Consider the following 904516-nt stretch of genomic DNA (forward strand, 5'->3'; position numbering starts at 1 on the left):
GCACGACCACGCCGGGCAGGCTGGCGACCAGCACCAGGACGCCGTACGTGACCGCGGTGGCGACGCCGGCGGAGGCGCCGAGCCCGGCCGCGGAGAATGCCCAGGCGGCGACCCCCTCGCGCGGGCCCCAGCCGGCGACGTTGGTCGGCACCGCCATCGCCAGCAGCACGAGCAGCGCGAGCGGCAGCAGCCGGACCGGTGACGCGGGTACCCCGGCGGTGCGGGCCGCGACCCAAAAGACCGCCAGGTGGCCGACGACCGCGAGGCCGGACAGCAGCGCCACCCCGAGCGGTGACCCGCGGGTGGCGAGGGCGTGCAGGTCCGTGCGGAGCACCGGCACCGCGACGCGGACGACGAGCAGACCCACCGCGGCCGCGGCGACCGCGACGAGCAGCACGCGCGGCATCGAGGAGCGGACCGGGGACGGCAGCACCAGCAGGACCACCACCGCCACGGCCCCCTGGGTGACCTGCCCCGCCACCCGCTCCCAGGCGACCGCCCGCAGCGCGCGACCGGTGGCCCGGACCTCCCGGCCGTGCCGCACCCCCCGGTGCACGTCGCCGACGACGCCGCCGGGCAGCGTGGTGTTGAGCAGCTGGGCACGGTACGACGCCGCGACCGCCGTCCGCAGGGGCAGGTCCAGGCCCAGGCCGGCGGCGACCAGCCGCCACCGCCACGCACCGCAGACCGTGGTCGCGACGGTGACCGCGGACGCGGCGCCGACCGCCCAGGCGTCGAGGGCGCGCAGCCCGTCGACGAACGGGCCGGCGCCGACCCGGGCGACCAGCAGCACCAGCACGCCGGCGCCGGCCAGCAGCCGCGCCCACCGCCAGCGCCCGGCGGTCACGCGGCCACCCCGCACAGCACGCGGGCGACCCGCTCGGTGGTCGCCGGCCAGCCCGCGAGAGCCTCGCGCCGGGCCCGGGCGGCCTCCCGCAGCCCGGCGCGCAGCGCCGCGCTCGGTCAGCCACCGCTCCAGCGCCGTGCCCAGCGCGTCGGCGTCGTGCGGCGGCACCAGCAGCCCGGGGCGCCGGCCGTCCGGCAGCGTGCCCAGCGCCTCGGGGACGCCGCCGACGGTGGTCGCGACCACCGGCAGCCCGCGGGCGAGCGCCTCGGTGACGACCATCCCGTAGCTCTCCAGCCGGGTCGGCAGCACCAGCAGGTCCGCCGACGCGTACGCCGCGGCGAGGGCGTCACCGCGCAGGGCGTCGTGGAAGCAGACCCGGTCCGCCAGGCCGGCGCCCGCCACCTGGCGCCGGACCCGGGCGACGTACGCCGGGTCGCGGGTCAGCGAGCCGACGACGCTGCACCGCCAGGGCAGGCCGGAGACGCCGGCGAGCGCCGAGACCAGCAGGTCGTGGCCCTTGTGCCGGGACACCGCCGCGACGCAGAGCAGCCGGCCGCCGGTCGGCGTGCCCCGCGCCAGGCCGGCGGGGTCGACCCCGGGCTCGGCGACGTGCACCCGCTCGGGACGCAGGCCGTGCCGCTCGAGCAGCAGGCAGCGGGTCCACCGGCTCGTGGTCAGCACCGCCCCGGCGGCGGCCAGCACCGCGTGCTCGGCCGCGCCGAGCGGCATGTGCACCAGGACGACCAGCCGCACCCGGGCGGACTGCGGCACCAGCACGGCGGCCGCGGCCGCGGCGACCAGGCCGTCCACCAGCAGCAGCACGTCGTCCGGCACCCCCGCCACGACGGAGGCCAGCGCGGCGAGCGCCGCGGCGTCCGGTCGCGGCCAGCACCCCGGCACGGCGTGCTCGTGCACCCTCCAGCCCGCCGACCGCAGGCCGTCGAGCACCCGCCGGTCGTAGGCGTTGCCGCCACTCGGCCGGGCCGGGTCGTCCAGCCCCTCGGGCACGACGGCGTGCACGGTGCCCGTGCGCGGCGGCCGGCCGGTCACGGTGCCCGCTCGTAGCTGGCCCACGCGACGGGCGACTCGTGCAGCGTCACCGCGATCGCGGCGAGCTCGTCGGCGTCGAGGCCGAGGGCGCCCTGCCGGACCCGGTCGGCCAGCCGGTCCGCGACGACCTGCGCGAGCACCTCGGTGGTGGTGTTCAGCCCGGCCAGCGACGGGTCCTCGTCGAGGTTGCCGTAGGACAGCGCGCCGACGACGGCGTGCAGCTCCTCGGCCGCCCGCCCGATGTCGACGACTATCCCGTCGGCGTCCAGCCGCGCGCGGCGGAACGTCACGTCCACCACGAACGTGGCCCCGTGCAGCTGCTGCGCCGGGCCGAACACCTCGCCGCGCAGGCTGTGGGCGACCATCATGTGGTCGCGGACCGTCACGCTGAACACGGCACCGCCCCCGTCCCGTAGGTGAGTGAGTGGCACAGCGCCGGCAGGTCGCCGGTGGCGAGTCGCGGCATCACCTCCGGCAGCTCCTCGAACCGGGACTCGCCGGTCAGCAGGACGTCGTACGCCGGGTCGCGCAGCAGGTCCAGGGCGAGGGCGAGCCGCTCGCGGGTGGTCCGGCGGCCGCGGCGCGCCGCCGCGACGGTGCCCACCTGGCTGGCCCGCACCGCCAGCCGCCCCGAGTGGAACGAGCCGCCCAGCGACACGGTGGTCTCCGCGTCGCCGTACCAGCTCAGCTCGAGCACCTCCGCCTCCGGCGCCAGCAGGTCGAGGGACAGCTGCAGCCCCGCGGACGTGGCGGTGGTGTGCACCACCAGGTCGCGGCCCCCGGGCGCGGCGTCGGGCTCCGCGAACGACGCGCCCAGCGCGGCCGCGACGGGCGCCCGGCCGGCGTCCACGTCGACGAGCGTCACCTCGACGCCGGGGACCTGCGCGAGCAGCCGGGCGACGCAGCAGCCGACCATGCCGGCCCCGACCACGGCGACCCGGTCGCCGAGGAGGGGAGCGGCGTCCCACAGGGCGTTCACGGCGGTCTCGACGGCCCCGGCGAGCACCGCCCGGGCGGTCGGCACCCCGTCGGGGACCAGCGTGAGCGCGTCGACGGGGACGACGTACGCCGTCTGGTGCGGGTAGAGGCAGAACACCGTCCGTCCCCGCAGCGCGGCCGGTCCCTCCTCCACGACTCCGACGCTGAGGTAGCCGTACTTGACCGGTCCCGGGAAGTCGCCGTCCTGGAACGGCGCCCGCATCACCGCGTGCTGGCTGACCGGCACCCCGCCGCGGAACACCAGCGACTCGGTGCCGCGGCTCACCCCGGACCGCAGGGTGCGCACCAGCGCCTCGCCCGCGCCCGGCCGCGGCAGCCGGACGCGGCGGATCTCGCCGGCACCGGGGCCGCTCACCCAGAACGCCTGCGCCTCAGTCTCCATCGGCCCTTCCCACCCGCCCCCGTTGAACCGGGACCGCCACCCGTCCGTCTACCTGCTGTCCCCCCATGAACGGAGGCCGGGTGCCGATGGTTCAACGTGGTCCGATGCTCGGCCTGCTCGCGCAGCTGTCCGTGCTGGCCGGGCTCGCCGCGACGGTCGGGCTCGGCGCCCCCGGCTGGGCGGTCGGCCTGGCCTGCGGCTCCGTCACGGCGGGCGCCCTGACGGTGGCGCTGCCCGCCCATGGTCTGGACCGGTTGGGCCCGGCGGACCGGGTCACGCTGACCCGCGCCGTGCTCGTCGGCGGGGTCGCCGCGCTGGTGGCCGCCCACCCGGCGCCGGTGGCGCTGCTCGTCGGGCTGGCCGCGGTGGCGCTGGTGCTCGACCGGGTGGACGGCGAGGTGGCGCGGCGCACCGGATCGGTCTCCGGGTTCGGTGCGGCGTTCGACATGGAGGTCGACGCGTTCCTGGTCCTCGTGCTCAGCGTGTACGTCGCCCGCACCGCCGGGGCGTGGGTCCTGCTGATCGGTCTCGCGCGCTACGCGCTCTGGGTCGCGGGGCGGTTCGCGCCATGGCTGCGGGAGCCGGTGCCGACCCGGCCGTGGGCCAAGGTGGTCGCCGCCGTCCAGGGGGGTGGTGCTGACCGCGGTCGCGGCCGACCTGCTCCCCGCCGCGGTGGAGGTGACCGCTCTCGTGCTGGCCCTGGTCCTGCTCACCGAGTCCTTCGCCCACCAGGTCCTCTGGCTCCGGCGGCACCGGGTGCCTGCCCCGGTCCGGGTCGGGGTGCCGACGTGAGGGCCGCCGGCCGGACAGCGACGGGGGTGCTGACCGGCCTGGCCCTCGCGCTGGTGTGGGTCGCGCTCGTGGTGCCGGACCAGCTCGCGCTGCTCACCCCGTCGGCGGCCGTGCGGATCCCGCTCGAGGTCGTGCTGCTCGGCCTGCTGGTGCTGGTCGTGCCCTGGCGGGCCGCCCGGGTCGTGCTGGTGCTGCTCGGGGTGCTGCTCGGCCTGCTGACCGTGGTCAAGGTGCTCGACATGGGGTTCTACGCGAGCCTCAACCGCCCCTTCGACTCGGTGATCGACTGGCGCTACCTGGGCTCGGCCGTCGGGCTGGTCGACGACTCCGTGGGCCGGCCGGCCGCGGTCGCCGCGGTGGTCCTCGCGGCGCTGGCCGTGCTGGCGCTGCTGGTGGTGATGCCGCTGGCGCTGCTGCGACTGGCGCGGGTCGCCACCCGGCACCGGCAGGGCACGCTGCGCGGCGTCGTCGCGCTCGGCACCGCCTGGGTGCTCTGCGCGGTGCTCGGCGTGCACGCGGCGCAGGGCGCGGACGTCGCGTCGACCAGCACGTCGACGTACGCCATCGGCCAGGTGCGCCGGATCCCCTCGGAGCTCCGCGACCAGCGGGCCTTCGCCCGGGCGGCGCAGGCCGACCCTCTGCGCCGCACGCCGGGAAGCCGGCTGCTGACCGGGCTCCGCGGCAAGGACGTGCTGTTCGTGTTCGTGGAGAGCTACGGCCGGGTCGCGGTCCAGGACTCCTCGATGGCGCCCGGCGTGGACCGGGTGCTGGCCGACGGCACCCGGCGGCTGGACGCCGCGGGCTTCGGGTCGCGCAGCGCCTTCCTCACCTCCCCGACGTTCGGCGCGATCAGCTGGCTGGCGCACTCCACGCTGCAGTCCGGGCTCTGGGTCGACAGCCAGCAGCGGTACGACGCGCTGGTCACCAGCCCGCGCTTCACGCTCAGCCAGGCCTTCGGGCGGGCCGGCTGGCGCACCGTGAGCGACGTGCCGGCCGACACCCACGACTGGCCGCAGGGCGCGTTCTACCACTACGACCGGCTCTACGACTCGCGCAACGTCGGCTACCGCGGGCCCCGGTTCGGCTACCCGACGATGCCCGACCAGTACACCCTGGACGCGTTCCACCGTCTCGAGCTCGCCCGGCAGCACCGGCGGCCGGTGATGGCCGAGATCGACCTGATCAGCAGCCACGCCCCGTGGTCCCGGACCCCGCACCTGATCGACCAGGCCGCGGTCGGGGACGGGTCGGTGTTCGACGGGATGCCCGAGACGCTGCCCTCCGAGACGCAGGTCTGGCGGTCGCCGGAGCGGGTGCGGGCGGCCTACGGGCAGTCGATCGAGTACTCCCTGTCGGCGATCGTGTCCTACCTCGAGCACTACGGCGACGACCGGACGGTGCTCGTGTTCCTCGGCGACCACCAGCCGGCCCCGGTGGTCTCCGGGGCCGGTGCCGACCACGACGTGCCGGTGACCGTGGTGGCCAAGGACCCCGCGGTGCTGCACCGGATCGACTCCTGGCACTGGCAGCCCGGACTGCACCCGTCGCCGGCCGCCCCGGTGTGGCGGATGGACGCGTTCCGGGACCGGTTCCTCTCCGCGTTCGGGCCGTGACCGGCCACACTGAACCTCCGGGAGCGGTGCCCCGTTACACCAGGGGAGGTGAGATGGCAGACCACGAGGTCGCACTCATGCAGCAGCTGCACGACGAGCACGCCGCTGCGCTGTGGGGCTACTGCCTGAGCCTGACCGGCCACGACCGGGCCCGCGCCGAGGACGTCACGCAGGAGACCCTGCTGCGCGCCTGGCGCAACCGTGCCGTGCTCGACCGGCCCGGGTCCGCGGTCCGTGCCTGGCTGTTCACCGTCGCCCGCAACATCGTCATCGACGAGTGGCGGACCCGCCGCTCGCAGTCCGAGCTGACCGTGGCCGAGGTCCCCGAGCGGGCCGACGACGGCGACCGCACCGACCGGCTGCTGCTGTCCTGGGTGGTCGACGACGCGCTCACCCGGCTCTCGGAGGAGCACCGCGCGGTGCTGCTCGAGTGCTACTACCGGGGGATGCCGGTCGCCGAGGCAGCCCGTCACCTCGGGGTGCCGGAGGGCACAGTGAAGTCCCGCACGCACTACGCGCTGCGGGCGCTGAGGCTGGCGCTGGAGGAGATGGGGGTGACCGCATGAGCTGCGAGTTCGCGCACCAGGACGGCTCCTACGTCCTGGGCGCCCTGTCCTCGAGCGAGCGGATGGCGTTCGAGCACCACCTGGCGGCCTGCCCCGACTGCGCCCGGGCGGTGCGCCGGCTGGCCGGGCTCCCCGGGCTGCTGGCGCGGGTCGACGGGTCGGTGCTGGAGGGCGCGCCCGTCGCCGAGCCGGTGCCCGGGACGCTGCTGCCCCGGCTGGTCGCGGACGTACGACGGACCCGGCACCGCCGCACCGTGCTCACCGGAGCCGTCGCGGCCGCTGCGCTGGTGGTCGCCGGCGTCGTGCCGGTCGTGGTCGCCGAGGCGCTGTCGCACGACCGGCCCTCGGCGGCGGCACCGGCCGTCACCGGCAGCCCGGCACCCGGCACCCCCATGGTGCCGCTGGGCGGCGCGCCGGTGCGGGCCACGATCGCCCTCGACCCCGTCGCGTGGGGGACCCGGCTGGACCTGGCCTGCACCTACGAGCCGCGTGCCGACCAGTACGAGCTGCCGGCCGTGGCGACGTACGTCCTGGTCGTGCGCACCCGCGACGGCCGCACCGAGCAGGTCGGCACCTGGCGGTCGATCGGCGGCCGGACGATGCGGCTCACCGCCGCCACCTCGGTGCGGCGCTCGCAGATCGCCTCAGTGGAGGTGCGCACCACGAGCGGCAGACGGGTGCTGCAGCTGACCGCGTGAGTCGGCACGCAGCGTGCCGGCCAGCAGCACGGCGCCCCCGACGATGGCCACGACCTCGCTGACCGCCGCGGTCCAGACCGGCCAGCCGATCCAGTGCTCGTGCACGCCGAAGAGCCCCACCGTCGCCGCCACGACGAAGGCGCCGAGCGTCGAGACCCCGAAGCCGAGCGCCAGCAGCGCGGGCAGCCAGTGCCGCCACCGCACCAGCAGCACCGCGATGACCAGGCCGCCGGCGGCGTTCAGCAGGAACGCCGGACCGATCACGGCCTGGCCGCTGAAGACGTCGAACCACAGGTAGAGGTGCACGGCCGCCGAGACCAGCACCGCTGCGGCCGTCACGAGTCGCATGTTCATGACACTCTCCGCTCTCCGAGTCGCTCCGGCGGGCGCCGGGCCTCATCGGAGAGACGGAGCGGGGCAACGGACGGTTCATCGGGGCCACACTCCCGACGACGGGTCAATGGCCCGACCGGTCCGATCTGCTCACCGTTTCAGTCCTCTTGATGGTGCTATAAGGCTATTTCACTTTTTATGGCAAGTTGCGGCTTAAGTTACGTGTCAAGGTGGTGCCCTGGCCGGTTCCACCGGCCGGGAGCGGGGCAGTGATACGTCCGGGTGATTGGTCGCCCAGGTGCCGGACGAGGAGCCAGAGGCGAAACCGACGCTCGTCGAGTCGGTCCGCGCCCAAGGGGTTCCCGCATGAGCATCACGCGTACGGTCATGGCCGCACTCACCGTCCTCGCGGCGCTGACGTCGCAGGCCCCGCTCGACGCCGCGTCCCACGGCACAGTGGTGGTCGCCTCCTCCTCGGTCGACCTGGCCCGCTACGGGAGCCCGGCCGTGCCGCGGACCGCGAGCGCGCGGCGTGCGGCGACCCGGTACAGCTTCCTGAACACCGACGACCTGGGGCGCCCGGCCCGCTGGAACCCCTGCAAGCCGATCACCTGGCGCTACAACCCGGCCCGGCAGCGCGGGGCCAGCGACCTGCGTGACGTCCGGGCGAGCGTCGCCCGGCTGGCCGCGGCCACCGGGCTCCGGTACGTGTACGCCGGCACCACCAGCGACCAGCCCTACCGCCCGCAGAAGGGCAACAGCACCGACGAGGACCTGCTGATCGGCTGGGGCAACCAGGCCACCCTCCCGGACCTGGCCGGCTCGGTGGCCGGGTACGGCGGCACCACCACGCGCTACCAGATCAGCGCGGACGGCGTCCGGGGGCCGCAGGAGATCGTGTCGGCGCAGTTGGTGCTGGACCACGACGGTGCGGCGCTGGCGCCGGGCCTGGGTCACGGGTACTCCCTGGGCGCACTGGTCCTGCACGAGCTCGGTCACACCGCCGGCCTGGGGCACAGCGCCTTCGCAGGCGACGTGATGTACCCAAACGTCAACGGGGCGTTCACCGGCGGCTACGCCGCCGGCGACCTGGCCGGCCTGCGGCTGCTCGGTGCGACGAACGGGTGCTTCGCCTCGCCGCTGCGCTAGCCGGCGGACGGACTACCGCAGGGCGGCCAGCCGTCGGCGCACCAGGAGCGCGCCGACCGTCGCGACCAGGACCTCCTGCGGCATCCGCTTCGTCGACTCGACCTGGATCCGGCCGTGGAAGTCGTCCCACCCCTGCGGGAACGGCGACCCGCCGACGAACAGGTCCCACGGCTTGTCGGTGTCGGGGAAGGCGGCGCCCAGCATGCCCGCCACCACCCGGGTGCGGCGTCCGCGCGGCGTGGCCCGCGCGACCAGCGTCATCGCGGCCAGTCCGACGAGCCCGTCGGCGACCGCGATCGGCAGCACGTCGCGGATCGAGGTCCCGCCCCAGTGCGGCACGGCGTCCATCGCGAAGTGCGACACGACGCCGGCGGCGAACGCGCAGACGGGTCCCGGGGCGACGCTCCCGATCAGCGCACCGGCGAGCACGTGGTTGGTGATGAGCACCCCTGGAGGGTAGGTCACCCACCTGAGAGCACCCGGGACCGACGTTGTGGAAGGGTTGGCCCATGAATCCTGATGCCCGTTCGGCCGACTGGTGGAAGTCGGCAGTCGTCTACCAGATCTACCCCCGCTCGTTCCTGGACAGCAACGGGGACGGGATCGGGGACATCCCCGGGATCACCTCGAAGCTCGACTACCTCGCCGACCTCGGCATCGACGTGCTCTGGCTCTCGCCGGTCTACTCCTCGCCGATGGACGACAACGGCTACGACATCAGCAACTACGAGGACGTCGACCCGCTGTTCGGGTCGCTGACCGACCTCGACGACCTGATCGCCGGCGCCCACGAGCGCGGCATCAAGCTGGTGATGGACCTGGTCGTGAACCACACCTCCGACGAGCACACCTGGTTCCAGGAGTCCCGCGACCCCGCATCGCCGAAGGCCGACTGGTACTGGTGGCGGCCGCCGCGCGAGGGCTTCGAGGGCGGCACCGAGGGGGCCGAGCCGAACAACTGGGCGTCGGTCTTCTCCGGGTCCGCCTGGCAGTACGACGAGCGGCGCGGGGAGTACTTCCTGCACGTCTTCAGCAAGAAGCAGCCCGACCTCAACTGGGAGAACCCCGAGGTCCGCGACGCGGTCTACGCGATGATGCGCCGCTGGGTCGAGCGCGGCGTCGACGGCTTCCGGATGGACGTCATCAACCTGATCTCCAAGGACCCGTCGCTGCCGGACGGCACGAGGCAGCCCGGCAAGAAGTACGCCTCGAGCGAGGGGGCGGTGGCCAACGGTCCGCGGCTGCACGAGTTCCTCGCCGAGATGAACCGCGAGGTGGGGCTCTCGGCGCAGAACCTGCTCACGGTCGGGGAGATGCCGGGCAGCACCATCGAGCTGGCCCGCGAGGTCACCGACCCGGCGCGCGACGAGCTCAACATGGTCTTCACCTTCGAGCACGTCGGGCTCGACGAGCAGACCGGGCTCGGCAAGTGGGCGCTGCTGGACCTCGAGCTCCCGGTCCTGAAGTCCAACCTCGCCGAGTGGCAGCGCGGCCTGGCCGACGTGGGCTGGAACTCCCTCTACCTCGACAACCACGACCAGCCGCGGGCGGTCTCGCGGTTCGGCGACGACAGCCCGGAGCACCGGGTCTCCTCGGCCAAGACGCTGGCGACGGTGCTGCACCTGCACCGCGGCACGCCCTACGTCTACCAGGGCGAGGAGCTCGGGATGACGAACAGCTACTTCACCAGCATCGAGCAGTACCAGGACCTCGAGGCGATCAACTGGTACCGCGAGGAGCTCGAGGCGGGCCGCGACAGCGCGGACCTGCTCCGGTCCCTGGCCGCCAAGGGTCGCGACAACGCGCGCACCCCGATGCACTGGGACGACTCCGAGCACGCCGGCTTCACGACCGGCGAGCCGTGGCTCCCCGCGCACCCCAACAAGGACCACATCAACGCCGCCGCGGCGGTGGCCGACGAGGACTCGGTCTTCCACCACTTCCGCAGGCTCATCGCGCTGCGGCACGCCGACCCGGTCGTGGTCGACGGCACCTTCGACCTGCTGCTGCCCGAGGACGAGCAGCTGTGGGTGTTCACCCGGACCCTCGGCGACGACGTCCGCCTGGTGCTGGCGAACTGCTCCTCGGAGCCCGCGAAGGTCGAGGCGTCCGACGTACCCGACCTCGCGGCGGCGACCCTGCTGCTGGGCACGCACGAGGGGGACGGGCTCGAGCTGGCGCCCTGGGAGTCGCGGATCTACGCGCTGTGACCCCGACCGGGTGCGCTGCCCGCCGGGCGGTGCAGCGCCCCCGGGGCCGCGGCTTGGAGCAGGCCGTCGATGCCGGCGGCCGGGAGCGGGTGGGCGAAGTAGTAGCCCTGGGCCTGGTCGGCGCCGATCGAGGTCAGCACCTCGCGCTGCCTGCGCGTCTCGACCCCCCTCGGCCACCACCACGAGGTCGAGGGCGTGCGCGAGGTTGGTGACCGCGGCGACGATCGCCGCACCCCGTGACCCGTGCTCCACGTCGGCCACGAAGCTCTGGTCGATCTTGAGCACGTCGATCGGCAGCCGGTGCAGGTAGCTCAGCGACGAGTAGCCGGTGCCGAAGTCGTCGAGCGCGATCCGCACCCCGAGCGCCTTGAGGTGGTGCAGCACCAGCAGCGCCCGCTCGCTGTCCTCGATGAGGATCGTCTCGGTCACCTCGAGCACCAGGCTCCGCGGCGCGATCCCGGTGGCCGCGAGGACGGAGGTCACCTCGGCCACGAAGTCGGGCTGCATGAGCTGCCGGGCCGACACGTTCACCGCGAGGTCGAACGGTGAGTCGGGGTGGTCGATCCGCCAGCGCACCGCGTCGGTGCAGGCCTGTGTGAGCACCCAGGTGCCGAGCCGGTTCATCAGGCCGCTCTGCTCGGCCACGGCGACGATCGACGGCGGCGAGATCGGCCCCCGGTCCGGGTGGTTCCAGCGCAGCAGCGCCTCCACGCCGCAGACCAGTCCGTCCCGGCAGCGCACCAGCGGCTGGTAGACGAGATCCAGCCCGTTCTCGGTGAGCGCGGTCCGCAGGTCGCGGCTCAGCCGTCCGGACTCGTTGTGCTGCACCGCGTCCCGCAGGTCGACGACCTCGTGGACGAGGCCGCGGCGCTTCGCGTCGTACATCGCACTGTCGGCCTCGGCGATCAGCACCTCGGTGACGTACTCGCCCGGGCCGGCGAAGGCGACCCCGATGCTGGCGGTCAGGGTCAGCGCGGTGCCGGAGGTCGCGAACGGCGTGGAGAACGCGCTGCGGATCCGGTCGGCGAGCACCTCCACGTCCCTCAGGTCGTCGAGGTCCTCGCACAGCAGCACGAACTCGTCGCCGTACAGCCGGGCCAGGGTGTCGCTCGGCCGCAGCAGCCCGGACAGCCGACGACCCACCCCGCGCAGCAGCTCGTCGCCCACCTGGTGGCCGTGCGTGTCGTTGACCTGCTTGAAGCGGTCGAGGTCGATGAACAGGATCGCCGCCTGGGCGCCGGAGCGCTGCGCACGACGGCTGGCCTGCTCGATCCGTTCCTGCAGCAGGAGCCGGTTCGGCAGGCCGGTCAGGGCGTCGTGCATGGCCAGGTGCTGGAACCGGGCATGGCTGCGGGTGGTCTCCTCGCGGGCCCGGGCGTTGAGCAGGTAGGCCGCGGCCACGTTCGCGAGGGTCTGGGCGACCTCCATGGCGTGGCCGCTGAGGTCACCCGGGGTTCCGCGGTACAGGTCGAGGGCACCGAAGCGGCCGTCCGCGTGGCGCAGCGGGAACGTGAAGACCGCCGCGAGGCCCGCCTCCACCGCGGCCGGCCCGAACTCCGGGAAGCGGTGGTCCACACTCAGGTCGGGGACGGCCACCGCGCTGCCCGACTCGAAGGCGAGCACGCACGGGCCCTGGGCCAGGTCGGTCTGCAGCCGCTCGAACAGCAGCGCGGACTCGTCCGACGCGGCGACGTAGCGCGGGCTGACCCCGGGGTCGATCAGCGTGACCCCGGCGGAGGTGACCGGCAGGACGTCGACGATCCGTTCGACCAGGTGGTCCAGGATGGCCGTGAGGGGGAAGTCGGTCGCGAGCGTGAACGCCAGCTCGCTGAGGACCGCTGACAGCTTGCCTTCGTCGACCATGTGTTTTCCCCCGCGCAGGAGTGGTCCCGCGCGCGGTCCGGACAGGGTGGCGCTGTCAGCGTAAGCGCGGCGAGCCGGCGAGGGGGGTGTGCCGGCCGATGTCGGGACGAGTTTTGGGCGCCGGGAAGGATACCTGTCCCTTCTGCCCGATTTCGCGGTGGACGGTCGCTCTTGGCATCATGGGTGGCTGTCCGCGTCAGGACCGCCCGGCTGCCTGTTCCCGGGTCCGGGGTTCGGGCCCTCGCGTAGGCTGTGCCTGCCGGGCCCGGACGCTCTCCGTCCGATCACCGAACACGAACGCTGGACCTGCCCTTGTCTGAGTCGACACCGCGACACCGCGACCGCGTGCGCTCCAAGCACCGCGTCCTCAAGACCGTGGCCCTTTCCTTGGCCGTGGTCCTGGTCGTGGTCCTCACCGGCGGGTTCTTCGTCTACCGGCACCTGAACAACAACATCACCGGCATCGACATCACCGACGCGCTCGGCACCGACCGCCCTGCCGCGGTGAAGAAGGAGACCCCGCAGCAGCCGCTGAACATCCTGCTGCTCGGCTCCGACACCCGCGAGGGGCAGACCGGCCACATCGGCGGCGACACCCCCGGGCTGTCCGACACCACGATCCTGCTGCACATCTCCGGGGACCGGAAGCTGGCGTACGGCGTGAGCCTGCCCCGCGACGCGATGGTCGAGCGACCCACGTGCGAGCGCAAGGACGGCAACGGCACCGACCCCGGCGGCCTGAGCATGTTCAACGCGGCGTACGCCGTGGGCGGCCCGGCCTGCACGATCAAGACGGTCGAGAAGCTCACGAACGTGCGGATCAACCACTTCGTGGTCATCGACTTCAACGGCTTCCGCAAGATGGTCGACGCCCTCGGCGGTGTCGAGGTCTGCGTGCCCAAGGAGGTCAACGACACCACCGGGCACATCACGCTGCCGGCCGGCACCTACAACGTGAAGGGCCAGCGGGCGCTCGACTACGTCCGGGTCCGGCACGTCATCTCCGACAACGGGGACATCGGACGGATGAAGCGCCAGCAGACCTTCCTCGCCTCGATGGCGAACAAGGCGGTCTCCGCCGGCACGCTGGCCAACCCGGTGCGGCTCGTGCGCTTCCTCGACGCGGCCACCAAGTCGTTGACCACCGACACGGGGCTGTCCAGCCTGCAGAAGCTCGGTGGCCTCGCCAAGTCGCTCCAGGGCGTCGGCCTCGACCAGGTCCAGTTCCTCACCGTGCCGTTCGAGTCCTACGAGCCGGACCCGAACCGGCTGCAGTGGGCGCCCGGCGCCGACCGGCTCTGGTACCGCATCCGCAACGACATGCCGATCAACAAGCGGTTCGCCTCCGAGGTGACCACCGCCGCCAAGGACCCGTCGGCGTCGGCGTCGCCGAAGCCGGGTGCGAGCAGCACGCCCAGCCCGAGCGCCGACCCCTCCACCGACGAGGCAGCCGCCGCCAAGGCCGCCGAGAACGGGCTCTGCGCCTAGGCCCTGCGGGTGGCCGGTACGACGCAGGCCGCCGTCACCGGGGCACCTTCGCAGCAGGGCCGGATGTAGCCGCACCGGTCGCACCGCGAGTGCGAGGTCTCCCAGCGCATCGTGGCGCCGCAGTTGTCGCAGTCCATGTCGTTCATCGTTCGCATCCTGCCAGGGGAGGCCCTGGCGGCAGCGGTATGACGCGGGAAGACTCTCGAAAAGTTCTGCACAACCGGGCTCCACGGGGCTGTTCGTGGGCGGTTCTGTCGGTGGTTGCTGGGAGAGTTTCCTCATGCAGGCAACGAGATCGGCCCCCGACAGCGTGGTGGCGACGCTGGAGGCGGTGTCGCGGCTGCACGCGGTCCGGACCGATGCGGACGCGGCGTTGTTCGAGCTGGCGGCGGTGTTCGCCGACCAGCACAGCGGGGACACGCTGCCCCGCTCGGACCGGGGGCCGGCGGGCGGCGAGCGGGCGGTCCGGGTCGGTGGGGTCGGCACCCCGCGGGTCGCGGAGTTCGCGTGCGCGGAGCTCGGCGCGCGGCTGCAGATCAGTCCCTGGTCCGCGCGGCGGCTGGTCGCCGACGCCCTCGACGTGCGGCACCGGCTGCCGCTGACCTGGGCCCAGGTCACCGGCCGGCGGGCCCGGGTCTCGCACGCCCGCCGGGTCGCGGCCGCCACCCGGCACCTCTCGGCCGACGCGGCCGCCCACGTCGATGCGGCGATGGTCGAGCACCTGGACGGCTCGCTGTCCTGGGGCCGCTTCGAGGCCCGGCTGGCCGGCAAGGTGGTGGCCGCCGACCCCGCGACCGCGGCGGCCCGCGAGGACGCCGCCACCACCGAGCAGTTCGCCCACCGGACCCGGTCCAGCGAGCACGGCACCGCCGGGTTCTACCTCCGCTCCACGGTCGGGGTGATCGCCCGGCTGGAGGCCACCGTGGCGTTCCTGGCCGACGCGCTGGCCGCGTTCGGGGACCGCGACACCGAGGACCTGCGCCGGGTCAAGGCCGTCGCGCTGCTGGCCAACCCGGTCCGCGCCGTGGAGCTGCTCGCCGCCTTCGCCGCGCTCCGCGCCGCCACCCTCGACGTCCCGCTCCCCGACCCGGAACCCGAGCCGGAGCCCGACCTGGACCCCGGTGGCAACGAAGCCGGACACGAAGACCGGGCTAGCGACGCGTTGGCCCGGATGGACGCGTTCGCCCGCCGGGTCGGGTTCACCCCGCACCGGCTGCCCGCCTGGCTGACCCCGACGCCACCGACATCGCCTCCCCGGCCATCCGGCAGTGCCCCACCACCCGATCCACCCGACCCAACAACCGGCCCGGACCCCGATCCGCCCGATCCACCGGGACCGGAGTTCCGGTTCGACTGGTCCCGGCTGCTGCCCGCCCTGACCCTCTACCTGCACCTGTCCGCCGACGACCTGGCCACCGGCCAGGGTGGGGTGGTGCGCTGGGAGGGCGAGGGACCGGTCACCCACGCCTTCGTGCACCAGCACCTACGCCCACTGCACGACTACGTCATCAAACCGGTCCTGGACCTCGCCCAGCAGGCCCCGGTGGACGCCTACGAGCTGCCCGACCGGCTCCGCGAAGCCGTCCGGCTGCTCTACCCCACCGACGTGTTCCCCTACGCCTGCGCCCCCCAGCGCGCGCCTCGACCTCGACCACACCGTGCCCTACGACGCGACCCGCACCGGCGGACCCGAAAAGCAGTGGGCCACCCGGATCGGCAACCTCGGCCCGCTGACCCGCACCCACCACCGGATCAAGACCCACGGCCACTGGACCCTGCGCCAACCGTTCCCCGGCATCTACCTGTGGCGCGACCCGCACGGCCTGCTCTACCTCCAGGACCACACCGGCACCCACCCCGTCGGCACCGCCCGCACCCACGACCCCGACCTCGACCTCTACCCCACCGACCTCCTCATCGAGACCGACCTCGGGCAACAGGCCTAGGGCCGGTCGGCCTGCTCCGGGCCGGCCGGGTGTCGCGGGCGGCCGGCGATCCCCACCGGCGTCGCGTGCGTCTCGAGGTACGCCGTGACCAGCGCGATGCCCTCGTCGATGACGTGCGGGTCGCCGGTGAGCGAGTCCTCGAAGGCGATCTGCAGGATCCGGTCGGCGACCTCGACGGCCAGCTCGGCGTACAGCCCGTCCGAGCCCTCCACGACCATCCCCGCCGAGCGGGCCACGTGGAACAGGTCGCGCGCCATCCGGCGGTTGTGCTCGCGGCAGTAGCCCGCGACGGCGGCGTTGGTGCGGCCCCGGAACCAGATCACCACGAACGGCGGACGTCGGTGGTAGACCTTCACGAATGCGCGCATCGTGGCCTCGACCAGGTCGCGGACGCTCATCGTGGCGAGTGCCGCGATGTCCTCGGCGAGCTGGACCTGCAGGTCCGCGACGTCCCGCTCCACGAGCGCGAGGAGGACGGCCTCCTTGTCGGCGAAGTACTGGTAGAGCGAGGCGACCGGCAGGCCCGCCCCGGTGGCGACGGCGCGGGTCGTGACGGCCTCGACGCCGTCGGCGACGACGATCTCGCCGGCGACCTCGAGGATCCGCTCCACCCGGTCGCGGCTGCGCACCTGCTGCGGGACGCGTCGCTTCCATGGCGTCAGGCTAACCGGCCGCGTCCCGCGGGGTCGGCCGTCCGAGTGCGCCGCAGCGCACCCGGTCACCGCGCGGCGGCGACCAGCTCGACGAGCCGGGCGGAGAAGGCGGGGAGGTCGTCGGGGTTGCGGCTGGTGACGAGGTTCCCGTCGACGACGACCTCCTCGTCGACCCAGGTGCCGCCGGCGTTGCGGATGTCGGTCCGCAGGCTCGGCCAGGAGGTGAGCGTGCGGCCGGCCAGGACGTCCGCCTCGATCAGCGTCCAGGGGGGCGTGGCAGATGGCCGCGACCGGCTTGCCGCTGGCCACGAAGTCCCGCACGAACGCGACGGCCTTCTCGTCGGTGCGCAGGGCGTCCGGGTTCGCCACCCCGCCGGGCAGCACCAGCGCGTCGTACGACGCCACGTCGGCCCCGGACACCGTCTCGTCGACGTCGAACGTGTCCGCCTTGTCGAGGTGGTTGAAGGCCTGCACGGTGCCGCTCTCGGGGGAGAGCAGCCGCGGCGTCCCCCCGGCCTCCTGCACGGCCTTCCACGGCTCGGTCAGCTCCACCTGCTCGATCCCCTCGGCGGCCACCAGGAACGCGATGGTCCGGCCCTGCAACGTCTGCTCGCTCATGTCGTCTCCTCGCTCGGTGATGGCTGTCACCCGCGCGGTAACCCGGCGTCACGTGACCAAACCTGTTTTGCGCCTGTCAGCACGGGTACACGGTCCGACGGAGAGGGAGTGGTGGAGTGGTCTCGACGGGAGCGGACGCGCGCGCCCAGATCCGCGAGAACCTGCGTGACCCGGTCAGGTGGACCGAGGTCCTGCAGCTGGTCAAGACCGTGGCGGCGGCCGTCCTGGCGTGGGTGCTGGCGTCGCAGGTGTTCGCGCTGCCGCAGGCGTTCCTGGCACCCTGGGCGGCGCTGCTGGTCGTGCACGCGACGGTCTACCGGACCTTCTCGCGCGGCCTGCGGCAGGTCGCCGGAGCGGTCCTCGGGGTGCTGCTCGCCTGGGTGGTCGGCAACTACCTCGGGCTGACCACGTTCGCGGTCTCGACTCTGCTCGTGGTCGGCCTGCTGGCCGGAAGCGTGCGGTGGTTCCGGGACGAGAGCACCGCCGTCGCCGCGACCGGGCTGATCGTGCTGACCACGGGCTTCAGCACCCACGACCAGGTCCTCCTGGACCGGCTGTTCGACACCGCGATCGGGATCGTGGTGGGGCTCGCGGTCAACATGGTCGTCTGGCCGCCGCTGCGCGACTACTCCTCGGCCAAGGCCATCGACGCCGTCGACGACACCGTCGGGGAGCTGCTCAGCGACATCGCCCGCGAGCTGCGCGAGAAGCGCTGCACCGAGGACGACGTCCGCGGCTGGGTGGCCCGCACCCGGACGCTCGACCAGGACATCGAGCGGGCCTGGGCGCTGCTGCGCCAGGCCAAGGAGAGCGGCCGGCTCAACCCGCGGCGCGCGGCGCAGTCGGTGAAGAAGACCGACGTGTTCGAGGAGCTCCTGGAGCTCAACGAGCAGGCGGTCGCCGAGCTGCGCAGCATGGCCCGCACCCTCGGGCACGGGATCGACAGCCTCGTCGAGTGGGAGCCCGCGTTCCGGGACCGCTGGCTGGCGCTGCTCGCCGAGGCGGGGGAGGCCATCGGCGTGCCGGACTCCGCGCGCGTGGCCCAGGTGCGCGCCGACCTCAACCGGCTCGCGCACGAGCTGAGCACCGAGGAGCTCTCCGGGCTGCACTGGCCGGAGTACGGCGCCCTGATCATGAACCTGCGCAACATCGTGGCGTCGATGGTCCGCGTCGCGGAGCAGAACCCGGTGGTGCTGCCCCGCTACGCCCGACGGGACCGGCTGCTGCGCAGCTCGATCCCCCGTCGGCACCCCGTCAGGGGATGACCAGCTGGTCCTTGGCCAGGGCGACGACGCCCCCGTCACTGACCGTGGAAGCCGCGCCGCCGGTCCTCCTCGACGTCGACCCCGATCACCATCCCGTCGGGGACGATCACGTTCTTGTCCAGGATCGCGTTGCGGACGATCGCCCCGCGACCGATCGTGACGTTGTCGAAGATGACGCTGCGCTCGACCTTCGCGCCCGCTCCGACGTACACGTTGCTGCCGATCACCGAGCTGTCGACGTTGGCGCCGGACACGATGGAGCCGCCGCAGACGATCGTGTCGCGGGCGAACGCGTTCTCGACGAACTTGGCGCCGGGCAGCTGCGGGTGCGAGGTGAAGATCGGCCAGTCGGTGTTGTAGAGGTTGAAGATCGGCTCGACGGAGACCAGGTCGAGGTGCGCCTCGTGGTAGGAGTCGAGCGTTCCCACGTCGCGCCAGTAGTCCCGGTCGCGGTCGGTCGCGCCGGGCACGACGTTGTCCTTGAAGTCGTAGACGCAGGCCTTCTGCTGCCCGACGAGCATCGGGATGATGTCGCCGCCCATGTCGTGCCGGGAGTTCGGGTCGGCCGCGTCCTTCTCCAACGCGTCGACCAGGACGTCGGTGGAGAACACGTAGTTGCCCATCGAGGCGAACACCTCGTCGGGGGAGTCCGCGAGCCCGGGCGGGTCGGCCGGCTTCTCCAGGAACTCCTCGATCGTGAGCCCGTCGGCCGCGGCCTTGATCACGCCGAACTGGTAGGCCTCCTTGCGCGGCACCCGGATGCCCGCGACGGTGACGCCGGCGCCGGACTCGACGTGCGCCCGGACCATCTGCGAGGCGTCCATCCGGTAGACGTGGTCCGCGCCGAACACCACGATGATGTCCGGGTGCGCGTCGTTGATCAGGTTCATCGACTGGTAGATCGCGTCGGCGCTGCCGAGGTACCACTGCGGGCCGCGCCGCTGCTGGGCCGGCACCGGGGTGACGAAGTTGCCGAGCAGCGTCGACATCCGCCAGGTCACCGAGATGTGCCGGTCGAGCGAGTGCGACTTGTACTGCGTCAGCACGGCGCACTGCAGGTAGCCGGCATTGACCAGGTTCGACAGCGCGAAGTCGATCAGCCGGTAGCTGCCGCCGAACGGCACCGCGGGCTTGGCCCGGTCCAGAGTCAACGGCATCAGCCGCTTGCCTTCGCCGCCCGCCAGGACGATCCCCAACACCTTCGGCATGTGCAGTGCTCCTGTCCGCCCTTGGAACCTGGAACTTCCGTGTTCGGCTCGACCCTAGGGCCTTGCCGGTCGCACGCACTAGATTGCGGCCATGCGAGCAGCCATCCTGACCCGAGAGTTCCCGCCCGACGTGTACGGCGGCGCCGGCGTGCACGTCGACTTCCTCGTCCGGGAGCTCCGCAAGCTCATCGACGTCGACGTGCACTGCATGGGCGAGCCGCGCGACGGCGCCACCGCGCACACCGAGAAGGAGGAGCGGCTCGCCGGCGCGAACGCGGCCCTCCAGGTGCTGTCCACCGACGTGGCGATGACCGCGGGGATCGGGGCCGCCGGCTCGGTCGACGTCGTGCACTCGCACACGTGGTACGCCAACATGGCCGGGCACTGGGCCAAGCTGCTCTACGACGTCCCGCACGTCGTCACCGCGCACAGCCTGGAGCCGCAACGGCCTTGGAAGGCCGAGCAGCTCGGCGGCGGCTACCGGATCAGCTCCTGGGCGGAGCGCACCGCCTACGAGGCGGCCGACGCCGTGGTGGCGGTCAGCAACGGCATGAAGGCCGACATCCTCGCGTCGTACCCCGCGCTCGACCCGGGCAAGCTGCACGTCGTCTACAACGGCATCGACACCGACTTCTACCGGCCCGACCCGGACACCTCCGTGCTGGAGCGGATCGGGGTCGACCTGACCCGGCCGTACGTCGCCTTCGTCGGGCGGATCACCCGGCAGAAGGGCGTGCCGCACCTGCTGCGCGCCGGCCTCGCCTTCGACCGCGACCTGCAGATCGTGCTGCTGGCCGGTGCGGCCGACACCCCGGAGCTCAAGGCCGAGACGGACGCGCTGATCGCCGACCTGCGGGCCGAGCGCGACGGGGTGTTCGTGGTGTCCGAGATGCTGCCGCGCGACCAGGTCCGCCAGGTGCTCACCGGCGCGCTGGCGTTCCTGTGCCCCTCGGTCTACGAGCCGCTCGGCATCGTCAACCTCGAGGCGATGGCGTGCGAGACGGCCGTCGTGGCCAGCAACGTGGGCGGCATCCCCGAGGTCGTCGTCGACGGCGAGACCGGGGTGGTCGTGGCCTACGACGCCGACGACGCGAAGGGTTTCGAGCGGGGCATCGCCGAGGGGGTGAACCGGCTCGCGGCCGACCCGGAGCTGGCCGCTCGGTTCGGCCGGGCGGGCCGGGAGCGGGCGGTGTCGTCCTTCGCCTGGGACGCGATCGCCGAGCAGACGGTGCGGCTGTACGAGTCGCTGCGCTGATCCGGCGGTCTGGACCACTCCGTCCTGCCAGACGGGGTGAGAAGTGCGGATCGTCCGCTGACCGGACGCTCGGCGCGGAGATTTAACGGCCGGTCCGGTCGTCCGGCTTGCCGTTATCAGTCCGTTACCCGACACTGAGGCGGTCAGGGCGACGCCGCGATGCACCGTTCGCGCGTCGTCGACCCGGGTCCGGGGGGACCTCAGACCGCGAAAGGTCCTCGTATGAGGGTGGCTGTCACCGGCGCCACGGGCGTCATCGGCTCTGTCGTCGTGCCCTTCCTGGTCTCCTCCGGCCACGACGTGGTCGGCCTCGCCCGCACGCCGGAGAAGGCCCGCTTCCTGGAGGCGCTGGGTGCCTCGGCGGCCCGCACCACCCTGTTCGACGGCGACGGCCTGGCCGCGATGTTCGACGGCGCCGACGCGGTCTGCAACCTGGCCACGCACATCCCGATCGGGCTGTCCGGCCTGCGGCCCGGGGCGTGGCGGGTCAACGACCGGCTGCGCACCGAGGGCGTACGTCGCGTGGTGGAGGCCGCGCGCGAGGCGGGCGTCCGCCGGGTCGTGCAGGAGAGCGTCTCGTTCCTCTACGCCGACCAGGGCGACGAGTGGGTCGCGGAGGACTCCCCGCTCGCGATCACCCGGGCCACCGAGCCGGCGTCGGTGGGGGAGTCGCACGTCCAGGAGTACGCCTGCGGCTCGCGCACCGGCGTCGTGCTGCGGCTGGGCACGATCATCGGCGACGACCCGATGACCCGCTTCCAACTGCGCTCCCTCCGGCACGGACGCCCGATCGGCCTCGGCTCGCCGGAGGGCTGGGCGCACGTCGTGCACACCGACGACCTCGCCGGGGCGGTGCTCGCCGCGCTGAGCGCGCCGAGCGGGGTCTACAACGTCGGCGCCGAGCCGGTCCGCCGCTTCGAGATGGTCGCCGGTTTCGCGGCGCACGCCGGGCGCGAGAGCATCGACTTCCATGGGACCCCTGCTGCACCGCGTCGGCGGTGCCCGCCTCGAGCCGTTGGCCCGGTCGCTGCGCGTGAGCTCGGACCACTTCACCGCCTCGACGGGGTGGAGCCCGCAGCGCGCCAAGTTCGACTCGACCTGGTTCGACTCCGCGAGACCCAGCGAGACGCTGCGATGAGCCCGACGCCCGACCCCGACGAGCGGCCGGTCCCGGCCACCCCCGAGCTGTCGGAGGCGGAACGGCGCCGGCGTCGTGCGCTGGTGTTCGGGGACGTGCTGCCGGACAGCACCCGCGACGAGCGCGGCGACGAGGGTGAGGGCGAGCCGCGCGAGGGCAGCGACGAGTGGTTCCGCCGTCAGGTCCCCCCCGCACCACGGCTGAGCCGTCCTACTCGCGGGCGATCCGGGCGAGGTCCGCGGTCAGGTCCATCACGAGCTCGACGGTGTGCAGCACGCCCAGCACCACCGCCACCAGGACCGTCGACCCCACCCGGAGCCAGACCTCCTCCTCGGTCAGCCCGGTCCCGTCGGCCACGGCACGGACGATCTGGTGGGTACGGCTGGTCGGGCTCACGGTGTCGCCTCCGGGACGGGCGGATGGTCGCCGACCACCCTCTCCCGCCCGGGCCGGCCCCACCTCACCCCCTGCGGACGACCCGCCAGAGTCGCCGGGTGGGCGGGAGGTTGACGCGGACGCGGAGGCTGCCGAGAGTGGAGACATGATCCGTCTTCTCTCTCACATGCCGGCCGGCGTGCTCGGGCTGGAGGCGGTCGACGACGTGGAGAAGGAGGACTACGAGAACGTCGTCGTCCCCGCGATCGAGGCGGCCGTCGCGGAGCACGGCAAGGTCCGCCTCGTCTACGTCCTCGGGCCGGAGTTCGACGACTACGAGGGCGAGGCCGTCTGGGAGGACCTCAAGCTCGGCGCGCGGCACCCGACGGCGTTCGAGCGGATGGCCGTCGTGACCGATGCGCGCTGGGCCGGGCCGGCGATCAAGGTGCTCAGCCTGCTGTGGCCGGGGCAGGCGCGCGCGTTCCCGTTCGCCGACCTGGAGGCCGCGAAGCGCTGGGCCGCCGAGGACGCCGGCTGACCCGGCGTGCCCGCTACGGGTTCGCCCAGTCCTCGCGGAGCCGCCTGCACAGCGCCCAGATCACCGCGACGTCCACGGCGATGATGGTCAGCGCCCACAGCGGGTAGTAGGGCATGAACAGGAACTGGGTGAGCGCCGACAGCGCGGCCAGGAAGATGCCGGTGAAGAACGCCCAGGACTGGCCCGCGACGATCGCGATGCCGGTCGCCACGGCGAGCGCGCCGACCACGAGGTGGAACCACCCCCACACGGTCAGGTCGAACTCGTAGACGTACTGCGGCGTGGACGCGTAGACCTTGTCCTTGCGGACGGCGGAGACCCCTTCGAAGAACTGGAAGAGCCCCGCGGTGGCCAGGATGATCCCGCCGAAGAGCGAGACCCCGTGGGCCAGCCCGCTGCGGGCGAGGATGTCGTCGTCGGTGCTTGCCATGGCGGTCCCCTTCGCTGCCGGCTCCCGACGCTAGGGGCGGTGGGGCGGCCCCGTCATCATCCGGGTCGGACGAGACCTGGGCGGCCGGTGGCGGGTCAGTCCCAGCCGGTGAGGGTCGAGGAGCTGCTGGCGCAGAACACCAGGCCCTCGGGGTCCTCCAGCACCGCCCACGTGTCCGGGTTCGCCAGCGTGTCCGGGTCCTGGCGGAACTCGACCAGGCGCGCCCCGAGCCCGGTCAGGCGGTCCACCTCGTCGGTGAGGGGTCCGTCGGTGACCACGTCCAGGTGGAGGCGGTTCTTCTGGGTCCGGGGCTCGGGGACCTTCATGGAAGTAGAGAGGAGCAGCCAGCCCGGCCGGGTCGCGCACCAGGAACTCCTCGGTGTTGCGCTCGACCACCTCGTAGGACAGCACCTGGGACCAGAACCCCGCCTGCCGGCCCGGCTCGGCGCAGTCCACGACGACCGCGAGCAGCGATGCCGACACGACGCCCACCTCCTGGCTGTCAGATGCCCCCCCTCACGCCATGCTGCCACCGCGGACCCGGGCCCGGAAGCCTGTCCCGCTCGCCTGCACGCGGGGCCGGAACAGCAGCAGCGTCACCGCGGACAGCCAGACCAGCGCGAGCAGCAGCGCGGTCAGCACGTCGGTCAGGTGGTGGGCGCCCTGGTACATCCGGGCGGCCATCGTGAGGACCGGGACGAGCGCGAGGAGCAGGGTGGCCGGGCGCGACACCCGGGTGAACGTCCAGAGCAGGAGCAGCAGCGTCCACACCACGGCCGTCGACGTCATCGTGTGACCGGACGGGAAGCTGTGGTCCGGCACCAGCCCCTTGTCGAGGATCTCGACGGGCGGCCGGTCCCGCGGGTCGAGCTGGGTCGCGACGAGGTAGACGCCGAGCAGGCCGCCGTACCCGACGGCGACGAAGGCGAACGGCACCCAGGTCCGGCGCCACAGCGAGAAGCCGACGCCGAGCAGCAGCAGCGCGACGATGCCCGCGAGGGTGTCCCCGAGGAAGGTGCCCACCTCGGCCACCGTGTCGAGCGTCGGGGTGCGCTGGTCGGCGAACCAGCGAGCGAGGTCGTTCTCCCGGACGCCGACCGAGCCGGCCAGCGGGCCGGTGAGCAGCCGGCCGACGCCGACCACGGCGGCGCACAGCACCAGCCAGCAGGCGGCGAGCAGACCGGCCGTGCGTGCGGTGGAGGGCGCGGAGCGGTTCAGCTGAGACCGCCCCCGCCCCGGACGTTCGTGCTGCCGGCGCGACCGGCGAGCAGGTCGCGGATCTCGGTCAGCAGCGCGATGTCGGGTGCCGGGGGAGTGGGCTCCTCGCCCCTCGACATCCGCTCCTGCAGCTTGTTGTAGGGCGTCACGACCAGGAAGTAGACGACCGCGGCCATGATCAGGAACGAGATCACGGCGGTCAGCCAGGCGCCGATCGAGATGCCGCCGGGGCTGTAGCTGGAGAAGTCCGGGGTGCCGCCCACCTTGCCGACGAGGTCCATGATCAGCGCGACGGTGGCGGTGACCACGGTGGCGAACGCCGCGCCGATGACGAACGCGACGGCGAGCTCCACCAGGTTGCCGCGCATCACGAAGTCCTTGAAACCCTTGAGCATGACTGTCTCCTCCGAGAAGGCCGAGGGGCTGGCTGGTGCGGACAGGCAGCACGCTAGCGGGTCAGCACCACCGACAGGAATGCCGTGACCGAGGCCTGTGCGACGGTTGGGGCGGTGAGGTCCGGAACGCCGAGCACGACGAGCGCGCCCGAGGTGAGGCCGGGGGACTCCGGCCCGGCCCGCGGGATCGCCAGCACCGGTGCGTCCCGCCCCACGAGGCGTGCCGCCGAGTCGGACTGCGGGTCCGCCGCGAGCAGGTCGACGCGGTCCCCGACCCGCAGCAGGCGTACGGCGGCCGGGTCGCCGATCCGCACCGGGACCGCGACCAGCCCCGGGTAGCCGGCGAGCAGCGACCGGGTCACCAGCCGGGCGTCGGTGACCGCCTCGCCCGCGCGCACCGGCCCGGTCGTCGTACGCCCGACGGCTGCCGCGGCCGGGAGCACGCCCGCGGGCACGCTGCCCGGGTCGAACGGGGTCCGGACCAGGTCACCGGACCGCACCACCGTGCCGGCAGGGAGGTCGCGCGCCGCGGTCAGCACGAGGGTGCGGGGCGGGGGAGGCGCCGCGTTGGCCTGCAGGGCCGCGGCCACCGCGACCGCCGCGCACAGCGCCGTGAGGGGACGGCGGTGGGTGAGCGCGACGCGACGCAGGCGGCGCAACGAGGCCGGGAGACGGGGCATCGACCCAGGCTAGGAGCCCCGCCGGGACCGCGTCGGCCGTCGTCCACAGGGCCCGGGTCGGGTGGGACCGAGGGGTCAGGCGGCGCTGGGGGAGTTGCTGGACGAGGTCGCGGCGGACGTGTCCGACGACTTCTTCGACGACGAGCCGGCCGGGCTCGACTTCTCCGAGGACTTCTCCGATGCGGTGGAGGAGGACGAGTCGCCGCTGCTGCCGGAGTGGTCCGAGGTCGCGGGAGACTTCGGCGCGGAGCCGTTGCCGGCGGACTTGCCGTCGGTGCGGCTGTCGTTGCGGTAGAAGCCGGACCCCTTGAACACCACACCGACGGCGTTGAACACCTTGCGCAGGCGACCCTCGCAGACGGGGCACACGGTGAGTGCGTCGTCGGTGAAGCTCTGGAACTGCTCGAACGAGTGGGTGCACTCGGTGCAGGCGTACTGGTAGGTGGGCACGGGTCCTCCACGGGATGCTCATACGTCGTCCCCGGGGGTCTCGACTGGCACTCCGGGGACTCGACTGCCAAGTATCGCAACGTCGGGACGATTCACAAACTTCCCGGCCGTGCCGCGTGGGGGCGCGGCGGGAGCGGGGGACCGCAACAGGCACAATTGCCGCCGTGCCCGACACCCCCGCAGCGACGCCCGCTCCCTCCTCGACGGCGGCGCCGCGACGTGGCTTCCGGGCCTGGCCGCGCTGGAGCCGCTGGTCGGCGTACGGCGTCCTGGCGGTCGTCCTGCTCCTGGTGGCCGCGCTCGTCGCGGGCGTCGTGGTGGTCCGCCAGTCCTTCCCGCAGACCTCCGGCGACCTGTCGCTGCAGGGCCTGGACGGCACCGTCAAGGTGCTCCGCGACGACCACGGCATCCCGCAGGTCTACGCCGGGACCAGCCACGACCTGTTCTACGCGCAGGGGTTCGTGCAGGCCCAGGACCGGTTCTTCGAGATGGACGTCCGCCGGCACACGACCGCCGGACGGCTCTCGGAGATGTTCGGCGAGGCCACCCTCGAGACGGACAAGACGATCCGGACCATGGGGTGGCGCCGGGTCGCGGAGCAGGAGCTGTCCCGGCTCCAGCCGGCGACGCTGGCCTACCTGCAGGCCTACAGCAACGGCGTGAACGCCTACCTGCACCGGCACTCGCCCTCGGAGATCTCGCTGGAGTACACCGTGCTCGGGCTGAAGAACTCCGACTACCAGATCGAGGACTGGACGCCGGCGGACTCCGTCGCGTGGCTCAAGGCGATGGCGTGGGACCTGCGCGGCAACATGGACGACGAGATCGAGCGCGGCCTGATGTCGGCGACCCGGACGCCGGCGGAGATCGCCGAGCTGTTCCCGCCCTACCCCTACGACCGGCACCGCCCGATCGTCGACCAGGGCGCGGTCGTGGACAAGGTGTTCGAGCAGGACGCCACCCGCGGCGGCACTCGCAAGCCGTCCCGCCCACCCGTCTCGAGGGCGGCCGAGGGCGCCCTGGAGCGGGTGCACCGGGCGGTGCGCGACCTGCCGGCCCTGCTCGGCAAGGGCGACGGGCTCGGCTCGAACGCGTGGGTCGTGGACGGCGACCACTCCACGACCGGCGAGCCGATCCTGGCCAACGACCCGCACCTCGGGGTCTCGATGCCGGGCATCTGGTACCAGATGGGCCTGCACTGCACGACGCTCACCGACGACTGCCCCTTCGACGTCTCCGGGTTCACCTTCTCCGGCCTGCCGGGCGTGGTCATCGGCCACAACCAGCAGGTCGCCTGGGGCTTCACCAACCTCGGCCCGGACGTCATCGACCTCTACCTCGAGAAGGTCGAGGGCAGGACCTACCTCTACGACGGCGCGCAGCGCCCGATGCGGATGCGCGACGAGGAGATCAAGGTCCTCGGCCGCTCGAAGCCGTTCCGGTTCACCGTCCGGGCCACCCGGCACGGTCCGCTGCTGTCCGACGTGTCGCCCGAGCTCAGCACCGTGGGCGCGAACGCCCCGGCGGGCGAGGACGCCCCGGACCGCGGCAACGGCTACGCCGTGTCGCTCGCCTGGACCGCGCTCACTCCGGGCAGCACGGCGGACGCGATCTTCGAGATCGACAAGTCGGGCGACTGGGAGCAGTTCCGGGCCGCGGCCGCCGACTTCGCGGTGCCCTCGCAGAACCTCGTCTACGCCGACCGGGCCGGCAACATCGGCTACCAGGCCCCCGGCCGGATCCCGATCCGCAAGTCCGGCAACACCGGTGACTACCCGGCCCTGGGCTGGCTGAAGTCCGACGACTGGACCGGCAGGTACGTCCCGTACGCGGCGCTGCCCAGCGTGCTGAACCCCTCTGACGGGTTCGTCGCGACCGCCAACCAGGCGGTGATCGGGACGGACTACCCCTACTACCTCGGCGACTCGTGGGCGCCGGGCTACCGCAGCCAGCGGATCGCGGACCTCCTGCAGCGCCGCGCCAAGGTCAGCGTCGCGGACATGTCGAGGATCCAGCGGGACACCCGCAACGGGTTCGCGCCCACGTTCGTGCCCTACCTGCTGAAGATCTTCATGCCCTCGGAGTACCTCGCCGGCGGTCAGCGGCTGCTGAACGGCTGGGACTTCAAGCAGGGTCCGGGCTCGGCCGCCGCGGCGTACTACAACGCGGTGTGGAAGAACACCCTCGCGCTGACCTTCCACGACGAGCTCAAGCAGTCGGTCTGGCCCGACGGCGGCGGCCGCTGGTTCGAGGTGATGCGCCGCCTGCTCGCCCAGCCGGACAGCCACTGGTGGGACGACGTCCGCACCGACGGCGTGATCGAGACCCGCGACGACATCCTCGAGAAGGCGATGGCCCAGGCCCGCGACGAGCTGGTCCGGCGGCAGGCCCGGCGCGCCGTCGACTGGACGTGGGGCCACCAGCACCAGCTCGACCTGCGCAGCCCGGCGCTGGGCGGCGACACCGTCCCGGCGCCGGTGCGCTGGCTGTTCAACCGGGGCGGCTACCAGGTCGGCGGCGGCGGCGAGATCGTCGACGCCACCGCGTGGGACGCGGCGGCCGACGACTACACCGTGACCGCGGCGCCGTCGATGCGGATGGTGGTGTCCCTCGCGAACCCGGACGACTCGCGCTGGGTGAACCTCACCGGTGTCTCCGGGCACGCGTTCGACCCGCACTACGCCGACCAGACCAAGCTGTGGGTCGACGGCTCGACGCTGCCCTGGGTGTCCAGCCCGCGGGCCGTCGAGCGGGCCACCGACGCGACGCTGACGCTGCGCCCCGCGAACGACGACTGAGGCTCAGCGCCGGCGCAGCCGGGTCACGCCGGAGGGGTGGCCACGGCCGTCACCGGCCGGTCGTGCGGGGCCGAGGGCACCACGTCGAGCAGCTCGCCGTCGTAGAGCAGCGTGCAGGTGAACGTGCCCACCGGGACCCGGCCCAGGGCCCGGTCGTAGCAGCCGCCGCCCTGTCCCAGGCGCATCCCGGTCCGGTCCACGGCGAGTCCCGGGGTCAGCACCACGTCGGCGGTGGCGACCGCGTCCAGGCCGAGCCGCTCCCCGGTGGGCTCGAGCAGCCCGCGCCGTGCGCGGGCCAGGGCACCCGGTCCGTCGTACACCGCCCACTCGAGGTCGAGGTCGGGCAGCACCACCGGCAGGATCACCCGCCGTCCGCTCGCGGTGAGCGCGTCGAGCAGCGGGCCGGTGCCGGGCTCGGTGCCGATCGAGACGTACGCCGCGACGGTGGCGGCGCGGCGTACCTCCGGGGTGTCGAGCAGGTGCTCGGCGAGGGACCGCGCCGACCGGGACACCTCCAGCAGCGACCGGCGCCCGCGGGCGGTGACGAGCTGGTCCCGCAGGGCGAGCTTCTGGGCGGCGGTGGCTTCCACACCCCGGACGGTACCCACTGGCTCCGCACGCCCCGGGCCGGTCGGTAACCTCGGCGCATGAGCGACGAGGGCCTGCAGCAGGCACGGGCGAAGATGGCGGACGCGGGCGTGGACCCGGTGGCCGTCGACGTCTTCGAGCACTACTACCGGATGGTGGAGAGCGGCGAGACCGGGATGATCCCCGAGTCCACCGTCGAGCCGGTCGACATCCCCGCGCTGGCGGACGCCGACCTGCCCTCCCCGGTGCCAGTCGACGGCCTCGGCCGCACGGTCGTGGTGAAGCTGAACGGCGGCCTGGGCACGTCGATGGGCCTGGACCGGGCCAAGTCGCTGCTCGAGGTGCGCGAGGGCCTGACCTTCCTCGACGTGATCGCCCGGCAGGTGCTCTGGGCCCGCGAGGAGTACGGCGTCCGGCTGCCCCTGGTGTTCATGGACAGCTTCCGCACCTCGGCCGACACCACGCAGGCGCTGGCCGGCTACGACCTCTCGGCGGACGGGCTGCCGCTGGACTTCCTGCAGAACAAGGAGCCCAAGCTCCGCGCCGACGACCTGACCCCGGTCACCTGGGAGCCCGACCCGGACCTCGAGTGGTGCCCGCCGGGCCACGGCGACCTGTACCCCGCGCTGCGCGGCAGCGGCCTGCTCGACCGGCTCATCGAGGCCGGCTACACCCAGGCGTTCGTCTCCAACTCCGACAACCTCGGTGCGACCCCCGACCCGGGCGTGGCCGAGTGGTTCGCCCGCTCCGGCGCCCCGTTCGCCATCGAGGCGGTGCGTCGTACCCCCTCCGACCGCAAGGGCGGCCACTTCGCCCGTCGTACGGCGGACGGCCGGATCGTGCTGCGCGAGACCGCCCAGACCCTCGAGGAGGACCAGGACGCGCTGGCCGACCTGTCCCGCCACAAGTTCTGCTCCACCAACAACCTGTGGTTCGACCTGGTGGCGATGCGCGACGAGCTCGACCGGCGCGACGGCGTGCTCGGGCTCGCGCTGATCAAGAACACCAAGACCGTCGACCCGTCGGACCCCTCGAGCCCCGAGGTGATCCAGATCGAGTCGGCGATGGGCGCGGCCGTCGAGGTGTTCGCCGACGCCCAGCTCATCGAGGTGACCCGGGCCCGCTTCCTGCCGGTGAAGACCACCAACGACCTGCTGGTGCTGCGCTCGGACTGCTACCGCCTCGAGGAGAGCCACCACCTGGTGCTGGAGGACGGCGTCGACGCGGTGCCGTTCGTGGACCTGGACCCGAAGCACTTCAAGCTCGTCGGCGGGTTCGACGCGCGCTTCCCCGACGGCGTGCCGTCGCTGAAGGCCGCCGAGGAGCTCGTCGTCGAGGGCGACTGGACGTTCGGGGCCGGGGTGACGGTGACCGGGCGCGCGCACCTGCAGGGCCCGGGCGGACGCGTCGACGAAGGCGTGACGCTCTCGGGCTAAGGTCGCCCCATGGCTGCCAACCTCATGCCGACCGACCGGCTGAGCACCGTGGACGAGCACGTCGAGCGGATCGTCGAGTCGCTCGTGCCCCTCCACCCCTACGACCAGCCGCTGCTCGAGGCGCTCGGGCTCCCGGTCTGCGAGAGCATCTCCGCGCCGATGGACCTGCCGAGCTTCGACAACTCGGCGATGGACGGGTACGCCGTCTACTACGACGACGTGGTCTCCGCCTCCCTCGACCACCCGGTGCACCTGCCGGTGGTCGGCGAGATGGCCGCGGGACAGACCAAGCACATCGCGCTGTCCCCGGGCACCGCGGTGCGGATCATGACCGGCGCCCCGGTGCCGCAGGGCTCGGACGCGATCGTGCCGATCGAGTGGACCGACGGCGGCATCGCCTCGGTGCGGATCACCCAGGCCCCCCAGCGGGACCAGCACGTCCGGCACCGTGGCGAGGACGTGCAGACCGGCGACGTGCTGCTCGAGGACGGCAGCATCCTCGGCCCCCGCCAGCTCGGCCTGCTCGCCTCGGTCGGCCGCTCCCAGGTGCGCTCGCGGCCCCGCCCGCGGGTCGTGATCATGTCCACCGGTGCGGAGCTGCGCGAGCCGGGTACGGCGCTGGGCCACGACTCGATCTACGACGCGAACTCCTACATGCTCGCCGCCGCGGCCCGCTCCGCCGGTGCGATCGCCTACCGCGTCGGCATCGTCTCCGACGACCCGGGCGAGTTCGGCGACGCGCTCTCCGACCAGCTGGTGCGCGCCGACCTGGTGGTCACCAGCGGCGGCGTGAGCAAGGGCGCCTACGACGTGGTCAAGGAGGTGCTGTCCGAGCTCGGCACGGTCTCCTTCGGCGAGGTCGCGATGCAGCCCGGCAAGCCCCAGGGCTTCGGGTTCGTCGGTGAGGACGCCACCCCGATCATCACGCTGCCGGGCAACCCGGTCTCCTCCTACGTCTCCTTCGAGGTCTTCGTCCTGCCGGCGCTCCGCCGGATGATGGGCCGCCTGCCCTACCGCCGGCCGATGGTCAGAGCCCTGTGCTCGCAGGGGTTCTCCTCCGCGCCGGACCGCGAGCAGTACGTCCGGGCCCAGTTCGGGATCGACGGCAAGGGCGCCCACGTCACTCCGGTCGGCGGGCACGGCTCGCACCTGCTCGGTGACCTGTCCGAGGCGAACGCCCTGATCGTCGTACCCGCCGCGGTCACGTCGGTGCAGGGCGGCAGCCAGGTGCAGGTGCTCGTGCTGGACCGGGACTTCTGATGGCCGAGCAGAGCCGTCTGACGCACGTCGACGAGACCGGCGCTGCCCGGATGGTCGACGTCTCCGACAAGGAGACCTCGCGCCGCCAGGCCGTGGCGACCGGCCGGGTGCTGGTCTCACCGACCGTGGTCGGCCTGCTGCGCGGCGAGGGGGTGCCCAAGGGCGACGCGCTCGGCGTGGCCCGGGTCGCCGGCATCATGGCCGCCAAGCGCACCCCCGACCTCGTCCCGCTGTGCCACCCGCTCGCCATCTCGGGGGTCACCGTCGACCTGGTGGTCACCGACGAGGCCGTGGAGATCACCGCGACCGTGCGCACCACCGACCGCACCGGCGTCGAGATGGAGGCGCTCACGTCGGTCTCGGTCGCCGCGCTGACGGTCGTGGACATGGTCAAGGCCGTGGACAAGGCCGCGGTGATCACCGACATCCGGGTCGAGACCAAGACCGGCGGCAAGAGCGGGGACTGGTCCCGCCCGTGAAGGCCACCGTCGTCTGCGCGTCGAACCGGGCCGCCGCGGGCGTCTACGAGGACACCACCGGCCCCTTGATCGTCGAGTCGCTGGCGGCTCTGGGCTTCGAGGTGACCGGCCCGGTCGTCGTACCCGACGGCGACCCCGTCGGCGCGGCCATCCGGGACGCGGTGGACGCCGGGGCCCGGGCGGTCGTGACCACCGGCGGCACCGGCCTCACCCCCACCGACCTGACCCCCGAGGTGACCCGCCCGCTCCTGGACCGGGAGGTGCCGGGCATCGCCGAGGCGATCCGGGCGTACGGCGCCGCCAAGGGCGTCCCCACCGCCGCGCTGTCCCGCGGCCTCGCCGGCATCCGCGGCAGCGCGCTCGTGGTGAACCTCCCCGGCTCGCGCGGCGGGGTGAAGGACGGCCTCGCGGTCCTGGAGCCGCTGCTGGTGCACGCGGTCGAGCAGATCACCGGGAGCGACCACTGAGCAGGGGGTGGGACAACGCCTGGCGCGTCGAGCTGCGCGCCGGCCGGGTCGGTCTGCGGCCGCTGTCCTCTGCCGACGCGAAGGCCTGGAACGAGGTGCGCCGCCGCAACCTCGACTGGCTGCGGCCCTGGGAGGCGACGGTCCCGCCGGGGGACTCCACCGCGCCGCGCACCTTCCGGGCCCTGGTCCGCGACCTGCGCCGGCAGGCCCGCGAGCACCGGGCGCTGCCGTTCGCGGTGACCGTCGACGACGAGTTCGCCGGGCAGCTGACCGTCACCAACATCGTCGGCGGCTCGGCGCGCTGGGGCCAGGTCGGCTACTGGGTGGACCGCCGGCACGCCGGTCAGGGCGTGATCCCCACCGCGGTCGCGCTGGTCGTCGACTACTGCCTGCTCGAGCTGCACCTGCACCGCATCGAGGTGGCGATCCGGCCGGAGAACACCGCCAGCCTCCGGGTCGTGGAGAAGCTCGGCTTCACCGAGATCGGGTACGCCCCCGGCTACCTGCACATCGACGGCGACTGGCGCGACCACAAGCTGTTCGCGGTCACGTCGGAGGACATCGAGGGCGGGATGCTCCGCCGCTACAAGGGCGACCCCCGCCCCCGCGGTGACGCCGACCCGGGCCGTCGTACGACGGGACGGGTGCTGGGTGCCGGTTTCCGGGACTTTCACATGAGTCACACGAGTTCGCTTGCGACACACCGCCCCGCCTGCGGGAGCAACCGTGCCCACGCTTTTATCGTTCGGGACGTGGACTTGTCAGGAATCATCTTCGTGGTGCTCGCCGTGGCGTGGGCCGTCTACCTGATTCCCAAGGCGCTCCGGCACCACGACGAGGTCGCCCGTACCCGGTCGATCGACCGCTTCTCGACGGCGATGCGCGTGCTCGCCCGCCGCGAGCCGGTCAACCGTCGTGACGCCCGCCTGGTGGTCACCCCGGCCCGGTCGGCCGGCAACCCCCGCGTGCTGGCGCCGACGCGTCCCGCGTCCGCGGACGAGCAGGCCGTGACGGAGGTGACGGTCGTGACCGAGGGGTCCGAGACCCAGGTCGAGATCCGCCCGGCCGTGCCGCGGGCCCGGATCGTCGCCCGTCGCAAGGCCGCCCGGGCCGCGGCCCGTCGCCGCCGCCTGCTGCTCACCGTCCTGCTGCTGTGCACCGCGGCCACCGTGGTCGTGGCCGCCGTCGGGGTGGCGCCCTGGTGGTCCGTCGCGGTCCCCGGCGGCCTCACGCTGGTCTACCTCGTGCTCTGCCGCACCCAGGTCCGCCGCGAGTCGCTGCACGACTTCGACCTGCTCGACCGCCGCCCGGCGCAGGAGGACGAGACCACCCTCGTCCGCGCGGCCCGGGTCGACGTCACGCAGGTCGCCCCGGCCGACGTCGACGAGCACGGCGTCGCGGAGTTCGACGACACCGAGGACACCGTCGGCATCGAGGTCGCCCTGCTCGACGCGATCATCATCCCGACCGAGGACGGCGGCTCGCTCTGGGACCCGCTCCCGGTCACCCTGCCGACGTACGTCACCAAGCCGAAGGCCCGGCGCACGGTCCGCACGATCGACCTCGGCGAGCCCGGCACCTGGACGTCGGGACGCACCGCCGAGGACTCCCGGATCGTCGCCCAGGCCGAGGCCGAGCAGGCCGAGACGAAGGCCGCCGGCGAGGGCGACCAGCAGCGCGCGGTCGGCTCCTGACCGGTTTCGGGTGCCGCTCGACCGGGTGGTATCTTTTCGTCTCGCCGGTCCGACCGGCGTCTCGGGGCTGTGGCGCAGTTGGTAGCGCGTCTCGTTCGCAATGAGAAGGTCAGGGGTTCGAATCCCCTCAGCTCCACCGAGAAGGAAAACCCCGTCCCACCAGCGGTCACACCGCAGGAGGGGCGGGGTTTTTCGCGGTCGCGCACGTCGGCGACGACGCGCGTGGACCCTCGAGGTCGTTCACGCGTCCCTCGCCGGGGATGATGACTCGCCGGTCGGGTCGCCGGAGTGTCGAGGAGCGGGTTCGCAGGACGCGCACACCACTCACCGGGCGCCCGTGCAGCAGTGTGAGGGCGCCGACGACGACGCGGAGACCTCACATGACCAGCCCCGACCGCAGGACCCTGCCGTTGACCGCACCGGAGTTCGCCGGGACCGCACACCGCACCCTCCGGGGCTCGCAGCCGGACTGGAACCTGATCAGCCATCCGGAACCTCCCGAAGGCGCCCCGAACGTGCTGCTGGTGCTGATCGACGACGCCGGGTTCGGGAACCCGAGCACCTTCGGGGGGGCCCATCCAGACCCCGAGCTATACCCGGACGGCCGAGGGGGGCTTGCGCTACAACCGCTTCCACGTCACCGCCCTCTGTTCTCCCACCCGCGCCGCGCTGCTGACAGCGCGGAACAACCACGCCGTCGGCTTCGGGTCGATCGGTGAGTTCTCCAGCGGGTTCCCCGGGTACACCGCGATGCTGCCGCAGGAGTGTGCTCCCCTCCCGCGGATCCTGCGTGACAACGGCTACAGCACGGCCGCCTTCGGGAAGTGGCACCTGACCCCGGACGGGCAGCAGGGACCCGCCGGCCCACTGGACCGGTGGCCGACCGGGTGGGGCTTCGACTACTTCTACGGCTTCCTGGGCGGCGACGCGGGGCAGTGGGATCCGATGCTGGCGGAGAACCAGAAGATCATCGGGACACCGGCGGAGTACGACGACGAGGAGAACCCCTACTACCTGCCCGACGCGATGGCCGACCGGACCATCGAGTGGCTGCACGGGGTGCGGGCCCAGGACCCGCACAAGCCGTTCTTCGTCTACTTCTCCACCGGCTGCAGCCACGCCCCGCACCACGTCGCCTCGGAGTGGGCCGACCGGTACGCCGGGCAGTTCGACCAGGGCTGGGACCGCCTGCGGGAAGTGGTGTTCGCCCGGCAGAAGGAGCTGGGAGTCGTCCCGGCGGACGCGGAGCTCACGGCCCGGGACGATGCCTTCCCGGCCTGGGACGACGTTCCCCCCACGACTGCAGAGGTTCTACGCACGACAGATGGAGGTCTACGCCGGCTTCTCCGAGAACGCGGACCACAACGTCGGCCGGGTCATCGACGCGGTCGACGAGCTCGGCGAGCTCGACAACACCCTGATCATCTGGATCTGGGGGGGACAACGGCGCCAGCATGGAGGGCACCGTCACCGGATCGTTCAACGAGATGACCATGCAGAACGGCATCCCGCTCACCGACGAGATGCAGCTGCAGCTCGCCGAGCGCTACGGCGGCAACGAGTCCTGGGGCGGCCCGATCATGGACCCGCACTACTCGGCCGCGTGGGCGTGGGCCGGGAACACGCCGTTCAAGTGGGGCAAGCAGGTCGGTTCCCACCTGGGTGGCACCCGCGACCCGATGGTCGTGCACTGGCCCGAGCGGATCCACGACCTCGGAGGCGTGCGCACCCAGTTCACCCACGTCACCGACGTCGGCGCCACGATCCTCGACGTGGCCGGCATCCCGGCACCCACCCGGGTCGACGGCATCAAGCAGGAACCCCTCCACGGCGTCAGCTTCGCCGACTCGCTGGTCGACGCCGACGCGCCCGAGCGGCACACCCAGCAGTACTTCGAGACCATCGGCAACCGCGCGATGTACAAGGACGGCTGGTGGCTCGCGATGAAGACACCCCGGATCCCGTGGGTGCTGACTCCCGAGGCGCTGAAGCCGTACGCGCCCAAGGTCTGGGACCCCGACTCCGACCCGGCCGAGCTGTACTACCTCCCCGACGACTTCACCCAGGCCCGCGACCTCGCCGACCAGCACCCCGAGAAGGTCCAGGAGCTCAGGGACCTGTTCTGGGAGGAGGCGGAGCGGTACAAGGTGCTTCCGCTGCTGGCCACGCTGTCGGCCTTCTTCGGCATCACCCCGCCCCTGGAGGCGGCCGACAGGATCGAGCTCCGCGGCGGCGTCCAGAACATCGCCCCCGGCATGATCCCGCGCATCTACAACCGCTCGTACGCGATCAGCGCGGACCTGCGGGTGCCCGAGGAGGGCGCCGAAGGGGTGATCGTCGCGGAGGCGGACCACCTCGGTGGGTTCTCGCTGTTCGTCGACGGCGGCCGGCTCACGCACTGCTACTCGATGATGGGCGTGTTCGTCTATCGCCAGCAGGCCGACACTCCTCTGCCGGTCGGCGAGGTGAACGTGCGGCTCGAGTTCGCGGCCGACGCCGCGACACCTGCCACCGGGGGACAGGTCACGCTGTTCGTGAACGACACCGAGGTGGGCGGTGGACGGATGGACCACACGGTGCCGATGCGGTTCTCGGCGTACGCCGGCATGGACGTCGGCCGCGACAACGGCGGCGTGGTGGACCTCAGCTACGCCGACAGACGCCCGTTCGCGTTCAACGGCACGGTCAAGAAGGTCGTGTTCGACATCAAGCCACACCGCAAGGCCAAGGACGAGAAGGCCGTCCACACGGTCGCCCACCACGCCCACGCAGCCCACGGACTCTCCTCATGAACCCCGCCGCCGGACTCAAGATCCTGTCCCTGCCCTTCGACAACGAGACGACCGACGTCCTGATCGGCAGCTACCTGTCGCGCGACGCCGCCCATGACGACTACCAGGCCGCGCTGGCCTGCGGCGCCTACCTGCACGGCGCGATCGTGGTCGCCAAGGACCTGGCCGGCACGGTCACGGTGGAGCAGTCGGACCACATGGTCCGCGAGATGGCCCAAGGACTGGGGACCGTCGGGTTCCTGACCGGACTGGCCGTCTTCCCGCTCATCCCCCTCACGACCGGGTTCGGCGCCGTGGTCGGTGGGGTCGTCGGCGGAGCCCTGCACCTGGCGACCGAGACCAAGGTGAAGGGCCAGGGAGCGACGACGGTGCCGCTCGGCTGCGCGGCGCTGATCCTGGCCTTCCCGCGTTCCTCGGCCGGCACCGTGGAACCCGTCGTGACGAGGGCGGTCAGCAAGGTCACCGCCGAGGGGAGCGGTCACCACGTGCAGGCTCTCAGGCAGGCACTCGGCGGTGCCCAGCAGCAGATGGCGGCGATGGGACCCTAGGAACGCGGACGGACCCCGGCCATGGCAGCGAGCGCCTGCGCGAGCAGCGCGTAGGTGTCCTCGACGGCCTCGGGCGTGGACGACCACCAGCCACCGAGCAGCGGGCGCAGGCGGTCGATGTCCAGGTCGAGGGTCCCCGGGTGCCGGTCGGCGTAGGGCGCCGACCCTAGAGCCCCGGCGGCGCGGGATCGGCGTCCGGCAGCCGGGGCTGCCATCCGGCGATCAGCTCGTCGGTCCGGTCCGCGGGGACCGGCCGGGACAGGAGGTAGCCCTGCGCGAAGTCGCAGCCGAGCTCGATCACCCGGGCGTGCTGCTCGGGGGTCTCCACGCCCTCGGCGCAGACCTGCAGCCCGAAGGCCCGACCGAGCCCGACCACCGCTTGTACGACGGCCTCGCCGCGGGTGCCCTCGCCGAGGAAGGAGCGGTCGATCTTGAGCACGTCGACCACCGGGAACCGCTGCAGGTAGCTCAGCGAGCTGTAGCCGGTGCCGAAGTCGTCGATCAGCAGCGAGACACCCGCGTCGCGGAGCCGGGTGAGGGTGTCCTGGGTGACCTTGTCGTCGTCGACGAAGATCGACTCGGTGATCTCCAGGCCGAGCAGCCGGGCCGGCAGCCCGGTCTGCTCCAGGGTGGTCATCACCTCGTCGTAGAAGGTGCTGCTGCGCAGCTCGTGCGGGCTGGAGTTCACCCGGACGCCGACCTCGCGGTGCTGCTGCCAGGCCACCGCCTGCTCGGCGGCCGCGCGCAGCACGGCCGCACCGAGCTCGCCGATCAGGCCGGTCTCCTCCGCGACCGGGATGAACACGTCCGGCGGCACCCGCTCACCGGCCTCGTTGGTCCACCGGGCCAGCGCCTCCATCGCGACCACCTCGCCGGTGGCCAGGTCCACGATCGGCTGGTAGTCGATCGTCAGGCCCCCCGAGCGGATCGCGGTGCGCAGCTCGCCGGCCACGTTGATCCGGCCGAGCACGTCGCCGCGCATCGCCTCGTCGAAGATCCGGTAGGTGCCGGGCCGGTCGCGCTTGGCGCGGTACATCGCGATGTCCGCCTCGCTGAGCAGCGCGGTGGTGTCGCCCTCGCCGCCGACCGCCAGCGCGACACCGGCGCTCGCGGACAGGCTGATCCGGCGACCGCCGATCTCGACGGGCCTGGCGCAGGTCTCGAGCAGCGCCTCGACCGTGAAGGCGACCTCCTGCTCGCCGGCGAGGTCCTCGCAGACCACCACGAACTCGTCGCCGCCGAGCCGGGCCACCGTGTCGCCCCGGCGCACCACCTGCTCGAAGCGGGTGGCGAGCTCGGTGAGCATCTCGTCGCCGCTGCCGTGCCCGAGCGAGTCGTTGACGGTCTTGAAGTCGTCGAGGTCGAGCAGCACCACCGCGAGCAGCCCGCCGCGGCGGACGGCGCGGTCCAGCGCGGTGTCGATCCGGTCGAGCACGAGCGCCCGGTTCGGCAGCCCGGTCAGCGGGTCGTGCAGGGCCTGGTGCTGCAGCTGGCTCTCCAGCTCGTGCCGGCGTACGGCGGCCCCCAGCGTCGCGGCCACCGACTCCACGAACGCGACGTCGTCCTCGGTCCAGCGCCGGGGGTCCGGGCCGGACGCGCCGACGATCCCCCAGGGGTGCTCGTCGCCGGGGATCGGGCAGCACAGCGCGGACCGCATCCCGAACCGGGTGGTCGCCTCGGCGTGCGGGAAAGCGGGGTCCTCGATCACGTCGTCGGTGTAGACCAGCTCGTTGCGCAGCAGCGCCCGGCCGGTGAGCGAGTCCTCCTCGAGGTCGAGCACGATCGGCACCCAGTTGGGCAGCGAGGACGCCACCATCTCGGTGGTGCGGCCGTCCTCGGAGCGCCGCAGCACCCCGGCGATGAGCCGGGGGTAGCGGGCCTGGATGAGCTGGACGGTCTCGCGCATCAGCTGGTTCAGCGGCATGGTCAGCGCGAGCCGGCCGAGCTCGGCGACGGCGCGCTGCTCCTGGGCCCGCACGGCCAGCGCGCGCTCCTGGCGGAGCCGCTGCCGCAGGTCGCGCTGCACGGTCGCCAGGGCGAGCGGGGTGCCGTCGGAGGAGCGGGTGACCAGGAACGAGTTGGCCGACACCGGGATCGCCTCCCCGGTGCCGAAGTGCCGCAGCTGGGTCTCGCCCTCCCAGTAGCCGTGCTCGCGCACCGACTCCTCGATCTCCCGGGACTTGGCCTTCCCCTGCTCGGTGAAGTAGTCGGTCGTGGGACGGCCCAGCGCGTCCTCGTCGCTGTGCAACCCCACCAGCGCCCGGCCGGCGCGGTTCACGAAGGTCACGGTGCCGTCGAGGTCGGCGATCGCGATGAAGTCCTTGGAGAGCTCGATGAGGGCGCCGAACTGCTCGTTGAGCGACTCCTTCTCGGTGAGCTCCTGGTGCACCTCGGCCTCGTCGGCGAAGGTCAGCACGGCGACGGCCCCGGCCGGGGTGCCGTCCTCCTCGTGCAGCGGGTGGGCGGCCACCAGCCAGGTCCGGCCGTTGAGCACCGTGGTCCGTGCGGCGTGCTCCCCGGCCAGCGCCGCGCGGACCACCGCGCAGACCTCCTGGTCCTGGACCAGCTCGGTGAACCGACGGCCGACGACGTCCTCGCGGCGGTAGCCGAGCCGCTCCGCCAGGGCCCCGTCGAGGGCGAGCAGGGTCTCGTCGGGCGCGACCAGCCCGACGACGACGGGGGCGTGCTCGGACACCAGCGAGGCCGCGACGTCTCGGAGGGTCGCGGCCGGGTCACTCCCCCCGATAGGCACTCGTCAAGGGTCCCCGCCCGCGCCGGTGCCCGCAACCGAATCGGGAAGTTCGTGCGGACCCGCTCAGATCCAGCGGCTGAACCAGATCCGGTCCAGCCACTGCGGGGTGGTGATCAGGTCGCCGACGTAGATCGGCCAGAACCACGCGAAGTTCACGATCACCAGGACCACGAACGCGCCGGCGACCGCCGTCCCCCACATGCGGCGGCGGTCGGAGGCCCGCGGACCGCCGATCATCGTGCCCAGGCAGAGCACGATCGCGAGGATCGTGAAGGGGATGATCGCCACCGCGTAGTAGGAGAAGATCGGCCGGTCGTCGTTCGGGATCCAGGGCAGCCAGGAGGCGAGGACGCCGACGACCGCGACGCCGAAGCGCCAGTCCCGCTTGCCCAGCCAGCCGAAGACGGCATAGACCAGTGCGAGCACCCCGCCCCACCACAGCGCCGGGGTGCCGAGCAGCAGCACCTGGCGCAGGCAGGTGCTGCCGGCCGGAGCGGTGCAGCCCTGCTCGCCGGGCTTGATGCCGAGGTCGGCCTGCACGCCGACCGGACGGTTCAGGATCAGCCAGCCCTGCGGGGTGGACTGGTAGGTGTGCTTGGCGCCGTCGAGGAACTTGGTGTGGAAGGCGTAGACGTCGTGGTGGTAGTGCCACAACGACCGCAGGGACCGTTCGAGGTGCGGGAAGAAGCCGTGCACGTCGTGCTTGAGGTAGCTGCCCCAGTAGGGGCCGTACTGCGTGTCCGACAGCGCCTTCTCGTAGACGTCGGCGTGCAGCAGCCAGCCGGTCCAGCTCGCGACGTACACCACGAGGGCGACCAGGACGAGGTAGCAGAACGCCGGCAGCGCGTCGACCACCAGCGAGCGGAGCCGCGGCATCCGGATCCCGATCGCCCGCCGGGCGCCCGCGTCCCACGTCCACACCAGGACCCCGAACGCGGCCAGCGGGAAGATCGCGTTCCACTTCGTCGCGCAGGCCAGGCCGAAGCAGACGCCGGCGGCCAGCCGCCAGGGCCGCCAGAGCAGCGCGCGGACCGGGCCCCAGTCCGAGGCCGTCGCCCGGAAGTCGCCGGGCACGAGGCGGGCGATCCGCAGCCGTCCCCAGTCCCGGTCCGCGACCAGGCAGGCGACCGCGCTGAGCAGGAAGAACGCCAGGAAGATGTCGAGCAGCGCCAGCCGGGACAGCACGAGCTCGAGGCCGTCGAAGCACAGCAGCAGGCCGGCGACGCAGCCGAGCAGCGTGGAGCCGGTCAGCCGCCGGGCCAGCCGGATCATCACCGCGACCATCAGCGTGCCGGCGACGGCCGAGGCGAACCGCCAGCCGAACGGCGTCATCCCGAAGACCTCCTCGCCCAGGGCGATCAGCCACTTCCCGGCCTCGGGGTGCACGACCATGCTGGGGGAGTCGGTCCACAGGCCGGTGAGCCGGCCGGACAGGATCTTCTCGTTGGCGTCGGGGACGTAGCCGGTGACGTAGCCGTGGTGCCACAGCGACCAGGCGTCCTTGGCGTAGTAGGTCTCGTCGAACAGGAACGCCTTGGAGCGGCCGAGCTGCCACAGCCGCAGGAACCCGGCGAGCAGGGTGATCGCCACGGTCGCGGCCCAGGCCACGAAGCGGTCGTCGTCGCGCAGCGCGGGGGCGAGCCGACGGCGGGCGCTCGGCACCCGCCGGGCGTCGGCCGTGGTGGAGAGCCCCGTCGTACGGCGGGGCGGCTGGTCCACGACGGTCACGGCGCCACTGTACGTACCCCGCGCACGCCCGCCGGGTCCGTGCGGGATGATCGCGGCGTGGACGACAACGAGGGTCTCGGCGTGCTCGTGCTGGCCGCGACCCCGATCGGCCGGGTCGCCGACGCGCCCCCGCGACTGGCCGACGAGCTCGCCACCGCGGACGTCGTCGCGGCCGAGGACACCCGCCGGCTGCGGAGGCTGACCACCGACCTCGGGGTCACGGTGACCGGGCGGGTGGTGTCCTACTTCGAGGGCAACGAGTCCGCCCGCACACCGGTGCTGGTCGAGGCCCTCGAGGCCGGCCAGCGCGTGCTGCTGGTCACCGACGCCGGGATGCCGTCGGTGTCCGACCCCGGCTACCGGCTGGTGGTGGCCGCGGTGGAGCGCGGCATCACGGTCACCGCGGTGCCCGGCCCGTCGGCGGTGCTCACCGCGCTCGCGGTCTCCGGGCTGCCGGTCGACCGGTTCTGCTTCGAGGGCTTCCTGCCCCGCAAGGCCGGCGAGCGCGGCCGGCGGCTGGCCGCGCTGCGCGGCGAGCAGCGGACGATGGTGTTCTTCGAGGCGCCGCACCGCACCGAGGCCGCGCTGGCCTCGATGGCCGAGGCGTTCGGCGCCGACCGGCGTGGTGCGGTGTGCCGGGAGCTGACCAAGACCCACGAGGAGGTACGACGGGCCGGGCTCGCCGACCTCGCCGCGTGGGCCGCCGACGGGGTCCGGGGAGAGGTGACGATCGTCGTGGAGGGCGACGTCACGGCGGTCGACGTCCCGTCCGACCCGGCGTCGCTGGCCGCGCTGGTCGCCGAGGAGGAGGAGGCCGGCGCCACCCGCAAGGAGGCGATCCTCGACGTGGCCAGGCGGGCCGCGCTGCCCAAGCGGGTCGTCTACGACGCGGTCCACAAGCCGCAGGTGCCGGGCTCGTGAGCCGGGACCGCAGCAGGCCGCCGGTGCCCGAGCCGCTGCCGCACCCGGTGGTCGACAACCACTGCCACCTCGACATCGCCGACGGGCCGGACGGCTCCTGGCTGCAGACCCGCGAGGCGATCGCGCAGGCCGCCGCGGTGGGCGTCACCCGGATCGTGCAGATCGGCTGCGACCTGCCGGGTGCGCGCTGGGCCGTCGAGGCGGCGAGCGCCCACGACGCGCTGGTCGCCGGGGTCGCGCTGCACCCCAACGAGGCGCCGCTGCTGGCCGAGGCCGGTGAGCTCGACGCGGCCCTGGAGGAGATCGCCTCGCTGGCCGCCGGGGACCGGGTCCGCGCGGTCGGCGAGACCGGCCTCGACTACTTCCGGACCGGCGAGGACGGCCGGGCGGCCCAGCAGCTGTCCTTCCGGCGGCACGTCGACCTCGCCAAGCGGCTCGACCGGACCCTGGTGATCCACGACCGCGACGCCCACGAGGACGTGCTGCGGATCCTCGACGAGGAGGGCGTGCCCGAGCGGTTCGTCATGCACTGCTTCTCCGGGGACGCCGGGTTCGCCCGGGCCTGCCTGGACCGCGGCGGCTGGCTGTCGTTCGCCGGCACCGTGACGTTCAAGAACGCCGAGCCGCTCCGCGAGGCACTGCGGGTGGTGCCGCAGGACCGGGTGCTGGTCGAGACGGACGCGCCGTACCTCACGCCGATGCCCTACCGCGGCCGGCCCAACGCGTCGTACCTCGTGCCGCTGACGATGCGGTCGATGGCGGAGACCCGCGGCGAGGACCTGGCCGAGCTGTGCGCGGCCGTGGACGCGAACACCGAGGCCGCGTTCGGTGGCACCTGGTGATCCGAGTAGCCCGCGGGCACCACCCCAGGTAGCCCGACCTGACTAGGCCACCACGCCCGTCGGGGTGATCTCCGGCACCATGAAAGCCCGCAAACTCGTACATATCCTGGCAGGACATTTGGTGCTCCGGTGGGGCTTCCGTATGGTCATGTGCTTGTTGGCCGGGAGCGGGGAAGTTCTCGGGCGACAGCCACAGGGCCCCTGTGCGTGACCCCCGGAGAACGTCGTCCGGGGCGCGCCGAGGGCCGCTTCGTTGTGCGGGCCGACCCGGCCGCGGACGTCGCGCTGTCGCTCCCGCGGCCCGGAGAGCCCGATCATGGGAGCAGCGTGCAGAGCACAGTCGCACACTTGAGCAGGAGCAGGGCCGCGCTGGCCGTCCTGGTCGGCGCCGTCGTCGTGGCGGTCGCCGCCACGGCCGTCGGCTACGCCGCGATGAGCAAGACCGTCACCCTGTCGGTCGACGGCAAGACCCAGGAGGTCCGCACCTTCAGCGACAACGTCGCCGACGTGCTGAGGGACCAGCACATCTCCGTCGGGGACCACGACGTGGTCGCCCCCCGGCACCTCCTCGTCGGTCGCCGACGGCGCCACCATCGCGGTGCGGTACGGCCGCCCCCTCGACGTCAAGGTCGACGGGAAGAGCAACCGCTACTGGGTGACCGCCACCGACGTGTCCGCCGCGCTCGACCAGATCGGCCTCCGCTTCGGCGACGCCGACATGTCCGCCAGCCGCGGCACCGAGATCAGCCGCTCCGGCATGGACCTCGCTGTCGTCACCCCCAAGACCCTCACCGTCAAGCTCGGCGGCGAGAAGGCGCGCAAGAAGACCGTGACCGCCCTCACCGTCGGCGACGCGCTCAAGGAGCTCGGCGAGAAGGCCGACTCCAACGACCAGGTCAAGCCCGGCCTCGACGCCGTCCTCGACGACGGCGACAAGCTGACGCTGACCAAGGTCCGGGTCGCCCAGCGCCGTACGACGCAGCCGGTCGGCTTCGACAGCGTCAAGCGCCAGGACTCCTCGATGTACACCGACCAGTCGCGCACCGTCCGCGCCGGCCGCTCCGGCGCCCGTGCGGTGGTCTACAAGGTGACCTTCAAGAACGGCGAGGCCGTCAGCCGCAAGGTGCTGCGCTCCAGCCTGGTCCGCCGTCCGGTCGCCGCGATCGTCGAGGTCGGCACCAAGGACCGCCCGGCGCCCGCGCCGAGCACGCCGAGCTACTCCGGCGACGGCAGCGCCTGGGACCGGATCGCCGCGTGCGAGTCCGGCGGCAACTGGGCCGCCAACACCGGCAACGGCTACTACGGCGGCCTGCAGTTCAACCTCGGCACCTGGGCGGCGTACGGCGGCTCCGGCCGTCCCGACCAGAACAGCCGGTCGCAGCAGATCGCGATCGCCGAGAAGGTCCGCGCGGCCGAGGGCGGCTACGGCGCCTGGCCGGTCTGCGGGGCTCGAGGCTGATCCCGGATAGGGTCGCCTGCGTGGTGGCCGACGAGAACATCCCCTCCGCCGGTCCGAGGTTCCTCGGGCCGGCGGAGGTGCGTCTGCTGGCCGAGGAGCTCGGCCTGCGGCCCACCAAACAGCGGGGCCAGAACTTCGTCATCGACCCCAACACCGTGCGCCGCATCGTGCGCGCGTCCGGGGTCGGCCCCGACGACGTGGTCCTCGAGGTCGGTCCCGGCCTCGGCTCGCTGACCCTGGCGCTGCTGGAGTCCGTGGACCGGGTCGTCGCGGTGGAGATCGACCCGGTGCTGGCCCGGGCGCTGCCCGCCACCATCGCGGCGTACGCGCCGGACCTGGCCGGCCGCTGCGAGGTCGTCGAGGCCGACGCGCTCCGGGTCGAGGCGATCCCCGGGCCGCCGCCCACCGCGCTGGTCGCCAACCTGCCCTACAACGTGTCGGTGCCCGTGCTGCTCCACCTGATGGCGCTGCTGCCCTCGCTGCGGCACGGGCTGGTGATGGTCCAGGCCGAGGTCGCCGACCGGCTGGCCGCGCCCCCCGGCTCCAAGACCTACGGCGTCCCGTCGGTGAAGGCCGCCTGGTACGCCGACGTACGACGGGCGGGGTCGGTCAGCCGCTCGGTGTTCTGGCCGGCGCCGAACGTCGACTCCGGCCTGGTCGCCTGGACCCACCGGGAGCCGCCGGCGGTCTCCGCGACCCGCGAGCAGGTGTTCCGGGTCGTCGACGCCGCGTTCGCCCAGCGCCGCAAGATGCTGCGCTCCACGCTCAAGGACCTGGCCGGCTCGGCCGCCGCGGCGGAGGCCGCCCTCGCGCACGCCGGCGTCGACCCGATGGCCCGCGGCGAGGCCATCGGCGTGCAGCAGTTCGCGCTGATCGCCGAGGGGCTGGCGCTGGGGGTGCAGGCATGAGCGGCGCCGTGACCGCCGCCGCCCCCGCCAAGATCAACCTGTCGCTGGGCGTCGGGACGCGGCGCCCCGACGGCTTCCACCCGCTGGCGACCGTCTACCAGGCGATCGGGCTCTACGACCGGGTCACGGTCACCGACGCCGACGACCTGACCGTCTCGGTGACCGCGCAACCGCGGATCCCCGTCGACGGGGTCCCGCTCGACGACACCAACATCGCGGTGCGCGCGGCCCGGACGCTGCGCGAGCACCACGGCGGCATCCGCCGCGGCGCCCACCTCGCGATCGACAAGGGCATCCCGGTCGCCGGCGGGATGGCCGGCGGCAGCGCCGACGCGGCTGCCGCCCTGCTCGCGCTGGACCACCTCTGGGGCCTGGGCACCCCGCGCGCCGAGCTGATGCGGATCGCCGCCGGGCTCGGCAGCGACGTGCCGTTCGCGCTGGTCGGCGGCACCGCGATCGGCTCCGGCCGCGGCGAGGTGGTGGTGCCGCTGATCACCGTCGGGGAGTACTGGTGGGTGGTGCTGGAGTCCGAGCGCGGCCTGTCCACGCCGTCGGTCTACGACGAGTTCGACGTGCTGCGCGACGGCAGCTCGGTGCCGGACCCGGAGATCCCCGACGCCCTGATGACCGCGCTGCGGGTCCACGACGTGGCGGCGCTCGGCGCCAGCCTGTCCAACGACCTGCAGGTCGCCGCGCTCCGGCTGCGGCCCGAGCTCGCCCGGGCCCTCGAGCAGGGCCGCCTGGAGTCCGCGCACGGCGCGATCGTGTCCGGCTCCGGACCCAGCTGCCTGTTCCTGTGCGAGGGCCGCTCGCACGCCGTCCAGGTGGCCGGGGGACTCCGGTCCCTCGACCTCGGGCCGGTGTCCTTCGCCCCCGGTCCGGTGCACGGCGCCCGGGTGGTCACCACCGACGACGGACGGGTCTGAGATGGCAGTCGCCAACCTGGTCAGCCTCGAGCGGGTGCACAAGGCCTACGGCGTGCGCCCGCTCCTCGACGACGTCAGCCTCGGCGTCGGCGCCACCGACCGGATCGGGGTCGTGGGCCGCAACGGCGACGGCAAGACCACCCTGCTCAAGCTGCTCGGCGGTCTCGAGGAGCCCGACGAGGGCCGGGTCTCCCGCAACCGGGGCCTGCGGCTGGGGTACCTCACCCAGGGCGACGACCTGGACCCGCAGGCCACCGTGCGGCTCGCGGTGCTCGAGGGCCGCGCCGACCACGAGTGGGCCGCCGACCCGTCCACCCGCGAGGTCGTCGAGGTGCTGCTCGCCGGGGTCTCCCTCGACCGGGTCGTCGAGGGCCTCTCCGGAGGCGAGCGCCGGCGCTGCTCGCTGGCCCGGCTGCTCCTCGGCGACCACGACCTCGTGGTCCTCGACGAGCCCACCAACCACCTCGACGTCGAGGCCGTCGCCTGGCTGGCCCACCACCTGACCCGGTCCGCCGCCCGTCGTACGTCCGCGCTGGTGGTGGTCACCCACGACCGGTGGTTCCTCGACGAGGTCTGCACCACCACGTGGGAGGTGCACGACGGGGTCGTGGACGTGTACGACGGCGGGTACGCCGCCTTCGTGCTGGCCAAGGCCGAGCGGCAGCGGCAGGCGTCGGCGTCGGAGGCCCGGCGGCAGAACCTGATGCGCAAGGAGCTCGCCTGGCTGCGCCGCGGGGCGCCCGCACGCACCTCGAAGCCGAAGTTCCGGATGGACGCGGCCTACACCCTGATCGAGGACGAGCCGGAGCCGCGCGACCGCCTCGAGCTGCAGCGGTTCGCCACCCAGCGGCTCGGCAAGGACGTCATCGACCTCGAGGACGCCGACCTGGTGCGCGGCGAGCGGCAGCTGCTCTCGCACGCGACCTGGCGGCTCGGGCCCGGCGACCGGGTCGGCCTGGTCGGCGTGAACGGCGCCGGGAAGACCTCGGTGCTGCGGCTGGTGGCCGGGGAGCTCGAGCCCACCCGGGGACGCGTCCGGCAGGGCCGCACGGTCGCGCTGGAGCACCTCACCCAGGCGCTGGACCACCTCGACCCCTCGGACCGGGTGCTCGACTCGGTGGAGAAGGTGCAGCGGGTGACCCGGCTGGCGGGCTCCGCCGGGGAGATCACCGCCTCCTCGATGCTGGAGCGGTTCGGCTTCACCGGCGACCGGCTCACCGCCCGGATCGGCGACCTCTCCGGTGGCGAGCGGCGGCGCTTCCAGATGCTGCGGCTGCTGCTGTCCGAGCCCAACGTGCTGCTGCTCGACGAGCCCACCAACGACCTCGACATCGAGACGCTGACCGTCCTGGAGGACTTCCTCGACGGCTGGCCCGGCACCCTGGTGGTCGTCTCGCACGACCGGTACTTCCTGGAGCGGGTCACCGACTCGACCTGGGCGCTGCTCGGCGACGGGCAGATCTCGATGCTGCCGCGCGGCGTGGAGGAGTACCTCGAGCGCCGCGCCGCCGCGCTGGCCGAGTCCGTCGACGCGGCCCGTGCGGCCGGGTCGGCCCCGGGTCCGGGTGGTCCCGCGGCGTCCGCCGGTGAGCTGCGGGAGGCCCGCAAGGCGGTGGCCCGGCTCGACAAGCAGCTCTCCCGGCTCGCGGAGCGGGAGGCGTCGCTGCACGCCGAGATGGTCGAGCACGCCAGCGACTACGAGCGGCTCGCCGCGGTCGACGTACAGCTGCGCGAGGTGACCGAGCAGAAGGCCGACCTCGAGGAGCAGTGGCTCGAAGCCGCCACCCTCCTCGACTGACCCGGGCCCGGGACAAGCCCGACCCGGGTCCAGGACCAGGCCGACCCGGGCCCGGCAACAGGTCGAGTCGTGCCCGGGACAAAGCCGAGCCGGGCCTTGCGTCTCGCAAGACCCGGCTCGGGGTGTACCAAGACCCGGCTCGGGGTGTACCAAGACCCGGCTCGGGGTGTACCAAGACCCGGCTCGGGGTGAACCAAGACCCGGCTCGGGGTGAGCTGGTCAGCCGATGTTGTTGGCGTCCAGGAACTCCTTGGCCACGGTGGCCGAGTCCTTCTTGTCGACGGCGACCTCGGCGAGGTACTTCGTCAGGTCCTCGGTGGTGAGCGCCTTGGAGACCTCGTTGACGGCGGACTTCACGGTGTCGTCGACCTTGGAGGAGCGGATCACCGGCACGATGTTCTGCGCGAGGAACAGGTTCTTGGTGTCCTCGAGCACGACCAGGTGGTCGGTCTCGATCGTGGAGTCGGTGGAGAAGATGTTGGCGACCTGGATGTCGCCCTTCTTCAGCGCCGCCTTGGTGAGCGGGCCGCCCGGGTCGAGCGGCTTGAACTCCTTGAACTTGATGCCGTACAGCTTGTCCAGCCCGACGACGCCCTGGTAGCGCTTGGCGAACTCCGGGCCGGCGCCGAGCACCAGCTTGCTCGCGACCGGCTTGAGGTCGTCGATGGTCTTGAGGTTGTACTTGCTGGCGGTCTCCGAGGTGACGGTCAGCGTGTCCTTGTCCTCGGCGGCCGACTGCTCGAGCGTCTCGGTGCCCTTGGGCAGCACCTTCTGCAGGGCCGCGTAGACCTCGTCGGGGGTGCTGACGTCGTTCGGCACGGTCCCGCCCTCGGACAGCGCTGCGAGGAGCGCGCCGTTGTACTCCGGGATCATGTCGATCGAGCCGTCGCCGAGCGCCTTGAGGTAGAGCTCGCGGGCACCGATGTTGAACTTGCGGTTGACCTTGACGTCCTTGGCCTCCAGGGCCTGGGCGTACATCTCGGCGAGCAGCTCGTTCTCGGGGAAGTTCGCCGAGCCGATGGTGATGGTCGAGGAGTCGGACGAGCCGGAGCCACCAGCGCTCGTCGGGTCACCCCCGCAGGCACTGAGCGGCAGGACCGCCGCCACCACCGCGGCGATCGCGATGAGCTTGGACTTCCTGGGCATGGGTGGAACCTTTCGTTTGGCCGCTAGCGGGAGGTGCCGGCGGTGCGGGCTGGGGGTGAGGCGGGCGCGGGACGGGTGCGCCGGGTGCCGCGGCTCTGGATGCCGGGCGAGACGACCGCGCGCTCGGTGGCCGCGCCGAGCAGGTCGAAGGCGATCGCGAGCAGCGCGACGAGCACGGCGCCGGCGAACACCTGGTCGTAGGCGTTGAAGCTCAGCCCGTCGATCAACAGCCGGCCGAGCCCGCCGAAGCCGACGTACGCCGCGACCGTGGCCGTCGCGCAGACCTGCAGGGTGGCGCTGCGCAGGCCGCTGATGATCAGCGGCAGCGCCATCGGCACCTCGGCGCGGAACAGCACCTGCGTCGGCCGCATGCCCATGCCCACCGCGGCGTCCACCGCCGAGCGGTCGACCGACCGGATCCCGGCGTACGTCGCGGCCAGGATCGGCGGCACGGCCAGGACGACCAGTGCCACCAGCACCGGAAGCGTGCCGATGCCGACGAGGGTGACCATCAGGCTCAGCAGCCCGAAGGTCGGCAGCGAGCGTCCGGCGTTGCCGATGTTGATCGCCAGGAAGGCGCCCCGGTTGGTGTGCCCGATCAGCAGCCCGACCGGCAGCGCGATGGCGGCGCTGATCAGCACCGCGACCAGGGTGTACTCGATGTGCTGGAGCAGCAGGTGCGGGATCGAGCCGCTCGTCGACCAGGCCCAGTTGGCGCCGTCGAGGAGGTAGCCGAAGTAGTTGATCATCGGCGTGACGGCGGTCATCGTGCCACCACCCGGGTCCAGGGGGTGAGCCGGCGCTGGGTGAGCACCAGGGCCAGGTCGCACAGCCCGGCGAGCAGCACCGACAAGATGATGCCGATCAGGATCGGCTCGATGAAGTCCAGCTGGAGGCCGCGGGTGAACAGGGCGCCGAGGCCGCCGATGCCCACGAAGGCACCGACGCTGACCAGGCTGATGCTGGACACCGTGGCGACCCGGAGGCCGGCGAACATCACCGGCAGCGCCATCGGCAGCTCGACACCCAGCAGCTGGCGCACCGGGCGGTAGCCCAGCGCGTGCGCGGCCCGGGTGGTCTCGCCCTGGACCGACAGCAGCGCGTCGGCGACGGTCCGCGCCATCAGCGCGAGGGTGTAGATCGTCAGCGCGATCACGATGTTCAAGGGGGACAGCACGCCGATGCCGACGACGGCCGGGATCACCACGAACAGCGCCAGCGACGGGATGGAGTAGAGCACCCCGCCGATGTTCACGATCGGCTGGTAGAGCGAGCGGTAGCGGACCGCGAGGTAGCCGATCGGCAGCGCGATCAGGGTGCCGAGGAGCACCGGCACGAGCGAGAGCCAGATGTGCTGGCCGAGCGCGTCCAGGATCGTGGAGCGGTTGTTCACCGCGTAGTCGATCATCGGGCCGCCTGGGACCGGTCCCGCTCGTTGCCGACGTGCCGGAGCCCGGTGAGGTGCCGGGCGATCGCCTCGTGCGCGACGATCCCGTCGGCCACCCCGTCGCGGTCGACGCGGACCGCGGCGCCGGCGGGCGAGGTGATCGCGAGGTCGGTGACCAGGCGGAGCGTGTCGGTGCCGGTGAACGTGCCGGGCAGCGGCCGCAGCCGCTCGGACCCGTCGACCGACCAGCCGCGCGGCCGGCCGTCGTCGTCCAGCACCAGGCGTACGGCGTCCAGCCGGTCGACGTACGCGGTGACCGGCTCGACCTCGAGCTCGGCGGCGGTGAGGAACGACAGCCCGCGGAAGCCCCGGTCCCGGCCCACGAAGTCCGCGACGAAGTCGTCGGCGGGGTTGTCGAGCAGGTCCTGCGGGGAGCCGAGCTGGGCGAGGTGACCGCCCTCGCGGAAGATCGCCACGTTGTCGCCGAGCTTGATCGCCTCGTCGATGTCGTGGGTGACGAACGCGATGGTCTTGCCGAGCTCGGCCTGCAGGCGCAGGAACTCCTTCTGCAGCCCGTCCCGGACGATCGGGTCGACGGCGCTGAACGGCTCGTCCATCAGCATCACCGGCGGGTCGGCGGCCAGCGCCCGGGCGACGCCGACGCGCTGCTGCTGCCCGCCGGAGAGCTGTGCGGGGTAGCGGTGCGCCAGCGAGCTGTCGAGGCCGACCCGGGTGAGCAGCTCGGCGGCCTGCTCGCGGGCCTGCTTCTTGTTCACGCCGTTGAGCAGCGGCACCGTCGCGATGTTGTCCACGATCGTGCGGTGCGGGAACAGCCCGGCGTTCTGGATGACGTAGCCGATCTTGCGGCGCAGCAGCGCCGCGTCCTGCTTCGACACGTCCTCGCCGTCGATCGAGATCACCCCGGAGGTCGGCTCGATGGTGCGGTTGATCATCCGCAGGCTGGTGGTCTTGCCGCACCCGGACGGCCCGACGAAGACGGTGATCTGCCCGGTCGGGAGCTCCAGCGAGAGGTTGTCGACCGCGACGCTCCCACCCGGAAAGGTCTTGGTCACCTCGTCGAACGTGATCATCGAGCTCTCCGAACTTCTGGGTCCGTCACCGGGTGTCGCGGGTACCGAGAGATAATCTACTGGGTAGGTAGGGATTCAGGGGGTATCGCGCGCGGGGTGGAACGCCGCGTCGGCGGGGGCGTGGAGTACGTCGTGTGCCCAACCTACGCCGAGCACAAACGCAATGGCACGGACGTCGCGGCCGAAATGCCGATCCGTTATCTGGTCGGGCAGGACCTCAGAAGCCTTGCGCAACACCAGTTGCAGCGTCGCGGAGCCGCGCGGCCGGTCGGGTCCGAGCAGCGTCGCCTGGTGGACGGCGAGCAGCTCGCAGGCGGTGACGTCGCGCAGCACGGCGAGCGCGTCCTGCAGCGCCTGCGCGCTCTCGAGGCCGAAGCTCTGCACGTCCTCCTGGCCCAGGGAGGTCTCGGTGGCGCCGAGCGACGCCGGTGCCGCCGTACGACGGGCCGCGTGCACGAGGCCCACCGCGCGCTTGTGCACCACGACCAGGCCGGCCTGCCGCCCGGGGTCGGCGGACAGCTGCGGGGCGAGGCCGGTGACCCGGGCGTCGAGCATCCGGTGCAGCCGCGCCGCACCGGTCTCGGCGAGGTGCAGCACCGCGAGGCGGACGCCGTCGGCGCAGGCCGCGAGGTCGAACCCGTCGAAGCCGGCGGTGCCGAGGAACCGGCCGTCGACCAGCGCGGGGGAGGTGCTGACCGCGGCCAGCGACCGGTCGACGGCGTCCTCGAGGTGCCGGGCGCTGCGCAGCAGGTGAGCGATCGCCGGGCCGGTGACCCGGAACGACACCGGTGCCTGGAGCATCCGCGGGCCGGGCTCGTCGCCGGCCAGCCGGAGCAGCCCTTCGTGCACCGCGGCCAGCACCTCGTCGCCGCGGGCCAGGGCGGCGACGTACGGGTCCCGGGGCGCACGCAGCACCGCGACCTCCGCGGCGGCGACGGCCAGCGCCTGCGCGGCGTGCACCCGGGCGTCGTGGGCGAGCAGGACCGCGCGGGCGGTGGCGACCGGCACGCCCTGCAGCAGCGCGACGCCCTCCTTGGTGCCGCAGGTGTACGGCGCGAGGCCGGCCCGGGCCAGCGCGTCCGCGGCCGCCAGCGTCGTGCCGTCCGCCGCGAGCGCGTCGCCGCTGCCGGTGAGCAGCCCGCCCAGGTGGGCCAGCGGGATGATCTCGCCGGCCGCGCCGTTGGCGGTGGCGGGCAGCGCCGGCAGGACGTCGGCGTCGAGCAGCGCGACCAGCGCGGTCGCGAGCGCGGGGGAGATCCCGGTCTCCGGGTCGAGCAGGGTGCGCAGCCGGGTGGCCAGCACGGCACGCGTGGTGCGCCGGTCCAGCCACGGGGCCGTGCCCACGGCCCGCGCGAGCATCAGGTCGCCCTGGTAGGCCGGCTGCTCCGCGGCGCCCACGGCGAGGTGTGACTGGAGGCCCATGCCGGTGGTGACGCCGTACACCGGGCCGGCGTCGGTCAGCGTCGCCACCGTCAGGTCGCGGGAGACCTGCAGCGCGGCCAGCAGGTCGGGGTCGAGCCGGAGCCGGGCGCCGTCGGCCACCGCGAGCACGGCCGCGGCGTCGAGGTCGGGGGCCTCCCGCACGTGGACGGTGCCGGTCATCGGTAGCGCAGCATCGTGCCGGCGTCGACCGCCTCGGCCCGCTGCAGGATCAGGTGCGCGACGGCCACGTCGAGGATCGAGAGGCCGCGGTGCCAGAGCAGGATCCGCTCGTCGTCGCTCTCGCGCCCCGGCTTCTGCCCGGACACGACCTGCCCCAGCTCGGCGTACAGCGTCTCTGGGCTCAGCCGGCCGGTGTCGACGTGCGCACGCAGCGCGCCGAACCGGCCGGACTGCGCCTCGCGCCAGTCGTCGACCACGACCTTGTCCATCACGTCGAGCAGGTCGAGCTCGACGGCGCTGACCGTGCCGTAGGGCACCACGAACGCACCGGGCTTCCACGGCAGCGGTGCGCAGCAGCGGCGCCGGGGTGGTCAGCCGGGTGGCCTCGACCAGGATGTCGGCGTCGTCGAAGGCCTCCTCGACGGTGGCGACGACCCGCACCGGGGTGTCGGTGGCGGCCCGCAGCTGCTCGCCGAAGGCCTCCCGGGACTCGGCGCGCCGGCTGGCCACCCGGATCTCGTCGAGGTCGAAGAGCGCGTCGAGCATGGTGACGTTGGAGAACGCGGTGCCGCGGGCGCCGGCGTGGCCGAGCACCTTGCTGTCCGGACGGGCCAGGTGCTTGGCGCCGACCGCGGTCATCGCGCCGGTGCGGGCCTCGGTGATCAAGGTGGCGTCCATCACCGACAGCGGGACGCCGGTGTGCGGGTCGTAGAGGGTGGCCAGCCCGAGCTCGCTGGGCAGCCCGTGCTCGTAGTTGGGCACGAAGTCGCCGACGACCTTGATGCCGGACACGCCGCGCTCGCCGAGCGTGGAGACGTGCCCGCGCAGCACGTTGAAGTGCCCCACCCCGCCGTTGTCGGGCACCAGGTGCACGCGCGGCTCGAACACCGTCTCGCCCCGGCCGTGCGCGGCCACCACCGACTCCACCGCGTCGATGATGTCGGTGCTGCCCAGGCCGAGCCCGTCGATGTCGGGACCGGACAGGAACCGCAGCCAGATCTCGCGCATCACGCCTCCCGCTCGAAGGGGACCACCAGCGCGCGCAGCAGGTCGGCGAGCCGGCGCTGGTCGTCGGCGTCGAGCCCGGCGAGCAACGCCCGCTCCCGCGACAGCAGGCCCTCGAGGGCGCCGTCGACGGTGCTGCGCCCGGTGCCGGTCAGCCGGACCAGCACCCCGCGCCGGTCGCGCGGGTCGGGCAGCCGCTCGACGAGACCGCGGGCGGCCAGCCGGTCGACGCGGTTGGTCATCGTCCCGCTGGTCACGAGGGTCTCCTTGAGCAGCCGGCCGGGGGACAGCTCGTACGGCGTGCCCGCCCGGCGCAGCGCCGCGAGCACGTCGAACTCCCAGGACTCGATGGCGTGCTCGGCGAAGGCCTGCCGGCGGGCCCGGTCGAGGTGGTGGCCCAGCCGGGTGACCCGGCTGAGCACCTCCATCGGCTGCAGGTCGAGGTCGGCGCGTTCCCGCTGCCAGGCCTCGACGAGCCGGTCGACCTCGTCACGCATGCCGCCGATCATAGCCGTCGAGATTCTTGACATCGAGAGACCGGGGACGGCAGAGTTATCTTGACGTCAAGAGACTTGGGAGCCGCGATGAGCCAGCACTGGGACCCCGACCGCTACCTGGTCTACGCCGACGAGCGCGGCCGGCCGTTCGTCGACCTGCTCGCCCGGGTGGGTGCGGCCGCGCCGGCCCGGGTCGTCGACCTCGGCTGCGGGCCGGGGAACCTGACCGCCCTGCTCGCGCAGCGCTGGCCGGCCGCCGAGGTGGTCGGCGTGGACTCCTCGCCGGAGATGGTGGCGCGCGCGGTCGACGTACCCGGGGTGCGCTGCGAGCAGGGCGACCTGCGCACCTGGCGGCCCGAGCGCCCCGTCGACGTGTTGTTCTCCAACGCCACCCTCCAGTGGGTGCCCGGGCACCTCGACCTGCTCCCGGACCTGGTCGGGCAGGTCGCCCCGGACGGCTGGCTCGCCTTCCAGGTGCCCGGCAACCACGGGGAGCCCAGCCACGTGCTGCTGCACGAGCTGGCCGCGGACCCGCGCTTCGCCGGCTTCACCGAGGGCGTCGCCCGGCCGCACTCCCACGACCCGGGCGTGTACGCCGACCGGCTGCGCGACCTCGGGCTGGAGGTGGACGCCTGGGAGACGACGTACCTGCACCTGCTGCCCGGCGAGGACCCGGTGTTCACCTGGATCAGCGGCACCGGCGCCCGCCCGACGCTGCAGGCGCTGCCCGACGACCTGCGCGCGGTGTTCGTCGAGGAGTACAAGGCGCTGCTGCGCGAGGCTTACCCGCCCGGTCCGCACGGCACCACCCTGCCGTTCCGCCGCGTCTTCGTCGTCGCCCACCCGTCACCCGTGCACCGCGACACGCGTGTTCCCGCTGCACGAGTGACGGGTCGGCGATGAGGATCCACCACGTGCAGGTGTCGTGCCCGCCCGGCGGCGAGGACCTCGCCCGCCGGTTCTACGGCGAGGGCCTCGGGCTGCCCGAGGTCCCCAAGCCGCCGGCGCTGGCGACCCGGGGCGGCTGCTGGTTCCGCGGCGCCGACGGGGGCGGCGTCGAGGTGCACGTGGGGGTCGAGACCGGGTTCACGCCGGCCCGCAAGGCGCACCCGGCCTTCCTGCTCGAGGACGGCGCGGCGCTCGACGCGACCGGCGTACGGCTGGAGCGGCTGGGGTTCGTCGTGGACCGCACCGAGGAGCACACGTTCCCGGGGCACCGCCGGTTCCACGCCGCCGACGGCCACGGCAACCGGGTAGAGCTGCTCGCGGTTTTCTGACGGCGAGCCTCGCTACCTACGGTTGCGTAGGTTACCGTCGAAGGAAGCGACGCGAGGAGACGAAGTGAGCGGACCGATGAGCACGACCCAGCTGCTGCTCGAGCTGGAGCCGGTGGTCGAGACGAACCTCAACCGGCACCTGTCGATGGCCAAGGAGTGGTTCCCCCCACGAGTACGTCCCGTGGAGCGACGGCCGCAACTTCGACGGCCCGCTCAACGGTGACCCGTGGACGGTCGAGGACTCCCAGATGTCCGACGTCGCGCGCTCCGCGCTGATCGTCAACCTGCTCACCGAGGACAACCTCCCGAGCTACCACCACGAGATCGCCACGCTCTTCGGCCGGGAGGCCGCCTGGGGCGACTGGGTGCACCGCTGGACCGCGGAGGAGGGTCGGCACGGCATCGCGATCCGCGACTACCTGCTGACCTCCCGGGCCGTCGACCCGATCCAGCTCGAGCGGCTCCGGATGGACCACATGTCCACCGGCTACACCGCGCTGCACGACGACATGATCCGGTCCCTGGCCTACGTCTCGTTCCAGGAGCTGGCCACCCGGGTCTCGCACCGCAACACCGGCAAGATCACCGGCGACGCGGTCGGTGACCAGCTGCTCGCCCGGGTCGCGGCCGACGAGAACCTGCACATGGTCTTCTATCGCAACCTGCTCGGCGCGGCCCTGGAGCTCGACCCCAGCCAGACGATGCGCGCGATCACCGACGTGGTGACGAACTTCGCGATGCCCGGCACCGACATCGCCGGCTTCCAGCGCAAGGCCGTCGAGATGGCGATCGCCGGCGTCTACGACATCCGCCAGCACCGCGACGACGTGGTCGCGCCCGTGCTGCGGTTCTGGAACGTCTTCGAGATCGAGGGCCTCGACGCCGAGGGCGAGCGGGCCCGCACCGAGCTGACCGACTTCATGGCCGAGCTCGAGAAGCAGGCGCTCCGCTTCGAGGACAAGCGGGACGCGCTGAAGGCCCGGATGGCCGCCCGCGCCGAGCGCTGAGCTTCCCCGGGGAGTCGGATAACCGGTCGCCCGCGGGCGCCGCGGTTGAGACCATCGCGCATGCACTTCGTGTTCGTCTTCGGTCCGCCCGCCGTCGGGAAGATGACGGTGGGCCGCGCGCTGGCCGCCCGCACCGGCTACAAGCTGCTGCACAACCACATGACCGTGGAGCCGGTGCTGGGGATCTTCGAGTTCGGCTCGCCGCCGTTCGGCCGGCTGGTGAACGAGTTCCGGCGCCGGGTCATCGAGGAGGCCCTCGCCGCCGACCTCGACGGCCTGGTGTTCACGATGGTCTGGGGCCTCGAGCTCGACGTGGACCGCGCCCTCGTCTCGTCGTACGTCGACCTGGTGCAGGGCGCAGGCGGACGCGTGTCGTTCGTCGAGCTCTACGCCGACCTGGCCGAGCGCCTGGTCCGGAACCGCACCGAGCTGCGGCTCGCCGAGAAGCGCTCGAAGCGCGACCTGGAGTTCTCGCACGGCAACGTGCTGGCGCTCGAGGAGAGCTACGTCATGAACACCGGGGGAGACCGCACGGTGGGCCAGGACGTGCTCGACGGGTGCGAGCACCTGCGGATCGACAACACCACGCTCTCCGCCGACGAGGTGGCCGACCGGGTCGTGGCGGCGCTGGGGCTGTGACGCCTCAGGCGTGGGCGCGCACGCACCAGGCGGACGCCTCGATCTCGAACGGGCCGTCCGGCAGCCGCTGCGCGCAGCGCGCCCGGAGCTCCTCGCGACGGTCGGGGCCGAGCCGGGCGACGTACGCACCGGCGGGCCCGACCCCCAGCGTGTAGGGCGCCCACCAGTCCTCGAAGTCGGTGAACCCCACCCGCACGCTCAGCACGCCCGGCCGCGCGTCGGGCAGGCCGGCCTCGGCGAACAGCGCGGCCAGGTGTCCTTCGCGGGTCCCGGGCAGGCGGGACTCGTCGAGCGCGCCGGGGTCGAGGTCCTTGACCGCCTCCCAGAACGCGGACAGCGGGCCGCCGCCGGAGGAGTGGTCCCAGACGCTGGCCGCCACGGTCCCGCCGGGCCGGGTCACCCGGGCCATCTCGCGCAGGCCGGCCACCGGGTCGGCCATGAAGTGCACGACGAGCTGCGCGAGCGCCAGGTCGAACGCGTCGTCCTCGAAGGGCAGGTGCTCGGCGGCGGCCTCGCGGACGTCGAGACCGGGCAGCCGCTCGCGCACCGACGCCACGAACGGCTCCGACGGGTCCACCGCCGCGACCGCGTCGACGCCGAGCAGCCCGACCAGCGGCACGGTGAGCGCCCCGGGCCCGCAGCCGACGTCCAGCGCGCGCTGCCCCGGCCGGGGGCCGAGGAGGTCGACGAACTGCTCGGCCAGGGGCGAGGAGAACCGGCCCATGAACCGGGCATAGGCGTCGGCGGTGACGTCGAAGGTCACGTCCCGACTCTAGGGCGCCGGAGCCGGTCCGGCTATGGCGTGCGCGAGCGCAGCGTCGGCGCGGGCTGCAGCCCGGCCAGCCCGTGCCAGGCCAGGTTCACCAGGTGCGCCGCGACGACGTCCTTGGACGGCTCCCGGGCGTCGAGCCACCACTGGCCCGTCGTACCGACCATCCCGACCAGCATCTGGGCGTACATCGGAGCGGCCCGGTCGTCGAGGCCGCGGGCGGTGAACTCCGCGGCCAGGATGTGCTCGACCCGGGAGGCGACGTCCCCGATGATCGAGACGAACGAGCCGGACGCCGAGCCGACCGGGCTGTCCCGGACCAGGATCCGGAAGCCGTCCGAGGACTGCTCGATGTAGTCGAGCAGCGCGAGGGTGGCCTGCTCCAGCAGCACGCGTGGGTGCCCGCCGGTCAGCGACTCCTGCATCAGCGCGAGCAGGCTGCGCACCTCGCGGTCCACCACCACGGCGTACAGCCCCTCCTTGCCGCCGAAGTGCTCGTAGACCACCGGCTTGGAGACCCCGGCGCGGGCCGCGACCTCCTCGACCGACGTGCCGTCGAAGCCGCGCTGCGCGAACAGCCCGCGGGCAGTCCCGATGAGCTGCTCGCGCCGCTGCGCCGCCGTCATCCGGCTGCGCGCCGGACGACGGCCCAGCGTCTCGTCGGGCAGCTCCCCGCCGTCGCTCGCAGGGGTGGACGGTGGCGTCATGGGGTCCTCAGGAGGTCGGGGCTACCGACGCGAACGTAACCTACGCAACCGTAAGTTCCTAGGTGTCCCAGGCGCGGGACGTGCGCCCACCGGCGGCCGGGCCCTACTCTTGGCCGCGTTCCCGATGCAGTCCCCGGTTGGTCTGTCGGTAGGGCCCGCCGCACTTTGAATGCGGATAAAGCGACGTAGGTTCGACTCCTACCCGGGGAGCCAGTGCTCAGTCCAGCGTCCCCGATCGGCAGGAGAGACCGTGACCGACCCGGCCCCGCAGCACCCCCGTCCCGCAGCCGTGGTGGTGCTCGCCGCCGGCAACGGGACCCGGATGAGGTCCAAGCTGATGAAGGTGCTGCACCCGGTCGGCGGCCGCAGCATGATCGGCCACGTGCTCACCGCGGCGCTGCACGTCGAGCCGGCGTACCTCGTCGCGGTGGTCGGCAACAGCCGGGAGCAGGTCGGCCCGCACATCCTCGAGCAGGTGCCGAGCGCGCTGCTGGCCGTGCAGGAGACCCAGGAGGGCACCGGGCACGCGGTCCGCGTCGCCCTGGACGCGCTCCGCGAGGCCGCCGGTACGACGGACGGGGTGGTCGTGGTGATGGCGGGGGACACCCCGCTGATGCAGGGCGAGACGCTCACCGGGCTGGTCGAGGCGCACGCGGCGGCCGGGCAGGCCGTCACGGTGCTGACCGCCGAGGTGCCCGACCCGTTCGGCTACGGCCGGATCCTGCGCGACGAGTCGGGGGCGGTCACCGCGATCGTCGAGGAGAAGGAGGCCACCCCCGAGCAGGCGGCGGTGCGCGAGATCAACAGCGGCATCTTCGCCTTCGACGGGGCCTTCCTGGCCGACGCGCTGGCCCGGATCACCAACGACAACGCCAAGGGCGAGTACTACCTCACCGACGTGGTGCACATCGCCCGCGGGGACGGCCGGGCCGTCGGGGCGCACCGGATCGTCGACGTGATGCAGACCGAGGGCGTCAACGACCGCGCCCAGCTGGCCGGGCTGGGCGCCGAGCTGAACCGCCGGGTCCTGGACCGCTGGATGCGCGCGGGGGTGACGGTGGTGGACCCGGCGACCACCTGGATCGACGCCGACGTGGTGCTGGAGCGGGACGTGACGATCCTGCCCGGGGTGCAGCTGCTCGGCGCGACGGTGGTCGGCGAGGACGCCGTCGTCGGACCGGACTGCACGCTCAAGGACGTCGAGGTCGGTCCCGGCGCGAAGGTCGTCCGCACGCACGGCGAGCTGGCGGTGATCGGGGCGCGGGCGAGCGTCGGGCCGTTCTCCTACCTCCGGCCCGGCACCGAGCTCGGGGCCGGCGGCAAGATCGGCGGCTTCGTGGAGACCAAGAACGCCCAGATCGGCGACGGCGCCAAGGTGCCGCACCTCTCCTACGTCGGGGACGCCGAGATCGGTGCGGGTGCCAACATCGGCGCCGGCACGATCTTCGCCAACTACGACGGCGTCACGAAGAGCCGCACCAAGATCGGCAAGCAGGCCCGGACCGCCTCGAACAACACGTTCGTCGCCCCGGTGGAGGTCGGCGACGGCGCGGCCACGGGTGCCGGGACCGTCGTACGGCGGGACGTGCCCGCCGGCGCGCTGGCGGTGTCGGCCGGTCCCCAGCGGGAGATTCCGGGCTGGACCCTGCGCAAGCGGGCCGGCACGCCGATGGCCGCGGCGGCCGAGGCAGCGCTCGCCGCGAGTGCGACGTCTCACACGGACCCCACCGGGTTGGCCCGGGACGACGACTCCGGGGCACAATCCGAGTAGCCAGGCATTCCCCCCATCGGCCAAAGCACAGGAGAGTTCCGTCGTGAGCGGACTGAAGCGGACGACCGAGAAGAACCTGATGGTCTTCAGCGGCCGGGCACATCCCGAGCTGTCCGAGGAGGTCGCGGAGATGCTCGGCACCGGCCTGGTGCCGACGTCGGCCTACGAGTTCGCGAACAGCGAGATCTACGTCCGGTTCGAGGAGTCCGTGCGCGGCTCGGACGCGTTCGTGATCCAGAGCCACACGGCTCCGGTCAACGAGTGGATCATGGAGCACCTGATCATGGTCGACGCGCTCAAGCGGGCGTCGGCCAAGCGGATCACCGTGGTGATGCCGTTCTACGGCTACGCCCGCCAGGACAAGAAGCACCGGGGCCGCGAGCCGATCTCGGCCCGGCTGATGGCCGACCTGTTCAAGACCGCGGGCGCCGACCGGCTGATCGCCGTGGACCTGCACACCGCGCAGATCCAGGGCTTCTTCGACGGTCCGGTCGACCACCTGATGGCGCTGCCGATCCTCTCCGAGCACGTGCGCGCGAAGTACGGCAACGAGAAGCTCGCGGTCGTGTCCCCGGACGCCGGCCGGATCAAGGTCGCCGAGCAGTGGTCCAGCCGGCTCGGGGGGCGCCCCGCTGGCCTTCATCCACAAGACCCGCGACGTGAACCGGCCCAACGAGTCGGTGGCGAACCGGGTCGTCGGTGACGTGACGGACCGGATCTGCGTGCTGGTCGACGACATGATCGACACCGGCGGCACGATCGTGAAGGCCACCGAGGCGCTGATGAACGACGGCGCCGCAGGCGTGATCATCGCCGCGACCCACGCGATCCTCTCCGACCCGGCCGTCGACCGGCTGAAGAACTGCTCGGCGGTCGAGGTGGTCGTCACCAACACGCTGCCGATCCCGCCGGAGCGCCAGTTCGACAAGCTCACGGTGCTCTCCATCGCGCCGCTGATCAGCCGGGCGATCCGCGAGGTCTTCGAGGACGGCTCGGTCACCAGCCTGTTCGACGGCCACGCGCAGTAGCGGCCGGCCCGGGTCTGCACCGGATTCGCGTGGACCCGCCGGCGTCGCTAGACTCGGGCAGTTGCCTCGGCGAGGGAGAGCTTCAGCTCCGTGATCGACGTGGTCCGGCCCGGTCTCCGACCGTGTGGTCGCGCCCAGGTCTTGCGGCGCCTCTCCCCAGCTGAGCAGCACCCGACGTGCACACCGTGCAGAAGACGTGTCCAGATCAGCTGAGGAGCAAGTCCCGTGGCCCAGAGCGCCGACAGCAACATCACCGCAGAGTCCCGCACCGAGTTCGGCAAGGGCGCGGCCCGCCGCATCCGGCGCGCCAACAAGGTGCCCGCCGTTCTCTACGGTCACGGCACCGACCCGGTCCACATCACCCTGCCGGGCCACGACACGATGCTGGCCCTCAAGCACGGCGGCGCGAACGCCCTGCTGACGATCACCTTCGACGGCGCCGAGCAGATGGCGCTGCCCAAGCAGATCCAGAAGGACCCGATCCGGGGCTTCCTGGAGCACCTCGACCTGCTGATCGTCCGCAAGGGCGAGAAGGTCACCGTCGAGATCCCCGTCCACCTCGTGGGCGAGGCCGACCCCGACGCGCTGATCGTCACCGAGATCTCGACGATCACCGTCGAGGCCGAGGCCACGCACATCCCCGAGTACGTCGAGGTCTCGATCGAGGGCGCCAAGGTCGGCGACCAGATCCTGGCCAAGGACCTCTCGGTCCCGGCCGGCTCGACGGTCCTGCTCGACGAGGACGCGCTGGTCATCAACGTGACGCACGCCCCGACCGCCGCGGAGGTCGAGGAGGAGCTCGCCGAGGCCGAGGCCGAGGTCGGCATCGAGCGTGACGAGTCCGACGAGGAGGCCGCCGAGGCCGCCGAGGGCGAGGAGTCCGGCGAGGGCGAGTCCGCCGAGGGCGACAAGTCCGACGACTGACCTGGCGTAGCGCCGTACGACAGTCGTTGACCACACGAGAGGGCCGGGGATCCCGTGAGCTGCCGATGACCGAACCAGTCTGGTTGGTCGTGGGGCTCGGGAACCCCGGCCCGTCGTACGCCGGGAACCGGCACAACATCGGCTACCTGGTCAACGACGAGCTGGCCAGCCGGGTGGGCGGGACGTTCAAGTCCCACAAGACCGGGCGTGCCGACGTCGTCGAGGGACGGCTCGGCGGCCCGGGCGGCGTCCGCGTCGTGCTGGCGCGGCCGCGCTGCTACATGAACGAGACCGGGGGACCGGTCTCCGCGCTGGCGAAGTTCTACAAGGTCCCGGTCGTGCGGATCGTCGCGGTGCACGACGAGCTGGACATCCCGTTCGACACGCTGCGGGTCAAGGTCGGCGGCGGCGACAACGGCCACAACGGGCTGCGCTCGATGCGCAAGTCCCTGGACTCCGGCGAGTTCTACCGGGTGCGCGTCGGCATCGGCCGGCCCCCGGGTCGGATGGCGCCGGCCGACTTCGTGCTCCAGGACTACTCCAACGTCGAGCGCAAGATCCTGCCGTTCCAGGTGGACCGGGCCGCCGACGCCGTCGAGTCGCTGCTCACCGAGGGCCTGGAGCGCACCCAGAACGTGTTCAACAGCTAAACCGGACGTTCGGCTCGTTTGTAGAGGCCGCCCGGTGTCGCGAGCGCCTCAGTGCATAGTCCGATATAGCCATCTTTCAGGCCTTTACCTGTGCAACCTTGCTTAGCGTCCTGGACTCCTCGAAGATACGAGTCACGGTTCTCCGGGGGGAGGGCCGACAGACTCGCTGGGGGCAGCGCTTCTCGTTCCGGAACCCCTGCGTCAACCTCGGGTGCAGACGGTCGTAGGGATCTCCCGTGCACGACTTGTGCCGCCCTCTCCATGCGCGAACACGGTTCCGGGGGGGTTCCATGAGTTCGGTGACATCGCTCGATGCGTCACGCCCGATCGACACGGCCGGGCCGGTCGTGGGGACGAACCGTCCAGCACTCCGCTCGGTCCTCGGCAGCTCCTCGCGTCCCGTCGGATGGCGGCCCGCTGCGGGCGGACTCCTCTTGGCGGTACCTGCCGTGCTGCTCGCCGGGTGGGTCGGTGAGACCGGTGCCTTCGTGGGCGCCACGGTCATGTCGGCCGTGTGGGCGACCCTCGCCCTGACCTCCGAGTTCGGCGGTGCGCGGCACCCGTCGACCGCTGCTCGGGTGCGCGGCCTCCGTCGCCGGGCCACGACGCTCGGGGGGTGCTGGCGATGGTGGCCGTCGGCGGTGTGGTGCCTCTGGACGATGTCCGCCTGGCCTTCCCCGCCCTGGCACTCTCGGCCGGCGGCAGCGTGCTGGCTGTCCTCCAGCAGGGGCGTGCGGCGGCTCCTCAGAGGTTGGTCCTGGTCGGGACGCGCTCCGACGTGGAGGCCTACGCCGCTCACGTGGCGACCGACGGCTCCGTCCTGCTCGTAGGCGCGGGCATCGTCGCCGGCGAGCGCACCCTGACGGTCGACGCCCCGTTGCCGGTCCCTACCGTCCGCAGCCTCGACCGGGTCGCCGAGCTGGCCTCCGAGGTCGGTGCGGACGCTGTGGTCGTGGTGCCCGGCCTGGCGGTGGACACCGACGACGTCCGCTCCCTGACCTGGGACCTCGAGAGCCTCCCGGTCACGCTGAGCATTGCCGTCCCGATCGCTGCCGTGGCCCGCCACAGGATGCACCTCCGCTCGCTGGCGGGCGAGTCGGTCATCGACCTCGCGGTGTCGAGGGCCGGCGTCCCCAGTCGGTTCGCCAAGATGGCCTTCGACCGGGTAGGTGCGCTGGTCCTGCTGGTACTGGCGTCCCCCGTGCTGGTGGTCATGTGGGCCGCGGTCCGGGTGGACTCGCGCGGTCCAGGGTTCTTCGTGCAGGACCGCGTCGGGCGCGACGGCGTGCCGTTCCGGATGTACAAGATGCGGAGCATGCACACCGACGCCGAGGCGCGGCTGGCCGAGTTCGTGTCCGAGAACGAGATGGACAGCACGCTGTTCAAGATCCGGCGCGATCCCCGGGTCACGCGGGTCGGCTACCTGCTCCGCCGCTCCTCGCTCGACGAGCTCCCACAGCTGTGGAACGTGCTTCGCGGGGACATGTCGTTGGTCGGGCCGCGTCCGGCACTGCCGGCCGAGGTCGCGACGTACGACCCGGCCGAGCTGCGCCGCCTGGCGGTGCTGCCCGGCATCACGGGGCTGTGGCAGGTCAGCGGGCGCTCCGACCTCACGTGGGACCAGGCAGTGCGGTTGGACCTGTACTACGCGGACAACTGGCGGATGGTTGACGACCTGGCGATCGCCGCGCGGACGGTGGTCGCCGTCATGCAGGCTCGCGGTGCCTATTGATCGCACACCCAGGAGGCGCCGCGAGCTTGCTGTCTCGTGAACGCGTTCCATCGACACCGTGCCGCCGGGCACTCCGAATCGTCACCTCGTCCGACCGCGTTGGAACCTGCGGGGACGCAGCCCTGTTCACAAGGAAGTCTTCATGAACGATCGCACTCCCGCCCCCAGGACGCACGTCCGATTCCGCAGCGGGCGTGCGCGCCTGCGCTGGCGCGTCCGGGACATGGCCGCAGCAGTTGCTGCCGCCACCATGCTGCTCGGGGGCGTGGTCGTGCTCGGCCCAGCGCCGGCGATCGCGGATACCCCCGTGGTGCTCGACGGCTCCCAGTCCTCGCTCGCAGCGCCTTCGTGCTGGGCGATCAAGCAGCAGAACCTGGCCAGCGCCGACGGTGTCTACTGGCTCCAGACCGCCCAACTGATCGCGCCGAGGCAGTTCTACTGCGACATGACGACCGACGGCGGGGGCTGGGTCCTGGCAGGCCGCGGCCGCGACGGCTGGACCTGGGCCTACGGCGGTCAGGGCAGCGAAGCAGCCCTGCGAAACACGCCGAGCGGCACCGGGGCCTTCGCTCCCGCCACCCTGTCGTCGGCCACCATCGAGGGACTGCTGGGGGGCGGGCGGGTGGATGGCCTTCCCGACGGCATCCGAGTGCGCCGGGCGACGAACATCGCCGGCACCGCCTTTCAGGAGATGCGAATCAAGCCGTCCAACCGTCGTGGCTGGACGTGGTCGTTCGGGGGCGGTGTCCTCACCTCGGGCGTCTCCGTCAACGGGGTGAGCTACCCCGGCGGCAACACCCAGTCCTGGGCTGCCAACGGCGACAAGGGACTGCTGCGCCTGTACACCACCGAGTCGGCCAAGCACGACTACAAGATGGGCTTCGCCTACGGCGACGGCTCCGCGAAGGCCAGCACGGTGGCCGGGCAGAACAACGCCACGAGCTACCTGTGGCAGGACGGCAGCGAGAACGGCGCGCTGCCCTTCGCCCAGGTGTGGCTGCGGCCGAAGATCACGAGCTCCACCTTCACGCCTGTCGACCCCGCAGGCCTGCCGGCCAGCACGGTGCGTCCGCTCGCCTCCTCGGCCACGTCGCCGAACACCCCGTGGGGAGTCACCGGCATCGTCGGTGCGACCAGCGAGCTCAACATGGAGGTCGAGGCGTTCGCCCAGATCGGCAACGTGATGTACGTCGGAGGTGGCTTCCAGTACGTGCAGAAGGGCGCCGACCCGGCACCTGGCGAGCAGGTGGCCCAGCCGTGGTTGGCAGGTTTCGACGTCAACACGGGGGAGTGGCTGTCCAGCTTCCGACCCGCGCTGGACAACCGGGTGTGGGACCTCCAGGCGACTCCCGACGGCAACCTGGTGGTGGGTGGCGAGTTCACCTCGGTCAACGGTGCCACCGGCAAGGCCGGCATCACCGAGCTCGACCCGATCACCGGCGCCACGGTCACGACGTGGAACGCGTCGGTGGACTACGTCACCGCGGACACCGGAAGCCCCGGCCCCCAGGTCAAGGCGATCGACTACCAGGACGGCTGGCTCTACATAGGTGGCCGTTTCAACCGGGTCACCGGTGGCACCCCTGTCAAGGGGCCGGTCACCGTCGGTCGAGCCGCCCGCCTCCGCGTGTCCGACGGCCAGCCCGACGGCACCTGGAAGCCCAACTTCGACGGCTCGGTCATCGAGCTCGACGCCAGCGCCCGAGGTGACCGGGTCTACTTCTCCGGCTACTTCAACAACGTCAACGGGGTGGCCTCCAAGAACATGGGCGTGGTGAGCACCGCCGCGGGCGCGGCCTCCGTCACCGGCCTCGCGGCGTGGAAGCCCAGCATCGGTTCCGGTACCTCGACGTACCAGCAGGCGGTCAAGGAGGGCGGCAGCTACGTCTGGCAGGGCGGCTCGCAGCACGTCCTGGGTCAGTACGACCGCAGCGACTACTCGCTCAAGAGCTCCGACATCACGAAGTCCGGCGGCGACATCCAGGCGATCGGGATCCACGAGGGGGTCGTCTACGCGAGCTGTCACTGCGGCAACTACACCTACTCGAACGACCTGCACTACGACAACCCGATCCCGTACGCCTCCGACGTGAACAACATCCAGTACATCGGCGCGTGGGACGAGGAGACCGGTGAGTACCTGCCGGACTTCTTCCCCGGCGCGTTGAAGACCCGGTCGGGCATCGGCGGCTGGGAGCTGACCCCGGACTCGAACGGCTGCCTCTGGTTCGGTGGCGACTTCACGCAAGGCTCCTACCAGAGCACCGGCTACCAGTGGCTCGGCGGGTTCGGCAAGTTCTGCCCTCGCGACTCCACAGCGCCCACCGTGCCCGGGAGTCTCGCGGCCGCGAGCGCCACCACCGGTGGGACCAAGCTGAGCTGGACGGGCGCGACCGACAACTCGGGGACCGTGCGCTACGAGGTGCTGCGCGGCGACCGGGTGATAGCGACGACGACAGGGTTGTCCTACATCGACACCACCGGTGCGACCCCGGCCAACTACTGGGTCCGGGCGATCGATGACGGTGGCAACCGCTCGGCAACGACCGCGATGGTCACGATGCAAGGGCTGGACACCACCGCACCGACGGCGTCGATCACCAGCCCGTCGAACGGCGACTCCGTCTACGGACCGGTCACTGTCACCGCCACCGCCGCTGACGACCGCGCCGTCTCCTCGGTGAGCCTGCTGGTGGACGGTGCGGTCCAGGGGTCGGTCACTGCAGCGCCGTACACGTTCCGCTGGACGGCCACCACGATCGGGTCCCACACGTTGCAGGTGGTGGCTCGAGACGCTGCGGGCAACACGGGCTCGTCCGATGCCGTCAGTGTCGATGTGCCGGCGGACACCACGCCACCCAGCGCCCCCGGGGCATTGACCCTGAAAGGAACCACCACGACCTCGGCAAGCCTGAGCTGGTCGGCCGCTTCGGACGACCGCGCGGTCTCGGGTTACAAGGTGTTGCGCGACGGCGTCGTTGTCGCACAGACGGGTCAGCTCAGCTACACCGACACCGGTCTCTCCGCCGGGACCACGTACATCTACACGGCGCAAGCAGTGGATGCCGCCGGCAACGTGAGCCCGTCCACTGACGGTTTGTCGGTGGCAACAGACACAAGGCCGCCCGCGCTGTACACCTATTCGTGGCCCGGCGCGGACGGGGCGGCGTGGTCTCCTGACTGGACGTCGAGCACCGCCAGCGGCACGGTGGACTCCCAGTCCGGTGCTGGTCGTATGGCTGTCGACGACGTCGCCGGGTCCTATGCGCGGACCCAGCTGACGGCGCTGGCTGCCCGGTCAGACAGCGATCTCGTGACCTCGTTCAGCTGGTCCTCCAACACCGCGCTGAGCTACCTGAGTGTCTACCTGCGGGGATCCGGAGGCTGGCAGAACGCCTACCGGCCGAAGAACGGGTACGGCGTGCAGCTTCAGTCCAACTCCTCCACGGTGACCGTGCAGTCGAACGTCGGTGGCACCACGAGCACGGTGCAGTCGGTCCCCGGGGCGCAAGCCGTGACCACGGCCAAGCAGTGGCTGCGGCTGCGCGTCAGCGGGTCCACCATCCAGTTCAAGATCTGGACGGATGGCAGCAGCGAGCCCATCGAGTGGGAGGCGGTGAGCACGGACTCGAAGGTAACCGCACCTGGTCAGCTGTTCGTGTCAGTGGTCCGAGGTGCCAGCAACGTGGGGGCCAAGGCGGTGTCGTTGGACGACCTACTGATCATGGATGCTCCCTGAGGGCCCTCCACACTGCGGACGACAGCCGTTGACGCCAGGGGTGGCGCTTCGGTGCTCGATCCTCAGTGGTCTTCCGCCGGCCGTGCCGCGGCAGCGCCACCCGTGGGAGACGGCAAGCGCCAGAGAATAAAAGGGGTGTAGTAAGTCAAATCGGACTAGTTCGGCTACAGGTTCGCTCTCGGTGGGTCGATGTATGTGGATAACCGACCCCGAGGAGTGATCGAAGTGTCCTGTGTGCGAGCCGAGCGGAGGCGCCGGAAGACGACGGCGGTGGGCGCTGCTGTCACCGTCACGACCGCGCTGATACTGACGACGATCGGCGGATCCCCCACAGCCGTCGCCGCGCCGTCCGGGGGCAACCTGGTGAAGGACCCGAACTTCGACAACGGCACCGCGGCGTGGACGGTGAAGTCCGGTGGTCGCCTGTCCGTCGTCGGCGGACACGACGGCGGGCGCGGGATCAAGGTGACGAACACCACCAACGGGGCACTGACCCTCGCGCTCAACGACAAGACCAACACCGTCGCCTCCACCAAGGCCGGCACCGTCTACCGGGCAAGCGTGTGGCTCAAGGCCACCAGCCCCGACGTGTCCTCAGCCGTTCGGCTCATGGAGTACGACGGTTCGACGAATCGCGGCTCCGCGGTGGCGAGCAGGTGGATGCGCAGCGTCAAGGGGCGCCAGCCCACGCTGGCGCGACGCGCTACCTCGGCGCCGGGGTGGGCTCAGGCCACGGTGCGGTACACGGCCAAGACGTCCGGGGCGACGCTGGACCTCAACATGCTGACGTGGACCCTCCCGGCGCACGAGAGCTTTGTGGTGAGTGACCCGACTCTCGTCGTCGTCTCCTCGCCGGCCCCGTCGAAGCCGGCTCCCACGACGCCGGCCCCGACGAAGCCGGCTCCCACGACGCCGCCCCCGTCGAAGCCGGCCCCGACGACGCCGGCTCCCACGACGCCGGCTCCCACAACGCCGGCTCCCACGACGCCGGCTCCCACGACGCCGGTTCCGCCGGTGGTCCCTGCGCCCGCCGGGTACCGCCTGGTCTGGTCCGACGACTTTTCCTCGATCGACCGCAGCAAGTGGAACGTCCGGAACAACTCGTGGGCCAACAACGAGGAGTCCATCGTCACCGCGCGTCCCGACAACGTCTTCGTCTCCAACGGGGCGCTGACGTTGCGAGCGTTGAAGGAGTCCTACACCGTCGGGTCCACCACCCGGCAGTACACCTCGGGCTACCTCGACACGATCGGCAAGGCAGCCTGGCAGTACGGGCGGATCGAGATGCGCGCCAAGCTGCCCGCCGCCCAGGGCATGTGGCCGGCCTTCTGGCTGCGTGAGAACAGCGGCCTGGGCGAGCTCGACATCATGGAGGCCGTCGGTGGCATGGGCAACCGCACCGTGCAGACCGTCCACCAGTCCACCAACGGTGACATGGCCCGGTTCGGGCACGAGGACGTCCTGCCCAGCGGCAGCGTCAGCGACTGGCACACCTACGCGGTCGACCGGGAGCCGGGCTCGGTTCAGTGGTACGTCGACGACCGGCTGGTCTTCTCCAAGACGGTCTCCACGGTTCCCTGGTTGGACGACACGTTCGACACCCCGATGAACATCCGGCTCAACCTGCAGGTCGGTGGCAGCATGCCGGCCTACTACCAGAAGCCGGTCATCGGCGCCCCCCTGGGCGCCAGCGACTACGTCATCGACTACGTCCGGGTGTACCAGCGGTAGCCACTAGGTTCGTCGTCATGCCACCTCAGACGTGACGTATGCTCGTTGCTCCGGCCCGCTGCAGGGTCGGAGCCACGCGCATGCCAGGGGGACGATGGATGACACGACGTCGTGGTGCGGTGGCAGGCGTGCCGCTGCGACACATCACCGAACGGAGCTCATGGTGGCTGCGCCAGCGTGTGCGGGTGCGACATCGTCACGGTTGGCTCCTGTGGGCGCTGGCGGCCGGACTGCTGGTGATGGCGAGCGGCGGCTGCTCCGAACCAAGCCAGCGGCACCGCGAGGGCTGGCGGCTGAGCTGGGCCGACGACTTCGACGGCTCCAGCCTGGACCGTTCCAAGTGGACCGCCGAGAACGAATCGACGTTCGGTGAGGGCAACTTGGAGCTGGCCTGCCTGATGGACCGTCCGGAGAACCTCCTGGTCGCCAACGGTCTGCTCCACGTGCGTGCGGCCCGCGAGTCCGCACCTGTCGTGTGCGGCGACAACGACGAGCGCTTCCCGGCCGGCCGCTCCTACACCTCGGCGATGATCAGCACCCAGGGCAAGGCATCGTGGCGTGAGGGTAGGTTCGCGATGCGTGCCAAGCTGCCACTGACGGCGGGCGCGTCCAAGGGGCTGTGGCCCGCCTTCTGGATGCGCCCGAGCAGCGGTCCGGCCGATGGCGAGGTGGACGCGATGGAAGCCATCGGGACCGCAGACCCTCAGGACCCCGAGGCGACCGTTGTCCACCAGACCCTGTGGTACGACGTGCAGGGGACCCATCCGCAGCAAGGACACTTGGCTGAGGTCGCAGGCGGACCCGCGGATGGCTTCCACACCTACGCGGTCGAGTGGCGGGCTGGCTACATCAACTGGTACGTCGACGGCAAGCGGACGTTCCGGCGTGACCGCTCGACGACGTCGTGGCTCGATGGCGCCCTGGATGCCAAGTTCTTCATCCGGCTGAATCTTGCCGTCGGGGGTCGGTTCCCCGGTGCTCCAGACGCCGCTACGCGGTTCCCGGCCGACATGGTCGTCGATTGGGTCAAGGTGTACACGTGGCGATGATTCCTGAGGTGGTGGCGGCGGTACCCGTGCGCGTAGACCCGTGCGGACATCCTCGTTCATCGAACTGGAAGGCGTAGGGCTATGAGCGTGACCGAGCCGCTGGAGACACCGGACTGGCGATCTGAAGAAGACTCGTGGCCCTTGGTGACCGCGGTCATCCCCACGAAGGACCGTCCAGGTCTTCTGGCGCGCGCCGTCCAATCGGTGCTCGACCAGGACTACCCCGGCGACATCGAGTGCCTCGTGGTGTTCGACGGCACGGAGCCGGTGAAGCCGGTCGTGCGTCCCCGAGCCGGCCGCACCGTGCGGTTGTTGGTGAACGGGCGCACGCCCGGGCTCGCCGGCAACCGCAACACCGGGTACCTGGCGGCGCGAGGTGAGCTGGTGGGTTCCTGCGACGACGACGACGAATGGCTGCCCGGAAAGCTCCGCGCCCAGGTGGCCCTGCTGCGCGCGCATCCCGAGGCCAGCGCAGCTGCATCCGGCTTCGTGTACTCCTACCGCGGCAAGGAGATCGCCCGTCAGGCCGACACCCTGCTGCTGACCTTCAAGGACCTCCTGAACAATCGGCACCTAGAGGCGAACGCCTCGACGTACCTGGTCCCGCGCTCCTCCCTGCTCGACGGGATCGGGCTCGTCGACGAGGAGCTGCCCGGAGGCTACGCAGAGGACTACGAGCTGCTGCTGCGCGCGGCGCGGGTCGGTCCGATTGCGTGCGTGCCGGAGCCCCAGTCGCGCGTGTACCTTCACGACTCGTCCTTCTTCGCCAGCCGCTGGCAGACCATCAACGACGCCCTGCTCTACCTCCTCGAGCGGGTTCCGGAGTTCCGTGATGACCCGACGGGTCTGGCCCGCATCGAAGGGCAGCTCGCCTTCGCGCAGGCTGCTCTAGGGGATCGGCGGCTGGCGGTTACCTACGCGCTGCGATCCCTGCGCAAGTCGCGGCGGGCGCGTCAGAGCTATGCGGCGCTCGTGGTGGCGAGCCGGTTGATGAGCGCGGAGCGTGTGCTGTCGACCGCCCGCCGATTCGGGCGGGGGATCTGACGGTGGGACCCAGCCGGGTTGGTGGGGTCGTACTGCCAGCCTGGCCGCTCTACCTGCTCTTCCTGGGCTATCCGCTCTGGTGGATGTTCGGGCTGTCGGCTCTCGCTGTCGTGCTCAGCGCCGTGCCGATGGTTCTGCTCCTGGCTGAACGGAGGAGGGTGGAGATCCCCGGAGGTTTCTGGTTGTGGCTCGGGTTCGTCGTCTGGGTGTGTGCGGCAGCCCTCGAGCTGTCGACGATGACTCGGCTGGTGGGCCTCGGCGTGCGGTTGGGCAATTATGTCGGTTCCACCGTCGTCCTGGTCTATCTCTACAACGCCCGGGAAAGGCTGACCGACCGTGCAGTGCTCACCGCGCTGGGCGCCTTCTTCGGCTTCGTGGTTGTCGGCGGCTACCTCGGGGTGCTGCTGCCCAACGGCAGTCTCACCACCCCTGCCGAGTCCCTGCTGCCGCACAGCATCGCGGTCAACGAGTACGTGCAGTCGCTGGTACACCCGGCCTTCGCCGAGGTGCAGCATCCCTATGGCTCGCCGCGCACGTTCTCCCGTCCCAGTGCACCATTCCCGTACACCAACAGCTGGGGGTGCAACGTCGCCCTGCTGACCCCACTCGTGGCGGCCGCCATCACGGTCGTGCCTCGGGCGCGGGTGCGGGTGACGCTGATGCTGCTGCTCGCGGCCGCTTGCGTGCCGGCCTTTGCGACGTTGAACCGGGGCATGTTCCTCGCGCTCGGCTTCCTGCTCGCCTACGTCGCCGTACGGCTGGCGCTGCGCGGACAGCTGCTCCCTCTGTTCGGCGTACTCGCCGCGACTGCGACCGGAGTGGCGGTGGCAGGAGCGCTGGGCGTATGGGCGCTGCTCGCAGAACGCCTGCACTACAGCGGATCCAACGTCGGCCGGCTGACCATCTACCGGGAGGCATTCGACGGGGCCGTCCAGTCACCTCTCTTCGGCCACGGCGCTCCGTTGCCCTCGGAGACGGTCGATGTGTCCATCGGCACTCAGGGCCAGATCTGGAACGTGATGTTCAGCTACGGCTTCGTCGCCCTGGCCTGCTTCGTGGGGTGGTTCGCATGGGCGGCGATCAAGAGCATCCCGGCCCGGGGCCAGGGCTCGCTCTGGGTCCATGCGACCCTGGTCGTCGCGCTGTTCACGTTCCCGTTCTACGGGTACGACGGCATCCAGCTCACCGTGGCCATGGTTGCCGCCGCACTCGCCCTTCGCGGTGGGAGCGTCGAGCAACGAGAGTGGGCTGCCGAGCCCCGAGCCAGCTCGTCGTCGCTGTCGACGTGATCCGGCGCGCGGGTTGCGGCACCTGAGGGTGCCTCACCGGCGGTGCAGGGGCCACCGGCGGGCTGGACGGTCGTTGACCAGCGCATCGACAAGCGCCTGGAACGTCGCCACCGTGCGGGTCACGTCGCTGGGCCCGTCCGATACTGAGAACTGCTCAGGTGAGCTGACAGCCCGGTCGAGCAGCGCGTGCAGCTCGGACCTCGACTCTGCCAGCGCGATGCGACCCGTGGAGGCAAGCTGACGTGCGAATGCCACCTGATGGTCGTCGACCGCCTCGTCGAGGTGTGCCAGCCGCGGGACCACGATAGGCAGCAAGCCGCATGCGCGGCTGTCCATGATGCCGCCAGGCCCACCTTGGGTCACCACGAAGTCGGCCTGCCGGAGGTCGTCGAGGAGCTCGGCATGTGGCTTCAGCGTGAAACCCGGGAACCCCGCGAGCGCTCGCGACGAACCGTGTTGGACGGTCCACTGCACAAGGCCTGGGTGAACGCTGTTCCACTCGTCGAGCCAGTCCATCAGTCGGTCGAACCGGTGGTGGTCCGTGCCGACCGTCACGAGGCCGCGGAGCCGACACTCGCTCCTCACATCAACGGCCCGATCACGGTGGCGGTCGGGTACATCTTCAGCTGCTCGTCCCACTGGACCGCGAACAGGTCCGCCACCGGACGGCACATCGAGCCAGTCAGGGTGGCCGAGTCGATACGGTCGTAGACCTCGACATACACCGTCCGGATGCCCATGAGTCTTGCGAGGTAGAAGACTGGGACGGCGACGGCTGCACCCGTCGACACCACGACGTCTGGACGGAAGTCGCGCAGTTCTCGCATGGCCACGCCGGAGTTGCGGATCAGGTTGGGGATGTTGCGCGTGGTCGGATGGAATGCCCATCCGATCGACTCGCCCTTCAGAAGCGATCGCGCATCCGGCTTGTCGAAGGTCAGCCAGCGGCGCTGGTGCTGGGACCACCACGGTTTGAGGGCGTAGAGCTGACTCAGGTGGCCCCCGGTCGAGCAGGTGAGAAGGACGCGCATCGAGCTACCGTCGAGCTCTTGCGGAGGCGGTGCCTACCCCGCCGGTGCTCTTCGACGATCGTTCTCCAGCGGATGCGTCACTGTCGGAGGAGGGTGCCCGGCCCGGAGCCTCCCGCCGGAAGGCGTTGCGGGAGGCGATGTCGTACCGATCGATGTTGATCCCGGAGGGGGCGGCCGGTGAGGTCGGTGTGGCCGGCGAGGAGCGGCGTCCGCGGCGGCGCGGCGGGCTGCTCAGCAGGATGCTGCCCAGCACCGTGGTGCCCACCTGGGCCAGGTGGTGAGCGACTCGCTCGAGCTCCGTCGACGAGGTCTGGTTCCGCTGGATGATGATCACTGCCTCGTCGGCGATGTTCCCCAGGCGAAGCAGCGCACTCGTGAACGTGATGTTGACACAATCGAGCACGACGACGTCGGCCGTGGACAACACATCGGCGAGGTTGTCGCCGTGGGCGCGAAGCGTGGCTCCCAGCGAGATCTCGTCGCCCAGGGAAAGCAGGGTGAGATGGGCCACGGGCGCCGCCGATACCGCCTTCGGGCGAGAGATCAGCGAGCCACCCCCTCCGGGAGCAGGGCCGACGCCCAGCACGTCTGCGACGGAGTCCATGGCGGCACGCGTCCCGGCCAGGACCGTGCGCAGGCCCTGGGCGGCGAAAGTGATGGCGAGGTTGGACGCTGCGGCCTCGTGTGTCGCAGCACCGGCGCCGCAGACCAGTACCACCTGGCGGCTGGTGGTCTCAGGCGCCACAGTTGTCGCCACCGTCCGGTAGGCGTCGGCCTCGACGCCCTCGGGAGCGGCCAAGGGTGCGAACGTGCCAGGTGACCCGGTGGTCGAGGTCTCCGCGAGGACCGGTGCGCCCAGGACCTCCTCGGCCGTCGCAGCATCGTGCACGATGTCGTCACGCTGATCCAGGAAGAGGGCGATGAACAGGCCAAGTACCAGCCCGAGGAGCAAGCCGCCCGCAATGTAGAGGGAGGGTTTGGGTGCGCTGGCCGAGGAGGGAACTGATGCCTCTCCAGCGACCTTGCCGGGCTGGATGACCGAGGTCTGGTACGTGTTGATCTGAGCCTGCAGCCCCTGGATCTGCCTCTGGAACGAGGCACGCTGAGCGAGGTATTGGGAGGCGTCTTGCCCACTCGGCGGTCGCTTCAGTGCGCCGATCGCCCTCTCGTAGTCGGCAATCTGGGTGCTCAGACGAGAGACCCGTGCCGTCACGGCGTCCTGCACAGTGGTCGTGCGGTAGTCCAGATACGCGTTGGCGAACGCGTTGGCTCCGTTTGCCGCTCCCTGCGGGGTGCTCGAGGAGAACGTCACGTTCAGCACCCGGCTGTCCAGGGGTGACGTGACGACGACGTGCTCCACCAGCTCGGAGGGGGTGCCCGTGAACCCGAGCGAGCGCTTGGCGATCTCGGACACCGAGGTCGACGCTGCGATCCGGGACTCGGTGATCGTGGTGGTTGACGACGTGCTGTCCGAGCTGCTGCTGGTGCCGAAGACGGGGGAGACGTCCACGACCGCGGTGGCCTCGTACGACTTGGCCGTCACCATCAGCAGGAGGCCGGCGAGGGTGAGACCGAGGAGGAGGCAGGCGACAACGGTAGTGAGGCGGCGCCTGAACAGGCTGAAGAACTGCCCGAGTGTCGCGGTCGGTGGCGGCTGCTGTGCCGCGGGAGCGACTGGCCGTCCAGCCCCTGCGGTGTGTTCGGTCACCGAGTGCCCCATGTCAGCACGGCAATCACGCAACCTCCCCGCAGGACCCCTCCGGCGGAGGGCGTGGGGGGGAATTGTACGTGAAGTTCCCAACCGCCGCGGAAGAGTCTCGGAATGACGTCGCGTAGCCGTCTCAGGATGAGCCGTCGGCCACACGCGCAGCCTTCTTCGTGACACCTTCGATGAGGACTCGGACACCCAGCAGGTCGCGACCGATCCAGATCAGCGGCAGGTAGAAGACGAGTCCCAGCCCTACACAGGTGAGCATCGTCGACAGCGAGCTGCCGAAGACGACACGTCCCAGCAGCGGCAGGAGTCCGAAGCACCCTAGGGCGATCATGCCCGCGGCCACGATGCCCCGGAGGCGTCCACCGATCCCCATGCCCCACCGGACCTGGCAGAACGCCGCTGTGCTGTCGAGCACGATGGTCAGCGCCCATGCCACCGCGGCGCCGGTGATCCCGAACCGGGGGACGAGGAGCAGGTTGGCGGCGATGTTGACCGCCAGGCTCGCCGCTTTGTCGGCGAGTACCCACGTGCTCTTGCCGCCCATGAGCAGCACCGTCCCGACATTGCCCGCTGCGAGGTTCAGCAGCATTGCCCCGCAGAGCACGCTGAGAGCAGTGGCGCCGGCGGAGTAGGAGGGACCGAAGATGCGGAGAACGGTCGGGCCGAAGATCGCCATGGTGAGGTAGAGCGGCCACGAGGTCAGGACCACCCACTGCGAGGCGACGTGGTAGATCTCGCTGACGCGCTCGTTGTCCCGCCGCGCCAGGGCAGCACTGACATCACCGGCGATGGCGAGCCGCAACGCCTGGAGGACCAGCGTCCCCGAGGTGACGAACCGGCTGGCGGCCGCATAGATGGCTGTCTGGGTGGCTGAGACCATCGTCGCCACCAGGAGGACGTCGAGCCAGTTGATCAGGATCTCCATGACGCTGGAGAGGCCACGCGCGGCGGTGAAGCGCCAGTACTCAGCAGCGATCTCACCCCATGTCCTGGTCCGCGCAGGCCAGGCGAAACGGCGTCCGTATTCGGTCTTGAGGCTCGCACCGACGATGCAGGTCGCCACTGTGAGAGCCAGGACGAGTGGCACCATCCACGCCAGCACGAGCACCCACAGCGGAGCCCCGACCGCCACTCCGAGGCCGACGAGCATCGGTCGCAGCGCGGGTACGCCGACCTGCTGGATCAGGACGTACTTCCGGATGCTGCCGAAAGCCCGGGTGCACTCGACTGCGGCGACCTCCAGCACCCCCGGCAAGAACAGCAGCGCGAGCACTCGGAAGCTGCCCAACGCCGCAGCGGGGTCGTTGTGGCCGATGCGCGCGGCCAGCGTCGGTGCGGCGAACCACAGACCGACGGAGCCGATGACGCCGAGAGTGGCAACGGGAACGAACGCTGCGACGAGTAGGACCGGGACGTCATCGTGTCGGTCCAGTGCGCGGAACCGCGGGACGAAGCGCACGAGGCCGGCCCCGACGCCGAAGGACAAGAACGTCTGGAGGACGATGAACACCGCGGTCGCACTGAAGAACTGACCCGCGGAGGTCGTCGACAGACCGCGCGTCACCACCAGAGTGAGGACGAACCCGAGCACGGAGCCGAGGCCCGAGCCGAGGGCGGCGAAGGAGCCACCGCGGGCCACCGCACCGAGTGCGCCGCCTCCCGGTTGCCGCGCAGAAGGGTCTGCGACGCTCATCCCTGTCGGTCGGTACGGTCGAGAGCGAGCAGCTGCCGGTAGGCCCGGGCGAGCGAGCGCACAGCGAAGGCCGCCGTGCACGCGCCCAGGAACGCGTAGCACCAGAGGAAGACCGCGTGCGCCCCCAATGTCAGCATGGCCAGGCACAGGGTTCCGTGGTCCAGCGGGAGCAGCACCCATGCCACCGCGACCGAGGAGGAACCGCCTCCAGCGCGTGCTGCACGGGGACCCTGCCCGGTGGCGACCAGCTTGTCGCGCAGCATCATCCCGAAGAACTGGCTCACGTTCGCGACGAGGAACACCACGGGGGCAGCCAGGGGCCACCACGACTGCAGGTCGAAGAACCGCAGCATGGAGATCGCCACGGCACTGTGCAGCGTGGTGATCTTCACGATGTCGGCCACGTGGTCGAGCCACTCGCCGGCCCTGCTGCCGCCGCCCTGCACCCTCGCGAGCTGACCGTCTGCTGAGTCGAGGGCGTAGCCGAGAAGGAGCAGCAGCGAGACTGCGACGCCGGCGACGACTGACGCGTCGTGCAGGATCAGGATCGCGATGCCGGAGAAGGAACATGCCGTGCTGATCACGGTCACGGAAGTGGGAGTCAGCCCGGCGGCGTGGCCCAGGGCCGCAAGGAAGCCGCCTGCCTTGCGGTTCACGAACCGCAGGTACGCGGGCACCGAGGCGCTCGACTTCTGCGCTGCGCCCAGTCGCGACCGGGCTTCCGAGAACCGAGCACTGGCCGACTCCGGCCGAACGATGCTCACGAGAGGGGTGCGGCTGACGGCACGCCGAACCCGGTACGACCAGGGCGTTCCGAGGTGCTCTTGCGGGATTCCTGCACCGCTGCGAATCGGCCACCACAAGTGACCGGCCCGTTGTTCGACACGGTGGACCTCCTGATTCTTGTCCTGCGGGCGATTTCCGCCGGGTTCAGCAGCATGACAACAGCCGCTCAGGTCGGCTAATGTACTAGCGCCCGCACACGTCGCGGGCCGTTATGCGCTACGGGGGACGACATGAGAGCGACCAGGTCCGGACGGGTTGGCTACGCCCCCCGGTGTCTACGACATGTTCCACGTCGGCCATCTGAACATCCTTCGCAACGCGCGGTTGGCGTGCGACCACCTGATCGCCGGTGTGGTCTCCGACGAGATGAGCAGCCGTGCCAAGGGCAAGGCGCCCGTGGTCCCCCTCGCAGAACGCCTGGAGATCGTGAGCAGCATCCGCTTCGTTGACGAGGCGGTCGAAGAGGACGTGCCCAGCAAGGTCGAGATGTGGGAGCGGCTCCGGTTCGACGTGATCATCAAGGGCGACGACTGGCGCGGCACCGAGAAGGGCCTCCGGCTCGAGAGTGACTTTGCGCCGCTCGGGGTCACGGTGTGCTACCTGCCCTACACCGTGCACACCTCCAGCACCCTGCTTCGTCAGGCACTCCATCGCGAGATCGCCGCCAGGGGCGAGGCGATCTGACTCCCGCGTGAGGGTCACACGGGGTCGACCCGCAGTCTGCGCAGGCTGAGGCTGCCATCGGCTGAGTGTCGACCGATGTGCAGGTACCCGCCGCGGAACCTCGCGTCCGTCGCCACGACGCTGGCGACGTCGCTGGTCCCGAGCCGGGACCACACCAGCGTCGACGGGGTCACCTCCAGCCGCATGGACATCCACTGTCCGGTCCTGATCGGCGCCTGCGAGGTCCCGCTCAGCTGGAACCCATCGGCCGAGCCACGGGTGTGGGAGAAGATGCTCAGGGAGCCGTCCGCGCGACAGATGGCGTGGTAGCCGTCTCCTGCGCCGAGACGATGCTCGTAGTACGCGTCGTCGACGTGACCGAAGGCGAGGGTGAAGCCGCCCGCGGCCACGTCGGTCGGGAGCTTGTTCCACCGTGCCTCGAAGGAGATGCTGTAACGACCCTGCGCGTTGGCGACGGGTGCGAGCTGCCCGAGGGTGAGGAAGCGCTGGGCTCCGTCGCGCGCGAGCGTGAGCTCGTCCTGGCTCGTCCATGAGGGGCCGTTCTCGGCCCGGTCGGGGTGCCGCGTCATCTCTCCCGGGGCGATGGCCTTGGACGCCCACTGGTCAGAGGTCGCCAAGGGTGAGGTCTCGCGCACGTACTCGAGACTTGAGGTGATGATCCCCTCCGCGCCGAGGTCCTGGTAGCGCTTGGCCTCGCTGCGGCGGTGGACGGGATACACCCACGTGCTGACCCCAGTCCCCACGGCTGTTCGCACGGCCGCGTCCGGGAGGTCGGCACCGTCAAGAGTCGTGGTGGGCAGCACGAGGTAGTCGGTCGTCCTGTCGAGACCCGATGCAGCGTCGCGGATGGCCTCTTCACTGGCGTCGTCGCTGCCGAGGTAGACGAAGACCGGGTAGCCGGCCGCTTTCGCGTCCGCGATCCGGGAGCTCATGTGGAAGAACTTGAACACCACGCTCTTCTGCAGCCCGCGTTTCTCGACCAGCTCGACCAGGAGCGGATAGTCGATGTCGACCTTCGCCTCCAGGCAGAGCACCGTCTTCCCGGCGAATGCCTCCAGAACCTCCTCCAAAGACGGGATGCGCGTCAGCGGCGGAGTCGTCCACCTGGGTCCGAGCTGTGGTTGCACCACCGCGACGTCCTGCAGCTCGGCCCAGCTACGAGCCTTGACCGGTCCGCTCGTATTGGTCGTACGGTCCAGTGTCAGGTCGTGCATGCACACGAGCACGTCGTCCTTGCTGGAGCTGGTGCTGACCTCGAGCGCGCGGGCTCCTGCGTCAACGGCCGCCCGGTAGGAGGGCATCGTGTGCTCGGGGTAGACGTCGCCCTCCCCACGGTGCGCGATGAAGTACGGAGCCCGGCGGCTGCGCACCCACTCCTCGACGCTGCCTGCGGCGGCAGAAGCACCTGACGAGGAGTCGCCGAGCAAGACCGAGCGACAGCCGGTCACACCCGTGACGATGCCGGCCCCCGCCGCTGCGAGGAAGGCCCGCCGACTGGCGACGGTGCCCACGGGGACGGTCACCGACGAGCCCCAGACCCACGTGTGGCTGTCGCAGTTCCTGCACGCGGTGTGGACGGTACTTCTCCCAGCGCCTCGTGCAGTGACTCAACCTTCGGCGCACCGGCCACGACGGATCTCCTTCGACGAGTTGACGCGTACGGCGAATCGTAGGGCGCGCTGTCCCATCTGGGTCGGGTTTTGTCATTGCTCGCACGCTCGGGCAAGGGATGGACGACCGGCGGAGGCTCGACGCATGGGCGCTCCCTGCCGTACGCACGACGTGAGAGGGTTTCCGTCGTGAGCGAGAACCCGAGCCTTCCCGTCCCCACGACCGCTGCCCGCACCGACGACCACGCCTTCGCGGCGTGGGCCGCCACGGTCGCCGGCGAGCTGCTGACCGAGGTCCGCGCCCAGGGGCTGGAGGGCAAGGAGCTCAAGGACGCCGGCGACCTGGCCGCGCACGACCTGCTGATGGCGCTGTGCGCGGCGCACCGGCCCGCCGACGCGGTGATGTCGGAGGAGAGCAAGGCCAGCATCGACGACCGGGACCGGCTGACCGCCGACCGGGTCTGGATCATCGACCCCCTCGACGGCACCCGCGAGTTCTCCGAGCCGCCGCGCGACGACTGGGCCGTGCACGTCGCCCTCTGGCAGGACGGCGAGCTCGTCGCCGGTGCGGTCGCCCAGCCGGGCATCGGCACCACCTTCGACACCGGCCGCCCGCCGCTGGTGCCCCCCGCGCACCGCCGCGCGGCCGCGCATCGCGGTCAGCCGGACCCGCCCGCCGGCGTTCGTGGAGCGGCTCGCCGAGGAGATCGGCGCGGACCTGGTCCCGATGGGGTCGGCCGGCGCCAAGGTCATCTCCGTGGTGCGCGACGTCAGCGACGCCTACGTGCACGCCGGCGGGATGTACGAGTGGGACTCCGCCGCCCCGGTGGCCGTGGCCCGGTCGGCCGGCCTGCACACCAGCCGGGTCGACGGGTCGCCGCTGGTCTACAACCAGGCCGAGGTGTGGCTGCCGGACCTGGTCGTCTGCCGGCCGGAGCTGGCCGACGTGATCCTCGACTACATCGCGCGGCACGGGGTCGAGTGAGCGTCACGACCGTGCTGTGGGACGCCGACGGCGTGCTGCAGCAGCTGCCCGCGGGCTGGGAGGCCTCGATGCGGCCGGTCGTGGGCCACCTCGTGGACGACGTGGACGGGTTCCTGGCCGAGGCGTTCGAGGCGGAGCGTCCCGCGCTGGCCGGCCGGGCACGCTGGGTCGAGGTGCTGCCCGTGCTGCTGGAGCGCTGGGGGCTGGCCGACCGCTACGACGACGCGCTGCAGGTCTGGCTGACCATCGAGCCGGTCGTCGAGACCCAGGACGTCGTCCGGGCGCTGCGCGGGCACGGCCTCCGCTGCTGCCTGGCGACCAACCAGGACGAGCACCGCGGCCGGCACATGCAGGAGACCTTCGGGTACGCCGACCTGTTCGACGCCACCTTCTACTCCTACGAGCTCGGGGTCGCGAAGCCCGACCCCGGCTACTTCACCGCCGTCCTGGACCGGCTCCACGAGCCCGCGCACCGGGTGCTGTTCGTCGACGACAACCGGGCCAACGTCGAGGCGGCCCGCACGGTGGGCCTGCTCGCGGAGCAGTGGCACGTCGACGACGGCCAGCCGGCGCTGCGCGCGCACCTCGCCCGGCACGGCCTGCCGGTCTAGGACTCCTCGGGCAGGTCGGGGGTCTCGGCCCCGTCGCGCTCGTCGCGGTCCGCCCACTCGAGCAGCGGGGACAGGTCGAACACCGCGGCGTCGAGCCCGGCGTGCAGGTCGCCGAGATCGGCGTAGCGCGCGGGCACCGTGGCGATCGTGAGGTCCCGGGGCTCGGCGTCGTCGACCTCGTCCCACCGGATCGGCGTGGAGACCGTCGCCTCGGGGTTGCCGCGCACGGAGTAGGCCGCCGCGATCGTGTGGTCGCGGGCGTTCTGGTTGTAGTCCACGAACAGCTTCGTCGGGTCCCGGTCCTTGCGCCACCAGGTCGTCGTCACGTCGTCGGTGCGCCGCTCCACCTCGCGCGCGAACGCCAGCGCCGCCCGTCGTACGTCCTGGAAGCCGTGGTCCGGGCGGATCCGCACGTAGACGTGCATCCCGGAGCCGCCGGAGGTCTTCGGGAAGCCGGTGGCGCCGAGCTCGTCGAGGACCTCGTGGGCGACGTGCGCGACCCGGCGGACCGTGGCGTAGTCGCAGGCGTCGCCGGGGTCGAGGTCGATGCGCCACTCGTCCGGGGACTCGGTGTCGGCACGGCGGCTGTTCCACGGGTGGAACTCCACGGTGGACATCTGCACCGCCCAGACCACCTGGGCGATCTCGGTGACGCAGAGCTCGTCGGCGGTGCGGTTCCACCGCGGGAAGTGCACCTGCACGGTCTCCAGCCAGGGTGGCGCGCCGGCCGGGACGCGCTTCTGGTGCACCTTCTCCCCGCTCACCCCGGTGGGGAAGCGGTGCAGCATGCAGGGCCGCTCCCGCAGCGCGTTGACGATCCCGTCGCGCACCGAGAGGTAGTAGTCGGCGAGGTCCCGCTTGGTCTCGCCGCGGGCCGGGAAGTAGACCCGGTCGGGGTTGCTCAGCCGCACGACGCGGTCGTCGATCTCCAGCTCCACCGCCGGGCTCTTCGGGGCCGCCATGCCAGCAACCTAGTGGAACCTGCCCCCGAGGACCGGCAGACTCCGGGGATGACCTCCCTCATCTCGCACACGTCCGTCGACTGCTCCGACGCCTTCGGGCTGTCCGAGTGGTGGAAGCAGGTGCTGGGGTACGTCGACATCGACGGCGACCCCAACGCGCCCGGCCACGAGGAGTGCATGATCCGGTCCGCCGAGACCGGGCACCAGGTGCTGTTCATCGAGGTCCCGGACACCAAGCGGGTCAAGAACCGGCTGCACTTCGACCTGCGACCGGTCGACGGGACCCGGGACGCCGAGGTGGCCCGGCTGCTGTCGATCGGGGCGACCCAGGTCGACGACCAGCGCGAGGTCCGCGGCGACGGGACCGGCTGGATGGTGCTGGCCGACCCCGAGGGCAACGAGTTCTGCGTGCTGCGCAGCGACGCCGAGCGGGGTGTCGTCGGCACCTCGTAGACTGGGTGGGAACCCCCCTCGAACCCCGGTCCCGGCGTGTGAGGGGGCAGTCGTGTTGCCTCGAGACGCAGGAGTTCCCCCGTGGGTGTGCGTGGTCTGTCCGACCTGGTCCTCCAGGACACCACCCTCGCCGGGGCGGTGCAGGACGCCCGGGACGGGCTCGTCCCCGCCCTGGACCTGACCGCCCCCAGCGCGCTGCGGCCGTTCGTGGTCAAGGGGCTGGTCGACGCCGGCCGGACCGTGCTGGCCGTGGCCGCGACGGCCCGCGAGGCCGAGGACCTGGTCAGCGCGCTCGGCGGGCTGATGGACCCCGACGAGGTGGCCTACTACCCCGCGTGGGAGACGCTGCCGCACGAGCGGCTGTCCCCGCGCAGCGACACCGTCGGGCGCCGGCTGGCCGTGCTGCGCCGGCTGCGGCACCCCGGCACGGACGCCTCCAACGGCCCGCTCAAGGTGGTCGTCGCGCCGGTCCGCTCCGTCCTGCAGCCCCAGGTGAGCGGGCTGGCCGACCTCGAGCCGGTCGAGCTCACCCCGGGCTCCGAGGTCGAGCTCGACGACGTCGTACGACGGCTGGCCGGCGCGGCGTACTCCCGGGTCGACCTCGTGGAGAAGCGCGGCGAGTTCGCGGTCCGCGGCGGCATCATCGACGTCTTCCCACCCACCGAGGAGCACCCGTTGCGGGTGGAGTTCTGGGGCGACGAGGTCGAGGAGATCCGGTCCTTCTCGGTCGCCGACCAGCGCACCCTCGAGCCGGCCGCGCGGCTGTGGGCGCCGCCGTGCCGCGAGCTGCTGCTCACCGACGAGGTCCGCGAACGGGCCCGGATCCTCGGCGAGAAGCACCCGCAGCTCGCAGAGATCTTCGAGAAGATCGGCGACGGCCACGCGGTCGAGGGCATGGAGTCGCTGTCCCCGGTGCTCGTCGACGAGATGGAGATGCTGGTCGACCTGCTGCCCGAGCAGACCCACGTGCTGGTGCTGGACCCCGAGCGGGCCCGCAGCCGCGCCCACGACCTGGTGGCCACCAGCGAGGAGTTCCTCGAGGCGTCCTGGGCGGCGGCGGCCGGCGGCGGCGTGGCCCCGATCGACCTCGGCAAGGCGTCCTACCACTCGCTCGGCGACGTCCGCGCGATGAGCCTCGCGCAGGGCAAGGCCTGGTGGAGCGTCTCGCCGTTCGGCCTGGACCCGGACGCCGGTGCCGTCGCCGACCGGCGCCCGCTGCGCGACTCGCTCGGCGAGATCGTGTCCTCCGGTGTGGACGCCGAGGCCGGTGCCGTGGAGTCCCGCGCGCTGCCGGTGCGGGCCGTCGACACCTACCGCGGCGACATGGACCGCGCGATCACCGACATCAAGGCGTGGCTGGCCAACGACAGCCGCGTGGTGCTGCTGCACGAAGGCCACGGCCCGGCCCAGCGGATGGTCGAGGTGCTCAAGGAGCACGACGTCGCGGTGCGCTACGTCGAGTCGCTCGACGAGGAGCCGGAGCGCGGGCTGGTGCACGTCACGACCGCGACCCTGGAGCACGGGTTCGTCGACGCCGGCCTCTGCCTGGCGGTGCTCACCGGCGACGACCTGACCGGCCAGCGTGCGTCCACCAAGGACATGCGCAAGATGCCGACCCGGCGCAAGAAGCAGATCGACCCCCTCGAGCTCAAGGCCGGCGACTACGTCGTCCACGAGCAGCACGGCGTGGGCCGCTACGTCGAGATGAAGCAGCGCGAGGTGCAGGGCGCCACCCGGGAGTACCTCGTCCTGGAGTACGGCTCCTCCAAGCGCGGCCAGCCCGCGGACCGGCTCTACGTCCCGACCGACCAGCTCGACCAGGTCACCCGCTACGTCGGCGGCGAGTCCCCGTCGCTGGACCGGCTCGGCGGCGCCGACTGGTCCAAGCGCAAGAGCCGCGCCCGCAAGGCGGTCAAGCAGATCGCCGCCGAGCTGATCAAGCTGTACGCCGCGCGGCAGGCGACCCGCGGCCACGCGTTCGGGCCGGACAGCCCGTGGCAGCGCGAGCTCGAGGACGCGTTCCCGTTCGTGGAGACGCCCGACCAGCTCTCGACCGTCGACGAGGTCAAGCGGGACATGGAGCTGCAGGTCCCGATGGACCGCCTGGTCTGCGGCGACGTGGGCTACGGCAAGACCGAGATCGCCGTGCGCGCCGCGTTCAAGGCCGTCCAGGACGGCAAGCAGGTCGCCGTGCTGGTGCCGACCACGCTGCTCGTGCAGCAGCACTTCTCCACCTTCAGCGAGCGGATGGCCGGCTTCCCGGTGATCCTCAAGGGCCTGTCGCGGTTCCAGACCGACAAGGAGGCCGCCCAGGTCATCGAGGAGCTCGCCGACGGCCGGGTCGACATCGTGATCGGCACGCACCGGCTGCTCAACCCCGACATCAAGATGAAGGACCTCGGGCTGATCATCGTCGACGAGGAGCAGCGCTTCGGGGTCGAGCACAAGGAGCAGATGAAGCGGCTCCGCACGTCGGTCGACGTGCTCTCGATGTCCGCCACGCCGATCCCGCGCACCCTGGAGATGGCGATCACCGGCATCCGGGAGATGTCCACGATCACCACCCCGCCCGAGGAGCGGCACCCGGTGCTGACCTACGTCGGCGCCTACGAGGACCGGCAGGTGATCGCCGCGATCCGCCGCGAGCTGCTCCGCGAGGGTCAGGTGTTCTTCATCCACAACCGGGTGCAGTCCATCGACCGGGCGGCCGCCCGGATCCGCGAGCTGGTGCCGGAGGCCCGGGTGGCCACCGCGCACGGCCAGATGGGGGAGCACCAGCTCGAGCAGGTGATGCTGGACTTCTGGGAGAAGCGCTTCGACGTGCTGGTCTGCACCACGATCGTGGAGTCCGGGCTCGACGTGTCCAACGCGAACACCATGCTCATCGAGCGCTCCGACACGCTCGGGCTCTCCCAGCTGCACCAGCTCCGGGGCCGGGTGGGCCGGGGACGGGAGCGGGCCTACGCCTACTTCCTCTACCCGCCGGAGAAGCCGCTCACCGAGACCGCCCACGAGCGGCTCGCGACCCTGGCCCAGCACTCCGACCTCGGCGGCGGCATGGCGATCGCGATGAAGGACCTCGAGATCCGCGGCGCCGGCAACCTGCTCGGCGGCGAGCAGTCCGGGCACATCGCCGACGTCGGCTTCGACCTCTACGTCCGGCTGGTCGGCGAGGCGGTCTCGGAGTTCCGCGGGGACGGCGCGCCCGAGCCGGTGGAGACCAAGATCGAGCTGCCCATCGACGCGCACCTGCCGCACGACTACATCCAGAGCGAGCGGCTGCGCCTGGAGATGTACAAGCGCCTGGCCGAGGTCCGGGCCGACGAGGACGTCGACCTGATCCGCGAGGAGCTCGTGGACCGCTACGGCGAGCCGCCGGAGGCGGTGGCCAGCCTGCTCCAGGTCGCCCGGTTCCGGGGCCGCGCCCGCCAGGCCGGGCTCACCGACGTCACCCTGCAGGGCAAGTACGTCCGGTTCTCCCCGGTGGAGCTCCCGGAGTCCGGCACGGTGCGCCTGAACCGGCTCTACCCCAAGAGCCTGCTCAAGCCCGGGGTGCGTACGATGCTGGTGCCCCGTCCGTCGACGGCTGTCGTGGGTGGACAGCCGATCCGCGACGAGGCGCTGCTCACCTGGGCCCGCGAGGTCATCGACACCGTCGTCGACCGCGCACCGGCGCCCACGCCGAGCTGAGCCACCGAGCTTGTCCGAGAGGTTGGAGAGAGTCGCCGTGACCCGTTCCCGCACCGTCAGGGGATCCGTCCTGGCGCTGGCCGCTGCGTTCGTGATGTCGTCGTGCGCCGCGCACCCCGGCTCCGCCGCCGTGATCGGCTCCGAGTCCATCAGCGCCCACGAGGTCGACGACGTCGCGAGCGCGCTGTGCTCGGCGCAGGGCAGCAGCCAGCAGCCGGGGCAGCAGCCCCAGCAGCTGGCCAGCCGGGCGGCCCGGCAGGGTGCGCTCGACGTGCTGATCAAGAGCTCGCTGTCCCGCCAGTACGGCGAGTCGCAGGGCGTGCAGCCCGACCAGGAGCAGGTCTCCGCGGCCCTCGCCGCCAACGCGAAGAGCATCGGCAACCTGCCCGCCGCCGAGCGTCCGGTGTTCCGCCGGACCCTGCGCGCCTACGCCGAGGGCCAGCTGATGCTGATCGAGGTGGGTCGCCGCGCGCTCACCAAGACCGGGGCCCAGAACGTCACCGAGGAGCAGGCCGTCTCCGAGGGCACCAAGCTGCGCAACGCCTGGGCCGCCAAGAACGTCGACGTCTCCGTCGACCCGCGCTTCGGCGCCTACGCCAAGGACGCGCTGCTCAACGAGAGCGGCTCGTTGTCCGTCGCGCAGTCCCAGAGCGCCACCGACGGCGGCAGCCCCGACCCGTCCCAGGGCTGGGTCGCGTCGCTGCCGGCCAGCCAGAAGTGCTCCTGACCCTCCTGGTCACCAGCCCGCGGGTCGCCCCCGGGCTGCTGTCCTGGTCCGCGTGGAGCGCGGTCGCGGCGGCCCCGCGCCGGCTGGCCTCCGCGGCGGACTCGCCTCTGGCCCGGGCGGTCGCGGCGTCCGGCCACCCGGTCGACGTGCTCCCCGGGGCGTCGGTGGCCGCGCTGCTGGACCTGGCCGGCACGGGTGACGTGCTGTGGCTGGCCGACGACGCCGAGGCGGAGGCGTTCCCGGCTGCCCTGGCCGCGGCGATCGTCGGGGGCGGCGACGTCCAGGTGGAGGTGCTGCACGGCTCGTACGACGTCCCGGGCGCCCGGCTGCTCGACCTGGTGACGGTGATGGACCGGCTGCGCACCGAGTGCCCGTGGGACCGCGAGCAGACCCACCGGTCGCTGGCGCGGTACCTCCTGGAGGAGGCCCACGAGACCCTCGAGGCGATCGACGGCCTGGACCCCGAGGAGCCCGACTACACGCACCTGCGCGAGGAGCTCGGCGACCTGCTGCTCCAGGTGTACTTCCACGCCCGGGTCGCCAGCGAGCAGCCGGACGGCTTCACGATCGACGACGTGGCCGCCGGGATCGTGGACAAGCTGGTGCACCGGCACCCGCACGTCTTCGCGGGGCTCGACGTCGCCGACGCGGACGAGGTGGAGCGCAACTGGGAGGCGCTGAAGTCCGCGGAGAAGGGCCGCGCCTCGGTGCTGGACGGCATCCCGCCCTCGCTGCCGGCGCTCGCGCTGGCCGACAAGACGCTCGGCCGGGCGGCGAAGGCCGGCGTGGACCCCCGCCCCGGTGACCCGTCGCCGGGCGGCCGGCTCCTCGACCTGGTCGTGGAGGCCCGGGCCGCCGGGCTCGACCCGGAGCAGGAGCTGCGCGGGGCGGTCGCCCGGCTGGCCGCCGACGTCCGCGCCACCGAGTCCCGCTAGCCGTCAGACCAGCGCCTCCCCGCCCTGGGCGGCCAGCGCCGCGGCGACCTGCCGGCCGTGCTCAGCCAGGAGCGCCGGGTCGACCGGCGGCAGCACGTCGTCCCAGAACGCGAGCATCGCGCCGCGGCCCTGCATCATGCCGAGCGGCCGGGCCATGAAGTGCAGGTGGAAGTGCGCCGAGCCGTCGCCCCAGCGGGAGAAGTGCGTGCGGGCGACGCCCTCGAGCGACTGCACCGCACCGGCGAGCCGCTGCACGAGGTCGCCGAACGTCGCGAGCAGGGCGGCGTCCATCTGGTCGAGCCGGACGTGCGCGTTCGGTGCGAGGCCGGCGACGAACGGCAGCCCGGTGACCGGCGCTGCCCCGACGTGCCACCGCTCGTCGCGCCAGATCAGGCGCTCGGGCGACGGCCGACAGTGGAAGCACCCGGCGGGGTCGAGCTCGCCGCTGCGCGGCTCCTCGGGGACCAGCATCGGCTCGAGCGGCTGCATCGACAGGTCGCCCTCGAAGCCGAAGAACGGCGAGCCGGTGAGCGGCGCCGCCGAGAGCCGCTCCCCGTAGGGCAGGCGCTGGTGGTACGGCGACTGGGCCGGACCGGTCCGGTGTGCGGTCATGCGGCGCAGTCTGCCAGTCGGCCTCGCAGGGCGAGCCGTGCCGCCGTCGCCGGGGCCGCGCCGTTAGGCTGGTCGGGCTTGTGTATCTACCCGTCCCTTCGACCTGCAGGAGCACATCGTGGCGTCCATCGAGGCAGTCGGCGCACGCGAGATCCTCGACTCGCGCGGCAACCCCACCATCGAGGTCGAGGTCGCTCTCGACGACGGCACCATCGGCCGTGCGGCGGTCCCCTCGGGTGCCTCCACCGGCGCGTTCGAGGCGGTCGAGCTGCGGGACGGCGGCACCCGGTACGGCGGCAAGGGGGTCGGCAAGGCCGTGGACGCGGTGCTCGACGTGATCGGTCCGGAGCTGGTCGGCTTCGAGGCCTCCGAGCAGCGGCTCGTGGACGCCCGGCTGCTCGAGCTCGACGGCACCCCGAACAAGGCGCAGCTCGGCGCCAACGCGATCCTCGGCGTCTCGTTGGCCGTGGCCCGCGCGGCCGCGGACTCGGCCGACCTGCCGTTGTTCCGCTACGTCGGCGGCCCGAACGCGCACCTGCTGCCGGTCCCGATGATGAACATCCTCAACGGCGGCTCGCACGCCGACACCGGCGTGGACGTGCAGGAGTTCATGATCGCGCCGATCGGCGCCGCGACCTTCCGGGAGGCCCTCGAGCAGGGCGCCAGCGTCTACCACGCGCTGAAGGCGGTGCTGAAGGAGAAGGGCCTGGCCACCGGCCTCGGCGACGAGGGCGGCTTCGCCCCCGACCTGCCGAACAACCGCGAGGCGCTCGACCTGATCACGGTGGCCGTGGAGAAGACCGGCCTGGTCGCCGGCAAGGACATCGTGTTCGCGCTCGACGTGGCCGCCTCGGAGTTCTTCACCGACGGCGCCTACCAGTTCGAGGGCGCCGCCAAGACCTCCGCGGAGATGCAGGCCTACTACGCCGACCTCGCCGCGTCGTACCCGATCGTGTCCATCGAGGACCCGCTCGACGAGGAGGACTGGGCCGGCTGGGCGTCGATGACCGCCGAGCTCGGCTCCAAGATCCAGCTGGTCGGCGACGACCTGTTCGTCACCAACGTGGAGCGCCTCGGCCGCGGGATCACCGAGCAGTCCGCGAACGCGCTGCTGGTCAAGGTGAACCAGATCGGCTCGCTCACCGAGACGCTGGACTCCGTCGACCTCGCGCACCGCAACGGCTTCCGCTGCATGATGAGCCACCGCTCCGGCGAGACCGAGGACACCACGATCGCCGACCTCGCCGTGGCCACCAACTGCGGCCAGATCAAGACCGGTGCCCCGGCCCGCTCCGAGCGGGTCGCGAAGTACAACCAGCTGCTCCGCATCGAGGAGGAGCTCGACGACGCCGCCCGCTACGCCGGTCGCGGCGCGTTCCCCCCGCTTCGGTCAGGGGCGCTGAGCAGCCGCATGTCGCAGGGTCGTCCGTCGGGACGGGGTCAGGACCCCCGCAGGCGCACCACGGGGTCCGGTCCCCGTGGTGCCTCGCGTCGTGCCTCGACCCCGCGGCCGGGCCCCGGCGCGCGACCCGGGGCCGGGCCGGGCCCGCGGCGCGGCGTGCCGCGCCAGCGCCCCCCGGGCCGCGGACCGGGGCAGGCCGCGCCGCGCCCCCGGCTCACCGGGCGGGCCGCCATCCTGGTGCTGGTCCTGGCGGTGCTGATGGTGTCCTACGCGTCGAGCATGCGGGCCTACCTCGAGCAGCGCCGGCACCAGGCCGCGCTGAGCGCGAGCATCTCCGACTCCCGGGCCACGATCGCCGACCTGCAGCGCGAGAAGAAGCGCTGGAAGGACCCGGCCTACGTCCGCACGATCGCCCACCAGCGCTTCGGCTGGGTGCTCCCCGGCGAGATCGGCTTCCAGGTCCTCGACGACGACGGCAAGCCGCTCGGGCACACCGACACGCTGTCCGACCCGTCCGCGGTCACCGCGGCGTCCCGGCCGCTGTGGTGGCAGTCCGCGTGGGGCAGCGTGGTCACCGCCGGCAAGCCCGACGTCGCCGCACGCGACGTGCCGCAGCCGGTCACCAAGATCAAGCCGCCGCCGGTGCCCAAGGAGAAGCAGTGATCGAACCCGGTGACGAGGCGGTCATCGCGGCTCAGCTCGGCCGGCCCCCGCGGGGCATCCACGCGATCGGGCACCGGTGCCCGTGCGGCAACCCGGACGTCGTGGCCACCGAGCCGCGGCTGCCCGACGGCACGCCGTTCCCGACGACCTTCTACCTGACCTGCCCGCGGGCCGCGTCGCTGATCGGCACCCTCGAGGCGTCCGGACTGATGAAGGAGATGTCGGACCGGCTCGAGCAGGACCCCGAGCTGGCCGCGGCCTACCGGGCGGCGCACGAGTCCTACCTCGCCTACCGCGAGGCGATCGGCGAGGTCCCCGAGATCGCCGGCGTCTCGGCCGGCGGCATGCCGACCCGGGTGAAGTGCCTGCACGTGCTCGCCGGCCAGTCGCTGGCCCAGGGCCGCGGGGTGAACCCGCTCGGCGACGAGGTGCTCGACGCGCTCGGCGACTTCTGGCGGTCCGGTCCCTGCGCGTCGGCCTGCGCCGGCGACGCGTGACCCGGGTCGCCGCGGTCGACTGCGGCACCAACACCGTCAAGCTGCTGGTCGCCGACGTCGACCCGAAGGCCGGCACCCAGGACAACCTGGTCCGCGAGCTGCGCATCGTCCGGCTCGGCCAGGACGTCGACCGCACCGGCCGGCTGGCCGACGAGGCGCTGGCCCGGCTGTTCACGGCCGTCGAGGAGTACGCCGCCATCGTCGCCACCCACGACGTCGACGCGCTGCGGTTCGTGGCCACCTCGGCGGTGCGGGACGCCGGCAACGTCGACGAGTTCACCCGCGGGGTCCGCGAGCGGCTCGGGGTGGAGCCCGAGGTGGTGTCCGGCGACGAGGAGGCGGCGCTGTCCTACGACGGCGCGACCCGGGCCCTGGTCGACGTACCGTTCCCGGTGGCGGTGCTCGACATCGGCGGCGGCTCGACCGAGCTGATCCTGGGCGACGCGCCCGCCCGGGTGAGCGCCGCCCGGTCCCTGGACATCGGCTCGGTGCGGCTGACCGAGCGGCTGCTGCCGTCGGACCCGCCGACCGCGGCCGAGGTGGCCGCCGCGACCCGGGTCGTCGACGGGGCGCTCGACACCCTCCCGTCGTACGGCGTGCACGCCGGCGACGCGCGCACCCTGGTGGGCACCGCCGGCACCGTCACCACGGTGGCCGCCGTGCTGCTCGGGCTGGACCACTACGACCGGGCCCGCGTGCACCACGCGTCGTTCTCGACCGCGCAGGTGCACGAGCTCACCGCCCGGCTGCTGGCCGCGACCGTCGCCGAGCGCGAGCTGCTGCACGTGCCGCCGGGCCGCTCCGACGTGATCGGGGCGGGCGCGCTGATCCTGGACCGGGTGCTGCGGAGGTCGGGGGCCGACCGGCTGCTGGTCTCGGACTCCGACATCCTCGACGGCATCGCCTGGTCCATCGCCTGAGCAACCGGTGTCCGTCCGGGGCCGGGGGAGGTGTGACGATGGGCGGCGTGACGAGCGACCTCCCGCACCCGGCGACCCGTCAACCGTTCCCCTCGCCCGTCCCGCCCGGCACCGGGTGGCCGGACGACCCGGCCACCGCCGCGACCCCGGTGGCCCGTACCCCCGACGACGTACGACGGGCCGCCGGACCGGCCGACCTCGCGGAGCTGACCGCAGAGGTCAGTGTCTGCCGGGCCTGCCCGCGGCTGGTCACCTGGCGCGAGGACGTCGCCCGCGACAAGCGGGCGTCGTTCGCTGGGGAGCCGTACTGGGGCCGGCCGATCGCCGGCTGGGGGTCCGAGACGCCCGGGGTGCTGATCGTCGGGCTCGCGCCGGCCGCGAACGGCGGGAACCGCACCGGGCGGATCTTCACCGGGGACCGGTCCGGGGACTGGCTGTTCGCCGCGCTGCACCGGGTCGGCCTCGCCGCACAGCCCACCTCGGTGCACGCCGGCGACGGCCAGCGGCTGCTCGGCGCCCGGATGGTCGCCGCAGTCCGCTGCGCGCCGCCGGACAACAAGCCGACCACCGTCGAGCGGGACACCTGCGCGCCGTGGCTGGAGCGCGAGGTCGAGCTCGTCGGCGGCTCGGTGCGCGCGGTCGTCTGCCTCGGGCAGTACGGCTGGGACGCCGCGCTGCGCACCCTCCGCTCCCTGGGGTACGACGTCCCGCGACCGAAGCCGAGGTTCGGGCACGCCGCCGAGGCACGGGTCACCGCACCCGGGGGCCGCGAGGTCACCGTGCTGGGCAGCTACCACCCCTCGCAGCAGAACACCTTCACCGGCCGGCTGACCGAGCCGATGCTCGACGCCGTGCTGACCCGGGCCGCCGCGCTCGCCGTGGAAGGATGACGCCCGCCGGGGCCCCCGTATCCCAACGGCAGAGGAAGAGGTCTTAAAAACCTCGCAGTGTGGGTTCGAGTCCCACCGGGGGCACCACCGCCGCAGCCCGCGTCACCCGGCGATGACCGGGGACCGCCGGACCCGCAGCGAGATCACCGCCGCGACCACGCACAGCAGCGCCGCGCTGAACCAGGCCACCGTGTAGGTGCCGGTCCGGTCCCGGGCGAACCCGGCCGCCACCGACGCGATCGCCGCGCCGATCTGGTGGGAGGCGAACACCCAGCCGAAGACCACGGTCCCGGACCTCCCGAACGCCTGCCGGCACAGCGCGACGGTCGGCGGCACGGTCGCCACCCAGTCCAGCCCGTAGATCACCACGAAGGCGACGATGCTCGGGTGCACCGAGCCGGCGAGCAGCACCGGCAGCAGCGCGAGCCCGACGCCGCGGAAGAAGTAGTAGAAGCCCAGCAGCAGCCGCGGGTCGTAGCGGTCGGTGAGCCACCCCGAGCCGATCGTGCCGACGATGTCGAAGATGCCGACGACCGCGAGCAGCCCGGCGGCGGTGGTCTCGCCCATGCCGTGGTCGTGCGCGGCCGGCACGAAGTGCGTGCCGATCAGCCCGTTGGTGGTCGCGCCGCAGATCGCGAACCCGGCGACCAGCGCCCAGAACGTGCGGGTCCGCGACGCCTCGCGCAGCGCGTCGACCGCGGCCCGTGCGGCGCCCGGCCGGGCGGCGACGTCGACCTGGTCGGACTCGAGCACGGGGGAGTGCGCGGGTTCGTCCGCGCCGTACGCGCTGACCCCGCGGTCGGCGGGGTGGTCGCGCATCACCAGCAGCACCAGCGGTACGACGGCCAGGGCGGCTGCCGCGATCACCAGCGAGGCGACCCGCCAGCCGGCCGACTGGGCGACGCCGGCCACCACCGGCAGGAAGATCAGCTGCCCGGTCGCGCTGCCGGCGGTGAGGATCCCGGTCACCAGCCCGCGGCGCCTCACGAACCAGCGCTGGGCCACGGTGGCCGCGAACACCAGCGCCATCGACCCGGTGCCCAGGCCGATCAGCACGCCCCAGGTCAGCAGCAGCTGCCAGCTCTCGCGCACGAAGATGCTCAGCCCGGAGCCCAGCGAGATCAGCAGCAGCGCGCAGGTGGTCACCCGGCGGATCCCGAAGCGGTCCATCAGCGCGGCCGCGAACGGTGCGGTGAGGCCGAACAGCACGAGGTTCACGCCGACGGCCAGGGACAGGGTGCCCCGGCTCCAGCCGAACTCGTCCTGCAGCGGCAGCATCAGCACGCCCGGCGCGGCCCGGAAGCCGGCCGCGCCGAGCAGCGCGACGAACGCGACGGCGGCGACCGGCCAGGCGGGATGCACCCGGTGGCGCACGGGGGTGACGGTGGTCATCGGGCTTCTCTCGGAGCGGGTGGCTGGTGCCGAGGACGCTAGCAGCCTAAACTTTTCTCAAGCAAGCCAGATCCGGCCACCGACCGTCGAGAAGGAGACACCGTGCCGCTGCGCTCCGACTGGTCCGACGCCGCCTGCCCGATCGCCCGCTCCCTGGACGTGGTGGGCGACCCGTGGGTGCTGCTGGTGCTGCGCGAGGCGCTCACCGGCACCACCCGCTTCGAGCAGCTCCGTTCCGCGCTCGGGATCGCCGACAACGTGCTGGCGCGGCGGCTCGCGGCGATGGTCGATGCCGGGCTGCTCTCGCGGACGCCGTACGACGCCGGGAACCGGACCCGCGAGGAGTACCTCCTCACGCCCTCCGGCGCCGACCTGTTCCCGGTGCTGCACGCCCTGGCGCAGTGGGGGGAGCGGCACCGGCCCGCCGCGGACGGGCATCGGCTCGACGTGGTGCACGAGGTGTGCGGCGAGGTCACCGGCAGCGCCGACACGTGCACGGCCTGCGGCGAGCGGCTGCGTCCGGGCACCGTGTCGTGGCGCCGTCCCCGGGACCCGGCGACGCTCGTGCCGCTGGTCCGCTGACAATATTTGTCGTCTGCACCTAAAAACCGGCTGAGAGACGCGCACCCGCGGGAACACCGGCCGCATCGCGACCGTTCTACCCCGTAGCGGACACGTACGATGGACGTGCGGTTCCACTCGGGCTCCCAGATCGGGAGTCATCGGCCTCCAAGGAGGAGACCACACATGCAGAGCAGCAACCCTGTCTTCCGCAGGTCGGAGGGCTTCAACGGCAAGTCCACGACCAGCGGGATGAGCTACCCCGCCTACGGCACGCAGACCCGGACCGACCCCTACGGCGGTGGCCGCCAGGACGCGCCCGTCTACACCGGTCCGTCCACGGACGCCCGGATGACGATCGACTCGGTCGTGCAGAAGTCCGGCATCACCCTGGGGTTGGTCGTGCTCGTCGCGGCCGCGACCTGGTTCCTCACCCCGGCGCCCGGCTCGCTGGACGCCGGCGTCCTCTACCTCCTGCTGATGGTGGGCGCCTTCGGTGGCTTCGCGCTGTCGATGGTGAACTCCTTCAAGCGGGTGATCAGCCCGGGCCTGGTGATCGCCTACGCCGTCCTCGAGGGCCTGTTCGTCGGCGCCTTCAGCAAGGTGATCGACGGGTCCTTCGGCGACGGCGAGCACGGGATCGTCGTCGGCGCGGTGGCCGGCACCTTCGCCGCGGTGGCCGGCACGCTCGCGGCGTACAAGTTCTTCAACATCCGGGTCACCCCGACCTTCCGCAAGTGGGTCGTCGGCGCGATGCTCGGCTTCGTCGCCGTCGCGCTGCTCGACGTCGTGCTGGGCCTGTTCGGGTCGTCGTTCGGCTTCAACGGCTTCGGACCGATGGGCCTGCTGTCCAGCGTCATCGGCCTGGGCCTCGGCGTGCTGATGCTGATCCTGGACTTCGACTTCGTGGAGCGCGGCATCGAGGCCGGCCTCCCCGAGCGCGAGTCGTGGCGGGCCGCGTTCGGCCTGACCGTGACGATCATCTGGATCTACGTCGAGCTGCTGCGCATCCTCGCGATCCTGCGCGGCGACTGACCGACCCCGCCCCGCCGTACGACGCAGGAGCCCCGCACCGACCACGGTGCGGGGCTCCTCGTGCTCCGGCTGCCTGCGGGCTCAGGCCTGCACGTGCGGGTCGGTCTCCGAGGACTGCGGGGTCTCCACGTCGGACTCGGGCTGGCGACGCCGCCGGCGCAGCTGGACCCAGCGACCCCGGGCGCCGCGGGCCGAGCCGCCGATGTGGGTGCCGTCGATCTCGGTGCCCGGCGTGCGGGCGGCCTCGACCGCGGCCTCGGAGATCGGCAGGATCGCCTCGCCGCGGGCCGCCTCGGGCACCAGGTCCTCGAACGGGATCACGCCGACCGCGGCCAGCACCGAGGGCAGCAGCACCGAGGCGAGCGTGGAGTAGCCGGCCGCGGAGGGGTGGAAGCGGTCCGGGCCGAAGAACAGCGCCGGGGTCGCGGCGAACTCGGGCCCGAGCACCGACCCGAGCGAGACGGTCCGCCCGCCGGCCTCGACGGTCGCGATCGTCTGGGCGGCCGCGAGCCGGCGCGACCACAGCCGGGCGACCTGCTTGAGCGGCGGCGCGATCGGCTCGATGGTCCCGAGGTCGGGGCAGGTGCCCACGACGACCTCGGTGCCGGCCTCCCGGAGCCGCAGCACGGCGGCCTCGAGGAGCCGCACGGACTCCGAGGGGAGCCGGGAGTGGGTGACGTCGTTGGCCCCGACCATGATCACCGCCGCGTGCGGCTCGATGGTCAGGGCCTTGTCGATCTGCCGGGACAGGTCGCGGGTCTGGGCGCCGACGAACGCGACCGAGCGGAGGTAGACCCGGCGTCCCGCGCCCTCGGCCAGCCCCGAGGCGAGGTGCGCCCCCGGGGTGTCCTGCACGGACTCCACGCCGTAGCCGGCCGCCGAGGAGTCGCCGAGCAGCGCGATCTTGATCGCGGGGCCGGGCCGGCCCATGCCGTACCACCCCGTGGAGTCCGGCGGCTCGCCCACCGCGTCGCCGATCTGCCGCCGGGCGATGACCGCCTCGGCGCGCAGGACGCCGTACAGGGAGGCGCCCACGACGGAGAGACCCCCGCCACCGAAAGCAGCAGCGGCGGCAAGCTTGCGAGCCGCACCAGCCTTCCCCACGACGCCACTGTACGAGAGCGATCTAAACTGCCGACGTGCACTACGCGAACTCACTCCTGGACCTGATCGGCAACACTCCCCTCGTCAAGCTGAACAAGACGGTGGACGACGCGAAGGGCCTCGTCCTCGCGAAGGTGGAGTACCTCAACCCGGGCGGGTCGGTGAAGGACCGCATCGCCACCCGGATGATCGACGCCGCCGAGGAGTCCGGCGAGCTCAAGCCCGGCGGCACGATCGTCGAGCCCACCTCCGGCAACACCGGGGTCGGGCTCGCGATGGTCGCCCAGGCGCGCGGCTACCAGTGCGTGTTCGTGTGCCCGGACAAGGTCAGCGAGGACAAGCAGAACGTCCTCAAGGCGTACGGCGCCCGCGTGGTCGTCTGCCCGACGGCCGTGGAGCCGGAGCACCCCGACTCCTACTACAGCGTCTCGGACCGGCTCGTCCGCGAGATCGAGGGCGCCTGGAAGCCCAACCAGTACGCCAACGTGAACAACCCGCGCTCGCACTACGAGACGACCGGCCCGGAGATCTGGGAGCAGACGGACGGCCGGATCACGCACTTCGTCGCGGGCGTCGGCACCGGCGGCACGATCAGCGGCATCGGCCGCTACCTCAAGGAGCAGAACCCCGCGGTCAAGGTGATCGGCGCCGACCCGGCCGGCTCGGTCTACTCCGGCGGCACCGGCCGCCCCTACCTCGTCGAGGGCGTGGGCGAGGACTTCTGGCCGACCACCTACGACCCGGACATCGCCGACCGGATCATCGAGGTCTCCGACGCGGACTCCTTCGACTTCACCCGCCGGCTGGCCCGCGAGGAGGCGATGCTCGTCGGCGGTTCGTCCGGGATGGCGGCGTTCGCGGCCGTGCAGCTCGCCCGGGAGCTCGACGACCCGGACGCGGTGATCGTGGTGCTGCTCCCGGACTCCGGGCGCGGCTACCTCGCCAAGGTCTTCAACGACGAGTGGCTGGCGCAGTACGGCTTCCTCCCCGCCACCGACGAGCAGACCGTCGGCCAGGTGCTGCGCGGCAAGAGCGGCGTGCTGCCCGACCTCGTGCACACGCACCCCAGCGAGACCATCGCGGAGGCCGTGCACATCCTCCAGGAGTACGGCGTCTCGCAGATGCCCGTGGTCCGCGCCGAGCCGCCGATCGTCGCGGCCGAGGTGGCCGGCAGCGTCTCCGAGCGCAAGCTGCTCGACGCGCTGTTCTCCGGCCACGCCAAGCTGATCGACCAGGTGGACGCGCACATGGACGAGCCGCTGCCCACCATCGGCGCGAACGCCCCGGTGGCCGAGGCGGTCGCGCACCTCGAGAGCGCCGACGCGCTGCTGGTGCAGGAGGACGGCAAGCCGGTCGGCGTGGTGACCCGCCAGGACCTGCTCTCCTACCTGGCCACCCGGTAGGCCCGGTCCGGTCCCGCCCGGGTCAGCGCACCCGGGCGGCGATCGGCGAGGCGTCGACGGCGTCCGGGTGCAGGATCCCGGCCAGCGCCTCGACACCGTCGACCAGCCGGGGTCCCGGCCGGGCGAAGGACGCGTTGGCGTCCACCGCCCACACCGTGACGTGCTCCGGCAGCACCCCCGCGGCGACCACCTGCTCGGCGAGCGCACGGGACTGCTCGAGCCCGTAGCCGCACGGCGCGCACACCACGACCTCCGGCGCCGCGGCGTCCACCTCGTCCCAGGTGACCCGGAACGACTTCTCCCCGGCCGTGCCGAGCACCGACTCGCCGCCGGCCCGGGTGACCATCTCGGGGACCCAGTGGCCGGGTGCGAACGGCGGATCGGTCCACTCCAGGACGAGCACCCGCGGCCGGGGGCGGTCCGCGGTCCGCCGTACGACGGCGTCCAGGCGGGACCGCAGGGAGGCGACCAGGTCGGCGGCGCGGGCCTCGGTGCCGGTGGCCTTGCCGAGCGTGCCGACCGACCCGAGCACCTCCTCGAGCGTGTGCGGGTCGATGGTGAGCACCTCGGCGGTGCAGCCGAGGTGCGCGAGCGCGTCGTCGACCACCGAGACGTCGACCGCGCACACCGCGCACAGGTCCTGGGTGACCACGAGGTCGGCGTCCAGGCCGGCCAGCGCGCCCTCGTCGAGGTGGTAGAGGTCCACGCCGTTGCGCATCGCGTCGGCGACGAACCCGTCGATCTCGACCGGGGTCAGCCCCTCGGGCATCGCGCTGGTGGACACGATCGTGCGGCTGCGCGCCTCGGCCGGGTGGTCGCACTCGAAGGTCACCCCGACCACGTCGGCGCCCGCCCCGAGGTCGAACAGGATCTCCGTCGTGGACGGCAGCAACGACACGATGCGCATGCCCCCGATCCTAGGCGCGGACGCCCGGGTGGACGTGGGGGCGGGTGTCCCGGATCGCCTAGGGTTCGTGCGGTGAGCGACCCGTCGACCTGGACCTACGTGCTGCTGGCGCTGGCCGGGCTGTTCGCCGGGTTCGTGGACGCGGTCGTGGGCGGCGGGGGACTGGTGCAGCTGCCCGCGTTGGTGATCGCGTTCCCCGGCGCCGCGCCGGTGCAGATCCTGGCGACCAACAAGCTGGCCGGCACCTGCGGTACGTCGATCAGCTCGCTCACCTACTACCGGCGGGTGCGCCCCGACCCGCGCACGTTCGTGCCGCTGATGGCGGTGGCCTTCGTCGGCTCGGCGCTGGGGGCGGTGGCCGCCTCGCACATCCCGAAGTCGGCGTTCGACCCGATCATCCTGGTCGCGCTCGTGGTGGTCGGCGCCTACGTCCTGTTCAAGCCCGACCTCGGGGGTGTGACCGACCTGCGGTTCAGCGGGCACCGGCACACGCTGGCCGCGGTGGCCGCCGGCTTCACGATCGGGTTCTACGACGGCGCGCTCGGCCCCGGGACCGGGTCGTTCTTCGTGTTCACGCTCGTCGGGCTGCTCGGGTACAGCTTCCTGGAGGCCTCCGCGAAGGCGCGGATCGCCAACTGGGCCACCAACGTCGCCGCGCTGCTGGTGTTCGCGGTGCAGGGGGCGGTGATGTGGCGGGTGGGCCTGGTGGTCGGCCTGTGCAACCTGCTGGGCAGCTACGTCGGGGCCCGCACGGCGGTGTCGCGGGGCAGCCGCTTCGTCCGGGTGTTCTTCGTCGTCGTGGTCTCCGCGTTCATCGTGAAGATCGGCTCGGACGTCGCCCGGGAGTGGCTGTGAGGACGTCGTACGCCACCGTCGCCCGCACCGCCAGCGCGGAGACCGAGGTGAAGCGCTCGCGGTTCCTGTGCCACGTCGAGCGGGTCGCCGACGAGGACGCCGCGCGGGCCGTCGTGGACCGCCTGCGCAAGGAGCACTGGGACGCCCGGCACCACTGCTCGGCGTTCGTGCTCGGCCCGGACGGGGAGGTGCAGCGCTCCAGCGACGACGGCGAGCCCTCGGGCACCGCGGGGGGCGCCGATGCTCGAGGTGCTCCGCGGCCGGGACGTGAGCGACGTGGTCGCGGTCGTCACCCGCTGGTTCGGCGGCACGCTGCTCGGCGCGGGTGGCCTGGTGCGGGCGTACGGCGACGCGGTCCGGGCCGGCCTCGACGCGGCCGGGGTGCGCCGGCGGGTGCTGTCGGAGAGGTACGACGTCCCGGTCGGCCACGCGGAGGCCGGGCGGCTCGAGAGCGACCTTCGGGGACGGGGCGTCGGCGTCCTGGGCGTCGACTACGCCGAGCACGCGACCCTGCACCTCGCGGTGCCGGCCGGCCAGGACCTCGACGCGCTGCTGGCCGAGCTGACCGGCGGTGCGGTGCACGCCGAGCCGACCGGGCAGGAGTGGGTCGACCAGTAGCCTGGCGCCATGACGATCGGGTGGCTGACCGCCTTCCTCGACGGCCCGCAGGACACCGCACCGGCCGCCGAACGGTTCTGGAGCGAGGTCACCGGCACCCGGCTCTCGCCGCGGCGCGGGGACCGGGACGAGTTCGCCACCCTGCTGCCCCCCCGACGGCGACCCGGTCCTCAAGGTCCAGCGCGTGGTCGACCCGGTCCCCGGTGGCCTGCACCTCGACCTGCACACCGAGGACGTCCCCGGCCTCGCCGCGCGGGTCGACGCCCTCGGCGGCAGCACCAGCCCGCACGCGCTCGGCTACGTCGTCTGCGGCTCGCCGGGCGGCCTGACCTTCTGCCTGGTCGGCCACCCCGGCGGGCGTCGTCCGCCGCCTCAGGCCTGGCCGGGCGGGCGCAGCCTCGTCGACCAGGTCTGCCTGGACGTCCCGCCCACCCGGTACGACGCCGAGTGCGCGTTCTGGTCCGATCTGACCGGCTGGCCGCTCACCGCGACCGGGGGCCGCGAGTTCCGGCGGCTCGGGCGTCCCGCGGGGATCCCGCTGGCGGTGCTCATCCAGCGGCTCGACGACGAGCAGCCCGGGGTCACCGCGCACCTCGACCTCGCCTGCGACGACCGCGACGCCGAGGCGGCCCGCCACCAGGCCCTCGGCGCCGTGCTGGTCCGGCGCTGCGACGGGTGGACGGTGCTGCGCGACCCGGCCGGGCGCACCTACTGCGCCACCCGCCGGGCCCCGGGGGAGGTGTGATGGAGATCCGGGAGGCGACCGACGACGACTGGCCGCAGCTCTGGCCGGTGTTCCGGGCCACCGTGCGGGCCGGCGAGACCTACGCCTTCGACCCCGACATGCCCGAGGACGTCGCCCGCGCGATCTGGATGGAGCGGCCCCCGGGCCGCACCGTGGTGGCGGTCGCGGACGGCGAGCTGCTCGGCACCGCGAAGATGGGCCCGAACCGCGGCGGTCGCGGGGCGCACGTCGGCACGGCCAGCTTCATGGTGGCGCCGGCCGCCCGGGGCCGCGGCGTGGGACGGGCGCTGGCGACGTACGTCGTGGACTGGCACCGGCGCGAGGGCTACCGCGCGATCCAGTTCAACGCGGTCGTCGAGACCAACACCGCCGCGGTCGCGCTGTGGAGGTCGCTCGGCTTCACCGTCGTCGGCACCGTGCCCGAGGCTTTCGAGCACCCGGAGCACGGGTACGTCGGCCTGCACGTCATGCACCTGCCACTCGTCTGAGCGACCGGATCGGAGCGGCGCGCCCACCGCCGTGACCGAACCGGCCCGCGGGCGCTACCATGGAAGCAACCCACCCTGGGCGACGCCGCTCGACAACGACGTCCTCTGTCCGGTGGTGGGTGAATCGACCGGCGACTGATGGTCGAGGTTCCACAGCTGGTCGGGCCCGTCGGGTCCGTCCCGTCGATCGCTCGCAGATCCGTGGGACCGCGTCGCGTCGCGGGGTGGCCGACCTGGGCCACTTCGTCCGACGTCGCACCGCTCCCGGTGACGGGCCGGCAGCCGGCGTCGACGTCCCGCCACGGTGAGCGTGGCCGGACACTCCGGAGGAGGAGTCAGTGGCTCGACGAGGCCAGCGCCAGTCCGGCGCCCGCCGCACCGCCCCGCGCACCCAGCGCCGGGTGCGTGACCTGGACAACGACGGCATCATCCCGGTGCTCGCGCGCGCCGTGCGCGAGGTCGAGACCGCCGTCGAGCGGGGTCGCGTGATGCCCTCGGTGCGCACCAAGTTCCAGATCGTCGCGCTGCTCGTCCGCGAGGAGCGCAACCGGGTCAAGGCCGACACCGAGAGCAGCGAGGCGCACCGCGGCGAGCAGCTCAAGCGTCTCGACGGGGTCGCCACGATCCTCGCGAAGACCGCCGCCCGCGACACCTCGCTGCTGCAGCTGCTCGCCGAGGACGCGGAGATCTCCGAGGCCGGCCGCACCCTCAAGCGCGAGATGCTGCAGGCCGCCGGCGTCGAGGCGCCGGTCGAGATCGCGCCCCGCGAGCTGGCCGCCCCGACCGCCGCCGAGCGTCGCGTCGTGCCCCAGTCCGTGGTCGCGCGACAGCTGGCCAACCCGTTCCTGGCACCCGACTTCTCCAACACGCCGGCCCGCCCGGCCGCGCCCCGCCGCCTGGCCACCTGGGAGCTGCTCGGCCCGCTGTTCCGGGCGTTCGAGAACGCCGCCGGCGGCGTCTCCTCCTGCATGCCGCTGCCCGATCCCATCCCGGTCAAGGTGCCGGGCAGCCTCGAGCTGATGCCGCACCAGTCCCGGCTGGTCGCCGCCGCGAAGGCCGGGCACCGCACGTTCCTGCTCGCCGACGAGCCCGGCCTCGGCAAGACCGCGCAGGCGCTGCTGGCCGCGGAGGCCGCGAACGCCTACCCGCTGCTGGTCGTCGTCCCGAACGTGGTCAAGACCAACTGGGCCCGCGAGGCCGGCCTGTGGACCCCGCGCCGCCCGGCGACCGTGATCCACGGCGACGGTGACTCGATCGACGGGTTCGCCGACATCGTCGTGGTCAACTACGAGGTCCTCGACCGGCACGTCGGCTGGCTCGGCGACCTCGGCTTCCGGGGCATGGTCGTCGACGAGGCGCACTTCATCAAGAACAAGACCTCGCAGCGCTCGCAGCACGTGCTGCAGCTCTCCGAGCGGATCCGGACCCGGGTCGCGCGCCCGCTGCTGATGGCGCTGACCGGCACCCCGCTGATCAACGACATCGAGGACTTCCGCGCCATCTGGCAGTTCCTCGGCTGGATCGACGACAAGAAGCCGCGCGCCGAGCTGATGGAGGCGCTGGAGGAGACCGGCCTGACGCCGCTCGACCCGAGCTTCTACCCCGCCGCCCGCAAGAGCGTGATCGACCTCGGCATCGTCCGTCGCCGCAAGGTGGACGTGGCCGCCGACATCCCGGCCCGCCGGATCGCGGACCTGCCCGTCGAGCTCGAGGGCGAGGTCGGCCGCTCGATCCGGGAGGCCGAGCGTGAGCTGGCCCGCCGGCTGGTGTCGCGCTACCGGACCGCCCTGGAGACCCGGACCTCCGGCACCGTGGTCGAGGGCATCGACCACGAGCTGGTGCGCCGGGTCGCCACCTGGGAGCGGGAGGACACCACCACGACCGCGACCGGCGAGAACGTGTTCGGCATGATGCGACGCATCGGCCAGGCCAAGTCCGGCCTCGCCGCCGACTACGCCGCGCAGCTCGCCCGCAGCGTCGGCAAGGTGGTCTTCTTCGCCAAGCACGTCGACGTGATGGACGTGGCCGAGGAGACCTTCGCCAAGCGCGGCATCGGGTACGCCTCGATCCGCGGCGACCAGACCACCCGGACCCGGCAGAAGAACATCGACGCGTTCGTGAACGACCCCGACGTCCATGTCGCGGTGTGCTCGCTGACCGCGGCGGGCGTCGGCCTGAACCTCCAGGTCGCCTCCAACGTCGTGCTGGCCGAGCTGTCCTGGACCGACGCCGAGCAGACGCAGGCGATCGACCGGGTGCACCGGATCGGCCAGGCCGAGCCGGTCACCGCCTGGCGGATCATCGCCTCGCAGACCATCGACACCAAGATCGCCGAGCTGATCGACAGCAAGGCCGGGCTCGCGGCCCGGGCCCTCGACGGCTCCGACGAGGAGATCTCCTCCTCCGCGGACGTCCAGCTCGAGGCCCTCGTGGCGCTGCTCACCGAGGCGCTCTCCACCCCGGAGTGACTTCCGGGTCAGCGGGTGCTGACCCGGAACGCGGAGTACGTCGTGCTCGACGTCGGCGGCGTCGTGAACCGGGCGTTCGGCAGGTACAGCGACCGGCCCGTGCGGGCGATCGTGGTGGGCACGTCGAAGTGCCGCGACCTGATCGTGTCCACCAGCCGGCCGCGGGTGCCCGCACCGTTGAGGTGCACGACGGCGACCCGGTCGAGCTGGTTCTGGACGGCGTACAGGGTCCGGCGGTGCAGCAGCAGCCCGTCGCCGTCGGTGAGCAGGGCGCCGCCGAGGTGCACCCGCCGCGCGACCCCGGTCGCCGGGTCGACCCGGAACAGGAAGCCGGTCGAGGTCTGCACGACGAGCAGCGCCCGGCCGTCCGGGGTGCGGGCGATGCCGTTCGCGTTCAGGTCGGCGGTCTGTTTCCACGCGCCGCCCAGCGAGATGCCCGTGACCTGCTTCGGGCGGGCCAGCCTCCGGCCGAGCGGGACGCGGTACAGCTCGGGGTTGGTGGAGTCGGTGAAGTACGCCGCCCGCGGGGTCAGCACCACGTCGTTGACGAACGTCGGGCGCGCGTCGGTGAACTGGTAGGTGCGCAGCACCTTGCCGGTGCGGGTGTCGACGACCCGGCCGTCGCCCCCGGTGCCGCCGGCCACGAACAGCCGGCCGTGGCCGTCGACCTTCATGCCGAGCGACGGGCTGCCGACCGCCTTGCTGAGCACCCGGCCCGTGCCGGTGCGCAGGTCGGCGGTGTAGATCGCGCCGGTGGCCCGCGACCCGAAGTAGGCGCGGTGGCCGCTGATCGCGATGCCCTCGGGCTGGAAGCCGTCCGGGAGCGGGAGGCGGTCGCGCGGCGGCCGGGCCTGCGCCACCGGCGCGGTGAGCAGGGTGGCCAGCAGGGCGGTGAGGAGCACGAGTGCGGAGCGGCGGAGCGCGGTCGGCGTCATGGCGGGATCCCTTCGTCGCCCCCAACCTAAGCGGGCCGGCGCGGCCCCCGCCAGGGTCAGCCGCGCAGCAGCGCCAGGGCCGCCCGCACCACGTCCCCGTCGATCTTGAGCACCTCGCGGTCGTAGGTGAGCAGCCCGTTGAGCTCGTCCTCCACGTCGGACAGCTGGGTGTAGACGGTGGCCGCCAGACCCCCCGGTACGTCGACCGCGAGCCGTTCGTGCAGCCGGGTGAACGACGCGGCCAGGCCCGGGCCGCTGTCCTCGTGGCCGTAGCCGAAGTCCACCTCGTCGTCGTGCACGTGACCGGTGACGGGCAGGCTGTGGCCGCCGTACTCGCTCAGCGCGACGGCCCGGTGGTCGCGCCGCCGGGGCAGCCGGAACGGCTTCGCGTAGACGTGCAGACTGCGCAGGTCCCCGGCGCCCTGGTCGTGCCAGCCGCTGGCGTGGTCGACCAGGCGGGTGGGGTCCAGGTCCCGGACCCGGTCGGCGACGGCGGCCGCGTCGAACTGCCCCCAGCCCTCGTTGAACGGGACCCAGCAGGCGATGGACGCGACGTTGCGCAGGTGCTCGACCGTCCGGCGCAGCTCCTCGTGGAACAGCGCCCGGCCGGTCTCGTCGGCGCGGCCGGTCAGCGCGCGCCACCGGGTGTCGGGCAGCCGGATCGGGAACCTCCCCGGCCAGGTCACCGCGGCGGTGCGGTAGCGGCCGCCGCCGTTCACCACGTCCTGCCAGACCAGCATCCCGAGCCGGTCGCAGTGGGCGTACCACCGCAGCGGCTCGACCTTGACGTGCTTGCGGAGCATCGTGAACCCGAGCCGCTTCATCGTCGCGATGTCGTGCACCATCGCCTCGTCGGACGGGGCGGTGAGCAGCCCGTCGGGCCAGTACCCCTGGTCGAGCACGCCCACGTGCGGGTAGGGCACCCCGTTGAGCAGCAGCCGGGGCACCCCGTTGGCGTCCGGGCCGACCGCGAAGGACCGCATCGCGACGTACGACGTAACGCGGTCCTGGCCGAGCTCGACGGTGACGTCGTGCAGGAACGGGTCCTCGGGCGTCCAGGGGTGCGGGTCGTCGAGCTGGACCCACGCCGTCCCGCCGGCGGGCACCCGGTGCTCCTGCCCGCCGACGAGCACCCGGGCCACGCCGCCGGACGCGTGCACGGTGACCTCGACGGACCCGTCCGCGAGGTGCGGCACGAGGGTCAGCGCCTCGACGTGCAGGGCCGGCACGGCCTCGAGCCAGACGGTCTGCCAGATGCCGGACTGCGCGGTGTACCAGATGCCGCCGCGGTGCAGCCGCTGCTTGCCCGACGCGTGCTGGGCGCCGTCGCTCCGGTCCCGTACGTCGACCACCAGCTCGTTGTCACCCGGCCGCAGCGCGGCGGTCACGTCGCACGCGAACGGCAGGTAGCCGCCCTCGTTGGCGCCGACCTCGACGCCGTTGAGCCGCACCGTGCAGGTCTGGTCGACGGCCCCGAAGTGCAGCAGCACCCGGCCGTCCACGGCGCGGAACCCGTCCGGCAGCCGCAGCGTGCGCCGGTAGGTCAGCCGCTCGTCGGGCTGCAGCTGCCGGCCCACCCGGGACAGCGGCGCCTCGGGGCTGAACGGGACGACGATGCGCCCGTCGTACCGCGTGGGGAGCGGGGCGCCGGCGGGCGTGATGGCGTAGTCCCACCAGCCGTTGAGGTTGAGGTAGCTGTCCCGGACCAGCTGCGGGCGCGGGTACTCCGGCAGCACGGCGAGGGGGTCGAGGCGACGGCCCCACCGGGTGATCAGGTCGCGGCGCACCCAGGGAGTATCCCTGAGTTGTCAGGCGGTGAGGCGGCCGGAGCCGATCCAGCGCCTGACAACTCGGTGGGTCAGGCGGTCTTCGGGAAGGGGACGCCCGTGGCCGAGTGGCACCGGTAGCCGTGCGGGTTCTTCGCGAGGTACTGCTGGTGCACGTCCTCGGCGTAGTAGTACGTCGGCGACGGCTTGATCTCGGTGGTGATCGCGCCGTACCCGCGCTCGAGCAGCAACGGCTCGTACGCCGCCCGCAGCCGCTTCGCGGTCTCCGCCTGCTCGTCGCTCAGCGTGTAGACCGCCGAGCGGTACTGGGTGCCGATGTCGTTGCCCTGGCGCATGCCCTGGGTCGGGTCGTGGAACTCGAAGAACGCCTTGACCAGGTCCGCGTAGTCGACCTTCGACGGGTCGAACACGACCCGGACGGCCTCGGTGTGACCGGTCTGGCCGGAGCACACCTCCTCGTAGGAGGGGTGCGGGGTGCTGCCGCCGGCGTACCCGACGGACGTCGACCAGACGCCCGGCGTCCGCCAGAAGATCTCCTCGGCGCCCCAGAAGCAGCCCAGCCCGAAGACCGCGACCTCGAAGCCCTCGGGGATGTTGTCCTCGTTCGTCACGACGGGGGTGCCCAGCACGACGTGGTGCTCGGCGAGCGTGAACCACTGCTCGGTGCGGCCCTTGAGGGCCTGGTCCGGCGTGGGCATCTCGAGCTTGCGGCGGTTGAACAGCACTGTCACTCCTCGGGGTCGGTCAGGTGGTTCGCCGTGTACAACGCGCCGGACTGCTCGATCCTTCCCGGCGATAGGCTCCCCGGCATGACCGAGCAGACCCCCGAGCACGCCCAGAAGTCCGGTTTCGAGACGCGGGCGATCCACGCCGGCTACGAGCCCGACGAGATGACCGGTGCGGTGATCCCGCCCATCTATGCGACCAGCACCTACAAGCAGGACGGCGTCGGCGGGATGCGCGGCGGCTACGAGTACTCCCGCAGCGGCAACCCGACCCGCACCGCCCTGGAGGGCAACATCGCGGCCCTCGAGGAGGGGGAGCGCGGGTTCGCGTTCGCCAGCGGGCTGGCCGCCGAGCACACCCTGCTCCAGTCGCTGTGCCGTCCCGGCGACCACGTGGTGATCCCCGACGACGCGTACGGCGGCACCTACCGGCTGTTCGCGAAGGTCGAGCAGCCCTGGGGCCTGGCGCACACCGCCGCACCGGTGTCCGACGTGGACGCCATGCGGGCGGCGATCCGGCCCGGCGAGACGAAGGTGGTCTGGGTCGAGACCCCCACCAACCCGCTGCTGAACATCGGCGACATCGAGGCGCTCGCCGCCGTCGCGCACGACGCCGGCGCGCTGCTCGTGGTGGACAACACCTTCGCGTCGCCGTACCTCCAGCAGCCGCTCACCCTCGGCGCCGACGTCGTCGTGCACTCGACCACGAAGTACTGCGGCGGGCACTCCGACGTCGTCGGCGGCGCCCTCGTGGTCCGCGACCTCGACGTCGCCGAGAAGGTCGCCTTCCACCAGAACTCCATCGGCGCGGTGGCCGGCCCGTTCGACGCCTGGCTGACCCTGCGCGGCCTCAAGACCCTCGCGGTCCGGATGGACCGGCACTGCGACAACGCGGAGAAGGTCGTGGAGTTCCTCGCCGGCGACCCGCGCGTGGCGCAGGTCGTCTACCCCGGCCTGCCCGAGCACCCCGGGCACGCGGTCGCGAGCCGCCAGATGAAGCGGTACGGCGGCATCGTGTCGTTCCGGGTCGCGGGCGGGGAGCAGCAGGCCCTGGACACGTGCGGCCGGGCGAAGGTGTTCACCCTCGCCGAGTCGCTGGGCGGCATCGAGTCGCTGATCGAGCACCCGGGCCGGATGACGCACGCCTCGGTGGCCGGCACCGCGCTCGAGGTGCCCTCCGACCTGATCCGGCTCTCGGTGGGCATCGAGACCGTCGAGGACCTGCTGGCCGACCTCGACCAGGCCCTCGGCGCCGGACCCGTTGGCTGAGGTGCCCGAGCCGCACCCCGACCGGCGGGTCGTCGCCTGCGTGGACTTCGGATCCACGTTCACCAAGGCGGCCCTGGTCGACGTCGGCACCGGCGAGCTGCTGGCGTCGGCCGACCACCGGACCACGATCGACACCGACGTCCTCGACGGCTGGGACGCCTGCCTGGCCCAGCTGGTGGCGGTCGACCCGCGGGCCGCGGGGGCCGAGGTGCTGGCCTGCTCCTCGGCCGGGGGCGGGCTGCGGATCGCGGTCGTCGGCAACGAGGCCCTGGTCACCGCCGAGGCCGGCCGCCGGGTCGCGCTGTCCAGCGGCGGCCGGGTGGTGCACGTGGCCAGCGGGCGGCTGACCCGCGCGGGCCTGCACGAGCTGCGGGCGGCCCGCCCGGACGTGGTGCTGCTCGTCGGCGGCACGGACGGCGGCAACGCCGAGGTGCTGCTGGCCTGCGCCACGACGCTGGCGAGGGCCCGCTGGCGGAAGCCGGTCGTCGTCGCCGGCAACGTGGACGCCCAGCCCGAGGTCGCCGCGCTGCTCGAGGCCTCCGGGACCCCGCACGTGCTCGCCGACAACGTGGTCCCGCAGATCGGCGTGCTCGCCCCGGAGCCGGCGCGCGCGGCGATCCGGGAGATGTTCCTGCGGCACGTGATCGGCGGCAAGCACCTGTCCAGGCGCGCCGACCCCTCGACGGGCACCGGCGCGTTCCTCCGGATGGTCCGCGGCGCCACGCCCGACGTCGTGCTGACCGCGGTCGAGCTGCTGGCCGGCGGCCTCGACGGCGAGCGGCCGGGAGCCGGGGACGTGGTCGTGGTCGACGTGGGCGGGGCCACCACCGACGTGCACTCGGTGATCGAGCTCGATCCCGAGGACGCCGGCCTGGCCCGCGAGGTGGTCGCCACCGTCCCGGTCAGCCGGACCGTCGAGGGCGACCTCGGGATGCGCTGGAGCGCCGTGCACACCGTCGAGGAGGGTCTCGCGGCCGGGCTGGTCGAGGACGCCGACCGGATGCGTGCCGCCGCCGGCGTACGACGGGCCGACCCCGCGTTCCTGCCCGGCTCCGAGGCGGAGCGTCACGACGACGAGGCGATCGCCACCGCCGCGGTAGGGGTGGCGCTGCGCCGGCACGCGGGACGGTCCCAGGTGGCGTACTCGTCGGCCGGGCGCGTCGTGGAGCGCAGCGGCAAGGACCTGCGCGAGGTCGACCTGCTCGTCGGGTCCGGCGGGGTGCTGCGCAACAACCCCGACGAGGTCGCCGAGCGCGTCCTCGGGTCGGTCACCGGGGAGGACGTGCCGGGCGGCTGGCAGCTGCCGCGCGCGCCGCGCACGCTGGTCGACCACGACTACGTGCTGGCCGCGGCCGGCCTGCTCGCCCCGACCCACCCGGAGGCCGCGCACGCCCTTCTGGCGCGGCTGCGAGGGGCCACCGCATAGCCTGACCCCATGGGAGTAGGGAGCAGGGTGACGTCGGGCATGTCCCGTCTCAAGCTCACCCAGCAGCGCAAGTCCGACGAGCGGTTCGCCGAGCGGTTCGCCCAGCAGTGGGCCTCCATGCGTGCCGAGCGGAAGCCCGAGGAACCGGTCGGCATCCGGGCGGGAGTGACGAACTACAGCCGTGCCCAGGTGCCCTACGGCATGGACCTGGCCGCGGCCTGGTCCTGGCGCTTCCTGGTGCTGGTCGCCGCGGGGTACATCGTGGCCCGCGGCATCTCGATGTTCTCGGTGGTGGTGTTCCCGCTGGTGATCGCGCTGCTGCTGACCGCGCTCGTCGTACCGGTGGTGGAGGCGCTGGTCCGGCTGCACATCCCGCGCGGGGTGGCGGCGCTGCTCGCGGTGATCGGCAGCATCGCGCTGATCGCGCTGCTGCTGACGTTCGCGGGCCAGCAGATCGCGCAGGGGGCCAGCGACCTGTCCAAGCAGGTGGTCACCGGCCTCGAGCAGATCCGGGTCTGGCTCAAGACCGGCCCGCTGCAGGCCAGCGACAGCCAGATCAACGCCTACCTGAAGTCCGCCCAGGACGCCGTCACGTCCTCGAACACCAAGATCGTCAGCCGGCTCACCGAGGTGGGCACGGCGGTCAGCCACATCGTGGCGGGCTTCTTCATCATCTTGTTCGCGACCTACTTCTTCCTCGCCGACGGCAACCGGATCTGGTCGTGGGTGGTCCGGATCTTCCCGCGCGCGTCCCGCTCCCGCGCGGACTCCTCGGGCCGGATCGCCTGGACCTCGCTGACCGCGTTCGTCCGGGCGACCGTGCTGGTCGCGTTCACCGACGCGGTCGGCGTGATGATCGTGGCGGCGATCCTGGGGGTGCCGTTCGTCTTCGCGATCGGCGTGCTGGTGTTCATCGGCGCCTTCATCCCGATGATCGGCGCGCTGCTGTCCGGCTCGGTGGCGGTGCTGGTCGCGCTGGTCGCCCAGGGCCCGGTCGTCGCGCTGATCATGCTCGGCGGCGTGGTCGCCGTGCAGCAGCTCGAGGCGCACGTCCTGCAGCCGTTCCTGATGGGCCGGCTGGTCTCGGTGCACCCGCTCGGCGTGATCGTGGCGATCGCGATGGGGGTGCTGGTCGCGGGCATCGCCGGCGCGCTGGTCGCCGTCCCCCTGGTCGCCGCCCTGAACGCGGTGGTGCTGCACCTCGCGGACACCGCCCGCACCGAGCGCGAGGTCGAGCAGGAACCGCTCGGCGACGCCACCTGACCCGTCCCGTGACGACGAGAGCCCGGACCCCACCAGGGGTCCGGGCTCTCGTGCGAGGCGGGATCAGTGCGCGGCGACGACCTCGGCCTCGGCGTCCTCGGCCCCGGCCGGCGGCGTGGCGTCGCGAGTCGCGAGCGGCTTCTCCTTGAGGAAGAACGCCACCGCGAGCGCCACCGCCACCAGGGGTACGGCGGACAGGAACACGTCGTGCAGCGAGGCCGCGAAGGCCCCGGTGACCAGGCTGTGCACCGGCTCGGGCAGCGCCTTGATCGCCTGCACGTTGTTGGCGACGTCGCCGACCTTGCCGGTCGCCGACCCGGCCGGGACGTCCTTGAGGGCGTCGGCGATGTGCACCGCGAGCCGCGAGGACAGGACCGCGCCGAACAGCGCGGTGCCGAACGAGCCGCCCATCTGCCGGAAGAACGTGACCGAGCTGGTGGCCACCCCGATGTCGGAGCGCTCGACGGAGTTCTGCACGACCGTGATCAGCACCTGCATGGTGAACCCGAGGCCGGCGCCGAGGACGTACATCGACAGGCCCGCGAACCAGTAGGGCGAGCTGTCGGTGAGCTGCGAGAGCATCACCAGCGCGACGATCACGATGCTGGAGCCCAGGATCGGGAAGATCTTGTAGCGCCCGTTGCGGCTCATCATCTGGCCCGCCGCGATCGAGGTGCTGAAGAGCCCCACGACCATCGGCAGCATCGCCAGGCCGGACTTGGTCGGGCTCATCCCGTCGACGACCTGGAGGTAGACCGGCAGGAAGATCATCGAGCCGAACATCGCGATGCCGATCAGGAAGCCGAACAGGTTGGAGATCGCGAAGATCGAGTTGCCGAACAGCCGCATCGGCAGGATCGGCTCCGTGGCGCGCAGCTCGACGAGCACGAACGCGACGGCGAGGACCGCACCGGCGACCAGCAGGCCGATGCCGAGGCCGGAGCCCCAGCCGTGGTCCGGACCGGCCCAGGCGGTGTAGAGCAGGAACGAGGACACCGAGCCGACGACGAGCGCCGCGCCGAGGTAGTCGATGGAGTGGTTGCGACGTACGTGCGGCATCTTCAGCGCGGCGGAGGTGATCACCAGCGCGACCAGGCCGATCGGCACGTTCATGTAGAAGATCCACTGCCAGCCGGGGCCGTCGGCGAAGAACCCGCCGAGGACCGGGCCGAGCACCGAGGAGGTGCCGAAGACCGCGGCGAAGTAGCCCTGGTAGCGACCGCGCTCGCGCGGCGGGATGATGTCGCCGATCACGGCGAGCGCCAGGGACATCAGGCCACCGCCACCGAGGCCCTGGACCGCGCGGAACGCGATCAGCTGCTCGATGTTCTGGGAGAACCCGGCGAGCAGCGAGCCCGCGATGAACGTGACGATCGCGATCTGGAAGAGCAGCCGGCGGCCGTAGAGGTCGGAGATCTTGCCCCACAGCGGGGTGGAGGCGGTCGCGGTCAGCATGTAGGCGGTGACGACCCAGGACAGCTTGTCCAGGCCGCCGAGCTCGGAGGTGATCCGGGGCAGCGCGGTGCCGACGATGCTCTGGTCCAGGGCGGCCAGGAACATGCCGGTCATCAGGCCGCCCATGACCACGAGGATCTGCTTGTGGCTCAGGTAGCCGTTGGAGTCGGGGGTCATGCGGAGGTCTCCTGCGGGTGCGTGGGGAGGTCGGTGGGGGAGTCGGGGTGGGTCAGCAGGCTCTCCACGAGCCGCTGGAGCAGGGCGCGCAGCGTCTCGCGCTCGTCGGCGGTGAAGCCCTCGAGGGCGGTGGCTACGACGTGCCGGCGGGTCTCGAAGCCCTGGGCCAGGCAGCTGCTGCCGTGCTCGGAGACAGCGACCCGGCTGGCGCGGCCGTCGTCGGGGTCCTCGGTGCGCTCCAGCAGGCCCTTGTCCTCGAGCTGGCGGGCGTGCCGGCTCACCGTGGAGGCGTCCAGGCCGAGCACCTGGGCCAGCGCGGACAGCCGCATCGGGCCCTGGTGGGTGAGCAGCTTGAGGATCGGGAACGCCGAGTAGTCGATGGCGTCGCCCGGCTGGCGCTGCCGCATCCGCCGGCCGAGCGCCATCATCAGGCTCAGCAGCGCGTCCTCGGCCGTCTCCGGCGCGGGGATCGGCTCGGTGAGCACGAACGGAGAAGATTGCATGCCACAAGCATACGGGTCGTTGCGTGAGCCATGCATGTTTTTGCGATGTGGGTCCGGTCACCCGTCGCGGGACCGCGACCGGCAGGTCCTAGGGTGGGCGCCATGACCGATGTCGCAGCCGGCCCGGGCGCCGTACGGATCCCCACCCTCGCCGACATCGAAGTGGCCCGCGACGCGCTCCGCGGCGTCTCCATCTACACCCCCATGGAGGAGTCCCGCTGGCTGTCCGGGACCGCCGGGGGGCCGGTGCTGATCAAGGCCGAGAACCTCCAGCGCACCGGCTCGTTCAAGATCCGCGGCGCCTACCTGCGGATGAGCCGGCTGTCGCCGGCGGAGAAGCGGGCCGGCGTGGTGGCCGCCAGCGCCGGCAACCACGCACAGGGCGTCGCGCTGGCCGCGCAGATGCTCGGCATCCACGCCACCGTCTACATGCCCGAGGGAGCGCCGATCCCCAAGGAGAAGGCCACCCGGGGGTACGGCGCCGAGGTCCGGTTCCACGGGCACAGCGTCGACGAGGCGCTGGTCGCGGCCAAGCAGTTCGCGCACGAGACCGGTGCCGTGCTGATCCACCCGTTCGACCACTTCGACATCGTCGCCGGCCAGGGCACCTGCGGCCTGGAGATCCTCGAGCAGTGCCCCGAGGTGAAGACCGTGATCGCCTCCGCGGGCGGCGGCGGCTTCCTGGCCGGCATCGCGACCGCGGTCAAGGGCCTGCGTCCCGACGTCCGGGTCGTCGGCGTGCAGGCCGAGGGCGCCGCGGCGTACCCCGCCTCGCTGGAGCAGGGCGTCCCGGTGCCGCTCGGGAAGATGTCCACGATGGCCGACGGCATCGCGGTCGGCTGCCCCGGCGAGGTGCCGTTCGCCGCGATCCAGCAGTACGTCGACCAGATCGTCACGGTCAGCGAGGAGTCCCTGTCCCGGGCGCTGCTGATGCTGCTCGAGCGGGCCAAGCTCGTCGTGGAGCCCGCGGGCGCGGCGGCGGTCGCGGCGATGCTCGACGACCCGACGGCCTTCGAGACGCCCGCCGTGGTCGTGCTCTCCGGCGGCAACGTCGACCCGCTGCTGCTGATGCGGGTGATCCGGCACGGCATGGCGGCCGCCGGGCGGTACCTCGTCTTCCGGGCCCGGATCCCCGACGTGCCCGGCGGGCTGGCGCAGCTGCTCAACGAGATCGCCGGCGTCTCCGCCAACGTGCTCGACGTGGTGCACGAGCGGACGTCGGCGAGCCTGCACCTCGACGAGGTGGAGGTGCAGCTCCAGGTCGAGACCCGCGGGGTCGAGCACGCCGACCGGGTGCTCGCGCACCTGCGCGCCTGCGGCTACGCGATCGCCCAGTAGGGCCCGCCGGAGGCGCCGGGTGGACGCACGAACGGCCCGGGGCGAGGTCGCCACGGGCCGTTCGTCGGGTCTGGGTCAGCCGGCGTAGGGCACGGCGTCGACGATCTCGACCTCGAGCTTCTTGCCGTTCGGCGCCTCGTAGGTGACGGTGTCACCCTTCTTCTTGCCGATGATCGCCGAGCCGAGCGGGCTCTGCGGGGAGTACACCTTCACGCCTTCGGTGGTGTCCTCCATCTCGCGGGCACCGAGGAGGAAGGTCTCCACCTCGTCGTCGCCGGCGAACTTGTAGGTCACGGTCATGCCGGGCTCCACGACGCCGTTGTCGGCCGGGGTCTCACCGACCTCCGCGCGCCGCAGCATGTCCTCGAGCTGGCGGATGCGGGCCTCGGTCTTGCCCTGCTCCTCGCGCGCCGCGTGGTAGCCGCCGTTCTCCTTGAGGTCACCCTCGTCGCGGGCCGCGCTGATGCGGGCGACGACCTCGCTGCGGACGGGTCCGCGCAGGTTGTCGAGCTCCGCCTGGAGCTTGTCGAAGGCCTCCTGCGTCAACCAGATGATCTTCTGCTCGCTGCTGGCCTGGGTCACGGTGAAGCTCCTGTGCTTGGTCGGGGGCCGGTGGGCGCGCACGCTCCACCGGTCGTTTTCAGGCAAGTGACTGAGTCTAACAAGCACGGGGCTGCCCACCCCAATTACCGCCGGACCGGTTCAGCGGGCCTGCCGCTGGCCGGCGGAGGTGCAGCCGACCAGGTCGACGCTGGTCGCGCGGCGCTCGGTGCGCACCGTGGAGGAGAGCGTGACCACCTTCGCCGGCCCGGGCGGCACCGGCACGGTCAGCTCGCCGACCGTGGAGTGGTCCTCCGCCGACGCGCGGAGCAGGCAGGACGCCGCCACCCCCGGGTCCCGGCGTACGACGGTGTAGCGGGCCACCGCGGCGTGCTGGCCGTCGATGTCGAACCCCACGATCTGCGAGGTGACCTGGGGCCGGGCGTGGAACATCACCACCCACGCGAGCCAGGCCAGGGCCACCACGGCGAGCGCGACGACACCCGCGACCAGGAGCGGGCGGCGCGCCCGGGAGGGCGTGCCGTACCGCTCGGACAGATCGGACGCAGAGGCACTCACGCCACCATCCTAGAATCGACCCCATGCTCCGACTCATGCACGTCCACGCCCACCCCGACGACGAGTCGAGCAAGGGCGCGGCCAGCACCGCCAAGTACGTCGCCGAAGGGGTCGACGTGCACGTCGTCACCTGCACCGGCGGCGAGCGCGGCTCGATCCTGAACCCCGCGATGGACCGCCCCGACGTGCTCGAGAACATCTCCGCGATCCGGCGCGACGAGATGGAGGCGGCCCGGGCGATCCTCGGCGTCCGGCAGGACTGGCTGGGCTTCGTGGACTCCGGGTGGCCCGAGGGCGACCCGAAGCCGCCGCTGCCCGAGGGCTGCTTCGCGCTGGTCCCGGTCGAGGAGGCCGCCGAGCCGCTCGTCCGGCTGATCCGCAGCTTCCGTCCGCACGTGATGACGACGTACGACGAGAACGGCGGCTACCCGCACCCCGACCACGTGATGTGCCACACCGTCAGCCTCGCGGCCTTCGAGGCGGCCGGCGACCCGGACCGCTACCCCGACGCGGGCGAGCCGTGGCAGCCGCTCAAGCTCTACTACCACCACTCCTTCCACCGGGAGCGCACCGTCGCGCTGCACGAAGCGATGCTCGCGGCCGGCCTGGAGTCGCCCTACGCCGAGCGCCTGGAGGAGTGGAAGCCCGACCCGGTGCACGCCGCCCGGATCACCACCAAGGTGCCGTGCGCGGAGTACTTCCCGGTCCGGGACCGTGCGCTGCTCGCGCACGCCACCCAGATCGACCCGGACGGCGCCTGGTTCGCCTGCCCGATGGACATCCACCAGAAGGCCTGGCCGACCGAGGACTACGAGCTCGCCCGCAGCCTGGTGGACAGCGAGCTGCCCGAGGACGATCTCTTCGCGGGCGTCCGGGGCCTGGCTGAGAGGATGGAGGCATGAACACCCTCCTCGCAGCACTCGTGCTGGTGCACGCGGCCGTCGACAAGGCCCCGGACCCCGAGGACGTCAAGCCCGGCTGGCTCGGCTTCGGCGTCTTCCTCGCCCTGGCCTTCGCCGTCTTCCTGCTCTGGATGAGCATGCGCAAGCAGCTGAAGAAGGTCGACTTCGAGGTCCCGGGCGACGAGCCCGCGGAGCGGCCCGGCGGCGCGCCCGGCACCGGCACCCCGCACACGACCTAAGCGTTCGCTGAGGTCGCCGTTGACCTGACCCGCCCGGTCGGCCGATGCTCGGGTGATGGACGCCCCGGTGGCACATCCGCGCGACGTGACGGCCTGGCACGGCGCGTCCGCGGTCTGCATGGCGCTGATGCTGGTCGCCGCCGTCCCCGGCTGGTTCGCCGGCGCCGGCACGGCCCTCTTCGCGGCCGGCCTGGGCTGGTGCGGCGTGCAGCTGGCCCGGCGTACCTCCCCGGCGACGTACCTCCGGCTGGGGGTCTGCTGCCTGGCGATGGTGCTGATGCTGCGGCCCCGGGACGCCGGCGCGGCCACGCACGCGGGCCACGCAGGCCACGAGATGGCGATGCCCGCGGCCGGGCCGTCCGCCGGCGCGGTGCTGGTCGCGCTGGCGCTGCTGGCCGTCGTGGTCCTGGCCGTGCGCGAGGCGGCGGTCGCCTCCGGCCGGGGTACGTCGCGGCTCGGCCCGGCCTGCGAGGGCGTGCTCGCGGGGTCGATGGCCGTGATGCTGGTCGGCCTGGTCTGAACCACCCGCCGGCGATCCGCCCGAATCAACAAGACGCTGAGGTCGCTGTTCACGGCGCCGCCGCCCGGATCGAAGGTGACGTGACGACGGTCACGTCGCTCACGTCGCTCACTCAGGGCCACACGACCGGGAGCCCCGGGCCGCCAGCGGAACCGCTCAGCCAGTGCGCACCACGCGGACCAGGGCGTCGTACGCCGTCCGCGCACCCTCGCCGGTGTGCTGGTGCGCCGGGTCGGTGTCCGGGACCACCCGGCGCACCCGCTCGGCCCGCTCGACCTCGAAGCGCTCGCCGTCCAGGTCCCCGAGGACCTCCTCGGCGGTGTAGAGCACCGAGGCGTCGGTCGGGCCGCCGGTGCCCTCGGTGAGGTTCGTGGTGTCGTGGGCGACCAGGAAGAAGGTGCCGCCCACCCGCAGCGCCCCGAACGCCCGTCGTACGGCGGTGCGGCGCTCGTCCTCGGCCAGCTGGAGGTAGGCGAGCACCACGAGGTCGTAGGGCACCGGCCCGCTCTCGAAGTCCAGCACGTCGCCGTGCACCCAGTCGACGTGCAAGTCCCGCCCGCGCTCGTGCCGCTCCTGCAGCGCCCGGCCCTTGTCGAGCCCGGCCAGCGAGAAGTCGACGGCGGTCACCTCCCAGCCCTGCTCGGCCAGCCACAGGGCGTTGCGGCCCTCACCGGCGGCCAGGTCGGCCGCCCGGCCCGGGCTCAGGCCGGCCAGCTCGGAGGCCACGAACTGGTTGGGCGTCGCCGACCAGACCAGCTCGGAGGCGGCGTACCGCTCGTCCCACGCGCGTGCGTCCATGCGGCCGAGGCTAGTGCCTCAGGCCTCGGGGCTGCCGTTCTGCTGGGCGGCGACCGCCGCGTGCACCTCGGCCATGTCCAGGCCCTTGACGGCGCCGATCAGCTCGTCGAGGGCGGTCGGCGGCAGCGCGCCGGGCTGGGAGAACACCAGCACGCCCTCGCGGAAGGCCATCAGCGTCGGGATGGAGGTGATGTTCGCGGCGCTGGCCAGCGCCTGCTCGGCCTCGGTGTCGACCTTGGCGAACACCACGTCGGGGTTCGCCTCGGACGCCTTCTCGAAGGTGGGGGCGAACTGGCGGCACGGGCCGCACCACTCCGCCCAGAAGTCCACGAGGACGATGTCGTTGTCCGCAACGGTCTTCTCGAACGCTTCGGCGGTGAGCTGGGTGGTTGCCACGGTGTGATCCCTCGTCTCTGTCGGGTGGGTCGTTGTGCCCAACAACGGGCCGGCCGTGCTTCTTCCCCCGTGTGCAACGGTGGGACGCATGCCGAACCGACTGGCCGCCGCGACGAGCCCCTACCTCCTCCAGCACGCCGACAACCCGGTGGACTGGTGGGAGTGGTCCCCCGAGGCCTTCGCCGAGGCGCGCGAACGCGACGTGCCGGTGCTGCTGTCGGTCGGGTACGCCGCCTGCCACTGGTGCCACGTGATGGCCCACGAGTCGTTCGAGGACGAGGCCACCGCCTCCTACATGAACGAGCACTACGTGAACGTCAAGGTGGACCGGGAGGAGCGCCCGGACGTGGACGCGGTCTACATGGCCGCGACGACCGCGATGACCGGTCAGGGCGGCTGGCCGATGACCGTGGTGCTCGACCACGAGGGCGCACCGTTCTTCGCCGGCACCTACTTCCCGGACCAGCCCCGGCAGGGCCAGCCCGCGTTCCGGCAGGTCCTCGCGGCGCTCTCGGAGGCCTGGACGAACCGCCGCGAGGAGGTCGCCACCGTGGCCGCGGACGTTGCCGGCCACCTGCGCCAGGCGGTCGCGCTGTCGGGGGAGGACCCGCTCGACGAGGAGCTGCTGGCCGGCGCCGTCCGGTCGCTGGCCGGCGACTTCGACGCCGCGAACGGCGGCTTCGGGACGGCCCCGAAGTTCCCGCCCTCGATGGTGCTGGAGTTCCTGCTCCGGCACGCCGCCCGGACCGGTGCCCCGAACGCGTCCGGGATGGCCGACCGCACGCTGCGCGCGATGGCCCGCGGCGGGCTCTACGACCAGCTCGCGGGCGGGTTCGCGCGCTACTCGGTCGACCCCGGCTGGGTGGTGCCGCACTTCGAGAAGATGCTCTACGACAACGCCCAGCTGCTCGGGGTGTACGCGCGCTGGTGGCGGCAGACCGGCGACCCGCTGGGCGAGCGGGTGACCCGGCAGACCGCGGACTTCCTGCTCGCCGAGCTGCGCACGCCCGAGGGCGGGTTCGCCTCGGCGCTGGACGCCGACACCGAGGGTGTGGAGGGGAGGTTCTACGTCTGGACGCCCGGCGAGCTCGTCGAGGTGCTCGGCGCCGACGACGGCGCCTGGGCCGCCGCGCTGCTGGAGGTCACCACGGACGGCACGTTCGAGCACGGCCAGTCCACGCTGCAGCTGCTCGCCGACCCCGACGACCCCGACCGCTGGGAGTCGGTGCGCGGCCGGCTGCTCGCGGCCCGGGGGCACCGGGTGCGCCCGGCCCGCGACGACAAGGTGGTAGCCGCCTGGAACGGCCTCGCGATCGCGTCCCTCGCCGAGGCGGGGGTCCTGCTCGGCGAGCAGCGGTACGTCGACGCGGCCGTCGACGCGGGACGGCTGATCGTCGACCGGCACCTGGACGGGAACCGCCTGCGCCGGGTCTCCCGGGACGGCGTCGTCGGCCGGCACGACGGCGTGCTGGAGGACTACGCCTGCGTGGCGTCGGGCGCGCTGGCCCTGCTGTCGGCCACCGGCGACGTGACCTGGCTGGCGACCGCACGCACCCTGCTGGACGTCGCGCTGACGGGCTTCGCGGCCGGGGACGGCGGCTTCTTCGACACCGCGGCGGACGCCGAGCCGCTGCTGTCGCGACCCCGCGACCCCTCCGACAACGCCAGCCCCTCGGGGCAGTCGGCGCTCGTGCACGCGCTGCTCGGCTACGCCGCGGTCACCGGCTCCGGACGGCACCGCGACGCCGCCGAAGCCGCGCTGCGCAACGTCCGCACGCTCGCCGAGCGCGTCCCGCGCTTCGCCGGCTGGTCGCTGGCCGCCGCGGAGGCCGCGCTGTCCGGTCCGCTCGAGGTGGCGGTGGTGGGCGCCGACGGCGACCCGGCCCGCGCCGAGCTGGTCCGCGTGGCCCGCGCGTCCTCGGCGCCCGGCCTGGTCGTGGTGGCGGGGGAGGCCTCCGGGGGGGGAGCCCGACCCGCGGGCGGTGCCGCTGCTGGACGGGCGGGGCCTCGTGGACGGCCGCCCGGCGGCGTACGTCTGCCGGGGGATGGTGTGCGACCGGCCGGTCACCGACCCGGCCGAGCTGGCCCGCGCCCTCGGCGTCCGGGGCTGACGGAACGGGTCGGGACACAGCGAAGGGGAAGGCGCGGACGCCTTCCCCTTCGAGAGTTCGTGGTTCGTCAGGGCCCTTCGGGCTCATGGTGTGATCGCCTGGGTGACATGCGTGGCACCTCCGCTCGATCAGGTGAAAACCGTATCTTTCGACGGTAGACCCGTCGGCGGCGCCAGTAAAGGGGCGACGCCGTTTCAGCGCAGCGAGTACGTCGCGATCGAGACGCCCACGTAGTGCGTCACGAACGCCGCGATCGTGAGGGTGTGGAACACCTCGTGGAAGCCGAACCAGCGCGGCGAGGGGTTCGGCCGCTGGAAGCCGTAGACCACGCCACCGACCGTGTAGAGCCCGCCGCCGACCGCCATCAGCACCCACACGGCGGTGTTCGCGTGCGCCACGAAGTCCCCGAAGTAGAAGACCGCGGCCCAGCCCAGCGCCATGTAGATCGGGGTGTAGAGCCAGCGGGGCGCGTCGTTCCAGAACACCCGGAACAGGACGCCGAGCACCGCACCCGTCCAGACCACGCTGAGCAGGACGACCCGGTCGGTGCCCTGGAGCAGCAGCAGCGTGAACGGCGTGTAGCTGCCGGCGATGAGCAGGAAGATGTTCGCGTGGTCGAAGCGGCGCAGGAACCGCCACACCCGCGGGCTCCAGGTGCCCCGGTGGTAGATCCCGGAGACGGTGAACAGCACCAGAGCCGAGGTCGCGAAGACCGCGGAGCCGATCCGGCTCGAGGCGGTGGGGGACAGGGCGACCAGGACGATGCCGGCGGCCAGGGTCAGCGGGGCGCTGGCGGCGTGGATCCAGCCGCGCAGGTGCGGCTTGACCTCGCCGAGGGTCTCGCGGACCTGGTCGCCGATGCGCTCGGTGACGCCGGACGTGGCGGCGACGATGCGTTCGGTGCGGGGACTCATCCGGCAACGGTAGCGGCGCGGACCCACGCGCACCGCCGTCCGGCCGAGTAAGGTTGCTCACCGTGGCGGACTGGAAGCGCGGGCTCCGGCGGGTGATCTATCCCGCCTACGAGGCGCGGGTCGTGCGCCGTCTGCCGGCCGACCGGCTGCCCCGGCACGTCGGGGTGATGCTGGACGGCAACCGCCGGTGGGCGAGGGCCGTCGGTCGCGACGCCGAGCACGGTCACCGGGCCGGTGCCGCGAACATCTCCCCGCTGCTCGAGTGGTGCGACGAGCTCGGCGTGAAGGTGGTCACCCTGTGGCTGCTCTCCACCGACAACCTCAACCGCCCCGCGGCCGAGCTGAACCCGCTGCTGGCGATCATCGAGGAGGTCGTCACCGACCTCGCCGCCGAGGGACGCTGGCGGCTGCACCCGGTCGGGGCGCTCGACCTGCTGCCCGCGGAGACCGCGCGACGGCTCAAGGAGGCCACCGAGGCGACCCGCGACGTCGACGGCATCATCGTCAACATCGCCGTCGGGTACGGCGGCCGGCGCGAGATCGCGGACGCCGTACGTTCGCTGCTGCAGGAGCACGCGTCCAAGGGCACCTCGATCGAGGAGCTCGCGGAGATCCTCGACGTCGACCACATCGGCGAGCACCTCTACACCAAGGGCCAGCCCGACCCGGACCTGGTGATCCGGACCTCCGGGGAGCAGCGGCTCGGCGGGTTCCTGCTCTGGCAGAGCGCGCACAGCGAGTTCTACTTCTGCGAGGCCTACTGGCCGGACTTCCGGCGGGTGGACTTCCTGCGCGCCGTCCGGGCGTACGCCGAGCGCGAGCGGCGCTACGGGGCCTGAGCGGTGGGCCGGCCTCCTGACCTCGTCGCAGCGGGTCACCGCGGATTCTTAACCTCCCCGTCATCACGCGTGCGGGCGTGTCGTGCGACAACCGTCGTGCGGCAGGCTTACTTTCGAAGCGATGGCGAGTGGGGAAGCTCGCCGTTTCGGGAGGCCCGTTCGTGAGCAGTCGCGACCTAGCTCGACTTGTCGAGACCCGGAAGTCCGCACTCGGACTTTCGGGCCTGATCCCGGTCCGTGTGCGTGACCTAACAGGACCGGGGTGCGGGTGCGCGCGTCGGTTCGCGAGGGGATGAACCGTGGTCGAAAGCTCGAGCCCCACCTCGTCAGCAGCCTCACCCGTGACGTCCGCGCCGACGGGGGCGACGGGGTCGACGGTGCCATCGGGGCCGTCGGTGCCATCGGGGCCGTCGGGGCCGCGTCGTCCCGCCCGGACCGCGTCACCCGTGCCCGGCACCCGCACCTACGTCCTCGACACCAGCGTGCTGCTCGCCGACCCCGGCGCGCTCCGCCGGTTCGAGGAGCACGAGGTGGTCCTGCCGGTGGTGGTGATCACCGAGCTCGAGGGCAAGCGCAACCACCCCGAGCTGGGGTACTTCGCCCGCGCCGCGCTGCGCTCGCTCGACGAGCTGCGGGTCCTGCACGGCCGCCTCGACGAGCCCGTCCCGGTCGGTGAGCACGGCGGCACGATCCGGGTCGAGCTCAACCACACCGACCCGACCTCGCTGCCCTCGGGCTTCCGGCTCGGCGACAACGACTCACGGATCCTGGCGGTCGCCTCCAACCTCGCCGAGGAGGGCTTCGAGGTCACCCTGGTCTCCAAGGACCTCCCGATGCGGATCAAGGCCTCGGCCGTCGGGCTCGACGCCCAGGAGTACCTCGCCGAGCTCGCCGTGGAGTCCGGCTGGACCGGGATGGCCGAGATGGAGGTCGGCGCGGCCGAGCTCGACGAGCTGTACGACGACGGGGTGCTCGACCTGGAGCCGGCCCGGGAGCTGCCCTGCCACACCGGGCTGGTGCTGCTCTCGGACCGGGGCAGCGCGCTGGGCCGGGTGAAGGCCGACAAGCAGGTGCACCTCGTGCGCGGCGACGCGAGCGCCTTCGGGGTGCACGGCCGCTCGGCCGAGCAGCGGATCGCCCTCGAGCTGCTGCTCGACCCCGAGGTCGGCATCGTGTCGCTCGGCGGCCGGGCCGGCACCGGCAAGTCGGCGATGGCGCTGTGCGCGGGCCTCGAGGCGGTGATGGAGCGCCGCCAGCACAAGAAGGTGGTGGTCTTCCGCCCGCTGTTCGCGGTCGGCGGCCAGGAGCTCGGCTACCTCCCCGGCAACGAGAACGAGAAGATGTCCCCCTGGGGCCAGGCGGTCTTCGACACCCTGGGCGCGCTGACCACCCCGGACGTCATCGACGAGGTGCTCGACCGCGGGATGCTCGAGGTGCTGCCGCTCACGCACATCCGCGGCCGCTCGCTGCACGACGCCTTCGTGATCGTGGACGAGGCCCAGTCCCTCGAGCGCAACGTGCTGCTCACCGTGCTGTCCCGGATCGGCGCCAACTCCAAGGTGGTGCTCACCCACGACGTGGCGCAGCGCGACAACCTCCGGGTCGGCCGGCACGACGGTGTGGTCGCCGTGGTCGAGAAGCTCAAGGGCCACCCGCTGTTCGCGCACGTCACCCTCACCAGGTCCGAGCGCTCGCCGATCGCGGCGCTGGTGACCGAGATGCTGGAGAACGTCGTCCTGTAACGATTTCCACACCCTGCGGCACCCTCGCGGCGTTCCTGAGCCGCCGGCCGACCCCGTCGCGACGGGAGCGGCCGGCGGTTTCGTCGGTCCGGGACGGCCGGCGGTGCGGGATCGGCGGGCACGGGCGGCATCTCGCGAAAAATCTTCGTTCGGGCGTGTATCTGCCCACTTCGGGGTCATCGTCTCGACTGGTGGACATTCCTGGTCACGCTCAGGTCACGACGCTGCATGTCGTGGACACCCGGGAGTGGGGGCTGTAGAAAAAGCCTGTTCGCCCGGTGTGGCCCCTGTCACATGCCATGTCGGGTGTGCACCCGACACGAGCGAAGGGAGCCGCACATGCGGCGCAAGGCAATGGCTGTTGCAGTGGCAGCCACCACATTCTTCGGGCTGGCAGCCTGTGGCGGAGGGGACAGCGGCGGCGCGTCCTCGTCCACCAAGATCGAGGGCGTCGGTCCGATCACGCTGGTCCAGGGCAAGGACACCTCCGGCTTCGTGCAGGGGGGTCCTGGACAAGTGGAACGCGAAGAACCCGGACCAGAAGGCCCGGCTGATCGAGCTCCCGCAGGACGCGGACTCGCAGCGCGAGAAGATGATCCAGAACGCCCAGACCAAGTCCGACGCCTACGACGTGCTGGTCACCGACGTCGTGTGGACCTCGGAGTTCGCAGCCAACCGCGTGCTGATCCCGCTCCCCGAGAGCGAGTTCCCGCTGGACAAGATGCTGAAGCCCGTCGTCGACACGACGAAGTACCTCGACAAGTTCTACGCGGCGCCCTCGTCGTCCGACGGCGGCATGCTCTACTACCGCACCGACCTGCTCAAGGGCGCCGGGATCACCGACCCGCCGAAGACGTGGGACGAGCTGATCGCGGACTGCAAGAAGGTCCAGGCCACGCCCGCGGGCAAGGGCGTGAACTGCTACGCCGGCCAGTTCGAGAAGTACGAAGGCCTCACCGTGAACGCCTCCGAGGTCATCAACGGTGCGGGCGGCCAGGTGACCGACGACGCCGGCAAGCCGGACGTCGACACCGCCGAGGCCGCCAAGGGCCTGGACTTCCTGGTGAACGGCTTCAAGCAGGGGTACATCCCCAAGGAAGCCATCACCTACAAGGAGGAGGAAGGCCGGATGGCCTTCCAGGCCGGCAAGCTGATCTTCCAGCGCCAGTGGCCCTACCAGTACAACCTGGCCAACGGCGACGAGGGCACCAAGGTGAAGGGCAAGTTCGCCGTGGCGCCGCTCCCGGGCCTCGACGGTCCGGGTGCCTCCAGCCTCGGTGGCCACAACCTGGGCATCTCGACGTACTCCGCCCACAAGAAGTCGGCGCTCGACTTCATCAAGTTCTACACGAGCGAGGAGAACCAGAAGGCCAACCTCGAGCTCGCCTCGCAGGCGCCGACGTTCACCGACCTGTACGACGACAAGGCGCTGCAGGACAAGTACCCGTACCTCACCACCCTGCGCGACTCGATCAACAACGCGGTCCCGCGTCCGCGCGTCGTCCGGTACGGCGACGCCTCGACCGCGATCCAGGACGCGGCCTACGCTGCGCTGACCGGCACCAAGAGCTCGGCTGACGCGCTCAAGGGTCTGCAGTCGCAGCTGACCGAGATCACCGGAAAGTGACCTCGAGCCTGTTCGGATGATGCGTCCGTGTCGGTGGGGTGAGGGTCGAGAGACCCTCACCCCACCGCACACGACCTAGGAGGGAACATGGCAGTTGCGGCACCGGCCCCGGTGGGTTCGCGGGGCAAGAAGACCAAGGAGTGGAAGTCTCCCGACGAGGGACAGGGACGCCTGGCAGCCATCATGCTGTCGCCGACGTTCCTGGTCCTGATCCTGGTGATCGGCCTGCCGATCCTGCTGGGCATCAGGCAGTCCTTCTACACGACCGGCGGTCTCGACGCACAGGGCTTCGCGATCGAGGGCGACCAGTTCAACGGCCTCAAGAACTACACGGCGATCTTCCACGGGGCGACCGCTGACCGGTTCTGGAACGCCTTCTACGTCACCACGCTCTTCACGGTCGTCTGCGTCGTCATCGAGACGGTCATCGGCACGGCGATGGCGCTGATCATGAACCGCGCGTTCAAGGGCCGCAGCCTGATCCGGGCCAGCATCCTCATCCCGTGGGCGATCCCGACCGTGGTCTCCGCGGTGCTGTGGAAGTGGATCTTCAACGCCAACGGTGTCGCCAACGACGTGCTCGGCAACCAGATCCTGTGGTCCACCGACGGCATCCAGGCCCAGATGGCGGTCATCATCGCGGACACCTGGAAGACCGCCCCGTTCATCGGTCTGCTGGTGCTCGCCGGCCTCCAGGTCATCCCCGAGGAGGTCTACGAGGCGGCCAAGATCGACGGCTCGAGCACCTGGAACTCCTTCCTGCACATCACGCTGCCGCTGGTGAAGCCCGCGCTGCTGGTGGCGGTCCTGTTCCGCATGCTCCAGACGCTGGCGATGTTCGACCTCCCGTACGTCCTGGTGGGCAAGGGCAAACCGAGCGTCGAGACGCTGTCGATCCTCGCCCAACAGGAGAGCGTGAACACGAGATACGGACCAGCGGCGGCGTACGCCGTGCTGCTGTTCCTCTACCTCGTGCTCCTGGCCTACGCCTTCATCAAGCTCCTCGGTGCCGACGTGATCGGTGACGCGGCGCCGAAGCGGGCCAAGGTCAAGGGTCAGAAGCGGTCCAAGGTCGGCAGGTCGGTCGCGAAGGGAGACATGCCGTGAGCGCACAGGCACCGTCCGCAAGCCAGGCGGAGAACAAGGTGGCCGACGCGCCGCCCCCGCGCAAGGTGAGCCAGGCAACCGCCGCCGGGAACCGGGTCCGCAAGACCGCGGTCTACGTCGGCATCGCCGTCATCATCCTCTACTGCCTGGCGCCGTTCTACTGGATGATCGTGACCAGCCTGCGCAAGCCGGCCGAGGTCTTCGAGAAGGCAGCCGTGCCGTCCCCGCCGTCGTTCCAGAACTACACGGCGGTCTTCGACCCGGTGAACAACTTCGCCCGCGCGCTGCTCAACTCGATCATCGTGGCCGGCGTGACGACGGTCGCGGTGCTGATCATCGGTGTCTTCGCGGCGTACGCCCTGGCCCGGCTGGACTTCCGGGGCAAGAACCTCGCCCTGAGCGCCATCATCGCGACCTCGATGTTCCCGGGCATCGCGCTCGTCGTGCCGCTGCTGAAGATCTTCACCGACATCGGCTGGATCAACACCTACCAGGCGCTGATCCTGCCGAGCATGTCGTTCGCGCTGCCGCTGTCCGTGTGGAACCTGACCGCGTTCTTCCGGCAGATGCCGCAGGAGCTCGAGCAGGCCGCCATGGTCGACGGCTGCACGCAGTGGCAGGCGTTCCGCAAGGTCATCCTGCCGATCGCGGCGCCCGGCGTGTTCACGACCGCGATCATCGCGTTCGTGGCCGCGTGGAACGAGTTCATCATCGCGCTGACGATGACCAACAAGTCGGACTTCTTCACCGCGGTCGTGGCGATCTCGCAGTTCCAGGGCAAGACCGGCCGGGACATCCCGGTCGGCAGCCAGATGGCGGCCGGCGTGATCCTGACGATCCCGCTGATCATCATGGTGCTCGCCTTCCAGCGCCGGATCGTGAGCGGTCTGACCGCGGGCGGCGTGAAGTAGCCCGCACCAGCCAGTACGTCGCAGCGCCCCGTAGCCGTCCGGCTGCGGGGCGCTCGACGTTTCGGACACGCCGGGTTGGTGTAGGTATCACCCATGGCTCACCACGATCCCGCGCACTGGTGGCGCGACGCCGTCATCTACCAGGTCTACATCCGCAGCTTCGCCGACGGGGACGGCGACGGGCTCGGCGACATCGCCGGCCTCCGCTCCCGGCTGCCGTACCTCGCCGACCTCGGGGTGGACGCGCTCTGGATCAACCCGTGGTACCCCTCCCCGATGGCCGACGCGGGCTACGACGTGGCGGACTACCGGGCCGTCGAGCCGCGGTTCGGCTCCCTCGAGGACGCCGAGGCGCTGCTGCGCGAGGCCCACGAGGCGGGCCTGCGGGTGCTGCTCGACATCGTGCCGAACCACACCTCGGACCGGCACGCCTGGTTCGTCGAGGCGCTGGCCGCCGGACCGGGCTCACCGGCCCGGGAGCGCTACGTGTTCCGTCCCGGCCGCGGCGACGCGGGTGAGCTGCCGCCGAACGAGTGGCAGAGCGTCTTCGGCGGATCCGCCTGGCAACGGGTGACCGAGCCCGACGGCGCGCCGGGGGAGTGGTACCTCCACCTGTTCGCCCCCGAGCAGCCGGACGTCAACTGGGAGCACCCCGAGGTCCGCAAGGACTTCGAGGAGACGCTGCGCTTCTGGTTCGACCGGGGCGTCGACGGCTTCCGGATCGACGTCGCGCACTCGCTGGTCAAGCAGGACGGCCTGCCCGACGCCGCCGACCTGGAGTGGCCGCGGCAGCCGGTCGAGGTGGACGGCGAGCTGCGGCGTGCCCCGTGGCAGCCGCACCCGTTCTGGGACCGCGACGAGGTGCACGAGATCTACCGCGACTGGCGCCGCATCGCCGACTCCTACGACCCGCCGCGGGTGTTCGTGGCCGAGGCCTGGGTCGACGAGCCGGAGCGGCTCGCCCGCTACCTGCGCGCCGACGAGCTGCACACCGCCTTCAACTTCACCTACCTGCAGGCGCCCTGGGACGCGGGCTACCTGAAGCACGTGATCACCGAGACGCTCGACGAGCTCGGCGCCGTCGGGGCGCCGGCCACCTGGGTGCTGTCCAACCACGACGTCGCCCGGCACGTCTCGCGCTACGCCCGCGAGCAGGACGCCCCCGGCAGCAGCGTGATGCAGCTGCTGGGCCGGCCCGCCGACCTGGACCTGGGGCGTCGGCGCGCCCGCGCGGCGGTGCTGCTCACCCTCGGCCTGCCCGGCAGCGCCTACGTCTACCAGGGCGAGGAGCTCGGCCTGCCCGAGGTCGAGGACCTCCCCGAGGACGTGCTCGACGACCCGACCTGGGAGCGATCGGGCCACACCGACCGCGGCCGCGACGGCTGCCGCGTGCCGGTGCCGTGGTCGGGCACCCAGCCGCCGTACGGGTTCAGCCCGGCCTCGTCGGACGGTGGCGAGCGCCAGCCGTGGCTGCCGCAGCCCGCCGACTGGGCGGCGCTGACCGCCGAGGCAGAGTGCGGGGACCCCGGCTCGATGCTCGAGCTCTACCGCGCCGCGCTGCGGGTGCGGCGCGCGACGCCCGGCTTCGGTGACGGCCCGCTGACCTGGCTGGACCTGCCGGACGGGGTGATCGGGTTCACCCGGGACTCCGGGCTGGCGTGCGTGGTGAACGTGTCGGCGGCGCATAGCCCGCTCCCGAGCGGGTACGACGTGCTGCTGAGCAGTGACCCGCTGGTCGACGGCGGCCTCCCCGCGGCCACCTCCGCCTGGCTGATTGGTCACTGAAGTCACATAAGTCCCACGAGTCACGACTTGTCCGCGGAGACCGGTCAACACGCCGTTGGCCGGTTTGCGATCGGGCGGCGCATCTTGGACAGTGGGTACTTCGCTGCGTGCCGACGGGGGTTCCGCGCGGCGAAAGTCCCGTGTTGTCGACGTTTGGTGAGTCCCCCCTGTGCCCCGAGGTGTCGAGTACGTCCCGAAGCACCGTGGTCCCCATGGTGAGCCGGCCCTGAAGAAGGGCATCCGCAAGTCCGTGATCTTCTCCGGTGTCGCCGTCGTGGCGACCGGCATGGCGGTCTCCTCGGGCATCGCGGTGAAGAGCCAGGGAAGCGGCGACTCCGCCTCGGCCTCCCTCGCCTCGGCGTCGGTCGGCACCGCGCACGACAGCACCCGCACCTCCGCGACCTCGCCCTCCACGGAGGAGCTCGCGGGCCGCACCCTCTCCGCGTCGCGCTCGGACCGTCGTACGTCGGTGGACGCGGTCAAGAAGGCCGTGCTCAACCAGCAGTCCGGTGGCCAGGTCACCGAGACCGAGGACCTCACCAGCCAGGACCCGCGCACGATCGCCCGCGCGATGCTCCCCGACTTCGGGTTCGGCAGCGACCAGTTCTCCTGCCTCGACTCGCTCTACATGGGCGAGAGCGGCTGGAACGTGCACGCCGACAACCCCTCGTCGTCGGCCTACGGCATCCCGCAGGCGCTGCCCGGCTCCAAGATGTCCTCGGCCGGCTCGGACTGGGAGGACAACGCGGCCACCCAGATCCGCTGGGGCCTCGGCTACATCCAGGGCCGCTACGGCAGCCCCTGCGGCGCCTGGTCCTTCAAGCAGGGCAACGGCTGGTACTGACCGACCCCTACGGGTGGGTCATCGACGCGACGTCCAGCGCCGCGTCGAGCTGGTCCTCGGTCAGGGTCCCGTCGGTGACGAAGCCCATCTCCACCACGACCTCGCGGATGGTCTTCTCCTCCGCCAGCGCCCGCTTGGCGACCTTCGCGGCGTTCTCGTAGCCGAGGTAGCGGTTGAGCGGCGTGACCACCGAGGGCGAGGACTCCGCGTAGGTGCGCATCCGGTCCACGTTGGCGGTGATCCCCGCGACGCACCGGTCGGCCAGCAGCCGCGAGCTGGTGGACAGCAGCCGGATCGACTCCAGCAGGTTGCGCGCCAGCACCGGCATCATCACGTTGAGCTCGAAGCTGCCGCTGGCGCCCGCGACGGTCACCGCGGTGTCGTTGCCGATCACCTGCGCGCACACCATCAGCGTCGCCTCCGGAAGCACCGGGTTGACCTTGCCGGGCATGATGCTCGAGCCCGGCTGCAGGTCCGGCAGGTTGATCTCTGCAAGGCCGGTGCGCGGGCCCGAGGACATCCAGCGCAGGTCGTTGCAGAGCTTGGTGAGCCCGACCGCGACGGTCTTGAGCTGGCCCGAGAGCTCGACGAGCGCGTCCCGGGCGCCCTGCGCCTCGAAGTGGTCGCGGGCCTCGGTGAACGGCAGCCCGGTCGAGTCCGCGAGCTCGGCGATCACCCGGGCCGCGAAGCCGCGCGGGGTGTTGATGCCGGTGCCGACCGCCGTGCCCCCGAGCGGGAGCTCGGCGACCCGGGGCAGGGACGCCTGCAGCCGCTCGATGCCGTAGCGCATCGCGGCGGCGTACCCGCCGAGCTCCTGGCCGAGCATCACCGGGGTCGCGTCCATCAGGTGCGTGCGGCCGGACTTCACCACCGTGGCGAACTCCTCGGCCTTGCCCTCCAGGACGCCGGCCAGGTGGTCCAGCGCCGGCACCAGCTGCTGCACGGTCGCCGCGGTCGCCGCGACGTGGATCGAGGTCGGGAAGGTGTCGTTGGAGGACTGGCTCGCGTTCACGTGGTCGTTGGGGTGCACCTCCACCCCCGACCGTCCTGCCAGGGAGGCCAGCACCTCGTTCATGTTCATGTTCGACGAGGTGCCCGAGCCGGTCTGGAACACGTCCACCGGGAAGTGCTCGAGGTGCTCGCCGTCGACGATCTCCGCGGCCGCGGAACGGATCGCGTCGGCCTGCTCGGCGCTCAGCACGCCCAGCTCGGCGTTCACCTTCGCGGCGGCGGCCTTGACCCGCGCCATCGCCTGGACGTGCTCGGCCTCCAGCGTCGTACCGCTGATCGGGAAGTTCTCGACCGCCCGCTGGGTCTGGGCCCGCCACAGGGCGTCCTGCGGGACCTCGACGTCGCCCATGCTGTCGTGCTCGATGCGGTAGCCGTCCATGCCTCGACGCTACCCGCCGAGCCGAGGACTATGTCCGGCTCGTCCGTCCGGTCGCGGCCCGGCGCGCGAGATAGAGCCAGTAGGTCTCCTCGCGCGCCTGCAGCCGGACCGCGAGCGGCACCGGCTCGACGGCCCCGAAGACGTCGGTGAGCGCGGCCTGCAGCGCGGGTGACGCGGCGGCCGACCAGACGACCAGGGCGCCGCCGGGGCGCAGCGCCGCCCGTGCGGCGCGCAGGAACGCGGCGCGGTACAGCTCCGCGTTCGCGTCGTGCACCAGGAAGTCCGGGCCGTTGTCGACGTCGAGCAGGACCAGGTCGTACGACGTGGGGCGGGCGTCCTCCACGGCGCGGCGCACGTCGGCCACCAGCACCTGCAGCCGGTCGTCGGCGAGCAGCGCCGGGCCGTGCGGCACGGTGCCGTCGCGCATCCAGCCGACGAGGGCCTCCTCGAGCTCGACCACCACCAGCCGGCGGACCCGGTCGTCGGCCAGCACCGCCTGCGCGGTGTACCCCAGACCCAGTCCGCCGACCAGCACGTCGTGCGGGGCCGGGACCCGGTCCAGCGCCGCGGTCGCCAGCGCCCGCTCCGTGCGGGTCTCCTGGCTGTCCATCACGAACACCCCGTTCACCCGCAGCTCCAGCACCGGCGCCCCGTCCGCGTCGCCGTCCCGCTCGCGCAGCACGACCTCGCCGCGCCCGCTCAGCGCCCGCGCCACCTCGGCGTACCCCACACCTGCCTCCCGTCCGACCGCCACCCATCCTCACCCAATGCCGACCCGTGCCCCAGACAATGCCGACCCGTGCCCCAGGCAACGCCGACCCGTGCCCCAGGCAACGCCGACCCGTGCCCCAGGCAACGCCGACCCGGGCTCCGGCGTGCGGCCCCGTCGTCCGCCCCGACTCGGCGTGCCCCCCGGGCCCGACTCGAGGTCGCACAAGGCCCGGGTCGACGTGAACTAGGGCCCGGGTCAGGCCGGTTCGGCGGAGCGGGTGCGGATGGTCAGGGCGACCGGCTTGGCGGTCTCGGCGAAGAAGTCGTTGCCCTTGTCGTCGACCACGATGAACGCCGGGAAGTCCTCGACGTCGATCTTCCAGACCGCCTCCATGCCGAGCTCGGGGTACTCCAGCACCTCGACGTGCTTGATGCAGTCCTGTGCCAGCCGGGCCGCGGGGCCGCCGATCGAGCCGAGGTAGAAGCCGCCGTGCGCCTGGCAGGCGTGGGTCACCTTCGCCGAACGGTTGCCCTTGGCCAGCATCACCATCGACCCGCCCGCGGCCTGGAACGACTCGACGTAGGAGTCCATCCGGCCGGCGGTGGTCGGGCCGAACGACCCGGACGCGTAGCCGGCGGGCGTCTTGGCCGGACCGGCGTAGTAGACCGCGTGGTCCTTGAGGTACTGCGGCATCTCGCCGCCGGCGTCGAGCAGGTCCTGGATCTTCGCGTGCGCGATGTCGCGCGCCACGACGAGCGGGCCGGTCAGCGACAGCCGGGTCTTCACCGGGTGCTTGGAGAGCTCGGCGAGGATCTCGGCCATCGGCCGGTTCAGGTCTATCTGCACGACGTCCCCGGACTCGAGGTGGGTATCGGTGGTCTCCGGCATGTACTTCGCCGGGTCGCGGTCGAGCTCCTCGAGGAAGACGCCCTCGGCGGTGATCTTGCCGAGCGCCTGCCGGTCGGCCGAGCAGGACACCGCGATCGCGACCGGGCAGGACGCGCCGTGCCGGGGCAGCCGGACCACCCGGACGTCGTGGCAGAAGTACTTGCCGCCGAACTGCGCGCCGATCCCGAACGACTGGGTGAGCTTGAAGACCTCGTCCTCGAGCTCGAGGTCGCGGAACCCGTGCGCGTCCATGCTTCCCGACGTCGGGAGGTTGTCGAGGTAGTGCGCCGAGGCGTACTTCGCGGTCTTCAGCGCGAACTCCGCCGACGTGCCCCCGATCACCACCGCCAGGTGGTAGGGCGGGCAGGCGGCCGTCCCGAGGGAGCGGATCTTCTCGTCGAGGAACTCCAGCATCCGCTTGGGGTTCAGCACCGCCTTGGTCTCCTGGAACAGGAACGACTTGTTCGCCGAGCCGCCGCCCTTGGCCATGAAGAGGAACTTGTACTCCGGCTTCGCGGCGGAGGACCCGGGGGTCGAGTAGAGCTCGATCTGGGCCGGCAGGTTGGTGCCGGTGTTCTTCTCCTCCCACATGCTCAGCGGGGCGAGCTGGGAGTAGCGCAGGTTCAGCTTCGTGTAGGCGTCGTACACGCCTTTGCTGATCCACTCCGCGTCGTCGGCGCCGGTGAGCACGCCCTCGGACTTCTTGCCCATCACGATCGCGGTGCCGGTGTCCTGGCACATCGGCAGCACGCCACCGGCGGAGATGTTGACGTTCTTCAGCAGGTCCAGGGCGACGAACCGGTCGTTGCCGCTGGCCTCCGGGTCGTCGATGATCCGGCGGAGCTGGGCGAGGTGCGCGGGCCGCAGGAAGTGCGCGATGTCGTGCATGGCCTCGGCGGTCAGCAGCTGCAGCGCGGACGGGTCGACCTGCAGGAAGGTCCGGCCGTCCACCTCGAAGGTGCTGACCCCCTCGGTGCTCAGCAGCCGGTAGGGCGTCTCGTCGCGTCCCGTCGGCAGCAGGTCGGAGTAGCGGAACTCAGCGTCGGCACTCACCGGGCGAACCTCACGTCATCACGGGGAAACGGGCACGCCGAGCGTAGTCGTGCTGGTTAGGCTGGACCCATGGAGGGACAGCCGCGAGACCCAGGTCACGACCCGAGCCGGCTCCGGATCTCGGACGCCGACCGGCACCAGGTGGCCGAGGTGCTGCGCCAGGCTGCCGGCGACGGCCGGATCGACCTGGCCGAGCTCGACGAGCGCCTCGAGGCGACGTACGCCGCGAAGACCTACGGCGAGCTGGTGCCGATCACCGTCGACCTCCCGACGCACCACCGCCCGGTGCCCGCCACCCGCCCGTCCGCCACCCCGGCCTGGTCGCCCGGCGCGACGACCGGGGTGCGCTACTCCGGCTCCGTGGCGGTGATGTCGGAGACCAAGCGGGTCGGCGCCTGGGTCGTGGAGGACGACCACACCGCGTTCGCGCTGATGGGCAGCGTCGTCCTCGACCTGCGCCAGGCGCAGTTCGAGCAGCGCGAGGTGACGATCTACGCGCACGCCGTGATGGGCGAGGTCCGGATCGTCGTCGACGCCGGTACGACGGTCGTGGTCGAGGGCACCGCGGTGATGGGGGAGTACTCCGAGCAGCGCCCGCGGGTGCCGTTCGACGCGGAGCGGGGCGGCCCCGTCGTCCGGGTCAAGGGCGTCGCGCTGATGGGGTCGGTGCACGTGCAGCGCAAGGGCCCGCCCGGCGAGAGCCTGCGCAAGCGCCTGCGTCGCTGACCGCACGGACGGGGCGGCCCCGACCGGCCACGTCGGCGCCACCCGGTGCTCACCGCGCGGCGCGAAAGATTTCGTGCCGCGGAAGTCTTCACAGCGCCGGAAGTTCGGCTAGGTTGCGAAGAGTTCGCCGCCTGCCTCGGGGGAGGGTACGGCGACCGAGACCCGCACCCCGGTTCTCGTCCCGCATCGGTCTGCTCGTCGTCCTTCGGAGGTGGCCCATGGCCAAAAGTTCCCTGCGTGTCTCGCTCGTCGCCGGCCTGGGCGTGATGGTGCTCGCCGCCTGTGCCCCGCCCTCGGACAACGGAGGGTCCGACAGCGGCTCCGGGGGCGGCAGCGACGCCAAGACCGCGACGTCCGCCGCGGACCTCGGCGGCATGGACGGGCTGGTCAAGGCGGCCAAGAAGGAGGGCGAGCTCAACGTCATCGCGCTGCCCCCGGACTGGGCCAACTACGCCAACATCATCAAGGGCTTCAGCGCGAAGTACGGCATCAAGGTGAACTCCGCGCAGCCGGACGCCGCCAGCCAGGACGAGATCAACGCGGCGAAGTCGCTCAAGGGCACCACCCGGGCGCCCGACGTGTTCGACCTCGGCCAGTCCGTGGCGCTGGCGAACACCTCGATGTTCGCCGACTACAAGGTGTCCACCTGGGACGACGTCCCCGCGGACTTCAAGGACGAGAACGGCGCCTGGATCAACGACTACGGCGGCTACATGTCGATCGGCTACGACTCGAGCAAGGTCCCGGACGTGACCGGCGTCGACGACCTGCTCGGCAAGGAGTTCAAGGGCAAGGTCGCCCTCAACGGCGACCCGACGACCGCCGGCGCCGCGTTCAGCGGCGTGATGATGGCCTCGCTGGCCAGCGGCGGCTCGGCCGACGACATCGCGCCCGGCGTGGACTTCTTCGGCAAGCTCAAGAAGGCCGGCAACTTCCTGCCCGTCGACCCGACCTCCGCGACGATCGAGTCCGGCCAGACCCCGGTCGTCATCGACTGGGACTACCTGAACGCGGCCGAGTCCAAGAAGCTCGACAGCTGGAAGGTCGTCGTCCCGGACAACGCCGTCATCGCCGGCTACTACTACCAGGCCGTCAACGCCGACGCCCCGCACCCGGCCGCCGCCCGGCTCTGGGAGGAGTACCTCTACTCCGACGAGGGCCAGAACGGCTGGCTCGGCGGCGGTGCCCGCCCGGTGCGCGCCGACGCGATGGTCAAGGCCGGCACGATCGACAAGGCGGCGTACGACGCGCTGCCCCCGGTCAACGGCCAGGCGGTGACCCCGACCGTCGCGCAGACCGAGAAGGCGACGACGTACCTCACCGCCAACTGGGCGAAGACCGTCGGCTGAGCATGCCCACCGACGAAGGGTCCGCGACGTGAACAGGTTCTCCCGGTTCACGGCCTGGCTGGCCCTGCTGCCGTTCCTGCTGTACCTGCTGGTCTTCCTGGTCGCTCCCACCCTCACGGTGATGGTGGGGGCGTTCCAGGAGAACGGCCGGTTCACGCTGGTGAACGTCCAGGCGCTGTTCAGCGGCACGGTCCTGCACGTGCTGCGGACCAGCCTGATCCTCTCCGCGGTCAGCGCGCTGGTGGGCGCGGTGCTCGGCGCCTTCCTCACCTACCTGGTGGCCACCCGCCCGGCGACCAGCGCGTTCCGGCGGGTGGTCACCGCGGTCAGCGGCGTGCTCGCGCAGTTCGGCGGCGTGCCGCTGGCCTTCGCGTTCATCGCGACCCTCGGGTTCTCCGGGGTCGTGACCGAGGCGCTGCGCTCCACGCTGGGCGTCGACATCTTCGGGTCCGGCTGGCTGTTCGGCCTGCCCGGGCTGATCCTCGTCTACTCCTACTTCCAGATCCCGCTGATGGTGATCGTCTTCCTGCCGGCGCTCGACGGGATCCGCCCGCAGTGGCGGGAGGCGGCGGTCAACCTGGGTGCGAGCACCTGGCAGTACTGGCGCCGGGTGGCCGGACCGATGCTGCTGCCGGCGTTCCTGGGCTCGGCGCTCCTGCTGTTCGCCAACGCGTTCGCCGCCTACGCCACGGCGGCGGTCCTGGTCAGCCAGGGCCAGCCGATCCTGCCGCTGCTGATCCGGTCCGCGCTGACCAGCGAGGTCGTGCTCGGCCGGCAGAACCTCGCGTTCGCGCTGGCCTTCGAGATGGTGGTCGTGGTCGCCGTCGTGATGACGCTCTACAGCCTGCTGGTACGACGGACGAGCCGGTGGTTGCGGTGAGGACCGAGTCGCTGACCTGGCGGGTGGTCCGGGCCGTCTCCCTGGTGGCGTTCGGGATCTTCTTCCTGGTGCCGCTGCTGTCGATGGTCGACTTCAGCACCCGGGTCATCAACGGGGGCGGCCGCACGCTCACCCCGTGGGCGAACCTGTTCCGCGACGAGATGCTGCGAACCTCGATCATCTTCTCGCTGCTGCTGGCGCTGCTCACCACGCTGCTGATGCTCGTGCTCCTGGTGCCGACGATGATCTGGGTGCGGCTGCGGGTGCCGGCCGCCTCCAAGCTCGTGGAGTACCTCTGCCTGCTGCCGTTGACGATCCCGCCGCTGGTGATCGTGGTCGGCATCGCCAACGTCTACGCGTGGGTGTCCTACCTGTTCGGCAACTCGCCGCTGACGCTGACGTTCGCCTACGTGATCCTCGTGCTGCCCTACGCCTACCGGTCGATCGACAGCGCCCTGGCGTCGATCAACGTCGTGACGCTGGCCGAGGCCGCCCGTTCGCTGGGCGCCGGCTGGACGACGGTGATCGTGCGCGTGGTGCTGCCCAACATCTGGGCCGGGGTGATCTCGGCGGCGTTCGTGTCGGTCGCCCTGGTGCTCGGCGAGTTCACCTTCGCCTCGCTGCTGAACTTCCAGACCATGCCCTACGTGATCGGCCTGCTCGGCAAGAGCGACGCCCCCACCTCGGTGGCCGCGTCGCTGGCCGCGCTGCTGTTCGCCTCCCTCCTGCTCGTACTGCTCTCGTTCGTGGGTCGACGTACCCGGACGTCGAAAGGGGCCTGACGTGACCGTCATCGAACGCACCACGACCGGGGTCGGGGTCTCCCTGGTCGACCTGCACCGCACCTACGGCTCGCTGCACGCGCTCGACGGCCTCAGCCTCGACATCGCGCCCGGCGAGATGGTCGTGCTGCTCGGCCCGTCCGGCTGCGGCAAGACGACCGCGCTGCGGATCCTGGCCGGCCTCGACCACGCCGACGCCGGCGAGGTGCGGGTGGGCGGCGAGGACATCTCCCGCGTGCCGGCGAACAAGCGCGACATGGGCATGGTCTTCCAGGCCTACAGCCTGTTCCCGCACATGACGGTCCGCGACAACGTGGCCTTCGGGCTGCGGCTGCGCGGGCAGGACTCCGCCAAGCGGCTCGCCCGGTCCCGCGAGATGCTCGAGCTCGTCGGCCTCACGCAGTTCGAGGACCGCTACGCCCACCAGCTCTCCGGCGGCCAGCAGCAGCGCGTCGCGCTCGCCCGCGCCCTCGCCGTGGAGCCCGCCGTGCTGCTGCTCGACGAGCCGCTGTCCGCGCTCGACGCCAAGGTCCGGGTGCAGCTGCGCGACGAGATCCGGCGCGTCCAGGTCGACGTCGGTACGACGACCCTGTTCGTCACCCACGACCAGGAGGAGGCGCTCGCCGTCGCCGACCGGGTCGGCGTGATGAACGCCGGGCGCCTGGACCAGATCGCGCCGCCCACCGAGCTCTACGCCCGTCCGGCGACCCGGTTCGTCGCGGAGTTCGTCGGCCTGAGCAACAAGCTGCGCGCGGAGGTGGCCGACGGCGCCGCGTCGGTGCTCGGCCACCGGGTCGCGCTGCTCGACGGCTCGCTCGCGCACGGCACCGGGCAGGCCCTGGTCCGCCCGGAGTCCGTCGACGTCACCGCCGCGTCGGAGGCCGACGCCAACGCCCGGGTGGTCTCCGTGGCGTTCCTGGGTCCGTTCTCGCGGGTGCAGAGCCGCCTCGACGACGGCCAGGTGGTGGTCGCCCAGCTGCCGAGCTCGGCGGCCGTGCACCTCGCGCAGGACCAGGCCGTGCGGGTCGACGTCCGCGCGGACTCGGTTCTCGTGGTGTCCGACTGACCCGGATCCGTGCCCGTTCGTGCCCGGACCCGGGTCCGGGGCGCGGGCGGCATTGCGTTGCCTCCCGTTCTGGGTAGTGTGAGGCTCACCACACACCTTTACGACGGATCGTCCGGCACGTACCTGCCGGTGAAGGGATGAACCAGCATGGCTTCCGTAACGTTCGACAACGCACAGAGGATGTACCCCGGGGCCGAGAAGCCCGCCGTGGACAACCTCAACCTCGAGATCGCGGACGGCGAGTTCCTCGTCCTCGTCGGCCCCTCCGGCTGTGGCAAGTCCACCAGCCTGCGGATGCTCGCCGGCCTGGAGGAGGTCACCGACGGTCACATCCGCATCGGTGACCGCGACGTGACGCACCTGCCTCCCAAGGAGCGGGACATCGCGATGGTGTTCCAGAACTACGCGCTCTACCCGCACATGACGGTGGCGGAGAACATGGCGTTCTCGCTGAAGATGGCCAAGGTGCCCAAGGACGAGCGCCTCGAGCGCGTCAAGGAGGCTGCCAAGCTCCTCGACCTCACCGAGTACCTCGAGCGCAAGCCCAAGGCGCTCTCCGGCGGCCAGCGCCAGCGCGTCGCCATGGGCCGCGCGATCGTCCGCCAGCCGCAGGTCTTCTGCATGGACGAGCCGCTGTCGAACCTCGACGCCAAGCTCCGGGTCTCCACCCGCACGCAGATCGCCGCCCTGCAGCAGCGCCTCGGCGTCACGACCGTCTACGTCACCCACGACCAGGTCGAGGCCATGACGATGGGCGACCGGGTGGCGGTCCTCAAGGACGGCATCCTGCAGCAGGTCGACACCCCGCTGAACCTCTACGACAAGCCGTCCAACCTGTTCGTCGCCGGCTTCATCGGCTCGCCGGCCATGAACCTGCTGCGGGCGCACAACGTCGACGGGCACGCCAAGCTCGGTGACATCGAGGTGCCGATCGACCGCGACGCGGCCGGCCAGGCCCACGGCGACATCACCATCGGGGTGCGTCCCGAGTCGTGGCGCATCGTCGGCGAGGGCGAGGGCATCCCGGTCAAGGTGACCGTCGTCGAGGAGCTCGGCGCGGACGGCTTCGTCTACGGCACCAGCGGCGCCGAGGGCACGCCCGACCAGGTGATCGTGCGGATCGACGCACGGCGCAGCCACCACAAGGGCGAGACGATCTACGTCACCACCGACCCCTCGACGGTGCACGTGTTCGACACCGAGTCCGGGAAGCGCCTGTCCAAGTAGTGACCACGGCAGCGGAGCGGGTCGGCAGGCGAGCATGCGCCAGCTGACGGCACTCGACGCGCAGTTCCTCAACGTCGAGTCACCCACCACGGTGGGGCACGTCGGGAGCCTGATCGTCCTCGACCCCTCCACTGCCCCTGGCGGCGTCTGGAACCTGGACACCGTCCGGGACGTCTTCGAGCCCCGGCTGCACCTCGCCGCGCCGCTCCGGCAGCGCCTGGTCGAGGTGCCGCTGGGGCTCGGTCGTCCCTACTGGGTCGACGACCCGCACTTCGACATCGAGTTCCACCTGCGCGAGCTGGCGCTGCCCGCGCCGGGCACCCGCGAGCAGCTCGGCGAGCAGGTCGCGCGGATCCACGCCCGCCAGCTCGACCGCAGTCGCCCGCTCTGGGAGGCCTACGTCATCACCGGCCTCGAGGACGGTCGCGCGGCGTTCTACTCCAAGATCCACCACTCCGCGATCGACGGCGTCTCCGGCGCCGAGATCCTCGAGACGATCATGGACGTCACCGTCGAGCCCCGCGACGTACCCGGCGAGGAGGCGGACTTCGTCCCGCGGGCGATGCCCTCGACGGTCAACCTGGTCCGCCGCGGCGTGCGGCAGATGGTGGTCAACCCCCTCGAGCTGCTGCAGCGGGTGCCCCGCACCCTGCGGTACGTCGACCGGCTGCCCGGCGCGGCGAACTTCCCGGGCACCCACCTGGTCAGCGAGGGCGCCGCGCTCGTCGGGCGCCTGCTCGGCGAGGAGAGCCGGCCCGAGCTGCACACCCGCGAGCTGAGGGCCCCGCGCACCCCGTTGAACGGCACGATCACCGCGCATCGCCGGTTCGCCTTCGGGTCCCTCCCGCTGTCGGACGTGAAGACCGTCAAGAACCACTTCGGGATGACCGTCAACGACGTGGTGATGGCCCTGACCGCCGCCGCCCTGCGGCGCTGGCTGCTCGACCACGACGCGCTTCCGGGCACCCCGCTGGTCGCCGCCGTGCCGGTGTCGATCCGCACCGAGGACCAGGCCGGATCGCTGGGCAACCAGGTGTCGGTGATGCTGGCCGAGCTGCCCACCCACCTCGGCGACCCCCACGAGCGCATGGCGTTCATGCGGGAGTCGATGGCGGACGCGAAGCGGGCGTTCGACGCCGTACCCGCCTCGCTGCTGCAGGACGTCTCCGCGCTGGTCCCCACGGCACTGTCCGGCCTGGCCGCCCGGGCGCTGTTCCGGCTCGCCACCGTGCCCGGGGTGCTCTTCAACCTGTTCGTGAGCAACGTGCCCGGCCCGCAGCTGCCGCTGTTCATCGCCGGCGCCCGCGTCGAGGGGATCTACCCGGTCTCGGCGGTCACCGACATCACCGGCGGGCTGAACATCACGCTGTTCTCCTACGACGGGTCCCTGGACTTCGGGCTGATCGCCTGCCGGGAGATGGTCCCGGACGTGTGGCACCTGATCGGCTACCTCGAGGACGCGATGGCCGAGATGGTCGCCCTGGTGCCCGCCGCCCCGCCCGGCACGGCGGCCGCCACGAAGGCGACCGCCACGAAGGCGACCGCCACGAAGGCGACCGTGAAGAAGGCGACGGTCAAGAAGGCGGGTCGGAGCCCGGTCAAGAAGGTGGCGGCCAAGAAGGTCACCGCGAAGCGCGGTCGGCCACCCGCCTGATCGCGTCCGCGAACGTGTCGTGCAGCTGCTCGGGGAGGTCGTGGCCCATCCCGGGCACCAGCAGCAGCTCGGAGCCGGGGATCGCGCGCGAGGTGGCCCGGCCGCCCGAGACGTGCACCATCTTGTCGGCCAGGCCGTGGATCACCAGGGTGGGCACGGTGATCTCCCGCAACCGCGCCGTCCGGTCGGGCTGCGAGACGATCGCGATCATCTGCCGGGCGACCCCGGCGGCGCTCACCCCGCGGTCCCAGGTCTCCGCGGCCCGGTCGCGCACCGCCTGCTCGGTGTCGGGGTAGACCGACGAGCCGATGACCGCCCAGAACCGGGCCGAGCCGTCGACGTACGCCTTGCGGGTGACCGCGGGCCGCTCCAGCAGGCGGGGGAGCAGCCGCGGGTCCTGCCAGCCGACCGTGCGGCGGCCGGTGGTGGACATGATCGAGGTCAGCGACCGGACCCGGTCGGGCCGCAGCAGCGCCATCGTCTGGACGATCATGCCGCCCATCGAGATGCCGACGACGTGCGCGGACTCCAGGCCGAGGTGGTCCAGCAGCCCGAAGCCGTCCTCGGCCAGGTCGTCGAGCGTGTACGGCGGCCGGGGGCGCGTGCGGGACGGCCCGACGAAGGACTGCACGAGCAGCCGGCGGGTCACCCGGCCCGGGGCCCGCGAGGACCGGCCGGTGTCGCGGTTGTCGTAGCGGATCACGAAGAACCCGCGGTCGGCCAGCGCGCGGCAGAACGCCGGGCTCCACCAGGTCATCGGGCCGCCGAGGCCCATCACCAGCAGCAGCGGCTCGCCGGTGCGGTCACCGAAGGTCTGGTAGCAGAGCTCGAGGCCGTTCGGGAGGGCGGCGTACTGCTCGGGAGAGGCACCGTCCGGGACCGCGGCCGAGGCCTGCGACGAGGGGGAGGACATCGGGACCTTTCGTCGATTGCACCGTACTCACAAGTATATCGACCGGCCCGTTCGGGTGGATTTCCGCGCGGGCCCACATACCCGGGGTACGAAGTGGCTATCGTCACAGGGTGGGCTCACCCGTGGGATCGTTCCTCTGCCCGCCCGGCTACGCCGGGCCGTCCGGCCTGCGCGCGATCGCGCGGGAGGGCAGCGCGATGACGGAGGCCGCCCGGTTCGTCCGGCGCAGCGCCCAGGACCGGTTGCGTCGCCGCGACACGCCCTACGCGATGCGCGTCCCGGAGCCCGGCCTCGAGCCGGTGGTGCTGGTGCCCGGGTTCCTGGCCGGCGACGGCAGCCTCGCGCTGATGTCCCGCCACCTGCGCGGCCTCGGCTACCGCACCTACCGCTCCACGATGCACGCCAACGTGGGCTGCACCCGCGAGGCCTCCGAGGTGCTCGAGCAGCGCATCGAGGCGATCGCCACCAAGCGCGGCCGCAAGGTGACGATCGTGGGACACAGCCTCGGCGGCCTGATGGCCCGCGGCCTGGCCGCGCGGCGCCCGGACCTCGTCGACGGCATCGTCACGCTGGGCAGCCCGGTCCTCGCGCCCGGGGCCGCGCACCCGATCCTGCTGTTCGACCTCAAGGTGCTCAACCGGCTGCAGCGCGCCGGACTGGGCCGGGTGATGGGGGAGGACTGCACCTCCGGCGCGTGCGCGCAGGTGAGCTGGGAGCAGTCCCGCGTCCCGCTGGTCCGGGGGCTGTACTTCACCTCGGTGTTCTCCCGGCGCGACGGCATCGTCGACTGGCGCAGCTGCCTGGACCCGCAGGCCAAGACCGTCGAGGTGGCCACCAGCCACCTCGGGATGGCGTTCGACCCGGTCGTCCTGGACATCGTGGCCGCGTCGCTGGCCGCGCACCGGGCCCGCCGGACCCGCGCGCTCAGCCAGCCGGCCAGGTGGTCGGCAGGTCCTGACGCGTCGGTGGGTTAGCCCCGCGCCGCGAGCACGTCACCGCGGCGGCCGTCGCGGCGCCCCGGACCAGCAGCCGCACCCGGTCGTCGTCCAGCGCGCGCACGGCGCCCTCGCCGTCGGCGACCACGCCCCAGTCGCACAGCATCGCGAGCGTCGCCGCCATGAACGAGTCGCCGGCGCCCACCGAGTCGACCAGGTCGGTCGGCGGCGCGGGCACGGGCAGCGTCGCGCCGTCCGTGAACGCCACCGCACCCTCCGCACCGCGGGTGAGGATCACCAGCTCGGTGTCGGTGCCGGACAGCAGCTCGCGGCAGACGTCCTCCTCCGGGGTGTCCGGGCGCAGCAGCCGCAGGTCCTCGTCGGAGAGCTTCACCAGCCGGGCGAGGCGGGCGATCTCCACCACGTCGGCCCACGCCGCCTCGCGGTCGTCGAGGAAGGCCGGGCGGATGTTGGGGTCGTAGCTCACGAACACGTCGTCCTCGACGGCCCGCCGGACCAGGTCGACGACCGCGGCGCGCCCCGGCTGCAGGGACGCGCCCAGCGAGCCCACGTGGATGCCGAGCAGGTCGTCGGGCAGCTCCTGGGCGGGCAGGTCCCACACCAGGTCGAAGTCGTACGTCGCGGAGTGCTGCTCGTCGAGGTGCGCCGTCGCGGTGCTCGTCGTGCGCCCGGGGACCACCGAGCCCTCCGACAGCGTCACGCCGCTGGCCCGGACGAAGTCGGCGCAGAGCCGGCCCAGGGCGTCGTCACCGAGCAGGGTGACCAGGGTGGTGGGGACGTCGAGCCGGGCGAGACCGACCGCGACGTTGAGGCAGGAGCCGCCGACCGCGTCGTGCCGGGGGCTGCCGTCGGAGGGCACCACGACGTCGACGAGGGACTCGCCGACCACCAGGAACGTGGTCATCCCTGCCGGCCGAAGTCGACGGCGGCGTACGCCTTGAGCTTCTGCAGCTTGTGGTCGGAGGTGATCGACCGGATGGTGCCGCTGCGCGAGCGCATCACCAGGGAGTGCGTGCTGGCGCCCCCGGCGCGGTAGCGCACGCCCTGCATCAGCTCGCCGTCGGTGATGCCGGTGGCCACGAAGAACACGTCGTCACCGGTGACCAGGTCGTCGGTGCCGAGCACGTGGTCGGGGTCCAGGTCGTGCCCGGCGTCGAGGGCCCGCTGCCGCTCCTCGTCGTCCTTGGGCCAGAGCCGGCCCTGGATCACGCCGCCGAGGCACTTCATCGCGCAGGCGGTGATGATGCCCTCGGGGGTGCCGCCGACGCCGAGCAGCAGGTCGATGCCGGTGCCCTCGCGGGCGGCCATGATGGCGCCGGCCACGTCGCCGTCGGTGATGAACTTGATGCGGGCGCCGGTGGCCCGGATCTCGTCGACCAGCCCGGCGTGCCGCGGCCGGTCGAGGACCACGACGGTCACGTCCTCGGGGGAGCTGCCCTTGGCCTTGGCGACCTGGTGGACGTTCTCGGCGACCGGGTAGCGGATGTCCACGGCGTCGGCGGCCTCCGGGCCGGTGACCAGCTTCTCCATGTAGAACACCGCGGACGGGTCGTACATCGAGCCGCGCGGGGCCACCGCCATGACGGCGATCGCGTTGGCCATGCCCTTGGCGGCCAGCGTGGTGCCGTCGATCGGGTCGACGGCCACGTCGCACTCGGGACCGGTGCCGTCGCCGACGTGCTCGCCGTTGAACAGCATCGGGGCGTTGTCCTTCTCGCCCTCGCCGATCACCACCACGCCGCGCATGCCGACGGTCGAGATCAGGGTGCGCATCGCGTTCACCGCGACCCCGTCGGCACCGTTCTTGTCGCCCCGGCCGACCCACCGGCCCGCGGCCATCGCGGCGGCCTCGGTGACACGCACGAGCTCGAGGGCGAGGTTCCGGTCCGGTGCCTCGTGGGCGGCGGAGAGGCCGGTCGACAGCGGGGTGGCGTCAGACATGCTCGGATCCTAGGGCATCGACGTGGACACGCCGCGACGCTCGAGTCACTGCCCGCCGTAGACCGAGACCTCGGTGGCCTTGACCGTCGCCCACACCTCCGCACCGGGTACGACGCCGAGTTGCGAGGCGGACGCGGGGGTGACGTCGGCGATCAGCCCGGCGGCCGCGTCGACGTGCACCCGCACCGCCGAGCCGTGCGGGGCGACCGACGTGACCCGGCCCGGCCAGCGGTTCCGGGCCGATCCGTGCGGCTCCCCGACCGTCAGCGTGACCGCCGAGGGGCTGAAGCAGGCTCTGACCTCGCCGCGGGCCGGGGTGGTCGAGACCAGCGTCGTTCCGTCGGCCAGCCGGATCGACGTACCGGCGCTGGTGCCGCGGAGCACGTTGAGCCCGACCAGCCGGGCCACGTGGTCGGTGGCGGGCTGCCGGGCGACCTCGGCGGGGGTGCCGTCCTGGGCGACCCGGCCGTCGTCGATGACCAGCACCCGGTTGGCCACCGTCATGGCGTCGAGGGCGTCGTGGGTGACCAGCAGCGAGACGCCGTCGAAGTCCGCGAGGTGCCGCGACAGCTCCAGGCGCAGCGCCATCGCGACGCCCACGTCGAGGGAGGACAGCGGCTCGTCGAGCAGCAGCAGCCGCGGCTCGGTGACCAGGGCCCGGGCGATCGCGACCCGCTGGGCCTGGCCGCCGGACAGCTGGGCGGGCCGCCGGCCCGCGAGGTCCTCGACGCCGAGCCGGGCCAGCCAGGCCAGGGCCCGCTCCTCGGCGGCCCGGCGGCGGACGCCGCGGCTGCGCGGGCCGAACGCGACGTTGCCCAGCGCGGTGAGGTGCGGGAACAGCATCTCCTTCTGGAAGACCATCCCGATCCCGCGGCTCCGGATCTCGGTGCGCGTGGCCGGAGCGTCCCAGGTCTCCCCGTCGCAGACCACCCGCCCGTCGTCCAGGGGTACGACGCCGGCCAGCGCGCGCACCAGCGTGGACTTGCCGGCGCCGTTGGGGCCGATCACGGCGACCACGTCCCCGCGCTCGGCGGTCAGCCGCACGTCGAGGGTGTGCCCGGGCCGGCGGACCACGACGTGCGCGTCGAGGTAGGGGCTCACGTGCGCACCGCGCCCTGCACGGCCTGGTCGAACCAGCGCTCCCGGAGCAGGGCGAGGATCGCGACGGAGACGACCATCAGGATCACGCTGAGCACCAGGGCGGCGTCCTGGTCGCTCTGCAGCGCCACGTAGATCGCGCTCGGCATCGTCCGGGTGGTGCCCGGGTAGTTGCCGGCGAAGGTGATGGTGGCGCCGAACTCGCCGAGCGCCCGGGCCCAGCCGAGCACCAGCCCGGCGAGCAGGCCGGGTCCGGCCAGCGGCAGCCCGACCCGGCGGAACGTCGTCCACCGGCTGGCGCCGAGGGTGGCCGCCACCACGTCGTACTCCCGGTCGGCGGCCCGCAGGGCGCCCTCGACACTGAGCACGAAGAACGGCAGCGCCACGAACGCGTGCGCCACCACTACGGCGACGGTGGTGAACGGGATGCTGATCCCGGTCGCGTCGTACAGCGGCCCGCCGACCAGCCCGCGGCGCCCGAACGCCGAGAGCAGGGCGACGCCGCCCACGACCGGCGGCAGGACGAGGGGGACGATCACCAGCGCCCGGACCAGGGACCGGCCGGGGAAGTCGACGCGCGCCAGCGTCCAGGCCAGCGGCACCCCGACCACGCTGACCAGCGCGATCGCGGCCAGCGAGGTCACCAGCGAGAGCCGCAGCGCGTCGAGCACCGCCGGGTCGGTGAGCCGGGAGAGGAAGTCGGTCCACGGCGTGCGGGCCAGCAGCGCCACCAGCGGCAGGCCGAGGAACACCGCGGCGACCGCCGCGGGCCCCAGCAGCCGCGCCGGTGCGCGGCCGAGCGCCGGTCCGCGACCGCTCACGGCTTCCCGAAGCCGGCGTCGGCGAGCACCTTCTGGCCCTGGCTGCCCGTGACCAGGTCGACCCAGTCCTGGGCGAGCTGCGGCTTCTTCGCGCCGCTCAGCGCCGCGATCGGGTAGGTGTTGAGGTTCGCGTCGGAGGTCGGGATGTCGACGGGCCTCACCTTGTCGCCGCCGGCGACCGCGTCGGTCGCGTAGACCAGCCCGGCGTCGGCCTCGTCGAGCTCCACCTTGCTGAGCACCGCCTTCACGTCGACCTCCTCGCTGGCCGGCTCGGCGGTGATGCCGGTCGCGTCCAGCACCTTGACGGCGAGCTTGCCGCACGGCGCGGTGTCCACGCACACGACGTACTTCACGCCGGGCTTGGCGATGTCCGCGAACCCGGTGATGCCGGCGGGGTTGTCCGGTGGGACCACGAGCTGCAGGTGGTTGGTGGCGAAGACGGTCGGGTCGCCCTGGGTGCCGTGGGCGTCCACGACGGTCTGCATGGTGTCCTGGTCGGCGGTGGCCAGCACGTCGGCCGGTGCGCCCTGGGTGACCTGCTCGGCCAGCGTCGCGCTGGAGTCGAAGGCGAGCTTGACGTCGACGCCGGGGTGGTCGGCCTCGAAGTCCTTCGCGAGCGAGGTGAACGACTCGGTGAGGGACGCGGCGGCCAGGACGTTCAGGGTGCCGGTCTCCCGGGCGCTGCTGCCGGTGCCGCCCGACGCCGCCGAGCCGGAACCGCAGCCCGCGAGGGCCAGGGTGGCGACCAGGGACAGGGCGAGTGCGGCGGTGCGGTTTCTCATGGCAGCTCCACGACGACGTTGGTGGACTTGACGGAGGCGATGGCCAGGACGCCGGGCTCGAGGCGCAGGTCGTCGGCGGCCTCCGCGCTCATCAGGGAGACCAGGCGGTAGGGCCCGCAGACCATCTCGACCTGGGCCATCACGGTGTCCTTCTTCACGGCGGTGACGATCCCGCGCATCCGGTTGCGGGCGCTGACCGCGGTGGCCCGGCTGACGTGCCCGAACCCCTCCGCCCCGTCGGCCAGGCTCTTGGCCAGGGCGGCCAGGTCGGTCCCGGCGATCCGGGTCCTGCCGTCCTCGCCGGCGGCGGCGTCGACCCGTCCGGCGTCGATCCACCGGCGCAGCGTGTCGTTGCTGACCCCCAGCACCCCCGCGGCCTCGGCAACTCGGTAGGTGCTCACGCGGAGATCCTGCCGCACCTGCGACGCGATGTCGACCATATCCGCTGCAGATGCGGAAGTCGGCGTGAGAACTGCCCGGCCGGGTACCGCGCGGCCTACCCCGGGAGGAGAGGCATGACGAGGTACGGATACACGCTGATGACCGAGCAGTCGGGTCCGCGGGAGATCGTGCGGTACGCCGCCGGCGCCGAGGAGGCCGGCTTCGACTTCGAGGTGATGAGCGACCACTACTCGCCCTGGCTGGCCGAGCAGGGGCACGCGGCGTACGCGTGGAGCATGCTCGGGGCGGTCACCCAGGTGACCGAGCGGGTCGAGCTGATGACCTACGTGACCTGCCCGATCATGCGGTACCACCCGGCCGTGGTCGCCCAGAAGGCCGCCACGATCGGCCTCCTCAGCGACGGCCGCTTCACGCTGGGCCTCGGGGCGGGGGAGAACCTCAACGAGCACGTCGTGGGACGGGGGTGGCCGGGGGCGAACACCCGGCACGAGATGTTCGGCGAGGCGATCGAGATCATCCGCCGGCTGCTCGACGGCGGCTACGTCAACTACGTGGGCGAGCACTTCCGGGTCGACTCCGCGAAGGTCTGGGACCTGCCCGAGCAGCGGGTGCCGATCGGGGTCGCGGTCTCCGGCGACCAGTCCATCGAGAAGTTCGCACCGCTCGTGGACCACCTGATCGCGGTCGAGCCCGACCGGGACCTCGTCGCGAAGTGGGACGACACCGTCACCGGGCGGGAGAGCCGCAAGATCGGTCAGCTCCCGATCTGCTGGGACACCGACCGGGCCCGCGCGGTGGAGCGCGCCCACGAGCAGTTCCGCTGGTTCGGCGGTGGCTGGAAGGTCAACGCCGAGCTGCCCGGGCCCGCGGGCTTCGCCGGAGCCACCCAGTTCGTGCGGCCCGAGGACGTGGCGGCCTCGATCCCGTGCGGCCCGGACCTCGACGGGATCGTCGAGGCCGTCGCGGCGTTCACGGCGGCCGGGTTCACCGACGTGGCGCTCGTCCAGATCGGCGACGAGAACCAGCAGGAGTTCCTCGACGTCGCCGCCCGGGACCTGCTGCCGGCCCTGCGGGCTAGCTGACCAGCGGGGCCCACGCCCACAGCACCACCACGGCGACCAGCACGGCGGGCAGCGTCACCAGCGCGGAGAGCACGTGGAAGTCCCGCGCCGAGGCCTCCCCGCCGTGCCGGATCACCGTCCTGCGCCACAGCAGGTTCGCCAGCGACCCGGTGTAGGTCAGGCTCGACCCGACGCCGAGCCCGACCAGCGCCGCCATCACCGCGGTCACGCCGAGCGGGGCGACCAGCGGGACCAGCAGCAGCGTGGCCGGCAGGTTGTTGACGATGTTGGCCAGCGCGGTCGCCACCAGCGCGATGACCAGCAGCCCGACCAGGCCGTCGTCCCCCGGCACCACCCTGCGCACCAGGTCGCCGAGGAAGGTGTCGGTCAGACCCGCCACCACCACGCCCAGGCAGAGCACGAAGATCGCGAACGACAGGTGCGTGGACCGCAGCACGGTGCGGGAGTCGATGCGCCGGCGGGACAGCGCGTAGCCGCTGAGCGCGACCGCGGCCACGCCCGCGACCCAGGCCGGCTCCACCCCGAGCGGCGACAGCGCCGCGAACGCCACCAGCATCACCGCCACCATCACCAAGGGCACGACCGGCAGCGGCACGCGCCGCTGCGGGCCGGTGGCCTCGGGGGTGCGGGCCAGGTCGCGGGCGAAGTAGAACCGGTGCCCGACGTACTCCACGGCGATCACCGCGAGCCACACCGGCGCCATCAGCAGCGCGAACTCCAGGAACGACGTGTCCGGGATCGACGGCAGCGCCAGCAGGTTGGTGAGGTTCGAGATCGGCAGCAGCAGCGAGGCCGAGTTCGCCAGCCGGGCGCAGGCGTAGACCATCGGGCGGGGGCTGACCAGCGTGCTGGTCGCCGCCGCCGCGACCACCGGGGTCAGCAGCACCACGGTCGCGTCCAGGCTGAGCGCCGCGGTGGTGAGCGCGGCGGCCACGAACGTCAGCAGCAGCATCCGCCGCGGGCTGGCGCCGCTGGCCCGGGCCACCGCGGAGCCGACCGCCGCGAACACCCCCTCGGCGGCGCACACCTCCGCGACCACCAGGATCGCGGACAGGAACGCGACGACCGGGAACAGCAGCTCGGTCTGCGCCACCGCCCCGGACCAGTCCACCGCGCCGCTGAGCAGCACCGCGCCGGCGGCCACCAGCCCGACCAGGACCTCGACCCAGGCCGGGGGGTGCACGAACGCCACGACGAGCAGGACCACGAGCGCGACGACGGCGAGCACGTCGACCAGGGCGGTTGGCACCGCGGAAGACTACGCCCCGGACCGGGCCGGGTTTTCCGCGCTTGCGAGGATGGACGCGTGAGTGGACAGGCAGGGCGCTACCAACGATCGGCCGGTGGCATGGTCGGGGCGATGGTCGTGATGGTCGTGCTGCTGGTGGCATGGGTCGGCTTCCGGTCGCTGACCACCCAGGAGCCGGACAACCCGGTGCGGACCGTGGACTACGCGCAGGTGGTCGGTCCGGCGAGGAAGGCCGCGCCGTTCGACCTGGTCGCCCCGCCGACGCTGCCGGCCGGCTGGCGCGCCACGTCGGTGGACTTCAACGACCAGTCGCAGCCCCGCTGGCACCTCGGCGTGCTCACCGACCAGAAGCGGTACGTCGGCCTGGAGCAGTCCGAGCGCCCGGTGCGACAGATGGTCCACCAGTACGTCGACAAGGACGCGTCGCGCGGCGCCCCGGTGCGGGTCGCGGGCAGCTCGTGGTCGACGTACACCGACGCGGGCGGCGACCTGGCCCTGGTCCGCAGGGACGGCACCACCACCACCCTGGTGGTCGGCCACGACGTGCCGCGCGGGCAGCTGCTGGCCTACACCGCCGGCCTGCGGTAGCTAGTCGGCGTCGCGCTCCGCCAGCGCGGCGTCCAGCCGGGACTTGGCGCCGTCGAGCCAGCCCTGGCAGATCTGCGCGAGCTTCTCGCCGCGCTCCCACAGCGCCAGCGACTCCTCGAGGTCGGTGCCGCCGGACTCCAGCCGGCGGACGACGTCGACGAGCTCCTCGCGGGCCTCCTCGTAGCTCGGCCGGTCCTCGGTCATGACGTCTCCTTCAGCGGTGCGGTCAGCTCGGTGGTCTCGGTGCCCGTGACGGTGACGGCGATCCGGCCGTCGACGACCCGGACCTGCAGGGCGCGGCCGGGGTCGGCCTGCTCGACGCTGGTGACGACGTGGCCGTCGGCGTCCTGCAGGACGGCGTAGCCGCGCTGCAGGGTCGCCAGCGGGGACATCCCGCGCACCCGTGCGAGCTGGTGGCCGAGGTCGTTGGCGGCCCGGTCCAGCTGGTGGTGCAGGGTCCGGCGGGCCCGGTCGCGCAACCCGTCGACCTCGACCGAGCGGGCGCTCAGCCCGCTGCCGGGGTCGGCGAGCGCCGGGCGGGCGCGCACGGTGTCCAGGGCGTGCTGCTCGCGGGCCAGCCAGGCGGTGACCAGCTGCCGGCCGCGGTCGCGCAGGTGCTCCACGCGCAGGGTCTCCTCGGCGACGTCGGGCACCACGAGCTTGGCGGCGTCGGTCGGGGTGGACGCGCGGACGTCGGCGACCAGGTCGAGCAACGGGCTGTCCGGCTCGTGGCCGATCGCCGAGACGACCGGGGTCCGCGCGGCGAACACCGCCCGGACCAGGCCCTCGTCGGAGAACGGCAGCAGGTCCTCCACCGAGCCGCCGCCCCGCGCGATCACGATGACGTCCACCTCGGGGTCACGGTCGAGACGGCCGAGCTGCTCGATCACCTCGGCGGCCGAGGTGGTGCCCTGCATCGCGGCGTACCTGGTCGCGAAGCGCACCGCCGGCCAACGGCGCCGGGCGTTCTCCAGCACGTCGCGCTCGGCGGCGCTGTTGGGAGCGGTGACCAGGCCGACGGTGCCCGGCAGGAACGGCAGCCGGCGCTTGCGCTCGGCCGCGAACAGCCCCTCCGCGGCGAGCAGCTGGCGGCGCCGCTCGATGCGGGCGAGCAGCTCGCCGAGCCCGACCATCCGGATCTCGCGGGCGTAGAGCGACAGCGTGCCGCGGTTGGCGTAGAACGACGGCCGCGCGTGCACCACCACCGAGGCACCCTCCACCATCGGCGGGTTGAGGGAGTCGAAGACCTGGCGGGAGACGGTGACCGGGATGGAGATGTCCGCCACGGTGTCGCGCAGCGTCATGAAGACGGTGTTCATGCCCTGGCGCCGGTTGAACTGGGCGACCTGGCCCTCCACCCACACGGCACCGAGCCGGTCGACCCACTGGGAGATCGCGTTCGCGATCTGCCGGACGGGTGCCGGCTGCTCGAGGGAGGTCTCCAGTGCCACGCGAGCACCCTAGGCCAGAGCACCTACGATGAACGCATGAGCACTTCGGACCTGGGGATACCGCCCGTCCTCGCCCGCGACGAGGCCGACCGGCGCGCCGTGCTGCTGGCCGCGCCCCGGGGCTACTGCGCGGGCGTCGACCGGGCCGTGATCACCGTCGAGAAGGCGCTCGACCTGTACGGCGCCCCCGTCTACGTGCGCAAGCAGATCGTGCACAACAAGCACGTCGTCGCGAACCTCGAGTCCCGCGGGGCGGTGTTCGTCGAGGAGCTCGCGGAGGTCCCGCCCGGGGCCACCGTGGTGTTCTCGGCGCACGGCGTCTCGCCCGAGGTGCACCAGCAGGCCGACGAGCGCTCGCTGAAGACCATCGACGCGACCTGCCCGCTGGTCACCAAGGTGCACCACGAGGCCCGCCGGTTCGCCGCCGACGACTACGACATCCTGCTGATCGGGCACGCCGGTCACGAGGAGGTCGAGGGCACGGCGGGGGAGGCCCCCGAGCACATCCAGCTCGTGCAGACCCCCGCGGACGTCGCGGACGTCGTGGTCCGGGACCCGGCGAAGGTGTCCTGGCTGTCCCAGACCACCCTGTCGGTCGACGAGACGATGACGATCGTGGACGCCATCCGGGCCCGCTTCCCGCTGCTGCTCGACCCGCCCTCCGACGACATCTGCTACGCCACCCAGAACCGCCAGATGGCGGTCAAGGAGATCTCCGTCGACGCCGACCTGGTGATCGTCGTGGGGTCCGGCAACTCCTCCAACTCGGTGCGCCTGGTCGAGGTCGCGCTGGAGGCCGGTGCCCGGGCGTCGTACCGGGTGGACGACGCCTCCGAGATCGACGAGTCCTGGCTCGAGGGCGTCGAGACGGTCAGCGTCACGTCGGGCGCCTCGGTGCCCGAGGACCTGGTCGACGGCGTGCTGGCGTTCCTGGCCGAGCGCGGCTACCCCGACGCCCAGGCGGTGCACACCGCCGAGGAGTCGCTGATCTTCGCGCTGCCCCCGGAGCTGCGGCGCGACATCCGCGCGGCCGCCCAGCAGGCCTGAGCCCTCGGCGGACGGCTCAGCGGGGGCCGCGGATGGTGCCCGCGTTGCGGAGCGCCACCTGGCGCAGCGCGAGGATCGCCAGCGTCAGCGCGTAGCCGACGACCAGGGACCCGGCGTGGTGCGCCAGCCCGGACACGACCGCCTGCAGGAAGCCGTCGCCCGGGTCGGCGACGGTGCCGCGGGTGAGCAGGGCGAGGATCGCGACGGTGCCGGCCATCAGCAGCGGCGGGAGGACGCCGATGACGAAGAAGTCCTGGGGACGTACGGCGAGCGCGGCGGCCACGCAGACCAGCACGAAGGCGACGTCGAACACGACGGTGACACCGCTGAACACCAGCAGGTCGAGGACCACGGCGAGCAGGACCAGGGCGCCGGCGGCGTTGGCCACCAGGCGTCCGGGCTGACGGCCCTCCTCCCAGAGGGTCCGGTGGTGCGCGGCACCTGTGCTCACCCCTGCACGGTAGGGCGCGCGGGACCGGCTCAGGGTGCGACGCGCCGAACGACGGGCTGCGCCGGGTCGGGCGTGTCCAGGCCGGGCAGCTCGGGGCGCTGCTCGGCGACCGTCTCCAGCAGCTCGGAGGCGGTGAGCGGGCGGGGCGCGTCGACGACGACCGCCGGGGTGACCAGCTCGTCGCCGCCGACCCCGAGGTCGCCGAACCGGCGGGCGGACACCAGCACGCGGTTCTCCAGCGAGCCGACCGCGCGGTTGTAGGCGCTCACCGCCCCGGTCAGCGAGCGGCCGAGCCGGTCGAGGTGACCGCCCATCGTGGCCAGCCGCTCGTGCAGGTCGCGGCCGAGCTCGTGGATCTCGCTGGCCTTGTCGGCGAGGGTCTGCTGCGTCCAGGCGTAGGCGACCGTGCGCAGCAGCGCGATCAGGGTGGTCGGGGTGGCCAGCACGACCTGCCGCTCGGCGGCGTACTCCAGCAGCGTGGGCTCGGCCTCGAGCGCCGCGGACAGGAACGACTCGCCCGGCACGAACAGCACCACGAACTCGGGGGTGGAGGGCAGCGCGCGCCAGTAGGCCTTGCCGGCCAGGGTGTCCACGTGCTGGCGCAGCTGCCGGGCGTGCCGCGCCAGGTGCCCGTCGCGCACCGCGTCGGAGTCCTGGCCGGGGTCGACCGCGCAGGCGTCCAGGAACGCGTCGAGCGGGACCTTGGCGTCGACCACGACGTTCTTGCCGCCCGCGAGGGTGACCACCAGGTCGGGGCGCAGCACCGCGTCGCCGCTGCGTGCGGTCACCTGCTCGGCGAAGTCGCAGCGGTCCACCAGGCCGGCGAGCTCGACGACGCGGCGCAGGTGCAGCTCTCCCCACCGGCCCCGGACCTGCGGCTTGCGCAGCGCGGTGGACAGCGAGGACGTCTCCCGGCGCAGCACGTCGGTGGAGTGCCGGACGTCCTCGACCTGCTGCTTGAGCTGGCTCTGCCAGGAGACGCCGTGCTGGGCCATGTCCCGCAGCTGGTCGTGGAGCCGGTCGAGGCTCTCGCGCACCACGGCGGCCTCGGCGGCCCGGCTCTCCGCCTGGGCGATGACGTGCCGCTCGGGGGACGCCCCGGGCTGGTGCCGGGCGCGGGCGAGGAGCACGCCGACGGCCGCCCCGAGGAGCAGTCCCACGAGCAGCACGAGAAGCAGCGAGAGCGTCGTACCCAGGTCCATGTCTGCAGGATGCCGGGCACCGCCGACAGTTCCGTCGTGGAGCGGGGTGTGTCGCGGGTCGGGACGGGTAGAGGGGCACCATGACCAGCGCGGGCACGCCTCGGGGGCTGCTGTTCGGCACCGCCGCGGAGAGCTACGAGCGCTACCGGCTCGGCTACCCCGACCAGGTCGTCGACCGCACCCTGGCCTACGCCGGCCGGCCGGTCGCCGAGGCCGTCGAGGTCGGGGCCGGCACCGGCAAGGCGACCCGGGCGTTCGCGAGCCGCGGGGTCCGGGTGCGGGCGCTGGAGCCGGACCCGGACATGCACGCCGTGCTGCAGCGGGAGACCGCCGCGATGCCCGTGGAGCCGGTGTTGACCACCTTCGAGGCGTACGACGGGCCGCCGACCGGCCTGGTCTACGCGGCCGCCGCCTGGCACTGGACCGACCCGTCGACGCGGTGGACGCACGCCGCCGACCTGCTCGAGCCGGGCGGGGTGCTGGCGATCTTCGGCAGCCAGCTGCGGCTGGCCGACCCGGCCCTCGAGGAGGCGGTCGGCCGCGCGCTCGCCGACCGGGTCGACGACTCCGCGTCCCGGCCGGAGGACGAGCCGTCCGCACCGGCCTGGCGGCTCGCGGAGATCGAGGGGTCCGGGTTGTTCCAGGACGTCCGGAGCCACGACCTGGCACGGGAGGTCACCGTGTCCCAGGAGGAGTACGTCGGCCACCTGTCGACCATCTCGGCGTTCCTGCGGCTCGGCGTCGAGGACCGCCAGAAGGTGCTGCGCCGGGTCGTCGAGCTCGTGCCGGCCCAGGTCACCCTGGACGCGTCGGTGGTCCTGCAGCTCGCCCGGCGGCGGTCCTAGCCGAGCAGGGCCCCGGCCCGGGCGAGGAAGAACAGCACGAACATCAGCACGACGACGACCACCAGCGCCACCATCAGCCACGGGGTCACGGTGCGGCGGCCGGAGCCGGCCGTCGTGGGGCCGGGGTTGACGCTGCCGCTGTCGGGCGGGGTCTCGCCCGGAGGGACGCCGCCGCCCGGCTCCAGCCCGGTGGTGTCGTCGGGCTCCGGGTCGAGGTTCGTCGGAGGGGCGTTGCGCGGCTCGGTCATGGCAGAGCGGTGCCCGGTGCGTCCGGGCGCAAACTCAGTCGGACAGGTCGACGATCACCGGGGCGTGGTCGCTGGCGCCGGTGCCGGCCCGCTCGTCGCGGTCGATCCGGGCGCCCGTGACCCGGGCGGCGAACGCCGGGGAGCCCAGCACGAAGTCGATCCGCATGCCGCGGTTCCGCTCGAAGCGCTGCCGGTAGTAGTCCCAGTAGGTGTAGACCTCCGGGCCCGGCAGCAGCGGGCGGACCACGTCGGCGTAGCCCGCGTCGACGACCGCCTGGAACGCCGCGCGCTCCGGCGGCGTCACGTGGGTGCTCTTCGCGAACTGCGCGATGTCGAAGACGTCCTCGTCGAGCGGCGCGATGTTCCAGTCGCCGGTCAGCGCGACCGCGCGGTCCGGGTCGTCGGCCAGCCAGCCGGCGGCGTTCGTCCGCAGCGCCTCGAGCCAGGCGAGCTTGTAGTCCAGGTGCGGGTCGCCGACCGCCCGTCCGTTGGGCACGTAGAGCGACCACACCCGCACCCCGTCGCAGGTGGCGCCGATCGCGCGGGCCTCGGCGGCCACCGGGTCGCCGTACCCGGGCATGCCGTCGAAGCCCTGCTGGACGTCCTCGATGCCGACCCGGCTGACGATCGCGACGCCGTTCCACTGGTTCAGGCCGTACGTCGCGACCTCGTAGCCCAGCGCCTGCAGGCCCATCGTCGGCCACTGGTCGTCGCGCGCCTTGGTCTCCTGGAGGGCGAGCACGTCGACGTCCTGCCGCTGCAGGAACGCCTCGACCCGGTCGATCCGGGAGCGGACGGAGTTCACGTTCCAGGTGGCGATGCGCATCGCGCCAGCCTAGGGCCGCGGGTTCAGGACGCCGTCCCCCGGACCACGCGGGCGGCCTGCCACCGCTCGAAGCGGCCGGCCGGGGAGTCGAGGTAGGCGATCACGCCCTCCTCGAGGCGCTCCACCTCGGACCGGAGCGCGAACAGGTGGAAGTCCACCAGCTCCTCCGGGTCGCAGACGTGCTCGGCCGGGTCGTGCTGGTCGACCGAGGCGCCGCAGTCGCGGCAGGGCATGAATTGCGAACCGAACATGTGGGGCGTACCTCCTGTGCCTCCAGGATTCCCCCGGTCGATCGGTCCAAACAGCGTTGCTCCCGCTCGAGGTCGGCTCCTAGGCTGGCCGGCGGGCAGGTGCCAGAGCGGAGGCTCAGATGGCAGACAACGCAACCCTCGTCCGCAGCCTGTACGACGGCTGGAACGCTCGTGACTTCGACGCGCTGGCGGACCTGATGGCGCCCGACGGCACGATCACGTTCATGGGCTCGGGCGAGGTCCTCACGGGCCCGGAGGGCTCACGCACCTACAACCAGATGTGGGCGAACGGCTTCCCCGACGGTCGGGTCACGATCGACACCCTCGTCGCAGACGGGGACCGGGTCGTGGTCGAGTTCACCGGGCGTGGCACGCACACGGGGACCTTCGTCACCTCCATGGGCGAGATCCCACCCACCGGCAAGTCGGTGACCCTGAAGCTGTGCGACGTCGTCGAAGTGGCGAACGGCAAGGTCAGGGCGCAGCGCAGCTATCTCGACACCGGATCCATGATGGCGCAGCTCGGACTCACCTCCGGGCAGACCGCCACCGCCAACCAGTAGGACCGGCACCAACCGGCACCTGCCCGCCCCTCCCGGCCGACGATTCGGCCCACGCCGCCCACGCCCGTAGACTCGCCGCCCGTGGCACTCACCATCGGAATCGTCGGGCTCCCCAACGCGGGCAAGTCGACGCTCTTCAACGCGCTGACCAAGAACGACGTCCTGGCGGCGAACTACCCGTTCGCCACCATCGAGCCGAACGTCGGGGTGGTCGGCGTCCCCGAGCCCCGCCTGGCGAAGCTCGCCGAGCTCTTCGGGTCGGCCAAGCAGCTGCCCGCGACCGTCGAGTTCGTCGACATCGCCGGCATCGTCAAGGGTGCGTCCGAGGGCGAGGGCCTGGGCAACAAGTTCCTCTCCCACATCCGCGAGTCCTCCGCGATCTGCCAGGTCACCCGGGTGTTCCGCGACGAGGACGTCACGCACGTCGACGGCGAGGTCAACCCCGCCAACGACATCTCCACGATCCAGACCGAGATGATCCTGGCCGACCTGCAGACGGTCGACAAGGCCATCCCGCGCCTGGAGAAGGAGGCCCGGACCAAGAAGGAGAACGTCGCGGTCCTCGACGCCGTCAAGGAGGTCAAGGAGCACCTGGAGGCGGGCACCCCGGTGATCGCCACGAAGGTCGACCACTCCCTGGTCCGCGAGCTGTCGCTGCTCACCGCGAAGCCCTACATCTACGTGTTCAACTGCGACTCCGACGAGCTCGGCGACGAGGATCTCAAGCAGCGGATGCGCGACCTCGTCGCTCCCTCCGAGGCGATCTTCCTCGACGCGAAGTTCGAGTCCGAGCTCGTCGAGCTCGGCGACGACGCCGAGGCGCGCGCGATGCTCGAGGAGATGGGCATCGAGGAGCCCGGCCTCGACGTGCTCGCGCGCGTCGGCTTCGACACCCTGGGCCTGCAGACCTACCTCACCGCCGGCCCCAAGGAGTCGCGCGCGTGGACGATCCCCAAGGGCGCCACGGCTCCCGAGGCCGCCGGCGTGATCCACACCGACTTCCAGCGCGGCTTCATCAAGGCCGAGATCGTGTCGTACGACGACCTGGTCGCCGCCGGCTCCATGGCCGCCGCGAAGTCGGCCGGCAAGGTGCGCATGGAGGGCAAGGACTACGTGATGGCCGACGGCGACGTGGTGGAGTTCCGCTTCAACGTCTGACCCCGAGGTCAGAGGCCTCATGAGGGGTCTCGACCGCACCGAGCCCGCAGGGTTTCCGAGCTCCTCGTAGGCGAGCGTGGTGGCGGCGACCCGGGGTGCGGTCGCCCGCCGAGGACCACCAGGTGGGGCCCCGACGAACGTCGACCGCAGAAAGCACAGGACCCGCTGTCGTGGGTCTGTGTCCGTCACCTAGCCGGCACGGGGGCGACGTGGCACGCCGTTGCTAGATACCGAGTCGTGCCAGGTAGAGATCCCCTAGCCCGCTCGCGCCGAGGATGGAGCCCCAGGCAGCGATCAGCATGAACGGGCCGAACGGCACCGCGGTCCTGCGTCCCGCGCGCCCGCCGACGATCAGGACGAGGCCCACGACGGCGCCCAGGAGGAAGGCCCCGAACGCCGAGGTCAGGAATGCGCCCCAGGAGAGGTAGGCGGTCATCCCACCCACCACGCCGGCGAGCTTCACGTCGCCGAAGCCCATCGCGCCGGGCGCGACCAGGGCCACGAGGAGGAAGAACGCGAACAGCGCAGCTGTTCCCCAGGCGGCTCTCTCCAGGCCGCTGCCGTCGGCACCGAACGCGAGCAGCACCGCCAGCACGCCGTACGACGGACCCACGATCACGTTGGGCAGCCGGTGGACGTCGAGATCGATGAGCGCCAGCGCGACCGCGGCCGCGGCGAAGACCAGGTACGCCGCCAGCGTCACTGGATGGTCGGCGAACCGCTCTGCGGCCAACGCGAACAGCGCACCGGTGCCGGCCTCCACGAGCGGGTACCGCACGCTGATCGGGGAGGCGCAGTCGTAGCACCGTCCGCGCAGGACCAGCCAGCCGAGGACCGGCACGTTGTGCCGGGCGCGAATCGGCACGCCGCAGCCGGGGCAGGCCGAGGGTGGGCTCACCACGGACTCCCCGCGCGGCACCCGGTGGACGACAACGTTGAGGAAGGACCCGACCAGGAGGCCCAGCACGGCGGCGAACCCGACGAGGAGAGCGGGGGCGATCTCGCTCACCGCTGCTCCGACCAGCTGAGCACCTGAACCTGCCGGCGGCCCGGCTCGGGACGTGCAGGTCCGCTTCCCCACGCGGTGTACTGCGGGTCGGTGACCATCGCGCGCACGGTCAGGGCGTGTGTGCCTCCCGTCGCACAGCTGCCTTGCTGGACGCACACGTAGACCTCGAGGTCGACGACCGTCACCCGGTTCCCGAGCCCGTGCCCCGCGACGGGCACGGAGACCAGCGGGTAGCCGAACTGCTGGGAGGGCTGCGCCTTGAGGTTCACGCCGGAGGCGAGCAGCCCCCACCGGAAGGCGACCAGGGCGGTGGTGTAGGAGCCCGGGTCCAGGTCGATGAAACCCATCGGCGCGTAGGTGGCGCCCTGCACGACGAACTCGCCGTGGAAGTTGGCGCCCGGGTCGTTGACCAGCTTCACGTCTTGGGCCGCTCGCAGCGACGCCTTGACGTAGGTCACCGTCAGCTTCACCGCATCGATCGTGAGGATGTCGTCCTTGTTGGCATTCATCATCCGCAACTGGAGGAGGGGTCGCGCCGCGTCGAGCGCACCGCTCGCCAGCAGCCCGCGCAGTTGGCCAGCAACGTCCGCCTGGCCCCATCCCGTCGCGTCGGGGGCAGTGATCGCGACGTCCGCTGGCGTCTGCGTGGCCACGGTGACCGCCAGCGGCTTGAGGCTGGTCTTGGTGTACTTCACCTGCAGGACCGCCGAGGACACGTCCGCGCCAGCCGGAATCGTGTTGAGGCCGGCGAAGTCGCTCAGGTCCACGCCGACGTCGTCGTTGTTGCCGCCCACTGTCCACGAGACGGTCTTGGTGTCCGCCGCAGCGAAAGCGTCCTTGATGGACGTCGTCGGCGGCGCGACCACACCGGTGGTCCACTTGTTGCCACCGCCGTTCCCGGTGAGCTGGCTGACGGCTCCCGCGCTGGCAGAGGCGAGCGGCGTCGCGGACTCGGTGCTGCCCGTCGGCTCCTGGTAGAGGGTGACCGGCGGGTCACCGCCGTTCGACGGCCCGCAGAGCTCCACGTGGGCGGTGTCGGTGACCGTGATCCGGCTGGTCGCGCCGAACACCAACTGCACCCCGTTGACGGGGTCGTTGATGATCGGGCTCTTGCAGGCGCCGGGGATGACGCCGGTGGCGTACTCCCCGCCGATCACCTTGGTGTCGATCTTCCACTCGTTGGTGCCGGTGCCCTGCTCCTCGTCACGGAAGTCGAAGTAGTACTTCCCGGAGGCGAACTTCGCCGTCGCGCAGGTGTTGACCGCGTCGCTCAACGCCTTCGCGTTGTTGTAGAACCCGGGCTGGAAGATGCAGTTCGGGGAGGCGTAGGAGCTGGGGTTCTGGTACGCCGGGACGCTGGTGAGTGGTGCGGCGGGTGCGGTCGGCACCGCCACCGTCCCCGGTGCGTTGCACACCGCTGCCGGGTTGCTGACGATCTGCCCCGTGCACGTGCCCTCCGCCTTGACCGAACCGTCTGTGACGAGCGCGCCGCTCGTGACATTGATGTAGGACTTCGACGCGATGCCGCCACGGACGGGCATCGCCGCCTGGTTGCCGGAGCCGAGTGGCTTCAGGGTCATCCCCTGCAAGGTGCCCGTCGTCCCCACCGTCGTCAGGGCCTGGGCGAACGCGTCCGTGGGGTCGGGGTTGTCCACGCCGACACCGCTGAAGATGCCGGTCCCGGGGATGGCCGTGCACTCGACCCGTGCGGACGTGGCGGCCGTCTGGTCGCCGGCCTTCGGGTAGAGGTCCTTCAACTCCAAGGTGTTCTTGGGCGCTGTGCCATCGGCGCCGAAGCACCCGGCGCCGTCGGCGTTGTTGGTGTAGACCCATGTTGGTGTGGACCCGTCGAACCATGGGCCGGGGAACGTCGGCGTCACCCAGCCCGGTGCCTTGGCCCCCAGGCGGAGGTTGTTGACGGCCACCTTCGCGGCGGTGTCGCCGGAGTACGAGGTCCCGGCCACTCCCTTGAGTGCTGCCGTCGCGCGGAAGCTGGCGCTTCCCTGGGTCAGCAGGGCGCCCGTCACGACGGCGATCGACGTGATGATGATCAGCGCGACGATCAGCATCGCCCCGCTGTCGTCCTCGCGCACGTCGCGGAGTTGCCTGCTCATTGTTGCCTCCGGTCCGCCGAGACGGTGGTCGTGTAGCCCTGACTCGCGAGGTGGGCCTTGTCCTTGACCGTGAAGGTCATCGAGACCCGGTTGGGCGGCGTCGCCGCTCCGCAGGTCGTGTCGCAGCCGATCGTCGGAGTCCCAGTGAGGTTGTGCGCGACGGTCAGCGGCAAGCCGACGGCCACCCCGCCCTTGCACCGGACCCGCCTGAGCAGGAACCGGCTGCCGTTCGGCACGGTCACGTAGGCGACCTGGTGGGGGGTGGAGACCCACGGGTCAGCCGCGGGCGCGACGCCGACGGCGAACTCGTTCCACGCGAGAGCGACCGCGACGGACCCGACCGAGCTGCCGCAGCCACCGGGCCCGGCGGACCCCACGAACACGGACTGGTCGGTGCTGAAGGTGCCGGTGGCGGGGGTGAACGTACGCCGCCCCAGGCTGCTCACGTCGTCCTGCCAGTACGTCGAGATGAACTGCTGGTCGGTCGACTCGGTGAGGCGCGCACCGGTGTCGCGGGTCGTCTTCGCGTACTGGAGCACGATGCCGAAGAGGGCGGCAGACACGATCCCGAGGAGCGCAACGCTGATGACCAGCTCGATGAGCGTGAAGCCGTCGTCGCCCCGCTCACGGCAGGCGCGCCGCAGGTTCACGCGCACGGGTCACCTCCCGAGGCGAGGGCGGCGGCGGTGGTCGAGTTGCACGGCCGCCGCAGGACGACCGTGAGGGTCTCCTCCGCCTTGTGCTCGTCGTCGCCGGTGGTCGTGACGGTGAGGTCGAGCCGCTGGATGCCGTCCGCCGTGCACCCACCCCATGCCGATCCGTTCCAGGACTGCACGGCCACCGCCTTGCTGTAGCCCGCCGGCAGGTCCGTCACGGGGACCGCCTTGTACGTCGACACCGCCGTGGCACATGGCTGGATGTTGTGGGCATCGACGTAGGTCTGGATCGCCTCCGCGAAGCTGCGCACGTAGGCGCCGCCACTCGCGTCGTTGCGGTGCACGACCGAGCTGCGAACGCTCATCATGAGCGCTCCGAGGATGGCCACGGCGGCGATGCCCAGGATGGCGATGGCGACGACCAGCTCGATCAGGGTCTCGCCACCGTCACTGCGCTGCTGTGTTCGACGGCTGGACATGTCACACGTCGACCTGTCGGAAGATCCCGTACATCGCAGAGACGAGTGCGACCGCGACGAAACCGACGACCAGACCCATGATGACGATGACGATCGGCTCGAACAGCGCGGTCAGCTTCGCGATCTTGTAGTTGAGCTCGGTCTCGTAGTACTCCGCGGTGACCTCGAGCTGGGTGTCGAGCGAGCCGGTGTCCTCGCCCACCCGCAGCATCTGGGTCGCCGTGCCGGGGAAGAGCCCCGTGCGGGCCAGTGGACCCGCGACACCCTGGCCCTCGAGGATCTGCTCGTTCACCTCTCCCAGCCGCTTGACGTAGACGCGGTTGCGCAGCGCCTCGGTCGTCACGGCGAGCCCTTCGGTGAGGCTCACGCCGGCGCTCACCATCGACGCGAGGACGCGGCAGAAGCGCTCGACCAGGGCGTACTGGATGGTCTGCCCGAGCACCGGGACCTTCAGCAGCAGCGCGTCGCGGGCGTACTTCCCCCGGCTGGTCCGGGTGATCCCGACGAACAGCACGAGCAGTGCGGCGATCCCGGCACCGATCGCCCACCACCAGTCCCCCAAGAAGCCGGTGATGGCCATCAGGATGCGGGTCGGCAGGGGAAGCTCGGCGTCGAGATCCGCGAAGAAGTCCTGGAACTTCGGCAGCACGTAGATCGCCAGGATCAGCACGGTGACCATGGACATGGCCGAGACGATGAGGGGATACATCATCGCCGACTTGAGCTTGCGCCGTGCCTCCAGGTCCCGCTCGATGTAGCCCGAGAGGCGGGCGAGTACGGTGTCGAGCTCCCCGGTGAGCTCGGCCGACCGGACGATGCCGCGGTAGAACGGAGGGAAGACCTTCGGGAACCCGTCCAGGCAGTCGGAGAACCGCTCACCCGCGCGCAGCCGGTCCTCGATCTCGTTCATCATGCGCCGCACCGACGAGTTCTCGCTCTCGGTGCCGATCGCGTGCACCGCCTCGAGGATCGGCAGGCCCGCCCGGAGGAAGGCCGCGATCTGGCGGGAGAGATGCATGACCGCCTCCCGCTTGATGCGCGGGCCGGACAGCTCGTACTGGAGGATGCTCTTCTTCTCGGTCACGCGCAGGTGACGCACCTGCAGCTCGTAGAGCGACACCTCGGCGTCGGCTCTGCTCGCGGCCCTGTGCGTCCCCTTGACCGCGCTCCCGTCCAGGGTGACGCCCACGTAGGCGAACTTCGGCATGGTCAGACTCCTGCCACGTAGATCGAACGCATGATCTCGGCCGGTGTGGTCGCACCCTGGAGGACGAGGTCCACCGCCTGCTCCTGCAGGGTGCGCATGCCCTGGCTCAGGGCGAGCTTGCGCATCTCGTCGTGCGGGGCACGCTCGACGATCAGCTGGCGGACCTCGTCGGTGACCTGCAAGAGCTCGTAGACCCCGGTCCGCTCCAGGTAGCCGGTGTGGGCACAGAAGTGGCAGCCGGAGCCGTGCTGGAGCTCGCCGAGGGGCGGCAACCCCTCGACGCGCTCGACGCCACCGACGCTGCGAAGGAAGGCCAGCTCCTCGGCCGAAGGCTGGTAGGGCTCGAGGCAGTTCGGGCAGTTGCGCCGGACGAGCCGCTGGGCGACGACCGCCGTCACCGACGAGGCGATGAGGAACGACTCGATCCCCATGTCCAGGAGCCGATAGAGCGCTGCGACCGCTTCGGTCGCGTGTAGCGAGGAGAGCACCAGGTGCCCGGTCAGGGCTGACTGAACTGCGATCCGTGCAGTGTCGACGTCTCGGATCTCGCCGACGAGGATCACGTCCGGGTCCTGGCGGAGGATGGACTTCAACCCTCCGGCGAAGGTGACGCCGGCCCGCTCGTTGATCTGGATCTGGTTGATCGAGTCGAAGGTGTACTCGACCGGGTCCTCGATCGTCATGAGGTTGCGGTCCGGGGTGTTGAGCTCCCCCAGGGACGCGTAGAGCGTGGTCGTCTTGCCGCCACCGGTCGGGCCGGCGCAGATCACCATGCCGTACGGCGCGTGGATCATCGCGCTGTAGCGGCTCGCCGTGTCGGTGGGCATACCCAGCTGCTCGAGGCGGAAGAGCGGCCGGGACTTGTCGAGCAGCCGCATGACGATCTTCTCGCCGCCGACCACCGCGGTGCTCGCCACGCGGATGTCCACCTGACGTTCCTCGACGGCCATCGAGATCTGTCCGTCCTGGGGACGTCGCCGCTCGACGATGTTCATGCCCGCGAGGATCTTGATGCGACTCACCAGCGCGGGTCCGATGGAGCCGGGGAGGTCGAGCACGTCGGCGAGGGCGCCGTCGATGCGATACCGGACCCGGACGCGGTCGCCCGACGGCTCGATGTGGATGTCGGAGGCGCGGTCGCGCAGCCCTTGCGTGATCACCATCTGCACCACGCGGACGACGGGCGCCTCCTCGTTGACCTGGGCGGTCTCGAGTCGGTCGGCCTCGCGGCGCAGACTGTCGCGCGCCTCGAACGCCTGGATCTGCTGGCCGACCTCGCCGGTCGCCTTGTACGCCGTGTCCAGCGCGCGGACCAGGTCCCGGTGGCTGCTGACCTTCGCGCGCACGGGCCGGCCGATCGCCGCGGCGACCGTGGACACGTGCTCGGGGGACGGGTCGAGGACTCCCACGACGACCACGTCACCGTCGACCTCGACCGGCAGCGCGCGCAGGTCCCGGGCTGTGGCACCGGACAGCAGGCCTACCGCATCAGGTTGCGGGTCGGCGGTCCGGAAGTCGAGGACCTCGACGCCGTAGTGCTCCGCCAGTGTGCACGCGAGGGCCTCGTCGGTCACGACGCCGGCCTCGATCAACCGCTCCGCGAGGGTGCCGTCGCCATCGGCGTCGCGGACGGCGTCGATCCGGTGGGGTTCCGCATGGCGGGACGAGACCAGGACGGTGGCCACGCGCTCGTCGTACTGGTCGAACGCCGTCCGGGGCGCTGGCAGCTCGGGTGTGCTGCGGGTGCGGAGCTTCACGGTGTCAGGCCCTTCTCGCCGCAGCGATGTGCGGCCGCGTCGTGATGTCCTGCGGATAGAGGCTGCGCGCGACCGCGTCGGCCACGGAGACCACCCCGTCCTGGACCAGGACGGAGAGTGACTGCTCCAGGGTGACCATCCCGTCGCGCATCCCGGTGACCAGAGAGTTGCGCAGCTGGTGCGTCTTCCCCTCCTTGACCAGGTTGCGGACCGCGGGCGTGGCCACGAGCACCTCGTACGCCGCCGTCATCCCGCCGCCGATCTTGGGGATCAACCGCTGGTAGACGACGCAGCTCAACGCGGCGGCGAGCTGGACGCGGATCTGCGCCTGCTGTTCGCCCGGGAAGACGTCGATCATCCGACCGATCGACTGGGCGGTGTCGTTGGTGTGCAGGGTGGCGAAGACGAGGTGGCCGGTCTCCGCGACGGTGAGCGCGAACCGGATCGACTCGAGGTCGCGCATCTCGCCGACGAGGAGGACGTCGGGGTCCTCGCGCAGGACGCTGCGCAGGGCGTCGGGGAAGTTCGCGGTGTCCGTGCCCACCTCGCGCTGGTTGACCGCCGCCCTCTTGTGGTCGTGGACGTACTCGATCGGGTCCTCGACCGTGATGATGTGGCAGCCGCGGGTGCGGTTGATCAGGTCGATCAGCGAGGCCAGGGTCGTGGACTTGCCCGACCCGGTCGGCCCGGTCATCAGGACCAGCCCTTGGTGGCGCAGCGCCAGGTCGCGCAGGACGGGCGGCAGGCCGAGGTCGTCGGGAGACGGGATCGAGCGCGGGATCATCCGCAGGGCCACCGCCGTCAGCCCTCGCTGGGTGAACGCGTTGCCGCGGATCCGGGCGTCGTCGCGCCACGAGAAGGAGAAGTCGTACTCCTGGCTGGTCTCCCAGGCCGCGAGCTGCGCCGGCGTGAGGACCTCGGCGAGCAGGCTCTCGGTGTCGTCGGCGGTCAAGGCCGTGGTCCCGTGTGCCGGGACCAAGGCCCCGTCCACCCTGAGCATCGGCGGCATGCCGACCGTCAGGAGCAGGTCGGTCCCGCCGGCCTGCCAGAGACTGGCGAGCAGCCCGTCGATGCGGCTGCCGATGTGATGCAAGTTGCTGTGCATGCTCGAGGCCCCCCCTCATTGCGTGCTGGTGAAGTACTGAAGTGGGAAGGCCGCGGCGAACCGCGACCCTCCCGCTAGGACGCGATCAGCAGCCGGCGGGCTTGCCAGTGGCGTCGAACCCCGGGCCGACGCCAGCGGGAGCCGGGGCCTTGAGGTAATTGGCATCGATCAGCGCCTGGACGTTGGTCGGGTAGTTGCCGTTCTTTGCGTTCCACGCCTCGGCGGCGACCGAGACGGACTTGCAGTCAGCCGCCTTCGCCGCGGTCTGCGCGTCCTGCCGGAAGGTGCCGACACCGAAGACGACGATGCCGGCCAGGATGCCGAGCACCACGATGACGATCAGGAGCTCGATGAGCGTGAAGCCGTCCTCACTGCGACGGGCCTGTCGAAAAGAGAGCATGCGCTGGTACATGGATTTCCCCCCCTGGGAAATTGGAGTTTGGCAGCAGCCCCCCTGCCGCCGAGTGGTGTCAACGTACGCAAAGAACAACTCCGGCACACCGGCCAATTCAGGCCCCTTCCCCGCTTCCAGACGGACTAGGACTCTTGGGTCGCTATCTGTCCTTTGCGGCCGGTGACGCTTGTGCCGATCGGTGCGTCGAGTGATCGCCCAGCACCAGTCCTATCGAGCTGCTCCTCTGCAGGCCGTGGTGGAGGTTTCACCTGCCCCGCTTGGGAATTGACCGCGAAACGAATGACCTTCACCAACCAGCCTGGCAAGCGGGACGGCGGCGTCCGCAACCCCCTCAGGCACGGATTCGCGGCTCTCGCGGAGTGACTTACGGTCGGAGCGGTGCTGTCGTTCATGGGCTGCCTGGGTAACGCGAACTGCATTTTTGCGCCCTGCAACCAGGGTGTTGTCGACAGGTGCGGGGCGTCCTCTCGGTGGTGGCACTAGGAGGGTCAGCGATCAACGACAACCATCAGGTCGGTGTCGTGATACCGCGGGTCCGAGCTGGTTGTTCATCGGAGCCGACAACACTCAACACGGAGACCGCGTACCGCTTCAACGTGCAGAAGGACCGGTGCTCACGCAGCCGGAACGGAAGCACGTCCGCGCTGACGACGGCTACTCCTTCGTCGCAGCGAGGCTCGAGTTGAACATGTCGAAGGCGTACTTCCAGCTTCCGTCGGTCTGCCGTTTGTGGACGATCAGGAACTTCCCTGCGTCCGCGAGCGGTGCGTCGGCGGAAGCGCGAAGCTCCCAGCGTCCTTCCTCGACCGCCAGCCCGTCGTGCTGCTCGTAGTGCACTGTCTCGATGTGCCCGTGCCGCAGACCGGCCTCGACCGCCCCTGCTAGTACCGCTGGATGTCTCCGGCGGTCTGGACATCCGTTCCCGGCGGCAACAGGCGGGCGTCCGGCGCGTAGACCGACGCAACCATGGCCACATCGCCCTTGGCCAGGCCCTCCACCATCGTGGCGTTCAACAGGTCTGCGTCGCTCCTGGCCTTGTGCGTGCTCCTCTCCGTCCTTGCGTTCAGGCTGCTCCGGGCTTCTGGAGGCGTCAAGGTGGGCAGGTCCCGCTTCACCGCTGATTCAGCCGGGTTTCAGTCGGGGTGCGCGAGAATGCTGCTCCCGACTGCCCGGAGGCATCCATGCGCGTACTCGTCGTCGACGACGAGCTGCGCCTCGCCCGGTCGTTGAAGGTGGGCCTCGAGGCGGAGGGCTTCGCGGTCGACCTGGCCCACGACGGCACCGACGGGCTCTGGTTGGCGCGGGAGAACGAGTACGACGCGATCGTGCTCGACCTGATGCTGCCGGGAATCAACGGCTACAAGGTCTGCGAGGCGCTTCGCGCGGAGAAGGACTGGACCCCGATCCTGATGCTCACAGCCAAGGACGGCGAGTGGGACCAGGTGGAGGGCCTCGACACCGGCGCGGACGACTACCTGACCAAGCCGTTCTCGTTCCCAGTGCTCGTGGCCCGGCTGCGCGCGGTCGCCCGGCGCGGCGCCCGCGAGCGTCCCACCCAGCTCGAGGCGGGCGACCTGCGGCTGGACCCGGCCGCCCGTCGGGCCTGGCGCGGCGACACCGAGCTCGAGCTCACGACCCGGGAGTTCTCGATGCTGGCCGTGCTGGTGCGGCACCGCGGGGACGTGCTGTCGAAGCGGCAGATCCTGGACGCGGTCTGGGACCACGACTTCGAGGGCGACTCGAACATCGTCGAGGTCTACGTCGGGCACCTCCGCAACAAGATCGACCGTCCCTTCGGGCGCGCGGCCATCCAGACGCTGCGGGGCGCCGGCTACCGACTGAGGGCCGACGGTGGCTGAGGGACGGCTGGGGCGCGCGTCCGTGCGGGTCCGCACGACGGCCGTGGCGGTGCTCGTGGTGGCGATCACCCTCCTCGTCGGTGCCGTCGCCCTCGTCGCCCTGGTCCGGGGGTCGCTGCACACCGGCGCGGAGGTGAGCGCCGAGCAGCGGGCCTCGGCCCTGGTCGCGGAGATCGAGCACACGGGGCTCCCGCCGGCCGAGCCGTCCGACCCCGCCGAGGATCCCGACGAGCCGGACGAGCTGGTCTGGCAGGTGACCGGGCCGGACGGCACCGTCGTGCGCTCCTCGCAGCCGCTCCGTGAGCCGCTGCCCTCCGACGACGAGGACTCGGTGAGGCTGGCGGGTGCCGACCACCCCTATGTGGTGGCGACCGACGACGCCAGCTCCGGCGGCCAGGAGTACACCGTGGCGGTCGCGGTCTCCCTGGAGGAGGTCGACGACTCGACCGCGGCGCTGGTCACGCCGTTGCTGGTCGGGGTGCCCCTGGTCCTGCTGCTCGTGGGTGGCACGACCTGGCTGGCGACCGCACGGGCCCTCGCTCCCGTCGAACGCATCCGGCGCGAGGTCGAGCAGGTCAGCGGTGACCGGCTGGACCGGCGGGTGCCCGAACCGGGCGCGCGCGACGAGATCCGTCGGCTCGCGCAGACCATGAACGCGATGCTGGGACGCCTCGAGAACGCCCGCGCCCGCCAGCAGCAGTTCGTCGCCGACGCCTCCCACGAGCTGCGCTCGCCGCTCGCCAGCATCCGCCAGACGGCCGAGGTCGCCCGGGCCCACCCGGGTGCCCTGCCCGAGAGGGAGCTGGTGGACGCGGTGCTCGAGGAGTCGGGGCGCATGCAGCGGCTCGTGGAGCAGCTGCTGCTGCTCACCCGGGCCGACGAGGGCGCGGTCGGCCGCGCGCCCCGCGACGTCGACCTCGACGACCTGGCGCTCGCCGAGGCCCGACGGGTCGCGCGCTCCGGGCTCGACGTCGACACCACCGGCGTGGGGCCGGGGCGGGTGCGCGGTGACCAGACCGCGCTGGCCCAGGTGGTGCGGAACCTCGTCGACAACGCGGCCCGCCATGCCGGGACGGCCCTGTCCGTCCAGGTGGGTGAGGACGCCGACGGTGTCGAGGTCGTCGTCGAGGACGACGGTCCAGGAGTCCCCGAGCCGCAGCGCCACCGCGTCTTCGAGCGGTTCGTCCGGCTCGACGAGGCGCGCGCCCGTGACGCGGGCGGGAGCGGGCTGGGCCTGGCGATCGTCAAGGAGATCGTCGCCGCCCACGGCGGCACGGTCGTGGTGTCGTCCTCGGACCTCGGCGGTGCCCGGTTCGTCGTACGCCTGCCCGGTCCCGGGAACGGCCACGGGGCCGAGCGCCCGGCCTGAGAACCGGCTCCGGACGGGTTCAGCGGAGATTCAGCGAGCGTGACGCACGCTGGGTGCACGACCGATCCACCCCCTGAGAGCCGAGAAAGGCCGTCCCCGATGAACGCCACCCAGCTCCGCAGCAAGCGCATCGTCCTTCCTTCCCTGGCCGCCGTCGCAGCCCTCGGGGCCGGCGGCGTCGCATGGGCCTCCGCGGCGCGCGCCGACCTCGGCGGCGGCCAGCGTGACCGGGTCGCCGCTGCGGCCACCCGGGCCGTCGGGGGCACGGCGGTCGACGTCGAGTCCGGTGACGACCGGGGGGAGGCCTACGAGGTCGAGGTGCGGCGGGCCGACGGCAGCGAGGTGGACGTCTCCCTGGACACGAACCTCCACGTGGTCAGCCGGCACGTCGACCAGCACGACGGCGACCACGGTGACGGGGCCGACGAGCACGGTGACGAGGCCGACGAGCACGGTGACGAGGCCGGCGAGCACGGGGACGACGGCCACGAGGGCCCCGACGCCGGCGACCGGGCGGTGAGCGCGGCGCAGCGCTCGTCCGCCGAGAGGGCGGCGCTGGCCTCGGTCAAGGGCGGCACGGTCCTCGAGGTGGAGGCCGGTGACGACCCCGGCGAGGCCTACGAGGTCGAGGTGCGCGACACCGCGAACAAGAAGTGGGAGCTGGTGCTGGACTCCGGCTTCACGGTGGTCCGCACGACCGCCGACGACTGACCCCAGCGGTACGGCCACTGGTCCAGGTGTGTCTGGTGGGGCCGCGCCGGCCCACCTACGCTCCGATGGTGTGGGTGACACCGACCCGACACACCGCAGCGGCGCCCCGACCCGCCCCGTGCTGATCGCCGTCGCGCAGCCCGACGTGCTGAGCCAGGTCGAGCGCGAGCTGCACAACCGCTACCGCTCCGACTACCGCGTCGTCTGCCTGAGGTCGCGCGAGGCGACCCTCGCCCTGCTGGAGGAGCTCGCCGGGACCGGCCAGCAGGTCGCCCTGGTGCTCGCCGGGGAGGAGCTCGCGGACGCGTCCGGGACGGCGCTGCTGGCGGAGGTACGACGCACGTTCCCGCAGGCGCTGCGGGCCCTGCTGGTCGAGTGGGGCCGGCTGGGAGACTCCCGGACCGGGGACGCGATCTTCGAGGCGATCTCCCGGGGCCGCATGGACCACTACCTGCTGGTGCCCTCGCAGCCCCCGGACGAGCAGTTCCACCAGGCCGTGTCGAGCTTCCTGCTGACCTGGGCCGAGTCGCGGCAGCGCGCCCCGCACACGGCGAACGTGATCGGGCAGAGCTGGTCGGGCCGGGCGTACGAGCTGCGGTCCGTGCTCGAGCGCTGCGCGCTGCCGCACCGGTTCCACCTGGCCGACTCGGACGAGGCGCGGGTCCTCCTCGCCGGCGCGGGACGGAGGAGCTTCCCGCTGATCGTCTGGCCGGACGGGAACATCCTGGAGGACCCGAGCGACGCGGAGATCGCGAAGGCCTCTGGGACCACGGTCGAGCCGGACCGGCAGGAGTACGACCTGGTGATCGTCGGCGGCGGGCCCGCCGGCCTCTCCGCGGGCGTGTACGGCGCCTCGGAGGGTCTGCACACGCTGGTGATCGACTCGGGCGGCGTCGGCGGGCAGGCCACGGCGAGCTCCTCGATCCGCAACTACCTGGGGTTCCCTCGCGGCGTCAGCGGCGGCGAGCTGGCCCGCCGGGCGTTCGAGCAGGCCTGGGTCTTCGGTGCCCGCTTCGCCTTCATGCAGCGCGTCACCGGCCTGGAGCTGGACCGGGACGGCGGCGTCGTGGTCACGCTGCAGAACGGCGGGGTGGTGGTGGGCCGGTCGGTCGTGCTGGCGATGGGCGCGACCTACCGTCGGCTCGGCATCGGCTCCCTGGAGGACCTGCAGGGCGCGGGTGTCTTCTACGGCGCCGCGGCGTCCGAGGCGACGAGCGTGTCGGGCGAGGACGTCTACGTCGTCGGCGGGGCGAACTCGGCGGGACAGGCCGCCCTGCACCTCGCACGGTTCGCGCGCCGGGTCACGCTCGTGGTCCGCGCCGGTTCCCTCGAGTCCGGCATGTCGCACTACCTGGTGCGCCAGATCGAGGCGACCCCGCACATCGACGTACGCACGGGGACCGAGGTCGTCGACGGCGGCGGCGGCACCTGGCTGGAGTACCTCGTGCTGCGGGACCGCGCCGGCGGCGGCGAGGAGAAGGTCGACGCCGACGCGCTGTTCCTGATGATCGGGGCGGTGCCGCACACGGACTGGCTGCCGCCGACGATCGAGCGGGACCCTTCGGGCTTCGTGATGACCGGGTCGGACCTGGGCGCCGGTGCGTTCGGGTCGCTCGGCCGCCCGCCGCTGCCGCTGGAGACCAGCCTCCCCGGGGTGCTCGCGGTCGGGGACGTCCGGCACGGTTCCGTACGACGCGTGGCGTCCGCCGTGGGGGAGGGGTCGATCGCGATCCGGCTCGTGCACCGCCTGCTCACCGCGCAGGGCTGACCCGGGGCCGGCCGCTCAGGCGTGCTGGTCCGACGGCGGCCGGACGGGCTGCACCGACCAGGGGGGCGGCTCGTCGTCGCCGGACTCCTCGTCGCGCTCCGCGGCCTCGGCCGTGGCCTGCACCTTGCCCGCCGCGTGGTGGACCGGTGCGTAGACGGCGTACAGCTGCAGTGGTTCGTCGCCGATGTTGGTGACGTTGTGCCAGGTACCGGCGGGCACGAAGATCGCCCAGCCGTCCTCCACCTCGCGGTCGAAGTCGAGGTGGTCCTTCGCGCTGCCCATCTGCACGCGGCCGCGGCCGGCGTCGAGCCGCAGGAACTGGTCGGTCCCGGGGTGTGCCTCGAGGCCGATGTCGCCGCCCACCGGGATCGACATCAGCGTCAGCTGGAGGTGCTTCCCGGACCAGGCGACCGTGCGGTAGGTGGTGTTCTCGAGCGTCGCCTGCTCGAGGTCGAAGCTCTGCGGCTCCGGGCCGATGTCCTTGATCGTCATGGTGCGCTCCAGTCGCCGAAGAGGGGTCGCGTCCACTCTCGCAGACCGCCCACCTTCCGGGCGTCGCCAGACGCGCCGGGTCACCAGTCCTGGGGCGCGAACTGGCTGAGGACGAGCTCGGCGCCCTGCGGGTCCCGGACCACGGCCCGGCGCACCCACCGGTCCTCCGCGGTCGAGACGACCACCCCGCCGAGCGTCTCCACGGTGGCGGCCGAGGCGTCCCGGTCGGCGACGGCGAAGACCACCTGCCAGTGCGGCCTCTCGCCGTCGGCGAGCGGCTCGAAGGCCGCGACCACGTCCGCGAAGCCCTCGGGGGCGTGCGCCTGGCGGGTCCGGATGCCGGGGTCCACGGTGGCCTCGAGGTGGTCGCCGTAGCCCGGCACCGAGACCGAGGTCGCGAACCCGGAGGCGCCGTAGGCCCAGCCCAGCACCGGGCCGTAGAAGTCACACGCCGCCGGGAGGTCGGCGGTGCGCAGGTTGCTGAAGTTCCAGGCGCCGGGCTGGTTGACGACCTGCACCCCGAGTCGCCGGCGGGCCTGCCAGAGCCGGAGCTCGGCACCCTCGGGGTCGAGCACGGTCGCGGTGCGTCCACCGGGACCCGCGTCCAGCGGGCCGGAGACCAGCGTCCCCCCGGCCGCGACGAGCCGGGCTGCCGTGTCGTCGGCGTCGTCGACCGCGACGTACGTGCTCCACCGGGCGGGACCGCTCGACGGCCCGGCCACCGCCGCGACGTCCCGGCCGTCGAGCTGGGCGATCACGTAGCGGAACGGGGCGTCCGGCGGGGTCGCGTCGGCGAACGTCCAGCCGAACAGGGCGGCGTAGAACGCGGTGCCGGCGTCCACGTCGGGCAGGTCGACGTCGACCCAGGAGGGGACGCCGTGCGGGAAGGTGCGGGCCTCGGGCATGCCCACCACCGTGCCAGCCGTCGCGGCCGGCCGTCGAGTGCCGGACCGGCGGTCAGCCGGCGCCCTGCTCCTCGCGCCGCTGGTGCAGGCGCTGCTGGGCGTCGGGCAGGAAGGCCAGGCACGGCGCGTCGGTGCCCGGGTGCTTCTCGGTGAGGTGGAAGACCCAGCGGTCCATGGCCGCCATGAAGCCGTTGTCGCCGCCGGGGCGGTAGGCGGACCACTTGAGGTGGCCGCGGGCGACGCACTGCGAGCAGCTGATCTTGTAGACGAACCGGTCGTTGGCGTCGACGTCGATCTTCACCCGGGCCAGCGAGCCGGCCTCCGAGGCGGCCTTCTTCTCACGAGCGGATCGGCTCGCCGTCATGTCGCACCTCTGTCGTGTCCGGGGACGCGGAGCCTACCCCCGGGCCGGCCGGCGGCGCCGGGCGGTTCAGTCCGCCCTGTACCCGAGGTGCCCGCTCGTGGAAAATCGAGACGGGTCAGGCTCGGGCCTGCACGGGACATCCGCTTCGAATGGAGGGTTGACGCCATGGCGTTCGTGACGACCGGGGACGGGACGGAGATCTACTACAAGGACTGGGGGAGCGGTCAGCCGATCATGTTCCACCACGGGTGGCCGCTGAGCTCCGACGACTGGGACGCGCAGATGATGTTCTTCGCCCTGCGCGGTTACCGGGTGGTGGCCCACGACCGGCGCGGCCACGGCCGCTCCACCCAGACGTCGGACGGGCACGACATGGACACCTACGCGGCCGATGCCCGGGCCGTGGTCGAGCACCTCGACCTGCGCGACGTCGTGCACGTCGGGCACTCCACCGGAGGCGGTGAGGTCACCCGCTACGTGGCCCGCCACGGCAACGGCCGGGTGGCCAAGGCGGTGCTCATCAGCGCGGTCCCGCCGGTGATGCTGCAGTCCGCGGACAACCCGGGCGGGCTCCCCCTCGAGGTGTTCGACAGCTTCCGCGAGGGCACCGGCTTCCACCGCGCGCAGTTCTTCCTCGACGTCGCCTCGGGGCCGTTCTACGGCTACAACCGTCCGGGCGCCGAGGTCTCGCAGGGCGTCATCCGGAACTGGTGGCGGCAGGGGATGATGGGCGGCGCCAAGGCGCACTACGAGGGCATCAAGGCGTTCTCGGAGACGGACTTCACCGAGGACCTGCAGATGATCCAGGTGCCGACCCTGGTGATGCACGGCGACGACGACCAGGTGGTGCCCATCGCGGACTCGGCCGAGCTGTCGATCACGCTGCTCAAGGACGGCACGCTCAAGGTGTACCCGGGCTACCCGCACGGCATGTGCACCACGCACGCCGACGTGATCAACCGGGACCTGCTCGCGTTCATCGAGTCCTGACGTCGGCGGTCCGGCCCCGACGATGTCGCCGGCCGGCGGCACCGGGTCGCCGCACCGGGCCTACCCCCGCGCCGCCCTGGCGTTCGTGGACTGGCAGGTGCGGCGCGGGCTGATGAACCCCCACGACCACGAGCGTCCGGGCAGCCCGTGGTGGCGGGCGGTGAGCGAACGGCTGCTGCGCGACACCTGCGAGGCGCGGCTGGGCCTCCTCGGCCACCCGGGGCCGGGGTCGTCGGCCAGCGTCGAGCCCTACGCCTGGGCGGCGACCGAGCTGCGGGTCCCCGAGCTCGCCGACCTCGTCTGCGGAAGCACGCCGAGCTACGCGTGGGACCCGCACGACTGCGACCCCTGGTCGCCCCCGCCGACGCGCCTGGTGCGCGTCGTACGACGCACCCTCCCGGCGGGCCGGGTCAGCCGCGGACCCGCCGGCGGCGCACGCTGAGGAGGAAGACGGCGAGGACCACGCCGGCCACGGTGATGATCCGGTTCGGGTCGACCGCCGGGCGCCAGCTGACCTGGCCGTTGTTGATCACGAACGCCCCGGCCGGGCGGCCGGTCACCCCGAAGCCACCGCCCTCTCCCTCCTGGCCCTTCTCGTCGTGACCGGTGCCGCCGCCCCCGCCTCCACCGACGACGGCGGCCGGGATGACGGTGAGTCCGTTCTGCTCGTAGGGATCGCCGAACACGCGCTTGACCGTGATCGAGTCCCGGGCCGTGCTCAGGACTTCGGTGACATTCATGGGTTGCCTCCAACGACGTGACAGGTCCTGTTCCCACCAGCCTGCGCGCGTCCCCGGGTCGGGGGAATAGTCCCCTCGGATCGCGAAGAGTGATCCCTGGGTCACGTCGTCACCGTTGTCGGTGCGGGGCGGGGGAGGGCGGGGCAGGATGGGCGGCATGGACGACGCGCACGACCGGGACCCCGCTGAGCAGGACCCGTTCGACCTGCACCGGTTCGTGACGGCGCAGGACACCGACGACACGTACGCCACCGCGCTCGGCGAGCTGCGCCGCGGACGCAAGCGCAGCCACTGGATGTGGTTCGTGTTCCCGCAGGTCAGCGGGCTCGGGCGCAGCGCCGTCGCGAAGCACTTCGAGCTCAGCGGCGCCGACGAGGCGCGGGCCTACCTCGCCCACCCGGTGCTCGGCCCCCGGCTGCGCGAGTGCGCCCGGGCGATGACGGAGCTGCCGGGCCGCGACGCCGTCGAGGTGCTCGGGCCGGTGGACGCCGCCAAGCTGCGCTCGTCCATGACGCTCTTCGGGTACGTCGACCAGGAGCCGGTGTTCACCGAGGTGCTGGACCGGTACTTCGACGGGCAGCGGGACGAGGAGACGCTGCGCCGGCTGTAGCGCCGGGCGCCGTCAGGGCTGCTCGACGCGCTTGGCCGGGCAGTCGGGGTTCGGGCAGTAGTCGACCGCCACCATCTCGCCGGGGTTCAGCTCGGCGCGGTTCTCGTTGGACTCGTCGAAGTCGATGGTGCCGTGGGCCAGCTCGGTCCCGCACGTCTCGCAGTGGGTGGGCCAGGTCTGCTCGTCCGTCACGTCGCTCATCCCTCCACGCTAGCCCCCGACCGGGTCGTAGACCGCGAACCCGTCCCGTCCGGCGTTCTTCACCGAGTACATCGCGACGTCCGCGCGGCGCACCAGTTCGTCGGCGTCGAAGTCGTCCTCGGGGTGCTGGAAGGCCACGCCCACGCTCGCGGTGACCCCGATGTCCAGCTCCCCGTGCCGGACCGGCTCGGCGACCGCCGCCATGATCCGCTCGACCGCGGGGGTCACGTCCTCGGTGCGGTCGAGCTCCTCGAACAGCACCAGGAACTCGTCACCGCCCCACCGGACGACGGTGTCGTGCGGGCGGACCACCGCGCGGATCCGCTGGGCGACGGTGGCGAGCACCTCGTCGCCGACGCTGTGGGAGAACCGGTCGTTGACCACCTTGAAGCCGTCGAGGTCGATGAACGCCAGGGCCAGCACCGGACGCCGCGCGGTCAGCGCGTGCTGCAGCCGGTCGAAGAGCATGGACCGGTTGCCGACCCCCGTCAGCGAGTCCCGGCTGGCCTGCTCCCTGAGCAGCTGCTCGGACTCCTGGGCGCGGGCCCGCAGCGTGGCGTGCTCGATCGCGAGCGCGGTGGACACCGCGAACCCCTCGAGCGCCCGGCAGGTCGCCGGGCTGGGTCGGCGGCCGTCCGCGGGGAGGTCCACCGACAAGATGCCGACCCGGGTGCCGTCGGAGCCGATGAGCGGCGCGAAGAGCGCGTCCTCGGGGTGCCAGGCGTCCTCCGTCTCCAGCGGCTCGATGTCGGGGATCCAGGTCAGGAGGTCCGAGCGGGCCAGCTCGTTGCGGTGGTCGGCGAACCGGAGCCGGCCCCAGGGCTCGCTCGCGGCGAGCATCTGGTCCCACATCTCCGCGCTGTCCACGGTGCCCAGCAGCGCCGCCCGGGCGTTCTCGTCCCCGGCCACCGAGGCCACCTCGAAGGTGCCGTCGGGGTGCGCGATGTTGATCACCGCCACCCCGAAGCCCAGCGCCGCGACGAGGGTCTGACTGAGCAGGTCCAGCATCGTCACCAGGTCGTCGGAGACGGTCGGGCCGTCCTCGGGCACGCGCCCGTCGGGCGCGTGCGCCCGGAACCCCTCGCGGTCCTGCGGCATGTTCGACTTCCCCCGTCGACGATCAGCTCCAGCAGCCCGAGTGTAGGGCGAAACGCGGAACCGGTGTCCGTTTTGTCCCAGATGCCACGCTCCTGCCACTGGTCCACCCGGGTGTTTGGCCGCACCGGAACCCGGGGACCGTGACCCCTGCGTGCCCCCGCGCGCCCCGCCGTACCTTCCTCGGAGGAACGATGACCAGCAGCACCAGCACCAGCACCCGCACCGACCGCCCGGCCACCTCGGCCCCCACCTCGACGTACGCCGTCTTCAGCAGCCTCGTGGGGCTGGCGGCACTGGTGGTGCTCGCGCAGGGCCTGTGGGCCGGCCTGTTCCTGGAGCACGACGGGAAGCGGGACGCCGCGGCCAGCTGGATAGACGTGCACGCGCGCGGTGCCGACCTCGCGATCCTGCTCGCGGTGCTCGCCACCGTGTGGGCCGTCTGGAAGCTCCGCTCCCGCCGGGACCTGTGGGCCGGCAGCCTGGTCCTCGTCGTCCTGCTGGTGCTCGAGTCCTACCTCGGCGGCGCGATCCGGGACGCCGGCAAGGACACCCTGACCGCCGTGCACGTCCCGCTGGCGATGCTGCTCATGGGCGTCGCCGTCTGGCTCCCGGTGCGGGCGCGGAGCGGCCGCCGCTGAGCGGACCCGCCGGTGAAGGCGAGCGGGTCAACCAGCCCATCACCAGGCCGACCCCGACCCCCAGCACCGTCTCGACGCCCCGGTCGCGCAGCAGCACGCTGCTCGGCACGGGGGCGGCGAGGTGCACCATCAGCAGCGCGAGCGGCGTGATCGCCACCAGCGCGAAGGCGTAGTTGCGACCGACCAGCAGCTCCGCGGTGGCCTGCAGCGCGACGACCACCGCGATCAGCACCAGCCCGGTGGGGTCCAGCGCGAACAGCAGCGCGGCCACCCCGAGCCCCACCAGCGTGCCGGCCACCCGGTGCACCCCGCGCACGACCTGCGGCACCAGGTCCCGCGCCGCCAGGGGTACGGCGGCCGACACCATCGCCCAGTAGGGGTGCCCGATCCCCAGCGACGTCGCCAGCGCGCCGGCCAGCAGCACGCCGCCGGCGTTGCGCAGCACGTGCCGGCGCGCCACCCCGTCGTACGACGGACGGCTGGGCGCACCGGCCGCGGGCGCCGCCCCGCCCCGCCAGTGCCGCCACCCCGCGCCGGCCGCCCCGACGCCGAGCGCGAAGAGCGCCGAGGCGCCGGCGACCGCCGCGGCCACCGGCACGTCGGCGAGGGTGGCCGGCACCGAGGCGCAGGCCGCGAACGAGAACACCAGGAACAGCGGTCCCGGCGGGTGCCAGTCCTGCGCGTCGGAGAGCAGCGAGCCGGCCGCGGCCACCAGCGCCGCCACCGGGACCGCCAGCCAGCTGCGGTGCGACGAGGTGCCGACCAGCGTGCCGAGGGTGACCGACGCGGTCAGCAGCACGGCCAGCGTCGCCTGCATCCGGGCCCGTGAGAGCCGGACGTGGGTGCGGCCGTAGAGCGAGGTGAAGGCGCCGAAGGTGGCGTAGATCGCCAGCTCCAGGTGACCGGTCGACCACAGCACCAGCAACGGCACGAGCACCGAGAACGACGCACGGGCAGCCACCCGGTGGGCGCCGCGGTGCGGGCCCACGTGCAGCAGCTGCGCGGTCAGTCCGGGGTGGTCGCTCACCGGACCAGTGTCCTCCAGCCGGTTCAGGCCGGGGTGCGGGGCGGGGGACCAGACGGCGGGGCCGGATCGGCGACCAGCTCCAGCTCCAGGTCGAGCGCGGTGAGCTGCTCGACGACCTCGGCGGGCGCGGAGGGGCCGCTGATCACCAGGTCGACGTCGTCGACGGGGCAGATCAGCGCCACCGAGATGACGCCCAGCTTGGAGCCGTCGGTGACCACCACCCGGCGCCGGCCCGAGGCGAGCATCCGCTGCTTCCATGCTGACCTCGGGGAGGTTCACGTTGGTGATGCCGGCGACGGGGTCGATGCCGTTGCAGCCGATGATCGCCAGGTCCGCGTGGATCCGGTCGAGCACCAGCCCGCCCATCGGGTCGACCAGCGAGTGCTGCATCCGGCGCAGCGTGCCCCCGGTGAGCATCACCGTGAACCGGGCGAGGGGCGCCTCGAGCTCGGTGGCGATGGTCAGGCCGTTGGTCACCACGGTCACGCCCTCGAGGTCGGTGCGCTGCACCAGCGCCCGGGCCACCGCGGTGGTGGTGGTGCCCACGTCGAGCACGACCGTCGCGCCGGGCTGCACGAGCTCGGCGGCGCGCCGCCCGATCGCGGCCTTCTCCATGGCGTGCGCGGTGGCAGTCTCCTCGTAGGGCCGCTCCGGCGGCGGTGCGGTGGTGGCCATCACGCCGGACCACCGGGCCCTTGTCAACAAGCAAGCGATCTCGCAACGTCGGTTTCTCCTCCGAAAGCGCAGCGACCGTGAGCAGGCGGCAACCCGGCACGCCCCGGGACCGAGACGTGCCTCGTCTGAGGTCCTACGACCAAGGTGGGATGGTGGACCGCACCTCGACCCGTGGATAAAGGAGTTATCCAGATCCCCCCACAGTGAGGTGCTCGACGATGACCCAGCTCCTGAACCGCCCGCGGACCCGGCTCGCCGCCCTGGCCACCACGGCCCTGCTGCTCGCCGGAGGATCCGCGGCGGCCCTGGCCCAGCCCGCGGCCGCCGACGGCTCGCACGACGACCGCGTGGTCCGGGTGGCCTCCGGCGGCGACCACCACTCCCGGCACGCGGAGCCCGGCGACGACCGGCGTGCCGACCGTCACCACGCCCGTCACCACGCCCGTCACCACCACCGTCACCACGCCCGGCACGGCTCGCACGTCGAGGCCGGCGACGACCACGGCCGGCACGGCACGCACGTCGAGTCCGGTGACGACCACGGCCGGCACGGTGGGCACGGCGCCGACGACTGAGGCGCGCACAGCACGAGGGCGGTGCGGGACCACTGGTCCCGCACCGCCCTCGGCGTGCGTGCGTCGCGCCTAGGGTGCCGGCGGCGTCGAGTCGCCCGCGCCGTCGTCGGCAGGGTTCGCGTCGGCCGGGGGAGCGGCCTTGCGGGCCGCGAGACGCGCGACCAGGTCGGCGGCGTTGGCCCGCGGCGAGGCAGCCGCCCGGTTGGTCTCGGCCACCTCGGTGAGCAGCTCCTGCCGCCGCACCTGGATGTGCCGGGGGGCGTCGACCCCGACCCGGACGATGTCGCCGCGCTGCTCGAGGATGGTGATGACGATGTCGTCCCCGATGACGAGGCTCTCGCCGACGCGTCGGCTCAGCACCAGCATGCAGTCACTCCTGTCGGGTCGACGGCGGGCGGAGATCCGACCCCGCGAGCCCAGCCTATGCGGGCTAGGAGGTCGACGCCGACGACAGGGGGGCGCGCATGGGCAGATCGAGGTCCGCCAGGAGGTACTGGCCGGCTCGCTGGGTGCGGTGGTTGACCAGCACCGGGGCCAGCAGGTTGGCCGTGGCGGAGTCGGGCGTGTCGCCGAGGGTGACCACCACCAGCGCCAGCAGGTCGCTCTCGTCCTCGATGCCGAGCTCGGCGGTGACCGACTCGTCGATCTCGGGGGAGTAGTCGGCGAAGAACGACGCCGGGGGCACCACCACGAAGCTCAGGTTGGGGTCGTCGAGGGAGCGGAGGTCGCAGACCAGGCCCGTGTCGTCGAGGCGCGCGAGCGCGAAACGACGGTCGTCGGGGAAGCCGGCGAGCGGCTGCACCATCTCGAGGACCGGGATCCCCGCGGTCGACGAGTCGGCCCGCTCCGGGGTGGCCGTCTCGACGGTGGTCGGGTGGGCGAGCTGCATGGTGTTCTCCGGTCGGCTCATCGCAGGAAGTCCAGCAGCGTGGGCTGGAGCACCCGAGAGGTGGCACCCAGCGCCGCCTGGTAGGCGACTTCCTGCATCTGCAGGTCGACGATCGCCGAGGCGACGTCGACGTTCTCCACGTCGGAGAGCGATTTGGTGTTGTCGAGCTTCGAGCTGGCCAGGGCGCTGGTGGCGGTGTCGATGCGGTTGGCGCGGGTGCCGATGTCGGCGAGCGCGTTGCGCATCGAGCCGCTGACGGCGTCGAGACGGGTCAGGGTGCCGGAGACCGCCGAGGGGTTGTTCTGCAGCTGGTCGATGGCGTCGGACAGCACGGTGAAGAGGTCGTCGGTCCCCGAGGAGAAGGCGGCCGGGCCGGTGACGTTGACCGCCACCGAGACGCCCTTGCCGACCGTGCGGTTGATCGAGTTGGTGTCGCCGACGTACGCGCCGCTGGCGTCGTAGGCCTGCGGGCCGACCGTGGTGCCACCGAACAGGGGGCGTCCGAGGTGCGTGGTGTTCGCCTCGTCGATCAGCCCGGACCTGATCTGGGTCAGCTCCGCGGCCAGCGCCGTGCGGGCGTCGGTGCCGGCGCTGCCGGTCGAGGCGCCCTGGACCATCAGGTCACGGGCACGTCGGACGCTGTCCAGCATCGAGGTCATCGTGCTGTCGGCCTGGCCGAGCCAGCTCGAGCCGTCGTCGGCGTTGCGGGAGTACTGCGCGTTGGCAGCGAGGTCTGCTCGGAGTCTCATGGCGTCGTTGGTGCCGGTCGGGGAGTCGGACGGCCGGTTGATGACCCGGCCGGTCGACAGCTTCTCCTGGGCGGTGGAGAGGCGGCCGAGCCCCAACTGTAGCGAGGACAGCGACCGCTCGACCATCAGCCGCTGGGTGATCCGCGCGCTGCTCATCAGCGGACCAGTCCGGTGCGGTTGATCAGCGTGTCGAGCATCGAGTCCATGGTGGTGAGCACACGGGAGGCGCCCTCGTAGCCACGCTGGGCGGCGAGCAGGTTGACCATCTCCTCGTCGATGTTGATCCCGGACAGCGACTCGCGGGAGGCGTCGACCTGGGCGGTGAGCACCGACTGGTTCGCCGCCGTCTGCCGGGCGGACGACACGGTGACGCCGAAACCGGTGACCAGGTTCCGGTAGGCGGTGCCGCCCATGTCCAGGTTGGCGAGCGCGTTCGCGTTGGTGTTGTCGAGACCGCCCTTGGCCGGGTCCGCCGCCGCGAGCTTGAGCGGGTCGGTGATGGCGACCTGCAGGGTGGCGGCGGTGGTCCCGCTGAACAGCGGTCCGCCGGCGGCACCGGAGCGGTCCACACCGAGCGCGTGCTGGGTGTTCACCGCGTTCGCCATCGTGGCCACGAACGAGTCGAGCTTGGTGAGGTAGCCGGGAAGATCGGTGTTCAGCAGCTGCTGGCCGGCGCCGACCTCGCCTCCGGGGAGCGTGACCGCGGTGCCGTTGACCGAGAACTCCACCGGGTCGGTGGCCGCTCCGGCGAGGTCGGCCGAGCCGGTCACCGTGACGGCGTACGCCGTGTTGCCGGTGACCAAAGCCTGCCCGCCCACCTTGACGTCGACGGTGGTGTCCGCGTTGACGGTGACGGCCGCGCCGGTCAGGGAGGCGAGCTTGAGGGTGAGCTGGTCGCGCTGGTCGAGCAGCGTGCCGGCGTCCGTGCCGCTCAGCGACGCCGAGCGCAGGCCCTTGTTGAGGTCGGCGAGCTGCGCGGCGGTCTGGTTGACGTCGCTGCCGAGCGCGTCCAGCCGGGTCCGCTGGTCCGCCCACTCGTTGGAGACGGCCTGGGCCTGGGTGGCGATGGTGGAGCGCAGCGTCTCGGCGCGGGCGAGGAGCTGGGTGCCGGCGGCGCTGTCGCCGGGGGAGTTGGCCACGTCGTGCCAGGCGGACTGGAAGTTGTCGAGGGCCGCGGCGACGCCGCCCTCGCCGGGCTCGGCGATCGCGGTCTCGAAGCGGACCAGGGAGGCGGAGCGGGTGTCGAGGAAGGAGGAGGCGGAGTGCTCGGCGCGCGAGCGGGCGTCCATCAGCGGGTCGACCATGCGGGAGACCGAGCTGGGCTCCACGCCGTCGCCGGCACCCTGCCAGCGGGACCAGATCGCGGGCAGCGCCGGGGCGCCGGTGGCCTGGCCGATGACCTGCCGGCGGGCGTACCCCGCGGTGCCGGCGTTGGCGACGTTGCCGCTGGCCACGTCCATCGCGACCCGGTTGTAGCGCAGCGCGGACAGCGCGCCGGACAGAGAGGAGAAGGTGCCGCTCATGTCACAGGCTCCAGTCGACGATGCTGGTGCGGCGGTCGGAGCCCATCGAGCCGTCCGCGCCGTACGTCGGGGACTTCTCGGTGAGGGAGAGCAGGGTGGCCTGCGCGGCCTGGTAGCCGGCGGTCAGCAGCACGCGGTTGCTCTGCGACATCTCGCTGATCTGGGTGGCGACGGTGGTGAACGCCTCGCGGTGGTCGAGCCAGATGGCCCGCCACGGCTCCTCGCTGGCCCCGGCGATGTCCCGCAGGCTGGCGTTCGGCTCGAGCCCGAGCTCGGCGGCCACCGTGTCGACGGCGATCGCGCGGATCAGCTCGGCGTCGCGGATCTCGTGCAGCACGGTCTCCACCTCGCGGGCAGCGACGGCGAGCCAGTGGGTCCGGCCGCTGGTGAGCACGAGCTGCTCCACCTCGAGCTTGAACAGCAGAAGCTCCAGGAGGTCACGCTCGCGCCACAGGATGGACGAGAGGTCTTCCGTGGACATGGCTGGGTGCTCCCTGGTGCCGGTGTTAGGTGACGGACCTATCGGCCGTGCCCCCCGCGTCCTGAGCAAAAAGGTACAGAGGATGGCCCGGAAGGCCCAGGTTTCGGGGGAGTGGCCCGAGTGGTCCAGAGCACCCCACCCGAATGCCAACGGTGTGAGTAGTCATGAATGACTACCTGCTCGTAAAGCCTTTTTGACCGATACGGACTATCAAGCCCCAGAAAACAGGCAGACAACCCAAAAGCCGCGTCATGAACCTGCGAGAACCGGTTCCTTACTCATGTGCGCTCCTACCTGACTCCCCCCCCAGTCACCGACCCAGGCCCCCGCGGCGGCCTCGTCGGTCGCCCCCGCCGCGGTCGACGTCGACGACCTGGTCCGTCGCCACCTCCCGCTCGTCGGTCACGCCGTGCGCGAGACCATGTCCCGGGTTCCCGGTCACGTGAACCGCGACGACCTGACCTCCGCCGGCATGATGGCGCTGGTCCAGGCGGCCCAGTCGTTCGACCCGACCCGGGGCGCCGCGTTCTCCACCCACGCCTCCACCCGCATCCGCGGCGCGATCGTCGACGAGCTCCGCGGGCTGGACTGGGCGAGCCGCTCGGTGCGCCGCCGGGCCCGCCAGGTCGACGACACCCGCGGCCGCATCGCCGCGACCCTGGGCCGTCCGGCCGAGGACCACGAGGTGGCCGCCGCCCTGGGCATCGGGACCAGCGAGCTGTCCGCGCACCGTGAGGACGTCGCCCGCGCGTCGGTCGTCTCCCTCCAGGGCTTCGACGAGACCGGCATCGACGACCTGCTGCCGGCGCACACCGTCACCCCCGCCGACGAGATCGAGCAGCGCGAGCGGGTGGCCTACCTGCACGACGCGGTCGAGCACCTGCCCGAGCGGCTGCGCGTGGTCGTGGAGGGCTACTTCTTCCGCGACCTGCCGATGGCCGAGCTGGCCGCGGAGCTCGGTGTCTCCGAGAGCCGGATCTCCCAGCTGCGCGCCGAGGCGATCGTGCTGATGCGCGGCGCGATGAACGCGGCCCTCGAGCCCGAGCTGGCCGAGCGTCACGACCGGCCGCAGGGCTGCGCCGCACGCCGCAAGGAGGCGTACTACGCCAGCGTGGCCAGCAACCGCAGCTTCGCGGCCCGGCTGACCCACACGCACGTCGCCTCGCACACCGCCTGAGACATGCGCCAGAAAAATTCTTCCGAACCCCTCAGTTCGGGTCGGCACTTGCCGAAGTTCCAGTCATCGCGGCCCATGGACGGGCCGTTCGGACTCAATTTCAAGGAGGAAACATCATGAGTCTTCGCATCAACCAGAACATCGCGGCGATGAACGCGTACCGCAACCTGTCCGTCACGGACGGCCAGATGGCCAAGTCGCTGGAGAAGCTGTCCAGCGGCTTCCGGATCAACCGGGCCGCGGACGACGCCGCCGGTCTCGCGATCTCGGAGGGCCTGCGCTCCCAGGTCGGTGGCCTCAAGGTCGCCGTCCGCAACACCCAGGACGGCATCAGCGTCGTGCAGACCGCTGAAGGTGCGCTGACCGAGACCCACTCGATCCTGCAGCGCATGCGTGACCTCGCCGTCCAGGGCTCGAACGACGGTGGCCTCGACGCCAACGCCAAGTCGAACATCCAGTCGGAGATGGGCCAGCTGAAGGACGAGCTGGACCGGATCGCCAAGACCACGACGTTCAACGGCTCGAAGCTGCTCGACGGCAACTACACCGGCACCTTCCAGGTCGGCGCCAACGCGGGTGAGACCATCTCGGTCGGCATCGGCAGCTCGAACAAGGGCATGGACGCAAGCGGCCTCGGCATCGCGGGGGTCGACGTCACGAAGCTTGCTTCGGGCGCCGGCACGGTCGCGGCTGCCACGCACGCCGACCCGACCTCCACCACCGCCGGTTCGGTCACGACCACCTCTGGTGGGCTCAACGTGGCCGGTGCCAAGCTCAACGGTTCGATCTCCGTGGGTGGCAAGACCCTGGACCTGTCCAGCATCCAGCTCGACACGACCGTCGCCACCAACGCGGCTGCCAACGTCACGAAGATCAACGCGGCCCTCGACGGTGCCTTCGGCGCCGGCAAGGTCGTGGCGAGCACGTCCACCAACGACCTGAAGTTCACCGGCAGCGTCCCGGCGTCGGCCTCCACGAGCGACATCGCGAACGCCGACGTGGTCTTCACCGGTCAGTCCGGCGCGTCGGCTGCGATCACCTCGATCGACAAGGCGATCCAGACGGTCTCCACCACCCGGGCGAACCTCGGTGCGGTGCAGAACCGGTTCGAGCACACCGTCAACAACCTCAACGTCGCGGTCGAGAACCTGTCCGCGTCCGAGAGCCGCATCCGGGACACGGACATGGCCTCCGAGATGGTGAACTTCACCCGCTCGCAGATCCTGTCGCAGGCCGGCACCGCGATGCTGGCGCAGGCGAACCAGGCGTCGCAGGGCGTCCTCCGCCTGCTCCAGTGATGAAGCTGGGCTGAGGGCGATGCTGCGGCGGGAGGCCGCAGCACCGCCACCGGTCCCCGGTGGTCACGGGCGCACATCCAGCTCCACCGGAGCAACGACCCGGGCCCGCCACGGCATCGCCGTGGCGGGCCTCCGGTCACCTCACCGAGCAGCAAGGAGTGGTCACCATGGCAGGCGGAAGCGTCAGCGGCCTCGTCAGCGGACTCGACACCGCGACCATCATCAGCCAGCTGATGCAGGTCGAGGCGGCCCCGCAGACCCTCCTCAAGTCCAAGCTGACCGCCGAGAAGTCCACCGTCAGCACCCTCCAGGCCATCAACGCGAAGTTCGCGGCGCTCACCACTCGCGCTCACGACCTCGCCACGGCCGCCGCCTGGTCCCCGACCACGGCGACCAGCAGCTCCACCCAGGTGCAGGCCACGGCCTCCGCCAGCGCGGTGCCGGGCACGTTGAGCTTCACGGTCCAGAAGTCGGCCAGTGCCTTCTCGATGGCGTTCAACTCCACCGCCGGCTCCGCCGACGTGGTCACCACCGGGGGTACGACGGTCCGGCTCGACAAGCTCGACGGCACGACCCCGATCGACATCGAGACCACCGACGGCACGCTGACCGGGGTCGTCAACGCCATCAACGCGAAGAACGCCGGTGTCTCGGCGGTCGCTGTGAAGGTCGCCGACAACAGCTACCGGTTGCGCCTCACGTCGACGACCACCGGGCTCGCCTCCGACTTCGCGCTGACCAACGCGGACGGCTCGTCGCTCCTGGGAGGAGCGACGACCACTTCCGGGAAGGACGCGGAGATCCTGGTCGGCACGGACACGATCACCTCCTCGACCAACACGTTCACCGGCATCACGCAGGGCCTGGACATCACCCTCAAGCCCGGCACCTCCGCCGGGACCCAGGTCGACGTGACCGTGGCCCGGGACTCCGCCGGCGTCCAGGCGTCCCTGCAGAGCCTGGTCGACGGGGCCAACGAGATCCTGTCCACCATCGACGGCCTCACCGCCTACGACCCGACCACCAAGACGTCCGGACCCCTCGCCGGCGACTCGGTGATCCGGGACCTGCGGTCGAAGGTCCTCGACACGGTGACCCGGACCGCGGACGGCACCTCGATGGCCGGCCTGGGGCTGCAGACCGACCGCAGCGGCAAGATCGTGCTCGACACCGCGAAGTTCGCGGCTGCCTACGCGGCGGACCCGGCCGGTGTGAGCCAGAAGCTCGGCGCGACGGGCACGGACGCCGTACCCGGCTTCGCAGCGCGGCTCGAGGCGGTCGGGAAGCTGGCCAGCGACTCCGCCACCGGCAGCCTCAGCCTCAGCATCAAGGGCCACCAGTCGTCGGCGACCACCATGCAGGACGGCATCGATGCCTGGAACATCCGGCTCACGCAGCGGCAGGACTCGCTCAACCGACAGTTCTCGGCGCTCGAGGTCGCGCTCGGCAAGATGCAGGACCAGGCGTCCTGGCTGACCGGCCAGATCGCCTCGCTGCCGAAGTCGAGCTCCTAGCGCTCGATCCACGCACACCACGACACCCGCACGCACACACGGAGAGAAGGAGGAACGATGACCACCACCGCACGTGACACCTACCTCGGCGGCATGACCAGCACGGCCAGCCCGGCCCGGCTGCTGATCATGCTCTACGACCGGCTCGTCCTGGACCTCCAGCGGGCGATCGAGCTCGGTGACGCCGGCGAGTTCCTCGGTGCCGGCCGCCAGCTGATGCACGCCCAGGAGATCGTCCTGGAGCTACAGGGCTCGCTCCGGATCGACGCCTGGGACGGTGCCGCCGGGCTGTCCGGGATCTACTCCTGGCTGCACTCGGAGATGGTGCGGGCGAACGTCCAGCGTGACGTCGCCGCGACCCGGGCCTGCCTCGCCCTCGTCGAGCCCCTCGCCGACGCGTGGCGCGAGGCGGCCCTGGCCGCCCTCGTCTGACCTCGCCCTCCGACCCGAGGTGACCATGACCGACCAGCCGACCTGGCACACCGCCTGGGTCTCCGCGCTCGACGAGCTGGAGCTCACGCTGGAGGAGACGACGCGGCTGCTCGCCGGCGGCGACGTCGACGAGGTGCTCTCGGCGACCCCCTGGTCCCCGCCGGAGCTCGCGGCCCCGCTGCCGTCCGACCTGCTCGTGCGTGCCCAGGGCCTGCTGGCCCGGCAGCAGGAGCTGATGGGGCTGACGGCCGCCGCGATGACCGGCAACCGCGACGACGTCGTGCTGCTGGGCAGGGTGAACAGCTACGCCGGCTCGCGCCGTACCGAGCCCGCCGTCTACCTCGACGTCCGCGCCTGACCCGGTCGTCCGGTTGCGGGGGCGCGGGAGCGCACGCGCAACCGGACGACCCGGTGTAGTTAAAGGATCAGCGAACTCCTCAGGTCCTTTGTCCCGTTGCCGACATGACCTGCAGAGCATGGATCGCTCTCCCCCCGCCGACGGATTGGCGCCCTCGCACCACGGAGACGTCTGTCCATGCTGATTTCCGCTTCCGATCCTGTCGGCTCGGCGTTGCACAGTGCCCTCGACGGCCTGGCGTACCGGCAGCGGGTCACGGCTGACAACATCGCCAACGTCGACACCCCGGGCTTCACCGCCTCGACGGTCGACTTCGAGGACTCCCTGCGCGGGGCGCTCGCCGACGGCACGATGTCCCCGGGCGAGGGCCTGCCGACCACGTCGCTGAGCACGGCCCAGGCCGGCGCCAACGGCAACAACGTGGACCTGGGCGCCGAGACGCTCACCGCGATGCAGGCCACCTTCTCCTACCAGCTGCTGACCCGCGCGGTCGGCGACCGGTACGGCCTGATCAGCACCGCGATCGGGGGCATGTGATGGCCCTCTTCGACATGATGAACATCGCGGGCAGCGGCCTGTCGATGCACCAGACCTGGCTGGACACGCTCTCCTACAACATCTCCAACGTGAACACCGCCCGCGCGACCAGCGGCTCGGCGTTCCAGGCGCAGTACGCCATCGCGCAGAGCGCGGCCGGCCCCGAGGGCGGCGAGGGCGTGCGCGTCTCCGGCATCGCGCTCGGCGACGCGCAGGGCCGCATGGTCTACCAGCCCGACCACCCGCTCGCCGACGCGAACGGCTACATCCGCATGCCCGACATCGACCTGGGAAGCCAGATGAGCCAGCTGATCATGGCCCAGCGCGGCTTCCAGGCCCAGGCGTCGGTGCTCCGCAACGCGCAGGACGTCTACTCCAGCGCCCTCTCGATCGGCAAGCAGTCATGAGCATCCCCGCCATCGGCGCCGCCGGGTTCACCCCGATGGTCATGCCCACCCTCCCGTCGTCCTCGGTCAACAGCGTCGACGCGGCCTCGCAGGCCGGCGCCTCGTCCGGTGCGGCCGGGGCCGACTTCGGCAACCTGCTGTCCAAGGGCCTGGAGAACCTCCAGGGCCTGCACCAGCAGGCGGACACGCTGGCCGTCAAGGCGGCGACCGGCGACCTGACCGCGATCCACGACTACACGATCACCGCGACCGAGGCCTCGGTCGCCACCCAGCTCACCACCGCCGTTCGTAACAAGGCCCTCGAGGCCTTCCAGGAGATCATGCGGATGTCCGTCTGATGCGCGACCAGATCGTGGGCCGGCTGCAGTCGCTGCAGCGCTCCTTCGCGGCCTTCACCGCCGGCCAGAAGACCATCGCCGTGATCGGCGGCCTCGCCCTCGTGCTCGGCGCCGTCATGGTGTTCCGCTGGGCGTCGACGCCGACCTACGCGCCGCTGTTCACCAGCATGGCGCCCGCCGACGCCTCCGCGGTCGTCGACAAGCTGAACGCCGCGGGCACGCCGTACAAGCTCTCCGACGGCGGCGGCACCGTGCTGGTGCCGCAGGCCGACGTGTACTCCTCGCGCATCCAGCTCAGCGGTGAGGGCCTGCCGAGCCAGGGCTCGGACGGCTACGGGATCCTCGACAAGCAGAGCCTGTCGACCTCGCAGTTCCAGGAGCAGACCACCTACAAGCGGGCCATCGAGGGCGAGCTGGAGAAGACGATCGAGGCGCTCGACTCCGTCGACGCCGCCGTCGTGCACGTCGCGATGCCGCAGGAGGAGCTGTTCTCCACCGACAAGAAGCCGACGACCGCCTCGGTCCTGGTGCAGACGCACCCCGGTGTGACGCTCGGGTCCCAGCAGGTGCAGGCGATCGTGCACCTGGTCGCCTCCAGCGTCGAGGGCCTCGACCCCAAGCAGGTCACCGTGACCGACGCCGCCGGCACGGTGCTCTCCGCCGCCGGTGACGGCATCGACTCGGTCGCCGACACCCGCGCCCAGCAGGTCAAGGCGTTCGAGGACCGCATGTCCGGCTCGGTCGGTGACGTGCTCACCCGCATCGTCGGCCCGGGCAACTCGGCCGTCGAGGTCACCGCCGACCTGAACTTCGACAAGACGCTGACGCACACCACCCGCTACTTCTACGACCCGAAGATGAAGCCGCTGACCAGCACCACCAGCAAGGAGAAGTACAAGGGCACCGGCGCGGGCAGCGCGGCGAGCGGCGTGGTCGGCCCCGACGGGCAGCTCGCCCCCGCGACCTCCGGGTCGGGCAGCGGGTCGACGTACGACAAGAAGGCGACCACCGAGGACAACGCGATCGACAAGACCGTCGAGCAGCGCGAGGCCGCCCCGGGCAACGTCCGCAGCCTGCACGTCGGCATCGTGATCGACACCCGCTCGCTCGGCGCCTCCACCCCGCAGGACGTCCAGGCGCTGGTGACCTCCGCGCTCGGCATCAACGCCAAGCGCGGCGACACCGTCACCGTCACCACGATGCCCTTCGACCGCTCGCAGGAGAAGGCCGCTGCCGCTGCTCTCGCGGCGGCCAAGGCGGCCGACGCCAAGGCCGCGACCACCTCGATGATCAAGACCGGTGGCATCGCCGGCGTCATCGCGGCCGCGCTGCTCCTCGCCTGGTTCCGCGGCCGCAAGCGCCGCAAGCTGCGCGACCAGGCCACGACGTACGTCGTCGAGCAGCTGCGGGCGCGCAACGACGCCACCGTCGCGCTCCCGCCGAACCCGTCCGCCGCCGAGCTGACCGGCGCGGCTCCCCACCAGCTCCGGATGGCCGCCCGCGACGAGATCGCCGCCATGGTGGAGCGCCAGCCCGAGGAGGTCGCGCAGCTCCTGCGCGGCTGGCTCGTCGAGTCGGACCACTGACATGACCACGACCCTGAACGAGGCCGGCGTCCGCAAGGCCGCCATCCTCCTGGTCCAGCTCGGCCAGGACCAGGCCGCCCAGCTGCTGGCGATGCTGCCCGAGGCCGAGGTCGAGGCGATCTCCGCGGAGATCCTCGAGCTCGAGGCCCTCGAGGCGGGCGAGACCGAGAGCGTGCTCACGGAGTTCCGCGACCTCAGCACCGCCCGCGCCAACGTGCTGCGCGGCGGCGCCCAGTTCGCCCGCGCCGTGCTGCAGGAGTCGCTCGGCCACGAGCGGGCCGAGTCGATCATGACCCGGCTCGCGGCGTCAGCCCAGCAGCTCCCGTTCCAGTACCTGCACCGCGCCGACCCGCGCCAGCTGCTGTCCTTCATCTCCGGCGAGCACCCGCAGGTCATCGCGGTCGTGCTCGCGCACCTCCCCAGCGACAAGGCCACGCTGGTGCTGTCCGGCCTCGACCCGGAGCGGCAGGCCGACGTGGCGCACCGCATCGCGGTGATGGACCGGACCTCGCCCGAGAGCCTGAAGCGGCTCGAGGCGGCCCTCGAGCTGAAGATGGGCTCGGTGCTGCAGCCGATGGACATCTCCAAGGTCGGTGGCGTCGACCCGCTCATCCAGATCATCAACCGGTCCGACCGCGCCACGGAGCGGCTCATCGTCGAGGGCCTCCAGTCCCTCGACCCCGAGCTGGCCGAGGAGATCAAGAGCCGGATGTTCATGTTCGAGGACATCGTGATGCTGGAGAACCGCGACCTGCAGCAGGTGCTGCGCCAGGTCGACGGCGGCGACCTCGCCCCGGCGATGAAGGGCGTCTCCGACGAGGTGCGCGACAAGATCACCTCGAACATGTCCGAGCGCGCGGGCCAGACCCTCATCGAGGACATCGACCTGCTCGGCCCGGTGCGGCTGAGCCAGGTCGAGGAGGCCCAGCAGAAGATCATCCTCGTCATCCGTCGCCTCGAGGACGCCGGCGAGATCGTGCTGAGGAGGGGTGGCGATGACGAGTACGTCGTCTGAGCCCGTCGTCCTGCGCGACCTCCCGGTCGGCGCGGTCGGCACGGCGGACACCGAGCACGAGCTGCGCGACGGCGCCTGGACCCGCTTCGGCGGCACCCGGGTGCTGGGGGACCGCGCCACCGAGACCACCCTGCGGGGCGTCGCGGAACGGTCCCACCACGCGGCCCGTGCCCAGGGCTTCGCGGCCGGCTGGGCCGAGGGGCAGCGCGCGTCGCTGGCCCGCAGCACCGCCTCCCGCGACGAGCAGGCCTCCCTGTTCGAGGAGGCCAACCGCCGCGCGGTCGCCCGGCAGGAGGCTGCCGCGTCCGCACTGGCCGCGGCCGTCGCCCGCTGCGAGGAGACCACCCGGGTGCTGCACGCCGAGCTGACCGACCGTGCGGTCGACCTGGCCCTGGAGATCGCTGCGGCGATCCTCGGGCGCGAGGTCCGGCTCGCTGCCGACCCGGCGGGTGACGCCCTGCGCCGCGCGCTCGTGTCGGTGCCCCTCGACGTACCCCTGGTGGTGCGGCTGCACCCCGAGGACCTCGCCGCGCTCGACCCCACGGTCCTCGCCGACCGCCCGGCGACCCTCGTCCCGGACGCCCGCGTCGCCGCGGGCGACGCCGTGGTGGAGACCGAGGACGGCTGGATCGACTCCGACGTCGCCGGGGCCCTCGCCCGTGTGCGGAAGGTGCTCGGACGATGACCGCGCTGCTGGACGACGCCCAGATGGCGCGGGTGCGGGCGGCTGCCGGCGCGAAGCGCTCCGGCCGGCTGACCGAGCTGCGCGGCCTGCACCTGCTGGTGCGCGGCGTGGACGTGGCCATCGGCGACGTCGTCGAGGTCGAGGGCAACGACGGCGTCGTGCCCGCCGAGGCCGTCGCCAGCACCCCGGCCGGCACCGTGTGCCTGCCCCTCGGCTCGACCCACGGGCTGCGGGTCGGTGCCCGCGCCGCCTCCACCGGCGGCCCGCTGCGCGTGCACGTCGGCGAGCAGCTCACCGGCCGGGTGCTCGACGGTCTCGGCCGCCCGATCGACGGGGGACCGGCGCTGACCGGCCTCCCGATGGTCTCGGTGGAGAACGCCGCGCCGCACCCGCTCGAGCGCGCCCGGATCGACCGGCAGGTCGGTCTCGGCGTCCGGGCGCTCGACGCGCTCGTGCCCGCCGGCCGCGGCCAGCGCGTCGGCATCTTCGCCGGCTCCGGCGTCGGCAAGTCCACGCTGCTCTCGATGATCGCCCGGGGCACCGAGGCCCAGGTGTCGGTGATCGCCCTGGTGGGGGAGCGCGGCCGTGAGGTCCGCGAGTTCCTCGAGAACGACCTCGGTCCCGAGGGCCTGGCCCGCTCCGTCGTCGTGGTCTCCACCTCGGACGCGCCGCCCGTGGAGCGGCTGCGCGCCGCCTTCGTGGCGACCCGGATCGCCGAGTGGTTCCGCGACACCGGCCGCGACGTCGTGCTGATGATGGACAGCCTCACCCGGGTCGCGATGGCCCAGCGCGAGATCGGGCTGTCCGCGGGCGAGCCGCCGGCCACCCGTGGCTACCCGCCGAGCGTGTTCGGCATCCTGCCGCGGCTCCTCGAGCGCGCCGGCCCCGGCGCGACGGGCAGCATCACCGGCCTGTACACCGTCCTGGTCGAGGGCGACGACATGCAGGACCCGATCGGTGACACGGCCCGCTCGATCCTGGACGGCCACATCGTGCTCTCCCGGCGGCTGGCCACCAGCGGGCACTTCCCGAGCATCGACGTGCTCGAGTCGCTGTCCCGCGTGGTCACCGCGATCACCACCCCCGAGCAGCGCGGCGATGCCGTGACGCTGCGCCGGCTGATGGCCGCGCACCGCGACGTCCGCGAGCTGGTCGAGATCGGGGCGTACGCCGCGGGCAGCTCGCCCGACGCGGACCGGGCGATCGCCCTGCTGCCGCGCATCAACGACTTCCTCCGGCAGGCCGTCGAGGCGCCCACCCCGGCGGGCGAGACCTGGCGGATGCTGCACGACCTGGTGGGTGGAGCATGAGCGCCGCCGCCGACGACCGCGCGCTGAACGCCGTGCGCCGGGTCCGCGACTCCCGCGAGCAGGACAGCCGCTTTGGCCTGCAGCACGCGCTGAACGCCGTACGACGGCGGCAGGGCGAGCTGCGCGAGGCCCGGGAGCGCCGCGCCGCCGCACCGTCGTTCGCGTTCGGGTCGACCGCCGAGTTCGTCGCGCACCTCGGCCAGCTGGCCGCGCTCGCGGAGCAGGAGGCCCGGGCCGCGGAGCGCGTCGAGGGCAGCCGCCTGGTCGCCGACGAGGCCACCCGGCGCTGGCAGCAGGACCGGCAGCAGGTGCGGGTCGTGGACCTGCTCCTGGAGCGTCGCGCCGAGGTGCGCGCCGCGGAGCGTCGCCGGCACGAGGCGCACGAGCTCGACGACCTGGCGACCCAGTCCTGGCTCCGGAACCGGGAGGCGGTCTCATGAGCGTCGCCGACGTCGCCAGCCGGATCCAGCAGATCCAGGGCCAGATCGCGCTGCTCTCGCCGAGCACCACTGCCAGCCCCGCCTCCAGCGCCGCGTTCGCCAGCGCGCTCGCGGGCGCGACCGGAGCCACCGGCGACACCACCGTGTCGGCCGACCTCTCCGGCGCGGCCACCACAGGCGCCTCGACGGGCGGCCAGGCGGTCGTCGACGAGGCCGAGAAGTACCTCGGCGTGCCCTACGTCTGGGGCGGCACCAACCCGGCGACCGGCCTGGACTGCTCGGGCCTGGTGCAGCACGTCTACGAGAAGTTCGGCGTCGACCTGCCCCGCGTCTCCTACCAGCAGGCCACCGCCGGCACCCAGGTCGCCAGCCTGGCCGAGGCCCAGCCGGGTGACATCCTGGCGTTCGGCAGCCCGGTGCACCACGTCGCGATCTACATGGGCGACGACAAGATGATCGAGGCGCCGCGGCCCGGCAAGAACGTGCAGGTCTCCCCGGTCTACGAGACCCCCACCCACATCCGCCGGGTGCTCCCGGAGACCGCGGCCGCCACGGCGACCGGTGTCGCCGGCCCGGGCACGGTCGCCGGCTCCACGCCGTACGCCTCGCTGTTCTCCGGAGCCGCGCAGAAGTACGGCGTCCCGGCCACCCTGCTCGCCGCGGTGGCGCACCAGGAGTCCGGCTTCGACGCGAGCGCCACCAGCCCGGCCGGTGCGCAGGGCCTGATGCAGCTGATGCCGGCGACCGCCCGCGGTCTCGGCGTCAACCCGCTCGACCCGGCCCAGGCGGTCGACGGGGCCGCCAAGCTGCTGCGCGGGCTGATCGGGGAGTTCGGCACGGTCGACAAGGCGCTGGCCGCCTACAACGCCGGCCCCGGCGCCGTGCACCGCTACAACGGCATCCCGCCCTACGCCGAGACCCGCCGCTACGTGCCCGCAGTCCTCGCCTACCAGAAGGTCCTGGAGAACGCATGACGATCACCCCGCTCGCGCCGGCCCCGGCCGCACCGGCCCCGGGCAGCACGCCCACGTCGGCCGGCCGGCCCGGCAGCGCGGCGGCCGCCCTCTTCGGGCTGCTCGTCGACCAGCACCTGGGCACCGCCGAGGGAGCTGCGCCCGACCCGGCGGCCGCCTCCGCCACCGCGGCCAGCGCGGCGACCGCCCCGGCGACCACCCCGGCCACCGTGCCGGCGGCCGGTCCCGCCGGCACCCCCCTCGCCGTCCCGGCCGCCGTCACCGGCGCCGCGGGTGACACGGTCGAGGAGGACGCGGACGACACGGCCGCCGACGCCGACGGATCCACCCCCACAGCTCCCGACGCCACGGCGTCGGGTGGGCTCGCCGCCCTCGCCGGGTTCCCGGTGGTCGCACTCCCGGTCCTCTCCCAGACCGCGACCCCCACCCAGGGCGGGCACGACGAGCCGGCTGGTTCCCGCTCGGAGGCGTCGGGCACCGTCGACGCCTCCGAGCCCACCGGTGCCACCGTCACCTCCGCGGTCGGCACGGACCCGGCGACCGCTGTCGTCACCGGGCAGTCCAGCGCCGCGACCCCCGACCAGGCCATCACCCAGACCACCGGGGCGCCGGTCGTGGACCCGTCCGCCACGGCCCCGGCCCCGTCCGCCTCGTCGGCCGCTGGTGTCTCCGCCGCCGGCCTCACCCCGGTGGTCGCGACCACGACCACGGGCGGGACGACCGCGACGCCGGCCCCGGCGGACGCGGCCACCCGCTCCGCGGTGCTCGACCAGGTGCTCCCCGCCCTCCCGCGCGTCGTGCTCCGCGGCGACGGCACCTCCCGGCTCACGCTGAAGCTGCACCCGGCCGATCTCGGCGAGGTGCACGTCACCGTGACCGTCCGCGGTCAGGAGGTCGACGTCACGCTGGCGGCCGGCGCCCGGGCCCGCGAGGCGCTCAGCGAAGGCTCCTCCCGGCTGCGCGGCCTGCTCGAGGGCATCGGCCACACCACCGGCCAGGTGGTGCTGCGCGACCTGCCCGGCGGCTCCGCCCCGGTCCAGCCGGCCGTCGGGCAGCAGCCCGCGGGCACCGGTCCGCACGCCGGCGGCCAGTCGTCCGGCCAGGCCGGCGGACAGGGCCAGGCCGACGACCGGGGGCAGGGCTTCGGCCGCCCCGCCGGGCTCGACGGCGGCCCCGCCGGCCGCGAGGGCGACTCCTCCACCCACCTGCGTCCGTCCGGGACCGTACGGCACCAGCCGTCGGCCGCGGCCGGCATCGACGTCACGATCTGAAGGGCAACCACATGAGTGTCTCCTCCACCGAGGGTGTCGGGACGTCGTACTTCGGTACGCCGGCCACCACCCAGACCAGCGGCACCGGCAGCACCGGCACCTCGACGACCGACGTGAACAAGGACATGTTCTTGAAGCTGATGGTCGCCCAGCTGAAGAACCAGGACCCGATGAACCCCACGGACTCCTCGCAGTTCCTGGCCCAGACGGCGCAGTTCACCTCGCTGGAGAAGCTCGACTCGGTCGCCCAGCAGACCGGGCAGGCGCTCACCGCGCAGATGGCCTTCGGCGCCAGCAGCCTGGTCGGCCGCTCGGTCACCTACTCCGACGCGGACGGCGTCGAGACCGCAGGCAAGGTCGACTCCGTCCGCTTCACCGCCACCGGACCCGTTCTCGGAGTCGGCGGTGCCGAGGTAGCCCTCGCCAGCGTCGTCAAGGTCCAGTCCTGACCCACCCCTAGCCCCGCCCGACTCCACACCGGCCTCGCCCGAGGCCACCGGCCTTCCTCGAAGGGAACCACCATGCTTCGCTCGCTCTTCTCCGCGATCAGCGGCCTCCGCGCCAACCAGTTCATGCTCGACGTCACCGGCAACAACATCGCCAACGCCAACACGGTCGGCTACAAGGCCAGCAACGTGGTGTTCCAGGACACGCTCAGCCAGATGCTCACCGGGGGTGCCGCCCCGAACGCGAACAGCGGCGGTACGAACCCGATCCAGGTCGGGCTCGGCGTGCAGGTCGGCGGGGTCTCCTCGAACTTCGGCCAGGGCTCGGCCCAGGTGACCGGCAAGGCGACCAACCTGATGATCGCCGGCGACGGCTTCTTCACCGTGCAGCGCAACGGCGAGAACCTCTTCACCCGGGCCGGTGCCTTCGACTTCGACTCGGTCGGCAACCTGGTGACCCCGGACGGCGACATCGTCCAGGGCTACGCCGCGGACGCGACCGGCGCGATCACCGCGTCCGGCACGCCGACCGACATCAGCATCCCGGACGTGGCCACCGAGAACGCCACGAACCCGCTGAAGTCCTACAACATCGGCCCGGACGGCGTGATCACCGGCGTGTTCAGCGACGGCACCAAGCGCCCGCTGTTCCAGATCGCGCTGGCCAACTTCGCCAACCCGGGCGGCCTGGACAAGATCGGCGACACCTCGTTCCGGTCCAGCACCAACTCCGGCGCGATCCAGTACGGCGCCCCGGCGACCGGCCGCCGCGGCGCGATCACCGGCGGCCAGCTGGAGATGTCGAACGTCGACCTGGCCCAGGAGTTCACCAACCTGATCATCGCCCAGCGTGGCTTCCAGGCCACCTCGCGCGTGATCACCACCTCGGACCAGGTGCTCGAGGAGCTCGTCAACATCAAGCGCTGACGCAGGAGGGCGTCCCGCCCGGCGGACCACGGTCCGCCGGACGGGCACCCCCGAACCCTTCAGGTCCGGAGCTCTCCGGCCGATGAGAACAGCGCAGGCCAAGGACGGCCTCCGCGCTCGACCGCACAAGGATGGTGCACAGATGATCTCGCTCACCCGTCTCACGGGGGCCCCGTTCGCCCTCAACCCGGATCTGGTGGAGCGCGTCGACTGCACCCCGGACACGGTCATCACCCTCGTCGACGGCACGAAGTACCTCGTGTCCGAGTCGCTCGACGACGTCGTCGACACGGTCCTGGACTTCCGCGCCCGGATCATCGCCACGGCGAGCGCCTTCGAGCGCAACGAGGCCACCACCGCGCGTCGCAGCCGCCTCACCTCCGTCCCGCTCGAGCCGAGGACCGTCTGATGGACAAGGCAGCCCTGATCGGGGTGGGCGGTGGTCTCGGGATCATCATCGCCGCGAACGTCCTGGAGGGCGGCAACCCCGCCTCCCTGCTGATCCTCCCCGCGATGCTCCTGGTCTTCGGCGGCACCATCGGTGCCGCGGTCGCCGGCGGCACGATGGACGACACCAAGGCAGCCGTCAAGGCGCTGGTGCGGGCGTTCACCTGGAAGCCCTCGCCCGCCGGCGAGCTGGTCCCGGTCGTGGTGAAGCTGGCCGACAAGGCCCGCCGCGAGGGCCTGCTGACCCTGGAGGACGCGCTCGCCGACGTCGACGACGACTTCCTCAAGCGGGGCGTGAGCCTCGCCGTGGACGGCACCGACCCCGAGGAGCTCCGCGAGATCCTCGAGTCCGAGGTGCACGCGAAGAAGGCCGCAGACAAGCACGCCGCCAAGTTCTTCAACGACATGGGCGGCTACGCCCCGACGATCGGCATCATCGGCACCGTCATGGGCCTGGTGCACGTGCTGGAGAACCTGTCCCAGCCCGACAAGCTCGGCCACCTGATCGCGGGCGCGTTCGTGGCCACCCTGTGGGGCGTGATGACCGCGAACATGATCTGGCTGCCCGTGGGCAGCCGGCTCACCCGGCTCAGCCAGATCGAGGCCGCCCGGATGGAGATGGTCATCGAGGGCGTGCTGGCCGTGCAGGCCGGCGCCAACCCGCGGGTCGTCGCCCAGCGGCTGAACTCGCTGCTGCCGGTGCACGAGCGCGACGTCGAGCAGAAGGCCGCCTGACATGGGCTCTCGACGCAAGCGGGAGGAGGAGCCCGAGGAGCACGGCAACCACGAGCGGTGGCTGGTCAGCTACGCGGACATGATGACGCTGCTGATGGTGCTGTTCATCGTGATGTTCGCGATCAGCCAGGTCGACCAGCGCCGGTTCGAGATGCTCAAGGACGGCATGGCCGCCGGGTTCGGCAACTCCGCGTCGCCCTTCCAGGGCAGCGAGGGGACGATGAGCGCCGACGGCATCAAGCCCCTGGACCCGGTCCGGCCCGACTCGCCCTCGACGGACGTCGCCAGGAGCGGCGCCCGCGCCGCGGCCGACCGGGCCGCGGCCGCCGACGACAACTACGACAAGGCGGCGAAGGAGGTCACCAGCCTCGAGGCGCTGCAGAAGCGCATCGAGAAGGCGCTGAGGGCCAAGGGCTACCTCGACGACGTCGCGATGAAGATCGACCAGCGGGGACTGAGCATCAGCCTGGTCTCCCGGCACATCGTCTTCCGGGCCAACGAGGCCGACCTGTCCCCGCGCGGCCAGCAGGTGCTCGACGTGCTGGCGCCGGTGATCCGGTCCCTGCCCAACCACATCGACGTGGACGGGCACACCAACCAGGTCAAGGTGAAGCCGAAGTACTACCCGACGGACTGGGAGCTCTCGGCCGCCCGGGCGGTGACGGTGCTGCGCTACCTCGACGAGCGCGGCGACGTACCCGCCAAGCGGATGGCCGCGGTCGCCTACGGCCACGAGCGTCCCCTGCGCGACCCGGCGCTGCCGGGCGCCGCAGCCCTGAACAAGCGCGTCGACCTGGTCGTCGTGTCCGCGGCCCCCGAGGCCGCCCGCAAGCTCTTCCAGACGGTCCTGAGGGACCACCGCAACCCCGCCGGACGAGGAACCTGACATGAGTGTCGTCGACATCGCCAAGCCCGCCGCCGAAGCAACCGGCGAGGCGCCCGCCCCGAAGGGCGGCAAGAAGAAGCTGATCCTGATCCTGGTGGTCGTGCTGGTCGCGGCCGGGGCCGGCTACTGGTTCTTCATGAAGCCCGCCAGCGGCGCCGAGAAGGCCCCCGAGCCCGGCATCGTGGTGAAGCTGGACGCGATCCAGATCAACCTCGCCGACGACCACTACCTCAAGGTCGGGATCGCCCTGCAGGCCAGCAAGGACGCGGGGGAGGAGCTCGACGGCAGCAAGGCGCTGGACGAGACCATCTCCCTGTTCAGCGGCCAGAGCATGGAGGACCTGTCCCGCCGGGCGTTCCGCGACAAGATGAAGAAGAACCTCGAGCACCGCCTGGACGAGGCCTACGAGGGCGAGGTGATCGGGGTCTACTTCACGGACTTCGTCAGCCAGTAGCGCTCGACACGACACGCTCGGGGTGGTCTCCGGACCGCCCCGCCCGCGGCGACGCACAATCCGCCGAAAGATTTTGCTCAGGTGACCGGGTCGCCGACCGATACAGGACCCGTGACCGACACCAGCACCCCCTCCCGGCGGGCGGACGCGCCGTCCTCCGAGCGCCGCCGTCGGTCCCGCTCGACCGGTGTGGTGTCGTCCTACGACTTCCGTCGCCCGGTCAACCTGTCGCGGGAGAACTCGCGCACCCTGCACCTCGTCTTCGAGACCTTCGGCCGCCAGGCGTCCACGGTGCTGACGTCCGCGCTCCGCTCGGTCTGCCACGTCGAGCTCACCTCCGTGGACCAGGTGGCCTACTCCGACTACGTGGGCTCGCTCGGCGACCCGACGTACATGAGCGTGTTCTCGATGGAGCCGGTGACCCAGAAGGCGGTCCTCGAGACCCCGCTCGCGGTCACCATGACCTGCATCGACAACCTGCTCGGCGGCCGGGGGGACCGGACCGCAGCCGGAGCGGCCCCTGACCGACCTGGAGGACGCCGTCATCGGTCGCCTCTACGAGAAGCTGGTCGACGAGGTGCGGGTCGCCTTCGAGAACCTGGTGCCCCTGGAGCCGACCATCACCGGCGTGGAGTACAGCCCGCAGCTGGCCCAGGTCGCCGGCGCGTCCGACATGATGATCGTGGCGCGCTTCCTGCTGGTGCGGGGCGTCCACGAGCACCCGCTCTCCCTGTGCATCTCGTTCTCCGGCCTGCTGCCGTTCCTCAAGGTCGCCGACTCCGCCGACAACGTGAGCGACCGGGACCGTGCCCGCCGCCAGGAGGCCCGCACCCGGCTCACCGCAGGTCTGCAGGAGATCCCGGTCGACGTGTCCGTGCGGTTCCGCGCGACCGGTGCCGACCCGATGGAGCTCGCCGGCCTGCAGGTCGGCGACGTGGTCCGGCTCGCGCACCCCTCCCAGGCCCCTCTCGACGTGACCGCTGCCGACGTCGTGTTCGCCCATGCCACCCCCGGCCTGCAGGGGCGGCGTCTCGCCGCCCTCGTCGTCGCGCCCTCGAACCAGGAGAACTCATGACCACCGCCCAGGTGCCCACCGGCGAGCCGTGGATGCAGGGGCTCGAGGACAACGTCGTCCCCGCAGCCGCCGCCGTGGCGCAGCTCCTGCCGTCCGCCCAGCCGCTCACCGCGGGCCAGCCGATGACGCCGGCCGACCTCGACCTCGCACCCTGGCCCGCCGCCGGCGTCGCCTCCCTGTCGACCGGGGCCGGCTCGTCCATCGCCGTGCTGGTCGGCGCCGACCTGACCGACGCGCTCGCCGCCGCCCCCGACGGGGGCCTCGAGCTCGCCGCCGCGATCCAGCCCGCGCTGGACGCGGCCGCCGACGCCCTGCAGGGTGCCGCCGGAGCGGGTCGCAGCGTCACCGGACCCGAGCTGGCCGCCCTGGTCTCCCACGCCACGGTCGCCGTGCCGCTCCTCGCCGGCGGCGTGACCGCCGCGGTGCTGGTGCTCACGCTCGACCGTCGCGGCGCGAACCGGCCGTTCACCTCCCCGGCCGCCCTGGCCAGCGCCGCCCGCGGCGTGGAGCTGCTGCACGGCGTCGCCATGGAGGTCACCGTCGAGCTCGGCCGCACCCGGATGTCGGTGCGCGAGCTGCTCGCGCTCTGCCCCGGGGACGTCCTCGAGCTGGACCGCGCCGCCGGCAGCCCGGCGGACCTGCTCGTCAACGGCCGGCTCATCGCCCGCGGTGAGGTGGTCGTCGTCGACGAGGACTTCGCCCTGCGGGTGACCGAGATCGTCGCCCAGTCCAACGCGAGCTGACCGTGCTGGAGCTCGGGGTCCGCGTCGTCATCAGTCTCGGGGTCGTCCTCGGCCTGTTCTGGACGATCGCCCGCATCGGCTCGCGCAAGGTCGGCGGCCGGGACCGCTCGCTGGTGCGGGTGCGCAGCCGACAGGCGCTCAGCCGGGGCTCGTCCCTGGCCGTCGTCGAGGTCGGCAGCCGGGTACTGGTCGTCGGCGTCAGCGACGCGGGCGTCCGGCTGCTCACCGAGCTGGACCCGTTCGAGCTGGAGACCGACGTCTCCGACCTGACCGAGCTGCCCGCCGAGGCCACCGTCCTCCGGGCGGACGCGCCGGCCCGTCCGCTGTCCCGCCGGGCCACGCGGTCCTCCGGCCGGCCGGCCCGTTCCGCCACTCGCCCCGCGGCCCGGATCGCCCCGCGCCCCGCCACCCGTGCGGCCGACGACGCCTCCGCCCTCGGCGGATCGCTGCTCGCCCCCGCCACCTGGAAGCAGGCCTGGTCCGCCGCCACCGGCACCCGGTCGTACGTCGGCACCCACGCGTCGGTCCCCGGGAGCACCGAGTGACCGTGCCCGCCCCGGGCCGCCGCCTGATCCGGCTGCTGCTCGCCCTGCTGTTCGGTGCCCTGGTGGCGCTGCTGCCGCTGGCCGGCGCGAACGCCGCGGTGCACGCCCCCGCCGGCGCAACGGTCACCGCCACCGTGGCCGGCCCAGCGGCCGGCGCCTCGGTGAGCACCTCGCCGGTGCCCGCGGACCCGCGCGGCCCGGTCGGGCCGACCGGCCCGAAGGCCGGCACCGGTGACGGCGACGTGACCGTGAACTTCAACGACATCACCAAGAAGCCCAGCACGCCGATCCTGACCCTGCTCGGGCTGACGCTGCTGTCCCTGGTGCCCGCGATCCTGCTGACCTGCACGAGCTTCACCAAGATCCTGGTCGTCCTCGGGCTCACCCGCAACGCGCTCGGCCTGCAGCAGATCCCGCCCAACCAGGTGCTCGCCGGCCTCGCGCTGTTCCTCAGCCTGTTCATCATGAGCCCGGTGCTCAAGCAGATGAACGCCGAGGGCGTGCAGCCCTACCTGAGCGGTGCGAAGACCCAGACGCAGGCGTTCCAGGACGGCGTCGAGCCGCTGCGCGGCTTCCATGCTCAAGCAGACCGGTGACAAGGAGATCGCGCTGCTCACCGACGTGGCGCACCGGGCCAAGCCGGAGAAGCCGTCGGACGTCGCGCTCACCACGCTCATCCCGGCCTTCATCCTGAGCGAGCTCAAGCAGGCGTTCATCATCGGCTTCATGATCTTCATCCCGTTCCTGGTCATCGACATCGTGGTCAGTGCCGGGCTGATGTCGCTGGGCATGATGATGATGCCGCCGGTCATGGTGTCGCTGCCCTTCAAGCTCCTGCTGTTCGTCCTCGTCGACGGCTGGGCGCTGATCATCAAGGCACTCGTGCAGAGCTACGGAGGCGGCTAGCCATGACCGACAGCGACGTCATCGAGATCGCCCTGCAGACCATGGTGGTCGCCCTCAAGCTCTGCGCACCGGTGCTGATCCCCGCCCTGGTGATCGGCTTCGTGATCTCCCTGTTCCAGTCCATGACGCAGATCCAGGAGTTCACCCTGGCGTTCGTCCCGAAGCTGATCGGGGTGGGCCTGTCCCTGCTGATCTCCGGCAACTGGATGCTGCACACGCTCATCGACTACACGAACGACCTGTTCTCCCGCCTGCCGGGACTGCTCGGCTGATGGTCGTGACCATCGCGGGCGCCCCCGTGATCGCCTACGTGCTGGCCTCGGTCCGGCTCGTCGCGTGGCTGCTGGTGGCCCCGCCGTTCTCGTCCAAGGCGGTGCCGACGCTGGCCAAGACCCTGCTGGCCCTCGGCATGGCCTTCGCCGTCGTGCCCGGCATGGACCAGGGTGGCATCCCCGAGGACACCGCCGCGCTGATCGGGCTCGCCCTCCAGGAGGCGCTGATCGGCGCCTCGATGGGCTTCGTGACCTTCCTGGTGTTCTCCGCGATCCAGGCCGCCGGCGACCTCATCGACGTGTTCGGCGGCTTCAGCCTCGCCGCCGCGTTCGACCCGCTGTCGCAGAACATGAACTCCGTGCACGGGAAGCTCTTCTCGATGCTCGGCATGATGCTGCTGTTCACCAGCAACCTGCACCTGCTGGTGATCGGGGGGCTGCTGCGGTCGTTCGAGACGATGCCGGTCGGCACCGCGTGGCAGCCCTCCAGCGTGACGGAGGTGGTCACCGTGGCGTTCTCGATGTTCTTCGCCGCCGCCGTGCAGATCGCGCTCCCGCTGATCGGGGTGCTGTTCCTGGCCGACCTGGGCCTCGCGCTGCTGACCCGCGTGGCGCCGCAGCTGAACGCCATCGGCATCATGTTCCCGGCCAAGATCGGGCTGACCCTGCTGATGGTCGGTGTGTCCTTCGCGGTGCTGCCGGACGCGACGCTGCGGCTGCTCGAGACCCTGTCCCAGGCGATGACCGCCTTCGTGAGCGCCTCGTGAACGCCGGGACGCCCGCCCGTGGCTAGCGAGGACAAGTCCGAGAAGGCGACTCCCAAGAAGCTCAAGGACAGTCGCAAGGAGGGCCGGGTCGCCCGCACCCAGGAGCTCGGCGCCTGGGCCTCGATCCTGGCGGTCGCGCTGTCCATCCAGACGATGACCTCGATCGGGATGGGCAAGGTCCAGGCCCTGCTGACCACCACGCTGCGGATGATCGTCTCGCCCGACCCGCACGACATGCTCCAGCTGCTCCGGGAGGGCAGCGGCCTCGCGCTCATGCTGTCCCTGGCCATGGGGGCCGGGGTGATGGTGATCGGGGTGGCCTCCGCGGTCGCCCAGGGCGGGCTGTTCTTCGCCACCAAGTCGATGAAGCCCAAGTGGTCGCGGCTCAACCCCCTGGAGGGCATCAAGCGGATCTTCGGCCCGCACGCCCTCTGGGAGGGCGTGAAGATGCTGCTGAAGAGCGCGCTGGTCGGCTTCTTCGTCTGGCGCGCGATCGTCGGCCTGATGCCGCTGGTCGGCGGTCTCGTCCCGCTGCCGGTGGCGATGCAGATCGCCGGGTCGGCGGCCACCGGGCTGATGCGCGACGTCGCGCTCGCCGGCCTCGTCGCCGCCGGGGCGGACTACGCCGTGCAGCGCCGGCGCACCGGCAAGCAGGTCCGGATGACCAAGAAGGAGGTGCGCGACGAGCACAAGCAGAGCGAGGGCGACCCGATGATGAAGGGCCAGATCCGCTCGCGCCAGCTCGCCTCCGCGCGCAACCGGATGATGGCCGACGTACCGCTGGCGGACGTGGTGCTGGTGAACCCCACCCACGTCGCCGTCGCGCTGCGCTACGACCCCACCAAGGGCACCCCGCGGGTGGTCGCCAAGGGCGCCGGCGTGGTCGCCGCCCGGATCCGGGAGATCGCGGAGACCAGCAAGGTCGCCATGGTCGAGGACGTCCCGCTGGCCCGCGCGCTCTACACCGGGTGCGAGGTCGGTCACGAGATCCCGCCGCAGCTCTACCAGGCCGTCGCCCAGGTCCTCGCGTTCGTGCTCAGCATGCGCGCCACCGGCGCGCCCGCAGGCCGGCACCGGAGCCCGCGCACCGGGTTCGAGCCGATCCCCGACGTGCCCCGCGCCGGGCGCCGGGTGCGGCCGGTCCCCGTCGACTCCTCAGGTCTGGCCGCCGTCGGCCGATAGGACCCGCGAGCCAGGACGGCGCGCGCGCAACACACCACGGACGGTGCCACCGACACTCGTGTTCGCCTCCCCCCGGGGAGGTCCGTGAAAGGCCAGCTCCGTGTCGCACATCCAGAACGCGGCCCACTCCACCCGGCTCCCGGGTCGCGGCGCCGTGATCGGCGTCCCGATCGCCGTCGTCGGCATCGTGGTGATGCTCGTCGTACCGCTGCCCCCGGTGCTGCTGGACGTGCTGATCGCCTTCAACATCACCTTCGCACTGCTGGTCCTGCTCACCGCGATGTTCGTGCACCGGGCGCTGGACTTCTCCTCGTTCCCGGCCCTGATCCTGGTCGCCACCCTGTTCCGCCTCGCGCTCAACGTCAGCGCCAGCCGGCTGGTGCTGCTGGACGGGTACGCCGGCAAGGTGATCGACACGTTCGGCCACTTCGTCATCGGCGGCTCGCTGATCGTCGGCATCATCGTGTTCTCGATCCTGGTGGTCATCCAGTTCGTGGTGGTCACCAACGGTGCGGGCCGGGTCGCCGAGGTCGGCGCCCGCTTCCACGCTGGACGCGATGCCCGGCAAGCAGATGGCCATCGACGCCGACCTGAACTCCGGCCTGATCGACGACGACGAGGCACGCCGCCGACGGGCCGACGTCTCCGGCGAGGCCGACTTCTACGGCGCGATGGACGGCGCCTCGAAGTTCGTCAAGGGCGACGCGATCGCCGCCATCATCATCACGGTCGTCAACCTGCTGGGCGGCTTCACCGTCGGCATCGTGCAGAAGGGCCTCTCGTTCTCCGAGGCCATGCACACCTACAGCCTGCTGACGATCGGTGACGGCCTGGTCTCCCAGGTGCCCGCGCTGCTGCTCTCGGTGGCCACCGGCCTGATCGTGACCCGGGCGACCGGCGGCACGGACATGGGCACCGACCTGGTCGGCCAGCTGACCCGCTACAAGCAGCCGATGCGGATCGCCGGCTTCGGCGCGCTCGGCCTGTGCCTGATCCCCGGCATCCCCAAGCTCCCGTTCCTGCTCGCCGGCGGCGCCATGATGCTGCTCTCCTCGCGCCACCAGAGCGCGCCGGACACCGGCCCCGAGCCCACCGCCGCCGAGCTCGCGCTGCCGTCCCCGGACTCGGTCGAGGCGATCATCGAGGACATCCGGGTCGACCCGCTGGAGATCGAGCTGGCGGCCGACCTGATCGACCTGGTCGACAAGGGCGCCGGGGGAGACCTGCTGGACCGGGTCAAGTCGCTGCGCCGCAAGGTCGCGACCGACCTGGGCGTCGTGGTCCCGCCGGTGCGCACCCGCGACAACCTGGACCTGCCCCTGCACACCTACGCGATCCGGCTCTTCGGCGTCGAGGTCGCCCGCGGCGAGGCGCCCCCCGGCACCGTGCTCGCGATCGGCGACCGCCTCGACGGACTTGTCGGTCGGCCCACCGTGGAGCCGGTGTTCGGCCTGGCCGCCATGTGGGTCCCGGCCGAGCTGGCCAACCGGGCCGAGCTGCTCGGCGCGACGGTCGTCGACCGGTCCTCGGTGCTCACCACCCACCTCGCCGAGGTGGTGCGCAGCTACGCCGCCCAGCTCCTGGGCCGCGAGGAGGTCAAGATGCTGACCGACGCCGTACGCCGCACCCACCCGTCCGCCGTCGACGAGCTGACACCCGCGCTGCTCAGCCTCGGCGAGATCCAGCAGGTCCTGCAGTCGCTGCTCGACGAGAGCGTGTCGATCCGCGACCTGGCCCGGATTTTCGAGGCGCTGTCCACCCGCGCCCGGGTCAGCAAGGACCTCGACGGCCTGGTCACCGCGGCCCGCGAGACCCTCGGGCTGGCCGTCGTCGCGCCGCACCTGCGCGACGGCACCCTGCCGGTGCTCAGCTTCGACCCGAGCCTGGAGCAGCGACTGCTCGAGGCGCTGCGGGTCACCGAGGGCGGCGGCTTCCTCGCCCTGGACGTCGAGCTCTCGCAGGCGCTGATGAACGACCTCACGGCGCGCAACCGGCAAGCCGAGGAGCAGAACATCTCCGCGGTCCTGGTCTGCGCCCCGCAGGTGCGGCCCGCCGTCCGCCGGCTCGTGGCCACCTCCCTGCCCCGGCTCCCCGTGCTGTCGTACGGCGAGCTGAGCGGCCCGATCCAGATCCAGTCCGTCGGCGTCGTCGGGGGCCAGGCCCCCGTGCTCGCCTGACCCGTCCGCCCGCCCCGACCACCTGACGTGAGGTCCCGATGAACGTGTTCGCCGCACCGGTCATGCTCGCCGCCGCCGCGGTCAGCGCACCTGCCTTCTGGGGGGCGTTCGTCGACGGGACCACCGAGCCGATGACCGCGTTCACCCGCTTCGCCGTCTGCGCGCTGCTCGCCTGGGCCGGGATGTCCGTGGTGCTGATGCTCGTCGGACCGGCGCCCCGGCAGGAGCCGAGCGCCCTGGACGGCGCCCAGGACCCCTCGTCCGCGGAGTCCGCCCCCGTCTGACCCCGTCTGACCCCGTCTGCCCCCCGTCGACCCGGGCCCCGTGCAACCCCGACCCGGGCCCCGTACGACGCCGACCCGGGCCGGAGCTCACCTCGACCCGGGCCAGGTGAGGTCGCGCGGCAGCCGCAGGCCCGGCGGTGCACGTCGAGACGCGGCCGCGGGTTCGGGCGCGAGGAACGCCGTCGGCCACGGACCGTCGCCCACCGGTTCTCCTCCCACACGAGCGTGCGGCTGCACCGGCCGTCGGCGGACAGCAGGCCGGCCACCCTGCCGGCGCGGGACGGGTCAGCCGGTGGCGGCGGCGGGGAAGGTGCCCGCGTCGATGCTCGCGCGGGTCGACACCACGGGGTGGTCGGTGGTCCGGTCCACGAGCGGGCTGCGGTCCTCGTCGTAGGACGAGAAGCGCACCCCGGGGGACCCGAAGACCCAGTCGACGGCCCGCGGCTCCTGGGCGTCGCACCCGCCGGCGCCGTTGCTGCCGCCGCGGGCCGCGACCATCGAGGTCCCGGACGTCAGTGCGCAGAAGTAGCTGTCCCGCTCGTTCATGTCGCCGGTGAGGAACACCGGGATGCCGGTGGCGGTGAGCCGGTTCATCAGCGCGACCTCGACCGCGGTCGCCTGGTCCCGCCAGCGCTGCTGGCCGTGGTAGCGCCGGGTGTCGGCCGGGTTGTGGACGTTGGCGAAGTACGCCGTCAGGCCGGTCGCCCGGTGCCGCAGCAGGACCACGGGCATCCGGCGACGGTTGCCGTCGAAGTAGGGGACCGAGAACGTCTCGGGGCGGACCAGCTCCCACACCGACGAGCGCCAGGCCACCGAGTTCTCGGCCTCGCGGGGGGTGAGCCGGGTGCCGGGGTAGACGTCGTAGCCGGGGCTGAGCCGCTGCAGCTCGCGCAGCTGGTCGGACTGCAGCTCCTGGAACCCGACGACGTCGACGTCGTGCCGGCCGAGCAGGTCGACCACGCCCGCCATCCGGGTCACCCCGGACTGCTTGCCGCGGGCGCCGCCCCGGGTGTGGCTGCTGCCGAGCACGTTGAACGAGCTGATCGTGAAGTCGGCGGTCGGGCCGCCGGGCGTCGGCGGGGGCGTCGTACCGGGCGTGGGGTCCGGCGTCGGGACGACCGGGTCGGTCCACGGGTCGCTGCCCGGGGCGGGGGCCACCGTCGAGGACGGTACGTCGGAGGGCGGGACCCAGGGGACGTACCCGTTGTCGAGGCTGCCCGGGTCCGGCAGGCCGGCGGTCGCGAGCCAGGCTGCGAGGTCGGCGTCGCGGGCGGAGGCACTGGGCGCCCGGGCCGTGGTGGCGGCCGGACGGGCCACGGGGGTGGGCCGCGCGGTGATCGTCACGGCGACCGTGGGCTGGCGCAGGGGCAGCTGCGCGGAGGTGCTGTCCGAGACCGGGCGCGGGGGCGCGGGGTCGCCGCCCCACGCGCCGAGGAGGACCGAGCCCAGCAGGACGCCGGTCAGCGCGACGGCTGCTCCCGCGGTCGTCGTGGCGGTCGCTCGGCTCAACTCGTTCTCCAGCGCAGGTCGGGGCGCCCGGGCAGGCGCTCCCTCGAAGATCGGCCGGGACGACCCGGTCCTGAGGAGTTGCCGGGCGCCGATTGGGTGATCGACGGGCGGTCGGGGACGATGGGGGCGAGATGTCTCTCCTCGACCGCCTTCCCGCCGACTCGGACGACGCCGACGCGCTGTTCGAGGCGTTCGGCACCTGGGCCGAGGAGCAGGGCCTGAGCCTCTACCCCGCGCAGGAGGAGGCCCTGATCGAGGTCGTCACCGGCGCGAACGTCATCCTCAGCACCCCCACCGGCACCGGCAAGAGCCTGGTCGCCACCGGGGCGCACTTCGCGGCCCTGGCCCGCGGCCAGCGCACCTTCTACACCGCACCGATCAAGGCGCTGGTCTCGGAGAAGTTCTTCGCGCTGATCGCGGTCTTCGGCCCCGACAACGTCGGCATGCTGACCGGCGACGCGGCGGTCAACGCGCAGGCGCCGATCATCTGCTGCACCGCCGAGGTGCTCGCCAACATCGCCCTGCGGGAGGGGGCGAGCGCGGACATCGGCCAGGTGGTGATGGACGAGTTCCACTTCTACTCCGAGCCGGACCGCGGCTGGGCCTGGCAGGTCCCGCTCATCGAGCTGCCGCAGGCGCAGTTCGTGCTGATGTCCGCGACGCTCGGCGACGTCACCCGGTTCGTGGACGACCTGAGCCGCCGTACCGGACGCAACACCGCGGTCGTCAGCAGCGCGACCCGGCCGGTGCCGCTGACCTACCTGTGGGCGCTCACCCCGATGCACGAGACGATCGAGGAGCTGCTGACCACCCACCAGGCCCCGGTGTACGTCGTGCACTTCACCCAGGCCTCGGCGCTCGAGCGGGCGCAGGCGCTCACCAGCATCAACGTGTGCACCCGCGAGGAGAAGGACAAGATCGCCGAGCTGATCGGCGGCTTCCGGTTCAGCCCGGGGTTCGGCAAGACCCTGTCCCGGCTGGTGAAGCACGGCATCGGCGTGCACCACGCCGGCATGCTCCCGAAGTACCGCCGGCTCGTCGAGCAGCTCGCGCAGGCCGGCCTGCTCAAGGTGATCTGCGGCACCGACACCCTCGGCGTCGGCATCAACGTGCCGATCCGCACGGTCGTGTTCACCGGGCTGAGCAAGTACGACGGGCGTCGCCAGCGGATGCTCAAGGCGCGCGAGTTCCACCAGATCGCCGGCCGCGCGGGGCGGGCCGGCTTCGACACCGCGGGCACCGTCGTGGTCCAGGCCCCCGAGCACGTCGTGGAGAACCACCGGCTGGTGCTCAAGGCCGGCGACGACCCCAAGAAGCTCAAGCGGGTGCAGCGCAAGAAGGCGCCCGAGGGCCAGGTGACCTGGAGCGAGGACACGTTCGACCGGCTGGTCGTCGCCGAGCCCGAGGCGCTGGTCTCCCGGATGCGGGTCACCCACGCGATGCTGCTCAACGTGATCGCCCGGGAGGGCGACCCGTTCGTGGCGATGCGCCGGCTGCTGCGCGACAACCACGAGGACCCGCGCTCGCAGGTCCGGCTGGTCCGCCGGGCGATCGCGCAGTACCGCGCGCTGCTCGCCGCCGGTGTCGTCGAGCGCATCGACCCGCCCGGTCCCGACGGCCGCACCGTGCGGCTCGTCGCGGGGCTGCAGCTCGGCTTCGCGCTGAACCAGCCGCTGTCGACGTACGCGCTGGGCGTCTTCGACGTGCTCGACCCCGAGGTGCCGACGTACGCCCTCGACGTCGTCTCCGTCGTCGAGGCCACCCTGGAGGACCCGCGGCCGGTGCTCGGCGCGCAGGAGCACAAGGCGCGCGGCGAGGCGGTCGGGGAGATGAAGGCCGACGGCATCGAGTACGACGAGCGCATGGAGCTGCTCGACGAGGTGTCCTGGCCCAAGCCGCTGCAGGACATGCTCGAGCACACCTACGAGGTCTACCGGCGCAGCCACCCGTGGGTCGCCGAGGACGCGCTGTCCCCGAAGTCGGTGGTCCGCGACATGTACGAGCGCGCGATGACCTTCGCGGAGTACGTCGCGTTCTACGGCCTGACCCGGTCCGAGGGGCTGGTGCTGCGCTACCTCGGCGACGCCTACCGGGCGCTGCGGCAGACCGTCCCGGACAGCGTGCGAACCGACGACCTCGAGGACATCGTGGAGTGGCTCGGTGCCGTGGTGCGGCAGACCGACTCGAGCCTGCTCGACGAGTGGGAGCAGCTCAGCGACCCGACCCGCGTGCTGGAGAAGGACGTCGTCCCGCCCGAACCGGAGAACATCACCGCCAACGAGCGCGCGTTCACCGTGCTGGTCCGCAACGCGCTGTTCCGCCGGGTCGAGCTGGCCGCGCTGAACCGCTGGCACCAGCTCGGCGAGCTCGAGGCCGAGGCCGGCTCGACGATGACCGCCGAGGACTGGCGCGAGTCGCTGGCGTCGTACTTTGCGGAGTACGACGCGATCGACACCGGCCCGGACGCGCGCGGGCCGCGGATGCTGCTGGTCGAGAAGGTCGGCCGTGCCTGGGAGGTCCAGCAGGTCGTCGGCGACCCGGAGGGCAACCACGACTGGCGGATCACCGCGACCGTCGACCTCGACGCGTCCGACGCCGAGGGCGAGCTGGTCCTGGACGTCACCGGCCTCGTCCAGCTCTAGGGCCGGGTCGTCCGGTTGAGCGCGCGCCCCGGCGCACCGGCAAGCGGACGACCCGATCCGCCGGAGTCGCCGGGTCAGACGAAGGCGCTCTCCCCGGTGATCGCCCGGCCGACGATCAGGGTGTTGATCTCGCGGGTGCCCTCGTAGGAGTAGATCGCCTCCGCGTCGGCGACGAACCGGCCGACGTGGTGCTCGAGCAGGATGCCGTTGCCGCCGAGCACCTCGCGGGCCCAGCCGACGGTCTCGCGCATCCGGGCGGTCGTGAACGCCTTGGCCAGCGAGGCGTGCTCGTCCTTGACCAGCCCGGCGTCCTGGAGCTGGGAGACCCGCACGCACATCGCGGTGGAGGCGACCACGTTGGAGAGCATCTTGACCAGCAGGTCCTGGACGAGCTGGAAGCCGGCGATCGGCTGGCCGAACTGCTGGCGCTCCAGCGTGTAGCGCAGCGCGTGCTCGTAGGCGCCGCGGGCGCAGCCGGTGGCCTGCCAGGCGACGCCCATCCGGGTCACCTTGAGGACCTTGGCGGTGTCCTCGAAGGAGCTCGCACCCTGCAGCCGGTTCGCCTCCGGCACGCGTACGCCGGCCAGGTGGATCTCCGCGTTCTGCACCACGCGCAGCGCGATCTTGTCCTGCGTGACGTCGAAGGTCATCCCCTCGGCGCCCTTCTCGACCACGAACCCCTTGACCTGGTCGTCGGCCTCGTCGCGGGCCCAGATCACCACCAGGTCGGCGAAGGACGCGTTGCCGATCCACTTCTTCTCGCCGTCGAGCACCCACTCGTCGCCCTCGCGCCGGGCCGTGGTCGCCAGGCCGCCGGCGATCCCCGAGCCGACCTCGGGCTCGGTCAGGCCGAAGGCGCCGATCAGCTCCATCCGGGCCATCGCCGGCAGCCAGCGCTCGCGCTGCTCGTCGGAGCCGCACAGCTGGACCGACCCCATCGCGAGGCCGCCGTGCACCCCCATGAAGGTCTGCATCGAGGCGTCGACCCGGGCCATCTCCATCGCGACCATGCCGTCCAGCAGGCTGCTGCGGCCGGGGCAGCCCGGTCCGTCGTACTGGAGACCGGCGATGCCGAGGTCGGCGAGGCCGGGGACCAGCTCGTGCGGGAACTCCGCGCGGGTCCAGAAGCCGTTGATCACCGGCTCGACGTGGGTCAGCATGAACTCGCGCACCCGCTCGACGAGCTTGCGGTCCTCGTCGTCGAGGAGCAGCTCGAAGCCGAGGAAGTCGGAGTCGGGGGTGTCGGACAGGTCCAGGTCGCTCATGTCACTCCGTCTGGTCGGGGACGTCGGTGAGGAAACGCTCGATCACCGGGGCCAGGTCCCGGGCCTCGGTGAGGATGCCCAGGTGCCCGCCGCGGTACACGTGCAGACGGGCGCGCGGCACCAGCCGGGCGATCATGCGGGCGTTGACGAGCGGCACGATCGGGTCGTCGTCGCCGCCGAGCACCAGCGTGGGCTGGGCCAGGAGCGGCAGGAACGGCAGGCTCGACCAGCCGGTGGTCGCGGCCAGCTGGTAGTAGTAGCCGCGCTTCGGTCCGGACCGGGTGGTGGCGTGCAGCAGCCGCGCGCCGGCCTCCGGGTCGTCGCGCATGGTGCCGCCGTAGATCTCCGCGGCGATGCTCCGGGCGTACGCCGGGTCGCGGTGCCGCCGCGGGGTGAGCATCTTGGCGAGCACCTGCGGGTGTGCCGGGACCATCAGCGACCCGGTGCCGGTGGCCACGAGCACCACGCGGCGCACCCGGCGGCGCGACTGCAGCGCGAGCTGCTGGGCGAGCGCGCCGCCCCACGACAGGCCGAGCACGTCGAACTCCCGGTGCCCCAGCCGGGCCACCAGCGCGGTCACCCAGGACGACAGCGCGGCCATCGAGTAGGGGAACGGGGGAGCCGGCGACCCGCCCACCCCTGGTACGTCGAACCGGATCACGCCCCGGTCCGGGTCGAGGGCGTCGACCAGCGGCTGCAGCGCCTCCAGGCTCGCGCCGATCCCGTTGCACAGCAGCAGCGGCGGCGCGTCTGCGAGCCGGCCGCGGCCGGGGCGGAGGCTGACCCGCACCTGGATGCCGCGGACCGCGATGGTGCGGAGCCGGTCGCGGCTCACGGCGCGCAGCCGGGGCTCAGCGGTCGAGGACATAGGTGCCTGGCGCGTCGCAGACCGGCTCGTAGGCGGCGGAGCCCAGGCGACGGGGCTTGTTGCGCTCCGGTCCGGTGCGCTCGGCCAGCCACCCGACGTAGTCGTCCCACCAGCTGCCCTTGACCTTGGAGGCGGCCGCCAGCCAGGCCTGGCTGTCCGCCGGGTTCCGGTCCGCGGTCTGGAAGCTCGCCTTGGGGTTGCCGGGCGGGTTCACCATCGAGGCGATGTGGCCGCTCGTGGAGAGCACGAACTTGGACCGGCCGCCGAGCAGCTGCGTGGTCCGGTAGCAGGACTCCCACTTGCACAGGTGGTCGGCGATGCCTGCCACGACGTAGGAGTCGGTGTCGACCTTGCCGAGGTCCACGTCGCTGCCGAGCATCCGCGCGCCGTCCGGCCGGGTCAGCCCGTTGGAGATGGCGAGCTCCATGAAGTCGCGGTGCATCGCGGCGGTCATCCGGACCGGGTCGGCGTTCCAGTAGAGGATGTCGAACGCCTTGGGGGCGTGGCCCAGCAGGTAGTTGTTGACCCAGTAGTTCCAGATCAGGTCGTTGGGTCGCAGCCAGGCGAACACCTCGGCGAGCGAGCGGCCGTCGAGGTAGCCCTTCTCCTGCGACGCCTTGACCGAGGCCGCCGCGGCCTTGCGGGAGAGCAGCGCGCTGGGCAGGCCGGCCTGCTCCTGGTCGAGCACCGTGACGGCCAGGCTGAACGCGGCCACCCGGTCGAGCTCGCCGGTCGCGGCGAGGTGCCCCATCACCATCGAGCTGAGCATCCCGCCCGAGCAGATCCCGAACAGCGCGACCTGGTCGGCCCGGGCGATCTTCTGCGCGGCGGTCATCGCCTCGAGGATCGCCTGCCCGTAGCTGTCGACGCCCCAGTCGGCGTGCCGGGCGTCCGGGTTGCGCCAGGAGATGCAGTAGACCTGCTGGCCGTTGGCCACCAGGTGCTCCACCAGGCTGCGCTCCGCGGCCAGGTCGATGACGTAGTACTTGTTGATCGTCGGCGGCACGATGAGGAGCGGGACGGTGCGCACCTTGGGGGTCTGCGGGGTGTACTGGATCAGCTCGAACATGTCGGTGCGGAGCACCACCGCGCCGGGCGTCACCGCGATGTCGGTGCCGACCTCGAAGGCGTCGGGCTCCACCATCGAGGGCACCCGCGGGGCACTGGCGAAGTCGCGCACGAAGCGCCGGCCGCCCTCGACGAGGTTGCCGCCGCCGGTGTCCACGATCCGCTTGAGCACCTTGGGGTTCAGGAAGGGGTTGTTGCTGGGCGCGGACGCCTCGACGAGGTTGTCGACGATGAACCCGATCCGCTGGTCGTCGCCCCAGTCGAGCTCGGCGTCCTGGACCAGGCCCCGCGCGGTCTCGCCGACGGCGAGGTAGGTCTGCAGCGTGCGGCGGAGCATCGGGTTCTTGGCCCAGCCCTCGTCGGAGAAGCGCCGGTCCTTCTCGTGCGGGGCCAGCTCGGAACGGCCCGCCCCCACCCGGGCCAGCTCGACGGCGAGGTCCTTGGTCCGGCCGGCCACCTTGCCCGGCCGCCGGGCGAGGTGCGTGGTGAACCGGACGCCGGACATGCCGGGCACGAACCGCCGCAGCGGGCTGCGGGCCGCGTCCCCGAGCAGCAGGTCGAGGGGGGCGGCGGAGTCGGTGCCGTCGGCGGTGTCGTCGGCCTCGCGCATCCGGCCGTCGGCCTGCTCGGACGCGGGCGTCGTGGCGGCGCTCACGCGTCGTCACCCTCGGGTGCGCTGACCTCGCGGCGCAGGATCTTGCCGGTCGGGCCCTTCGGGAGCTCCTCGACGATCCAGAGGTGGCGGGGGTACTTGTAGGCCGCCAGCCGCTCCTTGGCGAACTCCCGCAGCTCGTCCTCGCTGACCTTCTGGCCGGCCTTGAGCGCGACGGCGGCGCCGACCTCCTCGCCGAGGTCGTCGTGCGGGACGCCGACGACGGCCACCTCGGCCACCGCCTCGTGCTCGTAGAGCGCCTCCTCGACCTCGCGCGGGTAGACGTTGTAGCCGCCCCGGATGATCAGGTCCTTCTTGCGGTCGACGATGAAGAAGTAGCCGTCCTCGTCCTGCTTGGCCATGTCGCCGGAGCGGAACCAGCCGTCCGGGATGGCCTCCTGGGTGGCCTCCTCGCGACCCCAGTAGCCCTTCATGACGTTCTCGCCGCGGATCGCGATCTCGCCCACCTCGCCGTCCGGGGTGTCCTTGCCCTCGTCGTCGACGAGCTTCATCTCCACCCCCCGCACGGGTACGCCGATGGAGCCCGGCTTGCGCTCGAGGTCGGGACGGTTGAACGAGGCGACCGGGGAGGTCTCGGAGAGGCCGTAGCCCTCCAGCACGATGCAGCCGAACTGCTCCTCGAACTTCTTCATCACCTCGACGGGCATCGCGGAACCGCCGGAGATGCAGGTGCGCAGGCTGGAGACGTCGAAGGACGCGGCGTCCTCGACGTGCAGCATGCCGGCGTACATCGTGGGGACGCCCTCGAAGACCGTGACCTTGTCGCGGCCGATCACCTCGAGCGCCTTCTTCGCGTCGAAGCGGGGGATCAGGGTCAGGCAGGCGCCGGCGGTGACCGCGGCGTTCAGCCCGCAGGTCAGGCCGAAGCAGTGGAACAGCGGCAGGCAGCCCATCACGACGTCCTCGTCGGACAGCTCGACGAGGGTCTCGGCGCTGGTCGAGGCGTTGGTGGCGAGGTTGTGGTGGGTGAGCTCGGCGCCCTTGGGCTGACCGGTGGTGCCCGAGGTGTAGAGCAGCACGACCGTGTCGTCGTCGTCGCGGTCGACGACCTCGTCGTCCGGCTCGTGCCGGGCGAGCAGCTCCAGGAACCCGTCGGCCTCGACGGGGATGCAGTCGATGCCGACGGTGGAGGCCGCCTTGCCGGCCTCGTCGGCCATCGCCTCCCACGCGAAGACGACCGAGGCACCGGAGTCCTCGAGGTAGTACTGCACCTCGCGCGCCTTGAGCAACGGGTTCATCGGCACGACGACCGCGCCCGCGGCGAGCGCGCCGTAGAACAGCACCGGGAACGGCGGCACGTTCGGCAGGACCAGGCCGACCCGGTCGCCGGGGCCGACCCCCTTGCTCTTCAGCAGCGCGGTGACCCGGCGGGCGCCGTCGAGCAGCTGGTCGTAGCTCAGCACCAGCTCGTCGAGCCGCACGGCCGGGCGGTCGCCGTGGTCGCGGGCCGCGGTGGTGAGGTTCTGGGCAAGGTTGGTCACTGTCGCCTCCGGTGCTGCGGTGGTCGAGGGGCGTGCGGACGGCTGTCCCGGTCGGCCCAGGTCGTCCGGTCCACCTACCCACTGTGGCGGCGACCACACTCCGGGCGCCGGATGGTGGACCCTGGCCAGCGCGCCCACGCCGGTGCCAGGGTGAGTCACAGGGGTATCAGGAGTCGCCGCACCCGCTCCTGTCCGACGTACACGCATCGAGACTCGAACAGAGGCGGAGGCAGGCATGTCGCAGGCACGCATGAAGCACGGCTCGGAGAGCTTCTTCATCGAGGGGGAGGGCCTGCTCACCACGCAGGTCGGCGGACGCACCGGGGACGAGGCCGACCCGGTCAGCGAGTCGGAGACGCCGCGGGCCCCCGCGCCGCGGGCGCTGGCCGCCGACGCCGCGCCGCCGTTCCGGTTCTCCCGGGTCGGCCCCAGGGGCACCGCCCTGGGCGCGGCGGCGACCAGGAAGCTGGCCCGCGCGATGGTCGTCGGCGGCGGGGGACCCGGCGACGTGCCGGCCGGCTACACCTACCTCGGCCAGTTCATCGACCACGACCTGACCATGGACCGCACCGACGTGATGTTCGGTGACGACGTCCGCCCCGTCGACCTGCTGCAGGGCCGGTCCCCGCGCCTCGACCTCGACTCGCTCTACGGCAACGGCCCCGGCGACGCGGCGTCCGCGAAGTTCTACTCCGACGGCCTGCACCTCAAGACCGGTACGACGCTCGCGGTCCCGCCGGACCGCGCGAAGCCCGGCCACGACCTGCCCCGGGTGGGGAAGGGGTCCAGCAAGGCCGCGAAGCGCACGGCCCTGGTCCCTGACCTGCGCAACGACGAGAACCTGGTGGTCGCCCAGACGCACGTGGCGATGATCCACTTCCACAACCGGGTGCTCGACAAGCTGCCGGTGTCCGTGCCGCCCACCGAGCGGTTCACCCGGGCGCGCAAGCGCGTGACGCTGCACTACCAGTGGATGATCCGGCACGACTACCTGCCGCGGATCTGCCAGAGGAGCGTCCTCGACGACGTGTTCGCGAGCGGCCGCAAGCTCGTCGAGCCGGATGCGCCGCCGGCCTCGATCCCGACGATGCCCGTCGAGTTCTCGGTCGCGGCCTTCCGGCTCGGGCACAGCATGGTGCGCGCGACCTACAACTGGAACCGGCGCTTCCCCGGCACCGCCGGCTCGCTGGACTTCCTGTTCGCGTTCTCCGGCACCAGCGGCGACATGTTCGGCGACGTCCGGCTGCCCAGCAACTGGATCGCGGACTGGCGGCGGATGTACGACTTCCCGGCCGGTGGCCGGCCGGGACTCGCGGCGCCCGGCAGCAACGTCAACCACGCGATGCGGATCGACACCCGGCTCACCGACCCCCTGGCGGACCTGCCGCTGGGCTCGTTCGGCGGCGACGCCTCGATCCCCGACGGGGACCTGCGGCGCAACCTCGCGTTCCGCAACCTGGTGCGCGCCAACATGGTCCGGCTCGCCAGCGGCCAGCAGATGGTCACCCGGCTGAAGGCCCGGGGCGTCGACGTCACCGCGCTGACCCGCGCGCAGATCCTGGACGGCGCAGGCGGCGCCCGGCTGGACCACCTGACCGCGGCGGAGAAGAACGCGGTGGTCGCCCGGACCCCGCTGTGGTTCTACGTGCTGCGCGAGGCCGAGCTGAACGACGGGCGGCTCAGGGGCGTCGGCGCCCGGATCGTGGCCGAGACGTTCCACCGGGCGATGGAGGGCAGCCGGTTCTCGATCGTGCGGAACCCGGAGTTCCGGCCGTCCCTGGGGCGCGACGACACGACGTTCGAGATGACCGACCTGCTGTTCTTCGCGTTCGGCGGCAAGGCCGGGATCAACCCGCTGGGCGGCTGAACTTCCACCGGGTGCGCACGGCGATCCAGGAGAACGCCAGCCGGGGCGACCGGGTGCGCTACCCGTTCTGGGAGTCGCACGCGGTGCACGTCGAGGGGGGCTCGTGGAGTTCGAGGCCGCCTCGCGGGCCAGCGAGCTCGGCCACTACGTCACGGTGCACCTGGTCGCGCAGCGCGCCGGCGTCCCGGGGCAGCGGGTCTCGGTGGACTGAGCCGGCCCGACCCGCCGGTAGGGTCCGGCGGGTGAGCACCGAGTTCGACCGCGGCATCGCGGTCACCGCCCGACCGTCCGCGCCCGCGACGTACGACACGGAGCTCGGTGCCGGCTGGCAGATCGGCGCCGGCGTCAACGGCGGCCTGCTGCTGGCCACCCTGGGCAACGCGCTGGGCTCCACGTTCGCCGCGGACGGCGGCCACGTCGACCCGGTCTCGATCAGCGCCTACTACCTCTCCGCGTCGCGCCCCGGGCCGGCCGTGGTCAGCACCGAGGTGCTGCGCGCCCGTCGCAGCATGTCCACCGGGTCGGCGTCCCTGCTGCAGACCGACGACGACGGCGGCAGCGTCGAGCGGATCCGGGCGCTGGCGACGTACGGCGACCTGGCGGGCCTGCCCGACGACGTGCGCACCACCGCCACCCCGCCGGACCTCCCGCCGCCCGACCGGTGCGTCTCGGCCGCGGACGCCCCGCCGTCCTTCATGGCGCAGGCCGGGCTGCTGGAGCGGCTCGACCTGCGGCTGGACCCGGCGTACGTCGGCTGGGCGGTCGGCAAGCCGTCCGGCACCGGCCGGATCCAGGGGTGGCTGCGGATGGCCGACCCGCGCGAGCCCGACCCGCTCCTGCTGCTGCTCGCCGTCGACGCGCTGCCGCCGGTGACGTTCGACCTCGGCCTGCTCGGCTGGACGCCGACCCTGGAGCTGACCGTGCACCTGCGGGCGAGGCCCGCGCCGGGCTGGCTGCGGGTGGTCGCCTCCACGCGGAACCTGGCCGGTAGCTTCCTCGAGGAGGACGCCGAGGTCTGGGACTCCGACGACCGGCTGGTCGCCCAGTCGCGCCAGCTCGCCCGCGCGCCGCGCTGACCGCCGCTCAGATCCCGTTGAACCGTGCGGTCTCGATGGCCGCCTGCGCCCGCAGGGACACCGGCCACGAGGCGACGAACCCGTCCATGGCAGCGTCCCACGGCGGGGTGGCGGACACGAAGTCGCTGGCGACGGCGTCCGCGAGCGCCTCGTCCCCGTCGCCCAGGGCCCGGTCGACGAGCGCGAGCAGCCGGTCCAGGGCGGAGGTCTGCTGCAGCACGAACAGCTCCAGCGCCCGGTCGCGCAGCAGCCCCATCAGCACGAACTCGTCGCCGCCGGGCAGGTGCGCGAGGTGCGCCCGCAGCAGGTCGCGCACCTCCGGTACGTCGCGGCGCAGCGCCTCGACCAGGTCCTCCAGGCTCATGCCGTGCCTCGCAGGAACCGGCCCCGGGGCATCGCGTAGACGTAGCGCGCGCCGGGGTACTCGCTCAGCGACCAGAGCTGGTCGCGGGCGGGCCAGTAGGTGATGTCCTCGGGGCCGACCGACAGCTGCCACCGGTGCTCGACCAGCTCGCCCGGCCGGCCGACCCACACGCTGCCCAGGCGGTACCGCCCGCGGCTGGTGGTGACGAACCAGGTGCCGTCGACCACGGTCGCGCCCTGCATCCCGGGGACGCCGCCGTCGTCGAGGGTGAGCGGGACCGAGCGGCCGTCCGGCTCGGCGTGCAGCAGCGAGGACACCGGGTCGATCCCGTAGCGCACCAGGCGGGTGGACATCTCGCCCCGGCCGTACTCGCCGGCGACGAGCCGGTGCGGGCTGGTGCTCCGGTCCAGCGACGCGAACGAGTAGCGCAGCTGGTCCGTGCCGTGGCCGGCGTGCGCGTCGTAGGTGAAGCGCACCGGGAGCAGGTAGCGGTAGCCGAACGCGTCGACCCGGTCGCCGGTCACCCGCAGCCGGGTCGCGTCGCCGGCCGGCGCCCGCACGATGTCGTCGAGCCGGAACGAGCTGAACCCGCGCGCGGTGCCGGCGACGTGCACGTGGTCGCCGTGCCAGACGATCCCGCCGGCGTGCACGGTCACCGGGCGTACGTCGACCGAGCCGTCGTCGCGCAGGAACGGCTCCACGAGGAGCACGTGGCGGTAGCGCAGGTCCGAGGGGTCGGTCAGGTCCACCAGCGTCAGCCGCGCGCCGTGCGAGCAGCCGTCCACCTCGTGGGAGTAGGAGCTGGTCATCAGGAGCTGCCGGCCGTCGACGTCGTCACCCGCCCCACCGGTGGCCGAGTCGGCCGACGTGGTGATGCCCTGCGGCCACCAGCGCGGCGAGCGCATGTCCTCGCGGTCCCACCGGAAGCCCCACACGGCCGCCGGCGCCGGCACCCGCACGGCGCGCGCCCGGCGGTCCAGGTCGCCGAGCACCCCGCGCAGCCCGACGCGGCCGCCCAGCCGGTCGGCGAGCGCGTCGACCTCCGCGGCGCGGTCCGCGCCGCGCAGCAGGTGCACGCCTGCGTGCTGGCCGGGGCGCGGCTCGGGAGGCTCCACCTCGACAGTCTGACGGAAGCCGTGAAAATGGCATCATGCGGACCGTGCCTTCCTCGCCAGCCGCCGACGTCCTGGTGGTCGGTGCTGCGGTCGTGCGGCACGGTCGCGTGCTGGCCACCCGGCGCACGCATCCTCCGGAGGCCGCCGGGAGGTGGGAGTTCCCGGGCGGCAAGGTCGAGCCGGGGGAGGAGCTCGCCGCGGCGGTGGTCCGCGAGGTCCGCGAGGAGCTCGGCTGCGGGGTGGTGGTGACCCGGGTGCTCGACGGGGCCCAGCCGGTCAAGCCGGGCTACACCCTGCGGGTCGCGGTGGCCGAGCTGGTGGACGGCGAGCCGGTGCCGCGCGAGCACGACCTGCTGCGCTGGCTCGGCCCCGAGGAGCTCGACGTGGTGCCCTGGCTGGCGCCGGACCTGCCGTTCCTCGCCGAGCTGCGCGAGCTGCTGCTCGACGGCCACCCCCTGGAGGGCGGCAACGTCGGAGGCGCGGTCCGGATCGGGCACACCGTGCGCCGCCCGACCGGGCCGTGGACCCCCGCGGTGCACCGGCTGCTCGACCGGGTGCGCGGGCTGCGGGCGGTGCCGCAGGTGCTGGGCGTCGACGCCCGGGGCCGCGAGGTGCTGACCTACCTGCCCGGCACGATCGTCGACCTGGACGACGCCGTGCTCTCCGACGCGCAGCTCGAGGACCTCACCCGCTGGACCCGCGAGCTGCACGACGCGGTCGACGGGTTCGTCGGCGAGGGGCCCTGGCGGTTCTTCCCGGTCGACGGCGCGCACCTGGTCGGGCACAACGACGTGGCGCCGTACAACGTGGTGTTCGCGAGGGACCGGGTCGCCGGCGTCTTCGACTGGGACCTGGCCGGCCCGACCACCCGGCTCTTCGAGCTGGCGCACCTGGCCTGGAGCGGCGTGCCGCTGTTCCGGGAGACCCCGCCGGCCGACGTGGCGCGGCGCCTCGAGCTGATGGCCGCGACGTACGGCGGCGGGGTGAGCGCGCGGCAGATCCTGCACACCGTGCCGGTCCTCAAGCAGGTCGGGGTGGACGGCATCCGGGCCTGGATCGAGGCCGGGGACCCGGCCGGCGTCGCGCAGGCGGCCGTCGGCGAGCCGGCGCGCACCGAGCGGGCCGTGGCCGCCCTGGCGGCGCGCGTGCCCGCGATCGAGGAGGAGCTGTCGTGACGGTCCGGGCGGTGCTCTACGAGGAGGACGACGCGCGCGCGGTCGCGGCCCGGCTGCGGGCGAGCGGCTTCGAGGCGTCCGTCGCGCGGGAGCGGTTCGCGGGCGAGGACGACGACGAGGACCACCCCTGGACGGTGCTCACCGACAGCGCCGGTGTTCATGGTCGAGGTGGTCGTCGAGGAGCACGACGGCTGGGTCGACGACGCGCCGCCGGACAGCCCGGCCGCACCCGCCGCGCCGCTCGACCTCCCGGACGGGCCACGTCGGGTCAAAGGGCACTTCCGGGCGCCCTAGAGTTGGAGCCATGGACCAACGGATGCTGCTCGTGCACGCCCACCCCGACGACGAGACCATCGGCCAGGGCGCGACCATGGCCAAGTACGTCGCCCGGGGCACCCAGGTCACCCTGGTGACCTGCACCCTCGGCGAGGAGGGCGAGGTGCTGGTGCCCTCCCTGGAGCACCTCGCGGCCGACAAGACCGACGCGCTCGGCGAGCACCGCGTCACCGAGCTGGCCAACGCCATGAAGGAGCTCGGGGTCACCGACCACCGGTTCCTCGGCGGGGCCGGCCACTACCGCGACTCCGGGATGATGTGGGACGAGCAGCGGCGTGCCGTCGCCCGTGCCGAGACCAAGGAGGGCACGTTCTGGCGCGCCGACCTCCTGGAGGCCTCGGACCTGCTCGTCGACATCATCCGCGAGGTCCGCCCGCAGGTGCTGGTGACCTACGACCAGTACGGCAACTACGGCCACCCCGACCACATCCAGGCGCACCGGGTCGCGACGTACGCCACCGCGCTGGCCGCCGTCACGTCCTACCGCCCCGAGCTCGGCCCGGCCTGGGACATCGCCAAGGTCTACTGGGGCGCGATGTCGATGAACCGGATGCGGGAGGGCCTGCGGGCGCTGCGCGCGGCCGGCGACACCACGTCCTTCGAGGGCATGGACCCCGAGGGCGAGATGCCGCCGTTCATGGTCCCCGACGACCAGCTGTCGGCCGTGGTCGAGGCCGACGAGTTCGCCGAGGCGAAGATGCGGGCCATGAAGGCGCACGCCACCCAGATCTCGGTCGACGGCCCGTTCTTCGCGCTGTCGAACAACATCGGCAACCAGGTGTGGGGCACCGAGTTCTACCGGCTCGCCAAGGGCGTGCAGGGACCGACCAACGAGGCCGGTCTCGAGACGGACCTGTTCGCGGGTCTTGACTAGGGCGCTGCGCCACCTGGCCGCACTGCTGGTCGGACTCGTCGTCGGCGTCGCGTCGGTGGCGGTGCACCGCTCGGCGTTCCCCCCTCGGGCTGCTCCTCGCGGCGGTCACGACCTACGCCGTGCCGTGGTGGCTGCTGCGCTCGTCGGCCCCGCGGACGGCGACGACCTACGCCGTCGGCTGGCTGGCCGTGCTCGGCGTGGCGGTCGCGGGCCGCCCCGAGGGCGACTTCGCGGTCGCCCAGGACCTCGAGGGGATCGCGTTCCTCGTGGTGGGTCTCGGGTTGGTCGCCGTGGCGCTCGCCGGGATCACTGGCGGACGCGGTTCGGGCACGTAGGGTCTGCTCGTGAGCGACGAGCCGTACCGCACCAGCGACCGCCGCGTGATCCCGGCCCTGATGCTGGGCCTGGTCGCACTGTTCGGCGCGGTGTACGTCGCCGGCTACTTCTTCACCTCCGACCGCATCCCCCGGGGCACGACGGTCAGCGGCGTCGAGATCGGCGGCCTGACGCCGGTCGCCGCGCAGGCCCGGTTGCGCACCGGCCTCGAGCAGCGGGCCACCGACCCGGTCCGGGTCGTCGCGAACGGCGAGCCCGCGAGCATCGACCCGACCGGCGCCGGTCTCTCGGTCGACGTGCCGGCCACGGTCGCGCAGTCGGGCGGCGGCCGCAGCTGGGAGCCGGGCCGCATGTGGGACTACTTCGCCGGCGGCAGCGACGAGGACGCGGTCGTCCGCGTGGACCGCGACGCCCTGGACCGGGCGGTCGCCGAGGTGGCCGACGAGGTCGACGTACCAGCGGTGGAGGGGTCGGTCGCGTTCGCGGGCGGGGAGGCCGTCGCGAAGTACCCCGAGAAGGGCACGGTCGTCGACCGGGACGCCGCGGCCGACGCGGTCACCGGGGCCTTCCTCGGCGCGGGCGACCCCGTCGAGCTGCCCACCGTCGAGGCGGACCCGCAGGTCGGCAAGGACGCGGTCAGCCGCGCGATGGAGGGCTTCGCCAACCCGGCGGTGTCCGCGTCCGTCGTGGTCGCGCTCGCCGGCGAGGGCGTCTCGCTGCAGCCCGAGGACTTCACGCCGGCGCTGTCGATGACGCCCGTCGACGGCGAGCTCGAGCCGGTGCTCGACGGCGCGGTGCTGGTCGACGCGCTGGGTCCGCGGATGCGCACGATCGCCCGCTCGCCCCGGGACGCGTCGTTCCGGATCGTCCGCGGGGTGCCGGAGGTGGTGCCGTCCCGGGTCGGCGTGACGTTCGACCCGGCCGACGTGACCGGCCGGTTCCTCGACGTGCTCACCAGGACCGGCGCCGACCGGCGGCTCGACGTCGCCAGCGTCGAGGCCCCGCCGGACTTCACCACCGAGGCGGCGAACGCGCTCGGCGTGACCGAGCGGGTCTCCTCGTTCACCACGAGCTTCCCCTACGCGTCGTACCGGAACCAGAACCTCGGGCGGGCCGCGGAGCTCATCGACGGCACCCTGCTGAAGCCCGGCGACACCTTCAGCCTCAACGACACGGTCGGCGAGCGGACCGCCGCGAACGGCTTCACCAAGGGCTTCGTGATCAGCGACGGGGTGTTCAGGGAGGACTTCGGCGGCGGCGTCAGCCAGGTCGCGACCACGACGTTCAACGCCGCCTTCTTCGCCGGGCTCGAGGACGTCGAGCACAAGCCGCACTCGTTCTACATCGACCGCTACCCGGTCGGCCGAGAGGCCACCGTCGCGTGGGGCGCGGTCGACCTGCGCTTCCGGAACACCACGCCGTACGGCGTCTACGTCCGGGCCTCCGTCGACCCGTCGAGCCCGTCGCGGCAGGGCGCCATGCACGTGTCGATGTACTCCACGAAGTACTGGGACATCAAGGCCGAGCAGTCCGCGCGCTACAACGAGACGGCGCCCGAGACCCGGCAGCTCAGCGGACCGGAGTGCGTGCCGAACACCGGCTACGGCGGCTTCGACATCGACGTCTACCGCCTGTTCTACAAGGCCGGGTCCTCGAAGCTGGACCACCGGGAGACCATGCACACCCGCTACACCCCGTCGGACTCCGTCGTCTGCTCCTGACCAGCGCTGGTTGAGGTGCCCGAGGCGCTAGCCGAGGGCCTCGAAACCTGGTCACTCGGTCGCGCGGCTCTGGCCCCGCCGTGAGAGACCCGGAAGGTCGTCGAACCGGCCCTCGATCAAGGCGATCCTCTTGGCCCGGCTCCAGCCCTGCACCCGCTTCTCCATCGCGTAGGCCTCGGCGATGGAGTCGTACGCCGCGTGCCACCTGAGCCGGACGGGGCGACGTCGGCGGGTGTACGCGGCGCCCAGTCCCTCCTGATGCTCGGACAGGCGGCGCTCGAGGTCCCAGGTGCTCCCGACGTAGAACGACTTGTCTCGGCACTCGAGGATGTAGACGAAGGGCATGGGACAGCGTGTCCGCTGATCCCGGCAGGGACAACGGCGGTCTCCTCTGTCTGTGGACAGCGACCTGGTGCGGGGTGGTTTCGAGGCTCGCTGCGCTCGCACCTCAACCAGCGTTGGTCGAGGTGTCCGAGGCGCTGGCCGGTCTCGCGTTGGTTGAGGTGTCCGAGGCGCTGGCCGGTCTCGCGTTGGTTGAGGTGTCCGAGGCGCTGGCCGAGGGCCTCGAAACCTGGTCCGTCGCGAAGGTGCGGGTGGTCTCGAGGCTCGCTGCGCTCGCACCTCGACCAGCGTTTGGCGGGGCTAGAGGACGCGCACGGTGACCCGGTCGGGGGGCGCCGAGCGGGAACCAGCGCCGCCACGCGTCGTACAGCTCGTGCAGGTCGCCCGGTGAGAGCTTCACGCAGCCGTAGGACCGGTAGTCGTTGACCTTCGGGTACTCCCAGCGGCACAGCTGGTCGCCCCGGGTGTCCGCGCACTGCCGGTTGCCGGCGCCCTGCTCGGAGTGGATGAACAGGTCGGTGCGCATCGTGCCGTGGGCGCAGGTCTTCTGGCCGAGGTAGATCGCCCGGCCCTTGATCAGGTTGCCGTGGTAGTCCGCGAACAGCCGCGGCCGGTAGGTCCCGTCCGGCAGCCAGCCGCGGTTGCGTGCGCAGGAGTCCGTCGCGTTGCGGAAGTAGCCGGACCCGGCCCGCCACTCCAGCCGCTGCAGGGACGTGCGGTGGCTGCCGGTGCCGCGGAACACCTCCCAGGTCAGCGTCGAGCGGAAGGTGTCCCGGTAGTTCTTGTGGAAGGTGATCACCGCGTAGCGCGCGGAGCCCTCCGCGGTGGCCGCCGGCGCGACGGTCAGGCCGGCGACCAGCGCCAGCATCAGCAGCGCGAGGCGGGTGCGCACGTCAGGCCCCCTGGGCGAGGTAGCGGTAGGTGTGGTGGGTGCGGAAGCCGAGCCCGGCGTAGAGCGCGAGCCCGGGTGCGTTGTCGCCGCGGACCTGGAGGTACGCCGTGCCGGCACCGCGCTCGGCGGCCCACTCGAGGAGCTCGGCCATCACCACGAGCGCCAGGCCGCGGCGCCGGTGGTCGACCGAGACCCACACGTCGGTGATGCCGGCCCAGTCGCCGTCGGCGGCCACCCGGCCCTTGGCGACGACCACGCCGTCCTCGACGACGGAGACGAAGCCGACCTCGGCCGGCCCCTCGAGCACGGCGACCGCGTCGGCCGGGTGCGCCCGGGCGCGCGCGTCGTTGGCCAGCCAGCCGGGACCCGCCGTCTGGCTCACCAGCGCAGTCGGTGCGGACGGCGGCAGCAGCCGGCGCACGGCGCGGGAGGCCTGGGCGACGGAGGCCAGCTGCAGCTCGGAGTCGGCCTCGCCGGGCCGTGCGGTCCGCCAGCCGGCGTCCGCGAACCGGTCCCCGGTCTCCGAGCCGACGACGACCTGGGCCCAGGCCGGGAGATGGTGCCCGGCGTAGAACGCGACCACCCGGTCCAACGCCTCGCCGAACGGCACGCCGGGGTCGCCGATCGCCATCACGGAGTTGGCCCGCGCGCTGAAGCCGCCGGACGCGCGCAGCAGCCAGTCGCCGAGGTCCTCGGTGTGCACCGCCGGCCACGAGGCGTTCGACAGCAGGCAGGCCTGCTCCGCGCTGACCCGCATGCGGGGCGAGGGACGCGGCGGGACCGGCTTGCCGGACACCACGTCGGCCAGCGCGATCTCGGTGAGGGCGCCGTCCTCGGAGCGGACCGTGAGCACCGGCGGCGACCAGGTCTCCAGCACCCCGAGCAGGTCGGTCATCGCGGGCCCGCCGGAGGGGCCGGTGCGGCCGGGCAGCACCCGTCGCACGACCACCCGCAGGCCGACGCAGTGCGGCCCGAGGCCGGGGGGAGAGCTCATGGGACCGAGGGCTTTCGTCTTGCGTGGCGGGGTTCGGTGCGAGGTGCGCCGGACGTGATACTAGGCTGTGAAGGACCACCACAGAGCTTTATCGGGAGGAACAAGGTGACCTACGTCATCGCCCAGCCCTGCGTCGACCTGAAGGACCGGGCCTGCGTCGACGAGTGCCCCGTCGACTGCATCTACGAGGGCAAGCGGATGCTCTACATCCACCCTGACGAGTGCGTCGACTGCGGTGCGTGCGAGCCGGTCTGCCCGGTCGAGGCGATCTTCTACGAGGACGACACCCCGGAGCAGTGGAAGGACTACTACAACGCCAACGTCGACTTCTTCGACGACCTCGGCTCGCCCGGTGGTGCGGCCAAGCTCGGCGTGATCGACAAGGACCACCCGCTTATCGCGGCGCTGCCCTTCCCGCAGAACGCCGAATGACCTCCAGCCACGACGACGCGCCGCCCACCGCACCCTGGTGGGCGGCGCGTTCGGTTTCCACCTCGCTGCCGGACTTCCCGTGGGACCACCTCACGGCGTACGGCGACCGCGCGCGGGCGCACCCCGACGGCCTCGTCGACCTCTCGGTGGGCACGCCGGTCGACCCCACCCCCGAGGTCGTGCAGCAGGCCCTGGCGGCGGCCGCCGACTCGCCGGGGTACCCGCTCACCGTCGGCCGCGCGGACACCCGGCAGGCGGCCGTCGACTGGCTGGCCCGCAGCTTCGGGGTGACCGGGCTCGACGTCACCGGGGTGCTGCCGGTGATCGGCTCCAAGGAGCTGATCGCCTCGCTGCCCCTGCACCTCGGGCTGGGCGCCGGTGACGTCGTGGTGCAGCCGGCGCTGGCCTACCCGACCTATGAGGTGGGCGCCCGGCTGGCCGGGGCCCGGGCCGTGGCGACCGACTCGCTGACGTCCGTCGGCCCGGAGCGGGTGAAGCTGGTCTGGCTGAACTCGCCGTCCAACCCGACCGGACGGGTGCTGCCGGTCGACCACCTGCGCAAGGTGGTCGCGTGGTGCCGGGAGCGCGGCGCGCTGCTGGTCTCCGACGAGTGCTACCTGGAGATGGCGTGGGAGGGCGAGCCGCCCGTCTCGGTGCTGCACCCCGACGTCTGCGACGGCGACCACACCGGGATCCTCTCGGTGCACTCGCTGTCCAAGCGCTCCAACCTGGCCGGCTACCGCTGCGCCTTCGTGGCCGGCGACCCGGCCGTCGTCGGCGAGCTGCTCGCGGTGCGCAAGAACCTCGGCCTGCAGATGCCCGGCCCCCAGCAGCACGCGATGCGGGTGGCGCTCGAGGACGACGCGCACGTGGCCGTGCAGCACGCCCGGTACGCCCGGCGCCGTGCCGACCTGCGGGCGGCGCTGGAGGGTGCCGGGTTCCGCGTCGACGCCTCCGAGGCGTCGCTCTACCTGTGGGTGACCCGCGGCGAGCCCTGCTGGGACACCGTCGGCTGGCTGGCCGACCGGGGCATCCTGGTCGCGCCGGGGGAGTTCTACGGGCCGTCCGGCGCCGAGCACGTGCGGGTGGCGTTCACCGTCACCGACGAGCGGGTGGCGGCCGCCGTACGACGCCTGGCCGACCGGGACTGAGGACCGGGCTCAGCCGGCCTGCTCGTAGCCGGGCATCGGGATCGCGCTGACGATGGGGGTGCGCATCGGGGCGGCGGCGAACACGCGGACCGCGGAGACGCTGCCCATCCGGACCACGGCGTGCTCGGCGTCGTCGGAGTGCAGCACCACGCCGTGCCCGTCGACCGCGGCGACCCGGCCGGTGAGCCACTGGCCCTCGACGAGGACCTGCACGGCGACGTTGTTGTCGTGCGCGCGGTTGAGCGCGGTCCCGATCGTGTAGAGAACCGAGTCACTGAACATGAGCTACCCCCTGGAGGTCGTGAGGATGGCCCTCGACCCCTCGATTGGCACCGGGAGGGGAGTACCCCCCAGGTCATGCCCTCATCGTGGTCCCCGGGCCCCGTCCGGCGCATCGGCCTCCCGTCCCGGACCGGCTGGCCGAACGCCGGGGTGATGACCCGAAAGGACTAGATAGCCGGGCTTATCCGTATTGCGGCTTTTGTCGTGGTTGCCCGATGCGGCGGACGGTCAGGGCGTCGCGCCGCGGGGCGCCGGCATCAGCGCCGCCGCCGGGTCGACCGGCGGCGAGAACGGCGCCCGGGTGGAGACCCGGACCGCCGCGACGCTCTCCATCCGGACCACCGCGTGCTCCGATCCGTACCCCGTGGCGGAGCCGGCGGAGGAGTCGAGCACCACGCCGTGCCCGTCGACGGCGAGCACCTGGCCGCCGAGCCACTGGCCCTCGACGAGGACCTGGACCCCGAGCTGGTTGTCGCGGGCGCGGTTCAGTGCCGTGCCGATCGTGTAGATCATGGAGTCGCTGCTCATCATGGTGTGGTCCCCCCCACTGGTCGTCTCGCAGAACACCCGCCAGGCCCCCCTGTGCGCGCGTGGGTCCAGCCTCGCGGTCGGTCCCCACGCCGTCAACGACATCCAGGTCAAATAACGCGAGAGGGACGAACCGGAAGGATCACGGGACGTCGACGTGCACGTGGTCGCGGTGCTCCAGGATCCTGCGGTCCCCGGGGGCGTTGCCCGGGTCGTAGTCGCGCCAGCCCTGCTCGGAGCGGGCCCCGGCGGTCCAGATCCGCTTGTCGAAGATGACGTGGTCGATCTCGAGCCGGGACGCGTGCGCGACCAGGTACGACGCGATCGCCCAGCCGGTGCGCTTGTGGGCGGCGCTGATCGGCCGCACGAAGACGTCGATCGCGCGGCCCTCGTAGTGCGCCGAGCCCTTCATGTGGCCGGTCGAGACGCCGCCTGCGTCGTACCCCCCGAGCGGCAGCGCGCCGAACGCCTTGCGCAGGTCGCGGCGGACCCGGTCGGCGCGCGGCGTCAGTCCGTTGCGGCCGGGTGCCTGGGACGCGGCCGAGCCGGGGTCGTCGACCACGCAGCTGAACCGGGCCCGGCTGTAGCCGCTGAGCGCCGAGGCCAGGGCCCGGCTGTCGGCGGCGTGGTCCTCGTAGGCCTCCGGGAAGCCGGATCGCTGCACCTCCTGCGCCGCCTCGGTGATCCGCATCGTCTGGTAGCCGTCGACCTTCACCAGCGCGTCGTAGAACTTGTTCACTGCGTAGTACGGGTCCTGGATCTGCGCCGCGGTCCCCCAGCCCTGGGAGGGCCGCTGCTGGAAGAGCCCGAGGGAGTCCCGGTCGCCGTGGTCCAGGTTGCGCAGCTTGCTCTCCTGGTAGGCGGTGGCCAGCGCGATCGAGGCGGCCCGCGCCGGCAGCCCGCGCCGGACGCCGACCGCGACGATCGTGGTGGCGTTCTCGGCCTGCTCGGTGGACAGGTCGACGACCACGCCGCCGACGCTGGCCCGGCAGCCCTCGGGGTCGGGGAGCGGCCCCACGCCCCGGTCGTAGAGCGCGAACACGCCGGCTGCCACGGCGAGGCAGGCGAGCAGCACGACCGCGGCCCGGGCGGGACCGCTGCGCCGTCGCCTAGTTGGCATGCAGGTCGGCGTTCAGCGCGATCCCGTCGCCGCCCCACGCGGCCGCCTCGACGGCACCGGTCGTGGAGTTGCGGCGGAACAGCACGTTGCTGGCCCCGGAGAGCTCGGAGGCCTTGACCACCCGGGCGTCGGCGCCCAGGACGCTCACCTTGGTGCCGGCGGTGACGTAGCAGCCGGCCTCGACCACGCAGTCGTCGCCGAGCGAGATGCCGATGCCGGCGTTCGCACCGATCAGGCAGCGGCGGCCGACGGAGATGACCTCCTTGCCGCCTCCGGACAGCGTGCCCATGATCGAGGCGCCGCCGCCGACGTCGGAGCCGTCCCCGACGACCACGCCCGCGCTGATCCGGCCCTCGACCATCGAGGCGCCCAGCGTGCCGGCGTTGTAGTTCACGAAGCCCTCGTGCATGACGGTGGTGCCCTCGGCCAGGTGCGCGCCGAGCCGCACGCGGTCGGCGTCGGCGATCCGCACGCCGGTCGGCAGCACGTAGTCGGTCATCCGCGGGAACTTGTCGACGCCGAGCACCGTCACCCGGCCGCGGGCCTCGGTCAGCCGGAGCCGGGTGGCCTCGAAGCCGTCGACCGCGCAGGGGCCGGCGTCGGTCCACACGACGTTGGCGAGCAGCCCGAAGACGCCCTCCAGGCTGACCGTGTGCGGGGCGACCAGCCGGTGGCTGAGCAGGTGCAGCCGCAGCCAGGCGTCCTGCGGGTCGGCCGGCGGTGCCTGCAGGTCGGTGACCACGGTGCGGACCACCCGGCGCCGTACGCCGCGCACCTCGTCGACCCCCTCGAGACGGGCCAGCTCGACGGGGGAGCCCGGGACGTCGTCGGGGGCGCCCAGCCGCGGGGACGGGTACCACGTGTCGAGGACCCCGCCCTCACCCTCCACGCCGGCGTACGTCGCGAGGCCGTCGCCCCAGGCAGCGGTCGGGGCGTCGGTCGGGGCGGTGTCGGCAGTCGAGGAGGTCACGGCTCAACGCTACCCAAGGCGGTGCGAAGGGGTCCGGACCGGGACGGCTGGTTGGATGGGGCCCATGCATCTAGATCTCACCGTGGACGCCGCCCAGCTGACCGAGGACCTGGTCAACATCGAGTCGGTCAGCGGCAACGAGCAGAAGATCGCCGACGCGATCGAGACGGCCCTGCGCGGGCTGGACCACCTGGAGGTGCAGCGTTTCGGGCAGACCGTCGTCGCCCGCACCCGGCAGGGCCGCGCCGAGCGGGTGGTGATCGCCGGGCACATCGACACCGTGCCGCTGAACGCGAACCTGCCCGCCCGCCGGGACGCCGAGAACCTGCACGGCCTGGGCACCTGCGACATGAAGGCCGGCGTCGCGATCGCGCTGAAGCTCGCCGCGACGATGCCGGTCACCAACCGCGACATCACCTACCTGTTCTACGAGTGCGAGGAGGTCGAGGCCGAGCGCAACGGCCTCCAGCTGCTCGCCGAGAGCAACCCCGACCTGCTGCAGGCCGACTTCGCGATCCTGATGGAGCCCTCCGACGCGGTCGTCGAGGCGGGCTGCCAGGGCACCCTGCGGGTCGACGTACGCACCACCGGCGTGCGCGCGCACTCCGCGCGCTCCTGGACCGGCGTCAACGCGATCCACGCCGCCGGCGAGGTGCTGGCCCGGCTGAACGCCTACGAGGCCCGCCGGCCGGTCATCGACGGGCTGGAGTACCACGAGGGCCTGAACGCGGTCTACATCTCCGGCGGCGTCGCCGGCAACGTGCTGCCCGACGAGTGCGTGGTCTCGGTCAACCACCGGTTCGCTCCGGACCGCTCGGTCGAGGAGGCCTACGCGCACATGCGCGAGGTCTTCGACGGCTTCGAGATCGAGCTCAGCGACTCGGCACCGGCGGCGATGCCCGGGCTGTCCGTGCCGGCCGCCGCGGCGTTCCTGGAGGCCGTGGGCGGGACCGCCAACCCCAAGTTCGGGTGGACCGACGTCGCACGGTTCAGCGCCCTCGGCGTCCCCGCGGTGAACTTCGGCCCCGGCGACCCGCACCTCGCGCACAAGCAGGACGAGTTCGTCCCGCTCGCGCACATCGCGACCGTCGAGCGGCAGCTCCGGTCCTGGCTGGGGGAGGGAACATGAGCAACCACGTCCCGGAGCGCTTCCGTGGCCGCACGGTGATGCGGCGCGACCAGATCGACTCCAGCACCACCGACCAGCGGCTGCTGGACTCCCGCGGCTCGGCGGACTGGCTGCACACCGACCCGTGGCGGGTGCTCCGCATCCAGAGCGAGTTCGTGGAGGGCTTCGGCACGCTGGCCGACCTCGGCCCGGCGATCTCGGTGTTCGGCTCGGCCCGCACCTCCGTGGACGACCCGGCGTACGCCGCCGCCGAGGCGATCGGCGCCCGGCTGGTCGCGGCCGGCTTCGCGGTGATCACCGGCGGCGGCCCCGGGGTCATGGAGGCGGCCAACAAGGGTGCCTGCGAGTCCGGCGGCATCTCGGTCGGGCTCGGCATCGAGCTGCCCTTCGAGGCCGGCCTCAACGCGTACGTCGACCGCGGGCTGAACTTCCGCTACTTCTTCGCGCGCAAGACGATGTTCGTGAAGTACGCCCAGGGCTTCATCGTCCTGCCGGGCGGCTTCGGCACCTTCGACGAGCTGTTCGAGGCGCTCACGCTCGTGCAGACCCAGAAGGTCACGTCGTTCCCGATCGTGCTGGTCGGCACGGCCTACTGGTCCGGACTGGTCGACTGGCTGCGCTCCACGGTGCTGGCCGACGGCAAGATCTCCGAGGCCGACCTGGACATGTTCGTGGTCACCGACGACGTCGACGAGGCGGTCGCGGTGATGGTCCGCGCCCAGCGGGCCCGGGCCAGCAACGCTCCCGGGGCCGGCGAGACGCCGACGGACGCGGAGCAGCCCGACTAGGCAGGCGTCTCTACGATCGGTGCATGACGTGGTTGTTCGCCGTGATCGTGGTCGCCGTGATGGGCGGCATCGCCGTGGTGGCCGCCGGCGCCGGCGGCTCGATGGCGGAGTCCTTCGACGACCGCCCGGACGCCCGGGTGCCGGCCGAGGGTCCGCTGACCGCCCAGGACCTGCGCCGGGTCCGGTTCTCCACGGCCGTGCGGGGCTACCGGATGTCCGAGGTGGACGCGCTGCTCGACCGGCTCGCCGCCGAGCGCGAGCCGCGGCCCGGGTCCGACGACCGGCCTCACGACCCGGCCCGGCCGGCCGACGACACCGGGGCCTGAGGTGCGCACCCGCCTCGAGCGGAGCGTCGACATCGACGTGCCCGCCGACGAGGTCTGGCAGCACGTCACCGACTGGCCCCGCCAGGACGAGTGGATCCCGCAGACGCGGGTGGAGAACGTCGACGACGCCCGGAGCCTGGGCGGCCGGTTCCGGGCCTGGAGCGGGATCGGCCCGGTCGGCTTCTGGGACCCGATGACGATCACCGCCTGGGAGCGCACCGCCGACGGCGGGGGCCGCTGCGAGGTGCTGCACCGCGGCGCGGTCGTGAAGGGCGAGGGCGAGTTCTCCGTGGTGGCCCGCGGCGAGCACGCGAGCACGTTCGTGTGGGCCGAGGTGGTGGTGATCCCCTTCGGCGCGCTGGGGGCGGCCGGCTTCCGCGTCGTACGCCCGGTCGTGGAGTGGCTGCTCGACAAGGGACTCGGCACCCTGCGGGGCCAGGTCGAGCGGGAGAGCGCGGCTCGCCGGGGCCGCTGACCCCGTAGAACGTGCGGGGAGGGCTCCGCGTCGGGCATGCTCGCCCCGTGACTCCGTTGCTCATCACCTGGGTGCTGACCGTGCTCGCGGCCGTCGTGGTCGTGCTGACCCGCGTCCGGCTCTCCCGCGAGGACGGCGACGCGGCCGGCCGCATCGCGATCCCCAAGGCCGTCCTCCACCTGCACACGATCGCCGGCGTCCCGGCGCTGGTCGTGTGGGTGGCCTTCCTGCTGACCGGCACGACCGTGCTCGGCGTGGTCGGCCTGCTGCTGTGGTGGGTGACCGTCGTCGCCGGGCTGCTGGTGCTGGCCCGGTGGTTGCCCGCCAAGGGCCGGCACTCCTCCGGACCGGCCACCGACAGCTGGGGCGAGGGCCCGGGCCTCTCGGTGCTGGCGCACGTCGGGCTGCTGGTCGGGACCGTGATCTGGACCGTCTTCCTCGCCCTCGACAAGATCCCCTGACCGGTGCCCCGCCCGCTGCGCACGGTCCTGCCCGTCCTGCTGCCCGTCCTGCTGCCCGCCCTGCTACTGGGCGTGCTGGGTGTGTTGGGAGTCGTCCAGCCGGCCGCCGGCGCGACCGGCGGCCCGGCGGCGCGGTCCGGTCCCGCGCGTCCGGCGGTCGTCGAGACGCGGGTGATCGGGCGTTCGGTGCAGGGCCGGCCGATCCGCGCCTACCGGGTCGGTGACCCGGCGTCGGCGAACCGGGTGGTGGTGATGGCCACCCTGCACGGCGACGAGCCGCGGACCCGGCTGCTGCTGGCCGCCGTCCGGGACGGCCGCCCGGTCCGCGGCATCGACCTGTGGCTCGTCCCGGTCGCGAACCCCGACGGGCTGGCCCGCGGGACCCGCCGCAACGCGCACGGCGTGGACCTGAACCGCAACTACCCCTACCGCTGGGCCGACCTCGACGGGCACTACGAGTCCGGCCCGCGCGCGGGCTCCGAGCCCGAGACCCGGGCGCTGATGGCGTTCTTCGACGAGGTGCGCCCCCCGCTGGGTGGTGAGCTTCCACCAGCCCCTCGACGGCGTCGACGTGTCCAGCCCGGAGTCCCGCCCGTTCGCGCGTCGGCTGGCGCGCTCGCTGCACCTGCCCCGCAAGCCGCTCACCTGCGGCGGCGTCTGCCACGGCACGTTCACCCAGTGGTTCATGGCCCGGCACGCCGGGGTCGCCGTCACCGCGGAGTACGGCCGGCACCCGGGCCGGCACCGGATGACGGTGACCGCTCCGCGCCAGCTGCTGCGGGTGCTGGGCGCCTCGCGCTGAGCGGCGCTACCGTGGGTCGATGCTGAGCATCAGGACGATCTGCCTGCACGCCGACGACGCGGAGCGGGGGGCCGGCTTCTGGTCCTCGGCCCTCGGCTACGCGCCCCATCCCCAGGCGCCCGACGTGCTGCTGCCGCCGGACGGCGGTCCCCGGGTGGGGCTGTACGGCGACGTGGTGCACGTCGACCTGTCCACCTCCGGTCCCGAGGACCAGCGGGCCGAGGTGGAGCGGCTGGTGTCGCTCGGTGCGCAGCGCGTGGAGGACTGGCCCTACCCGAAGGACCCGGACTTCGTCGTGCTCCGTGACCCCGAGGGCAACCTGTTCTGCGTGCTGGACCACTGAGACCGGCTCAGAACGTCGCCTTCACCCAGGCCGTGGGGCCCATCACGATCCGCGGCGACGCCGACGGGTCGAGCCACCGCACCAGCCACCGGACGTCGCCGAGTGGCGCGGCCACGCACCCCGCGGTGTAGCGGCTGCGCTGCACGTGCAGGAAGATCCCGCCTCCCCGCCGGGTGTCCGCGGGTCGGGTGGCGACGTACTGGCGGCGCTGGGGGGACCAGTGCGCGCCCTGGGGCAGGTTGAAGCCGAGCACCACCGCGTGGGCGTACTCGTAGCCGTAGGACGCCAGCCGCTCGTGGTAGTCGGCGCGCCAGTGCGAGCCCGCGGCCCGGGACGGCTGGTAGACGTTGTACGTCGCCGGGTCGCGCGGCTCGTAGGGCCAGACGTCGTCGCCGTCGACGTGCGTGTAGGGCAACCGCGCCCCGGGGTCGGCCCGGTTGCCGAAGGCCGCGGGCAGCGCGAACCGGCCGGCCGGGGTGGTGCCGGTGTTCTGCCGGCGCTGGGCGGCGCGCACCCAGCCGTTCCAGCCGAGCCGGACCCGGACCGGTCCGCGCACCCGGCGCCAGCCGGAGCCGTCGCGCTCCCAGGCGCTGAGCGAGGCCCGGGTGTCCGACCAGCGGCCGCTGGTGACCGTGACGAGCTGGCGCACGCCGGGCCCCACCGCGAGGTACGACGGGAGGGGCCGGGTCGCGGCGCCCGCGGTCGGGACCGTGACGGGAGCGGCGAGCAGCAGGGCGAGCGCCACGACCGGACCGAGCAGCGTGGCGGCCGCCCGGCGCACTACCGGCCCTCGAAGACGGGCTTCTGCTTGGCCACGAACGCGTCGACGGCGTTGCGGTGGTCCGCGGTGCCGCCGGTGAGCGCCATCATCTCGGCCTCGAACGCGAGCGAGGAGACGAAGTCGTGGCCGGCGCTGTACTCCAGCGAGCGGCGGATCGCGCCGTAGGACACCGTCGGTCCCTCGGCGAGGCGGCGAGCCAGCCCGGCCACCTCGTCGGCCAGGCCGTCGCCGGGCACGACCGTGGTCGCCAGCCCGAGGGCCAGCGCCTCGTCGGCCTTGATGGTGCGCGGGAAGTAGAGCAGCTCGAGGGCCTTGGCGCGGCCGACCAGCTTCGGCAGCGTCCACGACGAGCCGGTGTCGCAGGACAGCGCGATCCCGCTGAACGCCAGGTTGAAGCCGGCGGTCTCGGCCACCACCCGGAAGTCGCAGGCGAACGCCAGGCTCGCGCCGGCACCGGCGGCCACGCCGTTCACCGCCGCGACGACCGGCTTCGGCATCGTGGCCAGCGCGGTCACCGTCGGGTTGTAGTGGTCCGGCACGGTGCGGAACAGCGCGTCCGAGGAGCTGTCGTTGAGGATCGTCACGTGCTCCTTGAGGTCCTGGCCGACGCAGAACGCCCGCCCGGTCCCGGTGAGCACCACGCAGCGCACCGCGTCGTCGCCCGACGCCTCGAGCACCGTGTCGCGCAGCGCCACCTTGGTCGCGACGTCCAGGCTGTTCATCGCGTCGGGGCGGTTCAGGGTGATCGTCGCGACACCGTCGGTCACGGCGTACAGCACGGGCTCGGTCATCAGCGGGCTCCAGTCTGGTCTCTCACGGGGGCGTGCGGGTGCGGGGGGTCTGGGGCGTCGGGGGCGGTGCCGGCCAGGCAGGCGTCCACGAAGCGGGACGCCGCCGGCTGCAGCCGCGCGGCCTCCTCGGCGAAGAACGTAGCCGCCCCGTGCCCGGCCCAGTCGGCCGGCAGCAGCACGGCCGGCAGGCCCGGGTCGGTGAACAGGAACTTGCGCCACTCGTGGACGAGGACCGAGCGTACGGCGAACGCCCGCTCGTCCGGCGCGGCGGCCTCGACGCCGGCGAGCTCCGAGGCGGGGTCGTCGAGCAGCCGCTCGGCGAACCGCCGCCAGGCACCGTACGCCGCGGAGAGCCGGTCGAGGTCCCAGGCCGACCGGGCCCGCTCGGCGGGCGCCCCGTCCTGGGCCCGGAACCGGGCGAACCCGGCCCCCTCGGCCTCCAGCAGCCGGTCGGCCTCCGGGGAGGCGACGGGGCTGATCCAGGTGCTGTCCGACAGCGCGGCGTACCCCAGGAACGACAGGCCGCTGCGCACCCGGTCCCGCGCCGAGCGGTGCGCGACCGGGTCCAGCACCAGCAGGTCCCAGGCGCCGTCCCAGGTGGCCTCGCGGGTCCGGTAGATCCGGCCGGCCGCGTCGTCGAGCCGCTCGCGGGCCCGTCCGGTCAGCGCGTACCCGGGTCCCGACTCCAGCCGGACCGGCTCCAGCCAGCCCTGCCGCACCATCCGGGAGACGGCGGTGCGGACCGCCGGCGGCGCGATCTCCAGGGGGGCGAGCAGCCGGACCAGAGCGGCCACCGGGGCCCGGTCGCCGCGGGTCCGCAGGTGGTCGCCGAAGAGGTCGAAGAGCGCGGACCGGGCGTGCACGCCGACGAGTCTGCCGCACGACCTTCGGCTGGTTGGCCGTGGCGCGGGGGGAATATGGGGGATAATGGCCACAGAAACGCAGCAGCGCCGCGATCAGGGGCGCATCGATCACAGGAAGAGGTGTGCGCATGGCGGCGATGAAGCCGCGGACGGGCGACGGCCCGCTCGAGGTCACGAAGGAGGGGCGCGGCATCGTGATGCGGGTGCCCCTCGAAGGTGGTGGCCGCCTGGTGGTCGAACTCAACGCTGACGAGGCCAAGGCACTCGGCGAGGCGCTCGACGCCGTCGTCGGCTGACCCTCGTCCCTGCACGACGTCAGGACCCCGTCCGCTCCCCGGAGCGGGCGGGGTCCTCGCGTTCCCGCCGCCGCAGGTAGGGTCGGGGCACCCGAGCCCCGCGGCATGCGTCGCAGCTCGTACGTCGATGCAGAAGGAGGCGCCGTGGCGCTGCCCACCCAGGTGTCGCCGCCGCAGGTCGCGGTCAGTGACGTCGCCCCGTCCGCCGTCGTCGGCGCCGACGTCGTCGCGATCCCCGTGCTTCCCGGGCCCGACGGGCCCACCCTCGGTCCCGGTGCCGCCGAGCTCCTCGACGAGCTCGACGCGGACCTGTTCGGCCTCCTCGACGCGTTCTCGGTCACCGGTGCGGTCGGCGAGGTCGTCGAGCACCCGGTCCTCGACACCACCGGGCTGAGCAACCCCGACCTGCGGGTGCTGCTGCTCGTCGGGGTCGGCGACGGCACCCCCGACGACCTGCGGCGCGCCGGCGCGACGCTGGCCCGGCGGACCCGTGGCCGGCTGTCGGTCGCGACCTCGCTGGCGGCGCTGTGCGACGACGCCGGCATCCGGGCGCTCGTCGAGGGCCTGGTGCTCGGCTCCTACGAGTTCCACTGGCGCTCCGACGGGCCGTCGACGCAGCCCGTGGGCCGGGTCGTGCTGGCCGGCCTCGTCGGCGCGGACGACCGCCGGGACGTCGTACGACGGGCGCTGGCGGTGGCCGGTGCCGGCTGGCGGGCGCGCACGCTCGCGCTCGTGCCCTCCAACGTGAAGAACCCCGTCTGGCTGGCCGAGCAGGCCTCCGAGGCAGCCACCGCGGCCGGCCTGCAGGTCAAGGTCTGGGACGAGAAGGCGCTGGCGGCCGACGGCTTCGGCGGGATCCTCGGGGTCGGCCAGGGCTCCGACAACCCGCCCCGGCTGGTGCGGCTCGACTACACCCCGAAGCGCGGCGGCCGGAAGGCCCCGCACGTCGTGCTGGTCGGCAAGGGCATCACCTTCGACACCGGTGGCCTCTCGATCAAGCCGCGCGACAACATGATGACGATGAAGCGGGACATGACCGGCGCCGGCGTCGTGCTCGCGGTGATGGCCGCGCTGGCCGACGTCGACTGCCCGGTGCGGGTGACCGGCCTGCTGCCGCTCGCCGAGAACTCCGTGGGCGCCCGCTCGACCCGGCCCGGCGACGTGCTGACGCACTTCGGCGGTCGCACCACCGAGGTCACCAACACCGACGCCGAGGGCCGGCTGGTGCTGGCCGACGCCCTCGCCTACGCGGTCGCGGAGCTCGAGCCCGACGTCCTCGTCGACATCGCCACGCTGACCGGGGCGATGAAGACCTCGCTCGGCCAGAAGACCGGCGGCTTCTTCGCCACCGACGACGCGCTCGCGGCCACGCTGCGGACCGCCTCGCTGGCGAGCGGCGAGCCGCTGTGGCGGATGCCCCTGGTGGCCGACTACGAGGAGCGGATCTCCTCCAAGGTCGCCGACGCCGACAACGCCGGCGGCGGCCCGGGCGCGATCACCGCCGCGCTGTTCCTGCAGCACTTCACCGGCGGCCTGCCGTGGGCGCACCTCGACGTCGCGTCCGTCGGGGACTCCCCGGTCGACGAGTACGAGTACAGCAAGGGCGCCACCGGCTTCGGGGCCCGCGTCCTGCTGTACTGGCTGGAGCAGCGCGAGCCGCTGGCCGGGGTCCAGGGCTGACGAGGTGCACGGTCCGCTGGTCGCCGGCCGGCGGGTCCGCGCGCCGCGCCGCTGCGTCGTACGCCTGAGGCGGGTGGGATGACGCTCCGGCTCTCCGAGCCCGACCCGGCGCTGCAGGCGTCGTACCTCGGTGCGCTGGCGGAGCTCACCGCCGAGGGCAACGGGCACTTCCTGGCGATGGTGCACCCGCCGGAGCCCGGGTACGTCGGGGCGGACTACACCCTGGAGACGCTCGCCGACCCGGCGACCTTCGCGGCGTTCTGCGAGCGCGAGGTCGCGCTGTCGCAGCCCGGGACCCCCCGGCCGACCGGGTGGGTGAGCGGCACCTACCTCTGGATGGTCGACGACACCGCCGACGGCCCGCAGGTCGTGGGCCGCATCTCGCTGCGGCACGAGCTCACCGCGTGGCTGCTCGAGGTCGGTGGGCACATCGGGTACGCCGTCCGGCCCTCGGCGCGACGCCGCGGGCACGCCACCCGAGCGCTCGCGCTGATGCTGCCGATCGCCGCCGAGCGCGGCCTGGACCGGGTGCTGGTGACCTGCGACGAGGACAACGTGGGCTCCCGCCGCGTGATCGAGGCGAACGGAGGCGTCCTGGAGGACGTCCGCGGCACCAAGCGCCGCTACTGGCTCCCCACCCGGCCCACCCACCCGCCCCAGAGCTGACCCGGGCCCACATTCACCCCGACCCGGGCCCGAGCTCACCCCGACCCGGGCCCGAGCTCACCCCGACCCGGGCCCCAGCTCGCCGGGGGCCCGGGTCGAGATGGACTACGGCCCGGGTCGGCGTGCGTGACGAGGGCGGGTCAGGCGCCGGGGGTCCAGACCTTCTTGGCGACCAGGAGGCCGTCGCCGACGGGGAGCAGCACCGGCAGCAGCGAGTCGTGCTCGCGGACCGTGCGGCCGAGCTCGCGGATCGCGACGGTCTCGGCGTCCCGCTGGGCGGGGTCGGCGACCCGGTCGTGCCACAGGGCGTTGTCGAAGGCCACGATGCCGCCCGGCTTGAGCAGCCGCAGCGCCTCGGCGAGGTACTCGGGGTACTCCGTCTTGTCGCCGTCGCAGAACACCAGGTCGTAGTGCCCGTCGGTGAGCCGGGGCAGCACGTCGAGCGCCGCCCCCCGGGATCAGCCGGACCCGCTGCGGGGCGATGCCGGCCTCGGTGAAGGCCTGCTTGGCCAGCCGCTGGTGCTCGGCCTCGAGGTCGACGGTGGTCAGCACGCCGTCGGGGCGCATGCCGCGCAGCATCCAGACGCCGGAGACGCCGGTGCCGGTGCCGATCTCGACGACCGCGCGGGCCTCGGTGACCGCGGCCAGGAACCGCAGGGCAGCGCCGCCGCCGTTGCCGATCGGGGCGACCCCGACCTCCTCGGCGCGGGCGCGCGCCGCGGTCAGCACCTCGTCCTCGGTGACGTACTCCTCGGCGTAGGTCCAGCTCGCCGGCTTCAGTCCCGTGACGATGACGGCCTCCCAGTGTCGTGACCCGTGTCCGCGGTCAGCAGTGTGTGCGATGCGACGGTGTTCGCTATCTGGCGGGACTCTACCGTCTGGCCCGGGCCGTTCCCGGGAACAACCGACGGGGTCGGTCCGTTGTCCGGGCAGAGCACCACGAGATCGACAGCTTCGCGAGGGTTTTTCCCTCAGCCGGCTCTCAGGAGCGGCTTCTAGCCTGGAGGCAGTCAGTACGACGATGGCGGGACCCACAGCGTCACCCACCCGGGCCGAGGAGCAGCGCATGACCCAGTCGACGAGTCAGGCCGACCCCGACGGCACCGATGCGAGCCTGGAGTGGCAGGCGCCCTCCTGGGACGAGATCGTCGCCCAGCACTCGGCCCGCGTCTACCGGCTCGCCTACCGGCTGACCGGGAACCCGCACGACGCCGAGGACCTCACCCAGGAGGTCTTCGTCCGGGTGTTCCGGTCGCTGTCGTCGTACACCCCGGGCACCTTCGAGGGCTGGCTGCACCGCATCACCACGAACCTGTTCCTCGACCAGGCCCGCCGCAAGGCCAAGATCCGCTTCGACGCGCTCGCCGACGACGCGGAGACCCGGCTGCCGAGCAAGGCCCTCGCGCCCGACGTGCAGGTCCTCGACGGCCTGTTCGACGAGGACGTGGAGTCCGCCCTGGCCGCGCTGCCCCCGGACTTCCGGGCCGCGGTCGTGCTCTGCGACATCGAGGGCCTCAGCTACGAGGAGATCGCCGACGTCCTCGGCCTCAAGCTCGGCACCGTCCGCTCCCGGATCCACCGCGGCCGCACGATGCTGCGCAAGGCGCTCGCGCACCGCGCGCCGGTCGCCGGCCGCTCCCGCTACTCCGGCCCCACCGAGTCACGGCGCCGTCCGCGGCTGGCCCCGCAGGTCACGTGATGCCATCGATCCGGCGCCTGGGTGGACATCTCGGCTCCTCGGTCAGCGCGCTCGTCGACGGCCAGCTCGACGACGAGTCCACCGAGCGGGCCTGGGCGCACGTGATGAACTGCCCGCCGTGCCGCCGCCTGGTCGAGCACGAGGGCTGGGTGAAGCGGCAGCTCGCCCAGATCGCCGGCACGCCGCGTCCCGAGGAGCCCTCCGACCGCTTCCTGGGCGCCCTGCTCGACCTCGACCCGGCCACCGTTGACGTGTCGGCGGCCTGGGCCGAGACCGACCGCATCGAGGACCGCAGCCGCACCCGCCGCCGGGCGGGCATCGCGCTCGTCGGGGCCGGGTCCGTCTCGGCCGCGGTGCTCGGGTTGACCACGCTCGGTGCCGCCCCCCTGGGCATCGGAGGTACGACGGGCACGCCGGCGTCCTCCATCGGGGGCGCCAGCACGTCGACCTCGCCCACCCCGGCCTACGTCGCCCCGGCCGCGTCGGTGCACGGCCGGTTGCAGGGCTGGCGGCTGGGCGCCCGGGACAGCGGTGTCGCGCATGCCCGCTCGGTCGGCGACCGCCGCTGAGCACGTTCCGGCATCCGACCCGCCGCCCCGGGGGTTGGACCGTGAGTGAGAATGGGTGACGTGAGCCAGAACGACGACGCCGACCGTCCCGAGCAGCAGCCCGGGCGCGACGCCGCGTCCGGACAGCCGGACGGCCCCGCGGACGAGCGCGACCTGAGCGACACCCAGCCGCTCGGCTCGTCGTACCCGCCGCCGCTCCCGGGCCACCCGGAGACCCAGCAGGCACCGCAGCAGCCGGGCCCCTACGGCCAGCCGTACGGCGCCCAGCAGCCCACCTCGACCTACCCGACCCAGCCGCAGCCGGACTACGCCTACGCCCCGACCGCCCCGCGGGCCCCGCACGCCGCGGGCGACCGGGGCGCCCGGCTCCCGGGCTGGGCCTGGCCGGTCATCACCGTGGTCGCGCTCGTCGTCGGCCTGCTCGGCGGCGTGATCGGCGGCGTCGCGGTGTCCAGCTCGATGTCCTCGGGCGGCGTGGGCCAGATCCCGGTGATCGGCACCGACAACGGGGCCGCCGCCCCGCTCGACGCGCACAACGGCAGCGTCGCGGCCGTCGCCGCCAAGCTGCTGCCCAGCACCGTGCAGATCCAGGCCAACGGCGGCTCCGACGGCACCACCCAGGGCGGCGCGACCGGTTCGGGGTTCGTCCTGGACGACAAGGACCACGTGATCACCAACAACCACGTGGTCGCCGACGCCACCGGCGAGGGCCAGCTCAAGGTCGTCGACCAGAACGGCAAGAAGCACGACGCGAAGATCATCGGCCGCAGCCCGGTCTACGACATCGCCGTCCTCGAGGTCACCGACGCCCACACGCTGCGGCCGGCCGCGATCGGGTCCTCCCGGTCGATGCGGGTCGGCGACACGGTGGTCGCGATCGGCTCGCCGCTCGGGCTGAGCAGCACCGTCACCTCCGGCATCGTCAGCGCCACCGACCGGCCGGTGACCACCGGCGACCAGGACCAGTCCTCCTACATCAACGCCGTGCAGACCGACGCCGCGATCAACCCCGGCAACTCCGGCGGCCCGCTGGTCAACCTGCGCGGCCAGGTGGTCGGGGTGAACTCCGCGATCGCCACCACCGGCGGCACGGTCGGCGGCGAGTCCGGCAACATCGGGGTCGGGTTCGCGATCCCGATGGAGCAGGTGCGGATCACCGCCTCGCAGATCCTGGCCACCGGCAAGGCGCGCTACCCGGTGATCGGGGCCAACGTGAACACCGGTGCGCAGAGCGAGGGCGCCGAGGTGGTCGACGTACCGTCCGGCACCCCGGCCGCCGCGGCCGGCCTGCAGAAGGGTGACGTGGTCACCAGCGTGGACGGCAAGCAGATCACCGACGGGATCAGCCTGATCGTGGCGATCCGCAGCCACCAGCCCGGTGAGACGGTCACCCTCGAGGTGCGGCGCTCGGGCCAGGACAAGCGGGTCGAGGTCACCCTCGACGGCAAGGTCGGCTGACCGGCCGGTCGGGCGGACCGACCGGGCGGCGCGTCAGGTGGCGTCGCTGTCGTACGGCGGCAGCTCGCCGTCCTCGAGGGCACGGTGGCCGGCCTTCGGGACGGTGCTGCCGGCCTCGTCGTCGGTCTCGTCCCAGGCGTCCTGGATGTACTTCCGCATGGCGCGGCGCGGGTCGAGGTCGGTGAGCTCGAAGTTCGCGAACTCCGGGCCGAGCTCGGAGCGGATGTCGTCGCGCGCGGTCTGCGTGAAGGTGCGCACCTGGCGGACCAGCCGGCCGGCCTGGCGGGCGAAGTCCGGGAGCCGATCGGGACCGAACACGACGACGGCCACCACGAGGATGACCATGAGCTCCGGCAGCCCGATCCCGAACATGGCTACAACCTACCGGCGGGGCTCAGGCCGAGCTGCAGGCCGGCGAGCCCGCGGCCCCGGCCGGACAGCGTGGCCGCGATCTTCGTGAGGGCCTGCGCCGCCGGGGTGTCGGGGTGGGTGTCCACGATCGGGGTGCCGGCGTCGCCGCCCTCGCGGAGCGTGAGGTCCAGCGGGATCTCGCCGAGCACCGGCACGTCGTAGCCGAACCGGCCGGACAGCGTCGCGGCCACCCGCTTGCCGCCGCCGGAGCCGAACACCTCGAGGCGGTGCTCCGGGCCGCAGTGCGGGCAGGGCAGGAAGGACATGTTCTCCACGACGCCGACGACGCGCTGGTGCATCATCGAGGCCATCGTGCCGGCCCGCTCGGCCACCTCGGCGGCGGCCTCCTGCGGGGTGGTCACCACGACGACCTCGGCGTTGGGCAGGTGCTGGCCCAGCGAGATCGCGATGTCCCCGGTGCCCGGTGGCAGGTCGAGGAGCAGCGCGTCGAGGTCGCCCCAGTAGACGTCGCTGAGCATCTGCACGAGCGCCCGGTCGAGCATCGGGCCGCGCCAGGCGACCACCTGGTCGCGCCGCGGCTTGAGCATCCCGATGCTGATCACCGAGAGCTGGCCCTCGACGACGCCGGGGGTCGGCACCGGCATGATCATGTCCTCGACCTGGGTCGGGCGGACGTCGCCGAGGCCGAGCATGGCCGGCACGGAGTGGCCGTAGATGTCGGCGTCCACGATGCCGACCTTGAGGCCCTGCTTGGCCATCGCCGCGGCCAGGTTGACCGTGACCGAGGACTTGCCGACCCCGCCCTTGCCGGACGCGATCGCGTAGACCTTGGTGAGCGAGTCCGGCTTGCCGAAGGGGATCTCCTTCTGCGCCTGGCCACCGCGGAGTTTCTCCTGCAGGCCGGCGCGCTGCTCGGCACTCATCACGCCCAGCGTCAGGTCCACCCCGGTGACACCGGGGACCTTGCCGACCGCGCCGGTCACGTCCCGGGTGATCGTGTCCTTCAGGGGGCAGCCGGAGACGGTCAGCAGCACGGTGACCGCGACCGAGCCGTCGGCGGCGACCACGACGGACTCGACCATGCCGAGGTCCGTGATCGGTCGGCGGATCTCGGGGTCGTTGACGGTCGCGAGCGCGGCGTTGATCTGCTCGAGATCGGGGGAGGTCATGACTGCCAGCGTACGTGGGCCACCAGCACCGGCAGGGGTCAGGTGTCCCAGTCGGAGTCGTCGTGCTCGTCGGACTCGCGCTGGCGCTGGTCCTCGAGGTCCTGGAGCAGGGAGCGCAGCTCGGAGCGCACGTAGTCACGGGTGGCGACCTCGCCGAGCGCCATCCGGATCGAGGCCATCTCCCGGGCCAGGAACTCCATGTCGGCGTGCGCCCGGGAGTTCGCCTGCCGGTCCTGCTCGCCGATCACCCGGTCCCGGTCCTCCTGCCGGTTCTGCGCGAGCAGGATCAGCGGCGCGGCGTACGACGCCTGGAGGCTGAGGATCAGGGTCAGGAAGATGAAGGCGTACGGGTCGAAGCGCAGGTGCGCCGGGGCCAGGGCGTTCCAGAGCAGCCAGACCGCCACGAAGCCGGTCATGTACATCAGGAACCGGGCGGTGCCCATGAAGCGCGCGAACGTCTCGGCGAACCGGCCGAAGGTGTCGGAGTCGACGTTGGGACGCCGGATGATCTGCCGGCGGGTGTCCCGGGGCACGTCGAGCCGGGGACCGCGGGACTCGCGGTGCGGCTCGCGGCTCCGGTCGCGGCGCCGCTCCTTGCGGGCGTCCTGCCGCTGGCGCGCGGGGGTCCTATCCACGGCTGCCCCCCGGGTTGGTCCCGCCGATCCGGACCGGGTTGGCGGGCCGGCCGGGGGTGTCGCGCCAGTTCTCCGGCAGCAGGTGGTCCAGCAGGTCGTCGACCGTCACGGCGCCGACCAGCCGGCCGTCGTCGTCGACCACCGGCGCCGCGACCAGGTTGTACGTCGCGAGGTGCCGCGCGCAGTCCTCGAGGCTGGACGTCGCGCGCAGCGGCTCGATGTCGCTGTCCAGGACGTGCCCGACCATCGTGGAGGGCGGCTCGCGCAGCAGTCGCTGGATGTGCGCGACACCGAGCAGGCGACCCGTCGGGGGCTCGAGCGGCGGCCGGACGACGTACACCAGGGCCGCCAGCGAGGGGCTGAGCTCGACGTTGCGGACGTGCGCGAGGGCGTCGGCGACGGTCGCGTCGGGGGGCAGGATCACCGGCTCGGTGGTCATCATGCCGCCGGCGGTGTGCTCCTCGTAGGACATCAGCCGCCGGACGTCCTCGGCCTCCTCGGGGTCCATCAGCTGCAGCAGCTTCTCGGCGGTCTCCGGGGGCAGCTCGGCGATCAGGTCGGCGGCGTCGTCGGGCGACATCTCCTCGAGGACGTCGGCGGCGCGCTCGTTGTCCAGGGCGCCGAGGATCTCGACCTGGTCCTCCTCGGGCAGCTCCTCCAGCACGTCGGCGAGCCGCTCGTCGTCGAGGGCGGCGGCGATCTCGGCCCGCCGCTTGGGGGGCAGGTCGTGGATCACGTTGGCGAGGTCGGCCGGGCGCATCTCGTCGAGCGCGGCGAGCAGGTGCGTCGCGCCCTGCACGCCGTCCGGGGCGGCGAAGCCCTCCACGTCGCGCCACTCCACGACGTGGGTCTGGCCCTTGCGGCCGAAGCGCTTGGAGCCCTCCTGCAGCGCGACCCGGCTGATCACCCAGTCCCGGCTCCGCTCGGGCTCCATCGCCACGTCGTAGACCGACCCGACCACGCCGGTGCCGCGGACCGTCACCTGCCGGTCGAGCATCTGCCCGAACACCAGCGTCTCGGTGGGGCGCTGCTCGAAGCGGCGCATGTTCACCACGCCGGTGGTGATCACCTGGCCGCTGTCGACGTGGGTGACCCGGGTCATCGGCAGGAAGATCGAGCGGCGACCGAACACCTCGACGACCAGGCCGAGGACACGGGGCGGCAGGCCGCCCGGGCGGAGCACCACGACGATGTCGCGGATCTTCCCGACCTGGTCGCCCGCGGGGTCGAAGACCGGCAGCCCGGACAGGCGGGCCGCGAAGACGCGGGACGGGGAAGTGCTCACGAGTGCTCAGGTTAGCCGCATGGAGAATGGCTGCCATGCCACTCACCTTCGACATCGTCGACGTGTTCACCGACCGGCCCTTCGCGGGCAACCAGCTGGCCGTCGTGCACGGCGCCGACGCGCTCTCGACCGACCAGTGCCAGGCGCTCGCCCGCGAGTTCGGGTTCTCGGAGTCGACGTTCCCGGGTGCGGTCGTCGACGGGCGGGAGTACGCCACCCGGATCTTCACCCCCGAGCAGGAGATCCCGTTCGCCGGACACCCGACGCTGGGCACGGCATGGGCGCTGCGCTCGCGGGGCCTGCTCACCGCCGACGAGGCCACGCAGGTGTGCGGCGCCGGCCGGATCGGGGTGCGCTTCGACGGCGAGCAGGTCGAGCTGACCGCCGTACCGCGGGACCTGGCGGGGCCGGTGCCGACCGACGTGGTCCGGTCGCTGCTGCGGGCGCTCGGGCTGCTGGTGTCCGACATCGCCGGCGAGTCCTGGGTGGCCGGGTGCGGGCTGAGCTTCGTGCACGTGCCGGTGACCGAGGAGGCGCTGGTGCGGGCGTCCGCGTCCAGCCACGCGTTCCCACCGGTCGCCGAGCGGCTCTCCGGCCTGGGCCGGGTCGAGGACCTGCTGGACGCGGTGAACCTGTACGCCGTCGCGGGCAGCTCCCCGCACCTCGACGTGCACAGCCGGGTGTTCGTGCCCGGCGCCGGCGTCCCGGAGGACCCGGCGACCGGGTCGGCCGCCGCCGGCCTGGGCCTGGCCCTGGTGGCGACCGGGCTGCTGCCGGAGGGGGGCCGCTACACGATCCGGCAGGGCCTCGAGATGGGCCGCCCCTCGACGCTGTCCGGACGCGTGGAGGCCACCGGCGGCTCCGCGACGCTGTGCCACGTCGGCGGCCGGGTGCAGCCGGTGGCGTCGGGCGAGATCGCCGTGCCGCCCGGCTCCTGAGTGCCGGCAGTCAGGACAGCTTCGGCCGGCGGGTCACCCGGCGGTGCAGGATCCGGGGCAGCGGGCCGCGGGTGGTCGCCGGCGACCCGACCGGGGTGGCCCGGTGGTCGGTGTCGGACAGGTCGCCCGGTGCCTCGACCAGCTCGCCGGTGGGCACCACCCGGCGGACCACGCTGGTCCGGGCCCAGCCGTCGGCGGCCGTGGTCAGGTCCGGGGCGTTCAGCCGGCCGGTCACCAGCGCACCGGTCGCCGGCCCCCAGTGCTCGGACCCCGGCGGTACGACGGACGCGGTGCCGACCCACGTGAGCAGCCGGCCGCCGTTGTCCTTGCTGCGCATCACCACCTCGACCCGGGCGCCGTCCGGGAGGTCCGGCAGCGGCTGCTCGGTGCCGCCGGACACCAGGCACAGGGCGTCCTCGGCCCAGGCGTGCCACACGGCGTGCCACCGCATGGGGACGCCGGGGCCGGCCGCGGGGTCGGGCCGTAGCCAGCAGACACCGGTCTTCTTCGCGAGCTCGGCGACCAGCGCGGTGCCGAGGGCGGTCCGGTCCGCGTCGTGGCTCATGCCCCTGAGCCTGCCAGACGCGCGACCCGGACAATAGGCGCCGTGCGCACCCTGCTCCTGCTCGCCGTCGGCGTCGTCGCGGTCTCGCTGTCCGGCCCGCTGATGGCCGCGACGGTCGTCCCCCCGCTGGCGATCGCGTTCTGGCGCAACGCGTTCGCGACGGTGGCGCTGGGCCCGGGGGTGACGGTCCGGCGCGAGGAGCTCTCCGGACTGCGCGGCCGACCGCTCGGCCTGGTGGTCGCGAGCGGCGCCGCGCTGGCGCTGCACTTCGGCACCTGGGTCACCTCGCTGACGCTGACGTCGGTCGCGTCGGCCACCGCGATCGTGTGCCTGCAGCTCGCCTGGGTGGTGGCCTGGCAGCTGCTGCACGGCGAGCGGTTCGGCGTCGGGGTGCTGGCCGGCCTGGTGACCGCGCTGGTCGGAGTCCTGGTCGTCTCGGGCGTCGACTTCTCGGTGTCCCCGGAGGCGCTGCTCGGCGACCTGCTCGCGCTCGTCGGCGGGGCGGCGGCCGCGGCGTACATGCTGATCGGGGCACGGGCCCGTCAGGCGACGTCCACGACGACGTACACCTTCGTCTGCTACGGAACCTGCGCGGCGATCCTGGCGGTGGCCTGCCTGGTCGCGGGTCAGGACCTGGGCGGCTACCCGCTGCGCCAGTGGGGGCTGCTGCTGCTGGTCACCGCGACCGCGCAGCTGATGGGGCACTCGGTGTTCAACCACCTGCTCGCCACCACCAAGCCGATCGTGGTCTCGCTGGCGCTGCTGCTCGAGGTGCCCGGCGCGGCCCTGCTCGCCGCGCTGATCCTCGGCCAGGTCCCGCCGCTCGGCGCCGCCGTCGGGCTGGTGGTGATCCTGGTCGGGATGGCGCTGGTCGTGGTGAACAACCGGGCGCCCGGCCTCGACGCGGCACCGATGGACTGAGACGTTTCCCACGGTCCGGGAGGGTCCCGGCGAGCGACCGGCGTCAGTACAGTCCAGGCATGTCTGCCGCCCGTGAGATCCGTGCCCGTCGCTCCTGCCACGCCGTCCCCGGCTCCAACCCCCGGTTCCTCGAGAAGGCCCAGGGCCTCGAGTCGGACCAGGTGTTCCTGGACCTCGAGGACTCGGTGGCCCCGATCGCGAAGCCGGCCGCCCGGGCGAACATCGTCGAGGTGCTGAACACCGGCGAGTGGGGCACCCGGGTGAAGACCGTCCGGGTCAACGACTGGACGACCCAGTGGACCTACAAGGACGTCATCGAGGTCGTCGAGGGCGCCGGCGCGAACCTCGACTGCCTCATGCTGCCGAAGGTGCAGACCGCCGACCAGGTCAAGGCGCTCGACGTGCTGCTCACCCAGATCGAGACCGCGATGGGCTACGAGGTCGGCAAGATCGGCATCGAGGCGCAGATCGAGAACGCGCTGGGCCTGATCAACGTCGACGACATCGCCACCGCGTCCCCGCGCATCGAGACGATCATCTTCGGCCCGGCCGACTTCATGGCCTCGATCAACATGAAGTCGCTGGTCGTCGGCGAGCAGCCGCCCGGGTACGACGTCGGCGACGCCTACCACTACATCCTGATGCGGCTGCTGATGGCGGCCCGCGCGCACGACCTCCAGGTCATCGACGGGCCCTACCTGCAGATCAAGGACCTGGACGGCTACCGCCGGGTCGCCGGCCGCTCCGCCGCCCTCGGCTTCGACGGCAAGTGGACGCTGCACCCCTCGCAGATCGAGGTCGCCAACGACGTGTACTCCCCGGACCAGGGCGACTACGACCACGCCGAGAACATCCTGGACGCCTACGAGTACTACACCTCCGAGAAGGGCGGCGCGAAGGGCGCGGTCATGCTCGGCGACGAGATGATCGACGAGGCCTCCCGCAAGATGGCGCTGGTGATCTCCGGCAAGGGCCGCGCCGCCGGGATGTCCCGCGGCGAGAAGTGGACCCCCGAGGGCTGACCCTCCGAACGTCACGAACGGCACCGTTCCCCGCCCGGGAGCGGTGCCGTTCGTCACTCTCGGTGCCGGGCGGGCTCGTGCAGCGACCGCGGTACGTCGCGGTGGTCGAGCACCTCGTCCAGGGTGGGTGGGACCTCCCACCTCGACCGGGCCCGGGCGGCGAGCATCCGCCGGACCCCCCGGTCCGTCGACAGCAGGTCGGGGCCGGTCACGCGGAAGACCTCCAGCCCGGCAGCGACGTCGAGCAGGTCCACGATGCCGAGCAACCGCCCGCCGCGGTCGAAGACCGGCTGGGCTCGCCGGAGTGGTCGAGGGCGGCCGACACCCGTCGTACGCCACGGCTGCCGGCGCGCGTGGCGAGGTAGGCACGCATCCGGCGCACGGAGACCAGGTCCGCGGCCGCAGCCATCTCCATCGCGCTGGGTGCGCCCGTCGGTGTGCAGGCCGTCGAAGAAGGCGGCCCCGTGCAGGCGGCACGCCGCCCATCCGGTCACGGCTCCGCCGGGGGGCAACCGGGCCGCCTGCTCCACGATGCGCTGCTCCGGCAGGTCGTCGTCGGCGGACGCCGGGACGTAGAGGCCGTGGCTGGACCGGCGCCACGCGCGGCCCCGGGCGGCGCCGCGGGTGGGACCGCTGACCCCGTCCGGGTCGAGGGTGACGGGGTGCACGAGTCCCCGTGGCGGGAGCGCGACCGGGTTCCACCGGTGACGGGGGGTGACGGCAGGCCCGCATGGTGCCTGCCCCGGACCGCAGATGCCTCCGGTCGTCCACAGGCGCCACGAGTGTCACGTCCGGCCTCTCCCGGGTCGCGGATGTGGTGCCGGACGTGACACTCGACGCTTCCCGTACGATCCCCTCGTGTCCACAGCCACCGACGTCACCGGCGTGCGCGTCGACGACGAGGGGGTGCGGGCCGGGTCCGCGTCCGAGGTCGTCCTCGACGTGCTGTTCGACGGCCGGCGCATCTGGTCCTTCTGGCTGCACCGCGACGGCGAGCCGAGCGGTGCCGCCCACCTGGTCCGCTGGCCCTCCGCGCTCCGCCGCTTCCTGCACGGTACGACGCAGGTGCGCGTGGTCGCGCACGTCAGCGGGGACGTGGTCTACGACGCCGAGGTGCGGCTGGGCGAGCGGGACCAGGAGCGGGCGGACGGCCGGATCGCCGTGGTCAACGACCGCGGGCTGCCGCTGGGCATCGACAAGTCGCTGCGGCTCGCGCAGACGTTCGACACCCGCAGCGCCGAGCACGTCAAGCCGCTGCTCGACTCGATCGAGGAGGTGCTGGGAGCCCTCGCGAAGGCCGGCATCGACGCCTTCCCGGCCTACGGCACGCTGCTCGGCGCGGTCCGCGAGGGCCGGCTGATCGGCCACGACAGCGACGCCGACCTCGGCTACGTCAGCGACCACACGCACCCGGTCGACGTGGTCCGGGAGTCCTTCCGGCTGCAGCGGGCGCTGGCGGACATGGGCTACCGCATCTCCCGCTACAGCGGCGCCGCGTTCAAGGTCGACGTCGCCGAGGCGGACGGGTCCGTGCGGGGGCTCGACGTCTTCGGCGGCTTCCTGGCCGACGGCCACCTGCACCTGATGGGCGAGATCCGCACCCCGTTCCGGCGCGAGTGGATCTTCCCCCCTGGGCACCTGCTCGCTGGAGGGCCGCGAGCTCCCGGCCCCCGCGAACACCGACGAGTTCCTCACCGCGACCTACGGCCCCGGCTGGAAGGTCCCCGACCCGGCGTACAAGTTCGAGACCCCGGAGAGCACGCACCGCCGGCTGAACGGCTGGTTCCGGGGCACCCGCGTCAAGCGCGAGAGCTGGGACCGCGCCTACTCCCGGCTGCCCGCCGAGCCGCCGGTCGTCGAGCCCTCCGACTTCGCGACCTGGGTGGTGGAGCAGGAGGGCGGGGTGCCCCGGCGGGTCGTGGACATCGGCTGCGGCCGGGGCGTCGACGACCTCTGGTTCGCCCGGCAGGGCGCGCAGGTGATCGGCTTCGACTACGCGCTGCGCGGCAGCCTGCCGGTCGCCGGCCTCGCGGCCGAGGAGGGTGTCGACCTCGAGCTCCGGGACCTGAACCTCTGCGAGCTCCGCTCGGTGCTGACCGAGGGGGCCCGCGTCGCCCGGCTGCCCGGCCGCACCGTGGTCACGGCGCGGCACGTCGCGGACGCCACCGACAAGGTCGGCCGCGCGCACCTGTGGCGGGTCTGCGAGATGATGCTCAGCGGCGGCGGCCGGCTGTACGTCGAGTTCGTCAGCCAGCGCGGCGAGGACGACCCGTTCACGCGGGACAACCACTTGCGCACGCTGGCGGTGCGCCGGGTGGTCGAGGAGCTCGAGGACCGGGGCGCGACCGTGGTGTCGCGCACGGTGACCGAACACGAGGGCCCCGACGTCACGACGGGGCACCGGACCGGACGATTGGTGGTCGAATGGCAACGATGAAGGCACTGAGCGGGCGCCTCAAGGTCCGCGGCCGGGAGGCCGCCCGCAACGTCGGGCGGTTCCGGGCCGGGGTGCAGGCCGAGGGGATCGACGCGCTGCGCGACCGGGTCGCGGTCCTAGAGGACGAGGTCCAGGAGTGCCGCCAGCTCAACCTGCGGCTCGCCGAGCTGACCGACGTGGTCCAGGAGCTGCTGCTGCCGGTGGCCGCGCGGGACGAGCAGCGGATCACCGAGGCCCTGGAGAAGTACTCGCGGGGACTGTGACGAGGTGGCGCGCACCGTCTACTTCCACGTCGGCCTGCCCAAGACCGGGACGACGTACCTCCAGACCCTGCTGTGGAACAACGCCGAGGAGCTGCGCCGACAGGGCGTGCTGATGCCGGGCCTCTCGGTCCGCGAGCACCTGTGGGCCAGCGGCGCCGTCCGCGAGGACCCGCGGCTCGACCGGCGCGGCCCCGAGGCGGCCGGCGCGTGGGACCGGATCGCCGAGGAGATCGTCGCCTGGCCCGGGACGGCCGTGGTCAGCCACGAGTTCTTCGCGGCTGCGAGCGCGGAGCAGGCCGCGCGGGCGATGCAGCGGCTCGGGGACGCCGAGGTGCACGTGGTCGTGACCGCGCGCGACACGGTCAGCCTGGTGACCGCGCGCTGGCAGGAGTTCGTGAAGAACGGCTCCACGGTGCCGATCGACGAGTACCCCACCCGCGAGGAGACCTCCCCGGAGTACGAGTGGGACTGGGGCACCCTCGACCTGGCCGACGTGCTCGCCCGGTGGGGCGCCTCGCTGCCGCCCGCGCGCGTGCACGTCCTCACGCTGCCCAAGCCGGGCGCCCCGCGCGACGAGCTGTGGCTGCGCTTCGCCCGGCTGGTGGGCATCGACCCGGCCGCCTGCGACCCCTCCGGCTCGGTGCAGAACGAGTCCCTGGGCGTCGTCGAGGTCGAGCTGCTGCGGCGCGTGAACGGCGACCTCGTCGACTTCACCTCCGCGCTCGACCGCGGCAACTGGATCCGCGGCTACCTCGCGCAGGGCAAGCTGGTCCCGCGCGGCGGCGAGAAGTTCTGGCCGTCGGCGGACCGGGTCGAGGCGCTGCGCGCCCGCGGCGACCGGGCCGTCGACTTCGTGTGCGCGCAGGGGTACGACGTGATCGGCGACGTCGAGGACCTCCGCACGCCGCGGGTCCTCGGCGAGCGGCGGCACCCCCAGGACGTGACCGACGCCGAGCTGGTCGAGGCGGCCTCCGCGACCATCGCGGCGATGATGGCCGACGTACGCCAGCTGACCCGGGAGCGGCGCGGGGCCCGCGAGGCCGCCCGCAGCGCCGAGGCCCGCACGCCCCGGGGCCGGTCCCGCGCCGCGCTCAGACGGGTGCGCCGAATGTGGTCCCGTTCATAGCGACCCACGCGGGCATCGGTGATACTCGGCGGTAACCCACCCGCCTGCCCTGCAGCATGGAAGGACCCCCTGATGGGACGCCTCTGCGAGACCGAGGACCTCACCGACGACCAGTCCGAGATCCTCAAGGCCGTCCGCACGTTCGTGGAGGACAAGATCCTTCCGGTCGCGACCGAGCTGGAGCACGCGGACGAGTACCCGCAGGAGATCGTCGACGGGCTCAAGGAGCTCGGCATCTTCGGGCTGATGATCCCCGAGGAGTACGACGGGCTGGGCGAGTCGCTGCTGACCTACGCGCTGTGCGTGGAGGAGATCGCGCGCGGCTGGATGAGTGTCTCGGGGGTCATCAACACGCACTTCATCGTCGCCTACCTGCTGATGCAGCACGGCACCGAGGAGCAGAAGCGGAAGTACCTCCCGCGGATGGCGACCGGCGAGGTGCGCGGCTCGTTCTCGATGTCGGAGCCCAGCCTCGGCTCGGACGTGTCGGCGATCCGGACCAAGGCGACCCGCACCGAGGACGGCTACGAGATCACCGGCCAGAAGATGTGGCTGACGAACGGTGGCACCTCGAACCTGGTGGCGGTGCTGGTGAAGACCGACGAGGGTGCCGAGTCGGTCTACAAGAACATGACGACCTTCCTGGTGGAGAAGGAGACCGGCTTCGGCGAGACCGCGCAGGGCCTCACCATCCCCGGCAAGATCGACAAGATGGGCTACAAGGGCGTCGACACCACCGAGGCGATCTTCGAGGGGCACCGGATCTCCGCCGACCAGGTGCTGGGCGGCGAGCCGGGCAAGGGCTTCTACCAGATGATGGACGGCGTCGAGGTGGGCCGCGTCAACGTCGCGGCCCGGGCCTGCGGGATCGCCAACCGGGCCTTCGAGCTGGGCATCTCCTACGCCCAGCAGCGGGAGACGTTCGGCAAGAAGATCGCCGAGCACCAGGCGATCCTGTTCCGCCTGGCCGAGATGGCGACCAAGGTCGAGACCGCGCACGCGATGATGGTCCGGGCCGCCCGGCTCAAGGACAAGGGCCAGCGCAACGACGTCGAGGCCGGGATGGCGAAGATGCTGGCGGCGGAGTACTGCAACGAGGTGGTCCAGGACTCGTTCCGGATCCACGGCGGATACGGCTACTCCAAGGAGTACGAGATCGAGCGGCTCTACCGCGAGGCCGCGTTCATGCTGATCGGCGAGGGCACCGCCGACGTCCAGAAGATGATCATCGGCCGCAGCCTGCTCAAGGAGTACAAGCTCAAGGGCTGACCCCGGCTCCGCCGGTGGGTGGGTCAGCCCTCGTCGAGGGTCTTGTTCAGGTTGGCCAGCGCCGCGGCGACCCGGGCGTCGTCGCGGTCCAGGGCCGGCACGAGCAGCTCGGTGACCACGTCGACGACGTCGGCGAGCCGCTGGTTGAGCCGGCGGTTCTCCTCGACGGCGTCCTCCAGCGCGGCGACGCGGGCGACCAGGCCGGGGGAGTGGACGTGGCCCTGCGCCCCGTCGGGCGGGGCCGGCTCGGTGCGGCGCAGCCGGGACAGCAGTCTGCTCATGGGGTCCACCTCACGACGATTCGGGCGATGTGCGGGTTCTCGGTGCCGAGCGGGGCCAGGCCCCGGCCGGTCTCGCGGTGCACGACGGTGCCACCGTAGGCCGCCACCTCGCGGGCGACGAGGTCCGGGTCGACGTACTCCCGCAGGTGCACGCCGAAGTGCTTGGGCTCCTGGCGGGACTGCGGGGTGCGGAACTCCAGGAAGGTCTCGCCGCCGCGGCGCTGCACCATCGAGGCGAACCGCCAGAAGTTGTCGCGCCCGACCGGTCCGAGGGTGTCGAGCAGCCCGCGGGCGTAGACCTCGCGGACGCCGCCGCGGTGCGCGAACCGGGTGCCGGTGACCAGGACCGAGCGCAGGTCCTCGAAGTTCATCGACCGCACGGTCACGCGGCCGGCCGCGTCCTCGCGCAGCTTCTTGGTCTGCCGCATGCCCAGCGTGGAGAAGTCCAGGGCGACCACGCGGTGACCCTGCCCGGCGAAGTACGCCGTGTCGCGACCGGTGCCGGCGCCGGCGTCGAGCACGGTGCCGTCGCCGCGGCCGGCGGTGACCAGCCGCTGCTGGGTCCAGTGGGCGAAGGAGGACGGCTCGGTGGGCACCCGGGTGGCGTCGGGGCTCTTGTAGAAGTCGTGCCAGAAGCGCAGCCGACGGCGCGGGCCGCGGAACCAGGCGTCCATGCGCGCCACGTCGACCGGGTCGTGGTCGAAGTGGAAGGCCGGGTCCGGGACGCGCCAGTGCGGGCCGTAGGTGAAGGCGAGCACCTCCTCGGGCCGTGCCGGGGCGGTGATCTCGCGCCCCTCCAGGGTGACCGTCCCGAACGGCAGCAGGGCCGAGCGGTCCAGGGGACCGGTCAGCGAGCCGGTGACGTAGAACCGGTCGCCGATGTGGAACGAGCCGAACACGTCGATGCCGCAGCGGCGGCCGTCCGGGAGCGGCACCCAGACCTTGAAGTTCGCGCCGGACATCTTCACGACCTTCCAGCCCAGCGCCTTCATCCGGCGGATCGCGGCCGTGCACTCGCGGATGATGTCGAAGGGGTGGGTGTGCGCGGACAGGTAGGCGACGTCGGCGTCCGAGTCGTGCCCGATCATGTGGCCGTCCCGGATCGCGCCGAGCAGGCAGCCGTACATCAGGTAGGTGTCCAGGCCGCACTCGACGGTCAGGTCGTGCATGACCTTCTCAAGCGCGTCCATGATCTCGTCGCGGGCGGAGTCCTCGGTGTTGCTGAAGTCGCGCTGCAGCCGGCCGCCCTTGTCCACCGCCAGCGGGTTGCCCTCGGCGTCGACCACGCCGACCCGGCCCTCGCCCCGGCCGAAGCGGACGGTCTGGGTGTGCAGGACGTCGCGGCTCACGTGGTCCACGAGCTCGACGTCGGCGACCCCCTCGAGGTGCTGCACCAACGCCTTGGGCCAGGCCACCTCGCGGGTGTCCTCGCTCCCGGCCCTGCCGTCGCGGTCGGGGTTGAACGACCAGACCCGCTGACCGTCGAGGAGCACGTCGATGGCGCCCGAGCAGGAGCCGGGAACGACCAGACCCCGCGTGTCGACATCGATTCCGCGTGCCACTGGAGCCTCCTGAGAAAAACCTCGGTGAGCCTACCGCGGGCGCGCAGGGCAATTCCGTCGACCCGCTGGTCCGGCCGTGGGAGGGTGGGGGCGCCCACCCACCAGCCACGCACCGCACGGAGGACCACCGATGTCAGCCAAGGACCAGAGCTCCGGCACCGAGGGCAACGACGACCTCAAGGCCAAGATGCGCGAGGCCCTCGACCGCAAGCAGGGCAACGACCGCGGGGTCGCCCATCCGGCCGGCTCCAAGGAGAAGGCGCACGGTTCGGAGGTCGTCGGCGGCGGCCCGAAGATCCACCGGCGCAAGGCCGGCGGCGGCGGTTCCTGAGCCTGTCCCGACCCCGTGCCCCGTGCCGGCGTCCGCGGGGCGCGTGAGGTTTCCCACGCCCGGGTGACCTCCCGCGCCGACCGCGGTTCCGCCACGATGGCCCTCACCCCACAGTGAGGAGCAGCGGATGCAGTTCGGCCGGAGCTACGAGGAGTTCGAGGTCGGTGCGACGTACAAGCACTGGCCGGGCAAGACGGTCACGGAGTACGACGACCACCTGTTCTGCCTGCTGACCATGAACCACCACCCGCTGCACCTCGACGCGAACTACGCCGGGAGCAGCACCCAGTTCGCCAAGAACGTCGTGGTCGGCAACTACGTCTACTCGCTGCTGCTGGGGATGAGCGTCCCCGACGTGTCCGGCAAGGCGATCGCGAACCTCGAGGTCGAGTCGCTCAAGCACGTCGCACCGACCTTCCACGGCGACACGATCTACGGCCAGACCGAGGTCCTCGACAAGTGGGAGTCGAAGTCCAAGGACGACCGGGGCGTGGTCCACGTCGAGACGAAGGGCTACAACCAGGACGGCACGCTGGTGTGCATCTTCCGCCGCAAGGTGATGGTGCCCAAGCAGTCCTACCTCGACGCCCGCGGCGGCGAGCAGCCGGGCCGTCCGGAGCTCGTGGAGCCCGAGCCGAAGGCCTGACGCCGGGCCGGTCTTCCGGGCGACCTGGGCGATTTGCCCCGGAAAACGTCGCCGTGGCAGGGTCGGAACACGTGAGTACTTCGAGCACGACGCACGAGTCGGACCAGCAGTCGACCGGCTTCTTCGGGCAGCCCCGTGTCCTCGCCAACCTGTTCGGCGTGGAGATGTGGGAGCGGTTCAGCTTCTACGGCATGCAGGGCATCCTGCTGATCTACCTGTACTACAGCGCCGAGCGTGGCGGCCTCGGCATCGACAAGGGCGTCGCGGCGGGCATCGTCGGGGCGTACGGCGGCGGGGTCTACCTGTCCACGATCCTCGGGGCCTGGCTGGCGGACCGGCTGATCGGCGCCGAGCGGACGCTGTTCTACAGCGCCGTGGTCGTGATGGCCGGGCACGTCGCGCTGTCCCTGGTGCCCGGCCTCGCCGGCGTCGGGGTCGGCCTGGTGCTGATCGCGTTCGGCAGCGGCGGGGTGAAGGCCAACGCGACCTCGCTGGTCGGCTCGCTCTACGCCGAGCACGACGAGCGCCGGGACGCCGGGTTCTCGCTGTTCTACATGGGCATCAACCTCGGCGCCCTGGTCGGCCCGCTGCTCACCGGTCTGCTGCAGACCACCTGGGGCTTCCACGTCGGCTTCGCGCTCGCCGCGCTCGGGATGGCCGCCGGCCTGGTGCAGTACTCCCTCGGCCGCTCGAGGCTGCCCGCCGAGACCCAGCACGTCCCCAACCCGCTGCCCCGCGGATCGGCGCTGCGCTACGGCGTCCTGGCGGTCGTCGCGGTCGCCGCCGTCGTCGCGCTCACCCTCGCCGGGCTGATCACCGCGGACCGGCTGGCCACGATCGTCGCCTGGGTCAGCGGGCTCGCCGCGGTGGCCTACTTCGCGGTGATCCTGCTGGACCGCGAGATCACCCGCGTGGAGCGGCAGCGGGTCTACGCGTTCATCCCGATGTTCGTCGCCAGCGCGGTGTTCTGGTCGCTGTACCAGCAGCAGTTCACCGTCGTGACGATCTACTCCGACGAGCGCCTGGACCGCAGCGTGCTCGGCTGGGAGATGCCGGTCTCGTGGGTGCAGTCGATCAACCCGGTGTTCATCATCGTGCTCGCCGGGGTGTTCGCCGCGATGTGGACCCGGCTCGGGGACCGGCAGCCCTCCACGCCGGTGAAGTTCGCCCTCGGCACGGCCAGCATCGGCGTCTCGTTCCTGCTGTTCATCCCGATGGCCGGCGGCGGCGCGAACAGCGCGCCCCTGCTCGGCCTGGTCGGCGTGCTGCTGTTCTTCACGATCTCCGAGCTGCTGCTGTCCCCGGTGGGCCTCTCGCTGTCGACCAAGCTGGCACCGGCGAAGTTCCACACCCAGATGGTCGCGCTGTTCTTCTTGTCCATCGCGCTCGGCACCGCGCTGTCCGGCCTGCTCAGCGGCTACTACGACGCGCGGCACGAGGTGCCCTACTTCCTGGTGCTGGGCGTGGCCGCGATCGTGGTGGGCGGGGTGCTGCTGGCGATCGTCAAGCCGGTGACCAGGCTGATGAACGGCGTCCACTAGGTTGGGCGCCATGGGTGAGGAGCGCGAGGCCGAGCTGTGGCTGGTCCGGCACGGCGAGACCGAGTGGAGCCGCGACGGCCGGCACACCTCCACCACGGACCTCGACCTCACCGAGAGCGGCGTGCAGGTCGCCTGCACCCTCAAGGACCGGCTGGCCGGTGAGACGTTCGACCTGGTGCTGTCCAGCCCCCGCCGGCGCGCCCGTCGTACGGCGGAGCTGGCGGGGTTCCCCGACGTCGAGGTCGACGAGGACCTGGTCGAGTGGGACTACGGCGACTACGAGGGCATCACCACCCCGGAGATCCGCGAGACGGTCCCCGACTGGAGCATCTGGACGCACCCCACGCCCGGCGGGGAGACCGCCCAGGACGTGACCGACCGGCTCGACCGGGTGGTGGCCCGGATCCGCTCGGTCGGCGGCCGCACGCTGGTGTTCGGGCACGGCCACTCGCTGCGGGCGCTGACCGCCCGCTGGATCGAGCAGCCCGTCACCGAGGGCCGGTTCTTCAAGCTGGACACCGCGACCGTCAGCACCCTGGGCTACGAGCGGGACTTCCCCGTCGTGCTCCGCTGGAACTCCTGACCCTCCACGCCACCCGCCCGGCGCGTCCGCGTCGTCCCCGTCACGGTAGCCGGAGCACCTGCCAGGCGGTGAGGGCGTCGACCAGGCCGGGGGAGCAGTCGAGGCGACGTACCTCCGCCTCGGTGAACCACCCTGCGTCGTCCGCGTCGTCGCCCGCGCGTACGGCGGCCACGTCGGCCCCGGGCGCCGGCCGGCACGCGTAGTCCCGGATCACGTAGACGCCGCCACCCGGCGCGTCCCGCTGCACCGTCCCGACCAGCGCCCCGACCTCGACGCGCAGCCCGGTCTCCTCCAGCACCTCGCGCGCGGTCGCGGCCGCGTCGGACTCGCCCGGCTCGACCCGTCCGCCGGGGACCGACCAGGTGCCCTTCGCCGGCTCCTGACCGCGCCGCACGAGCAGCAGCCGCCACGGGACCCCGGGCCGGTCGTCGACGACCAGGCCGCCGACGCAGGGGATCGGTGCGCTCACCGGTCCACCGTAGGCGCTTGACGCTGCCGATCCGGGCCACCACGGTTAGCAGGTGACACTAGGAGCCGGGTGCCCGCGCTGCGCGTCGCCGGTGTCGGAGGACGACGGCACCTGGCGCTGCACGGACCACGGTCCGATCACCCCGCTGTGGCGGCCCACGGTCGCCGACTACGGCGGGTTCGCCGAGCTGCTCACCCGGTCCCGGGCGATCCCGACGCTGATGCCGTGGCCGCTGACGCCGGGCTGGTCGGTCACCGACTTCGGCGTGGTCGCCGCCGCCGGCCAGGACGCCCGGGCGGGCTTCGTGACCTGCAGCGGGCCCAGCGAGCCGGACGGCGTCGTGGAGCTGACCGTGGTCACCGAGGAGCCCGGCGTCGGGCTGGGCGCGCGCTGCGCGGGCGTGCGGCACACCGACCCGGGCGCGGAGATCGGCGAGGGCCCGCCGCTGGTCAAGGTCCGCATCGACGGGCACCCGATCTCGCTGTGGCCGGTGCTGACGGCTGACGCCGACGTGGCCTTCGACCGGTCGGTGTTCGCCGGCGAGGCGCTCGGCCGCTGGCTGTGGCTGGTGCTCCGTCCGGCGTCGGCGGCGCTGCTGCTGAGCGACGAGTGGGTGCTGATGGACGTGGCCGGCCTGGGGCCGGAGCTCATGGAGCTACCGTTCGGCGGCAGCCCGCCCGGCTGGTGAGCGGTTCCGCCGGTCCGCGCGGGGGTGGCCCGCACTAGGCTCGCGCCTGTGCGCATCGACCTCCACACGCACTCGAACCGTTCCGACGGGACCGAGTCGCCGGCCGAGCTGGTCCGTCGTGCCCGGGCCGAGGACATCGACGTCCTCGGGCTGACCGACCACGACACCACCGAGGGGTGGGACGAGGCCGCCGACGTCGCGGTGCGCTGCGACCTGACCCTGGTCCGCGGCATCGAGGTCAGCTGCACGTTCGCGGGGTACGGCGTCCACCTGCTCGCCTACCTCCCGGACCCCTCCTACCCGGCGCTGGCCGCCGAGCTGCAGCGCGTCCTGGACGGCCGCAACTCGCGCCTGCCGGCGACCCTGGAGCGGCTGCGCGGCCTCGGCATCGACATCGACGTGCGCGACGTACGCGCGGTGGCCGGCGAGTCCGCCGCGACCGGCCGGCCGCACGTCGCGGACGCGCTGGTCGCCCTGGGGGTGGTGGCCGACCGCAACGAGGCGTTCAACCGCTTCCTCGGACCGCAGGGCCCCGCCTACGTCCACCGCTACGCCGCCGACCTGGAGACGATGATCGGCACCGTCGCCGACGCCGGTGGGGTGAGCGTCGTGGCGCACCCGTGGGCGTCGCGGCACGACCACACCGCGCTCGACGAGGCCGGGCTCGCCCGGCTGCAGGCCGCCGGCCTGGCCGGCATCGAGGTCGACCACGAGGACCACGACGCGGCCACCCGCGCGGCGCTGCGGGCGATCGCGCGCGACCTCGACCTGGTGGTCACCGGGTCCAGCGACCACCACGGGCTCGGCAAGGTCGGCCACGACCTCGGCTGCAACACCACCGCCCCCGACCAGCTCGAGCGGCTGCTGGCCCTGGCCGGCGCGGCCGCGGACGCCTCGGGGCGCACCACGCCCGGGGTGCTCACCGGATGAGCGACCTGGTCAGCCTGACCCTGCTCACCGAGGTCTTCGTGACGCTGTTCGTGATCATGGACCCGATCGGCAAGATCCCGATCTTCCTGTCGCTGACCCGCGGCCGGTCCCAGGCGTCCGCCCGGCGCGCGGCCTGGCAGGCGGTCGCGGTGTCCTTCGGGGTGATCGTGGCGTTCGCCTTCTTCGGTCAGCGGATCCTGGACTACCTGGGCATCTCGCTCCCGGCGCTGCAGGCCGCCGGTGGTCTGCTGCTCCTGCTGGTCGCGCTGGAGCTGCTGACCGGCAAGGAGCAGGCGCCCACCGCCGCCTCCGACGTCAACGTCGCGCTCGTCCCGCTGGGCACCCCGCTGCTGGCCGGGCCGGGCGCGATCGTGGCCACGATGGTGCTCTCCCGCGAGGTGGACCACGTCGCCGAGTTCGTGGCCGTCGCCCTCGGGGTGGTCCTCGTGCACGTCGCGCTGTGGCTGTCCATGCGGTTCTCGCTGCCGATCCTGCGGTTGCTCCGGGAGGGCGGCGTCGTGCTGGTGTCCCGGATCGCCGGCCTGCTGCTGTCCGCGATCGCGGTGCAGCTCGTCGCGGACGCCGTCCGGGCGTTCATCGCGGGCGAGGGATGAGCCACCCGACCCTCGACGGGATGCCCGACCGGCTGTACCCCGCGACGCCGGCCCGGCTGACCACCTACCTGGACTGCCCCCGCCGCTACCGGCACGCCTACCTCGACCGGCCGACCCCGTCGAAGGGCGCGCCGTGGGGCCACAACTCGGTGGGCTCCTCGGTGCACACCGCGCTGGCCCGCTGGTGGGCGCTGCCCCGCGAGCGCCGCACCCCGCGGGCCGGCGGAGCGCTGCTGGTCGACGCCTGGCTCACCGACGGGTTCCGCGACGCCCGGCAGCTGCGCGCGGCCCGGGACCGGGCGCGGGAGCAGGTCGAGCGCTACCTCGCCGGCATCGACCCCGACCACGAGCCGGTCGGCATCGAGCGCACCGTGTCGGTCCGCACCGCCCGGGCCTCGCTGTGGGGCCGCGCCGACCGGCTCGACGCCCGGGGCGAGGGGGTCGTCGTCGTGGACTACAAGACCGGCCGCTCGGTGCTCACCGTCGACGACGCGCGCTCGTCGCTGGCCCTCGCGGTGTACGCCGCCGGGGCCGCCCGGGTGCTGCACCGGCCCTGCACCCGCGTCGAGCTGCACCACCTGCCCACCGGCGACACGCTCGCGTGGGAGCACACCCCCGAGTCCCTCGAGGAGCACCTGGCCCGGGCCGACGAGTGGGCGGCCCGGCTGGCCGGGCTCGACGAGCGCTTCGTGGCCGGGATGGCGCCCGGGGAGGCCGACGAGGTGTTCCCCGCCCGGGTCGGTCCGCGCTGCGGCTGGTGCGACTTCCGGTCCGTGTGCGGTCCCGGCCAGTCCGTCCCGCCGCGTCAGCCCTGGGCCGGCGTGGTCGACGCCGACTGAGCCCGCACCTGCCGGCGCCCGGCTTAGGACCGCAGCGCGCGCAGGAAGTCCGCCTCCCCGAACGCCGGCCACATCACCCGCGCGAGGTGCAGCTCGGCGCCGGCGCTCTGCCACGGGAAGAACCCGGAGAGCCGGGTCTCCCCGCTGGTGCGGATCACCAGGTCGATGTCCTTGACCGGCCCGCCGGCCAGGCAGCCGCTGATGTCCTCGACCAGCACCTCGGCGCCGTCCGAGCGGGCCACGGCCGCCCGCACCGCGGCCACGATGTCCGCCCGACCGTCGTACGCGACGGCGAGGGTCAGGTGCGCGAGGCCCCCCGCGGTCGCGTCCACGGCGTCCAGCAGCACCCGGCGCGTGCTCGCCGGCAGCAGGTTACCGGTGCCAGCACTACCGCCGGCCCAGGCCCTGGAACCGGGCCTGCAGGCCGGTCGGGGTGTACTTCGCGGCCGCGGCGAGCACCTTGTAGCGCCGGCTCGGCACCGAGATCGTCCGGCCCCGGCGCAGGTCGCGCAGCGCGTCGGCGACCAGCCGGTCGACGTCGAGCCACATCCAGGACGGGGCCGACTCGCGGCTGACGTCCATCCGGGCGTGGAACTCGGTCTTGGTGAACCCGGGCAGCAGCGCCATCACCCGGACGCCGCGGTCGCGGTAGGTCAGGTCGGCCCACTCGCTCAGCGAGGTGACGTAGGCCTTGGCGGCGCTGTAGGTGCCGCGGGGGAGGTAGCCGGCCACGCTGGAGACGTTCACGATCGAGCCGCTGCCGCGCTGCACCATCGGCCCCAGCGCGGCGTGGGTCAGCCGGAGCACCGCGGAGACCAGCACGTCGAGGAGGTACTGCTCGTCCTCGACGGAGTTGTCGAGGAACTTCTCCTTCAGCCCGAAGCCGGCGTTGTTCACCAGCAGGTCCACGGGCCGCGACGCGTCGGCGAGCCGGGCCTCGACGGCGGCCAGGGCGGCCCGGTCCCCAAGGTCGGCGACGATCACGTCGGCCTCGACGCCGTACCGCTCGCGCACCTCGGCGGCGAGCTTCTCCAGCCGGTCGCGGGTGCGCGAGACCAGCACCAGGTCGTGCCCGGACGCGGCGAGCTGGTGGGCGAAGGACAGGCCGATGCCGGCGGTGGGGCCGGTGACCAGGGCGAGGGGTCGGGACATGTCGCCCAGCATTCATGGGCAGTGGTCGGGACCGCAACACGCCTCGGGCATGATGGTCCCGTGTCCGCCTCGAAGACCCGGGTTCTCGCGGTCGCCAACCAGAAGGGTGGCGTCGCCAAGACCACCACCGTCGCCTCCCTCGGCGCCGCACTGGCCGAGCTCGGCCACCGCGTGCTGCTGGTCGACCTCGATCCCCAGGCCTGCCTGACGTTCTCGCTCGGGATCGACCCCGAGGACCTCGAGCTCTCCGTGCACCACGTGCTCACCAAGGGCCTGGACGCCACCGAGGTGATCGTCGCGACCGACGACGGCGTCGACCTGCTGCCGGCCACCATCGAGCTGGCCCGCGCCGAGGCCGACCTGCTGACCCGCACCGGCCGCGAGCACGTCGTGAAGATGGCGCTCGAGGACCTGGAGTACGACTGGGTGCTGCTGGACTGCCCGCCGTCCCTGGGCGTGCTCACCGTCGCCGCCCTGACCGCCGCCCAGGGGGTGCTGATCCCGCTGCAGTGCGAGACGCTGTCGCACCGCGGCGTCGGGCAGCTGCTGGACACCGTGCACGACGTCCGGCGCTTCACCAACCGCAAGCTCGAGGTGTGGGGCGTGCTGCCCACCCTGTACGACGGGCGCACCAACCACGCCCGCGCGGTGCTCGAGAACATCTCCGAGACCTACCAGCTCGACGTGATCGAGCCGCCGATCCCGAAGTCGATCCGCTTCGCGGAGGCGCCGGCCGCCGGGCGGTCGATCCTGGGGACCAGCCGGTCCCACCGGGGCGCCGACGCATACCGCGCCGTCGCGGCGGGCCTCACCAAGCGCAGCCGCTAGCCGGTCTAGCATGCCCGTCATGGGACGCCTCCGTGACGGACACGGCGGGCCGTCGGCCCGCCCCCGCTACAAGCGCCTCGGCGCGGCCGCCGGCGCGCTCGCGGTGACGCTCGTCGCGGTCCTCGGCGGGATGGGCGTGCTGCCCTCCGAGCAGGGCACCGCCGTCGCGGCGGCCGGGCTGCCGGGCCGCCAGCAGGTGCAGCCCGACGGCAAGCCGGCCGCGGCCACCCGCGACGAAGCCGTCCCCGGCGCCGGTGCCCGCGGCGAGCAGGCCACCGCCAAGGTGCCCGTCCCGACCCTGCCGGTCAACAGCGGGTCCGGTCGGCGGATCGTGTTCGCGATGGGGGAGCAGCGGGTCTGGCTCGTGGGCGGGTCGGACGACGTACGTCGCACCTACCTCGTCTCGGGCAGCGTGACCGACAACCTGCACCCGGGCAGCTACTCGGTCTACTCCAAGTCGCTGCACGCGATCGGCGTCGACGACTCCGGGACGATGCGCTACATGGTGCGGTTCACCCAGGGCGACAACGCCGCGATCGGCTTCCACGACATCCCGGTGCTCGACCACGCGCTGGTCCAGGGCCGCGACGACCTCGGCACGCCGCAGTCCCACGGCTGCATCCGGCAGTGGCGCCCGGACGCCAAGGCGCTGTGGGACTTCGCGCCGGTCGGCACCCCGGTCGTCGTCGTCGCCTGAGCCAGTCGGGTCGTCCGGTCGCGGGCGCGCCCCAGCGCACGCTCAACCGGACGACCCGGGGTTACTCGGCGGCCTGCGAGGACGAGCTGCTGCCGCTGCGCCGACGGCGACGGTTGCGGCTGCGGGCCGGCTGGTCGCCGCCCTCGGTGGCGGTGTCCGACCCGGAGGCGGCCGGGGTCGCCGCGGTCGCCGGTGCGGCGGACGCCGAGGAGTCGACGGTCTCGCCGCTGCGGGTCCGGCTGCGGTTGCGACGCGGACGGTCCTCGCGGGGAGCGCCCTCGGCAGCTGACGAGCCGCCACGGCCGCCGCCACCACCGGACCGGCCGCCGGAGCGACCGGCCGAGGAGCTCTTCTCGCGCGGCTCGGCCGGCTTCTCGGGCTTGAGCCGGCCCTTGGTGCCCGGGGGGATGCCCATGTCGTGGAAGAAGTGCTCGGAGGTGGAGTACGTCTCGGCCGGGTCGTCGAACGGCAGCGCGAGCGCCTTGTTGATCGTCTTCCAGCGGGTGACGTCCGCCCAGTCGACGAACGTGACCGCGACACCGGTGGCGCCGGCGCGGCCGGTGCGACCGATCCGGTGGACGTAGGTCTTCTCGTCCTCGGGGCAGCTGTAGTTGATCACGTGGGTGACGTCGGCGACGTCGATGCCGCGGGCGGCCACGTCGGTGGCGACGAGCACCCGGAGCTTGCCCTCGCGGAACCGGGCGAGCGCCTTCTCGCGGGCGACCTGCTGCATGTCGCCGTGCAGCGGGCTGGCGTCGAAGCCGCGGTCGTCGAGGTCCTCGGCCACCCGCTGCGCCGCGCGCTTGGTGCGGGTGAACACGATGGTGAGCCCGGAGTTCTCGGCCTGCAGGATGCGGGCGATCAGCTCGGGCTTGTCGAGGTCGTGGACCTGGTAGATGAACTGCGCGGTGGCCGGCACGGTCTGCTGCGCGTCGCCGGACTCGGCGCGGATGTTCATCGGGTGCCGCATGTGGGTGCGGGCCAGGGAGACGATGGCGCCCGGCATGGTGGCCGAGAACAGCATCGTCTGGCGGGTCTCGGGGGTCTTGGCGATCAGCCGCTCGACGTCGGGCAGGAAGCCGAGGTCCAGCATCTCGTCGGCCTCGTCGAGGACCAGCACCTTGATGTGCGAGAGGTCCAGGGCCCGGCGGTTCATCAGGTCGATCAGCCGTCCCGGCGTGCCGACGACGACGTCCACGCCGGCCTTGAGCGTGTCGAGCTGGTTGTCGTAGCCGACACCGCCGTACACGGTCAGGACCCGGGTGCCGCGGTCCGCGCTGGCCACCGACATGTCGTTGGAGACCTGGAGCGCGAGCTCACGGGTCGGCGCGACGATCAGTGCCTGGGGCTTGCCGGGGGCCGCGAGGTCGGAGTAGTCGACGTCGTGCTGGGAGAGGGTCCGCTGCAGGACCGGGATGCCGAAGGCCAGGGTCTTGCCGGTGCCGGTGCGCGCCTGACCGATCAGGTCGGTGCCCATCAGGGCGACCGACAGGGTCATCTCCTGGATCGGGAAAGGGGTGACGATGCCGACGCGCTCGAGGGCGTCTGCGATCTCGGGGAGCACCCCGAGCTCTCGAAAGGTAGTCAGGATCTTGCCTGTTCTGTTGGGCACAACGTTCAGCGCTGGGCGTCTGGAAACCCGCCAGAGAAGCTCCCGCTCCACGGCCCGGGTGGGGCGCGGTGCGTCGTGCACTCGACGGCGGTACGCCGGTGAGTCTATCGGTAGGCTGGCCGTATGACTGAATTGCCGCTGGACACTCCGGGCGCCCCGCGGCCGACGCTGGCGGCGGGCGACCTGCCGGTGGCCTTCTCCGACCCCGTCTACCTCGCGGCGGTGGTCGACCTGCTCGGCGCGATCGCCTACGGCGAGATGTCGGCGTTCGACCGGCTCAGCGAGGACGCCAAGATGGCCCCGGAGCTCGCCGACAAGGTCGAGCTGGCCCGGATGGCGTGCACCGAGTTCGCGCACTTCGAGGGCCTGAGCCAGCGGCTCACCGAGCTCGGGGCCCAGCCGTTCGAGGCGATGGCGCCGTTCCAGGTGCCCTTCGACGCCTTCCACGCGCGTACGGCGCCCTCCGACTGGCTCGAGGGGCTGGTCAAGGCCTACGTCGGGGACGGCCTGGCCGGCGACTTCTACCGGGAGATCGCCACGTTCCTGGACTCCGACACCCGCACGATCATCGTGGAGAGCCTCTCCGACGCCGGCCAGTCCCGGTTCGTGGTCGACCGGGTCCGGGCCGCGATCGCCAAGGACCCCCGGGTCGGCGGCCGGCTGGCCCTGTGGGGACGGCGGCTGATGGGGGAGGCGCTGTCCCAGGCGCAGCGGGTCGCCGCCGAGCGGGACGCGCTGACCGCGCTGCTCGCGGGCGGCGTGGACCGGCCCGGGATGGACCTGGCCGCGATCGGGCGGCTGTTCACCCGGCTGACCGAGAACCACTCCCAGCGCATGGAGTCGCTCGGCCTCTCGGCCTGAGCGCCCCGGGAGACCCGGGGCGCACGGGGCGGAGCGACGGTGGAGAGGGTCAGCGCCGGGCGCGCCGGCCGGACACGGTCGAGGCGACGGCCACGAGCACGGCGGCCGTCAGCACCGCCACCAGGCCCTGGGTCCAGTCCAGGCCGCGGCTGCCGTTGCCGCCGGCGGCGCGGTAGATCACGTCACCGACGAGCATGCCGCCGACGCCGCACACGATCGTGAGCCACAGCGGGATGTTGTCCCGGCTGCCGGGCGCGACGAACTTCCCGAGCAGACCGACGACGGTGCCGACGATCAGGTAGAACAGGATCGTGCCGACGGTCACGACCGGTAGCCGACCTGACCCGTCGTCGACGTGCCGATCTCGACATAGGCGAGCTTGTCGGCCGGGACGATCACCTTGCGGCCCTTGCTGTCGGAGAGGACCAGCACCTTGCTCTCACCGCTGAGCGAGGCCGACACGGCCTTCTCGACCTCGTCGGCGGACTGCGAGGAGTCCACCACGAGCTCGCGGTTGGTGTTCTGCACGCCGATCTTGACCTCCACCGGAGGACCTCCTGTTGTGTCGCTGTGTCTGGTTGCTTCGTCGTGGGGGATGCGGGTCAGGGCTGCTCGTCGGAGCGGGGGTATCCCCGGATGCCCCGCCAGGCCAGCCCTGCGACGAGCGTAGCGGCGTCCTCCTGAGAGATGTCGTGGCCGGTGTCCAGCCAGAACCGCGCGCTGACCTGGGCCATCCCCACCAGGGACACCGCCAGCAGGCGGGACTGCTCGCCGGGGAGGCCGGTGTCCTCGTGGATCACCTCGGCGATCGCCTCGGCGCACTCCCGGGTGACCCGGTCGACGCGCTCGCGGACCGGGCTCTCGTTGGTCAGGTCGGACTCGAAGACCAGCCGGAAGGCGCCCTGCGCGGAGGACACGTAGTCGTAGAACACGTGCATCGTCGCGGTCACGCGCATCTTGTTGTCGTCGGTGGAGGCCAGCGCCTCGTTGCACGCGTGGATGATCGTGTCGCAGGACTGGTCCAGGAGCGCGAGGTAGAGGTCGAGCTTGCCCGGGAAGTGCTGGTAGAGGACCGGCTTGGAGACGCCCGCCTTCTCGGCGATGTCGTCCATCGCGGCGGCGTGGTAGCCCTGCGCGACGAAGACCTCCAGCGCCGACTCGAGGAGCTGGGCGCGCCGGGCCGTCCGGGGCATCCGGCCGCCGCGGGGCTTCTGGTCGTGCGTCGTGGTCACGCGCAGAGCCTACTCTGCGGTAACGCCACCCCCGGTGAGCCAGGTCTCGTCGGCCGTTCGGCCAGCCGGGTGCAGCCGTTCGCCGGGCGAAATGGTCCGCGGCGGTCTCGCGGGCGTCGTACGCCTTCGCGGACAGTAGGAACCGTCACCGCGGTCTCCGTCGGTCACGCGACCTGGGGGCGTGTGACCGAGGGGGGCCGCGGTCCGCACGTGGCCCTGTGGGCCGTCTGCATGCCGGGACGCGCACGTGAGGTCCGGCCACCTCGGGGAACATGGCGAGGGTCCGGCGCGTTACGCCCGGAGTCACACCCCAGATGCGCCGAGGAGAGTTCGTGTCCCTGCCACCCCTGGTCGAGCCCGCTGACGAGCTCACCATCGACGAGGTCCGCCGCTACAGCCGCCACCTGATCATCCCCGACGTCGGGATGACCGGGCAGAAGCGGCTCAAGAACGCCAAGGTGCTGGTCATCGGCGCCGGTGGTCTCGGCAGCCCCGCGCTGCTGTACCTCGCCGCCGCCGGCGTCGGCACCCTCGGCATCGCCGAGTTCGACGAGGTCGACGAGTCCAACCTGCAGCGCCAGGTCATCCACGGCCAGAGCGACATCGGGAAGTCCAAGGCGATCTCCGCGCAGGAGTCGCTGGCCGAGACCAACCCGCTGGTCAACGTCGTGGTGCACAACGAGCGCCTCGACAACGACAACGTGCTGCAGGTCTTCGAGGGCTACGACCTCATCGTCGACGGCACCGACAACTTCGCGACCCGCTACATGGTCAACGACGCGGCGTACTTCTTGAAGATCCCCTACGTGTGGGGCTCGATCTACCGGTTCGACGGCCAGGCGTCGGTGTTCTGGCCGACCCTCGAGGGCGCCGAGGCGCCCTGCTACCGGTGCCTCTACCCCGAGCCGCCGCCGCCGGGGATGGTGCCCTCGTGCGCCGAGGGCGGCGTGCTGGGCGTGCTGTGCGCCTCCATCGGGTCGATCCAGGTCAACGAGGCGATCAAGCTGCTGACCGGCATCGGTGACCCGATCGTCGGCAAGCTCGTGATCTACGACGCCCTCGAGATGGAGTACCGCAAGCTCAAGGTCCGCAAGGACCCGAGCTGCGCGCTGTGCGGGGAGAACCCCACCGTCACCGGGCTGATCGACTACGACGCGTTCTGCGGGGCGATCTCCGACGAGGCCGCCGACGCCGCCGCGGGCTCGACGATCTCGGTGACCCAGCTCGAGCAGATGCTCAAGGAGCGCGAGAACGGCGAGCGCGACTTCGTGCTGGTCGACGTCCGCGAGCAGAACGAGTACGAGATCAACCGGATCCCCGGCTCGGTGCTGATCCCCAAGGGCGACTTCCTCAACGGGTCCGCCTTCGACGAGCTGTCCCGGCTGACCAGCAACAACCAGCAGCTGGTGCTGCACTGCAAGTCCGGCGTGCGCTCGGCCGAGGCGCTGGCCGTCGCCAAGGGTGCCGGCTACGCCGACGCGGTGCACGTCGGTGGCGGCGTGGTGGCCTGGGTCAACCAGATCGACCCGTCGCAGCCGTCGTACTGACGCAGACGTCCCCCCGCTCCGGCAGCCCGCCGGAGCGTCCCGAAGGCCCCCGTGGACACGCTCCGCGGGGGCCTTCGGCGTCCCTCGGGCGCCGTCGGGGCGTGACCTCCGCCTCATCGGCTCGTTGGACCCGGTGACACCGGAACCCCTCGGGAAGGAACCCCACATGCAGAAGTCTCGGACCCGCGCCCTCGCCGCCACCGGCGCCGGCCTCCTGGTCGCCGCCGCAGGGATCGCCGCCACCACCGCTCCCGTCCAGGCCGCCGCGGGCTACGCACCCGCCGCCACCGCGGAGATCCACCCCGGCACGATGATGTACACCGACGGCGCGCAGTGCACCGCGAACTTCGTCTACACCGACGGTGCCGGCAACACCTACGTCGGCTACGCCGCGCACTGCGCCGGCACCGGGGCCGCCACGGACACCGACGGCTGCAGCACCCAGTCCCTCCCGCTCGGGACCGAGGTGACCTTCAACGAGGGCGGCAGCCTGGTCGACGAGGGCACCCAGGTCGGCACCGGCACGCTCGCCTACAGCAGCTGGCTGACCATGCAGAAGAACGGCGAGAAGGACACCAACACCTGCGCCTACAACGACCTGGCGCTCGTCAAGGTCGACAGCGCCGACGCCGGCAAGGTGAACCCCTCGGTCCCGTTCTGGGGCGGCCCGACCGGCATCGACACCGACGGTACGGCGGCCGGCGACCGCGTCTACACCTACGGCAACTCCAGCCTCCGCGCCGGGGTCGAGCAGCTCAAGCCGCACTCCGGCGCGAGCCTCGGCGACGACGCGGCCGACGGCGGCTGGTCGCACCCGGTCTACACCGTCACGCCGGGCATCCCCGGTGACTCCGGCAGCGGGTTCATGAACGCCGACGGCCAGGCCCTCGGCGTGCTCTCGACGGTGGCGCTCGCGCCGCTGGCCGGGTCGAACGGCGTCGGCGACCTGGGCAAGGAGCTGGCCTACGCACAGGCGAGCTCCGGCATCGCCGGCCTGGACCTGGTCGAGGGCACGGAGCCGTTCGCACCGATCCTCTGACCCCTGACCGCTCGGGCCCGGACCGTCCCAGGGTCCGGGCCCGACGTCGTTCCCGGGGCCGGTCTTCGTGATGCGAACGAGACCCGGCCGGGTGGGCCGAGGACTAGGCTCCGGGCGTGACGGGGACACGACGAGCACCGGCTGGGGCGGCACTGCTGCCCACCGTCGTCGTGGTCGGGCTGCTGGTGCTGGTCTGGGCGGCCGCCACTGGCCCGGTCCGGATGCTGCACGACTCAGGCCGGCGCTACCTGTTCGTCCCGCCGCCCACCCCGAGCGAGACCGCCGAGGTCACGCCCGGCTCCTCGGCGCGCGAGATCACCAAGGGCGTCCAGCAGCAGGTCGACCTGTCCTGGCTCGGCAACGTCATCGCGACGGCGCTGCTGCTCGCCGTGTGCGTGCTGGTGTTCCTGGTGCTGCGCTGGGGCTGGCTGCACCGGTGGCGCGCCCCCGAGCGGCCGCAGGAGGTGGACTTCGACGTGCTCCCGGACCGGCTGGTCGAGGCGATGCGCGCCGACGCCGACGCCCAGGTGCTGGCCGTCGACCACGGCAGCCCGCGCAACGCGATCGTGGCCTGCTGGCTGCGGCTCCAGGAGGTGGCGACCGAGGCCGGGCTGCCACCGGGCCCCGCCGAGACCTCCACCGAGTTCGTGGTGCGCGCGCTGCACACCCTCGACCTCGACCCCCGGGCGATCGGCTCGCTGGCCGCGCTCTACCGGGAGGCCCGGTTCTCCGAGCACGAGCTCGGCGAGACCGCCCGGGACGACGCCCGGTCCGCCCTGGCGCAGCTCCGCGACGACCTGCGCGCCCCGGGGACGGTCGGGTGAGCACCGCTGAGCCGGTGCCGTCGACCGCGTCGGCACCGGACCGGTCCGAGGCCCGCGCCCGCTGGACGGCGAGGATCGGACTGGCCTTCGCGCTCTGGGCGGTGCTCGTGGTGATCGCCTTCCTCGAGGGCAACCGGCCCGACGGGCTGCTGCTCGGCCTCACCGTCGCGGCGTTCGCGACCACGCTCTGGCTGTTCCTGGACGCCGGGCTGCACAGCGAGGCGCCCCGGTGGGACCTCGCCGACGACGACCCGGTCCGCCCGCCGGGGGAGGACCCCCGGCTGGCCCTGCTGACCCGGGTCGTGGCTCAGCACCTCGACGCCCGCGAGGTCGGCGACGTGCTGCACCGGCACCTGTGCGAGCTCGCCGACCAGCGGCTGATGGCCGCGCACGGCGTGAGCTGGCGCGTCGACCCGGACCGGGCCGCAGCGCTGCTCGGGCCCGAGCTGGTCGCGCTCGCCCGGCAGCGGGCTCCCCACCCCCGGATGGACCCGCGGCAGATCGACGTACTCCTCTCCCGGATCGAGGCCCTGTGAGCAGCCCTGTGAGCATTCCCCAGCCCGGCAGCCCCACCCCGGCGGAGGCCTCGCGGCTGGCCGCACAGGTGCTCGACCAGGTCGAGCGGGCGGTGGTCGGCAAGCGCACCGCCCTGGTGATGGTGCTGGCCGGCGTGCTGGCCGGCGGGCACGTGCTGATCGAGGACCTGCCCGGCCTCGGCAAGACGCTGGCCGCCCGGTCGTTCGCGCAGACCCTCGGCCTGCGGTTCGCCCGGGCGCAGTTCACCCCGGACCTGCTGCCCGCCGACCTGACCGGCTCCTTCGTCTACGACCAGCGCACCGCGGAGTTCGACTTCCGCCCCGGCCCGCTGTTCACCGGGCTGCTGCTCGCCGACGAGATCAACCGGACGCCGCCCAAGACCCAGTCGGCGCTGCTCGAGGCGATGCAGGAGGGCCAGGTCACCGTGGAGGGCCAGACGTTCCCGCTCGAGGCGCCGTTCCACGTGCTGGCCACCGCCAACCCGGTGGAGTACGAAGGCACCTACCCGCTGCCCGAGGCGCAGCTCGACCGGTTCCTGATGCGGGTGTCGTTCGGCTACCCGACCCGGGACCAGGAGTGGGACGTGCTCCGGCGCCGGCTGGACCGCCGCCAGGAGGCCCAGGTGCTCGAGCCGGTCACCGACGCGGCCGGGCTGCTCGGCATGCAGGCCGCGATCGAGACGGTCACCGTCGAGGAGAGCGTCGGGCGCTACTGCGTCGCGCTGGCCTCGGCCACCCGGGAGCACCCCCACGTGCAGATGGGGTCCTCGTTGCGGGGAGCCCTGGCGCTGATGCTCACCGCCCGGTCGTACGCCGTGATCGGCGGGCGCGACTACGTCGTGCCCGAGGACGTCAAGGCGGTCGCCCCGTCGGTCCTCGGCCACCGGATCTCGGTGAAGCCCGAGCTCTGGATGAGCGACGTGGACGGCTCGACGGTGGTGCGCAGCGTGCTCTCCCAGGTCGAGACGCCGGGTGCCCGCGAGGGCGGCGCCGGGTTCGAGCGGCCGAGGGGCTGACGTGCTGCACGGCGGCACCTGGCACCCGACCCCCTCGCTGGTCCGGGCCGCCCTCGGCTCGTCGGCGCTGGCGCTGACGGCCGTCGTGATGGGCCGGCCGGACCTGCTGGTGCTCGCCGCGCCGCTGCTGGTGCACGCCGTCGCCGCCGTCGTACGGCGGGCCACCACCGTGCCCCGGTCCGGCGACGCCGTTCTCGGCACGGACCACGTGCGCGAGGGCGAGGGCACCACCGTCCGGGTGCGCCTGGACCGCGCCGACGACGTGGAGCACGCGGTGCTCGCGCTGACCCCGCACCGGCACCTGGTGGCGCGGCCGGCCCCGGGCATGACCGACGGCACGCTCGCCGCGGACGCCGACCGGCTCGAGCTGGCGGTCCCGGTGGCCAGCCTGCGCTGGGGCCGGCGCCCCGTCGGCGACGGCCTGGTAGCCGCGACCAGCCCGTGGGCGGGGTACCTGTGGGGTCCGCTGCCGGTGGCCCCGCAGCACCTCACCACGCTGCCGCAGCCCGGCCGGTTCGACAGCCGCGCGGCGTCCCCGCACCCGATCGGCCTGGTCGGGCAGCACCCCGCGCGGCGCCGCGGCGACGGCTCGGAGTTCGAGAGCATCCGGCCGTTCCAGCCGGGCGACCGGCTGCGCCGCGTGCAGTGGCGGGTCAGCCTGCGCACCGGCCGGCTGCACGCCACCAGCACGGTCGCCGAGGAGGACGCGAGCGTGCTGCTGCTGGTGGACAGCGGCGTCGAGGTGGGGGTGAGCGGTGGCGTGACCGGGGCCGCGAGCACGCTGGACGTCGCGGTGCGCGCGGCCGGGGCCGTCGCCGAGCACTACCTGGTCCGCGGTGACCGGGTCGGCCTGCGGGTCCTCGGCTCGACCGGCCGCACCGCCGTGCACACCGCCGCGGGACGCCGGCACCTGCGCCGGCTGCTGGACACCCTGGCCCGCGTCGTACCGGGGGAGAGCCGCGACGTCGACCCGGCGCGGATGCGGTTCCAGGTGCCGGCCGGCAGCATCGTGCTGGTCTTCTCCCCGATGCTGTCCCAGGTCGCGGTGGCGGCCACCACGACCCTCGCCGCGCGCGGCCTCGACGTGGTGGTCGTGGACTGCCTGCCCGCGGACGTCGCGATGGAGGACGACCAGCGGCTCGCGCTGGCCTGGCGGATGCGGCTGCTGGAGCGCGAGGCGCTGCTCGGCCGGCTGCGCCGCTCCGGGACCCCGGTGGTCGCCTGGCGCGGGCCGGGCACCCTCGACGAGGTGCTGCGCCGACTGGGCCGTCGCGGCACGCGGGCGACGGCGGGCCGGTCGTGACCCGGTCCGGCGGGGGCGCGGTGCTGGACCGCCTGGCGCTCTCCAGCCCGCAGCAGCGGCTCTTCCGGGCCGTGGCCCTGGCCGCCCCGTGCGGGTTCCTCGCGGTGGTCCCGCTCGCCGGCGGGGTGTTCCACCCGGTGTTCACCGCGGCCGGCGTGCTGCTGGCCGTGGTGGTCGCGCTGGCCCCCGACTCGCACGCCCCGCTCGGGCTGGTGGCCTACCTCGGCGTCCTGTGGATGCTCGCGGACCCCGGGCTCGACCTGTGGACGCCGGTCGCCGCCGCCGCCCTGCTCGCGGGGCACCTGGCGTGCACGCTCGCGTCGTACGGGCCGCCGGGTCTGGTGCTCGACCGGGCGCTGCTGGCCCGGTGGCGGACGCGTGCGGCGGCCTGCCTCGGCGCCGGCGTGCTGGTCTGGCTGGCCGCCGGGGCGGTGGCGTTCCTGGACCTGCCGCCGGACGCGCTCGCGGTCGGCGCGGCGCTGCTCGTGCTGCTCGGCTGGGTCGGCTTCCTGACCGTCCGGCTGACCGTCCGGCCGGGGGAGGACCGGCCTGGCTAGGCTGCCGCGCATGGATCCCGATGCGTACGTCGAGGCGGTGCTCAGCCTCGTGGAGCAGGTCCCGCCGGGCCGGGTGACGACCTACGGGACGCTGGCCGAGGCGGTGGGGTACGGCGGTCCCCGGCGGGTCGGCCGGGTGATGTCGACGTACGGCGGCTCGGTGCCGTGGTGGCGGGTCGTGCGCGCCGACGGGTCGCTGCCGCCCAGCCACGACGAGGAGGCCCGGGCGCACTACCTCGACGAGGGCACCCCGTTGCGCAGCGCCGGCCGGATGGACATGGCACAGGCGTTCTTCGGCGACTTCCGCCCCTGAAACCTGCCCGCAACGCCGGGCTCCTACCCTGGCCCGGTGAGTCTCTCCACCGCCGCCGACCTGCCCGTGACCGTGTCCATCACCCGGCACGTCGAGCCCGACCGGGTCGACCAGATGATCGCCTGGGTGCGGGCCGGGTCCGCGCTGGCCGAGCGGTTCCCCGGGTTCCTCGGCACCGGCTGGGTGCGCCCGAGCGTGGCCTCCGACGAGTGGCACATGCTCTACCGCTTCGACAGCGCCGCGTCCCTGGGTGCGTGGGAGGCCTCGGACCAGCGGGCCTGGTGGCTCGGGTCGGCGCAGGGCCTGGTCGGTGAGTCGCTGCGGGAGCGTCGTACCGGGATCGAGGGGTGGTTCGACGAGCCCCTCGAGCACGACGTCGAGGACCTCCGGCCGCTGCCCTCGGCGCCGCCGCGGTGGAAGCAGGCGGTGATGATCTGGACCGCCTTCTTCCCGCTGAGCCTGCTCGCCGGGCTGCTGCTCGGCCGGTTCGCCCCGGGGCTGTCGATCGTGCCGCGGGTGCTGGTCACCACGCTGCTGATGACGCCGGTCATGACCTACCTCGTGCTCCCGCAGCTCACCCGCCGCCTGGACTGGTGGCTGCACGGGCGACGTGCCCCCTGGCGGTGACCGGTTCTGTCGGCCGTCGGTGATGTGATGGCACCGTGACGACGTACCGGCTGTCCCTCGACCGGTCCGCTCCCGTGGCACCGCCGGTCCTGGACGAGTTCCAGCAGTCGGTCGTGGACCACCCGGGCGGGCCGCTCCTCGTGCTGGCCGGACCCGGCACCGGCAAGACCACCACGCTCGTCGAGGCGATCGTCGACCGCATCGAGCGGGGCGGCGCGAGGCCGGAGTCCGTGCTGGCGCTGACCTTCAGCCGCAAGGCCGCCGAGCAGCTGCGCGACCGGGTCACCGCCCGGCTCGGGCGCACGATGGCGACCACGCTCAGCTCGACGTTCCACTCCTTCGCCTACGGCCTGGTCCGCCGCTACTCCACCGCCGAGCTGTACGCCGCCCCGCTGCGGCTGCTCTCCGCGCCCGAGCAGGACGTCGTGCTGCAGGAGCTGCTCGCGGGCAGCCGGGAGGACGAGCTGTGGCCGCGGGCGCTCGACCAGGCCGTGGCGACCCGGGGGTTCGCGCGCGAGGTGCAGGCCGTCCTGGCCCGGGCCCGCGAGAAGGGCCTGGACCCCCTCGACCTCAAGGTGCTGGGGGAGGACGCCGGGGCACCCGAGCTGGTCGCGGCGGCCCGGTTCATGCAGCAGTACCAAGTCATCCTCGACGACCAGAGCTCCATCGACTACCCCGAGCTGATCTACCGTGCGGTGCTGCTGGCCGAGCAACCGGCGATCCGGGCTGACCTGCGGGCTCGGTTCGGGCACGTGTTCGTCGACGAGTACCAGGACACCGACCCGAGCCAGGTGCGGCTGCTGCGCGCCCTCGCCGGCGACGGGCGCAACCTCACCGTGGTGGGCGACCCGGACCAGTCGATCTACGCGTTCCGCGGTGCCGAGGTGCGCGGCATCCTGGACTTCCCGCAGGCGTTCCCGCAGCGCGACGGCAGCCGTGCGCCCACGGTGGCGCTGCGGGTCACCCGGCGCTTCGGCCCCCGGCTGCTGCGGCTCTCCCGGGCCGTGGTGTCCGGGCTGGCCACGACCGGCTCCATCGACGCGGCCACCTTCGAGGCGTTCCGGAACCCCGAGGCCAGGTCCGGGTCGTTCGGCGCCGGCCGCGCCGACGTGCTGACCTTCGACACCGAGCGTGCGGAGACCGAGCACGTCGCCGACCTGCTCCGCCGCGCGCACCTGGAGGACGGGGTCCCGTGGTCGGAGATGGCGGTGCTGGTCCGCTCGGGCCGCACCAGCATCCCGCGGTTGCGGCGGGCCCTGGGGGCAGCCGGCGTGCCGGTCGAGGTGGCCAGCGACGACACCCCGCTGGTCCAGGAGCCGGCGGTGCTGCCGCTGCTCGACGCGCTCCGGGCGGTCGTGGACCTCGACAACGACGACCCGGCCGACCTCGACCACTTCGGTGCCGACCGCGCCGAGGCGCTGCTCGGCTCCCCCCGTGGGCGGGCTCGACGCGACCGAGGTGCGGTCGCTCGCCCGGGCGCTGCGGGCCCGGGAGAAGCGCGCGCTGGCGGAGAGTCCCGACGTCCCGGACGGGGAGAGCGGTCCGGTCGCGCGCTCCTCCCCGGAGCTGCTGCGGAGCGCCCTGCTGCACCCCGAGCTGCTGGACGGGGTCCGTGAGCGCGGTGCGACCAAGGCCCTGGCGCTCGCGACGCTGCTGCAGCGCAGCCGGGTGCTCCTCGACGAGGGCTCCACGGCCGAGGAGGTGCTGTGGCTGCTCTGGTCCGGCACCGAGTGGCCCCGTCGGCTCCGCCGCGGCGTCGACCTCGGTGGCCAGGCCGCCCGCCTGGCCCATCGTGACCTGGACGCGATCTGTGCGCTCTTCGAGGTCGCCGCCCGGACCGAGGAGCAGCGCGGCCACACCAGCGTGGTCAGCTTCCTGGAGTCGTTGCGGGCCCAGCAGATCCCGGCCGACACCCTGGCCGAGCGGGGGGTGCGCGGCGAGGCCGTGCGGCTGCTCACCGCCCACCGGTCCAAGGGCCTGGAGTGGCGGTTCGTGGTGGTCGCGCACGTCCAGGACGAGGGCTGGCCCGACCTGAGACGCCGGTCCTCGTTGCTGCAGGCGGACCGGATCGGGGCCGACGGGATCCTGCCGGCACTGGGTCGCCAGGCGCTGCTGGCCGAGGAGCGGCGACTCTTCTACGTCGCCTGCACCCGCGCCCGCGAGCGGCTGCTGGTCACCGCGGTGGCGTCCCCCGAGGACGACGGCGAGCAGCCGTCCCGGTTCGTCGACGAGCTGGCCGCCGCGGCCCAGGCCGACGGCGCGGGCGGCTACGTCCGGCACAGCCACCTCCAGGGCCGACCGCAGCGGCCGCTGTCCCTGCACGGGCTGGTGGCGGACCTGCGCCGCACGCTCTCCGAGCCCACCGCCTCCCCGGCGCTCCGCCGCGCGGCGGCCGACCGTCTCGCCGTGCTGGCGCAGTCCTCGCACCGCGGCCAGCCCCTGGTGGCCGCCGCCGACCCCGGTCAGTGGTGGGGCACCCGGGCGCGCAGCGTCTGCGCGGTCCCCGTCGAGCGGTCCGACGAGCCGGTGACGCTGTCCGCGAGCTCGCTCGACGGGATCCTCAGCTGCCCGGCGAAGTGGTTCCTGGAGCGCAAGGCCGGTGGCGAGATGCCGTCGAGCCAGTCGCAGGGCTTCGGGCTCGTCGTGCACACGCTGGCCGACCGGATCGCCAAGGGCGAGATCGCCGCCGGCGACGGTTCCCGCGAGGAGCTGCTCGGGGAGCTGATGGGTCACGTGGACACCGTCTGGGACCACCTCGCGTTCCGCACCCCCTGGTCCCGCTCGCGCGAGCGGGAGGAGGTCGCGGCGGCCCTCGGCCGGTTCCTCGACTGGCACACCTCGCCGGGGGCGCGCACCGTGCTGGCCACCGAGCAGCGGCTCACCGCGGAGGTCACCTTGCCCGACGGCCAGCTGGTCCGGCTCAACGGCTACGCCGACCGACTCGAGCTCGACGAGCTCGGCCGGGTCGTGGTCATCGACCTCAAGACCTCGAAGTACCCGCCCACGGACAAGGACCTCCCACTGAACCCGCAGCTCGGCATCTACCAGTTCGCCGTCGCCCACGGCGCCGTCGACCACCTCGTCGCCGACGCCGTGGACGGGCCTGGTGTGCCGGGCGGCGCCGAGCTGGTGCAGCTGCGCGTCGAGCGGGTCACCGGGGCGAAGGTCCAGAAGCAGGAGCCGCAGGAGCCCGATGCCGAGGGACGCCTCCCGGTGGAGCTGCAGCTGATGCGGGCCGCGGAGGTGGTGCGCGGCGAGGTGTTCGACGCGACCCCCGGCAAGCACTGCGACCACTGCCAGTTCCACGCGATCTGCCCGACCAAGGCGGCCGGGACGGTGCTCTCGTGACGAGCTCCCCTCCCGTGATGCGCCTGGACACCCCCGAGAGCCTGCAACGGCTGATGGGCGCTGCCTACCCGCTCAGCGACCAGCAGTTCGCCGCCGTCACCGCCCCGCTCGCGCCGCAGGTGGTGATCGCCGGCGCCGGGTCCGGCAAGACCACGGTGATGGCCGCGCGCGTCGTGTGGCTGGTGGCCACCGGGCTGGTCGCGCCCCAGGAGGTGCTCGGGCTGACCTTCACCACCAAGGCGACCCACGAGCTCGGCACCCGCATCCGGGACTCGCTCCGGGCCGCGCACATCCTGCGGCCGCCGGGGGAGCGGCTGACCGACCCGCGCGGCGCCGGGGAGGACGAGGAGCCCGAGGAGCCGACGGTGGCGACGTACAACGCCTACGCCGCCTCGCTGCTCACCGAGCACGGGCTGCGGATCGGGCACGAGCCGGACACCCGGGTGGTCGCGGACGCGTCGCGCTACCAGCTCGCCGCCCGGGTCATCGCCCGGCACCGTGGCCGGATCGAGCTGCTCAGCGACCACCCCGAGACCGTCATCAACTACCTGCTCGCCCTCGACGCGGCCATGAGCGAGCACCTGGTGCAGCCCGACGACGTACGCGCGTTCCAGGACCGTCGCCGTCCCGCCTTCGAGGAGGCGCTGGCCACCGAGTCGCTCAAGACCAAGCAGGCCCTGGTGGCCAAGGTGCTGAACACGTTCGGGCGGCGCGAGGAGCTGCTCGGGCTCGTCGAGTCCTACCGCCGCCTCAAGCGCGAGCTCGGGCTGATGGACTTCTCCGACCAGATCGAGCTCGGTGCCCGGCTGGCCATCGACCAACCGCAGGTCGGCGCCCTGGAGCGCGACAAGTACCGCGTCGTGCTGCTCGACGAGTACCAGGACACCTCGGTGGCGCAGGCGTTGATGCTGAGCCGGCTGTTCTCCGGGCCGGACCCCGCGCACGGTGCCGGCCATGCGGTCAGCGCCGTCGGCGACCCCAACCAGGCCATCTACGGCTGGCGCGGTGCGTCGGTCTCGAACATCGTCGGGTTCGGCGCGGACTTCCCGGCTGCCGACGGGTCGACCGACGTCGCGACGTACCCGCTCAGCGTCAACCGCCGCTCGGACGCCCGCATCCTCCAGGCCGCCAACGACCTGGCCGCGCCGCTCTACGCGCAGTTCACCTCGGTGCGGGAGCTCGAGCCGAAGCCGCACGCGGAGCCCGGCACGGTGCGGGTCGCCGTGCACGAGACCTACCTCGACGAGCTGGCCTGGCTGCCGGGGCAGGTGCGGGCGGCGCACCGGGCGATGACGGAGCCGTCGTGGCGCGAGATCGGTGTGCTGACCCGCGACAACTCGCACGCCGCCGACGTGTTCGACGCGCTGACCCGCGCCGACATCCCGGTGGAGATCGTCGGCCTCCAGGGGCTGCTCCGGCTGCCCGAGGTGGCCGAGGTCGTCGCCACGCTCACCCTGCTGCACGACCTGACGGCCAACGCCGAGCTGCTGACCCTGCTGACCGGGCCGCGCTGGGCGCTCGGCGCGCGTGACCTGGCGCTGCTCGGTCGCCGGGCCCGGGAGCTGACCCGGTTCAGCGAGCCGCGGGAGCGCGAGCGCCTGCGGGCGCTGGGGGAGGAGCTCGAGGCCGCGGTCGCCGGTGCCGACCCGACCGAGGTGGTGTCGCTCAGCGACGCGTTGGAGGACCCGGGTGAGGGCGACTACTCCCCGGAGGCGGCCGAACGGTTCCGGTTGCTGGCGGGCGAGCTGCGCTACCTGCGCGCCCACGCCGGCGAGCCGCTGCTCGACCTGGTCCGGCGGATCGTCGACACCACCGGGATCGACGTCGAGCTCGCCTCCTCGGTCAGCCCGGCGGCACAGGCGCGGCGCGACAACCTGGACCTGTTCGTCAAGGCTGTCGCGGAGTTCCAGGCCGTCGACGGCGCCGTCACCCTGCCGTCCCTGCTGGCCTACCTCGCGGCCGAGGACGACTACGGGTCCGGTCTGGACGTGGCGACCCCGACCGAGGCGGACTCGGTCAAGCTGCTGACCGTGCACCGCTCCAAGGGCTTGGAGTGGGACGCGGTCTTCCTGCCGGGCGTCTCCGACGGCAAGTTCCCGAGCGGGACCTCGCGGACCAAGTGGACGGCCGGTCCGGCCGTGCTGCCCAACGAGCTGCGCGGTGACGCGGTCGACCTGCCGTCCTTGTCCGGCTGCTCCGGGGCCGACCTCGAGCGGTTCCGCGACGACAGCAGGGCCCACGAGCTCCAGGAGGAGCTGCGGCTGGGGTACGTCGCACTGACCCGCGCCCGGCACCTGCTGGTCGTCTCGTCCTACTGCTGGAGCCCGACCCGGACCACCCCGCTCGGCCCGTCGCCCTACCAGCACACGCTGCGCGACACCCTCGCGCGATGGGGTCAGGAGCCCGAGCGCTGGCAGGACAAGCCGGCCAAGAAGTCACCCAACCCCCCTTGCCGCCGTGCCCACCGCCCGCCCCTGGCCGATGGAGGCGCACGCCGGCGAGGTGGAACGCCGCCTGCGTGCCGCCGAGCTGGTGCTCGAGGCCGTGGCCCGGCGCGCGTCCGGCGAGACGGCGACGGCGGACGACGGGTTGGACATGGTCGAGGCGGCCCGGGTCCAGGAGTGGGACGACGAGCTCGAGCGGCTGATGGTCGAGGCCCGGCTCGAACACGCCGACGAGGTGCCGGTGCCGCTGCCCTCGAGCCTGTCCGCGACGGCACTGGCCCGGTTGCGCGACGATCCCGACCGGCTCGCGGCCGACCTGGCCCGGCCGATGCCTCGCAAGCCGTCGCCGTCGGCGCGGTTCGGCACCCGGTTCCACGCCTGGGTGGAGGCACGCTTCGGCCAGCAGGAGCTGGTCGACCCCGACGAGCTGCCCGGCCGGGGCGACGCCGACATCGACGACGACGACGACCTGCGCGAGCTGATCGGCTTGTTCGAGAAGGGCGACTTCGCCGATCGCACCCCGGTCGCCGTCGAGCCGCCCTTCGCCCTGGTGCTGGCCGGACAAGTGGTCCGCGGCCGGATCGACGCGGTCTACGCCGACCGGGTCGACGGCGAGGACGGCTTCCTGCTCGTGGACTGGAAGACCAACCGGGCCCAGAACGCCGACCCGCTCCAGCTCGCGATCTACCGGGTGGCCTGGGCCGAGCTGGCCGGCGTCCCCCTCGACCGGGTCCGAGCGGCCTTCTACTACGTCCGCTCCGGCGACCTCGTCGAGCCGGGGGACCTTCCGGCCCGGGACGGGCTCGAGGCCCTGCTCCGCGCGCCGACCGAGCCGGCCTGACCCGGGCCGCCGGTCTGTCGCCCGACCAGGCCCGGGTGGTCCAGTCGGGCCATGGACTCGGCGCGCGAGAGGTCGACCATGGGGGGCAGGAGGTTCCATGAGCATCCACTCCCCGGAGCGCACCGCCCGCACGCTCCCGACCCAGCCCGCGCCCACCGAGCCGCAGCCGCCCGAGCAGCCCGTCGACCACGTCCGGAAGCACCCGCCCGGCTGCTACTGGGACCTGCGCGACTGCCGCTGGGTCTGCCGCCCCTGACGAGCGCTCCCGCTCACCTCTGGGGACGGTCCTCCGACCTCGGAGGGCACGAGTGACCCCCCAGGTCGCGTTCGGTCAGCGAGGTCGGTGCAGGGCGGGGTCGGCGGTCCGGACCGCGAGCATCGCGTCGAGGGCGATCGCGACCATGTCCTCGAAGGTCTCCTGGCGCTCCTGCGCGGTGGTCTCCTCGCCGGTGACCAGGTGGTCCGAGACCGTGCAGATCGCCAGGGCCCGCCGCCCGTGCTGCGCCGCGAGCGTGTACAGCGCGCTCGCCTCCATCTCGACCGCCAGGACGCCGTACCCGACCATCCGCTGCATCAGCTCGGGCCGCGCCGCGTAGAACGAGTCGCTGGAGAAGATCAGCCCCACCCGGGCCGCGACGTCGAGGTCCCGCGCGTCGAAGGCGTCGTGCGCCGCACGCAGCAGCGGGTAGTCCGCCACCGGTGCGTAGTCCAGGCCCTCGAACCGGATCCGGTTCATCGAGGAGTCCGTGCACGCCCCGGACGCGATCACCAGGTCGCGCAGCGCGAGATCCTCGGTGAGCGCCCCGCACGACCCGACGCGTACGACGGTCTGCACGTCGTACTCCCGGAACAGCTCGTTGACGTAGATCGACAGGGAGGGCAGCCCCATCCCGGAGCCCTGCACCGAGACCCGTTCGCCGCGGTAGGTGCCGGTGTAGCCGTACATCCCGCGGACCTCGGAGTAGCACCGCGCGTCCTCGAGGAACGTCTCGGCGATCCACCGCGCCCGCAGCGGGTCGCCGGGCAGCAGGACGTGGGGCGCGATCTCGCCGAGACCGGCGCCGATGTGGGTGCTCATGGGCCTCATCGTAGGGTCGGGACCGTGACCTCCCCGCAGTTCCCGGCCCCCGGTTCCACCGACATCGCGCTGTCCGTGCGCACCCACGACCGGGTGGGCGAGCGGCGCACCGACACCGCGTGGCTGGAGGAGACCTGGGCCGACCCGGCCAGCCGGATCGTGCCGGTCGCGGGCAACCGGTTCCCGGTCGACGAGGCCGGCGGGACGGTGCGCTGGCAGGGCGCCGCCGAGCTGCCGGACCAGGGGCTGCGGCTGTTCCTCGGGATGCGCGGCGAGGTGGCGCACTTCGCCCTGGTCGTGGAGGAGCCCACCGACGACGGCCCCTGGGCCGCCTTCCGCTCGGTGCTCGCGACGCTGCCCGAGCCGGACGCCGGCTTCATGGTGCACGCGGTGGCGCTGGCGGAGTGGCACGCCTCCCACCGGTTCTGCCCGCGCTGCGGCAGCCCGCTGGTGTCGACGGCCGCCGGCCACGTGCTGCGCTGCGCCGAGAACGACCACCAGCAGTTCCCGCGCACCGACCCGGCGGTGATCATGATGGTCACCGACGGCGAGCGGGCGCTGCTGGGCCGGCAGGCGGCCTGGCCCGAGGGGCGCTACTCGACGCTGGCCGGGTTCGTCGACCCGGGGGAGAGCCTCGAGGAGGCGGTGATCCGCGAGGTGGCCGAGGAGACCGGCGTGCACGTCACCGACGTCGCCTACTTCGGCAACCAGCCGTGGCCGTTCCCGCAGAGCCTGATGGTCGGGTTCTTCGCCCGTGCGACCTCCACCGACATCCTGGTCGACGGCGAGGAGATCCAGGACGCCCGCTGGTTCACCCGTGCGGAGATGAAGGAGCAGGCCGAGGCCGGCACCCTGGTGCTGCCGGGCGGCATCTCGATCAGCCGGTCCCTCGTCGAGGCGTGGTACGGCGGTCCGCTGCCCGGCTCCTGGTGAGGCCGGGCCGGCTCACGCCAGGGCGGAGAGCTTCGCCTTGACCTGCGCGACGGACGGGTTCGTCTGGGCGGTGCCGTCGGAGTAGACCAGGGTCGGCACGGTCTGGTTGCCCCCGTTGGCCTGCTCCACGATGAACGCCGCGTCGGGCACCCGCTCGATGTCGACGACCTCGTAGGCGATGCCCTCGCGGTCGAGCTGGCTCCTGAGCCGGTGGCAGTACCCGCACCACTGGGTGGAGTACATCGTCACGGCGGGGCCGGTGGGGGACTGGTCCACAGGACCGGTTGCAGGGGCAGTCATGACTGTCCTTCCTCGCGTCTACGCTGATCTCGTCGAGCCGGTGCGACGGCACGTCCTCGTCGAACCCCAGCAGAACGCCCTATCCGAGGAGATTGTTCCCTGATGCACGCGGCCACGAGCGCCGACCAGCTCCTCGACGCGCTCGACCCCGAGCAACGGGCGGTCGCCTCGGCCCTGCGTGGCCCGGTCCGGGTGCTCGCCGGCGCCGGCACCGGCAAGACCCGGGCGATCACGCACCGGATCGCCTACGGCGTCGCCTCGGGGGTCTACAACCCGCACGAGGTGCTCGCGGTCACCTTCACCACCCGCGCGGCCGGCGAGATGCGCACCCGGCTGCGCGCCCTCGGTGCGGGCGGGGTGCAGGCCCGCACCTTCCACTCCGCCGCGCTGCGCCAGGCCCGGTTCTTCTGGCCCCGGGTGTACGGCGGCGACCTGCCCGCCCTCACGGAGTCCAAGCTCGGCCTGATTGGCAACGCCGCCCGCCGCAACCGGGTGCAGACCGACCAGTCCACGCTGCGCGACCTGGCCAGCGAGGTGGAGTGGGCCAAGGTCAGCAACGTCCGGCCCGACGACTACCCCCGGATCGCCGAGGCGCGCGGCCGGACGGTGAGCGGCCAGGACGCCGCCACGGTGGCCCGGGTGTTCGCGACCTACGAGGACGTCAAGCGCGAGCAGGGCCGGATGGACATGGAAGACGTCCTGCTGTGCGCCGCCGCCCTGCTCGCCGAGGACGAGCGGGTCGCCGCCCAGGTCCGTCAGCAGTACAAGTGGTTCGTGGTCGACGAGTTCCAGGACGTCAGCCCGATCCAGTCCGCGCTGCTCGACCTCTGGCTCGGCGGGCGCGACGACCTGTGCGTGGTGGGCGACCCGGCCCAGACGATCTACTCCTTCGCCGGCGCGAACTCCTCCTTCCTCCTGGACTTCCCGAAGAAGCACGCCCGCACCACGTCGGTGGAGCTGGTCCGCAACTACCGGTCCACGCCGCAGGTGGTCAACGCCGCCAACCGGCTGCTCGCGGGCACCTCGAGCGCCGGCGTGCAGCTGCGCTCGCAGCAGGAGAGCGGCCACGAGATCGTGTTCGCCGAGCACTCCGACGAGGTCGCCGAGGCCGAGCAGGTGGCCGCCGACATCCGGGCGATGATCGACGCCGGCACCCCGGCCCGCGAGATCGCGGTGCTGTTCCGGATCAACGCCCAGTCCGAGGCGTTCGAGGAGGCGTTCGTCGCGCGCTCGGTGCCCTACGTCCTGCGCGGCGCGGCCCGGTTCTTCGAGCGGGCCGAGGTCAAGCAGGCCGTCACGCTGCTGCGCGGCAACGCCCGCGGCGGCGAGGGGTCCGGGGGCGGGCTGGTCGAGGACGTCCGGGCCGTGCTGTCCGGGATGGGCTGGTCGGAGAAGCCGCCGACCGGGCGCGGCAACGCCCGCGACCGCTGGGAGTCCCTGCAGGCGATCGTCTCCCAGGGCGAGGAGCTGCTGGCCGGCCGGGCCGACGCCACGCTGGCCGACTTCGTCGCGGAGCTGGACCGCCGGGCCACCGAGCAGCACGCGCCGGTCGCCGAGGGCGTCACGCTGGCGACCCTGCACGCCGCCAAGGGCCTCGAGTGGGACGTGGTGTTCGTGGCCGGCATGCAGGAGGGCACGATGCCGATCATCTACGCCGAGGGCCCGGCCGCGGTGGAGGAGGAGCGCCGGCTGCTCTACGTCGGCATGACCCGCGCCCGGGCCCGGCTGACGGTCTCCTGGTCGCTGGCCCGCACCCCCGGCGGCCGGTCCTCCCGCAAGCCGTCGCGCTTCCTGGCCGGGTTGCGCCCCACGAGCGTCTCGGAGGCCGCCCCCGCACGCGGGCCCTCCAGCCGGATCCGCCGGACGGTCGCGCACTGCCGCGAGTGCGGCACGCCGCTCGGCACGACCGCGGAGCGCAAGAGGGGCCGCTGCGAGGGCTGCCCGGCGTCGTACGACGAGGAGCTGTTCGAGCGGCTGCGGGCCTGGCGGGCGTCCCGGGCGGCGCAGGAGCGGGTGCCGGCGTACGTCGTGTTCACCGACCTGACGCTGGAGGCGATCGCGGAGGTCCAGCCGGCGGATCCCCAGGCCCTGCTGCGGATCAACGGCATCGGCGCGTCCAAGCTCACGAAGTACGGCGACGAGGTGCTGGCCGTGGTCGCCGGCGACGAGGTCCTCCACGACGGCGCGCCACCGGTGCCGGACGAGGCGCCGGCGGCGGACTGAGGGCCACCGGGGGGCCACCGGGCGGCCACCGGGCGGCCACCGGGCAACACCGTCCGAGGGCGCTGTGATGGCCCGTCCGGGCCATCGGAAGATGCGCGCGAAGAAATTCGCGGAAATACCCAAAAAATCGATTGCCGCTTACAGGGCCGGACCGGTAAGTTCTCTCTCGTTCAGTCCGACCCCGCGCACACCGGCCCTGACAAGGCCCGCGCCCGTCACCCAGAGGAGGTGATCGCAGTGATCAACACCATTGTGAACTTCAGCCAGCACGTCGACCGTGGCCTGGCCGTTTCTCGCGTCCGCGTGGCATCCCTGCGCGCCTTCCCGATGACGACCGCGCCCATGTCCGTCGTGTCTGGCCAGGTGTGCGCCCTCATGGACCAGGCCCTGGTGATCGATGGCTACCGCCTCGTCGCCGGCGTCGCCGTCACCACGGGTGCGTTCCCGGGTACCTCCGCCTGGAGTCCGCCGATCTAGATGAAGCTCCTTCATCAGCTCGGCAGCCTCCAGGCCGCGGAACCCGAAACCCGGGATCCGCGGCCTTTCTGTTTCTCCCACCAGAGATCGAAGTCACAAGGAGGTGACAAGAGATGAGTATCAGCGTCCTCGACACGTACGCGGTCCCCGCGGCCGAGATCGCCGACGACCAGCTGCCGTGCCGACGCGAGAACCCCGAGCTGTTCTTCGCCGAGACCCCGCAGGACGTCGAGGTGGCCAAGGCCCTCTGCCTGGACTGCCCGGTCCGCGCGGAGTGCCTCGCCGGAGCCCTCGACAGGCGGGAGCCCTGGGGGGTGTGGGGCGGCGAGCTGTTCCTGCAGGGAGTGGTGATCCCCCGCAAGCGGCCCCGTGGCCGGCCCCGCAAGAACGACGTGGCGGCCTGACCGGCAGCCGGGTCAGCACCAGCACAGCACCAGTGAGACGACCAGCCAGCAGCACACGACCGACGGAGAGTGCCATGTACGGAAACGAGACCATCGCGAGGTCGCAGTACCTCGAGCGGGTGGGGGAGGCCGAGCAGCTACGGCGCGGCCACTACCTCGCTCTCGCCCGACGCAGCTCGCGTCGCGCGGAGCGGGCAGCCCTCCAGGCTCGACTCGTGCTCGCCCGCTCGCTCTGACCGAGACACCTCGGCCCGAGCACCACACGAAGGACGACCCTCACCCATGAACCACCACACGAACCGGAGCACCAAGATGAATCTCATGAACGAAGACCTGGCGCGGGCACAGATGTCCGAGCGCCTGGGAGAGGCGCACGAACTGCGACGCGGGCACCAGCTCGCGATGGCCCGGCGGCTCTCCCGCCGTGCCGAGCGCGCCGCCCAGCAGGCGCGACTCGCACTCGCCCGCTCGCTCTGAGGCCGGAGTCCCCTGACCACCGAGGCTTGTCGCCGTCGGGGGACCTCCGCTCCCAGTCGTGAGCACACCGCACCACCACCACCGCACCACCACCACCACCCGGGCCCCGCAGCGAGCCGCTGCGGGGCCCGGCCGCGTCCTACGATGACGAGATGACCGCACGACCGACCTGCGACTTCTGCGGGACGACCGCGCCCGACGCCGAGCTGCCGCTGACCTGGACCACGGCGGTGGAGAACGGCCGGTCCCGGGTGTTCTGCACCGGCTGCTCGCGCGAGCACCTGCGCGCGATCGAGGGCAAGCTCGACAGCGAGTGGTGGTAGGCCGGTCAGGCCTCGGCGAACCCCGGCAGCGCGTCGGTGAGGATCTGCCGGAACGGCAGCTCCGCCTCGAGCTGGCAGAGCACCCCGATGCTGCCGATCCAGACCCGGTGGATCAGCAGGTACGACGGGGGCAGGTTCAGCCGGAGCGCCAACGTCGAGCCGGGCTGGCGCGGGTCCTGGACCCGCTGGAACTGCTCGCGCATCCAGCCCCGGGAGAACGCGAACGTCTCCGGGCGGGCCGGCTCGACGAACGGGCCGAGGTAGTCGCGGAGCTCCTCGGGGTCGATGGTGATGTTCGGCTTCACGAAGCCCTCGGAGCGCAGGCCCTCCAGGACGTCGGCGTAGTCGTCGTACGTCGCGATCCGGATCAGCGAGCCCATGGTGTGCGGCAGGGACTTCTCGGGCAGCCGGGCCACCGCGCCGTAGTCGACGATCCCGAGGCCGCCCAGCGCGCCGTCCTCGGTGGCCAGCACCCGGAAGTTGCCGGGGTGCGGGTCGGCGTGCAGCAGGCCGGCGCGGGCCGGGCCCTCGAACAGGAAGCGGACGTAGAGCTCGCCGTAGTGGTTGCGCTCCTCCTGGGTGCCCTCGGCGATCAGCCGGGCCAGGGAGGCGGGGCTGTCGATCCACTCCGAGACCAGCACCTTGTCGGTGTGCGCGACCACGCCGGGGACCAGGAAGTCCGGGTCGCCCCGGAACGCCTCGGCGAAGGCCGCCTGCGCCTCGGCCTCCAGCGCGTAGTCGAGCTCCTCGGCGACCCGGTCCTGGAGCTCGGTGATCAACGGCTTGATGTCGATGCCCGGGATCATCGAGCCGACGGTGCGGGCCACCCGGCTGAGCTGGCGGAGGTCGGACATCAACGCCTCGCCGGCGCCGGGGTACTGCACCTTGACCGCGACCTGGCGGCCGTCGGCCCAGCGGCCCTTGTGCACCTGCCCGATCGACGCGGCGGCCGCGGGGTCGTCGTCGAACTCGACGAGCTGCCGGCGCCAGCCGGTGCCGAGCTGGGAGGCCAGCACGTGGTGCACGGTGGCCGCCGACATCGGGGGAGCGGAGTCCTGGAGCTTGGTGAGCTGGCGGCGGTAGGGCTCGGCCAGCTCCTCGGGGAGCACCGACTCCATGATGGACAGCGCCTGGCCCATCTTCATCGCGCCGCCCTTGAGGTCGCCCAGGGTCTTGAACAGCTGCTCGGCGGTGCGCTGCTGGACGTCGAGCATCACCGCGTCGGCGTTGGCGCCGCCGAACCGCCGGCCCATCCCGACCGCCGTGCGGCCGGCGTAGCCCAGGGGCAGCGCCGCCAGTCGTGCGGTGCGGCCCAGGGCGCGGCGGGGGAGCTCGGTCATGCCGGGTTCCCGGGCGTGGGGTGGTGCGGCGAGCAGGTGCGTGAGGTGCGCATGTCCCCATTGTGTCCGACCGGTCCACACCGGGCGGGTCCGGCGACGGCGCGGCGGCCCCGCGATGCCCGGGCCGGGGCCCCGGACCGGTCAGTCCCAGCTGCAGCTGCACCCGGGGTGGCGCAGCCAGGACCGCGACTCGAGCGCGGCGACGCCGGTGTGCAGCGTGAGGGTGGTCGACCAGGTCGAGGGGCGGTGCCCGTCGACGTACGCCGCCAGGTCGCGGGCCGCCCAGCCGACGGCGATCGCGGCGAGCAGCGGGTCGAGCGGCTCGGGGGCGCCGTCGGCCCGGTCGCGCGAGCAGGCGGCGGCGTACTGCCGGACCAGCAGCGGCCACGCCGGGTCGACGTCGGTGTGGTGGGCGTCCAGGCAGCGCAGGCACGCGGTCGTGCCCGGCACCACGAACGGGCCGACGACCGCGCGGCCCTCGGTGAGCCGGACCAGGAGGTACGGCGTCCCGGCGCGGGTCCACGCGTCGACCAGCTCCCGGTCGGGCTCGCCGACCCCGACGAGCACGCCGCAGTCGGGTGCGGAGCGGCCCCGGTGCGCGTGCAGCCCGGCGGTCTCGAGCAGCGCCTCCAGGTCCCGCCGCACGACGGACCCGGCGGGGTGCCCGAAGGTGCGCGTCTCGGTGCGCCACCGGCCGCGCGCGCGACGGACGTCCGGTGCCCGGGGGCCGGCGGACCGCGCGAGCGCGGCGACCGTGGGGCCGGCGAGGGCGTCGCGACCGGGTGGCGGCACGAGCGCCCGCTCGTCGAGCAGCAGGTCGTGGGCGGCGAGCACGTCGAGGGTGGCGCCGTCGCGGTGCTCGGCGACGTCCGCCGACGCGGCGATCAGCCGCAGCGCGTCCCGGACCGGGGGCGAGTCGGGGAGCACCAGCGCGGTGCGCGGGTCGAGCCCCACCTGGAGCTCGCCGGTGCCGCGGCTGAGCACGTGGGTGCCGGGGCGGAGGATCGGACGCATGCGGCCAGCCTTGCCCAGCCGCCGGGGCGGCGCGAACGCTCGTCCACAGGGTCCGGACACAGCAGCAGCGGGACCCCCCGAGGGGATCCCGCTGCAGAGAGACTGAGTCGCTAGGTGCTCAGGCCTTGCCGAGGATGCGGTTCAGGTTGGTGCTGCACACGGGGCACACGGCCTTCGCCATGCGGGTGCCCTTGTCGTTCACCTTGACCTCGCCCTCCGCCTCGCGCTTCTCCTTGCACTTCACGCAGTAGAACTCGCCGCTCCAGGTCTCCGCCATGACGGCCTCCTTGCTTATCGTCGAACTGGTCGTCGGCGGGAGTCTTGGGAAGACCCGCCGGGGCCGCGCCGGGTGGCGACCGCTCCGCACACTACGGCAGGCGGCGGGCCGATTCATGCAGGCGCAGCCTCATCCGGGCCGATTCACGCTCAGCGTCCAGGCGTTTTGCACCCTTCGCCGGATTTGACGGCTTGCGGCTCCCGGGCTGCGAGGGATCTCTCACGAGCGGCGCCGGAGCGCTCCGGATCGGTAGGGTCCCGCCCATGACCGACACCTCCCCCGACCGCGCCCACCTCCGCCTCGAGCGCCGCGACGACGGTGTCGCGGTGCTCACCCTGGACAACCCCGGGCAGCGCAACGCGATGTCGGAGGAGATGACGCAGTCCTGGGTGGCCGCGGTGGACGAGCTGGCCACGGACCGGGACGTCCGCGCGGTGGTCGTCACCGGCTCCGGGAGCGCGTTCTGCTCGGGCGGCGACACCTCCTGGATCGCCAGCGAGCCCGACGCGACCGTCGACGAGCTGCGCACCCGGATGATCGCGTTCTACCGCGCCTGGCTCTCGGTCCGCCGGCTCGAGGTGCCGACCCTCGCCGCCGTGAACGGCCCGGCGATCGGGGCCGGCCTCTGCCTGGCGCTCGCCTGCGACCTCCGGTACGCCGCCCAGGGCGCCCGGCTCGGCGTGCCGTTCGTGCGGCTCGGGATGCACGCCGGGATGGCCGCGACGTACCTGCTGCCGAACGTCGTCGGCGAGGCGCACGCCCGCGACCTGCTGCTGACCGGCCGCACCGTGGACGCCGACGAGGCGCTGCGCCTCGGTCTCGTCTCCCGGGTGCTGCCCGCGGACAGCTTCCTCGACGGTGTCCTCGCGGTCGCCGCCGGCATCGCCGCCACGGCCCCGGTGGCGAGCCGGCTCACCACGCTCGCGCTGCGCGACGGCGGGCACGCGGACTTCGAGAGCGCCGTGCAGTGGGAGGCGCTCGCCCAGCCGCTCACGCTGGCCACCGCCGACCTGCAGGAGGGCATCGCCGCCGCCCGCGAGCGGCGGGCCCCGCGGTTCACCGGGCGCTGAACGCCGGTCGGCGGTGCGCGACGGGGGCCCCGCGGAGAAAGAGGCCCCCTGCCTCGCCGGTGCGCCGCCTGCCTTCCCCTGCGAGCGTCACACCGAGTCGGCCGGGGGCCTCATCTGCCGACCAACCTAGGGGCGCCCGGGACGAGGGTCAACGACCGGTCGTCCACCCCTGTGGATAACCCTGTGGACGACGTGTGGACGGTGCTCCACAGCCTGTGGACCGGGCGGTGGAGAGCGGGGACAAGCCTGTGGGGGACACGCCCGGCGGTCTGTCGCGCTGCGCGCTGACCAGCAAGAATGGCCGTGCACACCGTGTGGACGGAAAAAGTCGGCATATCGCCGGACGAAAGGGGGGCGGGACGTGAGCCGTGGCGCCCCGACCGGCCCCGACCCGGTCGCCACCCTGCGCAGGATCGCGTTCCTGCTCGAGCGCCGGCTGGCCGACGGCTACCGGATCAAGGCCTACCGCGGCGCGGCCGCCACGCTGCTCACCCTCGACGCCGCCGAGGTCCGCGAACGGGCCGCCGCCGGCACCCTGCGCGACCTGCCCGGGATCGGCGCGAAGACCGCCGCCCTCGTCGAGGACTGCGTCGCCGGCCGGGTGCCGGCGTACCTCTCCGAGCTGGAGGAGACCGCCGGACCGCTGGTCGCGGGCGGCGAGGCCTACCGGGCGGCGCTGCGCGGCGACCTGCACACGCACTCGGACTGGTCCGACGGCGGCTCGCCGCTGGAGGAGATGGCGATGACCGCGCTCGAGCTCGGTCACGAGTACGTCGTGCTCACCGACCACTCGCCCCGGCTCCGGGTCGCCAACGGGCTCTCGGCGGCCCGGCTCACCGAGCAGCTGGCCGTGGTCGCGGCCGTCAACGAGCACCTCGCGGCCGGCGGCGGCTTCCGGATGCTGACCGGCATCGAGGTGGACATCCTCGAGGACGGCGGCCTGGACCAGACCGAGGAGATGCTCGGCCGCCTGGACCTGGTGGTCGCCTCCGTGCACTCCAAGCTGCGGATGGACCCCGCCCCGATGACCCGCCGGATGCTCGGCGCGATCCGCACCCCGCGCACCAACGTCCTGGGGCACTGCACCGGTCGGCTGGTCACCGGCGGCCGTGGCACCCGGCCGCCGAGCGATTTCGACGCGCAGGCGGTGTTCGCGGCCTGCGCCGAGCACGACGTCGCGGTGGAGATCAACTCCCGGCCCGAGCGCTGCGACCCGCCCGACGAGCTGGTCGGGCTCGCGCTGGAGGCCGGCTGCCTGTTCTCGATCGACAGCGACGCGCACGCGCCGGGCCAGCTCGACTTCCTGGCGTACGGCGCGGAGCGGGCCGAGCGGCTCGGCGTACCGCTGGACCGGATCGTCAACACCTGGCCGCGCGAGCGCCTCCTCGCCTGGGCGAACGGGTAATCTCCGTCACATGAGCGCAGCGCAGGCGACCTCCGACGACCTCCCGGGCGACCCCGTCGTCGAGGTCCGCCGGTCGCGCAAGCGCCGCCGCACGGTCGCCGCCTACCGCGAGGACGACAAGGTCGTGGTGCTCGTCCCGGCCCGGTTCACCCGCGCCGAGGAGCGGGAGTGGGTGGCCACCATGCTGGCCCGGCTCGAGCGCTCGGAGCGGCGCCGGCGTCCCAGCGACGCCGGGCTCGAGCGCCGGGCCACCGAGCTCAGCGCGAAGTTCCTCGACGGCCTCGCCGAGCCGCTGCAGGTGCGCTGGGTGGCCAACCAGAACAGCCGGTGGGGCAGCTGCACGCCCAGCGACCGGTCGATCCGGCTGTCCGTCCGGCTGCAGGGCATGCCGGCCTGGGTGATCGACTACGTCCTCGTGCACGAGCTCGCGCACCTGATCGAGGCCGGCCACACCCCGTCGTTCTGGGCCTGGGTGGACCGCTACCCGAAGGCCGAGCGGGCCAAGGGGTTCCTCGAGGGCGTCGCCGCCGCCTCGTCGCTCGACGTGGCGGCCGGGCCGCCGGACTGCTCCGACGAGGGGGCCGCTCAGATGGCCCGCGACGACCACGCCTGAGCCAGCGCGACACCGGCCGCGACCAGCTCGCGGAGCTCCGCGGACTCGGTGGGCAGGTCCCCGACCGGCCACCACCGCACGTCCAGCGACTCCTCGCTGACCTCCGGCACCGCCCCGGCGGGCGCCAGCGCGAGGAACCGTACGTCGAGGTGGGTCACCTGCGGGTGCTCGCCGCAGAAGCCCACGACGTGCGCGTCGAGGTGCAGCGGGCCGGGCACCAGCACCAGGTCCGGGACGCCGGACTCCTCGAGGCCCTCGCGCAGCGCGGCCGCCGCCAGGGTCCGGTCCTGCGGCTCGCAGTGACCGCCGAGGTGGAACCACCGGCGGGCCTTGGCGTGCAGGGTGAGCAGCACGTGCCGGTGGTCGTCGGAGAGCACCAGCACCCCGGCCGTGACGTGCGCACCGGGGCAGGAGCGCCCGAGACCGTCCGGGTGCGCCTCGAGGTGGGTCACCATCCGCTCGCGCAGCGCCTGCTGGCGGGCGTCGCCGGACCCCCACGCCCGCAGCGTCGCGAGGGCGTCGTCGTGCAGCGCGGTCACGGGGTGGGCTGACCGCCCCCGGTGCCGCCGGCGTCGCCGTCACCCGACTCGTTGTCGAGCAGCTCGGCCAGCGCGGCGTCGAACTCGTCGTCGGACAGCGCCTGGGACGCCGGCACCGAGCCCTCCTGGAAGCCGAGCGGGTCGTCCAGGTCGGCCGAGGTGGGCAGCAGGTCGGGGTGCGACCAGACCGCGTCGCGGGCGTCCTGTCCCTTGCGGGAGCGCAGCGAGCCCCACAGCGCGGAGGCGTCGCGCAGCCGGCGCGGCCGCAGCTCGAGGCCGACGAGCGCGGCGAACGTGGACTCCGCCGGCCCGCCCGCGGCGCGACGGCGGCGGACCGCCTCCTGCATCTTGGCGGCGGCCGGCATCCGGGTCTCGGTGGCCTGGCCGACGACCTCGTCGACCCAGCCCTCGACCAGCGCGAGGATCGTCTCGAGCCGGGTCAGCGCGGCCTGCTGGGCCGGTGACTTCTCGGGCTCGAACAGGCCGCCGTCGAGTGCCTCCTGGATCGAGGCCGGGTTGGTCGGGTCGATGTCGCGCATCGACGACTCGATCTTGGACATGTCGATGGTGGTGCCGCGGCCGTAGTCCTCGACCGCCGCGAGCAGGTGCCCGCGCAGCCACGGCACGTGCGCGAAGAGCCGCTGGTGGGCCGCCTCGCGCAGCGCCAGGTAGAGGAGCACGTCGTCCTGGCCGACGTCGAGGCCGTCGGCGAAGGCCGCGACGTTGACCGGCAGCAGCGCCGCCTTGCCGCCGGGTCCGAGGGGCAGGCCGATGTCGGAGGCGCTGAGCACCTCCCCGGCGAGCCCGCCGAGCGCCTGCCCGACCTGGCTGCCGAACATCGCGCCGCCGGCCTGGCCGAGCAGCCCCATCAGCGGTCCGGCCATCTGCTGCGCCTCGGGCGGGAGCGCGCCGCCCATCGCGGACACCACGTGCTCCGCCACCGGCTCGACGAGGACCTTCCAGACGTCGATGGTCTGCTCGACCCACTCGGCGCGGCTCCAGGCCGCGGACGAGGTCACGCCGGAGGCGAACTCCGTCGACGAGTCGAGCCAGTGGTCCGCGAGCCGCAGCGCGTCGGCGATCTCGCCGGCCTGCCGCTCGGTCGGGGACGGGTCCGGCTGCTCGGCCACGGTGCGGCGGGCCACGTCCTTGGCCAGCGCCCAGTTCACCGACCCCTCGTGCGGCGACATCATCGCCTGCATCTGGCTCATCAGCGCCGACAGGTCGGGCATGCCGGCGCCTCCCGGCATCCCCGGGAAGCCGCCTCCGGAGCCGCCGAGGCCGCCGAACGCGTTGAAGATCTGCTCGAACGGGGTGCCCTTGAAGGGGTTGGGCTGCTCGTCGTCCGGACGGTCGCCTGGCTCGTTCGTCATGCCCCCAAACTACTCGCCGCGTCCAACGGGCGGCGCACCGTGTGGGTACGCTCGACGCGTGACCACCGACCTGCCCGTCGTACGCCTCGTCGACATCCGGGAGACCCCGCTCGACGTGGCCGAGGTGCTCGCCGCCCTGGCCGACCGGGCCGCCGGGGGAGTGGACGTGTTCGTCGGCACCGTCCGCGACCACGACCACGACCAGGGCGTCACCGGCCTGGACTACTCCGCGCACCCGACCGCGATGCAGCGGCTGGTCGAGGTCGCGGAGCGGATCGCCGAGAAGTACGACGTGATCGCGGTCGCCGCGGTGCACCGGGTCGGCCGGCTCGCGATCGGCGACGCCGCCGTCGTGGTGGCCACCGCTGCCGCGCACCGGGGCGAGGCCTTCGAGGCCTCCCGCGCACTCATCGACGAGCTCAAGGCGTCGGTGCCGATCTGGAAGCACCAGGTCTTCACCGACGGCACCGACGAGTGGGTCGGCACGCCGTAGGGCGTGGCTCACCGGCAACCCGCGTCGCGCTGCCTAGGCTGCCGACGTGGAGATCCTGGCGTGGTTGGTGCCCTCGGGCGTGGTCCTCGTGATCGCGATGGTCTGGGCCGCCTGGGCGGGCCGTCCCCAGCGCGAGGAGACCGACCGCACCGGCGCCGCCTACGAGAAGTTCGCGGCGGCGATCGTCCGCGAGCACCCCGGAGCCGGTCGCGCGGGACCCGTCGCGGCCCGCGACCGGAGCACCGGCATCGCCGTCCGGCCGTCCCGGTCCGGCACCCCGCGTCCCTCCGGCCAGGACGGCACCCGACGCTCCGCATAGTTGTGGTGTGATGAGAAGGTTGCGGCATGAACCGCCGCAGCCTGGCCAGCATCTCGGTGTTCAGCCTGCTGGTCGCCCTGGTCGCGGTCGCTGCCTTCCTCCCGGTGCCCTACGTCACCGAGAGCCCCGGTCCGACGATCAACGTCCTCGGGAAGTCGAAGGACCAGCCGATCATCTCGGTGAGCGGCCACAAGACCTTCCCGACCGAGGGTGACCTGCGGCTGACGACGGTGTCGGTGACCAACCCGACCCACCGGATCGGGCTCGGCGAGGCGCTCGCCGCCTGGTTCGACGGTGCCCGGGCGGTCTACCCGCGCGACGTGATCTACCCACCGGAGCAGAGCGCCGACGAGGTCGAGAAGCAGAGCGCCGGGGAGATGGTCAGCTCCCAGGACTCCGCCAAGGTCGCCGCGCTGCGCGCGCTGGGCTACCACCTGCCGACCACGGTGAAGGTCGTCTCGGTGAGCAAGGGGGCGCCGGCCCGGGGCCGGCTGCGGCCCGGCGACGTCATCACCCGCGTGGACGGCACGCCCACCAGGAACGCCCAGGCGGTCACCCGTGCCGTCCAGGCGGCCGGTGCGGGCACGCCCGTCACCCTCGAGGTCCGCCGGGGCGGGGCGACGAAGACCGTGACGGTGACCCCCCGCGGCATCGCCCGACGACCCGTCCAAGGCGCTGCTGGGCATCCAGATCCAGCCCTCCTACGACTTCCCGTTCGACGTCGAGGTGCGGCTCGGCGACGACATCGGCGGCCCCAGCGCGGGGCTGATCTTCTCCCTCGGCGTCTACGACACCCTGACGCCCGGCTCCCTGACCGGGGGAGCCAACATCGCCGGAACGGGAACCATCAGTGCCGACGGACGCGTTGGACCCATTGGAGGCATCCAGCAGAAGATCGTGGCCGCCGCGGACGCGGGCGCCAAGATCTTCCTCGTGCCTCCGGCCAACTGCGACTCGGCCCTCCACGCCGACGTGACGAAGGACGACATCTTGCTCGTGAAGGCTGCCACCCTGAAGAGTGCGGTCGCGTCGCTGAAGGCCTACGCCCAGGACCCGTCCGCCGACCTGCCCTCCTGCCGATGAGCGAGGAGCAGACGCCGACCCCGCCGGCGGGCCCCGAGGTCGACCCGGTGCTGCGCGCCGCCGTACGCGAGATCGAGGAGCACGCCTCCGAGGCCGGCTGGGACCAGCCCGCCCGGCTCTACGCGCTCGTCCCCACCACCGACCTGCTCGCCCGCGAGCCCGCGCTGGCGGCGGCGATGGGGCTCGAGGAGTCCACCGCCGCGGGGTCGCTGACCCCGATCGAGCAGGACGAGGTGCCGGTCGACAAGCCGCTGGAGTCGGTGCTGGAGCAGATCATGTGGCCCGCCGAGGTGTTCGGCTGCGCCGCGGTGGTCGAGCGCCTCGTGCTGCCCCCCCGAGGCCGACCAGCAGATGCCCGACGACCCGCGCAGCGCCGAGGAGTACGCCGCCGCGCACCCGGACCGCCAGGAGGTGCGGATCGTCGCGGGCGCGACCCGCGACGGGTCGACGTACTGCGCCCTGCGGATGCGGTCCCACGACGACGCCTTCTCCGTGCTGGAGTCACCTGACCTGGTGCCGGCACTCCTAGAGTTGGTGCGCAGCACCCTCGAGAACTGAAACCCGGACGGGACGGAAAGAGCCAGCGTGAGCGGAATCTTCGACGACGGCACCCCCGAGCGGCCCCGACGCGTGCCACCACCGGGGTCCCAGCAGCGGTCCCGGGCGCTGATCGGGACGATCATCGTGCTGGTCGTGGCGTTCTTCCTGGTGTCGGTGTTCACCGGGGTCTGGACCGACCGGCTGTGGTTCAGGAGCGTCGGCTACTCCGGGGTGTTCACCAAGGTGCTCGGCACCAAGGTGCTGCTGTTCCTGGTCTTCGGCCTGACGATGGGCGTCGTGGTGGCGGCCAACGTCGCGGTGGCCTACCGGTTCCGGCCGCTGTTCCGCCCGGCGTCCCAGGAGCAGGTCAACCTCGACCGCTACCGCGAGGTCGTCGACCCGCTGCGCAAGTGGCTGCTGATCGCGATCGCCCTGGTCCTGGGCCTGTTCGCCGGCGGCTCCGGCGCCGGCCAGTGGCGGCAGTTCCTGCTCTGGCGGCACCGTTCGCCGTTCGGCACCACCGACCCGTACTTCCACAAGGACGTCGGCTTCTACGTCTTCGACCTGCCCTGGCTGCACTACCTGGTCGACTTCGGCCTGGCGGTCACGGTGCTCAGCCTGATCGCTGCCGCGGTCGTGCACTACCTGTTCGGCGGGATCCGGCTGCAGTCCAAGCGGGACCGGCTGTCGGGCGCCGCGCAGGTCCAGATCTCCGTGCTGGCCGGCCTGTTCGTGCTGATCAAGGGCGCCGACTACTGGCTCGACCGCTACAACCTCACCACCGACAGCGGCGGCCTGTTCACCGGCGTGGGCTACACCGACCAGAACGCCGTGCTGCCCGCCAAGACGATCCTGACGTTCATCGCGATCATCTGCGCGATCCTGTTCTTCGCCAACGTGCTGCGCCGCACCTGGCTGCTGCCGTCGGTCGGCCTCGTGCTGCTGGTGCTCTCCTCGATCCTGCTCGGCGTCATCTGGCCCGGCATCGTGCAGCAGTTCCAGGTCAAGCCCTCCGAGCCGGACAAGGAGGCGCCGTACATCGCGGCGAACATCAAGGCCACCCGCGACGCCTACGACATCGCCGGCACCAAGGTCACCGAGTACGACGCCAACCAGACCCTCAGCCAGTCGCAGCTGCGCTCGGACACCGAGTCGCTGCCGGGCATCCGGCTGCTCGACCCGGCGCTCGTCTCCGAGGCGTTCGAGCAGCTCCAGCAGGTGCGCGGCTACTACAGCGTCGCCCCGGTGCTCGACGTGGACCGCTACCAGGTCGACGGCCGCACCCGCGACATGGTCGTCGCGGTCCGCGAGCTCGACCAGAACGGCCTGCCCGACGGCCAGCGCAACTGGGCCAACGAGCACACCGTGTACACCCACGGCTACGGCGTCGTCGCGGCCTACGGCAACCAGCAGGACAAGAACGACAACCCCGTCACCGGCAACGACGGCAAGCCGGTCTGGGCAGAGCGGGACCTGCCGCCCAAGGGCGACCTGACGAACATGTTCCCCAACGGCTACCAGCCGCGGATCTACTTCGGCGAGAAGAGCACGACGTACGCCATCGTCGGCAAGGCTCCCGGCGGCAAGAACGTCGAGCTCGACCTCCCCGAGGGGCAGGGCGCGAACTCGCGGACCAACACCTACGAGGGCCAGGCCGGCGTGCCGGTCGGCGGGCTGTTCAACAAGCTGATGTACGCCATCAAGTTCAGCGAGCCGAACATCGTGCTGTCCAGCCGGGTGAACGCGAACTCCAAGATCCTCTACGACCGGGCGCCGCGCGAGCGGGTGCAGAAGGTCGCGCCGTGGCTCACCGTCGACGGCGACTCCTACCCCGCGGTCGTCGACGGCCGGGTCAAGTGGATCCTCGACGGCTACACCACGACCGACCACTACCCGAACAGCGAGAAGGACTCGCTGCGGTCCATGACGTCGGACGCGCTGAGCCCCAACACGACGTACGCCACGCTGCCCACCGACGAGATCAACTACATGCGCAACTCGGTCAAGGCTGTCGTCGACGCGTACGACGGCAGCGTGAAGCTGTACCAGTGGGACGACAAGGACCCGATCCTCAAGGCCTGGGAGGGCGCGTTCCCCGGCATCGTGGAGCCGAAGTCCAAGATCTCCCCGGACCTGCTCGCGCACATGCGCTACCCCGAGGACATGTTCAAGGTGCAGCGCAACATGCTGGCGACGTACCACGTCACGAACCCGAAGACGTTCTACGGCGGCACGGACCAGTGGAAGGTGCCCGAGGACCCGGAGAACAAGGCCAACAAGCAGCCTCCGTACCGCCTCTCGGTGCGCACCCCGTCGGGTGGCCCGGACCCGGTGTTCTCCCTGACGTCGGTGTTCGTGCCGCAGAAGCGGCAGAACCTCGCGTCGTTCATCTCCGTGGACGCGGACGCCGGCCAGAAGGACTACGGCACGATCCGGATCCTGCGGCTGCCGAGCAACACGCAGATCCCCGGCCCCTCGCAGATCGCCAACCTGTTCGGCGCCGACAGCGACATCCAGGACAAGCTGCTCGCGTTCACGCGGACCAACTCGACCGCACTGTTCGGCAACCTGCTGACCCTGCCGGTCGGTGACGGCCTGCTCTACGTGCAGCCGCTCTACACCCAGCGCAAGACCGGCGAGGGCCGTTACCCGGTGCTCCGCTACGTCCTGGTGTCGTTCGGCGAGAAGGTCGGCATCGGCAACACGCTGACGGAGGCGCTCAACGACGTGCTCGGCCTCGCGCCCGACGCGCCCAGCGGTGCCGACACCGGCGGCACGACCGGGTCCGGCGGCACCACGGGCGGGGGAGCGGTCTCCAGCGACGTACGCCAGCTCCTGCAGCAGGCCGAGACCAAGTTCGCCACCGCGCAGAAGGCGTTGCAGTCCGGCGACCTCGAGGGCTACGCCAAGGCTCAGGGCGAGGCGCGCGACCTGGTGCAGCAGGCCATCGCCGCGGCGAACAAGGCCACCCCGACGCCGTCCCCGTCGGCGACGCCCTCGCCCTCCGGCTCGTCGAGCCCGTCCCCGTCCGCCTCACCGAGCAACTGACCGCTCCGCGGCCGGCCGAGCACCCTCGGCCGGCCGCGGAACGGCTGGTCGAGCTTGTCAAGGCCACCCCGTCGTCGCACGATTTTGAGTCCGCACCGGTGTCCCGTAAGGTTGGGTTCACCGACGCGGGGTGGAGCAGTTCGGTAGCTCGCTGGGCTCATAACCCAGAGGTCGCAGGTTCAAATCCTGCCCCCGCTACCACCGCTGGCCTGGGACTTAGTCCCAGGCCAGTTTTGTTTTCCGGCTGCTTCCTCGACCTGGCGTCCAAGAATGCGTCCGTGCGATGTCGGGTCGATGTCAGTGCCGATGATCAGCGCGGCGACCGTGTCGGCCGCGGACTGGTCCATGCCCGGCAGGACGTGGGCGTAGGTCTGCAGCGTGAAGGCGACGGTGGAGTGGCCGAGCCGCTCACTGATCACCTTCGGCGATATGCCAACCCAGAGATGGCGTCCGGTCCGGAGCGGACCCGCGGACTGATCGAGCTGCTCGATAGGCATGGCGTCGACATCGCAGGGCTGCAGGAGTTCCAGCGACCGCAGTACCGTACGTTCGCTCAGTTGGCCGGCAGCCGTTACGGCGTCTACAGCCCACCCGGCGACACCGAGAACTCGGTCGTATGGCGGCGTGACCGGTGGTCGCTCGTGCGAGCAGCGACACTTACGATCCCGTACTTCGACGGGCACCCGCGCCAGATGCCCATCGTCACCCTGCGTTCGCTTGCGAGCGATACCGGCGTCACGATCCTGAACGTCCACAACCCTGCTGACAGGAGCCCGATACCCGCGCCAGGGTGGATGGCGTGCGGTGGCAGTGGACCGAGAGTTGAAGGTGGTTCGCCACCTGCATTCCATGGGCCAATCAGTGGTTGTCACCGGCGACATGAACGATCGGGAAGACGTGTTCTGCCGGTTCACCTCTGATGGCCTGACGCAAGCAAGCAGCGGTCAGGGGGATGGCGCGACCTGCGTCCCGACTGCCGAGAATGGGATCGACTGGATCTTCGGCACTGCCGGACTCACCTTCGCGGATGACGGTGCGGATCGGGATTCGCTGGTGCGTGCGACGAGCGATCATCCGTTCCGTCACGTCCGCATGCTGGTTCCGGGGTGATGGGTCGAATGACTGAGCTGCTGAGTTCAAGAGCAGGTTTCGAGGGCTAGCTTAACCCTACGAACCAGCGCCCCTCACTCTGAAGCGGCCCCGGCTTAGTACCGCGTCTTGCTGGACTTCGGCGAGTAGCGCGGGCACGCTCGCGTGTTGGTCGCGGGTCTTCATACAGAGGAAAGTTGAGCCACATGGCGAAGAAGGTGCTCACGGTCGGGGAGATCCTCGTCGAGATCGTAGCCACCACCAAGGGAGACGGATTCGGCGAACCCCAGCCCCTTATCGGTCCGTTTCCTTCCGGTGCACCGGCGATCTTCATCGACCAAGTTGGCCGACTCGGCACGCCGGCGGCCATCATTTCCCGTGTTGGCAATGACGATTTCGGTCGGCTCAACCTTGATCGGCTGGCCGCAGACGGGGTCGACGTCTCGGGAGTCGAGGTGGCGAAGGGCGAGGTCACGGGCTCGGCCTTCGTCCGCTACCGACCCGACGGCTCGCGCAAGTTCGTCTACAACATCGCGCACAGTGCGACCGGCAGGCTGGTGCTCACGCCTGCAGGTGAGGCGTTATTGGAGAGCTGTGACCACCTGCATGTCATGGGCACCGCGCTCTCAGTGTCCGGTCTGGCGGACGTGGCGCGAGAGGCCATCGCGCGCATCAAGGCGCGGGGTGGAACACTGAGTTTCGATCCCAACTTGCGGCGCGAGATCCTCGAGACACCCGGGCTGCGTCAGGCACTCGAAGAGGTGCTCGCCCACAGCGACCTCTTCCTACCTTCGGGCGAGGAGATCTATCTCTTCACCGAAGCGGACGATGAGGCCGCCGCGGTGGCTGAGCTCCTTCGCCGCGGTGTCGGCGAGATTGTGATCAAGCGCGGAGATCGGGGAGCAAGCCACTTCGACGCGCACGGCCGCACCGACGTGGCTCCCCTCTGGGTCGACGAGGTAGACCCGACCGGGGCCGGCGACTGCTTCGGGGGTGCCTTCGTCAGCCTCTGGCTAGCAGGCGCTTCGCCCGAGACCGCACTTCGTTACGCCAATGCTGCAGGCGCCCACGCGGTCACTGAGATCGGGCCGATGGAGGGCGCCGCCACCCGAGACCAACTCGATGCCTTGCTTGGGTTGACGAAAGGATGACTCAATGCACCTGAACCCACTCCACGACATCGGCATATGGCTCGACCGGCCGGCCCATCGGGGATCCCTCCGTCTGCTCGGCACATCCTCTGGTGCTTGAGGCATCGATGCGCGCCACTCTCGGCTGCGAAAGAACTGAGATCCCGGGGATTTTCCCTGTGGCGCGGGCTGTGGTGGTAACTCGCCGCCAAGGGGGCGGACTCCGAGTCGCCCGCCCGCCCTTGGCGGGCGCATGCCCGAGCACTGGATCAGTCACGGGAACCTCGGGCCGGCTCCCCTTGCCAGAGGTCGGCACTTGCAAGCGTTTCCGCGCGCGGTCTCTGTCCATGCCAATCCGAGTTCAGGGGCCCCTTTGGTGCTCCTTGAGGACTCGCTTGTGTGAGCACGGACGGCCGTGGGCCAGCGCCGTCATGCCGTCCCTTCCGAGGGTGCAAGCCAATCGACCGCGCGTCGGGCGACCGCAGCGCCGACGAGTGCCAGCGCCGCGGCCGTCAAGAACACTGCTGTCGGCGAGTGCTGGTATGTGATGCCGCCCAGAGACGCGCCCACCATCGGCGCGAGCCCCATGAGCGTCGTCTGCAGCAGCGCCTGACCGGTGCCCTGCTGGTGTGCGGGCAGCAGGGACCCGACGGCAGTGACGAGACTGACGTAGAATAGTGCGTAGCCAGCGCCCCGCAGGACACTCGCAGCCACGAGCAGCCACGGATCGGTCAGCACGCCGTAACAGGCGAGCGAAAGCGCGAAGACCGCGCCGCCGCCCAGGAACATGGCGCCGGGGCCAACGAGATGGTGCCACCAGCCGACCGACCGCATGAAGGGGATCTCTGTGAGTGCGCCGGCCACGGAGGCGGCCGCAACTGCGCTCACGCCACCGCCCAACGCGGTGAGACGCAGCGGCAAGACGGTCATCGAGCCGCCCATCGCCACTCCGAACAGCCACGCGCCCGCGAGCAGAAGGACAAAGCGCGCGGCCAAGACGTCCCGCCAGCCCGCCGGCGCCGCCGCCCGCGGGCGCACGGGTGCCCTCAGCCCGCGCACCGCCGCGACCTCCAGCAGCAACACTGCCGGGTAGGCGAGCAGCACGAGTGCCAAGGACGTGCGTGCCAGCAGGACGCCCCAGCCGGCGACGGCGACCGCGAAGCCCGCGCTCGACCACAGCCGGATCGACCCGTACCGCTGCCGCGCCGACCGACCGAGGAGACCCACGGCCAGGGCATCGGCCAGTGCTTCGCCAGGCGCTCGCATGGCCGCCAGCAAAGCAGCGGAGACGAGCACCGCGGGCAACCAACCACCTGCGCACAGCAGGACGACGCTCGCCAGCGCCGCCGCGAAGCACGAGAGTCGAAGTGCCTGTTGCGCACCATGTCTGCGATCGGCCCAGGCTCCCCAGACGGGGACTGCCACGACACCCACGGCAGCCATGAGACCGAGCACCAGGCCCACGCCGGACGGCGACAAGCCCCGCCACGCCAGGTACAGCGCCAGGTACGGCATGAGGGTGCCGATGCCGCCGCCGGACGCGGCGAAGACGGCCTTCAGCCGTCGCAGCGCCTCGGGACCCCCGGCATCGGTCGGGGCGACGGTGGGAAGCCCCGTGCCGGGATCGGTCACCGCAGGCGGTCGAAGCCGTGGATCCGGACGCCCTTGACGACCCGATTGACCTCACCGTCGGGGAACGGGTTGTCGGCGGTCAGGCCCGAGGCCATGGAGCAGTGCAGGCCGAGGTACTGGGCGAACAGCACGGCAGGCAGGGCAAGGGCGGAGTCCGGCAGGCCAACGGCGTCCGGCACCAGCCAGGGCGTCGCTGCGCTGGCGGCGTCGCCGTGGTCTGCGGTGATGGCCAGAACGTCCTTGTCATCGCGTGTCCCGCGCAGCTCGTCCAGCAGGTCGAGATCGTAAGCGCGGGTGTACGGGTCGTTGGACAGGTACACCACCACCAGGCTGCGGTCGTCCAGGACCGACTTTGGACCGTGCCGGAAGGCGAGCGGCGAGTCGCCCACGGCTACCACCTGCCCAGCGGTTAGCTCCAGCAACTTAAGGGCGGACTCGTGCGCCAGCCCCTCGAGGGCCCCGCTGCCCAGGTACACCACTCGCTCATAGCTGCGTTCGGCGAGTTCGCGGGTGGCAGCGGCCCACCCCGGCCCGACGGCGTCGCCGATGTCGGCGAGCCGCTCCGCGAGACCGTGGTCGTTGCTCGGGTCCAGGGCCAGCAGGGCAGAGAGCGTCATGCACGTGAAGCTCGACGTCATGGCGAACCCCTGGTCGTGAGCACCCTCAGGCATGAGCACGACGCGGGCGTCGTCGCGGTCGCCGTACCGGCGGCCCAGCTCGCCCTCGGCGTTGCAGGTGAGCACGAGGTGCTGCACGTCGGTCAGCAGCTGGTCGGCGAGCTCGGCTGCGGCAACGCTCTCGGGGCTGTCGCCGGACCGGGCGAACGACACCAGCAGCGTGGGCACGTCGTCGTCGAAGCAGTCCAGCGGACCGGCCACGACGTTGGTGGTCGCGATGGCGTCGACCCGGCGACGCCCGGCCCGTCGCGCCGCCGGTGCCACCAACTGGCCGGCGAACGCGGACGTCCCGGCACCGGTGAGGACGACCCTGGCACCTGTTTGCGCCAGCGCGTCGCCGACGAAGGCCGCCACCTCCGGCCCGACGCTGCCGGGGACCTGGCGCCAAAGGGATGGTTGCTGCGTGATCTCGCGGGTGGTGTGCTTCGCCCCGTGGACGACGTGCTCACCGACGGGGGACACCTCAGACATCACGCGTTCATCTCCCGGGCAGGAATGGTCGCTGAACACGCGCCGGCGTACTCGCGCAGCACGTTCCTCACGTGGTGGAGCACCAGCGTGATGTCCTCCCGCACCTCACCCAGGATGGGTGCGCCGCCCTCACGGTCGCACCGACGTGCGCAGCGCCTCGGGCAGCAGGTCGCCGTGCGCCTCGGTCATCGCGTCACACAGGTCCCAGATGTCGTCGACGCGCAGGCTTGCCGACGCGTTGGGATCGACCATCGCAGCCTGCCGCACCAGCCGGGGGTCGCCCTCCAGGGCCGCGCGTACGGTCAGCTCACCCACCGCTAGGAAGGCCGCGTTCAGTGCGGCGCACTGGGAAGGAAGCGAGCCCATCGCCTGCGGGTGCAGACCGAGGTCGTCGACCGAGCACGGCACCTCGACCGCGGCACCACGGGGCAGGTTGTCGATCAACCCGTGGTTGATCACGTTGGCGTGGATGGTGCGGGGCGTTCCAGTCACCATGGAGTGGATCACCTGCGGTGCGTACTCGGTCGCGCTGCTCTCGAGCGGCAGGGTCTCGCCGGCCGCCAGCGCGCGACGGGTCTCCTCGTACTCCGCCACGTTCTCCTCGCTGATGCCGAGGTAGACGTCCACCGGGATGCGCAGACGCTCCACCTCGCGCTGGTCGCGCAGGTACCACGAGACGTACTCCGAGGAGTGCTCGCTCGTCTCGGTGGGGTAGTAGCCCAGACGGCGGTACATGTCGACCCGGACGCGTCGCCGCAGCTGCTCGTCCTGGGCGATGCGCTCGTTCAACCGGGGGTACAGGTCCTCGCCGTCGTGACGCCAGTCGAGCAGCCACGCCTGGTGGTTCACCCCGGCGGCTCGGTAGCTCGTTCCCTCGAGCGGCACCCCCACCACGTCGCAGAGGCCGGCGACGGTCCAGTAGACGCTGTGGCACAGGCCGACAGCCTTGACCGTGGGTGCCACCTGCGACAGCCACCAGATGTTCATCGCCATCGGGTTGGTGTAGTTGAGCAACCAGGCGTCCGGGCAGACCTCCCGCATGTCCTCGGCGATGCCGGTGAGCACGGGGAAGGTCCGCAGCGCCCGGAAGATCCCGCCGACGCCCAGGGTGTCGGCGATGGTCTGGCGGAGCCCGAACCGGGCAGGGACCGTGAAGTCCGTGCGGGTCGCCTCGATGCCGCCGACCTGCACCATGTTGATCACGAAGTCCGCACCCTCGAGAGCAGCTCGGCGCTCCTTGGTGGCGGTGATCGTGGGACGGGCGCCGCGTTGCTCGGCCACCTGACGGGCCATGCCCTCGGCGGTGCTGAGCCGGTCGGGGTCGATGTCGTGCAACGCGATGGTCGCGTCGGCGAGCTCGGGGAAGCCGAAGAGGTCGGAGAGCAGCTGGCGCGTGAAGACGACGCTGCCGGCGCCGACGAAGGCGATGGTGGTCATAAGCTCCATCCGGGTCTGTCCGGCCAGGGTGGGCGCGGACGGGTACAGTCTCGGTGTGTTCGATATCTCGGACACTGTTCGGAGTGCTGTCATAGCCTGCTCGGGCTGGGTCGAGGTGTCAAGGAGGCAGGAGTGCCGAACGGCAACCGTGCAGAGGTGGAGGCGTTGCGGCACCGGCCGATCCGCCCCGAGGAGAAAGGTTTCGGTGGCCCCCGTCATCGGACGGCGACGACAGCCGCGGAGCTCTTGCTGTCGGGCACCCGCGCCGCCGACGGCTGGTTGGGCAGTCCTCGGGCGGTCGTGCGCGTGTCGGCGCTGGAGCACAACATCGCCACGATGGCGCGGTACTGCCGGGACCACGGCGTCGACCTATACCCGCACGGCAAGACGACGATGGCACCACAGGTCGTCGCGGCCCAGCTCGACGCCGGATCGGCCGGAGTGACCGTCGCCACCGTCGCGCAGCTGCGAGTCTTCCAGGCGCACGGGCTCGGTCCCGGCCTCGTCGCCAATCAGGTCGTCGACGAGGCCGGCGCCTCCTGGCTGGGACGCACCCTCGCGGACCACGGGCAGGTCGCCGCCAGCTGTTACGTCGACAGCGTCGAGGGAGCGACCAGGCTGGACCGGCTGGTGGCGGCGGCTCGCGGGGCCGGCACGACGGCGCGTCTGGGCGTCCTGGTCGAGCTCGGGCACGCCGACGGGCGCACCGGCGCCCGCACCCTGCACCAGGCCCAGCAGGTGGCCGAGGCGGTGGCGGCCTCCAAGGCGCTGGAGCTGGTCGGGGTGGCGGGCTACGAGGGCTCCCTCGTCCGAGAGACGCCTTCGGAGGCTGCGCGGGCGGCGCGCGAGTTCTGTCTGGGCCTCGGCGACCTCGCCGGCCGGCTCCTGGCCCGCGGGCTGCTGCCCGAGCGTCCGATGGTCAGCGCCGGCGGCTCGGCGTACTTCGACGCGGTGGTCGACGCGCTCGCGGGGGAGGACGCTTGGCGGCTGGTCCTGCGCAGTGGCTGCTACGTCACGCACGACCACGGTCTCTACCACGACCTCTCGCCCTTCGAACGGTCCGACGAGGGCTACACCCTGCGACCGGCGCTGCAGGTCTTCGCCCCGGTGCTGTCGAGGCCCGAGGACGGCACGGTCGTGATCGGCGCGGGCCGGCGGGACGCCTCTTCGGACGGCGCGCTGCCGGTGGTGCTCGCCGCCCGGCGCGGCGACCGTCAGCTCGACGTGCGTGGTGTCCGGACCCTGCGGCTCTTCGACCAGCACCTCGTCGCCGCGACGCCGTCCAGCGGCTGCGAGCTCGAGCCCGGCGACGAGGTCCAGCTGGGCATCTCGCACCCCTGCACCACCTTCGACAAGTGGCGCTGGATACCCGTCGTTGACGACGACGACCGGATCGTCGACGTGCTGCGCACGTTTTTCTAAAGGACGCCCTCGCGCAACGTCAGCGGGTCGCCTGGCGCACCCGCTGACGTTGCGCGCCGAGTCCCTCGATGCTGAGCTCGACCACGTCGCCCTCCTGCAGGTACTGGGGCGGGTTCATGCCCATGCCCACACCGGGCGGAGTGCCGGTGTTGATGAGGTCGCCGGGCTCAAGCACCATGAACTGGCTCAGGTAGCGCACCACCTCGAGCACGGGGAAGATCATCGACTCGGTCGAGCCTTCCTGGCGCGTCCGGCCGTTGACTGCCAGGGTCAGCCCGAGCCGCTGCGGCTCGAGCACCTCGTCAGGCGTCACCAGCCAGGGACCGAGCGGGTTGAACGTCTCGCAGGACTTGCCCTTGACCCACTGGCCGCCCCGCTCGAGCTGGAAGTGCCGCTCCGACACGTCGTGCGAGACGCAGTAGCCGGCGATGATGTCGGCCGCGTCCTGCTCGCTTGCGAGGTACCGGCCGGTGCCGCCGATGACGACGCCCAGCTCGACCTCCCAGTCGGTCTTGGTGCCGCCGACGGGGATCAGCACGTCGTCCTCCGGGCCGATGACGGTGCTCGGCGCCTTGAAGAAGACGACCGGCTCTGCTGGCAGCTCCATGCCGGACTCCTGGGCGTGGACCGCGTAGTTCAGGCCGATGCACACGACCTTGCCGGGCCGTGCGACGGGCGCGCCCCAGCGCGGGATCGAAGCCGCGGGATGCCTGGGTAGGTCGTCGCGATCCTCGATGTCGCGGGCCAGGGTCCGTAGACCACCGCTCGCGAGGAAGGCTGCGTCGAAGTCTCCGACCACATCGGTGACGTCGACCACGACGTCGTCGCGCAGCACGCCCGGGCGCTCGTGGCCGACGGGCCCGAACCTGACCAGCTTCACATCTGTTTCCTCTCCTCGTGGGTGCCGGCGTGCTTGCCGGCCGATGTGCCGGCTCAGCCGGCGAAGGTACTGGGCGCCAGGCCCTGAACTCCTGGCCGGCAGCGGAAGACCGAACCGGCCAGAGGCTGCTCGGTCAGCTGCGCGGGGGACAGGCCGTCCCGTGCGGTCGTGACATACAGCTCGGCCAGCCCGTCGCCGCCGAACGTGACGCTCGTGACCAGGTCGACCGGCAACCTGACCTCGCGGTCGAGCTCGCCCCGCGGCGTGTATCGGCGTACGCAGCCGCCACCCCACAGCGCCAACCACAGGTATCCCTCGGCGTCCACCGTGAGGCCGTCAGGCAGCCCGTCGCGAGGCATCAGCTCGACCAGGGTGGTGCGCCCGACGATGGAGCCGTCCGCCGGATCCAGCTCGAGCCGGTCGAGGCTGCCACGGCCGGTGTCGACGTAGTACATCTCCGTGCCGTCCGGCGACCAGGCGATGCCGTTGGAGTTCGTCACGCCGGCCAGCACCTCGCGAACGCTGCCGTCGGCGTCGAACCGGTAGAGCGCAGCCCGTCCGGTCGTCTCGTCGTAGGACAACGTCCCCGCCCAGAAATGGCCGAAGGGGTCGCAGGCGCCGTCGTTGAAGCGCGTCCCAGGACCCTGGCCGGGCGCCGGGACCACGTCGCCCTCCGGCCGCCAGGCGCCGTCGAGCAGCAGGAACCCGCGCTCGACCGCAGCGACCCAGCCGCCGTGCGCACGAGGGGCGACGGCCCCGACCGGAGTCCCCAGGAGGTGCCGCGCGCTGGTCCCGGACACCGGGTCGACCACGTTCACCGCTCCCGCCAGGATGTCGACCCAGACGAGGGTCTTCGTGCCGACGTCCCAGCAGGGCCCTTCGCACAGGTCTCCGGCGCCGTGGACGAGGACGTCGTCCTGGGTCAGCACGCTCACAAGCGGATCACGGCTTTCACCGGGTCCTGCGCGCCGCCGGCCAGCTCCATGAAGATCCTCTGGGAGTCCTCCATGTCGATCGCGGTAGCCCACCCCAGGTCGAGGGATGCCGCCAGGCGAACTGCGTCCGCGAAGTCCTCGGGGCTGTAGGCGAACGACCCCACGACGCGCTTCTCGCCGCGCACCAGGCCGTTGCCGTCGAAGCCGGCCGCAGCCTCGGCGAGACCGAGCCACACGCTGGTCCCGCCCGGGCGCACGTGCTCGACAGCGGAGGCGCGGGTCTGCGCCGACCCGACCGCGTCGACGACGACGTCGTACTCGCCTTCCAGTTCCTCCGCGCAGACAGCGGCCCCCAGCCGGCCGGCGAGCACGAGCCGGAAGCCGGAACGGTCGACGACCGTCACCTCGCCGAGCTGCTCGTGCGCGGCGACCAGCAGGCTCACGAGGCCGATGGCACCGGCCCCGATCACGGCGACCCGCCCGATCCCGCCCTGCTCGACCTGCCGCCAGGCGTGCACGGCGTTGGCCAAGGGCTCGATGAGGGCGGCGGTTTCCCAGGTCATCTCGTCGGGGATGACGTGCACGGCCCCCGCAGGTACGGTGACACGCTCCGCGAAGCCTCCGGCCAGGTGCACGCCCAGCAGCTCGCGACGGCGGCACAGCTCGGGCTTGCCGCGGTGGCACAGGTCGCACTCGCCGCAGCTCAGCAGCGGGTTCACCACGACACGTCGGCCATCCGGTGTCTCGCCGGCGAACTCATGACCCATCACCAGGGGCGGCCGGCGGAAACCGACGCTGCGAAACCCGTGCAGCTCGCTGCCGCAGATGCCGCTGGCCCGGACCGTGACCGGCACCCAGCCGTCACGAGCCCCCGGGGTGGCGACGTCCCGAAGCTCCATGGCTCCTGGGCCGGTGAAGACAAGGGCCCGCATGGTCTGCTGCGCTACGGTCACCGGGCACCCTCTGCCACGACGTCGATCTCGACCAGGATGCCCAGCAGCTGCGAGCCGACCGTCGTCCGCACCGGGTACGGCTGGGGCACGAGGCGCCGGTAGACGGCGTCGAACCCCGCGAAGTCGCGCTCGAGATGAGCAAGGTGGACCGTGCTCTTCAAGATGTGCGACAGGTCCAGGCCGACCGCGCCCAGCGCGCGTTCCACGTTCGCCAGGGTCGCCTCGGTCTGGGCCTCGATGCCTTCGGGGAACGCGCCCGTCTCGGGGTCGTGCGGTCCGAAGCCTGCGGTGAACGTCAGCTGGCTGGTCTGCGTGACATGGCTGTAGGCGCCTCCCGGCGCGGGTAGCTGGTCAACCACGTGCGAGGTGTGGGTCATGGGTCCTCCTGGTCTGCGACGGGTGGGTGAACGGTGCGAGGGCGTGCGGGCGCTAGGGCCTGCCCTTACATGACGGCGGTCTGGCCCCCGTCGACGACGAGCTCGGTGCCTGTGATGAACGAGGCGTCGTCGGAGGCGAGGAAGGCGTAGGCAGCAGCGATCTCCTGCGGCATGCCTGTACGCCGCAGAGGGACGTTCTCGCGGCCGTAGGTCTCGATGAAGTCCGGGGCGATACGAGCCGCGATCGTCTCGTTCAGCGCCGTACGGACGAACCCGGGGCAGAGTGCGTTGACACGGATGCCGTGCTCCGCGAGCTCGACCGCCATGGTCTTGGTCAGCAGCAGCACACCGGCCTTGGAGGCGTTGTAGTGCGTGTAGTCCTGTTCCGCCGCGAGACCGTTGGTCGACGACATGTTGATGATCGCGCCGCCGGTGCCTTGCTCGACCAGGAGCCGCGCGACCCCTTGTCCGACGAGGAACATCCCGCGGAGGTTGACCGCGAGCATGCGGTCCCAGTGCTCGGCGGTGATCTGGAGGAACGGTTCGCGCCACGCGGTACCGGCGTTGTTCACCAGGACGTCCACGCCGCCCAGCACCCGGCTGGCCGTCTCGACCAGCGAGGTTGCGCCGTCCTCCTGGCTGACGTCGGCCGCCACACCGTGCACGTCGCCGGCATCCCTCAGGGCGTGCACCGCACGCTCGACCTCGTCCGGTTCCAGGCCACCGATGACCACGGCGCACCCTTCCTCGACGAACCGACGGGCCGCCGCCGCCCCGATGCCGCTGCTGCCACCGCTGACGAGGACTCGCTTGCCGTGCAGACCGCGCACCCGAACCTCCTCCTGCGTTCGACATGCTGAACGCGTGTCGATATCCTGACTCACGCTACTGACGGTGCGGGCTGGCTGTCAAAGCTCTGGTGGTCCCTGTGCGAGGTTTGACGCGCATGGTCCGCCCTCCTACAGTCCAAGCACGATCCGCCACCACACAGAGAACGGGGTGCGTCATGGGCCGCGCCGTCCCTGCTGCGAGCCGTGCGCTCGACATCTTGGAGCTGTTCCTGGACGACCCTGTCCTGTCGGCAGCGGAGGTCGTGAGCAAGCTGGCTCTCCCGCGCACCACCGTGCACGAGCTGCTCGGCACGTTGACCGACCGCAGCTACCTCGTGGTGGTCCCAGGTCAGCCCCTGCGCTACCAGCTCGGCGTCCGCCTCTTCCAGCTGGGCAGCGTGTTCGCGCAGCAGCTCGACCTGGCTCGCGAGGCGCAGCGTGTCGCCGCCGAAGTTGCTGCCGAGTGCGGCGAGACCGTGCACGTCGCGGTGCGTGAGGGCACGGACGTGATCTACATCGCTCGCGTGGAGAGCACGCACCCGGTCCGGATGGTCTCAGCGGTCGGCCGACGCCTTCCGGCGCACTGCACCGGTGTGGGAAAGATGCTGCTCTCGGCACTGAGCGAGCAGGCCCTGAACGCCCTGTACCCCAAGCAGACCACCCTTCCGAAGATGACCCACGCCAGCATCTCCTCGCTGAGCAGGCTCAAGACTCAGCTGGCCGAGATCCGTGCGCGTGGGCTGTCGTACGACGAGGCGGAGTCCAGCGAGGACGTCCACTGCGTCGCCGCGGGCGTGCGCGACCACACCGGTGAGATGGTGGCCGGCCTGAGCATCTCGGTGCCGATCACCCGATGGGACGAGGACCGTCGTCGCGTGCTCGGCGAGCTGGTCACGGACGGCGCGGCGCGACTTTCGGCCAGCCTGGGGTACCGGGCCGCCGCAACGCGTTGAGCGCGGTCATCTGACGGGCGCCCACGGTGCTGCCGCGCGCGTCGCAGCGCGACGGGTGTTCGTCGCACCCGGCGCCCTCCGGCGCGACGTCGCGCGCCCGAACGCGTGCGAGCTGATGGATCCGATCCCTTGACAGTCACCGGCCCGGACGGCATCGTGCGTGCCACGGCCCGAACGCTGTACGAAATTTCGAACGGACGGGGACAGTCATGACCAGCGATCTTGACCTTCACGGCCTGCCTCTGCGCGACTACGCGCCCCAGTCGTCGCTCGTCGTCCCCGAGCACCATCCGCGGCGGTCGGTCGTCCCGGCCGTCGACGTGCACAACCACCTGGGTCGCTGGCATCGCGGGGAGTGGACCGTGCCGTCGGTGCCCGAGCTCGTGCGTGTCATGGACGAGTGCAACGTCGCCACGATCGTGAACCTCGACGGATGCTGGGGCGAGGAGCTCGAGGCCAACCTCGACCGCTATGACCGCGCGTTCCCCGGTCGCTTCCTGTCCTTCTGTCGCCTCGACTGGTCGCAGTGCGCGAGCTCAGACGACTGGGGCACCTCGTTCGCCGCGTCGTTGCGCGACTCCGTGGCTCGTGGCGCGGGCGGCATCAAGCTTTGGAAGGACGTCGGCCTGCACGTGCGGGACCGGGACGGCGACCTCGTCCTGCTCGACGACCCACGGCTCGAGCCGCTGTGGGAGGCGTTGGCCGACACCGGCACCCCGGTGCTCGTGCACACCGCAGACCCCGCCGCCTTCTTCCGCCCGGTGGATGCGCGCAACGAGCGGCTGGAACAGCTGCTCGCGAGGCCCGACTGGCAGTTCTCCGGCGACGAGTTCCCGTCGCTGGAGCGACTGCTGGGTGCGCTCGAGACGGTGGTGTCCCGGCATCGGGACGTGACCTTCATCGGTGCGCACGTCGGCTGTTTCGTCGAGGACCTGCAATGGGTCGACCGGATGCTCAGCAGCTACCCCAACTTCAACGTGGACATCGCCGCTCGCGTCGGCGACCTGGGGCGCCAACCGCGAGCGGCCGCGCGCCTGGTGCGGCAGCACCCGGACCGGGTCCTGCTCGGCACCGATGCCTTCCCGCCCCGCAGCGAGGACTACCGGCTGTACTTCCGGTTCCTCGGCACGGACGACGAGTACTTCGCGTACTCCGACGAAGACCCCCCGGGCGACGGCCGCTGGCGCGTCTACGGGCTCGATCTGCCCGACGACGTGCTGAGTCGTGTCGTCGGTGACAACGCACGAGACCTCATCCCCAGACTCGCGACGGGAGCATGATCATGTCCATCACCTCACACCCCTCCGCACGTCGACGGTGGCGTAGCCGCCTGGCCGTCGTGGCAGCACTGTGCGTGGGCCTTGCCGCCGCGGGCTGCTCCGGATCCGACACCGGCTCGAACGGTGGCGCCGCGGCCAAGGCCGAGAGCGGGGCGGTGACCATCTCCTACGCCATCTGGGAGAAGCCGCAGCTCGCCACGATGCAGAAGATCGCGGCGAAGTTCCACGCGGAGAACCCCAAGATCACCGTCGACATCCAGCTGACGCCGTGGGAGCAGTACTGGACCAAGCTGCAGACGTCCCTGAAGGGAGGCAGCGGCGCCGACGTCTTCTGGATGAACATCCCGAACCTCAAGAAGTATGCGAACGGCGGCGTGCTGATGCCGATCGATGCGTACGTGGACCGCGACAAGGTCGACCTCGGCAACTACGTGCCGGCGGTGATGGACGCGTACAAGTTCAAGGACCACGTGTACGCCCTGCCGAAGGACGTCGACGCGATTGCGCTCTGGTACAACAAGGAGCTCTTCAAGCAGGCCGGCGTCGACTACCCGACGGCCGACTGGACGTGGGACGACCTCACGGCCGCTGCCCAGAAGCTCACCGACCCGGCCAAGGGCGTCTACGGCATCGCCGCGCCGGCCGAGGACCAGGCGAACTACGACAACACGATCCTGCAGGCGGGCGGCCAGATCCTCTCCGCCGACGGGAAGAAGTCGGGCCTCGACTCGCCGGAGGCGATCCGCGGGTTGCAGTTCTGGGTGGACCTGATCAACAAGTACCACGCCTCGCCCTCCCTGCAGCAGATGACCGACACCGACTCGGAGCAGATGTTCACCTCGGGCAAGGTGGCGATGTACTACGGCGGCTCGTGGACGGTGCTGGACATGAAAGCGATCCCGGAAGCGAAGCGGTTCGCCGACGTGGCCCCGATGCCGCACGACGCTCAGCACTACTCCGTGAGCAACGGGCTGGGCATGGTGATCAACAGCAAGACCAAGCACCCCGACGCCGCGTGGCAGTGGGTCAAGTACCTCGGTGGCAAGGCCGCCGCCCAGATGCAGGCCGAGACCGGCACCGTCATTCCCGCCTACAAGGGGATGGCCGACGCCTGGGTCAAGTCCTCACCCGAGTTCAACCTCCAGGTCTTCGTCGACCAGTTGAAGTACGCCCAGCCCCTGCCCTCCTCCATCGACACCCCGGCGTGGCGTGACCCGGCGGCGGCCGAGCTCGCCAAGGCCTGGACCGGGTCGGCCAGCGTCGAGGACGCCGCCCGCAAGGCGGCACAGATCATGAACGACGCCCTCGCCAAGGAAGGTTCCTGAAGCCCGCGGAAGGGAGGGGACGCAACCATGACCGTCACTGAACAGCACCAGGACCATCCGGGCACCGGCTCGCGCACGTCCCTCAGGCCCGAGCCCCCGAGCCGCTCAGGTCTGCGCCGTCAGGACGCGATGTGGGCGACCGTCTTGATCGCACCGACCGCCATCGGGCTGCTGGTGTTCTCCATCTGGCCCACCTTGCTCACCTTCTACTACTCGTTCACGTCGTGGGGGGCGTTCGGCGGGCACACCTGGGCGGGCCTGGAGAACTACACCCAGCTGCTGCACGACTCCGAGCTGCTGCAGTCGCTGGTCAACACGGCCATTCTGAGCCTCATCACGCTCCTGAGCGTGCCGCTCGGCATCGTCGTCGCAGCGCTGCTGCACCGACCCGACTTCCGGCTGACGCGCTTCTACCGCACCGTGTACTTCCTGCCGGCCGTGACGCTGCCGGCGTCGATCGCCCTGATGTGGCGACTGGTCTACAACGGCGACTTCGGCCCCTTGAACTGGACATTGAGCCTGGTCGGCATTGACGGACCGTCGTGGCTCGCCGACTCCCACACGGCGATCTACGCCCTCGGCGTCGTCTCCATCTGGGGCTCGATCGGCTACAACATGGTGCTGTTCCTCGCCGGCATGCAGGCCATCCCACGTGACTACTACGAGGCGGCCGAGCTGGACGGTGCAGGGTCGATCTCGCAGTTCTTCCAGATCACCGTGCCGCTGCTGACGCCGACGACGTTCTTCGTCACGGTGATCACGGTCATCAACGCGCTGCAGGCGTTCGACCTCGTCTTCTTGATGATCGGCAAGACCAATCCGGCGCTCGAGAAGTCCCAGACGGTGGTGTACCTCTTCTACGAGAAGGGGTTCGTCGAGTCCCAAGGGGGGTACGCCGCGGCGATCGCCTTCGTGCTGCTCGCGGTGATCTTGGTCTTCACGGCCGTCCAGTTCCGTATGCAGAGGCGGTGGGTCCACTATGGCTGACGCCGTGGCCGCGACGGGCAGTCAGAAGCTGCCACGCTGGCGCCGGGACCTGTGGGTGCACGTGGTGCTCATGCTGGGTGCCGTCCTCATGATCTCCCCGTTCGTCCTCGAGGTCGTCACCTCGGTCAAGACCTTCGCCCAGGCGACGCACACGCCGCCTTCGCTGGTCCCGCATCCGTTCCACTGGGGCAACTACAAGGACGTGTTCGAGTCGCTGCCGTTCGGCAGGCAGCTGCTCAACACCGTCGTCATGACGCTTGCACGGACCCTGGGCCAGGTGCTGTTGTGCTCCGCTGCCGGCTTCGCCTTCGCACGCCTGCAGTTCCGGGGTCGTGGGCTGCTGTTCGGGCTGTTCCTGTCGGTGCTGATGGTGCCGTCGCAGCTGTTCCTCCTGCCGAACTACGAGATCATGCAGCACCTCGGGCTGCTGAACAGCATCAGCGCGTTGTGGCTGCCCGGCATCTTCAGTGCGTTCGGCACCTTCCTCATGCGGCAGTTCTTCCTGCAGCTGCCTCGCGAGCTCGAAGAAGCGGCGCGGATCGACGGCGCGAACCCTTTGCAGGTGTACTGGTGGGTCATGTTGCCCCTTGCGACGCCTGCGCTGATGGCGCTGGCGATCCTCACCGCGATCTGGTCGTGGAACGACCTGCTGTGGCCGCTGATCATCAATACCGACCCCAGCAAGATGCCGGTGTCGGCGGGGCTCGCGGCCCTTCAGGGGGGAGCACCTCACCAACTATCCCGTCCTGATGGCTGGCTCGCTCCTAGCCAGCCTGCCGATGATCGCGCTGTTCGTGATCTTCCAGCGCCGTGTCCTCGAGGGCATCGCGTTCACCGGTCTCAAGGGTTAGCGACGGCGTTGACGCCGTAGCGCCCACCCCGTAGTTTGGTACGACCCACCGATCAACGTTCGACATATCGAACAGGACTTCGCTGATGACGATCCCTCTTGATGGTGACCTGCCGCTGAGCCGCTACCGGCCCAGGGCGCGTCTGTCCCTGCCCGAGCACACGGTCACGACCGCCCGCTCCCGCGCCATCGACGCCCACAGCCACATCGGGCGGTGGCTCAGCGCCTGGGCGGACCGGGAGGGCGAGTGGCTGGTGAAGGACGTCGAGCCCTGGCTCGAGGAGATGGCCGGCTACAACGTGCACGGGTTCGTCAACCTCGACGGACGGTGGGGGGAGGAGCTGCGCCTCAACCTCGAGCGCTTCGACGAGCGCCACCCCGACCGCATCGCGACGTTCTGCCACGTCGACTGGTCGCTTCTCGAGCAGCCCTCGAGCGATCGTGCGCTGGCCGACAACCTGGCCGACTCCGTGGCCGCGGGTGCGGCCGGGGTCAAGGTCTGGAAGGACCTCGGCCTGCACGTCCGTGACGGTGCCGGTGAGCTGGTGCTGCCGGACGACGAGCGACTTGCCGGCGTCTGGCAGACGGCCGGTGAGCTCGACATCCCTATCTGGTGGCACATCGCGGACCCGTTGGCGTTCTTCGACCCCGTCGACGAGCACAACGAGTTCCTGGAGCTGCTCGCGGAGCGCCCGGACTGGTCGTTCGCTGGTCCGGAGTACCCCACCTTCGAGCGGCTCATGGACGCCCTGGAAGCCGTCGTAGCCGCCCATCCGCGCACGCGGTTCGTGGCCGTGCATGCGGGCTGCAATGCCGAGGACCTCGGCTGGGTCGGCCGGATGCTCGACACCTACCCCAACCTGCACATCGACATCGCCGCCCGGCTCTCGCAGCTGGGCAGGCAACCGCGCGCGACCCGCGAGCTGGTACTGCGCCACCCGGACCGCGTCCTGTTCGGCTGCGACGAGATACCGCACACCGGGTCCAGCTATCCCAGGCACTTCCGCTTCCTGGAGACCGAGGACGAGCACTTCCCGCACTCGGACGACGACCCGCCGATGATGGGCCGCTGGGCCATCAGCGGCATCGGCCTCCCGGACGACGTCCTGCAGGCCGTGTACGCCGACAACGCCGCACGGCTGGTGCCCCGCCTGACGGCCGCCACCGAGCAAACCCACCCGACGAGCAAGCAGGACGTGACCCCGTGACCAAGATCGCCATCATCGGAGCCGGCGGGTACGAGTTCCCGCTGCAGCTGATGAACGACTTCCTGTCCTTCGAGAGCACCCAGGACGCGCACTACGCGCTGATGGACATCGACCCGCAGTCACTGGCCCGGACGGAACGGCTGGCGCGACGTCTGGTCGATGCCCACGACCTTCCCGCGAAGATCGAACCGACCACCGATCGCGCCACCGCGCTGGCCGGCGCAGACTTCGTCGTGGTCTGCTTCCAGGTGGGGGGTCGGGACGCGTACGCCGTCGACATGGAGGTCCCACGGCGCTACGGCGTCGACCAGACCGTCGGTGACACCCTCGGCCCGGGTGGCGTCTTCCGCGGTCTGCGGTCGATGAAAGCGCTCGAGGAGATCACCCAGGACATGCTGCGGTTGTGCCCGGACGCGCTGCTGCTCAACTACGCGAACCCGATGGCGATCAACTGCTGGTTCGCATCGTCCCAGGGCATCCGCACCACGGGCCTGTGTCACTCCGTGCAGCACACGGCGGACGAGCTTGCCTCGATCATGGGACTCGAGGACGGGACGTGGTCGTTCCGGGCGGCCGGCATCAACCACCAGGCGTGGATGCTGGACTTCCGGCACCACGGCCGCGACGTCACGGCCGAGCTCCGCACCGCGGTGAACGAGTACCACGCGGGCAACCGTGCGCCCCTCCGTCCGCTGGACGAGTGGTACGCGGGCGGCCGGGAGAGCGTTCGGACGGCGATCATGAACCTCACCGGCTACTTCCAGACAGAGTCCAGCCACCACGCGTCCGAGTACTACCCGCACTTCCGGCGCGACCCTGCCCAGGTGCAGGCCCTGCTGCCCGAGCGCTGGGACTACCTGGACATCACGCGCGGCAACAACGAGGCCCAGCTGGACCAGATGGCCACCGAGTTCGCCGACGGCACGCTCGCCGTCAGCGAGGAGTACGCCGCGCGCATCATCGACTCGGTGCTCACCAACACCCCTCGGGTCGTCTACGGCAACGTGCCCAACACCGGCCTGATCACCAACCTCCCGGACGGCTGCTGCGTCGAGGTGCCGTGCCTGGTCGACCAGAACGGCGTCCAACCGACGTTCGTCGGCGACCTGCCGGCCGCCGGTGCGGGGATCGACCTCGCCTCCGTGGGCTACCAGCAGTGCGTCGTGGAGGCCTACCGCCAGCGCTCCAAGGACCTCGTCTACACGGCCGTCTCGCTCGACCGGTTGACCAGCTCCCTGCTCGGCCTCGACCAGATTCGGACCATGACCGACGAGATGATCGCCGCGCAGCAGCAGTGGCTGCCCGAGCTCGGCTGACCGGCCCGCGGGCCGCGATGAAGGAGAAGCACGTGTCAGGACCGGTCAACCCCACCGATCTGGTGCGCTGGTGCGCCGTCCCGGTCGAGGGGCTCGTCGACCATCCCGAGCGCCGGGTGCCGCTGCGCCTGTGCGCCGACCCGCTCGAGATGGGCCGACTGATGGCCCACGAGCTGGTCGACGAGATCGAGCGCGCCGGCCTGGAGGGGAGGACGTTCCGCGCGATCATCCCCTGCGGTCCCAGCGGCTGGTACGCCCCCCTTCACAGATCTCGTCAACGCCCGTCGCGTGCACCTCGGGCACGTCGAGGTGTTCCACATGGACGAGTGCCTGGACTGGGAGGGCGGCGACCTGCCGCGGTCCCACCCGTACAGCTTCCGGGGCTTCATGGAGCGGCACTTCTACGACCCCGTGGACCCCGAGCTGGCCGTGCCCGAGGGCAACCGGTACTGGCCGGACCCCACTCGGCTCGGGCAGCTCACGCAGCAGCTCCTTGCGACTCCGGCCGACCTGGCCTACGGAGGATGGGGCCAGGACGGTCACGTCGCCTACAACCAGGCCCGGCGACACCCGTTCAGCCAGCTGTCGGTCCAGCAGCTGCGGCAGTCGACCGCTCGCGTGCAGGAGAACAACGTCGACACCGTGGTCGCGCTGGCACAGCGCACGTTCGGCGGCGCCTACCAGCTGGTTCCGCCGATGTCGGTGACCCTGGGCATGCGCGAGATCCTGTCCGCACGGCGGATCCGGCTGTTCAGCGACACCGGCGCCTGGAAGCAGACCGCCCTGCGGGTCGGGCTGTTCAGCCCGGTCACCGCTGAGTACCCGATCACCCTCCTGCAGGAGCACCCCGACGCTCTGCTCACCGCAACGGTCGAGACGGCGACGCACCCGATCAGCCTGCATCCCGAGTGGGACCTGGGCCTGTCATGACACGGCGCTACGACGTCGTCGTCGGCACCGGGGGCATCGGGTCGGGCATCTTCCTCGCTCTCGAAGGCAACCGCACCCTCGGCCGAGAGGAGAGTCGTCCGGCCGAGCTGCTGGACCAGCGCGACTACTGCAAGCTGCACATCGTCAGTCACTACGTGCAGCGGCTGCTGGGACCCGAGGTGCCGGTCGTGCCCATCGGCAAGGTGGGTGAAGACGACGCCGGGCGGGTGGTCCTGGGGGAGATGCAGGCCGTCGGGCTCGACACCGCACTGGTGACGACCTCGCCGCGTCCGACGCTGTTCGCGGTCTGCTTCCTCTACCCGGACGGCGACGGCGGCAACCTGTCGACCAACCGCTCCGCGAGCTCGGACGTCAGCCCTTCCGACGTCCAGCGGGCGGCACGGCTGTTCACGGCTCATCCGGGACGGGGGGTGGCCGTCGCCCTGCCGGAGGTGCCGCTGCCCGCCCGCCGAGCCCTGCTCGAGCTCGCGACCGCGCATGGGTGGCTGCGCGTGGCAGGAGTCGTCCCCGACGAGCTGGAACAGGTGCGCGACAGCGGTCTGCTCGGTCTCGTCGACGTCCTGGCGCTCAACATCGAGGAGGCTGCAAGGCTCGGCGGTGTCTCCGTCGAGCAACCGGCGACGGAGGTCGTCGTGGCCGCACTGGAGGCGTTGGCGGAGCTGCGCAGCCCGGCACGGGTCGTCGTGACCGCCGGTGCCCGGGGCAGCTGGACCTGGGACGGCCACGACCTCGTGCACGCTCCGGCGTCCGACCCCGGGGGAGAGGTCGTCAGCACGGCCGGTGCCGGGGACGCACACCTGTCCGGCGTCGTGGTCGGCCTGGTCGCGGGCCTGGAGCTGGCGCCGGCCAACGCCTTCGCCTCGATCGTGTCCGGGCTGAAGGTCCGGAGCCCGCACACCATCAACCCCGATATCGACCCTCGAGCCGTGGTCGACGCCGCGGTCCGTCGTGGCTTCGCTCTCCCGCCCGAGCTGTTTGACGTCCTCGCCGGGGCCAGCGCGTGACAGGGACCCCCGACTGCCGCCCCTTCGGCACGCTGCCGGACGGCCGCGCCGTGGAGGCCTGGCGGATGACGAACGACGTCGGGATGACCGTGGACGCGCTGACCTATGGCGGGGTCCTGCTCACGGTCGAGGTGCCCGACCGCCGTGGCGATGTCCGCAACGTCGTCCTGGGGTTGCCCACGCTCGCGGACTACGTCGAGCGCAGCCCGTACTTCGGGGCGGTGGTTGGGAGGTTCGCCAATCGGATCGCCGACGGGACGTTCGCCATCGACGGGACGACCTACCAGGTGCCGGTGAACGACCCTCCGACCAGCGTCCACGGAGGCAGGGAGGGCTTCGACAAGAAGGTGTGGCACGCAAGCCCCGTGGCGGAGGAGGCCTGGGTCGGCGTCCGGCTCGGCTACGTCAGTCCGGACGGCGAGGAGGGCTACCCCGGCGCGCTTGACACCGAGGTCACATACCGACTGGCGCGTGACCGCGCCACGCTGCGCGTGGACTACCGTGCGACGACCGACAGGCCCACGGTCGTGAACCTCACCAACCACACCTTCTTCAACCTCGCCGGCGAGGGCAGCGGGAGTGTGCTCGACCACGTCGTGCAGATCGCGGCGAGCCGCTACCTTCCGCTCACGGACACGCTGCTCCCGACCGGCGAGCTGGCTGCGGTCGCCGGCACTCCGCTGGACTTCCGCGCCCCTCGGACGATTGGCGAGCGCATTCGGAGCGGCTTCGACCAGCTCGTGCTGGCCCGCGGCTACGACCACAACTTCGTGCTCGACCGAGAGAGCGTCGCGGACGGCGAGCTGGCGTTCGCCGTCCGGGTCACCGAGCCGCGATGCGGGCGCGTCCTGGAGGTGTGGACCACCGAACCGGGGGTCGACTTCTACACCGGCAACTTCTTGGACGGGTCACTCGTCGGACCCAGCGGGGGCACTTACCGGCAGGGGGGACGGGCTGGCGATCGAGCCGGAGCACTTCTCGAACTCGCCCAACGAGGCGCTGTTCCCGAGCACGGTCCTGCGCCGGGGGCAGCAGTACGCCTCTGCGACGGAGTACCGCTTCTCCGACCTGATCTCCTGACGTGCTCAGCCCTTCACTGCCGAGGAGGTGAGTGACTGGATGAAGGTCCGCTGCGCGGCCAGGAACGCGACCAGGACGGGAAGCACGGTGATCATGTTCCCCGCCATGACTGCCGCCCACTGCGTGCGGTGCTGGCCCTGGAAGGTCGTGAGACCCAGCTGCAGCGTGTAGTTGTGGTCGTTGTTGATCGCGATCAGCGGCCAGGCCAGGTCGTTCCAGGTGGTGAGGAACGTCAGGACCGCGACCGTTCCGAGGGCGGGACGAGCCAGCGGAATGACGATGACCCACAGGGTGCGCAGCCTGGAGCAGCCGTCGATCCAGGCGGCCTCCTCGATCTCGCGTGGCAGCGACAGGAAGAACTGGCGGAGCAGGAACACCGCGAACGGCGTCACCAGCGAGGGCACGATCAGGGCGCCCAGGGTGTCGATGATGCCGAGGTCCTTCATCAGCAGGAACGACGGGATCATCGTGATCTGGAAGGGGATGATGAGCGTGCCGAGCATGAGCGCGAGCAGCACCTTGGACCCGCGGAACCGCATGCGCGCGAATGCGTAGCCAGCGAGCGAGCCGAAGAGCAGGTTCCCCACGACGACCACCAGCGCGACGATCATGGAGTTCATGAACCATCGCGGGAAGAGCGCGTTCTGCAGCACGTAGCGGTACCCGTCGAGGTGTAGCGAGTCGGGGATGATGGTGGGAGGGAACCGGTTGATCTGGGCGTTCGTCATGAACGAGCTGAGCGTGAGCCACACCAGGGGCAGGGCGAAGAACAGGCTCACCGGCAGCAGCACGAAGTGCCAGGCGCTGAAGGGCAGGAACCGGCGGGTCGGTCGTCGTCCGGGCAGCTGGGTGGTCATCGCGCGTCCACCTCCTGGTGTCGACGGATCAGTCTCATGCCGATGCTCACGATGAGCAGGCTGAAGGCCAGGACGTACGCCCCCGCTGCGGCGTACCCCGCGGTGAATAACTGGAAGGCCTGGTTCCAGACAAAGAACACGATTACGGTCGTGGACTCCAGCGGGCCGCCGCGGGTGGTGACGAAGACCAGGTCGAAGACCTGGAGGGCCTGCAGGGTCTCCCACACGGACAGGAAGATCGTGATCGGTTTGAGGGTGGGCCAGACGACGTAACGGAACGTTCCCCACGAGCGAGCCCCGTCGATCGCCGCCGCCTCGAGCAGCTCTTGCTGGATGTCCTGCAGCCCCGCGAGGTACACCACGACGCAGAATCCCAGGCCGCTCCAAAGCCCGATGACGACCAGCAGCAGCAGGGCCTGGTTGCTGTCTGCGAAGAACCCTTGGGGCGGGACGCCGAACCACCCCAGCACGGCGTTGGCGATGCCGAAATGAGCGTCGAAGATGAACGAGAACAGCACGCCCTGGGCCGCGGCGGAGATGACGAACGGGACGAACACCAGGGTGCGGTACAGCCCGATGAACCGGATCTTCCGGTTGAGCATCACCGCCAGCCCCAGGCCGCCGCCGATGCTGAGCGGGACGAACAAACCCGCGTAGATGAGGGTGTGGATGCAGGCGGCCCGGAAGTTCGGGTCCTTCGACAGGACCCGGTAGTTCTGCAGGCCGATCCACCGAGCCGGAGTCACAAGGTCCGCCGACTGCATGGACAGCACGAGCGACCAGATCATCGGGATGATGCTGAGACCGATGATGATCACGGCCGCCGGCAGCACGAACCCCCACGACTCCGGGGTCTCGCCCAGCCACCGCTTCGCCAGGGACCGGCGCCGCGCACGGGTTGCGTCGTGGTGGTCGACGGCGAAGCGCCAGGACGATGTGGCCATCCCGCTGGTCAGCTCGTCGCGAGGGCGGCGTTGGCCGAGCTCACGGCCGCGTCCAGCGCGTCCTGCGGGGTCGCCTTGTCCAGCAGCATCGACACGATCGCCTGGCCCAGGGGCTGTGAGATCTTCGGGTAGGTGGGGATCGTGGGGCGGGTCCGCGCGTAGGTGAGCGCGCTGGAGAAGGCGTCAAGTCCGACGGTCTTGCTCACGTGCTGCTGCCACTCCGCCGACTCCGCGGTGCTGCTGCGCAGCGGGAGGCTCCCGGCCTGGCCTGCCCACTGCACGTCCTGGGCTCCTTCGGTCAGGAACGTCAGGAACTTCACCGCGGCCTCGACTCGCGCGGAGCCATTGTCGAAGACCGTCCAGGTGTCCGGCCCGGCAATGGTGACGTTGTCGCCGTTGAAGGTGGGCAGGGGCACCACGCCGTACTCTGTCTTGTTCTCGATGAAGTTGGGCAGCTGCCACGGACCCGTCGGGATCATGCCCATCTTGTTGTTGTTGAAGATCTGGTACATCGTCTCGCTGCCCGGCTTGGTGTCGGGGTACACGGACTTGTCCTTCGCGAGCTGGTTGATGGTCTCCAACGCCTTGAGGCCGCTGTCGCCGTCGAAGGCCACCTTCTTGCCGTCCTCGGAGACGATGTCACCGCCCAGGTCCCAGATGAGCGGGTAGATGCGCCAGACGCAGTCCTCACCGCCGTCGGCGGGCCACCCGGTGCCGAAGATGCCCTTGCCGGGGTCCGTGAGCCGCAGGGCGGTGGCCGTGAAGTCGTCCCAGGTCCATCCCGGCTCGGGTGCCGGCATCCCGGCGTCCTTGAACACCCTCTTGTTGTAGGCCACGCAGAGGTTGTCGACCAGTGCCGGGAAGCCACGCGGCTCCCCGTCGACTGTGACGGCGTCACGAGCAGCTGGGTAGAAATCGTCCCACTTGACGTTGGCCTGCTTGGTGTACTTGCCGAGGTGCGCCACCTTGGGGCTGCGCGCGACGCTCGCGATGTCCGGCCCGAAGATGTAGGCGATGTCGGGGTACTGGCCCGCGGCCAGCGCGGTGGTGATCTTCTGCAACATGCTGTCGGCGAGGACGCCGCCGCTGGTCGCGTTCACCTTGATCTTGGGGTTCTTCGCGTGGAAGGCGGCGACCAGCTTGTCGAGAGTCTCCTTGCCCTGGTCAGCCTGGCCGTGCCACATCGTGATGCTCACCGTGCCGTCGGCGGCCACGCCGTCGGAGGCGCCGTCACCGCTGCACGCCGCGAGGAGGGGGGCCAGCGCCGACGAGCCCGGCAAGGCCGACCCCCCCCGCGCAGCAGGTTGCGGCGGGACAAGAAGGGATTCTCGGGCAGGGGCACGGTTGCTCCTATGCGTCGGTGCCGCGATGGGCACGTGTCCTAGTGCTCGATGGATGATCGGCGTTCGGCCTGTCGAACGCAGTCCGATATCACGACGGTGGGAACGCTAACTCGCCTGGTAGGCGGTGTCAACGAGTCCGCCGGGCGGCGTGCGCCCAACCGGTCGTCTGCGCGCTGCCGGCGCGTGGGTCCTGTGCGACGCTGATGACCGCTGCCCACGACGACCTGCTGCCGATGGTGCGGCGCCGGCCGGTCCGGCTGTGAGCTCGACCCGATCCATCCAAAGGAGCTGATGATGACCCAGGGCCCGTTTGACCTCGCCGACTACCGCGAGCGCGGCTTCGCCGTGCTGCGCGGTGTTCTTGACGAGTCGGAGTGCGAGGAGGCCCGACTCGAGTCGGACCGTCTGATGTGGTTGTGCGACGCCGACCGCGAGACGTACGGGCCTCGACTGGAGCTAGAGGTCGACCACCTCACTCCCGAGGACCGTCGACACATGGATCGGGTCATCCGCAAGATCGAGCCGATCTCCGACATCAGCGACTTCTTCCGCCAGATGGCCATACGGGAGACCATCACCCGTCCCGCTCGAGCCGTCTTCGACGACGATGTGCGGCTGTTCGAGGACAAGCTGAACCTCAAGCTGCCCGGCGGGTCGCCGTACCCGTGGCACCAGGACTGGCCGTGCTGCTGGCGTGCCCAGACCGACGAGCTGATCACCTGCTTCGTCTACCTGGACGACGCCGACCTCACGAACGGCTGCCTGCACGTGATCCCCGGCAGCCACCAGGGTCGGCCGATCCACCCGTTCAAGGGCAACGGCCACTTCGAGGTCGACCCGTCGACCGTGGACGCGTCGCTCGCCGTCCCAGTCCCGCTCGCGGCCGGCGACATGATCGTCTTCGACCCCTACCTGCTGCACTTCTCCGACCTGAACCGGGGGACCGTGCCACGGCGGGCCATCATCTACACCTACTACCCCGCCCGGCTCGGGTCGGTGAACCAGGACCGGTTCCCGAGTCTGACCGACCAAATCTCCTAGACAGGTATCAGACAGGTCTTCACAGGACGGTCATGTCTGTATACGGTCCGTCGGTATGACCGACACCACGCCCCACCGCGGGGCGGAGCGACCACTGTGGGAACGGATCAGCGATCGGCTGCACGTCGACATCGGGCAGGGAGACCCGGTGCGTGGTGCTCGGCTGCCCAGCGAGGCGGAGTTGTCCCGCCGGTACGAGGTCAGCCGGGTCACCCTTCGCATGGCGCTCGCCCACCTCGAACAGCGCGGCGTCGTGCACCCGCAGGCCGGTCGTGGCTGGTTCGTGGGCCGGGCCCAGGGCCGGGTCAACGGCCAGGAGCGCCTCTCGGAGCAGCGTCCGGTCTCCGAGGACCCCGGGGTGCTGCAGTCGTTCACCGAGATGGCCGAGAGCCGAGGGCTTACCGCGGGCGCCGTCGTGCTGCATTGCCTGCGACGCCCGGCCGAGCTGGACGAGGCGGAGGACCTCGGCATCGCACCGGGAGCTCCGGTGCTGTCGCTGCGACGGCTCCGACAGCTCGACGGGATCGCCGTGGCCGTCGACCACAGCCTCGTGCCGGCCGCGCTCCTGCCCGACGTGGACGCCGAGGACTTCCGGGACGCCTCGCTCTACACCGCGTTGAGACGCCACGGGGTGAGTCCCCACCGCGCCGACTACGAGGTCCAAGCCATCGCGGCGGACGCCGAAGGTGCCCGTCTGCTCGGGGTGGAGCCGGGTGCTCCGTTGCTCTCCGCTCGTCAGGTGTGCCACGACGACCAGGGTCGTCGTATCGAGCGAGGCCACATCACCTACCGAGGTGATCGTTATCGGTTCCGGGCGGTGCTGCAGGTCTGAACTACCCGCCCCGCAGCGCGACGTCTCCACTACCAGAAAGAGGTACCGCACATGTTTGGTCAGGGTTCACGCCGGACGGCCGGCATCGCCTTTGCGGCGGCGGTCGCCGTCGCGGCTGCCGGCTGCACCGCGTCGTCGCCGAGCGGGGGGCGGCGCCTCCGGAGGGGCCGGCAACGCCGAGAAGGCCAACCTCACCTACTGGTACTGGGGAGAGAGCGACGCGCCGGGCGCCAACGACTGGATGAAAGCGCGCATAGCCGACTACCAGAAGCTGCACCCAGGCGTGAAGATCAAGCTCGTGCCGCAGTCGACCGACACCCTGATCGGCGCGTTCACGACGGCCGCGCAGACCAAGAGCGGTCCGGACATCGCCACGCAGTGGGCCACCATCCCCGTGCTGTCACAGGCCTGGGCCGGCGCCGTCGCCCCCGTGTCTGACTACGTCTCCGCGAGCCAGCGCTCCCAGTGGATCGGCACGCAGGAGAACACCGACCAGGGCAAGCTGTACGCGGTGCCGCTGTACGTGATCGGTGTCCCGCTGGCCTACAACAAGGCGCTGTTCGCGAAGGCGAACATCACCGACCCGCCGCGGACCTTCGATGACCTGCTCAGCGACTGCCGCAAGCTCAAGGCAGCCGGCATCACCCCGATTGGCATGGGGAACAAGGACGGCTACTTCGGCGCCTGGTTCTGGTCCAATTTCGGCAAGCAGAACCTCGACTCGACTGAGGAGCTGAAGCAGGCGGTCATCGGCAAGGCCGACATCACCGATCCGAAGTACACCGGCCTGTACGAACCCATGCACCAGCTCAAGTCGAACGGCTGCCTCAACGACGACATCGCGTCGCTCACGCTCGACCAGGGGATGGCGAAGTTCGGCGCCGGCCAGGCCGCCATGGCATGGGGCACGGACGGGATCGTGAACGGCTGGGCGCAAAAGCTGGGTGCGGACAAGGTGGCCATCACCACGACCCCGAAGTGGGGGACCGGCAAGCTGGCCGACGTCTACAACACCACCCAGTCCTCCTCGGCATTCATCACGTCGTGGTCGAAGAACAAGAAGGCGGCCGCGCAGTTCCTGATGTTCCTCCACGAGCCCAAGAACCTGAAGAGCTGGTACGAAGCGACGGGGATCTTCCCGGCGGACAAGCAGTTCCAGCCCTCCAGCATCAAGGACGATCTCGGGAAGCAGATGTGGGACCTCGACTCCTCCGACGGCGCCGTCTGGCTGGAGAACTACCTGCCCCCGTCTGTCGACGGGGACGGCAACCTCGCGGCCGGACAGGTCATCACCAGCGGCGGGTCGGTCGCGGAGGCTGTGGACACCTTCCGCAAGGCAACGGAGAAGTGGCGGTCCCAGAACCCGGTCGAGGTGAAGAACTACACCGCTTGGGCCGCGCAATGACGCAGACGTCCAGTGTCCCCCCCGGCTGCCGCCATGGCAGCCGGGCGGACGTCCCAGCCACGCAGCTCCCCCCCGGCGCCAGGTGTGGCCCTACCTGTTCGTCCTGCCTGCCGTCGTGGCGATGGGGTTCGGATTCGTCTTCCCGCTCGTCTCGGTCGTGCGGAACAGCTTCTACGCGGGCACCTTCTACCAGATGCAGTACGTGGGGCTAGGGAACTTCCGCGCTCTGGCGGACGACAACGTCTTCGTCCACTCGCTGGCGAACAACCTGCGCCTGCTGCTGACGGTGCCCGTCATGACGGTGTTGGCGCTGCTCGTGGCGGTCGTCCTGCACGACGGCGTGCGTGGCTGGCGGGTGCACCGCAGTGCCGTCTTCCTGCCCTACATCCTCCCTGCGGCGGGGATCGGCCTCGCCTTCGGCGCCCTCCTCCAGTTCAACGGCGCACTCAACCAGGCACTTCGTGCGCTCCATCTGGACTTCCTGGCGCAGGACTGGCTGGGCTCGCCCCGCCTCTCGATCTGGTCCGTCGGTGGCGTCGTGGTCTGGCAGCAGCTCGGTTTCGGGGTCGTGGTGTTCCTCGCAGCCCTTCTGTCGTTGCCGAACGAGGTTGTCGAGGCCGCCCGTGTCGACGGCGCCTCCTGGTGGCAAATCCAGACGCAAGTGCAGATCCCCCAGCTGCGGAGCACCATCGAGTTCTTCGTCGTCACCGAGGCGATCACCGTGCTGTCCTGGGTGTTCACCTACGTGTACGTCGTCACCGGCGGCGGGCCCGCCAACTCCTCCTCGGTCATGGAGTTCTACATCTGGCGCAACGGTTTCGCCCAGGGTTCGGTCGGTCTGGCGAACGCGGCAGCCGTGGTCGTGCTGGTGCTGGCCGCCGTGCTGATCGGCGTGTACCTGAGGCTGCGCCGAGCACCGGAGGAGAAGGGCGGAGTCCTGTGAAGCTTTCCAGCGTCTCGCGCCAGCTCCTGCTGTTCGCGGTCACCATCGCGGCACTCGCGCCGCTTACCTTCATGCTGCTCACGAGTCTGAAGACACCGCAGGACTACGCCGACCACCCGTTGGGGCTGCCGAGCTCTCCGACCCTGAGCAACTACGTGAGCGCTGTGACGGACGTGCCCACGTTGCGCTGGGCGCTCAACAGCCTCGTGGTGACGGTCGTGGCGGTGCTCGTGTCGAGCACGATCGCCGCCCTCGCGGCGTACGCCGTCGCTTTCGGTCGCTTCCGCGGACGCTCGATCGTGCTCAGCAGTTCCATCGGGTTCATCATGGTGCCGCCGGTGGTGCTGCTGCTGCCGATGTTCGTGGTGATGGTGAACCTTCACCTGGTCAACCGGCTGTGGTCGGTGATGCTCTTCTACTCGTGCCTGCTGGTCCCGTTCGCGATGTTCTTCCTGGTGAACTTCTTCCAGACCGTGCCGCGAGAGCTGATCGAGGCATCCGTCATGGACGGTGCCGGCCCGTTGCGGACGTTGCGCTCGGTTGTCCTGCCGCTGTCCCGCCCCGCCTTGGTGACCATCGCCGTGGTCAACGCCGTCTGGGCCTGGAACGAGCTGCTCGTCGCGCTGGTCTTCCTGCAGGACGAGTCGCAGCGGACCCTGATGGCAGGGCTCACGCTGCTGCAGGGCCGGTACGTCAGCAACCAGCCGTTGGTCCTCGCCGTTGCGGTGCTCTCGATCGTGCCCGTGGCCGTGTTCTACCTGTTCACCCAGCGGTCCTTCGTCCGCGGTCTCACAGCAGGGATGGGTAAGTGAGCGCGGACCGACCCGGGGTCGACATCCTGGTGATGGGCGAGATCAACCCCGACATCGTCGTCACCGGGGTCCCTCCTCTGTCGTTCGGCCAGCGCGAGGACGTGACAGGGCCGACCTCGATGACGATCGGGAGCTCGGTCGCCATCAGCGCCTCGGGGTTGGCCCGTCTCGGCACGGCGACGGCTCTCGTGGGCGTGATCGGTGACGACGCCTTCGGCGACTTCATGCTTGCCAGCCTCCAGCGGCGCGGCGTCGACGTGAGCCTCGTCCGCACCGTCCCCGGTGGCAGGACCGGCTCGTCGGTGATTCTGGTGCGACGTGACGACGCAAACGACCGGCAGATCCTCACGGACGCCGGCGTGATGGGGGATCTGCGCGCCGCGGACCTGTCCGCGAGCGAGCTACGGCGGGCACGTCACCTGCACATCGGCTCCTGGTTCCTGCACAGCGGTGCGGTCCAGGACCTCCCCGCGCTGCTCGCCGAGGCCAGGCGGCTTGGACTGTCCACCTCGGTCGACCCGAACGACGACCCCGCGCAGCGGTGGGACTCGCACCTGCCTAGCGCGCTGCCTCATGTGGAGACGCTGTTCTGCAACGAGGCTGAGGCTCACGGCGTCGCCCGAGCGGCCGGTTGGGACGGGGCCGGGTCCCGCCACCGGGCGGCCCGCTACCTGCTGCGGCGGCTCGCCCCAGGCGGCTCCGTGGTGCTCAAGTGCGGCGCCGAGGGCGCGTTCGCACATACCGCGAACGAGACGCTCCACGTTGCCGCCCCGGCCGCCGAGGTCGTCGACACCGTCGGGGCAGGTGACAGCCTGGCGGCGGGGTTCCTGTCCGCCCGGCTCGAGGGCCGCGACCTGTCGGAGGCGCTGCGCGTCGGCGTCGCGAGCGGCACCCTGTCCACGCGCCGGAGCGGCGGTGTGGAGGCGCAGCCGACGGCCGACGAGGCGCACGCGCTCGCTCGTGGGCTGACCTGCCTGGCCCACCTGAACGCCGACGAGCCGCTCACCGGCTCGTCCACCAACGACCCGAGGAATGCACAGTGACCCACACACAGGAGACCCGCGCCGGACGGAACGCAGCGGCAGACCCGCTGCGCGACCTCGTCCGCCGACACAAGAGCGGAGCACACATCGGCATCACCTCGGTGTGCAGCGCGCACCCGATGGTGCTCCGCGCCGCCCTGGAGCACGCGCGCGAGACCCGCGGGATCGTCCTCGTCGAAGCGACCTCGAACCAGGTCGACCAGACCGGTGGGTACACCGGTATGCGCCCGCAGGACTTCCGCGAGCTGGTCCTCGGCCTCGCCGAGGAGGCCGGTCTTCCCCACGACGACCTCATCCTCGGGGGCGACCACCTCGGACCCAACAGGTGGCGTGCCATGCCGGCGGACGAGGCGATGCGGCACGCCGACGAGCTGGTGGAGGCCTACGTAGCCGCCGGATTCACCAAGATCCACCTCGACTGCAGCTTCGCCTGCTCAGGGGACCCGCAGCCCCTGACCGACGAGCTCGTCGCGACCCGGAGCGCACGACTCGTCCAGGTGGCCGAGCGAAGCGCCGGGTCGCAGGCCGACCGGCTCACCTACGTGATTGGCACCGAGGTGCCGGTTCCGGGCGGCGCGCATCACGCTCTCGAGGGCGTCCCGCCGACCTCGCCTCGCGCCGCCCGTGAGACGTTGCAAGCCCACCGGGATGCCTTCGACGCCGCCGGCGTTGCACACGTGTGGCCGCGGGTGGCCGCGCTGGTGGTGCAGCCGGGCGTGGAGTTCGACCACCAGCAGGTGTTCGCCTACCAGCCCGCGGCGGCACGGGAGCTCAGCCTGGTGCTGGGCGACGAACCGGCGATGGTCTTCGAGGCCCACTCCACCGACTACCAGACACGGGACGCCCTGCAGTCGCTCGTGACGGACCACTGGGCGATCCTCAAGGTGGGACCGCAGCTGACGTTCGCGCTGCGGGAGGCGCTGTTCGGCCTGGCGGCGATAGAGGACGAGCTGTTCGCCGAGGAACAGCGGTCCCACCTCACGGACGTGGTGGAGCAGCGCATGCTTGCCGACCCTTCGCAGTGGGAGGGCTACTACACCGGGACGGAGACCGAGAAGCGTGTGCTGCGGCGCTACAGCTACAGCGACCGGATGCGCTACTACTGGCCAGACCCGGAGATCGACGCGGCGCAGGAGCGTCTGCTGGCCAACCTCTCTGGCGTCGTCATCCCGCTGCCTTTGTTGAGTCAGCACCTGCCGGCGCAGTACGAACGCGTGCGGGACGGTCAGATCGAGGCTTCGCCCGAGGTCTTGGTGCTCGACCACGTCAAGGACGTCCTTCGGACCTATGCCGCTGCCTGCTCGACCGGACCTACCTCTGAGGAGATATCTCGATGACGAACCAGTTCGACAGCGACCGTCTTCGTCGGGGTGCCGCCCACACCACCGCCGAGATTGCCCAGCAGCCGGACGTCTGGCGTCAGGTCGGTCAGCGCACCGACGCGTCGGTGCACGATTTCACCGCTCCGCTGCTGGCGGAGCCGGGCGCCCGCGTGGTGCTGACCGGAGCGGGTACGTCGGCCTTCGCCGGTGAGGTCCTGGCCCCCGCTTTGCGAGTTGCCCTGGGCCGACGGGTCGACGCCGTGGCGACGACCGATCTGGTCGCCAGTCCCCGGGCGTACCTGGCCGAGGACGTGCCGACCCTGCTCGTGTCGTTCGCGCGGTCCGGGGACAGCCCGGAGAGCGTGGCTGCCGTCGATCTGGCCGACGAACTGCTCGGCGACGTGCGCCACCTGGTGCTCACGTGCAACGCCGACGGCCGGTTGGCGCAGCGATTCACGGGGCGCAAGGACGCACGGGTCCTGCTCATGCCTGAGCAGGCCAACGACAAGGGCTTCGCGATGACGTCGAGCTTCACGGGTATGACGCTCGCTGGCCTGCTGACGCTCCACCCCTCGGCCCAGACGGAGCTTCCCGAGCATCTGGCCACGATCGCAGAGCAGGTGCTGTCGCGGTGGGACGAGGGCGGACGGGAATTGGCCGGCCGCGGCTATCAGCGCGTGGTCTACCTCGGTAGCGGCTCGATGAAGGGGTTGGCCCGCGAGTCGGCCCTCAAGATGCTGGAGCTCACGGCTGGACGGGTCGTGGCCATGGGGGACTCGACGTTGGCCTTCCGACACGGACCCAAGTCCGTACTTGACGACAACACGCTTGTCGTCATGTACCTGTCAAACGACCCCCACACCCGGGCCTACGACCTCGACCTCCTGAAAGAGCTGCGTCAGTCACAGGGAGACGAGAACGTGCTGGCGGTCTCGGCCGACCGGGACGACCCGGTCGTCGGTGACTCGTTGTGGCTGCTGCCGGACGCGGCCGATCTCGGCGACGCAGCGCTGGCCATCCCGGCGGTCCTCTGCGCCCAGCTGCTCGCCCTGCACTTCTCCCTGGCGCTCGGGCTGACCGCTGACAACCCGTTCCCGTCGGGGGGAGGTGAACCGCGTTGTGCAAGGCGTGCGAATCCACCCCTCACGGGGCGGGCGGTGACTGAGCTACGCACCCGCTGTGAAGACGGTCATGCGACTGGTGCGGCCTGCGCAATGTCAGATCTAGGCGATCGAAGCCGCCCACAAACGCGGCAAGGGAACGGTTCGTAGGGTGCGGCCATGCGCGTAGTAGTCATCGGTGGTACTGGTCACATCGGTACCTATCTAGTTCCGAGCCTGGTCAGGGCTGGGCATGAGGTCATGGTGGTGAGTCGGGGATCCCGTCAGCCGTACCGGGACGACCCTGTCTGGCGTGCGATCGAGTTGGTGGTTTGTGACCGGGAGGCCGCCGAGAGAGACGGCACGTTCGGGTCGCTCGTCGCCGGATTGCGGCCCGATGCAGTGTTGGACCTGATTTGCTTCACGGCAGACCAGGCGAGGCAGCTGGTCGGTGCGTTGGACGGTCAGCACGTGATCCACACCGGCAGTGTCTGGTCCTACGGAGTGAGCGCGTTGGTCCCGACAAGTGAAGACGCGCCGAAGAATCCCCACGGCGAATACGGCGTCAACAAGCTCGCCATCGAGCGGTACTTGATGGGTCAGGACCGAGTTCGCGCCACGGTCGTTCACCCTGGGCACATCAGTGGTCCAGGCTGGATGCCGATCGGACCCGCCGGCAACCTTGACCCGGTCGTTCTCGATACTCTGCGAGCGGACGGCTCGTGCCTGCTGCCGGACCGCGGAGGCGAGACCATCCATCACGTGCACGCCGACGACGTCGCGAGCCTGCACCAGGCGTGCCTCGAGCAGCCCGACGCCGCATCGGGGGAGAGCTTCAACAGCGTCTGCACGCAGGCGCTGACCCTGCGTGGTTACGCCGAGCTCGTGGCGAGGCATTTCGGCCACGAGCCAGATCTGGAGTTCGTGCCCTGGGCGGAATTCGCCTCTCGCGTTGACCCCGAGGAGGCCGACACGACCATCGAGCACATCGGGCGGGCGCCAATGTTCTCGATGGACAAGGCTCGCTCACTGCTCGGCTTCGTCCCCAAGCACAGTGTCACTGAAACTGTCTTGGAAGCCATCGACGCTTGGGTTACGGCGAACCGGTCATAACAGGGCGGACGCCCCAGCGGTCGCGCTGCCGACAGGCGGCTACTAGAAGATTGCCGTCAGGATCGGTGTCTGGCCAGACTCGGTCCAGGTTTCCGGCGGAGGGATCCTCAAACGGCTGCCCACCAGGTGTCTGAGGTGTGACTCTCTTCCGGTCTGCAATACGTCTGACGTGGTGTGACCCATCGTGGCGGGTGGGTCAAGCTAGGAGGGCCTGTCCTCACATCCGTGGGCATAGTCTCCGGCAGGGATCGGCGAGCGTCACAGTCGACGCTTGAGACGGTGATACATGGCCGTGCGTTCGTCGCCATGTTCGTAGTTCCGGCCCGCGCCCTCACACAGGAACGCTGACAAGCCGCCAACGGCATGGATACCAATGCCGTGCCCCATCAGATCACTTCGATAACAGTTACTTATCAGCCGCACCACCGAGTGCGCGACCTTCACGCCACGGGGCGACCCGTGGTCGTCACCGGTGACATGAACGATCAGGATGAGGTGTTCTGCCGGTTCACTTCGAGTGGTCTGACCCAAGCAAGCTCCGGTGAGGTCGCTGGCCCGGACTGCGTCAAGGCTCCGGAGGACGGGATCGACTGGGTCTTCGGTACTGCTGAACTCACATTCGCTGACGACGGAGTTGATCGAGATACATTGGTGCGGGTGACGAGCGTCATCCCTTCCGGCATGTGCGCGTGTCGCAACGGAGCTGAACAAAGGCGGCGACCGCCCGGCCGAAAACGGACCTTGAAGGCGATCACGCGGGCGCTGCCATGCCAGGAAGAAAGATCTGCTGTTCTCGCGTGAACGGGAAGGGCCGACGGGGTAGCCGCCGGGCACGCGCCACGACGTCTGCCTCGTCATAGAAGAGGGTCACTCGGATTCGATCCATGTCAGCGGGAAGCACATGACGGCCCCGTTTGCTGCGACTCCGCCACCGAACGGCATCACTTCCACCTTGTAGCCCAGCCCCTCGGCAAGCACCGATGCGTCGCTGCGGGCGAGACCGACCAAGCGTGCGCAGACGGCAGCGTCGTGCTCCTGATCAGCCTTGACGCGGGCCCTGAACCGTTCTTCATTCATGCGGTGTGACTCTAGATGAATGAACAACGGCCCAAAGGGATCAGACGTCCCCACGTCGATGGTCCGCACGGATCGCGGCTACTTGTTGACTTCTCTCACGGCAGCGGCCGGGCCAGGCTGTTGTCGAAGGTGCTCGGCGGGACGCTCTCATGGCAGCGGCTGCCCACCGTGTTGGTGTGGCTCACATCTGGCATGCGGTCCCGTCGGGTGCCGTGGTGAGGCGTGGCTCGAGAGGGGATTGCCCGGCTCAAAGTAGCTCTGCCCGGCCTCGCTGATAACCGGCTCGAGCGAGGAGGTAGTACGGATGAGTCGAGTGATCGTGGGTGTGGACCCGCACAAGAAGTCGGTGACGATCGAGGTGATCGACGAACAGGGGACGGTGCTGGCCACGGGCCGGTTTGCCACCACTAGCACCGGCTACCAGCTGATGACCAAGTTCGTGCGTGGACAGTGGCGGAGCCGTCGGTGGGCGGTCGAGGGGGGCCAACGGGATGGGGCGGCCGCTGGCCGCGCGGCTGCTCGCCCAGGGCGAGACTGTTCTCGATGTGCCGGCGAAGCTGGCAGCCCGGGTGCGGGTCTTCGACACCGGCAACGCCCGCAAGACCGATGCCACCGACGCGCACGCGGTCGCGATGGTGGCACTGCGGACAGCCGGACTGAACGAGCTGTCCTCCGACGAGGAGCTGGTTGCGTTGCGGCTGCTCACCGATCGCCGTGACGAGCTCGCGCACCTGCGAGTGCAGACCGTCAACCGGTTGCAGCGGCTGCTCACTGAGCTCATCCCCGGTGGCGCCAAGCGGGACCTTTCCGCGTTGCAGGCGAAGCGACTGCTCGCCAAGGTGAGGCCGAGATCGCTGACAGGTAAGACGATGCGGCGGATGGCTGTCGAAGAGATCGCCGACCTGGTCGCGGTCGATGCGAAGCTCACGTCGATCACCAAGGAGCTCCGGACAGCGGTCCAAGACCGCGGATCGCACCTGATGGACCTGTTCGGGATCGGCCCGGCCGGCGCAGCCCGGGTCCTGTCCGACGTCGGCGACGTGGCCCGGTTCCCCGACCGCAACCACTTCGCCTCCTGGACTGGCACCGCACCCCTGGACGCCTCGAGCGGTGACCAGATCCGACACCGCCTGTCCCGGGCTGGGAACCGACGGCTCAACCACGTGCTGCACGTCGCCGCGATCGTGCAGATCCGCCACGACACCGAGGGCCGCGCCTACTACCGACGAAAGCTGGCCGAGGCCAAGACCCCGATGGAGGCCCTGCGCTGCCTCAAGCGGCGGCTCTCCGACGCCGTCTATCGACAACTCGTCGCCGACGCCGACAGCAGCCAGGTGCCGGAAGCTGAGACAGAACAGGCGGGCCCGGGAGGGCACTCGGGGGCGTCTTCACAATCCAGCGCGGCCGATCTGTCCACCCCGGTCATCGGCTCTTCGGATCAGCCACTTCCCGGACCCGCAACCCCGACGCTACCCGTCACCAAGACCGCTGCGAAGACCCACCAGGCTCCGGCTCCGCGCTCCAGGCAACGGCGCGCAGGAGCCGTCAAGATGGAGCGCCCCACCGGACGAACGACCTTGACGGCGACAAGCGACGTCGCAAACTCAGGAAGGCCAAAGCCGCGGCCTTGACACAGAGGGGAACCAGATCCTGGCGTGCGTAGCCGCCCTCAACGCGGGCAGATCCGGGCGAACGTAACCGCCCTCAACGCGGCAGATCCGGGCAGTTGGATCCCGGCAGCGAACGCGTGCGTTGCACTCGCCAATTTCCGGATAGCGACACTCTACGGACGGTGGTTTGCGCGCCCGCGCAGGGTCTGGCGTCGCTCCCGGAGCGACGCCCCTTGTTCTACGTCCCCTCGCGCGCGAGCCGATTGCGGCGGTCCTCCTCTCGCTTGGAGTACGCGGCCGCGCGGATCGCTTCGTCCGACTCCAGGCCGCTGCCCAGCGCGCCGCCGACGGTGGCCGCCGACGCGACGAACCAGGCCAGCACGAACAGATCTGGGTAGCGGAATGGTTGTTTGAGGTAGCCGCCCATCAGGGCGGGGTCGAGGATGAACAGCGCCCAGAGCAAGTTCAAGACGTAGAGCGCGAGGTAGCAGATGAGCACCCCGACGGTCAGCGTCACCAGCGTCGAGGTGTTGTACAGACGCGACCTCTCTCGGGCTGCAGGGGAGTCGTCGTCCGGGCGGTCCCAGAGGCCACCGTCGATGACGAGCCAGCCGACAACGAGGGCGATGGAGGCGATCGTCGCAACCGACAGGCGCCACGGCGACAACGAACCTGCCAACAGCCACACGGTGGAGTTGATGGTGGCGATGGCGCCGGTCGTGAGTGCCGCGACGAGCGCTGTCTTGAGCCCGGGCACGAGCAGCCACGGTCGGTTGGCGAGCACCATGCCCAGCAGCAGGCGCCAGCGGCCACTGGGGTGAGGCAGCGGCACGCGGCGATCGGTCTGCGTGTCGGCGTCGGACATGCCGCCGATGAGCTCGCGCAAGGCGTGCCTGCTGCGTGCGTGGATGCGAAGCCCGCCCAGCGCGGGCAGGGACAGCACGGCAGTCCGGTGCTCCGGGTCGGTCTCGATCAGCAGGTAGCGGCCGTCACCGTCACGAAGGGGGAGCTCCGTGAGTCCGACGACCACGTCCCACCGACGCTCGTCAGCATGTTCGGTCAGTCGGGACAGCGCGGTCTGCACGTCCTCACAGGCGACCGTGAACGGCTCGCTGAGCACCTCGAGGTCCCAGTCGCGCCGACCCTCGCCGTCCGAGGGATGGAGGTCGCCAAACCGACGGGCTATCTGAGTGGGCTTGGCCGGGTCAGCGACGAGGCCGACTTGAAGCGGCTTCATCCCGCCGGTGTACCCATCCCGCTCGCAGACAAGCGCCTCGGCAGACAAGCGCCTCGGCAGATCCGGTTCCCACGGGGGAGTCCTACAGGGGAGACCGTCTGGGCTCGGCGCGCAAGCGCGGCTGGCCCCAGGAACACCAGCGAGAGTTCCTGTGAAACCGCGTTCTTGAACTCCCCCCTCGACGGTGACACGTCGCCGCCTGCTAATACGACGGCATGGAGGTTCCGGGGCATACGGCAACGAGCGTGGTGTGCTTGACCAGTGACGCCAAGTGGGGTGGAGGACGAACGGTCTCGGCGGCGGACCGCCAGGGGGGAGAACCGGCTCCCGCCGGCTCTTGCAGTGGTGGCCGCCCTGGTTGTCTACGTGCTGCTGCCGTCCTCCCTGCCGTTCCTGGGACGGTTCGTCATACCGGGCGTCGAGGCGTTGTTGCTGGTTGCTCTGATCGTCACGAATCCACGCAGAATTACCCGTCAGACTCGATGGTCGAGAACGATCTCGATTGGCCTGGCCGTCCTCGTGATCGTCTCGAACCTGCTGTCGCTCGGACTGCTCATAGCCGAGCTCTCGAACAACGCGCCCAGCGGCGAGAACCTGCTCGTCGGGGCCATGCAGATCTGGGTCACCAATGTCATCGGTTTCGCGCTGCTCTTCTGGGAGATGGACCGGGGCGGGCCCGTTGCGCGTCGCAACATGCCACGCCTGAACATGCCTGCCGCCGACTGGCGCTTCTCCCAAGACGAGAACCAGGACACGGTCCCGGAGGTACGTCGTTCGTCGAGTGAGCTATCCGGGTGGGTCCCGGTGTTCATCGACTTCCTCTACCTGTCCGTGACCAACTCGAGTGCCTTCAGCCCGACCGACACGATGCCGCTCACCAGCCGCGCGAAGGTGCTCATGGCTATACAGGCCACCGCCGCGCTCCTAGTGTCCCTGCTGCTGGTCGCGCGTGCGGTCGGCTCCCTCGGCGGCTAAACCGGGTCAGCCACCTCGCTGGTCGACGTGTGGTGCTGCTCCATCCCGGCCTCTAAGCGTGCGGGCACGACGGGGTCCGCTGACCTGCGGCTGTTCATTTCGCGACGATTCCACCGCGGGGGTGTTCGCACGAAAAGCGAGCACCGGTTCGCGAAAGAGTGTTCCCCGCACTCGTGGGGACACGAGCGGTGCCGTCCACGACGCGGCAGATCCCCGGCGAACGTAGCGGCCCCAAGGGGGGTAGGAACTGGGGTTGGAGCTAACTGGGTGTGTCCCTAATGATGGTCGCGCGCTGGGCGGAGGCGTCTACCGGATCTGGCTCCCTTCTGTGTCAAGGGGGGCGCGGGTTCGGTGGCTTGGTGTGTGCGCCGGCGCTTTGTCGCCGTCAAGGTCGTTCGTGTGGTGCCCGCCGAACCCCGTGCGAACCCCACGCGGGGCTCGGTTCCAGGCCGCCCGCGTCGACGCGGGTAGCGTCGACGTTGCGGGTCCGGGAAGTGGCTGGCCGAGAGCCGGCACCGGGATGTGAGCCGGTCGCGCTGGAGTCAGAGTCGTTTCCCTGTTGCCTTCCCGGACCAGCCTCGGTCTAGCCCACGCGGTGCTGCATGGCCAGTACCGTCAGCTCGACTCGGGAGTGGATGTCGAGCTTGAGATAGATGTGCTTGAGATGGGCGTCCACGGTGTGGCGGGACAGGTGGAGCTCCTCGGCGATGCTGCGGTTGGTCATCCCCCCAGCCACACAGGAGATGACGCGGATCTCGGCGTCGGTGAGCGACGCCCACCCGCGGTCCGTTCCCTCCTCGCCGTCCGCACCTACCTTGACCATGGGATACCGGACTGCCGCGGCGACTCCGGCGGCGGGAGGGTACATGGTCGGGTCCACGTAATGGGGGTTGTCGATCACCGTGCGGTCCAGCAGAACCGTGGGGTGGGTGAAGAGCACCTCGACGAGCATCTCGGCCCCGAACTTCTGCAGGTCGTAGAGGCACATGAGGATGGCGGGCATCTGCCCGACGGCGTGGTTGACGGCCGACTCGTAGTGGAACAGGTCCGCCCAACCGGGGGGGTCCGGGCAGCACCCACGACATCTCACCGGCGGCTCGGAGCAGGTCGAAGTCGTCTTCGATCGCCGCGTCCACGCTCTCGGAGAGGAAGCTCATCATGTGCGCGACGCTGAACTCCCCCGAGCGGAGGTAGGTGTCCGAGGCGCGTTTGACGTCGAGTTGTGCCGATCGTCGGGTGTACTCCGGGTCGGGCTGTCCCTCGGCGAGATCCCGGACCTGCGCCGGCTCGACATCGTCGATCAGGCACAGGCACTTGTCGCCGTGCCGCAGCCCCTCCTCGAGGAAGAACAACAACAGCCGGTCGCGCTCGGCCGGGCCGGAGTAGAACGCGCAGAAGTGCGTTCCTGGGCTGACAGTTCCGACCCCGGGGATCCCGAGGCTCAGACCGTTCATGGTGGTGACCGTTCACCGAATCCAAGATTTCAGATTCGATGCTACGCGCAGTCGGCACAGTTAGCCTCCATGCGCCGGTTGGCTTCCGCGAAATGGGCAGGGCTACCGGCGGGTGCTCCCCGCTTGCCCGGCGCGTTGAACACCGGTTCCAGCAGCGCCCACTGCTCGTCGTTCAGGTCCCTGGAGCACGACGTGGTCCAGACGGTGCTGTCCGGGCTGGCTGGCGCAGTCCACGCTAACTGGGACACACCCAGCAAGAGTCATGGCGCATGGGCGCACCTGGTAGCGGCGGGACGTAGCAACCCTCCCGCTCTGCCAGCACCGCGGCCAGCGTCCTTGAGGGGGCGCCCAACTTGTCGAGCAGGTGCTCTACGTGGGCGGCGACGGTCCGGGTAGCTACGGCCAGCCGCGTTGCAATTTGCTGGTTTGATCGACCGTCCACCAGCAGCCCGAGGACCTGGAGTTCGCGTGGCGTGAGGCCTCGGCAGTCGGCATCCGGGGTGAGCAGGAGGGCGCCGAGCACGAAGTCAGGGGCCTCCGTCGCGGCCAGCACGGTGATGCGCATGTGCGTGGTGGATGCGGGAACCCGTCGCGTCGGCCACATGAACGATTGGTAGACATGACCCGCCAGGAGCGTCTTCCGGGCAATCGCGACGACTGGTGAGGCTGCGGCCAGGAGTGAGTGGTCCTGGAGCCCATCGAGTGGGTAGGTAGTCCCGTCCTCGTACAGGAGAGCACCCGCCGTCGCGCCTCGCACGAGGCGCGCGGTGGCGAGCAGCGAACGCATGGGGGACACGCCGCGAGCGATCATCGGCGAGAGTTGCGAGAGTCGGTCGCGCATCGCGGGGGACGGAGGCTGCCGACTGAACAAGAGGGTGAGCATTCCGAGATATGGGCCCCCTGGCTCGGAAAGTGGCACACCCAAGCCCTGGTGGAAGCCGGCCGGGATAAGGCACTCCGACCATGTGGGGAGCTCGTCAGCAGGTATGGGGAGCTGTACCAAGCTGGGCGGCGGCGACGCTCGCTTGATCCCAGCCAGCTGGATCTCCCGTGCCACTGCCGGACGTTCCAGGTAGTCGAGGACGGGTCGATCCAGCCCAGTGCTCCCGACAGTCGTGTGGACGTTCGACCGCGGATTGGCGAGCGCGAGCCAGGTGGCATCGGAGGGGACGAACTCAGCCAGCTTCTCCAGGAGTCCTCGCGCTCGTTCGGTGAGCGGCGCAGAGGAGGTAGCAATCTCGATGAGCTGCACGGCGGGCAGGTCGTCCTCCATCAGGGCTCCTATACGAGCACGGCATCAGAGGCAGAGCAGTCCTGGGGCGCCGACGCCTGTGTCCGCCTTGAGGCCGGCCGACCGAGGACACGCTCTCGTACCCACCTGGTCGACCTTTAACGCGTGTCGAGTGGGCCGCACCATGCCAGCGGCCTCGCGGCTCAGAGGTCTCACGAGTCCCCCCGCGACCCGTCCCGGTCGCGTACGGAGTCGTATCGGGATTTCTGCCAATGGCGTCCGAGGAGCCCACCTCCTCTACTGGAGAAGGCCGCGGCTCGGATCCGGGCAGCGGGACGCATTCGGTGAGGAGGCAGCATGAAGGCTGTGGTGTACGAGGGGCCGCGGAAGGTGAGCGTCAAGGACGTGCCGGACGCCCGGATCGAGCGGCCGACCGACGTCCTGGTGCAGATCACGTCGGCGAACATCTGCGGGTCGGACCTGCACATGTACGAGGGTCGGACCGATTTCGAGCCAGGCCGCTGGTTCGGGCACGAGAATCTGGGTCGGGTGGTCGAGGTCGGCGACGGTGTCGACAAGGTGCAGGTTGGGGACTATGTCGTCCTGCCGTTCAACATCGCTTGCGGTCATTGCAAGAACTGCGAGCGTCAGCTCACGAACTACTGCTTGACAGCTCAGCCCGAACCCAAGATGGCGGGCGCGGCGTACGGCTTCGCCGATATGGGCCCCTACGGCGGGGGTCAGGCCGACCTGCTGCGCGTGCCTTGGGGCGACTTCAACTGTCTGCGGCTGGGCGAGGACGCCGAGGAGCGCCAGGCGGACTACGTGATGCTCGCTGACATCTTCCCGACCGGCTACCACGCCACCGAGATGGCAGGGGTGAAGCCGGGGGATCAGACGGTCATCTATGGCGCCGGTCCGGTCGGCCTGATGGCCGCCCTCTCGGCGACGATCAAGGGGGCCAGCAAGGTGATGGTCGTCGACCGGCAGTCCGACCGGTTGCGGCTGGCGGAGTCGATCGGGGCGATCGCCATTGACGACTCGAAGGTCGATCCGGTGGAGGCCGTTCTTGATGAGACGCTGGGGCTGGGTGCGGACAACGGCTGCGAGTGCGTCGGCTATCAGGCGCACGAGCCAACGGGCGAGGAGCAGGCCAACTTGACGATGAACCGGCTGGTCGGCTCGGTTCGGTTCACCGGGAAGATCGGGTGCGTCGGGGTCTTCGTGCCCGAGGACCCCGGAGCTAGCGACGAACTGGCGAAGCAGGGCAGGCTGGCCTTCGACTACGGCATGTTCTGGTTCAAGGGTCAGCACATCGGCAGCGGTCAGGCGCCGGTGAAGAGGTACAACCGGCAGCTGCGTGACCTCGTCGCCGCGGGCAAGGCCGAGCCGTCCTTCATCGTGAGCCACGAGCTCCCGCTGGACCAGGCGCCGGAGGCCTATGAGCACTTCGACAACCGTGACGACGGTTGGACGAAGGTGGTCCTGCACCCGGCGATGGCAGGGGCATGAGCATGCGCGCGATGGTGTACCGCGGCCCCTACCGGGTTCGTGTGGAGGAGAAGGACACCCCCGCGATCGAGCACCCCAACGACGCGATCGTCCGGGTGACGCGTGCGGCGATCTGCGGGTCCGACCTGCACCTGTACCACGGGATGATGCCCGACACCCGGGTCGGGTTCACGTTCGGTCACGAGTTCATCGGTGAGGTGCACGAGGTAGGCCCGTCGGTGCAGAAGGTGAAGCCGGGCGACCGCGTGATGGTGCCGTTCAACGTGTTCTGCGGGACCTGCTTCTTCTGCGCCCGCGGGCTCTACTCCAACTGTCAGAACGTGAACCCGAACGCCACAGCGGTCGGCGGTATATATGGCTACTCGCACACCTGCGGCGGCTACGACGGGGGCCAGGCCGAGTACGTCCGGGTGCCGTTCGCCGACGTCGGACCTGGCCTGATCCCGGAGTGGCTGGACGACGACGACGCCGTCCTCCTCACCGACGCCCTTCCAACCGGGTACTTCGGTGCCCAGCTCGGAGACATCGTCGAGGGTGACGTGGTGGTGGTGTACGGCGCCGGGCCGGTGGGCCTGTTCGCGGCCCGGTCGGCGTGGCTGATGGGCGCCGGCCGGGTGATCGTCGTTGACCACCTCGACTACAGGCTGGACAAGGCGCGCGAGTTCGCCCATGCCGAGACGGTCTGCTTCACCGAGCACGGCGACGTGGTCCTGCACCTCAAACACCTGACCGAAGGACTAGGGGCCGACGTCGTCATCGACGCCGTCGGGGCCGAGGCCGACGGGAACCTGCTGCAGCACGTGACCGCGGCGAAGCTCAAGCTGCAGGGCGGGTCGCCGGTCGCCCTCAACTGGGCCATCGACACGGTCCGCAAAGGTGGCACGGTCTCAGTGGTCGGCGCCTACGGACCGCTTTTCAGCGCCGTGAAGTTCGGCGACGCGATGAACAAGGGCCTCACCCTCCGCATGAACCAGTGCCCGGTCAAGCGACAGTGGCCGCGCCTGCTCGAGCACATTCGCAACGGCTACTTCAAGCCCAGCGACGTCGTCACCCACCACATCCCGCTCGAGCACATCCCCGAGGGCTACCACATGTTCTCGGCCAAGCTCGACAACTGCATCAAGCCCATCGTCGTCCCCAGCGCGGCGTGATCTTGGGAGGACAGTTATGACCTACACCCCTCAGAAACCCCGCCTCGCCGAGAGCAGCGACAAGCTGCGCGCCCGCATCCCGGGCTGGGGAGCCGACCTCGACCCCGCCGACCGTCCGTCCGTGCCGCGTGAGCGGTTTGCCCCCGAGGAGTCAGGCGCTCATTGGGAGTACCCGGACGAGCAGCCGGAGTTGTGGCCCAGGGAACGCTCGCTCGAGCACACCCGGCTCCCGCCGGTCTTTGGCACGACCTGCCCACCCAAGGGCCTGTCCGGCGCCATCCGGAAGCTCGCCTACGCCAAGTACAGCGAGGGCCGGGCCGCGCACTGGCTGCTGCTCATGGCCGGGGATCGTGTGGACGCACTAGAGAGCGCACTTCGGTCGATGCTCACGCTGCGGCCCGACAACCCCGTGACCCAGACGGGGGTGCTTTCCGAGGGGAAGCGCCACGGGATGAGCTCCCGCCTGGGACACAACCGCGCAGACGTCAAGCACCACTGGATGGACCCAATCATCGTGGGCGCCCCCTGGGCTGGCGCGGCTGCTGCGACGTACCGCCTCTTCAGGCGACGGTAAGGGATGGAAGCGATTCGCGTGGGCCTCGTGGCCGACCGACCCGGGCCAAGCCGACGGTGATCGCGCGTCGGATCGAGAAGCATCCGCCGTCGGACAACGATGGCTGGGTCAAGATCTGCGGTGAGGTGGACCTGGTGACCCGCGAAGAACTCCGATTGAGCCTTCCCCCGGCTGCGATGCAGCGATGCGAGGCTGGTGTTTCTCGATGTGGCCGGGTTGACGTTCTGCGACGTCGAGGGCTGCCGCATGCTCGCGCAGTTCCGTACGGAGATAGCCGCGGCCGGATGCGACGTGCGGATCATCCACGCCTCCCCGATCATCCGAAAGGTGATGGACCTCATCGGCGCGGAGGTCGAACTAGCCACGTGGGCTGCGAGGGGCATTGGCGCACCCCCTCCGACGTCGGAGCAGCCCGACATCTGAGAGGGTGCGACCAAACTTTACGACTGGATGTCGAGGTCGCCGAGACCCTCCGGACGGCGTAGGTAGCCGGTGGGGCGACCCGCACGGTGGGCTACTTCTTAACCGAAGAACCCGTGCGGGCCGACCGTCCTCGATGCTGACGAGGCGGGTCGCCGTTGCAGGGTCTGGGCAAAGCGACACTGACAGTGCACCACACGTATGGAAGTTCATCGGAGTGTTGAGGGAGTCCGAGGGAGCCGGCCCGGGTGGACGGGGCCGGCTTCGTCGGGACCGGGCGACCCCTGCACGTACGGTACCGGACACCTTCCACCCTAGGCAGAGTGGTGTCGAGAGGCGCCTACAACCACAAGGGGACCTGCCGAGGGGCCGTGTTCACGTTGAGTTCGGGCGAACGAGAGGGCTGTCCGGAAACGCCCGGCATGGGTTGTCTCCCTCATCTGCTGCCCCGGTCGAAGTGAGAGCTTCGTCTATAGCACTGATGACCTTCGTATCGGCACTGTCGGGTGCCGTTTGTGCGCCATGGGGACCCAGATGGGCCGGTTCGTCAGTACCGATTCGGGGATACCTTCACTTGCAGGAGGAAAGCATTGAATGCGCCCCAAGCTCGCCGGGACATGGTTTCCCTCACCGTCATGGTCACGTCCGAGGACGACGTGGTGTCGATTCCTATTGGCGGGGAGGTTGACCTCGTCAACCGTGATCAGTTGCAGAGCTGCCTCGCGAAGATCGATCTCGCTGGGGTGAGGCTGGTCCATCTGGACCTGGGTCAGCTCACCTTTTGTGACAGCGCAGGCAGTGGACACCTCGTCGCCTTCGAGGGGCGAGCCCGGGCAGCCGGATGCGTCGTGCAGGCACGTGACGTGAAGCCGATCGTGCGCAAGGTGATGGACCTCGTCGGCACTGGCATCGGGTAGTGACCTCGCATTCCACCGGACTTCCGACGGCAGTTTGGCAGGCGCGCCACAAGGCCCCCGCCTGCGGAAGCAGACGGGGGCCATTTACATGGGGCTGGCCCGGACGGAAAACGGGGGATGTCCGGACCAGCGGGGTCAAGGGTAGTAAAAGCGGATGAAACCGGCGAGTCCGAATGCCCGCGGAACCTCGCTCCGGCGGTGAGGGTCAGCAGGTGAGGAGAGGGACGCCGTCGTCGTAGCGGTTGCTGGTGAACACCGGACCCTCTGCGCCGTTGGACTGGAGGCTGTCGGTCGACGCGCACGGCCCGAACTGCCAGGAGCCGCGGACGTAGGTGTTGTCGGTGACCCGGTAGGTCACCCCGGAGCCCTTGGTGGCGTCGTACAGGGCGGTGGCGTAGTTCCCGCCGGCCAGCCTGTTGCCGGTGATGGTGAAGGTGCCGGCGCCGGGGTTGTCGGCCAGGAAGATCGCGGCGTTGCCCTTGTCGGTGCTGTCGGTGCTGTTGGTGGCGCGGGCGTCGAGGGTGGAGTGCACGATCGAGGCGTCGAGCTTGGCGCCGGGGTCGTAGAGCTGGGCGACGTCGAGGTGGTCGCCGGGGTAGATGCAGGCGCCGTCCAGCAGGCTGTCGACGATGCGCTGCTGGCCGCCGCCGGTGAACCGGACCAGGTCGGAGCCGGAGTGCTGCAGGTGGACCCGGGTGAGGGTGAAGTCTCCGCCGGTGACCAGCTGGTTCGCGTTCCCGGTCTTCGGGCACGCGTCGGGGCCGATGGTGGTGTCGGCCGCGGTGAGGGCGTGCCCGTTGGCGATGACGCGGCCGGCGATCCGCGACTTCGTGACCACGGTGTCGCAGGTCAGCACCAGGTCGCCGGTGACGTCCTTGGACGCGACGTTCCGCAAGCCGACCGGTTGCCGGCTCCAGGTCCTCGGGCTGCTGGTGGACGGTCGATCAAACCAGCAGATTGCACGCCCTTGCAGATCTGCCGAAGTGCACAGAGCGGTACGCCGTGGTGACCGACCGATTGGCGCAGGCAGGCATCTTGTGCGGTCAACCCGGTTCCGACGATCAGTCCGTTACCTTTGGACCAGGTGTACCGGCCGCCTCGCTGAGGACGGCGTGCACCCGTGCCGCGCAGGCGTCGATGCCGTCCTCGGCCTGTCGGGCGAGACCGGAGGTCAGTCGTTCGGCGAGGTCGTGCACCTTGATGTTGCTGTTCTGGGAGTGAGCGCGCAGGACGGCGAACGCGGTGTCGGGAGCCAGCCCGAACGCCAGCATCAGCATCCCCTTGGCCTGCTCGATGGTGGCGCGGTGCGCCGTGACGCCCACGATGGCAGCCTCCACCTCGACCTGGGCGTCGCAGCGGACCACTTCCGTCAGGTCGACCATGGTGCCTGCCAGCTCGACCACCTCGCCCCGGTCGTCGAGCCGCCCCCACCCGGTCACCAGGACGGTCCGCCTGCGCCGTCTCGCATCTAGCAGGTGGTGGTAAGAGGCGTACGGCGTGCCGCCGAGCAGCGCCTTCTTGAACGCCAGCCGAGCCCCCGGAACCTCATCGGGATCGACGTGGCTCAGCATCAGCTCCCCGGACGGGACGACCTCCCCGGGTACGAACCCGTGCATCGCGAACATCTCGTCGGTCCACGTCCAGGTGGCCCCGTCGAACCGGTACCTCCCGACCGGCGGCGGGGTCCCCGAGGACAGCGCTTCGATTGCTTGGTCGAGACCCTTGGACATGGCCCCTCCCCGTTCACATCCCGTGCAGGACGGGGGCGGTACTGCTGAACCAGACTGCTCGAGTTCGATCCGCCGCCGTACATATTAGCGACACCGGAACGAGAAACGGGAGCGGGAAAGACCCGGCCTCGGACTGTCGCTGGGACTCGAAAGCCGCGTGCCGGCTATGACCGGGGACTGCCGCACATGACGGACGATGAGTCGGGTACCCACAGATCAGTTGTTTCACCCGGACCCTGTGAAACGGCCGCGGGCCTGCGCTGGGCCCAGGTCAAGAAGCGGCCGCCCGGCGCGGGTTCAGCAACTGGCTCTCGAACTCACCGTCCCTGATGCATGTCCCGCATCAAGGTGGGAGGGGTCTGCGATACCGGGCGAAGGCCCTTCCACCGCCTGTTGGCGACCGGTTCGACGGTCCGCACGGGTGGACTGCAGCGCATCACTCAGCGACGCATGCTGACCGGTGAGCTCGGTGAGCTCGGTGAGCTCGGTGAGCTCGGTGAGCTCGGTGAGCTCGGTGAGCTCGGCGAGCCACCGCCACAGTCCCGGTCATGTGGGCCGATGTGTGGGTTCCAGTCGTCTGGGACATGGGCGGCGCCACCGTTCACGCAAACGAACTGCGTCCAGACGGCAAACACCTCGCCTCGAGCGTTCCTGCCGGTGTGCACGCGCTCGATCAGTGGTCCGATGCAGGTTGGGCATGGGTCACTGATGACTGACATGACTCGCCTCCCCGTTTCCCTCACCCCAAGCGCTGCCAAGCGCCAGGTCGCGGGGCCCGGGCGGTTGATCGCGCCCGGGCCGGGCTGATCTTCGTCGGCCGCGCTTCAAGAATCCGCCGGGATGAATGCCTTGTCCAGAGCGCGATGCCCGCAGCTTCCCTATCCGGGCGGTTGACAACTGCTCACGCAGATCTTGGACGGTTCGTCCGCCGCAGATGAGGCGCCCCCGCACCGGTCGGCGGAAACTGTGCCTATCGGTCGCGCGTGGCCCTTTTGTGATCGGGCTCGCCCACGCAGCTCAGCCTGGCGGCCTAGACAAAGGAATGGGGGTGAAGGCGCGTGCTACTCACCATCGGTCCAACATCGGTCTACCTCATCTTGGCCGTGCTCTTCCTGGTCATCCTTGGAGGCGGCACCTACTTGGCTTACCGGATGAATCGAGGACGGGCATCCGACCGGACAAACGGCACGGGAATGGCGGGCCCCGGAGGTAGCGGTGGCGAAACGCGGTAGCCATTGAACGCCCGCACATCGGGCATGTCAGATCTTCACCATCAGCGGCAGCTCCGGGCGAGCGTAGCCGCCCTCAACGCGGCAGATGCGCGGACGTTGCAAGGGGCCGGTCGGATCAGTCTGGAGGCGGATGTGACTCGTCCAGCACCTTCCCGGTTCGGTCCGTGACGACCCAGTGACCGAAGCCCTCGGGGTGCTGTCGTGCCAGTTCGCGCAGGCGCGCGAGTGCGGGGTCGCCGGTCAGGGTCGGGGTTGCCGAGGGGACGAGTTCGTACTGGGCGTAGACCAGAAACCGTTCGTGGTGGCTCACCCCGAGGACTGCCTTCCGAACCTCCCGGGCCGCAGAGTCGAAGTCGCCCCACGGGACCGTCACTAGCTCGTCCCACTGGCCGGGCGTCATCAAGATCTCAACGGCCTTGGCCGAACCCTCCGGGTTCGGCACTGTGACCTCGATACGGCCGGGCTCGACTTCGGCCGCCACGGCCCAGCCGTTCAGGAACTTCAAGAGCCGTTCCCAGAGACGCTCGTAGCTCATGCGCCAAGCATGCGGCACGCGTCCGCACGCCGGCAGTTCGGCGCAAGTGAACCTCCGCGCGGATCGCGGCTACTTGTTGACTTCTCTCACGGCAGCGGCCGGGCCAGGCTGTTGTCGAAGGTGCTCGGCGGGACGCTCTCATGGCAGCGGCTGCCCACCGTGTTGGTGTGGCTCACATCTGGCATGCGGTCCCGTCGGGTGCCGTGGTGAGGCGTGGCTCGAGAGGGGATTGCCCGGCTCAAAGTAGCTCTGCCCGGCCTCGCTGATAACCGGCTCGAGCGAGGAGGTAGTACGGATGAGTCGAGTGATCGTGGGTGTGGACCCGCACAAGAAGTCGGTGACGATCGAGGTGATCGACGAACAGGGGACGGTGCTGGCCACGGGCCGGTTTGCCACCACTAGCACCGGCTACCAGCTGATGACCAAGTTCGTGCGTGGACAGTGGCGGAGCCGTCGGTGGGCGGTCGAGGGGGGCCAACGGGATGGGGCGGCCGCTGGCCGCGCGGCTGCTCGCCCAGGGCGAGACTGTTCTCGATGTGCCGGCGAAGCTGGCAGCCCGGGTGCGGGTCTTCGACACCGGCAACGCCCGCAAGACCGATGCCACCGACGCGCACGCGGTCGCGATGGTGGCACTGCGGACAGCCGGACTGAACGAGCTGTCCTCCGACGAGGAGCTGGTTGCGTTGCGGCTGCTCACCGATCGCCGTGACGAGCTCGCGCACCTGCGAGTGCAGACCGTCAACCGGTTGCAGCGGCTGCTCACTGAGCTCATCCCCGGTGGCGCCAAGCGGGACCTTTCCGCGTTGCAGGCGAAGCGACTGCTCGCCAAGGTGAGGCCGAGATCGCTGACAGGTAAGACGATGCGGCGGATGGCTGTCGAAGAGATCGCCGACCTGGTCGCGGTCGATGCGAAGCTCACGTCGATCACCAAGGAGCTCCGGACAGCGGTCCAAGACCGCGGATCGCACCTGATGGACCTGTTCGGGATCGGCCCGGCCGGCGCAGCCCGGGTCCTGTCCGACGTCGGCGACGTGGCCCGGTTCCCCGACCGCAACCACTTCGCCTCCTGGACTGGCACCGCACCCCTGGACGCCTCGAGCGGTGACCAGATCCGACACCGCCTGTCCCGGGCTGGGAACCGACGGCTCAACCACGTGCTGCACGTCGCCGCGATCGTGCAGATCCGCCACGACACCGAGGGCCGCGCCTACTACCGACGAAAGCTGGCCGAGGCCAAGACCCCGATGGAGGCCCTGCGCTGCCTCAAGCGGCGGCTCTCCGACGCCGTCTATCGACAACTCGTCGCCGACGCCGACAGCAGCCAGGTGCCGGAAGCTGAGACAGAACAGGCGGGCCCGGGAGGGCACTCGGGGGCGTCTTCACAATCCAGCGCGGCCGATCTGTCCACCCCGGTCATCGGCTCTTCGGATCAGCCACTTCCCGGACCCGCAACCCCGACGCTACCCGTCACCAAGACCGCTGCGAAGACCCACCAGGCTCCGGCTCCGCGCTCCAGGCAACGGCGCGCAGGAGCCGTCAAGATGGAGCGCCCCACCGGACGAACGACCTTGACGGCGACAAGCGACGTCGCAAACTCAGGAAGGCCAAAGCCGCGGCCTTGACACAGAGGGGAACCAGATCCGGGCGAGCGTAGCCGCCCTCGACGCGGCAGATCCGGTTGCCGCAGCGCACGCTGTCCGCGGCGGATCGAGTTCGTTCTCGGCCTAGCGGAGCGTGTTCAGCTCGTCGAGGGTGCGATGGCCACGCTTGACCACCCCTGGAACGACATCGTGGCTCCCGTGGCGGATGGGGATCTCGAGCATGTGGAGGATCTGTGCTGCTGCGAGCACCGCCGTCCCCTCCCAGTCGACCAGGTCGAGGATTCTGGTCCACAGCCTCCTTCGGACACCGTCCAGCAGCGGATCCTGGAACGTGTACCAGGCGAGGGTGGTGAGATCGATCGCTCGCGTGCCGCTGCCGGCGTTCCCGACGTCCACGACCGCCACCACCGCTCCGTCACGGACCAGGACATTGCTGGGGGTTGAGAGATCGGCATGGACCATGTCAGGTGCCCCTCGTGGTGGTGAGACGTCGGCACACACGAGCCGCAGGCGCTCGACCAAGGTCGACACGTCAGAGGAATACCCCGTGAGCCTGGCCACGGACTGGCGGAGAAGCGCCTGCTCGGGTGTCTCGTCGAAATCCGGCCCGGCGACAGCCGATTTCTGACCGGTGGCGACCCTCCAGGCGTACGACCAGTGGTCGTAGGGCTCGGAGGCTTGGCCAGCCTGGAGTTCAACGATCTCCATCAGCTGCTCAACGAGGGACGGGGTCAGCTCTGGTGCGGGAGTCGCGTCAACGAAGTCCATCAGATGCCACACATGAGTGGCTGTGGCCCCCACGCTGAGCCAGGCCGGGGTGGGATAGCCGCGCCTACGCATGTGCTCGACCACTCTCTGGGCTCGCAACGCCTCGTCCAGGTGGTTGGGGTGTGCCCGGGGCACTGCTTTGAGAACTGCATGTGCCCTTCCGGCCAACTGGACGCGCACGGCACCCCCATTGACGCCTCCGTGTAGGCGACCGAGAAGGGTGACGCCTGCTCCGACCACGCTGGCCACGTCGTCCAGGACCTCGGCCGGCAGATCCACAAACCGAGCCTCCGTCATGGCCGCATCGTGTCACGACCGCTCGTCGGCAGAGCCGGTGAACGGTGGGCGCCGACAGGCGGCGTAAAGCCCGAGGACAGCGGTTGTGTATCCAGACGCGACCCGGCTACACGTCGGTGCTCGCCGTGTCCTTGAGCTTCACCGTCTCGTAGAGCGCCACTCCAACGAGCACGATCAGCACGAGGGACCAGGCGGCCAGCGCCGTGGCAAACACTCCACTCAGGGTGATCACGAGTATCACCACGGCGGCGACCAGGCGCTGACGCCACTGCGCGTGCAAGACGCTGGCCTTGAAGAACACGCTGCCGACCAAGAAGAGCGCGGGCCCGGCGGCCAGCGGGAGCATCTCGTCGATGTGCAGTCTCTCGCCAGGGTGGGCGATCACCAGCTCAGCGGCCACGGCGCTGACGATGATCCCGGCGACTATGGGCACGTGCAAGTAGCTGAGCAGCTCACCGAGCCGCCCGCGTTCCGCATCGCGCGCCTGGAGCTCCCGGGCGACACCCTCCGCGTGATAGTCGAAGTAGAGCCACCAGAACGCCACGGAGACGCCGAACGACACGACGACCGCCGCAATGCGCATTGCGTCCATCTCCAGCTCGCTCGCGCTCACCCCGGCGGCGACGATCGTCTCACCCAGCGCGAGGATCACGAACAGCTGGAGGCGCTCGGAGAAGTGGCTGGGCACCAGGTCCCAGTCGGCCGGCACCGAGCGCCCGAGGCGGGGAGCCCAGTGGCCGGCCAGCGGCCCTGCGTAGTCCAGGACCAGCGCCACGATCCAGACAGCGATGCGTGCCTCGCCCTCCACCAGTGCCCCGGCGAGCCAAATCATGCTGACCCAGGCGCTCCACACGAAGATGCGCACCAGTGGCGCGTGAAGAGGATCGCTCCGCTGGGTGGCCAGCACCATGAACCCGTTGCGGATCAACTGGAGGCCGACGTAGCCGGCCACGAACAGGCCGGCGCGGTCGTCGAACGCGTCGGGGATGGCGATGGCCCCGCAGAGGCTGGCGAGCATGCCAACGAGCAGGATGGCCCGGACGGCCCGCGTCTCGGGGTCGAACCAGTTGGTCATCCAGGTCGTGTAGATCCACGCCCACCAGGCTGCTAGCAGCAGGACCAGCGTCTGGGTAGCGCCTGCCACGGTCAGGTCGTCGACCAGCGCAGAGGAGAGCTGGGTGACGGCCAGGACGAAGACCAGGTCGAAGAACAGTTCTGCGTAGCTCGCGCCGACGGGCGAGTCTTCCTCGGCGGGATGTCGGCGCAGCGGTGAGGGCATCCGCCTAGCATCTCTCGTTGTTAGCGGCCAAACCACTAGCGAACATGCGCCAGCGGCGGACCGCTGTCACGCGATGAGTTCGCTCGCTCCCTCTTCAGAGACGGTTTCCCTGACGGGTCGGCTGACTAGCCGCGCTTCGAGGAGCTCGTTCCGTCTACCTGTCCGAGGTGGGTGCCGATCGCGGCCGCCTCCGGACGCACAGGGAGCACGACGGGAGGGTCGCTGCGTGCGGTGTCGTCCCTGATCGATCGTGTCGAGGAGAGGGTCGACCTCCATGCGCCCAGGCGGCCGACGCCGTCACCGCGGTGGTGGACCCCGCGCGATCAGCGGGACGGTCCAGGAGCGTGCCATCGCAGCCGGCTTCGACGACATCCTCACGAGCGGCGGTGTGTGACGTCACCAACGTTGGAAAGCCGTCCCGCGGCCCTAGGCTTGGCACGAGGGCCTCGTCGCTTGCTGCGACGGGGCCAGTTCGTCGAGCCCGGGAGGTGGAGGCAATGACCTGCCTCGTGTGCAAGTCCGACACTGTGGAGGGCCACTGTCCCAGGACCAGGCCGGCGTGCGACTGGTACCAATGCATCAGCTGCGCCACGGTCATCGACGTCGCCCGGCGGATCCTCTGGCTGCCGTCCCACCGGGTGGTCCCGTACGGCTGAGGCCGAAGGACACGACCCCCCCGGAACACGGGATGTCCCGGCGTTCCCGCCGATCTAGCGTGGTACGTCGGTGGATCTCTCGTGGGAGGAACGATCATGAGCACTTCGGGCCCGGACGCCCAGGCTTCCCGCCAGGCCGGGAGCGGCCAAGGCCCGGGCGGCGTCGATGCCCAGGTCTTGCTCCATGACCTCGCGAACAGCATGGCTCTCCTGCCGCAGGAGGCGATGCCCGAGGGTGAGGAGCCGCCCGAGGGCGCGATCGCGCTGCCGGTGATCGAGCAGGACGGCACGCAGTACGTCCCCGTGTTCACGTCTGAGGAGGCGCTTCGGGCGGCGGGGGCAGACCCCGCGACCGCCCTCCAGCTGCCCATCGCGCAGCTGGCAGCGACCTGGCCGGGCGAGAACCTGTGGCTCGCCGTCAACCCCGCTACCCCGGAGGGTCTGACCCTTCCGCCCGAGGTGGTCCGGGCACTGCCGGGCTTCGTGCACTTGCCGGGCGAGGCGGAGGCCGCGGCCGAGCAGGGCGAGGCGCGACGGGCGGGCGCGGAAGGCGCCCCGTCGGGCTAGCCGGGCGACGGCACCCGGTCGGCGAGTCGCGAGCACGGCGACTGCCGGCGCTCGCCGCGACCCGGGTACCCGCCGGATGCGTCCGGCCCAGCCGCTGACACCAACTGGAGGGTGCTGCCATGCGCGTCCCGCTGTCCGTCCTCGACCTTGCCCCTATCGCGCGCGGGGGGAACCGCCAGCAGCAGCATCGCGGCCAGCGTTGCCCTCGCCCAGCGCGCGGAGGAGCACGGCTTCCTCCGGGTCTGGTACGCCGAGCACCACAACATGCAGCACATCGCCTCGTCCGCGACCAGTGTGCTGATCGCGCACATCGGCGCGCAGACGTCGTCCATCCGGCTCGGCGCTGGAGGGGTCATGCTGCCCAACCACTCGCCGCTGGTCATCGCCGAGCAGTTCGGCACGCTCGAGGCGATGTACCCGGGCCGGATCGACCTGGGGCTGGGCCGGGCACCCGGCTCGGACCAGAACACGATGTACGCGCTGCGCCGCGAGCCCCAGTCGGCAGACACGTTTCCGCAGGACGTCCTGGAGCTGCAGGCCTACCTGGCAGGTGAGTCCCGGGTGACCGGCGTCGACGCGGTTCCCGGCAAGGGCTCGCAGGTCCCCCTCTACATCCTCGGCTCATCTCTCTTCGGCGCTCAGCTCGCCGCGGCGCTGGGTCTGCCCTACGCCTTCGCCAGCCACTTCGCGCCGCCGGCCCTGGAGGCCGCCGTCGCCACCTACCGCGGCGAGTTCAAGCCCTCCGAGCAGCTGGGCCGCGCCGTACGTCATCGCCGGGGTCAACGTCATCGCGGCCGACACAGTGCCCCAGGCGCAGGAGCATCTGGAATCTGTGCGACGGACGATGGCCCTCGGCCTGTACGGGCGCGGCCAGAACTTCACCGACGAGGAAGCCGACCTCCTGCTGCGGCGGGGAGCCGGTCAGCACATCGACCAGATGCTCACCTATGCCGCCGTCGGAACCGCGCGCGAGGTCGCCGACTACCTCGAGGCATTCCGCATCAAGGCCGACGCAGACGAGTTGATCACCGCCCACCAGGCGCCCACCCAGGAGGGCCGGCTGCGTTCGGTCACGTTGACCGCCGAGGCAATGGGCTCCGACAGCGTATGACGCGGACGCGGACGCGGACGCGGACGTGGTCGCTGCCGCAGGACCGCGGGACGTGAGGGCCTACAACGGCGTCGACTGGTGAAGGGGGCTGGTGGGGGGGAACCGTGCGACCGCCGAGATCCATGTTCGCTCACGCAGCGGACGGGGGATTCCTCCGGCGATCTCCGCGAGCTCGGCGACGGCCTTCGCGAAGCAGGTACTGGAGCCGGCCTGCTGATGGTCTCCTCCACGAGCGTGCCCCAAGTCGTGGGCGCCGGTACGCAGCATGGCTGGTCCACGACGCGACGACACCGACGACCGGCCGCCTCGTCACCTGCCGGCGGAATGCGGAGGGTTGCCTAGGCCGGGTGGCCGGGGTACGACAGAGAGCATGACTACCGACCCGGGATTGCCAGAGGCCGACCCGGCCGACGTCGCTGAGCAGCAAGAGGACGTGGAGCCTCCCACGGACGACGAAGAGCTGGGTGTCGAGCCGGACGAGCCTCCATTGGAGGCCAACGAGGCAGACGTCGCAGAACAGCGGATGGAGGTGCCTGGCATCGAAGGTGGGACGGACGAGGACTGAACCTCGCCCGGCAAGGGCCCTTTTGCCCACGGCGGCCCTTGGCCGACATCTGCCTGGGCGGCTGGTGCTGGTCGGCCCGCGCCAGCCCGCCGCGGGTGAGCGAGCCGGCAACCAATCGTGCCTTGGACCAGCAACTCTCGGACCACCTCGACGAGTTCAACCAGGCAGCGACATCGGGAGTTGCCCCAGCCCGCTAACTGACGGTGCAAGTCCGCGACAGCACGGGCGAACTCGTCGGAGGGACCGCGCGGATCGTGGCTACTTGAGGACGTTCGACCTGCGCACTCGCATCCGCCGGTCCCCGCGCCGCCCGGCACGCCGTACCGCATTCACTTCGATGACCAGTCCTGGGTCAGCGAATTTCAGGGGTTCTCGGCTCCACGGGAACGACCATGGTGTCACTGCCTGGGGCCGCTGCATGCGCGAGATGGGCTAGCTCACGTGGACGCGGTGCTGCATGGCCAGCACGGTCAGCTCGACTCGCGAGTGGATGTCGAGCTTGAGGTAGACGTGCTTGAGATGGGCGTCCACGGTGTGGCGGGAGAGGTGGAGCTCCTCGGCGACACTGCGATTGGTCATCCCCTCAGCTACGCAGGAGACGACGCGCAGCTCGGCGCCGGTGAGCGACGCCCACCCCTGGTCCGTTCCGTCGTCGCCGTCCGTACCTTCCTTGACCATGGGATACCGGGCTACGGCAGTGACACTAGCGGCGGGCGGGTACGCCATCGGGTGCAGGTACAGGGGGTTGTCGATCACCGTGCGGTCCAGCAGAACCGTGGGGTGAGTGCGGAGCACCTCGACGAGCATGTCCGCCCCGAATTTCTGCAGGTCGTAGAGGCACATGAGGATGGCGGGCATCTGCTCGACGGCGAGGTTGAGGGCCGACTCGTACAGGAACAGGGCCTCCCCGCCCGGGGGGCCCGGGCAGCACCCACGACATCTCACCGGCGGCCCGGAGAAGGTCGAAGTCGTCTCCGATCGCCGCGTCCGCGCTCTCGGAGAGGAAGCTCAACATGTCTTCGACTCTGAACACTCCTGAGCGGAGGTAGGCGTCCGATGCCCGTTCGACGTCGAGCTGTGCCGATCGTTGCGAGTACCGGCCGTCAGCACGACGCCCACGTGCACGCGTTCGAGATCACGTTGGCGCCGTCGACCACGTCCAGCCGGTGGGCCTCAGTTCCGGTCGGTCCTTCGCCCCGCCCGTCCACGGGAGAGCGCTCAGCCGCCCTTGGGCAGCAGCATGCCCTTCGGGACGTTGAGGTGGACGGTGTCCCCCTCCACGCTCTCGATCTCGGTGACAGCGGCGTACGCGTCCCGGGCGAAGATGCCCTTGCGGTCGATCTGGATGTAGCCGACGCGGAGCAGCCGCTCGGCGAACGGTCTGGGCACAAGCGGCATCATGCTCGGGTCCTCGCCGGCGATGGTGACGGCTCCGGGGTCGCCCAGCTTGACGAACTCCACCTTGCCGACCTCCTCACCGTCCGCGTCGACGACCCGCATGCCTTCGACAACCTGCTCGATCGGCCCGATCCTGTCGATGGACCCACGGTGCTCGTCATGGCGCTGGACGTCGGTGCTGCCCTCGCCGGTGAGGATCCTCTGTGCCAGCGACACCTCCTCCTCGGTGCCGTGCGCGACGAGCAGGAAGTTGCCGGTGCGGACGAGCTCCTCGTACTTCGGGAGATGCCTCTTGGTCACGAAGTGCCCGAGCACGGCACCGACGGTTCCTCCGAGCAGAGCGCCTTCCGCAGCCCCCACCGCGCCCGCTGCCAACGGACCCAGGACGACCAGCGGCCCGAAGCCGGGAACGGCCAGGAAGGCCACACCGCTGAGGACGCCGAGCAGGCCGCCCACCCAGGCGCCCGTTGCCGCGCTCGGTCCGGCGACGTCGCCGACGGTGACGAACCCGTTGATCCGGGTCTCGCTCTCGATGCCGGTGCCGACGATGGAGATCTTCTCGACCGGGAACCCGGTCTCGGCCAGCTTCCGGACGGCGCGCTCCGCGGAGTCCATGTCGGGGAAGACGGCGATCACGGCCCGGTCGTCGACACCGATGGGCCGCGCGTCGGTGCCGGGCGCGTCCGTGCCGAGGGTGTGGGTCGCGGTGCCGCGGGTCATCGCGTCGTCGCTCTGGTTCGTGCGGCTCTGGGGCGGTACCGACGGGGTCGTCGCGCCCCGTGTCGTGTGCTCAGTCATGTCCGTCCCTCCAAGGCGTGGTCAGACCGCCGGCCGTGCGCGTCGGTCCCGATGTCATCGAGCCTCAGCCTGCGACGGACCGGTGCCCACCGCATCCCGCGATCGAGTGCAATCGGGCCGGCGCCGGAGCGCCGGAGTGGTTCTCCTGCCGAGCCGGATCGAACGAATGTTCTGTGTCGCCTGGACGGGAGGTACGAGCGCGGAGTTGGTTCCGATCCGTGACGAGCAGGAGCCCCGACACGCCGGCAGGGCATCGGGGCTCGGGTTGGACTCCTTGAGTGCGTAGCCCCTCAGCGGACGAAAGCAGTCGCAGACCACTCGCAGCGCGCTCGTCGTGCGTCCCCCATAGGCACGTCAGTGCGTTCGGGAAGACCGCCGTCACCGTCGTGACCGGTGTCTGAAGACTTTCTCCGCTCAGTGCCCGGACCGAGTTGGGTCGGCCGGTCGTTGGCACCAGAGTGCGACTTCGTCGGGCGGTTGGGTCCTCAGTGCTGGTGTTGGTCCATCGCCGCTTCTACAGCGATGAAGCCCCCGAGACGTGTCGTGAGCGGCCACGGTGGAGCTTCAGGCTTCCGCGACCAAGTGAGGTGAACGATCGCGAAGGTGTCGTCAGATGCGCGGAACACCACGTTGTCGCAGCCTTGGCACTGTGCGAGGGCGCGAAGAGCCAGACCGTGCAACTCGTGGGCTGGTGCTACTTCCACGTGCGCCTCGTTCTCGAAGCTCTGCCCGTGCTCGGCATCAAGGCGGGACCACGGCTCCCGGAAGTCGACATCATTCACGGTCGGAGCCTCGCATGAGATTCCGCTCATCGGCATGACCGGTCGCGTGGTGGGCAGTGCTGCTTGTTGACGACCCCGGCGAAACCGCGGCGCAGGACTGTAGCCAGGGCTTGCTTGGCCCGCTCGCCGGCAGGAACCGCCGGAGCTGGCAGCCCTCAGTAGCGTTCCCGGTATGACGAAAGACTTCCGTTTGCTCCTGGCCGGGCAGGTGCTGTCGTGGTTGGGCAACGGCTTCCAGACGGTCGCGCTCGCGGTAGCGGTCGTTCTGCATGGCGGAGGTCCGGGCGCGCTCGGGCTGGTGATGGCGTCCAGCATCCTTGCGCGGCTTGTCGGCTCGCTGTTCGGAGGCGTCTGGGCTGACCGGGTCCAGCCGCAGCAGATCTTGATCGGCTCCGACCTCGTGCGTGCTGCGACCGTCAGCGCAATGGCGATCATGTTCGGGACAGGCCACTACTCGGTGCCCCTGCTCTGCCTGCTCGCGGCGCTCACGTCCTTGGCTGGGTCGTTCTTCCAGCCCGCCATGACCGCACTCAAGCCGATGCTGATCCCTGTCGCCGGTCGGCAGTCCGCGAATGCCAGCCTGAGCATGCTGCAGACGATCTGCTCGGTCCTCGGGCCAGTCGCCGGGGGGCTGGTCGTCGCGGGGTTCGGTGCCGCTGCGGGCTTCGCCGTGAACGCCGCCAGCTTCGTGGCGTCGGTCGCCACCGTTGCGCTGATCAGGGCTCGCGTGGAAAGGGTCCGGGGCGCTGGGATGTTCCAAGAGATGGGCGATGGCTGGGCCGAGATCCGAAGGCGGGACTGGCTGCTCTCCGGGGTTCTGGCCGCCACCGTCTACCACGTGGCCAACGGTGTGGTGCTGGTGCTGGCGCAGGTCGTGGCCGTCCAGCAGCTCGGAGGCGCCAGCTCGGTGGGCGTCATCGCTGCCGCCGAAGGTCTCGGAGGCGTCCTGGGAGCCGCCGTGGCGCTGCGGGTGAAGCCTCGCCGGATGCTGCTTGCGGGGTGGGCGGCCCTGCCCCTGATGACGCTTTGGGTGCTTGCGTATGTCGTGCCCGGCACGCTCAGTGCCGTTCTGGCTGGCGCCGTCGTGGGCTACGCCGGACTGATCTTCTTCGATGTCTGCTGGGAGACCGCGATCCAGGACCACGTGCCGCACCACGTCCTGGCGCGGGTGGCCAGCTGGGACACGCTGACCTCGTTCCTGGGCATGCCGGTGGGGAACGCGCTCGCCGGTCCGCTGGCCCACTGGTTCGGCATGGACCGGGTCCTGGCCGGATGCGCAGGAGTGCTCCTACTGGCGAGCCTGGCGCCACTGCTGGCCAAAGGAACCCGCACCCTGGTCCGCCCGGACCCAGTCGGGGAGGAGCCTCTGCCCGCTTGATCCCGCAAGAAGCGATCCACCCGCGGCACGCGTTCGGAGAATGGGTGGGACTCGAACACGCACGCGACGTCACCGGGTGATCTGCCCAAGCGGGCCGTCGACCTGCGGAGAGGCTTAGGGGTTGCGGGGTGCTGGTGGGCGCCGAGAGATCTGACTGGATCTCGACTGTCTCGCGCCTTCGCGCCGTACCGTCACCGGACGCGTCAGAGTGAGGAGGTCGAAACGGGCTAGCCCGACCATCACCTCCGTCGGGTCAACATCGAGCAGTCCCGCGATGTCGATGAGCGCTTCGTCAGTGCTCGATGCATCGGTGAGCAACCGCATCACCTCGGGGGCTGAGGTGAGATTGCCACTCCTCGCCATCCGTGACGACAGCGGGACGCCGACGTGAGTGTGAAGAAGCGAGCGCCCGGCTCAGGACGTTCAGATCGAGCCGGAACTGCTTCGGGTCTTGATGGCGGCGGACGCGCGTCGCCAGGCACGGCTCGAGCCGTCCGGGCTCCCTAGAGTGTGCCCATGAGTGCGAGTCGCTGGGCCCATCGGCTGGAGCAGACCTGGGACGGGGCGCGGCTGCGGCGGGCTGGCAGCCGAATGCCTGTCGACCTGCGCATCGAGCCGTACATCGGCCACGGAAGTGACCAAGGGGTGGTGGTGCGCGGACGGGTCCTCGATGACCCGATCCCCACCGAAGCCGTGCAGGGTGAGGGCGTCGGCGCCGCGGTGCGCCGTACCGTGCAGCGGTTCCTGACCGACGACCTGCCGGGTGTGCCCCTGCGGGTCACCGTCGCGGGCACGACCGTCGAGACCGTCACCGACGCCGACGGCTACTTCCGGGTGTGCCTGGAGCCAGCGCCTGGTCAGCTCACCGCCCCGTGGACCAGCGGGACTGTCGAGCTCGCCGACGAGTACCGCGGCGTCACCGAGCCGAAGAGCACGCCGTTCGAGGTCCTGGTCCCCGGTCACGACGCGACGTTCGGGATCATCTCGGACGTCGACGACACCATCCTGGAGACCGGTGTCCAGCGGGTCGGGCAGATGATCCGGCGAACGTTGACCGGCTCCGCGCTTACCCGGACGCCCTTCCCGGGCGCGGCGGAGCTGTACGGCGACTTGGCGGCCGGCGCCAACCCGGTCTTCTACGTCTCGTCCAGCCCGTGGAACCTGCACAGCTTCCTGGTGGCGTTCATCCGGCATCGCGCGTTTCCGATGGGACCGGTGCTGCTTTGCGACCTGTTCGGAACCGCCTCCGGTCGCGAGCAGAAGCCGGTTCGTATCCAGGAGGTCCTCGACCTTCATCCGCGGCTGCGGTTCGTGCTCATCGGCGACTCGGGGGAGAAGGATCCCGAGATCTACGCCACCGTCGCTCGGGCGAACCCGGGACGCATCCTCGCGATATACATTCGCGAGGTTCGGCTCGACCCGGGCGACGGTCGGGTGGAGGAGGTCTCGGGCACCTGGACCGAGGACGTGCCCTTCGTGCTCGCGGCCGACACCGACGCCGTACGCCGGCACGCGGTCGCGGTCGGCCTCCTCTGACCGGGCTGCGCCCTCACCCCGTCGGACTGGGGTCCCCGCGGCGGAAAGAATCGCGTCGCGAACGCGCAGACTGCGGCAGATCCGGGAGTCGGCAATTGCCCCTGTCACCATGGTCCGTCCTTTGGCTGCACCCCACCGTTGCTTGGATTGACTATTGCGCCGTCGACAACGCGTGGCCGACGCTTGGATTGTGAGAACCGTCAAAGCGGTCGTCTGTGCGGTCTTCCGACATGACTGGGGTCCTGTCGAGGGCCACGGAGCCGTGGCTGAGCGCAGCTGCAGGCGGTGCGGGCGCGTTCATCGTCTGGACCTGGACAGTCATCCCGTGGACGGGCGGGCGCATCATGAGTTCGGTGATGGAGTCTGAGCCACATCCTCCTCAGCTTCGCCGTTCACGCGGGACCCCAACGGGTGCTGCAGCCCGAGCCCGGAGCGAGGTCGACCGCACTGAGCCGGGCGATGTCGGGTCTCGCATGAGTGCGGATCCGAGCCGGAGCGCGTGGTCGCGATGGGTTCCGTGGAGGTTGGTCCTCACGGTCGCGACCGCCTACGCAGCCGGGTCGCTGTTCGCCTTTTGGGTGCTCCACGCACCCTTGGCCATCGCGGTGCTCTTTCCGCCGGCCGGGGTGAGTCTCGCAGCGCTGATCCTCAGCGCACGACGGGACTGGCCGTGGGTGCTCGCCACGGTGTTCGCCACCGAGATGACGATCGACATCGTGCAGGGCTACCAGCTCCCGGCCGCGCTCGGGTTCGCCACCGCGAACACGGTGGAGCCGCTGGTGTCCGCGCTGCTCGTCTGCCGGGCACTACCGTCCCCGGTCGACCTGAGCCGTCGCCGCGACCTGGGCGTCTTCCTGGCGTACGCCGTGGTCGCCGGACCGTTCGTCGGCGCCCTGGTCGGGGCGACCACCATCGCCTTCGCCGCGCACCTGCGCTGGGCTGGTGCGTTCCCGCTGTTCTGGGCCGGCGACGCTCTCGGCGCCCTGACCGTCGGTGGCGCCATCCTGACCGGCGCAGCGGTGCGGCGAGGCTCCGCGGAGTGGCTCCGGCTCGGCGGGGTGCTGGCGCTCACCGCGGCGGTCACCGCGCTTGGGTTCCTGCCGAGCAACCTGCCGCTGTTCTACATCCCGGCCCCTGCGCTCTTGTGGATCGCCCTGCGGTACGGCGTACCCGACCTGGCCGCCGCAGGCCTGGTGTTCTCGCTGACCGCGAACCTGGTCACCGCGCTGGGGCGTGGTCCCTGGGGTTACCTGATCGGGTCACCGCGGGGGGAGGCTGCCAGCCTGCAGCTGTTCCTCGCGGTCACGATCCTGGCGGGGTGGCTGCTGGCGGTGACGATCCTGGAGCGCGAACGCGCCGCCGGCCTCTACGAGCGGGAGCACGAGGCGGCGCTGCAGCTGCAACGGGCCATGCTGCCCGAGCTGCCGCGGCTCCTGCCGGGAGTCACCGTCGGCGCTCTCTACCGTCCCGCGGACACAGCGAACGCGGCCGGCGGTGACTGGTACGACGTCTTCGCGCTGACGGGCGGCCGGGTCGGCATCGCCGTGGGCGACGTCGTCGGGCACGAGCTGCGGGCTGCGGTGGCGATGGGGCGTCTGCACACGGTGCTGCGCCTGGCCGCGACCGCGCCCGGGAATGGACCAGCCGCCGTGCTCGCGGCGCTGGACAGCGCCTGTGCAGCCATTCCCGACGCGCTGTGTACCACCGTGGGCTACGCGGAGTACCAGCCTCGAACCGGCGAGTTGCGTTACGCCTGCGCGGGCCACCCACCGCCGATGCTGGTGACCGCGAAGGGCGAGCCGCAGTACCTGTCGGAGGGGCGATCGACCCCGTTGGGCGTCACCGACCTGGCGCGCGAGGACGCCGTCGTCCACGTCCCCCCGGCGTCGACGCTCGTGTGGTACTCCGACGGGCTGGTGGAGCGCCGGAGCGAGGACATCGACACGGGCCTGGCGCGGCTGGTCACGGCGACTCGCGACCTACCCCTCCAGCAGCAACCGGACCAGTGGTGCGAGTCGATCCTCCATGCGCTGACGGACCACAGTCACATCGAGGACGACATCGTCTTGATCTGCGTTCGGCTGCTCGGCGTGCACGTCGAAGCGCCCATGAGTCCCCAGGACTGAGATCATCGGCGCTCACGAGATGCCGCCCGGGCTGGCTTCGGCATGAACGGACCTTCCGCTGCGCGCCATTCGTCACTCCGCCGAACGTCCGCACCTTGGCGACGGATCGGTCCATGCCCGGGATCACCCGCGTGTAGACCTGCTGGGTGAACGCCACGCTCGAGTGTCCGAGGCGCTCACTGATGACCTTCGGTGGCGCGCCCAACTTGGGATCGCAGCACGGCAGCAGTGATCCTGCTCCATGACCGCTACCGTCCCCTCGCCGCATCCGGTGACGAATCAAGCCGGACGCGGAAGTGTGCGCACGGCGGTGAGCGATCGCGGGGCGACCCGTGAGCCTGTTGCCAGTGCTCAGGGCAGAGGGGCTGTTCCGCGCGGGCCCGGTCGCGCTGCCGAAGACTTGGGCTGAGCGATTGGTGTCGGGCGCAAGAAGGGAAAGCGGCGCCTGCGAGAAGCCTCGGTGGCTGCGCGTGCGGTGTCGAAATTCGGGCTTCACCCCGTCAGGGTGAAGTATCGGCCTCTGTGCCTTGGCACCTTGAGTGAGACAGCCCGCGCCCTTGGACGTGGGGATCGTAGGAAGGAGCTCACTCATGGCGATCGGACCAGTTCAGCTCCTGGTGCTGGGCTTCACGCACCCGGACTTCCACGGTGAGATCATCGCCGAACTCGAACGACTCCGGGAGAGCGACACCGTCCGGGTGATCGACTCGCTCGCGGTCTACAAGGACGCCGAAGGGGAGATCGAGGTCGAGCATCTGAGCAATCTGACGCAGGAGGAGGCTGTCGAGCTCGGCAGCAAGGTCGCGGCTCTGATCGGGCTCGGTATCGAAGGCGAGAAGGGCCTCGAGGAGGGCGCGGAAATCGGTGCGGAGGCGGCGTCCGAAGGGGTGGAGTTCTTCTCCGAGGAGGACGCTTGGGACGTCCTGGAGGAGATCCCGAACGACTCCGCCGCGGCCCTGGTCCTCCTGGAGCACCATTGGGCCGTGCCTCTGCGAGACGCGATCGCCAGAGCTGGTGGCTTCCGCATCGGCGAGGGATTCATCAGCCCGCTCGACCTGGTGGCGATCGGCTTGCTCACCGCCGAGGAGGCTCGGGAAATGCACGCCCGCGAGACGGAGATGGCCGTTGCGCCCGGCGCCGCCAGGATGCCGCAGCAACGTCAGGAGACCACCATGCCCGAGAAGACGAAGACGGAGGCCTGAGATGTTGGGATCGTCGCGCAGAGTCGCTCGTCGTACGTCCCGGCGTACCGCACGGCGTGTCAGCAGACGACGCCGGTAGACACCTTCACAGGTGAGATGGCCGGGAGCGGCCATGTACCACTGACCATGCGGGGTCGACGGCCGGCCCCGCACCTGGCCTCCGAACCATGCAGACGAACGGTTGCCTGAGCGAGCGGACTTGGCCCGCGTTTCTGACGTCTCGGTCCAGACCGGGCCTCCTCACCCGTCCAGGATGATGCCGGGCCACGGGTCCGGGCGCAGGCTGAGAACCGCAGTGTCGCGTTCTTCGAGGAGGCTTGAGATGAGTGACATGCGGCAGCAGAGGGCAACCGGTCCTACCGCTGCGACCGGAGCCACTGAGACCACCGGAGCCCCTGGAGTGCCGCAACAGCGCGGCTACCAGGCGCCGCCTGAGCCCAGCGCCTGGACCGGTTGGGTGACCTTCGCCGCGATGATGATGGTCCTGCTTGGCGTCTTTCAGGCGATCGCCGGGCTCGTTGCGCTGTTCGATGACGGCTACTACCTGGTCGGACCCAGCGGCTTGGTGGTCAACGTCAACTACACCACCTGGGGCTGGGTGCACCTGATCGTCGGTCTCGCTGCCCTCGCCGCTGGGTTCGGGCTCTTCCGGGGTGCCATGTGGGCTCGGGTCCTCGGCATCACGGTGGCGTCGATCAGCGCGATCGTGAACTTCGCGTTCATCGCGGCGTTCCCGTTCTGGGCGCTCACGATGATCACGCTCGACGTGATCTTCATCTACGCCATCGCGGCCCACGGACGGGAGCTTCAGAACCAGGGCTGACCCCCGCTGTCCCAGTACGCGGCGGTGCCAAGAGGACGAGGGCCCGGCCGGGGTCGACCTTCCTGGACACATCCACCTGTTGGGTGGGCGCAGAGGCAACGCGGCGAAGTCATGGGGCGGGTCGAGTCAGCTCGTGACAGATTCCCGGCCGGGCTTTTCGTCTTGACGGCCGCGGCCCACGATCGGGCGCCAGTGGGTCTTGCTCGCGGGCGCCCTGGCCCTCCGGCTGTTCTGGTGGCTGCTGCCAGCGTGCTTGGTGGTCGTCGCCTGTGCGCAGTTCGAAAGTAGCGTTGCGTGTCCTGACTCAGTCGACGTCGCGGGCCGAGAGGTCGTCCCAGGTCTCCCGGCGGACGACGAGGCGGGCGTGGTCGTCGCGGGCGAAGACCACCGGGATCCGGCGGTTCCCGTTGTAGTTGTTCGACATGGTGAAGCAGTAGGCCCCGGTCGCGGGTACGGCGAGCAGGTCGCCCACCTCGGGCCGTGAGAGGTCCACCCCGTCCACGAGGACATCACCGCTCTCGCAGTGCCGGCCGACGACCGTGACCCGCTCCGGGTCGGGTCCGTCGAAACGACCCACGATGCCCGCCTCGAACCGCTGCCCGTACAGGGCGACCTCGAGGTTGTCACCCATCCCGCCGTCGACGGCGACGAACGTGATCGTGCCGTGCTTGACGGTGGTGACGCGGTAGATCGTGGTGGCCGACTCGCACACCATGCTCCGGCCGGGTTCGATGATGATCTGTGCCTCCGCGGGCAGGTGCTCGCGCGCGGCACCGATCAGCGAGTCGAGGTAGTCGCCGACGGCCGGCGGTTTGTCGGCCCAGGTGTAGCGGGCGCCGAGCCCGCCACCGAGGTCGTAGACCGGGAACTCGCCGAGTCGCGCCACCGCGGCCACCGACTCGGCGAACGGCTCGACCTCGAGAATCTGCGAGCCCACGTGCACGTGCAGGCCCTGCATCCGCAGCCGGGCGCTCTGCTCGATGCGCCTGATCAGCGGCTCCGCGGCTGCAGGGACAAGTCCGAACTTGGATCCGTCGTGGCCCGTGAGCACGTGGGCGTGCGTGTCGGCCGTGACGCCCGGGATGATCCGCACCAGCACGTCCTGGGTCCGACCGTCCGGGACGGTGGCCTCGAGCCGGTCGACGTCGTCTGAGTTGTCGACCACCACCAGCCCGATCCCGTGCTCGACGGCGAGTGCGATCTCCTCGTCGCTCTTGGCGTTGCCGTGCAGGACGACGAGTCCCGGTTCGACGCCCGCCTTGAGTGCGGTGAGGAGCTCGCCGCCACCGGCCACGTCGAGCCCGAGACCCTCCTGGACCATCACCCGCTGGACAGCAGTGCAGGGGAACGCCTTCGACGCGAATACCACGCGTGAGTTCGCCCATCGGACCGTCAGCTTGTCGGCGAACTCGCGTGCCCTCGAACGGAGGGCTTCCTCGTCGACGACGAGCACCGGCGTGCCGAACTCTGCGACCAGGTCGTCGGCGCGGCATCCTCCGACGACGAGCATCCCGTCGTCGGCGAGCGTGCTGCCCGCAGGGAAGAGCGACAGCAGGCCGGCCACGACGGAGCCATCACTCGTGCTCGAGAAAGAGGCAGGCTGCGACGCCCGTGGCCGGAAGCTCGCCCAGAGTGGGGTACGCGGAGGAGTACGGCGAGCCCGAGACCGGACTGCGCTCGATGTCCAGGAACTGACCGTAGACGCCGGCTTCCATGCTCGCGGTGGCGTCCTCGTGACCGCGCGCTTCTTCAGTCCCGGAGGATCCCATCACTGGATTGTGCCTCACCATCCGGACGGTTTGTGGGTTCGGCCACCACGGGTAGACGTGCGGACCTCGGCAGATTCGGTGAAGGCTCCATGCCCTCTCCCGAGACTTCTCGTGCCGGCCGCCGGCAACGGTCCGGTCGATCTGTTCGTAGAGGGCTTCCCTGACGACGCCGCCGTCGTCTCGGCGCCGGAATCCCGTCGACCGGCGGATCTGCGTGGAGCGTGCCGCCGAGGGTAGGGCGCGCCGCCAGCCGTGACCAGCGTAGAACGAGGCACCCCCTCGGATGTCGGTGCGCTTGGCCCGACATCCGAGGGGGTGCTGCAGGAAACTTTACGGCGAGCGTCCCGCACCGTCGAGACTCGATCTGACTACTACCCGGCCCGCATCCGCGCCCCCTGGGATGGGATCGGGCTCGGGAAGGTCGGTCGGGGGAGACGCGCCTGCCGAAGCAGACGGGGGCGTTTCACGTAGAGCTGACCCGGACGGGGGAGACCGGGCCAGCAGGTCGAGCGTAACGCACATCTGGTGCCGAACGAGTCCCGTGAAGCCGGGACGTTGTGACATGCGCTGCAGCCAATGACGGCCCCAGAAGAGGGGCGTCAGAGTCACGAGAGGTCTCTCGTCATGGTTGCTGCAGTCTGCTCCTGGCTCAGCGGCGCCACCCGTCACCGCATCTGCTGACGGACCGCGGCCGTCGGCCAGCGGTGGGACACCTTCGACGTCGCGCCGAGTCCTGACGGCGCGGACCAGGTCGAAGAGCTGCGTGGGGGAGCGGACCGCCCGAGCCAGACCCGCCGTCGTTGGACAACCAGGTCACGTTGACTGGGTCGGTCCCGGCTGCGCGGCGGCGCACCGCTCCCTCGGTGTCGGAGCGCGAGTGTGCGGAGAACGCGAAGGTGCGCAGGCCCGGGCTCAGGTCCGCGGTGTCGGCGGTGTCGGTGGTCGTGATCGACAGCCCGGTCCGGCCGTCACGTCGATGACCACCTGCGGGAACCTCGTCCAGCAGCCGGGGAGCAGCGGACCGATCACGCTTGGGCGGGCACGGGTGCCGCCGCAGGAGCCTTTGCCTCGTACATCCGCTGGTCCGCCTCCGCGAGAAGGTCGTGAGCCGCCACGCCTGCCTCGCTCGTCGTCGCGACGCCGACGCTGCAGCCGATCCGGACGCTTCCCACCGAGAGCTCGAAGGGCTCGGCCAAGGCGGTTCGCACTCGTTCTGCGATGATCGACGCCTCCTGCTCGGTGGCGAGGTCCTCGCACAGCACGACGAACTCGTCGCCGCCGATCCGGCTCACCGTGTCGCCCGGCCTCACGACGCCCCGTAACCGCGCGCCGACCTCCACCAGGAGCTCGTCGCCGGCCTGGTGTCCATGCAGGTCGTTGACGGCCTTGAACTTGTCCAGGTCGCAGAAGAGCAGCGCCAGCAGGCGACCCCTCCGTCCGGCCCGGGCCAGTGCCTGGGTGAGTCGGCCGTTGAGCTGCGTCCTGTTGCCGAGGCCGGTGAGGTCGTCGCGCAGGGTCAGGGCCCGCAGCCGGTCCGCCTCGGCCTGGCGGTGCCGACGGAGCTCTTCCTCCGCCTGCTTGCGCTCGGAGATGTCGGTGAACGTCACGACGGAACCCACGACGACCCCGTGCTTGACGATCGGTGACGCGGCGTGGGAGACGGGGAAGCTGGTGCCGTCACGGCGCCACAGCACGTCGTCGTCGACTCGGATGCTTTCGCCGGTCAGGGCGGCGCGACCGATGGCGCACTCAGTGGCCGGATAGGACGATCCGTCCTCGTGCGAGTGGTGCACCAGGACGTGCACGGCGCTGCCGATCAGTTCGTCCGTCGGCCATCCGAGCATGTCGCTGGCGGCCCAGTTGACGAAGGTGCAGCGCCCCTCCAAGTCGGTGCACCACAGGCCTTCGACGACGGTGTCGATCAGCAGGCGTAGGTCACTAGCGTCGAAGGCGGGCGGACGGCGGGCGCGGAGGAGACCGCCGGCGAGCTGGGAGGGCACCCCGAGCACGCGGCCCACCGTCGCGAGGACCTGCTTCGCAGACGTCAGCACAGCACCTTCTCTGCACTCGCGTACGGATCACAGCGCAGCAGCCGCGCTGCGTGTTCAAGTAAAGAGTCGGTCTCTTTCGGACGCATCTGAACCCTTGGCTGCCACCGATTGGCCACGCCAGCCACGGCGTGGTCATCGCTCCGGCGGCGCGGGTATGGCGGAGTTTGTGCAGGTTCTCGGCCCGGCAGCCTTCATGGCGGTGGTCTTGCCAGCACCCGCGGGTGTTTTCGGACCTCGCGGGAGGCGGACTTCAGGGGTCCTGGTGAGGTGACCTGACCTAGTCAGAACGGAACGGGTCACGGATGCTCGGCTGGTCGCTTCGGGCGATGCCGGTGCAACGGCGTTACGTCGTAGCGTGGAACCCAAACTCACCACCGCAGCCGGCGGCGCCGCCGGCGCCGGGGGAGGCTGAGGCGCCGCAGCGGAGCGCGGACCTGCCTAGCGAGGAGGCCTCATGACCACCACATCCGCCACCACCGGCCTGGCGCCGTACCAGATCGCCGACGAGACGTTCGTCATCCCCTGGAACCTCCCGGCGCCGCCGGTCGGGCTCTTCCCGATGAACTCCATGGTCATCCGGGGTGCGGAGCCGACCCTGATCGACACGGGCGCTCCGGCCAACCGTGAGGACTGGCTCGCCGCGGCCTGGGGGCTGGTGGACCCGCTCGATGTGCGCTGGGTGTTCCTGTCGCACGACGACCGCGACCACTCCGGGAATCTTGTGCAGGTGATGGAGGCCTGCCCCAACGCGACCCTGCTCACCAGCTGGTTCGCCGTCGGTCGGATGTTCGAGGAGTGGGAGACGCCACTGAACCGGGTTCGCTTCGTCAACGACGGCGACCGGGTCGACATCGGGGACCGCGAGCTCGTGGCGCTCCGCCCGCCGGTCTTCGACAACCCGACCACGCGCGGAGTCCTCGACACCCGCACCGGCGCGTACTGGTCGGTGGACACCTTCGCGACCAATGTCCCCGAGCCGATGGCCGAGTCGGACGAGCTGCCGGACGACGCGTTCGAGGACGGACAGCTGTTCGGGGGCCGTCTCGTGGCTCCATGGCACGAGCTGCTCGACGACGCGAAGTACCAGCGCTACGTCGACCGTGTGCAGAGGCTGGACATCTCGGTGGTGGCCGGCTGCCACACGCCCGTCATCCGCGGCCCCCGCATCGAGAAGGCGTTCGCGGCCACACGTCGGCTGCCGAGCCTCGACGCCTGGCACGACTTCAGTCAGGCCGACCTCGAGGCGTGGATGGACGCGATGGGACCGCCGCCCGAGGCCTGACCCCGGCCCGCGGCCCCTCAGCGGCGTGCGCGTGGGAGCGACACGGCGCACGAACTGGATGCTGCTCGAAGCGACTGTGCGCACCCGACGAGCTGAGAGGTTCTTGGGGTTACACGCGGGCGTGCCTACGTGTCTTCGGGTGCGAGCACTTCCTGTCACCCATGCTCTGGACGTTACCTCTGGCGCAGCCCAGTTCATGCCGAGGGCGACCCAGCTGATCGCGGAGAGCTCTTGGGGGTCAGCCCAGTTGCAGAGTCTCTCCCCGCGCAACTCGCCGGACGACTGTTCCGAGGCCGGCCGCGGACACCCGATCCATGAAGTCCGATAGTGGCGATCGGAAGACGCCGTAGTCGTCGTAGTGAACCGGGACGGCTTCTCGAGGGCGAAGCCGCTCGAGGAAGTCGACGCCCTGCTTCCCGTCCATCGTGACGGTGTGGAAGAGAACCCGTGTTCCGCCGAGGTGCAGGACGGCGAGGTCGATGTCGTGATGGCGCCGTGCGATGTCATTCACGTGGTCGCCGGTGAGGGTGTCTCCGCTCACGTAGACGCGCCGGCGTACGGCGCCTCCGATCTGGTGCTCCACGAGGAAGCCGATCACCGGAGGCAACAGAGCGGCCATCGCTCCACGGGCGTGGATTGCCGGCATCGCCTCGATGGAAAGGGTCTCGTCGCCACGAGTCAGGGTCTCGCCGGCCCAGGTGTCGAGGCCGTGCGCGTCGAAGCCCCAGTCGGTGAGTCGTTGAGCACCCTGGCGGGTGGTCAGCACCGGCGGTGTCCGCGACAGCTGGGCTCGCGCTACGCGATCGAAGTGGTCTCCGTGGAGATGAGAGAGGAGGACGACATCGAGGGCCGGCAGCTCGCGGGGCTCGAGGGCGGGTTCCGTGAGCCGCTTCGACCACAAGCCCTTGCCAAGATATGCGCACTGACCGCGGTGCAAGAAGTTCGGGTCCGTCAGGATCGTGGAAGGAGCCGAGCCTCATCAGGGTAGTCGCCGTGCCGACGAAGGTGAGCGTGTCCATGGGCTCGCGTACCCCTGGCGTGATGCGGCCATGCCCGCGGGCACCCATCGCTGCAGCCTGCCGACGCGAGCCGATGCCGAGTGTCGCCGTCGTACCGGACCTGCGCATCGCGGTACTTCTCGTTCGGACCGTCCTCGACGTCCGCCCAGGCGCGCACACGCTTCTCGGCCGCGGCTCCGTCCCATGGTGGTCAGCTGGTTCATTCCCGGGTCGTTTGCGCCTCGCCTTACAGGGTAAAACGCAGACGTGTTGCTCACGCAGCAGCGCACACAGAGCGCCCTTCGCCGACCTCCCAGCGGCGAAGGGCGCTCCTCATCCACGAAGAATCGAGCCGTCGCGTCCTCTGAGCGAGTGGTACAGCTCCGTTCGTAGCCAGAAGGCACGCCTGGCGTCATGTACCCGTCCGCCCGGGGGTGCGGCGGGCTAGACGAGCCGCAGGCTGTCTCCTCGGGCGCGTGCCAGAACCCGGAGTGTTGCTGGCGAGCACGGCATCAAACGCCAGATGTTGGGCAATGGCCCTTGCGGTGGCCCCGATCGGGCGGGCCGTTGCACTCGCGGGAGGGGCACAGTGGTCGACGTGGTCGACGTTCATGTCACGCATGCTCTGCGCATGCCGACTCAGGTAGCGCATGATCACGCCTGGCGCCGAGTCAAAGACGCAGGGTTCGGGCTGACCATCGGCGAGTACCGGTGTGAGCTGTGTGCCGCTACATGGCGTCTGTGATCAGGGGCTACGCGTAGGTCCGGCGGGTCGTGCGGAGCACGCGTGGTACGCGGTCCGTGCGGCTCGGGAGGGGTTCGAGTGCTTCGGTCGACGCACTCACGGATGACAGTCGAGGCCGTGGCAAGCGGCGGATTGATCGCGAGCGGGGCCGGTCTGGCAGCAAACGACCTTTCCAGGTTTGTGCGGCGCGACTTGGGAAACTGGCGCTGCACGAACGTCGAGCGTGAGGGGGCGGCGCATGAAGGGACTCCAGCGAGGATTCGACCGTGGACCTAGCAGGATGGTCCTGGTCCGACATGGCGAGAGCATCGGCAACGTCGCGGACAACGAGGCGCGGGAACGGCATGCGGATCGGCTGGACCTGACCGTCCGGGACGCCGACGTGGAGCTGTCAGCCACCGGTGAGGACCAGGCCGAGGCGCTGGGCCGTTACCTCCACGGGCTCGCCGACGATCAGCGGCCGACGTTGGTCCTGACGTCTCCCTACGAGCGCGCTGCGGCGACGGCGGGTCGGGCCCTCGTTGACAGCGGTCTCGAGGTCGTCACCGACGAGCGCCTTCGGGAGCGTGACCTGGGGCAGCTCGATGGGCTGACCGGGGACGGCATCCGCAACTTCTTCGCCGATGAGGCGGAGCGGCGGAAGAAGGTGGGCAAGTTCTACTACCAGCCGCCGGGTGGCGAGAGCTGGGCCGACGTGGTTCTTCGGGTGCGGTCCCTTCTGTCCGATCTGCGCCATGGCTTCGACGCGGAGCGGTTGTGGATCTTCACCCACCAGGCGGTGATCATGAGCTTCCGCTACGTCCTCGAGGGGGTCAGCGAGTCGGAGCTGTTGGCGATCGATCGCACCTCGCCTATCCCGAACTGCTCATTGACGACGTACGAACGGTCGGGTGGGACGTTCCGCCTGCTCGGCTTTGCCGACACCGAGCCTCTGGACCGGAACCGTGCACCGGTGACGGCCGAGCCCTCGGGGTCTGACCGAGGAGCATCGAGCCATGCCTGAGACGTGCGAGGTGGACGCAGACCTGCTCAGGGGATGGGCGCTTCCCGAGCCGGGATCGAGCAAGCACAGCCGCGGCACTGCCCTGGTCGTAGGCGGTAGTCGCAGCACCCCCGGTGCCGTGATCCTGGCAGGTGAGTCGGTCCTCCGTGCCGGCGGAGGAAAGCTCCAGGTGGCCACCGCGGAGAGCACCGCGGGGCAGGTGAGCCTGGCGCTACCGGAGGCGCTCGTCGAGGGCTTTCCCGAGAGCGGGTCCGGCGACGTTGACCCAACGGCGTGCGATGACGTGGTCGAGTTGGCACAGGGGACGTCGGTGACGCTGCTGGGGCCTGGACTGCTGGATCCGGGTGCTGCAGCCGACCTCCTGGAGGGCATCGTCCCTCGACTGGATGCTGCGGTGGTCATCGATGCGTTGGGCTCCGCCTACGTCACGCGCAACCGCGAGGGTCTGCGTCATGTGCGGGGACGATGTGTGCTGACGCTGAACCACGACGAGCTGGCGAAGACCCTGGACCTCGACGCCGAGGACCTGGGAGACGACCCCGTCGACGCGGGCCTCGAGCTGGCTGCGACGACCGGCGCAGTGGTGCTGTACGGCGGGTCCCACAAGCTGGTCCTCACCCCCGACGCGGACTGTTTCCGCATCACGGTCGGTGGCCCCGGACTCGGGGTGTCGGGATCGGGCGACGTACAGGCAGGCCTGGTGACCGGCCTGCTGGCCCGCGGTGCCGGAGCCGTCCAAGCCGCGGTGTGGGCCGCCTACTTGCACGGCGCGGCCGGCGACGACCTCGCCGAGGAGGTGGGGCACGTGGGGTTCCTGGCCCGGGAGATCCCTCCCGCCGTCCCTGGTCTGCTGAGTCGGCTTGGGGGCTGACCTGAGCAAGGCCGAGGGTGACAAAGGATGCCGTCCCTCAAGGCATTGCTCGGGAGAGCGGCGGGTACGGAACGCCGACCGACAAGGGGGAACAGAAATGGGTGACGCGAGTCGATCCGTGGATCGCAACTGGGACGAGCTGCTCCAGGAGTTGCGAGTGACCCAAACAGGTCTTCAGATCCTGACCGGCTTCCTCGTCTCGATCCCGTTCCAGCAACGCTTCTCGGACATCACCTCGCTGCAGCAGACGCTCTATCTCGGGGCTTTGGCTGTGGCACTCACGGCCACCCTGACCGTGCTCGCACCGGCCAGCTTCCACCGGCTGCTGTTTCGTCAGCAGGAGAAGGAATGGCTGGTTCGCATGGGGAACCGTTTCGCGCGCGCCGGCCTTGCCCTGTCCGCTGTTGCCATCGCGCTGGTGGCCTGGTTGCTGTTCGACGTCGTTCTCGGACGCACCGCCGGCCAGATCGCCGTGGGAAGCGTGATCGTCCTGGTCGTGGTTCTTTGGTACGGCGTCCCTCTCGTCGCTCGGCGACGGAGCACGGTGGCCGGTACGCCGCACTCGTGACCCTCCTCGCCGCGCTCGCTTTGATCCGGACATGACGATCCCGCGAGCCGCTCACCCACGTCGAGAAGCGCCGACGTTCCTGTCTAGGCAGCCTGCATGCTCCCCTAGGGCAGGGGTATCGGTCCTCATCCACATGCCCACTCGTGAGGAGGAGACCATGCCGAGTGCACGCGACATCATGACGGGTTCCGCGGAGTGCGTCAGCACGAGCGCCACCCTTGTCGAGGCGGCCCGCAAGATGCGAGAGCTCGACGTCGGCGCCTTGCCCATCTGTGGTGAGGACAACAGGCTCGCAGGAGTCCTCACCGACCGTGACATCGTGGTCAAGTGCGTCGCCGAGAGCGGCGACCCCGCCTCGACGAAGGTGGCGGACCTGGCCGAGGGCAAGCCGGTGACGATCGGGGCCGACGACCCGGTCGAAGACGTCCTTCGCACGATGACCCAGCACGGAGTCCGGCGTCTGCCGGTCATCGACGGCCACCAGCTCGTGGGCATCGTCTCGCAGGCCGATGTGGCCAAGAACCTGCCCGAGGACAAGGTGGGCGACCTCGTCGAAGCGATCTCCTCGGCACCCGCCAGCCGCTAGGCGACTGGGGGACGAGTCCGTGGCCATCTGGACACGAGTGCTCCGGGGCGCGGTGGCCGGCGCTGCGGGAACAACAGCGCTGAACGCGGCGACCTATCTCGACATGACTCTGCGAGGCCGGGGGGAGCAGCCCTACCCCCGAGCGGGGCGTCGAGAAGCTGGCCGACCTGGCGGGCGTCGACGTCCCGGGTGGAGACGAGGACGCGCGGTCGAACCGGGTCGAGGGCTTGGGGGCCCTGCTCGGGACGATCACCGGGGTGACGATGGGCGTGGCGTGGGCCGTCGTGGACGACCTCACCGACGGAGTCCTGGAACGGCTGCCCGTCCCGGCCGGTGGGGTGCTTGTGGGGGCGGTGGCGCTGCTCGGGGCGAACGGACCGATGGTTGCCCTGGGCGTTACCGATCCCCGCGGCTGGGCACTCGCGGACTGGGTCAGCGATCTCCTCCCACACCTCGCCTACGGCCTCGTCGTGGCGGTTGCCTACCAGCGACCTGGGTGAAGATCCCACTTCGCCTCTGCATCACGTCCCCAGCTCGGTGGACATCGCCTCCACCTACCGGTGGTCCTCGCTGAGGATCCCGATTACGTCACGCTCTCGTGAACCATGGCACCCGCCATACATTGCAGTCGGTCGCCGTCCGACCGGGCGGCGATCGACGGCTGTGTCCGTACGCGACTGAGCACACACGTCGAACCGTGCCGGCGCTACCACCGCTGCCAGGCCGAGCAACCGCCACACCGGTTGATGGTGTCGCCCGTGGGTACGAGGCCCGGGTGGGTGACCGACGTCTGAAGGAGGCATGTCAGTGAAGGCTTTGACCTGGCAGGGCAAGCGCGACGTACGCGTCGAGCAGGTCGACGATCCCCGCATCGAGCTGCCCACGGATGCGATCGTCCGCGTGACCTCCACGGCCATCTGCGGCTCTGACCTGCATCTCTACGAGGTGCTGGGCCCGTTCCTGAGCCCGGGCGACATCCTCGGGCACGAGACCATGGGCGTGGTCGAGGAGGTGGGGGCTGAGGTCACGCACGTCAAGCCGGGCGACCGGGTGGTCATCCCGTTCAACATCTCGTGCGGTCACTGCTGGATGTGCAGCCGCGGGCTGTTCGCCCAGTGCGAGACCACGCAGAACCAGCGCACCGGCAAGGGCGCCTCCCTGTTCGGCTACACCGAGCTCTACGGGTCGGTGCCGGGAGGACAGGCGGAGTACCTCCGCGTCCCCCAAGCCCAGTTCGGCCCCATCAAGGTCCCCGACGAAGGACCGGACGAGAAGTTCCTGTTCCTCTCCGACATCTTGCCGACGGCCTGGCAGGCCGTGAAGTTCGCGGACCTGTCCGAGGGCGACACCGTGGCGGTGCTGGGTCTCGGCCCGGTGGGTCCCGAGGGCGCACTCAGCGTCCGCTCCGGACCCACCGACTGCGGTCCGCTGAACGCCTGGCAGGCGACCAGGGCCAGCCGGTACATCCCGCACGACAAGAACGCGCCGCGCGGGTACGGCACCGTCACGGTGTCGGTGTTCGGGGGACCCACCACCCCCGGCGCCGCCGACCAGGGCGCCCTGACCGTGGACTACGGCTCGGTCCCCGACACCTACTACGGCGGGTGGTCCCAGCCGAGGACCACCACCGTGATGACAGGCCCGGACGTCAGTGACCACACGACGACCAGCGCCACGGTCCCCATCGGCATCATGGATGGTGAGGCGCCGGGCTTCGGGTGGCGGTTCACCACCCGGGACGGCGCCAGCTACGACGTCGCCACCGTCACGTTGACCTACACCTACCTGACGCCGCAGGGCTGAACCCCCCCGGAAAGCCGTGCGGCCGGGAACGGCCTCCTCGCCGACGGGCAACCCGCGCCGGGAAGTGGGAGCTTGCCGAGGCGATGGCCACGTGCGCATGCAGCAGCCACGATGTGCTGCGACTGCTCCCTGTCCGGGATGGCTCAGGTGAGGACCGGGCCGAATCGCTCCCAGACCCGGTGCGACCCGAGCAGCGCGTGTACCGCGGCGAAGACCTCAGCGGGATCGGAACCGCGCACGACACCGGGATCGTCCGAAGACAGGCCGACGAGATCGAGCGCGTCGGTACCGGTGCCCCAGGCGCCGATCGCCTTCGCGTGCCGATAGGCCTCCTGCACGATGAGCGAGACCCGCGGGTCGAGCACGGGTGCGCCCTCCTCCGCCGCCTTGCTGTCGCGCACCGGGCGTGCGTCCGGCGCCGGCACCGGGCTCCCAGCGAGCAGGAGGGCGTCGAACTCGACCGACCGTGTGGCTCCGAAGCTCCGCTGGATGGCCATGCCGGTCGGCAGCTTGCCTCCGTGAGGAGCCACGACCAGGGGCACCATGCCGGCGGCCTTGACCGCGGCGGCGACCTCCTCGATGCCGGTGAGGTCGCCGTCCGGGTCGACGATGATCCCGATCATGCGACCGTCGGTGGGCCAGCTGCCACCGATCTGGGACAAGGCGGGACTGGGGTCGAGGTCCACGAGCGGGACAGTCGGTTCGGGGGCCGGAAGCCCCAGCCCGGCTGCCACCTGGGCGCACAGCTCGGTGTCGATGTTGGCCAGGGCCAGCAGCTGCCGCTCCTTGATGACCTGTTCGTAGCAACGCGCCAGCTCGAAGGTGTAGGCGAGCACGATGTGTTCTTGCTCCGGAGGCGTCATGCTCAGCCAGAACTGGCGCGCCTGGCTGTAGTGGTCGTCGAACGAGGCCGGGTTGGCACGGGTCTTCACAGCTTCCGCCACCCGCGCCGCCACCTCGACGAACGCCCCGTCCTTGGGTCCGCCCGCGTGGAACGGGCAACCCCCGTCCAGCGAGTTCGGCCGGTACGGCGCCACTCCGCCGTGCACGGCGTCCTGGTGAAATCCGTCGCGCAGCATGTCGTTGACCGGAGCGTGCGGCCGGTTGATCGGGATCTGGTGAAAGTTCGGTCCGCCCAACCGGGTGAGCTGGGTGTCGAGGTAGGAGAACAGCCGCGCCTGCAGCAGCGGGTCGTTGGTGACGTCGATGCCTGGCACCAGGTTGCCCAGGTGGAAGGCGACCTGCTCAGTCTCCGCGAAGTAGTTGGTCGGGTTCGCGGTCAAGGTCAGCAAGCCGACCGGCTGGACGGGCGCGAGCTCCTCGGGGACCAGCTTGGTCGGGTCGAGCAGGTCGATGCCGTCGAAGGTCTCGTCGTCGGTGTCCGGGAAGACCTGCAGGCCGAGCTCCCACTGCGGGTAGGCACCCGACTCGATGGCGTCCGCCAGGTCGCGGCGGTGGTAGTCGGGGTCGATGCCGGCGAGCAGTTGCGCCTCCTCCCAGGTGAGGGAGTGGACGCCGAGCACCGGCTTCCAGTGGAACTTCACCAGCGCGGTCTCGCCCTGCGCGTTCACGCACCGGAAGGTGTGGACGCCGAAGCCCTCCATGGTCCGGTAGGAGCGGGGGGATGCCTCGGTCGGACATGTTCCACAGGGTGTGGTGCTGCGCCTCGGTGTGCAGCGAGACGAAGTCCCAGAACGTGTCGTGCGCGCTCTGGGCCTGCGGGATCTCCCGGTCCGGGTGCGGCTTGGCCGCGTGCACGACGTCGGGGAACTTGATGCCGTCCTGGATGAAGAAGACCGGGATGTTGTTGCCGACGAGGTCGAAGGTGCCCTCGGAGGTGTAGAACTTCGTCGCGAACCCCCCGGGTGTCGCGGACCGTGTCGGCCGAGCCCCTGGAACCGAGCACCGTGGAGAACCGCACGAAGACGGGGGTCTCCACGTTCTTGGCGAGGAACCCGGCCTTCGAGACGGGTCTGGCGTTGCCGTAGCCGATGAAGACGCCGTGCGCGCCTGCCCCGCGGGCGTGCACGACCCGCTCGGGGATGCGCTCGTGGTCGAAGTGGGTGATCTTCTCCCGCAGGTGGTGGTCCTGCAGCAGGGTCGGGCCGCGCTCGCCGGCCTTCAGCGAGTGGTCGGTGTCGCGCAGGCGGGCTCCCTGGGAGGTGGTCAGGAACCGTCCCTGCTGGGCAACGTCGGAGGGCGCCGCCCCAGTCTCGGCGCCGGTCGCGGTCCGTCGGTCCGGCCCGTCCTGGTCAGGCTTGGGCGGCATCGGACCCTTCGTCCTGGTGGGCTCCTCGAGCGCCGGCGGCTGGGGCGCCGGGGCCCCGGGGATCGGCGGTGGCACGAGGTCGGCGACCTTGGCGAGGGCTGCCTCCGCCGCCTGGGTGACGGTGCTCTTGACGGCCTTCTTGACGGCCTTCGCTGCGCTGCTGGACTCAGCCATGTGGTCCTCCAGGGAGTAGGTCCCGGTGCGTACCCCGGGCGCCCGGGGCCATTCGCCCCGATCCGCCGATGGCGAGTGAGGGGGTCTCCCGCGCCAATGTCGCGGAGCAGACGACGCTCGACCTGGAGGCCCAGCAGTACCTGGACGCGGCGGCTCGTCGGCGTCGTGGCCGGGCCCGGTCGCTCAGTGGGTGGTGATGGCCACCTTTCCGCGGACGTCTCCGGACGCGAGTCGCCGCATGGCCTCGGGAACCTGTTCGAGCGGGTAGCTCTTGTCGATGCTCGGGGTGACCTGACCGGATTCGATGAGTGCGGTGAGCCGGTCCAGGTCGCTGGCCCGTTCCTTGTTGATGAAGTTCACGAACCGCTGCCTGGTGAACGGGGAGAGGGCGAGTGCGCGCAGGGTGCGACTCATGCCTCCGGTGAGGTTTCCACCCTCTTCGCCGCCGACGATCACGACCGTGCCGGTGGGTGTGAGGGCTCGCCGCAGCCGCGACAGCTTCGGGTTTCCCGCGATGTCGAGGATCAGGTCGAAGCGGACCCCGGTCGCCGCGAAGTCGTCCCGGGTGTAGTCGAGGACGTGGTCGGCGCCGAGCGAACGCACCAGGTCGAGCTTGGCGGTGCTGGCCACCCCGGTGACCTCGGCCCCGAGTGCCTTGGCGATCTGGACGGCGTAGCTGCCGACCCCGCCTGAGGCGCCGATGACCAGCACTCGTTGACCCGGTTCGAGACGGCCGTGGTCGCGCAGCGCCTGCAGGGCGGTGGCGGCCGAGATCGGCACCACCGCGGCCTGCTCGAAGGTCAGGCCGACCGGTTTGCGGGCCAGCTTGTCGGCGCGGGCCACGGCGTACTGGGCGAACGAGCCGCGGCCGACGCCGTACACCTCGTCGCCCTCCTCGAATCCGGACACCTCAGCACCGACCGCGGCAACTTCGCCGGCCAGGTCCCGGCCCGGTACCCGGTCCTTCGGTCCGGCGAAGCCCAGGCCGGCGACTCGCATCAGGTAGGGCTTGCCGGTCATCAGGTGCCAGGTGCCGCGGTCGAGTCCGGCCGCGTGCACTCGCACCAGGACGTCGTTGTCTCGGACCTCAGGAAGGGGGATGTGCTCGTGGCGCAGCATGCTCGCGTCGCCGTACTTGTCCTGGACGATGGCGCGCATGGTGCGCGCCTCGCTCCGCGGGTCTTCCGCGCTCATCGCGATGTCCTCGGGCTGACGACACGTCCGACCCGGGTCAGGAGCTGACCGCGGAGCCGGTGCAGCTGTGGCATCAGGCCGTAGATGACGATGGGCACCGCGATGGTGGCGAGCACGAACGTGCGGGCGACCGGGTTCAGGGTGTGCAGCCAGCCACCGAGGACCAGGTTGAGGAGGGTCAGGGTCGGGAAGACGGCCAGCCAGATCATCAGCGCGAGCTGGTGCTTGCTCGCCGGGCCGGGCCCGGCGGGTCGGTCGCTCGGGCCGGAGTTCGGCAGAGGGTTGTTCATCGTGACTCCTTCGGCTGGGTGGATGCGGGTGAGGTGGCGGGAAGTCCGTGGTCGAGGTCGCTGACGGCGTTGCGTACGTCGTCATCGACGAGGTCGGCGTTGAGGGCGATGGCGGCGGCCGAGCCGGCACCTGCCGCGGTGATGACCTGGGCGCGCGGGTCGACGACGTTGCCGGCCGCCCAGACTCCGGGAACGCTCGTGCGTCCGGTGGCGTCGACGCTGACCCAGCCGTCCGGGTCGCTGGTGCAGCCGAGTCCGGCCAGGAGGGTGGTGTTGGGGACGAACCGGGGCGGGACGAACAGTGCGTCGCGCGGGATCACGCAGCCGTCGTTCATCTGTACGCCGCGCAGGTGGTCCTCGTCGTCGACGGCGAGCTGGTCGATGGTGCCCTCGACGACGCCGATGGCGCGGGCGAGCAGCCCGGTCCGTTCGGCGTTGGTGAGGGTGTCCGGGGGGGTGAAGTAGACGAGGTCGTGGGTCCACTGGCGGACGATCTGGGCGTACCGGACGGCGCCCGGGGTGCCGCCGACGACGCCGAGCTGGCGGTCGCGGACCTCGTGCCCGTGGCAGTAGGGGCAGTGCAGGACGTCGCGGGCCCACCGGTCGGCGAGTCCGGGGATGTCGGGCAGCTCGTCGCGGAGGCCGGTGGTGACCAGGAGCCGTCGCGCCGAGATGCGTCGTCCGTCGCCGAGGAGGACCCAGAAGCCGCTTCGCCCGTCGGGCACCAGGTCGGTGACGGTGCCCGACAGGATCTCGCCGCCGTACCCGCGGACCTCCTTCCTGCCGGTTGCCAGCAGGTCGGCAGGGGCCTGTCCGTCGCGTGAGAGGTAGCCGTGCATGTGGCTGGCCGGGGCGTTGCGCGGCTCCCCGGCGTCGACCACCAGGACCGTGCGGCGGGCTCGGGAGAGGACCAGGGCCGCGGACAGGCCGGCGGCGCCTCCGCCGATGACCACCACGTCGTATCTGTTCATTCCCCTAGGCTGCAGCCGGGCGCCGCGATCACCTACGAACGTTGCTGTTTCCGGGAAACGGGAGTCAGATGAACCTCGTGGAGGACGAAGCAGGAGCGGCCATCGCCGCCGCGCTCGAGCAGGTCGGGCCCCGACTCAAGGCACTCCGCCAGCACCGCCACATGACGCTGACCGGTGTCGCGGAGACCACGGGCATCTCCAAGAGCACACTGTCGCGGCTCGAGACGGGAGGACGGCGACCCACCATGGAGCTGCTGCTCGCCCTCTCGCACGTCTATCGGGTGCCGCTCGACGACCTGGTCGCGGCCCCGGAGCAAGGCGACCCGCGCCTTCGGCTCAAACCAGGCCGCGTCAAGGGCAGGACGGTGATCCCGCTGACCCGCCAGCCGGACGGCATGCAGGCCTGGAAGATCATCATCCCCACCGACAAGGCCACCCCCGAACCCCGCGCGCACGACGGCCACGAGTGGATCTACGTGCTGTCGGGTCACCTGCGCGTCGTTCTCGCTGACCAGGACGTGGTGCTCGGGCCCGGTGAGGTCGCCACCTTCGACACCACGGTTCCGCACTGGTTCGGCAGCACCGGCACCGAGCCCGCCGAGATCCTCAGCATCTTCGGGCGGCCCGGTGAACGCATGACAGTCCGTGGGGCGCCGGCGCAGGTCTAGGCGCCGCCGCCCCTGCGACCCGGCGTGCGCGACCGTACCCAGTCTCGGCAACTGCGCTGCTCCTATGATTCGTGTGTCGACTGCGGTGCTGGCCACGAAGCTGTTCGCGCCGGCCCCACGCGCGCAGGCCTGAACACCCTGCGCACCCACTCCAAGCGGATCTTCACCAAGCTCGACGTCAAGTCCCGTGCCGCCGCCGTCCGCGCGGCCCAGGAACAGGGGCTTCTCTAGGCCGAACCGGCCCCGGTCCGGGGTCAGGTCGGCTCGAGTCACCCCGGATGTCACATCGTCGGTCACATGATGTGGTGACGCGCACCGACCCTCTCCCTCCCTAGGTTCCAGGTATCCCCGCGGCACCGGCCACGGACAACCCGAGATGGGACCAGACATGACCATCACCCCGAACCTTCTGACCCGGTGGGCCGGCCTCGCGGCCGCCGCTGCCGGAGCCATCTTCATCGGCGTCCAGATCAACCACCCGCAGCTGAACGCCATCACGATCCAGACCACCGACGTGACGGTGCGCGACTCGTTCAAGGTGCTGATGGCCGCACTGGCCCTGGCCGGCATCACCGGCATGTACCTGAACCAGATCCGCAAGCACGGGCTCCTCGGGCTCATCGGCTACGTGGTGTTCGCCGTCGGCTACCTCGGCATCATGTGCGTCGCGTTCACCGCCGCCTACGTGCTGCCAGAAGTCGCTTCCTCCAGCACCGGTTTCGTCAACGACGCCATCGCCGCGAACACCGCCCGCGGCACGGTCCACGGCGACCTCGGGGCGTTCGCGACGGTGAACAAGGTGCTCGGGTTCGCCTACCTGGTCGGCAGCCTGCTGTTCGGCATCGCGTTGTACCGGGCCCGCGTCCTGCCTCGGTGGGCCGCCGCCCTGCTCGCCGTCGCCGGTCTCGCCACCGCCGTCCTCTCGCTGATGCCTGACTCTCTCTACCGCCTGCTGGCCTTCCCGAACGGCATCGCCATGATCGCGCTGGGCTACTCGCTGTGGAAGGTCGCCCACGTCGACGCCGAGACCCAGCAGGAAGCAGTCGAGGATCCGCAGCGCAGCGCGGCGGGTGTGGAATGAACGCCCTCCCGACCACCCACGGCTGCGTGCCCGGCACCGGTTCGGCTCCGGTGCCTGGCCGCGGGCCCCATCGGGGACGGGGCCGGGCGGGTTGGTGGGTTCCGCCGGCCTTGCTGGCGCTGGCGTTCATCCCGGTCCTGGGCGGCACCGGACGCCTGATCGAGGTGCTCGGAGGGCCCGAAGTCCTCCCGACGGATGACCGCTTCGCTGCCTCCCCGGTCCCGCTGGTCGCGCACATCGTGGCCGCCGTCGTCTACGCCGTGCTCGGCGCTTTCCAGTTCTCCGCCCGGCTACGTCGCCGCCGCCCCAACTGGCACCGCCGCGCCGGACGGCTCCTGGTGGTGCTGGGTCTCGCGGTCGCGTTCTCCGGTCTGTGGATGACGCTGGCCTACCCCCGGAAAGAGGGCACCGGCGACATCCTCTGGGGGACCCGGCTGCTGGTCAGCTCAGGGATGGGCACCGCCGTCATCCTGGGCCTGGTCGCGATCCGTCGACGTGACATCGCCCGGCACCGGGCCTGGATGACCCGTGCGTACGCCCTGGCGCTGGGCGCCGGCACCCAGGCGCTCACCGTCGGCTTCGGTGAGGCGCTGTTCGGTGCTGGCGTCGGGCGCACCGACCTGATGATGGCGGCCGCCTGGGTCATCAACCTCGCCATTGCCGAGTGGGTGATCCGCCGCCCCACCGTCCGACGGACCAAGCGTGCCAGCCGCGCCCGTCCAGCCCTGGCGGGTCCCTCATGACTTCGCCCCCACCCGATGTGCCCGCGTCGTACGAACTGCGCATCGGCGGGCACCTCGACCAGCACTGGTCGACCTGGTTCGACGGCTTCACCATCACCCACCAGGACGACGGCACCAGCACCCTGTGCGGCGTGGTGCGAGACCAGTCCGACCTGCACGGCCTGCTCGCCAAGGTCCGCGACCTCGGCACGCCCCTGCTCTCCCTCACGCACCTCGAGGTCCCCGACAACGACGGCGGCAAGGGCACGGGCACCAGTACCGATACCGACCCCGCTTCCCGGGACCAGCAGCTTCGCTAGGTCGTCGGATCCGACACCGGCCGGCTGTGCCAGCGCGCGGCGAGTGGCCAAGGGAGAATCAGCCGACATGTCCGCACGCGGTGGTGATGGTCGACCGCTGAAGCCGGGCCAGTGCCGAGAGTTCGCTGGCCGTGCGCATCGGGGCACGGGTGAGGTCTCCGGCGTAGTAGCCGTTGTGCCTGCGCAGGGATCCGGTGTAGGTGCCGCTGTCTTCCTCGATCGTGAACATCTCAGTCATCTCCTTGGGAACCGGGCGACCGTCGGGACGGCCGCCTCTGGTGACTCCTCACCCATGCCACGAACGGCGAGGGCCGAAATCGACAGCAAGGTCGACGATGGTCTGCATCGGAAGAAGGCAGGCTGCTCGTTCCTGAACGCGGCGCAGACACGCCACCCTCGGGCTGCTGGAAGCCGGCATCCGGTGCTTCCGCGAGGGTGGGTTCTCGGTGCCGATGGCTGCTCACGCGATCTCGACGGTCGACCGCTGGAGTTCGACACCGGACTGACCGGTCAGCGTGGCCGAAGCGAGCGGGCCCTCCCGCCTCAGTCCCGAGGAGCAGACGACCTTCTCGCGCGCTTGCGCCGAGCGCGAGCTCCGCCTTCGTGCCGTGCACCGGGCGGACCCGTCCGAGTGCCGCCACGACAACCACGCTCCTTGTCGCCGTGCGCAAGCCGAAAGCACACTGGTGGGCGTGGATGCAGTCCGTGCAACTCACGAGATCGTCGTGTGCGTGCTGATCTCGATCGCTGCTGTCGCACCGCTGTTCGTCGTGTGGCGGGACGACCACAAGTGGGTTGATCGATCGGGTAGGTGAGGTGGCGAGTCAGCTGGTCTGGCGTGCGGGTCACGCCGGTGCCGGGTCAGCGGGGTCCGCGCCGGCCCGCGCCGCTCCCTCGCGGAAGAACAGCACCAGGGAGGTGACGTCACGGAGCTCGGTCAGTGGTCGAGCGGTTCCGAAGGGTGTGTTCCAGAACGCGCCCGAGCGGGGCGACCACGGTGCGACGTACGCGTAGGGCTCGGCGACGTGGCCGTCACCGGGGGAGACACCGTAGTCGACCTCGTCGACGGAGATCCCGACGTCGAAGTGCTCGGGCCACAGCACCGGGTCCTGCTCAGGGGCGAAGGTGCGCAGCGCGGTGTCCGCGCGCGCGAACGCGTCCAGGATCACGGCCACCGCACCGGGCTCGACCTCGAGCCTGTCGTCCTCCGTGACGCCGGGTCCGTCGTCGTACACGTCCCGCAAGGACCGGGCCGCGACCCCCGCCGCGCGGGCCAGTCCCGCAAAGGTGCCGCCCAGGGGCAGTCTCGCCTTCGGGGTGACCAGCTCGAGCCCGTGCACCCTCAGGTCGGGCGCGGTGACGGTGCCGAAGCCACCGGGCGTCACCCGGAGGCGGATGTCCTGGCTCGCGGCGTACTGCGGCCCGGCGAGCACCAGCTCGGCGACGCCGTGCAGCGAGCGTCGGGTGTGTTCCAGGTTCTGAGCTCTCATGCGGTCATCTCCTCGGCCGGGATCCGGCCCTGGGTGTAACGCCGTCGCGCTCCGCGGGACTGATCCCCCAAGACGCCGTGCTCGGGCAGCGCTCCTACGGATAGGTGTTCCGGACCCAAGGAGGCGTTACATGCCATCGTCACCACGCTCAGGCATCGACGAGCCCACCGGCAGGTGGCACCCGGTCGACGCGGTCGACGCGGTCGACGCGCCGAGAAGGCTCGGCGAGCCGCGGACGCCGTCGCCGCAGCCGGCTCCACGCGGCGATGGCCACCCTCTTCGCCGCCTCAGGACCGACCCTGCTCTGCGTGCGGCAGGACGCCGACCCCCTCTGAGCCCCGGCGGCGGCCTTACCGCTGCGTCCCGATGACTACTCCGAAAGGAGAGACCAGTGACAACACCGGCAAGCACGTCCCCGAACACCCGGTACGACGACCTCAGGGCCCTGTTCGTCAACTGCACCCTGAAGAGGTCGCCCGAACCGAGCCACACCCAGGGACTGGTGGACATCAGCCGCCGCATCATGGAGGCCAACGGCGTCCAGGTCGAGGTGGTCAGGGCGATCGACCATGACATCGCCACCGGCGTGTGGCCCGACATGCGCGAGCACGGGTGGGCGACGGACGACTGGCCCGAGATCTTCGAGAAGGTCAAGGCGGCCGACATCCTGGTCCTGGCCGGACCGATCTGGCTCGGCGACAACAGCTCGGTCATGAAGCAGGTCCACGAGCGTCTGTACGGCGGCTCGCACCTCTTGAACGACCGTGGTCAGTACCTCTACTACGGACGGGTGGGCGGCTGCCTGATCACCGGCAACGAGGACGGGGTCAAGCACTGCGCGCACAACGTGCTCTACACCCTGCAGCACATCGGCTACACGATCCCGCCGCAGGCCGACGCGGGGTGGATCGGGGAGGCGGGACCGGGGCCGTCCTACCTCGACCCAGGATCCGGCGGCCCCGAGAACGACTTCACCAACCGCAACACCACGTTCATGACCTGGAACCTGATGCACCTGGCCCGGCTGCTCAAGGACGCCGGCGGGATCCCGGCCCACGGCAACCAGAGGTCCGAGTGGGACGCCGGCTGCCGGTTCGACTTCGAGAACCCGGACTACCGATGACCCGCGATACGCTCCGAGCGTGGTCACGTCGAGCCCGGACGACGCGATCGTGGCGGGTGTTCGCTCCGGTGACGAAGCCGTCTTCGCGCAGCTGCTGAGCGACTGGTCACGATCCATGCTGCTGCTCGCCCGCACCTACGTCTCCACGGACGCCTCCGCCGAGGAGGTCGTCCAGGACACCTGGCTCGCGGTCATCCGGGGCATCGAGCGGTTCGAGGGCCGGTCCTCGCTGCGCACCTGGGTGTACCGCATCCTGGTCAACACCGCGAAGAAGCGCGGCGTGCGCGAGAGCCGGACCGTGCCGTGGAGCAGCCTGTCCGGCGGCGACGAGGACCGGAGCCCGACGGTCGACCCGGCCCTGTTCCGCGACGCCGACGACCGGTACCCCGGTGGCTGGCGCTCCTTCCCCCACGAGTGGCCGTCCTCGGAACGCACGGTGCTCGACGGCGAGGTCCTCAGCCAGGTCAGGACCGCCATCGACACCCTGCCCGAGCGGCAGCGGGTCGTGATCACCTTGCGCGACGTACTGGGACACAGCTCCGACGAGGTGTGCCAGATGCTCGACATCACCGGCGCCAACCAGCGCGTGATGCTGCATCGGGCCAGGGCTGCGGTGCGCACCTGCCTGGCGCCCTACCTGGAGCAGGCGCCGGCTACCGAGGGCGACGGGATGGCCTGAGATGGGGGACCTCACCTGCCAGGACTTCGTCGAGCTCGTCACCGACTACCTCGAGGGTGCGCTCGACGCGGAGACCGCGCGGCGTTTCGAGCAGCACATGGCGATCTGCCCTGGCTGCGAGATCTACCTGAACCAGATGAAGGAGACGGCCTCGCGGCTCGGGGAGATCCCCGTCGAGAGCCTCTCCGAAGAGACAACGTCCACGCTGCTCGCGGCGTTCCGCGACTTCCGCCGCTGAACGCCGGCTCCGGGCACGCTCATGGACTCGAACGAGGAGACCTCATGCCTGACGTGGAGTTCACCAACCTTCTGGCGGTCACCGTCATCGCCCTGCTCGCGCCGTTGACGCTCGGCCTGTCGCCAGGGCTGCGCCTGCCCGCAGTCGTCCTGGAGATCATCGCGGGGGTGGTCGTGGGGCCGCAGGCCCTGGGCTGGGTCGAGGTGGACCTCCCGGTCTCGATCGTGGCCCTGCTGGGTCTGGCGTTCCTGCTCTTCCTCGCCGGCTTGGAGATCGACGTGCACCGGCTCCGCGGAAGGGTGCTCCGGCTCGCGGTGCTGGGCTACCTCGTCACGGTGGCCCTGGGTGTCGCCGCCGGTGTCGCCCTCGATGCCGCGGGCTGGGTCGACAGCCCGGGGCTCGTCGCGATCACCCTGTCGGCGACGTCGTTGGGGCTGGTCGTCCCCGTGCTCAAGGACGCCGGTCAGGTCGACACCGGACTCGGCCAGGCCGTCGTCGCCGCGGCCTCGGTCGCCGACTTCGTCGCGATCGTGCTGCTCTCGTTGCTGTTCTCAGGCTCGGACGCAGGTACCGGCAGCCGGCTGGTGCTCCTCGTCAGCTTCGCGGCCCTCGTCGCCACGACGGCGGTCGTGATCTCCTACGTCGCCAGGTCCCGCCGCCTCGACATGACGTTGACCCGCCTGCAGGACACGACCGCGCAGATCCGGGTGCGTGCGGCCGTCGTCCTGCTGGTCGCCTTCGTGGCACTGGCCGAACGGTTCGGCCTGGAGAGCATCCTGGGTGCGTTCCATGGCCGGCGCCGTGGTGGGGCTGCTCGACAAGGACTCCCGGGCGCACCCGAACTTCCGGGTGAAGCTCGAGGCGATCGGTTACGGCTTCCTCATCCCGGTGTTCTTCGTGACCAGTGGGCTCCGGCTCGACCTGAGCGGCCTCCTGGAGAACCCGTCGGCCCTCGGCCGGGTCCCGATCTTCGTGCTCGCGCTGCTGGTCGTCCGCGGACTACCGGCCATGCTCTTCGGTCGGCAGTTCGACCGTCGCTCGGTGGCCGCGGCCGGCCTGCTCCAGGCGACGTCGTTGCCGTTCATCGTCACCGCGACCCAGATCGGCGTCCTGACCGGCCTCATGAGCGCCGTCACCGCAGCGGCGCTGGTCTGCGCTGGTCTCCTGTCGGTGATGCTGTTCCCGGCTGCTGCCCTCGCCCTGCTCCGGGCCCAGCGGGCCGACCAGCTCCAGCGAGGGAAGCAACGTCAGACCCGGTGACTCCAGATCGTCGCCCGGATGTCGCTGGGGCCACGGTCCGAACCCCCAGCATCGGGACGAATACCGAAAGGGGACGTACTGTGGCCGGATACGGCCGTCGATGCCCAGACCCCGCACTGACGTTGGCCGTAGCGGCGTGCGCTCAACCCGGCCGGGGGGCTCATGGGAACGCGCACGCTGTGGTCGTACGAGGTCGAGCTGACCGCCGAGCTCGCCAGTGCGTCGAGGTCGCGGGGATTCGTTCGCCGGCACCTGTCCGTGCACGGGCTCGCGCACCTGAGCGACAGCGTCGAGCTGGTCGTCAGTGAGCTCGCCACCAACGCGGTGCTGCACGCCGGGACCCGTTTCACGGTGTCGCTGCACGCGTTCGAGGACACGTTGCTGCTCGAGGTCGAGGACGGCTCGTGGACCGGGCCGTGCCAGGCGGTGTTCGCCGAGCCAGGCGCGGTCAGCGGTCGTGGCCTCTCGATCGTGAACCTGCTGAGCCGGGACTGGGGGGTGGACACGCAGGCGGGCGGCGGCAAGTCGGTGTGGGCCGAGTTCGAGCTGCCGTAAGAGCGGCGTCGAGTCGCGTTTCTGGTCGTCCAGACCGGTTTACGAAGATTGGCGCGTTCGAGATCGGGGCGGACGTGAGCAAGGAATAGTGACGGGTGTCCCGGGAACCGCGGCTCCCTGCGAGGCGAACGAGGTGCATCTGTGAAGCACGTTGTGCGGAAACGCGCGTAGTGCCGACACGCCGTAGCGGCGACGACGACGAGCGCGCGCACGAGATCGTGGCGGCCGCGGACGCGGCGACCAGAGCCGCGGACGACGCGCACGTGGTGGCCCTCTCGGCTGCCGACACGACGCTCGCCGCTCAGGAAGCCGTCTCCTCCGCCAGCGAGGTCGCCTCCACGGCGAAGCTGGCGACGGCCGCCACGGTGGCCGCGGCCGCTCGGGCCGCGGCCGAGGTCGCGGCGCAGGCAGCCGTCGCGGTCGAGTCCGACGCCATCTCCCGTGCGCTGGAGACCGCGGCGCAGGCGGTGGTGGCGCTGGAGACGATCGCGGCCGAGCTGTCCGACGACGTGGACCCGGACGGTGCCAACCGAGCGGCCGCTGCGGTCGCCGCGACGGTCGCCGCGGAGGTCATCGCCCAGGTGAAGGCAACCGCCGACGCGGCGGCCAAGGTCGCCCAGGCGGTCGCGGTGGCGGCCGACGAGGCTGCGATGGCTGCGGCGACCGCAGCGGCGATCGTCGACCTGGCAGCCGGCAGCGCGGAGACTTCCGCGCACGTGGTGGCGGGCTCGAGCGCCGATACCCAGGCCGCGTCCGGTGCGGTCCTGGTGTCCACCGCACACGTAGCCGACCTGGCGCAGCGCAGGCTGGCCACGCTGCACCAGCACCCGATGGTGGTGGAGCTTCGGGACGCACTCGCGCACAACGAGCTGCTGCTGCACTACCAACCGATGTACGACCTGGCGACCGGTGCGATCGTCGGGGTGGAGGCGCTGCTGCGTTGGCAGCATCCCCGGCGGGGGCTCCTCACACCGGTCGAGTTCCTGGACGTGGCTGAGGGACCTCACCTCGTCGTGCCGATCGGTGACTGGGTGATCGGTACGGCGATCGCCCAGGCCTCGCGGTGGCACCGGGCCCTGGGGTCGCGGGCGCCGGTGATGTGGGTGAACGTCTCCTGCAACCAGCTCGGACAGCAGCACCTCGCCGGGCTCGTGGAGGCGCAGCTGACGCAGGTCGGCCTGCCGGCGTCGCGGCTGGGGATCGAGGTCACCGAGCGGCAGCTCGCGACCCGCGTCGACGACGTTGCCGGTGACCTGGTGGCGCTGCGGGAGGTGGGCGTCGGTCTCGCGGTCGACGACTTCGGCACCGGGTACGCGTCCCTGGACTACCTGCGGAGGTTCACCTTCGACGAGATCAAGATCGACGGTTCCTTCATCGCCGGGCTCGACCAGGACCCGACCGACACCGCGGTGACCTGCTCGATCGTGGCGCTGGGCCGGGCCCTGGACCTGACCGTCGTCGCGGAGGGAGTGGAGACGCAGGCCCAGCACGACCGACTGCGCCAGCTCGGCTGTTCGGTCGTCCAGGGCTACCTGTTCCAGCGCCCCGCGGCCGCCGAGGTCATCGACCGCGTGCTCCGCTCGCAGTCGGTCGACGCCTGACCACGCCTTCAGCGCGGCCGGTCGTCTCCTTGGCGCGCCGGCCTCCGGTCCACGGGACCCCGGGACGTTCGGAGGGCGCCGTTGACCGCGGGTACGACAGGCGAGATGGTCGACGGAGGGGGCCGGCACTCCAGGAGGAGGGTGCACGATGACGGTGCTGTGGTCGGACGGCACAGCGAGGGCGGCACCGTGAACCGACGCCCCGCCTCACGCCACGACCTCCGGCGCGTCGGTGGTCTGGGAGGTGTGCTGGTTCTGGTGCTCGTCCTGGCCTCCGGTTGCGCCTACGCCACCCAGACGACCGGACCCTACGTGCCCCAAGGCGGCGTCGACGCGCGCAACGCCACCCTGGACGTGGACGACGTCTGGATCGAGGCCCCGCACGGCGTGGCCGCGGGAGGCGGTGCGAACCTGCGGCTCAGCATCTCCAACGAGTACGGGGCGCGTGACGCCCTGGTGGGTGTCCGGGCCCCGTTCGCGGCGCACGTGCAGCTGCGACTGGGCGGCCGGGACGTGGGTCGCATCCCGATCCCGCCGTACGCCTCGGTGAACCTGCAACGAGGGCGAAGCGCCGGCGTGCGGCTCGACGGCTTCCGTCGCGCCGTCGAGGCCGGCCGCTGGGTGTCGATCAGGTTGCTGTTCAGCCGCTCGGCACCGATCGCCCTGCAGGTGACCCTCGGTCCCCTGGGCGCGGATCACCTGGACGCCTCGGCGCCGGTGCGGGCGGCACCGTCCCGGACCCGCGTGGAACGATGCGCGGGTGAGCGACTTCTCGGATGACTGGCAGGCATGGCACGACGCCCGGGAGCGACGGCTGCGCGATCCGGCGGGGTGGATGGCGATCACCGCGATCCACTGGCTGACCGACGAGCCCGAGAGGTTCGACGACGTGCCGGGCGAGTGGACCGGCGACGCCGGCGGCGCCACGGTCACCCTCGTCGACGACGAGAGCCTCGCGACGGAGGAGGCCATGCTGACCAAGGGGATCCACCATCTCGGCCCCCTCGACGGCGCCGGCCTCACGGTCACCTTCGACGGTGCCGTCGCGCAGGTCGCCGACCGCGGCGGCCGCGTGATCGTGCGCCCGCGCCACCCGGACTCCCCGAACCTGCGGACGTACGCCGGCACGCCCTGCTACCCGGCCGACCCGTCCTGGGTGGTCGCGGCCCGCTTCGTCCCCTATGCCGAGCCGACCGCCGACGCGGTCGGCGAGGTCGTCTTCGACCATGACGGCACCGAGCACAGGCTGGTTGCCTGGGACGGCGACGACGGCCTCTGGATCCTGTTCCGCGATGCGACGTCCGGCGTGACGACGTACCCGGCGAACCGGCAGCTGGTCACCGCGGCGCCCTCGCCGGACGGCGAGGTGTGGATCGACTTCAACCGGGCCCACAACATGCCGTGCGCCTACACCGACTTCGCCACCTGCCCGCTGCCCCCGGCGGGCAACACGCTGCCGTTCGCGGTCGAGGCGGGGGAGAGGATCCCCGCGCGGCTGGGGTGACGCCCCCCGAGCCGCCCAGCGAAGTGCTCAGGTCGCGGGCTCGTCGAGAACGAGGCGCTGCCCACCGTCCACCAGCTCACGGCACACGTCCAGGTGGCCCGCGTGGGTCGCGGTCTCGACGATCACGTGGAGCAAGACCTCTCGTAGCGAGGAGTAGGGAGGGTTCCCGCCGCCTTCGAACCACCAGGCCGGCCGCGTGTCCAGCGGCAGGTCGCTGACGGCCGCCGTCGCCAGCCGGCACTCGTCCGCGTACTGCTCGAGAAGCTCTTCGTCGCTCTGGGTCTCCGGTGCCGTCCAGCCGTCGTACCCCTGGGGGAGCTCCACGGGCTCGCCCGCCATGACCGCGCGGAACCACACTCGCTCCACATCGAGGGTCAAGTGCCGGAGGAGACCTCTCGGGGTCCAGCCGGAGGGCACGTGTGACCGACGACGAGCCTCGGCAGGCAACGCCCTGACCTGCTCTGCGACATGCGCCCGCTGGGCGTCGAGCCATTCCAGGAGCTCACTCTTCGTGGTCTGTTCCGCGTTGATGTCCACCCGGGTAGTCAACCCAACGAGGTGCGTCCGGCCAGCATCGGGTTGCCGCGCAGCGCCCTCTCTCGCCGGCCGCGCGAACGTAGAGTGCTGTTGGGCCGTCTCGTGCCACGGGTCCTGCCACTCGGCTGCCGGCCCGTGGTGGAAGGAGGAAGGGTTCATGCAGACACCTGCGGTCGTCTCCCCCAGGAATGGCAAGAGGCATGGGAGCGCATGCTCCTGAAGGAGAAGCAGCTCACCCGGGCGCGCGACGCGCTGGCGGCCGAACGCCGGCGCATGCCGTGGATGCTCGTGGAGAAGGACTACCGCTTCGAGGGACCGAACGGGGCGGCACGTCTGCTGGACCTGTTCCAGGGCCGCCGCCAGCTGATCGTCTACCGCGCCTTCTACGCGCCGGACATCACCACCTTCGCCGAGGGCGGGTCCTACCCGGACCGTGCCTGCGTGGGCTGCTCACTCGTGGCCGACCAGGTCGCGCACCCGGCGCACCTGAACGCCCGTGACACCGCTCTGGCGTTCGTCTCGCGAGCCCCGCAGTCGGACATCGAGCACCTCAAGGCGCGCAACGGCTGGCAGCTGATCCCTTGGTACACACTGACCGACGACTTCGACGCCGACTTCGGAGTGGACGAGTGGCACGGCACCAACGCCTTCATCCGGGACGGCGATCAGGTGTTCTGCACCTACTTCCTCAACGCTCGTGGCGACGAGGCGATGGGCAGCACGTGGAGCTACCTCGACATCACCGCGCTCGGACGCCAAGAGGCGTGGGAGGACTCCCCCGAGGGCTATCCCCAGAGCCCGCCCTACCAGTGGTGGAACTATCACGATGCGTACGGACCAGAGGCGTAGCCCGGCGCACCGCGGGGTGCAGGGACGTCGAGGTCGCGAGTGTCCGCCAGGACGTTCCTCAGGTGTCCCAGCGCGCTCACCTCGATCTGACGTGCCCGCTCAGCGGTGACCCCGAGCCTGTCGCCGATCTGGCGCAGGGTCTGCTGTGGCACCCCTATGCCGTAGTGGGCGCGGACGACGACACGTTCGCGATCACCGAGTCGCTCCGTCAGCTCGAGCACGTCGTGCCGTTCCAGCGCGTCGAGCACCGTCTCGAATGCCAGCTCGGCAGCACCGTCGGGGAGCTGGTCGCGCAGAGCGGCGGCTCCCTCGGCGTCCCCGGTCAGGCCGGGCTGATCCAGGCTTCGCGGCGTACGCGCGGCGAGCTCCAGGTGTTCCAGATGCGGTCGGGACAGTCCCGTCGCCCGAACCAGCTCGTCGCTGGTCGGCTCGGCTCCACGGGCCTGGAGGTGCTCGCTGCGGGCCGTGACCAGCGCGGCGAGGTCCCGAGCGGCCCGGTCGGACAAGGCGACGGGGCGGGTCAGCTCCGCGACGAGCCGCTGCATGGCCTTGCGGACCCAGAACGACGCGTACGCCCAGAACGGGACGTTCCTGGTGGCGTCGTACCGACGAGCCGCCGAGAGCAGCCCGACCACGCCCTCCTGAAGCAGCTCCTCGCGGAGGACCCCGTCCCCGATCGGGAAGTGGCGGGCCTGCGCGGAGATAGCCGGAAGGAAGGCGTCCACCAGGCGCCGGCAGGCCTCGGCATCCCCGGCCTCGGTCGCGACCACGAGATCGCGCTCCTGCCGGGAGGTGAGGTGTACAGGAACAGTCACGACGCATTGCCTGCCTGAGCCGATGGTGTGCCGACAGTTACCCCTGCCCGAGACTCTCCGATGGTTCCATCACCGTGCAGGTGGGGGAACCCTCCGGCCCAGTCCGGCGCCGCCGTCCCTTGAGCGCGGCCCGTTCCGGCTTATTGGCCTCGGAGTCCAGTAGTCGCCGTCTCAGTCGTGAGGTGCGAGCAGCGTCCCGACCGCCGACACCGCCGGGTCGCTGCACAGCCTCTGTCGACGCCAAGGAGCAGCCATGAGCACCGCACACATGACCATCCCGTCCCCGCCGGAGGATCAGGACCTGGCGACCATCCCCATGAAGTTCGAGGTCACGCCCCTGCCGGTCACCGACTTCGACCGCGCGAAGTCCTTCTACCAGCGCCTCGGGTGGCGTCTCGACATCGATCTCCAGTTCACCGAGCAGATCCGCGGCGTGCAGTTCACACCGCCTGGCTCGCCGGCATCGATCCAGTTCTCGCCGCCGGGCGCGGGACCGCTGCAGCACCTGTTGCTGATCGTCGAGGACATCGAGGCGTCCCGCGCAGAACTGGTGGACCGCGGCATCGACGTGAGCGAGATCTGGCACGGCGCCCCTGGGCAGCCTCCTGAGCCCGGCCGCGATCCGGAGGGCGGCTCGTACGTCAGCCAAGCGACCTTCTCGGACCCGGACGGCAACCAGTGGGTCCTCCAGGAGGTCACCGAGCGCATCCCCGGCAGGGTCTGATCGAGCGGGTGAGGCCACGGACCGGAGGGCCTGGTACGCCCCTCAGCTCCGACCGCCTGCCGAGGGGACTGTGTGGTGGTCGACGAAGACCTGGTTGCCCCCTTCGGTCGCGACCAGGCGCAACCCGCGCAGGCGCCGGTTCTCGCTGCTGCCGAAACCGTCCGCGTAGCGTCGGACGAGCACCTCGACCTGGCCGGACCGCAGGTAGCGCATCATGTCCCGCTGCCACCTCGCGTTGTGGCTGCGGGACCGCACCGTCCCGTCGGCGAGGGGCACGGCCTTGTCCCGGCCGTAGAGCAGTCCGGCCGGGTCGACGAGCTCGGGGCACCCGTGCCGCAGGTCGTTGCCGAAGGCGTCCAGGAGGACCAGCGCACCGACGGAGTCGCTGCTGACGCACCGGGCTCCCGCCACGGAGCTGCGCAGGGCCGCGGGGAAGGTGTGTCCCGTCTCGGTGGTGCTGTCCAGTCGGGCGGTGCTTCCGAGGGCGCCCCCGATCAGCAGCGCCAGCACGACGACGGCGGTGACGTGCAACGAGCGGACCACGACGCGGGTGTGGGGAGCGCGGACGGCGACCGCCGTGACCGCGGCGGCCGCGGTGAGGGCGATGGCAGGCGCGACGTACGCCGGGTAGAAGGTGTAGAACGAGGGGCTCGCCACCAGCACCAGCAGCTGGGCGACGAGCAGGACCGTGAACGGTCGGCCGGGTCTGAGGGTCAGCCAGGTCCACACCAGCAGGGGAGCCACGACGGCGGCGGCGACCAGCACCACGCCGCGCGACCCGGTGTGCATCTCCCCGTGGGCGTACAGGGCGAGCCCGCCTGCCAGCCGGTCCCAGACGGTCGGAGGGGTCCGCGGCCGGCCCAGCTGGTCACCGATCACCATCGCGACCATGGCCCCGCGGGCAGCCAGCAGGAACGGGAGGCAGATCGCCGTGCCGGTGAGCGCCAGCGCGGCGAGCACGTGCGCCGCTGCCCGGGCGCCCCACCGCCCGGTGCACCAGAGCAGGACCACCAGCACCGGCACGGCGGCCCAGATCTTCACGGTGAGGGCGAAGCCGAGGCCGGCCCCGGCCACCACCAGGGCCCACCGGGACAGCGGCCCGCGGTGCCGGGAGAGGACGGCGAGGGCGATCAGCAGCCCCAGGCTCAGGTAGGGCTCCAGCCGCGGTTGCGTCTCCGCCATCACCGCCGGACGCCAGACGGCGTAGAGCAGGCCACCCGCCGCAGCCCCGACCAGGCTGAAGCGTCGGGCGGCGAGCACGACCAGACCGGCATCGACCGCTCCGACGAGCACCGTGAGCACGCGCGCGAGCTCGAGCCCGAGCGTGTCGTGGGTCAGCTTGCTCACCAGGCCCCACGGGGCGAGCGCCACGATGATCCCCGGCGGGTGCAGGAAGACGAAGTCCCGGTAGGGCATCCGCCCGAACGTCACCGCCTCTGCCGCGGAGAAGTAGACCCCCCTGGTCGTAGCCGACCAGGCCGCTCAACCCGCCGCTGTGCGCGATGACCAGGGCCCGGGTCGACGCCGCGGCGAGCATCGCCAGGCAGACGAGCGTCCACGTCGCCCCACGCGCGCTTCGCTCGCTCACGGACGGCTCCTCGACTGGGTGGCTGCCACCTGACTCGACTCGCCCGGTCCCGGGTCCGCAGGAACGTCCCCGGTGTCGGGCTGCTCGGGTTGCGACGCGGAGCCGTTGCCGAGCAGGGCGAACGAGGTGCCGGCCTCCAGGGCCGGCAACGACTGCAGGCGCCGTACGGCGGTCCCGTAGCTGCCGTCGCCGCGCGGACGCAGCACGAAGATCGCCTGGCCGGAGAGCAGGTAGGACCCGAGATCGTGCTGCCAGCGCACGTTGTGGCTGCGCGAGACCGCGGTGCCGTCGGGCCGGTGAGGCAGCGCGTCCCGGTCGTAGGTGAGACCCCTGAGGTCGACGGGCACCTGGCAGCCGCGTCGCAGGTCGCGCGAGAGCAGGTCGGTCAGGATCAGGGCATCGGGGGGAGTCGGCGGTCGCACACCGAGCAGCGGCAGCGGTCCGCGCCAGTGCCGTCGCGGGGAACGGGGAGCCGTCCACCACGACCGAGTCGACGATCAGGCACGTGCACACGGCCAGCAGGGGGCCCGCGGCGAGCAACGGGACGGCGCCGGGCCGCATCGCCAGCGGTGCCCGCGACGTCGCACCCGGACCCGACGGGCTGCCAGGCCGGCGGACCAGCTGTGCCACCACCAGCGCCAGGCCGGGAGCGGCGAAGGCGCTGTAGTAGTCGAAGAACGAGGGACTCAGCAGGAGCACGAGCACCTGCACGCCGAGGAGGCTGAGCGCGAACCGGCCGGGTCCGCTGCCCGCGCAGGCGAGGCAGACCACGACCGCTGCGCAGCCGCCGAGGATCCAGGTCGCCGGCCCCGGCGACCAGTGGGGAGGCGGCGTGGCCCACGGCAGGAAGACGTGCCCGAGCCGGGCCGCCGTGCCCATCGGGGTCCGTCCGCGGCCGATCTGGTCGCGGACGACCATGCGGACCATCTGCGCGGGTGCCGCGAGCAGGAAGGGCCCGTCCACGAGGGTTCCCGCCAGCAGCCCGCCCAGCACGGTCCACCCCGCGGCCTGCGCGCCGGCGCGGCGCCAGACCCACAGCAGCACCAGCGCGGCGGGGGCCACCGCCCAGATCTTGACGCTGACCGACAGAGCGAGGGCGACCCCCACCCAGAGCAGCACGCGCCGCGACGGAGGCCCCGGCTGCCGGGACAGCAGGCTGACCGCGACCAGCAGTCCGAGCGAGACGAGGGGCTCCAGGCGGGTGTTCGTCTCCGTGAGGGCCACGGGGGTCCACACGGCATAGAACAGCCCGCCCGCGGTCGCTGCCCACAGACCGCACCGGCGGCAGATCCAGAAGACCAGGGTCGCGTTCAGCGCCCCGACGAGCATCCAGGCCACGCGGGCCGTCTCGAGACCCACGTGGTCGCGGGTGAGCCGCCCCACCAGCGCGAACGGCGTCAGCGCCAGCATCACGCCGGGCGGGTGCAGCAGCACGAAGTCGCGGTAGGGGAGCCGCCCCCACAGGAACGAGACCGAGGCTGCGTAGTACACGCCGTCGTCGTACCCGTAGGTGCCACCGACGCCGCCGCCGCGCACCGCGATCCACAGTCGCACGGCGAACGCGGCCCCGGCGACGGCGAGCACGAGTCCGGAGGCCGCCCACCGCTCGCGGGTGCGCCGAGCTGTCAGCAGGCTCCGTTCCACCATGACAGTGACCCCGTCGAGCGAGTGGGCGACGACCATCGAGACCCGTGTCCACTATCGCTCGCACAGCCTGCCAACTGCCTGAACGGGATGCGCCGTGGGCCGCGACGCGTGGTCACGGCCACCGTGGTCGGCGCCTGGTGGACGGGTCGTGGACGCAGCTCTAGCCTGAGCCAGGGGTGAGCCTTGGACACGAAGTGGCGTGAGAAGCAGGAGCGCAGCGCGCACGCGCGCGTGGCCGCCCTGGCCGAGGACGGGGTCGACGGGGTCGCGCTGAGCTACGTCGACAACGCCGGCGTCACCCGGGTGAAGACCGTGCCGCTGGCGGGGCTGCCGCGCGCCAGTGCCTGGGGCGTCGGCATGTCGCCCGTGTTCGACGTGTTCTGCGTCGATGACAGCATCACGTCCGGCCGGCTCGCAGGTGGGCCCGGGGGAGACCTGCGGCTGTACCCGGACCTCGACCGCCTCGTGAGCCTGGCGGCGCAGCCCGGTTGGGCGTGGGCGCCGGTGGACCGGTACACCCAGGACGGCGAGCAGCATCCCGGGTGCCAGCGTGGCTTCGCCCGACGGGCGGCGGCGGAGGCGGCCGACGACGGACTCGAGGTCAAGATGGGCTTCGAGGTCGAGTGGGTGGTGGGGACCGACGTGGACGGCGAGCTCCGTCCGGCGTGCAGCGGCCCCGCGTACGGCATGACGCGGCTGGTCGAGCTGTCGGACTACTGCCACGACGTCCTGACCGCCCTCGCGGCGGAGTCGGTGGACGTGCTGCAGCTGCACCCGGAGTACGCCGCCGGGCAGTTCGAGCTCTCGGCCCGACCGCTCGACCCGGTGGGTGCCGCGGACCAGGTGCTGCTCGTGCGCGAGACGGTGCGGGCCGTGTCCCACCGGCACGGCCTGCAGGCCTCGTTCGCCCCGGTCGTGGTGGCCGGATCGGTCGGCAACGGCCAGCACCTGCACCTGTCGCTGCGTCACGGCGGGGTCAACCTGCTCGACGGTGGTTACGGCCGGCACGGAATGACCGGGGAGGGCGAGTCGTTCCTCGCCGGCGTTCTCGAGGCGATGCCCGCGCTCACCGCCGTCCTCGCCCCGAGCGTGGGCAGCCACCTGCGGCTGGTGCCGTCCCGCTGGGCGGGTGCGTACCGCTGCTGGGGGCGGGAGAACCGCGAGGCCGCCCTCCGGCTGGTCACCGGCTCGACGGGGGAGACGCACGCAGCCGCCAACGCAGAGGTGAAGTGCCTCGACGCCAGCGCGAACCCCTACCTGGCGGTCGGCGCGATCCTGACGGTCGGTGTCGCCTCGCTGGACAAGGGGCTGACCCTTCCCGAGGAGGTCGGCGGTGACCCCGACGCCCTCGACCCGGCAGAGCTGCAGCGGCTCGGCGTCCAACGGCTGCCGGAGACCGTGGCCGCGGCCCTCGCGTGCCTCGACGAGAACGACCTCCTGAAGAACGCGATGGGCGACTACCTGTACGACGCGTTCACCGCCGTACGTCGCGCCGAGGCCGCGCACTTCGCCGACTCCTCGCCCGAGCACGTCGTCGCGGCGACCCGCTGGCGCTACTAGGTCGTCGCATGGGCATCGTGGACGAGACAGCCGACCTGCCCCTGGTCGACCAGCACTGCCACCCGGTCGTGCTGGAGCCGCTGGACCGCGCGGGCTTCGAGCTGCTGCTCACGGAGGCGCACGAGCCGGGACCCGCGGGGACCAGCCAGTTCGACACCCAGGTCGGTCTGGCAGTCCGCCGGTGGTGCGCGCCGGTGCTGGGGCTGGAGGCACACGCGGACCCGGACGCGTACCTCACGCGGCGTGCCGAGCTCGGCCCGCGGGAGGCCGCCCGGCTGCTGCTGGGAGCCTGCCGCACCAGCGACCTGCTGGTCGACACCGGGCTGCGGCATCCCGGCCTCTGCGAACCGGCGGAGCTGGCCGGCCTCTCCGGCGGCCGGGTGCACGAGGTGACCCGGATCGAGGCCGTCGTCGAGGAGTTGGCGGCGAGCGGCGTGGAGGCGGCCGCTCTCGGTCCCGCGGTCGCCGACGCGCTGGCCGACCGAGCGGCCCGGTCGGTGGCGTTCAAGACCGTCGCGGCCTACCGGGTCGGGCTCGAGCTCCCGGCTGATCCGCCCTCCAGCGCTGACGTCAGACGTGCCGCGGATCGTTGGCTCACGGACTGCGAGTGGAAGGATCGGTACCGGCTGGACGACCCGACGCTGGTCGCGCACGCCGTGCACACCAGCCTGTCCCTGGGCCTGCCGCTGCAGGTGCACACCGGGTACGGCGACCCCGACCTCACCCTGCACCGCGCCGACCCGTCCCTGCTGACCCCGTTCCTGCGCGCGCTGCCGCCGGCGACCGGGCCGGTCGTGCTGCTGCACTGCTACCCCTACCACCGGCAGGCCGCCTACCTCGCGAACGTGTTCCCGCAGGTGCTGGTCGACGTCAGCCTCGCGGTCAACCACGTCGGTCCGCGCGGCCCGGCCGTGCTCGCCGAGACGCTCGAGCTCGCGCCGTTCGGGTCGCTGCTCTACGCCTCTGACGGGTTCGCCCTGGCCGAGCTCCACCATCTCGGCGCCGTGCTCTTCCGGAGGGCGCTCGCACGGGTGCTCGACGAGTGGCTGGCCGACGACGCGATGACCGCCGACGACGCACGCCGGATCGCCCGGCTGGTGGCGCACGACAACGCGCGCCGGACCTATCACCTCGAACCGTCCTGAACAACGCCGGACGCGGTCCTCGCCGCAGCGACGGCCCTTTCCGGGCCGGCCACCCGGCTCTCGACAAGCGCCCGCGCCGCGCTCACGATGGAGTGACCAGGTGGCGGCACGGGCGACGTACCGCCACCGCACGCACGACGCGGAGAGATCATGGGAAACATCGGGACGGAACGCCGAGAGGTCGAGTTCGAGCCGGTTCCGGAGGTCGCGCCGGCGCAACCGGCCCGGCGTCGCGACCAGCCGCAGCCCACGCCCGCGCCGGAACCGGCTCCGGCGGGCCAGTGACGCAGGAACGTCGCCCGCTGCCCGACCTGGTGCCGGGCCAGTTGCGCGGCTTCCGTCAGTTCGAGCTGCGTCACGACGGGCTGTACCCGTTGGTGCACACGGAGTTCGGCCCCTGGGGCAGTCCGCTGGAGCGCGCCGCCTGCGACGGGGCCGACGGCCACGCCGCCCCTGCCGCTGCCTGTCGGTGCGGTCTGTACGGCTGGTACCTCCCGGGCAGTGCGACGGTCGCCCTCGGTCGGGCCAACGCGGTGGTCGCGGCACAGGGGCGATGCATCCTAGGTGACCGGGGCTTCCGGGCGGCCGCGGCGCACATCGACGCCGTCGCCCTGCCGGCGATGGTGCGCACGAACCCCAGGGCGGCGCGCCGCGCCCGCACCATGCTCGCGGCGCGGTACCCGGGCACCGTCGTGTACGACTCGACGAGGCGGATGCTGAGGCACTACCCGCCCGACGACGTGAGCGCACTCGGCATCCGCCCGCCCCGGGACCGCAGCCGCGGCTACCGGGCGGGAACCGTTGCGCTGTGGTGCGCGCTCGTGCTGCCGATGTACGCCCTGTTCGTGCTGCCCCATGACGCCATCGCAGGCACCGTCGCGCGCTGGTGGCCGGTGGTCCTGCTCCTCGTCGTCGCCTGGCAGGCGGGCATGGTGTGGCTGCTCGGGAGGCTGCTGTCCCTCCAGGTCAGCAACCCCGGAGGTCACCCGTCGTCCTGACGGGCCCGGAAGTGAGGTGGCCATGTGTCGTTGGCTGGCATACACCGGTTCGCCGGTGCTGGTGCACGACCTCCTGTTCAAGCCGAGAACTCTCTCGTGGTGCAGAGCATGCACTCGCGGCTGGGGGTGGAGGCCGTCAACGGTGACGGCTTCGGCGTCGGCTGGTACGGCGCCCAGGAGACGCCAGGCGTCTACCACAGCACCGAACCGGCGTGGAACGACCGCAACCTGCGGGAGCTCGCCGCCCACGCCTCCGCGGGTCGCGTGTTCGCCCACATCCGCGCCTCCAGCGGCTCGGCGGTCCAGCAGACCAACTGCCACCCGTTCCGGCACGGCCGCTGGCTCTGGATGCACAACGGGGCGATCGCAGACTTCCTGGCCGTGGAAGCGTGACCTGGCCCTGGCCGTCGACCCCGCGCTCTATCCGTTGATCGAGGGCTCGACCGACTCCGAGATCTTCTTCTTCCTCGCCCTCACGTTCGGGCTCGAGGAGGATCCGCCGGACGCGGTGGCTCGAGCCGTCGGACTCATCGAGGAGACCGGGCGGCGGCACGGCACGGAGCACCCGATCCAGATGACGGTGGCGACCACCGAGGGGGACACCCTGTGGGCGTTCCGCTACTCCAGCGAGGGGAGGTCACGCTCGCTGTTCCACAGCACCGACGTCTCCACGCTGCGTGCCCAGTATCCAGACAACCCGGTCCTGCACGAGCTCTCCGACGACGCCCGGCTCGTGGTGTCCGAGCCGCTCGGGGACCTGCGCGGCGCGTGGCGTGAGGTGCCCGAGTCCACGTGCGTCGTCGTCCGCGGTGGCCGCGAGGAGCTCCGGGAGTTCTCGCCCACGCACGTCAGCTCCCCCCGTGCGGTCCTAGGCTGGCCGGGTGCGGCGCATCGGACTCGTTCTGGGCGCGGGCGGTGTGGTGGGCCAGGCCTACCACGCAGGAGTCCTTGCGGCCCTGGAGAATGACCTTCGTTGGGACCCCCGCGACTCCGAGGTCATCGTCGGCACCTCCTCCGGCTCGATCACCGCGTCCCTGCTGCGCAGCGGGGTCCCCGCGGCGGAGCTGGCCGCCTGGACCGTGCGCGCGCCGCTGTCCACCGAGGGGCAGGTGCTCGAGGACCTGTTCGGGACGGAGACCCCACGCTTCGAGCCGTTCCGGCCCCGGGACCTGATCCGTCGGCCACCGTCCCTGCCCGGACGTCACATGGTGCAGCACGCGCTCATGCGGCCCTGGTCGTTCCGTCCGATGACCGCCGCGCTGGCCCTGCTGGCACCGGGCCGGACCGACGTCACCGAGCACCTGCGGTCGCTGCGCCAGGTGGAGGGTGAGGGCTGGCCGGACCGGGACCTGTGGGTCTGCGCGGTGCGCCGCCGAGACGGCCGGCGGGTGGTGTTCGGACGGCCCGGTGCCCCGGACGTGCCGCTGAGCCGCGCGGTGGCGGCGTCCTGCGCCGTACCCGGCTACTTCGCTCCCGTCCCGATCGACGGCCACGGGTACGTCGACGGAGGCGCGCACTCGCCCACCAACGCGGCCACCCTGTGGAAGCGGTCGCTGGAGCTGGTCATCGTCGTGTCGCCCATGTCCGGTCCCAGCGGCCTGCCCAGGGACCCCTACGGCACCACCCGCTGGCACGCGGCCCGGCTGCTCCGGAGGGAGGCCCGGGCGCTCCGGGCCCAGGGCACGTCCGTGGTCGTCTTCCAGCCCGGGGCCGCTGAGCAGGAGCTGATGGGCAACGACTTCATGAGCAACGCCCGCGTCGCCCAGATCGTGCAGGCGTCCTTCCTCGCCGCCGGCGCGCACGCGGCCTCGCCGGAGGTCCAGCAGCTGCTACGGGGATGACTCCGTGCGCCGGGCGTCGTCGGGCGGCGCCGTGGCCGGCGTGCCCGAGGCGAGGGCGTCGAAGTACCGCAGCATCTCGACCGGGAACGGCAGCACGAGCGTCGAGTTCTTCTCGGCGGCCACCTCCACCATCGTCTGCAGCAGCCGCAGCTGAAGGGCGGCCGGGGTCCGGGCCATCACGGTCGCTGCCTCGGACAGCCGCTGGGACGCCTGGAACTCGCCGTCGGCGGTGATGATCCGGGACCGGCGTTCGCGCTCGGCCTCCGCCTGCCGGGACATCGACCGCTTCATCGACTCGGGCAGCGCGACGTCCTTGATCTCGACACGGTCGATCTCGATGCCCCAGGGCGCGGCCGGGCTGTCGAGCATCACCTCGAGGCCCTGGTTGAGCTGCTCCCGGTTGGAGAGCAGGTCGTCCAGCTCGCTCTTGCCGATGATCGAGCGCAGCGAGGTCTGCGCCACCTGGGCGATCGCGTACCCGTAGTCCTGCACCTCCACGACCGCACTGATCGGGTCGATCACCCGGTAGTAGACGACGGCGTCGACGCGGACGGTCACGTTGTCGCGGGTGATGCCGTCCTGGGCCGGGACCGGCATGGTCACCACCTGCATGTTGACCCGTTTCATCCGGTCCACGAGCGGAACCAGCGCGGTGAAGCCCGGCTGTCTCGGCTGCGGCTGGGCCCGCCCCAGGCGGAACACCACGCCACGCTCGACCTGCTGGACCACGCGCGCACTCGCGACCCAGACCACACCCGCGACGACGGCCAGCGCCGCCAGCAGGTACCAGACGATGTCCATGACGACTCCGGTGACGAGACGAGCCTCGCTACGAGCGTACGCCGGTCGGACGGGGCGACCCGGCCCGCTTCTCACCACCGCGGGATGAGGAGGTCGAGGCTCTCCGCTCCTACCGTGGACCTGCTGCGAGTGTGCGACGCGTCGGCGTGAGGAGAGGGCCGTGACGACGAAGACGGACTTCACGGAAGAGGAGTGGACGCGGGTGGTCCGGGCGCCGTTGGTGGCCGGGATGGCGGTGTCCCTGGCCGACCCCGGCGGCCCCATCGAGGCCACGAAGGAGTCGGTGGCGTCGCTGAAGAGCGCCACGAACCCGCCGAGCCGGGAGCAGCTGCTGGCCGAGGTGGCGCTGGAGGTGCAGGCCATGGCGCAGGAGCGGCACAACCCGTTGAGCGGGTTCAAGCTGGCCAAGGACCGGCCCCCGGGGGAGCAGGTCCTCGACGAGCTGCGGGGCGTGCACCGGATCGTGGCCGACAAGGCCACGCCCGAGGAGCAGGAGGCGTTCGGTGAGTGGCTCGTCGTGGCGGCGCAGGCGGCGGCGGACGCCGCGAAGGAGGGCGGCTTCATGGGGATCGGCGCCGAGCGGGTCAGCGCGGGAGAACGCGAGATGCTGACGAGCATCCGGGCCGCGGTCGCCGGCGACGCCCCGGCGACGGGCTAGGAAACCCGGCACCCGCCCGGCGTCAGGCGCCGCGGTGCCGCCGGACCTCGAGGAGGATGCCCCGTCCCAGGCACCAGATGCCGGTGATCGCGAGGACCAGTCCGACGAGGGGTGCAGCAGCGTCGGTGGCGGAGACGGACCCGAGGACCCAGGCGACGTAGAGCATCGCGACGCCGGTGAGGATCGAGTACCACCCACGGCTGATCCGGCCGCGGGACAGCACGGTGGTGGCGAGCTGCCGCAGGACCTGCATGCGGTGAGCGTAGCCATCTCGGTGGCCAGGTGGTGCCACATGCAGCGAGGCCCCAGCCCGGAACGGGCTGAGGCCTCGCGGCCGGGACAGCAGATCCTTCGTGCGGTCAGAGCGTGTTCGCCTTGCGCCCGCCGGTGTTCCGTCCGGTGAGCGTGGAAGCGATCACGACCAGGACGGCCGCGACGAGGATGGCGACGATCCAGCGGGTCCAGTCGATGCCGGGGCTGCCGTTGCCGCCGAACGCCGTGTAGACGAACCAGCCGAGGATGACCCCGCCGACGCCGCACAGGACGGTCAGCCAGATCGGGATGTTGTCCTTGTCGCCAGGAGCGACGAACTTGCCGAGCAGTCCGATGATGATGCCAGCGATGATGACGCCGATGATCTCCATGAGGTGTCCCTCCCAGTTGAGGGGCCGCGGTGGCGGCCCACACGCCACGTACCCCCACCTCGGAGTCTCAACCCCGCCTTGAGGCCGGTCAACCGGTGCGGTGCGGTGTCCGGACCGGTGAGGGTGCGGACCCGGGAGCCGGCCGGGTGGCGCCGGGGCGGTGGACGCGGCGTCCCTGCCGTGCTTTGGTTGCCACCGTGACGCGGACGGTGGAGGTCGACTATCTCGTGGTCGGGGCGGGGGCCGCCGGCATGGCGTTCACGGATGCCCTGATCGACCACTCCGAGGCCCGCGTCGCGCTCGTCGAGCGCCGGCACGGACCCGGGGGGCACTGGCTCGAGGCCTATCCCTTCGTGCGGCTGCACCAGTCGTCCACGTTCTACGGCGTCGCGTCCACGGTGCTCGGCGGCGGGCGGATCCAGCAGGACGGCCCGGAGAGGGGACTGCACGAGCGGGCCGACCAGCCGACGATCTGTGCCTACTACGACACGCTGCTCGCCGACCGGATGGTCGGACCGGGCCGGGTGGAGTTCTTCCCCGGCTGCGACTACCTCGGGGACCGCAGCTTCGTCTCGCTGGCCTCGGGGGAGCGGTTCGAGGTCCCGGAACGCTGCCGGGTCGTCGACGCGCGCTACCTGGCTCCCGACATCCCGGCGGAGGCACCGGTGAGGTTCGGCGTCGCGGACGGAGCACGGGTGATCCCGGTCAACGACGTCCTGCGGACCGACGACGACCCGAGCCAGTACGTCGTCGTCGGCTCGGGCAAGACCGCCACCGACGCGTGCATCCAGCTCCTGGCCGGCGGGGTGGACCCCGACGCGATCTGCTGGGTGCGCCCGCGCGAGCCGTGGATGCTCAACCGGGCCCTGATCCAGCCGGATCCCGCGATCTACCTCGGCATGGTCGCGGACATGATGCGGGCGGCCGGCACGGCGGTCTCCCTGCCGGCGCTGTTCCTCGCGCTCGAGGACCTCGGCATCATGTTCCGCATCGACCGATCGGTCACGCCGACCATGGCCAAGGCGCCCACCCTGGGCAGGTGGGAGCTCGAGCAGCTCCGCACCATCGAGAACGTCGTGCGCCGCGGCCACATCGACACCGTCCGTCGCGGCCGGATCGACTTCGCGGACGGCTCGGTCGCCGTCGCCGACGACGCCCTCGTCGTGAACTGCGCCGCGGACGGCCTCAAGATGCCGCCGCGGGTGCCGGTCTGGCGGCCGGAGACGATCACCGTGCAGCCGGTGCGAGCCGGGTTCCCCTGCTTCGGTGCGGCGATCACCGGGTACGTCGAGGCGACCCGCGACGACGACGCCGTGAAGAACGCGCTCTGCGCGCCCTCGTCGTTCGGCAACACGCTGGCGGACTGGGCGCGGATGAACGTCCTCGGCATGCGCAACGCAGCGGCCTTCGGGTCGGAGCCCGACATCAAGGCGTGGTCCGACCGGGTCGCGCTCAACCCGTCGCGGATCCCTCCCGACTACCCCGGATCCCCCCGAGCTGGACGACGCCCTGGCCCGCCTGCAGTCCTACTCGCCAGCCGGGCTGGCCCGGCTGGCCCGGCTGAGCGGGATGCCCGCCTAGGCGGGTGCGCGGCTCCGCACGGCCGGCGCCCGGTCATCCGCCCCAGATGTCCTCGACCAGCCGGCCGCCCGCGCGGAGCCCGGCCAGCCACGCGTCCGCGTCGCTCTCCCCGGCTCCCGTGCGCTCACGGAAGATCGCGGCCAGCGACGTCCGCACGCCCGGGGCGATCGTGGACGCGTTCCCGCACACGAGCACCACGGCCTCCTTCTGCAGGAGGTCCCAGACCTCGTCGGCACGGTCGAGCATCCCCTGCTGGACGTACCTGCGCGTGGTGCCCGGCTCGGCCGACAGGCAGCTCTCGGTCCGGACGACGCCCTGTGCCTCGAACGCGGCCAGCTCGTCGGCGTACAGCAGGTCCTGGTCCGCGCGGCGGCACCCGAAGAACAGCAACGAGGTGGCGATGGGGACGCCCTGCTCCCGCAGCGCCGCGCGTTCCTGGAGGAAGCCCCGGAACGGAGCCAGCCCGGTGCCGGCGCCGACCATGATCATCGCGACGTGCGGGTTCTCCGGGGGCCGGAACGGGATCGACGGGGGACGCACGAAGACGAAGACGGTGCCGTCGACCGGCAGCTGGGCGAGGTGGGTGGAGCAGACGCCGGTGAACGTGCCGGCGCCCGACCGCGCCGGCGCACGCAGCACGCCGGCGGTGATGCTGCAGGTGTCCGGGCTCACCAGGGGCGAGGAGGAGATGGAGAAGTAGCGCGGTCGCAGCGCCGGGAGCAGGTCGAGGTAGACCTCGAACGGCAGGTGGCACGCCGGGAACTCGTCGAGCAGGTCCAGCACGGAGCGGTTGGGCGCGTAGACCTGGTCCCGGTACGCCGCGTGCGAGGCCTCGTCGTCACCCGCCAGCGCCTCGAGCGCGGCCTTCTGCTCCGGGTCGTCGGTGTGCCGGGCGAGCACCGCCACGTTGTCCCTGGTGGCCACGTCCTGCAGCTCGACGCAGCTCCCGAGCACGCCGAGGAGGGGCGTGGGCTCCTCGATCGGCAGATGGGTGTGCGAGCCGCTGTTCGGGATGATCGTGACGTACTGCCCGGCGTCGAGGCCGAAGCGGACCATCACCCGGCGGATGGTGTCGATCGCGTTGCGGGGGAGCACCCCGAGGTGGTCACCGGCCTGGTAGGTCGTCCCGGCCGGGAGCCCGATCTCCACGTGCCGGACCGAGCGCTCCGGCGGCGTCCCGTCCGCGCCCGCGCGGACCAGCTCGCGGTTCTCCCGGACGAGCCCCGGGTGCGCCTCGTAGGAGACGATCACCGGGTTGCTGACCTGCCGGTTGGTGAGGGTGATGGAGAGCCGGGGTCCCGACGGGACGGCCTGGCCGACCTCCTCCGGCAGGTCGAGCGCCTCGGCGATGTCGGACCACACGGCGCCGTGCCAGGTCCGGTAGTCCGCGTCGAAGTCGCCGGCTGCGTTGCCCTCGCCGCGCGGGTGGACCCGGTGCCCGCCGTGCTTCTCGAGCTGCGCGTCGACCAGCTCGGGCACGGCCTGGTAGGTCGCGGCCCACTCCGTGTTGCCGCACCCGAACACGGTGTACGACACCCCTCTCGCGGCGTCCGGTGCCGCGGTCGTGATCCAGTCGCAGAACGCGGCGGCGTTGTCGGGAGGCGTCCCGTTGTACGACGCGGTGACGACGACCAGCGCGCCGCCGGTGGGGAGGTCGTCGACGTGGTCGTCGAGTGCTCCGACGGTCACGTCGAAGCCGCGCTCGGCGCCCTCCTCCGCGATGCGGGTCGCGAGGGACTCGGCGGTGCCGAGGTTGGAGCCGAACAGCACCGTCAGCCGGGTGCCGTGCCGGGGCACCAGCAGCGCCGGGGCGGCCGCCGGCGCGGTGTCCGGCGAGGTGGCCACGGACCGGGCGGGCGCCGGGGTGTCGGCACGCCGGACGTGCACGCCGGGGCGCGGCCGGACCCGGATCCGGAAGTCGGCGGGCTTGACGGTGAGCGTGGTCTTGGTGACCAGCTGGTAGTCGAGGTGGTCGACGAGGTCGAAGCGCTGGAGGAGCATCCCGAGCACCAACGCGGCCTCCTGCAGCGCGAACTGCCGACCGATGCAGGCGCGCTGCCCGGTCCCGAACGGCTTGTAGACCGCCGACGGCACCGCGGCCAGCCGTTCGGGCGCCATGTGCTCGGGGTTGAACTCCGCGGCGTCCGGCCCCCACACGGAGGTCGCCCGGTGCAGGGCCGGGGTGAGCACCGTGATGGTCGTGCCCGCCGGGATGGCGTACCTGCCGCCGAGGACGGTGTCCTCGAACGGGTAGCGGCTGAACCCGGGCGCCGTCGGCCACAGCCGCAGGCACTCGTCGAGGACCTGCCGCACGTAGGTGAGCCGGTGCACCTGCTCGAAGGTGGGACTCGCGGTGTCCCCGAGGACCTCGTCCACCTCCGCGCGCGCCCGCTCCAGGAAGGCCGGGTTCTTCAGCAGGTAGTAGAGGGCGAAGGACAGCAGGCCCGAGGTGGTCTCGTGACCGGCGATCAGGAAGGTGATGCACTGGGCGCGGATGTTGGCGTCGGGCAGCCGCTCGCCGGTCTGGCGGTCGACCCCGGTGAGCATCCGGCCCAGCAGGTCGGTGGTGTCGCCGGCCTCGCCCTCGGCCCGCCGCTCGGCGATCAGCCGGTCGACCAGGTCGTCCATGAACCCTTGGTCCTCCTCCACCTGCCGCTGCGCCCGGATCTTCAGCCGGGTCTGGATCGGCAGCTGCCGCGCCCGGGCCTGCGACTCGGAGAGCGTGCGCACCATCGCCTGCACGAACGGGTGCGGGGTGTCGCGGTAGAAGGAGTTGAAGCGGTAGCCGAACCCGCACAGCGCGATGGTGTCCAGGGTCAGCCGGGTCATGTCGTCGGGGACGTCCACCTCGTCGCCCTCGTTGAGGCGGTCCCACTTGTCCATCAGCTGGTCGGCGATGTCCACCATCCGCGGCATGTAGTCGCGCATCGCCTGCAGGCTGAACGGCGACATCAGGATGTTGTGGGCACGGTGCCAGAGCGGGTCGTCGGTCTCGGCCGTGAACAGCCCGGTGTCGGCCGCCCCCTTCCGCAGCGCGGCCAGCCCGCCACCGACCCGCTTGTCGAAGCGCGTGTCGTCGCAGATCTCCTCGACCAGCTCCGGGCCCGACGCGATCAGCCGGGTGCCGCCGGGCACCTTGAGCTTGAAGATCGGCCCGTACTTCTCGGCCATCGCCATGGAAGCCCTCGATGGGGTGGTCCGCGTCGATGTCGAAGGCGTTGCCCACGAGTGGCAGACCGGCGGGGCCGGGAAGGTCGTCGAGGTCGATCATCGTGCTCATGGCAGGTCCTCCGGTCGGCGGTCGGTGGGTGGGGCGGCGGGGGTCGGGGACGCCGGTGCGGGTACGGCGGCCGGGCGCGGGCGGGCGGCGGCGAGGAGCAGCACGATGCTGAGCAGCAGCACCCAGCCGGGAAACACCAGCAGGGTCGCGGGGTGGAAGGTGGTGCTGAGGAGCAGGAACGTGGCGCCGAGGTAGCCCACGACCGCCACCCAGCGGGGGACCAGGCCGCGCCGCCGGGTGAGGGTGGTGGTGGTGATCATGTACATCCCCGCGGCGCGCACGCCGAAGACGAACACCATCCCGTAGCCCGCGCCGGTCAGCGTGCGCGCCACCTCGGGGGACGGCAGCGGCGTGGAGGAGAAGACGGTCAGCAGGGCCACGGCGCCCACGGCCGCCGTACCCGCGAAGAGCATGCAGACGAAGACCACGCCCGAGGCGAGCTGCAGCCACCGGGGCACCTCCGACGACGACCCGGGCAGCGACTCGATGAGCGACCGGGTCGCGCTCATGTGCCACAGGTAGGCGATCCCCGCGAACGGCACGATGTACAGCCCGGCCGTCACCAGCACGTTCCCCTTGCCAACGGTGTAGAAGGCGGCGTAGACGCGGTCCGGGGCGGCGATCCCCGGTGCCTGCCGCACCAGCACCAGCGAGGCCACGAAGAGGCCGGCGAAGACGATCCCGGACACCGCGCTCATCCGGGCGTAGGTGCGGGACGGGTCCCGGCCACGGTCGCCATCGCCGGTGCGTCTCCCGACCCGTGCTCGACGGGTCCGGGGGACGGCGCTGGCGCGAGACATGGCAGAAGCGGCCCTCTTCCGTCGTTGCCGACGTCCTGCACCGGCGTCCGCCGGCGCACGCTCCACGATCACACCGGCCGGGCGGGGCCTTGTAGACCCGTTAGGAGCAGGTCTAGATAGTCACCGGGGAGGGGTGCTCTGCGCACGCAGCGCCGGCATCACCTCCGTGGCGACCTGCTCGAGGACGGCGCGTTCGCGCGGGGCGTCGTCCGGCCGCCAGGAGCCGGGCCAGTAGAGGACGAACTCGTCGATCCCGATCGAGCCGAACCTGCCGACCATGTCGGTGAAGTAGCCGGGCGACTCCCACGGGGTCAGCGGTGGGAAGCACACCAGGGAGTGCCGGATGCTCCTCGGGTCGCGGCCGTGCCCCTCGACGAGCTCGTCGAACTGCTCGCACCGCCGGGCGGTGACGGTGTAGAAGTCCGCCTCGGTCTCCACCCCGTAGCCGCCCCAGGAGCTCCAGCCGTCGGCGAACCGGGCCGCGACGGCCAGCATCTTCGGTCCGTGGGCGGCGATCGTGATCGGCGGGCGGGGCCGCTGCACCGGACCGGGGATGGTCTCCGCCTCCGTGCAGCGGAAGTAGCGCCCGTCGTACGACGTCACCCGCTGGCGGAGCAGGAGGTCGACCAGCTCGACGAACTCCCGGAACCGCGCCACCTGCTCCGCCGGGGACCAGCTGACGCCGGTCAGCGGCCCGCCTGCGGACGGGTCGCCGACGCCGAGGGCCAGCTCCACGCGTCCACCGGTCAGCTGGTCTAGGGTCATGGTGGCTTTCGCGAGCGTCACCGGCTGCCGGAAGTAGAGGCTCGACACCAGGGTGCCGACCCGGATCGTGCTGGTGGCGACCGCCATCAGGGTCAGGGTCGTGGGGCCGTCGTACATCGGGTGACGCGGCCGGTCCGGCTCGACGACCGTGTCGCAGTTCCACACCACCTCGAAGCCGAGTCGCTCGGCCTCGGCCCAGCGGTTCGCCAGCTCGTCCAGCGGCAGGTGCTGGTACTGGTAGGCGCAGAAGCGCAACGTCGCCACGGCCTCCTCCTCCGCCCGGCGCACCCCTCAGTCGACATGATGGCCGCGGTGCTGCACGTCGTCCACCTCCGTGCGCCGCCAGCCCGGCAGCACCCGCCAGAGCCGACCGACGGCGACGGCCCCGACGGCGAGGAACAGGTAGGCGAGCGGGGTGAGCGCGCCACCGACGAGGTCGACCCGACCGTCGTGCACCGTGTACTCGACGTCGCTCTGGAGGAGCGCGACCCCGGACCAGGTGAATGCGCCCGTGGCGTGCGGGGACGCCGCGAGCAGCCCGTCGGCGAACGCCTGGGCGGCGTCGCTCAGGAGGCTGGTCAGGAACAGCACGCCCGCCTCGAGGTACTCCTCCGCCAGCTCCCGGGTGGTGCCGAGGTTGGCCAGCGCGCGGCGCTTGCGAAGAGGTCGTAGAGCTGCTGGTCGAGCGCCCAGACCCGGCCCTCGCGGCCCTCCTGCCGGAGGCGGCTGACCACGTCGTGGCACTAGTACCCGGTCGTCCAAAGATCCCGGCCGCACCAGGACTTCTGCCGCGTCCGGCACATTTCGGCTCCCCGTCGTGGGGGCCGGTGACACGAGAAGGCCGTAGCGGGGCCCGATGATCCGGGCGGACGATGAGGGTGACGGGGAGGTTTGCCATGGCACGTCGTACGCCTGGACCCCGGCGCGGCGCGGGCGCCGGGCTGCTGGTCGGTCTGGTGCTGGCCCTCGTGACGGGGTGCTCGGCCCCGAGCGGGTCCGCGAACCCGGTGGGCGTGCCCACCCGCCCGGGGGGCCCGGTCCGCGGCGGGCCCGCCGGGCCGGTCGTCACCATCGCCGGCGACATCGGGGACCACGAGGCGGAGACCGCCCGGCTCGTCGAGGCGATCGACCCGGACTACGTCCTGACCGCCGGCGACAATGCCTACCACGACGGGACCCGCTCCGACTACACGAGGTACGACGCGACCTGGGGCAAGTTCCTCGACAAGACCTACCCCTCGCCCGGCAACCACGACTACCACGACGAGGCCGGGAACCCGCCGTACTACTTCACGTACTTCGCCCACCGGCTCCCCGCCGAGAACAACGGGGAGTACTACGCGTTCGACGTCGGCACGTGGCGGCTGTACAGCCTGAACTGCGAGATCTCCTGCTCCGCCTCCTCGGCCCAGGCGACCTGGCTCGCCCACGACCTCGCCACCGCGGGCAAGGGCCGGCACAAGCTGGCCTACCTGCACCGGCCGCGCTACTCCTGCGGCGACCACGGGTCCTCGGACCTGCCCAGGGCGTTGTGGGACGTCCTGCTCGCGGCCCGCACCGACGTCGTCGTGGCCGGTCACGACCACAACTACCAGCGGTACCCCCGGATGAACGCGGACGGCAGCCCGGCCGCCGACGGGATCATGTCGTTCGTGACCGGCACCGGCGGCGCCGACTTCTACGCGATCACCGGCAAGGAGTCCCTCCAGGGGTGCTCGCTCGTCCGGTTCGACGAGGACGACCAGTACGGCGTCCTGCAGCTCACCCTGGGCCGGCGGGCCTTCTCCTGGGCCCTGGTCACGGTGGCCGACCGGGTGCTGGACCCGGGTCGGGCGAGGACCCTGGACCCGGTCGGCTAGCCCGTCGGGTCCTCGCCCGGTCGACTCCCTCAGACTCGCCGGGCCGATGTGACTGGCTCGTAACCACCTTCTCGTGACAAGTTCTACGTGGACCCGCCGGGAAGCTCCCGGTGGTCGGCCGGCGGAGGTTTGGTGCCGTTCACTCGGATCGCGATCGTGAACCGCGGTGAGGCTGCGATGCGGCTGATCCATGCGGTGCGGGAGATCAACGCGTCGGGCTCCGGCCCGATCCAGACGGTGGCCCTGCACACCGAGGGGGAGAGCCGCGCGACGTTCGTGCGCGAGGCGGACCTGGCGTACAACCTCGGGCCTGCCTCGGCGCGCCCCTACATCGACCTCGCGGCCCTCGAGCGGGCGCTGGTGGACACCGGTGCGGACGCCGTGTGGCCGGGCTGGGGCTTCGTGGCCGAGGACCCGACGTTCGTGGACCTGTGCGACCGCCTGGGTGTCACCTTCATCGGCCCCAGCGCCGAGGCGATGCGCAAGCTCGGCGACAAGATCGGCTCGAAGCTGATCGCCGAGGAGGTCGGGGTGCCCGTCGCCCCGTGGAGCCGCGGCGCCGTCGAGACCCTGGACGGCGCGCTGGCCGCCGCCGAGGAGATCGGCTACCCGCTGATGCTGAAGGCGACCGCCGGAGGCGGTGGCCGCGGGATCCGGATGGTCGGCTCGCGCGCCGAGCTCGAGGACGCCTTCCAGCGCACCAGCGACGAGGCGCTGCGGGCGTTCGGCAACGGCACCGTCTTCCTCGAGCGCCTGGTGACCGGCGCCCGGCACGTCGAGGTGCAGCTGATCGCGGACAGCCACGGCACCGCCTGGGCCATCGGGGTCCGCGACTGCTCGATCCAGCGCCGCAACCAGAAGGTGATCGAGGAGTCGTCCTCGCCGCTGCTGTCGCGCGAGCAGACCGACGAACTGAAGGCCGCCGCCGAGCGGCTGGCCGTGACGGTCGGGTACGTCGGGGCGGGCACCGTGGAGTTCCTCTACCACCCGGGGGACCGGACGTTCGCGTTCCTGGAGGTGAACACCCGGCTGCAGGTCGAGCACTCGATCACCGAGGCGACCACCGACGTCGACCTGGTCAAGGCGCAGATCCACGTCGCCGGGGAGGCCGGCTCGAGGGCGAGCGGCCGACCGAGAAGGGGCACGCCGTCGAGGCGCGGCTGAACGCGGAGGACCCGGACCGGGACTTCGCACCGTCGCCGGGGCGGATCGTCCGGCTCGAGCTGCCGACGGGACCGGGTGTCCGGGTGGACACCGGGGTCACCGAGGGCGACACGATCCCGCCCGACTTCGACTCGATGATCGCGAAGATCATCGCCTACGCACCCACCCGCGCGGAGGCCCTCGCCCGGCTGCGCCGGGCCATGACCGAGACGACCGTGGTGATCGAGGGCGGCGCCTGCAACAAGAGCTTCGTGCTCGACCTGCTCGACCAGCCCGAGGTCGTCGACGGCACCGGAGGGTGGGCCGACACCAGCTGGATCGACCGGGTGCGGGGCGAGGGCAGGCTGGTCTCCCAGAAGGGTGCCGGGGTCGCGATCGTCGCGGCCGCCATCGAGGCCTACGCCGACGAGCTCCAGATCGAGGTGGCCCGCCTGCTCGAGACCGCGCACGGCGGTCGTCCGCAGGCGCAGCACCGGGCCGGTCGCCCGGTCGACCTCAAGCTCCGGGGGACGACGTACCGGGTGTCGACGGTCAACACCGGGCCGGCCCGCTACCGGGTGACGGTCGCCTCCGGCGCGACCGAGCAGACCGTCGATGCGGGGCTGGACCGGATCGACGAGTTCCACCGGCGGCTGGTCGTCGGCGAGCGCCGCCACCACGTCGTGACGGCCACCCACGGTCCGAGCACCCTCGTCGAGGTCGACGGGGTGGCCCACCGGATCAGCCGTGACGAGGGCGGGGTGCTGCGCTCGCCGGCGCCGGCCCTGGTCGTCGCCACGCCCGCGCGCGTGGGTGACGAGGTCGAGGCCGGTGCACCCGTCGTGGTGCTCGAGTCGATGAAGATGGAGACGGTGATCTACGCGCCGTTCGCGGCCCGGGTCAAGGAGCTGGCGGTGATCACCGGCAGCCAGGTCGAGACCGGGGCCGCGCTGGTCAAGCTGGAGCCGGTCGGCGACGGGGCCGAGGAGACGGCTCCGACGTCCGGAGCCGCCGCCGCGCTGGACCTGCCCGCGCCGACCGCCGGGCAGCCGGCCGCGGTCCGTGCCGCCCGCGCCCGCGAGGCCCTCGCGGCCGTCGTGCTGGGGTACGACGTGTCCCGGCTGGACCACAGTGACCCGCTCGTGGACTACCTCGCCGCCCGCGAGGAGCTCCGGGCCGAGGGGGTCTCGGTGCTGGCCGACGAGATGGCCCTGCTCGGCACCCTGGCCGACCTGGCCGAGCTGAGCCGCAACCAGCCCGCGGACGAGGAGCCACACACCGAGCTGCGGGTGCACAGCTCCCGCGAGCACTTCCACACGTTCCTGCAGAGTCTCGACGTCGAGCGAGGTGGGCTGCCCGAGCAGTTCCGGGCCCGGCTCCTGCGGGTGCTGCACCACTACGGCGTCGAGGACCTGGACCGCACCCAGGCCCTGGAGGAGGCGGTCTTCCGGATCTTCGTGGCGCAGCAGCGCTCGGCCCCCGAGGTAGCGCTGGCGTCCGCCGTGCTCGGACGGTGGATCGACGAGCCGCCGCCGACCGGCGAGCTCGCCGGTCAGGCCCGGCAGCTGCTCGAACGGCTCGGCCGGGCCACCCAGCTGCGGTTCCCGGTGGTCGGGGACCTGGCGCGCAGCGTCCGGTTCCGGTGGTTCGACCAGCCCGCCGTGGACGCGGAGCGGGTCGACGTGCTGGCGGGGGTGCGCGACGAGCTCGCCGCGCTCGCCGCGAACGGCGGCCTGGCGGACCGCGCCGACCGGGTCGAGGCGCTGGCCGCCATCCCGGAGCAGATCGTCCGGTTCCTGGCCGAGCGGCTCGCGGACGGCGTACCCACCAGGGAGCCGATGCTGGAGGTGCTGGCGCGCCGCCACTACCGCGAGTACGACCTGCACGACCTCGAGGAGATCGAGACCGGGGACCGGCCGTTCGTGGTGGCCGACTACACCCTGGACTCCCGGCCGACCCGGCTCGTGTCGACCGTCGGCACGGTCGCCGAGCTGGCCGACCCCACGGGCGGACTGGCCGCCTCGGTCGGCGCCCACGTCGCGAGCCGGGGCGAGGACCAGGCGGCCGTGGTCGACCTGTACCTGCACTGGCCCGACGCGCCGGAGTCGGCGGACGCCACGAGCGAGCAGCTCCGGCCGCTCGTCGAGGCGCTGCCGTTCGCCCGGGACGCGCGCCGGGTGTCCGTCGCCGTCTGCGCGGGGGCCGGCCGGCCGGTCGGCTACTACGCCTTCCGGGCCGACGACGACGGCCGGGTGGCCGAGGACGACCTCACCCGGGGCGTCCACCCGATGGTCGGCCGCCGCCTGAACCTCTGGCGGCTCCGCAACTTCCACGTGACCCGGATCGAGGCGCCCGAGGACGTCCTGCTCTACGAGTGCGTCGCCCGGGAGAACCCCGCGGACCGCCGGCTGGTGGCGCTGGCCCAGGTGCGGCAGCTCGCGGTGGTGCGCGACGAGGAAGGACGGGTCGCCGCGCTCCCGCACGCGGAGCGGGCCGTGGAGAGCTGCCTCGAGGCGATCCGCCGGGCGCGGGTGGCACGCGGGTCCGCGGGCACGAAGCTCGACATGAACCACGTGTGGGTGCACGTGTGGCCGGTCGTGGAGATCGACGAGGGCGGTCTGGCCGCCCTCGGCAACAAGATCCGGCCGCTCACCGACGGTGCCGGCATCGAGGAGGTGCTCGCCCAGGGGCGGGTGGCCGCCCCGGGTGGCACCCCCGTCCCGGTGACGGTGCGCTTCGGCGTCCAGCCGGGAGCGGGCATCGTGCTCTCGATCCAGGAGCCGCCGACCGACCTGCTCAGCCCCCTGGACGACTACGCGGCCAAGGTGCTCCGGTCCCGCCGCCGCGGACTGGTGTACCCCTACGAGCTGGCCTCCGTGCTGGCCGGTCCCGACGGGACCCTGGTCGAGCACGACCTCGACGACACCGGCGCCCTGGTCCCCGTGGACCGTCCCCGGGGCCTCAACAAGGCGGGCATCATCGCCGCCGTCGTCACCACCCCGACCCCGCTGCACCCTGAAGGTGTCACCCGGGTCGTGCTCTGCGGCGACCCCACGAAGTCGCTGGGGTCGGTCTCCGAGCCGGAGTGCCTGCGCGTCATCGCAGCCATCGACCTCGCCGAGCGCATGCGGGTCCCGGTCGAGTGGTTCGCGCTCTCCTCGGGCGCCCGGATCTCCATGGACTCCGGCACCGAGAACATGGACTGGGTGGCCGCTGCGCTGCGCCGGATCGTGGAGTTCACCCAGCAGGGCGGCGAGATCAACGTGGTCGTCGCCGGCATCAACGTCGGGGCCCAGCCCTACTGGAACGCCGAGGCGACGATGCTGATGCACACCAAGGGCATCCTCGTGATGACCCCGGACAGTGCCATGGTGCTCACCGGCAAGCAGTCCCTGGACTTCTCCGGCGGTGTCTCGGCCGAGGACAACTTCGGCATCGGCGGCTACGACCGGGTGATGGGACCCAACGGCCAGGCGCAGTACTGGGCCCCGAACCTCGCCGGCGCCTTCGCGATCCTGATGGCGCACTACGAGCACACCTACGTCGTCCCCGGCGAGGCCGCGCCGCGTCGGGTCAGTACGACCGACCCGACCGACCGCGACATCTCGCCGTTCCCGCACGACGTCGCGGACAGCGACTTCCGCACGGTCGGCGAGATCTTCTCCGCCGAGACGAACCGGGACCGCAAGAAGGCGTTCGACATCCGCACCGTCATGCGGGCCGTCACCGACCAGGACCATCCCACGCTCGAGCGCTGGGCGGGCATGGCCGACGCGGACACCGCGGTCGTGCAGGACGCCCACCTGGGCGGCCACCCGGTCTGCCTGCTCGGCATCGAGTCGCGGAACGTCCGGCGGCGAGGCTTCCCGCCGGCCGACGGACCCGACACGTACACCGCGGGGACGCTGTTCCCGCGGTCGTCGAAGAAGGCGGCCCGCGCGATCAACGCGGCGAGCGGGAACCGGCCGCTCGTCGTGCTGGCGAACCTGTCGGGCTTCGACGGGTCGCCGGACTCGATGCGGAACCTGCAGCTGGAGTACGGCGCGGAGATCGGGCGCGCCATCGTCAACTTCCGCGGGCCGATCGTCTTCTGCGTCATCTCGCGCTACCACGGCGGCGCCTTCGTGGTGTTCTCCAAGGCGCTCAACCCGAACATGACCGTGCTGGCGCTCGAGGGATCGTTCGCGTCCGTGATCGGTGGGGCGCCGGCGGCCGCGGTGGTCTTCGCCGGCGAGGTCGAGAAGCGCATCGCGGCGAGCCCCGCCGTGCGGGAGCTCGACGTCCGCATCGGCGAGGCGTCCGGGTCCGAGCGGAGCCGGCTCGTCGTCGAGCAGGCCGACCTGCGGGCGGCCACCCGGGCCGAGAAGATCAGCGAGGTGGCGGCCGAGTTCGACGGGATCCACGACATCCACCGCGCGGTCGCGGTCGGCTCGGTCGACGCGGTGATCCCCGCGGCGCGGCTGCGTCCGGAGATCATCGCCGCCATCGAGCGCTTCGGAGCCGCTCCGGCGGAGTAGTCGACGGGCCCACCGGCGGCCGACCGGCCGGCGCAGTGGAACCGCAGGGCCCCCCGGGGGCGGAGGGGCCCTGCGGCGATTGGGGGCTACTTGGTCGCCACGGAGCTGCTGCTCGTTCCGCCCCGGGTGGACTGCACGAGCACCGAGGTGACCTGCCGGGTCGGCCCGGGGGAGACCTTGAGCGACCAGGTCCCCAGGGTGGTGACCGGGGCGGTGCCCAGCTTGGTGACGGCCCGACCGGGGGTGGTGTCGTAGACCAGGACCGACGTGGCCGGTGCGAGGACGCCGGTCGCTCCGGGCAGCGTGGACGTCCCGGACACCCGGAGCTCGTTGCCGAGGCGGTGCCGGGCACCCGCGTCGATCACCAGGTCGTCGGTGACGACGGTGAGGTCGACCGTGGCCGGGCTGCTGGTGGTGCCGTCGGGTCCCGTCACGACCAGCTGCAGCCGGGCTGGACCCTCCGCTGCGGCCGGCACCGGGGTGGTGTCGGTGGTCTTGGTGAAGAACGGCACCGAGACGGTCGGCTTGGCCACGGTGGTGGAGGACAGGCTCACCGGCGGACCGCTGAGCTGGCTCCACTGGTAGGCGACGGCGCCCGTCGAGGCGCTGCCGTCGAGCTGGGTGCTGGCGCCGCGTGCCAGACCGGTCACCGCAGCGGTCGCCACGGCCGCCGGTCCCGAGGGGGCCGCTCCGCCTCCGGTGTCGACGACGGGGCCGGGGTCGGGGTCCGGCGGGACGGGCGGCAGCGCCTGCGGAGTGGCCGACCCGCCCACCACGCGCACCGGAAGGGTCGCCGATCCGCCGTCGGCGTGGCTCACCACGACCGAGGCGGGCGGGGCGGCGAGGGCGAAGGCGGTGGCCTGGTCGTCGTCCAGCCTGCCGACCCCGGCGACGGTCAGCGGGTAGCCACGGGTGGAGGTGGCGGCCACGACGAGCCGGGCGCCGTCGTACGTCGCCCGGGTGACGATGATGCCGCCGTCCCGGGTCACCGGCACCGTGGAGCTGGAGGCCGGGCGGTCGCCGATGTTGACCAGCTTCACCTGGCTGGGGACCGGTCCGGTGACGCGCACCCGGGCGTAGAACCGGTCCGACCCCGGGTCGGTGACCATCGGGGTGGTCGCGATCACGCCGGGCTGTCCCTCGACCTGCAGCTGGGTGCCGGTGCTGGAGGCGGTGATGTCGATGTAGTCCCCGTCGGTCACCGCGCTGTCCGCCTGGACGCCGGTGTTGGTGGAGAGCTTGCCCTGGACGGTGAACTGGTCGGTGGAGGCGTCCAGACCGGCCCCGGTGACCGCGAAGCGGTTGAACCCGAACGGGCTCCCGACGACCGTGTGGTCCTGGGCGGGGTCGCCCAGGTAGCCCGCGGGCGCGCTCGGCGCGGTCGCCGGGTCCCACCGCAGGAACGGGCCGAGGTTGCCCTTGAGGGCGGTGGCGAAGTTGCCGGTGGCCGGCGAGATGTCCTCGACCAGCCGCCCGGCGCCGGTGCGGTCGGTGTCGATGGTGAGGCTGCCGTAGGGGTGCCGGAACGTCAGGGTGGTGTTGGCCGGGGCGCCCTTCACCACGATGCGCTGGCGGGCGAAGGTCATCTGCTCGCCGGGGGCCACCTCGTTGGCGAACGCCGCCTCCAGCCCGAGGGTCAGGACGGCCCGGCCGCCGCCCGGCAGGTCGAGCGAGGATCCCGCGAGGAAGTAGAAGACCTCCTCGGGGAAGTTCTCCGGGAACGAGACCGGCTGGGTCTCGTCGGGGATGTCACCGGGCAGGAACCCGCACAGCAGGTTGTCGCCGTCGAGGCACAGCTCCAGCCGAGTCCCGACCTTGTCGGCATACCACGCGGGGAACCCGTTGTCCCCGTTGACGGGCCCGACGGCGGTCACGCCGCCGGGGTTCTTCTGCACGACCTGGGTGGTCGCGGTGGCGGCCTCGACACCGGCCGCGACCAGGACCAACGTCGCGGCGGCCGCCACGAGTCGTCGGGTCCGGCCGCCTGCTGGACGTGCCCTGCCGGGGCGGGCATCGGCCCGATGCCAGATGTGTGCGCTCATGAGGGTCTCCTTGGCTGTCGCTCGAGTGCGAGCGTGCTCAGCGAACATCTCGGTCCTGGGGAAAAGCCGGGGGCCGGCCTCGACCGACCCAGGGCAGGGACGACAGGACCGCCGCAGCGAACGCGGCGACCACCCCGCCGGCGAGCCGCTGGTCCGAGCGGACATCGGTCCACGGCCAGCTCAGGGCGGTGAACCAGTCGGAGGCGAACAGCGACGTGCTCGTCCAGAGGTGGCCGGCCTGCACCAGCAGCAGGAGCGCGAGGACCACGACCAGCAACCGGGCGTCCCGCTCGTCGCGGCGTTCCGCGGACGCACGGTCGACACCGAGGAGCGGGCCCAGGAACAGCCATCCGGCTGCCAGGACCGCTGCGGCGGTCCCGGCGTGAAGGGCCGGGCTCCGCAGGGAGGCCTCGAGCAGCGGCGTCATCAGGGCCGCGGCCAGCACCAGGACGAGGGCCACGAGCCCGTTCACCGGGCCGGGTCGGCGGACGTGGGTCGGCCGGGTGCCCGAGGCTCCGCGGAGCAGGCTGACGAGAAGGATCGGAGAGCCCCAGGTGAGCAGCGCCGGAACGACCAGGCCCATGACCAGCAACCGCGTCGCCTCCGCGCTGATCAGCGCGGCCGAGTAGCTCCCCAGCCCGCCGCACATCGCCCAGGCCGCGACGACCTCCGCGGCGAGGAAGCAGGCGGTCCGCCGCGCGGGCCACGGGTGGCCCCGTCCCACCAGCCGCCGGCGCGCGAGGAGGTAGCCCAGGAGGGTGCCGGCCACGATGCTCAGCACGAGGACGTCGGGCCGGAAACCGGTGATGAGGTTCCAGGCGCTGACCGGCTCGATGCTCCGGTCGACGGTGGCGAAGGTGTTCGCGTGCGGGGGAGTGGCGCGGGTGAGCGCGTCGGTGGGCGGCGCGGTGCGGGCCAGGGCCACGGCGAGTCCCGTCGCCACGGCCATCAGCGCGGACTCGGCGACCGCGAGGCGGGCGAACGCGTGCGGTGCGCCGGCGGCGAGCCGCGGCAGCGCCCAGCGGCGGTGCGCGGCCCCCAGTGTCCCGAGGACGCCCAGGACGAGCGCCTTGACGGCGGCCAGGACGCCGTACGGCGAGTGCCAGGTTTCCCACGAGAGGCCCAGGCGCACCCAGCTGCCGGCCAGCCCGGACAGGGCGACCGCCACGAAGCACCACAGGGCCACGCGGCTGAAGCGGGACATCACCACCGGCAGGAGGTCCGTCTCGCGTCGCAGGTGGACCACGACGACGAGCAGGCCACCTGCCCACAGGGAGGCGGCGAGCACGTGCACGACCAGGCTCTGGGCCGCGACGTAGTGGCTGGACGCGGTGGCCACGTGCCCGGCGACCAGCAGCGGGACCAGGGCGAGACCCGTGCCCGCGAGGGCCCACCGGACAGCGCCCGGACGTCGTGCCCGGGCGCCGAGGACGGCCACGGCTGCGCCCGCGACCGCGACGAGCAGGAGGCCGCGGTTCTGCGGGGTTCCCCAGGCGAGGCGGTACAGCGCGGGCGTGCCGACCACCTCGCGCACACCTCGACCGACGAGCTGCGCCGTCCCGGCGAGGAGCAGGCAGACCGCCGCGGCCGACCAGGCCAGCGCCCACCTGCCCGCGAGCCTGACCAGGCGTCGGGCGGGGGCGGACAGCCTCCCCTCCGGGCAGGGCATCAGCCACCCGGCCAGGAGGAGGCACCCGGCCACGGCGAACGTCGTGACGTCCAGCAGCGTGCGGGCCAGTGGCACCATCCACGCGGTCAGTGGGCCGGCGTCCTGCAACCCGGGCGTCGCCCGGGGTACGCCGCCGCTGAGCAGCACGGCGAGCACGAGAGAGGTCGCCGCGAGCAGCACCAGCAGCCAGCCGAGGGGCCGGAGGGTGGGAAGCCCCGCACGGAGGACCGACCGCGGGTGCGAGCCGAGGCTGGTCACCGCGCCTCCTCGTCCCGCGAGGTCCGGCGGCGGGCGGCACCGAGCCCCAGCACCAGCGCGAGTGTCACCGCTCCCAGCCCGGCGACCACCCACGTGGACGACGAGGGACCGCCCGGAGGCCCGGCAGCGGTCGCGACGACGGCCCGGTCGGCCACGTCGCGCGTGGCGGCAGCGGGTCGCGCGGCCGAGGCGCTCGTGCCCACCACCCGGAACCGGTAGCTGCCGGTGACGGCGTGACCGTCGCTCGCGACCACGCGGTAGGCCACGCGGTAGGTCCCGGGGCGCGCCGTGCCGCGGAGCGGGACCCTCGCCTGACCGCCGCTGACGGCGACCGCACCGGAGACGCGCACCGCCCGCTCGTCGCGCACGAGGACCTGCGCCCCCGCCGGCAGCAGGGTGTCGGTGAAGGTCAGGGTCAGGTCGGCGGGCGGCCCGGCGACCACCTCCCCCGCCTCCGGAGCGGCACCGACGAGGTCGGTGTGGGCGAAGGCCGGCGAGGCCCCGTCGCGCGCGCAGGCCACGACGAGGACGGCGACGGCGAAGGTCAGGAGGCGGCGCAGCTGGGAGTTCATGGTGCGAGTCCTCCTCGGGTGGGGGGCAGTGGCCAGACCACCGCGTCGACCCGTGCCTCGAGTCGGGAGAGGGCGACCGCTCCGAAGTGGCGGGAGTCCCGGGAGTCGGCGCGGTTGTCACCGAGCACGAACACGTGCCCGGCGGGCACGAGCACCGGGCCGAAGTAGACGCTGTCGATCAAGGTGGGGTCCGCGTAGGGCTCGACCCTCCGGTGGCCGTCGACGTACAGCCGGCCGTCCCGCAGCTCGACCCGCTCGCCGGCGAGCGCGACGACCCGCTTGACCAGCAGGCTGCGGCCGTCCCCCAGCCGGAGGGCCACCACGTCACCGTGCCGCCACGTCCCGTGCCGGCGGCTCACCTTGTCCACGAGCACGTGCTCCCCGGCGGTCAGGGTGGGCGCCATGCTGCCGGTGCGGATCCGGAGCGGCTCGGCGACGAAGAGCCGGACGGCGAGGACGCCGAGGACCAGCACGACCAGCACGGTCAGCCCGCGCGACACGCGGCGGGACGCGGCAGCGGTGCGGTGCATCAGACGGCCGTGGCGCGGTCCGCGGTGATCGGGTCGCACCGGGGGTCGTCGTCGTGGTCCCCGACCTTGAACTGCATCATCATGTCGTGGTCCTCGTGGACCAGGTTGTGGCAGTGCATCATGTAGCGGCCGTGCGGCGTGGGCCAGCCCTCGCCCGCGGCCGGCCCGGCGAATCGCATCGCCACCCGGACCGTCTCGTTCTCGCCCACGTAGACCACGTCCTTGGGGCCCTTCTCGTGCGCGTAGACGGGGGCGGGCAGCCCGTCCCGGGTGCGGGAGAGGATCTGGAAGTCCACGAGGTGGATGTGCACGGGGTGGAACCAGCCGCCGGAGGTGTTGCTGAGCTGCCAGATCTCGACGTCACCCTCGGCGGGGTCCGCCATGCAGTGCGTGTACTCGCTGTCGATGACGTCTTCCCAGGTCTCCCCGTTGATGGTCCACCTGCTGTTCTTGCGGATGAACTTGAACTCCCGCTCGTGCACCCCCTGCTCGCGGAGCGCCGCCTCGGTGAAGGTCATGCACTCGGCGGGCGGGACGGCGTCCTCCCAGTAGGCGGGCACCGCGTTGTTCTCGGTGCTGGTCGCGTCGCCCCTGACCCGGAAGCGCATGGCCTGCTTGACGCCGTCGTAGTCGATGTTGTTCTTCGGAAGCAGGTTCGTCAGCGTCAGCAGGGTGTTGTCGGGGTACTTCGCGAAGTCGACGACCACCTCGTACCGCTCGGCCATCCCGTGGCGGAAGCTGCTCACCACCTGGGGCCTGGGCATCAGGCCGGCGTCGGTGCCGATGACGGTCATGGGCACGCTCGAGGATCCCGCGACGAGCCGCCACTCGAAGGATCGCGAGACCGAGGCGTTGAGGAACCGGAAGCGGTACTTGCGGCGTTCGACGACCATCTCCGGCCAGGGCACGCCGTTGACCAGCAGCACGTCGCCGTACACCCCGGACTCGCCGTTGTCGTTGTAGATGAGCGAGCCGTCCGTGGCGAACATGGCGTCGCGCAGGATCAGCGGGACGTCGTAGCGACCTTGCGGGATGCCCAGGGCCTGCTCGCGCCTGTCGTGCAGGACGTACATGCCGGCGAGCCCGTTGTAGGCGTTCTGGGAGGTGTGGTGCACACCGTGGTCGTGGTACCAGAGCGTGCGCGCCTCCTGGCAGTTCGGGTAGAAGTACCTCTTGCGCTCACCGGGGTAGGTGACGTCGGAGGCGTACCCGTCGTACTGCGGCAGCGACGAGGAGCCGTGCAGGTGGGTCGAGGTCGACCGTTGGAGCGGGTCGGAGGTGTACGGCGAGGGGGGCCTTCGCGCTCTGGTACGGCGCGGCCGGTGGCCGCTGCAGCAGGTTGGTCTGGTTCACGATCACCGGGTTGTCGTGGAGGACCCGGATCGTGGGCCCCGGCGCGACGCCGTTGTAGCCGAAGACCGGTGTCTTGTAGCCCGGCAGGATCTCGCTGACGGTGAAGGTCTGCGCCACCTCGTAGCGCGGGTAGCTCCGGGTCATCCCGTCCCAGCAGCCGATCTCCGCGGTGCCGACCGGGCTGAGCTCGGGAGGGCGCAGGAACGGGAGTGAGAAGTACTTCGGCAACTTGCTGGTGGGCATCCGGGTCGCGGTCGTGGCGGTGAAGGCGGACCGCTCCAACGGGATGGCCATGGCCGCCCCGCCGGCGACGGCGATCTTGATCAGGTCGCGACGACTCAGTGTCATGTGTGGCCCCTTGGTTCGCGATGAGCGTGTCTGGCCGCACTGTCGACCACCGGGCTGGGGAAAACCTGGGGTCAGGAGACCCGCCGCGTCACGGTGCGGCGAGGGCGGGAGGGATCGTCACGCGCAGCACGGACCCCCCGGTCGGGCCGGCACCCAGGGTGAGGGTCCCTCCCAGGTCGTGGACGGTGTCCGTCAGCAGCTGCAGGCCGAAGTGCCCACGCCTGACTTCACCGGCCCCCTCCGGGCCGACGCCGTCGTCGGTGACCGTGACGACCCAGGCTCCCGGCTCCCTCGTCATCCGCACCGTGGCCGAGGCGGCACGGCCGTGCTTCACGACGTTGCGCAGACCCTCTCGGACGACCCGGTAGGCGAGCGTGGCGACCTCGAGGGGGACGTCCGGACCGGCGTCCAGCTCGACCACCACCTCGACACCTTCTTCACGCGTCCGGTCCGCGACGCCGTGGATCGCGGTCGACAGACCGCCCGCGGCGAGATCCGGCGGGTACAGGTCGATGAGCATCGACCGCAGGGCGTCGGCGTCGCGGCGCACGAGGTCGGTGATCGTGCGGACGGTCTGCCGCGCCTCCTGCCCGGCCGGGTCGTCGGCGAGCCGGGTCTCGACGGTCGGGAGCGCGAAGGCGATGCCGGCCATGTCCTGGATGACGCCGTCGTGGAGCTGCTCGGCGATCCGACGCCTCTCCAGCTCGGAGGCGTCGAGGGCGTGCCGCACGATCCGGGTGTGCTCGGCCTGGCTCTGCTCCACCCGCCGGGCCAGCCGGAGGGCCATCGGCAGGACGGCGGCCTGGAAGAGCACGAGCCCTCCGATCCCGACGGCGAGGACGCCGGTGATGATCGCGGTCTCGTCCCGGCGCAGGTCGTCGAGCGGGAGGTAGGCCTCGAACACGATCGGGCGGCCGTCCGCGTCGTGGGTGCCGGCGTAGACCTCGAGGAGCTCCTCCTCGTCGCGCTCCTCGACGTTCTCCGCACGGTCGAGACCCGACACCTCCGCCGTGACGTTCCGGGTCCCGAACAGCGACCGCACGTCGGCCGGCAAGACGTACCTGCGTCCGGTCAGGGAGGTCTCGTCGGCCCAGAGCACGGTGCCGTCCGCGCTCCACAGCTTGATGTGGCTCAGCGACCGGTCCCGCATCCTGGTGCGCATCTCGGTCTCCAGCCGCGCGGTCGCGGCCGGTTCACCGTCTCGCACCGCGGCGTTCACCAGAGGGGCGGCCACCTGTTGGGCCAGCAGGGACGCGTTGGTGCGAGCCTCCCGCAGGGCCTGTCTCTGGGCCACCCGTCCCCCGACGAGGGTGGTGCCCACCGCGAGGATCACCAGTGCTGCTGCGCTTGCGACCACGAACCGGAGGACGGCGCTACGCACCAGCGAGGACGGGCGGGTCACCGTCCGAACCGGTTCGAAGGGATCCCGTCAGCTGGCGCTGTCACGGAGAAGTCCGTGCTTCTGCGCCACGGCCACGGCCTCGAGCTGCGAGTGGACGCCCAGCTTGTTCAACAGCCGGCGGACGTGCCCGCGGCACGTGTGCGGTGAGATCCCTTGCTGGGCTGCGATCCGTCGTACGTCGAGGCCGTCGCTCAGCGCCAGCAGGGTCTGCCGCTCACGGGCCGTCAAGGTGACGAACTGGGGCAGGCGCGCGTGGTCGGGCTCGGCCGAACGAGTCAGGAGCTGCATGAGCAGCCCGGGCGCCACCGTGAGCCCGCCCGACCGGGCCGTCCGCAACGCGTGCAGCGTCTCGATCAAGGGTCCGTTCTTCGGCAGCAGGCTGCAGGCGCCGGCGTCGGCTGCCCGCCGCATCAGCGCGACGTCGACCCGGGCGGTGAGGACCACGACCCGGAGGCCCGGATGCCGGCGGGTCAGCTCGGCGGTCGCGGTGATGCCGTCCCCGTCACCGAGCTCGACGTCCATGACCACCACGTCGGGACGCACCTGGTCGACGACAGCCAGAGCCATGTCGGCGCCGGTTGCGGTGCCGGCGCAGCGGAGTCCGTCCTCGTGCCGCAGGGCGAGGGCCAGCAGCTCGGTGAAGATGACGTGATCGTCGACGATCACCACGCGCAGCTCGTCGAGGTCGCCTTGCCCCGTTGGCGCGCACGTTGTCTCGAGCACCGTCATGTTTCCCCACCCCGACAGCCGTTGAACCGGGTCCCCACCCGCCCCCATGGTCCGACAGCACGCACGGATCCGACAATAGGTAGATCGGGTCAAGAAAGGGGTCAGGCCACCCCGACCAGACTCTCGGCCTGGTGGACGAGCCGGCGGTCGTCGAGGGCGAGGGTGATGCCTGACGAGGACTCCAGGGCGCCGCGAAGGAGCCTCAGCAGCTGTCGTACCTCGGTGACGTCCGCGCGGAGGGTCCGGCCGGGGCTGGTGCGCAGCATGTCCAGGTAGAGCTGCTGGCTGTCCGGGCCGGGCTCCAGGCCCAGCTCGTCGATCGTCCGCCGGCGCAGCTCGGCGTAGGCGCTCAGCGCCTCCACGGTCGCCCCCGCAGCGCACAGGGCGCGCATGAGCAGCTGCCAGGAGAGCTCGGACAGCGGGTCGTGGTCGATGGCCCGACGAGCCAGCTCCGCGGCGGCGTCCGGCCGACCCTGCCGCAGGGCGAGCTCCCCGGAGCGGCGGCAGGCACGGACGTGCTCGACACCGAACACGGCCCGCTCGCGCTCCGCCCACGGCGCGTAGGGCTCGCTGGCCAGGAGGGCGTTCGGGGCCAGCCGCAAGGCCTGTTCCACCGACGGTTCGAGGCCCCCGCCCACCTGACCGCTCAGGAGGCCCCTGACCTCGTGGAGGTCGACCGCGACCTGGGCGGGGTCGAGGACGTAGGCGCCGGCCGTCGAGGCGAGGGCGGAGCCACGGCCCCCCCGACACCTCGAGCCGACGCCGGACCAGGGAGACGTAGCTCTCGAGGGTGCCGGTGCAGGTCCTGGGCGGTCGGCCGTCCCACAGCAGCTCGGCGAGCCGGTCCTTCGTCACCGGCGTTCCCAGCGAGGCCGCGAGGATCTCGAGGATCTGCCGCGGCTTGGTCCCTCCCACGTCCGTGACGAGCCGTCCGTCGGGCAGCGTCACCGCCGTCGGGCCGAAGAGGCGAACCCGCAACCTGTCCATGTGCTGACCCCGTTTCCGCGTTGGCTGGGCCCCACCTTCCTGTCGGCAGCAGCACGCGAACAGACCAAGGTGCGCTCGTGGCGACGGTCAAAGTTGAGTAGTGCGTCCGGGGCCGGAGGACCCCCGATCGGGCGGCACGCTCCGTCGCCCGCCCGTCCGGAGACTCTTGATCGGGCGGTCAATCAGCGGGATCCTGGAGGCAGTTGATTCGCCTCCGATCGACGGATCCCGTTCCTTGGAAGGTGGTTGATGTGAAGCGGTGGAGTCACCCACAGGACTTTGTCGCACTGGTAGCCGGCGTCTACGCGGCACTCTCCCCGATCTGGACCACGACGACGACTGCGGCCACATGGACCGTCGTCGTCCTGGGGGTCGTCACCGGGGCACTGGCCGTGCTCTCACTGGCCCGACCAGGAATGCTCGCCGACGGCCTGATGGCCGCGATGGGCGTGCTGTTCGTGCTCTCGCCGTGGGTGGTGGGCTTCGCCAGCACGCACCCGATGGCGTGGACGGCCTGGATCGTCGGCGCCGTCGTCTTCGTGGTCGGCGCCTCGGACGTCGTCGAGGCACGCGTGTCCCACCACGGTGGCGGCCTGGCGGCCTCGCACTGAGGCAGGAACGCGCAGCATGGGACGGGCCCGCCCGCGGGACTCCGGGCGGGCCTCGCCCGCCCCGCCCGCCGAGAGCAGCGGCGCTGCGACCCGCCGCCGCATCCTCGACGCGGCGGAGGACCTGATCGCCCAGGACGGCTTCGACGCGACCCCGACCGCGGACATCGCGGCGCGCGCCGAGGTGCCCAAGGGACTGCTGTTCTACTACTTCCCGAAGAAGGTGGACCTGCTCCGCTCCCTGCTCGCCGAGCGGCTGCCCTCGTCCCCGCTGTTCGCGAGCGGGGACGTCGTGCTGCGCGGGGACATCGCCGGCTCGCTGATCCGGCTGGCCCACAAGCTCACCCTGCGCAGGTCCCAGTCGCCGGTGCTGGGCAGCATCCTGTTCCGCGAGGCCGGGACGCACCCCGAGGTCGGTCACCACCTGCGGACCGTGCACGACGAGCTCGTCGCGCTGACCGAACGCGTGCTCGAGGAGGCCGCGTCGGTGCCCCTCAACCGGCCGCGACGCCGCCAGGCTGCCGACACCTACGTCGCGGTCCTCCTGCACGACGCGAACTCCCACCGGTACGGCGGTCCGCGTCCGGACCTGACGGCGGCCGCGACGATGATCTCCACGAGCCTGACCTCCGGACACGGGGACGTCGCCGACGGCTGACCACGAGGCCCTTGCGTGGCAGGAGCGGGCGGGCGAAGCATGGAGCCATGCCCCCCCGGCGCCCCCGTCTCCACCGTCGAGCTCGACGAGCTGCTCGTCACCGTCGTCGTCGACAACGCGACGGACACCCTGTCGTCGGTCCCGGCCGGCGTCCCGCAGGTCGCCGAGATGGTGCACCTGCTCGAGGGCGGACCGTCCCTCGGGACGCACGACGGACACGACCTGGTGGCGGTCTTCGAGCGGCTGTGCGTCGCCTGCCACGGCTTCTCGGTGCTCGCCACCGGGCGCCGGGGAGAGGACGCCGCCACGGTCCTGTTCGACGTCGGCCCGTACGGCGACGTGTGGCTGGGCAACGCCGCCCGTCTGGGGATCGAGCTGGCGGACGTCTCCGTGCTGTTCGTCTCCCACTGGCACGGCGACCACACGGGAGGCATCCCGGCCGTGGTCGGCGCGATCTCCGAGGCACGGGACCGGGCCGGCCGGGAGCCGCTCCTCGTCGACGTGCACCCGGACCGGCCCGACCGCCGCGGGATGCTCACCGCCCCGGGCCCGTTCGCGATGCTGCCGGCCGAGCCCACGTTCGCCGAGATCGAGTCGGCGGGCGGGAAGGTCGCCACGCACGCGGACGTCCACGCCGTGGCAGGTGGACTCTTCCTGTCCAGCGGGGACATCCCCCGGACGACGGACTACGAGACCGGCCTCGCGGTGCACTACACCTGGCGCGGGGGACGGGCCGTCCCGGACCCGGAGATCCACGACGAGCGCTTCCTCGCGGCACAGGTGCGCGGCCGGGGCACCACCGTCTTCTCCGCGTGCTCCCACGCCGGCATCGTCAACGTGGGGCTCGAGGCCCTCCGCCTGCTGCCGGAGCGGCCGGTCGACCTCGTGCTCGGCGGCTACCACCTCGCCGGAGCGGCCGTCGAGGACCGGATCGGCGCCACCGTCGCGGACCTGGCCCGCCGGGTCCGCCCCCGCATCGTCGCTCCCGGGCACTGCACCGGCTGGCGGGCCGCGGGCGCTCTCGCGGCGGCGTTCGGCCCCGCCGGTTTCGCCCCCTCCGTGGTCGGGACCCGGTTCCTCCTCGAGGCACCCGCCGAGCCGGGGGAGTGAGCGGGCCCCGCCGGTGCCCCGAGGACGTCGTCCGCAACGGGTGATGCCCCACCCGGCGGAGTCCGGGAAGCCTCGGTGGCGGTGCGGGGGACGGCGCCGTCAGCGAGGAGGCCGACATGGGCGTGCACGGTGCGGTCGGCGACCTGCTGGCCGCGGCGGCGGTCGATCCGGTCCCCTGGGCGCGGTCCCAGATGGCGTTCACGCTCGCCTTCCACATCGTCCTGGTCCCGCTCGGCGTCTCCTGGGCGTTCCTGACCCTCGTCGCCAACTACCGGGCGCTGCGGCACGACGACCGGGACGCGCTGCTCCTGGCCCAGCGCTGGTCGAAGTACATGGCGGTGACGTTCGCCGTCGGGGCGGTGACCGGGACGGTGCTCAGCTTCGAGTTCGGGCTGCTCTGGCCGCGGTTCATGGGCCGGTGGGGAGCCGCCTTCGGCGTGCCTTTCGCGTTCGAGGGCCTGTTCTTCTTCACCGAGGCGATCTTCGTCGCGATCTACCTCTTCGGCTGGCGCCGGCTCCGGCCGTGGGCGCACTTCTGGACGGGGGTGCCGATCGTCCTCGCCGGCGTGCTCGGGGCGGTCTCCGTGGTGGCCGCCAACGCCTGGATGAACGCGCCGGCCGGCTTCCACGCTGGACTCCGGCGGCACGGTGGTGGACGTCGACCCCTGGGGCGTGATCTTCAACAAGGCCATGCCGCTGGAGGCCGCGCACATGGTCGTGGCGGCGTACCTCGTCGGCGGGTTCCTGATCTCGTCGGTGTACGCCGCGGGGATGCTCCGCGGCCGGACCGACCGCTACCACCGCCTCGGGTTCGTCATCCCGTTCACCGTGGCCGCGATCGCGACGCCGCTCCAGATGGGCGTGGGCGACACGCTCGCCCGCTGGGTGTACGACGAGCAGCCGGTCAAGTTCGCCGCGATCGAGCTGGTGCCGCACACCGGCTCCCACGTGCCCGAGACGCTGCTCGGCCACCTGAACCCGAACGGCACCGTCTCCGGTGGGGTCCCGATTGCCGGCATGGCGTCCTGGCTGTCGGACCCGAGCACCGGCACCTCGACCGTCGTGCAGGGTCTGGACAGCGTGCCGGCCGGCACCCGGCCCTCCGTGGCCGAGACCAACCTCGTGCACCTCGGGTGGGACGTGATGGTCGGGCTCGGGACGCTGCTGTTCCTACTGTCGGCCTGGTACGCCGCGGGCTGGCTGTTCCGGCGCCGGATGCCGGACGGCCGCTGGTTCCTGCGCGCCGCCTCGTGCGCCGGCGTCCTGGCCGTCGTCACCATGGAGGCCGGCTGGGTGGTCACCGAGGTCGGCCGGCAGCCCTGGATCGTCTACGACCTGATGAAGGTCGAGGACGCGGCGACGGCCAACGCCGGGGTCTGGGTCACGTTCGTGGCCGTGGTGCTGCTCTACGTCGCGCTCGGCGTCACCACTATCATGGTGCTGCGCTCGATGAGCCGGCGGTTCCGCCGCGGCGGCGGCTTCGTCGACCACGACGTCCCCTACGGGCCCGCCGGGACAGACCCGCCCGAGACCGTGGAGCCGGTGCCGTGAGCACCGCGGTGGCGGTCGTGCTGCTGCTCGCCCTCGCGGCGTACGCCGTCCTGGGCGGCGCGGACTTCGGTGCCGGCTTCTGGGACCTCGTCGCCGGCAGCCCGGAGCGCGGGCAGGCCCCCCCGCGACCTCGTCGAGCACTCGCTCGGCCCGGTGTGGGAGGCCAACCACGTCTGGCTGATCTTCATCTTCGTGGTGACCTGGTCGGCGTTTCCCACGGCGTACGCGTCCATCTGGCTGACGATGTTCGTCCCCCTCACCCTCGCGGCCCTCGGCATCGTGCTGCGCGGGGCGAGCTTCGCGTTCCGCAAGTCGGTGAGGACGCTGCGCTTCCGCCGGGTCTTCGGTGGTGGGTTCGCGATCTCCTCGGTCCTGGTGCCGTTCTGCATGGGCGCGATCGCCGGCGGGATCGCGTCCGGACAGGTGCCGTCGGGCGGCCGGGCCGGCGACCCCGTGCACAGCTGGCTCAATGCGACGTCGGTGGTGACCGGGGTGCTGGCGGTCGCGGTCGCGGCCTACGTGGCCGCGGTCTACCTGGTGTGGGACGCCCGCCGTGCCGGCGACGCCACCCTGGTCGTGTACTTCCGGCGCCGCGCCGTGCTGGCCGCCGTGGTGGCGGCCGTGCTGTCCGTGGTCGGGCTGGTGGTCGTGCACGCGGAGGCTCCCCACGTCTTCGACAGGCTCGCGTCCCGGGCCCTGCCGTTCGTGCTGCTCAGCGTGGCGTGCGGCGCCGGCGCGCTGGTGCTGCTGGTCCGGGACGCGACCCGCGGCGCACGGGTGCTCGCCGTGACGGCCGTGGCCGGGATCATCGTCGCCTGGGGGGTGGCGCAGTGGCCCTACCTGCTCCCCGAGACCCTGACCGTCCAGGACGCCGCCGCGCCGTCCGGCACGTTGACCGCGCTGGCGGTCGCCGTGGTCGCGGCGCTGCTGGTCGTGCTGCCCGGGTTCGTCCTGCTGTTCGTGCTCGTGCAACGCCGGTTGCTGCCCGAGGAAGGCGTCGACGACGCCGGCGACCGTCCGCTCCCCGGGTGAGCCCAATCATCTGCGGCGGGTGAGGTGCCACCGAGATCGAGGGGCGAATCGTGGGCATCGCCCCCACGCCGTCACACACCGCGAAGGAGTCTCGACGTGAGCACCACGACCTCCCCCTTCCCGCCGATCGCCGACTACGCGTTCCTGTCGAACTGCCACACCGGTGCCCTGGTCGCGCCCGACGGGTCCGTCGACTGGATGTGCCTGCCCGCGTTCGACGCACCGAGCGCGTTCGGGAACCTGCTCGACCGGGGAGCCGGATCGTTCCGGTTCGGGCCCTACGGGATCAACGTCCCGACCGCCCGCGCCTACGTGCCCGGCACCAACGTGCTGTCGACGACCTGGCACACGCGCGGGGGATGGGTGGTGGTGCACGACGCGCTGACGATGGGGCCCCGGCAGGGCGAGGACACCGTCACGCCGCACACCCGGCCGCCGGCCGACGACGACGCCGACCACATGCTGGTCCGCACCGTCGAGTGCCTGGACGGCTCGGTGGAGGTGGAGCTGGTCTGCGAGCCGGCGTTCGACTACGGCCGGGTGCCCGCCACCTGGAGCCAGGTCGACGAGCACGCCGCCGACGCCAGCGGGGCCGACGGGACCTTCCGCCTAGCCACCGACATGCTCGTCGGGATCGAGGGTCCCTCGGTGCGGGCCCGGCACGTGCTCTCGAAGGGCGACAAGGCGTTCTGCGCCCTCTCCTGGAACGGCACGGCGGTGCCGGCGGACGCCGAGGACGCCGCCCGGCGGATCGACGCCACCATCCAGTTCTGGCGCGACTGGCTGGACCGGGCGCGGGTGCCCGACCACCCGCTCCGCACGCACCTCGAGCGGTCCGCACTCACGATCAAGGGCCTCACGTACATGCCGACCGGTGCCACCGTGGCCGCCTCGACGACCTCGCTGCCCGAGACGCCGCACGGCGAGCGGAACTGGGACTACCGCTACACGTGGATCCGCGACACGACGTTCACGCTGCAGGCGCTGCACTACCTCAACCTCGACTGGGAGGCCAACGAGTTCATGCAGTACGTCGCCGACCTCGAGCCGAACCCCGACGGGTCCCTGCAGATCATGTACGGGATCGACGGCCGCCGCGACCTCACCGAGTCGACCCGGGACGACCTGTCGGGCTACGAGGGGGCCCGGCCCGTGCGGGTCGGCAACGGCGCCTTCGACCAGCGGCAGAACGACGTGTTCGGAGCCGTCCTGGACTCGATCCTGCTGCACACCAACCGGAGCCGGCACCTGCCGAGACGGCTCTGGCCGCTCGTGAAGTCCCAGGCGGAATGTGCCATCGAGGCGTGGCAGAAGCCCGACCAGGGCATCTGGGAGGCCCGGGGCGAGCCCCGGCACTACGTCTCCTCGAAGCTGATGGGCTGGGTCGCCCTCGACCGGGCCGCCAAGCTCGCCGAGATCCGCGACGACGAGAAGCTCGCCGCCTCGTGGCGGGCCACGGCGGAGCAGATCCGCGCGGACATCCTCGAGCACGGGGTGAGCGACCGCGGGGTGCTGCGCCAGCACTACGACACCGACGCGCTGGACGCCTCGACCCTGCTGGCGGCGCTGTTCGGGTTCCTGCCACCCGACGACGAGCGGCTGCGCAAGACCGTCGACGCGATCGAGGAGGAGCTCACCGAGAACGGCTTCGTGCTGAGGTACAAGACCGACGAGACCGACGACGGCCTGTCGGGCAAGGAGGGGACGTTCCTGATCTGCTCGTTCTGGCTGGTCTCGGCGCTGGCCGTCGTCGGCGAGCGGGACCGGGCCGAGAGCCTGATGGAGCGGCTGGTCCGGATCACCTCCCCGCTGGGCCTGTACGCCGAGGAGTTCGAGGTCGACCGGGCCCGGCACCTCGGGAACTTCCCGCAGGCGTTCTCCCACCTGGCGCTGATCCAGGCGGCCGGCCGGATCATCCTGGCCGACTTCCGGGAGGAGCTGTCGCTGTGACCGGGCAGCCGGACGGCGCCCCGTGCGTCGTCGTCCTGGGCGGCGGCCTGGCGGGGGTCGCGTGCGCGCACCGGCTCGGTGACGAGGGGATCCCGGTGACCCTGGTCGACCGGCACGACTACCACCAGTTCCAGCCGCTGCTCTACCAGGTGGCGACCTCGCAGCTCCCGGCCGAGGACGTCGCACGCCCGCACCGGACGATCTTCCGCGAGCACCCCACCGTCGAGGTCCGCACCGCGGAGGTCACGGAGGTCGACGTGGAGGCTCGGAGCCTGACCCTCGCCGGGGGCGACGTCGTGGACGGCTCGCACCTCGTGATCGCGGCCGGCGGGCGGGCGGAGTACTTCGGCGTGCCAGGTGCCGCCGAGCACGCCTTCCCGCTCTACTCGGTCGCCGACGCCGAGCGGCTGCGGCTGCACTTCCGGGAGCTCTTCGTGTCCGCGGGCAAGGACGAGCAGGCGCTCGCCGACGCGCTCGACGTCGTCGTCGTGGGCGGCGGCCCGACCGGCGTCGAGGTGGCCGGCGCGTTCGCCGAGCTCACCCACGCCCTGGCGGCGCTGGGCGACATCCCCCGGCCGGGACGGATCATCCTGGTGGACCGGGGAACGGCGTTGCTCGGGGCGTTCTCCGAGAAGTCCCACAGGTACGCACAGGAACGGCTCACCAAGGAGGGCGCCGAGATCCGGCTGGGCACCGGTGTCGCCGCCGTGCACCCCGACCGGGTCGAGCTCGACGACGGCTCGGTCATCCCCACCCGGACGGTGATCTGGGGCGGCGGCGAGTCGGCGGCCCCGATCGCGGCCGCGGCCGGGCTGCCCACCGGACGGGGTGGCCGGATCGACGTACGGGCCGACCTCACGGTGGACGACGACCACCCGCACGTGTACGCCGTGGGCGACGTCGCGAACATCCCGTCGAAGAAGAGCGGCCGGCCCCTGCCGCAGCTCGGCTCGGTCGCCCAGCAGTCCGGCCGATGGGTGGGGGACAACATCCTGCGCGAGCTCGACGGGAAGCCGGCGCATCCGTTCGAGTACAAGGACAAGGGCATCATGGCGATGATCGGCCGCAACGCGGCCGTCGCCGAGGTCGGGAAGTACCGGCACCAGGTCGAGGGCCCGGTCGCCTTCGCCGCGTGGCTGGGCGTGCACGCGATGCTGCTCAGCGGCGCCCACAGCAAGACGGACGCGTTCCTCGCCTGGGCCTGGGAGTACTTCGACCGCGACCACGCCGCGGTCGTCGAGAGCTCGACGACGCCGCAGCGGATCGCCTGGGGGGACGACGCGGCGGACGAGCCCCACATCTCCGTCGAGCGCGAACCTCGGAGCGTCGACGTCGGCCATCCCTGAGGAGGCAAGGCATGTCAGACCACTACGACGTGATCATCGTGGGATCCGGTGCCGGCGGCGGCACCCTCGCGCACCGGCTGGCACCGTCCGGCAAGCGCGTGCTGGTCCTGGAGCGGGGCGACTGGCTCCCCCCGGGAGATCGAGAACTGGGACGCCCAGGCGGTCTTCGTCGACAACCGCTACGTGTCGCCCGACACCTGGTTCGACGGCCACGGGCACGCGTTCCAGCCGCAGGTGCACTACTTCGATCGGCGGCGCCACGAAGTTCTACGGCGCCGCGCTGTACCGGCTGCGGGAGCGTGACTTCGGCGAGCTCAAGCACCACGGCGGCATCTCGCCGGCGTGGCCGCTCGGCTACGACGTGATGGAGCCCTACTACACGGCGGCCGAGAACCTCTACCAGGTGCACGGCGCTCGCGGCGTGGACCCGACCGAGCCGCCGGCCTCGGCGCCGTACCCGTTCCCGCCGGTGTCGCACGAGCCTCGGATCCAGCGGCTCTTCGACGACATGGCCGACGTCGGCCTGCACCCGTTCCACTCGCCGTCGGGCGTGATGCTCGACGAGGTGCGCCCCGAGCGCAGCGCCTGCATCCGGTGCGCGACGTGCGACGGCTTCCCCTGCCTGGTCCACGCGAAGGCCGACGCGGACGTGGTCGCGGTGCGGCCGGCGCTGGAGCACGACAACGTCACCCTGCTCCGCACCGCCCGGGTGCGCCGCCTGGAGACCGACGCCAGCGGCCGCACGGTGTCAGCCGTGCTCGCCGAGGTGGCGGGGGGAGGAGCAGCGGTTCAGCGCCGACGTCGTCGTGCTCTCTGCCGGTGCGGTGAACTCGGCGGTGATCCTGCTCGCCAGCGCCAACGACCGGCACCCGCGGGGGTTGGCCAACGGCTCGGACCAGGTCGGTCGCAACTACGTGTTCCACAACAGCCGCGCGTTCCTGGCGGTGTCCAGGGAGAAGAACGACCCCGGTTCCAGAAGACCCTGGGCCTCAACGACTACTACTTCTGGGACCCCGACTTCGACTACCCGATGGGCAACCTGCAGATGGTCGGGAAGTCGTCGGCGCCGATGTACAAGGGCGAGAAGCCGGTCGAGGCGGGCCTGGCGCCGCTGTTCGCGCTCCGCGACGTCGCCGAGCACGCGGTCGACTTCTGGCTGTCGGTGGAGGACATCCCGGAGCCGGACAACCGGGTCACGCTGGACGCCGACGGGCGGGTCGTGCTCGCCTGCACGCCGAACAACCAGGAACCGATGGACCAGCTCTACCACCGGACCAAGAAGCACCTGGGCCGGCTGGGCATGCACCCGCACCACCTGGTGCCGCGCAACGTCTACATGAAGAACGACGTGCCGGTGGCCGGCTGCGCCCACCAGGCCGGGACCGTGCGGTTCGGGACCGACCCGGCTACCTCGGTGCTGGACGTGAGCTGCAAGGCGCACGAGGTCGACAACCTCTACGTGGTCGACACCGGCTTCTTCCCGAGCATCGGCGCGGTGAACCCGGCCCTCACCGCGATCGCCAACGCACTGCGCGTCGGGGACCACCTGCTCGAGCGGTTGGCCTGACGGCTCTCAGCCCGGGAGCCAGGGAGTCCGCCAGCCTCCGAACCCGTCGACCAGCCGGGCGGCTCCCGGCGGACCCCAGGTCCCGGGCTGGTAGCTCTCCACCGGTGGGGGCGCGTCCAGCAACGGCTGCATCACCCGCCAGGTCTCCTCGACGCTGTCCTGCCGCGAGAACCGCGTGCTCTGGCCGTTCATGGCGGCGTGCAGCAGCACCTCGTACGGCGTCGGTCCCTCGCCGCCCTCCGACGCGAACTCCATGTCGAGCTCGATCGGCGCGATCCGGGCCAGGTCCGCGCGGTGCGCGTCCACCTGGATCCGGACGCCGGTGGTGGGGTCGAGCCGGACCACGATCTGGTTGGGCTCCGCGTGTCCGGCCAGCCCGAACCCCAGCTTCGGCGGGCGCTTGAACACCAGCCGGAGCTCGGTCTGCGTGGCGGGGAGCCGCTTCCCGGTGCGGATGAAGAACGGCACGCCCGCCCAGCGCCAGTTCTCGATCTCCAGCCGCAGGGCGGCGTAGGTCTCGGTGGTCGATCCCTCGGCCACGCCGGGGATGGCGCGGTACCCGTCGTACTGACCGCGGACGTAGTGGGCGGGGTCGGCCTCGACGACCGCGCGGAACAGCGCGACCTGGGCCTCCTTGAGCGTGGCCGGGTCGCCGCGCGAGGGGGGCTCCATCGCGGCGGCCGCGACCACCTGCATCAGGTGGTTCACGACGACGTCGCGCAGCGCGCCGACCGGGTCGTAGAAGTGGCCGCGGTCCTCGACCCCGAAGTCCTCGGCCATCGTGATCTGCACGCACTCGAGGTAGTTGCGGCTCCACAACGGCTCGAGGATGGCGTTCGCGAACCTGAGGTGCAGGATCTCCTCCAGTCCCATCTTCCCGAGGTAGTGGTCGATCCGGAAGAGCTGCGACTCGTGGATGTACTGGTGGAGCTCGTCGGCGAGCTGCCGGGCGGACTCCCGGTCGTGCCCGAACGGCTTCTCGACCACGACGGTGGCCGCCGCCGTCAGGCCGGCCCCGGACAGCCCCTTGACCACGCGTCCGAACAGGAACGGCGGGATCTCGAGGTAGAAGACCGGCGCCTTCGCGTCCGTGATCGCGGCGCCCAGCCGCTCGTACGTCGCGGGGTCGGTGAAGTCGCCACCGACGTACGACAGCCGCTCGGCGAACCGGTCGAAGACGACCTTGTCGAGGATCTCGCCGGTCTGCTCGATCGACGTCCTGGCCCGCTCGACGAGCTGGTCACGGGTCCAGTCGTCCGCCGCCACCCCGACGATCGGGCAGCTCAGCAGCCCGCGTTTCTCCAAGCGGTACAGGGATCGGAAGGTCATCACCCGCGCGAGGTCGCCCGTGATGCCGAACACCACGAGCACGTCCGCGGGTCGCGTCGCGCGGCCGGTGGCTGTCGCTGTCATGCCCTCCACCGTGCCCGGGCAGCCACGCCGATTGCCTCGCCCGGGGTGGATGATTCGCCGGGTCGGCGACGCCTCGGGCGGTCAGAGGTCGACGGCGCGCGGATGCCGCGGCTCGTACATCCCGACCTCGCCGCCCCCGGGCAGGCGGAAGCGGGTGAGCCGTCCCCACCGCTCCTCGGAGACGTCCTGGGTGAACTCGACGCCTTTGGCGCGAAGGTCCCGCATCGTCGACTCGACGTCGTCGCACATGAGGTACAGCTCGTGCCCGGACGGGCCGTCGGAGGGATGCACGGCGAGCTCCGCGGGAGGCAGCTCGAAGATCAGCCACCCACCGCCGGCGTCCAGGTGAGGCAGCTCCAGGACCTCGGCGAAGAAGGCCCGGTCCGCCTCCGGATCGCGACTGGACACGATGACATGGCTGCCGATGATCATCTGTCGAGGCTACGCGGCAGGGCGGGAAGCCTCGACCGTTGGTGCCGGCGCGGGGAGACTGGCCCCATGAGCTTCGACGTCGACGCGATGATGCGGCTGTGGTCCGAACCGCTGCCCGACTCCGACGAGGAGGCCGCGGCTGCCTTCCGCGCGCTCTACACCGACCCCGTGGTCGTCAACGGCGCGGCGCTGGGGGTCGCCGACCTCGTCGCCCGTGCGCGGGCCGTTCAGCGGACGTTCGAACGTCGCGACGACGAGGTCCTGGAGGTGGTCCGGGACGCCGACCGGGTCGCGGTGGCGTTCCGCATGTCCGGACGGCAGGTCGGTCCTCTCGCCACCACGCTGGGGCCGCTGCCGCCCTCGGGGGAGCACGTCGAGCTGCGGGTGATCGACATCCTCACCCTGACCGACGAGCGGGTGAGCACGATCTGGATGGTGGCCGACGAGCTCGGGACCCTGGTCGCCGCGGATGCCGTCGCCTGGAAGTAGCGGGTCGGTGGCGCGCGACCGTCGAGGGCGCCCGAGGAGCCGGACGGGTGTCGGAGGCGGAACCTAGGATCCCGGCCATGGACGTCCTCGACTGGCTTCTCGACGGTGACCCGGCTATCCGCTGGCAGGTGCTGCGCGACCTCGTCGACGCGCCGGCCGACCAGGTCGCCGCCGAGCGCGCCCGGGTCGAGACCGAGGGGTGGGGGGCCCGGTTGCTCGCCCTGCGCGACCGCGACGGTCAGTGGGACGGCGGCGCGTGCTTCCCGGGGCGCATCGCCGACGACTGGCGGGCCGGCATCGAGCACGACTTCTCCGACAGCCAGCCGTGGACCTCGACGCTGCCCACGCTGGTGCTGCTGCGCGACCTCGGCCTGGAGCCCTCGAGCCCGGCGGCACGCACGACGACCGCCCTGGTGGTGGCGAACTGCCGGTGGGAGCACGACGGCCAGGCGTTCTTCGACGGCGAGGTCGACGCGTGCATCAACGGCCGCACGCTGTCGGTCGGCGCCTGCTTCGGTGCCGACGTCGACGCCCTGGCCGCGCGACTCCTCGCCGACCAGCTCGACGACGGCGGCTGGAACTGCTGGACCGAGCACGGCGCCACCGTGTCGTCGTTCGACTCCACGATCAACGTGCTCGAAGGCCTGCTGGAGTACGAGCTCTCCGGCGGGACCGTGGCCGTGTCGGCCGCCCGGCGCCGCGGTGAGGAGTACCTCCTCGAGCGGCAGCTGTTCCGGCGCAGGAGCACCGGCGAGGTCCCTGCCCCGCGCTGGCTCCAGCTGTCCTGGCCGCCGCGCTGGCACTACGACGTGCTGCGCGCCCTGGACCACCTGCGTCGCACCGGCGCACCCCCGGACCCGCGGGTCGCGGAGGCCGTGCAGGTGGTGCGGGACAAGCGCCGCCCCGACGGCACCTGGGCGCTGGAGAACACCCACCCGGGGGAGACGTGGTTCGAGCTCGAGGACGGCGACGGACGACCGAGCAGGTGGAACACGCTGCGGGCCATGCGCGTCCTGGATTGGTACGACCAACGGTTGTCGGTTCGAGCGTAAAGTCGGTGCCGAGCCGTGCTGAAGGAGGGCCCCATGTCTTCGACGAGGCAGACCGACCTGCCCGACCACATCGATGCCGCTGTCCTGAAGATCGCGGGCGTGGTGGTGCTGGGCGCGATCATGTCGATCCTGGACATCACCGTCGTCAACGTCGCCCTGCCCACCTTCCAGACGGTGTTCGGCACCACGGGCCATCCGATCGCGTACTCCACGGTCGCCTGGTCCGTGACGGCCTACACGCTCGCCCTGGCCACGGTGATCCCGCTGACCGGCTGGGCGGCCGACCGGTTCGGCACCAAGCGGCTGTACATGACCGCCATCGCGCTGTTCGTCAGCGGCTCCGTGCTCTGCGCGACCGCGTGGAGCATCGGCGCCCTGATCGGCTTCCGGGTCCTGCAGGGGCTTGGTGGCGGCATGCTGATGCCGCTCGGCATGACGATCATGACCCGGGCGGCGGGACCGCACCGGATGGGTCGGCTGATGGCGATCCTCGGTGTCCCGATGCTGCTCGGCCCGATCCTCGGCCCGATCATCGGCGGCTGGCTGATCCAGGTCGCGAGCTGGCACTGGATCTTCCTGATCAACGCGCCGATCGGCCTGGTCGCGATCGTCTACGCCTGGCGGGTGCTGCCCCGTGACACCCCCGAGCCCTCGGAGTCCTTCGACTTCCTCGGCATGCTGCTGATGTCGCCCGGCCTGGCGCTGTTCCTGTTCGGGGTCTCCTCGATCCCCTCCGAGGGCACGGCGACCGCCCCGCGGGTCTGGGTGTCGATGCTCGTCGGCGCGACGCTGATGGTGCTCTTCGTCGTGCACTCGTTCCGCCCGGAGCACCCGCTGCTGGACCTGCGGCTGTTCCGGAACCGCAACCTCACGGTCTCGATCATCACCATGTTCCTGTTCGCCGCGGCCTTCTTCGGCGGGCTTCTGCTGGTGCCGACGTACTTCCAAGAAGTCCGGGGGGAGTCGACGCTGCAGGCCGGCCTGCTCGTCGCACCCCAGGGCATCGGCGCGATGATCACGATGCCGATCGCCGGGTCCCAGGTGGACAAGCACCCGATCGGCCGGATCGTCCCGTTCGGCCTGCTGTTCATCCTGATCGGGATGTTCGGGCTGACCCAGCTCACCGCCACCACGCCGTACCCGGTGATCATCACCGAGCTGTTCGTGATGGGGCTCGGGATGGGCGCGACGATGATGCCGCTGTTCACGTCGGCCCTGAAGACCCTCCGGGCGCACGAGGTCGCCCGCGGCTCGACCCTGCTGAACATCACCCAGCAGATCGCCAGCTCGGTCGGGGTCGCGATCATGTCCGTGCTGCTCACCAACCACCTCCAGGCCTCCAAGCTCGCCGGCCCCGCGATGGCGTCGCTGCACCTGCCGGCGCTGGCCGAGAAGATCCCCGCGGCCGCGATCGCGCAGGGGCTCGAGGACGCGGCCCACGCGTTCGCCGAGACCTACTGGGTGGCGTGGGGGATGGTGCTGCTGACGGTGGTGCCGGCGTTGTTCCTGCCCCGCAAGCGCGAGGAGGCGCACCTGCTCGACGACGAGGGCGTCCCGCCGGTCATCGTGCAGTGACCGGGTCACGGGTCCTCCGGACGGGCCAGGGGGTGGGGGCCCGAGAGGTCCTTGCCTGAGCGGGCGGACGGGGCGACAGTGGGAGCAGTGGTCCACCTCGTCGTCGAGGAGGTTGTCGTGAGCACTCTCATCGCGCCGCCGGAGCGGGTAGCTCGTCCCGGTCACCGTCAAGGGCGCCGCGCCCGGCGCGCCGAGCGCCGCCGGCTGCAGCGCCAGGACGCCCTGTCCGGTCGCCTCGCCGAGCTGCAGACCATCGACACCCTGCTCGAGCAGGCGGTCCAGGTCGTCGAGGCCGGTTGGGTCCAGGGCGCCTGGTTCACCGTCGCCACGGCCGGCGGGAGCCGCGCCGTGACGACGTACGACCTGAGCGCCGTCGTCAGCCAGCCGGTCACCGGCGCCTGCCTGGTCGGTGCCGTGGTGCACGCGGCGGGCGGCCCGGTCGAGGTCCGGTCGCAGCTCGTCCAGCGCACGCTCGACCTGGTCTGGCACGCCCTCCGTGAGGATCCCGGTCGCCCGGTCCGGTGGTGTCCCGGTCCGTGCACCCGCACCATGCACGTGCTCGAGATGACGTTCTGGAACGACTCCCCGGGGCGCACGCAGGGCGAGGTCGTCGACCTGCTCCGCGCGGCCCGGCAGACCGCTGACGTGCAGCGGGACCTGTGCCGGTCCGAGCAGGCCGACCTCGTCGGCTCAGCTCGTCCGTGAGAGCAGCCAGGACGGCCCGACGGAGGAGCCGCCCGCCGCGGTGACCCGCTCGCGCAGCGCGCGGTCCGCGGTGACGACGACGACGTCGTCGCCGTGCGCCCTGCGGGCACGGACCTCCTCCACGACCGCGTCGTCGCCCGAGCCCGGGGCGTGCACCGTCTCGACGGCACCGTCCCGGCCCGCGGGCCGGCCGCTCGTGGCCCGTCCCTCGAGGACCAGCACCACGACGTCGTGGTCCAGGTCGGCCCGGGCGAGGGACGCGTGCAGACGCCCGGCCGCACCGGCGCGATCTCGCCACCAGCCGTTCGGGCGGCTCCCGACCACGTTCGCGCCGTCGACCACCAGCACTCGCACGCCGCCAGCCTAGTTGTGCTGACGTCTCGCGCGGGTGAGGGTGGGAGCTGTCCGACCGGGCCGCCGTACGACGGTCCCGGCACCGCAGGGGAGGAGGCGCAGGTGTCGCAGACGGAGCTGCCCTCGCGCGCCTCGGTCGTGATCGTCGGTGGCGGGGTCATGGGGCTCAGCACCGCCTACCACCTGGCCCGTGCCGGCGTCCCCGACGTCGTCCTCGTCGAGAAGGGCGAGCTCGGCTCCGGCTCGACGAGCAAGGCCGCCGGCGGCGTGCGCGCCCAGTTCTCCGATGCGGTCAACATCGAGCTCGGCGCCCGCAGCCTGCGCGTCTTCGAGAGGTTCGGGGCGCTCTTCGACCAGGAGATCGACCTGCACCAGGTCGGCTACCTGTTCCTCCTGGAACGCCCCGAGCACGTCGAGGCCTTCGAGAAGAACGTCGCCCTGCAGAACGAGCTGGGCGTGCCCAGCCGGCTCGTCGACGTCGCCGAGGCGAAGGCCCTCTCGCCCCTGATCAGCACCGAGGGGCTCCTCGCGGCGGCGTACTCGCCGACGGACGGGCACTGCACCCCCCGAGAGCGTCGTCAACGGCTACGCGGGCGCCGCGCGGCGTGCCGGCGCGTGCCTGGTCCGGCACTGCGCGGTCACCGCCATCGACTCCAGCGGGGGGGACCGTGACCCGGGTCGTGACCGAGCGGGGTGCGGTGGAGACCGGCACGGTCATCTGTACGGCGGGCGCCTGGTCGCAGCCGCTGGGCGCGATGGTCGGCGTCGAGCTGCCGGTGCAACCGCTGCGCCGGCAGGTCCTGACCACCCGACCGGTGCCCGGCCTGGACCCGCGGACACCGTTCACCATCGACTTCTCCACGTCGTTCTACTTCCACGGCGAGGGCCGGGGCCTGCTGCTGGGCATGTCCGACCCGCACGAGACCCCGGGCTTCAAGCTCACCGAGTCCGACGCCTGGCTGACCGGGCTCGGCGCCGCGATCGAGCGGCGCGCCCCCGGCATCGGCGAGCTCGGGCTCGGACCCGGCTGGGCCGGGCTCTACGAGATGACCCCGGACCACAACGCGCTGGTCGGCGAGGCGGAGGGAGTCTCCCGCTTCCTCTACGCCACCGGCTTCTCCGGCCACGGCTTCCTGATGGGACCGGCGATCGGTGAGGTGATGCGCGACCTGTACCTCGGCCGGCCGCCCGTCGTGGACGTCAGCCCGCTGACCGCGGGACGCTTCGCCGGCCCGGGTCTGCGTCCCGAGCTCAACATCGTCTAGCCCGACCACCCCCTTCGAGGCCCCGACCCAGAGCGTCACCAGAGGAGCACCCATGATCGGCACCATGCGACAGATCCCCAGCGGCTCGGCCCTGCACCGGCTCGCGCTCGACACGGCCACCCGCTGCGGGGTCGACGTGGGCGCCGTGGCCGGCGACGTGATGACCGTCTCGCCGGTCAACGGTGAACGGCTCGTCGACGTCGGCTGGAGCGACGGCGCCGCGGTCGACGACGCCGTCACCCGTGCCCAGGCAGCCTTCGTGCAGTGGCGCCGCGTCCCGGCCCCGGCCCGGGGTGCGCTAGTCAAGCGGCTCGGCGAGCTGCTGGCCGTGCACAAGGACGACCTCGCGACGCTGATCAGTCTCGAGGTCGGCAAGATCACCTCCGAGGCCCGCGGTGAGGTGCAGGAGATGATCGACATCTGCGACTTCGCGGTCGGCCTCTCCCGGCAGCTCTACGGCCGCACCATGCCCTCCGAGCGCCCGGGGCACCGGCTGATGGAGACCTGGCACCCGCTGGGCGTGGTCGGTGTCATCAGCGCCTTCAACTTCCCCGCAGCGGTGTGGTCCTGGAACACCGCGGTCGCCCTGGTGTGCGGCGACCCGGTCATCTGGAAGCCGTCGGAGCTGGCTCCGCTCACCGCACTCGCCAGCCACGCGATCCTGACCCAGGCGATCGCCGACTGCGGGGCGCCCGCCGACCTCACCCAGGTGCTCGTCGGGGGCGCGGACGTCGGCGAGGCGCTGGTGGACCACGCCGGCGTCGCCCTGCTCAGCGCGACCGGCTCGACCCGCATGGGCCGGGCGGTCGGACCGCGCGTCGCGGACCGCTTCGGCCGCTCGCTGCTCGAGCTCGGGGGCAACAACGCCGCGGTCGTGAGCCCGACCGCGGACCTCGACCTGACCACCCGCGGGGTGGTGTTCTCCGCGGCGGGCACGGCCGGCCAGCGGTGCACGACCATGCGCCGGGTCATCGCCCACCGCAGCGTCGTCGACGAGCTCACCGACCGCCTGTCCTCCGCCTACGCGCGCCTGCCGATCGGCAACCCCCTCGAGGACGGCACCCTGGTCGGGCCGCTCATCCACCGCGCTGCCTACGAGGGCATGGAGCGGGCCGTCGAGCAGGCCGTCGACGAGGGCGGCAAGCTCGTCGCCGGTGGTGGCCGCGACCTCGAGGAGGCCGCCCCCGACGCGTTCTACGCCCGGCCCGCAATCGTGCGCATCGACCGGCAGACCGACGTCGTGGCCCGCGAGACGTTCGCGCCGCTGCTCTACGTGCTGCCCTACGACGACTTCGAGGAGGCCGTCGCGCTGAACAACGCCGTACCCCAGGGGCTGTCCTCGAGCGTGTTCACCTCGGACCAGGCCGAGGCGGAGAAGTTCCTGTCCGCCGAAGGGTCCGACTGCGGGATCGTCAACGTCAACATCGGGACGTCCGGCGCCGAGATCGGTGGTGCGTTCGGCGGGGAGAAGGAGACCGGCGGTGGCCGCGAGTCGGGCTCCGACGCCTGGCGTGCCTACATGCGCCGGGCGACCAACACCGTCAACTACTCCGGCGAGCTGCCCCTCGCCCAGGGCGTGAGCTTCACGGTCTGACGGACGCAGGAAGACCGAGGTGACGTCGATGAGCACTGCCCGGACGGTGAGCAGCACCGAGCTGCGCACCCGGTTCGCAGCCCGCCTCTCGCAGCTGTACGGCGCCGAGGTGCCCGCCTACCGGACGCTGGTCGAGGTCTCCCAGGAGGTGAACCAGCGCGTCGTCGCGCGCGAGGGCGCCGAGGCCGAGCGCCTGGGCAGCATCGACCGGGTCACCGCGGAACGGCACGGCGCGATCCGGGTGGGCACGCCCCGGGAGCTGGCCCAGGTGGCCCGGGTGTTCGGTGCCCTGGGCATGACGCCGTGCGGGTTCTACGACCTGCGCGACGCGGCGCCGGCCGCGATCCCCGTCGTCTCGACCGCCTTCCGTCCCCGGGACCGTGCCGAGCTGGCCGCGAACCCGTTCCGGGTGTTCACCTCGATGCTGGTCCCCGAGGACCGACGGTTCTTCGACCCGGACCTCGAGGAGCGGCTGCGCAGGTTCCTGGCCGCCCGGGAGCTCTTCCCCGCCGAGCTCCTGGCCCTGGCGGACGTCGCGCTCGAGCACGGCGGGCTCCCGGCCGCCGACGCGGACCGGTACCTCGACCTGGCCGCCGGCTCCTTCGCGCTCTCCACCGATCCGGTCGACCGGGCCTGGTACACCGAGCTCGAGCACGTCTCCGGCGTCGCGGCCGACATCGGCGGGGTGACGTCGACGCACGTCAACCACCTCACCCCCCGGGTGCTCGACATCGACGACCTCTACACGTCCATGCAGGCCCGCGGGATCGAAATGATCGACGAGATCCAGGGGCCGCCGCGGTGGGACGGCCCGGACGTGCTGCTGCGGCAGACCTCGTTCCGCGCCCTGGCCGAGCCGCGCACCTTCTCCGAGGCCGACGGGACGCTCGCGCAGGGGGCGCTGCGGGTCAGGTTCGGCGAGGTCGAGGCCCGGGGCATCGCGCTCACCCCGGCCGGCCGGGACCGCTACGACGAGCTGGTCGCCGAGGTGGACCGGCGGCTGGCCGACGACCCCGGGAGCCGCCGCGCCGACGTGGCACCGCAGGTGTGGAGCGAGGGGCTGCCGGCCACGGAGCGCGGCCTGTGCCTGGCCGGTCTGGGCTTCTTCACGTTCCGCGTCGACGGCGACGTCGCGGCCGGGCGCACGACCCGGGAGCAGGGTGCCGCGCTGGCGCAGGGGGACCTCGACACGCTGGTCCGCGCCGGCGTGCTGCACCCCGACCCGATCGTCTACGAGGACTTCCTGCCGCGCTCGGCGGCCGGCATCTTCGCCTCGAACCTGACCGGCGGCGGGGCCGTGGACGCCGAGCAGGGCGGGGCCGAGCGCGACGCGGACTGGATGGCCGACGTGATGGGCCGGCCGGTCGACGTGCCCGAGGAGGTCTACGCCCGGGAGGCGGCAGCGTCCCTCCGCGCGGCCGAGCAGGTCCTGGGTCGCCGGATCGGCCCCGCGACGGGAGCTGGCGTGCCGCAGGACGGGTGACCTACCCGTTCCGGGGGCGCAGCCGGGTGGCGCGGGGGAGCCTCCGGTCCATGCGCACGCGGTCCGTGCGGGCTGTCGACGCACCGGCCGGGCCGCCGTACCGTGGTGGGGAGGAGAGGGCGATGACGACGGAGCGCGCCACGTGCGTGGTGGTCGGCGGCGGTCCCGCCGGCATGGTGCTGGGCCTGCTGCTCGCGCGGGCCGGGGTCGAGGTGCAGGTGCTCGAGAAGCACCGGGACTTCCTGCGCGACTTCCGGGGCGACACGGTGCACCCCTCCACCCTGGAGCTGGTCGACGAGCTCGGGCTGGGGGACCGCTTCGGCAGCCTGCCGTACAGCCAGGTGGACAAGGTCGAGTTCCCGGCCGGGGAGGGCCGCACCGTGGTGGTGGCCGACTTCCGCGGGCTCCGGGTCCGGCACCCGTACGTCGCGATGGTGCCGCAGTGGGACCTGCTCGACCTGCTCGCCGACGCCGCGAAGGAGGAGCCGACCTTCACGCTGCGGATGAGCACCGAGGTGACCGGCCTGGTCCGGGAGGCCGGCCGGGTCCGCGGGGTGGTGTACCGCGCGCCGGACGGCGCCACCGGACAGGTCCGCGCGGACCTGGTGGTGGCGTGCGACGGCCGGTGGTCGGTCGTCCGGCAGCGGGCCGACCTGCGGCCGCACGAGTACCGTGTCCCGCTCGACGCCTGGTGGTTCCGCCTCCCGCGGACGTCCCAGGACAGCCAGAACGCCCTCACCCCGCGCGCGGGTCCGGGTCGGTTCGCCGTGGTGATCCCGCGTACCGACTTCCTCCAGATCGCCTACGTCGCCCGCAAGGGCACGGATCCCCAGCTGCGCGGCCGCGGGATCGAGTCGTTCCGGCACGACGTCGCGGACCTGATGCCGGAGCTCGCGGACCGGGTCGGCGCCATCGCCTCGATGGACGACGTGTTGCACCTCGACGTGCGGCTGAACCGGCTCCGGCGCTGGCACGTGGACGGCCTGCTGTGCATCGGCGACGCGGCGCACGCCATGTCACCGGTCGGCGGCGTCGGGATCAACCTGGCGGTGCAGGACGCGGTGGCGGCCGCGACCCTGCTGGCGGGCCCGTTGCTGCGGGGCGCGGTGACCACGCGTGAGCTCGCGGCCGTGCGGAGGCGCCGGCTGTCGGCGACGGTCGCGGTCCAATCCCTGCAGCGGATGATGCACCGGGGCCTGGTGCAGCCGATCCTGGACGGACGGCGCCTGGGGCCACCCGCGCCGGTGCTCGCGGTGCTCGAGCACGTCCCGCGTGCGTCGTACCTGACGGCCTACCTGATCGGGGTCGGGATCCGGCCCGAGCACGCGCCGCCGTTCGCGGCCCGCCCCACCCCCGGGGTCCCGGTCGCGGACCGCAGGAGGGTCGGTCCGAGCCGCCTCGCGAGCCGCCTGCCCGGCCGCCGGCTGGCCCGGTGACCCGCGGGCGGATCCTCAGTCCGCACCGCTGTCCCGGTCGGCGAGAAAGGCCATCCAGGCGGCGTCGCCGGAGCTGATCCGGTCGACCTCCTCGCCGGCGTCGCAGCGGAGCAGCGCCACCGTGACCGTCGTCGGGTGCCGGGCGAGCACGCGCCAGACGCCGCCGGACTGCTGCCACCGGAGCAGGGTGTCGACCAGATCCTGGCCCGTGCCGCCGTCGTCCCGCACCTGTCCGCCACCTCCGGCCGCGTCGTTGATCACCGTGGGCCCAGTGTCCCGCAGGACCGCGTCCCTCAGGATCGCCGGACCGGGCCGAGCTCACGCGCGCCGAACACCCGGGCCAGCCGCCGACGGCCGCGTTCCCCCTGGACCGGCTGGTCGAGGAGGGACTCCTCGACGCGGTCCACCAGCGGCTCTCGGGGCGCACCGGTCCGGGTGCCGGTAGACCGTCGAAGCTGTACCTGCGGTCCGCGCACGAGGTGGAGGTGTCGTTGCCGCAACGTCGCTACGAGCCGGCCGCCGCGCTGCTTGCGGCCGCCATCGAGGAGGCCGAAGCCCAGGCCGACCGGTCCGCGAGGCGGTCGCCGACCGGGCGCGCGACGCGGGTCGGCAGAGGGGCCGGACGGCCGGGACGAGCGACCCGGTGCGGGTCCTCGAGGCACACGGCTTCGAGCCGCGGTCGGAGCAGGGGCCGTCCGGCTGGGCAACTGCCCGTTCCACCACCTCGCCCGGCGGCACACCGACCTGGTCTGCGGGATGAACCTGCACCTGCTGCAGGGGCTGCTCGAGGGGCTCGGGGCGGCGTACACAGCCACCCTGGCACCGAGTCCGGACCACTGCTGCGTGGTGCTCGAACCGGTCTGACGGCCCGTGCGGGGCGGTCGGTGAACGTGCAATCATGCGGGGACGAGTGGAACTGCAGGGAGTTGCGCGTGGACCTCAACGGGCGCGGCCCGGACGTGGCAGCCGTGGCGAAGCTGTTGGACGCTGCTGAGGCCTCCCCTCCGGTCGAGGCCGTCGAGGCGGTCACCCGCGAGCTGGGCGAGGCCCTCGGCGCCGCGGCCGTGTCGTTCCTGATCGCCGACCTGTCGGGGCGTGCGGTCGTGCGGCTCGTGCACGTGGAGGTGTGGAGCGCCCGGGAGCCGGACGGCGGCGCGAGCCTCTCGAGCGGGGAGCGCCGGGAGGCGGCCGAGTCCGCGACCGTGATGCCGTTCGACGGCGGTCCGACCGAGCAGGCGGTCCGCACCCAGCAGGTGATGGTGCTGCCCCCGGACGGGGCTCCCGCCGGGTTCGAGGGCGCGGCGCTCTGGCGGGTGCTGGCCCCGGTGACCGAGCGCGGGGAGGTGATCGGCCTCCTGGAGTTCCTGCTCCCGGAGGAGCCCGCGTCGGAGACGGTGCGTGAGATCAGGAGCCTGGCGCACATGCTGGCGTTCGTCGTCATCGCCAACCGCCGGCACACCGATCTCTACGAGTGGCGGCAGCGCACCCGCCCGCTCAGCCTGTCGGCGGAGATCCAGCACCGGTTGCTGCCCGGACCACAGACCTGCGAGGCCGGGGCGTTCACGCTGGCCGGGTGGCTGGAGCCGGCCGCCGGGATCGCCGGCGACACCTTCGACTTCAGCCTGGCGCGCGACCTGCTGCACCTGTCCATCACCGACGCGATGGGGCACGGCGTGGCCGCCGCGCTGAACGCCACCCTGTGCGTCGGGAGCCTGCGCAACGCGCGCAGCGAGGGCACGTCGCTGCTCGGCCAGGTCGCCTCGACGAACACCGCGCTGGTGCAGCACGCCGGGAACGCCGGGCTGGAGGACTTCGTCACGGGGCTGGTGGGCCGCCTCGACCTGCGCACGGGGTCGCTCGAGATGGTCAACGCCGGCCACGTCGCGCCCTACCTCGCACGAGCGGCACAGGTCACCGCCCTCGACCTGCCGGTCGACCTCCCGCTGGGGCTGTTCCCCGACTCCGCCTACCGCAGCAGCAGCACGCCCCTGCAACCCGGTGACCGGCTCGTGCTGGTCACGGACGGGATGCTGGAGCGGAACGCCGCCCACGTCGACCTGGAGTCGGCGATCCGGGAGACGCGCACCCTGCACCCGCGCGAGGCGGTCCGCGCGTTGGCCGACCGCACCCTGGTCGCCACCGGACGCGACCTCAAGGACGACGCCACCATCCTGTGTCTCGACTGGCACGGTGGGCACGGCGCCGACCGCCACACCGACCAGGGAGCCGACGTGGCCCGCGCGAGCGGTCCGACGTCCTGACCGTCACCCACGGGTCACGACCCGGACGGGGACCTGTGCCGGTCGAACCGGGCCCACACCGACTTCGCGCCGTCCGAGGCGGTGCTGGATCCCCAGCGCTGGCTCAGCGCCGCCACGATGGCCACGCCACGACCTCGGGTGTCCATCACCTGGGCGATGACCATGAGCGGGGCGAGGGGTGACCCGTCACGGACGGTGAGCAGCAGCGACGTCGGGTCCCCGCGCAGGATCACGGTGAAGGGCGTCCGGGCGTGGCGGATCGCGTTGGTCGCGAGCTCGCTGACGACCAGGCGCACGTCCTCGACGAGGTCGGGGAGGTGGTGCTCCTCCAGGTGCGCGGTGACGAACTCGCGGGCCATGGCGGCGCTGGCGCTGTTGCTGGCGAACTCGGCCTGTTGCACCCATGACGAGACCTTCTCCACGGCTCGACCCCAAACGTCGTCGATGTTTCCCGCATCACCTGCCCCCAGTGGGCCGGGCAGAGCGGGGTCCGGGCAACGACCAAGCCGGTCTCGAACTCTACGCGCCAGAGTGACGCAGGAGGCCAGCCACCCGGTTTGCCCCGGGATCGTCTAGCCCAGGCGAGATCGCCCCGCACGGGGAGTTCGCCGGGGCGGGCTCTAGGAGTCGCCGGGCTGGGTACTCCCCGTCAATGGACACCCACACCACTGCCGTTCTCCTCGACATCGACGGGACGCTCGTGGACTCGACCTACCACCACGCCCTCGCCTGGCACCGGGCCTTCACCCGCCTGGACGGCGACCGGCCCGCCCTGTGGCAGATCCACCGCTCGATCGGCATGGGCGGCGACAAGCTCGTCGCGCACGTGGCGGACGAGGAGGTCGAGGAGCAGCACGGCGACGCCCTGCGGGACGCATGGCGTCGGGAGTACGTCGCGGTGCGCTCCGAGGTGCGGCCGCTGCCGGGAGCCGCCGACCTGGTCCGGGCCGTGTCGGACGGCGGGATCCGGGTCGCACTGGCCTCCTCCGGGGACCCGGAGTTCGCCCGCGAGGCGGTCGACCTGCTCGGGGTCGGCGACCTGGTCGAGGTGCTGACCACCTCCGAGGACGCCGAGGGCTCCAAGCCCGAGCCGGACCTGATCGGCGTGACCCTGGACCGGCTCGGCGGCGTCGAGCGGGCCGTGTTCGTCGGGGACACGCCGTACGACGTGGAGGCGGCGCGCCGGGCCGGCATGGGATGCATCGGGCTGCTGTCCGGCGGGTTCGCCGCCGGCGAGCTCACGGACGCCGGGGCGCTCCTGGTGGCCGAGGCGCCGGCAGACCTGGTCGGCCTGCACTGGCCGTCGTACCTCTCGCGGCTCTGAGCCCGGAGCCGCCGCGGCTCAGCCGCCGGCGACCGCCACGAGCGCAGGAACCAGGATCTGCTAGCCGGGCACGGTGTCGCCGTCGGGCAGCAGCCGCCCGATGCCCCGGGCCGCCACCTGCAACGCGCTGACCAGGCGGGGACGTCCGGTGCGCAGGGACGGCACCACGATCCCCAGCGAGGCCACGACCCGCGGCCCGCTGCGCACCGGGACGGCCACCGAGCAGCCGCCCAGGCTCATCTCCTCGACGGTCGTGGCGTAGTCGTCGCGCAGCACCCGCGCGAGCTGGCGGCGCAGCACGCCCGGCTGGGTGACGGTGTACGGCGTGAGCCGGGTCAGGTGCTCCATCACGTGCTGCTGCACGTCCTCGGGGGCGTGCGCGAGGAGCACCTTGCCGACGCCGGTGGCGTGCATCGGCAGCCGGGAGCCGATCGTGCTGAGGATCGGCACCGAGGTGTGCCCGCGCAGCCGGTCGAGGTAGAGCACCTCGGTGCCGTCCCGCACCGCGAGGTGCACGGTGGCCAGCGTCGCGCCGTACAGGTCGTGGAGGTAGGGCGAGGCCAGCTCGCGCAGCCCGGTCTGGGCCGGCGCCAGCAGGCCGAGGTCCCACAACCGCCGGCCGATGGCGTACTGACCGGTGCGGGTCCGGACCAGCGCGCCCCACGCGACCAGCTCGCCGACCAGCCGGTGGGCGGTCGGCAGCGGCAGGCCGGCCCGCTCCGCGAGCTCACTGAGGGTCAGCCGCCGGTGCTCGGCGTCGAACGCGGCGAGCAGCGCCAGCGCCCTGCTCGTGACGCTGGCGCCGGGCTGCGCGGAGTGTCCGGCCATCCCGTCAGTGTGCACCCGGCTTCCACTGGACGGAAGTCGCGGATGGTGTCGGTCGGCCCCGCGAGGCACACTCGCCGCACCACCTCCACGAGAAAGGCGCTCCGGTGACCGAGCTCGAGACCCAGGCCGCGATCAGCGACGAGATCGCCGCGATCGGCAAGGCGTACGACGCCGCCGGCGCCGTCGAGACGCAGCCGCGGACCGACTACCCGCCGTACCGCTCCAGCCTGCTGCGGCACCCCACCAAGGACCTGCACCACGCCGACCCGGAAGGGGTCGAGCTGTGGGCGCCCTGCTTCGGCGAGCGCGACATCGACCCGCTCGAGGCGGACCTGACGATCCAGCACGGCGGTGACCCGGTGGGGGAGCGGATGGTGGTGACCGGACGGGTGCTCGACGGCGACGGCCGCCCGGTGCGCCGCCAGCTCGTGGAGGTGTGGCAGGCCAACGCCGGCGGCCGCTACGTGCACAAGCGCGACCAGCACCCGGCCGCCCTGGACCCGAACTTCACCGGCGTCGGCCGCTGCCTGACCGACGACCAGGGCGTCTACCGGTTCACCACGATCAGGCCGGGGCCCTACCCCTGGCGCAACCACCGCAACGCCTGGCGGCCCGCGCACATCCACTTCTCGCTGTTCGGCACCGAGTTCACCCAGCGGATGGTGACCCAGATGTACTTCCCGGGCGACCCGCTGTTCGCGCTCGACCCGATCTACCAGTCGGTCGTGGACCCGGTGGCCCGCGAGCGGCTGGTGGCGACGTACGACCACGACCTGACCCAGCCCGAGTGGAGCACCGGCTACCGCTGGGACATCGTGCTCACCGGCTCGCACCGCACCCCGCTGGAGGACGCATGACCACCGCCACCCCGGGCCAGACCGTCGGCCCGTTCTTCCACTACGCGCTGCCGTACGCCGGGGACCGTGACCTGGTCGCGCCGGGGACGCCGGGCGCGGTCCGCCTGCACGGCACGGTGCGCGACGGCGCCGGCGCGGCGGTCCCGGACGCCCTGGTGGAGCTCTGGCAGGCCGACCCGCAGGGCCGCGTCGTGCAGCAGCAGGGCTCGCTGCGCCGTGACGGGCACACGTTCACCGGCTTCGGCCGGGCGAGCACCGACCGGACGGGGGAGTACACCTTCACCACGCTGCCGCCCGGCGGCGTCGACGGCGGGCTGCCGTTCTTCGCGCTCACGGTCTTCGCGCGCGGGCTGCTCAACCGGCTGTTCACCCGCGCCTACCTGCCGCTGTCCGGCGCCGCCCCGGACGCCCTGCTCGGCTCCGTCGCCGAGGACCGCCGCCCGACGCTGCTCTGTGAGCCCGACGAGCACGGCTACCGCTTCGACGTGCGGCTGATGGGCGAGGGGGAGACCGTCTTCCTGCGCTATCCGGGACACTGAGCGGGTGAGCGCACTCCTGTGGCCCGGCGACGACCGGGCCGGCGACCTGATGTCCGACGCAGCGGTGCTCGCGGCGATGGTGGACCTCGAGCGGGCGTGGCTGGCGGCGCTGGTCGCCTCCGGCATCGCGCCCGCGTCTGCCCGGCACGACCTGGCCGGGCTGGTCGGTGCCGGCGACCTGCCCGCGCTCGCCGCGGCCGCGGAGTCCGGCGGCACCCCGGTGCTGCCCCTGGTGGAGCTGCTGCGCGACCGGCTGGGTGACGGTGAGCCGGCCCGGTGGCTGCACAGGGGGCTGACCAGCCAGGACGTCGTCGACACGGCGCTGGTGCTGGCCGCCCGGGACGCCGTGGCCGCGGTGCGCGGCTCGCTGCGCACACAGGCGGACGCGCTCGTCGCGCTGGTCGAGCGGCACCGCGGCACCGCGATGGTGGCGCGGACGCTGACCCAGCACGCGGTGCCCACCACCTTCGGGCTCAAGGCCGCCGGCTGGCTGACCGGCGTCCTCGACGCCGTCGACGAGCTGGCCGGGCTCCGGTTCCCGGTCCAGCTCGGCGGCGCCGCGGGCACCATGGCCGCGGCGGTCGAGCTCGGCGGCCCGGAGGCCTCGATGGACTGCTACGCCGCCACGGTCGAGGCGCTCGGGCTCGGCAAGGACTCGCTCTGGCACACCCGGCGCACCACGATCACCCGTCTCGGCGACGCCGCCGTCCGCTGCACCGACGGCTGGGGACGGATCGCCAACGACGTGCTCACCCTGTCCCGGCCGGAGGTCGGCGAGCTCTCCGAGGGCACCGGCGGCGGGTCCTCGACGATGCCGCACAAGGCCAACCCGGTGCTCTCGACGCTGGTCCGGCGCGCCGCGCTCGCGGCACCCGGCCTCGCCGCCACCCTGCACGTCGCGGCCGCCGAGCAGGTCGACGAGCGCGCCGACGGCGGCTGGCACGCCGAGTGGGCGACGCTGGCCACGTTGCTGCGCCGCACGGTCGTCGCCGGCGCCCAGACCGCCGACCTGCTGACCGGGCTGCGGGTGCACGCCGACCGGATGGCCGGCACCCTCGCGGGCGCCCACGACGACGTCCGCGCCGAGCAGCGCACGATGGCCGCGCTCGCCGGCCACCCACCTCACGACGAGTACCTCGGGCACAGCGCCGTCCTGGTGGACGGGGTCCTCGCCCGGGCCGCGCGCGTCCGACAAGGAGCCCCCGCATGACCGTCACCGCCGTCCGCCTCGGTGGACGCCCCGACCTCCCGCTGCTGGTCCTCGGGCCCTCGCTCGGCACGTCGGCCACGACCCTGTGGTCCGCCGCGGCGGAGCACCTGGCCCGCAGCTTCCAGGTCGTCGCCTGGGACCTTCCCGGCCACGGCACCAACCGGTTCCCGCTGCCCGAGGACGAGCCACTGACCGTGGCCCGGCTGGCCGCCGACGTGCTCGAGCTCGTGGACAGCCTGGTCGACGGCTTCGGGCCCGCGCGGTTCCACTACGCCGGCGACTCGGTCGGCGGCGCGGTCGGCCTGCAGCTGCTGCTCGACGCGCCGCACCGGGTCTCCAGCGCCACGCTGCTGTGCACCGGCGCCCGGATCGGCTCTCCCGAGAGCTGGCAGGAGCGGATCGGGACCGTCCGGGCCTCGGGCACGCCCGCCCTGGTCGGCGCCTCCGCCTCCCGCTGGTTCGGGCCCGGGTTCCTGGACCGCGAGCCCGAGCGCGGCTCGGCGCTGCTGCACGCGCTGCAGGACGCCGACGACGCCGGCTACGCCGCGGTCTGCGAGGCGCTGGCCACGTTCGACGTACGCGAGCGGCTCTCGGAGATCAAGGTGCCGGTGCTCGCGGTGGCGGGGTCCGCGGACGAGGTGACGCCGCCGAGCGGCCTGGCCCTGGTCGCCGAGGGCGTGGCCGAGGGCCGGCTGGTGGTCCTCGACGGCGTCGGGCACCTCGCGCCCGTCGAGGCCCCCGAGGTCGTCGCCCGGCTGGTCCGCGCGCAGGCGTACGGCGCCCCGGAGCGGGACCACCTGACCGTCGAGCAGGTCCGCGCGCAGGGGATGCAGGTGCGCCGCGCGGTGCTCGGCACCGAGCACGTCGACCGGGCCACGGCCGCGGCCACCGATTTCACCTCGGACTTCCAGGAGTTCATCACGGAGTACGCCTGGGGCGGGATCTGGACCCGCCCCGGCCTCGACCGGCGGGCCCGCTCCCTGGTCACCCTGACCGCGCTGGTCGCCCGCGGCCACCACGAGGAGCTCGCGATGCACGTGCGGGCCGCCCGCACGAACGGCGTCAGCGTCGACGAGATCAAGGAGCTGCTGCTGCAGACCGCGATCTACTGCGGCGTTCCTGACGCCAACACCGCCTTCCGGATCGCGCAGAAGGTGCTGGGGGAGCTCGGCGAGGCCTGAGCCGCGCGACCGGTCAGCCGGGCCCGTCCGGGGCCGGGCCGCTGGACGCGCGCACCACGAGGTGCGTGGGCAGCACCCGCGCCGGGGTGTCCCGGGTGCCGGTGGACGACTGCTGGCCGAGGCCGGCGATCGCGTGCGCGCCCGCCTCCTCGGTCCGCTCGGCCAGGGTGGTGAGCGGCGGGTGGCAGAAGTCCGAGCCGAACACGTTGTCGAAGCCCACCACGCTGACCTGCTCGGGGACCGCGACGCCGCGGGCGGACAGCCGCGTGAGCACCCCGATGGCCAGCATGTCGTTGTGCGCCACGACCGCCGTGGCCCGGTGCGCGAGCACCGCGTCGGCGGCCGCCGGTCCCGAGGCCAGGATCGGGAGGTAGGGGCCGAAGCGGGTCGCCTCCAGGCCGTGCTCGCGGGCCGCCGCGCGCAGGCCGGCCCAGCGGCGCGCGCCCGACCAGGACTCGGCCGGCCCGCCCAGGAACACGAACGACCGGTGCCCGTGCGCGGCGAGGTGCGCGACGATCTGCCGGGTGCCGTCGTCGTAGTCGGCGACCACGCTGGCCAGGCCGGTGCAGGCCCGGTTGACCAGCACCACGCGGTTGAGCTCGGCGGTCCGCCGGAGCACCGGGTCGGGCATCCGGGAGGCCATCAGCACGAAGCCGTCCACAGCCGGGCCGAGGCGACGGACGAGCTGCTCCTCGTGGGCCGGGTTCTCCTGGGCGTCGGCCAGCACCAGGGTCAGCCCCGCCTGCGCGGCGGCCCGCTCCGCGCCCTTGATCACCCCGGCGAAGTAGGGGTTGGTGATGTCGGGGACCACCAGCGCGACGGTGTTGCTGCGCCCGGACTCGAGTGCTTGGGCGGCCGGGTTGGGCGCGTAGCCCAGCCGCTCGGCCACCGCGAGGACGTGGTCGCGGGTGGCCGCGTTGACCCGGCCGGGACGGGTGAACGCCCGCGAGACGGTGGACGCGGCCACCCCCGCCTCGCGCGCGACGTCGGTGATCGTCGGGCGGCGCCGGGGGGCCGTCGGGGTCATCTGGACAGCGTATGGCAACTTTTGGCAAACGATTGCCAGTGATCACCGTCACTCCTAGCGTCACGGGCAACCGAGCGGCTGAGACGCCCGCCACATCCCGGAAGAGGCTCACATGGACACCACGACCGAACGGCGCCGGACTCCCGGCAAGGCCGCGCTGGCCGCCTGGAGCGGCAGCGCCCTCGAGTACTACGACCTGGCGATCTACGGCACCGCCGCGGCGCTGGTCTTCCCGAAGATCTTCTTCCCCGCGGGCAACGACTCCGCGGCCACCATCGCCGCGTTCGCGACCTTCGGCGTGGCGTACGTCGCCCGCCCGATCGGCTCGTTCGTGATGGGCCACATCGGCGACCGGCTGGGCCGCAAGAAGGTGATGGTGGGCACCCTGCTGCTCATGGGTGTCTCGACCTTCCTGGTCGGCTGCCTCCCGACGTACCCCCAGGTCGGGCTGCTCGCCCCCGCCCTCCTCGTGCTGCTCCGGCTCCTCCAGGGCCTCTCGGCCGCGGGCGAGCAGGCCGGCGCCAACTCGATGTCCTTCGAGCACGCGCCCGACGACCGGCGCGGCTTCTTCACCAGCTTCACGCTCAGCGGCACCCAGGGCGGCCAGGTGCTGGCCCCGGCGATCTTCCTGCCGCTCGCCGCGATCCTGCCCGAGGACCAGCTGCTCAGCTGGGGCTGGCGGGTGCCGTTCTGGGCCAGCGCGCTCGTGGTCGTGCTCGGTCTGGTGATCCGGACCCGGCTCGACGAGACCCCCGCCTTCGAGCACGACGTCGTCGAGGCCGAGGTCACCCGGGCGCCGCTGGCCGAGCTGTTCGCGCACCACTGGAAGGGCGTCCTGCGGGTCTTCTTCGCGGCGTTCATCGCGATGGTCAACACGATGTTCCAGGTCTTCGCGCTCAACTTCGCGACGTCGGAGGACTACGGCATCCAGATCAGCAGCTCGACGATGCTGTGGCTGGCGATCGTGGCCAACCTGGTCGCCATCGCGACCATCCCGTTCTGGGCCCGGCTCTCGGACCGCGTCGGCCGCAAGCCGGTGTTCGTCACCGGACTGCTCGGCAGCGCCGTGCTGGTCACCGCGTTCCTCGCCGCGATCGCCTCCGGCAGCGTGGTGCTCACCTTCGTGCTCGGCGTGCTGCTCGCCGGTGTCGTCTACTCGATGCCGAACGCGGTGTGGCCGGCCACCTACGCGGAGTACTTCCCCACCAAGGTCCGGCTGTCCGGGATGGCGATCGGCACCCAGTTCGGGTTCGCGCTCGCCGGCTTCACCCCCACCATCGCCGGTGCGCTGATGGCCGGCGAGGCCGACAACTGGGTCCGGGTGGCCGCGATGGCCTCGGGTGCCTGCGTGATCTCCGCGATCGCCGTGGCGACCGGTCCCCGCGACACCCACCTGGTGCCGACCTCCGAGCTCGGCGCCCGCACCACCCGCGCCCGTGCGGTCCAGGTGCCGGCATGAGCCGGCCGCTGGTCGCGGTCCTCAACGGGCCCAACCTCAACCTGCTCGGCCGGCGGGAGCCCGCGCTCTACGGCCACGAGACGCTCGCCGACGTCGAGGAGCTGTGCCGGCGCACCGCCGACCGGCACGGCTGCGACGTCGACCTGCGGCAGACCAACCACGAGGGCGTCCTGGTGGACTGGGTGCAGGAGCTGCGGGAGAGCGCGGCCGGCTTCGTGGTCAACGCCGGCGCCTACACCCACACGTCGATCGCGCTGCGCGATGCGCTGGTGACCGTTCCCGGGCCGGTGGTCGAGGTGCACCTCACCAACGTGCACGCCCGCGAGGACTTCCGCCACCGGTCCTACCTCGCCGACGTCGTGGCGGCCGTCGTCGCCGGGCTCGGGCCCGCCGGCTACGCCGCCGCGGTGGAGTACGTCGCCACCCGGGCGACCCGGTCGGCGGTGGCGCCCGCATGAGCGCCGACCGGGCGTCGTACCTGCTCGGGCTGGTGGGTGAGGGCATCGCCGCCTCGCTGACGCCGGCGATGCAGGAGCGGGAGGGCCGCGAGTCCGGGCTCGAGGTGACCTACCGCCTCCTCGACGCGACCGAGCGGGGGTTCGGGGTCGACGACCTGCCCGCGCTGCTCACCTGGGCTCAGCGGCTCGGCTTCGACGGGCTCAACGTCACCCACCCGTTCAAGCAGGCCGTGGTGCCGCTCCTCGACGAGCTGTCCGAGGACGCCGCCGACCTCGGCGCGGTCAACACCGTGGTCTTCCGGGACGGCCGGCGCCTCGGCCGCAACACCGACTGGTCGGGCTACGGCCGCGCGTTCCGCCGGGTGCTCCCGGACGCCGTGGAGGACCGGGTGGTCCTCGTCGGCGCCGGCGGAGCGGGCGTGGCGGTCGGCTACGGCCTGCTGGAGCAGGGCGCCGTGCACGTCTCGGTCCTGGACGCCGACCGGGACCGGGCCGACGCCTGCGCGGTGCGGCTGGCCAAGCGCTTCGGTGACGACCGGGTCGGCGTCGCCGGCGACCTCGAGCAGGCCCTCGCGGACGCCCAGGGGCTGGTCAACGCCACCCCGGTCGGGATGGTCGGCCACCCCGGCACGTCGGTGCCCCCACGGCTGCTGCGCCCGGACCTCTGGGTCTCCGACGTCGTCTACTTCCCGCTCGAGACCGAGCTGGTCGCGCTGGCCCGGGGCCGTGGCTGCCGGGTGGTGCCCGGCGGCGGGATGGCCGTGCACCAGGCGGTGGGGGCGTTCGAGTACTTCACCGGCCGGGTGGCGGACCCGGACCGCATGGCCCGGCACTTCGAGGAGCTGACCGCCTGATGCGCACCGGGATCGCCACCCTGTCGGTCCGCGGACGGCTGCTGGACAAGCTGCCCGCGATCGCGGCCGCCGGGTTCGACGGCATCGAGGTCTTCGACAACGACCTGGTCGCCTGCCCGGCGCCGCCCCGCGAGGTCGCCGCCCGCTGCGCCGACCTCGGCCTGGCCGTCGACCTGTTCCAGCCGGTGCGGGACGCCGCCGGCGTGGCCCCCGAGGAGTTCGGGCGCACGCTGCACCGGGTGCGGGCCAAGCTCGCGGTCGCGGCCGAGCTCGGGGCACCGGTGGTGCTGGCCTGCTCGCACGTCGGGGACGCCTCGGTCGACGACCCCGACCTGCTCGCCGAGCAGCTGCACGCCCTGGGGGAGGCGGCGTCCGAGCACGGGATCACCCTCGCCTACGAGGCGCTCGCCTGGGGACGGCACGTCCACCGGGTCGGGCAGGCCTGGGAGGCGGTGCAGCGCGCCGGCCATCCGGCGGTGACGCTGGCCGTCGACACCTTCCACATGCTCGCTCGCGGCGACGACGGCAGGGCGCTCGCCGGCGTCCCCGGCGACCGGATCGGCTTCGTGCAGGTCGCCGACGGCCCGCTGCTGCGCATGGACCTCCTCGAGTGGAGCCGGCACTTCCGCTGCTTCCCCGGCCAGGGCGTCCTCGACGTCGCCGGCGTGGTCGCCGCCAGCCTCGAGGCGGGCTACCGCGGACCGGTCTCGCTCGAGGTCTTCAGCGACGTGGTCCGGGAGGCGGACCCGTTCCTCACCGCCCGCGACGGCTACCGCTCGCTGGTCTTCCTCGAGGACCAGCTCGCGTCCCGGCTCCGCGACCCGGCGGCCGCGGCCGTCACCGCGCAGCCGCCGGCGCCGACCCGCACCGACCTCGCGTTCGTCGAGCTCGCCAACCCCGACGGCTCGCCCGAGCCCGCCGCGTTGCTGGAGTCCCTCGGCTTCGTGCGCTCCGGCGAGCACCGCAGCAAGCCGGTGTCGATGTGGCGCAACGGGGACGCGTGCGTCGTCCTCAACGACACCCGCGGAGGCAGCCGGTGGCACGCCCTCGGCGTGGTCACGCCCGAGGTCGCGACGGTCGCCGCCCGGGCCAAGGCGCTGCTGTGGCCCGCGGTCGACCGGACCCGCGGGGCGGGCGAGGCGCGGCTCCCCGGCATCACCTCCCCGTCCGGCGTGCACGTGTTCGTGAGCGCGGCAGCCGGCGCGGAGGACGACTGGCGCGGCGACTTCGTGCCGGCGGCCGACGTGCCGCACGCCGGCTGGTCCGGCCTGGACCACGTGGGGATCGCCGTACCGGCGGAGCGGCTCAACGAGGAGGTTGGCTTCCTGCGCACGGTCTTCGACCTCCAGCCCGCACCGGTCGAGGAGTTCTGGGAGCCGCAGGGCCGGCTGCGCAGCCGGGCCCTGCGACCCGCGCACGGCGACACCCGCCTGGTGATCAACGTCGAGGACGTCCGGTCCCGGCAGCCCCGCGAGGGCATCACCCAGGTGGCGTTCGGCTGCGAGGACCTGCTGGCCCAGGTGCGGCTGCTGCGCGGCCGCGGGGTCCGGCTGATGGCGGTGCCCGACAACTACTACGTCGACCTCGCGGCGCGCTTCGACCTGCCCGAGGAGACCGTCGCCGAGCTCCGTGAGCACGGTGTGCTCTACGACCGGGCCGGCGACGGCGAGCTGCTGCACGTCTACACCGACGTGCTGGCCACCGGCTTCTACGTCGAGCTGCTCGAGCGTCGCGGCGGGTACGACGGCTACGGCAGCGCGAACACGCACGTGAGGTTGGCAGCGCAGCCGGCCTCCTCCTAGAATGTTCGGATAGAGAATATTTGTTCGCATCACGCACAAGTGAGGCTCTCCGCATGACTTCTTCGTTCGTGTACGCCGCCACGCGGACCCCGTTCGGCCGCTTCGGCGGCGCGCTCGCCGAGGTCCGCCCCGACGACCTCGCGGCCGCGGCGCTGACCGGGCTGCTGGCCAAGGTCCCCGCCCTCGACCCGGCCGGGATCGGCGACGTGGTGTGGGGCAACGCCAACGGCGCCGGGGAGGACAACCGCAACGTCGGCCGGATGGCGGTGCTGCTGGCCGGGCTGCCGGTGTCCGTCCCGGCGACCACGGTCAACCGGCTGTGCGGCTCCTCGCTGGACGCCACGATCATGGCCTCGCGGACGGTGGAGTCGGGCGACGCCGACGTCGTGCTGGCCGGCGGCGTCGAGTCGATGACCCGGGCCCCGTGGGTGCTCCCGAAGCCGAGCCGGGCGTTCCCGGCCGGCAACGTCACCGCGGTCTCCACGACGCTGGGCTGGCGGCTGGTCAACGAGCGGATGCCGGCGGAGTGGACGGTCTCGCTGGGGGAGTGCAACGAGCAGCTGCAGGAGCGGTTCGCCATCTCGCGGGAGCGCCAGGACGCGTTCGCGGCGCGGTCGCACCGGCTGGCCGACGAGGCGTGGGCGGCAGGCTTCTACGACGACCTGGTGGTCCCGGTGCCGGGCGTGGAGCTGGCCCGCGACGAGAGCATCCGTGCCGGCAGCACCCCCGAGACGCTGGCCGGGTTGAAGCCGTCCTTCCGGCCGGACGGCACCATCACCGCCGGCAACGCCTCGCCCCTCAACGACGGCGCGTCCGCCCTGGTCGTCGGCACCGAGCAGGCCGCCGACCGGATCGGGTGCGCGCCGCTGGCCCGGATCGCCGGGCGGGGGGTGGCCGCGCTCGAGCCGCAGATGTTCGGCTTCGCGCCCGTCGAGGCGGCCGACCGGGCGCTCGCCCGGGCCGGGATCACCTGGGCGGACGTGGCCGCGGTCGAGCTCAACGAGGCCTTCGCCGTGCAGTCGCTGGCCTGCGTCGACGCCTGGAAGGTCGACCCCGAGATCGTGAACGCCAAGGGCGGCGCCATCGCCATCGGGCACCCGCTCGGCGCCTCCGGCGGCCGGATCGTCGGCACGCTGGCGGCCCGGCTCGCCGAGACCGGCGACCGGTGGGGAGTGGCCGCGATCTGCATCGGCGTCGGTCAGGCCCTCGCGGTGGTGCTGGAGAACCCGGAGGCCACCCGGTGACGGTCGTCTGCCCGTCGTACGACGAGGCGGTGGCGGGTATCGGCGACGGCTCGACCGTGCTGGTCGGCGGCTTCGGGATGGCCGGCATGCCGGTGCAGCTCATCGACGCGCTGATCCGCCAGGGCGCCACCGACCTCACCGTGGTGTCCAACAACGCCGGCAACGGCGACACCGGCTTGGCCGCGCTGCTCGCCGCCGAGCGCGTGCGCACGATGATCTGCTCGTTCCCGCGGCAGTCCGACTCCTGGGTCTTCGACGGGCTGTACCGGTCTGGCGCGATCGAGCTCGAGGTGGTGCCGCAGGGCACCCTGGCCGAGCGGATGCGCGCGGCGGGCGCGGGCATCGGCGCGTTCTTCTGCCCCACCGGCGTCGGCACGCCGCTCGCCGACGGCAAGGAGGTCCGGAAGATCGACGGCCGCCACTACGTCCTGGAGCTCCCGCTCAAGGGCGACGTCGCGCTGATCGGCGCGCACGTCGCCGACCGGATGGGGAACCTCGTCTACCGCAAGACCGCCCGGAACTTCGGCCCGGTGATGGCGGCCGCGGCGACCACCACGGTGGCCCAGTTGTCGCGGGTGGTCGAGGTGGGCGCGCTCGACCCGGAGGTCGTGGTCACCCCCGGCATCTACGTCGACCGCGTCGTCGGCCAGGAGGTGGCGGCGTGACCGCCTCGACCCGCGCCAGGGTCGAGCACCTCGACCGCGGCCCGCTCGGCCGGGACGAGATCGCGGCGCGCGTCGCCCGCGACATCCCGCGGGGCGCCTACGTCAACCTGGGCATCGGCCAGCCCACCCTGGTCGCCGACCACCTGCCGGCCGGCTCGGGCGTGGTGCTGCACACCGAGAACGGCATGCTGCACATGGGTCCGGCCGCGCACGGCGCCGACGTCGACCCCGACCTGACGAACGCCGGCAAGGTCCCGGTCACCGAGCTGCCCGGCGCGTCGTACTTCCACCACGCCGACTCCTTCGCGATGATGCGCGGCGGGCACCTCGACGTGTGCGTCCTCGGCGCCTTCCAGGTCTCCGCGCGCGGCGACCTGGCCAACTGGCACACCGGCGCCCCCGACGCGATCCCCGCGGTGGGTGGCGCGATGGACCTCGCCATCGGGGCGAAGAGCGTGTTCGTGATGATGACGCTGTTCGCCAAGGACGGCACCCCCAAGCTGGTCGCCGACTGCAGCTACCCGCTCACCGGCGTCGGCTGCGTGGACCGGGTCTACACCGACGTCGCGACGTTCGCGGTGGGGGCGGACGGCGTGCGGGTGCTGGAGACCTTCGGCACGACGTACGACGACCTGGCAGCCCGGCTCGACGTGCTCTGAGCCGCCCGGCGGCCCGGCCGCTCAGGCCCGGCCGTGCAGGCCCAGCGTGCTGAGCGCGCCGAGCGTGGCGAGGCCGCGCCACTCGACCGACTGACCCGGCGACCAGTGCAGGAAGTCGAAGTCCCAGCCGCCGTCCTCCTGCTGCTCGCGCTCGAGGCGGTCGAGGTCGCCGCTGACCTGGGCGTCGGTGAGGACCGCCCGGCTCGGCGACCCGGGCCGCGGTGACAGGACGAGCGGGGTGATCTTCTCGTCCTCGACGCCCCCGTCGACGCCGACCGTCCCGTCCGGGCGGAGGGCACCGCGCAGCCGCTCGACCGCTTCCGCGGCACGGGCGGGCTCGGGGACGGCGTCGAGGAACTCCAGGGCGAACTTCACCGTGTAGCCCGCCGGTGTCTCGTCCGACTCGACCTGTCGCCAGCACCAGTCGGTGCCGCGCCGCAGCCACGGGTGCTCCACACCGAGGTGCCAGAGCCGGGCGGCCAGGGCGAAGGTGAGGAACCCGCTGTCGGTGTTCGGCTGCATCCACGGGGCCCGCGGGTGGCCCTCGGCCGACGGCAGCACGGTGGGCACGCCCCCGTCGCCGTTGGCGATGCCGGCGACCCAGTCCGCCGCCTGCCGGACCATCGGGTCGGTCCTGGCTCCCACGTCCGCGAGCACCTCCAGCGCGGCGAGCGTGGCCGCCGGTTGGCTGCCGGGGCACCGGACGTCGGGCTCGAGCGCGTTCCCGAACCCGCCGTCGGGGTTCTGGTAGGCCCGCAACGCCGTCAGCACCGGGTCGACCGGCCCGTCGTCGAGGAGCACGGCGGCACGACGCCGTTCCAGGAGGCGGGCGGTGGACTCGAGGAACTGGGTCGCTGCCGTGAGGTCGATAGCCATGTCCCGACGTTAGGCCGCCGTCCGCCGGGCGTCTTCCAGGAATCGGACAGCGGAGAGCCCGGTGAGCCGCCGTACCTCGTCGCTCATGTGCGCCTGGCTCGCGTAGCCGGCCTCGGCGGCGCGGGCGGCGAGCGGTCCCGGCAGGTCGACGAGCCGCCGCAGCCGGACGACCCGGGCCAGGGTCTTCGGTCCGTAGCCCACCGCCGCCACCGTCCGCCGATGGAGCCGGCGTTCGCTGACGCCCAGCTCGGCGGCGACGCGGCCGACACGCGCACCGGGGACGGCCAGCCGACGGCCCGCTGCACGCACGAGCTGGTCCGGGTCGGCGCGGTGCCGGAGCACCGACCCGGTGAGCCACCGCCGCCGCCCCTCGTCGTCGAGGGCTGTGCCGGTGACGGCCCCGGCCTCCGGCCACAGGTCGGCCAAGGGCACGAGCTGGTCGCGGACCTCGGAGGCCGGCAGCCCGAGGACGGGTCCCGCGGCGCCCGGCCGCAGGCGGATGCCGGACACCGCGGGCAGCGACTCCCAGACCACGGGGCCGGTGTCGGGGCCCGCGACGAACAGGCGGTCGCCCAGCCACAGCAGGTCGACGCACGCGTCCGGGACGACGCGTGTGCCCGCGCCCTCGACCGCGTCGTGCTGCCAGAGGCACGCGACCACGGACTCCAGCCCGGAGGGCGGGCGGAGCTCCCGGTAGGTCACGTCCACGATCCTAGGACGCAGCGCGGCCGGTCGGCGTCGGTGATCAGCGAGGACCACGGGGGGTGGTCGTCCGAGCACGGGCGGGCCGGGTCGTCCGGGTCTCGAAAACGGGCCGTGTCGGTCCTATCCTGACCCGGACGGTCTCGGACTCGGCGACCGGAGGATGTCGCATGAGCATGACTTCAGAGCACCAGCGAGAAAGCAAGGGCCTCCGGGCCGGAGCCATCGGGCTGGTCGGGAGCGTCGTGGTCGGCATCGCCTCGACCGCCCCGGCGTACAGCCTGGCCGCCAGCCTCGGCTACGTCGTCATCGTCCAGAACGGCAGCGGGATCGTCGGCGTCAAGGCGCCGTTGATCATGGTGGTCGCGTTCCTCCCGATGTACTTCATCGCGGTCGCGTACTCCGAGCTCAACAAGGCGGAACCCGACTGCGGCACCACCTTCACCTGGGCAGCGCGCGCGTTCGGGACCCGCACCGGGTGGCTCGGCGGCTGGGGCATCATCGCCGCCGACGTGATCGTGATGGCGAACCTGTCCCAGATCGCCGGGTCGTACACGTTCAGCCTGTTCGGGCTGGACACCCTGGCGGCGAGCACGTTCTGGAGCACCGTCGCGGGGATCGTCTGGATCGTGGTGATGACCTACATCTGCTACCGGGGCATCGAGGTCTCCGTGCGGCTGCAGTACGCCCTGCTCGGCGTCGAGGTGGCCACCCTCGTGGCGTTCGCGCTGTTCGCCCTGGTGAAGGTGTACTCCGGGGACGCACCCGGAAGCATCACCCCGTCCCTGGCCTGGCTCTCGCCGTCCGGCCTGAGCCTGACCGCGATCGTGTCGGCGACCCTGATCGCGGTGTTCATCTACTGGGGCTGGGACACCGCGGTCGCCACCAACGAGGAGTGCCACGACCCGGCCACCACGCCCGGCCGCGCGGCGGTGATCTCCACGGTGCTGCTGCTGCTGACCTACGCCCTGGTCTCGGTCGCCACCATCGCCTTCGCCGGAGTGGGTACGACGGGCATCGGGCTCGGCAACGTGAACAACGCGGACGACGTGTTCGCGGCGATGGGCCACGACGTGTTCGGCGGCGGGGTGGTCGGCTGGATCATGGTGCACCTGCTTGCGATCTGCGTGCTGACCTCGGCCTCGGCGTCCACCCAGACGACGATCCTGCCGACCGCCCGGACCAGCCTCTCGATGGCGGCGTTCAAGGCCATCCCGGAGCGCTTCGCCCGGATCCACCCGACGTACCTCACGCCGAGCGACTCGACCATCTGGATGGGCGGCGTCTCGATCGTCTTCTACGTGGGCCTGACGCTGCTGAGCGCGAACATCCTGGCCGACACCATCGCCGCGGTGGGCCTGCTGATCGCCTTCTACTACGGGCTCACCGGCTTCGCCTGCGCCTGGTTCTACCGCCGGACGATGTGGCGCAAGCCGCGCGACGTGCTGATGCAGGGCGTGCTGCCGCTGCTCGGCGGTGTCCTGCTGCTCGCGTTCTTCCTCATCGCGGCCAAGACCTACGCCGACCCCAGCTACGGGTACACCAGCATCGCCGGCGTCGGCGGCGTGTTCCTGATCGGCATCGGGTCGCTGCTCCTCGGGGTGGTGCTGATGTTCGTCTACCAGGCGGTCTCCCCGGCGTACTTCCGGGGCGACACCCTGCCCAAGGCGCACTCCGCCGACCTGGTGCTGGTCGGCGGTGGCGGCCGGCCGGAGGGGTGCGGCTGCCGGACACCGAGGAGCGCACCGTGATCGCCCCCGACCTCTCCAACCTGCCCGCCGGCAAGGAGGCCGTGGACCCGGTGACGGGGAAGCACGTGCGCCGCCCCGACGAGGAGGATCCGGGCCGCTAGGCCTGCCGCCCGACCGTTGCCCGGGACCCCCGCGACGGACGGAGAGAAGAGAACGCCGGTCTCGGAAGAAAGCCGCACAGCCGGGCGTAGGCTCGATCGCACATGGCCGGTCGTTGCCCGGACCCGCACTGACGGTGGCCGTGTCGGCAGTGCGGCCGACCACCAGCAGGGGGAGGCCATGGCTGCATGCCCGGCCTGGTCGTACGACATCCGGCTCGCGATCCAGCCGGTCAGTGCGTCCAGGGCCCGTGACTTCGTGCGCCGACGGCTCGCCGAGCAGGGGCTCGAACGCCTCGAGGACGACGTCACCCTGGTGGTCAGCGAGCTCGCCACCAACGCCATGGTGCACGCGCAGACCCCGTTCACGGTGTGCCTCCAGGCGTTCGAACGGACCTTGCTGCTGGAGGTCGAGGACGGCTGCCGGACCGTGCCCGTGCTGGTCGCCGCACGGGGACTGGACACCAACGGCCGCGGCCTGAGCATCGTCAGCCTGCTCAGCCGGGACTGGGGCGTGAACGCCCGCTCGGACGGCGGGAAGTCGGTCTGGGCGGAGTTCGACCTGGTGTGAGGGCGGCCGTCCACGCGGGACCAGCGTTTCGGGCGGCCCGGTCAGGGAAGAATGAGGGCAGCGGTCCTAGTGGGACCCAGGAGTCCGACCATGCACCAGCAGCAGGTTCTTCGCCCCCACGACCACGCCTGGCGCCTGGTCAGTGACGCGCCACGACGTCCCTCGGACGGCCGGTTCAAGGTCTACCGGTGCGACCTGTGCCCGGCCATCTGGACGACCTGACCGCAGGACGCGCGTGAGCCTTGACGGGTGAGCCCCCTCGGACGTATCACGGCGTCATGACTACGGGCCAGCTGCCGGTCGATCCGGGGAACCGTGACCAGCGCGCGGCGTGGGACGGCGACGAAGGGGCCTTCTGGGCCGAGCACGCCCGCACCTTCGAACGGTCCTCGGAACGTTACGACCCCCCGTTCTGGGCGGCGGCCGCCGTCGAGCCCGACTCGCGGGTCCTCGACGTCGGGTGCGGCACCGGTCGCACCACGCGGGACGCGGCCCGCCTCGCGACCGGCGGTTCCGCCCTGGGGGTGGACCTGTCGGCCGCGATGCTCCGCGTCGCCCGGGACAGTGCGCTGCGCGAGGGTCTGACCAACGTCTCGTTCGAGCAGGCCGACGCGCAGATCCATCCCTTCGCCGCGCGGTTCTTCGACGTCGCGCTCGCCCACTCGTCCGCGATGTTCTTCGCGGACAAGACCGCGGCCTTCGCGAACCTCCACCGAGCCCTGCGTCCCGGTGGCCGGCTCGTGCTGCTGGTCTGGCAGCCGCTCCCCGCGAACGAGTGGATGGTGGAGATCGGGACCGCCCTGCGGGCCGGCCGGGAGCTGCCGGTGCCGCCCGCGGACGCGCCGCACCCGTTCTCGCTCGGCGACCCGTCGCTGGCCCGGGACCGGCTCGCCGCCGCCGGTTTCCAGGACGTCGACGTGCAGGGCGTCTCCGCACCGATGTGGTTCGGCGGCACCGTGCCGGACACGCTGGAGTTCCTGCTCGGGGCGGCCGGCTGGCTGCTCGAGGGGCTCGACGACGACGAGCGGAGCCGGGCCGTCGACGACCTCACGGCGCGGATCGAGGCTCATCGGGGCCCGGAGGGCGTCACCTTCGGCTCGGCCGGCTGGCTCGTCACGGCGCACCGGGGACGCTGACCAGTGGTGTCCTCCCGCGGCCGGGAGGGGCCCGGGCCGCTCGAACGGGCGGTCCCCGCCGCCCCCCGAGCGGGCCATGGCCAAGGTCGTCGCGGGAGGCCTAGCGTCGGGAGGAACACAGACCTCCCGCGCGTCCGCCGCGCCAGATGACGCCGCGCTTCCGACGCCTGCCCGTCGGCCCACGCCCGGGACTTCCGCCGAAGGAGGAAGCTCATGGACAACGCCGCAGTCACCGCCCTGCGTGAGGCAGTCAGGGGGACCGTGACGACCGCGGACGACCCGGAGTACGACGAGGCCCGGATGGTCCGCAACGGGATGATCGACAGGCGGCCGGACGTCATCGTCCAGCCGGTCAACGCAGGCGACGTGATGACGACCGTCCGCTTCGCCGGCGACAACGGCCTGAGCGTGGCTGTGCGCGGCGGCGGCCACAGCGTGCCGGGCTTCGGGACGTCCGACGGCGGGGTCGTGATCGACCTCGCGGCGATGCGCGGCATCCGGGTCGACCCGATGACGCACACCGCCCGGGTGTCCGGCGGGGCGACCTGGGGAGACCTGAACGCCGCGACGTACCCCTTCGGGCTGGCCACCACCGGCGGGATCATCTCCACCACCGGGGTCGGCGGCCTGACGCTGGGCGGTGGCATCGGCTACCTCGCCCGCGGGCTCGGGCTCTCCCTCGACAACCTGCTCAGCGCCGACGTGATCACCGGCGACGGGAGCTTCCACGTCGCCAGCGACAAGGACGACGCCGACCTGTTCTGGGCGATCCGCGGCGGCGGCGGCAACTTCGGCGTGGTCACGTCCTTCGAGTTCCGGCTCAGCCCGGTCAAGGACATCTACGGCGGCCCGATGTTCTTCGAGGTCGACCGGGCCGGTGACCTCTTCCGGCTCTTCCGCGAGTTCATCGCCGACGCGCCGGAAGCCTTCGGCGGCTTCCCGGCCTACCAGATCGCGCCTCCGCTGCCGTTCATCCCGGAGGAGCGGCACGGCAAGACGCACGCGCTCTTCGTGGCCTGCTGGGCCGGGGATCTGAACCAGGGCGAGAAGATCCTCAAGCCGTTCCGCGACCTCGCGCCGGTCGTCGCGGAGCACGTGGGGCCGATGCCCTACCCCGCCCTGAACAGTGCGTTCGACGCGTTGTACCCGTCGGGGCTGCGGCACTACTGGAAGGCCAGCTTCGTGCGGGAGCTCACCGACGACGCGATCGCCGCGCACGTCGAGCACGGCTCGAAGGTGCCGGAGCTGACCTCCACGATGCACATCTACCCGATCAACGGCGCCTGCCACCGGGTGGAGCCCGACTCGACCGCGTTCGCCTACCGCGACGCCAACTTCGCCACGGTGATCGCGGGCATGTGGCCGGACGCGAAGGACGACGAGGCGAACACCGCCTGGGTGCGGGACTACTACGCCGCGATCGCGCCGCACTCGGAGCAGGGCGGCTACATCAACTTCATGGCCGAGGACGACCAGGACCGGATCCGCGCCAACTACAAGGGAAACTACGACCGGCTGGCCGAGATCAAGCGCCGCTACGACCCGGGCAACCTGTTCCGGCACAACCAGAACATCGCACCGGTCGCAGCCGGCTGAGGGCGACCCGGGCGTCGCGTACGCCGACCGCGTGACCGACACGGGGCGAGTGGGGGAGCGCAGCCGCGACCTCGAGCGGCTGCTCACCTTCGTCGACGCGGTCGCCGCGATCGCGATCACCCTGCTGGTGCTGCCCCTGGTCGACCTGGTGCCCGAGCTGCAGGAGAACGACTCGGTCGCCGGACTGCTGCGGGCTCACCAGGTCGACGTCGGCGCGTTCCTGCTGAGCTTCGTGGTGATCTGGAGCTTGTGGTCCGCCCAGCACCGGCTGATGAGGACCGTGATAGCCCAGGACCACGTGGTGTCGCGGCTGCTGATGCTCTGGACCCTGACCATCGTCTTCCTGCCCTTCCCGACGGCCCTGGTGACGCGGGAGGGCCACGAGCCCGTGACCAAGGTCCTCTACATCGGCACGATGGCGCTGAGCTCGGCCTGCCTGGCGCTGATCGCGCACCGGGTCGGGAGGCAGCGGTCCGTGCGCGACACCGACGTGCGGCCCGACCCGGCACCGGCCTGGGCGACGACGATCGGCTTCCTGGTGGCGCTGGCGCTCTCGCTCGCCGTGCCGGCGCTGGACTACCTGCCGCTGCTCCTGCTGCTGCTCACCGAGCCGACCGTGCGGGCGGCCCGGCGGATCGGGTGGGCACCGCGGCCCTGAACCGGTGGCCGGCCGGCGCTCCCGGTGGTCCATCATGGTGGTCATGGGACCGACGGCTGGACCGGCGCTGCGCTGGTGTCGCGCAGCGCTGCTCGCCGCCGTCGCGACAGGGTCCGGTGCCGTCGCGCACGTGAGCTCCGGCGGTCTGCTGCCGGGGCGTACGGCGTTCCTGCTGCTCTTCGCCGTGTGCCTGTCCGCCGCCGGCGCCCTGCTCGGCCGGCGGGCCACCACGCTGCGGGTCGTCGTGCTGTTGATGGCCGGGCAGACGTTCATCCACGGCGCCCTGACCGCGATGTCGGGGCACAGGGGCGACCCGCCGCTGGCCAGGACCGTGGTGCCGCGGGTGCCGGTCCGGGCGGCGCACGTGCCGGCCGGCGACGGCCGGCGCGTCGGCTCGCTCTACGACCAGCTGTACGCCCAGCAGCCCGGTGCGGCACGGACCCAGCTCACCGTCCCCGCCCCGGTCCAGCACCTGCTCGCCGACCTGACCGGACCGCACGCCGTGATGGCCCTCGCGCACCTGGCCGCCGCCGCGGTCGTGGGCCTGTGGCTCGCCCGTGGCGAGCGCGCCCTCTGGTCGATCTTCGCGATCGCCGCCGACGGTCTCGGCGCGGTCGTCTGCCGTCCCCTCGCCGCGTGCGTCCGGGCGCTGGCCGTGCTGGCCGCGCTGGCCCACGGCGCGCTGGACCCGCGAGCCCGGCTCCGACCGGCGGCCGGCGGGTGGCGCCCGGTGCGTCCACCTGCCTCGGCCCTGCTCACCGGGAGCCTGGTCCGTCGCGGGCCGCCGCCCGCCCTTCTCGCCGCCTGACCCGCCCTCGGCCCAGGCGCACCCCGCCTCGCTTCCCTCCCTCCGCGCACCTCCGTGCCGCGGCCCCCGGGTGACCCCGGGGCCCTACCGCGTCCCGGTGCGCCCCGTCTCGCAAGGAGAACCACCATGTCCACGACCGTCCTGAACGCACGCACCCGGACCGCCGCCGTCCTCGTCACCACCGGGCTGCTCCTCGCCGGGTGCAGCAGCAGCAACGGCACGGCGTCGTCGACGGGGTCGGCGAGTGCCGGCCCGAGCGCCGGGTCGAGCGCGACCAGCCGGCCCGGCACGACGATCGCCGTGACCGTCCGCGGGAACACGGTGACGCCGAACGGCGAGCGCGTGAAGGCGTCCGTCGGCGACCCCGTCACCCTCGTCGTCGACGCCGACCGCGCCGGGGAGCTGCACGTGCACTCCACCCCCGAGCAGGAGCTCGCCTACCCGAAGGGAAGGACGACGCTGCGCGTCACGGTCGACAAGCCCGGCATCGTCGACGTCGAGGACCACGTCGCCGACGTCGTCGTGGTCCAGCTCGAGGTGTCGTGATGCTGGTCTACGCGCACGGCATCGGCGGCGCGAAGGACCTGCCCGTGCCGCCCGAGTACGCCATCGCCTGCGCCTCGGCGGCCCTGGCGGTCTCCTTCATCGTGCTGGCGCTCGCGTGGCGCACGCCGCGGTACGACGCGGCCACCCAGGGCAGACCGCTGCCCGCCCGGCTCGACGCCGTCGTCGGGTCGGCCGGGTTCGCGGCGACCGTCCGGGGGATCGGCCTCGCGTTCGCGGCGTACGTCACCTGGGCGGCCGTCGCCGGGCCCGACCTGCTCATCAACCCGGTCTTCGGGGTCGCCTACGTGTGGCTGTGGGTCGGGCTGGTGCCGGCGTCGCTGCTCGTCGGCCCGTTCTACCGGGCCGTCAATCCGGTGCGGACCCTGCACCTCGGGCTGTCCCGGGCGCTCGGTCAGCACCCGGACCAGGGGCTCGTCGCGCTGCCCCGGTGGGTCGGCTACTGGCCCGCGGCCCTCGGGCTGCTCGCGTTCGTGTGGATGGAGCTCGTGTTGCCGCACGGGACCTACCTGACCCCGCTGCGGGCGTGGTTCGCCGGCTACGTCGCGATCGGCCTGGTCGGGGCGGCGGTGTTCGGTGCCCGGTGGTTCGCGGCGTTCGACCCGTTCGAGGTGTACTCCACGCTGGTCGGCCACCTGTCGGTGTTCGGGCGGCGCACGGGCCCGTACCCGGACGACCAGCACCAGCCGCAGGGCGACGGACGGCTGGTGGTCCGCTCACCCCTGGCGAACCTCGACGGGGTCCCGGTCCGCCCCGGCCTGGTCGCCGTCGTCGCCGTCCTGTTCGGCTCCACGGCGTTCGACAGCTTCAAGGACTCGAACACGTGGCTCGCCTTCGTGCAGGGTGCGGGCTGGAACTCCGAGGTCCTGAACACGGCCGCGCTGCTGGGCTTCTGCCTCGCCGTCGGGGTCACGTTCACGGCGGCCACCATGGCCACCCGGGTCTCCGACGGCCTGCCCCGCTGGACGCTTCCCGACCGGTTCGCGCACGCGGTCGTCCCGATCATCGTCGGCTACATCACCGCGCACTACCTGTCGTACTTCGTCGAGGTCGGCCAGCAGACGCTCGTGCTGCTCTCCGACCCGATGGGCACCGGTGCGAACCTGCTCGGCACCGGGAACCTGACCGTGAGCTACTGGCTGTCCACCCACCCGACGGAGCTCGCGGTCATCAAGGTCCTCGCGGTGGTCACCGGCCACGTCCTAGGGGTGATCGCCTCGCACGACCGGGCCATCAGGCTGCTGCCCAGGCCCGACCAGCTCACCGGCCAGCTGCCCCTGCTGATGGTGATGGTGGTCTACACCGCCACCGGTCTGTACCTGCTGTTCGGTGCCTGACCGGGGCGTCAGCGCCGCGGGCTGGTGAGTGCCGGGACACTCGTGGGGTCGTGCACCACGGCGGTGGCCACGTCGCCGAGACGGCGGTTGTGCGAGCGGCAGTAGGAGCGCAGGACCGTGAACGCCTCGTCCGGGGTGAGGCCGTGGATCTGGGCGAGCGCGCCCTTGGCCTGCTCGATGGTGATCCGGCTGGTCAGGGCGGTCTGGAGCTGCTGGGAGAGGAGCTCGCGCTCGTGGATGGCGCGCTGCTGGAGCAGGCCGATGGTGGCCACGTCGGCCAGCGCCTGCACGATCCGCCCGTCCGCCTCCGGCATCTCCCCGGTGGTCGTGCCGAACAGGTTGAGAGCACCGATCACCTTCTGCCGCAGCCGCAGCGGGAACGCGTGCACCGAGCGGTAGCCGGCGGCCACCGCGCGCGGCGCGAAGCGAGGCCAGCGGTCGAAGGCGTTCCTGAGGTCCGCGTTGACGACCGCCCTGCCCTGGGTGAAGCAGTCCTGGCAGGGACCCTCGTGGGCCTGGACCTGGAACAGCTCGACCATCTGGGCGCGCTCGTCGGAGGCAGCCATCAGCTGCAGCCGGTTGTCCTGGTCCGCGAGCAGCAGGCCCGCGGCGTGCGCGTCGAACAGGTCGGACGTGTGCGTCGACAGCATCTGGAGGAACTCGATCAGGTCGAAGTCGTCCACCAGGGTGTCGGCCACCTCGACGAACACCTCGGCCAGTCGCTCGGGTGAGACCCCTGGCATCTTGCGATTCACTTCCTCACTGTTCCGATCGGACCCGACTGCTCACCGAGCGCTGCCGGCCCAGCACCGTCGCTGCCTGCGCGCCGCTCACGTGTCGGACTCCAAGACCAGCCTACGGGCAACGATGTCGTGCGCCACCTCGCGGAGCGACCGGTTCTCGGCGAACGCGTAGCCCCGCATCCGGGCCAGCGCCTCTTCCGGTGGCACGGCGAGCTGGACCATCACCATCCCCTGCGCCTGGTAGACCTCGAAGCCGACGTCCTGCTGGTCCCACACGTCTGATCCGTCGACGGCGGCGACCCCTCCGCCCTCCAGGATGGTGTCCATGGCCACCTCGGCGAACCCCAGGGCACGGGCCACGGCCCAGTCCGACAGCTCACCGGGGCGTTCCCGGTAGACGTCCAGGGCCCCCAGTCGCGTCGCACCGTCCTGCATCGGGAACGCGAACACCGCCTGCACGCCGTGGGACAGGGCAGCCGAGGCGTAGCCCGGCCACGTGACGGCGACCGTCTGCTCGAGGTCGGGCACCAGCACGGGACTGCCGGTGCGGCAGGCGGTCAGGCACGGTCCCTCTCCCAGCTCGAACTGCAGCTCCTCCACCCGCGAGCTGCGCGGGCTCGACGCGGCGGTCGCCACCACGCCACCCGCCCGCGACATCACGCTGACCCCGACGCCACTCGCGGTCAGGTCACGAGTCGCCGCGCGGCACAGCCGCTGGAGCCGTCCCCCGATCGAGGGCCCCTCGTCGCGGGCGAACGGCTCGAAGTCCACCAGCTTCCGCGCCGCCGACGCATGGCCGTCCGGCCCCGTCACGATGCGCGCACCCCACGTCGGCTCATCACCCCAGCGTAGGCGCAGTCGAGCGAGTCCGACGTCGGCCGGGTTCAGAACTTCTCGATCTCCGCTACTGGTCCGACCGGGCCTCCCGCCGGGGAGGCGGACGCCCTTCCTCGGACGCTCGTGCGGGATCGAACTCGGCCCACACCGACTTGCCGTCGCCGTCCTCGAGGTAGCCCCAGGACCGGCTCAACAGGCTCACGATCTCGAGACCGCGGCCACTGGTGTCCAGCGGCTCCGCGGCCAGGTGCACCGGTCCGAGGGTGGACCCGTCGGACACCGTGAGCCGGAGCGTGTCGTCGAACGCCTCCAGCCGCAGGTGGAACGGCGTCCCGGCATGCTGCATGGCGTTGGTCGCCAGCTCGCTGGCCACCAGCTCCACGTCGTCGGCCAGCGCGCCGAGCTGGTGGGAGCCGAGGTGCTGCCGGACGAAACGCCGGGCCTGGGCAGCGCTGGTCGCCTGGGACTCCAGGGTGAGGTCGCGCGTCCAGAGGGCATCTCGGGGCATTTAGCCCACCACGTTCCGTCGCACCGCGCTACGGCCGGCGTCAGTGCGAGGTCTAGGCAGCGACAGGCCGTATGCCGTCAGTGTAGACCCGGGTAGTCCGGACGGGCGGGCCCTCATGGGCCACCAAGACCGCGCGGACGATGCGCCAGGTGGACGTGCGTCGGCCACCCGCGCGGGGGGATCTGGAGGAGGGCTATACCCCGCGCGGGGCCGACTTCACACCGCAGGGGTGCGGGGAGTCGGCGATCACGGGGTCCGGATGATCAGCCACGTCCAGTGAAGCACGCTGCGTCGGCTCGGTCCAGACCCGAGAACGCCTTGCTGCACAACGTTTGCCGTGGCCTCCGGGTACGGTTCCGCCGACGACTGCGGACCCTCGGACACCGGGCTCGAGCTGCTCATCCACCGACCCGGACCCGCTCCTGCCGGTAGTCGCGAGCGCGGGCCAGCAGCGCCGACTGCATGACCCGGACGGCGGCCGGGACCACCGCGACGTCGCGGGTCACCAGGAGCAGCCGGACCGTGGTGTCGTCACCGGCGATCGGCCGGTGGGTGATCAGCCCGGCGGTGCACAAGGGGTCGCCGACGACGCTGTAGTCCGGCAGCACGCTCACGCCCAGGCCCTCGGCGACCATCAGCTTGCCCATCTCGGCGCCGTCCGTCGCGAACGACGTCGCGGGAGGGCTGCCCGCGAACAGCCGGTGCGTGAACCGGTGCATCAGGTAGCCGGCGCGCATCGTGATGAACGGCTCCCCGCGCAGCTGCTCGGTCGTCACCGCGTCGAGCCGGGCGAGCGGGTGGTCGGTGCGCAGGCAGGCCACCGGCCGGCCCTGGACCAGCTCGAGGGCCGCGAGGTGCGGGGGTACGTCGTCCCCGGGGAGGACGTTGACCAGGCCGAGGTCGAGGGAGCCCTCGCCGAGCCCCTGGTAGATATCGCTCTGCTGGGTGCTGAGCACCTCCACGCCCGTGCCCCCGTGCAGCAGCCGGAAGTCCTGGACCGCCGGCACGAGCAGCGAGGAGTTCGCGGCGTTCACGGTGCCGATCCGCAGGGTGCGCGAGACGAGGGTCTGGTCGCCCGCGGCCTGGCGGAGCCGGTCCACGGCGTCGAGGACCTCGGTCATGTAGGGCAGCAGGTCCTGGCCCTGGCGGCTGATCCGTGCGCCCGAGCGACGACGGTCCAGCAGCGCCACACCGAGCTCGCGCTCGAGCTTGCCGAGCGCCTCGCTCAGGGCCGGCTGGGAGAGGTGCAGGGACTCGCTGGCCCGGCGCAGCGAGCCGTGCTGGGTGACGGCGGCGAGGTACTCCAGCTGTTCGATGCGCACGCGGTGGCCCGTCCGTAGCGGTGAGGTGCAAGGTCTCGCCGATCACCCCGTCGACCGTTCCACCGACCGGATGAGCCGTTTCTCCTTGCCTCGAATCATTTAGTCTAGCAACTTAGTAGACATACGCATTCGACGAGAGGCGCACCATGTCGCTGAAGTTCCACTGGTTCCTGCCCACCAACGGGGGCGACGGCCGTCACGTCGTCGGCGGCGGCCACGGCGTCGGGGCCGGCCCCGCGGGTCGTCCCGCGAGCGTGTCCTACCTCGGCCAGATCGCCCGGGCCGCCGAGGACGTCGGCTTCGAGGCGGCGCTGACCCCTACCGGTGCCTGGTGCGACGACGCCTGGCTGTCGACCGCGATGGTCAGCCAGGTCTCCGAGCGGCTGAAGTTCCTGGTCGCGTTCCGGCCGGGCCTGACCGCGCCGTTCCTGGCCGCCCAGATGGCCGGCACCTTCCAGAACCTCACCGGCGGGCGCCTGCTGCTCAACGTGGTGACCGGCGGCGAGAGCCACGAGCAGCGGATGTTCGGCGACTTCCTCGACAAGGACGCGCGCTACGCCCGGTGCGAGGAGTTCCTGCACGTCGTCCGGGCGCTGTGGCGCGGCGAGACGGTGACGTTCCACGGCGAGCACCTCCAGGTGGAGGACGCCACCCTCGACCAGCTCCCGGACCCGGTCCCCGAGATCTACTTCGGCGGGTCGTCACCCGCGGCCGGGACCGTCGCCGCCCGGCACGCGGACGTCTACCTCACCTGGGGCGAGCCGCCCGCGGCCGTGCGCGAGAAGATCGAGTGGATCCGCAAGCTCGCGGCCGACGAGGGACGCGAGGTCCGCTTCGGCATCCGGATGCACACGATCACCCGCGACACCGCCGAGGAGGCCTGGGCCGAGGCCGACCGGCTGCTGGCCGGCATCGACCCGGCCGCGATCGAGAAGGTGCAGGCCGGGCTGCGCCGCAGCGAGTCCGAGGGACAGCGCCGGATGCTCGAGCTGAACCAGGGCAGCAAGGACGGCCTGGAGATCTACCCCAACGTGTGGGCGGGCGTGGGCCTGGTCCGCGGCGGTGCGGGCACCGCGCTGGTGGGCAGCCATGAGCAGGTCGCCGACCGCATCGAGGAGTACGCCGACCTCGGCATCGACGAGTTCATCCTGTCCGGCTACCCGCACCTGGAGAACGCCTACTGGTTCGGGGAGGGCGTGCTGCCGATCCTCGCCGCCCGCGGTCGCTGGGGGCACCCGGCCCCACCGCGGCCCGCCTCGCAGGCGGTGCCGTTCGCGGCCCGGACGGGAGCCACCGCATGACCGGGCGCAGCCTGTCCACGAACCAGGACCTCGACCCGGCCCGCCTGCGCGAGGTGTTCGGCGTCTTCCCCAGCGGGGTGGTCGCGGTGGCCGCGGAGGTCGACGGCGTGCCGGTGGGCCTGGCGGCCAGCTCGTTCACCTCGGTGAGCCTCGACCCGCCGCTGGTGTCCTTCTCGGTGGCCGGCACCTCCAAGACCTGGCCCACCCTGCGCCGGGCCCGCCACCTGGGCGTGACGATCCTGGCCGACCACCACGACCGGGCCTGCCGCCAGCTCGCCGGCCCGGTCGGGCACCGCTTCGACGGGCTGCAGCTGACCGCCACCGAGGACGGCGCGCTCACCCTCGACGACGGGCTGGCCCGGTTCGACTCCACGATCCACGACGAGGTCGAGGCCGGCGACCACGTCATCGTCCTGCTGCGGGTGCACGCCATCGAGCACGCCGACACCTCCCAGCCGCTGGTGTTCCACCGCAGCGGCTTCGGGTCGATCAGCCGCATCGCCTGACCCCGCCACCCCGACCCCACGACACCGAAAGGCCTTCCATGGCTTCGTCCCTCGCCCCTGCCCCGTCGCTGTCGCCGTCGCTGTCGCCGTCCCCCCGCCGGGTCGCCGTCGCGTCCGCCGTCGGCGCCACCATCGAGTGGTACGACTTCTTCCTCTACGGCACGGCCGCCGGGCTGGTCTTCGAGAAGCTGTTCTTCAGCGGACTGTCCGGGCCCGCCGCGCAGTTCGCGTCCTTCGGCACCTTCGCCGTCGGCTTCCTGGCCCGGCCGATCGGGGGGTTCGTCTTCGGGCACTTCGGTGACCGGCTCGGACGCAAGAAGATGCTGCTCCTCACGCTGGTGATCATGGGGGCCGGCACCGCCGCGATCGGGCTGCTGCCGTCGTACGACGCGATCGGCTGGTGGGCACCCGTCCTGCTGGTGACGCTGCGGGTGCTGCAGGGCATCGGGGTCGGCGGAGAGTACGGCGGCGCGGTCCTGCTCGCGGTGGAGTACGCCCCGGCCGAACGGCGCGGGTTCTTCGGCAGCTTCGCGCACATCGGCGTCCCCGGCGGGCTGCTGCTCGCGAGCGGCGCGTTCTCGCTGGCCAGCCTGCTGCCCGACGAGGCGTTCCTCGCCTGGGGCTGGCGGGCCTGCTTCGTGGCCAGCGTCCTGCTGCTCGCGATCGGTGCCTACATCCGGCTCTCGGTGATGGAGACCCCGGCGTTCGCGCTGGTCCAGGAGCGCAAGGAGGTGTCCCGGATGCCGCTGCGCGACCTGCTCGCCGCGCAGCCCAGGCGGCTGCTGCTCGGCATGGGCACCCGGTTCATCGAGGGCTTCACGTTCAACTTCTTCTCGGTCTACCTGCTTGCCTACGTGGTCACCACGCTCGGGCTGCCGCGCTCGCTCGCGCTCGGCGGGGTGATGGTCGGCGCCGCCCTCGGCGTGGTGCTGGTGCCGATCACCGGCGCCCTCTCGGACCGCGTCGGACGCAAGCCGGTCTTCCGCGTCGGGGCGTGGCTCGCGCTGGTGGTGGCCTTCCCGGTGGCCGCCCTGGTGCAGTCCGCCGACGAGGTCGCGGTGTTCGCGGTCTTCGTGGTCGGGCTCGGGCTGCTCTACGGGACGATCTACGGCCCGCTGGCCGCCTTCTGGTCCGAGCTCTTCGACACCCGCTACCGCTACACCGCGCTGAGCACGCTCTACCAGGTCTCCGGGGTCGTGGCGTCGGGCCTGACCCCGCTGATCGCGGCGTGGCTGGTGACCCGGGGCGGGGGCAGCCTGTGGCTGGTCGCGGGCTATAACGTGGTGGTGGCCGCGATCAGCCTGACCTCCGCGCGGTTCCTCCCCGAGACCCGGGGACGCGACCTCGACGCAGCGGTGCACGGCGAGCCGGCGCAGCACGTCCTCGAGCCCACCCCCGCGCGGTGACCGCCTGCGCCGTGAGGACCACGGGCTAGCGTCCGACGGCGATGCCGTCGACCTCGACCGGCTTGCCGCTGCTGACCACGGTGACCCTGACCGCCTGGGTGTGCACCCGGCCGTACGACGCGATCGGGAGCACCCGCCGCTCGAGGGTCCGGGCGGATGTCAGTGAGATCCGCCGGACCACCCGGGCCCCGAGCGAGACCGTGACCGCGCCGCAGGAACGGCAGGTCGTCGCCACCAGCGAGTATGCGGTGCCGTGGCCGCCGGTGAGCGTCAGCCGGGCCCCCTGTCGGGCAGTGACGGTCTCGGTGCCGAGGTAGGTGCCGGTCACCTTGGCGCGCCGCCAGCCCTGGCCGGCGCGCGCGGTGCGGTCGTCGACCGGCGTCGTACGGCACTGCTCGGCCGTCCAGGCACCGACCCCGCCGACGGCGTCGGTGCTGCGGGCCCGGAAGCAGTAGGTGCGCGCGGCGCCGCCGGCGTTCGTGACCGTCGTGCTGCCGCCGCCGTGGCTGGTCGCCCACGTCGACCACGCGCCGAACCCGCCGCGCCACGTCGCGACCCGGCGTTGCACCTCGGTCCGGGCGATCGCCAGCGTCGACCCGCTCGACGTCCAGCTCACCGGGAACCTGAGCCTGGTCACCGTCGTGCTGCCCGGTGCCGTGAGGCGGGTCACCGGTCCGGCCGGCGCCGGTGCGGACGGCGGGGGCGACGGTGCGGGACCCGCTGGTGCGGGCGGTGTCGAGGTCGTCGCGGGCGGCGGCGGGACCGGGGCGGACCCCGGGGCCGGGGGAGCGCCGGTCTGGTAGGCGTCGTACGTCGGGTCCACCAGCAGCGGCTGGGGGTAGGCGGCCGCGATCGCCTGCCACGGCACGAGCTTGAAGTTCTGGTTGCCCACGTCGTCCTTGGTGTCCTGGGTGACCAGGAAGCCCTGCGGGAACGGTCCGCCGACCCCGAAGTTGGTGACGTCGATGCCGTCCATGCCGGTCACCGCGTCCACGCCGTTGCCGTCCACGATCTCGAAGGCGCCCAGCGGACGGTTGTCGTCGCGGGTGTAGGCGTGGAACGTGTTGGTCCCCTGGCTGGCGGCGAGCAGGTAGCCACCGCCGCCGCGGCCGTAGTAGATCGTGATGCCCTTGACGTCCTGGCCGATCTCGCCGTTGTCCTCGGTGGTGCTGACGACCTTCGTGCCGGTGACCGGGTCGCCGGGCTCGGCGCCGTACCGCCAGATCCCGCCGATGTCCTCCTGGGCGAGGTAGATCCGTTGCATCTCGTCGTCGGCGACCAGGCCCTCGGAGTGCAGGGGGGGGCGCTCAGGGTCCAGTGGCGCACGAGGCGTCCCTTGACCGACCCGCTGGAGCCGTCGAGCTCCCACTGCTCGGTCGTGCCGCTGTCGGTGACGAACGCGAAGAACCTGCCGGTGTCCGGCGAGTGGTAGAGCGCGAACCCGCGCGGGGTGGCGATGTCCGTGCCGGGCGCGAAGCTGCCCACCTTGGTCAGCGACCGGTCGGCCACGTCGACCTTGTAGAAGTCCAGGCTGCGCACCCGGTTCGTCACGCCGACCAGCGCGACCCGGGCGTTGCCGAGCGGGAAGTCGTAGCGGACGTCCACGTTGTTCATCCGCCCGTCCGGGTAGGAGAACAGCTCGCGTCCCGACAGGTCGTAGACGACGAGACCGCCCCCGACGTCGCTCTTGTCGGTGCCGATGATCGTGCTCTTCGAGGCGTCGGTCGGGTGGATCCAGATCGCTGCGTCGTCCGCGGCGTCGCCGCCGTTGTGCATCGGCGCCGTCTCCACGGTGGCGCTGACCCGGGCCACGTCGGCCGCCTGCGTCGGTGTCGCCACCGCGACCAGCAGGCCGGCGACGACGAGCAGTGACAGCACCAGGGCGACCGGCCGCACGTGCCTTCCGAAAGCAGACATGGCAGTTCCCCCACAGGATCGAACGCCCCCACGCAGCCGATCCCCGCCCCCGGAGGTCGGCCCCGGACCACAGGATGCCCAGCCTCCGCCCCCGGGGACAAGAGCCGAAGAGATCAGAGGAACCTGGTCATTCCGGCGCAGGCCGGCCCGACGCGCGGCGGGCTAGCGAGGCCCGGGGGGACGACCCGCGAACGCCGCGAGCCGGTCGTAGACGGGGGCGTCGTCCGGCACCTGCACCGCCGGCCCGAACACCTCCCCGCGGTTCTCCGGGGTCAGCATCGCCGACATGAACGCCAGCCCTCGCTCGGCGACCTCCGGCAGCAGCCGGGCCGGCTGACCGGTGGCGCGGACCACGTCCCAGGTGTGCACGGCGATCTCCGCGGTCTGCCAGTCCACCTGCCCGGCGTCCGCCGCGTCCCCTGCCTGGTGCCAGTGGTGGATCAGGTCGTCGGCGTGGGACCGGAAGTCCGCCGCCCAGCCCGCGGTGACCGGCGGGGGGGACCGCCGACCAGTCGGGCTCCCCGCCCCGGGCCATCTGCAGGAACCGCACCGGGGCGCCGACGAGATGACCGATCAGCCGGGCCACGTCCCAGTCGGCGCAGGGTGTCGGGCGCGCCAGCTGGTCCGGGTGCACGGCGGCGAGCACGTCGCCGGCCTGGTCGAGCGCCCGGGACAGGACGACGACGGCCTCGACCGCGGCCGTCGGACGCCGGTGGGTCACCTGCGGCGGCGCGCGACGCGCCGCGACGTGCGCCGTGCGACTCTGCGGGACGCGAACATGGGATCACCCCTTCTCGGACGGGTACGGCGCGCTCACGGGGCGGACTGCTTCTGCAGGCCGACGGCCTCCTCCGCGCTGAGCAGGCCGATCCCCACGAGGTCCAACGGGCTGATGAACGCGTCGCTGATGCGGTAGCCGTTCGCCCGCACCAGGGCGTCACGCAGCGGCACCGCCCAGTGGTGCTCGAGGAGGACGAGCGCGGCCGCGGAGTCGTCCGGGATGTCCGCCAGGATGTCCCAGGCCTCCTCGTCGCTGAACACCTCGAGCCCCTCGGCGCCGGCCTCGGCCCCGGCTTCGGCGCCGGCCGCCATGCCTTCCTCGCCCTCGATGCCCAGCCCGATCAGCGCGCCGATCGTGCTGCCCACCTCGATCGCCTCCTCCCGCGAGAGGTTGCCCAGGTGCTCCACCTCGATCTCGCCGGCCGCGTCCTTGTAGACCGCGAGCGCGTCGATGACGCGCACGGTGTCACTCGCCCGGAGCCGCTCGAGCTCGGCGACGATCTCGCCGTGGAAGTTCGGCTGGCTGAATCCCAGGACGAGCAGCTGCACGGGTCCTACGGTCATGGTGCCTCCTCGGGTCGACGGGGCGGCGCGGCCCCGGAGCGGTGGAGCCGGTGGGTCGTCCCGCCGTCCACGATGTCGCGGGCCTACGGAGGCTGCCTCATCCGGCCCGAGTGAGGTGGCGGGCCACGAGGGGCCGTCGCTGCCGGCCGCAGCTGGCAGGGCTACCCCGCGGCCCGCGGGCTTCCTTGGCGCCGGACCCCACGGTGGCGGAAGTCCCCTCACCAAACGGGACGAAAGTCCCTGGTGAGCGGCCGGCCCTCCCGCGAGGGTGAGGTACAGGAGGCAGCGCATGACCGACGCTTCGGACAGCGCGTGATCGAGGCGCGCGAAGACGCTCTGCTCGGGCCGTCGGCCTCCGCCGAGGCTCCCGGCTTCCGCGCCACGACGATCAGCACCGGCGAGTTCAGCTGGCTGCTCACCGACCTGCTGCGGCTGGTGCGCGAGTTGCTGCGCTCGGACACCGCCACCGTCCTGCTGCTCGACGTGAGCGGGACCGTGCTCGAGACGGCGGCGTGCGTCGGGCCGGAGGACACGGTGCTGCACGCGTTCCGGGTCCCGGTCGGGCACGGGTTCGCGGGGACGGTCGCCGAGCGCCGTCACCCGGCCACGATCACCGAGGTGACCCCGCAGTCCGTGGTGAACCCGCACCTCGTCGAGCGGGGGGATCCACTCCCTGCTCGGCGCACCGCTGGTGCACGACGGTCGCCTGCTCGGGGTGGTGCACGTCGGGAGCCTGCACCGCCGGGAGTTCACCGACGCCGAGGTGGTGACGCTGGTCAGGGCCGCGGAACCCATCGCGCACACCCTGGCCTCGAACTCGAGCATCGCCGAGAACGCGCTCGCGACCGCCCTGCAGAGGACGCTCATCCCCGAGACGCCGCCACGGGTGGCGGGGCTGGAGCTGGCCGGCCGGTACGTCCCGGCGGACGGCAAGCTGGGCGGCGACTGGTACGACGTCCTGGTGCTGCCCGACCAGCGGGTCGGGCTCGTCATCGGGGACGTCGCCGGGCACGGCCTGGAGGCCGCGGTCGTGATGGGGCGGCTGCGCAGTGCGTTGCGGGCCTACGCCCTCGAGCACGCCGACCCCGCCGTGGTGCTGGGCCTGCTCGACACCAAGCTGCACGCCTTCGAGGAGGCGGCCATGGCGACGGTGCTCTACGCCGTCACCGAGCCGCCGTTCACCGAGGTGCGGATGTCGTCGGCGGGACACCTGGCCCCGCTGCTCGCCGCCCACGGCGACCGGGCGTTGGAGCTGGCCGTCGAGCCGGACCCGCCGCTCGGCGTCGACCCGTCCGTGGGGCGGCGCACCCACCGGGTCGTGTGGCCCTCCCGGTCGGCGCTCTGCCTGTTCACCGACGGACTGGTGGAGCGCCGCCCGCCCCCAGGAGGCGAGGGCGTCGACCAGCTGGACGGCGGGGTGCGACGGGTCCTGGACACCTTCGCCTACGAGCCCGCGGACGTGGCCTGCGCGCGCGTGCTCGACGCGGCGCTGTCCGACCTCTCGGTGGTGCAGGACGACATCGCCCTGCTCGTCGCCCGCCCGAGCCACGGAGCCCGCTGAGCGGCTCGGCCCGGGGACCAATGGCCCTGCCGTGGCCGTGCCCCGGAGCCTAGGTTCGCCTGCGTCAGGGGGATCCGGAGCCGCGGCTCGGGCCGGGCGCAGCGCGAAGGAGTCCAGATGTCCATCGACGCACGGCGGGCCGGAGTCCCCGCCCAGGCACGAGAGCCGGCACGGCCCGCACCCCTCGACCCCGAGGTCCGGGTCGAGCTCTTCGAGACGATGGTCCTGTGCCGGTCCTACGAGGAGGCCATCCTGGCGGCGTACCACGCCGACAAGGGTCCGGGCTTCGACATCGGCAAGGGGCTGGTCCCCGGCGAGATGCACCTGTCGGCCGGGCAGGAGCCGGTGGCGGCCGGGGTGTGCGCGCACCTGACCGTCGACGACGCGGTCACCGCCACGCACCGCCCGCACCACCTCGCCGTCGCGCACGGCGTCGACCTGCGCCGGATGACCGCGGAGATCTTCGGTCGCGAGACCGGCCTGGGCCGGGGCCGCGGCGGCCACATGCACCTGTTCGACCCGGCCACGCACTTCTCCTGCTCCGGCATCATCGCCGAGGGCTACCCGCCGGCGCTCGGCCAGGCCTTCGCCTTCCTGCGCTCCGGCACCGACCGGGTCGCGGTGGCGGTCACCGGCGAGGGCGCCGCCAACCAGGGCGCGTTCCACGAGTCGTTGAACCTGGCGGCGCTGTGGGCCCTGCCGGTCGTGTTCGTGGTCGAGGACAACGACTGGGGGATCTCGGTGCGCCGGTCGGCGTCGACCTCGGTCTCCTCCAACGCGGTGCGCGCCGCGGCGTACGGCATCCCGGGCGAGCGGATCGAGGACAACGACGTGGAGGCGGTGTACGCGGCAGCGGGCCGCGCTGTCGCGCACGCCCGTTCGGGTCGCGGACCGTCGCTGGTCGAGGTCCGGACGCTGCGGATGTGGGGACACTTCGAGGGGGACGCGCAGGGCTACCGCGACGACCTCGACGGCATCGAGCACCGTGACCCGATCACCCGCTACGAGCAGGTCCTCCTCGACGCGGACCTGCTCGACACAGAGACCGCCGCCGGGATCCGGGAGCGGGCCCGCGAGCGGGTCGCCGACGCCGTCGACTTCGCCCGGGAGAGCCCGCTCCCGGACCCGTCCACCGCCACCGACTACGTGTTCGCCGAGGAGGCGTCGTCATGAGCATCACCGAGACCCGGCCCGGGACCTCGCGCCGGCTGACCACCTCCAAGGCGATGGTGGCGGCGCTGACCGAGGAGATGGAGCGCGACCCCTCCGTGTTCTACCTCGGCGAGGACGTCGGCGCCTACGGCGGGATCTTCGGGTCCACCACCGGCCTGCTCGAGCGCTTCGGCCCGGAGCGGGTCATCGACACCCCGATCTCCGAGACCGCGTTCATCGGCCTCGGCATCGGCGCCGCGGTGGAGGGCATGCGTCCCGTCGTCGAGCTGATGTTCGCCGACTTCCTGGGCGTCTGCCTGGACCAGATCTACAACCACATGGCGAAGATCCACTTCGAGTCCGGCGGCCACGTCCGGGTGCCGATGGTGCTGGCCACCGCGGCCGGCGGCGGCTACTCCGACGGGGCCCAGCACTCGCAGTGCCTGTGGGGCACGTTCGCGCACCTGCCCGGGATGAAGGTGGTGGTGCCGAGCAACCCCGCGGACGCCAAGGGCCTGATGACCGCGGCGATCCGTGACGACAACCCGGTCGTCTACGTGTTCCACAAGGGCGTCATGGGCCTGCCGTGGATGGCGAAGAACCCCCGCAGCACCGACGAGGTCCCCGACGGCGAGCACGTCGTCCCGATCGGCAAGGCGCGGATCGCGCGTGCCGGGACCGACGTTACGGTGGTCACCCTGTCGCTGTCCGTGCACCACGCGCTCGACGTGGCCGACACGTTGGCGACGGACGGGATCGACGTCGAGGTGCTCGACCTGCGCAGCCTGGTCCCGCTGGACCGTGAGGCCATCCTCGGGTCGGTCTCGCGGACCGGGCGGCTGGTCGTCGTCGACGAGGACTACCAGTCCTTCGGTGTCTCCGGCGAGGTCGTCGCGACGGTCACCGACCAGGACCCCGGCCTGCTGCGCGCCCCGGCCCGCCGGGTGGCGACGCCCGACGTGCCGATCCCGTACGCCCACGGCCTGGAGTACGCCGTGCTGCCCCGCCACGACCGGATCGAGCGCGCGGTCCGGGACGTCCTGCAGTGGTGACCGAGGTGCTGTTCCCCCCGCTGTCCAAGGAGGAACCGGACGGCCAGGGGGTGCTGGCCACCTGGTTCGTCCGCGACGGCGAGCGGGTCGAGGAGGACCAGCTGCTCGCCGAGGTGCAGGTCGACAAGGTCGCCGCCGACGTGCCGGCCCCGGTCGCCGGCGTGGTGCACCTGCTGGTCGAGGAGGAGCAGGCGGTGCGCCAGGGGACGGCCATCGCGCGGATCGGCTGACGAGGCGCCGTACGACGGGGGCGGGCGCGTCCGGCGCCGCCGCATCATCGTCCAGGGATGAGTCATTCGTCCGGGCCAGCGGCTTGACTGCCCCTCGTCAGCCAACCAGCCCACCAGCGTGACGAGGGGTCGACGTGAGCCAGCCGTTCAGCGGGAAGATCGAGATCGACATCCGGGACTCCGAGCCGGACTGGGCGCCGTTCGAGCCGCCCCGGGCTCCGGCGGGCGCGCCGAACGTGGTCTACATCGTGCTCGACGACGTGGGCTACTCGGCGATGTCCGGCTACGGGGGACCGATCGAGACCCCGAACATCGACCGTGTCGCCGCCGACGGCCTGCGCTACACCCAGTGGCACACCACGGCGCTCTGCTCGCCCACCCGCTCCTGCCTGCTCACCGGCCGTAACCACACCCGCAACTCGATGGCCTGCATCACCGAGGCCGCCATCGGCTTCCCCAACGCGAGCGGCACGATCCCGCCGGAGAACGGCATGCTGTCGGAGATCCTCGGCGAGCGCGGCTGGAACACCTACCTGGTCGGCAAGTGGCACCTGTGCCCCGACGACGAGATGAACGTCGCGTCGACCCGGCGGAACTGGCCGAGCGGTCGGGGCTTCGAGCGTTGGTACGGATTCCTGGGCGCCGAGACGAACCAGTACTACCCCGACCTGGTGCACGACAACCACCCGGTCGACCAGCCGTCGTCACCGGAGGAGGGCTACCACTTCTCCGTGGACATCACGGACAAGGCGATCGAGTTCATCAAGGACGCCAAGGTGATCGCGCCCGAGAAGCCGTTCTTCCTCTACTACGCCCCGGGCGCGGCGCACGCGCCCCACCAGGCGCCGAAGGAGTGGGCCGACCGCTACCGCGGCCGGTTCGACGCGGGCTACGAGGCGATGCGCGAGCAGACGCTCGCCCGCCAGAAGAAGCTGGGGATCGTCCCCGCCGACACGGAGCTGCCCCCGATCAACCCGATCGGCACCGCGGAGACCCGGAGCGGCCCGGACGGCATCCCGTTCCCGGCCATGGACGAGACCCGGCCGTGGGACTCGCTGTCGCCCGAGGAGCGGCGGCTGTTCGCCCGGATGGCCGAGGTGTACGCCGGGTTCCTCGCGCACGCGGACCACCAGATCGGCCGGCTGCTCGACTACCTCGAGGAGACCGGCGAGCGGGAGAACACCCTGGTCGTCGTGGTGTCGGACAACGGCGCGAGCGGCGAGGGCGGCCCGCACGGCTCGGTCAACGAGATGAAGTTCGTCAACGGCCTCCCCGACGAGATCGAGGACAACCTCCGGATGCTCGACGAGCTCGGTGGCCCGAAGACCTACAACCACTACCCCAACGGCTGGGCGATGGCGTTCAACACGCCCTTCAAGATGTGGAAGCGCTACGAGTTCAACGGCGGCACCGCCGACCCGTGCATCATCTCGTGGCCGGCGGGGATGGCGGCCCGCGGCGAGCTGCGCGACCAGTACCACCACGCCGTGGACATCGTGCCGACGGTCCTCGACGTGCTCGGTGTGCAGCCGCCCGCCCGCATCAAGGGACACGTCCAGGTGCCGTTCGACGGGGTCAGCATGCGCGGCAGCTTCGACGACGCCACGGCGCCGAGCAAACCGCCGTACGCAGTTCTACTCGATGCTCGGCTCGCGCGGGATCTGGCACGACGGCTGGAAGGCGGTCACCACCCACCCGACCCTGAGCGGCTGGAGCCACTTCAACGACGACGAGTGGGAGCTGTACCACACCGAGGTGGACCGCGCGGAGGTCCACGACCTCGCGGCCGAGCACCCCGAGAAGGTCCGGGAGCTGGTGAACCTCTGGTTCGCGGAGGCCGGCTCCAACGGCGCGTTCCCGCTGGACGACCGGTCGGCGCTGGAGATCGTGCTGACCCCGCGCCCGGTGCTGTCCCCCGCACGGAACCGCTACGTCTACTACCCGGACGCCGCCGAGGTGCCGGAGTCGCAGGCGGTGAACGTCCGCAACCGGTCGTTCGTGATCGCGGCGCGCGTGGACCTGCCGGGTCCCGGGGCGCAGGGCGTGCTGCTGGCGCACGGCTCCCGGTTCGGCGGCCACGCGCTCTACGTCAGGGACGGCCGGCTGCACTACGCGAACAACTTCGTCGGCCTCGAGGAGCAGCGGGTCGACGCCACCGAGGACCTGCCGACCGGCAGGGACCTGATCCTGTCGGCGTCGTTCGTCAAGGACGGCGAGGACCCGCCGCACGTGTCGACCGGCCTCCTGTCGCTGTACCACGACGACCGGCTGGTCGGCGAGGCCCGGATCAGGACCCAGCCGGGCAAGTTCTCGCTGGCGGGGGAGGGTCTCACCGTGGGCCGCGACGGCGGTGAGGCGGTCTCCCCGGACTACCCGGGCACCCGGCCGTGGGCCTTCACCGGCGGGACGCTGCACCGGGTGGCGATCGACGTGAGCGGCGAGCCGTACGTCGACCTGGAGCGCGAGGCCCAGGCGATGCTGATGCGCGAGTAGGGGCGGGACGCGGGTCAGAGCTGCCGGTCGGGTGGCGGGGAGGCGTTGCGGCGCCAGGGCGCGACCCCGTCGATCTCCACCTCGAGGGAGAAGCTCAGCACCGTCCGGATGACCACGATCAGGCCCAGCACGGTGACGCTCTCCAGGGTGGGCTCGACCGCCACCGTGCGGATCAGGTCGGCCGCGACGAGGATCTCCAGCCCCATCAGCAGCACCCGCCCGAAGGAGGCCCGGCCGGCCTGGTAGCTCTTCCACCCCTGGTGGGACCGCCGCCACACCGAGACGGCTAGCCAGGTCGACCCGAAGATGCCCGACACCAGCACCAGGACCCCCAGGATCTCGAAGGCCTGCGCGACGTGGTCCATCGTCTCGGTGAAGGTCATCGCCCTGTCCCTCCGGTCGGCGACGGTGCGTCCGGGGACGCCCGTGCCCACATGCTCGACCGGTCGGGGCGACCCAGCGCCCACCGCGCCGGATGATTCCCGCTCACCCGCCCGGGATGACGTGGGGAGCGACCGGTCGTCCCAGCCTGGGAGGACCAGGACGGGCCGAGGAGAGAGAGGAACCGAGATGACGCAGTCGACGCAGCCAGGGCGCTCGGCGAGCCAGAGCGCGGGCGGAGGAGGTCAGCACGTCGAACCCACCGAGATGACGGGTTGGGTGGGCTGGGTGGCCTTCGCCGGAACGATGATGGTGCTGCTGGGCACCTTCCACGTCATCGAGGGGATCGTCGCGCTGTTCCGGGACCAGTACTTCCTGGTCGGGGACACCGGTCTGACGATCCACGTCAGCTACACGACGTGGGGGTGGGTGCACATCCTCGGAGGCCTGGTGGTGGCCGCCGCCGGCGTCGCGGTGTTCACCGGGAAGGTGTGGGCGCGCACGGTCGGCGTGGTCGTGGCGTTCCTCAGCGCGCTGGTGAACGTGGCCTTCCTCGCGTCGTACCCGGTGTGGTCGGCGCTGATGATCGTCATCGACGTGCTGGTGATCTGGGCACTGACCGTGCACGGCTCCGAGCTCAAGGAGTAGCGCGCCCGGACGCGTGAGTCAGGACCTCCGGCGGTCCTCGAGGAAGGGCAGCGGGTTGCCCGAGGCACGCGCGCCGGAGTCGAGCCAGCGGCTGACCCCGGCCGGGCTCCGGCGCTGGAGCTCCTCGAGGTACCGCTCGCGGAGGGTGACGACGACCAGCTTCTCCCGGGGCGAGGTGGCCTCGTTGAGCAGCACGAAGCTGCGGCGCCAGGCCAGGCAGAGCTCGGCGTCGTCGAGGGCGCCGAGGATCGCGACCAGGGCCGGGACCCGCTGCTCGAGGTCCGAGGGGACGCCCGGGACCTCGGAGGCCGGTCCCGGGGTCGCCTCCTGCTCCACCGGCGGTCCACCGGCGAGGATCCGCCAGACCCGGACCCGGGACCACAGGGCGGGCGCGGTCGCGGCGAGGGGGAGGAGGACGAGCAGGCTGAGCGGGCCGGTGAGCTGCACCAGCCCCGCGGTCCCGGCGACCAGGGCGCCCCAGAGGGCCGAGATCCGGACCAGCCGGCCGGGCCGTGCCGGGCCGGTCACGGTGGCGAGGCACCCCGCGCACAGGCCGGAGCTCAGGACCACCGCCAGGCAGGTGCCCCACCCCCACAGCGTGGTCGCGGCCAGCAGACCGATCGTGGTCACCACGGTCAGGACGAACGTCCACGCCCCCGCGCCGGCGCGGCCGAGGCGGTGCCGCCGGGTCAGTCCCCGCTCGTGGGCGCTCATCGCCCGCACCCCTTCGGCCGAGACCCCGTCGGCCAGGACCCGTGCATGCGTGGCGCACGTCGGGGCGGACCGCTCGACGGCGTCGGAGCTCTGGTCGGTGACGGGTTGCTGTTCACGGTGGACCGCCCTCACGGACAGGAACGGACAGGGCCTGGACGAGGTGCCCGAGGCCGCCAGGATCCATCGCCGCGCCCGCGACTGCCTCACCCCTCACGGGCGATGTCTCCGCCGGTCCCACTCCCCGTCCACCCGGTCGGCGGGGAGTGGGACTCATCCCTCGTGGGGGGTGCCCGGGGACGCGAGGGTGTCGACGATGGGGACGGGTGAGGTGCGTAGCCACCCCGTGCAGGACGGCGGAGCCGGCGAGCGGGTAGGGCGGGCCGAGGACGAGAGGAGTCCCAGCCATGGGTCGAGAGTCGCGATCCGGAGCGCACGCGGGCCGAGCCGCGGCGGCCGGCGATGGGTAGGCGGCTCGCGGCGATCGGCGCCCTGGTGGTGGGTGCGGCGACCGCCGTGCTCGGGGTGGGGGTCGCGGTGGACCAGTTCCCGCGCGGCCTGGTGCTGCTGGTCTGCGTGGTCCTCGCCGGTACGGCGGCCTGGTACGGCGTCCTGCGACGGGGGGCGTTCCGGGTGGCGGGGCTGACCGTCGCCGGGCTGGCCCTCGTCGGCGCCCTGGTCCTGGTGGCGGTGACCGGCGCCGTCCTCGTCGACCTGCTGGTGGTGGCCGGGCTGGTGGCCTCCCTGGTGCTGGCGCGCGCTGCCCTCGTCAGCCACGCCGACCTGCCACGGGCCCCGGCCCCGCACCGGGCGGTGCTGTTCTACAACCCGAAGTCCGGCGGGGGGAAGGCGGAGCAGTTCGCGCTGGCCGAGCAGGCGGCGAAGCGGGGGATCGAGGCGGTCGAGCTGAAGCCGGGCGACGACCTCGAGACGCTCGTCCGGGCAGCCGTCGAACGAGGTGCCGACGCGCTCGCGATGGCCGGTGGAGACGGCTCGCAGGCGATCGTCGCAGCGGTGGCGGCGGAGTGCTCCCTGCCCTACGCGTGCGTCCCGGCCGGCACCCGGAACCACTTCGCGCTGGACCTGGGCGTGGACCGTGACGACGTCGTCGGGGCGCTCGACGCCTTCGTCGAGGGCGGGGAGCGCCGGGTCGACCTCGCCGAGGTCAACGGCCGCGTGTTCGTCAACAACGTCTCGCTCGGTCTCTACGCCGAGGCGGTGCAGCGCGCGGGGTACCGCGACGCCAAGCTCCGCAGCCTCCTGGACACCGCCCCCGACGTGCTCGGGCCGGGGGGCAGCGAGCTCGACATGCGGTGGGAGGGGCCGGGCGGGCACGCGCACCGCGGGGGCGCCGCCGTGCTCGTCTCCAACAACCGCTACCGCCTGGGACGCGCGGTGGGCTCCGGGACCCGGCCCCGGATCGACGACGGGCTGCTCGGGATCACCGTCGTCGGGGCGCCGTCCGCGGGCGCAGACCACGACCGCGCCCTGCAACGGCCCTGGCGGGAGTGGTCGGCGCCGACCTTCGAGGTCGACGCGGACCGGCCACTGCCGGCCGGCGTGGACGGGGAGGCGCTCGTCCTGGACCCGCCGCTCCGCTTCCGCATCCTCCCGGGCGTGCTGCAGGTGCGGATCGCCCGCGCGCACCCCGGCGCGTCCCCGTCGGCGACCGCGCCGGAGGGCCTGCGCGCGGGGGTCGCCGAGCTGGTCAGGGTCGCCCTCGGCCGGGAGGGCCGGCCGGCCACGTCCTCGTCAACAGGAAGGAGGTCCTCATGGACCTGATGGAGATCAGCGAGAAGCAGACGATGAGCCGGGAGGAGGCGGCAGCCCGCCTGCACACGCTCGCCGACGCGCTGGCGCAGCACAACGACGTCGAGTTCGAGCGCGGCGGCATGCGGATCAAGGTGCACGTCCCCGACCAGGTGCACGTCAAGCTGGAGGTCGAGATCGAGGACGACGGGAACGAGCTGGAAGTCGAGCTCACCTGGTGACCCGCGCGGCCTCGGTGCTGCGCCGCCTCGACGAGTGCGACCGGTGGCTCTACGGGGTGGTGGGCCGGTGGTCGGCGCCGCTGCTGGACGAGCCGCTGCGGAAGGTGACCCAGCTGGCGGACTTCTCCAAGCCCTGGTTCCTCGTCGCCGGCGCCCTGGGGGTGCTCGGAGGCCCCCGCGGACGGCGGGCCGCGGTCACCGGGCTCGCGGCCGTCGGCGTCACCTCGCTGGTGGTGAACCAGCCCCTCAAGGCCCTGGGCGGGCGGCGCCGGCCCGACCGCGGCGTGCTGGGCGCGCCGCAGCCCCGCTGGGTGCGGATGCCGACCTCAGGGGCCTTCCCCTCGGGGCACGCCGCGTCCGCGGCCGCGTTCACGGTCGCGGCGGGGGACGTGCTGCCGGCCCTGCGACCGGTGCTGGGTGCGGCGGCGTCGGTCGTCGCGTTCTCCCGGGTCTACACCGGCGTGCACTACCCCAGCGACGTCCTCGTCGGCGCGGCCGTGGGGATGCTGGTCGGCCGTCTGGTCGGTGGCGCGGCGGTGCGGTGGGTGCCCGCCCCGGGGTGAGACGGCGGACGGCTCAGCGCAGCAGACGGCCGAAGAGGTCGACGTACGCCTCGAGGTGCCGGTCCCCGAGGTAGTTCTCGTGGACGCTGGCCCGGCCGGCGGCCGCGACCGCCGCGGCGCGCACCGGGTCGCCGAGCACGGTGCCCAGCGTGGCGCCCAGGCCCGCCAGGTCCGTCGGGTCGGGGAGCAGCCACCCGGTGCGGCCGTCCTCGATCTGGTCGAGGAGGCCGCCGACCGCCGAGGCCACGACCGGACGCTCCTTCCACATCGCCTCGGTGACGGTCAGCCCGAACCCCTCGACGAGGCTCTTCTGGACGATCACGGTGGCCCGGCGCTGCAGCGCGTTCACGAGGTGCGCGTTCTCGTCGACGGAGTCCATCGGCAGCCGGACCAGGTGCACCCGCAGCCGCTCGGCCGGGGCCAGCCCGCGCCACAGGTCGCGGCACTCCTGCAGCACGACGGCACCCTCGGGGTCATCGGACACGTAGGAGGGGTCCGGCCCCGCCAGCACCAGGTGTACGTCGCCGGGCAGCGTCCCGAGCGCGCCGACGAACCCGCGCAGCACGCCGGCCATGTCCTTGAGCCGGTCCCAGCGGCTGACCTGGACCACCAGCCGGGCGCCGGCGGGCACGGGGCCGCCGTCGGTCACGAGGTCCCGGTGCCGGCGCACGGTGCCGGCGGCCCCGTCACGCCGGACGTAGTGCAGGTCGGGGAGGGTGTTGGGGCCCGCGACGAGGCCGGTGTGCACGAGCGCCGCCTGCACCTCGGCGGCGGAGAGCGGACGGTTCTTCGCGCTGAGCGGGTCGATCGAGGGCGCGATGACCCGCATCCGGTCCGTGCGGCACCAGTCGGGGGCGTAGGCCTCCCGGGAGAACACGAAGCCGTCGGCCGCCTGGAGCAGGGGGCGGAGGAACTCCCAGGCCCGGTCGGTGAGTCCGTTCGGGGTGTCCCGCCCGACGTGGCAGCGCCACACCACCGCGACGCCCCGGGCCCGGAGCCGGTCCACCATGCCGGCCGTCTGCGGGTCGTGGAGCAGCACGACGTCGCCCGGCGAGACGCGTGCGGCGAGGTCCTCGACGTCGTCGGCGAGGGCCGCCAGGACGGTCGCGAGCTCGGCCGGTCCCAGGGGGCCGCCGTCGCCGGGCTCGCCGTGCAGCAGGTTGTGCACGCGCTTGGTGACCGTGAACAGCTCGGGAGCGCCGGTGAGCACCAGCCAACGGGTGTCCACCCCGACGCCCCGGACGTAGGACAGCAGCGTCTGCAGCATCTCCGCGACGCCGCCGCCGTGGGCGGTGGCGCTGACGTTCCACACCACGCCGCCGTGCAGCAGCGACCGCGCCACGGCCGCCCGCTCCTCGAACTGCGCGACCCGCTCGGCCGGGAGCAGCGCGTAGAGCTGGTCCAGCTTCATCGGGACGACGTCGATCTCCTGCACGGTGAGCCCATCGTCCCTCCCAGGACTGGTCCGGTCCAGGGTCGACGGACCTCCCGCGGGGGGCGCCCCAGGTCGGGACCTCTTACCCTGTCCGGCCGCCCGGGATCGGGCTGTGCTGGAGGCACCAGAGCACGGTGCCACCACGCAGCAGGGCGGGAGGACAGGTCATGAAGGCAGCAGTAGGCGACCGTCTGGTGGTGCACAGCGTGCACGTCGACGGTCCGGTGCGCGACGGCGAGATCGTCGAGGTGCGGGGACCCGACGGGCTGCCGCCGTACGTCGTCGAGTGGTCGGACACCGGGCACCAGTCGCTGTACTTCCCCGGCGCGGACGCCACCGTCGAGCACTTCGTCGGGCAGGAGTGAGCGACCGCTCAGGACTGGTAGACGTCCGGGATGCCGTCGGCGTCGTCGTCGCGCTCCTCGTCCACGCAGATCGCCCGGTAGACCCGGTTGCGGGCACGCAGCACGACGGTCGCCAGCACGGCGGCGACGACGGACCCGACGAGCACGCCGATCTTCACATGGTCGTCGCGCAGGCTCGTCGGCCCGAAGGCGAGCTCCCCGATCAGCAGGGACACGGTGAACCCGATGCCGGCCAGCACCGCCAGGCCGAAGACGTCGATCCAGGACAGCCCGTCATCGAGCTCGGCGCGGGTGAAGCGGGACAGCAGGTACGTCGAGCAGAAGATCCCCACCGCCTTGCCGACCACCAGGCCGGCGACGATGCCGAGGGCGACCGGGTCGGTCAGGGCCTCCCGGAGCCCGGTGAGCCCGCCCACGGTGACGCCGGCCGCGAACAGCGCGAAGACCGGCACCGCGAACCCGGCGGAGACCGGCCGCAGCCGGTGCTCGAGGTGCTCGGCCATCCCCGGACCGGCCTCGGGGCCGCCGGCCGCCTGGCTGCGGGCGACCGGCACCGTGAGGGCCAGCAGCACCCCGGCGACCGTCGCGTGCACGCCCGAGGCGTGCACCAGCGCCCAGGCGACGAAGGCGAGGGGGAGGAGCAGCCACCAGGACCGCACCCGACGCTGCACGAGGACCCCGAAGGCGGCGATCGGGACGAGGGCGAGCAGCAGCCACAACGGCTCCAGTGCACGCGTGTAGAACAGCGCGATCACCGTGATCGCGAGCAGGTCGTCGACGACCGCGAGGGTGAGCAGGAACGTGCGCAGGGCCGCCGGCAGGTGGGTGCTGATCACCGCGAGCACCGCGACCGCGAAGGCGATGTCCGTGGCGGTCGGGATCGCCCAGCCCTGCAGGGCCACCGACCCGGCGACCAGGTTCACCAGCACGTAGACCACCGCGGGGACGGCCATCCCGCCGACCGCAGCGAGCACCGGGATGGCGGCGCGGCGCGGCTCGCGCAGGTCGCCGGCCACGAACTCGCGCTTCACCTCGAGCCCCGCGACGAAGAAGAAGATCGCCAGCAGGCCGTCGGCCGACCAGGAGGCCAGGCTCAGGTCGAGGTGCAGCGCCGCGGGCCCGACCGTGAGCTCCTTCAGCGAGGTGTAGGCCGACTCCCAGGGCGAGTTGGCCCAGACCAGCGCGACCACGGCGGCGACCAGCAGCAGCGCGCCGCCGACCGTCTCCTGGCGCAGCAGCTCGGTGACGCGGGAGGTCTCGGCCCACGAGCCGCGGCTGAGCAGCCGGGTCCGGTGGGGCGGGGGGAGAGGTGCTCATCAGGTGGGGGCCTTCGGGGTCGACGACACTGTTGCCGACCAGACTTCCCGGCGCACCGCGCTACAGCCTACGGGGTTCTTCGGGGGAGAGGGACACCACCGCCGCCCCGGCCAGGCGGCCGGCCTCGAGGTCCGCGAGGGCGGCCGGCGTCTCCCGGAACGGGTAGACGGTCACCCGCGGACGGACCCCGAGGGTGACCGCCAGCCGCAGCAGGTCGTCCCCGTCGGCGCGCGTGTTGGACGTGACGCTGGTCAGGCTGCGCTCGCGGAACAGGTGCCGCTGGTAGTCCAGGGCGGGTACGTCGCTCAGGTGGATGCCGGCCGTCACCAGCGTGCCGTTCGCGTCCAGCGCCTCGAGGGCCGTCGGGACGAGGTCCCCGACGGGCGCGAAGAGGATGGCGGCGTCGAGCGGGGACGGTGGCCGGTCCCGGGCCCCGCCCACCGAGGCGGCACCGAGCTCGCGGGCCAGGTCCTGCGCCGCCTCACCCCGGGTGAGCACGTGCACCTCGAGACCCTGGGCCACCGCCACCTGGGCGGTGAGGTGTGCGCTGGCCCCGAACCCGTAGATCCCCAGCCGGCCGCCCGGTGGCACCCGGGCGCGGCGCAGCGCGCGGTACCCGATGATCCCCGCGCACAGCAGCGGGGCCGCCTCGTGGTCGTCGTACGCGTCGGGGATCCGGTAGGCGTAGGCCGCCGGCACGGTGGTGTACTCCGCGAAGCCGCCGTCCGCGTCCCAGCCGGTGTACGTCGACCGGGTGCAGAGGTTCTCGGCGCCCCGGCGGCACCACCGGCAGGCGCCGCACGTGGAGCGGAGCCAGGCCACCCCGACCCGTTCGCCCGGGTTCGTGCCGGTGACGGCGGTGCCGCACTCGGTCACCGTGCCGACCACCTCGTGCCCGGGGACGACCAGCGGGCGGACGGCCGGCAGCTCGCCGCAGGCCAGGTGCAGGTCGGTACGGCACACGCCGCACACGTGCACCCGCACCCGGATCTCGTCCTCGGCCAGCGGGGGGTGCGGCCGCTCCACGAGCGAGAGCCGGTCGGCGGTCCCGGCCGAGCCGGTGACCGCCCAGCCTCGGAAGGTGCTAGTGGTCGAGGTCGACGTGCTCATGCGTGAGGTTCTCGATGTCGCCGGCCGCGGCGTCGAGAAGCTCGTGCGCCAGGCGCGAGAGCGCCCGGGCGGCGGCGAGCTCGTCGCCGATCTCGGGCACGTCCCGGTCGCGGGGGCTCAGCCGGGCCGACCCGCTCGCGGAGAGCGACGTGGCGTCACCGGTGTGCAGCCGGGCCTGCGCGTGCGTCTCGCCGTCGTGCTCGTCGATCCGGATCTCGACCGACCAGGTGCGGGTGCCGGTCGGTGCGGTCCTGGTGCTCATCGGTTCCACCTTTCAGGGTGCAGCGGGTGCGGACGACGTACGACGCGCGGTCCGCCTCCCAGCCGACCAGCCGCGACCGGCCGGGCACAGGGCCGAAGGTCACGGGCCGCCCGGGGAAGGCCCGCAGGGCTCCTCGACCACGGTGAGCGGCAGTCCCGCGAAGCGGCCGGCCCACCGGGCGGCCGCGTCACGGTCCAGCACGACCTCGGTGACCCGGCCCGACAGCGCCGACTCCCAGCCCGGGGCGTCCCGGAGGCCCAGGTTGACCCGGACCTCGAGCAGCGGGAAGGCCGTCCGGGCGACGGTCAGGGCGTGGTCGACCGCCACCATGCAGCTGCGCAGCGAACGGTTGCGGTCCGCGAACATCACCAGGTCGAGCGGCTCGGAGCGGTCCGTCGCCGCCTTCGCGCCGGCCAGCACCGTATGCACCTGAGGGTCGGTTGACACCACGGCCACCACGACCCCGTCGCGGCTGCGGTGCCGCTGTCGCGGGACCGGCGACCCCGCGGGTCCCGGTCCGGCGTCGTTCGTGCGGTGCCCCCGACGGAATCGTTCCTGCGCGTCCATAGTCAGCTCCTCCGTGGTCAGGCTGTCCGGGCGGACCGCCCCTGGCCAGGGCACAAGGTCACGTCCCGGTCGCTCGCCCGGTGCGCCGACCTCATCCGTGCCGGGCGATGCGGGCCCGCACCGGCGCGGACACGATGGGGCCTCGAGCGAGGGAGCGACGATGGACGCGATGACCAACAACTTCGGGGAGGTCCTGCTGTGGACCTTCTGGTTCTTCATCTGGATCGGCGCGGTGATGGTGTGGATCCGCTGCGTGTTCGACCTGTTCGGGGACCGGGGGCTCAGCGGGTGGGCCAAGGCCGGGTGGGCGATCGTGCTGGTCTTCCTGCCCTGGGTCGGCGCCCTCATCTACCTGATCGCCCGGGGCAGGAGCATGTCGGAGCGGCAGCGGGCCGCGGCGGCCGAGCGGGAGTCCGCCCAGAAGGAGTACATCCAGCAGGTCGCGGGCGGGTCGCCCAGCCCAGCCGCCCAGATCGCCGATGCCAAGCAGCTGCTCGACTCCGGCGCCATCAACCAGGCGGAGTTCGAGGCCCTCAAGGCGAAGGCAGTCGCCTGACCGTGCAGCAGATGGGGCTGCGCGAGTACATCGACTCCCTGGGCAGCCAGGGCTACACCGTGCGTGACGACCACGGTGAGGACCCGGTCCTGATCCGTCCCGACGGGAGTGCCGTCGAGACGTGGCGGGAGGGCTACCCGTACGACGAGCTGATGAGCCGCAACGACTACGAGGTCGAGAAGTACCTCCTGCAGATCGAGCTGCTGAAGTTCCAGTACTGGGCGCAGGACACCAACCAGCGCCAGGTGATCGTCTTCGAGGGGCGTGACGCCGCGGGGAAGGGCGGGACGATCAAGCGCTTCATGGAGCACCTGAACCCGCGCTCCGCGCGCGTCGTCGCGCTGACCAAGCCCACCTCCACGGAGCTGGGCCAGTGGTACTTCCAGCGCTACGTCTCCCATCTCCCGACGTACGGCGACATCGTGCTGTTCGACCGCTCCTGGTACAACCGCGCCGGTGTCGAGCGCGTGATGGGGTTCTGCGACGAGGACGAGTACCGCACGTTCATGGGGCAGGCCCCGCTGTTCGAGGAGATGCTCCTCGAGTCGGGCGTCAACGTGACCAAGCTGTGGTTCTCGGTCACCCAGCAGGAGCAGCGGACCCGGTTCGCCGTGCGTCAGCTCGACCCGGTGCGTCGGTGGAAGCTCTCCCCGATGGACCTCGAGAGCCTCGACAAGTGGGAGGCCTACACGGCGGCCAAGGAGGAGATGTTCCTGCGCACCGACACCGACCACGCGCCGTGGTACACGGTCAAGAGCAACGACAAGAAGCGGGCCCGGGTCAACGCGCTCCGGCTGTTCCTGAGCCTCGTGGACTACGACGGCAAGGACGAGCAGATCGTGCTCCACCCCGACCCGCAGCTCGTCCAGCGCGGCCGCGAGGCCGTCGGCGACTGACCCCGCCCACCTACTGCCGGTCCTGCTGCCACCGCCGGAACGCCTCGACGGCCGTCGGCAGCGTCGGGAACAGGTGGTCCTCGCCGATCCGCTCCAGCAGCCCGGCCCGCGCCAGGTCGGTGCGCAGGTCCTGCTTCATCCGTGCGAGCGCGAAGACGATGCCCTTGTCGGACAGGTCCTTGCGCAGGCTCTCCAGCGCGTCCACCGCGGTGATGTCGACGTCGATGATCGCCTCGGCGTTGAGCACGAACCACCGCACCGGCTCGGCCGCGCCCTCGACCGCGGCCAGGGCGCGGCGGCGGAAGTCCTCGGTGTTGGCGAAGAACAGCGGGGAGTCGTAGCGGTAGACCATCAGCCCGGGGACCACCTCGGCGCCGGGGTAGTCGTCGACGTCGTGCATCCCGGCGAGGTCCGGGACGAACCCCTCGATGGCGTCGTGCGGGCGTACGACGCGGCCGAGCAGCGCGAGCACCGACAGGCCGATCGCGACCAGCACCCCCAGCAGCACCCCGACGACCAGGACGGCGACCGTGGTGGCGAGGGCGATCAGCAGCTCGGTGACCCGGAACCCGGCCAGCCTGCGGAACTCCCCGACGTCGACGAGCCGCACCGCGGCGTACACCACCACGGCGCCGAGGGCGGCCGTCGGGAAGGACGCCAGCAGCGGACGGAGCGTCAGCACGGCCAGCACGGTGGTGGCCACGGTGACCAGGCCGGTCAGCTGGGTCCGACCTCCCATCGCGTGCCCGATCGCCGTGCGGCTGCCGCTGCTGCTGACCGGGAAGCCGTGCATCAGGCCGGAGGCGAGGTTGGCGGCGCCGAGGGCCAGCAGCTCCCGCTTGGCGTCGACCCGCTCGGCGCGGCGGTCCGCGAAGGCCCGACCGGTCAGGATGTTGTCGGTGTAGGCGACGAACGCGACGCCCAGCGCCGACGGCAGCAGCGACAGCACCCCGCCGAGCGACACGTGCGGCAGGGCGGGGACCGGGAGCCCGACGGGGATGTCGCCGATGACCGCGATCCCCTGCGCACGCAGGTCCAGCAGGGCCACGGCCGCCGCGGCGCCGACCATGCCGATCAGCGCCATCGGGGCGCGCGGCAGCAGCGCGCTGCCGACCAGCAGCGCGACCAGGGTGACCAGCCCGAGCATCAGCGTCGGGCCGTGCGCCGACCCCAGGTGGTGCGCCACGTAGTCGAGCTCCGGCCAGAAGCCCTCCGCCGCCACGTCGATCCCGGTCAGCTTGCCGAGCTGGGAGACGATCATCAGGGCCGCGACCCCGGACATGTAGCCGACCAGCACCGGCCGGGACAGCAGCTCGGCCAGGAAGGCCAGCCGGGCGAACCAGCCCAGCACGCACAGCGCCGCCACCACCAGGCACAGCGCCGAGGCGAGGTCGGCGTAGGTGTGCGACCCGGTCGTGGCCAGGGCGCCGACCGCCGCGGCGGTCATCAGCGCGGTGGTCGACTCGGGGCCGACCGAGAGCTGGCTCGAGGACCCCAGCGCGGCGTACGCGAGGAGTGCCCCGACCGAGGCCCACAGCCCCACCACCGCGGGCAGGCCGGCCACCTCGGCGTAGGCCATCACCTGCGGGATGAGGTACGCCGTGATGGTCACCCCCGCGAGGAGGTCGCCGCGCAGCCAGCCGCGTCGGTAGCCCACGGTCCACGCCGGAGTGGGAAACCGCCGGGCCATGAGGTCAACCTAGCGACACCGCGACCGGTTGCGGACCCGGAACGTCGGGGAGACTGCGGGCATGGACGCGGTCGAGGTGGTGTGGGCGCGCACCGACGACCGGGGCGCGGCCGACCACCTGCTGCGCACCCTCGCCGAGCGGCACGGCGAGGTGGTGACGGTCGGCCGGGTCTGCCCGGGATGCGCCTCGCCCGACCACGGCCGGCCCTACCTGCGCGGCTGGCGCGGTGCCCGGCCGCCGGGCGTGAGCCTCTCCCGCACCCCCGGTACGACGGTCGTGGCGCTGTGGCCGGACGGGCAGGTCGGCGTCGACGTGGAGCGGGTCGACCGGTTCGCCGACCCCGGCCTCGCCGAGGTGCTGCTGCACCCGGGTGAACGGGCCGACCCGGTCGCCGGTCCGGCCGCCACGTGGGTGCGCAAGGAGGCGCTGCTCAAGGCGAGCGGCACGGGCCTCGCGGTCGACCCGCGCGCGGTGCGCCTGGACGTCGTCGACGGGACCCCGTGCGTCGCGGCGTGGCCGGCCGGGGTGCCGCAGCCCGGCTGGGTCGTCGACCTGGAGCTCGCGGACGGGCTCGTCGCGGCCCTGGCGGGGCAGGGCACGGCGCCCCCCGACGTCAGCGTGCGGCGGGCAGGTCCGGGAGCGCCTCGCGGTGGAGCCACGCGTCCAGCAGGGCGGTGAGGTCGCACCCGGTGGAGAGCTCGGCGAACTCCACGAACGCGCCGGTGTTCACCGTCCCGTGCGCGTGCTTCGCGGTCCAGCCGCGCAGCAGGTCGAAGAACGCGGCGTCCCCGACCGTGAGCCGCAGCGCGTGCAGGGTCAGCGCGCCGCGCTTGTAGACCCGGTCGTCGAACATCAGCGCCGGCCCGGGGTCGGCGAGCACGAGGTCCTGGTCGAGGTCCCGGAGCCGCGCGTGGTGCTCCCGCGCGCGCCGGTGGGCGGTCGGGCCGCCGGACTCCTCGGACCAGATCCACTCGGCGTAGCAGGCGAACCCCTCGTGCAGCCAGATGTCCTGCCAGCGCCCGAGCGTCAGGCTGTTGCCGAACCACTGGTGCGACAGCTCGTGCGCGACCAGCCGGACCGAGTCCCAGTCGGAGGTCAGCAGGTTCGCCCCGAACGCGGAGAGCCCTTGTGCCTCCAGGGGGATCTCCAGGTCGTCGTCGGTGACCACGACGGTGTAGGCCTCGAACGGGTAGGGCCCGAACAGCCGCGTGAACGTGTCGACCATCTCCCGCTGGCGGCCGAACGCCGCGTCGTACCGTCCGAGCAGGCGCCGCGGCAGGACCGCGTGGATCGGCACGTCGCCGTCCTCGGTGCGCACCACGTAGCGGCCGACGTGCACGGTCGCGAGGTACGTCGCCATCGGCTCGTCCTGCTCGTAGACCCAGGTGGTCGAGCTCGCGTGCCGGCGGCTGCTGGTCAGCCGCCCGTTGGCGACCACGTGGTAGCCCGAGGCCACCGTCAGGCTGATCCGGTAGGTCGCCTTGTCCGACGGCCGGTCGTTGCAGGGGAACCAGCTCGGGGCGCCGTGCGGCTGACCCGCGACGATGACGCCGTCGGTGAGCTCCTCCCACCCGGCGGTGCCGAGGCTGCGGGTCTTCAGCGGGGTGGGGTGGCCGGCGTAGCGGACGGTGACGGTGAACTCCTCGCCGACCGGCACCGGTGCCGCGGGGCGCAGCAGCAGGGACCCGCGGCGGTCGCGGTAGCGCACCGCGCGGCCGTCGAGGGTGACCTTGGAGACGTCGAGCAGGTGCAGGTCGAGGGTGATCTCGCCGGTCTCCTCGCGGGCCACGCACTCGAGCCGCGCGGTGCCCTCGAGGCGGTTGGTCTCCACGTCGTAGGCGAGGTTCAGGTCGTAGTGGGTGACGTCGTAGTCGAGGGCGCCGTGCCCGGGGACGTAGGGGTCCGCTCCGGACGTCATGGGGTGGGCACGGCGTCGTCGGCCCACGGGCCGATCGGGTTCCCGACCCAGCGGGTCTTGTCCGGCACCAGCTCACCCCTCATCACCAAGGAAACGGGGCCAACGGTAGCGTCCCGGCCGATCGTCGCGGCAGGCAGGATCACGCTGTTGGGGCCCAGGGTGGACCCCCGTCGCAGGACCACCCTGTCCATGCTCATCACGCGGTCGTGGAACAGGTGTGTCTGCACCACGCAGCCGGCGTTCACCGTCGCGCCGTCCCGGAGCTCCACGAGGTCCGGCTCGGGCAGCCAGTAGGTCTCGCACCACACGCCCCGGCCGATCGTGGTGCCCAGGGACCGCAGCCACACGTTCAGGGCCGGCGTGCCGGTGGCGGGACGGGCGAACCACGGCGCGGCGACCAGCTCGACGAACGCGTCCGCGAGCTCGTTGCGCCACACGAACGAGCTCCACAGCGGTCGGTCCACGACCCGCAGCCGACCGACGAGCAGCCACTTGGCCGCCGTCGTGACGGCCGCCGCGACCAGACCGGCGAGCATCAGGACCGGGCCGGACAGCACGGCCGCCACCACGAGGCCCAGCCGGTCGGCCAGCAGCTCGAGCCCGGTCACCACCGCGAGCGCCAGCGCGGCCGCCACCATCACCGGCACCAGCCGGCAGAGCTCGACCGCCGCGCGGGCCAGCCGCAGCCGCAGGGCCGGGTCGTAGGTGCGGCTGCTGTCGGCGTCGTCGCTGTCCCGTCGCAGCCGGGTCGGCGGGCTGCCCAGCCAGGACGAGCCAGCCTTGGCGTGCTTGCGGCGGGGAGCGGCCGAGAGCACCGCCACCAGGGACTGCTTGGGCACCTTCCGGCCGGCCGCGGCCATCCCGGAGTTGCCGACGAAGGCCCGCTTGCCGATCTTCACCCGCTCGACCCGGAGCCACCCGCCGCCGAGCTCGTAGCTGCCGATCAGGGTGTCGTCGGCCAGGAACGCCTGGTCGTTGACGCTGGTCAGGCTCGGGATCATCAGCACCGTCGACGCCTCGACGTTGCTGCCGATCGTGGCCCCGAGCCGGCGCAGCCACCAGGGCGTGATCGTGCTCGCGTAGACCGGGTAGAGCCAGGTGCGGGCCTCGTCGAGGACCCGCAGCGTGGCCCACGCCTGGAGGGCGCGCCGGCTGTGCACGGGGTAGTGGCCCGACTCCAGCCCCAGCGCGCACAGGCGTACGACGGCCACGACGAGCACCGCCAGCGTCACGAGTGCGGCGACCACGGCCGCGGGCAGCAGCTCCAGCGCCGTGAGCGCCGCGTCCCCGATGCCGGTCGACGCGCGCAGCGCCGGGGTGACGACGAGCAGCCCGACCGCCACGGCGACCAGCGGGAGCAGCGCGAGCCCGACGGCGGCCGCGCCGTACGCCAGGGTCCAGCGGGTGCTGCGGCCCGGCCGCTCGGTGGACCAGTGGCCCCGGGCACCCGAGACCCGCTCGGCCGGCGACCCGGACCAGGACTCGCCACGGGGGACGCGTCCGTGCACCGCGGACCCCGGCGAGACCTCGGCCCCCCGTCCGACCCGGGCGCCCGGGCCGAGGGTGCTGCGGGTGCCGATCCGGGCTCCCGCGCCGACCTCGACGGCGCCGATGTGCAGCACGTCCCCGTCGAGCCAGTGCCCGGTCAGGTCGACCTCGGGCTCGACCGAGCAGCCGTCGCCCAGGCGGAGGAAGCCGGTCACCGGCGGCACCGAGTGCAGGTCGACGCCGTCGCCGACCCGGGCGCCCAGCGCCCGTGCGTAGTGCTGCATCCACGGCGCACCCGACTGGTTCACCGCCCCGGTCTCGTCGGCCAGCCGCTCGGCCAGCCAGAGCCGCAGGTGCACCTTGCCGCCGCGGGGGTAGGTGCCGGGGACGACCCGGGCGAGGAGCACCCGGGCGCCGACCGCGCTGATCGTCATCCGGCCCACCGGGGAGACCAGCACCAGCCAGCCGGCCAGCACCCACCACCACGACACGGTCGGCAGGAAGCCCAGTCCCAGCAGGCCGGAGGCCAGGTTGCTGCCGGCCGCCACCCAGGTCAGCCAGCGCAGGCCGGAGACGGTGCGCAGCGCGACGGTGAAGCCGAGCTGCCCCACCTGGGTCTTGGTCGGCGTCGGCCGGACCCGGCGGGTGGTGCGCGCCGCGGGCGCCTGCATCGCGTCCAGGGCGCGGGCCAGGGAGGCGACGGTGGGGTTCTCGTAGAGGTCGGCGACGGTCGTCTCCGGGAAGCGGGTGCGCAGCCGCGAGACGATCTGGGCGGCGGTCAGGCTGCCCCCGCCGAGCGCGAAGAAGTCGTCGGCGCCGGAGCTGACGTCCGCGCCGATGACCTCCAGCCACAGGTCCGCGACCCACTGCTCGGTCGGCGTGAGCGGCGTGCGCTCCCGGGGGGCGCCGGCGGTGTCGGGGAGCGGCCAGGGCAGCGCGTCGCGGTCGACCTTGCCAGAGGTCTTGGTGGGGAGCGACGCCACGACGGCCAGCCGGGGCACCAGAGCCGCCGGGAGCGAGGCGCGGAGCGCCGCGACGGCCGCGGTCTGGTCGAACGTCTCGTCGGTCTGCAGGTAGCCGACCAGCAGCGAGTTGCCCGCCTGGGTCCGGCGGACCGCGGCGGCGGCGCCCTGCACCCCGGGCAGCCGCCGCAGCGCGCTGTCGATCTCGCCGAGCTCGATGCGCCGCCCGCCGAGCTTGACCTGGTCGTCGGCCCGGCCCTGGAACAGCAGGCCCTCCCCGTCGAAGCGGACCAGGTCGCCGCTGCGGTAGGCGCGCTCCCAGCCGAGCGTCGGCATCGGGGCGTACTTCTCGGCGTCCTTGGCCGGGTCGAGGTAGCGCGCCAGCCCGACGCCGCCGATGATCAGCTCGCCGACCTGCCCGGGCTCGACCGGCGCCCCGGCCGCGTCGACGACCGCGAGGTCCCAGCCGTCCAGCGGCAGCCCGATGCGCACCGGCCCCTCCCGGTCCAGGCGGGCCCCGCAGGCCACCACCGTCGCCTCGGTCGGGCCGTAGGTGTTCCAGACCTCGCGCCCGGGGTGGACCAGCCGGGCGCCGATCTCCGGCGGGCAGGCCTCGCCGCCCAGGATCAGCAGGCGTACGGCGGCCAGCGACTCGGTCGGCCACAGCGTGACGAGCGTCGGCACCGTGGAGACCACCGTGACGTCGTTGGCCTGGAGCCACGGACCGACGTCGACGCCGCTGCGCACCAGCGAGCGCGGGGCCGGCACCAGGCAGCCGCCGTGCGCCCAGGCCAGCCACATCTCCTCGCACGAGGCGTCGAAGGCGACCGACAGCCCGGCCATCACCCGGTCGCGGCTGCCCAGCGGGCGATCGGTCAGGAACAGCCGCGACTCCGCGTCGACGAAGGCGGCCGCGGACCGGTGCGACACGGCCACCCCTTTGGGGGTGCCGGTCGACCCGGACGTGAAGATCACCCAGGCGTCGTCGTCCGGAGTCGGGCCCTCGTCGGTGCGGGGCTCCGAAGGCGGTCGCCGCAGCGCGACGGCCAGGTCGTTGCCGACCACCGCGGCCACCGCGGCCTCCCCGAAGACCAGCCGGGCCCGGTCGTCGGGGTCCTCGGCGTCCACCGGCACGTAGGCCGCGCCGGCCACCAGGACACCCATGATCGCGACGTACAGGTCGGTGGTGCCGGACTTGACCCGCACGCCCACCCGGTCGCCCGGGCCGATGCCGGCGGCGTTGAGCTCGGCCGCCAGCCCGGCCGCCGCGTCGGCGAACTCCCGGTAGGTGAGCTGCTCGGCCCCGTTGTCCAGCGCCCGGGCGTCGGGCACGCTCTCGACGACCTCGTCGAAGATGTCGGTCAGGGTGCGCGGAGGGGGCGCGGCCGTGGAGCGCAGCAGCACCGCGTCCGCCCGGGCAGGACCGGCGTCAGGTGGCGTCCGCACGGTGTCACTGTGGCCTGCGGAGGTGAACAGCCGGTGGACACCGCCGTCGGGTGGATCAGACGGGGGCGTGTGACCTCGGATCCGTCGACAGGGTGAGCCGGGCCACGGCCGCCCTCTCGACCAGCACCGGGACGAAGTCCCGGATCGGGTCACCGTCGAACTCGTGGTGCAGGGCCTGGACGACGGCGTCGACGACGTCGGGCCGGGTCTCGGGGAACTTCGCCTGCAGGCGCCGGGTCACCTCGGACATCGCCTGCCCCTCTTCACGAATCTCCATGGGTCGAGTCAAACGCGCTGCCGGGTCCGGCGGCAATGGCCCGCTCGTCGTACGCACGAGTAGCCCCAAGTGTTCATCTTCGGCGGCCGGACGGGCCGTTCATCCCGGGCGGCTACCCTGCCCGACCTCACCGGGACACTCTGGTCCTGTGCCGTCACAGTGAGCCCACGAGGAACCCCCATGCCGAAGTCCGACAGCGGCCGGAGCCGCGTCAGCGCGGCCGAGGTCCTGGCGCCCGTCCTGGCCGCGCAGGTCACCGACCTGCGCGCCTGGGAGGTCGGGGTGCGGCTCGCCCAGCCGGAGGCGACCCACGGCTTCCGGGTAGCCGCCCGGCGGCTGCGCAGCATGCTGGCGGCGTTCGGCCCGCTGATGGACCAGGAGGCGGCCGACGAGCTCGCCGAGCAGCTGAAGCGCGCGGCGGGCGCCATCGGCGGGGCCCGGGACTCCGAGATCGTCCAGGCCCGGGTCGAGGCCCTGCTCGGCGAGGAGGCCGACGACCTCGACGTCGCCGGGACGCGGGAGCGGCTCAGCCGGCGGCTCGAGGAGTCCTACGAGGCCAGCCGGCAGGCGTCGATCGAACACCTCGACAGCCCGGAGTACGACGCGTTCGTCCGTCACCTCGAGGCCTTCGTCGACCTGCCCGCGTGGACGGACGCGGCGCGGGGACGCGCCGAGAAGGTGCTGCGGCCGCTGCTGCGGGCGGAGTGGTCCCGGTTCCGCAAGCGCACCCAGCGGGCGCTCACCGGCACGCCGGGACCGGAGCAGGACGTCCGGATGCACGACGCCCGCAAGAGCGCGAAGCGGGCCCGCTACGTCGCCGAGTCGCTGGTGCCGCTGTTCGGGCGCAGGGCCAGACGGTTGGGGAAGGCCGCGGAGCGCGTGCAGGTGGTGCTCGGCGACCACCAGGACTGCGTGCTCACCCAGCGGGTGCTCCGCGAGGTGGGCGAGCAGGCGTTCCGGGACGGCGAGAACCCGTTCCTGCTCGGCCGGCTGCAGGCCCGCGAGGCGGCGGCCGCCGCGGACCTGCGCGCCGACTTCACCCGGGTGGCGGCCGCCGCGGACCGGCCGTCGCTGCGCCGCTGGCTCGACTAGCGCTCGCGGCGGGGGTGGTGGGACGCGGCGTCGACGTCGCGGTCGTGCAGGCCGCCGCCGCGGACCGCGAGGTAGAGCAGCACGCCGACCAGCGGGAGCACGAAGACCAGCAGCGTCCAGGCGGCCTTGGCCGTCCCCGACAGGTCGGCGCTGCGGAAGATGTCGCGGAACATGAAGAACAGGCAGCCGACCCAGGCCACCAGGAGGCAGAAGGCGACCATGGTAACCAGCACGTCCAGCACGGGATAGGCATCCACGACGACGACGGCTCCTTCGCTCCGCCCCATCGTCGAGCCGCACCGGGCGGCGCGCCTCATCCCGCACAGGTGAGCCGTCCGGATCTCATGCGGCCGGGATGACCTTCCGGTGCCGCCGGCCCGCCACCATGAGGGCATGTCGCAGACAGCCGCCCCCGGCACGGAGTGGCCGCTTCCCCGAGGGCTGATCGTCCTGCTGGGGGCGGCGGCCGCGTCGTTGACGATCGGCGGGATCCGGGAGGCCTCGGAGATCATCGGGCCGGTCTTCCTGGCCCTCGTGCTCACGGTGGCCGTCCACCCGCTGCGCGGCTACCTCGTGGGATCGCACCGCTGGCCGGCGTGGGCCGGCACGCTGGCCGCGATCCTGGCGGCGTACGTCGTCGTCAGCTCGGTCGTCGTGGCGGTGGCCTACACCCTCGCGCAGTTCGCCGGCCTGCTCCCGCACTACCAGGAGGACCTGACGAACCTGGTGACGTCGGCCACCGATGCGTGGTCCCGGGCGGGGCTGCCCCAGCAGCAGGCCGACGCGGTGAACCAGTCGTTCGACCCGGAGCGGCTCGTGTCGGCCGTCACCGCGGTCGTCTCCGGCCTGGTCGGCACCGCCTCGAGCCTGTTCTTCCTGTTCGTGCTGCTGCTGTTCATGGCCATCGACGCGACCCACTTCCCCGCCAAGCTCGCCGAGGAGCGCGGCCGGCGCCTGGCGGTGGTGTCGGGGCTGGAGGCGTTCGCGCACGGGACCCGGCTCTACCTCGTGGTGGCGACGGTCTTCGGGTTCGTGGTCGCGGTCCTGGACACCGTGTTCCTGTACTTCACCCCGATCCCCGACCCGCTGCTGTGGGGACTGCTGGCGTTCATCACCAACTACATCCCGAACATCGGCTTCGTGGTCGGCGTGATCCCGCCCGCGGTCCTGGGGCTGTTCGAGGGCGGCCCGGGCCTGATGCTGACGGTGATCGTCGTCTACTCGCTGCTCAACGCGGTCATCCAGTCGGTGATCCAGCCCCGGGTGGTGGGGGAGACCGTCGGGCTCTCGGGCACCGTCACCTTCGTGTCGCTGGTGTTCTGGGCCTGGGTGCTCGGTGCGGTCGGCGCCCTCTTCGCGGTCCCGCTGACGCTGCTCGTCAAGTGCCTGCTCATCGACGTGGACGGCCGGGCCTCGTGGGTGGGCCCGCTGCTGGACGGCGCACCGGCTGCGCCCCCCGGCGGCCGAGGACCCCGGCGGCCGCGAGGAGCGCGCCGAGGAGGAGGCCGGCCCCGGCCACGGCGGCGGCCCGGCCGCCGGGCTGCCGCGGCCGTCTCCGGCCCGCTGAGCTCAGCCACGCACCGGGACCCGGCACCGCTCTCCGGGCCGCGGGAGCAGCAGGTGGCACGCGGGCGCCCGCTCGGCCAGCGCAGCGGCGAACAGGCCCGCGGGCCTGTCCATCCAGCCCCGGGGGAGGTGGCGGCCGCCGGGCGTGTGCAGGGTCCCCCAGTGCACCGGGACCGCTGTCCGGGCGCCGACGACCGCGCAGGCCTCGGCCGCCTCCACCGGACCCATGTGGCCGGCCGACAGGCGGGGCGCCCAGCCGGAGACCGGGACCAGGGCCAGGTCGACCGGGCCGCCGGCCTGGTCGGGGATCGTGGCCATCGCGTCGACGAGCGACGTGTCGCCGGCGAACCACACGGTCCCCGACGTCGACCGGACCAGGTGCCCGGTCACGCCGTTGGGCCGGTGCGGCAGGGGACGCGCCCCGTGGACCGCGAGGGTCAGTCGCACGGCCAGGGGTGACCCGCGCACCGGTTCGATCCAGCGGTCCGGCGCGGGGGAGACCCCGGCCAGCCGGTGGCGGCGCAGCCAGCCGACGTTCTGCGGCGCGGTGACGACGGGGATGCCGTCCGGCAGCAGGGCCAGCGAGCGCAGGTCGGCGTGGTCGTGGTGGAGGTGGGAGAGCAGGACCACGTCGGCGTCCTGCCAGAGCCTGCGGGCCGGCGGCGCACCCCTCCGTCGCAGGGGACCGACGTGGCTGCGGAGCAGCGGGTCGGTGAGCACCCGCACGCCGTCGACGTCGAGCACGACGGTGGAGTGCCCCAGCCAGGTCACCTCGAGGGTCACGGCGGGTCCGACCTCAACGGGTGGTCACCCGATGATCTTGGCCTTCTGGGCGGCGAACTCCTCGTCCGTCAGGGTCCCGTCGGCGTGCAGCTCGCCGAGCTGCTTGAGCAGCGCCAGCTGGTCGGCGGCCGACGGCGCGGCGGCCTGGGCCGGGGCAGCGGGGGCGGGCGCCGGTGGCGGGGCGGCCTCGGCCGCGGCCTGGGCGTCCTGCTGGGCCCAGCGGTTGCCCTGCCGGCGGGACACCCGGTTGGAGACGGCGGTGGCGGTGCCGGCGATCGCGGCGGTGCGGGCTACCCCGCGGAGAAGTCCCATGATCTGCTCCTTCGGCTGGACGGGACGGTCGGGCTGGACGGGACGGGAGAGGGGGTGCGTTGGCGGGGCACGACGACGTCGGGCCGCGCCGGGGACTTCTCGAACACCAGGATCCCGGCCGAGCTGCCGACGTCGATGTGCGTGGCCGCCTCGGCGATCTCGGCCTCGCCGAGGTGTCCGGTGCGCGCGAGCAGCAGCGCCGACAGGTCGGGGTCGACGCTGACGCCGTCACCGCCGGCGGCCAGGGAGGTCACGTCGACGATGCTGATCGAGGAGTCCGGCCCCTTGCGGATGAACACGAGGTCGAGCACCCGCCCGACGCCGACCTCCATGATGTCGGCCAGCAGGGCGAGTCCCGGGCCCCGCATCATGTCGCCCGGGAACTCCATCACCAGGTAGTCGACCCGGGCGAGGTCCTCGTCGTCTGTCATGGCCCAACCCGCTCTCCCGCGCGGCCGGGGCACACCCCGCCCGGAGGGCGAGGAGGGGCCGCGCGTGCCGTCGACGGTAGGAGCGAAGCCGGTCCGCGGCGTCATCCGGCGAGGACGAGAGACCGGCCCGGGATGTCGGCCTCACCCCCCCCGGGGTGAGGCGCCGTCCCGGCCCTCGGCGGCAGGATCGGCGTCGGTGAGGCGGCGCACCGCGGGCTGCCGCTCGAGGTCCGAGGAGCGGTGATGAAGACCGGCCGGTTCGCGAAGGGGTCCGCCCAGCAGCAGTCGTCGGTCGCGCTGGGCCGGGAGTCGCTCGACGCCCCGTGGACGGTGCGGGCGCTCGCGCTGCTCGCCCGGATCGCGGTCACCTCCCTCGCCGTGGTGGTGTGCGACTGGGTGCTCCCCGGCTTCCAGACCGACTCGCCCGAGGGTCCGATCACCTTTGCGGTGCTGCTCGGCGTCGTCTCCCTGGTGATGCAGCCCCTGATGGTGGGCGGGGCCGTCCTGCTGGGGTGGGCCGGCGTGCTCCTGCTGGCCTTCGTCGGTCAGGCCGCCGTGGTGCTCGTGACCGCGCAGCTGCTGCCGAGCGTCGAGGTCGACGGCTTCGTGACCGCGCTGCTCGTGGCGGTCGTCGTGGGCCTGGTGGGCTCGGTGGCCAGCTGGTTCAGCACGGCCGGTACGTCGCAGGCGCTCGTCGGGCGGCTGGTGGCGTCGGCCCGGCGAAGGCCCGCGGTCGTGGCGGATCCCGAGGTCGACGGCGTGGTCTTCGTGCAGCTGGACGGGGTGCCGTTCCCGGTGCTCCAGATGGCGATCACCGCCGGCACGGTCCCCACGCTCACGCGGTGGGTGCGCGCCGGCAGCCACACGCTCGGCGAGTGGACCCCGAAGCTGCCGGCCACCACCCCGGCCAGCCAGATGGGCATCCTGCACGGGGTGATCGACGGGATCCCGGCGTTCCGGTGGTACGACCGGGCCGAGGACCGGGTGATGGTGGCCAACAAGCCCCGGGACGCCGCGCTCATCGAGGAGTCGCTGACGACCGGTCACGGCCTGCTCGCCGACGGCGGCGCCAGCATCAGCAACCTCTTCACCGGCGACGCCCCGGTGTCGGCGCTGACGATGAGCCGTCGTGCCGGCGCGGACGACACGACCCGTCGCGCGGTCGCGCACTTCGTGCTGCACCCCACCGGTCTGACCCGGGCCGTGTCCCGGTCTGTCTCGGAGCTCGCGCGCGACCGGTTCCAGACCCGTCGGGCGATCCACCGCGACGTACGACCGCGGTGCGAACGCACCTGGACGACGGCGCTGCTGCGGTGCGTCACCAACGGCGTGCTACGCGACGTCAACACGGTCCTGGTGGCCCAGCACATGCTGGGCGGGACGCGCTCGATCTACGTCGACTACGTGGACTACGACGAGATCGCGCACCACGCGGGGATGCTGCGGCCGGAGAGCCTCGAGGCGCTGGAGGCCGTCGACGGGGTGCTGCACCAGCTCGAGATGGTCGCCCGGGTGGCACCTCGGCGCTACCACTTCGTCGTGCTGTCCGACCACGGCCAGTCGCAGGGCGCCACGTTCTCCGACCGGTACGACGAGGAGCTCGGCGCCCTGGTGGCACGGCTCGCCAGCGCCACGGTCTCCTCCTCCGAGAGCGACATCGAGGGCTGGGGCCGGACCCGGGCCCTCGTCGACGACCTCGGCGCCGGCTCGGGCATGAGCGCGCGCGCCATGCGCAACGTCTCCGAGGCGATGGACCGGGACAGCCGGCACCAGGACGCCGCCCCGGCGGGCACGCCGGCTGTCGTCCCGGCGCCGGGCCTCGCGGACCGAACCTTCCACGTCTTCGGCTCCGGCAACCTGGGCCTGGTCTACGTGCGGGGCGAGGAGCGGCAGCTGACCCGGCAGCAGCTCGACGAACGGTTCCCCGCGCTGGTCGCCGGGCTGGCCGCCCACCCCGGCATCGCGTTCGCCGTCGTCACCGACGAGCTCGAGGGTCCGGTGGCGCTCGGGTCCGGCGGGTCCCGCCGGCTGCGGGACGGCCTGGTCCGCGGGACCGATCCGCTGCTGCCGTTCGGCGAGCGGGCCAACGACTTCGTGCTGCGCGTCGCCACGCGGCCCGAGGCACCCGACATCTACGTCAACAGCCTGCTGGAGCCCGGCACCGAGGAGGTGGCCGCCTTCGAGGGCCTCGTCGGCTGCCACGGCGGTCTCGGCGGCTGGCAGGAGCGTGCGTGCCTGGTGGTGCCGGCGCACCTGCCCTGGCCGGACGCACCGCTCGTGGGCGCCGATGCCCTGCACGTCGCGCTGCGGGACGTCCTGGTCCACCTGGGGCACCGGCGGCAGCTCTCCGAGGCGGACCGGGGACCCGGCGAGCCGGCTCCCCAGGCCCCGGTCGGGACGTCCGGATAGGCGTTCATCCGTGTGGGATGAGGCTGTCGGCAGGCCTGGTTGGTGCGATGAGAGCACCTCGTCCTAGGAGACGCCCATGGCCAGGTGCAACGTCGTGCCCCAGCCGCATCCCGCCCGACCGGTGCGACGGGGGCGTCGCGCGTCGAGGTCCGTTCGCGCGGGTCACGGGAGGGCGTCGGCTCATGGTGGATGAGGGCCACCGACCTGACGGACCGCCCGATGCCGAGAGTGCCCCTCCGGAGGAGCGCGCTCGGTTCGAGCGGGTCTTCGAGGTGAGCATCAACGGCCTGGTGCCCGCGGCGCTGCTGGCGAACCTCGGCGACGTCGAGGTCGCCTCCCAGGAGATGCGGACGGTCCTCACCGGCCACTTCCGGGACCAGGCCGAGGTCTACGGCTTCCTCGAGCGGCTGCGCGCCTACGCCCTCGAGGTGGTCGAGGTACGTCGCATCGAGCACGACCCGCCCGACCAGAAGACGAAGGGTGCCTAGATGTCGCACGACCACCGCTCGAGGCCCGACCCGGCGTGGATGGAGCTCGCCGTCGCCGGCGAGCTCGGCCCGGTCCTGAGGACGGCCCTGCTCACGTTCGCGGCGCCCCGCGCCACCCAGCGCACCGTGCTGCGCCTCGCGACCTCCTCCGACGTCGACGTCCTCGCGGTGCTGGAGGCGCTGGCCACCGAGGGGCTGGACGTCACCAGCGTGCGACGCGTCCCGCACGGACGTCCCCCCGACGCCCGCGCGAGCGGCTAGGCGTTCGCCCCCCCTCGCCGCGTCGCCCCCGCGCAGCAGGTGCGCCGGGGGTCTCTCCCTACCGGAAGGTGCCCCGATGGACGTCCTCCTCCTCTCGCTCCCGCGGTCGCTGACCTCCGGGTGGTGGGGGGTGCTGGTGTGGCTGCTCAGCTTCGGCCTCGGGGTCGCGGCCCTCGGCATCGTCCCCGGCAACCGCAAGCCGTCGTCGGCGATGGCGTGGCTGCTGCTGATCTTCGCGCTGCCGGTCGTCGGGATCGTGCTCTTCCTGCTCCTCGGCGGCACCGCCGTGGGCAAGAGGCGGGACCTCAAGCAGGCCGCCGCCAGCGCGATGATCCGGGAGCGGACCGCGGCGGCGCGGCTCGGTGAGGAGACCCGCCCGGAGTACGTGCGGTCGGTCGCCACCTTGAACCGCAACCTGGGCTCCGTGCCCGCCCTGCCGGGCAACGCGGCCGAGCTGTTCTCGGACTACCGGGAGTCCATCGAGGCGATGACCGCAGAGGTGGCCACCGCCCAGCGCTTCGTGCACGTGCAGTTCTACATCACCTCCTGGGACGAGGTCACCGGTCCGTTCTTCGACGCCCTGGTGCGCGCCACCGGGCGGGGCGTGCGGGTGCGGCTGATGATCGACCACCTGGGGTCCCGGGGCATCCCGGGCTACAAGGACCTGCTCCGCCGGCTCGACGAGACCTCGATCGACTGGCGGCTGATGCTCCCCGTCCAGCCGCTCAAGGGGCGCTTCCGCCGCCCGGACCTGCGCAACCACCGCAAGATCCTGGTCGTCGACGGGACGTCGGCGTTCATGGGCTCGCAGAACCTCGTGGAGCCGGGCTACAACAAGGAGAAGAACCACCGGGAGGGCCGCGAGTGGGTCGAGCTGACCTCCCGGGTGACCGGTCCCGTGGTCTCGGCGCTGAACGCGGTGTTCGCCACCGACTGGTACAGCGAGACCGACGAGATCCTCGTCGAGGAGCTGGTGCCCTGGGACCGGGTGCCCCCCGGCCGGACCGGTGACCGGACAGGTGATCCCGAGCGGGCCCGGCTTCTCCACGGAGAACAACCTGCGCGCGTTCACGACGCTGATCTACTCCGCGCAGCGGCGGGTCTCGCTGACCAGCCCCTACTTCGTCCCGGACGAGTCGCTGCTGTACGCCGTGACCACAGCCGCCCAGCGAGGCGTGTCGGTCGAGCTGTTCGTCAGCGAGGAGGGCGACCAGTTCATGGTCTACCACGCCCAGTGCTCCTACTACCGGACGCTGCTCGAGGCCGGCGTGCGGATCTACCTCTACCCGGCGCCGTACGTCCTGCACGCCAAGCACTTCACCATCGACGACGAGGTCGCGGTGCTCGGCTCGAGCAACATGGACATGCGGTCGTTCGCGCTCAACTACGAGGTGTCGCTGATGCTGCTCGGCGCGGACATCGTGGCCCGGATGCGCAAGGTGGAGGACGGCTACCGGGCCCGCTCCCGCGAGCTCACCCTCGAGGAGTGGGGACGGCGCCCGGCCGGCGCCCGGTACGTCGACAACGTCATGCGGCTCACGGCCGCACTCCAGTAGGAGGTGCGGCCGTGAGCCGTCGGACTGGTCGCCCGGGCGACGCGGAGGTCAGTCCTCGGCCTTGACGTCCGAGCCGTGCACCGTCAGGGCCAGGATCACCATCACGTCCAGCGCGATCATGATCAGCGACCACAGCGGGTAGGCGGCGAGGAAGCCCAGGTTGAAGACGGCGCTGACCAGGGCGACGATCACCCCGACGGTGCGCGCCCAGATCTGGCCGGCGAACACGAAGACGCCGGCCACCAGGACCACCACGCCGGTGATCAGGTGCACCCATCCCCACGTCGTGAAGTCGGCCGTGACCACCAGACCGCTCCTCGTGACGAGGAAGTACGTGTCGTCCACGAGCGCGACCACACCCTGGATGATGTGGAACGCGCCCAGCATGACCATGAGCGTCCCGGCGAAGGCGATCCACCCCACCCACATCGAGACGCCTCGGGCCGTCGACTTCGACTTCACCGCGGAGCCCACGTCGGTGCGCCCTACTGCGTGCTGCGTCATCGCATCCTCCTTGAGGTCTACAGGTCCTGCGAGCATCGCGCTCCGGTCCGAGCGGTGACTCATCCGCACCGGATGAAGGTGCGGTCGTGCCGGGCGGGGGGGCCAGGAGGACCGGTCAGGTTTCGCGGACCTTGCCCCGGATTCGATGACCTGATGTGGTCATGCGAACTCCCCGGGCTCGCAATAGCGTTGCCGCAGGTGCACTCGCGGCGGGGAGCCGCCCCCTGGCCCCGCCGGCACAAAGAAAGATCGGTGTGCGAGCACGGGGACTTGTCGAGAGAGAGCCACGGACACATGGACCGACAGCCGTCTTCGCGTCGTCGCCCCGCCCCGGCGGAGGAGGACCCGGCGCCGGAGCAGGCGCCGGAGCAGGCGTCCGGGCCGGGGTGGTACGGCGTCCCGCTGCTGACCGGGCAGTACGCCAGCCGTCCCCGGCTGACGTCGATGCTGGACCAGGCAGGGTCGGTGCCCCTCGTCCTGCTCAGCGCACCCGCCGGCACCGGCAAGACCTCGCTGGTGGCGGACTGGGTGCGTCGCTCCGGGGACCTGGACCGGACCGCCTGGGTCACCTTCGAGGCGCCGGACGAGGCCTTCTGGCCCGCCGTGGTCGGGGGGCTGGAGCGGCTGGCGGTGCCCACGCCGCTCGTGTCCGGCCACGCTCCCGTGGACCGGCAGCTGATGCTGTCGCTCGCCGCGGCGCTCGCGCGGCTCCCCGAGCGCGTCACCCTCGTGGTCGACGGCTACGAGCTGGTCGACAAGGACATCGCGACCGACCTCGACTTCCTGCTGCGGCACAGCGGCCACCGCCTGCGCCTGGTGTTCGTGACCCGCTGCGACCCCGTGCTGCCGCTCTACCGCTACCGGCTCGAGGAGAGCGTCGCGGAGCTGCGGATCGCCGAGCTGGCGTTCACCGACGACGAGGCGTCCGACCTGCTGGTCCGGAGCGGGGTGACGCTGGCCCCCGCCTCGGTCCGCGCGCTGAACACCCGGACCGGCGGATGGGCGGTCGGGCTGCGGTTCGCGGCGCGCATCCTCGCGGCCTGCGACGACCCCGACCAGGGGGTGGAGGAGGTCACCGGGGACCGCGGGAACATCGCGGAGTACCTGCTCGGGGAGGTCCTCAACGCCCAGGAGCCGGAGGTCCGCGAGCTCCTGCTGAGCACCAGCGTGGCGGACACGCTCCAGCCGGGGCTGACCGAGGAGCTGGGCGGCCGGGCCGCCGGACGGACCCTGGCGCTGCTCACCAAGGCCAACGCCTTCGTCGAGCCGGTGCCCGAGCACGACGGCTTCTACCGCTACCAGCCGTTCTTCCGCGACATGCTGCGCGCCGAGCTGGCGTTCGAGTCGCCGGAGCGGATGGAGGACCTCCAGCGGCGCGCGGCCACGTGGTTCGCCCGCGAGGGGCTCCTCGCCGAGGCGGTGAGCCACTACGTGGCCATCGGGGCCTGGGTGGACGCGGCGGCCGAGGTCGTGGACGAGCTGGCCGTGGGGGAGCTGCTCCTGGGCGGTACGACGGGGCCGCTGGCCCGCATCCTCGCCGACCTGCCCGAGGAGCTGGTCAACCCGGCCGTGTGCATCGTCCGCGCCGTGCTGGCGCTCGGCGGCGGGGACCGGGAGCGCTTCGGGGAGCAGGTGGACCTGGCGGAGATGCTCGTCCCGCCCGAGCCGGGACTGCACCACCGCGCCGTCTCCTTGACCATCGAGGTGCTGCAGGTCGTCCACGCCCGTCTCCTCGGGGACCCGGGGCCGGTTCTCGCCCTGGTGGAGCAGGTCGAGCAGACGATGAGCGCCCGGGACAACCGGTTCCGCGTCGAGCAGCGTCCCGAGCTGGTCGCACTGGTGATCGTGAGCAGAGGGGACGCGCTGGCGTGCGCGGGCCGGCTGGCCGAGGCCTACGACGCGTTGGCTGCGGGCGCGGGCGTGCTGACCCGGCCGGGCCAGGAGGGCCTGCTGCTGGAGTACCTGGGACGCATGGCCGTGCTCTCCTGCTTCGGGGGCCGGCTGACCCGTGCGGAGGCGCTGGCGAAGCGGTCGGCGGACCTGGCGGACGGTCTCGGTCTGCCGGCCACCGACCGGCCCACGGGGGCCGCGGCGGCACGCGCCTGGATCGCGGCCCAGCGCGACGACCTCCGGGGCGCCTCCGACCACGTCGCGGCCGCGCGCCTGTCGGCCCCGGTGTTCGACGACCCCCTCGCCGACACCCTGCTCACGGTCGTCACGGCCGGGGTCCAGGCCGCGCGGGGCGACGTGCCCGGAGCCCTCGCCGTCGTGGACCAGGCGGCCGCCGGTCCCGCCGGACGCCACGGCTGGATGGCCGACGAGCTGCGGGTGGCGCGGGCGCACCTCCGGCTGGCCGCCGGCGAGCCGGACGTGGCGCTGCTCGAGGTGGAGGACGTGCAGGCCGACCGCAGCGAGCGGGACGTGGCGCTCGTGCGGGTCGAGGTGGCCCTGGAGCGCGGGGACGACCGGTTGGCGGGCGAGCTGCTGCCGCAGCTGCTCGACAAGGACGCACCCCTCGCGACCCAGGTCGCGGGCTGGCTGCTGGAGGCGTCCCGGCAGCTGCGCGCGGGCTCGTCGCTGCGCGCCAGGTCGGCGGTGGACCGGGCGCTCCGGCTGGCCTCCCGGCACGGGCTCCGGACGCCCTTCCGGCACGCCTCGGCCGACGTCAGGAAGCTGGTCGCCGGCGACCCCCTGCTGCAGGCCGAGAACCCCTGGCTGGCCCGGTCCCCGCGACCGGCACGCGCCACGCCGGGGCGATCAGCCGCGTCGGCGCCGCGGCCGCGGGACCTCGAGGACGAGGCACCCGTGGTCGAGAAGCTGACCAGCCGGGAGCTCGAGGTCCTCGGGCACCTCGCCGAGCTGCTGACGACCGAGGAGATCGCGGCCACCATGTTCGTCTCGGTCAACACGATCCGGACGCACGTGCGCAGCATCCTGCGCAAGCTCGGGGTGTCGCGCCGCAACGCGGCCGTCCGGCGGGCCCGCGAGCTCGACCTGCTGCGCCCCTGAGCCCGCCGTCCGCCGGGCCTCACCCCTGCGGGGTGACGTCGTACCGCGCCCGACGGCCGAGAATGGGCGTTTCGGTGTGGTCGGACGGACGGGTGTGTGAGCGCTGGTGAGACTGACGAGCGTCCTGGTGCCGCACCTGGTGGCGGCGCGGCACACGGTGGACCGCGCGGTCTACGGCACGGTCTCGGTGATCGCGGTCATCGCCGGCGCCTCCCACGGCGGCGCGTCCGCGGGCAGCCTGCTGGTCTTCACCGCCGTGTCCAGCCTGGTGGTGTGGGGGGTGCACGTCTACTCCTCGGTCCTCGCCGACACCGGCCCGGCGGGGCTGGCCTGGTCGCCCGCGCTGCGCAAGGCGCTCGTCCAGGAGCGCGGCGTGCTCGGCGGCGTCGTCGTCCCGCTCGCGGTCCTGTCGCTGGGCGTGCTGAACGTCGTCGACGACCAGCGCGCGATCTACGCGTCGATGTGGTCCGGGGTCGTGGTGCTCTTCGTGACGCCGCTCGTCTGGCTGCAGCCCCGCGGTGCGGGGTGGGCCGGCTGCCTGCTGGCCTCCTTCGCCGGCGGGCTGCTGGGCCTGGTGCTGATCTGGTTCAAGGTCGTCCTGCACTGAGGAGGGTGACGTGCTGAACCTGCCCTCCGACGACCTCGCGGCCCTGTCCCTGCGGCTGTGGGGTTCCTTCCTGGGGCGCTGCGCGCGCCGCTTCCTGTCGATGGAGGGCATCGACCGCTGCATCGTGCTGAGCTCCCAGTGCTTCACCGCCCTGATCCCGCTGCTGATCCTGGTCTCGACGCTGGCGCCCGCCGGGGCCGAGGACATCGTGTCGCGCACGTTGATCACCAAGTTCGGTCTGGAGGGGTCGGCCGCGGCCGCGGTCGAGCAGCTCTTCACCACGCCGGAGGGTGCGACGAGCAGCCTCAGCGTGTTCAGCGCGTTCCTGGTGGTGATCTCCGGTGTCTCGTTCACCCGGCGGATCCAGAAGATGTACCGCGCCGCGTGGGACGAGCCGGCCGCGGGCGTGCGCAGCAACCTGTTCGCGGCGCTGGGCCTGCTGGCCCTGCTGACCGAGATCCTGGTGCTCTACGGCGTGCGCTCCCTGGTGCGGCACCTCCCGTGGGACTGGCTGTGGATGCTGCCGATCTCGGCGACCGCCGGCCTCGTGCTCTGGACGTCGATCCCGTACCTGCTGCTCAACCGCCGCGTGCACTGGCGCCGGCTGCTCTTCGGCGGCGCCGTGTCCGCGGTCGGCACGTCGGTCTTCGGGGTGGCGACGACGATCTACATGCCGCCGATGGTCACGAAGTACACCAACGAGTTCGGGATGTTCGGGATCACCATCGCCCTGATCGGGTGGCTGCTGGCGGCCTGCGGGGTGCTCGTCGCCAGCGCCGCCGTCGGCGCCGAGTTCGACGCGTCGCGCGAGTCCTGGGTGGTGGCCCTCAAGACGAGGTACGCGCTGTTCGACCCGGCCGGCGACGTACCGACGGTGGACCCGCAGGCGGCGGCGTCCGGCCTCAACAGCAGCGACCTGCTGATCCTGTTCCGGGTCCTGGTCAACTGGCTGATCCTCGCGGCCGCGGTCTGGGCGGCCACCGCGATCGTGCCCGGCATCTCCGTGCCCGGAGGGTTCCTGACGCTCCTGGTGGTCAGCCTGCTGCTCGGCCTGGTCAACGCCGTGCTCGGGCCGCTGCTGCACCTGGTCGCGCTGCCGTTGACCCTGCTGACGCTGGGCACCTTTGCGCTCGTCGTGAACGGGGTGCTGCTCGCGGTGACCGCCGGCCTCACCGACCAGCTCGACGCGGACGGGCTGGGCAGCTGCATCCTGGGCGCCCTGGTGATCTCGGTCGTGACCACGGTGCTCGAGCTCGTCCTGCGGCCCGTGGTCCAGGTCGGGAAGGGGCCCCGGACCCGCTGACCGCCGGCGGTCGTGCCGCGCCACCACCCGGTCTCATCCCCCGGGGGTGATGCCCGGCGGGTGGCCGGGACCGCACAGTGACCACGACGAGCACCTGCGACCGGGCGGTCCGGCGGGTGGGTGCAGGACCCAGGAGGTCGAGCGTGAGCACCGAGACACCCGAGATCGGTCCCGTCGACTACCTGGTGGTGGAGTTCCCGGGGAACCGCATGAAGGGCGAGGCCCTGGCGAGGCTCGTCGACCTGGTCGACGCGGGCACCATCCGGGTCCTGGACCTGGTGTTCGTGCGCCGCGAGCTGGACGGGTCCACCGTCATGGTCGAGGTCGCCGACCTGGACGGCGACGGCGAGCTCGACCTCGCCGTCTTCGAGGGCGCCTCCTCCGGCCTGATCGGTGACGACGACGTGGACGCCGCGGCCGCCGTGATCGACCCGGGCAGCTCGGCCGGCATCCTCGTCTACGAGAACACCTGGGCCGCACCCCTGGTCTCCGCCGTCCGGCGGGCCGGAGGCGTCCTGGTGGCCGGAGGCCGGATCCCGGTCGAGGACGTCCTCGCCACCCTCGACGACCTGGAGGCCGCCGAGACGTCCGTGTGAGCCGCGGGGAGGCCGGCCCCGGGGACCGAAGCAGCACGCCGCTACCTCAAGGAGACCTCATGTCGGGATCGCTGTTGGCCGGGGAAGAGAAGCTCCTCGCACCGTCGGCCCGCGAGCACGCCGGCAGCCCGGGGGGCAGCTGGCCGGGCGGCCGGTTCGAGCGCCCGACGACCCGGGAGCTGCGGTGGATGCTGGGCAAGGGGCTGCGCTCCGAGGTGCCCCGCAGCAGCCACGCGGTCTGGGAGACGCCCCCGGGCCGGACCAACCCGGTGGACCGGCTGGTCGACGACAGCGTCGACCGGATCCCCGAGCTGGTCCCGCTGCGGAACGGGCGGATGCTCGCCTCCCCGTTCTCGTTCTACCGGGGCAGCGCCTCGGTGATGGCCGCGGACCTGGCGTCGACCCCGACGACGGGCATCCAGGTCCAGCTGTGCGGGGACGCGCACCTCTCGAACTTCGGCGGCTACGCCTCGCCCGAGCGGCACCTGGTGTTCGACCTCAACGACTTCGACGAGACCATCCCGGGACCCTGGGAGTGGGACGTCAAGCGGCTGGCCACCAGCCTCGAGGTCGCGGGCCGGGACCGGGGCTTCGACGAGCGCGAGCGACGTACGGCCGTGCAGTCCGCGTGCGCGGCCTACCGGCAGGCGATGCGGGAGTTCGCCGCGATGACCACGCTGCAGGTCTGGTACTCCCGGCTGGGCTCCGACGACGTGCGCGAGCGGTGGGGCGAGCAGGCCGGTCCCAAGGCGCTCAAGCGGTTCGACCGCCAGGTGGAGAAGGCGATGACCCGGGACAGCGCCCGTGCCGCCGGCCGGCTCACCGAGATGGTGGACGGCCAGGCCCGGATCACCAGCGACCCGCCCCTCGTCGTCCCGGTCGCGGACCTGCTGTCCAGCGAGGAGTTCGGCGAGTTCGACCGGATCGTGGCCGACACGCTGCGGAGCTACCGGCGGACCCTGCCGGCCAGCATCCGCCACCTGCTGGAGCAGTTCCACTACGGGGACGTGGCTCGCAAGGTGGTCGGGGTGGGCAGCGTCGGCACCCGGACCTGGGCCCTGCTGATGTCCGGGCTCGACCAGGAGCCGCTGATGCTGCAGCTCAAGGAGGCCACCGACTCGGCGCTGGCGCCCTTCACCGGCAAGAGCCGCTACCGCAACCAAGGGCAGCGCGTGGTGGTCGGCCAGCAGCTGCTCCAGGCCAGCTCGGACGTCTTCCTGGGCTGGACCCGGTCGTTGGCGCTGGACGGGCTGCAGCACGACTTCTACGTCCGGCAGCTGTGGGACTGGAAGATCTCGGTCGACGTGGAGCGGCAGAGCCCGGCGACGTTGGCGATCTACGGCCAGATCTGCGGCTGGACGTTGGCGCGCGGGCACGCCCGGTCGGGTGACCGTTGCGCGATCGCGGCCTACCTGGGGCAGGGCGACGTCTTCGACCTCGCCGTCGGCGACTTCGCCCGTGCCTACGCCGAGCAGAACGAGGCGGACTACCTCGAGCTCATGCGGGCCGCCCAGGACGGGCGGATCGTCATCGCGCACGACGCGTGACGTGCCGGCCCGGGACGCGACGATGACCGGAAGCCCGACCAGCACCTCGGTCCCGACCGCGTCCACCGGTGCCGTCCTGTTCACGCTGTCGATGGGCCAGTTCGTGATGGCCCTCGACAGCTCGGTGATGAACGTGTCGATCGCCACCGTCGCGAGCGACCTCGACACCAGCGTGACCGGCATCCAGTCGGCGATCACGCTCTACACCCTGGTGATGGCCTCGCTGATGATCACCGGCGGCAAGGTCGGTCAGCTGATCGGCCGCAAGCGCGCCTTCGCGACCGGCTGCCTGATCTACGGCGCCGGCTCCGCGACCACGGCCGTCGCCCCCAACCTCACGGTCCTGCTGGTGGGCTGGTCGGTCCTCGAGGGCGTGGGCGCGGCGCTGATCATGCCGGCGATCGTGGCTCTCGTGGCGTCGAACTTCGAGCGCGCGGAACGTCCCCGGGCCTATGGCCTGGTGGCCGCGTCGGGCGCGATCGCGGTCGCCCTCGGGCCGCTGATCGGGGGAGTGCTGACGACGTACGCCTCCTGGCGGTGGGTGTTCGCCGGCGAGGTGCTGATCGTCGCGGGGATCGTGCTGCTGGCCCGGCGGATGGCCGACGTGCCCGCCGACCGCGGTGCGAAGCTGGACGTCGTCGGCACGGTGCTCTCGGCGAGCGGCCTGGGCCTCGTGGTCTTCGGCATCCTCCGCGCCGGCACCTGGGGGCTGGTCCGACCCAAGGCCGACGCGCCGGTGTGGCTGGGTCTCTCGCCGGTGGTCTGGCTGGTCCTCGCCGGCGGGCTCATCCTGCTCGCCTTCTTCGAGTGGGAGGGGCGCCAGCACGAGGCCGGCCGGCCGGTGCTCATCGATCCCGGGCTGCTGGACAGCCGCGCGCTCCGGGCCGGCCTGTCGTCGTTCTTCTTCCAGTACCTGCTGCAGTCGGGGCTCTTCTTCGTGGTCCCGCTGTTCCTCTCGGTGGCACTGGGACTGACCGCCGTCGAGACCGGGGTGCGGATCCTCCCGCTGTCGATCGCCCTGCTCGTGACGGCGGTGGGGGTGCCCAAGGTGATGCCGCACGCGTCCCCGCGCCGGGTGGTGCGCACCGGCTTCGTCCTGCTGTTCGTCGGCACGGTCACGCTGCTGGCCGCCCTCGACGTCGGGGTCGGTCCCGAGGTGGTCACCCTGCCCCTGCTCCTGGCCGGGCTGGGGATCGGCGCCCTCGCGTCCCAGCTGGGCAGCGTGACGGTGTCCTCCGTGCCGGACGACAAGAGCGCCGAGGTGGGTGGTCTGCAGAACAGCGTCTCGTTCCTGGGGTCGTCGATCGGGACCGCGGTCACCGGCGCGCTGCTCATCTCCGCCCTCAGCAGCTCCTTCCTCTCCGGCATCGAGTCCAACCCCGCCGTGCCCGACCAGGTCGTCGCCCAGGCCAACGTCCAGCTGGGCGGCGGGGTGCCGTTCATCTCCGACGCCCAGCTGACCGAGGCGCTCGCCGCGACCGACCTGGACCAGGCGACCACCGACGCGATCGTCTCGGAGAACGAGAGCTCGCGGCTGGCCGGGCTGCGTGCGGCCCTGGCGTCGCTGGCCGTGCTGGCGCTTCTCGCGCTGCTGGCGAGCCGCAACCTCCCCACCCGCCAGCCGGGCGAGGACGCGGACCCCCGTGCCCGCGAGGCGGGAGCGACCTGATGGGCGCCCGGGGAAGGTTCATCCGTTCCGGGGGATGCCGGGCGGCACCCCGGATCGGGATTCTGTGGCTGCCGGACGCCGCGTCCGGCCCGTGAGCACAAGGAGCCCACATGTCTGGTGACTTCGGTCTAGGGGACGTCTTAGTCTCGATGTTCTGGTTCATGCTTCTGGTGGTGTGGATCTGGATGATCATCGCCATCTTCGGGGACATCTTCCGCGACCACGAGCTCGGTGGTGGCGCGAAGGCGCTGTGGACCCTGTTCATCATCATCATCCCGTGGCTCGGTGCCCTGGTGTACCTGATCGTGCGCGGCCGGTCGATGAACGAGCGCGCGCTCAAGGCCGCCCAGGCCCACGACGAGCAGATGAAGGCCTACGTCCGGGACGCCGCCGGTACGTCGACGAGCACGGCCGACGAGCTCCGGAAGCTCAACGAGCTGCGCAGCGAAGGTGTGCTCTCGGAGGAGGACTACGAGAAGGCCAAGGCCAAGACGCTCGGCTGAGACGCCGGGGGCCGCCGTGAGGGACCTCCCGCACCGGGTCGACGACGCTCTACGAGGGAGCCCACGATGACCGAGCCGCACCCGACCGGGACGCCCCCCCGACGCGGAGGACCAGCAGGAGCTGGAGCGCCTGCGCAGCGAGGTCACCGAGCTCCGTGCCCGGCTGGCCTCGTCGGAGCCCGGGCCGGCAGCTCCGGACGGTGCGCCGCCGCCGGCCCCGCGCGCCCGCCAGGGCGGCTGGTGGCGGCCGGTCGTGGTGGTGACGCTGGTGCTGGTCGCCGCGGTCCTCGCCCCGGCGTCCGTGGTGGCTCGGTGGGCCCACGACGAGGTGGCCGACACGGACCGCTACGTCGAGACGGTGGCGCCGCTCGCGCACGACCCGGCCGTCCAGAAGGCGGTCGCGGACCGGGTGACCGCGGAGCTGTTCGCCCGGATCGACGTCAAGGCGGTCACCGACGAGGCGGTCGCGGCGCTGTCCGCCCAGGGCCTCCCGCCCCGGGTCGCGGTGGGCCTGAACGCGCTCTCCGCCCCGCTGGCCAGCGGGATCCAGTCCTTCGTCCACGACCAGATCACCAAGCTGGTGCAGTCCGACGTCTTCGCCGCCGCCTGGGTGCAGGCCAACCGGGAGGCGCACGCCCAGATGGTCGCGGTGCTGTCCGGGGAGGGCACCGACACCGTCAACGTCAAGGGCGACACCGTGTCGATCAACCTCGCCGCGATCATCGACGTCGTCAAGAAGCGCCTGAGCGACCGCGGCTTCACCCTCGCCGAGCGGATCCCGACCGTGAACGCGCAGTTCACCATCTTCCAGTCCGCCGACCTGACCAAGGCACAGACGGTGTTCCGGCTGCTGAACACCCTGGCCCGCTGGCTGCCGGTGCTGGCCCTGCTCCTGCTGGCGCTCGCCGTGTACGTCGCCCGCCGGCGCCGCCAGACGCTCATCTGGTCGGCGGTCGCGGTGGCCGCGTCCATGCTGGTGCTCGGTGCGGCCCTGAACATCTTCCGACCGGTGTACCTGAACGCGATCGACCCACGGGTGCTGCCGACGCCTGCCGCGGCCGCGATCTACGACCAGCTGGTCGGGTTCATCCGGCTCAACCTCCGCGCGGTGCTGGTGGTCGCCCTGGCGGTGGCGGCGGGCGCCTGGGTCACCGGTCCCGCCGGGGCGACCACCCGGACCGCGCTCTCCCGCGGCGTGGGGTGGCTGCGCGGCGGCGCCGAGCACGCGGGCCTGGACACCGGTCCGTTCGGCGCGGCGGTCTACCGCTGGCGGCCGGCGCTGCGCGGCGTGATCGTCGGGGTGGCGGTGCTCGTCTACCTGCTCCAGGCGCACCCGACGGGGGGCGTCGGCCCTCACCCTGCTCGTGGTCACCGTGGTGGCGCTGTTCGTGGTGGAGTTCCTGGGCCGCCCGCCCGCGGAGGGGGAGCCGTCCGCTGCGCCTGGAGAGCCGGCCGGCCGGGCGGCCGGGTGAGGGTCCGGTCCTCACATCTGCAGCAGCTGGGGCAGCCCGTTGTACAGCGCGACACTCGCGGTGGCGGCGTAGGCCAGCGCCCCGAGGTAGTAGCCGAGCGCCCGCAGCCGGAGGCTGTCGAGCTCGTCGCCGATGCCCCGCAGCACCAGGCCGACCGCCCCCAGGGACACGACCAGCACGATCCCGATCCCCAGCGCCAGCTCGCGGCTGAGCGTCCGCGCGAGCACCCAGCAGACCAGCACGGTGAACATGGCCCCGACCAGTGCCGAGGGCCACACGAAGGACCAGGCGCGCACCCGGTGCCCCGCCGGTGACCGCCGGAGGTCGGCGGCACGGATCGAGGTGCTGGCCGCGGGCAGGGCCGGGCGGAGCCGGAACGACAGGAACCACTGCAGGACCAGAGAGGTCGAGACGCCGATCACGACGGCGGTGGGGGGATCCACCGAGACGGCGGTCGCCACGACCGCGGCGAGCATCCCGGACCCCAGCGCCCACAGGCCGCCCACCAGGTAGTAGCCGGGCCGGCGCAGGTGCGTGCCGATCACCCCGGGTGCCGCCAGGGTCCAGCGCAGCAGCACGCCGAGCTCGGCCAGCAGGCCACCCAGCACCCCGAACAGCACGGCCCACACCGGACCCATCACGTCGACCTCGCCCGTGCGTGCTCCCGCTACTCGAGCTCGGTCGCCTCGCTCCCGTGCACGATCAGCGCCCACAGCACCAGGACGTCGATGGTGATGATCAGCAGCGCCCAGAAGGGGTACGACGGGAGCTGCATCATCTGCGTGAGCATGTTCAGCGACGTGACGACGACGGCCACCGCGATCGCCCACGAGGCGCCGCGGATCACGAAGAAGCCGGAGGTCGCGACCACGATCCCGAGCACCAGGTGGATCCAGCCGAAGGCCGTCACGTCGAGCAGCACCGACGCGTGCCGACCGACCACGTAGACCTCGTCCTTCGCGATCGCCGCGACGCCCGAGATCGCGTTCATGAAGCCGTTGATGATCATCATCAGACCGGCGAAGACGACCCAGCCGACCCATCCCGTGGGCACCGCTCGGGTTCCGCTGATGTTCGACATGGTGGTTCCTCTCTCGGGACGAGGTGCTCAGACGGGACCGGGCACGGAGCTCATGCCCCGACGCTAGGGACCTCCCGGGGCGCCTGGATCACCCGCTGCGGGCGAGGTGGACGGGTGGCTGCCGGTTCATCGTGGGGGTACATCCACCGTGCACCCGCACGGTGGGGAACGGACGACGGGAGCACCCGACATGGCCGAGCACGCGCAGGGCCGGACCGCCAGCGACCTGATCCTCGGAGCACTGATCGTCCTGCTGGGGCTGGTCGTCCTGGGGCACACGCTGGTCGCCACCAAGGTCTCGCTGCTGTTCCTGGGCTGGCTGCTCTTCGCCGGCGGCGTGGTCACCCTGGCGGCGACGCTGTTCCGGATCGGCAAGGACGGGTTCTGGCTCGGGGCGCTCGGCGGCGGGCTGATGACGGTGCTGGGCATCGTCTTCCTGCGGCACACCCACGCGGCGGCCGTCACCGTCACCCTGGTGGCCGGCGCGATGTTCCTCGCCACCGGTCTCGCCCGGCTGGTGGCGGCGTTCCAGACGCCGGCGGCCCGGGTGCCGCTGCTGGTCAGCGGCGTGGTGTCGACGTTCCTGGGCCTGCTGGTGCTGTTCAACCTCGTGGACGCGTCCCTGGTGTTCCTCGGGATCATGCTCGGCGTGGAGCTGCTCGCCGAGGGCGTCGCGATCATGATCGTCGGGCGCGACACCCTGGGCACGGCGCGCGCGGGACGCATCGCCTCGGCCACCTGACCGGGGTCGCCGGGCTGCCGCTCACGGCGGCCCGTCGCTGTCGGCCAGGAAGGGCAGCGGGTTCCCGGCGGCCCGGGCGCCCGACGCGAGCCAGCGGGAGACGCCGTCGGGGTGCCGCCGGTCGAGCTCGTCGAGGTACCTTCCCCGCAGCTCCGCGAGCGACGCCCGCTCCTCGGCCCCGTGGGTGGTCTCCAGCAGCCGGAAGCTGCGGCGCCAGGCCTGGCAGAGCGCCTCGTCCTCGAGGTCCGACAACGCCTCGCGCGGCAGCGTGTCGGGCTGCGCCGGGTCCGGCTCGCCGGCGGGCAGCGCGGTGACGACCGGCGCGGGCGGGCTGCCGCGGAGCCTCCGGCGGACGGCGGGGTGCCCGGCCACCGCGAGCAGCAGCAGGAAGAGCCCGGTGAGCCGGAGGACGGCGACCAGCCCGGCCACCGCGACGGTCCACGCCCCGGCCGTCAGCCCGACGTCGGCGACCGTCCGTGCGGTGAGGCGGCCGGGGACCTCGGGCAGGCAGCACCGGACCAGCGCGGCCAGCACCCCGACCGCCAGCAGCGCGCTCGTCGGGCCGCCCCACCCCCAGGTGAGCACGGCGCTGACGAGGCCGACCCCGGTCAGCGCGACCACGTAGCCGCGCCACAGCCGGTCGGCCGCTGAGCGGCGGACCGGTCCGGCGGCGTGCGGCGCGCTCACGGCAGGTGCCTCGTGCGGGCCACCGCACGGGCCCCGCTGCGGTGGCCGGCCGGCGGCTTCGCGGAGGGGCGGGGGACGTGCGTCCCGGCGGTGGTCTCGCTCAGGAACGGCGTCACCTGGAGTCTCGTCACGTCCGCTCCCTCGGGACGACGGTGCCCGTCCCACCCGTGGGCGGGTGCCGCGCCTGTCCACGGCCTTCACCGGCGTGTGCCCTCGACGGTAGGACCGCCCGCGGGGCGGCGGCCTCACCCCTCGGGGGTGAGAATGTCGCCGGGCAGGGGCGCCGCGACCACCGCTGATCCTCGACGGCGGAGCCTCCCCGACGACCAGCAGGCACCGTCAGCTGCCGGGCGACGGCTGGGTCCGGGTGACGGGGGTCCGGGTGGCGGGACCACGCGCGGCGGCGTACTCGCGGGCCCGGGTGCTGCTGAGCGCGAGCATCAGCAGGATGCTCAGGGTCACCGCCGGCAGCCCGTTGCCCAGCGTCGGCCGCGGGCCGCCGGACAGGTTGCTGACCGCCGTGTCGAGGATGAACACCGTGCTGAGCAGCAGCAGCAGGACCCGGGCCGCCGTGCTGCCCCGCACGACCGCCCGGGCGAGCCACAGGTCGAGCAGGCCGACCGCGGCGAAGGCCAGGACGGTGGCGGTGACGGTGGCTGCCGTCGCGTCGCTGCCCACGAGCCCCGAGGCGTCTCCGGACACCGCCACGAGCCCCGCGACGGCGAGGGACAGCAGGCCGCGCCCCGCGGCCACGGCGGCGCCGAAGACCGTCGGCGGCGGCGCCCGCAGGATCGGGGGCGGCAGCGGCGCCGGCGGCCTCGGGGGAGCCTCGACCCGCGCGAGCTCGAGGACCGGCAGGTCGCCGTCGGTCTCGATGCGGTCCCCGCCGCCGTTGTGCGAGTGGTAGCCGGTGGAGAAGTTCACCAGCCGGTGCACGGTGACCTCGGGGGGAGGTCGCGGTGACCCCCGCGACGATGAAGTCGCGCTCCACGTCGATGTCCTGCGCGATCCGGTGCGTCACCTGGAAGGTGAACAGGGACAGCCCCACGGTGCGGTCGTAGGTGCCGGCCGCGAGCCAGTCCACGGCCTGTCCGCCGGGCAGCATCCAGCCCGTGGGGCAGTGCCAGAAGCGCACGTGGTGGCGCTGCGCGGGGTTGCCCGCGACCTCCTGCTGGTAGGCGAAATCCTGCGGCCGCTCGAAGAGGTGCAAGGGACTCACCGGTGCCTCGGGGTAGCTCACCCGGCGCAGCGTGGTGCTCACGATCCGCACGCTGCTGGCGAGGGTCACCTCGTCGGCCCGCACCCAGCCGGCCCGCTCCATCACCTCGTGAACCTGCTGCTCGTCGCCGCGGAGGGCGAGGTTGACCGGGTCGCCGAGCAGCCCGTCGGAGGTGCGGGCCCGGCCGATGAAGTAGCTCGGCAGGTAGAGGTAGGTCAGCACCCGGTGCACCCGCGGCAGCGCCAGGTAGGCGGCGATCACCCAGAAGGCCACGACGAGCAGCATCCGCCAGCCCAGGGTCAGGCCCTCGCGCAGGATCAGCAGGGCCAGCCAGGTGGCCGCGGCCCCGGCGAGCGCGAAGGCGGCGCCGTCCAGCACCTCGAGCGGCGAGGGGCGGTCGCGGGGCCGGGTGCCGGGCACGTCGGCCAGTGTTCCGAAGCGCGGCGGCGCTGCGGCAGGGACCGAAGTCCCTAGCCGGGCGGCGGCCGGCTGCCCGAGTCGGTCCCCGGCCCGGCCACGGAGACGAACTTCCACGAGAAGCCGCCGTCGGGCCGCAGGGTGAGGCGCAGCCAGCCGTGGGTGTCGCTGAACTGGCGGACGATGTAGGCGGGGGAGGAGGTGAACGCGCGGAGCCCGATCCCGCCGGTGGAGACCTGGAAGGCCGTCGTGCCGGTGCCGTCGTCGGGGGTGCAGGTGTCGTCGGACAGAACCGGGCACGACCGCTCGTAGTTGTGCTGCGAGCCGGACAGGGTCAGCCGGACGTCGTACTTGTCGATCACGTCGATCCAGGGCTTCACCTCGGTGCTCCGGCTGTGGGCGTCGGTGTCCGAGGTGAAGTACGGGTCGTGGTGGACGACGACCAGGTGCTGTCCGGCCTTCGTCGCCCGGGCCAGGTCCCGGTCCAGCCAGTCGGTGACCTCGCGGGCGCGGGCCGGGTCGAAGCGCCACAGTGCCGAGCTCAGCATCGCGAAGTGCCAGCTGCCGAGGTCGAAGGAGTAGGGGTCGCCGTTGCCGATCCAACCGATCTGCCGGTTCGCCCGCGACCGGGTGGTGTCGCCGGGACACTGCCCGTTCATGAAGTTGTCGAGGTCCTCGTTGCGGTCGGGCTCCCAGTCGTGGTTCGGTGCGCTGACCCAGTAGAGGTACGGCTTGGTGCCGCTCCACAGCCGGTCCCAGTAGTCGACGTAGTCCGAGCAGTAGGCGGTGCTGTACTGGAAGTCCCCGAGGCCGAGGAACGCGTCGACCGTGCCTGCCTTCAGCGCGGCCGCGATGGACGCACCGTTGCGGCCCGAGGCCGACGACGGGTCGCTGGTCCGCTCCCCGTTCATGTCGCCCACGGCGGCGAGGTGCACGGTCCTGCCCCGGGCCCCTCCGGCCTGGCCGCCCTCGTGGCCCCCCACCGGGCCGCCCGACCGGTCGCCGGCCCCGGAGCAGCCCGCGAGGAGGAGGAAGGCGGCCGCCAGCCACACGCGCGACGCTCTCAACGCAACCTCCGAATCGTGACAAGACGGGTGGCCCCCCGAGCCGACGCCTCATAGATTGCTACCACGTGACGCTGTGGTGCGCGTCGTCCGCGCGGGTCATTTCCGGTTCGGACGGCGGGCCCTGCGCGACACCCGCCTGGGAGGGGAGGCGCATGACGAAGAAACAGTGGCTCGGACCGGCGGCGGTGACCACCGCGCTGGTGGCCGTGGTCGCAGTGGGGTTCCTCGGTCCCGGCGCGGGGGAGGACGAGGCGGAGCCGCCGCCCCGCGCGGCCCGGTCGGCGACCCCGACCCCGAGACCGACGACGACCGCGACGGCGACGGCCCGGCGGGCGACGCAGGTGCCGGACCTGGACCGGGTCGTCGGGCGGCGAGGCCCGGAGGTTCCACCCGGCGGGCGGTCGCCGACGAGTGACAAGACCCAGAGCAAGCTGTGGTTCCACGACGGCCGCTGGTGGGGACTGCTGTACGACACCCGGGCCGGGGCCACGCTGATCCACCGCTTGGATCCGCGGCGCCGGGTCTGGGTGAACACCGGGGTGGTCGTGGACGGCCGTGACGGCGCGCGGGCGGACGCGCTGTGGGACGGGCACAAGCTGTACGTCGCGACGGGCACGACCTACGAGTCGGGCTGGGGCAGCCCGCCCACCGCCCGTCAGGTCCGCGCGGGGTCGGCGGTGCTGCAGCGGTTCAGCTACCGCCCGGACAGGAAGACCTACGTGCGCGACCCGGGCTTCCCGGTCCGGATCCACTCCGGGGCATCGGAGTCGATCACCCTCGACGAGGACTCGACCGGTCAGCTGTGGGTGACGTACACGCGGCTGCGGAAGGTCTTCGTCAACCGCACCACGGGAGGCGACAGGTCCTGGGGCAGACCGTTCGTGCTCCCGGGTCCGGCGGCCCGCGTCAACTCCGACGACACCTCGGGGGTCGTCGCGTTCGCCGGAGGCGAGGTCGGGGTCTTCTGGAGCAACCAGAACACCCGGACGTTCTACTTCGCGGTGCACGACGACGCCGCAGACGACCGGGCCTGGCGCATCGAGGTCGCCTACGGCCATCACTTCAGCGGCTGTTCCCGTGGCTGCGCCAACGACCACATGAGCCTCAAGGCACTGCCGGACGGCCGCGTGTTCGTCGCCGTCAAGACGGCGAACCGGGTGGCCGGGCAGCCCTTCATCGTGCTCCTGGTCCGCTCCGCTTCCGGCTGGGCCGCGCACGTGGCCGGGACGGTCGAGGAGCTGTACACCCGGCCCCTGGTGGTGCTCTCCGCCGAGAAGCGGCTGGTCTACCTGTTCATGGTCGTCCCCGAGGAGGGCGGGGCGGTGTACTACAAGAAGTCCGACGTGGACCACATCGAGTTCGGACCCGGTCTGGGCACGCCCGTCCTCAGCGGGAGCGGACGGATCAACAACCCGACCTCGACCAAGCAGGTGGTCGACGACAGGTCCGGTCTGGTGGTGCTCGGCTCGGACGGCCGGCATGCTCCTTCCGGACAAGCCGTCAAGACGAGGAGCCGCTACTGGTTCAACACGGTCCCGGTCGGCTGAGCCCCGAGCCACCGCGATTCCCCCGCCTGACCCGGCGCGTCTGGCGGCCGGCGTCACCCGAGCAACGGGCCGGCCCACCGCCAGTCGCCCTCGGGCCCGAGGTACTCCACCCGCTGGACCTCCTCGAGGTCGTCGTCGCCGGCCGCCCACGCCAGCGCGTCCGCGTGGGCGTCGAAGGCGGCCTCGGTCACGACCTGGCCCATGCCGTCGAGGAAGCGGTACGTCGTCACGCCGACGACGCTAGTCCCCGGACGGGCCCACGTCAGCAGTCGGCGGGGCACGAGATGATGAGCGGGTGCCGACACGCATCGCGGAGTTCTTCGAGCTCGTGGACCAACTGCCGGAGGTCCGGCGCACGGACCACGGCCGCTACGTGAGGGTGATGGTCGGCGACCGGACGTTCGGCTACCTGTGGCCGGCGACCAGCACCGTGGGGCTCAAGCAGACCGTCGCCGAGCAGCTGTCGCTGGTCGCCGAGCGGCCCGACGTCTTCGAGGTGCAGTTCACCTCCGGCGGGTTCGGCTGGGTGGTGCTGCGCCTCGCGGGGGTCGAGCGCGACGAGCTCGCCGAGCTGGCCTTCGAGGCCTGGCGGCTGACCGCCCCGGACGACCTCGTCGCCGCCCGCGACGACCGGTTGCCGACCTGACCGGGGTCGGGGACGGGCGTCAGCCGACGTGCAGGACCCGGAGCGTCTGCGCCGCCATCCGCGACTCGCCGAGCGCGTTGGGGTGCACGACGACCGGGTTGGTGCCCTGCAGCACCGGCTCCACCCAGCGCACCCCGATCGGCTGGCAGGCGTCGTGGCCCTCCGAGACGCCGGAGAGGTCGACGTACGTCGACCCGGTCGCGGCGGCGGCCCGGCGCACGGCGTCGTTGAGGGTGGCCTGGATGCCGCGCAGGTAGGGGACGTCCCCGGTGGCGATCGGCATCCGGTCGAAGCAGCCGACCGTCTCGGGCAGGATCCACGGGTAGCCGAGGATCGCCACGTCGGCGGTCGGGGACTTCGCGTGGACCGCCTGCAGCGTCCTGACGAGCGCCGGGTAGGTGCTGGTCCGGATCGCGTCGGCGAACGAGGAGCCGTAGCGGTCCCGGCACGGGCTGCCCTGGCCGAGCGTGGACAGCCCGGCCGTGCCGCAGGAGAGGATCGAGCCGATGAAGGTGTTGCCGTCGTTGCCGCCGATCGTCATCGTGACCAGCTGGGTGTCGCCGCTCAGCGCGTCCAGCTGCGGTGCCACACCGGGGGGACTGGGAGGTGAAGTAGTCCTTGGTCTGCGCGGCGCCGCAGGTGACGTCGGTGAGCTGGGCGGTGGTGCGCGCCGCGACCAGGTGGGGGTAGCTGCGCGTCGAGCGCAGGCACGACGGCGGGGCGGCCGGGTCGGGTGGGAGGACGCCGGAGGCGGCGCTGTAGGAGTCGCCCAGCGCGACGTACCGCAGCGGGCTCTCGGAGGCGGCGGACGGCACCGCGGCGGGAACGGTCGCGGCCACGACTCCGGCCGCGGCGGTCAGGAGCGAGACGACGGTGCGGCGCATGGGTCTCCCTGGGTCGACGAGGGGGGTCGCAGGGAGCAACGCTCCACCGGCCGCGGGGTTACGCCGCGCGGGTCAGTACGGCGTGGAGGCGACCAGTCGCAGGGCCCGCGCCATCACGAACGGGTCGGCCTGCCGGTAGAGCCACGGGCGCCCGAACCAGAGGTACCCGTCGACGTACTGCGCGGCCAGGTCCCGCGTCGCCGCGGGCAGTCCCCACCGCGGGTCGGCGACCTCCGTGGTGGGCGGGATGCCCAGGGTCACGCAGGTCCGGGCCAGCGGGTCGGAGCGGGTCCTGCAGACGAACGCGTTGTCCGGGTCCGGTCCGGTGTAGGAGCCGAAGGTGAACGGGTGACCGTTGGAGGAGGTGTTCACCACGAAGTGCTTGCCGACGATGCCGCGGGCCTCGAGCGCCCGGACGATGGCGGCGCCCCTGGCCACCTCGTCGACCGTCGAGGAGTAGTGCGTCCCGTTGAGCGCGAAGCCGCGGGCGGAGCCGATCCCGCCCTGCACCAGCAGGCGTACGGCGGCGTCCACCCCGCCCTGCCGGCCCGGGGCCGGCCAGTCCGCGGAGCCGGCCTCGATGTAGACGCTGGTGTTCGGCTGTGCGGAGAGCCGGCGCGCCGCGGCGGCGATCATCGAGGACGGCACGGTCGAGCCGCCCGGCGCGCACAGCGCGAAGGGGCCGTCGGGCTGCAGCACGACCGCCGCGTGGGCGTCCCCAAGGGCGTCGGCCACCCGGTTCGTCCAGTCCGCGTAGGAGGCCTGCTCGGCGGCGGTGGGCAGGCGCCGGCAGGCGTCGTGCTCCCACGGCTTCATGGCGAACAGCGTGAGCTGCACGAGCGCCTCGGGGTTCCCGGCCTGCGACGCCGCGACGTAGGCCCGGACCTTGCCGGCGATCTGCGTGTTCGGGATCCAGGCCCCGAACCACTTCGCCTTCGGACGCAGCGCGATCGTGGCGAGCAGCTGCTTGCGGGCTCCGGTCGCTGCGGCGTACGGCTGCCAGGCCTGGTCGCCACGACCCTGGTAGACCCCCCACGGGCGGTCCGCGAGCGGGTTGCCGGCGGCGTACGCCGTGCGCGCGGCCGGGTGCCCGGCGGCCGGGGTGCCGAGCGCCACCGAGGAGGCGCCGAGGCCCCCGGCGACGAGGGCGGTGCCGGCGAGCAGCGGGACCAGCAGCCGGCGCAGCCGACGGGCGGACGGACGGGCGGAACGGGTCATCGGGACTCCACGGCGTGGCACGGGCAGATGCGGTTCTCTTCGGCCGGTGGGTCGCTCATGTGAGCCTTCGGGTCGAGGGGCAGACTGCGGGGAGCGGCACGGCAGTGCACGAGTGAGGACCGGAGTGACCGGAGTGACTGGAGTGGCGAAGAACTGGGCCGGCAACGTGACCTACGGAGCCCGCCGCGTCCATCGCCCCGCGTCCGTGCCCGACCTGCAGGCGCTGGTGGCGCGCAGTGACCGGATCCGGGCGCTGGGCTCGCGGCACTCCTTCACCGCGCTCCCCGACAGCGAGGGCGACCTGGTGGAGCTCGACGCCCTGCCGTCCGAGATCGAGGTCGACGGCGTCGACCGGTCGGTCTCGGTCGGGGCGGGCTGCCGCTACGGCGAGGTGGCCGAGCACCTGCAGCGCGGCGGCTGGGCGCTGGCGAACCTCGCCTCGCTGCCGCACATCTCGGTGGCGGGCGCGGTGATGACCGGGACCCACGGGTCGGGGGACGCCAACACCACGCTGTCGGCGTCGGTCCGGGCCCTCGACGTCGTCGGGCCGGACGGGGACCTCACCACCCTGCGGCGCGGCGACCCGGGCTTCGACGCCGGCGTGGTGTCCCTCGGCGTGCTCGGCGTCGTCACCCGGCTCGTGCTCGACGTCGAGCCGACCTTCGAGGTCACCAGCACCCAGTTCACCGGGCTCGACTGGGAGACCCTCGACGGGCACTTCGAGGAGATCATGGGCTCCGCCTACAGCGTGAGCCTGTTCACCCGCTGGGGCGACCGGGTCGACCAGGCCTGGGTCAAGAGCCGCGGCACGTCCCCGGTCCGCGAGCTGTTCGGCGCCGAGCCCGCCGGCGAGACCCTGCACATGCTGGCCGGCGCACCCACCGAGGCGGTCACCCAGCAGCTCGGCGTGCCGGGTCCCTGGCAGGACCGGCTGGCGCATTTCCGGATGGCGTTCACGCCGAGCCGGGGGGAGGAGCTGCAGAGCGAGTACTTCGTGCCCCGTCGGCACGCCCGGGCCGCGTTCGCCGCGCTGCGGAGCCTGGCGCCGCTGCTCGCCCGGGTCCTCCAGGCCGGTGAGATCCGCACCATCGCCGCCGACGACCTGTGGCTCAGCGGCGCCTACCGGCAGGACACCGTGGGCCTGCACTTCACCTGGCTGCGGGACGAGCCCGCCGTGTACGCCGTGCTGCCGCACGTCGAGGCGGCCCTCGCCGGCCTGGGGGCGCGTCCGCACTGGGGGGAAGTGCTTCACCCTGACGAGCGAGGACCTGCTCCGCGTCCACCCGCGGCTGGCCGACTTCGCGGCGCTCCGGGCCGAGCGCGACCCGGGCCGGAAGTTCTCCAACCCGTTCACCGACGGGCTGCTCGCCGCGGCCGAGGCCTAGCCGGTCGGCAGCGTCCGCACGTAGTCCAGCCCGTGCCCGACCCACCGGGCGAGCTGCTCGTCGGTGCGGACCACCTCGTCGTCGACGTGCAGCCAGCCGTCCATCTCCCGGCCGCGCATCTCGAACCGCCGGACGTGCGGGGCGGCCACCAGCGAGTCGGTGAGCGCCGGGTCGACCCGCAGCAGCAGCCCGCCGCGGCCGCTGGCGCTGACCGCGAGGTGCCCGCGCACCAGGAAGGCGAGCCCGCCGAACATCCGCTTCTCGGTGAGGTCGGGCTCGCCCTGCAGGACGTCGCGGATGCGGTCCGCGAGCTCCGCGTCGTACGCCATCTCGACAGTATGCCGCGGGCCTGTCGGCCCGCCCGCCCACCGGCGTACCTCAGATCGGCGGCGCCGGCGGACCGGGCTGGTCCGGCTCACCCGGCCCGGTCGGGTCGGTGAGGGGCTCCGGCTCGGTGAACGGGTCCGGTGGCATGTCCGGGTCGGGGACCGGGTTGACCGGCGTCGGCTCGGCGGGGTCCGGGAGCATCGGCTCCGGCTCGAGGGGCGGGGCGGTCAGGGTGGTGCGACGCACGGGTCCTCCAGGGATCGGGTCGGACCCGAGGAGTACCCCGTGCCGGCACCGCCCAACCACCGCCGGCCTCAGCCCGCCGGCACGAACCCCTGGGTGCGCTCGCTGTCGATGCGGTAGCGGCCGTTGTCGAACGCGAGGTCCAGGGTCGTCGGCCGGCGGCCGGTCCCGAAGTGGTCGAAGCGGACGCGGTAGCTGACCACGAGCGTGCGCGGGTCCGCGGACAGCGCGAGGATCGTGCCGTTCCCGACGCCGTCCCAGAAGCGGCGGTAGGTGTCCAGACCGCCGCTCTGCCGCTGGAACTTCGGGGTGAGCATGGTCCAGGCGGTGTCCGGGTCGGAGGAGAGCGCGGCCACGTAGGCGCGGATGAAGGACTTCATCCCGGCGGCGGTGGGCCCCTGGGGCGCCGTGTCGCTCGTGGGGGTGCCCGTGGGGGTGCCCGAGGGGGTGCCCGTGGGGGTGCCCGTGGGGGTGCCCGTGGCGGACGGCGTCCCGCTCGGGCTCGTGGCCGGGTCGGGCGCGGCGGTCGGCTCCCGGTCGGGGCGGGTCGTGACCAGCACCACGGCGAGCACCGCGGCGAGGCCGACCAGCAGCGCGACCACGCCCCGGCGCGGCAACCGGCGGGACGAGACCGTGCCGGGCGCGGGCACCGGCGCGGGCACCGGCGCGACGACCTCGGTGGGGGCGGCCGCACCGGCCGGCACCGGCCGCGCCGGGTCGGCGAGGAAGTCCCGGACCTGCGTCATCGACCACCGGCCCGCGGGGTCCTTGACCATGGAGCCGGCCACCATCGGGGCCATCCAGCCGGCGCCTTCCGGTGCGGGCGGCTCGTCGTTGACGATGCGGTAGAGCCCGCCGAGCATGTTGTCGCCCAGGTCGTACGGCGGCCGCCCGGCCAGCACGTGGAAGGCGGTGGCGCCCAGCGACCAGACGTCGACGGACTCGTCCCCGCGCTCCCCGGCCGCGACCTCGGGGGCCAGGTAGGCCGGGGACCCGGTCACCAGGCCGGTCTGCGTGAGCGCGGGGTCGGTGGCGGTCCGCGCGATGCCGAAGTCGGCCAGCTTCACCCGGCCGTCGCGGGCGACCATGATGTTCGACGGCTTCACGTCGCGGTGCACGATCCCGGCCGCGTGCGCGGCGACCAGGGCGTCGGCGACCTGGCGCAGCAGCGGCGCCGCCTCGTCGGGGGACAGCGGGCCGCGCTCCCGGACCAGCCGGGCCAGGGTCACCCCCTCGACGTACTCCATCACCAGCCAGTGCGCGTCGGTCTCGGTGTCGGTGACGAGGTCGAACACCGCGACCACGTTCGGGTGGCTCAGCCGGGCCGTCAGCCGCGCCTCGCGCTCGACCCGAGCCAGGTCGGTGCTGTCGGCCCCGGGGAGCATCCCGATCCGCTTCAGGGCGACGTCGCGGCCGAGCACCTCGTCGTGCCCGAGCCAGACCGCGCCCATGCCGCCACGTCCGATCTCGCGGTCGAGCGAGTACCTGCCTGCGATCACGGGGGCCCTGGTTCTGTGAGGTGTCGTCCGGCCCTCGATGGTAGGCGGGCGCGGGTCAGGGGCGACCCCCGGCGTCAGCCGCGGGCACCAGTGCGAGCTCCACCGGCTCCAGCAGCCGCCGGACGCCCGAGCCGAGCAGCAGCTGGGCCCGCTCGAGCTCGACCGGACGCGACCAGAGGAAGCCCTGGCCCTGCTGCGAGCCGTTGCGGTGCAGCCAGCGGGCCTGCTCCACGAGCTCGATGCCCTCCGCGACCAGGACCAGGTTGAGCGCGGCGCTCATCGCGATGATCGCCTCGACCAGCGACGTGTCGTCCGACGCCCCGCCCAGCCGGTCGATGAAGGACTTGTCGACCTTGAGCACGTCGATCGGCAGCCGGGACAGGTGCGACAGCGAGCTGTAGCCGGTGCCGAAGTCGTCGATGGCCACCCGGATGCCGTGCGTCCGCAGCCGGCTCAGCGCGGTGACGGCGGAGTCGACGTCGGCGAGGAGCGCGGTCTCGGTGATCTCCAGGACCAGCCGGTCGGCGGGCAGGCCGCTGTCGGCGAGGGCGGCCAGGACCAGGTCCGCGAAGGCGGGGTCGGACAGCTGCTGGGACGCCACGTTGACGGCCATCGTGGGGCGGACCGCCCCGGCCTGCAGCTCCGCGCCGGCGGCGCAGGCCCTGCGCAGCACCCAGGTGCCGAGCGGGACGATCAGCCCGGACTGCTCGGCGACCGCGATGAAGTCGGCCGGTGGCAGCTGGCCCCGCTCCGGGTGGTTCCAGCGCACCAGTGCCTCGAAGCCGGTGATCTCCTGGGTGTCCAGGTCGACGGTGGGCTGGAAGTGCAGCACGAGCTGCTCCTGGGCCAGTGCCTGGCGCAGCTGGATCCGCACCGACAGCTCGTCCATCGCCCGGGCGTGCAGGCTGTGGTCGTAGACCGCGACGCTGCCCTTGCCCTGCTCCTTGGCGAGGTACATCGCGGCGTCGGCGTTGCGCATCAGCTCGACGTCGCCGAGCTCACCGGCGTGCGCGGTGGCGATGCCGATGCTGGCGCGCACCGTGTGGGTGACGCCCTCGAGGTCGATCGGGTCGCCGAGCGCCAGCAGCAGGCGCTCGGCGATCAGTGCGGCGGCGGTCTCGTCGGTGTCCTCCAGCAGGACCGCGAACTCGTCGCCGCCGAGCCGGGCGGCCGTGTCGTGGTCCTCCAGCGCGCCCAGGATCCGCTCCGAGACGGTGACCAGCAGCCGGTCGCCGACACCGTGCCCGAGCCCGTCGTTGACCAGCTTGAAGTCGTCCAGGTCGATGAAGAGGACGGCCAGGGCGGGGGCGTCGGGGCGGTGCAGCGCGTGCGCGAGCCGGTCGCGGAAGAGCTGCCGGTTCGCGAGTCCGGTCAGGGAGTCGTGGAAGGCCTGGTGCGTCAGCTCCTCCTGGAGCCGGGTGCGGTCGGTGACGTCGCGCAGGGTCAGCACCCAGCAGGCCACCGCGGTGTCGTCGCGCAGGTCGTTCAGGGTGCCCTCGACGACGAGCACGCGGCCGTCGGCGTGCCGCATCCGGATCGAGAGGTTGCGCTCGCGGTGCAGGCTGCCGGTGAGCAGCTGCACGAAGCCGGCGCGGTCGTCCTCGGCGACCAGGTCGACGACCCGGCGGCCGGTGAGCTCGTCGGCGGGGATGCCCAGCACGGCCTGGGACGCGGGGCTGACGAACGTCGCGGTGGAGTCGCCGTCCAGGGTCAGCACCACGTCGGCGCTGTTGTGCACCAGCGCGGTCAGCCGGCGCTCCCCGGCGTCGACGACCTGCCGCTCGGTGAGCTCCCTCTGCACGGCGCGGTGCCGACGGGCCAGCCGGTTGAACCAGGTGAACCAGCCGATGCAGACGACCACGAACAGCCCGCCGACCAGCAGCACCACCGTGCGCCCGGTCGCGGCCTGCTCGGCGTCGATGGCGCGGCCGGTGGCGTCGAGTGCCGTCAGCAGGCGGGACCGGTCGCCGGCGTCGTACGTGCTCGTCCAGCGGCGGCCCAGGGCGGCGGCCCGGGCCGCACCCGGTGCGCCGGACTCGCCCAGCCCGGCCAGGGCGGAGCGGACCGGCGCGGGCGCCACGGCGGGGTCCGAGGCGGTCACGGCCGTGGTGGCCCGCACCCACGCGACGTGCTCGGCGTCCACGCGGTCGTCGAGGTGGTAGACGTGCAGCAGGAACCAGAACTCGCAGGCCAGGACGCCCAGCACGAGCACGAGCCGGACCGCGCGCTGCGGCACGCTCAACCCGCCGACCGCCATGCCGTACCCCTTGCGTCACCCCGAGGACTGTCCGATATCTACCGTTAAACGATAAATGGACCGGCCCCGCCGCCGGGCCGAAACCGGCGAACCCGGGCCGGCATGCCAGGGGCGGGTCAGTTGTAGCGGAAGCCGTCCATGGAAGCGGCGGAACAGACCGCCTTTGCGGGGCAGCGGGGCCTCGGGCGGCGGAGTGGTGGCCCGGCGGGACGCGATCGGCTTGTCGTAGTCGGTGCGCAGGATCGCTTCGATGACCTGCTCCTCGGTGTAGTCCTCGGAGCCCTCGATCACCGGTACGTAGCCCACCAGCATGCCGTTGCGCATCACCTGCGCCTCGAGCTCGGCGGTGCCGTCGGAGTCCCAGGTGGCCTCGCGGCCGTCGGGGAGCCGGATGCTGACGCCGAACTGGTAGACGCCGACACGTGCGAGCTCGGCGTCGGTGCCCCGCTCGCGCAGGGCGTCCACGACACGGCGGGCCTTGTTCTCCTCCATCGTCCGCAGAATACCCGGGCGCCCCAGCACCACCCGGTCCCGATCGGGCGTTCCGCTCGCCCGGGCCATGGACACCGGCCCCCGATGGCCCGGCTGCTCGTCCCCTCTGGCGCCGTAAGGCTATGGAAGGTGGCAGCGACCGCACCCACGATGGGACGAAGGAGACGCGGCCGCAGGGGAGCCCGGCCGCGAGGCGATCAGGGGACGGCATGGCTGCGCAGGGTGCGGAGAAGGCCCGGTTGCGGCTGCCGACGGCGGCCGCGGCCCTGGTGGCGGCGGCGGCGCACGTGCCGGTGACCGGCGAGCACCTCCGCGAGGCCACCTACATCGGGGTGCTGTTCGTCGCGCTCGAGATCGCGATGGTGTGCCTGGCCGTGCTGCTCGTCGTGGCCGACCGGCCGGTGGTCTGGGCGGCCTCGGTGGTCGTCCCGGTCCTGGCCATCGTGGCGTACGTCGCCAGCCGGACCGTCGGCCTCCCGCAGATCGCCGACGACGTCGGGCGCTGGACCGAGCCGCTGGGTGTGGTGTCGGTCGCGGCGGAGGCGACGATGGCGCTGCTCGCCCTGGTGCACCACCTCCCCGCGGCCCGGCTCGGGACCGCCCGGGCCACGCCCGCGGTGCTGGCGCTGGTGCTGCTGGCCGGCGGACTGGCCGCGACCGGCGAGGCCGCCGCCCGCTCGGACGTGCCGCACCGGCACGGCGGCCACATGGGCGCGCACAGGGGCGCACCGGCGGAGGCCGGCGCGGCGTACTGGTCCGACGTGGCCGGCCGCCGTGCCGGGGGCGGGGTGGTGCGCCGCTACTACGTCTCGGCGGACCTGGTCCAGTGGGACTACGCGCCGGGCGGGATCAACGTGATCACCCGGCACCCCTTCGACGAGGACGAGAGCGCCCAGGTCTTCGTCGGCGGCGGGCCCGGCCGGATCGGGTCGAGGTACACCAAGTGCCTCTACCGCGGCTACACCGACGCCTCGTTCCGGAAGCGGTCCCCGCGGCCCGCCTCGGACGCCTACCTGGGTGTGCTCGGCCCGGTCATCCGCGCCGAGGTCGGGGACACCATCCGGGTGGTCTTCCGCAACGCCTGCTCGTTCCCGGCGAGCATGCACCCGCACGGCGTGTTCTACGCCAAGGCCAGCGAGGGGGCGCCGTACGCCGACGGGACCTCGGGCGCCCGCAAGGCGGACGACGCGGTGCCGCCGGGCGGCCGGCACACCTACGTGTGGAAGGTGCCCGGTCGCGCGGGGCCCGGTCCGCACGACGGCAGCTCGGTGATGTGGATGTACCACTCGCACACCGACGAGATCGGCGACACCTATGCCGGGCTGATCGGCCCGATGGTGGTCACCGCCCGGGGGAGGGCCCGGCCGGACGGGTCGCCGAAGGACGTCGACCGCGAGGTTTTCGCGTCGTTCTTCATCGACAACGAGACCCAGAGCCCGCTGCTCGCCGAGAACATGGCGAGGTACGGGACGCCGCCGATGCCGGCGGACCCCGACGACGACGAGGAGTTCGTCGAGTCCAACCTCAAGCACTCCATCAACGGCTACCTCTACGGCACGATGCCGATGATCACCGTGCACCGCGGCCAGCACGTGCGGTGGTACGTCATGAGCATGGGCACCGAGGTGGACCTGCACACCCCGCACTGGCACGGCAACGACGTGGTGGTCAGCGGGATGCGGATGGACGTGGTGAGCCTGCTCCCGGCCGGGATGGTGGTGGCCGACATGGTGCCCGACGCCCCCGGAACCTGGCTGTTCCACTGCCACGTCAACGACCACATCGCCGCCGGGATGCAGACCCGGTACCGGGTGACCTGACCCGGTTAGGCGCGCCTCGGAGGGGGTACGTCGCGGGCATGGCCGACATCATCACGCTGATCTACGAGGACCACGACTGGTTCCGCCGCCGCTTCTTCTACCTCGACGACGCCCGCACCGACGAGGAGCTCGCCGCGATCTGGGGGCCGCTCGGCACCCGGCTCGACACGCACGCCCAGGCCGAGGAGGAGATCCTCTACCCGGTGCTGCTCAAGGTGGGCAAGGCCGGTGACCCCGAGGACGAGACCGACGACGCGATCGGCGACCACAACTCGATCCGGGACGCCGTCCGGGACGCGAACGCCGCGCAGGTGGGGACGCCCGAGTGGTTCGAGGCCGTCGGACGGGCCCGGACCGAGAACGGTGAGCACCTCGACGAGGAGGAGCGGGAGGCGCTGCCCGACTTCATCAAGAGCAGCACGCTGGAGCAGCGGCACGAGCTGGCCATGCAGTGGCTGCGGTTCTACGCCGACCACCCGGCCGGCCGCGGCGTGGACGACCGGGACAAGGACCCCGCGACGTACATCGCGGAGAACAGCTGACCCGGGTCAGGGTGCCTGCGCCGCCGCCCGGGTACGTCGCTCCAGCTGCTCGATCCGGGCCGCCTGCTCGGGCGTGATCTCCTCGCACACCCAGTCCCAGTGCAGCGCGACCAGGGCGCCGACCACGGGCTGGTCGATCAGCGCCCGACGGTCGACCGACCAGCGGGCGGTCTCGGTGGCGCTGCCCGCGTCGGTCAGCCGGGCCCCGTCCCAGGCGAGCACCCGCGAGGAGACCCTCACCTGCTCACCGGCGACCGCCAGCACCTCGCCGACCCGGATCCGGCACCGGTCCAGCACCCACACGGCCGGACCGGGCGGGCGGCCCTCGCGCAGCAGCCCGAGCCACGGGTAGACCTCGAACACCTGGAAGCTGTGGTGCGGCACCGCCCGGGCCGCGGCCTCCCGCCAGCTGCCGCCGCCCTGGCCGCGGAACCGGTCCGTCAGCCGGTCCACCAGGACGGCCGGGTCGACCCGGTCGAGCAGGTCGCTGCCGATCCAGTAGGCGTCCACCACGTCCGCGTCCAACGGGTCCGCGACGCCCACCACCTCGGCGATCAGCTCCAGGTAGCTCCAGGCACCCTCGAAGTGCCGGGCCCGGCGCTCCAGCTCCCGGGTGGCGTCGGCGTCGAGCAGCGCGCGGGCACCCGGCGGCCCGCAGTAGCCGAGCTCGTTGGGCGGGTAGGCGTACTGCGCGAAGCGCGCCGCGCCGAGCCGGCTCACTCAGCAGATCCGGGGGAGCTGTTCGCCGATCGGCAGGTCCACCACCCGGGTGCCGCCGAGGCCGGTGCGGGCCACCACCATCCGCGGGTGCTCGGCGACGCAGCGCCCGATCCGGCGCGCCCCGGAGCCCAGCGGGTGCCGGTGCATCGCGGCCAGCAGCTCTTCGGCCCGGTCGGCGGGCACGACCGCGAGCAGCTTGCCCTCGTTGGCGACCTGCAGCGGGTCGAGCCCGAGCAGCCCGCAGGCATCCTTGACCTCGGCGGGGACCGGCAGGTCGCGCTCGACCAGCTCGATGCCCACGCCGGACGCCCGCGCGATCTCGTTCAGCGTCGCCGCCACGCCACCACGGGTCGGGTCGCGCAGCACGCGTACGTCGATCCCGGTGGCCAGCATCTCGGCGACCAGGCCGTGCAGCGGAGCGGTGTCGCTCACGACGGTGGTGCCGAACTCCAGGCCCTCCCGGCAGCTCATCACCGCGATGCCGTGCACCCCGATGTCGCCGCTGACGATCACGGCGTCGCCGACGCGCGCCCGGGCCGGTCCGATCTCCACCCCGTCGGCGACCACCCCGATGCCGGCGGTGTTCACGAAGACGCCGTCGCCGCTGCCGCTGTCGACGACCTTGGTGTCGCCGGTGACCAGCTGCACGCCGGCGACCTCGGCCGCCTTGCCCAGCGCGGTCGCGACCCGCCCGATGTCGCTCAGCGCGGTGCCCTCGGCCAGGATGAACGCCGTCGACAGGAACAACGGAGTGGCGCCGGCCATCGCGAGGTCGTTGACGGTGCCGTTGACCGCGAGGTCGCCGATCGAGCCGCCGGGGAAGAACATCGGCTTGACCACGAACGAGTCGGTCGAGAACGCCAGCCGTCCGGCCGGCACCGACAGCACCGCGGAGTCGCCGAGCTCGGCGCGCGCCGCACCGCCGTACGCCGGAAGGAAGAGCTGCTCGATCAGCTCACCGGACATCGCCCCGCCGCCGCCGTGCCCCATCACGATCGTGGGGGTGTCGCGCAGCGGCAACGGGCAGACCCAGCCCTCGAAGTCCAGGTCGTTGCTCATCGGCTCTCCACCAGGCCGGTCCCCGACGGCTGGGACAGCTCGACGTGCTCGAGCCGGCGGTAGGTGTAGTAGGCCGCGCAGGCCCCCTCCGAGGACACCATCGTGGCGCCGAGCGGGTTGCGGGGCGTGCACTCCTTGCCGAAGGCCGCGCACTCGTGCGGCTTGATCAGGCCCTGCAGCACCTCGCCGGAGCGGCACAGCTTCGACTCGTCGGTGTGGATGTCACCCACCGCGAACCGGGTCTCGGCGTCGAAGTCGGCGTAGCGGTCGGACAGCCGCCAGCCGCTGGCCGGGATCATCCCGATGCCGCGCCAGGTCCGGTCGGTCACCTCGAACACGTCGCGGAGCATCTCCTGCGCGGGCAGGTTGCCCTCCGGAGGCACCACGCGCGCGTAGGCGTTCTCCAGCTCGTGCCGCCCCGCCTCGAGCTGGATCACCGTGCGCCGGATGCCCTCGAGGATGTCCAGCGGCTCGAAGCCGGTGACGACGATGGGGACGCCGTACCGCTCGGCGAGGGGTGGGTACTGCGAGGTGCCCATCACACTGCACACGTGGCCGGCGGCCAGGAACGCCTGCACCCGGCAGGTGGGGGACTCCATGATCGCCGCGATCGCCGGCGGGACCAGCACGTGCGAGACCAGCAGCGAGAAGTTCGCGATGCCCTGCCGCCTCGCCTGGTAGACCGTCATCGCGTTGGCCGGCGCGGTGGTCTCGAACCCGATGCCGAAGAACACCACCTCGCGGTCCGGGTTCTCCCGGGCCAGCCGGAGGGCGTCGAGCGGCGAGTAGACCACGCGTACGTCGCCCCCGGCGCCCTTGATCGCGAACAGGTCCCTGCCGCTGCCCGGGACCCGCAGCATGTCGCCGAAGGAGCAGAAGATCACCCCGGGCTGCTCGGCGATGGCGAGCGCCTTGTCGATGATCTCCAGCGGCGTGACGCACACCGGGCAGCCGGGGCCGTGGATCATCTCCACGCCGTCGGGCAGCAGCTGGTCGATGCCGTGCCGGATGATCGAGTGCGTCTGGCCGCCGCAGACCTCCATCATCGCCCAGGGCTGCGTGGTCTCCGCGTGGATCTCGTCGACCAGCCGGCGGGCCAGGTCGGGATCGCTGAACTCGTCGAGGTACTTCATGGTGTGACTCCTGACTGTCGGGCCGCGCGCGAGAACCCGTCGCCGAACTCCTCCTCGAGGATCCCGAGCCTCTCGAAGCTGGCCAGCGTCTCCTGGGCCGACCTCTCGTCGAGCCGCTGGATCGCGAACCCGACGTGGACGATGACGTACTCACCCGCCTGCACGTCAGGGATGTAGGCCAGGCAGACCTCCTTGCGCAGCCCGCCGAAGTCCACCTCCGCCATGGTCTGGCCGTCCGCCTCGTGCACCGAGACCACACGGCCGGGAACTGCGAGACACATGTCGTTCCTCCCTTCCTCTCGTTCAGGCCACCGAGCCGACGAGGACCTGCCCGAGTGCGATCCCGCCGTCGTTGGGCGGCAGCAGCCGCGGGCGCAGCACGGTGAACCCGTGCTCCTCCAGCTGCCGCACGCTGGTCGCCAGCAGCAGCGCGTTGGCGAACACGCCGCCGCCGAGCGCCACCACGTCCAGTCCCGTCGCGAGCCGCGACCGGCCGGCGAGCTCGACGACGAGCGCCGCGACGCCGGCGTGGAAGCGGGCCGCCACCCGCGCCGGGCCGGCGCCGCGGCGTACGTCGTCGACGACCGCGCGCACCACCGGGCCGGGGTCGGCCACGACGGCGCCGTGCGGGTCCTCGACGAGCCCGAACGCGTACGGCGCCGCTGGCCCGTCGTACGCGCGGGCCAGGGCCTCCAGCCGCACCGCCGCCTCGGCCTCGTAGTCGCTGGTGTGCCGGACCCCGGTCAGCGACGAGACGGCGTCGAAGAGCCGCCCCATGCTGGAGGTCGGCACGCAGCCGAGCCCGGTGTCGAGCTGGTGCGCGAGCACGGACCGCTCGCGGTCGGGGCAGGCCGCGACCGCTGGCAGGTCCTCGGACCAGGGCACGCCCGCGGCCCGCAGGTGCGCCAGCGCCATCCGGTAGGCGCGGCGCACGCTGGCGTCGCCGCCGGCCAGCGGGACGTAGCCGAGGTGCGCCGCCCGCCGGAGCTCCTTGTAGCCCGCGACCAGCACCTCACCGCCCCAGATCGCGCCGTCGGTGCCGTAGCCGGTGCCGTCGAAGGCGACCCCGATCACCCGGTCGTCGAGGCCGAGGCCGTGCTCGCCCATCACCGAGGCGACGTGCGCGTGGTGGTGCTGCACGGTCCGCACCTCCCGCCCCTGGGCCCGCTCCCGGGCCCAGGCGGCCGAGCGGTAGCCTGGGTGCGCGTCGGTGACCAGCCGGCCGGGCCGCACCCCGGTGAGCTCCTCGAGGTGCCGCTCGGTGCGGCCGAGCGCGTCCTGGGTGGCCAGGTCGTCGAGGTCCCCGACGTGCTGGCTGAGCCACGCGTAGCGCCCGGCCGCCAGCGCGCAGGTGTTCTTCAGGTCGGCCCCGGTCGCCAGCACCGGGTCGACCTCGAAGGGCAGGGCCACCGGCAGCGGTGCGTGACCGCGCGAGCGGCGCACCGGCAGCTCGGCGCCGGCCACCACGCGGGCGACCGAGTCGTCGCACGGCACCCGGATCGGCCGGTCGTGCACCAGGAACGCGTCCGCGAGGTCCCCGAGCCGCTCGCGGGCCTCCGCGTCGTCGGTGACGATCGGCTCGCCGGACAGGTTGCCCGAGGTCATCACCAGCACGTCCGGCCCCGGGTCCCCGGCCTCCCCGAGCAGCAGCACGTGCAACGGCGTGTACGGAAGAAGGATCCCGAGGTCAGGTGACCCCGGCGCGACGCCCCCCGCGACGCCCCCCCTCCGAGTTGTCAGGCGGTGGATCGGTCCCGACCGAGTGAGCGCCTGACAACTCGGGGCGGGGGAGGAGGACGACGGGCTTGCGGGGGCCGGTGAGCAGCCCGCGCTCCGCCTCGGTCATCGACACCAGGCCCTCGGCCACGGCCAGGTCCCGGGCCATCACCGCGAACGGCTTGGCGCCGCGCTGCTTGCGCCGCCGCAGCTCGGCGACCGCGTCCTCGTTGCGGGCGTCGCAGGCCAGGTGGTAGCCGCCGAGCCCCTTGACCGCGACGACCTGCCCGTCCGCGAGCAGCTCCCGCGTCCGTCGTACGGCGGCGTCGCCGGTGTCGTGGATCCCCGGGCCGTCCAGGGCGAGCGTCGGGCCGCAGTCGGGGCAGGCGACCGGCTGCGCGTGGAACCGCCGGTCGCCGGGGTCGTCGTACTCCGCGCGGCAGGCGGCGCACATCTCGAACCCGGCCATCGTGGTGGCCGCCCGGTCGTAGGGCAGCGAGGTGATGATCGTGAAGCGCGGACCGCAGTTGGTGCAGGAGATGAACGGGTGCCGGTAGCGCCGGTCCAGCGGGTCGGCGAGCTCGGCCAGGCAGTCCTCGCACACCGCGACGTCCGGCGAGGCGAGCGTCCGTCCGGCGCCGCCGCTGCTGTCCTCGATGCTGAAGCCGGTGCCGCCACGGGTCGGCAGGTCGGTCTCGTGGAGCCCCTCGACCTCGGCGAGCGGCGGCGCGTCGTCGACCAGCCGGCGGCCGAAGACGTCGACGGCGTCGGGGTCGCCCTCGACCTCGACGACGACCCCGGAGGGGGTGTTGCACACCGAGCCGGCCAGCCCCAGCTCAGAGGCGGTGACGTAGACGAACGGCCGGAAGCCGACACCCTGCACGAGCCCGAACACGTCGTAGCGACGGCGCACCCGGGCGGCCCGGCCGCTGCCCATCAGCTGCAGGCCGCTCAGCGCGGTCCTGGCCGCCGCCTCGTCGATCGCCTCGACGGCGAAGCCCATGTGGATCAGCACCCAGTCGCCCGGTGCGGGCTGCGCCTCGAGCATCCCGACGTTCACCTGGCGCTGTGCGCCCTCGACGTCGACGAGCGCGACCTGGCCGGCGTAGCCGTCCGCGAGGGCCACGACCCGACCGGGGATGCCCAGGCACATGTCAGGCCTCCTGCGGGACGTCGGCGCGCAGCAGCCGGTCGAGCAGCCGGTCCACGGTCTCCACCGCCCGGGGTACGGCGGCCGCGACGGCGGCACCGAGACCGATGCCGTCGGCCGTGGACGCGGGACGGCAGCCCACGACGTAGGTCGGGGGGAGCGTGCCGCCCAGGGTGCTCAGCGAGGCGAGCACCGCGACCGGGTTCATGCCGTGCGGGTCGAAGTCGTCGGCGCCCAGGTCGTCCGGCCCGACCTCGAGCACGGTGATCTCGCCGGGCTCGCCGTGCGGCACCGCGTCGACGATCACCAGGGCGTCGTACCCGTCCAGGAGGTCGTAGGCCAGGTGCATGCCGCGGATGCCGTAGTCGACGACGCGGACGTCGTCGCCGGCGCGCGCGCCCATCCGGCGGACGACCTCGGGGCCGAAGCCGTCGTCGGAGCCGAACAGGTTGCCGATGCCGGCGACCAGGACCGTCACGGCCGGCTACATCTGCCGCATGCGGAGGTACCGCTGCAGGTCCGGCACCGACTTCACCCCGGTCGCGGCGGCGGCCGCTGCCAGCGCCAGGACCACCAACGTGGTCAGCTTCCCGATCATCCTCATGGTCGGCTCTCCTCTCGTTCGGTGAGCGGTTCGATCTCGTCCGGTGCGAAGTAGCTGAAGCGGCCGTACCACTCGTGCAGGTCGGCGGCCGGGTCGTCCTCGAGCACCACCGCGACGTGGGTCCGGCCGTCCACGTCGAACAGCACCCCGGTGACCCGGGCCGCCCGGTCGGCCAGGAACAGGTCCTGCGCGTCGGCCCGCCGCCGGGGGTGCAGCCGCACCCGGGTGCCCGCGCCGACCCGCACCCCGTCGACCAGGACGGTGTCGGACCCCGGGTCGACCGAGGCGTCGGTGGCCGGGTCCCACCACGGCGGTGCGTCCGACCCGGCCGGGCCGTGCGGGTCGCGGAAGACGCCGTGCAGCTGCTGGAGCTCCGCCGGGGTCATCGCGTCGCAGCGGTCGATGAGCGCGGCCGCCCTGGGGTCGGTGGCCCGGGCCTCGGCCTTCTCGGCGTCGGTCATCGTCATCACCCGCAGCGTGAGGATCTCGTCGATCTCGGTGGCGTCGAACAGTGCCTGCGCGCTCTCCGCGGCGACCTGCGGGTGGTCGTAGAGGATGATCGGCGACCCGAGCAGGAGGTCGGTGTCGCCCTCGTCGCCCGCGAGGAACGGCCAGCAGCGGTCCTGGCGCAGCCCGTCGGCGATCGGGCGTGCCGCCGGCGGTGGGTCGACCATCGAGACGAAGCCGCAGCCGTCGGCCTCGACGAGCAGGTGGGCGCCGAGCAGCGACGTGCGCGTGGCGTCCTCGGGCGTCGCGGGCCGCTCCGGGTGGTCGTTGCGGACCGTCACCGAGAGCCGGGTGAACGGGCCGTGCCGCTCGGTGCCGACCGTGACGACCGCGCGCAGCGGCCGGCGGTGCCGCACCAGCGATCCGCCACCGGGCAGTGCCTCGACCTTTTCGCCGCCGTCGACGGTCACCGGGGTGTCGGGGACACCGCCGGCCGAGACGTCGGCGCGCACCACGACCTCCTGCTCGACGGCCTCGTCCCAGGTGAGCTCGGTGTGGTCCCCGACCGGCAGGGACGCGACCTCCGTGCCGTGCGCGTCGAGGACCTGCCGGTGCTGGAGCTGCAGGAACCTGAGGTGCACGTCGACCGACGACCCGGCCCGGACGCCGGTGAGGATCGTGTGCAGGGTCAGGGTGTCCGGCTCGCCGAGCCCGCGGTCCGCCGCGCCGGGCGGGCCGAGGACGCCGAACTGCCACCGGGCGCGGTTCTTGTCGGAGCTGGCGCGGTAGGGGTAGAGGAGGTACCCCTCGTAGAGCACCGCGTCGGCGACGGTGCGGGCCCGCTGGAGCCGGTCGGCGGGGACGGGGCTCACGGCTGCTCGCCCCCCGACCGGGGAGGACACCGCGCCGAGCAGCCGGCCGACGGTCTCCTCCCACGACACGAGACCGTGCCGGGCGCGGTAGTCGCCGAGCGCCGCCAGCACGTCGTGGTCGAGACGGATCCATCCCTGGTGCGGGAAGAAGGTGGCGATCATGTCCTGCCAGACGCGCACCGGCAGGTCGTGGCGCGCCTCGCTGTCCCAGGGCACCTGCAGCACCCCGAAGCCGTGCTCGCCGCGGGTGAACACCGTGCCGCTGAACAGCAGGCTCAACGGCAGCGTGCCGGAGCCGACGCCGTGCAGCAGCCGCGACCCGGTCACGTCGAAGTCGTAGGTGCAGGGCAGCGCGAGGTCGACCTCGGTGGCGCCGGTGAACCCCTGGACCGTGGTGTGGCACTGCATCCACTGGAACGGCTTGAGCGTCTGCGGCCAGCGCGCCCGGTCGCCGAACAGCGCGCGCAGCCCGGCCTCGTCGGCCTCGTCGTAGCCGCGCCGCTGGGGTTCGATGCGGACCTGGCAGCGCAGCGCCATCGCGTGCACCTGCACCCCGGTGCTCTCCTCGATCCGCAGCCGGGCGGTCAGCTCGGGGGTCGCGGCGTACGGCGTCGGGGCGACGTCGAGCACCCGGAAGGTCCACTCGCTCACGGGTGGGCCTCCCCGGGCCGGCTCCGGTCGTCGACCTTCGCGAAGAACTCCTCCAGGGCCACCCGGGCCTCCTGGCCGCCGTCGAACCCGCGCCAGGTCTGCCGCATCCGGCCGACCAGCTCGTAGCAGGCGTCGATCGGGACGACGTGGCAGCTGAAGCCCTCGTCCTCCCGCGTGCCCCGGACCAGCAGCGCCTCCACGTCGGGCAGCACCGTGGCCAGGCCGGGGTTGGCGGCCAGCACCCGCTCCCAGGCGGTGAGCGACAGCTCGGACTCGGTGGCACCCGCGGGCCCGGGGTAGAACGCCACGACCCGGTCCTGGGCCGAGTTGCGGAACAGGAACGCAAGCCCGACCGGGATCTGCAGCTCGTCCCAGTCGGCCCGGTCGAGTCGGAAGCCGGGGAACGCGAGGTAGCGGTCCGGCACCGCGCGGTAGCGCATCTCGGCGTGCTGGTCGGTGAACAGCAGGTAGCAGGGCCGGCAGGTGCACATCAGCCCGCGGCCCACGACGTCGACGACGTGCGGGTGCTCCTCGGCGACCGGGGCGCTGCACATCTCGCAGCGCTCGCCGGCCTCCACCGGGCGGCGGGTCTGGCTGATCCGGCGCAGCGTGCCGAGCTGCGCCCGGCCGCTGCTCATGCGCCGACCGTCGTCGGGACGGCGACCGCGACCGTGCCGGCCTCGGCCAGCAGCGGGAACGGGTCCAGGTGCAGGTCGGCCGCGTCCAGGCAGGCGCCCGCGCGTCGTACGTCGTAGTGCGCGCCGCAGGCGGGGCAGGTGAGCACCGCGTCCCCGGCCGTGCCGCCGAGCCGTCGCACCGGCAGCGCGCCCGCCAGGCTGCCGGCGCACCGTGCGCAGCCGTCCCGGAACGCGAACAGGTCCGGGCCGACCCGGCACACGAACAACGCGGTGTCCCCGGCGGTCGTGGTGGAGCCCTGTCCGGACGCGAGGCCGACGGCGGCGGGCAGCGTATGCCAGGTCGCGCCGGCTCCCGCGTCCGGTGTCCCGAGCTCGATCCGGGTGCGCAGGGCCTCGACCGGGATCAGCGTCCCGGTGGCCGGGACGGTGGTGGGTGACGCCACCTCGATCGAGGTGATCTCGGGGGCGGCGGCCTCGAGCGCGTCCCGGACCGCGAGCTCGAGGGTGACCGACGAGGACGGGCAGCCGTCGCAGGACCCGAGCAGCCGCAGGCGTACGGCGCCCGTGTCGCTCACCGCGAGCAGCTCCACGTCGCCGCCGTGGCTGCCGAGGTAGGGCCGCACCTCGTCCAGGGCGCGCTCGACGCGGGTGCGCACGTCGTACGGGTGGAGGCCGTGCACCAGCAGCAGGCTGGCGACCAGCTCGTCGCCGGCCAGCCGGCCGAGCAGCTCCTCGTCGAGCCGGCCGCTGTCGTGGACGATCTCCAGCAGCCGCTCGAGCCCGGCGCCGTACAGGTCGGTGACCGCGCGGACCAGGTCCTCGGCGCGCTCGCGGGCCCGGGCCGGGTTCGCGGGGCCGGCGCCCGCGAGCGCGTCGATCAGCGCGTCGATGCGCTCGCCGGTCCGCCGCAGGTCGGGCGGCGCGACGTCGTCGGCCGGTGCGGTCGGGTCCGGGGGCGCCTGGTGCATGGCCGCCCGCTCAGCCGACGCCGGCGGACTGGGTCGGCGTGTGCAGCAGCTCGATCTTCTTCCCGTCGCCGAGGTACATGTGCACCCCGCAGGGCAGGCACGGGTCGAAGCTGCGCACCGTGCGCATGATGTCGATGCCCTTGAAGTGCTCCCGGTCGTTCTCCTCGAAGATCGGCTGTCCCTGCACGGCGTCCTCGTAGGGGCCCGGGGTGCCGTAGGAGTCCCGCGGGTTCGCGTTCCACGGGGTCGGCGGGTAGGGGTGGTAGTTCGCGATCTTCCCGTCCCGGATCACCAGGTGGTGCGAGAGCACGCCGCGCACCGCCTCGGTGAACCCGCAGCCGATGCCGTCGGTGGGCACCTCGAACTTCTCCCACGTCTTCGTGCGGCCCGCCCGGATCTCGACCAGCGCCTTCTCGGCGAAGTGCAGCGCGGCGGCCGCGGCGTACGCCTGGAAGTAGGTGCGGGCCCGGTCGCGCTCGATGGTGTTGCTCCACCGCGGGACCTTCCACTCCAGCTCGACCGGTCCCTTCAGCGCCGTCTTGGGCAGGTTGATCCTCACGCTGCTGCCGGTCGACTGCACGTAGCCGATGTCCACCAGGCCGGCCAGTGCCGTGACCCAGAGCCGGGCGAGCGGTCCGCCGCCGGTGTCGAGCGCGAGGTAGTCCGTGCCGTCGTACCAGCGCGGCGACATCACCCAGGAGTACTTGTCGTCCAGGTCGCGCTTCTGCGGCCGGGGGTTGGTGTGCTGGTTCCACGGGTGCCGCCGGTCGACCGGGTTGCCGAGCGGGTCGTGGGTCACGAACATCTCCTGGTCCTGCCAGTCGTCGTAGTACGACGAGCCGAGCAGGATCCGGATGCCGAGGTTGATCTCGACGAGGTCCGTGGTGACCAGCCGGCCGTCCACCACGACGCCGGGGGTGACGTACATCGCCCGGCCCCAGCGGGTCATGTCCTGGTAGTCGAAGTTGCACACGTCCGGGTCCTGGAACGAGCCCCAGCAGCCGAGCAGGATCCGCCGGTTGCCGACCTCCTCGTAGCCGGGCAGCGCCTCGTAGAAGAAGTCGAAGAGGTCGTCGTGCATCGGCACGACCTTCTTCATGAACTCCACGTAGCGCATCAGCCGGGTGATGTAGTCGGTCATCAGCTGGATCGTCGCGACGGTGCCCACGCCGCCCGGGTAGAGCGTCGAGGGGTGCACGTGGCGCCCCTCCATCAGGCAGAACATCTCGCGGGTGTAGCGGCTGACCTGGAGGGCCTCGCGGTAGAACTCCCCGGTGAACGGGTTCAGCGCCCGCATGATGTCGCCGATCGTCCGGTACCCGTGCGCGGCGGCCTGGGGGGCCTCGGTGGCGTTCGCCCGCTCGAGGACGCCGGGGTTGGTCTCGGCGACCATCCGCTCGCAGAAGTCCACCCCGACCAGGTTCTCCTGGAAGATGTTGTGGTCGAACATGTACTCCGCGGCCTCGCCCAGGTTGACGATCCACTCGCCGATCGCCGGTGGCTTCACGCCGTACGCCATGTTCTGCGCGTAGCAGGAGCAGGTCGCGTGGTTGTCCCCGCAGATCCCGCAGATCCGGCTGGTGATGAAGTGCGCGTCGCGCGGGTCCTTGCCCTTCATGAAGATCGAGTAGCCCCGGAAGATCGAGCTGGTGCTGTGGCACTCGGCGACCTTCATGTTCCCGAAGTCGATCTTGGTGTAGATGCCGAGCGAGCCCACGATCCGGGTGATCGGGTCCCAGGCCATCTCGGTCAGGCCCTTGTCGTCCGTGGTGAACGTGCTGGGGCTGGGGATGGTCGACGTCATGCGCCGCCTCGCTTCCGTACGGGTGGGTGCTGCCGGGTCACCAGGTCCGAGTCGCGCCGGTGGTGAGCCGCGGGCCCTTGGTGCGCCACTTCGGCTCCTTGTCGAGGGTCTGCGTGGTGACGCCGCGCAGCCTCTTGATGGTCTTGCCGTAGAGCCCGACCGCGTTGGTGGAGAGCTTCCCGCCGGGCGGCTCGTCCATGAACGGCATGAACTTGTCGGGGAAGCCGGGCATCGTGCAGCCGATGCAGATGCCGCCCACGTTGGGGCAGCCGCCCATGCCGTTGATCCACCCCCGCTTGGGCACGTTGCACTTCACCACCGGCCCCCAGCAGCCGAGCTTCACGATGCACTTGGGGGAGCCGTACTCCGTCGCGAAGTCGGCCTGCTCGTAGTAGCCGGCCCGGTCGCAGCCCTCGTGCACGGTGCTACCGAACAGCCACGTGGGTCGGAGCGCGTCGTCGAGCGGGATCATCGGCGCCTGTCCGGTGGCCATGTAGAGCAGGTAGGTCAGCGTCTCGGACAGGTTGTCGGGCTGGATCGGGCAGCCGGGCACGCAGACGATCGGGATGTCGGCCTTGGACTTCCACCCCCAGCCCAGGTAGTCGGGCACCCCCATCGCGCCGGTCGGGTTGCCCTGCATGGCGTGGATGCCGCCGTACGTCGCGCAGGTGCCGACCGCGACGACGGCCGTCGCCTTGGGGGCCAGCCGGTCGAGCCACTCGCTGGTGGTCATCGGCTGCCCGGTCATCGGGTCGTTGCCGAACCCGCACCAGTAGCCCTCGTCGTGCAGCTTCTCGTTGGGGATGGACCCCTCGACGACCAGCACGAACGGCTCGAGCTCGCCCCGGTCGGCCTTGAAGAACCACTCCAGGAAGTCGTCGGCACCGCCGGTCGGGCCGCACTCGAAGTCGATCAGCGGCCAGTGCACGGCCACCTGCGGGAGCCCCGGGAGGGCGCCGAGCGCGATCTCCTCGATGCTGGGCTGCGTCGCCGCGGTCAGCGCGACGGAGTCACCGTCACAGCTGAGACCGGCGTTGATCCACAGGACGTGGATGAGTGTCTGCTCCGCTTGCACTGCCTCGGCTGTTGGCATTGCGCCGGCTCTCCGGGGGCGCCCGTGAAAGTCCCCCTGTTGTGTCTGCCACGGACCGCAGAGGGTCCCTTGAGTCCCAACTCATCAGAGACCCGCGTCACGCGCGATGTCAAGGGTCCGCGGACCGGCCTCCGCATCCCCCGGAAAGCGTCATCCGAGCCAGTCGTACCAGTCCTGGACGTTCGCCCCGGTACGGGCCGAGACCGGCAGAACCTGCACGTCTGGGTTGACCTGCCGGGCGTCCCGGACGAGCCGTTCCGGGTCGAACTCGACATAGGGCAGCAGGTCGGTCTTGTTGAGCACGACCAGGTCCGCGGCGGCGAACATGTGCGGGTACTTCAGCGGCTTGTCGTCGCCCTCGGTCACCGAGATGACCACCACCTTGCGGGCTTCCCCGAGGTCGAACAGCGCCGGGCACACCAGATTCCCGACGTTCTCCACGACGAGCAGGCTGCCGGGCTCCGGGCGCAGCGCGGCCAGGGCGCGCTCGACCATGCTCGCGTCGAGGTGGCAGCCGGCGCCGGTGTTGACCTGCACGGCCCGGGCCCCGGCGGCCCGGATCCGCGCGGCGTCGAAGACCGTCTCCTGGTCGCCCTCGATCACGCTCACCGGGCGGCCGAGGTCCCGGATGGTCCGCTCGAGCAGCGTGGTCTTGCCGGCGCCGGGCGAGCTCATCAGGTTGACCGCGGTGATGCCGCGCCCGGTCAGCCAGGCCCGGTTGCGACCCGCGGTCTCGTCGTTGCGGGCCAGCACCGCGACCTCGAGCTCCAGGGTGTGGGTGCGGGCGTCCAGGACGGCCCCCGGGTGAGGGTGCGGGTGCTCGTGGCCGTGCGGGTGCTCGTGCTCCGGTGGGTCCGCGCCGTCGACGAGCGTCACCCGGGCCTCGTCCTCCCCGCAGCCGCAGGTCGCGCACATCTCAGAGCACCTCCACCGACGTCACGCACAGGTCCTGGCCGGACAGCAGCTGCACGTCGGCGCTGCCGCAGCCGCACAGCAGGATCGGGTCGTCGACGACGAAGTCGCACGAGCAGCTCCGGCAGTGCGCCCGGGCGTGCTCCTCGACGAGCTCGAGCGAGGCGCCCTCGAGCGACGTACCCGTGGTGGCGAGGTCGAAGCAGAACGACAGGGCGTCGGGGACCACCCCGGCGAGCCGGCCGACCCGCAGCCGCACGACGGCGACCCGTCGCCCTCCGGTGTGCTCGAGGACCGAGGCCACCACGCTCTCCGCGATCGCCAGCTCGTGCATGCGTGCTCCCGCCCGTCCCGAGCACGGTAGGCACCCGGGGGAGGCCTTGGCAATGAGGTCCTGGGGGGATGGCAGGATGCCGCGGGTGACGATCATCGCGGCCGCGGACGGCTCCGCACTCGGGAACCCCGGCCCGGCCGGCTGGGGTTGGTACGTCGACGACGCCTGCTGGGCGGTCGGCGGCTGGGCGCACGGCACGAACAACAAGGCGGAGCTCACCGCCGTGCTCGACCTGCTCCAGCAGACCGCGCACCTCGCCGACGACCTGCTGGTCTACTGCGACAGCACCTACGTCATCAACTCGGTCACCAAGTGGATGGCCGGCTGGAAGCGCCGGGGCTGGAAGAAGGGCGACGGCAAGGCCGTGCTCAACGTCGAGATCATGCAGGCGCTGGACGCGGCGATGGTGGGGCGCACGGTCGAGTTCGCGTGGGTCAAGGGGCACTCCGGCCACGAGCTCAACGAGGCGGCGGACCGGCTCGCCAACGGGGCCGCCGCGGCCTGGAAGACCGGGGTCGCGCCGTCTCCCGGTCCCGGCTTCGCCGGCTCCGCGGTGCGGCACCCGGACCCGCCCCGGCCGGTCGAGGACGAGCCGGACCTGTTCTCCTAGCCCGTCCCGCTAGGCCGGGTGGACGGCGGCCATCGCCTGGTCCAGGAGGGTGGAGAGCCGGCTGCGCGGCTCGTCGACCCAGGCCTCCTGCGCCACCTCGAGGCAGGCCAGCGCGCCCGCGGTCAGCGCGGCGGCACGGACGTCGGGACCACGCCCGCCGTGGCGGCGGGGGAGGCGCACGGCCACCAGGGGAGTGAGGACCTCCTCCCAGCGGCGTCGCCGCTCCAGGACGCTGGCCCGGACCGCGGGCTCGTCGCGCAGCATGAGCTGCAGGGCGCGCGAGTGGGCGGCGTGCTGCTCCTGCGGACGCACGACCTCGTCGAACGCCGCGCGCAGGGCCGTCCAGGCCGGCTCGTCGGAGGGCCGGTCGCGCAGCGCGGCGGCGACCCGGTCGCCGGACTCCAGCAGCCGTTCCAGGACGAGCTCGTCCTTGCCGCTGAAGTAGCGGAAGAAGGTACGGCGCGACATGCCCGCGGCCGCGGCGATCTGGTCGACGGTCGTGGCCTCGAACCCCTGCTCGGCGAAGAGCAGCCAGGCCCGCTTCATCACCTCGTCGCGCACGGCACCGCGTGCGTGGTCCCGCAGCGTCAGCTCGGTCGGCATGCCGCTCACCGTAACACCACTGACATGTAGGGCCGCAGCTGGCACTCAGTGTCACAAAAGGCGTACGATGCCGTCATTCCGCCGACCCGGGCCTCGTGCCGGGTCGAGCCGGGACCCAGGTCACCCCAGGAAGGAACCCCATGGCCCACAGCCCCGACGTCGACGTGGCAGCACTCGACCCCGACGCGCGGATCGCCGCGCACACCTCGCCCCGGCGAGCCACCCTCGAGCTGGTGGTGATCGGGCTCGGCGCGCTGGTGGTGTCGCTGTCCCAGTCGGTGCTCGTCCCGGTGCTCTCGATCCTCCCGGCCCGCCTGGACACCTCGGCCAGCAACGTGAGCTGGCTGCTGACCTCGACGCTGCTGGTGGCGGCCGTCTCGGTGCCGATCATGGGTCGCCTCGGCGACATGTACGGCAAGCGGCTGATGCTCCTGGTCGCGGTGGGTGCGCTCACCCTGGGCTCGCTCGTCACCGCGCTGACCGACGACATCGGGTGGCTGATCGTCGGCCGTGCCGTCCAGGGGGCCTCGGCGGCCGCCATCCCGCTGGGGATCAGCCTGCTCGCGGCGCTGATGCCGCGGGAGCGGGTCGGGTCCGCGATCGCGCTGATCAGCGCGATGCTCGGCGTCGGGGGAGCGCTCGGCCTGCCGCTGGCCGGGTTCGTCGCGGAGCACGCCGACTTCCACGCGCTGTTCTGGATCACCGCCGCGGCGGGCCTCGTCGCGTTCGCCGGCATCCTCACGATCGTCCCGGAGTCCCCGGCCCGCAGCGGCGGCCGCGTCGACCTGGTGGGCGCGACGCTGCTCGCCGCCGGCCTGGTCTGCCTGATGCTGCCCCTCGCGCAGAGCTCCGCCTGGGGCTGGGACGACCCCCGCGTCAGCGTCCTGCTGGTCGCGTCCGTGGTGGTCCTCGCCGGGTTCGGCTGGACCCAGCTGCGGATCCGCGACCCGCTCGTGGATCTCAGGGCCCTCGGCCGCAAGCCGATCGTGATCACCAACCTGGCCTCGGTGCTGTTCGGCTTCGCACTGTTCGCCTCCTTCATCGGCACGGCGTCGTTCGTGGAGGCACCGGAGGCCAGCGGCTACGGCTTCGGCTCCAGCCTGCTGGTCGGCGGCCTGGCGATGCTGCCCAGCGGCCTGGCGATGCTGCTGCTGTCCCCGGTGGCCGCCCGGCTCATCGAGCGGCGCGGTGCGCCGCAGACCCTCGCCCTCGGTGCCACCGTGGTCGCGGCCGGCTGGCTGCTGCGGATCGTGTGGAGCGGCTCGCTGTGGGAGGTCGTCGTCGGCGCCACGATCGTCGGGATCGGCACCGGCATCGGGTACGCCGCGATCCCGTCCCTGATCAACGCGCACACCCCGGCCGGCGAGATCGCCTCGGCCAACGGCCTCAACAGCCTGTTCCGCAGCTTCGGCAGCTCGCTCGCGAGCGCGGTCGGCGGCAGCATCCTCGCCGCGAACACCGTCATCCTCGGCAGCTTCGCGGTGCCGTCACTGGCGGCGTACCAGGGGCTCTTCGCGATCTGCGCAGGCGCCTCGATCCTGGCGGCCGCGCTCGTGCTGCTCGTCCCGCACCGCCGCGGCGGCGCCGCGGCCCGGGCCTGACGGAGGCCCGGCTCGAGCTGACCTCAGACCCGGGTCAGCGTGAGAGCGCGCAGCCGGGACACCAGCTCGTCGTAGTCCGGCATCCTCCGCGTGTCCTTCACGAACGCGACCAGCGCCTCGCTGGTCGTCCGCTCGTCCCACCCCGACAACAGCTCGATCTCCCGTGTGTTCATCAGCTCCCCGTCCCCAACCGTCACCGGTTCCCACGATGACGCTAGCCACCGACAACCGATGCGTCGAAGGAGTTCCGCCGGTGGTTCAGTCCACCTCTCCGGCCGTGTGCCGGTGCTCACCGGCGGCTCCGGCCGGGCTCCGGCCGCCCCGTGGTGCGGACCAGTTGGAGGCGTCGCGTATCGTTTTCCTTGCTCCCGCCCCGTGTCTCCCCCCGTCGCGGGGCGGGAGCCTTCACGACCCGGCCCGGCGGCCGACCTCAGCGGTCGGAGTCGATGCTCACCCGGTCCACGGCGCCGCCCTCGACCTTCCAGTGCTGGAGCACGTCGGCGTAGGCGCCCGAGCGCAGCAGCTCCTCGCAGGCCCCCTGGACCGCGTCGCGCAGGCCCCGCTGGTCCGGGGCGACGACGATGCCGTAGAGGCCCGGCTCGTACTGCGTCGTGGAGGCGAGCTGGTACTGCGTCCGGGTCCGCTCGTCGTTGACGAGGAACACCGCGGGCGGCAGGTCATTGAGCACCGCGGAGGCCCGCCCGGTCCGCAGCTGCACGAGCGCGTCCGAGTTCGTGGGGTAGGTCCGGACCATGATCGGCTCGTCCGGGCAGTTGGTCTGGGCGCGCGCCAGGAGGTCCACCTGGGTGGTGCCCGCCTCGACCGCCACCGGCCGTCCGCACAGGTCCTTGATGTCGGCGATGGCGTCGGGGTTGCCGCGCTGCACGACGATCGCGGTGCCGGCGCTGAAGTAGTTCACGAAGTCGACCGTGCGGGCCCGCTGCGCGGTGTCGGTCATCGCCGACATGGCGAGGTCGATCCGCCCGTCGACGACGTCGGGGAGCAGCTCCATGAAGTCCTGGTTGCTGAACCGGACGCGGACGCCCAGCACCTTGCCGATCGCGGCTCCCAGGTCCGGCTCCACGCCGATGATCGTGCGCCCGTCCGGGCCGAAGGACGACATCGGCGCGTACGACGCGTCGGTCCCCACCGTCAGCGTGCCCCGCTTCTTCACGGCGTCCGGCAGCAGGTCGTGCAGGGCCTGGTCGAACCGCACCTTGCCTGCCCCGGCGGTGTCGGCTGACGACTCCGAGGAGGTCTTCCCGCCGCAGCCGGCCGCGAGGGCCAGGACGGTCGCCAGTGCGACGCCCGCGCCGCGCCGTCGCCAGGTGCCCTGTCGCGTCATACCGTCGTCCGCTCCGCGGCGCCCACCAGGGGTACGTCGCTGCCGGCCGGCGCGCCGGCGCCGTCCTCGATCTGGGTCCAGGGGGCGGGCCGCAGCCACAGGTAGCCCTGCGCGTGGTCGCAGGCCGAGGCGACCAGCCAGTCGGCCACGTCCTGGGTCTCGACGCCCTCGGCGGTGACGACGCAGCCCAGCCGGTGGGCCAGCTCGATGACCGAGCGCACGATGGCGCGGTCGTGCTCGTTGCCCATCAGGTCCGCCACGAACGTCCGGTCGATCTTGATCTCGGTGACGTCGAGGGTGCGCAGCTGGGACAGCCCGGTGAAGCCGATCCCGAAGTCGTCCACCGACATCGAGATGCCCTCGCGGGCCAGGGCGTCGACGACCTGGCCGGCGACGTCGCTGTCGAAGGCCAACGCGGTCTCGGTGATCTCCAGGTGCAGCCGGTGGGGGAGCACCTCGGCCTGCCGGAGGATGTCGCGGACCGAGTCCACGAACTGCAGCGAGGACAGGTTGCGGGCGGAGACGTTGACCGCGACGGTCCAGTCGTGGCCGGCGGCGGTCCACGCGGCGTAGTCGTGCAGCGCCCGCCGCAGCACCCAGCGGGTCAGCGGCTCGATCAGCTCCGACCGCTCGGCGACCGGCAGGAACGCGGCCGGCGGGAGCAGCCCGCGCTCGGGGTGCTGCCACCGGACCAGGGCCTCCACCGAGGTGACCCGTCCGGTGCTGAGCTCGATCTTGGGCTGGTAGTGCAGGACGAGCTCGTCGGACTCCAGGGCCCGGCGCAGCTCGCGCTGCATGACGAGGGCGTCGCTGGCCGGCCGGGTCGCGGCCGGCTCGTAGACCACCACCCCGGTGGGGACGTGCTTGCCGCGGTACATCGCGGCGTCGGCGTGCTGGAGCAGCCCCTCGACGCTGTCGGCGTCGTCGGGGTAGAAGCAGACGCCGAAGCTGGCCTCGACGCTGAGGGTGGCGCCGTCGAGGGTGACCTCGCGGCTGAGCTCCTCGCGGACCCGCGAGAGCAGGGCCACGGTGGCGTCCCGGTCGGCGCCGTGCGGCAGCACCATGCCGAACTCGTCGCCGCCGAGCCGCGCGACGGTGTCGTCGGTCCGCAGGGACTCCGACAGCCGCTGGCCCACGATCTTCAGCAGCTCGTCGCCCGCGTGGTGGCCCAGCGTGTCGTTGACCTCCTTGAAGTGGTCCAGGTCGACCAGGACCAGCGCCCCGCGGTCCCCGGCCCGGCCCTGGACGAGGGACTCCTCGGCGACCCGGCGGAACAGCTCGCGGTTCGGCAGGCCGGTCAGCGGGTCGTGCAGCGCCTGGTGCTCGTGGTCGGCGGCGTGCCGGCGCAGGGCGCGGGTGGTCCACCAGGAGATCAGCGCGAGCACCGCGTAGAGCCCGATCAGGCCGACGCCGAGCCGGGTCATGGTGCCCCGGGTGTCGGCCTCCACCTTGGCGGCGATGGCGTCGTACGGGAGGTACACCTCGAGGACGCCGATGGCCCGGCCGCTGGACTCCGCCACCACCGGCTGCACCACGCGGATCGCGGCGGCCGAGAACTGCGGGCCCGCGTCCACGATCCGCGCGTCGATCCGGCCCGCGGCGGCGGCGCGGAACGACGGGTCGCGGACCGGGAGCGCGCCGAGGATGCTGCCGTCGTCGGAGTAGGACACCGTGCCGCGGAAGCTCAGCAGCCGCAGCCGCACGACCGAGCCGTGGAAGATCGCCAGGTCGGTGGCGGACTGCAGCCGGGCTCGTTCCTCGCCGCTGAGCCCCTCGGACAGGTCGGCGCCGCTGAGCGCGGGCGCGATCGCCATCTGCTCGATGACCGCCGCCTGGGCCTTGCCCTGGTCGAGCGCGTGGGAGAGGCCGTCGTCGTGGTACCCACGCATCAGCACCGCACCGAGCACCGTGACCGGGACCAGGCTGGCGAGCGCGTAGACGGCGAACAGGCTGGTGCCCGTGCGTCGTCGGCGTCGACTCGTCATGGTCCCCTCGCAGGGTCTGGGCGGAAGATTTGTCACAAAATTACCGGCTGGACGGGGTCGCCGAGGGTGCTTCGCGGAAATCCGCCGACCATCCGGGGCCGGGGGCATTTCCACGGGTTCCGGAGGGACCCCGGACAATGGGGTGGTGAACAGGGGTGGACGGGACGGCAGGGACTGGTGGCGGAGGTGACGTCAGGGGTGGGCACAGGGACGAGCGGGGACCCGACGGCAGAGGACGGGGGGCACCAGGACGCGTCCTTCGACCGCTACGCGCGGATGGTGCGGCGGGCGCTGGACGTGCCGGTCGCGCTGGTCTCGCTGGTCGAGGAGACCCGGCAGGTGTTCGTGGGCGCCGAGGGCCTGGCCGAGCCGTACGCCACCAGCCGGGAGACCCCGCTCTCGCACTCCTTCTGCCAGTACGTCGTCCAGGACGCCCGTCCGCTGGTGATCGGCGACGCGCGGTTGGACGAGCGGCTGCACGACAACCTGGCGATCCGGGACCTGGGCGTGATCGCCTACGCCGGCTTCCCGCTGCGGGACGCGAGCGGGCGGACGGTGGGCTCGCTGTGCGCGATCGACCCCGAGCCGCGCGTGTGGACGCAGCCGGAGCTGAGCGCCCTGGAGGACCTCGCGGAGGCCTGCACCGCCGAGCTGGTGCAGCGCGACCTGCGCCGGGCCGCGGTTGCCCGGGCGCACGAGGCGTCCGCGACCTCGGTGCGGTCGCGGCTGCTGCTCGCGCTGAGCGAGCGGCTGGCCACCACCCGGACGCTCGCGGAGGTGTCCGTCGCCGTCGAGAGGGTCGCCCACGAGGAGCTCGGCTGCCTGCAGGCCGGCATGTGGCTGCGCCAGGTGACCGACCCGCTGCAGGTCTCGCGAGCCGCACCGGCCGTCGGGGGCCGCCCCGCCGAGACCCTCACCTTCGTGCACAACCCGGTCACCGACTGGCCCCAGGCCACCACCCACACCACCCTCGCCGTCGGCGAGGACAACCCGCTGGGGTCGGCGCTGCTGCACGACGGGCTGCTGGTGTTCCCGGACCGGGAGGCGCAGAACCGGGCGTATCCGCACCTGGAGACCGCCGTCCAGATCGGGGAGGCGCGGGCGTACATGCCGCTGGTCGCGGCCGGGCACGCCTACGGCGCCCTCGCCCTGGTCTGGCCGGAGGCCCGGGAGTTCGACGACGAGGACCGGGTCACCATCGGCTCGCTGATGTCCTACACCGCCCAGGCGGTGCAGCGGGCGCTGCTGCTGCAGGAGCGGGTCGACGTGGCCGTCACGCTGCAGAACGCGATGCTCACCCGGCTGCCGCAGCCGGACCACCTCGAGCTGGTGGCCCGCTACCGCCCGGCTGCGGCCCGCGAGCAGGTCGGCGGCGACTGGTACGACGCGGTGGTGATGCCCGACGGCGCCACCACCGTGATGGTGGGTGACGTGGTGGGGCACGACATCGACGCCGCCGCCGTGATGGGACAGCTGCGGGCGATGCTGCGCGCGTTCGCGTGGACCCACGCGGACCCGCCGGCCCGCAACGTCGAGCGGCTGGACCGGGCCGCGCTGGACCTGGAGCTGGAGGCGATGGCCACCCTGGTCGTCGCCCGGATCGAGCAGAGCGACGAGGACGCGGCCCGGGGGCTGCGCACGCTGCGCTGGACCACCGCTGGTCACCCGCCCCCGATGCTGCTGCGCCCCGACGGGACCGTCGTGCTGCTGGGCGAGGAGTCGGAGACCGACCCGATGCTGGGTGCGGCGCCGGAGCGGGACCGGCACGACCAGACCGCCGTGCTGCCGGCCGGGTCGACCCTGCTGCTCTACACCGACGGGCTCGTCGAGCGGCGCGGGGAGAACCTCGACCTCGGGCTGGAGCGGGCCCGGGCCTCGGTCGCGCGGCACGGCGGCCGGCCGGCGACGGAGCTGCTGGACCGCATCCTCGACGACCTCGTCGGGGACGCGCCGGGCGACGACGTCGCCCTGCTCGCCGTGCGGTTCCACCCCGAGCACGGGTGAGGCCGCACGCCTGAGCACGGACCTTGGGACCGCCGTGCGGGGACGTTCGTCTCTGTGCGGCGCCGCGGGGGAGTGGTTGCGTCGACGCGTGGGCCCGGGCGGGGCCCCCGACGGAACGGAGCACCCCATGAGCGGCGCGCGCACCCGGGGGCGCGTGGTCGTGGGCGTCGACGGCTCGCCGGGCTCCCGGCAGGCGCTGGACTGGGCGGTGCGGGAGACGCGGCTGCGCGGCACCGTGCTGCACGTCGTGGTCGCCTGGCAGCACCCTCAGTCCTACGCCGGCAACATCTGGAGCCTCGGGCTGGACCCGTCGTTCGACGTGGAGGTCGCCGGCGCCGCGGCCGGGGAGGCCGCCCGGCTGACGCGGGAGGCCGTCGCCGAGGTGACCGTGACCACCACCTCGGCGGCCGTCGAGGGGCACCCGACGCGGGTGCTGCTCGACGAGGTCTCCCCCGAGGACCTGCTGGTCGTGGGGTCGCGGGGCCACGGCGGTTTCGTCGGGGCCCTCATCGGCTCGGTGAGCCAGCACCTCGTGGCCCACGCGACCTGCCCGGTGGTGGTCGTGCCCACCCGCCCATGACCGCGCCGGTGAGCGACCAGGTGCCGGTGCCCACGGTCGCCCAGGAGCCGGTGGAGCGGCTGCTGCGGGACCTCCGCACGTCCGCCGGCGGGCTGTCGGCCCGCGAGGTCGAGCTGCGGCTCGCGGCGGCCGGCCCCAACACCCTGACCCACAGAGGCGGACGACGGTGGCCCGCTCAGCTGCTCAAGCAGTTCACCCAGCCGCTCGCGCTGCTGCTCGTGGCGGCCGGGCTGCTGGCGCTGGGCAACGGCACCACGCCGCTGGCGCTGGCGATCTTCGGGGTGGTCGTGCTCAACGCGGTGTTCGCGTTCCTCCAGGAGCGGCACGCCGAGCACGCGGTCGCCGCGCTGGCGTCGTACCTCCCGGTGCGGGCCACCGTCGTCCGGGACGGCCGTCCGGGCGAGATCGACGCGGTCGGCATCGTCGCGGGCGACGTCCTGGTCGTCGAGGAGGGCGACCGGATCAGCGCGGACGGGCGGGTGGTCTCGGGTGCCGTCGACGTGGACCTGTCCACGCTGACGGGGGAGTCCGAGCCGGTGTCGCGGGGGCCGGTCCCCGACCCGGCGACGGTGCCGCTCCTGCAGGCCGCCGACATGGTCTTCAGCGGCAGCGCGTGCGTCGGCGGCGAGGCCCACGTCGTGGTCACCGCGACCGGGATGCGCACCGAGATCGGCCGGATCGCGGCGCTCTCGCAGCGGGACAAGGTCACCGCGAGCCCGCTGGAGGAGCAGATCCGCGACGTCGCGAGGCTGATCTCGGTGGTGGCCGTCGTCGCGTCGCTGGCCTTCCTGCCCCTCGGGCTGGTCGCCGGCCTGTCGCTCAGCTCGGCCCTGAGCTTCGCGATCGGCATGCTGGTCGCGAACGTCCCCGAGGGCCTGCTGCCGACGATCACCCTGGCGCTGGCCGTCGGGGTGCGCCGGCTGGCCCGCCAGGGCGCCGTGGTCAAGCGGCTCTCGGCGGTGGAGACGCTGGGCTCCACGACGGTGGTGTGCACCGACAAGACCGGGACCCTGACCCGCAACAGCATGCGCGCCGAGGCGGTGTGGACCTTCGCCGGCCGCGCCGAGGCGGACGGGGAGGGGCTGACCTGGTCGCCGGACGAGCCGGCGGCGGTCGCGGCCGGGACCCGGCTCGCGGTGGCCGCCGCGACCTGCTCGACGGCCACGGTCACCGGGCAGGAGGAGGTCGGGGACCCCACGGAGGTGGCCCTCGTCCGGCTGGCCGAACGGCTCGGTGCCCCGCTCGACGCGGCGGCCCGGGACGAGCACCGCCGGCAGCTGTTCCGGTTCGACCCCCGGCTGCGGCGGATGGCCACCGTCGAGGCCGACGGCGGCGGGCTGGTCGTCCACGTCAAGGGCGCGCCGGAGGCGGTCCTGCCGCTGTGCACGCGGCGGCCCGACCGCGACGGCGGCCTCCGGGCGCTGTCCCCGGCCGACCTCGCCCGGCTGCAGGGCGACCTGGACCGGTACGCCGCGCGCGGACTGCGCCTCCTCGCCGTTGCCGAACGCCCGCTCGCGGCCGGGGACGGGACGACCGACCGGACGAGCGTCGAGTCCGGGCTCACCCTGCTGGGCTGCGTCGCGCTCCACGACCCGCCCCGTCCCGAGGTCGCCGCCGCCATCGGGCGGGCGCACCAGGCGGGCATCCGGATCCACGTGGTGACGGGTGACAACGGCACCACCGCCGCCGAGGTGGCCCGCGAGGTCGGGATCGGCACCGGCAGCGCCGGCACCACGACCGTCACCGGGGACGCGCTCGACGCGATGACGGACCACGAGCTCGAGGCGCTGCTGGGGTCCGGCCGCGAGGTGGTCTTCGCCCGCACCTCGCCGGAGGCCAAGCTGCGGATCGCCGACCGGCTCAAGGAGGGCGGCGACGTGGTGGCGATGACCGGCGACGGCGTCAACGACGCGCCCGCGCTCCGCGCCGCCGACATCGGGGTGGCGATGGGCCGGTCGGGCACCGAGGTGGCCCGGCAGGCGGCCACCATCGTCCTGGAGGACGACAACTTCACCACGATCGTCGACGCGGTGGAGGAGGGGCGGCGGGTCTACGACAACGTCCGCAAGTTCATCTTCTACATCCTGTCGCACTCCGTGCCGGAGGTCGTGCCGTTCGTGCTCTACGCGCTGTCCGGCGGCGCCGTGCCGCTGCCGATCACGGTCATGCAGCTGCTCGCGATCGACCTGGTGACCGACACCCTGCCCGCGCTGGCCCTGAGCCGGGAGCCGGCGGAGCCCGGCCTGATGCAGCGCCCGCCCCGACCGCGCTCGGAGGGCGTGATCCGCGGGTCCCTGCTGTGGCGGGCCTGGGGGCTGGTCGGCATCGTCTCGGCGCTGCTGGTGCTCGGCGGGTTCTTCACGGTGCTGGTGCAGGGCGGGTGGGCCTTCCACGACCCGACCGGGCCGGGGACGCCGTTGCACGAGACCTACGTGCAGGCCACCACGGTGGCGTGGCTGGGCATCGTCGCCTGCCAGGTCGGCACCGCCACCGCGGCCCGCACCCAGCGTGCGTCCCTGCGCAGCATCGGCTTCTTCAGCAACCCGCTGCTGCTCTGGGCGATCGGCGCCGAGCTGGTGCTGACCGCGGCGATCATCTATGTCCCGGCCTTCCAGCGGGTCTTCGACACCACCGCCCTGCCGGCCTGGCAGGTGGCGCTCGTGCTGCCGTTCCCGGTGCTGGTGTGGGGGGTCGACGAGGCCCGCCGGTGGCGGGACCGGAGGAGGGGGACGCGGGCCCCTAGGGCGCGTCCCCGAGGTGGACGAGCGTGAACGCCTTGACCAGGACGTAGCCCACCGCGGTCCCGGCCCCGAAGCCGGCTCCGATCAGCAACGTGAGTGCCAGGCCGACGCGGAACCACAGCCGCCAGCCGCCCTGCGGCCGCTCCCTGGAGCGCCTGCGCCGCACCCGTGTCGTGGGTCCCCCGTGGGCGATGCTGGTCATGAGGTCAGCGTGGCCGGTGGGACCGGTGCGGATCAGGGCCGAAGGTCCCCCGCGTCTAGACCGTACGGCGGCCCGCAGACGCGCTGCGGGACTATCCCGGCGTGGGCACGACGCGGTCCGACTCGAGCCGGTCGAACAGCTCGAGGAAGCAGGCGAGCGTCGAGCGGTGCCCGGCGAACCCGGCGGCCCGGCTCCGGGCCAGGTCCTGCTCGCGGAGCCCCTCGCGGGCGGCGAGCGCGGCCCACACCGGTGCGGCGCCGGCCATCTGCTGCTCCAGGGGGCGCGGGCGGGCGTCGTACCCCTCGGCGCGGACGCCGAGGCGGTCGGCCAGCCGCGGCCACATCCAGCGCCACCGGAAGACGTCCCCGTTGGCCACGTTGAACGCGGTGTCGGAGGCGGCCGGCGTGGTGGCGGCCCAGTGCATCTGCTCGGCCAGCAGCCCGGCGTCGGTCATGTCGGTCACGCCGTTCCACTGGGTCTCGGACCCCGGGAACACGAACGGCAGGTCCTGCTCGCGGCAGACGGCCGCTGCGCCGCGAGCGGCCGATGATGGTGTGGGCCCGGTGCACGCTCCAGGTGAAGCCGTCGCGCTCCGCGGCCGCGAACAGCTCGTCCTCCTGGGCGTAGTAGAAGTTCGGGCAGGGCAGCCGGTCCTCGTCCTCGTGGAACGGGGTGTCCGGGACGTCGCCCTCGCCGTACGCCTCGAACGGCCCGAGATAGTGCTTGAGCCCGGTCACCAGCGCGACGTGGCGGACCGACCCCGCGGGCCGGACGGCCTCCAGGACGTCGCGGACCATCGCGCCGTTCACGCGGATGTTCTCCGCCTCGGTCTCCTGGCGCGCCCAGGCGGTGACGAAGACGTGCGTCGGGCGGTGCCCGGCGAGAGCCTCGGCCAGCCCGGCTGCGTCGGTGAGGTCGGCCAGCCGGCGTCCACGAGCAGCCGGGACAGGGCGTCCCCGGAGATGCCGGTGGCGCCGACGACGAGGGCGGTGTGCGGGGTGGGGGAGTCCCTCCCGCCGAGGCTGGGGGGTGCCCTAACCGCCGCCGGTCACAGGTCGGGGTGCAGCAGCCAGTCGCGAACGAGGGCGGCGACCGTGCCCGCGGTGACGGTGGTTCCGATGATCATGGCCAACATGTCCTGGTTGTTCCCCGGTCGGCCAGGACAAAACTCCCCGAGTCCGGCAGACGTCTAGTCCGCGTGTAACCCCGGGGGCCCTCCGAACGATAACCGTGGCGAGGAGTGGGGGAATGGGATGAACACTTTCGAGCTGGAGCTGCTGTCCGAGTGGGACGAGCGGGAGACGTCCGAGGTGCTGGTCGAGTTCGTTCGGCAGCGCCGAAGGTTGCCGAGCTACGACGACCTGGTCGAGCAGTCACGCAAGAAGGTTCCTCGGTGCACCGACCTCCGGGCTGCGAGTGGGGGCTGAAGCGGCCCGGAGGCCGGGAGGCCGTCAGGCAAGGTCGAGCTCCCAGCGCACGAAGTCCGTCGCGGCGGCGTACTCCGCCCAGCGGGCCACGTGGATGGGACGGGGACGTCGACCGAAGAGGGCGGCCAGGGGGGGCCGCCACGAGTGCGCGGATCACGTAGAGAAGCCTAGGAGCATCAGGCGCGTGCCACCAGTGCCACGCGCTGTATGGGGGATGAACTCCTGGGTGCCCGGGGGGCCTCGGGCGCGGATCCGCGCACTCGCCGACCCATCTGCCGTCGTGGGTGTGGCGAACCCGGGGTGACAGCCTGCCCCGCCGGACGGAGTTCACCCCGCCATGTCCGCCCTGTCCGCCCTGCCCCTGGAGCTGCTGGTGCGCCGGGTCGCCCAGCACGACGTCGAGGCCTTCTCGGAGGTGTACGACGAGCTCTCGGCCTCGGTCCTCAGGGCCGCCCTGCGGGTCACCCAGGACCACGGCCTGGCCGAGGACGTGACCCAGGAGGTCTTCGCGTGGCTGTGGCGCGAGGCCGACCGGTTCGACGGCTCCCAGGGCTCGGTCCGGGCCTGGGTGCACACGGTCGCTCGGCGCCGGGCCATCGACTGCGTGCGCCGCGAGGACACCTGGCGGCGGCGCGGCCAGCTGGAGGCTCCCGGCCCGCACGACCACGTGATCGACGCGGTGCTCGCCGCACAGAGCCACGAGCACCTGCGCCAGGTGATGACCGTGCTCACCGCGCGGCAGCAGGAGGCGATCACCCTGGCCTACTTCGGCGACCGGTCCTACGGGCAGGTCGCCGACCAGCTCGACGTGACCCTCACCGCGCTCAAGGCGCGGATCCGTGCCGGGCTGGCCCGCATGCGTCACCAGCTGCTCACCGACGGGGACGGGCCGGCCGGCGGGTCGGCACGGGGCTACTGAACGGTCCGGGAGACGTCCTCGTCGAGGACCACCGACCAGGCCATCTGCTCCTCGAGCGTGGGCACCGTGGTCGCCTGCTCCGGAGCGTTCTCCGGTCGTGTGATCGTCCGCATGACACTCATGTGTCCCGCTGCGGCCCCGGTGAATCACCCGGCGGCTGAATTTATCCGAAGAACCTTCCGGCCCGGGTCGCCGACGGGGGTCTTCCGGGGCTCGGGGCCGCGCCCTACGGTGGGTCTCCGGCGGCACGGGGGACGAGACGGGGGTGGTCGCGGTGGACGTGGGCGACGGTGACGAGCGGCTGCGGCTGTCCGACGTGGGCAGGCTCGCCCGGGGCGTACGACGCCGCGTGGTCGGTGCGGCGCGGGCCGCGGACCGGCCCACCTTCCCCCAGCTGATCACCGCGCACCTGGAGGCGGCGCTGGGTGACCTGGAGGTGGTCGAGGACTCCTGGCCGCCCTACGAGCTGGTCAACGTGCAGACCGGGCTGGACGTCTGGCTGGCGTCCGGGGACCGCTCGCACCGCCTGGTCGGCATGGTCAACCACCAGCACCGGCAGTTCGGTCTGGGGGACCTGCTGCAGAGGGAGCCCTTCGGGCACGGCCCGGCCCCGGGCAACGTCTCCTGGACCAGTCTCGCGGCCGGCCCCGACGGGCAGGTGAAGCAGGCGGTGCGCGCCGGGGTCTACCTCGTCCTCGACGGCGACGCCCGGCTCGCGGTGATGGTGCTGACCGCCGACCCGGACAGCGGGCGCGGTCAGGTCCAGGTGCACGTGGTCGCGGACCGGCCGGGCGTGGCGGCGGCGGCCGCCGCGGAGATCCGCCGGCTGGCGCTGGTGCACAACGTGTTCCGTGGGCAGGTGATCTCCTTCGGCCACGACCTGTTCGGGGACCGCGACGCGGCGCTGCGGTTCCACCGCCGGCCGCGCCTGAGCGGCAGCGACGTGATCCTGCCGCCGGAGACGCTGGCCGCGATCCGCCGCCAGGTGGTCGGCGTCGCGGAGCACCGCGAGCGGCTGCTGGCCGCCCGCCAGCACCTCAAGCGGGGGCTGCTCCTGTACGGGCCGCCCGGCGTCGGCAAGACGCACTCGGTGCGCTACCTCGTCAGCCAGCTCGCGGGCGTCACGATCGTCGAGCTCACCGGGGCCTCCCTGCATCTGGTCGGCGCGGCCTGCTCGGTCGCCCGGGCCCTGCAGCCGGCGATGGTCGTGGTCGAGGACGTCGACCTGATCGCGGAGGACCGGGGCAGGTATCCCGGCGAGCACCCGCTGCTCTTCCAGCTGCTCAACGAGATGGACGGGCTGGCCGAGGACGCCGACGTGGTCTTCCTGCTCACCACCAACCGCGCCGACCTGCTCGAGCCGGCCCTGGCCGCGCGCCCCGGGCGCGTCGACCAGGCGGTCGCGCTCGGGCTCCCCGACGCCGCCGCCCGGCGGCAGCTGTTCGAGCTCTACCGCGGGGACCTCGAGGTCGACGCCGGCCGGCTCGACGCGGTGCTCGAGCGCACCGACGGCGTCACCGCGTCCTTCCTCAAGGAGCTGCTGCGCCGGGCGGCGCTGGTCGCGGCGACCTCGACGGCCGGCGGCCCCCCTCAGGGTCGGTGCAGACCACCTCGACGCGGCGCTGGACGAGCTGCTGGACACCCGCAACGCGATGACGCGGGTGCTGCTGGGCGGCCGGAGCGAGGCCGGCCGCACCGACCCCTAGCGACCGGGGATGCGGACGTCGTACTGCGCGATCTTGCGGTAGACCGTCGCCCGGCTGATCCCGAGCTCCGCCGCGGCGTCCTTCGCCGTCGCGCCCGGCCGGGTCAGCGCCCGCACGAGCATCTCGCGCTCGAAGGCCTCGACGGGCCCGAGCCGGTGCCGGGAGCCCGAGAGGATCTCCGCCGGCAGCTGGCGCACGTCGATCGTGTCGCCGCGCGAGACCGCCTCCCGGACCACCCGGGCGAGCTGGTCGGCGTTGCCGGGCCAGGAGTAGCCGCGCAGCGCCCGAGCCGCCGCGGGCGTGATCGGCACGTCGCGGCCGCGGGCCCGCCGGGCGAGGTGCTCGGCCAGCAGGGGCACGTCGTCCGGCCGCTCCCGCAGCGGCGGGACCTGCACGACGGTGTCCACCAGCGGGGCCAGCGGGCCGGGCAGGGCGAGGAGCTCCTCGGCGGTCAGGGACAGCGCGAGCGGCACCGCCCCGAGGTGCTGGGTGCGGACCAGGTCGCCGAGCCGCCCGGCCGCCCAGGCCGGGAGGTGGTCGACGTCGCGGACCACGACCCCGGTGTCCGGCTTGCCGAGCTCGGGCCCCCACAGCGACAGCCAGGCCTCGACGTCCTGCGGGGCCGGGCAGGTCGCGCTGAGGATCCGGTCCCGTGGGTGCACGCGCCGGTGCGCGAGGGCCAGCAGCGTCGCCCGCCCGGAGCCGGGCTCGCCGACCGCCGCGACCACCCGGCCGGCGCTCATCGCCCGCTCGGCCTGCGCGAGCGCGTCGGCCCAGGCCGGGGACAGGTCGCGCAGCGCCCCGGCGCCGGGCTCGAGGTGCGCGGAGCGGACCCGGAAGACCTCGCCGCGCGACGCCGGCCGGGCGGACCGGCCGCGGGAGCGGGCCAGCATCAGCGCGGCGGTGTTGCCGGCCGCGGACTGGGCCAGCGCGAGCAGCAGCCGGTCCGACGAGCGCGACCAGGTGGTGAGGTTCACCGCGCCTTCGAGGCGGCCGCTCACCGGGTCGAAGACCGGGACCGCCGCACAGGTGTAGGTGCACAGGCTGGCGCTGTAGTGCTCGTCGGCGCGCACCACGCTGGCGGTGCGGTCGGCCAGCGCGAGACCGAGCCCGTTGGTGCCCGCGTCCCGCTCGGAGAAGGCGAACCCGGGCGCCAGGTGGACCGCGTCGAGGGCGGTGAGCAGGCTGGTGTCGCCGCTGAGCCGGCTGAGCACCAGCCCGTCGCTGTCGGTGAGCATCAGGCTGACCGGCTCGTCCATCAGGGTCGCGTGCAGGCCGGTGAGCACCTCGTTGCCGCACTGCACGAACAGCGACTCCTCGACCCCGGTGCCGGCGAACACCGGCTCGACGGTCTCGAGGGAGACGCCGTAGTCCTCGCTGCGCTGCCAGGACGCGAGCAGCCGCGAGGGCACCTCGGCGCCGTGCCCGTCGCGCGCCCGACGTGGAAGTCGCCCCTCCGCCATCGCGGTCCCTCCGTCCAGATGTCTCCGACGCTACCTCGCCGGGGTGTCGCAAAGTGAGACACGGAGGGTCCCCGGACGCGCCGTCGCGTTCCTACAGTCGGCAACGACGTGTGACGCCAGTCACCCGGAACGGAGACGACCGCAGATGTACACCAAGGACGGCGAGAAGTACTTCATCGTGGACGCGCACGTCGCGCTCTGGGACGCCCGGCCCGAGAACCAGCGCAACATCCACGGCAAGCAGTTCATCGACTGCTTCTACGACTACCACCGCAACCTCAGCCCGGAGTCCGAGGTGTGGACCTACGAGGAGTACCTCTACCAGGGCGGCGAGCGGTTGATGAAGGACCTCTTCACCGACGGGTACGTCGACCACGCGATCTTCCAGCCGGCGTACCTCGGCGAGTTCTACCACTCCGGGTTCGGCCAGTCCGAGGAGGCGTCGGCGCTCGCCGAGGCGCACCCGGACAAGCTGACCTACAACCACAACTTCGACCCGCGCAACGGCGAGCAGGGCCTCGAGCAGCTGCACGCCGACGCCGAGCGGTTCGGCCTCAAGGGCGTCAAGCTCTACACCGCCGAGTGGCACGGGGAGTCCCGCGGCTGGAAGCTCGACGACCCGTGGGCGCGGCGCTACTTCGAGGCCTGCCGCGAGCTCGGCATCACCAACATCCACGTCCACAAGGGCCCGACGATCCGACCGCTGGACCGCGACGCGTTCGACGTCGCCGACATCGACCACGTCGCCTCGGACTTCACCGACCTGAACTTCATCGTGGAGCACTGCGGGCTGCCCCGGCTGGAGGACTTCTGCTGGATCGCGACCCAGGAGCCCAACGTGCACGCGGGTCTCGCGGTCGCGATGCCGTTCATCCACACGCGCCCGAAGTACTTCGGGCAGATCCTCGGCGAGCTGCTCTACTGGGTCGGCGAGGACCGGATCCAGTTCTCCAGCGACTACGCGATCTGGACCCCGCGCTGGCTGGTGGAGAGGTTCGTGGACTTCCAGATCCCCGACGAGCTCACGGAGTACGCCCCGGTCACCACCGCGCAGAAGAAGAAGATCCTCGGCCTGAACGCCGCGAAGATGTACGGCATCGACGTGCCCGCCGAGCTGCGGCTGCCGGACGCGGACGAGCCGGCCACCGGTCCCCGGGGCGCCGACGAGCTCTCGGCGGTCTGAGATGACGATCGCGCCGGAGCGGTCCCGCACCGCGGGCCGCGAGCCCGACGTACGGCGGGCGCTGGACGGCGTCGCGGACCCGGAGCTGGACGAGCCGATCACGGACCTGGGGTTCGTGCGCTCGGTCGCGGTGGCCGACGACGGCACCGTCGAGGTGCACCTGCGGCTGCCCACGTCGTTCTGCTCGCCGAGCTTCGCCTACCTGATGGCCGGCGACGCCAAGGACGCCGTCAGCGCTCTGCCCTGGGTCACCCGCGCGGTCGTCCAGCTCGACGACCACCACGACTCCGAGCTGATCAACCGCGGGCTGGCGGCGGACGCGGGCTACCTCGGCACGTTCGGGAACGAGGCCGAGAGCGACCTCGACGGGCTGCGGGAGACGTTCCGCCGCAAGGCGCACACCGCGGCGATGGAGCGGTCCCTGACCGGGCTGCTGCGCGCCGACCCGGACCTGGCGGAGACCGCGCTCGGCACCATGACGCTCGCCGACCTGCCCGCCGGCGACCGGTTCACCGCGGCGCTCCTGCAGCGCCGCGCCGCGCTGGGTCTGCCGGAGGACCCGTCCGCGCTGGTGCTCGTCGACGAGCACGGGCAGGGGTACCCGCCGCACGAGGTGCCGCTGCGGCTGCGCCGGGCCCGCTCGACGCGGATCTCCATCGACGGCAACGCGCACTTCTGCCGGGGCCTGCTCCGGACCCGCTACCCCGGCTCGGAGTCCGACCAGGCCGCGCGTCCCGAGGGCGCCGAGGCCACCGAACCGACCTTCATCCCGCTGTCCGACCTCCAGGAGCACCCCCGATGAGCACGATGCGAGCCGTCCAGGTGGTGGGCTACCACCAGAACCTCGAGATGACCGAGGTGCCGGTGCCCGAGGCCACCGGCCCCTGGGACGTGATCGTGCGGATCGGCGGGGCCGGGGTGTGCCGCACCGACCTGCACATCCTCGAGGGCCAGTGGGCCGAGAAGTCCGGGGTGGCGCTGCCCTACACGATCGGGCACGAGAACGCCGGCTGGGTGCACGCGGTCGGCGCCGGCGTCACCAACGTCTCCGAGGGGGACAAGGTGATCGTGCACCCGCTGATCACCTGCGGCCTGTGCCGCGCCTGCCGCTCGGGCGACGACGTGCACTGCGAGTCCAGCCAGTTCCCGGGCATCGACACCGACGGGGGGCTACGCGGAGTACCTCCGGACCTCGGCCCGCAGCGTGGTCCGGATCGACGACTCCCTGGAGCCCTCCGACGTCGCGGCGCTCGCCGACGCCGGCCTGACGGCCTACCACGCGGCGGCCAAGGCCGCCCGCCGGCTGGGGCCCCGGGACCGCGCCGTGGTGATCGGCGCCGGCGGCCTCGGGCACATCGGCATCCAGGTCCTCAAGGCCCTCACGTCCGCGGAGCTGATCGTCGTGGACCGCAACGCGGACGCGGTGGAGCTGGCCCGCACGATCGGCGCCGACCACGGCGTGGTCGCCGACGGCAACCACGTCGAGCAGGTCCTCGAGCTGACCGGCGGCCACGGTGCCGAGGTGGTCGTGGACTTCGTGGGGGAGGGCGGCGCGACCGCCGAGGGGGTGCGGATGCTCCGGCAGGCCGGGGACTACCACGTCGTCGGGTACGGCGAGAACATCGACGTCCCGACGATCGACATCATCTCCACGGAGATCAGCTTCGTCGGCAACCTGGTGGGCAGCTACAACGACCTGTGCGACCTGATGGTGCTGGCCGCCCGGGGCCAGGTGAAGCTGCACACGGCGAAGTACGCGCTCGACGGCTTCCAGACCGCGATCGACGACCTGGACGCCGGCCGGGTCCGCGGACGGGCGATCCTGCAGCCCTGACCCGGGGCGATCGGTCCGGGGACCGACCGCCTCGCGGGGGGCGGAACGCCCTACTTCACCTCGGAGCGCATCACCAGGACGAGCCCGGCGGTGAGCGGGGCCAGCAGCCAGACCGTGCCGGCTACCGCGAGGTGCGCCCACTCGGTGCCGGTCATCGAGCCGTTGAACAGCGCGCCCTGCGCGAAGCTGAAGTCCACCCACGGCTGCAGGTCGCGGAACCAGCCCTGCGTGGCCGCGAGCAGTCCGGTCAGCGGGGGCAGCACCAGGGAGTAGACGAAGTAGGCCACGATCGCGCCGGAGGAGTTCCGGACCAGCACGCCGAGCATGAAGCCGATCAGCAGGCCCAGGACGTTGCCGAGGACGATGTAGGCCAGGTCGGTGAGGGACGCGTCCCAGACCCGGGGCGTGCCGGTGACCGCCGTACCCAGCAGGTTGCCCAGGGCGCCGACCCCGAACGCGACGAGCATCGAGACGACCCCGACCGACACGGCGCAGACCAGCTTCGCGCCGATCACCCGGCCACGGTGCGGGACCAGCGTGAAGGTGGTCAGGCCGCTGCGCTGGCTCCACTCGCTGGTGACCGACAGGATCGCGATCATCGGCAGGATCACCGCCATCGGGAAGCCGATCGCGGCGGCGAACGTGGAGTAGGTCAGCTCGGAGTCCGGGGCGAACGCGATGACCGCGCCGGTGGCGAGCAGCGAGGCGATCACGATGCTCGCCATCAGCCAGAAGCCGGAGCGGGTGTCGAACATCTTGCGGAGCTCGACGGAGACCACGCGGGTCATCGGGACGGACCGGGGGACCGCCCGGGCCTGCGGGACGTTCTCGACTGCCAGGGCGCTCATGCTGCTGCTCCTTCTCGTTGGGTGTCCGCGGTGAGCTCGAGGAACATCTCCTCGAGCCCGGCGCCGTCTGCGTTGCGCAGCTCGGTGAGCGGGACGCCGCCCGCCAGGGCGACCTCGCCGACCCGGTCGGGGGCCGCCTCGGTGCGCAGCGACCCGTCGCCGGCCGCCGTCGCGACGATCCCGGCGCCGGCGAGCACCCGCCCGAGCCGGTCGAGGTCGGTGGCGCGGACCAGCGTGCCCGCGGTGTGCAGCAGCTCGGCCTTGGTGCCCTGCGCGACGATCCGGCCGTTGCCGATCACCACGATGTCGTCGGCGACGACCTCGATCTCGTGCAGCAGGTGCGAGGAGAGCAGGACGGTCCCGCCCCGGTTCGCGAAGTCGCGCAGCAGGTCGCGCATCCAGCGGATGCCGCCGGGGTCGAGCCCGTTGGCGGGCTCGTCGAGGATCAGCACGCCGGGGTCGCCGATCAGGGCGGTCCCGATCCCGAGCCGCTGCCGCATGCCGAGGGAGTAGTTGCGGACCCGGCGCTCGGACTCGGTGCGGGTGAGCCCGACGAGGTCCAGCATCTCCTCGACCCGGCCGGACGGGAGGCCCATCGTGCGCTGGGCGAGGGTGAGGATCTCGCGGCCGGTGCGCCCGGCGTGCTGCGCCGAGGCGTCGAGCAGGACACCGACCTCGACGCCCGGGTTGGGCAGGTCGGGGAACCGCTGCCCGTTGACGGTGGCGGAGCCGGAGGTGGGCGGGGTCAGGGCGACCATGATCCGCAGGGTCGTCGACTTGCCGGCGCCGTTGGGACCGAGGAAGCCGGTGACGCGCCCGGTCCTGGCCGTGAAGGAGATGTCGTCGACGGCGGTGGTGGCGCCGTACTTCTTGGTGAGGTTCTCGACCTTGATCATGCCGAGAAGCCTGGCCCGGCGAGGGACCCCGGCACATCAGGGAAGCCGCTGAACCGACCCCCACCCGGACCCCGGGGCCGGTCTCAGGGTCGGGGCCGGGGATCGGGGGCCGGATAGGCTCGGCGGGACCGTCGCAGACCAGGAGGAACCGCCGTGCCCGACCGCTCGACACCGCTGTCCCGGCTGGGGTTCCTGACCATCGGGCTGTTCGACGGCGACGACCCCGGGCCCGGCCACGAGTCGACGCTGGCGATCATCGAGCTGGGGGAGCGGCTGGGGTTCGACAGCGCGTGGCTGCGCCACCGGCACCTCCAGCACGGCATCTCCTCGCCGGTCGCCGTGCTGGCCGCCGCCACCCAGCGGACCCGCCGCATCGAGCTGGGCACCGCGGTCATCCCGGTGGGCTGGGAGAACCCGTTGCGGCTGGCGGAGGACCTGGCCACGGTCGACCTGCTCTCCGGCGGACGGCTCAACCCGGGGGTCAGCATCGGTCCGCCGATGCGCTGGGAGGACGTGCGCGAGGCGCTCTACCCGGACACCGCGGACGCCGAGGACTTCGGCTACAGCCGCGTCGAGCGACTGCTGCGGATGCTCGAGGGCGAGGCGGTGACGGGCTTCAGCGGGCAGGTCGGCATCGAGACCTTCTCCGACCGCGTGCAGCCGCACTCCCCGGGCCTCGCCGACCGGCTCTGGTACGGCGGCGCGAGCCTGCGCTCGGCGCAGTGGGCCGGCGAGCAGGGCCTGAACCTGCTGACCAGCAGCGTGGTCAAGGCCGAGGCGGGCGAGGAGTTCGACGCGATCCAGCGGTCGCACGTGCGCACGTTCCGCGCCCACCACCCGGCCGGCGGGCGGGCCCGCGTGTCGCAGGGCCTCGTGGTGGTGCCGACCGACACCGCGTCGGCGGCGCAGCGCGCGAAGTACGAGGAGTACGCCGCCTCCCGGCTGGCCCGCACGGCCACGCCGCAGGGGCCCGCCCGGCTGCTGTTCGCCCCGGACCTGGTCGGCACGTCGGAGGAGATCGCCGACCGGCTCTACGCGCGGGCCGCGTTCCGGGAGGTCGACGAGGTGGCGTTCGCGCTGCCGTTCACCTTCGACCACGACGACTACGTGCAGATCCTCACCGACATGGCGACCCGGCTCGGTCCCGCCCTCGGCTGGGCGCCGCGCGGCTGACGGTCCGGACGGGTCAGAGCCCGCCGTAGCCGATGCCGCCGCTGTCGGTGCCGTGCTGGTGGTGACCGGACTCGAGGACGGCCGCGTTGAAGTAGTTCTCGCCGTAGGGCAGGTAGGCGACACCCGCCTCCCAGTACGGCGCCAGCGTCGAGCCCACCCGGATCTGGCGGACCGGGGGCGACTCGCCGCGGGCCACGCGGGCGGCGTCCTGCGCGCAGGCCGGGACGGTCCGGGTGCCGCGGACCGCGGAGGTCCACACCACGTCGCGGACCGACGGGCCGTGCTGGGGGTTGAAGAAGCACGGCACCCGCAGCTCGGGCACCGGTCGTCCCGCGAGCCGCGCCTCCACGCACGCCAGCGCGTAGCGCCCGGTCGACAGGGTGTCCACGACCGTGCTCACCGCGTCCGCGCTGCGCAGCCGTGGCACGGCACGCTTCGCGGACTCGTAGGCGTCCAACGCGCTCTGGTAGGCCAGCCGGGTCGCGGGGTCCATCGCCCCGACCGGCGCCTCGACCCGCTGGAGCTGCTCACCGAGCAGCGTGGTGTCCTCGTCGGCCATCGCCTGCGCGGCCAGCAGCTCCTCGTCGTCCGCCCGCCGGCCCCGGCGCCGTACGAGGTGCTGCCGGAGGCCCAGCAGCCCGCCCGTGCCGGCACCCGCGGCCAGCAGCGCGCCGATCAGCCACTCCATGGCCGTCCCCCTCCGTCGGTCCGCGCACTGTGCCACGCGGACCCCCCCAGTCTCCGGCACGACGGTCCCGGAGTCCCGCACCGCCGGGGAGAACTCGTAGGATCGTGCGGGGCGACGAGGCCGGGTGAGTCCGGGGCCCTCAGACGAGAGGTGTCAGATGGACCTGAAGGTGGACAGCACGAGCGACGGCCAGGTGCTGACCCTCGTGGGTCGTGGAGAGATCGACTACGCGACCCTGGACGTCCTCGAGAACGAGCTCGACAAGGCGACCGACTCCGAGGCGGAGACCGTCGTGGTGGACATGAAGGACGTCACCTACATCGACTCCGCCGGCCTCGGCGTGCTCGTCAAGGCGCACCGGCGGATGACCTCGGAGAACCGGGCGCTGGTGCTGCGGGTGACCAGCCCCGACATCATCAAGCTGTTCGACATCACCGGCCTGGCACACCTGTTCGCGGTCGAGATGCCCTACGACGCGGACGGGCCGGAGGGCACCGCCAGCGAGTCCTGACCGCCGCGTCGGACGCCGAGACGTCCGGCGGCATTCGTCGGACACCTCCGGTGCGGTCGCCGTCCGTTCACCGCCGCTCGCGACCGTGGGGGCATGAGAGTCGCCCTGGTCAGCGAGTCCTTCCTCCCGCAGGTCAACGGCGTGACGAACACGGTGCGGCACGTCGTCGACCGGCTCGTCGCGACCGGCCACCAGGCCCTGGTCGTCGCGCCCGGTCCCGGTCCCGACCACTACGGGCCCACCCCCGTCGTCCGGGTGCGGTCGGCCACCCTGCCCGGCTACCGGTCGTTCGCGCTCGGGCTCCCCGACCGCCGGGTCGGCACCGCGCTCGCCGGGTTCCGGCCCGACCTCGTGCACCTCGCCTCGCCGGTGTCGCTGGGTGCGTGCGGCCTGCGGGCGGCGCGCCGGCTCGGCGTGCCCGCCCTGGCGGTCTACCAGACCGACCTGGCCGGCTTCGCGCACCGGTACGGCGTCCCCGTCGGCGGGCTGCTGGACGCGTGGGTCGGCGGGCTGCACCGGCGGGCCGACCGGACCCTGGTGCCGTCGGCGGCGTCCCGCGCGCAGCTCGCCGCGCTCGGTGTCGGCGGCCTGCACCTGTGGGGCCGGGGCGTGGAGCTCGCGCTGTTCGACCCGCGGCACCGCAGCGACGACCTGCACGCGCGGTGGGCGGCCGGCCCGGGCACCGGCGAACGGGTGGTGGTCGGCTACGTGGGCCGGCTCGCGGCCGAGAAGAACCTGCACCGGCTGGCCGAGGTCTCGCGGATCCCCGGCGTCGACGTGGTGGTGGTCGGCGACGGTCCGCTGCGTCACCGGCTGGAGCGGCTGCTGCCCGCGGCGACGTTCACCGGGATGCTGCGGGGACCGGAGCTGGCGCGGGCGTTCACGTCCCTGGACGTGTTCGTGCACCCGGGCGAGGACGAGACCTTCTGCCAGACCGTGCAGGAGGCGCAGGCCAGCGGCGTGCCCGTGGTGGCGGCGGGGGCGGGCGGACCGCTGGACCTGGTCGAGCACCTGGTCACCGGGCTGCTCTACGACCCGGCCGACCCGCGCTCGCTGCGCCGGTCCGTGGCGAGGCTGGCGGGGGACCCGCTGCTGCGGCGCTCGCTGGGGCGAGCCGGCCGGGCGGCCGTGCAGGGCCGGACCTGGGAGGCCCTCGTGGACCGGCTGGTCACCGAGCACTACCTGCCGCTCGCGCGGCCGTCCGTCCCGGCCGGGCCCGTCCGGCCCCGTCGCGCCGCATGACCGGGGACCTGCGCCGGGCCGGGGGGCTGCTGGTCAGCGCCTCGGCGGTCGCGTCGGTCGGTGCCTGGCAGCTGCTGCGGGCCCAGGCGCGGACCGCCCGGGCCGCGATCGGCAAGCCGCTGGGCGAGGCCGGCTTCCAGGTGGACCGCACCTACCAGCGCTCACGCGGCCGGCCGCTCACCCTGCTGGTGCTCGGCGACTCGATCGCGGCGGGACTGGGGGCCGACCGGCGCCGCCAGACCCTGGGGGTGCGGCTGGCCAAGGAGCTGGCCCGGGCCGCGGACCGGTCGGTGCGGCTGGTCTGCTCGGCCGAGGTCGGTGCCGAGACGTGGCAGCTGGCCTGCCAGCTCGACCGGCTGCCCGGCGACGTACGCCCGGACGTCACGGTGGTCGTGGTGGGCGGCAACGACGTGATCCACCGGGTCCGGCTCGCGGACTCCGTGCGGCACCTCGAGGTCGCGGTGCGGGCGCTGAGGGCGCGCGGCAGCCAGGTGGTCGTCGGCACCTGCCCGGACCTGGGCGCGCTGCACGCGGTCCCGCAGCCGCTGCGGCAGCTCGGCCGCCAGGCGTCGCGCCGGCTCGCGCTGGCCCAGCGCGAGGCCGTGGTGCGCTGCGACGGGTACGCCGTGTCGCTGGCGCACGTCGTCGGGCCGGTGTTCCTGTCCCGCCCCGAGGAGATGTTCGCCGCGGACCGCTTCCACCCCTCGGCGGCCGGCTACCGGCGCACCGCCCGGGCCCTGCTGCCGAGCGTGCTGGCCGGCCTCGGGCTCCTCGACGACGTGCCGGCCGGCCACCACCGCCCGGGAGCAGCGCCCGACGGGGCGGTCCGGGCGACCGCCCTGTGAGCCAGGCAGCACGTGTGCGGAGGAGCCGCCCGGGTACCGGGACGCATGGTCACCAACACACGCACCGTGCACACCACCCCGGACCAGGTCTGGGAGGTGCTCGCCGACGGCTGGCTCTACCCGCTGTGGGTCGTGGGCGCCACCCGGATCCGCGACGTGGAGCAGGCCTGGCCGGCCGTGGGCTCGAAGATCCACCACTCCGTCGGTGTCTGGCCCGCGGTCATCGACGACAACACCGAGGTGCTCGCCTGCGAGCCGGGCCGGTCGCTGCGGCTGCGGGCCCGGGGCTGGCCGCTCGGCGAGGCCGAGGTGGAGGTCCGGCTGACCGCCCAGGGCGCGGGCACGCTCGTGGAGATCTCCGAGGACGCGGTGTCCGGTCCCGGCCGGTTCGTCCCGGAGCCGTTGAAGGGCGCGTCCATCAAGGTGCGCAACGTGGAGACGCTGAAGCGGCTCGCCATGGTGGCCGAGGGGCGCACCCCCCGGTGAGCCACGACGCGGTCGTGGTCGGCGCCGGCCCGAACGGTCTCGTGGCGGCCAACCACCTGCTGGACAAGGGCTGGTCGGTGCTGGTGCTCGAGGCCGAGCCCGAGGTCGGCGGTGCGGTGCGCAGCGCCGAGGACGTCGAGCCGGGCTTCGTGCACGACACGTTCAGCGCGTTCTACCCGCTGGCCGCCGCGTCGCCCTCGATCCAGTCGTTCGAGCTCGAGAAGCACGGCCTGCGCTGGTGCCACGCGCCCGCCGTCCTCGGGCACCCGACCCCCGACGGCCGTTGGGCCCTGCTGCACCGGGACCGGGACGTCACGGCCGGCCTCATCGACCGGGACCACCCCGGTGACGGCGCCGCCTGGCTGGAGCTCTGCGAGCAGTGGGACCGGATCGGCGAGCAGCTGGTGCACGCGCTGGTCAGCCCGTTCCCGCCGGTCCGCTCGGGCCTCGCGACGCTGGCCCGGCTCCGCTCCGTGGGCGGCCTGGACTTCGTCAAGACCCTGCTCACCCCGGCGGCCGACCTGGGGGCCGGGCGGTTCGGCGGCACCGCGGCGCGGCTGCTGCTCGCCGGCAACGCCGGCCACGCCGACATCCCGCTGGACTCGCCGGGCTCCGGGCTGCTGGGCCTGCTGATGACGATGCTCGGCCAGACGGTCGGCTTCCCGGTGCCGGAGGGCGGTGCCGGCAACCTGAGCCGCGCCCTGGCCCGGCGCATCGAGAGCCTCGGCGGGGAGATCCGCTGCTCGACGCGGGTCACCCGGGTCGAGGTCGCCGCCGGTCGCGCCACCGGTGTCCGGACCGAGCACGGCGAGCGGCACCGTGCGGACCGGGCCGTGGTGGCCGACGTCGCCGCCACGCACCTGTACGGCCACCTCCTCGGCGACGACGTGCCCCGCCGTACGGCGGTCGCGATGCGCCGCTTCCAGCTGGACCCGGCGACGGTCAAGGTGGACTGGGCGCTGAGCGGCCCGGTGCCGTGGGCCGCCACCCCGGAGCACGCACCCGGCACCCTGCACGTCGCGGACTCCGTGGAGCAGATGACCGAGGCCTACGGCCAGGTCGCGGCGCACGCCGTGCCCGCCACGCCGTTCCTGCTGGCCGGCCAGATGACCACCACCGACCCGACCCGCTCACCTGCCGGGACCGAGTCGATGTGGGCCTACGCGCACGTCCCGCAGGAGGTCACCCGCGACGCCGGCGAGGAGGGCATCCGCGGCGACTGGGGGCACGACGACCTGGAGCGGTTCGCGGACCGGATGCAGGCCCGGATCGAGCGGGTGGCCCCGGGCTTCGGGTCACGCGTGGTCCGCCGCCGGATCCTCGGGCCCCACGAGCTCGAGGCCCGCAACGCCAACCTGGTCGGCGGGTCGATCAACGGCGGCACCTCGCAGCTGCACCAGGAGCTTGTGTTCCGGCCGGTGCCGGGCCTGGGTCGCGCGGAGACGCCGATCAAGGGGCTCTACCTGGGGTCGGCCTCGGCACACCCCGGTGGTGGCGTGCACGGGGCGCCGGGGATGAACGCCGCCCGGGCCGCCGTCGCGCACGCCCGCGTCGCGCGGCTGCACCCGGGCAGGCTGCTCGCCCGCGGTGACCGAGTGACCGAGTGACCGAGTGACGAGACGTTCGCGATGACTTTCGCCAACCCGGTTTGACGATTCCCTCACGGGTACCGGTCGGGTCCGACGACCTGAGGAGCGAACATGAAGGCAGTGACCTGGCACGGACGGCGCGACGTACGCGTGGAGGAGGTCCCGGACCCGATCCTCAAGGAGAGCAACGACGCGATCGTGCGGATCACCTCGAGCGGGCTCTGCGGCTCGGACCTGCACCTCTACGAGACGCTCGGCCCGTTCATGGGCCAGGGCGACGTGCTCGGCCACGAGCCGATGGGCATCGTCGAGGAGGTCGGCAAGGACCTGACCGACCTCAAGGTCGGCGACCGCGTGGTGCTGCCGTTCCAGATCTGCTGCGGCTCGTGCTGGATGTGCGACCGCGGGCTGTACACCCAGTGCGAGACGACCCAGGTCCGCGACCAGGGCATGGGGGCCGCGCTGTTCGGCTTCAGCAAGCTGTACGGCGAGGTGCCCGGCGCGCAGGCCGAGCTGCTGCGCGTGCCGCAGGCGCAGTTCATGCCGATCAAGGTCCCCGAGGGTCCCGCCGACGAGCGCTTCCTGTTCCTCTCCGACGTGCTCCCGACCGCCTGGCAGTCGGTGGCCTACGCCGACGTCCCCGACGGCGGCACCCTGCTGGTGCTCGGTCTCGGGCCCATCGGTGAGATGGCCACCCGCATCGCGCTGCACCAGGGGTTCCGGGTGATCGCGGTCGACCTGGTGCCCGAGCGGCTGGCCCGGGCACGGAGCCGCGGCGCCGAGGTCATCGACCTGAACGCGGTCGACGACGTGGCCGAGGAGGTCCGCTCCCGCACCCAGGGCCGCGGCGCCGACTCGGTCATCGACGCCGTCGGCATGGAGGCCCACGGGTCGCCGATCGCCGAGGTGGGTCAGCGGATCTTCAACGCGCTGCCCCAGAAGCTCAGCGCGCCGATCATGAGCCGGGTCGGCCTGGACCGGATGACGGCGCTGTACACCGCGATCGACGCGGTGCGCCGCGGCGGGACGGTCTCGATCATCGGCGTGTACGGCGGCCAGAGCGACCCGATGCCGGTCATGACGATGTTCGACAAGCAGATCCAGCTGCGGATGGGCCAGGCCAACGTCAAGCGCTGGGTCGACGACATCATGCCGCTGCTCGTGGACGACGCCGACCCGCTCGGCACCGAGCAGTTCGTGACCCACAGCGTGCCGTTGAGCGAGGCCCCGGCGGCCTACGACAACTTCCAGAAGAAGGCCGACGGGACGATCAAGGTCGTCTTCAAGCCCTGACCCTCACTCGGCCGGGTCGGCCGGGTCGGCCGGGTCGGCCGGCTGCCACTGCCACTCACGGATCTCCGGCAGGTCCTCGCCGTGCGCGCGGACGTGGATCCGGTGCTCGATGAGCTTGTTCTTCAGGGCTTCGCGGGCGGACCCGGAGGTGGCCTGCAGCCGGTCGACCCGGTCGATCACGTCCATGGCCAGGTTGAACCGGTCGATCTGGTTCATCACCGCCATGTCGAACGGCGTGGTCGTGGTGCCCTCCTCCTTGTAGCCACGGACGTGCAGGTTGCGGTGGTTGGTGCGCTTGTAGGTCAGCCGGTGGATCAGCCAGGGGTAGCCGTGGTAGGCGAAGATCACCGGCTTGTCCTTGGTGAACAGCGAGTCGAAGTCCGCGTCCGAGAGTCCGTGCGGGTGCTCCCTCTCGCTCTGCAGGCGCATCAGGTCCACCACGTTGACGAACCGGATCCGCAGGTCCGGGAAGAAGTCGCGCAGCAGCGCGACGGCGGCCAGCGCCTCCATGGTGGGCACGTCCCCGGCGCAGCCGACCACCACGTCCGGCTCCTGACCGTGGTCGGTGCCGGCCCAGTCCCAGATGCCGATGCCCTTGGTGGCGTGCACGACCGCCTGGTCCATCGTGAGGTACTGCAGCGCCGGCTGCTTGCCGGCCACGATCACGTTGACGTACTGCCGGCTGCGCAGGCAGTGGTCGGCCACCGACAGCAGCGTGTTCGCGTCGGCGGGCAGGTAGACCCGGATCACGCCGGCCTTCTTGTTCACCACATGGTCGATGAAGCCCGGGTCCTGGTGGGAGAACCCGTTGTGGTCCTGGCGCCACACGTGCGAGGTCAGCAGGTAGTTGAGCGAGGCGACCGGGCGTCGCCAGGGGATGCCGTTGGTGACCTTGAGCCACTTGGCGTGCTGGTTGAACATCGAGTCGACGACGTGGATGAACGCCTCGTAGCAGGAGAACAACCCGTGCCGGCCGGTGAGCAGGTAGCCCTCGAGCCAGCCCTCGACGGTGTGCTCGGAGAGGATCTCCATGATGCGGCCGTCGACGCCGAGGTGGTCGTCGTCCGGCAGGGTCTCGGCGTTCCAGGTGCGGTCGGTGACCTCGAGGACGTCCTGCAGCCGGTTGGAGCTGTTCTCGTCGGGCGAGAACAGCCGGAAGCTCGTCATGTTCGCGGCCATCACGTCGCGCAGGAAGGTGCCCAGCACCCGGGTGGACTCCACCGCGCCGGTGCCGGGCACGGCCACCTCGACGGCGTAGTCGCGGAAGTCCGGCATCCGCAGGTCGCGCAGCAGCAGCCCGCCGTTCGCGTGCGGGTTGGCGCTCATCCGGCGGTCGCCGGCGGGGTGCAGCTCCGCGACGTCCGGGACCGGTGCGCCGTCCGCGCCGAACAGCTCCTCGGGCTTGTAGCTGCGCAGCCAGCCGTCCAGGACCGCCCGGTGGGCGTCGTTGCCGCGGGCGTCCGCGAACGGCACCTGGTGGGACCGCCAGCTCCCCTCCATCCGCTTCCCGTCGACCTCCTTGGGGCCGGTCCAGCCCTTGGGGGACCGCAGCACGATCATCGGCCAGGGCGGGCGGGCGGCGGTCTTCCTCCGGCTGCCGCGGGCCTCCTGCTGGATGTCGCGGATCTCGTCGAGGCAGTGGTCGAGGGTCGCCGCGAACGCCTGGTGCATCTCGGCCGGGTCGGAGCCGGAGACGACGTACGGTGTGTGGCCGTAGCCGCGCAGCAGGGACAGCAGCTCGCTCTCGGGGATCCGGGCGAGCACCGTGGGGTTGGCGATCTTGTAGCCGTTGAGGTGCAGGATCGGGAGCACCGCGCCGTCGCGGCGCGGGTCCAGGAACTTGTTCGAGTGCCAGCTCGTCGCCAGCGGGCCGGTCTCCGCCTCGCCGTCGCCGACGACCGCCGCGACCACCAGGTCGGGGTTGTCGAACGCCGCCCCGTAGGCGTGCGAGAGGGCGTAGCCGAGCTCGCCGCCCTCGTGGATCGACCCGGGGGTCTCGGGGGCCACGTGGCTGGGGATGCCGCCGGGGAAGGAGAACTGGTGGAACAGCTTGCGCATGCCGTCGGCGTCCCGCGTGATGTCCGGGTAGACCTCGGAGTAGGTGCCCTCCAGCCAGGCGGACGCGACCAGCCCGGGACCGCCGTGCCCGGGCCCGATGACGTAGATGGTGTCCAGGTCGCGGGCCATGATCGCCCGGTTCAGGTGGGCGTAGAGGAAGTTCAGGCCGGGGGTGGTGCCCCAGTGGCCGAGCAGCCGCGGCTTGACGTGCTCGGGTGCCAGCGGCTCGCGCAGCAGCGGGTTGCCCATCAGGTAGATCTGGCCGACCGACAGGTAGTTCGCGGCCCGCCACCAGGCGTCGATGCGTCGCAGCTCGGTCTTCCCCAGGGGACGTCCGGAGATCGTGCTGGTGGTGCGGTCGGGCCTGCTCATGTCGTGCCTCTCCGCTGCCGGACGGACGACGGCAACAAGTGCTCCATCGTGGCGGTTGTCGGGTCGCCCGGGAAGGGCCGAAGTCCTGCCTGGTCCAGGACCAACGGACCCTGTCGCTCCGCCAGGTTCCGGTCCACCCTGGAACCATGAAGCCGACCGGGCCCCGGGCACGGCGGGTCCACGACCGGGTCTGGACCCTCGCGACGGGGACGCTGATCGCCGCCGGGCTGATCGCCGCGCTGCACCAGCCCGGCGCGCTGGCCTCGATCGCCCTGTTCCTGTCCGCCTCGACCATGGGCATGCTGGTCACGATCGCGTTCGAGCCCGAGGAGCTGCCCGGCGCCGATCTGCTGCGCCGGATGTTCCTGGGCGGCCTGGTGGGCGGCGGTCTGCTGGTCGCCCTGGTCGGGCTGTCGGTGACGTTCGGCCCGGCAGCCGCCTGGCCCGTCGGCCTGTGCCTGGTCACCTCACCGGACCTGCTCCGCTGGGTGCGCGTGCTGCTCGGTCGCGACGCCGTCCCCGCACCGCCCGCCCCCGCGCCGCCCCCGCCCGCCCGTCGTACGACGCGGAAGCCGGTCGCGGACCCGCCGCCGCCCGCCCCGCTGCCGGCCGACGAGGCGGAGTCGTTCGTGGTCCCGGACGTGATGGGGGACGACGACCTCTGCCGCGCCTGGTGCAGCAGCTTCGTGGCCCTGCAGCGGGCGCGGAGCGAGGAGGCCCGGATGCGGGTCGTCGGGATGCGGGCGATCTACCTCGACGAGATCGAGCGCCGGCACCCGGAGGCCTTCCAGGCCTGGCTGGCGGCCGGCGCGCGGGCCTCGCAGGACCCGCGGCGCTTCCTCGGCCGGGGACCGAACGCGCACGGTCAGGTGTGAGGGACGGCAGCCCCCCCGGCGGCGACCCAGAGCAGCCGGCCTGCTCGGCGTACATCACCGGCAGCTCGACCACCCGCCCGGTGCGACGGCCGGTCACCCGCAGACCGTTCAGCGACGGGGCGAACCAGCCGAGACAGGCATCGACCATGATCAGCGCCATCGCGGCGACCCAGCCGGCCAGGTCCGCCGCCACCCAGGCCGAGCGTCCAGCACCCGCGCGGGTACGTCGCTCAGGGCACGGCGTGCGCCGCGAGGTCGACGACCCGGTCCATCGAGTCGAGGGCGACGTCGTCGTGCGTCACCCAGACGACCGAGCGGCCCTCGGTGGCCCGGAGCACGTCGCGCGCGACGTCGTGGGCCGTGCACGCGTCGAGGTGCGCGGTGGGCTCGTCGAGCACCAGGACCGGGTGGTCGGCCAGCAGCGCCCGGGCCAGCCCGAGGCGGGCGCGCTCGCCACCGGAGACGTCCGCGTGGCCGTCGCCGACCATCGTGTGCAGGCCCTGCGGGAGCGCGTCCAGCCACGGGCCCAGGGACACCTGGCGGAGCACCCGCTCGACCTCGTCGTCGGCGCTGCCCGGCCGGGCCAGCCGGACGTTCTCGGCCACCGAGGACGCGAACACGTGCGGGTCGTCGTCGACGAGACCGACCAGCCGGTGCACGTCGTCGAGGTCCAGCTCGCGCAGGTCGGTGCCCCCGAGCCGGGCCGCGCCATGCTGCGGGTCGAGGAACCGGACCAGGGTCGCGGCCAGCGTGGACTTGCCGCAGCCGGACGGGCCGACGACGCCCACCCGGGTGCCCGCGGGCACGTCCAGGTCGAGACCGGAGAACACCGGCGCGCCCCAGCCGCCGGAGAGCCGGTGCGTGACCAGGCCCTCCGGGGCGGGGGCGGCCGGAGCAGGGGAGGCGGGACCCGTGACCGCCGGGGGCGTGTCGGCCAGCGCCGCGAGCCGGTCCGTCGCCGCCCGGGTGCGCACCGCGGTCGCGGCCGCGTCGGGGGCGACCAGCAGCACGTCGAGCAGGGCCAGGGGGGAGCAGCACCAGCGCCACGGCGGTGGCCGCCGGGAGCCGTCCCGCCGCGACCGCCGGGGCGGTGGCCGCGGCGAGCGCGGCGACCGTGAGGCCGGCCGCGACCAGGACGGCCGAGCGTCCGAGCGCGACCCGTTCCGCGGACCGTCGTACGGCCCAGGCGAGGGCGGCGCCGAGGGTGTCGACCCGGCGCACCGCCTGCGGTCCGGCCTGCCAGAGCACGAGGTCGCGGGCACCCTGGACGACCGCGACCACCTCGGTGGACAGCGCGGCCCGGTCCCGGACCAGCTCGCGCTCGGCCCGGGCCACCGAGCCGCGGACCAGCAGGGCGACGAGGAGCGTCATCGCGAGCAGCGCGGCGACCAGCGACCCGGTGACCGGGAGCAGCACCCCGCCCAGGACCGCGGCGACCGCGCCCACCCCGACCAGGGACAGCAGCGGGGAGCGCACCCGCAGCCGGTCGTCGAGCAGGGCGTCCACGTCGTCGACCACGCCGGCCAGCAGGTCGCCGCGCCGCCGGCCGAGCGCACCCGGCGTCAGCGGGACGAGCGTGTCGTAGACCTCGACCCGGCGCTCGGCGAGCATCCGCAGCGCGCTGTCGTGGCCGACCAGCCGCTCGGCGTAGCGCAGCAGCGGACGGCCGATGCCGAACGCGCGGACGGCCACGATCGCGACCGTCAGGAACAGCAGCGGCGGGTGCTCGGCGGCCCGGGTGATCAGCCAGCCGGACGTGGCGGTGAGGGCCACGCCGCAGCAGGAGGCGAGCACGCCGAGCAGCACCGACCAGCGCCACCGTCCCGCCCCCGAGGTCCCCCGGGCAGCGGGCTGCTCGTCCGGCACGGGGCGTGCCGGGACCGGGACGGGGACCCTCGGAGCGGGCCTGGGGGCGTCGGCGGCCACCCCGCGGGCGGCGGCCGGCCGCAGCCGCAGCACCCGGTCGGCCGCCTCCACCAGGCGCGGCGCGTGCGTGACGGCCACCACGGTGGAAGTCCGGGCGAGCCAGGTCAGGGTGTCCACCACCACCTGCTCGGTGGCGGGGTCGAGGTGCGCGGACGGCTCGTCGACGAGGACCAGCGGCCGGCGGGCGAGCACCGCCCGGGCCAGGGCCAGCCGGGCACGCTGGCCTCCGGAGAAGCGGGCCCCGTCCTCCCCGGCCGCGGCGTCCAGGCCCCCGGGCAGACCGGCCACCAGGCCGTCCAGGTCGACCCGGGCGAGGGCCGCCCAGAGGTCGGCGTCGGTGGCGCCCGGCCGGGCGACCAGCAGCAGGTCGCGGACCGTGCCGCCCTCCAGCCACGGACGCTGCGGCACCCAGGCCACCTGGCGACGGGCCGCGTCGGTGCCCCGTCCGGTCTCGGGCGCCAGCTCGCCGGCGAGCACGGCGAGCAGCGTGGACTTGCCGCACCCGGACGGTCCGGTCACCGCGACCAGGCCGCGTGCGGGCAGGACGGTCTCGCCGGGCAGGTCCAGGGCGGGGACGCGGCGGCCGGGGCGCAGGACCCGCAGGTCGTGCAGGGTGAGCCCGGACCAGGCGGGGGGCTCCTCGGCGGCGTCGGGCGCGGCCGCGGGGACGTCGTCGAACAGGTCCTGGGCCGCGGTGAGCGTGGCGGTGCCCTCGGCCGCGGCGTGGAACTCGGCGCCCACCCGGCGCAGCGGCCAGTACGCCTCGGGCGCCAGCAGCAGCACCACGAGCGCCGTACCCAGGTCCAGGGAGCCGCCGGCCAGCCGCACGCCGACCGTGACCGCGACCAGGGCGACCGACAAGGTGGCGACCAGCTCGAGCACGGCGGAGGAGGCGAACGCGAGCCGCAGGGTGGCCAGCGTGGCCCGGCGGTGCTCGTCGGTGACCCGCCGGATGGTGCCGGACTGGGCCCGGGCCCGACGGTGCACGACGAGCGTGGGCAGCCCGCGCACCACGTCCACGAAGTGCCCGGCCAGGCTGCCGAGGCTCCGCCACTGCTGCTCGGCGCGGTCGCGGGTGGCCAGCCCGACCAGTGCCGCGAACACCGGCACCAGCGGCAGCGTGGCCACCACGATCGCCGCGGACAGCAGGTCCTGGGAGCCGATCGCCACCAGGGTCAGCGGCGGCAGCACGAGCGCGACGACCAGCGCCGGCAGGTAGCGGGTCAGGTAGGGGTCCACGGCGCCCACGCCACGGGTGACCAGCAGCGCCAGCTCGCCACCGCGCTGCTGCGAGAGACGGTCCGCCGGCAGGTCCAGGACCGCTCCCACCAGCCGGCGGCGCAGGTGCGAGGTCACCGTCGACGACGCGCGCGCCGCGCACCGGTCGGCGACGTACGACGCCAGCGCGCGGGCCGCGACGACCAGGACCGCCAGCGCCGCGGCGAGCGGCACCCGGTCGACCTGGCCGTGCGCGACGACGACCAGCAGGTGCGCCACCGCGAACGCCTGGGCGACCAGCAGGCCGCCGCCGACGAGCTGCGCGGCCACCACCCCGGTCAGCGACGGGGAGGCCGGCCCGAGCAGCGGCAGCAGCCGTGGGTCGAGCGGCCTCATCCGACGGGCACCGGGATGTGGTGCGTGGCGATGCGCTGCCGGAACACCCAGTAGGTCCAGCCCTGGTAGAGCAGCACGAGCGGGGTGAACACCGCCGCGACCCAGGTCATCACGGTCAGCGTGTAGTCCGTCGCCGAGGCGTTGGTGGTGGTCAGGGACCAGGCGGGGTTCGTCGAGGACGGCATCACGTCGGGGAACAGCGCCGCGAACAGGCCCGCGACCGCGAGACCGATCGTGAGCATCGTCGCGACGAACGCCCAGCCCTCCCGGCCGAGCCGCGCCGCGACCAGCCCGGCGACGAGCGCGGCGGCGGCGACCAGGAACAGCACGGCCGAGGCGACGCTGCCGGTGAGCGCCTGGGTCCACGCCAGGAACGCCACGGCGGCCACCGCCGCCGCGGCACCCAGCCGCACGGACAGCTCCCCGGCCCGGTGCCGGATCTCGCCGTCGGTCTTGAGGGACAGGAAGTTCGCGCCGTGCGTGAGGAACAGCAGGGTCGTGGTCACGCCCCCGAGGAGGGCGTAGGGGTTCAGCAGCGTGAACAGGTTCCCGGTGAACTCCTTGTCCGCGTCGATGGGCACGCCGCGCACGATGTTCGCGAACGCCACGCCCCACAGCAGCGCGGGCACGAACGAGCCGACCACCAGCAGCACGTCCCAGCGCCGCCGCCAGTCGTCGTCGTCGCGCTTGGAGCGGTACTCGAACCCCAGGTTGCGCACGATCAGGGCGAGGAGGATCAGCAGCAGCGGCAGGTAGAACCCGCTGAACAGCGTGGCGTACCACTCCGGGAACGCGGCGAACGTCGCCCCACCGGCGACCAGCACCCACACCTCGTTGCCGTCCCAGACCGGGCCGACGGTGTTGATCATCACCCGGCGCTCGGTGTCGTTGCGGGCCAGCACCGGCAGCAGCATGCCGACCCCGAAGTCGAAGCCCTCCAGGCAGAAGTAGCCGATCCACAGCACGGCGATCAGGCCGAACCAGACAGTGGTCAGTTCCATCGCGTTCTCCTCGTTCTCGGTCCGGTCGGCTCAGTAGGCGTAGGCGAGCGGCCGGTCGCGCGGGTCGCCCTCGTCGGTCGGCGCGACCGGAGCGGGGTCCGCCCCGGCGCGCACGATCTTCAACGTCAGCCCGATCTCGACGATCGCCAGGACGCCGTACAGCAGGGTGAGGGTGACCAGCGAGGTGAGCACCTCGCCGGCCCCGACGCCGGGGGAGACCGCGCTCGCGGTCGTCATCAGCCCGAACACCGACCAGGGCTGCCGGCCCATCTCGGTGAACAGCCAGCCGAACGAGTTCGCGCCGAGCGGCAGCAGCGGCAGGGCGATCCCCACCCACGCCCAGCCGCGGGAGACGGGGACGCCGCCGCGGCGGGTGCGCCACAGCACCAGCGCGGCCAGGGCGGCGGCCACCAGGCCGAGCCCGATCATCAGCCGGAAGCTCCAGTAGGTCACCGGGATCACCGGCGTGTAGCCGCCGGCGGAGTAGTAGGCCGCGCCCGGGTCGGCGCCGTAGGTCTGCTGGTACTGCGCGCGCAGCTCGTCGATGCCCTCGACCCGGCCGTCCCAGGTGCCGGTGGCGAGGAAGGACAGCACGCCCGGCAGCTTCACCGACCACTTCTCCTGGCTGCCGTCGAGCGACCCGATGGTGAGGATCGAGAACGAGGCGGGCTGCTCGGAGTGGTAGAGCGCCTCGGCCGCCGCCATCTTCATCGGCTGGACCTCGGTCATCACCTTGCCGGAGACGTCCCCGGAGACCGCGACGCCGAGACCGGCGACGAGCAGCACCACCGAGGAGAGCCGGATCGCCGTGCGGTACATCGGAAGGTCCTCGGCCGGCGTCGTACGACGGACCGTCAGCCACAGTGCGACGCCGAGCATGAACGCCGCACCGGTGAGGTAGGCGGCGAGCACGGTGTGCGGGAAGGTCACGAGCTGGACCTTGTTGAACAGCACGGCCGCGAAGTCGTTGAGCTCGGCGCGTCCGGTGCGCGGGTTGTAGGAGTAGCCGACCGGGTGCTGCATCCAGGAGTTCGCGGCGAGGATGAAGTAGGCCGAGAGCAGCGTGCCGACGTGCACCACCCAGATGCAGCCCGCGTGGACCGCGCGCGGCAACCGGTCCCAGCCGAAGATCCACAGGCCGAGGAACGTGGACTCGAGGAAGAACGCGAGCAGGCCCTCGATGGCGAGCGGGGCGCCGAAGATGTCGCCGACGAAGCGCGAGTAGGCGCTCCAGTTCATCCCGAACTGGAACTCCTGCACGATGCCGGTCGCGACGCCGAGCGCGAAGTTGACCAGGAAGAGCTTCCCGAAGAACTTCGTCAGCCGTAGCCAGTGCTCGTGCCCGCGGCGCACCCACAGCGTCTCGCAGACCGCGACCAGCGCGGAGAGCCCGATGGTGATCGGCACGAACAGGAAGTGGTAGACGGTGATGATGCCGAACTGCCAGCGTGCGAGGTCGAGAGGGTCCACGGCCCTGCCTTCCGGTTCGTCGAAGTGATCCCTCCCGATCCTGGGAGCGCGCACACCGGCCGGACAGGGACCAATGACCCTCGCGCGGGCGCCGGAGGTCCCCAGGGCAGGGCGGCCGCACCGGCCGGCGCGCGTCCCCACGTTCGTCCCGGCCCGCCGGGACCTTGTGCCCTTCCAGGTCTGCGGGCGCCCCCAGCAGCCTGGAGGCAACCACACAGACGGGACAGCAGGATGACCGTTCACGAGCGCCTCCCGATCCTCGTCGCCGTGGGCGACTCCGACGCCCACGACGCCGCGCTCCGCTTCGCTGCCGAGCAGGCCGTGCGCGAGCACCGCCCGCTCCGGCTCGTGCACGTGCTGCCGTCGTCGGCCGGGGGGGATGTTCCCGGAGCAGATGCTGGTGAGCTTCGAGGCGGCCACGCTCGTCGCCCAGCAGCTGCTGACCGCCCAGGTCGAGCGCGCCGAGGACCTCGTGCGCGGTCAGGTCGCGGTGGACAGGACGCTGCGCCGCGGTCCGGTCGTCGAGCAGCTGCTCGAGCTGTCCCTCACCGCCGACCGGGTCGTGCTCCAGCACCGCCAGCAGGGCAAGGTGCGCCGCGTCTTCACCGGCTCGGTGTGCGCCGGGATGGCCGGCCGGGCCGCCGTACCGGTGGTGTCGGTGCCCGAGCTGTGGGTTCCGTCCGACCGGCCACCGGAGGTGCTGGTGGGCCTGGACGGCTCCGGTGACCACCGCGCCCTCCTCGCCCACGCGTTCGACGAGGCCGACCGTCGCAACGCCGCCCTGCGGGTGCTGCACGCCTGGTTCGTGCCGGCGATGTACGACAACGTGATCGTGGACCGGGTCGCCCAGGACGAGTGGGAGGAGTCCGCGAGCCGGATCGTCGACGTCGAGCTGCAGCCCTACCGCCGGGCCCACCCGAGCGTGGACGTGCGGATCGACGTCGTGCACAAGCGCCCGGCCGACGCCCTGGTCGAGCGCGCCGGGCACTGCACGCTGCTCGTCGTCGGCCGGCGCGGCGCCGCGCACGGGCTGACCCACCTCGGGTCGGTGACGCGTGCGGTGATCCGTGAGTCGCCCTGCCCGGTCACCATCGTGGCGCCGGCCGCCGTGGGCACCTCCGGCCGCGACGAGGCGGCCGTCGAGGAGCCGGTGATGTCCCCATGAACCCGGTGCCGCCCACGCCCGACGAGGTCGACGAGATCCTCGAGCTCGCCTGCCGCGCGCCCAGCGTGCACAACACCCAGCCCTGGTCCTGGCGGGTCGCGGGCGGCCTGGTCGAGCTGTACGCCGACTTCCGCCGTCAGCTGGTGTACGCCGACCCGACCCGTCGCGACCTGATGCTCAGCTGCGGTGCCGCCCTGCACCACTTCCAGGTCGCCGCCGCCGGGAGGGGCTGGGCGACCAGGGTGCGCCGGCTGCCCGACCCCGGCGACGAGCGGCACGTCGCGACCGTGCTGCTGCGCCGGGCGCGCAGCTCCAGCGACTCCGCCGAGCTGCTGCGCGCGATCGTGGAGCGACGTACGGACCGGCGCCGGCTGTCCTCGTGGCCGGTGCCCGCCGAGCGCCTCAACAGCCTGTCGTCGACCGGCAGCGTGTGGGGCGCCCAGGTGCTTCCGGTCTCCGGCGAGGCGGCCCGCGAACGCCTGCACCGGCTCACCGAGCGCGCCGACGCGGTGCAGCGCGGCAACCAGAGGTACGTCGCCGAGCTGGCCGCCTGGACCGGCACGTCCGGTGCCCAGGGGGTGCCCGTCACGCACGTGCCCACCCGGGTCGGCGCCGACACCGCGGACCCGCTGAACCGGCGCTTCCCGGGCGGCGCGCTGGCCGACCCCGAGGTCGACCCCGGCGACGCCGAGGACGGCATGCTGCTGGTCTGCACGTCCTCCGACGACCCGATCTCCCGGGTCCGGGCCGGGGAGGCGCTCAGCGCGGTCTGGCTGCAGGCCACCCGCGAGAACCTGTCGGTGCTGCCGCTGAGCCAGGCCGTCGAGGTCGACGAGACCCGGCGCGAGCTGCAGGTCGACGTCCTCGGGGACCTGGCGTTCCCGCAGATCCTGCTGCGCGTCGGCTGGCTGCCGACCACCCGCAGCAGCCTCGACCCGACCCCGCGCCGTCCCGTCGACGAGGTGCGCATCCGGTCCTAGCGGCCGGTCGGCGGTGGCTCACCGTCCGAGCACCGTGCAGACGCAGGCCCGGTTGCCCTCCGGGTCGGCGAGCACCACGAACGAGGGCGCCTCGGAGTCGTCGACCACCCGGCCGCCGGCGGTGACCGCGGCGGCGATCCGCTCGTCGGCGACGTCGTGCGGCACCCACACGTCGAGGTGGAAGCGCTGGCGGGGCGTCTCGTGGGCGTCGGTGTCCTGGAACCACAGCAGCGGGACCTGCCCCGTGGGGTCGACGACGTCGTCACCGTGGTGCGCGTCGGTGCTGCCGGTGAGCAGCGCGGCCCAGAAGGGGCCGGCCGCGGCGACGTCGGCGGTGTCCAGCGCGAGCTCGACCTCGGCCAGGCCCGCGGGCTCCGCGGGAACCCCGAGGCCACGGGCGATCTCGCTGACCCGGCGGGCGAGGTCGACGTCGCGCGAGGTGATCGCCCCGACGTCGTGGCTGACCAGCCGCAGGTCGACCCGGGGGTAGGTCAGCGTGACGTCGGGATGGTGGCCCGCGCTCTCGGCCGCCTCGCCGACGGCGGCGACGAACGCGAGGCCGGTCGCGAAGTCGCCGGTGCGGAACCGCGCGAACAGGGCCTGGGAGAGCCTGCGCCAGTCGGTCAGGCCGGCGTCGAGGATCTGCTGGTTGGTGAGCTTCTCCATGCTCGCCAGTATGGTCCCGGGCACCGACAGCCGTCAGGACCCGCATCCGGCACGGCTGGGTCAGAACGGCTGGGTGACCCGCACCCCGCTGACCCCCGGGACGGTCGCCGCCAGGGTCTCCGCGAGCGCCCGGGCCCTGTCTCCCACCGGTCCGTCCACGGTGACCACGCCGTCCTGCACCGCGACCGTCCAGTCCATCCCGACGGCGCGGTACAGGTCGTCGATCTCCCGCTCGAGCCGCTCGTCGGCGCGGGCGAGCACGTGCACCACGTCGCGGCGGCTGAGCATGCCCAGGACGTGCAGCCCGTCGTCCACGACCGGGACGCTCTTCACCGAGGTGCTGGTCATCAGCTCCACGGCCTCGGCCACGTCGAGCTGCGGGCCCACGGTGACGGGGTGGTGGTTCATGACCTCGCCCACCGTCCCGGGGCGGGACGGCTGGGCGGGCTCCCGGCTGATGTCCAGGTGGCCGCGCGGGTCGCCGGCCACCGCGTCCCGGACCAGGTCGGCCTCGCTGACCACGCCGACGATGCGGCCGTCCGGCCGCACGACCGGCATCGCCGTGATGGTGTGCTCGTCGAGGCGGCGCAGCGCCTCTCTCGTCGACGTCTCCGGGTGCACGGTGATCGGCCACTGGGTCATGACCTCACGGACCAGCATGGCTGACTCCTCTCGGTGGTACGTCGACGAGGTTGGTGTGCAGCTCGTCGTACGACGACGGGGACGGCGGCAACGGCGCCTCGGGCACGACCAGCACGGGGCAGCCGGCCGAGCGCAGGCACTCCTCGCGCACCGAGGCCCGCGACCGCTCCGCGCCCCACGGGCGCTCGGTCGCGCCGAGCACCAGCAGGGCGGCGCCCTCGGCGGCGCGGACCAGCACGTCGGCGGGCTGCCCCTCGACGATCACGGCGGTGACCGGGGGCTGGACGCCCACGACCCGGGCGGCCCGTGCGGCCACCGCGGACTGGGCGCGCAGGGCCCGGCGCCGCGCGGCCCGCGAGAGCACGAAGCCGCCGTCGTGGTGCCCGGGGTCCCGCCACGACCAGGCGGTCACGACCTCGACGACGAGCCCGCGGTCCCGGGCCTCGAGCAGCCCGGCGACGAGCGCGCAGACGCTGGCGGCAGACCCGTCCACGCCGACGACCACGGTGCCGGACCGGTCGGAACTCATGGCGGCCTCCTCTGGCTCTGCCCCCAGCCTGGGCGCCCTCCGCCCGCGTCGGAAGGGACCTTCGCCACGACTAGGGCCTACCGATGGCCCTCGGCGGCGCCGACCGTCCCCGCCACGCTGGGGAGGACGGGTACCGGCGCGCGAGGAGGACGGTCATGCAGCGGAACGAGCACGCCGTACGGGTGGTCGTGGGGGTCGACGGGTCGGAGCGGAACCTCGCGGCGGTCGAGTGGGCGGCAGGGGAGTCCCGGGACCGCAGCCACCGGCACCTGCGCTGCCGCAAGGTGCCGCACCACGCGACCTGCCCGGTGGCCGTCCAGGGAGCACCGTGCCCGAGCTGATCCGGCTGACCGACGCCGAGTGCCGCTGGCTGCTGGCCGCCAACGTGGTGGGCCGGGTCGGCTTCGACGCGGGCGCCGGCCCGCGGATCCACCCGGTGAACTACGCGATGGACGGCGACGCGGTGGTGCTGCGGACGGCCGAGGGCTCCGAGCTCGCCGGTCTCGCGGACCGGGGCGCGGCGCCGGCGGGCCCGCTGGTCGCGTTCGAGGTGGACCACGTCGACTACGACCGGCACCAGGGCTGGAGCGTGCTGGCCGTCGGCCGGGTGAGCCGGGTCGTCGACGCCGCCGACCTGGAACGCATCGCCCGCGAGTGGTCCCCGCGGCCGTGGGCCGGCGGCGAGCGGGAGGTCGTGCTCCGCGTCGCCGTCCTGGAGCTGACCGGGCGGCGGCTCGGCAACGACTGGCCGCCGACGACCGGGTCGCCGGTGAACCGCACCCTCTGAGCCTGCGGTGAGCCGCTCGAGGGCCTCAGCCCGGGAACAGCCGACGGCCGGTCACCGAGGTGCCGGGCACGTGGACGAACAACGACCGGGTGCCCTCGGCCCACGGCACGGGACGTTCGTCGCGCAGCAGCGCGTGCACGTCGTCGACGAACCCGGCCGTGCCGCGCACCAGCACGCTCCAGCCGGACTCGGTGAAGTCGTCGACCTCGTCGACCTCGAAGCACGCGGGCCTGCCGTTCAGGTGCTGCGCGATCGAGTTGTGCGGGGCGGTGCGGAACAGCACCCCGCCCTCGTACGGCACGAAGTTGACCGGGAGCACCACCGGCCCGTCGGCGGTGCAGAACGCGACGCGGCCGACGGACCGGCCGGTGAGCAGCTCGAGGCACTCGGCGCGGTCGAGCTCGGTGATCCGGCCGTGCACCCATCCTGGTGAGGTGGTCATGGTGGGCTCCTAGATCATCGGTCCCCACGCGTCGCCCGAGGGCCGCGCGGAGGTGGGCTCGGTGCGGGCGGTGGTGGAGAGCGGCACGACGGCGACCGGGGTGTCGGCACGGTGCAGCACCGCGCGGGCCGTCGACCCGAGGCGGAGCCCGCGGTGCCGCGAGGCGGGCGTGTGCCGGCCCACGATCAGGAGCTGGGCGACCTTCCCGGCGTCGAGGACCGCGTCGCAGGCCCGCTCGGCCGCGGTGGTGGCGACGACCTCGACGTCGTCGTACTCCTCGCGCCACGGGACCAGGTGCTCCTCGAGGGCCGCGGTGATCCGGCTGCGGAAGTCGGCGATGTCGGTGGGCGACCAGCCGTAGAGGGCCGGGATCTCCCAGGCGTGCACGACGACGCAGGGGACGCGCAGCCCGCGGGCCTGCTCGAGCGCGAACCGCAGCACGGCGGTGTCGCTGTCGTCACCGAGGGTGGTGCCGACCACGACGGGCGCCGAGGCGTGGCTCGACGGCGTCCAGCTGTCGGGCACCACCACCACAGGCACGGGGGAGCGGCCGGCCAGCGCGATCGACGTGCTGCCGAGCAGCGCGCGCCCCAGCGTGTGCAGCCCGCGCCGCCCGACGACGAGCATCCGGGTGTCCTCCCCGGCCGCGTCGAGCAGCACCGCGGTGGGGGACCCGGCGGTGACCTTGGGCGGCAGCGTCGCGACGTCGGCGCCGAGCCGGTTGGTGAGCCGGGTCATCGACTCGCGCGTGGTGGCCTCGGTGTCCCCGCCCACGTAGACCTGGGCGCTCCCCGGAGCAGGACCGACCAGGGTCGGGCACGCGCTGACCACCTGCAGCAGGTCGTGGTGCCGGGCCGCCTCGGCGCTCGCCCACAGCACCGCACCGGTGCTCTGGTCCGCGAGCTCCAGGCCGACGGCGATCCGCGCGCGGCCGGTGGGGGTGCTGCCCGCACGGCTGGTGCTGGTCTGGGTGGTCATGGTGTGCTCCTTCGCTCTCCGGACCTCCATCGTGCGAGCCGCCCGGCCGCACCCGCCAGGGAGGACGGTCCTGCACACAGGGACCAAGGTCCCGTGACGGCTGACTAGGATGCGGACCGGAGACCGGACGAGGGAGCGCGATGGGTTCGTCGAGCAACGAGGGGCCACCGAGCCCGTCGTCCGTGCTGCCGCCGCTGTCCGGGGCCGGCCTCGACGACCTGCTGCGCGAGCTGCTGGCCCGCGTCGACGGCGTGGTCCAGGACCAGCGTCGGCTGCGGCTGCTGCTCGACGCGGTCGTGGGCATCGCCGCCGACCTGTCGCTGGACAGCGTGCTGGCCCGGATCGTGCAGGTCGCCAGCGAGCTCGCCGACGCGAGGTACGCCGCGCTCGGTGTGCTGGGCGGCGGCTCCGAGCAGCCGCTGCGCGCGTTCATCCACCACGGCATCAGCGAGCAGCAGGGGGAGCAGATCGGCGACCTGCCCTCGGGGCACGGCCTGCTGGGGCTGATCATCGACCGCCCCGAGCCGCTGCGGCTGCACGACATCGCCGAGCACGCCGCGTCGTACGGCTTCCCGGAGCACCACCCGGAGATGCGCTCCTTCCTGGGCGTCCCGGTTCGGATCGGCGACCGGGTGTTCGGCAACCTCTACCTCACCGAGAAGGCCGGCGACGGTGACTTCACCGAGCAGGACGAGGCGGTCGTCGTGGCGCTGGCCGCGGCCGCCGGCGTGGTCATCGAGAACGCCCTGCTCTACGAGGAGGGTGCCCGGCGCGAGCAGTGGCTGGAGGCCACCGCGGAGATCGCCGGCTCGCTGGTCGGCGGGGTCAGTCGCGTGGACGCCCTGCAGACGGTGGCCGACCGGGCCCGGCAGATCGCGTCCGCCGACCTGGCCACGGTGGTGGTGCGCGCCGAGGGCGACCACCTCGAGGTCGAGGTGATCTCCGGCGCGGCCACCCCCGAGCCCGGGGTGGACGCGCCGCTGAGCGTGCACTCCACCCTGGCCGGCACGGTGATCGCGACGGGCGAGACGGTCGTCGTCGAGAACGTCCTGACCGACGACCGGGTCGCGCGCCACGTGCTGCCGGACCACTGGCCCCCGACGCTCGGCCCGATGGTGCTGGTGCCGCTGCGGACCCCCGACGGCATCGAGGGCGTGCTCACCCTGGCGTGGACCCGCGACCGGGTGACCGCCTTCCGCGGCCTCGACGTGCAGATGCCCGAGCGGTTCGCCGCCCAGGCCGCGCTGGCCCTGCAGGTCGACCGGGGCCGGGAGGACCGCGAGAAGCTCGCGGTCTTCGAGGACCGGGACCGGATCGGCCGCGACCTGCACGACCTGGTCATCCAACGGCTGTTCGCGATCGGCCTCGGCCTGGAGAACACCGCCCGGGTGGCCGAGCAGCCGGAGGTCGCCGACCGGGTCGCCGCCGCCGTCGACGACATCGACGAGACCATCAAGGACATCCGGCGCTCGATCTTCGCGCTCAGCGTCGCCGCCGACTCCGCCGACGTGCGGGCGATGGTCGGCGACCTCGTCGAGCGGGCCGCCAAGGTGCTGGGGTTCGCCCCGACCCTGCGCTTCGAGGGCCCGGTCAACAGCGCCGTGTCCTCCCGGACCGCCCCGCACCTGGCCGCGGTCCTGGGGGAGGCCCTCACGAACGTCGCCCGGCACGCGGACGCCACCCGGGCGTGGGTGCACCTCGCGGCAGGCCGCCAGGTGGTGCTGACCGTCGGCGACGACGGCCGCGGCATCGCCCCGGACGTGACGCAGAGCGGGCTCCGCAACATCCGCGAGCGGGCCGAGGACCTCGAGGGCACCTGCTCGATCGAGTCGGCACCCGGCGACGGGACCGTCGTCACCTGGACGGTCCCGGCCGGCTGAGGACCTAGGTCCCGCGCCGCGGGCCCGAAGGACCTCCTCCTGTGGGCGGCACAGGTCTACCGTGAGCGCCATGACTGCCGACTCCTCCGCGACCAACGCCGAGCCGAGCGCCTCGGATCCGATCCGGGTGTTCCTCCTCGACGACCACGAGATCGTGCGGCGAGGCCTCAAGGAGCTGCTCGAGAGCGAGGGCGACATCGTGGTCGTCGGCGAGTCGGGCCTCGCGCAGGAGGCGACCCGGCGGATCCCCGCGCTGCGACCCCACGTCGCGGTGCTCGACGGCCGGCTCCCGGACGGGTCGGGCATCGACGTGTGCCGGGAGATCCGCTCGAAGAACCCCGAGATCGCGGCGCTGATCCTCACGTCCTACGACGACGACGACGCGCTGTTCTCCGCGATCATGGCCGGCGCCGCGGGATACGTCCTCAAGCAGGTGCGGGGCAACGACCTCGTCGAGACCGTACGTCGCGTGGCGGCCGGCCAGTCCACCCTCGACCCGGGCGTCACCCAGCAGGTGCTGGACCGGCTGCGCCGCGGGCCCGAGGAGGACCCGGCCCTGGCGCCGCTGACCACGCAGGAGCGCCGGATCCTCGAGCTGATCGGCGAGGGCATGACCAACCGGCAGATCGGCGAGGCGATGTTCCTGGCCGAGAAGACCGTGAAGAACTACGTGTCGGCGCTGCTGTCCAAGCTCGGTCTGGAGCGACGTACCCAGGCGGCGGTGTTCGCGGCCAAGCACCTCGGGCACTGACAAAGGTCCCCTCATGTCCTGACTTCCTCCCCTTCCCGGGGCCTCCGCGGTCCGACAGCCTGAAGGCGTCAGACAACCGGGCTTCGAGCCCAGAGGAGGGCACCATGAGCAGCATCCGTCAGCACCGGGACCGCCAGGACGAGAGCAGCACCCGTCTCCCGGACCCGAGCTTCGTGCACCCCGAGCTGGTGGCACCGGAGACCGGTGCGCAGCGGGTGGGTCGCTACGCCTTGGCCGCCGCGAGGCTCAGCCTGGGCTGGGTGTTCCTGTGGGCCTTCCTCGACAAGGCGTTCGGCTTCGGCCACGAGACCGCCCACGCCGACGCGTGGATCCGCGGCGGCAGCCCGACCAAGGGCTTCCTCGCCTTCGGTGCGGCCGGCCCGTTCAAGGGCTTCTACCACTCGATCGCGGGTGCCGCCTGGGCCGACTGGCTGTTCATGGCCGCGCTCCTCGGCATCGGGCTCGCGCTGATGCTGGGCGTGGCGATGCGCATCGCGGCCGGCAGCGGCGCGCTGCTCCTGGTGATGATGTGGACCGCGGTCCTGCCGCCGGCGAACAACCTGTTCATGGACGACCACCTGATCTACGCGATGGTGCTCGTCGCGCTGGCGGCGCTCGGGGTGGGAGCCACGATGGGGCTGGGCCGGCAGTGGGAGCAGCTCCCGATCGTGCAGAAGCACCACTGGCTCCAGTAGCCGGGAACGCACCAGAGGGCCGGGTCGGCAGACCCGGCCCTGCTGCTGCGCGGAGGGGTCCTTGGTCCCCTCCGGTCGTGGCCACGGACCCTGCCGTACGGCGCCGGGCGCGACGACGCTGGAGCCATGAACACCACCATGAAGCAGGGGTCCGTCGTCGTCGGCGTGGACGGGTCGGCCGGCAGCGGCGCGGCCCTCGAGTGGGCCGTGGCCTACGCGCAGCAGCGCCGCCGGCCGCTGCTGCTGGTCAACGGGGCCGGCGACCCGCGCAAGAGCAGCTCGTTCATCGGCATCGACGACGCCCGGCACGATCTGCGCATGGAGGCACGGCGGGTCACGGACCAGGCCCTCGCGGTGGTGCGGCGGCTGGCACCCGACCTCGACGTCGAGGTCACCACCCCCCTGCACGACGCCCGCCAGGCCCTGCTGGACCTCACCGAGAAGGCCTCGATCCTGGTCGTCGGCACCCGCGGGCTCGGGCCCGTCAAGGCGCTGCTGCTCGGCTCGGTGAGCACCGCCCTCGCCGCGCACGCCGAGTGCCCGGTGGCCGTGGTCCGGCCCGCCGAGCGCGACCAGGACGGCCGGTCCCCGGTCGTCGTCGGCGCCGACGGCACCGAGGCCTCGACCGCTGCCCTCGAGCTGGCCTTCGAGCTGGCCTCCACCGACCGCCGCCCGCTCGTGGTGGTGCACAGCTGGTCCACCAACGACACGTTCGTCGACCTCGCGTCGTACCAGCAGCGGGTCGACGCGGTCGAGGAGCACTCCCGGATGCTGGCCGAGTCGCTGTCCGGCTACGAGGAGAAGTACCCCGACGTCAGCCTCGAGCGCCGGCTGCCCGACGCCGGCCCCCTCGACACCCTGGTCGACCTGTCCGCGACCGCCGCCGCCGTGGTCGTCGGGTCGCGCGGGCGCACCGGCCTGCACGCCCTGGGCGGCTCGGTGAGCCGCGCGGTCGTGGAGCACGCGCACTGCACCGTCGTCGTCGCCCGCCCGTGACGGGGCCGTGAACCACCTCGAGCAGAAGGAGATCGTGATGAGGGCACTGGTCGTCTACGAGTCGATGTTCGGCAACACCGAGCGGGTGGCGCGGACGGTGGCCGACGAGCTGTCCCGGTCGATGGAGGTGGACCTCCGCGAGGTCTCGCAGGCGCAGGCCGCGATCCACGACCTGGCCGACATGGTGGACCTGATCGTGGTCGGCGGTCCCACCCACGCCTTCTCGCTGAGCCGCCCCAGCACCCGGGAGGAGGCCCTCGGGCGCGGCGCCACCCAGGGCTCGGCCGAGGTCGGGGTGCGGGAGTGGCTCGAGGCGCTGCCCTGCGGCCCGCACTCGGAGAGCCTCGCGACCTTCGACACGCGCGTCACCAAGGTCCGGCACCTGCCGGGCTCCGCGGCCAAGAAGGCCGAGCGGATCTCCCGGTCGCACGGCTACCCGCGGGCGCTGTCCCGGGAGAGCTTCTACGTCGCGGACGTCAACGGTCCGCTGCTGCCCGGCGAGCTGGACCGGGCGCGGGAGTGGGGACGGGACCTCGCGCTGCGGGTCGCGGACCTGGCGGAGGGCCGCCGGCAGTCCCAGGCGACCTGACCTACGTCCCCGAGGGGGCGTAGGGCACCGGCAGCACGTGCGCCACGACGCAGTACGGCTCACCCTCCGCGGTGTGCACGCTCGCGGCGAACACCTCGACCGCCAGCGTGCCGCCGTCGGCGTGCACGTAGCGCTTGAACACCCGGTGCTGGTTGACCAGCCCGGTGCGGACCTCGGCGAGGTTCAGGGCGTCGTTGCGGAGGTCGTCGGGGTGCGTGATGTCCGCGACGTTCATCCGGAGCAGCTCGGAGACCGACCGGCCGAGCAGCTCGGCGAGCGCCGGGTTCACGCGCAGCAGCCGACCTTCGTAGTCGCTGAGCGCGATGCCGATCGGGGCGCCGCTGAACGCGCTGCGGAACAGCTCCTCGCTGTCGGCGAGCGCCTTCTCGCGGTCCACGGTCGAGGTCACGTCGGAGAGCACGCAGAGGATCTCGCGGACGTCGCCGGAGGCGTCGTGCATCGGCTGCACGATGCCGCGCAGCCAGCGGGAGGTGCCGTCCTTGTGCGCGACGCGCAGGGTCGCCGGCCCCTCGTCGTGGCCGTCCCCGAGCAGCTCCCCGAGCGGGCGGCCGACGACCTCCGACGGCATCCGGCCGAGCATCCGCCGGCAGGACGCGGACACGTAGGTGACGCGACGGTCCCGGTCGGTGACCACCACGAGGTCCTCGCTGCCGGAGAGCGCCACCGGGGCCGGCGTCGACGTGGCCAGCAGCGGCGAGCCGCCCGCGGTCTGCGGCGACCCCGACGCGGGCGCGGGGACCGGCCGCCCGAACAGCCAGCCCTGGGCGGTGTCGCAGCCCATCGACACGAGCTGCTGGGCCTGGTCGAGGTCCTCGATGCCTTCGGCGCACACCCGCAGCCCGAGCGTGTGCGCGGCGTCGATCACCAGCTGCACCAGCACGGCGTCCTGGGCCTCGGTGGCGACCCGGCGGATCAGCGAGCGGTCGATCTTGACGGTCTGGAGCGGCAGGTTGCGCAGCAGCGTGAGCGAGGAGTGGCCGGTGCCGAAGTCGTCGAGGGCGAACTGGACCCCGAGGTCGCACACCCGCCGCAGCACCGCGGCCGCGTCGGCGACGTCGGTGACGATCGCGGTCTCGGTGACTTCCAGGCACAGCCGTTCCGGGCCGAGCCCGCTGTCGCCGAGGGCGATCTTCACGTCGTCGACGAACATCGGGTCGCGCAGCTGGACGGGGGAGACGTTGACCGAGACGACCAGGTCGTCCGGCCACGAGGCCGCCTGGCGGCAGGCCCGGTCCAGCACCCAGCGGCCGAGCTCCACGATCAGACCCGTGGACTCCGCGAGCGGGATGAACTCGTCCGGGGGTACGGCGCCGAGCTCGGCGTCCTGCCAGCGGGCGAGCGCCTCGACGCCGACCATGGAGCCGTTCGAGAGGTCCACGACAGGCTGGTAGTGCAGGCACAAGCCACCCGTGAGGATCGCCTCACGCAGTCGTGCCTCCATGGCACCCGGGTCCACGACGTTCTCCTGCCCAGGCCTCCGGTGCGCCGTCAGGGGGGTTCGGCGTCGGAGAGCGCTGACTCTCAGGGCACCAGCATGGCCCACTTCAGGGCGCCGTACCCGCGATATCGCCGGTTTGGTGGGTCCCGGTTCAGGAGGCGAGCGCGTGCTCCGGGTCGCGGGTCGCGGACCGGGTGGCCGCGCGGCCGGTGCGCACCGTCGCCGGGGCGCCGCACCAGCAGGTCAGCAGCACGGTGATGCCGTGCTCGTCGTTGATCATCCCGGTGACCTGGGAGGCGAAGAGCAGCTGCCGCTTCCCGCACGCGGGGCAGTGGTGGTCGAACATCAGGGCTCCTCCTCCGGATCGGGTGGTGGACGGGTCCTGCGACCCGTCCCGGGACCAGCGTAGGCAGCGTCTAGGTCTAGCGGTAGCCTCTCTTTCCTGGCTCTACCCAAGGGAAATCCTATGGCTACCATTCATCAGCTGCGCTGCTTCCATGGCGACCTACGAGCTGGGGTCGCTGACCGCGGCCGCGGACGAGCTCGGCTACGCCCAGCCCTCGGTCTCCGAGCAGGTCCGGTTGCTGGAGCGCGGCATGGGGGTGTCGCTGTTCCGGCGGGTCGGCCGCGGGGTGGTGCCGACCGAGGCGGCCGAGGCGCTGCGTCCGCACGCCGGGCGGACCCTGGCCTCGGTGGAGGCCGGTCGCCAGGCGGTCTCCGAGGTCGCCGGGCTGATCACCGGCACGGTGCGCTTCGGGACCTTCGGCACCGCCCGGCTCTACTTCGGGGCCCAGCTGGTGGCCGACCTGCTGGCCCGGCACCCCGGGGTGCGCGTCGAGCTGGTCGGGCAGAACTCGGTGGCCGTGCAGGAGGACCTGCACCGGGGCCGGCTCGAGGCGGCGCTGATCGCGATCCCGCTGGCCACCGAGCGGATGACCGTCACGCCGGTGGCCCGCGACGAGCTGGTCTTCGTGAGCAGCGACCCGGACAAGCTGCGGAAGCCGGTGAGCGTGGCGACGCTGGCCCGGGCCACCCTGGTGATGGCCGAGACCAGCTACCGCGAGACGGACTCGGCCCGCCGGCTGCTGCGCGAGGCGCTGCAGCGGTCCGGGCACACCCTGCGCACCAAGATCGAGGTCGAGGACGTCGAGACCGCCGTGGAGGTGGTCGGGCTGGGACTCGCCGACTCGGTGCTGCCGCGGGGTGCGGTCGAGCAGCTCGCGCCGCGGCTGGCGCCCGGGGTCGGCTGGGTGTCCCTGCGTCCCCGGGCCTACGAGACGATGGCGGTGGTGCACCGCCAGGACGCCGAGCTGTCCGCCGCCGCCCGGCTCGTCATCGAGCTGGCCACCCAGCGCGTGCAGGCGGTCTGCGAGCCGGTGCACGCGACCCCGGCGCGCCGGGCGGACTAGCGGCCGGTCGCCCGCGGGTGTGGTGACATGTCCCCGTGCCCGACCTGGACCGCACCCGCCTGCCCCTCGACCTCCTGCGCGACCCGGTGCGGGCGGTCCGGCCGCCGACCGGGGCGCCGAACGTGCTGGTCGTGGTGGTCGACGACATGGGCTTCGGGGCGTCCAGCGCGTACGGCGGCCCGTGCCGGATGCCCACCGCGGACCGGCTCGCGGACACCGGGCTGCGCTACAGCCGGTTCCACGTCACCTCGCTGTGCTCGCCGACCCGGCAGGCGCTGATGACCGGGCGCAACCACCACTCGGTGGGCATGGGCGTCACCTCCGAGATGGCCACCTCCGAGCCCGGCTACACCGGCTACCGGCCGGCCAGCGCGGCGACGCTGGCCCAGGTGCTCGGGGGGCAACGGCTGGAGCACCGCGGCGTTCGGCAAGTGGCACCAGACCCCGCCGGTCGAGGTCAACGCGTCCGGGCCGTTCACCCGCTGGCCGACGGGCGAGGGCTTCGACGCGTTCTACGGCTTCATGGGCGCCGAGATGAACCACTGGTACCCCCAGCTCTACGACGGCACCACGCCGGTGGAGCCGGACCGGCTGCCCGAGGACGGCTACCACCTCACCGAGGACCTGGTGGACCACGCCGTCGACTGGGTCACCGCGCAGCAGGAGCTGACCCCGGACAAGCCGTTCCTGTGCTACCTCGCGCTCGGCGCGACCCACGCGCCCTTCCACGTGGCGCCGGAGTGGATCGAGCGGTACGCCGGCGCGTTCGACGACGGCTGGGACGTGCAGCGCGAGCGGACCCTGGTCCGGCAGAAGCAGCTCGGGCTGGTGCCGGAGGACGCCGAGCTCGCACCGTGGGCGGAGGGGGTGCCGCACTGGGACGAGCTCGACCCGGTCGCGCGCCGGGTGGCCGCACGGTTCATGGAGACCTACGCCGGCTTCGCCGAGCACGCCGACCACCACGTGGGCCGGCTCGTCGACCGGCTCCAGCACCTCGGCGTCCTCGACGACACGCTGGTGCTCTACCTGCTCGGCGACAACGGCGCCTCGGGGGAGGGCGGTCCCGAGGGGACGATCCGCGAGCACCTCGTCGGGCACGGCTTCGCCGACGACGTGCCGGCGATGGACGCGGTCCGCGACCGGATCGGCGACGCGTCGACCTACGGCATCTACCCGGTCGGCTGGGCGCTGGCGATGAACACCCCGTACCAGTGGACCAAGCAGGTGGCCTCGCACTTCGGCGGCACGCGCGACGGGCTCGTCGTGCACTGGCCGGCCGGCATCGAGGCCTACGGCGAGGTGCGGCACCAGTTCCACCACGTCATCGACGTGCTGCCCACCGTGCTCGACGCCTGCGGGGTGCCCGCGCCGGCGACGGTCGACGGCGTCCCGCAGCAGCCGGTCGAGGGCACGTCGATGCGCTACTCCTTCGACGACGCGAGGGCCGCGGACCGCCGTACGACGCAGTACTTCGAGATGGTCGGCAACCGGGGGATCTACCACGACGGTTGGACCGCGGTGACCCGGCACGGGACGCCCTGGCTGATGGTCGGGGCGCAGCGGTCGTTCGACACCGACGTGTGGGAGCTCTACGACACCCGCACCGACTGGACCCAGGCCCACGACCTCGCGGCGCAGCACCCGCAGCTGCTGGCCGAGCTGCAGGGGGTGTTCGCCGCAGAGGCGGACAAGCACCAGGTGTTCCCGCTCGACGACCGGGTCACCGAGCGGGAGAACCCGGCCGTCGCCGGCCGGGTCGACCTGCACCACGGCCGCACCTCGCTGCGGTTCGGCCCGCGGGCCGGCCGGCTGACCGAGGAGGCCGCCCCGAACGTCAAGAACCGCTCGCACACCGTGACCGTCCAGGTCGCGGTCGACGGTCCCGCCGAGGGCGTCCTGGTCGCCCAGGGCGGCCGGTTCGGCGGCTGGTCGCTCTACTGCCACGACGGGCGGCTCTGCTACGCCTACAACCTCCACGGTCGCACCCTGACCACGGTGCGGGCCGACCGGGTGCTGGAGCCCGGGGAGCACGAGCTGCTCCTCGACGTGGCGTACGACGGGGGGCCGCCCGGCGACGGCGCGGAGGTCGCGCTGGTCGTGGACGGCGCCGAGGTCGGTCGTGGCCACGTGCCGGCCACCACGGCCTACTACTTCAGCTTCGACGAGACCTTCAACGTCGGCGTGGACCGTGGCACGCCGGTGACCGACGACTACCCGCCCGTGCGCAACGCGTTCACCGGCACGCTCTACGGCGTCCGGGTCGACCTCGCCCCGCAGGTCCCGCTCGACGACGCGGGCCGGCAGCGGGTCGTCACCGCCACCCGCGACTGAGCCCGTTCAGGCCGCGTCGTCCAGCCGGAAGCCGACCTGCTCCAGGACCCGCTCGACCCGCCGTCGCTCGGCGTCCAGCTCGACGCCCGGCGGCAGCACCGCGAGCAGGTGCTCCACCGACAGCGAGTCGCACGCCTCCGCGAGCACCAGGTCGTAGGCGCGGCGGCGACCCTCGAACTGCGCGAAGGACACCCCGCCCTGCTGCACGTGCCGGAAGCCCAGCCCGAGCCGCTGCGCGTCGCGGGCGATCAGCTCGATCGGCCGTCGCGGGCGGGCCGGGACCGCGGCCGGCGGGAGGGGCCGGCCGAGCCGACCGGAGAGGCGCCGCCGGAGCTGCCCCAGCCGCTGCGGACCCAGCACGGAGACCGTGACCACCGCCGCCAGCAGCGCCACGCCACCGAGGGGTTGCGCGTCCATCCTTCGATGGTAGGTCGGTGCTCACCGTGCGCACCAGGCTGCTCGCTAGGCTCGGAGCACGCCACCGGGAGGGAACCCCACCATGAGCCCCGCATCGAGCACCGCACTCGTCCGTCCGCGCCACCGCGTCATCGCCGGGGTCTGCGCCGGGATCGCCGACCGCTTCGGCTGGTCGCCCAACCTGGTGCGGTTCCTGTTCCTGCTCAGCTGCATCCTGCCGGGACCGCAGTTCCTGGTCTACATCGTGCTCTGGGTGACGATCCCCTCCGAGTAGCGAGTGGCGGCCGGCACCCGCGGCGGGCAGAGTGGCGGCCATGAGCTACCAGCTGACCGTCATCTACCACCACCCCGAGGACCCGGCCGCGTTCGACGCGTACTACGAGTCGACGCACGCCCCCCTCGCCTCGAAGATCCCCGGCCTGCGCAGCTACACCTCGCAGAAGCCCGGCCAGGGGCCCGAGGGGGACCCGGCGGAGTACCTCGTCGCGATGCTCGTCTTCGACGACCAGGCCGCCTTCGGGGCCGGCATGGGCAGCGAGCAGGGCCGCGCGGCCGGCGGTGACGTCGCCAACTTCGCCACCGGCGGGGTGACCATGCTGGCCGGTGAGGTCACGACCTACGTCTAGCTAGTCGCGGTTCTTGGTGCGGGGCTTCGTGCGCTCCTTCGCGGCGCCCGGGCTCCGCGCCGGCGCGCTGGCGTCCGGGGTGATCTCGATCAGCTTGCCGCTGATCCGGGTGCGGTCGAGCAGCGCCAGGGTCTGCGGCGTGAGGTTCGCCGGCAGCTCCACGATCGAGTGGTCGCCACGGATGTCGATGTGCCCGAAGTCCGAGCGCTGCAGGCCGCCCTCGTTGGCGATCGCGCCGACGATCTGCCGGGGCTCGACCTTGTGCCGCTTGCCCACCGAGATGCGGTACGCCGCCATCGGCACGTCCGAGCGGGGACGGCGCGGGCCCTTCGGGGACTCGCGGCGCGGGGGCCGGTCGCCCTGGTCGCGGCGCTGGCCCTTCTCGTGGTCCCAGCCGCCGGCCCTCTCGCGCTTGCCCTCGAACACCTTGGGCGGCGTCTCCGGCTCCGGCTCCATCAGCAGCGGCTGGTCGTCCTGCATCAGCACGGCCAGCGCCGCCGCGATGTCGGTGGCCGGCACGTCGTGCTGGTTCTCGTAGTCGGTGATCAGGTCCCGGTAGAACCCGACCTGGTCGGAGCCCAGCGCCTCGGTGATCGAGTCGCGGAACTTCGCGACCCGGGTCTCGTTGACGTCCTCGACCGTGGGCAGCCGCATCGGCGTCAGCGGCTGCCGGGTGGCCCGCTCGATGGACTTCAGCAGGTGCCGCTCGCGCGGGGTGATGAACGAGATCGCGTCGCCCGCGCGGCCCGCGCGTCCGGTGCGGCCGATCCGGTGCACGTAGGACTCGGTGTCGGTGGGGATGTCGAAGTTCACGACGTGCGAGATGCGCTCGACGTCGAGACCCCGGGCGGCGACGTCGGTGGCCACCAGGATGTCCAGCTTGGCCTCGCGCAGCTGGTTGATGGTGCGCTCGCGCTGGGCCTGCACGATGTCGCCGTTGATCGCCGCGGCCGAGAACCCGCGGGCCCGCAGCCTCTCGGCGAGCTGCTCGGTGACCTGCTTGGTGCGGACGAACACGATCATGCCCTCGAAGTTCTCGACCTCGAGGATCCGGGTGAGGGCGTCGACCTTCTGCGGGTAGCTGACCATCAGGTAGCGCTGGTTGGTGTTCGCCGACGTCGTGGTCTTGTTCTTGACGGTGATCTCGGCGGCGTCGGTGAGGTACTTCTTGGAGATCCGGCGGATCTGCGGCGGCATCGTCGCGGAGAACAGCGCGACGTGCTTGTCGTCGGGGGTGTCGGACAGGATCTTCTCGACGTCCTCGGCGAAGCCCATCTTGAGCATCTCGTCGGCCTCGTCGAGCACCAGGAAGCGCAGCTCGGACAGGTCGAGCGTGCCCTTCTCCAGGTGGTCCATGATCCGGCCCGGCGTGCCGACGACCACGTGCACGCCCCGGCGCAGCGCGGACAGCTGGACGCCGTACCCCTGGCCGCCGTAGATCGGCAGCACGTGCAGGCCGGGGAGGTGCGCGGCGTACCGCTCGAACGCCTCGGAGACCTGCAGCGCGAGCTCACGGGTGGGCGCGAGGACCAGCGCCTGGGGCGTCTTCTGCTTGAGGTCGATCTTGGACAGGATCGGGACCGCGAAGGCGGCCGTCTTGCCGGTGCCGGTCTGCGCCAGCCCGACCACGTGGCGGCCCGCGAGCAGCGCCGGGATGGTCGCGGCCTGGATCGGGGACGGCGACTCGTAGCCGACGTCGGAGAGCGCGCGCAGCACCCGCTTGTCGATCCCGAGCTCCGCGAAGGTGACGCCGGGCTCGGTCTGGTCGTTCTCGTTCTCGTCCTGCGGGGGCATCCCGCAAGCGTAGTGCCGCGCAGATGCGCCCGGAACCTCGGTGGAGCACCACGGCCCGGGCTACCGCCGGGACTGCGACCCAGGTCACGCGTGCGAGGGTGGAGCGCATGTCCTTCTCCCACTTGTCCCACCTCGAGTGCTCGAGGACCGGAGCCCGCTACGACGCCGACCAGGTGCAGGGCGTCAGCGACGTGGGCGCCCCGCTGCTGGTGCGCTACGACCTCGACGGGGTCCGGGCGAGCGTCACGCCGGCCGAGATCGCGGGGCGGCCGCACGACCTGTGGCGCTACCACGAGGTGCTGCCGGTCCGGGACCCCGCGCACGTGACCACCCTCGGCGAGGGCATGACGCCGCTGCTCCCGCTCCCGTCGTACGGCGCCCACATCGGCGTGCCCGGGCTGCTGATGAAGGACGAGGGCCTGGTGCCCACCGGCAGCTTCAAGGCGCGCGGCGCGGCCGTCGGCGTGTCCCGGGCCCGGGAGCTGGGCGTCGAGGCCGTCGCGATGCCCACGAACGGCAACGCCGGGGCGGCCTGGTCGGTCTACGCGGCCCGCGCCGGCCTGGGGTCGCTGATCGTGATGCCGGTGGACGCCCCGGAGATCACCCGGCGCGAGTGCGTCGTGTCCGGCGCCGAGCTCTACCTGGTGGACGGGCTGATCAACCACGCCGGTGCGCTGGTCAAGGCCGCGGTCGCCGAGCGGCCCGGGACCCAGGAGGTCTCGACGCTCAAGGAGCCCTACCGCATCGAGGGCAAGAAGACGATGGGCTACGAGATCGCCGAGCAGCTCGGCTGGCGGGTGCCCGACGTGATCCTCTACCCGGCCGGGGGCGGTGTCGGACTGATCGGGATCCACAAGGCGATGCTGGAGATGCGCGAGCTGGGCTGGATCGGCGCCAAGCTGCCCCGGCTGGTCGCCGTGCAGGCCGACGGGTGCAAGCCGATCGTCGACGCGTTCGACGCCGGGCTGGACGAGAGCACGCTGGTCGAGGGCACGCACACGCTGGCGTTCGGCATCAACGTGCCCAAGGCGCTCGGAGACTTCCTGGTCCTGCAGGCCGTCCGGGAGTCCGGCGGCACGGCGGTGGCGGTGACCGACGAGGAGATCCTCACCGAGCTCGGCGAGCTGGCCACCCGGGAGGGCGCGTGGGTCTGCCCGGAGGGCGCGGCCTGCTTCGTCGCCGCCCGGCAGCTGCGCGAGCGCGGCTGGATCGCCGAGGGGGAGGAGGTCGTGGTGCTGAACACCGGCACCGGCCTGAAGTACCCCGACACGGTGAGCGTCGACGTCCCCACCCTCGCCCGGGACGGGGCCGTGCCCGCCCGCTGACACGCCGGTCCGGGTGCTGGACCCGGCTCCTCGCGGCCGCTAATCTCTATAAACTCAGTTGAGTTACTTTGGTTAGGGTACGATGGGAGGAAGAGGTGGACATGGCAGAGACGCAAGCGACGGACGTGCACCAGCACCTCTGGCCGGAACCCCTCGTCGACCGTCTCCGCGCCCGCTCGCGCGTGCCCTACCTGCGGGGCTGGACCCTCTTCACCCGCGACGAGCTGCCCTTCGAGGTCGACCCCGCCCACCACGACGTGCGCACGCGGGTCGCGGCGGACCACGCCGACGGCATCGGCCGGGCCTGCGTCTCGCTGTCGGCGCCCCTGGGCATCGAGAGCCTGGAGCGCCCGGAGGCGGACGCACTGCTGGCCGCCTGGCACGACGGCGCCCGGGCGTTGCCGGCGCACTTCGCCGCGTGGGCCTCCGCACCGACGACCGACCCCGACCTCGACGAGCTCGCAGGCCTGCTGCGCGAGGGCTTCGTCGGCGTGCAGCTCCCGGCCACCGAGCTGCTCACCCCCGACGCCTGGGAGCGTCTGGGGGACCTGCTGCGGGTCGCGGAGCGCGCCGACAAGCCGGTCTTCGTGCACCCCGGGCCCGAGCCGGTGCGCGCGTCGGCAGGCGCCCTGCCCGCGTGGTGGGCGCCCGTCGTCGGCTACGCCACCCAGATGCAGGCCGCCTGGTGGGGCTGGCAGGCCGCCGGAGGTCGCGAGCTGTTCCCGACGCTGCGCGTGCTCTTCGGGGCCGGCGCCGGGCTGGCCCCGGTCCACCACGAGCGGCACGTCGCCCGCGGCGGCGACTCGCCGACCATCGACCCCGGCCTGTACGTCGACACGTCGTCGTACGGTCCGCAGGCGCTCGACGCCCTGGTCCGGGTCCTCGGCATCGACGTACTCGCGCTGGGCAGCGACAGGCCCTACGCCCGTCCCCTCGACCGGCTCCTCGGCGACGCGGCCACCCACGCCATCCGGGTCGTCAACCCGGTGCGACTCCTCGACGGACACCACACGACGCAGCACCAGGAGAGAGTGGAGGGACGGACATGGCCCCGAGCCAGCTGACCGCAGCACTGCCCGCGCACCGTGCGGTCGACTACGCACCCGAGGCCGGGCGTCTCACCCTGGACGACCTGCCCGCCCGGGACCTCGACTACGAGGAGCTCCGGCAGCTCGCCGCGTCCATCGCGTCCGACCCGGACTCCTGGGCGCACCTCGTCGGCTTCGACGACCAGGAGCGGGTGTACGCCTCGCTGCACCGCGACGCGCACGTCGACGTCTGGCTGCTGTGCTGGACGCCCGAGAACGACACCGGCTGGCACGACCACGACATCTCCTCCGGTGCGGTCGCGGTCGTCGCCGGCGAGCTCGTCGAGAACAACCTGACCGTGGGCTCCGGGGCGCTGGAGACCCGGATCGGGGCCGGCAAGGCCTTCTCCTTCGGCCCCGAGCACATCCACCGGCTCAACGGCGCGCAGGCCGGCTCGGTCTCGGTGCACGCGTACTCCCCGCCGCTGTGGCGGATGGGCCAGTACGCCGTCAGCGACGCCGGCGTCCTGCGCCGGGTGTCGGTGTCCTACGCCGACGAGCTCCGCCCCCTCCCCCTGACGAGCCACCCACCCGGGCCTGAATCAAGCCCGACCCGGGCCAAAGTCAAGCCCGACCCGGGCCTGAGTCAAGCCCGACCCGGGTCGGGGTGACATCAGGCCCGGGTCGGCGTTACTTAGGCCCCGGGTCGGGGTGGTGTGAGGCCCGGGTCAGCCTCGGGCCAGGCCGGGGGCGGGGCTGGCCGCGGGGACGAGGTCGTCGAGGGTCCGGGCGCCCGGGATGCCCGAGCCGCGCAGCCAGAGCACGCACAACGAGCCGCCGACGGCCGCGAACCACAGCGTGGGGCGCAGCCCGACCAGGGTGGCGAGCAGCCCGCCGGTGAGCGCACCGAGCGGCCGGATGCCGTAGTTGACCGCGGAGAACGCCCCGGACACCCGGCTGCGCAGGTGGTCAGGGATCACCGTCGCCATCACGGAGTTCAGGTTGACGTCGTAGAGCATCACGCCCAGCCCCGAGAAGAACTCCGAGACCACCAGCAGCCCGATCCGGGACCACGAGGGTCCGGACGCGAGCGCCAGGATCGCGATCGAGGCCGGGAACATCACCCCGCCGACGATCGCGGTGCGGCCCACCCCGAACCGGCCGGACAGCACCGGGGCGGCAATGGCGCCGAGCAGCGCCCCGACGGCGCCGATGCCGAGGCCGAGACCGATCATCCCCGCGGACAGGTCCAGGCCCCGGCTGGCGAAGAGCACGACCAGCGCGCCGGAGGCGAAGGTGAAGTAGTTGACCGTGGTCGCGCAGCCGAGGATGCCGCGCAGCACCCGGTCGTGCAGCACGTAGGACAGACCGGAGCGGGCGTCCTGCCACAGCGTCGCCGGGGTCGCGCCCTCCTCCTCGGCGGGGCCGGGCGTCGGGGTCCGGGTGATCTTGACCCGGGCGATGAGCAGCGCCGACCAGAGGAACGACACGGCGTCGGCGAGCAGCGCGACCGGTGCGGACAGCGCCTGCACCAGGACGCCGCCCAGCGCCGGGCCGGCGACGAACGACGCCGAGCGGCTGGCACTCAGCTTGCTGTTCGCGTCGAGGTAGTCCGCCCGGTCGACGAGCAGGATGAAGAAGGACGGGTACGTCGTGTTGAACAGCACCGCCGCCGCGCCGGTGAGGAGCGCGACGACGTACAGCTGGACCAGCGTGATGCCGTCGAGCGCGAACGCGACCGGCACGGTGAGCAGCAGCGCCGCGCGCAGCAGGTCCGCGACCACCAGCAGCCGCTTCTTGTGCGGCTGCCGGTCGATCCAGGCACCGACGAACACCGAGGCCAGGTTGGGCAGCCACACCAGCGCGGTGAGCACCGACACCTGGGCCGGCGTCGCGTGCAGGACGAGCACCGCGATCAGCGGGAACGCCAGCTCGGAGACGCGGTCCCCGAGCTGGGACACCGTGTCGGCGAGGAAGAAGGACCGGAACGACCGGTCCCGCAGAAGCGACCGCCGGACGGCGGTCGACGAGTCGCTGCTCACGATGTGTCCCCCCTGGTGCCTCACGTGGCGAGCAGCATAGGTGCGACCTGCCCGGCTTGTCTTGGGTGTCGGTCGTCACCGCGCGTCGGTGAAGGGGTGCGCGGACGCGGACCACGTCGTTCGGCCCTTCCGGTGGGCAGGTGGACCTTCGGCCCTGGGAGGACCCGCAGGTCGGGGGACAGCCTGGGAGCAGGCGCCCCCGCCTCGGGGGTGCGTGCCCGGAGGTGACCGCCGTGACCCGCTTCCTGAACCGCGCGGACGCGGGCCGACAGCTGGCCTCGCACCTCACCCACCTCGTCCGGGACCACCCGCTCGTGCTCGGTGTGCCCCGCGGCGGGGTGGCGGTCGCGGCCGAGGTGGCCGCCGAGCTCGGCCTGCCCCTCGACGTGCTGGTGGTCCGCAAGCTCGGCGTGCCGGGCCAGCCCGAGCTGGCCATGGGGGCGGTGGGCGAGGAGGGCGTGCGGGTGCTCGACGACCGCGTGCTCCGCTCCACCCGGGTCGACCCCCGCGAGCTGGCCGAGGTGGAGCGCCGGGAGCGCGCCGAGGTCGTGGCCCGGGCCCGGCGGTTCCGGGGCGCCGCCGCCGCGACGTCGCTGCGCGGCCGGGTGGTGGTCGTCGTCGACGACGGGATCGCCACCGGGTCGACGATGCGGGCCGCCTGCGCCGTGGCCCGGGCTCGGGGCTCCCGGCGGGTGGTGGTCGCCGTGCCGGTGGCCGCGATCGGTGCGCTCGCCCAGGTCGGCGAGGAGGCCGACGACCTGGTGTGTCTCGCGTCGCCGGAGCCGTTCGTCAGCGTCAGCCGGTGGTACGCCACCTTCGGCCAGGTGCCCGACGAGGACGTGGTGCTGATGCTCGCGGCCGACCGGGTCCGGCCCGGCCCGGGCGTGCCCTGACCCGCTCAGCTGCCGCGCAGCCCCGGGAAGTCGTCGTCCTTCCACTCGCGGGTGCCCGCCCCGAACTGCGCCGACCCGGCGGCCAGGTCGTTCTCCCGGCCGCGCAGCTCGACCCGGCGGATCTTCCCGGAGATCGTCTTGGGCAGCTCGAAGAACTCCACCCGCCGGACCCGGAGGTACGGCGCCAGGTGCTCGCGTGCGTACTTCAGGATCTCGTAGGCCGTCTCCTCGGTCGGCTCGTAGCCGGGGGCCAGGGCGACGTACGCCTTGGGGACCGCGAGCCGCACCGGGTCGGGCGCGGGCACGACGGCCGCCTCGGCCACCGCCGGATGCTCGATGAGCACCGACTCGAGCTCGAACGGGCTGATCTTGTAGTCGCTGGCCTTGAACACGTCGTCGGTGCGCCCGACGTAGGTGATGTAGCCGTCCTCGTCCCGGTTGGCGACGTCGCCGGTGTGGTAGAAACCGCCGGCCATCGCCTCCGCGTTGCGCACGTCGTCCCCCCTGGTAGCCGGTCATCAGCGACAGCGGACGGCCGTGCCGGCCGGAGAGGTCCAGGCAGAGCTCGCCCTCGCCGACGCCCTCGACCAGCTCGCCGGTCAGCGGGTCGACGAGCACCACCGGCAGGCCCGGCAGCGGCTTGCCCATCGAGCCCGGCTTCACCGTCGTGCCCGGCGTGTTGCCGACCTGCGCGCTGGTCTCGGTCTGCCCGTAGCCGTCGCGGATCGTCAGCCCCCACTGGGCCTTCACCTGCTCGATGACCTCCGGGTTCAACGGCTCGCCGGCGCCGATCAGCTCGCGCAGCGTCCCGGGCCCGCCGGAGAGGTCCGAGGTGATCAGCATCCGCCACACGGTCGGCGGCGCGCAGAACGACGTCACCTCCCGCTCGCGGAGCTGGCCGAGCAGTGCGGCCGCGTCGAAGCGCTTGTAGTTGTAGAGAAAGATCGTCGCCTCCGCGATCCACGGCGCGAAGAAGCAGGACCACGCGTGCTTGGCCCAGCCGGGGGAGGAGATGTTCAGGTGCACGTCACCGGGGCGCAGGCCGAGCCAGTACATCGTGGCGAGGTGGCCGACCGGGTAGGACACCTGGGTGTGCTCGACCAGCTTGGGCCGCGAGGTCGTGCCGGAGGTGAAGTAGAGCAGCAGCCGGTCGCCGGGCGCGGTCCCCGGGTGCGGGCTCGGCGGTACGGCGGCGGCGTACGCCTCGTGCAGCTGCTCGGTGGTGAGCACCGTGTAGTCGCCGGGCACCGCCTCGAACTTGGTCGCGTCGACCGGGTTGCAGACCACGAAGCGCGCACCGCCGCGCTCGATCCGGTCGGCCAGGTCGGCCGGCCCGACGGCGGTGGTGGTCGGCATGATCACGGCCCCGAGCTTCATCACCGCGAGCATCGTCTCCCAGAGCTCGACCTGGTTGCCCAGCATCACGATCACGGCGTCCCCGCGGCCCACGCCGTGCCCGGCCAGCCAGGCGGCGACCTGGTCGGAGGCCACCGCCATCTCCGCGTACGACCGCTCGGTGGAGCTGCCGTCCTCCTCCACGATCACCAGCGCCGGCTTGTCGTTGCCCCGGGCGATCGCGTCGAACCAGTCGACGGCCCAGTTGAAGGTGTCCCCAACGTCGGGCCAGCGGAACTCGGCGTGCGCCCGGTCCGGGTCCTCGCGCAGGTCGAGCAGCAGGTCACGGGCGGCGCGGTAGCTCTCGGTGACGTTCACGGCTCAGACTCTGGCACCGGTCACGCGCGGACGCCACCACCGTACGGCGAGGTCGCGACGGCATAGCGCTGCACGAACGTCCGCAGCATCCGGGGAGGCTCGAAGACCCGGCCGGCCCGGGCCATCTCCTTGACCGACTCGGCCTGGTCGGGCTCGAAGTAGCCGGCGTGCTTGTAGACGTCGATGCGGGTGCAGAGCCCGTGGATGTCGAGCTCGGGGTGGAACTGGGTGGCGTAGACGTTGCGCCCGACCCGGAAGGCCTGCACCGGGCAGCCCGGCGAGGAGGCGAGGTGCACCGCGCCCGGCGGCAGGTCGCGGATCGCCTCCTTGTGCCCGACGAACGCCTCGAACGTGTCGGAGAGGTCCGCGAGCAGTCCGTCGGCGCGTCCCGCGCCGGTGAGGGTGACCGGCACCCGACCGATCGGCTCGCTGTACGTCGCGTCGACCGACCCGCCCTGGTGGCTGCCGATGACGCCGATGCCGTAGCAGGCGCCGAGGAACGGGAAGTCGCGGGCGACGACGGCGTCGAGGAGCGCGGCGAGCTCACCCTCGACCCGCTGCTGCACCGGCGACTTGGCGGCGGGCGGGTCGCTGGCGTTGAACGGCCCGCCGCCGAGGAAGATCCCCGACCAGGCGTCGAGGTCGACCGGCCCGAGCGGCCGGCGCTCCAGCCGCACCCGGTGCAGAGACGACTCGTCCAGTCCCGTGAAGCCGAGGAAGGCGTCGTACTCGTTGTCGGCCGCTGCGTCCTCGTCACGCGTGCCCAGCAGCAGGAAGGGCTTCACACCCCCGACCCTAGCCGTCTCCGGAGTCTGGACACTGGGTTTCCGTCCGCGACGCCGCGGGCACAGCCTCCTCATGGCTGAGCAGGCGGAGAAGAAGGACGGGTCGTTCGCGACCGTGCTCCTGGCGGGCGGGGCGAACCTCGCGATCGCGGTCGCGAAGCTCGTGGCAGGCGCCCTGACCGGCTCGTCGGCGATGCTGGCGGAGGGCGCGCACTCGGTGGCGGACACCGTGAACCAGCTGTTCCTGCTGACCGCGCTCTCGCGCAGCAAGAAGCCGGCCGACAGCCGTCACCCGTTCGGCTACGGCATGGAGCGGTACTTCTGGTCGCTGCTCGCCGCCGTCGGGATCTTCGTGCTCGGCGCCGGGTTCTCGATCTACGAGGGCATCCACTCCCTGGTCCACCCGGCGCCGGTCGAGTCGCTGATGGTCGCCTACGTCGTGCTGGGCGTCTCGTTCCTCTTCGAGGGCGCGTCCTGGCTCAAGGCGCTGATGCAGCTGCGCAGGGAGGCGGGGGAGCGGCAGATCGGGCTGTTCCGGCACGTGTTCACCACCCCGGACCCCACCGCCAAGACGGTGGCGTTCGAGGACACCGCCGCGCTGATCGGGCTCCTGCTGGCCGCCGGGGGCATCACCGCCCACGAGCTGACCGGATCGGGCATCTGGGACGGCATCGCCTCGATCGCGATCGGCGTGCTGCTCGTCGGGGTCGCGGTCTCCCTGGGGTCGGCGAGCAAGCGCAACCTGATCGGCGAGGCGCTCCCGGAGGCCAAGCGGCAGGGCCTGACCAAGGTCATCAACGACTCGCTCGGCGTCGACGTGGTCGTGGAGCTGCTGACCATGCGCCTGGGCCCGGAGGACGTGCTGGTCGCGGCCCGGGTCGACGTCGACGACTCCGCGTCGGGGGGAGACGTCGAGCAGGTCGCCGACGACGTCGAGCGGCGGATCCGGGAGGCCTACCCGGAGGTCCGGCACGTCTTCCTCGACCCCACCGCCGCGACGAGGGACGGCACCCACGCCCCCAGCGCCTGACCGGTCCCCGGACGGCGGTGTCCGGAAAGGTGCATGATCCCACCTCGGGATGGGTATCCGCCTCCGCAGGACGTCAGCGTGACGCCACGGAGGAGGATCGCATGGCCAGCGGAGTGGAGACAGGGCGGATCACCACGAGCATCCCCGCCCGGATGGACCGGCTTCCCTGGGCCAAGTGGCACTGGATCATCGTGCTCGGGCTGGGCACCGTGTGGATCCTCGACGGCATCGAGGTGACGATCGTCGGGTCGCTGTCCGACGCCCTCAAGCCGGAGGGCACCGGCCTCGGGCTGAGCAGCTCCGACATCGGGCTGGCCGGCGCGGTGTACGTCGCCGGCGCCTGCCTCGGCGCGCTGTTCTTCGGACAGCTCACCGACCGGTTCGGCCGCAAGAAGCTGTTCATGCTGACCCTCGGCGTCTACCTGGTCGGCACCGTGCTGACCGCCTTCTCGATGAACCCGCTGTGGTACTTCGTCTGCCGCGCGATCACCGGGGCCGGCATCGGCGGCGAGTACGCCGCGATCAACTCCGCCATCGACGAGCTGATCCCCGCGAAGTACCGCGGCCGCATCGACATCGCGATCAACGGCTCGTTCTGGGTCGGCGCAGGCGTCGGCGCCCTGCTCACCATCCCGCTGACCGACAAGACCGTGATCGACCCGGAGATCGGCTGGCGCGCGGCGTTCGCGCTCGGCGCGGTGCTGGCGCTCGGGGTGCTGCTGGTGCGCCGCAACGTGCCGGAGAGCCCCCGCTGGCTGTTCATCCACGGCCGGGAGGAGGAGGCCGAGCGGATCGTCTCCGAGATCGAGCACACCGTCGAGTCCGAGTCGGGCAAGAAGCTGTCGACGGTCTCGGACACGCTGACCATCCGGCAGCGCAAGACGATCCCGCTGACCACGATCGCCAAGACCGTCTTCACGCTCTACCCGAAGCGCACGGTGCTCTGCCTGGCGCTGTTCATCGGCCAGGCGTTCCTCTACAACGCCTTCTTCTTCACCTACGGCGACAGCCTGTCCACGTTCCTCGACGTGAAGCAGACCGGCTACTACATCGCGGCGTTCGCGGCCAGCAACTTCGTCGGTGCCCTGCTGCTCGGCTCGCTGTTCGACACCGTCGGCCGGGTCAAGATGATCGCCGGCACCTACATCCTGTCCGGGGTGCTGCTCGCGGTCGCCGGGTTCATGCTCGGCGACCTCACCGCGCTGACGCTGACCATCTTCGGCATGGTGATCTTCTTCTTCGCCTCCGCGGGTGCCAGCGCGGCGTACCTCACCGCCAGCGAGGTGTTCCCGATGGAGACCCGCGCCCTGTGCATCGCGTTCTTCTACGCCGTCGGCACGGCGGTCGGCGGCATCTCCGGCCCGCTGTACTTCGGCAAGCTGATCGAGGACGCCTCGGCCGCCAAGGACATCACCGGCATCGCGCCGGGCTACTTCATCGGCGCCGCGCTGATGGTGGCCGGCGGCATCATCGCGATCTTCCTCGGGGTGCACGCCGAGGGCGAGACCCTGGAGAACATCGCCAAGCCGCTCACCGCGGAGGACGACGACGGGGCCGGCGGGTCCGGGCACGAGGAGCCCAGCCACCAGCCCGCCTGACCCCGCCGGCACCCACCCGCTGCACGCCAGAGAGGACCGCGCCATGCCGATGCCCCCACCGAAGCCCACCACCGAGGGCCGCCGCGACCGTCAGACCTTCCACGAGATGGGCCAGGTCGTGCGGGCCCTCGAGGCCAACGGGCCCAGCAGCCCGGAGGAGCTGGCGGCGCACGTCGGGGCCACCTACTGGGAGGAGCACCGCTTCCAGCGGGCGCTCGACCTGGCGGTCACCGACGGGCTGGTCTCCCGCGCGGGCGACGGCACCCTTCACCCGGTCTGACGGACGCGGACGACGCTGCGCGCGAGCGTCGCGACGTACCCGAGGGCCAGGACGGCCAGTCCGGCCACCGCGACGGCCGGCAGGCTGTCCCAGGGCCGCTGCCCGAAGGCGGCCACCGCGAGCCCGGCCAACCCGGCGACGACCAGGACGGTCATCGTCGCCACGAGCCGGAGCCGGGTCCGCTCCGGCACGCCGGCCCGCGCCAGCCCCAGCGCGGGCAGGGTCAGCAGCACCATGCCGTGCACGCCGACCGCGTGCAGCAGCACCAGGTCGCCGCCGTGGGTGTGCGGCCGCAGCAGGAGGTACTCCCGGCCCACGGTGGCCGCGGCCGGCCCCAGGTAGCCGACCTGCGGCTCGGCGAACCCGGACGCGAAGGCGCCCTGGAACACCCCGCTCATGTTGGAGATCATCACGAACCCGACCAGGCAGCCCACGAGCAGCACGCCCACCCCGGCGCGGACGCCCAGCAGCACGCTCGGTGGTGCGGTGCTGCCGCGGGTCCCGGTGAGCAGGACGACGAGCCCGGCCAGCAGCACGAAGGCCAGCCCCCCGGCGCCGGCCCGCATCAGCACCGCGTCGAACGGGGTCGTGAAGTTGTAGTGGCTCGGCACCCCGCGCCAGGCCTGCACCGCCATGATCGTGGTCTCCCCGATCCCGAACGCGAGGACGGAGGCGACCACGAGGCGTCGGCGGACCCGGCCGAGGCGGAGCCAGGGGAGGGCCAGCCCGACCGACCAGCACAGCAGCCAGCTGGTCTCGGCGAACGTCGCCGGCTTGCGCAGCGAGACCGGCCCGGTCACCGCGCCGCCGGTGGCGACCAGCGCGACCACGTGCACGACAATCGCCGCGAGCAGCACCCAGCCCGCCCACCACAGTGCCCGGTTCACGGTGATGCTGTCTCCCGATGAGCGGAGGAAATCTCTCCGCTTCAACCTGGCACATCTCCTCGGACCGATGCAAGAGGAAGTGGAGGATCTCCCTCCGGTTTCGCTAGGCTGCCCGCATGGACGTGCCCCGCCGCGCCGACGCCCGCCGCAACCTCGAGCAGCTGCTCGCCGCAGCCCGCGAGGTCTTCGTCGAGCGCGGGGCCGGAGCCCCGCTCGAGGAGGTGGCACGCCGCGCCGGCGTGGGCATCGGCACGCTCTACCGGCGGTTCCCGGACCGGCAGGCGTTGCTCCGGGCCGTCGTGCTCGACGCCCTGGAGCAGTCCCGGGCGTGCGCCGAGGAGGCCGCGAGGGGTGCCGAGGACGGGCTCGCCGGGCTGGCCCGCTACATGCACGCCGTGCTGGACCTCCGGGTGTCGGCGGTCATGCCGCTGGTGCTGGACCGTCTCGACCTCGACGATCCCCCGATGGGGCCGGCGCGGGAGGCGTCCGCCGCGGCGGTCGAACGACTCGTCGACGCGGCCCACGAGGACGGCACGCTGCCGCGGGAGATGACGTTCGGGGATGTCGGCACCCTGCTGGTGCGGCTCTCCCGGCCGCTGCCCGGCCCGATCCCGACCGACCTCGACGTCGAGCTGGCCCACCGGCACCTCGACCTCGTGCTGGCCGGCCTGCGGGCCGCCCCGGGCACGCTCTCCGGCAAGGGCGTCTCCCGCCAGGAGCTCGCGACGCTGCGCGAGCGGGCGGGTCAGCCGAAGATCAAGTAGGCGCCGACCAGGGCCGGCAGCAGCCCGGGCAGCAGCCACAGCGACACCGGGCGGTGCCGGTGGATCAGCAGCGCCGCCTCGAACGCGATCAGCCCGAACAGCGCGGAGATCACCAGCAGGCCGACCTGCGAGACGACCTTGTCCGAGAAGTACGCCGCGACCACGACGCCGGCTGACAGGTGCAGGATCGTCGTGGTGACCAGCACCGACATGACCCACTTCTGGACCGAGCCGATGCTCATCGACTCGCGCCGCGGGGGGCCGCGGCTGCCCCGGGGTCATCAGGTGCTTGCGGACCGTGGGCGGGCCGGACTGGCCAGTGGACATGTCCTCAGGGTAGGCGCTCCCCGGGCCCGCGACCGCCGTACCGTGGCCGGGCGGACGTAGCGTGAGACACATGCCGGACAGCGACCCGCGGAGCGAGCCCTTGGGGGAGCCGCCGCCGGGCCGCAAGAGGGCCTACTTCTGGCTGATGGGCACCTGCGTGGCGCTGATCGTGCTGGCCTGGAACGTGGTGCGCTTCTGGTCCATGCCGGCGGCGGTCGCGATGAGCGTGGTGGCCGCGGTGATCCCGCCGGTCGCGGTGATCATCGCCAACTGGGGCCGCGGCGGTTGAGTCTAGGAGCCGGCGGAGATCTTCTCGATCAGCGCCGTGGTGGAGATCGCCGGCGTGCGGGTGAGGTAGTGCACCTCGCAGATGTCCTCGAACTCGTCGAACTTCCCGGCCCAGTCGTCGCCCATCACGAGGATGTCGGCCCGGTGCTCGAGGATGTACTCGCGCTTGAGCTCGAGGCTCTCCTCCACGAACACCGCGTCGACGGGCTTCAGGGCGGCGACGATCTCGAGGCGCTCCGCCTGGGAGAAGACCGGCGAGCGGCCCTTCTTGCGCTCGTTGAGGGCGTCCGCGGAGACGCCGACGACGAGCCGGTCGCCGAGGGCGGCGGCGCGCTCGATGACGCGGAGGTGGCCCACGTGGAAGACGTCGAAGGTGCCGAAGGTGATGACGGTCTTGCTCATGGCCGAATCCTGTCATGTCCCCGCCGATCGGGCGTGCCCAGGTGGACGGCGGCCTCGGATAGAGTGTCCCGGGTGACGTTCTCTACCGGTACAGTCAACCCGGCGGTGCTCACCGCGCGCAACGCGGTGCTGGCCACCTTCTTCCTCAACGGGTTCGCCTTCGCCACCTGGGCCTCGCGGATCCCGTCGGTCCGGCACGCCCTGGGCCTCGGCCCGGCGCAGCTCGGGCTGCTGCTGCTCGCCGCCTCCATCGGCGCCGTCCTGGCGCTGCCGTCCTCCGGTGGGTCCGTCCAGCGCTTCGGTGCCCGCCGGGTGGTGATGGTGGCCGCCGGGGTGGAGGCCCTCGGCCTGATGCTCGTCGCCGTCGGCGCCGGGGTGCTCGAGACGGTGCCGCTGACCGCAGTCGGCCTGTTCCTCGTCGGGTTCGGCACCGGCACCTGGGACGTGGCGATGAACGTGGAGGGCGCCGAGGTCGAGCGGCTCCTGGGGCGCTCGATCATGCCGCGCTTCCACGCGTCGTTCAGCCTCGGCACGGTGGCCGGCGCCGGTGTCGGCGCCCTGGTCACCTTCGCCGGGCTGGGCATCTCCTGGCACGTCGGCGCGGTCGCCCTGCTGGTGCTCGCCCTCGGCGGCGCCTCCGTGCGCGGCTTCCTCGCCGTCGAGCCGCACGCCGACGACGCGCCGCCGAGCCACGCGCTCAAGGCCTGGACCGAGCCGCGCACCCTGCTGATCGGCGTGATGGTGCTCGCGATGGCCCTCACCGAGGGCGTCGCCAACGACTGGCTGGGCGTCGCGATGGTGGACGGGTACGGCGCACCCGCCTGGCTGGGCGCCGCCGCGTTCGCCCTGTTCGTCGCGGCGATGACCACCGGGCGGGTGTTCGGCACGAACCTGCTCGACACCTTCGGGCGGCTGCCGGTGCTGTGGGGGAGCATGGCGGTGGCCGGCGTCGGGGTGCTGCTCGTGGTGCTCGGCCAGGTGACGGTGCTCGTCGTGCTGGGGATCGTGCTGTGGGGCATCGGTGCCTCGCTCGGCTTCCCGGTGGGCATGAGCGCCGCGGCCGACGACCCGGCCAAGGCCGCCGCCCGGGTCAGCGTGGTCTCCACGATCGGCTACACCGCGTTCCTCGGCGGCCCGCCGCTGCTCGGCTTCCTGGGCAGCCACTTCGGGGTGCTCGAGGCCCTTCTCGTGGTGTCGCTGATCCTGGTGCCCTCGGCGTTCGCCGTACCCGCCGCGCGCAAGCAGGAAGCCGCCGGTCCCGCCCTGTAGGTTCGGCCCCGATGAGCGCCGACATCGTCACCGCCAACCCCGAGCTCGACGAGCAGCGCCGCCGTGCCCTGCGCCGGATGCGGACGCTCGCCGTCTCGCTGCTGCTGCTCGCGGCCGTGGTCTACCTCGCGACCCTGCGCCTCGGGGGCTTCTGGGGGTTCGTGAACGCCGGCGCCGAGGCGTCGATGGTGGGCGCGATCGCCGACTGGTTCGCGGTGACGGCACTGTTCAAGCACCCGCTGGGCCTCCCGATCCCGCACACCGCGCTGATCCCGCGCCGCAAGGAGGAGCTCGGCCGCAGCCTCGAGGAGTTCGTCGGTGAGAACTTCCTGCAGGAGACGATCATCCGCGAGCGCCTGGACGCCGCGCGGCTGAGCAGCCGGGCCGGCGCCTGGCTGGCCGAGGAGACCAACGCCCGGCGGGTCGTCGACGAGGCGGCCGCCGTGCTGCTCATCGGGCTGTCCCGGATCCGCGACGAGGACATGGTCTCCCTGGTCCAGGAGGCGCTGCTGCCGCGGTTCCTGGCCGAGCCGGTCAGCCCGGTGGCCGGCAGCCTGCTGGAGGAGATCGTCCGGGACGGTGCGCACCACGGGCTGGTCGACCTGGCCCTGGAGGAGGCGCACCGCTGGCTGACCCAGAACGAGCAGGTGTTCGTCGAGATCGTGCTGGAGCGGGCGCCCTGGTGGTCCCCGTCGGCGGTCAACGACCGGGTCACCCACCGGCTGCACCTCGAGGTGGTCTCCTGGGTCGACGACATCCGCCGCGACCCGTACCACCACGCCCGGGGTGCCCTCGACGGGGCGCTCGAGCAGCTCGCCCAGGACCTGCTGCACGACCCGGCCACCCAGGAGCGCATGGAGCGCCTGAAGAACCGGGTGCTCAGCCACCCCCAGCTGCTGGTCACCGCGACCTCGCTGTGGAACGCCTTCCGCCGGGCCCTGATGGAGTCCCTGGACGACGCCGACGGGCCGCTGCGCAGCCGCGCGGTCGACGAGCTGCGCAGCTTCGGCGACCGGCTCACCCACGACGACGCGCTGCGGGCCCGGGCCGACCGCTACGCCGCCGACCTGGTGGTCTTCGCCGTCGGGAGGTACGGCGACGAGCTGACCGCCGTGATCACCCACACGGTGAACCGCTGGGACGGCAAGGAGGCGGCCCGCAAGATCGAGCTGCACGTCGGACGGGACCTGCAGTTCATCCGGATCAACGGCACCATCGTCGGCGGCCTGGTCGGCGTGCTGATCCACACCGTCAGCGTGCTGCTCTGACCGGTGGGAGGATGGACTCGTGAGTGCACCCCGAGACGTCCCGATCCGCGAGGACTCGATCCGCCTGGGCCAGTTCCTCAAGCTGGCCGACCTCATCGACAACGGCGCCGAGGTCAAGCCCCTGATGATCCAGGGCGAGGTCGCCGTGAACGGCGAGGTGGAGACCCGGCGCGGCCGCCAGCTCGCGAAGGGCGACGTGGTCACCCTCGGCGGCGAGGCCGTCCGGGTCTCCTGAGGCTCAGGTCAGCGCACGTCGACGAGGTCGACCACGAAGATCAGCGTCTCGCCCGGCTTGATCACACCACCGGCGCCCCGGTCGCCGTAGCCCAGGTGCGGCGGGATGACGAGCCGGCGGCGGCCGCCGACCTTCATGCCCGTGACGCCCTGGTCCCAGCCGGCGATGACCTGGCCGACGCCGAGGCGGAAGGCCAGCGGCTCGCCCCGGTTGTACGACGCGTCGAACTCCTCGCCGGTGGAGTGCGCGACCCCGACGTAGTGCACGTGCACGGTCTTGCCGGCGACCGCCTCGGCGCCGTCGCCCGGGGCCAGCTCGGTGACCTCCAGGTCGGTCGGCGGGGGGCCGTCGGGGAAGTCGATCTCGGGCTTCTCGTGCGTCACGGGGGTTCCTCTCGGACGGGGGCGGATGTGCGGCCCCACATTACGGGAGGCTCAGGTCTGGCTGCTGTGCACGTAGGAGTCGAGCTGGTCACGCTCGAACTGCAGCTCGCTCATCCGGCTCTTCACCACGTCGCCGATGCTCATGATCCCGAGCAGCCGGCCGTCGACGACCACCGGGACGTGCCGGAAGCGCCGCTCGGTCATCACCTCCATCAGCTCGTTGACGGTGGCGTCGGTGCCGCAGGTGTGCACCGGGGAGGACATGATCGAGGAGACCGGGGACTCCAGCAGCGACTCGTCCGCGTGCAGCCGGCGCACCACGTCCCGCTCGGAGACGATGCCGTCGACGCTCGCGCCGTCCTCGCTCACCACGAGGGCGCCGATGTTGTGCTGGGCCAGCAGGCCGAGCAGGTCGCGGACGGTCGCGTCCGGCCTGACCGTCACGACGTCGTGGGTGGGTTTGCTTGCGAGGACCTCTTTGATGCGCATGGGTCGACCTCCCGGCGTTGCTGACACGAGCTCGCGGTCGGAGCAGGTGGCTCAGGGTAGTCACATCGGACCCGGTCGGCTAGGGGCTCAGGTCCCGGCTGCGAGGATGTCCGGGTGCGACGCGAGCTGCCGGTCGGGGTGGGCCCCTGGGTGTGCCCCGCCCTGATGGGCTGGCTGACCGTCGTGCTCTGGCTGGACCGCTCGGGCGGGGGCGGCGGGTTGTGGCAGCAGCGCGGCCTCGGGGTGCTCACCTGGGGGGTGCTGGCGCTGGCGCTGACCCGGGTCAGCCCCACCGTGCGGGCCCAGACGGCGGTCGTCGTGGTGTTCGCGACCGTGGTGGAGTACGTCTTCAGCCCCACGCTCGAGGTGTACACCTACCGCTTCCACAACGTGCCGGCGTTCGTGCCCCCGGGCCACGGCCTGGTCTACCTCTCGGCCTACGCCCTGGGCCACGCCGCGTTCGTCGAGCGGCACCGGCGCACGGCGGTCGGGGCCGTCCTGGTGCTCGGCGGCGCCTGGGCGGCGTACGGCGTCCTGGTGGCCGAGCGGACCGACGTGCTCGGCGCGTTCTGGTACGCCTGCCTGGCGCTGTTCCTGCTCTTCGGGCCGTCGCAGCCGGTCTACGTCGGGGCGTTCGTGGCGGTCAGCTGGCTGGAGATCGCCGGCACGCATCTGGGCACCTGGGCGTGGGGGACCCACGACCCGACCGGCGCGGTGTCGATCGGCAACCCGCCGTCGGGAGCCGCGGGCGGCTACGGCTGGTTCGACCTCGCCGGGCTGCTCGCCGCGCCGCTCGTGCTCCGGCTCTGGGCCCGGGTCACCCGCGACCGTCGGGGTCCGCGGGACCCGCAGGCTCGGCCGGCGGCCGCCGACGTGCGCTGAGGTCGTGCAGCGACCCGTGCCGGCGCGGGGCCACGTCCGGGTCGTGCTCGTCGTCGGGCAGCGAGCCCAAGAACGCCAGGGCCTGGTCGTGCAGCCGGCCGTTGCTGGCCAGCGCGTTGCCGCCGTGGGGGCCGGGGGTGCCGTCCAGGGAGGTGAACGTGCCGCCGGCCTCCCGGACGATCACGTCGAGCGCGGCCATGTCGTAGAGCTCCAGCTCCGGCTCGGCGGCCAGGTCCACCGCGCCCTCCGCGAGCAGCATGTAGGACCAGAAGTCGCCGTACGCCCGGGTCCGCCAGCACCGCCGCGACAGGGCGAGGAAGGCGTCGAGCCGGTCCCGCTCGTCCCAGCCGGAGAACGACGAGTAGGACAGCGACGCGTCGTCGAGGCGGGACACGTCCGAGACGTGGCACTCGGAGGCCTTCAGCAGCGAGCGGCCGGTCCAGGCGCCGCCGTCCTTGGACGCCCACCAGCGGCGCTGCAGCATCGGCGCGGAGACGCAGCCCACGACCACCTCGTCGTCGACCATCAGCGCGATCAGGGTCGCCCACACCGGCACGCCGCGGACGTAGTTCTTGGTGCCGTCGATCGGGTCGACGACCCAGCGGCGCTGGCTGTGCCCGGTCGAGCCGGTCTCCTCGCCCAGGACGGCGTCCCGCGGCCGGGCGCGGGACAGGGTCCGCCGGATGCCCTCCTCGACGGACTTGTCGGCGTCGGTGACCGGGGTGAGGTCGGGCTTGTTCACCACGTGCAGGTCCAGCGCCTTGTACCGGTTCGTGGACAGCGAGTCGGCGTCGTCCGCGAGGACGTGGGCGAGGCGCAGGTCGTCGGTGAAGGAGGTGGGCATGGGCCACAGGCTATGCCCCGCGGGGCCGGTCGCGGCCAGGCGTGCCGGGGGTACTAGCACCATCGGCCACCCGACGGACACTGACGACCCGCCGGTGGACCGCCTAGCGTCGGGGGCATGGAGATCGCCGGACTGCCCCTGCACCCGCTCGTCGTCCACGGGGCGGTGGTGCTGATCCCGCTCACCGCGCTGCTCGCGATCGGGTTCGCCGTGCTGCCCCGGTGGCGGTGGCTGCTGCGCTGGCCGACCGCCGTCGCGTCGGTGCTGGGCATCGCGCTGGGCTTCCTGGCGACCACCACCGGCGACGCCCTCGAGGAGGCCCGGCCCGAGCTGGAGGCCCTGGTGCACGAGCACGCCGAGCGCGGGGAGCTGCTCGCGAACCTCACCGTCGTGCTCGCGGTCGTCGTGGTCGCCGCGGCGTTCATGCTGCCGGGGCCGTCCGCCCTGGCCAGCGGCCGCGGCGAGGTGTCCCGCCGGGTGGTCTACGCCGACAAGGTGCTGCCGGTCCTGCTGGTGCTGGCCGCGGTGGTGGTGCTGGTGCAGGTGGTGCTGACCGGGGACTCCGGGGCCCGCGCCGTCTGGGGCTAGTAGTCCGAGCTCTCCCGGCTCGCCAGCAGCCGCCGGAAGGAGTCCACCCGGGCGGCCTCCGTGCGGCCCTCGGCGACCGCCTCGTCCAGCCCGCACTCCGGGGCACCCTCGCCGTGCGTGCAGCCGCGCGGGCACGGGCCGGTGAGCTCGGCCAGGTCGGGGAACGCGTGGATCAGGGTGGCCGGCTCGACGTGTGCGAGCCCGAAGGACCGGATGCCGGGGGTGTCCACGATCCAGCCGCCGTCCGGCAGCGCCAGCATCAGCACCGACGTGGAGGTCTGCCGGCCCCGCCCGGTGACCGCGTTGACGTGCCCGATCGCCCGGTCGCTGCCGGGCACCAGCGCGTTGACCAGCGTGGACTTGCCGACGCCGCTGTGACCGACCAGCACGCTGACCCGGTCGTGCAGCCGCTCACGCACCTCGGTTAGGTCGTCGCCGCGCTGGGTGACGACGTAGGGCACGCCGAGCGGGCGGTAGACCGAGAGCAGCGTCTCCGGGTCGGCCAGGTCGGCCTTGGTCACGCAGAGCAGGGGGGTGAGGCCCGCGTCGTACGCCGCGACCAGGGCCCGGTCGATCAGCCGCGGGCGGGGCTCCGGGTCGGCCAGGGCGGCCACGATCACCAGCTGCTCGGCGTTCGCCACGATCACCCGCTCGACCGGGTCGTCGTCGTCCGCGGTGCGCCGGAGCACGGTACGGCGCTCGTCGACCGACACGATCCGGGCCAGCGAGCCGTCGTCGCCCGTGACGTCGCCGACCAGCCGGACCTCGTCCCCGACGACCACGCCCTTGCGGCCGAGCGGACGGGACTTCATCGCGGTGACCAGGTGGCCGTCGACCAACGTCGTGTAGCGGCCCCGGTCCACGGTGACCACCCGGCCGGCGACGGCGTCGTCGTAGGCGGGGCGGTCCTTGGTGCGCGGACGCGTGCGGCGACGGGGACGGTCGTAGGACTCGATGTCGTTCTCGTCGTACCGCGGCATCGTCAGCGGCTCGAGCCGAGGAACGTCGACCAGACCCCGGCGAAGTCGGGGAACGTCTTGGAGGTGGTCGCGATGTTCTCGACCTCCACGCCGTCCACCGCGAGCCCCAGGATGACCCCGGCATGTGCCATCCGGTGGTCGGCGTAGGTGCGGAAGGCGCCGCCGTTGAGCGCGGTGGGCCGGATCGTCAGGCCGTCCTCGGTCTCGGTCACGTGCCCGCCCATCGAGTTGAACTCGGTGGCCAGCGCGGCGAGCCGGTCGGTCTCGTGCCCGCGGATGTGCGCGATCCCGCGCAGGTGCGAGGGGGAGTCGGCCATCAGGCACAGCGCGGCCACCGCGGGGGTCAGCTCCCCGACGTCGTGCAGGTCGTAGTCCAGCCCGTGCAGCGTGCCCGAGCCGGTGACCGTCAGGCCCTCGTCGGTGAGCTCGGTGCTGCCGCCCATCAGCGTGACGATCTCGCGCAGCGCGTCCCCGGCCTGCGTGGTGGCCCGCGGCCAGTCCAGGACGGTCACGCTGCCGCCGGTCACCAGGCCGGCGGCCAGGAAGGGGGCGGCGTTCGACAGGTCCGGCTCCACCTGTACGTCGACCGCCCGGATCGCCGACGGCAGCACCCGCCAGCGGTTGACGTCGGAGTCGTCGACCTCGACGCCGCGCATCCGCAGCTGCTCGACGGTCATGTCGATGTGCGGCAGCGAGGGGACCGGCTTGCCCTCGTGACGGACGTCGACGCCCTCGTCGTACCGGGCGCCGGCGAGCAGCAGGGCGGAGATGAACTGGCTCGAGGCGGACGCGTCGATGGTGACCTGGCCGCCCCGCACGCGGCCGGTGCCGACCACCGTGAACGGCAGCGACCCGCGGTCCTCGTCCTCGACCACGACGCCGAGCCCGCGCAGGCCCTGCAGGATCTCGTGCATCGGCCGGAGCCGGGCGTGCGGGTCACCGTCGAAGACGACCGGCCCGTCGGCCAGCGCGGCGACCGGCGGCACGAACCGCATCACGGTGCCGGCCAGTCCGCAGTCGATCGTCTCGCGGCCGCGCAGCCGCCCGGGGGTGACCTTCCAGTCCACGCCGGTGGTGTCGACACCGATGCCCAGCTCGGTGAGCGCGTCGGCCATCAGCCGGGTGTCGCGCGAGCGCAGCGCCTGGCGGACGACGCTGGGGCCGTCGGACAGCGCGGCGAGCACGAGGGCCCGGTTGGTGATCGACTTCGAGCCGGGCAGCCGGACGGTGGCACGCACCGGTCCGGTGGGGTGCGGGGCAGGCCAGAGTGTGCGGTGCTCGTTCATCGCGACTGAGCGTAGCGGCCCCGGGGTCGGCTCAGGAGGTCACGCTCTTGCGGGCCAGCTTCGCCTGCGCCTTCGCCTCGCGCCGCAGGTGCTTGGCCTCCCGCTTCGCGGAGCCCACGGCGTGCTGGGCGCGCCAGGCGACGCCCGGACGGCCCTCGGTGTCGACGCCGGCCAGCACGAGGCCGCCGAGCATCGAGACGTTCTTGAAGAAGTGCGTCATCTGCTGGGCCCGGGCGGCCTTGTCCTTATGCTCCCAGAAGCGGTGCCCGGCCAGCGTCGTGGGGACCACGGTGGCGGCCAGCGCCAGGGCCGACAGCCGGGGCGCGCGACCGGTGGCGAGCGCGAAGCCCGCGACGATGTGCACGCCGGCGTTCAGCCGGACCATGGTCTTGTCGTCCTGGGGGACCGGCAGCTGCGGGGCGACCTTGCCCGCGAGGCCGCGGATCTCGTCGTTGACCGGCTTGGAGGCCTCCGCGAGCGCGGCGGTGTTCTGCAGGGCGTTGATGCCGCCGTAGATGAACGTGGAGGCGAGCATCGGACGCGCGACGAGTCGGATCAGAGTCATGGTGCCTTCATACCCCAATCCGGCCCCGTCACGCGTCCGGGCGCCGACGGCCTGGCCCGGCTAGGGCGCCAGCCGGTGCAGGTCGCGCGGGAACAGCGTGACCTCCCGGACGTTGGCGGCCCCGGCCAGCCGGGACACCCACCGCTCGAGCCCGATGGCGAAACCTCCGTGCGGCGGGACGCCGTACCGGAAGGCGTCGGTGTAGGAGGTGTACGCCGCCGGGTCGTGGCCGCGCGCGGCCAGCGTCTCGACGTAGTCGGCGTGCCGGTGCAGCCGCTGCGCGCCGCTGACCAGCTCGACCCCCCGGAAGATCAGGTCGAACGAGCGCGACCAGTGCGGGTCCTCGGGGTCGGGATGGCTGTAGAACGCCCGGCTCGCGGTCGGGTAGCCCTCCACGACGACCAGGTCGCTGCCGTGCTCGCGCAGCCCCCAGGCCCCGACGGCCCGCTCGTGGGCGGGGGACAGGTCGGGCTCGTCGGCCGGGGCACCGGCGACCTCCAGGGCCTCGCGGAAGTGCAGCACCGGCAGCTCCGCGGGCACCACGGGTACGTCGATCCCGAGCAGGCGCACCGCCTCGGACGCGTGCTCGTGCACCGCGGCCACCATCCCCGCGACCACGTCGCGCAGCACCGCCACGACGTCGCGGTGGTCGCGGACGAACCCGAGCTCGACGTCGAGCGAGACGTACTCCGCGAGGTGCCGCACGGTGTCGTGCGGCTCGGCGCGGAACACCGGCCCCACCTCGTAGACCCGCTCGAACACCCCGACCAGCACCTGCTTGTAGAGCTGCGGCGACTGGGCGAGGTAGGCCGGCCGCCCGAAGTAGTCGACCTCGAACACGTTCGCGCCGCTCTCGGTGGCCGAGCCGACCAGCTTGGGGGTGTGCACCTCGGTGAAGTCCCGGGCGTCGAGCGTGTCCCGGAAGCCCCGGAGGCTGGCCGCGGCGAGCTTCCAGCGGGCCTGGCGCACCGGGTGCCGCAGGCTCACCCCGGCGTGGTCGAGCTGGGACGGCAGCCCCGCGGTCAGGGTCGGCCGCCAGAGCTCGACCGGCGGCGTCTGGGCGGGGTCGGTCAGCGCCTCGAACACCGGGTGGACCACCTCCACGCCGCCCGGCGCGGACGCGTTCGCCGCGACGGTGCCGGTGACCGAGACGACGGTCTCCTCGCCGTACCCCGCGACCGCGGCCAGCGTGGTCGGGTCCTTGACCACCACCTGGGCCAGCCCGGACCGGTCCCGCAGCACCACGAACGTGACGCCGGACAGCGCCCTGCGGCGGTGCACCCAGCCCTGGATCGTGACGGTCGAGCCCGGCTCGTGGCCGGTCAGCCCGCGTGCGAGTGTGCGTTGCATCGCTTCACCTCCTGAAGGAACCCCAGGAGGTGTGGGCGACGGGGGAGCTCGCTGTGCCACCACACCTTCGTCGTGACCGGACCGGCCGCGACCTCGTTGCTCGTGCTCTGCTCGGGAGTGTCTTCGTCGCCGCGACGGACCCCGCCCTCTCAGCAGTGCCTTCTCAGGCCGGGCGGTTCTCTGTGCTCCGTCGGTCGGCGACTACTCGTCTCCGTCCACGCATTGCCCGGAGCCTAGCCTCAGTGGACGGTGAGGGCACGCGAGTTGTTGCCGCCGTGGGTGCCCTCGTCGACGCCGACGGGAATGACGGTGAGGTCGACCTGGCTGACGCCCGGGTGCCGGTGGGCGAGCCGGGTGTCGACGTAGAACGCGCCCGCGGTCGCGGTCCCGACCCCCGTGCAGGTGGCGTAGAGCCCGTTGGTGGCGGCGTTCCCGGACGCGTCGCTGGTGTAGCAGTCCACGTTCCCCTCGCCGTCGGCGCCGCTGGCGCCTTGGGCGAAGTGGGTCTGACCGGTCCCGAGCCCGGCGTCGGCACCGCCCAGCCGCAGTCGGACCGTGGTGGCGCCCGGCGGCACGCCGCTGACGGAGACCCGGACCGAGGCGTACTGCGTGCTGTCGGCGGTCTGGGTGACGGCGCCCAGCACGACGTCGGGGGCCAGCGTGGCGGTGACGCTGTTGTCGGCCGGTGCCAGCTCGACGTACGGCGCGACCGGTGCGAGGTCGACGGTCACCGGGGTCGCGGCCCGGGGGTTCGCCGGCGTGAGCGTGAACGTGACCACGTGCCCGTCGGCGGGTCCGGTGCAGGTGACCGTCGTGCCCGACAGGCTGCACCCGGTGCCGGTCACGGCGGTCGGCGCCGCGCCGGTCACCGTGTAGCGCACCGAGCCGAGCCCGGGACGGACGCCGCTCATCGTGGTGGCCACCCGGTAGGTCGTGCGGTCGGCCTGCGGGGCCGGGTCGGCGGGCGTCGGCGGGGAGGTGGCCAGGTCGACGCCGGGGGTGAGGCCCGCGATGCTGCCGGACTCGTTGCCCGGGCTGGTGTCGTCGTAGCCCGCGGGCACGTCGAGCGCGATCGTCACGTCGGGCCGGGTGGTGCCGTCGGCGTCGACCGCGAAGTCGACGGCCCGGGCGCTCCCCAGGTCGCCGCACGAGACGGTCCGTGCGTCCTGGACGGTGCAGCCGGGGTCCTGGCCGGCGGTCACGAAGGAGCCGCCGGTGAGCCGGAAGGTCAGCCGGTCCACCGCCGCCGGGACCGCCGCGACCCGGCTGCGCAGCGTGTAGTGGTCGGTGCCGCCGGTGACGGTGTGTCCGACCTGGGTGAGGGCGCCCATCGAGAAGTCGTGGGCCGCCGCCAGGGAGCCGGTCGCGGTGCCGGACGTGCCGAGCTGCTCGAAGTCGCCGCCGGGGGCGACCGAGACGGTGAGCGGTGTGGTCCGTGCCGGGGTCGCGGAGCGGACGGTGAACCTCACGTCGGCAGGCACCGGCGCCGGGCAGGTGAGGCCGCCGGGGGTGCTGGTGCAGCCCGGCGTGGACGAGCCGGTGACCGTGGTGCCGTCCCCGACGGTGTAGGTCACGCCCGGCACCCCGGAGCGGACGTCCGAGAGGTGCAGCGTCACCGGGTAGTCGCCCTGCGCGGCGTGCAGCGCGCCCAGGTCGGACGGGGTCAGCGCCAGCGCGCTGCCCGGGCGCACCGTGACCGGCCTGGTGGTGTTGTTAGAGGTGTCCGGGTCGTCGAACGGGTCGCCCGGCAGCAGCGTCACCGACAGCGGGTGCGCCGAGGGGGCGGTCGACTCGACCAGCAGGGCGAGGCGCTCGCCCTCCACCAGCGAGGTGCAGTGCACCGTGCCGCCGGTCGTGCGGCAGCGGCCGTCGGGCTGCGAGGCGGCGAAGCTGCCGCCGTCGGTGACCGCGAAGTCGGCCGAGCTGCCGCTGGACGGGAGCGGGCCGACGACCCCGGTGAGCGTGTAGCGGTCGGTGTCGCCGGACACGGTGTGCGCGGTGACGGTCGGGTCGCCGAAGGCGTAGTCCTGGGTAGGGCGCCCGGGCAGCGTGACGCCGACCGCGTGCGGGCCGTCACCGACCGCCTCGAACGGCGCCGCCGGGACCACCGAGACGGTGACCGGGGTCGGACGGGTGGCGTCGGCGGCCAGCAGGCTCACCGTGAGCGGGCCGTCGGACGGCGGGCAGGCCATCGTGGCGCCCGCGACGCTGCAGCCGTCGTTGCCGGCGCCGGCGAAGGTCGCCCCCGACGTCACCGCGTAGGTCACCGAGCCCAGGCCGGCCCGCGTCCCGGTGAGCCGGCCGTCGAGCTCGACCAGCCCGTCCCGGCCGGGGTTCGCCGACAGCACCGACAGGTCGAGCCCGAGGTCGGCGCCCGGGGCCAGCGTGAGGGTGTCGGTCCGGTCGTCCGGCGTGGTGTCCACGACGTCGTCGAGCGAGGAGACCGCGACGGTGGTGGCGGTGGCGCCGGTCAGCCCTCCGGCGTCGACCGGGAGGGACACGGTGTCCCCGCGCCGTACGGCGGGACAGCGCAGCACCGAGCGGTCGTCGGAGGCGGTGCAGCCCTCAGCGTCGGCGGGACGGAACCGGCCCGGGCCGGTGAGCTCGTAGCGCAGGCCGGTGACCCGCGGCGGCAGCGACGCGGTGGTCCCGAAGCGGAAGTGGTCGACGTCCCCGGTGACGGTGTGCGCGTCCGGGCCGGTGACCCGCAGCGCCGCGAAGTCGTACGCCGCCGGGCGGGCCGGCCGGAAGCTCCGGACCGCGCCGCTGGAGCCCGCCTGCCCGTCGACCGACACCTGGACCGAGACGTCGTCGGAGACCATGTAGCCGGGGAAGTCCAGCGCCAGCCTGATCGTGTAGTCGCCGATCACCACGGTGGGGACCGCCTGGCCGCCACCCTGCAGGTCGGCGGCCCCCGGCGTGCACACCGCGTGCCGGCCGCTCACCACGCGGCAGGAGGCGTCGGTGGCCGGGTCGGTCAGCGTGGTCTCGTCGGAGACGAGGCTGACGTCCACGACGTCGTCCGCGCGGAGGTTCCGGGTCTCCACGGTGACGAACCCGGCCGGGTCGACGACCGGGTCCCCGATGAACCGGTCGGGCAGGGCGGCGGGCTCGACGGTGTCCGACACGGCCGGCTCGCCCGGGGCCTCCGTGGACAGGGCGCCCGGGGCCCCGGTCGGCGCGTCGGTCGGCAGCACCGGGAGCGCGGACACGGTCGTGCTGGGGGCGACCGCGGTCGGCGGTGCCCCGGGGGTGGTGGTGGCCGGGGCGCCCGGGCTCCTGCTCGGCCGGTCGCCGGGCGAGGCGCCGGGCGAGGCGCCGGGCGAGGCGCCGGGGGACGCCGGCGCGGTGGTCACGGTGCCGCGCGACGGGTCGGCGACGACCTTGTCCGGGGACGGGCCGCCCGTGGTGATCACGACCGCGGCGACGGCGGCCGCGGCGCTCACGCCGGCGGCGACCCCGGCGGCGGTGGCCACCCCGGTGTGGGCGAGCACGAGGTCCTTGGCCCGGGACAGCAGCCCGACGAGCCCGGCCGCGCCGGCCCCGCCGCTGGCGAGGTAGCCGGTCGCGGCGGCGCCGAGCAGCAGCGGGCCGATGATGCCGGCCAGGTTCGAGTTGACCTCGTTGAGCTCGAGGTACATCGCCGTGCACCGGCGGCAGCCGTCGAGGTGCTGCTGCACCTTGCCGGTGTCCCGCTTGGACAGCCCCGACCGGATGAACGCGCCGAGGTGCTCGTTGACCCACCGGCAGTCGGTCTCGGTCAGGTCCGAGATGTGCATGGTCAAGAAGGCCTGGCGGAGCCCCTCCCGGGCCCGGTAGGCGAGCGCGGACACCGAGTTCGCGCTCATCCCGAGCAGCGGGGCGATGTCGGCGGGCTTCTGGTCCTCGACCTCGAGGTGCCAGAGCACGAGCTGCCACCGCTCGGGCAGCGAGGCGAACGCCTTCGCGGCCGCGCCGCTCTCGAAGCCGGCGACGGCGGTGTCCTGGAACGGCACGCCCGGGTCGAACGGCGTCAGGTCGTCGGTGGTGTGCAGCCGCTGCCCGGCGCGCAGCCGGTCGACGTGCAGCCGGCGGACGGCGGTCAGCAGGTAGGCGCGGAAGGCGACGTCCGGGCCGCCACCGCCCTGCAGCACCACGAGCACCTTGGCGAACGCCTCGGAGACCAGGTCGTCGGAGTCGGGGCCGCGGACCAGCTGGCGGGCCAGCCGGTTCGCGGCGGCCTGGTGCCGGCTGAACAGGTCGCCGTAGGCAGCGACGTCCCCCCGCGCACGCGCGAGATCAGCTCGGCGTCGCTGGGCGTGTCTACGTCGCTCAGGAGATCGGTCATGGCCACTCGGTGGAGGGACGGGCCCGGCACGCCGTCATGACGCGGAACGGGCAGGTCACTCCACACGACACGGTAGTCGCCAGGCACCGATTCCGGGATGCAACGCCGGAACTTGCCAATTCGGGCGGCGTCCACGACCCGGGTGGCCGGAAAAACCGCCGAACCCGCGTCATGCACCCGCCGGGTGGCCGTCTCCTTCCTGCACGACCGTGGTGGCGCTGCCGTGGGGGCAGCAGGACGGACGACGTGAAGGAGGCGGTCGCATGCCGATCTTCCCGACGTCGGTGTTCCGCCGCAGTCCCGTCGACCCGGCCCCGGTGGGGCCGGACCTGCCCGACGACGTCCGGCACGCGCTGCCGATGCGTTTCGAGGCGGTGGGGGAGTCCCTGGTGTCGGGCGCGGACGTCACCGCGGCGTGCAGCGTGGTGGGACGTGACGTGGCCCGCGACGGTGCCGCCCTGGGAGAGGCACTGTCCGGGCTGCGCACGACCTACGAGCTGGTGCTCGGCGAGCCCCCGGCCTTCGACGCGACCGAGGCGCTGTCGGTGGCCTGGAGCGACGCCACGCTGGAGTACCTGCACGACCTGTCGTGCGAGGACCCGCTCACCGGGCTGGCCAGCCTGGCCCACGTGCGCACCCGCCTGGACGAGATCTACCGCGAGGCCGAGCTCACCGACGTCGGGGTCGCCGGCAGCCACGCCCTGGTCATCGTCGAGCTGTGCTTCCGGGAGCCCGCCGCCGGCCCGGGCCGCCCCTTCACCCGGGCGCTGCGCCTGGTCCAGGTGACCGAGGCGATCCGCGCCGTCTACTCCGGCGGGCAGACGATCGGCCGGCTCGGCCTGGACCGGGCGGTGGCCCTGGTGCCGCGGACCGTCGACCTCGGCACGTCGGTGGCGCTGCTGCGGGAGTTCCTCGACGACCTCGACCTCGGCGAGGCCGACGTACGCGTCTGGATCGAGGGCCTGCCCCGGTCGGCGGCCTCCGCCACGCTCCTCGTGGACGACCTGGCCCGCTAGCCTGGCCCCATGTGTGGCCGCTACGCGTCCAGCCGGAAGCCGGAGGACCTCGTCGAGGAGTTCGAGATCGACAAGGTCGAGGTCGCCGAGACCCTCGTGCCGGACTACAACGTCGCGCCCACCAAGCAGGTGTACGCCGTGGTGCAGCGCCCGCAGTCGTCGGAGGACAAGGCCGGCCCGTCCGAGCGCCAGTTGCGCACGCTGAAGTGGGGTCTGGTGCCGTTCTGGGCCAAGGACCCCTCGATCGGCAGCCGGCTGATCAACGCGCGCATGGAGACGGTCCACGAGAAGCCGGCCTTCCGGCGGGCGTTCGCGTCGCGGCGCTGCCTGCTGCCCGCCGACGGCTACTACGAGTGGTACGCCACCGAGCAGCGGACCAAGGCCGGGAAGCCCGTGGAAGCAGCCGTTCTTCATCCACCCCGCCGACGGCGGCGTGCTGGCGATGGCCGGGCTCTACGAGATCTGGCGGGACCCCACCCGCGAGGACGACGACCCGGCGCGGTTCAGCTGGACCTGCACGGTGCTGACCACCACCGCCGAGGACGCGGTCGGGCACATCCACGACCGGATGCCGCTGCTGGTGGAGCCCGAGCGGTACGCCGCCTGGCTCGACCCCTCGGTCTCCGCGGTCGACGAGCTCACCGGGCTGCTGGTGCCCGCTGCACCGGGACGGCTCGAGGCCTACCCGGTCAGCACCCAGGTCAACAACGTGCGCAACAACGGGCCCGAGCTGCTCGACGCGCTGCAGACCGAGCCCTCCGCATGACCGACGTCTCGATCGTGGCCACCCCGCACGGCGACGCCCGTCTGCACCGCGACCGGTCGCGGCACCCGGTCGCGACGCTGCTGCTCGGGCACGGCGCGGGCGGGGGAGTGGAGTCCGCCGACCTCGCCGCGCTCGCCGCCGCCCTGCCGCGCAACGGCATCTCCGTGGTGCGCGTCGAGCAGCCCTGGCGGGTCGCCGGCAAGAAGATCGCCCCCCGTCCCGCGGTGCTCGACGAGTGCTTCGTCGCGGCCGCCGACAAGCTCCGGGTGCGCACCCCGCTCGTCGTCGGCGGGCGCTCGGCGGGGGCCCGGTCCGCCGCGCGCACCGCCCGCGAGCTCGGTGCGTCGGGGTTCGTCGCCCTCGCGTTCCCGCTGCACCCGCCCGGCCGGCCGGAGCGCTCACGGCTCGACGAGCTGCAGGCCGTGCGGGTCCCGGCGCTGGTCGTCCAGGGGGAGCGGGACGCCTTCGGCCGGCCCGAGGAGTTCCCGTCCGACCTCGAGCTGACGGTCGTGCCGGGAGCGGACCACGGCTTCAAGGTCCCCCGGCGGGGACCGGTCACCGACGAGGAGGCGATGGCGATCATCGTCGAGGCGGTGCTCGAGTTCGTGGTCCGCGACGTGGTCGGCGCGGCCGGGAATCAGATCCCACGATGACGCGTTGGGCCAAGTGATCGACTCACCAGCAGCACACTCGCGAAGGGAGCAGGATGTCAGCGAGCAGCACCTGCGGCGTTCGGCCACGAAGGAGCGGACGGTCGTCGTACCCCACCCTGCCGGTAGGCTGGGAGGCAATGACTGACATCCCCGCACCGGACCTCGCTCCCGAGGTCGACGTCGCCACGGAGACCGAGGCCGAACGGTCGCTGCGTTTCGAGGCAGACGCCATGCAGTACCTCGACCAGCTCTACTCGGCCGCGATGCGGATGACCCGCAACCCGGCCGACGCCGAGGACCTGGTCCAGGAGACGTTCGCCAAGGCCTTCGCGGCGTTCCACCAGTTCAAGCCCGGCACGAACCTGAAGGCCTGGCTGTACCGGATCCTCACCAACACCTTCATCAACACCTACCGCAAGAAGCAGCGTGAGCCCCAGCAGTCGATGGCCGAGGACGTCGAGGACTGGCAGCTCGCCCGCGCCGAGTCGCACTCCTCGACCGGGCTGAAGTCGGCCGAGGCCGAGGCGCTGGACCACCTCCCCGACAGCGACGTGAAGGACGCCCTCCAGCAGCTTCCGGAGGACTTCCGGCTCGCGGTGTACCTCGCGGACGTCGAGGGATTCCCGTACAAGGAGATCGCGGAGATCATGGACACCCCGATCGGAACCGTCATGTCCCGGCTGCACCGCGGCCGGCGCCAGCTGCGCGAGAAGCTCTCGGACTACGCCCAGAACCGCGGCCTGTCCGCGGCGGGCACAGCGCCGAAGGGGGACCCGTCATGAGCTGCGGCAGCCCCCACGACAAGGACTGCTCCGAGGTTCTCGAGCGGGTCTTCTTCTTCATCGACAACGAGCTCCCCACCGCGGACTTCTCCGAGATCCAGGTGCACCTCGAGGAGTGCGGGCCGTGCCTGCAGAAGTACGACCTCGAGCGCACCGTGAAGGCGCTGGTCCAGCGGTCCTGCTCCGAGCACGCGCCCGAGACGCTGCGCGACAAGGTGCTGCTGCGGATCCGTCAGGTCCAGGTGGAGATCACCGACGTCTGACCCCGGACGCACGAAGACCCCGTTGCCTTCTCGGCTCCGGGGTCTTCTGCTGTGCGCGTGCTGCGCAAGAAACGCCTGGATCAGGCGTTGGGGCGCTTACCGTGGTTCGCGGCCTTCTTCTTGCGGGCGCGGCGCTTGCGGCCGGTCTTACCCATGGTGTCCTCCTCAACGCTGATCAGTCAGCAACCCCGACCGTGACGGTCAGGGCGCGGACCATTCTCGCATCCGGTCGTGGACTGAGGCGAATCGGGCAGGATGGCCGGATGCAGACGCCGACCACGACCGGAGACAGCGCGACCCTGGAGTTCACGGTCACCGACGACGACACGGCCCTCGCCCTGGGGTCGGGGAGCCTCGAGGTGCTGGCCACGCCCCGGCTGCTCGCCTGGTGCGAGGCGGCCACCTGCGCGGCGCTGGAGGGGGCGCTGGCCGACGAGCAGACCAGCGTCGGGACCCGCGTCCAGCTCGAGCACGTCGGCGCCAGCACGGTCGGTGCCGCGGTCCGGGTCACCGCCACCGTGGTGTACGTCGACGGGCGGCTGCTGCGCTTCGAGGTGGTCGCCGAGCAGGCGCCGGACGACAAGGTCGTCGCGCACGGCGAGGTGACCCGGGTGGTCGTGGACCGCGATCGGTTCCTGGCCCGGCTGCCTAGGCCGTGAGCGGCAGGGAGGCGCGCACGCTCCACTGGTAGTGCCGGTCGCGGCGGGTGACCGCGGCGAGCGTCAGCCGGGGGACCGAGACGGTCAGCGTCTCCCCGGCCAGCGTCGCCAGCGCGGCCAGCACCGACGCCGCGTCGCACGGCTGGTTCGTGTAGGCCAGGCTGACGTGCCCCCAGAAGGGCAGCGGCTCGTAGCCGGGGTCGCGGGCAAGCACCGCGGTCGTCGCGGTGCGCAGCCGGCCGCAGAGCTCGTCGAGGTCGGCGGCCGAGGTGGCCGCGAGGACGATCGCGTCCTCCATCGTGGTGACCGGGCCGAGGTGGATCGGGCCGGACCGCCAGTCCTCGATCACGGCGCGCACGGACTCGACCACCCGGTCCACGTCGTCGGGCGCGAGCGCGTCGACGAAGCCCACCTCGTCGAGGGTGAGGTGCAGCCAGGGCACGGGGATCAGGTCGACGGCGGCCAGCGGCCGCAGCCGCTCGTGCGAGCGGCGCGCGAGGTCGGCGAGCTCCGGCTGGTCCTCGAAGGTGAGGTACCACATCAGGCACGGCCGCTCGACGTGCCAGTCGGGGCGCCAGCCCCAGTGGTCGACCAGCTGGGTCGCCTCCGGCCGTGCGGTCTGCTCCACCAGAGACTCCCAGCGACAGGGTCCCGAGCGGTCCGGGGCCGGCACCGAAAACGCTACTGAGCCGGCGGCTCCCGTGTCTGCGACACGCTCACAGGGCGAGACGGAACGCCAGCAGCTCGAACCCCGGGGAGGGCGACCAGTCGCGCTCGGGCAGCCGGCGGAAACCGAGCCGCTCGTAGATGCGGTGCGCGTCGGCCTGCTCCGGGAGGCTGCAGAGCAGCACCGCGGTGTAGCCCAGCTCCCGGGACCGCTCGAGGCAGACGCCGACCAGCGCCTCGCCGACGCCGCGCCGCCGGAACGCCGGCGCGACGGCGAGCATCCGGAACTCGCCCTCGTCCTGCCCGGCGACCTCGCTCCACGGCGACCCCTGCGGGCAGAACGTCACGGTCCCGGCCAGTTCGCCGGTGACCTCCGCGACGTACACCTCGGCCTCGCGGGAGCGGGTCACCGCGTCGCGCAGGTGGGCGGCGTAGGGGTCGTCCTCGACCAGCACCCCGTCGGCGACGTACGCCGCGACCGTCAGCCGGCCGACCTCGCGGAGCTCGTCGACGTGCGCGGGCCGCACGGTCACCGTCACGGCGCGCTCACACCCCGAACGTGGCGCGCGGGTAGGCCGCGTCCACGTCCGTGATGACGTTGACGAGGTAGGGCGTGCCGGCGGCGAACGCCCGGTCCAGGGCCGGGCCGATCTGGGCCGGGTCGGTGACCGTCTCACCGCCCCCGCCGAGCGCGGTGACGACCTGGTCGTAGCGGGTCTGCGGGGCGAGGTCGGCCGCGACGTCGTACCCGTAGAGCATCTGCATCGGGCCCTTCTCCAGCCCCCACGCGGAGTTGTTGCCGCAGACCATCACCACCGGCAGGTCGTGGCGGACCAGGGTGTCCACGTCCATCAGCGACATCCCCGCCGCGCCGTCGCCGAGCAGCAGCACGACCTGCGCCGAGGGCCGGGCGAGGCGGGCGGCGATCGCGGCCCCCAGCCCGGCGCCGAGGCAGCCGTAGGGGCCGGGGTCCAGCCAACCGCCGGGGCGCCTCGGCTCGACGAACTTGCCGGCGAAGGACACGAAGTCGCCGCCGTCCCCGATCACCACGGAGTCGTCGGCCAGGCGGGGCACCAGCTCGCCGTAGATGCGGGCCGGGTGGATCGGGTCGGCCTCGGACCGCAGCAGCGCGGAGTCCCGCTCCACGGCGGCGGCGACGCCGGCCTGCAGGTCGCCGAGCCAGGTGGACCAGTCCGGCCGGTGCGGCTGCGCCTCCAGGGCCGCCTGCACGCCGTCGAGGACCGAGGTCAGGTCGCCGGACGCGGAGGCCGCCAGCTCGGCGTGCCCCGACACCTGGCCGGGGGAGTCGGCGAGGTGCACGACCTGGGCCTGGGGTGCGCCGTCCTTGCCGCCGAAGACGCCGTAGCCGAGCCGGAAGTCCAGCGGGGTCCCGACCACCACGACCAGGTCGGCGGTGCCGAACGCCTTCGAGCGTGCCTTGGTGACCAGCAGCGGGTGGCCGCCGGGGACCACGCCGCGGCCCATGCCGTTGGTGACGACCGGGACGCCGGTCTCCTCCACGAAGCGCAGCGCGGCCTCCTCGGCCCCGTCCGCCCAGACATCGGTGCCCAGCACCAGCAGCGGGCGCGCGGCCTCGGCGAGCAGCTTCCCGACGCGGGCCAGCGCGTCCGGGTCGGCCTCGAGCCGCTGCCGGGGCCCGACGGCGGGGAGGTCGACGGTGGCCTGGTCGAAGAACTGGTCCATCGGTACGTCGAGGAAGGTCGGCCCCCGGTGCGAGGAGCCGGCCAGCGTGAACGCCTCGCCGACCGCGCCGGCGATCTCGCCGACCCGCGCCACGGTCCGGGCGGACTTGGTGACAGTCGCGAGCAGCGGCGGGTGGTCGAGCTCCTGCAGGCTGCCCGTGCCCCAGCGGTTCTCCGGCGCCCGTCCGCCCACGACGACCAGCGGCGAGCCGCTGAACTGCGCCTGGGTGACGGCGCTGACCCCGTTGGTAACACCGGGACCGGCCGTCAGCACGGCCAGCCCCGGCACCCGGGTCAGCTTGCCGACGGCCTCGGCGGCGAACACGGCGGTCTGCTCGTGCCGCACGTCGAGGATCCGCATCGGCGGCTCGGCCTTGACGGCGCCGTCGTACATCGGGAAGACGTGGGCGCCGGACAGCGTGAACAGCGTGTCCACGCCGTGCGCGGCCGCGACGGCGACGGCGTGGTCGCCGCCGTGGCCCTGGAGGGAGGTGACGTCGGTCATACCCGGAGGTTACGGGGTGGTCGGTGCGGTGCCCGGCTCGCCTTCCAGCACGTCCTCGACGCCCCGGTCGCCGGCGTCCGCGTGGTAGTCGGACGGCGACGTCTCGTCGGTGCCCTCCGGGAGCTTCATCGCCCGGAACACGAGCGTCAGCAGCACCGCCACGACCACGTTGATCGCGAACGCGGTCAGCGCGATGTAGCCCTTGGTGTCGGTGAACGGGATCAGCTGCAGCGGGCCGCCGAAGTGCGACCCGGGCTTGCCGACCGCCGGGACCATGTAGGCCGTCCAGGTGCCGTAGACCATCCCGACCGCCCAGCCCGCGAGCAGCGCGTTGCGGTGGAACCAGCGGGTGTAGAGCGAGAAGACCAGCGCCGGCATCGTCTGGAGGATCCACACGCCGCCGAGCAGCTGGAAGTTGATCGCCTCCTGGGTGCCCAGGCCGAGCACGAAGGCCAGCGCGCCGAACTTCACGACCAGGGAGATCAGCTTGCTCTGCTGGGCCTCCTGCTTGGGGGTGGCCGCCGGGTTGATGAACGCCTTGTAGATGTTGCGTGTCCAGAGGTTCGCCGCCGCGATCGACATGATCGCGGCCGGCACGAGCGCGCCGATCGCGATGGCCGCGAACGCGATGCCGGCGAACCAGCTCGGGAACTGCGACTCGAACAGCGCCGGCACCGACTGCTGCGGGTTGTCCACCTTGATGCCGGCGGCGATGGCCGCGAAGCCGAGCAGCGCCAGCAGGCCGAGCAGGAAGGAGTACGCCGGCAGCAGCGCGGCGTTGCGGCGGATCACCGAGCGGTTCTTCGACGCGAGCACGCCGGTCAGCGAGTGCGGGTACATGAACAGCGCCAGCGCCGAGCCGAGGGCCAGCGACGCGTAGGCCCAGTGCGCGGCCGGCGGCGGCATGATGCCCTTGGCCTGGGCCGTGCCGGCGGCGATCGCGTCGGCGTTCTCGGTGTTGAAGGCCGTGGAAGGAGTCCCGCGCCGAGGCGAAGATGTTGTCCCAGCCGCCGAGCTGGGAGGGCAGGTAGAACACCGCCACGATGATCACGAGGTAGATCAGGCCGTCCTTGACGAACGCGATCAGCGCCGGCGCCCGCAGCCCCGAGGCGTAGGTGTACGCCGCCAGCACCGCGAACGCGATCAGCAGAGGAGCGTCCCTCTCGAGCCAGGAGGAGCTCGCGTCGCCGCCGATGCCCATGATCTCGAGCACCACCTGGATGCCGACCAGCTGCAGGGCGATGTAGGGCATCGTCGCGAGCAGGCCGGTGACCGCCACCGCGAGGGCGAGCGGCTTGGAGTCGAAGCGGCCGCGCACGAAGTCGGCGGGGGTGACGTAGCCGTGCCGGTGCGAGACCGACCAGAACCGCGGCAGGAAGATGAAGATGATCGGGTAGAGCACGATCGTGTAGGGCACCGCGAAGAACCCGACCACGGAGCCGGCGTACAGCGTCGCCGGCACCGCGATGAACGTGTAGGCGGTGTAGATGTCGCCGCCGATCAGGAACCACGAGATGAACGTGCCGAAGCCGCGGCCGCCCAGGCCCCACTCGTCGAGGCTGTCCATGGAGTCCGCGCGCCGCCAGCGCGCGGCCAGGAAGCCCATCACGGTGACCAGCAGGAAGAAGAACAGGAAGATGCCCAGCTCGACGCCGTTGACGTCCTTCATCGGTCGTCCTCCGGGGACTCGGGCTCGGCGGGGAGGCCGAAGGTCGGTCGGTCCTTGGCGGTCGCGGACAGCGACAGCCGGAACGCCACGAAGGTGAGCACGGAGACCACCGGGATCATCGCGAACTGGAACCAGTAGAAGAACGGGAAGCCCCACAGCGTGGGCGTCTCGCGGTCGTAGAGGCCGACGAGCAGCGGGACGACGATGCCGATGCCGAGCAGCACGGCGACCACCGCCCAGGTGCCGGTGGCGCGACGTCGCGGGGGAGACCCGGACCCGTCGGACGCGGGGTTACGTTGCGACATGTGCGTTCCACCTCCGAGTGAGCAGACAACCGCAGCGACCGTAGCCACATCCAGGGCAGATGGCTACTGCAGGTAGGTGGGGTTCGCCGCGCGGAGGTGCCCGATCAGCACCAGCAGGAGGTCGGCCCGGCAGGCCGGGGACCGCGGGGCGAGCGCCAGCTGCAGGTGCAGGGCGCGCAGGTAGGACTGCACGTTGCCGGTCACCAGGAAAGGGTCGTCGACCCCCTCGGGGGTCGGCGTGGACAGGTCCGCGAGGCGGGCCACCCACGGCTCCAGCACCTCCATGCCCACCAGGTCGCGGCGCAGGATGCACAGCGTCGCGGCGGCGAACCGGTCGTCCTCGCCGTGCACCAGCCGGGACCGGGTCGGCTCGAGCAGCCGGTCCGCGATCACGTCGAGCAGCACGGTGAGCTCCAGGCGGCCCATCACCGGGGCCTCGGCGAGCGCGCCGAGCGCGTCGGCGCCGTGCGCCAGGGCGTGCGCCCAGCCCTTGCCCAGCACGAACCCGCGCAGGTCCCGCTCGCGCACCAGCCAGCCCGCGAGGCGGTCGCCCCAGCGGAGCAGCGTGTCGTCCGGCAGGCCCGCCCCGGTGCCCGCCAGGGTGCCGGCCCGCTCGAGCACGACGGCGAGCACGAGCGCCGAGAAGCTGCGGCGGAACACGGTGTCGGTGCCGTCCTCGCCGAGGCCCACCGCGAGGCCGGCGGTCATGCCGTCGCCGAGGCCCTCCAGCAGGTCGTCGTACACGCCCTCGGAGACCCAGGCGGCCAGGGTGGGGAAGGCGACCATGTCCCGCTGGTAGGGGTCCGCGGAGCCGAGCATCGTGGTCAGCTCGACGGTCAGGTCGGCGAGCGGGAGGTCGGTCGGGAGCCGGTGGCCCTCGGCCACCACCCGGTCCCAGAACGCCGCTTCCATGGGGGCATCCTCTCACTGCCGTCCACGCCCGGCAGGAGCGGGCCGACCGGGTGCCCGGCCCTCCTATGCTGACCTGCGTGCCGTCGCTGACCGAGCTCGTCCGGGCCCACACCGACCTCGACGCCGAGGACGTGGCGTGGCTCCAGCTGCTCCTCGCCGACTGGCAGATCATCGCCGACCTCTCGTTCGCGGACCTGGTGCTCTGGCTGCCCGACCGGGAGGGCTCCGGCTACTGGGCGGCGGCCCAGATGCGTCCGACGACCGGCCCCACGGCGTACGTCGACGACCTGGTCGGAGCGTTCGTGCCGAAGGGCCGCCGGCCGCTGATCGACTCGGCCCACGAGCACGAGCGGGTGGCCCGCGAGGGCGACCCGGAGTGGCGCGACGACATCCCGGTGCGGGTGGAGGCGATCCCGGTCCGCCGGGGGAGCAGGATCCTGGGGGTCATCGCCCGCAACACCAACCTGCTCGGGGTGCGCACGCCCAGCCGGCTGGAGCTGGCCTACCTGCAGACCGCCACCGACCTCGCCCAGATGATCGCGGGCGGGCACTTCCCGTTCCCCGGGCAGCGCTCGGACCACGCGGACTCGCCCCGGGTGGGGGACGGCTTCGTGCGGATCGACGCGGCCGGCCGGGTCACCTACGCCAGCCCCAACGCGCTGTCGGTCTACCGCCGGCTCGGGCTCTCGGCGGACCTGACCGGCCTCGACCTCGCCGAGACCACCCGCTCGCTGGTGCCGCCCGGTCGCCGTCCCGACGAGGAGACGCTGAGCGCGGTGCTCGGCGGCACGGCCCCCCGCGACACGGAGACCGGCACCGAGGACACCACCCTGATCCTCCGGGCGATCCCGCTGCGGCCGACCGGCGAGCACCTGGGTGCGCTGGTGCTGCTGCGAGACGTCACCGACCTGCGCCGCCGCGACCGGGAGCTGGTCACCAAGGACGCCACGATCCGCGAGATCCACCACCGGGTGAAGAACAACCTGCAGACCGTCGCGGCGCTGCTGCGGCTCCAGGCCCGTCGGATCGAGTCGCCGGAGGGCCGCGAGGCCCTCGAGGAGGCGGTCCGCCGGGTCGGCTCGATCGCGATCGTGCACGAGACGCTGAGCCAGGCCTTCGACGAGTACGTCGACTTCGACGACGTCGCGGACCGGCTGCGGGTGATGGTCACCGAGGTCAGCTCGCGCGGGGCGACGGTGTCCTCACGGCGCGAGGGCCGGTTCGGGACGCTGACCGCGGAGGTGGCCACCCCGCTGGCCATGGTGCTCACCGAGGTGCTCCAGAACGCCGTCGAGCACGGTTTCGGGGAGGGCGCGGGCGCCATCACGGTCACCGCCCGGCGTCGCCCGGGCCGGTTGCAGGTGACCGTGGTCGACGACGGGCGGGGACTGCCGGCCGGGTTCGACCTCGCGGGGTCGACGAGCCTCGGGCTGTCGATCGTCCGGACCCTCGTCGAGTCCGAGCTCGACGGGGTCCTCGAGATGGGGCCGGGGCCGCAGGGCGGCACCCGGGTGATGATCGACGTCCCGATCGAGCGGGACGTCGATCGGTCGGTCTAGGCGGTGCGGACCTTGGCACGGGCGTTGCGACGCTTGAGCGCGCGGCGCTCGTCCTCGCTCATCCCGCCCCAGACACCGTGGTCCTGCCCGGCCTCGAGGGCCCATGCGAGGCACTGTTCGCGCACGTCGCAACGACGGCACACCTGCTTGGCTTCCTCGATCTGTAGGATGGCCGGACCGGTGTTGCCGATCGGGAAGAACAGCTCCGGGTCCTCTTCGAGGCACGCAGAGCGGTGGCGCCAATCCATGGCGGACGACTCCTTCAGTCGAGGGGTGGCGGCGGTGGCCGACCATTGGTCGTTCGGTATGGGCGTTCCCCCGTTGTGAACGCTTTCACGAGCAGCTCCTGCCTCCGCCCGGTGGGGCAGGAGGTGGGAGATCACCATCGTGACAGGTCCATACGCCTGATGACCGATGACAAGCCTCGCAAGAGTTCGGTGCTCGTTCAACCCTTCGTGATCGTCACGTTGGTCACAGCCGATGACAGTAACGGACCTGATACCCGTTTCCCAGTCTCATCTAGGCCGCGCGGCGGGTTTTTCCCGTAGCCGTGTGAACCGGGCAGCGACGGGTAACGGCTTGGCCGGGCGGCGGGCGCGGGGCGCGGGGCGCGGGGCGCGGGGCGGTGCGTAGCATGCTCGACCGTGACCACCCCCGCCCAGCCGCCGCTGCCGAGCCCCGACCGGCGCCGCGTGCCGCCCCCGCTCGTCGTCGCGTGCTCCCTCGTCGGGCTCGAGGCGGTCTCGCTGGTGATCTTCGGCGTCGTCGAGCTGCGCTCGCTGGAGACCAGCAAGCTCACCATGGGACTGACCACCTCGCTGTTCTTCGCGCTGTACGGCGTCGGGCTGGCGGTGTTCGCCTGGCTGCTCTACCGGCTGCAGTCCTGGACCCGGGCGCCGGTCGTGCTCGCCCAGCTGATCCAGCTCGGCGTGGCCTGGAGCTTCCGGACCGGGGCGACCGCGGTCATCTCGGTGGTGCTCACCGTGGTCGCGGTCGTCGTGCTCGTCGGGGTGTTCCACCCGGCCTCGCTGCGTGCGGTCGAGGAGGCCGACCGGCCCTAGGGTCCCGGCGCGTCAGTCGCCGGGGAGCGACTCGGCCTCGAGCGAGTCGCGCAGCCGGGCGAGGGTGCGGGCCAGCAGCCGCGAGACGTGCATCTGGGAGATGCCGATCTCCGCGGCGATCTGCGACTGGGTCATCCCGCGGAAGAACCGCAGGGTCAAGATGTGCTTCTCGCGGGGGTCCAGCGCCTCGAGGAGCGGCTTGATGGTCTCGCGGTTCTCGACGTGCTCCAGGGCCTCGTCGTCGCCGCCGATCACGTCGATCATCGACAGCGCGCTGTCGTCGCCGGAGTCCGGCGCGTCCAGTGAGAGCGTGGAGTAGGCGTTCGAGGACTCGAGGCCCTCGAGGATCTCCTCGTCCGACACGCCGATGCGCACCGCCAGCTCGGAGATGGTGGGGGAGCGGCCGTGCTGCTGGGTGAGGTCGGCGGTCGCGGTGGTGATCGACAGCCGCAGCTCCTGGAGCCGGCGGGGCACCCGGATCGCCCAGCCGCGGTCCCGGAAGTGCCGCTTGATCTCGCCCACGATCGTGGGCGTGGCGTACGTCGAGAACTCCACGCCGCGCTCGGTGTCGAACCGGTCGATCGCCTTGATCAGGCCGATGGTGCCCACCTGCAGCAGGTCGTCGAACGGCTCGCCGCGGTTCAGGAAGCGGCGGGCGAAGTGCTCGACCAGCGGCAGGTGCAGGTGCACCAGCTGGTCGCGGTAGTGGCTCCGCTCCGCCTCGCTGGCACCGTCCTCGCGCAGGCGTGCGAACAGCTCGGCGCTCCTGGCCCGCATCTGGGTCAGGTCTCCGTGGTGCTGTCGAGAGCCCCCGATCACGCCCCTACTCCGCGTCGGTGGTTCCGCGCGCGAGCGTCACGGTGAGCCGGTCCCCGTCGACGTCCGCCGTGACCTCGTTGGTGAGCGCGGCGAGCACGGTCCAGGCGAAGCCGTCCCGGTTGGGCGGGCGCGGGGAGTCGCACAGCGCGGTCACGGCCACCGTGAGCCGGGTGGGCTCGAGGTCGAACGTGCAGGTCAGGTCCGAGTGCTCGCGGGCCTGCGGGAGGACCATCGCGCACGCCTCGTCCACGGCGATCCGCAGGTCCTCGATGTCGTCGAGGGTGAAGTCGAGACGGGCCGCGAGGCCGGCGGTGGCGGTGCGGAGCACGGCCAGGTAGGCGCTGTCGGCCGGGATGCGCAGCTCCACGTCCGGGTGTTTCTGTCCCACGGAGTCGTTAACCCTTCGTCGCTCTAGCGCGAAGGAAGGCCGGACGCGCCTGCGCCCGACCCTCCTTCTGCGTCGTTCGTTGCTGTCCTTCGGCGGAGACAGGGTGAAGTCTGTCAGGACTTCTTGGTCTCCCAGAAGATTTCGGCAATCTCGTCGATCTTGGCCAGCAGGTCGTCGGCCACCTTGGCGTCGAGCGAGCCCTTCGCGCCGGTCGCGCCGGCGAGCTTGGTGGCCTCGTTCACGAGCTGGTGCAGCTGGGGGTACTTCTCGAAGTGCGGGGGCTTGAAGTAGTCGGTCCACAGCACCCAGAGGTGGTGCTTGACCAGCTCGGCCCGCTGCTCCTTGATCAAGATGGCGCGGGTGCGGAAGTCGGGGTCGTCGTTTTCGTCGACCTTGGCGATGATGCCCTTGATCGACTCGGCCTCGATGCGTGCCTGTGCCGGGTCGTAGACGCCGCAGGGCAGATCGCAGTGGGCCTGGACTTCGAGGGTCTGAGCGAAGATTCGCGCGAACATGCGGGTCCTTTCGTTACTGAGATGATGACGCCGACAGCGACACTACTCCGGGTCGACGTCGTGCGTTCCGGAGGGCCGACAGGCGGCGTACGAGAGGGATCGAGGTACCCATGCACCCGTCCCGCATGCGTCGCGAGCTCGCGACGTGGGGCCTCGCGGTGGTCCGCGGACGGTCGATGCGGCCCACCCTGCGCGACGGTGACCGGCTGCTCGTGCGGCACGGCGCGGCGCCGCGGCCCGGTGACCTGGTCGTCGTACGCCTGCCCGACGGGGTGGTGGCGGTCAAGCGCGCCACGATGCGCCGGGACGGCGGCTGGTGGGTGGAGCGGGACAACCCGGACGAGGGCGTCGACTCCTGGCAGGTCGGGGCGATCCCCGAGGCCGACGTGCTGGCCGTGGTCCGGCTGCGCGTGTGGCCGCTGCGGCGCCCCGGCTGAGTGTGGAGCGGGTCACACCCGTCTCGCGGACCGCACCACCCGAGACAGCGGGGCCGCCCGCATGGTTGCCTTGCCTCGATGTCACAGACTCCTGAGCCCACGGACCCCGCCGCCGCCCGCGCGGCCGACCCGGTGTTCGACCTGCACCGGGGCGGCAAGATGGAGATCGCCTCGACCGTCGCGCTCGACGGCCGGGACGACCTCTCGATGGCCTACACCCCGGGCGTCGCCCGCGTGTGCGAGGCGATCGCCGCCGAACCCGACCTGGTCGACGACTACACCTGGGTCTCGAACACGGTCGCCGTCGTGACCGACGGCACCGCCGTGCTCGGCCTGGGTGACATCGGCCCGGCCGCGGCGATGCCGGTGATGGAGGGCAAGGCGGTCCTGTTCAAGCAGTTCGGCGGCGTGGACGCCGTCCCCCTCTGCCTGGCCACCCAGGACGTCGACGAGATCGTGGAGACCGTCGTCCGGCTCGCGCCGAGCTTCGGCGGGATCAACCTCGAGGACATCTCGGCGCCGCGCTGCTTCGAGATCGAGCAGCGGCTCAAGGACCTGCTCGACATCCCGGTCTTCCACGACGACCAGCACGGTACGGCGGTCGTGGCGCTGGCCGCGCTGGAGGGCGCGCTGCGGATCACCGGGCGCGACGTCACCACCGCGCGGATCGTGATCTCCGGGGCCGGGGCGGCCGGGGTCGCGGTGGCCCGGATCCTGCTCGCGGCCGGCGTCACCGACCTCGCGGTGACCGACCGTCGCGGCGTGCTGCACTCGGCCCGCGGTGACCTCACCCCGGTCAAGCTGGCCCTGGCCGTCGACACCGCCGACCGGACCGGGCGCACCGGGCTGCTCGCCGACGCGCTCGACGGCGCGGACGTCTACATCGGCGTCTCCGGCGGCAACGTGCCCGAGGAGGTCGTCGCCCGGATGGCCCCGGACGCGGTGATCTTCGGGCTGGCGAACCCCACGCCGGAGGTGCACCCCGACGTCGCGGCCCGGCACGCCCGCGTGGTCGCGACCGGCCGATCGGACTACCCGAACCAGATCAACAACGTGCTCGCGTTCCCCGGGATCTTCCGGGGCGCGTTCAACGTCCGGGCGACCGCGATCACCGAGGGCATGAAGCTCGCCGCCGCCAACGCGCTGGCCGCCCTGGTCGGCGACGACCTGGCCGTGGACTACATCGTCCCGTCCCCGTTCGACCCGCGTGTCGGCCCGGCCGTCTCCGCCGCGGTCGCCGCCGCGGCCCGCGCCGACGGCGTGGCCCGCCGCTGACGGCTGGGTGCCGTCGCTAGGGTCGGGTCATGTTCGCCGTCTACGCAGAGTCCTTCTCCTCCGACGAGCCGCTGTCCGCGCTGACGGTCGGGGAGCGTCCCGACCCGGTCGCCCCGGACGGCTGGACGACCATCGACGTCAAGGCCGCCTCCCTCAACCACCACGACCTCTGGTCGCTGCGCGGGGTGGGCCTCAAGCAGGACGCGCTGCCGATGATCCTGGGCTGCGACGCCGCCGGGCTCGACGAGGACGGCAACGAGGTCGTCGTGCACGCCGTGGTCAGCGACCCGTCCTGGACCGGCGACGAGACCCTGGACCCCAAGCGGTCGCTGCTCAGCGAGCGGTACCAGGGCACGTTCGCCGACAAGGTCGTGGTGCCGCGGCGCAACGTGGTGCCCAAGCCCGCCTCGCTGAGCTTCGAGGAGGCCGCCTGCCTGCCCACGGCGTGGCTGACGGCCTACCGGATGCTGTACACCCAAGGCGGCCTCAAGCCCGGGGACAGCGTGCTGGTGCAGGGCGCCGGCGGCGGTGTCGCCACGGCGCTGATCGCGCTGGGCCGCGCCGGGGGCCTGCGGGTCTACGCCACCAGCCGCGACGAGGCGAAGCGCACGCGGGCGCTCGACCTGGGCGCGCACGAGGTGTTCGAGAGCAACGCCCGGCTGCCCCGTCGGGTCGACGCGGTCATGGAGACCGTCGGCAAGGCGACGTGGTCGCACTCGGTGAAGGCGCTGCGTCCCGGCGGGACCCTGGTCATCTCCGGCACGACCAGCGGGCCCGACGTGGACAACGCCGAGCTGACCCGGGTGTTCTTCCTGCAGCTGCGGGTGATCGGCTCGACGATGGGCACCCGCTCGGAGCTCGCCTCCCTGACCGAGCTGCTCGACGTGAGCGGCGTACGCCCGGTGATCGACCAGGTGCTGCCCATGGAGCAGGCCGCCGACGGGTTCGCCGCGATGGCCGGCGGCGACCTGTTCGGCAAGGTCGTCTTCACCCGCTGAGGGGTCAGAGGACGTGCCGGAGGTAGCGCATCGGGGCGTCGAGGTAGCGGCGCCAGTGCGCGACCAGCTCCAGCTCCTCGTACGTCGCCTCGCGCAGCCCCCACGGTCCGACCTCGAGGATCCGGGCGCCGGGGAGGGCCGCGAGCAGCGGTGAGTGGGTCGAGAGGATCTGCGCCCCGCCGGCCGCGAGCTCGTGCAGCGTGCCGACCAGGGCGATCTGCGCGGAGAACGACAGCGCGGCCTCGGGCTCGTCGAGGCAGTACAGCCCGGGGGAGTCGAAGCGCGACCCGAGCAGCGCGAGGAACGACTCGCCGTGGCTCATCTCGTGGAAGCGCGGCTCGAGCCGGCCGTTCGACTTCGGGTGGTCCTCGAGGTAGCTGTAGTAGCCGTGCATCGTCTCGGCGCGCAGGAAGAACCCCACTTGCTGGCGCCGGCCCCGCGATCGTGGACTTGCCGCTGCCGTTCTCCCCGACCAGCAGCGTCACCCCGCCGGGCAGGTCCCAGCCCTCACGCAGCAGCTGCTCCACCGCCGGCACGGAGGCCGGCCACTCGACGTACGACTCCGGCGCGCGGTCCGACGCGGTGATGCGTCGGACCGGGCGCTGGTCGATCACTCGTCGTCGGGGTCGTCGAGCCGGGCCAGCCAGGTGGCCAGCCGCTCGACCGGGATCTCGAACTCCGGGAAGGTGTCCACGAACTCCTGCATGCGGTCAGCCACCCAGGCGAGCGTGACCTCCTCGTCGCCGCGGCGCTTCTCGAGCTCCTCGAGCCCTCGGTCGGTGAAGTACACGGCTCAGCTGAACGCCTGCTGCATGAGCGCCTTCTGCTCCTCGATGTGCCGCGAGTGCTGGCCCACCGAGGGGGAGGAGGACTCCGGACGGGAGACCCGGTAGAACGGGATGCCGCCGAGCTCGGGCGTGAGGTTCAGGGCCATGTGCGGCCACGGGCCCATGTTGGCGGGCTCGTCCTGCACCCAGCGGACCTCCTGGAGGTTCGGGTACTTCGCGAGCTCGGCCTTGAGCTCCTCGACCGGACGCGGGTAGAGCTGCTCGACGCGGACGATCGCCGTGTGCGGGGTGTCGCCCTCCCGCTTCTTGCGCTCGACCATCAGGTCCCAGGTGATCCGGCCGCTGCACAGCAACACCTTCTCGACCTTGCTCGCGTCGACCTGGTCGTCGCCGACCACCGGGCGGAAGGTGCCCTCGGTGAAGTCCTTCGGCTGCGACGCGGCCTCCTTGCGCTTGAGCATCGACTTGGGGGTGAACACGATCAGCGGACGGTGCTCCTCACCCAGCGAGTGCTTGCGCAGCAGGTGGAAGTAGCTCGCCGGGGTCGACGGCTGGGCCACCACGAACGCCTCGTCGGCGCCCATCGCGAGGAACCGCTCGATGCGGGCCGAGGAGTGGTCCGGGCCCTGGCCTTCGTAGCCGTGCGGCAGCAGCAGCACGACGCCGGACTGCTGGCGCCACTTGGTGTGGCTGGCGGTGATGAACTCGTCGATGACGATCTGGGCGCCGTTGACGAAGTCGCCGAACTGCGCCTCCCACAGCACCAGCGCGTCGGGACGGGCCACCGAGTAGCCGTACTCGAACCCGAGGACGGCGTACTCCGAGAGCAGCGAGTCGTAGACGTAGAACTGGGCCTGCTCCTCGGTGAGGTTGGCCAGCGGCGTCCACTCGTCGGCGTTCTGCCGGTCGATGATGGTCGCGAAGCGGGACACGAAGGTGCCGCGGCGCGAGTCCTGGCCGGAGAGCCGGACCGGGCGACCGTCCATGAGCAGCGAGCCGAACGCCAGGATCTCGCCGGTGCCCCAGTCGATGGGGCCCTCGTTGATCGCGGCGGCCCGACGCTGCAGCTGGGGGAGCACCTTGGGGTGCACGGTGAAGCCCTCGGGGGCGTTGACGTGCGCGTCGGAGATCCGCTTGAGGGTCTCCATCGGGATCGCCGTGCTCTCCTCGAAGCCGTGCTTCTCGGGGTAGTCCGGCACGGTGGTCCACTCCGTGGGGCCCTTGCTGGCCTCCCGCACCTCGGTGAACACCCGCTCGAGCTGCTGCTGGTAGTCGCGCAGCACCTGCTCGGCCTCCTCGACCGTGATGTCGCCGCGGCCGATCAGGGACTCGGTGTAGAGCTTGCGCACCGAGCGCTTCTGCTCGATGAGGTCGTACATCAGCGGCTGCGTGTACGACGGGTCGTCGCCCTCGTTGTGACCGCGACGGCGGTAGCAGACCAGGTCGATGACGACGTCCTTCTTGAACGCCTGGCGGTACTCGAAGGCGAGCCGCGCGACCCGGATGCAGGCCTCGGGGTCGTCGCCGTTCACGTGGAAGATCGGCGCCTGGACCATGCGGGCCACGTCGGTGCAGTAGAGCGAGGAGCGCGACGAGGCGGGCGAGGTGGTGAAGCCGACCTGGTTGTTGACCACCACGTGGATGGTGCCGCCGGTGCGGTAGCCGCGCAGCTGCGAGAGGTTCAGCGTCTCGGCGACCACGCCCTGGCCGGCGAACGCCGCGTCGCCGTGCACGAGCAGCGGGAGCACCGGGAACGCGGCGCCCTTGTTGAGCACGTCCTGCTTGGCACGGGCGATGCCCTCCAGGACCGGGTCGACGGCCTCGAGGTGGGACGGGTTCGCCGCCACCGACACCTTGACCCGCGCCCCGCTGCCGGCGGAGAACTCGCCCTCGGCGCCGAGGTGGTACTTCACGTCGCCGGAGCCCTGCACGGTGCGGGGGTCGATGTTGCCCTCGAACTCGCGGAAGATCTGGCTGTACTTCTTGCCGACGATGTTCGCGAGCACGTTGAGCCGGCCACGGTGCGCCATGCCGATCGCGACCTCGTCGAGGCCGCCCTCAGCCGCCGCCTCGCAGATCTCGTCGATCAGCGGGATGGTCGTCTCGCCGCCCTCGAGGCTGAAGCGCTTCTGGCCGACGAACTTGGTCTGCAGGAAGGTCTCGAAGGCCTCGGCCTGGTTGAGCTTGAGCAGGATCCGCAGCTGCTCCTCGCGGGGCGGCTTCACGTGCGGCTGCTCGACGCGCTGCTGGATCCAGCGACGCTGCTCCGGGTCCTGGATGTGCATGTACTCGATGCCGACGGTGCGGCAGTAGGAGTCCCGCAGGATGCCGAGGATGTTGCGGAGCTTCATGAAGCGCCGGCCCTCGCCGCCGAACGAGCCGGTGGCGAACTCCCGGTCGAGGTCCCACAGCGTCAGGCCGTGGCTCTCCACCTCGAGGTCGGGGTGGCTGCGCTGCTGGTACTCCAGCGGGTCGGTGTCGGCCATGATGTGGCCGCGCACCCGGTAGGCGTGGATCAGCTCGAGGATCCGGGCCTGCTTGGAGATCTCGTCGTCGTGGCTGGCCGAGATGTCGCGCGACCAGCGGATCGGCTCGTAGGGGATCCGCAGGGCCCGGAAGATCTCGTCGTAGAAGTCGTCCTCGCCGAGCAGGAGGGCGTGCACGCGCTTGAGGAACTCGCCGCTCTGCGCGCCCTGGATGACCCGGTGGTCGTAGGTCGAGGTCAGCGTCATGACCCTGCTGACCGCGTTGCGGCTCAGCGTCTCGTCGGACGCGCCCTGGTACTCCGGCGGGAAGTCCATCGAGCCGACGCCGATGATCGCGCCCTGGCCCTTCATCAGCCGCGGCACGGAGTGGTTGGTGCCGATGGTGCCCGGGTTGGTCAGGCTGATCGTGGTGCCCTGGAAGTCGGAGACCGCGAGCTTGTTGTTGCGCGCCTTGCGGACGATCTCCTCGTAGGCCGTCCAGAACGCGGCGAAGTCCATCGACTCGGCGGCCTTGATCGAGGGCACCAGGAGCTGGCGGGTCCCGTCGGGCTTGGGCAGGTCGATCGCGAGGCCGAGGTTGATGTGCGCCGGCGTGATCAGGGTGGGCTTGCCGTCGACGACGTCGAACCCGACGTTCATCTCGGGCATCGTGCGCAGCGCCTTGACCAGGGCGTAGCCGATCAGGTGCGTGAACGACACCTTGCCGCCGCGGGCGCGGGACAGGTGGTTGTTGATGACGATGCGGTTGTCCCAGAGCAGCTTCACCGGGACCGAGCGGACGCTGGTGGCGGTCGGGACCGTCAGGCTGGCGTCCATGTTCTGGACGGTGCGGGCGGGGGCGCCGCGCAGCACGGTGAACGTGGGCTGGTCCGAGGCCTTGGCCTCGGCCGGCTTCTCCGGCTCCTTGGGCACCGGGCTGGTGCTCGAGGGCTGGGTGGGGCGGGCGTCCGCGCGGGTGGCGGTGTCCGACGACGGCTTCGCGATCGCGGCGGCCTTGTCGGCGGCGGCGCGAGCGGGGGCCGGAGCGCTGGCGGGGGCCTTCGCCGGAGCCTTCGCAGGCGCCTGGGCGGGTGCCGCGGGCTGGGCGGCGGCCGGGGCCTGCGCGGGCGCGCTCGTCGCGGGCTTCGCGGTGTTCCCGTTGCCGTTGGGTTCGTGGTGCTTGAAGAAGTCCCACCACACCTTGTCGACGCTGTTCGGGTCGCGCTGGTAGCGCTCGAACATCTCGTCCACCAGCCACTCGTTCGCGCCGAACGCGGCTAGGGGGTCGACGGCTGACTCGCTGTCGACGGGGGATGCGCCTTTCGAAGACTCGGCCACGGCCTGGATCGCCTCTTCCGATGAATTTCTGTGATGAATCTCTAGGGTGGGAACGGCTACCAGGCTAGACCGTGACGCCAACCCGGCGCAGCCCGGGATCGCCGCTGACGGCCAGGTGTTGCCAGGGTCACGTCGTGACTGGCTCCCAGTCCCCGTCCAGGAAGAGGCGACCGGTGTGAAACCGCCCCTCCGCACGTCCCTCGCGCGCTCCGGACTGGTCCTGCTGACCTCGGCGGCAATGCTCACCGCCGCCGCGGGCTGCACCGACGAGGACCCCCCGTCGGCGGCGCCGTCGAGGACCGCCGCACCCACCCCGACCAGCACCCCGGTGCCGGACTCGGTGCCGCTGAAGGTGGTCGTCACCCGGGTGTCCGGGAAGCTGCCGGCCGCGAGCCGCCCGGCTCTGGAGGCGAACGTGGGGCGCACCCTCTCGGCGTACGTCGACGCGGCGTTCCTGGGCGGCGACTACCCGCGCTCGGACTTCTCCGGCTCCTTCGGGGCGTTCACCCCGGGCGCGGCCGAGGACGCGCGCCGCGACCAGGCGCTGCTCACCAACGCGGCGTTCGGACCCTCGACCGAGTCCGTGCGGGCGACCCGGCGCACGGCGTACCTCTCGGTCCTGGCGCCCTACCGGGTGGCCGCCGGCGTCACCGCGAAGGTCGACCTGGTCTTCGTGGTCGACCGGGGCGACCGGCCCGCCCAGCGGGTCCGGCTCGCCGGCCGGCTGCTGCTGACCCGGGCCGCCGACGACGGCCGGTGGGCCGTCTTCGGCTACGACCTGCACCGTTCCGTGACCCCGAGGAGTGTCTCGTGAGGGCCGTCCGCCGATCCGTCCTGCTCGGCCTGGTGCTCGCCGTGGCCGCGGTGGTGATGCCCCCGTCCACGGTTCGGACCGCGGACACCTCCCTGGTCGTGGTGCGCACCGCCCAGGCGGTGGACCACCCGCGCTCGGTGGTCTGGATCCTCTGCCTCGGCTCGGACGCCCGCCCCGGGGAACGGCTGATCGGCACCCGCGCGGACGCGATCCAGCTGGTCGGGCTCAACCTGGACACCGGCGCCGGCACCATGATCGGCGTCCCGCGCGACTCCTACGTGGACATCGCCGGGCACGGCCACGACAAGATCAACGCCTCCATGACGTACGGCGGCCCGCAGCTGATGGCCGACTCGGTCGGACGACTGGTCGGCGTGCGGCCCGACTACGTGTTCACCACCGGCTTCCTCGGGTTCCGCGGGATGGTGCGCGCGATCGACGGGGTCACCGTCGACTCGAGGTTCGCGTTCTCCGACCCGGTCCGGCCGCAGGGCTACAAGAAGGGGATCAACCACCTCAACCCGTTCCAGGCGCTGATCTTCGGCCGGGTCCGGCACCCGCTGCCGCGCGGCGACTTCGACCGGTCGGCCAACCAGCAGGAGCTGCTGCGGAGCATCCTGCGCAAGGTGCGGGTGCACCAGTCGGATCCGGGGTTCATGGAGCGCGGGCTGCTGGCGTCGGTGAAGTTCATGGACACCGACCTGACGCCGGCCGAGCTCTACCGGCTCGCGCAGGCCGTCACCGCGATCCGGCCGGGCAGCCTGCACGGCTGCGTGATCAGCGGGCCGACGGGCGACGCGGGCGGGGCCAGCGTGGTGTTCCCGGACGTGGCCCAGGCCCGGCGGCTGGGGGACGACGCCCGCAAGGACGGCACCCTGGACCACGGATGTTGAGCTGGTGCCCCCCGGTAGGATTCGAACCTACGCCACCGCCTCCGGAGGGCGGTGCTCTATCCCCTGAGCTACGGGGGCTCATGGTGCGGGACGAGCGTACATGACGTGGGAGGACCCGTGATGGGGGGCAAGGTCTCGACGCCGCCGGGTGCTGCCCGGGTGCTGGTCGTCGACGACTCCGCCGCCATCCGCACGCTGATCGTGGTGAACCTCCGGCTCGAGGGGTACGACGTCCGCGAGGCCGACGACGGCGAGCACGCTCTCGAGGTCGTGGGGGGAGTGGCGCCCCGACGTGATCACCCTCGACGTGGTGATGCCCCGGCTGGACGGCTTCGCGACCCTGGAGCGGCTGCGGGCCGACCCGGACACCGTGGACATCCCGGTCGTCCTGGTCACCGCCCGGGCGCAGGTCGCCGACCGGGAGCGGGGCGACGCGCTCGGCGTCGACGCCTACCTCACCAAGCCGTTCGAGCCGGCCCACCTGGTCGAGGTCGTCGGCGCCCTGGCCCGCACCGGCCCGTAGCCCGCGCCGCCGATACCCTGGGGCGGTGAATCCCGAACAGCTGTCCGCCGCGATCGTCCAGGCCCTCGAGGCCCTCGTCCAGGAGGGCTCCCTGAGCCTGCCCGACGGGGTGCCCGCCACGGTGGTCGTCGAGCGCCCGCGCAACCGGGAGCACGGTGACTACGCCACCAATGTCGCGCTGCAGCTGGCCAAGAAGGCCGGCGTGCCGCCGCGCGACCTCGCGACCGCGCTGGCGGCCCGGCTGGCCGAGGCCGACGGCGTCGCGAGCGCCGAGGTCGCCGGGCCGGGCTTCCTGAACATCCGCGTCGAGGCCGGTGCGCAGGGTGCGGTCGCCGCGCAGGTCGTCGAGGCCGGCGCGTCGTACGGCACCACGCAGACGCTGGCCGGCACCCGGTTCAACGTCGAGTTCATCTCGGCGAACCCGACCGGCCCGATCCACCTGGGGCACACCCGCTGGGCGGTGGTGGGCGACGCCATCGCGCGGGTGCTGGAGGCCGCCGGCGCCGAGGTCGCCCGGGAGTTCTACATCAACGACCGCGGCAACCAGATGGACAAGTTCGGCGCTTCGCTGGAGGCCGTGGCGCTCGGCCTGCCGGTGCCCGAGGACGGCTACCTCGGCGACTACGTGCACGACCTCTCCCGCCGGGTGGTGGAGGAGAACCCGCACATCCTCGACCTGCCCGAGGGGGAGCGGGTGGTGGCCTTCCGGGAGGCGGGCTACAAGATCCAGCTCGCCGAGCAGCAGGAGCAGCTCGGTGGCTTCCGGACCAACTTCGACGTGTGGTTCTCCGAGCGGAGCCTGCACGACGGGGACAAGGTCAGCAGGAGCCTGGAGAAGCTCCGCGGGCAGGGCCACCTCTACGACGCCGACGGCGCGCTGTGGATGCGGACCACCGACTTCGGCGACGACAAGGACCGGGTGCTCGTCCGGTCCAACGGCGAGCTGACCTACTTCGCCTCGGACGCGGCCTACTACGTCGACAAGCGCGAGCGTGGCTTCGACGTGTGCCTGTACCTCCTCGGCGCCGACCACCACGGGTACGTCGGCCGGCTGAAGGCCATGGCCGCGTGCACCGGGGACGACCCGAGCCGCACGCTCGAGGTGCTGATCGGCCAGCTGGTCAAGATCCTGCGCGGCGGCGAGGAGATCCGGCTCAGCAAGCGGGCCGGCACGATCGTCACGCTGCAGGAGCTCGTCGAGATGATCGGCGTGGACTCGCTGCGCTACACGCTCTCGCGCTACCCCGCGGACTCGCCGCTGACCCTCGACGTCGAGGAGATCACCCGGCAGGCCTCGGACAACCCGGTGTTCTACGTGCAGTACGCCCACGCCCGGCTGTCCGCGGTGCTGCGCAACGGCGCCGACCTGGGGCTGACCCCGCCGCGCGGCGACGCGTTCGACCCCGCGCTGCTCGCCCACGAGAAGGAGGGCGAGCTGCTGCGCGCGCTCGCCGAGTTCCCGCGGGTGATCGCCACCGCCGCGGAGCTCCGTGAGCCGCACCGGGTGGCCCGCTACCTGGAGGACACGGCGTCGAAGTTCCACCGGTTCTACGACGCCTGCCGCGTGCTGCCCATGGGCGAGGAGGACCCGGCGCCGATCCACGCCGCCCGCTTGCTGCTCGTCGAGGCGACCCGCACCGTGATCGCCAACGGCCTGCGGCTGCTCGGCGTCTCCGCGCCGGAGCGGATGTAATGGCCCGCGCGCACGAGGCCGGCTGGGCGCACGGCGAGGGGTTCTCCCGCGGGCCGGCCTGGCTGCGTCCCCCCGAGGACGTGAACGCCCTGGTCCCGCTGCTGTGGTCCTCGACCGCCCGCAAGACCGACGACGGCGCCCTCGAGGTGGGCGGCGTCGACCTGCGCGCGCTGGTCGCCGAGCACGGCTCACCGGCCTACGTCCTGGACGAGGCCGACTTCCGGTCGCGGGCCCGGGCGTTCCGCGACGCGTTCGCCGGCTACGACGTCTACTACGCCGGCAAGGCGTTCCTGTGCACGACGGTCGCCCGGTGGGTCGCGGAGGAGGGCCTGAGCCTCGACGTCTGCTCGGCCGGCGAGCTCACCGTCGCGCTGCGGGCCGGGTTCGACCCGGCCCGGATCGGCTACCACGGCAACAACAAGACCACCGCCGAGCTGCGCCGCGCGGTGACCGCGGGTGTCGGCCGGGTCGTCGTCGACTCGTTCCAGGAGATCGAGCGGCTGGCCGCGGTGACCCGCGAGCTGGGGGCGACCGCTCGGGTGCTGGTCCGGGTGACCGCCGGCGTCGAGGCGCACACCCACGAGTACATCGCCACCGCCCACGAGGACCAGAAGTTCGGCTTCTCGATCACCTCGGGCGACGCGCTGGACGCCGTACGACGGGTGCTGGACGCGCCCGGGCTCGAGCTGCGCGGGCTGCACTCGCACATCGGGTCGCAGATCTTCGACACCTCCGGGTTCGAGGTCGCCGCGCGCCGGGTGCTGTCGCTGCACGCCCAAGTGTCCTCCGAGCTCGGCGTGACGATGCCCGAGATGGACCTCGGCGGCGGCTTCGGCATCGCCTACACCACCCAGGACGACCCCTCCGACCCCGCCCAGCTGGCCACCGAGCTGACCAAGATCGTCGAGCACGAGGCCCGGGCGCTCGGCATCGAGGTGCCGGAGCTCTCGATCGAGCCGGGCCGGGCGATCGTCGGGCCGGCGATGTGCACGGTCTACGAGATCGGCACCGTCAAGGAGGTCGGCCTCGACGCCGGCGCCCGCCGCACCTACGTCTCGGTCGACGGCGGGATGAGCGACAACATCCGCACCGCGCTGTACGACGCCGACTACTCGTGCACGATCGCGTCACGCCGCTCGGAGGCTACCCCGGTGCTCGGCCGCGTGGTGGGTAAGCACTGCGAGGCCGGCGACATCGTCGTCAAGGACGAGTTCGTGCCCGGCGACCTCGTCCCGGGGGACCTGCTGGCGGTGCCCGGGACCGGTGCCTACTGCCGCTCGATGGCCAGCAACTACAACCACGCGCTGCGCCCGCCGGTGCTGGCGGTCCGCGACGGAGCGGTCACGATCGCCGTCCGTCGTGAGACGGAGGACGATCTGCTGCGCACGGACGTGGGAGCCTGATCCCGTGAACACGAGCTCGAGGAAACCGCTGAGGCTCGCCCTGCTCGGCTGCGGGTCGGTCGGCAGCCAGGTCGTGCGCCTGCTGCGCGAGCAGGCCGACGACCTGACCGCGCGGACCGGCGCGGAGATCGAGCTGGTCGGCGTCGCCGTACGACGGCCGGACCTGCAGCGCGACGCCGAGGTGCCGCGCGAGCTGCTCACCACCGACGCCGTGGGCCTGGTGTCGCGCGGCGACCTGGACCTGGTCGTGGAGGTGATCGGCGGCATCGAGCCGGCCCGCTCGCTGATCCTGACCGCGCTGGAGAACGGCGCGTCGGTGGTCACCGCCAACAAGGCGCTGCTCGCCGAGGACGGCAGCACGCTGTTCGCCGCGGCCGAGAAGGCCAACCGCGACCTCTACTACGAGGCCGCGGTCGCCGGCGCGATCCCGATCATCCGGCCGCTGCGCGAGTCGCTGGCCGGCGACCGGGTCCGCCGGGTGCTGGGCATCGTGAACGGCACCACCAACTTCATCCTCGACAAGATGGACACCCTCGGCAGCGGGTTCGCCGAGGTGCTCGAGGAGGCCCAGGCGCTCGGGTACGCCGAGGCCGACCCGACGGCCGACGTGGAGGGGTACGACGCCGCCGCGAAGGCCGCGATCCTCGCCAGCCTCGCGTTCCACACCCGGGTGACCGCCGCCGACGTCTACCGCGAGGGCATCTCGGAGGTCAGCGCCTCCGACGTCGCCTCGGCCCGGGACATGGACAGCGTCGTCAAGCTGCTCGCGATCTGCGAGCTCCGCGACGGCCCGAACGGCCCGGCCGTCTCGGCGCGCGTGCACCCCGCGATGATCCCCAGGTCGCACCCGCTGGCCAGCGTCCGCGGCGCCTACAACGCGGTCTTCGTGGAGAGCGAGGCCGCCGGCCAGCTGATGTTCTACGGCCCCGGCGCCGGCGGGTCGCCGACCGCGAGCGCGGTGCTCGGCGACCTGGTGACGGTCGCCCGCAACCGGCTCAACGACGTGCGCGGCCCGGGGGAGTCGGCCTACGCCCAGTGCGAGGTGCTGCCGATGGGCGACACCCTGACCCGCTACCACGTGGCGCTCGACGTCGACGACCGCACCGGCGTGCTGGCGGCCGTGGCCCAGGCCTTCGCCGAGCACGGCGTCTCGATCCAGACCGTCCGCCAGGAGGGTCACGGCGACGACGCGCAGCTCGTCGTGGTCTCGCACCGCGCCACCGACGCGGCGCTGTCCGCGACCGTCGAGGATCTGCGGGCCCGGGACTTCGTGCACGACGTGTCCTCGGTGATGCGCGTCGAGGGGGACTCCTGATGAGCACCACCGAGTCCGGGGTGGTGACCGGCGCCCACCAGTGGCGCGGCGTCATCGAGGAGTACCGCTCCTGGCTGGACATCCCGGACAGCACCCCGACCATCACCCTGCGCGAGGGCGGCACCCCGCTCGTCGACAGCCGCTGGCTCTCGGAGCTGACCGGCGCCGAGGTGTGGCTCAAGGTCGAGGGCGACAACCCCACCGGCTCCTTCAAGGACCGCGGCATGACCGTCGCGCTGTCGGTGGCGGTCGGCGAGGGCGCCGAGGCGGTCGTGTGCGCCTCGACGGGCAACACCTCCGCCTCGATGGCGGCGTACGCCGCGCGGGCCCGGATCAAGCCGCTGGTGCTGGTGCCGCAGGGCAAGATCGCCGCCGGCAAGCTGGCCCAGGCGATCGTGCACGGCGCCCAGGTGATCATGGTCCGCGGCAACTTCGACGACTGCCTGCGGCTCTCCCGCGGGCTCGCCGCCGACTACCCGGTCGCGCTGGTCAACTCGGTGAACCCGATGCGCCTGGAGGGGCAGAAGACCGCCTCCTTCGAGATCGTCGACTTCCTCGGTGACGCCCCGGACGTGCACGTCCTGCCCGTGGGCAACGCCGGCAACATCTCGGCGTACTGGAAGGGCTACACCGAGTACGCCCGCGCCGGCCGGAGCACGCGGACCCCGCGGATGCTCGGCTGGCAGGCCGCCGGCGCCTCGCCGCTGGTCTCGGGCGCGCCGGTCAGCGATCCCGAGACCGTCGCCTCCGCCATCCGGATCGGCAACCCCGCCTCGTGGCACCTCGCGGTCGCGGCGGCCTCCGAGTCCGGCGGCCGGTTCCGCGCGGTCACCGACGAGCAGATCCTCACCGCGCAGCGCGCGCTGGCGGCCAACGACGGGGTGTTCGTCGAGCCCGCCTCGGCGGCCGGGGTGGCCGGCCTGCTCACCGAGGTCGCCGAGGGCACGTCGTACGCCGGCCGGCAGGTCGTCGTGACGGTGACCGGCCACGGCCTCAAGGACATCGACACCGCCCTGTCCACGTTCACCGACCTGGTCGACACGGTGGTCGACGCCGACGTCGACGCGGCCGCAGAGGCGGCGGGGCTGCGTTGACCACGCTCGTGTCCGGGCCGGTGACGGTCTCGGTGCCGGCGACGAGCGCGAACCTCGGTCCCGGCTTCGACGCGCTCGGGCTCGCGCTCGACCACCGCGACCGGGTGACCGCCGAGGTGGTCGACGAGCCCGGTGTCCGGATCACGGTGTCCGGGATGGGGGAGGGCAGCGTGCCGCTCGACGAGCGGCACCTGGTCTACCGCTCGATGCTCGCCGCGTTCGCCCACATGGGGCACGCGGTGCCCGGCCTCCGGCTGCACTGCGAGAACGTCGTGCCGCACGCCCGCGGGCTCGGCTCCTCCTCGGCGGCCATCGTCGCCGGCGTCTGCGTGGCCCGGGGCCTCGTGGGCGGCGGCTCGCTGCTGATGGACGACGACGCGGTGTTCGCACTCGCCGCCGACCTCGAGGGGCACCCGGACAACGTGGCCCCGGCGCTGTACGGCGGCTTCACCGTCGCCTGGCGCGAGGGGGAGCGGTTCCGGGCCACCACGCTGGCCGTCGACCCGCGGGTCCAGGTCGTAGCGCTCGTGCCGCCGGTCGGCGTCGAGACGTCGGTGGCCCGGGGCCTGCTGCCCGCGACCGTGTCGCACGGCGACGCCGCCGCCAACGCGGGACGTGCGGCGCTGCTGGTGGCGGCCCTGGGGCGGCAGCCCGAGCTGCTGCTGCCCGCGACCGAGGACCGGCTGCACCAGGGCTACCGGGAGCCGGCGATGCCGGACTCGCTGCGGCTGGTGCGCGCCCTGCGCGCCGACGGCCTCGCCGCGGTGGTCTCGGGCGCCGGGCCGACCGTGCTGGTGCTCACCGACCGCAGCCAGCAGCGGGTGGTGGCCGGGAGGGCCCCTGAGGGCTGGACCGCGCTGACCGTCCCGATCGACGCGGACGGTGCCCGCGTCGACCTTCCGGAGTAGCCGTCCGGGACGATCCCGAGGTGCTAGGCTGCCGGTGCGCCGGTGACCGTGGTGCGTAACGACGCGCCGAGCAGCGATTCACGCGGCCGCGCATTTCTCTCCCGCCTCCTCCGTCCTGCCTCGTCCCTCGGTGCTTCGCACCGGGGTGGGGACACCAGGTCGAGGAGCGGAACCACATTGAACGAGGCCGCCGGCGACGCCGGATCGGTCCGAACGTGGGAAGGACCTCACGTGAGCGAAACGACCACGACCCCTGCAGCCAGCGACTCCGAGCCCGCGGGCTCCAAGCGCCGTGCCGGCGGTCTGTCCGGCATGCTGCTGCCCGAGCTCAAGCAGATGGCGGGCGGCCTGGGCATCAAGGGCGTCGGCGCCCTGCGCAAGAGCCAGCTGATCGACGCCATCAAGGCCGCCCAGGCGGGCGGCGGCTCCGGCGGTGGCCCCGGCGGTGGCCCCGGCGGTGGCCAGGCGCAGTCCGGCGCCCCGACGGAGACCAAGCGGTCCCGCGGCACCACCCCGGCCGCCCAGGCCGAGGCCCCGAAGCAGGAGGCCCCGAAGCAGGAGGCCCCGAAGCAGGAGGCCCCGCGGGCCGAGTCCGCGCAGTCCGCCCCCGAGCCGCAGGCGCGCAGCGAGCGTCCCGCCCGCAGCGAGCGCCCGGCCCGGGGCGAGCGTCCCGTCGAGGAGCGGTCCGAGGACCGTTCCGGCGCGGACCGCAGCCGCGGCAACGAGCGGGCCGGCGAGCGCGGCAGTGAGCGCCCGAACGACCGCGGCGGCGACCAGGGCGCGGAGACCTCCGAGCGTGGCCCGCGCGGCCAGCAGAACGCCGGCACCCAGGGCGGTCAGCAGCACCAGGGCGGCAACCAGGGCAACCAGGGCGGCAACCAGGGCAACCAGGGCGGCAACCAGGGCAACCAGGGCGGCAACCAGGGCAACCAGGGCGGCCAGCAGAACCAGGGCGGCCAGCAGAACCAGGGCGGCCAGCAGAACCAGGGCAACCGCAACGACGACCGGGACGAGGAGGGCGGCCGCCGCAACCGGCGTCGCCGCGGCCGCGACCGCGCCGACCGCAACGACAACCGCTCCGACAACCGGAACGACGGGCGCAACGACGGGCGCAACGACGGCCGGGGCGACAACCGGAACGACGGGCGCAACGACGGCCGGAACGACGGGCGCAGCGACCGCAACGACCGGAGCAGCCGCGGCAGCCGCAACGAGCCCGACACCACGGTCCTCGAGGACGACGTCCTGGTGCCGGCCGCCGGCATCCTCGACGTGCTGGACAACTACGCCTTCGTGCGGACCAGCGGCTACCTGCCCGGCTCGGACGACGTCTACGTCTCCCTGTCGATGGTCCGCCGGCTCGGCCTGCGCCGCGGCGACGCGATCACCGGCCAGGTGCGCCAGCCCCGCGAGGGCGAGCGCAAGGAGAAGTTCAACCCGATGGTGCGCATCGACACCATCAACGGCGCCGACCCGGAGGCCGCCAAGGGCCGGGTCGAGTTCCAGAAGCTCACCCCGCTCTACGCCTCGGAGCGGCTGCGCCTCGAGACCGACTCGGCCAACCTGATCGGCCGCGTCATCGACATCGCCGCGCCGATCGGCAAGGGCCAGCGTGGGCTGATCGTGTCGCCCTCCAAGGCCGGCAAGACGATGATCATGCAGTCCATCGCGAACTCGATCACCACGAACAACCCCGAGTGCCACCTCATGGTGGTGCTGGTCGACGAGCGTCCCGAGGAGGTCACCGACTTCGAGCGCTCGGTCAAGGGCGAGGTCATCTCCTCGACGTTCGACCGGCCGGCCAGCGACCACACCGCGGTCGCCGAGCTGGCCATCGAGCGTGCCAAGCGCCTCGTCGAGCTCGGCCACGACGTGGTCGTGCTGCTCGACGGCATCACCCGGCTGGGCCGGGCGTACAACCTGGCCGCCCCGGCCAGCGGCCGGATCCTGTCCGGCGGCGTGGACTCCGCCGCGCTCTACCCGCCGAAGCGCTTCTTCGGTGCCGCCCGCAACATCGAGGACGGCGGCTCGCTGACGATCCTGGCCACCGCGCTGATCGAGAGCGGCTCGAAGATGGACGAGGTGATCTTCGAGGAGTTCAAGGGCACCGGCAACATGGAGATTCGGCTGCGCCGCGACTTCGCGGACAAGCGGATCTTCCCGGCGATCGACGCCGTGCAGTCCGGCACCCGCCGCGAGGAGCTCCTGATGAGCAAGGAGGAGCTGTCCATCGTCTGGAAGCTCCGCCGGGTGCTCTCGGGACTCGACAGCCAGCAGGCCCTCGAGCTGCTCCTCGAGCGGCTCAAGAAGTCCTCGAGCAACTACGAGTTCCTGACCCAGGTCCAGAAGACGACGCCGACCGTGAGCGGTCGCGGCGACAAGGACTAAGCCGGGACCGAGCGGGAAGAAACCGGCCCACCCCGCGGGTTGAGAAGGCTGCAGGGAGCCGATTGGCGCAGTGCCAGGGCTCCCTGGCAGACTGGATGGCTGGTTCCGGTTCACGTTCCCCGTGAGGGGACGACCCGGCGACCGAACCCCTCGAGAGGAAAACCATGAAGAAGAACACGCACCCGGAGTACACCGAGACCTCGGTGACCTGCACCTGCGGCAACACGTTCACCACCCGCAGCACCGTCAACAGCGGCACGATCCGCTCCGACGTGTGCTCGCAGTGCCACCCGTTCTACACCGGCAAGCAGAAGATCCTCGACACCGGCGGCCGCGTCGCCCGGTTCGAGAAGCGCTACGCCGCCAAGACGGCGGACGCGAAGAAGTAGCTCCAGCCGAGCGCCGGCCCCCGCAGCAGCGGAGGGTCGGCGCTCTGTCTGTGTCCGGACCCATCTGCGGGAGGCAAGCATGTTCGAGGCGGTCGAAGGACTGGTGACCGAGCACGGTGAGCTCGAGCACCGGCTCGCGGACCCGAGCATCCACGCCGACCAGGGTCTGGCCAAGCGGCTCAACCAGCGCTACGCCGAGCTGTCCGCGATCGTGCGCGCGTACGACGAGTGGCTGCGGCTCGGCGACGACATCGGGGCCGCCCGCGAGCTCGCCCACGAGGACGCCTCGTTCGCGGAGGAGGCCGAGGTGCTCTCCGAGCGACGGGTGGTCGCCGAGGAGCGGCTGCGGCACCTGCTGGTGCCCCGCGACGCCGCGGACTCCAAGGACGCGCTGCTGGAGATCAAGTCCGGCGAGGGCGGCGAGGAGTCGGCGCTGTTCGCCGGCGACCTGCTGCGGATGTACACCCGCTACGCCGAGCGGCGCGGCTGGAAGACCGAGCAGCTCGACGCCAACGAGTCCGACCTCGGCGGCTACAAGTCGGTCACGGTCGCGGTGAAGGCCAAGGGCACCCCCGAGCCCGGAGAGGCGCCCTACGCGCTGCTGAAGTTCGAGGGCGGCGTGCACCGCGTGCAGCGGGTCCCGGTCACCGAGAGCCAGGGCCGCGTGCACACCTCCGCGGCCGGCGTCCTGGTGATGCCGGAGGCCGAGCAGGTCGACGTCACCATCGAGGAGAAGGACATCCGGATCGACGTGTTCCGCTCGTCGGGCCCCGGCGGCCAGTCGGTGAACACCACCGACTCCGCGGTGCGGATCACCCACCTGCCGACCGGGATCGTGGTCAGCTGCCAGAACGAGAAGAGCCAGCTGCAGAACCGCGAGCAGGCGATGCGCATCCTGCGGGCCCGGCTGCTGCAGGCCGCCCAGGACACCGCGGACGCCGAGGCGTCGGACGCCCGCCGCTCGCAGGTCCGCACGGTCGACCGCTCGGAGCGGATCCGGACCTACAACTACCCCGAGAACCGGATCTCCGACCACCGCACCGGCTACAAGTCCTACAACCTCGACGCGGTCCTCGACGGCGACCTGGAGGCGGTCATCACCTCCTGCGTCGAGGCCGACCTCGCGACCCGGCTCGACGCGATCGAGTCCCAGACCTCGTGACCCGCGAGCTGGTCCGGCAGGCGGCGCTCCGGCTGGCCGACGCCGGCGTCGCGAGCCCCGACTTCGACGCCGCCGAGCTGCTCGCGCACGTCCTGGGCACCACCCGCTCGCGTCTCGGGCTGGTCGACGCGGTGACGCCCGAGCAGGCCGAGACGTACGACGCGCTGGTCACCCGCCGCGCCGCCCGCGAGCCGCTCCAGCACCTCACCGGGTCCGCCGCGTTCCGCTACGTCGAGCTCGCGGTGGGGCCCGGGGTGTTCGTCCCGCGCCCGGAGACCGAGCTGCTCGCCGGCTGGGCCGTCGAGCAGGCCGCGGCCGTGGTCGCCGCGGGCCGGGTGCCGGTCGTCGTCGACCTCTGCACGGGGTCCGGGGCGATCGCGCTCGCGGTCGCGACCGAGGTCCCCACGGCCGAGGTGCACGCCGTCGAGCTCGGCGACCCGGCGGTCGAGTGGGCGGCCCGCAACCTCTCCGGCACCGGCGTCGACCTGCGGCACGGCGACATGGCCGACGCCTTCCCCGACCTGGACGGCACCGTCGACGTGGTGGTCTGCAACCCGCCCTACATCCCGCTGGACGCCTACGAGTCGGTCGCCCCCGAGGCCAGGGACCACGACCCCGAGCTGGCGCTGTTCTCCGGCCAGGACGGCCTGGTCGCGATGCGGGTGGTGGAGCGGGTCGCGGCCCGCCTGCTGGTGCCCTCCGGCGTGGTCGGCGCCGAGCACGCCGACGCGCAGGGCAGCTCCGCGCCGGCGGTCTTCGTGGCCACCGGTCGCTGGTCCGACGTACGCGACCACGCGGACCTGGCAGGTCGCTCCCGCTTCGTGACCGCGCGACTGGCACGATGACGGGGTGCCAGACGTGATCGACGACCAGCCCGCCGCGCAGCGGTTCTCCACCGCCGAGGAGACCGAGCGGGAGGCAGGCATCGCGAACGCCGCCCTCGCGGTGCAGCGCGGGCAGCTCGTGGTGCTGCCGACCGACACGGTCTACGGGATCGGCGCCGACGCCTTCGACCCCGAGTCGGTGCGCCGGCTGCTGGCCGCCAAGGGCCGGGGCCGGGAGATGCCGCCCCCGGTGCTGGTGTCCGCGCCGACGACCCTCGACGCGCTCGCGGTCGGTGTCCCGTCGTACGCCCGGGCGCTGATCACCGAGCTGTGGCCCGGGCCGCTCACGCTGGTCTGCCGGCAGCAGCCCTCGCTGCAGTGGGACCTCGGCGACACCCGGGGGACCGTCGCGGTCCGGATGCCCGACCACGAGGTCGCCCTCGAGCTGCTCGCGCGCACCGGCCCGCTCGCCGTCAGCAGCGCCAACCGGACCGGGCTCCCGGCGGCCACGGACGCCGACCAGGCCGAGGCGATGCTCGGCTCGTCGGTCGCGGTCATCCTCGACGGCGGTCCGACGCCCGGCGCGCTGCCGTCCACCATCGTCGACGTCACCGGGCCGGCCGGCCGGGTGCTGCGGCTGGGTGCGGTCTCGCTCGAGCGGCTCAACGAGATCGTCGCGCCGCTCGGCGTCGAGATCTCCGACGAGGGCTAGGACCCGTGCGCGAGTACCTCACCGTCTTCCTGGTCGCCGCGGTCGTGACCTACCTGCTCGGCGTGGTGGCGCGCGAGATCGCGCTGCGGACCGGGGCGGTCGCCCGGGTCCGGGACCGCGACGTGCACGCCGTCCCGATCCCGTACTTCGGCGGGGTGGCGATGCTCGGGGGACTGGCGGCGGCGTACCTCGTGGCGCACCGGCTGCCGTTCCTCTCGCTCAGCGACAACCAGGTCTTCCACGACGCGAAGTTCGTGCTGATCGGCGGCGCGATGATCTGCCTGCTCGGGGTGCTGGACGACCTGTTCGAGCTGGACGCGCTGACCAAGCTCGGCGGCCAGGTGCTCGCCGCCGGCTTCCTGGTGATCAACCAGGTGCAGTTCTTCGCCATCCAGCTGCCGGGCCGCGGCCAGTTCAGCCTGGACAGCACGCAGGCGGCACTGATCAGCGTGGTGGTGGTGGTGGCGACCGTGAACGCGGTGAACTTCGTGGACGGCCTCGACGGCCTGGCCGCCGGCGTCGTGGGGATCGGCGCGGTGGCGTTCTTCGCCTTCGCCTACAAGCTCGCGGACGCCAACGACGAGACGCTCGCGATCAGCGCCGCCCTGCTCTGCGCCGCGCTCGGCGGGGCGTGCGCGGGGTTCCTGCCGCACAACTTCTTCCCGGCCCGGATCTTCATGGGCGACTCGGGCTCGATGCTGATCGGCCTGGTGCTGGCCGGCTCGGCGCTCAGCCTGACGGGCCAGTTCGCCACCGTGGACATGACCCAGGGCGCCGGCGGCTCGCAGGCCAGCCTGCTGCCCACGCTGCTGCCGATCATCCTGCCGATCTCGATCCTCGTGGTGCCGTTCGCGGACCTGGTGCTGGCGGTGATCCGGAGGACCCGGGCCGGCCGGTCGCCCTTCTCGCCCGACAAGGAGCACCTGCACCACCGGATGCTCGAGATCGGCCACTCGCACCGCCGCGCGGTGCTGATCATGTGGCTGTGGGCCGGGCTGATCGCGTTCGGGGGAGTGCTGGCCAGTCTCTACGCCAGCCCGCTGACCACGGCGGTGCTGGCCGTCTGGGTGGTGCTGACCGTGGTGCTCACCTTCGTGCTCCCCCCGCGTGCAGCGTCCACGGGTGACCGGCTGAGTTGACGGGCGATATCGCCTGGGTCAGGGTGGGATGCACCCTCTCGATTATCGGGTTGCCCGGACCTTGTGCTAGTTTTCACAAGCGCTCAGCAAACGCTCAGGAACTCCCGCTGGACGCCGCCCCCGCCCCGCCACAGATCGGCCGCCGACATGACGACCGCACGCGTGACCTCCGGGTCCACCGCCAGGCCTGACCGCCCGGCGACCGTAGGCGGACAAGTGCGCGCGGCCCTTCTCCTCACCGCCCTCCTCGGCCTGCTCGGCACCGGTCTCGGTGCGCTGCTCGGCGGCTCGCCCGCCGCCCTGGGTGCGGTCGTCGGCTTCGCGATGGTGCTGGTCTTCTTCGGCACCGGTGCCGTGGTGGTCAACGCGGTCGCCTCGGTCAGCCCGGCCGCCTCGATGCTCGTCGCGCTGCTGACCTACACGCTCCAGGTGGTGCTCGTGGGCGTGGTGTTCGCGGCCCTCGACCGCAGCGGAGCCCTGGACGGCCCGGTCGACCGGACCTGGGCGGGCGGGGCCGTCGTGGTCGCGACGCTGGTTTGGTTGGTGTCTCACATCATCTCCGTGACCCGGTCCCGGCAGCCCCTCTACGACCTCCCCGAGCGGCCCTCGGAGGGCCTGGACGCGAGTGCGCGATGACACTCCTTCACTGCTATTGTCCGGTGCGCGATGACTCAGCAGCATCCGCAGAAACCTCCACCCCGAGGCGGGGACCCCTGGCACGCGTACGGGTACATCGTCTCGGGAGTGTTCCTGTACGGCTTCCTGGGCTGGCTGGCCGACCGCTGGCTGGGCACCACGTTCCTGGTCGCGATCGGGATCCTGGTGGGCGCCGGGTTCGGCATCTACATGACCATTGCTCGGTTCGACGCTCTGCCTCGAAGGCAGAAAGAAGAGAAGTAGGGGTACCACGGTGAGCCTGGCAGGAAGTGTCGTGATCTCGACCGAGGAGTTCGTCCCCCCGGGGCCGGGCGACTTCGAGCTGCCCGACGTCTTCACGATCGCGGGCGTGGGCGTCACCAAGCCCATGCTCCAGCTCGTGCTGGCGGGCGTGCTGGTGTTCGGGTTCCTCTACCTGGCCTCGCGCAAGCGGGCGATGGTCCCCGGCAAGCTCCAGTTCGCCGGCGAGAGCGCCTACGGCTTCGTCCGCAACTCCGTGGCCCGCGACATCATCGGCAGCCACGACTTCATGCGCTTCGTGCCCTACCTGGTGACGGTCTTCTTCTTCATCCTGCTGAACAACTTCTTCGGCTCGATCCCGTTCATCCAGTTCCCGACGTTCTCGCGCTCGGGCATGGTCTACGGGCTCGCCGCGCTGTCCTGGATCGTCTACAACTACGTGGGCATCCGGAAGCACGGCTTCCTGGGCTACCTCAAGCTGCAGTGCGTCCCCGGCGGCATCACGGGCCCGATCCTGGCCCTGCTCATCCCGCTGGAGTTCATGTCGAACCTGATCGTGCGGCCGGTGACGCTGGCCCTGCGACTGTTCGCGAACATGTTCGCCGGCCACATCCTGATCCTGCTGTTCGCGGTCGGCGGCGAGTACCTCCTGGTGCACGGCGCCACGCTCATCAAGCCGGTCGGCATCCTTGCCTGGCTGCTCTTCATCGCGATCAGCTTCCTCGAGCTGCTGGTCCAGTTCCTGCAGGCCTACGTGTTCGTCCTGCTGAACGCCATGTACATCTCGGGCGCTCTCGCAGACGAGCACTGAGACGCTTCACCGCCCTACCTGATCGACAGACCTACAAGAGAAACCATCGAAGGGAACCATCGTGAACGGCAACCTGAACATGATCGGCTACGGCCTCGCCGCCATCGGCCCCGGTGTCGGCATCGGCCTGATCTTCGCCGCCTACATCAACGGTGTGGCTCGCCAGCCCGAGGCGCAGAGCCGCCTGCAGTCGATCGCCATCCTGGGCTTCGCGCTCGCCGAGGCGCTCGCCATCATCGGCATCGCGCTCGCGTTCGTTCTCTGATCACCGCCCCACGTCACTGACGAAGGACCAAGCTGATGAATCCGACCATCCTCGCGGCTGAGGCGGGACCGAACCCGCTGGCGCCGCACCTCGTGGAGATCATCCTTTCGCTGGTCGTCTTCGGTCTGCTGTTCCTCGCGGTCAAGAAGTGGATCGTCCCGAGCTTCGAGACGACGTTCGCCGACCGGACCGCCGCGATCGAGGGCGGTCTCCAGGCAGCCGAGACCAAGCAGGCCGAGGCCGACGCCAAGCTCGCCGAGCTCGAGAAGCAGCTCGGTGACGCGCGGCACGAGGCGGCGCGCATCCGCGAGGAGGCGCGTGAGCAGGGTGCTGCGATCGTCGCCGAGATGCGGGAGCAGGCGCAGTCCGAGGCGTCGCGCATCGTCGAGCACGCGCACACCCAGATCGAGGCGGAGCGCCAGCAGGCGGTCACCTCGCTCCGTGCGGAGGTCGGTTCGCTGGCCACGTCGCTCGCCGGGCGCATCGTCGGGGAGTCGCTGGACGACGAGGCTCGCCAGAGCCGGGTCGTCGAGCGCTTCCTCGCGGACCTCGAGAGCCAGCCGTCGGCGAGCGGGAACGGGGCACGCTGATGCAGGGCGCCTCCTCCGACTCGCTCCACGCACTGACCGAGGCCCTGGCCTCGGCGGTCGAGGGCGGCACGGACGCGTCGAAGATCGGCGACGACCTCTTCGGGGTCGCCGCGGTCCTCCGGCGCGAGCCCGGCCTGCGCCGGGTCGCGACGGACGTGTCCGTCTCGCCGGAGGCCAAGGCCGACCTGCTGCGCGGCATCTTCGCCGAGCAGATCGACCCCGCGTCGGCGGACCTGGTGGCTCAGGCAGCCGGTCGCCGCTGGGCCGCCTCCCGCGACCTCGCGGACGCCCTCGAGCACCTGGGCGTCGTCGCGGTCGTGCGGGGCGCCGAGCAGACGGGCAAGGCCGACGACCTCGAGAACGAGCTCTTCGCGTTCGAACGCCTGGTGTCGGGGAGCCCCGAGCTCCGCGACGCGCTCTCGGACCCCGCCCGCAGCACCGCCGACAAGCGCCGGCTGCTCAACGACCTGCTCGACGGCAAGGCCTCCTCGGCCACCGTCCGGCTGGCCGAGCAGGCCGTCGCCGGCACGCACCGCACCGTCGTGGTCGCGCTCGAGAGCTACCAGAAGGTGGCCGCCGAGCACCGCAACCGGCTGATCGCCACCGTCCGGGTGGCCCGCGGCCTCGCGGAGCACGACGCACAGCGCCTGCAGGACGCCCTGGCCCGTCAGTACTCCCGGCCGGTGCACCTCAACGTCGTCGTGGACCCCGACGTGATCGGCGGGGTGCGGGTGGCGATCGGTGACGACGTCATCGACGGCACCGTCGCGAACCGCCTCGACGACGCACGACGCCAGCTCGCCGGCTGACCGGCACCCCCCGACAACACAGCACGAGATACCCAAGAGAGCAGGGATGAGGAAATGACGGAGCTTTCGATCCGTCCGGAGGAGATCCGGGACGCACTCCAGCGGTTCGTGTCGGACTACAAGCCCGAGACGGCCAGCCGCGAAGAGGTCGGCAGGGTCGCGGAGGCCGGGGACGGCATCGCCCGCGTGTCCGGCCTGCCCTCCGCGATGGCCAACGAGCTCCTCGAGTTCGAGGACGGCACGCTGGGTATCGCGCAGAACCTCGACACCCGCGAGATCGGCGTCGTCATCCTCGGTGACTTCGACAAGATCGAGGAGGGCCAGACCGTCCGTCGTACGGGCGAGGTCCTCTCGGTCCCGGTCGGGGACAAGTTCCTCGGTCGCGTGGTCGACCCGCTCGGCACGCCCATCGACGGCCTCGGCGAGATCGAGAGCGAGGGCCGCCGCGCCCTCGAGCTCCAGGCTCCCGGCGTGATGGCCCGCAAGTCGGTGCACGAGCCGCTCGCCACCGGCATCAAGGCGATCGACTCGATGACCCCGATCGGCCGCGGCCAGCGCCAGCTCATCATCGGTGACCGCTCGACCGGCAAGACGACGATCGCGATCGACACGATCATCAACCAGAAGCAGTACTGGGAGACCGGCGACCCGGACAAGCAGGTCCGCTGCATCTACGTCGCCATCGGCCAGAAGGGCTCCACCATCGCCTCGGTGCGCGGTGCCCTCGAGGAGGCCGGCGCGCTGGAGTACACCACCATCGTGGCCTCCCCGGCGTCCGACTCCGCCGGCTTCAAGTACCTCGCCCCGTACACCGGCTCGGCCATCGGCCAGCACTGGATGTACGCCGGCAAGCACGTGCTGATCGTGTTCGACGACCTCACCAAGCAGGCCGAGGCGTACCGCGCCGTGTCGCTGCTGCTGCGCCGCCCGCCGGGCCGCGAGGCCTACCCGGGTGACGTGTTCTACCTGCACAGCCGGCTCCTCGAGCGCTGCGCGAAGCTGTCCGACGAGCTCGGCCACGGCTCGATGACCGGTCTGCCGATCATCGAGACCAAGGCCAACGACGTGTCGGCGTACATCCCGACCAACGTCATCTCGATCACCGACGGCCAGATCTTCCTGCAGTCGGACCTGTTCGCGTCCAACCAGCGCCCGGCCATCGACGTCGGTGTGTCGGTGTCGCGCGTGGGTGGTGCGGCGATGACCAAGGCGATGAAGAAGGTCACCGGCTCGCTCAAGGTCGACCTCGCGCAGTTCCGCGCGATGGAGGCGTTCGCGATGTTCGCCTCGGACCTCGACGCCGCGTCGCGCCAGCAGCTGGACCGGGGTCAGCGCCTGATGGCCCTGCTCCGCCAGCCGCAGTACTCGCCCTACCCGGTCGAGGAGATGGCTGCGTCGCTGTGGACCGGCACCACCGGTCGCCTGGACAAGGTCCCGGCCGACGACGTGCTGCGCTTCGAGTCCGAGTTCCTGGACTACCTGCGCCGCTCGCACGAGGGCATCCTGTCCGGCATCCGCGAGTCGCAGGACTTCACCGACGACACCGCCTCGGCGATGGAGGACGCGTACAACTCCTTCCTCGACCAGTTCGAGACCTCGGACGGGGACTCCATCAAGCCTGGCAAGGAGTCGCACGAGGCCCTCGAGGACGAGGACGTCGAGCAGGAGCAGATCGTCAAGCAGAAGCGGGGCTGACCGATGGCCGTATCGCTGCGTGAGTACCGCGCGCGGATCAAGTCGACGGAGTCGATGAAGAAGATCACGCGCGCCATGGAGCTCATCGCTGCGTCTCGCATCATCAAGGCGCAGCAGCGGGCCCAGGCGGCCGCGCCGTACGCCCGTGAGCGGACCCGTGCGGTCTCGGCGGTCGCTACGTACTCCAACGTGGAGCACGCCCTGACCACCGAGCCGGAGAACCCGAAGCGGGCCGCGATCCTGGTCGTCACCAGCGACCGGGGTCTGGCGGGCGCGTACTCCTCGGCGGTGCTCAAGGAGTCCGAGCGTCTCGCGGAGAAGCTGCGCGGGGAGGGCAAGGAGGTGAGCACCTACGTCTCCGGACGCAAGGGCGTCGCCTACCTCACCTTCCGGCAGCGGGCGATCGTGCAGAGCTGGACCGGGTTCTCCGACCAGCCGACGTACGACGTGGCACGCGAGATCGGGGACGCGCTGATCACGGCGTTCCTCGCCGGCGAGGACCACCCCGAGATCGAGCTCGCGGAGGGCGCCCAGGACGTCGACGAGGTGCACGTGGTCTACACGCGCTTCAAGTCGATGCTCGTCCAGGAGCCCACCGCGGTGCGGCTGCTGCCCCTCGAGATCGTCGAGGGCGAGGCGAAGCCCGACCGCGACGAGGTGCTGCCGCTCTACGAGTTCGAGCCGAGCCCCGCCGAGGTGCTCGACACCCTGCTCCCGCGCTACGTCCAGAGCCGGATCTACTTCGCGCTGCTGCAGGCCGCCGCCTCCGAGCTGGCTGCCCGGCAGCGCGCGATGAAGTCCGCCACGGACAACGCCGACGAGCTGATCAAGAAGTACACCCGTATTGCCAACCAGGCCCGCCAGGCCGGTATTACCCAGGAAATCAGCGAGATCGTCGGTGGCGTGAACGCGCTGGCCGACGCGACTGCCGGGAGTGAGTGAGAGACATGACTGCCACGACTGAAGAACGAGGCACCGAGATCACCGAGGGTGGTGTCGGCCGCATCGCGCGCGTCATCGGCCCCGTGGTCGACATCGAGTTCCCCGCGGACGCGATGCCCGAGATGTACAACATGCTCAAGACCGAGCTGGAGCTGGGCGGCGAGAAGAAGACGCTGACGCTCGAGGTCGCGCTGCACATCGGCGACGGCATGGTCCGGGCGCTGTCCCTGCAGCCCACCGACGGCCTGGTCCGCGGTGCGCAGGTACAGGACACCGGCGGCCCGATCACGGTCCCCGTCGGCGACATCACCAAGGGTCACGTGTTCAACGCGACCGGTGACTGCCTGAACCTCACCGAGGGCGAGCACTACGAGGTCAAGGAGCGGTGGGGCATCCACCGCAAGGCTCCGGCCTTCGACCAGCTCGAGTCGAAGACCAAGATGTTCGAGACCGGCATCAAGGTCATCGACCTGCTGACGCCCTACGTCGAGGGCGGCAAGATCGGCCTGTTCGGCGGCGCCGGCGTCGGCAAGACGGTGCTCATCCAGGAGATGATCGCCCGCGTCGCCAAGGACCACGGCGGTGTGTCGGTGTTCGCCGGTGTCGGCGAGCGCACCCGTGAGGGCAACGACCTCATCGTCGAGATGGAGGAGGCCGGCGTCATCGGCCAGACCGCCCTCGTCTTCGGCCAGATGGACGAGCCGCCGGGCACCCGCCTGCGGGTCGCGCTGTCCGCGCTGACGATGGCGGAGTACTTCCGCGACGTGCAGAACCAGGACGTGCTGCTCTTCATCGACAACATCTTCCGGTTCACGCAGGCCGGTTCCGAGGTGTCCACGCTGCTCGGCCGCATGCCGTCCGCCGTGGGCTACCAGCCGAACCTCGCCGACGAGATGGGTGTGCTCCAGGAGCGGATCACCTCGACGCGTGGACACTCGATCACCTCGATGCAGGCGATCTACGTGCCCGCCGACGACTACACCGACCCGGCCCCGGCCACCACGTTCGCGCACCTCGACGCGACCACGGAGCTGTCGCGCGAGATCGCGTCGCTCGGCATCTACCCGGCCGTGGACCCGCTGACCTCCACGTCGCGGATCCTGGACGCGCAGTACATCGGCGACGACCACTACAAGACCGCGATCCGGATCAAGCAGATCCTCCAGCGCAACAAGGAGCTGCAGGACATCATCGCGATCCTGGGTGTCGACGAGCTGTCCGAGGAGGACAAGATCGTCGTCTCGCGGGCCCGCCGCATCCAGCGGTTCCTGTCGCAGAACACCTACGTCGCCAAGCAGTTCACCGGCATCGAGGGCTCGACCGTCCCGATCGGGGACACCATCGAGGCGTTCACGAAGATCGCCGACGGCGACTACGACCACGTCGCCGAGCAGGCCTTCTTCATGTGCGGTGGCCTCGACGACGTCGAGAAGCGCTGGGCCGAGATCCAGAAGAACCTCTGAGTCCTCGGAGTTCCTGCTGGTTCCACCGGGTCCGCCCCGCACCGCGGGGCGGACCCACCCCAAGTCAGAGCAACGATTGAGGAGTCCGCGTGAGTGACGACCTGATGCAGGTTGAGCTGGTCGCCGCCGATCGGCTGGTCTGGTCGGGCGAGGCCAAGATGGTGATCGCCCGCACCACCGAGGGCGACGTCGGCATCCTGCCCAACCACGCGCCGATGCTGTCCACGATGGTGCACGGCCTCGTCGACGTGACGACCTCCGACAACGAGACCTGGATCGCCGCGGTCGACGCCGGCTTCCTGTCGGTGGCCAACAACCGGATCTCGATCCTGGCCGAGCACGCCGAGATGTCCCACGACATCGACCTCGAGCGGGCCCGCACCGACCTGGAGCGCTGCCGCAGCGAGGGCGCCGGGGACGACGAGGCCGTCGAGAAGGCCGAGGAGGCCTGGGCCGAGGCCCGGGTCCGGGCGGCCGAGCGCGCGTCCTGACCCAGCCCGTCCCCGAGATCCCTCCGTGTGCATGGAAATGAGGCGATAGATGCCGTTGTGGGAGTGGCTGGTGGACTCCGTCGGGGTCCTGCTGTTCCTGCTGCTGCTCTACGGCCTCTGCCTGGTCGTCCGCCGCCGGTGGATCTCGCGCAACGGTGGCACGTTCGAGTTCAGCGTCCGCGTCCGGTCCGGTAGGGCCGGACGCGGCTGGATTCTCGGCGTCGGTCGCTACTCCGGCGGCCTGCTCGAGTGGTTCCGGATCTTCTCGCTCGCGCCGCGGCCGCGGTACTCCTACCAGCGCGCGGAGCTCGAGTACGTCGGGCGCCGCGACCCCGTGGGCGTCGAGTCCTACTCGCTGTACTCCGGTCACATCATCGTGACCTGCAAGACCCCGTCCGGCCCGCTCGAGGTGGCGATGAGCCCCGACGCGCTGACCGGGTTCCTGGCCTGGCTCGAGGCCGCCCCGCCCGGCCAGCGCCGCCGCTGACGCCGTGCAGGCAGAGTCACCTGTCCTGTCGGGAGGTGGCATCGGCCACGCGCGTCCACAGCCGGGCTGCTCGGGAGAGCTACCGGTCCTGCGGCGCCGTCAGCGCTCGCCGCCCGGCTTCCAGAGCACGTCGCCGGTCGCCCGGTTGGCGTGCCGGGCCAGGATGAACAGCAGGTCCGAGAGCCGGTTGAGGTACTTGATCGCCAGCACGTTCATCGTGTCGGCGTGCTCCTCGTAGGCCGCCCAGGCCGACCGCTCCGCCCGGCGTACGACGGTCCGGGCGACGTGCAGGTGCGCGGCGCCGGGGGTGCCGCCGTTGAGGATGAAGGACCGCAGCTTGGGCAGGTCCTCGTTGTACTGGTCGCACCAGGCCTCGAGCCGGTCGACGTACGCCTGCTCGATGCGCAGCGGCGGCCACTCGGGGTTCTCCACGACGGGCGTGCAGAAGTCGGCGCCCACGTCGAAGAGGTCGTTCTGGACCGTGGTGAGCAGCGTGACCACCTCGTCCTCGAGGCCGCCGGTGGTCAGCGCGACGCCGAGGTGCGCGTTGGCCTCGTCGACGTCGGCGTAGGCCCGCAGCCGCAGGTCGTTCTTGGTCGTGGTGCTCATGTCGCCGAGCTTGGTCTCGCCGGCGTCGCCGGTCCGGGTGTAGATGCGCGTGAGGTTGACCATGCCCACACCCTAGGCGCGCCCGGGGCGCCCACTAGCATCAGCCTGATGCAAGGATTCCAGGTCCGGTCCGAGGGGCCGCTCTCGCACCCGTTGCGCGGCACCGCGCACGTCGGCGGCGCCAAGAACAGCGCGCTGAAGCTGATGGCGGCCGCGCTGCTGGCGGAGGGCCGCACCCGGGTCACGAACGTCCCGGACATCCTCGACGTGCACGTGATGGCCCGGCTGCTCGAGGAGCTCGGCTGCACGGTCGCGGTCGAGCACCCCGGCCGGGTGGTCGACGCGAACCCCAGCGGGACGGTCACCATCGACGTGCCCGCCGAGCTCGGGCACGTGGCGCCCTACGACTTGGTGCGCCGGCTGCGGGCCTCGATCAGCGTGCTCGGCCCGCTGGTGGCCCGCTGCGGCCGGGCCCGGGTCGCGCTGCCGGGCGGCGACAACATCGGCTCGCGGGGCCTGGACATGCACATGACCGGGCTGACCGAGCTCGGCGCGGAGGTCCGCATCGAGCACGGCTTCGTGGTCGCCGAGGTGGCCGGCCGGCTGACCGGCACCAACCTGTGGCTGGACTTCCCGAGCGTCGGCGCCACCGAGAACCTGCTGATGGCCTCCGTGCTCGCCGACGGTACGACGGTCATCGACAACGTCGCGCGCGAGCCGGAGATCATCGACCTGTGCGAGATGCTCGTCGAGATGGGCGCGATGATCGAGGGCGTCTCCACCTCGACGCTGACCGTGCACGGGGTCCCGCGGCTGCGGCCCGTCGAGCACGCCACGGTCACCGACCGCATCGTGGCCGGCACCTGGGCCTTCGCGGCGGCCATCGCAGGGGGAGAGCTCACCGTGCACGGCGGCCAGGCCAGGCACCTCGACATCGTGCTGGACAAGCTCGTCTCGGCGGGGGCGATGGTCAGCGAGCTCGAGACCGGGTTCCACGTGCACGTGGACGACCGGCTCGCCGCGTTCGACGTGGTGACGCTGCCCTACCCGGGCTTCCCGACCGACCTGCAGCCGTTCTCGATGGCGCTGGCGGCGGTCAGCGACGGCACCGCGATGATCACCGAGAACGTCTTCGAGGCGCGCTTCATGTTCGCCCAGGAGCTCGCCCGCCTCGGCGCCGAGCTGCGCACCGACGGGCACCACGCGGTGGTGCGCGGCCGGCCGGTGCTGTCCGGGGCGCCGGTGGTCGCGCACGACATCCGGGCCGGTGCGGCGCTGGTGCTCGCGGGCATGGCCGCGCAGGGCACGACGACCGTCGCGGAGTCCCAGCACATCGACCGCGGCTACCCGTACTTCGTGGAGATGCTCTCCGGTCTCGGGGCGGACGTCTGCCGGGTCGACGTACCCGATCTCCAGGCGTGACCTGCGACACACCCGTCACTCCTGCGACGCAACCTTTCGGCCCGCTCGTACGTCATAGTGGGTGCGAGGGTCGGCCACGGGGGGTCGGCCCGCTGCGGAGGGAGCGACGGGTGCTCGTCACCACCGAAGGTCCGACGATGCGTCTCGGCGGCCGGTTCGACGGCCGGTCCACCAGCGAGGTCCGGGACCTGCTCGTCGCCCAGATGAGCGCCCACCACGACGTGGTCGTGGACATGACCGACGTGGAGTCCGTCGACGCGACCGCGCTGCGGCTGCTCGCCGCGGCCAGCGCCCGGATGGAGCGCGAGGGCCGCACCCTCACCCTGCGGGGCGTGTCGCCGGCCCTGCGCCGGGTGATCGCCTTCACCCGGCTGCGGCGCTGGATCAGCGTCGAGCGGGCCGCCACCCCTGTCGCCTAGGTTCCCGAGTGGAGTAGTTCACACCCGGTTACCGAGCGGTCACATCCGCCGTACTCTCGGGCCATGAACGAGAAGAAGGACCGTCCGTGGGTGATGCGGACGTACGCCGGCCACAGCTCGGCCACCGAGTCCAACGCGCTCTACCGCAAGAACCTCTCGAAGGGGCAGACCGGCCTGTCGGTCGCCTTCGACCTGCCGACCCAGACCGGCTACGACCCGGACCACCCGCTGGCCCGCGGCGAGGTGGGCAAGGTCGGCGTCCCGGTCCCGCACCTCGGGGAGATGCGCCGGCTGTTCACCGACATCCCGCTGGACACGATGAACACCTCGATGACGATCAACGCCACCGCGATGTGGCTGCTCGCCCTCTACCAGGTGGTGGCCGAGGAGCAGGCGCTCGAGGCGGGCGCCACCGAGGACGACTTCGAGCAGGTGCACGGGAAGCTCGCGGGCACCACCCAGAACGACATCATCAAGGAGTACCTCTCCCGCGGCACCTACGTGTTCCCGCCCGAGCACTCGCTGCGGCTGACCAGCGACCTGATCTCCTACACCGTCAACCACATCCCGAAGTGGAACCCGATCAACATCTGCAGCTACCACCTGCAGGAGGCCGGCGCGACGCCGACGCAGGAGCTCGCCTACGCGCTGTGCACCGCGATCGCCGTGCTCGACACCGTGCGCGACTCGGGACAGGTCGCCCCCGAGGACTTCCCCACCGTGGTCGGACGGATGTCCTTCTTCGTCAACGCCGGCGTGCGGTTCGTCGAGGAGATGTGCAAGATGCGCGCCTTCGTGCGGCTGTGGGACGAGATCACCCGCGAGCGGTACGGCGTCGAGGACGACAAGATGCGCCGCTTCCGGTACGGCGTCCAGGTGAACAGCCTGGGGCTCACCGAGGCGCAGCCAGAGAACAACGTGCAGCGGATCGTCCTGGAGATGCTCGGTGTCACGCTGTCCAAGGACGCCCGGGCCCGCGCCGTCCAGCTGCCGGCGTGGAACGAGGCCCTCGGGCTGCCCCGGCCCTGGGACCAGCAGTGGTCGCTGCGGCTGCAGCAGGTGCTGGCCTTCGAGTCCGACCTGCTGGAGCACGACGACCTGTTCGAGGGGTCGAAGGTCGTCGAGGCCAAGGTCGAGGAGCTGGTCACCGGGGCCCGCGCCGAGATGGACCGGGTGCAGGCGATGGGCGGCGCCGTCGCGGCCGTCGAGTCCGGCTACATGAAGCAGGCGCTGGTCTCCTCGCACGCCGCCCGCCGGGGTCGCATCGAGTCCGGCGAGGACCGGGTCGTCGGCGTGAACTGCTACCAGACCACCGAGCCGTCCCCGCTGACCGCGGACCTCGACACCGCGATCCAGTCGGCCGACCCCGAGGCCGAGCGGTCCGCGCTCGAGGGCCTGCGGCAGTGGCGCGAGCAGCGCGACGCGGCCGCCGTCGAGGCGGCCCTGGCCGGGCTGGTCGAGGCCGCCACGTCGGGCGCCAACCTGATGGAGGCGACCCTGGTCGCGGCCCGGGCCGGTGCGACGACGGGGGAGTGGGCCGGTGCGCTGCGCGGGGTCTTCGGCGAGTTCCGGGCGCCCACCGGTGTGTCGGGGGCCGTCGGGGTGGCCGACGCCGGCGCCGACCTGACGAAGGTGCGTGAGGACGTCCGCCGTACGGGGGAGGAGCTCGGCAGCCGGCTCCGGCTGCTGGTCGGCAAGCCGGGCCTGGACGGTCACTCCAACGGCGCCGAGCAGGTCGCGGTGCGCGCCCGGGACGCCGGGTTCGAGGTCGTCTACCAGGGCATCCGGCTGACGCCCGAGCAGATCGTGGCCGCCGCGGTGGCCGAGGACGTGCACTGCGTCGGCCTCTCGATCCTGTCGGGGTCGCACATGGAGCTGGTGCCGGCGGTGCTGGACGGCATGCGCGAGCACGGCATCGAGGACGTGCCGGTGGTGGTGGGCGGGATCGTGCCGTCGGGCGACGCGGCACGGCTCAAGGAGATGGGCGTCGCGGCGGTGTTCACCCCCAAGGACTTCGGCCTTACCGAGATCATGGCGGGCATCCTGGGAACGATCCGCCGCGCGAACTCGCTGGCCTGACATACCGGGTGCGGTCCTGGGTACCGGCAAGGACCAATCCCCTCACGTCACCCCAGGAGAAACATGTCGACCGACGCCATCGTCCTGCTCAAGGCCGACCACAAGGAGATCCGCAAGGTGTTCTCCGACTTCGAGAAGGCCGGCGAGAACGCGAACGCGGCCAAGGGCAAGCTCGTGAACAAGATGATCGAGCTGCTCACGGTGCACACCTACATCGAGAACGAGGTGATGTACCCCCGCGTCCGTGCGCTGCTGCCCGAGCTCGAGGACGACGTGCTGGAGTCCTACGAGGAGCACCACGTCGCCGACCTGCTGGTCGTCGAGCTGGCGGCCCTGAAGCCGACCGCCGAGCGGTTCACCGCCAAGACCACGGTGCTCATCGAGAACGTCCGGCACCACATGGACGAGGAGGAGCAGGACTGGTTCCCCCAGGTCCGCGCCGGGCTGGGACGCGCCACCCTGCAGCAGATCGGGGCCGAGATGGTCGAGGCCCGCAAGAAGGCGCCGCGCAAGCCCTCCCAGCCCAGCGCGCTGAAGAAGACGATCGACGCCGTGATCGCCTAAAGTCTCGTCTGTGGACGACTCCGGTCTGGGCAGAGGTGGGCAAAGCGCACCCAGAAGCGTGACTCGGCTCGCAAACAGGGCCAGAATGCTTCGGTGGGGACGGCGGCTCGGGCCCGTCCGCGCACCGTCATCGGTCGGGGGAGCTTGAGCAGGTGGGTCTGACGTCCAGCGTCACCGGGCACGGCTCGTTCGAGGCGCGGCTCCCGCCGCAGCCCACGAGCGTCGCCGAGGCGCGCTCGCTGATGCGCGGCCTGCTCGGGCAGACCGGCCGCGCGGACCTCGTGGAGACCGCGGTGCTGCTGGTCAGCGAGGTGGTCACCAACGCGCTCCTGCACGCCGGCACCGACATCGACCTCGCCGCGGTGCTCGGCGTGGACGGGCTCCGGGTCGAGGTCGGGGACGGCAGCCCGCACCTCCCGTCCCGACGCCGGTACGCCGCGACCGCGGGCACCGGGCGCGGGCTGCTGATGCTCGAGTCGATGGTCGACGACTGGGGCGTCACCCGGCGCCCGGGCGGCAAGGTCGTGTGGTTCCGGATCTCCGGTCCCGACCTGGACCTCGAGGACCCGGTCGAGCTGCGCGGGGACCGCGCCGGCCGCTCGGACGGCCGGCGCGACAACGTGGCGGTGGAGCTGCGCAACGTGCCCCTGCTGCTGCACGCCGCCTGGCAGGAGCACGCCGAGGCGCTGCTGCGCGAGTACCTCCTGGCCAGCCTCGACGAGCCGGGCGGCCAGGACCCGATCCAGATGCACGCCGACGCCACCGACGCGATCGCCGTGCTCGAGGAGCACATCCCGCGGACCGGGGTGGAGATGGTGGCCGACGCGCTGATGGACGACGCCCTCGAACCGGGCGTGTCGGCCGCGGTGATCCGGGTGCCGGTGCCCCGCGCCTCGGTCTCGCACTTCGCCACCCTCGACCGGGCGATCGAGGCGGCGCTGGACCTGTCCCGCGAGGGGCTGGTGCTGACCCCGCCGACCCAGCCGGAGGTGCAGGCGTTCCGCAAGTGGATCTGCCGGCAGGTGCTCAGCCAGGCTTCCGGGGCACGTCCCGAGCCGTGGCAGGTGCCGGCCGACGCCGTCGGCGCGATGGTCCTCCCCGAGGGCTGGGACCCGACGGTCGTCACCCGGGCCGCGCACGGCCTGATCGCCGCCGACGCGACGAGCCGGATCCTCGCGGTCAGCGCCGCGGCGGCCACGCTCCTGGGGTACGACGACCCGGTCGAGCTGGTCGGGAGGCGGATCGTCTCGATCGTGCCGGAGCGCTACCGGCAGGCGCACGTCGCGGGCTTCACGATGTACCTCCTGGTCGGCCGCAAGCCGCTGCTCGACCGGCGGGTGCAGATCCCCGCGCTGCGCCGGGACGGCACCGAGGTCGAGATCGAGCTGACCGTGCGCTCGCCGGGGATCGGCACCGGGCAGTCGGTGCTGCTGGCCGACATCCGGCCCGCCCGGCGTTGACCCGGCTGGCTATCGTCGGGAGGGGGGCCGTCGTGACCGGGAGGTGGGAGTGCTCAGGCGTACGCCGCTGCTCGTCCTGGCCGCCTCCGCCGCCCTGCTGACCGGGTGCCACGACCAGCCGGCCCCACGCCCCGCTGCGGCTCCCAGCGGCCAGGTCACGCCGGCGCTCGGCGGACGGCTGGCGGCCGCCCACCGGCCCCCGGACCGGCCGATGAACCGGCTCGAGCGCCCGGTGCACGCGCGGCTGGCGGCCCAGGTCGCCGGCCAGGGCCTCACGCTGACCTACCTGGACTGCCCGCCCTGGGACGGCACCGTGCCCAGCCGGATGACCTGCACGGCGTACGTCGACGGGGTGCTCGCCCGGGTCGCGGTGCACCTCAAGGCGGCCGTGGAGGGCAAGGCGGTCAGCTTCGACGCGAAGCTGCTCGACGGCGTCATCGCCACCCGCAACCTGGAGGCCACCCTGCGGCGGCAAGGCTGGCAGCGCGCCGACTGCGGTGACGCGCCCGCCTACCCCGCCACCGTGGGCAGCCGGATCGTCTGCCGCGTGACCGGCTCCGCCGGCGGCCGCTACGTCCAGGCCACCGTCACCGAGCGCTCCGGAGCCGTGATGATCGCCGACTACCGGGCCCGGTCCTAGGGCAGACTCTCCCCATGGCCAGGGTCGTCGTCGTCGGTGCGGGTGTGGTGGGGCTGTCGTGCGCGGTGCGGCTGCTGGAGGCCGGGCACCGGGTCGACGTGGTCGCCCGGGACCTGCCGCTGGAGACGACGTCGGCGGTCGCCGCGGCGCTGTGGTACCCGTACCGCGCGTTCCCGCACGAGCGGGTCGCCGGCTGGTCGGAGGCCACCTACCGGGCCCTCGACGACCTGTCCGGCGTGGACGGCACCGGCGTCCGGATGCTCCCCGGGACCGAGCTGCACCACACGCGGCAGGCGGACCCCTGGTGGCGGGACGCCGTGCCCGAGCTGACCCGGGTGACCGGCCTCGAGCCGCCGTACGCCGACGGCTGGTCGTTCGTCTCCCCGGTCGTGGAGATGCCGGTCTACCTGCCCTGGCTGGCGGCCCGGGTCGAGGAGCTGGGCGGCACGCTGACCCGGATGGCGCTCACCGCGCTGCCGGACCACGCCGAGGTGGTGGTCAACGCGACCGGCCTCGGCGCCCGGCGGATGGCCGATGACCCGTCCCTGCTGCCGGTCCGCGGCCAGGTCGTGTACGTCGAGCAGGTCGGCCTGGACCGGTGGTGGCTGTCCTCGGGCGCCGAGGGCGGACCGGTCTACGTGGTGCCGCGCTCGCGGGACGTCGTGGTCGGCGGCACGGACGACGAGGGGGAGTGGGACCGGCGCCCGGACCCGGACGTGGCCAAGCGGATCCTCGCGCGGGCCGTCGAGGTGGTGCCCGCGCTCCGCCGGGCCCGGGTCCTGGGCCACCGGGTGGGGCTGCGGCCTGCGCGCCCCGCCGTACGCCTGGAGGTCGAGGTCGCCGACGGCCGGCGGGTCGTGCACTGCTACGGGCACGGGGGCGCCGGCGTGACCCTGTCGTGGGGCTGCGCCGACGAGGTCGCGGCGCTGGTCGGCGCCTAGGACCGCCGTACGTCGACCACGGCGGCGAGGTCCACCGGCCCGTAGACGTGCGGGTAGGCCTGGTCCGCCCCGGCGAGCTGCTCGCTGCGCCACGGGGAGGTCAGCAGGTCGGTGTCGATCTCCAGCAGCAGCACGTCGTCGAGGTCGGAGAACCACAGCGCGTGGACGCCCTCGACCTGGTGCGCCTCGGAGCAGTGCACGAAGCCCTCCTGCTCGAGGCTCCGGCCGCGCGTGGAGGTCGTGTAGCTGCCGGACTCGCGGGCCGCCGCCCAGGCCTCGGGCGTGGTGAGGTGGAAGATCCGCATCAGAACAGCCGCTCGGTGGGGTCGTCCATGCCGCGCAGCGCGTCGTAGTCCACCACCGCGCAGGCGATCCCGCGGTCGGTGGCCAGCACCCGCGCCTGGGGCTTGATCTCCTGGGCCGCGAAGATGCCGCGCACCGGGCGCAGCTGGGGGTCCCGGTTGAGCAGCTCGAGGTAGCGGGTGAGCTGCTCGACGCCGTCGATCTCGCCGCGGCGCTTGATCTCCACCGCCACGGACCTCCCCTCGGCGTCGCGGCACATCAGGTCCACGGGGCCGATCGCGGTGGGGAACTCGCGGCGTACCAGCGTCAGGCCCTCGGCAAGGGTCGCCGGGTGCTCGGCGAGCAGCTCCTGGAGGTGCTTCTCCACGCCGTCCTTCTGCAGGCCGGGGTCGACGCCGAGGTCGTGGGCGCTGTCGTGCAGCACCTCCTCCAGCAGGATCCGCAGCGTGTCGCCGTCCTTGCCCGTGACCAGCCACTCGGGCACGCCCTCCTCGCTGGTGCCCTCGGCGACCTTGCAGGGCGGGGACATCCAGTTCAGCGGCTTGTAGGAGCCCCCGTCGGAGTGCACCAGCACCGACCCGTCGTTCTTGCGCATGATCACGCGCGTCGCCATCGGCAGGTGGGCGGTCAGCCGGCCTGCGTAGTCGACCTGGCAGCGCGCAACGACGAGTCTCACGAGGCGGCAATCTACCTGCCCGCGGGTGTTGTTCCTCACGGCGGTGGCCATGCATGGCGTGCCATGATGCGGCCATGACGAGCAGCACACGTGACTTCAGCTCCATCGGCGTGATCGGCCTGGGCACCATGGGGGCCGGCATCGCCGAGGTCTTCGCCCGCAACGGCTACCAGGTGGTCGGCGTCGAGCAGACCGAGGAGAGCCTCGAGCGGGGCCGCGCGCACGTCGAGCACTCGACCGGCCGCGCGGTGAAGCGCGGCAAGCTCAGCGAGGAGGCGCAGGCCGAGCTGGTCGGCCGGATCGCGTTCACCACGGACATGGCCGACGTGAAGGACTGCGGGCTCGTCGTGGAGGCCGTCGTCGAGAAGCTGCACGTCAAGCAGCAGATCTTCCGGGCCCTCGACGAGATCGTCTCGGTCGACGCCGTGCTCGCGACCAACACCTCGTCGCTGTCGGTCACCGAGATCGGCACCGCCACCTCGCACCCGGGACGCGTCATCGGCGTGCACTTCTTCAACCCGGCCCCGGTGCAGAACCTCGTCGAGATCATCCGCACGGTGGTCACCGAGCCGCAGGTCCTCGAGGACGCCGCCGAGCTGGCCAGGTCGCTGCAGAAGACGCCCGTCGTCGTGGGGGACAAGGCCGGGTTCATCGCCAACGCGCTGCTGTTCGGCTACCTCAACCACGCGGCCTCGATGTTCGAGGGCCACTACGCGACCCGCGAGGACCTCGACGCCGCGATGCGGTTCGGCTGCGGCTACCCGATGGGCCCGCTGGCGCTGCTGGACCTGATCGGCCTCGACACCGCCTTCGAGATCCTGGACACGATGTACAAGCAGGGCCGCGACCGGCTGCACGCACCGGCCCCGATCCTCAAGCAGATGGTCACCGCCGGCCTGCTCGGCCGCAAGTCCGGCCGCGGCTTCTACACCTACGAGGCCGCCGACAGCCCGGTCGTCGTGGACGACGCGCTCACGCCGTCGCCCGACGACCAGCCGCAGCTGCGTCGCGACATCCGCCGGGTGGGCGTGGTCGGCACCGGCACGATGGCCACCGGCATCGTCGAGGTCTTCGCCAAGGCCGGGTTCGCGGTCACCTTCGTGGGCCGCGCCCAGGACCGCCTCGACGGGGTCCGCGCGACGATCGAGAAGTCCCTGGACAAGGCCATCCAGCGCGGCAAGCTCGAGGAGTCCGCGCGCGGGGAGGTGCTCGGCCGGCTGACCGGGACGACCTCGCTCGACGACCTGGCCGACGCCGACATCGTCGTGGAGGCGATCGCCGAGGACCTGAAGATCAAGACGGTGCTCTTCGAGAACCTCGACGAGATCTGCAAGCCGGACACGATCCTGGCCACCACGACCTCCTCGCTGCCGGTGATCGCGCTGGCCTCGGTCACCAGCCGGGCGCGCGACGTGGTCGGCATGCACTTCTTCAACCCCGCGCCGATCATGAAGCTGGTCGAGGTGGTCAGCACGGTCGCGACCGGCGACGACGTCGCGGAGACCACCCGCGCGCTGTGCGCGGCCGTCGGCAAGGTCGCCGTGTCCTGCGGCGACCGGGCGGGCTTCATCGTCAACGCGCTGCTGTTCCCCTACCTCAACGACGCGGTGAAGATGCTCGAGGCGCACTACGCCACGGCCGACGACATCGACACCGCGATGAAGTACGGCTGCGCGCTGCCGATGGGCCCCTTCGAGCTGCTCGACGTGGTCGGCAACGACGTCTCGCTGGCCATCCAGCGCGAGCTGTACCTCGAGTTCCGCGAGCCCGGCTTCGCGCCGGCGCCGCTGCTGGAGCACCTGGTCACGGCCGGCTACCTGGGCCGCAAGACCCAGCGCGGCTTCCGCGACTACACCGTGCGCTGAGCCGTCGGGGGACACTGGTGCCATGAGGACCAGCCGCCTGGAGGCGTTCAGCGACGGCGTGCTCGCCATCATCATCACGATCATGGTGCTCGAGCTGCACGTCCCCGAGGAGCCGTCGTTCGCGGCGCTCGGCGCCTCGGCCACCGGGTTCCTGACCTACGCGCTGAGCTTCGTGTACGTCGGGATCTACTGGAACAACCACCACCACATGTTCCAGGTCGTCGAGCAGATCACCGGCAGCGTGCTGTGGGCCAACCTGCACCTGCTGTTCTGGCTGTCGCTGCTGCCCTTCTCGACCGCCTGGATGGACGAGTCCGGCTTCGCGCAGGTGCCGACCGTCACCTACGGCGTCAACCTGCTGCTCGCCGCGCTGGCCTACTACACGCTCCAGCTCGCGATCTTCAACGGCGGGAGCGGCGACCGGCTGCGGGCGGCGCTGGGCCGCGACCTCAAGGGCAAGCTGTCGCCGCTGATGTACATCTCCGGGATCCTGCTGAGCTTCGTCGCGCCCTGGCTGGCGGTCGCGGTGTTCGTCTTCGCCGCGCTGGTGTGGCTGGTGCCCGACCGACGCGTCGAGCGCTTCCTGGCCTCCGAGGGGACGGCCGCGTGAGCGCCGACCGGGTGGAGACCTGGCGCGGCGAGGAGTACGTCGTCCGGCGGCTCACCGGCTCGGCGTCCACCAAGCCGTACCGCTGCCCGGGCTGCCACCAGGTGATCCGGCCGGCCACCCCGCACACCCTGGCCTGGCCGGTGCTGCCCTCGACGTTCTCCTCGACCGCCACCGGGCTCGACGAGCGGCGGCACTGGCACACGGCCTGCTGGGCGGCGCGCGACGCCCGTCGGTGAGAATGGGCGGCATGCCTGCCATCCGCGCGAACTCGGTCCTGCCCGCCCGACGGGAGGCGGTCACGCTGCACACCGCCGACGGTCTCGAGCTGGTCGGCGAGCTGTCGCTGCCGCTGGACCGCGACCCGGTCGCCACGCTGATCTGCCTGCACCCGCTGCCGACGCACGGCGGCATGATGGACAGCCACGTGATCCGCAAGGCGGCGTTCCGGCTGCCGGCCCTCGCCGGGGTGGCGGTGCTGCGCTTCAACACCCGCGGCACCTCCAGCGAGCAGGGCACCAGCCAGGGCAGCTTCGACAACGGTGACGCCGAGCGGCTCGACGTCGCCGCCGCCATCGAGTACGCCGAGTTCCACGACCTCCCGGACCTCTGGATCCTGGGCTGGTCGTTCGGCACGGACCTGGCCCTGATGCACGGCCTGGACCCGGCCGTGCACGGCGCGATCCTGCTCTCGCCCCCGCTGCGCTACTCGGGTCCCGAGCACCTCGCGGCGTGGGCGGCGTCCGGCAAGCCGGTCACCGCGCTGGTGCCCGAGCACGACGACTACCTGCAGCCCCCGGAGGCCCGGGAGCGGTTCGCCGCCGTGCCGCAGGCGGAGGTGCTCGGCATCGACGGCGCCAAGCACCTGTGGGTCGGAGACGCCGAGACCGTCCTGGACCTGGTCGTGGAGCGGGTCGCTCCCGGGGTCGACGTACCGCTGCCGACCGAGTGGGACGGGCCGATGGAGACCGCGGACACCAGCGCGTACGCCGACCGGACGACCGCGGTCTTCAAGGACGTGCCGCGCTAGCGGGCTTCCTGTCTCGGCATGAAGACCTCCTTGACCAGCAGCGTGATCGCGGCGGCGGTGGGGATCGCCAGCAGCGCCCCGATGACGCCGAGCAGGCCGGCGCCGACCAGCGCGGCGATCACGATGATCGAGCCCGGCAGGTTCACCGAGCGCGACATCACCCGCGGGTAGATCACGTAGTTCTCGAACTGCTGGTAGACGACGTAGAAGATCACGCAGTAGAGCCCGATGTGCGGGTCGGTCGCGAAGCCGATCAGCGTGACGATCACGGCGCCGAGCGTGGCGCCGATCATCGGGATCACGTCGAGCAGGGCCACCACGGCGGCCAGCGCGACGGCGTACTCGCTGAGGCCGACCACGAACAGGAAGACCATCGAGGAGACGCCGGCCGCCATCGCGACCACGAAGGCGCCCGAGACGTAGGAACCGACGTTGTCGATGATCTTGTCGCCGAGCTCGGCGACCCGCTCCCGGCTGCTGGCCGGCGCGAACCGGTAGGCGGAGCGCTTCACCTTGGGCAGCGTCGCCAGGAGGTAGAGGGTCAGCACGACCACGATGAAGGTGTTCGCCAGGAACGACAGCAGCTTGAGCCCGACGCCGACGACGCCGCCGAACAGCGCCGAGCCGACGTTGCCGCCGGACAGCGCCTTCTGGGCCTTGTCGAGCAGGTCGTACTGGTTGTCCAGGCGCCGGATGGTGCCGTTGTGCTGGAGCTCGTCGAACCAGCCGGGGGCGTTCTTGACGATCGTCGAGACCTGGTCGGTGATCACCGGGGCCAGGGCGACGAAGAACAGCGCGACCGCGAGCAGCACGCCGGTGATCACCACCAGCACCGACCAGCTGCGGGCCAGGCCGCGGCGGCCGAGCCACTCGACGACCGGGTTGAGCCCGGCCGCCAGGAACCCGGCGACCACGATCAGGATCAGCGTGGAGCCGACGGACAGGATGATGCCGCCGAGCCACCAGGCCAGGAAGGCCCCGACGGCGAGGAAGAAGCCGAGCTTGAACGGGTGCTGAAGGGAGATGTCGCTGCCGCGGGCGGCCCGGGTCGCGTCGGTGGCCTGACGGGTGACCCGGCCCGCCCGAGTGGACGGCAGGCTCACGTGGTGCTGCTCGGCTCGTCGCCGAACCCGGTGATGACGTCGCGCAGCGCGCCGAGCTGGCCCACGATCGCGTCGCGGCGCTTCTGGTAGCGGTCGACCTCGGCCTTGAGCACCGCGAGCTCGCGCTCGGCCTCGGCCTGGCCGGCCGCGGTGAAGGTCGCGGCCTGGGTCTGCGCGGAGGAGACGATCTGCTCGGCCTCGCGGCGGGCGTGGCTGAGCAGCCGGTCGGCCTCGTCGTGGGCCTGCTTGCGGTGGCTGGCGGCCGCGGAGACGGCCTCCCGGCCGCGGGCCTCGGCGGCGTTGGCGCGCGCCTCGGCCTCCTCCACGAGCTTCTGGGTCTCGGCGGTGGCGGTGGTGTGGTGCTCGGCCGCCTCGCGGGTCAGCCGCTCCTTCTCCACCGCGAGCGTGCGGCGGGCCTCCTGGACCTCGCGGTCGGCGGCGGCGCGGGCCTGCTCGGCGTCCCGCTTCGCGCTGGTCCGCATCGCGTTGGTCTCCTGCTGGGCGGCGAGCCGCAGCTGCTCGCTCTCGCGCCGGGCGGAGCCGAGCAGGTCGTCGGCCTCGGCCTTGGACATCGTGCGCTCCTGCTCGACGTCGGCCATCGCGCGGGCGCGGGTCTCGTCGAGCTCCTTGAGCTGCACCATCCGCATGTCCTCGGCGTCGCGGGCGGCCTCGGCGCGCAGCACGTCCGCGTCCTTGGTGGCCTGGCGCTTGATCTCGTCGGCCTGGGCGCGGGCCTGGACCAGCACGTCGTCGGCCTGCTCCTCGGCGAGCCGCAGCATCTCGCTGGCCCGGCCGCCGAGCCCGGCGTAGGTCGGGTTCTCGTTCTCGGAGACCTGCTGGCGCAGGTCGGCGAGCTGCTGCTCGAGCGCGGTCACCTTGGTCCTGGTGTCCTGCAGGCTCGCGCTGAGCCCGGCCTTCTCCCCGGCCAGGGTGCTGATCTGCCGGTCGACCGCGGCGGTGTCGTAGCCGCGCCGGACGACCGGGAACGTCGTCCGGGCCGAGCTGCTCTCGGCCCGGGCGGGCGCCGCCGGGGCCGGGGCCGCCGCCGGGGGAGCGGCAGGCGTCGTGGTGGTGGGGCTCTTCTGCTGCTGCTTCACCGCAGGAATCACCTGGGTCGCCTCGTTGTCCCCGTTGTCCTCCGGGTCGTCGAAGATGGACAGGCCAGGTCGGTCGCTCATCGTTCCTCCGTCGTTCGCTCGCTCTGCGTCCGTCCAGTCTCCCGGACGTTCCAGCCTATACACGGAAGGCACCCCGGACGGGATGCCTTCGGTGTGCGGAATTCGCGGGACGGGCGCGGGCTAGACCCCCGGAACCGGTTGATCGCCTCGAGGTGCCGGGCGCGCTTCTCCGGGTCGCGGACACCGAGCCCCTCCTCGGGTGCCAGGCAGAGCACGCCGACCTTGCCCTGGTGCAGGTTCTGGTGCACGTCGTACGTCGCCTGCCCGACGTCCTCCATCGCGTAGGCGCGCGACAGGGTGGGGTGGATCCGGCCCTGCGCGACCAGCCGGTTGGCCTCCCAGGCCTCGCGGTAGTTCGCGAAGTGCGAGCCGACGATCCGCTTGAGGCTCATCCACAGGTAGCGGTTGTCGTACTCGTGCATGTAGCCGCTGGTGCTGGCGCAGGTGACGATCGTGCCGCCCTTGCGCGCGGCGAACACCGAGGCCCCGAACGTCTCGCGCCCCGGGTGCTCGAAGACGATGTCGACGTCCTCGCCGCCGGTCAGCTCGCGGATCCGCTTGCCGAAGCGCTTCCACTCCTGGGGGTCCTGGGTGTGCTCGTCCTTCCAGAACCGGAAGTCCTCGGCCTTGCGGTCGATGATCAGCTCGGCGCCCATCTTGCGGCAGATCTCGGCCTTGTCGGCGCTGGAGACCACGCAGACCGGGGTCGCGCCGCCGTTCAGCGCGAACTGGGTCGCGTAGCCGCCCAGGCCGCCGCTGGCGCCCCAGATCAGCACGTTGTCGCCCTGCTTCATCCCGGCGCCGTTGCGGCTGACCAGCTGCCGGTAGGCGGTGGAGTTCACCAGCCCGGGGCTGGCCGCCTCCTCCCAGGTCAGGTGGGCCGGCTTGGGCATCAGCTGGTTCGACTTCACCAGCGCGATCTGGGCCAGGCCGCCGAAGTTCGTCTCGAAGCCCCAGATGCGCTGCTCGGGGTCGAGCATCGTGTCGTTGTGGCCCTCGTAGCTCTCCAGCTCCACCGAGAGGCAGTGCGCGACGACCTCGCGGCCGGGCTGCCAGGTGTGCACGCCCGGTCCGGTCGCCAGCACGACGCCGGCGAGGTCCGAGCCGACCACGTGGTAGGGCAGGTCGTGCTTCTTGGCCAACGGGGAGGTGCGGCCGTAGCGCTCCAGGAAGCCGAAGGTGGACATCGGCTCGAAGATCGAGGTCCACACGGTGTTGTAGTTGATGGCGCTGGCCATCACCGCGACGTAGGCCTCGCCGGGGCCGAGCTCCGGCAGCGCGACGTCCTCGACGTGGAGGGAGAGTCGCGGGTCCTTGTCGCGCGTGGCGAGCCCGTCGAACATGGCGGTCTCGTCCTTGTGGACGGTGACGGCGCGGTAGTGGTCAGGGATCTCGAGATCGGCGTACGCCTCGGCGGACGTCTCGCCGGCGAGGATGGCATCGAGGATCTGCTTCACGGTGAGCTCCTGCGTCTGTGCCGGGCGGGTCGCCAGAATCTACCGAGCGGTAACGACCGGTGTCAGCCAGGTGTGACCTATCTGTCTCGGCGTCCCGCCGAACGCCGTGACCAGCTGGTGCTCGGCCGAGGCGAGGTAGTCGTCCAACCGGTGGGCCGCCTCGGTGGCCCGTCCCGCCTCGACCAGGTCGGTGATCGCGGCGTTCTCCGTGAGGTAGGGCTGGTGGAAGTCGCCGGGCTGGTTCATCTGGTGGAAGAACAGCCGCATCTCGGCCAGCAGCAGGTCCATCTGGGCGTCCAGCCGGGTGCTGCCCGCCAGCGCGACGACGGCACGGTGGAAGTGCTGGTTGGCGCTGGCCACGCCCGCCCAGTCGCCGCGGGCAGCGGCCGCGGTGCCCTCGTCGACCGCGCTGCGCAGCCGGGCCACCTGGGCCTCGTCGGGGGTGCCGGCGGTGAGCAGCGCGGCGGGCTCGATGAGCCGGCGCACCCGGTAGACGTCCGCCACGTCGTCGGCGTCGGGCGTGGTGACCACGACCCCGCGGTTCGGCTCCCGCACCAGGATCCGCTCGGCGACCAGCTGGCTGAGCGCCTCGCGCAGCGTGTTGCGCGAGACGCCGATGGCCTGGGCCAGGCGCTCCTCGGGCAGCCGGGTCCCCGAGCGGAGGAGTCCCTCGACGACCTGCTCGCGCAGCACGCGCGCGGCGCGGTCGGCCGAGGTGCTCATCACCGCACGGTGCCCGCGGCGCTGGTCGGCCAGGGACGTGAGGACGGCGTCGAGGGTCATGGACCGGAGTCTAGCCACGGCCGGTTGTTGGATCGGGGGGATTGCAAAATTGTTGAACAATGCCTAGGGTCGAACGGATTGCTGTGATCTGGCCCACGCCGACCGTGACCGTTCTCGAGGAGACCGCATGACCGCTCCCACCCCGCCGCCACCCCGCACCGAGCCCCGGACCCGGACCCGCGAGGAGTCCAGGCTGGCGCGCTCCGCCCTGCTCGGCGCCGTCTTCCTGATGGCCACCAGCGCGATCGGTCCGGGCTTCATCACCCAGACCGCGACCTTCACCGTCCAGCTCGGCGTCGCCTTCGCCTGCGCGATCGTGCTGTCGGTCGTCGTGGACGTCGCCGTGCAGCTGAACGTCTGGCGGGTGATCGGGGTCTCCGGACTGCGTGCCCACGAGCTCGGCAACCGGGTGCTCCCCGGTGTCGGCTACCTCCTGGCCGGGCTCGTGGTGCTCGGCGGCGTGGTGTTCAACGTCGGCAACATCGCGGGCAGCGGGCTGGGAGTCGAGGCGATGTCCGGGGTCGACCCCCGGATCGGCGGCGCGCTGTCCGCGCTGCTGGCCATCGGGATCTTCGTCAGCAAGAAGGCCGGACTGGCCCTGGACCGTGCGGTCATCGGGCTCGGCCTGCTGATGATCCTGGCCACCTTGGTCATCGCGATCACCTCCGACCCGCCGGTCGGCGACGCGCTCGCGAACGTCGTACGCCCGGAGAAGTTCAGCTTCCTGGCGGTCACCACCATCATCGGCGGCACCGTCGGCGGCTACATCACCTACGCCGGCGCCCACCGGATGCTGGACTCCGGGCGCACCGGTCCCGAGCACGTCGGGGAGATCACCCGCAGCTCGGTCGTCAGCATCCTGGTCACCGGCCTGATGCGGGCCCTGCTGTTCCTGGCCATCCTCGGCGTCGTCGTGGGCGGCGCGAAGATCGCCTCCGACGACCCCGCCGGCAGCGCCTTCCAGGCGGCCGCGGGGGAGGTCGGCCTCCGGGTCTACGGCCTCGTCCTCTGGGCCGCCGCGCTCACCTCGGTGATCGGCGCCGCCTACACCTCGGTGTCCTTCATGACCACGTCGAAGACCCCCGAGCGCACCCGCAACATGCTCACCGTCGCGTTCATCGCGATCACCGCGGCGATCTACGTGATCGTCGAGCAGACGCCGGTGACGCTGCTGGTCTTCGCCGGGACGTTCAACGGCCTGATCCTGCCGATCGGCCTGGGCGTGCTGCTGTGGGTCGCCTGGCGCCGTCGGGACCTGATGAACGGCTACCGCTACCCGGCGTGGCTGCTCGGCGTCGGCGTGCTCGCCTGGCTGCTGACCCTCTACCTCGGGTACAACGCCGTGCAGATGCTGGGGGACCTGTGACCCGGATCGACCTCAACAGCGACGTGGGGGAGTCCTACGGGCGCTGGGAGCTCGGCGACGACGCCGCGGTCCTCGGCGTGGTCACCAGCGCCAACGTGGCCTGCGGCTACCACGCCGGGGACGCCACCACGCTGCGCCGGACCTGCGTGCTCGCCGCCGAGCAGGGCGTGGTCGTCGGGGCCCAGGTCGGCTACAACGACCTGGCCGGGTTCGGCCGGAGGTTCATCGACATGGACCCCGTCGAGCTGGTCGACGACATCCTCTACCAGATCGGCGCGCTGGAGGCGCTGGCCCGGGCGGCCGGGGTCACCGTGCAGTACGTCAAGCCGCACGGTGCGCTCTACAACGCGGTCGTGGAGCACGAGAGCCAGGCCCGGGCCGTCGTGGACGCGGTCCGCACCTACGACCCCGCCCTGCCGCTGGTGGGCCTGCCGGGCTCGGTGCTGCTGGCCACCGCCGAGCGGGCCGGGCTCCGCACGATCCGGGAGGCGTTCGCCGACCGGGCCTACACGCCGCAGGGCACGCTCCTCCCGCGCCGGGAGGCCGGCGCGGTGCTCAGCGACCCGGCCGAGGTCGCCCGCCGGGTGGTGCAGATGGTGGTCGACGGGCACGTGGACGCCGTCGACGGCAGCCGGGTCACGGTGCACGCCGAGTCGGTCTGCGTGCACGGCGACTCCCCGGGAGCGGTGGCGATGGCGCGGCGGATCCGGGCGGACCTGACCGCCGCCGGGGTCGAGCTGGGGGCGTTCGTGTGAGCGCGCCGACCGTGCTGGCCTACGGCGACCGGGCGCTCCTCGTCGAGCTCGGGGGCACCGAGCGGGTCGTCGCCTGGGTGGACGCCCTGCGCCGGCTGGGCGTGGCCGGCGTCGCCGACCTGGTGCCCGCCGCCGAGACCGTGCTGGTGGTCGCCGACGAGGGCGTGGACGTCCGGGTCCTGCGCGCGGCGCTGGCCGCCGTCGTGCCCGGGGCCGCCGGGGCTCTGCCGTCCGACGGTGACGTCGTGGAGATCCCGGTCACCTACGACGGCCCCGACCTGGCCGACGTCGCCCGGCACACCGGCCTCAGCGAGGGCGAGGTGGTCGCGGCGCACAGCGGCGCGCTCTGGCGGGTCGCCTTCGGCGGGTTCGCCCCCGGCTTCGCCTACCTCGTCGGGGACGACGACCGGCTGCACGTCCCGCGCCGCGACAGCGCCCGCACGGCGGTGCCCGCCGGCGCGGTCGCCCTGGCCGGCGACTACAGCGGGGTCTACCCGCGCGAGTCCCCGGGCGGCTGGCAGCTGATCGGTACGACGGACCTGCGGATGTGGGACCTCGACCGGGACCCGCCCGCCCTGCTCCGTCCGGGGGGCCGCCGTCCGCTTCGTGCAGGTGGACCGGCCGTGACCGGGCGGCTCCGCGTGCTGAGCCCCGGACCGCTCTGCCTCGTCGAGGACCTCGGCCGTAGCGGCGTCTCGGGCATCGGGGTGGGCCGCTCCGGCGCCGCGGACCGGGCGGCGCTGCGCCTGGCGAACCGGGCGCTGGCCAACCCCGAGGGCGCCGCCGCCCTGGAGGTGACCCTCGGGGGCCTCGAGCTCGAGGTCGTCGCCGGCCCGGTCTGGCTGTGCGTCACCGGCGCCCCCACCCCGGTCAGCATCGACGGGCGCGAGGTCGGCCCCTTCGCCGTCGTCGCGGCGGCCGAGGGGTCCGTCGTACGCCTGGGGATGCCGCCGACCGGGCTGCGCTCGTACGTCGCCGTGCGCGGCGGGGTGGACGCGCCCGCGGTCCTGGGGTCGCGCAGCCACGACGTGATGGCCGGGCTCGGCCCCGCGCCGCTGGCCGCCGGCGTCGAGCTCGGGGTCGGCGTGCCGCCCCGCAGCCAGCCGCACGTGGACCACCTGCCGCCCGGCCGGACCTCCGAGGAGGTGGTGCTCGGCGTGGTCCGGGGCCCCCGGGACACGTGGGTGGCGGACGCCGACCTCCTGGTCGCGACGTCGTGGACCGCCTCCGAGCGCAGCAACCGGGTCGGCATGCGGTTGTCCGGCGGTCGCCTCGAGCACGTCGACCCCGGCAGGCAGCTGCCCAGCGAAGGGGTCTACCGCGGCGGCATCCAGGTCCCGCCGAGCGGCGAGCCGGTGCTGTTCCTCGCGGACCATCCCGTCACCGGCGGGTACCCCGTGATCGCGGTCGTCGTGGACGCCGACGTCGACCGGGCGGCCCAGGTGCGGCCCGGACAGTGCGTCCGGTTCTGCTGGGTGGCGGCGCCGTGAACGTCGCCGACGTGCCGCCCGCCGAGGCCCGGGCCCGCTTCCGGGACGGCCTGGTGACCCCCACCGCGGGCTGGTCGCGCGGCTGGACGCAGGCCAACCTGATCGCGGTGCCGCGGGACCTGGCCTACGACTTCCTGCTGTTCGCCCAGCGCAACCCCAAGCCCTGCCCGGTCCTCGACGTGATCGACGCCGGAGCGGTGGCCGGGCCGCTGCTCGACGGCGACATCCGCACCGACGTCCCCGCCTACCGGGTGTACGTCGACGGCGAGCTCGTCGAGGAGACCCCCGACGCGCGGGCGTCCTGGCGCGAGGACCTGGTGTCCTTCCTGATCGGCTGCAGCTTCACGTTCGAGGGCGCGCTGCTCGACTCGGGCGTGCCCGTCCGGCACGTCGAGCAGGGCGTCAACGTGCCGATGTTCACCACGTCGCGGCGCTGCCGACCGGCCGGCGCGCTGTCCGGTCCGCTGGTCGTCTCGATGCGGCCGGTCCCGGCCGGCCAGGTCGCGGACGCGGTGCGGGTGACCTCACGGTTCCCCGCGGTGCACGGGGCCCCGGTGCACGTGGGGGGACCCGGCGGCGCTGGGCATCACCGACCTCGGCAGCCCGGACTTCGGCGAACCGGTGGACGTCCGGCCCGGCGAGGTGCCGGTCTTCTGGGCGTGCGGGGTGACCCCGCAGGCGGTGGTGCAGGAGTCCCGGCCGCCGCTGGCGATCACGCACGCACCGGGGCACATGCTGGTGACCGACGCGCGGGACAGCGACTACCTGGTGCCGTGAGGCTCGACCAGCTCGACCAGCACGCCGCCCGCGTCCTTGGGGTGCACGAAGTTGATCCGGCTGTCCGCCGTACCGCGGCGCGGCTCGTCGTAGAGCAGCCGCAGGCCGCGCTCGCGGAGCACCGCCGAGACCTGCTCGACGTCGGTGACCCGGTAGGCCAGCTGCTGCAGGCCCGGTCCGGACCGGTCGAGGAACTTCGCGATCGTGGAGGTCTCGTCGATCGGCGCCAGCAGCTGGATGCGCTGGTCGCTGTCGCCGACCGCGAGCATCGCCTCGCGGACGCCCTGGTCCTCGTTGACCTCCTGGTGGGTGACCCGCATGCCGAAGGCGGAGGCGTAGAACGCGATCGCCTCGTCGAGGTCGGGCACCGCGATGCCGACGTGGTCGATGCACACGAACAGGTGGTCGGGGATCTGGACGCTCATGGGCACATGGTGTCCCGAGCCCCGGGGGAGCCGCGAGGGACTGTGACCTGTTCCTCACCCGGCAGGGCGGCACCGGCCCTCCCGCCGGGCGCCGCGGCTGGGTAGGGTCCGAGACGAGAAGGTTCTCGTTCCCAGCAGGAGGCGTCATGTCCGGATCCGTGATCGTTGCCGGTGCTCGCACCCCGATCGGCCGTCTGTTGGGCGGCCTGAAGGACCAGTCCGCCGCCGACCTCGGCGGGGTCGCCATCAAGGGCGCCCTGGAGAAGGCCGGCGTCCGCGGCGACCAGGTCGACTACGTGATCATGGGCCAGGTCATCCAGGCCGGTGCCGGGCAGATCACCGCCCGCAACGCGGCGTACAAGGGTGGCATCCCGCTCGACGTCCCCTCGATCACCATCAACAAGGTCTGCCTCTCCGGCATCAACGCGATCGCGATGGCCGACCAGCTGATCCGCGCCGGCGAGCACGAGATCGTCGTGGCCGGCGGCATGGAGTCGATGACCCAGGCGCCGCACCTGCTGCCGAAGTCGCGGGAGGGCTTCAAGTACGGCGACGTGGAAGCTCGTCGACTCGATGGCCTACGACGCGCTCTACGACCAGCTCACCGACCAGCCGATGGGCGGGCTCACCGAGAGCTGCAACGCCGCGGGCGCCCGGCTGACCCGCGAGGAGCAGGACGCGTTCTCCGCCCGGTCCCACCAGCGGGCCGCCGAGGCCTGGAAGAACGGCGTGTTCGACGACGAGGTCGTGCCGGTCGAGATCCCGCAGCGCAAGGGCGACCCGGTCGTGGTCTCCCAGGACGAGGGCATCCGCGGCGACACCACCACGGAGTCGCTGAGCAGGCTGCGTCCGGCGTTCGACAAGGACGGCACCATCACCGCCGGCTCCGCCTCCCAGATCTCCGACGGCGCCTGCGCGGTCGTGGTGATGAGCAAGGCCAAGGCCGAGGAGCTCGGGCTCACCTGGCTCGCCGAGATCGGTGCCTCCGGCCAGGTCGCCGGCCCCGACTCGACGCTGCAGATGCAGCCGGCCAACGCGATCGCCAAGGCCTGCGCGAAGGAGGGCATCGAGGTCTCCGCGCTCGACCTGGTCGAGATCAACGAGGCCTTCGCGGCCGTCGGCATCGTCTCCGCCCGCGAGCTGGGCCTCTCCGAGGACAGGGTCAACGTCAATGGCGGCGCCATCGCGCTCGGCCACCCGGTCGGCATGTCCGGCGCCCGGATCGCGCTGCACCTCGCCCTGGAGCTCAAGCGCCGCGGCGGCGGCACCGGTGCGGCCGCCCTGTGCGGCGGCGGCGGTCAGGGCGACGCGCTGATCCTGCACGTCCCGGCGTGAGCACCGGCGTCGGCGGCCGGCGTTCCCAGGCGTCGGTCCCCGACCTCGTCGGACGCGCCCGCGCGGGCGAGGCCCGTGCCGTGGCCCGGCTGATCTCCCTCGTCGAGGACGAGTCGCCGCTGCTGCGCGAGGTGATGGCCGGCCTCGCGCCGTACACCGGGAACGCGCAGATCGTCGGCATCACCGGCCCGCCCGGGGTGGGCAAGTCGACCTCGACGAACGCGCTCGTGGCCGCGCTGCGCGCGAAGGACCAGCGCGTCGGGGTGCTCGCCGTCGACCCGTCCTCGCCGTTCTCCGGCGGCGCCCTGCTCGGTGACCGGGTGCGCATGCAGGACCACGCCCTCGACACGGAGGTCTACATCCGGTCGATGGCCTCCCGGGGCCACCTCGGCGGGCTGGCCTGGACCACCCCGCAGGCGCTGCGGGTGCTGGACGCCGCGGGCTGCGACATCGTGCTGATCGAGACGGTCGGCGTGGGGCAGAGCGAGGTCGAGATCGCCGGGCTGGCCGACACCACGCTGGTGCTGACCGCGCCCGGGATGGGTGACGGGATCCAGGCGGCGAAGGCCGGCATCCTGGAGATCGGCGACGTGTTCGTGGTCAACAAGGCCGACCGGGACGGTGCCGACCAGGTGCGCCGCGACCTGCGCAACATGATCGCGCTCGCCGAGCGGGGCGAGGACGCGTGGCGGCCGCCGATCGTGCAGACGGTCGCGCAGACCGGTCAGGGCGTGGACGAGGTCGTGGAGAAGATCGAGGAGCACCGCGCCTGGATGGAGTCGACCGGCGAGCTCGACCGGCGCCGGGTACGACGGGCGCGGGACGAGATCGAGGCCATCGCGGTCACCGCGCTGCGCCGCCGGTGGGGCAACGTGCACGAGCGCACCGAGCTCGACGCGCTGGCCGAGAAGGTCGTGGCCGGGGCGTCGGACCCGTACGCCGCCGCCGACTCGCTGCTGGCGACCTACACCGACTGACCCAGGACGGCCGGGGTGCCGACCGCGCGCCTCCGACCACCGGGGCCCGGACTTTGCTACGAATGGTGCGTTCCTGTGTGCACTGCCGTGCGCCCGGGGGCCGACCACCACGCACGGGGCCACAGATCGGACGGAGCACAGGGATGAAGAAGCTGCTGGGCGGCGTCGTCATCGCGTTCGCGCTGTTCTACCTCCTCACCCAGCCGCAGGCCGCGGCCGAGGTCGTCAAGGGCGCCGGCGGTGTCGTGGAGGACGCGTTCAACGCCGTCATCGCCTTCATCAGCGCGCTGTTCCACTAGGCGCCCCACGGTGCTGGGGTGGCTGCGCAGCGTCCGTGACGCCCGGGTCCGGCGACGCCTGCTGCGCGACGTCGACGTCCACGAGGACATCGTCGACGAGGTGCACCACCACCGGGTCGTCTACACCGTCCCGGCGGTCGAGCTGGTCCTGGCCGCGGCGGTGTTCTACCTGTTCCTGGTCTCCTCGGTCCAGGTCGGCTGGCTGCTGCTGGTGGTGATCGCCGCACTGCTCGGCCACGCCGGCTGGCGCGCGCTGCTGCAGTTCATGGACGTCTTCGTGGTCACCAACATGCGGGTGTTCCGGGTGACCGGGGTGCTCTCCAGCAAGCACGCCACCACGCCGCTGTCCCGGATCCTCGACATCACCGTCGACCAGCCGTTCCTCGGGCTGCTGCTCGGCTACGGCCACTTCACCTTCGAGTCCGCGGCCCAGGAGCAGGGCCTGCGCGACATCCGCTACGTCCCCAAGCCCCTCGAGCGCGACCTGGTGATCCAGCGGCACGTGCAGGCCTCCGGCCTGCGCGGTCCCCGCCCCGACCACCACAGGCGATAAGGTCCGGCGTCGTGGACGCGGGGGGAGCTGTGGACGGACGGGGTCGGGGTGACCGGCCCGCACGGACCGCTGCTGGCCGGGGTGACGTTGCGGGCCCGGCCGGGCCGGCTGCTCGCGGTCACCGGCTCCAGCGGGTCGGGCAAGACCACCCTGCTCGCGGTCCTCGGCGGCCTGCTCCGCCCCGACAGCGGCACCGTGGCCTACGGCGACCAGGAGGTCGGCACCCGCGACGGTGAGCCGCGCCGCGGCACCGCGCTCGTCCTGCAGACCTACGGCCTGGTGCCCAGCCTGACCGCGGAGGAGAACGTCGCGGTGGCGCTGCGGGCGCGCGCCGTCGCCCCCGACGAGGCCAACGCCCGGGCGCGCGCGGCCCTGGACCGGGTCGGCGTCGGCGACCTCGCCGAGCGGCTGGTCACCGAGCTCTCCGGGGGGCAGCTCCAGCGGGTGGCCGTGGCCCGGGCCCTGGGCGCGCAGCCGGAGGTGCTGCTCGCCGACGAGCCGACCAGCGAGCTCGACGAGGTCAACCGCGACCTGGTGGTCGCCGAGCTCCGCGCGGAGGCGGACCGCGGCGCGGTCGTGGTGGTCGCCACCCACGACCCCGAGGTCGCCGACCGGTGCGACGACGAGCTGCACCTCGTGGACGGGCGGGCCGGGGGGCACCCGGTCCGGACGGTGCTCACCGTCGAGGACGGGCCCGAGCACGCGCACGACCTGTTCCGGCGGCCCGGATGAGTGAGCGGCCGATGGGCGGCGTGGCGGTGCGCTGCGTCAACGTGGTGCAGATCTACACCACCGCGGGCGGGCACGACGTCGTCGCGCTGCGCGGGGTGGACCTCGACATCCGGCCGGGGGAGGAGGTCGCCCTGCTCGGGCCGTCCGGGTCCGGGAAGTCCACGCTGCTCAGCCTGTTCGGCGGGGTGCTGCGGCCCTCGGCCGGGAAGGTGCTGGTCGACGGGCGGGACATCTCCCGGATCCGTGAGGCCGAGCTGGGCCGGCTGCGCTCCGGCACGGTCGCCTCGCTGCTCCAGGGCGCCGGCCGCAACCTGCTGCCCTACGCCAGCCCGGAGGAGAACGTGGAGTTCGCCCGCCGGGCGCTCGGGGCGGCGGCGCGGCGCCGGCTGCCCGGTCCCGCCGAGCTGCTCGACCGGCTCGGCCTGGGCGGCCTGGCCGGCCGTCCGCTGGCCGCGATGTCCGGCGGCGAGCGCCAGCGGGTGGCCTTCGCCTCCGCCATCTCCTCGGGCGCCGGCCTGCTGCTCGCCGACGAGCCGACGTCGCAGCTGAGCCACGACGACCGCGACGCGATGGTCGAGCTGGTGCACGTGGTCAACCGGGAGTTCGGCACCACCGTCGTGCTGGTCACCCACGACCCCGAGGTCGCCGCGCGGATGCCCCGCAGCATCACCATCCGCAACGGCCGGATCGGCTCCGAGGGCCGGCACGGCTTCGACTTCGGGGTGGTCGACGAGGACGGTGCCGTGCACATCCCCGACGACCTCGCGCGCCGGTTCCCCGCGGGCACGCTGGTGCAGTTCGAGGAGACCGCCGACGGCGTGGTGCTCCGGCCGCTCGACGAGCAGGGCGAGCGCGCGTGAGGATGCTGCTGGCCGGGCTGTGGACCCGGCGCGGGATGAACGCCACCAGCCTGGCCGTCTGCGTGATCGCGGTGGTCGCCGCGGTGCTGGGTCCGATGTACGCCCGCGAGTCGGCCGAGCACCTCCTCGACACGCGGCTCGACGAGCGGGCGCCGTACACGCTGGGGCTGACCTACTCCGTCCCGGCGCAGGACGGCACCGACGTCCCGCGCGAGGACCCAGCGGCCTTCCGGGCGCCGACGGTCGACGACCTGGTGGCCGAGGCGTCCGCGCCGTTCCGCGGTCCCGGCGTGGCCCGCTTCTGGTCGGCGGGGACCGCGTGGGCCCTGGACCCGGGCGGGCAGTTCGACCGCGGCGACCAGCGGTACGTCGCCCCGGCCTACTGGCGCCGGGGCATGTGCGAGCTCGCCGAGGTGCAGGGCCGCTGCCCGTCGGCCGCCGGCGAGGCGCTGGTGCAGGCGACGATGGCCCGCACGCTCGGCCTGGCCGCCGGCGACACGTTCGACGTGACCTACTCCGACACCTACCTGCGCCGGGGCGCGGGCGCACCCGGCGGGGTCGAGGCCCAGCGGCCGCGGACCGTCTCCTACCGGATCGTGGGCACCTACCGGATCGCCGACCCGGCCTCGCCCGCCTGGTTCGACCTGTCCCGCTTCACCGGGCTCGACGACCTGGTCGTGCCGCCGCAGAGCGGCAGCGGTGGAGCCCCCACGGCTCCGGCGCTGCTGGTCGCGCCGGTCTCGATGACCTCCCAGACCTTCCGCGCGGGCGTCGACCGGCCGGTCGACACCGCAGCGGTCGACCTGGGCACGATGGACGCGACCGAGCAGGCCGCCCGGGACTTCAAGGGGGCGGCGATCGACGCCGCCGCCGGCTCGCAGACCGACCTGCTGGCCGACCTGGACGTGGCCTCGGTGTTCGACCGGGTGCGCGCCGAGCGCACCGCGCTGTCCCGGGTGATGGTGGCCGCGCTGGCGCCGCTCGTGCTGCTGACCCTGCTGCTGCTGTTCGCTCTGGTGTCGACCGCCGCGCAGACCCGCCGGCCGCACGTCGCGCTGGCCAAGCTGCGCGGCCAGAGCCGCGGTCAGGTGCTCCGCTTCGCGCTGTCCGAGCCGTTCCTGGTCGTGGCGGCCGCGGTCCCGGTGGGCGTGGGCGTCGCGGTGGCCGCGGCGCACCTGACGGCCCGCGCGTGGCTGCACCCCGGCATCCCGGTCGCGCTCGACACCGTCACCTGGGCCGCCCTCGCGCTGGTGGTGCTGGCCGCCCTGGCCGCGTCCACCACGGCCGCGCTGGCGGTGGTCCGCGAGCCGCTCGCCGCCTCGCTGGCCGCCTCGGTGCGGGCGCGCCCCGCCACCCGGTCCTCGCTCGTGCTGCGCAGCGCGGTCGTCGCGGTGGCCCTGGCCGCGGTCGGCAACCTGCTGGCCTCCGGCGACCAGTCCAGCCAGCTGCTCGCGCTGCTCACCCCGATGTTCGTCGCGCTCGCGGTCGCCGTCGGGGGAGCGGCGTTGCTGCGCGTGCTGGCCCGGTCGTGGGTCCGGCGTACGGCGGCCGCCGGAGGCACCGCGGCCTACCTGGCGTCGCGCCGGCTGGGCCGGCGTCCGGACGTGGCGAACCTGATGGTCCCGCTGCTGCTCGCGGCCGCGGTGCTGACCTTCGCGGCCTCGACGGCGTCGGCGTCGGACGCCTGGCGGGTGGCCCGGGCCGAGGCCGAGGTGGGGGCCGCCCGCACCTTCGTCACCTCCGCGACCCCCGGCCGGCTGCTCCGGGTCACCCACGAGGTGGACCCGGACGGGCGCTACCTCGCGGCCGCGGCCACCAACACCGTCGGGGACGACCTGAGCCGCAGCGTCTTCGTGGACACCGCCCGGCTGGCCCGCGTGGTGGCCTGGGACGACGCCTGGTCCGACCGGTCGCTCGCGTCCCTGCAGCGCGACCTCGTGCCCACCGGCCGGCCGGTGACGTTCTCGGGCACGGACCTGCTGGTCGACCTCGCCGACGTGTCGCTGCGCTCCCGGACCGGCGTCCGGTCGAGCCTGCGGGTCCACTACGTCGACGGGCGCGGCGAGCAGCGCGACCTGACGGTCGGCGAGCTCCGCAACGGACCGCACCAGGTGCTGGAGGCGCGGCTCGAGGGCTGCACGCGGGAGTGCGTCCTCGAGCAGGTCTACGTCACCGGCAGCAACGTCTCGGTCAGCGACGTCCAGGGCGAGCTGACGATCCGGTCGGTCGAGGTCGACCACCGTCTCGCCTCCTGGCACCTCGACCCCGACTCGTGGCGACCGGCCCGGCCCTTCCCGGTCTCGCTGGTGGACCCGCCGGTGGTGCTGAGCGCCGGGACGAGCGGGCTGCGCCTGCAGCTCTACCTCGGCCGGCTTCCGGACGCGGACGGGGCGCAGAGCGCCCAGGTCAGCGGCTTCGCCCGGATCACCCCCGTGGGCACGCCCGACGTCGTGCCGGCGCTGGTCACCCGGGACACCCGCACCACGTCCGCGGCGCAGCGCGGGTCCGGGATCGCGCTGGCCTACCCGGCGTCCACGGTCGCCGGCGTCTCCCTGAACGGCCAGCCGGTGCCGATGCGGGTCGTCGACCGGGTCAGCACGCTCCCGCTCGTCGGCACCGAGGGCTCCCTGGCGGACCTGCCGACCGCGCTCGTGGAGTTCGAGCCGCCGTCGGGCGCGGTGGTCACCACCCAGCTGCTCGTCGCCGCGGGCACGCCCGCCGCGGTGCTCGACCGGGTGCGCGCGGCCGGCGTCCCGCTGACCGATCCGCGCAGCCTCGCGGCCACCCTGCACGACCTGCGGACCGACGCGTTCAGCCTGGGCCTGCGGCTGTTCCTGGTGGTCGGTGCGGCCACCCTGCTGATCGCGGTCTTCGGCGTCTTCGCCTCGGCGGTGCTGCAGTCCCGCTGGCGGTCCTACGAGGTGGCCGCCCTGCGGGTGGTCGGTGTCTCCCGCCGGGTGCTCGTGCGGGCCTCCGTCCTGGAGTACGTCGTCCTGCTCGGCGTGGCGGTGCTGCTCGGCGTGCTGTCGGCGTACCTCTCCCTGCTGCTCGTGCTGCCGTCGATCTCCCTGGGCACCGCCGGCGTGCACGAGCCCGCGCCGGTGTACGCGACGCCGTGGGCAGTGGTCGCCGGGGTGGCGGCCGCGCTGTTCGTGCTGGCCACGCTGATCGCGCTGCTGGTGTCGCGGCGGACCACGCGGCGGGGCCGTCCGAGCACGCTGCGCTGGGCCGAGCAGGGCTGAGCCGGCACTAGGGTGCGCACATGAGCCGCAAGAAGCTGGCGTTCGACCCGATCGACGAGGCTGCTCGCCAGTGGGGGCTGCGCTGGGAGGCCGTCGACCAGATGCACGCCGTCACGTCCCTGATGCGCGTGCAGCAGCTGGTGCTCGCGCAGCTCGACGAGATCCTGCGCCCCCACGGACTGTCGTTCGCGCGCTACGAGGCGCTGGTGCTGCTGACGTTCTCCCGGGCCGGGTCGCTGCCGCTGGGCAAGATGGGCGAGCGGCTCCAGGTGCACCCGACCTCCGTGACCTCCATCGTCGACCGGCTCGAGGCGGCCGGCCACGTCGTACGTCGCCGGCACCCGCAGGACGGCCGGGCGGTGCTCGCGGAGATCACCGATGCGGGGCGGGCGGTCGTCGAGGCCGCCACCGCCGACCTGGTCACCGCCCGGTTCGCCCTGGCCGACGTGCCGGCCGACGACCTGCGGCAGCTCTCGGCCCTGCTGCGGCCGGTGCGCGAGGCGGCCGGCGACTTCTAGTCCGGCTCGACCAACTTAGTTGGACGTCCTACTATCTAGGGGAAGTCCACTTCTGGGAGGTTCCATGTCCGACACCACCGCGTCCGCCCGTGAGCGCTGGGAGCAGCGCTACGCGAAGTCGCGGGTCCGGGAGGCGGACTTCACGACCGTCTCCGGGCTCGAGGTCGAGCCCGCCTACGGACCGGCCGACGGCTCGGGGGAGTGGCCGGGCGAGTTCCCGTTCACCCGCGGCCTCTACGCCACCGGCTACCGCGGCCGCACCTGGACGATCCGCCAGTTCGCGGGCTTCGGGAACGCCCAGCAGACCAACGAGCGCTACAAGATGATCCTGAACCGCGGCGGCGGCGGGCTCTCGGTGGCGTTCGACATGCCCACGCTGATGGGCCGCGACTCCGACGACCCCAAGGCGCTCGGCGAGGTCGGCCACTGCGGCGTCGCGATCGACACCGCCGCCGACATGGACATCCTGTTCGGCGGCATCCCGCTGGCCGACGTGACCACGTCGATGACGATCAGCGGCCCCGCCGTACCCGTGTTCTGCATGATGCTCGTGTCCGCCGAGCGGCAGGGCATCGACACCGGCGCGCTCAACGGCACCCTGCAGACCGACATCTTCAAGGAGTACATCGCCCAGAAGGAGTGGCTGTTCGGCCCCGAGCCGCACCTGCGCCTGATCGGCGACCTGATGGAGTACTGCGCCGAGAAGATCCCGGCCTACAAGCCGCTCTCCGTCTCGGGCTACCACATCCGCGAGGCCGGCTCCACGGCCGCGCAGGAGCTCGCCTTCACGCTCGCCGACGGCTTCGGGTACGTCGAGCTCGGGCTGTCGCGCGGCATGGACGTCGACGACTTCGCACCGGGCCTGTCGTTCTTCTTCGACAGCCACGTGGACTTCTTCGAAGAGATCGCGAAGTTCCGCGCGGCCCGCCGGATCTGGGCGACCTGGATGCGCGACGTCTACGGCGCGAAGACCGACAAGGCGCAGTGGCTGCGCTTCCACACCCAGACGGCCGGCGTCTCGCTGACCGCCCAGCAGCCCTACAACAACGTGGTCCGCACCGGCATCGAGGCGCTCGCCGCGGTGCTCGGCGGCACCAACTCGCTGCACACCAACGCCCTCGACGAGACCCTCGCGCTGCCGTCGGAGCAGGCCGCCGAGATCGCGCTGCGCACCCAGCAGGTGATCATGGAGGAGACCGGCGTCGTCAACGTCGCGGACCCGCTCGGCGGCTCCTGGTACGTCGAGGCGCTGACCGACAAGATCGAGGCCGAGGCCTACGAGATCTTCGACAAGATCCTCTCGATGGGCGGCTCGACCACGTCGGCGAAGGACCACGCGACGCTCGCCGAGCAGGTCCGGGAGAGCGCCACCCACCAGGCCCGCACCGCCAGCGCCTGGCCGATGACCAAGGGCATCCTGCGCGGCATCGAGGACGGCTGGTTCATGTCGGAGACGGCCGAGGCCGCCTTCGCCTACCAGGTCGCGCTGGAGAAGGGCGAGAAGCGGATCGTCGGCGTGAACTGCCACAAGGAGTCGGTCACCCACGACCTCGAGATCCTCCGGGTCTCCCACGAGGTCGAGATCGACCAGGTCCGCGAGCTGGCGGCCCGCAAGGGCGACCGCGACCAGGCCGTCATCGACGCCGCGATCGCCAAGATGCTGGAGGTCTCGCGCACCGAGGAGAACATGATCCCGGCGATGCTCGAGGCCTGCCGCGTCGAGGCGACGCTCGGCGAGATCTGCGACGCGCTGCGCGCCGAGTGGGGCGAGTACCGCGAGCCGGCCCGCTTCTAGCAAGATAGGCGTCATGACACAGCAGCCGTTCTCACGTCCCGGTGCCGTCGACCTCTCCGCGCTGAAGCGTCCCGCGCAGCCGCCGGCCGGTGCGCCGGGGGCCGGGGGCCGTCCCGCGGCCGGCGGGGCGGTCGGGTCCTACTCGGTCGACCTCGACGAGCAGAACATCCAGGCCCAGCTCGAGTCGTCGATGACGGCGCCGGTGATGCTCGCGGTGTACTCCGCGGCGCAGGCTCCCGAGAGCGTCCAGATGGTCCGCGACCTCGAGGTGCTGGCCGACGAGTTCGAGGGCCGGTTCCTGCTCGGCAAGGTGGACGTCGACACCTCCCCGCAGCTCGCGCAGGCGCTGCAGGTCCCCTCCATCCCGCTGGTCGCGCTGGTCGTGCAGGGCCGGATGATGCCGCTGCTGCAGGACGCGCCGCCGCTCGAGGAGCTCCGGGCGCTGATCACCCAGGTGCTCGAGCAGATGGCCACCCAGGGCGTCACCGGCCGGCACCAGCCGCAGTCCGCCCCGGTCGACCCGGCCGTCGCCGAGGACGAGGAGTACGTCGACCCGCGCTACCTCCCGGCCCAGGACGCGCTCGCCGCCGGTGACCTCGACGGCGCCGTCGCGGAGTACCAGAAGCTCGTCGACGCCAACCCCGCCGACACCGAGGCCGCCGGTGGGCTGTCGATGGCGAAGCTGCTCCAGCGCACCCAGGACGTCGACCCTGCCACCGCCCGGGCGGCCGCCGCCGAGCGCCGCGACGACGTCGACGCCCAGACGCTGGTCGCCGACCTGGACATGCTCGGGGGGGCACGTCGAGGACGCCTTCGTGCGGCTGATCGACCTGGTGCGTCGTACCTCCGGGGACGAGCGCGACCTGGCCCGCCAGCACCTGCTGGGGCTGTTCGCCGCCGTCGGCAACGACGACCCCCGTGTCCTCAAGGGCCGGCAGGGACTCGCGTCCGCGCTGTTCTGACGCTGCCACGACCCCGCCGGGTCCCCCCGCGGATCGTCCTGTCGCTCGCGCTGGAGCTCGGCGACGTCGCGAAGATGCTGCTCAACGTGCGCGACCGTGCCGAGGCGACCGTCCGGATGGGTTAGATTCTCGCCAACTGACAGGCGCTCCCCCCGTGACGAGGTGTTCCGATGACCGGCCGTGACCCCGCCACGACGCTGCAGGACTGCCACCGGATCCTGATCCTCGGTCGGACGGGTTCGGGCAAGACCACCCTCGCGCGCGAGCTGGCCGGCCGGGTCGACGTACCGCACGTGGAGCTGGACTCGCTGTACTTCGGGCCGGGCTTCAGCACCGCGCCGCTCCCGCTGCTGCGCGAGCGGACCAGCGCGGCGATCGCGGGGGAGCGGTGGGTGACCGACGGCAACAAGAAGGCGGTGCGGGACCTCGTCTGGCCGCGTGCCGACACGGTCGTCTGGCTCGACTACCCGGTGGTCGTGTCGCTGTGGCGGCTCGGCAAGCGGGCGCTGTGGCGGACCTCGAAGATCAAGGCCGAGGCGGCGAGCGGCGACGCCGTCTCCCCGTCCGGTGATGCTGCCCGGTCGGTGCCGCGGCAGATGCTCTCCGCCGCCAAGGGCGTGCTCACCGCGCTGCGCTCGCACCGGGGGCAGCGGCGCGAGTACCCGCTCCTGTTCGCCCGGCCGGAGAACCAGCACCTCGCGGTCGTCCGGCTCCGCTCGCCCCGCGCGACCCGTCGCTGGCTCGCCCGCATCACCCCCTGACTCTGACCAGCCCCGGCCGGTCCAGCCCACTCGTCCACGGTGGTTGGTCGAGCCTGCCGAGACCACTCCGTCCCGGCAGACGGGTCGAGAATTGTTTGTCCACATGCTGTCGCCGGGCCCTGTTTCGAGCCGAAGCTGTCGGTGCTGCCTGGGAGAGTTTCCTCATGCAGGCAACGGCAATCTCCCCCGAGGGTGTTCTCGACACCCTCGATGCGGTGTCGCGTCTGCACGCGGTCCGGGCGGACGCGGAGGCCGGCCTGTTCGAGCTGGCCGCGGCATTCGCCGACCAGCACGCCGGTGACGCGTTGCCGGTCAGTCGTCGGGTGCTCGCGGGGATGGAGCGTGCGGTGCAGGTCGGTGGGGCGGGCACCCCGCGGGTCGCGGAGTTCGCCTACGTCGAGCTCGGTGCGCGGATGCAGATGGGTCCCTGGTCGGCGCGACGGTACGTCGCGGACGCCCTCGACGTGCGGCACCGGCTGCCGGCGATCTGGGCCCGGGTGGTGGCCCGCGAGGCGAGGGTCGGGAACGCCCGGCTGGTCGCGGCCCGCACCCGGCACCTCTCGGTGCAGGCCGCCGCGGTGGTGGACGCGGCGATGGCCCCGTTCGTGGACGGGTCGCTGCCCTGGGGCCGGTTCGAGACCCGGCTGGCCGGGAAGGTCGTGGCCGCCGACCCCGAGGCTGCCGCGGCCCGGGAGGCCGAGCGGGCCGCTCATCAGTTCGCGAAGCGCACCCGGTCCAGCGAGCACGGCACCGCCGGTTACTACGTCCGCTCCACGGTCGGGGTGATCGCCCGGCTGGAGGCGACCGTGGCGTTCCTGGCGGACGCGCTGGCCGCGTTCGGGGACCGCGACCCCGAGGACCCGCGCCGGGTCAAGGCGCTGGTGCTGATGGCCAACCCGGTCCGCGCCGTGGAGCTGCTCGCCGCCTTCGCCGCGCTGCGCGCGCGGTGTGGCGACATAGAGCTGGACGTAGAGCTGGACGTAGAGCTGCCCGAACCGCCCGACCATGGTGGCGGGTCCGGGAGTGTTCTCGACGGGCTCGACCAGCCGGAGGACGGGGTGCTGGATCGGATGGACGCGTTCGCGCGGCGGGTCGGGTTCGAGCCGCGGCGGCTGCCGCCTTGGCTCACCTCTCGCACCGATGACCCACCGGTGCCGCGGTTCGGGTTCGACTGGTCGCAGCTGCTGCCGTCGTTGACGATGTACCTGCACCTGTCCGTCGAGGACCTCACCGCCGGACGGGACGGGGTGGTGCGCTGGGAGGGCGAGGGACCGGTCACCTACGCCTTCGTGCACGAGCACCTGAGACCCCCGCACGCCTACGACCTGCGCCCGGTCATCGACCTGGCCCACCAGGCACCCGCCGACGCCTACGAGCTCCCCGACCGGCTCCGCGAGGCGGTCCGGCTGCGCAGCCCGGCCGACGGCTTCCCCTACTCCTCCACCACCAGCCGCCGCGTGGACGCCGACCACACCCGGGCCTGGACGGCGTCCGAGGGTCCCGGCGCGACCCGGACCGGGAACCTCGCCCCCCTGGGCCGGTTCGCGCACCGGGTCAAGACGCACGGCAGGTGGGTGCTGCGCCAGCCCTTCGACGGGATCCTGCTCTGGCGCGACCCCCACGGCCAGGTCTACCTCGTCGACCACACCGGCACCCGGCAGGTCACCACACCCGGTCACCCCGCCGGCAGCGCCACCGCCTCCGACCCGGAGATCGAGGTCTACCCCAGCGACACCGTCATCCACGCCGACTTCGGGCACGCCGGCTGAGCGGTTCTCGGGTCAGGACCGGCCGGACTCGGTGTACGCCGTGCCGCCACCGTCGAGGGTGCGCAGTGCGGCCTCGATGCGGCGGGCCGTGAAGTCGGCGCACTGCTCGCGGATCTCCTCGAGCGTGCAGAACTGCGCGGACCGGATCTCCCGGGCCTGGTAGACCGCGTCGTCGAGCACCGAGGCGTCGGTTACGCCGCCGTCGAACACGAGGCAGAGCGCGTCGTCCCAGCCACCCCAGGGCGGCAGCCAGTCGGTCAGCAGCAGGGGACCGGCCTTCAGCTGCAGACCGAGCTCCTCCTCGACCTCGCGGGAGACCGCCTCCTGCGGCGACTCCGCCACCTCGACGACCCCGCCGGGGAGGTCCCAGTCGTTCTTGTAGGTCAGCCGGCACAGCAGCACCCGGCCGTCGGTGTCCCGCACCAGCATCTGGGCGATCGCCCGCTTGCGGGGGAGGAAGGAGTTCAGCAGGGCCCGAAACCCGGTCGGCTCGGTGGTCGGCGGGTCGGACGCGAGCCGGGCCAGCACCACCACGGCGGTGGCGTCGGCGCGGTCGGCCATCCCCGGGGCGATCCGCTTGACGCCCTCGCGCCGCAGGCCGGCCCGGGTCGCGACGCGCAGCGACCTCTCGTTGCGGGGGTCGACCTCGGCCTCGACGCGCTGCAGCCCGAGCGCCTCGACGGCGTAGTCGACGAGCAGCCGGACGGCCCGGGTCGCGAAGCCCTGGCCGCGCGCACCGGCGTACAGCGTCCAGGACAGCGAGCCGACGCCGTCGGCGACCCGGCGCACCTCGACGCTGCCGACCACCGTGCCGGCGTGCTCGACGACGAAGCTCACCCGGGTGCGCCCGGCGTCGTACGCCGCCCGCCAGGCCTCGACGGCCTGCCGGTGCCGCTCGTGGGTGATCGCGTCGACCGGCCAGCCGAACCAGCGCGCGATCTCCTCGTCGTGGCCGGCGACCGCGGTCGCGACGTCCTCGTCGCGCCACGGTCGGAGCACCACGACGCCGTCGGTCAGCGTCGGCTGTGGCCCGTGCTCACTCATCCGTCCAGCCTACGGTCAGGAGGGTCGCAGCCAGAGCGTGGCCAGCGGCGGCAGGGTGACCGATGCCGACGCGGGCTGGCCGTGGTGCTCGCCCTGGTCGGCCTTGACCACGCCGAGGTTCCCGACGCCCGACCCGGCGTACGCGTCCGCGTCGGTGTTCAGCAGCTCGGTCCACGTGCCGCCGGCGGGGAGCCCGAGCCGGTAGTCGTGGTGGGGTACGGCGGAGAAGTTCGCGACGCACACCAGCGGGGAGTCGGCCGGGTCCTTGGGGAACCGGATGAAGCTCAGCACGTTGTTGCTGGAGTCGTTGGCGTCGATCCAGGAGAACCCGGAGCCCTCGGTGTCCAGCGACCAGAGCGCCGAGCTGTCCTTGTAGATCTGGTTCATGTCGCGCACCAGGGAGTGCACGCCGCGGTGGTCGGCGTTGTCGAGCAGCCACCAGTCCAGCTCGCGGCTCTCGGCCCACTCCGACTCCTGGCCGAACTCGCTGCCCATGAACAGCAGCTGCTTGCCCGGGTGCGCCCACATGTAGGCGAGGTAGGTGCGCAGGTTGGCGAGCTGCTGCCACCGGTCGCCCGGCATCTTGCGCAGCAGCGAGCCCTTGCCGTGCACGACCTCGTCGTGGCTGATCGGCAGCACGTAGTTCTCGGAGTAGGCGTAGACCAGGGAGAACGTCAGCTGGCCGTGGTGGTACTGCCGGTGGATCGGGTCGTTCTGCACGTAGCCGAGGCTGTCGTGCATCCAGCCCATGTTCCACTTGAAGCCGAAGCCGAGCCCGCCGAGGTGGGTCGCGCGGGTGACGCCCGGCCAGGACGTGGACTCCTCCGCGATGGTGATGGCGCCGGGCACGCGCTTGTAGGCGGTGGCGTTCATCTCCTGCAGGAACGCGACTGCCTCGAGGTTCTCGCGGCCGCCGTACACGTTGGGCGTCCACTGGCCCGGCTCGCGGGAGTAGTCGAGGTAGAGCATCGAGGCCACGCCGTCGACCCGCAGGCCGTCCGCGTGGAACTCCTCGAGCCAGTAGAGCGCGTTGGCGACCAGGAAGTTGCGGACCTCCTTGCGGCCGAAGTTGAAGATGTGGGAGCCCCACTCCTTGTGCCAGCCGCGCTGCGGGTTCGGGTCCTCGTAGAGCGGGGTGCCGTCGAAGCGGGCCAGCGCCCACTCGTCGGTGGCGAAGTGCCCGGGCACCCAGTCGAGGATGACGCCGATGCCGGCCTGGTGCAGCCGGTCGATCAGCAGCCGCAGCCCGTCGGGGTCGCCGAAGCGGGAGTCCGCGGCGAAGTAGGACGTGACGTGGTAGCCCCAGGACCCGCCGAACGGGTGCTGCATCACCGGCATCAGCTCGACGTGGGTGAAGCCGGTCTCCTGGAGGTACGGGACCAGCTCGTCGGCGAGCTCGGCGTAGGACCGGCCGCGCCGCCACGAGGCCAGGTGCACCTCGTAGGTGGACATCGGCTTCTCGTGGGCGCCGCCCTCGGTGCGGGCGGTCATCCAGTCGTCGTCGCCCCACGTGTAGGACGAGTCGAAGACGACCGAGGAGGTGGCCGGCGGGACCTCGGCGTGGAACGCCATGGGGTCGGCCTTCTCGCGCCACTGGTCGTCGGCGCCGAGGACGACGTACTTGTAGTGCGTGCCGGAGCCGACGTCGGGGACGAACAGCTCCCACACGCCGGAGATGCCGAGCTGCCGCATCGGGTGCTCGCGGCCGTCCCAGCTGTTGAAGTCGCCCTTGATGCGGACGCCCTTCGCGTGCGGCGCCCACACCGCGAACGAGGTGCCGGTGACCGGTCCCGTCGGGCCGTCGTAGGTGCGCACGTGCGAGCCGAGCACGTCCCACAGCTGCTCGTGGCGACCCTCGTTGATCAGGTGCAGGTCGACCTCGCCGAGCGTGGGGAGGTAGCGGTAGGCGTCGTCGGTGGTGTGCGCCGCGGCGCCGGCGTAGGAGACCTCGAGCCGGTAGTCCGGGACCTCGGGTACGTCGACCACGCCGGCCCAGATCCCGCCGTACTCGTGGGTCAGGGGGGTGCGGGAGCTGCCGTGCACGACGACCACGGACTCGGCCAGCGGCCGGAACGCGCGGATCGTGACCGCCCCGTCGTGCGGGTGCGCGCCGAGGACCTGGTGCGGGTTGCCGTGACGTCCCTCGACCACCTGGTCGAGGATCGTGCGGTCGAGCGGGAGGACCGTGCTCATGCGTCGTTCGCCTCCTGGGTCTGGGTGATCCTGGCGATGGCCCCGAGAGGGATGGGGAGCCAGGTGGGGCGGTTGCGCGCTTCGTAGACCGCCTCGTAGACGGCCTTGTCGGCGATGTACGCCCGCAGGATCAGGTCCTGCTCGGGGGAGAGCCGGCCGTCTGAGGTGCGCCCGCTGTTCTCGACGTACCCCCGCAGGAACGCGGCGGTGTTGCGGTCGGCCCACTCGGTGGCGCGGAACGCGATCTGGTTGGCCTCCGCGCTGTCGGCCTGGACGTCGGCCTCCACGGCGTGCGCCGCGTAGTCGAAGGACCGGAGCATCCCGGCCACGTCGCGCCACACCAGGTCGGGACGGATCCGCTCGGCGAGCGACTTGGCCGGCTCGCCCTCGAAGTCCACGATCTTCCAGCCCCTGACGGTGCGCAGCGTCTGGCCGAGGTGGAAGTCGCCGTGCACCCGCTGGGCGGTGGCGGTCTGCCCCGACGTGCCGAGGGTCGCGACGTCGGCGAAGGTGCGCCGGAGCGCGTCGGCGTGCTGGGCGAGCTCCGGGACGATCGCCAGCGCCACCTCGAGGCGGGTCAGCATCGCGTCCGAGAGCGCGGTCAGGTCGTCGGCGCCCCACCGCTCGGTGGGGAACTGCTCGGCCAGCACGTCGTGGACCTGCGCGGTGGCCAGGCCGAGCCGGGCGGCCTCGCCCGCGAAGTCGCCGCCGACCTCGTCGGCGTGCAGGTCGGCCTCGGCGAACAGGTCGCGCACGCTGGCCAGCGCCAGGTCCCAGCCGTCGCTCGCGGTCCGCAGGAACTGCTGCAGCATCGCGAGCTGGACCGGGTCGGCGTCCGGGTCGGCGTCCGGGCTGGTCAGCTCGAGCCAGCCGTAGAGGGCGGCCACGTGGTCGCTGCCCTGCTCGGTGAGGGCGCGGTGAATGACGATGTCGGGGTTGCGGCCGGTGTTGACCTTGCGGAACACCTTCATCAGCGAGTCCTCGCCGAAGGCGACCGAGGAGTTGCTCTGCTCGCCGGAGAACAGCGTCGAGTGCGTCTCCAGGTCCAGGTCGTGCCCGGGCAGCCGGTGGAACGTCAGCTGGCCGTACGTCGCCTCGCCGCCCCCGGCCGCGTCGAAGGCCCGCAGGTAGAGCCCGGTGGCCTGCCGGTCGTGCACCGCGTCGTACACCACGACGCGCCCGAGGTCCGGGTCGGTCCAGGTGCCGACGAGCGCGTGCTCGATGCGCTGCTGCGGCTCGTCGTAGTAGGCGAGCGGGACCTGGTAGGTCTCGCGCTCGTGCGGCTCGGCACCGCCGTACTCCACGTCGACGAGCTCGATGCGGACGACCGGGAACGTGCCCAGCTCACCGAGGCTGCCGACCCGGGTCGCGCCGAGCACGGTCAGGTCGCGACCCTTGCCGGCGAACCAGCGGGCGGTCGCGAGGTAGTCGGCCACTGCGGTCAGGGCATCGGGCGTCACGCGCGCTCCATCTCCGTCGGGGGTGCGGTCACGTTCGGCACCTCGCGGTGCGGGAGGCGGAACCAGTAGAAGCCGTAGGCCCCCAGGGTCAGGAGGTACGGCAGCTCGCCGATCTCCGGGAACCGGACCCCGCCGAGCAGCTCGATGGGGGCCACCCCCTCGAAGCGGCGCAGGTCCAGCTCGACCGGCTGCGGGAAGCGCGAGAGGTTGTTGATGCACAGCACGGTGTCCGTGCTGCCGTCCTCGGCGACGTACTCGCGCACGTAGCTCAGCACGCTCGGGTTGGAGCCGCCGAGGTCGGTGAACGTGCCGAGGCCGAAGGCCGGGTGCTTCTTGCGCGTGTGGATCATCCGGCGCGTCCAGTGCAGCAACGACGACGCGTTCTCGAGCTCGGTCTCCACATTGACGCGCTGGTACCCGAAGACCGGGTCCTGAATCGGGGGCAGGTGCAGGCGGCCCGGGGTGGCGACCGAGAAGCCGGCGTTGCGGTCCGGCGTCCACTGCATCGGGGTGCGCACGCCGTCGCGGTCGCCGAGCCAGATGTTGTCGCCCATCCCGATCTCGTCGCCGTAGTAGAGCACGGGCGAGCCGGGCAGCGAGAGCAGCAGCGCGGTGAACAGCTCCATCGTGTTGACGTCGTTGTCCAGCAGCGGGGCCAGCCGGCGGCGGATGCCGATGTTGGCCTTCATCCGCGGGTCCTTGGCGTACTCGCCCCACATGTAGTCGCGGTCCTCGTCGGCGACCATCTCGAGCGTCAGCTCGTCGTGGTTGCGCAGGAAGATGCCCCACTGGCAGCCGGACGGGATCGCCGGGGTCTGCTCGAGGATCTCCGAGATCGGGAAGCGCGACTCGCGGCGGACCGCCATGAAGATGCGCGGCATGACGGGGAAGTGGAAGCACATGTGGCACTCGTCGCCACCCGACTCGAACTCCCCGAAGTAGTCCACCACGTCGCTGGGCCACTGGTTGGCCTCGGCCAGCAGGATCTTGCCCGGGTACTTCTCGTCGACGAAGCGGCGCACCTTCTTGAGGAAGTCGTGCGTCTCCTTGAGGTTCTCGCCGTTGGTGCCCTCGCGCTCGTAGAGGTAGGGCACCGCGTCGAGCCGGAAGCCGTCCAGGCCCATGTCGAACCAGAACGACACCGCCTCGATGATCGCGTCGTGCACGGCCGGGTTGTCGAAGTTCAGGTCCGGCTGGTGGGAGAAGAACCGGTGCCAGAAGTACTGCTGGCGGACCGGGTCCCAGGTCCAGTTCGAGGGCTCGGTGTCCACGAAGATGATCCGGGCGTCCTCGTACTTGTCGTCGGTGTCGGACCAGACGTAGAAGTCGCCGTAGGGACCCTCGGGGTCCTCGCGGCTGGCCTGGAACCACGGGTGCGCGTCCGAGGTGTGGTTCATGACGAAGTCGATGATCACCCGGATGCCGCGCGAGTGCGCGGCGTCGAGGAAGGTGTGGAAGTCCTCGACGGTGCCGATCTCGGGAAGGATGTTGGTGTAGTCCGAGACGTCGTAACCGCCGTCGCGCAGCGGCGAGGAGAAGAACGGCGGGATCCAGAGGCAGTCGACGCCCAGCCACTCGAGGTAGTCGAGCTTCTCGATCAGGCCCTTGAAGTCGCCGACCCCGTCGCCGTTGCTGTCCTTGAAGGAGCGGACCAGCACCTCGTAGAAGACCGCCGTCTTGAACCAGTCGGGCTGGTTCTCGGGCAGGCCGCTGGGCTCGGTCGAGTACTGCTGGGTCACTGGTGGTGCCTCCGGACGATCAGGACGTGGGCGGGTTCGACGTAGGGATCGAGCCGGACGTAGTTGCGTTCTCCCCAGGTCCAGGACTCCCCGGTGATCTCGTCGTGCACGACGAACTGGTCGTTCCAGTCCATCCCGAGAGCCGGCATGTCCAGGTGCACCGTGGTCTCGCGGGTGCCGTGCGGGTCGACGTTGACGACCACGATGACGGTGTCGTCGCCGGCGGTCTTGCTGAACACGACGGTGGAGTCGTCGTCGGCGGAGTGGACGGTCAGGTCCCGCAGCTGCTGGAGGGCGGGGTGCGCCCGGCGGATCTCGTTGAGCCGGGTGAGGTACGGCTTGAGGGTGTGCCCGGTGCGGTCGGCGGCGTCCCAGTCCCGGATCCGGATCTGGAACTTCTCCGAGTCGAGGTACTCCTCCTTGCCCGGCTGCAGCGCGACGTGCTCGAAGAGCTCGAAGCCGGCGTAGACGCCCCAGCTCGGGGAGCCGGTCGCGGCGAGGACCGCGCGGATCTTGAACGCCGCGGGCCCGCCGTACTGCAGGAAGAAGGGCAGGATGTCGGGGGTGTTCACCCAGAAGCTCGGGCGGAGCACGTGGCTGGTCTCGTGGGAGACCTCCTTGAAGTACTCCTCGATCTCCCACTTCGTGTTGCGCCAGGTGAAGTAGCAGTAGGACTGGTGGAAGCCCACCGTGCCGAGCGCCTCCATCATCGCGGGCTTGGTGAACGCCTCGGCCAGGAACAGCACGTCGGGGTCGGTGGCGCGGACCTGGCTCATCAGCCACTCCCAGAACTGCACCGGCTTGGTGTGCGGGTTGTCCACCCGGAACACCCGGACGCCGTGCGACATCCACAGCCGGACGATGCGCAGCACCTCGGCGTAGATGCCCTCGGGGTCGTTGTCGAAGTTGACCGGGTAGATGTCCTGGTACTTCTTCGGCGGGTTCTCGGCGTAGGCGATCGAGCCGTCGGCCCGGGTGGTGAACCACTCGGGGTGCTTGCTGACCCACGGGTGGTCCGGGGCCGCCTGGAGCGCGAGGTCGAGCGCGACCTCGAGGCCGAGCTCGTGGGCCCGCGCGACGAACGCGTCGAGGTCCTCGAAGGTGCCGAGCTCGGGGTGGATGGTGTCGTGGCCGCCCTCGGCGGAGCCGATCGCCCAGGGTGAGCCCGGGTCGTCGGGTCCGGGCGTGAGCGTGTTGTTCGCGCCCTTGCGGTTCAGCCGGCCGATCGGGTGGATCGGGGGCAGGTAGATGATGTCGAAGCCCATCTCGGCGACCGCGTCCAGCCGCTTGGCTGCGGTGCGCAGCGTGCCGGGGACGGTCTTGCCGGTCGTCGCGTCGACGTAGGCGCCCTCCGAGCGGGGGAAGAACTCGTACCAGGCGCTGAACAGCGCCCGCTCCCGGTCGGCGAAGAACGGGTAGGGGCCCTCGGTGGTGACCAGGTCGCGCAGCGGGAAGTCGGCGAGCAGCGCGTCGATCGCGGGGGAGACGGCCGCGGCGTACCGGACCGGGTCGGGACGGCTGGTGTCCGTGACGGCCTTGACCGCGTCCGCGACCGTACGGCGGCCGGGGGAGCGCTTAGGGAGCGACTTCTCCAGCCGCTCCAGCAGCAGCACGCCCTCGGTGAACATCAGCTCGACGTCGATGCCGGCCGGGATCTTGATCTCGGAGTTGTGCCGCCAGGTGGCGACCGGGTCGCTCCAGGACTCGATGACGAAGGTCCAGGGGCCCATCTCGTCGGGCGTGGAAGGAGCCGTGCCACAGGTCCGGCTTCTCGGGGTCCCGGTGCATCCGCACCTCGGGGCGCCGTCGGCCCGCCGGGTCGGTGACGACGAGATCGGCGTTCAGCTCGTCGTGCCCCTCCCGGAAGATGACCGCGCTGACGGGCAGCGGCTCGCCGACGGCAGCCTTCACCGGGTAGCGGCCGCCTTCGACGACGGGTGTCACGTGCATGACGGGGATACGTCCGACCATGGCCCGAACATACCGTGCATACGACCTGCCGAAACCCACGCGCGTCGTCACGAACACGCGAATATTGGATCGTTCAAGTCCTTCTGCATTAGGGTGCTCCGCGTGAGAGCAATCCGTCGGTTCACCGTCCGTCCTGTCCTGCCCCAGCCGCTCGAGGCGCTCGGTGAGCTCGCAGGCAACCTGCGCTGGTCCTGGCACCCCGAGACCCAGGATCTCTTCGCGTCCGTCGACGCCTCGGCGTGGGAGGCCTCGGGTCACGACCCGGTGCGCTTCCTGGGCGCCGTACCCCTGGCCCGTCTGGACCAGTTGGCCGGCGACGCGGAGTTCCTCGGGCAGCTCGCGGCGGCCCGGTCCGACCTCGAGCGGTACATGACCGGTGAGCGGTGGTACCAGCGCAGCGCCTCGAGCGAGACGCCGCTGCCGGCCTCCATCGGCTACTTCTCCCCGGAGTTCGGCATCACCGCGGTGCTGCCGCAGTACTCCGGCGGTCTCGGCATCCTGGCCGGCGACCACCTCAAGACCGCGAGCGACCTCGGCGTCCCGATCATCGGCGTCGGTCTGCTCTACCGGCACGGCTACTTCCGCCAGTCGCTGTCCCGCGACGGCTGGCAGCAGGAGACCTACCCGGTCCTCGACCCCGACGGCCTGCCGCTGTCGCTGCTGCGCGAGGAGGACGGCTCGGTCGCGAAGATCGAGATCGGCCTGCCCTCGGAGGAGTCGCTGACCGCCCGCATCTGGGTGGCCCAGGTCGGCCGCGTCCCGCTGCTGCTGCTCGACTCCGACGTGGAGGAGAACAGCGAGGTCATCCGCACCGTCACCGACCGCCTGTACGGCGGCAACACCGAGCACCGCCTGCGCCAGGAGATGCTGCTCGGCATCGGCGGCGTGCGCGCGATCCGCGCCTTCTCCCGGATCACCGGCGCCACCGCCCCCGAGGTCTTCCACACCAACGAGGGCCACGCCGGCTTCCTCGGCCTCGAGCGGATCCGCGAGCTCACCGAGGACGCCGGCCTGTCCTTCGACGCCGCCCTCGAGGTCTCCCGCGCCGGCACGGTGTTCACCACGCACACGCCGGTCCCGGCCGGCATCGACCGCTTCCCGCTCGACCTGGTCGCGCAGTACTTCGGCGGCGACAACGCCTGCCCGGGCGTCCCGGTCGACCGGATCCTGGCCCTCGGCGCCGAGCAGTACGACGGTGGCGACCCGGCCATGTTCAACATGGCGGTGATGGGGTTCCGGCTCTCGCAGCGCGCCAACGGCGTCTCCCAGCTGCACGGGGTGGTCAGCCGCGGCATGTTCGGCGGGCTCTGGCCGCAGTTCGACGCCGAGGAGCGCCCGATCACCTCGATCACCAACGGCGTGCACGCGCCCACCTGGGTGGCCCGCGAGATCTTCGACCTGGCGCGCAGCCACGGCGTGCGGCCCGGCCCGGACCCCGACGCGGACGACCCGCACCTGGTCTTCGACGTCGTGGACAAGGTCCCCGGCAAGGAGATCTGGGACACCAAGCGGATCCTCCGCCAGCGGCTCGTCGACGACGCGCGCTCCCGGATGCGGAAGTCCTGGAAGCAGCGCGGCGCCGCGCCGGCCGAGGTCAAGTGGATCGACTCGGCGCTCGACGCGAACGTCCTCACCATCGGGTTCGCCCGTCGCGTGCCGTCGTACAAGCGGCTCACGCTGATGCTGCGCGACCCCGACCGGCTCAAGCGTCTGCTGCTGCACCCGGAGCGCCCGGTGCAGCTGGTCATCGCCGGCAAGTCGCACCCGGCCGACGAGGGCGGCAAGAAGCTGATCCAGGAGATGGTGCGCTTCGCCGACGACCCCGAGGTCCGGCACCGCATCGTGTTCCTGCCGAACTACGACATCGCGATGGCGCAGCCGCTGTACCCGGGCTGCGACGTCTGGCTGAACAACCCGCTGCGCCCCTACGAGGCCTGCGGCACGTCCGGCATGAAGGCGGCCCTGAACGGCGGCCTGAACCTCTCCATCCTCGACGGGTGGTGGGACGAGTGGTACGACGGCAACAACGGCTGGTCGATCCCGTCCGCCGACGGCGTCGACGACCCCGACCACCGCGACGACATCGAGGCCACCGCGCTCTACGACCTGATCGAGAACGAGGTCGCGCCGCGGTTCTACGACGAGGACGAGGAGGGTACGCCGGTCCGCTGGATCGAGATGGTCCGGCACACGCTGAAGTCCCTCGGCCCCAAGGTGCTCGCCGACCGGATGGTGCGCGACTACGTCATGAAGCTCTACAGCCCCTCGGCGCAGAGCTCCCGGACGCTGAACGGCGACTACGCCGGTGCGCAGCAGCTCGCGGACTGGAAGCACCACGTCCGCACCGGCTGGTCCGGCGTGGGCATCGACCACGTCGAGAGCAGCGGGATCTCCGACGCCCCGGAGATCGGCGACAAGCTCGAGGTGCGCGCCTTCGTGTCCCTCGGGTCGCTCTCGCCGGACGACGTCGACGTCCAGGTGATCCACGGCCGGATCCGGCACGAGGACGACCTGGTCGACACGACCGTCTCGTCGCTCGCGCTGGGGGAGACCTACGAGGCCGGCCGGCACCGCTTCGAGGGCACCGTGTCGCTGGCGACCTCCGGCCCGTTCGGCTACACCGTGCGGGTGCTCCCGAAGAACCCGCACCTCGCCTCGGCCGCCGAGCTGGGCTTCGTCACCCTGCCGCACTACTGACCGACCGTGTGACGACCCCCCGCCCCTCCGGGTCGGGGGGTCGTCTCACACCTGGCGCAGCACGATCAGCGAGCGGGGCTCGATGTCGATGACCTCGCCGGCCGACAGCACCTCGCCGAGGGGGTGGCCGGAGTCGGTGCTCAGCACCACCTCGCCGGCGACCACCCACTGGTTGGCCGGCAGCTTGGCCTTGCCCGGCTCGGAGTGCGCGTGGAACCACATCAGGAACGACGAGTCGTGCTGCTCCTCGCCGTGGGGCCCCGGTGCCCGCAGCGGCTGGCCGGAGACGAACATCCCGAGGGTGTGCAGCCGCTCGTCGTACCAGTCCGCCTCGGTCATCTCCCGGCCCTCGGGGTGCACCCAGGCGAGGTCCTTCGGGCCGCCGCGCCGGGTCGGCCGGCCCTCCAGGAAGTGCCGCTGCCGCAGCGCCGGGTGCTCGCGCCGGAGCCGGAGCGCGGTCTTCGCCACGTCGTACAGGTCCAGCCAGGCGTCGTCGGGCCGCCAGTCCAGCCAGGACGTCTCGTTGTCCTGGCCGTAGGCGTTGTTGTTGCCGCGCTGGGTGCGGCCCCGCTCGTCACCGGCGGTGATCATCGGGACGCCGGCCGACAGCAGCAGGGTGGCCAGCAGGTTCGCGGCCTGCTTGTGCCGCAGCGCGGTGACGACCGGGTCGTCGGTGTCACCCTCGACCCCGCAGTTCCAGGACCGGTTGTTGTCGGTGCCGTCGCGGTTGTGCTCGCCGTTGGCCTCGTTGTGCTTGTGGTCGTAGGAGACCAGGTCGCGCAGCGTGAAGCCGTCGTGCGCGGTGACGAAGTTGACCGAGGCGTACGGCGAGCGGCCGTCGTCGGCGTACAGGTCGGAGGAGCCGGACAGCCGGGAGGCCACGTCGCGGATGCCGCCGGAGCGCAGCCGCCAGAAGTCCCGCAGGGTGTCGCGGTACTTGTCGTTCCACTCGCACCACGGCGGCGGGAACCGGCCCACCTGGTAGCCGTCCATGCTCGCGTCCCACGGCTCGGCGATCAGCTTCACGTGCCGCAGCACCGGGTCCTGCCCGATCGTGGTGATGAAGTGCCCGCTGAGGTCGACCCGGTGCCCGGTGCGGGTCAGCGCCGGCGTCAGGTCGAACCGGAACCCGTCCACGTGCATCTCGGTGACCCAGTAGCGCAGCGAGTCCAGGATCAGCCGCAGCGCCGGCGGGTACGCCGCGTCGACCGTGTTGCCGCAGCCGGTGACGTCGAAGTAGGTGCCGCCGTCGTTCACCCAGTCGACGTGCTTGTAGTAGCCGATGTCGTCGAGGCCCCGGAAGCTGAGCACCGGCCCGAGCGGGCTGCCCTCGGCGGTGTGGTTGTAGACGACGTCGAGGATCACCTCGAGCCCGGCCTGGTGCAGCGCCTTGACCATCGCCTTGAACTCGCGGACCTGCTCGCCGCGGTCGCCGGCCGAGCTGTACCCGTTGTGCGGCGCGAAGTAGCCGATCGAGTTGTAGCCCCAGTAGTTGGTCAGCCCCGACTCGGCGAGGTCCGGCTCGGAGACGAACTGGTGCACCGGCAGCAGCTCGACGGTGGTGACCCCGAGGTCCTTGAGGTAGTGCACGGCGGCGTTCGTGGTCAGCCCGGCGTAGGTGCCGCGGATCGCCTCGGGCACCTCCTCGTGCAGCGCGGTGAACCCCTTCACGTGCATCTCGTAGACGATCGTGTCGGTCCACCGGTGCCGGGGCCGGACCTGCTCGTCGTCGCCCCAGTCGAAGTCGTCGTGCACGACGACCGAGCGAGGGACGTACGGCGCGGAGTCGACGTCGCTGCGGGGCCCGCGCTGCGCGGCTCGCACGTCGTCGAGGTCGCGGGACGCCGGCCGGGGGTAGCCGTAGATCGGGCCGTCCGGCACCACGGTGCCGCTGACCGCCCGGGCGTAGGGGTCCAGCAGCAGCTTGGCCGGGTTGAACATCCGGCCGCGGGTCGGCTCCCACGGACCGTCCGCGCGGAAGCCGTAGCGCTGACCGGGCGCGAGGCCGGGCAGTGCCCCGTGCCAGATGCCCAGCGTCTTCTCGGTCAGCCGCCAGCGGGTCTCCACGTCGGCGCCGTCGACCTCGTCGAACAGGCAGAGCTCGACGGAGGTGGCCTCTGGGGCGAACACCGCGAAGTTGGTGCTCTCCTCGTCCCACGTCGCGCCCAGGGGCTGATGGCTTCCGGGCCACGCGGACTTCGTCACCCGGACATTGTGCCGGACGACCTGGCTAGGCTCGGCGCGACAGCGACAGCGACGTGAGGAGAACGACGATGGGCGAGTTCGTACGGCTCGAGGTCGAGGACGGCGTGGGCACGATCCGGATCGACCGACCGAAGATGAACGCGCTCAACGTCCAGGTGCAGGAGGAGATCCGCGCGTGTGCCGCCGAGGCGGCCGAGCGGAACGACGTACGCGCCGTGATCGTGTACGGCGGCGAGCGGGTGTTCGCGGCCGGGGCCGACGTCAAGGAGATGGCGGAGATGTCCTACACCGACATGGTCGCCCGCTCGGGAGGTCTGCAGTCGGCGTTCACGGCGGTCGCGAAGATCCCCAAGCCCGTCGTCGCCGCGGTGACCGGCTACGCGCTGGGCGGCGGCTGCGAGCTCGCGATGTGCGCCGACGTGCGCATCGCGGGGGAGGGCGCCACGCTCGGCCAGCCGGAGATCCTGCTCGGCGTCATCCCCGGCGCCGGCGGCACCCAGCGGCTCGCCCGGCTGGTCGGCCCGGCCAAGGCCAAGGACATCATCTTCACCGGCCGGTTCGTGAAGGCCGACGAGGCGTTGCGGATCGGCCTGGTCGACCAGGTCGTGGCCGACGACCAGGTCTACGCCGCCGCCCGGACCTGGGCCCGGCAGTTCTCGGCAGCCGCCTCGTTCGCGCTCCGGGCGGCCAAGGAGTCGGTGGACCGGGGCCTCGAGACCGACCTCGAGACGGGGCTGGAGATCGAGCGGGTCCAGTTCGCGGCGCTGTTCGCGACCGAGGACCGCACCACCGGGATGCGCTCGTTCGTCGACAACGGCCCCGGCAAGGCGGAGTTCCAGGGGCGCTGAGGGTCGGCTAGGGTGCGGTCAACTCATCCCAAGGAGAACGCGTGACCGACACCGAGAAGCCCGTCGAGAAGACCGAGGAAGCCCCGGTGCAGCGGAAGAAGAAGGACCGCCAGGTCGGCCGCAAGGTCGTCGCGGGCACCAACGCGATCCGCGCACGCATCGCGTCGGTCGTCTGGCTCGTCGCCGTGGTGTGCGCGCTGTTCCTCGCGGTCGGTGCGCTGCTGGTCGCGCTCAAGATGAACCAGGACAACGCGATCGTCGCCTTCGTCCTCGACGGGGCTGCCAAGCTCGACTTCGGCTCGTTCAAGGACTTCACCGGCAAGGGCGCCGCCACCAAGGAGGCGCTGACCAACTGGGGCATCGCCGCGGTGATCTACCTCGTCGTCGGCAAGGTGCTGGACCGGATCATCCGCCCCTGACCAGGTGGCCGAGCGGGGTGGGGACGTGTGACTGACTCCACCCCGGACCCGGTTTCCAGCGTTGCTACGCGCGGGTAACCTCAGGACCAACCGACTCATCAGGAGGGGCCCTGCGGGGCCATGACGCCATGAACATTGTCGTATGCGTGAAGTACGTTCCGGACGCCACCGCCGACCGGCACTTCGAGGATGACAACACCGTCGACCGCGTCGGCGTGGACGGCCTGCTCTCCGAGCTCGACGAGTACGCCGTCGAGCAGGCCCTGCAGATCAAGGAGAAGCAGGGCGACGACACCACCGTCACGGTGCTGACCGTCGGGCCCGACCAGGCCACCGACGCGATCCGCAAGGCCCTGCAGATGGGCGCCGACAAGGGCGTGCACGTGGTCGACGACGCGATCGCCGGCTCCGACGCGCTGGCCACGTCGCTGGTGCTCGCCGAGGCGGTCAAGAAGACCGAGCACGACCTGGTCGTGTGCGGGATGGCCTCCACCGACGGCTCGATGGGCGTGGTCCCGGCGATGCTCGCCGAGCGGCTCGGCGTCCCGGCCGTCACCCTCGGCTCCGAGATCAGCCTGGAGGGAAGCACCGTCACCATCCGCCGCGACGGCGACACCGCCACCGAGACCATCGAGGGCACGCTGCCCCTGGTGCTGTCGGTGACCGACCAGTCCGGCGAGGCGCGCTACCCCTCCTTCAAGGGCATCATGGCCGCGAAGAAGAAGCCCCTGGAGACCTGGTCGCTGGCCGACCTCGGTCTCGAGCCGGCGCTGGTCGGCCTCTCCGCCGCCTGGAGCGCCGTCGAGGGCACCGAGGCCCGCCCGCCGCGCACGGCCGGCGAGGTCGTCACCGACGAGGACGGATCGGGCGCCACCGCGCTGGTCGAGTTCCTCGCGTCGAAGAAGTTCATCTGAGAGGGCTGATCAGCTATGAGTGAAGTTCTGGTTCTCGTCGACCACGTCGACGGCAAGGTCACCAAGCCCACCACCGAGCTGCTGACGATCGCCCGCCGCCTGGGCGAGCCGTCCGCGGTGCTGATCGGCGGGGACGCCGGCACCGCGGCGGAGACGCTGACGAAGTTCGGCGCCGAGAAGATCTACGTCGTCGACGATGCCGACGTGAAGGACTACCTGGTCGCACCGAAGGCCGAGATCCTCGCGCAGCTGGTGGAGAAGACCTCGCCGGCCGCCGTGCTGGTCCCGTCCGGCGGCGAGGGCAAGGAGATCGCCGGCCGCCTGGCGGTCAAGATCGACTCCGGCCTGATCACGGACGCGGTCGACGTCCGGGCCGGTGACGGGGGAGCGCCGGTGACCACGCAGTCGGTGTTCGCCGGCAACTTCACCGTCCAGGCGAAGGTCACCAAGGGCGTCCCGGTCATCACCGTCAAGCCCAACTCCACGACCCCGGAGGCCGTCGACGGCGCCGGGACGCAGGAGCCGTTCGCGGCGACGATCAGCGACACCGCCAAGGGTGCGCGGATCACCAAGTCCGAGCCCCGCAAGGCCTCCGGCCGCCCCGAGCTGACCGAGGCCGCGATCGTGGTCTCCGGCGGCCGCGGCACCGGCGGCAACTTCGAGCCGGTCGAGGGCTTCGCCGACTCGCTCGGTGCCGCGGTCGGCGCCTCGCGCGCGGCCGTGGACTCCGGCTGGATGCCGCACGCGTTCCAGGTCGGCCAGACCGGCAAGACGGTCTCCCCGCAGCTGTACGTCGCGAACGGCATCTCCGGGGCCATCCAGCACCGGGCCGGCATGCAGACCTCCAAGACCATCGTCGCGGTCAACAAGGACGAGGAGGCGCCGATCTTCGAGCTCGTCGACTTCGGCGTCGTCGGGGACCTGCACGCGGTGCTGCCGAAGGCGACCGAGCAGATCGTCGCGCGCAAGGGCTGACGCCCGCCGCTGCACCGAGCCCCTGGACCTACGGGTCCGGGGGCCCGTGGCATCCTGCCGCTCAGGCGTGCTGGCCCACGCCGTCCCAGCGCGGCACGATGACCTCGGCGCGCTGGTCCGCGGCGGCCGGCAGGACGAGCACGAACGTGGTGCCGCCGATCCGGTTGCGCAGCTCGAGGCTGCCGCCGTTGCGGACCATCAGCGACCGTGCCCCGTGCAGCCCGCCGACCGCCCGGGCGGCGTCGAGCGCCGACATGCCCGGCCCGCGGTCGGTCACCGAGATCTCGATGCGTGCGTCGATCGCGACCACGTGCACCGTGACCGGGCTGCGCGGCGCATGGGTGGCCGCGTTGGCGAGCAGCCGCTCGACGGCGGCGGCCAGGTCACCGGATCGGGCGTGCGCGACGCCGACGCCGCCCCGGAGCCGGATCTCCTGGCCGGCCTCGAGACGCGGGCGTACGACGGCGGCGACCACCTCGGTGACGTCGAAGTCAGTGACCTGCTCGGTTCCGGGCCCGACGGCAGCGGTGTGCGGGTCGCCGGACAGCTGCCGGGTGCGGTGCTCGACGGCCGCCACCAGCCGGGTGGACTCCAGCAGGTCGACGTACGCGCTGTGCGCGGTGATCATCGCGACCGAGGCGAGCAGCGCGGAGGACGGCAGGGCCCAGGTGCCGGGACGCAGCTGGTCCAGCGCGTTGAGCAGCTCGACGACGCCGAGCGAGGCGTACAGCGGGGCGACCCGGCCGGCCCAGGGCTGGACGGCGTCGCGGACGGAGGCGGCCAGGCCGATGGCCACCCAGGCACCGGCCAGCGCCACCTCGACCACCACGCCGAGCAGCACCGGCCCGGAGACCCGGTCCGGCGTGACGGCGACCAGCCCGGCGAGGCCGGCCAGACCGAGCAGCGCGGTGACGACGGAGACCCGGAGGGTGCGCACCCAGTCCGTCGGCCGGCCCTCGTCGGTGACCGTCATCGCCCGCAGGGCGAGCGCCAGGCAGCCGGCCGTCCCGAGGGCGCGGGCGCCGAGGGCGGGGCCGGGCTGCACGTCGTGGCGCAGCACCTGGCCGACGAGGTTGCCCACGGGCAGGCTGATCAGGCAGAGCGCGACCATCGCGGCCGCGAGCAGACCGCTGTGCGGGTCGGTGGTGACCCGCCAGCGGGCCAGCCGCAGCACCGCCGCGGCCAGGAAGAGGGCGGCGGCGCCGAGCGCGAACGCGTCGCGGGCCAGCGCGTCGGGGGAGAGGCTCTCGACGTTGAGCAGCGCGACCAGGGAGACCAGCGCGGTGCCCACCGAGACGGCCAGCACGCAGGGGCCCAGCACGCTGCCCGGCCCGGGGATCTGGAGCTCCCCGGGCTCGCGGTCTGCTCGTTCCCCGGCCATACCAGGAGTCTGCGTGGCGGACCGGGCAGCCACGACCCCCGTTGGGCTCGGGTGCGCAGTCGAACAGGTCGGCTGAATAGCCCGTTCGGGCCATCCGCGACTAGAGGACGAGCGTCTCCCCGGACCAGCGTCGGCGCAGCCACCGGTCGTGACTGGCCACCACGACGGTGCCCGACGAGTGCTGCAGGGACTCCTCGAGCTCGTCGGCCAGGGCCAGCGAGATGTGGTTGGTGGGCTCGTCGAGCAGCAGCAGGTCCGGCTTGCGGGCGACCAGGATCGCCAGCCCGAGCCGGCGCTGCTGGCCGGTGCTGAGCACGCCGACCGGCCGGGAGAGCTCCCGCGGGTGCAGCAGGCCGAGCTCGTGCAGCGGGACCGGCGAGCCGGTGGCCGCCTCGTACGCCTCCGCGGCGCTGCGCTCGGGTCGCCCGAACACCACGTCCTGGGGCAGGTGCCCCACCAGCCGCGCGGCCACCGTCACCTCCCCGGAGGTCGGCGCCAGCTCACGGGCGACGACCTTGAGCAGCGTCGACTTCCCCGACCCGTTGGCGCCGGTGACCAGCAGCCGCCCGCCCGCCGGTACGTCGACCCGGGGCAGGTCCAGCCGGCCGGCCACCCTCAGGTCGCGGACCGCGACGACCGTGCCGTTCGAGCGGCGCTGCGCGAGCACGCCGTGGAACCCGAACGGTGCCGGCGGCTCGGGGATCCTGTCCCGCTCGAGCACGTCGATGCGCCGTTCGGCGTCCCGGACCCGCCGGCTGACCGTGCGGGCGACGTTCTGCCCCTTGAAGTGGTGGATGAACTTGTCGCCGTCGCGCGGCGGACGACCGTGCGCCACCTGCCGGGCGGTGGTCTCCGCCGACTCGCGCAGCGCGGCGAGCTCGTCCTGCTGGGCCTCGAAGGCGGTCTGCCAGCGGCGCCGGGCGGCCCGCTTGGCGGCCAGGTAGGCGGTGTACCCGCCGGTGAACCGGTTGCCGCCCTCGCCGTCGACACCGAGGTGCGACGGGTCGAGGTCGACCACCGCGCCGCACACCGCGTCGAGGAAGGCCCGGTCGTGGCTGGCGACCACGGCCACGCCGGGCAGCGAGACCAGGAACTCCTCGAGGAGCGCGGTGGCCTGGTCGTCGAGGTGGTTGGTGGGCTCGTCGAGCAGCACGCAGCCCGGCCGCCGGGTGACCAGCGCCGCCAGCGCGAGCCGGCTGCGCTGGCCGCCGGACATCGTGGCCACCGGCCGGCGGCGGTCGAGCTCGCCGAGCCCGAGCCGGGCGGCGGCCTCGTCGGCGCGGCGGTCGGCGTCCCAGGCCTCGTGCAGGCTGGCCCAGGTCAGCGTCGCGTCGTACTCCTCGGCGGCGTCCGCGTCCTCGAGGAGAGGGGCGAGCTCCTCGAGCCGGGCGACCGCCGCGTGCAGCGGGGCGAGGGCGGCGTCGAGGACGTCCCCGATGGTCGCCCCGTCCGGGAAGTCCGGCTCCTGCGCGAGGTACCCGAGGTCGTCGGGACGCTCCACCGACCCCGCGTCCGGCTCCTCGACGCCGGCGAGCAGGCGCAGCAGCGTCGACTTGCCGGCGCCGTTCTCGCCGACCACACCGAGCGGCTCGCCGGGCTGGGCCAGGAGGTCGACGCCGTCGAGGACGACGCGGTCTCCGTAGGTGCGCGACAGGTCGCGACCGACGAGGGCAGAGGGGCCGGGCAACAGGGCTTCGGACATGAGGACACCGATCGGGGGGTGCGGACGGGGGGACCGGTGTCAGTGCTTCATGGGAGTCCCAGTGTGCCGTCCCGCAACCGGTCGTGCCAAACCGGACAGAGGTCAGTCCATGCGCCAGCGTGCCCGGTGGGCCAGCGCCACGGCCTCGAGCTGCGACGTGACCCCGAGCTTGGTCAGCACCCCGCGGACCTGGCTGCGCACGGTCGCCTCAGAGACGAAGGACGCGGCGGCGAACGCCGCGACTCCCACGCCGTCGCAGAGAGCCTGCAGCACCTGCGTCTCGCGCTCCGTGAGCCGTGCGAACGTCGCTCGCTCCGACGCCCTGCGGGACCTGTGCGCCCGCAGGTCCGCGAGCATCCGATGTCGCTGGACGGGATCCATGACGCGCTCACCGCGGGCCACCGCGACAGCGGCCTCCAGGAGGTGCTCGAAGGCGACGCTCTTGGACACGACGTCCGACGCGCCGGCCTCCACCGCCCGCGCGACCAGCTCGCGGTCCGTCGAGGCACTCACGACCAGCACTCGGCAGCCGGCCTCCACGAACGGCTGCACGAGGTCGACCCCGTTCCCCAGCGTGTCGCCCAGCTCGAGGTCGAGGAGCACGAGGTCCGGTGCCGAGCGCCTCGCCTGCTCCACGAGGCTGTCCCGGTCGACCAGCTCGGCGACGATGCAGGCGACGCCTTCGAGGTCCAGGGCGAGAGCGAGGCTCTGGGCCAGCAACTGGTGGTCGTCGACCAGCAGGGCACGCAGGACGGGGCGCTCCTCAGCGAGCGTCACGCTGACGCCCGCAGGCGGGAGTCGGACCGCTGCACCGGGAGCGGAGGCACGGCGTGCTCGGACGCGGGAAGCCTGAGGACGAAGGTGGCACCGCCCCGGCGCGTGAGGAGCTCGAGGTCACCGCCCTGCCTCCGCATCGCCTGCCGCGCGAGGTGGAGACCCAGTCCCGAGCCCGGGCTCGAGGACCCGCGCGTCCCCCCGCTCGAAGGCCCAGGCCACCTCGTCCGCGCTGAGTCCGGGTCCGCTGTCGGAGACGACGATCTCGACCCCGGACGGACCGCGGCTGACGTGCACGACCACCGGGCTGCCCGGGGCGTGTACCTCGGCGTTGACAAGGAGGTTCTGCAGGGCGGTTGCCAGGTCGTCGGGCCTGCCGTGGGTGTGCCCGTCGATGCCGCCCCAGACCTGGATCCTGGTGCCCAGGGCCCGCCGCGTCTCGACGACCGCGGCCACGACCTCGACGACGTCGAAGTCCCGGGTCCCCTCCTCTTCCGGCGCGACGATCAGGTGCTCGAGGTGACGTATCTCGGCGATCGCGGCCGTGCGTAGCCGACCGGCCGTGGATTCGTCGAGCCGGCCGTCGTACCGCTCGAGCGTCTGCAACGCCCCACGGAGGCCGGCCAACGCGTTGCACGCATCGTGCGTCATCTCCTCGCGCCACTCCTCGTGCCCCGAGGCTCGGGTGTGGGCCCGCTGCAGGGCCTCGGCCAGCACGTCCACGTGGGAGCGCTCGTCGGTCATCGCCTGGTCGAGGTCGAGCATGGCCGAGTGAGCCGACAAGGCGGCCGCGCAGACGCACAGGGACAGGGCGGCCAACGTCCAGACCCCCGAGGCCGACGCGTCGAACGAACGCAGCAGCTCGGCCACCCCGACAGCAGCGAGAAGCGGTGCCAGCCGGCCGGCCCACACCCACTCCTGCGAGCGGCGGGCTGCCAGCAGCCCCAGGCCGAACCAGCCGCAGGCGAGCAGTCCTGCGATCAGGACGTACGCCGCATCGGTGCCTGAGAGCATCTCCGGTGCCGTGAGCTGCGCCGCCGCGAGCCCGGCGGACACTCCCAGGACGAGGCACGCGGCCCGGAGCAGGACGCGCAGTGGTTGCGGGCCCGTGTGCTCGGTGGCGCGGGTCAGGGCGCGCAGCACGAGGGTCATGCACACCGCTGACGCCGTGCCACGGACGAGTGGGCTGAGCAGGGAGGCGACCGCGGGTTGGCTCAGTGCATGACCGAGGCCGGTCAGCGGGTAGCAGAGCCCGCCGAGGACGACGAGAGCGCACCCCATGTGGCCGCTTCGTGGCTCATGCGTGACACGCCATCGGGCCAGCCGCAGGCACCCGGACGTGAGGAAGAGCGCGGCCGCCGCGGAGCGGGTGACGCTCGTCATGCGAGCGACGCAACCGGTGGCGGTCGAGTCGACGTCCAGTGCCGACAGGACGATCGCGAGTGCGGTGCTCAGCAGCGCGGCGGCCACCACCACGTGCGTGACCGGCCGGGCGCCTGCCGGATGACGTCGACGAATCATGAGTCCCCTGGTGCGATGTGCTCAGCGGCCCCCCGGCTGCTGAGCACATCCTGTGCCAGATATGACCGACATGGCAGACCCAATGGGGCGAATCCGTCTAGTTAGATCGGACTAGTCCACCGCGCTCGACGGAGCGGTCGTCACGGGCGCCGGCAGCTCGGGCACGGCGACGGAGGCTTCGGCCGCGGGAGTCGTCGCAGAGGCGGGCGGGGCCGGCGGGGCCTGCGTGGGCGACGGGGGAGAGGTCGCGGGCGGTGCCTCCGGCAGCCCGGTCGAGATCGGGGGCACGACGGTGGCCTTGGGCCTCGTCGCGACGAGGACCCGCTCGCAGCCGACGAAGGTGTCGTCGCCGTTGTCGCCCTCGCAGACGTCCCATCCGCGGCCGCCGTCGAGGACGTCCTTGCCGTTGCCGGCCGTGAGGTGGTCGTTGCCCGGGCCGCCGACCAGGCAGTCCGCCTGGTTGCCTCCCGCCAGCAGGTCGTCGCCGTCGTACCCCATCAGGACCTGAGGGTGGTTCCCGTGAGGAGGTCCGCTGCTCCCCAGCACGTCGTCCCCGAGGGTGCCGTAGCGCGTCGTGGAGAGGTGCGCGTGGAGCACCTCGGTGCAGATCTCCGGAGGGTCGGGAGCCCACACCCCCGCGCGTGCGGAACCGTCCAGCGAGCCGACGTCGGAGAGCGTCGCGTACGTCGTTCCGGTGTCGGCAACGGACATGCCCAGGCAGAATGCCGCCGCTGCACCCAGGACGGCTGCGGTCCCACGCCTAGCAGGTCGCACGGCTTGTCCCTTGGCCCGGAGCAGGAGCAGGACCGGCGGGTGATTCGAGCAATGCACGGACCCCGGGGCTCGGAGAACGTCCCGCCAGCAGGGTCGGCGACTCCAGCACGTGGATCGAGACGGCTCCGAGGGACTGCAGGAGCTCTACGGTCGCGACCGAACCGTGCGCCGGCGGCACGATGAGCAGTCGGAACTCCTCGGCCCCCTCGTCGATCAGGGTCGCTCCCCACTGCCGAGCCGCCTGGTCAGGAGTGAGGGCGCACTCCTGGGCGACATGCTCGGTACCGAGCGTGGCGACGACCAGCGTGCGGTCGAGGGTCACCCGAGCGCGGTGATCCGGTTCGGCGGAGCCTTCCCCCTCCGGCGTCCGTCGTGCCCCACGCTCCCTCACAGCACCGGAGAGCTGCGAGACCGCGTACCCACCGCACACCAGCATCGCGACCAAGGCGATGCCGCCCCTTCCGTGCAGACCGTCCCGGACGGCTCCCAGGTACGCGACGTGGAACCACACCTTGCCCCGGACGGCACCCGACGGCACCGGCTCGAGGTCCGCGCCGCGGTTGGCGTCGCCCTTGAAGGTGAAGGCAGTGGGAGTCGTGGAGGTGTCGATCCTGGTGATGCGGTGGGTGATGTAGTCGGGCTTGCCGGGCTTCGGCTGGTACGTCGCGATGTCGCCGACCCGCAGCGTGCCGGGATCAACGGGACGGACGAGCACGACGGAGCCGACCGGGATCTCCGGGGCCATGCTTCCGGTGAGCACCGTGAGCGCGGTTCCATGGGTGGCCCTGGGCAGCACGATCACCACGGCCAGAGCCCCCGTGACGAGCAGAGCGAAAGCGAGCAGGACCAGCCGGGTCGACCAGCGGAGAAGCCGACGCAATGTCCGCTCTCCGGTGTCCCGTGCCATGTCCTGCTCGCTTCCGTCTGGTCTGGGTGACGCGTCGATCTGAGGAGTCAGGGGGACTCCCACGCCCTGGATCAGAGCTGGACCAGGTCGAACCTGAGGTTGAACTTCACGCCGTCGCTCTGCACCTGGTTGCCCGTGTCGCTGGGCAGGTACTGCTCGATCCGGACGCAGTAGCCCTGGCCACCATTGAGGACACCGATCTTCTTCGAGACGTCCTGCGTGCTCTTCAAGGGCGTCGAGTGCCAGATGCTCGTGGTCCCGGAGTCACCGGCCCCGGGGAAGTTGGTGCAGACGCCGGGCGTGCCAGGACGCCAGGCGTACATGTCGGTGCCCAGCAGCGGCGAGACCTCGCCGCCCAGGGTGCCGTCCCCGTCGTTGCTCGCGCTGCAGGTGCTGTCGACGGCCTGCTCGGAGCTGGCGCTCCCGCAGCCGTTCTCGAAGTCGCGGATGTTCTCGACCTTGACGGAGAGCTGGGCGTCCGGCACGGAGGCGGAGTCGCTGCTCGCGACCCAGACGTTCTGGACGAAGCTGTGTCCCGGGTTGAAGTGCCCGAAGTCGAGCGGCGTGGCCGCTGATCCGTTCTGGTTGTTCAGGTTGAGCTTCAGGATCCCCGCCTGGACGGAGTTGTCCGCGATCGTGCCGAAGTCACTGAAAGCCGCGAAGGTCGAGCCGCCGGCCGCGAGTGCGAGGCAGGCGACGCCGGCGAGGCTGCCCTTGACGAGCTTGCTGTTCATGCTGATCCCCTTTGATGGTGTGGCCGAGGCCCCCCCTCGACACTGAGAACACCCTCGCTGGCGCCGGGGTGCGGGGGCATCCTCAAAGTTGATGAAAAGGGTTGCTACTCCTCAGACCTGCCGGGATCACCTGACAGCGGGACATTCAGCAATCTTGACGATGCGGCGCGGCCCGGCCCGGGGCCAGAGTGGGGCGCGAGAGGGCAGCCGAGCAGAGGAGCGATGGTGTCGAGCAGAGCACGCCGGACCCGGCTGGCAGCGCTGTTGCTGCTGGTGATGGCGGCGGGCACGGCACCGGCGGCGAGCGCCGACGACGGTCTGCTGCTCATCGACGTGCCCGGTGACGGGACGGGGTTCGTGCACGACACGGACTCGCCGCTCCTCCGGTTCGGCGAGCTGGCGCCGGGCTACTCGACGTCGGGCACGCTCGAGCTCCGCAACGACTCGACTCGGCGGGCCGGCCTGAGGCTTCGATCGTTCGACGTCGAGGAGAGCGAGAACGGGTGCGTCCGGCCGGAGCGGAACGACGGCGACGTGACCTGCACCGGGGAGGGCGGCGAGCTGGCGGACTGGCTCGAGGTCGAGGTCGGACAGGTCACCCCCGAGGGGGGCAGATCGCTCTGGCAGGGTTCCCTCACCGAGCTCGACGGACCGGGCGCCGGGGTCGCGCTCGCCAGTCTCGGGGCCGGAGAGGTCCTGCCCCTACGCGTGACCGTGACGATGCGGCGCGACGCGGGCAACGACACCATGACCGACGCCGTGGGCTTCGGGTTGCGGTGGTCCGCCCAGACAGACAGCCGAGAGTCGCGCGCGGAGGTCCTCGGGGTGGCTGCCTACGCGCCGACGGGCGGGTCGCCCGCTCCGGCGACCGGGCTTCCGCTGGTCGGTAGGGCGATCCCCGTCTGGCTGGCCCTCGCCGACCTCGCGGTGCTGCTGGGCGGCGGCGTCGTGGTCCTTGCCGTGCGCCGTCGCCGCCCAGCAGCCCCCGCGTGAGTCACGGGCCGGGTCAGCGACCGCGGCGGGCCGAGGAGAACGACGATGCGCTGTGGGTGCCGCCCCCGGTGCCGCCGCTGCTGCGGCCAGCGCTGCTGCGGCCGGCGCCGGACTTGGCCGGCTGACGGCGACCGCCGCCACCGCCGGTGCTGCTCTTCGGGGCGCCGCCGCCACCGTTGCCACCGCGACGACGACCGCCGCCACCGCCACCGCCACCCGTGCTCGGCCGGGCCGGCTCGGCCTTGGGCCGGTCGGCCTCGGCGACGTAGGTGCGCTCGCCGGGCGCGATCTGGGTGAGCAGCGCGTCGCCGAGCTGGATGCGGGTGACGGTCGGCTTGATGCCGGCCTTGCGGGTGAGGTCGCGCACGTCGCTCACCTGCGCGTCCAGCATCAGCGTGACGACGGTGCCCTCGGCGCCGGCGCGGGCCGTGCGGCCCGAGCGGTGCAGGTAGGCCTTGTGCTCGACCGGCGGGTCGGCGTGCACGACCAGGCTGACGTCGTCCACGTGGATGCCGCGGGCGGCGATGTCGGTGGCGACGAGCACCCGGGCGGTGCCGGTGCCGAACTCGGTGAGGTTCCGGGTGCGGGCGTTCTGCGAGAGGTTGCCGTGCAGCTCCACGGCGGGGACGCCGCGCGCGTTGAGCTGGCGGGTGAGCGCCTTGGCGCCGTGCTTGGTGCGGGTGAACACGATCTTCTTGCCCGGCGCCGCGGTCAGGTCGGCCAGGACGGGCACGCGGCCCTCCTTGCTGACGTGCAGCACGTGGTGGGTCATGTTGCCGACCGGCGACTGGGCCGAGTCGACGCTGTGCGTGACCGGGTCGTGCAGGAAGCGCTTGACCAGGACGTCGACGCCGGCGTCCAGCGTGGCCGAGAACAGCAGCCGCTGGCTGTGGCTCGGCGTCTTGTCGAGCAGCCGGCGCACGACCGGCAGGAAGCCCAGGTCGGCCATGTGGTCGGCCTCGTCGAGCACGGTGATCTCGATCGAGCCGAGGTCGCAGTGCCCGGACTGGACGTGGTCGGCGAGCCGGCCGGGGCAGGCGATGACGATGTCGACGCCGTTGCGCAGGCCCTGGATCTGCGGGTTGGGGCGGACCCCGCCGAAGATGGTGATCGTGCGCAGGTTCATGGCCTTGGCCAGCGGGGCCATCGCGGCCTCGATCTGGCTGGCCAGCTCCCGGGTCGGGGCGAGCACCAGCGCGCGGGGGCGGCCCGGCTGGCGCTTGCCGCGGCCCTCGGCCAGCCGCGCGAGCAGCGGCAGCACGAAGGCGTAGGTCTTGCCCGAACCGGTGCGGCCGCGGCCGAGGACGTCGCGGCCCTTCAGCGAGTCCGGCAGCGTGGCGGTCTGGATCGGGAAGGGCGCGGTGATGCCGGCCTCGGTGAGGACCGACACGAGCGCGGCGGGGACGCCGAGCTCGGAAAAGGACAGGGGCGTGCTGGGGCGGGTGTCCGCCATGTGGGGTACTCCAGAGAAGCTAGAAGGGTCGTCCTGCCCGGCGCGACTCGGATCCCGTTCGGGTGCCCGGTCGCGGCGCTCGGTGGATGACGCGTGCCTGGCCCGAGGCAGAACTGATGGGGCCAGCGGGTCCAACAGTACCGGTCCAGGACACAGCGGCACGAATCGAACACTCCCTGTCAGGTGTGACGTGGGCGACCCGCGAGCCCCTAGCGTGGTCCGCATGAAGCTCCGGTGGCTGCTGCTCGGCCTGCTCGTGACGGTGTTCCTGGTCCCGGCCGGACTGCTGACGACCGCCCGCCTGCTCGACCTGCCCGGTGGGCCCTGGGTGCGGCTCGTCTCCTTCGCGCCGTACGCCGTGGTGCTGTACGCCGGGGCGTTGCTGCTCCTGCTGCCGGCCTGGTGGCGGGGCGGACGGTTCTGGCGCGGCACCGCGAAGCTGCTGGTCGTCGCCTCGCTGCTCGGCCTGCTGCTGCACGCGTTCTGGGCCAGCGGGCCCTACCTCGGGACGCCCGCCGCGGAGGCCGCCGGGAAGCACCGGCTGCACGTGATGACCACGAACCTGCGCATCGGGCAGGCGGACACCGCCCGGGTGGTCGAGGTCGCGCTCGCCGGCGACGTCGACGTGCTGGTGCTCGAGGAGGTCACCCCCCAGGCGCTCGCCGGCCTCGAGGGCGCCGGCCTCGGGCAGGCGTTCCGGCACCGCGTGGGGCAGCCCGCCGCCGGGCCCGCGGGCACGATGGTGTTCTCCCGCTACCGCGTCTCGCACGTGGAAGCGGCTGCGCACCGAGTTCGCCGGCTACGGCCTCGACCTGGCCACCCCTGCCGGCCGGGTGCACCTGATCGCCGTGCACCCGCGCCCGCCGGTCGGGGACGTGTCCGGCTGGCGGATGGACCACGGCGTGATCCGGCACGCGGCCCGCGCCACCTCCGAGCGGACGCTGATCGTCGGGGACCTCAACGCGACGATGGACCACGTGCCGATGCGGGCGCTGGTCGGCAGCGGCTTCGAGGACGCCGCCACCCAGGCCGACTCGCGCTGGCAGCCGACCTGGCCGGCCGCCGGCGAGGTGTCCCGGCTCGGCTTCCCGGTCCCGTCGATGGTGCCGATCGACCACGTGCTGGTCAGCTCCGGTCTGCGCGCACTGCGCACGGACACCGTCACCGTCGAGGGCACCGACCACCGCGCGCTGCTCGCGGTCGTCGGGCTGTGACCCGCGAGGAGGCGGGCCTGGCGCCCGGACGCCGAGGACGTTCCACCTGTGGAGCAACGCCGGCTCGCTGCGGGTGATCGACGACCGGACCCGACCCCGCTCGAGCCGCTCAGCCAGATCTGGATGCGCGAGGACGCGCGCTCGCCGTGGCGGGACGAGGTGACCTGGGTCGCCGACGACGGGGTCCGCTACCAGCGGCCCGAGGTGTCGCTGCTGTTCAAGACCAAGCAGCACCGTGTCAAGGACCGCATCGACCTCGACGGCGTCTGGCCGCTGCTCGACGACGAGCGCCGGGCCTGGCTGCGCGAGTCGCTGCGCCGGCTGCACCCGGAACACCCCTGGCAGGCCCGGCTCGACGCCTGAGGTGAGGGGTGCCCCGGCACGCCGTACGCTGGTGAGTGCAATGACCGAAGACACCGTCTACCTCGACCACGCCGCCTCGACGCCGATGTACCCCGAGGCCGTCGCGGCGATGACCGAGCAGCTCACCCGGATCGGCAACCCCTCCTCGCTGCACGCGTCGGGACGGGCCGCGCGCCGGGTGGTCGAGGAGTCCCGCGAGACCATCGCGCGGGCGCTGGGCTGCCGGCCGGGCGAGGTGGTGTTCACCTCCGGCGGCACCGAGTCGGACAACCTGGCGCTCAAGGGCCTGTTCTGGGCCCGCCGGGCGCAGGACCCCCGCCGCACCCGGATCCTGACCTCCTCCGTCGAGCACCATGCGGTCCTCGACCCCCTGCACTGGCTCGCCGAGCACGAGGGGGCCGACGTCGAGCTGCTGCCGGTCGACGCGCTCGGCCGCCTCGACGTCGCCGCGCTGCGCGACTCGCTCGAGCGCGACCCCGGCGGGGTGGCGCTGGTCTCGCTGATGTGGGCCAACAACGAGGTCGGCACGGTCCAGCCCGTCGGCGAGGCCGTCGCGCTCGCGCACGCCCACGGGGTGCCGGTGCACACCGACGCCGTGCAGGCCGTGGGCCAGGTGCCGGTGGACTTCGCGGCCTCCGGCGTGGACGCGCTGACGCTCACCGCCCACAAGGTCGGCGGCCCGTACGGCGTCGGCGCGCTCGTCGTGCGCCGGGACCTGGACGTGACCCCGCAGCTGCACGGCGGGGGACAGGAGCGCGACATCCGCTCCGGCACGATCGACACCCCGGCCATCGCCGGGTTCGCCCGCGCCGTCGAGCTGGCCGTCGCCCGGCAGGCCGAGCACGCCGTGCGGGTCCGCGCGCTGCGCGACGAGCTGGTCGCCCGGCTGCAGGAGCAGGTGCCGGACGCCCAGCTCAACGGCGACCCCGACACCGACCTCGACCACCGGCTGCCCGGCAACGCGCACCTGACGTTCCCCGGCTGCGAGGGCGACTCGCTGCTGATGCTGCTCGACGCGCGCGGCATCGCCTGCTCGACGGGCTCGGCCTGCTCGGCCGGGGTGCCCCAGCCGTCCCACGTCCTGCTCGCGATGGGCCGCGACGCGGAGCAGGCCCGCAGCTCGCTGCGCTTCTCGCTGGGCCACACCAGCACCGAGGCCGACGTCGAGGCGTTGGTCGGCGCGATCGCGCCGGTCGTGGAGCGGGCCCGTGCCGCGGGTGTCGCGGCCGGCTTCGGGACCTCGAAGAAGGCCGGCTGACCGTGCGCGTTCTCGCTGCGATGAGCGGCGGAGTGGACTCCGCCGTGGCCGCCGCCCGGGCCGTCGACGCGGGCCACGACGTCACCGGGATCCACCTCGCGCTGTCCCGCAACCCGCAGTCCTACCGGACCGGGGCGCGGGGCTGCTGCACGATCGAGGACTCCAACGACGCGCGGAGGGCCGCCGACGCGATCGGGATCCCGTTCTACGTCTGGGACCTGAGCGACCGGTTCCACGAAGACGTCGTCGAGGACTTCCTGGCGGAGTACTCCTCGGGTCGCACCCCGAACCCCTGCCTGCGCTGCAACGAGAAGATCAAGTTCGCCGCGGTGCTCGACCGGGCGCTCGCACTCGGCTTCGACGCCGTCGCGACCGGTCACTACGCCCAGTTGGTCACCGGGGACGACGGGCTGATCGCGATGCACCGGGCCGTGGACCCGGGCAAGGACCAGTCCTACGTGCTCGGCGTGCTCACCCAGGAGCAGCTCGCACACTCGCTGTTCCCGCTGGGCGACTCCCCGAAGGCCGAGGTGCGGGCCGAGGCGGAGCGCCGCGGCCTGCAGGTCGCCCAGAAGCCGGACAGCCACGACATCTGCTTCATCTCCGACGGCGACACCGCCGGCTGGCTGCGCGAGAAGCTCGGCCCGGACACGCTGACGTCGGGGGAGCTCGTCGACCACGCCAGCGGCGAGGTGCTCGGCAGCCACGACGGCGCGTTCGGGTTCACCATCGGGCAGCGCAAGGGCCTGCGGATCGGCCGGCCCGCCGACGACGGCCGCCCGCGCTACGTCCTGGACATCGAGCCGGTCTCCGGCACGGTGACCGTCGGCCCCCGTGAGGAGCTCACCGTCGACCACATCGAGGGCATCCGGCCGCGCTGGTGCGGCCAAGTCCCCGCCGCGCCGCTGCACGGCACCGTCCAGCTCCGCGCGCACGGCGACGAGCACCGCGCCGTCGTCACCGTCTCGCCCGGCGGCGACGAGGTCGTCGTCGAGCTGCTCGACCCGGCCCAGGGCATCGCCCCCGGCCAGGCCGCCGTCGTCTACGACGGCACCCGCGTCGTGGGCTCCTGCACGATCTCCTCCGCCTCCCGGACGCGGGTCGGCGCGTGACCCGCGCCACCGGCGTCGGGTCGATGCCCGGCACCGACGCGACGGACTACGACCTGGCGGTCAAGGTGGTGCTCGACGAGCTGCCCGACCTGCCGCACGTCCCGGAGCTGCCCGGCCGCGGACCGCACGCCGACCTGACCGGCCGCACGCTGGCCCTCGTCTCCGAGCTCGGTGCCGACCTGCAGCCGGCCGGGTGGCGGCTGACCGACGCCCCGGGCATCGACCAGCGTCGGGCCCGATCGTTGCTGGCGCAGGACCTCGACGCCGTGGAGGAGCAGAGCCAGGGCTACACCGGCACCTTCAAGATCCAGGTGGCCGGCCCGTGGACGCTGGCGGCCACCGTCGAGCGCCCGCGCGGCGACCGGGTGCTGGCCGACCACGGTGCCCGCCGGGAGCTGGCCGAGGCGCTCGCCGAGGGCCTGCGCGACCACGTCGCCGACGTGCGCCGCCGGATCCCTGGCGCCGACCTCCTGGTGCAGGTCGACGAGCCCGCGCTGCCTGCGGTGATGGCCGGGCGCATCCCGACCGCCTCGGGCTTCCACCGGCACCGCTCGGTCGACCCGCCGCGCGCCAGCCCCGCGCTGGAGTGGGTGTTCGCGGCCGTGACCGAGTCGGGGGGCACGCCCGTGGCGCACTGCTGCGCGCCCGACGTGCCGATCTCGCTGCTGACCGGAGCCGGTGCCGCAGGCGTCTCGGTGGACCTCGACGTGCTGCCCACCTCGTCGTACGACGACCTCGCGGTCCTCCTCGAGCAGGGCCGGCCGGTGCACCTCGGGGTGGTCCCGACCACCGCGCCGGCGCGACCGCTCTCCGACGGCACCGTCACCGAGCGGGTGCTCCGGCTGCTCGACATGCTCGGCCTCGACCCGCAGTCCGCCGCGTCCCTGGTGGTCACCCCGGGCTGCGGCCTGGCGGGTGCGGACCCGGAGTGGGCGCGCCGGGCCCTCCACCTGTGCCGGCAGGTCGCCTCCGCCCTGGCATGACGAGAGCCCCGCCGCCCGGAGGCAGCGGGGCTCACGCGCGAGCGGTGCGGAGCAGGGCGGCTCAGTGGACCGCGACGCCCTCGGGTGCCTCGTCGGTGGCCAGGTCCTCGTGACGCGCGTTGAGGAAGACCAGCGCGATCACGGTGCCGAGCCAGATCATCCCGGCGCCGGTGAGGAACGCGTGCGTCGCGCCCTCGGTGAACGCCACCTGCCCGATGAGGGTCTGCATCTGCTGCGCCTTGTCCGGGTCGACGGCGCCGTTCGCCGCGGACTGGGCCGAGGCGGAGAGCGAGGCGACCTTGTCGGAGGTGAAGTGCACCGCGACCGTGGACAGCGTGGCCAGGCCGAGCGCACCGCCGACCTGCTGCATGGTGTTCAGCACGCCGGAGCCGATGCCCGAGTCCCGCGCCCCCACGCCGTGCACGGCGGTCAGGGTGAGCGGCACGAACGTCATGCCCATGCCGAGCGACATCATGATGATGAACGGCAGGATGTCGCTGGCGTAGTGCGCGTCGACCGACAGGGTCGCCAGCGAGTCGTCGTAGGGCAGCCGGGAGAAGCCGAACAGCGCGGTGCCGGCCAGCGCGGTGCCGAAGCCGGCGAGCCAGCGCGGGTCGACCTTCTCGATGAGCTTCGAGGAGACCGTGGCCGCCACGATGATGCCGGCGCTGAACGGCAGGAACGCGACGCCGGTCTTCAGCGGCGAGAAGCCCATCACGTTCTGCACGAACTGGGACAGGAAGTAGAACATCGCGAACATCGCCGCCGGGACCAGCATCATCACCACGAAGCTCGTGGCGCGGGTGCGGTTGGCGAGGATCCGGAACGGCAGCAGCGGGTGCTCGACGCTGCGCTCGATGAGCACGAACGCGGCGAGCAGCAGCACGCCGGCGGCCAGCGAGGCCAGGGTCCAGCCGTCGCCCCAGCCGTAGCGGGGGTCGCCGGCGCGGGTCAGGCCGTAGACGATGCCGACCAGGCCGAGCGTCCCGGACAGGGCGCCGGGCAGGTCGAGCTCACCGGGGTGCGACTCGCTCTCGGCGAGCAGCCGCGGCGCGGCGAACGCGGCGGCCAGGCCGATCGGCACGTTGATCAGGAACGTGAGGCGCCAGCCGTCGACGACGTGGCCGAAGAAGGTCGGCTCGAGGCCGGTCAGCCAGCCGCCGAGCACGAGACCGACGGCGGCGCCCGCCCCGGACATGGCGGCGTAGATGGAGAACGCGCGGTTGCGCTCCGGTCCGGCCGGGAACGTCGTGGTGATCAGCGCGAGGGCGGCGGGCGAGGCGATCGCCGCACCGAGGCCCTGCAGGCCCCGGGCGCCGAGGAGCAGGCCCTCGTTGGTGGCCAGGCCGCCGAGCAGCGACGCGACGGCGAAGACCACGACGCCGACCATCAGCATCCGGCGGCGCCCGTAGAGGTCGCCGAGCCGGCCGCCGAGCAGCAGCAGGCCGCCGAAGGCCAGCGAGTAGCCGGTGACGATCCAGGAGAGGTTCGCCTGGGAGATGTCGAGGTCGTTCTTGATGAACGGGAGGGCGATGTTGGCGATGGTCGCGTCGAGCACGACCATCAGCTGGGCCACCGAGATGAGCACGAGGGCCCATCCCAGGTGGCGGTGGCCGTGGCCGGAGACGGACTCGGCCTCGGGAGTGGTTGCGGTCGTCATGCGGTTCCTTCTTCGGGGGTGCGGGGCGTGGGGGAGTGGCGGGTCGCGGCGGGCAGGATGATCTGGTCCACGACCTGGGCCACGGTCTTCTCGTCGGCGGGCAGTCCCAGCACGAAGCTGCGGTGCAGGACGATCCCCGCCAGGGCAGGGGCCAGCAGGTCGAGGTCCAGGTCGGCGGTGATCTCGCCGCGGTCCCGGGCGCGCTCGAAGACGGCGCGGGTGGTCTCGATCTTGGGGCCGAGGACGCGGGTGCGGAACTCCTCGGCGAAGTCGGGGTCGTGGTGCAGGGCGGTGATGACACCCGCCATCACCTGGGCGGAGCGCTGGTCGGTGAGACCGCCGTGGCTGCAGGACATCTGCACCAGGTCGTCGCGGAGGTTCCCGGTGTCCGGGTCGGGGGTCTGGAGGGCCTCCTTGGACCGCAGGATCGCGTCGACGACCAACGAGGGCTTGTCGGTCCAGCGCCGGTAGAGCGTGGCCTTGCTGGCCTTCGCCTGGCTGGCGACGGCGTCCATGGTCATCCGGTCGTAGCCGACCTCGGCGAGCAGGTGCAGCGCGGCGTCGAGGATCTCCGACTCGCGCTCGCCCTCGACCCGCGGTCGGGTGCCGCCGGTCTTCCTGGTCTGCGTCATGGTCCCCGTCCCCTGGCTGCGTGGCCCGGCCGTTGACACGGATGAAACGAAACGGTTTCGTTTCATCAAGGAACCATAGACGTGCATGCGTGCTGCACGCAAATGAATTCTGGGTAACAGCCCGCGCCGGCCCGTCAGGCGGGCAGGGACACGCCCAGCTGGGCCAGGGACCGGCTGACCGCGAACGCGTTCCAGCCCGGGATGTCGCGGAACATGTAGTGCCCGACCCGGCCGCGGTCCACGAGCTCCACCGACGAGGCGACCTCGCGCGCGGCGTGGCAGAACGCCCGGGTCTGCCGGAAGGAGGTGATCTTGTCGCTGCGCCCGTGCGCCGCCGCGAACGCCTTGCCGGCCAGCGGGCCGACGGGCTCGCCCGGCGGCAGCCACGGCGCCAATGCCACGACGCCGACCACGCTCGGGTCGTCGGCCACCGCGACCGCCGTACGCCCGCCCATGGAGTGGCCGAGGAGCACGACCGGGACGTCGCCGAGCTCGCGGCGGACCTCGTCGAGCGCCCAGCGGGCGTCGGGGACCGGCGACGGGGGAGAGGCGACCCGCTCGTTCCAGCCGCGGACCGCGTAGCGCAGCAGCCACACGCTCGCCCCGGCGCGGTTCAGCCGGCCGGACACGTGCTCGCCCATCCAGCGCGCGCGGCGCCAGGACGCGGAGCCGTCGTCGACCTCGGTGAGGCCGTCGGCCTTGCCGCCGTGCAGCATCAGCACCAGGCCCTCGGGGCGGCCGGTCACGTCGTGGCGGGTCAGGGGAGGGGGCAGGCACGGGTCGATCCTTTCGCTCGGTCCCCGGCAGTTCGCCGCGCGCGCCCCCCGTGGATGGGTGGGCTGTCGGCGCGGCACGGCAAGATAGGCGTATGCCGCAGCCCGCCCTCCCTTCGCCGGAGGCCCGCGACGAGCACCGCGCCCTGTCCGAGCAGATCGAGGACGCCCGGTGGCGCTACTACGTGCTCGACGACCCGACCCTGTCCGACCACGACTTCGACGTGCGGATGCGCCGTCTCGAGGAGCTCGAGGAGGAGTTCCCCGAGCTGCGCACCCCGGACTCGCCGACCCAGAAGGTCGGCGGCGCGGTCTCCACGGAGTTCACCGCCGTGGACCACCTCGAGCCGATGATGAGCCTGGACAACGCGTTCTCCTACGAGGAGCTGGAGAGCTGGCGGGCGCGGCTGGCCCGCGACGGCGTCACCGACCCGGCGATGCTCTGCGAGCTCAAGGTCGACGGGCTGGCGATCAACCTGCTCTACGAGCACGGCCGGCTGGTCCGCGGCGTCACCCGCGGCGACGGCCGGACCGGCGAGGACGTCAGCCCCAACGTCCGCACGATCGGCAACGTCCCGCACCGGCTGACCGGCACCGAGGACTACCCGGTGCCGACCCGGGTCGAGGTGCGCGGCGAGGTGTTCCTCCCCGTGCAGGCCTTCGAGCGGCTCAACGAGTCGATGCGGGACGCCGGCCGCCCGGTGTTCGCCAACCCGCGCAACGCCGCGGCCGGCTCGCTGCGGCAGAAGGACCCGCGGGTCACCGCCACCCGCGACCTGGCGATGGTTTGCCACGGGCTCGGCCTGCGCGAGGGCTTCACCCCGACCACCCAGTCGCAGTCCTACGCCGCGCTGAAGGCCTGGGGGCTGCCGACCAGCGACCGCGCCCGGGTGCTCCCGGACCTGGAGGCCGTCGAGGCGTTCATCGAGCACTACGGCGAGCACCGGCACGACGTGGAGCACGAGATCGACGGCGTGGTGATCAAGGTCGACGACGTCAACCTGCAGCGCCGCCTGGGCTCCACCAGCCGCGCGCCGCGCTGGGCGATCGCCTACAAGTACCCGCCCGAGGAGGTCAACGCCCGGCTGCTGGCCATCGAGGTGAACACCGGCCGCACTGGCCGGGTCACGCCGTTCGGGGTGATGGAGCCGACCCGGGTGGCCGGGTCGACCGTCGAGCGGGCCACCCTGCACAACGCCCACGAGGTCCAGCGCAAGGACGTCCGGCCGGGCGACACGGTGGTGCTGCGCAAGGCCGGCGACGTGATCCCGGAGATCGTCGGGCCGGTGCTGGCGCTGCGCCCCGAGGGGCTCGAGCCCTGGGTGATGCCGACCACCTGCCCGTCCTGCGGCACCGAGCTGGTCCAGCAGAAGGAGGGCGACAAGGACCTGCGCTGCCCCAACCACCGCAAGTGCCCCGCCCAGCTGCTCGACCGGGTGTTCCACGTCGCGGGCCGGGGCGCCTTCGACATCGAGGGGCTCGGCTCCGAGGCGGCCTTCGCGCTGCTCGATGCCGGCGTCATCGAGGACGAGGGCGACGTGTTCTTCCTCGACGAGGCCAAGCTGCTCCGCGCACCGCTGTTCACCCGCGCCCCCAAGAAGGGCGAGGGCGACGACCCGGTGCTGTCGGCCAACGGGCGGCGGCTGCTGGAGAACCTCGACGACGCCAAGAAGCGGCCGCTGTGGCGGGTGGTCGTCGGGTTGTCCATCCGGCACGTCGGACCGACCGCGGCCCGCGCGCTGGCCACCGAGTTCGGGTCCATGCGGGCCATCGAGGACGCCGACCACGCCGCGCTCGCGGACGCCGAGGGCGTCGGGCCGACGATCGCCGACGCCGTCGTGGAGTGGTTCGCGGTGGACTGGCACCGGGAGATCGTGCGCAAGTGGCGCGAGGCCGGCGTCACGATGGCCGACGAGCGCGACGAGTCCGCGCCGCGCACGCTCGCCGGCCTGAGCATCGTGGTGACCGGCTCGCTGGTCGACTTCAGTCGCGACCAGGCCAAGGAGGCGATCCTGGCCCGGGGCGGCAAGGCGGCCGGCTCGGTGTCGAAGAAGACCGACTTCGTGGTCGTCGGCGAGTCCCCCGGGTCCAAGCACGACAAGGCCGTGCAGCTCAAGGTGCCGGTGCTCGACGAGGACGGCTTCCGGGTGCTGCTGTCCGACGGCCCGGACGAGGCCCGGGCCGTCGCTCAGGTGGGCGACCAGGTCGGCGATCAGGTCCGGGACTGACGCGGCACCCTGGCTTCCGGGGTCCAGCCGGTCGGCGGGACGTTGTGGTTCGACCGGAACAGGTTGCCCGGGTCCCAGACGTCCTTGAGCCCGACCAGGCGCTGGTACTTCTCCTCCCCGAAGCCGGACTTAACGTCCGCGATCGACGTACCGGGCTCGAAGTTGAGGTAGGTGCCGCCCGTGGTCGCGGTGGCCACGGCCGCGGAGAACTCCTGCACCCAGGCCATCTCGTGCTCGGTCTCGGCCGGGGTCGCCCAGCAGGCGATCGGGTGCGCCATGTAGGCGGAGTCCCGGTGCCCGGCCGCCGTCGCGTCCTCGGGCACCCGGGAGACCGCGCCGCCGTGCCGGAACAGGATGCCCTGGGTCATCGGCGAGCCGATGTGCCGGCCGGCCTGCAGGAACGGCTCGATGATGCCGTCGTCCAGCGCGGCCAGGTGCAGGCCGCGGTGGTAGTTCATCCAGCCCTTCGGGGCGAACCCGTCGAGCATCGCCTGGAACGCCGTGTAGGGCATCGGCTGCACCAGGTCCATGCCGTGCGCGGTCAGGTCGCGCAGCGGGCGGACGAACGCCTCGCCGTCACCGGGCTCGCCCACCCAGAGCGCGATCACGCCGAGCACCGGCGAGCCGACCAGCTCCGGCGGGACGAACGGCTCCGGCGGCGCGAGGACGGTCGCCACCGCGGTGACCAGCTGCTCGGGGGCCCGCTCGACGTACTCCCGGTAGCCGGCCACGACCTCGGCGGCCTGGTCGTCGTTGGGCACGATCAGCATGCCGGCGAGCATCGCCGGCGGCACCGGGTGGGTGCGCAGCTCGTAGGACGTGACGACGCCGAAGTTGGCGCCGGCGCCGCGCAGCCCCCACAGCAGGTCGCTGTTCTCGTCCTCGGTGGCCCGCACCAGCCGGCCGTCGGCGGTGACCACGTCGGCGGCGACCAGGTTGTCGCAGGTCAGGCCGTGCACCGGGGACAGCCAGCCGTACCCGCCGCCGAGGCAGAAGCCGCCCACCCCGGTGGTGGTGACCCGGCCGCCGGGGGTGGCCCGTCCGGTCAGCGCGACGTCGCGGTCGTACTCGCCCCACAGCGCGCCGCCCTCCGCGACGGCGGTGCCCCGCGCCGGGTCGGAGTGCACGCCCTTCATCGCGGAGAGGTCGATCAGCACGCCGCCCTCGGCCAGTGAGGTGCCGGCGACGCCGTGGCCGCCGCAGCGCACCGACAGGGGCAGACCCGTCTCCCGGGCGTAGGTGACGGCGTCGATCACGTCGGCGGCGCCGTGCGGACGCGCGATCAGCACCGGCCTCCGGTCGATGCTGCCGTTGTAGATCGCCCGGGCCGCGTCGTAGTCGCGGTCACCGGGCCGGATGGTGCTGCCCTGGAACGCGGCGTCGAGGGTGAGCTCGGTCGTGCGTGTGTCGGACATGGCGGGTCTCCCTGAGGACGGTGTTCCCCCCCCGGCGTATCGAGCCAACGCCGGTGCCCCGGTCACGGTCAATGGGTCAGACGGGCCCGCCCGTCCGGGTCAGCGCGGTGGCGGGACGCCGTCGAGCAGCCGGGTCGCGGCCGGCAGGTCGTGCAGCGCGTCGGCCAGGGCGTCGCGCAGCGCCGTACCGGTGCCGGCGGGGGCGTCGCGGTTCCCGAGCACCAGCTCGCCCCAGGCCAGGGCGTCGGAGACGACACGCGGGTCGTCGCAGACCAGCGCCCCCGCCACGCTGCCGACCAGGTGCGGCAGCTGGTCGTCCAGTACCCGCCGCCAGCCGTGCGCGTGCCCCTCGGCCGGGTCGGCGTCGAGCGACCGCAGCACCCTGCGGGACACCTCGTCGGCGAGCGACTCCCGGGCGGCGAAGACGACGAAGGCCTCCTCGGCGCCGTCGTGGGTCAGCGGCGGGGCCGGGGGTACGGCGGTCGGCAGCCCGGCCAGCGCCTCGGCGACGTCGGTGGCGCCGGTGGCGAAGGCCGTCGCGCCGAGGACCCGGGCCCGGTGACCGCCGGCGTCGAACGCCGAGCCGCCCACCACCACTGGGGTGCCGGTCTCGCGCACCGCCTCGATCTCCCGCCGGGTGAGCGGCAGGAACGAGGAGAGCGCACAGCTCAGCAGCACCGCGCTCGGGCCGGTGTCGTGGATGTGCCGGACCAGCCCCTGGGAGGAGGAGTTCGCGCCGAGGTAGCTGACCGCGAAGCCGCTCGCACGCAGCTGCTCGGTGATCATCAGGGCGGGCAACGCGTGCCACTCCTGCTCCACGCAGGACACCACCACCGAGGGGGCGTCCTCCGGGGCCCGCGCCTGCTCCTCGCGCTCGACGGCCAGCGTGGTCAGCACCGCCTCGCTGATCGCGGTGGCCGCGTGCTCCTGCGCCACGCTCCAGCTGTCGGAGACCCACAGCTCGCCGACCCGCAGCTGGGCCGGGGCGATGAGCCGCAGGATCAGCTCCAGCAGCTCGTGCCCCTCGGCGCGCAGCGCCCGGGCCTGCTGCAGGGCGCCGGAGCGGTCGCCCCGGTTCAGCGCCGAGAGGTACTCCTCCACCTGCTGCCCCCAGGCGACCTCGGTGGTCACCGCTCGCCGATCGACTGCACCGCGAGGATCGCGATGTCGTCGTGCGCCCGGTCGCGCAGGTGCGTGGACAGCGCGACCGCGACACTCTCGACCTGGGCGGTCACGTGGCAGGCACCGGTCGCCAGCAGCACCTCGCGCATCCTGTCGTCGCCGAACCGGGTGCGGTGGCCCGGGGCCTCGGCGACCCCGTCGGTGTAGAACAGGCAGGTCTCGCCCTCGGCGAGCTCGATGCTGACCGAGGTGTAGGTCGAGCTCGGGAGCAGGCCGAGCACCGTGCCGGACACCGGCACCTGCTCCACCGACCCGTCGCGCCGCACGACGAGGGGCTCGGGGTGGCCGGCGGAGGCGATGTCGAGGTGCAGCACGTCGCCGACCTTGCGGCCCCGCGCGCACACGGCGGTCACGAACGTCTCGTCGGAGTCGGACACCAGGGTGCGGTTGGCCAGGTCGAGGACCCGGCTCGGGTCCCGGTCCACGAGCGAGGCGGTGCGCACGGCCTGGCGCACCTTGCCGGTGAGCACCGCCGCCTCGACGCCCTTGCCGCAGACGTCGCCCACCACGGCGGTCCAGCCGTCGTCGTCCCCGTGCACGTCGTAGAAGTCGCCGCCGAGGGCCTCCTGCTCGTAGGCCACCCGGTAGTAGGTGCCGAACGCGACACCTGCGAGGTCGGGCAGGCTCGGCGGCACGAGCTCGCGGGACAGCACGGTGGCGACGCGGCGCGACTCGGCCAGCGCCCGGGTGGTGTCCAGCGTGACCGCGACCCGGTGGGCGAAGTCCTCGAGGAACGCGACGGCCCGCTCGTCGAAGCCGTTGCCGCAGCGCTGGGCGATCGTCAGGGCGCCGTACGTCGTCCCGCGGGCCGACATCGCGATGGTCAGCAGATCCATCGGCCGGATCGACGTGAGCGACCCGCGCAGCGTCTCGGAGGGCACCGCGGAGGCCAGCGTGGCGCTGTCGGTGTCGCCGCCGTCGGGGACCATCAGGAGGTCGGTGGCGCCGGTGAACAGCGCCCGTCCCAGGCTGGAGGACTCCGGCACGTCCTCGACCGGGAGCCGGCCGGTGAGCAGCCGGCCGTCCGGGCCGCGGGAGCGGAACCGGAGCTGGCTGCGGTCGACCAGGGTGATCTGCGCCCAGTCGACGACCGGGCCGACCAGCATCTCCAGCACCAGGTCGACGGCGCGGTCGGTGTGCAGGGCGCCGGACAGCCCCCGGGCCACCCGGGCGAGGTACGCCGCCCGGTCGGCGGCCTGCTGCAGCTGCTCCTGGACACGGGCGCCCTCGGCAGGGGCCAGCAGGCACGGCTGCGTGCCGGGGGGAGCCGTCGCTCACGGGTGGGTCCTTTCCAGGTCGTTGAAAACTCTACCTGCCCCGCGGACGGCGGCGGCGGGTCCGCGGCGGACGCCGGGGAGCGGCCGCCGGGGGCCGTTCCCTAGGATGAGAGGTATGCCTGACATCAGCCGCGACGAGGTCTCGCACCTCGCCGATCTGGCGCGTATCGACCTGTCCGCCGAGGAGCTCGACCACCTCGCCCCCCAGCTGGCCGTGATCCTGGAGTCCATCGCCTCGATCTCGGAGGTGGCCGCCGACGACGTCCCGCCGACGTCGCACGCGCTGCCCCTGACGAACGTCTTCCGCGAGGACGTGGCCCGGCCCGGGCTGACCGCCGAGCAGGCGCTCTCCGGCGCCCCCGAGGTCGAGCAGCAGCGGTTCAGCGTGCCGCGGATCCTGGAGGACGAGGCATGAGCGACCTGACCCGCCGCACCGCCGCCGAGCTCGCCGACGCGCTCGCCGCCGGCGAGACCACCTCGGTGGAGCTCACCCAGGCCCACCTCGACCGGATCGCCGCCGTCGACGGGGCCGTGCACGCGTTCCTGCACGTCGACCCCGAGGGGGCGCTGGCCGCGGCCCGCGCCGCCGACGAGCGCCGGGCGTCCGGTTCGGTCGCCTCCGCGCTGGACGGCGTCCCGATCGCGGTCAAGGACGTCCTGGCCACCGAGGGCCTGCCCACGACCTGCGGCTCACGGATCCTCGAGGGCTGGGTGCCGCCGTACGACGCCACCGTGGTCGCCCGGCTGCGCGCAGCCGGCCTGCCGATCCTCGGCAAGACCAACATGGACGAGTTCGCGATGGGCTCCTCCACCGAGCACTCGGCCTACGGCCCCACCCACAACCCGTGGGACCTCGACCGGATCCCCGGGGGCTCGGGCGGTGGCTCGGCCGCCGCGGTGGCCGCCTTCGAAGCGCCGCTCGCGCTCGGCACGGACACCGGCGGCTCGATCCGGCAGCCCGGCGCGGTCACCGGCACCGTCGGGGTGAAGCCGACCTACGGCGGGGTCTCGCGCTACGGCCTCGTCGCGCTCGCCAACTCCCTGGACCAGGCCGGCCCGGTCACCCGGACGGTCCTCGACGCGGCGCTGCTGCACGAGGTCATCGGCGGCCACGACCCCAGGGACTCCACCTCCATCGACCAGCCGCTCCCCAAGGTGGTCGAGGCCGCCCGGCAGGGCGCCAGCGGCGACATGCAGGGCGTGCGGCTCGGCGTGATCAAGGAGCTGCGCGGCGAGGGCTACCAGGCCGGCGTCCAGCAGCGCTTCGACGAGGCCGTGCAGCTACTCGTGGACGCCGGGGCCGAGGTCGTCGAGGTGTCCTGCCCGTCGTTCGTGCACGCCCTGGCCGCCTACTACCTGATCCTGCCGGCCGAGGCGTCCTCGAACCTCGCGAAGTTCGACGCGATGCGCTACGGCCTGCGGGTGCTGCCCGAGGGCGTCGACTCGCCGAGCGCCGAGGACGTGATGCGCGCCACCCGGGACCGCGGCTTCGGCGACGAGGTCAAGCGCCGGATCATCATCGGCACCTACGCCCTGTCCAGCGGCTACTACGACGCCTACTACGGGCAGGCCCAGAAGGTCCGCACGCTGATCAGCCGGGACTTCGAGGCGGCCTTCGGGTCGGCCGACGTGCTGCTCTCCCCGACGGCGCCGACGACCGCGTTCAAGCTGGGCGAGAAGCTCGACGACCCGGTGGCGATGTACCTCAACGACCTCGCCACCATCCCGGCGAACCTGGCCGGCGTCCCCGGCATCTCGGTGCCGAGCGGGCTCGCCGACGAGGACGGCCTGCCGACCGGCGTACAGGTGCTCGCCCCGGCGATGGCCGACGACCGGGTCTACCGGGTCGGTGCGGCCCTGGAGACCCTGCTGCACGCGAAGTGGGGCGGCCCGCTGCTCGACCGTGCCCCGACCCTCGAGGAAGTGTCTGCATGAGCACGACGACGCGCGAGGCGGTCCTCTCCTTCGAGGACGCCCTGGAGAAGTTCGACCCGACGTTGGGCCTGGAGGTGCACGTCGAGCTGAACACGAACTCGAAGATGTTCTGCCCGTGCCCCACGGAGTTCGGCGCCGAGCCGAACACCCAGGTCTGCCCGACCTGCCTGGGCCTGCCGGGCGCGATGCCGGTGGTGAACCGCACGGCGGTCGAGTCCGCGATGCGGATCGGCCTGGCGCTGAACTGCTCCATCGCCGAGTGGTGCCGGTTCGCCCGGAAGAACTACTTCTACCCGGACATGCCGAAGAACTTCCAGACCTCGCAGTACGACGAGCCGATCGCCTTCGACGGCTACCTCGACGTCGACGTGGACGGCGAGGTCGTCCGGGTCGAGATCGAGCGCGCGCACATGGAGGAGGACACCGGCAAGTCGCTGCACGTCGGCGGCGCCACCGGTCGCATCCACGGCGCCGACCACTCGCTGGTCGACTACAACCGGGCCGGCATCCCGCTGATCGAGATCGTCACCAAGACGATCCCGGGCACCCGCGAGAAGGCCCCGCTCGTCGCCAAGGCGTACGTCGCCCAGCTGCGCGACGTGCTGCTCGGCCTCGGCGTGTCCGACGTACGCATGGAGCAGGGCTCGCTGCGCTGCGACGTGAACCTCTCGCTCGCCCCGGCCGGCTCGGGGTCCCTGGGCACCCGCACCGAGACCAAGAACGTCAACTCGCTGCGCTCGGTCGAGCGGGCGGTGCGCTACGAGATCGGGCGGCACGCCGCCGTGCTGAGCTCGGGCGGGTCGATCCTGCAGGAGACCCGGCACTGGCACGAGGACACCGGGGTCACCACCTCGGGCCGCGAGAAGTCCGACGCCGAGGACTACCGCTACTTCCCCGAGCCCGACCTGGTGCCGGTGGCGCCGTCGCGCGAGTGGGTCGAGGAGCTGCGCGCCGCGCTGCCCGAGCCGCCGCGCGAGCGTCGCGCCCGGCTGCAGCAGGACTGGGGCTTCAGCGAGCTGGAGATGCGCGACACCGTCGGGGCCGGCGCGCTCGGCCTGGTCGAGGAGACCATCGCCGCGGGTGCCTCGCCGGCGACCGCGCGCAAGTGGTGGCTCTCGGAGCTGGCCCGTCGCGCCAACGAGCAGGGCGTGGACCTGGCCGGGCTGCCGGTGACCCCCGCGCAGGTCGCCCGCGTCCAGGCGTTGGTCGACGAGGGCAGGATCAACGACAAGCTGGCCCGCCAGGTGCTCGACGGCGTGCTCGCCGGCGAGGGCACGCCCGACGAGGTCGTGGAGTCCCGCGGCCTGGCCGTGGTCTCCGACGAGGGCGAGCTGTCCGCAGCGGTCGACCGGGCCATCGCGGCGAACCCGGACGTGGCCGACAAGATCCGCGACGGCAAGGTCGCGGCGGCGGGCGCGCTGATCGGCGCGGTGATGAAGGAGATGCGCGGCCAGGCCGACGCCGGCCGGGTCCGCGAGCTGATCCTCGCCAAGCTCAGCGCATGAGGCCGAGCGGGGCGTAGCCGAGCCCGGGGAAGACGCCCGCGAGCGACCGCTCGGGGAAGCGGCGGGTGATCACCTCGGCGAGCACGTTGCGGTAGTCGGTGGTCACCTGGAGGTCCGCGTCGACCTGCGTGCCGGTGCCCAGGCCGGGCCAGCTGCCGTAGTACCTCCCGCCCCGCACGCCGGCGCCGGCCAGCAGCATCATGTTGCCCCAGCCGTGGTCGAGGCCGCGGTTGCCGTTCTCCTTGACGCGGCGGCCGAACTCGCTGATCGTCACCACGGTGACCCGGTCGCGCAACGGACCGAGGTCGCGCAGGAAGGCCGACAGCACCCGGGCCAGCGCGCCGGTCATGCTCCGCATGTTGCCCCACTCGGTGGTGCCGTAGTCCGAGTGCATGTCCCACGAGCCGAAGTCGATGGCGACCGCGCTGGTGCCGAGGTCCGCCTTGATCAGCTGGGCGGTGTCCTGGAGGGCGTCGGCGAGGTCGCGGTCCGGCCAGGTCGTCGGGTAGGTCACGCCGGGCGTCGGCACGTAGTCCGCGGCCGCGGTCGGCGCGAGCAGGTCGACGGTGCGGGTGGCCGAGGCGTAGGCGCCGGCCAGGGCCGGCGTGCTCGCCCCCGCCCACATGCGGTCGAGCTCGGTCCGGCGGCGCTGCCCCCAGACGTTGGCGTCGGCCCCGACCAAGGAGATGTCCGACAGCCGCCCGGCGGCGAGGGTGGGCGCCGCGCCGTACAGCTCGGTGGGCACCACCGAGGTGCCGAGCTGGACGGCCTCGGACGGGTCGTCGGTGGCGTCCTGGCCGATCATCCGGTTGATCCAGCCGCGGCGCACCGACGAGCCGGGGTCGGCGTCCTCGATCTCCTCCATCGCCGAGAAGTGCGACCGGTTCGGCACCGGCAGCCCGACGGCGTGCACGGCCGCCAGCTCGCCGGCGTCCCAGAGCCAGGTCAGCGGCGCCATCTGCGGGTGCAGCCCGAACATCGCGTCGGCCGCGACCAGGCTGGCCTTGGGCAGCGCGATCGTCGGGCGGGCGGTGTAGTACGCCGGGTCGCCGTGCGGGACCACCATGCCGAGGCCGTCGATGCCGCCGCGCAGCGAGAGCACCACCAGCACGTTGCCCCCCGGGTGCGGCACCGAAGGCGGTCTGCCGGAAGGCGTCCCCGAACGTGGTGGTCGCGACGGCGGCGGTGCTCGCCGCGGCCAGGCCGGCGAGGAAGCCGCGGCGGGACAGCCCGGTGGCCTGCTCGTACTCACGGCAGCACGCCTGCGGGGTCGGGCGGTTCTGTCGCGTCATGGTGTCCTCATCGCCTCATGTGGTCGGGGGAGTCGAGCAGGACGCCCATCACGCGCACGTGCATCCAGCCGACGACCTGGTGGCTCGCGGTGATCACCGTGCTCGCGGGGTAGCCGGTGACGCCGGCGACCGCTGCGACCGTGCGGGCGTCGGCGCGCCTGCCCAGCACCGAGGTGCACAGGTGGTCGACGTACTCGTCGAGCCGGAGGCTGGCCCGCGGGAGCCAGGCGGCGCCGCTCTTGCGGTAGGCCACGTCCTTGGTCGGCCACCACCCGGCCGCGAGGTTCCAGTGCATCCGGAAGGAGTTCAGCATCCGGGTGGCCGAGGCCCACGCGGCGTCGCCGAGCGGCAGCCCGTCGGGGCGCGGCCACTGGTAGAGCAGGGTGGTCTCGGGGAGCCAGATGCACGCCCGGGCGAAGGACTGGCCGTCCGTGGGCGCCGGCACCTGCACGCCCAGCACCCGGCAGGTGGCCACGAAGTCCTCGACCGGGTTGCGCACCAGCGTGCCGCGGCCGGTCAGGAAGTCGGGGTGGGCGACCAGCGCCCGCAGCGTGGCCCTGATGTCGGTGCCGGAGTCGGTGAACGCCTGCGCCACGTGGGCGACCAGCGCGGCGGAGGGCTCGTCGGCGACGAAGTGCCGGCACAGCTTGGTGGCGATCCGGGTGGCGGTGGCGGGGTGGTGCGCGAGGTAGCGCAGGTAGGTCACGCTCAGGGCCGAGCCGTCGGCGGCGGCGTTGGCGTCGGAGAAGCCGAGCACCTGGACGGGGCCGGTGGTGTGCCGCTTGCTGTCGTACGACGGCGCCCAGGTCTTCCAGGCGTCGACGGTGTGGCCCGAGAGCAGCTTGGCGGAGTCCTTCACCATCTGCTCGGTGTAGCCGGCGCCCCGTCCGACGGTGTGCAGCTCGAGCAGCTCGCGGCCCTGGTTCTCGTTGGGGGCGTTCCTCACCGACGTCCAGTTGTCGAGGTACAGCAGCATCGACGGGTGCAGCGAGCAGGCCACGAGGAGGTCCGCGAAGGTCCCCAGGGCGTGGGCGCGGATCGTGTCGTCGTAGGACTTGCGGTAGATCCACGCGCTGTCGTGGTTGGCGTTCACGTGCAGGTGGTTGGACCAGAAGCCGACCAGGTTCTCGAACACCTGCCGGGTCGAGTAGATCTGCCGCAGCATCGAGTAGCCCGCGAAGTCGGCGGCGTACTGCCAGCCGCCCTTGGTGCCCGCCTGGTTGGTCGCCCACTTCGCCGTCGCCGAGGCGTCCATGTCCGGGAAGTAGCCGGGCAGCGCCAGCGCGGCGTCCGACTCCGGCACCGAGGCCGGGTCGAGCTGGGCGTCGAGCCACCCTGCGGGGCCACCCGCGGCGGTCAGCTGCGCGAGGGACGCGGGCGAGAATCCGCAGCCCAGCCGGTTCAGGTAGTGCAGCTCCGCCTCGCCCGCGGGCGGCGTCGTCGCCATCGGCGGCGGCGGCACCGCAGGGGCGACAGCCGGGGTCGGGGTCGTCGGGACCGGTGCCGCCGGCCGGGGCGGCGTCGCGGTCGGCGTGGGGGAGGGCTTCGGCTGGGCGACCGGGGTGCGGGCCTTCGCCCGGGCCCGCGCCCTGGCCCGCGCCCGTGCCTTGGCGCGGGCTCTGGCCCTGGCCCTGGCCCGGGCCGTGCGCCGGCGGGGACGGGTGGCGGCCTCGGCCTCCTCGAGGCCGAGGACCTGCGAGGCCACGGGGCCGCCCACGACCGAGAGCAGCACCCCGGCGGCTCCGCTCAGCAGGCGGCGACGGGTGGGCGTGGGCGTGGACACGTCGTGACCATCGGGACCTGGCGGCCGGGTCTGAAGGGAAAGCGCCCGAAACTTCGCGCTTCGCCCGGGTTCAGCCGCTGACGAGCGCGAGCAGGAGCGCGTGCACCTCGGCGGCCCGCTCGATCTGCAGGAAGTGCGACCCCCGCATCTCGACGTACGTCGACCCGGGGATCCGCTCGGCGGCGGTGCGCATGTCCTGGGCGGAGGCGAGGATGTCGTAGCTCCCGGCCACGAACACCGTCGGCACGGTGACCCGGCTCAGCGACACCCGGTCGTGCCGGGCGGCGGCGCGGGCCAGGTGCATGTACCACTGCACCGGGGTGCTCAGGAACTCCCGGACCGCACGCTCGACCACCGCGAGGTCGGCGTTGGGCATCATGAAGCCGCTGTGCCGCAGCAGGTTCGCGGCCCGTCGCCCGACCGGCAGCCGGGACGTCACCGGGGTCAGCGCCCAGCCGGTGCGGGCCAGCGTGGAGGCCACGCCGATGCTCAGCGGCCGGCGCGCCCAGCGGGGGATCTGCAGGGGCGCCCCCATCGAGGCGAACGTGCCGCCCGGCACGCCCGCGACGGCGAACAGCGCGGTGACCCGCGCGGGGTGCTCCACGGCGAGCTCGAAGGCGGTGTTCACCCCGATCGACCAGCCGATCACCGGGCAGGCGTCCACCTCGGCGTCCGCGAGCACCGCGAGGGCGTCCTCGACGAACGCGGACACGTCCACCCGGCGGCGGTCCGCGGGCCGCTCGGAGCCGCCGATGCCGCGGTGGTTCCAGGAGATCACCCGCACGCCGCAGTCCGAGCGCAGCAGCGCCGGCCACGCGTAGGGGCTGGTGCCCAGCCCGTTGCACAGCAGCACGGTCGGTCCGTCGGCGTCGTTGGTCCAGGCCCGGAGCCGGGTCCCGTCGGCGCTGACGACGTCGTAGAAGCGCAGCGACTCGTGCCCTCCCGGGACGGGGAGGGACACCACGCGCGGAGTGGCCGACATGCGCACAGTCTGCCCGAGGCGCCCCAGTCGGGCGGGTCAGGCCGAGCGGCTCGCCACCCGCTGGCCGGGCACGGCCACCGGCCCGCGCCGGGCGGCGTGCTGGGCGAGGAAGTCCTCCACCTCGAGGAGCTCCCGGCGGCGCTGCGTGAGCGCCGTGCTGGCCACCAATGCGTTGCGCCGCGCCTGCTGCTGGCTGGTCACGTGCCAGGCCGCCATCCGGCGGCCGGCCACCACGAGACGCCGGGGGGTGCGCTGGAGCTGCTGGAGCGTCATGGGGACTCCCGAAGGCTGCTGGACCGGGCGGTGCGGGATGCTGCGAGTACGACGCTAGGACCGAGGTGCTTCTGCCCCGTCAACGCGATGTGACGATCAGGTGAACGTGCCCGGGACCTAGGGTCGGGGGATGACCGACGACCGACCGCTGGTGTGGATCCCGTTCGACGTGCAGGACCTCGGGGGTGCGCCCGACGGGCTGCGCTACGAGACGGTCCGGCCGGAGGGGGACGACGTGCCCTCCTCGGTGGGCGAGGTGCAGTTCTACGTGCCGCCGTACGACCTCGGCGGCGAGCAGGGCGGTCTGCTGGCCCGGATGCCGCGGCTCAAGGTCGTCCAGACCCTGACCGCCGGCGTCGACCACATCCGCAGCCAGATCCCCGACGGCGTGCTGCTGTGCAACGGCCGCGGCATCCACAACGCGTCGACGGCCGAGCTGGCGCTGACCCTGACCCTGGCGTCGCTGCGCGGGATCCCGGGCTTCGTCGAGGACCAGAAGGCCCACCGGTGGAACCAGGGCTGGCGCCCGTCGCTGGCCGACTCGACGGTCCTGATCGTCGGGTACGGCGACATCGGGCACGACATCGAGCGCCGGCTGGAGCCCTTCGAGGTCGACGTGCTGCGGGTGGCCCGGACCGCCCGCGACGGCGTGCACACCCTCGCGGAGCTGCCCGAGCTGCTGCCGCAGGCGGACGTGGTGGTGCTGATCGTGCCGGGCACCAGCGAGACCCGCGGGCTGGTGGACGCCGCCTTCCTAGGCCGGATGAAGCGGGGGGGCGCTGCTGGTCAACGTCGCGCGGGGGCCGGTCGTGGTCACCGACGACCTGGTCGCCGCGCTGGAGTCCGGCCAGGTGCACGCCGCCCTCGACGTCACCGACCCCGAGCCGCTGCCGGCCGACCACCCGCTGTGGTCCGCCCCGAACGTGCTGATCACCCCGCACGTGGGTGGCGCCACCCCGGCGATGTGGCCCCGCGCCCACCGCCTCGTCCGACGCCAGCTCGAGCGCTTCGCGGCGGGCGAGCCCGTCGAGAACGTGATGTCGGGGGAGTACTGAGCGATGAGTTCTCGTCGGTGACCGGGTCTAGGTTGTGAGCAGTCAGCAACCCTGACGAGAGGCGAGGAGCGGCGGATGGCACGAACCGTGCTGATGATCGGCACACGCAAGGGACTCTGGATCGCGAACAGCGACGGCGACGACCGGCGGACGTGGAAGGTGGAGGGCCCCGACGAGCTGCGCAGCGAGGTGCACGCCGTCGCGCTCGACACCGCGAACACCGCGGGCCGTGAGCAGCCCCGCCTGTTCATGGCCAGCAAGCACTGGCACTGGGGGCCGCAGGTGCTGCACAGCGACGACCTCGGCGCGACCTGGGAGAAGGGCGTGGACGGGGCGATCAAGTTCCCCGAGGACACCGGCCGGACGCTCGAGTCGGTCTGGGCGATCGCGCCCTCCCCGTGCGACCCGGACGTGGTCTGGGCCGGCACGGAGCCCTCGGCGCTGTTCAAGTCGACCGACGGCGGCGCCAGCTTCACGATGGTGCGCGCCCTGTGGGACCACCCGCACCGCGAGCAGTGGGGCGCCGGCTTCGGCGGCCAGGCCATCCACACCGTGCTGCCGCACCCCACCGACCCGCAGCAGGTGACCGTCGCGATGTCGACCGGCGGCGTCTACCGCACCTTCGACGGCGGCGAGTCGTGGGCACCGGCCAACCAGGGCATCCGGGCGATCTTCCTGCCGGAGGACGCCCAGTTCCCCGAGTTCGGCCAGTGCGTGCACAAGGTCGCCCGTGACCCGCAGAACCCGGACCGGCTCTACCTCCAGAACCACGGCGGGGTCTACCGCAGCGACGACGGCGCCGACGCGTGGACGTCGATCGCCGACGGCCTGCCCAGCGACTTCGGGTTCCCGGTGGTCGCCCACCCGCACAGGCCCGGCACCGTGTGGGTGTTCCCGCTCGAGGGAGCCGACGGCCGCTTCCCGGTGGAGGGGGCGTGCAGCGTGTGGCGCTCCCGCGACTCCGGCGACACGTGGGAGCCGCTGCGCTCGGGGCTGCCCGACGCGTTCTTCTCCGGCGTGATGCGCGACGCGATGTGCGTGGACGACGCGGCCGAGACCGGCGTCTACTTCGGCAGCCGCGACGGCACGGTGTTCGGCAGCGACGACGAGGGGGACACCTGGCGCCCGGTGGCCGAGCACCTCCCGGACGTTCTCTGCGTGCGCGCGGCCGTCTGCTGACCGGAGGAGTGAGACGGCGCCGGGGCCGCCGTACGTCCGGCGTAGCATCCGGACCATGCCCGACGACTCCACCATCGACATCAAGCCCCGCAGCCGCGACGTCACCGACGGACTGGAGAAGGCCGCAGCGCGCGGCATGCTCCGGGCCGTCGGGATGGGCGACGACGACTGGGAGAAGCCCCAGATCGGCGTCGCCTCGTCGTGGAACGAGATCACCCCGTGCAACCTGTCGCTCGACCGGCTCGCGAAGGCCGTGAAGAACGGCGTGCACGCGGCCGGCGGCTACCCGCTCGAGTTCGGCACGATCTCGGTGTCCGACGGCATCTCGATGGGCCACGAGGGCATGCACTTCTCGCTGGTCTCCCGCGAGGTCATCGCCGACAGCGTCGAGACCGTGATGATGGCCGAGCGGCTCGACGGCTCGGTGCTGCTGGCCGGCTGCGACAAGTCGCTGCCCGGCATGATGATGGCCGCCGCGCGCCTCGACCTGGCCTCGGTGTTCCTCTACGCCGGCTCGATCATGCCCGGCCAGGTCGACGGCAAGGACGTCACGATCATCGACGCCTTCGAGGCCGTCGGCGCCTGCCTCGCCGGCAGGATCAGCCGGGCCGAGGTGGACCGCATCGAGCGGGCCATCTGTCCCGGTGAGGGCGCCTGCGGGGGCATGTACACCGCCAACACGATGGCCGCCGTCGGCGAGGCCCTCGGCATGTCGCTGCCCGGCTCGGCCGCCCCGCCCGCGGTGGACCGCCGCCGCGACGGGTTCGCGCACCGCTCCGGCGAGGCCGTCGTCGCGATGCTGCGCCAGGGCATCACCGCGCGGCAGATCATGACGGTGGAGGCGTTCGAGAACGCCATCGCCGTGGTGATGGCGCTCGGCGGGTCCACCAACGCGGTGCTGCACCTGCTGGCGATCGCCCGCGAGGCGGAGGTCGACCTGACCCTCGACGACTTCACCCGGATCGGCGACAAGGTCCCGCACCTCGGCGACCTGAAGCCGTTCGGCCGCTACGTGATGAACGACGTCGACAAGATCGGCGGCATCCCGGTGATCATGAAGGCGCTGCTCGACGCCGGCCTGATGCACGGCGACTGCCTGACCGTGACCGGCCGGACGATGGCCGAGAACCTCGCCGACATCGCGCCGCCGGACGTGGACGGCAACATCATCCGCGAGCTCTCCAAGCCGATCCACGCGACCGGCGGCATCACCATCCTCAAGGGCTCGTTGGCTCCCGAGGGCGCGGTGGTGAAGTCCGCGGGCTTCGACGAGTCGGTGTTCGAGGGCACCGCACGCGTCTTCGACGGCGAGCGGGCGGCGATGGACGCCCTGGAGGCCGGGCGCATCGTCGCCGGCGACGTCGTGGTGATCCGCTACGAGGGCCCCAAGGGCGGTCCGGGGATGCGCGAGATGCTGGCGATCACCGGGGCGATCAAGGGCGCCGGGCTCGGCAAGGACGTGCTGCTGATGACCGACGGCCGCTTCTCCGGGGGGGACGACGGGCCTGTGCGTCGGCCACGTCGCCCCCGAGGCCGTCGACGGCGGACCGATCGCGTTCGTGCGGGACGGCGACGCGATCACCCTCGACGTCGCCAACAAGCTGCTCGACGTCGCGGTCGACGCCGAGGAGCTGGCCGCCCGGCGCGAGGGCTGGACCCCCAAGGAGCCGAAGTTCACCCGCGGCGTGCTCGGGAAGTACGCCAAGGTCGTGCAGTCCGCCGCGCACGGCGCCGTCTGCGGCTGAGCGCCGGGGCCGAGGGTGAGCACGGAGCACGAGGCGATCGACGGACGCCTGCGGGAGTTCGTCGAGGCCCAGCACGTCTTCTTCGTCGCGACGGCCCCGCTGGCGGGCGGCCGGGTGAACGTCTCGCCCAAGGGCATCGGCGGGACGTTCGTGGTGGTCGACGAGCACACGGTCGCCTACCTCGACGTCACCGCGAGCGGCGCCGAGACGATCGCGCACCTGCGCGAGCCGGGCAACGGCCGCATCACGCTGATGTTCTGCTCGTTCGGCCGGTCGCCGGACGTCGTACGCCTGCAGGGGACCGGGCGGGTGGTCAGCGTCTACGACGAGGAGTACGCCGGGTGGGCGGCCAGGTTCACCGAGACCCGGGGAGCGCGGGCGGTGATCGTGGTCGACGTCGAGCGGGTCTCCGACTCCTGCGGGTACGGCGTGCCGGTCATGGACTTCACCGCGGAGCGGGACCTGCTGCCGGCGCACATGGACCGCAAGGGTGCCGAGGGCCTGGTGGACTACCGGCGCGCGAAGAACCGCACGAGCGTCGACGGGCTGCCGGCGTTCGACGACGACCCGGTCTAGCCGTGCCGAATGCTGGGACGGCGTTCCCACATTCCGAGACGCCTGTCACACTGGCTTGACGAGGAAAGCGGCACCGGAGACGGTTACCTCATGCGTTTCGACATTCTTGTACGCTCCCGACGCGGTTGCTGAGGACCGGTTCACCGAACCCCTCCCACGCACACGCGTCGCCCCCTCGTCTGCCCACCGGGCCGAGGGGTTTTTTGTTGGGCACGACAGTCGGCAGGACCAGAGGAAGGCGATCATGAGCGAGCAGGGCACCGGGACCCCCGTGACAGGTGCGCAGAGCCTGATCAAGTCGTTGGAGTGTGCGGGCGCGGAGAACATCTTCGGCATCCCGGGCGGCGCGATCCTGCCGGCGTACGACCCGCTCTTCGACTCCGAGAAGATCCGGCACATCCTGGTCCGGCACGAGCAGGGCGCCGGGCACGCGGCCCAGGGCTACGCCTCGGCGACCGGCCGGGTGGGCGTCTGCATGGCGACCAGCGGGCCGGGCGCGACCAACCTGGTCACCCCGATCGCCGATGCCTACATGGACTCCGTCCCGATGGTCGCGATCACCGGCCAGGTGGCCAGCTCCTCGATCGGCACCGACGCCTTCCAGGAGGCCGACATCCGGGGCATCACGATGCCGATCACCAAGCACAACTTCCTGGTCACCGACCCCGCCGAGATCCCGCGCACCGTCGCCGAGGCGTTCTACATCGCCTCCACCGGCCGCCCCGGACCGGTGCTCGTCGACGTCGCCAAGGACGCGATGCAGGCGATGACCACGTTCCGGTGGCCGACCGACCTGAACCTCCCCGGCTACCGGCCGGTGACCCGCCCGCACGCCAAGCAGATCCGCGAGGCCGCCCGGCTCATCCTCGAGGCGCGCCGTCCCGTCCTGTACGTCGGCGGCGGGGTGATCCGCGCCCGCGCCTCCCAGGAGCTCCGGGTCCTCGCCGAGATGACCGGGATGCCCGTCGTGACCACGCTGATGGCCCGCGGCGCCTTCCCCGACAGCCACGTGCAGCACCTCGGCATGCCCGGCATGCACGGCACGGTGTCCGCGGTCGCCGGCCTCCAGCGCAGCGACCTGATCATCAGCCTGGGCGCCCGCTTCGACGACCGCGTCACCGGCAACCTGGACTCGTTCGCGCCGAACGCCCGGGTCATCCACGCCGACATCGACCCGGCCGAGATCGGCAAGAACCGGCACGTCGACGTCCCGATCGTGGGGGACGCCCGCGAGGTGATCGCCGACCTGGTCGTCGCGCTGCAGGCCGAGGCCGACGCCGGCCGCCAGGGCGACTACGAGGCCTGGGTGGCGTTCCTCGCGGGGGTCAAGAAGAAGTACCCCCTCGGCTACGACACCCCCGCGGACGGGTCGCTCTCGCCGCAGTACGTCATCGAGCGGCTCGGCAAGATCGCCGGGCCCGAGGCGATCTACGCCTCCGGGGTCGGCCAGCACCAGATGTGGGCCGCGCAGTTCATCGGCTACGAGCACCCGGGCACCTGGCTCAACTCCGGCGGCCTCGGCACCATGGGCTTCTCGGTGCCGGCCGCGATGGGCGCCAAGGTGGGCCGGCCCGAGGCGACGGTGTGGTCCATCGACGGCGACGGCTGCTTCCAGATGACCAACCAGGAGCTGGCGACCTGCGCGATCGAGGGCATCCCGATCAAGGTCGCGATCATCAACAACGAGTCGCTCGGCATGGTGCGGCAGTGGCAGACGCTGTTCTACAACGAGCGCTACAGCAACACCGACCTGCAGTCCAAGCGGATCCCGGACTTCGTGAAGCTCGCCGACGCCTACGGCTGCGTCGGGCTGGCCTGCGACTCCCCGGACGACGTGGACGCCACGATCGACAAGGCCATGCAGATCGACGACGTCCCGGTGGTCGTGGACTTCCGGGTGCACCGCGACGCGATGGTGTGGCCGATGGTCGCCGCCGGCGCCAGCAACGACGACATCCAGTTCGCCCGCGACCTGGCCCCCGACTTCGAGCACGACGACCTGGAAGGCGGCCAGCACTGATGAGCCGGCACACACTGAGCGTCCTGGTCGAGAACAAGCCCGGCGTGCTGGCCCGGATCGCCGGCCTGTTCAGCCGGCGCGGGTTCAACATCGACTCCCTGGCCGTGGGCCCCACCGAGCACCCCGAGGTGTCCCGGATGACCATCGCGGTCAACGTGGAGGACTCGCCCCTCGAGCAGGTCACCAAGCAGCTGAACAAGCTCGTCGAGGTGATCAAGATCGTGGAGCTCGACCCCGGTGCCTCGGTGTCGCGCGAGCTCCTGCTGGTGAAGCTCAAGGCCGACGCGAGCATGCGCGGCCAGGTCCTCGAGATCGTCCAGCTGTTCCGGGCGAAGGTCGTCGACGTGGCGACCGACGCGATCACCGTGCAGGTGGTCGGCAACCGCGACAAGCTCGAGGACTTCCTGCGGATCGTGGAGCCCTTCGGGGTCCGCGAGCTCGTGCAGTCCGGGATGGTCGCGATCGGCCGGGGCGGGCGCTCGATCAGCGAGCGCAACCTGCGCCCGGTCTCCGTGCCCGTCCCCCCCGGTGGCCGGCTGAGCGCCGGCCCCCAGCAGCACCACCGCAGAACCCCCTGAAGAAGAAACCGACGAAGGAGAGCCAGACCGTGGCTGAGATGTTCTACGACGACGACGCCGACCTGTCCGTGATCCAGGGCCGCAACGTGGCCGTGCTGGGGTACGGCAGCCAGGGGCACGCCCACGCGCTGTCGCTGCGCGACTCCGGCGTGGACGTCCGCGTCGGCCTGCCCGAGGGCTCCAAGAGCCGGGCCAAGGCGGAGGCCGAGGGCCTGCGGGTGCTGTCACCGGGCGAGGCCTGCGAGGAGGCCGACCTGATCATGATCCTCGCGCCCGACCACATCCAGCGGAAGCTGTACGCCGAGCACGTCGAGCCGAACCTCGTGGACGGCGACGCGCTGTTCTTCGGGCACGGGTTCAACATCCGCTTCGGCTACATCAAGCCGCCGGCCGGCGTGGACGTGGCCATGGTCGCGCCGAAGGGTCCGGGCCACCTGGTCCGCCGCGAATACTCCGCCGGCCGTGGCGTGCCCGTGCTCGTCGCCGTCGAGAACGACGCGTCGGGCAAGGCGTGGGACCTCGCGCTGGCGTACGCCAAGGGCATCGGTGGCCTCCGCGCGGGTGGCATCAAGACCACCTTCACCGAGGAGACCGAGACCGACCTCTTCGGCGAGCAGGCCGTGCTCTGCGGCGGCATGTCCGAGCTGGTGATGAAGGGCTTCGAGGTGCTCACCGAGGCCGGCTACCAGCCCGAGGTCGCCTACTTCGAGTGCCTGCACGAGCTCAAGCTGATCGTCGACCTGATGTACGAAGGCGGCATCGCCAAGCAGCGCTGGTCGGTCTCCGACACCGCGGAGTACGGCGACTACGTCTCCGGTCCGCGGATCATCGACGACTCGGTCAAGGGGCGCATGCAGGACGTGCTCGCCGACATCAAGAGCGGCAAGTTCGCCCAGCGGTTCATCGACGACCAGGATGCCGGGGCTCCGGAGTTCAAGGAGCTCCGCGCCAAGGGCGAGGCGCACCCGATCGAGGAGACCGGCCGCGAGCTGCGCAAGCTGATGGCCTGGGTCAAGGACGACGACACGGACTACACCGAGGGCACCGCCACCCGCTGACGTGCTCGAACCCCGGCAGTGGCTCGGCTGGGTGGCGTCCGCCGCGGTCGTCGCGGTGGCCGTCGCCACAGCCGGCTGGGGCAACGACACGACTGTGCGCCGCCACCAGCCTCCGCCGGCCGTACCCCCGACCTCCGTGTCGTCGGTGCGGCCGGTGGCGCTGGTGGCCCGCGCCGACCTGGCGCTGTCCGACCTGCCGGGCGGCTACCACGAGGTGCAGGCCCGCTCGGGCAACGACCTCGACCCGGGGGACCGGCTGCACCTGTGCGGGACGGCGGCCCCGCCCGCGAGCGGCCGGGTCGCCGGTCACCGCCGGGCCTTCCTGGCGCCCGACCGTCGTCGGGTGCGCACCGAGATCGCGGTCTACGCCGACGGCGGTGCGGACCGGGCGCTGGACGCCCTGCGCTCGCTGGCACCCCGGTGCTCGCGGCCGGTCCCTCCGGGTGGGGTCGAGCTGCCGTCGGTGCTCGCCCTGCACGTCGCGTTGACCCGCACCACGGCCGACCCCGAACGTCGGGAGGTGGTGGTGCTCAGGAGCGGCGAGGCCCTGGCCGTGCTCGAGGTCGACGGGGCCGCGCCCGCTCGCACCATCGAGCTGGCCCGGACCGTCGCCGCCCGCCTCGACCGGAGTGGCCGGCCGGCCACCACGCCGGCGACCTCCGCCTCCGCGCTGGCGTCGGTGGCCCTGCGGCCGGGCGACCTGCCGGCCGGCTTCGTCGTGCAGTCGGACCTCTCCGGCCGCGAGCTCGACGGGAACCCCACCAGAGACGCCTGCGGGCGACTGCTCGCCGGGGACGCGCACCGGCGGGCCGCGCGACAGCTGGTGCTCGCCGGGAACGGCCGCCGGGTCACCGGCGAGGTGGCGTCCTACGAGGCCGGGGGGAGCCGCCGCGGTGCTCCGGCAGCTGGGAGCGGCCGTCGCCGCCTGCCCCCACGGCCGGCACGACGCGGTGGTCGACGCCTCCGGAACCTCTCTGACGGTGCTCCTCACGGTCACCGACCGGGCGGGTCACCGGCGACGTACGGAGGTGGTCCGGCAGCGGCGGGGCGACCTCCTCAGCGTGCTGACCGTCGACCCGGTGGAGGGCCGCGGCGACCCCCTGGTGAGGCGGACCGCGGCGGTTCTCGCGGAGCGTCTTGCCCGGCGGGGCAGCGGTTCGATCGGGTAGAGTCGAAGGACGGGCACAACGTCGTGCACGGCCTCCCGCTCGCGAGGTCCCTGAGGGGTCGAGGCCACCACCGAGCGACCGATCCGAATCCGAGGACTGCCCCGTGAGCAAGCCTGTCGTACTCATCGCCGAAGAGCTCAGCCCCGCCACCGTCGAGGCGCTGGGGCCGGACTTCGAGATCCGCACCTGCAACGGCGCGGACCGGGCCGAGCTGCTGCCGGCCATCGTCGACGCGGACGCGATCCTGATCCGCAGCGCGACCAAGGTCGACGCCGAGGCGCTGGCCGCCGCGACCCGGCTCAAGGTCGTCGCGCGAGCCGGGGTCGGCCTGGACAACGTCGACGTCCGGGCCGCCACGCAGAGCGGCGTGATGGTCGTGAACGCGCCCACCTCCAACATCGTCTCCGCCGCCGAGCTGGCCGTGGCCCTGATGCTCGCGGCGGCGCGGCACGTCGCGCCGGCCAGCGCCGCGCTCAAGGACGGCCAGTGGAAGCGCAGCAAGTTCACCGGCATCGAGCTCTACGAGAAGACCGTCGGCATCGTCGGGCTGGGCCGGATCGGCGTGCTGGTCGCGCAGCGGCTCTCGGCCTTCGGCATGAAGGTCATCGCCTACGACCCCTACGTGCAGGCCGGCCGGGCCGCGCAGATGGGGGTCCGGCTGGTCTCCCTGGAGGAGCTGCTCGAGCAGTCCGACTTCATGTCGGTGCACCTGCCCAAGACCCCTGAGACGCTCGGCCTGATCGGCGACGACGAGCTGGCCAGGGTCAAGCCGAGCCTGGTGCTCGTGAACGCGGCCCGCGGCGGCATCGTCGACGAGCACGCGCTGTACGTCGCGCTCAAGGAGGGCCGGGTCGCGGCAGCCGGCCTGGACGTCTTCGCCAGCGAGCCGTGCACGGACAGCCCGCTGTTCGAGTTCGAGAACGTCGTGGCGACCCCACACCTCGGGGCGTCGACGGACGAGGCGCAGGAGAAGGCCGGCATCGCGGTGGCGAAGTCGGTCCGGCTCGCGCTGTCCGGCGAGCTCGTGCCCGACGCGGTCAACGTGCAGGGCGGCGTGATCGCCGAGGACGTCCGGCCCGGCATCCCGCTCACCGAGAAGCTCGGCCGGATCTTCACCGCGCTCGCCGGCGAGATCGCCCAGCAGCTCGACGTGGAGGTGCGCGGCGAGATCACCCAGTACGACGTCAAGGTGCTCGAGCTCGCCGCGCTCAAGGGCGTGTTCTCCGACGTCGTGGAGGAGTCGGTGTCCTACGTCAACGCGCCGGTGCTGGCCGCCGAGCGCGGGGTCGCGGTCCGGCTGGTCACCGAGGGCGAGAGCCCGGACCACCGCAACCTGATCACCCTGCGGGGCACGCTGGCCGACGGGTCGCAGGTCTCGGTCTCCGGCACGCTGATCGGCATCTCCCAGCGGGAGCGGCTGGTCGAGGTGCAGGGCTACGACATGGACATCGAGCCCACCGACCACCTGGCGTTCTTCCGCTACACCGACCGTCCCGGCATGGTCGGCACCGTCGGCGGGATCCTCGGCGCGGCCCAGGTGAACATCGGAGGCATGCAGGTGGCCCGCGACACCAAGGGCGGGGAGGCGCTCGTCGCGCTCTCGGTCGACTCGGCCATCCCGGCCCCGGTGCTCGAGGAGATCGCCCAGGCGATGGACGCCGGCTTCGTGCGGGCCGTCGACCTCACCGAGTGACCTGACCGCCGAGCCCCGCCCACCCGGCGACTCTGGCGGCCGGATGGCCGCCCACCCGGCGACTTTGGCGGGACGGTGCACCCTGAGGTCGCGAAGGACGACAGCTGGGGATGCGGTGCCGTCTCCAAAGTCGCCGGGTCAGCAGGCATCTCGCCGCCAGAGTCGCCGGGTCGGCGTGCTTCTCGCCGCCCTTGGCGCGGGGTCGGGGGCGGGGCTGCGAGGATGGGCGCATGAGCCGTCGCACCCCGGTCCCGTTGGCCGCGCTCACCCCGTGGGGCCAGCTGCGCGCCGGCCGCCGTCCGCGCCGGCTGGTGCAGCTGGTGGCCGGGCTGACGCTGTACGGCGTCTCGGTCGCGATGATGGTCCGCGGCGGCCTCGGCCTGCCGCCGTGGGACGTGCTCACCGTCGGGCTGGTCAAGCACCTGCCGCTGAGCTTCGGGCAGGTGGTGATCGCCACCTCGTTCGTGGTGCTGCTGCTCTGGCTGCCGCTGCGCCAGCTGCCGGGCCTCGGGACGATGCTCAACGCGGTGCTGATCGGGCTGGTCGCGGACGCCACGCTGGCGCAGCTGTCCGCGCCGGACGCCTGGGCGGCCCGGGGCGCCCTGCTGGTGGGCGGGATCCTGCTCAACGGCGTGGCCGGGGCGATGTACATCGGCTCCCAGTTCGGGCCGGGCCCGCGCGACGGGCTGATGACCGGCCTCGTACGACGGACCGGCCGGTCGGTCCGGCTGGTGCGCACCGTCCTGGAGCTCACCGTGCTGGGCACCGGCTGGCTGCTCGGCGGCACCGCCGGCGTCGGCACGGTGCTCTACGCGCTCGGCATCGGGCCGCTGGTGCACACGCTGCTGCCGCGGCTGACCGTCGCGCTCCCGGAGCGGGACCCTCAGCGCTTGGTGGCGATGAGCACGGACGCGTCGGGCGCGACCATGATCTCCACGGTGGTGAACCGCTCGTCGGTGAGCCAGTTCTCCCGGAGCACGTCGACCCGTCCCTCGTAGACCGGCGGCCAGGACGAGCACGGCGTGAAGTCGTCGAGCACCACGACGCCACCGGCCTCGACGAGGTCGACGATCGCGTCCGGGCCGCCGTCCTTGGGCTCGCGGGCGTCCAGGAACAGCAGCGAGAACGGGCCCTTGTCGCGCAGCGTCGACCAGTCCGCCGAGAGCACCTCGACCTTGTCGTCGTCGACGAAGATCTTCGCGGCCGCGCCGGCCAGCTTGGGGTCCAGCTCCGCGGTGAGGATGTGGCTCTCGTCGCGGATGCCGCTGCGCAGCCAGGCGGTGCCCACCCCGGTGCCGGTCCCGAACTCCGCCAGCGTGCCGGTGCGGGTCGCGGCGAGGGTGGCGAGCAGGCGGCCGGTCTCGTTGCGGCAGAAGGACACGTAGCCGCTCTTGCGCGAGACGTCGAAGGCGCGCCGTACGACGTCCGGGAGGTCGGGAGGGGCGCTCATGCGGCGAGTGTGCCAGACCTGCGGGGGAGGTCCGAGGCGCGAGACTTCATCTCACATGATGGAAAGGCGGCGGAAACCCCGGCGCCGCGCGGCGTCCCCGGGTTAGCCTCGACCCATCATGCGGACGTTCTTCGTACTTATCGATCGCCGCGGCGAGGCCTCTCAGTAAGGCCACCTCGTCGCGGTGGTTGGCAGTGCTCGCACACTGCCCGGTCTTACGAAGAACCTCCGCAGCGAGTGAAGCAGCAGCATCCCTTCCGCTTCCGAGATCCGCTCCCGTCGACACGCGTGACCCGCGTCCGGGATCCGGTCTCCACCGCTGGCCGCGGAGCCGGTTCGCCCCCCGACGTACACCTGTCGGCGCGCACCCGACGACCCGCACCGACCACGCGCAGACCTTCGACGGAGATGATTTCGATGTACGACATGTACCCCGAGTGGGGCCCCTCCCGGCACCGCGACGACCAGGACGACGCGCTGCAGAGCGTCCAGGTCGGACTCGACCTGCGAGACAACGGCGGCCAGCGCCCGGACGACAACTAGAGTCCGCCGGGTGCCCACAGCCATGCAGACGGTCCAGCTCGCGGTCATCCCCGGTGACGGGATCGGCCCGGAGGTCACAGCCGAGGCCCTGAAGGTCCTCGAGCAGGTGGCCGCCGGCCGGGGGGACGGCGTGAAGTTCGAGTCCACCCGCTACGACCTCGGCGCCGAGCGGTACCTCGCCACCGGCGAGGTCCTGCCGGACGCCGTGCTCGCCGAGATCCGGCAGCACGACGCGATCCTGCTCGGCGCGGTCGGCGGACGGCCCGGCGACAAGAGCCTCCCGCCGGGGATCCTCGAGCGGGGCCTGCTGCTCAGGCTGCGGTTCGAGCTCGACCACTACGTGAACCTGCGGCCGTCCCGGATCTACCCGGGGGCCGTCTCGCCGCTGGCAGACCCGGGCGAGGTCGACTTCGTGGTGGTGCGGGAAGGCACCGAGGGCCCCTACACCGGCAACGGCGGCGCCCTGCGGGTCGGCACCCCGCACGAGATCGCCACCGAGGTCAGCGTGAACACCGCGTTCGGGGTGGAGCGGGTCGTGCGCGACGCGTTCGCCCGGGCGCAGAAGCGGCCGCGCCACAAGCTCACCCTGGTGCACAAGACCAACGTGCTGGTGCACGCCGGCGGCATCTGGTCGCGGATCGTCGACCAGGTCGCCACCGAGTTCCCCGACGTCGCCGTGGACTACCTGCACGTCGACGCCGCGATGATCTTCCTGGCCACCGACCCGTCGCGGTTCGACGTGATCGTCACCGACAACCTGTTCGGCGACATCGTCACCGACCTCGCCGCAGCGATCACCGGCGGCATCGGGCTGGCGGCGAGCGGCAACGTCAACCCCGACCGGACGACGCCGAGCATGTTCGAGCCCGTGCACGGCTCCGCGCCGGACATCGCCGGCCAGCAGAAGGCCGACCCGACCGCGGCGATCCTGTCCGCGGCGCTGCTCCTCGAGCACCTCGGGCTGGACGACGCCGCCCACTCCGTCGAGGAGGCCGTGGTGGCCGACCTCGCCGAGCGCGCGCCCGGCAGCACGCGTCGTACCTCCGAGATCGGCGACGCGATCGCCGGCCGAGTAGCCGGCTGACACCCAGCCAGCCCACTCGACCCCCGGAGGTTTCGGTACCGTGCACCCCATGGACAGCTCGCTGCAGATCGAGGTCACCCCGACCCCCAGCCCGGTCTCGCCGGAGCGGCTCGCGGAGATCCTCGCGAACCCCGGCTTCGGCCTGCACTTCACCGACCACATGTTCGTGGTCGAGTGGACCCCGGAGAAGGGCTGGTACGACGCGCGCGTCACGCCGTACGCCCCGCTCTCGATCGACCCGGCCACCGCGGTCCTGCACTACGCGCAGGAGATCTTCGAGGGCATGAAGGCCTACCGCCACGAGGACGGGTCGGTCTGGACCTTCCGCCCCGAGGAGAACGCGGCCCGGATGGTGCGGTCCGCCCGCCGGCTGGCGCTGCCCGAGCTGCCGGTCGGGGACTTCGTGGCGTCGGTCGACGCGCTGGTGCGCGCCGACGAGCGCTGGGTGCCCGAGCCGGCGGGGGAGAAGAGCCTCTACGTGCGGCCGTTCATGTTCGCCTCCGAGGTCTTCCTCGGCGTGCGGCCCTCCCAGCACGTCACCTACCTGGTGATCGCCTCACCCGCGGGCGCCTACTTCTCCAAGGGTCCCCAGCCGGTCTCGATCTGGCTCAGCGAGGACTACACGCGGGCCGGGCGCGGCGGGATGGGCGCCGCCAAGACCGGCGGCAACTACGCCAGCTCGCTGGTCGCCCAGCAGGAGGCCATCGCCGAGGGCTGCGACCAGGTGGCCTTCCTCGACGCGGCCGAGGGGAAGTACGTCGAGGAGCTCGGCGGCATGAACCTCTACTTCGTCCAGGACGACGGCACGATCGTCACCCCGGCGACCTCCGGCACGATCCTCGAGGGGATCACCCGCAGCTCGATCATCGAGCTCTGCGGCAAGCTCGGCCACCGGGTCGTGGAGCGGCCGTTCACGGTCGACGAGTGGCGCGACGGGGTGGCGTCCGGCTCGATCACCGAGGTGTTCGCCTGCGGCACCGCCGCGGTCGTGACCCCCGTCGGCACGCTCAAGTGGCGGGGCGGCTCGGTCGGCGAGGGGGACCAGACCGGTCCGGTGACCCAGCAGGTGCGCACCGCCCTGGTGGACATCCAGTACGGCCGCGCCGAGGACACCTTCGGCTGGATGCACCGCGTCGTCTGAGTTCCCGGTCCCGCTCGGTTACCGTGGTGCGGTGCTGAACCAGCAACCGCTGCCTCCCGCACCGGGGGCGGTCCGTGTGGGGGACTACCGCCTGCTCGCCAAGATCGGCGAGGGCGGGATGGGCGTCGTGCACCTCGCGCAGGCGGGTGACGGCTCCCGCGTCGCGCTGAAGGTGCTGCGCCCGCACATCATCGGCGACGACGAGGCCCGCGAGCGGCTGGCCCGCGAGGTGGCCTCGCTGCGCCTGGTGACCAGCCCGTGGATCGCCGAGGTCATCGACGCCGACCCGTGGGGCGAGACGCCCTACGTGGCCACCCGGTACGTCCCCGGCCTCTCCCTGCACGAGCACGTCCGGCAGGAGGGTCCGGTGCGCGGCGACGACCTGCGGCACTTCGCGGCCGGTCTCGCCGAGGCGGTGATCGCCGTCCACCGGGTCGGCGTGCTGCACCGCGACATCAAGCCGTCCAACGTGCTGCTCGAGGGCCGTTCGCCGGTGCTCATCGACTTCGGCCTGGCCCGGCTCGCGGAGGACCCGCGGCTCACCCAGACCGGCTGGCTGCTCGGCACCCCCGGCTACCTCGCCCCCGAGATCCTCTACGGCGACGACGCCACCCCCGCCTCGGACGTGCACTCGTGGGCAGCGACCGTGGTGTTCGCCGCCACCGGCCGCCCGCCGTTCGGCACCGGCCCCGCGATGGCGATCATGGACCGGGTCCGCCGCGGCGAGCACGACCTGTCCGACGTTCCACCGGCGCTGCTGCCGCTCGTGCAGGCCAGCCTGGCGCCCGACCCCGCCGACCGCCCCGGTACGGCGGAGGTGCTGGCGTCCCTGCGGGCACCGGTGCGCGACGACCTGACGCTGCCCTACGTGCTCGCGCCGCAGGACCGGACGGGCACGCCGACGACGACGCCGCTGACCACGGTGCAGCCGGCTCCCCGGACCCGCCCGCTGACCGGGCCGTCGGTGCTGCAGCCCGCGCGGGCGCCGTACATGCAGCCGCCGGCTCCCCAGCAGGGCGTTCCCCAGCAGCCGGCCACCGACGACGGGCGGCCCCGGCTGGTCCCTCCGGACGCGTGGCGCCCGGCCCCCGGCGGCCTGGCAAGGCTGCAGCGCGGGAGCCTGCTGCTCGGGCTGTTCGGCATCGTCACCCTCGGCTTCGCGCGGGCGCCGTACGCCGCCCTGGCGGTCGCGTGCGCCCTCGCCCTGGCGGTGCGCACCGTGTCCTGGACGACCGAGTCCGCGCGGCAGCGCCAGCACCTGCGCGGCCGCCGCCGGTGGTACGACAGCACCCTGACGCTGGCGTCCGCGCCGTGGTACCTCGTGGTCGCGACCGGCGGCACGATCGTGCTGCTGCTCTGGTCGGCGCTGGTCGCCTTCGTGGTCGGCTTCGCCTACCTGATGTTCCGCGGACCGCTGGTGCCCGGCCTGCTGGTGATGGGCGCGGTCCTCGCCGTCTCGCTCTGGTGGGGCCCGGGCGCCCGGCGGGTGCGGCTGCCCACCCGGCGCGCGGTGCTCACGGCCACCCGGCGGGCCTGGACCGGCTGGCTGGCGGTCGCGCTGGTGGTGGCCGCGGTGGCGCTCTGCGGCTGGTCGCTGGCGAGCGGCGGGGTGGTCTGGGACCCGCAGCCCGGACCGCCGTGGCGCTCGGGGACGATGCTCGGGAGCCTGGCCCGCTGGTTGTGACCCGGATCGGCGGTTGTCCGGACCAGATGCGGCACGTGCCTCTACCGTGAACGAGTGCCGCTGCGTCTCCGCCTCATCGGGCTGTTCTCGGTGCTGGTCCTGATCGTGGCCGGCGCCGCCGTCGCCGTCACCTCCTCCCTGCGGCACGTGCAGCACAACCGGGAGGTCGTCACCGGTCGGCTGCAGCCCGCGAGCGTGGACAGCAGGGCGCTGCTGGTCGCGCTGGTGGACCAGGAGACCGGGCAACGCGGATACCTGCTCACCGGGGACGAGACGTTCCTGGAGCCCTACCGGGAGGGTGCCCGGGACCTCACCGGCCGGCTCGCCGCGCTGCGGACGGACTTCGCCGGCGACCCGGGCATGTCCGACGCGATCGACGCGGTCGACGCGGCGGCCGCGACCTGGCAGCGGGTCGGTGCCCGGCCCGAGATCGCCGCCCGCCGCGCCGGGGACGTCGCCGGAGCGCAGGCCCTGGTCGCCACCGGCCGGGGCAAGGCGGCCTTCGACGAGGTCCGGGCCCGGGTGGCCGCGCTGCAGTCGCTGATCGACGCCCGTACGGCGGCCGCGCAGCGCACCGCCGCCGACGACCTGGTGACGCTGCGCGCGGCGATCATCAGCAGCCTGGTGCTGGTGCTCGTGATCCTGGTCGGCAGCGCCGTGCTGCTGCGCCGGTGGATGCTGCTGCCGGTGCTCCGGCTGCGGGCCCGGATGCGGGCCGTGGCCGACGGCCGGATCGACGAGGAGGTCCTCATCGACGGGCCCCCGGAGGTGGCCGCCATCGGTCGCGACGCCGAGAGCATGCGCCGCCGGATCGTGGCCGAGCTGGACTCCGCCCGGGCCGCCACGGAGGCGCTCACCCAGCACAGCCCGGTCGTCAGCCTGCTGCGCAGCGAGCTCGCCGCGCACCCGCCCACCGACCCCTGCGGGCTGGAGGTCGCGGGCCTGGTGCTCTCGGCCGAAGGGGTGCTGGCCGGCGACTGGTGGGAGACGGTCCGGCGTCCCGACGGCAGCACCGCGCTGGTGCTGGCGGACGTGTCCGGGCACGGCGCCGAGGCGGGGCTGGTCGCGTTCGCCTTCAAGCAGCGGATCACCGCGCTGCTGGACACCGACCTCGACCTCGCGTCCGTGCTCCGGATCGCGGCCGCGCGGCCCGACGCGGACAACGAGCGCTTCCTGTCCTGCCTGGTGGTGGTCGTCGACCCCGACGGGCAGCGGCTGTCGTGGGTCAACGCCGGGCACCCGGCCGGTCTGGTCGTCGACCGGCACCACCGCGCCACGCCGGCCGAGCTGGGTCCCACCGGCCCGCTGATCAGCGCGGTCACGAGCGGCTGGAGCGTCGGCCGCACGCTGTTCGGGCCCGACGACCTGCTCCTCGCCTGCACCGACGGCGTGCTGGAGGCCCGCGACGCCGACGGCGTGGAGCTCGGGGTCGACGGGCTGGTCGAGGTGCTGCGCCGGCTCGAGCCGTGGACCCCGGAGGAGGCGGTCGCCCAGTGCCGGGAGGCGGTGCGCCGGCACGCCGTCGACGTACGCCGCGACGACGTGACCCTGGTGGCGCTGGCCCTGAAGGGCTGACCGGAATCCGAGACCGGGTTCCACGCCTCGGACTTGGGTGGCACAGTGGGGGTCATGCAGCAGAGCCCGGTGATTATCAGCTAGCGCGCCGCGACACCCCGGCGCGCTGACCTCTCGTATCCACGGGGGGTCTTTTTGTTGCCCGACCAGCCCCGACCCGAGGACGATCCCGATGAGCAGCACCCCTGAGACGTTCCACGTCTACGACACGACGCTGCGCGACGGCGCGCAGCAGGAGGGCCTGAACCTCTCGGTCGCCGACAAGCTGTCGATCGCGCGGCAGCTCGACGGGCTCGGCGTCGGCTACATCGAGGGCGGCTGGCCGGGGTCGAACCCCAAGGACACCGAGTTCTTCCGGCGGGCCGCCCACGAGCTCGACCTGCAGCACGCCACGCTGGCCGCGTTCGGGGCCACCCGGCGGGCCGGCGTCGCCGCGGCCGACGACCCGCTGGTCGCCGCGCTGCGCGACAGCGGCGCCTCGGTCGTCACGCTGGTGGCCAAGTCCCACGACCGGCACGTCGAGCTCGCGCTGCGGACCACGCTGGAGGAGAACCTCGCGATGGTCCGCGACACCGTCTCCCACCTGCGCACCGAGGGGCAGCGGGTGTTCCTCGACGCCGAGCACTTCTTCGACGGCTACCGCGCCAACCGGGCCTACGCGCTCGAGGTGCTCCGCACGGCGTACGACGCGGGTGCCGAGGTCGTCGCGCTGTGCGACACCAACGGCGGGATGCTGCCGAGCTGGGTCGGTGACGTGGTCGACGACGTGCTGTCCACCGGGGTGCGGGTCGGCATCCACTGCCACAACGACACCGGCTGCGCGGTGGCGAACACGCTGGCGGCCGTGGACGCCGGCGCCAGCCACGTCCAGGGCACCCTGAACGGCTACGGCGAGCGCACCGGCAACGCCGACCTGGTCTCGGTGGTCGCCAACCTCGAGCTCAAACTCGGCCGGCCGGTGCTCCCCGAGGGCCGGCTGCGCGACGCGACCCGGATCGCGCACGCGGTCGCCGAGGTCACGAACTTCCCGCCCGCCTCGCGCCAGCCCTACGTCGGCACCAGCGCGTTCGCACACAAGGCGGGGCTGCACGCCAGCGCGATCAAGGTGGACCCGAACCTCTACCAGCACATGGAGCCCGAGCTCGTCGGCAACGACATGAGGCTGCTGATCTCGGACATGGCCGGCCGCGCCAGCATCGAGCTGAAGGGCGCGGAGCTCGGCTACGACCTGGCCTCGATGGACGAGGGCCGCGAGCTGATCACCCGGATCACCACGCGGGTCAAGGACCTCGAGTCGCAGGGGTACACCTTCGAGGCGGCCGACGCGTCCTTCGAGCTGCTGCTCGTCGAAGAGGTCGACGGGGCCCGTCCGTCGTACTTCGAGGTGGAGTCCTGGCGGGTGATCACCGACTCCAGGCCCGGCGAGGAGGCGGTCTCCGAGGCCACCATCAAGCTGCTCGCCGGGGGTGCCCGCATCATCACGACCGGCGAGGGCAACGGTCCGGTCAACGCGCTCGACCAGTCGTTGCGCGAGGCGATCGGCCAGGCCTACCCGGAGGTCGCGAAGTTCGAGCTGATCGACTACAAGGTCCGGATCCTCGACCAGGGGCACGGCACCGACGCGGTCACCCGGGTGCTCATCGAGACCACCGACGGCGTCTCGAGCTGGGTCACCGTCGGCGTCGGGCACAACGTCATCGAGGCCTCCTGGGGCGCGCTGGTGGACGCCGTCACCTACGGCCTGCGCCGCAACGGCGCCTAGCGACCGGGCCTCAGCCGACCGCCACCACCACGGCGGCCAGCGCCAGCAGGGCGGCCACCGACCCGGTGGCCCACCGGGGACGGGGCACCAGCTTCTCCACGGCGATGAGGAGCGCGACGACCGCCATCCACCCCAGGCTCATCAGGCCGAGCGCGACCAGGGCCGCCATCAGTCCCCAGCAGCAGCCCACGCACCACAGCCCGTGCACCGCGCCCATCCGCAGGGCACCGAGCCGGCCGTCGCGCCAGTGCTCGACGACGAAGGCGACCGGTCCGCGGCACCGGCGCAGGCAGGCGTACTTCGCGGGCGTCAGCTCGTAGGCCGCCGCGAGGGCCAGCACGCCGGCCGACACCCAGCGACCGTCCTCCTGCCAGAAGCGGGAGTCGCCGGCGACCACCTGCCCGGCCCGCAGCAGCAGGTAGCAGAGCAGTCCCGCGCTCGACCAGGCGACCAGGTAGCCGGCCACGAAGAACGCGCTGCCGGCCGGCGCGGCGGGCAGCGCGCGGGCCCTCCGCCCGCGCTGGATCGAGACGTACGTCGCGACCATCGGGGCCACCGACGGGAACATCATCGCGGCCATCATCACGACCCACGTGACCATGAAGAACACCGGCCCGCCCGGGCCCATCGTCATGTCCATGCCCCGGGTGCGGGCGACCGTGAACCACCAGGCCACGGCCGATCCCACCAGCAGCGTGGCGTACGTCGCCAGCCGCCAGCGCAGGAACGGGTCCTCGCGCCACCGGTGGCCCGACGACGCGGCGACGGCGGTGGGGCGCATCGTGCTCAGGCTGACCAGGCGAAGTCCGTGGAGAAGCCGGACTGTCCCGCCAGCGCGGGGACCAGGCCGAAGGCCTCGAAGCGGGACGCACCGGCCTTCCCGAGGGTGAGGGTGGAGCCGGCCGGGTGGAACAGGTGGGTCATCGCTGCCGCCTCGCCCGTCTCGCTGCCGAAGGGGACCACGTCGTCGACCTCGAGCGCGCCGGTGTCGCCGAGGCTCAAGGCGTGGTGCCCGTCCTGGCTCTCGAACCGCATCGGCACCCGGAGCACGCCGAGCTGCTCGCCGACCAGCGGCACCAGTCCGGCCATCGGGCCGCCGAGCGCGCCGCCGAACACCGCTCCGAGCTTGCCGGCCTGCTCCTCGCTCGCGGCCTCGTCGACGAGCACGCCGAGACGCCAGTTGCCCTCGTGCATGAACCGCGGCGTGTCCGCGCAGGCCGCGAGCGTCAGGCCGCCCACGTCGACGCCCTCGATCTCCCCGGTGTCGATGTGGAAGACCAGGACGACGGTGCAGCGGTCCTTGTTGGCGCCGAGGTCGAACGACGCCGTGCAGGGGCAGACCAGGTCGCAGGTGCAGTTCTCGAAGTAGCGGCCAGCGATGTTCCAGGACATGTCGGTTCTCCCGTCGTCCCCCGGCACCTCCCAGCATCTGTCGGGCCGCGGGGCCTGTACATAGCCCCTGGGGGCGGTCTCGCCCCGGGGCGGCTCAGCCCAGCCGCAGGTACGGCGCGGGGTCGATCGCCGAGGCCGGGCCGCCGCCCGCGCGGCGCACCTCGAAGTGCAGGTGGCAGCCGTCCGGTGCGCCCTGGTCGTTCGCCCGGGCGACCAGCCGGCCGGGGCGCACGAGGTCGCCGGGGGCGACGTACACCCTGCGCACGTGGCCGATCAGCACGTCCACGCCGCTGCGGGCCCGGATCCGGAACGCGTAGGGCCCGTACGCCGCACCGGGTGCACCGGACGACGCCGGGTCCACGACGCGACCCCGGACGTTGCTGTTCAGCCGGGTGCCGCACGGCATCGCCACGTCGATGCCGTGGTGGAAGCCGCGGCGTCCCGGGCAGCGCCGGTCGTGCGCGTAGTACGGCGCGACCGTGCAGCCGTAGCCGATCATCACCCGGTGCCGGCCGGCGAACCACGGGCTGGTGTGCAGCCGGTGGTCGGAGGAGTAGAACCGCCAGCGTGGGTCGCGGTCCTCGCGGGCCGCCGACGGCACCGCGGTCAGCCCGGCGAGCAGCACGACCAGGAGGGCGAGGACCAGCGCACGCAGCCGCATGGGCAGCAGCCTAGGACTAGGGTCGTCCCAGGAGACCGGTCGAGGTGCGGAGGGCATCCGATGGCAGACGTGAGGCAGCACAAGATCCTGCTCGACGAGGACGAGATGCCGCGGCGCTGGTACAACGTGCTGCCCGACCTGCCCACCCCGCCGCCGCCGGTGCTGCACCCAGGCACCGGGCAGCCCGTCGGTCCCGAGGACCTGGCGCCGCTGTTCCCGAGGGAGCTGATCCTGCAGGAGGTGTCCGGCGACCAGTACGTCGACATCCCCGAGGAGGTGCAGGACGTCTACCGGCTCTGGCGGCCGAGCCCGCTGTTCCGCGCGCACCGGCTGGAGAAGGCGCTCGGCACGCCGGCCCGGATCTACTACAAGTACGAAGGCGTCTCGCCGGCCGGCTCCCACAAGCCGAACACCGCGGTGCCGCAGGCCTACTACAACGCGCGGGCCGGCATCAGGAAGCTGACCACCGAGACCGGGGCCGGCCAGTGGGGCACGGCGCTGGCGTTCGCGTGCGCGCAGTTCGACCTCGAGTGCGAGGTGTGGCAGGTGCGGGCGTCGTACGACCAGAAGCCCTACCGCAAGATGATGATCGAGACGTTCGGCGGGACGGTGCACCCGAGCCCGTCGGACCTGACCGCCGCCGGCCGCGCGATCCTCGCGGAGCACCCCGACTCGACCGGCTCCCTGGGTATCGCGATCAGCGAGGCCGTGGAGAGGGCGGCCGGTGACCCGACCACCAACTACGCCCTCGGCAGCGTGCTCAACCACGTGCTGATGCACCAGACCGTCATCGGCGAGGAGGCGCTGCTCCAGCTCGCCAAGGTGGGGGAGACCCCCGACCTGCTCGTCGGCTGCACCGGCGGCGGCTCCAACTTCGGCGGCCTGATGTTCCCGTTCCTGCGGGAGAGGTGGGCCGGCCGGATGGCGCCGACCGTGCGCGCCGTCGAGCCGTCGGCCTGCCCGTCGCTCACGCAGGGCACCTACGCCTACGACTTCGGCGACACCGCCGGCATGACGCCGCTGATGAAGATGCACACGCTGGGCCACGACTTCGTGCCCGACCCGATCCACGCGGGCGGCCTGCGCTACCACGGGATGAGCCCGCTGATCAGCCACCTCTACGAGACCGGCGAGATCGAGGCGGTCGCCAAGGGCCAGTCGGAGTGCTTCGCGGCCGGCGTGCTGTTCGCCCGCACCGAGGGCATCGTGCCGGCGCCCGAGCCGACGCACGCCCTCGCGGCCGCGGTCGAGGAGGCCCTGGCCTGCAAGGAGAGCGGCGAGGAGAAGGTCATCCTCACCGCGCTCTGCGGGCACGGGCACCTCGACCTGCCGGCGTACGCCGCCTACCTGGCCGGCTCGGTCGAGGACACGTCGTGGGACGACGCCGACCTGCAGGCCGCGGTGGCGCAGGCGCTGACCCGGCTGCCGCAGCTCGCGTGAGCCGGGGCGTACGGCACGGGCGGCAGGTTGTTCACGTCCAGGCGGGTGGGCTTGGTCGCCTGCTTGGACGTGCGACCGATCGCACGTTGAGAGTCGCTGCATTGGCGGCGAAAGGACGCACCCTTGGGACCGAGCCCGCTGCGTTGGCGCGCGAGCTCTTACCGCGGCGTACTGGTTTGGTTCCTGACCGGTTTTCGGAGACCGGTCGCGCCCTAGTTGGGCAGCAGATCGTTGACCCGGCATCAGCGTCTGCCTAGGTTGATGCTTCGTCAACGAGCCGCAAGAGGGTGAATGCATTGCCTACTGGACCGCTGCACCAGCGCTACGGGGTGGGAACCCTCGGTGCCGACACGAGCGAGGACTGCCGGTGCACGATCGGTGAGGATCACAACGACTACGGCGTCCTTATGGCTGAGGTTAATTTCGGGCAGGACGACGACCAGGACGACGGCGACCGGGACAGCGATGAGACGCTCAACGTTTACGACGCGGCCGATATCTGGATGTCGCATGGAATGGACGAGGACTACACCTTCGGCTACAGCGAAGATGAGTTGCGGCGCGCCGCCGGCAGGTGACCACCACGCGGCGGTATGTGGCACCGAGCTTCGGACCACGGCGCGAGGCCTTGAATGCGGAGGGGATCTCGAGCTGCAGGTGCCTTCGATCCCCTAAGCACTAGGCTCACCGCGTGCCTGTGAACGAGTACGGCCAACCGGTCGGCGACCCGGTCCAGTGGACGCCCGGGCAGCCCCTGGGGCCGGTCACGCTCACCAGCCGCACCTGTCGGCTCGAACCCCTCGGTGACACCCACGTCCCAGCGTTGTACGCCGAACTCTGCGTCGAGTCCCCCACGGAGTTCTGGAGGTACATGTCCGTCGGTCCTCTCGTGGACCGTGAGACCTTCGCGGTGCACCTCGACACGCTGCGCGCACGCCTTCGACGTCGCCGGTGTGCGCGGGTATGAATAGAAGTGCGATTCTCATAAGAGGCCTTCGCGCCGTGCAGCGGCGCGCCTCGGCTTCGGCTGCGAGGAGACAATCCACAATGTCTTGGTCTACAGGGGCCGCAGCCGCGACACCGCCTGGTTCGCGATCACCGATGACGACTGGCCGCGCACCAAGGCGGCCTTCGAGACAGGTGACTGGACCCGGCCACTTCGACTCGGACGACCGCCAGCGGCAACCTCTGCGGGCATTGCCGGCCCCGCAGGTTCTTGGCGTGACCGGTCAGGGCTCGCGCCGGTGAGGACCTTCCTCGGACTCGGAGGCGCCACTCGCCGGCGCGGCCGGTTGATCGCAGACGCCCCGAACTCGAGCCTGACCCGCATCAGGGTCGCCATCCTGGGACTGGTCGTCGTGGTCGCGATCGGCACCGTCGGCTACATGGCGCTCGGGTTCACCCTGCTCGAGGCCGTCTACCAAACCGTGACCACCGTGGCCACGGTCGGCTTCCGGGAGGTCCACCCGCTCAACCCCGTCGGGCAAGTCTTCACCATCGGCCTCATCATCCTCGGCGCCGGCACGGTGCTCTACAGCCTCGGCCTGCTGGTCGAGGCGTTCACCGAGGGACATCTTCGACAGCATCTGGAGAGGCGACGCATGGACCGGGAGATCGAGCGGATGCGCGGCCACGTGATCATCTGTGGCTTCGGCCGAGTCGGACGCGCGGCCGCGGACAGGCTGTTGGCGACCGGCGAGGACGTCGTCGTGGTCGACCGCGACGAGACCCGGCTCGCCGGGGTCGAGACCGCCTACCTCGTCGGCGACGTCACGGGCGACGAGGTCCTGCTACGGGCAGGCATCCACAACGCCAAGGCCTTGATCGCGACGCTCGAGAACGACGCCGACACGGTCTACCTGACCCTCTCCGCCCGTGCCCTCGCCCCCGATCTCGTCATCGTCGCCCGGGCTCGAACAGTGGACTCGAAGGAGAAGCTGCTCCTCGCTGGGGCAACGCGTGCCGTAAACCCCCAGATGATGGGCGGCCGACGACTCGCCACCTTCGCGCTGCAGCCACACGTGACCGACTTCATCGACCTCGCCATGCATGACCAGAATCTCGACTTCCAGATCAGCGAGGTGGAGGTGGTCCCGGGGTCACCGTACGACGGACGCACGCTGGCCGATCTCGATCTCGCCGGTCGCACTGGGGCGAACCTCCTGGCCCTGCGCCAACCCGGCGCCCATGAGTTCACGCCCAGCCCGAGCCTGTCGACCACCCTGTGCGCAGGCGCCGTGCTCATCCTGTTCGGCAGTCGCCGGCAGACGGCCGATCTTGCCCGGCTCCTCGGTCCGTGATGTTGTCGGGCCCAGATGGGTAAGTCCGAGGGGCAGGCCCGGTGTGGCGGCTGTGTTGAGCTGCGAAGGTCCAGAGTCGGCGTTGGATGCCTGCTCGAACCTGGAAGCCCGCGGAGACGCCGATCTGGACGCGACCGAAGTGAAGAACGAGGAGGGAGTCCGATTCCTACGTCACCGCTGTGCCCCCGGCTAAGGCCCTCGCCGCGATGCCCGGTCCAGACGCGGGGTCGCCCAAGGGCTGCGCGCGAGGTGTCACGACATCGACCCCCGCTTACCGACTCAGGCTCTGTCTACTAGTTCCCCCCACCCGCCGCCCCAGCCGCCTTTGACCGGCACCCCAGCGCTCACCGCGCTTCCGGGCGTCGGCCTTCTGCGACCGCACGGACCTCCATATGTCCAGGCCGCTCTTTGTGTCGCCCAACTTGCGCCGCCGATAGTCGACCAACGCCGCGACGAGCAGCGCCACGACGATGACCGCGCCGATAGCGATGAGGAAGTTCATGCCGCATCCCTCTTCCTGAGACAGCCCTCTTCATCATGCGCCGCGCACGGAGGGCCTGCCACTGGCGTGGTGGGGTGGTCGACACCACCGGACAGCACCCAGAAGGGTGGATCTGCCGCAGAGACCGGTGCGACACTGCCGCCATCCGCACATCCTTGATCGCGCGTCACGACCCCAGGGACAGACCCAGTACCAGCGGGCGTTCCAAAGCCGGACTCACGGCACGCTATCCGCGGCATGTCTGCAAGCCATTCCGCGCGGAGAGGCACTCAACCGGATCGAACTGCTGACTGCAGGGTGTATGGCAAGGCGAAGTCGGTCTCATGTGCGCGCCCGTGACCTTGGTCATCGAGATGGGGTCGTAGTGTCCTTCTGGACTGTCGCCATGAGGGCATCGTGTGGTGAAAGGGCTCTTGCCCGGCGAGAGGTACCGCAGAAGGTGATGCTCCCGGTTTCGGCGTGACTCTCTCCAGGTTCCACCAGGGCCCGAATGACCTGAGGAGGTCGCCATGCGAGCACTATCCAGTATCCAGAAATTGCACCACGGGACCCCGGCTCGCGACGGACCTGCCGCCCGGGTCGCGTATCCGGTCGGCCGCTTTGCCCTGCACTATGTGGAGATGTGCGGCGTGATGTGCGTAGGAGCCATCGTCCTGAGCGTGCTGTTCTTCGGGGCGGCGGGACTGCTCGGATTCACCGACCTTCCCCAACAGGCACCCGCGCTGTCGGTCCTGGTCATTGCTATCAACCTGTCCTTTCCGATGGCCGCCTGGATGCGCTTCAGGGGCATGGGCTGGCGGCCAACCCTGGAGATGTCAGGGTCCACGATGCTGACCGGGCTGCTGCTCATCGCGGCCTACTGGCTGGGCATTGTCGACAAGAGCAGTCTGGTCGAAGTGCAGACCAGCCTGGCGTGCCCGCTGATGCTCGCCGTCATGCTTTTGCGCTTCAACTTCTACTCGGGCCACCACGAGGCGCACGCGGCTTGACAGCCCAACATCTTCACGGGATGGCGGCTGGCCTGGCGTTGGTCGCGATGTTGCGGGCACGATGCAAGGGCGCGTACTGGTACTTCATGAAGGCCCGCATCCGCTCGTCGGCAGATCCCGTAAAGGGTGGCGTCCAGTACCGCCAGCAGTACCTGGCCAAGAACCCGAAAGGCTACCAGTGCCACTCGACGACCGGCGTGCCGTTCCCCGAGGACGTGTAGCCGACGCGGTCGTGCGTCTGACCATACCGAGCCACTCCCGTGCGACTGCACATACGCGGCGCGGGGGTCAGCTGGTGCGTTTCCGCTGACGGCCAGGCGGCACGCGCGAAGCATCGCCGGGTGACCAGGACCAACGCCTCTGGTCAGCGCTGCCCCCGTGGAGGACCGTCGTCCTAGGGCGCGATGCCCGGGGTGGGCGCGCCCGGAGGAGGGCCACCATGGCAACCCCCGTCAACCATCCGTCACAGCACCCGGGCCGGCTGCCCGGTGCGAGAACCGCGGGCATCACCTCGAGTCAGGCACTGCTTGCCTGCGGCATCCTCTACGCGCTGCTCTACCCGATCGTCAACGATGTGATCGCAGCAACGATGTACGACGGCTACAGCCGCATGTCCCAGGCAGTCAGCGAGCTGTCTGCCGTCGGCGCTCCGTCGAGAGCCTTCCTCACTGCGACAGGTCCGCTCTTCAACATGTCGCTGATCGCCTTCGGGGTCGGAATCTGGGCCTCCGCAGAAGGCAAGCGTTCGATACGGATCGCCGGGGCCCTCGTGGTCGCCCACGGCGCCATGGGCTTCCTGTGGCTCTTCGCTCCCATGTCCGATCGCGACGTGATTGCTGCCGGCGGGGCGACGTCGGCCGACAGCATGCATCTGGTCCTCTCAGCGGCAACCGGCCTCTTCGTGGCCGCGTACGTGGCCACGCTCGCGGTTGGATTCGGATGGCTCTTCCGCCTCTACTCGGTACTCACGATCGCCACCGCACTCGTCTTCGGGATGCTCAGCGGGCAGGTCCAGCAAGTCGAAGCCGGAGAGCCGACGCCGTACATGGGCCTGCTCGAGCGCATCGGTATCGGGGCCTGGTTGCTGTGGCTCGCCGTCGTCGGGATCATCCTCCTGCGAGCCGGTCAGACGACCCAGGAGTCGGCCAGGACGCCGAGGTAGTCGTAAGCGCGAGCGCGACCTTGATGGACGCTCTACCGGGCGTCGCAGTCCTGGTCCGCGAGACGGCGCTCCAGGAACTCCTGGTCGAAGCGCTTCCTGACCGTCGCCGTCGCGCCCCTCGCCTTCTTGCTCCCCGGCCTCCCAACCGCGGCGGCCTCCGCTGACGCCCGGCCGTGCGTGACAAGCACTGAGTACCAGGCCGTGCACCGTGGAATGCTCAAGCGCGAGGTCATCCGGATCTGGGACGGCCGCGGAACGGTCGCCGAAGGCGGGCGGTTTTACCGCGCATGTTCTGGGGGGGTTTGTGGGTGTCGACTACAGCGTCAAGGTTCCCGCACGGGTGCTTGGCAAGTGGCGCGCCGCGCACTGACTCAGTGTCGCGCTCTCGCGCCAACCGCGGCGGCCCCAATCCCGACCAACGTCATAGTGTCCGGAAGGTTGCACTTGCATGCGACGCCGTTGTCGGCGACGAGGGTCACGAGCCGCACCCGCGCGCGGAGCGATGCGCGATGGAAGTCCGAAGCGGGAGCACGGGTCAGCCCGCGAGCACCCGCAGGAACCGACGGTCCCCGGCGGTAGGTTCGGCGCATGGCCGAGCTGCACGACCTGACCGCCCTCGAGCAGGGGTCCGCGATCCGGGCGGGCGAGGTGTCCTCGGCCGAGCTGGTCGAGCACTACCTCGCCCGGATCGAGCGGCTCTCCGACACCGTGGGCGCGTTCGTCACGGTCACCGCCGAGGCCGCGCGGTCCGCCGTCCCGCGCGGCCCGGGCCCGCTCGTCGGTGTCCCCACCGCGGTCAAGGACCTCAACACCACCGCCGGCGTGGTCACCGAGTTCGGCTCGGCCACCATGAAGGGCTACGTCCCCGACGTCTCCGACGAGGTGGTGCTCCGCCTCGAGCGCGGCGGCCTGGTCAGCCTCGGCAAGACCAGCACCCCGGAGTTCGGCTCGCCCTGCTACACCGAGCCCGACAACGCCCCGCCGGCCCGCACCCCGTGGGACCTCGACCGGATGGCCGGCGGGTCGAGCGGCGGCGCCGCGGCCGCGGTCGCCGCCGGCCTGGTCCCGCTCGCGCAAGGCTCCGACGGCGGCGGGTCGATCCGGATCCCGGCGAGCTGCTGCGGGCTGGTCGGCCTGAAGCCGTCGCGCGGCCGGGTCAGCGGCGGCCCGATGTACGGCGACCCCGTCGGCCTGGGCACCGCCGGCCCGCTGGCCCGCACCGTGCGGGACGCCGCCGCGCTGCTCGACGTGCTCGCCGGCCCCGCGGTCGGCGACCCGTTCTGGGCACCGCCGCCGCCGACGTCGTTCCTCGCCGCCTGCGACGTCGAGCCGGGCCGGCTGCGGGTCGCCCGGTTCCGCACCCCGGTGATCGCCGACGCCCCGCTGCACCCGGCGGTCGTGGACGCCTACGAGTCCGCGACCCGGCTGCTGGTCTCGCTCGGGCACGACGTCGAGGAGATCGACGTACCCGTGCCGCCGGAGGCGGTCGCGACGTTCGAGACCTGCTGGGCCGTCCTCACGGCGCTCTCGGCCGCCCCGCCCGGGACCGAGCACCTGCTCCGCCCGTTGACGGCCTGGCTGCAGGAGCGCGGCCGCGCGGTGTCCGGGCCGGAGTTCGGCCTGGCGGTGGGGGAGGCCCGGCGGATCGCGTCGCGCGCGGTCCGGACCCTGGCGCCGTACGACGCGGTGCTGACCCCCACGCTGGCGCAGCCGCCGCTGCGGATCGGGGAGATCCGCGACGACGCCGACCCGGCGCGGGACTTCGAGAACCAGAAGGCCTTCACGCCCTGGACGTCGGCGTGGAACCTCACCGGCATGCCCGCGGTCTCGCTGCCGCTGCACGTGAGCGAGGACGGGCTGCCGGTCGGCGTGATGCTGGCCGGCCGTCCTGCCGAGGAGCACGTGCTGCTGGGGCTCTCCGCGCAGCTCGAGGCCGCCGCGCCCTGGGCCGACCGCACGCCGCCCTGCTGGTGAGCCGGGACTGGGTGGCCGACCTAGCGCCGCTCGGGCTCGCCCCGGTCGAGGAGATCGGGTCCGGCATGGAGGGCACGGTGATCCGGCTCGAGGGCGACCTGGTGGCCAAGGTCTGGCACGCCGCAGCTCCCGACGACCTGGCCGTGCGGCAGGCGTTCTACGCCGACGTCGCGGACGCGCTGCCGCTGCGGACCACCCGGATCCTCGACGTGGTCCGGGTCGGCGACCGGTGGGCCAGCATCGAGCCGCTGCTGCACGGCATCCCGCTGGCCGGGCCGCCGACGGACCTCGCGGCCGACGCGGTGGCCGACGTGCTCGCCGCGCTCGGCGCCGCGACGCCGACGCCGGCCATGACCACGCTGGGCGCGTTGCCCGGGGAGCCACCGCTCGACGTGTCCGGCGGCTTCGAGGACGGGCTCGCCGACCTGGTCGAGCGTCGCGCGAACGACGTGCTCGCCACCGCGGTGCCGGGCCTCCCGGCCGCGTCCGTGGCGGCCGCGGTGCGAGCCCTCCCGCCGGCGCCGGCTGCTCTGGTGCACGGCGACCTGATCCCGGCCAACGTGCTGCTCGACGACACCGGGCGTCCGTCGGCGGTGATCGACTTCGGCTTCCTGACCACCGTCGGCGACCCGGCCTTCGACGCGGCGGTGACGGCCAGCATCTTCGACATGTACGGCGACGCGGCGCGGTCGACCGAGGCCCGGCTCGACGCGCGCCTCGGCGTCGACCCGCGTCGTGCGGCGGTGCACCGCGCGGCGTACGCCGTGGTCACCGCGACCTGCTTCAGCCCCACCGGAGACGACGGGCACTTCCGCTGGTGCGTCGCGATGCTCGGTCGCGACGACGTGCGGGCCGCGCTCTCCTGACCTGCTGGGAGTGACCTGTCCTCAGGGCGCGTCGACGACCCGCAGCGCCAGCGTCGGGCAGGTGCGGGCCGCCTCCCGGGCCAGCCCGAGCAGCTCGCGCGGCACCTCGCCCTCGACGACCGGGTAGCCCCACTCGTCGAGCGAGATCAGCTCGGGCAGTACCTCGAAGCACAGCCCGCGCCCCTGGCAGGCCGGCCAGTCCACCCGTAGCCGGGCGGTCATCGTCGGCTCCGCGGGCCGGGGAGCGCGTCGGCGTGCCGGTAGGTGCAGTCGCCGGCCGCGTGGGCGTCCAGCTCCTCGCCGAACAGCGCCAGCATCGACCGCACCATCCGGGCCGTGCCGTCCGGGTGCGCGCAGGCGCCGCGCCCGGTGACCGTCCGGGTGAGCTCGCCGACCCGCGCGGAGACGTCCACGCCCTCGTCGAGGGCCCGCACGCCGTCGGTGAGGGCGGGCAGCCCGTTGCGGCACGGCCCGCACCGGCCGGCGGACTGCCCGGCGAGGTAGGCCGTGACGGCCGCCGTCCGGTGCACCGGGCAGTCGCCGGCGGCGAGGGGCAGCACCACACCGGCGCCCAGCGTGAGACCCGCAGCCGCCATCCCGGTCCGGGACAGCGTGAGGTCCCGCAGCGCACCGGGCGCCGCCCAGGTGCCGTGGTAGCCGCCGACCAGCACCGGCCGGTCCAGCACCGGCTCGTCGAGCAGGTCGCGCCAGGGCGTGCCGTGCGTGGCCTCCACCACGACCGGCCGGCCGCTCTCGCCACCGATCGTCAGCAGCCGGGACCCGGGCTCGTCGGCGGTCCCCGAGGTGCGGTACGACGCGGAGCCGGCGCCCAGCAGCAGCGCGACGTGCGCGAACGTCTCGGCGTTGGACAGCAGGGTCGGCCGGCCCCGGTAGCCGGCCCGGGCCTCGGGAGCCCACGCCGTCACGGGCAGGTTCGGGCGCCCGGACAGCAGCTCGATGACGGCGCGGCCCTGCCCGGCGACGAACCCGGGGTCGGTGGTGTGCAGCCGCCAGCGGAGCCGTTCGCCGTCCTGCACGCGCTCGGCGACCGCCCGGCGCAGCGCGGCGGCCACCCCCGGCCGGTCGCCGGGCAGCACCACGTGGACCCGTCGGGTGCCCAGGGCCCGGGCGCACAGGGCCGCGCCGTCCAGCACCAGGTGCGGGCGGGTCAGGGCCAGCGCCGCGTCCTTGAAGCTGGCGGGCTCGCCCTCGCTGACGTTCACCACGACCTCGCGACGGCGACCCGCCTCCGCGGCGGTGCGCAGCTTCGTCGCGAACGGGAAGCCGGCCCCGCCGCGGCCGCGGACGTCGGCCCCGGCCAGGTCCTCGACGAGCCCGTGCAGGGACGGCCGGGCGAGCGGCCCGGCGCGGTGCCGGTGCCGGCCGAGCGACGGGTCGGCCACCAGGTCGCGCAGCAGGAAGGGCCCGGAGCGGACGTCCAGGAGCGGGCCGCCCGGACCACCGGAGGGACGGACCCGCAGCACCGGGTTCACCGGTGGCCGCCGGTGACGAGCAGGCCGTTCACGGCCGCCGTACGGCGGCGGCGGACCGAGCGCCGGCGGAGCCCGGCGAGCCGGACCAGGACGGCCAGGGCCACGGCCGCGACGCAGGCGAGACCCGTGACGCGCGCCCAGCCCTGGCCGGCGTCGGTGCCGATGCCCTGCCCGTGCAGCACCGAGACCGCCCAGCAGGCGTAGGCCGACAGGTGCAGGACCCGCCAGCTGCGGTGCGACAGGCGGGCGCGCAGCAGGCTGGAGAGCACCACGACCGCGACCAGGTCCAGGGCCACCGTGCCGAGCCCCAGCCACAGCGGCTGGTACGTCGCACCGACCGGCACGAACGCCTGCCACCAGCGGATGTCGACGTACTCGTCGACCACGGCCGTCGCGACGTGCACCACGAGGAGGACCGTCGAGACCAGGGCCAGGTTGCGGTGGAAGGACTGGGTCAGGAACCGGGGCACCCGGGACCCGGCGTCGCCCCGGGTGGCCAGGACGCCGAGCACCGTGGTCAGCGTGAGCAGCACCAGCAGGACGACACCGGTCCCGCGGTTGGCGTACCAGAGGAACGGTCCGTGCAGCATCAGGTTCTCCTTACGTCGGTGGTGGGGGCGTCGGCGGGTGCCGGCCACGAGCCGGTGCGGCTCACCGAGCCCTCCCGGCCGACGAGCCGGGCGCTGACGCCGTGGTCGTCGAGCCACGGCACCGCCGCCGGGCCCAGGACCAGGGCGGCGGTGGTCGCGACGTTGGCGGCGACGCAGGTGGGTCCGGTGGCGGTCACGGTGCGCCAGTGCTCGTCGGCCGGCCGGCCGGTGCGCGGGTCGACCAGGTGGTGCCGCTCGCCGTCGCGGGTCCGCCAGCGCCGGACCAGGGTGCTGGAGGTGGCCAGGCCGCCACCGTCGATCGCCACCACCTCGGCGGGTCCGGGGTCGTCGGGGCGCTCGGTGACCCGGACCGTCCAGGCCGGTGCCGGCCCGTCCCCGGGGTCGTCGGGCCCGTCGATGCGCACGTCGCCGCCCAGGCTGACCAGGACGTGCCCGCCGATCGCGTGCACGACCCCGGCCGCGACCAGGTCGGCGGCCCAGGCCTTGGCGGTGGCACCGAGGTCCAGGGCGCACCCCGCGGGCACGCGAAGGGCTCCCTCCGGGTCGGTGCGGATCTCCCGCCACCGGTCGGTGGTGGGCTCGGCAGCCCGGCCCGCGAACGGGGGCCGGCGCTGCTGGACGACGCGCAGGTCGGCGTCGTACCCGATCCGCACCAGGGTGCGGCCCAGGCAGGGGTCCACCAGGCCGCCGGTGCTGGCCGCTGCCTCCACGGCGACCCCGACCGCGCTGACCAGCAGCGGGTCGACCTCGGTCCACCGTCCCGGACGGGCGTTGGCCCGGGTGAGGTCGGAGTCCCGGAAGCGGCTGCAGGTGCGGTCCACCTCGGCGAGCACGCTCTCGGCCACCCGACGGGCCTCGTCGAGCCGCCGGCCGTCCCCGGTGGCGAGGTGCACGTAGGTGCCGAGCGCCCGCCAGCGCGCGGCCGGAGCGACGGCGGCGCCGGGGGCGGTGGGTGCGTGGCCGGGCACGGGACTCAGGAGCCGCTGCTCGGGGCGGGCGCCGGCGCCGGAGCCGGCGCGGGCTTCGGGGCGGGCGCCGGGGCGGGCTGCGGGGCGGGCTGCGGCGGGGACGGCGCACGGGTCACCGGTCCGCGCCCCGACGAGCCGGACGACGGCGCCGGGGGGACGTACGACGGGGTGCTGACCGGCGCACCCGCGCCGGCGGACGCCACGCCGGGGGCGCTGGCCCGGTGCACCACCACGGTGTGCACGACCGTGCGCCGGGGCCGGTCCTTCACCACGGTGACCACCCTGCTCCACGGGATGCGCTGGGCGGCGCGGCCGGCAGCGGCCCGCACCGACGCGGCCCGGAAGGCGTCGGCCTCCTCGCGGGCCTGCGTGTCCAGCGCGGAGCGGTGCGCCGCGACACCGGTCACCGCGCCGGTCGCGGCCACGGTGCCGAACGTGGCGGCGCCGGTGAGCAGCGCGAGCAGGTTCTTCGAGCGGTCCCGGGAACGGGCGGTGTAGCGCATCAGCGTCCTCCACGAGGGGGGTGTGGTCCGCCGAGTGTGGACGAGCGCCGGAAAAGGGGGCCTCATGCCGATGTTAAGAGCAGGTCAGGAATCCCGTGGTCCTTAGGGAAGGCTTGACGTTCCCACGACGCGGCCATAGGGCCGGCGGGCCGAGACTGCCGGGGACGCACCCACGCAGCACCGAACGGGAGTCCTCATGCGAGTGTCCAGCACGATCGTCGGCCTGGTCGGCGCGGCGGCCGGCGTCGGCGCCGCGGTCACCGGCTACCACCACGTGGCCGCGGTCGACGCGCAGCCGCCCTCCTCGACCACCGCCCTCCCGGCGGTCGGTCGTCCGCTCCCGGCACCCCCGACCCGGATCCGGGTCCGGCTGGCCGGCTGCCGGCCTCCCGCGCGGCTGGTGCACGGCGCCTGCGTCACGACGGTGACCCGCATCCGCGTGGTCCACGACCCGGCGCCGGCCCCGCAGCCGGCGGCCCCCGCGGCCCCCGCGGCCGTCGCTCCCGTGCCTGCCGCGGTCCGGCCCACCGCGAGCAGCCCCGCCCCGGCCGCCGCACCGCGTCACGGCGACGACCACGGGGACGACCACGGGGACGACCACGGGGACGACCACGGCGACGACCACGGCGACGACCACGGCGACGACCACGGCGACGACTGACCCGCGCCGGCTACTCCGACGCGGGGACCACCGGCATCCGGACCTCCACCACGGCGCCCCGGTCCGGCGCGGTCCGGATGCTCGTCCGGCCGCCGAACCCGTCCACCGTGCGCCGCACGATCTGCAGGCCGAGGCCGGTGAATCCCGGGCGGTCGGCGGGGGCGTGCGACCGGTCGGGGATGCCCGGCCCCCGGTCCTCGACGACCAGCCGCACCGCTCCGTCGACCGGCTCGAGCGTGATCGCGAACGCGGTGCCCTCGGGGGTGTGCGCGAAGACGTTGTCCACCAGGATGTCGAGCAGGTCACGCAGGTCCCCGGGGTCGACCGCGACCCGGGGAACCGCGGGGGAGAGGTGCACGGTGACCGCACGGTCCTGGTCGTCGGCGAGCGCCGACCAGAACGCCACCCGGTCGCGGACCACCGGGCCCGGGTCGCAGGACGTCGCCATGTCGTGCCGCAGCGGCTGCCGGGCCTCCTTGACGATCGCGTCGATGGTGCGCTGCAGGTGACCGATGTGCTGCTGGAGGCGCTCGGCGATCTCGCCCTGCTGCACGGCCTCGGCGTCCAGCCGCAGGGCGGTCACCGGGGTGCGGAGCCGGTGGGACAGGTCGGCCACCGCGGCGCGCTCGGCCGCGAGGAGCTCGGTGATCCGCTCGGCCAGCCGGTTCAGCGCGACCCCGAGCTCCTGGGTCTCCGGAGGACCGTCGGGCACCGCGCGGGCCGCCAGGTCGCCGCCCCGCAGCCGGTGCGCCACGTCGGCCAGCGCCGTCACCGGGGTGCTCACCCGACGGCCGAGGCGGTCGGCGATCACGATCGCGACGAGCAGGAGCAGCGTGCCGAGCAGCCCGATCCCGATCCAGGCCCGGGTCACCCCGTGGTGCAGGACCTGGGCGGACACCGTCGTGCGCACGACGTCGGTGCCGGCCCCGTTCACCACCGGCACCAGGATCTCGGCGCCGGAGCGGCTGGTGCGGGTGAAGGCGTTGCCCGCCCGGGCGCGGCGCACCGACGGGTCGCGGGCCAGGCCGGGAGCGGCCGCGCCGAGGACCGTCCCGTCCGCGGTCAGCACGCTGGTCCGCGCCGGTCCCCGCTCGTCGACCGCCGTGACCAGCGGACCGAGCCGCGGGTCGTCCTGCAGGCTGGAGACCAGGATCGCCACGTTGCGGGCCTCCTGGTTGGCGCCGGCCATCCCGCGGTCCTCGGCCATCGTGCGCACCAGCAGGCACAGCGGGATCACGAACGCCAGGACGACCGCTGATGTCGTCGCCGCCACCAGCCAGGCCACCCGGCGCCGCATCAGGTCCCGCCGTCGGTGCGCGGGTCCACCAGGCGCACGCCCACCCCGCGCACCGTGTGCAGGTAGCGCGGCTCGGCCGCCGACTCCCCGAGCTTGCGACGCAGCCAGGACAGGTGCACGTCGACGGTGCGCTCGCCGCCGCCGAACGCCTGCTGCCACACGTCGGAGAGCAGCTGCCGCTTGGACATCACCTGGCCGGCGTGCGAGGCCAGCGCGAGCAGCAGGTCGAACTCCTTGCGGGACAGGTCGACCGGCTCACCGGCGAGCCGCACGCTGCGGGCCCGCGGGTCCAGCTCGAGCTCGCCCACGACGACGGTCGCGTCCGGGGTGCTCGCGGTCCCGCGCCGCAGCACCGCCCGCATCCGGGCCGCGAGCTGGTCGAGGCCGAACGGCTTGACCACGTAGTCGTCGGCACCCGCGTCGAGCGCCCGCACGATCGTCGCGTCGTCGTCCTGCGCGGTGATCACGATGACCGGGGTGTCGCCGAGGCCGCGCAGCATCGCGAGGACCTGCAGGCCCTCGAGGTCGGGCAGCCCGAGGTCGAGCAGCACCACGTCCGGCTCGGCCTTGGCCGCCACCTCGAGCGCGGCGAGCCCCGACTCGGCGGTGGTCACGACGTACCCGCGGTCGCGCAGGCCGCGCGACAGGGCCATCCGGATCCCCGGGTCGTCCTCGACGACCAGGATGCTCGTCATGGCGGCACGCTACGCCTGCCCGGCTGGCCCGGGGGACGAACCGGTGGGAGAGTGCGCAGATGACCAGACGGTCGCTCGTCCTCGGGGTGCTCGCCTGGGTCGCCGTGGTGATCTCGGCCTCCGCGGTCACCTGGGCGGTCATCGACGCCGCCGGCCAGCAGGTGCTGTCCGCCTCGGACGTGCCCCCGCAGGCGGCGACGCCCGCGGAGCCGCCGGTGCCCACCGCGTCGACCGGCACGATCCGGCCCTCGCCGCGGGCGTCCGCGACCCGGTCACGGACGGCCGGTCCCGTGCCCACGAGGACGGCGTCCCCGTCCCCGTCCCCGTCGGCGCCCACGCCCCGGCGTTCCCCGTCGGGACCGCCCTCCCCGACCGGGCAGAGCGCCCCGCCCGCCTCGCAGCAGCGCACCTGGCAGGGCCCGGCCGGGTCGGTGGCCGTGCGCTGCTCCGGCACCAGCGCATCGCTCCAGTCGGCCAGCCCCAGCGACGGCTACCGCGTCGAGGTCGGGTCCCGCGGACCCGGCGAGGTGGAGGTGAGGTTCCGGGCCGACGAGCGGGAGGTCAAGGTGCGCGCGGAGTGCGTCGCGGGCACGCCACGGTTCTCCACCGAGAACCGGGGCGGCGAGCGCTCCGACGACTGAGCGGGTCAGACCGCCAGCAGGCGCTCGCACTCGGCGACCAGGCGCGCGCGCAGCGGCGCCCCGCGGTCGGCGAAGGCGCGCTGGGCCGCGGCGTACTCCACCTTCCCGGCCGCGGTCTCGACCCGCACCGGTGCGTACCCCAGCCCCGACAGGTCGTACGGCGACGCGCGCATGTCGAGGACCCGGATGTCGCGGGCGAGCTCGAAGCAGTCGGCCACCAGGTCCGAGCAGACCAGCGGCGAGAGCCGGTAGGCGTGCTTGTAGAGGTCCATCCCGGCGTGCAGGCAGCCCGGCTGCTCGAACTGCGGCCGGTCGTCGCTCGCCGGCTGCAGCGTGTTGCGCGGCCGGGCGTCGTCGGTGAAGAACCGGAACGCGTCGAAGTGCGTGCAGGAGATCCGGTGCGACTCGACCACCGCGTCGGTCCCGCCGCCCCCGAGCCGCAACGGCCAGGAGGCGTGCCGCACGTCGTCCTGGGGGGAGCCGGTAGACCATCGCCCACTCGTGCATCCCGAAGCAGCCGAGCTGGGCCGGCCGGGCGGCGGTGGCGCGCAGCAGCCGGTGCAGCGTGGTCAGCAGCACCCGCTGCGAGTCCAGGTGCTCGCGGGTGACGGCGGCGACGCCGGACTCCCGGGTGGTGGAGACCTCGTACCCCTTCAGCCCCGCGTACGACGCCCCGTCGGCCAGCCCGGTCCCGAAGCCCGGGTGCCAGCGCCGCAGCGCCGCGGGACGCTGCGCGTAGTAGCCGAACAGGAAGTCCTCGACCGGGTGCGCCACGCCGGCCGCGCGCCGCGCGAGGTGCGGCTGGACCCACGCGTCGACCCGGGTCTCGTGCGCGGCACGACGGGCCGACCAGGTGGGCTCGTCGAGCACCAGGTCGCAGGCGGGAGGCAGGGTTTGCACAGGGACCAGGGTAGGCACCAGCACGCACCGTCGCCGCCGGTAGGCTCACCAGGTGCGTATCGCAAGGTTCACCACCGGTGACGAGCCCCAGTACGGCGTGATCACGGGGGACGTCGACGACCTCGGCATCCCCGACGAGGACGCGAAGATCGTCGCCCTCGCGGGTGACCCGTTGTACGTCGGCCTCCAGCTGACCGACACCGAGCTCGACCTGGCGGCGGTGCGGCTGCTCGCGCCGGTGATCCCGCGCAGCAAGGTCGTCGGGATCGGCAAGAACTACGCCGCCCACGCCGCGGAGATGGGCGGTGACGTCCCGTCCGAGCCGCTGATGTTCCTCAAGCCGAACACCTCGGTGGTCGGGCCCGGCGACCCGGTGTTCTACCCCCGGCAGTCCTCCGAGGTGCACTACGAGGGCGAGCTGGCGGTCGTGATCGGCCGGATCTGCCGCGACGTGGCGCCCGAGCGGGTCGCCGAGGTGATCTTCGGCTACACCGTCGCCAACGACGTGACCGCGCGCGACCTGCAGCGCGGCGACGTCCAGTTCACCCGGGCCAAGGGCTTCGACTCGTTCTGCCCGCTGGGCCCGTGGATCGAGACCGACCTCGACACCTCCGACCTCAAGGTCACCACGCACCTCAACGGCGACCTCGTCCAGGACGGGTCCACCAAGGACATGGTCTTCGACGTCGCCGCGCTGGTCTCCTACGTCTCCTCGGTGATGACGCTGCTGCCCGGCGACGTGATCCTCACCGGCACCCCCGACGGTGTCGGGCCCATGAACGTCGGCGACGAGGTCGAGGTCACCGTCTCCGGCATCGGCTCCCTGACCAGCAAGGTGGTTTCTCGTGACTGACCCGGTGTTGGGCGACCTCGCCCCCGAAGCGGTGCGCGTGCGCTTCCCCCGTCCCCGACCGGCTTCCTGCACGTCGGCAACGCCCGCTCGGCGCTGTTCAACTGGGCGTTCGCCCGGCACTTCGGCGGCACCCTGGTGCTGCGGATCGAGGACACCGACCTCGCCCGCAACACCGAGGAGGGCTACCGCTCCGTGCTGGACTCGCTGCGCTGGCTGGGCATCGACTGGGACGAGGGACCCGAGGTCGGCGGACCGGTCGGGCCCTACAAGCAGTCCGAGCGCTTCGACCTCTACCGCGACATCGCCACCCGGCTGCACGAGGCCGGCTCGGCCTACGACTGCTTCTGCACCCCCGAGGAGGTCGAGGCACGCCGCAAGGCGTCCGGCTCCAAGGTGCAGGGGTACGACGGCTTCTGCCGCGACCTCACGCCCGAGCAGCGCGCCGCCTTCGAGGCCGACGGCCGCTCGTCCGTGCTCCGGCTGCGCATGCCCTCCGGCCCGATCACCTTCGACGACCTGGTCCGCGGCGAGGTCACCTTCCAGCCCGAGCACGTGCCGGACTTCGCCCTGGTGCGCGCCAACGGCGACCCGCTCTACACCCTGGTCAACCCGGCCGACGACGCGCTGATGGGGATCACCCACGTGCTGCGCGGCGAGGACCTGCTCTCCAGCACCCCCCGCCAGATCGCGCTCTACCAGGCGCTCGAGGCGATCGGCATCGGCACCGGGGCCCCCCGCTTCGGGCACCTGCCGATCGTGATGGGCGAGGGCAACAAGCGGCTGTCCAAGCGGGACCGGGGATCGGGCCTGCTCGACTACGTCGAGGGCGGCTACCTCCCCGAGGGCGTGCTCAACTACCTGGCGCTGCTCGGCTGGGGGATCGCGGCCGACCGGGACGTCTTCACGATGACCGAGATGGCCGAGGTCTTCGACATCCGCCGGGTCAACCCCAACCCGGCCCGCTTCGACCTCAAGAAGCTCGACGCGATCAACGCCGCGCACATGCGGCTGCTGTCGGTCGAGGAGATGACGGCCCGCCTGACGCCGTACCTCCAGCGCGGGGGTGTGCTGTCCGACCCGGTGACGCCCGAGCAGGCCGACCTGCTCGCCCGGGCGATGCCGCTGGTGCACGAGCGGATGAACAACCTCACCGAGGGCGTCGCGATGCTCGGGTTCCTGTTCGTCGACGAGGCGTCCTTCGCCCGCGACCCGGCCGACGAGGAGAAGCTGCTCGACGAGACCGGCCGCGGGGTGGTCAAGGCCGCCCACGACGCGCTGGCCGGCCTGGGCACCTGGGACACCGCCTCGATCGAGGAGGCCCTGCGGGCCGCCCTCGTCGAGGGCCTCGGCCTGAAGCCGAAGAACGCGTTCGGACCGGTCCGGGTTGCGATCACCGGCCGGCGGGTATCACCTCCGCTGTTCGAGTCGCTGGAACTTCTCGGGCGGGACCGTTCGTTGGCCCGGTTGGCGGACGCGCAGCAGTCCTAGCAGTTCTCGGCGTCCGGAGGAACGGGTGGAGCAGATGACGGTGCAGCAACCCCAGCAGCCGCAGCGGTACCCGTCCTTCCCGCACGCCCAGCCGACGCCGTACCACGCGATGCTGCGCACCTGGACCTACGCGCCGTGGAAGCCGATCGTGGGCATGCTGCTGGCGGGGTTCGCCTTCGTGGTGGGTGCGGCGCTGGTGTTCTTCGCGGTGATCGCGGTGGCCGACGCGTTCAAGCCCGGCAGCTACGTCGACAACGTGATGGCCTCCTCGACGCTGGAGAAGGTCGGGCCGGCCGAGCTGCTCGGGCTCAACCTGGGCATCGCCTCGCTCACCCTGGTGACCTGGTTCCTGATGCGGGTGCTGCACGGCATGCGCCCCCGGTGGCTGGCCTCCGTGGTGCCGAGGATGCGGTGGCGGTTCTTCGCCCTCTGCCTCGGCTTCGCGGTGGTCGCGGTGGTCGCGCAGGTCGTCGTCGGCGCGCTGCTCCCGTCGAGCGCGGGGGAGATCAGCGGGTCGCTCACCGCGGTGACGCGCAGCACGGTGATCAGCGGCGTCGTCATCTTGCTGACCACCCCGCTGCAGGCCATCGGCGAGGAGTACCTCTTCCGCGGCTACCTGCTGCAGGCGGTCGGCTCGCTGTTCGGCAGCCGCTGGATCGCGATCGTCGCGACGGCCACGATGTTCGCGCTCGCGCACGGCGCCCAGAACTTCCCGCTGTTCTTCGACCGGTTCGCGTTCGGGCTGATCGCCGGCTGGCTGGTCACGGCCACCGGGGGCCTCGAGGCGGGCATCGCGCTGCACATCGTGAACAACTTCTTCGCCCTCGGCCTGGCCCTCGCCTTCGGTGACATCAGCGAGACGCTGAACACCTCCTCGGCGAGCTGGTGGAACATCGTGCTCACCGTGACGCAGTCCGTGGTGTACGCCGGTCTGGTCTACGCCGCGGCCCGCCGGATGCGTCTCCAGACGCACACCGCACCCCCGTCGTGGGAACCCGGAGCGGCCCCGTCGGCGGACCTGGCGACCGCGTGACGTGAGCGTTCTCACGCCGTGCCGGGCGGGCGTTCGCCCGTTTTGGTGGGGGAGTCGCCGACGTGTATTCTCATCCGGGCTTCGCAAGGAGCGCACATCCCATGGGGTATGGGGTAATTGGCAGCCCGACTGGTTCTGGTCCAGTTAGTCTAGGTTCGAGTCCTAGTACCCCAGCTAGCACCACCAGCAGCACCCAGCATCACCCGATTGGACTGTGATCTCCGGCCTTGGCTAGAGTCGCGGTCGCCTCGCCCCCGTTGTGTAGTGGCCTAGCACGCCGCCCTCTCAAGGCGGTAGCGCCGGTTCGAATCCGGTCGGGGGTACCCAGGCGAAGAGGGTCGGTCCCCACCAGGGACCGGCCCTCTTCCGCGTTCCAGGGCCCCGCACGGTCGTGTCCGAATCCCGCTAGCACCCGGGCGGTCGGTGCGGCAGGATCGTGGTCATGGACATCGAGGACACCGAGGCCTGCTACCGGGCGGTGAAGAGCCGGGACCGGCGCTTCGACGGGGTCTTCTACACCGGGGTCACCTCGACCGGCATCTACTGCCGGCCCTCCTGCCCGGCGATCACGCCGGCCCGCCGCAACGTGACCTTCCACCGCACCGCCGCCGCCGCGCAGGCCGCCGGCTTCCAGGCCTGCAAGCGCTGCCTGCCGGACGCGACGCCCGGCTCCCCGGACTGGGACGTCGCGGCCGACGCGGCCGGCCGGGCGATGCGGCTGATCGCCGACGGCGTGGTCGAGCGCGACGGAGTCGACGGCCTCGCCGCCCGGGTCGGCTACACCCCGCGGCACCTGCAGCGGCTGCTCGCCGCCGAGCTCGGGGCGGGCCCGCTCGCCCTGGCCCGGGCCCGCCGCGCGCAGAACGCCCGGATCCTGATCGAGACCACGGCGATGCCGTTCGCCGACGTCGCCTTCGCGGCCGGCTTCGCGAGCATCCGGCAGTTCAACGACACCGTGCGCGAGGTGTACGCCAGCACGCCCACCGAGCTGCGGGGACGCTCCCGTCGGGCCGTGACGACCCCGGGCCGCATCGACCTGCGGCTGCCGGTGCGGGTGCCGTACGCCGGGGGAGAGGTGCTGCGGTTCCTGGCCGCGCACCTGGTGCCGGGCGTCGAGCAGTGCGGCCCGGACTGGTACGCCCGCACGCTGACGCTGCCGCACGGCGACGGCCACGTGCGGCTGGTGTTCCCGCCCGACGACCCGCACGCCGGGGCGGCCGCGACGACCTTCGTGCGCTGCGAGCTGACCGTGCACGACCTGCGCGACGTGGGGGCTGCCGTGGAGCGCTGCCGCCGCCTGCTGGACGCGGACTGCGACCCGATCGCGGTCGACGACGGGCTCTCCGACGACCCGCGGATGGCCGCGCTCGTCCGGCAGCGGCCGGGGCTGCGGGTGCCGGGGAGCGTCGACGGCGACGAGATCGCGATCCGGGCCGTGATCGGCCAGCAGATCTCGCTGGCCGGGGCGATCTCGCTCGGCGGCAAGCTGGTCGCGCGCTACGGCGCGGACAGCGCCGCCGGGTCGACGTGCGGCGGGCCCGGACGGCTGTTCCCCACCGCCGGGGCGCTGGCCGCGGCGGACCCCGGGGAGCTGCCGATGCCGCGGGCGCGGGGACGGGCCCTGGTCGGCCTGTGCCGGGCGCTGGCCGACGGCGAGGTGCCCCTGGACCGCAGCGCCGACCGCGCCGAGGTGCGGGCCCGGCTGCTCGCCCTGCCCGGGATCGGGCCCTGGACCGCCGACTACGTCGCGCTGCGCGCGCTCGGCGACCCCGACGTCTTCCTGCCCACCGACATCGGCGTGCGCCGCGCGCTGACCGACCGGGGCGACGACCCCACGCTGGCCGCCCGGGCCGCGGAGAGATGGCGCCCCTGGCGCTCCTACGGGCTGATGCACCTGTGGTCGACCCTCGACCTCAGGCCGGCCCGCAGCACCACCCCCGACACCGTGAAGGAGAACTGACATGTGGACCTCGGTCGAGTCGCCCGTCGGGCCGCTGCGGGTGATCGCGCACCGCGACGCCGTGACGGCCATCGAGTTCGAAGGACCGCGCCAGACCGGGCTGTCCGCCCGCTCGTCGGTCGGCCTGGCGGCCGCCCGCTCGCTCGGGCAGCCGGTGGGGGACCGCGACGACGCGGACCCCCTGCTCGCGGAGGTGCGCCGCCAGCTCGACGCCTACTTCGCCAAGGAGCTCAAGGTGTTCGACCTGCCGGTGCGGCCGCAGGGCACGCCCTTCCAGCTCACCGTGTGGGACCAGCTGAAGACGATCGCGTGGGGACGGACCGCGACGTACGGCGAGATCGCCGGCCGGCTCGGGATGACCGGGCACGGGTCGCGGGCGGTCGGGATGGCCAACGGTCGCAACCCGATCCCGATCGTGATCCCGTGCCACCGCGTGGTGGGCGCCGACGGCACGCTGACCGGCTATGCCGGCGGCGTCGAGCGCAAGCAGGCGCTGCTCGACCTGGAGACCGACGCGCTGTTCTGAGTGCTGCGGCTACTCGGCGGCCCGGCGCAGCGACTCCGACAGCCGCTCGGCGGCCGCGAGCACCGCGGGGGCGTGCATCCGGCCGGGCTGCCGGGAGAGTCGCTCGAGCGGTCCGGAGACCGACACCGCGGCGATGATCTTGCCCGAGGGGGAGCGGATCGGTGCGGACACCGAGGCCACTCCCTGCTCGCGCTCGCCCACGGACTGCGCCCACCCGCGGCGCCGGATGCCGGCCAGCGCGGTGGCGGAGAAGGCCGCGTTCTGCAGGCCGCGGTGCATCCGCTCGGGGTCCTCCCAGGCGAGCAGGATCTGGGCCGCGGAGCCGGCCCGCATGGTCAGCTGTGAGCCGACCGGGATCGTGTCGCGCAGGCCGGAGGGACGCTCGGCGGCGGCGACGCAGACGCGGTAGTCGCCCTGGCGGCGCCACATCTGCGCGGACTCGCCGGTGATGTCCCGCAGCCGGGCGAGCACCGGGCCGGCGGCGGCGAGCAGGCGGTCCTCGCCGGCGGCCGCGGAGAGCTCGGCCAGCCGGGGTCCGAGCACGAACCGGCCCTGCATGTCCCGGGCGACCAGACGGTGGTGCTCGAGGGCGACCGCGAGGCGGTGCGCGGTGGGCCGGGCCAGCCCGGTGCCGGCGACCAGGCCGGCGAGCGTGGCCGGTCCGGCCTCGAGCGCGGAGAGAACGAGAGCGGCTTTGTCGAGGACGCCGACTCCGCTAGAGTTGTCCATACTCTGATAATGCCGTCTCACAATATGGATTGCAAGTCGAGTCGGGCAACCGCGCAGGTCCAGTCTGGGACCGAGCCGCAGGGCCGGCAACACGTCATCACACGTCGTCGAACACGAAGCCGAGGAGAGGTCATGGGCAGGACCCTTGCCGAGAAAGTCTGGGACGAGCACGTCGTCCGGAGCGCGCCGGGGGAGCCCGACCTTCTCTACATCGACCTCCACCTGATCCACGAGGTCACCTCCCCGCAGGCCTTCGACGGGCTGCGGCTGGCCGGTCGTCCGGTCCGTCGCCCCGACCTGACCCTGGCCACCGAGGACCACAACGTGCCCACGGTCGACTGGGACAAGCCGATCGCCGACCCCGTCTCGCGCACCCAGGTCGACACGCTGCGCCGCAACGCCGAGGAGTTCGGCGTGCGGCTGCACTCGCTGGGCGACGTGGAGCAGGGCATCGTGCACATCATCGGCCCGCAACTGGGCCTCACCCAGCCCGGCATGACGATCGTCTGCGGCGACTCGCACACCTCGACGCACGGCGCCTTCGGCTCCATCGCCTTCGGCATCGGCACCAGCGAGGTCGAGCACGTGCTGGCCACCCAGACGCTGATGCAGGCCCGGCCGAAGACGATGGCCGTCACCGTCAACGGCTCGCTGCCCGAGGGCGTCACGGCCAAGGACCTGGTGCTCACGCTGATCGCGCACACCGGCACCGGCGGCGGCCAGGGCTACATCGTGGAGTACCGCGGACCCGCCATCGAGGAGCTCTCGATGGAGGCCCGGATGACGATCTGCAACATGTCCATCGAGTGGGGCGCCAAGGCCGGCCTGATCGGCCCCGACCAGACCACGTTCGACTACGTGCACGGTCGTCCCGAGGCACCGAAGGGCGAGGACTGGGACGCCGCCGTCGAGCACTGGCGCTCGCTGGTCACCGACGACGACGCGACCTTCGACCGGGAGATCGTGCTCGACGCCTCGGAGATGACCCCGTTCGTCACGTGGGGCACCAACCCCGGCCAGGGCGTGCAGCTCGGCGCCAGCGTGCCGAGCCCCGCGGACTTCGAGGACGAGGGCGACCAGGTCGCCGCCGAGAAGGCCTTGGAGTACATGGGTCTGGTGGCCGGCACCCCGATGCGCGAGGTGAAGGTCGACACGGTGTTCGTCGGCTCGTGCACCAACGGCCGCATCGAGGACCTGCGCGCCGCCGCCGAGGTGATCAAGGGACGGCACGTCGCGAAGGACACCCGCCTGCTCGTCGTGCCCGGCTCGTTCCGGGTCCGGCTGCAGGCCGAGGACGAGGGCCTCGACGTGGTCTTCAAGGAGGCCGGCGGCGAGTGGCGCGGAGCCGGCTGCTCGATGTGCCTGGGCATGAACCCCGACCAGCTCGAGCCCGGTGAGCGCAGTGCCTCCACGTCGAACCGCAACTTCGAGGGACGGCAGGGCAAGGGCGGTCGCACGCACCTGGTCTCGCCGCTGGTGGCCGCCGCGACCGCGGTGACCGGGACGCTCGCCTCGCCCTCCGACCTGCCCCCGCTCGCCTGACCACGAAGGACTGACGTCATGGAGAAGTTCACCCGGCACGCCGGCACCGGCCTGCCGCTGCGGCGCAGCAACGTCGACACCGACCAGATCATCCCGGCGGTCTACCTCAAGCGGGTCACCCGCACCGGCTTCGAGGACGGGCTGTTCGCGGCCTGGCGCAGGGACCCGGAGTTCGTCATCAACCGCCCGGAGCACGACGGGGCGAGCGTGCTCGTCGCCGGACCGGACTTCGGCACCGGCTCGTCGCGCGAGCACGCCGTGTGGGCGTTGATGGACTACGGCTTCAAGGCCGTGATCTCCAGCCGGTTCGCCGACATCTTCCGCGGCAACTCCGGCAAGGCCGGCCTCGTCGCGGCCCAGGTGACCCAGGACGTCGTCGAGCAGCTGTGGAAGCTGATCGAGACCGAGCCGAGCACCGAGATCGTCGTGGACCTGCAGGAGCGGAGCATCCAGGCGGGTGCCCTGACGGCGCCCTTCGAGATCGACGACTACACCCGCTGGCGGCTGCTCGAGGGCCTCGACGACGTCGGTATCACGCTGTCGCACGCCGACGACATCGCGACGTACGAGTCGACCCGACCGTCCTGGAAGCCCGTCACTCTCTAGGTTTAAGGCCTCTGGGCGCGCCTTCTTGCAGAGTTTTCCCAAAGATGCAAGGGAAAACCGCGTGTAGAGATTGTGAGGACGGCGACTTTTCCCTAGCGTTCCAAGCAGTAGTCGGGCATTTGCCCGACCCTGGACAGGTTCACGGAAGGGAAGCTTGTGAACAAGAGTCAGTTGATCGACACCCTCGCTGCGCGCTTCGAGGGCAACCGCAAGCAGGCTGCTCACGCACTCGAGTCGGTTCTCGACACCATCACCCGCGAGGTCGCGAAGGGCGAGAAGGTCGCCATCACGGGCTTCGGCTCCTTCGAGAAGCGGGTCCGTGACGCGCGCTGGGTCCGCAACCCGCGGACCGGCGAGCGCATCAAGGCCAAGAAGACCGCCATCCCGAAGTTCAGTGCGGGTGCGGACCTGAAGGCCGTCGTCTCAGGTGCGAAGAAGCTCCCCAAGCTGACCGTCGCTGCGGCCACCACCGGCGCGAAGGCCGCGACCAGCACCGCCAAGAAGGCGGCCCCGGCCACCAAGGCCGCTGCGAAGAAGGCGCCCGCGACCAGGACGGCGGCGAAGAAGGCGCCGGCGACCAAGGCCGCCGCGAAGAAGGCTCCCGCCACCAAGGTCGCGGCCAAGAAGGCACCCGCCACCAAGACGGCGACCAAGGCCCCGGCCAAGAAGACCGCCACCAAGACGGTCGCAAAGAAGGCGCCCGCCACCAAGGCCCCGGCCAAGAAGACCGCCACCAAGACGGTCGCGAAGAAGGCGCCCGCCACCAAGACGGCTGCCAAGGCCCCGGCCCGCAAGACCGCCACCAAGTCGGTCGCCACGAAGACGACGGCCACCAGGGCGCCGGCCAAGAAGACCGCCACCAAGACGGTCGCCAAGAAGGCCCCGGCGAAGAAGACCACCGCCAAGAAGGCTCCCGCCAAGAAGACCGCGGCGAAGAAGGCCTGACCGCTCCACCCGATCGACGAAGGGTCTGCCCGTGGGGCAGGCCCTTCGTCGTGTCCGGGGGACCTGCGTGACTCAGTGCAGGGTGAGGATCTGCAGGCCGACGACCTGCAGCGACCCGGCGGTGCCGGTGGTCTCGAGCCGCACCCGCTGGCCGGGGCGCAGCAGCCGCAGCCGGCTGCCGTCCAGCGCGGAGGCGGGGAAGGCGAGCTCGACGCCGTCGTCGAGCAGCACCCGTCCGTCGTGCGTGTCCGCGTCGTAGGCGGAGACCGTGCCCTGCATGGCCCCGACCCTAGAGTCCGAGCACCGTGGTGACCAGCGACGTGCTCCGGCCGACGCCGAGCCGCAGCGCCTCGACCAGGTCGTCGCGGTCGTCCACGTCCCGTCGCAGCGTGGGTACGTCGACCCCGTCGACCTCGTGCGCCCCCGCGTCGAGGTGGCGCTGCCGCGACGCGGGACCGAACGCCGGGTGGAACAGGGCGAGGCTCGGCGCCACCACGGCCGTCGTACCGATGCCGTCGGCGTCCGCGACGAAGGCCATCGCGTCCGCCGGGGTGGCGGCCAGTGCGTGGGCGAGCTCCTCGGGACGCAGCGCGGGCAGGTCGGCGCACAGCGCGACGAGCCGCAGGTCGGGGCGCCGTCGGTGCATCTCGGCCGCGGCCAGGGCCAGCGTGCCGTTCAGGTCGTCGCTGGTGCCGTCGGGGATCACGTCGACCCCGAGGTCGGCCAGGCCGCGCGCGAGCACGTGGTCGTCGGTGACCACCAGGACCCGGTCGACGAGCGGGCAGGCCGCCGCGGCGGTCACCGTGTCGACCGCGAACGCGGTCGCCAGGTCGCGGCGCGCGTCGTCGCCGAGGTCGCGCAGCCTCGACTTGGCGAAGGCAGGGGGCTTGACCGGCACGAGGACGGCGAAGCGGACGGTCGGGGCGGAAGGCATCGGGGCAATCGTGCCAGGTGGCGGCGCCGCCGGCCGCGGGCGTCCGCTGCTCGACGCTCCCGATGCGGCATGCTGTGCGCGGGTACCCTCACCGCACACCGTCGGTGACGACAGGACAGCAGGGGAGGACGACGTGCCGAAGCCGCGCAGGCTCCAGCAGAAGCGGGGCTGGGCGTTCGCCATCTGCATCGCCATCGTCGAGCCGCTGCTGCTGCTGTTCACCAAGCGGCGCTGGTCCGGCGGCGAGCACCTCCCGGCCACCGGTGGCTGCGTCGTGGTGAGCAACCACGTCTCCCACGTCGACCCGTTCACGTTCGCGCACTTCGTCTACGACCACGGCCGGCTCCCGCGGTTCCTCGCGAAGGCCGCCGTGTTCGACGTGCCCCTGGGAGGACGGCTGGTCCGCGGTGCCGGCCAGATCCCGGTCTACCGGCTCAGCGCCGACGCGTCCCTCGCTTTCCGGGCCGCGGTCGAGGCGGTGGAGAAGGGGGAGTGCGTGGTGGTCTACCCCGAGGGCACGATCACCCGGCAGTCGGACATGTGGCCGATGACCGGACGGACCGGTGCCGCCCGGATCGCCCTGACGGCAGGGGTCCCGGTGATCCCCGTCGCCCAGTGGGGACCGAACCACATCCTGGCGCCCTACGCGAAGCGGCCCCGGCTGCTGCCCCGCAAGACCATCTACGTCGCGGCCGGCGCCCCGGTCGACCTCGACGACCTCCGGTCCAAGCCGCTCTCGCCGGACGTGCTCCGCGAGGCCACCGACCGGATCATGGACGAGGTGACCCGGCTGCTCGAGGGCATCCGCGGCGGGCAGGCACCCGCGGTGCGGTTCGACCCGCGCGCGGTAGGCGTACGCGAGATCGGCAACCCGCACGAGAAGAAGTCCCGGAACAGGAGACGTGCATGAGCAAGGTGGCAGTGTTCGGAGCCGGGTCGTGGGGCACCGCGTTCTCGGTGGTCCTCGCGGACGCCGGCAGCGACGTGACGTTGTGGGCCCGCCGCGAGGAGCTCTGCGCGACGATCAACGACAAGCGCGAGAACAGTGACTACCTCCCGGGCATCGAGCTGCCCGACGCGGTCAACGCGACCCACGACCCGGAGCGTGCGCTGCACGGTGCGGAGGCGGTGTTCTTCGTGGTGCCGTCGCAGACCTTCCGCGCCAACCTCACCGAGTGGGTCGACATCATCCCGAAGGACGCCCTGCTGGTGTCCCTGATGAAGGGGGTCGAGCTCGGCACCCTCAAGCGGATGAGCGAGGTGGTCACCGAGGTCGCCGGCGTGGACCCCGCACGCGTCGGCGTGGTCAGCGGCCCCAACCTGGCCAAGGAGATCGCCAGCCGCGAGCCGGCCGCCAGCGTGGTCGCCTGCACCGACGAGGAGAACGTCAAGCGGCTGCGGGCGATGTGCCACTCCGCGACGTTCCGGCCCTACTCCAGCACGGACGTGGTCGGCTGCGAGCTCGGCGGCGCCTACAAGAACGTGATCGCGCTGAGCGTCGGGATGGCCGTCGGGCTCGGGTTCGGCGACAACACCACCGCCTCGGTGATCACCCGCGGGCTGGCCGAGATCGCCCGGCTCGCCACGGTGTACGGCGCCGACCCGATGACGCTGATGGGGCTGGCCGGGCTCGGCGACCTGGTGGCGAGCTGCTCCTCGCCGCTGTCGCGCAACCGGACGTTCGGCGAGAAGCTCGGCCGTGGCATGACCACCGAGGAGATCACCTCCTCCACCCGGCAGGTCGCCGAGGGCGTGAAGACCGCGTCGTCCCTGCTGGCGCTGGCCGAGCGGGCCGACGTCTACGCGCCGATCGTCGAGGCGGTGCACGCCGTCGTCGAGGGCGAGATGACCGCCGCGGACATGCTCACCGAGCTGATCTCCAAGGAGACCAAGCACGAGCGCGACTGACGATCAGCCGGGGAGGGTGAGGTCGTCGAGGGCGGCGGCCAGGTCGTCCCAGAGGTCGTCGACGTCCTCGATGCCGACCGACATCCGCACCAGGCCCTCCGGGATGGTGGCCGGTTCGGTCTTCCAGCGGCGGCGTCGCTCGAAGGTCGACTCGACGCTGCCGAGGCTGGTCGCGTGCACCCACAGCCGGGTCTTGCGGGTCAGCAGGTCCGCGGCCAGCGCCCCGTCGGTGAGCACGACGGACACGATCGCGCCGAACCCCGGGTAGCGGACCTCGCCCACGGCCGGGTGCTCGCGCAGCCGCCGGACCAGCTCCTGGGCGTTGGCCTGCGCGCGCTCGAGCCGGACGTGCAGCGTGCGCAGCCCGCGCAGCGCCAGCCAGGTCTCGAAGGTCCCGGGCGTCGCGCCGATCATGTCGCGGCGCTTCTTCAGCACGTCGAAGAGCTGGACGTCGGAGGTCACCACGGCGCCGAGCAGCACGTCGCTGTGCCCGGCGATGAACTTGGTCGCCGAGTGCACGACGAGGTCGGCGTCCAGCGACAGCGGCTGCTGGAGCAGCGGGGTGGCGAAGGTGTTGTCCACCACCACGTAGGCGCCGGCGTCGTGCGCGGCGGCCACGATCGGCGGGATGTCGGCGATCTCGAGGGCCGGGTTGGTCGGCGACTCGAGCCACACCAGCGCGGCGTCGTCGCAGGCCTTCACCACCGCCTCGGTGTCGGTGATGTCGACCAGCTGCAGGCTGATCCGTCCGCGCGCCTCGAGGTCGGCCATCTGCATGACGCACCCGTTGTAGGCGTGCCGCGGGGCGACGACCTTGGCGCCGTTCCCGACCAGGTCGAGGATCGTGGCGACCGCCGCGAGGCCGGTGGAGAACGCCAGGCACCGGCCGCCCTCGAGGTCGCCGAGGGCCTGCTCGAAGGCCGACCAGGTCGGGTTGCCGTAGCGGCCGTACTCCACGTCGCCGCCGGCGACGTACGTCGAGGCCATCGTCAGCGGCTCGTTCAGGGGGTTGTCGGCGACGTGCGGCGGGCGGCCGGAGGTCACCGCGAGGGTGGCCGGACGGTACGACGGACGGGCTGCGGGATGCTCGGGGGACATGCCAGCAGCCTAGGCCGGGACGCCCGGTCCGGACCGGTAGGGTCGGGCGCACCATGAGCGAGCCCGAGCAGGAACAGCAGACCCGCAAGCCCCGGATCGCCGTCGTGTTCGGTGGCCGGTCGAGCGAGCACGCGGTGTCGTGCGCGACCGCCGGCAGCGTCCTCGCGGCGCTCGACGCCGACCGCTACGACGTGGTGCCGGTCGGCATCACCCGCGACGGCCGCTGGGTCCTGGAGTCCGCCGACCCGGCGCGTCTGGCGATCACCGCGCAGGACCGGCTGCCCGAGGTCGACGGCTCGCGCTCCACGGTCGCCCTGGCCCGGCAGGACGACGCCAGCGACCTGGTGGTGCACGAGCCCGGCGCCGTGCCCCGCACGCTCGGCGAGGTCGACGTGGTCTTCCCGCTGCTGCACGGCCCGTGGGGCGAGGACGGCACCCTGCAGGGCCTGCTGGAGATGTCCGGCGTCCGCTACGTCGGCTCCGGCGTGCTGGCCTCGGCCGTGGGGATGGACAAGCACTACATGAAGGTGGTGCTGGCCTCGCACGGCCTGCCGGTGCTGCCCTACACCGTGATCACGCCCGCCGGCTGGGAGAGCGACCGCGCCGCGTGCGCGGAGTCGGTCGCCTCGCTGGGCTACCCGGTCTTCGTGAAGCCGGCCCGCGGCGGCTCGAGCATCGGGATCAGCAAGGTGCACGGCCCCGACGAGCTCGACGCCGCCGTCGAGGAGGCCCGCCGGCACGACCCCAAGGTGCTCGTCGAGGTCTCCGCCGAGGGCGGCCGCGAGGTCGAGTGCGGCGTGCTCCAGGGCTTCGGCAGCAACCCGTCGGACACCTCGGTGGTCGCGGAGATCAGCGTCGACCCCGCCCACGAGTTCTACGACTTCGCCGCGAAGTACCTCCCCGAGGAGCAGACCCGGCTCGACGTGCCCGCGGACCTCCCCGAGGGCGTCGCGGCCCGGATCCGGGAGCTGTCCGCCCAGGCGTTCGAGGTGCTGTCGTGCGAGGGCCTGGCCCGGGTGGACTTCTTCGTGCTGCCCGACGAGCGGGTGGTGATCAACGAGATCAACACGATGCCCGGCTTCACGCCGTCCTCGATGTTCCCGCGGATGTGGGCGGCCACCGGCCTCGACTACCCGGCGCTCGTGGACCGGCTGGTGCAGCTCGCACTGCACCGCGGCACCGGCCTGCGCTAGGCGCCGGTCACACGCAGGGCTGCACCGAGCGCAGGGTCTTCCTCACCGCGGCGCCGAGGTCGACCATCGTGTTCACCGGCGGCCAGTACGTCGCCGGGACCCGCACCTCGACGTTGACGGTCCGCCCGACGCTGGTCATCACGATGTCCTCCGGCCGGCCGGTCTGCTGCGACTCGGGGACGTACCAGTCCACGCCGTTGGCGGTCTGGCAGCCGGAGACGGCGTCGAAGCCCTTCGGCACCGGCACCCCGCAGCGCAGCTCGATCGCCGGGTCGCCCCAGGCCGCGCCGTACCCGCCGCCGGTGTCCGCCTCGACCCGCGCGACACCGTCCACCTTGTCCGGCAGCGCCTCGACCAGGGCCCGGCAGGCCGCCGCGTCCGCGCCGGTCAGCGTCGGGGCGTCGAGGGTCAGCGGACCCGAGCACCCGGTGGCCAGCAGCAGGAGGGCGGAGACGGCGACGGCGCCCGTGCTCCGGGGAGCAGGGCGCCGTCGCATGGCTGCGGAGATCAGATGTGCACGACCGGACACGTGAGCGTCCGGGTGATGCCGCTGATGTTCTGCACCTTCGCCACGACCAGCTTGCCGAGCTCGTCGACGTTGCGGGCCTCGGCGCGCACGATCACGTCGTACGGTCCGGTCACGTCCTCAGCCAGCGTGACGCCCTTGACCTCAGCGATCTCGGCGGCCACCTCGGCGGCCTTGCCGACGTCGGTCTGGATCAAGATGTAGGCCTGCACCACCATGCTGCACTCCTGTTGTCGTCGGGTCTGGTTCACCGGTCGGCCCAACCTATCGTGCGGCGTGCCCCTCCCGGAACACAGACCGGCACCTACGGTTGGATAGCGGTCATGAGCATCCCTGCGAACGCGACCCTGGCCGACCTCGGAGAGTTCGGGCTCATCGGGGCGCTCGTCGAGCGGTTCCCGCAGGGCGACCACGTCCTGATCGGCCCCGGCGACGACGCCGCCGTGGTCGCCGTCCCCGACGGCCGCGTGGTGGTCTCCACCGACCTGCACGTCGACACCCGGCACTTCCGGCGGGACTGGGCCAGCGCCACCGACATCGGGCACCGGGTGGCGGCCGCGAACCTCTCCGACCTCAACGCGATGGGCGGCCGGGCGACCGCGCTGACCATCGGGCTCGCCGCTCCCGCGGACCTGCCGGTGGCCTGGGCCCTGGAGCTTGCCGACGGCATCGTCGCGGAGTGCGCCCTGGTGGGTGCCTCGGTGGTCGGCGGCGACCTGACCAGCGCGGACCAGGTGATGGTCTCGGTGACCGCGCTGGGCGCCGTCGCCGGCGATCCCGTACGGCGGTCGGGTGCCCGCCCGGGCGACGTGCTGGCGATCGCCGGACGCCAGGGCTGGGCCGCCGGGGGACTGGCGGTGCTGACCCGGGGGTTCCGCTCCCCGCGCAAGCTCGTCGAGGCCTACCAGCGTCCCGAGCCGCCGTACGGCGCCGGCGCGCAGGCCGCGGCGCTCGGTGCGACCGCGATGATCGACGTCTCCGACGGGCTGCTGGCCGACGTCGGGCACGTCGCCGCGGCGAGCGGGGTGGCGATCGACGTCCGCACCGCGGCGTTCGAGATCGCCGAGCCCCTGCAGGCCGTCGGCGCGGCACTCGGGGCCGACCCGCTGCGGTTCATCCTCACCGGCGGCGACGACCACTGCCTGGTCGCGACCTTCCCCGGCGGCGCGCTGATGCCCGAGGGCTGGTCGGAGATCGGCGTGGTGACCGAGGGCTCGGGCGTCACGGTCGACGGCGCTGCGTACGACGGACCGGCCGGCCACACGCACTTCTGAGCGGGCGGCCTCCGGGGGACACAGAAAAGCCGCCCCCGGAGGGAGCGGCTCCTGCGTGCGGGACGGTCAGGTCTAGCGGGAGACCTTGCCGGCCTTGAGGCAGCCCGTGCAGACGTTCAGGCGCTTGGGAGTGCCATTGACCGTCGCGCGCACGCGCTGGATGTTGGGGTCGAAGCGACGCTTCGTAATCTTGCGCGACCAGGGGCGGTTGTTACCGAAGCCCGGGCCCTTGGCGCAGATGTCACAGACGGCAGCCACCGTGAACTCCCTGGGATTGCTAGGTTGTGTCGAACGAGGGGCGCCCGGGCGTCGTACTCAGTGCTCCGGGCAACCGCACCAGAGTATCCGAGGCCCTGCCCGGACGCGAATCGGGCGCTCCGGCCCGGCCCGCGAGCGTCGCCGGGGTGCACTAGCCTGACGCTTTCCGAATCCGTGAGCACCACCGGGAGGGGGCGTGCAGATGCGCGACGACGCGGTCGCCACCTTCGACCTGCCGACCGTGCTGCGGTTCTCCGAGCTGGCGCTGACGGCCCTGGGTGCGGCCCGCGAGGAGATCGACGCGCTGAACGTCTACCCGGTGCCCGACGGGGACACCGGCACGAACATGTTCCTGACCCTGGAGGCGGCCCGCGCCGCGCTGCTCGACGCCGTCGCCGGCACCACCGCGACGTCGCCGGCGCCCGCCGACCTGCGCACCGCGATGGCCGCCTTCGCCCGCGGGGCGCTGCTGGGCGCCCGCGGCAACTCCGGGGTGATCTTCTCCTCGCTGGTCGGCGCCCTGTGCAAGCGGCTGGGCGAGGCCGGGCCGGGCGACCGCTCCGCGCAGGTCTTCGCCGAGGGCCTGACGCTGGCCACCCAGGCCAGCTACGCCGCCGTGGGCCGGCCCGTCGAGGGCACGATCCTGTCGGTGGCCCGGGCCGCCTCCGAGGCCGCGACCGTCTCGGCCGCGGACCCGGCGCACCGGGTGGGCCACGTGATCCGGGCCGCCGCCGCCGCGGCCCGCGAGGCGCTGGCCAGGACGCCCGACCAGCTCCAGGTGCTGCACGACGCCGGAGTGGTGGACGCCGGCGGTCGCGGGCTGTGCGTGGTGCTCGACGCGGCCGAGACCGCGGTCACCGGCCGCCGCCCGGTCTCGACGGCGCCGGCCTTCGGCTCCCGGTCGATCCCGGTCCCGCTGCCGCACCAGGTGCAGGGCGAGGACCTGACCCCCGAGGGTCCGGCCTACGAGGTGATGTTCCTGCTCGACGCCCCCGACGCGGCGATCCCGGCGCTGCGCACGGCGCTGGCCCCGCTCGGCGACTCGCTCGTCGTGGTCGGCGGCGACGGCCTGTGGAACGTGCACGTGCACGTCGACGACGTCGGGGCGGCCGTCGAGGCGGGCATCGAGGCCGGCCGTCCGCACCGGGTCCGGGTGACCCACTTCGCGGAGCAGCTGGAGCGACGTACGACGCCCAGGGCGGTGCAGCGCACCGGGCGGGCCGTCGTCGTGGTCGCGGCCGGCGCGGGGCTCGGCGACCTGTTCGTGCAGGCCGGCGCCACCGTCGTGCCGGGCGGCACGGGCCGGCGCCCGTCGACCGGCCAGATGCTCGAGGCGATCACCTCCGCGGGCGCCGCCGAGGTGATCGTGCTGCCCAACGACCGGGACTCGGTCGCCGCTGCGGAGGCGGCCGCCCGCACGGCGCGCGAGGAGAACGGCGTCCGCGTCGCGGTGATCGCGACCAACGCCCAGGTGCAGGGCCTGGCCGCCCTTGCGGTGCACGAGCCGGGCCGCTCCTTCGAGCAGGACATCCTGGAGATGACCGCGGCCGCCCGGCACGCCCGTTCCGGCGCCGTCACGGTCGCCGCCCGGCAGGCGATGACCACCGCCGGCCCGTGCGAGCCGGGCGACGTCCTCGGCGCCATCGAGGGCGACTTCGTGGTGATCGGCGACGACCTGTTCACGGTGGCCACCGAGGTCCTCGAGCGGCTGCTCGGCGGTGGCGGCGAGCTGGTCACGCTGGTCGGCGGGGCGGACGGCGGCGACCTGGCCGAGCGCTGCGCCGAGCACCTCGGCGCGACCCGGCCGACCGTCGACGTGGTGGCCTACGAAGGCGGCCAGCAGCGCTACCCGCTCCTGATCGGGGTCGAGTAGCCGTGCCCGAGGCGATGCCGCGCTCGACGATCCGGTGGGACTCCAAGCTGGCCGCGGTGGCCGGTGCGGGGGCGGCCAGGATCGAGAAGGCCTTCGGCTACCAGACCGTCGGCGACCTGCTCCAGCACTACCCGCGCCGGTGGGTGGACAAGGGCTCGCTGTCGGACCTCGGGGCGGTGCAGCCCGAGGAGCACGTCACCGTCATCGCCCGGGTGGTCCGCTCGCAGCTGCACAGCTACACCGACCGGCGCCGCGGCGGCCTGGCCTACCGGCTGGAGGTCGTGGTGGCCACCGAGAAGGACCAGCTGTCGGTCACCTACTTCGACAAGAAGAAGCACGTCGCCGAGTGGCGGGCGAGCAGCATCGCCCCCGGGGCCATCGGGCTGTTCTCCGGCAAGGTCGGCACCTTCCGCGGCCAGCTCCAGCTCACGAACCCGCAGAACCAGATGTTCGGCGAGACCGCGGGGGACGAGAGCGGGGGAGAGGACGCCGCGGCCCGGCACTGGGACAGCATCCCGCAGCTGATCACGATCTACCCGGCCAGCGCGGCGGTGCAGAGCTGGCAGATCTCGGACGCGATCGCGCTGGCCCTCGACCTGGTCGAGGAGGTCCCCGAGCTGCTGCCCGCGGACGTCCGGGAGGCCCACGACTTCGTCTCCGCCCGGCAGGCGCTGCGCTGGCTGCACCGTCCCGAGACCTGGGCGCAGAAGGAGGCGGCCGCCCAGCGGCTGCGCTTCGACGAGGCGTTCGTGACCCAGACCGTGCTCGCCCAGCGCCGCGCCGAGCTGGTCGCGCAGGCCGCCGAGCCCCGCACCGGCCGGTCCGGCGGGCTGCTCGACCGGTTCGACGAGCGGCTGCCCTTCACGCTCACCGACGGACAGCAGGAGGTCAGCCGGGCCGTCCTCGACGACCTCGCCACCGGGCACCCCATGCACCGGCTGCTGCAGGGCGAGGTCGGGTCGGGCAAGACCGTCGTCGCGCTGCGCGCCATGCTGCGGGTCGTGGACTCCGGGGGGCAGGCGGCGCTGCTGGCGCCCACCGAGGTGCTCGCCCAGCAGCACCACCGGTCGATCACCGCGATGCTCGGCGACCTCGCGGCCGGCGGGATGCTCGGCGGCGCCGCCGACGGCACCCGGGTCGGGCTGCTGACCGGCTCGCTGGGCGCCGCGGCCCGCCGGGAGGCGATGCTCGACGCCGCCTCAGGGCAGGCGGGCATCGTGATCGGCACCCACGCGCTCCTGGAGGAGAAGGTGCAGTTCGCCGACCTCGGCCTGGTGGTCGTCGACGAGCAGCACCGCTTCGGCGTCGAGCAGCGCGCCGCGCTGGCCGCCAAGAGCGGAGGGGCGCCTCCGCACGTCCTGGTGATGACCGCGACCCCGATCCCGCGCACCGTCGCGATGACGGTCTTCGGCGACCTCGAGACCTCCACGCTCTCCGAGCTGCCCGCCGGCCGCGCGCCGATCCAGACCAGCGTCGTCCCGCTCGCCGAGCAGCCGGCGTGGCTCGACCGCGGCTGGTCCCGGATCCGGGAGGAGGTCGCCACGGGCCACCAGGTCTACGTCGTGTGCGCCCGCATCGGCGGGGACGACGACAAGCCGACCAAGGCGGACGCCGAGGAGGCGGTGCCGCTGGCGGCCGTCGAGGAGGTCGCACCGATGCTGGCCGCCGGCCCCCTGCAGGGCCTGCGCGTGGAGATGCTGCACGGCCGGCTCGCGCCGGACCGCAAGGACGAGGTGATGCAGCGGTTCGCCGCCGGCGGGATCGACGTACTGGTGTCCACGACGGTGATCGAGGTCGGCGTCGACGTCGCGAACGCCACGATGATGATGATCTTCGACGCCGACCGGTTCGGGGTCTCCCAGCTCCACCAGCTGCGCGGCCGGGTCGGCCGGGGCGGCCTGCCCGGGCTGTGCCTGCTGGTCACCAACGCCCCGCACGCGTCCGCGGCCCGCGAGCGGCTGGACGCCGTCGCCGGCACCACCGACGGCTTCGAGCTCTCCCGGGTCGACCTCGAGCAGCGCCGCGAGGGCGACGTGCTCGGCGCCTCCCAGTCCGGCCGCCGCTCCAGCCTGCGGCTGCTCTCGGTCCTCGAGCACGAGGACGTCATCGTCGAGGCCCGCGAGGTGGCCGCCCAGGTCGTCGCCGCCGACCCGACGCTGGCCTCCCACCCCGACCTCGCCCGGCAGGTGCGTCGGCTCCACGACGCCGACCAGGCCGACTTCCTGGAGAAGGCATGACACGGATCATCGGCGGCAGCGCCGGCGGCCGCCGGATCGCGACGCCCAGCGGCGACAGCACCCGGCCGACCTCCGACCGGGTCCGCGAGGCGCTGTTCTCGGCGGTCGACGCGGCCGTCGGGTCGATCAGCGGGCTGCGGTTCCTCGACGTGTACGCCGGCAGCGGCGCGGTCGGGCTGGAGGCCCGGTCCCGCGGGGCCGGCGTGGTCACCCTCGTCGAGCACGACCGCCGCACGGCCGCCCTGATCCGGGAGAACGCCCGGGCGCTCGGCTTCACCGGCATCGACGTCGTCACCTCGACGGTCGCCCGGGCCCTGGTCCACACCCCGCGGGCGCCGTACGACCTGGCGTTCCTCGACCCGCCCTACGCGGTGCCCGTCGACGACGTGGTGAGCGCCCTGGAGGCGCTGCGCGACCACGACTGGCTGTCCCGGGACGCCCTGGTGGTCGTCGAGCGCTCCAGCCGCGGTCCCGACCTGGCCTGGCCGGAGGGGTTCACGGCCGACCGGACGCGGAAGTACGGCGAGACCACCCTTTGGTACGGTCGCGCCACACTCTGAGCAGAGGAGCGTCCGTGCGCCGAGCCGCATGTCCCGGGTCGTTCGACCCGGTCACCAACGGGCACATCGACATCATCTCGCGCGCCTCGACGCTGTTCGACGAGGTCGTGGTCGCCGTCGGGGTGAACGCCTCCAAGCAGCGGCTGTTCACCGCCGAGGAGCGCATCGAGATGCTCACCGAGTCGTGCGCGCCCTACGCCAACGTGTCGATCGCGTCCTTCGACGGCCTGCTCACGACGTTCTGCCTGGAGCACGGGGTGGCCGCGATCGTGAAGGGCCTGCGCGCGGTCAGCGACTTCGACTACGAGCTGCAGATGGCCCAGATGAACTCCAGCCTCGCCCCGATCGAGACGGTCTTCGTGCCGACCAGCCCGGAGTACTCCTTCCTCGCCTCCAGCCTGGTCAAGGAGGTCGCCCGGTTCGGGGGCGACGTCTCCTCGCTGGTCCCGGCGCACGTGCTCACCCGGCTGACCGCCCGGCTGGCCGAGCGCTCCTGACCCTCGGCGTGTGACCGGCGCCGCTTCGTCGTATCGTCTGGGGGAGGCGTGAGCACGTCTCATCCGGGGTAGGGAGGCCTCGGGTGTGTCCGGCCGTCGTGGCCGGGTCGCACCCGCAGTGCTGGAGAAAGGGACTTTTGTGGACGTGCACGCGAAGCTCACCGAGCTGCGCCAGGTCGTGGAGCAGGCTCGGTCGATGCCGATGTCGGCCTCGGCCGTGGTCAACCGCGGGGAGCTCCTCGAGAAGATCGACGAGGTGTCCGGCGCGCTCGAGGCGGCGTTCACCGAGTCGCAGCGGGTCGTCGCCGCCCGGGACGAGGTCGTGGCCGAGGGCCGCCGCGAGGCCGAGCAGATCGTCAGCGACGCCCGCAACGAGCGGGAGAAGATCATCTCCGACACCGACGTCTACCGGGTCGCCAAGCGGGAGGCGGACCACGTCGTGGAGCAGGCGCGTGCGGAGGCCGACGAGCTCCGCAAGGAGACCGACGACTACGTCGACGCCAAGCTGGCCAACTTCGAGATCACGCTGGAGCGCACCACCGAGGCGGTCAAGCGTGGCCGCGAGCGGCTCGCCGGCCGGTCGGCGTTCGACGCGCTGACCTCCGACGAGGTCGACAAGATCAAGCTGCCCGAGCACCTCGAGAACTGACCGCCGCCTCGTTTTGGCTGCTGAGGCCACCATTCGGTACTCTTGACGACGGTTCTTCGCGCCTGGTCCGGACACCCACCCGGACGTCGTTCGAGGAACCTGGTCTGTTGTGCCCAACCCAGGAAGTGACTCTGTGCGTCTCGACCCGAGAGCGCCGCTCGTGCTCGACACCCGCGAGCTCGGCCGCCGCCCGGGGTCGCAACGTCGGAAGAGCTTCACGGCGCCGGCGCCAGCAGACCTCGGCATCGAAGTTCTCCGCGTCCCTGACGGGTCGCCGGTCGTGTTCGAGCTCCGGCTCGAGGCGGTCATGGAGGGAGTGCTCGTCACCGGCGAGGCGCAAGCCGACCTGGTGGGTGAGTGCGCACGGTGCCTGGAGGAGATCCGCGACGAGATCGTGGCCGACTTCCAGGAGCTCTTCGTCTACGAGGAGAGCGACACCGCCCACGGGGAGGACGAGGATGTCAGCCGGTTGGAGGGCGACCTGCTCGACCTCGAACCACTGCTGCGGGACTCGGTGGTGCTGACGCTGCCGTTCCAGCCGCTGTGCCAGGACGACTGTCCGGGCTTGTGCACCGAGTGCGGTGCGCGGCTCGCAGACGACCCGGACCACACGCACGACGAGCCGATCGACCCCCGGTGGGCGAAGCTGCAAGGGCTCGAGCACGACCCCGAGAACGACTGAGACCATTCACTGTCCGCCGGGCTCCCCGGAGCGGCGGACGGACGAGAAGGAGTACACCGTGGCTGTCCCGAAGCGGAAGATGTCGCGCAGCAACACGCGCCACCGTCGCTCGCAGTGGAAGGCCGTCGCGCCGTCGTTGGTCGTCTGCGCCAACCCGGCCTGCGGTTCCAAGCACCTGCCGCACCGCGCGTGCCCGCAGTGCGGCCAGTACGGCGCCCGCGCCGATCGTCGCCAGGTCCTCTGACGAACGACTCGGCGGACGAGACGGCGGACGAGACGGTGAGCGAGTCGGCGGGCACCCCGACGAGCGAGTCGTACGAGGACCTGCGTGAGGGTCTCGGCCATCCGGTCCTGGAGGCCGAGATGCTCGACCGCGCCCTGACGCACCGGTCGTTCGCCTACGAGAACGGTGGCCTGCCCACCAACGAGCGCCTGGAGTTCCTGGGCGACTCGGTGCTCGGCGTGGTGATCACCGACACGCTGTTCCGCGCGCACCCGGACCTGTCCGAGGGCAGGCTGGCCAAGCTGCGGGCGGCGGTCGTCAACGCCCGCGCGCTGGCCGAGGTGGCCCGCACCATCGACCTCGGCAGGCACATCAAGCTGGGCCGCGGCGAGGAGTCGACGGGCGGGCGCAACAAGTCCTCGATCCTGTCCGACACCGTCGAGGCCGTCATCGGGGCCGTCTACCTCAGCGGCGGCTTCGAGGCCTCCAGCGAGCTCGTGCACCGGCTGTTCGACCCGCTGATGGAGAACGCCGCCCGGCTCGGCGCCGGCCTGGACTGGAAGACCAGCCTCCAGGAGCTCTCCGCCGAGCACTCCCTGGGTGTGCCCGAGTACGTCATCGAGGACGCGGGCCCGGACCACGAGAAGACCTTCACCGCTCAGGTGCGGGTGGGCTCCAGCCTCTACGGGCACGGCACCGGCCGGTCCAAGAAGGAGGCCGAGCAGCAGGCCGCCGAGACGGCCTACCTCGCGATCGCCGCCGCGCACGGCGACGTCACCGCCTCCTAGGGCGAGGGGCGAGCCGGCATGCCCGAGCTCCCGGAGGTCGAGGTCGTCCGCCGCGGCCTCGAGTCCCACGTCGTCGGGCGCACGATCTCCGCGGTGCAGGTCCTGCACCCGCGCCCGGTGCGCCGGCACCTCGCCGGCGCCGAGGACTTCGCGGCGCTCACCACCGGCCGGGTGGTGCTCGGCGCCGCGCGCCGCGGGAAGTACCTCTGGCTGCCGCTGGACACCGGTGACGCCGTGCTCGCGCACCTCGGGATGAGCGGCCAGATGCTGGTGCAGCCGGTCGGCGCACCCGACGAGCGCCACCTCCGGGTCCGCTTCGTCCTCCGCCCGGTCCCCGACGGCCCCGACCGCCCCGACGGCAGCGTGGGCGAGCTGCGGTTCGTGGACCAGCGGATGTTCGGCGGCCTCTCGATCTCGCCCGGCGGCGCCGACCTGCCCCCGGAGATCGCGCACATCGCCCGCGACCCGATGGACCCGCTCTTCGACGAGGACGCCTTCGTGGCCGCCGTACGGCGCCGGGCGTCGGGGATCAAGCGGATCCTCCTCGACCAGACCGTGGTGTCCGGCGTCGGCAACATCTACGCCGACGAGGCGCTGTGGCGCGCGCAGCTGCACGGCGAGCGGCTCGGCACCAAGCTGCGCCGCGCCGACGTGCTGCGCGTGCTCGCCGAGGTGCGGGCGGTGCTGGCCGCCGCGCTGGACGAGGGCGGCACCTCCTTCGACGCGCTCTACGTCAACGTCAACGGGGAGAGCGGCTACTTCGACCGCTCGCTGCACGCCTACGGCCAGGAGGGCCGGGCCTGCGACCGGTGCGGCACCGCGATCGTGCGGGTGTCGTTCATGAACCGGTCGTCCTACTTCTGCCCGGTCTGTCAGCCCCGGCCGCGACCGCGCCGGGCGGCCTGAACCGGCTCCGGGACCTCACCGGTCCAGTCGACCGGGGTCCACTGCTCGGTCGGCGCCCACTCGCTGCCGCAGCCGCCGCAGGCGAACAGCGGCTGGCCGTCGAGGTGCTCCCCGGTGGCGTCCCAGCTGCACAGCCGCCGGCAGGCGGCGATCTCGAGGGGGCGCGTCACCCGTCCAGGCTACGGGGCCTGGGCCGGATTGACCGGTGTCGGCCCCCGTGGGACTCTTGAAGGCGCACGAGCCACCTTCTCGGCTGCATCCAGCCGTCCCGTGGCGTGCCGGACCTCTCACATCCTTCGGAGGACACGACTATGGCCAAGGCCCTCGTCGGCTACATGACCAGCAACGACCCGCGCGTCGCGGCCCAGCTCACCGCTGAGACCCGTCGGCTCCGGCAGCGGGTGGCGGACCTCGAGGCGCACGTGCTGCGGCTCCAGTCCGAGAACGACTCCCTGGTGGCGGCGCTCCACGACGCCCCCCTGCTGACTCTCGACGAGAGCAGCATGCAGCCCGTCTGACCGGATCCCGGTCCTGGCACGACGGCGCTGGCATGATGCTCCGGTGCCTGCCGTGCCCCGTCGTGCGTCCCTGGAGCCGATGACGGCCGCCGAGCTCGACCGGTGGTCGGTGCACTCGGCCGAGGGATTCGTGCGTCAGCAGGTCGAGGCCGGCCTGCAGCCCCTGGCCGACGCCCGGCGCGACGCCGCGCGGATGCTCGCCGAGCAGCTCCCGGACGGCCTGGACACCGTGCACCACCACGTCCTGCGGGTGCGGGACACCGACACCGGCGAGACGGTCGGGAGCGTGTGGCTGCGGGTGCGCCCCGGCCCGGGCGAGGTGGAGGGCTACCTGTTCGACATCGAGCTGCTGCCCCCGGCCCGGGGCCGCGGCCTCGGGCGGGCCACCCTGCTGGCCGTGCACGAGACCGCCCGCGCGCTGGGCGCCACCGTGATGCGCCTCAACGTCTTCGGGCACAACGGACCGGCGATCGCGCTCTACGAGAGCCTCGGCTACCAGGTCGCGGACCTCTCCCTGCAACTGCGCCTGGCCGGCCGGCCCGGTCCGGTCCCGCCCGGCCCGGCCGTCCGGCTGGTCCCCGACGACCCCGCGACCCCGGGTCGGCTGCTCTGGACGGCGTACGACGGGCGCGAGCCCGTCGCCGTCGTGCGGCTCGCCCTGGGGGACCGGTCGGACGGGCTGCACGCGCGTCTCGACCGGCTCGAGGTCCACCACGGGCTGCGCCGGCGCGGCTACGGCCGGGCGGTGGCGGCCGAGGTCCTGCGCACCTGCCGGGAGATGCGGGTGCGCACCGTCGCGGTCTCGCTGGCCGGGAGCGACGCGCCGGCCCGGGCGCTATGCGAGGAGCTGGGGTTCGGCCTCACTGCCCAGACGATGGTGCTGGCGCTGACGGGTCCGTAGCGGCCGGGTCCGCAGGCAGCGCCGGAGGGCTCGGCGGCTGGCACGGCGCCTCGGGGGTCGGGTCGACGTCCTCGGGGCACGGTGCGCAGGTCGGGTCGGCAGGGTCGGCAGGGTCGGCCGGGGCCGAGGGCTCGGTACCCGGGGTCGGCGGGGTGGCCGGGCTGGCGTCCGGGGTGGGCGTCGCGGCCGGGGAGGGGTCCACCGGGAGCGGGGCGGTGGGGCAGCTCGGGCCGTCCGTCGGGCTCGGGGTCTCGGCTGGCGTCCCGGGCGGCGTCTCGGCGGGCGTCTGACCGGGCGTGGTGGTCTGCGGCGTGGTGGTCGGCGGGGCGGAGGACGGCGGGTCGGTGGCCGGGTGGCTCGGGTCCGCAGGGGTGGCGGGGGCGGGCTGCGGGGCCGGCGGCGTCGGCGGCAGGGTCGCCGTCGGGGCCGGGGCCGCCGCCGTGGTGGTCGCGGCGGCCGGGGCGTGGGTCGGCGCCTTCGACGGGGCCAACGTCGGCGCCTTCGACGGGCCCTTCGACGGCGCCTTCGAGGGGGCCTTCGTCGGGGCTGCCGTCGGCGCCGCGGCGGCGTGCGTGCGGTGCGGGTGCCGGACCGGCTTCCGCGTCGGGTGCGCACCCGGGGCCCGGGTGGCGGACGGGGCGGCGACCGGCGTCGCGGTGAGCGCGAGCGCGGTCGGCAGGTCGACGACGGCGGTGTCCAGCGGGGTGAAGCGCTGCTGGTAGGTCAGCACCAGCCGGAGGTAGGCCACCGAGTGGTTGTAGGACAGCAGCGCGGTCCTCAGAGAGGCCTGCTGGGTGAGGTCCCGCCCGCCGTAGCAGAGGTACGCCGCGGTGCTCGCTGCCGCGTCCTCGACGTCCTGGGGGTCGGCGACGCCGTTCCCGTCGCCGTCGACCCCGAAGGTGCGCCAGGTGTTGGGCAGGAACTGCATCGGCCCCACGGCCCGGTCCCAGGTGGTGTCCCCGTCCAGCCGGCCACCGTCGGTGTCCGGGATCGAGGCGTGCCGGCGACCGTCCAGCACCGGCCCCACCACGGACGTGCGGTGCTCGGCGTCGAGAGGCCGGCCGACGAGCGACCCGGACTCGACCTGGCCGATCGCCGCGAGCAGGCTCACCGGGAGGTGGCAGCCGGGCGGCGAGCCGGCGACGGCGGAGCGGTAGGCCTTGAGCAGGACCACGGCGATGTCCGCGTGGATCGGCCTGCCCACGGGACTCCCGGTGGTGGTGACGTGCACGGCCGGTGCGAGCGCGGCCGTGGCGGCCGGTTCGGGGTAGCGCCGCGCGTCGGGCACCGTGACCGACGCCGCCTCCTGGTCGAGGGGCGCCGGGGACGCCGGCGCCGCGAGAGCGGTGGTCCGCGCTCCGGCCACGGCCGACCGGGACGCCGGGGACGTGGATCCCGCCAGCGCGAGCACCAGCATCAGGGCCAGGGCCGCAGAGGTCCCCAGCCTGCGTCGTTGACCGTCCAGAAGTGCCCCCATCGCCCCAGTCCACACCCTGCTGCCGGGGATGGCCAGACCCGCAGGGACCACCCGCCGCGCACGGCCGGGCCGTGCGTGCTCCCGCCGGTGCCCCCCCTCGTTGGGGGGTCACCGGATGTCCCCGGCACGCGTGGGAACGGGGTCGGCGGTGCGGGGCGCCAGGCCCACGACCGCGTCCGCGGTGCGTCGCGCCCGGCGGCGCGGGCCGAGCAGCACGGTCCCCCAGAGGGCGACCGCCGCCGCGCCCAGGAGACCGGCGAGCAGCCGCAGCCCGGCCCGGGCCGGGGCCGTGGACACCAGCGCCGCGTGCGTCCTGCCGGGGGTCTCGCCCACGGTCCACGGGGTCCGCGAGGTGACGTCCGGGACTCCGGCGCGGTGCACCACGACGGTGATCGTCGTGCTGCCGGTGGCCGCGTCGAGCGCCGGGGAGGTCCAGTGGCCGTCCTCGAGCGCGGTGGCCGGGACCGGGGTCGACGTACCGGTGCCGACGTCGACGCCGAGGATCGGCGCGGGCGCGGGCCGGCGGCTGTCGAACACGTCGACGACGGCCACGTTGCGGCCGGGACGGTTGGGTCGCAGGCTCACCGACTGATGGTCTGGCACGTCCGGCACCGGCAGAGCGCGATGGACGCGCTGGCCGCGGTGGTGGACCGCGAGCGGGTGCGCACGCAGATGCGCGAGCGGCTCAGCCGGATCACCTCGCACGAGATGCGCACCCCGCTGACGATCGCGATCGGGTTCACCGACCACCTGCTGGTCGGGGAGTCCGACCCCGGCCGCCGGGAGGACCTGGAGGTGGTCCGCGACGAGCTGGGCCGGCTGACCCGGGGGAGCGAGCGGCTGCTGCGGATGATGCACCTGCAGGACCAGACCGACACCGCGGTGCACGACCTGGACTCGCTGCTGCGCCAGACCACCAACCGGTGGTCCACGGTCACCGACCGGAGCTGGACGGTCCAGGCGTCCGCGGGGCTGCTGCGCTGCTCGGAGGAGCGGCTGCGGGCCTGCCTGGACACGCTGATCGAGAACGCGGTGCGCTACACCGAGCCCGGTGACCGGATCCGGGTCGTCGGGATCCGCACGGGCGACGAGGTGCTGGTCGGCGTCGCGGACTCCGGACCGGGGCTGCACCCCCGCATCGCCGGCTGGATCAACCGCGGCGAGGCCGCGCCGGGGGAGCCGGAGGCCAGCGTGGCCGACGCGCGCTCGCAGACCGGGCTGGGGCTGGGGCTGGTCCACGAGGTCGCGAAGTCGCGCGGCGGCCGGGTCGTGGCGGGCCGCTCGGCCGAGGGCGGTGCGCTGCTGCTGGTGGTGCTCGACGCGGAGCACGAGCCGGCCGCGGAGGCCGCCGGCGCGGTCCGGGTCCCGGCGGGACCCGAGCCCGTCCCGCTGGTCGCCGGCCGGCCGCTCGCGGGCGCGGGTCCGCGCATCGGGCTGCGCCGGACAGTAGGGTCGTGACCGCTGGTCTTCCCCACGGCCGCGTCCTGAGAGAATGCGTCGTTCAGCACCGTCCGAACGAACGAGCGTGCGGCACACCGCCGCGACGGACTCCGAGGGAGCCCCCACCGTGTACTTGAAGAGCCTGACGCTTCGCGGGTTCAAGTCGTTCGCGTCCGCGACGACCCTCCAGCTCGAGCCGGGGATCACCTGCATCGTCGGCCCCAACGGCTCCGGCAAGTCCAACGTCGTGGACGCGCTCGCCTGGGTGATGGGTGAGCAGGGCGCCAAGACGCTGCGCGGCGGCAAGATGGAGGACGTCATCTTCGCCGGCACCTCCGGCCGCCCGCCCCTGGGCCGCGCCGAGGTCGCCCTGACCATCGACAACAGCGACGGTGCCCTGCCGATCGAGTACGCCGAGGTCACGATCAGCCGCACGATGTTCCGCAACGGCGGCTCGGAGTACGCCATCAACGGCTCGTCCTGCCGGCTGCTCGACGTCCAGGAGCTGCTCTCGGACTCCGGCATCGGCCGCGAGATGCACGTGATCGTCGGGCAGGGCCAGCTCGACTCGATCCTGCACGCCACCCCCGAGGACCGCCGCGGCTTCATCGAGGAGGCCGCCGGGGTGCTCAAGCACCGCAAGCGCAAGGAGAAGGCGCTCCGCAAGCTCGACAGCACCGAGGGCAACCTGACCCGCCTGCAGGACCTGCTCAGCGAGATCCGCCGCCAGCTCAAGCCGCTGGGCCGCCAGGCCGAGGTGGCCCGCCGGGCCGCCGTCGTGCAGGCCGACGCCCGGGACGCGCGGGCCCGGCTGCTCGCCGACGACCTGGTCGCCGCCCGGACGGCGCTGGAGCAGGAGCTCGCCGACGAGACGGTGCTCCTGGAGCGGCGCGCCGAGGTCGAGGCCGCTGTCGCGCGGGCCCGCGAGGCGGAGGCCGACCTGGAGGCCGCGCTCCGCGAGGACCTGCCCGCGCTGGCGGCCGCCCAGGAGACCTGGTTCGCGCTGTCCGGGCTGCGGGAGCGGCTCAAGGGCACCGCGGGCCTCGCGGCCGAGCGCGTCCGCAACGCCCGCGACAGCTCCGAGCCGTCGTCCCAGACCGGGCGCGACCCGGAGCAGCTGGAGGCCGAGTCCGAGCGGGTCCGCGCCCAGGAGCGCGAGATCGTCGCCGAGGTCGACCGCAACCGTACGGCGCTCGAGACCGCCCTCGCCTCCCGCCAGCAGGCCGAGCAGGCGCACGCCGAGGAGGACCGCCGGGTCGCCGGGCTGCTGCGCGCCGCCGCGGACCGCCGCGAGGGCCTGGCCCGCCTGCACGGGCAGGTCAACGCCCTGAAGAGCCGGGCCTCGGCCGCCGACGAGGAGGTCGGCCGGCTCGCCGCCACCCGCGAGGAGGCGGTCGCCCGCGCCGAGCGGGCGCAGCGCGACTTCACCTCCCTGGAGTCCCGGATCGCCGGCCTGGACGCCGGCGAGGAGGGCCTGGACGCCGAGCACGAGGGCGCGTCCTCCGCGCTCGGCGACATCGAGGAACGGCTCGCCAAGACCCGCGACGAGGCGCAGGCCGCCGAGCGGGGGCGCACCGGCCTAGCCGCGCGCAAGGAGGCGCTCGAGCTCGGGCTGAACCGCAAGGACGGCGCCGGCGCGCTGCTGGCCGCCAGCGACTCGGTGTCCGGCCTGCTCGGCTCGGTCGCGGCGCTGCTCACCGTGCTCCCCGGCTACGAGGCCGCGGTCGCCGGTGCGCTGGGCAGCGCGGCCGACGCGGTCGCCGTCGAGCACGCGGACGCCGCCGTGCACGCCATCGAGCACCTGAAGGCCGAGGACCTCGGCCGTGCCGGGATCGTCCTGGGCCACGGCACCGTCGACGAGGCCTCCTGGCCCGGCCTGTCCGGGGACGTGAGCTACGCCGTCGACGTGGTCGAGTGCCCCGAGGTGCTCCGCCCCGCCCTGTCCCGCCTGCTGTTCAAGGTCGCCGTCGTCGACGACCTCGACGCCGCCCGCCGGCTGGTCGCCGACCTGCCCGACGTCACCGCCGTGACCCGCGACGGCGACCTGCTCGGCGCGCACTTCGCGTCGGGTGGCTCGTCCTCGCAGCCGAGCCTGATCGAGGTGCAGGCCGCGGTCGACGAGGCCACCCACCAGCTCGACGAGGCCACCCACGCGTGCGAGCGGCTCGGCTTCGACCTCGCGCGGCTCGAGGAGGAGCGGGTCCAGGCCCAGCACCGCGTCGACGTCGCGTTGGCCAAGCTGCACGAGTCCGACGCGACGCTGGCCGCGGTGGCCGAGGAGCTCGGCCAGTTCGGCTCGCTGGCCCGCGCCGCGAAGGGCGAGGCCGAGCGGGTCTCCGCTGCCATCGCCCGCGCCCAGGAGTCACGCGACAAGGACCTCGCCGGGCTCGCCGAGCTCGAGCAGCGCCTGGCCTCCGCCGAGGACGCCACCGACGAGGAGCCCGACACCGGCCTGCGCGAGCAGCTCGCCGAGCAGGCCCGCGGCAGCCGCCAGGCCGAGATGGACGCCCGGCTGGCCCTGCGGACCGCCGAGGAGCGGGCCCGCGCGCTCAGCGGCCGCGCCGACTCGCTGCTCAAGGCCGCCCGCACCGAGCGCGAGGCGCGGGCCCGTGCCGCCGCCCGCCGCGAGCGGCTGGTCCGCGAGGGCCGGGTCGCCGAGGCGGTCGCCCGGGGCGTGAGCGTCGCGCTGCAGCGGCTCGAGGTGTCCGTGGCGGCCGCCGCCGAGGACCGGTCCGCCGTCGAGCGGGCCCGCCGCGGCCGCGAGGAGGACCTGATGGCGGTCCGCACCCGGCTGCGCGACCTCGGCAAGGAGCACGACGAGCTGGTCAACACCGTGCACCGCGACGAGGTGGCCCGCACCCAGCAGCGGATGCGCATCGAGCAGCTCGAGGAGCGCACGCTGGAGGAGCTCGGCGTCGACGTCGACTCTCTGGTGGCCGAGTACGGCCCGCAGAACCTCGTCCCGCCCGTGCAGACCCCCGAGCAGGTCGCGGCCCAGGAGGCCGACGAGGACGCCGTACCCCCGGAGCCGGTGCCCTACGTCCGCGAGGAGCAGCAGAAGCGGCTGCGCTCCGCCGAGCGCGCCCTGTCGACGCTGGGCAAGGTCAACCCGCTCGCGCTCGAGGAGTTCACCGCGCTGGAGGAGCGCCACCAGTTCCTCGGCGAGCAGCTCGAGGACCTGCGCAAGACCCGCCGCGACCTGCTCGACATCGTCCGCGAGGTCGACGAGCGCGTCGAGCAGGTCTTCACCGAGGCCTGGAACGACGTCAACGCCGCCTTCGACGGCGTCTTCAAGCGGCTGTTCCCCGGGGGGAGAGGGCCGCCTGGTGCTGACCGACCCCTCCAACATGCTCACCACCGGCATCGAGGTCGAGGCCCGCCCGCCCGGCAAGAAGGTCAAGCGGCTCTCGCTGCTGTCCGGCGGCGAGCGGTCCCTGGTCGCGGTCGCGTTCCTGGTCTCGCTGTTCAAGGCCCGGCCCTCGCCGTTCTACATCCTCGACGAGGTGGAGGCGGCGCTGGACGACACCAACCTGGGGCGCCTGCTGCAGATCTACGAGGAGCTGCGCGAGACCAGCCAGCTGCTGGTGATCACCCACCAGAAGCGGACCATGGAGGTCGGCGACGCGCTCTACGGCGTCACGATGCGCGGCGACGGCGTCTCCGCGGTGATCAGCCAGCGGCTCCGCGAGGCCGAGCCCGCATGAGCGAGCGCGCACCCCGCCCGTGCCGGGGCGACTACGTGGTCTGGCGCCGGGCCACCACCCGCTGGGCCGACGACGACGCCTACGGGCACATGAACAACGCGACGTACTACGAGCTGTTCGACACCGCCGTGAACGCCCACCTGTTCGAGGCCACCGGGATCAACGTCCGGACGCTGCCCTCGATCGGCGTGGTGGCGGAGACCTCGTGCCGCTACTTCCGGGAGATCGGCTTCCCGGAGCCCGTCGACATGGGCCTGGCCGTCGAGCGGGTCGGCACCTCGTCGGTGATCTACCGGATCGGGCTGTTCCAGGGAGGGTCCGACGAGGCAGCGGCCGAGGGCCGGTTCGTGCACGTGTACGTCGACAACGCGAACGGCCCCGGCGACCGGCCGGTCCGCCCCCTGCCCGACGAGATCCGCGCGGTCGTGACCGCGCTGGCCACGACCGCCTGACAGGTTTGCGGACGGTCGTCCCGGGCACGTGGGCAACGACACGTCCGCGGCCTTGCGGGCGCGTGGGACGATGGGTGAGTGCCTGACCGGGCACCCGCACACGCAATTTCGGGAGCTGTTCCGCCTTGACCTGGATCCTCGTCGCGATGCTCGGCATCATCCTGCTCGCCGTGCTGGTGGTGCTGTACGTCGCCTACCCGCACCGGGGCGAGGACGTCCCGAACGCCCCCTGGGTCGGCGAGGCGATGCGCAAGGGCGTCAACCTGCTGCCGACGCTGGACAACCAGTCCGACGAGCAGAAGTACGACACCCGGCCGCGGGAGAAGCAGCACCACTGACCGCGCTCGCTCGATGCCCGGTCGAGCCGGGCCGTGTGATGGGATATCCGCGTGGCTGACTACATCTACCTGATCATCGGCATCGCCGTCCTGCTCGTCGGCGGGCTCGTCGGCCTGGTGACCTCCACCGTCCGGCGCCGGGGCCGTACGTCGACCCCGCCGGCGCCCGGCACCACGACCGCCGAGCCGCGGGTCGGCGACGACGCCGAGACCCCGCGGGACACCCCGACGCGGACCGTCGAGGACGCCGACCTGCCGACCGGACCGGTCGACACCCTCGAGCCGGCTCCCGTCCTGGAGACCCCGGAGTCGACGGCCGGCCGTCTGGTCCGGCTGCGTCAGCGGCTCGCCCGCTCGCAGAGCCCGCTCGGCCGGGGCCTGCTGGCCCTGCTCTCCCGCGACGTCATCGACGAGGACACGTGGGAGGAGATCGAGGACCTGCTGATCACCGCCGACGTGGGGGTCGCCCCCACCCAGGAGCTCGTCGCCCGGTTGCGCACCCGGGTCAAGGTCGAGGGCGTGTCGTCGGCCTCCGTGCAGGACATCCTGCGCGAGGAGCTGGTCACCCTGGTCGACCCGAGCCTGGACCGGTCGCTGGCCGTGGACCGCAAGGACGGCAAGCCCGCCGTGGTGCTGGTGGTCGGCGTCAACGGCACCGGCAAGACGACCACGGTCGGCAAGCTGGCCCGGGTCCTGGTCGCCGAGGACAAGCAGGTGGTGCTCGGCGCGGCCGACACGTTCCGCGCCGCCGCCGCCGAGCAGCTCGCGACCTGGGGCGAGCGGGTCGGCGTGCCCGCCGTCCGCGGTCCCGAGGGCAGCGACCCCGCCAGCGTGGCGTTCGAGGCGGTCCGCACCGGCATCGAGCAGGAGGCCGACGTGGTCCTGGTGGACACCGCCGGCCGGCTGCAGAACAAGGCCGGTCTGATGGACGAGCTCGGCAAGGTCAAGCGGGTCATCGAGAAGCAGGCCACCGTCACCGAGGTGCTGCTGGTGCTCGACGCCACCACCGGCCAGAACGGCCTGCAGCAGGCCCGGGTCTTCCGCGAGGCGGTCGACGTGACCGGCATCGTGCTCACCAAGCTCGACGGCTCAGCCAAGGGCGGCATCGTGGTGGCCGTGCAGCGTGAGCTCGGCGTCCCGGTGAAGCTGGTGGGTCTCGGTGAGGGCGCCGACGACCTCGCCCCGTTCGACCCGGCGGCCTTCGTGGACGCCCTGATGGGCGTCACCGCCTCCTGAGCGTGCCGCTCAGCGGATCTCGATGCCGCGCAGCGTGAACTCGACCAGGAGGTCGGCCTCGTCGACCGTCGGCATCGGCCGGTGGGTGATCGCGCGGATCGCCAGGAGGCCTCCCAGCCACTGGACCGCGCTGTCCACGTCGATGTCGGGACGCACCTCGCCGCGGGCGATCGCCCGCTCGAACGTCGCCCGGGACTCCAGCTCGCGACGCTCGGTCGAGGAGCGGTAGAGCGCCGCGATCCGCCCGTCGCGGACCGACTCGGCGATCGAGGTGCGCAGGAAGGCCGCGCCCTCGGGGGTGTTCACGAAGGTGAGCACAGAGCGGTAGCTCGCGGCCAGGTCGGTGCGGATCGAGCCGGTGTCCGGCTCGGGCATCTCCGCGGAGTAGAGCGTCTCCATCGCGGCGACCGCGAGGTCCTCCTTGGAGGGCCAGCGCCGGTAGACCGTGGCCTTGCCGACGCCGGCCCGCGCCGCGACGTCGTCGACGGTGGTCCGGTCGAAGCCGCGCTGGAGCAGCAGCTCGGCGGCGGCGCGGGTGATCCGGTCGTCGGTGCCGGGGTCCCGCGGGCGCCCGCGTCCGCGCCGTACCTGGGTGGAAGCTGTGGTGGTCATGCCGGGGAGGATAGTCGCTTTTTCGATACCCGACAAAGGATCGCGTATGGATATTTACGGCTTGCCCCCGGTCTGCGTCATGTGCTCGTAACACCCGACCGGCAACCGTCACCTCACCGCAACATGCGTCGCCGCGGGTTGAAACCTGCGCCCACCAGAGTCTGGGGCACCGGGGTGGTGCCGGTCCGACAGCGAGGTCGAGGCCCCTGACCACCTGCTCCCCGCAAACCTTCAAGAGGTTAGAGACATGGATACTGGCGATACCGCTTGGGTGTTGACCTCCGCGGCGTTGGTGCTGCTGATGACGCCCGGACTCGCGCTCTTCTACGGCGGCATGGTCCGCGCCAAGAGCGTCCTGAACATGATGATGATGAGCTTCGGGGCGCTGGCCCTGATCGGCGTGCTGTGGGTGCTCTACGGGTACTCCCTCGCCTTCGGGGACGACGTGGTCGGCGGTCTCTTCGGAAACCCCTTCGACTACTTCGGTCTCGAGGGGCTGATGAGCGACAAGTCGCTCGTCGCGACGATCCCGAGCCTGGCGTTCGTCGGGTTCCAGGCCGTCTTCGCCATCATCACCGTGGCCCTCATCTCCGGCGCGATCGCCGATCGCGCCCGCTTCGGCCCCTGGCTGGTGTTCGCCGGCATCTGGGCCACGATCGTCTACTTCCCGGTCGCCCACTGGGTGTTCGCGTTCGACGACACCACCGGCCCCGGCTTCACGGGTGGCTGGGTCGCGAACAAGCTCGGCGCGATCGACTTCGCCGGCGGCACGGCGGTGCACATCAACGCCGGTGCGGCGGGCCTCGCGCTGGCCCTGGTGCTCGGCAAGCGCGTCGGCTGGAAGCGGGACCCCATGCGGCCGCACAACCTGCCGCTGGTGATGATCGGCGCCGGACTGCTCTGGTTCGGCTGGTTCGGCTTCAACGCCGGCTCCGCGCTGGGCGCCAACACGCTCGCCTCGGTGGCCTGGATCAACACGATGGGCGCCACCGCGGCGGCCGCCCTCGGCTGGCTGCTGATCGAGAAGCTCCGCGACGGTCACGCGACCTCGCTGGGTGCCGCCTCCGGCGTGGTGGCCGGACTGGTCGCCATCACGCCCTCGTGCTCGTCGGTCAACCCGGTCGGCGCGCTGATCCTCGGCTTCCTCGCCGGCATCCTGTGCGCCCTGGCCGTCGGCCTGAAGTTCCGCTTCGGCTTCGACGACTCGCTCGACGTGGTCGGCGTGCACCTGGTCGGCGGGCTCTGGGGCACCCTCGCGGTGGGGCTGCTGGCCACGGCCAGCGCGCCGGCCGGCGTGGACGGGCTGCTCTTCGGTGGTGGCCTCGGCCAGCTCGGGAAGCAGGCCGTGGGCGCGTTCTCGGTGCTGATCTTCTCCTTCGTGGTCACCTACGTGCTGGGCCTGCTGATCCAGAAGACCATCGGCTTCCGTCTGGACGAGGAGAGCGAGGTCGAGGGCATCGACGGGGTCGAGCACGCCGAGTCGGCGTACGACTTCGCCACCTCGGGCGGCGGTGGCCGCAGCCTCACGGGTGGTCACGTCACTCCCAGCACGCAGGCTGACGCCGAGGCCAGGGGCGTGAACGCATGAAGCTCGTGACCGCGGTGATCAAGCCGCACAAGTGGGAAGAGGTCCGCGAGGCCCTGGAGACCTTCGGAGTGACCGGCATGACGGTCAGCGAGGTCAGCGGCTACGGCCGGCAGAAGGGGCACACCGAGGTCTACCGCGGCGCGGAGTACGACATCGCGCTGGTGCCCAAGATCCGGATCGAGATCGTCGTGGAGTCCGCGGACGCCGACGACGTGGTCGGGATCATCGTCAAGACCGCTCAGACCGGCCGGATCGGCGACGGCAAGGTCTGGGTCCAGCCGGTCGACGCGGTGGTGCGGGTCCGCACGGGGGACCGGGACGAGGCGGCGCTCTGACACCTGCTCCGGAGCACGTCTGAGCCAGGCGGGGACCGCGGCGGCCGACAGGTCACCCCGGTTCCCGCCTGGTTGCATATCCCTGCGATGTAATGACAGCCGGGCAACCGGTGCAGAGAGGCGAGAGATGAAGCTGGTCACCGCGGTCGTGAAACCGCACAAGTGGGAGGACGTCCGCTCCGCCCTGGAGATGGTCGGCATCACCGGCATGACCGTCAGCGAGGTCAGCGGCTACGGCCGGCAGAAGGGCCACACCGAGGTCTACCGCGGCGCGGAGTACGACATCTCGCTGGTGCCCAAGATCCGCATCGAGATCGTCGTGGACGACCCGGAGGCCGACGCGGTCGTGCAGGCGATCGTGACCACCGCCCGGACCGGCAAGATCGGGGACGGCAAGGTCTGGGTCCAGCCCGTCGAGAGCGTCGTGCGCGTCCGCACCGGCGACGCCGACGAGGCAGCGCTCTGATCCGGTGACCCAGGCCGAACGGCGCACCCGCACCACGGAGGCCGACGCGCTCTGCGCCTCGGCCCTGGAGAAGGCTCTGGACGGGGCCGACGACACCGGGGTGGCGCTGGTCGCCGTGGGGGGGCTACGGCCGCTCGGAGCTGGCTCCGCACAGCGACCTCGACGTGGTGCTGGTGCACGCCGACGAGGTCGACGTACGCCGGGTGGCGACCGAGGTCTGGTACCCGCTGTGGGACGCCGGCGCGAACATCGACCACTCCGTGCGTGCGCTCTCCGAGGTCACCGGCACCGCCCGCGACGACCCGCGGGTCGCGCTCGGCCTGCTCGACGCGCGGCACCTGGCCGGCGACCCCTCGCTGACCCTGCGGCTGCGCGCCGACCTGCTCGCGCACTGGCGGCGGGACGCCCGCAGCCAGCTCCCCGCCCTGCGGGCCCTGGTCACCAAGCGGGGCGAGCGGATGGGGGAGCTCGGCCACGCGTCGGTGCCCGACCTGAAGGAGTCCGTGGGCGGCCTGCGGGACGCGACCGTGCTCAAGGCGCTCGTCGCCACCTGGCTGGTGGACGTCTCGCACGCCGACCTCGAGCCCGCCCGGCTGCAGCTGCTCGACATCCGCGACGTGCTGCACGACGTGGTCGGTCGCTCCGGGGACCGGATCGCCCCCGAGACGTGGCCGGACCTCGCCGTGGGGCTCGGCCTGCCCGACGCCGAGACCGCCCAGCGGCAGGTCCGCGCCCTGGGCCGCCGGATCACCCACCTCTCACGGCTCACCTGGCGCCGCGTCGACGCCGTGCTGGCCCGGCCGCCGGCCACCCAGCACCGGGCCCCGGAGCTGGAGCGGGTCGCCCCCGGGGTGGCCGTCTCGCGCGGCGAGGTGGTCCTCGACCGCGGCGTCCGGCCCGCCGAGGACCCGCTGCTGCTGCTCCGTGCCGCGGCCGAGGCGGCCGAGCGGCAGCTGGTCCTGGCCCCCTCGACCTCGGCCCGGCTGGCCCGCGAGGGCGTCCCGGTCCCAGAGCCCTGGAGCCGCGAGGCCCGCAACCTGTTCACCCGCCTGCTCGCCGCCGGGCCGGGGCTGCTCGCCGTCTGGGAGACCCTCGACGAGACCGACGCGCTGGGCCGGGTGCTGCCCGAGTGGGAGCGGGTGCGGCTGCTGCCGCACGCCTCGGTCGTGCACCGGTTCACCGTCGACCGGCACCTGGTCGAGACCTGCATCGAGGCCTCCCGGCTGATCCGCCGGGTCTCCCGGCCCGACGTGCTGATGGCCGCGGCGCTGCTGCACGACCTCGGCAAGGGCCAGCTCGTGGACCACTCGGTGGCGGGGGAGCCGCTCGCCGCGGCGGCCGCCGCCCGGATGGGGTTCGACGCCCGCGAGGTCGACCTGATCGGGGGGCTGGTGCGCTGGCACCTGCTGCTCGCCGACGTCTCGACCACCCGCGACCTCGAGGACCCCGCGACGGTGGCGCACGTCGTCGCGCGGATCCCCGACCTGGAGACCCTGGACCTGCTCGAGGTGCTCACCGAGGCGGACGCCCGGGCCACCTCCCCGAAGGCCTGGACGTCGTGGCGCGCGGGTCTCGTCGCCGACCTGGCGCGACGGGTCCGCCGCGAGCTCGACGCCACCACGACCGTCGTACCGGACCCCACGCCGCTCGACGTCGAGGTGTCGGCGGCGGTGCGTGCGGACCCGAGCCGGCTCGACGTCCGCCTGGTCGAGGAGCCCGACGGGTCCACGCTCACCGTGGTCTCGGGGGACCGGGTCGGCCTGATCGCCGACGTCGCGGGCGCCCTCGCGGTGATGCGCGCCTCGGTCCGCTCGGCGCGCGCCTGGACCCAGGACGACCTCGCGGTCTCGGTGTGGGACGTCGCCGACACCCACCTCGACCCGGCGATCCTGCGCCAGCGGCTCGACGCCGTCGTGCAGCGCCGCCAGGACCCGGCCGCCCGGCTCCGGCCGCCGCGGCAGGACGGCCTCGAGCCGTCGGTGGCGGTCCGGCACGACGCGTCCCACCAGTCCACCGTGATGGAGGTCCGGGTCGACGACCGACCCGGCGTGGTCTACCTCGTCTGTGCGGCGCTGGCCCGCCAGGACCTCTCGGTACGGTCGGCGCACCTCACCACGCTGGGCCCGCAGGCCGTCGACGTGTTCTACGTGCAGGAGCCGGGAGCCGGCGTGCTGAGCGACGAGCGGGCCGCCTCGGCGGTGCACGCGGTCCGGCGGGCGCTCCTGGACCCGGTTACCCTTGACGCTGACCGCGGCTGAGACCTACTGCGCCGTCGGCCGGACCCCACCGACTGGACTCAAGGACTGACCACCTGTGTTTACGACCCTCTCCGACCGTCTCGCCGCGACGTTCAAGAACCTGCGCGGCAAGGGACGGCTCTCTGAGGCGGACATCGACGCGACCGCGCGGGAGATCCGCATCGCGCTGCTCGAGGCGGACGTCGCGCTGCCCGTGGTCAAGAAGTTCGTCGCCGCGGTCAAGGAGCGCGCCCGCGGCGAGGAGGTCAGCGGTGCGCTGAACCCCGCCCAGCAGATCGTCAAGATCGTCAACGACGAGCTGGTCACGATCCTGGGCGGCGAGACCCGCCGGCTGCGCTACGCGAAGACCGCCCCGACCGTGCTGATGCTGGCCGGCCTGCAGGGCGCCGGCAAGACGACGCTGGCCGCCAAGCTCGCGCTGTGGCTCAAGGACCAGGGCAGCAGCCCGATGCTGGTCGCCGCCGACCTCCAGCGCCCCAACGCCGTCAACCAGCTCCAGATCAACGGCGAGCGGGTCGGCGTCAAGGTGTTCGCCCCGGAGCCGGGCAACGGGGTCGGCGACCCGGTCGCGGTCGCCCGCGCCGGTGTGGCGGAGGCCAGGCGCACCCTGCACGACGTGGTCATCGTCGACACCGCGGGACGCCTGGGTGTGGACGCCGAGATGATGCAGCAGGCCGCGGACATCCGCGACGCGGTGAGCCCCGACGAGATCCTCTTCGTGGTCGACGCGATGGTCGGCCAGGACGCGGTGAACACCGCCCAGGCCTTCCTCGACGGCGTCGGGTACGACGGCGTGGTGCTCACCAAGCTCGACGGTGACGCGCGAGGCGGTGCGGCGCTGTCGATCGCGTCCATCACCGGCAAGCCGGTGATGTTCGCGTCCAACGGCGAGAAGCCGACCGACTTCGACGTGTTCCACCCCGACCGGATGGCCGGCCGGATCCTCGACATGGGCGACATGCTCACCCTGATCGAGCAGGCCGAGAAGTCCTTCGACGCCGACCAGGCGGCGAAGGCGGCCGCCAAGCTCACCGGCCAGGGCGGCGACTTCACCCTCGACGACTTCCTGCAGCAGATGCAGCAGCTGCGCAAGATGGGCTCGCTGTCGAAGATCATGGGGATGCTCCCGGGGATGGGGCAGTTCCGCGAGCAGCTCGAGAACTTCGACGAGCGCGAGATCGACCGGATCCAGGCGATCATCCAGTCGATGACGCCGTCCGAGCGCGACAACCCCAAGATCATCGACGGGTCCCGCCGGGCGCGGATCTCCCGCGGCTCGGGCACCCAGGTCTCGGAGGTGAACGGTCTGGTCGACCGGTTCTTCGAGGCCCGCAAGATGATGATGTCGATGGCCAAGGGCGGCGGGATCCCCGGCATGCCGGGGATGCCCGGGATGCCGGGGGCGCACGGCGGCAAGCGGGCCAAGGGCAAGCAGGTGGCCGCCAAGAAGGCCAAGTCCAAGCGCGGCTCGGGCAACCCCGCGAAGCGGGCGGCGGAGAAGTCCGGGACCCAGAAGCCGGCCGCCGACGGTGCCGCGCCGAACCCCTTCGGACTGCCCGCCGGCGCCGAGGAGGACTTCGACCCCTCGACGCTGAACCTTCCCGCCGACCTCTCCAAGTACCTCAAGTAGCCCTCGCCTCCCGGGGAGCAGTGGGTAGGGTCCCTGGGCATGAGCGCTCTGAGGGTCCGCGGTCCCGTGCTCCCCGACGGGGAGGTGCGCGACCTGTACGTCGTCGACGGCCTGGTCACCTACGAGCCGGTGGCGTCCGCCGAGCTCGTCGCCGAGGGCTGGGTGGTCCCCGGCCTGGTGGACGCGCACTGTCACGTGGGCCTCGACGAGAACGGCGCCGTGCCCGAGGACGTCCAGGAGAAGCAGGCGGTCGCCGACCGGGACTCCGGCGCCCTGCTGCTGCGCGACTGCGGGTCGGCCGCGGACACCTCGTGGATCCACGGGCGCGACGACCTGCCGCGGCTGATCCGGGCCGGCCGGCACATCGCCCGCCCCCGCCGCTACATCCGCAACTACGCCCACGAGGTCGAGCCCGAGGACCTCGCGACGTACGTCGACCGCGAGGCGCAGCGCGGGGACGGCTGGGTCAAGCTCGTCGGTGACTGGATCGAGCGCGACGCCGGCGACCTCGCCCCGTCCTGGACCCGTGACTCCCTGGAGGCGGCCATGAAGGCCGCGCACGCCCGGGGTGCCCGGGTCACCGCGCACGTCTTCGGGGAGGACGCACTGCCCGACCTCATCGGCGCCGGGATCGACTGCATCGAGCACGGCACCGGCCTGTCGGCGGACCTGATCGACACGATGGTGCGCAACGGCGTCGCCCTCGTGCCCACCGTCAAGCAGCTCGGCAACTTCCCGGGGTACGCCGACGCCGGCCGCGAGAGGTTCCCCGCCTACGCCGACCACATGATGCGGCTCTTCGCGTCCCGTCGCGACGTGATCGGGGCGGCGTACGACGCGGGGGTCGCGATCTACGCCGGCACCGACGCCGGGGGAGTGCTGCCGCACGGGCTGATCGGCCAGGAGGTCCTGGAGCTCACCACCTACGGCCTCACCCCGGAGGACGCCCTGGGCGCCGCCTCGTGGCGGGCCCGCGCGTGGCTCGGGCTGGACGGCACCCTCGCGGAGGGCACGGCCGCCGACTTCGTGGTGTTCGACCGCAACCCGCTCGAGGACCTGACGGTGCTGGCCAGCCCCCGCCGGATCGTGCTGCGCGGGACCGTCGTCGGCTGACCGGCCGCCGGTCCAGCCTCGATTGGCCCCGGACGCGGGCTTCCTGTACTGTTCTGCAGGCGGTCAACACGACCGCCGAACCGCCCTTCGGGGCTGGCCGACTCGCTTGCGAGCTCACGGACAGCTCATCAGAAGTGGTGGTCCGGATGGGTCTGGCCCCGGATTTGACGGGCCGGATCGCACCGGGTAAGTTTTACCAGGTTGCCCCGGGAACGCGGTCGGAAGGCCGGGTTGCGGTGCGCGCTTGATCCTTGAGAACTCAACAGTGTGCTAAAAGTCGACGAATTAATTTGTAACGCCAGTCGGCAGGTTGCGATGGATCCTTTCGGGGGTTTGTTGGTATCTGTCGATGATTCCTTTAGGTAAGACCGCTTTTCTTTCATTCCTTCGGGGGTGGGGGAGGGCAACTCTTGCTGGGATGCTCCTAGATTGTTGATGAAATGCAGCGCCTTTGGGTGTTGTGTGATTCTACAGAATTCAACGGAGAGTTTGATCCTGGCTCAGGACGAACGCTGGCGGCGTGCTTAACACATGCAAGTCGAGCGGTAAGGCCCCTTCGGGGGTACACGAGCGGCGAACGGGTGAGTAACACGTGAGCAATCTGCCCTTCACTTCGGGATAACTCCGGGAAACCGGTGCTAATACCGAATACGACCACTTCAGGCATCTGATGGTGGTGGAAAGTTCTGGCGGTGGAGGATGAGCTCGCGGCCTATCAGCTTGTTGGTGGGGTAATGGCCCACCAAGGCAACGACGGGTAGCCGGCCTGAGAGGGTGACCGGCCACACTGGGACTGAGACACGGCCCAGACTCCTACGGGAGGCAGCAGTGGGGAATATTGGACAATGGGCGAAAGCCTGATCCAGCAACGCCGCGTGAGGGATGAATGCCTTCGGGTTGTAAACCTCTTTCAGCAGGGACGAAGCGCAAGTGACGGTACCTGCAGAAGAAGCACCGGCCAACTACGTGCCAGCAGCCGCGGTAATACGTAGGGTGCGAGCGTTGTCCGGAATTATTGGGCGTAAAGGGCTCGTAGGCGGTCTGTCGCGTCGGGAGTGAAAACTCAGGGCTTAACCCTGAGCCTGCTTCCGATACGGGCAGACTAGAGGTATGCAGGGGAGAACGGAATTCCTGGTGTAGCGGTGGAATGCGCAGATATCAGGAGGAACACCGGTGGCGAAGGCGGTTCTCTGGGCATTACCTGACGCTGAGGAGCGAAAGTGTGGGGAGCGAACAGGATTAGATACCCTGGTAGTCCACACCGTAAACGTTGGGCGCTAGGTGTGGGGCTCATTCCACGAGTTCCGTGCCGCAGCTAACGCATTAAGCGCCCCGCCTGGGGAGTACGGCCGCAAGGCTAAAACTCAAAGGAATTGACGGGGGCCCGCACAAGCGGCGGAGCATGCGGATTAATTCGATGCAACGCGAAGAACCTTACCTGGGTTTGACATATGGAGAAAACTGTCAGAGATGGCAGGTCCGCAAGGGCTCTATACAGGTGGTGCATGGCTGTCGTCAGCTCGTGTCGTGAGATGTTGGGTTAAGTCCCGCAACGAGCGCAACCCTCGTCTTATGTTGCCAGCACGTAATGGTGGGGACTCATAAGAGACTGCCGGGGTCAACTCGGAGGAAGGTGGGGATGACGTCAAGTCATCATGCCCCTTATGTCCAGGGCTTCACGCATGCTACAATGGCCGGTACAAAGGGCTGCGATACCGCAAGGTGGAGCGAATCCCAAAAAGCCGGTCTCAGTTCGGATTGGGGTCTGCAACTCGACCCCATGAAGTCGGAGTCGCTAGTAATCGCAGATCAGCAACGCTGCGGTGAATACGTTCCCGGGCCTTGTACACACCGCCCGTCACGTCACGAAAGTCGGCAACACCCGAAGCCAGTGGCCCAACCCGTAAGGGAGGGAGCTGTCGAAGGTGGGGCTGGCGATTGGGACGAAGTCGTAACAAGGTAGCCGTACCGGAAGGTGCGGCTGGATCACCTCCTTTCTAAGGAGCTTTTGGCGGGTGGCTCATCATGGCTGCTCGTCCATTGGTTTGTTTCGGAAACGTTCGTTTTCCGGCAGGCCAGCTCACTAGTGGAACGTCGACTATTTGGTCAGCTCGTCTTTGAGCTCTCGTCAGTACTGTCTGGTGCCCTGTTGGGGTGTTGGGCGTGGAACCTCGGGGGGGGACGGAGGGGTTGGTCTAGCACACTGTTGGGTCCTGAGGGATCGAGAGTTTTTTCTCGTTTCTTCTGGGCCACCCTTTCCGTGTACTGCCGGGTTGGTCGATGTCTTCGGGTGTCGGTCGGTGCGGTGAGCGCGGGGTGTGGGGGTGGGTCCGCCCGTAATTTGAGAACTACACAGTGAACGCGAGCATCTTTGTAGCAAGACAAGCTACTAAGGGCACATGGTGGATGCCTTGGCACCAAGAGCCGATGAAGGACGTAGGAGCCTGCGATAAGCCCCGGGAAGTTGGCAACCGAGCTGTGATCCGGGGATTTCCGAATGGGGAAACCCAGCTGGAGTCATGTCCAGGTACCTGCCCCTGAACACATAGGGGGGTTTGGAGGGAACGTGGGGAAGTGAAACATCTCAGTACCCACAGGAAGAGAAAACAAAAGTGATTCCGAGAGTAGTGGCGAGCGAAATCGGAACAGGCCAAACCTATTGCGTGTGATAGCCGGCAGGCGTTGCGCAGTGGGGGTTGTGGGGCCGTCACGTCAGGACTGCCGTTCTGGCACAGAGTAAGAAACCATCGTTGAAGTTGAAGCGGACTGGAAAGTCCCGGCGTAGAGGGTGATACCCCCGTACACGTAAGACGATGGCTCTGAGACGTCACCCCAAGTAACACGGAACCCCTGAAATTCCGTGTGAATCTGGCGGGACCACCCGTTAAGCCTAAATACTCCTTGGTGACCGATAGCGGACAAGTACCGTGAGGGAAAGGTGAAAAGTACCCCTGGCGGGGAGTGAAATAGTACCTGAAACCATGTGCCTACAATCCGTTGGAGCGAGACCTTGTGTCTTGTGACAGCGTGCCTTTTGAAGAATGAGCCTGCGAGTTTGCGTTGTGTGGCGAGGTTAACCCGTGTGGGGAAGCCGTAGCGAAAGCGAGTCCGAATAGGGCGGTTGAGTCGCACGATCAAGACCCGAAGCGGAGTGATCTATCCATGGGCAGGTTGAAGCGCGGGTAAGACCGCGTGGAGGACCGAACCCACCAGGGTTGAAAACCTGGGGGATGACCTGTGGATAGGGGTGAAAGGCCAATCAAACTCCGTGATAGCTGGTTCTCCCCGAAATGCATTTAGGTGCAGCGTCGTGTGTTTCTTGCCGGAGGTAGAGCACTGGATAGTCTAGGGGGGCCTACAAGCTTACCGAAATTAGCCAAACTCCGAATGCCGGTAAGTGAGAGCGCGGCAGTGAGACAGTGGGGGATAAGCTCCATTGTCGAGAGGGAAACAGCCCAGACCATCAGCTAAGGTCCCTAAGCGATAACTAAGTGGAAAAGGATGTGGAGTCGCACAGACAACCAGGAGGTTGGCTTAGAAGCAGCCACCCTTGAAAGAGTGCGTAATAGCTCACTGGTCAAGTGATTCCGCGCCGACAATGTAGCGGGGCTCAAGTTATCCACCGAAGCTATGGGATTCACGCAATAGCCCGGCCCCCTTGTGGGGTCCAGGTGTGTGGATCGGTAGGGGAGCGTCGTATGGCGAGCGAAGCAGCGGTGTGAACCAGTTGTGGACGCCATACGAGTGAGAATGCAGGCATGAGTAGCGAATGAGGAGCGAGAAACTCCTCCGCCGAATGATCAAGGGTTCCAGGGTCAAGCTAATCTGCCCTGGGTAAGTCGGGACCTAAGGCGAGGCCGACAGGCGTAGTCGATGGACAACGGGTTGATATTCCCGTACCGGCAAAGTAGCGCCCATGACGAACCTAGTGATGCTAAGTGCCCTAAGCCTTCTAGATCCCTTCGGGGACGTGGAGGTGGAGCGCACGACCCGAACTAGTAGTAGTCAAGCGATGGGGTGACGCAGGAAGGCAGTCCAACCGTGGCGATGGTAGACCACGGCTAAGGATGTAGGGCGAGGGGTAGGCAAATCCGCCTCTCATGTGCCTGAGATCTGATGGGGAGTCCTTTTGGACGAAGTGGATGATCCTATGCTGTCGAGAAAAACCTCTAGCGAGCTATGCGCCGCCCGTACCCCAAACCGACTCAGGTGATCAGGTAGAGAATACTAAGGCGATCGAGTGAACCATGGTTAAGGAACTCGGCAAAATGCCCCCGTAACTTCGGGAGAAGGGGGGGCCGGATTCGTTATAACGCAAGCTGTTAGAAGCGATGATGGCCGCAGAGACCAGGCCCAAGCGACTGTTTACTAAAAACACAGGTCCGTGCTAAGTCGTAAGACGATGTATACGGACTGACTCCTGCCCGGTGCTGGAAGGTTAAGGGGACGTGTTAGTTCTTCGGAGCGAAGCGCAGAACTTAAGCCCCAGTAAACGGCGGTGGTAACTATAACCATCCTAAGGTAGCGAAATTCCTTGTCGGGTAAGTTCCGACCTGCACGAATGGAGTAACGACTTGGGCGCTGTCTCAACCATGGACTCGGCGAAATTGCAGTACGAGTAAAGATGCTCGTTACGCGCGGCAGGACGGAAAGACCCCGGGACCTTTACTACAATTTGGTATTGGTGTTTGGTTCGGCTTGTGTAGGATAGGTGGGAGGCTTTGAAGCGGCGACGCCAGTTGTCGTGGAGCCAACGTTGAAATACCACTCTGGTCGTACTAGATATCTAACCTAGGTCCGTTATCCGGATCAGGGACAGTGCCTGATGGGTAGTTTAACTGGGGCGGTTGCCTCCTAAAATGTAACGGAGGCGCCCAAAGGTTCCCTCAGCCTGGTTGGCAATCAGGTTTCGAGTGTAAGTGCACAAGGGAGCTTGACTGTGAGACAGACATGTCGAGCAGGGACGAAAGTCGGGACTAGTGATCCGGCGCTGGCATGTGGAAGCGGCGTCGCTCAACGGATAAAAGGTACCCCGGGGATAACAGGCTGATCTTCCCCAAGAGTCCATATCGACGGGATGGTTTGGCACCTCGATGTCGGCTCGTCGCATCCTGGGGCTGGAGTAGGTCCCAAGGGTTGGGCTGTTCGCCCATTAAAGCGGCACGCGAGCTGGGTTTAGAACGTCGTGAGACAGTTCGGTCCCTATCCGCCGCGCGCGCAGGAAACTTGAGAAAGGCTGTCCCTAGTACGAGAGGACCGGGATGGACGAACCTCTGGTGTGCCAGTTGTTCCGCCAGGAGCACGGCTGGTTAGCTACGTTCGGAAGTGATAACCGCTGAAAGCATCTAAGCGGGAAGCACGTTTCAAGATGAGGTTTCCCACCGGGTAACCGGGTAAGGCCCCCAGCAGACTACTGGGTTGATAGGCCGGAGGTCGAAGGCAGTAATGTACGGAGCCGACCGGTACTAATAGGCCGAGGGCTTGTCCCTCAAAGATGTTACGCGTTCACTGTGTGGTTCCCGAGTTACGGTCGGGAGCTCGATGATCCCCCCCCCAAGGGGACAGCTCCACCGACACACCCCCAGTATGCGTGGGCGGGTGGCCGGTGCGGGGTGGTCCTTGGGTGGTGTGGGGTCGACGGGCCCTGGCACAACTCCATAGAGTTACGGCGGCCATAGCGAGAGGGAAATACCCGGCTCCATTCCGAACCCGGAAGTCAAGCCTCTCAGCGCCGATGGTACTGCAACCGGGAGGTTGTGGGAGAGTAGGACGTCGCCGGACAACTTTTCCTCGTAGAGGCCACCCCCAGGGGTGGCCTCTACGTGTTTTCCCAGACCTATTGCTGGGTGTATTACCGGTTGTTGCGTCACCGGGCCGCCTGCGGTTCCTGGGCCCGACCCGGTTCGCGGTGCTGGCCGGTCGGGGTGTTTCCTGGTCCATGTTCGTGCGTTGCCTTTTTCGAGGAGTGTTCCTGATGGCTACCCCCCCGTCCTCCGACCGCGGAACCAGCGGCGACAACCGCGGCGACCGCGGCGACAAGCGCGGCTCCCAGCGCGGCTCCCAGCGCGGCGAAAGCAGCAGCAGCGGCGGCAAGCGGGCCGGTGCCGGCTCCGCACGGGGCACCGCCGGCAAGAGCGCCGGCAAGAGCACCGGCAGAGGCGCCGGCACGGGCGCCGGCAAGAGCACTGGCTCGAGCCGCGGCGCCGGGTCCTCCGTGCGGGGCCGCACCGAGGACCCGCCGTTCTCCCGCTCCCGCACCGAGGGCCGCACCGACCGCCCCACCGGCCGGCCCACCCGCGCCGCCAAGGACGCCGACGCACGCACCGACGCACGCACCGACGCACGCAGCGGGGCGCGTTCGGACGGGCGCGGGAACCGGACCAGCGCCCCGGCCCCCCGGACCCGCGGCGAGAACGGCGAACGCTCCGAGGAACAGACCCGCTACGACGGCCCCGACCTCGACCCCGAGATCACCGGCAAGGAGCTCGACCACAACATCGCCCAACAGCTGCGCGGCCTGCCCGAAAAGCTCGCCAACCGCGTCGCCCGCCACCTCGTCGCCGCCGGGATGCTCCTCGAGGACGACCCCGAGACCGCCTACGCCCACACCCAGGCCGCCCGCGCCCGCGCCGCCCGCATCGCGGTGGTCCGCGAAGCCTGCGGCGAGGCCGCCTACGCCGCCGGCCACTACACCGAAGCCCTCACCGAGCTCAAAGCCGCCAAACGCCTCAACGGCGCCCAGGACTACCTCCCGGTGATGGCCGACTGCGAACGCGCCCTGGGACGCCCCGACCGCGCCCTGACCCTGGCCCGCAACCCCGCCGTCGCCAACCTCGAACCCCACCTCAAAGCCGAGATGACCATCGTCGAGGCCGGCGCCCGCCGCGACCAGGGCCAACTCGACGCCGCCCTGCGCACCCTGGAAAACGCCCCACTCCGCAACAAGACCCACGCCAACTGGGTCGTCCGCCTCCGCTACGCCTACGCCGACACCCTCCACGCCGCCGGCCGCACCCCCGAAGCCCTCGAATGGTTCCACCGCACCATCGCCATCGACAACGACCACACCACCAACGCCGAACAACGCATCCACGAACTCGAGAACCAGAACAACTGAGGACCGCAGCGCGACCAGCGGGTCGGCCTGCGCGTCTGTCCCGCCCGTCAGACGTCGAGGACCTCGACGCCCTGCGGGACGTAGGTCAGCAGGGCGCAGTTCTGCTTGACCAGCTCCTCGTCGGCCACGTCGCCGGAGCGCCGGTCGATCAGGGTCCGCCAGATCTCGTTGCGCCGGAACACCCGTCCCTCGTGACGCAGGAACTGCTCGTCGCGAGCGCTGACCCGGTAGGTGTGCGGGGGAGGGGCGTCGGCGCGGAGGTCGCCCTCGAGGTGCCGGTCGCCCACGTGCACCAGGATCTGGAGGGTCCGGTCGGTGTCGTTGCGGACCACCAGGTCGACGTAGTTGTAGACGATCGAGCAGCCGACTCCCCAGGGCAGCACCCGGCCGTTGTCCGGGAACGGGTCGAAGCTGTGCTCCGAGCGCTCCACGACGGTGAGGGGCGAGTGCAGGAACATCCAGTGCAGCAGGTTCGCCAGCTGGCAGATGCCGCCGCCCACGCCGGCGTGCGCCTCGCCGTTGGACAGCCGCATCCCGTCGACGTACCCCTTGCGGCGGGTGCAGCTGCCGACGACCCGGTTGAAGGAGAACGTCTCACCGGGGCGCACCAGCAGGCCGTCGACGCGAGCGGCGGCGAGGCGCAGGTTGGTCACCTTGCTGTGCTGCAGCCGCATGTCCGCGCCGGCCAGCTCGCGCAGCAGCAGGGAGCGGTGCCGCTTGACCCGGGCCGGCAGCGCCTCGTCCTCGCGGTCGGAGGCCCAGGTCGCCCCGGACGTCGCCCAGGCGACCCGACGGCGGAGCTGGTGCACCCGCACCGCGAGCGGGTACAGCGCCGGATGCCGCTCGGTGAGCCGAGGTGGTGCGGTCACCCGTGCGGGTGGTGCGAACGCCTCGACCTGCTCGGCTGATGTGGACATCGGGACCCCCGTCCGTCGTACGTGCGCACACCGTACGACGGAGCGGGCGCGGGGGACGCCCACGGGTCCGTGTCCCGCCGATTTTCGCCTGCGTCGGCGGTCTGGCAGAATGAGCGGCTGAGTCCTGCGTGCCCGGACCCTCTCATCCGGCCACGTGTGACACCGCGCAGTGCGCTCGACCTGGCCCCACCAGGCCCGAGCCGCTCACCCATTCACGAACATCCAAGGAGACACCACACTCGTGGCCGTCAAGATTCGCCTGAAGCGTATGGGCAAGATCCGTACGCCGTACTACCGCGTCGTCGTCGTCGACTCCCGCAAGAAGCGCGACGGCAAGGTCATCGAGCAGATCGGGAAGTACCACCCGAAGGAGGAGCCCTCGCTGATCGAGGTCACCTCCGACCGGGCGCAGTACTGGCTCGGCGTCGGCGCCCAGCCGTCCGAGGCCGTCGAGGCCCTGCTCAAGATCACCGGCGACTGGCAGACGTTCAAGGGCCTGCCGGGCACCGAGGGCACCCTGAAGGTCAAGGAGCCCAAGCGCGACAAGACCGAGATCTTCAACGAGGCCCTTCGTGAGGCCGGCAGCGACAAGCAGGCCGAGGCCGTCACCAAGAAGAGCGCGGCGAAGAAGGCCGACAAGGCCGAGGACGCTGCTCCCGCCGAGGAGAAGACCGAGGCTGCCGCCGAGGAGACGCCCGCCGAGGCTGAGAAGCCCGCGGACGCCGACAAGCCGGCCGAGGCCTGATCCCCGTGCTCGCCGAGGCTCTCGAGCACCTCGTCCGCGGCATCGTCCGGCACCCGGACGACGTCGTGGTCGACGACAAGCAGCTGCGTCGTGGCTCGGTCCTCGAGGTGCGCGTGCACCCCGAGGACCTGGGCAAGGTCATCGGTCGCGGGGGCCGCACGGCCACCGCGCTGCGCACCGTCATCGGTGCGCTGGCCGGCAAGGGCGGCGCCCGTGTCGACTTCGTGGACGTCGACCGGAAGCGCTGAACCTCAGCACACGCAGGACCCAGCACCAACAGACGAGGCGGGTGGCCGAGAGGCCCCCGCCTCGTCTGCATCCCCGGACCAGGAGAATGAGCGCATGAGCAGCAGTCCCGCGGGCCACGAGGTCGTCGTCGGCCGGATCGGCAAGGCGCACGGCATCAAGGGCGAGGTGTCCGTCGAGCCTCGCAGCGACGAGCCCGAGCGCCGGTTCGCCGACGGGGCGGTGCTCGGCACCCGGACGCCGCGCGGCACCGAGCCGCACTCCACGCACCGTCCGACCACCCTGACCGTACGACGCACCCGCTGGCACCTGTCCCGGCTGCTCGTCACGTTCGTCGGCGTGGACGACCGCACCGCCGCTGAGGCGCTGCGGGGACTCTCGCTCGTGGTCGACCTCGACCCGGCGGACGTGCCCGAGGACCCCGAGGAGTTCTACGACCACCAGCTCATCGGCCTGGCGGTCAGCACCACCGAGGGCGTCGAGGTGGGTGAGGTCTCCGACGTGATTCACGGCGCCAGCCAGGACCTGCTCGCGGTGCGCACGTCCGACGGGCGCGAGGTGCTGGTGCCGTTCGTGTCCCAGCTCGTCCCGGTCGTCGACGTGCCCGGCGGGCGGCTCCAGGTGGCCGACCGCCCCGGCCTGATCACCCCGTTGCCGGACGAGGACTGAGCGTGCGCATCGACGTGGTCTCGATCTTCCCCGAGTACCTCGCGCCGCTGCGGCTGTCGCTGGCCGGGAAGGCGCAGGACGCCGGCGTGATCGACGTACACGTGCACGACCTGCGGGACTGGACGCACGACCGGCACCGCACCGTCGACGACAAGCCGTACGGCGGCGGAGCCGGCATGGTGATGAAGCCCGAGCCGTGGGGGAGGCGCTGGACGCCCTGGTCCCCGCGGACGCCAGGAGCACGGTGCTGGTCGTGCCCACCCCCAGCGGGGAGCCGTTCACCCAGGCGGTGGCCGCCGAGCTCGCGTCCGCCGACCGGCTGGTGTTCGCGTGCGGCCGCTACGAGGGCATCGACCAGCGGGTGCTCGACGAGGCCGCGACCCGGATGGCCGTGCGCGAGGTCTCGCTCGGCGACTACGTGCTCAACGGCGGGGAGGTGGCCGCCCTGGTGGTCACCGAAGCGGTGGCCCGGCTGCTGCCCGGCTTCCATGGGCAACCCGGAGTCGCTGACCGAGGAGTCGCACGGTGCCTCCGGGCTGCTGGAGTACCCCGTCTACACGAAGCCGGCCGCCTGGCGCGGCCACGAGGTCCCGCCGGTGCTGCTGTCCGGCGACCATGCCCGGATCGCGGGCTGGCGTCACGAGCAGGCCGTACGACGGACCGCCGACCGCCGACCGGACCTGCTGCACCCGAGCGCGACGCTGACCCTCGCGGGGGTCGGGGACGCCGAGGTGCGCACCGCGACGCCCGGGGACGCCCCGGAGCTGCTGGTGCTGCAGCTCGCCTGCTGGGTCACCGAGGCCCGGGCGAACGCCACCCTGGACGTCCCGCCGCTCGGCGAGGACCTCGACGACGTCCTCGCCTGGCTGGCGGACTGGACCACGCTCGTCGTCCGCAGCGGGTCGCGGCTGGTGGGCGCGGTCCGCGGCCGCCTCGACGGAGACGTGTGGCACGTGGGCCGGCTGATGGTCGCGCCGGACCTGCGGGGACGCGGTCTCGGCCGCTGGCTCCTCGAGCGGATCGAGTCGGCGGCGCCCCCGGACGCCCGCCGGCTCTCGCTGTTCACCGGGGCGGCGAGCACCGACAACCTGCGGATGTACAAGAAGGCCGGCTACCGCTTCGAGCGCGAGCAGCCTGAGGACACCGGTGTGGTGCGCCTGGGCAAGCCGCTGCGCCGCTAGCCGATTTCCCCGCAACCCGCGGGCTGTGGCAAACTTGCTCCTCGCATCCGTTGCGTTCCGGCCACTCGTCCAGCACCTGGGGGAGGACCGGCGGACCACCTGCCACAGGGGGGCGTTCCGCGCGACGCAGCAGACGGAGCGACCCGATCCGCACACCCCCTGTTCCGTGGGTGACCTGTGGCGCCTACGAGGAGACACCATGACCAACGTCATCGACACGCTCGCCGCTGCCACCAAGCGCGACGACATCCCCGAGTTCCGCGCCGGCGACACCCTCAAGGTGGACGTCAAGGTCGTCGAGGGCAACCGCTCCCGCGTCCAGGTCTTCCAGGGCGTCTGCATCCGCGTGCAGGGTTCCGGCATCGGCCGCACCTTCACGGTCCGCAAGGTCTCCTTCGGCGTCGGCGTCGAGCGCACCTTCCCGCTGCACACCCCGATCATCGACAAGATCGAGGTCGTGACCCGCGGTGACGTCCGTCGCGCCAAGCTGTACTACCTGCGCAACCTGCGCGGCAAGAAGGCCAAGATCAAGGAGAAGCGCGACGCCACGCCGTCGCGCTGACCGACCTCCCCAGCCGTTCCGGACCTCCCGTTAGGCTCGTCGCGTGACCCACGCGCCCGACCATGACTCCACGGGGTCCGTGACCGGGTCCACCACGGGGGACGCCTCGGGGGGAGACGCCCGGGACGGTCGAGCCCGCCGCGCCCGCACGACCGGGGAAGCGGCGTCAGCAGCTGCCGATCTGGCAGGAGATGACGCTGCTCCTCGGCATCGCGCTGGTGCTGGCGATCGTCATCAAGGCGTTCTTCATGCAGGCCTTCTACATCCCGTCGGCCTCCATGAACGACACCCTGGTCGAGAACGACCGCATCCTGGTGCAGAAGGTGTCGTACTGGGGCGGCGGGTCGCCGCACCGCGGTGACATCGTGGTGTTCTCCGACCCGGGCGGCTGGCTCGGCGTCGGGGAGACCAAGGCGCCGGGCAACCCGGTCGCCCGCGTCCTCGAGCTCTTCGGGCTCTACCCGACCGGCGGTCACCTGGTGAAGCGGGTGATCGGCGTGGGCGGCGACGAGGTCAAGTGCTGCGACGCGCGGGGCCGGATGACCGTCAACGGCGTCCCGCTCAACGAGAAGTCCTACCTCGCCCAGGGCGAGAAGCCGTCGATGATCAACTTCGACGTCAAGGTCGAGCCCGGCTACCTGTGGGTGCAGGGCGACAACCGCTCGAACTCCGCGGACTCCCGCGTCCACCTCGGCGACCCCGGCGGTGGGCAGGTGCCCGTCGACGACGTCGTCGGCAAGGTCTTCGCGGTGGTCTGGCCGTTCGGGCACGCCCAGGCCCTGCACACGCCCGCCACGTTCGGGTCGGTCAAGTAGCCCTTCCCCCGGCGCGCTACAAAGGGACTGTCATGACAGCTCTTCCCCGAGGCCTCACCGTCCGCAAGGACGCCGGCCTGTACGGCTACGAACGGGCCCTGCGGCGCGTCGGGCTCGACCCGGTCGCGGGCGTGGACGAGGCGGGTCGCGGTGCGTGCGCCGGCCCGCTGGTCGCCGCGGCGGTGGTGCTGCCCGACGGCAAGCGGGGACAGGTCCCCGGTCTGGCCGACTCCAAGCTGCTGACCGCCGCGGCCCGCGAGCGGGCGTACGTCGAGGTGCAGCGCCGTGCCCTCGCCTGGTCGGTCGTCGTCGTCGAGCACGACGAGTGCGACCGGCTCGGCATGCACGTCGCGAACGTGGAGGCGCTGCGCCGGTCGCTGGCGAGGCTCGACGTGCGCCCGTCGTACGTGCTGACCGACGGGTTCCCCGTCGACGGACTGGAGGTCCCCGGGCTGGCGATGTGGAAGGGCGACCGGGTCTCGGCGTGCATCGCGGCCGCGTCGGTGATCGCCAAGGTGACCCGGGACCGGATCATGACCCGGCTGCACGAGGACTACCCGGAGTACGACTTCGGGACGCACAAGGGCTACATCACCCCCGAGCACACCGCGGCGCTGACCCAGCACGGCCCGTGCGCGATCCACCGGCGCCGGTTCGTCAACGTCCGGCGCGCATCCGAGGCGTTCACCGGTGAGCCGGTGCCGGGATACGCCGACGGGGTCGGGGACAATGGCGACGTGGACGTGGACCGGGTGGAGGCAGGGCGATGAGCGCCGAGGACCTCGAGAAGTACGAGACCGAGATGGAGCTCCACCTCTACCGCGAGTACCGCGACGTGGTGGGGATCTTCAAGTACGTCGTGGAGACCGACCGGCGCTTCTACCTGTGCAACCAGGTGGACGTGAAGGCGCGCACCGAGGCCGGTGACGTGTTCTTCGAGGTCTCGATGACCGACGCCTGGGTGTGGGACATGTACCGCCCCGCGCGGTTCGCGAAGAACGTGAAGGTGCTCACGTTCAAGGACGTCAACGTCGAGGAGCTCAGCCCGCCGGACATCGAGCAGCCGCTGCCCTGACCTCGGGCCAGTTCCCCTCCACAGGCGCACGACCCCGCGGGTCGTCCCCAGGACGGGAGTTCGACCGGGACGGGGGTCGGTCCCGCGGGGGAGCCTTCCCCCATGACGACCCCATCCCTGACCGGGAGTGCCCAGGCGGCCCGGCGCCGCGAGCTCGGAGCCTTCGGCGAGGCGTACGCCGCGCGCCACCTCGTCGAGCGCGGCATGGTGCTGCTGGACCGCAACTGGCGCTGCGAGGCCGGTGAGATCGACCTGGTGCTGCGCGACGGCCGCGTGCTGGTCGTCTGCGAGGTGAAGACCCGGTCCTCCACGGCGTTCGGGTCCCCGCTGGAGGGGGTCACCGAGCGCAAGGCCGCCCGGCTGCGTCGCCTCGCGGCCCGGTGGCTGGCCGAGCACCGGGTGCACCCCGACGAGGTGCGCATCGACCTGGTCGGGGTGCTCGTCCCGTGCTCCGGCGGCCCCACCCTCGAGCACGTGCCCGGGGTCGGCTGATGGGGTTCGCGACGGCGCGGACGATCTCCCTGTCGGGCGCGACCGGGCACCTGATCGACGTACAGGTGGACCTGGCGCTCGGCGTGGTCGCCACCGCGCTCGTGGGCCGGCCGGACGCCTCGATCCAGGAGGCCCGGGACCGCTGCCGGGCGGCGGTGACCAACAGCGGCTACGACTGGCCGGCGACCCGGCGGGTGACGATCCTGCTCTCGCCCGCGGACCTGCCCAAGAGCGGTCCGCACTTCGACCTGGGCATCGCCGTCGCGGTGCTGGCCGCGGCCGGCGAGATCCCGGCGGCCGCCCTGGAGAAGGTGGTGTTCGCCGGTGAGCTCACCCTGGACGGCCGGCTGCGCGCAGTCCCCGGGGTGCTGCCGATGACGATGGCCGCCCGGGCCCGCGGGATGACCTGCATGGTCGTCCCGGAGCCGCAGGCCGAGGAGGCCGCGCTGATCCCGGAGATGGCGGTGATCGGCGCACGCTCGCTGCGCCAGGTGGTCGCGCACCTGCGGGGCGACGAGATCCCCCAGGCCGCGCCCGTCGAGCCGCTGGCCAGCGCGGCCCTGCTGAGCTGGCGCGGGGACCAGCGGATCGAGGACCTCGACCTCGCCGACGTGACCGGGATGGCGGACGCCCGCTACGCGCTGGAGGTGGCCGCCGCCGGCGGTCACCACCTGATGCTCAGCGGCCCCAAGGGCGCCGGCAAGACCACCCTGGCCGAGCGGCTCCCCGGTCTGCTGCCCGACCTCAGCCTGGAGGAGTCCCTCGAGCTGACCGCGATCTACTCGCTGTCCGGCGGTCTGCCGCCGGGCCAGACGATGCTGACCCGGCCGCCGTTCCGGGCGCCGCACCACTCCGCCTCCCGGACGAGCCTGGTCGGTGGCGGCAGCCACGGCCGGATCCGGCCAGGCGAGCTGAGCCGGGCGCACACCGGGACGCTGTTCCTCGACGAGTTCCCGCTGTTCAGCGCCGACATCATCGAGGCACTCCGGCAACCCCTGGAGAACGCCGAGGTGACCATCGCCCGCGGCGACGACACCGCGACCTTCCCGGCCCGCACCATGGTGGTGATCGCCTGCAACCCCTGCCCGTGCGGCGACTTCCACCCCACCAACCGGGACAACCGCTGCACCTGCACCGAGGTCCGCCGCCGGGAGTACCGCAAGAAGCTCAGCGGGCCGGTGACCGACCGGATCGACATCGTCCGGCACGTCGAGCCGGTCGCGCCGCACGAGCTGCACGACCCGCTGGCCCACCCGGAGTCCACCGCGGCCGTCCGGGCCCGGGTGACCGCCGCGCGGGCGCGGCAGGCCGAGCGGTACGCCGGCACCCAGTGGCGGCTGAACGCGGACGTCTCCGGCCCCCGGCTGCTCGACCGGTGGCCGCTCGCGCCCGGGGCGACGCGGGTGCTCGAGCGGCGGCTCGCCGCCGGCGCACTCACCGGACGTGGGGGCACCCGGGTGCACCGGCTGGCCTGGACGGTCGCGGACCTGCGCGGGGTCGACCGGCCCGACGTCGACGAGCTCGACGTCGCGCTTCGGCTGCGGGACGGCGACCCGCTGATGGTGTCCGCGCTGCGGCCGGCCGGTGCGCGGTGAGCGCCGCCGACCGGGTCGCCCGGGTCGCCCTGAGCCGGCTCGGCGAGCCGGGCGACCCGCGTGTGACCTCCCTGGTGGCCGAGCTCGGCGCCGGCGAGGTCTACGAGTACCTCCGCGCCGAGCGGGACCCCACCGGCGTCGCCACCGACGTCGCCGCCCGGCTGCGCGACCTCGACCCGGAGGCGGACCTGGCCCGGGCGGCCGGGCTCGGCATCCGCTTCGTCTGTCCCGGGGACCCGGAGTGGCCCGAGCGGCTGGGTGACCTGGACCGGTGCGGCCAGCTCAACGGTCGCGGCGGCGCACCGCTGGGCCTGTGGCTGCGCGGCGCCGGCCGGCTCGACGAGCTGGTGGAGCGGTCGGTGGCGGTCGTGGGCTCCCGGTCCGCCACCACCTACGGCGCCGGGGTGGCCGCCGAGATCGCCGCTCAGGTGGCCGGCGAAGGCGTCGCCGTGGTCTCCGGAGCCGCCTTCGGCATCGACCAGGCCGCCCACCGGGGTGCGCTCGCGGTCCGCGGGCCCACCCTGGCCGTGCTGGCGTGCGGGGCGGACCGCGCCTACCCGGCCGCGCACCGGGAGCTGATCGGCTACGTCGCCGACACCGGTCTGGTCGTCTCGGAGCTCCCGCCGGGCTGTGCCCCCACGAAGATCCGGTTCCTGTCCCGCAACCGGATCATCGCCGCCCTGTCCCTCGGCACGGTGGTGGTCGAGGCGGCGGTGCGCAGCGGGGCGCTGAACACCGCCAGCTGGGCCTCGCTGCTGCACCGCCCGGTGATGGGGGTGCCCGGTCCGGTGACCAGCGCTCCCAGCGAGGGCGTGCACGAGCTGCTGCGCAACCGCGACGCGGTCCTGGTGACCCGGGGGAGCCAGGTGCTCGAGCTGGTCTCCCCGAGCGGCACCTTCACGCAGTCCTGGGCCCGGGCCCCGGAGAGACCCGCCGACCGGCTGGGCGAGACCGACCGGCAGGTGCTCGACGCCGTGCCGGTCACCCAGGCGGCGTCCACCGGGTCGGTGGCCCGGACCGCCGGGCTGGCCGAGCGCACGGTGACCGAGTCGCTCGCGCGGCTGCGGGCCGGCGGCTTCGTCGAGGGCGGGGACCGTGGCTGGCGGCTCGGGCCCGCTGCGCGGTCCGGGACCGAGGCCGGGTAGCCCGGTGCCGACCGGGAGGAGGACGGCGCCACGACACCGGTGCCCCGCCTGCGGGTTGCGGTGCTGCGGGGCTCGGCCGCCGTAGATTCGGACGGTGGCCCCCGACCCCGCGCAACCCTCCGACGACGACGCCGCTGTCGACCCCGCAATCGACCCCGCCGACCCGGCCGGTGACCTGCCGGAGGAGATGTGCCGGGTGCTCGCGGCGTACGAGCGGCACCTGGTCTCCGAGCGGGACCTGACCCCGCACACGGTGCGGGCCTACCTCGGCGACCTCCGCAGCCTGCTGGCCCAGGCCGCGCTGCTCGGGCACACCGGCATCGACACCCTCGACGTGCGCACGCTGCGCAGCTGGCTGGCCACCCAGCAGACCCTGGGGCGGGCCCGCACCACGATGTCGCGACGGGCGACCGCCGTGCGGGTGTTCACCGCCTGGGCCCAGCGCACCGGACGGATCACGACGGACCCCGGCGCGCTGCTGGGTTCCCCCAAGGCACACCGGACGCTGCCGCCGGCGCTGCGCGTCGACGAGGCCCGCGGGCTGCTCGAGGCGGCGGCGGTGCACGCCGACGACGGGAGCCCGATGGGCGCCCGGGACGTGGCGATCCTGGAGCTGCTGTACGCCACCGGGATCCGGGTGGGGGAGCTGTGCGGCCTCGACGTGGACGACGTGGACCACGAGCGCCGGGTGGTCCGGGTGTTCGGCAAGGGACGCAAGGAGCGCACGGTGCCCTTCGGGGTGCCCGCCGAGCGGGCCCTGGCGACCTGGCTCGCGTCCGGACGGGCGGCGCTGGCCGTGCCCGGCGCGGGTGCGGCGCTGTTCCTCGGCGCCCGGGGCCGGCGGATCGACCAGCGGGCGGTGCGCACGCTCGTGCACGCCCGGCTCGCCGAGGTGCCCGGGGCCCCGGACCTCGGTCCGCACGGTCTCCGGCACACCGCAGCCACCCACCTGCTCGAGGGCGGCGCCGACCTCCGCACCGTCCAGGAGCTGCTCGGGCACGCCTCGCTGGCGACCACGCAGATCTACACGCACGTGACCACCGACCGGTTGCGGCAGGCGTACCGCCAGGCGCACCCGCGCGCCTGAGCCCCGGCCGGGCGGCTCCCTCAGAGCAGCCGCGGCCCGCGGACGAGAGGCGCCGCCCCGCGGGGACCCGGCACGGCGGCAGGGCCGGGGACCGGGAAGGACCGGGCGACCGGCCCGGCGAACGCCGGCAGCACCGCGTCGAGCGGGAGCAGCCGGACGGGTCCGGCTCCGACCAGCGTGAGCGGGTCGAGGTAGTGCTCCCGGCCCTCGATCAGTCCCCAGTGCAGGCAGCTGCGGGGGAAGCAGTGGGACCCGAACAGCTCCAGCCGCCCGAGGACCGTCCCGGCTCCGACGTCGTCGCCGACGGAGGCCGACGCCGCGACGGGCTCGTAGGTGGTCCGGGTGGCACCGTGGTCGACCACGACGACGCCGCGCCCCGCGAGGGCGCCGGCGAAGGTGACCCGGCCGGCGAGCGCGGCGCGCACCGGCTGGCCCACCCGGCCGGCGAGGTCCACGCCGCGGTGGCCGGAGCCCCACCGGGTCCCGGGCGGGTCGAACCCGGACACCACCTCCGGGCGCGGCTCGAGCGGCCACACGCCGGGGGCGGGGTCGGCGCGCGCGGGGCCGGGCGCGGCCAGGAGCACGGCCGTGGCGAGCAGCAGCGTCAGCAGGAGGGGGCGGAGGACCGGTCGGCAGGGGGCGGTGCGCATGGCCCGAGTCTGGGGTGGGCGAGCCGCCCCGGCGTGGCCCTCGGCACGACCTGTGGACGACCGGCGTACGACGGGCCCTGGGGACGTTCCCGGGCTCCGTCTGAGGCGGTCGTCACGATTAGGGGATGCCCGCCGATCTCGTCTAAGATCGCCGGTGGCAACCCGTGCATGCGGGTTGTACTTCGCACGCTCGATACCGCACCGGCCCGCACGACCTCAGCACCGACGAGGGCGGCAGGCCACCGCGGGCGACGTCCTCCAGTCCCCACCGAGTCGGTGGGGTCCGGACGCGCCGGGCGTCAGGGCAGGGGACACCCGTCTCCCTGCGACAACTGAGGCGACTCGTTCGCACGAGTGGCGCGCGCACCGCGCGCCCGCGTGGGACCGGGTCACGAGAGACAAGGAACGACCGCCATGGCCGTCGTCACCATGCGCCAGCTCCTCGAGAGCGGCGTCCACTTCGGGCACCAGACCCGTCGCTGGAACCCCAAGATGAAGCGCTTCATCATGACCGAGCGCAACGGCATCTACATCATCGACCTGCAGCAGTCGCTGGCCTACATCGACCGCGCCTACGCGTTCGTCAAGGACACCGTCGCCAAGGGCGGCACCGTGATGTTCGTGGGCACCAAGAAGCAGGCCCAGGAAGCGATCGCCGAGCAGGCGACCCGCGTCGGGATGCCCTACGTCAACCAGCGCTGGCTGGGCGGCATGCTCACCAACTTCCAGACCGTGCACCAGCGGATCAACCGCCTCAAGGAGCTCGACGAGGTGGACTTCGACGACGTGGCCGGCAGCGGCCGCACGAAGAAGGAGCTGCTGCACATGAAGCGCGAGCAGATCAAGCTCGACCGCACGCTGGGCGGCATCCGTGACATGACCCGCACGCCTTCGGCCGTGTGGATCGTCGACACGAACAAGGAGCACCTCGCCGTCGAGGAGGCCCGCAAGCTGCGGATCCCGATCATCGGCATCCTGGACTCCAACTGCGACCCGGACCTCGTCGACTTCCCGATCCCGGGCAACGACGACGCGATCCGCGCGGTCGGCCTGCTGACCCGCGTGGTCGCCGACGCCGTCGCCGACGGTCTCATCTCGCGCTCCGGCGCCAAGACCGGTGACGCCGCCGAGATCGGTGGCGGCGAGCCGCTGGCCGACTGGGAGCGCGAGCTCCTGCAGGGCGACGCCGACAAGGCCGCCGTCAAGGCGACCGGTGGCGAGACCGAGGGTGCGGCCGCGACCGAGACCCCGGCCGCCGAGGCCACCGGCGCGTCCTCCGAGGCGACCGAGGCTCCGGCCGAGGCCAAGGCCGAGGAGACCCCCGCGGCCGAGGCTGCCCCCGCCGAGGCAGAGGCGCCGGCTGAGGCCGCTGCCGCCGAGGAGACCCCCGCGGCCGAGGCGACCGAGGCCCCCGCGGCCGAGGCTGCGCCGGCCGAGGCTGCGCCGGCCGAGGGCGAGACCCCGGCCTGACCGACCGACGTGGGTGCGGACGGTCCGGTTCTCCGGGCCGTCCGCACCACCGGTCGCACCACCGTCCCCCCGAACGACTCCACCACCAGCACGAGGGAGTGCAACTGACATGGCGAACTTCTCCGCCGCTGACGTCAAGAAGCTCCGCGACCTCACGGGCGCGGGCATGATGGACTGCAAGAAGGCCCTCGACGAGGCAGACGGCGCGTTCGACGCCGCCGTCGACATCCTGCGCACCAAGGGTGCGGCCAAGGCCGCCAAGCGTGGTGCCGAGCGCGAGGCCACCGCCGGGCTCGTCGCCACCTCCGGCGGCGCCCTGGTCGAGATCAACTCCGAGACCGACTTCGTCGCGAAGAACGAGGACTTCATCGCCACGGCGCAGCAGATCGCGGACGCCGCGAACGCCGCGAAGGCCGCTGACACCGAGTCCCTGAAGGCCGTCCAGCTCGGCGACAAGACCGTCGGCGAGGTCGTCGAGCAGCTCGCGATCACGATCGGCGAGAAGATCGAGCTCGGCCGCGTCGCGTACTTCGACGGCCCGGTCGTCACCTACATGCACCGCCGCGCCTCGGACCTGCCGCCGGCCGTCGGGGTCCTGGTGGCCTACGACGGTACGTCGGACGAGGCCGCCCGTGGCGCCGCGATGCAGATCGCCGCGATGAAGCCGCAGTACCTCACCCGTGAGGACGTGCCGGCCGACGTCGTCGCCAAGGAGCGCGAGATCGCCGAGGCCACCTCGCGCGAGGAGGGCAAGCCCGAGCAGGCGATCGCCAAGATCACCGAGGGCCGGCTCAACGGCTTCTTCAAGGACGTCGTCCTGCTCGACCAGCCGTCGGTGACCGACTCCAAGAAGTCGGTCAAGGCGGTTCTCGACGAGGCCGGTGTGAGCGTCACGCGCTTCGCCCGCTTCGAGATCGGTCAGTGAGGCTCGACGCCTGAGCATCAACTAGGGTTTCACCAACCTGGCGCAGAACCTGAGAGGAGGCCGGTCCCGTGGGCACGAACCACAGCGATGGACCGGCCTCCTCGCACGTCCGGACCACCCCGACCGCCCGTCGAAAGGATCGCCCGTGACGGCGTACAAGCGTGTCCTGCTCAAGCTCTCCGGTGAGGTCTTCGGAGGCGGTCGGGTCGGGGTCGACCCGGTCGTGGTGGAGGGCATCGCCCGGGAGATCGCCGACGTGGTGCGCAGCGGCGTCGAGGTCGCGGTCGTGGTCGGCGGCGGCAACTTCTTCCGCGGCGCGGAGCTGCAGAAGAGCGGCATGGACCGGGCCCGCGCCGACTACATGGGCATGCTGGGCACGGTGATGAACTGCCTCGCGCTCCAGGACTTCCTGGAGAAGCAGGGCGTGGAGACGCGGGTGCAGACCGCGATCGCGATGGGCCAGGTCGCCGAGCCGTACATCCCGCGCCGGGCGATGCGGCACCTCGCCAAGGGCCGCGTGGTGATCTTCGGGGCCGGCGCCGGCATGCCGTACTTCTCCACCGACACGGTCGCCGCGCAGCGCGCGCTGGAGATCGGCGCCCAGGTCATCCTGATGGGCAAGCAGGGCGTCGACGGGGTCTACGACTCCGACCCGCACCGCAACCCGAACGCCGTGAAGTTCGACCACCTGACCTACGACGAGTTCCTGCAGCGCGGCCTGCAGGTCGCCGACGCCACCTCGGTCAGCCTCTCGCGCGACAACAACATGAACATGATCGTCTTCAACCTCTCCGAGGAGGGGAACATCGCCCGCGTGATCGCGGGTGAGAAGATCGGTACGACGGTCAGCCGCGACGCCTGAGCGAGGCCCACCCGTCCGCCGTACGCCGCCCCGGGACGCCCCGGGCACACGAGAACCAGGAGCAACCGTGATCAACCAGACCCTCAACGAGGCCGACAGCAAGATGAGCAAGGCCGTCGAGGTGACGCGGGAGGACTTCGCGGCGATCCGGACCGGCCGGGCGAACCCCTCGATGTTCCACAAGCTGACCGCGGACTACTACGGCTCGCCCACCCCGCTGCAGCAGCTCGCGTCGTTCTCGGCGCCCGAGCCGCGGGTCATCATCATCAGCCCGTTCGACCAGAGCGCGATGTCGGCCATCGAGAAGTCGATCCGCGACTCCGACCTCGGCGTGAACCCGACCGACGACGGCAAGACGATCCGGGTGACGCTGCCCGAGCTGACCGAGGAGCGCCGCAAGGACTACATCAAGATGGCCAAGGGCAAGGCGGAGGACGGCCGGGTCTCGGTCCGCAACATCCGCCGCAACGCCAAGCAGTCGCTGGAGAAGCTCGAGAAGGACGGCGAGGTCGGCAAGGACGACGTCACCGGTGCGGAGAAGCGGCTCGACTCGATCACCAAGAAGCACACCGACGAGATCGACGAGATGCTCAAGCACAAGGAAGCCGAGCTGCTCGAGGTCTGAGGACCTCCCAGCCGGTTCCGAGATGTCCTCTCCTGAACGCCCCCACCGCCCGGTCGTGCCCCCGCTGGCCACGCCGGCCACCGCGGCCCCCCCGGTGAAGGTCAGCCGGGCGGGTCGCAACCTGCCGGCCGCGATCGGCTCCGGCGTCGTGCTCGGGGTCGCGATCGTCGGCTCGCTGGTGCTCTGGAAGCCGGCGTTCATGCTGATCGTCGTGGCCGCGGTGATCATCGCCGTGTGGGAGCTCGGGCACGCCTTCGCCACCGGCGACATCCGGATCACCCGGGAGCCGGTGATGGCCGGCGGCGTGGTGATGGT

Annotated in this window: 884 protein-coding genes, 7 tRNA genes, 3 rRNA genes and 57 pseudogenes (1 of these 951 cut by a window edge); 581 read left to right on the forward strand and 370 right to left on the reverse strand. The window is 72.3% G+C overall.

What is annotated here, in order from left to right; translation table 11 throughout:
* Positions 1-76: 76 nt before the first annotated feature.
* From KRR39_RS00005 to KRR39_RS00020, 3 genes and pseudogenes are all read right to left on the reverse strand, one after another.
* Positions 77-1576: pseudogene (locus tag KRR39_RS00005) on the reverse strand (glycosyltransferase); the annotation flags it as partial.
* Between the two features lie 317 nt (positions 1577-1893).
* Positions 1894-2283: a 6-pyruvoyl trahydropterin synthase family protein gene (locus KRR39_RS00015; protein ID WP_254185394.1), complete on the reverse strand. Its 390-nt coding sequence runs from the start codon at positions 2281-2283 to the stop codon at positions 1894-1896.
* Positions 2280-3278: a zinc-dependent alcohol dehydrogenase gene (locus tag KRR39_RS00020; protein ID WP_216939807.1), complete on the reverse strand. Its 999-nt coding sequence runs from the start codon at positions 3276-3278 to the stop codon at positions 2280-2282. Before KRR39_RS00020 ends, KRR39_RS00015 begins: the two co-directional genes overlap by 4 nt.
* 65 nt (positions 3279-3343) lie before the next feature.
* On the opposite strand from KRR39_RS00020, the gene KRR39_RS00025 reads away from it, so the two are divergent.
* From KRR39_RS00025 to KRR39_RS00035, 3 genes are read left to right on the forward strand one after another with little or no spacing between them, the layout of a single operon-like run.
* Positions 3344-5683, forward strand: coding sequence for a CDP-alcohol phosphatidyltransferase family protein (locus tag KRR39_RS00025; protein WP_216939835.1), 2340 nt, complete (start codon positions 3344-3346; stop codon positions 5681-5683).
* Between the two features lie 53 nt (positions 5684-5736).
* Complete coding sequence (locus KRR39_RS00030) at positions 5737-6249, forward strand: sigma-70 family RNA polymerase sigma factor (protein WP_216939811.1); 513 nt, start codon at positions 5737-5739, stop codon at positions 6247-6249.
* Positions 6246-6947 (forward strand): anti-sigma factor family protein, encoded by a 702-nt coding sequence (locus KRR39_RS00035; protein ID WP_216939812.1) that lies wholly within the window; start codon positions 6246-6248, stop codon positions 6945-6947. Before KRR39_RS00030 ends, KRR39_RS00035 begins: the two co-directional genes overlap by 4 nt.
* Here the strand turns inward: KRR39_RS00035 and KRR39_RS00040 are convergent.
* Positions 6894-7301 (reverse strand): hypothetical protein, encoded by a 408-nt coding sequence (locus tag KRR39_RS00040; protein ID WP_216939813.1) that lies wholly within the window; start codon positions 7299-7301, stop codon positions 6894-6896. The genes KRR39_RS00035 and KRR39_RS00040 overlap by 54 nt on opposite strands.
* Positions 7302-7646: 345 nt before the next feature.
* Between KRR39_RS00040 and KRR39_RS00045 the strand changes: the two genes are divergently transcribed.
* Complete coding sequence (locus KRR39_RS00045) at positions 7647-8429, forward strand: matrixin family metalloprotease (protein ID WP_216939814.1); 783 nt, start codon at positions 7647-7649, stop codon at positions 8427-8429.
* Positions 8430-8441: 12 nt separating this feature from the next.
* On the opposite strand, the gene KRR39_RS00050 is transcribed toward KRR39_RS00045, so the two are convergent.
* Positions 8442-8876, reverse strand: coding sequence for a hypothetical protein (locus KRR39_RS00050; RefSeq protein WP_216939815.1), 435 nt, complete (start codon positions 8874-8876; stop codon positions 8442-8444).
* A 62-nt stretch (positions 8877-8938) separates the two neighbouring features.
* Here KRR39_RS00050 and KRR39_RS00055 point away from each other — a divergent pair, with 62 nt between their 5' ends.
* Positions 8939-10639, forward strand: a complete 1701-nt coding sequence (locus KRR39_RS00055) for an alpha-glucosidase (RefSeq protein ID WP_216939816.1) — start codon at positions 8939-8941, stop codon at positions 10637-10639.
* On the opposite strand, the gene KRR39_RS00060 is transcribed toward KRR39_RS00055, so the two are convergent.
* Both KRR39_RS00060 and KRR39_RS25740 read right to left on the reverse strand, forming a co-directional pair.
* Positions 10627-10779, reverse strand: coding sequence for a hypothetical protein (locus tag KRR39_RS00060; protein WP_216939836.1), 153 nt, complete (start codon positions 10777-10779; stop codon positions 10627-10629). The two genes, KRR39_RS00055 and KRR39_RS00060, sit on opposite strands and share 13 nt — an antisense overlap.
* Positions 10780-10864: 85 nt before the next feature.
* A pseudogene (locus KRR39_RS25740) lies at positions 10865-12502 on the reverse strand (putative bifunctional diguanylate cyclase/phosphodiesterase); the annotation flags it as partial.
* A 345-nt stretch (positions 12503-12847) separates the two neighbouring features.
* Between KRR39_RS25740 and KRR39_RS00075 the strand changes: the two are divergent.
* Positions 12848-13990 carry an LCP family protein gene (locus tag KRR39_RS00075; RefSeq protein WP_216939818.1) on the forward strand — a complete coding sequence of 381 codons (1143 nt, stop codon included), beginning with the start codon at positions 12848-12850 and terminating at the stop codon, positions 13988-13990.
* On the opposite strand, the gene KRR39_RS00080 is transcribed toward KRR39_RS00075, so the two are convergent.
* Complete coding sequence (locus KRR39_RS00080) at positions 13987-14136, reverse strand: hypothetical protein (RefSeq protein ID WP_216939819.1); 150 nt, start codon at positions 14134-14136, stop codon at positions 13987-13989. The two genes, KRR39_RS00075 and KRR39_RS00080, sit on opposite strands and share 4 nt — an antisense overlap.
* A gap of 1512 nt (positions 14137-15648) precedes the next feature.
* Between KRR39_RS00080 and KRR39_RS00085 the strand changes: the two genes are divergently transcribed.
* Positions 15649-15936, forward strand: a complete 288-nt coding sequence (locus tag KRR39_RS00085; protein ID WP_216939837.1) for a hypothetical protein — start codon at positions 15649-15651, stop codon at positions 15934-15936.
* Here the strand turns inward: KRR39_RS00085 and KRR39_RS00090 are convergent.
* From KRR39_RS00090 to KRR39_RS23985, 3 genes and pseudogenes are all read right to left on the reverse strand, one after another.
* Positions 15933-16658: a TetR/AcrR family transcriptional regulator gene (locus tag KRR39_RS00090; protein ID WP_254185791.1), complete on the reverse strand. Its 726-nt coding sequence runs from the start codon at positions 16656-16658 to the stop codon at positions 15933-15935. The two genes, KRR39_RS00085 and KRR39_RS00090, sit on opposite strands and share 4 nt — an antisense overlap.
* Positions 16655-16849: a DJ-1/PfpI family protein gene (locus KRR39_RS23980; RefSeq protein WP_367303768.1), complete on the reverse strand. Its 195-nt coding sequence runs from the start codon at positions 16847-16849 to the stop codon at positions 16655-16657. The genes KRR39_RS00090 and KRR39_RS23980 overlap by 4 nt, the downstream gene beginning before the upstream one ends.
* A 67-nt stretch (positions 16850-16916) precedes the next feature.
* Positions 16917-17207: pseudogene (locus KRR39_RS23985) on the reverse strand (DJ-1/PfpI family protein); the annotation flags it as partial.
* A 116-nt stretch (positions 17208-17323) separates the two neighbouring features.
* On the opposite strand from KRR39_RS23985, the gene KRR39_RS00100 reads away from it, so the two are divergent.
* Positions 17324-18472 carry an FUSC family protein gene (locus tag KRR39_RS00100; protein WP_216939823.1) on the forward strand — a complete coding sequence of 383 codons (1149 nt, stop codon included), beginning with the start codon at positions 17324-17326 and terminating at the stop codon, positions 18470-18472.
* A 35-nt stretch (positions 18473-18507) separates the two neighbouring features.
* Here the strand turns inward: KRR39_RS00100 and glgC are convergent, their stop codons facing one another.
* A complete protein-coding gene (gene glgC, locus KRR39_RS00105; RefSeq protein WP_216939838.1) occupies positions 18508-19680 on the reverse strand; it encodes a glucose-1-phosphate adenylyltransferase in 1173 nt (390 codons plus the stop codon).
* 91 nt (positions 19681-19771) lie between these two features.
* On the opposite strand from glgC, the gene glgA reads away from it, so the two are divergent.
* From glgA to KRR39_RS00120, 3 genes are all read left to right on the forward strand, one after another.
* Positions 19772-20935 carry a glycogen synthase gene (gene glgA, locus KRR39_RS00110; RefSeq protein ID WP_216939825.1) on the forward strand — a complete coding sequence of 388 codons (1164 nt, stop codon included), beginning with the start codon at positions 19772-19774 and terminating at the stop codon, positions 20933-20935.
* Positions 20936-21157: 222 nt separating this feature from the next.
* Positions 21158-22618: an NAD-dependent epimerase/dehydratase family protein gene (locus KRR39_RS00115; RefSeq protein ID WP_216939839.1), complete on the forward strand. Its 1461-nt coding sequence runs from the start codon at positions 21158-21160 to the stop codon at positions 22616-22618.
* Positions 22615-22986: a SpoIIAA family protein gene (locus tag KRR39_RS00120; RefSeq protein ID WP_216939828.1), complete on the forward strand. Its 372-nt coding sequence runs from the start codon at positions 22615-22617 to the stop codon at positions 22984-22986. The genes KRR39_RS00115 and KRR39_RS00120 overlap by 4 nt, the downstream gene beginning before the upstream one ends.
* 13 nt (positions 22987-22999) lie before the next feature.
* Here the strand turns inward: KRR39_RS00120 and KRR39_RS00125 are convergent, their stop codons facing one another.
* The 6 genes and pseudogenes from KRR39_RS00125 to KRR39_RS00155 all read right to left on the reverse strand — a co-directional run bounded on the left by KRR39_RS00125 (position 23000) and on the right by KRR39_RS00155 (position 26159).
* Positions 23000-23416: a DUF7144 family membrane protein gene (locus KRR39_RS00125; RefSeq protein ID WP_216939829.1), complete on the reverse strand. Its 417-nt coding sequence runs from the start codon at positions 23414-23416 to the stop codon at positions 23000-23002.
* Positions 23417-23511: 95 nt separating this feature from the next.
* A pseudogene (locus KRR39_RS25745) lies at positions 23512-23908 on the reverse strand (VOC family protein).
* 24 nt (positions 23909-23932) lie between these two features.
* Positions 23933-24574: a phosphatase PAP2 family protein gene (locus KRR39_RS00140; protein WP_216939831.1), complete on the reverse strand. Its 642-nt coding sequence runs from the start codon at positions 24572-24574 to the stop codon at positions 23933-23935.
* Positions 24575-24630: 56 nt separating this feature from the next.
* The gene (mscL, locus tag KRR39_RS00145) at positions 24631-25029 is read right to left on the reverse strand and encodes a large conductance mechanosensitive channel protein MscL (RefSeq protein ID WP_216939832.1); all 399 of its coding nucleotides are present in this window, start codon (positions 25027-25029) and stop codon (positions 24631-24633) included.
* A 53-nt stretch (positions 25030-25082) separates the two neighbouring features.
* Positions 25083-25709 carry an SAF domain-containing protein gene (locus KRR39_RS00150; RefSeq protein ID WP_216939833.1) on the reverse strand — a complete coding sequence of 209 codons (627 nt, stop codon included), beginning with the start codon at positions 25707-25709 and terminating at the stop codon, positions 25083-25085.
* Between the two features lie 75 nt (positions 25710-25784).
* Positions 25785-26159: an FmdB family zinc ribbon protein gene (locus KRR39_RS00155; protein WP_216939834.1), complete on the reverse strand. Its 375-nt coding sequence runs from the start codon at positions 26157-26159 to the stop codon at positions 25785-25787.
* A gap of 164 nt (positions 26160-26323) precedes the next feature.
* On the opposite strand from KRR39_RS00155, the gene KRR39_RS00160 reads away from it, so the two are divergent.
* The gene (locus KRR39_RS00160; RefSeq protein ID WP_254185398.1) at positions 26324-28957 is read left to right on the forward strand and encodes a penicillin acylase family protein; all 2634 of its coding nucleotides are present in this window, start codon (positions 26324-26326) and stop codon (positions 28955-28957) included.
* A 23-nt stretch (positions 28958-28980) separates the two neighbouring features.
* On the opposite strand, the gene KRR39_RS00165 is transcribed toward KRR39_RS00160, so the two are convergent.
* Entirely contained in the window at positions 28981-29547 is a 567-nt protein-coding gene (locus KRR39_RS00165) for a 5-formyltetrahydrofolate cyclo-ligase (protein WP_254185399.1), read from the reverse strand.
* A gap of 57 nt (positions 29548-29604) precedes the next feature.
* Here KRR39_RS00165 and KRR39_RS00170 point away from each other — a divergent pair, with 57 nt between their 5' ends.
* From KRR39_RS00170 to KRR39_RS00210, 9 genes are all read left to right on the forward strand, one after another.
* Positions 29605-30981 carry a UTP--glucose-1-phosphate uridylyltransferase gene (locus KRR39_RS00170; protein ID WP_216939843.1) on the forward strand — a complete coding sequence of 459 codons (1377 nt, stop codon included), beginning with the start codon at positions 29605-29607 and terminating at the stop codon, positions 30979-30981.
* A 9-nt stretch (positions 30982-30990) separates the two neighbouring features.
* The gene (gene glp / locus KRR39_RS00175) at positions 30991-32241 is read left to right on the forward strand and encodes a molybdotransferase-like divisome protein Glp (RefSeq protein ID WP_254185400.1); all 1251 of its coding nucleotides are present in this window, start codon (positions 30991-30993) and stop codon (positions 32239-32241) included.
* Positions 32241-32720 carry a cyclic pyranopterin monophosphate synthase MoaC gene (gene moaC, locus KRR39_RS00180; protein ID WP_216939844.1) on the forward strand — a complete coding sequence of 160 codons (480 nt, stop codon included), beginning with the start codon at positions 32241-32243 and terminating at the stop codon, positions 32718-32720. Before glp ends, moaC begins: the two co-directional genes overlap by 1 nt.
* Positions 32717-33187 carry a MogA/MoaB family molybdenum cofactor biosynthesis protein gene (locus tag KRR39_RS00185; protein WP_216939845.1) on the forward strand — a complete coding sequence of 157 codons (471 nt, stop codon included), beginning with the start codon at positions 32717-32719 and terminating at the stop codon, positions 33185-33187. The genes moaC and KRR39_RS00185 overlap by 4 nt, the downstream gene beginning before the upstream one ends.
* 53 nt (positions 33188-33240) lie before the next feature.
* On the forward strand, positions 33241-34881 hold the full coding sequence (sepX, locus tag KRR39_RS25750; protein WP_367303769.1) for a divisome protein SepX/GlpR: 1641 nt from the start codon (positions 33241-33243) through the stop codon (positions 34879-34881).
* Between the two features lie 63 nt (positions 34882-34944).
* Positions 34945-35017, forward strand: a tRNA-Ala gene (locus KRR39_RS00195).
* A gap of 440 nt (positions 35018-35457) precedes the next feature.
* Positions 35458-36372: a sulfatase-like hydrolase/transferase gene (locus KRR39_RS00200; protein ID WP_216942231.1), complete on the forward strand. Its 915-nt coding sequence runs from the start codon at positions 35458-35460 to the stop codon at positions 36370-36372.
* Complete coding sequence (locus tag KRR39_RS00205) at positions 36336-37673, forward strand: sulfatase-like hydrolase/transferase (RefSeq protein WP_216939846.1); 1338 nt, start codon at positions 36336-36338, stop codon at positions 37671-37673. Before KRR39_RS00200 ends, KRR39_RS00205 begins: the two co-directional genes overlap by 37 nt.
* Complete coding sequence (locus KRR39_RS00210; RefSeq protein WP_216939847.1) at positions 37670-38221, forward strand: hypothetical protein; 552 nt, start codon at positions 37670-37672, stop codon at positions 38219-38221. The genes KRR39_RS00205 and KRR39_RS00210 overlap by 4 nt, the downstream gene beginning before the upstream one ends.
* Here the strand turns inward: KRR39_RS00210 and KRR39_RS00215 are convergent.
* The 3 genes from KRR39_RS00215 to KRR39_RS00225 form a co-directional block, all read right to left on the reverse strand.
* Positions 38218-38436, reverse strand: coding sequence for a hypothetical protein (locus KRR39_RS00215; protein ID WP_216939848.1), 219 nt, complete (start codon positions 38434-38436; stop codon positions 38218-38220). The genes KRR39_RS00210 and KRR39_RS00215 overlap by 4 nt on opposite strands.
* Complete coding sequence (locus tag KRR39_RS00220; protein ID WP_216939849.1) at positions 38388-40973, reverse strand: sensor domain-containing protein; 2586 nt, start codon at positions 40971-40973, stop codon at positions 38388-38390. The genes KRR39_RS00215 and KRR39_RS00220 overlap by 49 nt, the downstream gene beginning before the upstream one ends.
* Before the next feature lie 63 nt (positions 40974-41036).
* Positions 41037-42701 (reverse strand): dolichyl-phosphate-mannose--protein mannosyltransferase, encoded by a 1665-nt coding sequence (locus tag KRR39_RS00225; protein ID WP_254185402.1) that lies wholly within the window; start codon positions 42699-42701, stop codon positions 41037-41039.
* A gap of 57 nt (positions 42702-42758) precedes the next feature.
* Between KRR39_RS00225 and rsmI the strand changes: the two genes are divergently transcribed.
* From rsmI to KRR39_RS00260, 7 genes and pseudogenes are all read left to right on the forward strand, one after another.
* Positions 42759-43622 carry a 16S rRNA (cytidine(1402)-2'-O)-methyltransferase gene (gene rsmI, locus KRR39_RS00230; RefSeq protein WP_436972016.1) on the forward strand — a complete coding sequence of 288 codons (864 nt, stop codon included), beginning with the start codon at positions 42759-42761 and terminating at the stop codon, positions 43620-43622.
* On the forward strand, positions 43619-44464 hold the full coding sequence (locus KRR39_RS00235; RefSeq protein ID WP_254185403.1) for a TatD family hydrolase: 846 nt from the start codon (positions 43619-43621) through the stop codon (positions 44462-44464). The genes rsmI and KRR39_RS00235 overlap by 4 nt, the downstream gene beginning before the upstream one ends.
* Before the next feature lie 432 nt (positions 44465-44896).
* Positions 44897-44968: pseudogene (locus tag KRR39_RS25755) on the forward strand (ubiquitin-like domain-containing protein); the annotation flags it as partial.
* A 94-nt stretch (positions 44969-45062) separates the two neighbouring features.
* Positions 45063-45923, forward strand: coding sequence for a resuscitation-promoting factor (locus KRR39_RS25440; protein WP_216939850.1), 861 nt, complete (start codon positions 45063-45065; stop codon positions 45921-45923).
* A gap of 20 nt (positions 45924-45943) precedes the next feature.
* Positions 45944-46831 carry a 16S rRNA (adenine(1518)-N(6)/adenine(1519)-N(6))-dimethyltransferase RsmA gene (gene rsmA / locus KRR39_RS00250; RefSeq protein ID WP_216942238.1) on the forward strand — a complete coding sequence of 296 codons (888 nt, stop codon included), beginning with the start codon at positions 45944-45946 and terminating at the stop codon, positions 46829-46831.
* Complete coding sequence (locus KRR39_RS00255; RefSeq protein ID WP_216939851.1) at positions 46828-47757, forward strand: 4-(cytidine 5'-diphospho)-2-C-methyl-D-erythritol kinase; 930 nt, start codon at positions 46828-46830, stop codon at positions 47755-47757. The genes rsmA and KRR39_RS00255 overlap by 4 nt, the downstream gene beginning before the upstream one ends.
* A gap of 1 nt (position 47758) precedes the next feature.
* Positions 47759-49555, forward strand: a complete 1797-nt coding sequence (locus KRR39_RS00260) for an ABC-F family ATP-binding cassette domain-containing protein (RefSeq protein WP_216939852.1) — start codon at positions 47759-47761, stop codon at positions 49553-49555.
* A gap of 219 nt (positions 49556-49774) precedes the next feature.
* On the opposite strand, the gene KRR39_RS00265 is transcribed toward KRR39_RS00260, so the two are convergent.
* From KRR39_RS00265 to KRR39_RS00295, 6 genes are all read right to left on the reverse strand, one after another.
* Entirely contained in the window at positions 49775-50701 is a 927-nt protein-coding gene (locus KRR39_RS00265) for an ABC transporter substrate-binding protein (RefSeq protein WP_216939853.1), read from the reverse strand.
* A 23-nt stretch (positions 50702-50724) separates the two neighbouring features.
* Positions 50725-51468 (reverse strand): ABC transporter permease, encoded by a 744-nt coding sequence (locus KRR39_RS00270; RefSeq protein WP_254185404.1) that lies wholly within the window; start codon positions 51466-51468, stop codon positions 50725-50727.
* On the reverse strand, positions 51465-52109 hold the full coding sequence (locus tag KRR39_RS00275; protein ID WP_216939854.1) for an ABC transporter permease: 645 nt from the start codon (positions 52107-52109) through the stop codon (positions 51465-51467). The genes KRR39_RS00270 and KRR39_RS00275 overlap by 4 nt, the downstream gene beginning before the upstream one ends.
* Positions 52106-53179 (reverse strand): ABC transporter ATP-binding protein, encoded by a 1074-nt coding sequence (locus tag KRR39_RS00280; RefSeq protein ID WP_216939855.1) that lies wholly within the window; start codon positions 53177-53179, stop codon positions 52106-52108. Before KRR39_RS00280 ends, KRR39_RS00275 begins: the two co-directional genes overlap by 4 nt.
* A 75-nt stretch (positions 53180-53254) precedes the next feature.
* Positions 53255-55789, reverse strand: coding sequence for an aromatic amino acid lyase (locus KRR39_RS26450; protein WP_436972017.1), 2535 nt, complete (start codon positions 55787-55789; stop codon positions 53255-53257).
* Positions 55789-56283: a MarR family winged helix-turn-helix transcriptional regulator gene (locus KRR39_RS00295; protein WP_216939857.1), complete on the reverse strand. Its 495-nt coding sequence runs from the start codon at positions 56281-56283 to the stop codon at positions 55789-55791. The genes KRR39_RS26450 and KRR39_RS00295 overlap by 1 nt, the downstream gene beginning before the upstream one ends.
* Positions 56284-56370: 87 nt before the next feature.
* Between KRR39_RS00295 and KRR39_RS00300 the strand changes: the two genes are divergently transcribed.
* The 5 genes and pseudogenes from KRR39_RS00300 to KRR39_RS00315 all read left to right on the forward strand — a co-directional run bounded on the left by KRR39_RS00300 (position 56371) and on the right by KRR39_RS00315 (position 59206).
* The gene (locus tag KRR39_RS00300) at positions 56371-57186 is read left to right on the forward strand and encodes a trans-aconitate 2-methyltransferase (protein WP_216939858.1); all 816 of its coding nucleotides are present in this window, start codon (positions 56371-56373) and stop codon (positions 57184-57186) included.
* Positions 57183-57560 (forward strand): VOC family protein, encoded by a 378-nt coding sequence (locus KRR39_RS00305; protein WP_216939859.1) that lies wholly within the window; start codon positions 57183-57185, stop codon positions 57558-57560. Before KRR39_RS00300 ends, KRR39_RS00305 begins: the two co-directional genes overlap by 4 nt.
* 76 nt (positions 57561-57636) lie before the next feature.
* On the forward strand, positions 57637-57783 hold the full coding sequence (locus KRR39_RS24010) for a hypothetical protein (RefSeq protein ID WP_254185405.1): 147 nt from the start codon (positions 57637-57639) through the stop codon (positions 57781-57783).
* Positions 57782-58567 (forward strand): annotated as a pseudogene (locus KRR39_RS00310) (acyl-ACP desaturase); the annotation flags it as partial. The gene KRR39_RS24010 and the pseudogene KRR39_RS00310, both read left to right, overlap by 2 nt.
* A 60-nt stretch (positions 58568-58627) precedes the next feature.
* Positions 58628-59206 (forward strand): DEAD/DEAH box helicase family protein, encoded by a 579-nt coding sequence (locus KRR39_RS00315; RefSeq protein WP_216939860.1) that lies wholly within the window; start codon positions 58628-58630, stop codon positions 59204-59206.
* A 4-nt stretch (positions 59207-59210) separates the two neighbouring features.
* Here KRR39_RS00315 and KRR39_RS00320 read toward each other — a convergent pair whose 3' ends face one another.
* Positions 59211-59969 carry a class I SAM-dependent methyltransferase gene (locus tag KRR39_RS00320; protein WP_216939861.1) on the reverse strand — a complete coding sequence of 253 codons (759 nt, stop codon included), beginning with the start codon at positions 59967-59969 and terminating at the stop codon, positions 59211-59213.
* A gap of 32 nt (positions 59970-60001) precedes the next feature.
* Positions 60002-60601 carry a TetR/AcrR family transcriptional regulator gene (locus KRR39_RS00325; protein WP_216942242.1) on the reverse strand — a complete coding sequence of 200 codons (600 nt, stop codon included), beginning with the start codon at positions 60599-60601 and terminating at the stop codon, positions 60002-60004.
* Between the two features lie 211 nt (positions 60602-60812).
* On the opposite strand from KRR39_RS00325, the gene KRR39_RS00330 reads away from it, so the two are divergent.
* From KRR39_RS00330 to KRR39_RS00380, 11 genes and pseudogenes are all read left to right on the forward strand, one after another.
* A tRNA-Gln gene (locus tag KRR39_RS00330) sits at positions 60813-60895 on the forward strand.
* 37 nt (positions 60896-60932) lie between these two features.
* A complete protein-coding gene (gene glmU / locus KRR39_RS00335) occupies positions 60933-62453 on the forward strand; it encodes a bifunctional UDP-N-acetylglucosamine diphosphorylase/glucosamine-1-phosphate N-acetyltransferase GlmU (protein WP_302053529.1) in 1521 nt (506 codons plus the stop codon).
* Positions 62454-62496: 43 nt separating this feature from the next.
* Positions 62497-63481, forward strand: a pseudogene (locus KRR39_RS00340) (ribose-phosphate diphosphokinase).
* A gap of 225 nt (positions 63482-63706) precedes the next feature.
* Positions 63707-64405, forward strand: coding sequence for a 50S ribosomal protein L25/general stress protein Ctc (locus KRR39_RS00345; RefSeq protein WP_216939862.1), 699 nt, complete (start codon positions 63707-63709; stop codon positions 64403-64405).
* A gap of 65 nt (positions 64406-64470) precedes the next feature.
* Positions 64471-65055: an aminoacyl-tRNA hydrolase gene (pth, locus tag KRR39_RS00350; protein WP_216939863.1), complete on the forward strand. Its 585-nt coding sequence runs from the start codon at positions 64471-64473 to the stop codon at positions 65053-65055.
* Positions 65056-65680: 625 nt separating this feature from the next.
* Positions 65681-66787, forward strand: coding sequence for a sugar transferase (locus tag KRR39_RS00355; RefSeq protein ID WP_254185795.1), 1107 nt, complete (start codon positions 65681-65683; stop codon positions 66785-66787).
* A 223-nt stretch (positions 66788-67010) separates the two neighbouring features.
* The gene (locus tag KRR39_RS00360; RefSeq protein ID WP_216939865.1) at positions 67011-70526 is read left to right on the forward strand and encodes a fibrinogen-like YCDxxxxGGGW domain-containing protein; all 3516 of its coding nucleotides are present in this window, start codon (positions 67011-67013) and stop codon (positions 70524-70526) included.
* A 270-nt stretch (positions 70527-70796) separates the two neighbouring features.
* Positions 70797-72257 (forward strand): family 16 glycosylhydrolase, encoded by a 1461-nt coding sequence (locus KRR39_RS00365; RefSeq protein WP_216939866.1) that lies wholly within the window; start codon positions 70797-70799, stop codon positions 72255-72257.
* 128 nt (positions 72258-72385) lie between these two features.
* On the forward strand, positions 72386-73306 hold the full coding sequence (locus tag KRR39_RS00370) for a glycoside hydrolase family 16 protein (RefSeq protein ID WP_216939867.1): 921 nt from the start codon (positions 72386-72388) through the stop codon (positions 73304-73306).
* Between the two features lie 81 nt (positions 73307-73387).
* Positions 73388-74350 carry a glycosyltransferase family 2 protein gene (locus tag KRR39_RS00375; protein WP_216939868.1) on the forward strand — a complete coding sequence of 321 codons (963 nt, stop codon included), beginning with the start codon at positions 73388-73390 and terminating at the stop codon, positions 74348-74350.
* 83 nt (positions 74351-74433) lie between these two features.
* Positions 74434-75639 (forward strand): O-antigen ligase family protein, encoded by a 1206-nt coding sequence (locus tag KRR39_RS00380; protein WP_216939869.1) that lies wholly within the window; start codon positions 74434-74436, stop codon positions 75637-75639.
* A 33-nt stretch (positions 75640-75672) separates the two neighbouring features.
* Here the strand turns inward: KRR39_RS00380 and KRR39_RS00385 are convergent, their stop codons facing one another.
* The 5 genes from KRR39_RS00385 to KRR39_RS00405 form a co-directional block, all read right to left on the reverse strand.
* The gene (locus KRR39_RS00385) at positions 75673-76194 is read right to left on the reverse strand and encodes a glycosyltransferase (RefSeq protein WP_216939870.1); all 522 of its coding nucleotides are present in this window, start codon (positions 76192-76194) and stop codon (positions 75673-75675) included.
* Between the two features lie 26 nt (positions 76195-76220).
* A complete protein-coding gene (locus tag KRR39_RS00390; RefSeq protein WP_216939871.1) occupies positions 76221-76670 on the reverse strand; it encodes a glycosyltransferase family protein in 450 nt (149 codons plus the stop codon).
* A 4-nt stretch (positions 76671-76674) separates the two neighbouring features.
* Positions 76675-78378 (reverse strand): hypothetical protein, encoded by a 1704-nt coding sequence (locus tag KRR39_RS00395; RefSeq protein ID WP_216939872.1) that lies wholly within the window; start codon positions 78376-78378, stop codon positions 76675-76677.
* Between the two features lie 133 nt (positions 78379-78511).
* On the reverse strand, positions 78512-80080 hold the full coding sequence (locus KRR39_RS00400) for an oligosaccharide flippase family protein (protein ID WP_216939873.1): 1569 nt from the start codon (positions 80078-80080) through the stop codon (positions 78512-78514).
* On the reverse strand, positions 80077-80757 hold the full coding sequence (locus KRR39_RS00405; protein WP_216939874.1) for a CDP-alcohol phosphatidyltransferase family protein: 681 nt from the start codon (positions 80755-80757) through the stop codon (positions 80077-80079). Before KRR39_RS00405 ends, KRR39_RS00400 begins: the two co-directional genes overlap by 4 nt.
* A gap of 391 nt (positions 80758-81148) precedes the next feature.
* Here KRR39_RS00405 and KRR39_RS00410 point away from each other — a divergent pair, with 391 nt between their 5' ends.
* Complete coding sequence (locus KRR39_RS00410) at positions 81149-81550, forward strand: FAD synthase family protein (RefSeq protein ID WP_216939875.1); 402 nt, start codon at positions 81149-81151, stop codon at positions 81548-81550.
* A gap of 14 nt (positions 81551-81564) precedes the next feature.
* On the opposite strand, the gene KRR39_RS00415 is transcribed toward KRR39_RS00410, so the two are convergent.
* On the reverse strand, positions 81565-83073 hold the full coding sequence (locus KRR39_RS00415) for a glycerophosphodiester phosphodiesterase (protein WP_216939876.1): 1509 nt from the start codon (positions 83071-83073) through the stop codon (positions 81565-81567).
* A gap of 276 nt (positions 83074-83349) precedes the next feature.
* Between KRR39_RS00415 and KRR39_RS24015 the strand changes: the two are divergent.
* From KRR39_RS24015 to KRR39_RS00425, 3 genes and pseudogenes are all read left to right on the forward strand, one after another.
* Positions 83350-83697, forward strand: a pseudogene (locus KRR39_RS24015) (inositol monophosphatase family protein); the annotation flags it as partial.
* A 28-nt stretch (positions 83698-83725) separates the two neighbouring features.
* Positions 83726-84145, forward strand: a complete 420-nt coding sequence (locus KRR39_RS24020; protein WP_254185796.1) for an inositol monophosphatase family protein — start codon at positions 83726-83728, stop codon at positions 84143-84145.
* Positions 84142-84756, forward strand: a complete 615-nt coding sequence (locus tag KRR39_RS00425; protein WP_216939877.1) for an HAD family hydrolase — start codon at positions 84142-84144, stop codon at positions 84754-84756. Before KRR39_RS24020 ends, KRR39_RS00425 begins: the two co-directional genes overlap by 4 nt.
* On the opposite strand, the gene ligD is transcribed toward KRR39_RS00425, so the two are convergent.
* Positions 84753-85718 carry a non-homologous end-joining DNA ligase gene (ligD, locus tag KRR39_RS00430; protein WP_216939878.1) on the reverse strand — a complete coding sequence of 322 codons (966 nt, stop codon included), beginning with the start codon at positions 85716-85718 and terminating at the stop codon, positions 84753-84755. The two genes, KRR39_RS00425 and ligD, sit on opposite strands and share 4 nt — an antisense overlap.
* A gap of 48 nt (positions 85719-85766) precedes the next feature.
* On the opposite strand from ligD, the gene KRR39_RS00435 reads away from it, so the two are divergent.
* The 4 genes from KRR39_RS00435 (at position 85767) to KRR39_RS25760 (ending at position 91523) form a co-directional block, all read left to right on the forward strand.
* Complete coding sequence (locus tag KRR39_RS00435; RefSeq protein WP_216939879.1) at positions 85767-86171, forward strand: VOC family protein; 405 nt, start codon at positions 85767-85769, stop codon at positions 86169-86171.
* Between the two features lie 81 nt (positions 86172-86252).
* On the forward strand, positions 86253-89861 hold the full coding sequence (gene mfd, locus KRR39_RS00440; RefSeq protein ID WP_216939880.1) for a transcription-repair coupling factor: 3609 nt from the start codon (positions 86253-86255) through the stop codon (positions 89859-89861).
* A gap of 37 nt (positions 89862-89898) precedes the next feature.
* Entirely contained in the window at positions 89899-90588 is a 690-nt protein-coding gene (locus KRR39_RS00445; protein ID WP_216939881.1) for a SurA N-terminal domain-containing protein, read from the forward strand.
* A complete protein-coding gene (locus tag KRR39_RS25760) occupies positions 90579-91523 on the forward strand; it encodes a nucleoside triphosphate pyrophosphohydrolase (protein WP_367303699.1) in 945 nt (314 codons plus the stop codon). The genes KRR39_RS00445 and KRR39_RS25760 overlap by 10 nt, the downstream gene beginning before the upstream one ends.
* A 3-nt stretch (positions 91524-91526) precedes the next feature.
* Here KRR39_RS25760 and KRR39_RS00455 read toward each other — a convergent pair whose 3' ends face one another.
* Positions 91527-92135, reverse strand: coding sequence for an HIT family protein (locus KRR39_RS00455; protein ID WP_216939882.1), 609 nt, complete (start codon positions 92133-92135; stop codon positions 91527-91529).
* Between the two features lie 118 nt (positions 92136-92253).
* Between KRR39_RS00455 and eno the strand changes: the two are divergent.
* The 6 genes and pseudogenes from eno to KRR39_RS00480 form a co-directional block, all read left to right on the forward strand.
* Positions 92254-93516, forward strand: a pseudogene (gene eno / locus KRR39_RS24025) (phosphopyruvate hydratase); the annotation flags it as partial.
* Between the two features lie 30 nt (positions 93517-93546).
* A complete protein-coding gene (locus tag KRR39_RS25445; protein ID WP_302053610.1) occupies positions 93547-94200 on the forward strand; it encodes an FtsB family cell division protein in 654 nt (217 codons plus the stop codon).
* Positions 94197-94697: a DUF501 domain-containing protein gene (locus tag KRR39_RS00465; protein ID WP_216939884.1), complete on the forward strand. Its 501-nt coding sequence runs from the start codon at positions 94197-94199 to the stop codon at positions 94695-94697. The genes KRR39_RS25445 and KRR39_RS00465 overlap by 4 nt, the downstream gene beginning before the upstream one ends.
* Entirely contained in the window at positions 94694-95617 is a 924-nt protein-coding gene (locus tag KRR39_RS00470) for a Ppx/GppA phosphatase family protein (protein ID WP_254185406.1), read from the forward strand. The genes KRR39_RS00465 and KRR39_RS00470 overlap by 4 nt, the downstream gene beginning before the upstream one ends.
* A gap of 47 nt (positions 95618-95664) precedes the next feature.
* Positions 95665-96507, forward strand: coding sequence for a uracil-DNA glycosylase (locus KRR39_RS00475; RefSeq protein ID WP_302053531.1), 843 nt, complete (start codon positions 95665-95667; stop codon positions 96505-96507).
* Between the two features lie 11 nt (positions 96508-96518).
* A tRNA-Leu gene (locus KRR39_RS00480) sits at positions 96519-96594 on the forward strand.
* A gap of 15 nt (positions 96595-96609) precedes the next feature.
* Here KRR39_RS00480 and KRR39_RS00485 read toward each other — a convergent pair.
* Entirely contained in the window at positions 96610-97899 is a 1290-nt protein-coding gene (locus KRR39_RS00485) for an MFS transporter (RefSeq protein ID WP_216939886.1), read from the reverse strand.
* 102 nt (positions 97900-98001) lie between these two features.
* On the opposite strand from KRR39_RS00485, the gene KRR39_RS00490 reads away from it, so the two are divergent.
* A complete protein-coding gene (locus tag KRR39_RS00490; protein ID WP_216939887.1) occupies positions 98002-98481 on the forward strand; it encodes a winged helix-turn-helix transcriptional regulator in 480 nt (159 codons plus the stop codon).
* A 165-nt stretch (positions 98482-98646) separates the two neighbouring features.
* Positions 98647-99495 (forward strand): Bax inhibitor-1/YccA family protein, encoded by an 849-nt coding sequence (locus KRR39_RS00495; protein ID WP_216939888.1) that lies wholly within the window; start codon positions 98647-98649, stop codon positions 99493-99495.
* An 81-nt stretch (positions 99496-99576) separates the two neighbouring features.
* On the opposite strand, the gene KRR39_RS00500 is transcribed toward KRR39_RS00495, so the two are convergent.
* Complete coding sequence (locus tag KRR39_RS00500; protein WP_254185407.1) at positions 99577-100530, reverse strand: SGNH/GDSL hydrolase family protein; 954 nt, start codon at positions 100528-100530, stop codon at positions 99577-99579.
* A gap of 104 nt (positions 100531-100634) precedes the next feature.
* Between KRR39_RS00500 and KRR39_RS00505 the strand changes: the two genes are divergently transcribed.
* Positions 100635-102002, forward strand: a complete 1368-nt coding sequence (locus tag KRR39_RS00505; protein ID WP_216939890.1) for a cystathionine beta-synthase — start codon at positions 100635-100637, stop codon at positions 102000-102002.
* A 22-nt stretch (positions 102003-102024) separates the two neighbouring features.
* Here KRR39_RS00505 and KRR39_RS00510 read toward each other — a convergent pair whose 3' ends face one another.
* Positions 102025-102909, reverse strand: coding sequence for a cobalamin-binding protein (locus KRR39_RS00510; protein WP_216939891.1), 885 nt, complete (start codon positions 102907-102909; stop codon positions 102025-102027).
* 72 nt (positions 102910-102981) lie between these two features.
* On the opposite strand from KRR39_RS00510, the gene KRR39_RS00515 reads away from it, so the two are divergent.
* The 6 genes and pseudogenes from KRR39_RS00515 (at position 102982) to KRR39_RS00535 (ending at position 108083) form a co-directional block, all read left to right on the forward strand.
* Entirely contained in the window at positions 102982-103764 is a 783-nt protein-coding gene (locus tag KRR39_RS00515) for a sulfite exporter TauE/SafE family protein (protein ID WP_254185408.1), read from the forward strand.
* 47 nt (positions 103765-103811) lie between these two features.
* A pseudogene (locus tag KRR39_RS25765) lies at positions 103812-103934 on the forward strand (YigZ family protein); the annotation flags it as partial.
* Positions 103935-104004: 70 nt separating this feature from the next.
* The gene (locus KRR39_RS25770; protein ID WP_367303700.1) at positions 104005-104382 is read left to right on the forward strand and encodes a YigZ family protein; all 378 of its coding nucleotides are present in this window, start codon (positions 104005-104007) and stop codon (positions 104380-104382) included.
* A 184-nt stretch (positions 104383-104566) separates the two neighbouring features.
* Positions 104567-105127, forward strand: a complete 561-nt coding sequence (locus tag KRR39_RS00525) for a VOC family protein (RefSeq protein WP_216939892.1) — start codon at positions 104567-104569, stop codon at positions 105125-105127.
* The gene (locus KRR39_RS00530; RefSeq protein ID WP_216939893.1) at positions 105127-105615 is read left to right on the forward strand and encodes a GNAT family N-acetyltransferase; all 489 of its coding nucleotides are present in this window, start codon (positions 105127-105129) and stop codon (positions 105613-105615) included. Before KRR39_RS00525 ends, KRR39_RS00530 begins: the two co-directional genes overlap by 1 nt.
* 338 nt (positions 105616-105953) lie before the next feature.
* The gene (locus tag KRR39_RS00535; RefSeq protein ID WP_216939894.1) at positions 105954-108083 is read left to right on the forward strand and encodes a DEAD/DEAH box helicase; all 2130 of its coding nucleotides are present in this window, start codon (positions 105954-105956) and stop codon (positions 108081-108083) included.
* A gap of 8 nt (positions 108084-108091) precedes the next feature.
* Here the strand turns inward: KRR39_RS00535 and KRR39_RS00540 are convergent, their stop codons facing one another.
* The 3 genes from KRR39_RS00540 to msrA all read right to left on the reverse strand — a co-directional run bounded on the left by KRR39_RS00540 (position 108092) and on the right by msrA (position 111530).
* Positions 108092-109018, reverse strand: a complete 927-nt coding sequence (locus KRR39_RS00540; RefSeq protein ID WP_216939895.1) for an SMP-30/gluconolactonase/LRE family protein — start codon at positions 109016-109018, stop codon at positions 108092-108094.
* Between the two features lie 56 nt (positions 109019-109074).
* Entirely contained in the window at positions 109075-110805 is a 1731-nt protein-coding gene (locus tag KRR39_RS00545) for a glycoside hydrolase family 2 protein (protein ID WP_216939896.1), read from the reverse strand.
* Between the two features lie 71 nt (positions 110806-110876).
* Positions 110877-111530 carry a peptide-methionine (S)-S-oxide reductase MsrA gene (msrA, locus tag KRR39_RS00550; RefSeq protein WP_254185409.1) on the reverse strand — a complete coding sequence of 218 codons (654 nt, stop codon included), beginning with the start codon at positions 111528-111530 and terminating at the stop codon, positions 110877-110879.
* An 84-nt stretch (positions 111531-111614) separates the two neighbouring features.
* Here msrA and KRR39_RS00555 point away from each other — a divergent pair, with 84 nt between their 5' ends.
* Genes KRR39_RS00555 through KRR39_RS00565 form a run of 3 tightly spaced genes read left to right on the forward strand, consistent with a single transcriptional unit; the run spans position 111615 to position 115488 of the window.
* Complete coding sequence (locus KRR39_RS00555; RefSeq protein WP_216939897.1) at positions 111615-112799, forward strand: cystathionine gamma-synthase; 1185 nt, start codon at positions 111615-111617, stop codon at positions 112797-112799.
* Position 112800: 1 nt separating this feature from the next.
* Complete coding sequence (locus tag KRR39_RS00560; RefSeq protein ID WP_254185410.1) at positions 112801-114225, forward strand: glutamate mutase L; 1425 nt, start codon at positions 112801-112803, stop codon at positions 114223-114225.
* Between the two features lie 39 nt (positions 114226-114264).
* Entirely contained in the window at positions 114265-115488 is a 1224-nt protein-coding gene (locus KRR39_RS00565) for an AI-2E family transporter (protein WP_216939898.1), read from the forward strand.
* A 63-nt stretch (positions 115489-115551) separates the two neighbouring features.
* Here KRR39_RS00565 and KRR39_RS00570 read toward each other — a convergent pair whose 3' ends face one another.
* Positions 115552-117120, reverse strand: coding sequence for an MDR family MFS transporter (locus tag KRR39_RS00570; protein WP_216939899.1), 1569 nt, complete (start codon positions 117118-117120; stop codon positions 115552-115554).
* Positions 117117-117623, reverse strand: a complete 507-nt coding sequence (locus tag KRR39_RS00575) for a MarR family winged helix-turn-helix transcriptional regulator (RefSeq protein WP_216939900.1) — start codon at positions 117621-117623, stop codon at positions 117117-117119. The genes KRR39_RS00570 and KRR39_RS00575 overlap by 4 nt, the downstream gene beginning before the upstream one ends.
* 102 nt (positions 117624-117725) lie before the next feature.
* Here KRR39_RS00575 and ilvA point away from each other — a divergent pair, with 102 nt between their 5' ends.
* Complete coding sequence (gene ilvA, locus KRR39_RS00580) at positions 117726-118961, forward strand: threonine ammonia-lyase (RefSeq protein WP_216939901.1); 1236 nt, start codon at positions 117726-117728, stop codon at positions 118959-118961.
* Between the two features lie 75 nt (positions 118962-119036).
* Here ilvA and greA read toward each other — a convergent pair whose 3' ends face one another.
* Both greA and KRR39_RS00590 read right to left on the reverse strand, forming a co-directional pair.
* Positions 119037-119543, reverse strand: coding sequence for a transcription elongation factor GreA (greA, locus tag KRR39_RS00585; protein ID WP_216942255.1), 507 nt, complete (start codon positions 119541-119543; stop codon positions 119037-119039).
* A 120-nt stretch (positions 119544-119663) separates the two neighbouring features.
* Positions 119664-120080: a DUF4307 domain-containing protein gene (locus tag KRR39_RS00590; protein WP_216939902.1), complete on the reverse strand. Its 417-nt coding sequence runs from the start codon at positions 120078-120080 to the stop codon at positions 119664-119666.
* A 23-nt stretch (positions 120081-120103) separates the two neighbouring features.
* Here KRR39_RS00590 and mca point away from each other — a divergent pair, with 23 nt between their 5' ends.
* From mca to KRR39_RS00605, 3 genes are read left to right on the forward strand one after another with little or no spacing between them, the layout of a single operon-like run.
* A complete protein-coding gene (mca, locus tag KRR39_RS00595; RefSeq protein WP_216939903.1) occupies positions 120104-120982 on the forward strand; it encodes a mycothiol conjugate amidase Mca in 879 nt (292 codons plus the stop codon).
* Positions 120979-121221, forward strand: a complete 243-nt coding sequence (locus KRR39_RS00600) for a hypothetical protein (protein ID WP_216939904.1) — start codon at positions 120979-120981, stop codon at positions 121219-121221. The genes mca and KRR39_RS00600 overlap by 4 nt, the downstream gene beginning before the upstream one ends.
* Positions 121222-121276: 55 nt before the next feature.
* Complete coding sequence (locus tag KRR39_RS00605; RefSeq protein ID WP_216939905.1) at positions 121277-121741, forward strand: DUF5134 domain-containing protein; 465 nt, start codon at positions 121277-121279, stop codon at positions 121739-121741.
* 156 nt (positions 121742-121897) lie between these two features.
* Here KRR39_RS00605 and KRR39_RS00610 read toward each other — a convergent pair whose 3' ends face one another.
* Together KRR39_RS00610 and trxA are read right to left on the reverse strand one after the other, a co-directional pair.
* Positions 121898-122539 carry a class I SAM-dependent methyltransferase gene (locus KRR39_RS00610; RefSeq protein WP_216939906.1) on the reverse strand — a complete coding sequence of 214 codons (642 nt, stop codon included), beginning with the start codon at positions 122537-122539 and terminating at the stop codon, positions 121898-121900.
* A gap of 18 nt (positions 122540-122557) precedes the next feature.
* Positions 122558-122935 carry a thioredoxin gene (gene trxA / locus KRR39_RS00615; RefSeq protein WP_216939907.1) on the reverse strand — a complete coding sequence of 126 codons (378 nt, stop codon included), beginning with the start codon at positions 122933-122935 and terminating at the stop codon, positions 122558-122560.
* 88 nt (positions 122936-123023) lie between these two features.
* Here trxA and KRR39_RS00620 point away from each other — a divergent pair, with 88 nt between their 5' ends.
* Positions 123024-125204 (forward strand): thioredoxin domain-containing protein, encoded by a 2181-nt coding sequence (locus KRR39_RS00620; RefSeq protein ID WP_254185411.1) that lies wholly within the window; start codon positions 123024-123026, stop codon positions 125202-125204.
* A gap of 36 nt (positions 125205-125240) precedes the next feature.
* Here KRR39_RS00620 and trhA read toward each other — a convergent pair whose 3' ends face one another.
* The gene (gene trhA / locus KRR39_RS00625; protein WP_216939908.1) at positions 125241-125960 is read right to left on the reverse strand and encodes a PAQR family membrane homeostasis protein TrhA; all 720 of its coding nucleotides are present in this window, start codon (positions 125958-125960) and stop codon (positions 125241-125243) included.
* 62 nt (positions 125961-126022) lie between these two features.
* On the opposite strand from trhA, the gene KRR39_RS00630 reads away from it, so the two are divergent.
* From KRR39_RS00630 to KRR39_RS00660, 7 genes are all read left to right on the forward strand, one after another.
* On the forward strand, positions 126023-126799 hold the full coding sequence (locus tag KRR39_RS00630; protein WP_216939909.1) for an isoprenyl transferase: 777 nt from the start codon (positions 126023-126025) through the stop codon (positions 126797-126799).
* A gap of 446 nt (positions 126800-127245) precedes the next feature.
* Positions 127246-128541 carry an RNA 5'-3' helicase PhoH2 gene (phoH2, locus tag KRR39_RS00635; RefSeq protein WP_254185412.1) on the forward strand — a complete coding sequence of 432 codons (1296 nt, stop codon included), beginning with the start codon at positions 127246-127248 and terminating at the stop codon, positions 128539-128541.
* A 400-nt stretch (positions 128542-128941) separates the two neighbouring features.
* Entirely contained in the window at positions 128942-130168 is a 1227-nt protein-coding gene (locus KRR39_RS00640) for an ABC transporter substrate-binding protein (protein ID WP_254185413.1), read from the forward strand.
* Between the two features lie 87 nt (positions 130169-130255).
* Positions 130256-131275, forward strand: a complete 1020-nt coding sequence (locus KRR39_RS00645) for a carbohydrate ABC transporter permease (RefSeq protein WP_254185414.1) — start codon at positions 130256-130258, stop codon at positions 131273-131275.
* A 164-nt stretch (positions 131276-131439) separates the two neighbouring features.
* Entirely contained in the window at positions 131440-132186 is a 747-nt protein-coding gene (locus tag KRR39_RS00650; protein ID WP_216942259.1) for a carbohydrate ABC transporter permease, read from the forward strand.
* Between the two features lie 93 nt (positions 132187-132279).
* Positions 132280-133971: a glycoside hydrolase family 13 protein gene (locus KRR39_RS00655; RefSeq protein ID WP_216939911.1), complete on the forward strand. Its 1692-nt coding sequence runs from the start codon at positions 132280-132282 to the stop codon at positions 133969-133971.
* A 169-nt stretch (positions 133972-134140) separates the two neighbouring features.
* A complete protein-coding gene (locus KRR39_RS00660) occupies positions 134141-134815 on the forward strand; it encodes an aggregation-promoting factor C-terminal-like domain-containing protein (RefSeq protein WP_216939912.1) in 675 nt (224 codons plus the stop codon).
* 7 nt (positions 134816-134822) lie between these two features.
* Here KRR39_RS00660 and KRR39_RS00665 read toward each other — a convergent pair whose 3' ends face one another.
* The 3 genes from KRR39_RS00665 to KRR39_RS00675 form a co-directional block, all read right to left on the reverse strand.
* Positions 134823-136205 (reverse strand): class II fumarate hydratase, encoded by a 1383-nt coding sequence (locus KRR39_RS00665; RefSeq protein ID WP_216939913.1) that lies wholly within the window; start codon positions 136203-136205, stop codon positions 134823-134825.
* 28 nt (positions 136206-136233) lie between these two features.
* Positions 136234-136959 carry a spermine/spermidine synthase domain-containing protein gene (locus KRR39_RS00670; protein WP_254185415.1) on the reverse strand — a complete coding sequence of 242 codons (726 nt, stop codon included), beginning with the start codon at positions 136957-136959 and terminating at the stop codon, positions 136234-136236.
* Between the two features lie 213 nt (positions 136960-137172).
* Positions 137173-138858 carry a fumarate hydratase gene (locus KRR39_RS00675; protein ID WP_216939914.1) on the reverse strand — a complete coding sequence of 562 codons (1686 nt, stop codon included), beginning with the start codon at positions 138856-138858 and terminating at the stop codon, positions 137173-137175.
* A gap of 69 nt (positions 138859-138927) precedes the next feature.
* Between KRR39_RS00675 and KRR39_RS00680 the strand changes: the two genes are divergently transcribed.
* The 7 genes from KRR39_RS00680 to KRR39_RS00710 all read left to right on the forward strand — a co-directional run bounded on the left by KRR39_RS00680 (position 138928) and on the right by KRR39_RS00710 (position 146542).
* Complete coding sequence (locus KRR39_RS00680; protein ID WP_216939915.1) at positions 138928-139584, forward strand: DUF1707 SHOCT-like domain-containing protein; 657 nt, start codon at positions 138928-138930, stop codon at positions 139582-139584.
* 218 nt (positions 139585-139802) lie between these two features.
* Positions 139803-140933: an ABC transporter substrate-binding protein gene (locus KRR39_RS00685; RefSeq protein WP_216939916.1), complete on the forward strand. Its 1131-nt coding sequence runs from the start codon at positions 139803-139805 to the stop codon at positions 140931-140933.
* A gap of 28 nt (positions 140934-140961) precedes the next feature.
* Positions 140962-141813, forward strand: a complete 852-nt coding sequence (locus tag KRR39_RS00690) for an ABC transporter permease (RefSeq protein ID WP_216939917.1) — start codon at positions 140962-140964, stop codon at positions 141811-141813.
* Entirely contained in the window at positions 141810-142595 is a 786-nt protein-coding gene (locus KRR39_RS00695; RefSeq protein ID WP_216939918.1) for an ABC transporter permease, read from the forward strand. The genes KRR39_RS00690 and KRR39_RS00695 overlap by 4 nt, the downstream gene beginning before the upstream one ends.
* 1 nt (position 142596) lies before the next feature.
* Positions 142597-143661, forward strand: coding sequence for an ABC transporter ATP-binding protein (locus tag KRR39_RS00700; RefSeq protein WP_254185416.1), 1065 nt, complete (start codon positions 142597-142599; stop codon positions 143659-143661).
* 147 nt (positions 143662-143808) lie between these two features.
* A complete protein-coding gene (locus tag KRR39_RS00705; protein WP_216939919.1) occupies positions 143809-144888 on the forward strand; it encodes an ABC transporter ATP-binding protein in 1080 nt (359 codons plus the stop codon).
* A 34-nt stretch (positions 144889-144922) separates the two neighbouring features.
* A complete protein-coding gene (locus KRR39_RS00710) occupies positions 144923-146542 on the forward strand; it encodes a WS/DGAT/MGAT family O-acyltransferase (RefSeq protein ID WP_216939920.1) in 1620 nt (539 codons plus the stop codon).
* Here the strand turns inward: KRR39_RS00710 and KRR39_RS00715 are convergent.
* Positions 146511-147455, reverse strand: coding sequence for an alpha/beta fold hydrolase (locus KRR39_RS00715; RefSeq protein WP_216939921.1), 945 nt, complete (start codon positions 147453-147455; stop codon positions 146511-146513). The genes KRR39_RS00710 and KRR39_RS00715 overlap by 32 nt on opposite strands.
* A gap of 110 nt (positions 147456-147565) precedes the next feature.
* Here KRR39_RS00715 and KRR39_RS00720 point away from each other — a divergent pair, with 110 nt between their 5' ends.
* Entirely contained in the window at positions 147566-148429 is an 864-nt protein-coding gene (locus KRR39_RS00720) for an esterase/lipase family protein (RefSeq protein ID WP_216939922.1), read from the forward strand.
* Here the strand turns inward: KRR39_RS00720 and KRR39_RS00725 are convergent.
* Genes KRR39_RS00725 through KRR39_RS00750 form a run of 6 tightly spaced genes read right to left on the reverse strand, consistent with a single transcriptional unit; the run spans position 148380 to position 153454 of the window.
* Positions 148380-149315 carry a carbohydrate kinase family protein gene (locus KRR39_RS00725; RefSeq protein WP_216939923.1) on the reverse strand — a complete coding sequence of 312 codons (936 nt, stop codon included), beginning with the start codon at positions 149313-149315 and terminating at the stop codon, positions 148380-148382. The genes KRR39_RS00720 and KRR39_RS00725 overlap by 50 nt on opposite strands.
* On the reverse strand, positions 149312-150352 hold the full coding sequence (glpX, locus tag KRR39_RS00730; RefSeq protein WP_216939924.1) for a class II fructose-bisphosphatase: 1041 nt from the start codon (positions 150350-150352) through the stop codon (positions 149312-149314). The genes KRR39_RS00725 and glpX overlap by 4 nt, the downstream gene beginning before the upstream one ends.
* A gap of 45 nt (positions 150353-150397) precedes the next feature.
* The gene (locus tag KRR39_RS00735) at positions 150398-151453 is read right to left on the reverse strand and encodes an ABC transporter ATP-binding protein (protein ID WP_216939925.1); all 1056 of its coding nucleotides are present in this window, start codon (positions 151451-151453) and stop codon (positions 150398-150400) included.
* On the reverse strand, positions 151450-152271 hold the full coding sequence (locus KRR39_RS00740; RefSeq protein ID WP_254185417.1) for an ABC transporter permease: 822 nt from the start codon (positions 152269-152271) through the stop codon (positions 151450-151452). The genes KRR39_RS00735 and KRR39_RS00740 overlap by 4 nt, the downstream gene beginning before the upstream one ends.
* Positions 152268-153053 (reverse strand): molybdate ABC transporter substrate-binding protein, encoded by a 786-nt coding sequence (gene modA, locus KRR39_RS00745; RefSeq protein WP_216939926.1) that lies wholly within the window; start codon positions 153051-153053, stop codon positions 152268-152270. Before modA ends, KRR39_RS00740 begins: the two co-directional genes overlap by 4 nt.
* Positions 153050-153454, reverse strand: a complete 405-nt coding sequence (locus KRR39_RS00750) for a TOBE domain-containing protein (protein WP_254185418.1) — start codon at positions 153452-153454, stop codon at positions 153050-153052. The genes modA and KRR39_RS00750 overlap by 4 nt, the downstream gene beginning before the upstream one ends.
* 114 nt (positions 153455-153568) lie before the next feature.
* Between KRR39_RS00750 and KRR39_RS00755 the strand changes: the two genes are divergently transcribed.
* Positions 153569-154537: a TIGR03557 family F420-dependent LLM class oxidoreductase gene (locus KRR39_RS00755; protein ID WP_216939928.1), complete on the forward strand. Its 969-nt coding sequence runs from the start codon at positions 153569-153571 to the stop codon at positions 154535-154537.
* On the opposite strand, the gene KRR39_RS00760 is transcribed toward KRR39_RS00755, so the two are convergent.
* The gene (locus KRR39_RS00760; RefSeq protein ID WP_216939929.1) at positions 154530-155786 is read right to left on the reverse strand and encodes an SLC13 family permease; all 1257 of its coding nucleotides are present in this window, start codon (positions 155784-155786) and stop codon (positions 154530-154532) included. The genes KRR39_RS00755 and KRR39_RS00760 overlap by 8 nt on opposite strands.
* A 57-nt stretch (positions 155787-155843) precedes the next feature.
* On the opposite strand from KRR39_RS00760, the gene KRR39_RS00765 reads away from it, so the two are divergent.
* Positions 155844-156374, forward strand: a complete 531-nt coding sequence (locus KRR39_RS00765; protein WP_216939930.1) for a DUF4245 domain-containing protein — start codon at positions 155844-155846, stop codon at positions 156372-156374.
* Here the strand turns inward: KRR39_RS00765 and KRR39_RS00770 are convergent, their stop codons facing one another.
* Together KRR39_RS00770 and xseA are read right to left on the reverse strand one after the other, a co-directional pair.
* Complete coding sequence (locus KRR39_RS00770; RefSeq protein WP_216939931.1) at positions 156375-156578, reverse strand: exodeoxyribonuclease VII small subunit; 204 nt, start codon at positions 156576-156578, stop codon at positions 156375-156377.
* Positions 156575-157825, reverse strand: a complete 1251-nt coding sequence (xseA, locus tag KRR39_RS00775) for an exodeoxyribonuclease VII large subunit (RefSeq protein WP_216939932.1) — start codon at positions 157823-157825, stop codon at positions 156575-156577. The genes KRR39_RS00770 and xseA overlap by 4 nt, the downstream gene beginning before the upstream one ends.
* A 36-nt stretch (positions 157826-157861) precedes the next feature.
* Here xseA and KRR39_RS00780 point away from each other — a divergent pair, with 36 nt between their 5' ends.
* The gene (locus tag KRR39_RS00780; RefSeq protein ID WP_216939933.1) at positions 157862-158872 is read left to right on the forward strand and encodes a 4-hydroxy-3-methylbut-2-enyl diphosphate reductase; all 1011 of its coding nucleotides are present in this window, start codon (positions 157862-157864) and stop codon (positions 158870-158872) included.
* A gap of 16 nt (positions 158873-158888) precedes the next feature.
* Here KRR39_RS00780 and KRR39_RS00785 read toward each other — a convergent pair whose 3' ends face one another.
* Both KRR39_RS00785 and KRR39_RS00790 read right to left on the reverse strand, forming a co-directional pair.
* A complete protein-coding gene (locus KRR39_RS00785; protein ID WP_216939934.1) occupies positions 158889-159323 on the reverse strand; it encodes a DUF6542 domain-containing protein in 435 nt (144 codons plus the stop codon).
* Between the two features lie 29 nt (positions 159324-159352).
* Entirely contained in the window at positions 159353-160525 is a 1173-nt protein-coding gene (locus tag KRR39_RS00790) for a DNA recombination protein RmuC (protein WP_216939935.1), read from the reverse strand.
* An 80-nt stretch (positions 160526-160605) separates the two neighbouring features.
* Here KRR39_RS00790 and KRR39_RS00795 point away from each other — a divergent pair, with 80 nt between their 5' ends.
* Positions 160606-161370 carry a class I SAM-dependent methyltransferase gene (locus tag KRR39_RS00795; protein ID WP_216939936.1) on the forward strand — a complete coding sequence of 255 codons (765 nt, stop codon included), beginning with the start codon at positions 160606-160608 and terminating at the stop codon, positions 161368-161370.
* On the opposite strand, the gene KRR39_RS00800 is transcribed toward KRR39_RS00795, so the two are convergent.
* Genes KRR39_RS00800 through KRR39_RS00810 form a run of 3 tightly spaced genes read right to left on the reverse strand, consistent with a single transcriptional unit; the run spans position 161367 to position 162695 of the window.
* Entirely contained in the window at positions 161367-161618 is a 252-nt protein-coding gene (locus KRR39_RS00800; protein WP_216939937.1) for a DUF6480 family protein, read from the reverse strand. The genes KRR39_RS00795 and KRR39_RS00800 overlap by 4 nt on opposite strands.
* Positions 161619-161652: 34 nt before the next feature.
* On the reverse strand, positions 161653-162444 hold the full coding sequence (locus tag KRR39_RS00805; RefSeq protein WP_216939938.1) for an exodeoxyribonuclease III: 792 nt from the start codon (positions 162442-162444) through the stop codon (positions 161653-161655).
* Between the two features lie 23 nt (positions 162445-162467).
* Positions 162468-162695, reverse strand: a complete 228-nt coding sequence (locus KRR39_RS00810) for a hypothetical protein (RefSeq protein ID WP_216939939.1) — start codon at positions 162693-162695, stop codon at positions 162468-162470.
* A 119-nt stretch (positions 162696-162814) separates the two neighbouring features.
* Between KRR39_RS00810 and KRR39_RS00815 the strand changes: the two genes are divergently transcribed.
* Together KRR39_RS00815 and ychF are read left to right on the forward strand one after the other, a co-directional pair.
* Positions 162815-163258: an ester cyclase gene (locus KRR39_RS00815; RefSeq protein WP_216939940.1), complete on the forward strand. Its 444-nt coding sequence runs from the start codon at positions 162815-162817 to the stop codon at positions 163256-163258.
* An 81-nt stretch (positions 163259-163339) separates the two neighbouring features.
* Entirely contained in the window at positions 163340-164416 is a 1077-nt protein-coding gene (gene ychF, locus KRR39_RS00820; protein WP_216939941.1) for a redox-regulated ATPase YchF, read from the forward strand.
* A 223-nt stretch (positions 164417-164639) separates the two neighbouring features.
* On the opposite strand, the gene KRR39_RS00825 is transcribed toward ychF, so the two are convergent.
* The 10 genes from KRR39_RS00825 to KRR39_RS00870 form a co-directional block, all read right to left on the reverse strand.
* Complete coding sequence (locus KRR39_RS00825) at positions 164640-165425, reverse strand: prepilin peptidase (RefSeq protein ID WP_216939942.1); 786 nt, start codon at positions 165423-165425, stop codon at positions 164640-164642.
* On the reverse strand, positions 165422-167539 hold the full coding sequence (locus KRR39_RS00830; RefSeq protein ID WP_216939943.1) for a hypothetical protein: 2118 nt from the start codon (positions 167537-167539) through the stop codon (positions 165422-165424). The genes KRR39_RS00825 and KRR39_RS00830 overlap by 4 nt, the downstream gene beginning before the upstream one ends.
* Entirely contained in the window at positions 167536-168195 is a 660-nt protein-coding gene (locus KRR39_RS00835; protein ID WP_216939944.1) for a type II secretion system protein, read from the reverse strand. Before KRR39_RS00835 ends, KRR39_RS00830 begins: the two co-directional genes overlap by 4 nt.
* Positions 168186-168674 (reverse strand): type II secretion system protein, encoded by a 489-nt coding sequence (locus KRR39_RS00840; protein ID WP_216939945.1) that lies wholly within the window; start codon positions 168672-168674, stop codon positions 168186-168188. Before KRR39_RS00840 ends, KRR39_RS00835 begins: the two co-directional genes overlap by 10 nt.
* A 1-nt stretch (position 168675) precedes the next feature.
* On the reverse strand, positions 168676-169881 hold the full coding sequence (locus KRR39_RS00845; protein WP_216939946.1) for a type II secretion system F family protein: 1206 nt from the start codon (positions 169879-169881) through the stop codon (positions 168676-168678).
* A 2-nt stretch (positions 169882-169883) separates the two neighbouring features.
* Positions 169884-171638 (reverse strand): GspE/PulE family protein, encoded by a 1755-nt coding sequence (locus KRR39_RS00850; RefSeq protein ID WP_254185419.1) that lies wholly within the window; start codon positions 171636-171638, stop codon positions 169884-169886.
* Between the two features lie 4 nt (positions 171639-171642).
* The gene (locus KRR39_RS00855; protein WP_216939947.1) at positions 171643-172743 is read right to left on the reverse strand and encodes a type IV pilus twitching motility protein PilT; all 1101 of its coding nucleotides are present in this window, start codon (positions 172741-172743) and stop codon (positions 171643-171645) included.
* Positions 172744-172828: 85 nt separating this feature from the next.
* On the reverse strand, positions 172829-173155 hold the full coding sequence (locus tag KRR39_RS00860) for a competence type IV pilus major pilin ComGC (RefSeq protein WP_216939948.1): 327 nt from the start codon (positions 173153-173155) through the stop codon (positions 172829-172831).
* A gap of 657 nt (positions 173156-173812) precedes the next feature.
* On the reverse strand, positions 173813-173995 hold the full coding sequence (locus tag KRR39_RS00865) for a Cif family virulence factor (protein ID WP_216939949.1): 183 nt from the start codon (positions 173993-173995) through the stop codon (positions 173813-173815).
* Between the two features lie 44 nt (positions 173996-174039).
* Positions 174040-174171, reverse strand: a complete 132-nt coding sequence (locus KRR39_RS00870; RefSeq protein ID WP_216939950.1) for a nuclear transport factor 2 family protein — start codon at positions 174169-174171, stop codon at positions 174040-174042.
* 168 nt (positions 174172-174339) lie between these two features.
* On the opposite strand from KRR39_RS00870, the gene KRR39_RS00875 reads away from it, so the two are divergent.
* The 4 genes from KRR39_RS00875 (at position 174340) to KRR39_RS00890 (ending at position 178865) form a co-directional block, all read left to right on the forward strand.
* A complete protein-coding gene (locus KRR39_RS00875; RefSeq protein ID WP_216939951.1) occupies positions 174340-175017 on the forward strand; it encodes a response regulator transcription factor in 678 nt (225 codons plus the stop codon).
* Complete coding sequence (locus tag KRR39_RS00880) at positions 175010-176386, forward strand: sensor histidine kinase (RefSeq protein WP_216939952.1); 1377 nt, start codon at positions 175010-175012, stop codon at positions 176384-176386. The genes KRR39_RS00875 and KRR39_RS00880 overlap by 8 nt, the downstream gene beginning before the upstream one ends.
* 99 nt (positions 176387-176485) lie before the next feature.
* A complete protein-coding gene (locus KRR39_RS00885) occupies positions 176486-177097 on the forward strand; it encodes a PepSY domain-containing protein (RefSeq protein ID WP_216939953.1) in 612 nt (203 codons plus the stop codon).
* A gap of 70 nt (positions 177098-177167) precedes the next feature.
* Entirely contained in the window at positions 177168-178865 is a 1698-nt protein-coding gene (locus tag KRR39_RS00890) for an NAD(P)/FAD-dependent oxidoreductase (protein WP_216939954.1), read from the forward strand.
* A 15-nt stretch (positions 178866-178880) separates the two neighbouring features.
* Here the strand turns inward: KRR39_RS00890 and KRR39_RS00895 are convergent, their stop codons facing one another.
* The 3 genes from KRR39_RS00895 to KRR39_RS00905 all read right to left on the reverse strand — a co-directional run bounded on the left by KRR39_RS00895 (position 178881) and on the right by KRR39_RS00905 (position 180626).
* Complete coding sequence (locus KRR39_RS00895; RefSeq protein WP_216939955.1) at positions 178881-179357, reverse strand: cupin domain-containing protein; 477 nt, start codon at positions 179355-179357, stop codon at positions 178881-178883.
* A gap of 80 nt (positions 179358-179437) precedes the next feature.
* Complete coding sequence (locus tag KRR39_RS00900) at positions 179438-180262, reverse strand: VOC family protein (protein ID WP_216939956.1); 825 nt, start codon at positions 180260-180262, stop codon at positions 179438-179440.
* A gap of 52 nt (positions 180263-180314) precedes the next feature.
* Positions 180315-180626: a hypothetical protein gene (locus KRR39_RS00905; RefSeq protein WP_216939957.1), complete on the reverse strand. Its 312-nt coding sequence runs from the start codon at positions 180624-180626 to the stop codon at positions 180315-180317.
* 165 nt (positions 180627-180791) lie between these two features.
* Between KRR39_RS00905 and KRR39_RS00910 the strand changes: the two genes are divergently transcribed.
* Both KRR39_RS00910 and KRR39_RS00915 read left to right on the forward strand, forming a co-directional pair.
* Positions 180792-181616, forward strand: a complete 825-nt coding sequence (locus tag KRR39_RS00910) for an alpha/beta fold hydrolase (protein ID WP_216939958.1) — start codon at positions 180792-180794, stop codon at positions 181614-181616.
* Between the two features lie 22 nt (positions 181617-181638).
* A complete protein-coding gene (locus KRR39_RS00915; RefSeq protein WP_216939959.1) occupies positions 181639-182058 on the forward strand; it encodes a hypothetical protein in 420 nt (139 codons plus the stop codon).
* Here the strand turns inward: KRR39_RS00915 and KRR39_RS00920 are convergent.
* Positions 182027-182356, reverse strand: coding sequence for a hypothetical protein (locus KRR39_RS00920; RefSeq protein WP_216939960.1), 330 nt, complete (start codon positions 182354-182356; stop codon positions 182027-182029). The genes KRR39_RS00915 and KRR39_RS00920 overlap by 32 nt on opposite strands.
* Positions 182357-182513: 157 nt before the next feature.
* On the opposite strand from KRR39_RS00920, the gene KRR39_RS00925 reads away from it, so the two are divergent.
* Positions 182514-182966: a DUF1810 domain-containing protein gene (locus KRR39_RS00925; protein WP_216939961.1), complete on the forward strand. Its 453-nt coding sequence runs from the start codon at positions 182514-182516 to the stop codon at positions 182964-182966.
* A 12-nt stretch (positions 182967-182978) separates the two neighbouring features.
* On the opposite strand, the gene KRR39_RS00930 is transcribed toward KRR39_RS00925, so the two are convergent.
* On the reverse strand, positions 182979-183167 hold the full coding sequence (locus KRR39_RS00930) for a hypothetical protein (protein WP_216939962.1): 189 nt from the start codon (positions 183165-183167) through the stop codon (positions 182979-182981).
* A 9-nt stretch (positions 183168-183176) separates the two neighbouring features.
* Positions 183177-184265 carry a GGDEF domain-containing protein gene (locus tag KRR39_RS00935; protein WP_216939963.1) on the reverse strand — a complete coding sequence of 363 codons (1089 nt, stop codon included), beginning with the start codon at positions 184263-184265 and terminating at the stop codon, positions 183177-183179.
* Positions 184266-184456: 191 nt separating this feature from the next.
* On the opposite strand from KRR39_RS00935, the gene KRR39_RS00940 reads away from it, so the two are divergent.
* Positions 184457-184903: a hypothetical protein gene (locus KRR39_RS00940; protein WP_216939964.1), complete on the forward strand. Its 447-nt coding sequence runs from the start codon at positions 184457-184459 to the stop codon at positions 184901-184903.
* On the opposite strand, the gene KRR39_RS00945 is transcribed toward KRR39_RS00940, so the two are convergent.
* Entirely contained in the window at positions 184851-186605 is a 1755-nt protein-coding gene (locus KRR39_RS00945) for an FUSC family protein (RefSeq protein WP_216939965.1), read from the reverse strand. The two genes, KRR39_RS00940 and KRR39_RS00945, sit on opposite strands and share 53 nt — an antisense overlap.
* Positions 186606-186823: 218 nt before the next feature.
* Between KRR39_RS00945 and KRR39_RS00950 the strand changes: the two genes are divergently transcribed.
* Entirely contained in the window at positions 186824-187180 is a 357-nt protein-coding gene (locus KRR39_RS00950) for a hypothetical protein (protein WP_216939966.1), read from the forward strand.
* Positions 187181-187249: 69 nt separating this feature from the next.
* Here KRR39_RS00950 and csrA read toward each other — a convergent pair whose 3' ends face one another.
* From csrA to flgN, 5 genes are all read right to left on the reverse strand, one after another.
* Positions 187250-187546: a carbon storage regulator CsrA gene (csrA, locus tag KRR39_RS25450; protein ID WP_216939967.1), complete on the reverse strand. Its 297-nt coding sequence runs from the start codon at positions 187544-187546 to the stop codon at positions 187250-187252.
* A 64-nt stretch (positions 187547-187610) separates the two neighbouring features.
* Positions 187611-188090: a flagellar assembly protein FliW gene (gene fliW, locus KRR39_RS00960; protein ID WP_254185420.1), complete on the reverse strand. Its 480-nt coding sequence runs from the start codon at positions 188088-188090 to the stop codon at positions 187611-187613.
* Complete coding sequence (gene flgL / locus KRR39_RS00965) at positions 188087-188974, reverse strand: flagellar hook-associated protein FlgL (protein WP_216939968.1); 888 nt, start codon at positions 188972-188974, stop codon at positions 188087-188089. The genes fliW and flgL overlap by 4 nt, the downstream gene beginning before the upstream one ends.
* Positions 188974-190341 (reverse strand): flagellar hook-associated protein FlgK, encoded by a 1368-nt coding sequence (gene flgK, locus KRR39_RS00970; protein WP_216939969.1) that lies wholly within the window; start codon positions 190339-190341, stop codon positions 188974-188976. The genes flgL and flgK overlap by 1 nt, the downstream gene beginning before the upstream one ends.
* 1 nt (position 190342) lies before the next feature.
* Positions 190343-190822, reverse strand: a complete 480-nt coding sequence (gene flgN / locus KRR39_RS00975; protein ID WP_216939970.1) for a flagellar export chaperone FlgN — start codon at positions 190820-190822, stop codon at positions 190343-190345.
* A 409-nt stretch (positions 190823-191231) separates the two neighbouring features.
* Here flgN and KRR39_RS00980 point away from each other — a divergent pair, with 409 nt between their 5' ends.
* The 34 genes and pseudogenes from KRR39_RS00980 to KRR39_RS01120 all read left to right on the forward strand — a co-directional run bounded on the left by KRR39_RS00980 (position 191232) and on the right by KRR39_RS01120 (position 216010).
* A complete protein-coding gene (locus KRR39_RS00980) occupies positions 191232-191999 on the forward strand; it encodes a sigma-70 family RNA polymerase sigma factor (protein ID WP_254185421.1) in 768 nt (255 codons plus the stop codon).
* 116 nt (positions 192000-192115) lie between these two features.
* Positions 192116-193297, forward strand: coding sequence for a flagellin N-terminal helical domain-containing protein (locus tag KRR39_RS00985; protein ID WP_216939971.1), 1182 nt, complete (start codon positions 192116-192118; stop codon positions 193295-193297).
* Positions 193298-193464: 167 nt separating this feature from the next.
* The gene (gene fliD / locus KRR39_RS00990; protein ID WP_216939972.1) at positions 193465-194811 is read left to right on the forward strand and encodes a flagellar filament capping protein FliD; all 1347 of its coding nucleotides are present in this window, start codon (positions 193465-193467) and stop codon (positions 194809-194811) included.
* 57 nt (positions 194812-194868) lie between these two features.
* Entirely contained in the window at positions 194869-195243 is a 375-nt protein-coding gene (locus tag KRR39_RS00995) for a flagellar export chaperone FliS (RefSeq protein ID WP_216939973.1), read from the forward strand.
* 25 nt (positions 195244-195268) lie between these two features.
* Positions 195269-195601: a hypothetical protein gene (locus KRR39_RS01000; RefSeq protein WP_216939974.1), complete on the forward strand. Its 333-nt coding sequence runs from the start codon at positions 195269-195271 to the stop codon at positions 195599-195601.
* A 177-nt stretch (positions 195602-195778) separates the two neighbouring features.
* Complete coding sequence (gene flgB, locus KRR39_RS01005; protein ID WP_216939975.1) at positions 195779-196138, forward strand: flagellar basal body rod protein FlgB; 360 nt, start codon at positions 195779-195781, stop codon at positions 196136-196138.
* Positions 196138-196545, forward strand: coding sequence for a flagellar basal body rod protein FlgC (locus KRR39_RS01010; RefSeq protein WP_254185422.1), 408 nt, complete (start codon positions 196138-196140; stop codon positions 196543-196545). The genes flgB and KRR39_RS01010 overlap by 1 nt, the downstream gene beginning before the upstream one ends.
* Positions 196542-196883: a flagellar hook-basal body complex protein FliE gene (gene fliE / locus KRR39_RS01015; protein WP_216939976.1), complete on the forward strand. Its 342-nt coding sequence runs from the start codon at positions 196542-196544 to the stop codon at positions 196881-196883. Before KRR39_RS01010 ends, fliE begins: the two co-directional genes overlap by 4 nt.
* A complete protein-coding gene (gene fliF / locus KRR39_RS01020) occupies positions 196883-198469 on the forward strand; it encodes a flagellar basal-body MS-ring/collar protein FliF (protein WP_216939977.1) in 1587 nt (528 codons plus the stop codon). Before fliE ends, fliF begins: the two co-directional genes overlap by 1 nt.
* 1 nt (position 198470) lies before the next feature.
* The gene (fliG, locus tag KRR39_RS01025; RefSeq protein ID WP_216939978.1) at positions 198471-199484 is read left to right on the forward strand and encodes a flagellar motor switch protein FliG; all 1014 of its coding nucleotides are present in this window, start codon (positions 198471-198473) and stop codon (positions 199482-199484) included.
* A complete protein-coding gene (locus KRR39_RS01030; protein ID WP_216939979.1) occupies positions 199465-200169 on the forward strand; it encodes a FliH/SctL family protein in 705 nt (234 codons plus the stop codon). Before fliG ends, KRR39_RS01030 begins: the two co-directional genes overlap by 20 nt.
* On the forward strand, positions 200166-201479 hold the full coding sequence (locus KRR39_RS01035) for a FliI/YscN family ATPase (RefSeq protein WP_254185423.1): 1314 nt from the start codon (positions 200166-200168) through the stop codon (positions 201477-201479). Before KRR39_RS01030 ends, KRR39_RS01035 begins: the two co-directional genes overlap by 4 nt.
* The gene (locus tag KRR39_RS01040) at positions 201476-201919 is read left to right on the forward strand and encodes a flagellar FliJ family protein (protein WP_216939980.1); all 444 of its coding nucleotides are present in this window, start codon (positions 201476-201478) and stop codon (positions 201917-201919) included. Before KRR39_RS01035 ends, KRR39_RS01040 begins: the two co-directional genes overlap by 4 nt.
* Positions 201916-202893, forward strand: a complete 978-nt coding sequence (locus KRR39_RS25455) for a transglycosylase SLT domain-containing protein (protein ID WP_216939981.1) — start codon at positions 201916-201918, stop codon at positions 202891-202893. Before KRR39_RS01040 ends, KRR39_RS25455 begins: the two co-directional genes overlap by 4 nt.
* The gene (locus KRR39_RS01050) at positions 202890-204164 is read left to right on the forward strand and encodes a flagellar hook-length control protein FliK (protein WP_216939982.1); all 1275 of its coding nucleotides are present in this window, start codon (positions 202890-202892) and stop codon (positions 204162-204164) included. The genes KRR39_RS25455 and KRR39_RS01050 overlap by 4 nt, the downstream gene beginning before the upstream one ends.
* A gap of 11 nt (positions 204165-204175) precedes the next feature.
* Positions 204176-204613, forward strand: coding sequence for a flagellar hook assembly protein FlgD (locus tag KRR39_RS01055; RefSeq protein WP_216939983.1), 438 nt, complete (start codon positions 204176-204178; stop codon positions 204611-204613).
* Positions 204614-204685: 72 nt separating this feature from the next.
* Entirely contained in the window at positions 204686-205537 is an 852-nt protein-coding gene (locus KRR39_RS01060) for a flagellar hook-basal body complex protein (protein WP_216939984.1), read from the forward strand.
* A 142-nt stretch (positions 205538-205679) separates the two neighbouring features.
* Positions 205680-205946, forward strand: coding sequence for a flagellar FlbD family protein (locus KRR39_RS01065; RefSeq protein WP_216939985.1), 267 nt, complete (start codon positions 205680-205682; stop codon positions 205944-205946).
* Positions 205946-206719 (forward strand): flagellar motor protein, encoded by a 774-nt coding sequence (locus KRR39_RS01070; RefSeq protein ID WP_216939986.1) that lies wholly within the window; start codon positions 205946-205948, stop codon positions 206717-206719. Before KRR39_RS01065 ends, KRR39_RS01070 begins: the two co-directional genes overlap by 1 nt.
* Before the next feature lies 1 nt (position 206720).
* Positions 206721-207605 (forward strand): OmpA/MotB family protein, encoded by an 885-nt coding sequence (locus KRR39_RS01075; RefSeq protein WP_216939987.1) that lies wholly within the window; start codon positions 206721-206723, stop codon positions 207603-207605.
* Between the two features lies 1 nt (position 207606).
* Positions 207607-208059, forward strand: coding sequence for a flagellar basal body-associated FliL family protein (locus KRR39_RS01080; protein ID WP_216939988.1), 453 nt, complete (start codon positions 207607-207609; stop codon positions 208057-208059).
* A gap of 192 nt (positions 208060-208251) precedes the next feature.
* A pseudogene (locus tag KRR39_RS25775) lies at positions 208252-208485 on the forward strand (flagellar motor switch protein FliM); the annotation flags it as partial.
* Positions 208486-208564: 79 nt separating this feature from the next.
* Positions 208565-208816, forward strand: a pseudogene (locus KRR39_RS25460) (flagellar motor switch protein FliM); the annotation flags it as partial.
* A gap of 33 nt (positions 208817-208849) precedes the next feature.
* Positions 208850-209134, forward strand: a complete 285-nt coding sequence (locus KRR39_RS25465; RefSeq protein WP_302053611.1) for a FliM/FliN family flagellar motor switch protein — start codon at positions 208850-208852, stop codon at positions 209132-209134.
* Positions 209131-209877 (forward strand): flagellar motor switch protein FliN, encoded by a 747-nt coding sequence (fliN, locus tag KRR39_RS24065; protein WP_254185424.1) that lies wholly within the window; start codon positions 209131-209133, stop codon positions 209875-209877. The genes KRR39_RS25465 and fliN overlap by 4 nt, the downstream gene beginning before the upstream one ends.
* 2 nt (positions 209878-209879) lie before the next feature.
* Entirely contained in the window at positions 209880-210422 is a 543-nt protein-coding gene (locus KRR39_RS25470; RefSeq protein WP_216939990.1) for a FliO/MopB family protein, read from the forward strand.
* On the forward strand, positions 210419-211018 hold the full coding sequence (locus tag KRR39_RS24075; RefSeq protein ID WP_254185425.1) for a flagellar type III secretion system pore protein FliP: 600 nt from the start codon (positions 210419-210421) through the stop codon (positions 211016-211018). Before KRR39_RS25470 ends, KRR39_RS24075 begins: the two co-directional genes overlap by 4 nt.
* A complete protein-coding gene (locus tag KRR39_RS24080) occupies positions 210999-211328 on the forward strand; it encodes an EscR/YscR/HrcR family type III secretion system export apparatus protein (RefSeq protein WP_254185426.1) in 330 nt (109 codons plus the stop codon). The genes KRR39_RS24075 and KRR39_RS24080 overlap by 20 nt, the downstream gene beginning before the upstream one ends.
* Before the next feature lie 2 nt (positions 211329-211330).
* A complete protein-coding gene (fliQ, locus tag KRR39_RS01100) occupies positions 211331-211600 on the forward strand; it encodes a flagellar biosynthesis protein FliQ (RefSeq protein ID WP_216939991.1) in 270 nt (89 codons plus the stop codon).
* Complete coding sequence (locus KRR39_RS01105; protein WP_216939992.1) at positions 211600-212367, forward strand: flagellar biosynthetic protein FliR; 768 nt, start codon at positions 211600-211602, stop codon at positions 212365-212367. The genes fliQ and KRR39_RS01105 overlap by 1 nt, the downstream gene beginning before the upstream one ends.
* A gap of 18 nt (positions 212368-212385) precedes the next feature.
* Positions 212386-213549, forward strand: a complete 1164-nt coding sequence (locus KRR39_RS01110; RefSeq protein WP_216939993.1) for an EscU/YscU/HrcU family type III secretion system export apparatus switch protein — start codon at positions 212386-212388, stop codon at positions 213547-213549.
* Positions 213550-213742: 193 nt separating this feature from the next.
* A pseudogene (locus KRR39_RS24085) lies at positions 213743-214033 on the forward strand (FHIPEP family type III secretion protein); the annotation flags it as partial.
* A gap of 73 nt (positions 214034-214106) precedes the next feature.
* On the forward strand, positions 214107-215726 hold the full coding sequence (locus KRR39_RS01115) for a flagellar biosynthesis protein FlhA (RefSeq protein ID WP_254185427.1): 1620 nt from the start codon (positions 214107-214109) through the stop codon (positions 215724-215726).
* 38 nt (positions 215727-215764) lie between these two features.
* Complete coding sequence (locus KRR39_RS01120) at positions 215765-216010, forward strand: hypothetical protein (RefSeq protein WP_216939994.1); 246 nt, start codon at positions 215765-215767, stop codon at positions 216008-216010.
* Between the two features lie 285 nt (positions 216011-216295).
* Here the strand turns inward: KRR39_RS01120 and KRR39_RS01125 are convergent, their stop codons facing one another.
* Entirely contained in the window at positions 216296-217519 is a 1224-nt protein-coding gene (locus tag KRR39_RS01125) for an endonuclease/exonuclease/phosphatase family protein (protein WP_216939995.1), read from the reverse strand.
* A 131-nt stretch (positions 217520-217650) separates the two neighbouring features.
* Between KRR39_RS01125 and KRR39_RS01130 the strand changes: the two genes are divergently transcribed.
* The gene (locus KRR39_RS01130) at positions 217651-220161 is read left to right on the forward strand and encodes a DEAD/DEAH box helicase (protein WP_216939996.1); all 2511 of its coding nucleotides are present in this window, start codon (positions 217651-217653) and stop codon (positions 220159-220161) included.
* Between the two features lie 74 nt (positions 220162-220235).
* Here KRR39_RS01130 and KRR39_RS01135 read toward each other — a convergent pair whose 3' ends face one another.
* From KRR39_RS01135 to KRR39_RS01150, 4 genes are read right to left on the reverse strand one after another with little or no spacing between them, the layout of a single operon-like run.
* A complete protein-coding gene (locus KRR39_RS01135; RefSeq protein WP_216939997.1) occupies positions 220236-221426 on the reverse strand; it encodes an acyl-CoA dehydrogenase family protein in 1191 nt (396 codons plus the stop codon).
* 1 nt (position 221427) lies between these two features.
* Positions 221428-222261 (reverse strand): poly(3-hydroxyalkanoate) depolymerase, encoded by an 834-nt coding sequence (gene phaZ, locus KRR39_RS01140; RefSeq protein ID WP_216939998.1) that lies wholly within the window; start codon positions 222259-222261, stop codon positions 221428-221430.
* A gap of 16 nt (positions 222262-222277) precedes the next feature.
* Positions 222278-224017 carry a PHA/PHB synthase family protein gene (locus KRR39_RS01145; protein WP_216939999.1) on the reverse strand — a complete coding sequence of 580 codons (1740 nt, stop codon included), beginning with the start codon at positions 224015-224017 and terminating at the stop codon, positions 222278-222280.
* Positions 224014-225516, reverse strand: a complete 1503-nt coding sequence (locus KRR39_RS01150; protein WP_216940000.1) for a long-chain-fatty-acid--CoA ligase — start codon at positions 225514-225516, stop codon at positions 224014-224016. The genes KRR39_RS01145 and KRR39_RS01150 overlap by 4 nt, the downstream gene beginning before the upstream one ends.
* A 235-nt stretch (positions 225517-225751) precedes the next feature.
* Between KRR39_RS01150 and KRR39_RS01155 the strand changes: the two genes are divergently transcribed.
* The gene (locus tag KRR39_RS01155) at positions 225752-227383 is read left to right on the forward strand and encodes a peroxidase family protein (RefSeq protein WP_216940001.1); all 1632 of its coding nucleotides are present in this window, start codon (positions 225752-225754) and stop codon (positions 227381-227383) included.
* Positions 227384-227625: 242 nt separating this feature from the next.
* The gene (locus tag KRR39_RS01160; protein ID WP_216940002.1) at positions 227626-228459 is read left to right on the forward strand and encodes a thioesterase family protein; all 834 of its coding nucleotides are present in this window, start codon (positions 227626-227628) and stop codon (positions 228457-228459) included.
* A gap of 7 nt (positions 228460-228466) precedes the next feature.
* On the opposite strand, the gene KRR39_RS01165 is transcribed toward KRR39_RS01160, so the two are convergent.
* Both KRR39_RS01165 and KRR39_RS01170 read right to left on the reverse strand, forming a co-directional pair.
* Positions 228467-228823 carry a hypothetical protein gene (locus KRR39_RS01165; RefSeq protein ID WP_216940003.1) on the reverse strand — a complete coding sequence of 119 codons (357 nt, stop codon included), beginning with the start codon at positions 228821-228823 and terminating at the stop codon, positions 228467-228469.
* A complete protein-coding gene (locus KRR39_RS01170; protein ID WP_216940004.1) occupies positions 228820-229938 on the reverse strand; it encodes a hypothetical protein in 1119 nt (372 codons plus the stop codon). The genes KRR39_RS01165 and KRR39_RS01170 overlap by 4 nt, the downstream gene beginning before the upstream one ends.
* Positions 229939-229982: 44 nt before the next feature.
* Here KRR39_RS01170 and KRR39_RS01175 point away from each other — a divergent pair, with 44 nt between their 5' ends.
* The 5 genes from KRR39_RS01175 (at position 229983) to KRR39_RS01195 (ending at position 234380) form a co-directional block, all read left to right on the forward strand.
* Positions 229983-231113, forward strand: coding sequence for an NUDIX domain-containing protein (locus tag KRR39_RS01175; protein ID WP_216940005.1), 1131 nt, complete (start codon positions 229983-229985; stop codon positions 231111-231113).
* A gap of 153 nt (positions 231114-231266) precedes the next feature.
* On the forward strand, positions 231267-231407 hold the full coding sequence (locus tag KRR39_RS01180; protein WP_216940006.1) for a hypothetical protein: 141 nt from the start codon (positions 231267-231269) through the stop codon (positions 231405-231407).
* Positions 231408-231417: 10 nt separating this feature from the next.
* Positions 231418-232323 carry an N-acetyl-1-D-myo-inositol-2-amino-2-deoxy-alpha-D-glucopyranoside deacetylase gene (gene mshB / locus KRR39_RS01185; RefSeq protein ID WP_216940007.1) on the forward strand — a complete coding sequence of 302 codons (906 nt, stop codon included), beginning with the start codon at positions 231418-231420 and terminating at the stop codon, positions 232321-232323.
* Positions 232324-232442: 119 nt separating this feature from the next.
* Positions 232443-232658: a hypothetical protein gene (locus KRR39_RS01190; protein WP_216940008.1), complete on the forward strand. Its 216-nt coding sequence runs from the start codon at positions 232443-232445 to the stop codon at positions 232656-232658.
* Between the two features lie 9 nt (positions 232659-232667).
* Entirely contained in the window at positions 232668-234380 is a 1713-nt protein-coding gene (locus KRR39_RS01195) for a VanW family protein (RefSeq protein ID WP_216940009.1), read from the forward strand.
* 51 nt (positions 234381-234431) lie between these two features.
* On the opposite strand, the gene KRR39_RS01200 is transcribed toward KRR39_RS01195, so the two are convergent.
* The 3 genes from KRR39_RS01200 to KRR39_RS01210 form a co-directional block, all read right to left on the reverse strand.
* Positions 234432-234725, reverse strand: a complete 294-nt coding sequence (locus tag KRR39_RS01200) for a GIY-YIG nuclease family protein (protein ID WP_216940010.1) — start codon at positions 234723-234725, stop codon at positions 234432-234434.
* 103 nt (positions 234726-234828) lie between these two features.
* On the reverse strand, positions 234829-235614 hold the full coding sequence (locus tag KRR39_RS01205; RefSeq protein WP_216940011.1) for a hypothetical protein: 786 nt from the start codon (positions 235612-235614) through the stop codon (positions 234829-234831).
* A gap of 1 nt (position 235615) precedes the next feature.
* Entirely contained in the window at positions 235616-236608 is a 993-nt protein-coding gene (locus tag KRR39_RS01210; RefSeq protein WP_216940012.1) for a GNAT family N-acetyltransferase, read from the reverse strand.
* Between the two features lie 105 nt (positions 236609-236713).
* Between KRR39_RS01210 and fdxA the strand changes: the two genes are divergently transcribed.
* Positions 236714-237040 carry a ferredoxin gene (gene fdxA, locus KRR39_RS01215; RefSeq protein ID WP_216940013.1) on the forward strand — a complete coding sequence of 109 codons (327 nt, stop codon included), beginning with the start codon at positions 236714-236716 and terminating at the stop codon, positions 237038-237040.
* The gene (dapC, locus tag KRR39_RS01220; RefSeq protein WP_216940014.1) at positions 237037-238191 is read left to right on the forward strand and encodes a succinyldiaminopimelate transaminase; all 1155 of its coding nucleotides are present in this window, start codon (positions 237037-237039) and stop codon (positions 238189-238191) included. Before fdxA ends, dapC begins: the two co-directional genes overlap by 4 nt.
* A 9-nt stretch (positions 238192-238200) precedes the next feature.
* On the opposite strand, the gene KRR39_RS01225 is transcribed toward dapC, so the two are convergent.
* The 4 genes from KRR39_RS01225 to dapD form a co-directional block, all read right to left on the reverse strand.
* Positions 238201-238473: a hypothetical protein gene (locus KRR39_RS01225; RefSeq protein ID WP_216940015.1), complete on the reverse strand. Its 273-nt coding sequence runs from the start codon at positions 238471-238473 to the stop codon at positions 238201-238203.
* Positions 238474-238701: 228 nt separating this feature from the next.
* Positions 238702-239001, reverse strand: coding sequence for a hypothetical protein (locus tag KRR39_RS01230; RefSeq protein ID WP_216940016.1), 300 nt, complete (start codon positions 238999-239001; stop codon positions 238702-238704).
* A gap of 142 nt (positions 239002-239143) precedes the next feature.
* Positions 239144-240121, reverse strand: a complete 978-nt coding sequence (locus KRR39_RS01235) for a VldE C-terminal domain-containing protein (RefSeq protein ID WP_216940017.1) — start codon at positions 240119-240121, stop codon at positions 239144-239146.
* On the reverse strand, positions 240111-241091 hold the full coding sequence (gene dapD, locus KRR39_RS01240) for a 2,3,4,5-tetrahydropyridine-2,6-dicarboxylate N-succinyltransferase (RefSeq protein ID WP_216940018.1): 981 nt from the start codon (positions 241089-241091) through the stop codon (positions 240111-240113). Before dapD ends, KRR39_RS01235 begins: the two co-directional genes overlap by 11 nt.
* A gap of 64 nt (positions 241092-241155) precedes the next feature.
* On the opposite strand from dapD, the gene dapE reads away from it, so the two are divergent.
* The 8 genes and pseudogenes from dapE to KRR39_RS01275 all read left to right on the forward strand — a co-directional run bounded on the left by dapE (position 241156) and on the right by KRR39_RS01275 (position 245415).
* Positions 241156-242220 carry a succinyl-diaminopimelate desuccinylase gene (dapE, locus tag KRR39_RS01245; protein ID WP_216940019.1) on the forward strand — a complete coding sequence of 355 codons (1065 nt, stop codon included), beginning with the start codon at positions 241156-241158 and terminating at the stop codon, positions 242218-242220.
* On the forward strand, positions 242217-243008 hold the full coding sequence (locus KRR39_RS01250) for an LOG family protein (RefSeq protein WP_216940020.1): 792 nt from the start codon (positions 242217-242219) through the stop codon (positions 243006-243008). The genes dapE and KRR39_RS01250 overlap by 4 nt, the downstream gene beginning before the upstream one ends.
* A 23-nt stretch (positions 243009-243031) precedes the next feature.
* Entirely contained in the window at positions 243032-243334 is a 303-nt protein-coding gene (locus KRR39_RS01255) for a DivIVA domain-containing protein (RefSeq protein ID WP_216940021.1), read from the forward strand.
* A gap of 1 nt (position 243335) precedes the next feature.
* A complete protein-coding gene (locus KRR39_RS01260; RefSeq protein WP_216940022.1) occupies positions 243336-243809 on the forward strand; it encodes an SRPBCC family protein in 474 nt (157 codons plus the stop codon).
* A 47-nt stretch (positions 243810-243856) separates the two neighbouring features.
* Positions 243857-244270, forward strand: coding sequence for a hypothetical protein (locus KRR39_RS01265; RefSeq protein WP_216940023.1), 414 nt, complete (start codon positions 243857-243859; stop codon positions 244268-244270).
* An 81-nt stretch (positions 244271-244351) separates the two neighbouring features.
* Positions 244352-244777, forward strand: a pseudogene (locus KRR39_RS25780) (M14 family zinc carboxypeptidase); the annotation flags it as partial.
* Between the two features lie 31 nt (positions 244778-244808).
* Positions 244809-245072, forward strand: a complete 264-nt coding sequence (locus tag KRR39_RS24090) for a hypothetical protein (RefSeq protein WP_254185428.1) — start codon at positions 244809-244811, stop codon at positions 245070-245072.
* A gap of 19 nt (positions 245073-245091) precedes the next feature.
* A complete protein-coding gene (locus tag KRR39_RS01275) occupies positions 245092-245415 on the forward strand; it encodes a VOC family protein (protein ID WP_216940025.1) in 324 nt (107 codons plus the stop codon).
* A 7-nt stretch (positions 245416-245422) separates the two neighbouring features.
* Here the strand turns inward: KRR39_RS01275 and KRR39_RS01280 are convergent, their stop codons facing one another.
* The 3 genes from KRR39_RS01280 to KRR39_RS01290 are packed head-to-tail and all read right to left on the reverse strand — an operon-like array spanning position 245423 to position 247850.
* Complete coding sequence (locus tag KRR39_RS01280; protein ID WP_216940026.1) at positions 245423-246196, reverse strand: L,D-transpeptidase family protein; 774 nt, start codon at positions 246194-246196, stop codon at positions 245423-245425.
* Positions 246196-246987: an enoyl-CoA hydratase/isomerase family protein gene (locus KRR39_RS01285; RefSeq protein WP_216940027.1), complete on the reverse strand. Its 792-nt coding sequence runs from the start codon at positions 246985-246987 to the stop codon at positions 246196-246198. The genes KRR39_RS01280 and KRR39_RS01285 overlap by 1 nt, the downstream gene beginning before the upstream one ends.
* The gene (locus KRR39_RS01290) at positions 246987-247850 is read right to left on the reverse strand and encodes a PaaX family transcriptional regulator (RefSeq protein WP_216940028.1); all 864 of its coding nucleotides are present in this window, start codon (positions 247848-247850) and stop codon (positions 246987-246989) included. The genes KRR39_RS01285 and KRR39_RS01290 overlap by 1 nt, the downstream gene beginning before the upstream one ends.
* 128 nt (positions 247851-247978) lie before the next feature.
* On the opposite strand from KRR39_RS01290, the gene KRR39_RS01295 reads away from it, so the two are divergent.
* The 3 genes from KRR39_RS01295 to KRR39_RS01305 all read left to right on the forward strand — a co-directional run bounded on the left by KRR39_RS01295 (position 247979) and on the right by KRR39_RS01305 (position 250492).
* Positions 247979-248146, forward strand: coding sequence for a DUF3117 domain-containing protein (locus tag KRR39_RS01295; protein WP_216940029.1), 168 nt, complete (start codon positions 247979-247981; stop codon positions 248144-248146).
* 144 nt (positions 248147-248290) lie between these two features.
* Positions 248291-249826, forward strand: a complete 1536-nt coding sequence (locus KRR39_RS01300; protein ID WP_254185429.1) for a leucyl aminopeptidase — start codon at positions 248291-248293, stop codon at positions 249824-249826.
* A 78-nt stretch (positions 249827-249904) separates the two neighbouring features.
* On the forward strand, positions 249905-250492 hold the full coding sequence (locus KRR39_RS01305) for a GNAT family N-acetyltransferase (RefSeq protein WP_254185430.1): 588 nt from the start codon (positions 249905-249907) through the stop codon (positions 250490-250492).
* 140 nt (positions 250493-250632) lie between these two features.
* Here the strand turns inward: KRR39_RS01305 and KRR39_RS26455 are convergent, their stop codons facing one another.
* Together KRR39_RS26455 and KRR39_RS26460 are read right to left on the reverse strand one after the other, a co-directional pair.
* Positions 250633-250929, reverse strand: coding sequence for an O-methyltransferase (locus KRR39_RS26455; protein ID WP_436972019.1), 297 nt, complete (start codon positions 250927-250929; stop codon positions 250633-250635).
* Positions 250930-251008: 79 nt separating this feature from the next.
* A pseudogene (locus tag KRR39_RS26460) lies at positions 251009-251560 on the reverse strand (O-methyltransferase); the annotation flags it as partial.
* On the opposite strand from KRR39_RS26460, the gene sigE reads away from it, so the two are divergent.
* The 3 genes from sigE to KRR39_RS01325 are packed head-to-tail and all read left to right on the forward strand — an operon-like array spanning position 251514 to position 254218.
* Positions 251514-252191 carry an RNA polymerase sigma factor SigE gene (sigE, locus tag KRR39_RS01315; protein ID WP_302053532.1) on the forward strand — a complete coding sequence of 226 codons (678 nt, stop codon included), beginning with the start codon at positions 251514-251516 and terminating at the stop codon, positions 252189-252191. The pseudogene KRR39_RS26460 and the gene sigE sit on opposite strands and share 47 nt — an antisense overlap.
* A complete protein-coding gene (locus tag KRR39_RS01320) occupies positions 252191-252760 on the forward strand; it encodes a zf-HC2 domain-containing protein (RefSeq protein ID WP_216940032.1) in 570 nt (189 codons plus the stop codon). The genes sigE and KRR39_RS01320 overlap by 1 nt, the downstream gene beginning before the upstream one ends.
* 60 nt (positions 252761-252820) lie before the next feature.
* Positions 252821-254218 (forward strand): S1C family serine protease, encoded by a 1398-nt coding sequence (locus KRR39_RS01325; RefSeq protein ID WP_216940033.1) that lies wholly within the window; start codon positions 252821-252823, stop codon positions 254216-254218.
* Positions 254219-254251: 33 nt separating this feature from the next.
* Here KRR39_RS01325 and KRR39_RS01330 read toward each other — a convergent pair whose 3' ends face one another.
* The 4 genes from KRR39_RS01330 to KRR39_RS01345 form a co-directional block, all read right to left on the reverse strand.
* Positions 254252-254590, reverse strand: a complete 339-nt coding sequence (locus tag KRR39_RS01330) for a sec-independent translocase (RefSeq protein ID WP_216940034.1) — start codon at positions 254588-254590, stop codon at positions 254252-254254.
* A gap of 2 nt (positions 254591-254592) precedes the next feature.
* On the reverse strand, positions 254593-255759 hold the full coding sequence (locus tag KRR39_RS01335; RefSeq protein WP_216940035.1) for an Mrp/NBP35 family ATP-binding protein: 1167 nt from the start codon (positions 255757-255759) through the stop codon (positions 254593-254595).
* A gap of 38 nt (positions 255760-255797) precedes the next feature.
* A complete protein-coding gene (locus KRR39_RS01340) occupies positions 255798-256292 on the reverse strand; it encodes a DUF1003 domain-containing protein (protein WP_254185801.1) in 495 nt (164 codons plus the stop codon).
* A gap of 94 nt (positions 256293-256386) precedes the next feature.
* The gene (locus KRR39_RS01345; RefSeq protein WP_216940037.1) at positions 256387-257679 is read right to left on the reverse strand and encodes a magnesium transporter; all 1293 of its coding nucleotides are present in this window, start codon (positions 257677-257679) and stop codon (positions 256387-256389) included.
* A 35-nt stretch (positions 257680-257714) separates the two neighbouring features.
* Here KRR39_RS01345 and KRR39_RS01350 point away from each other — a divergent pair, with 35 nt between their 5' ends.
* Complete coding sequence (locus tag KRR39_RS01350; protein ID WP_216940038.1) at positions 257715-258617, forward strand: PhzF family phenazine biosynthesis protein; 903 nt, start codon at positions 257715-257717, stop codon at positions 258615-258617.
* Positions 258618-258627: 10 nt separating this feature from the next.
* Here KRR39_RS01350 and KRR39_RS01355 read toward each other — a convergent pair whose 3' ends face one another.
* On the reverse strand, positions 258628-259182 hold the full coding sequence (locus KRR39_RS01355; protein ID WP_216940039.1) for a hypothetical protein: 555 nt from the start codon (positions 259180-259182) through the stop codon (positions 258628-258630).
* Between the two features lie 42 nt (positions 259183-259224).
* On the opposite strand from KRR39_RS01355, the gene KRR39_RS01360 reads away from it, so the two are divergent.
* Positions 259225-260103, forward strand: a complete 879-nt coding sequence (locus tag KRR39_RS01360; RefSeq protein WP_216940040.1) for a DMT family transporter — start codon at positions 259225-259227, stop codon at positions 260101-260103.
* 59 nt (positions 260104-260162) lie between these two features.
* Complete coding sequence (locus KRR39_RS01365; RefSeq protein ID WP_216940041.1) at positions 260163-261125, forward strand: HpcH/HpaI aldolase/citrate lyase family protein; 963 nt, start codon at positions 260163-260165, stop codon at positions 261123-261125.
* A 53-nt stretch (positions 261126-261178) separates the two neighbouring features.
* Here KRR39_RS01365 and KRR39_RS01370 read toward each other — a convergent pair whose 3' ends face one another.
* A complete protein-coding gene (locus KRR39_RS01370; protein ID WP_216940042.1) occupies positions 261179-261793 on the reverse strand; it encodes a hypothetical protein in 615 nt (204 codons plus the stop codon).
* An 85-nt stretch (positions 261794-261878) separates the two neighbouring features.
* On the opposite strand from KRR39_RS01370, the pseudogene KRR39_RS26615 reads away from it, so the two are divergent.
* From KRR39_RS26615 to KRR39_RS01390, 5 genes and pseudogenes are all read left to right on the forward strand, one after another.
* A pseudogene (locus tag KRR39_RS26615) lies at positions 261879-262787 on the forward strand (LicD family protein); the annotation flags it as partial.
* A 241-nt stretch (positions 262788-263028) separates the two neighbouring features.
* A complete protein-coding gene (locus KRR39_RS01375; protein ID WP_216940043.1) occupies positions 263029-263562 on the forward strand; it encodes a class I SAM-dependent methyltransferase in 534 nt (177 codons plus the stop codon).
* Positions 263559-263825, forward strand: coding sequence for a DUF6752 domain-containing protein (locus tag KRR39_RS01380; protein ID WP_216940044.1), 267 nt, complete (start codon positions 263559-263561; stop codon positions 263823-263825). The genes KRR39_RS01375 and KRR39_RS01380 overlap by 4 nt, the downstream gene beginning before the upstream one ends.
* Positions 263826-263829: 4 nt before the next feature.
* Positions 263830-264951, forward strand: coding sequence for a hypothetical protein (locus KRR39_RS01385; protein ID WP_216940045.1), 1122 nt, complete (start codon positions 263830-263832; stop codon positions 264949-264951).
* Between the two features lie 72 nt (positions 264952-265023).
* On the forward strand, positions 265024-266220 hold the full coding sequence (locus KRR39_RS01390; RefSeq protein ID WP_216940046.1) for an acyl-CoA dehydrogenase family protein: 1197 nt from the start codon (positions 265024-265026) through the stop codon (positions 266218-266220).
* 23 nt (positions 266221-266243) lie between these two features.
* Here the strand turns inward: KRR39_RS01390 and KRR39_RS01395 are convergent, their stop codons facing one another.
* The 3 genes and pseudogenes from KRR39_RS01395 to KRR39_RS26620 all read right to left on the reverse strand — a co-directional run.
* The gene (locus KRR39_RS01395; protein WP_216940047.1) at positions 266244-266501 is read right to left on the reverse strand and encodes a DUF6752 domain-containing protein; all 258 of its coding nucleotides are present in this window, start codon (positions 266499-266501) and stop codon (positions 266244-266246) included.
* Positions 266498-267022 (reverse strand): annotated as a pseudogene (locus tag KRR39_RS24095) (methyltransferase domain-containing protein); the annotation flags it as partial. The gene KRR39_RS01395 and the pseudogene KRR39_RS24095, both read right to left, overlap by 4 nt.
* 261 nt (positions 267023-267283) lie before the next feature.
* A pseudogene (locus KRR39_RS26620) lies at positions 267284-267691 on the reverse strand (LicD family protein); the annotation flags it as partial.
* A gap of 502 nt (positions 267692-268193) precedes the next feature.
* On the opposite strand from KRR39_RS26620, the gene KRR39_RS01405 reads away from it, so the two are divergent.
* The 4 genes from KRR39_RS01405 (at position 268194) to KRR39_RS01420 (ending at position 271164) form a co-directional block, all read left to right on the forward strand.
* The gene (locus KRR39_RS01405; protein ID WP_216940049.1) at positions 268194-268394 is read left to right on the forward strand and encodes a DUF5302 domain-containing protein; all 201 of its coding nucleotides are present in this window, start codon (positions 268194-268196) and stop codon (positions 268392-268394) included.
* 127 nt (positions 268395-268521) lie between these two features.
* Positions 268522-269040 carry a MaoC family dehydratase gene (locus KRR39_RS01410; protein WP_216940050.1) on the forward strand — a complete coding sequence of 173 codons (519 nt, stop codon included), beginning with the start codon at positions 268522-268524 and terminating at the stop codon, positions 269038-269040.
* Between the two features lie 71 nt (positions 269041-269111).
* A complete protein-coding gene (locus KRR39_RS01415; protein WP_216940052.1) occupies positions 269112-270581 on the forward strand; it encodes a peptide MFS transporter in 1470 nt (489 codons plus the stop codon).
* 10 nt (positions 270582-270591) lie between these two features.
* Complete coding sequence (locus tag KRR39_RS01420; RefSeq protein ID WP_216940059.1) at positions 270592-271164, forward strand: histidine phosphatase family protein; 573 nt, start codon at positions 270592-270594, stop codon at positions 271162-271164.
* A gap of 40 nt (positions 271165-271204) precedes the next feature.
* On the opposite strand, the gene KRR39_RS01425 is transcribed toward KRR39_RS01420, so the two are convergent.
* Positions 271205-271633 carry an NUDIX hydrolase gene (locus tag KRR39_RS01425; protein WP_216940061.1) on the reverse strand — a complete coding sequence of 143 codons (429 nt, stop codon included), beginning with the start codon at positions 271631-271633 and terminating at the stop codon, positions 271205-271207.
* Between the two features lie 52 nt (positions 271634-271685).
* Here KRR39_RS01425 and KRR39_RS01430 point away from each other — a divergent pair, with 52 nt between their 5' ends.
* Genes KRR39_RS01430 through KRR39_RS01445 form a run of 4 tightly spaced genes read left to right on the forward strand, consistent with a single transcriptional unit; the run spans position 271686 to position 274704 of the window.
* Positions 271686-272321: a DUF6758 family protein gene (locus KRR39_RS01430; protein ID WP_216940063.1), complete on the forward strand. Its 636-nt coding sequence runs from the start codon at positions 271686-271688 to the stop codon at positions 272319-272321.
* A 48-nt stretch (positions 272322-272369) separates the two neighbouring features.
* Positions 272370-273251 carry a PHP domain-containing protein gene (locus tag KRR39_RS01435; RefSeq protein WP_216940065.1) on the forward strand — a complete coding sequence of 294 codons (882 nt, stop codon included), beginning with the start codon at positions 272370-272372 and terminating at the stop codon, positions 273249-273251.
* Positions 273248-273865: a MarC family protein gene (locus KRR39_RS01440; RefSeq protein ID WP_216940072.1), complete on the forward strand. Its 618-nt coding sequence runs from the start codon at positions 273248-273250 to the stop codon at positions 273863-273865. The genes KRR39_RS01435 and KRR39_RS01440 overlap by 4 nt, the downstream gene beginning before the upstream one ends.
* Positions 273866-273885: 20 nt before the next feature.
* Complete coding sequence (locus KRR39_RS01445) at positions 273886-274704, forward strand: RecB family exonuclease (protein ID WP_254185431.1); 819 nt, start codon at positions 273886-273888, stop codon at positions 274702-274704.
* Positions 274705-274727: 23 nt separating this feature from the next.
* Here the strand turns inward: KRR39_RS01445 and KRR39_RS01450 are convergent.
* Positions 274728-275078: pseudogene (locus KRR39_RS01450) on the reverse strand (undecaprenyl diphosphate synthase family protein); the annotation flags it as partial.
* Between the two features lie 13 nt (positions 275079-275091).
* On the reverse strand, positions 275092-275856 hold the full coding sequence (locus KRR39_RS01455; RefSeq protein WP_216940077.1) for an SDR family NAD(P)-dependent oxidoreductase: 765 nt from the start codon (positions 275854-275856) through the stop codon (positions 275092-275094).
* Positions 275857-275916: 60 nt separating this feature from the next.
* Between KRR39_RS01455 and KRR39_RS01460 the strand changes: the two genes are divergently transcribed.
* Together KRR39_RS01460 and KRR39_RS01465 are read left to right on the forward strand one after the other, a co-directional pair.
* Entirely contained in the window at positions 275917-276684 is a 768-nt protein-coding gene (locus KRR39_RS01460) for a ParA family protein (protein ID WP_216940079.1), read from the forward strand.
* A gap of 19 nt (positions 276685-276703) precedes the next feature.
* Positions 276704-277381, forward strand: coding sequence for a L,D-transpeptidase (locus KRR39_RS01465; RefSeq protein ID WP_216940080.1), 678 nt, complete (start codon positions 276704-276706; stop codon positions 277379-277381).
* A gap of 61 nt (positions 277382-277442) precedes the next feature.
* Here KRR39_RS01465 and KRR39_RS01470 read toward each other — a convergent pair whose 3' ends face one another.
* Positions 277443-278945, reverse strand: a complete 1503-nt coding sequence (locus tag KRR39_RS01470) for a DEAD/DEAH box helicase (protein WP_216942278.1) — start codon at positions 278943-278945, stop codon at positions 277443-277445.
* Positions 278946-279125: 180 nt separating this feature from the next.
* Here KRR39_RS01470 and KRR39_RS01475 point away from each other — a divergent pair, with 180 nt between their 5' ends.
* Positions 279126-279854, forward strand: coding sequence for a ferritin-like fold-containing protein (locus KRR39_RS01475; RefSeq protein WP_436972069.1), 729 nt, complete (start codon positions 279126-279128; stop codon positions 279852-279854).
* Between the two features lie 49 nt (positions 279855-279903).
* On the opposite strand, the gene KRR39_RS01480 is transcribed toward KRR39_RS01475, so the two are convergent.
* From KRR39_RS01480 to KRR39_RS01490, 3 genes are read right to left on the reverse strand one after another with little or no spacing between them, the layout of a single operon-like run.
* Positions 279904-280179 (reverse strand): GlsB/YeaQ/YmgE family stress response membrane protein, encoded by a 276-nt coding sequence (locus KRR39_RS01480; protein ID WP_216940083.1) that lies wholly within the window; start codon positions 280177-280179, stop codon positions 279904-279906.
* Complete coding sequence (locus tag KRR39_RS01485; protein WP_216940086.1) at positions 280176-280400, reverse strand: DUF3107 domain-containing protein; 225 nt, start codon at positions 280398-280400, stop codon at positions 280176-280178. The genes KRR39_RS01480 and KRR39_RS01485 overlap by 4 nt, the downstream gene beginning before the upstream one ends.
* A 56-nt stretch (positions 280401-280456) precedes the next feature.
* On the reverse strand, positions 280457-281086 hold the full coding sequence (locus KRR39_RS01490; RefSeq protein WP_254185432.1) for a TetR/AcrR family transcriptional regulator: 630 nt from the start codon (positions 281084-281086) through the stop codon (positions 280457-280459).
* Positions 281087-281418: 332 nt separating this feature from the next.
* On the opposite strand from KRR39_RS01490, the gene moeZ reads away from it, so the two are divergent.
* The 14 genes and pseudogenes from moeZ to KRR39_RS01550 all read left to right on the forward strand — a co-directional run bounded on the left by moeZ (position 281419) and on the right by KRR39_RS01550 (position 295737).
* Positions 281419-282633 carry an adenylyltransferase/sulfurtransferase MoeZ gene (gene moeZ / locus KRR39_RS01495; protein WP_216940088.1) on the forward strand — a complete coding sequence of 405 codons (1215 nt, stop codon included), beginning with the start codon at positions 281419-281421 and terminating at the stop codon, positions 282631-282633.
* Between the two features lie 166 nt (positions 282634-282799).
* Positions 282800-283672 (forward strand): hypothetical protein, encoded by an 873-nt coding sequence (locus KRR39_RS01500; protein WP_216940089.1) that lies wholly within the window; start codon positions 282800-282802, stop codon positions 283670-283672.
* Positions 283673-283788: 116 nt separating this feature from the next.
* The gene (locus tag KRR39_RS01505) at positions 283789-284496 is read left to right on the forward strand and encodes a DUF4129 domain-containing protein (protein WP_216940095.1); all 708 of its coding nucleotides are present in this window, start codon (positions 283789-283791) and stop codon (positions 284494-284496) included.
* Entirely contained in the window at positions 284493-285032 is a 540-nt protein-coding gene (locus KRR39_RS01510) for a hypothetical protein (protein WP_216940096.1), read from the forward strand. Before KRR39_RS01505 ends, KRR39_RS01510 begins: the two co-directional genes overlap by 4 nt.
* 8 nt (positions 285033-285040) lie before the next feature.
* Positions 285041-286048, forward strand: a complete 1008-nt coding sequence (locus KRR39_RS01515) for an AAA family ATPase (protein ID WP_254185433.1) — start codon at positions 285041-285043, stop codon at positions 286046-286048.
* A gap of 1 nt (position 286049) precedes the next feature.
* Entirely contained in the window at positions 286050-287351 is a 1302-nt protein-coding gene (locus tag KRR39_RS01520) for a DUF58 domain-containing protein (RefSeq protein WP_216940103.1), read from the forward strand.
* Positions 287348-287908: a hypothetical protein gene (locus KRR39_RS01525; protein ID WP_216940104.1), complete on the forward strand. Its 561-nt coding sequence runs from the start codon at positions 287348-287350 to the stop codon at positions 287906-287908. The genes KRR39_RS01520 and KRR39_RS01525 overlap by 4 nt, the downstream gene beginning before the upstream one ends.
* 10 nt (positions 287909-287918) lie before the next feature.
* Positions 287919-288221 carry an MGMT family protein gene (locus KRR39_RS01530; RefSeq protein ID WP_216940106.1) on the forward strand — a complete coding sequence of 101 codons (303 nt, stop codon included), beginning with the start codon at positions 287919-287921 and terminating at the stop codon, positions 288219-288221.
* A 36-nt stretch (positions 288222-288257) separates the two neighbouring features.
* Positions 288258-288848 (forward strand): antibiotic biosynthesis monooxygenase, encoded by a 591-nt coding sequence (locus tag KRR39_RS01535; protein ID WP_254185434.1) that lies wholly within the window; start codon positions 288258-288260, stop codon positions 288846-288848.
* A gap of 35 nt (positions 288849-288883) precedes the next feature.
* Entirely contained in the window at positions 288884-290464 is a 1581-nt protein-coding gene (locus KRR39_RS24100; RefSeq protein WP_254185435.1) for an ATP-dependent helicase, read from the forward strand.
* Positions 290465-290549: 85 nt separating this feature from the next.
* Positions 290550-292196, forward strand: coding sequence for a UrvD/REP family ATP-dependent DNA helicase (locus tag KRR39_RS24105; protein WP_254185803.1), 1647 nt, complete (start codon positions 290550-290552; stop codon positions 292194-292196).
* A 53-nt stretch (positions 292197-292249) separates the two neighbouring features.
* Positions 292250-294448: pseudogene (locus KRR39_RS01545) on the forward strand (ATP-dependent helicase); the annotation flags it as partial.
* A gap of 394 nt (positions 294449-294842) precedes the next feature.
* Positions 294843-295481, forward strand: coding sequence for a PD-(D/E)XK nuclease family protein (locus tag KRR39_RS24110; RefSeq protein ID WP_367303770.1), 639 nt, complete (start codon positions 294843-294845; stop codon positions 295479-295481).
* Between the two features lie 97 nt (positions 295482-295578).
* Positions 295579-295737: a hypothetical protein gene (locus tag KRR39_RS01550; protein WP_216940108.1), complete on the forward strand. Its 159-nt coding sequence runs from the start codon at positions 295579-295581 to the stop codon at positions 295735-295737.
* Between the two features lie 75 nt (positions 295738-295812).
* Here KRR39_RS01550 and deoD read toward each other — a convergent pair whose 3' ends face one another.
* Complete coding sequence (gene deoD / locus KRR39_RS01555; protein ID WP_216940110.1) at positions 295813-296559, reverse strand: purine-nucleoside phosphorylase; 747 nt, start codon at positions 296557-296559, stop codon at positions 295813-295815.
* Positions 296560-296583: 24 nt separating this feature from the next.
* Here deoD and nudC point away from each other — a divergent pair, with 24 nt between their 5' ends.
* Entirely contained in the window at positions 296584-297492 is a 909-nt protein-coding gene (gene nudC, locus KRR39_RS01560; protein WP_254185436.1) for an NAD(+) diphosphatase, read from the forward strand.
* A 12-nt stretch (positions 297493-297504) separates the two neighbouring features.
* Here the strand turns inward: nudC and KRR39_RS01565 are convergent, their stop codons facing one another.
* Positions 297505-297792, reverse strand: a complete 288-nt coding sequence (locus KRR39_RS01565; protein ID WP_216940112.1) for a mycoredoxin — start codon at positions 297790-297792, stop codon at positions 297505-297507.
* A gap of 102 nt (positions 297793-297894) precedes the next feature.
* Here KRR39_RS01565 and KRR39_RS01570 point away from each other — a divergent pair, with 102 nt between their 5' ends.
* The 6 genes and pseudogenes from KRR39_RS01570 to KRR39_RS01595 all read left to right on the forward strand — a co-directional run bounded on the left by KRR39_RS01570 (position 297895) and on the right by KRR39_RS01595 (position 301696).
* Entirely contained in the window at positions 297895-300015 is a 2121-nt protein-coding gene (locus tag KRR39_RS01570; RefSeq protein ID WP_216940113.1) for an ATP-dependent DNA helicase UvrD2, read from the forward strand.
* A 228-nt stretch (positions 300016-300243) separates the two neighbouring features.
* Complete coding sequence (locus tag KRR39_RS01575; RefSeq protein WP_216940114.1) at positions 300244-300492, forward strand: hypothetical protein; 249 nt, start codon at positions 300244-300246, stop codon at positions 300490-300492.
* A 113-nt stretch (positions 300493-300605) separates the two neighbouring features.
* The gene (locus KRR39_RS01580) at positions 300606-300896 is read left to right on the forward strand and encodes a WhiB family transcriptional regulator (RefSeq protein ID WP_216940115.1); all 291 of its coding nucleotides are present in this window, start codon (positions 300606-300608) and stop codon (positions 300894-300896) included.
* 74 nt (positions 300897-300970) lie between these two features.
* Positions 300971-301132: a putative WhiB-interacting protein gene (locus KRR39_RS01585; RefSeq protein WP_216940122.1), complete on the forward strand. Its 162-nt coding sequence runs from the start codon at positions 300971-300973 to the stop codon at positions 301130-301132.
* 10 nt (positions 301133-301142) lie between these two features.
* Positions 301143-301373: pseudogene (locus tag KRR39_RS01590) on the forward strand (putative WhiB-interacting protein); the annotation flags it as partial.
* Positions 301374-301525: 152 nt separating this feature from the next.
* Positions 301526-301696, forward strand: a complete 171-nt coding sequence (locus KRR39_RS01595) for a hypothetical protein (protein WP_216940125.1) — start codon at positions 301526-301528, stop codon at positions 301694-301696.
* Between the two features lie 5 nt (positions 301697-301701).
* Here KRR39_RS01595 and KRR39_RS01600 read toward each other — a convergent pair whose 3' ends face one another.
* From KRR39_RS01600 to KRR39_RS01610, 3 genes are all read right to left on the reverse strand, one after another.
* Entirely contained in the window at positions 301702-303036 is a 1335-nt protein-coding gene (locus KRR39_RS01600; RefSeq protein WP_216940127.1) for an ABC1 kinase family protein, read from the reverse strand.
* A 141-nt stretch (positions 303037-303177) separates the two neighbouring features.
* Complete coding sequence (locus tag KRR39_RS01605; protein WP_216940137.1) at positions 303178-304050, reverse strand: TOMM precursor leader peptide-binding protein; 873 nt, start codon at positions 304048-304050, stop codon at positions 303178-303180.
* 118 nt (positions 304051-304168) lie between these two features.
* Entirely contained in the window at positions 304169-304327 is a 159-nt protein-coding gene (locus tag KRR39_RS01610; RefSeq protein ID WP_091115022.1) for a DUF5679 domain-containing protein, read from the reverse strand.
* Positions 304328-304590: 263 nt separating this feature from the next.
* Here KRR39_RS01610 and KRR39_RS01615 point away from each other — a divergent pair, with 263 nt between their 5' ends.
* The 3 genes from KRR39_RS01615 to KRR39_RS01625 all read left to right on the forward strand — a co-directional run bounded on the left by KRR39_RS01615 (position 304591) and on the right by KRR39_RS01625 (position 307415).
* Entirely contained in the window at positions 304591-305397 is an 807-nt protein-coding gene (locus KRR39_RS01615; RefSeq protein WP_216940138.1) for an enoyl-CoA hydratase/isomerase family protein, read from the forward strand.
* A gap of 361 nt (positions 305398-305758) precedes the next feature.
* Positions 305759-306802: a PHP domain-containing protein gene (locus tag KRR39_RS01620; protein ID WP_216940140.1), complete on the forward strand. Its 1044-nt coding sequence runs from the start codon at positions 305759-305761 to the stop codon at positions 306800-306802.
* Between the two features lie 10 nt (positions 306803-306812).
* A complete protein-coding gene (locus tag KRR39_RS01625) occupies positions 306813-307415 on the forward strand; it encodes a M48 metallopeptidase family protein (protein WP_216940142.1) in 603 nt (200 codons plus the stop codon).
* Here KRR39_RS01625 and KRR39_RS01630 read toward each other — a convergent pair.
* Positions 307388-307954 (reverse strand): NUDIX hydrolase, encoded by a 567-nt coding sequence (locus KRR39_RS01630; protein WP_254185437.1) that lies wholly within the window; start codon positions 307952-307954, stop codon positions 307388-307390. The two genes, KRR39_RS01625 and KRR39_RS01630, sit on opposite strands and share 28 nt — an antisense overlap.
* Positions 307951-309327 (reverse strand): zinc-dependent metalloprotease, encoded by a 1377-nt coding sequence (locus KRR39_RS01635; RefSeq protein WP_216940144.1) that lies wholly within the window; start codon positions 309325-309327, stop codon positions 307951-307953. Before KRR39_RS01635 ends, KRR39_RS01630 begins: the two co-directional genes overlap by 4 nt.
* Before the next feature lie 58 nt (positions 309328-309385).
* On the opposite strand from KRR39_RS01635, the gene KRR39_RS01640 reads away from it, so the two are divergent.
* From KRR39_RS01640 to KRR39_RS01665, 8 genes and pseudogenes are all read left to right on the forward strand, one after another.
* A complete protein-coding gene (locus KRR39_RS01640) occupies positions 309386-309820 on the forward strand; it encodes a molybdenum cofactor biosynthesis protein MoaE (protein ID WP_254185438.1) in 435 nt (144 codons plus the stop codon).
* Between the two features lie 46 nt (positions 309821-309866).
* On the forward strand, positions 309867-310139 hold the full coding sequence (locus KRR39_RS01645) for a hypothetical protein (protein ID WP_254185439.1): 273 nt from the start codon (positions 309867-309869) through the stop codon (positions 310137-310139).
* Positions 310140-310516: 377 nt separating this feature from the next.
* A pseudogene (locus tag KRR39_RS24115) lies at positions 310517-310717 on the forward strand (PDZ domain-containing protein); the annotation flags it as partial.
* Positions 310718-310865: 148 nt separating this feature from the next.
* Positions 310866-311222, forward strand: coding sequence for a S16 family serine protease (locus KRR39_RS24120; protein ID WP_254185440.1), 357 nt, complete (start codon positions 310866-310868; stop codon positions 311220-311222).
* 110 nt (positions 311223-311332) lie between these two features.
* Positions 311333-311488, forward strand: a pseudogene (locus KRR39_RS25785) (PPA1309 family protein); the annotation flags it as partial.
* A gap of 85 nt (positions 311489-311573) precedes the next feature.
* Complete coding sequence (locus KRR39_RS24130; protein WP_254185441.1) at positions 311574-311780, forward strand: hypothetical protein; 207 nt, start codon at positions 311574-311576, stop codon at positions 311778-311780.
* A 27-nt stretch (positions 311781-311807) separates the two neighbouring features.
* Positions 311808-314810, forward strand: coding sequence for a UPF0182 family membrane protein (locus tag KRR39_RS01660; RefSeq protein WP_254185442.1), 3003 nt, complete (start codon positions 311808-311810; stop codon positions 314808-314810).
* 124 nt (positions 314811-314934) lie between these two features.
* A tRNA-Met gene (locus tag KRR39_RS01665) sits at positions 314935-315011 on the forward strand.
* On the opposite strand, the gene KRR39_RS01670 is transcribed toward KRR39_RS01665, so the two are convergent.
* Positions 314990-315307, reverse strand: a complete 318-nt coding sequence (locus tag KRR39_RS01670; RefSeq protein ID WP_216940147.1) for a hypothetical protein — start codon at positions 315305-315307, stop codon at positions 314990-314992. The genes KRR39_RS01665 and KRR39_RS01670 overlap by 22 nt on opposite strands.
* A gap of 265 nt (positions 315308-315572) precedes the next feature.
* On the opposite strand from KRR39_RS01670, the gene KRR39_RS01675 reads away from it, so the two are divergent.
* The gene (locus KRR39_RS01675) at positions 315573-315920 is read left to right on the forward strand and encodes a hypothetical protein (RefSeq protein ID WP_367303771.1); all 348 of its coding nucleotides are present in this window, start codon (positions 315573-315575) and stop codon (positions 315918-315920) included.
* Positions 315921-316105: 185 nt separating this feature from the next.
* Positions 316106-317050, forward strand: a complete 945-nt coding sequence (locus KRR39_RS01680) for a tagatose kinase (RefSeq protein ID WP_216940150.1) — start codon at positions 316106-316108, stop codon at positions 317048-317050.
* 408 nt (positions 317051-317458) lie between these two features.
* Here KRR39_RS01680 and KRR39_RS01685 read toward each other — a convergent pair whose 3' ends face one another.
* The 4 genes from KRR39_RS01685 to KRR39_RS01700 form a co-directional block, all read right to left on the reverse strand.
* Positions 317459-318661, reverse strand: coding sequence for an MFS transporter (locus tag KRR39_RS01685; RefSeq protein WP_216940152.1), 1203 nt, complete (start codon positions 318659-318661; stop codon positions 317459-317461).
* Positions 318658-319692 (reverse strand): SIS domain-containing protein, encoded by a 1035-nt coding sequence (locus KRR39_RS01690; RefSeq protein WP_216940154.1) that lies wholly within the window; start codon positions 319690-319692, stop codon positions 318658-318660. The genes KRR39_RS01685 and KRR39_RS01690 overlap by 4 nt, the downstream gene beginning before the upstream one ends.
* 116 nt (positions 319693-319808) lie before the next feature.
* A complete protein-coding gene (locus tag KRR39_RS01695; protein WP_216940156.1) occupies positions 319809-319913 on the reverse strand; it encodes a class II D-tagatose-bisphosphate aldolase, non-catalytic subunit in 105 nt (34 codons plus the stop codon).
* Positions 319914-319938: 25 nt separating this feature from the next.
* Positions 319939-321246 (reverse strand): alpha-glucosidase/alpha-galactosidase, encoded by a 1308-nt coding sequence (locus tag KRR39_RS01700; protein WP_216940164.1) that lies wholly within the window; start codon positions 321244-321246, stop codon positions 319939-319941.
* A gap of 306 nt (positions 321247-321552) precedes the next feature.
* Here KRR39_RS01700 and KRR39_RS01705 point away from each other — a divergent pair, with 306 nt between their 5' ends.
* Positions 321553-322668 carry an alanine racemase gene (locus KRR39_RS01705; protein WP_216940166.1) on the forward strand — a complete coding sequence of 372 codons (1116 nt, stop codon included), beginning with the start codon at positions 321553-321555 and terminating at the stop codon, positions 322666-322668.
* Between the two features lie 19 nt (positions 322669-322687).
* Here the strand turns inward: KRR39_RS01705 and KRR39_RS01710 are convergent, their stop codons facing one another.
* The 5 genes from KRR39_RS01710 to KRR39_RS01730 form a co-directional block, all read right to left on the reverse strand.
* Positions 322688-323548 (reverse strand): fumarylacetoacetate hydrolase family protein, encoded by an 861-nt coding sequence (locus tag KRR39_RS01710; protein WP_216940168.1) that lies wholly within the window; start codon positions 323546-323548, stop codon positions 322688-322690.
* 53 nt (positions 323549-323601) lie between these two features.
* Positions 323602-324477, reverse strand: a complete 876-nt coding sequence (locus KRR39_RS01715) for an SMP-30/gluconolactonase/LRE family protein (RefSeq protein ID WP_216940170.1) — start codon at positions 324475-324477, stop codon at positions 323602-323604.
* A 2-nt stretch (positions 324478-324479) separates the two neighbouring features.
* Positions 324480-325436, reverse strand: a complete 957-nt coding sequence (locus KRR39_RS01720; RefSeq protein ID WP_216940177.1) for a zinc-dependent alcohol dehydrogenase — start codon at positions 325434-325436, stop codon at positions 324480-324482.
* Positions 325433-325813 carry a RidA family protein gene (locus KRR39_RS01725; protein WP_216940179.1) on the reverse strand — a complete coding sequence of 127 codons (381 nt, stop codon included), beginning with the start codon at positions 325811-325813 and terminating at the stop codon, positions 325433-325435. The genes KRR39_RS01720 and KRR39_RS01725 overlap by 4 nt, the downstream gene beginning before the upstream one ends.
* A 65-nt stretch (positions 325814-325878) precedes the next feature.
* On the reverse strand, positions 325879-326643 hold the full coding sequence (locus KRR39_RS01730; protein ID WP_216940181.1) for an SDR family NAD(P)-dependent oxidoreductase: 765 nt from the start codon (positions 326641-326643) through the stop codon (positions 325879-325881).
* A 176-nt stretch (positions 326644-326819) separates the two neighbouring features.
* Here KRR39_RS01730 and KRR39_RS01735 point away from each other — a divergent pair, with 176 nt between their 5' ends.
* The 10 genes from KRR39_RS01735 to KRR39_RS01780 all read left to right on the forward strand — a co-directional run bounded on the left by KRR39_RS01735 (position 326820) and on the right by KRR39_RS01780 (position 337632).
* Positions 326820-327596 (forward strand): IclR family transcriptional regulator, encoded by a 777-nt coding sequence (locus KRR39_RS01735; protein ID WP_216940187.1) that lies wholly within the window; start codon positions 326820-326822, stop codon positions 327594-327596.
* Between the two features lie 209 nt (positions 327597-327805).
* Complete coding sequence (locus KRR39_RS01740) at positions 327806-328876, forward strand: amidohydrolase family protein (protein WP_216940189.1); 1071 nt, start codon at positions 327806-327808, stop codon at positions 328874-328876.
* A 59-nt stretch (positions 328877-328935) separates the two neighbouring features.
* Positions 328936-330201: an ABC transporter substrate-binding protein gene (locus tag KRR39_RS01745; protein ID WP_216940191.1), complete on the forward strand. Its 1266-nt coding sequence runs from the start codon at positions 328936-328938 to the stop codon at positions 330199-330201.
* Between the two features lie 27 nt (positions 330202-330228).
* On the forward strand, positions 330229-331188 hold the full coding sequence (locus KRR39_RS01750) for a carbohydrate ABC transporter permease (RefSeq protein WP_254185443.1): 960 nt from the start codon (positions 330229-330231) through the stop codon (positions 331186-331188).
* On the forward strand, positions 331181-332059 hold the full coding sequence (locus KRR39_RS01755; RefSeq protein ID WP_254185444.1) for a carbohydrate ABC transporter permease: 879 nt from the start codon (positions 331181-331183) through the stop codon (positions 332057-332059). Before KRR39_RS01750 ends, KRR39_RS01755 begins: the two co-directional genes overlap by 8 nt.
* Positions 332060-332124: 65 nt before the next feature.
* Positions 332125-333246 (forward strand): amidohydrolase family protein, encoded by a 1122-nt coding sequence (locus KRR39_RS01760; RefSeq protein WP_216940193.1) that lies wholly within the window; start codon positions 332125-332127, stop codon positions 333244-333246.
* Positions 333243-334562 (forward strand): alpha-galactosidase, encoded by a 1320-nt coding sequence (melA, locus tag KRR39_RS01765; RefSeq protein ID WP_216940195.1) that lies wholly within the window; start codon positions 333243-333245, stop codon positions 334560-334562. Before KRR39_RS01760 ends, melA begins: the two co-directional genes overlap by 4 nt.
* A gap of 288 nt (positions 334563-334850) precedes the next feature.
* Positions 334851-335492 carry a sugar phosphate isomerase family gene (locus KRR39_RS01770; protein ID WP_216940197.1) on the forward strand — a complete coding sequence of 214 codons (642 nt, stop codon included), beginning with the start codon at positions 334851-334853 and terminating at the stop codon, positions 335490-335492.
* Positions 335489-336517: a carbohydrate kinase family protein gene (locus tag KRR39_RS01775; RefSeq protein WP_216940198.1), complete on the forward strand. Its 1029-nt coding sequence runs from the start codon at positions 335489-335491 to the stop codon at positions 336515-336517. The genes KRR39_RS01770 and KRR39_RS01775 overlap by 4 nt, the downstream gene beginning before the upstream one ends.
* Entirely contained in the window at positions 336514-337632 is a 1119-nt protein-coding gene (locus KRR39_RS01780) for an aldose epimerase family protein (RefSeq protein ID WP_302053535.1), read from the forward strand. Before KRR39_RS01775 ends, KRR39_RS01780 begins: the two co-directional genes overlap by 4 nt.
* Here KRR39_RS01780 and KRR39_RS01785 read toward each other — a convergent pair.
* From KRR39_RS01785 to KRR39_RS01795, 3 genes are read right to left on the reverse strand one after another with little or no spacing between them, the layout of a single operon-like run.
* Entirely contained in the window at positions 337603-338454 is an 852-nt protein-coding gene (locus KRR39_RS01785; protein WP_216940200.1) for a carbohydrate ABC transporter permease, read from the reverse strand. The two genes, KRR39_RS01780 and KRR39_RS01785, sit on opposite strands and share 30 nt — an antisense overlap.
* Positions 338451-339398 (reverse strand): carbohydrate ABC transporter permease, encoded by a 948-nt coding sequence (locus tag KRR39_RS01790; RefSeq protein WP_216940202.1) that lies wholly within the window; start codon positions 339396-339398, stop codon positions 338451-338453. Before KRR39_RS01790 ends, KRR39_RS01785 begins: the two co-directional genes overlap by 4 nt.
* An 8-nt stretch (positions 339399-339406) precedes the next feature.
* The gene (locus tag KRR39_RS01795) at positions 339407-340678 is read right to left on the reverse strand and encodes an ABC transporter substrate-binding protein (protein WP_216940205.1); all 1272 of its coding nucleotides are present in this window, start codon (positions 340676-340678) and stop codon (positions 339407-339409) included.
* A 357-nt stretch (positions 340679-341035) separates the two neighbouring features.
* Between KRR39_RS01795 and KRR39_RS01800 the strand changes: the two genes are divergently transcribed.
* From KRR39_RS01800 to KRR39_RS01840, 9 genes are all read left to right on the forward strand, one after another.
* A complete protein-coding gene (locus tag KRR39_RS01800; RefSeq protein WP_216940206.1) occupies positions 341036-341782 on the forward strand; it encodes a phytanoyl-CoA dioxygenase family protein in 747 nt (248 codons plus the stop codon).
* A 55-nt stretch (positions 341783-341837) separates the two neighbouring features.
* Positions 341838-342614 (forward strand): GntR family transcriptional regulator, encoded by a 777-nt coding sequence (locus KRR39_RS01805; protein ID WP_216940209.1) that lies wholly within the window; start codon positions 341838-341840, stop codon positions 342612-342614.
* 241 nt (positions 342615-342855) lie between these two features.
* Positions 342856-344019: an ABC transporter substrate-binding protein gene (locus KRR39_RS01810; protein ID WP_302053613.1), complete on the forward strand. Its 1164-nt coding sequence runs from the start codon at positions 342856-342858 to the stop codon at positions 344017-344019.
* Positions 344020-344101: 82 nt separating this feature from the next.
* Positions 344102-344962: a carbohydrate ABC transporter permease gene (locus tag KRR39_RS01815; protein ID WP_216940212.1), complete on the forward strand. Its 861-nt coding sequence runs from the start codon at positions 344102-344104 to the stop codon at positions 344960-344962.
* Positions 344959-345774, forward strand: a complete 816-nt coding sequence (locus tag KRR39_RS01820) for a carbohydrate ABC transporter permease (RefSeq protein ID WP_216940214.1) — start codon at positions 344959-344961, stop codon at positions 345772-345774. Before KRR39_RS01815 ends, KRR39_RS01820 begins: the two co-directional genes overlap by 4 nt.
* Positions 345771-346817 carry a carbohydrate kinase family protein gene (locus tag KRR39_RS01825; RefSeq protein ID WP_216940216.1) on the forward strand — a complete coding sequence of 349 codons (1047 nt, stop codon included), beginning with the start codon at positions 345771-345773 and terminating at the stop codon, positions 346815-346817. Before KRR39_RS01820 ends, KRR39_RS01825 begins: the two co-directional genes overlap by 4 nt.
* Entirely contained in the window at positions 346814-348154 is a 1341-nt protein-coding gene (locus tag KRR39_RS01830; RefSeq protein WP_302053536.1) for a D-tagatose-bisphosphate aldolase, class II, non-catalytic subunit, read from the forward strand. The genes KRR39_RS01825 and KRR39_RS01830 overlap by 4 nt, the downstream gene beginning before the upstream one ends.
* The gene (locus KRR39_RS01835; protein ID WP_216940219.1) at positions 348151-349410 is read left to right on the forward strand and encodes an SIS domain-containing protein; all 1260 of its coding nucleotides are present in this window, start codon (positions 348151-348153) and stop codon (positions 349408-349410) included. The genes KRR39_RS01830 and KRR39_RS01835 overlap by 4 nt, the downstream gene beginning before the upstream one ends.
* A gap of 9 nt (positions 349411-349419) precedes the next feature.
* A complete protein-coding gene (locus tag KRR39_RS01840) occupies positions 349420-350352 on the forward strand; it encodes an NAD-dependent epimerase/dehydratase family protein (protein ID WP_216940226.1) in 933 nt (310 codons plus the stop codon).
* Between the two features lie 867 nt (positions 350353-351219).
* Here the strand turns inward: KRR39_RS01840 and KRR39_RS01845 are convergent.
* On the reverse strand, positions 351220-351429 hold the full coding sequence (locus KRR39_RS01845) for a hypothetical protein (protein ID WP_216940228.1): 210 nt from the start codon (positions 351427-351429) through the stop codon (positions 351220-351222).
* A 491-nt stretch (positions 351430-351920) separates the two neighbouring features.
* Here KRR39_RS01845 and KRR39_RS01850 point away from each other — a divergent pair, with 491 nt between their 5' ends.
* On the forward strand, positions 351921-353060 hold the full coding sequence (locus tag KRR39_RS01850) for a transposase (protein ID WP_216940230.1): 1140 nt from the start codon (positions 351921-351923) through the stop codon (positions 353058-353060).
* Between the two features lie 217 nt (positions 353061-353277).
* Here the strand turns inward: KRR39_RS01850 and KRR39_RS01855 are convergent, their stop codons facing one another.
* Complete coding sequence (locus tag KRR39_RS01855; protein WP_216940233.1) at positions 353278-354276, reverse strand: hypothetical protein; 999 nt, start codon at positions 354274-354276, stop codon at positions 353278-353280.
* Between the two features lie 342 nt (positions 354277-354618).
* Here KRR39_RS01855 and KRR39_RS01860 point away from each other — a divergent pair, with 342 nt between their 5' ends.
* Entirely contained in the window at positions 354619-355251 is a 633-nt protein-coding gene (locus tag KRR39_RS01860) for a hypothetical protein (protein ID WP_254185446.1), read from the forward strand.
* 583 nt (positions 355252-355834) lie between these two features.
* Here KRR39_RS01860 and KRR39_RS01865 read toward each other — a convergent pair.
* From KRR39_RS01865 to KRR39_RS01875, 3 genes and pseudogenes are all read right to left on the reverse strand, one after another.
* On the reverse strand, positions 355835-356341 hold the full coding sequence (locus KRR39_RS01865) for a LuxR C-terminal-related transcriptional regulator (protein ID WP_216940240.1): 507 nt from the start codon (positions 356339-356341) through the stop codon (positions 355835-355837).
* Positions 356325-356705: pseudogene (locus KRR39_RS25790) on the reverse strand (MEDS domain-containing protein); the annotation flags it as partial. The pseudogene KRR39_RS25790 and the gene KRR39_RS01865, both read right to left, overlap by 17 nt.
* A 235-nt stretch (positions 356706-356940) precedes the next feature.
* Positions 356941-357978, reverse strand: coding sequence for a helix-turn-helix transcriptional regulator (locus KRR39_RS01875; protein WP_216940242.1), 1038 nt, complete (start codon positions 357976-357978; stop codon positions 356941-356943).
* A 315-nt stretch (positions 357979-358293) separates the two neighbouring features.
* Here KRR39_RS01875 and KRR39_RS01880 point away from each other — a divergent pair, with 315 nt between their 5' ends.
* From KRR39_RS01880 to KRR39_RS01900, 5 genes are all read left to right on the forward strand, one after another.
* Positions 358294-359448 (forward strand): glutathione-independent formaldehyde dehydrogenase, encoded by a 1155-nt coding sequence (locus KRR39_RS01880; RefSeq protein ID WP_216940243.1) that lies wholly within the window; start codon positions 358294-358296, stop codon positions 359446-359448.
* A gap of 2 nt (positions 359449-359450) precedes the next feature.
* Positions 359451-360599 carry a zinc-dependent alcohol dehydrogenase gene (locus KRR39_RS01885; protein WP_216940245.1) on the forward strand — a complete coding sequence of 383 codons (1149 nt, stop codon included), beginning with the start codon at positions 359451-359453 and terminating at the stop codon, positions 360597-360599.
* Positions 360600-360615: 16 nt separating this feature from the next.
* Positions 360616-361173, forward strand: coding sequence for a hypothetical protein (locus tag KRR39_RS01890; protein ID WP_216940247.1), 558 nt, complete (start codon positions 360616-360618; stop codon positions 361171-361173).
* A gap of 195 nt (positions 361174-361368) precedes the next feature.
* Positions 361369-361596 (forward strand): STAS domain-containing protein, encoded by a 228-nt coding sequence (locus tag KRR39_RS01895; protein WP_216940249.1) that lies wholly within the window; start codon positions 361369-361371, stop codon positions 361594-361596.
* 632 nt (positions 361597-362228) lie between these two features.
* Positions 362229-362510: an STAS domain-containing protein gene (locus KRR39_RS01900; RefSeq protein WP_216940251.1), complete on the forward strand. Its 282-nt coding sequence runs from the start codon at positions 362229-362231 to the stop codon at positions 362508-362510.
* 205 nt (positions 362511-362715) lie between these two features.
* On the opposite strand, the gene KRR39_RS01905 is transcribed toward KRR39_RS01900, so the two are convergent.
* The 3 genes from KRR39_RS01905 to KRR39_RS01915 all read right to left on the reverse strand — a co-directional run bounded on the left by KRR39_RS01905 (position 362716) and on the right by KRR39_RS01915 (position 366007).
* Entirely contained in the window at positions 362716-363405 is a 690-nt protein-coding gene (locus KRR39_RS01905; RefSeq protein ID WP_216940253.1) for a hypothetical protein, read from the reverse strand.
* Positions 363406-363571: 166 nt separating this feature from the next.
* Positions 363572-364240, reverse strand: a complete 669-nt coding sequence (locus tag KRR39_RS01910) for a PAS and ANTAR domain-containing protein (RefSeq protein WP_216940255.1) — start codon at positions 364238-364240, stop codon at positions 363572-363574.
* A gap of 1347 nt (positions 364241-365587) precedes the next feature.
* Positions 365588-366007, reverse strand: coding sequence for a hypothetical protein (locus tag KRR39_RS01915; protein ID WP_216940256.1), 420 nt, complete (start codon positions 366005-366007; stop codon positions 365588-365590).
* A 482-nt stretch (positions 366008-366489) separates the two neighbouring features.
* Between KRR39_RS01915 and KRR39_RS01920 the strand changes: the two genes are divergently transcribed.
* Entirely contained in the window at positions 366490-367629 is a 1140-nt protein-coding gene (locus KRR39_RS01920; protein WP_216940230.1) for a transposase, read from the forward strand.
* 102 nt (positions 367630-367731) lie between these two features.
* Here the strand turns inward: KRR39_RS01920 and KRR39_RS01925 are convergent, their stop codons facing one another.
* Complete coding sequence (locus tag KRR39_RS01925; protein WP_216940258.1) at positions 367732-368673, reverse strand: phosphotransferase; 942 nt, start codon at positions 368671-368673, stop codon at positions 367732-367734.
* Positions 368674-368779: 106 nt separating this feature from the next.
* Positions 368780-369952: a low temperature requirement protein A gene (locus tag KRR39_RS01930; RefSeq protein ID WP_216940260.1), complete on the reverse strand. Its 1173-nt coding sequence runs from the start codon at positions 369950-369952 to the stop codon at positions 368780-368782.
* A 752-nt stretch (positions 369953-370704) separates the two neighbouring features.
* Here KRR39_RS01930 and KRR39_RS01935 point away from each other — a divergent pair.
* From KRR39_RS01935 to KRR39_RS01945, 4 genes and pseudogenes are all read left to right on the forward strand, one after another.
* On the forward strand, positions 370705-371175 hold the full coding sequence (locus KRR39_RS01935; RefSeq protein ID WP_216940262.1) for an SseB family protein: 471 nt from the start codon (positions 370705-370707) through the stop codon (positions 371173-371175).
* 111 nt (positions 371176-371286) lie between these two features.
* A pseudogene (locus tag KRR39_RS25795) lies at positions 371287-371871 on the forward strand (MsnO8 family LLM class oxidoreductase); the annotation flags it as partial.
* Between the two features lie 148 nt (positions 371872-372019).
* Positions 372020-372286: a hypothetical protein gene (locus KRR39_RS24140; protein ID WP_254185448.1), complete on the forward strand. Its 267-nt coding sequence runs from the start codon at positions 372020-372022 to the stop codon at positions 372284-372286.
* Positions 372287-372656: 370 nt separating this feature from the next.
* Positions 372657-372851 (forward strand): Rv3202a family protein, encoded by a 195-nt coding sequence (locus KRR39_RS01945; RefSeq protein WP_216940265.1) that lies wholly within the window; start codon positions 372657-372659, stop codon positions 372849-372851.
* Positions 372852-373283: 432 nt separating this feature from the next.
* On the opposite strand, the gene KRR39_RS01950 is transcribed toward KRR39_RS01945, so the two are convergent.
* The 4 genes and pseudogenes from KRR39_RS01950 to KRR39_RS01965 all read right to left on the reverse strand — a co-directional run bounded on the left by KRR39_RS01950 (position 373284) and on the right by KRR39_RS01965 (position 375829).
* Entirely contained in the window at positions 373284-373796 is a 513-nt protein-coding gene (locus tag KRR39_RS01950; protein WP_216940267.1) for a LuxR C-terminal-related transcriptional regulator, read from the reverse strand.
* Positions 373774-373950 (reverse strand): annotated as a pseudogene (locus KRR39_RS25800) (MEDS domain-containing protein); the annotation flags it as partial. The gene KRR39_RS01950 and the pseudogene KRR39_RS25800, both read right to left, overlap by 23 nt.
* Before the next feature lie 119 nt (positions 373951-374069).
* A complete protein-coding gene (locus KRR39_RS01960; protein WP_216940269.1) occupies positions 374070-375047 on the reverse strand; it encodes a general stress protein in 978 nt (325 codons plus the stop codon).
* A 485-nt stretch (positions 375048-375532) separates the two neighbouring features.
* Positions 375533-375829: a hypothetical protein gene (locus KRR39_RS01965; protein ID WP_216940272.1), complete on the reverse strand. Its 297-nt coding sequence runs from the start codon at positions 375827-375829 to the stop codon at positions 375533-375535.
* A gap of 172 nt (positions 375830-376001) precedes the next feature.
* Here KRR39_RS01965 and KRR39_RS01970 point away from each other — a divergent pair, with 172 nt between their 5' ends.
* The 5 genes from KRR39_RS01970 (at position 376002) to KRR39_RS01990 (ending at position 382894) form a co-directional block, all read left to right on the forward strand.
* Positions 376002-377207 (forward strand): MFS transporter, encoded by a 1206-nt coding sequence (locus KRR39_RS01970; protein ID WP_216940273.1) that lies wholly within the window; start codon positions 376002-376004, stop codon positions 377205-377207.
* 516 nt (positions 377208-377723) lie between these two features.
* Complete coding sequence (locus tag KRR39_RS01975; RefSeq protein ID WP_216940276.1) at positions 377724-378743, forward strand: App1 family protein phosphatidate phosphatase; 1020 nt, start codon at positions 377724-377726, stop codon at positions 378741-378743.
* A 473-nt stretch (positions 378744-379216) separates the two neighbouring features.
* Entirely contained in the window at positions 379217-380869 is a 1653-nt protein-coding gene (locus KRR39_RS01980; RefSeq protein WP_254185450.1) for a PP2C family protein-serine/threonine phosphatase, read from the forward strand.
* A gap of 590 nt (positions 380870-381459) precedes the next feature.
* Entirely contained in the window at positions 381460-382071 is a 612-nt protein-coding gene (locus KRR39_RS01985) for a hypothetical protein (protein WP_216940284.1), read from the forward strand.
* 322 nt (positions 382072-382393) lie between these two features.
* The gene (locus KRR39_RS01990; RefSeq protein WP_216940286.1) at positions 382394-382894 is read left to right on the forward strand and encodes a DUF7144 family membrane protein; all 501 of its coding nucleotides are present in this window, start codon (positions 382394-382396) and stop codon (positions 382892-382894) included.
* A 304-nt stretch (positions 382895-383198) separates the two neighbouring features.
* Here the strand turns inward: KRR39_RS01990 and lysA (KRR39_RS01995) are convergent, their stop codons facing one another.
* The 3 genes from lysA (KRR39_RS01995) to KRR39_RS02005 form a co-directional block, all read right to left on the reverse strand.
* Positions 383199-384458, reverse strand: a complete 1260-nt coding sequence (gene lysA, locus KRR39_RS01995; protein ID WP_216940288.1) for a diaminopimelate decarboxylase — start codon at positions 384456-384458, stop codon at positions 383199-383201.
* A gap of 10 nt (positions 384459-384468) precedes the next feature.
* Complete coding sequence (locus KRR39_RS02000; protein WP_216940290.1) at positions 384469-384663, reverse strand: hypothetical protein; 195 nt, start codon at positions 384661-384663, stop codon at positions 384469-384471.
* Between the two features lie 1025 nt (positions 384664-385688).
* The gene (locus KRR39_RS02005; RefSeq protein ID WP_216940291.1) at positions 385689-386714 is read right to left on the reverse strand and encodes a sensor domain-containing diguanylate cyclase; all 1026 of its coding nucleotides are present in this window, start codon (positions 386712-386714) and stop codon (positions 385689-385691) included.
* A gap of 454 nt (positions 386715-387168) precedes the next feature.
* On the opposite strand from KRR39_RS02005, the gene KRR39_RS02010 reads away from it, so the two are divergent.
* Positions 387169-387996, forward strand: a complete 828-nt coding sequence (locus KRR39_RS02010) for an MBL fold metallo-hydrolase (protein ID WP_216940293.1) — start codon at positions 387169-387171, stop codon at positions 387994-387996.
* Positions 387997-388234: 238 nt separating this feature from the next.
* On the opposite strand, the gene KRR39_RS02015 is transcribed toward KRR39_RS02010, so the two are convergent.
* The gene (locus tag KRR39_RS02015) at positions 388235-388933 is read right to left on the reverse strand and encodes an MBL fold metallo-hydrolase (RefSeq protein WP_216940295.1); all 699 of its coding nucleotides are present in this window, start codon (positions 388931-388933) and stop codon (positions 388235-388237) included.
* A gap of 1044 nt (positions 388934-389977) precedes the next feature.
* Here KRR39_RS02015 and KRR39_RS02020 point away from each other — a divergent pair.
* The 6 genes from KRR39_RS02020 to KRR39_RS26465 all read left to right on the forward strand — a co-directional run bounded on the left by KRR39_RS02020 (position 389978) and on the right by KRR39_RS26465 (position 394570).
* Positions 389978-390742 (forward strand): histidine phosphatase family protein, encoded by a 765-nt coding sequence (locus KRR39_RS02020; protein ID WP_216940297.1) that lies wholly within the window; start codon positions 389978-389980, stop codon positions 390740-390742.
* Positions 390735-391613, forward strand: a complete 879-nt coding sequence (locus KRR39_RS02025; RefSeq protein WP_254185452.1) for an NAD(P)H-hydrate dehydratase — start codon at positions 390735-390737, stop codon at positions 391611-391613. The genes KRR39_RS02020 and KRR39_RS02025 overlap by 8 nt, the downstream gene beginning before the upstream one ends.
* A 118-nt stretch (positions 391614-391731) precedes the next feature.
* Positions 391732-392181, forward strand: a complete 450-nt coding sequence (locus tag KRR39_RS02030; protein ID WP_216940300.1) for a DUF6328 family protein — start codon at positions 391732-391734, stop codon at positions 392179-392181.
* 157 nt (positions 392182-392338) lie between these two features.
* Positions 392339-392767, forward strand: coding sequence for a CBS domain-containing protein (locus KRR39_RS02035; RefSeq protein WP_216940301.1), 429 nt, complete (start codon positions 392339-392341; stop codon positions 392765-392767).
* A gap of 227 nt (positions 392768-392994) precedes the next feature.
* Positions 392995-393267 carry a hypothetical protein gene (locus tag KRR39_RS02040; RefSeq protein ID WP_216940303.1) on the forward strand — a complete coding sequence of 91 codons (273 nt, stop codon included), beginning with the start codon at positions 392995-392997 and terminating at the stop codon, positions 393265-393267.
* Between the two features lie 307 nt (positions 393268-393574).
* Positions 393575-394570 (forward strand): alcohol dehydrogenase catalytic domain-containing protein, encoded by a 996-nt coding sequence (locus KRR39_RS26465; RefSeq protein ID WP_216940305.1) that lies wholly within the window; start codon positions 393575-393577, stop codon positions 394568-394570.
* 143 nt (positions 394571-394713) lie between these two features.
* Here KRR39_RS26465 and KRR39_RS24145 read toward each other — a convergent pair whose 3' ends face one another.
* The 3 genes and pseudogenes from KRR39_RS24145 to KRR39_RS24155 all read right to left on the reverse strand — a co-directional run.
* Entirely contained in the window at positions 394714-396141 is a 1428-nt protein-coding gene (locus KRR39_RS24145) for a catalase (RefSeq protein ID WP_254185453.1), read from the reverse strand.
* Between the two features lie 109 nt (positions 396142-396250).
* Positions 396251-396373 (reverse strand): annotated as a pseudogene (locus KRR39_RS24150) (catalase); the annotation flags it as partial.
* A gap of 112 nt (positions 396374-396485) precedes the next feature.
* Positions 396486-397013: pseudogene (locus tag KRR39_RS24155) on the reverse strand (catalase); the annotation flags it as partial.
* Between the two features lie 68 nt (positions 397014-397081).
* Between KRR39_RS24155 and KRR39_RS25475 the strand changes: the two are divergent.
* Positions 397082-397210: a hypothetical protein gene (locus tag KRR39_RS25475; RefSeq protein WP_302053537.1), complete on the forward strand. Its 129-nt coding sequence runs from the start codon at positions 397082-397084 to the stop codon at positions 397208-397210.
* Here the strand turns inward: KRR39_RS25475 and KRR39_RS02055 are convergent.
* Genes KRR39_RS02055 through KRR39_RS02065 form a run of 3 tightly spaced genes read right to left on the reverse strand, consistent with a single transcriptional unit; the run spans position 397197 to position 399468 of the window.
* Positions 397197-398207, reverse strand: a complete 1011-nt coding sequence (locus KRR39_RS02055) for an NAD(P)-dependent alcohol dehydrogenase (RefSeq protein WP_254185454.1) — start codon at positions 398205-398207, stop codon at positions 397197-397199. The two genes, KRR39_RS25475 and KRR39_RS02055, sit on opposite strands and share 14 nt — an antisense overlap.
* Positions 398204-398497: a putative antibiotic biosynthesis monooxygenase gene (locus tag KRR39_RS02060; RefSeq protein ID WP_254185455.1), complete on the reverse strand. Its 294-nt coding sequence runs from the start codon at positions 398495-398497 to the stop codon at positions 398204-398206. The genes KRR39_RS02055 and KRR39_RS02060 overlap by 4 nt, the downstream gene beginning before the upstream one ends.
* A complete protein-coding gene (locus KRR39_RS02065) occupies positions 398494-399468 on the reverse strand; it encodes an NAD(P)/FAD-dependent oxidoreductase (RefSeq protein WP_216940307.1) in 975 nt (324 codons plus the stop codon). The genes KRR39_RS02060 and KRR39_RS02065 overlap by 4 nt, the downstream gene beginning before the upstream one ends.
* A 68-nt stretch (positions 399469-399536) precedes the next feature.
* On the opposite strand from KRR39_RS02065, the gene KRR39_RS02070 reads away from it, so the two are divergent.
* The 4 genes from KRR39_RS02070 (at position 399537) to KRR39_RS02085 (ending at position 402259) form a co-directional block, all read left to right on the forward strand.
* Complete coding sequence (locus tag KRR39_RS02070) at positions 399537-400136, forward strand: helix-turn-helix domain-containing protein (RefSeq protein WP_216940308.1); 600 nt, start codon at positions 399537-399539, stop codon at positions 400134-400136.
* A 388-nt stretch (positions 400137-400524) separates the two neighbouring features.
* Positions 400525-401217: a hypothetical protein gene (locus KRR39_RS02075; RefSeq protein ID WP_216940310.1), complete on the forward strand. Its 693-nt coding sequence runs from the start codon at positions 400525-400527 to the stop codon at positions 401215-401217.
* A gap of 110 nt (positions 401218-401327) precedes the next feature.
* Positions 401328-401960 (forward strand): DUF2306 domain-containing protein, encoded by a 633-nt coding sequence (locus KRR39_RS02080; RefSeq protein ID WP_254185456.1) that lies wholly within the window; start codon positions 401328-401330, stop codon positions 401958-401960.
* Positions 401957-402259 (forward strand): DUF8691 family protein, encoded by a 303-nt coding sequence (locus KRR39_RS02085; RefSeq protein WP_216940318.1) that lies wholly within the window; start codon positions 401957-401959, stop codon positions 402257-402259. Before KRR39_RS02080 ends, KRR39_RS02085 begins: the two co-directional genes overlap by 4 nt.
* Positions 402260-402317: 58 nt before the next feature.
* Here KRR39_RS02085 and KRR39_RS02090 read toward each other — a convergent pair whose 3' ends face one another.
* Together KRR39_RS02090 and KRR39_RS02095 are read right to left on the reverse strand one after the other, a co-directional pair.
* Positions 402318-402488 carry a hypothetical protein gene (locus KRR39_RS02090; RefSeq protein WP_216940319.1) on the reverse strand — a complete coding sequence of 57 codons (171 nt, stop codon included), beginning with the start codon at positions 402486-402488 and terminating at the stop codon, positions 402318-402320.
* A 616-nt stretch (positions 402489-403104) separates the two neighbouring features.
* A complete protein-coding gene (locus KRR39_RS02095) occupies positions 403105-403749 on the reverse strand; it encodes a hypothetical protein (RefSeq protein ID WP_216940320.1) in 645 nt (214 codons plus the stop codon).
* A 391-nt stretch (positions 403750-404140) separates the two neighbouring features.
* Here KRR39_RS02095 and KRR39_RS02100 point away from each other — a divergent pair, with 391 nt between their 5' ends.
* The 9 genes and pseudogenes from KRR39_RS02100 (at position 404141) to KRR39_RS02130 (ending at position 410709) form a co-directional block, all read left to right on the forward strand.
* Positions 404141-404872 carry a flavodoxin family protein gene (locus tag KRR39_RS02100; RefSeq protein ID WP_216940321.1) on the forward strand — a complete coding sequence of 244 codons (732 nt, stop codon included), beginning with the start codon at positions 404141-404143 and terminating at the stop codon, positions 404870-404872.
* A 19-nt stretch (positions 404873-404891) separates the two neighbouring features.
* A complete protein-coding gene (locus KRR39_RS02105) occupies positions 404892-405551 on the forward strand; it encodes an RNA polymerase sigma factor (protein ID WP_254185457.1) in 660 nt (219 codons plus the stop codon).
* 1 nt (position 405552) lies between these two features.
* Positions 405553-405789, forward strand: coding sequence for an anti-sigma factor family protein (locus KRR39_RS02110; protein ID WP_216940323.1), 237 nt, complete (start codon positions 405553-405555; stop codon positions 405787-405789).
* 44 nt (positions 405790-405833) lie between these two features.
* Positions 405834-406511: pseudogene (locus KRR39_RS25810) on the forward strand (cation:proton antiporter domain-containing protein); the annotation flags it as partial.
* A gap of 67 nt (positions 406512-406578) precedes the next feature.
* Complete coding sequence (locus KRR39_RS24165; protein WP_254185459.1) at positions 406579-407049, forward strand: cation:proton antiporter domain-containing protein; 471 nt, start codon at positions 406579-406581, stop codon at positions 407047-407049.
* 162 nt (positions 407050-407211) lie between these two features.
* A complete protein-coding gene (locus tag KRR39_RS24170) occupies positions 407212-407604 on the forward strand; it encodes an ATP-binding protein (RefSeq protein ID WP_254185460.1) in 393 nt (130 codons plus the stop codon).
* A 170-nt stretch (positions 407605-407774) separates the two neighbouring features.
* Entirely contained in the window at positions 407775-409205 is a 1431-nt protein-coding gene (locus KRR39_RS02120; protein WP_216940330.1) for a putative bifunctional diguanylate cyclase/phosphodiesterase, read from the forward strand.
* A gap of 246 nt (positions 409206-409451) precedes the next feature.
* Complete coding sequence (locus tag KRR39_RS02125) at positions 409452-409985, forward strand: copper chaperone PCu(A)C domain-containing protein (protein ID WP_216940332.1); 534 nt, start codon at positions 409452-409454, stop codon at positions 409983-409985.
* Positions 409966-410709, forward strand: a complete 744-nt coding sequence (locus KRR39_RS02130) for a DUF1684 domain-containing protein (protein ID WP_254185461.1) — start codon at positions 409966-409968, stop codon at positions 410707-410709. Before KRR39_RS02125 ends, KRR39_RS02130 begins: the two co-directional genes overlap by 20 nt.
* Before the next feature lie 27 nt (positions 410710-410736).
* Here KRR39_RS02130 and KRR39_RS02135 read toward each other — a convergent pair whose 3' ends face one another.
* Positions 410737-411246, reverse strand: coding sequence for a DinB family protein (locus KRR39_RS02135; RefSeq protein WP_216940334.1), 510 nt, complete (start codon positions 411244-411246; stop codon positions 410737-410739).
* A gap of 210 nt (positions 411247-411456) precedes the next feature.
* Between KRR39_RS02135 and KRR39_RS02140 the strand changes: the two genes are divergently transcribed.
* The gene (locus KRR39_RS02140) at positions 411457-412095 is read left to right on the forward strand and encodes a DUF899 domain-containing protein (protein ID WP_254185462.1); all 639 of its coding nucleotides are present in this window, start codon (positions 411457-411459) and stop codon (positions 412093-412095) included.
* Here KRR39_RS02140 and KRR39_RS02145 read toward each other — a convergent pair.
* Positions 412068-412910: a sigma-70 family RNA polymerase sigma factor gene (locus tag KRR39_RS02145; protein ID WP_216940338.1), complete on the reverse strand. Its 843-nt coding sequence runs from the start codon at positions 412908-412910 to the stop codon at positions 412068-412070. The two genes, KRR39_RS02140 and KRR39_RS02145, sit on opposite strands and share 28 nt — an antisense overlap.
* Positions 412911-413163: 253 nt before the next feature.
* Here KRR39_RS02145 and KRR39_RS02150 point away from each other — a divergent pair, with 253 nt between their 5' ends.
* Complete coding sequence (locus KRR39_RS02150; RefSeq protein WP_254185463.1) at positions 413164-413634, forward strand: VOC family protein; 471 nt, start codon at positions 413164-413166, stop codon at positions 413632-413634.
* A 42-nt stretch (positions 413635-413676) separates the two neighbouring features.
* Here KRR39_RS02150 and KRR39_RS02155 read toward each other — a convergent pair whose 3' ends face one another.
* Positions 413677-415050, reverse strand: a complete 1374-nt coding sequence (locus KRR39_RS02155) for a glycosyltransferase 87 family protein (RefSeq protein ID WP_216940351.1) — start codon at positions 415048-415050, stop codon at positions 413677-413679.
* 168 nt (positions 415051-415218) lie between these two features.
* The gene (locus KRR39_RS02160; protein WP_216940352.1) at positions 415219-415644 is read right to left on the reverse strand and encodes a hypothetical protein; all 426 of its coding nucleotides are present in this window, start codon (positions 415642-415644) and stop codon (positions 415219-415221) included.
* 1408 nt (positions 415645-417052) lie between these two features.
* On the opposite strand from KRR39_RS02160, the gene KRR39_RS02165 reads away from it, so the two are divergent.
* The 6 genes from KRR39_RS02165 (at position 417053) to KRR39_RS02190 (ending at position 422413) form a co-directional block, all read left to right on the forward strand.
* Positions 417053-418429 carry a type I glutamate--ammonia ligase gene (locus tag KRR39_RS02165; RefSeq protein ID WP_216940354.1) on the forward strand — a complete coding sequence of 459 codons (1377 nt, stop codon included), beginning with the start codon at positions 417053-417055 and terminating at the stop codon, positions 418427-418429.
* 8 nt (positions 418430-418437) lie between these two features.
* Positions 418438-419574, forward strand: coding sequence for an amidohydrolase family protein (locus tag KRR39_RS02170; protein ID WP_436972020.1), 1137 nt, complete (start codon positions 418438-418440; stop codon positions 419572-419574).
* A gap of 281 nt (positions 419575-419855) precedes the next feature.
* The gene (locus tag KRR39_RS02175) at positions 419856-420572 is read left to right on the forward strand and encodes a hypothetical protein (protein ID WP_216940357.1); all 717 of its coding nucleotides are present in this window, start codon (positions 419856-419858) and stop codon (positions 420570-420572) included.
* 24 nt (positions 420573-420596) lie between these two features.
* Positions 420597-420965: a class II glutamine amidotransferase gene (locus KRR39_RS02180; RefSeq protein ID WP_496113268.1), complete on the forward strand. Its 369-nt coding sequence runs from the start codon at positions 420597-420599 to the stop codon at positions 420963-420965.
* 34 nt (positions 420966-420999) lie between these two features.
* Positions 421000-421539 carry a class II glutamine amidotransferase gene (locus KRR39_RS02185; protein ID WP_216940361.1) on the forward strand — a complete coding sequence of 180 codons (540 nt, stop codon included), beginning with the start codon at positions 421000-421002 and terminating at the stop codon, positions 421537-421539.
* Positions 421454-422413: a patatin-like phospholipase family protein gene (locus tag KRR39_RS02190; protein WP_216940363.1), complete on the forward strand. Its 960-nt coding sequence runs from the start codon at positions 421454-421456 to the stop codon at positions 422411-422413. The genes KRR39_RS02185 and KRR39_RS02190 overlap by 86 nt, the downstream gene beginning before the upstream one ends.
* On the opposite strand, the gene KRR39_RS02195 is transcribed toward KRR39_RS02190, so the two are convergent.
* On the reverse strand, positions 422402-423214 hold the full coding sequence (locus tag KRR39_RS02195) for a slipin family protein (RefSeq protein ID WP_216940365.1): 813 nt from the start codon (positions 423212-423214) through the stop codon (positions 422402-422404). The two genes, KRR39_RS02190 and KRR39_RS02195, sit on opposite strands and share 12 nt — an antisense overlap.
* A gap of 160 nt (positions 423215-423374) precedes the next feature.
* Between KRR39_RS02195 and KRR39_RS02200 the strand changes: the two genes are divergently transcribed.
* On the forward strand, positions 423375-423872 hold the full coding sequence (locus tag KRR39_RS02200; RefSeq protein WP_216940366.1) for a hypothetical protein: 498 nt from the start codon (positions 423375-423377) through the stop codon (positions 423870-423872).
* A gap of 22 nt (positions 423873-423894) precedes the next feature.
* Here the strand turns inward: KRR39_RS02200 and KRR39_RS02205 are convergent, their stop codons facing one another.
* From KRR39_RS02205 to KRR39_RS02235, 8 genes and pseudogenes are all read right to left on the reverse strand, one after another.
* Positions 423895-424125: a hypothetical protein gene (locus KRR39_RS02205; protein WP_216940368.1), complete on the reverse strand. Its 231-nt coding sequence runs from the start codon at positions 424123-424125 to the stop codon at positions 423895-423897.
* Between the two features lie 106 nt (positions 424126-424231).
* On the reverse strand, positions 424232-424516 hold the full coding sequence (locus KRR39_RS02210; RefSeq protein ID WP_216940370.1) for a GlsB/YeaQ/YmgE family stress response membrane protein: 285 nt from the start codon (positions 424514-424516) through the stop codon (positions 424232-424234).
* Between the two features lie 889 nt (positions 424517-425405).
* Positions 425406-425906, reverse strand: coding sequence for a hypothetical protein (locus KRR39_RS24175; RefSeq protein ID WP_254185820.1), 501 nt, complete (start codon positions 425904-425906; stop codon positions 425406-425408).
* Positions 425907-426130: 224 nt separating this feature from the next.
* Positions 426131-428098, reverse strand: a complete 1968-nt coding sequence (locus KRR39_RS25480; protein ID WP_302053614.1) for a diflavin oxidoreductase — start codon at positions 428096-428098, stop codon at positions 426131-426133.
* A pseudogene (locus KRR39_RS25485) lies at positions 428084-429292 on the reverse strand (cytochrome P450); the annotation flags it as partial. The pseudogene KRR39_RS25485 and the gene KRR39_RS25480, both read right to left, overlap by 15 nt.
* 81 nt (positions 429293-429373) lie before the next feature.
* Positions 429374-430075, reverse strand: a complete 702-nt coding sequence (locus tag KRR39_RS02225; RefSeq protein ID WP_216940377.1) for a hypothetical protein — start codon at positions 430073-430075, stop codon at positions 429374-429376.
* A 222-nt stretch (positions 430076-430297) separates the two neighbouring features.
* Positions 430298-431206: an LLM class flavin-dependent oxidoreductase gene (locus tag KRR39_RS02230; RefSeq protein ID WP_216940379.1), complete on the reverse strand. Its 909-nt coding sequence runs from the start codon at positions 431204-431206 to the stop codon at positions 430298-430300.
* A 27-nt stretch (positions 431207-431233) separates the two neighbouring features.
* Entirely contained in the window at positions 431234-431686 is a 453-nt protein-coding gene (locus tag KRR39_RS02235; protein ID WP_216940381.1) for a hypothetical protein, read from the reverse strand.
* A gap of 152 nt (positions 431687-431838) precedes the next feature.
* On the opposite strand from KRR39_RS02235, the gene KRR39_RS02240 reads away from it, so the two are divergent.
* The 3 genes from KRR39_RS02240 (at position 431839) to KRR39_RS02245 (ending at position 438461) form a co-directional block, all read left to right on the forward strand.
* Positions 431839-432801, forward strand: coding sequence for a metallophosphoesterase family protein (locus KRR39_RS02240; protein ID WP_216940383.1), 963 nt, complete (start codon positions 431839-431841; stop codon positions 432799-432801).
* A 156-nt stretch (positions 432802-432957) separates the two neighbouring features.
* On the forward strand, positions 432958-433965 hold the full coding sequence (locus KRR39_RS24180; RefSeq protein ID WP_254185464.1) for an ATP-binding protein: 1008 nt from the start codon (positions 432958-432960) through the stop codon (positions 433963-433965).
* 44 nt (positions 433966-434009) lie between these two features.
* Positions 434010-438461: a carboxyl transferase domain-containing protein gene (locus KRR39_RS02245; RefSeq protein WP_254185806.1), complete on the forward strand. Its 4452-nt coding sequence runs from the start codon at positions 434010-434012 to the stop codon at positions 438459-438461.
* Positions 438462-438547: 86 nt separating this feature from the next.
* Here the strand turns inward: KRR39_RS02245 and KRR39_RS02250 are convergent, their stop codons facing one another.
* The 9 genes from KRR39_RS02250 to KRR39_RS02290 form a co-directional block, all read right to left on the reverse strand.
* Positions 438548-440503 (reverse strand): hypothetical protein, encoded by a 1956-nt coding sequence (locus KRR39_RS02250; protein WP_216940385.1) that lies wholly within the window; start codon positions 440501-440503, stop codon positions 438548-438550.
* Between the two features lie 37 nt (positions 440504-440540).
* Positions 440541-442430 carry a cytochrome c oxidase assembly protein gene (locus tag KRR39_RS02255; RefSeq protein WP_216940387.1) on the reverse strand — a complete coding sequence of 630 codons (1890 nt, stop codon included), beginning with the start codon at positions 442428-442430 and terminating at the stop codon, positions 440541-440543.
* Positions 442427-443002, reverse strand: coding sequence for a copper resistance CopC family protein (locus KRR39_RS02260; protein WP_216940388.1), 576 nt, complete (start codon positions 443000-443002; stop codon positions 442427-442429). Before KRR39_RS02260 ends, KRR39_RS02255 begins: the two co-directional genes overlap by 4 nt.
* The gene (lepB, locus tag KRR39_RS02265) at positions 442999-443532 is read right to left on the reverse strand and encodes a signal peptidase I (protein ID WP_216940390.1); all 534 of its coding nucleotides are present in this window, start codon (positions 443530-443532) and stop codon (positions 442999-443001) included. Before lepB (KRR39_RS02265) ends, KRR39_RS02260 begins: the two co-directional genes overlap by 4 nt.
* Entirely contained in the window at positions 443532-444776 is a 1245-nt protein-coding gene (locus KRR39_RS02270) for a multicopper oxidase family protein (RefSeq protein WP_367303772.1), read from the reverse strand. The genes lepB (KRR39_RS02265) and KRR39_RS02270 overlap by 1 nt, the downstream gene beginning before the upstream one ends.
* Positions 444712-445233 (reverse strand): multicopper oxidase domain-containing protein, encoded by a 522-nt coding sequence (locus KRR39_RS02275; protein ID WP_216940394.1) that lies wholly within the window; start codon positions 445231-445233, stop codon positions 444712-444714. Before KRR39_RS02275 ends, KRR39_RS02270 begins: the two co-directional genes overlap by 65 nt.
* Positions 445234-445321: 88 nt before the next feature.
* Complete coding sequence (locus KRR39_RS02280; RefSeq protein WP_216940395.1) at positions 445322-446590, reverse strand: sensor histidine kinase; 1269 nt, start codon at positions 446588-446590, stop codon at positions 445322-445324.
* Between the two features lie 72 nt (positions 446591-446662).
* On the reverse strand, positions 446663-447364 hold the full coding sequence (locus KRR39_RS24185; RefSeq protein WP_254185465.1) for a response regulator transcription factor: 702 nt from the start codon (positions 447362-447364) through the stop codon (positions 446663-446665).
* Positions 447365-447465: 101 nt separating this feature from the next.
* A complete protein-coding gene (locus KRR39_RS02290; protein WP_216940397.1) occupies positions 447466-447978 on the reverse strand; it encodes an AfsR/SARP family transcriptional regulator in 513 nt (170 codons plus the stop codon).
* A 624-nt stretch (positions 447979-448602) separates the two neighbouring features.
* Between KRR39_RS02290 and KRR39_RS02300 the strand changes: the two genes are divergently transcribed.
* From KRR39_RS02300 to KRR39_RS02345, 10 genes and pseudogenes are all read left to right on the forward strand, one after another.
* Positions 448603-448962 (forward strand): SPW repeat domain-containing protein, encoded by a 360-nt coding sequence (locus KRR39_RS02300; RefSeq protein ID WP_216940399.1) that lies wholly within the window; start codon positions 448603-448605, stop codon positions 448960-448962.
* 16 nt (positions 448963-448978) lie between these two features.
* Positions 448979-449617: a TetR/AcrR family transcriptional regulator gene (locus KRR39_RS02305; protein WP_216940400.1), complete on the forward strand. Its 639-nt coding sequence runs from the start codon at positions 448979-448981 to the stop codon at positions 449615-449617.
* Between the two features lie 39 nt (positions 449618-449656).
* Entirely contained in the window at positions 449657-450727 is a 1071-nt protein-coding gene (locus KRR39_RS02310) for an MBL fold metallo-hydrolase (protein WP_216940402.1), read from the forward strand.
* Positions 450728-450918: 191 nt separating this feature from the next.
* A pseudogene (locus tag KRR39_RS25815) lies at positions 450919-451299 on the forward strand (cytochrome ubiquinol oxidase subunit I); the annotation flags it as partial.
* A gap of 76 nt (positions 451300-451375) precedes the next feature.
* Positions 451376-452278 carry a cytochrome ubiquinol oxidase subunit I gene (locus KRR39_RS02320; RefSeq protein WP_216940404.1) on the forward strand — a complete coding sequence of 301 codons (903 nt, stop codon included), beginning with the start codon at positions 451376-451378 and terminating at the stop codon, positions 452276-452278.
* Positions 452279-452347: 69 nt separating this feature from the next.
* Positions 452348-453310 (forward strand): cytochrome d ubiquinol oxidase subunit II, encoded by a 963-nt coding sequence (locus KRR39_RS02325; protein ID WP_302053538.1) that lies wholly within the window; start codon positions 452348-452350, stop codon positions 453308-453310.
* Positions 453311-453406: 96 nt separating this feature from the next.
* A complete protein-coding gene (locus KRR39_RS02330; RefSeq protein WP_216940407.1) occupies positions 453407-455260 on the forward strand; it encodes a glycoside hydrolase family 15 protein in 1854 nt (617 codons plus the stop codon).
* Positions 455257-456606, forward strand: a complete 1350-nt coding sequence (locus KRR39_RS02335) for an NAD(P)/FAD-dependent oxidoreductase (RefSeq protein WP_216940408.1) — start codon at positions 455257-455259, stop codon at positions 456604-456606. The genes KRR39_RS02330 and KRR39_RS02335 overlap by 4 nt, the downstream gene beginning before the upstream one ends.
* Before the next feature lie 11 nt (positions 456607-456617).
* Positions 456618-456971 (forward strand): NAD(P)-binding protein, encoded by a 354-nt coding sequence (locus KRR39_RS02340; protein WP_216940410.1) that lies wholly within the window; start codon positions 456618-456620, stop codon positions 456969-456971.
* Entirely contained in the window at positions 456971-458173 is a 1203-nt protein-coding gene (locus tag KRR39_RS02345; protein ID WP_216940412.1) for a GMC oxidoreductase, read from the forward strand. Before KRR39_RS02340 ends, KRR39_RS02345 begins: the two co-directional genes overlap by 1 nt.
* Positions 458174-458179: 6 nt before the next feature.
* Here KRR39_RS02345 and zwf read toward each other — a convergent pair whose 3' ends face one another.
* Together zwf and KRR39_RS02355 are read right to left on the reverse strand one after the other, a co-directional pair.
* Entirely contained in the window at positions 458180-459586 is a 1407-nt protein-coding gene (gene zwf / locus KRR39_RS02350; protein WP_216940413.1) for a glucose-6-phosphate dehydrogenase, read from the reverse strand.
* A gap of 81 nt (positions 459587-459667) precedes the next feature.
* Entirely contained in the window at positions 459668-460018 is a 351-nt protein-coding gene (locus KRR39_RS02355; protein ID WP_216940415.1) for a VOC family protein, read from the reverse strand.
* Positions 460019-460084: 66 nt separating this feature from the next.
* Between KRR39_RS02355 and KRR39_RS02360 the strand changes: the two genes are divergently transcribed.
* The 4 genes from KRR39_RS02360 to KRR39_RS02375 all read left to right on the forward strand — a co-directional run bounded on the left by KRR39_RS02360 (position 460085) and on the right by KRR39_RS02375 (position 463839).
* On the forward strand, positions 460085-460507 hold the full coding sequence (locus tag KRR39_RS02360) for an ester cyclase (RefSeq protein ID WP_216940416.1): 423 nt from the start codon (positions 460085-460087) through the stop codon (positions 460505-460507).
* Positions 460508-460584: 77 nt separating this feature from the next.
* Entirely contained in the window at positions 460585-461559 is a 975-nt protein-coding gene (locus tag KRR39_RS02365; RefSeq protein ID WP_216940418.1) for a hypothetical protein, read from the forward strand.
* Positions 461560-461592: 33 nt separating this feature from the next.
* Positions 461593-463134: a DHA2 family efflux MFS transporter permease subunit gene (locus KRR39_RS02370; protein ID WP_216940420.1), complete on the forward strand. Its 1542-nt coding sequence runs from the start codon at positions 461593-461595 to the stop codon at positions 463132-463134.
* Between the two features lie 117 nt (positions 463135-463251).
* The gene (locus tag KRR39_RS02375) at positions 463252-463839 is read left to right on the forward strand and encodes a DUF6197 family protein (RefSeq protein WP_216940422.1); all 588 of its coding nucleotides are present in this window, start codon (positions 463252-463254) and stop codon (positions 463837-463839) included.
* On the opposite strand, the gene KRR39_RS02380 is transcribed toward KRR39_RS02375, so the two are convergent.
* Positions 463825-464193 (reverse strand): hypothetical protein, encoded by a 369-nt coding sequence (locus KRR39_RS02380; RefSeq protein ID WP_216940424.1) that lies wholly within the window; start codon positions 464191-464193, stop codon positions 463825-463827. The genes KRR39_RS02375 and KRR39_RS02380 overlap by 15 nt on opposite strands.
* A 102-nt stretch (positions 464194-464295) precedes the next feature.
* On the opposite strand from KRR39_RS02380, the gene KRR39_RS25820 reads away from it, so the two are divergent.
* The 5 genes from KRR39_RS25820 (at position 464296) to KRR39_RS02400 (ending at position 469971) form a co-directional block, all read left to right on the forward strand.
* Positions 464296-464865 (forward strand): NAD(P)/FAD-dependent oxidoreductase, encoded by a 570-nt coding sequence (locus KRR39_RS25820; protein ID WP_367303701.1) that lies wholly within the window; start codon positions 464296-464298, stop codon positions 464863-464865.
* Entirely contained in the window at positions 464862-465458 is a 597-nt protein-coding gene (locus tag KRR39_RS25825; RefSeq protein WP_367303702.1) for an NAD(P)/FAD-dependent oxidoreductase, read from the forward strand. The genes KRR39_RS25820 and KRR39_RS25825 overlap by 4 nt, the downstream gene beginning before the upstream one ends.
* A gap of 64 nt (positions 465459-465522) precedes the next feature.
* A complete protein-coding gene (gene amaB, locus KRR39_RS02390; protein ID WP_216940425.1) occupies positions 465523-467052 on the forward strand; it encodes an L-piperidine-6-carboxylate dehydrogenase in 1530 nt (509 codons plus the stop codon).
* Between the two features lie 28 nt (positions 467053-467080).
* Positions 467081-468535 (forward strand): 2-oxoadipate dioxygenase/decarboxylase, encoded by a 1455-nt coding sequence (hglS, locus tag KRR39_RS02395; RefSeq protein WP_216940427.1) that lies wholly within the window; start codon positions 467081-467083, stop codon positions 468533-468535.
* Positions 468536-468657: 122 nt separating this feature from the next.
* Positions 468658-469971: an FAD-dependent oxidoreductase gene (locus KRR39_RS02400; RefSeq protein WP_216940429.1), complete on the forward strand. Its 1314-nt coding sequence runs from the start codon at positions 468658-468660 to the stop codon at positions 469969-469971.
* 15 nt (positions 469972-469986) lie between these two features.
* Here the strand turns inward: KRR39_RS02400 and KRR39_RS02405 are convergent, their stop codons facing one another.
* On the reverse strand, positions 469987-470232 hold the full coding sequence (locus tag KRR39_RS02405) for a hypothetical protein (protein ID WP_254185467.1): 246 nt from the start codon (positions 470230-470232) through the stop codon (positions 469987-469989).
* A gap of 707 nt (positions 470233-470939) precedes the next feature.
* Between KRR39_RS02405 and KRR39_RS02410 the strand changes: the two genes are divergently transcribed.
* A complete protein-coding gene (locus tag KRR39_RS02410; protein ID WP_216940431.1) occupies positions 470940-472232 on the forward strand; it encodes a PP2C family protein-serine/threonine phosphatase in 1293 nt (430 codons plus the stop codon).
* A gap of 14 nt (positions 472233-472246) precedes the next feature.
* Here KRR39_RS02410 and KRR39_RS02415 read toward each other — a convergent pair whose 3' ends face one another.
* Complete coding sequence (locus KRR39_RS02415; protein WP_216940433.1) at positions 472247-472633, reverse strand: ATP-binding protein; 387 nt, start codon at positions 472631-472633, stop codon at positions 472247-472249.
* A 251-nt stretch (positions 472634-472884) separates the two neighbouring features.
* Here KRR39_RS02415 and KRR39_RS02420 point away from each other — a divergent pair, with 251 nt between their 5' ends.
* The gene (locus KRR39_RS02420) at positions 472885-473556 is read left to right on the forward strand and encodes an HAD family hydrolase (RefSeq protein WP_216940435.1); all 672 of its coding nucleotides are present in this window, start codon (positions 472885-472887) and stop codon (positions 473554-473556) included.
* Positions 473557-473616: 60 nt separating this feature from the next.
* Here KRR39_RS02420 and KRR39_RS02425 read toward each other — a convergent pair whose 3' ends face one another.
* Positions 473617-474384 (reverse strand): IclR family transcriptional regulator, encoded by a 768-nt coding sequence (locus tag KRR39_RS02425; protein WP_216940436.1) that lies wholly within the window; start codon positions 474382-474384, stop codon positions 473617-473619.
* 104 nt (positions 474385-474488) lie between these two features.
* On the opposite strand from KRR39_RS02425, the gene pcaH reads away from it, so the two are divergent.
* From pcaH to pcaDC, 4 genes are read left to right on the forward strand one after another with little or no spacing between them, the layout of a single operon-like run.
* Positions 474489-475241, forward strand: coding sequence for a protocatechuate 3,4-dioxygenase subunit beta (gene pcaH, locus KRR39_RS02430; protein WP_216940438.1), 753 nt, complete (start codon positions 474489-474491; stop codon positions 475239-475241).
* Positions 475238-475780, forward strand: a complete 543-nt coding sequence (pcaG, locus tag KRR39_RS02435) for a protocatechuate 3,4-dioxygenase subunit alpha (protein WP_216940440.1) — start codon at positions 475238-475240, stop codon at positions 475778-475780. The genes pcaH and pcaG overlap by 4 nt, the downstream gene beginning before the upstream one ends.
* 4 nt (positions 475781-475784) lie before the next feature.
* The gene (locus KRR39_RS02440; protein ID WP_216940442.1) at positions 475785-476990 is read left to right on the forward strand and encodes a lyase family protein; all 1206 of its coding nucleotides are present in this window, start codon (positions 475785-475787) and stop codon (positions 476988-476990) included.
* Entirely contained in the window at positions 476987-478171 is a 1185-nt protein-coding gene (gene pcaDC, locus KRR39_RS26470) for a bifunctional 3-oxoadipate enol-lactonase/4-carboxymuconolactone decarboxylase PcaDC (RefSeq protein WP_216940444.1), read from the forward strand. The genes KRR39_RS02440 and pcaDC overlap by 4 nt, the downstream gene beginning before the upstream one ends.
* Before the next feature lie 13 nt (positions 478172-478184).
* Here pcaDC and KRR39_RS02450 read toward each other — a convergent pair whose 3' ends face one another.
* Positions 478185-479198, reverse strand: a complete 1014-nt coding sequence (locus tag KRR39_RS02450; protein WP_216940445.1) for a LacI family DNA-binding transcriptional regulator — start codon at positions 479196-479198, stop codon at positions 478185-478187.
* Between the two features lie 112 nt (positions 479199-479310).
* On the opposite strand from KRR39_RS02450, the gene KRR39_RS02455 reads away from it, so the two are divergent.
* The 7 genes from KRR39_RS02455 to KRR39_RS02485 are packed head-to-tail and all read left to right on the forward strand — an operon-like array spanning position 479311 to position 486339.
* Positions 479311-480657 (forward strand): MFS transporter, encoded by a 1347-nt coding sequence (locus tag KRR39_RS02455; protein ID WP_216940447.1) that lies wholly within the window; start codon positions 479311-479313, stop codon positions 480655-480657.
* On the forward strand, positions 480654-481115 hold the full coding sequence (gene aroQ / locus KRR39_RS02460; RefSeq protein WP_216940449.1) for a type II 3-dehydroquinate dehydratase: 462 nt from the start codon (positions 480654-480656) through the stop codon (positions 481113-481115). Before KRR39_RS02455 ends, aroQ begins: the two co-directional genes overlap by 4 nt.
* A complete protein-coding gene (locus KRR39_RS02465; RefSeq protein WP_216940452.1) occupies positions 481112-481969 on the forward strand; it encodes a shikimate dehydrogenase in 858 nt (285 codons plus the stop codon). Before aroQ ends, KRR39_RS02465 begins: the two co-directional genes overlap by 4 nt.
* Positions 481969-483771, forward strand: a complete 1803-nt coding sequence (locus KRR39_RS02470) for a sugar phosphate isomerase/epimerase and 4-hydroxyphenylpyruvate domain-containing protein (RefSeq protein ID WP_216940454.1) — start codon at positions 481969-481971, stop codon at positions 483769-483771. Before KRR39_RS02465 ends, KRR39_RS02470 begins: the two co-directional genes overlap by 1 nt.
* Before the next feature lie 53 nt (positions 483772-483824).
* Positions 483825-485015 (forward strand): thiolase family protein, encoded by a 1191-nt coding sequence (locus KRR39_RS02475; protein WP_216940456.1) that lies wholly within the window; start codon positions 483825-483827, stop codon positions 485013-485015.
* A complete protein-coding gene (locus KRR39_RS02480) occupies positions 485012-485680 on the forward strand; it encodes a 3-oxoacid CoA-transferase subunit A (RefSeq protein WP_216940457.1) in 669 nt (222 codons plus the stop codon). Before KRR39_RS02475 ends, KRR39_RS02480 begins: the two co-directional genes overlap by 4 nt.
* Positions 485677-486339, forward strand: coding sequence for a 3-oxoacid CoA-transferase subunit B (locus tag KRR39_RS02485; protein ID WP_216940459.1), 663 nt, complete (start codon positions 485677-485679; stop codon positions 486337-486339). Before KRR39_RS02480 ends, KRR39_RS02485 begins: the two co-directional genes overlap by 4 nt.
* Positions 486340-486360: 21 nt before the next feature.
* Here KRR39_RS02485 and KRR39_RS02490 read toward each other — a convergent pair whose 3' ends face one another.
* Positions 486361-487215, reverse strand: a complete 855-nt coding sequence (locus KRR39_RS02490; protein WP_216940461.1) for a prenyltransferase/squalene oxidase repeat-containing protein — start codon at positions 487213-487215, stop codon at positions 486361-486363.
* Positions 487216-487224: 9 nt separating this feature from the next.
* Positions 487225-487917 carry a DUF6597 domain-containing transcriptional factor gene (locus KRR39_RS02495; protein WP_254185468.1) on the reverse strand — a complete coding sequence of 231 codons (693 nt, stop codon included), beginning with the start codon at positions 487915-487917 and terminating at the stop codon, positions 487225-487227.
* Positions 487918-488087: 170 nt separating this feature from the next.
* Between KRR39_RS02495 and KRR39_RS02500 the strand changes: the two genes are divergently transcribed.
* From KRR39_RS02500 to KRR39_RS02535, 9 genes are all read left to right on the forward strand, one after another.
* The gene (locus tag KRR39_RS02500; protein ID WP_216940466.1) at positions 488088-489668 is read left to right on the forward strand and encodes an APC family permease; all 1581 of its coding nucleotides are present in this window, start codon (positions 488088-488090) and stop codon (positions 489666-489668) included.
* Between the two features lie 279 nt (positions 489669-489947).
* Positions 489948-490337, forward strand: coding sequence for an ATP-binding protein (locus KRR39_RS02505; protein ID WP_216940468.1), 390 nt, complete (start codon positions 489948-489950; stop codon positions 490335-490337).
* A 90-nt stretch (positions 490338-490427) separates the two neighbouring features.
* Positions 490428-490559: a hypothetical protein gene (locus KRR39_RS25490; protein ID WP_302053539.1), complete on the forward strand. Its 132-nt coding sequence runs from the start codon at positions 490428-490430 to the stop codon at positions 490557-490559.
* Positions 490560-490615: 56 nt separating this feature from the next.
* Entirely contained in the window at positions 490616-491473 is an 858-nt protein-coding gene (locus KRR39_RS02510) for a class I SAM-dependent methyltransferase (RefSeq protein ID WP_216940474.1), read from the forward strand.
* Positions 491474-491686: 213 nt separating this feature from the next.
* Positions 491687-493069, forward strand: coding sequence for an FAD-binding oxidoreductase (locus tag KRR39_RS02515; RefSeq protein WP_216940476.1), 1383 nt, complete (start codon positions 491687-491689; stop codon positions 493067-493069).
* A 31-nt stretch (positions 493070-493100) separates the two neighbouring features.
* On the forward strand, positions 493101-493727 hold the full coding sequence (locus tag KRR39_RS02520) for a TMEM175 family protein (protein ID WP_216940477.1): 627 nt from the start codon (positions 493101-493103) through the stop codon (positions 493725-493727).
* Between the two features lie 43 nt (positions 493728-493770).
* Entirely contained in the window at positions 493771-494535 is a 765-nt protein-coding gene (locus KRR39_RS02525) for a hypothetical protein (protein ID WP_216940479.1), read from the forward strand.
* Positions 494536-494661: 126 nt separating this feature from the next.
* Positions 494662-495081 (forward strand): hypothetical protein, encoded by a 420-nt coding sequence (locus KRR39_RS02530; RefSeq protein WP_216940481.1) that lies wholly within the window; start codon positions 494662-494664, stop codon positions 495079-495081.
* A complete protein-coding gene (locus KRR39_RS02535) occupies positions 495081-496436 on the forward strand; it encodes a hypothetical protein (protein ID WP_216940482.1) in 1356 nt (451 codons plus the stop codon). Before KRR39_RS02530 ends, KRR39_RS02535 begins: the two co-directional genes overlap by 1 nt.
* Before the next feature lie 8 nt (positions 496437-496444).
* On the opposite strand, the gene KRR39_RS02540 is transcribed toward KRR39_RS02535, so the two are convergent.
* The 4 genes from KRR39_RS02540 to KRR39_RS02555 form a co-directional block, all read right to left on the reverse strand.
* The gene (locus KRR39_RS02540; protein ID WP_216940484.1) at positions 496445-497179 is read right to left on the reverse strand and encodes a GAF and ANTAR domain-containing protein; all 735 of its coding nucleotides are present in this window, start codon (positions 497177-497179) and stop codon (positions 496445-496447) included.
* An 87-nt stretch (positions 497180-497266) separates the two neighbouring features.
* On the reverse strand, positions 497267-497992 hold the full coding sequence (locus KRR39_RS02545; RefSeq protein WP_216940486.1) for a GAF and ANTAR domain-containing protein: 726 nt from the start codon (positions 497990-497992) through the stop codon (positions 497267-497269).
* 91 nt (positions 497993-498083) lie between these two features.
* Positions 498084-498524 (reverse strand): ATP-binding protein, encoded by a 441-nt coding sequence (locus KRR39_RS02550; RefSeq protein WP_216940487.1) that lies wholly within the window; start codon positions 498522-498524, stop codon positions 498084-498086.
* 398 nt (positions 498525-498922) lie between these two features.
* On the reverse strand, positions 498923-499846 hold the full coding sequence (locus KRR39_RS02555; protein WP_216940489.1) for a LysR family transcriptional regulator: 924 nt from the start codon (positions 499844-499846) through the stop codon (positions 498923-498925).
* Between the two features lie 146 nt (positions 499847-499992).
* On the opposite strand from KRR39_RS02555, the gene KRR39_RS02560 reads away from it, so the two are divergent.
* From KRR39_RS02560 to KRR39_RS02570, 3 genes are read left to right on the forward strand one after another with little or no spacing between them, the layout of a single operon-like run.
* Positions 499993-501147, forward strand: a complete 1155-nt coding sequence (locus tag KRR39_RS02560; protein WP_216940491.1) for an LLM class flavin-dependent oxidoreductase — start codon at positions 499993-499995, stop codon at positions 501145-501147.
* On the forward strand, positions 501144-501653 hold the full coding sequence (locus KRR39_RS02565) for a flavin reductase family protein (RefSeq protein WP_216940492.1): 510 nt from the start codon (positions 501144-501146) through the stop codon (positions 501651-501653). The genes KRR39_RS02560 and KRR39_RS02565 overlap by 4 nt, the downstream gene beginning before the upstream one ends.
* 38 nt (positions 501654-501691) lie before the next feature.
* Positions 501692-503059 carry an MFS transporter gene (locus tag KRR39_RS02570; protein WP_216940493.1) on the forward strand — a complete coding sequence of 456 codons (1368 nt, stop codon included), beginning with the start codon at positions 501692-501694 and terminating at the stop codon, positions 503057-503059.
* A 25-nt stretch (positions 503060-503084) separates the two neighbouring features.
* On the opposite strand, the gene KRR39_RS02575 is transcribed toward KRR39_RS02570, so the two are convergent.
* The 5 genes and pseudogenes from KRR39_RS02575 to KRR39_RS02585 all read right to left on the reverse strand — a co-directional run bounded on the left by KRR39_RS02575 (position 503085) and on the right by KRR39_RS02585 (position 506320).
* A complete protein-coding gene (locus tag KRR39_RS02575; protein WP_302053540.1) occupies positions 503085-504428 on the reverse strand; it encodes a phytase in 1344 nt (447 codons plus the stop codon).
* Positions 504422-504976 (reverse strand): annotated as a pseudogene (locus KRR39_RS25840) (phytase); the annotation flags it as partial. The gene KRR39_RS02575 and the pseudogene KRR39_RS25840, both read right to left, overlap by 7 nt.
* A gap of 162 nt (positions 504977-505138) precedes the next feature.
* Positions 505139-505372, reverse strand: a complete 234-nt coding sequence (locus tag KRR39_RS24195) for a DinB family protein (RefSeq protein WP_254185469.1) — start codon at positions 505370-505372, stop codon at positions 505139-505141.
* A 16-nt stretch (positions 505373-505388) separates the two neighbouring features.
* A pseudogene (locus tag KRR39_RS25845) lies at positions 505389-505697 on the reverse strand (maleylpyruvate isomerase N-terminal domain-containing protein); the annotation flags it as partial.
* Between the two features lie 92 nt (positions 505698-505789).
* Positions 505790-506320 (reverse strand): hypothetical protein, encoded by a 531-nt coding sequence (locus tag KRR39_RS02585; RefSeq protein ID WP_216940499.1) that lies wholly within the window; start codon positions 506318-506320, stop codon positions 505790-505792.
* Positions 506321-506984: 664 nt separating this feature from the next.
* On the opposite strand from KRR39_RS02585, the gene KRR39_RS02590 reads away from it, so the two are divergent.
* From KRR39_RS02590 to KRR39_RS24205, 6 genes and pseudogenes are all read left to right on the forward strand, one after another.
* On the forward strand, positions 506985-507881 hold the full coding sequence (locus tag KRR39_RS02590; RefSeq protein WP_367303774.1) for a PP2C family protein-serine/threonine phosphatase: 897 nt from the start codon (positions 506985-506987) through the stop codon (positions 507879-507881).
* A 117-nt stretch (positions 507882-507998) separates the two neighbouring features.
* Positions 507999-509054, forward strand: coding sequence for a thiamine pyrophosphate-dependent dehydrogenase E1 component subunit alpha (locus tag KRR39_RS02595; RefSeq protein WP_216940503.1), 1056 nt, complete (start codon positions 507999-508001; stop codon positions 509052-509054).
* Entirely contained in the window at positions 509051-510085 is a 1035-nt protein-coding gene (locus tag KRR39_RS02600; RefSeq protein WP_216940505.1) for an alpha-ketoacid dehydrogenase subunit beta, read from the forward strand. Before KRR39_RS02595 ends, KRR39_RS02600 begins: the two co-directional genes overlap by 4 nt.
* Entirely contained in the window at positions 510082-510315 is a 234-nt protein-coding gene (locus tag KRR39_RS02605; RefSeq protein WP_216940507.1) for a biotin/lipoyl-containing protein, read from the forward strand. Before KRR39_RS02600 ends, KRR39_RS02605 begins: the two co-directional genes overlap by 4 nt.
* 275 nt (positions 510316-510590) lie before the next feature.
* A pseudogene (locus KRR39_RS24200) lies at positions 510591-511781 on the forward strand (sulfatase-like hydrolase/transferase); the annotation flags it as partial.
* Between the two features lie 175 nt (positions 511782-511956).
* A complete protein-coding gene (locus tag KRR39_RS24205; RefSeq protein WP_254185821.1) occupies positions 511957-512808 on the forward strand; it encodes a hypothetical protein in 852 nt (283 codons plus the stop codon).
* Between the two features lie 14 nt (positions 512809-512822).
* On the opposite strand, the gene KRR39_RS02615 is transcribed toward KRR39_RS24205, so the two are convergent.
* Positions 512823-513191, reverse strand: a complete 369-nt coding sequence (locus KRR39_RS02615; protein ID WP_216940509.1) for a DUF1622 domain-containing protein — start codon at positions 513189-513191, stop codon at positions 512823-512825.
* A 286-nt stretch (positions 513192-513477) separates the two neighbouring features.
* Between KRR39_RS02615 and KRR39_RS02620 the strand changes: the two genes are divergently transcribed.
* Complete coding sequence (locus KRR39_RS02620; protein ID WP_216940511.1) at positions 513478-513837, forward strand: DUF7144 family membrane protein; 360 nt, start codon at positions 513478-513480, stop codon at positions 513835-513837.
* A gap of 18 nt (positions 513838-513855) precedes the next feature.
* On the opposite strand, the gene KRR39_RS02625 is transcribed toward KRR39_RS02620, so the two are convergent.
* Entirely contained in the window at positions 513856-514551 is a 696-nt protein-coding gene (locus tag KRR39_RS02625) for a hypothetical protein (RefSeq protein ID WP_216940513.1), read from the reverse strand.
* A 459-nt stretch (positions 514552-515010) separates the two neighbouring features.
* On the opposite strand from KRR39_RS02625, the gene KRR39_RS02630 reads away from it, so the two are divergent.
* The 3 genes from KRR39_RS02630 to KRR39_RS02640 are packed head-to-tail and all read left to right on the forward strand — an operon-like array spanning position 515011 to position 517102.
* Positions 515011-516330, forward strand: coding sequence for a diacylglycerol/lipid kinase family protein (locus KRR39_RS02630; RefSeq protein ID WP_216940515.1), 1320 nt, complete (start codon positions 515011-515013; stop codon positions 516328-516330).
* Complete coding sequence (locus tag KRR39_RS02635) at positions 516321-516539, forward strand: amphi-Trp domain-containing protein (RefSeq protein WP_216940517.1); 219 nt, start codon at positions 516321-516323, stop codon at positions 516537-516539. The genes KRR39_RS02630 and KRR39_RS02635 overlap by 10 nt, the downstream gene beginning before the upstream one ends.
* Positions 516536-517102 (forward strand): phosphatase PAP2 family protein, encoded by a 567-nt coding sequence (locus tag KRR39_RS02640; RefSeq protein WP_216940519.1) that lies wholly within the window; start codon positions 516536-516538, stop codon positions 517100-517102. Before KRR39_RS02635 ends, KRR39_RS02640 begins: the two co-directional genes overlap by 4 nt.
* A gap of 13 nt (positions 517103-517115) precedes the next feature.
* On the opposite strand, the gene KRR39_RS02645 is transcribed toward KRR39_RS02640, so the two are convergent.
* Positions 517116-518537 (reverse strand): glycosyltransferase, encoded by a 1422-nt coding sequence (locus tag KRR39_RS02645; protein ID WP_216940520.1) that lies wholly within the window; start codon positions 518535-518537, stop codon positions 517116-517118.
* Positions 518538-518704: 167 nt separating this feature from the next.
* On the opposite strand from KRR39_RS02645, the gene KRR39_RS02650 reads away from it, so the two are divergent.
* Positions 518705-518902 carry a DUF1918 domain-containing protein gene (locus tag KRR39_RS02650; RefSeq protein WP_216940523.1) on the forward strand — a complete coding sequence of 66 codons (198 nt, stop codon included), beginning with the start codon at positions 518705-518707 and terminating at the stop codon, positions 518900-518902.
* A gap of 8 nt (positions 518903-518910) precedes the next feature.
* Here KRR39_RS02650 and nhaA read toward each other — a convergent pair whose 3' ends face one another.
* The 4 genes from nhaA to KRR39_RS02670 all read right to left on the reverse strand — a co-directional run bounded on the left by nhaA (position 518911) and on the right by KRR39_RS02670 (position 522011).
* Positions 518911-520185, reverse strand: a complete 1275-nt coding sequence (gene nhaA / locus KRR39_RS02655; RefSeq protein ID WP_216942312.1) for a Na+/H+ antiporter NhaA — start codon at positions 520183-520185, stop codon at positions 518911-518913.
* A 94-nt stretch (positions 520186-520279) separates the two neighbouring features.
* The gene (locus tag KRR39_RS02660) at positions 520280-521329 is read right to left on the reverse strand and encodes a zinc-dependent alcohol dehydrogenase family protein (protein WP_216940525.1); all 1050 of its coding nucleotides are present in this window, start codon (positions 521327-521329) and stop codon (positions 520280-520282) included.
* Positions 521304-521591: a dsRBD fold-containing protein gene (locus KRR39_RS02665; protein ID WP_216940527.1), complete on the reverse strand. Its 288-nt coding sequence runs from the start codon at positions 521589-521591 to the stop codon at positions 521304-521306. Before KRR39_RS02665 ends, KRR39_RS02660 begins: the two co-directional genes overlap by 26 nt.
* Before the next feature lie 99 nt (positions 521592-521690).
* A complete protein-coding gene (locus tag KRR39_RS02670) occupies positions 521691-522011 on the reverse strand; it encodes a hypothetical protein (protein WP_216940529.1) in 321 nt (106 codons plus the stop codon).
* A gap of 307 nt (positions 522012-522318) precedes the next feature.
* On the opposite strand from KRR39_RS02670, the gene KRR39_RS02675 reads away from it, so the two are divergent.
* Both KRR39_RS02675 and ppk2 read left to right on the forward strand, forming a co-directional pair.
* The gene (locus KRR39_RS02675; RefSeq protein ID WP_216942314.1) at positions 522319-522714 is read left to right on the forward strand and encodes an SHOCT domain-containing protein; all 396 of its coding nucleotides are present in this window, start codon (positions 522319-522321) and stop codon (positions 522712-522714) included.
* Positions 522715-522725: 11 nt separating this feature from the next.
* Positions 522726-523610 carry a polyphosphate kinase 2 gene (gene ppk2 / locus KRR39_RS02680; RefSeq protein WP_216940531.1) on the forward strand — a complete coding sequence of 295 codons (885 nt, stop codon included), beginning with the start codon at positions 522726-522728 and terminating at the stop codon, positions 523608-523610.
* Between the two features lie 10 nt (positions 523611-523620).
* On the opposite strand, the gene KRR39_RS02685 is transcribed toward ppk2, so the two are convergent.
* A complete protein-coding gene (locus KRR39_RS02685) occupies positions 523621-525300 on the reverse strand; it encodes a SulP family inorganic anion transporter (protein WP_216940533.1) in 1680 nt (559 codons plus the stop codon).
* A 61-nt stretch (positions 525301-525361) separates the two neighbouring features.
* Here KRR39_RS02685 and KRR39_RS02690 point away from each other — a divergent pair, with 61 nt between their 5' ends.
* Positions 525362-525979 carry a 4'-phosphopantetheinyl transferase family protein gene (locus KRR39_RS02690; RefSeq protein ID WP_216940534.1) on the forward strand — a complete coding sequence of 206 codons (618 nt, stop codon included), beginning with the start codon at positions 525362-525364 and terminating at the stop codon, positions 525977-525979.
* Here KRR39_RS02690 and KRR39_RS02695 read toward each other — a convergent pair.
* The 3 genes from KRR39_RS02695 to KRR39_RS02705 are packed head-to-tail and all read right to left on the reverse strand — an operon-like array spanning position 525915 to position 531392.
* Entirely contained in the window at positions 525915-527219 is a 1305-nt protein-coding gene (locus KRR39_RS02695) for a M1 family metallopeptidase (RefSeq protein WP_216940537.1), read from the reverse strand. The two genes, KRR39_RS02690 and KRR39_RS02695, sit on opposite strands and share 65 nt — an antisense overlap.
* The gene (locus KRR39_RS02700) at positions 527216-531115 is read right to left on the reverse strand and encodes a Pls/PosA family non-ribosomal peptide synthetase (protein ID WP_254185470.1); all 3900 of its coding nucleotides are present in this window, start codon (positions 531113-531115) and stop codon (positions 527216-527218) included. The genes KRR39_RS02695 and KRR39_RS02700 overlap by 4 nt, the downstream gene beginning before the upstream one ends.
* Positions 531116-531170: 55 nt before the next feature.
* Positions 531171-531392: a three-helix bundle dimerization domain-containing protein gene (locus KRR39_RS02705; protein ID WP_216940539.1), complete on the reverse strand. Its 222-nt coding sequence runs from the start codon at positions 531390-531392 to the stop codon at positions 531171-531173.
* A 180-nt stretch (positions 531393-531572) separates the two neighbouring features.
* Between KRR39_RS02705 and KRR39_RS02710 the strand changes: the two genes are divergently transcribed.
* On the forward strand, positions 531573-532484 hold the full coding sequence (locus KRR39_RS02710; RefSeq protein WP_216940542.1) for a CHAD domain-containing protein: 912 nt from the start codon (positions 531573-531575) through the stop codon (positions 532482-532484).
* Here the strand turns inward: KRR39_RS02710 and KRR39_RS02715 are convergent.
* Positions 532481-532741, reverse strand: a complete 261-nt coding sequence (locus tag KRR39_RS02715) for a PLDc N-terminal domain-containing protein (protein WP_216940544.1) — start codon at positions 532739-532741, stop codon at positions 532481-532483. The genes KRR39_RS02710 and KRR39_RS02715 overlap by 4 nt on opposite strands.
* 136 nt (positions 532742-532877) lie before the next feature.
* Here KRR39_RS02715 and KRR39_RS25850 point away from each other — a divergent pair.
* Positions 532878-533861, forward strand: a pseudogene (locus tag KRR39_RS25850) (AI-2E family transporter); the annotation flags it as partial.
* Between the two features lie 192 nt (positions 533862-534053).
* Here KRR39_RS25850 and KRR39_RS25855 read toward each other — a convergent pair.
* Genes KRR39_RS25855 through KRR39_RS02730 form a run of 3 tightly spaced genes read right to left on the reverse strand, consistent with a single transcriptional unit; the run spans position 534054 to position 535576 of the window.
* Entirely contained in the window at positions 534054-534833 is a 780-nt protein-coding gene (locus KRR39_RS25855; RefSeq protein WP_367303703.1) for an MBL fold metallo-hydrolase, read from the reverse strand.
* 24 nt (positions 534834-534857) lie between these two features.
* Positions 534858-535145 (reverse strand): SHOCT domain-containing protein, encoded by a 288-nt coding sequence (locus KRR39_RS02725; RefSeq protein ID WP_216940554.1) that lies wholly within the window; start codon positions 535143-535145, stop codon positions 534858-534860.
* Entirely contained in the window at positions 535124-535576 is a 453-nt protein-coding gene (locus KRR39_RS02730; protein ID WP_216940556.1) for a DUF6325 family protein, read from the reverse strand. The genes KRR39_RS02725 and KRR39_RS02730 overlap by 22 nt, the downstream gene beginning before the upstream one ends.
* A 243-nt stretch (positions 535577-535819) precedes the next feature.
* On the opposite strand from KRR39_RS02730, the gene KRR39_RS02735 reads away from it, so the two are divergent.
* The 5 genes and pseudogenes from KRR39_RS02735 to KRR39_RS24215 all read left to right on the forward strand — a co-directional run bounded on the left by KRR39_RS02735 (position 535820) and on the right by KRR39_RS24215 (position 540290).
* Entirely contained in the window at positions 535820-537985 is a 2166-nt protein-coding gene (locus KRR39_RS02735; RefSeq protein WP_216940559.1) for a phage holin family protein, read from the forward strand.
* Between the two features lie 272 nt (positions 537986-538257).
* Positions 538258-538473 carry a DUF8691 family protein gene (locus KRR39_RS02740; RefSeq protein WP_216940562.1) on the forward strand — a complete coding sequence of 72 codons (216 nt, stop codon included), beginning with the start codon at positions 538258-538260 and terminating at the stop codon, positions 538471-538473.
* On the forward strand, positions 538474-538734 hold the full coding sequence (locus KRR39_RS02745) for a hypothetical protein (protein ID WP_216940564.1): 261 nt from the start codon (positions 538474-538476) through the stop codon (positions 538732-538734).
* Between the two features lie 211 nt (positions 538735-538945).
* Positions 538946-539512: pseudogene (locus tag KRR39_RS24210) on the forward strand (cardiolipin synthase A); the annotation flags it as partial.
* 229 nt (positions 539513-539741) lie between these two features.
* A complete protein-coding gene (locus KRR39_RS24215) occupies positions 539742-540290 on the forward strand; it encodes a phospholipase D-like domain-containing protein (protein ID WP_254185471.1) in 549 nt (182 codons plus the stop codon).
* 48 nt (positions 540291-540338) lie between these two features.
* Here the strand turns inward: KRR39_RS24215 and KRR39_RS02755 are convergent, their stop codons facing one another.
* Positions 540339-540794, reverse strand: coding sequence for a DUF7144 family membrane protein (locus KRR39_RS02755; protein WP_216940567.1), 456 nt, complete (start codon positions 540792-540794; stop codon positions 540339-540341).
* A 294-nt stretch (positions 540795-541088) separates the two neighbouring features.
* On the opposite strand from KRR39_RS02755, the gene KRR39_RS02760 reads away from it, so the two are divergent.
* The 8 genes from KRR39_RS02760 to KRR39_RS02795 all read left to right on the forward strand — a co-directional run bounded on the left by KRR39_RS02760 (position 541089) and on the right by KRR39_RS02795 (position 551814).
* Positions 541089-543803: a helix-turn-helix transcriptional regulator gene (locus tag KRR39_RS02760; RefSeq protein WP_216940570.1), complete on the forward strand. Its 2715-nt coding sequence runs from the start codon at positions 541089-541091 to the stop codon at positions 543801-543803.
* Between the two features lie 106 nt (positions 543804-543909).
* Positions 543910-544410 (forward strand): hypothetical protein, encoded by a 501-nt coding sequence (locus tag KRR39_RS02765; RefSeq protein ID WP_216940572.1) that lies wholly within the window; start codon positions 543910-543912, stop codon positions 544408-544410.
* Between the two features lie 10 nt (positions 544411-544420).
* Positions 544421-545713: a YhjD/YihY/BrkB family envelope integrity protein gene (locus tag KRR39_RS02770; RefSeq protein WP_216940574.1), complete on the forward strand. Its 1293-nt coding sequence runs from the start codon at positions 544421-544423 to the stop codon at positions 545711-545713.
* Between the two features lie 143 nt (positions 545714-545856).
* Positions 545857-546309, forward strand: a complete 453-nt coding sequence (locus KRR39_RS02775; RefSeq protein ID WP_254185472.1) for a DUF6325 family protein — start codon at positions 545857-545859, stop codon at positions 546307-546309.
* Between the two features lie 59 nt (positions 546310-546368).
* Positions 546369-547856 carry a DUF2252 domain-containing protein gene (locus tag KRR39_RS02780; RefSeq protein ID WP_216940577.1) on the forward strand — a complete coding sequence of 496 codons (1488 nt, stop codon included), beginning with the start codon at positions 546369-546371 and terminating at the stop codon, positions 547854-547856.
* Between the two features lie 22 nt (positions 547857-547878).
* Positions 547879-549525: an MFS transporter gene (locus tag KRR39_RS02785; RefSeq protein WP_216940580.1), complete on the forward strand. Its 1647-nt coding sequence runs from the start codon at positions 547879-547881 to the stop codon at positions 549523-549525.
* 161 nt (positions 549526-549686) lie between these two features.
* Positions 549687-550028 (forward strand): SHOCT domain-containing protein, encoded by a 342-nt coding sequence (locus tag KRR39_RS02790; protein WP_254185473.1) that lies wholly within the window; start codon positions 549687-549689, stop codon positions 550026-550028.
* 253 nt (positions 550029-550281) lie between these two features.
* Complete coding sequence (locus tag KRR39_RS02795; RefSeq protein ID WP_216940584.1) at positions 550282-551814, forward strand: chromosomal replication initiator protein DnaA; 1533 nt, start codon at positions 550282-550284, stop codon at positions 551812-551814.
* Positions 551815-552167: 353 nt separating this feature from the next.
* Here KRR39_RS02795 and KRR39_RS02800 read toward each other — a convergent pair whose 3' ends face one another.
* Positions 552168-552581, reverse strand: coding sequence for a DUF7144 family membrane protein (locus KRR39_RS02800; protein WP_216940586.1), 414 nt, complete (start codon positions 552579-552581; stop codon positions 552168-552170).
* Positions 552582-552771: 190 nt separating this feature from the next.
* Here KRR39_RS02800 and KRR39_RS02805 point away from each other — a divergent pair, with 190 nt between their 5' ends.
* Complete coding sequence (locus tag KRR39_RS02805; protein ID WP_216940588.1) at positions 552772-553323, forward strand: HdeD family acid-resistance protein; 552 nt, start codon at positions 552772-552774, stop codon at positions 553321-553323.
* A gap of 21 nt (positions 553324-553344) precedes the next feature.
* On the opposite strand, the gene KRR39_RS02810 is transcribed toward KRR39_RS02805, so the two are convergent.
* The 5 genes and pseudogenes from KRR39_RS02810 to KRR39_RS24230 all read right to left on the reverse strand — a co-directional run bounded on the left by KRR39_RS02810 (position 553345) and on the right by KRR39_RS24230 (position 556713).
* Positions 553345-554010 (reverse strand): hypothetical protein, encoded by a 666-nt coding sequence (locus KRR39_RS02810; protein ID WP_216940590.1) that lies wholly within the window; start codon positions 554008-554010, stop codon positions 553345-553347.
* Positions 554007-554141 (reverse strand): hypothetical protein, encoded by a 135-nt coding sequence (locus tag KRR39_RS25495; protein WP_302053541.1) that lies wholly within the window; start codon positions 554139-554141, stop codon positions 554007-554009. Before KRR39_RS25495 ends, KRR39_RS02810 begins: the two co-directional genes overlap by 4 nt.
* A 208-nt stretch (positions 554142-554349) precedes the next feature.
* On the reverse strand, positions 554350-554934 hold the full coding sequence (locus KRR39_RS24220) for an LssY C-terminal domain-containing protein (RefSeq protein WP_254185822.1): 585 nt from the start codon (positions 554932-554934) through the stop codon (positions 554350-554352).
* 82 nt (positions 554935-555016) lie between these two features.
* A pseudogene (locus KRR39_RS24225) lies at positions 555017-555514 on the reverse strand (LssY C-terminal domain-containing protein); the annotation flags it as partial.
* A 185-nt stretch (positions 555515-555699) separates the two neighbouring features.
* Entirely contained in the window at positions 555700-556713 is a 1014-nt protein-coding gene (locus KRR39_RS24230) for a metallophosphoesterase family protein (protein WP_254185474.1), read from the reverse strand.
* Positions 556714-556865: 152 nt separating this feature from the next.
* Here KRR39_RS24230 and KRR39_RS02820 point away from each other — a divergent pair, with 152 nt between their 5' ends.
* Entirely contained in the window at positions 556866-558260 is a 1395-nt protein-coding gene (locus KRR39_RS02820) for a hypothetical protein (RefSeq protein WP_216940593.1), read from the forward strand.
* A 53-nt stretch (positions 558261-558313) separates the two neighbouring features.
* On the opposite strand, the gene KRR39_RS02825 is transcribed toward KRR39_RS02820, so the two are convergent.
* Positions 558314-558490, reverse strand: coding sequence for a hypothetical protein (locus tag KRR39_RS02825; RefSeq protein ID WP_216940603.1), 177 nt, complete (start codon positions 558488-558490; stop codon positions 558314-558316).
* Positions 558491-558555: 65 nt separating this feature from the next.
* Between KRR39_RS02825 and KRR39_RS02830 the strand changes: the two genes are divergently transcribed.
* Entirely contained in the window at positions 558556-558906 is a 351-nt protein-coding gene (locus tag KRR39_RS02830) for an MmcQ/YjbR family DNA-binding protein (protein ID WP_216940606.1), read from the forward strand.
* Positions 558907-558925: 19 nt separating this feature from the next.
* On the opposite strand, the gene KRR39_RS02835 is transcribed toward KRR39_RS02830, so the two are convergent.
* Together KRR39_RS02835 and KRR39_RS02840 are read right to left on the reverse strand one after the other, a co-directional pair.
* Positions 558926-559495 carry an SGNH/GDSL hydrolase family protein gene (locus tag KRR39_RS02835; protein ID WP_216940609.1) on the reverse strand — a complete coding sequence of 190 codons (570 nt, stop codon included), beginning with the start codon at positions 559493-559495 and terminating at the stop codon, positions 558926-558928.
* A 367-nt stretch (positions 559496-559862) separates the two neighbouring features.
* Positions 559863-561008: a glycoside hydrolase family 6 protein gene (locus KRR39_RS02840; protein WP_216940613.1), complete on the reverse strand. Its 1146-nt coding sequence runs from the start codon at positions 561006-561008 to the stop codon at positions 559863-559865.
* A gap of 226 nt (positions 561009-561234) precedes the next feature.
* On the opposite strand from KRR39_RS02840, the pseudogene KRR39_RS25860 reads away from it, so the two are divergent.
* Positions 561235-562188 (forward strand): annotated as a pseudogene (locus KRR39_RS25860) (FAD-binding protein); the annotation flags it as partial.
* 201 nt (positions 562189-562389) lie between these two features.
* Here KRR39_RS25860 and KRR39_RS02850 read toward each other — a convergent pair.
* From KRR39_RS02850 to KRR39_RS02870, 4 genes are all read right to left on the reverse strand, one after another.
* Entirely contained in the window at positions 562390-562722 is a 333-nt protein-coding gene (locus KRR39_RS02850; protein WP_216940614.1) for a TfoX/Sxy family protein, read from the reverse strand.
* Between the two features lie 312 nt (positions 562723-563034).
* Positions 563035-564462 carry a serine/threonine-protein kinase gene (locus KRR39_RS02860; RefSeq protein WP_216940620.1) on the reverse strand — a complete coding sequence of 476 codons (1428 nt, stop codon included), beginning with the start codon at positions 564460-564462 and terminating at the stop codon, positions 563035-563037.
* 55 nt (positions 564463-564517) lie between these two features.
* Entirely contained in the window at positions 564518-566719 is a 2202-nt protein-coding gene (locus KRR39_RS02865; protein ID WP_216940624.1) for a putative bifunctional diguanylate cyclase/phosphodiesterase, read from the reverse strand.
* Positions 566720-566734: 15 nt separating this feature from the next.
* Positions 566735-567211 (reverse strand): hypothetical protein, encoded by a 477-nt coding sequence (locus KRR39_RS02870; RefSeq protein WP_216940627.1) that lies wholly within the window; start codon positions 567209-567211, stop codon positions 566735-566737.
* Between the two features lie 209 nt (positions 567212-567420).
* Between KRR39_RS02870 and KRR39_RS02875 the strand changes: the two genes are divergently transcribed.
* Complete coding sequence (locus KRR39_RS02875; protein WP_216940639.1) at positions 567421-569031, forward strand: multicopper oxidase domain-containing protein; 1611 nt, start codon at positions 567421-567423, stop codon at positions 569029-569031.
* Between the two features lie 38 nt (positions 569032-569069).
* Positions 569070-569573: a hemerythrin domain-containing protein gene (locus tag KRR39_RS02880; protein WP_216940643.1), complete on the forward strand. Its 504-nt coding sequence runs from the start codon at positions 569070-569072 to the stop codon at positions 569571-569573.
* Positions 569574-569579: 6 nt separating this feature from the next.
* On the opposite strand, the gene KRR39_RS02885 is transcribed toward KRR39_RS02880, so the two are convergent.
* The 15 genes from KRR39_RS02885 to KRR39_RS02950 form a co-directional block, all read right to left on the reverse strand.
* On the reverse strand, positions 569580-570293 hold the full coding sequence (locus tag KRR39_RS02885; protein WP_216940645.1) for a DUF6390 family protein: 714 nt from the start codon (positions 570291-570293) through the stop codon (positions 569580-569582).
* Positions 570294-571352, reverse strand: a complete 1059-nt coding sequence (gene hypE, locus KRR39_RS02890; protein ID WP_216940648.1) for a hydrogenase expression/formation protein HypE — start codon at positions 571350-571352, stop codon at positions 570294-570296.
* Positions 571349-572485 carry a hydrogenase formation protein HypD gene (hypD, locus tag KRR39_RS02895; protein WP_216940651.1) on the reverse strand — a complete coding sequence of 379 codons (1137 nt, stop codon included), beginning with the start codon at positions 572483-572485 and terminating at the stop codon, positions 571349-571351. The genes hypE and hypD overlap by 4 nt, the downstream gene beginning before the upstream one ends.
* Positions 572482-572766, reverse strand: coding sequence for a HypC/HybG/HupF family hydrogenase formation chaperone (locus KRR39_RS02900; protein ID WP_216940653.1), 285 nt, complete (start codon positions 572764-572766; stop codon positions 572482-572484). Before KRR39_RS02900 ends, hypD begins: the two co-directional genes overlap by 4 nt.
* Before the next feature lie 22 nt (positions 572767-572788).
* Positions 572789-574234 carry a Kae1-like domain-containing protein gene (locus KRR39_RS02905; RefSeq protein ID WP_367303775.1) on the reverse strand — a complete coding sequence of 482 codons (1446 nt, stop codon included), beginning with the start codon at positions 574232-574234 and terminating at the stop codon, positions 572789-572791.
* Positions 574173-575354, reverse strand: coding sequence for a HypC/HybG/HupF family hydrogenase formation chaperone (gene hypC / locus KRR39_RS02910; protein ID WP_216940656.1), 1182 nt, complete (start codon positions 575352-575354; stop codon positions 574173-574175). Before hypC ends, KRR39_RS02905 begins: the two co-directional genes overlap by 62 nt.
* A gap of 1 nt (position 575355) precedes the next feature.
* The gene (locus KRR39_RS02915; protein WP_216940658.1) at positions 575356-575829 is read right to left on the reverse strand and encodes a hydrogenase maturation protease; all 474 of its coding nucleotides are present in this window, start codon (positions 575827-575829) and stop codon (positions 575356-575358) included.
* Positions 575830-575835: 6 nt separating this feature from the next.
* Complete coding sequence (locus KRR39_RS26475) at positions 575836-575955, reverse strand: DUF6893 family small protein (RefSeq protein WP_436972023.1); 120 nt, start codon at positions 575953-575955, stop codon at positions 575836-575838.
* Positions 575952-577925: a DUF6084 family protein gene (locus KRR39_RS02920; protein WP_216940660.1), complete on the reverse strand. Its 1974-nt coding sequence runs from the start codon at positions 577923-577925 to the stop codon at positions 575952-575954. The genes KRR39_RS26475 and KRR39_RS02920 overlap by 4 nt, the downstream gene beginning before the upstream one ends.
* Entirely contained in the window at positions 577922-578563 is a 642-nt protein-coding gene (locus KRR39_RS02925) for a DUF5947 family protein (protein ID WP_216940662.1), read from the reverse strand. The genes KRR39_RS02920 and KRR39_RS02925 overlap by 4 nt, the downstream gene beginning before the upstream one ends.
* Positions 578560-579531, reverse strand: coding sequence for a NifU family protein (locus KRR39_RS02930; RefSeq protein ID WP_216940664.1), 972 nt, complete (start codon positions 579529-579531; stop codon positions 578560-578562). Before KRR39_RS02930 ends, KRR39_RS02925 begins: the two co-directional genes overlap by 4 nt.
* Before the next feature lie 10 nt (positions 579532-579541).
* Positions 579542-581335, reverse strand: a complete 1794-nt coding sequence (locus KRR39_RS02935; RefSeq protein WP_216940666.1) for a nickel-dependent hydrogenase large subunit — start codon at positions 581333-581335, stop codon at positions 579542-579544.
* Positions 581336-581372: 37 nt separating this feature from the next.
* Complete coding sequence (locus tag KRR39_RS02940; RefSeq protein WP_216940668.1) at positions 581373-582410, reverse strand: NADH-quinone oxidoreductase subunit B family protein; 1038 nt, start codon at positions 582408-582410, stop codon at positions 581373-581375.
* 168 nt (positions 582411-582578) lie between these two features.
* Entirely contained in the window at positions 582579-583343 is a 765-nt protein-coding gene (gene hypB / locus KRR39_RS02945) for a hydrogenase nickel incorporation protein HypB (protein ID WP_216940670.1), read from the reverse strand.
* A gap of 1 nt (position 583344) precedes the next feature.
* The gene (locus tag KRR39_RS02950; RefSeq protein ID WP_216940672.1) at positions 583345-583674 is read right to left on the reverse strand and encodes a hydrogenase maturation nickel metallochaperone HypA/HybF; all 330 of its coding nucleotides are present in this window, start codon (positions 583672-583674) and stop codon (positions 583345-583347) included.
* An 85-nt stretch (positions 583675-583759) separates the two neighbouring features.
* Between KRR39_RS02950 and KRR39_RS02955 the strand changes: the two genes are divergently transcribed.
* Complete coding sequence (locus tag KRR39_RS02955) at positions 583760-584284, forward strand: ribonuclease H family protein (protein WP_254185475.1); 525 nt, start codon at positions 583760-583762, stop codon at positions 584282-584284.
* A gap of 9 nt (positions 584285-584293) precedes the next feature.
* Here KRR39_RS02955 and KRR39_RS02960 read toward each other — a convergent pair whose 3' ends face one another.
* Positions 584294-584887, reverse strand: a complete 594-nt coding sequence (locus tag KRR39_RS02960; protein ID WP_216940675.1) for a TetR family transcriptional regulator — start codon at positions 584885-584887, stop codon at positions 584294-584296.
* Positions 584888-585027: 140 nt separating this feature from the next.
* Here KRR39_RS02960 and KRR39_RS02965 point away from each other — a divergent pair, with 140 nt between their 5' ends.
* Positions 585028-586488 carry an MFS transporter gene (locus KRR39_RS02965; RefSeq protein WP_216940676.1) on the forward strand — a complete coding sequence of 487 codons (1461 nt, stop codon included), beginning with the start codon at positions 585028-585030 and terminating at the stop codon, positions 586486-586488.
* Between the two features lie 23 nt (positions 586489-586511).
* Here KRR39_RS02965 and KRR39_RS02970 read toward each other — a convergent pair whose 3' ends face one another.
* The 3 genes from KRR39_RS02970 to KRR39_RS02980 all read right to left on the reverse strand — a co-directional run bounded on the left by KRR39_RS02970 (position 586512) and on the right by KRR39_RS02980 (position 589818).
* Positions 586512-586661, reverse strand: a complete 150-nt coding sequence (locus KRR39_RS02970; protein WP_216940677.1) for a hypothetical protein — start codon at positions 586659-586661, stop codon at positions 586512-586514.
* A gap of 257 nt (positions 586662-586918) precedes the next feature.
* Positions 586919-587833: an ABC transporter substrate-binding protein gene (locus tag KRR39_RS02975; RefSeq protein ID WP_216940678.1), complete on the reverse strand. Its 915-nt coding sequence runs from the start codon at positions 587831-587833 to the stop codon at positions 586919-586921.
* Positions 587830-589818, reverse strand: a complete 1989-nt coding sequence (locus KRR39_RS02980; RefSeq protein WP_216940679.1) for a putative bifunctional diguanylate cyclase/phosphodiesterase — start codon at positions 589816-589818, stop codon at positions 587830-587832. Before KRR39_RS02980 ends, KRR39_RS02975 begins: the two co-directional genes overlap by 4 nt.
* A 198-nt stretch (positions 589819-590016) precedes the next feature.
* On the opposite strand from KRR39_RS02980, the gene KRR39_RS02985 reads away from it, so the two are divergent.
* From KRR39_RS02985 to KRR39_RS02995, 3 genes are all read left to right on the forward strand, one after another.
* On the forward strand, positions 590017-591822 hold the full coding sequence (locus KRR39_RS02985) for a SpoIIE family protein phosphatase (RefSeq protein ID WP_216940680.1): 1806 nt from the start codon (positions 590017-590019) through the stop codon (positions 591820-591822).
* 127 nt (positions 591823-591949) lie between these two features.
* Positions 591950-592402 carry a universal stress protein gene (locus tag KRR39_RS02990; protein ID WP_216940681.1) on the forward strand — a complete coding sequence of 151 codons (453 nt, stop codon included), beginning with the start codon at positions 591950-591952 and terminating at the stop codon, positions 592400-592402.
* An 8-nt stretch (positions 592403-592410) separates the two neighbouring features.
* Positions 592411-595173 (forward strand): cation-translocating P-type ATPase, encoded by a 2763-nt coding sequence (locus KRR39_RS02995; protein ID WP_216940682.1) that lies wholly within the window; start codon positions 592411-592413, stop codon positions 595171-595173.
* Here the strand turns inward: KRR39_RS02995 and KRR39_RS03000 are convergent.
* From KRR39_RS03000 to KRR39_RS25865, 3 genes and pseudogenes are all read right to left on the reverse strand, one after another.
* A complete protein-coding gene (locus KRR39_RS03000; RefSeq protein ID WP_216940683.1) occupies positions 595142-595345 on the reverse strand; it encodes a hypothetical protein in 204 nt (67 codons plus the stop codon). The two genes, KRR39_RS02995 and KRR39_RS03000, sit on opposite strands and share 32 nt — an antisense overlap.
* A gap of 91 nt (positions 595346-595436) precedes the next feature.
* Positions 595437-595841, reverse strand: coding sequence for a Rossmann-fold NAD(P)-binding domain-containing protein (locus KRR39_RS03005; protein WP_216940684.1), 405 nt, complete (start codon positions 595839-595841; stop codon positions 595437-595439).
* 52 nt (positions 595842-595893) lie between these two features.
* Positions 595894-596274, reverse strand: a pseudogene (locus KRR39_RS25865) (NAD-dependent epimerase/dehydratase family protein); the annotation flags it as partial.
* Positions 596275-596598: 324 nt separating this feature from the next.
* Here KRR39_RS25865 and KRR39_RS03010 point away from each other — a divergent pair.
* The 3 genes and pseudogenes from KRR39_RS03010 to KRR39_RS25870 form a co-directional block, all read left to right on the forward strand.
* Positions 596599-596772 (forward strand): hypothetical protein, encoded by a 174-nt coding sequence (locus tag KRR39_RS03010; RefSeq protein WP_216940685.1) that lies wholly within the window; start codon positions 596599-596601, stop codon positions 596770-596772.
* Between the two features lie 337 nt (positions 596773-597109).
* A complete protein-coding gene (locus tag KRR39_RS03015) occupies positions 597110-597691 on the forward strand; it encodes a sigma-70 family RNA polymerase sigma factor (RefSeq protein WP_216940686.1) in 582 nt (193 codons plus the stop codon).
* 721 nt (positions 597692-598412) lie between these two features.
* Positions 598413-599042: pseudogene (locus KRR39_RS25870) on the forward strand (ATP-binding protein); the annotation flags it as partial.
* 351 nt (positions 599043-599393) lie between these two features.
* On the opposite strand, the gene KRR39_RS03025 reads toward KRR39_RS25870, so the two are convergent.
* Positions 599394-600860 carry an AAA-type ATPase lid domain-containing protein gene (locus KRR39_RS03025; RefSeq protein WP_216940687.1) on the reverse strand — a complete coding sequence of 489 codons (1467 nt, stop codon included), beginning with the start codon at positions 600858-600860 and terminating at the stop codon, positions 599394-599396.
* Positions 600861-601005: 145 nt separating this feature from the next.
* Here KRR39_RS03025 and KRR39_RS03030 point away from each other — a divergent pair, with 145 nt between their 5' ends.
* The 4 genes and pseudogenes from KRR39_RS03030 to KRR39_RS24250 all read left to right on the forward strand — a co-directional run bounded on the left by KRR39_RS03030 (position 601006) and on the right by KRR39_RS24250 (position 603877).
* Entirely contained in the window at positions 601006-602043 is a 1038-nt protein-coding gene (locus KRR39_RS03030; protein WP_216940688.1) for an amidohydrolase family protein, read from the forward strand.
* 1 nt (position 602044) lies between these two features.
* The gene (locus tag KRR39_RS03035; protein ID WP_216940689.1) at positions 602045-602845 is read left to right on the forward strand and encodes a metal-sulfur cluster assembly factor; all 801 of its coding nucleotides are present in this window, start codon (positions 602045-602047) and stop codon (positions 602843-602845) included.
* A 47-nt stretch (positions 602846-602892) separates the two neighbouring features.
* A pseudogene (locus KRR39_RS24245) lies at positions 602893-603156 on the forward strand (alcohol dehydrogenase catalytic domain-containing protein); the annotation flags it as partial.
* Positions 603157-603247: 91 nt separating this feature from the next.
* Positions 603248-603877: a zinc-binding dehydrogenase gene (locus KRR39_RS24250; protein ID WP_254185477.1), complete on the forward strand. Its 630-nt coding sequence runs from the start codon at positions 603248-603250 to the stop codon at positions 603875-603877.
* Between the two features lie 50 nt (positions 603878-603927).
* Here KRR39_RS24250 and KRR39_RS03045 read toward each other — a convergent pair whose 3' ends face one another.
* Positions 603928-604725, reverse strand: coding sequence for an ABC transporter permease (locus tag KRR39_RS03045; RefSeq protein ID WP_216940690.1), 798 nt, complete (start codon positions 604723-604725; stop codon positions 603928-603930).
* The gene (locus tag KRR39_RS03050; protein ID WP_216940691.1) at positions 604722-605621 is read right to left on the reverse strand and encodes an ABC transporter ATP-binding protein; all 900 of its coding nucleotides are present in this window, start codon (positions 605619-605621) and stop codon (positions 604722-604724) included. The genes KRR39_RS03045 and KRR39_RS03050 overlap by 4 nt, the downstream gene beginning before the upstream one ends.
* A gap of 153 nt (positions 605622-605774) precedes the next feature.
* Between KRR39_RS03050 and KRR39_RS03055 the strand changes: the two genes are divergently transcribed.
* Positions 605775-606794 (forward strand): LLM class flavin-dependent oxidoreductase, encoded by a 1020-nt coding sequence (locus tag KRR39_RS03055; RefSeq protein ID WP_216940692.1) that lies wholly within the window; start codon positions 605775-605777, stop codon positions 606792-606794.
* A 13-nt stretch (positions 606795-606807) separates the two neighbouring features.
* On the opposite strand, the gene KRR39_RS03060 is transcribed toward KRR39_RS03055, so the two are convergent.
* The gene (locus tag KRR39_RS03060) at positions 606808-607482 is read right to left on the reverse strand and encodes a hypothetical protein (protein ID WP_216940693.1); all 675 of its coding nucleotides are present in this window, start codon (positions 607480-607482) and stop codon (positions 606808-606810) included.
* A 157-nt stretch (positions 607483-607639) separates the two neighbouring features.
* Here KRR39_RS03060 and KRR39_RS03065 point away from each other — a divergent pair, with 157 nt between their 5' ends.
* The 6 genes from KRR39_RS03065 (at position 607640) to KRR39_RS03090 (ending at position 613448) form a co-directional block, all read left to right on the forward strand.
* Positions 607640-607993 (forward strand): STAS domain-containing protein, encoded by a 354-nt coding sequence (locus KRR39_RS03065; protein WP_216940694.1) that lies wholly within the window; start codon positions 607640-607642, stop codon positions 607991-607993.
* A gap of 93 nt (positions 607994-608086) precedes the next feature.
* Positions 608087-609235 carry a glycosyltransferase family 4 protein gene (locus KRR39_RS03070; RefSeq protein WP_216940695.1) on the forward strand — a complete coding sequence of 383 codons (1149 nt, stop codon included), beginning with the start codon at positions 608087-608089 and terminating at the stop codon, positions 609233-609235.
* Positions 609232-610080, forward strand: coding sequence for an SGNH/GDSL hydrolase family protein (locus KRR39_RS03075; protein WP_216940696.1), 849 nt, complete (start codon positions 609232-609234; stop codon positions 610078-610080). The genes KRR39_RS03070 and KRR39_RS03075 overlap by 4 nt, the downstream gene beginning before the upstream one ends.
* A gap of 45 nt (positions 610081-610125) precedes the next feature.
* The gene (locus KRR39_RS03080; RefSeq protein ID WP_216940697.1) at positions 610126-610566 is read left to right on the forward strand and encodes an SRPBCC family protein; all 441 of its coding nucleotides are present in this window, start codon (positions 610126-610128) and stop codon (positions 610564-610566) included.
* Positions 610563-612173: a phytoene desaturase family protein gene (locus KRR39_RS03085; protein ID WP_216940698.1), complete on the forward strand. Its 1611-nt coding sequence runs from the start codon at positions 610563-610565 to the stop codon at positions 612171-612173. The genes KRR39_RS03080 and KRR39_RS03085 overlap by 4 nt, the downstream gene beginning before the upstream one ends.
* A 93-nt stretch (positions 612174-612266) precedes the next feature.
* The gene (locus KRR39_RS03090; protein WP_216940699.1) at positions 612267-613448 is read left to right on the forward strand and encodes an alcohol dehydrogenase catalytic domain-containing protein; all 1182 of its coding nucleotides are present in this window, start codon (positions 612267-612269) and stop codon (positions 613446-613448) included.
* A 3-nt stretch (positions 613449-613451) separates the two neighbouring features.
* Here KRR39_RS03090 and KRR39_RS03095 read toward each other — a convergent pair whose 3' ends face one another.
* Positions 613452-615878, reverse strand: coding sequence for a phosphoketolase family protein (locus KRR39_RS03095; protein ID WP_216940700.1), 2427 nt, complete (start codon positions 615876-615878; stop codon positions 613452-613454).
* 146 nt (positions 615879-616024) lie between these two features.
* On the opposite strand from KRR39_RS03095, the gene KRR39_RS03100 reads away from it, so the two are divergent.
* Positions 616025-616753, forward strand: a complete 729-nt coding sequence (locus KRR39_RS03100) for a hypothetical protein (RefSeq protein ID WP_216940701.1) — start codon at positions 616025-616027, stop codon at positions 616751-616753.
* A 230-nt stretch (positions 616754-616983) separates the two neighbouring features.
* On the opposite strand, the gene KRR39_RS25875 is transcribed toward KRR39_RS03100, so the two are convergent.
* From KRR39_RS25875 to KRR39_RS03115, 4 genes and pseudogenes are all read right to left on the reverse strand, one after another.
* Positions 616984-618015 (reverse strand): amino acid ABC transporter ATP-binding/permease protein, encoded by a 1032-nt coding sequence (locus tag KRR39_RS25875; RefSeq protein WP_367303776.1) that lies wholly within the window; start codon positions 618013-618015, stop codon positions 616984-616986.
* A gap of 697 nt (positions 618016-618712) precedes the next feature.
* Positions 618713-620293 (reverse strand): annotated as a pseudogene (cydD, locus tag KRR39_RS24260) (thiol reductant ABC exporter subunit CydD); the annotation flags it as partial.
* Positions 620290-621294 carry a cytochrome d ubiquinol oxidase subunit II gene (gene cydB / locus KRR39_RS03110; protein WP_216940702.1) on the reverse strand — a complete coding sequence of 335 codons (1005 nt, stop codon included), beginning with the start codon at positions 621292-621294 and terminating at the stop codon, positions 620290-620292. The gene cydB and the pseudogene cydD, both read right to left, overlap by 4 nt.
* 30 nt (positions 621295-621324) lie before the next feature.
* Positions 621325-622764, reverse strand: a complete 1440-nt coding sequence (locus KRR39_RS03115) for a cytochrome ubiquinol oxidase subunit I (protein ID WP_216940703.1) — start codon at positions 622762-622764, stop codon at positions 621325-621327.
* 231 nt (positions 622765-622995) lie between these two features.
* On the opposite strand from KRR39_RS03115, the gene KRR39_RS25880 reads away from it, so the two are divergent.
* From KRR39_RS25880 to KRR39_RS03125, 3 genes are read left to right on the forward strand one after another with little or no spacing between them, the layout of a single operon-like run.
* Complete coding sequence (locus KRR39_RS25880) at positions 622996-623490, forward strand: universal stress protein (protein ID WP_367303704.1); 495 nt, start codon at positions 622996-622998, stop codon at positions 623488-623490.
* Positions 623390-623929 carry a universal stress protein gene (locus KRR39_RS03120; protein WP_367303777.1) on the forward strand — a complete coding sequence of 180 codons (540 nt, stop codon included), beginning with the start codon at positions 623390-623392 and terminating at the stop codon, positions 623927-623929. The genes KRR39_RS25880 and KRR39_RS03120 overlap by 101 nt, the downstream gene beginning before the upstream one ends.
* A complete protein-coding gene (locus KRR39_RS03125; RefSeq protein ID WP_216940705.1) occupies positions 623926-624909 on the forward strand; it encodes an Acg family FMN-binding oxidoreductase in 984 nt (327 codons plus the stop codon). Before KRR39_RS03120 ends, KRR39_RS03125 begins: the two co-directional genes overlap by 4 nt.
* 18 nt (positions 624910-624927) lie before the next feature.
* Here the strand turns inward: KRR39_RS03125 and KRR39_RS03130 are convergent, their stop codons facing one another.
* Genes KRR39_RS03130 through KRR39_RS03140 form a run of 3 tightly spaced genes read right to left on the reverse strand, consistent with a single transcriptional unit; the run spans position 624928 to position 626746 of the window.
* Complete coding sequence (locus KRR39_RS03130; RefSeq protein ID WP_216940706.1) at positions 624928-625575, reverse strand: 4a-hydroxytetrahydrobiopterin dehydratase; 648 nt, start codon at positions 625573-625575, stop codon at positions 624928-624930.
* A 60-nt stretch (positions 625576-625635) separates the two neighbouring features.
* The gene (locus tag KRR39_RS03135; protein ID WP_216940707.1) at positions 625636-626235 is read right to left on the reverse strand and encodes a CBS domain-containing protein; all 600 of its coding nucleotides are present in this window, start codon (positions 626233-626235) and stop codon (positions 625636-625638) included.
* Positions 626222-626746 carry a universal stress protein gene (locus KRR39_RS03140; RefSeq protein ID WP_216940708.1) on the reverse strand — a complete coding sequence of 175 codons (525 nt, stop codon included), beginning with the start codon at positions 626744-626746 and terminating at the stop codon, positions 626222-626224. The genes KRR39_RS03135 and KRR39_RS03140 overlap by 14 nt, the downstream gene beginning before the upstream one ends.
* A 155-nt stretch (positions 626747-626901) precedes the next feature.
* Here KRR39_RS03140 and KRR39_RS03145 point away from each other — a divergent pair, with 155 nt between their 5' ends.
* Together KRR39_RS03145 and KRR39_RS03150 are read left to right on the forward strand one after the other, a co-directional pair.
* Complete coding sequence (locus tag KRR39_RS03145) at positions 626902-627087, forward strand: hypothetical protein (protein WP_216940709.1); 186 nt, start codon at positions 626902-626904, stop codon at positions 627085-627087.
* Positions 627075-627533: a pyridoxamine 5'-phosphate oxidase family protein gene (locus KRR39_RS03150; RefSeq protein ID WP_216940710.1), complete on the forward strand. Its 459-nt coding sequence runs from the start codon at positions 627075-627077 to the stop codon at positions 627531-627533. Before KRR39_RS03145 ends, KRR39_RS03150 begins: the two co-directional genes overlap by 13 nt.
* A 25-nt stretch (positions 627534-627558) precedes the next feature.
* Here KRR39_RS03150 and KRR39_RS03155 read toward each other — a convergent pair whose 3' ends face one another.
* Positions 627559-627975 (reverse strand): pyridoxamine 5'-phosphate oxidase family protein, encoded by a 417-nt coding sequence (locus KRR39_RS03155; protein ID WP_216940711.1) that lies wholly within the window; start codon positions 627973-627975, stop codon positions 627559-627561.
* Positions 627976-627984: 9 nt separating this feature from the next.
* Positions 627985-628953, reverse strand: a complete 969-nt coding sequence (locus KRR39_RS03160) for a universal stress protein (protein WP_216940712.1) — start codon at positions 628951-628953, stop codon at positions 627985-627987.
* Between the two features lie 140 nt (positions 628954-629093).
* Here KRR39_RS03160 and KRR39_RS03165 point away from each other — a divergent pair, with 140 nt between their 5' ends.
* The 5 genes from KRR39_RS03165 (at position 629094) to KRR39_RS03185 (ending at position 633864) form a co-directional block, all read left to right on the forward strand.
* Positions 629094-630833: a sensor histidine kinase gene (locus KRR39_RS03165; protein WP_216940713.1), complete on the forward strand. Its 1740-nt coding sequence runs from the start codon at positions 629094-629096 to the stop codon at positions 630831-630833.
* A 70-nt stretch (positions 630834-630903) separates the two neighbouring features.
* Complete coding sequence (locus KRR39_RS03170; protein ID WP_216940714.1) at positions 630904-631584, forward strand: response regulator; 681 nt, start codon at positions 630904-630906, stop codon at positions 631582-631584.
* A 104-nt stretch (positions 631585-631688) separates the two neighbouring features.
* Positions 631689-632279 carry a DoxX family protein gene (locus KRR39_RS03175; RefSeq protein ID WP_216940715.1) on the forward strand — a complete coding sequence of 197 codons (591 nt, stop codon included), beginning with the start codon at positions 631689-631691 and terminating at the stop codon, positions 632277-632279.
* Positions 632280-632405: 126 nt separating this feature from the next.
* Complete coding sequence (locus KRR39_RS03180) at positions 632406-633275, forward strand: universal stress protein (RefSeq protein WP_216940716.1); 870 nt, start codon at positions 632406-632408, stop codon at positions 633273-633275.
* A gap of 37 nt (positions 633276-633312) precedes the next feature.
* Complete coding sequence (locus KRR39_RS03185; protein WP_216940717.1) at positions 633313-633864, forward strand: flavodoxin family protein; 552 nt, start codon at positions 633313-633315, stop codon at positions 633862-633864.
* Position 633865: 1 nt separating this feature from the next.
* Here the strand turns inward: KRR39_RS03185 and KRR39_RS03190 are convergent, their stop codons facing one another.
* The gene (locus tag KRR39_RS03190) at positions 633866-635341 is read right to left on the reverse strand and encodes a sensor domain-containing phosphodiesterase (RefSeq protein ID WP_216940718.1); all 1476 of its coding nucleotides are present in this window, start codon (positions 635339-635341) and stop codon (positions 633866-633868) included.
* A 133-nt stretch (positions 635342-635474) separates the two neighbouring features.
* Positions 635475-635669, reverse strand: a complete 195-nt coding sequence (locus tag KRR39_RS03195) for a hypothetical protein (protein ID WP_216940719.1) — start codon at positions 635667-635669, stop codon at positions 635475-635477.
* Between the two features lie 151 nt (positions 635670-635820).
* Between KRR39_RS03195 and KRR39_RS03200 the strand changes: the two genes are divergently transcribed.
* The 3 genes and pseudogenes from KRR39_RS03200 to KRR39_RS03205 form a co-directional block, all read left to right on the forward strand.
* Positions 635821-636732, forward strand: a complete 912-nt coding sequence (locus KRR39_RS03200; RefSeq protein ID WP_254185479.1) for a LysR family transcriptional regulator — start codon at positions 635821-635823, stop codon at positions 636730-636732.
* 146 nt (positions 636733-636878) lie between these two features.
* A pseudogene (locus tag KRR39_RS25885) lies at positions 636879-637073 on the forward strand (sulfatase-like hydrolase/transferase); the annotation flags it as partial.
* Positions 637074-637146: 73 nt separating this feature from the next.
* Positions 637147-639063 (forward strand): annotated as a pseudogene (locus KRR39_RS03205) (sulfatase-like hydrolase/transferase); the annotation flags it as partial.
* A gap of 6 nt (positions 639064-639069) precedes the next feature.
* Here the strand turns inward: KRR39_RS03205 and KRR39_RS24265 are convergent.
* Complete coding sequence (locus KRR39_RS24265; RefSeq protein WP_254185480.1) at positions 639070-639480, reverse strand: hypothetical protein; 411 nt, start codon at positions 639478-639480, stop codon at positions 639070-639072.
* A gap of 82 nt (positions 639481-639562) precedes the next feature.
* On the opposite strand from KRR39_RS24265, the gene KRR39_RS03210 reads away from it, so the two are divergent.
* Entirely contained in the window at positions 639563-639754 is a 192-nt protein-coding gene (locus tag KRR39_RS03210; protein WP_216940720.1) for a PspC domain-containing protein, read from the forward strand.
* Positions 639755-639794: 40 nt separating this feature from the next.
* The gene (locus tag KRR39_RS03215; protein ID WP_216940721.1) at positions 639795-640106 is read left to right on the forward strand and encodes an EthD family reductase; all 312 of its coding nucleotides are present in this window, start codon (positions 639795-639797) and stop codon (positions 640104-640106) included.
* Here KRR39_RS03215 and KRR39_RS03220 read toward each other — a convergent pair whose 3' ends face one another.
* The gene (locus KRR39_RS03220) at positions 640107-641900 is read right to left on the reverse strand and encodes a DEAD/DEAH box helicase (RefSeq protein WP_216940722.1); all 1794 of its coding nucleotides are present in this window, start codon (positions 641898-641900) and stop codon (positions 640107-640109) included.
* Positions 641901-642007: 107 nt separating this feature from the next.
* On the opposite strand from KRR39_RS03220, the gene KRR39_RS03225 reads away from it, so the two are divergent.
* The 3 genes from KRR39_RS03225 to KRR39_RS03235 all read left to right on the forward strand — a co-directional run bounded on the left by KRR39_RS03225 (position 642008) and on the right by KRR39_RS03235 (position 644924).
* Positions 642008-643225, forward strand: a complete 1218-nt coding sequence (locus KRR39_RS03225) for a threonine synthase (protein WP_216940723.1) — start codon at positions 642008-642010, stop codon at positions 643223-643225.
* 101 nt (positions 643226-643326) lie between these two features.
* Positions 643327-644289, forward strand: coding sequence for an amidohydrolase family protein (locus KRR39_RS03230; RefSeq protein WP_216940724.1), 963 nt, complete (start codon positions 643327-643329; stop codon positions 644287-644289).
* Positions 644271-644924, forward strand: coding sequence for a cysteine dioxygenase (locus tag KRR39_RS03235; protein ID WP_216940725.1), 654 nt, complete (start codon positions 644271-644273; stop codon positions 644922-644924). The genes KRR39_RS03230 and KRR39_RS03235 overlap by 19 nt, the downstream gene beginning before the upstream one ends.
* A 57-nt stretch (positions 644925-644981) precedes the next feature.
* Here KRR39_RS03235 and KRR39_RS03240 read toward each other — a convergent pair whose 3' ends face one another.
* Positions 644982-646295 carry an MFS transporter gene (locus KRR39_RS03240; protein WP_216940726.1) on the reverse strand — a complete coding sequence of 438 codons (1314 nt, stop codon included), beginning with the start codon at positions 646293-646295 and terminating at the stop codon, positions 644982-644984.
* Positions 646296-646528: 233 nt separating this feature from the next.
* On the opposite strand from KRR39_RS03240, the gene KRR39_RS03245 reads away from it, so the two are divergent.
* Positions 646529-647188 carry a phosphoribosyltransferase gene (locus KRR39_RS03245; protein WP_216940727.1) on the forward strand — a complete coding sequence of 220 codons (660 nt, stop codon included), beginning with the start codon at positions 646529-646531 and terminating at the stop codon, positions 647186-647188.
* Positions 647189-647193: 5 nt separating this feature from the next.
* Here the strand turns inward: KRR39_RS03245 and KRR39_RS25500 are convergent, their stop codons facing one another.
* The 3 genes and pseudogenes from KRR39_RS25500 to KRR39_RS03255 all read right to left on the reverse strand — a co-directional run bounded on the left by KRR39_RS25500 (position 647194) and on the right by KRR39_RS03255 (position 649686).
* On the reverse strand, positions 647194-647682 hold the full coding sequence (locus KRR39_RS25500) for an AMP-binding enzyme (RefSeq protein WP_302053542.1): 489 nt from the start codon (positions 647680-647682) through the stop codon (positions 647194-647196).
* Positions 647683-647800: 118 nt separating this feature from the next.
* Positions 647801-648901 (reverse strand): annotated as a pseudogene (locus tag KRR39_RS25505) (AMP-binding protein); the annotation flags it as partial.
* 20 nt (positions 648902-648921) lie between these two features.
* A complete protein-coding gene (locus KRR39_RS03255) occupies positions 648922-649686 on the reverse strand; it encodes a glutamine amidotransferase (RefSeq protein WP_216940728.1) in 765 nt (254 codons plus the stop codon).
* Between the two features lie 73 nt (positions 649687-649759).
* Here KRR39_RS03255 and KRR39_RS03260 point away from each other — a divergent pair, with 73 nt between their 5' ends.
* The 3 genes from KRR39_RS03260 (at position 649760) to KRR39_RS03270 (ending at position 652594) form a co-directional block, all read left to right on the forward strand.
* Entirely contained in the window at positions 649760-650716 is a 957-nt protein-coding gene (locus tag KRR39_RS03260) for a cation diffusion facilitator family transporter (protein WP_216940729.1), read from the forward strand.
* Between the two features lie 101 nt (positions 650717-650817).
* Positions 650818-652314: an MFS transporter gene (locus KRR39_RS03265; RefSeq protein WP_216940730.1), complete on the forward strand. Its 1497-nt coding sequence runs from the start codon at positions 650818-650820 to the stop codon at positions 652312-652314.
* A 43-nt stretch (positions 652315-652357) separates the two neighbouring features.
* On the forward strand, positions 652358-652594 hold the full coding sequence (locus KRR39_RS03270; RefSeq protein ID WP_216940731.1) for a hypothetical protein: 237 nt from the start codon (positions 652358-652360) through the stop codon (positions 652592-652594).
* Here the strand turns inward: KRR39_RS03270 and KRR39_RS03275 are convergent.
* Entirely contained in the window at positions 652582-653481 is a 900-nt protein-coding gene (locus KRR39_RS03275; RefSeq protein WP_216940732.1) for a hypothetical protein, read from the reverse strand. The two genes, KRR39_RS03270 and KRR39_RS03275, sit on opposite strands and share 13 nt — an antisense overlap.
* Positions 653482-653597: 116 nt before the next feature.
* Between KRR39_RS03275 and KRR39_RS03280 the strand changes: the two genes are divergently transcribed.
* Positions 653598-654245, forward strand: a complete 648-nt coding sequence (locus tag KRR39_RS03280) for a TetR/AcrR family transcriptional regulator (RefSeq protein ID WP_216940733.1) — start codon at positions 653598-653600, stop codon at positions 654243-654245.
* Here the strand turns inward: KRR39_RS03280 and KRR39_RS03285 are convergent.
* Entirely contained in the window at positions 654227-654487 is a 261-nt protein-coding gene (locus KRR39_RS03285) for a hypothetical protein (protein ID WP_216940734.1), read from the reverse strand. The genes KRR39_RS03280 and KRR39_RS03285 overlap by 19 nt on opposite strands.
* Before the next feature lie 155 nt (positions 654488-654642).
* Between KRR39_RS03285 and KRR39_RS03290 the strand changes: the two genes are divergently transcribed.
* Complete coding sequence (locus KRR39_RS03290) at positions 654643-654861, forward strand: DUF3099 domain-containing protein (RefSeq protein WP_216940735.1); 219 nt, start codon at positions 654643-654645, stop codon at positions 654859-654861.
* Between the two features lie 2 nt (positions 654862-654863).
* On the opposite strand, the gene KRR39_RS03295 is transcribed toward KRR39_RS03290, so the two are convergent.
* Entirely contained in the window at positions 654864-655262 is a 399-nt protein-coding gene (locus KRR39_RS03295) for an FAD synthase family protein (protein ID WP_216940736.1), read from the reverse strand.
* A gap of 72 nt (positions 655263-655334) precedes the next feature.
* Between KRR39_RS03295 and KRR39_RS03300 the strand changes: the two genes are divergently transcribed.
* Genes KRR39_RS03300 through KRR39_RS03310 form a run of 3 tightly spaced genes read left to right on the forward strand, consistent with a single transcriptional unit; the run spans position 655335 to position 658034 of the window.
* A complete protein-coding gene (locus KRR39_RS03300) occupies positions 655335-656531 on the forward strand; it encodes an MFS transporter (protein WP_254185481.1) in 1197 nt (398 codons plus the stop codon).
* 11 nt (positions 656532-656542) lie between these two features.
* Complete coding sequence (locus tag KRR39_RS03305) at positions 656543-657799, forward strand: DUF445 domain-containing protein (RefSeq protein WP_216940737.1); 1257 nt, start codon at positions 656543-656545, stop codon at positions 657797-657799.
* 19 nt (positions 657800-657818) lie between these two features.
* Positions 657819-658034, forward strand: a complete 216-nt coding sequence (locus KRR39_RS03310) for an RNA-binding S4 domain-containing protein (RefSeq protein ID WP_436972025.1) — start codon at positions 657819-657821, stop codon at positions 658032-658034.
* 8 nt (positions 658035-658042) lie between these two features.
* On the opposite strand, the gene KRR39_RS03315 is transcribed toward KRR39_RS03310, so the two are convergent.
* Both KRR39_RS03315 and KRR39_RS03320 read right to left on the reverse strand, forming a co-directional pair.
* Positions 658043-658417, reverse strand: a complete 375-nt coding sequence (locus tag KRR39_RS03315) for an FKBP-type peptidyl-prolyl cis-trans isomerase (protein ID WP_216940738.1) — start codon at positions 658415-658417, stop codon at positions 658043-658045.
* A 51-nt stretch (positions 658418-658468) separates the two neighbouring features.
* Positions 658469-658906, reverse strand: coding sequence for a CBS domain-containing protein (locus KRR39_RS03320; protein WP_216940739.1), 438 nt, complete (start codon positions 658904-658906; stop codon positions 658469-658471).
* Positions 658907-659020: 114 nt separating this feature from the next.
* On the opposite strand from KRR39_RS03320, the gene KRR39_RS03325 reads away from it, so the two are divergent.
* Positions 659021-659788 (forward strand): hypothetical protein, encoded by a 768-nt coding sequence (locus KRR39_RS03325; RefSeq protein ID WP_216940740.1) that lies wholly within the window; start codon positions 659021-659023, stop codon positions 659786-659788.
* Here KRR39_RS03325 and hisN read toward each other — a convergent pair.
* Positions 659724-660632 carry a histidinol-phosphatase gene (gene hisN / locus KRR39_RS03330; RefSeq protein WP_216940741.1) on the reverse strand — a complete coding sequence of 303 codons (909 nt, stop codon included), beginning with the start codon at positions 660630-660632 and terminating at the stop codon, positions 659724-659726. The genes KRR39_RS03325 and hisN overlap by 65 nt on opposite strands.
* 117 nt (positions 660633-660749) lie before the next feature.
* On the opposite strand from hisN, the gene KRR39_RS03335 reads away from it, so the two are divergent.
* On the forward strand, positions 660750-661220 hold the full coding sequence (locus tag KRR39_RS03335) for a DUF2231 domain-containing protein (RefSeq protein WP_216940742.1): 471 nt from the start codon (positions 660750-660752) through the stop codon (positions 661218-661220).
* Here KRR39_RS03335 and rsgA read toward each other — a convergent pair.
* The 5 genes from rsgA to KRR39_RS03360 all read right to left on the reverse strand — a co-directional run bounded on the left by rsgA (position 661217) and on the right by KRR39_RS03360 (position 669639).
* Complete coding sequence (gene rsgA, locus KRR39_RS03340) at positions 661217-662200, reverse strand: ribosome small subunit-dependent GTPase A (protein ID WP_216940743.1); 984 nt, start codon at positions 662198-662200, stop codon at positions 661217-661219. The genes KRR39_RS03335 and rsgA overlap by 4 nt on opposite strands.
* A 2-nt stretch (positions 662201-662202) precedes the next feature.
* Positions 662203-663486, reverse strand: a complete 1284-nt coding sequence (gene aroA / locus KRR39_RS03345; protein WP_216940744.1) for a 3-phosphoshikimate 1-carboxyvinyltransferase — start codon at positions 663484-663486, stop codon at positions 662203-662205.
* A 31-nt stretch (positions 663487-663517) separates the two neighbouring features.
* Complete coding sequence (locus KRR39_RS03350) at positions 663518-664051, reverse strand: DoxX family protein (protein ID WP_216940745.1); 534 nt, start codon at positions 664049-664051, stop codon at positions 663518-663520.
* A 60-nt stretch (positions 664052-664111) separates the two neighbouring features.
* Positions 664112-665401, reverse strand: a complete 1290-nt coding sequence (aspS, locus tag KRR39_RS03355) for an aspartate--tRNA(Asn) ligase (protein ID WP_216940746.1) — start codon at positions 665399-665401, stop codon at positions 664112-664114.
* A gap of 239 nt (positions 665402-665640) precedes the next feature.
* Positions 665641-669639: a sigma-70 family RNA polymerase sigma factor gene (locus tag KRR39_RS03360; RefSeq protein WP_367303778.1), complete on the reverse strand. Its 3999-nt coding sequence runs from the start codon at positions 669637-669639 to the stop codon at positions 665641-665643.
* Positions 669640-669991: 352 nt separating this feature from the next.
* On the opposite strand from KRR39_RS03360, the gene KRR39_RS03365 reads away from it, so the two are divergent.
* The 6 genes and pseudogenes from KRR39_RS03365 to rsrA all read left to right on the forward strand — a co-directional run bounded on the left by KRR39_RS03365 (position 669992) and on the right by rsrA (position 673208).
* A complete protein-coding gene (locus KRR39_RS03365) occupies positions 669992-670744 on the forward strand; it encodes a hypothetical protein (protein WP_216940748.1) in 753 nt (250 codons plus the stop codon).
* Between the two features lie 9 nt (positions 670745-670753).
* Positions 670754-671062, forward strand: a pseudogene (locus tag KRR39_RS24270) (SOS response-associated peptidase family protein); the annotation flags it as partial.
* 124 nt (positions 671063-671186) lie between these two features.
* Positions 671187-671510, forward strand: coding sequence for an SOS response-associated peptidase (locus KRR39_RS24275; protein ID WP_254185812.1), 324 nt, complete (start codon positions 671187-671189; stop codon positions 671508-671510).
* A complete protein-coding gene (locus KRR39_RS03375; RefSeq protein ID WP_216940749.1) occupies positions 671507-672163 on the forward strand; it encodes an alpha/beta hydrolase family protein in 657 nt (218 codons plus the stop codon). The genes KRR39_RS24275 and KRR39_RS03375 overlap by 4 nt, the downstream gene beginning before the upstream one ends.
* Before the next feature lie 137 nt (positions 672164-672300).
* Positions 672301-672945, forward strand: coding sequence for a sigma-70 family RNA polymerase sigma factor (locus tag KRR39_RS03380; protein WP_216940750.1), 645 nt, complete (start codon positions 672301-672303; stop codon positions 672943-672945).
* Positions 672942-673208, forward strand: coding sequence for a mycothiol system anti-sigma-R factor (rsrA, locus tag KRR39_RS03385; protein WP_216940751.1), 267 nt, complete (start codon positions 672942-672944; stop codon positions 673206-673208). Before KRR39_RS03380 ends, rsrA begins: the two co-directional genes overlap by 4 nt.
* An 80-nt stretch (positions 673209-673288) precedes the next feature.
* Here the strand turns inward: rsrA and KRR39_RS26480 are convergent, their stop codons facing one another.
* Positions 673289-673363 carry a 50S ribosomal protein bL37 gene (locus tag KRR39_RS26480; RefSeq protein WP_371863162.1) on the reverse strand — a complete coding sequence of 25 codons (75 nt, stop codon included), beginning with the start codon at positions 673361-673363 and terminating at the stop codon, positions 673289-673291.
* Positions 673364-673471: 108 nt separating this feature from the next.
* Here KRR39_RS26480 and KRR39_RS03390 point away from each other — a divergent pair, with 108 nt between their 5' ends.
* Positions 673472-673867 (forward strand): thioesterase family protein, encoded by a 396-nt coding sequence (locus KRR39_RS03390; RefSeq protein WP_216940752.1) that lies wholly within the window; start codon positions 673472-673474, stop codon positions 673865-673867.
* On the opposite strand, the gene KRR39_RS03395 is transcribed toward KRR39_RS03390, so the two are convergent.
* The 7 genes and pseudogenes from KRR39_RS03395 to KRR39_RS03420 form a co-directional block, all read right to left on the reverse strand.
* A complete protein-coding gene (locus KRR39_RS03395) occupies positions 673857-674495 on the reverse strand; it encodes a 2'-5' RNA ligase family protein (RefSeq protein ID WP_216940753.1) in 639 nt (212 codons plus the stop codon). The genes KRR39_RS03390 and KRR39_RS03395 overlap by 11 nt on opposite strands.
* A gap of 88 nt (positions 674496-674583) precedes the next feature.
* A complete protein-coding gene (locus tag KRR39_RS03400) occupies positions 674584-675072 on the reverse strand; it encodes a GNAT family N-acetyltransferase (RefSeq protein ID WP_216940754.1) in 489 nt (162 codons plus the stop codon).
* A gap of 7 nt (positions 675073-675079) precedes the next feature.
* The gene (locus tag KRR39_RS03405; RefSeq protein ID WP_216940755.1) at positions 675080-676741 is read right to left on the reverse strand and encodes an acetolactate synthase; all 1662 of its coding nucleotides are present in this window, start codon (positions 676739-676741) and stop codon (positions 675080-675082) included.
* Between the two features lie 9 nt (positions 676742-676750).
* Positions 676751-677647 carry a sodium:solute symporter family transporter gene (locus tag KRR39_RS25510; protein ID WP_302053543.1) on the reverse strand — a complete coding sequence of 299 codons (897 nt, stop codon included), beginning with the start codon at positions 677645-677647 and terminating at the stop codon, positions 676751-676753.
* Positions 677648-677786: 139 nt separating this feature from the next.
* Positions 677787-678410: pseudogene (locus KRR39_RS25515) on the reverse strand (sodium:solute symporter family transporter); the annotation flags it as partial.
* Positions 678407-678715 carry a DUF3311 domain-containing protein gene (locus KRR39_RS03415; protein ID WP_216940756.1) on the reverse strand — a complete coding sequence of 103 codons (309 nt, stop codon included), beginning with the start codon at positions 678713-678715 and terminating at the stop codon, positions 678407-678409. The pseudogene KRR39_RS25515 and the gene KRR39_RS03415, both read right to left, overlap by 4 nt.
* A 63-nt stretch (positions 678716-678778) precedes the next feature.
* A complete protein-coding gene (locus KRR39_RS03420; protein ID WP_216940757.1) occupies positions 678779-679627 on the reverse strand; it encodes a DUF2785 domain-containing protein in 849 nt (282 codons plus the stop codon).
* Positions 679628-679704: 77 nt separating this feature from the next.
* Between KRR39_RS03420 and KRR39_RS03425 the strand changes: the two genes are divergently transcribed.
* The gene (locus tag KRR39_RS03425) at positions 679705-681186 is read left to right on the forward strand and encodes a sensor histidine kinase (RefSeq protein WP_216940758.1); all 1482 of its coding nucleotides are present in this window, start codon (positions 679705-679707) and stop codon (positions 681184-681186) included.
* Here KRR39_RS03425 and KRR39_RS03430 read toward each other — a convergent pair.
* Positions 681183-681434, reverse strand: a complete 252-nt coding sequence (locus tag KRR39_RS03430; protein WP_216942326.1) for a WhiB family transcriptional regulator — start codon at positions 681432-681434, stop codon at positions 681183-681185. The two genes, KRR39_RS03425 and KRR39_RS03430, sit on opposite strands and share 4 nt — an antisense overlap.
* Before the next feature lie 396 nt (positions 681435-681830).
* On the opposite strand from KRR39_RS03430, the gene KRR39_RS03435 reads away from it, so the two are divergent.
* Positions 681831-682247 (forward strand): hypothetical protein, encoded by a 417-nt coding sequence (locus KRR39_RS03435; RefSeq protein WP_216940759.1) that lies wholly within the window; start codon positions 681831-681833, stop codon positions 682245-682247.
* Positions 682248-682259: 12 nt separating this feature from the next.
* Here KRR39_RS03435 and KRR39_RS03440 read toward each other — a convergent pair whose 3' ends face one another.
* The 3 genes from KRR39_RS03440 to sodN all read right to left on the reverse strand — a co-directional run bounded on the left by KRR39_RS03440 (position 682260) and on the right by sodN (position 683969).
* Complete coding sequence (locus KRR39_RS03440) at positions 682260-683024, reverse strand: RNA polymerase sigma factor SigF (protein ID WP_216940760.1); 765 nt, start codon at positions 683022-683024, stop codon at positions 682260-682262.
* A gap of 46 nt (positions 683025-683070) precedes the next feature.
* Entirely contained in the window at positions 683071-683454 is a 384-nt protein-coding gene (locus KRR39_RS03445) for an ATP-binding protein (protein WP_216940761.1), read from the reverse strand.
* 113 nt (positions 683455-683567) lie between these two features.
* A complete protein-coding gene (gene sodN / locus KRR39_RS03450; RefSeq protein WP_216940762.1) occupies positions 683568-683969 on the reverse strand; it encodes a superoxide dismutase, Ni in 402 nt (133 codons plus the stop codon).
* 110 nt (positions 683970-684079) lie between these two features.
* Between sodN and KRR39_RS03455 the strand changes: the two genes are divergently transcribed.
* The 3 genes from KRR39_RS03455 to KRR39_RS03465 all read left to right on the forward strand — a co-directional run bounded on the left by KRR39_RS03455 (position 684080) and on the right by KRR39_RS03465 (position 686679).
* Positions 684080-684406 (forward strand): S24 family peptidase, encoded by a 327-nt coding sequence (locus tag KRR39_RS03455; RefSeq protein ID WP_254185482.1) that lies wholly within the window; start codon positions 684080-684082, stop codon positions 684404-684406.
* A gap of 78 nt (positions 684407-684484) precedes the next feature.
* Positions 684485-685681, forward strand: coding sequence for an NAD(P)-dependent malic enzyme (locus KRR39_RS03460; RefSeq protein WP_216940763.1), 1197 nt, complete (start codon positions 684485-684487; stop codon positions 685679-685681).
* Positions 685682-685710: 29 nt separating this feature from the next.
* Entirely contained in the window at positions 685711-686679 is a 969-nt protein-coding gene (locus KRR39_RS03465) for a zinc-binding dehydrogenase (protein ID WP_216940764.1), read from the forward strand.
* 4 nt (positions 686680-686683) lie between these two features.
* On the opposite strand, the gene KRR39_RS03470 is transcribed toward KRR39_RS03465, so the two are convergent.
* From KRR39_RS03470 to KRR39_RS03480, 3 genes are all read right to left on the reverse strand, one after another.
* A complete protein-coding gene (locus KRR39_RS03470; RefSeq protein WP_254185483.1) occupies positions 686684-687100 on the reverse strand; it encodes an AAA family ATPase in 417 nt (138 codons plus the stop codon).
* A gap of 189 nt (positions 687101-687289) precedes the next feature.
* Positions 687290-687469 (reverse strand): DUF6104 family protein, encoded by a 180-nt coding sequence (locus KRR39_RS03475; protein WP_216940765.1) that lies wholly within the window; start codon positions 687467-687469, stop codon positions 687290-687292.
* Positions 687470-687472: 3 nt separating this feature from the next.
* Entirely contained in the window at positions 687473-691270 is a 3798-nt protein-coding gene (locus KRR39_RS03480) for a multifunctional oxoglutarate decarboxylase/oxoglutarate dehydrogenase thiamine pyrophosphate-binding subunit/dihydrolipoyllysine-residue succinyltransferase subunit (RefSeq protein ID WP_302053544.1), read from the reverse strand.
* 175 nt (positions 691271-691445) lie between these two features.
* On the opposite strand from KRR39_RS03480, the gene KRR39_RS03485 reads away from it, so the two are divergent.
* Together KRR39_RS03485 and KRR39_RS03490 are read left to right on the forward strand one after the other, a co-directional pair.
* Complete coding sequence (locus KRR39_RS03485; RefSeq protein ID WP_216940766.1) at positions 691446-692084, forward strand: hypothetical protein; 639 nt, start codon at positions 691446-691448, stop codon at positions 692082-692084.
* Positions 692081-692977, forward strand: coding sequence for an LCP family protein (locus KRR39_RS03490; protein WP_254185484.1), 897 nt, complete (start codon positions 692081-692083; stop codon positions 692975-692977). Before KRR39_RS03485 ends, KRR39_RS03490 begins: the two co-directional genes overlap by 4 nt.
* Before the next feature lie 2 nt (positions 692978-692979).
* Here KRR39_RS03490 and KRR39_RS03495 read toward each other — a convergent pair.
* Positions 692980-693055: transfer RNA gene (locus tag KRR39_RS03495), tRNA-Arg, on the reverse strand.
* Positions 693056-693239: 184 nt separating this feature from the next.
* Here KRR39_RS03495 and KRR39_RS03500 point away from each other — a divergent pair.
* From KRR39_RS03500 to KRR39_RS03610, 23 genes and pseudogenes are all read left to right on the forward strand, one after another.
* Positions 693240-693500 (forward strand): annotated as a pseudogene (locus KRR39_RS03500) (response regulator); the annotation flags it as partial.
* A gap of 25 nt (positions 693501-693525) precedes the next feature.
* Positions 693526-695193 (forward strand): arginine--tRNA ligase, encoded by a 1668-nt coding sequence (argS, locus tag KRR39_RS03505; protein ID WP_216940768.1) that lies wholly within the window; start codon positions 693526-693528, stop codon positions 695191-695193.
* Entirely contained in the window at positions 695193-696596 is a 1404-nt protein-coding gene (lysA, locus tag KRR39_RS03510) for a diaminopimelate decarboxylase (RefSeq protein ID WP_216940769.1), read from the forward strand. The genes argS and lysA (KRR39_RS03510) overlap by 1 nt, the downstream gene beginning before the upstream one ends.
* A gap of 4 nt (positions 696597-696600) precedes the next feature.
* A complete protein-coding gene (locus tag KRR39_RS03515; protein WP_216940770.1) occupies positions 696601-697911 on the forward strand; it encodes a homoserine dehydrogenase in 1311 nt (436 codons plus the stop codon).
* Complete coding sequence (gene thrC, locus KRR39_RS03520) at positions 697911-699005, forward strand: threonine synthase (RefSeq protein ID WP_216940771.1); 1095 nt, start codon at positions 697911-697913, stop codon at positions 699003-699005. Before KRR39_RS03515 ends, thrC begins: the two co-directional genes overlap by 1 nt.
* Positions 699002-699913 carry a homoserine kinase gene (gene thrB, locus KRR39_RS03525; RefSeq protein ID WP_216940772.1) on the forward strand — a complete coding sequence of 304 codons (912 nt, stop codon included), beginning with the start codon at positions 699002-699004 and terminating at the stop codon, positions 699911-699913. Before thrC ends, thrB begins: the two co-directional genes overlap by 4 nt.
* A 312-nt stretch (positions 699914-700225) precedes the next feature.
* Positions 700226-702301 (forward strand): transcription termination factor Rho, encoded by a 2076-nt coding sequence (gene rho / locus KRR39_RS03530; protein ID WP_216942334.1) that lies wholly within the window; start codon positions 700226-700228, stop codon positions 702299-702301.
* Between the two features lie 164 nt (positions 702302-702465).
* A complete protein-coding gene (gene rpmE / locus KRR39_RS03535; protein WP_216940773.1) occupies positions 702466-702690 on the forward strand; it encodes a 50S ribosomal protein L31 in 225 nt (74 codons plus the stop codon).
* A 79-nt stretch (positions 702691-702769) separates the two neighbouring features.
* Complete coding sequence (gene prfA / locus KRR39_RS03540) at positions 702770-703852, forward strand: peptide chain release factor 1 (protein WP_216940774.1); 1083 nt, start codon at positions 702770-702772, stop codon at positions 703850-703852.
* Complete coding sequence (gene prmC / locus KRR39_RS03545; RefSeq protein ID WP_216940775.1) at positions 703849-704697, forward strand: peptide chain release factor N(5)-glutamine methyltransferase; 849 nt, start codon at positions 703849-703851, stop codon at positions 704695-704697. Before prfA ends, prmC begins: the two co-directional genes overlap by 4 nt.
* A 4-nt stretch (positions 704698-704701) precedes the next feature.
* Entirely contained in the window at positions 704702-705388 is a 687-nt protein-coding gene (locus KRR39_RS03550; protein ID WP_367303705.1) for an L-threonylcarbamoyladenylate synthase, read from the forward strand.
* 5 nt (positions 705389-705393) lie between these two features.
* The gene (locus KRR39_RS03555; protein WP_216940776.1) at positions 705394-706527 is read left to right on the forward strand and encodes a glycosyltransferase family 4 protein; all 1134 of its coding nucleotides are present in this window, start codon (positions 705394-705396) and stop codon (positions 706525-706527) included.
* A 216-nt stretch (positions 706528-706743) separates the two neighbouring features.
* Positions 706744-707163, forward strand: a complete 420-nt coding sequence (locus KRR39_RS03560) for a Cg1360 family ATP-synthase-associated protein (RefSeq protein WP_216940777.1) — start codon at positions 706744-706746, stop codon at positions 707161-707163.
* 108 nt (positions 707164-707271) lie between these two features.
* Positions 707272-707427: a hypothetical protein gene (locus KRR39_RS03565; protein WP_254185485.1), complete on the forward strand. Its 156-nt coding sequence runs from the start codon at positions 707272-707274 to the stop codon at positions 707425-707427.
* A 31-nt stretch (positions 707428-707458) separates the two neighbouring features.
* Complete coding sequence (gene atpB, locus KRR39_RS03570) at positions 707459-708235, forward strand: F0F1 ATP synthase subunit A (protein ID WP_254185486.1); 777 nt, start codon at positions 707459-707461, stop codon at positions 708233-708235.
* A gap of 79 nt (positions 708236-708314) precedes the next feature.
* The gene (gene atpE / locus KRR39_RS03575) at positions 708315-708500 is read left to right on the forward strand and encodes an ATP synthase F0 subunit C (RefSeq protein ID WP_216942337.1); all 186 of its coding nucleotides are present in this window, start codon (positions 708315-708317) and stop codon (positions 708498-708500) included.
* 35 nt (positions 708501-708535) lie between these two features.
* The gene (locus KRR39_RS03580) at positions 708536-709090 is read left to right on the forward strand and encodes a F0F1 ATP synthase subunit B (RefSeq protein ID WP_216940780.1); all 555 of its coding nucleotides are present in this window, start codon (positions 708536-708538) and stop codon (positions 709088-709090) included.
* A complete protein-coding gene (locus tag KRR39_RS03585) occupies positions 709090-709899 on the forward strand; it encodes a F0F1 ATP synthase subunit delta (RefSeq protein WP_216940781.1) in 810 nt (269 codons plus the stop codon). Before KRR39_RS03580 ends, KRR39_RS03585 begins: the two co-directional genes overlap by 1 nt.
* Positions 709900-709953: 54 nt before the next feature.
* The gene (atpA, locus tag KRR39_RS03590) at positions 709954-711594 is read left to right on the forward strand and encodes a F0F1 ATP synthase subunit alpha (RefSeq protein WP_216940782.1); all 1641 of its coding nucleotides are present in this window, start codon (positions 709954-709956) and stop codon (positions 711592-711594) included.
* A 3-nt stretch (positions 711595-711597) separates the two neighbouring features.
* Positions 711598-712536 carry a F0F1 ATP synthase subunit gamma gene (locus KRR39_RS03595; protein WP_216940783.1) on the forward strand — a complete coding sequence of 313 codons (939 nt, stop codon included), beginning with the start codon at positions 711598-711600 and terminating at the stop codon, positions 712534-712536.
* 5 nt (positions 712537-712541) lie between these two features.
* Positions 712542-713999, forward strand: coding sequence for a F0F1 ATP synthase subunit beta (gene atpD / locus KRR39_RS03600; protein WP_216940784.1), 1458 nt, complete (start codon positions 712542-712544; stop codon positions 713997-713999).
* Between the two features lie 89 nt (positions 714000-714088).
* Positions 714089-714490, forward strand: coding sequence for a F0F1 ATP synthase subunit epsilon (locus KRR39_RS03605; protein WP_254185487.1), 402 nt, complete (start codon positions 714089-714091; stop codon positions 714488-714490).
* A gap of 49 nt (positions 714491-714539) precedes the next feature.
* A complete protein-coding gene (locus KRR39_RS03610) occupies positions 714540-714977 on the forward strand; it encodes a DUF2550 domain-containing protein (RefSeq protein ID WP_216940785.1) in 438 nt (145 codons plus the stop codon).
* A 99-nt stretch (positions 714978-715076) separates the two neighbouring features.
* On the opposite strand, the gene KRR39_RS03615 is transcribed toward KRR39_RS03610, so the two are convergent.
* On the reverse strand, positions 715077-715649 hold the full coding sequence (locus KRR39_RS03615) for a cob(I)yrinic acid a,c-diamide adenosyltransferase (protein ID WP_216940786.1): 573 nt from the start codon (positions 715647-715649) through the stop codon (positions 715077-715079).
* Between the two features lie 45 nt (positions 715650-715694).
* Here KRR39_RS03615 and murA point away from each other — a divergent pair, with 45 nt between their 5' ends.
* From murA to KRR39_RS03650, 8 genes and pseudogenes are all read left to right on the forward strand, one after another.
* Positions 715695-717008: a UDP-N-acetylglucosamine 1-carboxyvinyltransferase gene (murA, locus tag KRR39_RS03620; RefSeq protein WP_216940787.1), complete on the forward strand. Its 1314-nt coding sequence runs from the start codon at positions 715695-715697 to the stop codon at positions 717006-717008.
* Positions 717009-717118: 110 nt separating this feature from the next.
* Positions 717119-717427 (forward strand): STAS domain-containing protein, encoded by a 309-nt coding sequence (locus KRR39_RS03625; RefSeq protein WP_216940788.1) that lies wholly within the window; start codon positions 717119-717121, stop codon positions 717425-717427.
* A gap of 57 nt (positions 717428-717484) precedes the next feature.
* Positions 717485-718996 (forward strand): annotated as a pseudogene (locus tag KRR39_RS03630) (methylmalonyl-CoA mutase family protein); the annotation flags it as partial.
* A gap of 63 nt (positions 718997-719059) precedes the next feature.
* Positions 719060-719506, forward strand: coding sequence for a cobalamin-dependent protein (locus KRR39_RS26625; RefSeq protein ID WP_496113271.1), 447 nt, complete (start codon positions 719060-719062; stop codon positions 719504-719506).
* Between the two features lie 63 nt (positions 719507-719569).
* On the forward strand, positions 719570-720070 hold the full coding sequence (locus tag KRR39_RS03635; protein WP_216940790.1) for a hemerythrin domain-containing protein: 501 nt from the start codon (positions 719570-719572) through the stop codon (positions 720068-720070).
* Between the two features lie 152 nt (positions 720071-720222).
* A complete protein-coding gene (locus KRR39_RS03640; protein WP_216940791.1) occupies positions 720223-721530 on the forward strand; it encodes an ATP-binding protein in 1308 nt (435 codons plus the stop codon).
* Positions 721531-721579: 49 nt separating this feature from the next.
* On the forward strand, positions 721580-722170 hold the full coding sequence (locus tag KRR39_RS03645) for a hypothetical protein (RefSeq protein WP_216940792.1): 591 nt from the start codon (positions 721580-721582) through the stop codon (positions 722168-722170).
* Positions 722171-722184: 14 nt separating this feature from the next.
* Positions 722185-723111, forward strand: coding sequence for an FAD-dependent oxidoreductase (locus tag KRR39_RS03650; RefSeq protein WP_216940793.1), 927 nt, complete (start codon positions 722185-722187; stop codon positions 723109-723111).
* Here the strand turns inward: KRR39_RS03650 and KRR39_RS03655 are convergent.
* Both KRR39_RS03655 and nucS read right to left on the reverse strand, forming a co-directional pair.
* Positions 723108-723416 (reverse strand): DUF952 domain-containing protein, encoded by a 309-nt coding sequence (locus KRR39_RS03655; protein ID WP_216940794.1) that lies wholly within the window; start codon positions 723414-723416, stop codon positions 723108-723110. The genes KRR39_RS03650 and KRR39_RS03655 overlap by 4 nt on opposite strands.
* The gene (gene nucS / locus KRR39_RS03660) at positions 723416-724090 is read right to left on the reverse strand and encodes an endonuclease NucS (RefSeq protein ID WP_216940795.1); all 675 of its coding nucleotides are present in this window, start codon (positions 724088-724090) and stop codon (positions 723416-723418) included. Before nucS ends, KRR39_RS03655 begins: the two co-directional genes overlap by 1 nt.
* A gap of 74 nt (positions 724091-724164) precedes the next feature.
* On the opposite strand from nucS, the gene KRR39_RS03665 reads away from it, so the two are divergent.
* The 4 genes from KRR39_RS03665 to KRR39_RS03680 are packed head-to-tail and all read left to right on the forward strand — an operon-like array spanning position 724165 to position 727592.
* Positions 724165-725955 (forward strand): 3-hydroxyacyl-CoA dehydrogenase family protein, encoded by a 1791-nt coding sequence (locus KRR39_RS03665; protein WP_216940796.1) that lies wholly within the window; start codon positions 724165-724167, stop codon positions 725953-725955.
* Positions 725956-725977: 22 nt separating this feature from the next.
* A complete protein-coding gene (locus tag KRR39_RS03670; RefSeq protein ID WP_216940797.1) occupies positions 725978-726565 on the forward strand; it encodes a TMEM175 family protein in 588 nt (195 codons plus the stop codon).
* Positions 726562-726801: an Rv1322 family protein gene (locus KRR39_RS03675; protein ID WP_254185488.1), complete on the forward strand. Its 240-nt coding sequence runs from the start codon at positions 726562-726564 to the stop codon at positions 726799-726801. The genes KRR39_RS03670 and KRR39_RS03675 overlap by 4 nt, the downstream gene beginning before the upstream one ends.
* A gap of 11 nt (positions 726802-726812) precedes the next feature.
* Positions 726813-727592: an alpha/beta hydrolase gene (locus KRR39_RS03680; RefSeq protein WP_254185489.1), complete on the forward strand. Its 780-nt coding sequence runs from the start codon at positions 726813-726815 to the stop codon at positions 727590-727592.
* On the opposite strand, the gene KRR39_RS03685 is transcribed toward KRR39_RS03680, so the two are convergent.
* The 4 genes from KRR39_RS03685 to KRR39_RS03700 are packed head-to-tail and all read right to left on the reverse strand — an operon-like array spanning position 727589 to position 732113.
* A complete protein-coding gene (locus KRR39_RS03685; protein WP_216940799.1) occupies positions 727589-728695 on the reverse strand; it encodes an AI-2E family transporter in 1107 nt (368 codons plus the stop codon). The two genes, KRR39_RS03680 and KRR39_RS03685, sit on opposite strands and share 4 nt — an antisense overlap.
* On the reverse strand, positions 728692-729873 hold the full coding sequence (locus KRR39_RS03690; RefSeq protein ID WP_216940800.1) for a DivIVA domain-containing protein: 1182 nt from the start codon (positions 729871-729873) through the stop codon (positions 728692-728694). Before KRR39_RS03690 ends, KRR39_RS03685 begins: the two co-directional genes overlap by 4 nt.
* Positions 729870-731330 carry a crotonyl-CoA carboxylase/reductase gene (gene ccrA, locus KRR39_RS03695; RefSeq protein ID WP_216940801.1) on the reverse strand — a complete coding sequence of 487 codons (1461 nt, stop codon included), beginning with the start codon at positions 731328-731330 and terminating at the stop codon, positions 729870-729872. Before ccrA ends, KRR39_RS03690 begins: the two co-directional genes overlap by 4 nt.
* Positions 731331-731369: 39 nt before the next feature.
* Positions 731370-732113, reverse strand: coding sequence for a GntR family transcriptional regulator (locus KRR39_RS03700; RefSeq protein WP_254185490.1), 744 nt, complete (start codon positions 732111-732113; stop codon positions 731370-731372).
* Positions 732114-732240: 127 nt separating this feature from the next.
* Here KRR39_RS03700 and KRR39_RS03705 point away from each other — a divergent pair, with 127 nt between their 5' ends.
* From KRR39_RS03705 to KRR39_RS24290, 5 genes and pseudogenes are all read left to right on the forward strand, one after another.
* The gene (locus KRR39_RS03705; protein ID WP_216940802.1) at positions 732241-733479 is read left to right on the forward strand and encodes an NRAMP family divalent metal transporter; all 1239 of its coding nucleotides are present in this window, start codon (positions 732241-732243) and stop codon (positions 733477-733479) included.
* A complete protein-coding gene (locus tag KRR39_RS03710) occupies positions 733476-734234 on the forward strand; it encodes a LamB/YcsF family protein (protein WP_216940803.1) in 759 nt (252 codons plus the stop codon). The genes KRR39_RS03705 and KRR39_RS03710 overlap by 4 nt, the downstream gene beginning before the upstream one ends.
* On the forward strand, positions 734231-735724 hold the full coding sequence (locus KRR39_RS24280; protein WP_254185491.1) for a 5-oxoprolinase subunit B/C family protein: 1494 nt from the start codon (positions 734231-734233) through the stop codon (positions 735722-735724). The genes KRR39_RS03710 and KRR39_RS24280 overlap by 4 nt, the downstream gene beginning before the upstream one ends.
* A 374-nt stretch (positions 735725-736098) precedes the next feature.
* Positions 736099-736200 (forward strand): annotated as a pseudogene (locus KRR39_RS24285) (D-glutamate cyclase family protein); the annotation flags it as partial.
* A gap of 109 nt (positions 736201-736309) precedes the next feature.
* Positions 736310-736501 (forward strand): D-glutamate cyclase family protein, encoded by a 192-nt coding sequence (locus KRR39_RS24290; RefSeq protein ID WP_254185814.1) that lies wholly within the window; start codon positions 736310-736312, stop codon positions 736499-736501.
* On the opposite strand, the gene mce is transcribed toward KRR39_RS24290, so the two are convergent.
* Positions 736486-736926 (reverse strand): methylmalonyl-CoA epimerase, encoded by a 441-nt coding sequence (mce, locus tag KRR39_RS03730; protein WP_216940804.1) that lies wholly within the window; start codon positions 736924-736926, stop codon positions 736486-736488. The two genes, KRR39_RS24290 and mce, sit on opposite strands and share 16 nt — an antisense overlap.
* Before the next feature lie 146 nt (positions 736927-737072).
* On the opposite strand from mce, the pseudogene KRR39_RS03735 reads away from it, so the two are divergent.
* From KRR39_RS03735 to KRR39_RS03790, 12 genes and pseudogenes are all read left to right on the forward strand, one after another.
* Positions 737073-738261 (forward strand): annotated as a pseudogene (locus tag KRR39_RS03735) (acetyl-CoA C-acetyltransferase).
* Entirely contained in the window at positions 738258-739238 is a 981-nt protein-coding gene (meaB, locus tag KRR39_RS03740; protein WP_216940805.1) for a methylmalonyl Co-A mutase-associated GTPase MeaB, read from the forward strand. Before KRR39_RS03735 ends, meaB begins: the two are co-directional and overlap by 4 nt.
* 143 nt (positions 739239-739381) lie before the next feature.
* Positions 739382-739537, forward strand: a complete 156-nt coding sequence (locus tag KRR39_RS03745; RefSeq protein ID WP_216940806.1) for a hypothetical protein — start codon at positions 739382-739384, stop codon at positions 739535-739537.
* 10 nt (positions 739538-739547) lie between these two features.
* Positions 739548-740090: a PH domain-containing protein gene (locus KRR39_RS03750; protein ID WP_254185492.1), complete on the forward strand. Its 543-nt coding sequence runs from the start codon at positions 739548-739550 to the stop codon at positions 740088-740090.
* 48 nt (positions 740091-740138) lie between these two features.
* Positions 740139-740822 (forward strand): ABC transporter ATP-binding protein, encoded by a 684-nt coding sequence (locus KRR39_RS03755; protein WP_254185493.1) that lies wholly within the window; start codon positions 740139-740141, stop codon positions 740820-740822.
* On the forward strand, positions 740819-741682 hold the full coding sequence (locus KRR39_RS03760; protein ID WP_254185494.1) for an ABC transporter ATP-binding protein: 864 nt from the start codon (positions 740819-740821) through the stop codon (positions 741680-741682). Before KRR39_RS03755 ends, KRR39_RS03760 begins: the two co-directional genes overlap by 4 nt.
* A gap of 2 nt (positions 741683-741684) precedes the next feature.
* Positions 741685-744924 carry an FtsX-like permease family protein gene (locus KRR39_RS03765; RefSeq protein ID WP_367303779.1) on the forward strand — a complete coding sequence of 1080 codons (3240 nt, stop codon included), beginning with the start codon at positions 741685-741687 and terminating at the stop codon, positions 744922-744924.
* A gap of 20 nt (positions 744925-744944) precedes the next feature.
* A complete protein-coding gene (locus KRR39_RS03770) occupies positions 744945-745442 on the forward strand; it encodes a MarR family winged helix-turn-helix transcriptional regulator (protein ID WP_216940808.1) in 498 nt (165 codons plus the stop codon).
* Positions 745443-745506: 64 nt separating this feature from the next.
* Positions 745507-747237, forward strand: a complete 1731-nt coding sequence (gene icmA / locus KRR39_RS03775) for a coenzyme B12-dependent isobutyryl-CoA mutase large subunit (RefSeq protein WP_216940809.1) — start codon at positions 745507-745509, stop codon at positions 747235-747237.
* Positions 747238-748070: 833 nt separating this feature from the next.
* Entirely contained in the window at positions 748071-748199 is a 129-nt protein-coding gene (locus KRR39_RS24295) for a tetratricopeptide repeat protein (RefSeq protein ID WP_254185815.1), read from the forward strand.
* Between the two features lie 170 nt (positions 748200-748369).
* The gene (locus KRR39_RS03785) at positions 748370-748960 is read left to right on the forward strand and encodes a P-loop NTPase family protein (protein ID WP_216940810.1); all 591 of its coding nucleotides are present in this window, start codon (positions 748370-748372) and stop codon (positions 748958-748960) included.
* Positions 748961-749124: 164 nt separating this feature from the next.
* On the forward strand, positions 749125-750729 hold the full coding sequence (locus KRR39_RS03790) for a hypothetical protein (RefSeq protein ID WP_216940811.1): 1605 nt from the start codon (positions 749125-749127) through the stop codon (positions 750727-750729).
* A gap of 12 nt (positions 750730-750741) precedes the next feature.
* Here KRR39_RS03790 and KRR39_RS03795 read toward each other — a convergent pair whose 3' ends face one another.
* The 5 genes and pseudogenes from KRR39_RS03795 to KRR39_RS03815 all read right to left on the reverse strand — a co-directional run bounded on the left by KRR39_RS03795 (position 750742) and on the right by KRR39_RS03815 (position 759136).
* Positions 750742-751773, reverse strand: coding sequence for an NUDIX hydrolase (locus KRR39_RS03795; RefSeq protein ID WP_216940812.1), 1032 nt, complete (start codon positions 751771-751773; stop codon positions 750742-750744).
* A 15-nt stretch (positions 751774-751788) separates the two neighbouring features.
* The gene (gene glgB, locus KRR39_RS03800) at positions 751789-753966 is read right to left on the reverse strand and encodes a 1,4-alpha-glucan branching protein GlgB (RefSeq protein WP_216940813.1); all 2178 of its coding nucleotides are present in this window, start codon (positions 753964-753966) and stop codon (positions 751789-751791) included.
* On the reverse strand, positions 753963-755426 hold the full coding sequence (locus KRR39_RS03805) for a maltokinase N-terminal cap-like domain-containing protein (RefSeq protein WP_216940814.1): 1464 nt from the start codon (positions 755424-755426) through the stop codon (positions 753963-753965). Before KRR39_RS03805 ends, glgB begins: the two co-directional genes overlap by 4 nt.
* Positions 755423-757165, reverse strand: a complete 1743-nt coding sequence (treS, locus tag KRR39_RS03810; protein WP_254185495.1) for a maltose alpha-D-glucosyltransferase — start codon at positions 757163-757165, stop codon at positions 755423-755425. The genes KRR39_RS03805 and treS overlap by 4 nt, the downstream gene beginning before the upstream one ends.
* Positions 757162-759136 (reverse strand): annotated as a pseudogene (locus KRR39_RS03815) (alpha-1,4-glucan--maltose-1-phosphate maltosyltransferase). The gene treS and the pseudogene KRR39_RS03815 overlap by 4 nt, the downstream one beginning before the upstream one ends.
* Positions 759137-759238: 102 nt before the next feature.
* Here KRR39_RS03815 and glgP point away from each other — a divergent pair.
* Positions 759239-761833: an alpha-glucan family phosphorylase gene (gene glgP, locus KRR39_RS03820; RefSeq protein ID WP_216940816.1), complete on the forward strand. Its 2595-nt coding sequence runs from the start codon at positions 759239-759241 to the stop codon at positions 761831-761833.
* A 45-nt stretch (positions 761834-761878) separates the two neighbouring features.
* On the opposite strand, the gene glgX is transcribed toward glgP, so the two are convergent.
* Positions 761879-764038 (reverse strand): glycogen debranching protein GlgX, encoded by a 2160-nt coding sequence (gene glgX, locus KRR39_RS03825; protein WP_216940817.1) that lies wholly within the window; start codon positions 764036-764038, stop codon positions 761879-761881.
* 68 nt (positions 764039-764106) lie between these two features.
* Here glgX and KRR39_RS03830 point away from each other — a divergent pair, with 68 nt between their 5' ends.
* From KRR39_RS03830 to KRR39_RS03845, 4 genes are all read left to right on the forward strand, one after another.
* Positions 764107-764886 carry an enoyl-CoA hydratase/isomerase family protein gene (locus tag KRR39_RS03830; RefSeq protein WP_216940818.1) on the forward strand — a complete coding sequence of 260 codons (780 nt, stop codon included), beginning with the start codon at positions 764107-764109 and terminating at the stop codon, positions 764884-764886.
* A gap of 41 nt (positions 764887-764927) precedes the next feature.
* Complete coding sequence (locus KRR39_RS03835) at positions 764928-765305, forward strand: hypothetical protein (protein WP_254185496.1); 378 nt, start codon at positions 764928-764930, stop codon at positions 765303-765305.
* A gap of 146 nt (positions 765306-765451) precedes the next feature.
* Positions 765452-766219 carry an electron transfer flavoprotein subunit beta/FixA family protein gene (locus KRR39_RS03840; RefSeq protein WP_254185497.1) on the forward strand — a complete coding sequence of 256 codons (768 nt, stop codon included), beginning with the start codon at positions 765452-765454 and terminating at the stop codon, positions 766217-766219.
* 15 nt (positions 766220-766234) lie between these two features.
* The gene (locus KRR39_RS03845) at positions 766235-767194 is read left to right on the forward strand and encodes an electron transfer flavoprotein subunit alpha/FixB family protein (RefSeq protein WP_216940820.1); all 960 of its coding nucleotides are present in this window, start codon (positions 766235-766237) and stop codon (positions 767192-767194) included.
* A gap of 61 nt (positions 767195-767255) precedes the next feature.
* Here the strand turns inward: KRR39_RS03845 and KRR39_RS03850 are convergent, their stop codons facing one another.
* The 7 genes from KRR39_RS03850 to KRR39_RS03880 form a co-directional block, all read right to left on the reverse strand.
* Positions 767256-768575, reverse strand: a complete 1320-nt coding sequence (locus KRR39_RS03850; protein WP_216940821.1) for a sensor histidine kinase — start codon at positions 768573-768575, stop codon at positions 767256-767258.
* Between the two features lie 100 nt (positions 768576-768675).
* Entirely contained in the window at positions 768676-770277 is a 1602-nt protein-coding gene (locus tag KRR39_RS03855) for an ABC-F family ATP-binding cassette domain-containing protein (protein WP_216940822.1), read from the reverse strand.
* A 102-nt stretch (positions 770278-770379) separates the two neighbouring features.
* Entirely contained in the window at positions 770380-771054 is a 675-nt protein-coding gene (locus KRR39_RS03860; RefSeq protein ID WP_216940823.1) for a response regulator, read from the reverse strand.
* Between the two features lie 117 nt (positions 771055-771171).
* Entirely contained in the window at positions 771172-772203 is a 1032-nt protein-coding gene (locus KRR39_RS03865; protein WP_216940824.1) for an ATP-binding protein, read from the reverse strand.
* Between the two features lie 480 nt (positions 772204-772683).
* Positions 772684-773283: a hypothetical protein gene (locus tag KRR39_RS03870; protein WP_216940825.1), complete on the reverse strand. Its 600-nt coding sequence runs from the start codon at positions 773281-773283 to the stop codon at positions 772684-772686.
* Positions 773284-773332: 49 nt separating this feature from the next.
* Positions 773333-774253, reverse strand: a complete 921-nt coding sequence (locus KRR39_RS03875; RefSeq protein WP_216940826.1) for a signal peptidase I — start codon at positions 774251-774253, stop codon at positions 773333-773335.
* Between the two features lie 71 nt (positions 774254-774324).
* The gene (locus KRR39_RS03880; RefSeq protein WP_216940827.1) at positions 774325-774987 is read right to left on the reverse strand and encodes a SipW-dependent-type signal peptide-containing protein; all 663 of its coding nucleotides are present in this window, start codon (positions 774985-774987) and stop codon (positions 774325-774327) included.
* Positions 774988-775212: 225 nt separating this feature from the next.
* Between KRR39_RS03880 and KRR39_RS03885 the strand changes: the two genes are divergently transcribed.
* A complete protein-coding gene (locus KRR39_RS03885; protein ID WP_216940828.1) occupies positions 775213-775980 on the forward strand; it encodes a hypothetical protein in 768 nt (255 codons plus the stop codon).
* A gap of 13 nt (positions 775981-775993) precedes the next feature.
* Here KRR39_RS03885 and KRR39_RS03890 read toward each other — a convergent pair whose 3' ends face one another.
* Positions 775994-777433 (reverse strand): DEAD/DEAH box helicase, encoded by a 1440-nt coding sequence (locus KRR39_RS03890; RefSeq protein ID WP_216940829.1) that lies wholly within the window; start codon positions 777431-777433, stop codon positions 775994-775996.
* A gap of 550 nt (positions 777434-777983) precedes the next feature.
* Here KRR39_RS03890 and KRR39_RS25890 point away from each other — a divergent pair.
* The 5 genes and pseudogenes from KRR39_RS25890 (at position 777984) to KRR39_RS03915 (ending at position 782363) form a co-directional block, all read left to right on the forward strand.
* Positions 777984-778647: pseudogene (locus KRR39_RS25890) on the forward strand (endonuclease/exonuclease/phosphatase family protein).
* A 48-nt stretch (positions 778648-778695) separates the two neighbouring features.
* Positions 778696-779010 carry a hypothetical protein gene (locus KRR39_RS03900; RefSeq protein WP_216940830.1) on the forward strand — a complete coding sequence of 105 codons (315 nt, stop codon included), beginning with the start codon at positions 778696-778698 and terminating at the stop codon, positions 779008-779010.
* A gap of 40 nt (positions 779011-779050) precedes the next feature.
* Positions 779051-780268 (forward strand): cysteine desulfurase family protein, encoded by a 1218-nt coding sequence (locus KRR39_RS03905; RefSeq protein WP_216940831.1) that lies wholly within the window; start codon positions 779051-779053, stop codon positions 780266-780268.
* Between the two features lie 2 nt (positions 780269-780270).
* The gene (gene mnmA / locus KRR39_RS03910; RefSeq protein ID WP_216940832.1) at positions 780271-781380 is read left to right on the forward strand and encodes a tRNA 2-thiouridine(34) synthase MnmA; all 1110 of its coding nucleotides are present in this window, start codon (positions 780271-780273) and stop codon (positions 781378-781380) included.
* Entirely contained in the window at positions 781377-782363 is a 987-nt protein-coding gene (locus KRR39_RS03915; RefSeq protein WP_254185500.1) for a methionine synthase, read from the forward strand. The genes mnmA and KRR39_RS03915 overlap by 4 nt, the downstream gene beginning before the upstream one ends.
* Positions 782364-782424: 61 nt before the next feature.
* Here KRR39_RS03915 and KRR39_RS03920 read toward each other — a convergent pair whose 3' ends face one another.
* From KRR39_RS03920 to KRR39_RS03930, 3 genes are all read right to left on the reverse strand, one after another.
* The gene (locus tag KRR39_RS03920; RefSeq protein ID WP_216940833.1) at positions 782425-784023 is read right to left on the reverse strand and encodes an MFS transporter; all 1599 of its coding nucleotides are present in this window, start codon (positions 784021-784023) and stop codon (positions 782425-782427) included.
* On the reverse strand, positions 784020-784655 hold the full coding sequence (locus tag KRR39_RS03925) for a TetR/AcrR family transcriptional regulator (protein ID WP_216940834.1): 636 nt from the start codon (positions 784653-784655) through the stop codon (positions 784020-784022). The genes KRR39_RS03920 and KRR39_RS03925 overlap by 4 nt, the downstream gene beginning before the upstream one ends.
* A 134-nt stretch (positions 784656-784789) precedes the next feature.
* On the reverse strand, positions 784790-785401 hold the full coding sequence (locus KRR39_RS03930; RefSeq protein ID WP_216940835.1) for an alpha/beta fold hydrolase: 612 nt from the start codon (positions 785399-785401) through the stop codon (positions 784790-784792).
* A 122-nt stretch (positions 785402-785523) separates the two neighbouring features.
* Between KRR39_RS03930 and ligA the strand changes: the two genes are divergently transcribed.
* Positions 785524-787656, forward strand: coding sequence for an NAD-dependent DNA ligase LigA (gene ligA / locus KRR39_RS03935; RefSeq protein ID WP_216940836.1), 2133 nt, complete (start codon positions 785524-785526; stop codon positions 787654-787656).
* On the opposite strand, the gene KRR39_RS03940 is transcribed toward ligA, so the two are convergent.
* The 3 genes from KRR39_RS03940 to KRR39_RS03950 form a co-directional block, all read right to left on the reverse strand.
* The gene (locus KRR39_RS03940; RefSeq protein WP_216940837.1) at positions 787641-789071 is read right to left on the reverse strand and encodes an FAD-binding oxidoreductase; all 1431 of its coding nucleotides are present in this window, start codon (positions 789069-789071) and stop codon (positions 787641-787643) included. The two genes, ligA and KRR39_RS03940, sit on opposite strands and share 16 nt — an antisense overlap.
* Before the next feature lie 99 nt (positions 789072-789170).
* On the reverse strand, positions 789171-790202 hold the full coding sequence (locus tag KRR39_RS03945) for a cobalamin B12-binding domain-containing protein (protein ID WP_216940838.1): 1032 nt from the start codon (positions 790200-790202) through the stop codon (positions 789171-789173).
* Positions 790199-791419: a PP2C family protein-serine/threonine phosphatase gene (locus KRR39_RS03950; RefSeq protein WP_216940839.1), complete on the reverse strand. Its 1221-nt coding sequence runs from the start codon at positions 791417-791419 to the stop codon at positions 790199-790201. Before KRR39_RS03950 ends, KRR39_RS03945 begins: the two co-directional genes overlap by 4 nt.
* A gap of 226 nt (positions 791420-791645) precedes the next feature.
* Here KRR39_RS03950 and gatC point away from each other — a divergent pair, with 226 nt between their 5' ends.
* Genes gatC through gatB form a run of 3 tightly spaced genes read left to right on the forward strand, consistent with a single transcriptional unit; the run spans position 791646 to position 794970 of the window.
* Positions 791646-791945, forward strand: a complete 300-nt coding sequence (gene gatC, locus KRR39_RS03955; protein WP_216940840.1) for an Asp-tRNA(Asn)/Glu-tRNA(Gln) amidotransferase subunit GatC — start codon at positions 791646-791648, stop codon at positions 791943-791945.
* Positions 791942-793465, forward strand: a complete 1524-nt coding sequence (gene gatA, locus KRR39_RS03960) for an Asp-tRNA(Asn)/Glu-tRNA(Gln) amidotransferase subunit GatA (protein ID WP_216940841.1) — start codon at positions 791942-791944, stop codon at positions 793463-793465. The genes gatC and gatA overlap by 4 nt, the downstream gene beginning before the upstream one ends.
* A complete protein-coding gene (gene gatB, locus KRR39_RS03965) occupies positions 793462-794970 on the forward strand; it encodes an Asp-tRNA(Asn)/Glu-tRNA(Gln) amidotransferase subunit GatB (protein ID WP_216940842.1) in 1509 nt (502 codons plus the stop codon). Before gatA ends, gatB begins: the two co-directional genes overlap by 4 nt.
* On the opposite strand, the gene KRR39_RS03970 is transcribed toward gatB, so the two are convergent.
* The 4 genes from KRR39_RS03970 to KRR39_RS03985 all read right to left on the reverse strand — a co-directional run bounded on the left by KRR39_RS03970 (position 794960) and on the right by KRR39_RS03985 (position 799300).
* Positions 794960-796102, reverse strand: a complete 1143-nt coding sequence (locus KRR39_RS03970) for a DUF1501 domain-containing protein (RefSeq protein WP_216940843.1) — start codon at positions 796100-796102, stop codon at positions 794960-794962. The two genes, gatB and KRR39_RS03970, sit on opposite strands and share 11 nt — an antisense overlap.
* A 167-nt stretch (positions 796103-796269) precedes the next feature.
* Complete coding sequence (locus tag KRR39_RS03975; protein ID WP_216940844.1) at positions 796270-798045, reverse strand: DUF1800 domain-containing protein; 1776 nt, start codon at positions 798043-798045, stop codon at positions 796270-796272.
* A gap of 70 nt (positions 798046-798115) precedes the next feature.
* Complete coding sequence (locus tag KRR39_RS03980; protein ID WP_216940845.1) at positions 798116-799027, reverse strand: alpha/beta fold hydrolase; 912 nt, start codon at positions 799025-799027, stop codon at positions 798116-798118.
* A 36-nt stretch (positions 799028-799063) separates the two neighbouring features.
* Positions 799064-799300 carry a hypothetical protein gene (locus KRR39_RS03985; RefSeq protein WP_216940846.1) on the reverse strand — a complete coding sequence of 79 codons (237 nt, stop codon included), beginning with the start codon at positions 799298-799300 and terminating at the stop codon, positions 799064-799066.
* Between the two features lie 130 nt (positions 799301-799430).
* Here KRR39_RS03985 and KRR39_RS26485 point away from each other — a divergent pair, with 130 nt between their 5' ends.
* From KRR39_RS26485 to yczE, 10 genes and pseudogenes are all read left to right on the forward strand, one after another.
* A complete protein-coding gene (locus KRR39_RS26485; protein ID WP_436972026.1) occupies positions 799431-800393 on the forward strand; it encodes an NAD(P)-dependent oxidoreductase in 963 nt (320 codons plus the stop codon).
* Positions 800394-800430: 37 nt separating this feature from the next.
* Entirely contained in the window at positions 800431-801534 is a 1104-nt protein-coding gene (locus tag KRR39_RS03995) for a WD40/YVTN/BNR-like repeat-containing protein (RefSeq protein ID WP_216940847.1), read from the forward strand.
* A gap of 55 nt (positions 801535-801589) precedes the next feature.
* Positions 801590-803279 (forward strand): annotated as a pseudogene (gene ilvD / locus KRR39_RS04000) (dihydroxy-acid dehydratase).
* Positions 803280-803294: 15 nt separating this feature from the next.
* A complete protein-coding gene (locus tag KRR39_RS04005) occupies positions 803295-803855 on the forward strand; it encodes a pyridoxamine 5'-phosphate oxidase family protein (protein ID WP_216940848.1) in 561 nt (186 codons plus the stop codon).
* A gap of 244 nt (positions 803856-804099) precedes the next feature.
* Positions 804100-805875, forward strand: coding sequence for an acetolactate synthase large subunit (locus tag KRR39_RS04010; protein WP_216940849.1), 1776 nt, complete (start codon positions 804100-804102; stop codon positions 805873-805875).
* Positions 805875-806453 carry an acetolactate synthase small subunit gene (gene ilvN / locus KRR39_RS04015; RefSeq protein ID WP_216940850.1) on the forward strand — a complete coding sequence of 193 codons (579 nt, stop codon included), beginning with the start codon at positions 805875-805877 and terminating at the stop codon, positions 806451-806453. The genes KRR39_RS04010 and ilvN overlap by 1 nt, the downstream gene beginning before the upstream one ends.
* A gap of 29 nt (positions 806454-806482) precedes the next feature.
* On the forward strand, positions 806483-807511 hold the full coding sequence (ilvC, locus tag KRR39_RS04020; RefSeq protein ID WP_302053547.1) for a ketol-acid reductoisomerase: 1029 nt from the start codon (positions 806483-806485) through the stop codon (positions 807509-807511).
* 1 nt (position 807512) lies between these two features.
* A complete protein-coding gene (locus KRR39_RS04025; RefSeq protein WP_216940851.1) occupies positions 807513-808787 on the forward strand; it encodes a hypothetical protein in 1275 nt (424 codons plus the stop codon).
* Positions 808784-810373 carry a phosphoglycerate dehydrogenase gene (gene serA / locus KRR39_RS04030; RefSeq protein ID WP_216940852.1) on the forward strand — a complete coding sequence of 530 codons (1590 nt, stop codon included), beginning with the start codon at positions 808784-808786 and terminating at the stop codon, positions 810371-810373. The genes KRR39_RS04025 and serA overlap by 4 nt, the downstream gene beginning before the upstream one ends.
* Positions 810374-810603: 230 nt before the next feature.
* Positions 810604-811371: a membrane protein YczE gene (gene yczE, locus KRR39_RS04035; RefSeq protein ID WP_254185501.1), complete on the forward strand. Its 768-nt coding sequence runs from the start codon at positions 810604-810606 to the stop codon at positions 811369-811371.
* Here the strand turns inward: yczE and KRR39_RS04040 are convergent.
* The gene (locus tag KRR39_RS04040; protein WP_216940853.1) at positions 811257-811823 is read right to left on the reverse strand and encodes an O-methyltransferase; all 567 of its coding nucleotides are present in this window, start codon (positions 811821-811823) and stop codon (positions 811257-811259) included. The genes yczE and KRR39_RS04040 overlap by 115 nt on opposite strands.
* 417 nt (positions 811824-812240) lie before the next feature.
* On the opposite strand from KRR39_RS04040, the gene KRR39_RS25525 reads away from it, so the two are divergent.
* The 6 genes from KRR39_RS25525 to cimA all read left to right on the forward strand — a co-directional run bounded on the left by KRR39_RS25525 (position 812241) and on the right by cimA (position 819612).
* A complete protein-coding gene (locus tag KRR39_RS25525) occupies positions 812241-812366 on the forward strand; it encodes a hypothetical protein (protein ID WP_302053548.1) in 126 nt (41 codons plus the stop codon).
* A gap of 22 nt (positions 812367-812388) precedes the next feature.
* Complete coding sequence (locus KRR39_RS04045; RefSeq protein ID WP_216942363.1) at positions 812389-813450, forward strand: 3-isopropylmalate dehydrogenase; 1062 nt, start codon at positions 812389-812391, stop codon at positions 813448-813450.
* Between the two features lie 49 nt (positions 813451-813499).
* Positions 813500-814591, forward strand: a complete 1092-nt coding sequence (locus tag KRR39_RS04050) for a branched-chain amino acid aminotransferase (RefSeq protein WP_216940854.1) — start codon at positions 813500-813502, stop codon at positions 814589-814591.
* Positions 814592-814622: 31 nt separating this feature from the next.
* On the forward strand, positions 814623-816275 hold the full coding sequence (locus tag KRR39_RS04055; RefSeq protein ID WP_216940855.1) for a serine/threonine-protein kinase: 1653 nt from the start codon (positions 814623-814625) through the stop codon (positions 816273-816275).
* A 54-nt stretch (positions 816276-816329) separates the two neighbouring features.
* On the forward strand, positions 816330-817850 hold the full coding sequence (locus KRR39_RS04060; RefSeq protein ID WP_216940856.1) for a PP2C family protein-serine/threonine phosphatase: 1521 nt from the start codon (positions 816330-816332) through the stop codon (positions 817848-817850).
* Between the two features lie 172 nt (positions 817851-818022).
* Entirely contained in the window at positions 818023-819612 is a 1590-nt protein-coding gene (gene cimA / locus KRR39_RS04065; RefSeq protein ID WP_216940857.1) for a citramalate synthase, read from the forward strand.
* 10 nt (positions 819613-819622) lie between these two features.
* Here the strand turns inward: cimA and KRR39_RS04070 are convergent, their stop codons facing one another.
* The 3 genes from KRR39_RS04070 to KRR39_RS04080 form a co-directional block, all read right to left on the reverse strand.
* Positions 819623-820393 carry a DUF2182 domain-containing protein gene (locus tag KRR39_RS04070; RefSeq protein ID WP_216940858.1) on the reverse strand — a complete coding sequence of 257 codons (771 nt, stop codon included), beginning with the start codon at positions 820391-820393 and terminating at the stop codon, positions 819623-819625.
* A gap of 5 nt (positions 820394-820398) precedes the next feature.
* Entirely contained in the window at positions 820399-821004 is a 606-nt protein-coding gene (locus KRR39_RS04075) for a DUF1326 domain-containing protein (protein ID WP_216940859.1), read from the reverse strand.
* Positions 821005-821098: 94 nt separating this feature from the next.
* Complete coding sequence (locus KRR39_RS04080; RefSeq protein ID WP_216940860.1) at positions 821099-821665, reverse strand: M23 family metallopeptidase; 567 nt, start codon at positions 821663-821665, stop codon at positions 821099-821101.
* A gap of 69 nt (positions 821666-821734) precedes the next feature.
* Here KRR39_RS04080 and KRR39_RS04085 point away from each other — a divergent pair, with 69 nt between their 5' ends.
* From KRR39_RS04085 to KRR39_RS04100, 4 genes are all read left to right on the forward strand, one after another.
* Entirely contained in the window at positions 821735-823105 is a 1371-nt protein-coding gene (locus KRR39_RS04085; protein ID WP_254185502.1) for a TrpB-like pyridoxal phosphate-dependent enzyme, read from the forward strand.
* 329 nt (positions 823106-823434) lie between these two features.
* Entirely contained in the window at positions 823435-823683 is a 249-nt protein-coding gene (locus KRR39_RS04090; protein ID WP_216940862.1) for a hypothetical protein, read from the forward strand.
* Positions 823684-823796: 113 nt separating this feature from the next.
* Positions 823797-824072, forward strand: coding sequence for a hypothetical protein (locus KRR39_RS04095; RefSeq protein ID WP_216940863.1), 276 nt, complete (start codon positions 823797-823799; stop codon positions 824070-824072).
* A gap of 85 nt (positions 824073-824157) precedes the next feature.
* Positions 824158-825405, forward strand: coding sequence for a potassium channel family protein (locus tag KRR39_RS04100; protein ID WP_216940864.1), 1248 nt, complete (start codon positions 824158-824160; stop codon positions 825403-825405).
* A gap of 271 nt (positions 825406-825676) precedes the next feature.
* Here KRR39_RS04100 and KRR39_RS04105 read toward each other — a convergent pair whose 3' ends face one another.
* Positions 825677-825907: a hypothetical protein gene (locus KRR39_RS04105; RefSeq protein WP_216940865.1), complete on the reverse strand. Its 231-nt coding sequence runs from the start codon at positions 825905-825907 to the stop codon at positions 825677-825679.
* A 509-nt stretch (positions 825908-826416) separates the two neighbouring features.
* Between KRR39_RS04105 and KRR39_RS04110 the strand changes: the two genes are divergently transcribed.
* From KRR39_RS04110 to KRR39_RS04130, 5 genes are all read left to right on the forward strand, one after another.
* Positions 826417-826896, forward strand: coding sequence for a hypothetical protein (locus tag KRR39_RS04110; protein ID WP_216940866.1), 480 nt, complete (start codon positions 826417-826419; stop codon positions 826894-826896).
* A 20-nt stretch (positions 826897-826916) separates the two neighbouring features.
* Positions 826917-827117 carry a hypothetical protein gene (locus KRR39_RS04115; RefSeq protein ID WP_216940867.1) on the forward strand — a complete coding sequence of 67 codons (201 nt, stop codon included), beginning with the start codon at positions 826917-826919 and terminating at the stop codon, positions 827115-827117.
* A gap of 218 nt (positions 827118-827335) precedes the next feature.
* Positions 827336-828058, forward strand: a complete 723-nt coding sequence (locus KRR39_RS04120; protein ID WP_216940868.1) for a DUF998 domain-containing protein — start codon at positions 827336-827338, stop codon at positions 828056-828058.
* A gap of 588 nt (positions 828059-828646) precedes the next feature.
* Positions 828647-830032, forward strand: coding sequence for an amidase (locus KRR39_RS04125; RefSeq protein WP_216940869.1), 1386 nt, complete (start codon positions 828647-828649; stop codon positions 830030-830032).
* Between the two features lie 11 nt (positions 830033-830043).
* Entirely contained in the window at positions 830044-830898 is an 855-nt protein-coding gene (locus KRR39_RS04130) for a phosphotransferase family protein (RefSeq protein ID WP_216940870.1), read from the forward strand.
* 21 nt (positions 830899-830919) lie between these two features.
* Here the strand turns inward: KRR39_RS04130 and KRR39_RS04135 are convergent, their stop codons facing one another.
* The 5 genes from KRR39_RS04135 to KRR39_RS04155 are packed head-to-tail and all read right to left on the reverse strand — an operon-like array spanning position 830920 to position 834473.
* Complete coding sequence (locus KRR39_RS04135) at positions 830920-831120, reverse strand: ferredoxin (RefSeq protein ID WP_216940871.1); 201 nt, start codon at positions 831118-831120, stop codon at positions 830920-830922.
* Complete coding sequence (locus KRR39_RS04140; RefSeq protein WP_216940872.1) at positions 831117-832391, reverse strand: NADH-ubiquinone oxidoreductase-F iron-sulfur binding region domain-containing protein; 1275 nt, start codon at positions 832389-832391, stop codon at positions 831117-831119. Before KRR39_RS04140 ends, KRR39_RS04135 begins: the two co-directional genes overlap by 4 nt.
* Positions 832388-832981 (reverse strand): DUF8596 domain-containing protein, encoded by a 594-nt coding sequence (locus KRR39_RS04145; RefSeq protein WP_216940873.1) that lies wholly within the window; start codon positions 832979-832981, stop codon positions 832388-832390. The genes KRR39_RS04140 and KRR39_RS04145 overlap by 4 nt, the downstream gene beginning before the upstream one ends.
* On the reverse strand, positions 832981-833970 hold the full coding sequence (locus KRR39_RS04150; RefSeq protein ID WP_216940874.1) for an FAD:protein FMN transferase: 990 nt from the start codon (positions 833968-833970) through the stop codon (positions 832981-832983). Before KRR39_RS04150 ends, KRR39_RS04145 begins: the two co-directional genes overlap by 1 nt.
* A gap of 5 nt (positions 833971-833975) precedes the next feature.
* Positions 833976-834473, reverse strand: coding sequence for a hypothetical protein (locus tag KRR39_RS04155; RefSeq protein ID WP_216940875.1), 498 nt, complete (start codon positions 834471-834473; stop codon positions 833976-833978).
* A gap of 196 nt (positions 834474-834669) precedes the next feature.
* On the opposite strand from KRR39_RS04155, the gene KRR39_RS04160 reads away from it, so the two are divergent.
* Entirely contained in the window at positions 834670-835134 is a 465-nt protein-coding gene (locus KRR39_RS04160; RefSeq protein WP_216940876.1) for a hypothetical protein, read from the forward strand.
* Positions 835135-835144: 10 nt separating this feature from the next.
* Here KRR39_RS04160 and KRR39_RS04165 read toward each other — a convergent pair whose 3' ends face one another.
* On the reverse strand, positions 835145-836431 hold the full coding sequence (locus KRR39_RS04165) for a HAMP domain-containing sensor histidine kinase (RefSeq protein WP_216940877.1): 1287 nt from the start codon (positions 836429-836431) through the stop codon (positions 835145-835147).
* On the reverse strand, positions 836431-837126 hold the full coding sequence (locus tag KRR39_RS04170; RefSeq protein ID WP_216940878.1) for a response regulator transcription factor: 696 nt from the start codon (positions 837124-837126) through the stop codon (positions 836431-836433). The genes KRR39_RS04165 and KRR39_RS04170 overlap by 1 nt, the downstream gene beginning before the upstream one ends.
* 59 nt (positions 837127-837185) lie before the next feature.
* On the opposite strand from KRR39_RS04170, the gene KRR39_RS04175 reads away from it, so the two are divergent.
* Positions 837186-837767, forward strand: a complete 582-nt coding sequence (locus KRR39_RS04175; RefSeq protein ID WP_216940879.1) for a hypothetical protein — start codon at positions 837186-837188, stop codon at positions 837765-837767.
* 5 nt (positions 837768-837772) lie between these two features.
* On the opposite strand, the gene KRR39_RS24310 is transcribed toward KRR39_RS04175, so the two are convergent.
* Entirely contained in the window at positions 837773-838231 is a 459-nt protein-coding gene (locus KRR39_RS24310) for a hypothetical protein (protein ID WP_254185503.1), read from the reverse strand.
* Positions 838232-838719: 488 nt separating this feature from the next.
* On the opposite strand from KRR39_RS24310, the gene KRR39_RS04185 reads away from it, so the two are divergent.
* The 7 genes from KRR39_RS04185 to KRR39_RS04215 all read left to right on the forward strand — a co-directional run bounded on the left by KRR39_RS04185 (position 838720) and on the right by KRR39_RS04215 (position 844527).
* Complete coding sequence (locus KRR39_RS04185; protein ID WP_216940880.1) at positions 838720-839520, forward strand: fumarylacetoacetate hydrolase family protein; 801 nt, start codon at positions 838720-838722, stop codon at positions 839518-839520.
* A gap of 66 nt (positions 839521-839586) precedes the next feature.
* Positions 839587-841008 (forward strand): glutamate--tRNA ligase, encoded by a 1422-nt coding sequence (gltX, locus tag KRR39_RS04190; protein WP_216942364.1) that lies wholly within the window; start codon positions 839587-839589, stop codon positions 841006-841008.
* 34 nt (positions 841009-841042) lie between these two features.
* Positions 841043-842041, forward strand: a complete 999-nt coding sequence (locus KRR39_RS04195) for a CPBP family intramembrane glutamic endopeptidase (RefSeq protein WP_254185504.1) — start codon at positions 841043-841045, stop codon at positions 842039-842041.
* 102 nt (positions 842042-842143) lie between these two features.
* Positions 842144-842215, forward strand: a tRNA-Gln gene (locus KRR39_RS04200).
* A gap of 76 nt (positions 842216-842291) precedes the next feature.
* Positions 842292-842364 (forward strand) — tRNA-Glu (locus KRR39_RS04205).
* Positions 842365-842483: 119 nt separating this feature from the next.
* Complete coding sequence (locus tag KRR39_RS04210) at positions 842484-844001, forward strand: DNA-3-methyladenine glycosylase 2 family protein (protein ID WP_216940881.1); 1518 nt, start codon at positions 842484-842486, stop codon at positions 843999-844001.
* 1 nt (position 844002) lies between these two features.
* Entirely contained in the window at positions 844003-844527 is a 525-nt protein-coding gene (locus KRR39_RS04215) for a methylated-DNA--[protein]-cysteine S-methyltransferase (protein WP_216940882.1), read from the forward strand.
* A gap of 9 nt (positions 844528-844536) precedes the next feature.
* On the opposite strand, the gene KRR39_RS04220 is transcribed toward KRR39_RS04215, so the two are convergent.
* A complete protein-coding gene (locus KRR39_RS04220; RefSeq protein ID WP_216940883.1) occupies positions 844537-845256 on the reverse strand; it encodes an IclR family transcriptional regulator in 720 nt (239 codons plus the stop codon).
* Positions 845257-845388: 132 nt separating this feature from the next.
* Here KRR39_RS04220 and leuC point away from each other — a divergent pair, with 132 nt between their 5' ends.
* The 3 genes from leuC (at position 845389) to KRR39_RS04235 (ending at position 848349) form a co-directional block, all read left to right on the forward strand.
* Positions 845389-846798 carry a 3-isopropylmalate dehydratase large subunit gene (leuC, locus tag KRR39_RS04225; RefSeq protein ID WP_216940884.1) on the forward strand — a complete coding sequence of 470 codons (1410 nt, stop codon included), beginning with the start codon at positions 845389-845391 and terminating at the stop codon, positions 846796-846798.
* 18 nt (positions 846799-846816) lie between these two features.
* Positions 846817-847404, forward strand: a complete 588-nt coding sequence (gene leuD / locus KRR39_RS04230; protein WP_216940885.1) for a 3-isopropylmalate dehydratase small subunit — start codon at positions 846817-846819, stop codon at positions 847402-847404.
* Positions 847405-847560: 156 nt separating this feature from the next.
* On the forward strand, positions 847561-848349 hold the full coding sequence (locus KRR39_RS04235; protein ID WP_216940886.1) for an HU family DNA-binding protein: 789 nt from the start codon (positions 847561-847563) through the stop codon (positions 848347-848349).
* A 72-nt stretch (positions 848350-848421) separates the two neighbouring features.
* On the opposite strand, the gene KRR39_RS04240 is transcribed toward KRR39_RS04235, so the two are convergent.
* A complete protein-coding gene (locus KRR39_RS04240) occupies positions 848422-848628 on the reverse strand; it encodes a hypothetical protein (protein ID WP_216940887.1) in 207 nt (68 codons plus the stop codon).
* A 10-nt stretch (positions 848629-848638) separates the two neighbouring features.
* The gene (cofC, locus tag KRR39_RS04245) at positions 848639-849283 is read right to left on the reverse strand and encodes a 2-phospho-L-lactate guanylyltransferase (RefSeq protein WP_216940888.1); all 645 of its coding nucleotides are present in this window, start codon (positions 849281-849283) and stop codon (positions 848639-848641) included.
* A 133-nt stretch (positions 849284-849416) separates the two neighbouring features.
* Here cofC and KRR39_RS04250 point away from each other — a divergent pair, with 133 nt between their 5' ends.
* Complete coding sequence (locus tag KRR39_RS04250) at positions 849417-850193, forward strand: lysophospholipid acyltransferase family protein (protein WP_216940889.1); 777 nt, start codon at positions 849417-849419, stop codon at positions 850191-850193.
* Positions 850190-851191 carry an NAD(P)H-dependent glycerol-3-phosphate dehydrogenase gene (locus tag KRR39_RS04255; protein ID WP_216940890.1) on the forward strand — a complete coding sequence of 334 codons (1002 nt, stop codon included), beginning with the start codon at positions 850190-850192 and terminating at the stop codon, positions 851189-851191. The genes KRR39_RS04250 and KRR39_RS04255 overlap by 4 nt, the downstream gene beginning before the upstream one ends.
* Before the next feature lie 3 nt (positions 851192-851194).
* Here the strand turns inward: KRR39_RS04255 and KRR39_RS04260 are convergent, their stop codons facing one another.
* A complete protein-coding gene (locus KRR39_RS04260) occupies positions 851195-852289 on the reverse strand; it encodes a trans-sulfuration enzyme family protein (RefSeq protein ID WP_216940891.1) in 1095 nt (364 codons plus the stop codon).
* A 53-nt stretch (positions 852290-852342) separates the two neighbouring features.
* Between KRR39_RS04260 and KRR39_RS04265 the strand changes: the two genes are divergently transcribed.
* The gene (locus KRR39_RS04265; protein ID WP_216940892.1) at positions 852343-853482 is read left to right on the forward strand and encodes a D-alanine--D-alanine ligase family protein; all 1140 of its coding nucleotides are present in this window, start codon (positions 852343-852345) and stop codon (positions 853480-853482) included.
* Positions 853483-853489: 7 nt separating this feature from the next.
* On the opposite strand, the gene KRR39_RS04270 is transcribed toward KRR39_RS04265, so the two are convergent.
* The gene (locus tag KRR39_RS04270) at positions 853490-853978 is read right to left on the reverse strand and encodes a DUF3515 domain-containing protein (protein ID WP_216940893.1); all 489 of its coding nucleotides are present in this window, start codon (positions 853976-853978) and stop codon (positions 853490-853492) included.
* A gap of 11 nt (positions 853979-853989) precedes the next feature.
* A complete protein-coding gene (locus tag KRR39_RS04275; protein ID WP_254185505.1) occupies positions 853990-854226 on the reverse strand; it encodes an Lrp/AsnC ligand binding domain-containing protein in 237 nt (78 codons plus the stop codon).
* A gap of 111 nt (positions 854227-854337) precedes the next feature.
* Between KRR39_RS04275 and KRR39_RS04280 the strand changes: the two genes are divergently transcribed.
* A complete protein-coding gene (locus KRR39_RS04280; protein WP_216942369.1) occupies positions 854338-855282 on the forward strand; it encodes a thiamine-phosphate kinase in 945 nt (314 codons plus the stop codon).
* A 72-nt stretch (positions 855283-855354) separates the two neighbouring features.
* Here the strand turns inward: KRR39_RS04280 and rpmB are convergent, their stop codons facing one another.
* The gene (rpmB, locus tag KRR39_RS04285; RefSeq protein ID WP_216940894.1) at positions 855355-855540 is read right to left on the reverse strand and encodes a 50S ribosomal protein L28; all 186 of its coding nucleotides are present in this window, start codon (positions 855538-855540) and stop codon (positions 855355-855357) included.
* A 202-nt stretch (positions 855541-855742) separates the two neighbouring features.
* Here rpmB and KRR39_RS04290 point away from each other — a divergent pair, with 202 nt between their 5' ends.
* The 9 genes from KRR39_RS04290 (at position 855743) to mutM (ending at position 863955) form a co-directional block, all read left to right on the forward strand.
* Positions 855743-857413 (forward strand): DAK2 domain-containing protein, encoded by a 1671-nt coding sequence (locus KRR39_RS04290; RefSeq protein ID WP_216940895.1) that lies wholly within the window; start codon positions 855743-855745, stop codon positions 857411-857413.
* Between the two features lie 2 nt (positions 857414-857415).
* Complete coding sequence (gene recG / locus KRR39_RS04295; RefSeq protein WP_254185506.1) at positions 857416-859650, forward strand: ATP-dependent DNA helicase RecG; 2235 nt, start codon at positions 857416-857418, stop codon at positions 859648-859650.
* Positions 859647-860210, forward strand: a complete 564-nt coding sequence (gene rsmD, locus KRR39_RS04300) for a 16S rRNA (guanine(966)-N(2))-methyltransferase RsmD (RefSeq protein WP_216940896.1) — start codon at positions 859647-859649, stop codon at positions 860208-860210. Before recG ends, rsmD begins: the two co-directional genes overlap by 4 nt.
* A gap of 14 nt (positions 860211-860224) precedes the next feature.
* Positions 860225-860707 carry a pantetheine-phosphate adenylyltransferase gene (gene coaD / locus KRR39_RS04305; protein ID WP_216940897.1) on the forward strand — a complete coding sequence of 161 codons (483 nt, stop codon included), beginning with the start codon at positions 860225-860227 and terminating at the stop codon, positions 860705-860707.
* A gap of 145 nt (positions 860708-860852) precedes the next feature.
* Complete coding sequence (locus KRR39_RS04310) at positions 860853-861356, forward strand: ATP synthase subunit B family protein (protein WP_216940898.1); 504 nt, start codon at positions 860853-860855, stop codon at positions 861354-861356.
* 160 nt (positions 861357-861516) lie between these two features.
* Positions 861517-862038, forward strand: coding sequence for a YceD family protein (locus KRR39_RS04315; RefSeq protein ID WP_216940899.1), 522 nt, complete (start codon positions 861517-861519; stop codon positions 862036-862038).
* A gap of 58 nt (positions 862039-862096) precedes the next feature.
* A complete protein-coding gene (gene rpmF / locus KRR39_RS04320) occupies positions 862097-862282 on the forward strand; it encodes a 50S ribosomal protein L32 (protein WP_216940900.1) in 186 nt (61 codons plus the stop codon).
* A gap of 35 nt (positions 862283-862317) precedes the next feature.
* Positions 862318-863049: a ribonuclease III gene (rnc, locus tag KRR39_RS04325; RefSeq protein ID WP_436972027.1), complete on the forward strand. Its 732-nt coding sequence runs from the start codon at positions 862318-862320 to the stop codon at positions 863047-863049.
* Positions 863050-863067: 18 nt separating this feature from the next.
* Positions 863068-863955, forward strand: coding sequence for a bifunctional DNA-formamidopyrimidine glycosylase/DNA-(apurinic or apyrimidinic site) lyase (gene mutM / locus KRR39_RS04330; protein WP_216940902.1), 888 nt, complete (start codon positions 863068-863070; stop codon positions 863953-863955).
* Here mutM and KRR39_RS04335 read toward each other — a convergent pair.
* Positions 863922-864125 (reverse strand): hypothetical protein, encoded by a 204-nt coding sequence (locus KRR39_RS04335; RefSeq protein ID WP_216940903.1) that lies wholly within the window; start codon positions 864123-864125, stop codon positions 863922-863924. The two genes, mutM and KRR39_RS04335, sit on opposite strands and share 34 nt — an antisense overlap.
* A 141-nt stretch (positions 864126-864266) precedes the next feature.
* Here KRR39_RS04335 and KRR39_RS04340 point away from each other — a divergent pair, with 141 nt between their 5' ends.
* Entirely contained in the window at positions 864267-864473 is a 207-nt protein-coding gene (locus KRR39_RS04340; RefSeq protein ID WP_216940904.1) for a hypothetical protein, read from the forward strand.
* Positions 864474-864516: 43 nt separating this feature from the next.
* Complete coding sequence (locus tag KRR39_RS04345) at positions 864517-865374, forward strand: GNAT family N-acetyltransferase (protein ID WP_216940905.1); 858 nt, start codon at positions 864517-864519, stop codon at positions 865372-865374.
* On the opposite strand, the gene KRR39_RS04350 is transcribed toward KRR39_RS04345, so the two are convergent.
* Positions 865334-866851, reverse strand: a complete 1518-nt coding sequence (locus KRR39_RS04350) for a lytic transglycosylase domain-containing protein (RefSeq protein WP_216940906.1) — start codon at positions 866849-866851, stop codon at positions 865334-865336. The two genes, KRR39_RS04345 and KRR39_RS04350, sit on opposite strands and share 41 nt — an antisense overlap.
* Positions 866852-866959: 108 nt before the next feature.
* Positions 866960-867436: a hypothetical protein gene (locus KRR39_RS04355; protein WP_216940907.1), complete on the reverse strand. Its 477-nt coding sequence runs from the start codon at positions 867434-867436 to the stop codon at positions 866960-866962.
* A 6-nt stretch (positions 867437-867442) separates the two neighbouring features.
* On the opposite strand from KRR39_RS04355, the gene KRR39_RS04360 reads away from it, so the two are divergent.
* The 6 genes and pseudogenes from KRR39_RS04360 (at position 867443) to ftsY (ending at position 874021) form a co-directional block, all read left to right on the forward strand.
* On the forward strand, positions 867443-868309 hold the full coding sequence (locus KRR39_RS04360) for a sensor histidine kinase (protein ID WP_216940908.1): 867 nt from the start codon (positions 867443-867445) through the stop codon (positions 868307-868309).
* Between the two features lie 34 nt (positions 868310-868343).
* Positions 868344-871550 (forward strand): annotated as a pseudogene (gene smc / locus KRR39_RS04365) (chromosome segregation protein SMC); the annotation flags it as partial.
* Between the two features lie 88 nt (positions 871551-871638).
* Entirely contained in the window at positions 871639-871995 is a 357-nt protein-coding gene (locus tag KRR39_RS26490; protein ID WP_436972070.1) for an AAA family ATPase, read from the forward strand.
* Positions 871992-872447 (forward strand): acyl-CoA thioesterase, encoded by a 456-nt coding sequence (locus tag KRR39_RS04370; RefSeq protein WP_216940909.1) that lies wholly within the window; start codon positions 871992-871994, stop codon positions 872445-872447. Before KRR39_RS26490 ends, KRR39_RS04370 begins: the two co-directional genes overlap by 4 nt.
* 125 nt (positions 872448-872572) lie before the next feature.
* Positions 872573-872785 (forward strand): hypothetical protein, encoded by a 213-nt coding sequence (locus tag KRR39_RS04375; RefSeq protein ID WP_216940910.1) that lies wholly within the window; start codon positions 872573-872575, stop codon positions 872783-872785.
* A gap of 51 nt (positions 872786-872836) precedes the next feature.
* Complete coding sequence (gene ftsY / locus KRR39_RS04380) at positions 872837-874021, forward strand: signal recognition particle-docking protein FtsY (protein ID WP_216940911.1); 1185 nt, start codon at positions 872837-872839, stop codon at positions 874019-874021.
* Positions 874022-874030: 9 nt separating this feature from the next.
* On the opposite strand, the gene KRR39_RS04385 is transcribed toward ftsY, so the two are convergent.
* On the reverse strand, positions 874031-874633 hold the full coding sequence (locus KRR39_RS04385) for a TetR/AcrR family transcriptional regulator (protein WP_216940912.1): 603 nt from the start codon (positions 874631-874633) through the stop codon (positions 874031-874033).
* A gap of 247 nt (positions 874634-874880) precedes the next feature.
* Here KRR39_RS04385 and KRR39_RS04390 point away from each other — a divergent pair, with 247 nt between their 5' ends.
* From KRR39_RS04390 to KRR39_RS24315, 10 genes and pseudogenes are all read left to right on the forward strand, one after another.
* Positions 874881-876221, forward strand: coding sequence for an ammonium transporter (locus tag KRR39_RS04390; RefSeq protein ID WP_216940913.1), 1341 nt, complete (start codon positions 874881-874883; stop codon positions 876219-876221).
* Positions 876218-876556: a P-II family nitrogen regulator gene (locus KRR39_RS04395; protein WP_216940914.1), complete on the forward strand. Its 339-nt coding sequence runs from the start codon at positions 876218-876220 to the stop codon at positions 876554-876556. Before KRR39_RS04390 ends, KRR39_RS04395 begins: the two co-directional genes overlap by 4 nt.
* A gap of 127 nt (positions 876557-876683) precedes the next feature.
* On the forward strand, positions 876684-877022 hold the full coding sequence (locus tag KRR39_RS04400) for a P-II family nitrogen regulator (protein WP_216940915.1): 339 nt from the start codon (positions 876684-876686) through the stop codon (positions 877020-877022).
* A gap of 131 nt (positions 877023-877153) precedes the next feature.
* Positions 877154-879280, forward strand: a pseudogene (locus KRR39_RS04405) ([protein-PII] uridylyltransferase); the annotation flags it as partial.
* Positions 879281-879335: 55 nt separating this feature from the next.
* On the forward strand, positions 879336-880910 hold the full coding sequence (ffh, locus tag KRR39_RS04410; protein ID WP_216940916.1) for a signal recognition particle protein: 1575 nt from the start codon (positions 879336-879338) through the stop codon (positions 880908-880910).
* Positions 880911-880949: 39 nt separating this feature from the next.
* Positions 880950-882023, forward strand: a complete 1074-nt coding sequence (locus KRR39_RS04415) for an amidohydrolase family protein (RefSeq protein ID WP_216940917.1) — start codon at positions 880950-880952, stop codon at positions 882021-882023.
* Positions 882024-882500: 477 nt separating this feature from the next.
* Positions 882501-884020, forward strand: a 16S ribosomal RNA gene (locus KRR39_RS04420).
* A 382-nt stretch (positions 884021-884402) separates the two neighbouring features.
* Positions 884403-887512, forward strand: a 23S ribosomal RNA gene (locus KRR39_RS04425).
* A gap of 175 nt (positions 887513-887687) precedes the next feature.
* A 5S ribosomal RNA gene (rrf, locus tag KRR39_RS04430) occupies positions 887688-887804 on the forward strand.
* The 16S, 23S and 5S rRNA genes sit together here, the layout of an rRNA operon.
* Before the next feature lie 193 nt (positions 887805-887997).
* Entirely contained in the window at positions 887998-889140 is a 1143-nt protein-coding gene (locus tag KRR39_RS24315) for a tetratricopeptide repeat protein (RefSeq protein WP_254185508.1), read from the forward strand.
* Positions 889141-889187: 47 nt separating this feature from the next.
* Here the strand turns inward: KRR39_RS24315 and KRR39_RS04440 are convergent, their stop codons facing one another.
* Positions 889188-890057 (reverse strand): VanW family protein, encoded by an 870-nt coding sequence (locus tag KRR39_RS04440; RefSeq protein ID WP_216940918.1) that lies wholly within the window; start codon positions 890055-890057, stop codon positions 889188-889190.
* 241 nt (positions 890058-890298) lie between these two features.
* On the opposite strand from KRR39_RS04440, the gene rpsP reads away from it, so the two are divergent.
* The 13 genes and pseudogenes from rpsP to KRR39_RS04500 all read left to right on the forward strand — a co-directional run bounded on the left by rpsP (position 890299) and on the right by KRR39_RS04500 (position 899669).
* Positions 890299-890802: a 30S ribosomal protein S16 gene (gene rpsP / locus KRR39_RS04445; RefSeq protein ID WP_216940919.1), complete on the forward strand. Its 504-nt coding sequence runs from the start codon at positions 890299-890301 to the stop codon at positions 890800-890802.
* A gap of 5 nt (positions 890803-890807) precedes the next feature.
* Complete coding sequence (locus KRR39_RS04450) at positions 890808-891050, forward strand: RNA-binding protein (RefSeq protein ID WP_216940920.1); 243 nt, start codon at positions 890808-890810, stop codon at positions 891048-891050.
* Between the two features lie 94 nt (positions 891051-891144).
* Positions 891145-891717: a ribosome maturation factor RimM gene (gene rimM, locus KRR39_RS04455; protein ID WP_216940921.1), complete on the forward strand. Its 573-nt coding sequence runs from the start codon at positions 891145-891147 to the stop codon at positions 891715-891717.
* A gap of 2 nt (positions 891718-891719) precedes the next feature.
* Positions 891720-892400: pseudogene (gene trmD, locus KRR39_RS24320) on the forward strand (tRNA (guanosine(37)-N1)-methyltransferase TrmD); the annotation flags it as partial.
* 18 nt (positions 892401-892418) lie between these two features.
* Complete coding sequence (locus tag KRR39_RS24325) at positions 892419-892898, forward strand: GNAT family N-acetyltransferase (RefSeq protein WP_367303727.1); 480 nt, start codon at positions 892419-892421, stop codon at positions 892896-892898.
* A gap of 199 nt (positions 892899-893097) precedes the next feature.
* Entirely contained in the window at positions 893098-893460 is a 363-nt protein-coding gene (rplS, locus tag KRR39_RS04465; RefSeq protein WP_216940922.1) for a 50S ribosomal protein L19, read from the forward strand.
* Positions 893461-893651: 191 nt separating this feature from the next.
* Positions 893652-894275 (forward strand): signal peptidase I, encoded by a 624-nt coding sequence (gene lepB, locus KRR39_RS04470; RefSeq protein WP_216940923.1) that lies wholly within the window; start codon positions 893652-893654, stop codon positions 894273-894275.
* Between the two features lie 32 nt (positions 894276-894307).
* A complete protein-coding gene (locus KRR39_RS04475) occupies positions 894308-895045 on the forward strand; it encodes a ribonuclease HII (protein WP_216940924.1) in 738 nt (245 codons plus the stop codon).
* On the forward strand, positions 895042-895350 hold the full coding sequence (locus tag KRR39_RS04480) for a DUF2469 domain-containing protein (protein ID WP_216940925.1): 309 nt from the start codon (positions 895042-895044) through the stop codon (positions 895348-895350). Before KRR39_RS04475 ends, KRR39_RS04480 begins: the two co-directional genes overlap by 4 nt.
* A gap of 102 nt (positions 895351-895452) precedes the next feature.
* Positions 895453-895842, forward strand: coding sequence for a YraN family protein (locus KRR39_RS04485; protein ID WP_216940926.1), 390 nt, complete (start codon positions 895453-895455; stop codon positions 895840-895842).
* Positions 895842-897437, forward strand: coding sequence for a YifB family Mg chelatase-like AAA ATPase (locus KRR39_RS04490; protein WP_216940927.1), 1596 nt, complete (start codon positions 895842-895844; stop codon positions 897435-897437). The genes KRR39_RS04485 and KRR39_RS04490 overlap by 1 nt, the downstream gene beginning before the upstream one ends.
* Positions 897434-898582 (forward strand): DNA-processing protein DprA, encoded by a 1149-nt coding sequence (gene dprA, locus KRR39_RS04495; protein WP_216940928.1) that lies wholly within the window; start codon positions 897434-897436, stop codon positions 898580-898582. Before KRR39_RS04490 ends, dprA begins: the two co-directional genes overlap by 4 nt.
* Positions 898583-898769: 187 nt before the next feature.
* Positions 898770-899669, forward strand: coding sequence for a tyrosine recombinase XerC (locus KRR39_RS04500; RefSeq protein ID WP_216942377.1), 900 nt, complete (start codon positions 898770-898772; stop codon positions 899667-899669).
* A 20-nt stretch (positions 899670-899689) separates the two neighbouring features.
* Here the strand turns inward: KRR39_RS04500 and KRR39_RS04505 are convergent, their stop codons facing one another.
* A complete protein-coding gene (locus KRR39_RS04505; protein WP_216940929.1) occupies positions 899690-900319 on the reverse strand; it encodes a M23 family metallopeptidase in 630 nt (209 codons plus the stop codon).
* A gap of 414 nt (positions 900320-900733) precedes the next feature.
* Here KRR39_RS04505 and rpsB point away from each other — a divergent pair, with 414 nt between their 5' ends.
* The 5 genes from rpsB to KRR39_RS04530 form a co-directional block, all read left to right on the forward strand.
* Positions 900734-901789 carry a 30S ribosomal protein S2 gene (gene rpsB / locus KRR39_RS04510; RefSeq protein ID WP_216940930.1) on the forward strand — a complete coding sequence of 352 codons (1056 nt, stop codon included), beginning with the start codon at positions 900734-900736 and terminating at the stop codon, positions 901787-901789.
* Between the two features lie 109 nt (positions 901790-901898).
* Positions 901899-902714 carry a translation elongation factor Ts gene (gene tsf / locus KRR39_RS04515; RefSeq protein ID WP_216940931.1) on the forward strand — a complete coding sequence of 272 codons (816 nt, stop codon included), beginning with the start codon at positions 901899-901901 and terminating at the stop codon, positions 902712-902714.
* Between the two features lie 145 nt (positions 902715-902859).
* Positions 902860-903576 carry a UMP kinase gene (gene pyrH, locus KRR39_RS04520; RefSeq protein ID WP_216940932.1) on the forward strand — a complete coding sequence of 239 codons (717 nt, stop codon included), beginning with the start codon at positions 902860-902862 and terminating at the stop codon, positions 903574-903576.
* Positions 903577-903646: 70 nt separating this feature from the next.
* A complete protein-coding gene (gene frr, locus KRR39_RS04525; RefSeq protein ID WP_254185685.1) occupies positions 903647-904201 on the forward strand; it encodes a ribosome recycling factor in 555 nt (184 codons plus the stop codon).
* 55 nt (positions 904202-904256) lie between these two features.
* On the forward strand, positions 904257-904516 hold the 5' portion of the coding sequence (locus tag KRR39_RS04530; protein WP_254185509.1) for a phosphatidate cytidylyltransferase. It continues 595 nt past the right edge of the window; only the first 260 of its 855 coding nucleotides appear in the window; its start codon is at positions 904257-904259; its stop codon lies beyond the right edge, outside the window.

The organism is Nocardioides panacis (assembly GCF_019039255.1).
GTDB lineage: Bacteria > Actinomycetota > Actinomycetes > Propionibacteriales > Nocardioidaceae > Nocardioides_B > Nocardioides_B panacis.

Coding starts and splice junctions, on each gene's coding strand:
- KRR39_RS00020 (WP_216939807.1), bottom strand. CDS start 3,278: ATGGAGACTGAGGCGCAGGCGTTCTGGGTGAGCGGCCCCGGTGCCGGC.
- KRR39_RS00025 (WP_216939835.1), top strand. CDS start 3,344: ATGAACGGAGGCCGGGTGCCGATGGTTCAACGTGGTCCGATGCTCGGC.
- KRR39_RS00030 (WP_216939811.1), top strand. CDS start 5,737: ATGGCAGACCACGAGGTCGCACTCATGCAGCAGCTGCACGACGAGCAC.
- KRR39_RS00035 (WP_216939812.1), top strand. CDS start 6,246: ATGAGCTGCGAGTTCGCGCACCAGGACGGCTCCTACGTCCTGGGCGCC.
- KRR39_RS00040 (WP_216939813.1), bottom strand. CDS start 7,301: ATGAACATGCGACTCGTGACGGCCGCAGCGGTGCTGGTCTCGGCGGCC.
- KRR39_RS00045 (WP_216939814.1), top strand. CDS start 7,647: ATGAGCATCACGCGTACGGTCATGGCCGCACTCACCGTCCTCGCGGCG.
- KRR39_RS00055 (WP_216939816.1), top strand. CDS start 8,939: ATGAATCCTGATGCCCGTTCGGCCGACTGGTGGAAGTCGGCAGTCGTC.
- KRR39_RS00080 (WP_216939819.1), bottom strand. CDS start 14,136: ATGAACGACATGGACTGCGACAACTGCGGCGCCACGATGCGCTGGGAG.
- glgC (WP_216939838.1), bottom strand. CDS start 19,680: ATGCCGAAGGTGTTGGGGATCGTCCTGGCGGGCGGCGAAGGCAAGCGG.
- glgA (WP_216939825.1), top strand. CDS start 19,772: ATGCGAGCAGCCATCCTGACCCGAGAGTTCCCGCCCGACGTGTACGGC.
- KRR39_RS00115 (WP_216939839.1), top strand. CDS start 21,158: ATGAGGGTGGCTGTCACCGGCGCCACGGGCGTCATCGGCTCTGTCGTC.
- KRR39_RS00120 (WP_216939828.1), top strand. CDS start 22,615: ATGATCCGTCTTCTCTCTCACATGCCGGCCGGCGTGCTCGGGCTGGAG.
- KRR39_RS00125 (WP_216939829.1), bottom strand. CDS start 23,416: ATGGCAAGCACCGACGACGACATCCTCGCCCGCAGCGGGCTGGCCCAC.
- mscL (WP_216939832.1), bottom strand. CDS start 25,029: ATGCTCAAGGGTTTCAAGGACTTCGTGATGCGCGGCAACCTGGTGGAG.
- KRR39_RS00150 (WP_216939833.1), bottom strand. CDS start 25,709: ATGCCCCGTCTCCCGGCCTCGTTGCGCCGCCTGCGTCGCGTCGCGCTC.
- KRR39_RS00170 (WP_216939843.1), top strand. CDS start 29,605: ATGAGCGACGAGGGCCTGCAGCAGGCACGGGCGAAGATGGCGGACGCG.
- glp (WP_254185400.1), top strand. CDS start 30,991: ATGGCTGCCAACCTCATGCCGACCGACCGGCTGAGCACCGTGGACGAG.
- moaC (WP_216939844.1), top strand. CDS start 32,241: ATGGCCGAGCAGAGCCGTCTGACGCACGTCGACGAGACCGGCGCTGCC.
- KRR39_RS00205 (WP_216939846.1), top strand. CDS start 36,336: ATGGAGGGCACCGTCACCGGATCGTTCAACGAGATGACCATGCAGAAC.
- KRR39_RS00210 (WP_216939847.1), top strand. CDS start 37,670: ATGAACCCCGCCGCCGGACTCAAGATCCTGTCCCTGCCCTTCGACAAC.
- KRR39_RS00215 (WP_216939848.1), bottom strand. CDS start 38,436: ATGGCAGCCCCGGCTGCCGGACGCCGATCCCGCGCCGCCGGGGCTCTA.
- KRR39_RS00255 (WP_216939851.1), top strand. CDS start 46,828: ATGAGCGGCGCCGTGACCGCCGCCGCCCCCGCCAAGATCAACCTGTCG.
- KRR39_RS00260 (WP_216939852.1), top strand. CDS start 47,759: ATGGCAGTCGCCAACCTGGTCAGCCTCGAGCGGGTGCACAAGGCCTAC.
- KRR39_RS00265 (WP_216939853.1), bottom strand. CDS start 50,701: ATGCCCAGGAAGTCCAAGCTCATCGCGATCGCCGCGGTGGTGGCGGCG.
- KRR39_RS00270 (WP_254185404.1), bottom strand. CDS start 51,468: ATGACCGCCGTCACGCCGATGATCAACTACTTCGGCTACCTCCTCGAC.
- KRR39_RS00275 (WP_216939854.1), bottom strand. CDS start 52,109: ATGATCGACTACGCGGTGAACAACCGCTCCACGATCCTGGACGCGCTC.
- KRR39_RS00280 (WP_216939855.1), bottom strand. CDS start 53,179: ATGATCACGTTCGACGAGGTGACCAAGACCTTTCCGGGTGGGAGCGTC.
- KRR39_RS26450 (WP_436972017.1), bottom strand. CDS start 55,789: ATGCGCGAGATCTGGCTGCGGTTCCTGTCCGGTCCCGACATCGACGGG.
- KRR39_RS00295 (WP_216939857.1), bottom strand. CDS start 56,283: ATGCGTGACGAGGTCGACCGGCTCGTCGAGGCCTGGCAGCGGGAACGC.
- KRR39_RS00300 (WP_216939858.1), top strand. CDS start 56,371: ATGAGCCAGCACTGGGACCCCGACCGCTACCTGGTCTACGCCGACGAG.
- KRR39_RS00305 (WP_216939859.1), top strand. CDS start 57,183: ATGAGGATCCACCACGTGCAGGTGTCGTGCCCGCCCGGCGGCGAGGAC.
- KRR39_RS24010 (WP_254185405.1), top strand. CDS start 57,637: ATGAGCACGACCCAGCTGCTGCTCGAGCTGGAGCCGGTGGTCGAGACG.
- KRR39_RS00315 (WP_216939860.1), top strand. CDS start 58,628: ATGCACTTCGTGTTCGTCTTCGGTCCGCCCGCCGTCGGGAAGATGACG.
- KRR39_RS00325 (WP_216942242.1), bottom strand. CDS start 60,601: ATGACGGCGGCGCAGCGGCGCGAGCAGCTCATCGGGACTGCCCGCGGG.
- pth (WP_216939863.1), top strand. CDS start 64,471: ATGACCGAACCAGTCTGGTTGGTCGTGGGGCTCGGGAACCCCGGCCCG.
- KRR39_RS00355 (WP_254185795.1), top strand. CDS start 65,681: ATGGTGGCCGTCGGCGGTGTGGTGCCTCTGGACGATGTCCGCCTGGCC.
- KRR39_RS00360 (WP_216939865.1), top strand. CDS start 67,011: ATGGCCGCAGCAGTTGCTGCCGCCACCATGCTGCTCGGGGGCGTGGTC.
- KRR39_RS00375 (WP_216939868.1), top strand. CDS start 73,388: ATGAGCGTGACCGAGCCGCTGGAGACACCGGACTGGCGATCTGAAGAA.
- KRR39_RS00380 (WP_216939869.1), top strand. CDS start 74,434: ATGTTCGGGCTGTCGGCTCTCGCTGTCGTGCTCAGCGCCGTGCCGATG.
- KRR39_RS00390 (WP_216939871.1), bottom strand. CDS start 76,670: ATGCGCGTCCTTCTCACCTGCTCGACCGGGGGCCACCTGAGTCAGCTC.
- KRR39_RS00400 (WP_216939873.1), bottom strand. CDS start 80,080: ATGAGCGTCGCAGACCCTTCTGCGCGGCAACCGGGAGGCGGCGCACTC.
- KRR39_RS00410 (WP_216939875.1), top strand. CDS start 81,149: ATGTTCCACGTCGGCCATCTGAACATCCTTCGCAACGCGCGGTTGGCG.
- ligD (WP_216939878.1), bottom strand. CDS start 85,718: ATGGCGGCCCCGAAGAGCCCGGCGGTGGAGCTGGAGATCGACGACCGC.
- KRR39_RS00435 (WP_216939879.1), top strand. CDS start 85,767: ATGACCTCCCTCATCTCGCACACGTCCGTCGACTGCTCCGACGCCTTC.
- KRR39_RS00455 (WP_216939882.1), bottom strand. CDS start 92,135: ATGACCGCACACCGGACCGGTCCGGCCCAGTCGCCGTACCACCAGCGC.
- KRR39_RS25445 (WP_302053610.1), top strand. CDS start 93,547: ATGTCGCAGGGTCGTCCGTCGGGACGGGGTCAGGACCCCCGCAGGCGC.
- KRR39_RS00485 (WP_216939886.1), bottom strand. CDS start 97,899: ATGACCACCGTCACCCCCGTGCGCCACCGGGTGCATCCCGCCTGGCCG.
- KRR39_RS00495 (WP_216939888.1), top strand. CDS start 98,647: ATGCAGAGCAGCAACCCTGTCTTCCGCAGGTCGGAGGGCTTCAACGGC.
- KRR39_RS00510 (WP_216939891.1), bottom strand. CDS start 102,909: ATGCGCATCGTGTCGTTGCTGCCGTCCACGACGGAGATCCTGTTCGAC.
- KRR39_RS25770 (WP_367303700.1), top strand. CDS start 104,005: ATGCTCGAGGTGCTCCGCGGCCGGGACGTGAGCGACGTGGTCGCGGTC.
- KRR39_RS00530 (WP_216939893.1), top strand. CDS start 105,127: ATGGAGATCCGGGAGGCGACCGACGACGACTGGCCGCAGCTCTGGCCG.
- KRR39_RS00540 (WP_216939895.1), bottom strand. CDS start 109,018: ATGACGCCGACCGCGCTCCGCCGCTCCGCACTCGTGCTCCTCACCGCC.
- KRR39_RS00555 (WP_216939897.1), top strand. CDS start 111,615: ATGACCGAGCAGACCCCCGAGCACGCCCAGAAGTCCGGTTTCGAGACG.
- KRR39_RS00565 (WP_216939898.1), top strand. CDS start 114,265: ATGTCCCGTCTCAAGCTCACCCAGCAGCGCAAGTCCGACGAGCGGTTC.
- KRR39_RS00570 (WP_216939899.1), bottom strand. CDS start 117,120: ATGACCCCCGACTCCAACGGCTACCTGAGCCACAAGCAGATCCTCGTG.
- KRR39_RS00575 (WP_216939900.1), bottom strand. CDS start 117,623: ATGCAATCTTCTCCGTTCGTGCTCACCGAGCCGATCCCCGCGCCGGAG.
- ilvA (WP_216939901.1), top strand. CDS start 117,726: ATGACCGATGTCGCAGCCGGCCCGGGCGCCGTACGGATCCCCACCCTC.
- mca (WP_216939903.1), top strand. CDS start 120,104: ATGCTCCGACTCATGCACGTCCACGCCCACCCCGACGACGAGTCGAGC.
- KRR39_RS00600 (WP_216939904.1), top strand. CDS start 120,979: ATGAACACCCTCCTCGCAGCACTCGTGCTGGTGCACGCGGCCGTCGAC.
- KRR39_RS00605 (WP_216939905.1), top strand. CDS start 121,277: ATGGACGCCCCGGTGGCACATCCGCGCGACGTGACGGCCTGGCACGGC.
- KRR39_RS00610 (WP_216939906.1), bottom strand. CDS start 122,539: ATGGACGCACGCGCGTGGGACGAGCGGTACGCCGCCTCCGAGCTGGTC.
- KRR39_RS00620 (WP_254185411.1), top strand. CDS start 123,024: ATGCCGAACCGACTGGCCGCCGCGACGAGCCCCTACCTCCTCCAGCAC.
- trhA (WP_216939908.1), bottom strand. CDS start 125,960: ATGAGTCCCCGCACCGAACGCATCGTCGCCGCCACGTCCGGCGTCACC.
- KRR39_RS00645 (WP_254185414.1), top strand. CDS start 130,256: ATGGCAGTTGCGGCACCGGCCCCGGTGGGTTCGCGGGGCAAGAAGACC.
- KRR39_RS00650 (WP_216942259.1), top strand. CDS start 131,440: ATGATCGTGACCAGCCTGCGCAAGCCGGCCGAGGTCTTCGAGAAGGCA.
- KRR39_RS00655 (WP_216939911.1), top strand. CDS start 132,280: ATGGCTCACCACGATCCCGCGCACTGGTGGCGCGACGCCGTCATCTAC.
- KRR39_RS00665 (WP_216939913.1), bottom strand. CDS start 136,205: ATGGACGGCTACCGCATCGAGCACGACAGCATGGGCGACGTCGAGGTC.
- KRR39_RS00680 (WP_216939915.1), top strand. CDS start 138,928: ATGGAGGGACAGCCGCGAGACCCAGGTCACGACCCGAGCCGGCTCCGG.
- KRR39_RS00685 (WP_216939916.1), top strand. CDS start 139,803: ATGGCCAAAAGTTCCCTGCGTGTCTCGCTCGTCGCCGGCCTGGGCGTG.
- KRR39_RS00705 (WP_216939919.1), top strand. CDS start 143,809: ATGGCTTCCGTAACGTTCGACAACGCACAGAGGATGTACCCCGGGGCC.
- KRR39_RS00710 (WP_216939920.1), top strand. CDS start 144,923: ATGCGCCAGCTGACGGCACTCGACGCGCAGTTCCTCAACGTCGAGTCA.
- KRR39_RS00715 (WP_216939921.1), bottom strand. CDS start 147,455: ATGTCCTCCCCCTCGTCGCAGGCCTCGGCCGCGGTCCCGGACGGTGCC.
- KRR39_RS00725 (WP_216939923.1), bottom strand. CDS start 149,315: ATGACCACGTTCCTGGTGGTCGGCGAGTCCCTCGTCGACGTCGTGGTG.
- glpX (WP_216939924.1), bottom strand. CDS start 150,352: ATGTCTGACGCCACCCCGCTGTCGACCGGCCTCTCCGCCGCCCACGAG.
- modA (WP_216939926.1), bottom strand. CDS start 153,053: ATGAGAAACCGCACCGCCGCACTCGCCCTGTCCCTGGTCGCCACCCTG.
- KRR39_RS00755 (WP_216939928.1), top strand. CDS start 153,569: ATGACGAGGTACGGATACACGCTGATGACCGAGCAGTCGGGTCCGCGG.
- KRR39_RS00770 (WP_216939931.1), bottom strand. CDS start 156,578: ATGACCGAGGACCGGCCGAGCTACGAGGAGGCCCGCGAGGAGCTCGTC.
- KRR39_RS00780 (WP_216939933.1), top strand. CDS start 157,862: ATGAGCACTTCGGACCTGGGGATACCGCCCGTCCTCGCCCGCGACGAG.
- KRR39_RS00790 (WP_216939935.1), bottom strand. CDS start 160,525: ATGGACCTGGGTACGACGCTCTCGCTGCTTCTCGTGCTGCTCGTGGGA.
- KRR39_RS00795 (WP_216939936.1), top strand. CDS start 160,606: ATGACCAGCGCGGGCACGCCTCGGGGGCTGCTGTTCGGCACCGCCGCG.
- KRR39_RS00800 (WP_216939937.1), bottom strand. CDS start 161,618: ATGACCGAGCCGCGCAACGCCCCTCCGACGAACCTCGACCCGGAGCCC.
- KRR39_RS00805 (WP_216939938.1), bottom strand. CDS start 162,444: ATGCGCATCGCCACCTGGAACGTGAACTCCGTCCGCTCCCGGATCGAC.
- KRR39_RS00810 (WP_216939939.1), bottom strand. CDS start 162,695: ATGTTCGGTTCGCAATTCATGCCCTGCCGCGACTGCGGCGCCTCGGTC.
- KRR39_RS00815 (WP_216939940.1), top strand. CDS start 162,815: ATGGCAGACAACGCAACCCTCGTCCGCAGCCTGTACGACGGCTGGAAC.
- KRR39_RS00830 (WP_216939943.1), bottom strand. CDS start 167,539: ATGAGCAGGCAACTCCGCGACGTGCGCGAGGACGACAGCGGGGCGATG.
- KRR39_RS00840 (WP_216939945.1), bottom strand. CDS start 168,674: ATGTCCAGCCGTCGAACACAGCAGCGCAGTGACGGTGGCGAGACCCTG.
- KRR39_RS00845 (WP_216939946.1), bottom strand. CDS start 169,881: ATGCCGAAGTTCGCCTACGTGGGCGTCACCCTGGACGGGAGCGCGGTC.
- KRR39_RS00855 (WP_216939947.1), bottom strand. CDS start 172,743: ATGCACAGCAACTTGCATCACATCGGCAGCCGCATCGACGGGCTGCTC.
- KRR39_RS00860 (WP_216939948.1), bottom strand. CDS start 173,155: ATGTACCAGCGCATGCTCTCTTTTCGACAGGCCCGTCGCAGTGAGGAC.
- KRR39_RS00875 (WP_216939951.1), top strand. CDS start 174,340: ATGCGCGTACTCGTCGTCGACGACGAGCTGCGCCTCGCCCGGTCGTTG.
- KRR39_RS00885 (WP_216939953.1), top strand. CDS start 176,486: ATGAACGCCACCCAGCTCCGCAGCAAGCGCATCGTCCTTCCTTCCCTG.
- KRR39_RS00895 (WP_216939955.1), bottom strand. CDS start 179,357: ATGACGATCAAGGACATCGGCCCGGAGCCGCAGAGCTTCGACCTCGAG.
- KRR39_RS00900 (WP_216939956.1), bottom strand. CDS start 180,262: ATGCCCGAGGCCCGCACCTTCCCGCACGGCGTCCCCTCCTGGGTCGAC.
- KRR39_RS00905 (WP_216939957.1), bottom strand. CDS start 180,626: ATGACGGCGAGCCGATCCGCTCGTGAGAAGAAGGCCGCCTCGGAGGCC.
- KRR39_RS00910 (WP_216939958.1), top strand. CDS start 180,792: ATGGCGTTCGTGACGACCGGGGACGGGACGGAGATCTACTACAAGGAC.
- KRR39_RS00915 (WP_216939959.1), top strand. CDS start 181,639: ATGTCGCCGGCCGGCGGCACCGGGTCGCCGCACCGGGCCTACCCCCGC.
- KRR39_RS00920 (WP_216939960.1), bottom strand. CDS start 182,356: ATGAATGTCACCGAAGTCCTGAGCACGGCCCGGGACTCGATCACGGTC.
- KRR39_RS00925 (WP_216939961.1), top strand. CDS start 182,514: ATGGACGACGCGCACGACCGGGACCCCGCTGAGCAGGACCCGTTCGAC.
- KRR39_RS00930 (WP_216939962.1), bottom strand. CDS start 183,167: ATGAGCGACGTGACGGACGAGCAGACCTGGCCCACCCACTGCGAGACG.
- KRR39_RS00935 (WP_216939963.1), bottom strand. CDS start 184,265: ATGCCGCAGGACCGCGAGGGGTTCCGGGCGCACGCGCCCGACGGGCGC.
- KRR39_RS00940 (WP_216939964.1), top strand. CDS start 184,457: ATGACCAGCAGCACCAGCACCAGCACCCGCACCGACCGCCCGGCCACC.
- KRR39_RS00945 (WP_216939965.1), bottom strand. CDS start 186,605: ATGGCCACCACCGCACCGCCGCCGGAGCGGCCCTACGAGGAGACTGCC.
- KRR39_RS00950 (WP_216939966.1), top strand. CDS start 186,824: ATGACCCAGCTCCTGAACCGCCCGCGGACCCGGCTCGCCGCCCTGGCC.
- csrA (WP_216939967.1), bottom strand. CDS start 187,546: ATGCTGGTGCTGAGCCGACGCGTCGGCGAGAGCCTCGTCATCGGGGAC.
- fliW (WP_254185420.1), bottom strand. CDS start 188,090: ATGAGCCGACCGGAGAACACCATGCAGCTCGCCCACCCGACCACCGTC.
- flgL (WP_216939968.1), bottom strand. CDS start 188,974: ATGAGCAGCGCGCGGATCACCCAGCGGCTGATGGTCGAGCGGTCGCTG.
- flgK (WP_216939969.1), bottom strand. CDS start 190,341: ATGAGCGGCACCTTCTCCTCTCTGTCCGGCGCGCTGTCCGCGCTGCGC.
- flgN (WP_216939970.1), bottom strand. CDS start 190,822: ATGTCCACGGAAGACCTCTCGTCCATCCTGTGGCGCGAGCGTGACCTC.
- KRR39_RS00985 (WP_216939971.1), top strand. CDS start 192,116: ATGAGTCTTCGCATCAACCAGAACATCGCGGCGATGAACGCGTACCGC.
- fliD (WP_216939972.1), top strand. CDS start 193,465: ATGGCAGGCGGAAGCGTCAGCGGCCTCGTCAGCGGACTCGACACCGCG.
- KRR39_RS00995 (WP_216939973.1), top strand. CDS start 194,869: ATGACCACCACCGCACGTGACACCTACCTCGGCGGCATGACCAGCACG.
- KRR39_RS01000 (WP_216939974.1), top strand. CDS start 195,269: ATGACCGACCAGCCGACCTGGCACACCGCCTGGGTCTCCGCGCTCGAC.
- flgB (WP_216939975.1), top strand. CDS start 195,779: ATGCTGATTTCCGCTTCCGATCCTGTCGGCTCGGCGTTGCACAGTGCC.
- KRR39_RS01010 (WP_254185422.1), top strand. CDS start 196,138: ATGGCCCTCTTCGACATGATGAACATCGCGGGCAGCGGCCTGTCGATG.
- fliE (WP_216939976.1), top strand. CDS start 196,542: ATGAGCATCCCCGCCATCGGCGCCGCCGGGTTCACCCCGATGGTCATG.
- fliF (WP_216939977.1), top strand. CDS start 196,883: ATGCGCGACCAGATCGTGGGCCGGCTGCAGTCGCTGCAGCGCTCCTTC.
- fliG (WP_216939978.1), top strand. CDS start 198,471: ATGACCACGACCCTGAACGAGGCCGGCGTCCGCAAGGCCGCCATCCTC.
- KRR39_RS01030 (WP_216939979.1), top strand. CDS start 199,465: ATGACGAGTACGTCGTCTGAGCCCGTCGTCCTGCGCGACCTCCCGGTC.
- KRR39_RS01035 (WP_254185423.1), top strand. CDS start 200,166: ATGACCGCGCTGCTGGACGACGCCCAGATGGCGCGGGTGCGGGCGGCT.
- KRR39_RS01040 (WP_216939980.1), top strand. CDS start 201,476: ATGAGCGCCGCCGCCGACGACCGCGCGCTGAACGCCGTGCGCCGGGTC.
- KRR39_RS25455 (WP_216939981.1), top strand. CDS start 201,916: ATGAGCGTCGCCGACGTCGCCAGCCGGATCCAGCAGATCCAGGGCCAG.
- KRR39_RS01050 (WP_216939982.1), top strand. CDS start 202,890: ATGACGATCACCCCGCTCGCGCCGGCCCCGGCCGCACCGGCCCCGGGC.
- KRR39_RS01055 (WP_216939983.1), top strand. CDS start 204,176: ATGAGTGTCTCCTCCACCGAGGGTGTCGGGACGTCGTACTTCGGTACG.
- KRR39_RS01060 (WP_216939984.1), top strand. CDS start 204,686: ATGCTTCGCTCGCTCTTCTCCGCGATCAGCGGCCTCCGCGCCAACCAG.
- KRR39_RS01065 (WP_216939985.1), top strand. CDS start 205,680: ATGATCTCGCTCACCCGTCTCACGGGGGCCCCGTTCGCCCTCAACCCG.
- KRR39_RS01070 (WP_216939986.1), top strand. CDS start 205,946: ATGGACAAGGCAGCCCTGATCGGGGTGGGCGGTGGTCTCGGGATCATC.
- KRR39_RS01075 (WP_216939987.1), top strand. CDS start 206,721: ATGGGCTCTCGACGCAAGCGGGAGGAGGAGCCCGAGGAGCACGGCAAC.
- KRR39_RS01080 (WP_216939988.1), top strand. CDS start 207,607: ATGAGTGTCGTCGACATCGCCAAGCCCGCCGCCGAAGCAACCGGCGAG.
- fliN (WP_254185424.1), top strand. CDS start 209,131: ATGACCACCGCCCAGGTGCCCACCGGCGAGCCGTGGATGCAGGGGCTC.
- KRR39_RS24080 (WP_254185426.1), top strand. CDS start 210,999: ATGCTCAAGCAGACCGGTGACAAGGAGATCGCGCTGCTCACCGACGTG.
- fliQ (WP_216939991.1), top strand. CDS start 211,331: ATGACCGACAGCGACGTCATCGAGATCGCCCTGCAGACCATGGTGGTC.
- KRR39_RS01105 (WP_216939992.1), top strand. CDS start 211,600: ATGGTCGTGACCATCGCGGGCGCCCCCGTGATCGCCTACGTGCTGGCC.
- KRR39_RS01115 (WP_254185427.1), top strand. CDS start 214,107: ATGCCCGGCAAGCAGATGGCCATCGACGCCGACCTGAACTCCGGCCTG.
- KRR39_RS01120 (WP_216939994.1), top strand. CDS start 215,765: ATGAACGTGTTCGCCGCACCGGTCATGCTCGCCGCCGCCGCGGTCAGC.
- KRR39_RS01130 (WP_216939996.1), top strand. CDS start 217,651: ATGTCTCTCCTCGACCGCCTTCCCGCCGACTCGGACGACGCCGACGCG.
- KRR39_RS01135 (WP_216939997.1), bottom strand. CDS start 221,426: ATGAGCGACCTGGACCTGTCCGACACCCCCGACTCCGACTTCCTCGGC.
- KRR39_RS01155 (WP_216940001.1), top strand. CDS start 225,752: ATGTCGCAGGCACGCATGAAGCACGGCTCGGAGAGCTTCTTCATCGAG.
- KRR39_RS01165 (WP_216940003.1), bottom strand. CDS start 228,823: ATGAGCCTGGAGGACCTGGTCGAGGCGCTGCGCCGCGACGTACCGGAG.
- mshB (WP_216940007.1), top strand. CDS start 231,418: ATGGACCAACGGATGCTGCTCGTGCACGCCCACCCCGACGACGAGACC.
- KRR39_RS01200 (WP_216940010.1), bottom strand. CDS start 234,725: ATGCCCTTCGTCTACATCCTCGAGTGCCGAGACAAGTCGTTCTACGTC.
- KRR39_RS01210 (WP_216940012.1), bottom strand. CDS start 236,608: ATGAGCTCTCCCCCCGGCCTCGGGCCGCACTGCGTCGGCCTGCGGGTG.
- dapC (WP_216940014.1), top strand. CDS start 237,037: ATGACCTCCAGCCACGACGACGCGCCGCCCACCGCACCCTGGTGGGCG.
- KRR39_RS01225 (WP_216940015.1), bottom strand. CDS start 238,473: ATGTTCAGTGACTCGGTTCTCTACACGATCGGGACCGCGCTCAACCGC.
- KRR39_RS01230 (WP_216940016.1), bottom strand. CDS start 239,001: ATGAGCAGCGACTCCATGATCTACACGATCGGCACGGCACTGAACCGC.
- KRR39_RS01235 (WP_216940017.1), bottom strand. CDS start 240,121: ATGCCAACTAGGCGACGGCGCAGCGGTCCCGCCCGGGCCGCGGTCGTG.
- dapE (WP_216940019.1), top strand. CDS start 241,156: ATGCATCTAGATCTCACCGTGGACGCCGCCCAGCTGACCGAGGACCTG.
- KRR39_RS01250 (WP_216940020.1), top strand. CDS start 242,217: ATGAGCAACCACGTCCCGGAGCGCTTCCGTGGCCGCACGGTGATGCGG.
- KRR39_RS01255 (WP_216940021.1), top strand. CDS start 243,032: ATGACGTGGTTGTTCGCCGTGATCGTGGTCGCCGTGATGGGCGGCATC.
- KRR39_RS01275 (WP_216940025.1), top strand. CDS start 245,092: ATGCTGAGCATCAGGACGATCTGCCTGCACGCCGACGACGCGGAGCGG.
- KRR39_RS01285 (WP_216940027.1), bottom strand. CDS start 246,987: ATGACCGAGCCCGTGCTGTACGCCGTGACCGACGGTGTCGCGACGATC.
- KRR39_RS01295 (WP_216940029.1), top strand. CDS start 247,979: ATGGCGGCGATGAAGCCGCGGACGGGCGACGGCCCGCTCGAGGTCACG.
- KRR39_RS01305 (WP_254185430.1), top strand. CDS start 249,905: ATGACGCTCCGGCTCTCCGAGCCCGACCCGGCGCTGCAGGCGTCGTAC.
- sigE (WP_302053532.1), top strand. CDS start 251,514: ATGGCGGGACCCACAGCGTCACCCACCCGGGCCGAGGAGCAGCGCATG.
- KRR39_RS01320 (WP_216940032.1), top strand. CDS start 252,191: ATGCCATCGATCCGGCGCCTGGGTGGACATCTCGGCTCCTCGGTCAGC.
- KRR39_RS01330 (WP_216940034.1), bottom strand. CDS start 254,590: ATGTTCGGGATCGGGCTGCCGGAGCTCATGGTCATCCTCGTGGTGGCC.
- KRR39_RS01335 (WP_216940035.1), bottom strand. CDS start 255,759: ATGACCTCCCCCGATCTCGAGCAGATCAACGCCGCGCTCGCGACCGTC.
- KRR39_RS01350 (WP_216940038.1), top strand. CDS start 257,715: ATGCCACTCACCTTCGACATCGTCGACGTGTTCACCGACCGGCCCTTC.
- KRR39_RS01355 (WP_216940039.1), bottom strand. CDS start 259,182: ATGAGCCACGACGCGGACCGGACCGCCCTCGGCACCGCGCTGGTCGCC.
- KRR39_RS01365 (WP_216940041.1), top strand. CDS start 260,163: ATGTCTGCCGCCCGTGAGATCCGTGCCCGTCGCTCCTGCCACGCCGTC.
- KRR39_RS01380 (WP_216940044.1), top strand. CDS start 263,559: ATGAAGGCACTGAGCGGGCGCCTCAAGGTCCGCGGCCGGGAGGCCGCC.
- KRR39_RS01390 (WP_216940046.1), top strand. CDS start 265,024: ATGGGACGCCTCTGCGAGACCGAGGACCTCACCGACGACCAGTCCGAG.
- KRR39_RS01395 (WP_216940047.1), bottom strand. CDS start 266,501: ATGAGCAGACTGCTGTCCCGGCTGCGCCGCACCGAGCCGGCCCCGCCC.
- KRR39_RS01405 (WP_216940049.1), top strand. CDS start 268,194: ATGTCAGCCAAGGACCAGAGCTCCGGCACCGAGGGCAACGACGACCTC.
- KRR39_RS01410 (WP_216940050.1), top strand. CDS start 268,522: ATGCAGTTCGGCCGGAGCTACGAGGAGTTCGAGGTCGGTGCGACGTAC.
- KRR39_RS01420 (WP_216940059.1), top strand. CDS start 270,592: ATGGGTGAGGAGCGCGAGGCCGAGCTGTGGCTGGTCCGGCACGGCGAG.
- KRR39_RS01440 (WP_216940072.1), top strand. CDS start 273,248: ATGAGCGACCTGGTCAGCCTGACCCTGCTCACCGAGGTCTTCGTGACG.
- KRR39_RS01445 (WP_254185431.1), top strand. CDS start 273,886: ATGCCCGACCGGCTGTACCCCGCGACGCCGGCCCGGCTGACCACCTAC.
- KRR39_RS01455 (WP_216940077.1), bottom strand. CDS start 275,856: ATGTCCCGACCCCTCGCCCTGGTCACCGGCCCCACCGCCGGCATCGGC.
- KRR39_RS01465 (WP_216940080.1), top strand. CDS start 276,704: ATGGGACGCCTCCGTGACGGACACGGCGGGCCGTCGGCCCGCCCCCGC.
- KRR39_RS01500 (WP_216940089.1), top strand. CDS start 282,800: ATGCAGAAGTCTCGGACCCGCGCCCTCGCCGCCACCGGCGCCGGCCTC.
- KRR39_RS01530 (WP_216940106.1), top strand. CDS start 287,919: ATGGATCCCGATGCGTACGTCGAGGCGGTGCTCAGCCTCGTGGAGCAG.
- KRR39_RS24110 (WP_367303770.1), top strand. CDS start 294,843: ATGGTCGAGGCCCGGCTCGAACACGCCGACGAGGTGCCGGTGCCGCTG.
- KRR39_RS01550 (WP_216940108.1), top strand. CDS start 295,579: ATGAGCATCCACTCCCCGGAGCGCACCGCCCGCACGCTCCCGACCCAG.
- deoD (WP_216940110.1), bottom strand. CDS start 296,559: ATGAGCACCCACATCGGCGCCGGTCTCGGCGAGATCGCGCCCCACGTC.
- KRR39_RS01565 (WP_216940112.1), bottom strand. CDS start 297,792: ATGACTGCCCCTGCAACCGGTCCTGTGGACCAGTCCCCCACCGGCCCC.
- KRR39_RS01570 (WP_216940113.1), top strand. CDS start 297,895: ATGCACGCGGCCACGAGCGCCGACCAGCTCCTCGACGCGCTCGACCCC.
- KRR39_RS01580 (WP_216940115.1), top strand. CDS start 300,606: ATGAGTATCAGCGTCCTCGACACGTACGCGGTCCCCGCGGCCGAGATC.
- KRR39_RS01585 (WP_216940122.1), top strand. CDS start 300,971: ATGTACGGAAACGAGACCATCGCGAGGTCGCAGTACCTCGAGCGGGTG.
- KRR39_RS01595 (WP_216940125.1), top strand. CDS start 301,526: ATGACCGCACGACCGACCTGCGACTTCTGCGGGACGACCGCGCCCGAC.
- KRR39_RS01600 (WP_216940127.1), bottom strand. CDS start 303,036: ATGACCGAGCTCCCCCGCCGCGCCCTGGGCCGCACCGCACGACTGGCG.
- KRR39_RS01605 (WP_216940137.1), bottom strand. CDS start 304,050: ATGCGTCCGATCCTCCGCCCCGGCACCCACGTGCTCAGCCGCGGCACC.
- KRR39_RS01610 (WP_091115022.1), bottom strand. CDS start 304,327: ATGGCGGAGACCTGGAGCGGCGAGTTCTACTGCGTGAAGTGCAAGGAG.
- KRR39_RS01615 (WP_216940138.1), top strand. CDS start 304,591: ATGACCGACACCTCCCCCGACCGCGCCCACCTCCGCCTCGAGCGCCGC.
- KRR39_RS01625 (WP_216940142.1), top strand. CDS start 306,813: ATGAGCGCAGCGCAGGCGACCTCCGACGACCTCCCGGGCGACCCCGTC.
- KRR39_RS01635 (WP_216940144.1), bottom strand. CDS start 309,327: ATGACGAACGAGCCAGGCGACCGTCCGGACGACGAGCAGCCCAACCCC.
- KRR39_RS24130 (WP_254185441.1), top strand. CDS start 311,574: ATGCCCGACGACCCGCGCAGCGCCGAGGAGTACGCCGCCGCGCACCCG.
- KRR39_RS01670 (WP_216940147.1), bottom strand. CDS start 315,307: ATGCCTATCGAGCAGCTCGATCAGTCCGCGGGTCCGCTCCGGACCGGA.
- KRR39_RS01680 (WP_216940150.1), top strand. CDS start 316,106: ATGGCGAAGAAGGTGCTCACGGTCGGGGAGATCCTCGTCGAGATCGTA.
- KRR39_RS01700 (WP_216940164.1), bottom strand. CDS start 321,246: ATGACCACCATCGCCTTCGTCGGCGCCGGCAGCGTCGTCTTCACGCGC.
- KRR39_RS01725 (WP_216940179.1), bottom strand. CDS start 325,813: ATGACCCACACCTCGCACGTGGTTGACCAGCTACCCGCGCCGGGAGGC.
- KRR39_RS01735 (WP_216940187.1), top strand. CDS start 326,820: ATGGGCCGCGCCGTCCCTGCTGCGAGCCGTGCGCTCGACATCTTGGAG.
- KRR39_RS01740 (WP_216940189.1), top strand. CDS start 327,806: ATGACCAGCGATCTTGACCTTCACGGCCTGCCTCTGCGCGACTACGCG.
- KRR39_RS01750 (WP_254185443.1), top strand. CDS start 330,229: ATGACCGTCACTGAACAGCACCAGGACCATCCGGGCACCGGCTCGCGC.
- KRR39_RS01755 (WP_254185444.1), top strand. CDS start 331,181: ATGGCTGACGCCGTGGCCGCGACGGGCAGTCAGAAGCTGCCACGCTGG.
- KRR39_RS01760 (WP_216940193.1), top strand. CDS start 332,125: ATGACGATCCCTCTTGATGGTGACCTGCCGCTGAGCCGCTACCGGCCC.
- KRR39_RS01775 (WP_216940198.1), top strand. CDS start 335,489: ATGACACGGCGCTACGACGTCGTCGTCGGCACCGGGGGCATCGGGTCG.
- KRR39_RS01785 (WP_216940200.1), bottom strand. CDS start 338,454: ATGACCACCCAGCTGCCCGGACGACGACCGACCCGCCGGTTCCTGCCC.
- KRR39_RS01790 (WP_216940202.1), bottom strand. CDS start 339,398: ATGGCCACATCGTCCTGGCGCTTCGCCGTCGACCACCACGACGCAACC.
- KRR39_RS01800 (WP_216940206.1), top strand. CDS start 341,036: ATGACCCAGGGCCCGTTTGACCTCGCCGACTACCGCGAGCGCGGCTTC.
- KRR39_RS01805 (WP_216940209.1), top strand. CDS start 341,838: ATGACCGACACCACGCCCCACCGCGGGGCGGAGCGACCACTGTGGGAA.
- KRR39_RS01810 (WP_302053613.1), top strand. CDS start 342,856: ATGAAAGCGCGCATAGCCGACTACCAGAAGCTGCACCCAGGCGTGAAG.
- KRR39_RS01835 (WP_216940219.1), top strand. CDS start 348,151: ATGACGAACCAGTTCGACAGCGACCGTCTTCGTCGGGGTGCCGCCCAC.
- KRR39_RS01840 (WP_216940226.1), top strand. CDS start 349,420: ATGCGCGTAGTAGTCATCGGTGGTACTGGTCACATCGGTACCTATCTA.
- KRR39_RS01845 (WP_216940228.1), bottom strand. CDS start 351,429: ATGAATGAAGAACGGTTCAGGGCCCGCGTCAAGGCTGATCAGGAGCAC.
- KRR39_RS01850 (WP_216940230.1), top strand. CDS start 351,921: ATGGGGCGGCCGCTGGCCGCGCGGCTGCTCGCCCAGGGCGAGACTGTT.
- KRR39_RS01855 (WP_216940233.1), bottom strand. CDS start 354,276: ATGAAGCCGCTTCAAGTCGGCCTCGTCGCTGACCCGGCCAAGCCCACT.
- KRR39_RS01875 (WP_216940242.1), bottom strand. CDS start 357,978: ATGGAGGACGACCTGCCCGCCGTGCAGCTCATCGAGATTGCTACCTCC.
- KRR39_RS01880 (WP_216940243.1), top strand. CDS start 358,294: ATGAAGGCTGTGGTGTACGAGGGGCCGCGGAAGGTGAGCGTCAAGGAC.
- KRR39_RS01885 (WP_216940245.1), top strand. CDS start 359,451: ATGCGCGCGATGGTGTACCGCGGCCCCTACCGGGTTCGTGTGGAGGAG.
- KRR39_RS01890 (WP_216940247.1), top strand. CDS start 360,616: ATGACCTACACCCCTCAGAAACCCCGCCTCGCCGAGAGCAGCGACAAG.
- KRR39_RS01900 (WP_216940251.1), top strand. CDS start 362,229: ATGGTCACGTCCGAGGACGACGTGGTGTCGATTCCTATTGGCGGGGAG.
- KRR39_RS01910 (WP_216940255.1), bottom strand. CDS start 364,240: ATGTCCAAGGGTCTCGACCAAGCAATCGAAGCGCTGTCCTCGGGGACC.
- KRR39_RS01915 (WP_216940256.1), bottom strand. CDS start 366,007: ATGAGCTACGAGCGTCTCTGGGAACGGCTCTTGAAGTTCCTGAACGGC.
- KRR39_RS01920 (WP_216940230.1), top strand. CDS start 366,490: ATGGGGCGGCCGCTGGCCGCGCGGCTGCTCGCCCAGGGCGAGACTGTT.
- KRR39_RS01925 (WP_216940258.1), bottom strand. CDS start 368,673: ATGACGGAGGCTCGGTTTGTGGATCTGCCGGCCGAGGTCCTGGACGAC.
- KRR39_RS01930 (WP_216940260.1), bottom strand. CDS start 369,952: ATGCCCTCACCGCTGCGCCGACATCCCGCCGAGGAAGACTCGCCCGTC.
- KRR39_RS01935 (WP_216940262.1), top strand. CDS start 370,705: ATGAGCACTTCGGGCCCGGACGCCCAGGCTTCCCGCCAGGCCGGGAGC.
- KRR39_RS24140 (WP_254185448.1), top strand. CDS start 372,020: ATGGCCCTCGGCCTGTACGGGCGCGGCCAGAACTTCACCGACGAGGAA.
- KRR39_RS01945 (WP_216940265.1), top strand. CDS start 372,657: ATGACTACCGACCCGGGATTGCCAGAGGCCGACCCGGCCGACGTCGCT.
- KRR39_RS01960 (WP_216940269.1), bottom strand. CDS start 375,047: ATGACTGAGCACACGACACGGGGCGCGACGACCCCGTCGGTACCGCCC.
- KRR39_RS01970 (WP_216940273.1), top strand. CDS start 376,002: ATGACGAAAGACTTCCGTTTGCTCCTGGCCGGGCAGGTGCTGTCGTGG.
- KRR39_RS01975 (WP_216940276.1), top strand. CDS start 377,724: ATGAGTGCGAGTCGCTGGGCCCATCGGCTGGAGCAGACCTGGGACGGG.
- KRR39_RS01980 (WP_254185450.1), top strand. CDS start 379,217: ATGAGTGCGGATCCGAGCCGGAGCGCGTGGTCGCGATGGGTTCCGTGG.
- KRR39_RS01985 (WP_216940284.1), top strand. CDS start 381,460: ATGGCGATCGGACCAGTTCAGCTCCTGGTGCTGGGCTTCACGCACCCG.
- KRR39_RS01990 (WP_216940286.1), top strand. CDS start 382,394: ATGAGTGACATGCGGCAGCAGAGGGCAACCGGTCCTACCGCTGCGACC.
- KRR39_RS02000 (WP_216940290.1), bottom strand. CDS start 384,663: ATGGGATCCTCCGGGACTGAAGAAGCGCGCGGTCACGAGGACGCCACC.
- KRR39_RS02010 (WP_216940293.1), top strand. CDS start 387,169: ATGACCACCACATCCGCCACCACCGGCCTGGCGCCGTACCAGATCGCC.
- KRR39_RS02020 (WP_216940297.1), top strand. CDS start 389,978: ATGAAGGGACTCCAGCGAGGATTCGACCGTGGACCTAGCAGGATGGTC.
- KRR39_RS02025 (WP_254185452.1), top strand. CDS start 390,735: ATGCCTGAGACGTGCGAGGTGGACGCAGACCTGCTCAGGGGATGGGCG.
- KRR39_RS02035 (WP_216940301.1), top strand. CDS start 392,339: ATGCCGAGTGCACGCGACATCATGACGGGTTCCGCGGAGTGCGTCAGC.
- KRR39_RS25475 (WP_302053537.1), top strand. CDS start 397,082: ATGGCGAGTGAGGGGGTCTCCCGCGCCAATGTCGCGGAGCAGACGACG.
- KRR39_RS02055 (WP_254185454.1), bottom strand. CDS start 398,207: ATGAGCGCGGAAGACCCGCGGAGCGAGGCGCGCACCATGCGCGCCATC.
- KRR39_RS02060 (WP_254185455.1), bottom strand. CDS start 398,497: ATGAACAACCCTCTGCCGAACTCCGGCCCGAGCGACCGACCCGCCGGG.
- KRR39_RS02065 (WP_216940307.1), bottom strand. CDS start 399,468: ATGAACAGATACGACGTGGTGGTCATCGGCGGAGGCGCCGCCGGCCTG.
- KRR39_RS02070 (WP_216940308.1), top strand. CDS start 399,537: ATGAACCTCGTGGAGGACGAAGCAGGAGCGGCCATCGCCGCCGCGCTC.
- KRR39_RS02075 (WP_216940310.1), top strand. CDS start 400,525: ATGACCATCACCCCGAACCTTCTGACCCGGTGGGCCGGCCTCGCGGCC.
- KRR39_RS02085 (WP_216940318.1), top strand. CDS start 401,957: ATGACTTCGCCCCCACCCGATGTGCCCGCGTCGTACGAACTGCGCATC.
- KRR39_RS02090 (WP_216940319.1), bottom strand. CDS start 402,488: ATGTTCACGATCGAGGAAGACAGCGGCACCTACACCGGATCCCTGCGC.
- KRR39_RS02095 (WP_216940320.1), bottom strand. CDS start 403,749: ATGAGAGCTCAGAACCTGGAACACACCCGACGCTCGCTGCACGGCGTC.
- KRR39_RS02110 (WP_216940323.1), top strand. CDS start 405,553: ATGGGGGACCTCACCTGCCAGGACTTCGTCGAGCTCGTCACCGACTAC.
- KRR39_RS24165 (WP_254185459.1), top strand. CDS start 406,579: ATGGCCGGCGCCGTGGTGGGGCTGCTCGACAAGGACTCCCGGGCGCAC.
- KRR39_RS24170 (WP_254185460.1), top strand. CDS start 407,212: ATGGGAACGCGCACGCTGTGGTCGTACGAGGTCGAGCTGACCGCCGAG.
- KRR39_RS02140 (WP_254185462.1), top strand. CDS start 411,457: ATGCTCCTGAAGGAGAAGCAGCTCACCCGGGCGCGCGACGCGCTGGCG.
- KRR39_RS02150 (WP_254185463.1), top strand. CDS start 413,164: ATGAGCACCGCACACATGACCATCCCGTCCCCGCCGGAGGATCAGGAC.
- KRR39_RS02155 (WP_216940351.1), bottom strand. CDS start 415,050: ATGCCCTACCGGGACTTCGTCTTCCTGCACCCGCCGGGGATCATCGTG.
- KRR39_RS02170 (WP_436972020.1), top strand. CDS start 418,438: ATGGGCATCGTGGACGAGACAGCCGACCTGCCCCTGGTCGACCAGCAC.
- KRR39_RS02195 (WP_216940365.1), bottom strand. CDS start 423,214: ATGGACATCGTCTGGTACCTGCTGGCGGCGCTGGCCGTCGTCGCGGGT.
- KRR39_RS02205 (WP_216940368.1), bottom strand. CDS start 424,125: ATGCAGGTCCTGCGGCAGCTCGCCACCACCGTGCTGTCCCGCGGCCGG.
- KRR39_RS02210 (WP_216940370.1), bottom strand. CDS start 424,516: ATGGAGATCATCGGCGTCATCATCGCTGGCATCATCATCGGACTGCTC.
- KRR39_RS24175 (WP_254185820.1), bottom strand. CDS start 425,906: ATGCCGAGGACGTTCATCCGCGCCCAGTCCGCCAGCGTGTTGCCGAAC.
- KRR39_RS25480 (WP_302053614.1), bottom strand. CDS start 428,098: ATGCTCCTCCAGCGCTTCGACCTCGTCGACCACCTCGACTACCAGCTG.
- KRR39_RS02225 (WP_216940377.1), bottom strand. CDS start 430,075: ATGAGCGCGGTGTCCGGGATCGTCTTCGCCGGCCTCTTCGTGGCCTCG.
- KRR39_RS02240 (WP_216940383.1), top strand. CDS start 431,839: ATGGCACGTCGTACGCCTGGACCCCGGCGCGGCGCGGGCGCCGGGCTG.
- KRR39_RS02250 (WP_216940385.1), bottom strand. CDS start 440,503: ATGAGCGCACACATCTGGCATCGGGCCGATGCCCGCCCCGGCAGGGCA.
- KRR39_RS02260 (WP_216940388.1), bottom strand. CDS start 443,002: ATGAACTCCCAGCTGCGCCGCCTCCTGACCTTCGCCGTCGCCGTCCTC.
- lepB (WP_216940390.1), bottom strand. CDS start 443,532: ATGCACCGCACCGCTGCCGCGTCCCGCCGCGTGTCGCGCGGGCTGACC.
- KRR39_RS02275 (WP_216940394.1), bottom strand. CDS start 445,233: ATGACACTGAGTCGTCGCGACCTGATCAAGATCGCCGTCGCCGGCGGG.
- KRR39_RS24185 (WP_254185465.1), bottom strand. CDS start 447,364: ATGACGGTGCTCGAGACAACGTGCGCGCCAACGGGGCAAGGCGACCTC.
- KRR39_RS02305 (WP_216940400.1), top strand. CDS start 448,979: ATGGGACGGGCCCGCCCGCGGGACTCCGGGCGGGCCTCGCCCGCCCCG.
- KRR39_RS02310 (WP_216940402.1), top strand. CDS start 449,657: ATGGAGCCATGCCCCCCCGGCGCCCCCGTCTCCACCGTCGAGCTCGAC.
- KRR39_RS02340 (WP_216940410.1), top strand. CDS start 456,618: ATGTCAGACCACTACGACGTGATCATCGTGGGATCCGGTGCCGGCGGC.
- KRR39_RS02345 (WP_216940412.1), top strand. CDS start 456,971: ATGGAGCCCTACTACACGGCGGCCGAGAACCTCTACCAGGTGCACGGC.
- zwf (WP_216940413.1), bottom strand. CDS start 459,586: ATGACAGCGACAGCCACCGGCCGCGCGACGCGACCCGCGGACGTGCTC.
- KRR39_RS02355 (WP_216940415.1), bottom strand. CDS start 460,018: ATGATCATCGGCAGCCATGTCATCGTGTCCAGTCGCGATCCGGAGGCG.
- KRR39_RS02360 (WP_216940416.1), top strand. CDS start 460,085: ATGAGCTTCGACGTCGACGCGATGATGCGGCTGTGGTCCGAACCGCTG.
- KRR39_RS02365 (WP_216940418.1), top strand. CDS start 460,585: ATGGACGTCCTCGACTGGCTTCTCGACGGTGACCCGGCTATCCGCTGG.
- KRR39_RS02370 (WP_216940420.1), top strand. CDS start 461,593: ATGTCTTCGACGAGGCAGACCGACCTGCCCGACCACATCGATGCCGCT.
- amaB (WP_216940425.1), top strand. CDS start 465,523: ATGCGACAGATCCCCAGCGGCTCGGCCCTGCACCGGCTCGCGCTCGAC.
- hglS (WP_216940427.1), top strand. CDS start 467,081: ATGAGCACTGCCCGGACGGTGAGCAGCACCGAGCTGCGCACCCGGTTC.
- KRR39_RS02400 (WP_216940429.1), top strand. CDS start 468,658: ATGACGACGGAGCGCGCCACGTGCGTGGTGGTCGGCGGCGGTCCCGCC.
- KRR39_RS02420 (WP_216940435.1), top strand. CDS start 472,885: ATGGACACCCACACCACTGCCGTTCTCCTCGACATCGACGGGACGCTC.
- KRR39_RS02425 (WP_216940436.1), bottom strand. CDS start 474,384: ATGGCCGGACACTCCGCGCAGCCCGGCGCCAGCGTCACGAGCAGGGCG.
- pcaG (WP_216940440.1), top strand. CDS start 475,238: ATGACCACCGCCACCCCGGGCCAGACCGTCGGCCCGTTCTTCCACTAC.
- pcaDC (WP_216940444.1), top strand. CDS start 476,987: ATGACCGTCACCGCCGTCCGCCTCGGTGGACGCCCCGACCTCCCGCTG.
- KRR39_RS02450 (WP_216940445.1), bottom strand. CDS start 479,198: ATGACCCCGACGGCCCCCCGGCGCCGCCCGACGATCACCGACGTCGCG.
- KRR39_RS02455 (WP_216940447.1), top strand. CDS start 479,311: ATGGACACCACGACCGAACGGCGCCGGACTCCCGGCAAGGCCGCGCTG.
- aroQ (WP_216940449.1), top strand. CDS start 480,654: ATGAGCCGGCCGCTGGTCGCGGTCCTCAACGGGCCCAACCTCAACCTG.
- KRR39_RS02465 (WP_216940452.1), top strand. CDS start 481,112: ATGAGCGCCGACCGGGCGTCGTACCTGCTCGGGCTGGTGGGTGAGGGC.
- KRR39_RS02470 (WP_216940454.1), top strand. CDS start 481,969: ATGCGCACCGGGATCGCCACCCTGTCGGTCCGCGGACGGCTGCTGGAC.
- KRR39_RS02475 (WP_216940456.1), top strand. CDS start 483,825: ATGACTTCTTCGTTCGTGTACGCCGCCACGCGGACCCCGTTCGGCCGC.
- KRR39_RS02490 (WP_216940461.1), bottom strand. CDS start 487,215: ATGGCTATCGACCTCACGGCAGCGACCCAGTTCCTCGAGTCCACCGCC.
- KRR39_RS02500 (WP_216940466.1), top strand. CDS start 488,088: ATGAGCATGACTTCAGAGCACCAGCGAGAAAGCAAGGGCCTCCGGGCC.
- KRR39_RS02505 (WP_216940468.1), top strand. CDS start 489,948: ATGGCTGCATGCCCGGCCTGGTCGTACGACATCCGGCTCGCGATCCAG.
- KRR39_RS25490 (WP_302053539.1), top strand. CDS start 490,428: ATGCACCAGCAGCAGGTTCTTCGCCCCCACGACCACGCCTGGCGCCTG.
- KRR39_RS02510 (WP_216940474.1), top strand. CDS start 490,616: ATGACTACGGGCCAGCTGCCGGTCGATCCGGGGAACCGTGACCAGCGC.
- KRR39_RS02515 (WP_216940476.1), top strand. CDS start 491,687: ATGGACAACGCCGCAGTCACCGCCCTGCGTGAGGCAGTCAGGGGGACC.
- KRR39_RS02525 (WP_216940479.1), top strand. CDS start 493,771: ATGGGACCGACGGCTGGACCGGCGCTGCGCTGGTGTCGCGCAGCGCTG.
- KRR39_RS02530 (WP_216940481.1), top strand. CDS start 494,662: ATGTCCACGACCGTCCTGAACGCACGCACCCGGACCGCCGCCGTCCTC.
- KRR39_RS02535 (WP_216940482.1), top strand. CDS start 495,081: ATGCTGGTCTACGCGCACGGCATCGGCGGCGCGAAGGACCTGCCCGTG.
- KRR39_RS02540 (WP_216940484.1), bottom strand. CDS start 497,179: ATGCCAGGGGTCTCACCCGAGCGACTGGCCGAGGTGTTCGTCGAGGTG.
- KRR39_RS02550 (WP_216940487.1), bottom strand. CDS start 498,524: ATGCCCCGAGATGCCCTCTGGACGCGCGACCTCACCCTGGAGTCCCAG.
- KRR39_RS02560 (WP_216940491.1), top strand. CDS start 499,993: ATGTCGCTGAAGTTCCACTGGTTCCTGCCCACCAACGGGGGCGACGGC.
- KRR39_RS02565 (WP_216940492.1), top strand. CDS start 501,144: ATGACCGGGCGCAGCCTGTCCACGAACCAGGACCTCGACCCGGCCCGC.
- KRR39_RS02570 (WP_216940493.1), top strand. CDS start 501,692: ATGGCTTCGTCCCTCGCCCCTGCCCCGTCGCTGTCGCCGTCGCTGTCG.
- KRR39_RS02585 (WP_216940499.1), bottom strand. CDS start 506,320: ATGACCGTAGGACCCGTGCAGCTGCTCGTCCTGGGATTCAGCCAGCCG.
- KRR39_RS02595 (WP_216940503.1), top strand. CDS start 507,999: ATGTCCATCGACGCACGGCGGGCCGGAGTCCCCGCCCAGGCACGAGAG.
- KRR39_RS02600 (WP_216940505.1), top strand. CDS start 509,051: ATGAGCATCACCGAGACCCGGCCCGGGACCTCGCGCCGGCTGACCACC.
- KRR39_RS24205 (WP_254185821.1), top strand. CDS start 511,957: ATGCTCGGCTCGCGCGGGATCTGGCACGACGGCTGGAAGGCGGTCACC.
- KRR39_RS02615 (WP_216940509.1), bottom strand. CDS start 513,191: ATGACCTTCACCGAGACGATGGACCACGTCGCGCAGGCCTTCGAGATC.
- KRR39_RS02625 (WP_216940513.1), bottom strand. CDS start 514,551: ATGAGCGCCCACGAGCGGGGACTGACCCGGCGGCACCGCCTCGGCCGC.
- KRR39_RS02630 (WP_216940515.1), top strand. CDS start 515,011: ATGGGTAGGCGGCTCGCGGCGATCGGCGCCCTGGTGGTGGGTGCGGCG.
- KRR39_RS02635 (WP_216940517.1), top strand. CDS start 516,321: ATGGACCTGATGGAGATCAGCGAGAAGCAGACGATGAGCCGGGAGGAG.
- KRR39_RS02650 (WP_216940523.1), top strand. CDS start 518,705: ATGAAGGCAGCAGTAGGCGACCGTCTGGTGGTGCACAGCGTGCACGTC.
- KRR39_RS02660 (WP_216940525.1), bottom strand. CDS start 521,329: ATGAGCACGTCGACCTCGACCACTAGCACCTTCCGAGGCTGGGCGGTC.
- KRR39_RS02665 (WP_216940527.1), bottom strand. CDS start 521,591: ATGAGCACCAGGACCGCACCGACCGGCACCCGCACCTGGTCGGTCGAG.
- KRR39_RS02675 (WP_216942314.1), top strand. CDS start 522,319: ATGGACGCGATGACCAACAACTTCGGGGAGGTCCTGCTGTGGACCTTC.
- ppk2 (WP_216940531.1), top strand. CDS start 522,726: ATGGGGCTGCGCGAGTACATCGACTCCCTGGGCAGCCAGGGCTACACC.
- KRR39_RS02685 (WP_216940533.1), bottom strand. CDS start 525,300: ATGGCCCGGCGGTTTCCCACTCCGGCGTGGACCGTGGGCTACCGACGC.
- KRR39_RS02690 (WP_216940534.1), top strand. CDS start 525,362: ATGGACGCGGTCGAGGTGGTGTGGGCGCGCACCGACGACCGGGGCGCG.
- KRR39_RS02695 (WP_216940537.1), bottom strand. CDS start 527,219: ATGACGTCCGGAGCGGACCCCTACGTCCCCGGGCACGGCGCCCTCGAC.
- KRR39_RS02705 (WP_216940539.1), bottom strand. CDS start 531,392: ATGGAGATTCGTGAAGAGGGGCAGGCGATGTCCGAGGTGACCCGGCGC.
- KRR39_RS02710 (WP_216940542.1), top strand. CDS start 531,573: ATGCCGAAGTCCGACAGCGGCCGGAGCCGCGTCAGCGCGGCCGAGGTC.
- KRR39_RS02725 (WP_216940554.1), bottom strand. CDS start 535,145: ATGGGACTTCTCCGCGGGGTAGCCCGCACCGCCGCGATCGCCGGCACC.
- KRR39_RS02730 (WP_216940556.1), bottom strand. CDS start 535,576: ATGACAGACGACGAGGACCTCGCCCGGGTCGACTACCTGGTGATGGAG.
- KRR39_RS02735 (WP_216940559.1), top strand. CDS start 535,820: ATGAAGACCGGCCGGTTCGCGAAGGGGTCCGCCCAGCAGCAGTCGTCG.
- KRR39_RS02745 (WP_216940564.1), top strand. CDS start 538,474: ATGTCGCACGACCACCGCTCGAGGCCCGACCCGGCGTGGATGGAGCTC.
- KRR39_RS02755 (WP_216940567.1), bottom strand. CDS start 540,794: ATGACGCAGCACGCAGTAGGGCGCACCGACGTGGGCTCCGCGGTGAAG.
- KRR39_RS02760 (WP_216940570.1), top strand. CDS start 541,089: ATGGACCGACAGCCGTCTTCGCGTCGTCGCCCCGCCCCGGCGGAGGAG.
- KRR39_RS02780 (WP_216940577.1), top strand. CDS start 546,369: ATGTCGGGATCGCTGTTGGCCGGGGAAGAGAAGCTCCTCGCACCGTCG.
- KRR39_RS02785 (WP_216940580.1), top strand. CDS start 547,879: ATGACCGGAAGCCCGACCAGCACCTCGGTCCCGACCGCGTCCACCGGT.
- KRR39_RS02790 (WP_254185473.1), top strand. CDS start 549,687: ATGCTTCTGGTGGTGTGGATCTGGATGATCATCGCCATCTTCGGGGAC.
- KRR39_RS02800 (WP_216940586.1), bottom strand. CDS start 552,581: ATGTCGAACATCAGCGGAACCCGAGCGGTGCCCACGGGATGGGTCGGC.
- KRR39_RS02805 (WP_216940588.1), top strand. CDS start 552,772: ATGGCCGAGCACGCGCAGGGCCGGACCGCCAGCGACCTGATCCTCGGA.
- KRR39_RS02820 (WP_216940593.1), top strand. CDS start 556,866: ATGACGAAGAAACAGTGGCTCGGACCGGCGGCGGTGACCACCGCGCTG.
- KRR39_RS02840 (WP_216940613.1), bottom strand. CDS start 561,008: ATGACCCGTTCCGCCCGTCCGTCCGCCCGTCGGCTGCGCCGGCTGCTG.
- KRR39_RS02850 (WP_216940614.1), bottom strand. CDS start 562,722: ATGGCGTACGACGCGGAGCTCGCGGACCGCATCCGCGACGTCCTGCAG.
- KRR39_RS02865 (WP_216940624.1), bottom strand. CDS start 566,719: ATGGCGGTCGGCGGGTTGAGCGTGCCGCAGCGCGCGGTCCGGCTCGTG.
- KRR39_RS02870 (WP_216940627.1), bottom strand. CDS start 567,211: ATGGAGGAGAACAAGGCCCGCCGTGTCGTGGACGCCCTGCGCGAGCGG.
- KRR39_RS02875 (WP_216940639.1), top strand. CDS start 567,421: ATGGCTGCGCAGGGTGCGGAGAAGGCCCGGTTGCGGCTGCCGACGGCG.
- KRR39_RS02880 (WP_216940643.1), top strand. CDS start 569,070: ATGGCCGACATCATCACGCTGATCTACGAGGACCACGACTGGTTCCGC.
- hypE (WP_216940648.1), bottom strand. CDS start 571,352: ATGAGCAACGACCTGGACTTCGAGGGCTGGGTCTGCCCGTTGCCGCTG.
- hypD (WP_216940651.1), bottom strand. CDS start 572,485: ATGAAGTACCTCGACGAGTTCAGCGATCCCGACCTGGCCCGCCGGCTG.
- KRR39_RS02900 (WP_216940653.1), bottom strand. CDS start 572,766: ATGTGTCTCGCAGTTCCCGGCCGTGTGGTCTCGGTGCACGAGGCGGAC.
- hypC (WP_216940656.1), bottom strand. CDS start 575,354: ATGTGCCTGGGCATCCCCGGTCGGGTCGTGGCCCTCGCGGACGGCTAC.
- KRR39_RS26475 (WP_436972023.1), bottom strand. CDS start 575,955: ATGAGGATGATCGGGAAGCTGACCACGTTGGTGGTCCTGGCGCTGGCA.
- KRR39_RS02925 (WP_216940662.1), bottom strand. CDS start 578,563: ATGAGCAGCGGCCGGGCGCAGCTCGGCACGCTGCGCCGGATCAGCCAG.
- KRR39_RS02930 (WP_216940664.1), bottom strand. CDS start 579,531: ATGCACCAGGCGCCCCCGGACCCGACCGCACCGGCCGACGACGTCGCG.
- KRR39_RS02935 (WP_216940666.1), bottom strand. CDS start 581,335: ATGACGTCGACCATCCCCAGCCCCAGCACGTTCACCACGGACGACAAG.
- hypB (WP_216940670.1), bottom strand. CDS start 583,343: ATGTGCGCGACCTGCGGCTGCGGGGAGGACGAGGCCCGGGTGACGCTC.
- KRR39_RS02950 (WP_216940672.1), bottom strand. CDS start 583,674: ATGCACGAGCTGGCGATCGCGGAGAGCGTGGTGGCCTCGGTCCTCGAG.
- KRR39_RS02960 (WP_216940675.1), bottom strand. CDS start 584,887: ATGCCGACCGAGCTGACGCTGCGGGACCACGCACGCGGTGCCGTGCGC.
- KRR39_RS02965 (WP_216940676.1), top strand. CDS start 585,028: ATGGCCCACAGCCCCGACGTCGACGTGGCAGCACTCGACCCCGACGCG.
- KRR39_RS02970 (WP_216940677.1), bottom strand. CDS start 586,661: ATGAACACACGGGAGATCGAGCTGTTGTCGGGGTGGGACGAGCGGACG.
- KRR39_RS02975 (WP_216940678.1), bottom strand. CDS start 587,833: ATGACGCGACAGGGCACCTGGCGACGGCGCGGCGCGGGCGTCGCACTG.
- KRR39_RS02980 (WP_216940679.1), bottom strand. CDS start 589,818: ATGACGAGTCGACGCCGACGACGCACGGGCACCAGCCTGTTCGCCGTC.
- KRR39_RS02990 (WP_216940681.1), top strand. CDS start 591,950: ATGAGCGGCGCGCGCACCCGGGGGCGCGTGGTCGTGGGCGTCGACGGC.
- KRR39_RS03000 (WP_216940683.1), bottom strand. CDS start 595,345: ATGACCAGCATCGCCCACGGGGGACCCACGACACGGGTGCGGCGCAGG.
- KRR39_RS03010 (WP_216940685.1), top strand. CDS start 596,599: ATGAACACTTTCGAGCTGGAGCTGCTGTCCGAGTGGGACGAGCGGGAG.
- KRR39_RS03015 (WP_216940686.1), top strand. CDS start 597,110: ATGTCCGCCCTGTCCGCCCTGCCCCTGGAGCTGCTGGTGCGCCGGGTC.
- KRR39_RS03025 (WP_216940687.1), bottom strand. CDS start 600,860: ATGGCGGAGGGGCGACTTCCACGTCGGGCGCGCGACGGGCACGGCGCC.
- KRR39_RS03030 (WP_216940688.1), top strand. CDS start 601,006: ATGTACACCAAGGACGGCGAGAAGTACTTCATCGTGGACGCGCACGTC.
- KRR39_RS03035 (WP_216940689.1), top strand. CDS start 602,045: ATGACGATCGCGCCGGAGCGGTCCCGCACCGCGGGCCGCGAGCCCGAC.
- KRR39_RS03045 (WP_216940690.1), bottom strand. CDS start 604,725: ATGAGCGCCCTGGCAGTCGAGAACGTCCCGCAGGCCCGGGCGGTCCCC.
- KRR39_RS03050 (WP_216940691.1), bottom strand. CDS start 605,621: ATGATCAAGGTCGAGAACCTCACCAAGAAGTACGGCGCCACCACCGCC.
- KRR39_RS03060 (WP_216940693.1), bottom strand. CDS start 607,482: ATGGAGTGGCTGATCGGCGCGCTGCTGGCCGCGGGTGCCGGCACGGGC.
- KRR39_RS03065 (WP_216940694.1), top strand. CDS start 607,640: ATGGACCTGAAGGTGGACAGCACGAGCGACGGCCAGGTGCTGACCCTC.
- KRR39_RS03070 (WP_216940695.1), top strand. CDS start 608,087: ATGAGAGTCGCCCTGGTCAGCGAGTCCTTCCTCCCGCAGGTCAACGGC.
- KRR39_RS03075 (WP_216940696.1), top strand. CDS start 609,232: ATGACCGGGGACCTGCGCCGGGCCGGGGGGCTGCTGGTCAGCGCCTCG.
- KRR39_RS03080 (WP_216940697.1), top strand. CDS start 610,126: ATGGTCACCAACACACGCACCGTGCACACCACCCCGGACCAGGTCTGG.
- KRR39_RS03090 (WP_216940699.1), top strand. CDS start 612,267: ATGAAGGCAGTGACCTGGCACGGACGGCGCGACGTACGCGTGGAGGAG.
- KRR39_RS03095 (WP_216940700.1), bottom strand. CDS start 615,878: ATGAGCAGGCCCGACCGCACCACCAGCACGATCTCCGGACGTCCCCTG.
- KRR39_RS03100 (WP_216940701.1), top strand. CDS start 616,025: ATGAAGCCGACCGGGCCCCGGGCACGGCGGGTCCACGACCGGGTCTGG.
- cydB (WP_216940702.1), bottom strand. CDS start 621,294: ATGGAACTGACCACTGTCTGGTTCGGCCTGATCGCCGTGCTGTGGATC.
- KRR39_RS25880 (WP_367303704.1), top strand. CDS start 622,996: ATGACCGTTCACGAGCGCCTCCCGATCCTCGTCGCCGTGGGCGACTCC.
- KRR39_RS03120 (WP_367303777.1), top strand. CDS start 623,390: ATGGCCGGCCGGGCCGCCGTACCGGTGGTGTCGGTGCCCGAGCTGTGG.
- KRR39_RS03125 (WP_216940705.1), top strand. CDS start 623,926: ATGAACCCGGTGCCGCCCACGCCCGACGAGGTCGACGAGATCCTCGAG.
- KRR39_RS03130 (WP_216940706.1), bottom strand. CDS start 625,575: ATGGAGAAGCTCACCAACCAGCAGATCCTCGACGCCGGCCTGACCGAC.
- KRR39_RS03135 (WP_216940707.1), bottom strand. CDS start 626,235: ATGCTGGTCCGTGAGGTCATGACCCAGTGGCCGATCACCGTGCACCCG.
- KRR39_RS03140 (WP_216940708.1), bottom strand. CDS start 626,746: ATGAGTTCCGACCGGTCCGGCACCGTGGTCGTCGGCGTGGACGGGTCT.
- KRR39_RS03145 (WP_216940709.1), top strand. CDS start 626,902: ATGCAGCGGAACGAGCACGCCGTACGGGTGGTCGTGGGGGTCGACGGG.
- KRR39_RS03155 (WP_216940711.1), bottom strand. CDS start 627,975: ATGACCACCTCACCAGGATGGGTGCACGGCCGGATCACCGAGCTCGAC.
- KRR39_RS03160 (WP_216940712.1), bottom strand. CDS start 628,953: ATGACCACCCAGACCAGCACCAGCCGTGCGGGCAGCACCCCCACCGGC.
- KRR39_RS03165 (WP_216940713.1), top strand. CDS start 629,094: ATGGGTTCGTCGAGCAACGAGGGGCCACCGAGCCCGTCGTCCGTGCTG.
- KRR39_RS03170 (WP_216940714.1), top strand. CDS start 630,904: ATGACTGCCGACTCCTCCGCGACCAACGCCGAGCCGAGCGCCTCGGAT.
- KRR39_RS03175 (WP_216940715.1), top strand. CDS start 631,689: ATGAGCAGCATCCGTCAGCACCGGGACCGCCAGGACGAGAGCAGCACC.
- KRR39_RS03180 (WP_216940716.1), top strand. CDS start 632,406: ATGAACACCACCATGAAGCAGGGGTCCGTCGTCGTCGGCGTGGACGGG.
- KRR39_RS03185 (WP_216940717.1), top strand. CDS start 633,313: ATGAGGGCACTGGTCGTCTACGAGTCGATGTTCGGCAACACCGAGCGG.
- KRR39_RS03195 (WP_216940719.1), bottom strand. CDS start 635,669: ATGTTCGACCACCACTGCCCCGCGTGCGGGAAGCGGCAGCTGCTCTTC.
- KRR39_RS03200 (WP_254185479.1), top strand. CDS start 635,821: ATGGCGACCTACGAGCTGGGGTCGCTGACCGCGGCCGCGGACGAGCTC.
- KRR39_RS24265 (WP_254185480.1), bottom strand. CDS start 639,480: ATGGACGCGCAACCCCTCGGTGGCGTGGCGCTGCTGGCGGCGGTGGTC.
- KRR39_RS03210 (WP_216940720.1), top strand. CDS start 639,563: ATGAGCCCCGCATCGAGCACCGCACTCGTCCGTCCGCGCCACCGCGTC.
- KRR39_RS03215 (WP_216940721.1), top strand. CDS start 639,795: ATGAGCTACCAGCTGACCGTCATCTACCACCACCCCGAGGACCCGGCC.
- KRR39_RS03220 (WP_216940722.1), bottom strand. CDS start 641,900: ATGCCCCCGCAGGACGAGAACGAGAACGACCAGACCGAGCCCGGCGTC.
- KRR39_RS03225 (WP_216940723.1), top strand. CDS start 642,008: ATGTCCTTCTCCCACTTGTCCCACCTCGAGTGCTCGAGGACCGGAGCC.
- KRR39_RS03230 (WP_216940724.1), top strand. CDS start 643,327: ATGGCAGAGACGCAAGCGACGGACGTGCACCAGCACCTCTGGCCGGAA.
- KRR39_RS03235 (WP_216940725.1), top strand. CDS start 644,271: ATGGCCCCGAGCCAGCTGACCGCAGCACTGCCCGCGCACCGTGCGGTC.
- KRR39_RS03260 (WP_216940729.1), top strand. CDS start 649,760: ATGGCTGAGCAGGCGGAGAAGAAGGACGGGTCGTTCGCGACCGTGCTC.
- KRR39_RS03265 (WP_216940730.1), top strand. CDS start 650,818: ATGGCCAGCGGAGTGGAGACAGGGCGGATCACCACGAGCATCCCCGCC.
- KRR39_RS03270 (WP_216940731.1), top strand. CDS start 652,358: ATGCCGATGCCCCCACCGAAGCCCACCACCGAGGGCCGCCGCGACCGT.
- KRR39_RS03280 (WP_216940733.1), top strand. CDS start 653,598: ATGGACGTGCCCCGCCGCGCCGACGCCCGCCGCAACCTCGAGCAGCTG.
- KRR39_RS03285 (WP_216940734.1), bottom strand. CDS start 654,487: ATGAGCATCGGCTCGGTCCAGAAGTGGGTCATGTCGGTGCTGGTCACC.
- KRR39_RS03290 (WP_216940735.1), top strand. CDS start 654,643: ATGCCGGACAGCGACCCGCGGAGCGAGCCCTTGGGGGAGCCGCCGCCG.
- KRR39_RS03295 (WP_216940736.1), bottom strand. CDS start 655,262: ATGAGCAAGACCGTCATCACCTTCGGCACCTTCGACGTCTTCCACGTG.
- KRR39_RS03305 (WP_216940737.1), top strand. CDS start 656,543: ATGAGCGCCGACATCGTCACCGCCAACCCCGAGCTCGACGAGCAGCGC.
- KRR39_RS03320 (WP_216940739.1), bottom strand. CDS start 658,906: ATGCGCATCAAAGAGGTCCTCGCAAGCAAACCCACCCACGACGTCGTG.
- hisN (WP_216940741.1), bottom strand. CDS start 660,632: ATGCCCACCTCCTTCACCGACGACCTGCGCCTCGCCCACGTCCTCGCG.
- KRR39_RS03335 (WP_216940742.1), top strand. CDS start 660,750: ATGGAGATCGCCGGACTGCCCCTGCACCCGCTCGTCGTCCACGGGGCG.
- rsgA (WP_216940743.1), bottom strand. CDS start 662,200: ATGCCGCGGTACGACGAGAACGACATCGAGTCCTACGACCGTCCCCGT.
- aroA (WP_216940744.1), bottom strand. CDS start 663,486: ATGAACGAGCACCGCACACTCTGGCCTGCCCCGCACCCCACCGGACCG.
- KRR39_RS03350 (WP_216940745.1), bottom strand. CDS start 664,051: ATGACTCTGATCCGACTCGTCGCGCGTCCGATGCTCGCCTCCACGTTC.
- aspS (WP_216940746.1), bottom strand. CDS start 665,401: ATGCAACGCACACTCGCACGCGGGCTGACCGGCCACGAGCCGGGCTCG.
- KRR39_RS03365 (WP_216940748.1), top strand. CDS start 669,992: ATGCCGATCTTCCCGACGTCGGTGTTCCGCCGCAGTCCCGTCGACCCG.
- KRR39_RS24275 (WP_254185812.1), top strand. CDS start 671,187: ATGGCCGGGCTCTACGAGATCTGGCGGGACCCCACCCGCGAGGACGAC.
- KRR39_RS03375 (WP_216940749.1), top strand. CDS start 671,507: ATGACCGACGTCTCGATCGTGGCCACCCCGCACGGCGACGCCCGTCTG.
- KRR39_RS03380 (WP_216940750.1), top strand. CDS start 672,301: ATGACTGACATCCCCGCACCGGACCTCGCTCCCGAGGTCGACGTCGCC.
- rsrA (WP_216940751.1), top strand. CDS start 672,942: ATGAGCTGCGGCAGCCCCCACGACAAGGACTGCTCCGAGGTTCTCGAG.
- KRR39_RS03390 (WP_216940752.1), top strand. CDS start 673,472: ATGCAGACGCCGACCACGACCGGAGACAGCGCGACCCTGGAGTTCACG.
- KRR39_RS03405 (WP_216940755.1), bottom strand. CDS start 676,741: ATGACCGACGTCACCTCCCTCCAGGGCCACGGCGGCGACCACGCCGTC.
- KRR39_RS25510 (WP_302053543.1), bottom strand. CDS start 677,647: ATGCCGCCGCCGGCCGCGCACTGGGCCTACGCGTCGCTGGCCCTCGGC.
- KRR39_RS03415 (WP_216940756.1), bottom strand. CDS start 678,715: ATGTCGCAACGTAACCCCGCGTCCGACGGGTCCGGGTCTCCCCCGCGA.
- KRR39_RS03420 (WP_216940757.1), bottom strand. CDS start 679,627: ATGGAAGCGGCGTTCTGGGACCGGGTGGTGGCCGAGGGCCACCGGCTC.
- KRR39_RS03430 (WP_216942326.1), bottom strand. CDS start 681,434: ATGGATTGGCGCCACCGCTCTGCGTGCCTCGAAGAGGACCCGGAGCTG.
- KRR39_RS03440 (WP_216940760.1), bottom strand. CDS start 683,024: ATGCGGGCCAGGAGCGCCGAGCTGTTCGCACGCCTGCGCGAGGACGGT.
- sodN (WP_216940762.1), bottom strand. CDS start 683,969: ATGTTCGCGCGAATCTTCGCTCAGACCCTCGAAGTCCAGGCCCACTGC.
- KRR39_RS03455 (WP_254185482.1), top strand. CDS start 684,080: ATGCACCCGTCCCGCATGCGTCGCGAGCTCGCGACGTGGGGCCTCGCG.
- KRR39_RS03460 (WP_216940763.1), top strand. CDS start 684,485: ATGTCACAGACTCCTGAGCCCACGGACCCCGCCGCCGCCCGCGCGGCC.
- KRR39_RS03465 (WP_216940764.1), top strand. CDS start 685,711: ATGTTCGCCGTCTACGCAGAGTCCTTCTCCTCCGACGAGCCGCTGTCC.
- lysA (WP_216940769.1), top strand. CDS start 695,193: ATGGCCCGCGCGCACGAGGCCGGCTGGGCGCACGGCGAGGGGTTCTCC.
- thrC (WP_216940771.1), top strand. CDS start 697,911: ATGAGCACCACCGAGTCCGGGGTGGTGACCGGCGCCCACCAGTGGCGC.
- rho (WP_216942334.1), top strand. CDS start 700,226: ATGCTGCTGCCCGAGCTCAAGCAGATGGCGGGCGGCCTGGGCATCAAG.
- rpmE (WP_216940773.1), top strand. CDS start 702,466: ATGAAGAAGAACACGCACCCGGAGTACACCGAGACCTCGGTGACCTGC.
- prfA (WP_216940774.1), top strand. CDS start 702,770: ATGTTCGAGGCGGTCGAAGGACTGGTGACCGAGCACGGTGAGCTCGAG.
- atpE (WP_216942337.1), top strand. CDS start 708,315: ATGATCGGCTACGGCCTCGCCGCCATCGGCCCCGGTGTCGGCATCGGC.
- KRR39_RS03580 (WP_216940780.1), top strand. CDS start 708,536: ATGAATCCGACCATCCTCGCGGCTGAGGCGGGACCGAACCCGCTGGCG.
- KRR39_RS03585 (WP_216940781.1), top strand. CDS start 709,090: ATGCAGGGCGCCTCCTCCGACTCGCTCCACGCACTGACCGAGGCCCTG.
- atpA (WP_216940782.1), top strand. CDS start 709,954: ATGACGGAGCTTTCGATCCGTCCGGAGGAGATCCGGGACGCACTCCAG.
- KRR39_RS03595 (WP_216940783.1), top strand. CDS start 711,598: ATGGCCGTATCGCTGCGTGAGTACCGCGCGCGGATCAAGTCGACGGAG.
- atpD (WP_216940784.1), top strand. CDS start 712,542: ATGACTGCCACGACTGAAGAACGAGGCACCGAGATCACCGAGGGTGGT.
- KRR39_RS03610 (WP_216940785.1), top strand. CDS start 714,540: ATGCCGTTGTGGGAGTGGCTGGTGGACTCCGTCGGGGTCCTGCTGTTC.
- KRR39_RS03615 (WP_216940786.1), bottom strand. CDS start 715,649: ATGGTCAACCTCACGCGCATCTACACCCGGACCGGCGACGCCGGCGAG.
- murA (WP_216940787.1), top strand. CDS start 715,695: ATGCAAGGATTCCAGGTCCGGTCCGAGGGGCCGCTCTCGCACCCGTTG.
- KRR39_RS03635 (WP_216940790.1), top strand. CDS start 719,570: ATGTCGACCGACGCCATCGTCCTGCTCAAGGCCGACCACAAGGAGATC.
- KRR39_RS03650 (WP_216940793.1), top strand. CDS start 722,185: ATGGCCAGGGTCGTCGTCGTCGGTGCGGGTGTGGTGGGGCTGTCGTGC.
- KRR39_RS03655 (WP_216940794.1), bottom strand. CDS start 723,416: ATGCGGATCTTCCACCTCACCACGCCCGAGGCCTGGGCGGCGGCCCGC.
- KRR39_RS03665 (WP_216940796.1), top strand. CDS start 724,165: ATGACGAGCAGCACACGTGACTTCAGCTCCATCGGCGTGATCGGCCTG.
- KRR39_RS03670 (WP_216940797.1), top strand. CDS start 725,978: ATGAGGACCAGCCGCCTGGAGGCGTTCAGCGACGGCGTGCTCGCCATC.
- KRR39_RS03680 (WP_254185489.1), top strand. CDS start 726,813: ATGCCTGCCATCCGCGCGAACTCGGTCCTGCCCGCCCGACGGGAGGCG.
- KRR39_RS03690 (WP_216940800.1), bottom strand. CDS start 729,873: ATGAGCGACCGACCTGGCCTGTCCATCTTCGACGACCCGGAGGACAAC.
- KRR39_RS03700 (WP_254185490.1), bottom strand. CDS start 732,113: ATGACCCTCGACGCCGTCCTCACGTCCCTGGCCGACCAGCGCCGCGGG.
- KRR39_RS03705 (WP_216940802.1), top strand. CDS start 732,241: ATGACCGCTCCCACCCCGCCGCCACCCCGCACCGAGCCCCGGACCCGG.
- mce (WP_216940804.1), bottom strand. CDS start 736,926: ATGAGCGTCCAGATCCCCGACCACCTGTTCGTGTGCATCGACCACGTC.
- KRR39_RS03745 (WP_216940806.1), top strand. CDS start 739,382: ATGAAGAAGCTGCTGGGCGGCGTCGTCATCGCGTTCGCGCTGTTCTAC.
- KRR39_RS03760 (WP_254185494.1), top strand. CDS start 740,819: ATGAGTGAGCGGCCGATGGGCGGCGTGGCGGTGCGCTGCGTCAACGTG.
- KRR39_RS03765 (WP_367303779.1), top strand. CDS start 741,685: ATGCTGCTGGCCGGGCTGTGGACCCGGCGCGGGATGAACGCCACCAGC.
- KRR39_RS03770 (WP_216940808.1), top strand. CDS start 744,945: ATGAGCCGCAAGAAGCTGGCGTTCGACCCGATCGACGAGGCTGCTCGC.
- icmA (WP_216940809.1), top strand. CDS start 745,507: ATGTCCGACACCACCGCGTCCGCCCGTGAGCGCTGGGAGCAGCGCTAC.
- KRR39_RS03785 (WP_216940810.1), top strand. CDS start 748,370: ATGACCGGCCGTGACCCCGCCACGACGCTGCAGGACTGCCACCGGATC.
- KRR39_RS03790 (WP_216940811.1), top strand. CDS start 749,125: ATGCAGGCAACGGCAATCTCCCCCGAGGGTGTTCTCGACACCCTCGAT.
- KRR39_RS03795 (WP_216940812.1), bottom strand. CDS start 751,773: ATGAGTGAGCACGGGCCACAGCCGACGCTGACCGACGGCGTCGTGGTG.
- glgB (WP_216940813.1), bottom strand. CDS start 753,966: ATGAGCACGGTCCTCCCGCTCGACCGCACGATCCTCGACCAGGTGGTC.
- KRR39_RS03830 (WP_216940818.1), top strand. CDS start 764,107: ATGGGCGAGTTCGTACGGCTCGAGGTCGAGGACGGCGTGGGCACGATC.
- KRR39_RS03845 (WP_216940820.1), top strand. CDS start 766,235: ATGAGTGAAGTTCTGGTTCTCGTCGACCACGTCGACGGCAAGGTCACC.
- KRR39_RS03850 (WP_216940821.1), bottom strand. CDS start 768,575: ATGGCCGGGGAACGAGCAGACCGCGAGCCCGGGGAGCTCCAGATCCCC.
- KRR39_RS03855 (WP_216940822.1), bottom strand. CDS start 770,277: ATGTCCGAAGCCCTGTTGCCCGGCCCCTCTGCCCTCGTCGGTCGCGAC.
- KRR39_RS03865 (WP_216940824.1), bottom strand. CDS start 772,203: ATGACCCTCGTGCTGCGCGCCCTGACCCGCGCCACCGAGCACACGGGC.
- KRR39_RS03870 (WP_216940825.1), bottom strand. CDS start 773,283: ATGTCCGTTGCCGACACCGGAACGACGTACGCGACGCTCTCCGACGTC.
- KRR39_RS03875 (WP_216940826.1), bottom strand. CDS start 774,253: ATGGCACGGGACACCGGAGAGCGGACATTGCGTCGGCTTCTCCGCTGG.
- KRR39_RS03880 (WP_216940827.1), bottom strand. CDS start 774,987: ATGAACAGCAAGCTCGTCAAGGGCAGCCTCGCCGGCGTCGCCTGCCTC.
- KRR39_RS03890 (WP_216940829.1), bottom strand. CDS start 777,433: ATGGCGGACACCCGCCCCAGCACGCCCCTGTCCTTTTCCGAGCTCGGC.
- KRR39_RS03905 (WP_216940831.1), top strand. CDS start 779,051: ATGACCGAAGACACCGTCTACCTCGACCACGCCGCCTCGACGCCGATG.
- KRR39_RS03920 (WP_216940833.1), bottom strand. CDS start 784,023: ATGACGACCGCAACCACTCCCGAGGCCGAGTCCGTCTCCGGCCACGGC.
- KRR39_RS03925 (WP_216940834.1), bottom strand. CDS start 784,655: ATGACGCAGACCAGGAAGACCGGCGGCACCCGACCGCGGGTCGAGGGC.
- ligA (WP_216940836.1), top strand. CDS start 785,524: ATGCCGCAGCCCGCCCTCCCTTCGCCGGAGGCCCGCGACGAGCACCGC.
- KRR39_RS03940 (WP_216940837.1), bottom strand. CDS start 789,071: ATGTCCGACACACGCACGACCGAGCTCACCCTCGACGCCGCGTTCCAG.
- gatC (WP_216940840.1), top strand. CDS start 791,646: ATGCCTGACATCAGCCGCGACGAGGTCTCGCACCTCGCCGATCTGGCG.
- gatA (WP_216940841.1), top strand. CDS start 791,942: ATGAGCGACCTGACCCGCCGCACCGCCGCCGAGCTCGCCGACGCGCTC.
- gatB (WP_216940842.1), top strand. CDS start 793,462: ATGAGCACGACGACGCGCGAGGCGGTCCTCTCCTTCGAGGACGCCCTG.
- KRR39_RS03980 (WP_216940845.1), bottom strand. CDS start 799,027: ATGTCGGCCACTCCGCGCGTGGTGTCCCTCCCCGTCCCGGGAGGGCAC.
- KRR39_RS03985 (WP_216940846.1), bottom strand. CDS start 799,300: ATGACGCTCCAGCAGCTCCAGCGCACCCCCCGGCGTCTCGTGGTGGCC.
- KRR39_RS26485 (WP_436972026.1), top strand. CDS start 799,431: ATGACCGACGACCGACCGCTGGTGTGGATCCCGTTCGACGTGCAGGAC.
- KRR39_RS03995 (WP_216940847.1), top strand. CDS start 800,431: ATGGCACGAACCGTGCTGATGATCGGCACACGCAAGGGACTCTGGATC.
- KRR39_RS04010 (WP_216940849.1), top strand. CDS start 804,100: ATGAGCGAGCAGGGCACCGGGACCCCCGTGACAGGTGCGCAGAGCCTG.
- ilvN (WP_216940850.1), top strand. CDS start 805,875: ATGAGCCGGCACACACTGAGCGTCCTGGTCGAGAACAAGCCCGGCGTG.
- yczE (WP_254185501.1), top strand. CDS start 810,604: ATGAGCCGTCGCACCCCGGTCCCGTTGGCCGCGCTCACCCCGTGGGGC.
- KRR39_RS04040 (WP_216940853.1), bottom strand. CDS start 811,823: ATGAGCGCCCCTCCCGACCTCCCGGACGTCGTACGGCGCGCCTTCGAC.
- KRR39_RS25525 (WP_302053548.1), top strand. CDS start 812,241: ATGTACGACATGTACCCCGAGTGGGGCCCCTCCCGGCACCGCGACGAC.
- KRR39_RS04045 (WP_216942363.1), top strand. CDS start 812,389: ATGCAGACGGTCCAGCTCGCGGTCATCCCCGGTGACGGGATCGGCCCG.
- KRR39_RS04050 (WP_216940854.1), top strand. CDS start 813,500: ATGGACAGCTCGCTGCAGATCGAGGTCACCCCGACCCCCAGCCCGGTC.
- cimA (WP_216940857.1), top strand. CDS start 818,023: ATGAGCAGCACCCCTGAGACGTTCCACGTCTACGACACGACGCTGCGC.
- KRR39_RS04070 (WP_216940858.1), bottom strand. CDS start 820,393: ATGCGCCCCACCGCCGTCGCCGCGTCGTCGGGCCACCGGTGGCGCGAG.
- KRR39_RS04075 (WP_216940859.1), bottom strand. CDS start 821,004: ATGTCCTGGAACATCGCTGGCCGCTACTTCGAGAACTGCACCTGCGAC.
- KRR39_RS04080 (WP_216940860.1), bottom strand. CDS start 821,665: ATGCGGCTGCGTGCGCTGGTCCTCGCCCTCCTGGTCGTGCTGCTCGCC.
- KRR39_RS04105 (WP_216940865.1), bottom strand. CDS start 825,907: ATGAACTTCCTCATCGCTATCGGCGCGGTCATCGTCGTGGCGCTGCTC.
- KRR39_RS04110 (WP_216940866.1), top strand. CDS start 826,417: ATGCGAGCACTATCCAGTATCCAGAAATTGCACCACGGGACCCCGGCT.
- KRR39_RS04115 (WP_216940867.1), top strand. CDS start 826,917: ATGGCGGCTGGCCTGGCGTTGGTCGCGATGTTGCGGGCACGATGCAAG.
- KRR39_RS04120 (WP_216940868.1), top strand. CDS start 827,336: ATGGCAACCCCCGTCAACCATCCGTCACAGCACCCGGGCCGGCTGCCC.
- KRR39_RS04125 (WP_216940869.1), top strand. CDS start 828,647: ATGGCCGAGCTGCACGACCTGACCGCCCTCGAGCAGGGGTCCGCGATC.
- KRR39_RS04135 (WP_216940871.1), bottom strand. CDS start 831,120: ATGACCGCCCGGCTACGGGTGGACTGGCCGGCCTGCCAGGGGCGCGGG.
- KRR39_RS04145 (WP_216940873.1), bottom strand. CDS start 832,981: ATGCTGCACGGACCGTTCCTCTGGTACGCCAACCGCGGGACCGGTGTC.
- KRR39_RS04155 (WP_216940875.1), bottom strand. CDS start 834,473: ATGCGCTACACCGCCCGTTCCCGGGACCGCTCGAAGAACCTGCTCGCG.
- KRR39_RS04160 (WP_216940876.1), top strand. CDS start 834,670: ATGCGAGTGTCCAGCACGATCGTCGGCCTGGTCGGCGCGGCGGCCGGC.
- KRR39_RS04165 (WP_216940877.1), bottom strand. CDS start 836,431: ATGCGGCGCCGGGTGGCCTGGCTGGTGGCGGCGACGACATCAGCGGTC.
- KRR39_RS04170 (WP_216940878.1), bottom strand. CDS start 837,126: ATGACGAGCATCCTGGTCGTCGAGGACGACCCGGGGATCCGGATGGCC.
- KRR39_RS04175 (WP_216940879.1), top strand. CDS start 837,186: ATGACCAGACGGTCGCTCGTCCTCGGGGTGCTCGCCTGGGTCGCCGTG.
- KRR39_RS04195 (WP_254185504.1), top strand. CDS start 841,043: ATGACGGTGCAGCAACCCCAGCAGCCGCAGCGGTACCCGTCCTTCCCG.
- KRR39_RS04210 (WP_216940881.1), top strand. CDS start 842,484: ATGGACATCGAGGACACCGAGGCCTGCTACCGGGCGGTGAAGAGCCGG.
- KRR39_RS04215 (WP_216940882.1), top strand. CDS start 844,003: ATGTGGACCTCGGTCGAGTCGCCCGTCGGGCCGCTGCGGGTGATCGCG.
- KRR39_RS04220 (WP_216940883.1), bottom strand. CDS start 845,256: ATGGACAACTCTAGCGGAGTCGGCGTCCTCGACAAAGCCGCTCTCGTT.
- leuC (WP_216940884.1), top strand. CDS start 845,389: ATGGGCAGGACCCTTGCCGAGAAAGTCTGGGACGAGCACGTCGTCCGG.
- leuD (WP_216940885.1), top strand. CDS start 846,817: ATGGAGAAGTTCACCCGGCACGCCGGCACCGGCCTGCCGCTGCGGCGC.
- KRR39_RS04240 (WP_216940887.1), bottom strand. CDS start 848,628: ATGCAGGGCACGGTCTCCGCCTACGACGCGGACACGCACGACGGACGG.
- cofC (WP_216940888.1), bottom strand. CDS start 849,283: ATGCCTTCCGCCCCGACCGTCCGCTTCGCCGTCCTCGTGCCGGTCAAG.
- KRR39_RS04255 (WP_216940890.1), top strand. CDS start 850,190: ATGAGCAAGGTGGCAGTGTTCGGAGCCGGGTCGTGGGGCACCGCGTTC.
- KRR39_RS04260 (WP_216940891.1), bottom strand. CDS start 852,289: ATGTCCCCCGAGCATCCCGCAGCCCGTCCGTCGTACCGTCCGGCCACC.
- KRR39_RS04265 (WP_216940892.1), top strand. CDS start 852,343: ATGAGCGAGCCCGAGCAGGAACAGCAGACCCGCAAGCCCCGGATCGCC.
- KRR39_RS04270 (WP_216940893.1), bottom strand. CDS start 853,978: ATGCGACGGCGCCCTGCTCCCCGGAGCACGGGCGCCGTCGCCGTCTCC.
- KRR39_RS04275 (WP_254185505.1), bottom strand. CDS start 854,226: ATGGTGGTGCAGGCCTACATCTTGATCCAGACCGACGTCGGCAAGGCC.
- KRR39_RS04290 (WP_216940895.1), top strand. CDS start 855,743: ATGCGCGACGACGCGGTCGCCACCTTCGACCTGCCGACCGTGCTGCGG.
- rsmD (WP_216940896.1), top strand. CDS start 859,647: ATGACACGGATCATCGGCGGCAGCGCCGGCGGCCGCCGGATCGCGACG.
- mutM (WP_216940902.1), top strand. CDS start 863,068: ATGCCCGAGCTCCCGGAGGTCGAGGTCGTCCGCCGCGGCCTCGAGTCC.
- KRR39_RS04340 (WP_216940904.1), top strand. CDS start 864,267: ATGGCCAAGGCCCTCGTCGGCTACATGACCAGCAACGACCCGCGCGTC.
- KRR39_RS04350 (WP_216940906.1), bottom strand. CDS start 866,851: ATGGGGGCACTTCTGGACGGTCAACGACGCAGGCTGGGGACCTCTGCG.
- KRR39_RS04360 (WP_216940908.1), top strand. CDS start 867,443: ATGGTCTGGCACGTCCGGCACCGGCAGAGCGCGATGGACGCGCTGGCC.
- KRR39_RS26490 (WP_436972070.1), top strand. CDS start 871,639: ATGCTCACCACCGGCATCGAGGTCGAGGCCCGCCCGCCCGGCAAGAAG.
- KRR39_RS04370 (WP_216940909.1), top strand. CDS start 871,992: ATGAGCGAGCGCGCACCCCGCCCGTGCCGGGGCGACTACGTGGTCTGG.
- KRR39_RS04385 (WP_216940912.1), bottom strand. CDS start 874,633: ATGACCACCACAGCTTCCACCCAGGTACGGCGCGGACGCGGGCGCCCG.
- KRR39_RS04390 (WP_216940913.1), top strand. CDS start 874,881: ATGGATACTGGCGATACCGCTTGGGTGTTGACCTCCGCGGCGTTGGTG.
- KRR39_RS04395 (WP_216940914.1), top strand. CDS start 876,218: ATGAAGCTCGTGACCGCGGTGATCAAGCCGCACAAGTGGGAAGAGGTC.
- KRR39_RS04400 (WP_216940915.1), top strand. CDS start 876,684: ATGAAGCTGGTCACCGCGGTCGTGAAACCGCACAAGTGGGAGGACGTC.
- KRR39_RS04415 (WP_216940917.1), top strand. CDS start 880,950: ATGAGCGCTCTGAGGGTCCGCGGTCCCGTGCTCCCCGACGGGGAGGTG.
- KRR39_RS24315 (WP_254185508.1), top strand. CDS start 887,998: ATGGCTACCCCCCCGTCCTCCGACCGCGGAACCAGCGGCGACAACCGC.
- KRR39_RS04440 (WP_216940918.1), bottom strand. CDS start 890,057: ATGTCCACATCAGCCGAGCAGGTCGAGGCGTTCGCACCACCCGCACGG.
- rimM (WP_216940921.1), top strand. CDS start 891,145: ATGAGCAGCAGTCCCGCGGGCCACGAGGTCGTCGTCGGCCGGATCGGC.
- rplS (WP_216940922.1), top strand. CDS start 893,098: ATGACCAACGTCATCGACACGCTCGCCGCTGCCACCAAGCGCGACGAC.
- lepB (WP_216940923.1), top strand. CDS start 893,652: ATGACGCTGCTCCTCGGCATCGCGCTGGTGCTGGCGATCGTCATCAAG.
- KRR39_RS04475 (WP_216940924.1), top strand. CDS start 894,308: ATGACAGCTCTTCCCCGAGGCCTCACCGTCCGCAAGGACGCCGGCCTG.
- KRR39_RS04480 (WP_216940925.1), top strand. CDS start 895,042: ATGAGCGCCGAGGACCTCGAGAAGTACGAGACCGAGATGGAGCTCCAC.
- KRR39_RS04485 (WP_216940926.1), top strand. CDS start 895,453: ATGACGACCCCATCCCTGACCGGGAGTGCCCAGGCGGCCCGGCGCCGC.
- KRR39_RS04490 (WP_216940927.1), top strand. CDS start 895,842: ATGGGGTTCGCGACGGCGCGGACGATCTCCCTGTCGGGCGCGACCGGG.
- KRR39_RS04500 (WP_216942377.1), top strand. CDS start 898,770: ATGTGCCGGGTGCTCGCGGCGTACGAGCGGCACCTGGTCTCCGAGCGG.
- KRR39_RS04505 (WP_216940929.1), bottom strand. CDS start 900,319: ATGCGCACCGCCCCCTGCCGACCGGTCCTCCGCCCCCTCCTGCTGACG.
- rpsB (WP_216940930.1), top strand. CDS start 900,734: ATGGCCGTCGTCACCATGCGCCAGCTCCTCGAGAGCGGCGTCCACTTC.
- tsf (WP_216940931.1), top strand. CDS start 901,899: ATGGCGAACTTCTCCGCCGCTGACGTCAAGAAGCTCCGCGACCTCACG.